Consider the following 909,668-nt stretch of genomic DNA (forward strand, 5'->3'; position numbering starts at 1 on the left):
CATGTCGAAATCGATGAACCAGCCCGAGCCCACGAGGAAGCCCTGCGCGGCGGGGCCGGCGAGATCGTTCAGCTTGGTCGAGATGGCCGCATTGGCACCGAGGAACACCGTGGACTGCGGAATGCCGAGCTGGCGCGCCTGCCGCACGATGTTGGCGGTCTCTTCCGCGAGGCCGCCGACGACGATGATGTCGGGGTTGGCCGCCTTGATCTTGGTGAGCTGGGCGGAATAGTCCACGTCGCCCTTCTGGAAGGTCTCGGTGGCCACCACCTTGATGCCGGCCTTGTCGAGGGCGGCCTTGTGGACGCCGTAGGCGGCCTTCATCAGCACGTCGTCAATGCCGTAGATCTGCGCCGCCGTCTTGGGCTGATAGCGCTTCACGGCATAGGCGAGCACGCCGGGGAACACCGCCGCCTCGGGGGCGCTGGTGCGGAAGATGTATTCGCCGATGGCGGGCACACCGGGGGCGGTGTTGGACGAGGCGATCACCGGCACCTTGGCGGCGTTGGCGATCGGGTCGGCGGCGAAGGCCGAGGTGGTCAGCGTCGGCCCGAAGATGACCGTCACCTTGTCCTGGTTGATCAGGCGCTGGAAGATGTTGACGGTCTGGCCGCGATCGCCCGCATCATCCTGATGGATGGGCACGAGCTTGAGGTCGCCGAGCTTGCCGGAGGCGTTGATCTCGGCGGCAGCCAGCTCCGCGCCGTTCTTCTGCATGGTGCCGTAGAGCGCAGCCGAGCCGCCCGACGTGGACTGCACGATGCCGAGCTTCACGTCCGCCGCGATGGCAGCGGGCACGGCGGCGAGGGAAAAGGCGGTGGCGGCGATGAGTAGGCGCGTGAGACGGGCGTGCATCATCATGGCTCCTGAGGAAGGTCGGTCGTTGATGAGCCCTTATTTTGCGGGCCCTTATAAAGGCTTTGCAGGACTGTTGGCGTTGGTATCGGGGTCGTGCGCGGCTCGATCTGGGCGAGCACGGGCGCGAGCGCCAGGGAATGGAAATGGACGTGCGCGGCGTCCGGCGTCTCGGGCAGCCCGTGGTCGCCGATGAGCACCGTCTGCATGCCGAGGGCGTGCGGCACGGCGAGGTTCACCGCGCGGTCGTCAAACATGATGGCGCGATCGGGCGCGACGCCGTGGCGGGCGAGCATGGTGTCGTAGGCGGCACGCTCGGGCTTGCCGATGTAGTCGCAGGCGGCGATGTCGCAGACGCCCTCGAACAGGTCGGCGATGCCGAGGCGTTCCAGCACCCGCTCGGCATGGGCACGCGAGCCGTTGGTGAAGACGAGGCGCCGGCCGGGCAGGGCCTCCAGCGCGAGCCGCAGCTCGGCGTTTTCCGCCAGCACCGTCAGGTCGATCTCATGGACGAAGGCGAGGAAATCCTGCGGCTTCACCGCGTGATGGCGCTGCAGGCCGACGAGGGACGTGCCGTAGGTTTCGTAATAATGCGCGTGCAGCGCCGCCGCCTCTTCCGGCGTGGAGCCGGTGAGCTGCTGGATGAACAGCCAGACGCGGGCGAGCATCTGGCCGTGCAGGCCGGCGGAGCGCGGGTACAGCGTATCGTCGAGGTCGAAGACGAAGGTCTCCGTACCCGGCCTCAGACGAAATGGCATGTCCCCGCGCATGGCCCGCCTGTGCCTAGCTCGAGAGCTGCTTGAGGCGGTCGATGGTCCGCTTCGCGCTCGGCTTGATGTCGCGGACATCGAGGCTGATGTCGAGGGCCTTCACCGTGTGGGTGAGGTCGCCGATGGAGATCACGTCCACCCCCAGCTCCGCGATGGGAACGATGGTGGTCTCGTTGATGCCGCCGGACGCCTCGGTCATGGCGCGGCCCTTGGTGAGCTTCAGGCCCTCGCGCATCTCGTCGAGGTCCATGTTGTCGAACATGATGATCTCGACCCCGGCGTCCAGCGCCTCCTGCACCATCTCCAGGCTCTCGCACTCCACCTCGAACTTGAAGGTGTGCTGCGCGCTCGCCCGCAGGATCTTCACCGCCTCGGTGATGGAGCCGGCGATCTTGATGTGATTGTCCTTCACCAGCACGCAATTGGCGAGGTTGAAGATGTGATTGTGGGCGCCGCCCACGCGCACGGCGTATTTCTGCACCATGCGCAGGCCCGGCCAGCCCTTGCGGGTATCGGTGATGCGCACGCCGGTATGCTTCACCAGATCGGCGTAGCGGCGGGTCTTGGTGGCGATGCCGCTCATCTGCTGCAGCCAGTCGAGGGCCGAGCGCTCGATCACGAAGAAGGTGGAGGCGCGGGCCTGCACCCGCATCAGCACGGTGCCGGGTTCCACCGCGGCTCCTTCCTCCACCAGCCATTCGATGCGAGCCTCGGGCTCGATGGAGCGGATGGTCTCGTCGGCGAACAGCATGCCGCAGACGATTCCGTTCGCCTTGGCGTAGATGTTGGCGGTCTGAACCGGATCGTCGCCGACGAGAAAGCCTCCGGTTGTATCGCCGGAGCTTAACTCCTCGCGCAGGCCCAGCTCCACGAGAGGCCGGATCATAAAGCGGTTCAACTTCATTACGCGGCTCCTGGGGCGCTCCCGGCCCGGCTCTGTGATACTGCCTAGCAGCTGTTTTCTACTACATCAATCAACAAAATCATTTATCGACAGCGTCAGCCATCCAGCCGGTTGGTGAAGGCCTTGCCGCCCTTCATCACCAGATGCAGGCGGTCGCGCTGCTCCAGGATACGGATGTCGGCGAGCGGGTCGCCGTCCAGCACCAGCACGTCGGCCATGAAGCCGGCCTTCAGCGCGCCGAGGTTGGGCTGCTCGATGCATTCCGCCGCCTTGGTGGTGGAGGCGACGATCACCTCCATCGGCGACATGCCGAGCCAGTCCACCATGAAGGCCAGCTCCGCCATGTTCTCGCCCACCAGCAGGCGGTGCGACTGGTCGGTGCCCATGGCCACCTTCACGCCGCGCTTCACCGCCTCCTTCCAGAGGGGGATCTGCGTCTGCATGAGGGAATAGATCTGCGCGTCCTTCACATCCTCCTGGCCCAGCTGGTGGCTGGCCCAGGCGGTGTTCTTGCGGCGATGCTCGATGGAGAGCGGCACCAGCGCGAGCGTCGGCACCCACCAGATGCCGCCCGCGATCATGCGGTCCACGCTCTCCTCGTCCATGAACCAGCCGTGCTCCAGCGAGTGGATGCCGGACCTGACCGCGTTCTTGATGCCGGCGAGGCCCTCGGCGTGGACGGCCACGCGCTTGCCCTTGGCGGCGGCCTCGGAGACGGCGGTGGAAATCTCCTCGATGGTGAATTGCGGCTCGTCCCAGCTGTCGGTCACCGAGGTGATGCCGCCGGTGGCGCAGATCTTGATGAAGTCGGCGCCGCGCATGAGCAGCTCGCGCACCAGCCGGCGGATCTCCTCCACCCCGTCCGCCACCGTGTGCGGGAGCCAGGCGCGCTTCTGGATGCGCATGCCGGCGGGAAGCCAGTAGTCGCCATGGCCGCCGGTCTGCGAGACCATGCCCAGCGAGATCAGCAGGCGCGGCCCGTCGATGATGCCTTCCTCGATGGCCTGCCGGAAGCCGGCGTCGGCGCCGCCCATGTCGCGTGCGGTGGTGATGCCGCAGGCGATGGTCTCGCGGAAAACCTCGATGGATTTCAGCACGTTGTAGGTGGGCGTGTTGAGCAGATGCTGGCGCATGTCGCGGGCGCGGTAGGTGCCGTGGACATGGGTGTCGATGAAGCCGGGCAGCACGGTGCGCCCGGCCGCGTCGAGCTTCCGGGCGCCCGCCGGCACGCTCACCTGGCTCTCGGGACCGGCGGCGACGATGCGCCCTTCCTCGATCACCACGACCGCGTTCGGCACGGGGTCCGCCCCGGTGCCGTCGATCATGGTTCCGCCGACGATTGCGATGGCCATACGCGCCTTGCCTTTCGCTCTGTTCAAAAAGTTAGCAACGCCAAATGCCAGGCATTGAGAGCCAGCCGCCGACGCAACGATGGGTCCAGCCCGGCTGCGCTGGCTCCTTGGATGTTCCGTTACGTGAGGTCCACCACCACGTTCTTGATCTCACAGTAGAAATCCAGCGCGTGAAGGCCAAGCTCGCGGCCGATGCCCGAGCGCTTGTAGCCGCCGAAAGGCGCGAACACGCTGGTCTTCGAGGCGCTGGGCAGGCCGTTCACGGCCACCATCCCGGTGCGCATGCCCCGCGCGACCCGGAGCGCGCGACCGATGTCGCGGCACCAGACGGAGCCATTGAGACCATAGTCGCTGTCATTGGCCAGCGCGATGGCCTCGGCCTCGCTGTCGAATGGCGTCAGGGAGCAGACCGGGCCGAAGATCTCCCGGCTGAAAGCGGGATTGTCCGGCCCGACGCCCGAGAGGATGGTCGGGGGATAGAAGAAGCCGTCGCCCTCCGGCAGGGCGCCGCCGCTCACCAGCGTCGCCCCGGCTTCGCGGGCCTGCGCCACGGTGCGGTCCACCGCATCCCGGTGGGACGAGGAGATGAGCGGGCCGAGATTGGTCGCCGGGTCCAGCGCCGGGCCGGTCTTCAGCCGCGCCGCTGCGAAGGCGAAGGCACGGGCGAAGGGCTCCAGCGCGCCGCGCTCCACCAGCAGGCGCGAGCGGGCGGAGCAGGACTGGCCGGCATTGCCGAAGCCGGACGCCACCGCGCTCGCCGCCGCCTTCTTCATGTCGGCGTCGGCGAAGACGACCGCGGCGTTCTTGCCGCCCAGCTCCAGCGCCACGCGCTTGATGGAGGCGGAGGCAAGCCGCATCACTTCCGAGCCCACGGCGGTGGAGCCGGTGAAGGAGATGCCATCGATGCGCGGGTCTTCCGCGAGCCGCCGCCCCACGTCCGCGCCGCCGGGCAGCACGGAGAGGAAGCCGTCCGGCACGCCGGCCTCGCGGCACACCTCGGCGAGCAGCAGGGCGGTGAGCGGCGTCAGCGGCGCGGGCTTCAGGATGGCGGCGCAGCCGGCGGCGAGCGCGGGAGCGAGCTTCCACGAGGCGCCGAGCAGCGGGAAATTCCACGGCACGATCTGCGCGACCACACCCAGGGGCTCGCGCAATGTGAAATCGAGCAGATCCCTGCCGAGGGGGATGGTGTCGCCGAACACCTTGTCCATGGCCCCGGCATAATAAGTGAAGACGCGGATCGCCCCCTCCACCTCGCGCAGGGCGCCGGAGATGGGCTTGCCGGCGTTGACAGCCTCGATCTGCGCGAACTGGTCCTGCCGGGCCGCGATGCCGGCGGCGATGCGGTGGAGCACGGCGCCGCGATCGACCGGCGGAAGATGGGGCCAGTCGTCGGCATCGAAGGCATGGCGCGCCGTGCGGATCGCCGCCTCGACTTCCACCGGCCCGGCCAGCGCGACCTCGGCGAGCGGCGCGCCGGTCCAGGGATCGACCAGCGCCTCGACCTCGCCGCCCATGGCGGGCACGAAGCGCCCGCCGACGAACGGTTCGCGATGGAGGGACGGCAGCACGGCGCTCATGGCGCCGTCGTCTCCAGCGCCTGCATCTTCTCATAGAGCGCGGTGGCGGCGCCGGCCGGGTCGTTCGCCTCGGTGATGAGGCGGCCGACGATGGCGAAGCGGCGCGGGCAGTCCTTCGCGGCGGCGAACGCCCCCTCGATGGTGCCGCCCAGCGAGCCGAAGCCGGTGAGGAATACCAGCGGGTCCTTCACGTTCGCGGCGATCCAGCGCGACCAGCGGGTGACCTTGGCGGTGTCGTGCGCTGGCAGCACGAAATGATCGGCGCCGCCCAGGACCGAGCGCTCCAGGATGAGGTCCAGCGCATTGTCGAGGAGATAGCCGCCGCCGGAGACGCCATAGTCGGCGACCGGGATCTCGCCGCCGACAACCGGCGCGATGCCGGCCTTCAGCGCTTCGCCGACGAAGCCGTCCACGGCGGTGGGGCCGGCGACGGGAAAGAGGATCAGCCCGTCCACCTCGGCCTCGGCGCACAGAGCGGTGAACTTCTTCGCCATGTCCGGCATGTCCGGGCCGGCCTTCTGGTGGTCATAGAGGATGGGCAAATCGGTGAGGTCGCGCACCCGCCGCATGGACTCCTTCAGGCCATGGCGCAGCACGCTGGTGAGCCCGAGCTTGTAGCCGGCGACGCCGGGCACGCCGCTCGTCGCCTTCACCACCGCATCGAACTTCTCCTGCGTCTCGATGTCGAGAGCGGGGACGATGCCCACGGTGCCGGAAAAGGTCTTCGCCGAAAAAGTGCTGGCCATTGCGGTCTCGCTCGCTTCCATCCTGTGCCAGAAAGCTAGGGCGGGCGAGGACACCAAGGTAGCGCCGGCTCGTGGCGGGCTCTTGGGGCCAGTCCGCTTCATGGGGCCAGTCGGACCAGCCATCGCCTGCGTGCAGCCGCCCGCCTTCCGCCCGCCTCGCGCCGGCTTTCGGCCACGCTGCGTTCAGCTTGCATTCAGCCGATGTTTCATACACATCGCCCCTGCTGGAGCTTGACCGGGGGGCGAGACCAGCGGGGCGCGCTGCCCTTCACCCACACCCCCGTCATCTCCCACCAGAAGCAGGCCGATCATGAAGACGGGTCTTCTCGCCGCGCTCGCCGTCGCCGCCACGCTCGCCACCGCTGGGGGCGCGCAGGCGCAGGTCAAACCCTACGGGGCGGGCTTCGATGGCTGGAACTTCACCGCCACCACGGAGAAGTCCGGCATCATCAACTGCCGCGCCACCCGCAAGGTCGGCAACCGTGACGACATCATCGCCCGGCGCACCGACGGCGAAGTTTATTTGAGCGTCAAGGCCGAGGGGCGCAAGGGCGACTTCAAGGGCACCATCATCAACGTCCCCGGCAAGCCGCGTGGCATGCTGGAGTGGACGGTGCCGGGCGGCGCCAATGGCGCGCGGATGTGGTTCACCATGCCCTTCGTGGCCATCGACCATATCGTCGCCGCCGGCGCCTATCAGTTCTCGCTGCCGGATTCCGAGGATGTCGGGACGGTCAACCTCGGCAAGCGCGCCAAGGAGGCGTGGGCCCGCGTCAACCAGTGCGTTCAGGCCAACGGCGGCTGACCAAGCCATCGGCCGCGGCCTTAGGCCGGGGCCGGGCGGTCCTTGGCCTCACGCCACGGGCCGCGCCATTCCGGCGAGCAGGGTCAGCGCGTCGGCGAGGTCCTGCTCCTCGATGCCGCGGGCGATGAGGACCATGCGGTTCTCGTCCCCTGCCGTGTGGGAGAGGAGGCCGGGGGAATAGACCAGCCCCTGCACCCCGTGCAGCACCACCGGCTGCGGCACCCCTTCCAGATGCAGGATGCCCTTGAGGCGCAGCACGGCGGCGCCGAACAGGTCGCTCACCCGGTCGAGCCAGGCGTCCACCTGGTCCTGGGTGAGGCGGCCGGGGAACGCGAGGGAGGCGGTGGTCACCGCATGGCCGACGCCGGTGGCCGAGAAGCGCCGGCTGAGCGGGCGCGGCGTCTCGCGCGGGTCGATCCACAGCAGCGAGCCGTCGCGCGCCGTCGCCGGCAGCACATGGCATTCCGCCAGAGGATTGAGTATCGCCACCTCGCGCTCGGCCGCGGCGAGCTGGTCCGCAGTGGCAAGGTCCGCCTTGCTGATGAGGACGCGGTCGGCGAGGGCCACCTGCGTCATCCCCTCGGGATGATGAGCGAGGGTTGAGGCGAAATTGGCCGCATCCACCACCGTGGTCACGCCGGCGATGGAGAAATGCCGGTTGAACAGCGGATCGGCGATCAGCGCATGGAGCACCGGCGCGGGATCGGCGAGGCCGCTCGTTTCCACCACCACCCGGCGGAAGGCGAAGTCGTCCATGGCGCGACGGCGCAGCAGGCCATTGAGCGTGGCGTTCAGCGAGCCCTTCAGGCGGCAGCAGATGCAGCCGCCCTCCAGCAGCATCACCTCATCGCTGCCGGTCTCGATGAGCGCATGGTCGATCCCCGCGTCGCCGGCCTCGTTGATGATGACGGCGGTGTCGCGGAAGGCCGGGCGCTTGAGGAGATCGTTGAGCAGGGTCGTCTTGCCCGCGCCGAGAAAGCCGGTGACGAGGACGACCGGAATGTCGCTCATGCGCGGCGTCAGCCGAGCTGCGACTTGAGCAAGGCGAGGGCCGCCTGCACCGCGCACAGGCGCACATTGTCCCGGCTGCCGGGGAAGACGTGGCGCTCTTCCGCAAGTCCGCCGTCGCGCGTCGCCACCGCGATGAAGATGGTGCCCACGGGGTTCACCGCATTGCCGCCGCCCGGCCCGGCATAGCCGGTGATGGCGACGGTGGCGCCCGCCTCGGAATGGCCGAGCAGGCCCTGGGCGAGGCCGCGCGTGACCTCCGCGCTCACCGCCCCATGGGCGGCGGAGATGGCGGCCGGAACATCGAGGCCGGTGGCCTTGGCGGAGGAATGGTAGAGCACATAGCCCCGCTCGAAGATCTCCGAGGCGCCGGACACCGAGGTGAGGCAGGCGGCGACCAGGCCGGACGTCACCGTCTCCGCGGCGGCAAGGCGGATGTTCCGCGCGCGGGCGGCCGCGAGCACGTCGGCGGCGAGGGTGAGGAGGGGGGCGGGGAACAAGGTTTCGTCCGCCTGGAGCAGAGCGGTGTCGGGCATGCGTGTCGCCTCGGGTCCGGGCGCGGCGTTTGGGGCAAAGCACGCGCTTTGACGGTGAAAATGGTTGGCCCCCCTCGGTCAAGTCAAGCAAGCGGCCGGGGTGGCCCCAAAACGCCGACAGCGACTGGCCCTCTCGCAACTGGCCCCAACCGGTGCCAACATGCGGCGTCTGCTGGACCAATGGGGTTGCGACGCCGTGCTGATCTCCCTCGACCGCGCCTCGACCCTGAGCCTCCAGGAACAGCTCTTCGAGCAGATCCGCCAGCAGATCCTGGACGGGCGGCTGAAGGCCGAGACGGCGGTGCCGTCCTCCCGCCATCTGGCGCAGCAGCTCGGCGTCTCGCGCAATTCGGTGACGTTCGCCTACGAGCGGCTCATCAACGAGGGCTATCTCGTCACCCGCCCCATGGTGGGCACCTATGTGGCGGCGGTGGTGCCCGAGGCCGCCATGAGCGCATCCGTCAGCGCATCGGTGGCGGCATCCGCGTCGGTCGCTTCCCGGAGCGCGGATCCCCTGGCCTTGGCGGAGCGGCGCGCGCCGGAGAAGCTCGCCCCCGCCGCCTTCACCGGGCGGCCCCATTCCATCCTCAACACCAGCCGCATCCCCATCGATTTCTGGCCCCAGCGCACCGACCCGCGCGCCTTCCCCCTGAAGACGTGGCGGCGCCTCGTGCTGCACGCCCTCGCGGTGGCGGGGCACAACCTGACCGAATACGGCGAGCCCTGCGGGCTCATGGCCCTGCGCACCGCCATCGCCGATCATGTGGCGGTGATGCGCGACATCCATGTGCGCCCGGAGCAGGTGGTGATCGTGGCCGGCGCCCAGCTCGCCCTCAACCTCGCGCTCCGGGTGCTGGCACGGGAAGGCGATGCGGTGGTGGTGGAAAACCCCTGCAGCCAGGGCGCCGCCTACCTGTTCGAAAGCGTCAACATGCACCCCCACCCGCTGCCGGTGGACGAGCACGGCATCGACACGTCGCGCCTCGCCGGGGTGGCGGCGCAGCTCGCTTATGTGATGCCCTCCCATCAATATCCCATGGGCGGCGTGCTCTCGCTGGAGCGGCGGCAGCAACTCCTCGCCTGGGCCGATCGCACCGGCGCCTATCTGATCGAGGACGATTACGACAGCGAGTTTCATTACGGCGGCATGCTGCTGCCCGCGCTGAAGGCCATGAGCCCGGAGAACGTGATCTATCTCGGCACCTTCTCCAAATCGCTGGGGGCGGGGCTGCGCACGGGCTTCGCCATCTTCCCCGATCACCTCGCTCCGGCGGCGGGGGCGGCGAAGGCGCTGCTCGACAACGGCCATGTCTGGCTGGAGCAGGCGGCTTTGGCCGAATTCCTCCACACCGGCGGCTTCGTGCGCCATCTGCGGCGGGTGCGGCTGCGCTATCAGCAGCGGCGCAACGTGCTGGTCTCCGCCCTGCGCGATGCGTTCGGGCGGGTGGAGCTGCGCGGCACGGAGGCGGGCACCCATCTCGCCTGGAAGCTGCCGCCCGGCCTGCCGCGCGCGCACCAGATGGCGGCGCTGGCGAAGAGCCGCAATGTGGGGCTCTACACCATCCAGAACGGCGGCGGGCATGAGTACGGCACCGCCGACGTGAGCAACGACTGGCTGCTTCTGGGCTATGCCTCCCTCGCCGAGGAGCAGATCGAGGCCGGCATCCACCGCCTGCGCGGCGCGCTTTAGGGAAGACCGCGATGAGCGAAGATCAGGCAGAGACCGCGCGGCGGCCGCAGGGCACGGCGCTTGAGGTGATCGAGGACTGGCTCGGGCCGCTGGCCGGGACGTCGATCCTCGATATCGGCTGCGGCCATGGCGCGCTGGCGCGGGCGCTGATGGCGCGCGGCGCCCGCGTCCACGGCATCGATCCGGGGGCGGAGGCCATCGCGGCGGCTCGCGCGGCGGTGCCGGAGGCGTCCTTCACCGAGGCCGGGGCCGAGGCGCTGCCGTTCGCGGACGCGAGCTTCGATGCCGCAATCTTCCTCAACAGCCTGCACCATGTGCCGGGGGAGCTGATGGCGGCCGCGCTCGGCGCGGCGCTCCGGGTCAGCCGCGGGCCGGTGCTGGTGGTGGAGCCTCTCGCCGAAGGCAGCTATTTCGAGGTGCTGCGGCCGGTGGAGGACGAGACGGCCATCCGCGCCCTCGCCCAGGAGGCGCTCTCGGCCTGCCTCGCGCGCGGTGCTGCGCGGCTGGTCCGTCGCCTCGATTATGACGACGTGCGCCATGTGGCCGGGGTGGATGGCTTCCTCGCGCGGGCGGTGGCCGTCGATCCCGCGCGGCGCGATGCGGCGGAGCGGCATCGCGACGCCGTGGAGGCCCAGCTGGCCCGCTGGGGCGTCGCGGAAGCCGAGGGAATCCGTCTGGCGCAGCCCCATCGCGCGCTGCTGCTGGCGCGGGCCTAAAGCCATACGCAATGGTAACGAGTGACCGCTTAACAACTTGATATCAATTGCGTTTTACGGTCTCGCCCGAGATGTCGCGGCAGGAGTTCTGCCGGGCCGATCGGGAGCACTCATGATGCCGTCGTCCGCATCCGCAAGGCGCCTTGGGGCGCGCGCCGGATGGACCCTGCCGCTGCGGCTGCTGTTCGCCCTCGCGGTGGTGACGGCCATGGTCCTGCTCTCCAGCGCGCTGCTGTGGCAGGCCTGGACCAACGGGCGGGATGCGCTTTTAAGTGCCACGTTGGAGCGCGCGGCGCTGCTCGGCCAGCTGATCACGGAACGGGTGGAGAACCGCGCCCTGCCGGGAACGGTCGCGCTGGAAATCCTCGCCAGCGACGGCAGCGCGGTGACCGGCGGGCCGGACATGCTGCTCGATCACCTCGGCGCGCTGCGGCCGGTGTTCGCCAGCATGCCCTTCCTCTCCTCCATCACCTTTGCCTATGGTGACGGCAATTTCGTGCGGCTCATGGCGCGCGATCCCGCCGAGGCCGGGCGCCAGTCCGCGCCGCAGGGCACGCGTTTCCTCGCCCATGTGATCGAGGCCGGCATTCGGGCGGAGCAGCCGGCGACCGGCTCGTCCGCCGGCGTCTGGCGCTTCTTCGATAAGGACATGCGCCTCATCGGCGAGCGCGCCGCCCCGGCGGCGCTCCCGCGCGATCCACGCCGGCGCGACTGGTATGTGAACGCCATGGCGGCGCCGGGCTAGCATGTCACCGCGCCCTATGTGTTCCCCTCCACCGGGGAGGTGGGCGTCACCGCCAGCCGCAAGGTGGCGGGCGTCGATGCGGTGATCGGCCTCGATCTCTCCCTCACCGACATCGCCCGCGAACTGGAAGGCCTGCGTCCCACCCCTGGCACGGAGGTCGCCATCGTCGACGCCGCCGGCTGGGTCATTGCCTATGCAGGCACCGCCTCGGCGATGCCGGACATGATCGTGCCCCTGCGCGATCTCAGGTCGGGGCCGCTGGTGGTGCTGGACGGCATCGACATGCCGTCGCGCCGGCCGGCGAGCTTCAGCGCGGACGGGCAGGAGTGGCTGGGCGTCAAGACGCAGCTCTATTCGCGCGTCGACCAACGCAACACCTTGGTGATGGCGGTGCCGCGCCGGGAGGTGCTCGCGCCGCTCAGGGCGAGCCTTGAGCGGCAGATGTGGGTGAGCGGCGGCATCGCCCTCGGCTTCATCGTCATCGGCTGGTTCGCCGGCCGGCGTCTGGGGCAGGGGCTGAACGAACTCGCCCTCCAGGCGCAGCGCCTCACCCGGTTCGATTTCGGCCGACCGGCCAAGGTGGGCAGCTTCATCCGCGAGATCGCCGATTTCCACCAGGTGCTCGATGCGGTCGGTGAGACCATCCGCGATTTCCTCACTACCAGCGAGACCATCGCCTGCGAGCCGCAGCTCGACCGGATGCTGGAACAGGTGCTCGCCGCCACCGTGAAGGGCACGTTCTGCACGCGCGGCCTCGTCTATCTGGTGGATGGCGCCCGCCGCGACCTCGTGCTCGCCGCCAATGTGCGGGAGGCGGGCGATGCCTCCGCCGCCATGCCCGAGGTGCTGTCCCTGTCGGTGCTCGATGCGCCGGAGCAGGTCGCGCCGCCGGAGCCGGACGGCACGCAACGTCTCTCTCTGCCGCTGCGCGACCGCAAGGGCCGCCCGGTCGGCCTGCTGGTCCTCGTCCATGGCGCCGATGCCGCGCACCGGAGCGGCGCCTTCGTCGCCTTCGCGCGCCAGCTCTCCGGCACGCTCGCCATCTCCATCGAGACGCGGCGCCTGATGGAGGAGCAGTCACGGCTGCTGGAAGGGCTGATCCATCTGGTGGCCGACGCCATCGACGCCAAGAGCCCCTATACGGGCGCCCATTGCCGTCGGGTGCCGGAGCTGGCAGACATGATCGTCTCGCGCATGGCAGCGGATGAGGACGGCCCGTATCGCGACTTCGCCCTGAGCGAGGAGGAGCGCCGCGCCTTCCGGGTGGGCTCCTGGCTGCACGATTGCGGCAAGGTGACGAGCCCCGAGCACATCATCGACAAGGCCACCAAGCTGGAAGCGATGCACAACCGCATCCACGAGGTGCGCACGCGGTTCGAGGTGCTGTTGCGCGACGCCCGCATCGCCCATCTCACGCGCCTCGCGGCGGGGGAGGATGCCGTGCGCTCGGCGCAGATTCTGGTCGAGGCGGAGGCGCGCCTCGCCGACGACTTCGCCTTCGTCGCGCGCTCCAACGTGGGCGGGGAGTTCATGACCGACGAGGCCCTCGCCCGCCTCGCCGAGATCGCGACGCGCACCTGGACCCGCCATTTCGACGACCGGCTCGGTCTGTCGCGGGAGGAGGAGGCTCATCTCGCCGGCCATCCGGCCCCGGCGCTGCCCGCCGAGGAGCATCTGCTCGCCGACAAGCCGGAGCATGTCCGCCCCTGGGAGGGCGTGCGCCCGCCGGTGGAGAAGGGCGACCCGGCCAACCACTATGGCTTCGACATGCGCCTGCCGCCCGCCGCGCAGAATCTCGGCGAGCTGTACAACCTCTCCATCCGTCGCGGCACGCTGAACGACGAAGAGCGGTTCAAGGTCAACGACCATGTGGTGCAGACCTACATCATGCTGAAGGCGCTGCCCTGGCCCGAGGGGCTGGAGCGGGTGCCGGAACTGGCCGCCACCCATCACGAGCGCATGGACGGCAAGGGCTATCCCCGCCGCATCGCCGCCGATGGCCTCAGCCTGCCCGAGCGGGTGATGGCTGTGGCCGACGTGTTCGAGGCGCTCACCGCCTCCGACCGCCCCTACAAGCCGGCGAAGACCCTTTCGGAAGCCATGCGCATCCTCGTCTCCATGGGCCGGGAGGGGCACCTCGATCCGCAGGTGGTGGACTATTTCCTCCGCTCGCGCCTGTGGGAGACCTATGCCGGGCGCTTCCTGCGCGCAGACCAGCACGACGCGGTGGATGTGGCGGGCCTGTGCGGCCAGCTTCAGGCCGCCGCGTGAAGCGCAAGCGCGACCGCTGCGATAGCGCTGGCGCAGGGGAAGCGCCGCAGCCATGATCCTCTCATGACCGAGACCGGGAATCAGGCTGCGCCACCCCCCTTCAACCTTGCCCCCTTCAACCTCGCCCGCTTCTGCCTTGCCGCCGCCGGCGCGGCGGCGGACAAGCCGGCCTTGCTGGTGGCCGAGGGACCGAAGGGGCGCATCATCGAGCGCTGGAGCTATGGCGAGCTCCGCGAGGCGGTGCTGCGCGTGGCCGGCGGCTTCGCCGGATACGGCCTGCCGCGCGGGGCGCGGGTGCTGCTGCGGGTGGGCAACACCTCGCAGTTCCCGCTGATGTTCTTCGGTGCCATCGCCGCCGGGCTCGCCCCCATCCCCACCTCCACCATGCTGACGGCGCACGAGGTGGAGATGATCCTCGACGATTCCGGCGCCGCGCTGGTGGTGGGCGACGGATCGGGCGTGATGCCGGCGCCGCGCGAGGGCGTCACCGTCATCGATGCGGCCGGCATGGATCGACTGGGGGCCGCATCGGCCGTGGATTTCGCAGACACCGGCGCGGACGACCTTGCCTTCCTCGTCTTCACCTCCGGCACCAGCGGGCGGCCGAAGGGCGTGGCGCATGCCCAGCGGGTGGGGCTCGGGCGCGTGCCCATGCGCGCCGGCTGGCACGATCTGAAGGGCGACGACCTCCTGTTCCACGCCGGCGCGTTCAACTGGACCTATACGCTGGGCGTGGGCCTCATGGACCCGTGGGCGGTGGGGGCGACCAGCATCGTCCATCTCGGCGATCGCCCGCCGGGTGCCTGGCCCGATCTTCTGGAAGAGACCGGCGCCACCCAGTTCGCCGCCGTGCCCGGCCTCTACCGGCGCATCCTGAAATATGCCGACATCACCCCCGGCCGTTTCCCCGCCTTGCGTCACGGCCTCACCGCCGGGGAGGCGCTGAAGGCGGCGCTGCACGGCGAGTGGGTGGCGGCGACCGGGCGCCCGCTCTACGAGGCGCTGGGGATGAGCGAGATTTCCACCTACGTCTCCTCCGGCCCCGCGGTGCCGACCCGGCCGGGCAGCCCCGGCAAGCCGCAGGCGGGACGGCGCGTCGTGGTGCTGCCGCCCGAGGGCGAGGCGCCGGACGCGCTCCATCCGCTGCCGGCGGGGGACACCGGCGTGCTCGCCGTCCACCGCTCCGATCCCGGTCTGATGCTGGGCTATTGGCGCCTGGCCGAAGAGACGGCGGCAGTGCTGCGCGGCGAGTGGTTCCTCACCGGCGACCTCGCCCGCTTCGATGTGGATGGTTACCTCTGGTACGAGGGCCGCGCCGACGACCAGATGAACGCCTTCGGCTATCGTGTGGCGCCGGAGGAAGTGGAGCGGGCCATCGCCGCCCATCCTGACGTGGCCGAGGTGGCGGTGGTGGAGACCCGGTCGGGCGACATCTCCCTCGTCACCGCCTTCGTGGTGCTCCAGCCGGAGGCGATGGCCGATGCGGCGATGCTCGAAGCTTATGCCGCCGAGCACCTCGCCGAATACAAGCGCCCCCGCGCCTATGTCTTCATCGACGAACTGCCCCGCACCGGCTCCGGCAAGGTGATGCGCCGCGCGCTCAGGGGGTAGGGGCGGCGTTGCCGCAAGAGCCGTCATCCCCCGGCTTGTCCGGGGGATCCACCCCTCCGCCTGGCGGCCTCCGGGAATAAGGTCACCCCACCAGACCACCCGTGGATCGCCCGGACGAGCCGGGCGATGACGGCTTGGTGGGTGGACGCCTATGTCTTCATGGACGAACTGCCCCGCACCGGCTCCGGAAAGGTGATGCGCCGCGCGCTCAGGGGGTAGGGGCGGCGTTGCCGCAAGAGCTGTCATCCCCCGGCTTGTCCGGGGGATCCACCCCTCCGCCTGGCGGCCTCCGGGAATAGGTCACCGTGTCAGACCACCCGTGGATCGCCCGGACGAGCCGGGCGATGACGGCTGGTTGGGGATGAGGCGGACGATGCCAGCGGACGGCCAGCCCCTCACGCCGCCGCCGAACTTGCCCCCGCCCGCGCATCCTCCAGCGCCAGCCGCGCGCCTCTTTCCGCGATCATCGCCGTGGGGGTGTTGGTGTTGCCCGAGGTGATGGTGGGCATGATGGAGGCGTCGATCACGCGCAGCCCGCCGAGGCCAATAAAGCGCAGGCGCTCGTCCACCACCGCCGTGGGATCATCCACGCGGCCCATCTTTGCCGTGCCCACGGGATGGAAGATGGTGGTGCCGATGTCGCCGGCCGCCTTGGCGAGCGAGGCGTCGTCGTCACCCACGGACGGGCCGGGCAGATACTCCTCCGGCCGGTAGGGCGCGAGGGCCTGCTGGCGCATGAGGCGGCGGGTGACGCGGATGGCGTCGGCGGCCACCTGCCGGTCTTCCTCGGTGGAGAGATAATGCGGCGCGATCTGCGGCTTTGCCTCTGGATCGGCATTGGGAATGCGCACGATACCGCGCGAGGTGGGGCGCAGGTTACAGGCGGCCACCGTGATGGCCGGGAAGCGGTGCAGCGGCTCGCCGAACTTGTCCAGCGAGAGCGGCTGGACGTGGAACTCGATGTTCGCCCGTTCCTGATGGGGATCGGACTTGGTGAAGATGCCGAGCTGGGAGGGCGCCATGGTGAGCGGCCCGCGCCGCCGCAGGGCATAGTCCACGCCCATCAGGGCGCGGCGGGGAAGCGAATAATAGGTCTCGTTCAGGGTGCGGATGCCGGAGACCTTGTAGATGGCCCGCTGCTGGAGATGGTCCTGCAGGTTTCGCCCCACGCCCTGCCGGTCCAGCACGGTCGCGACACCGCGCTCGGCGAGCCATTCCCCCGGCCCGACGCCCGAGCGCTGGAGGATCTGCACCGAGCCGACGGCCCCGGCGGTGAGGATGACCTCGCCGCGGGTGCGTACCTCGATCCAGCGGCCGTTCTGGCGATAGCGCACGCCCACCGCGCGGCCGTTCTCGATGATGAGGCGGTCGGCCAGCACCTCGGTCTCCAGCCGCAAATTGGGGCGGCCGAGGGCGGGCTTGAGGAAGCCGCGCGCGGAGGACCAGCGGCGGCCGTACTTCTGGTTCACATGGAAATAGCCGACGCCCTCGTTGTCGCCGGTGTTGAAGTCCGGCACCTTGCGGATGCCGAGCTGGGTGGCGGCGTCGGCCACCGCGTTCAGCACCGGCCACTCGATGCGCGGCGGCTCGATGCGCCAGCCGCCGCCGGCGCCATGGATGTCGCTGGCGCCGAGGAAATGGTCTTCCAGCGACTTGAAGGCCGGCAGCACATCCTCCCAGCCCCAGCCGGTGAGGCCGAGCTGGCGCCAATGGTCATAGTCCGCCGCCTGCCCGCGCATGGAGATCATGGCATTGATGGACGAGCAGCCACCGATGACCTTGCCGCGGGGATAATTGAGCGCCCGGCCGTTGAGGCCCGGCTCGGCGTCGGTCTTGAACATCCAGTCGGCGCGCGGATTGCCGATGGCGAAGAGATAGCCGACGGGGATGTGGAACCAGATCCAATTGTCCCGCCCGCCGGCTTCCAGCAGCAGCACGCGGGTGCGCGGATCGGCCGAGAGGCGGTTGGCGACGATGCAGCCGGCCGTGCCGGCGCCAACGACGATATAGTCGTAATCCCCTTCAAGCCGGTCCATCGGCGTCTCCCGCTTGTTTGTCTCCGCTGGTGATCCCAGCTTGGATTTCTGCACGCAAGAACGATAGTTTCCGATCCATCCTGCAATTATGCAGGAATCGTCTCAACAGGCGCAGGGACTTCACCGCATCATGGATTGGGACGACCTGCGCATCTTCCTCCAGCTCGTCCGCACCGGGCGCATGGCCGGCGCCGGGCGGGCGCTGGGGCTGGACGATACCACGGTGGGCCGGCGCGTCGCGCGGCTGGAGGCGGCGGTGGGCGCGCCCCTCGTGACCCGCGCGGGGCGGCGCACCCTCATCACCGAGGAGGGGCAGAAGCTGGCGCAGGCGGCGGAGGAGATGGAATCCCTCGTGCTGCGCAAGATCACCGGTCTGGGCGAGGGCGAGCGCCAGCCCACCGGGCGGGTGCGCGTGGGCGCGCCGGAGGGGCTGGGGGTGGGCTATCTGGCGGCGCGGCTCGCCGTCCTCTCCGCCGACAATCCGAAGCTGGAGACGGAGCTGGTGGCCCTGCCACGGTCCTATTCGCTGGCGAGCCGGGAGGTGGACATCGCCATCACTTTGGACCGGCCCATCGCCGGGCAGGTCAGGGTGCGCAAGCTCACCGACTACACGCTGCAGCTCTACGGCACGCAGGCCTATCTCGACCGGCGCGGGCGGCCGGCGACGCCGGATGATCTCAAGGGCCACGTGCTCGCCGGCTACATCCCGGAACTGCTCTTCACCCGCGCCCTCGACTTCTCGCAACTGGGGCCGGGGGTGGAGTTGAAGCCGGTCATCCGCTCCACCAGCGTCATCGCTCAGGTGAATGCGGTGCTCTCCGGCGCGGCCATCGGCGTGCTGCCCGCCTTCCTCGCGGCGCCCCATGGCACGCTCGTGCCGCTGCTGGACGAACAGGTGCGCCTCACCCGCAGCTATTGGCTCTCCGTGCATGACGATCTCAGCCACCTCGCCCGGGTGCGGGCGGTGCTGGACACCATCACGGCGGTGGTGCGGGCGGACCGGACGGCGTTCATTCGCAGATGAAGCGGGCGCGCTCCTCGCGGAAGCGGCGGGCGAGGAAGGCGCGCACGGTGGCGATGCGGCGCACCTCCACCGTGTCGGGATGGGCGAGCAGGAAGTAGCTCCGGCGGAAGGCGATTCGCGGCAGGATGCGCACCAGCGCATTGCCATAATAAGCGGCGGCGAAATCGTGCAGGACGCCGATGCCGGCGCCCGCGCGCACCGCCTCCATCTGGCCGGTGACGCTGGCGCAGCGGAAGGGCTGGCCGCCGTGCTTCTCCAGCACGCCGGAATAATCCAGCGCCGAGGCATAGGCGAGGTCTTCCACCCCCGTCACCACCCGCCGGCCGGCCAGATCCGCCTCGCTCTCCGGTGTACCGAAAGCCGCGATGTAGCTCGTGGCGGCATAGGCGCCCAGCGTGTAGTCGGTGAGGCGCGAGACGGTGAGGCGGCCCTCGGTGGGCCGGTCCAGCACGATGGCGAGGTCCGCCTCGCGCCGGGAGAGGGAGAAGGTGCGCGGCAGCGGCACCAGCTCCACCACCAGATGGGGATGGAGCAGAGCGAGCCGCCCCAGCTCGGCGGCGAGGAAATAATTGCCGAGGCCGTCCGGCGCGCCGATGCGCACGGTGCCGGAGACCTCGGCCTCTTCCTTGCGGAAGCGCTCGGCGATGCCCAGCATCTCCGCCTCCACCCGCTCCGCCGCCGGCAGCAGCCGCTCGCCCGCCTGGGTGAGGACGCAGCCAGTGGGGCGGCGGTCGAACAAAGGGCTGCCCAGCGCCGCCTCCAGCGCATCCAGCCGGCGGGCGATGGTGGCGTGGTTCAGCGCGAGGTGCTTGGCGGCGGCGAGCAATTGCCCGCGCCGGGCGACGGCGAGGAAGACGCGCAGGTGATCCCAATCGAGGGCGATGTCCATGGGCTATAATATCCGCACAACAGATGCTCGGACAATGGCGTTGCTGCGCGCCGTTTGAAGCGCCATCACGGAGGCAATTCAAACGGGAGGCGCATCATGCCCAACGAGATTTCCCACTTCATCGGCGGCAAGCTCGTCGCCGGCACCAGCGGCCGCACGGCGCCGGTTTACAATCCCGCCACCGGCGCGCAGACCGGCGAGGTTCCGCTCGCGTCCGCCGCCGAAGTGCGCGCGGCGGTGGAGATCGCCAACAAGGCCGCCCCCGGCTGGGCCGCCACCACACCGCTGCGCCGCGCGCGCATCCTCAACGCCTTCCTGCGCATTCTGGAAGAGCGGGTGGACCAGATTGCCGAGGTGGTCAGCGCCGAGCACGGCAAGGTGTTCTCCGACGCCAAGGGCGAAGTGCAGCGCGGCATGGAGGTGGTGGAGTTCGCCACCGCCGCCCCGCAGCTCCTGAAGGGCGAGATCACCGAGGACGTGGGCACCCGCATCGACAGCCACGCGGTGCGCCAGCCCCTCGGCGTGGTCGCCGGCATCACGCCGTTCAACTTCCCGGCCATGGTGCCCATGTGGATGTTCCCGGTGGCGCTGGCCTGCGGCAATTGCTTCATCCTGAAGCCGTCCGAGCGCGATCCCTCCGCCTCGCTCCTGCTCGCCGAGTGGCTGAAGGAAGCCGGCCTGCCGGACGGCGTGTTCACCGTCATCCACGGCGACAAGACCGCCGTTGACGCTTTGCTCGACGATCCGGACATCCAGGCGGTGAGCTTCGTGGGCTCCACCCCCATCGCCCGCTACATCTACGAGACCGCCGCGCGCACCGGAAAGCGCTGCCAGGCGCTGGGCGGCGCCAAGAACCACATGATCGTCATGCCCGACGCGGACATGGACCAGGCCGTGGACGCCCTGATGGGCGCCGCCTATGGCTCGGCCGGCGAGCGTTGCATGGCCATCTCCGTGGCCGTGCCGGTCGGCGAGGCCACCGCCGAGGCGCTGATGGCGAAACTGGAGCCGCGGGTGCGCGCGCTCAAGGTCGGCCCCGGCACGGACCCCGAGTCCGAGATGGGTCCGCTGGTCACCAAGCAGCACCTCGACAAGGTGTCCGGCTATGTGGACCAGGGCGTCGCGGAAGGCGCGAAGCTGGTGGTGGACGGCCGTGGCCTCAAGCTCCAGGGCTATGAGGACGGCTATTACATCGGCGGCACCCTGTTCGACCACGTGACGCCGGACATGCGCATCTACAAGGAGGAGATCTTCGGACCCGTCCTCTCCGTGGTGCGCGCCGACAGCTATGACACCGCCGCCGACCTCATCAACACCCACGAGTTCGGCAACGGCACGGCCATCTTCACCCGCGACGGCGATGCCGCCCGTGAGTTCGCGCACCGCATCAAGGTGGGCATGGTCGGCATCAACGTGCCGATCCCGGTGCCCATGGCGTTTCACTCCTTCGGCGGCTGGAAGGCCTCGCTGTTCGGCGATCACCACATGCACGGACCGGAGGGCGTGCGCTTCTACACGCGGCTGAAGACCATCACCACCCGCTGGCCCACCGGCATCCGCGCCGGCGCCGAGTTCGTGATGCCCACCATGAAGTGAGGCCAAAGGGAGGGGCCGCGCGCCCCTCCCTCTTCGTTCGGCTCAGGCCGGCACCGCCTCCCAATTGGGGAAGGGGTCCGGCAAATTCTTGAAGGCGCTGGCGTCGAACCTCTTGGGGTCGGCCGGGCCGACGAGGCAGGCGTCGAGGGCCGCGCGCATGGCGCCCTCGTCCAGCCCCATGCCAATGAACACCAGTTCCTGCCGCCGGTCGCCATAGCCCGGCACCCAGTGGGAGCGCAGCCACGAGCGCCAGTCCGGCTGGGTCGGCCAGTGCTCCTTCGGCACGCTCGCCCACCAGCGCCCGGCGGTGCCGGTCTGGCAGATCGAGCCGGCAAGGCTCATCTCGCCCACGCGCTTCGGCCGCGTCGCCAGCCAGAACAGGCCCTTCGCCCGCACCAGCCCCGGCCAGGTCCGCGCCAGGAAGGCCTGGAAGCGCTCGGGATGGAACGGCCGGCGGGCGCGATAGACGAAGCTCGACACGCCATATTCCTGCGTCTCCGGCACGTGGTCCTTGAAGCCGTTCAGCTCCTTGAACCAGACGGGATGGGTGCTGGCCTTCTCGAAATCGAAGCGCCCGGTGCCCAGCACCTCGCCGAGCGGCACGCGGGCGTAGTCGGTCTCGATCAGCCGCGCATCGGGATTGAGCGATTTGACCACCCCGCGCACGCTCCTCAGCCGCTCCTCATCCACGCTCGACACCTTGTTGAGGATGATGATGTCGGCGAACTCGATCTGGTCGGTGAGGAGGTCCACCAGCGTGCGCTGGTCCTCCTCGCCCGCCACCTCGCCCCGGTCGCGCAGGAAGTCGCGGGAGCCGAAATCCTTGAGCAGGTTCGCCGCGTCCACCACCGTCACCATGGTGTCGAGCCGCGCCACGTCGGAGAGGGACCGGCCGTCCTCGTCGCGGAAATCGAAGGTGGCGGCCACCGGCAAGGGCTCGGCGATGCCGGTGGATTCGATGAGGAGATAGTCGAACCGCCCGTCCTGGGCGAGGCGGCGCACCTCGGTGAGGAGATCGTCGCGCAGCGTGCAGCAGATGCAGCCGTTGGTCATCTCCACCAGTCTCTCCTCGGTGTGGGAGAGATTGGCCCCGCCGGAACGCACCAGCTCGGCGTCGATGTTCACCTCGCTCATGTCGTTGACGATGACGGCCACGCGCAGCCCCTCGCGGTTGGCGAGGATGTGATTGAGCAGCGTTGTCTTTCCCGCCCCGAGGAAGCCGGAAAGCACGGTGGCGGGCAGGCGCGGATCGGGGCGGGCGGCGGGGTCGGCAGCGGTCATGGGCAGGCTCCGGAACGGCAGGGACGGAAGGTATCGCGTCTAAATGATATAATATATCTTTTAGAGCCGTTGCCATCCCCGTCAAGGCGCACCGGGCGCTGCCCGCGGTGCTTCGCCGTGCCGCTTCATTTGCCGCTTTGCGTCGGCGCGTCCCGGTGGCAGGGTCGGAGCGCGAATCCCGCGCACGAGGCATCCGTCATGGCCGCCCCGCGTCCCGCCGCCCGCGCGACGATGGCCTTCCTGAGTATCTGCATCCTGGCGCTGCAATTGCTGCTCGCCGGGATGGTAAGCAGTGCCATGGCCGGGAGCGTTATGGCGGACAGCGTTGGCGGCCCTGCGTTCACAGGCGCGCCGCCATCTTCAGCCGACGCGGCGGCCGTCCTTGGGGTGCCCGCGAACGAAGACAGCGACGGCGACCTCCTCCCCTGCGATGCCGGCGGTCCGGCGCCGGCATCTCGGCGGCCGGAAAGCCACGCGGCGCTGGCCCCGTGGGCGGGCGGCGCGGCTGTCATCCACCGGCCTGCGGAGCGCTCCCCTCCGCCGGCCCGGGCTCCCCCGGCCTGAGGCGTCCGCGGCTTCGGCCGATATCCAGACGCACGGCCCGCGCGGGCCGACCGCATCACAGGGAGCCCCCATGATCCATCGTCTCTTCCGGCGCAGCGCGCCAGGCCATCGCCCGTTCGCCCGTCTCCATGGCGAGGAGATCCTCGCGGCGACGCTGTTCGCCCTTTGCCTGCTTGTGCTTTCCGCCCAGCACATCCTTGCGCACGAATACAAGGTCGGAGACCTGCTCATCGACCATCCGTGGGCGCGGGCCACGACCCATGGCGCGGATCGCGGCGCCGGCTTCATGGCCATCCACAATGGCGGGACGACCGCCGACCGCCTCCTCTCCGCGACGGCATCTTTCGCCAAGCGCGTGGAGGTTCAGCAGATGGGCATGAAGGACGGGCTCATGCGCCTCGTGCCCGTGCGCGAGGGGCTGGAAATCGCCCCCGGCGCCACGCTCCTTTTGGAGCCGAGCGCCAGCCGCATCGTCTTCTTCGATCTGAAGGAGCCGCTGAAGGAGGCGGAGATGCTGGACGCGACCCTCACCTTCGAGAAGGCGGGCAAGGTCCCCGTCCAGTTCCAGATCGAGGCCATCGGCGCGACGGCGCTCGACAAGCTGCACCACCCCTTCGGGCAGTGACGGGCGGCCTCAGGCGCGGCGGATCCACCGCGCGACCAGCGGGAGCAGCAGGTGGCGCGCCGCAGTGGCGCCCACCAGCGCGCCCAGCGTGCTGGCGATCCAGTTGTCGAGGCCGGACGAGCGGCCCGGGATGAACAGCTGGCAGATCTCGAACACCGCGGACGCGGCGGAGAAGCCGAGCGTCAGCACCGCGATGCCCGGCGACAGGAAGGCGTATGCGGTGACGCCCACCGTGCCCGCATAGGCCACGACATGCTCGATATTGCCGGAGAACCCCGTGTGCGGCCGCTCCTGACCCGGCAGCAGCGACAGCACCGTGATGACGAGGCAGAACACGATGGCGAGGACCTTCGGCCCGGCGCCGCCCGGCCGCAGCATGCTCGGGAACCATCTTTCGGGGGGCATGACAACCTTTCAGGGCGGCGACGGGCGCGCGGCAAACGCGCCCGACCCGTCTCCTGTTTCGCCCATCGTCCGCCGGAAGGAAAGGCCCGCGCCCGGCCGGCTCAGAAGTTCGGGTTGGCCGGCCGCTCCAGCCCCAGAAGGTGCCGCAGCGTCGGCCCCTCGTATTCGGTGCGGAACAGGCCGCGCTGCTGGAGGATCGGGATGACCAGATCGACGAAATCGTCGAACGCGCCGGGGAAATAGGGCGGCATCACGTTGAAGCCGTCCGCCGCGCCGCTCTCGAACCAGAGCTGGAGCGTGTCGGCGACTTCTTCCGCCGAGCCCACCAGCACCCAGTGGCCGCGCGCGGCGGCGACCATGTTGTAGACGTCGCGCAGCGTCCCGCCCTCGCGCTTCGCCTTGGCCAGCATGACGCCGGTGAAGGACTTGTAGGTGTCGGCCTCGGGCAGGTCCGGGATGGGGCCGTCGAGGTCGTAGGCGCTCATGTCCGTGCCGAAGCGCTCGGAGAGCATGCCGAGCGCATTCTTCGCGTCCACGAAGCGCATCAGCTCGGCGAGCTTCTCCCGCGCCTCCTGCGCCGTGCGGCCCACCACCGGCATCACGCCGGGCAGCACGGTCACATCCTCCGGCCTGCGGCCGAAGGCGGGCAGGCGGTCCTTCAGCGACTTGTAGCCGGCCTGCGCCTCCGCCATGTCCTGCACCACGGCGAACACGATGTCCGCCGTGCGGGCGGCGAGTTGCTGGCCGGGCTCGGAGCCGCCGGCCTGCGAGATGATGGGGTGCCCCTGCGGCGCGCGGGAGATGTTGAGCGGCCCCTTCACCTTGAAGAACTCGCCCTCATGGTCGAGCGCCTTCACCTTTGCGGGGTCGATGTAGAGGCCGGTCTCGCGGTTGGCGACGATGGCGTCGTCCGCCCAGCAGTCCCACAGGCCCTTCACCACGTCGAGGAACTCGCCGGCGATCTCGTAGCGCTTGGAATGGTCGGGATGGAGCGTGCCAAAGTTCGCGGCGGCGGCCGGGGCGGCGGTGGTCACCGCGTTCCACACCGCGCGCCCGCCGGAGATGTGATCCAGCGAGGCGAAGGCGCGGGCGACCGTGTAGGGGTCGCTATAGGTGGTGGAGACCGTGCCGCCGAGGCCGATGTGCGTCGTCGCGCCGGCGATGGCGGAGAGCAGCGTCAGCGGTTCGAGGCGGGCGGTGTAGGAGGGGTGCGCTGCGGGGTCGGCGTTGAGGTTGTCGCCCATGAAGATGAGGTCGAACAGCCCGCGCTCGGCGGTGGCCGCGATGCGTCGTACCGCCTCGATATCCTCGAAGGTGTTCACCGCCCCCGGCACGCGCCAGCCGGCAATGTGGCTCCCCGTTCCCAGCAGGAACAGGCCGAAATGCATCTTGCGGGTCATGTCTCTACTTCCAGAAAACCAGACGCCGCTCGACGACGCCGACAAGGCCGAAGAAGGCGAGGCTGGCGGCCGAGGCGATGAAGATGGCCGACCAGACCTTCACGAAATCCACCTGCAGCACCGCCTGGTAGATCACCCAGCCGAGGCCGTCGTAGGCGCCCAGCATCTCGGTGACGATGGCGACGATGACCGCGCGCACGGTGGAGACGCGCAGGCCCGCCGCAATCAAGGGCAGCGCGGTGGGAAGGCGCAGGCGGAACAGGATGGAAAGCCGCCCGGCGCCGAACGAGCGCATCAGGTCCACGGAGCGGCGGTCCACCCGGTCGAGGCCGGCGAGGGCCGAGAGGAAGACGGTGAAGGAGACGGCGAGCGCCACCATCACGATCTTCGACGGCATGCCGATGCCGAACCACAAAAGGATCAGCGGCGACCACGCCACCACCGGCACCGAATTGATGGAGGTCGCCACCGGCACGATGGCGTTGCGCGTCATCGGGATGAGGGTGATGACCACCGCCAGAGCGATGCCGATGGCGGCGCCGATGACGTAGCCGGACAGCGCCTCGGCGAAGGTGTAGGCGCCGGCGAGGAACAGCGTCGACCTGTGGTCGTAGATGCTGCCGAGAATGGCGCTGACCGAGGGCAGCGTATAGGCCGGCAGGTTGAAGCCGCGGGCGATGCCTTCCCAGGCGAGGACCAGCAGCACCATGCCGAGGGCGCCGCGCTGGATGGCGCGGGAGGATTGGGGCGCGCTCATTGCTCGGCCCCCCAGAACACGAGGGCGCGCTCGGCCGCCGCGACCACGGCATAGAAGCCGGTGCCGAGCAGCGCGCACATGGCGATGGCGGCCCAGATGGCGACCACGTTCTCGTTGTACATGCCCTGCAGCAGCAGCACGCCGAGGCCCACCGTGTCGCCGAACCATTCGCCGACGATGGCCCCCACCAGGGAGAGGGCGGAGGCGAGGCGCAGCGCCACGAAGATCTGCGGCAGCGCCGCCGGAAGCTGGAGCCGGGTGAGGATCTGGAACCGGCTGGCGCCGAAGGAGCGCATCAGCGCCTCCTGGCGCGGATCGACGCTTTCAAGGCCCAGCAGGGCATTCACCGTCACCGGGAAGAAGGTGAGGTAGAAGGAGATGGCGGCCTTGGCGATGAGCGTGTTGCCGAACCACAGCACCACCAGCGCGCCGAAGGCGATGACGGGAATCGTCTGCGAGACCACGAACACCGGGAAGATCAGTTCGCGCAGCACCCGCGCGCGGAAGAAGACGATGGCGATGCCGACGCCGACGATGGCGCCCGAGGCGAAGCCCATCAGCGTTTCGGTGAGGGTGCGCAGGAAGCCCTGCACATAGGGGGCCGGCGTGGCGAGGATGGCGTTCAGCACCAGCGTCGGCCGCGGCACGTACCAGGGCTTCACGTTGAGAAGGATGACGAGCGCTTCCACCGCGGCCAGCACGGCGAGGAGGATGGCGAGCCCGCGCACGGCGCGCAGCAGCGCCGTGAGCCAGGGGGCGGTCCCCGGCCGCGCGGCCGGGGACTTGAAGGTTGCCGCGCTCACGGACGGCGGTCCGCCACCGGGATGGCTTCGAGGAAGGAGCGGTTGAAGGTGACGTCGAGATCGACGGGCTTGGCGATGACCTTGGCGTCGAGGAAGAGCTGCTGGGTGATCTTCACCGCGTCCATGTCGATCCAGAACAGGCCGTTCTCCTTCACCTTGCCGGCGAGCATCAGCTTGGCGGCTTCGGCGAGCATGAATTCCTGGTGGGCGCGGTCGAGGGTCGGGGCCGCCTTCATGATGGTGTCCACCGCGCCCTTGGGATCGGCGAACGCGTCCTTCCAGCCCTTGATGGAGGCGCGCAGGAAGCCCTTCACCAGCTCCGGCTTCTCCTTGGCGGTCTGCTCGGAGACGATCAGCGTGTCACGCGGGAAGGTGATGCCGGAATCTTCCGCCACGAAGGTGCGGAGCTTCTCTTCGCCCATGCGGGTCTTGATCGTGTAGTACTCGTTGTAGCGGGTGGCGGTGATGACATCGACCTGCCCGTCCACGAACGGCGTGACGCTCACCTGCTGGGGCTGGATGTCCACCAGCGCGGGGTCGATGCCGTTCTTGGTCAGCATCGCCTTGAGCACATGGTTCGCACCGGTGAACCAGGTGGTGACCTTCTTGCCCTTGAAATCCTGGATCGACTTGATGGGGCCGTCGGCGCGCGCCACGAAGACGAAGGGCGTCATCTGGTGGGAGATGCCTACGCACACCACCGGCAGGCCCTTGTCGCGGGCGGCGAACACGCTGTCGAGGCCGCCCGAGAGGCCGAAGGTGTCGGCGCCGGTGGCGACGAGGTTCTCGGCGAGGATGTTCGGGCCGCCCGGATTGATGGTGAGGTCGATGCCCTCGGCCTTGTAGTAGCCCTTGGCGACGGCGACGTAGAAGCCGGCGAACTGGGCCTGCGGCAGCCACTTCAGGCGCAGCGTCGCGGGCACGGGATCAGCCGCGAGCGCGGGGAGCGCGCCCATGGCGGTGGAGAGCAGCGCGGCGCCGGCCGCGAGGGTGGAGAGGAAGGTACGGCGAGGGATCATCAGGTGGTCTCCGCTGGAAGGGTGTGTTGTTGGTGTTGTGTCTGGGTAAGGGTGGTTCGACACTCTCCGCTCGTCATCCCGCCTTGTGCGGGGGATCCACGGTGCGGCCGGGCTGGGGTCAGGGCTTCCAGCACCGGACATGCGACGGGGTGGATCCCCCGCACGAGGCGGGGGATGACGCAGCAAGGGGGAAAGAGCGCCATCCCGCTCAGCTCCGGTAGCTCGGATCGGCGCGGTCGAGCTGGCGCATGAGGGCGGGCCATTCGCGCTCGCCGGGAACGAGGATGTCGCCCTGCATCTCCCAGAACTGGCGCGCGGCCTTCTCGCACACCTCGTGGGGCGGCATCACCAGCTTCACGCCGGAGGCGCAGGCCGCCTGCATGGCGAGCTGGATGCGCGCGGCGCGCTCGAAATAATAGAGCAGCATGAAGGCTTCGCCCGGCGTGCGGCCCACGGTGAGGATGCCGTGGTTGCGCATCAGCATCACCTTGTGCGGGCCGAGGTCCGCGACGAGGCGGGCCTGCTCGTCCATGTCGATGGCGACGCCCTCGTAATCATGGAAAGCCTGCCGGTCGTAGAAGCGCATGGCGAACTGGGAGAGCGGCAGCAGCCCCTGTTCCTGCCCCGAGACGGCGACGCTCGCATCCGAATGGGTATGCAGCACGCAGGCGGCGTCCGAGCCGGTCTTGTGGATCGCCGCATGGATGACGAAGGCGGCGAGATTGATCTCGTAGGGCGTGTTGTCGATCTTGCGGCCGTCGATGTCGATCTTCACCAGGCTCGATGCGGTGATCTCGTCGAACAGCAGGCCATAGGGGTTGAGCAGGAACTGCTCCTCATGCCCCGGCACGCGCATGGAGATGTGGTTGTAGATGAGATCGTCCATGCCGAGCTTCGCCACCATGCGATAGCAGGCGGCGAGGGCGACACGCGCCTCCCACTCGGAGGCCTCCATGGAGGCCGGCTTTTCAGCAAGAGCAGCCATCACTTGAGCGGCCATCATTTGCCCTCCGCGGTGAAGGACTTCATGGCTTCCTCCTCGATCGCCTCCAGCAGCGTGCGCTTCAGGCGGATGAATTCGGGGGAGATGACGATCTCCGCCGGGCGCGGGCGAGGCAGGTCCACCTTCTGCTCCAGCTTCACCTTGCCCGGACGGGCGCTCATCACCAGCACGCGGTCGCCGAGGAAGAGGGCCTCGTCCACGTCGTGGGTGATGAAGAGGATGGTGCGCTGGTGCTTTTGCCACACGTCCAGCAGCCAGCGCTGCATCATGGTGCGGGTAAGGGCGTCCAGCGCGCCGAACGGCTCGTCCAGCAGCATCAGGTCGCGCTTGAACAGGAAGGTGCGCATCAGCGCCACGCGCTGGCGCATGCCGCCGGAGAGCTGGTGCGGATACTGCTGGCCGAAGCCGGTGAGGCCGAACTCCGGCAGCATCTTTTCCGCGAGGGCGCGGGCCTCCTTGCGGGGGGCGCCTTCCACCTCCAGCGCGAGGATCGCGTTGTCGATCACCGTGCGCCACGGCAGCAGCAGGTCGCGCTGGGGCATGAAGGAGACGCGGCCGAGCAGGTCGGCGGCGATCACGCTCTTGCCCTCGAAGCGCATGGCGCAGCCGGGGTCCGGCTCCTCGAGGCCGGCGACGATGTTGAAGAGCGTGCTCTTTCCGCAGCCGGAGGGGCCGACCACGGTGACGAACTCGCCCTTCTCGATGGTCGCCGTGAATCCGTCGAGGGCGCGGGTGGCCCCGAACGTCTTGGTGACGCCGGTGAGGGAGAGAATCTGCGCGGCGTCGGGGGCACCCGCCGCGTCGGCGGCGAGGACGGCCGCGCCGGGCCTGTTTGGGGAAGCCGGCAAGCCTGCCTCTTTCTTCTTTGTATAATGAGCGCCGGTTGGCGCATGCGAAAGGACGGTGGTCATGCCTTCCCTGCTAGCAATCGACATGCCACACTTCTTGCAAGGACACTCTATGGACGGCGCGCCGGGCGTCAACCAGTGAAGGTAACGGAACGTAGCGCCTTCCGAAGCCCTCTGAATGGATGCCGCGGTCGCGTTGATGTATACTGAACTGCAATTTTGAGAATGCAAATGGCTATCATGAGTGCACAAGAAGGCAGCACCTGCCTGCCCCTTGACCAGAACGGGCGCTCCAGCGTGCCGGGCGAGACCCTGGCCGATCGCATCCGCCGGGCGCTGGAGGCGGATATTTCCTCCGGCCGGCTGGAGCCCGGCTCGAAGCTGGATGAGCAGGAACTGGCCGAGCAATATGGCGTGTCCCGTACGCCTGTGCGCGAGGCGTTCCGGCTTCTGGCGGCAAGTCATCTGGTGGAATTGCGGGGGCGACAGGGCGCGGTGGTGCGCACCATTTCCGCGCAGATCCTCATCGAGATGTTTCAGGTGATGGCGGAACTGGAAGGCCTGTGCGCGCGCCTCGCGGCCCGGCGGGCGAATCCCGCGCAGCTCAGTCGCATCGGGGCGATTCACAAGCGGCTGGAAGAGGTTAGCGCGTCAGGCGACATCGATCTCTTTTATGATGTGAACCAGGAGTTTCACGAGGCCGTCTATGAGGCCTCCTCAAACGGCTTCCTCGCCGACCAGACCCGCCGCCTGCGCAATCAGGTGGCCGCCTATCGCCGCCGCGTGACCCACCGCCCGAGCCGGATTCCCAAGACGTTGAAGGAACATGGTGAGGTTATCGCGGCCATCCGCGTGCATGACGACGAGGCCGCCCAGCGCGCCATGCGGGACCATGTGAACCTCCTGGGGGACGACCTGCTGGACTTTCTCGCCGCCTACGGGTGAGGGCGCAGCCGGCGGTTTCTGAATTTCTTGGTATGCATATTGCTAGAGTTTGTATATCCAATTTGGCGACCCCTTCGGCGCCACCTGCCCATCGGAGATGCAAACTTGAAGCTCGACCTCACCGACAAGACCGCCCTCATCACCGGCGCGTCCAAGGGCATCGGCCTCGCCACGGCCCGCGTGTTCGCAGCTGAGGGCTGCCATCTCCATCTCGCCGCCCGCAACGGCGAGGCGCTGGCCCAGGCCAAGGCCGAGATCGAGGCCGCTTACGGCGTCAAGGTCAGCATCTATCCGGTGGACCTCGGCTCCACGGAAGCCATGGAGAAGCTCGCGGCCGACGTGGGCGACGTGGACATCCTCGTCAACAATGCCGGCGACATCCCCGCCGGCTCGCTGGACGTGGTGGACGATGCCGCCTGGCGGCGCGGCTTCGACCTCAAGGTCTTCGGCTACATCACCCTCTCGCGCGCCTATTATTCCCGCATGCGCGGCAAGGACGGCGTCATCGTCAATGTCATCGGCAATTCGGGCGAGAACTGGGATGCGAGCTACATCGCCGGCTCCACCGGCAATGCCGCGCTCATGAGCTTCACCAAGGCGCTGGGCGGCGCGAGCCTCAATGACGGCGTGCGCGTGGTGGGCGTGAACCCCGGCCCGGTCGCCACCGACCGCATGCTCAAGATCATGAAGCGCAAGGCCATCGACATGCTCGGCGCCGAGGAGCGCTGGGAGGAACTGTTCGACAAGTATCCCGGCAAGCGCCCCGCCACGGCGGAAGAGGTGGCCGATCTCGTCGCCTTCCTCGCCTCGCCGCGCGCCGGCTACATCACCGGCACCAATGTGACCATCGACGGCGGCATCTCCGCCCGCGGCTCGGTCATCTGACGCACCCGTTCGCCGGCGCCGCCGCAACGGCGCGCCGGCCTCCCCTTCGAGGAAACCGCCTTCATGTCCTCCGCCCGGCTGCGCAACCGCTATTTCGACACCCTCTTCTCCACCCCCGGCCTCATGTGGATGGGGCAGAACACCAACCACATCGCCGCCCATCCCGCCGTCGAGGAGGCCATGATCGCCTCCATCCGCGCGCAGGAATACAATGCCTATGCGCCCCCGCTGGGCTTCGAGGCGCTGCGCGCCGCCATCGTGGACGACCTCGGCACGCCGGGCGCGGAAGCCCTCATCACCGAGGGCGGGGTGAATGCGCTGGCCCTCGTGTGCCGCGCCCACTGCCGGCCGGGCACCACCTTCGTCACCACCGATCCCACCTGGAAGTGGCCGTGCCTGTTCGCCGCCCAGATGGGCGCCGAGGTGATCGAAATCCCGATCTACGATCCCGCCGTGAACTACAAGCTCACCCCCGAGGCGCTGAAGGCCAACGTGGATGAGCGCACCGCCATCATCTATCTGGTAGACCCCAACAATCCCCTCGGTATCCGCTACACCCGCGAGGAGATCGAGGCGTTCTGCGAGATCGCCAAGGATTGCGGCGCGCTCTTGGTGCACGATTGCACCTATCGCGATTTCGCCGATGGCCATTATCCCGCGCTGCTGGCGGCGCCGGACCGCGCGCTGGTGTCGCTCTCCTTCTCCAAGTGGCTGGGCCTCGCCGGCATGCGCATCGGCGCGCTGGTGGGCGCGCCCGCGCTGCTGGACGCCTGCTCCGCCCGCACCACCTCCGTGCTCGGGGCGAGCGTCATCGCCCAGCGCGCGGCGGAAGCCGGCCTCAAGGTGAAGCCGGAATGGATGCAGACGGTGCGCCGCATCGACCGCGCCAACAAGGCGAAGATCCACGATGCGGCGCTGGCCATCGAGGGGCTCAGCATCCCGGTCTATCCCTCCCACGGCAACTTCCTGGTGATTGAGACGCAGGCCGCCGGCATCCGCCCCGAGGCGCTGGTGGAGGCGGCCCGCCGCAAGGATCTCATGATCCGCCAGGGCACCTACCACACCGCCCGCTTCGGCGACCGCTTCATCAAGGTCTCCACCTCGGTGCCCGAGGAGTGGGCCGACCGCTTTGTCGAGCTGCTGCCGGCGCTGGTCGCCGAGGCCCGCACGCTCAACGACGTGCCGGCGCAGTTCTGACGGTAATTTTCAAGCGCCGTCATGCCCCGGCTTGTCCGGGGCATCCACGGAACGGCCGGGACGATGTTTCGGACAGCGCGCCGACGGCGCGGTGGATCCCCCGGACAAGCCGGGGGATGACAGCGAGAAATCAGAACGCCTGCCCTCCAAAGGGACTATTGCCATGACCTACCAAGACCTCACCGCCACCCACAAAATCTCCGCCAAGGACGGCGTGAAGCTCCACGTGGAAGAGGCGGGACAGGGCACGCCCATCCTCTTCATCCACGAATTCGGCGGCAATCACATGAGCTGGGAGCCGCAGATGCGGTTCTTCGCCCGCCGCCACCGCTGCATCACCTACGCCGCGCGCGGCTATGCGCCTTCCGACATCCCGACCGACGTGGAGGCCTATTCGCAGGCCATCGCGGCGGATGATGCGGTGGCGGTGCTGGATGGCCTCGGCATCGAGAAGGCGCATATCGTCGGCCTCTCCATGGGCGGCTTCTGCACCGTCCATTTCGGCCTGCGCACGCCGGAGCGCGCGCTCTCGCTCACCGTCGCGGGGGCGGGATACGGCTGCGAGAAAGAGCATGAGGAATACTTCCGCGGCGTGTCGCTGGCCGTGGCGGAAAACTTCGAAAAGATCGGTGCGAAGGAATTCTCCAAGATCTACGCGCTGGGCGCGAGCCGCGTGCAGTTCGAGGTGAAGGACCCGCGCGGCTGGCGCGAATTCGCCGACCGCCTCGCCACCCATTCGGACATCGGCGCGGCCCTCACCATGCGCGGCGTGCAGGCGCGCCGCCCCTCCTTCTGGGATCTGGAAGAGGGGCTGAAGCAGATGATGGTCCCCACCCTCGTGATGGTGGGCGACGAGGACGACCACTGCCTCCAGCCGGGGATCTACCTCAAGAAGGTGATCCCCGCCTGCGGCCTCAGCGTCTTCCCCAAGGCCGGGCACACGCTGAACCTGGAGGAGCCGGCGCTGTTCAACGCCCAGCTCGCCGAGTTCATCGCGCAGGTGGAAGCCGGCAAGTGGCTGCCGCGCGATCCGCGCGCCATCCCCGGCCAGATCATGCGCACCGCGTGAGGCGATGATGAGCACGCCCGCCATCTCCCCCGACCGCCTCATGGCCCGCCTGATGCGGCTCGCCGAAATCGGTGCGCTGCCGCAGGGCGGGGTGGACCGGCAGGCGCTCACCGATGGCGAGATCGCGGCGTGGCGACTCATCCTGACATGGGCTGAAGCGGAGGGGCTGGAGGCGGCGTGCGATGATGCCGGCAGCCTCTTCCTCACCTGGCCCGGCGCCGACCGTGCCCTGCCGCCGGTGCTCGCCGGCAGCCATATCGACACCCAGCCCACCGGCGGCAAATATGACGGGGCGGCCGGGGTGATGGCGGCGCTGGAGGCGGTGGTGGCGCTGAAGCGCGCGGGCGTGACGCCCCGCCGCGATCTCACCGTGGTCGCCTGGATGAACGAGGAGGGCTCCCGCTTCGCCCCCGGCATGATGGGCTCGGAAGCCTTCGCCGGCGTGCGCGCCCTCGCCGAGATCCGCGCCGTGACCGATGCGGAGGGCGTGAGCGTCGCAACCGCGCTCGATGCGTTGCATGCCGCCTTCCCGGACCTGCCGCGCCGACCGCTCGGCTTTCCCGTCGCCGCCTATCTGGAACTGCATATCGAGCAGGGGCCGGTGCTGGAGGCGCGGGAGAAGGTGGTGGGTGTCGTCACCGGCATCCAGGGCAAGAAGACGTGGGAAGTCGTCGTCGAAGGCGCGCCCGGCCATGCCGGCACGCTGGCCATGGCGGAGCGCCGCGATGCGCTCGCCGCCTTCGCCCGCATGGCGCACCGGCTCTATCCGGAGGTCGGCGGTCACGACGAACAGGTCATGTTCACCATCGGCCGGCTCGTGATGGAGCCCAACGCCCCCTCCGTGGTGCCCGCCCGCGTCACCTTCCGGGTGGACCTGCGCCATCCCGACGGCGCGGCGCTGGACCTCTTGGGCGCCCGCTTCGGGGCCATCTGCGCGGAGGAGGCGGCACCCTGTCGTCTCGCCCTCACCCGCCTCGTGGATGCGCCGCCCAACGGCTTTGACGCGGGCCTGATGGCGAAGATAGCGGCCGCCGCCGAGCGTCACGCCATTCCGGCCATGCCCATCCTCTCCGCCGCCGGGCACGATGCGCGCCACCTCGCCAAGGTGTGCCCCAGCGCCATGATCTTCATTCCCTGCCGCGATGGCGTGTCCCACGCCGAGCATGAATTCGCCGAGCCCGCCCACATCGCCGCCGGCACGCAGGTGCTGGCCGACGTGCTGGGCGAGCTGGTCCGCGAGGAGACCGCATCATGAGCCAGCCCGCCGCCGTGCTTCAGAAACCCGATATGGCCGACCTGCCGGCCCAGCATCCCGCCACGCCGAGAAGCCCGGCCGAGGCGCGGGCGCGCTATTTCAATTCCGGCAACGCCTTCAACATCAAGCTGCCGCCGGTGCCGAGCCGCCTGTTCACGGACGAGCCGGCGCGCGCGCTGGCGGAGGGGACATCCACCGGCTTCATCCCCTGCGACCAGTCGGACGCGCTCACCTGCGGCTTCCCCGCCACCACGCCTCTGATGCTGGCGCGCTACGCCGTGGTAGAGGCCGGCGGGCGCTTCACGGCCGACCTGCGCGCGACCGGCTCCATCTGGTACGTGATCGCGGGACGGGGGCAGGTGGACTGCCTCGGCGACAGCCTTGCCGTCGCGCCGGGCGACGTGTTCCTGCTGCCGGGCTCGCCGGTGCGCATCACGGCCGGGGCGGAAAAGCTGGTGCTGTGGGTGGTGTCCAACGAGCCGCAGCTCGCCTTGAACGGCGACCTGCCGCCGGACGAGGCACGCCGCCCTGTGGCGGTGGTGCATTATCCCGCCGCCGAGATCGCCCGGCAGATCGACATCATCTACGACCACGCCCAGAACGGGGAGACCTCGGGCATCGCCCTCATCTTCTCGTCCGAGCCGCAGGCGGCGGCGCGCAACATCCTGCCGAGCCTGACGCTCTCGCTGAACACGCTGCCGCCCGGCGAGCACCAGCGGGCGCACCGGCACAATTCGGCGGCCATCACCCTCGTGCTCCAGGGCGAAAACTGCCACTCCATGGTGGACGGCGCCCGCTGCCCGTGGTCGCAATGGGCGACCCTGGTGACGCCGCCCGGCGCCCCCCACTCGCACCACAACGAGGGCAACGCGCGGGCGCTGTTCCTCATCGTGCAGGACGGCGGGCTGCACTACCACGCCCGCACCATGGGCTTCAGCTTTCTGGAGTGAGATCAGGCGGCCGGGGCGGACTCGGCCACCTTGCCCGTCTCGGGCAGCAGCACGCGGGGGCGCAGCACATGAATGCGGCGCCGGCCGATGCGCGCGACGAGGCGGCGTTCCGCCTTGGGGCCTTGAGGGTGGCCACCGAGCCGGTCGTAGTATCGGCGGGAAATGAGCAGCCCCTGGCCCGGCACCGGCAGGCCGATGACGGCGAGGCGCGCGGCGGCCATGGCTTCCCCGATGCGCGGGCGCAGGCCGTAGCCGTCCACGGCGAGGCGGAAGGTGGCGGCGAGCCGGTCCGCCTGCCCGCGCCTTTGGGCGGTCTCGATGAAGGCCAGCACCTCGCGCGGCCAGCCTTCCTCCAGCATGGAGCCGTCGGTGAGGAAGAGGAGCCAGGAGCCCCGGCCCTGCGCGGCGCCCTGCTTCAGCCGGAGGCCGATGTCCTGCGCGCCCTTGAAGAAGTTGCAGCCGGCGGCATCCGCGATGGTCGCGGTGCCATCGGTGGAGCCGGAATCCGCCAGCGTCACGTCGCTGAGCACGCCCGCCGTCACGCCCTGGACGAGCGCGGACAGGACCGGCACGAGCCGGCGCTCGGAATTGTGCGTTGCGATGACGGCGGACAGCACGGGAAACGTTCTCACGGGGAGTTTCCAGCTATACCGCTACCGGCGAGCGGCGTCGATGCCGCAATGCAACATTCCTGACGTATGCGTCAACGCACCCCGGCGGCGCCCTACTTGGGGCAGGGCACTTCCTTGTACACCGCGTCGGCGAACTGCTTCACCCCTACGTTGATGCGCAGCGGCGAGGTCCACGTCTGGTAGGTGACGATGCCGCGGGTCATGGAGATGACCTTGTAATTTTCGATGCCCTTCGTCTTGTAGCACTTTCCGGGCTGAATATCCTCTTCCTTCAAGGGCATGGCTGAAATCCACTGGCTATGGCAATGCCGCCAGTATGGGTTCGCCGGGGTGCCAAATCAAGAACGGCTCCGCCCGAGGTTGGGGCGGGACGGCCCCATCCGCCGTCATCGCCCGGCTGGTCCGGGCGATCCACGGTGTGGCCGGGCCGGGACCTCGGCCCATGAAGCCCTCTTTCGGCCCGGTGGATGCCCCGGACGCGCCGGGGCATGACGGCGCCTTTGAAGGAAACCCCTCAGTGCCCGCTGCCGGCTCCCGCCTCCGGCGCCGGCGGCGCCGCAACCTTCGGCCGGGCACCGGGGCGCAGCTTCTCGCGCAGGCCCTGGAACAGCACGTAGAGCGGCGGGATGACGAAGATGCCAAGGAAGGAGGCGGCGATCATGCCGCCGAACACCGGCGTGCCCACGTTCTGCCGCGCCATCTGCGCCGCGCCGGTGGCAACCACCAGCGGGTAGAGGCCGAGGATGAAGGCGAGCGACGTCATCATCACCGGCCGGAACCGGAGCCGCGAGCCCTCGGTGGCGGCCTGGAGCAGGTCCTCCCCATGCTCGCGCCGCTCCTTGGCGAACTCGACGATGAGGATGCCGTTCTTCGCCGCAAGGCCGATGAGCACGATCATGCCGATCTGCCCGTAGAGGTCGAGGGTGAGTTGCCCGATGACGATGGCCGCATAGGCGCCGAGCATGCCCACCGTGACGGAGAGCAGCACCGGCACCGGGATGGACCAGCTTTCATAGAGCGCCACCAGGAACAGGAAGGCGAACAGCACGGCGAAGGCGAGGATGGTGCCCGTCTTGCCCTCCGCCCGTTTCTCCTGGAACGAGGTGTCGGTCCACGCGCCGGAGAAGCCCTGCGGCAGGGTCTTCGCTGCCACCGCGTCCATGGCGGCGAGGGCCTGTCCGGAGGAGACGCCGGGGGCCGGCGTGCCCTGCACGGTCACCGCGCGCTTGTTGTTGTAGCGGATGAGGGCCGGCGGGCCGACCTCCACCCGCACCTCCACGATGGACCGGAGCGGGATCATCTCGCCTTTGTTGTTGCGGACATGGATGCGGTAGATGTCCTCCACGTCCTTGCGGTCCTCGCCCTCCGCCTGCACCTGCACCTGCCAGGTGCGGCCGTAGAGGTTCATGTCGTTCACATAGAGGCCGCCCAGCGAGGTCTGGAGCGCGGTGAACACGCTGTCGAGCGGCACGCCCAGCACCTGCGCCTTGTCGCGGTCGATGTCGAGCTGGAGCGAGGGGTTGGTGGCGGAATAGGTGGAGAACACGCGGGTGAGCTGCGGGTCCTGGTTGGCGGCAATCAGCAGGCCGCGCAGCACCTGCGCCAGCACCTTGGGATCGCCCGCGCGCAGATCCTGCAGCACGAAGGAGAAGCCGCCGCCGGTGCCGAGGCCGACGATGGGCGGCGGGCCCAGCGGCACCACCGTTCCGCCGGGGATCATCCGCATCTTCGCCCCGAGGCGCGCGAGCACCGCGTTGGCGCTCTCGTCCTTGCCCTTGCGCTCCTCGAACGGCTTCATGGTGACGACGATGAAGGCGGCGTTGGGCTGGGAGTAATTGTCGATGAAGTTGAGGCCGATGACGGAGGTGTAGTCCTCCACCGTGTGCTCTTCCTTCAGGATGGCCTCGGCCTTGCGGATCACCTCCGTGGTGCGCCCCACCGAGGCGCCGCCGGGCAACTGCACCACGACGAAGAAGGCGCCCTGGTCGTCCTCGGGGAGGAAGCCCGTGGGGGTGAGCTTCGACAGAGCGAAGATGCCGCCCGAGGCCACGAACACGCAGACGAGGCCGATGAGCGAGAAGCGCACGAGCCGCGCCACCACCGCGCCGTAGGTGTCGCGCACCTTGTCGATGCCGCGCATGACGTAGCCGATGGGCCCCTTCTTCGGCCCGTGGGAGGGCTTCAGCAGGATGCCGCACAGCGCCGGCGAGAGGGTGAGCGCGTTGATGGCCGAAAGGAACATGGCCACCGCCACCGTGATGGCGAACTGGCGGAACAGTTCGCCCGAGATGCCGGGGATGAAGGCCACCGGCACGAACACGGAGAGCAGCACCAAGGTGATGGCGATGATGGGGGCGGTGATCTCCGCCATGGCCTTCTTGGTGGCGTCGGCGGGGGAGAGCTCGGGATGCTCCTCCATCACGCGCTCGACGTTCTCCACCACCACGATGGCGTCGTCCACCACGATGCCGATGGCCAGCACGATGGCGAGCAGCGACACGGTGTTGGCCGAATAGCCGATGGCGTTCAGCACGATGAAGGTGCCAATCAGGCTCACCGGCACCGCCAGCGTCGGGATGAGGGTGGCGCGGAACGAGCCGAGGAAGAGGTAGACCACCAGCACCACGAGGATGAAGGCCTCGATGAGCGTCTTCTGCACCTCGTGGATGGTGTCGGTGACGAACACGGTGGGGTCGTAGGTGACCTTCCAGGCGAGATCGTCCGGGAAAGCCTTGGCCAGTTCGTCCATGCGGGCGCGGATGGCGCCGATGGTGGTGATGGCGTTGGCGCCGGGCGACTGGTAGAGCGCCAGCACCGCCGAGGGGCCGCCGTTGAACAGGGTCTCGCGGTCGAGGTTCGAGGCGCCGAGTTCGAGGCGCGCCACGTCGCCGAGGCGCAGCACCGAGCCGTCGTCATTGGTGCGCAGGACGATGTTCTCGAATTCCGCGATGCTGGAGAGCCGGCCCTTGGTGCGCAGGTTCAGCTGCAATTGCTGGTCGTCCGCCACCGGCCGCGCGCCGAGGCGGCCCACGGCGGCCTGGATGTTCTGCGAGCGGATGGCGTTCACCACGTCCTCGGCGGTGAGGCCGAGGCCGGTGAGGCGGTCGGTCTTCACCCAGGCGCGCATGGCATAGTCCTGCGGACCCCACAGGGCCGCGTCGCCGACGCCGGGGATGGACTTCAACTCGTCGAGGATGTTGATGGTGACGTAGTTGGAAATATAGAGCGGATCCCAGGTCTTCTTGGGCGAATAGATCGCCAGCACGCCGAGCAGCGCCGACGACTTCTTCTTCACCGTCACGCCCTGGCGCTTCACGTCCTCCGGCAGCTTGGAGAGCGCGACCTGCACCCGGTTGTTCATGTTGACGGTGTTGATGTCCGGGTCGGTGCCCAGCTCGAACGAGCCGGTCAGCGTGTAGGACCCGTCGTCGCCGGACACGCTCTTCATGTAGATGAGCTTGTCCACGCCCACCACCTGCGCCTCGATGGGCTGGGCGACGGTGGAATCCACCACCTCGGCGGAGGCGCCGGGATAGAAGGTGGTCACCGACACCTGCGGCGGGATGATGTCGGGATATTGCGACACGGGGATCGCGAAGAGGGAGAGCAGGCCGGCGATCACCGTGACGATGGCGATGACGATGGCGAGCCGCGGGCGGTCGACGAAGACGGAGGAGAACATGGGCTCAGCCCTTCAGGCCGACGACGGGGGTCGCGCGCACGGGGGCGCCGGGGCGTAGCGCCTCGAAGCCGTCCACGATCACCGGCTCGCCGGCCTTGATGCCCTCCACGATGATGTTGCTGCCGACGTTGCCGCCCGGCTTCACGCGCCGCACCACCGCCTTGCCGTCCTCCACCACGAAGACATAGACGCCGGCCTGATCGGCGATGAGCGCCGCCTGCGGGATGACGATGCGCTCCTCCGGCTTGCCGGACTTCAGCTCCACCCGCACCAGTTGCCCGTCCACCAGCTGGCCCTTGGGGTTGGGCACGTCGGCGCGCATCACCACGGTGTCCGTGGTGCGGCTCACCGAGACGTCGATGAAGTTGATGCGCCCCACCTCGCCATAGAAGGTGCCATCGGGAAACTTGATGCGCACCTCCACGTTGGAGAGGTCCACCTTGCCCTCGTCCTTCTGCGCTTCCTGATAGTCGCGCTGGCTCACCGGGAAGGTGACGTACATGGGGTTCTGGCTCACCACCGTGGCGAGCGGGCCGCTGTCCGGGCCGATGATGTGGCCGCGGGTGAAGGCGGTGCGGCCGATGCGGCCGGTGATGGGGGAGACGATGTCGGTGTAGCCGAGATTGAGCTTCGCCGTGTTCAGCGCCGCCTCGGCGGTGAGCAGCGCGCCCTTGGCGCTCTCCTCGTTGGCGATCGCCTGGTCGCGGGCGACCGCCGTGCCGGCATTCTTGGCGAGCAGTTCCTCGGCCCGCTCGCGCTGGATCTTGGCGAGGGTCAGGGCGGCCTTGGCCCGCTCCACGTCGCCTTCCGCCTGCTGCACGTCGGCCTGGAAGGGCGGCTTCTCGATGCGGTAGAGGGGCTGGCCCTCCTTCACCGTCTCGCCGTCCTTGAACAGGACGGCCTCCAGCATGGCCTTCACCCGGGCGCGGATGTCCACCCGCTCGGGCGCCTCCACGCGGCCGACGAATTCCATGGCGTCGGCGACGGGCTTCAGCTCGGCGGCGACCACACCCACGGGGATTGGTCCTTGCTGGGCATGGGCGGGAAGCGCGCCCATGAGCGTGGCGCCGAGCAGCACGGCGGCGCCCCACCGCGCGGGACGAACGGATTTCGAACGCGCCGGCGCCCGGCGAACGATGATGCCCATGGCTTTCCCCAGATCGGCCGGACGATGCCGTTCAGGCGACGTGCCGGACCCCGCAACCTTGCCGCAGCGCCGTCTCACACCCCTGCAGCGCCGCGCTTGCGCGCACAGTAGCACCATGGGCGGGGCCGGCAATGAACCTGTCTCGTCCCTGCGCTTGGCACAGGGGGCGCGCCGGGCCAATTGCCATTTGACGCCAGCCGGCGGTTCTCGCCGCTCGTCTCAGGCCACGTTGAGCGGGAAAGGCACCACCTGCGCGCCCGTCTGTGCGTGCGTCTCCTGCGCGGCATCCGCCGCCAGCACCGCGCGCACCTCGTCCACCACTGAGGCAGCCTCTGGGGCGATGTCCATGTTGGCGGTGAGCCGGTCGAGCATGGCGAGGAGGCGCGAGCGCTCCTGCGGCGTCTTCAGCAGCGCCGGCAGGGTGGCGATGGCCGCCGCCTCGTTACGGTCCACGATGATGGACTGGCGGCGGATGATGGCCTGCGCCACATCGGACGGCAAAGCGAGCAGCCCCAGCTCGTAGCCCACCAGCTCGCGGATCTGCTTCAGGGTGGAAAGCCGGCGCTCGTTGCCGCCGCGCTTGAAGCCGATGAGCGCCACGCGCACGCCGGCATCGGTGAAGCCGCCTTCTCTTATGGCGGCGAGCGCGGCCGCGACCTCGGCCGGCGGCTGCTCGACCAGCGCTGCGGCGGTGGCCGGCGCGGTGAGGTCCGGGTCCAGCATGGCGGCGGTGCCGTAGAGGCGGAAGAATTCGGTCTCCACCATCGCGTCGCGCAGGCGGCGATAGAGGTCCCACCCGGCGGTGATGGAGGTGGCGGCGAAATGTTCTCCGGCCACATGCACGCCCTTGTCGTCGCGCGGGGTGCGCTGGCTGCGGGCGAAATCGGCCAGCGGCGCCATCGCCTTGAGCCATGGATTGAGATCGGACAGGCCCCAGCGCACCGCGCGCAGCGGATGCACGGCGCGCACGAGGCGGCCCATCTCCGGCGTCACCACGGCGGCGAGCGCGGGATGGACAAAGGTCTCGTAAAGCCGCGAATTGGTCTGCGAGACGTTGGCCACCACCTCGAACGGGATCTCGTCCTTGCGGTTATACTTCTGCAGCACCGCGAGATCCTCCACCCGGCGCTCGGTGAGGGTCACGTCATACTTCACCTCGGGGCCGGAGCGGTCCTCCTCGATCTTCATGCCGTAGAGGCCGGGCGGCAGCGCCTCCACATAATCGAGAAGGTCCACGATCTGCGCATGCTCGCGCCGGGCGATGGCGCCGGAGACGAAGATGCCGAGATGGCCCACGCTCTCATGCATGAGGCCGACGATGACCTGGCCGGAATCCTTCAGCGCCTGGGTGGTGGGGTAGAGGTCCGCCACCCAGTTGATGGCCTGCTGGGGCGGGGTGATGTTGTCGCCCAGCGAGGCGAAGACGATGATGGGCGAGCGCACGGCCTTCAGGTCGAAACTCTTGCCCGGCGCCCATTCCGCCTTGCCGGCGGCGAGCCGGTTGCCGACGAAGAGGTTCTCGACGATCCAGCGGATCTCTTCCCGGTTCATCAGGAAGTAGCCGCCCCACCAGCGCTCGAATTCGAGAAAGCGCGGTGGCTCGGTGTCGATCTTGGAGTAGAGCGAATAGTATTTGGTGAAATACGTATTCGCGGGGTTGAGATACTCGAAATTGTCCACCAGATAGGCGCCGTCGAAGACGCCGCCGCCGAGGTCCGCCGCGAGCGAGGCGGTCCAGGCCCCGCCCAGCACGCCGCCGGCATAGCGCATGGGATTCTCGGCATCGTTGCCGGCCCAGTAGGACATGGGCGCGCCGTTCACCACGATGGGCCCCACATTGTCCGGGTCCAGCGCGGCGACCAGCATGGCCGCCCAGCCGCCCTGGCAATTGCCCATCACCACCGGCCGCTCGCGGGTGGGATGGCGCTCGCGCACGAGGCGCACGAACTCGGATTCCGCCAGCGACACGTCCGCCAGCGTCTGCCCCGGCACCGGCTCGGGGAAGAAGATGACCATGTAGACCGCATGGCCCGCCTTCAGCGCGAAGCCGACTTCCGACTCCTTCTTGAACCCGCCGATGCCCGGCCCGTGGCCGGCGCGCGGATCGATGATGAGGAAGGCGCGCTTCTCGGGATCGACCGTCACGCCGTCCGGCGGCAGGATGCGCACGAGAGCGTAATTGCAGGGCCGCGCGAAGGTGCGGGCATCCGCCACCATCTCATGGTCGAAGGCGAGCAGCGGCGGCTTGCCGGCCTTTTCGTGCGCGATCCAGTTGTTGCCGCGCTGGCGCATCGTGTCCCAGAAGATCAGCGAACGCTGGGCGGCGTCGAAGGCGTAGGAGACGCTGTCGCGCCATGCCTCGGCCGGGGTCTGGGGACGGCCGGCGGCGGCGAAGGCGGAGGCCGCCTCGCGCATGGCGGCGCCATAGGCCGAGACCGCCTCGCCGATGCGCAGGCGGTAGATTTCCGCCACCCGGCCGTAGACCTTCATCATGTCCATGGGATGCATGGGAGCCTCCTCAGGCCGAAGTCCTGTCGGCAGCCGTATGCGACAGCACCTGCCGCATCTCGCGCACGATGGTCCATTCCTCGTCGGTGGGGATCACATAGGCCTGCGGGCCGCTACCCCGCGTGATGCGGGTGGCGCCGGCGCGGTTGGCCTCGGCGTCCAGCTCGAAGCCGGCCCAGGCGGCGGCGCGGATCACCTCGGCGCGGGTCTCGGCATCGTTCTCGCCGATGCCGGCGGTGAAGACGAGGGCATCGATGCCGCCCAGCGCCGCCACCAGCGAGCCGAACTCACGGTTGATGCGGTAGACGAACAGGTCGATGGCCCGCCGCGCCCCCGCATCCGTCTCGCAGCGCTCGCGCAGCACGCGCATGTCGTTGGAGACGCCGGAGACGCCGACGAGCCCGCACTTGGTATAGAGGAAGTGCTCAGCCTCCTCCGCGCTCATGCCCATCTCGCGCTGGAGATAGAAGACCACGCCGGGATCGATGCTGCCGCTGCGCGTGCCCATCACCAGCCCGTCGAGGGCCGAGAAGCCCATGGTGGTGGCAATCGAGCGCGACGCCTCATAGGCGCACAGGCTTGCCCCGTTGCCGAGATGCGCCGCCACCACCCGCCCCTTGGCGAGGCGCGGGTCGACCTTGGGAAACTGGGTGGCGAGAAAAGCGTAGGACAGGCCGTGGAAGCCGTAGCGCTTCACCCCCGCATCGGTCATCGACTGGGGAATGGCGAACATCTGCGCCAGTTCCGGCTGGGTGCGGTGGAAGGCGGTGTCGAACGCCGCCACCTGCGGCAGGCCGGGCACGCGGCGGGCAATGATGCGGATGGGTTCCAGGCTCTTCGGCTGGTGCAGGGGCGCGAGCGGGGAGAGGGTGTCCAGCTCGTTGATGATGGCGGGCGTCAGCTCCACCGCATGGGTATAATGCGGGCCGCCATGCACCACGCGGTGGCCCACGGCGGCGAGCTGGTGGCCGCCCCGGTGGGCGCCGAGCCAGTCGGAGAGATAGGCCAGCGCCTCCTCGAAGCCGAACGCGGTCTGGCCGGCCCAGTGCTCTTCCCCGACGGTCGCGCCCTCGTGATCCTTGACCTTGAAGTGCGGGTCAGTGCCCAGCCCCTCGAACAGGCCGCGATAGATGCGGTTGGGCACGTCCGCGCCATCGTCCAGAAACACCTGGAACTTGAGGCTGGAGGAGCCGGCGTTGAGGACGAGTTGCACCTTTGCCATGGGTTCAGCCCTCCAGCGCCTTGGCGGCCGCCCGCGCGGAGGCCTGTTGCGCGGCGGCGAGCAGGGCTGCCACGGCGCAGGAGGCGAGGCGGGTCGTCGCCGAATCCGCCCGGCTGGTGAGGATGATGGGCACCCGCGCCCCCACCACGATGCCCGCCGCATCGGCGCCGGCGAGGAAGGAGAGGCTTTTCGCCAGCATGTTGCCGGCTTCGAGGTCCGGCACCACCAGCACGTTGGCCCGCCCCGCCACGGGGGAAGAGATGTGCTTGATGGCCGCCGAGCCAAGGTCGATGGCATTGTCCAGCGCCAGCGGCCCGTCCACGATGCCGCCGGTGATCTGGCCGCGATCGGCCATCTTGCACAGGGCCGCCGCCTCGATGGTGGAGGGCACGGCGGGGTTCACCGTCTCCATGGCGGAGAGGATGGCCACCCGCACCTCCGGGAAGGAGAGCGCGTGCGCCAGCTCGATGGCGTTCTGCACGATGTGCGCCTTGTCCTCCAGCGAGGGGGCGATGTTGATGGCGGCGTCGGTGATGATGAGCGCGTCCGGATGGCTCGGCACGTCCATGATGAAGCAGTGGCTGATGCGCCGCGCCGTGCGCAGGCCGGTGTCGCGGGCGACCACGGCGCCCATCAGCTCGTCGGTGTGCAGGCTGCCCTTCATGAGGGCGTCGGCCTCGCCGCAGCGTACCAGCGCCACCGCCTTCTCGGCCGCCTCGTGGCTGTGGGCGGCGGGCACCTGACGCACGCCGGACAGGTCGAGCCCGCCGCCGGCCGCCGCCGCCGCGATCTTGGCCGGGGGGCCGACGAGGATGGGCTCGATCAGCCCGAGGCCGGCCGCCTCCAGCGCCGCGCGCAGGGAAACGTCGTCGCACGGATGGGCGACCGCCACCCGGAGCTTCGGCAGCGCCTGCGCCGCCGCGATGAGGCGATCGTACTTGGCATGGCGCGTTTGCTGGGCGTCCTGAGCCGCCGCCGCGGCCAAATGAGCGGTCATGTGCGCTCTCCCTCGTGCCGCCGTCCGGGCCGGCCAGGGGGCAGGGCCTCCGCACGGATGCTCGCCCCAAGCTGTCGGCCGGCAGCGTCTCCCCTTCCATGATGCAGATCAAGGGGCGCGTGCGCGGGGCGCGAGATGGTGTTCGGGTGCGGGACGGTCAGAAAAATCCGGCCGGGCGCCTGCGGGGAAGCGGCGGCCCGGCCGGCGCTTCCCGGGAGGTCTCGGTTCAGCGCGACGCCATGGTCCACGGACCGGGTCCGCGCCGCATCCCCAAAATGGAGGAGGACGTTACGGCGCCTCACGGTTCGAAGGCGAACACCTTCTTCCAGTCGTCCTTCATGGAAATGACGAACCAGCCGCGCGCCTTGGCCTCGTCATAGAGCTTCTGCGTGAAGGTGCCGACCTCGGAGTTCGGCAGGCCCTGCGCCGGGCCGTAGGCGAATTCGCGCTTGCCGTCGTCGTGCAGCACGAGGGCAGCGAAGCGCGCGCCCTTGCCGGCCTTGGTATATTCCAGCATCTGCCGGTCGCCGGTGGAATTGCCGAAGGCGGCAATGGGGCGCTTGCCGATGACGAGGTGGATGCCCTCCGGCTTGCCGCCGTACACGTCCTCGAACAGAACGGCCGGTTCCAGCCGCAGCACCGGGCGGCCGGAGGCATCATAGCCGAAGCGCACCGCGTCCGGCGTGCCCACCACCTGCTCGGGCGGGATGCCATAGAGCTTCTCGGCAAAGGCGCGCACGAAATCCTGCCCGCCGCCGGTGACGATATAGGTGCGGAAGCCGTTGGCGCGCAGCAGCTGCAGCACCTCCTGCATGGGCTGGTAGGTGAGCTCGGTGTGCGGGCGGTTGAGCACCGGATTGCGGGCGGTGGCCATCCAGTCCTGCACGGCGGTGCGAAGCTCCTCCACCGTGAGGGATTCCAGCGTCAGCATGATGATCTTCATGAAATCGCCGGAGGAGAGCTTGCCCAGGGCTTCCTCACTGGCCTTTTCGTCACCGGAAATGGCGGTGCGGAACGGTTCTTCGGTGTTCAGGGCCGGATTGGCCTTCGCCATCGCGCGCACGCGGGCGGCGGCGAAGGCGACCTCCGTATAGACCGGCTGTTCCACCCACAGCGTGCCGTCCTGGTCGAAGGTGGCGATGCGGTCGGCGGGGGCGACGAAGTCCGGTCCGCCGGGGGTGGTGACGGCCTTCACGAAATCGAGGATGCCGGTCTTGGTCGCCCCGGCGTTCCAGGAGGGGAGGGGGTCGGCCACCTGCGCGAGGGTGGGGAGGGAAAGCCCGGCGCAGAGAAGACCGGCGGCGAGGACAGCGGCGCGGGCAAGCGGCCGCAGGCCGGCGGAAAATCTCAACGACACCATGGATCAAGCCCCCCGCGCCCTGTCGCGCCGCCCCGCATGTTGCCCGATTCTGCGACGCCTGCGCGACGGCTTCAAGCCGGGATCGTCGCCGCATGGACTCCCTCTCCCCTTGCGGGAGAGGGCCGGGGTGAGGGGTGGTTCTCTCCCCCTTCACCAGAACCGGGACGGCGGCGCCAGCCCCCTCACCCCCGCCCCCTCTCCCGCAAGGGGAGAGGGGAGTCCGGTCCCCGCACAGCGAATAACTGACGTTCCGCAAACGTCCCTCTTGGCGAGCGGCTCGGGTTGCGCATAGATGGCGGTGCGGGGTCGGGCTGCGTCGTTCCGGAACGGGGATGACGGGCACCGGTCGGTCATTTCTCGTGAGGGGGCCGGTCGAACGATCTGCGGGCAGGAGCCGCTCTCCGGAGCTGTCCCGCCGCATCGCACGCCTCGCCTCCCGCAACGGTGCTGTGCACCGAGGGAGCGGTCCATGGACCTTCGCCGTCGTCTCCTCAATATCCGCCGCAACCGCGCCCCTTTGCCCACGCGCTTCGGCCTCGCATTCGCGCTCATGGCGAGCGTGCTCACGGCCGGCGCGGTTCCCGGCACCCCCGCCTTCGCCCAGCAGGCGCGCCCGCAAACCCCCGCCGCCCAGCCCGCGCCCGCGCAGCCGGCCACCCCGCTGCCGCCCCGCGCGGCGAGCCAGAAGACCTTCCAGCGGCAGGACCTGATCGCCGGCGCCCGGCGCTACGAGCGCCTGCTGCGCCGCGAGGCGACCGCCCCCACCGGCCCCATCGACAAGGCGCGGCGCGACGCGGCGCAGGCGTTCCAGCGCAACGATGCCCGCGCCGCGGCCGAGCTTTATGCCGGCCTCGCGCTGGTGCAGGCGCAGGACCCCGCCATCTGGATGCGCCTCGCCCGCTCGCTCGCCGCCATCAAGCCCACGGACGACGAGGACGCCTCCACCTTCATCGACAATGCGCTGGCCGCCGCCTTCATCGCCTACCGCCGCGCCGCGACGCGGGTGGAGGAGGGGGAGGCGCTTTCCTTCATCGGCCATGTCTATGCGGACCGGCGCCTGTGGCAGCCGGCCATCGACACCATGAAGCTGGCCCTCGACCTGCGCGACACCCCCGCCGACCGCGCGTTCTACGACAAGCTGAAGGACGAGCACGGCTTCCGGCTGGTGGATTATTCGGTGGAATCCGACGCGGTGACGCCCCGCGCCTGCGTGCAGTTCTCCGAGGACATTGCCCCCGGCACCGATTTCGCCGCCTTCGTGCAGGTGGGCGGAATGGACAAGCCCGCCATCACCGGCGAGGCGCGGCAGATCTGCGTGGAAGGCCTCAAGCACGGCTCGCGCTACACCCTCGCGGTGCGGCCGGGCGTGCCCTCGGCCAATGGCGAGAAGCTGAAGAGGGCGACCGAGCTTTCCATCTATGTGCGCGACCGCCAGCCCTCCGCCCATTTCTCCGGCCGCAACTATGTGCTGCCGCGCACGGGCCAGAAGGGCATCCCCGTCACCTCGGTGAACACGCGGGAACTGAAGATCAAGGTGCTGCGCATCGGCGACCGGGGCCTCGTGCCCACCGCCATCCAGGGCGAGTTCCGCCAGGGCCTCGACGGCTATGTGCGCGAGCGGCTCGCCGAGGGTGCGGCCATCGAGGTGTTCTCCGGCACGCTGGAGGTGGACGGCGCGCTGAATGCCGACGTGGTGACGGCGATCCCCGTCAACGAGGCGGTGGGCAAGCTGGAAGCCGGCGTCTACGCCATGACCGCCGAGCCGCGCGAGACCTCGGGCGAGGACGATTACGGCAGCCTCGCCACCCAATGGTTCATCGTCTCCGACCTCGGCATGACCGCGCTTGCGGGGCCGGATGGCGTCCACGTTCTGGTGCGCTCGCTCGGCGGCGCCGAGCCGGTGGCCGGGGCAGACGTGACGCTGGTGGCCCGCTCCAATGAGGTGCTGGGCACCGCGAAGACCGACGCCAGCGGCTATGCCCGCTTCGATGCCGGCCTCTCGCGCGGCCCCGCCGGCATGGGACCGGAGGTGGTGACGGCGCGCGCCGCCAACGGCGACTACGCCTTCCTCTCCATGAAGGAGAATGCCTTCGACCTCACCGACCGGGGCGTCTCCGGCCGCGAGGCGCCCGGCGCGCTGGATGCCTTCCTCGCCACCGAGCGCGGCGTCTACCGCTCCGGCGAGACGGTGCATCTCACTGTCCTTTTGCGCGACGCGACGGGCAATGCGGCGCCGAATGTGCCGCTCACCGTGCAGCTCGTGCGGCCCGATGGCGTCGCCGACCGTCGCGTGGTGGTGCAGGACCAGGGCGCGGGCGGGCGCACCCTCGACCTGCCGATCCTCAAGGGTGCCATGACCGGCACCTGGCGGTTGAAGGCGCTCACCGATCTCAAGGCCCCGGCCATCGGCGAGGTGACGTTCCTCGTGGAGGATTACGTCCCCGACCGGGTGGAGTTCGACCTCACCGCCCGCGCGCCGCGCCTGCCGCGCGACAAGGCGGTGGAGGTGCTGGTGGACGGGCGCTTCCTGTTCGGCGCCCCCGCCTCCGGCCTCGACGTGGAGGCGGAGACCGAGCTGCGCGCCGCAGCCAACCGGCCGGGCTTCGCCGGCTACGCCTTCGGCAATGCGCAGGACGAGGTTCTGGCCGAGCGCCAGCCCACCGCCGACGCCCCCGTCACCGACGCGCGGGGCCGCGCCACGCTCCGCCTGCTGGCCGGCGACCTGCCGAAGACCGCCCGTCCGCTGGAGATGGAGGCCTTCGTGCGCCTCGTGGAGGCCGGCGGCCGCGCCGTCCAGCGCACCATCGTGCTCCCGCTCGCCCCGGCCGGCAGCCAGATCGGCGTGAAGCCGCTCTTCGCCGATCGTGTCCGCGAGGGCGAGACGGCCAATTTCGACGTGGTGGTGGCCGGCGTGGACGACAAGCTCCTCGCCTCGCCGGGATTGACGTGGAAGCTCTCGCGCATCGAGACGCGCTACCAGTGGTACCGCGTGAGCGGCTCGTGGGATTATGAGCCGGTGAAGACCGTGACCCGCATGGGCGGGGGCACCATCGCCACCACCGCCGACGGGCCGGCGCGCCTCTCCGTGCCCACCCAGTACGGCCGCTACCGCCTCGACCTCTCGGGCGACGGCCTGCCGCTCACCTCCCTCACCTTCGAGGCCGGATTCGGCGGCGACGGCAATGCCGATACGCCGGACCGCCTCGAACTCACCCTCGACAGAGAGGCCTACGCCGCCGGCGACACGCTGGAAGCGACCGTCACCGCCCGCACGGCCGGCACCGCGACCGTGATGGTGGTGAATGACGGCGTCCGCGCGCAGCAGGTGCTGCAGGTGCAGCCGGGCGCCGCCAAGGTCAGCTTCAAGGTGGATGGAAATTGGGGGCCGGGGGCCTATGTGGTCGCCTTCCTCCACCGCCCGCTGGATGTTCAGGCGAGCCGCATGCCCGGCCGCGCCATGGGGCTCTCGTGGTTCTCGGTGGACAAGGCGGCGCGCACCCTGAAGGTGGAGCTGTCCCCGCCCGCCGAGATGCGCCCCAACACCACCCTCGCCATTCCGGTGAAGGTGTCGAACCTGCCGGCCGGCGAGAAGGCCTATGTGACGGTGGCGGCGGTGGATGTGGGCATCCTCAACCTCACCGGCTACAAGCCACCCGCGCCGGACAACGTCGTGTTCGGCCAGCGCCGGCTCGCCGCCGACATCCGCGATTTCTACGGCGCGCTCATCGACGGCATGCAGGGCGCTGCCGGCCGGCTGCGCTCCGGCGGCGACGGCGGCGAGGGGCAGATGATGGCGAGCCCGCCGCAGGGCCCGCCCGTGGCGCTGTTCTCCGGCCTCGTGGAAGTGGGGGCGGACGGCACCGCCACCGTCTCCTTCCCCGTGCCCGCCTTCGACGGCACGCTCCGGGTGATGGCCATCGCCTGGAGCCAGAACCGCCTCGGCCATGCCGCCGCCGACGTGGTGGTGCGCGACAAGGTGGTGATGCTGGCCACTTTGCCGCGCTTCCTCGCCTCCGGCGACCGCTCCAGCTTCAATCTGGACCTGACCAATGTGGAAGGCCCGGCGGGCGAGTACCGGCTGGAGGTGACCGCCACCGGCGCCGCCGCCGTCACCGGCGCCGTGCCGGCCATCACGCTGGCCCAGAAGCAGCGCCAGTCGGTGCGGCTCGCGCTGGAGGGCCGGGGCGTCGGCCCCGCCACCCTCACGGCACGGCTGACGGGGCAGGGCATCGACATCACCCGCTCGTTCCAGATGCAGGTGCGCCCGGCCTATCCGGACATCGAGCGGCGCACGGTGCGCAACCTTGCCCCCGGCGAGAGCATCAGCGTGTCGCGCGATCTCCTCGCCGACCTCCTGCCGGGCACCGGCAGCGTGGCGGTGAGCGTGTCGCCCTCCAGTGCCATCGACGTGCCGGCGCTGCTGGCGGCCCTCGACCGCTACCCCTATGGCTGCACCGAGCAGGTGACGAGCCGCGCCCTGCCGCTGCTCTCCTACAACGAGCTGTCCGTTCTCGTGGGCCGGGCGGCCGATCCCGAGGCCGACCAGCGCATCCGCGACGCCATCGTCCGCGTGTTCTCGCGGCAGGGGTCGGACGGCTCGTTCGGCCTGTGGTCGGCGGGGGGCAGCGATACGTGGCTCGACGCCTATGTGGTGGATTTCCTCACCCGCGCGAAGGAGAAGGGCTTCGCAATTCCCGACCAGGCCTTCTCGCTGGCGCTGGACCGGCTGCGCAACACGGTGAACCTCGCGGGCGCCGACATGCGCTCCGCCAGCGAGGGGCTGGCCTATGCCCTCTATGTGCTGGCCCGCAACGGCCGCGCGCCGCTGGGTGATCTGCGCTACCTCGCCGACACGCGGTTGAAGGACCTCTCCTCGCCCCTCGCCCGCGGGCAGGTGGGCGCGGCCCTCGCGCTGCTGGGCGACCGCACCCGCGCGGAACGGGCCTTCAACGTGGCGCTGGAGGGCATCCCCGCCAGCGCCACCGCGCCGGAGATCGGCCGCGCCGATTTCGGATCGGTGCTGCGCGACGCCGCCGCCCTCACGGTGCTCGCCCGCGAGGCGGGGCTGGAGAAGGTGGCCGCCGTGGCGCTCGCCCGCGTGGATGCGGCCCGCGTGCGCACGGAGCGCACCTCCACGCAGGAGAATGCGTGGCTGCTGCTCGCCGCCCGCACGCTTGCCGCCAGCGCCGCCAACATGACGCTGGAGGTGGACGGCGGGCTCAACCGCGGCCCCTTCGGCAGCAAGCTCTCGCGGGCCGATCTGGAGCGCGGCCCGCTCACGGTGCGCAATGCGGGCACCGAAGCGGTGAAGGTGGTGGTGGGCGTCAACGGCGCCCCCGTGGCGCCCGAGCCTGCCATCTCCAAGGGCTTCACGCTGGACCGCAAGTATTTCACCCTCGACGGCAAGCCCGCCGACCCGACGAAGGCGGTGCAGAACCAGCGCTTCGCGGTGGTGCTCACCTTCTCGGAGGAGAAGAGCGCGCTCGCCGACGTGCTGCTGGTGGACTACCTGCCGGCGGGCTTCGAGATCGAGAACCCCAACCTCATCAAGGGCGGCGACGGCGGCTTCACCTGGCTCGACGAGACCAGCGAGGCCGGCCATGTGGAGTTCCGCGACGACCGCTTCGTCGCCTCGGTGACGCGGGAGGAGGGCGATGAGCCCTTCGTCGTCGCCTATACGGTGCGGGCGGTCTCGCCCGGCCGCTACGCCCATCCGCCGGCCATGGTGGAGGACATGTACCGCCCCGACCGCTTCGCCCGCACGGCGGCCGGCAGCATGGAGGTCGCGCCCGCCCGATGAGCGAGCTGCCCGCGCCCCTCCCGCCTCCTGTCCCCCGGCGCCGCTGGCGCTGGATGGCGGGCGCGGCGGCGCTCGGCCTCGTGCTAACGGTGGGGGCCGGTGCGGCCGGCCTCGCCGTCCTTCGCGCCAACGCGCCGCCGCCCCCCGAGCCGAAGGTCTCGGCCGAGGTGGTGGACAAGGAGGGCCGCCTGCTGCGCCCCTTCGCTTTGCCGGACGGGCGCTGGCGCCTCGCCGCCTCCGCGAGCGATGTGGACCCGCGCCTCGTCGCCATGATCCTCGCCTATGAGGACCGGCGCTTCCGTGACCATAGGGGCGTCGATGCCCTCGCTTTGCTGCGCGCGGCGGGGCAGGCGGCGGGATCGCTGCGCGTCGTCTCCGGCGGCTCGACGCTGAGCATGCAGGTGGCGCGCCTGACCCTGCCGCCGCGCGCCCGCACGATGGATGCCAAGCTGGCCCAGATGCGCCGCGCGCTGGAGCTGGAGGCGCGGCTCTCCAAGGACGAGATCCTCTCGCTCTACCTCACCCTCGCGCCCTATGGCGGCAACATCGAGGGGGTGCGCGCGGCCTCGCTCACCTATCTCGGCAAGGAGCCCCGCCGGCTGACGCTGGGCGAGGCGGCGCTGCTGGTGGCCTTGCCCCAATCCCCCGAGACGCGCCGGCCCGACCGCTATCCCGTCCGCGCGAAGGCGGCGCGCGACCGCGTGCTGGACCGCCTCGCCGCGCAGGGCCTCCTCGCGCCGGACGAGGTGCGCGTCGCCAAGGCCGAGGCCGTGCCCACGGCCCGCCGGCCCCTGCCGCAGATCGCGCCGCACCTCTCCGAGGAGATGGCGGCGGAGCGGCCGGACCTCGCCCGCCACCTCTCCACCCTCGACGCGCCTTTGCAGGAGCGGCTGGAAGAGCTGGTGCGCGAGCGCACCCGCACGCTGGGGCGCGGGCTCTCCGCCGCCATCGTGGTGATGGACAATGACAGCGCCGAGGTGCGCGCCTATGTGGCCGCCGCCGATTATTTCGACAGGGACCGCGCGGGTGCCGTGGACCTCGCCCGTGCCGTGCGCTCGCCGGGCTCCACGCTCAAGCCCTTCATCTATGCGCTGGCCTTCGAGGACGGCATCGCCCATCCCGAGACTTTGATCGAGGACCGGCCCGCCCGCTTCGGCGCGTGGCGGCCGGAGAATTTCGACCGCACCTTCCAGGGCACCCTCTCCGTGCGCAAGGCGCTGCAATTGTCCCTGAACGTGCCGGCGGTGCGGCTGCTGGAAGCGGTGGGGCCGCAGAGGCTCGCGAGCCGCATGCAGCAGGCGGGCGGGCGGCTGGAACTGCCCCCCGGCGCCGCGCCGGCCCTGCCCATGGGCCTCGGCGGCGTGGGCATCCGCCTCATCGACCTCACCACCCTCTATGCAGCTTTGGCGCGGGGCGGGGAGGCTCATGCCCCGGTCTTCCGCCGGGGCGACGGGGCGGTGGCGGCGCCGCGCAAGGCCCGCCTCGTGGACGAGGTGGCCGCCTGGTATGTGGGCCAGTGTCTTCTGGGCACGCCGGCGCCCGAGAATGCGCTCGGCGGGCGTATCGCCTTCAAGACCGGCACCTCCTACGGCTATCGCGACAGCTGGGCGGTGGGCTTCGACGGGCGGCGCACGGTGGGCGTCTGGGTCGGCCGGCCGGACGGGCAGGCGGTGCCCGATCTCACCGGGCGGGCGGCGGCGGCGCCTCTGCTGTTCGACGCCTTCGCCCGCATCGTCCGAACCCCCGCGGGCCTCGCCGCCGCCCCGCGCGGAGCCGTGATGGCCGGCAACGCAAGGCTTCCCCCGCCGCAGCGGCATTTCGGCCGGGCGCGTCAGGAGCAGGCGCTGGAGGTGGTCTATCCGCCAGATGGCGCGCGGGTCGCCTCGGAGGGGGCGGAGACGCTGGCGCTCAAGGTGGACGGCGGCACCTTCCCCTTGACCCTGCTCATGGACGGCCGCCCGGTGGCGCGGGTGGAGGACCGCCGCACCCTGTTCTGGACCCCGCCCGGCCGCGGCTTCGCCCGCCTCACCGTCATCGATGCGGACGGCCGCAGCGACAGCGTGACGGTGAAGGTGGAGTAGGGGCAAAAGAAAAAACCCGCTGCCTTGCGACAGCGGGTTGAGGCACTGGGAGGAAACGCGGAAGACAGGGACTTAAAGCCGGCCGCCGCGAGACCGCGCGGCCGGGCCTTCAGGAATTCTCAGAAGCCGCGGGCAACAGCCTGGGCGATGCGCTGACGGTCGAGGCCCATCTCGGCGAGCTCGCTGTTGGAGCGGCGAGAGAGATACTCGTAGCGCTCCGACATGGCGCGGGCTTCGGCGATGGCGTCGAAGAAGTCGCCGACCGCATTGCCGATGCGACCGAAGAAGCCGGTTTCGCGGGGAGCATGTGCAGTGATCGTGACCATTTTCGCCTCCGTTTGATGAGGGGAAGATAGGGCATCAGCGTGCGTTGCAACATAGCGAATTGTGCATGGCACCATTGCGTATGACGTATACCAATAGGCAGTCAGGTCCGATTGCCGCCGAACGCTGCCGATACTCCCGGTGCTACCCCTCTCGAAAAGGGGGTGTGAATGACGCTGAATCGGGAGTTGAACCCGGCGATCGAATTGCGTATAGAGCCCACCTGCCTCGGCAGACCCTCCCGCCTCCGCTCCTGCGGACGCCGGGTGTTGGGGGATAGTTCAACGGTAGAACCGCGGACTCTGACTCCGTTAATCCTGGTTCGAATCCAGGTCCCCCAGCCAAATTCGCTTCTTGGACAAGACGAGGTGCCGAAGCCGATGTAATAGCGGTCGCTTTCGTGCGATTGCGCGTCGGGCCTCTTCTCTTCTTGACGCTCGCGTTCTGGCGAATGGCCTTGGCTGCAGCGTGAGAATTCTGGCGCCGAGCTGCACGGTCTTTACGATCCTCGACGAATACGTGCCGGCTACGGGATTATCTGGCTTGCCGTTCTGATTTTCCTTCAGCGGCCGGCGGGGGCGCGCGAAGGTATATACTAAAAGTTGTTTTATTTCGATATACAATTCAATTGTCCAGTGGTCCTGTGATGCGGCGCGGGGGCGCCGGACCTCTGGAAAAAGCCAATTGGGGGAGGGGCTTATGACCTTAAGCGATGTCCTCACGATCACCATCGCGCTGGTGCTCACCTACACCATGATGAGTCTGCTCGTCTCCACCGTTCAGGAGCAGGTCGCCGCCATCTTCAAGAACCGCCAGAAGGGCCTCGAAGCCGCCATCCGCGAACTGGTCGCCCCGGACGGGACAACCAATGGGCAGCTGCGCCAAATAGCTGAGGAATTATATGGACATGCCCTGGTTGGTGGGACGAGCCCGAAGGGCAGGCCGTCCTACGTGCCGGCGCGGAATTTCACCCTCGCCCTCCTCTCCCTCGTCAGCCAGGGATCTCAGGCGGATACCATGGTCGACATCCGCAAGACGGTGGGGGCCCTGCCGGATGGTAAGCTGAAGCAAGCCCTTACTACGCTTATGGAAAGCGCTGGCGCTGACCTCGATTCCTTCCGGGCTGCGGTGGATGGCTGGTACGATCAGGCCATGGACCGGCTCAATGGCCAGTACAAGCGCCATACCCAAGCCTGGCTGGTGGCCATCGGCTTCCTCCTCGCCGCCGCCCTGAACGTGGATACCTTCACCCTCGTGGATGCGCTGATGAAAAGCCCCCAGTTGCGGGCCGAGCTTCAGCTGAAGGCGGAAGTCTTTTCGAAACAAGGGCTTCCGCCCGATGGGGATATCTCCGTTTCGCGCATTCTGTCCGATCTGGCGCCACTGCCGATCGGCTGGCATTTTTGTCCGTCCGGCGCTCAACAAACCGGTGCGGAGGCCGCCAAGCCGTCAATTTCCGCAACGCCGCCAACAGGTTCGACCCGTTGCGTTTCACCGGAGCGCCTCGTGCGCGCGGAGCTGCGCTGGACGGATGCGCTGAATGTCGCCGGGTGGCTCCTGACCGCCATTGCGATCTCCTTTGGTGCGCCGTTCTGGTTCCAGCTCCTCAACCAACTGGTGAACCTGCGCGCCGCAGGCCCCCCGCCGGAGGTCAAGCCGGAGGCGAAGCCCGATGCCAAAGGCGGCAGGGCCGGGAGCTGAGAACGTTCCCCAATCGGGAGTGCTTGCGTGGCACAGCCCGATCGGCCTGTCAGGTCAATACCTTGTCACGCGCCCAGATGCTCCAGCAGCGCGCGGGCGAGCGCTTCCGGCTGCTCCACGCAGGGGATGTGTGAGGCCTCTGCGATCACCTCCAGCCGCGCGCCGGGAATGGCCGCCGCCATGGCTTCGGCCGCCGCGGGCGGGGTGGAGGGGTCCTTGTCGCCGACCACGACCAACGTCGGCGCGGAAATGCGGCCGGCGGAGGCGGTCAGGTCGGCGTCGCGCACCGCCATGGCACAGCCCACATAGCCTTCCAGTGTCGTGCGGGCGACCATGTTGGCATAGCCGCGGACGATGTGCGGCACCCGCTCGCGGAAGCCGTCGGTGAACCACCGGGCCATGACGCCGGGTGCGATGGCGGGGAGCCCGTCGCGGCGGATGACGGCGAGGCGCTCGTTCCACACCGAGGCGGGGCCGATCTGCATGGCGGTGTCGCACAGGACAAGGCGGTCCACCCGCGCCGGCGCATGGGCCGCCAGATGCTGGGCCACCATGCCGCCGATGGACAGGCCGCACACATGGGCCTGTTCGATGCCTAGAGAATCGAGCAATCCCAGCGCATCGCCGGCAAGGGTGGCAATGGAATAGCCGGTATTCTCATCCGGCAGCGGGGCAGCGTCGGAGAGGCCGTGACCGCGCATGTCGTAGCGCAGCACGCGGAAGCGGGAGGTCAGCGCCGGCATCACCGCGTCCCAGACGAGGAAGCTGGTGCCGAGCGAATTGGCGAGCAGCAGGACCGGTGCGCCTTCCGCCCCTTCGAGCGCGTAATGGGTGGTGCGACCGTCGATGGCGATAAAGGGCATCCGGGTCTCCTGTGGAAGATCACACGGTGGCGATGGGGGTGACGGGAGAGCCCACGGCGCCGGGCAGGCGCAGCGGCGGGGCGGTAAGGAGGAAGCGATTACGGCCGGCGGCCTTGAGATGGGCGGCGAGATCGGCCAGCCACCACAATTCGCCGAGCGGAACGCCGAGCCTGAACAGGCAATGGTGGTGCAGCGGCATGGCCGCCTGCGTCGTGGCGGCGAGGCGCTTCGCCGGCAGATGCTCCACCGCATAATTGTCGGCGACGAGGGCGGCGATGCGGCTATCCGAGATCCATTGCAGCAGGCGCGCGTCGCGGCCGTCGAGGGCGGCGCAGCTTTTGCTCAGGATCGCGCCGTCGGGGATGCCGTTCATCTCCATCACGACCTGCGTGAAGCCGGTGTAGAGGCAGAGGATATCGCCCTCTTCCACGGTCACGCCTTGGGCGTCCATGGCCCGCATGAGATCGTCATAGCCGACAAGATGGCGCGCGCGGCCGAAGAGGGAGAGCAAATCCACCAGCACGCCGCGGCCCTGCACGCCATGGAGGGCGGCGTTGTGGATGCCCAGACGATGCGCGCCAGAGGCGATACCGCGCGCCTCGGCGTCGCGCGGGCCGACGATATCTGTTCCGGCACGGAAGCCATTGTAATAGACCGGCTCTGGTCGGCCCTCCCCGCTCACGTCGAACAGCGCCCCCACATGGGCGAAGCTGTCCCACTGGGTGGAGTATTGCAGGCAGATCTCCACCTTGTCGTCGCTCACCACGTCGACAAGGCTCGCATCCTCTACGCACAGCTGCGCGTTGAAGCGCGGCGCGTCCTCGGTGCCGGTGGGCTTCAGCACGGGCGGCAGCCGACGCACGTTCAGCACGTTGCCGCCGGGGCGGTCGAGGGGCAGGCTGAGGCAGAAGGTGCGGCCCTCCTTCACCTCGGTGACGGCGGCGCGCACCTTGTCGGGGGTGATGAGGTTGAGGCGGCCGAGCTCGTCGTCCGGGCCGAAGTCGCCCCAGGTGGAGCCTTCGGGGCGGCGGGTCCAGCGGGGATTGGACGGCATGCGGTCTCCTTTGACGGGCGGTGCCTTTCAGACCGCGCCCTTGCCCACCGTGATGCCGCCGCAGACCGGCAGCGTCTGGCCGGTGATAAAGCCGGCCTCGTCCGAGAGGAAGAACGAAACCGCCTGCGCCACGTCCTCCGGGGTGCCCATGCGGCCGACGGGGATGGCCTCCACGATGGCGCGGGTGCGCGGGGCGTCGGGCGGGTTGGCTGTAGTGAACAATGGCGTGGCGATGGGGCCGGGCGCGACCGCGTTCACAGTGATGCCGTCCTTGCCCAGTTCCAGCGCCCAGGTGCGGGTGGCGCCGATGAGCCCCGCCTTGCTGGCGGCATAGGCGGTGCGCAACTCCTTGCCATAGGCGGCGCGGCTCGAAACGTTGACGATGCGCCCGAAGCGTGCCGCCCGCATGCCCGCGAGGAGCGCCTGCGTGGCCTGGATGGCGACGCCGAGATTGAGCCGCATGACCGCGGCGAAATCATCCGCAGTGGTGTCGTCGAGGCTGGCGGGTCGCACCATGCCCACGTTGTTCACGAGGCGGGTGATGGGGCCGTGCGAGAGGGCTTCCGCGAGGGCGGCGGTGGTCGCGGCCTCGTCCATGAGGTTGACGCAGATGAAGCGGGCATCGAGATCGGCGGGGGGCGGCTCACGGTCCAGCACCACGACGGCGCGGCCGGCGGCCAGTTCCTGCCGCGCTACCGCGAGGCCGATGCCGCTCGATCCGCCGGTGACCAGGGTCCGCGGGCTCATTTCGCCTCCGGCAGGTAGCACACGCCGTCCACATAGGCCTTGCGCCAGCGCTGGATCTGGACACGCTCGAACAGGCCGGCGGTGAAGAAGGGGTCGGCGGCGATGAAGGCTTCCGCCTCCGCCCGCGTCTCCAGCGCCACCACATAGAGCCCGCCGCCGGCGGCGTTGCCGTCGTCGTCCAGCTTGGCGCCGCAGGCGAGCAGCAGGTGCTTGTGCGCATCGAGGAAGGCGAGGTGGGTGTCCCGCACCTGAGCACGCAAGTCCAGCGTGCCGGGCTTGTCGAAGGTCTCGATCATGTAGGGCATGCGGTGATCCTTCGGGCGCGGCTTCAGATGGCGGAGGGGTGGCGCGCCAGGGGCGTCACCTTGATGTCCATGAAGGGGAAGAGGGGGAGCGAGGAGAGGAGCGTGTGCAGTTCGTCCACGCTCGAAACGTCGAAGATGGAGACGTTGGCGTAGCGCCCCGCGATGCGCCACAGATGCACCCACTTGCCCTGCCGCTGAAGATCCTGCGCATAGGCCTTCTCCGCCGCCTTGATGGCGTCCGCTTTCTCGGCCGGGAAGTCGTGCGGGATGTTCACCTGCATCTCGACATGGAACAGCATGGGCTTCGCCTTCTTGACCGTGCGGAGATAAGGAAAAACCCCGGGCGCCCGCGCCGCAAGTGCGCGCGGGCGCCCGGGGCGCGCGCCGGGTCCGGGAGGAGACGGGCCGGCGCGCGCGAGATTACTTCTTCACCAGCGGGCAGGTGCTCTCGCTGAGCGGCTGGAAGGCCTCGTCGCCGGGGATCACGCGGACGATCTCGTAATAGTCCCAGGGGCCCTTGGACTCCTTGGGGGACTTCACCTTGGCCAGATACATGTCGTGGACCATGCGGCCATCGGGGCGGATCTTGCCGTTCTTGGCGAACATGTCCTCGATGGGCAGCTCACGCATCTTGGCGATCACCTTCTCGCCCTCGTCGGTGCCGGCGGCCTCGGCGGCCTTCAGATAGTGCAGCACGGATGAATAGACGCCGGCATGAACCATGGTGGGCATCTTGCCCTTCATGCGCTCGGCGAAGCGCTTGGAGAAGGCGCGGGTCTTGTCGTCCGTATCCCAGTAGAAGCCAGTGGTCAGCACCATGCCCTGGGCGGCGTCGAGGCCCACCGAGTGGATGTCGGTGAGGAACAGGAGCAGCGCCGCGAGCGTCTGGCCGCCCTGGGTGATGCCGAACTCGCGGGCCTGCTTGATGGTGTTGATGGTGTCGGAGCCGGCGTTCGCCATGGCAATGATCTTGGCGCCGGAAGCCTGCGCCTGGAGCAGATAGGACGATACGTCGGAAGAGCCGAAGGGATGGGCCACCGAGCCCTTCACCGTGCCGCCCTTTTCCTTCACGATCTTGGCCACCTGGTTCTCCAGGTCGTGGCCGAAGGTGTAGTCGGCGGTGATGAAGTACCAGGTCTTGTAGCCTTCGCTCACCAGCGCGTTGCCGGTGCCGGCGGCCAGCGAATAGACGTCGTAGGTCCAGTGCAGGCCGGTGGGCGAGCAGGCCTTGTTGGTCAGCGACATGGACGCCGCGCCGGAATTGATGTCGACCTTGCCCTTCTCCTTGGCCACCTCGCGCACCGCGAGCGCCGCCACGGAGCCATTGATGTCAAAGATGGCGTCCACGTCCTGCGTATCATACCACTTGCGGGCGGTGGCGGAGGCGATGTCCGCCTTGTTCTGGTGGTCGGCGGAGACGAGCTCGACCGGCTTGCCGTTGATGGGCTTGCCGAAGTCCTCGATGGCCATCTTCGCGGCTTCCACCGATCCCGAGCCTGCGAGGTCCGAATAGGCCCCCGACATATCGGTCAGCACGCCGATCTTCACGCCGCCGCCGGCATATTGGGCGGCCGCGGGGGCGACCATCATAGCGCTGGCGAGGAGCGCGGCCGCGAAGGACGCAGCGAGAGCCTTGGTCTTCATATTTCCTCCATCGAGCTCAACGCGGGACTGAAGTGGCCGGTTGGTCAGCACATCCGCACGCCGGCGTTCCGTTTCGCTTCCGGCGGCCCGCTGCGCGCCCCGATCGGGGCTTGGGCGGGGCTCGTCGCGCAAACTTCCGTTTGTGCGATATGCGCACTATATTGCGTAGTTTGGTACGGCGTAGCTGCGATCGCAGTCAAGGAGAATCGATGCTGCATCTGCGAACTGGTCGATCGATACTGGAATAAATATATAATTTACAGTTATTTGATTCACTTGAGTCTCGCTCCGGTTGCGTTTCAGATCCTGCGTCCTTGCTTTCCTCTCTTGTTCGCATTACGAACATATATTGTTTAGAACGCACATTGGGGCGCGCCATGAGCGAAGGCCGGAGCGGACCCGTCACTCTCGTGGGCGGTGGGAGCATGGGTGTGGGCTGGGCCATCGTGTTCGCCCGGGCAGGCCTCGACGTGAGGGTCCATGATGCATCGACGGACGTTCGCGGCGCCGTTCTGCCCGCCGTCGAAGAGCGTCTCGCGATGCTCACCGCGCACGGGCTGCTGGATGAGTCCCCGCAGGCGGTGATGGCGTGCGTGAGCGTGGTCGATACGCTCGCTGATGCCCTGGATGGTGCCATCCATGTGCAGGAGAGCGTCCCCGAGCGGCTGGACCTGAAGATCGCGCTGTTTCGCGCGATGGACGAGATGGCGCCGCCGGATGCGGTCCTCGCCAGCTCCACCTCCTCGCTCCCGGCCTCGGAGTTCGCCGGTGGTCTGCCCGGCCGCGCGCGGTGCCTCGTCGCCCATCCGGCCAATCCGCCCCATCTGCTTCCGATCGTCGAGATCGTGCCCGCCCCCTTCACCGATGCAGCTGCCGCCGCCCGCACGCGCGCGCTCATGGCGCGGGCAGGGCAGGTGCCGGTGGTGCTGAAGCGCGAGGTGAACGGCTTCATCTACAATCGCCTCCAGGGTGCCGTGCTGCGCGAAGCCTATTGGATGCTGGAGCAGGGCATCGCGGATGTGGCGGACATCGACAAGGTGATGACCTCGGGCCTGGGGCTCCGCTGGTCCGTCGTGGGCCCGTTCGAGACGGCAGATCTCAACTATCGCGGCGGCCTCGCCGAGCATGCCCAGCGCATGGGCGAGCGCTATCGGCAGATGGGGGCCGAGCGCGGCCAGCCAGAAGGATGGAGCGAGGCCCTCGTCGCCCGCGCCACGGCCGAGCGGCGGGCGCTGCTGCCGCTGGAGGACTGGGAGGCTCGCGTCGCCTGGCGCGACGAGCGTCTGATGGCGGCGCGCGCTGCCGAGCAGGCGGCCGACATAAGCCGGGCCGCTGGGCAGGCGGACGCCGGCCCCTATCATGCGCCGGCCGGGCACTCCGCCGCCAGCGGTTCGCAGGAGGGGGCATGACGACGGGCGAGGACAAGGACTACGTCCAGTCCCTCGTACGCGGCCTCGAGGTGATCCGCGCCTTCAGCCAGTACAAGCCGCGCATGACGCTGAGCGAGGTGGCGCAGCACACCGGCCTTACCCGCGCCGCTGCCCGCCGCTTCCTGCTCACTCTGGTGCGCGGGGGCTATGCGGAGACCGACGGAAAGCTCTTTGCCCTGCGCCCCAAGGTGCTGGAGCTGGGCTTCGCCTATCTCTCCTCTTTGCCCTTGTGGGAGGTGGCGCAGCCGGTGATGCGCGACGTGGTCAATTCCCTGCAGGAATCCTGCTCCCTCTCGGTGCTGGACGGTGACGATATCGTCTACGTGGCGCGCGTGCCGACGGCGCGGGTGATGACGATTGGCCTGTCCATCGGCTCGCGCCTGCCTGCCTTCTGCAGCTCCATGGGGCGCGTTCTACTTTCGGGCCTCCCGCCAGCGGAACTCGCGGTTTTCTATGACCGCGTGAAAATCGAGAAGCGCACGCCCCGCACGGTGGCCACCATGGTGGCCCTGAAGGAGGCTGTGGAGAATGCGCGCCGGCAGGGCTGGGCGCTGGTGGACCAGGAGCTGGAACTCGGCCTGCGTTCGATCGCCGTTCCGGTGCGCAACCGGCGTGGGGAGGTGCTGGCCGCCCTCAATGTTTCCACCCATGAGGGGCGCTGCTCCATCGAGGCGATGCGCACCCGCTTCCTGCCGGCGCTTCTCGATGCCGCCCAGCGCATTTCGGCAGCGCTGCCGCAATAGCCGGCCTCTGCTTTAGCGCGCCCCGATGGACTGCATCACGTGCTTGACCAGCGCGCGCTCGGAGCCGACGCCGGTCTTGCGATACATGCGCAGCCGGCAGTTCTTGATGGTGCCCTTGCTGAGGCTCAGTTTCTGGGCGATCTCGCCGGTGGTCTGACCGTTCATCAGAAGCAGCAGGATTTCGCGCTCGCGCGGCGTGAAGATGCCCAGCGCGTCCTCCAGCAGGCGGTCGGGATCGTCCTCCGCCCCGCGCTGCGGCGCATCGAGCACATACATGCGCCCGCCCGGCGCGAGCGGAAAATCGCGGTCGAAGACCTCCACCTTCACGCTCAGCGGCCCCGAGGCATGGATCGTCCCGGCCGGAGCGACGCGCAGAGCCTCCACCGCATCGGCGAGGGCGGGCGCGCGCCGGGCGGCGTCGCGCCAGGCATCGTTGGCGAAGACATCCACGCCGAAGCGGTCCTCGATGAGGGTGGGCCGGGTGATGAATCCTTCCACCTGCGCCCCGCGCGGGTTGCGCAAATCGTTGAACAGGGCGCCGAGGTGGGAGCGGTGGAAGCCCTCCAGCATGGGGAAGATGAGCCGCGCGCGCTCGATGTCGGTCTGTGAGAAGCGGCCCGTTTCCCGCTCGAGGAACAGGCCGAAGCAGCAATGGCCGACGGTGGAGAAGAACATGCCCAGTTCGTCGGAGATGCTGGCCAGCGTCTGGAAAACCTTGTGGTACATGTCCCACGACTGGCCGGGAGAGCGCACGTCGTTCAGCATCAGCACGCCGGGACTGCCGTTGTTCCTCCAGTATTCGGAGAAGGGGTCCACGGACGAATAGAGGTTGGAATAATAGGCGACCACGTCGCTCGCCACGTCCTTGGTGTAGAGCACATCCGGCGGCGCCACGCGTGAATAGCGGATGATCCAGCAGGCATCGTGGTTGATGGCGGCGCCGGCGAGTTCCACCAGCTCGCGATGGAAGCGGTCCGAACCGATCGAGCGGGCCACATCGCCCACGCGCGCGAACCAGTCCGGGCTGTTCAGGCGCACGGCGCTGTAGCGGGCAGAAAGGGCAGCGGGCCGGGGGTGATCGGCATCGACCATGGCAACGTGCCCCAACGGATTCGCCACACGCGAAATTCTTGTTGCGGCGAATAAAGCCGAAGCTTCGGCGCTTGGCAATTCTGGGGACGCGAAGGGACCATGTAGCGGGGCTCGTTCAGAAAAATGGGGCCGGCCGACGCCGGCCCCAAGTGGGAAGGGCCGGAGAGCGCGATTGGGACGGCACGCTCTCCGGCAGCGCCCAGGGGGGAAGCCCCTCAGGACGCGCCTCGGAGGCAGCGCGTCGGAGGGAGCCCTGGGGCACGACGGCCTGAGGTGGCTAAGGTTTCAGGCCGTACGTTCTTCAAGCGGGTGGGTGCGCAGGCGCAGCGGGTCGTAGAAGGGCGTCTTCACCACCCGCGCCACGAACGTGCCATCGGCCCCATGGACCTCCAACTCGGTGCCGCAGGTGGCAAGCTCCGGCGTCACGTGGGCAAGGGCGAGGGAGCGCATGAGGTAGTGGCTGTAGGCGGTGGAGTTCAGAAGTCCCACCTCCCTGCCGTCCCGGAACAGCTTGGCGCCGGGCTCGACGGCAGCGTGGTGGTCGATCTCCACCCCCACCTGCGCCACCCGCTCCTGGCCCTTGCGGCGCACCAGCGCGTCACGGCCGCGGAAGGCGGGCTTCGACAGGTCCACGGTCCAGCCGAGGCCCACTTCCCACGGGGTCGTGTCGCCCTGCGGCATGTCATAGGGGAAGAACAGGAGGCCGCCCTCCACCCGCACCACGTCGAGGCAGGACCAGGAGGCCGGCATGGCCCCGAACGGCTGTCCGGCGGCGAGGATGGCGTCCCACAAGGCGACCGCATCCGCCGCCGCGCAGAACACCTCGTAGCCCCGCTCGCCGGAGTATCCGCCGCGGGCGATGGAGACGGGGCGGCCGAACAGGGTCGTCCGCTGGTGCCCGAAATAGGGCAGGGTCTCCAGCGCAAACGGGGTGTTCGGGTTGAGGATGTCGAGCGCCTTCGGCCCCTGCAGGGACATGATGTGGACGTCGTTGTCCTTGGTGAAGGTCACGTCCCGGCCCGCCGCAACGCCGGGCAGGATGTCCTCCAGCGAACCGCCGCCGTGGGAGATGCGATAGGCGTTCGGCCCGTCGCAATAGATCAGCACGTCGTCGATGAGGGAGCCGTTCTCGTCCACGACGCTGGTGAGCGAGGAGGCGCCGGGCGCGATCTTCGAGATGTCCGAGGTGCACATCTCGTTCAGCACGGCGAGCGCTTCCTTGCCTGCCACGTCGATGATGCGCAGCGCGGAGACGTCGAACAGGCCGGCGGCAGTACGCACCGCGATCACCTCGTCATAGGTGTCGGTGGCGTAGTTCTGCGGCACCGGCATGTCGTTCCAGGAGGCCTCGAAGGCGGTGCCGAGCGCGCGGTGCCGGTCGGACAGCGCGGAGAGGCGCGAGAAGGCGGAAAGTCCCTGTGTCATCCTGCATGTTCCTTGCGGATCAGAGGTGGAAGAAGAGGTTGGAGAGGATCACCACCGCGACGCCGGCGATGAGCGTCAGATAGGGCAGGATGCCGGCGCGCTTCTGGGTCTTCGTCCCATCGCCGACCTGCAGATCCTCGAAGGTCTCGTGCGGGAACTTGCCGCCGTCCTGCACATAGTGCCGGAAGATGAAGACCGGGATGATGAGGGCGGCGGTGATGAGCCCCGCCCACAGCGCCACCGGGTTCCACACCTTGGCGCCGGCGCCCATGAAGACCGCATTGGCGAAGGCGAACACGGTCCCGAGCACGATGAGGATGGTGGGGGCCTTGTAGGGCCGCGCCACGTGACCGGAATCGATGCGGTGGATCCAGCCGGAGTTGAGGTTCAGGAAGTTGAAGATGATGTAGCCGACATTGGCGACGGCCAGCACGAAGAAGAAGCTGGTGGCGTCCGCGCAGGCGATGGCGAGCAGCACGAGGTTGAACCACAGGTCCGCCCACATGGCCCGCGTGGGCGCGCCGTGCTCGTTCACATGGTCGAGGAAGCGGGGCAGCCAGCCGTCCACGGCGCCTTGGTAGAGGGTGCGCGAGGAGCCCGCCATGGCCGTCATGATGGACAGCATGAGGGCGAGGATCATGAGCATCACGAGGGCGCTCTCGATGACCTTGCCGCCGCCCACCATGTGGGCTAGCGCCTGGGCGACGCCCGAGCCGTCCACGATGGCCGGGTCCAGCATTCCCGAAAGTCCCAGCGCGCCCTGGAAGGTGAAGGGCACGAGGATGAAGAGCGCGAGGCACAGAAGGCCCGAATAGAAGATGGCCTTGAAGGTGTCCTTCTCGGGATTGCGGAATTCGCTCGTGTAGCAGACGGCGGTCTCGAAGCCGTAGGTGGACCAGGCGGCGATGAACAGGCCGCCGAGCACCAGCGTCCAGCCCGGGATGTTCCAGCTGCCGGGATCGGCCGCGCCGGCGGCGGCCAGCGGCACCAGCGGCGAGAAGTTGGCCCAGTCCACCTTGCCGGTGAGGATCGGCACGAGGCCGACAATGACCATGGGAATGATGACCGAGAGGCCGATCCACTTCTGCACGCTAGCGGTGCCCATGATGCCCCGGTGCTGGATGGCGAACACCACCAGCATCAGCGTCGCGCCCACGAAGAAGGAGGCGTTCAGGGAGAAGGAGACGGGGCCGATGGCGTGGGAGAACAGCGTCCAGTCGCGCACCGCCGGCGTCAGCGCCGCCACCGCGGCGGCGGCCTTCTCGGCATCGGTGCCGGTGAGGGTGGTGGCATGGGCGGCGATCCACTGCGCCACCTCGGGGCTGTTTACTGCCGGCACCGGGGCGAAGGCGTTGAGGATGTAGGCGGCGGCGATGGAGCAGCCGAGCGAGAGCACCGGGCTCCAGGCAAACCAGTTGCACCACACCGAGAGCGGCGCCACCAGCTTCACGTAGCGCACCCAGGCGGCCGCGCCATAGATGGAGGCGCCGCCCGACTTGTTCGGGAACAGGCCGGCGATCTCGGCATAGATGAAGGACTGGATGAAGCCCATGCCGATGGAGATGGCCCAGATCAGAAACGAGAGCGTCCCGGTGGTGCCGGCGATGCCGCCGATGGAGAACAGCACCAAAGCAGGCACGCCGCTCGCCACCCAGAAGGCGCCGGTCCAGCTGATGGAGCGGTGCAGTTTCCCGTCACCCTCCGTTGTCGCGTGAATGTTGGTTATCGTCGTCACGGTGTCCTCCCTTGCCCGGTGCTTTCAGGCGACGGCGCGCGTGCCCGGCCCGGATGGTGTTTGTCGTCACCTCTGCTGCGCTTCCGATGAATTCGGAGGTCGCTCTTCTTGCCTCTGGATGCGATCGACAGGGCCTGCGGCCGGGACCGATTTGGCGCTCGGTCCCGGCCCGGATTTTCAGCTGTGCTCTACTGGATGCCCTTCTGCTTCCGCAGTTCCTCGGCGATCTCCAGCATGTCGCCGACGATGCCGTAGCGGGCGATGGTGAAGATGGAGGCCTCGGGGTCCTTGTTGATCGCCACGATGGTCTCCACGTGCTTCATGCCCCACTGGTGCTGCACCGAGCCGGAGATGCCCATGGCGATGTAGAGGTTGCACTTGGCCGCCAGCTGGCCGGACTGGCCCACCTGCCGCGCCTTGGGCAGCCAGCCGTTGTCGGCGATGGGCCGCGAGCAGCCGAGCGTCGCGCCGAGGCCGTCCGCCAGCTCCAGGAACTGCGCCACGTTCGCCTCGTCCCCGACCCCGCGGCCGATGGAGAGGATGAAGGGCGAGCCCGGAATGTCGATGCCGCCGGAGGCCGGCGGATCACGCCAGTCGAGGTGCTTGCTGCGCGCCGTGCCATCGCCCGCCTCAAGGGCGGACACGGCCGGGCTGGCCGGCGTCGTCTCCGGCGCGAAGGCGCCGCCGCGCAGGGTGAGGAGCACGCCGGTGCGGCCGGGAAAGTCGATCTCCACGAAGACCTTCTCGTTGTAGCCGGCACGCGTCGCCACCACCTCGCCGTCCTCGACCGCGACACCGAACACGTCGGTGGCAAAGCCGAGGCCCTCGCCGATGGCGACGGCGGGCGCGAGGGAGAAGCTGTCCACGCTGTGCGACATCAGCACCAGCGCGGGCGAGCGCTCGGCGATCACGCTGCGCAGCACCGCCTCGTAGACATGCGGTTCGTAGGTCGCCGCATCGGGGCGGGCGACGGTGATGACCTCGTCCACCGCGCCCACGCTGACCGCCTTGGCGAGCGGGGCGGGATCGGCCGCGATGACGAGGACTGTGACGGGACCGCCGAGGACGGCCTTGAGCGTGCCGGCGGCGCCGATGGCCTCCAGAGTGGCATCGCGCAGGGTGCCGCGCCGGTGCTCGGCCAGGATGAGAATGCCGGACATCAGCCGTTCACCTCCGAAATGATCTCAAGAAGACGGGCCGCCTGCTGGGAGGGGGTGCCCGCGATGATCTCGCCGCGCCCGCGCTCGGGCACGAACACGCGCCGCACCCGGCTGAGCGCGCCGGCGCCGCCGATCTCGGCAGCGGCAAGGCCGATGTCTTGGGGCGTCAGGCACTCGATGGGCTTGGCGTTGGCCTGCTTGATGGAGCGCAGGGAGGCATAGCGCGGCGTGTTGATGCCGAGCTGGATGGTGAGCACCGCGGGCGTCTCGACCTCGATGCGCTCCACGAGCCCGCCTTCCAGCTCGCGCTCCACCTGAGCGGTGGCGGCGCCCGGCGTGAAGTCGAGCTTCGACACCACCGCCGTGCGCGCCCAGCCGAGCAGCGCCGCGACCGACATACCTGTCTGGGCGTGGCCCTGGTCGGCGGATTGCGCGCCGCACAGCACGAGGCCGGGCTCCTCGTTCTCCGCCACCTGGGCGATGACGCGGGCGATGGCCACGCGGTCCGCCTCTTCGAGGCCGGTATCGTCCACGCGGATGGCGCGGTCGGCACCCTTGGCGAGGGCCTTGCGCAGCACGTCGTCGGCATCGTCGGGGCCGATGGTCAGCACCACCACCTCGACCGTGCCCTCGGGCGCGGCTTCCTTGATCTGGACCGCCGCTTCCAGCGCGTATTCGTCGAATTCGTTGAGGTCGAACTCGCAGAAATCGGGATCGACGTCGCGGCCATCGTCGTTGAGCTCGAACTCGTCATCAAGCGAGGCGATGCGTTTCACCGGCACGAGTATCTTCATGGGTGTCCTCACGGCTGTGGGAAGGTTTCGAGGTGCCTGCGTGCGGCGCGCCCGGCGGCCGCTGCGTGGGTGGCGGCGCGCTTGCCCACCGCGAAGCGCACCTGCGGCGCGCCGTCGTCGGCTGAGCTCCAGGCATCCGCGACCGGAAGGTTCGGATGGCGCACGGCGAAAGCGCGGTTGAGGGGATAGGGATCGTCCAGCAGCAGGCGCAGGGCGGCTGCGGGCGCAACCGGATTGAGCGCCACCGCGCGCCGCACGTCCGCCTGCCCGTGCCGGGCCAGGCGGCGGAGCACCGTTTCCCGCGCCTGCGGATTGCGGGCGACGGCGGAGGCCACATCCACCCCGTCTTCCAGTTCGAGGGCGCGCAGGGGCTCGGCCGGTAGGTCGGGACGGCAGGCGACGGCGGCGCGCACCCATTCGTCGCCATCGCGGGCGAGGGTCGCGAGCACGTCGGCGGGGCAGGCCGGATTGCGGCCGGCGGCATGACGCACCCGCGCTTCGGCATCACTGCCGAGCCGCTGGATGAGAGCCGCCGGCAAAGCCGGATTGCGGGCGAGCCAGACGCGCACCCACACGTCGCCGTCGCGAGAAAGCGCCTCTGCCAGATCCTCCGGCAGGGTCACATGGCGGGCCTGGGCGCGGCGCACCCGCACGTCGGTGTCGCCCGCCAGCGAAACCCCCTGGCCCTCCGCATGGCCGCGCAGGGCCTCCGCCCGCACGGCCGGATCGGGATCGCCCATCAGCGCCTGCCTGAGGCTCGGCGGCAGAACGGGATTGGTGGCTGCCCGGCGGCGGATGGCGGCATCGGCATCGACGCACGCATCGGCGACCTGCGTGAGTGGGCAATGGGGGTGAGCTACCGCCTCGGCGCGCACCACGGCATCGCCGCCGGCAAGGAGGGTGCGCAGCAGGTCACCGTCCGCCTGTGGATGGCGGGCGAGTGCGGCGCGCTCCGCGGCATCCGCGTGGTCCAGCAGGGCATGGAGGGCGACAGCCGGCGTTCCGGCATTGCGCAGCAGTGCGGCGCGCACGGGCGCCTCCGAATGCATGGCGAGGCCGATCAGAGCGATGGCCGGTGTGTTGGCATGGGCCGCCAGCGCCGCGCGCGTCGCTGCATCATCCATCTGCCGGGCGATGCGCAGCAGCGTCGCGCCCGACGCGGCAGGGTTGCGCAGGATGCGCTGGAGGATGGCGGGCCGATCCTCGCCGGCGAGGAGGGCGAGGAAAGCCGGCGGCGCGAAGGGCAGGGCGGCAAACACCAGCTTCAGTCGCGCGTCCGAGAGAAGCAGCCGCGCCAGCGCTGCCTGCGCCCACTCAGCGCCCTCCGCCCCATAGGCCGGCAGTGCCAGATAGGCGTCGCCCCGGGCGATCAGCGCACCCGTCAGCGCGGCCATGTTGCCGGGCGCACCCATCGCTCAGCCGACCTCGGCGGGGGCGGGGAGGAGGGCGGGCTCCTCGGGCTCCAGCGCCTCGGCGAGAAGCTCGGTCAGTTCCAGCACCCGGAAGTTGCGTTCGTTGCCGGTGGTCTTCACCGCGTCCTCGAGCATGGTCATGCACTTGGGGCAGTTGACCACCAGAGCATCGAGGCCATGGATCGCGGCGGCTTCCCGCGCGCGGATCTCGCCCACTTTCGTGGTGCCGGGCGGGTCGGGCACCCACACCCGCCCGCCGCCACCGCCGCAGCAGAAGGAATTGTCCCGGCTCTTCCCCATCTCCACCAGCGTCACGCCGGTGGCCGCGAGCACCTCGCGCGGGGCGTCATAGCCCCTGTTGAGGCGGCCGAGGTGGCAGGGGTCGTGATAGGTGACGGTGAAGTCGAGCTTCCGGGCGGGAGTGATGCGCCCGTCCGCCATCAGCTCCTTCAGGAAGGCGCTGGCGTGGCTGACGTCATAGGTGCCGCCGAGGTCGGAATATTCGTTCTTCAGCGTGTTGAAGGAGTGCGGATCGGTGGTGACGATGCGGTTGAAGCTGCAATCGCCGAGCGTCGAGATGTTGCCTTCCGCGAGCTGCTGGAACAGGCCCTCTTCGCCCACCCGGCGCACGTCGTTTCCGGCCGTGGTCTCGCCTTCGTAGAGGATGCCGAAGTCGATGCCCGCGGAATGGAGGATGCGGGCGAAGGCACGGCTGACCTTCTGGTTACGCGGGTCGAAGCTCGCATAGTCGCCCACGAACCAGAGCACATCCACCGGCTCCTTGCGGGCGTCCTTGATCTTGAACGGCAGGTCCTTGGTCCAGTTGGGGCGCTTGCGGCGGCTTTCATTGAAGCAGTTGCCGGTCTTGTTCACCGCCCCGAGGGTGCGCTGGAGCGCCGGGTCCATCTCGCCTTCGTCCACCAAAGTGCGGCGGAGCATGTTGATGAGCGGCACGTGCTCCACCCCCACCGGGCAGATCTCCGTGCAGGCGCCGCACTGGCGGCAGGACCACAGGGTCTCCGGCCGGTATTCGCCGGTGGCGAGACCGATGAGCGGCGTGGCGCAGCCGGCGGCGCGGGGCTTCGGCAGCACCTCGCCGAGATGGGTGTTGGCCTGCTCGCGCAGCGTCAGAACCACGTCGCGCGGGGAGAGCGGATAGCCGGCAGCCCGCGCCGGGCAGGCCTCGTGGCAGCGGCCGCACTTGGTGCAGGCGTCCGCCTGGACGAGATAGCGGCTCGCAACGTCGCCCAGCTCGCGATAGCCGATGCGCGCGGCATCGAGATCGCCGAGCGGCAGATGGCGGATCGCCTCGGGATTGCGCAGCAGCCAGGAAGCGGCGGCGGTGAAGATGTGCTTCGCCTTGGTGTAGGGGATGAGCGCGATGAATGTGAGCGCCAGCACGCCGTGCAGCCACCACAGCCCCATGCGTAGGGCGCCTGCGCCGGCGCTGGTGAAGCCCACCGCCTTCAGCCCGGCGGCGATGGACGCGCCGACCGGGGCCCACCAGCGCGTGTCCCACACCGCGGGATCGTTCTGGAGCCACACCATGCGCGCGCCGGAGAGCAGGAAGCCGGTGACGCCGATGAGCAGCAGGGTCCAGAGAAACGCCCAGTCCTCGATGCGGTAGCGCTCGCGGGAGAAGTCGGCATCCTGCGGCGTGCGGTCGGGCCGCGCATAATCGAGCTTCGGCGGCTTCAGCCAGCCGCGCCGCCACATCATGTAGAGGAGGCCGCAGATGAAGCCGGTGCCGGCCAGGGTCATCGTGAGCTTGAACAGCAAATAGAAGGGGCCGTGCCAGAATTTAAGGCCGATGAGCGGGCCGAGAATGTCTTCCTGCAGGGTGATGGTGGCGGTGCCGATGAACAGCAGCGCGAAGCCGTAGAAAATGAAGGCATGAAGCCGCCCGGCCACGGTGTCGCGCCGGCGCAGCGTGCGATGGGAGGCGATGGTCTTCGCTGTGTCGAGCAGCCTGCGGCCGATGTCGCCCCAGGCGAGGCGCGCGCCCCGGCGTCCGGCGCGATACTTGTGAACCTGGGCGTAGACGCCCCAGGCGAACGCCGCCATGCAGCCGATGGCATAGACATAGAAGATCGCGAGCATCCAGGGCGAAAAGTCCTGGAACAGGATGCGCGTGACCTTGGATGGGTCGATGCCGCTCGGAATCATGTGCTCTTCGCCCTCTGATCTTTTTCTTGATTGCGTTCGTGCAAATGCCCGTTCCGGCCGAGGGATTGGACCCCGACGACGGCGGGCATGCGGGGCGCGTGATCTGCCGCGCCCCGCCCGCTCTGACCAGGACGAGGGGAACTAGCCCTGGTAGCGGATCTCGTAAGAGCCGCCCGGCTGGTAGGGCGCGCCGTAGACGGCGGCCTCGCGCCGGTAGGGCTTGGGCTCCTGCGGGTTCGCCTCCTCGATCTCGCGGGCCAGGCGCTGCCCGTCGAAGGTGGCGTCGGCGATGAGCTTGGGCGCCCAGGCGTCGCCGATCACGTACACGCCCTTGATGCCGCGGGCATCCCACTCGCCGGAGCGCGCCTTGAGGGCCCGGAACAGGGCATCCTCGGAGCGGCGGGCGGTGACCAGCACGAGGGTGTCGTACTCGTGCCAGGCGTGGGTGGTGTTGGCGCTGCGCGGCATCTTGCCGGGGCCGGTATAGACGCGCTTATGCCCGTCGCCCCAGAGGTTGTAGAGCTCGATCCGGCCGTCTTCCACGCGGCTCGCCCAGGTGCTGGAGAGCACGTTGATGTGCAGCTCGTGCAGCATGCGGTGCATGTTCGGCGCTTCAAGGGTGAAGTGCATGTAGCGGCCGAGTTCCACGCCCGACGCCACCGTCACCTGATGCCCCGCCTCCGCCAGTTTCTGCGCGAGGCTCGGCGCCATGTAATAGGGGTCGGCATTGAGGATCATCACCCGCTTGCCGATGGGCTTGGTGCCGAGGATCACGTCTTCCGGCGTGAGCACATTGGCGCGCGGCGTGCCCTCCAGGCCCGGAATGGGCGCGTGGGTGAGGCAGTTGGTGCCGTCCGTGACCCAATGGGCACCGGTGGCGATCACCACCTTGTCGGCGCCGTAGGAGAGCACGTCTTCCACCGAGAGCTTCTTGCCGCCGAGGGCGATCTGGCTGTCGCGGTTGCGCTTCACCAGCTTGTTCAGCTGCACTTCGCGATAGTCGCGGTGATAGCTCCATTCGCCGAGGCCGGGGAGGGTGGCCACTTCGTTCACATAGCCGCCGATCTTCTCGGCGCTGTCCACGAGATGGACCACATAGCCGCGCTCCATGAGCACGCGGGCGCACTCGGAGCCGGAGGGGCCGGCCCCCACCACCAGGATGGCATCGTCCGAACCCTTCTTGGGGAAGCGCTCGGGATGCCAGCCGCGGCGGAATTCCTCGCCGGCGGTGGCGTTCTGGGTGCAGATCATGGGCGGGCCGCCGATCTCCCAGCGGGAGATGCAGACGTTGCAGCCGATGCAGGTGCGGATGTCGTCGAGGCGGCCGTCGCGGATCTTCTCAGGCAGGAACGGATCGGCGATGGAGGGGCGGGCGGCGCCGATCACGTCCAGCTCGCCGTTGCGGATGACTTCGACCATCTTCTCCGGATCGGTGAAGCGGCCGACGCCCAGCACGACCTTCTTCGAGGCCTGCTTCACGAACTTCTGCCAGGAGAGCTGGTGGCCCTGACGGTAGAAGCGGGAGGGACCGGCATCCTCGCCCCACTCGGCGATGTCGCCCACGTTCACGTCCCACAGGTCCACGAGGTCGTCGGCCAATTCGACGAACTTGAGGCCGTCGCGCTCCACCTCGATGCCGTCCTCGCCGATCAGCGTATCGACGGCGAAGCGGGTGGCGATGGCGCATTCGGAGCCCACGGCCGCCTTCATCTGCTCCAGGGTCTCGATCCAGAAGCGGGCGCGGTTCTCGAAGCTGCCGCCGTACTTGTCGGTGCGCTTGTTGTAATATTTGGAGAGGAACTGCAGCGGCAGATAGGAGTGGGCGCCATAGCAATAGATGATGTCGAAGCCGGCATCGCGGGCGCGGCGCGCCGCCTCGACGTAGAAGCCCTGCACACGACGGATGTCGTCGTGGTCCATCTCGTGGCAATAGGTGAGGGATTCGAACTCGGAGGCATACTGGCTCGGGCCGCGCGCGGTCTGGCGGGTCTCCATGCACGGGGCGTGGGCGCCGCCGTACCACAGCTCGACACCGGCAAGGGCGCCGTACTTATGGATTTCCGAGGTCATCGCGGCGAGGTTGCGCACGTCGCCCTCGTCCCAGATGCGGGCGGAAACGCGGTGCGTGTCGTCGGATTCCGGGTGGATGGAACAGTATTCGGTGTTCAGGGCCGCCCAGCCGCCTTCGGCCTTCAGCGAGCGGTGCGCGGCCTGGAAGCCGGGCTTGTCGGAACCGGCACCGATGCAGTGCGGCACCTGGTAGAAGCGGTTCCGAAGGGTTTTCGGCCCGATCTTGATGGGCTCGAAAAGAATATCGTATTTGCTGACACCCAGCGTTTCGTGCGTCATCTCGACTCCCCGTAAATAATCCGGAAGGCAGGTGTGTGACGACCGGATCTCTTCGCCGAAAAAGACAAGCAGAAGGCTCTGCGCGCACGGGTGCGCACACCGATACTGTCGCTTCTCGATGAAGAGCTTGCTTGTCTGTTCCCGGTCGTTTTCTTATTGGGATAAGTCTAACGCGCCGGGCCATGTCTCCGGCAATAGTGCCAAATGGCACTATCGTGACATGCGGCACTGCAAGATCAGGATCGACTGATGCCGGGGGTCACTGCTTGACGTAGAGTAAAGCGCGTGCGGGTTCGCAGCCTTTGCGATGGCCTGGGACTGATCGGCTGGCGGCGCCCTCAGGCTACCGGCGAGCGCATTTCCTCACCGAGCACGGCTTCCACGTCGGACAGGATGCGCCGGAACTCCTCGTCCACACGCCGCTCGAAGGCGAAGGCGGCGTCGGCTTCCAGGCCCGCGTCCTCGTGGGCATCATGAAACGTGAGCTTCTGGCTGATGGCCTCCACCAGCGCCGTTCGCAGGGTGTCGTCCCGCGCCATCAGCTGCAGCACCAGCACCAGCAGCTTGCGATGGGCGGCGGCGGCGATGTCCAGCTCCAGCGGTGTACGGGCCGGCAGGCTCTCGCCCTGTGAGAGGTGGGTGCTGTTCTTGTCGGCCATGGCGGTTCTCCGCTTGCTCGCCCCTTCGGGCAACACCGGCGGGGCGACGGGGTTCCGCGCACCGCGAGGATCAGCGCGGGCCGAGCGTGACCGCCAGCGCGGTCATGTCGTCGAACTGCGGCGCGGTATCGGCCCAGCGGATCACGGTGTCGAAGATGCCGGACAGGAAGGCCTCGGCCGCAAGGTCGGGCGCGGCCGCGAGTGCGGCCTGAGCCGCGGCTTCGAGCCGTGCTTCGCCGAAGGCTTCCTCGGCGGGATCGAACGCATCTGTGAGCCCGTCCGAGAACAGGAACAGCCGATCGCCAGGCGCGAGCGCGACGGTCTCGGCACGGGTACGGGCGCCTTCCATCATGGCGAGCGCCGGCCCCGTGGCCACGGGGCGCTCCACCGCGCCGTCCGCGCGCAGGATCATGCAGTCGGTATGGCCGCAATTGCAGTAGGTGAGGATGCCGGTGTCGAGGTCGATGACACCGCAGAACAGGGTGACGAACATGTCCTCGCCATTGGTGGCGCAGAGCAGGTCGTTCACCCGCGCCACCGCGACGGCGAGGTCGGGCTCGCTCCGGAGCACCATGCGCAGCGCGGTCTGGGTGGCGCTCATGAACAAAGCGGCGGGGGTGCCCTTGCCGGCCACGTCCCCCAGCGTCACCACAAGCCGGCGGCCGTCGATGATGAAGTAATCGTAGAAATCGCCGCCCACGTCCTTGGCCGGGCGCATGGCGGCGAAGATATCCGCCTTGCCGTCCAGCACGTCCGGCCGCAGGGGCGGGGGCAGCATGGCGCGCTGGATGGCGGCGGCGTTCGCCATCTCGCGCCGCTCCGCCGCCCGGCTCATGATGGCCTCGGCGAGCCGGCGGAAGGAGTGGGAGAAATCCACCATCTCGGGGAGTGGATTGCGCAGGTCGTCGAGCAACGCGAGGTCGAACTCGCGCCGCTCCAGCGCGTTGAGCGCGTTGGCATAGAAGCCGAAGACCTGGTTGAACGTCTCGAAGCGGCGGCCGAACTGGCGCATCACCGCGGACAGGAGATCGGGATGCACTAGCCCGGCCGCTTCGAGCGCTTCAGCCGAAAGGCGCACCGCGCGGATGGGGGTGAGGGCGTCCACATGGGCGGTGCGGGCGACGCCGGTGAAGGCGGCGATCTCGCCGATCACGGCCGGCGCCTCAAGCTGTGCCAACTGGACGTGCTCGTAGGGGGTGTCGATGGTGACGACGGCCGTGCCCTCGAACACCAGAAGCGCGAAGGTGCCGACATCGCCCCGTCGCAGCAGGCGCGTGCCGGCGGGAACGTCCATCCATTCGCCACCTGCGATGAGGGCGCTGAGTTCCGCCAGGGGAAACGCCGCGAAATAGGGGTGGCGCGCCATTGCCTGCGCGGCCGCAGACACAAGCTGCGCGATCTTGTCCGGAGCCCCGGGGTCCGGTGCCGTCTGCTGCGTTGCTCCTGGTGTCATCGTCCGCTGCGCGCCCCTCGCGATGCACCACTATAGCGCAGGCCGGGCGGGACGGCCTTACCTCAAACGCGGGAAAGCCGGAGGCCTACTTGATGTGCAACTGGGTGATGGCCCGCGACAGCACGGCGAACAGCACGGCCGTGGACCAGCCGAACAGGAGCATGCCGTTGGCCGCCGTCATAGGCCCGAGGATGCGCCAGGGCCGGGCCGGGATGAGGTCGCCGTAGCCCAGTGTCGTGAAATTGACGAAGGCGAAATAATAGACGTTGTCGATCTCGGTCGCCCCCGTGATCGCATAAAGCTGCGCCCACACCAGCACCTCCAGCAGGTGAAAGACCGTGAGGAGCGTACCCGCGGCGGCCATGACCACGACGAGGGCCTCGATCTTGCGCCGCCCACTGACGTGGCGCGCGGCGTAACGCACCATCTTGATGACGCAGAGGGTGGCCATGGCCTGGATCGCGATGGTGATGACGCTCACCAGAAGACCCGAAATGAACGCCCCGTCCATCCACGTCCCCATCGATTTCCCCGTTTCGTGGGTAGGTCCCAGAACCTGCCTGATGGACCAGTCCGGTCGCGACAGCAAGGGGTGGCGGCGCGCACGCGCCACGCCTTGGCGCGGCGGGTGGTGGAAGCCACGCAAGGGGGCAGGGTGACAGGGTCGCGGTGCCGGCGCATTGATCTTGCGCGGTTTGTGTGTATTTTGCGCCGCAAAATACCCCTTTCCCGGCGGGCCCGAGCCATTCGGACCCGCGTTTTCGTGCTGGACGGCCCATGAAGCTGCGGAACATCGCCATTATCGCCCACGTCGACCACGGCAAGACCACGCTGGTGGACGAGCTGCTGAAGCAGTCGGGGTCCTACCGCGAGAACCAGCGGGTCGCCGAGCGCGTGATGGATTCGAACGACCTCGAAAAGGAGCGCGGTATCACAATCCTTGCCAAGGCCACCTCGGTGGTCTGGAAGGACACGCGCATCAACATCGTCGACACCCCCGGCCACGCCGATTTCGGCGGCGAGGTGGAGCGCATCCTGAACATGGTGGACGGTGCCATCGTGCTGGTGGACGCCGCGGAAGGCCCCATGCCGCAGACCAAGTTCGTGGTCGGCAAGGCGCTCAAGATCGGCCTGAAGCCGATCGTCGCCATCAACAAGGTGGACCGCTCCGACGCCCGGCCGACCGAGGTCATCAACGAGGTGTTCGACCTGTTCGCGGCCCTCGACGCTACCGACGACCAGCTCGACTTCCCCATCCTCTACGGCTCCGGCCGCAGCGGCTGGATGGCCGACAGCCCGGAAGGCCCCATGGACCAGGGCATGGCGCCCCTGTTCGATCTGGTGCTGAAGCACGTGCCCGAGCCCACCGTGGACGACGGCCCCTTCCGCATGATCGGCACGCTGCTGGAGGCCAACCCCTTCCTCGGCCGCATGATCACCGGCCGCATCACCTCCGGCTCCATCAAGCCGAACCAGGCCATCAAGGTGCTGGCGCAGGACGGCTCCCTGGTGGAGCAGGGCCGCGTCTCCAAGATCCTCGCCTTCCGCGGCATCGAGCGCCAGCCCATCGAGGAAGGCGTGCAGGGCGACATCGTCGCTATCGCCGGTCTCTCCAAGGGCACGGTGGCCGACACCTTCTGCGCGCTCGAAGTGACCGAGGCCATGGCGGCCCAGCCCATCGATCCGCCCACCGTCACCATGTCGTTCATCGTGAACGACTCCCCCCTCGCCGGCACCGAGGGCGACAAGGTGACCAGCCGCGTCATCCGCGACCGCCTGTTCCGCGAGGCGGAAGGCAATGTGGCGCTGAAGATCGAGGAATCCACCGAGAAGGACTCCTTCTTCGTCTCCGGCCGTGGCGAACTTCAGCTCGCCGTGCTGATCGAGACCATGCGCCGCGAGGGCTTCGAGCTCGCCGTGTCGCGTCCCCGCGTGGTGTTCCAGAAGGACGAGGCCACCGGCCAGACCCTCGAGCCCATCGAGGAAGTGCTGATCGACGTGGATGAGGAATATTCCGGCACCGTCGTCCAGAAGATGAGCGAGCGCCGCGCCGAGATGATCGAGATGCGCCCCTCCGGCGGCAATCGCCAGCGCCTCGTCTTCTACGCCCCCACCCGCGGCCTCATCGGCTACCAGTCGGAGCTGCTCACCGACACCCGCGGCACGGCCATCATGAACCGGCTGTTCCACGAATACGCGCCCTATCGCGGCGAGATCGCCGGTCGCACCAACGGCGTGCTCATCGCCAATGCGGCGGGCGAGGCGGTGGCCTACGCCCTGTGGAACCTGGAAGACCGCGGCCCGATGATGATCGAGCCCGGCTGGAAGGTGTACCAGGGCATGCTCATCGGCGTTCACAACCGGGACAACGACCTGGAAGTGAACGTGCTGAAGGGCAAGCAGCTCACCAACATCCGCACCACCTCCAAGGACGAGGCGGTGCGCCTCACCCCGCCCATCCGCATGACGCTGGAGCGCGCGCTGGCCTGGATCCAGGACGACGAGCTGGTGGAAGTGACCCCCAAGTCCATCCGCCTGCGCAAGCGCCTGCTCGATCCCAACGACCGCAAGCGCGAGGAGCGCAAGAAGGAAAGCGAGATGGCCTGAGGGCCATCCGCGACCGGGTTTTGAAGAGGGCAGCGGTTCCGGCCGCTGCCCTTTTTGTTTGGCGGCGACGGCCGTCTGGCGCGCGGGCATGGGGACTCCCTCTCCCCTTGCGGGAGAGGGTTGGGGTGAGGGGTGTGGCGCCTTTTGCCCCGATGGCTGGTCTTTGCCCCGGCATCCCCCTCACCCCCGGCCCCTCTCCCGCCCCAACTCGGCTGTTGCCGAGTTGGGCTCGCAAAGGTCGAAATCGGCAACAGCCGACTTCGAGGGAGAGGGTAGGCTCTCGTGGCCCCTACCCCTCCGCCACCTCCACCACCCGCTCCGCGATGGCGAGGCAGCTCGTCAGCCCCGGCGATTCGATGCCGAAGAGGTTCACGAGCCCCGGAACGCCATGCACCGCTGGCCCCTGGATGACGAAATCCGGAGCGCGGCCGTCCACGCCGGGGATCTTCGGCCGGATGCCGGAATAGCCCGGGGCCAGGTCTTCCTCCCGCACATCCGGCCAATAGCGGCGGATGGAGGCCATCATGGCGGCCTTGCGGGTGGGATCGACAACGTAGTCCCGCGTGCTGACCCACTCCACATCCGGCCCGAAGCGCCCCTGCCCGCCGAGGTCCAGCGTGAGGTGGGTGCCGAGGCCGCCCATCTCCGGGACTGGATAGATGAGGCGCGAGAAGGGTACTTTCCTAAGGCAGGAGAAGTAGTTGCCCTTGGCCATGGTCTCCTGCGGCACGAGATGGGCGGGCATGCCGGAGATGGCGCGGGCGAGCGCCGGGGCATCGAGCCCGGCGGCGTTGACGAACAGCCGGCAGGCGAGCGTCATGGGCTCCGGCCCGCCGGTGGTGAGCACGACGCCGTCCAGCCCCGCCTCGGCGGCAACAACAGGCGAAGAGAGGGCGAGCATCCCGCCCGCCGCCTCCATATCGCCGAGCAGCGCCAGCATCAGGCCGTGGGTATCCACGATCCCGGTGGAGGGCGAATGCAGCGCCGCATGGGCGGAAAGCGTCGGCTCCAGCGCCAGTGCTTCCGCCCCGCTCAGCATCGTCAGATCATCGACGCCGTTGGCCGCCCCGGTCCTGGCGAGCTTTTCGAGATAAGCGACTTCCTCCGGCGTCGCGGCGACGATGAGCTTGCCGATGCGCCTGTGGCCCACCCCGTGGCTTTCGCAGAAGGCGTAGAGCATCTCCTTGCCGCGCACGCACAGCTCGGCTTTGAGGCTGCCGGGCTCGTAATAGATGCCGGCGTGTATCACCTCCGAATTGCGCGAGGAGGTGCCGGTGCCAATGGCCTCCGCCGCCTCAACCAGCACCACTTCCCGGCCCGCCAGCGCCAGCACGCGGGCGATGGCGAGGCCCACGACGCCTGCGCCCGCCACGATGTAGTCCACCTGATCCATTCAGCTCTTCCTGTGATCCTCGGCCGGTACCATAGCGCAGGCGGGGGCCGCGCAAAGGGTCTCCCTGGAAGTGCTCCAGCCAGCAACTAGTTGCTATCGGCAGGAGGGGCCGCGATGTCCAATCGGGGGCATGATGACGTCTGCCCCCGCACCCCTCCCCTTTGCCGTAGAGGAAGTCCGCCTCGACCGGGACCGGCGCCGCCTGACCCTCGCCTATGGCGGGACGCGGGCGGAATTCTCGGCCGAGCGCCTGCGGAGCGCCTGCCGCTGCGCCGCCTGCACGGCGGACCGCGCCCGCGACCGCTTTCCCTCAGCCTTCCCGGGCGTGGCGCTCACCGGCGTGGAGCCGTTCGGCGCGCACGGCCTGAACCTCACCTTTTCCGACGGCCACAAGCGCGGGGTCTACCCCTTCGCCTATCTCGCGGCGCTGGCCGCGGAAGCCGCCAACGATCTTCCGGAGATGAACCCATGAGCGCGTTCGACAGCGAGATGAAGACCGAGATCGTCGAGACCGACATCCTCGTCATCGGCGGCGGCACCGGCGGCCCCATGGCGGCCATCAAGGCCAAGGAGAAGAATCCCGGCCTCAAGGTGGTCCTCATGGAGAAGGCCAATGTGAAGCGCTCCGGCGCGGTCTCCATGGGCATGGACGGGCTGAACAACGCCGTCATCCCCGGCTACGCGACCCCCGAGCAATATGTGAAGGAGATCACCGTCGCCAATGACGGCATCGTCCACCAGAAGGCGGTGATGGCCTATGCGACGGGCTCCTACCCGATGATCCAGTATCTGGATTCCATCGGCGTGAAGTTCGAGAAGGACGGCTCCGGCGAATACAATGTCCGCAAGGTCCACCACATGGGCACCTACGTGCTGCCCATGCCGGAAGGCCACCACGTCAAGAAGGCGCTCTACCGCCAGCTGCGCAAGCATCAGGTGCTGGTGACAAACCGCTACATGGCCACCCGCCTCTTGACCGGCACGGACGGCCGCGTCGCCGGTGCCATCGGGGTGAACACCCGCACCGGCGAGTTCCTGGTGATCCGCGCCAAGGCTGTGGTGCTGGCCTGCGGCGCCGCCGGCCGCCTCGGCCTGCCGGCCTCCGGCTATCTCTTCGGCACCTACGAGAACCCCGCGAACTGCGGCGACGGCTATGCCATGGCCTATCATGCCGGCGCGGGCCTCGCGAACCTCGAGTGCTACCAGATCAACCCGCTCATCAAGGATTACAACGGCCCGGCCTGCGCCTATGTCACCGGCCCGTTCGGCGGCTACACCGCCAACAACAAGGGTGAGCGCTTCATCGAGTGCGACTACTGGTCGGGCCAGATGATGAAGGAATTCTACGGCGAGCTGCTGAGCGGCAACGGCCCGGTCTTCCTCAACATGACCCACCTCGCCGAGGAGACCATCTCCGAGATCGAGACCATCCTCCACTCCAACGAGCGGCCCTCGCGCGGCCGGTTCCACGAGAACCGGGGCACCAACTATCGCGAGAAGATGGTGGAGATGCACATCTCCGAGATCGGCTTCTGCTCCGGCCATTCGGCCTCCGGCGTGTGGGTGGACGAGAATGCCCGCACCACGGTGCCCGGCCTTTATGCCGCCGGCGACATGGCGAGCGTGCCGCACAATTATATGCTCGGCGCCTTCGTGAATGGCGGCATCGCGGGCGAGGACGCGGCGGACTATTGCGCCTCCACCGACCTGCCGGCCTATGACGCCGCCGACATCGCCCGCGAGCAGGCCCGTGTGATGGCCCCCACCCGCCGCGACGACGGCCTGACCCCCTTCGAGATGGAGTACAAGGCCCGCCGTCTGGTGAACGACTATCTACAGCCGCCGAAGGTGACCGCCAAGTACAAGATCGGCCAGGCCCGGCTCGCCGAGGTGCGCGACGATCTTTCGGCGCTGTGCGTGAAAGATCCGCATGAATTGATGCGGGCGCTGGAGCTGCAATCCATCCTCGATTGCGCTGACATGGCCGCCGCCGCCTCGCTCTACCGCACCGAGAGCCGGTGGGGTCTCTACCACTGGCGCGTCGATCACCCCGCCACCGACAACGAGAACTGGTTCTGCCACACCCTCCTCTACAAGGACGAGATGGGCCGCATGGCGCACAAGAAGCGCGCGGTGGACCCCTATGTCGTCGAGATCGATGAGGACGAGATGGGCGCCTACCACCAGCTGCGCACGCCGGCCATCGCCGCCGAGTGAGCCTCACCCCCCGAATTCCGGAGCTGCCCCATGCCTTTCGCCAATCACACCACCTCCGTGCCCGTGACCGTCGATGACGACAAGTGCATCGCCGAGAAGGGCTGCCGCGTCTGCATCGACGTGTGCCCCCTCGACGTGCTCGCCATCAACCCGGCCTCGGGCAAGGCGCACATGAAGTATGACGAGTGCTGGTATTGCATGCCGTGCGAGGTGGATTGCCCCACCGGCGCGGTGAAGGTCGAAATCCCCTATCTGCTGCGGTGAGCGCCATGGCCATCTTCGACGATTTCGACGACGATCTCGACGCCGTGGCGGATCGCGCCCGCGACCCCGATGCCGGCATCCGCCGCGTGGCCATGCTGGGCCTCGCCGAGAGCGTGGACCCGGGCGCGGTGGACCTGCTGCTCGCTGGCCTGAAGGACGCCGATGCCGGCGTGCGGGAAGCCGCCGCCAAGTCCCTCGACGAGCATTCCGGCCTGCCGGCCGCCCTCGGCCTCATCGATGCGCTGGACGATGCGGTGGAGGCGGTGCGCCTCGCTGCTGCCGAGAGCCTCGCCGACAAGAAGGAGCCGGCCTCCGCCCCCCGCCTCATCGAGCGGGCGCAGGAGACGGGCGGTGCGTGCTCGGCCTTCGTCCGCGCCTCGGCGCTCCGGGCGCTGCGCGACATGCAGGACCCCTCGGCCATGCCGGTGGCTCTTGCCGCCCTCACTGACCCGGAGATCGCCGTGCGGCGCGAGGCGCTGGGCGTTCTCGGCTATCTGAAGGCGGATGCCGCGCTGCCCGCGCTGCTGCTCGCCGCCACCGACCCGGAAGCGGCAGTGCGACGGGCGGTGATGGCGGCCCTCGTGTTCGTGAAGAGCGGTACGGCGGGCGTGCCCGCGCTCATCGCCGGGCTCAAGGACGGCCACTGGCAGGTGCGTGAGGAAGCCGCCTATTCCATCGGCAAGGCCAAGATCCAGGAGGCGGTGGCCCCCCTGATCGTCGCCGCCAATGACGACGCCTGGCAGGTCAAGGCCAAGGCCGTGAACGCGCTCGGCAAGCTGAAGGCCCGCGCCGCCGTGCCCGTTGTTGCCGAAGCGCTGGGCGACCAGCTCTCCAACGTCCGCAAGGAGGCCGCCGCAGCGCTGGGCGAGATCGCCGATCCCGCCGCCGTGCCCGCGCTCGAAGCCGTCTATGACGATCCCGACCCGGACGTGCGCAAGCTGGTGCGCTGGGCCATCGACCGCTGCCGCGCGGCCTGAGTCGATCGGGTCTGTGGCACCCCGGCCTGCGCCCGGTCATGAAACCGAACCGGGCCGGCCGTACTTCTCCAATCTGAGCCGGAGCGCCAGAGTGCTCCGGCAGAGCGGGAGAAGGCGCCGATGGCGGAGCAGGAACTGGCGGAGCAGGAACGCGAGCGGCTGAAGACCGGGCCTGTGTGGTGGCAGTCCGGCGTGGTCTACCAGATCTATCCCCGCTCGTTTCAGGATTCGAACGGCGACGGCGTGGGCGACATTCCGGGCATCATCTCCCGGCTTCCCTATCTCGCCGACCTTGGCGTCGATGCCATCTGGATCTCCCCCATCTATCCCTCGCCCATGGCCGATTTCGGCTATGACGTGGCCGATTACACCGCCATCCATCCCCTGTTCGGGACGCTCGATGACTTCGACCGGCTGGTCGAGGAAGCCCATGCGCGGGGGCTGAAGATCATCCTCGATTTCGTGCCCAACCACTCCTCGCAGGAGCATCCGTGGTTCAAGGCGTCGCGCTCGTCCAAGGACGACCCCAAGCGCGACTGGTACATCTGGCGCGATCCCGGCCCGGATGGCGGCCCGCCCAACAACTGGCTTTCGGAATTCGGCGGCAGCGGCTGGGAATATGACGAGGCCAGCGGCCAGTATTACTACCACGCCTTCCTGAAGGAGCAGCCGGACCTCAACTGGCGCAATCCGGACGTGGTGAAAGCCATGCACGGCGCCCTGCGCTTCTGGATGGACCGGGGTGTCGACGGCTTCCGCATCGATGCGCTCTGGCACGTCATCAAGGATGCGGAGTTTAGGGACAACCCGGCCAACCCGGATTTCCGCGAAGGCATGAACCCCCATTCCGCTCTCACGCACATCTACACCGGCGACCGGCCGGAGGTGATGGACGTGATCGCCGGCTTCCGCGACCTCGCCGATTCCTATGACGGCGACCGGGTGCTGATCGGCGAGGCCTATCTGCCGCTCCACCGCATCGCGGCCTATTACGGCGAGGACGGGCGCGGTGTGCATCTGCCATTCAACTTCACGCTGCTGGCGGCGCCGTGGAACGCCGCGGAACTGGCGCCGCTGATCGCCGCCTATGAAGCCGCCATCCCGGAGGACGGCTGGCCCAACTGGGTGCTCTCCAACCATGATCGCCCCCGTGTGGTTGGTCGGCTGGGGCCGGATCAGGCCCGGGTGGCGGCCATGCTGCTGCTGACGCTCCGGGGCACGCCGACGCTCTATTACGGCGACGAGATCGGCATGTCGCAGGTGTCCATCCCGGCCGAGCGGGTGCAGGACCCCTTCGAGAAGAATGTCCCCGGCCTCGGCCTCGGCCGCGACGGCGCCCGCACGCCCATGCAGTGGGACGACGGCCCCTTCGCCGGCTTCTCCACGGTGGAGCCGTGGCTGCCTTTGGCGGACGATTTCACCGAGGTGAACGTGAAGCGGGAGCAGGGGCAGGCGGCCTCAATGCTCACGCTGACCCGCGCGCTGCTGGCCCTGCGACGGGCGCACCCGGCGCTGTCCGTGGGCTTGTGGTCGCCCGTGGCGGCAGTGGGCGACCTCGTCGCCTATCTCAGGCAGGGGGAGGGGGAGGCGATGCTGGTGGCGCTGAATCTCGGCGGCGATCCGCTGTCGGCAACGCTACCGGGAGCGGTGGGTGGGGGTCGCCTCCTGCTCTCGACCTTCTGCGATCGGGCGGGGGAACGGGTGGGCGACGCCATCGATCTGCGGCCCAATGAGGGCATCGTCGTGCAGCTGTCGCCGTAAACGAAAAGGGGCGGCCTGACGAGGCCGCCCCTATCGATCTCAGCGGGTTCGGGACTCAGGAGAGCTGGCCGGTGTACTTCTCCAGCGTGGCCCAGGCTTCGTCGCCATACTTGCCCTTCCACTCCGCGTAGAAGCCGGCCTTGCGCAGCTGGTCGCGGAAGCTGTCCACCTTCGGCTCGTTGAAGGCGAGGCCCTTCTCCGCCAGCTCCTTGCGCAGGGAATTGTTGAGGGCGAACACGTCGTCGCGCTGCTTGAGGCCGGCCTCGTTGATGTTCTTCGCCACGATGGCGCGCAGGTCTTCGGGCAGCTTCTCGAACGCGCGACGGTTGGCGAGGAACCAGAAGCCGTCCCACATGTGGTTGGTGAGGGAGCAGTATTTCTGCACCTCATAGAGCTTCGCCGTGGCGATGATGGCGAGCGGGTTTTCCTGCGCGTCCACCGCCCGCGTCTGCAGCGCGGTGTAGACCTCGGCGAAGTTGAGCGAGGCGGGCGCGCTGTCGAACGCCTTGAACATGGAGGTCCACAGCGGGGAGACCGGCACGCGGATCTTCAGACCCTTGAGGTCGGCCGCCGTCTCGATGGGCTTGGTGGAGGTGGTGATCTGGCGGAAGCCGTTGTCCCAGATCTTGTCCATGGCGACGATGCCGGCCTTGGCAATCTGCCCGCGCACATAGGTGCCGAGGTCGCCATCCATGGCCTTCCAGACGGTGGCGTAGTCCGGGAAGGCAAAGCCGATGCCGCTGATGGAGGCGTTGGGCACCAGCGTCGAGAGGATCAGCGGCGACAGCGTGAAGAACTCGATGGCGCCCGAGCGGATCTGGCTCAGCATGTCGGTGTCGCCGCCGAGCTGGCTGGAGGGGAAGATGCTGATCTCGACCCGGCCCTTGGTCTCGGCCTTGATCTTCGCTGCCATCTCCTGCGCGCGCACGTTCATGGGATGCGTGACAGGCAGGTTGTTGGCGTATTTGTAGGCGAATTCGGCGCTCTGCGCCCGCGCGACGGTGGGGGCGAACAGGGCCGGGGCGATCGCGCCGGTCAGCGCCGTGGCAGCGCTCGCCTTGATGAGGGTGCGGCGGGTCAGCGTCATCGGTGTTCCTCCTTGCGGCCGTTTCGCGCGGCGCCCCGACTGGCTCCGGCCCGGCCCGACTGGTTTCCATGGGTCCAATATATGGACCTCTTTTTCCGCCGCCCATGCTGGCCCGCTTGTGGCTATTTCGCAAGCAGATTATGGTCCCTTCGGATGCCGCGCGGCGGCAGTCCCAATTCGCCAGATAAATCAGGTCCATATTCTGGATCGAGGGAGCGCGCGTGGCAGGGGGATTGAAGGCGCCCGCCGCCGGAACGACCGGGCCGCAGCATGCGTCGGGCGCCAGCCCGGACGCCGCGCCCGAGGCGACCGGCGGCACCCAGAGCATCGAGCGCGCGGTGGCGCTGCTGATGCTGGTGGGTCGCGCCGGGGCGGAGGGCGCCCGTCTCGCCGATCTCGTGGCCAGTTCCGGCCTGTCCAAGCCCACCGTGCGGCGCGTCTTGCTGGCGTTGGTGCGCGCCGGGCTGGTGGACCAGGACGAGGCGACCCGCCGCTATCATGTGGGGCCCGAGGCCTATGTGCTCGGCACGCTGGCCGCCCCGCGCTTCGGCATCCATGCCCTCGCCCTCGACGGCCTCTCCCGCATCGCCCGCCAGAGCGGCGACTGCGCCTTTCTCTCCGTGCCGCGTGGGACGTTCTCCGTGTGCCTGCACCGCGAGGAGGGCACCTGGCCCATCCGCACCCATGTGCTGCAGGCCGGCGACCGGCATCCCCTCGGCATCGGCGCCGGCGGGCTGGCCATCCTCGCCGCGCTCCCTGAGTCCGAGGCGGCACGGATCGTCGAGGCGAATGTTGCGGCGCTCGCGGGCTATCCCGGCTATTCCCCCGATCTGCTGCGACGCGCCATGGGCGATACCCGCGCGCGCGGGTATGCGCTCAATCCCGGCCTCTATGTCGCCGGCTCGTGGGGCATCGGCGTGCCGGTGATCGGTCCGGACGGGCGTCCCCTCGCGGCTTTGTCGCTCGCCGCCATCGAGAGCCGTCTCGGCGCGGAGCGGCAGAAGGAACTGGTGCCGCTGCTCCAGCGCGAAGCCGCCGCGCTGGAGGCGAAGCTCGGCGGCAGCGAGCGTGGTCCGCCGCAACGCCCGGCCCGTTCCATGGCCCGCCCGGCCCCCTGACCGTTTCCGATCCCGGAGTGAAGCGAATGTCCGCACCTGCCCAGACCGTTGCCGAGGCCCCGCGCGGCGGCGTCGCGCGTACCAGCCGACGGGTGATGAACCTCTCCCACTTCCTGCGCCAGGCGGCGCGGCGGCTACCGGCCCATATCGCCTTCGTGGAGGGCGCGCGCACCGTGACGTGGGTTGAGATGGATGCCCGCGTGGATGCGATGGCGGCGGAGCTGGCGGCACGCGGCGTCGTCAAGGGTGACCGCATCCTCGTGCAGTCGAAGAACTGCCTCGAGATGTTCGAGAGCATGTTCGCCGCCTTCCGGCTCGGCGCGGTGTGGGTGCCCACCAACTACCGCCAGACACCCGGGGAGGTCGCCTATCTCGCCTCAGCCTCGGGCGCGAGCGTGATGATCTGCCACCGCGATTTCCCGGAGCATGTGGAAGCGGTGCGCGCGGAGGCGCCGGCGATCCGCGAGGTCATCGCCATCGGCACCGCGGATTTCGGCGCGGACTATGGCGCCCTCGTCGCTGCCCGCCTCGGTGAGCAGGTGCCGGTGGCGGATGTGGAGCATGACGACCCCTGCTGGTTCTTCTTCACCTCCGGCACCACCGGACGCCCCAAGGCGGCGGTGCTGACGCATGGCCAGATGGCCTTCGTCATCACCAACCACCTCTGCGACCTGATGCCGGGCACCACCGAGCAGGACGCCTCCCTCGTGGTTGCGCCGCTCTCCCACGGCGCGGGCGTGCACCAGCTGGTGCAGGTGGCGCGCGGGGTGAAGACCATCCTCATGCCCTCCGAACGGTTCGATGCCGCCGAGGCGTGGCGGCTGGTGGAGGACTGGCGCGTGACCAACATGTTCACCGTACCCACCATCACCAAGCTGCTCACCGAGCACCCCTCGGCGGACCAGTTCGACCACTCCTCCCTGCGCTACGTGATCTATGCCGGCGCGCCCATGTACCGGGAGGACCAGAAGTTCGCGCTGAGGAAGCTCGGCAAGGTGCTGGTGCAGTATTTCGGCCTCGGCGAGGTGACGGGCAACATCACCGTCCTGCCGCCCTATCTGCATGATCCCGAGGACGGCCCGCATGTGAAGCTCGGCACCTGCGGCTTCGAGCGCACCGGCATGCAGGTCCAGATCCAGGACGATGCGGGCCGGGAGGTCGCACCCTTCGAGACCGGCGAGATCTGCGTCTGCGGCCCGGCGGTTCTGGCTGGCTATTACGACAATCCCGAAGCCAATGCGAAGGCGTTCCGCAATGGCTGGTTCCGGACCGGCGACCTCGGCCACATGGACAATGAGGGCTTCGTCTACATCACCGGACGGGCCTCCGACATGTACATATCGGGCGGCTCCAACGTCTATCCGCGCGAGGTGGAGGAGAAGGTGCTCACCCACCCCGCCATCGCGGAGGTGGCCATCCTCGGCGTGCCGGACCCCATGTGGGGCGAAGTGGGCGTCGCCGTGTGCGTGCCGCGCGAAGGCCATGCAGTAAGCGAGGAGGAACTGATCGCCTTCCTCGACGGGAAGGTCGCCCGCTACAAGCTGCCCCGGCGCGTGCATTTCTGGGACGCGCTGCCGAAGTCCGCCTACGGCAAGATCACCAAGAAGATGGTGCGCGAGGCGCTGGCCGAGCGCGGGCTCATCTGAGCCGAAACTTCAAAGAGACACCCTCAGGGAGAAACGCCGTGTCGAGACCGGGAAGCGTGATCGTGACGGGTGGTGCCTCCGGCATCGGCCTCGCCGTGGTGGAGGTGCTTCTGGCCGAGGGCTGGCGCGTCGTCGCCGCCGACCTCGTGCCCGAGAGCGTCGAGAAGGCGCGGGCCGCGCTCGCCGGCCATGGCGATGCCGTGCGGGTGGTTCAGGCGGACATCTCGGACGAGGCGCAGGTGGTGAAGCTCGTCGCCGAGACCGAAAGCGGGTTCGGGCCGCTGTGGGGTGTTGTGAACTCCGCCGGCATCGCCCGCGACATCCCGGCGCTGGACACCTCGGCGGACATCTTCCGCAAGATCCTCGACGTGAACGTCATCGGCACATTTCTCGTGGCGCGTGAGGCGGCGAAGGTGATGCAGGCGCGCAGCGCCGGCTCCATCGTCAACATCGCCTCCGTGTCTGGCATCCAGGGCAATCTCGGCCGCGCCGCCTATGGCTCGTCCAAGGGTGCGGTGGTCGTGCTCACCAAGATCCTCGCGGTGGAGTTCGCGGCGCTCGGCATCCGTGTGAACGCCATCGCGCCGGGGCCGGTGGATACCCCGCTGGTGCAGGCGGTCCATACCGAACAGGCCCGCGCCGCATGGACCGCGCGCGTGCCGCTCAATCGCTATGCGCAGCCCAAGGAAATGGCGGGCACCATCGCCTTCCTGCTCGACCCCGAGAAGTCCTCCTATGTCACCGGCCAGACCATCAGCGTGGATGGCGGCTTCACCGCCGCCGGCCTGATCGGCGTGTGACACCCGCCCGGTTCTGGCATTCTGTGCCGGCCGAATCGCGTGCCGTCGGGCGCTGCGGTCAGCCGGCGCGGGAACGCCAGTTGCCGGGAGGCCGGGATGGAGGAGAGCGGCCGGGTCTTCGACCTCGCCATCGTGGGCGGCGGCATCAACGGCTGCGGCATCGCTCGCGATGCCGTGGGGCGCGGCCTGTCCGTGGTGCTGTTCGAGAAGGGCGATCTCGCGTCCGGCACCTCGTCCGCCTCCACCAAGCTGATCCATGGCGGCCTGCGCTATCTCGAATATTACGAGTTCCGGCTGGTGCGCGAGGCGCTGGCCGAGCGGGAGGTGCTGTGGGGCATCGCCCCGCATATCGTCTGGCCGCTGCGCTTCGTGCTGCCGCATCATCCGGGTCTGCGCCCGGCCTGGATGCTGCGGCTCGGCCTGTGGCTCTACGACCATATCGGCGGCCGTCGCCTGCTGCCGCCCACGCGCACGCTGGACCTGCGGCACGATCCCGCCGGCCAGCCGCTGCGGCCGGGCTATGGCCGGGCCTTCGAATATTCCGACTGCTGGGTGGAGGATGCCCGCCTCGTGGTGCTCAATGCCCGCGATGCCGCCGACCGGGGCGCATCCATCCGCCCGCGCACGCGCGTCACCGGCGCGCGGCGGGAGGCGGACTTGTGGGTGATCGAGACCGAGCATGAGTTCCAGCCAGCGACGGTGAAGGCGCGGGCGCTGGTGGATGCGGCCGGCCCCTGGGCGGGCGAGGTGCTCGACGTGCTCAAGACCGGCAGGGGCGAGGCGCACGCGCCGCTCCGCCTCGTGCAGGGCAGCCACATCGTGGTGCCGCGGCTTTATGCGCACGACCGCTGCTACATTTTCCAGAATGCGGACGGCCGCATCATCTTCGCCATTCCCTACGAAGGCGACTTCACCCTCATCGGCACCACGGACCGCGACTTCTCCGGCCATCCGGAGGAGGTGCACGCGACGCCAGAGGAGGTGGCCTATCTGTGCGCGGCGGCGAGCGAGTATTTCGCCGCCACCATCGCCCCCGAGCAGGTGGTGTGGACCTATTCCGGCGTGCGCGCCCTCTATGACGACGGGGCGACCGCGGCCCAGTCGGCGACGCGGGACTATGTGCTCACCCTCGACGCGCCGGAGGAGGGCGCCCCGCTGCTCACCGTGTTCGGCGGCAAGATCACCACCTATCGCCGGCTGGCCGAGGCGGCGCTGACGCGGCTCGCGCCGCACTTTCCCCACCTCGGAGCGCCCTTCACCGCAACCGCGCCGCTGCCGGGCGGCGACTTTCCCCGGCAGGGCTACGACACACTGGTGCGCGCCCTGCGCGGCGCGTTCCCGGCGCTCGATCCCGCTCTTCTGGCGCGGCTCGCGCGGGCCTATGGCACGTCGGCTTTCCAGTTGCTGGAAGGCGTCACCGGGGAGGACGACCTCGGCGACTGGTTCGGCGCGCATCTGTGCGCCCGCGAGGTGGATTATCTGATGGATCGCGAATGGGCGCAGACCGCCGGCGACGTGCTGTGGCGGCGCTCCAAGCTCGGCCTGCGCACCGCGCCGCACGCGGTGGAGGCGCTCGATGCCTATATGGCGTCGCGCCGGGCCTGAAACAGAACAGGGGAGGACGCCGTGGCCGCCTATATTCTCGCCATCGACCAGGGCACCACCTCATCGCGCGCGCTTCTGGTGCGCCGGGATGGCTCGGTCGCGGCGCTGGCGCAGGAGGAACTGCCGCAGCATTTCCCTGCTTCCGGCCATGTGGAGCAGGAGGCCGAGGACATCTTCGGCACCGTGCTCCGCTGCTGCCGCGCGGTGCTGGAGAAGGCCGGTGCCACGGCCTGCGACATCGCCGCAATCGGCATCACCAACCAGCGCGAGACGACGCTCGTGTGGGAGCGGGCGACCGGCCGCGCCATCCATCGTGCCATCGTCTGGCAGGATCGCCGCACGGCCGAGACCTGCGCGCAACTGGAGGCGGAGGGCCACGGGGCGCTGGTGAGCGCGCGCACCGGCCTCCTGCTCGATCCCTATTTTTCCGCCACCAAGATCGCCCACATCCTCGATGCCGTGCCCGGCGCGCGGGAGCGGGCCGAGACCGGGGAACTGGCCTTCGGCACGGTGGACAGCTTCCTTCTGTATCGCCTCACCGGCGGCCGAACGCATGTGACGGACGCCACCAATGCCGCCCGAACCCTGCTCTTCGATATCCATCGCGGCGTGTGGGACGACGACCTCCTCGCCGTATTCGGTGTGCCGCGCGCGCTTCTGCCCGAGGTGAAAGACTGCGCGGCCGATTTCGGCACCACCGATCCCGCGCTGTTCGGCGGTCCCATCCCCATCCGGGGCGTGGCGGGGGACCAGCAGGCGGCCATGGTGGGGCAGGCGTGCTTCGCGCCCGGCATGGTGAAATCCACCTACGGCACCGGCTGCTTCGCCTTGCTCAACACGGGGACCACGCCCGTCGCCTCCTCCAGCCGGCTGCTGACCACCATCGCCTATCAGATTGGCGGGCGGCGGACCTATGCGCTGGAAGGCTCCATCTTCGTTGCCGGCGCGGCGGTGCAGTGGCTGCGCGACGGGTTGAGGATCATCTCCGCCGCCAGCGAGAGCGACCGCCTCGCCGCCGAGGCCGACGCGGGACAGGACGTCATCCTCGTGCCCGCCTTCGTCGGGCTCGGCGCGCCTTATTGGCGGCCGGAGGTGCGCGGCGCCCTGTTCGGCCTCACCCGCGCCACCGGACCGGCGGAACTGGCGCGGGCGGCGCTGGAAAGCGTGTGCTTCCAGACCGTGGACCTCATAGACGCCATGCGCGCCGACTGGCCGGACGGCGACACGGTGCTGCGCGTGGACGGCGGCATGACCGCGTCCGACTTCACCATGCAGCGCCTCGCCGACCTGCTGGGCGCGCCGGTGGACCGGCCGGTTGAGAAGGAGACGACCGTGCTCGGCGCCGCCTATCTTGCTGGCCTCGAGTGCGGCTTCTTCCCACCGCCGGACGTGTTCGCCGGACAGTGGCGGCTGGAGCGGCGGTTCACGCCGCAGATGCTGCCCGAGGTGCGCGCCGGCCGCATCACCCAGTGGCGGGATGCGGTGGGCCGGCTGATCGGCGGGGTGTGAGGGCGGGGTTGACCTTGCCCGCGCCCTGCCGCCGAATGGCTTGAACAATCACAGGGAGGGCGCCGCGATGATCCGGGACGACAGTTTCTCGGTCGAGGAGCGAGCCGCCATCTACCGCTGCATTGCCGCGCGGCGGGACGTGCGCCGGAATTTCCTGCCTGACCCCGTGCCTGACGCGGTGCTTGCCCGTGTGCTCGCCGCCGGCCATGCCGCGCCCTCGGTGGGCTTCCTGCAGCCGTGGAACTTCATCGTGGTGCGCTCGGACGAGACCAAGGTGGCGCTGCACGAAGCCTTTTCGCGCGCCAACGCGGAGGCGGCCGAGATGTTCGAGGGCGAGCGGGCGCAGCTTTATCGCACGCTGAAGCTGGAAGGGCTGCGCGAGGCGCCACTCCTCCTGTGCATCACCTGCGAGCGGGACAGGGCGGGGCCGGTCGTGCTGGGGCGCACCCACCAGAGCGAGATGGACATCTATTCCACCGTCTGCGCAGTGCAGAACATCTGGCTGGCGGCGCGGGCGGAAAATCTCGGGGTCGGCTGGGTGTCGATCCTCGACCTTGCCGACCTCAGACGCATCCTCGCCATTCCGGATACCATCGTGCCGGTGGCGCTGCTGTGCGTGGGCTATGTGGATGGGTTCGCGACAACGCCCGACCTCGAGCGCACCGGCTGGCGCCAGCGGCTGCCGCTGGAGGAGCTGGTCTTCGCGGAGCGATTTGGGGAGAAGGCGGTGACGTGAGGCGCGCCGCGCAGGCCTCTGCGTTGCCCGCCTCAGCGGATGCCCCTGACGTTGCCCGCCTCAGCGGGCGAGGGCGACCTGCTGGCCGGTCTCGGCGATGGTGCCGACGTAATGGTTGGGACCATCCGGCTGGAGCCGGGCGGTGACCTTGCCCTGATGGTTCTGCAGCACAATGTCCGAGCCCATCATATCCCAGCCCTTGGTCATGAAGATCTCGCTGGGGCAGGAGACGTCGGCCTGGGCGGACAGGCCGCTGAGGCCGCGATCGGTGCCGAGGCGGACCGGGCAGGAGCCCTTGCCGCCGTCCCAGGAGAAATTCCAGGAGCCGGACATCTGCTCCTTCGCCGCGCTGGGCGCGAAGGCGGTGGCACCTGGATTGGCCGGAGGCGGGGTGAGGGGCACGTTGGAGGCGGTGGTGCGCGGCGTGATGGCGCCGGTGGCGGTATCGGCAGCAGCCGTGGACACGTTGCCGGGCACGGGCGAGGATTCGACCGCCGCCGTCGGCGCCGTGAGCACGCGATTGGCCGCCGTGGCGGACGGCTTCGCCCCGAAGCCGTCGAGCTCCGTGCTGCACCCGCCAAGGGTCAGCGCCAGCGCCGCCGTAACCAGAACCACCTTCATCCACTGTTCTCCGGACGTATCCGCAACCTAGCGCCTTCGCACGAAAACCGCCACCCGCCCCTGGGTGGCTCGCACGGGACGCCATTGACGTTCGGACCGCAACTGACAGGCGCGAACCCTAGCCGGCTGCGGGTAAACGAACCTTTCCCCGAGATCGTGGCGTTAGCAAGGCTGATGACGTATTTAGGTACCGTTTCAGGGCGGCGGATAGACGCGATGGTTAAGGCGGTTTAATGACCGGCGCACGTTGGCGGCACGATTTCTGCGCCCTTCCCCCTGTCCTTGCCTTGCTTGGAGCTTTCCATGGCCATGCTCGATCCGCGCACCCTGACCCTGATCGTGACCGGAGCCACATCCGGCATCGGCGCCGCCACCGTCCGCCGCTTCGCGAGTGCGGGTGCCAAGGTGGTGGCGGTGGGGCGCCGGGCCGATCGGCTGGAGAGCCTCAAGGCCGAGTTCGGCGACCTCATTCTACCGCTTGAGCTTGATGTGCGGGACGAGAAGGCCACGTTCGAGGCCTTCGCCAGCCTGCCGGCGCCGTTCGCCGACTACAACATCGTCTTCGCCAACGCCGGCCTGGCGCTCGGTCTCGAGCCCGCGCAGAAGGCGGACATGGACGAATGGAAGACCATGGTGGAGACCAACATCACGGGCATGCTCACCACCGTCCGCGCCAGCCTGCCCGCCATGGTGGAGCGCGGGGAGGGGCATGTGGTGTTCACCGGCTCGGTCGCCGGCGACTATCCCTATCTGGGCGGCAACGTCTACGGCGCCACCAAGGCCTTCGTGAAGCAGTTTTCTCTGAACCTGTGGGCGGACGTGGCTGGCACCGGCGTGCGCGTGACCAATATCGAGCCGGGCCTCGTGGAGACCGAATTCTCGGTGGTCCGCTTCTCCGGCGACAAGGACAAGGCGGACAAGGTCTATGCCGGCTACACGCCCATGACGGCCGAAGATATCGCCGAGCAGGTCTATTTCGCCTGCACCATGCCCCGCCACGTCAACATCAACCGCATCCAGTGCATGGCCGGGCAGCAGACCTTCAACGGGCTGACCGTGCGCCGCGATCCGGCCTGAGAGGCTGGACCGGGGCGGGGAAATCGGGTGGCCGGCCCTTGCGGCGCCTGCTGAGATGGGCAACGCTCGATCAGAAGGAGACGTGCCGTGCTGGCGCTCGATGCCCCCGATCTCATCCTGCCCGCGGCGGCGCCGACGCTGACGGCAACGCCGGCCGCGCCGCTCGACATCGCCGCCCGCGACTACGACGTGGTGCGCCGGGCGGTGGAATACATCTCCCGCAACGTGCGCCGGCAGCCGGAGGTGGAGGAGATTGCCGCCGCCACCGGCGTCTCCGCCCGCGCCCTCACTGATCTGTTCCGCCGCTGGTGCGGCCTCACGCCCAAGGCGTTCCTCCAGGCCGTGACGCTGGATCGCGCCCGGCGCGTCGTCGCCGAATGCCCGAACGTGCTCGATGCAGCGCTGGAACTTGGACTGTCCGGCCCCGGCCGCCTGCACGATCTGTTCGTGGTGCATGAGTCCATGTCGCCCGGCGAGTGGAAGACCGGCGGCGCGGGCCTGGTGATCCGCTTCGGCTTCCATCCCTCGCCGTTCGGGCAGGCGCTCGCCATGTCAACGCCGCGCGGGCTGTGCGGCCTCGCCTTCGCCGATCTGGGGGAGGAGGCGGCCGCGCTCGCCGACATGCGCTCGCGTTGGCCCAACGCCACCTATGTGGAAGATCCGGCGTCCACCGCGCCGCTGGTGGCGCAGATCTTTGATCCCGCCGCCGGCCGGGGCGACCAGCCGCTCCGCATCGTCTTCATCGGCACGGATTTCGAGATTCGTGTGTGGGAGACGCTGCTGCGCATCCCCATGGGCCGCGCCACCACCTATTCCAGCATCGCCGAGCACGTCGGCAGCCCCAAGGCGGCGCGCGCCGTGGGCGCGGCGGTGGGCAAGAACCCCATCTCCTTCGTGGTCCCCTGCCACCGCGTCATCGGCAAGAGCGGCGATCTCACCGGCTATCACTGGGGCCTGACGCGCAAGCGCGCCATACTCGGCTGGGAAGCCGCGAAGGTGGAGCCGAAGGCGGAGTGAGGGGAGGGGGCTAGCCGATCCAGCCCCGCAATTCCCGCTCCACCACAGTCTTCAGCACCCGCATGCCCTCGTCCCCCGCATTGAGGCAGGGGATGGCGGCGAATTTCTCGCCGCCGGCGTGCTCAAAGATTTCGCGGTTCTCGACGCCGATCTCCTCCAGCGTCTCCAGGCAATCGGCGACGAAGCCGGGATTGAAAATGGCGAGCCGCTTCACGCCATTCTCGGCGAGGGCCTTCACGGTCTCGTCCGTATAGGGCTTCAGCCATTCCTCGCGGCCGAAGCGGGATTGGAAGGTGAGGCGGAAGCGCTTTTCGTCCATGCCGAGCCGCGTGCGCAGCAGGCGGGCCGTCTTGGCGCACTGGCAGTGATAGGGGTCGCCCTTCAGGAGGTAGGACTTCGGCACGCCGTGGAAGGAGGCGAGGATCACCTCCGGCTCGAAGTCCAGCGCCGCCAGATGCCGTTCGAGGTCGCGCGCCACCGCATCGATATAGACCGGATCGTCATGCCAGGGCGGGGCGACGCGCAGCGTCGGCTGCCAGCGCATGGCTTTCAGCGCATCAAAAGCCTTGTCGCAGACGGTGGCCGACGTCGCGGCGGCATATTGCGGATAGAGCGGCACAAGCAGGATGCGCTCGCATCCCTGCGCCTGCAACGCGGCGAGGCGCTCGGCGATGGGCGGCTTGCCGTAGCGCATGGCGAAATCCACCACGATGCGGTCGTCGATGCCGGCGAAATGGGCGGCAAGCTTCTCGGCCTGGTCGCGGGTGATGGTCTTGAGCGGGCCTTCGTTGCGCTCGGTGTTCCAGATGCTCGCATAGTCGCGGCCCTTGGGGCCGGGGCGCTTGGTGAGGATGATGGCGTTGAGCACGAACCACCACAGCGCGCGGTTCACCTCGATCACCCGCCGATCCCAGAGGAATTCCTTGAGATAGGCGCGCATGGACCAATAGTCCGTCGCCTCCGGCGTGCCGAGATTGACGATGAGCACGCCGATGCGCCCGAACGCCACCTTGGGGTGGTCCTTGGGAAAATGGGCGGTGTCGGGGGAGAAGGCGGGAGCGTCGATCATCAGGTCCTCGGCTGCTGCCGGTGAGATGGCGCCTCGGCCGGGGCGCGTCAATGCGCCGGACGGCGCCCAGCTGATACGTCGCCGTGACCGTGCCGGATGGCCGCTCCGGGAAACGATGAAGGCCCGGACGACAGATGTCGCCGGGCGGATCGCCGCCGGAAGGTGAAGTGAGGGATGGTGGGCGCGACAGGGATCGAACCTGTGACCCCTACGATGTCAACGTAGTGCTCTCCCGCTGAGCTACGCGCCCCCTCGCAGGAGCCGCCTCTATATCGGCTCAAATCGCCGGAGGCAAGGCGGGTCTATAAGACGATGGTCCGGCCTGTGGATGACGGCTCAGGCCGCCGCCAGCATCTTGCCCACCTCGCTTACGAGGTCGCGCAGATGGAACGGCTTGGACAGCACCTTGGCCTCGGTAGGGGCCTCGCCGTCCGCATTGAGGGCGACCGCCGCGAAACCGGTGATGAACATCACCTTCAGGTCCGGATCGAGCTCGGTGGCCCGGCGGGCCAGCTCGATGCCGTCCATCTCCGGCATCACGATGTCGGTGAGGAGCAGTTCAAACGGCTCCTCCCGCATGCGTTCGTAGGCGGAGCGGCCGTTGTCGCAGGAGGCGACGGAATAGCCCGCGTTCTGCAGCGCCTTCACAAGGAAGCGGCGCATGTCGTTATCGTCTTCAGCGAGCAGGATCTTGGCCACGCCGCTTCCCCTGATGTCATGTTCTGGCCGCCCCCGGCCGAAGCAGGGGGTTCATATGACCTGTCTGCCGCAATCGGGTAAATTCGAAGTGAAAGCCACGCCGCCCCTTCACAAAAGGTGTCCCGCCGGGCCATCATTCCGCCGGCCGCCCGTGTGAATTCCGGAATTGATCCAAGGTGCTGGGTTCTTGATGACCGCCTGTCTCGCCGACACCATTGAACCCGCATTCGAGGTGCTCACTCCGGTCGAGGCGCGCGCGCCTGTCCTCTTCAACTCTCCCCATTCCGGCCGGATCTATCCGCGCAGCTTTGTCGAGCAGACCCGCCTCGACTTTGCAACCCTGCGCCGCTCCGAGGACACGTTCGTCGACGAACTGTTCGGCGATTGCGTCGCCCTGGGCGCGCCGATGATGCGCGCGCTGTTCCCGCGCTCCTTCCTCGATCTCAACCGCGAGCCCTACGAACTCGACCCGCGCATGTTCGAGGGGCGGCTGCCGCCCTTCGCCAACACGCGGTCGATTCGCGTTTCCGGCGGGCTCGGCACCATCGCGCGGGTGGTGGGGGACGCGCAGGAAATCTATCCCCGCCGCCTCGCCGTGAACGAGGGGCTGGAACGCATCGAGACCTATTACAAGCCCTACCACCAGACCTTGCGCCGCCTCGTCGGCCGCATCCAGCGCGAATGGGGCATGGCGGTGCTGGTGGATTGCCATTCCATGCCGTCCTCTTCGGCCCGGGACGAGGTGGCGCGGGCCGATTTCGTCATCGGCGACCGGTACGGGACGAGCTGCAGCGAGCTGGTGACGGACGCCATCGAGCGGTCGCTGGTCGGCCGCGGCTACCGGGTGGTGCGCAACAAGCCCTATGCGGGCGGCTATATTACTGAGCACTACGGAAACCCCTCCGCCGGGCTGCACGCGGTGCAGATCGAGCTCAACCGCAGCCTCTACATGGACGAGGCCGCCTATGAGCGAAATGGCGGATTTGTGCGGGTTCAGGCCGACATTCTCGCCCTGATGGGGGATCTGTTCGTCGCGGTGTCGGAGGGCCTCGCCCCGCTCCGTGCGGCAGCTGAATGACAAAGCTCTGCGTTTTTGCATAAGGTGCCTTGCGTTTTTCGTATGGCAAGGCTACCAATTGCGCACGGCTGCCGAGGAATTACTCAGGCACCATCGAATTCCGGCCCGGACAGGCTTCGCCGTGCGAAGAAGTCCGCGAGACACGGGATCGAATGGCGGCGCAAGACCGCATCCAGGGATGGAACGAGAGGGGCCTAGACAGGGCAGCGGGTGACGGCGAATGCCGGATCGGCCAGCCCAAAAAGAAAGGGGCCGTCCGCGTGAGCAGACGGCCCAAGTCTAGGGAGGAAACGCCCAAGGAGGGCAGCGACACAGCGACGCCAATCGCCGTGTCGCAATGCACAAATAGCCTAGTGCAGTGCCATAAATCAAGTGCGCGTTTGTCGCAGTCTGGTATACCAGAACAAGGCATTGAAATTTAAAAGGATTTTATCGTGCAGGCTGCGCTCCCCGATCGGGCGCGAGGCCGAGCGCGGCGAGATTTTTTTGCCGAAGCGCCAGCTTGGCGCGAGTCGGCTCCCGCGATGCGGTCGGCCGAACCTCACCGAAACTGAGAACGCGCGCAGGTGGGGATTGTCCGGTCACCCGACGATCCCAAGGGATGCCCGAGTGTTCGGCTGCTGGCGGAGACGGGGAGGAGAGTGCCCCGCGCTGCAAGCGCGCTGGCTTGGGCCACCCTCGGCGACAGGGCGCCGAAAAAGAAAGGGGCCGCTGTGAACAGCGGCCCAAGTCTAGGGAGGAAACGCCCAAGGAGGGCAGCGGCACCGCAACAAGCAATGCCGCGCTGCATCAATATGACGATCGGCCCCCTTTGCATCAAGCCCGTGTCAGGCAGATAGTTTGTGCAAGCGTTCAAATTTTAAAACCATTTAATTTCAATCGCTTGAAATCGATATGCACATTCTGTGCGCGTTATGGCCGCGACATGTGCCTCCTATGCGGTCATTCGGTGCCGCAAGGGGCAATCCAGCACGCGGGTCTCGTTTTGCGTTGCGGTAATATTGTCCTTCGCTTTGCCGCGGGACGTCCTCCGCCCCATCCGGCACTGCCCCCAGCAGATTTCCCTTGGCAGCGGTCCGCGCCCGCGCTTTCTTCCCGCCGCGGGCACGTCCAGTCCGCCCGACCTTTCCGGAGCCCTCATGACCGCCGTCGATTTCGACGCCTTTGTCCATCAGCTTGCGACTGTTTCGGGCGAGGCCATCCTGCCTTTCTTCCGCACGGCGCTGGGCATCGAGGACAAGAGCGCGGGTCGCGCGTTCGATCCGGTCACGGAGGCGGATCGGGCGGCCGAGCAGGCCATGCGCGCGCTGATCCGCTCCACCTTTCCCGCCCACGGCATTATCGGCGAGGAATTCGAGAATGTCGCCGCGCAGGCGCCCTACACCTGGGCGCTCGACCCCATCGACGGCACCAAATCCTTCATCGCCGGCCTGCCGGCCTGGGGCACGCTGATCGGCCTTCTGAAGGACGGCGATCCGGTCTACGGCATGATGCACCAGCCCTTCATCGGCGAACGCTTCTTCGGCGACGGCGGCGCGGCGCGCTATCGTGGTCCGGCGGGCGAGCGGCTTCTCGCCACCCGCGCCTGCGACCGGCTGGAGGATGCGGTGCTCTACACCACCAGCCCCCGCCTCATGAACGACGAGGACCGCGCCGCCTTCGGCACGGTGGAGGAGCGCGTGCGCCTCTCGCGCTATGGCGGCGATTGCTACGCCTATTGCATGGTGGCGGCGGGGCTCATCGATCTCGTCATCGAGACCGGCCTGCAGGATCACGACGTGATCGCCCTCGTGCCCATCATCGAGGGGGCCGGCGGCGTGGTCACCAGCTGGGAGGGCGGTTCGCCGGTGGCCGGCGGCCGGGTGGTCGCGGCCGGCAGCCGCAAGGTCCATGAGGCGGCGCTGCGCCAGCTTTCCGGCGGCTAAGCCCGCGCGGCGCCTGAGCGTGGCAACGCAAAGCCAGCCCGCGCGGCGCCTGAGCGTGGCAAGGTCTCAAGCCCGCGCGGCGCTTGAGCTTTGCCACGTAAAACCTCTCAGATCGGCGTGCCCGGAATGAAGGCGTCGAACGCGGCCCAGAACTGGGCGCGGAAGATGTCGCGTTCCATCAGGAGTTCGTGGCGGCTCGCCGGCACCACCACATGGGCGCCGGCGATGAGCCGCGCCGAAAAGTGTTCGATCGCCTTGTTGGAGACGAGCCGCTCCCCCCCCGCCGCGATGATGAGCAGCGGCTGGCGGATGCGCGGAATCACGTCGGGATGGGTCAATTCGGCCATGGTGGAATAGGCGCCCGCGAGCCAGCCAATGGTTGGCGCGCCGAGGTCGAGCTGCGGATAGGCCGTGACCAGAGCCTGCGTGCGGTCGAACCGGCCCCGGTCCGAGGTGAGCGGGTTGCCCTCGAATTTCAGCCGCGCCAGCGTGCGCCCGCGCCCGCCCGGCACGAAGGCGCGGGCGAAGCCCAGGTGGGAGAGAACGGTGGCGGTCGGCCGCACGATTCCCTCGAACGGCACCGAATCGAGCCCCAGCATGGGTGCGCTCAGCACCATGCGGTCGAACCAGCGGTGCCCCTCCAGCACGGACGAGAGCAACACCGAGCCGCCCATGGAATGGGCGAGCGCGAAGTGGGGCGGCGGGCAATCTGGCAGCAGCACCTCGCGGGCAAACGCCTCAAGGTCGAGCTGATAGTCCGAAAAGCGGGTGACATGCCCCTTCAGGCGGTTGCGCAGCAGCCGTTGCGAGCCGCCCTGTCCCCGCCAGTCGAGCACGGCCACGGCGAAGCCGCGCGATCGCAGTTCGCGCACCACCTCGAAATACTTCTCGATGAATTCGCACCGGCCGCTGAGGAGGGCAATGGTGCCCTTTGCCTTGCCCTCCGGCAGGAAGCGGGCGAAGCGCAGGCGCACGCCGTCGCGGGCGGTGATCTCGCCCGTGATCGCGCCTTCGGGCACCGGATTGTTCGGCAGGGAATAGAGCGTCATGAGGCTCGCGGCGGTGAAGGCGGGCTTCGTTGCGGATTGCTGGGGCTGAGGGTTACACGCCGGGCGCCCGGTCCACAATCGCCGTCTCGTCCGCATCGCCGGCGGGGAGCGTGCGTCAGCGTTGCTCTGCGGTGCCGATGACCTGCATGCCGCTGATGTCGCCGCTCGCTGCGTCCAGCACCAGCCGCACCCGCTCGCCGCGGGGGCCTGTGGCTTCAGCGAGGAAGCTCTGGCCGCGCTGGCGCACGCCGCTGATCTGGCGGAAGCCGCGGGCTTCCAGGTTCGGAGCCACAGTCTCGGCGGTGAGTGGGCGGGGGCCGGCGGGAGCGGCCTGATAGGGCCTGTAGGCGCGGGGGGAGATGGCACCGGGCAGAAGCACGGCCTCGTCCGGCATTTGCGTGGCGGTCGCCGCGGCGGCGCGGGCCGGCGTCGCTGAGGGAAAGCCGAGGGTCCCGGCCTCGCTGGGGGGGTGATGCGTGCGCAGGGGCGGCGGCTTCGCCGGAAGGTCGACCTCTGCGGCGGCCGGGGCGGCCCCGCACTGGGCGGCGGCCGGCGCAACCGGCGGCACGAGCGCCATCAGGAAGAAGGCCACAGTGGCGGCCGAACAGGCCCGCATCGCCCGATCTCCCGTTGCCCCCGCCGCCGAGCGGATGACGCCGCGCACGGAGCAGATGTCGTTGGGAAAAGTCTAGCTGCAGCGCGTGAACGCGGCCCTGCGCCGCCGTTCATCCCCCGTTCAGATTGAACGATGCCGGCACCCCTTGACGCCCCAAAATCGCCTCCCCACATCCGAAAAGGCGCCGGGCAGAGACCTGACGGCGCCTGACCGGACCCGGCTCTATGCGGGTCCCGCATGTCGCTTCAAAGGAGGATATGCCATGCGTACGTTTGACCTTGCTCCCCTGTACCGCAACACCGTCGGCTTCGACCGTCTGTTCTCGCTGCTTGATTCCGTCGGCGGCGTGGATGCGGCGCCCACCTACCCGCCCTACAACATCGAGCGCACGGGCGAGAACGCCTATCGCATCACGGTGGCCGTGGCGGGCTTCACCGAGGCCGAGCTTGGCCTCGAGGTGAAGGAGAACACCCTCACCCTCAAGGGCGAGAAGGCGTCGTCCGAGACGTCCGACAGCGCGCAGGTGCTGTATCGCGGCATCGCGGCGCGCGCGTTCGAGCGTCGCTTCCAGCTCGCCGACCATGTGGAGGTGAAGGGCGCGGTGCTTGAGAATGGCCTGTTGCACGTAGACCTCGTGCGCAACATTCCCGAAGCCAAGAAGCCCCGCATCATCCCCATCGCGGGCGCGACGGCTGCTCCCAAGACGATCGAAGGCTCCATCGAGGGCTCGACCGCCGGGAGCACCGCTCAGGCGGCCTGACGCGGACAGGAACAGGGCGGGCTTCGGCTCGCCCGCCTTCGGGGCGGTGCGCGAGCGCCGCCCTTTTCCGTTGCCGTGCGCAGATGACGCGCATGCCCCGCGGGGGGTTGATCTCGCGACGCGGCCGGGAGAGGAGGGGGACATATCTCCCGCTGAGAAGGTCGCCCGCCCGTGCCCGCCCCCCGCAAGGTTCTCATCACGACCCGCCTGTTCGATGCCGCCGCCGCCGAATATCTCGCCGAGCATGGCTGCATCGCCGTGCCCTCCGGCCTGCCGGGCGACGCCCTCGATTCCGACATTCCCGATGCCGCGCTGAGCGCCTTGCTGGAGGGGGCCGAAGGCTGGATCGTCGGCCAGCGCGCGGTGACGCGGGAGATCCTCGCCGCCCATCCCGAACTCAAGGTCATCGCCCGCCGGGGCGTCGGCTATGACCGGGTTGACGTGCCGGCGGCCAAGGCGCTGGGCCGCGTTGTGACCATCGCGGCGGGCGCCAATGACGACGCGGTGGCGGATCACACGCTGGCGATGATCCTCGCGCTTCTGCGCCGGCTGAAGGAAAGCGACCTCGCCATCGCAGCCGGCGACTGGCGGGTGCTCTCGGGCTTCGACCTCACGGGGAAGACCGTGGGCCTCGTCGGCCTCGGCCGCATCGGAAAAGCGGTGGCGCGGCGCCTGCACGGTTTCGACACCAAGGTGCTGGTGGCGACCCGCACCCCCGACCCCGACTTTCCTTTCGTGGACTATGTGCCGCTGGACGACCTCATCGCGCAGAGCGACATCATCAGCCTCCACGCGCCGCTGACCTCAGAGACCCGGCACATGATCGGCACTGCCGCGCTCGCTGCCATGAAGCCCCACGCGGTGGTCATCAACACCTCGCGTGGCGGCCTCGTGGATGACCGTGCGCTGCTGGCGGCACTGGAGGCGCGGCGCATCGGCGGCGCCGGGCTGGACGTGTTCGAGGCCGAAGCCGATGCGGCGATGCTCCCCGTTGCCGCCGCTCTGGCGGCGCGGCCCGATGTGGTGGCCACCGCCCATGCCTCCGGCTCCAGCGCCGAGGCGCTGGCCCGGGGCAACCTCATCTCGGCGCAATGCGTGGTTGCGGCGCTGGATGGGACGGAGTTTCCGCCCGGCTGCCTCATCGCCGACGGCCGGTAACTCTAGCCACCGCTGATGGCGGTGAGCACGAACACGTCCGCGCCGGGCCGCAGCGGCGTGTCCAGCCGCGCCCGCCGGCCGTCGACGAACACATTGATGTGCCGGCGGATGGCGGGGCGCTCGTCGCACAGCCGGTCGCGCATGCCTGGCCACAGGGCCTCCAGCTGGCGCATCATCTCGTCGACCGTGCGCGCCTCCAGCTCGACATAGGTTTCCCCCTCCGGAAACAGCCGGACGAGATGGGCCGGCAGGCGCACCTTCACCGGTGCGGCTTCCTCCGCCACCGCTCAGGCCTCCACCACCAGCGTCTCCACGGAGGAGATGGTGGGCAGGTGCTGGGCGAGCCGCGTCCAGCTCTCGCCCTCGTCGGCGCTGGCATAGATCTCGCCGGAGCCGGTGCCGAAATAGACGCCGGCGGGCTCCAGCGTGTCGGTGGCCATGGCCTGCCGCAGCACGTTGAAATAGGCGTCCTTCTGCGGCAGGCCCGACCGCATCGCCTGCCATGAGGCGCCGCCGTCGCGGGTGCGCCAGACGGCGGCCTTCGCGTCCGGCATGAAGCGGCCGGCGGTGTCGCCGTTGAGCGGCACGAGGAACAGCGTTTCGGAATCGCGCGGGTGAGCGGCAGCGGGAAAGCCGAAGCTGGAGGGCAGGCCCTGCTCGATGCTCTGCCAGGAGATGCCGCCATCGTCGGAGCGGTACATGCCGCAATGGTTCTGTTGATAGAGCCGGTGGCGCAGGCCTGGCGCCTTGACCACGCAATGCACGCACTGGCCGTGCTCGGGATAGCGCTGGTCCTCGGGCATGTAGTCCGCGCGGGTGCCCCGATTGCGCGCGCTCCAGGTGCGTCCGCCATCGGCACTGTGGAAGACGCCAGCGGCGGAGATGCCCACCCACAGCGCCTCCGGATCGTCCGGATCGAGCACGAGGGAGTGGAGGATGAGACCCGCGCCGCCGGGACCCCAATCGCCGCGGGACGGGTGCTTCTGCAGGCTATCGAGGGCGGTGAAGCTCTCGCCGCCATCGTCGGAGCGGAAAAGGCCGGCCGGCTCGACCCCGGCGTAGAGCGTGCCGTTCGCGCCCGGCGCGAGGCTCCAGACGGATTTCACCGGCGCCTCGCCCTCGGCAGAGGCGAGGCCGCGGGACGAATGGGTCCAGGTGGCGCCGAGATCGTCCGACTGCCACACCGCCGGCCCGAACCATTCATTCCCGCCGCCGGCATAGATGCGGCCGGAGGCCCGATCGCCCACCACATGGTTGGTCGGCCAGGTGTCGCAGAACGGACCGCGCAGCGCCCAGCTCTTCCGGGCGGGGTCGCTCTCCAGAATGAACGCGCCTTTCTTCGTTCCGATCAGGATGAGCACCTTCTGCGCCATCTCTTGTCCTCCCCGGTCCCGGCTCTGGGTCCCTCGGAGGACGCAGGCGCAGGCGACGCGCCGACAGGGCGGGGATAAAATTTGCGACGGCGCGAATCTCGGGCTTGGATTTAGAAGTCTGACGATTTATGATAATCGTCAGTTTTTGGAGATTGGCGTGAACGTCAGGGTGAAGGAGACGGCGGACGAGACCCGGGAGCGCATCGCGCGCACGGCGGAGGAGCTGTTCCGCCGCATGGGTTTCGCCAAGACGGCGGTGGCGGATATCGCCGCCGAGCTTGGCATGTCGGCGGCCAACGTCTACCGCTTCTTTCCCTCCAAGACCGCGATCGTCGCGACCATCTGCAGCCGCTGCCTCATCGAGAGCGAGGCGGAGGTGGCGGCTGCGGTTGCGGACGGGGGTTCGCCCCAGGAGCGTATTCTCGCCGCCTATCTCGCCATCATGCGCTATCACAAGGAGAATTTCCTTGAGGAGCGGCGCGTGCACGACATGGTGCTGGTCGCCATCGAGAACAATTGGGAAGCCATAGAAGCGCACAAGGCGCGCCTGTGCGACCTGACCGCCCGCGTCCTCGCCGACGGCATCGCCCAAGGGGTGTTCGTGGCCCATGACCCCGGCAAGGTCAGCCGGCACATCCAGAGCGCGCTGATCCGCTTCTGCCATCCCGTGCTGGTCGCGCAGAATATCGGCGACGAGGACCAGGAAGGCGCGCTGAGCGATAGCCTGCGTTTCATTCTGAGAAGTATCGAGGTCGAGCGTTCGTCTCTCCCCTGACAGGAGTGAGCGGAGCGCCTTTCTGCGTCGTAAAAGTGATGATCGACGAAAATCGTCAGTGTTGAATCCATAGTCGATAGGCTTCGAGCCACAGGATCGTTCCATGACCCGCCTCGCCGTTCCGATCCGATCCGGCCGCCGCCTGAAGGGCATGGCCGCGCTGTTGTTCGCCGCGTCCGCGTCTCTCCTCGCGGGATGCGGGCAGGAAAATCCGGCCAATGCGGGTGAGGCTTCCGCGTCGAAGGACGCTCCGGCCATCATCGCCCGTCCGGTGCAGGTCACGACCGTGGCCTTCCGCCCGCGCGAGACGCAGAAGAGCTTCGTCGGCGTGGTCCGTGCGCGCCGTGAGATCGACCTCGCCTTCCGGGTCGGGGGCAAGGTCGTGCAGCGGCTGGTGGAGGTGGGCGACCGGATCGAGCCCGGCACTGTGGTGGCTCAGCTCGACAGGGAAGATCTCAAGCTGGAACTGGAAAGTGCCAAGGCGGAGATGCAGGCCGCCACCGCCAATCTCGCCCAGACGACGATCGAGGACACCCGCTATCGGGCGCTGACCGCCAAGGGCGCCGCCTCCAATGCCGATCTCGACCGCAAGTCGCTCGCCAAGGACGAGGCGATCGGCCGCCTCGAACGGGCGAAGCGTTCGCTGGAGCTGGCGGAGAATCGCCTCTCCTATGCCGACCTGATGACCGATGCGGCGGGCGTGGTGGTCGCGACATCGGCCGAGCCGGGGCAGGTGGTGGCCTCCGGCCAGACCATCGTGCGCGTCGCCCGCCTCGACGAGAAGGAGGCGCTGGTCTCCTTGCCCGAAACGGCGCTCGCCGATGCCCGCACGGCCGATGCCGTCGTGACCCTTTGGGCTGATCCCGGCCGGCGCATTCGAGCGCGGCTGCGGGAATTGTCGCCGCAGGCGGACGCGACCTCCCGCACCTATCCCGCCCGCTTCACGCTGGAGGGCGCGGATGAAACCGTTGCGCTGGGCATGACCGCCACCGTGACGCTGCGCCCCAAGGACCAGCAGCAGGTGGCCCGGTTGCCGCTCTCGGCCCTCATTGATCGCGGGCATGGCCCGCAGGTGTTCGTGGTGGATGGCGCGAGCCATGCCATCGTCGCCCGCCCGGTTGAGATCGCGGCCTATACGGGCGACGAAGTGCTGCTCTCCGGCGGTGTCGCGCCGGGGGATGCGGTGGTGGTGCTCGGCGTGCAGACCCTGCTGCCCGGCCAGAAGGTGCGCACGGTGCAGGCGCCCGCGGTGACAGAGGTGGTCGAGCGCCTGCCGGCGATCGAGACCCGCCGGGCGCAGGCGCCCGCGCTCGGCACAAGCGTAGCGGAGCAGCGCCGGTGAGCGCCGCCGGCTCCCCCCATGATCCGGCGTCCGGCTCCTCGCAGGGCGGCGCCTCGCGCTTCAACCTTTCGCGCTGGGCCATCACTCATCGCGCGCTGACCCTGTTCGCCATCATCCTCCTGGGTGCGGCGGGGGCCTATTCCTATTTCAACCTCGGCCGCGCCGAGGATCCCTCCTTCACCATCAAGGTCATGGTGGTGCAGGCGGCGTGGCCCGGCGCCACCGCCTCCGAGATGCAGGCGCAGGTGGCCGATCCCATCGAGAAGAAGCTGCAATCGCTGCCGCACCTCGACCGGGTGGAGAGCTATTCGCGCCCCGGCGTTTCCTTCGTGCAGGTGTTCCTGCGCGACAACACGCCGGCCAAGGAGGTGAAGGACCTCTGGTACCAGGTGCGCAAGAAGGTCTCCGACGTGCGCGGCGATCTGCCCGCCGGCGTCATCGGTCCCGGCTTCGACGATGAATATGGCGACGTCTATTCCGCCCTCTACATCCTGAGCGGGCAGGGGGCGGCGCCGGCCGAGCTGAAGCGGCAGGCCGAGATCATCCGCCAGCGCCTGCTGCGCGTGCCCGATGTGGAAAAGGTCGATCTGATCGGCGAGCGACCGGAGAAGATCTTCATTGAATTCTCCCACGCCCGCCTCGCCAATCTCGGCATCACGCCGGCACAGCTTTTCGACAGCGTGGCCCGGCAGAACGCCGTGGTGGCGGGTGGCGCGGTGGATACACGCTCCGACCGCATCAATCTGCGCGTCACCGGTGCCTTCACCGGCGTCGAGGCCATCGCCGAGGTGCCGGTGGCGGTGAACGGCGCGCTGCTGCGCCTCGGCGACATCGCCACGGTGCGGCGCGGCTATGAGGACCCGCCCTCCTTCCTCATGCGCCAGAACGGGCTGCCGGCCATCGGCATCGGCGTCTCCATGGCGCAGGGCGCCAACATCCTCACCCTCGGCGAGGCGCTGAAGGGCGCCATGGCCGAGGCCACCTCGGAACTGCCCCACGGTATCGACGTGACGCAGGTAGCCGACCAGCCGCACATCGTCTCCGAATCGGTGGGCGAGTTCCTGAAGACCTTCCTCGAAGCCCTGGTCATCGTGCTGGTGGTCAGCTTCCTGTCGCTGGGATTCCGCACCGGCATCGTGGTGGCGCTCTCGGTGCCCCTCGTGCTCGCCATCGTCTTCCTCATCATGTTCTCGGCGGGCATGGACCTCCACCGCATCACGCTGGGGGCGCTGATCATCGCCCTCGGCCTCCTCGTGGATGACGCCATCATCGCCATCGAGATGATGGTGGTGAAGATGGAGGAGGGCTGGGACCGCATGTCCGCCGCCACCTACGCCTGGACATCCACCGCTTTCCCCATGCTCACCGGCACGCTGGTGACGGCGGCCGGCTTCCTGCCGGTGGGCTTCGCCAAGTCGTCGTCGGGCGAATATGCCGGCGGCATCTTCTGGGTCGTGGGCATCGCGCTCATCGCATCCTGGTTCGTGGCGGTGATCTTCACCCCCTATCTCGGCACCGTGCTGCTGCCGGACATGAAGAAGGCGGGCGGGCATCACGAGATGCACGACGGCCGTCTCTACCGGATGCTGCGTGGGACGCTGGAATTCTGCCTGCGCCACCGCTTCATGGTCATCGGCGCGACGGTTGCGATGTTCGCGGGCTCGGTGGTCGCGTTCGGCCTGGTGCAGCAGCAGTTCTTCCCCACCTCCACGCGCCCCGAGCTGTTCCTGGAGATTCGGCTGCCGGAGGGCACCTCCATCTCCGTCACCGAGGCCACCGCCAAGAAGGCGGAGGCGCTGGTGGGCGAGGATCCGGACGTGGCCACCAGCACCACCTATGTGGGCCGCGGCGCGCCGCGCTTCTGGCTGGGCCTCAATCCGGTGCTGCCCAACCCGAACTTCGCGCAGATCGTGATCGTGGCGAAGGATGTGGAGGCCCGCGAGCGGCTGAAGGCCCGGCTCGATGCCGAGCTGGCGGAAGGCGCGCTGTCGGAGGCGCGGGTGCGTGTGGACCGCTTCGTGTTCGGCCCGCCGGTGGGCTTCCCGGTGCAGTTCCGCGTGGTCGGGCCGGATCCCATCGCGGTGCGCGACATCGCCGAGAAGGTGCGCCTCGTGATGGCGTCCGACGCGGACGTGATCGACCCGCACCTCAATTGGGGCGAGCAGGTCAAGTCCATCACCCTCACCGTGGACCAGGACCGCGCCCGGGCGCTCGGCACCTCGCCGCGCGACATTGCCGAGACGCTGCAGACCCTGCTGCAGGGCTACGCCATCACCCAGCTGCGCGAGGGCAATTTGCTCATCGACGTCATGGCGCGGGCCGTGCCGGAGGAGCGGGTGGACCTGGAGCATCTCGCCGCGCTCACCGTCACCACCCGCAACGGCCTTGCCGTGCCGCTCGGACAGGTCGCCCGCATCGGCTATGCCCATGAGGAGCCGATCCTGTGGCGGCGCGACCGCGACCTCGTGCTGACCGTGCGCGGCGACGTGCGCGACGGTGTGCAGCCGCCAGATGTGACGACCCGCCTCCTGCCGAAGCTGGCGGCGCTCAAAGCCGAGCTGCCGCCCGCCTATCGCATCGAGACCGGCGGCTCCATCGAGGAGAGCGCCAAGGCCAATGCCTCGCTGGCGGCGGTGTTCCCGGTGATGATCATCGTCATGCTCACGCTGCTGATGATCCAGCTGCAGAGCTTCTCGCGCCTCGCCCTGGTGCTGGCGACGGCGCCGCTTGGTCTCATCGGCGCGGCGGCGGCGCTGCTCATCGCCCACAAGCCGTTCGGCTTCGTGGCGCTGCTCGGCCTCATCGCGCTGGCCGGCATGATCATGCGCAACACGGTGATCCTGGTGGACCAGATCGACCACGACATCCGCGACGGCGCGACGCCCCACCATGCCATCGTGGAGGCGACGCTGCGCCGGGCGCGGCCCGTGGTGCTCACCGCGCTTGCTGCGGTGCTCGGCATGATCCCGCTGGCGGAAAGCGTGTTCTGGGGGCCCATGGCGGTCACCATCATGGGTGGCCTGCTGGTCGCGACCGTGCTGACCCTGCTCGTGGTGCCGGCGCTCTATGCCACCTGGTTCCGCGTGAAGGTCACCGACGAGGAGCCCGCGCCGGCCGCGCTGCCGCAGCCGGCGGAATGATGCCCGCCATCTGAATCAGAACGCGCCCCGACGTCCCCCGGGGCCGTGCGCCCCGCCCGTTCCCGGCATCGCCCCCGCCGCGGACGGGCGGGGCTGTTTTTCCGACGTCGAACCGAGGGTGGCCTCAGTTCTTCTTCTCGCGCAGGGCGAGCCCGAACATCAGCGTGCCCACGCCGTTGACGATGAGGTCCACGCCGAGGAACAGGCCGAGGATGTAGACCGAGTTCACCGGCCAGCGGGCGATGATGATGAGGCCCAGCAGCAGGGTGACGATGCCGGACACCACGATCCAGCCCCAGCCCTTGCCGTGCTTGGAGCCGAATCCGGCGAACAGACGGAAGATGCCTTCCACCGCCAGCGCCACGCCGATCATCAGCGTGAGGACGCCGGCGCCGAGCAGCGGGTTGTACATCATCAGGCCGCCGGCCACGACATAGAGCACGCCCGCCACCAGCCAGTAGAAGAAGCGGCCCCAGCCCTGCACCCGAAAGGCATGGATGACCTGCACCACGCCGCCCACCATGATGAGCGCGCCCACATAGAGCACCGTGACGACGGTGGAGGCGAGCACGTGCGCAAGGGCGATGAAGCCGAGCACGATGAAGGCGATGCCGAGGACGGCAAACCAGCCCCAGCTGGCGCGCACGGCGTGCAACTGGTCGGCCATCGTGGAAGCGGGAGTGGAAACGGGCGTCGACATGTGCCTCTCCAGTCAGCGTCATCGCTGCCGTGGCATCATATCGAAGCGGAACGCCGCGCACAGGGGGCTTCGGCTCCGGCAGATTGCGGAGGACGGGCAGAACCTCGTCCGGCGCACAAACGCAAACGGCCCGGCGGGGGCCGGGCCGTCTGAAACCTGTCTGTCCCGGCGGGCCGGGCCGAAATCAGCGCTGGGCGGGCTTGCCCGTCGAGGCGGTGGAGACCGGAGCGGCATTGGCCTGCGGCGCGGAATTGGCCTTCGGCAGGATCACCACCTTGGTGCCGACCTTGGCGCGATCGTAAAGGTCTTCCACGTCCGCGTTCAGCATGCGGAAGCAGCCGGAGGACACGAACTTGCCGATGGTCTGCGGCTCGTTGGTGCCGTGAATGCGGTAGATGGTGCCGCCGAGATACATGGTGCGGGCGCCGAGCGGATTGCCGGGGCCGCCGGCCATGAAGCGCGGCAGATAAGGCTGGCGCTCGATCATCTCGGACGGCGGGCGCCAGTCGGCCCATTCCTTCTTCGCGGTGATCTTCTCGGTGCCGGCCCAGGTGAAGCCCTCCCGGCCCACGCCGATGCCGTAGCGGATCGCCTTGCCGCCGCCGAGCACCAAGTAGAGGTACGTGTTCGGCGTATCGATGACGATGGTGCCCGCCGGCTGGGTGGTCACATAGTCCACGGTCTGGCGGCGGAAGCGCTCGGGCACCGGCTCGGTCGGGTCGACATTCTCGATGCGCGGACCGGACGGCGCCTCGGTGGTGCCGGGCACCACGGCGGAATTGGGGCCATAGGTTCCGGCCGGGGCAGGGGCGGTGTTCAGGCTGGCATAGAGCGCATCCTGATCCACGGCGCCGCGGCCGGAACCGCCATAGCCGGGCTGCTGGCCATAGGCCGGCTGCGCGGGCTCATAGGCGGTGGGCGTCGCCTGCCGTCCGTAAAGGTCGGGGGCGGCATTGTAGACAGGCTGGCCGCCGTAGGCCTGCTGACCCTGGGCGGGCACCGCGCCGGGATAGGGGCCGGCATCCGGCGTCACCGCCACCGGGCCGCGGGCGTAGCCGCCGGGCGCGGGCTGCGGATAGCCCTGCTGGGCCGGCTGCGGATACGCCTGCTGGGGATAGGGCTGGCCCGGCGCGGGAAGGTCCGTGCGCTCGACCTGATCGCGGCGCACCGGTGCCTGCTGGCGCGAATATGGATCCGAATAGCCGGGAGGCGCCTCGCCATAGCCGCCGACAGGCGCGGGCGGGAGGGTGCCGGTAGCATCATCCTGCTGCGCGCCCGGCAGGCTGTAGTTCGGCCCACCGTACTGCCCCTGGGCAAAGGCTGGAGCGGCCAGGACGGAAGCGCCGACGGCGGCGAGGAGGAGGGTATTGCGAAGGGTCATGTTAGAGGTGTTAACCGTGAAACGTGACGAAATTGGAAACGGGTCGCGGAAAAATTCGGCCCGTCTGGCGGTAACTTGCTCCTGCGTTGCAGGCCTTTTCGTTAAACGCCTTTAGGCCCGCGCCGGGTCCCCCGCAATGCGAGATTCCGCGAGCCGCGCGATCGTGATCGCACTGTGGCGCGCGGGGCATAGCAAGGTGCGACGAAGCAGACTTGAACGGCAGGCACTAAGGATATAAAGATATCTTTATGTCAGATCGGCTCAAGCCCGCGCCTTCCTCGTTCGCCGCCGTCCTCGAGGGCCTCAAGGCCGCGGGGGAGGACACGCGCCTGCGCCTGATCGCGGTGCTGGGAGAGGCGGAGCTGACCGTCTCCGACCTCACCGAAATCCTTGGGCAGTCGCAGCCGCGCATCTCGCGCCATCTGAAGCTTCTGGCGGATGCCGGGCTGGTGGATCGCCACCGCGAGGCCAGCTGGGTGTTCTACCGCCGCGCCGCCGAAGGCGCGGGCGGGCGAATCGCCAAGAGCCTGCTCGACTTGCTGGACCGGGACGATCCCGTCCTCGCCGGGGACCGTGCCCGGCTGGAAGCGGTGCGCGCGGCCCGCGCCTCCGCCGCGCAGGGCTATTTCGCCGCCCATGCCCGCCAGTGGGACGAAATCCGCCGCCTGCATGTACCCGAGGCAGCGGTGGAAGCGGCCGTCCGCCGCGCCTTCGCCGGCGCCCCCATCCGCTCGCTGCTCGATCTCGGCACCGGCACCGGCCGGATGCTGGAGCTGTTCGCGCCGGATATCGATCGCGGCATGGGGGTCGATCTGTCTCCCGACATGCTGGGCGTCGCCCGCGCCAATCTGGAGCGCGCCGGCGTGCGCAACTGCCTGCTGCGCCAGAGCGACATCTATGCCGTTCCCGTCCCGCGCGACGCCTTCGACGCGGTGATCGTGCATCAGGTGCTGCACTATCTCGACGACGGCCGCCGCGCCCTGAAGGAGGCGGCGCGGGTTCTTGCGCCCGGCGGTCGGCTGCTGGTGGTGGACTTCGCCCCGCACGGCCTTGAGTTTCTGCGCGAGGCCCACGCCCATCGCCATCTCGGCTTCGATCGCGCGACGGTGGAGGGATGGCTCGCCGCCGCCGGCCTCGATCTCGTCTCCTTCGACACCCTCACCCCCGAGGTCCGCTCCGGCGACGGCCTCACCGTCTCGCTCTGGCTCGCCCGCGATCCGCGTTCCGAAATGGCCGATGCCGACCTCGCCCACAGGGAGATTGCCTGATGACCACCCCCGCCCCCATTCCCGCCGCCGTGCCCGTGCGGGCGAGCCGGGAGATGGACCGGCCGCCGGTCAACGTCTCCTTCGAATTCTTCCCGCCGAAGACGGAGGAGATGGAGAAGACGCTGTGGTCCTCCATCCGCCGGCTGGCGCCGCTCCATCCAAGCTTTGTGTCCGTCACCTACGGCGCGGGCGGCTCCACCCGTGAGCGCACCCACGCAACCGTCTCGCGTCTGGTGAAGGAGACCGACCTGCATCCGGCGGCGCACCTCACCTGCGTCGGGGCCAGCCGCGCCGAGATCGATGACGTGGTGCGGGCCTACAAGGATGCCGGCGTGAAGCACATCGTCGCCCTGCGCGGCGATCCGGCCACCGGCGTCGGCACCAAATACGAGCCGCACCCGGAGGGCTATCCCTACGCCTGCGATCTCGTGGAGGGCATCCGCCGCATCGGCGATTTCGAGGTGTCCGTCTCGGCCTATCCCGAGAAGCACCCGGAAAGCGCGAGCCTCGATGCGGACATCGATTCCCTGAAGGCCAAGGTCGATGCCGGGGCCACCCGCGCCATCACCCAGTTCTTCTTCGAGAACGACGTCTATTTCCGCTATCTCGACAAGGTGCGCGCCAGGGGCATCGACATCCCCATCCTGCCCGGCCTGCTGCCGGTGACCAACTTCAAGCAGGCGTCGAACTTCGCCACCCGCACCGGGGCGAGCGTGCCGGGCTGGCTGCTGAAGCGCTTCGAGGGGCTGGATGACGATCCCGAGACCCGCAAGCTCATCGCCGCAGCGGTGGCGGCGGAGCAGGTGACGGACCTCGTTGATCGTGGTGTCACCGATATCCATTTCTATACGCTGAACCGCGCCGACCTCGTCTACGCCATCTGCCACCTGCTCGGGCTGCGCCCCGATGCAGAGCCGGTGCCGCAGGCGATGGCGGTCTGAGCGCGACCCCCTTCCCGCCGGCGCCTTTCGCGCCGGCCCGTCTTTCACGGAAGGCGCGCCCCCGCGTCGCCCCGAGCCCCGAGACCGCCCCCAATGACCGCCCCCATGAACGCCGCCCAGACCTCTGCCGCGACCCACGCCGAAACCATCTTCGCCGACCTCGCCAAGGCCGCCGCCGAGCGCATCCTGGTGCTGGACGGGGCCATGGGCACCATGATCCAGCAGCTGAAGCTGGACGAGGCGGGCTATCGTGGCGAGCGGTTCAAGGACTGGCCGCGGGACGTGAAGGGCAATAACGACCTTCTCAGCCTCACCCAGCCCGACGCGGTGCGGGCCATCCACCTCGAATATTTCCGCGCCGGCGCGGACATGGTGGAGACCAACACCTTCTCCGGCACCTCCATCGCCCAGGCCGACTACGGCATGGAGGAGATCGTCTATGAACTGAATTTCGAGAGCGCGCGGCTCGCCCGCGAGGCGGCGGACATCGCCCAGAAGGAGGACGGCCGCCGCCGCTTCGTCGCCGGCGCCTTCGGCCCCACGAACCGCACCGCCTCCATCTCGCCTGATGTGAACGACCCCGGCTTCCGTGCCGTGACCTTCGACGATCTGGCCGACGCCTATTTCGAGCAGGCGCGCGGCCTCGTGGACGGCGGCGCGGACATCCTCCTCGTCGAGACCATCTTCGACACGCTGAACGCCAAGGCGGCCATCTTCGCCATCGAGAAGCTGTTCGCCGAGCGCGGCTTCCGCCTGCCGGTGATGATCTCCGGCACGATCACGGATCTCTCCGGCCGCACCCTGTCGGGCCAGACGCCGAGCGCCTTCTGGTATTCGCTGCGCCACGCGAAGCCCTTCTCCATCGGCCTCAACTGCGCCCTCGGCGCGCGCGAGATGCGCGCCCACATCGCCGAGATCGGGCGGGTGGCGGACACCCTCGTCTGCGCCTATCCCAATGCGGGCCTGCCCAACGAATTCGGGATGTATGACGAGAGCCCCGAGGCCATGGCGGCCCTCGTGGGCGAGTTTGCTTCTTCCGGCCTCGTGAATGTGGTGGGCGGCTGCTGCGGCACCACCCCCGCGCACATCCGGGCCATCGCCGAGGTGGTGAAGGGCAAGGCGCCGCGCGTCGTGCCGGAGCTGGAGCCGCGCCTGCGGCTCTCCGGCCTCGAGCCGTTCGAGCTGACCCCCGAGATTCCGTTTGTGAACGTGGGCGAGCGCACCAACGTCACCGGCTCCGCCCGCTTCCGCAAGCTCATCACCGCCGGCGACTTCCCCGCCGCCTTGGCGGTGGCCCGCGATCAGGTGGAGAGCGGCGCGCAGGTGATCGACATCAACATGGACGAAGGCCTCCTCGACAGCGAGGCCGCCATGATCACCTTCCTGAACCTCGTCGCCGCCGAGCCGGACATCGCCAAGGTGCCGGTGATGGTGGACAGTTCCAAGTGGGAGATCATCGAGCAGGGGCTGAAGCGGCTTCAGGGCAAGGGCATCGTCAATTCCATCTCCCTCAAGGAGGGTGAGGAAGCCTTCATCGAGAAGGCCAAGCTGGTGCGCGCCTATGGCGCCGCCGTGGTGGTGATGGCCTTCGACGAGCAGGGGCAGGCCGACAGCTATGCCCGCAAGACCTCCATCTGCGAGCGCGCCTATCGCATCCTGACCGATGAGGTGGGCTTCCCGCCGGAAGACATCATCTTCGATCCCAACGTCTTCGCGGTGGCGACCGGCATCGAGGAGCACTCGGGCTACGGCGTCGCCTTCATCGACGCGACCCGCTTCATCCGCCAGAGCCTGCCCTACGCCCATGTGTCGGGCGGCGTCTCCAACCTCTCCTTCTCGTTCCGCGGCAACGAGCCGGTGCGCGAGGCGATGCACGCCGTGTTCCTCTATCACGCCATCCAGGCGGGCATGGACATGGGCATCGTCAATGCCGGCCAGCTCGCCGTCTATGACGAGATCGAGCCGGCCCTGCGCGAGGCCTGCGAGGACGTGGTGCTGAACCGCCGCGCCGACGCCACCGAGCGGCTTCTCGAAATCGCCGAGGGCTTCAAGGGTGCCGCCGGAAAGGAGAAGAAGGAGGCCGATCTCGCCTGGCGCACCTGGCCGGTGGAGAAAAGGCTGGAGCATGCCCTGGTCAACGGCATCACCGAATTCGTCGAGGCCGACACCGAGGAGGCCCGCCAGAACGTAGCGCGCCCGCTGCACGTCATCGAAGGCCCGCTGATGTCCGGCATGAACGTGGTCGGCGACCTGTTCGGCGCCGGCAAGATGTTCCTGCCCCAGGTGGTGAAGTCCGCCCGCGTGATGAAGCAGGCGGTGGCCTACCTCATGCCCTTCATGGAGAAGGAAAAGGAGGAGATGGGCGTCACCTCCGCCTCGGCCGCCGGCAAGGTGCTGATGGCGACCGTGAAGGGCGACGTGCACGACATCGGCAAGAACATCGTGGGCGTCGTGCTCCAGTGCAACAATTACGAGGTCATCGACCTCGGCGTGATGGTGCCGACGCAGAAGATCCTCCAGGTAGCGCGGGACGAGAAGGTTGACGTGATCGGCCTCTCCGGCCTCATCACGCCCTCGCTGGACGAGATGGTCCATGTCGCGGCCGAGATGGAGCGCGAGGGCTTCGCCGTGCCGCTGCTCATCGGCGGGGCCACCACTTCGCGCGTCCACACGGCGGTGAAGATCGCGCCGCGCTACGAGCGTGGGCAGACGGTCTATGTCACCGACGCGAGCCGCGCGGTGGGCGTGGTCTCGAACCTCCTCAATGCCGAGACGCGCGGCACCTATGTGGCCGACGTGCGTGCGGAATATGCCAGGCTCGCCGAGGCCCACGCCCGCGCCGACGCCAACAAGCAGCGCCTCACGCTCGCCAAGGCGCGCGAGAATGCTCTCAAGCTGGATTTCTCGGCCCGCGCGCCGGAGAAGCCCTCCTTCCTCGGCACCCGCGTGTTCGAGGACCACGACCTCGCGGACCTCGTGCCCTTCATCGACTGGACGCCCTTCTTCCAGTCCTGGGAACTGACCGGGCGCTATCCGGCCATTCTGGACGACGCCGTGGTGGGCGAGCCGGCGCGCGCGCTGTTCGCCGATGCGCAGGAGATGCTCGCGAAGATCGTCGCCGAGAAGTGGGTGACGGCCCGTGCCGTGGTCGGCTTTTGGCCAGCCAATGCCGTGGGCGACGACATCCTGCTGTTCCGCGACGACACGCGGAAGACCCCGCTCGCCACCCTGCATACCCTGCGCCAGCAGCTGTCGCGCCGGGAAGGACGACATAATCTGGCGCTGTCCGATTTCGTCGCCCCGCTGGAGAGCGGCGTCGCCGATTATGTGGGCGGGTTCGCGGTGACGGCGGGCATCGGCGAGGAGGATCGGGTGGCGGTCTTCAAGGCGGCCAACGATGATTATTCCGCCATCCTGCTCAAGGCCCTGTGCGACCGCCTCGCCGAGGCCTTCGCCGAGCGCATGCACCATCTGGTGCGCACCGACTTGTGGGGCTACGCGGCGGACGAGGCCCTCCCCAACGACGATCTCATCGCCGAGCGCTATCGCGGCATCCGCCCGGCGCCGGGCTATCCGGCCCAGCCCGACCATACCGAGAAGGCGACCATCTTCGAATTGCTGGATGCCACGCAGAAGGCCGGCATCCACCTCACCGAGAGCTTCGCCATGTGGCCCGGCGCGGCGGTGTCCGGCCTCTACTTCGCCCACCCCGAGAGCGCCTATTTCGGCGTCGGCCGCATCGAGCGCGATCAGGTGGAGGATTACGCGAAGCGCAAGGGCTGGACCGTGGCGGAGGCCGAGCGCTGGCTGGCCCCCATCCTCAATTACGACCCGGCGCGGGTGGAGGCGGCGGAGTAAAGCCGCCCCCTCGCTTACTTGAGCGCGGACAGGGCGCCAAACTGGCGCCCGACGCCCTGCGAGAAGGCGTTGGCCAGCCGTACGAAGCCGGCCACGTCGATCTCTTCGGCGCGGGCGGTTTCTTCGACGCCGGCGGCATCGAGCAGGGCCTGCGCATCCACGCCGAGCGTCTTCAGGCTCTGCCGCAGCATCTTGCGGCGCTGGCCGAAGGCGGCCTCCGTCACCTTTTCAAGGGCCGACAGCGCGCAGGGGAGGGGCTCCGGGCGCGGCACCAAGTGGATGACCGAGGAGGTCACCTTGGGCGGCGGCACGAAGGCCGAGGGCGCGACATCGAAGGCGATCTTTCCCTTGGTCCGCCAGCCCGCCAGCACCGCGAGACGTCCATAGGCCTTGGAGCCCGGCTCCGCCACGATGCGCTCCGCCACTTCCTTCTGGAACATGAGGGTGAGGGAGGAGAACCACGGCGGCCACGGGTCCGTGGAGAGCCAGCCCACCAGCAGCACGGTGGCGATGTTGTAGGGCAGGTTGGCGACGACCCGCGCCTCGCCCTCGCCGATGAGGGGGCGCACGTCCACCTTCAGCGCGTCGCCCTCGATCACCTCCAGCCGGCCGGGATAATGCGCGGCGACCTCCGCCAGCGCATCCATGCAGCGCCGGTCGCGCTCGATGGCGATGACGCGCTTCGCGCCCAGCGCCAGAAGCGCACGGGTGAGCCCGCCGGGGCCGGGCCCGACCTCCACAATCGTCACATCTTCCAGCGGCCCTGAGGCGCGGGCGATGCGGCCGGTGAGGTTGAGATCCAGGAGGAAGTTCTGCCCCAGCGACTTCTGCGCCGAGAGGCCGTGCTTGCGGATGACGTCGCGCAGCGGCGGCAGATCGTCGAGCGCGCTCATGCGCGGGCCAGCGCAGGCGCAGGAGCCGGGGCCGCCGCCCGCTCCGCATCGGCAAGGCGCCGGGCGAGCTTCAACGCGGCGATCAGGCTGGAGGGATTGGCCCGGCCCGTGCCCGCGATGTCGAACGCCGTGCCGTGGTCCGGCGAGGTGCGGATGAAGGGCAGGCCGAGGGTCACGTTCACCCCGTCGTGGAAGGCGAGGGTCTTGGCCGGGATCAGAACCTGATCGTGATACATGCCCACCGCCACGTCATAGCGTGCCCGTGCTTCCGGGTGGAACATCGTGTCCGCGGGCAGGGGGCCGGTGGCGAGGATGCCCTCGCGCTTCAGCGCCTCCACGGCGGGCCGCACGATGGCCTCGTCCTCACCGCCCAGCGTGCCGTCCTCGCCCGCATGGGGATTGAGGCCGCAGAATGCGAGGCGGGGCCGGGCGATGCCGAAGCGCCTGGCCATGTCGCGGGCGACGATGCGGCCGGTCTCGACCAGAAGGTCGATGGTGAGGAGGCCGGGCACCTCCGCATAGGGGACGTGGATGGTGGCGGGCACCACGGCAAGCTTGTCCGACCAGATCATCATCACCGGATGCGGCGCCGGCCGGCCCGGCGTGGCGGCGCGGTGGGCGAGCCACTCGGTGTGGCCGGGGAAGGGAAAGCCGGCGTCGTACATGACCGATTTGGCGAGCGGATTGGTCACGAGGGCCGCCGCGCGTCCGGCCGTCACAAGGCCGAGGGCGGTGGCGAGGCTCGCCTCGACGCAGGCGGCGGAGGAGGCGTCCGGCAACCCTGCGCGCCCGGTGAAGGCGGGGCCCGCGGGGAGAACCGGAAGGGCGTCCGTGAAGCGCGCGGAAGCAGTTTCGGGCGACGTCTCGACCAACGGCAGGTCGAGGCCGATCAGGCGGGCGCGGGCGGCGAGCGCTGCGGGATCGCCGGCGACGATGAAGGGCGGGACAGACGCCGCGTGCCGCCGCTGGAAGGCTGCGAGCGCGATATCGGGGCCGATGCCGGCGGGATCGCCGAGGGCGAGGACAAGGGGAGACAGGGCGGCCATCAGAGGTTTGTCAGCATCAGCGGCGCCCGGTGCGGGCGCGGGGCCGACCATAGAGCATTTTCAGGCGAAGAGGATCGTGGTTGGCATGAAGACCGCGCGCGTGGCCAAAGACCGGAGCCTTGCCGGCAGACGGAAGGTGCCGCCGCCGGTCAGCGACGGTATTCGATCAGTGCCTGCTTGCGCAGCTCGGCCATGAATTTCTTTGATTCCGCGGTGAACTGGCTGGTGGTCAGCTCGTCCTTGATCTCGCGCTTCTGGGAGCTCTCGCCGCGCACCTCGCGCTTGCCGCACATGGCAAAGGTCTCCACCCCGGCCTGGGCGACTTCCGGCGGCGTGAGCCGGCCGACCTCGGTCTTGTCGAGGATCTGCTTGAGCTGGGCGGGCACCTCGGAGGACAGGCGCGTCACCTTGGGGCGCACCACCACCTCCCTCATGGACTTCGCCATCTGCTCGCCGCTGTCGCAATCGGTGAAGCGCGACTTGAGGGCATTGGCCTCGGCGAGGCGGGCGGCGTGGTTGCTGGCGTTGCGCGGAACCACGAAGACGATGGGCATGAGCGTGTATTCGGTGGCGACCATCTGGGTCTCGCCGCGCTTCTGCAGGGCCGCGATCACGTCGGCGTCGCGGATGTTCACCGTGCCCGACCGGGCGCGGACGTACTGGCCCCAGACGTAATCGGCGAGCAGCTTCTGCTTGAAGGTCCGGTCGCCGAGCCCCTGCTGCTTGAAGCCGGACGAGAGCTGCTCGGGCGTACGGCCGGAGCGCTCGGCGATCGAGGCGAACAGGCGGTCGACGTCCTTCTGGTCCACGTCCAATTTGAGGCGGTTGGCCTGCTGGATCTTGATGCGCTCCTCGATCAGTTCCTCCAGCGCTTCCTTGGCGCTGATCGGCTTGCGCTCGATGATGCTGTGGAGGAGCTGGCGCTGGGAGACGTCGTAGCTGGTGACCGGATCGCCGTTGACGACCACCACGACCTGTTGCGCGCGGGCGGGCGAGCCCACCACGAGCGCGGGCAGGAGAAGGGCGGCGGCGAGGAGAAGAAGGCGTGCGAAAGGCATGGTCCTGTCCGGGGGGCTGCCTGCGACTTGTGTCTTCATCCTGTGGCGGCAATGCGGCTGCGCGAGCGTGGCCATGGCGGCCACACTCCAGCCGGCATCAATTCGAGGATTCGGAGCCGAAGCTGGTGGAGAAGCCACCTTCGCCGAGGGTGCGCAGGCCGATGCGGAACATCACCTTGGTCACCGGCGGCGCGTTGGGGCCGTTGAGGGTGTAGTCGGAGATGTAGTTCAGGGCGAGGGTGAAGCAGTCGTCGATGTAGCTCAGGCCGAGCAGGGTGTAGTCCACCTCGCCCGCCGCGAAGTCGTAGCGGATGGCGCCGCGCAACGCCCAGTTGTCGTTCAGCTTGTAGGAGGCATTGGTGTAGATGCCTTCGCGCTGGTCGTAATAGCCGAGCAGCGGCTGCGCCTCGTAGCGGCCGTAGGTGAGAGCCACGTTGAAGCGGTCGATCTCCGCCCGCGCCTGCAGCTCGAACCGCTGCATGGAGAAGTTCTGCTCGTCGAACCGGAAGCGGGTCACGAATTCGAGATATTTGGTGGGCGAGTAGCCGAACTTGGCGATGTAGTCGGACGCCGAGGTCTCAAGGCCCGACTCAAGGCCGGTGTTGGCCATGTCGCCGTAGGCATAGGAATTCTTGCCGAACAGATTGTAGGACTGACCGACCACGGCGGTGAACAGGCCGCCGCCGTTGATGGCGGCCGTGTAGGTCACGCCGAGGTTCAGGCGGCTGCCGCCCTCCACCCGGTCATAGCCGGAATACTTGTTCACCTCGAACAGGTTGGTGTCGTCGAACACCAGGCTCTGGGCGTCCTCGTTCGGGAACCGGCCGATGTCGCTCTCGTTCGGGCGGATGATGATTTGCGCCCTCGGCTCGATGGTCTGGGTGCCCCAGCTCTCGGCGGAAATGAAGGGGTATTTGTAGTCGAGGCCCACCGCGGGCATGGCGCGGATGAGGTCGTCACTGCCGGACTGGAGCGGGTTCTGGTTGGCGTAGGCGGGGCCGAACTGGTAGCTCGGGGGCAGGTAGGAGGTGTTGACCGAGGCCACGTCCACGCGCGCCGTGACGAACGGCGTCCACTGCTGGCCGATGGAATCGGTGATGGTCTTCTTCCAGTAGACGTCGCCGGACAGGCGCGTGTAGTCGCCCGGCGCGCCGCGCAGCAGGCATTCCTTCGCGTTCGGCGACCACAGGGTGCAGGCGCCGGTGGGCACGCCGACGGTGCCGATGGCGGACGTCAGCTCGGAGGTGCCGATGAAGTCAGCCTGCTCGCGGGTGAGGCTGGTGAGGTTCATCTTGAACCCGGCCTCGCCGCCCCACAGGGCCTTGTCGTACACCTTGCTGTAGTTGAGCGTGCCGACGATGGGCTGGCGCTGCTGGTCGTCGGTCACTGCGAGGCCGAGGAAATAGAGGCCGCGCAGGTCGAAATAGGAGCGATCACCCTGGCCCGTCAGGTAGACCGTGGAGGTCTTGGTGGTGGTGGTGTCGGGGATCAGGTTGTAATCGCGCAGGAAGGTGCGGTCGGACGCGATGGTGGCATCCCAGCCGAAGGTCCAGAACTTGTTCAGCGCGAAGGCGCCGGAGCTTTCCACCGCGCCGCGGTTGTCGCGGAAGCCGGGCAGCACCTCGGTGAAGCCGTTGGACGTGGTGATGAACTCCTGCGGGTTCTCCTGCACGATGCCGGCGGCGCGGATGGTGTAGCTGCCGTTGATCAGGCGCTGGCGCCATTCGCCCTGCATCAGCACGCCCTGCTGGGTCAGGAAGGCGGGCGTGAGGGTCAGGTCGCGGTCGGGGGCGATGTTCCAGAAGAAGGGAACGGCGACGCCGTAGCCGATCTGGCTGGAGGAGAAGAACTCCGGCATCAGGAAGCCGGTCTTGCGCTTCACCGTCGGGTCGGGCGACGACATGAACGGGAAGTAGGCCACCGGCATGCCGAAAAACTCGACCCAGGCGTCCTGATAGTAGACCATCTTCTCGTCGTCGTTGTGGATGATCTTCTTGGCCTTGATCTGCCACAGCGGCGGCTTGGAGGGGTCGTCCTTGCACGGCTCGCAGGCCGTGTAGACGCCATTCTGGAAGACGGTGATGTTGCCGTCGGTCCGGTCAGCGCGGACGGCGGCGAAATGGGTGTTGTCCGGCGTGTCGAGGCGCAGGGAATCGATGAAGCCCTGCTTGAAGTCCTGCGTCAGCTGGAGCGTGTCCGCCGTGATGATCTTGCCGTCCTTGTCCTTGAGGCGGGCATTGCCTTCCGCGCGCAGGGTGTTGGCCTTGCGGTCCAGCACCACGCGGTGAGCCTCGAGGGACGAGCCGTCATAATAGATCTGGACGTTGCCGACGGCGGAGACGGTGTCCTTCTGGTAGTCGTATTCGAGCTGGTCGGCCGTCACCAGCATCTTCTGGTTCGGGTCGAGCTGACGCGCGGTGAGCAGATTGCTGCCCGGCGTGGTGTTCTGGCTCGGCTGTGCGGACTGCGCGCGGGCGCCATCCATCGGCGCGAAGAGGGCGACGAGACCGGCAAGGAACACGCTAAAGGCGGCTGCCGAGGAAACGCGTGCGGACGCGCGACCGCCCGTCCCACGCACCGCAGTGCGAAGGGTCCCGGCAGTCAGCTCAGCGGCGGGGGGATGCCCGACCGTCATCCGTCCTCCCGATGCAACAGAATGAGCGCCCCCAGCAAAATCCCGGTGACTGCTGGAAACCACGCAGCAGCAACGGGATGAACGATTCCAGCCTCTCCGAGATCCTCGGCGAGCTTGGTCCCAACATAAAGCAGAAAGCCCGCAAGCACGCCACCGAGAATCGTCTGGCCCACACCCCCGAACCGGAAGACGCGCAGCCCCACGACCGCGGCAATCAGCACCATTGCCACCAGCAGAAACGGCTTTGCGAGAAGACTCTGGAGCTGGAGGCGGTATTTTTCCGCGCCGAAGCCGGACTGTTCCGCACTGCGAATAGCCGACGGCAGTTGCCAGAACGACACGGTTTCCGGGGCGATCAGCGAATCCTGGATCTGTTTCGGGTCGAGCTTGGTGGCAATCAGGTAGGTATCATAGGAGGCAAGATCGAGGCCCGGGACGAGCACCTTGGCGCCGGTAAGAATCCATGCACCATCTCCCAAAGTTGCAGATTTGGCCTCTACACGCTCCATGAAGTTCCCGGAGGGATCGAACTCGAAAATCACCACGCCCGAGAGCACCCGACCGCCCTGCCGGGAGGATTGGGCCTGGATGATGGACTGGCCGTCCACGCTCTGCTGGCGAATCCAGAAGTCCTTCTTCGACTGCGTGAGCCCTGGCGTGCCGCCGCCGCTGGCGAAGATGTCGCCCTCGATCTGGTTGGCGCGCTCCTTGAAGTCGGCGGAGACGGGGTTGAACACGCAGGTGGCGAAGACGCCCACGAGGAAGGCCACGAGCACCGGCGGGGTAATGAACTGCCAGACCGAAAGCCCCACCGCCCGCGCCACCACCAGCTCCAGCCGGCGCGACAGGATGACGAACGTCACCATTCCGCCGAACAGCACGGCGAAGGGCAGGAGCTGCTCGGTGAAGGCGGGCGCGCGGTAGATGGTGAGGAGGGCGAGAAGGCTCACCGTCACCTGCTCGCGGTCCGCCGTGCGCCGCGCCATCTCCAGGAAGTCCACGAGCACGATCAGCGTGACGCAGGACAGGAAGATCACCGCCACCGCATGCGCGAAGCGCCGCGCGAAATAGAAGCCGAGGATGCGTCCGATCATCGTCAGGCCGCTGCCCGCCGTGCGAATCGCGCCCGGATGGCGGCGCCCAGCGCCGTCAGCGCCGCCGGCGGGGCGATGCGGATCCAGCCCTGCAGGATCATGGCGCAGATGATGACGGTGACGATGGGCAAAGCGTAGATCAGGGGCACCGCCGCCGCATTGGCCTTCAGCTGTCCGGCGATGGCGAAATTGCCGATCTGCACCAGCCCCATGGCCGGGATGATGGCGGTGAGCGCCGCGCCACGGCTCTGGCGGGTGGTGCGCGGCTGGGCGAGCGCGGCGGCGGCGATGGCGAAGAAGGCCATCGGATAGAGCCCCGCCGACAGGCGCTTGTGCAGCTCCTCCCGATATCGTCCGGGGAAAAAGCGCACATACATGTCCTCGGGCGGCGGGCTCATCACATAGGACAGGGGCCGCTCCATGGGCTTGATGTCCACGCCCTTGGTGTCCGGCGCCAGCGAGGAGAGGTCGAAGGCGTAGCGCTGGAATTCCACCACCGAGGAATTGGCCGCCTTGCTCTCGGAACGCCCCTGCTTCTGGTCGCCGGCCGGGGGCTGGGCCGCCGCCGGGGTGCTCTGGTCGGTCTTCTGAGCGGCGAGCTTGGCGCGGGCGGCCGCACGGGCTTCCTCCGGGGTCGGCTGGGGTGCAGCCTCGGTCCTCCACATGTCGCCGCCACGCCGGTGAATGGAGCCGTTTTCCAGCACCAGGAAGATGCCGGCCTTGCTTTCGACGATCTGGCCCCGGTCTGCGAGGTAGGTAGAAACCTCCTTCTCGCGCGCGTCATTGATGAAGATGCCGCGCATCACGCCGTTGGCGGAGCGCTCGCGCACATGGAAGACGAGCCCCTGGGTGAGGTTCACGAAGCGGCCGGGCTGGGCGACGAAGGACACCACGTCCGCGCGCACTTTGGTCACCTGCTCGCGAAAGTTGGTGAGGCTGGCCGGCACCACATGGACCGCCAGTGAGGAACAGAACAGGGAGACCAGGATCGCCAGCACGATGAGCGGGCGCAGCAGGCGCCACGGCCCCATGCCGGCTGCGGCCATGACCACGATCTCGCTGTCACCGTTGAGCTTGAGCAGCGTGTAGGCGGTGGCGATGAACAGGGCGGCCGGCGCGATCACCAGCACCAGCGTGGGCATGGTGAGGCTGGTGATGGCGATGAAGGCAAGGATGGTCTGGCCCTGGCTCGTCACCAGATCGAGCTGTCGCAGCGCCTGCGTCGCCCAGATCATGCCCGCGAGCACGACCACGACCCCCAGGAAGGCGACAGCCGCCGTGGAGAAGATGTAACGATCCAGACGGCCCATCACAGCATGCCTTTAAATGCGCGGAGCCGCCCCCTCACTCGCATGTCGATCGACAGCGCGCTCTGGATAGCCGGAAGCCGCCCGCCGCGCAAATGCCGGTAGGGAAATGCCCGGCGTCCGCCTGTGAATGGCCGCGCGACTCAGCCGGCGCGGCCAACCGTTCTCAGGGCGAAGAGATAGACCAGCGCCACCTCGTCGAGCCGGTCGAACCGCCCGGCGGCGCCGCCGTGGCCGGCATCCATATTGGTGCGCAGCAGCAGGGGCCGCCCGCCGGTGTCCGCCGCCCGCAGCCGCGCCATCCATTTCGCCGGCTCCCAATAGGTCACGCGCGGGTCGGTGAGCCCGGCGAGGGCGAAGATGGAGGGGTAGGCCTGCGCGCTTACATTATCCACGGGTGAATAACCCCGGATCCGGTGGAAGGCAGCCTCGTCGGCGATGGGATTACCCCACTCCGGCCATTCCGGCGGGGTCAGGGGAAGGGTGTCGTCCAGCATGGTCGTCAGCACGTCCACGAACGGCACCTCGGCGACGATGCCGGCGAAGAGGTCCGGCCGCATGTTCGCCACCGCTCCCATCAGCATCCCGCCCGCCGAGCCGCCCTGGGCGACGATTCGTTCAGGCTGGGTGAAGCCTTCCGCCACCAGGTGCGCGGCCGCGGCGATGAAATCGGTGAAGGTGTTGGTCTTCTTCGCCAGCTTGCCGTCGGCGTACCAGCGCCAGCCCTTGTCCGTGCCGCCGCGGATGTGGGCGATGGCATAGATGAAGCCGCGGTCCACCAGCGACAGCCGGTTGGTGGCGAAGCCGGCGGGGATGGTGATTCCGTAGGCGCCATAGCCGTAGAGCAGCAGCGGCGCGGAGCCGTCGAGCGGCGTGTCCTTGTGATAGAGCAGGGAGACCGGAACGTTCTCGCCGTCCGCCGCCTTCGCCATCAGGCGGCGCGTCACATAATGCGCGGGGTCGTGACCGGAGGGCACTTCCTGCCGCTTCAGCATTTCGCGGCGGCGGCTTGCCATGTCGTAGTCCCACACCTCGGACGGCGTGGTCATGGACGCATAGGTGAAGCGCAGCTGCGTGGTGTCGAAGGCATAGCCGGCCGACATCCCCAGCGCATAGGCCTCCTCGTCGAAGGCGATGGCATGCTCCGCACCATCCGCGAGCGCCCGGATGACGATGCGTGGCAGACCACCCTCGCGTTCCAGGCGGGCCATGTGGCCGCTGAACACCGTGTGACTCAGGATCATGCAGCCCGGACGGTGCGGGACGAGATCGCTCCAGTGCTCCCGCCCGGGCGTGGCGACGGGCGCCACGGTGATCTTGAAGTCTTCCGCGTTGTCGGCGTTGGTCAGGAAGATGAGGGCATCGACGCCGCCGAGGTCGGGATGGTGCTCCACCTCGTAGCGCACACCCTCGGTGCGGGGCGCGATGCAGCGGGGAGGCGCGGCGGGGTCGAGAAGGTCCAAGAGGTGGACCTCGGAAGTCTCGTGGTCGCCGCAGGCAATCAGCCCGTAGCGGCGGGACTGGGTTTCCCCCAGCGAGACGAAGAAGCCCTTGTCCGGCTCCTCATAGATCAGCGTGTCCGTCTCCGGCGCTGTGCCGATGACATGGCGGAAGACGAGGGAGGGGCGGTGCTCGGCGTCGCGGCGGATGTAATAGAGCACGTCCCCGTCGGCGCTCCACAACAGGTCGCCGGTTGTCTCCTCGATGGCGTCGGGCAGGTCGGCGCCGGTCGCAAGGTCACGGATGCGCAGCGAATAGAGCTCGGCGCCGGAGGTGTCGGCGGAATAGGCGAGGCGGCGGTGGTCGGCGCTGTGGCGCCAGTGGCCGAAGTGGAAATAGGCCTTGCCCTCGGCCTCCCTGTCGCCATCGAGGAGGATCTCCTCCTCGCCGTCCGGCAGGGCCTTGCGGCAGGCGAGGGGATGCTGTCCCCCTTCCCGGTGGCGGGAATAATAGGCGAAGGGGCCGTCCGGCGCGGGCACGGAGGAATCATCCTCCTTGATGCGCCCGCGCATTTCCGCGACCAGCGTCGCCTTCAGCTCGCCGAGCGGCGCGAGCCAGGCGTCCGCATAGGCATTCTCGGCTTCAAGGTAAGCCCGGATGTCGCCGTCCAGCACCGACGGGTCGCGCATGACGGCGCGCCAATTGTCGGCGCGCAGCCAAGCGTAATCGTCGGTGAGGGAAATGCCGTGGACGGTACGGGTCGACGGGCGGCGAGGGGCGCGCGGCGGCTCAGGCGCCACGGTCTGCCTCGCCATCCGGGGTCAGGGAGAGGGCGGTGCCGTTCATGCAGAAGCGCAAGCCGGTCGGCGCCGGGCCATCCGGAAAGACGTGGCCCAGGTGGCTGTCGCAGGATGAACAGCGCACCTCGATGCGGCGCATGCCGTGGGAGACGTCCTCATGGGTGACGACCGCATCCGGCGACACCGGCTGGAAGAAGCTCGGCCAGCCCGTGCCGGAATTGTACTTGCTCTCGGAGCGGAACAGCGGCGCGCCGCAGGCGACGCAAGAATAGAGGCCGGCGCGCTTCTCGTCCCAGTAGGGGCCGGTGAAGGCGCGCTCGGTGCCGGCCTGGCGGGTGATTCGGAACTGCTCCGGCGTGAGGCAGGAACGCCATTCGCTTTCGCTCTTCACGACCTTGGTGTGGTCCGCGTCGGAAGGGGCAGAGGTGGGCATGGAGGAACCCCGGTCTGATCTGTGGCAGAGGTAGGCATTCCCAATGGCGACGGCAAGGCTCTCCCGATCACATGCCCGCGGGCGTGCCTGTTGCCGTGGCTGTCGGCGGGGCGGCGGAGGGGACGCGCAGATTTGCGATCTTGAGTCACCTGACGAAGATGAGCCGCATTGCCGAAATATCGGTTGCAAAGTTGAAACTGCGAAACTAACACGGTCTCTACAGGGGCCATCGCAGCATCCGTGCGTGGGCGACTGATCAGGGTATGTACACTGTCCGGGGTTCGGACACTTTGGGTCTGCGGACCATCGAGACGGGGCGCCGCGAAAGCGTCTCGGGAGTGTGCTGCGTCTTGGGGGTGCCTTGGCTGCACTGGGCTCCACCTTTCTGGCGCGCGCCGAGTTCTCGGCTGCGCGTGTCCTGATTGTCCGGAACCGCGAAACCTGACCGACGGCGCAGTCCTCTCAAGCCATCTCAACGCGAAGCAGATCCCATGAGCGACACAACGGAACAGACGGCCTTCATCGAGCTCGCGACGGACATCATCTCCGCCTATGTCGGCAACAACACGGTCGCCGCGACCGAACTGCCGGCCCTCATCAACGACGTCTTCCTCGCCCTCACGCGCCTCGGCACCGGCGAGGCGCCGGCCGGCGCGGAGCCGCTGAAGCCGGCGGTTGCGGTGAAGCGCTCCGTGCATCCGGACTTCATCATCTGCCTGGAGGACGGCAAGAAGTTCAAGTCGCTGAAGCGCCACCTGCGGACGCGCTATGACATGACGCCCGAGCAGTATCGCGAGAAGTGGGGCCTGCCGGCCGACTATCCCATGGTCGCCCCCAATTATGCCGCCGCCCGCTCCGAGCTCGCCAAGCAGATGGGTCTCGGCCAGCAGCGCCGCCGCAGCTGAACGGCTTCTCCCTGAAAGACAAAGGCCCGGCGCAGCGCGCCGGGCCTTTTTGCTTTGGGCTTCTGGAGAGGCCGCTCACTCCGCGGCGATGCGCACCTGCGGCTGGGCATCGCGCACGGCGGCGTCCACATGGGTCTCGAAGCGCGCGAAGTTGTCGCGGAACATGGAGACCAGCCGGCGCGCAGTGGCGTCGAACTCCGCTTTGTCCGCCCAGGTCTTGGACGGATAGAGGATGTGCGGCTCGATGCCCGGCACGGAGGTCGGCACCTCGAAGCCGAAATAGGGATCGGTGCGGAACGAGGCGCCCTTGAGCGAGCCGTCGAGCACCGCAGTCAGCAGCGTGCGGGTCACCTTGATGGGCATGCGCCGGCCGGTGCCGAACTTGCCGCCGGTCCAGCCGGTGTTCACCAGCCAGCAGTCCACGCCGTGCTCGGCGATGAGGTCGCGCAGCAGATTGCCGTAGACGGACGGATGTCGCGGCATGAAGGGCGCGCCGAAGCAGGTGGAGAAGGTGGCTTCGGGGTCCTTCACGCCCTTCTCGGTGCCCGCGACCTTCGCCGTGTAGCCGGAGAGAAAGTGATACATGGCCTGAGCCGGGGTGAGCCGCGCGATGGGCGGCAGCACGCCGAACGCGTCGCAGGTGAGCATCACCACGTTCTTCGGCTGGCCGGCGCGGCCGGTGGGGCTGGCGTTGGGGATGAAGGCGAGGGGATAGCAGGAACGGGTGTTCTCGGTGAGGCTGCCGTCGTCGAAGTCGGGCACGCCGGTCACCTTGTCGAGCACCACATTCTCCAGCACCGTGCCGAAGCGGTTGGAGGCGGCGAAAATCTCGGGCTCGGCCTCCGCCGAGAGGCGGATGGTCTTGGCGTAGCAGCCGCCCTCGAAGTTGAATACGCCGTCCTTGCTCCAGCCGTGCTCGTCGTCGCCGATAAGCGTGCGGTTGGGATCGGCCGACAGCGTGGTCTTGCCGGTGCCGGACAGGCCGAAGAACAGGCAGACGTCGCCCTGCTCTCCGACGTTGGCCGAGCAGTGCATGGGCATGATGCCCTTCTTCGGCAGGATGTAGTTCAGCGCGGTGAACACCGACTTCTTCATCTCGCCCGCGTAGGACGAATTGCCGATGAGCACGATGCCGCGAGAGAAATCCACCGCGATCACCGTCTCCGAGCGAACCCCATGGCGCGCCGGATCGGCCTTGAACGACGGCAGGTCGATGATGGTCATTTCCGGCACGAAGCCGTCAAGCTCGGCCCGCTCGGGGCGGCGCAGCATGGTGCGGATGAACAGGGAGTGCCAGGCGAACTCGGTGTAGACGCGCACCTTGATGCGCGAGGCCGGATCGGCGCCGCCATAGAGATCCTGCGCGAACAGGGTCTTGTCCTCGGCCTCCTTCAGGAAGTCCTGATAGAGCGTCTCGAACTGCTCCGGCGTGATGGCGCCGTTGTTGTCCCACCAGACCTCGCTCTCGGTATTGGCGTCGCGCACCACGAACTTGTCCTTGGGGCTGCGGCCGGTGTGGGCGCCGGTCACGGCCATCAGCGCGCCGCCGGAGGACAGATGCCCCTCCTTGTGCGCCAGCGCGTGCTCGTAGAGGGCGGGCTCCAGAAGATTCCAATGCACCGCCGTGAGATGCTTGAGGCCGAACGTGTCCGCGCCGCAGGCGCTGTTCCGGTGACCGGTTTCGAGCACGAAAAATCCTCCAAATTCCCGCCGGCGTGACGCCGGCATTCAAGCCGCCATCCCGCTCTCACAGAGTTATGCGGGAGGTGTCGGGCCGGGGATGTCTTTGCGCATCCCTCGAAGCCGCGGCGAGCACGCTAGAGGGAGTTGGCCGTCAAGGAAACTCCGACGAAAGCAGATTAAACGTTTAAATTCAGGCTGCCGTCCCGCGTCGAGCGTCAGTGACAAGCTTCACCAGTTCTTGCCGCACTGCAGCAAGGTCTTCGGTGCGTCGGGTGAAATCCAGGCGCCGCACAAGATCGCCGCAGATCAGTTCGCAGCCCTCAGGATCGAGCGACAGCATTCGCCACTTGCCGTCGGGCGCGCCGAGGAGAACGGTGGCGTAGAGATGCAAGGCGTCGGCATGGTCCTCGTTCATGTGCGCGACCACGCCCTCCGCCCCATCGGCCAGCGCCTCCGCTCCCTGCCAGGAGGTGACCAGCTTTTCTCCCGGCACGTCGACGATGCGGCCGAAGCCCTCGACCAGATGCGCCTCGGATATGTCGATGGCATAGAAGGCGAAATCCGTAAAATCGGCATAGCCCGCAGCGGCCTCATGCCGGGCGAGATAGCGGGCGCGCACCTCCGGGGCCGGGGCGGGGACGATGCGCCCGACAAGGCTGGCGCGCGGGGCATTCAACGGGTCGTCGGCGCCGGCGGCCGAAACGAGGAGGGAGACGCGCGCGTCGCCGGCGATGTTGCGGGTGTGCCGGGCAAGGCGGGAGATGAGCAGCGTCGGCCTGCCCTCGGGGTCTGTGGCCACGGCCACCAGGGAGGCATAAGGCGCGCCATCACCCTCCAGCGTTGCAAGGGCGCCGAATCGGGCCTCGCGCACGAGGTGGCGGACGGCGGTCGCGGACGGCTTGGTCATGGTCTCCTCCCACGGGGCGGTGCCACGATGCTCCCGCGCGGCGTGCCGGCGCAAGGGGAGACGCGCCGCTGGGGAAAGTGCAACGCTGATTAAGGCTATTCCGCCGACGCCATTTGGTGTCGGTGGAGAATCCCGCTACTTTGCGTCAAACGAGTCTTGTGTGTCACATTTCGGCCACGCGAACGCGGTTCACCGCAAGATGCGGCCGCAACAGGTGGCCGGCTTGAAGGCCCGTGTTCAGCGGACCGCCCGGACGGCTCCAAAGAGGTGTCATGCCCACGATCGCCCTTGTCGACGACGACCGCAACATCCTGACCTCGGTCTCCATCGCCCTGGAGGCGGAGGGCTACCGCATCGACACCTACACGGACGGCGCCTCGGCTCTCGACGGGTTCAAGACCAACCCGCCGGACCTCGCCATCCTGGATATCAAGATGCCCCGCATGGACGGCATGGAGCTGCTGCGCCGCCTGCGCCAGAAGACCGACATGCCGGTGATCTTCCTCACCTCCAAGGACGAGGAGATCGACGAATTGTTCGGCCTCAAGATGGGCGCCGACGATTTCATCAAGAAGCCGTTCTCCCAGCGCCTGCTGGTGGAGCGGGTGAAGGCGGTGCTGCGCCGCGCCGGAGCCAAGGACGGCGCCGCCCCGCGCGAGGTGGACAGCGCCAAGGTTCTCGAGCGCGGCAACCTGCGCATGGACCCCGAGCGCCACACCTGCACCTGGAAGGCCGAGCCGGTGACGCTCACCGTCACCGAATTCCTGATCCTCCAGGCGCTCGCCCAGCGCCCGGGCGTGGTCAAGAGCCGCAACGCCCTGATGGACGCGGCCTATGACGATCAGGTCTATGTGGACGACCGCACCATCGACAGCCACATCAAGCGGCTGCGCAAGAAGTTCAAGTCGGTGGACGATTCCTTCGAGATGATCGAGACCCTGTACGGCGTCGGCTACCGGTTCAAGGAGTGATCCGGGCCGCGCGCGGCAGGTTCGGCGCCAAATGACGGTCGAGACCAACGAAGCGCCGCTGGAGCGCCCGAGCGAGCCGGCGGGCGGCATTCTCGCCACGGTCCGGCGGGTGCGCCGCTTTGTGGCGTTCAAGGGCTTCTCGTCGCTCACGCGGCGCATCGTGCTGCTGAATCTCGCCGGGCTGTGCGCGCTGGTCTCCGGCATCCTGTATCTGTCGGAATTCCGCTCCGGCCTCATCGACGCGCGCATCCAGAGCCTTCTGGTGCAGGGCGAGATCATTGCCGCGGCCATCGCCTCCTCGGCGCAGGTGGAGACCAACGCCATCACGCTCGATCCCGATCGCCTGCTGGAATTGCAGGCGGGGGAGAGCTACGGCCCCGAGGACGGCTTCGCGCCGCTGGAATTCCCCATCAATCCCGAGCGGGTCGCCCCCGTGCTGCGCCGCCTCGTCGGCCCCACCCGCACCCGCGCCCGCATTTACGATCGGGAAGGCCAGCTGCTGCTGGATTCCCGCTCGCTCTATTCGCGCGGCGAGATCCTGCGCTTCGATCTGCCTTCGCCCAACGAGCCGAAGCCCGGTTTCCTGGAGCGCGCGTGGCTGGGGCTTCAGCTGTGGTTCGGTCGGGGCGACCTGCCGCTCTACCGGGAGATGGGGCCGCAGGCCGGCAAGAGCTATCCGGAGGTCGCCTCCGCGGCGCTCGGCACCAAGGCCAGCGAGGTGCGGGTGGACGAGCGCGGGCAGGTGGTTGTCTCCGTCGCGGTGCCCATCCAGCGCTTCCGCGCCATCCTCGGCGTGCTGCTGCTCTCGACCCAGAGTGGCGAGATCGACGCGGCGGTGAAGGCCGAGCGCTTCGTCATCGTGCGCGTCTTCCTTGTCGCGGCGGCGGTGATGGTGCTGCTCTCCGTGCTGCTCGCCGGCACCATCGCCGATCCCGTGCGCAAACTTGCCGCCGCCGCCGAGCGGGTGCGCCGGCGCATCAAGACCCGCGTGGAAATTCCCGATTTCACCGCCCGCGCCGACGAGATCGGCCATCTCTCCGGCGCCCTGCGCGACATGACGAGCGCGCTCTACAACCGCATCGAGGCCATCGAGAGTTTCGCGGCGGATGTGGCGCACGAATTGAAGAATCCGCTCACCTCCCTGCGCAGCGCGGTGGAAACGCTGCCGCTCGCCAAGACCGATTCCTCCCGCTCGCGGCTGCTGGAGGTGATCCAGCACGACGTGAAGCGTCTCGACCGCCTCATCTCCGACATCTCCGACGCCAGCCGCCTCGACGCCGAGCTGCAGCGGCAGGAGGCCGTGACGGTGGACCTGAAGCAGCTTCTGGAGATGGTGGTCGGCCTTGCCCAGGACGTGCGCAAGGACGATGGCGTGAACGTCTCCCTCGCCTTCGAACGCGCGGCGGGGGCGCCGCAGGACTTCAATATCGCCGGCCACGCCTCCCGCCTCGGGCAGGTGGTGGACAATCTCGTCTCCAACGCCCGCTCCTTCTCGCCCCAGGGCGGCTCGGTTCGCGTCATCTGCCGGCGCGTCAAGGACGGGGCCGAGATCGTTGTGGACGACGACGGGCCGGGCATCCGCCCCGATGCCCTCTCGCGCATCTTCGAGCGCTTCTACACCGATCGCCCGCATCAGGGCTTCGGCCAGAATTCCGGCCTCGGCCTCTCCATCTCGCGGCAGATCGTGGAGGCCCACGGCGGGCGCATCTGGGCCGAGAACCGCACCGTCACCGACCCCGACGGCACCCCCCATGTGACCGGCGCCCGCTTCATCGTGCGCCTGCCGGCCGGCTGACATGACAGCGGACGCGCCGCCCACCCTCCACGCCAGCTGCGTCGCCGTGGGGGATGCGGGGCTCCTCATCCGCGGGCCGTCGGGCTCCGGAAAATCCACGCTCGCGCTGCGCCTTATCCTCGACCGCCCCAGCGTCCTGCCACCGGCCGAGCTTGTGGCGGACGACCGGGTGGTGCTTGCGGTCGAGGGTGGTATGCTGATCGCTCGTCCACCGCCTCTGCTTGCAGGCCTCATCGAGCTTCGCGGTATTGGTGTGCGGCGCATGGCGCACCGTTCGCACGTCGCAGTGCGGCACGTGGTCGATCTGAGGGCATCGGAAATGGCGCGGATGCCGGACCCGGCCGAACTCCGGGACAACATCCAAGGTATTGAAATTTCGCGGATTCCCGTCCGTGACCTAGCGCTCGCGCCGCTCGTAATCGCTTGCATTCTCAGAACGCAGGCTTACGAAAACTAAATGTGCTTTTGTGCGTTGCACCCCTTGCGTAATTTTTGAGCCCCTCTGAATATGGCCATCCCGCAGCGCGGGAGGCCTTCATCCGGGGGAGGTGAGGGCGGAGGAAGCATGATCGGTCTCGTCCTCGTCACACATGGCCGTCTGGCAGATGAATTCTGCTCCGCGCTGGAGCACGTAATGGGCCCGCAGGCCCAGATCGCCGCTGTCACCATCGGTCCTGAAGACGACATGGAGCGGCGGCGTCAGGACATCATCGACGCGGTGGACCGCGTGCGCACCGGCGACGGGGTGGTGATCCTGACCGACATGTTCGGGGGAACGCCCTCGAACCTCGCGATCTCGGTGATGAACACGCCCGACGTCGAAGTGGTGGCGGGCATCAACCTGCCCATGCTGGTCAAGCTCGCCAAGGTGCGCGGGGAGATGCCGCTGGCCCAGGCCGTGGACGTCGCCCAGGAAGCCGGTAGGAAATACATCAATGTCGCAAGCCGCGTCCTCTCCGGTAACTGAGCTTTTCGCCGACGCCGGCTGTGAGCCGGCCGGCTGTGTCGAAGACCCGGCCATTGCCTGCGGCCGGCCCATCGCCCCCGAGGCGCTGGTGCGCGTGCTACCCATCATCAACAAGCGCGGCCTCCACGCCCGCGCCTCCGCCAAGTTCGTGCAGACGGTGGAGCGCTTCGACGCCATGGTCACCGTGTGCCGCAGCGGCGAGGCGGTGGGCGGAAACTCCATCATGGGCCTGATGATGCTTGCAGCCGGGCCAGGCACCTGCGTCACCGTCACCGCAACCGGCCGCGAAGCCTCTGATGTCATCGAGGCCCTCGGGACCCTCGTCGCGGACCGCTTCGGCGAGGAAGAATAGGGCAGGCGCCCAGCCCGCACGTCGGCGGGCACGCAAAAGCGCGAGCGCTGCCGCTCGGCCGTTTACCTCAAATTGAGGTTGCTCTGGCTCAGCCCCGAATGGTTGCCTATTTCTTAATTCTGATCCCTCGCGCACTGGGCCCGATGGATCCGGGACGGGCCTTCCCCCCGTATCAGATACGATGTTCGAGCCGAGGAGCCATAAGCCCGAGGAGGCACCGGCGCCCAAGCGCCGCCGGTGGAGCCTCGGCTTGTCGGCAAAGCTGCTCGCCTTGACGGTGGCGGTGGTGGCCACGGCGGAAATCGCCGTGCTGGTGCCGACCATCGCCAACTACCGCATCGCCTGGCTCTCCGACCGCCTCGCCGCCGCCCGCACCGCCGCCCTCGTCCTCGATGCCGCGCCCCAGGACGGCGTGACGGCGGACCTCACCCGCGAGCTTCTGGACAGCGTGGGCGCCAAGGTGATCGTGGTGAAGCGCGAAGGCACCCGCCGCCTTCTCGCCGCCTCCGACATGCCGCCCGAGGCCAATGTGCATATCGACATGCGCGAGACCACGCTGTGGAGCGCGGTGCACGATGCGCTGGACACGCTGGTCTCGGAGAATGGTCGCATCCTGCGCATTGTCGGCGAGCCGCCGCGCGGTGCGGACTTCATCGAGATCGTGCTGAGCGAGACGCCACTGCGCATCGCGCTGCTGCGGTTCGCGGCCACCGTGCTGCTGATCTCGCTGGCCGTGGCGGTGGCGGCGGGCGTGCTGGTCTATGTCAGCCTCAACTGGCTGTTCGTGCGCCCCATGCGGCGCCTCACCGAGCGCATGTCCGCCTTCCAGAACGATCCGGAGGACGCCTCGCGCATCATCGTGCCCTCCGGCCGTTCGGACGAGATCGGCACGGCGGAGGAGGCGCTGGCGGAGATGCAGCGCGAGCTCTCCCACACCCTGCACCAGAAGAGCCACCTCGCGGCCCTCGGCCTCGCCGTGTCGAAGATCAACCACGATCTGCGCAACCTCCTGTCCTCGGCTCAACTGCTGTCGGACCGCCTCGCGTCCGTGCCGGACCCGACGGTCCAGCGGTTCGCGCCGAAGCTGCTCGCCGCCCTCGACCGCGCCATCCATTATTGCGAGCAGACCCTCTCCTACGGCCGCGCCAAGGAGCCGCTGCCGGAGCGGCGCGACGTGCAGCTGGCCCATCTGTTCGAGGAGGTGCGCGAGACCCTCGGCCTTTCGTCTGGCAGCGGTGCCAGCGTTGGCTGGGTGGTGGACGTGGAGCGCGGCCTTACCGCGGACGCGGATCCCGACCAACTGTTCCGGGTCATCCTCAACATCACCCGCAATGCCCTTCAGGCGCTGGAGGCGCGGGCGCCGCTCGATCCCGAGCGCGACCAGATCCGCATCCGCGCCCGCCGCAAGGGGCCTGTTGTGGAGATCGAACTGAGCGACACCGGCCCCGGCATCCCCGCAGCCCGGCGAGACCATCTGTTCGAGGCCTTCGTCTCCTCGGCGCGACGCGGCGGGACCGGGCTGGGCCTGCCCATCGCCGACGAACTCGTGCGCGCCCACGGCGGCCACATCCGCCTTTTGGACACCAAGACCGGCACGACCTTCAGCATCACCATCCCCGACCAGCCGGAAAGCCGCCATCACCGCCGCGAGCGCATCCGGGCGTGATGCGCCGAGTTTTCCACAAGGCGGACGCTTTGCAGCCTGCCGCTCATGCGATCCGGCGCAGGGGCCTTGCACCCTCCGGTGAAAAGGAGTAGCAGACGGGCCTCGCGGAATTCCAAGCCGCGAACGTCCCGGAAAGCTCCCCGCTTTCTCGACCGGCCCAGCCGGTCCCGGGCATAGGCGCCGGTAGCTCAGCTGGATAGAGCACCAGACTACGAATCTGGGGGTCGGGAGTTCGAATCTTCCCCGGCGCGCCATTAAATCAATGGCTTAGTCAGAGACCACCGTTTCAGATTCCAGATCTGAAACGGTTTTTGAAACGGTTTTGGCTGAAGTTTGCGATACTCTCGCCTTCCACACTCAGCGCTGCGATATGGCGCACTTCATTTTCATTGAGCCGAAGTGTCACCTAATAGCGGCCCGAGCAGCGATCGCTTCACGAAGGTTCGTAAAGCCCGCCATTGCGAGTTCGACTTCGCGCCGTCAGGCGCGTCTGTTTGTTTGCGAGCGTGGCCGGAAGGGTCTGCTGGGCAGCCAATGACGGTTTCACTCGTCGAAGCGCGCTGCGACAGGTGCTGGACCGCCGGTTGCAACCGTTTGCAGAGACGCCTAAAGCGCTACCTCAGAGCAACTTAAGATTGCAGTCTGGGTCTGGTTAAAGGATAATCTCGGGGTTGTTCGGTTGTGCATTGAGGCTCTTTGTGAGGCACACAACACCTGAAATCGAGATCCGTCATCTCCGATATTTCATCGCCGCGACAGATGCTGGAAGCTTTCGGAAGGCGGCAGCGGCACTAGGGGTGCAGGAATCCTCCGTCAGTCGTCGGATTCGCGACGTTGAAGACCAGATCGGCGCCTCCCTGTTCGTGCGGCACTCCGGGGGAATCAACCTGACGATGGCCGGCCAGCGCTTCCTTCATCGTGCCCGTCATGCCCTGGACCACATTCGGGACGGGGCTGCAGAAGTGGCTGCCATCGGACGGGCGGAAGGTAGATATCTCAAGGTTGGACTGTTTTCGTCCCTTTCCTCCGGATTTTTGTCAGCCTTGTTTCGAGCATATGACGCAAGACATGGATCAGTTCACATAGACTTCGTCGAGGGTGAAGCACATGAGCACATCAACGCCCTTCGCCAATTTCAGATCGATATCGCCTTTGTCATTGGGTTGAGCGATTTTGGCGAGTGCAACTCAGCTTACCTTTGGTCCGAACAGATGCTGGTGGCATTGCCTGAAGGCCATCAGCTTGCTGCTTCAGAGTCATTGACATGGCGGGATCTCAAAGCTGAGAAAATCCTTCTCCGAGACACGCCGGCGGGCGCGCGGATTAAGGACTATGTGGTCCGGAGAGTCCGGGAGGTTGAGGGAGAGCCTCGCGTCGAGGCGCAGCGGGTCGGGCGCTACAAGCTTCTCAATCTCGTCGCGTCCGGACGCGGAACGACGTTGATCATCGAATCGGAACGTCTGGTGAAGGTCGCCGGGGTGACCTATCGCCCGCTGCACGACGAGGTGGTTTCATTTCATGCGGCGTGGTCGCCGAAAAACGACAATCCGGCGTTTCGAACGCTCCTCAGCCTTGCCCGGACGATGGCTCCCTCCCCGGAAGCGAACCTAGCGATTGCCCATCCGCACGATCTGAAGGCGCCACCCGCCGAGCCTTCGCAAATCCCCGATCTGTCGCGATAAAGCGCTCAAGCATCGGGACGATGAGACGGGATGGCTCTGTGGGGGACTGGTTGTTCTCCCGACTAAGGATTTCCGAGTAGGCGACAAGGTCCCGATGCAGCTTCGCCGGTAGCTCCACGGTCACCTTCACCGGCTTCTCGTCAAGGATCTCGCTGAGCTTCAGCTTCGGCATGTCAGCCTCCGTAAGGTTCAAGGACGAGATCGCGCGTGACGATGACCCGCACCGGGTATCCCGGCCGGATGGTGAGCGTCGGCGCGATGTTGAGCTGGCGCTGGACGATCTGGCGGCCTGTCTGGCTGATGCTGTCTGAGGCGCCTTCGCGCAGAGCGCTGGCGAGGTCGCTGTCGCTGCCGGACGTGCCTGCGCTCGCCCCGACGCTCAGGATGGTGGAGAGCACAGCCGCCTTGAGCAGCTCGCCCCAGTGATAGTCGACGCCATCCTCAAGGCCGGCGTAGCCCTCGGCGTCGGCTCCAGGCTGGCGCTCCAGCACGATGGAGCGGCCATTGGGGAAGATCAGGCGGTTCCAAACCAGGAGCACCCGGCGCTGCCCGAAGCCGACGCCATTGTCGTACTGGCCAATGATGCGGGTGCCCTGGGGGATCAGGAGGATCCGGCCGGTCGGGCTGTCATGGACATTCTCGGTCACCTGGGCGGTGATCTGGCCCGGCAGGTCGGATCGGATGCCGGTGATCAACGCTGCAGGGATGACGGCGCCCGCCTGCAGGATGTTGGCGGAGGCCGGAGCCGCGACCCGGTCGGGGGACACGGTGCGCCGGTCCACCGCCTGGTTGAGGAAGGCCATCTGCCGCTCCTGGGCCGTCGGTGTCGACGCCGGCGGGACGAAGCTAAAGGACGCAAGATCGGGGACAGGTGCCGCAGCGGTCACCGAGGCTGCACCCACCTGCTGTGTCATGACGGGATTCGCCGGCCGCGTGTTCGTCTGGGCGAACAGCCGTCCAGTCCGTGCCGCCTCGCTCTCTTGAAGCTGGCGCTGCTCCTCGGGGCTGAGGGCGGGATTGGGCATGCCTGCCATCGTTGGGATCGGCGGCTGGGCCGCCGTCTGTGCATTGAGGATCGGCCGACCGAGGTCGCCGGGCAGCGGTGGCCCGAGCTTGGGGATGCCGGTGTAATCCTTGGGCAGGCCGGCGAGCCCCTCCGGCGTCGCCTTGACGTCGGTGGCATAGAGCTCCTGGCCGGGTCCGTGGTCTTTCCTCGCCTGAAGGGCGTAGATCAGCGCACCGCCGATCCCCAAGCCAGCAACCAGCCCCAGCCCGGCCAGCACCTTGCGGGACAGGCGAGTCACCCGTGGCGGCTCCGGGCGCAGCCGCATGGCCGCCGCAGCTTCGCCCGTCAATGGCCTGGCGTTATCGGCCGGGTCCGGCCCTTTCTCCCTCCCGGATTCATTGCCGCTCATAGGACCGGCCTCCCGTCGGTGCGGGAGATGCGGACGCGCTTCTGGTCCTTGTCGGCACCGAAGCGCAGCTCGGCTGCCGCGAAGAGGCGGTCGACGATCATATAGGTGCCGCGCACACGGTAGTTCACGAGCTCGGAGGTGTCGCCCTGCGGGCCGGCCACGAACAGCGGCGGCATCTCGCCCTGGGCGATGCCGCGCGGAAACTCGATGAACACCTGCTGGCCGTCGTCGAAAGCGCGCAGCGGCCGCCACGGCGCCCGGTCGCCCGTCACCTCGTAGCGGAAGTTGACGCGGGCGAGGTCGATGCCGGTGGCGACGGGCTGCACCGCCAGCGCCTCGGCATTCCGGCGCCGCAGGGCGATCAGCTGGTCCTGCGGATACTGCCAGGAGACCGAGGCCATGTAGGTCTTCTCGGTGGACCGCAGCTCCATGTGATAGGTGCGCAGATTGGTGTTGACGACGAGGTTGGTGGTGAGGTCCGGCCGCGTGGGCTTCACCAGGATGTGGACCTGCTTCGCAGCCCCTGCCCCGCTCTCGGTGTCGCCGATGATCCAGCGCACAGTGTCGCCGGCAGCCACGGGCCCCGTGCCCACCAGTTGTTCGCCGGGCTGCAGGGCGATGTCGGTGACCTGGCCGGGCGCGGCATAGACCTGATAGAGCGCGCCCTCCACGAAGGGATAGACCTGCATGGAGTTGATGAAGCCATTGCGCACCGGCTGGACCCGGGCGGCGGCATTGGCCTGGTTCACCCGAGCTGCAGGGTCGGTCGCTTCCGGCTCGGCCTTGCCGTCCTTACCCACCGGCTTCAACTGGCCCGGCAGCGGAAGGGGCTTCGGCAGCTCGACGATGCGCACCGGCCCCGGCGGCTCGGCCTTGAAGACGGCCGGCGGAGCATCGTCATACTCAATCTCGGGCGGCTTCTCGAAGGTGGCGCAACCCGCCAATGCCGATGTGCAAATCAGCAGAACCGGCAAGCCGGACCTACGGAGAGCCTGAGACGAGAGGACACGGAGAGCCGGCCTCCCGGATATGCGGATGACCGGCGTCATTGTGCGAGTTCCTTCGACCAGTTGATGGCGTTGACGTAGATCCCGAGTGGATTGGCCCGCAGGCGCTCGGCGTCCCGCGGCGCCTGCACCACGACGGTGAGGATGGCGCTCCAGCGGGCGGTGTCGGCGAGGCTGCCGTCCTGGTAGCGACGCTCGGTCCAGGCGATCCGGAAGGAGTCCGGCGAGGCGCGGATCACGCTCGAGACCTCCACCGCCACCTGCTGCTTGCCGACGCGAGCAAAGGGATCATTGGCCCGGGCGTAGTCGTTGAGAGCCACGGCGCCGGCCTGCGTCGTATACGCATAGGCCCTGAGCCAGTTCTGCCGCACGATGACGGGATCGGCGGAGATGCTGCGGACCTGCTCGATGAAGCGGGCGAGGTGGAAGGCGATCTGGGGATCGGTGGGGCGATAGTCGGAGGTGGCGGGGGCCACCGCCTGGGCCTGCCCGAGCTTATCCACCTGAACGACCCAGGGGACCACCGAGCTGCTCAGAGCCTGCCAGGCCAGCGCGCCGGAGACGCCAGCAGACAGCGCGAGACAACCGAAGGCCATGAGGCGCCAGTTCTTGGCCTGGACCCGGGCCGAGCCGATGCGGTCATCCCAGACCTGGGCTGCACGCTGATACGGCGTCTCGGGTTCGGGAGATCGGCCGTAATGGACCGACGGTCGCTTGAAGGGCGTCATGGGCGATCGCTTTCGGAGAGGGAGATGGAGGAGCCACCGCCATGGCTGTCGCCGGACCGCACCGCGTGTGTGGCGGTCTGGATGCCGTGGGCGACCTGCTGGGAGCGGCGCATGCGCTGGGCCCAATCCGGGACATCTCCGGAAGAGGCCGGACTGCTCGGCGGGGTGGGAGTGGCTCCAGAGGTCGGGGAGGCGGCGGCTGATCCGCGCAACGGAGAGGCTGCACCAGCGCGCGCGACGCCGCCCAGGCCTCCTGCGACGCCGGACAACCCAGACTGGCCAGCGGCCCCCGCGCCGTAGGCGGATGCGGCTCCTCCCGCGAGGCTCGCGCCAGCTCGTGCTGCCGCTGCTGTTCCTGACAGGGTAGCCCCGGCGCCGCGCAGTGCCATGCCCGCTGCGCCGGCTCCCGCCAGCGCCGCACCGCCTGCAGCAAGGCCGGTCCCGACGGCAGCGCCTGCGCCGAGCTGCGGCGCGCCGGTGATCAGCCCCGTGGCGATCCCCGGTCCGAAAATGCCGAGGCCGAGGAGCGCCAGTGCTGCCAGAACGGCGGACAGGGCCTGGCTGATGGTCGGTTGGGCATCGCCATAGGAGGTTGTGAACTGAGAGAACAGCCCGGAGCCGATCCCGACGATGACGGCCAGCACCATCACTTTGACGCCCGACGCCACGATGTTGCCGAGCACCTTCTCAGCGAGGAAGGCGGTCTTGCCGAAGAATGCGAAGGGGATGAGCACGAAGCCGGCGAGCGTCGTCAGCTTGAACTCGATGAGGGTGACGAAGAGCTGCACCGCCAGGATGAAGAAGGCGATCAGGATCAGGAGCCAGGAGATCAGCAGCACCGTGATCTGCACGGCATTGACGAAGAGCGCCACGGGGCCGGTGAGCTGGCTCGCGGCATCCAGCAGCGGCTGGCCGGCGGTGAGCCCCACTTCCGCTAGTCGCCCGGGACGCAGGAATTCTGCGGTGCTGATGGAGGAGCCGCCGGCCTTGAGCCCGAGCCCGGCGAAGCTCTCGAACACGATTTTGGCGAGCGCGTTGAAGTTGCCGATGATCCAGGCGAAGAAGCCGATGGCGAGGGTTTTGCGCACCAGCCGGCGCATCACGTCCTCGTCGGCGCCCCAGGCCCAGAACAGGCCGGCAAGGGTGATGTCGAGGGCGATCAGGATGGAGGAGAGGCCGGCCACCTCGCCCTTGATCAGGCCGAAGCCGGAATCGATGTAGCTGGTGAAGGTGTTGAGGAAGGTGTCGATGACGCCGACGTCGTTCATGGCGTTGCTCCGTCCACGGGCTTGCCGAAGAAGCGGCGGCGGTTCGCCTCCCACAGCGCGGCGCAGCGCGCATCGATGGGATCGGCCTGCTCCAGCGTGGCGCAGCTCTTGAGATCGGCTGAGGAGACGTCACCTGCCTTCACGCTGATCGCAGTGCCCGGCTCCGTCTCCGGGCCGCCAGCCATGGCAAGAGCCGCGATCACCGACCCGACCAGCCCGGCAACGACGAGGGTTCGGAGAGCTGTGGCCTGGTCCATGGCCGCCCCTCAGTTCCCGCGGAACATGGTGACAGCGGAGGGCTGGTAGCTCGACTGGGTGGAGAAGCGCCGGTAGTGCTCCCGCCCCTCCGACACTGCGGTCGCCCGCTCGGCCTCGGACAGGGCCTGAGCCCTTCCATTGGCAGCGACCACGGCGGTGAGGTCGGAGAGTTGCTGCGCTTGGAGCGCCTGAAGCTGGTTCCCCGCCTGCATGGCCTGCAGCGCGCCGGTCGCCGCCTGGCTCTGGCCGACCAGCGTCGAGGTCTGCTGCCGGTTGGTGTCGAGATTGCCGACGACGCCCGCCTGCACCCGCAGCGCATCCTGGAGGCCGGCCACCGTGGTCTCCCAGCGGCTCCTGGCCTGGGTGACAAGAGCGGCATCCGAACTGCTCACGGAGACCGAGCCGTACTGACCTTGGAACGCCCGGTCGATGGCGCCGACGTCATAAGCGATCTTCTGGGCCTGCCCGAGCAACTGCTGGGTGCGTTGGGCGGATTGCTGGAGCGCGCTGAGAGAGGAATATGGCAGGCTCGCGAGGTTGCGGGCCTGGTTGATCAGCATCTGTGCTTCGTTCTGCAGGGACGTGATCTGGTTGGTGACCTGCTGAAGGGCGCGGGCCGCCTGGAGGACGTTCTGGGCATAGTTGGAGGGGTCGAAGACCACGGCCTGTGCCGTGGCAGGCGCCAGCGGGCACAGGAGGAGCGGCGCGGCGAGGAGCGCCGCCCGCAATGAGCTGCGGATCATGTGCGTGTCTCCAGATTATCGAGGGTGGGGAGTAGGTCGGCGGCCCAGGTAAGGCCGCGATGCCGCAGCCAGGCGGCGAGGAAACCATCGCGCCCATGCTCGGCGAGGATCTGCGAGAGCGCCGCCTGATCGGTCTTGGACCCGGCGGCGCACAAGGCGAGCGCCACCTGCGAGAGCCCGAGCTCGAACAAGCGGTTGCCGCGCCGGGACTGGCAGTAATAGTCCCGCTTGGGTGTTGCCCGCGCGAGGATCTCGATCTGCCGGTCGTTGAGGCCGAAGCGCCGGTAGATGGCCGTGATCTGGGGCTCGACGGCCCGCTCGTTCGGGAGCAGCAGCCGCGTCTGGCAGCTCTCGATGATGGCGGGGGCGATGGCCGACCCATCGATATCGGAGAGGGACTGGGTGGCGAACACCACGCTGGCGTTCTTCTTGCGCAGGGTCTTGAGCCACTCCCTGAGCTGACCGGCGAAGCCCGGATCATCAAGGGCGAGCCATCCCTCATCGATGATGAGGAGGGTGGGAGACCCGCCGAGGCGGTCCTCAATGCGGTGGAAGAGATAGGAGAGGACGGCCGGCGCGGCGCTGGTGCCGATCAGCCCCTCCGTCTCGAAGGCCTGGACGGAGGCCTGCCCCAGATGCTCGGCCTCGGCATCGAGCAGGCGGCCATGGGCGCCGCCGATGCAATAGGGCCGCAGCGCCTGCTTCAGCGCATTGGATTGGAGCAGGACGGCGAGGCCGGTCAGCGTGCGCTCCTCGACGGGCGCGGAAGCGAGCGACGAAAGCGCCGACCAGATATGTTCCTTCACCTCCGGGGTGATCGAGATGCCTTCCCGGGTGAGGATCGCCACGATCCAGTCCGCCGCCCAGCTGCGCTCGGACAGCTCATCGACGCGGGCGAGCGGCTGGAGTGCGATGCTCTCCTCGGCGAGGCCTCCGCCGAGGTCATGCCAGTCGCCCCCCATGGCGAGGGCCGCCGCGCGGATGCTGCCGCCGAAGTCGAAGGCGAAGACCTGGGAGCCGGCATAGCGCCGGAACTGCAGGGCCATGAGCGCCAGCAGCACGGACTTGCCGGCTCCGGTCGGCCCCACCACCAGGGTGTGGCCCACATCCCCCACGTGTAGCGAGAAGCGGAACGGGGTCGAGCCTTCCGTCTTGCCATAGAACAGAGGCGGCGCATTGAAATGCGCGTCCTGCTCGTCTCCGGCCCAGACTGCCGAGAGCGGGATCATGTGCGCGAGGTTGAGGGTGGAGACGGGCGGCTGGCGCACATTGGCGTAGACGTGCCCCGGCAGGCTGCCGAGCCAGGCGTCCACGGCATTGAGGGTCTCGACCATGGCCGTGAAATCCCGGCCCTGGATCACCTTCTCCACCGCCCGGAGCTTCTCGTCCGCGACCCGGGGATCAGCATCCCAGACGGTTACCGTGGCGGTGACATAGGCGATGCCGGCGTGGTCGGCGCCGAGCTCCTGCAAAGCGAGATCGGCATCCTCGGCCTTGTTGGCGGCATCCGAGTCCACGAGCACGGACGCCTCGTTGGTCATCACCTCCTTGAAGATGGCCGCGATGGATTTGCGCTTGGCGAACCACTGCCTGCGGATTTTGGTGAGAAGCCGGGTGGCGTCGGTCTTGTCGAGGAGGATGGCGCGGGTCGACCAGCGATAGGGAAAGGCCAGCCGGTTGAGATCGTCGAGAATCCCCGGCGTCGTCGCCGTGGGAAAGCCGACGATGGTGAGCACGCGGAGGTGCTGGTTCCCGAGCATCGGCTCCAGCCCGCCGGTGAGCGGCTGATCGGCGAGGAGCGCATCGAGATACATGGGCGTCTCGGGGACGCGGACCCGCTGGCGCCGGGTCGAGGTGCAGCCGTGCAGGTAGGTCAGGGTCTCGGCATCATCCAGCCAGCGGCACTCCGGCATGAAGGCTTCGACCAGCCGGAGCACGCGGTCTGTCCGATCGGCGAAGCCATCCAATGCTTCGCGGGGATCGACACCCTCGCGTCCACGGCCCTCATAGAGCCAGCTCTCCGCCCGTGCGGCATCCTCTGCCGGGGGGAGCCAACAGAAGGTGAGGAAATAGCTCGACTCGAAATGGCTGCCGGCTTCGGCGAACCCGGCCTTCCGCTCGGCATCCACCAATGCGGAAGCCGGATCGGGGAAGAGGCTGCCGGGATAGGCGCCCGCCTCGTGCCGCTGGGCTTCCACGAGCAATGCCCAGCCCGAGCCGAGGCGGCGGAAGGCGCTGTTGAGGCGACCCGCCACCGCCACGAGTTCGGCTGGTACCGCAGAATCGAGGTCCGGCCCGCGGAAGCGCGCCGTGCGCTGGAAGCTGCCGTCCTTGTTGAGGACGATGCCCGGGCCCACCAGGGCCGCCCACGGCAGGTAGTCCGCCAGACGTCTCCCCTGACGACGATACTCGGCGAGGTTCATCATGGTGCGCCCCGCTCAGACCGACAGGTGGGAGGGGATGCGCAGATGGCGGCGCACCACGTCGACGAACAGCGGATCGCGCTTGGCGGCCCAGACGGCGGCGAGGTGGCCGACCGCCCAAAGCGCGAGGCCCACGAGCCAGAGCCTCAGCCCCAGCCCGACGGCGCCGGCGAGCGTGCCATTGAAGATGGCGAGTGCCCGCGGCGCGCCACCGAGCAGGATCGGTTCGCTGAGCGCCCGATGCACCGGGACGGAGAAGCCCGGCACCTCACCGGCATCGCCCGCCATCAGACCAGCGCTCCGCCGCTGAAGGAGAAGAAGGAGAGGAAGAAGCTGGAGGCAGCGAAGGCGATGGAGAGGCCGAACACGATCTGGATCAGCCGCCGAAATCCGCCCGAGGTGTCGCCGAAGGCGAGCGCGAGGCCGGTGGAGATGATGATGATCACCGCGATAATCTTGGCGACCGGCCCCTGGATGGACTCCAGGATGGACTGCAGCGGGGTCTCCCACGGCATGGAGGAGCCAGAGGCATGGGCCGCGGAGATCGTGCCGGCGAAGGCGAGAGCGACCGCGGCGGTGCGCATCAGGCGGCGATGGAGGGAAGCAGAGCTCAGGGTCACAGGGAGATTCCTTCGTAGGTCGGAGGGACGGCGGGAGAGAGCCGGTAGTCGCCGTCGGGGCCGAGCCCTTCGACGCGGGCGAGCTCGGCGAGCCGGCGCGCGGTGCCGCGGCCGGACAGCACGGCGATGAGGTTGATGGTCTCGGCGATCAAAGCGCGCGGGACGGTGACGACGGCTTCCTGGATGAGCTGTTCCAGCCGGCGCAGGGTGCCGATTACGCTGCCGGCATGGATGGTGCCGATGCCGCCAGGGTGGCCCGTGCCCCACGCCTTCAGGAGATCCAGGGCCTCGGCCCCGCGCACCTCGCCGATGGGGATGCGATCGGGGCGCAGGCGGAGCGAGGAACGCACTAGATCCGAGAGCGAGGCGACGCCGTCCTTGGTGCGCAGGGCCACGAGATTGGGCGCGGCGCACTGGAGCTCGCGGGTGTCCTCGATCAGGATGACCCGCTCGGAAGTCTTGGCCACTTCAGCCAGGAGGGCATTTGTCAGCGTGGTCTTACCGGTGGAGGTGCCGCCGGCCACCAGGATGTTGGCGCGGGAGGCAACACCGTGACGGAGAGCCTCGGCCTGCGGCGCAGACATGATGCCGGCGGCCACGTAGTCGTCGAGGGTGAACACGGCGACGGCCGGCTTGCGGATGGCGAAGGTCGGGGCAGCGACGACAGGTGGAAGCAGGCCCTCGAAACGCTCACCCGTCCCAGGCAACTCGGCGGAGAGCCGCGGCGCTCCGGCATGGACCTCGGCGCCGATATGGTGTGCGACGAGACGGATGATGCGTTCGCCGTCGCCGGGGGCCAGTCGCTCACCGGTGGCAGCAAGACCCTCGGACAGGCGGTCGACCCAGAGGCGTCCGTCCGGGTTGAGCATGACCTCGGCGACGGCCGGGTCATCGAGAAGGTGGGAGATCACCGGACCGAGCGCGGTGCGCAGCATGCGCACGCCGCGCGTCAGACCCTCCGAACCGTGAGGTGCAGTCGCCATCCCATCCCCGCTTTGGCCGGGAGCGATGCAGGGGCTTCCCGGACGGGGATGATTAAAGAAGGGGGAATTGGGGGAGATTCAACAAAGGAACATAGGCATCGCAGTCTGGCGTGCGATTACCTAAAATCGGAGCAACGCGCGTCCTCGGCACCTGACGGCAGCAACCGGGGTTGACCCATACCTGCCCCTCGACTGCCCTTTCAACGCCGTCCGCTTTGCGCCCCCATTTCGGTCATTTCGTGCTACCTCGCCGGTTCCTGAAAGCTGCCGTTGACTGAGTACGGCTGAATTCGCCCAGCGACGATCAAGGTGCGCCGGAATGATCGTACGTGGCCCTAGTTAGTTTATCCCGTCGACATGTCATGAACATCGTTTCGTTCCCTGCCGGCCGTTCCTCTACATAAGTTTCGAATCGAACGCCTTAGCGAGCACGGCAGCGCTATATCAGTACTCCCGCTCCGCCGCGCGTCGCGAGAGATCGTCCAGTGCAGGCCCCTGTGCGATGCCGATCTCCACGATGGCGGCCACCAGTCTCTTTCCCTCGTACGGCCAATTCTCCCGCTCCGAAGGAAGCAGCTTCTGTAGCGCTACCACCAATGTCTCGACGCCCGCAGCACCGAGATCGGCGACCTCGCAGTCGAGATGCAGATCGTGCCCTCTGGAGAGCGGCACCAGACCGCCCGAGACCGTCTGCACGATCTCCGCGAACTGCTTGGGAACGGTGGACGCGAAGCGGATGAGTGCGGACGACATCTGCGGCTTTCTCACTGTTCGCTGCTTTGGCCAAACCCTCTTCACGAACGGCATCACGAGGCCTTGCCAGCGCTCATCCGATTTGGCCCAATCGCCCACAAACCGGAGCGCAGTACGGCGAACATCGTCCCCGCCGAGCACCAGTACATCTCGCAGCTCGGTATCGGACACGACCCGCTGCGACCCTTCCGCCGCCCAGCCGCTCAGGAGATATCCGACCAAGTTGCTTTCCTCGCGGCCGCTTTTGCCCACCCTGGCAAGCAACGGCGACTTGAGCTGCGCGATCAGTTCGGGAGGAGGCACTCGACGCATCCTCGCGAAGCCGGACCAGAACGCGTCCGCATCCGGGCCGCCACCGGCCGCCTTCGCTAGAACGTGGTCGTCGGTCCATCGGGGCTCGTGATGATGGAGCCAAGCGGATTGCTGCGCCACAACGTGGAGCGCATGGCGAGCGTGATCCCCGGGCAGCGACATGACCTTGTCCAAGCGCTCGATCCATGCCGCCGGAACCGCATGGCTGCCCTCGGGCAAAGGCATCTCGAACATGGCCAGCACCAGCCTTCCGATTACTGAGTTAAGGGCCTCGAACGACCAATCGCGGCCCGGCTTCTGCTTGTACCCGGAGGGGTGGAGTGCCGCCGCGTCGATCACCGCGTCCCACAGGACGTCGAACTGACCATTGCCCTCGTCCTCGAACCTTTGGGCACGTGCAGCGAGCCACTCGACCAACGGATACCAGAGCCTGGCGATATCGTTGGAAGGCATGCCGCCGATCAATCGGACTACCACCGTGTCCATGCGCGCAGTGGTTTTCTGCTTGGCAGTCGTCCTCAGGAACGTCGACCAGTAGTACCATGCGGTTTCCACGCCACGACGGATGGCGCTGTGGAGGGCCATGACCGCACGCGCTGGCCGCTCCACCACGTAGCCGGCGAAGGGGTCGTGCTCCGTAAAATCGTGGAATCGTATCTCCGGCGCTTCGATCGGCAGCAGCTCGCTGACTGGCACTTCGAGGATGCTCGTCGGATCCGTGACGGTTGCGATGGACCGGACCTTCCCCACTCGCGGCTGAGCGGTGTAATCGGTGAAACGCTCCTGCCACGACGGAGCAACCTCTTGCAATCGAGCCCTTTCGTCCGCGACGTCGAAGCCGAAAGCGATTCCATGCTGGGTGAGCCAATGGATGGCGTTCAGCCTATGGATCGCTGCTCGCTCTTCAGCCCTCTCCGGCTCGTGATCGGCGAGGTAAGGGATGGGCGATCTTAGGAGCCTTGTCTCGATTGCGCGCTTGCCGTCGTCGGGCAATTCGTCCCAGCGATCCAGTATCGCGAACAGGAGGTCTCGCTCGTGTCGGGAGGACCAGAAGGTCTCGTCGCCGACGCCGGTGAACAAAGCTTGGGCCTGCTCGATCGTCCTCAGCGAAGGCCGGCCCGCCGCCCATATCCGCAGGCGCTCAAAGAGGAGACCGTGGTGGGAATCCCAAGCTTCTGCCTCCTTGGCCGCCGCTACGGGATCCGCGACCTCCAGTGCCTCGATCAGATGGGTGAACCTTACGAGCGGGCCCGTCAGCCCGTACCCTCCAGTCAGCCTCTCGCCGTTGTCCGGACGGGTCGTGTCGATGCTGAGCCATGCCCCGATGTCCATCTCCAGTTGCTCTGCTTCGACCAGCAGCGCACGCCAGAGCGACACGGCCAGAGGCAGCGTGGCCGCGTCGAACATGAACTCCTGGTGAGGGTCGGGATACTCGACGTCGAGTGCGATGAAATCGGCGGGATCGGCCTCGACTGACATCGGCGGGGCGGCGCCGAACACGCGCTTCAACGTGATCCTGGGCCTGCAAAGCTCGATCGCCTCGCGCACAAGGGAAGCATTCCAGCCTCCGACAGCCCTGTGGGCGATCTCCAGTGCGGCCTGGGTCGTCTCGACTCGGGGCCGGCGCCACTGGGCGATCAGATAGCGCCAGTAAGATACCAGCGCGCTGTCGCTGTCCCTGAGGCGATACCGCAACTGGTGCTCGGCCTGCCGGACTAACTCTGGGTGTACCGACCGCTGGCCGGCCGCCCACCATAACGTCGGACCGTCGGCCATCCGCCGCAGGATGAATTGCATCAGTCCCCAGATACGTGGAAGAGCGGCCGATTCTCCGAACAAGCTTCCGACATCCCCGGCGGTCGCTCCACCCACGTCGCGTGAATTCGGCACGAACGCGCTCCAGGCCTGAGGCGGCACCTTCCGACGCTCCAAATGATCGTCCGGATCGATCGGCGGCGGCGGTTCGTCGCGATCAAGACCGAAATGCTCGAATGGGTCGAGTTCGTCGCTTTTCGGGTCACGACGCTTGATGCGCGCTGGGCCGAGGTACCGGACCTGCGGGTCGAAGACGTACAGCCAAGTGGACGGCACGGCCGGGTGGGCCGCGATCAACTTATTCATGCCGGTGATTGTCGACGCCAGGTATGCGATCCGCCCCCGGAAGATCGGCGAGGTGGTCGAAGGGCCGTCGGCCGCGTCCCGGATCGTGCGCTGGAACCAAGCATCGGGATCGGCGGCCCACTCCCCCCATGCCAGGAGGGTCTCCCAGAGATTGGCGTAGTCCTCGCCGAACGCGACTGGGACTACGCCCTTCTGAACCCATTGCTCGACGGCGTGCAGCTCGTCGCCGTACTGGAAGGCATAGATATTTTCAACGGGCGATTGCTCTTCGCGGAGTGCCTCGAGGAGGTACTGGACCGGAGGATCGTCCGCGGAATAGCCGACGAAGACGATCTTGAAGCGGTCCATCAGGCGGCGGATGTAATGCGTGGCCCACCCGTCCGAGAGATAGGCCTTGCCGAAATCGCTGCTGGAGAGGACCACGGCTTCGGACATGCCGGTGTAATCCTCGTCGACCCGGCCGTGGATGTGTATGACGCCTTCGAATTCGGCCGGCCGTTCGGGAACAGGGAGGTTCGTCGGGCCCCAGCTCTTCATCTCAGGCTCGCAGGCCTCGAATAGGCGGTCGAAGTTGGTGGTGACCAGCCTTGGCCTTCCATCGGAGCCCCTCGAAAGGTCGATAAGAGCCCTGTGGCCGCGAAGGTCCACGGTCGACTTGGGTTTCAGCACCCTGGCGACGGATCTTCGGACGTCCTGAGGCTCGAACTCCAAGTCCAGCGAGGTAAACATTCGATCGACCGGGACGAAGGGCTTCTCGCCGGACGGCAGCCCGGTACTCGCGGTTCCGTGCAACCGGCGAGCAGGGCTTCCCGTCAACGAGCCGAGATCCTCGATCACGTCGCCAGCCAACTTCAGGAAATCCGACAGACCGGCAAATGCCCGCGAGACACCTGCACCGCAGAAGAAGAGCACTTTCCCCTCTTCCCGAGCTGCCAGGAGCTCATCAGGAACGTCGGGGCCGTTCTCAATGAATCTCACGCGACCGCCTCCTCGTGTAGCGACCAATAGAATCGAGACCGCGTCGCGGAGCTCTGGGAACAACCGACCGAGAGCGTCAGTGTCGACGCGCCCGAGCCTAGATGCGAGTTCATGCCCTATCCTTGATCCATCCGTAATTGATCGACCGGGTCGGGCAGGTGAAGTAGGCCAAGATATCTTGGTCATTTCGGCGCGGCGGCGTGGCCATCATCGCTCTGAAGATCGCGACTTCGCAGCGCTCAAGTCGGTTGTTGGGATTCCTGGCCATTATCCACTCTATAAGGCGCGAGGCAATGTTTACCTCTCTCCTCTTTAGAGACGACGCCCTCAAAATTATCCCTCTGCGATCACATATAAAAACTATAGCGCGGCGCGATCTCCTGTCCCTCGCCCACGTATTTGAGGACTTCGCCGACCTGCCGAGCCGCGGCAATGGTGATCGGAAGACCGTTATCGAACTGCGTGTTGTTCCAGTTCATCTTCGTGAGCGCCAACATCTCCTCAGCGACATGCTGGAGTGGTTGGCCGAGAGCCTGACAGCGCAGCATCAGCGGTCGCGGAATGTACATTCCTGGATAGGTGCGGAAGAACTCCACACTACCGCGGGTATAGAGTAGCGCTTCACCCTTATCGAAACGGAGTAGCGACCCGCGCAGCGGAGGGTAAACCCCCAGGCGATAGAGTCGTGTCATCGATTTCTGAACCCAGACGAAGTCCGCGTAATCGATATCACGCTCGTCGATGGCCTTGTGAAATCCGGCCAGTTCATTGCGGTCGAACCGTGACGTCTTGTGGAGGACGACGCGCGCGGGCCAGTGCCCATGCTGATCCCTGAAGACCTTCAGGGAATTACGCAGGAGCTCGTACGCATCCTCTGCGGTGAGGTGCGGTTTTCGATCCTCTTCGCTTTCCACCATGCGACCGCCGCGCAGGATCAGTCCTTCGCCGCGCTCGTCGAACATCTGAGCGGTGCTGGTGTGGACCTGCTCGCCGTCGACCGAGCGATAGAAGCTAAGGCCGACGAACGATGTACGGAGCTGCCGAGCGTCGCGCGCCAGTCGCCAGGGCAGGCCACCAGCCTTGTAGTAGATCGCGGTCAGCAGGTTCCAAGCGATGGTCGCCGGATCCTGGATGCGACGGTTGCTGTTTTCCTTGAGCTTGCGAGGGATCTTGTAAGCAGGGTCGAACGTCGTCGGCCACATCAACTGTATGGGTAACCGAAGCTTCATGCATTCGGCCTTCAGCATGCCCCGGAAATCGAGGTCGGCACCGGCTTCAATCTCGCCGCTGTCCTCACCGGATGTCACATCGCGGGCATTGTAGGTGCGCTCAATGATCTCGATCGGCAGAGCCACCAACACCACGTCCGGCTTCACGGTCCGCTCCGATAAGGCGCCGATCTCGTTCGCAATCGTCTCGACAACCGCGCGGGTGATCTCCCGCTGGCCCGGGACGGCGGCGAGCCGGGCGATTTCACGCGGCGGCAGCACGCGCTGAAGCTCGTCGATCGTGACGAATTCGCAGCGGAAAGCCTCTTCAGCTCCCGTGCCCGGAAAAGCTGGAAACAGGTTAGGCTGGCGGCTTTCCTTGGCCGGAAATCCGCTGGCGCACCTCTCAATCCAGCGTGCCGTCCCTTCGACCGTCTCCGCGCTTCCAACGATGCCAAGCCGGATTCGTCGCGGCGCTCCCTCCATGCCGGAATCGAATGGCCCGTAGTCCATCAGTCCGAAACGAATGTCCGGATGACGCATCGCGCCGCCGAATTCCAGCGACGGCTCCTTGAGGTGCGTAAGTTTCACTCAGCCAGCTTCCTCAACGGTCTCGCCAGCGAGCGAAAAATTGAGCGCAGGTGAATCAGGCTCAGCCTCCTGGGACTTCCAGAGGTCGTCCGGCACCCCGACTTCCAGCTTGAGTGGTTCCAGCGGCGCGAACGACAGGAATGGGTACGGCTCCTTCAGCAGATCACCCTTGCCGTGCGTCATGAGGAACTCTCGCCACATCACGAACTGTCCCATCACCGCGGCGTTGTTCTCAAGTTCCTTGATCTTCTTCAGTCGCTCCCCTGCCCAAGCGTCTGACTCACGTCCGTCGCGGGTGAAGTGGTAAGTGGGCGTCACCTCCAGAAGCCATCGTCCGCCGAACCTGGCAAATCGATGGAGAAAGGCGGAATGACGCCAGTACGATGCCTGTGTTGGGTCCTTTTTCTTTTTCCCGTACTTGGCGACTACCCGCCGCGTCGTCGTATTTTGCAAGCTTCGGTAGGCATAGTTGAGGTCATCGCGATCGCGAGGTTTTTGGAAGTAAAAAGCTCCTGAATCGCGATCACGGCGCAATTCCGGCCTCACGAATTCGCCGATGGCGCGATTCAGTAATGCCACGAAGTCGCGTTGACGACCCTCGTCTTCGGATTCTTCCCATTCGACGGTGTCGAATTCCTCGATTCCACCAGCCTCACAGAGTTCGTTCCACGGCCATTGGTCAAGGTCGTGGAAGGAGAGCACCGATTTGCTCCTGACAATCCACTCCGATCCAGCTGGAGGGTGAAGCGCTCGAAGCGCCGCGCCGAACGTCTTGTCGGTCCCATGTTCGGTGGGCGCCCAGTAGAGCCTGGGGGAGACAGTGATCCCGATCAGGTTGGTGAGGACCTCCTCGTGGATGCGGACGCTGGGGCTGGAGGCACCCGGTCGTGCGGCGAGGGCAACGGCCGTTATAGCGGCCTTCGATTCCAGGGTGAACTCGTCGGTGGTCTTGTCGAAGACGACCTTCCGAAGGCCAAGATGCTCCGGGTCATCGAACCAGCCCTTGAGCGACTTCCAGTAAGCCTTGCCACTCTTGAGGTGGACGACGACCAGAAGGACCGGTGCCGTTCCCTGGGTCCAGTAGGCGATGTCGGCCTCGCTACAGGGCCAATCGAACGTCGAATCCGTCTCTCCTGGCAACCGATCTTTCTCGGTTGCCTTACCCTGAAGTTGGATCAACAGGTTGCCGACCTCGCCGGTCTCGATGTCTCGCAGTTCAAGAAAGCCATCTATTCCGGCTTCGACACCGCCGGTCGGGTAAAACATGTAACCCATCGTGAGCACTACGCCCTCGATGTAAGCCATGCCGCGCTGGCCGATGATATCGCTGCGACCGATTTTCTTCATGCCGACTCCCGGTCTGCATCATAGTGTTCTAACTTGGTTCTCCGCCACCCCTATCCGAGCGGCGGGCTTCAAGGCACGGGGAATCGAATTGCCCATCCTTTGGGTGCTAGACAGCTGTTCGCTACTGGCAGCGGCTGCGCATCGCGCGGGCGCTGGCGCCGGAACCTAACGTGCTGCTGCTGGACGAGCCGACGTCGGCGCTCCACCCGATGGCTACGGCCAAGATCGAGGAACTGATCGACGATTGCCGGGACCGCTATATGGTGGTCATCATGCCCCGCAACATGCAGCGGGCAGCGCGCGTGACCAAGCAAAGCCGCGACAAGTTCTGCCTAGGCGAAAGATTTACGGACGTCCCCTTTCAGCGCTCACCCTACAAGCCGCCGGTCCCCTCGCGGCCCCTGCGCGGTAGGGTCCCTCGACGTTTCTCCCTAGGCCAATCAAGGCCAAGGAGAAGTCACATGGGCCATTCTCAATTTGATGATGCTAGCCGCGCGCGTGCAGCTTGGAATGCGGGAAAGCATGTCGGCACCAAGCGTCCGCTCACCCAGAAACAGATATGGGCCATTCGATTCTTCCTCGATCGCGAAAGACGCATTCGTGACCGTGCGCTGTTCGATCTGGCCATCGACAGCAAGCTTCGCGGCTGCGACCTGGTCAAGATCAGGATCCGTGATGTGGTCGCCGGTCCGGAGATCAGGGCTCGCGCGATCGTCGTGCAACAGAAGACGGGGCGGCCGGTCCAGTTCGAGATCACCAGCGACGTACGAGCAAGCATGCTGGCTTGGCTGGAACGGCGCGGCGGCACCGTTGAGGACTATGCCTTTCCGAGCCGCATCGATCATGCGCACCACATGAGCACAAGGCAGTATGCTCGCCTAGTCGACGAGTGGGTCACCGCGATCGGCCTACGCCAAGAGGAATATGGCACTCACTCGCTCCGTCGCACGAAAGCCTCCATGATCTACAAGGCGACGGGCAACATCCGCGCCATCCAGATCTTGCTTGGTCACTCCAAGATTGAGAACACGGTCCGATATCTTGGTGTCGACGTGGAGGACGCTCTGCTGCTGGCAGAGCGGACGGAAATCTGACGTTGGGCGGCCATCCGCGTTACCTCGGATGGCCGCTTTGACGCGCAGGATATGTTGCCTGCCTGTCGATCTTGGGGTGGAGTTCGGACTGTCGGCTTCGGGCGGCTTCGTCGAGAAACCTGACCTTCACCGAGTAAACAAGCGTCGGTAGGAACACGCGCCATCGCGGATGGTCAGCGTGCTGGCTTGGATCCTCCCGCGACACGCGGAGGTTCGCTGGCGCAATTTCACTTCTCCACTAGTCGGGTCCTGGCGGGCAGCGTTCAGCCAAGCTCATCTACCGTAACGTAAGGTCCGGCAGGGCCATATAGTACCTGAGAGCGTGGAGCGTCTCAACGAGCCCATTCAGGCTGGCGAGGTCTGCGTTCTCGCGGCAGAAGCGTACAAGCCTCGCCTTGCCGTCGCGGGTGAGCTCCCGGTGGCAAGCGTTGGCGATCCTGTGCTCGCTTACGAGCGCGGTCGGATATTCCTCCAGGAAGAGCTGCATCAAAGCCTCACCTATTAGGTCCTCCACCTCCCAGCACATGCCCTTGTAGGCCTCGTTGGCTTTCTCAAAGCCGCGCTGCGCCGTACCAGGATCAAGGTTGCCTAGGATCGGCATGATGGGGCTGAGCCGGAAGACGTCACGATATTCTAGGATAGAAGTGTCCACGCTCCGGGCGAAGTGGACCGCCTTCTGTCCCGGCGTGTCGTTGTCGAAAAGGCCAATGAACCGGTAAACTGATTGCCCGGCCGGCGATAGGTAAGCGCTCGCTATGGCGCGCAGTCCTAAAAGTTCACGGACGACGCCTTGCGTCCCGCCGCGGTCGCCATCGCCAGCGGCCACTATGGCGAGGTCCGCGAGCAAATCCTTGTCCTTCCCCTTCCTGTAAAGCTCCGCGGCGAGCCCGAAGAGCGCGACGTCCGAGGTACCTTCGACAAGGATGGAACGAGGCATGAGCCGCCAGCCCTTCGATGCGCCGTAGAGCGCCACGTAATCGACAGGCGCGGTCGCCATCTCAGCGCCGAGGCGCTTGCACGGGGCGGAGGAACGCACCGTTGTGGCCGAACGAAACGTGCGCGGCGAAGACGGTGCCCGACCGATGCTCGCGGACGCCGAACTCCTGCGGCCGGTACGGCACGTCGAACTGAGCAAACTCGCGCACCCTGGCCATTGCACGGTGACCATGGTCGTATGCAGCCACCGCGTTGACGACCCGCCTTTTGTCGCCTTCCGGCGTCAGCAGCCACCGCAAATGGTCGGGGACCTGGGCAAAGATGTCAGTCTCGCGCCAGAGCGTCCTGAGGGCTTTGAACTGCTTGTCGGCCTCTTCCGTGCGCATGCGCTGGAAGAGGAGCAGCGCGTATTCGAGTTTGAGCTGCGGCGGCAATCGGTAATCGGTCGCGACGAGCAGGTCCAGCGCTTCGAGCTGCCGCTCAAAGTCCTGAGGTGCCGCAGCGACAAGCACTTGGTAGCGCAAGCGCGCCACCTGAGCGTTGCCGTCCCCGGCCGGGCGCTCGAGTTCGTGGAGCACCTCCGCTAGGACCTCTGGGGGTACATCGTTGAGCGATTCCGGAGCTCGCCCACCGAATGGTGCAGCAAGGGCGAGCCAAGCTGCCACCAACACTTCCGGCCAGCTGTCCGGCTCCGCGCGTTGACGCTCTCGGGTGTCCGCCGCCAATAAAACGGCGAACGCGCGATCGGCTAGGCCAGCCAACGCATGTCGCCTGAGTTGATTGCGGTCGTGCCGGATGGCAGAATAGACGATCTCTAGCGCCTCGATGCAATAGGTGGCGCCCTCGGCGCCCGCCTCCTCCGCTGACGCGATCAGACTCTTCACATGTGTCTCTATTACATACGGGCTCGACGGGCTCTGGTCATAGGCGTGTCGGGTTGCATCTGACGCGAGCCGCCGGAGTTCAGACAACTCGTCCGCAGGCGCGCCCAGTGCGGCCTTCACCTTTGCGAGGTCAAAGTAGGCGTTCGCAAGCGAGTTGTAGAGGTTCACGTCTGGCTCGTCGCCACCCCCTGCCTCAATCGAGTGAAGCGCGTATTCTAGGTCGGACGCGGCCCTCGTTAGAAGCTCCACCTTGTCAGCTCCGGTCACCCCGAACGCGGCCTCGTCCAAGTATGAGATGCGCCTGCGAGAAATTGCCGTGTGGTGGAGGAACACTCGGCTGCCCTTTCTAAGAGCCACCGGCATCTCATCAAGCGCAGCGAGGACGTCGCGCCAGAGATGCGCCCAGCCGCCCCGCCCGTGGTCGAGATCTACCTTGAAAATGGTGGTAGCAAACTCCTGGCCGACCTCACGCTCGACGGTCTCGCCTAGAGACGGGCTTCGCGATACTTCGCGTAGGATCATGAAACGGAGGTGGTTAGCGTCGCTTGCCTCCTGGTAGCCGAGGGCTTTGCGGGTCTCGAAATCGTAGAAAAGCGCGTTGATCAAGAGGCGGCCCAATATGTCGTGCGCGAGCGCCCAGAACTTGCGCCCGGCGCGTGGGAGCCGGACCAAGCCAAGGGGCGCTAGCTCCGCGCGCCGATCGTCAAGCAGAAACGGCACAGGCCAGGGGCTCGCGCCCTGCTCGATAAGCGATTCCGGCATGGGAATCCCCTCAGAGCTGAATGCGGCAATCTGGAGGACTGCCCGGCGGAGTTCTGCCCCTTCAGCGTTTTTGAGGAAAGCGCGGTAGATCCAGTCCTGAATGTTATCGTTGAGGTCGTACTGCGTCTGTAGCCAGAAGCCGAGCGTGATCCAGAAGGTCGCAAGCCCTTCCATGTGCCGCACCGCATGACTTTCTTGAAAATTTCGCCACTGCCAGTCCGCCCGCTCCTTGCCATATGCGCGCAGGAACCGGTTAAGGTGACGGCCCAACTCCAGCGTCTGCTCCCGCTCCAGCATATGGTGGAGCACGGCGATCGGCTTGAACCTGGATGTGTCGAAATAGGCCTCCTCGCGCTTCGTGCCCGTCACGACGAGCACGCAGACTGAGCGGCCCGAGCGCTCCAGCTCCTGGACGAAGCGGCGAAGGTCTGCGTCGCGTAGCTCCCAATGAACCCGGTCGAAGACCAAAAGCCAAGGCGTTTCGTACAGTCGACTCTCGGCCTCCTTCAACTGCTCGGAAGCCGTTTCCACCGATCCCGCACGCGCGTCCTCCTGCCGCTGGTGAGCGCGCGTCAAGAAGTTGATCATCGGGAGCGATTCCGGGGTGAACGGCACGGGCCCGGCCACCAGGGTCGGGTAGCCGTCTCGGGCAGCCTCGAACGCCAGCTGGCGAGCCAACGTCGTCCCCCCAGCGCCCGGCTCGGACATGATGTAGGTTACCCGGTTCTCGGCTGGGCCAACGGCATCTATCCGACGCAGCTGCGACTGAAGAAGCGGCCAGGCTCCGTCGTCGCGCGTCCACGGGAGCCCGGCGGCGAACGCCCTCCAATCGCCTTCGCCCCGGAAAAAGGCGTTGAACGCTTCCTCCGACAAGTCGTCAATGGGTGCGAGATCGCGATCAAGAATCAGGTCGTAGCGGTCGAGCAGCGGGCGTTCCGGATCGTCCACGTCGATGAGGTCGACATGCCTAATCGACCCCGCCTCGTCGCGTTGCCGAACTAGCAGGGCATCGTCGGAAAAGGCAGTGCCGTAGGCCGCGACGACGGCCACGGCGAAGTCCCGGTCGGGCATTGATACTACAGACGCGGTCGGCCCGCTGCCGTTCACGTCAAGCCAAGCGGCGATCCGCTCGGGCGCGTCGTCGTCGACGTCCGCCACGACGATACTCGTTCGGAACCCGGTGGCCCAAAGGTCCGCCAACTCCGTGGGAGCCGGATCTGCGCTCTCCCCCACAATGACGAGTTGGCGCGCGCCGGAACGACGAAGCTCCTCCAGCATCGTCATTCGACGCAGCGCATGTTCGAAGGCCGACCCGCGGTCGTTCCGGCCCGAAAGCAGGAAGACCGGCAGGGAGCGGATTGGAAGTTCCATCCGGGACGGATCGGTGTCGACGACATGAACGAAACCGCGCCGCCGCACCAACGGACCATCGTCGGCCTTCTCGATCGCGGCCACGAGGAGCGGATCTGCGGTCTCTACGTAAACCTGCTTCCAAGGCAACCGCATCATCGCGACTATGGCGTCGCGGTTGGAGTCTTCGACCTTGCCCCGCAGCAGGAGAGTGGCGTCGCGGTCCCTCAATGCCGCGAGTAAGCCGTCCGGCACGACTTCAAAGCGCGGTACCAGTTGCAAGCAAACCTCCACCCGGGCTGCGAACCGGCTGATCCGTCCGTCCCTATCGACGGCAAGCTAGAGCACCAGCGGCCGGCCAACAATAAGGGGATGATGAGTCAACGAAAGGCGCGGTCTTCGATTGCCCAAAGTCGAACCTTGCTGAACCGATCTTGGCAAACGGACAACGGCGCACGTTAGTTGCTCCTCCGGTAGGCCGTCTTGCCGGTCCTGCCGCTCGGAAGTAGTCAGCCCGCTACCGGCCAAAATTCAGCCGTTTGGCGGTTCTGGACCAATGGCATGTTTCGGGCGGCACCGGCGACATACTGAACGACTAGAATGGGGTCGGCTGCGGAATGGCAGCTATGAACACGGCTGCAGCCGAAAGCTGCCAGACTGCCGTCGGCCCCATTACGGCAGGTGCTGATCTTCCCCCGAAAAGTGGACGGTGTTAAGCCGCTCTGCGTTCCATCTCGGCGGTGCTAACCTGAGCCCCTAAACCTCCTCCAGATTTAGATAGAGTCCGTCGACACTTTGATCCGAGACCATCGTTGGACCGCCGGAAGTTAGAGTTTCCGGCACGGCTCACGGCGGTGGGCTGGGTGCGCCGCCGGAGTTCTGCAACGTGATCGGCGGCTTATGGCCGATGGCCCCATGGGGCCGATCCTCGTTGTAGTATCTGAGCCAAGCCTCCATCTTTTCGACCGCGTCGGCAAGCGTCAGGAACCAGTGGGTGTTCAGGCATTCACTTCGGAAGCGCCCGTTGAAGGCCTCGATGAAGGCGTTGTCGGTGGGCTTTCCCGGCCGGGAGAAGTCCCGCGTGACGCCCTTCGCATAGGCCCACAGGTCGAGATCACGGGAGACGAACTCCGAGCCCTGGTCGACCCGGATCGTCCGTGGATAGCCGACCTGCGCGCAGACCTTCTCCAGCGTCGTTACCACGTCCTCGGCACGATAGCTGAAACGGGCATCGACCACCGGCGAGTACCGCGAGAAGGTGTCGACCACGGTCAGCACGCGGATCTTGCGGCCGGTGGCGAGCTGGTCGTGGACGAAGTCCATCGCCCAGACATCGTTCGGCCGCGCCGCCGGAGCCCGGTCTTCTCTCAGCTTCGCCTTTACCCGGCGTTTCGGCGTCTTGTTGCGCAACTGAAGGCCCAACTCATTGTAGATCCGGCGGGTTCGCTTCTGATTGACAGGCCATCCCTCCCGTCTGAGCAGGACCTGGACCCGTCGATAGCCGTAGCGCACGCGGGTCTCGCAGATCGCCTTGATCCGTGCTGCGAGGCTGGCCTGGTCGGGTCGATGAGGCTTGTAGTGATAGGTCGAGGTATCCACCTCAAGGACCGCGCAGGCCCGCCGGATCGACACCTGCCACTCGCTGCGCACCGCATCGACGAGCTCGCGCTTGCGACCAGGCCTTACATTTTTCGGCGGATGACGTCCTGCAGCATCTCCCGGTCGAGGGACAGGTCCGCCACCAGCTTCCGCAGCTTGGTGTTCTCGTCCTCGAGCTGCTTCAGCCGCCGCATCTCCAGCGGCGCCAGCCCCTCGTACTTCTTCTTCCAGTTGAAATAGGTCGCCTGGCTGATGCCGGCCGGCGGCAGATGTCCGCCACCGGCATTCCATCAGCGCCCTGCTTCAGGATGGACGCCTTCTGTGCGTCCGAAAACTTCGATGCCTTCATCGTCTTCCGCTCCTCCCGGCCAAGGGATCATGGCGCGGAAAACTCCAGCTTCAAACGGTCCAGTTTTCGGGGATCAGATCACCGCCGTAATAACGCATGAGCCGCAGGAGGCTCGAAGCTACGTGGAGCAGCGCCGCCGTGAGGACAACGAGGCTCGTCAGGGCGGCAAGGTGACGGCCCGCCATCGCGACGACCTCATCCCGGATGCCGTTGTATCGGGAGCGCTGGTGGCCGCGATAGAGAAGCAGCCCGGCCGTCCCGCTCATTAGGGCAGCCGCCAAAAGCTGGCTCAAGGACATGTGGGCCAGGCCGCTTCGCAGAGAAAGCAAAGCCACCAGCGCCATCACAAAGCCGGTCCGCGTCCAGGCCAGGCTCGTTCGCTCACGCTGGAGGCCCGGGTCTTTCATTCCTCGGCCGCATCAGATCAGGACCATGAGGCAGGCGAGCCCCACGGCCAGCGTGGCCGTGAAGGCGGCCAGAAGGGGGAGAAGGGCGCTGATCGGCAGGTCGGCATCGTTACGCATCGCCTGCTCGGCGCGCACCCATCGGGGATAGGCCATTCCACCGAGTACGCCTCCCGCCACAAAGAGGATGAGGGCGAGGCCAAGCCGCAACGGCAGCGGCCCGAGGTGCGAGGCGAACTGGTCGATGCCTACCGCTCCAGCGATCAGCGCCAGAGCTGTCCGGATCCAGGCGAGGAACGTCCGCTCGTTGGCGAGCGAGAAGCGGTAATCCGGCCGCGAGCCGCGCTGCCACCATTTCAGGGAGGAGGCATGCGCCCGGCGGCCGTCGGCGGATGGGTCGAAAGAGATGTCCGGCATCTTTGCACGCTGCACGATGTATCAAGCGTAAGGGAACTCGTGATCGTCATCTGACGGTCGGCACATTCAGCCGCTCCGCGCGAGCTTTACCGCGCCATCTGATACGGCGACGCGAAAGCCTATGTTTCCGCTGCTGCTGTTCGGCGTATTGGAATTGCGGGCAGCCACCCGGTAGCGGTTGCAGTAGGATCTGTGGCACAGATACGAGCCGCCACGCATGGAGCGGCTCGCGCCCGGCCCGTCATGGACGGGGTCGCGATCGCCTGTAACCCGGTGATATTCGGGGCTGAAGACATCCCGAACCCATTCCCAGACATTGCCCGCCACGTTGAACAGGCCATAGCCGTTCGGCTCGAAGGCGTGGACGGGGGCGGTGCCGACATAGCCGTCCTCCGCCGTGTTCAGATCCGGGAAGGTGCCCTGCCAGATGTTGCAGCGATGCCGGCCGCCAGGGGTCAGCTCGTCTCCCCAGGGATAGAGCTTGCCGTCCAGTCCGCCGCGCGCGGCATATTCCCATTCCGCTTCGGTCAGGAGGCGCGTGCCCGACCACGCGCAGAAGGCCACCGCGTCGTTCCAGGACACATGCACCACCGGGTGATCCAGGCGGTCGAGAACGGTGGTGCCGGGGCCTTCCGGCTGGGCCCAGTAGGCGAACGGCACGGGCAGCCACCAGGGCGCCTCCACCGGCACCCGCTCGATGCGGGCCGCGGTCTCCGGCGGCACCAGCGCGTGGAAGACGTAGGACCAGTTGAAGCGTTCGGCCTCCGTGACATGGCCTGTCGCCCGGACGAAATCGGCGAACTGCGCGTTCGTCACCGCATAGGCCGACACCCGGAACGAGCTCAGCGTGACCGGCCGCGCCGGCCCCTCGCCATCGCCCGCGAAGCCTTCGCCGCCGGATGTGCCCATCAGGAAGCGTCCACCCGGCAGCGCAATCCAGCGAAAGGCCGTGCCCTTCCCCCCGGTGGAGGCCGGCGGAGGCGGCGGCGGCGCTTCGCCTGCCGTCTCGGGGCGGCGCGCGCAGCAGCAGGTCGGCGACTTGCCGGCCTCCTCCGCCCCGCCGCTCTCCCGCCCCTGTGTCACTCCTCTTCCTCCCAGAAGGCGGCGGCGCCCTGGGCCTTCATCAGCTCGAGGATCTTCTCGCGCGGGATCACGCCGCAGCGTTCGGCCCACGCCTGATAGAGGCCGATCATCTCCTGAACGCGCTCGGGGTCGCCCGCCGAGAGATCGTGCAGCTCGGTGCGGTCGGCCTCCATGTCGTAGAGTTCCCAGGGGCCGGGATATTTGCGGACCAGCTTCCACTGGCCGACACGCACCGCGGCATTGCCCTCGTGCTCCCAGAACATCGGCTCCGTGCGTTCGCCGTCCTCCGGGAAGGAGGGCGCGAGGCTGACGCCTTCGCAGGGCAGGATGGCATTGCCGTCATGGGTCTGGGGATAGGCGGCGCCGGTCACGTCGAGAATGGTCGCCATGATGTCCGGCAGCTGGCCCGGCACATGGCGCAGTTCGCCGCCTGCCGTGATCTGGGCCGGCCAGTGGAGAATGAGGGGCGTGGCGATGCCACCTTCGTGGACCCAGTGCTTGTAGAGCCGGAACGGCGTGTTGGAGAGGTTGGCCCAGGCGACGCCGTAGCTCTGATAAGTGTCCTCCGCGCCGGGCATGATCTCGGGAATGTTGCCGAAGCGCACGGGACGGCCATCGCGGGTCTGCGCCCGGGCGATCATCAGGTCCTCGACGAGGGCCTGGGGCGAAACATCCTCGGGAATGTCCTCGGCGCAGGCGCCGTTGTCGGAGAGGAAGATGACTAGCGTGTCGTCCATCTGCCCGGTGTCCTCGAGCGCCTTCAGCACGCGACCGATGCCCTGGTCCATCCGGTCGATCTGGGCGGCATAGACCTCCATGCAGCGGGCCAGCCACGCGCGCTCCTCCGCCTCCGTCCACGGCGGCTGGGTGGGATCGCGGTCGGTCAGCTTCCAGTCGGGATGGATCAGCCCCGACTTGATCATGCGGGACAGGCGCTCCTCGCGCAGTTCGTCCCAGCCGGCGTCGAAGCGGCCCTTGTACTTGGCGATGTCTTCGGGGTGCGCATGGAGCGGCCAGTGCGGGGCCGTATAGGCCACGTACTGGAAGAAGGGCGCGCCGGGATGCTCCTTCGCGTGGCGATGGATGAAGTCGGCGGCTTCGGTGCTGATGGCGTCCGTATAGAAGAAGTTGGGATCTTCCTTGGCCTCATGCTCGGCATTCTCGTTGCCGCGCGTCAGCGTATTGGGCCAATAGAAGCTGCCGGCGCCGATGATGGTGCCGTAGAATTCATCGAAGCCGCGCTGCAGCGGCCAGGTATCGGTGGGCTCTGTGAGGTTCGCCGCCACATGCCACTTGCCGGTGAGGCGGGTCCGGTACCCGGCCTTGCGCAGCACCTCGGCGATGGTCACGCAATTCTTGTTCAGATTGCCCACATAGCCTTCCGGCCCGGTGCTGTAGGTGAGAATGCCGATGCCGGTCTGGTGCGGATGAAGGCCGGTGAGCAGCGAAGCGCGGGACGGGCTGCAGCGTGCGGTATTGTAGAATTGCGAATAGCGCAGGCCGTTGGCCGCCAGCCGGTCGAGATTGGGCGTCTCGATCTCGCCGCCGTAGCAGCCGATGTCGGAAAAGCCCATGTCGTCGTTCAGGATGAGGACGATATTCGGGCGCTTGGTCGCAGGCGTGTCGGACATGGATGGCTCCAGGGGGGCGGCGTGACCTCGGTCACGCCCGTCGCGTCAGATTGATGGAGAACCGGAAATAGTCGGGCAGGTAGACCGAGCGGAGCAGCTCCAGCGGCCGGCCGTCCGTGGCAACGGTCAGGCGTTCCATGGCAAGGAGCGGATCGCCGGACGCGACCCCGAGCAGGCCGGCTGTCGCCTCGTCGGCGAGCGTGGCGGAGATGCTCTGGCTCGCCTCCTTGATCGTGAGCCCAAGTTCCTCCTCGAAGACCCGGTACATGAGGATGGAGACCAGATCCCGCTTCTCCAGCTCAAGGCCGATGTCCGGCGGGTAGAAGGCATGCTCGATGGCGATGGGCGTCGCATCCGCGAGCCGCACGCGCTTCAGTTCCCACACCGCGCGCTCGTGCAGGGCCTCGCGTACTGCGTCATCATGGGCGTTGGTCATGCCCTGATGGAGAATGCGCGCGCCGGGCTCGAAGCCGGCATCGCGGATCGTCTCGGAGAAGCCCATCAGCCGTCCGAGCCAGTTCTCCGGCTCGTTCGACTTCAGGAACGTGCCGCGACCGCGTTCGCGGGCGAACATGCCTTCTTCGACCAGCGGCTGGATCGCGTGGCGGATGGTGATGCGGCTGACGCCGAAATGCTTGACCAGCTCGGCCTCAGGCATCAGCCGGCCATCCGCATCGATGAGCTTGCCCTCACGCACCTGACTACGGATGGCGTCGCGCACCTGGATGTGAAGCGGCGTCGCTCCCGCCCCGCCGGATTTGGTCCCGTTCGCTTCGCGCGCGGACTTACCTTTCGTCGCGGCGGGTTTGGGCGCGGGTTTCATGGGCGCGAGCATGTCAGATCCGCCGGCCGGTGGTTGGGTCGAACAGATGGATGTCTTCCGGAGCGAACGACACGGCCATCGTCTCCCCTTCGCGCGGCAGCGGGAAGCGGTCGTATCGGGCCCTGAGCGGAGTGCCATCGAGGGTGAGGTCGAGGATGGCGGCGTCGCCGAGGTTCTCCACGACCTCGACGGTGACGGGAATGCCGGCCGGATCGAACCGGACAGCGCTGGGCCGCACACCCACCACCACCGCGCGACCCGCCTCGAGCGAGGCGGCCACCGGAACATGACGGCCTCCGATCAGGACGCCTCCGGCCGTGGTCCGGGTGGTGATGAGGTTCATGGGCGGGCTGCCGATGAAGGCGGCCACCTCGATGCAGTTCGGCGCGGCGAACACGTCCGCCGGCCGGCCGATCTGGCAGATCTCGCCTTCTCGGAACACCGCCATGCGATCAGCGAGGGTCATCGCCTCTTCCTGGTCGTGGGTGACATACACGGCCGTCACGCCGAGCGACCTCTGCAGCTTCTTCAGCTCCACGCGGGTGGCGAGGCGCAGCATGGCATCGAGGTTGGAGAGCGGCTCATCGAGCAGGAACAGCCGTGCCTTGCGCACGATGGCCCGGGCGAGCGCGCAGCGCTGCTGCTGGCCGCCGGAAAGCTGCCCCGGCTTGCGGTCCAGAAGGTGGTCGATCTTCACCTTGGCGGCCGCCTCCCGAACCGCGGGCGCGATCTCGGCCTTCGGCGTCTTCGCCATCTCCAGGGGAAACGCGATGTTCTCGGCCACCGTCATGTGCGGGTAGAGCGCATAGCTCTGGAACACCATGGCGATGTCGCGGGCGCGCGCATCGGCTCCGGTCACGTCCTTCCCATCCAGCAGGATGCGGCCGGAGGTGGGGGCATCGAGGCCGGCGAGAATGCGCAGCGTCGTGCTCTTGCCGGAGCCCGACGGCCCGAGCAGGGCGAAGAACTCGCCGGGGCGGATCTCGATGTCGATGCCCTTCAGGGCTTCGAAAGCTCCGTGTTTCTTGACGATCTTTTCGAGCTGAACCAGTCCGCGCGCGGTCATCGGCGTCCTCCTCCCTTGACGGCGCCGACCGTCAGGCCTTTCACGATGTGTTTCTGGGCGATGATGCCGAGGATGATGACAGGCAGCATCGCGAGCGCGGACACCGCCGCCAGCTTCGACCAGAGCGTCTGTTCCACCGACACGAAGTTGAACATGGAGATGGTGACCGGCCTCACCACGTTTCCGGACAGCACCACGGCGAACAGGAACTCGTTCCAGGCATTCAGGAAGACGAAGACCACGGTCACCGCCACACCGCCGCGCACCTGGGGCAGGATGATGCGCCACAGGGTCATCAGTCGGCTCGCACCGTCGATGAAGGCCGCTTCCTCCATCTCGAAGGGCAGGTCCTCGAAGTAGGACACCAGCAGCCAGATCGCGAAGGGCAGCGAGAAAGAGAGATAGATCAGGATGATGCCCTGATAGGTATCGATCCAGCCGATGTCCCGCAGGATCAGGAAGTAGGGGATGATGATGCCCACCGGGGGCAGCATCTGGGTGGCGAGCACGTAGAAGCCCGACCACTTCTTGCCCGGCACCCGCAGACGGGCGAGCGCATAGGCGGCGGGGATCGCGAGCACCATGGTCACGATGGTCGTGCCGATGGAGATGATGAAGCTGCTGACGAGGTTCGGCACGATGGATGTGGGGCCGAACAGCACATCCCGGAACGCCGCGAGCGTCGGCGTAAAGATCAGCTTCGGGGGATAGGCGATGACATCCTGCTCGCTCTTGAAGGCGTTCAGGAGGCTCCAGAAGATGGGGAAGATCCAGGCCAGCAGGAACAGGCCGGACACGCCGAGGAGCAGGGCAAGGCGCAGCTTGTGACCCTTCATTTCGCCCTCCGGAGCGCGAACAGGACGCCGGTGATGACGAGGGTGAAGATCAACAGGGCCACCGCAAGTGCCGAGCCGTAGCCGATGGACAGCTCGGTGAAGGACTTGCGGTAAGCATAGAGATTGAGGATTTCGGTTGCCGTTCCCGGGCCGCCGCCCGTGACGGTGAAGATGGCCGCGAAGGCGGTGAGCGCCACCATGGTGCGCATGATGATCACCATGACGATGGCGGGGCGCAGCAACGGCAGGGTGATGCGGACGAAGCAGAGCCACGGGCTCGCCCGGTCGATGCGCGCCGCCTCGTAGATGTCCTCCGGCAAGGCGGCGAGGCTGGCCAGCAGCACCATGAAGGCGAAGGGCGTCCACTGCCAGGTATGGATCACGACGACGGAAAACAGGGCAAGGGAGGGGTCGCCGAGCCAGTTGTGGCTGCCGAGGCCGGCCGTCATGCTCAGATAATCCACCACGCCGAATTCCGGAGTGAGCATGAAGGTGCGCCACACCATGCCGACCACGGCAGGCGAGAGCACCACCGGCAGGATCGCGACAATGCGGAACAGCGTCTGCCCGCGCTTCATGCCGTTGACGAGCAGCGCGAGCGCGAGGCCCAGGACGACCTGCAGGATCACGGTGGAAAACGTATAGACGAGGCTCACCCCGAGGGCGGACCAGAAGCGCGGATCGCCCAGGAGTTCGCGGTAATTGTCCAGCCCGACGAAGCCGTCCATGAACGGCATCGCGAGGTCCATCCGATGCAGGCTGGTCCATCCCAGATGCAGCAGCGGAAACGTGGTGGTCGCCATCAGGGCGATGAAGGCGGGGGCGAGCAGCGCCGCCGCGAAGCGGCGCTCCCGTCCTTCCATCATCCGCGCGGGATCTGCGTGACCGCCGACTGGAACGTCGAGGATGGTGGCTTTCGTCACGACATCAGCCTCGCATCATCGGCTCTAGACGACGCTGTGCCTCGTCCAGGGCGGCCTTGGTGGTCGCCTGACCGACGAGCGCCTGCTGGATCGCTGTGGCGAGCGTATCGCCGATGGCCGGCCATTGGGGCACGCGCGGACGCCAGTTCACGTCCGTATCCTGTTCCAGCGCATCGAGGGTGGTGGCGACGAAATTGTCGCCGAAGCTATTCATCAGCTTCACGTAGTCCGGGTTCTTCCAGAGGCTCAGGCGGTTCACGCCGGACCGCTTGGCCGGGCCGGAGAACTGGTAGGAGGTGAGCGCCTGCGTCTGGAGCGACGCCGCCCACTGGATGAACAGCCAGGTGGCCTTCTTCCGCTTCTCCGGCAGCGAGGCGTTGATGGGGAAGCCCCAGTTCCAGATGGACGACACGCGCTTGCCGGTCGGCCCCTTGGGCCAGCGCGCGAAGCCGATCTTGCCGACCACCTTGGACTTCTCCGGATTGGTGATGACCGAGGCGGACGTGTTCGCGTCGATGTAGCTGGCGATGGTACCCTGCGAGAAGGCATCGGCGATGTCGGGCCAGTTCCAGTTCTGGGCTGCGGTGGGCGCGTATTTGCGCATCACGTCCACGTACCAGTTGAGCGCTGCTTCCGCTTCCGCCCCGTTGACGCGGAACTTGCCGCCCGGGAACCAGTCTCCACCGAATTCTTTGAACAGCGAAGAATAGATGTAGACGTTCTGCCCGGCACCGGCGACCCCGCGCAGGGCGGCGCCCCAAAGGCGGTTTCCGGGATCGTTCAGCGCCGCGGCGTTGGCGACGTAGTCTTCCAGCGTATCCGCCGCCTTGAGGCCCTTCGCGTCGTACAGATCCTTGCGATAGACTTGGACCGTGACCTCGCCGTCATACGGCACGCCATACAGCTTGCCGTCGATGGTGTTGGCGTTGCGCCACGCGGGAATGATGTCGTCCGGCTGGAACCAGGCGGGGTCGGTGAGGGTCGCGTCCTTGAGATAGGGCTCGAGCGACTCCACCCATTTGTTCGCGGCGTAGAGCGCGTAATACATCGGGTCGGCCGCATGGGTCGAATATCCGCCGGCCTTGGACGTGAGGTCGATCACAGCCTTCTGGCGGATCTGCGCGGGCGGGATTTTCTCGAACCGGACGCTGATGCCGGTCAGCGCCTCGAACTGGGGCGCGAGCGCGATGAGCGCGTCGAAGTAGCTCGCCGGGATCACCGCGACGGTGATCTGCTCGCCGGATGCCTGGCGCCAGTCGATCTTCGCAGCCTTGTAGGCCGAAAGGTCCGCATCCTGCGCGCCGGCGGAACGGATGAGAGCGGGGAAAGCGACGGCGGCAAGGCCAGCCTGCAGCACGTGACGCCGCGTGGGCTTCACAGAAGTCATTGGCGTTTCCTCCTGGCCGATATGGATCCGGCCTATTGTCATAACAATCTATTAGACATCATAACCTGTCAACCGGCGCACCTGTCTTCTGTGCGGGTTGAAGGTCAGTCCTGAGCGTGCAGCGCCTGCGCGACCGCGTGGCGCCAGCCCTTGATTTTGCTGGATCTCCGATCGTCCGCCATCTCAGGTGAGAAGCGCCGGTCGAGGTGCCAGTTGCGGGCAAATTCCTCCGGCCCGCCGTAAAGGCCCGCGCGCCATCCGGCGAGGAAGGCCGCCCCGAGCGCCGTGGTCTCCCGCACGACCGGGCGGTCCACGGGATTGCCCAGCACGTCGGCGATGAATTGCATCGTCCAATCGCTGTCGGACATTCCGCCATCCACCCGGATGACCGCCTCGGCGCCCTCAAGACCGGCGTCGAGCATGTCCGCCCGCATGGCCTCCAGAAGGTCGAGGGTCTGATAGCCGACGCTCTCCAGCGCCGCGCGGGCGATCTCCCGGCGGGTAGTACCGCGGGTTAGGCCGCTCAGTGTGGCGCGCGCATCGCTGCGCCAGTGGGGTGCGCCAAGGCCGGTGAAGGCCGGGACGAGATAGACCGGCTGATCATCGTCCGCCTCGGCTGCCAGCCGCGTGCTCTCGGCCGCCGTGGTGATGATGCCCAAGCTGTCCCGCAGCCATTGCACCGTGGAGCCGGCGGAAAAAATTGAACCCTCCAGCGCGTAGGTCCGCTTGCCATCCCATTGATAGGCAATGGTTGTCAGGAGGCGGTGGCGCGAGCACGGCCGGGCATCGCCCGTATTGAGCAGCATGAAGGCGCCGGTGCCATAGGTCGCCTTCGCCAGCCCCGGCGAGAAACAGGCCTGCCCCACGAGGCTCGCCTGCTGGTCGCCGACCATGGCGAGCACCGGCACCTCGCGCCCCAGCCAGGTCACGGCGGCGGTGCCGAACGCGCCGGCGGTGTCGCGCACCTCGGGCAGGATGGCGGCGGGGATCTGGAACAGGCGGAGCAGGTCCTCGTCCCAGACGCCGGAGTGAATGTCGAACAGCATCGTCCGGGCGGCGTTGGTCGCATCCGTGGCATGCACGGCACCGCCGGTGAGCTGCCAGAGCAGGAAGGTATCCACCGTGCCGAAAGCGAGCGCCCCGCGCTCTGCCCGGCACCGCGCGCCGGGGACGTTGTCCAGCAGCCAGCCGATCTTGGTGGCCGAGAAATAGGGATCGATGAGGAGCCCACTGCGTTCGGCAACAAGGCCCTCGCAGCCCTCCGCCGTGAGACGGTTGCACAGGTCTGCCGTGCGCCGGTCCTGCCAGACGATGGCTGGCGCAATGGGCTCTCCCGTCTGCCGGTCCCACAGCAGCGTCGTCTCGCGCTGGTTCGCGATGCCGATGGCAGCGATGTCGGCCGCCGTCAGCCCCGAGCGCGCAAGCGCATCGCGCATGGTCGCAAGGCTGGTCTCCCACAGATGGCGCGGATCATGTTCGACCCAGCCGGGATGCGGGAAGGACTGCGGGAATTCGCGTTGGGCCGAGGCCACGGGCGTGAAATTGCGATCGAACACGATGGATCGCGTCGAAGTCGTGCCCTGGTCGATGACAAGTATATGCGTCTCCACCCGCCTCCTCCCCCTTCTTTTTCTTGGTCATTCTTGTTCTGGGCTATGCCCCGCGTCAGGCCGCCGCGCCGTTGCGCTCCAACGCCATGAAGTCTTCCAGCGCCCCGACCTCTGCCGGCGTCAGGCGAAGGCCTAGCTTGGTCCGGCGCCAGAGCACGTCGTCGGCCGTGCGTGCAAACTCCTCGCGCATCAGATGGCGCACCTCCGCGACCGTCAGGCCCGCCCCGAAGGTGGTCCGCGCGGCGGGATCGGCGTCCGCCGCCGCGAGAAACGTCTCGGCCCTGGTGCCGTAGGTGCGGGCCAGCCGGGCGGCATCCGGAGGCGTCAGCCAGGGCCGGTTCTGCCGAAGGGACTGCGCCAGCTGCGCCGTCGCGCCGCGGGGGAAATCGCCGCCGGGCAATGGCGCGCTCCCCGTCCAGTTCCCACGGCGCGAGGCCGCAGCGCCAAGATGGGGACTGAGCTTGTCCAGCGCGTCGAGGGCGAGATGGCGATAGGTGGTAATCTTGCCGCCGAGCACGGAGAGGAGCGGCGCGCCTCCCGCATCGTTCAATTCCAGCACATAGTCCCGCGTCGCCGCCTGAGCGGCGCTCGCCCCATCGTCATACAGCGCGCGCACGCCCGAATAGCTCCACACCACGTCGGCAGGAGAGACCGAGCGCGAGAAGTATTCGCTGGCCGCGGCGCAGAGATAGCCGGTCTCGTCGGTGGTGATCGCGGCCGCGGCCGGGTCCCCCTCGAAATCATGGTCGGTGGTGCCGATGAGGGTGAAGTCCCCTTCATACGGAATCGCGAAGACGATCCGGCCGTCGGGGTTCTGGAAGATATAGCAGCGGTCGTGATCGAACAGGCGCGGCACGATGATGTGCGAGCCCTGCACCAGCCGCAGCCGGCCGGCGAGAGGCGGAAGCGTTTGGCCCGCGAGGCGGTCCGCCCAGGGGCCTGCGGCGTTGATGAGCACGCGGGCGCGCACATCCTTGCACTGGTGTGTCTCGGCGTTCTCGACCTGGAGCCTCCAGCCGTCCGAAGCGCGCGCGGCATCCACCGCCCGCGCCCGCGTCTCGATCACGGCGCCCCGATCCCGGGCGTCGCAGGCGTTGAGCGCCACGAGCCGAGCATCGTCCACCCAGCAGTCGGAATATTCGAAGCCGCACGTGCGCAGATCCGGCTTGAGAGGTGCACCGGCCTGGTCCCGGCCGAGGTCGAGGGAGCGGGTGGCGGGCAGCAGCTTGCGCCCGCCGATATGGTCGTAGAGGAACAGGCCGAGACGCAGCATCCACCACGGGCGCATGCCCCGGCGATAGGGCAGCACGAAACGCAGCGGACGCACGATGTGGGGCGCGATCCCCCAGACCACTTCCCGCTCGGTCAATGCTTCGCGCACCAGCCGGAACTCGTAATATTCGAGATAGCGCAGACCGCCGTGCAGCAATTTGGTGGAGGCGGAAGAGGTGGCTCCGGCGAGATCGCCCTGCTCGCACAGATAGACCGAATAGCCCCGTCCGGCCGCGTCGCGGGCGATGCCGCAGCCGTTCACGCCGCCGCCGATGATGCCGATATCGAAGGGATCGTCCGCTGCCGGGCGGCCCGCCGACACCTGCGCGGACGTGCGCACTCGTTCCATCGACCCAGCCTCCGCACCCCATTGCAGCCGTATCTCGCGGCGATGCGGCGCCGGGCCGTTGCGGCCAAGGAGCGATCCGGATCACTGGCCAAACCTAAAACGAACAAATCCATGTTCGCAATCGAAAACAACGAACATTGTACGATCGATATAACACGATAAATCAATAAGTTATCTGTTTTCGTTGTCCGGCGGCGCTTCCACCACACGCACGCCATGCGTGGCGCACACGGCGCTCAGGCGATCCGAAGACAGGTGGTCGGTGACGAATGCCGACACCTGGGAGAGGTGTCCGAGACGGACCGGCGCGACGCGGCCAACCTTGCTGCGATCGCACACCAGGATCACCCGGCGCGCGTTGTCCATGATGGCCCGCGCGACCGTCACCTCGAGGGGATCGAAGTCGAGCAGCGATCCGTCCTCGTCGATGGCCGAGGCGCCGATGATTGCGGTGTCGACCTTGAACTGGCGGATCATGTCGACCGCTGCCGGCCCCACGACCGCCCCGTCCGAATGGCGCACTTGTCCGCCCGCGACCATCACGCGGATCGCGGGGAAAGGATAAAGCCTCAGCGCGACATTGATGTTGTTGGTGATGACCAGAAGGTCGCGATGGGCGGTAATCGCCCGGGCCACTTCCTCCGTGGTGGTGCCGATGGTGATGAAGAGCGAGGAATTGTCCGATATGAGCGCCGCCGCGGCGGCGCCGATGGCGCGCTTGGCCGGTGCCGCGATCTGCCGCCGCGCCTCGTAGGACAGGTTTTCCACGGATGACGAGATGACCGCGCCGCCATGGGTGCGGGCCAGAAAATTGCCGCTGCACAACGCGTTAAGGTCGCGGCGGATGGTCTGTGGCGTCACGCCGAAGCGGAGCGCAAGGTCCTCAACATCCACATGGCCGCTCGCCCGGGCAAGGGACAGGATGGTGTTCTGGCGATCGTTCAACACAGGCACACCTGCCCACCTTGTGAGCCGATTTCAAACCCGTACGGTGTCCGCCATCGTCGATTCGATCAATTCAAACTTATAGGAAGGTCGCTTTTCATCGCGCCGCGGCGTTCCTCTCAAGTTTCGATGCGAAGGTTGCCGCGAGTCCGAAACGGTCAAGCTTCAATGGTTATCGAAGAGTTCTCGTCAGACCGCTCGCCTTCGGTTGATGGTCCACGGGAGGGCTGCTCAAAGAGGCTGACTGAATGCCCGCTCTCGGCCCCATGCCGGCCATTCGTCGTTGTCGCACGAACTTCGGCTTTTGGCGCAAAATGCCTTCTCACGGCCATGAGGAGCCCTCCTCAGCGATCTCCTGTGCCAGCCTTGGCCCCTTCGCGAGCCGCCGCCCTAGGGCCGCGACAAACGCCTCATACCGCTCCCCCGCCTTGGCCCGCGCGGCCTGGGCCACCGGCTCGGGCAATGCCGGCGTGGTGGCCAGCCAGAACCGCACGAATACGGCCAGCGTCTCTATGGAGATGCCGAGGTCCCGCTCCAGCCGGGCCAGTCGCCTGTCCAACTGGTCGAGGCGTTTGGTGATGACCGCCTCCCGCTGTTCGGCCGCGTCCGGAGACAGGAAGGAAGCTATAGCGGCCTCGGCGATCAGGGACTGAGGCTGGTTGCGCCGCGCGGCATAATCGGCCAGAAGCCCCATCGTCGCCGGATCGAGATAGACCGAGATCTGCGCTTTCTTCTTGCGCGCGGCCATCGCTGTCACAGCTCCATACCGTCATTGGGATCGAGCGAGACCTGCCGTGCGACGCCTTGCATGACACGGGTCATACGACCGACCCGGGCCACGTCTTCATCGCTGTCGTCGACCAGATCGATCTCGAACTCGTTCCGCGATGGGCGCGGCACCTCAACCGGCTCTACCCGTGTGAGTTCGGGTTGGCGCCGTCGCTCCGAGCCAGTGGTGTCCTCGTCGTCGCTCCCCTCGACCATCAGGCTGAGCTGTGACGGCACCGGCAGCGGAAGGACGGTCCAGTCGTCAGGTTGACGATCGCGAGGGGTCAGGAGCTCCGGCGGATGCAGTACCCGCTCCCTGAACCGCTCGTCCTCGTAGTATCGCGCCTTCTTCGCCCGGATGGGCGGCGTGCCGGCGACCATGACGATCTCATCGGCAGGCGGAAGCTGCATCACCTCGCCCGGGGTCAGGAGCGGGCGTGCCGTCTCCGAGCGCGAGACCATGAGATGGCCGAGCCAGGGCGAGAGGCGGTGCCCGGCATAGTTTTTCATGGCTTTCATCTCAGTGGCGGTGCCGAGGGCGTCGGAGACACGCTTGGCGGTGCGCTCGTCATTGGTGGCGAAGCTCACCCGCACATGGCAGTTATCGAGGATGGAGTTGTTCGGCCCGTAGGCCTTCTCGATCTGGTTCAGGGACTGGGCGATAAGGAAGCTCTTGAGCCCATAACCCGCCATGAAGGCCAGTGCGCTCTCGAAGAAGTCGAGCCGCCCCAGGGCGGGGAACTCGTCCAGCATCAGGAGGAGCCGGTGGCGATCGGCCTTGGTCTGCAGGTCCTCGGTATGGCGGCGCCCGATCTGATTGAGGATCAGCCGGATGAGCGGCTTGGTCCGGTTGATGTCGGACGGCGGCACGACAAGGTAGAGCGTCGTGGGGCGGGTACCTGCCACCAGATCCCCGATGCGCCAGTCGCAGCGGCGGGTCACCTCGGCCACAACGGGATCGCGGTAGAGCCCGAGGAAAGACATGGCGGTGGAGAGAACGCCCGACCGCTCGTTCTCGGACTTGTTGAGGAGCTCACGGGCGGCGCTAGCGATGACGGGATGGGGCCCGGCCTCCTTGAGGTGCGCCGTCGTCATCATGGCGGCCAGCGTTGTCTCGATGGGGCGTCGCGGATCGGAGAGGAAGGCGGCGACACCGGCCAGCGTCTTGTCCCGTTCGGCATAGAGCACGTGGAGGATGGCGCCCACGAGAAGAGCGTGGCTGGTTTTCTCCCAGTGATTGCGCTTTTCCAGCGAGCCTTCAGGGTCCACCAGGATGTCGGCAATGTTCTGGACGTCGCGGACCTCCCATTCCCCGCGGCGGACCTCCAGCAGAGGATTGTAGGCTGAGGAGCGCACATTGGTGGGGTCGAACAGCAGCACGCGGCCGTGCCGTGCCCGGAAGCCGGCGGTCAGCTGCCAGTTCTCACCCTTGATGTCATGGACGATGGCGGAGCCCGGCCAGGTGAGCAGCGAGGGCACGACGAGGCCGACGCCTTTACCGGACCGGGTCGGGGCGAAGCACAGGACATGCTCGGGACCATCATGGCGCAGATAGTCCCCACCATGGCGCCCCAGCACCACGCCGTCAGGACCGAGCAGCCCGGCCGCGCGGATTTCTTCCGGCTCGGCCCAGCGGGCGGAGCCATAGGTCTCGACACGCCTTGCTTCCCGCGCCCGCCAGACCGAGAGGCCGATGGCGGCGGCGATGGACAGGAACCCGCCCGAGGCCGCGATGAAGGCGCCTTCTGTGAAGATCTCCGGCGCATAGGCGTCGTAGAAATACCACCACCAGAAGAAGGCCGGCGGGGGATAAACGGGCCAGTGCCCCAGCAGGAACCATGGCGGGCCGAGCTGGTCCTGGAAGCCAAGCCGCCACGCCACGAACTGAGTAGCGCCCCAGGTGGTGGCCAGCACGATGGCGAAGACGAGGAGGATCTGGCCCCAAAGGATCTTGGTCGCGGACATGCTGCGCTCCGGTGATGTGTGGGGTCAGAGGCCAAGGCCGCGCTTGCGGCCGAAGGACCAGTCGATGCCGCCATCGGCACGGGCGACGCCGGAGACGTGCTTGCCGAGTTGCTTCTCCAGCGAAGGTGTCCACGGCACGAGCTGGAAGCCCAGTCCATCATCGAGCATCGCGAACCGGCCCGAGGCGAGCGTCATGCGGCGACGGTAGGTGCCGGAGACATACTCTCCCGCCTCTGACCGATTGAACGGCTGCCCGGTCTCCGTGGAAAGCTTCTCGCCCAGTGCCTTCACCTCCCGCCGGCGCAAGGTCTCAATCAGCTCCGGCGCGAAGGCGACACGCTGGCCGTGGCGCTCGGCGAGCCCTTCCCGGACCAGATGGTCGACCCGGCTGCCCATGGCCTCGCGCACCTCCGAACCGAAGCCGCCCTCCGACAAGGGCGCCGGCGCCCGGCTGAGCGCCTGCCGGTCGAGCCAGGTGGCGCCCGAAGCTGTGACCTGTTGTTCGATGTCGAGATCGGAGCGGACCGCCAGTGCAATACGGGGCTGGCCTCGACCGTCGTCGAACCGCCTGAGCTCGACGATGGAACCGGGAGAGCCATCGCCGGCTGCATCGAGGTCGGGCAGCCGGATGTGGTGAGTGCGGCCGTCGACACCATCCACCACGGCATAGGCTGAGCCTTTCAGCTCGTCATCGAGACCTCGATCGACGAGACGGCCGATGATGGGAGCCTCCAGGCTCTCGCCCGCGAGCACATAGCTGGCCGTGCCCCGCTCAATACCCTGGGCGGTGAGCGCCCGGTGCATTCGCTTGATGATGTCGCCACGCTCGCCTAGGGCCCTGAGCGTGGCCTCGGCCTTCTCGTGGATCTCCCATTGGCCGGGACCGATCTCGTCAACGAGGCCGAGGGCCTCGAGCTTGCGCAACCGCCCGACCTTTAGAGGCAGGAAGGCATCGGGCCCGCCATCGGCGTCGCGGGCCACATCGATGACGCCAGCCTCGCGCTGATCCCGGACCAGTTGGCGGTCGAGCTGGGTCCAGCCCTCCGTCTCCACCTGCCGCTCGACGGCGCGATGCATGTCGAGGTCGGTGCGTTGGCCCAGTTCTTGGGTGACGAGATCTTGCGCGCGGGCGCGCATGCCTTCCTTGATGTAGTCCCGGGAGATGACGAGGTCCTGGCCATCGTCGGTCCGGCCTCGCACCAGAATGTGCAGATGGGGATTGTCGGTGTTCCAGTGGTCGACGCCGACCCAGTCGAGTTTGGTGCCGAGGTCCTTCTCCATCTGGCCCATGAGGTCGCGGGCGAACGACCTGAGGTCGGCCATGTCCGCCGCATCCTCGGGAGAGACGATGAAGCGGAAATGGTGCCGGTCGTCGGCGCAGCGCTCCGCGAAGGCGCGGCCGTCCCCCTCCTCGGCGCCCAGCCCGAACAGGCGCGCCTTCTCTCCGTCCCGGGTTACGCCCTCCCGGCGCAGATAACTGAGGTGAGCTGAGAGCGGTGTGCCCCGCGCCGTATGCCGCACCACACGGGTCTTGATGACGACGATGCGCGAGCGCCCGGTGAGGAACCGATTGGCTACGATGCTCGCCGCCCGTCCCCGCCCGAAGTGCGAGCGCGCGCCGGATGAGATCCGGCCGGATCGGGAGATGTGCCCGCCCGCCTTCTGGGCCGCTGCGAGGGCCTGGGCGATGAAAGGCCGGGCCCGCTGCGCGCGGGTCGAGCGGATGCGGCCCGGGCGGACGCGGAATTCCCGATCATCGGCCATAGCGCACCCCTGCAAAGTGCAAGAACGCGCACGAATGCAATGGCTTAATCACTTGACGCACATTGCCGAGCAGCGGCGCAACGTGCGTTTGGCTGCAAATTCCCGAGCAAAAACAACCGCCCGACCGAAGCGCACCCTGCGCCCTTTTATCTCGCCCTCGGTCGGTCGTTTCCTGCGTCTCCCATCCCAACCTTCGCCTGAACAGCCCAACGCCCGACAATCTGCGAATGAACCCGGCAGTGGTCATCGTGCGTCTCCGAGGCCGCCACGCGCGACGAAGAGGCCTGCCGATTGCGGAGCGATCGCCGAGACGTCGCGTACATCGGTTGTTGGCGGTGAGCGATCCATTAGCGTCGGATCTGCAGCCGATGTGCGGATCGGCTGCACCGCGAAGATCGGGGATTTAGCCCAGGACGGCGTCTCGACCGTCGTCGTCCCCAACGGCAGCGACGCAGCAGGTTCGGCCTTCCCGTGCGCGATGTCCGGCGCCAGCTTGTCGACATAAGCGCGCGTCTCTTGCGGCAGGGGCAGTCCTTTCCGCGAGGCCTCGTAGCGGCGCGGCCCTGCATTGTAGGCGGCGAGGAAACCGGGATTGCCGTAGCGGTCGAACAGCTCCCGCAGATAGGCGGCCCCGGCCATGATGTTGTCATGCGGGTCGTAGGGATCCTCGCCGAGGCCGTAATGAATGCGCAGCTCGGCCCAGGTCTGCGGCATGATCTGCATCAGTCCCATGGCGCCTTTGGACGAGGTCGAGCGCGCGTCGCCGTCGCTTTCGGCGCGCATGACGGCCCGGATCCAGACTGCGGGAATGTCGAAACGCTCCGCCGCTTCCGCGATGAAATCGGCGTAGCGATCACTCGGCGAAGGTGGGGTCTGTGCCGCTCGTGTTTCCGCGGCCTTGGCTGTCGTTGACCAGCTGCAGGGCACTCCGGAAAGGAGAAGAAGGACCAGCGCACGGGGGCAAATGAGCACTCGCATGGATGCGTGTACGCCATCGCGGGCGCGCGAAAACAGTCTCGTCCGCGGCATGACGGCCTCTCGACGTGTGATGAAGGTGAAGGTGGTCGGTGGCGCTCAGCGCGTCGGCGCACGCCAGATGAAGTGCCCGTCGCCGGCCTCGTCGGTGTAGAGCGGCACGGCGCGGCCGATCACGGTGCTGGCGGGCAGTGGTCCGAAGTACCGGCCATCCAGACTGTCCGGTACGTCGAAGTTCATGAGGAAGAGCTCACCTTCCGCGATGCGCCGACAGCCGCGCAAGACCGGTAGGGGGCGGCCCATGCGATCGCGCTCCAGCGCCTCGCCGTAGGCCACGCCATCGACGGTGATGATGCGGCCCTTGCGGCAGACCTCTCGTCCGGGAAGCGCCGCCACGCGCTTCATCAATGGAACGCCCGCGCCCACATACCCGCGCTCCACCAGGAAGCGATCGAGGGCCGCAGGCGGCTTGATGGCGAGGAGGTCCGAGACCTCCAGCCGGCGCGCGGGCTCGATGGCGTAGAGCCCGATGGGCGCGCTGGCGGAGACGTTCCACACCAGCTTGAGCGGTGTCGGAACGAACGCGGCGGCCGCCACGCCCATCACGGAGAAGTACGTGACCATCACAGTGCCAAAGCGAGTCATGCCTCGCACTCCCGGCGCTTCAGCCACGCCGCATGGCGCTCCAGCGTGTAGGCGCGAGGTGCGTGACCGGCCGCGAGCCGATTGTGAACGTGGCGCCAATGGTCCGGCGCGACGTCTGCGCCATGGATGCCGAGGGTCTCGATGGCATCCACGTGCTGGAGCACCTTCTCGACCTTGGGCCAGCCGTCGGCGCGCAGCAGGATCTCTCCGCCTGGACGCACGAAGGGCAGTGTCTGGTAAGCCTCACCCGGCGCGACGGCGCGCACGACGTCGATACGCGACACCACGGTGCCGAAGTCGTTCGCTGCCCATCGAACGAAGGCGAAGATGCTGTCTGGTGCAAACGAGACGATGCGGCGGCTGCGGTCGAGGATTTGCGCGTGAGCTGGGCGTCCGAAGCGGATCCAGTTCTCAATGCGCTTCGCGATCCAGGTCAGTTCCACATGGGTGAGCGGGTCTGGGGTCGGCGCGGCGGGTGATGGGGCGATGGGTTTGGGAACGGAGGATGGCATCGGCGGGCTCATCATGAGGCCTCTCCTGATGGCGGGGGAAACTCACGGGCGAGGAGATCGCGGAGCATGTCCGCGACGGTCTGGCCGCGACTGAAGGCGGCGATCTTGATGCGACCGCGCAGGTCGGGCGTGACGTCGATGGTGAGCCGCGCGGTAAAGCCACCGGCGACGTCATTCGACGTCTTGGCCTCGGCAGCCTTGATCCACCGCTCCGGATTGGCCGGCCGCGCGGCGAAGCCCTTGCGGGTCGGCGGCGCGCTCATGGTAGGCGTCCATGACCGGCGAGACCGACGATCTCCGCCGCCAGCGCCGTGATCTCGCGCGCAGCCGGGCCACCTTCGTCGAGCTCGCTGACGAGCCGCCCCGACTGCGCCGACATGGCGAAGGCGACGCGCTGGCCTAGGGTGCTCGCAAGTACAGGCGGATCGTGATCCGCCAGCGTCGCGGCGGTCTCACGGGCGAGCACGGTGCGGGCGCCGCAGCGGTTCAGCACGAAGCGGGCGGCAAGTTCCGGCCGGTAGATGCGGGCCTCGCCGAGGAGGGCCAGCATCTCGGCGGAGGCCCAGCCGTCGAGGGGCGACGGCTGCACGGGGATCAGTACCAGGTCGGCGGCGAGGAGCGCCGAGCGCATGAGGGCGGCGACACGGGGCGGCCCGTCGATGACGACATGGTCGGCATCCCGCGCCAGCTCGGGAGCTTCCCGGTGCAGCGTGTCACGGGCGAGGCCGACGACGCCGAACAGGCGTGGCAGGCCCTCGCGGCTGCGCTGCTGCGACCAGTCGAGGGCCGAGCCCTGGGGATCCGCATCGATCAGCGTGACGCGCCGGCCGTGGCTCGCCCAGGCGCCGGCAAGGTGCAGGGCAAGCGTCGTCTTGCCGACGCCGCCCTTCTGATTGAGCAGCGCGACGATCATCGATGGCCTCCCGATGCGTTCGCGGGAGGCAGATCGGCTACGGGAAGAGGTTCTGGCGCCTGAAATCCGTCTTTACGGAAAGACGGAAGACCTTCATCCTTAGAGGTGCGCAGATGGGAAGGTTTTTGAGCCAGCTGAGCGCGGTTATCCACATTGCCCGCGCGCCTCTTAGAGTTAGAGTCTATGTTAGACTCTAAGTTAGGGGCGCGATTTTGCGTTTTCGGGCTTGGGGTTAAGCCCTGTTTCGGTTCCTGAAAGCACGAGGGGCCGGTTCCCGATGGCACGTGGCACCGGGTTCCCGATGGCACGAAGGGATTCACAGGCTGTCCACAGGCCGGCTCGAAGGCGAGCAGCGTGCGCGCACCCGCGTCATACTCCAGGAACAGGGTGTAGCCGGGCAGCGGCTGGCGGCGGACGATATCTCGCAGCTCGAAGGCGAAGCGCTTGAAGGGCGAGAGGCTGCCAGACTTCAAGTAGAGGTGGCGGAAGTCGAAGCGCCAGCCGGCGTGCTGGCGGCCGCCGTGCTTGCGCACCAGCCGGTAGAGCCAGCGATCGAGGCCGCCCGTCAGCTCGAAATAGGCCCGGTCGATGGTGAGGACGAGGGCGTCCTCCATGATGGCGCAATAGAACCAGTCGGGGACGATGAGCTCGATTCCGGCGGGCCTGCCATCCCGGTCGGTGCGCTCCATCCATTCGTTGATCCAGGAGAAGCGATGGCGCCGGCCCTCGGCCGGCTGGCGGATCGAGGTGGACACGGTGGTGGACTGCAGCCGGTCGAGGGCCGCCTTGAGGCGTTGGTAGTCCCGCAGCGAGGTGCCGCGCCCCACGAACCTGAGGACTTCATAGGGGGTGGCGACCATGAAGCGCGACGTGCGCAGGCCGGCGTCGCGGGCCTCCACGATCTGGCTCGCCGCCCAGATCAGGATGTCGGCGTCCCAGATGGTCGCCATGCCATGGTCGGGCACGGCCTCGACCCGGATGGAGACATCGCCGGCGGAAAAATCGATGGGCGCGATACGATGGGTCTTGGAGAGGGAGAAGAAGGGATAGGCCATGAGATCCTGCGCATCTCGTGGCGCGAACGCGCCGGGAAGCGCGCGGAACAGATCGAGCTGTCCGCGCTCCGGTTGGGAGCGATGCCGCGCCACCATGGAGAAGGGCTCCGATCAGCGTGCGAAACGGTGGGGCTCGACAACGCCGGGCAGGGCGTGGCGCTTGGCCGGCAGCACGCAGCCGCGCGGATCGGAAGTGGAGGTGACGGCGCCACGGGCGACCCAGGCCTGCAGGTCCTCGATGGCATAGACGACGCGTCCGCCGAGCTTGCGATAGGCGGGACCGGTTCCGTAGGTGCGGTGCTTCTCGAGCGTCCGGGGCGAGAGGCTGAGGAAGACGGCGGCTTCCTTGGTGCGCAGATAGCGCGGCGGCAGCGGGACAGCGTCGGGTCGCATGGATCGAACCTCCGTGGGCGATCTCGGGCCGCTGGTCATTAGCGGCGGATGGCGATCACGGTGGCGAAGGGCAGCCGTCGAGGGGGATGGGGAAGTTGAGGGGGGCGAAAATCCCCACCCTCAGGATGCCGTCGCTACGGCTATGGTCTTCTGCGATGACGCAGGAGCTTGAGATAACCGCCGCCGATCATGGTGAGGCCGCCTTTGACGAGGCCGATGACCTTGCCGCGCAGCGCCGAGGTTTTCCAGGGCTCGGACGCAACGCGCTTGTGGCCGTAAAGGACCAGCGCGATGTCGCGATAGCTGGCGCCATTCGCCCGGCCGTCGGCCGCCAGCATCATGGTGCGCAGCCGGTCACGCTGCTGCGCGGTGACGCGGGTATCCGGGATCAATGGCCGGCCCTCGACAGCGCGCCAGAAGCGGGTCAGCGCTTCCATCCGCCCTATCGTGTCCGCATCCAGCGGGATCAATGCCGCGAGCGGCGCGTCGGGGCGAGTCCCAGCCAGCAGCAGCACCTGCGCGGCATGGGGGTCCGAACCATGGACCCAGTATCGGCCCTCGGTGCTGTCACGCGGCGCAACCATGCTATCGAACGACACGCTGGCCGCGCCCACAAGAAACGCGGGCTGTTGGGCGAGAAGCACGACGGCCGGATCGACAACCGGCGACCACGGGACGTTCTGTTCCACAGCGGAGAGAGATGGCCGCGCGGCGAAATCGCAGCCCCCAGCGTTGCTCCACCTCCCCAGGGAGCGGGTCGGCGTCCGAGCCGGCCGTCACGAGGGAGTGGTAGTGTTCCTGGTAGGCTTCGTCCCGGCGCAGGCACTCCCAGGCGAGCCCCTCCACCGACAGCGTGTCGAAATAGCCGTAGCTGGCATCCTCTCGCCAGCGTGATGTATCGGGCTTCATCACTCGTCTCCGCATCAAGCGTGCGTGTCGAGTGAGGACAATCAGGGATTGAGGGTATTGAGGGAAGCCGGCCGGGGAGCATCGCGTGATGCGGCTGCGGCATCACCCCCTGCGAATAGGCCGCAACGTCAGACGGGACGGCGGAGGAGGTCCTTGTAGCCGCTCGAGGCCACCCATCGGGCCCGCGCCACATGGCTGTCGTGGACAAGCCGAGCGCGTTCGGGCTCCCGAGCCGCGTCGACGCCGAACAGCACCGAGGTGATCTCCTCCCAGTCGGCGCCATCCGCCGTGGCGTCCAAAAGGCGCGCATAGAGCTTGATGTGCGCCCGGTCGTAGTCGGTGAGCTCGGGAGCGATTGGGACGGTGTCTGCAAACGCGTCGGTCATGTCACCCCACGTTTCCATGCCTGGCGCAGCCTTCGTCCCTTCTAGACGACGGCGGATGGTGAAGCGAGCCCCGCACGCTCGGGGCATTCCCGGGGCCGCTCGGCGAGCGACTGGCATCGGCATTGCCGCCGTCTAACCCTCTAGGACCGCTTGATTACATATTATAGTTGATAAGCTCAAAGTGTGTAAATTGCGATCCGTCTGCGCATGGATATGCGCAAGCTGGTCGGCCGGAACTTCGCTCGCCTGCGTCAGGCGAGAGGCCTGACGCAGGAGGACGTGGAAGCACGCTCCGGTTTCAGTCAGCAGTACATCAGTGGCCTCGAGCGTGGCCGGCGCAATCCCACGGTCATCACCCTCTACGAGCTGGCTCAGGCGCTGGGCGTCAGCCACGTCGAACTGGTGCGGCCCGACGGCAACGACTGACCGGGGAACCTGATGGTAGGAAAGCCCCGGCCGGAGCCGGCCGGGGCCTTGTGCGAGGCTCACTCGCCGCGACGCCCGCTCGGGCGGGACCAGATCAGCGAGAAGGTGTCACCGTCCTCGTCGTCGAAAAGGTTGGCGTAGATCGGGGCGTTGAAGCTCGGGTCGTCGAGCTTGAGGCCCAGATAGTCGCGGCCTTCGCTGGAGCGCTTGGACCAGGCGGCGCCGATCTCGATCCGGCCCACCAGGACCCGGTGGCTGGGAGCGTTATCGCCGTTGGCCCGCAGGTCGGGGACGATGCGCACGCCCTTGGCCTGGACACTGAGGGTGACGATCTCGCCGGAGAACTCGTTCGTGCCGGTCTTCTTGAAGGTGCCGATGGTGGCCATGGTAAATCTCCGTCTTCCGTTTCCGAGCCCGCACCATGCGGCCTCGATGGCGATCGGAAGGCCGGAGGCGACCGACGCCGCATCGCCTCGGGGTCCCCGTCGCGCTGGCGCGATGGGGTGAGGATTGCGACCGGAGCGCAGCGGAGGACGGCGCGAGAGGGACTTTCTTGCCTCGCGAGGAATGACGGCGCCTCGGGGTCCCCACGCGACCTGTCGCGTGGGGTGGGGTCCGGCAGGGGAAGAAAGTCATGATGCGCCGTTGCGGCAGAGGCGGTCGAGGCGCAGCCGTCCTGCGGCCAGATCCGCCCATTGGAGAGGCCGTTTGGAGCGGTCGACCGACGGATACCGGACGGGGATGATGGCGACCCGCCGCACCCTCACGGAAGACCGGCCTGATCCTCTTCGGCTTCACGTCCCCAGTTTCGGGCCTGCTTCGGATGCTTCCCCCGCAACGGGTTCAACCGGGCAAGGCCACTCCCACCATGCACTGGTCCGCCACTGACCGCGGGGCGCCGTGCCCGCGACCTGCATCAGCGCCGTGACGCCGATGGCAACAGCTCCGATGATCGAGAAAACGGTCTGCCACGTCTCGGACGGCATGGCGAGCTGCGCGATACCATGCGTGGCGTGATAGCCGGCGATGACGGCCGGGGCGACGAAGGCGAGCGCAATGAGGAGCCGCGCCCACATCGGACGAACGACCGCGAGCAGAACCTGGCCGATGCCGAACGTGATGACACCGGTGATCAGGCCTACGACGATCGCACCGAGCCAGCCCGCGCCGGTATGGTATGCCCAAGTGCCGGCGCTGATGGCGGCGAAGAACGGCAGCGCGAAGACGGCGAGCGTAAACAGCAGCCAGCAGAATAAGACGATGGCGGCGAGGCCAAGCAGGATGCCGAGGAAAATCATGGTGGTGTCTCCGTAAGGACAGCTCTGACGGTCGCGCCTTCCACCACCACCGCGGCGCGATCAACAGCATAGCAAGAGAAGATGCATGCCGGAATCCCAGCAAGGAGATCCCCGGCACGTCATGCGTAGACCTCCGCAATCTGGCGAAGGGATCGATTTCACGGACGATCTGCGAGGCGTCACCGTCGAACTCGTCGGCTGGCACGACCGAGAGGCTACCGTCGCCGGCGCGGAAGATCACGATGACGACCATCAGGGTCTTGGCGAGGCTGAGGGCGAAGGCTTGCGCATCGGTGGAGGACATGGGGTCCGGCTCCTGCTCGAAGCGGAGGACCATCCCCCGCTGACAGGCGCCCGACGGGTCCGGCCGAGGGCCGCAATCACCGCGACAGCAAAGCGAAGCGGCGGCACGCTATGCGTAGTCCGACCCCTTGTGGGTTGATGGCGTCAGGCCCTCGGTCGGACCAAGGATCAGCGCAGGAAAGCGGGGGTGGACCGTCGCTTGAAGGTCGGCAGGCGTGGCCGTCTCCTCACATGCGCTTGCTCAGGAGATTTCGCTCAGCTCCACACCCGATGAGAGTGCTGGTTCTGCTCGCCAGTCCGCTGAAAACCGATGACGAGAACCGCACTCCCGTGAAAAGCGATGAGGCCCCGTGAAATTCGATTCCCATGGTCGAGGAAGGGGCAGCGCTCACGCGCCGCCCGACCCGAAGCGATAGACCGGGATACCGAGCTTGCGCGCCTTGTCGGCAAGATTGTCCTGGATGCCCGTGCCGGGGAAGACGATGACCCCGATGGGCATGACAGAGAGCATCTGATCGTTGCGCTTGAAAGGGGCGGCCTTGGCGTGCCGCGTCCAGTCCGGCTTGAACGCGACCTGGGGCACTTTTCGAGCATCGGCCCAACAGGCGGCGATGCGCTCGGCGCCCTTGGGCGAACCGCCATGCAGCAGCACCATGTCCGCGTGCTTGGCGTGGACCTGATCGAGCTTGGCCCAGATGAGCCTGTGATCGGCCGTATCACCACCGGAGAAGGCGATTTTGGGGCCCGCGGGCATCAGCACCTCGGTCTCAGCCCGCCTGCGGGCGATGAGGAAATCGCGGCTGTCGATGAGGGCGGCCGTGAGGTGCCGGTGGTTCACCTGCGATCCGGAGCGCGGGCGCCAGGCTGAGCCGGTGTGGCGCTCGAAGGCGTCGGCGGCTTCGTCCCGCATCTGTTCGAAGGTGTCGCGGCGCTCCACGAGGCTCTGCCCCTCGGCGATGAGGCGTTCCAGTTCCACCGAGCGCACCTCGCTGCCATCCTGCTCCTGCTGGCTGCGGCGCTGGCCCTGCTCGTTATCGTCAAGGGTGCCCGAGATCCGGCCGGCGGCCCGGTGGAAGAGATGGACGGTGGACCACAGGAGGTCGGGAAGGTCGGGCTCCAGGCGGGTGTCCTGCAGGGTCGCGATGAGAGCATCGAAGATGTCGGCGATGGCGCCGTTGATGTGGTTGGCCTCGGGAAGGGGCCGGGGATCGGGCTCATCGTCGAAGGGGCGGTAGCCGTAGAGCTGGAGTTCCTGCAGCAGGTGATCGGTGGGCGAAGAGGCGTGGCGGGGTTCGTCGTGCTCGGTGCTCATGGGAGGCTCCGTCGGTTGGACCGCAGCCTTGCGGCCTTCATGGCGACGAAGCCGGCGGGCGGGACGGACCTGCACCCCGCGGGACGCGCGGGGCCGAAGCGTGAGCGGAGGATGGCGGAGGCCGGCGATTTTGTTTCGCGATGGAAAGCCGCGCAGCGGCTCCGGAAAATCGTCGGCCGCAGCCATTGCCGGGACGGCGCGACTGCGGGCCGATCGCCCTCTGGAAGGCCTTGGCTGCGGGTCCTCTGTCGACGTCGAGCCTCAGAGCATGCCGTTAGCGCATCCCCGCTCCCTGCTCCTTCAAGTCACGGGCTCAGCACCATGAAGCGGCTGACATCCTCGTGAGCAAGCAGGCCTCGCAGTTCGGCCTGCAACGCATAGACGCCAAACGCGCGCAGGTCCTCGTTGAAGTCTCCGAGCGCTGGCGAGAGCACGATGGCCTCGATCCCGACGGACGCCGCCCGCGAAGCGACACTGTCCCGCGCCCTATCGCCGGCCGGATCGTTGTCGCGAACGATGTAGAGCCGGCGCAGCCCTGGTGGGTAGGCGATGACTGCAAGGTGTGCGGCCGAGAGCGCCGCTGCCATCGGAAGGTTGGGCAGCGCCGTGCGCACGGAAAGGATGGTCTCGATGCCCTCACCGGCGGCCAGCACGTCATCAGCCTCGCCGAAGCGAACGGCGTGCTCCAGCAGGTGACCCATGGCCCGTCGGGGCGTGGCGATGGTGGCCTTGTCCGATCCATCCGGAGTGAGCCATGTCCGGTGGATGCCCATGATCCGTCCCGTGAGATCGGTGACGGACGCGATCATGGCTGGCAGGAGTTGAGTGGACCCGTGTGCATCTGGACGATAGTAGCAGCGCGGGTGAAAGCGCAGGCTGCCGGTTTCGTGCAAAGCCGTGATGCCGCGGTTCCGCAGATACGTCTCCACGATTGTGCCCGGAATCGGCTTGGCTGCTGCAAAGAGCCGTTGTGCCGAGATGACCGGATTGGCGGACGTGGGCGCTGCTCTCCGGTCCACCCCTTCTGGCTCTCGCCGCGATTTCGGCAGACGGAGGAAGGTCTCAGCTTCGGCGACGACATCGGCGAAGATGGACAAGCCCCGGCTCTCGCGGATCACGTCGAGAAGGTCGCCGTGCTCTCCCGTGGCCGCATCGGTCCATTTTCCGGCTGGGCCCTTTGCACTGTCCCTCAGCCGCACAAACATGGAGCGGCCGGGCGTGTTGCGAACATCGCCCACCTGCCAATAGTGCCCCTGCCGCCGACCAGCGGAGAGATAATGGCGGCAGGCTGCCTCCGCCTGGCGCCCCAGCTGCCGGGCGAGATCGTGCGCAGCATCCGTCATGGGGACGCTCCAAGAAAATGGCCCGCCGTCCGGGTCACGCGATAGGGGGGATCGCGGAGCCACAGGCGGCGGGCCAGGTTGCCCGGGGAGGATTATTCGGCAGCGATCGAGGAGGAGACCGCTTCGGGCTCCTCAGTGTCGGCGAGGTCCTCGCTGTCGCCCATGGCCGTTTCGCCGTCCTTCTCCGCCGTCTCTTCACTGGCGGTGTCGGAGGGCTGGGTCCGCAGGGCCTCCGGGAGCCAGCCGCTGTCGGCGAGAAGGGATTCGGCCTCCCGCGCCATGTCGCCCTTCTTGAGGTGGGCGATCCGTTCCGCCGTTCGTTCGCCCTTCGCCTCGGTCACCGCCTGCAGGATGCGGGCCTTGGACACCCGGCCGAGGAAGGTGTCGACGGTGGGCTTCCATCCGGCCGCCGCCATGTCGAGTGACACCGCCTGCGCCAGCCTATCGGCATGGGCGAAGGCGCGGGGACGGCGGTTCCAGGCCTCATGCACCGCATTGACCGAGAGACTCACCACATGAGCGAACAGGGCGGCCCGGCTGTCGCGGTCCCACCCGCGCAGGGTATCCCAGAGTGCGACCGGTTCCTTGGGCAACACCTTGGCCCAGCTCTCGTGCCGGACACGGATGGCCTCGGCCGAGACGCTGTCGTTGAGGCCCGGTGCCTGGGCGTTGAAAGACACGCTTTTCAGATCGAGCTCGAGGCAGCTGTCCGAGCCGTAGACGTAGAAGGCCTTCAGCGTCAGGGCGTGGACTGCCGCGAGGAAGGCTACGTCGGGCTGCTCGCCCAGCACATGGCGCAGGCCGAGGGTGCGATGGGTGGTCAGTTCCGTGAGTAGCCGGTCGGAGATCGGCGCGAGGCCGTCCTCCTCCTCGGGATCAGCAGGAGCATCGAGTGTGGCCGCCTCCTGGAGAGAAGTCGATGCCACATGGTTTGCATCATCGGTCTCGGTGGAAGTGGCATGGTCCTCTTCGACCGGCACTTCGTCCTCCGGGCGGACATAGCCCCGCTCCACCCGGAGCTTGCCGTCCTGGGCGATGCTGACGAAGGAGCCGGCGCGGCCCACCTCCGCCGGATCGAACGCGAGGGGCCGCGTATCAAAGGCCTCCAGCACCGCCTCGAGCTCACCGAGCCGCGCATCGACCTCCTCGGGAAGCTCGTCGGCATCGGCATGTTCTTCGGAGAGGCGATCATATGCGGCCTGGGCCGTCGCCCGTGCTGCCTCCTCCTCCTCGATCAGGGGCGTCGGCTCACTCCGCAGCTGGCGTAGGCCGTAGATGTGGCCATAGGCGAAGTCCGGCGCGACCTCGATCCACTTCCAGCCTTCGCTCCGGATCGCCTCGGCCTCGGCGGCGAGCTTCTCGGCCACCATTCGGTCGACGAGGGCAACATCCTGCAGCCAGCCGCCGTCGTCGCCCTGGAACAGGTCGCGCAGCACCGTGCCGCCGGCCGTCTCGTAGGCCTCGATGCCGATGAAGCGGGCCCGCTTGTCGCTGGCTCGGACGGCGCCCTCCGTCAGCATGCGCCGGATGACATAGGGCTGCTTGTCGTAAGCCTGGGCGAGACGCTCCAGCACCTGCTCCTGCCGCTCATGGTCGCCAGAGACGGTGAAGGCCATGAGCTGGTCAAGGGTGAGGCCATCCTCGGCATAGACGTCGAGCAGCTTCGGCGACACGGAGGCGAGCTTCAGCCGCTGCTTCACCACCGCGGCCGAGACGAAGAAGGCGGCGGCGATCTCCTCCTCGGACTGGCCCTTCTCCCGCAAGGCGAGGAAGGCGCGGAACTGGTCGAGGGGATGGAGAGGGGCGCGCTGGACATTCTCGGCAAGGGAATCCTCCTCGGCGATGCCGCCCTCGCGAACGATGCAGGGTACCGGCGCGGTCCTGGCGAGGCGCTTGCGCTTCACCAGCAGTTCCAGCGCCCGGTAGCGCCGCCCGCCGGCGGGGATCTCATAGATGCCGGTCTCGACGCCATCCGCATCGATCACGGCTCGGACATTGAGGCCCTGGAGCAGGCCCCGCCGGGCGATATCCTCGGCGAGTTCCTCAATGGAGACGCCGGCCTTCACCCGGCGGACGTTGGACTGGCTGAGCACCAGCTTGTTGAACGGAATGTCGCGGGACGACGAGAGGGTGATCTTCTGAACGGCCGTGGCCATGGGATGCTTCTCCGCGACGGGCGGCCGGAGAACCTCTCTCTCAACCTCCAACCCGTCACGAAGCACGGCGCCGCCCTCTTCCTCTGAGGACGGCGCCGCAGAACCGACGATCCGGAAAGCCGGGACAACACGAATCCGGAGACACGGCATTCCGCATCTCCGGCTTTGCGGATCTCAGGCGGCCCGGTCGAGGAGCTTCTTTGCCCGTGCCTCCAGATCGAGGCGGGCGTCCTGGTGCGGCTTGTTCCGCGCCACAGCGGTGATGCCCTGCACGAAGTCGAAGATGCTCTCGGGTTTCCGGCCCTCCTCGGCGAGCACGGTGTCGATCACCTTCTGCGTCTCGGCCTTGGAAAATCCCTTGCGGCGGAGGAACTCGCTGCGGTCCTCATCGCTGCACGCCACGATGCGCTCGCGTGCCGCCCTGATGCCGTTGACGAACGGCATGGGCGAGGAATTGGCAAAGCGCTCCAGAGCCGGCGCCGCCTGATGGGCGAAGCGGGACGCGGCATACTTGGAGTGGCGGATGGTGATCTCCTCGAAATCCTCCACGCCCCACAGGTTGCGGTTCTGGCAGACCGCCCTGAGATAGAAGCTGGCGATGCCCAGCGTCTTGGCGCCGACCTCCGAGTTCCAGCAATAGAAGCCCCGGAAGAAGAGGTCGGGAGAGCCATCTGGCAAGCGCCCGGCCTCGATCGGGTTGAGGTCGTCCACCAGGAACAGGAAGACGTCCCGGTCCGAAGTATAGAGCGTCGTCGTGTCCTTCGTGATGTCGACGCGGGGATTGTAGATGCCGGTCGACCAATCGAGCACGCCGGGCACCTTCCAGCGGGTATCGCCCGTGCCGTCGCCAGCGATGCGGCGCACGGCATCCACCAGCTCATGATCGTAGATGCGGCCATAGTCGGGGCCGGTCACGGCCCGAAGTTCGACGCGCCCGTCCTCGACCTCCAGCGTCTTGACCTGCTCGGCGCGGTGCGTGAGCAAACCGTGCTGAAGGTTGATGCCGGCGAGCGGCGCCGGGAGCTGACGCAAATAGGCGGCCGGTGCCCCAACGAGGCTCGCAAGCTGGCCAAAACTCCAATGGGTAGGGGCAACGGGAGCCTCCGTCCCCGGCAGCGCGAGCATCAGCCGGTCCGGCGCCTCTCGGCTCGCCTCGACGCGGATGGCGGCGCTCTCCACGGTGCGCGTCCGGCTGCGCTCGGTCCGGCCATATACGGCGGCGAACAGGTCCGACAGGGACAGGTATCGCTCGTCGTCGGGCCGGGAGAACCATTCCGAGGACACGCGGCCGATCCGCTCGCCCCGGCTCACATCCACCTTGTAGCCGCCAGCACGATCGCGCGCGGCGTCCAGAATCTCCACCTGGGTCATGGGTTGTCTTCTCCATGACGGATGCCGGGAGCCTCTCTCCCAGCCCTCAACCCGTCACGGTCGAACCGACCAACCTCTCACTCTCGACGCGTTGTAGGACAACCCGCAGACCAGTCGCCGGAGACCCGGAGCGTGGTGGTAGGGGCAGAGCCGTAAATCCGAACGGGCGCAAAGGGGGCGATGGCTATGCGGCTCGGCTCAGGACCGCGGGGATCTCTCCCTCTGGCGCGCTGACAGGCTGTGACCCTTTGTGGACCTGAAGGTCTACTTGTGGATACCCAGCAGAGCATGACCGCAGAAAGGGTACGCCGGTCGCCGTGCCCACCAGCGCGCAGATGACCACGTCTCGTTTCGCCGTGGATTGGCCTTTCATGGATCACGACTGATCGCATGCGCTGGCGGCGCCGGCGCGCCGACGACGCTCACGCCTTCCTTCGGATGGTCCCGTCCAGTCGGGCCGCTGCCGCCACGGTGTTCGAAATCGTGCCGTATTTGCGGACGTTGGTGTGCAGCAAAGCCAGGCGCTGCTCCGCCTCGTCCGTATCGATGATCAGCTCGTAACCCACCGAGACGATCTTCGGCGGCGCGTCCTGCCGAACCGCGTGGAGCGTCACTTCCACCCCGCGCAGCTCGAAGTTCAGCATCGGGGTCACCCGCTCGATGCCCCTTGATCATGCATGCGGCGATGGCGGTGAGAAACAGTTCCGCCGTGTTGAAAGCATCGGCGCGCCCGTCGATGTCGGTGTCGGGGGTGGATGGGGCGGCCCCGGCGCGGGGCCGCTCCCGGCTCCGGATCAGTTCCCCGGCTTGGTGCCGGGGCCAGCCTGCTGGCCGTGCCACGCCTGCATCCGCGCCATCATCTGGGCGGGAAAGCGCATCTCCTCGGCGCTCAGCTGGCCGTCGCCATTGGCGTCGAGCATGGCGAAGGGGCGGTCGGCCATGTTCTTCGTCACCTCGGCGAAGAGCTTGCCGAACTCCTCGCGGGACAAGGTGCCGTTGCCGTCGCCATCATGGCTCGCCCGCAACTTCTCGATGCCGGCTTCCGCCTCGGCGACGGTCACGGTGCCGTTCCCATCGGCGTCGAAGGTCATGAAGACCTGCGCGGCGGCGAAGCGGCCCATAGGCCCATGCATGCCGCCGCCCATGCGCCCACCCATGGTGCCGTTCATGGTGCCGCCCATTGGGCCACCCATGCCCTGCCAGCCCGGGCCGCCATGGCCGCCCATCATGCCGAAGCCGGGACCGCCGCCCCAGCAGCCGCCCGGGCCGCCGGCAATGGCGGGGATCGAGACCGCCCCCACCACGGCAATGGCGGCGACGGCCCCCAGGATCGCGAGCGTCTTGCGTTTCATGTCCTCACCTCGTCGGTTGTGCATTTCGATGGGGGAGGATGAGGCGGGCTGCGTCGCAGCAGGATATCGGCGGAAGTGGCGAAGTGTATCGCTCTGTCGCAAGCCCCTCCTTCGCGACCGGACGCGACAATTGGTTTTCCGGGTCGCCCAAGGAGGCGCTAAACCTGCCCCATGGCAGAGCACCCTCACATTCCCCGCATCCTGGTCGTGGACGATCACCGCGAGATCCGCGACGCGGTCGGCCGGTACCTGGAGAAGAACGGGCTGAGGGCGACCACCGCGAAGTCGGCGGCCGAGATGGACGAGCATCTGCGGAGCGGACGCTTCGATCTCGTGATCCTCGACGTGATGATGCCGGGCGAGGACGGGCTGTCGGCGGCGCGTCGCCTGAGCGCTGCGGGCGGCCCACCCATCCTCATGCTCAGCGCGCTGGCGGAGGAGACCGACCGGGTGGTCGGGCTTGAGATCGGCGCGGACGACTATCTGGTGAAGCCCTTCAGCCCCCGCGAGCTGCTGGCCCGGGTGAAGGCCATCCTGCGCCGCAGCGAGCGGCCCGAACCGCTGGCAGGCGCCCTTGGCGGGCGCAAGCTGGCCTTTGCCGGCTGGGTCCTCGACACCGACACCCGCCAGCTCGTGCATGAAACGGACGGACGGGAGGTCGCCCTCACCACCGCCGAATTCAAGCTGCTGGTGGCCTTTCTGGAGCGCCCCCGGTTCGTGCTCTCCCGCGACCAGCTCATGGACCTCACCAGTGGCCGCGGCACCGACGCCTTCGACCGCACCATCGACAACCAGGTCAGCCGCCTGCGCCGCAAGATCGAGGTGAACCCCGCCGAGCCGAAGATCATCACCACCATCCGGGCGGGCGGCTACAGCCTCGCCGCCGATGTGCGGGAGGCGAGATGAAATTCCCCCTCCCCCGCAGCCTTCTGGCCCAGGTGGCCCTACTTTCGGTGGCGGCCATGATCCTCGGCCAGATCGCCAGCTTCTGGCTGTTCACGGCGGAGCGGGGCGCGATCATCCGGGCGGATCAGCGGGCCATGGCGGCCGAGCACGCGACGCGGCTCGCCAGGCTCGTGGACGGGGCCCCCGCGCCCGTGCGCGGCGAACTGGTGGAGGCCGCCACCTCCCGCGCACTGCGCTTCGCGCTCTCCCCCGATCCTGCAGTCCCTGAGGGCCGTTCGGACATTGCGGTGGACTGGCCCGGCGCCCGCGCGCAAGAGGCCAGGGACACCTTTCATCGCGGCCATGGGCCACCGCCCCCCATGCGATGGCTGAGGGACTACGGCATCGCTCCGGCCGAGTTGCGCCTTTCGCTGCCGCTCTCGGATGGCCTCTGGCTCAACGCCGCCGCCCGGCTGGAGCGGCCCGGCATGCATCTGCCGCCGCAGGCGCTGGCCTCGACCCTGCTGACGCTGCTGCTGCTTCTCGGCGCGCTCTGGCTGGGGCTCAAGCGGATCACCGGCCCCCTGCGCAAGCTGGCTCAGGCCGCCGATGCGTTCGGGCTCGGCCCCGAGCCGCCGCCTTTGCCCCGTGGGGGACCGCGCGAGGTGCGCGCGCTCGCCGAGGCTTTGGCCCGGATGCATGAGCGGCTCTACAAGATGATCGGCGAGCGCACACGCATGCTGGCGGCGCTCGGCCACGATCTGCGCTCGCCCATCACCGCCTTGCGGCTGCGGGCGGAGATGGTGGAGGACGATGAGATCCGCGAGCGCATGGCCCTCATCCTCGACGAGATGCAGGAGATGACCGAGGCCACCTTGGCCTTCGCGCGCGGCGTGTCGGTGGCGGAGCCCCTGGAGCCGGTAGACCTGAACGGCCTCCTGGCAGATCTTGCGGCCGAGCTTTCCGCCTCGGGCCCGCCGGTCACCCTCGTTGTGTCGCCGCGGCACGTCCTCCCGCTCCGCCGGATGGCCCTGCGCCGTGCGCTACGCAACCTCCTGGAGAACGCCCAGCGCTATGGCGCGGGCGCGACAGTCGGGATCAGCCCTGCCGGGACAGAGACCTTCGTCACCATCGACGATGCCGGACCGGGCATTCCGGAGGCGGATCTGGAGCGGGTGTTCGATCCTTTCGAGCGGCTGGAGACCTCCCGCTCGCGCGAAACCGGCGGCGCAGGTCTCGGCCTTCCCATCGCCCGCGCCATCCTGCGCGCCCATGGGGGCGATGTGAGCCTGTCCAACCGGCCGGAAGGCGGGCTGCGGGCAACGGTCCGCCTGCCGGCGGCGAACCAAGGGGCCAAGGCTCGGGCGAACGCGTCGCGTGAGCCGTAGACGTCTCTCCCCGCCGCGCACCAGCCGATCCAGACGAGGGCGAGGACCGCGAGAGCGAGCCAGGGCAACAGCGGAGATGCGGCGTCTGCGCCAGCCCGAGGACGCCAAGCTGAAGTGGATTGTGGCGAAACTGTTGCGGGACCAGGCGATGTTGCAGGACGGCGTACCCCGTCAGACCAGCGAGCCATGCCAAGACCGGTCATTCAGGTTCGTCGATGAGCGGATTTGGCCGAGCGAACCGATGCAAGGCTTCCACATCCCCAACATGGATCGAGGAGCCGGCGCTAGATACACCCAAATCCTTTAGCGTTGCGAACGCGCGAGAAAGATTTTCTGGCGTCATTCCGAGCAGAGAGGAGAGTTTTCGCTTTTCAAAATCAAGCTCAATGATGCTTTCTGTACGAGAATGCGCCATGTTCTGGATCAGCCAATTGGCAAGGCGCTCTGCGCCGGTGCGCAGCTTTTGATTTTTCAATTCCTTTATGGTGCAGCGATAGCCGCGCGCGAGCTCTGTCACCACGGCGGTCCTGAAGCCGGCATCGGCCCCCAAGGCGGAGCGCACATGCTCGGCCGGAATCATGAGCAACTGGGATTTGCCCAGCGTTCTGGCCGATTGGAGGTAAGCCTGATCGTTGAGGACCGCTGCCAGAATGAAGGTCCCCATCGGGCGAACCAGACTGATCGTGGTCTCCCGCTCGCCATCGGCCGCGAACATCTCCACCAATCCGTCCACCACCACGTGCAGGAAGTCGGCCCGGTCGGCTTCGTTGATGATGGTGACACCTGGGGGAAAGCGTTGAAGAAGGCCAGTCCGCATCATTCTGGCGAACGTCTCCTTCTTTGCCTCCCGAAACAAGGGGAGGTGCCTGATGGCATCGGCATCCTCGGGCTTCATTCTTTCCTCACCTGCGGCGGAGCGAGAGACAATATCCCGACAATTGATCAATATCAATCGTTGAGACATATAAAATCAAATAAAGAACATTCAGATGTCTATTCTTCATGAAGCGAAATCGTCCCATCGTCATCATCTCAGTTCATTGCATTGAAGCTGATACAAATCAAAGAAGCCGGTAGCTTGATCAGGCAGTTTGCTGGCGCACGACGCAGCCGTGCTTTTGCAACGGGCGAGATCAAGCCATGCAACCCATTCGAGACGTGAGCGCCGCGGACCAGCGGACCTCCCTCGCCATGAGCACCGTCGCCTTCACCGTATGCTTTGCGGTGTGGACGATCTTTTCCATCATCGGCATCCGCATCCGCCAGGACCTGGGGCTTTCGGACACCCAGTTCGGCCTTCTGGTGGGAACGCCCATCCTCACCGGCTCGCTCATCCGCGTGGCGCTGGGCATCTGGACCGACCGTTACGGCGGGCGCGTGGTCTTCAGCCTGACCATGCTTGCAGCAGCCCTCGCTACCTTCCTCCTGACCTACGCCACCACCTATCCGCAATTCCTCCTCGCCGCCCTCGGCGTTGGCATTGCCGGCGGTTCGTTCGCGGTGGGCGTCGCCTATGTCTCGCGCTGGTACCCGCCGCAGAAGCAGGGCACGGCCCTGGGCATCTTCGGCGCCGGCAACGTGGGCGCTGCCGTCACCAAGTTCCTCGCCCCCTTCGTCCTCGTCGCCTATGGCTGGCAGATGGTGGCTCAGGTGTGGGCGGCGGCGCTGGTGGTGATGGCCATCGTGTTCTTCTTCACCACCAAGGACGATCCCGTGCTGGTGGAGCGTCGCCGCCTCGGCGTCCGGCCGAAGAGCGCGTGGCTGGAGCTTGAGCCGCTCAAGAATATCCAGGTCTGGCGCTTTGCCCTTTATTATTTCTTCGTGTTCGGCGCCTTCGTCGCGCTGGCCCTGTGGCTGCCCCAGTATCTGGTGAAGGTCTACGGCCTCAGCATCACGAGCGCCGGCATGATCGCCGCCGCCTTCTCGGTGCCGGCCAGCATCTTTCGCGCCTATGGCGGGCATCTCTCGGACGTCTACGGCGCCCGGCGGGTGATGTACTGGACCTTCCTGGTCTCGGTGGTGGCCACCTTCATCCTGTCCTATCCGCCCACCGATTATGTGGTGCAGGGCATCCATGGCCCCATCGCCTTCCACATGGAAATGGGCGTGGTGGGGTTCACCGTCGCGGTGTTCGTGCTCGGCTTCTTCATGGCCCTGGGCAAGGCGGCCGTCTACAAGCATATTCCGGTCTACTACCCCAACAACGTGGGCGCCGTGGGCGGCCTCGTGGGCATGATCGGCGGGCTCGGCGGCTTCATCCTGCCGCTCATGTTCGGCGTGCTCAACGATTTGACCGGTCTGTGGACCAGTTGCTTCATGCTGCTGTTCGTGCTCGCCGCCGGTTCGCTGGCATGGATGCACCTTGCCATCCGCCAGATGGAGAAGGAGGCCACCGGCGAGACGCTGGATAAGCTGCCCGAGCTGCCGGAAATGCAGGGCATGCAGCCTGCGGCCGCCGCGGTCCCCGCCGCCGTGCGCGGCGCCATCCTCACCGACTGGCGGCCGGAAGACCCCACCTTCTGGCAGAAGACCGGCCGGGCGATCGCGCGGCGCAACCTGTGGCTCTCCATCCCGGCGCTGCTGTTGTCCTTCGCGGTGTGGCAGGTGTGGTCGGTGGTGGTGGCCAAGCTGCCGCTGGTGGGCTTCCGCTTCACCACCGACCAATTGTTCTGGCTCGCCGCTTTGCCGGGGCTGACCGGAGCGACGCTGCGCATCTTCTATTCCTTCATGGTGCCCATCTTCGGCGGGCGCCTGTGGACGACGCTCACCACCTGGTCGCTGATCATCCCGGCGCTGGGCATCGGCTATGCGGTGCAGAATCCGGATACGCCCTATGTGGTTCTGCTGATCCTGGCGCTGTTGTGCGGCTTCGGCGGCGGCAACTTCGCCTCCTCCATGGCCAACATCTCCTTCTTCTTCCCGAAGGCGGAGAAGGGCAATGCGCTGGCGCTCAATGCCGGCCTCGGCAATCTCGGGGTCAGCGTGGTGCAGTTCGTGGTGCCCCTCGTCATCACCATGGGCATCTTCGGCGGCCTCGGCGGCGAACCGGCCATGGTGAAGGCGGCGGGCGGCACGGCCCCCATGTGGCTGCAGAATGCCGGCTTCATCTTCGTGCCGTTCATCATCTTGTCCGCCCTCGGGGCGTGGTTCGGCATGAACGACATCGCCTCCGCCAAGGCCTCGTTCCGCGAGCAGGCGGTGATCTTCCAGCGCAAGCACAACTGGATCATGTGCTGGCTCTACACCGGCACGTTCGGCTCCTTCATCGGCTATTCGGCGGGCTTTCCGCTGCTCACCAACATCCTTTTCCCGGAGGTAAACGCCCTCAAGTTCGCCTTCCTCGGCCCCTTGGTCGGTGCGCTGGCGCGCTCCGGCACGGGCTGGCTTGCGGACCGCTACGGCGGCGGGCGCGTCACCATCTATGTGTTCGTGCTGATGATGGCGGGCGTATCCGGCGTGCTGTGGTCCATCGGCATGCGCTCCGAGCCCTGGGCGTTCTGGGCCTTCTTCGGCTCCTTCCTGGTGCTGTTCTTCGCCACCGGGGTGGGCAACGCTTCCACCTTCCAGATGATCCCGGCCATCATGGCGAAGGAAATGGACCGGCTGATGCCGGGAGCCGACGCCGAGACGCGGCGCCGGCAGGCGGAGAAGGAGGCGGCGGCCATCACCGGCTTCACCTCCGCCATTGCCGCCTTCGGGGCCTTCTTCATCCCCAAGGGCTACGGCTCCTCCATCGCCCTTACCGGCTCGCCCGAGGCGGCGCTGTGGGCCTTCCTCATCTTCTACGTGAGCTGCCTCGTGCTCACATGGGCCGTCTACACCCGCAAGGGCGGTCTGCTCCATGACGTCGAGCGCGGGATCACCCCGCGCCCCACCCACCGTCCGGCCACGGCCGCGTAACGGGAGGCAGGAAGAACATGTCCCATTTCCTTGACCGTCTCACCTTCTTCCGCCGCGAAACGGAGACCTTCTCCGACGGCCACGGCATCGTCACCCACGAGGACCGCTCGTGGGAGGACGGCTACCGGAAGCGCTGGCAGCACGACAAGATCGTGCGCTCCACCCATGGCGTAAACTGCACCGGCTCCTGCTCGTGGAAGATCTACGTCAAGGGCGGCATCGTCACCTGGGAAACCCAGCAGACGGACTATCCCCGTACGCGGCCTGATCTGCCCAATCACGAGCCGCGCGGCTGCGCCCGCGGCGCCTCCTACAGCTGGTATCTCTATTCCGGCGCGCGGGTGAAGTATCCGATGATCCGCGGCCGGCTTCTGAAGCTGTGGCGCGCCGCGCGGGCAAAGCTTTCGCCTGTGGCGGCCTGGGCCTCCATCGTGGAGGATCCGCAGGCACGCGCCTCCTACACCTCCATCCGCGGCCATGGCGGCCTGGTGCGCGCCACCTGGGACGAGGTGAACGAGATCATCGCCGCCGCCAACGCCTATACCGTGCGCACCCACGGGCCGGACCGGGTGGTGGGCTTCTCGCCCATCCCGGCCATGTCCATGGTCTCCTATGCGGCGGGGGCGCGCTATCTTTCGCTCATCGGCGGCGTGTGCCTGTCGTTCTACGACTGGTATTGCGACCTGCCGCCCGCCTCCCCCCAGACCTGGGGCGAGCAGACCGACGTGCCGGAAAGCGCCGACTGGTACAATGCCGGGTTCATCATCGTGTGGGGCTCCAACGTACCGCAGACCCGCACGCCGGACGCCCATTTCTACACCGAGGTGCGCTACAAGGGCACTAAGAGCGCCGTGGTCTCGCCCGATTATGCCGAAGCCACCAAGTTCGCCGACATCTGGCTGAACCCAAAGCAGGGCACGGACGCGGCGCTGGCTCTCGCCATGGGCCATGTGATCCTCAAGGAATATCACGTCGACCGGCAGGTGCCCTATTTCGACGACTACCTGCGGCGCTACTCGGATATGCCGTTCTTGGTCCGCCTAGTGGAGCAGAACGGGCATCTGGTGGCCGAGCGGATGCTGCGCGCGTCCGACCTGCCCGCGGCGCTGGGCGAGGCCAACAATCCCGAATGGAAGACGGTGGCGCTGGACGAGGCATCCGGCGATCTTGTCGCGCCGCTCGGCTCCATCGGCCACCGCTGGGGCGAGCAGGCGAAGTGGAACCTGGAGGAGAAGGACGGGAACGGCCGCGCCATTCGCCTGAAGCTGACGCTGGCCGACTGCGCCGACGAGATCGCGGCGGTGGATTTCCCCTATTTCGGCGGACGGGCGACCGAGCATTTCGTCGCCACCCAGCACGGCGAGATCCTCACCCGTAACGTGCCGGTGCGCACTCTGGCGGGCGCGGACGGAAGCGAAATGAAGGTCGCCACCGTCTACGACCTGATGATGGCGAACTACGGCCTCGACCGCGGCTTCGGCGGCGATCACGTCGCCACCACCTATGACGACGACGTGCCCTTCACCCCCGCCTGGGCGGAACGCATCACCGGGGTGAAGCGCGGGGCCATCGTCACCGTGGCGCGCGAGTTCGCCACCAATGCGGAAAAGACCAACGGCCGCTCCATGGTGATCATCGGCGCCGCCATGAACCATTGGTACCACATGGACATGAGCTACCGGGGGGTGATCAACCTCCTGGTGTTCTGCGGTTGCGTCGGCCAGTCCGGCGGCGGCTGGTCGCATTATGTGGGGCAGGAGAAGCTGCGCCCGCAGACCGGCTGGCAGCCCTTGGCCTTCGGCCTCGACTGGAGCCGCCCGCCACGCCAGCAGAACGCCACCTCCTTCTGGTACGCCCACACGGACCAGTGGCGCTACGAGACCCTGACCGCCGGCGAGATCCTCTCCCCCACCGCCCCGGAGGGGGACTGGAACCAGACCTTCATCGACTACAATGTGAAGGCCGAGCGCATGGGCTGGCTGCCCTCCGCGCCCCAGCTCAAGCAGAACCCGCTGGACATCGCCCGCCAGGCGAAGGCCGCCGGCCGGGAGGTGAAGGACTATGTGGCCTCCGCGCTGAAGTCGGGCGAGCTGGAACTCTCCTGCCACGACCCGGACCATGAGGCGAACTGGCCGCGTAACCTGTTCATCTGGCGCTCCAACCTACTCGGCTCCTCCGGCAAGGGGCACGAATACTTCCTGAAGCACCTGCTCGGTACCGAAAACGGCGTCATGGGCAAGGACCTCGGCGCGGAAGGCGCCGTGCGCACCAAGGAAGTCGTCTGGCATGAAGAGGCGCCGAAAGGAAAGCTCGATCTCCTGGTGACGCTGGACTTCCGCATGTCCACCACCTGCGTCTACTCGGACATCGTGCTGCCCACCGCCACCTGGTACGAGAAGAACGACCTCAATACCTCGGACATGCATCCCTTCATCCATCCGTTGTCCGCGGCGGTGGACCCGGCGTGGGAAGCCCGCTCCGACTGGGACATCTACAAGGGCATCGCGAAAGCCTTCTCGCAGGTCGCCCCCGAGGTGCTGGGCGTGGAGGAGGACACGGTCCTCACCCCCATCCTGCACGACACGGCGGGAGAGCTGGCGCAGGCCATGGACGTGAAGGACTGGAAAAACGGCGAAGTGGAGCCCGTTCCCGGCAAGACCATGCCGCAGGTCACGGTGGTGACGCGCGACTATCCCGCCACCTATGCCCGCTTCACCGCTCTCGGCCCGCTGATGGAGAGCATCGGCAACGGCGGCAAGGGTATCGCCTGGAAGACCGGACACGAGGTGGATGCGTTGCGCGCCCTCAACGGCGTGCATCGCGACGGCCCAGCTAAAGGCCTGCCGAAGATAGAGACTGACATCGACGCCACCGAGGTCATCCTCATGCTGGCGCCGGAGACCAATGGCGAGGTGGCGGTGAAGGCGTGGGATGCCCTCTCCAAGGCCACCGGGCGCGAGCACGCCCACCTGGCGCGGGCGAAGGAGGATGAGAAGATCCGCTTCCGCGACGTGCAGGCCCAGCCGCGCAAGATCATCTCCTCGCCCACCTGGTCGGGCATCGAGAGCGAGACGGTCTGTTACAGCGCCGGCTACACCAACGTGCACGAGCTGATCCCGTGGCGCACCCTCTCCGGCCGCCAGCAGCTCTATCAGGATCATCTCTGGATGCGCGCGTTCGGCGAGGGCCTCGTCACCTGGAAGCCGCCGGTGGACCTGAAGACCATTGTCGGCCACCGCGACGCGCGGCCCAACGGGCACAAGGAAATCGTGCTCAACTTCATCACCCCGCACCAGAAGTGGGGCATCCACTCCACCTACACCGACAACCTTCTGATGCTGACGCTGAACCGCGGCGGCCCGGTGGTGTGGGTTTCGGAGGATGATGCGCGCAGCGCCGGCATCGTCGACAACGACTGGGTGGAGGTGTTCAACGCCAACGGCGCGCTCACCGCCCGCGCGGTGGTCTCACAGCGCGTCATGCCGGGCATGATGATGATGTATCACGCCCAGGAAAAGATCGTGAACACGCCCGGCTCCGAGCTCACCGGCAACCGGGGCGGCATCCACAACTCGGTGACCCGCACGGTGCTGAAGCCGACCCACATGATCGGCGGCTACGCCCAACTGGCCTACGGCTTCAACTATTACGGCACCGTGGGATCAAACCGCGACGAGTTTGTCGTCATCCGCAAGATGAACAAGGTCGACTGGCTGGAAGAGCCCCTTTCGACCACCCCGGCGAAGGAGATGGCCCAATGAAGATCCGTGCCCAGATCGCCATGGTTCTCAACCTCGACAAGTGCATCGGGTGTCATACCTGCTCGGTCACCTGCAAGAATGTGTGGACCAGCCGCCAGGGTGTCGAATACGCCTGGTTCAACAATGTGGAGACCAAGCCCGGCGTCGGCTATCCCCGCGAATGGGAGAACCAGAAGAAGTGGAACGGCGGCTGGCGCCGCAAGGCGAACGGCAAGATCGAGCCGCGGATGGGCGCGAAATGGCGCATCCTCGCCAACATCTTCGCCAATCCCGACCTGCCCGAGATCGACGATTACTACGAGCCCTTCACCTTCGACTACGAGCACCTGCAAACGGCCAAGGAATCCAAGGCGTTCCCAACCGCGCGCCCGCGCTCGCTGATTTCAGGCGAGCGGATGGAGAAGATCGAATGGGGGCCGAACTGGGAGGAGATCCTCGGCGGCGAGTTCGAGAAGCGCCGGAAGGACGCGAACTTCGAGGGCATCCAGGCCGACATCTACGGCCAGTTCGAAAACACCTTCATGATGTACCTGCCGCGCCTGTGCGAGCACTGCCTGAACCCCACCTGCGCGGCGGCCTGCCCCTCCGGCGCCATCTATAAAAGGGAGGAGGACGGCATCGTCCTCATCGACCAGGACAAGTGCCGGGGCTGGCGCATGTGTGTCTCCGGCTGCCCCTACAAGAAGATCTATTACAACTGGTCTTCGGGAAAGTCGGAGAAGTGCATCTTCTGCTATCCGCGCATCGAGGCGGGCCAGCCCACCGTCTGCTCGGAGACCTGTGTCGGGCGCATCCGCTATCTCGGCGTGCTGCTCTATGACGCCGACCGCATCGAGGAAGCCGCCAGCGTCGAGGACGAGACGAAGCTCTACCAGGCCCAGCTCGACCTCTTCCTCGACCCCAAGGACCCCGCGGTCATCGCCCAGGCCCGCGCCGACGGCGTGCCCGATGCGTGGATCGAGGCGGCGCGCCATTCGCCCGTCTGGAAGATGGCCATGGAGTGGAAGGTGGCCTTCCCGCTCCATCCCGAATACCGCACTTTGCCCATGGTGTGGTACGTGCCGCCGCTCTCGCCCATCCAGAATGCCGCCGCGTCCGGCAAGATGGGGCTCGACGGCGAGATGCCGGACGTGCGTTCGCTGCGCATCCCGTTGAAGTATCTTGCGAACCTGCTCACGGCCGGCAATGAGGAGCCGGTCGCCCTGGCGCTGGAGCGCATGCTGGCCATGAGGGCCTATATGCGCGCCAAGACCGTGGACGGGCGCATCGACGAGGCCATTGCCACCAGGGTCGGCCTCACCGGCGCGGCCATCGATGACATGTACCAGGTGATGGCCATCGCCAATTACGAGGACCGCTTCGTCATCCCCACCGCCCACCGCGAATGGAGCGAGGACGCCTACGATCTGCGCGGGTCCTGCGGCTTCTCCTTCGGCAATGGCTGCTCCGGCGGCGACAGTGATCTCAACCTGTTCGGCAGTCCTTCCGCGAAGAAGGCCCGCACCCCGATGGAGGTGGAGTGATGGCGAGCGCATCCCCGAGCCTGACCTTCAAGGCGCTGTCCGCCCTCCTTGCCTATCCGGGCGAGGATCTGGCGGCCGCCGCGCCGGCCATCGCCGACGTGCTCGCGCTGGAAGGCCTTGTGGCAGCGCCGGAGCGCGCTGCCCTTGCCCCCCTCATCGCGGAACTGGCGCAGGAGGACCTGTTCGCTCTGCAGGAAACCTATGTCGGTCTGTTTGACCGTACCCGGCGCCTGTCGCTGCATTTGTTCGAGCACGTGCACGGAGAAAGCCGCGATCGCGGGCAAGCCATGGTGGACCTCGCCGGCATCTATGAGAAGGGCGGGCTCGTGCTCATCGCCAACGAACTGCCGGACTACCTGCCCCTGTTCCTGGAGTTTCTCTCCACCCGGCCCCTGACCGAGGCGCGGGGGCTGATGGCCGACATCGCCCACATCCTCGCGAGCCTCCAGGAGCGGCTCACGTCGCGCGGCTCCGCCTATGCGGCCGTATTCGCCGCGCTGCGGACGCTGGCGGCCGACGGGATGGTGGCCGCCCCATCCCCAGCACCTGCGGTGGATGAACAGGTGGACGACTTTGCCGCCCTCGACGCTGCCTGGGAGGAGACTGCGGTCACCTTCGGGCCCGGCGAGGGCATGGGCGCCTGCTCCGTGGACCGCTTCAGAACCCAGTTGCGTGCCGCCCAGCGCGACGCGCGCCACACCGTCGCTTGAGGGAGGGCGATCATGTCCCAGGCCATCAACGCCGCTCTGTTCGGCTGGTATCCTTATCTTTGCCTCACCGTGTTCCTGCTCGGCAGCCTGATCCGCTTCGACCGCGAGCAATACACCTGGAAGACCGGCTCGTCCCAATTGCTGCGCAAGCGGCAATTGCGCTGGGGCTCTAACCTGTTCCACGTGGGCATCCTGGTCATCTTCATCGGCCATGCGGGCGGCCTGCTCACCCCCATCTGGGTGTTCGATGCGCTGGGTGTGTCGCACAGCTTCAAGCAGGGGCTCGCCATCACGGCGGGCGGCATCGCCGGGGTGATGTGCTTTGTCGGCATCGCGCTTCTGGCTCACCGCCGGCTGTTCGATCCGCGCATCCGGGCGAATTCCAGCTTCGGCGACACCGCCATCCTGCTCCTTTTGTGGGTACAGCTGATGCTGGGGCTCTCCACGATCTTCATCTCGCTCCAGCACATGGACGGGCACGAGATGGTGAAGTTCATGAATTGGGCGCAGGGCATCCTCACCCTCCAGCCCTCGGCCGCCGCTTACGTGGCGGACGTCAGCCCCGTGTTCAAGGCGCATCTGGTGCTGGGCATGACCATCTTCCTGGTATTCCCCTTCACCCGCCTCGTGCACGTGTGGAGCGCGCCGGTCTGGTATCTCGGCCGCACCGGTTATCAGGTGGTGCGCACCCGTCTGCCGCGCCGCGCCGGGGTTCCCATGGCCGCGCGTGCGCCCATCGCCGCGGTGCGGCCGGCGGCCGCCCTTCCCGCCCGCAGCCCGGCGGAGTGAGCGCCATGACACAGGTTGCCGCCACCCGCGCCACGCGACCCGACGAAGTTTCGGTCAATGGCGTCATCATCTCCCGCGCCGAGATCGCGCGGGAGATCCAGAACCACCATGCCACCACGCCGGCGCAGGCCTGGCACGCCGCCGCCCGCGCTCTGGTGGTGCGCGAGCTGCTGCTGGCCGAGGCCGACCGCCTCGACATCGCCGCCCGGCCCGCCGCCCACCCGGACGGATCGCGCGAGACCGACGAGGAGGCCACCATCCGCGCCCTCCTGGGGCAGGAAGTGAAGGTGCCGACGGCAGACACGGCCACCTGCCGCCGCCATTTCGAGCGCCACCGCGCCAGCTTCCGCACCGACGACCTATTCGAGGTGGCGCACATCCTCATTCCCGCCGCCCCGGACGATGCCGGGGGCAGGGCCGAGGCGCGCGCGACGGCGCAGGCGCTGCTCGCGCAGATCCTTTCGGGCGAAGCCGCGTTCGAGGCGATGGCTCGCGCGCATTCCGCCTGCCCCTCCCGCGAGGTGGGCGGCAGCCTCGGCCAGATCGGTCGGGGGCAGACGGTGGCCGAGTTCGAGGCGGCGCTCGCGGCGCTGGCGCCCGGCATGGTGCATCCCGAGCCGGTGGAGACGCGCTACGGCTTCCACATCGTGCACCTCGCCCACCGCATCGACGGGCGCGATCTGCCGTTCGAGGCGGTCGAGCCGGTCATCGCCGGGCACCTGGAGCTGACCGCCTGGCACATCGCCGTGCGCCAGTACCTGAGCCTCCTGGTCGGGCGCGCGCAGATCCGCGGCGTCGCCATGGACGGGGCGGCCTCGCCCCTGGTGCAATAGGAGGCGCAGATGCTGCTCGGCACCCTCCTTAAGCAACTCCAGGACGGGCGGTTTGCCGAGGAGATCCTGTTCTCCCTCGGCGACGTGACCCTCGCGGCGCGGGCCGAGGCGGCCGGCGCCCCATTCGGCGAGGGCGCGGCGGACTATGCCGCCGCTGCCTGCGCCCGCTTCAGCAGTGGGGCTTCGGACGAGGACTGGCTCGCCCTCATGACCGCGCTGGAAAAGGGCACGGACCCCGCTGCCACCTGTCTGAGGGCCATGATGGAGTGGGCCCTGAAGGCCGATGCGTCCGCCGCCGCGTCGCAGGAGGGCGGCTGCGGGTGCGGCGGCACCGGCGGGTGCGGCGACCACGCGAATGAGGCGCACCCGGGAGGCGCCGATGGAGCGCCCTGATCCCGCAAGCCGGGCGCGCAGCTTGTCCGGCGCCGTGCTCGACGAGTTGTTCGACAACAATCTCGCCTGGGCCCATGCCAAGAGCGCGCAGGACCCCACCTTCTTCCGTCGCCTCGCCGAGCAGCAGGCACCCCGCTTCCTCTGGGTCGGCTGCTCCGACAGCCGGGTGCCGGCCAACGACGTGGTGGGCCTCGACCCGGGCGAGATCTTTGTTCACCGCAACATCGCCAACGTGATCCATTCCAGCGACATGAACATGCTGGCGGTGCTGGAATATGCAGTGGAAGTGCTGCGGGTGCGCCATGTCATCGTCTGCGGCCATTACGGCTGCGGCGGCGTGCGGCGCGCCCTTGAACATGCGGACGGCGCGGTGGACGGCGGCCTGGTGGACCACTGGCTTGCGCCCATCGTGGAACTTCACGCGCGCCACCGCCGGGCGCTCGATGCGCCGGGCCTCGCGGAAAGGCGGCTCGACCGCATGTGCGAGCTGAACGTGGAACTGCAGATCCGCCGCCTCGCCGCCACTCCCGTGCTGAAATCGGCCTGGACGCGCGGCCTGGACGTGACCGTCCACGGCTGGATCTACGGCATCGGCGACGGGCTGCTGCGCGACCTCGGCACCACCCTTTCGTCCTGCGCCGAGCTTGCCGCCTTGCGCCCCCTGGACACCCTGCTTGCTGCCCCGCAGGAACCCATGTCCGCCGCACGGCTCCACGCCATCGCCGCCTTCCTGGAACTGGACGTGGCCGACCTGAACGCTGCTGAACTGCCGGCCTGCGGCGATGCCTGCACTTGCGGCACCTTCCCCGCTGTCCCGGCGGTTCCGGCCGTCGCGCCACGGCGCGCCCACGCGGCCTTTGGCGCGCCGGCGGGCATGGAGGAGATCTGAACATGCGTCCGTCCCCGGCTCCTTGCGCCATGGTCGACCTGCTCGGCCGCCGCATCACCTATCTGCGTCTGTCGGTGACCGACCGCTGCGACCTGCGTTGCGTCTATTGCATGGCGGAGGACATGACCTTCCTGCCGCGCGACCAGGTGCTCTCCATCGAGGAACTGGACCGCCTCGCCAGCGCCTTCATCGCCATGGGCGTCACCAAGCTGCGCATCACCGGCGGCGAACCGCTGGTCCGCAAGGGCATCATGGACCTGTTCGGCGCCCTGTCGCGCCATCTCTCCTGCGGCGCGCTGAAGGAGCTGACGCTCACCACCAACGGCACCCAGCTCTCCCGCCACGCCGACGCGCTCGCCCGCTGCGGCGTGAAGCGCGTCAACGTCTCCCTCGACACCCTCGATCCCGCCCGCTTCCGCGCCATCACCCGCCGCGGCACGCTGGGGCAGGTGATGGACGGCATCCGCGCGGCGCGGGAGGCCGGGCTGAAGGTGAAGCTCAATGCCGTCGCACTGGCCGGGACCACCGAGCGCGAGGTGTTCGACCTCATCGGCTTCGCCCATGGCAACGGCATGGACCTCACCTTCATCGAGACCATGCCGCTGGGCGAGGTGGGCGCCGACCGCATCGACCAGTATCTACCGCTCGACCGGCTGCGGGCGCTGATCGAGACCCGCCTCGAACTCACCGACACTGCGGAGCGCACCGGCGGCCCGGCGCGCTACGCCCGGGTCGGGAGCACCGGCGGGCGCATCGGCTTCATCACGCCCATGAGCCATTCCTTCTGCGAGAGCTGCAACCGCGTGCGGGTGAGCGCCACGGGCGTGCTCTACACCTGCCTCGGCCAGGAGGACGCGGTGGGCCTGAAGACACCGCTGCGCGCAAGCCCGGACGACGGCCCGCTGCACGCGGCCATAGCCGGGGCCATCCGCGCCAAGCCGCGGGGGCACGATTTCGTCATCGATCGCGGCGGCGCGCCCGCGCTCGCCCGCCACATGTCGGCATTGGGCGGTTGAGGCGGTCCCTCCATGGATGACACTATCCTTGCCCGGGCGCTGCACCTGCTGGCCATCGTCCACTGGATCGGCGGCGTGTCGTTCGTGACGCTTGTCATCCTGCCCCTGGCCCGCCGGGCGGGCACGGCCGGCGTGGGCCTGTTCGAGCGCATCGAGCACCGCTTTGCCGCGCAGGTGCGCATCTCCATCCCCATGGCCGGCGCCACCGGCTTCTGGATGACCCATCGCCTCGACCTGTGGGACCGCTTCGCCGACCCCGCCTTCTGGTGGATGACCGCCATGGTGGCGGTCTGGACCCTCTTCATGACGGTGGTGTTCGTGGTGGAGCCGCTCCTGGGCCGGCGCATCGCCGCCGCCGCCCACGCGGCGCCGGAAGTGCTGCTCGGGCGCGCGCTGAAGCTCCATCTGATCCTGCTGCTCGTGTCCACGCTGACAATCCTCGGCGCAGGTGCCGGCGGGCATGGGTTGCTCTTCTTCTGATGTCAGAATCCGCGCACGGATGGACGACAGAGGGACGGGCTGGATGCTCTGACTTTGGACCGGCAGCCGTTCCTTGCCGTAAACGGGATACAAACGCTCTCGCACGGCGTGCAAGTCTATTGCCCGGACCGCGCTGAGGCGAGTGCTGTTGGAATCAGGTGGCTGCGGCTGTCACCGCACGCAATCGACACGGTCGGCGATATCTTCCAGGATCGCCTGCAGGGCCGGGCAAGCGCAGCAGACGCCGTCGCGGCTCTTCAGGCCACGGCGTTGCCGGGTCCCCTCATCGACGGATATATACACGCTACGGCAGGGGCGGCGCCGATCCGAGCGCAGTGATGTCAGCGGATCGCCCCACACCGCGCCGACCTCACGCCCCCCTTGCTTCCAGTTCCGCGACCTTCTTCTTGAGCGCCTTCGTCTCTTCGAACCGGGCGCTCACATCGCGGATGGTGGCGGCCATGCCGATCACCTTCGCGCTCTGGTCCTTGATGAGGACGATGGTGAACTCGATGGAGATGCGCCGGCCGTCGCGCCTCAGCCCGGGCACCGCAAGAAGATCGCCGGCTCCGTAGCGGCTCTGCCCGGAGGCCACGGTTTCCCGATATCCGTCCCAATGGCGCGCACGGAACGGCTCGGGAATGATGATGTCGAGCGACTGGCCGAGGGTCTCCTGCTCGGAGAAGCCAAAAATACGTTCCGCTCCGGGGTTCCAGAGCACGATTGCGCCCTGGGCGTCGGAAACGACCACGGCATCCGCTGCGCTGTCGATGAGCGTGTCACCGATTTGGGCGCGGGTGAAGCCGGCGGCGATCTGCGACATTCGACCGAGCGGCGCCTTAGCGGGGCTTGGCGGGGCGCCTTGTTCGCCGCTGTCCTCTTCGAAGAGATCGTCCACCGGACCGAAGAACTCATAATGCAGCCGGTCCGGCGACACGCCGAGACGCGCAAGGCCGCCGACGAAGGTCTTCAGGAACGAGAGCGGCCCGCAGATGAAATAGTCGGCATCGCGCACCGGGGTGTGCGCCGCGACCCAGTCGATCGAGACCCGGCCCTCGATGTCGAAACGACCCTGTGCCGCGTCGTCAGGCCCCGGTTGGGTATAGAAGAAGGTCGCCACGATTGCGCTGCCTGCCGCGGCGGTCTCGCGAACATGGGCGCCGAATGCGTGCTCCCCGCCGTTGCGGGCGCAATGGATGAAGTGCACCGGGACCTTGCATCCAGTGGCGGCCACCGCTTCGATCATCGCCACCATCGGAGTCTGTCCCACACCGGCGCTGAGCAGGACCATCGGACGCTTGGTTTCGGCGCCGAAAACAAAGCTCCCGCCCGGCGCGCCGACCTCGACTCGCGTTCCCGGCTCGGCATGGTCGTGCAGCCATCGGGAGACCATGCCTCCCGGCTCCCGCTTCACCGAGATGCGGTAGGAGCGGCCGTTCGGGGCGGACGAAATGGTGTAGTTGCGCTTCTGCCGTCCCACCGCAGGGATATCCACGAACAGCGAGAGGTGCTGTCCGGCCTCGTGCGGCAGGGGCGCGCCGCCGTCGAGCGGCTGGAGCACGAACGACGTGATGAGATCGCTCTCTCGGATACGGCGCTCGACCAAGAAGGCCCGCATCGGCGACGCCTCGCCGACGCTTGCGGAAGAAGCAGATTGTTCGGCCATGGAAGGGTCTCCAGAAATCATTTGATATACTGGATTTATGTGTCCGCATAGCACCGATGGACAACCCATGCGACTGACCCTTTATTCCGACTATGCGATGCGCGTGCTGCTGCACCTCGCGGCCTACCCCGACAGATCATGCTCGATCGCGGACATCGCGCAGCGCTACGCTATTTCCCACAACCATCTCATGAAGGTCCTCGCCGCCCTCGCAAAGGCGGGGTACGTGACGAGCGCTCGGGGGCGGCAGGGCGGCTACCGCCTCGCGCGAGATCCGTCGCTCATCAATGTGGGCGCGGTCGTTCGCCACACGGAAAGCGGAACCGAAGTCGTCGATTGCCGGAACTGCGTGCTGTGTGGCGCGTGCGGCCTGTCGTCGGCGCTGAACGAGGCCATGTCGGCATTCTTTGCCGTGCTGGATCAATACAGCCTTTCCGACGTCGCGAACCGGAGCGGCGCCCTGAGCCGGCTGATCGCGCCGCTCGAACCGGGAGGCTCTCCGACTTCAGGCGAATAGGCCGCCGACCGCAGACGGCTCATTCAGCAATGGTTCTTCCCGCTGCACCGCAAACCGCCCGACTGCTTGAGATTCCGCAAATTGGAGGCCTGTAGGCAGGCTAGCCTGACAGGGCCTCTCCAGCAGACATTCGAGCCCGTCATGCAACTCCTGCTTCCCGACCCCATCGACGTACGCGAGATTCCCGCCAGAATTCGGCATGTGACGATCCTGTCGATTCTGGACCAGCTGAAGCCGGGGGAGGCGGTGCGCATCGTCAATGGCCACGATCCGCTGCCGCTGCGGCTGCAGATGGAGGCGGTCCATGGCGCAGCTTTCTCCTGGACCTATGTCGAGCAGGGACCGGAGGTCTGGCAGATCGAGATCGGCCGCTTGGGCGCTGCCAGCTCCGGATCGGCCCCCGGGGACGCAGGCGACCTGCCGCCCGGACCGCCCTGCACATGCGGCGGCCATTGAGGCGGTCTTCGGGATCTTCGGGAGAAGGGCGCCATGCCGCTCGCCGCGCATTCCCACTGGACCATCACTTTCTTCGCTGTCGCGCTGGCTCTGCTGGCGCTCGCCGAAGGCCTGATGGTTGCGGGCATTGGCTATCCTGCCACGGATCTCGCGGCACCCGAGAGCCTGGCGGTGGTTCATCTTGTCGTCATCGGCTGGCTCAGCCTCGCCATGTCGGGCGCCCTGCTCCAGTTCGTGCCGGTGCTGGTCTCCCGGCCCCTCGCCTTTGCGCCGCTGGCGCTGCCGGTCCTCGTGAGCGTCGTCGTCGGCCTCGCTACTCTGGTTGCCGGCTTTTCCGTCCTGGCCGGCTGGACCGACTGGACGCTTGACCTGATGCCGGTGGCCGGGCTTCTCATCACCGCCGGCTTCACGGTGCTGGCCCTGATGCTGGCCGGGACCATGGGCGGGGCGGGGTTCGTGCAGCCCTTCGGCCGGTTCGTCGCGGTCGGGCTCGCGTCCCTGGTGGCGGCGCTCGCGAGCGGAACCGCCTTCGCAGCGATCTTCGCGGGGCGCGCCGAATGGCTCGCGGCCGCCGGCCTTCTGCCCGAAGGCACGCGATTTCATGCGCTGCTCGGGCTCGGCGGCTGGCTCGGGCTGACGGCCTTCGGCGTCGGCTATCGCCTGTTCGCCATGTTCCTGCTGTCGCCGGACCCGCCGCGCCGGCGCATGGCGGCCGTGCTGGCCTGCGGGGTCATCGCCTTGCTTGCCGCCGGCGCCGGCCTCGCCGCCTTCGGCGCCGGCCTCGATCCCGGCGACCTGGTGGAGGCAGCGGCCGTCGGCGCCCTGGCGCTGGCCGCCCTGCTGCACTGCGGCGACGTCGCCTTGCTCTACCGCGTGCGCCACCGCAAGGGACTGGAGATCAACATGCGCGCGAGCATCGGCGCCGTGGCGGCGCTGGGGATCGGCGCGGCGCTGCTGCCGCCGGCCGTGATCTTCGGCGCGAGCGAGCGCCTAGTGGCTGCATTGGTCTTCCTGCTGGTGTTCGGCTGGCTTTCCGGCCTGACCCTGGCTCAACTCGTCAAGATCGTCTCTTTCATGACTTGGCTGGAGGCCTATGGCGGGCAGATCGGCCGGCGCAAGGTGCCGCAGGTGGGGACCCTCGTCGCCATGCCGCGAACCGGCATCTGGCTCGCCTTCCATTTCGCCGGGGTCGCAGCCGGCGCGCTCGCGCTCGCCTTCGGCGCGGCGGCCTGGTTCCGGCTCGCCATCCTGGCCTGTCTTGCCGGCACCGCGGGGCTCGCGGTCGAGTTCGTGCGCATCCGGCGCCTTTGTGAAATCGAGCCTTCGCTCCGGCCCCCGGACGATGCCCGTCCCCGCATCCTGCTTCCGCCGCGCCCTCCAGGGAGAACCGACAATGCCCCCCTCACAGCCCCCCGCCGGATCGACGGACAACCTTGAGCCGGAGGCGCGCGAACTGGACGTGCGGCCTCTGCTGAAAGCGGGCCAGGAGCCGTTCGAGATCATCATGGCCGCCGTGGATGCGCTGGCGCCGGGCCAGAGCCTGCGCCTCCTCGCCCCCTTCCGGCCGGTGCCGCTGTTCTCGGTCATGGCCCGGCTGGGATATGCGGCCGCCGACCGCGCGCTCGGCGACGGGGACTGGGAGGTGCTGTTCTCGCCCCATGCCGAAATCAGGACAGACGAGGCACTGGCCGCGGGCTCCAGCCCCGCCGCTGCCGCGTGGGCCGACCCGATCGAGGCGCTCGACCTGCGGGAACTCGATCCGCCAGAGCCGATGATCCGGATCCTGGAGGCCCTGGAGGACTTGCAGCCCGGCGACGTCCTGTTCGCGCTGCTGGCGCGCGAGCCGGTCTTTCTGTTCCCCGAACTGGCCAAGCGTGCACATGAATGGGCTGGAAACTTCGAACCCCAGGGCGGGTCTTACCGCCTGCTGGTGCGCCGGGGCGGGAGCCCGCGGGCATGACCGCGCTCCTCGAGACGCGGGTGCGCGCGGCGCTGACGACGGTGATCGACCCCGAGATGGGCCTCAGTTTGATGGAGCTGGGCCTGATCTACGCCCTGGAGGTCTCGCCTGCCGGTTCCGTCCACGTCGTCATGACCACCACCACCCGCGGCTGCCCGCTCGCCGGCATATTGCGGGAAATGGTCGATGCGGCCGTCGCCGGGGTGGACGGTGTCACCGCTGTGGCGGTCAAACTCACCTACGAACCGGCCTGGACACCGGACATGATCCGCAGCGCGTGACCGGCCGGTTTCGCGGCGCGCGCCCTGCTCCGCGGGGCGCGCGCCGCCTGGGCGTTCGCCGCGCCTGTGCGGGGTTAAGCCGGCTTCGGCCGGGAGGGACAGAGCGGCGCGCCGCCTTGAATGCGCACGCAGATTGCGGTCTTATCCGCCAGCGCCTTCCGGCGTCCTGCTTCTTCCCGTGCGCAAGGATCACCAACGACGTGGGAATCGATCGCAGCATCCTGCGCGGCGTCCCGCTCTTTGCCGCCATGACCGACACGCAGCTCGACCGGCTGACCCAGCAGGCGAGCGTCCGGCGCGTCCCTCAGGGAGACGCCGTGTTCGAGCAGGGCGAGGCCGCACGATCCTTCTACCTGCTGCTGCACGGCCGCCTCAAGGTCACGCAGGTGACCCGCGACGGCCAGCAGATCATCGTCCGCGTGGTACATCCTGGCGATCTCTTCGGCTTCGCACGCGCCTTGAGCCGGCCGGATTACCCCGGCACGGCGAGCGCGGCGGTGGACAGTCTCGTCGCCGCCTGGCCGACGGAGTCCTGGGACCGCTTCGTGGAGGACAATCCGCATCTTGCTATGAACGCGATCCGCACCATCGGCCAGCGGCTGGACGAGGCGCACACCCGCATCCGCGAGATGTCCACCGAAGAGGTGGAGCGGCGCGTCGCCCATGCGGTGCTGCGCCTCGCCCAGCAGGCCGGTACGCGCGAGGTGGACGGCCTGCGGATCGACTTCCCCATCTCCCGCCGGGACATTGCGGAAATGACCGGGACCACGCTCCACACCGTCTCTCGCATCCTGAGCGCCTGGGAGGCGAAAGGCCTCGTGGAAGGCGGGAGGCAGAAGCTGCTGGTCCGCGACATGGCCGGCCTGGCACAACTTGCAGAAGGCCGGGAGGACTGAGCAGGCCGCGGGCGTGTCCGGCGCATCAGGCGCGGCGGGCCGTGCTTGGCGCCTTCTGGGCGACCTTGGGGCCCGTGAAGACGCCCCAATAGGCGATCGCGAAGCCGATGAAGCCGAACGACCAGCACAGGCCGGCCGCGTCCAGCAGCAGAGGTGGCCCGGCGTCGAAGGCGGATGCGATGCGTGCGAGGCTGCCGACGACGACGAGCAGGTAGCAGGCCTGCGTCGCCGGGCTCGCGATCAGCGGTCGCCCCGTATGGCCGAGGCTCGCCCGGGACATGACGGCGAGCGTCAGGGTGCCGAAGGCGCCCGCGGTCCAGGCATGGAGCCCGGCCCCCGCCGGCGCGAGTCCGAAGCTGGCCGCGGCGGAAAGCGCGAACCCCAGCGGCACGAAGAGGTAGGCGATGTGCAGGATTACCAGGAGGGGATTGCGCCAGGTTCGCTCGCCCGCCCAGCGCGAGAGGCGCAGCAGGTGCAGCACCGCGCAGCCGGCGAGCGCCAATCCGCTTGCGCGTGTATCCGGACGCACGACCCACAGCGTCAGCGCAAGGCCGGTCATCACCAGCACCGCCTTGTCGTAGGCGCCGAACGGAACGGGCAGGCGCCCGCCACGCTGGGCGAGCCAGTTGTTGGTGAAGCTCGGAATGACGCGGCCGCCGATCAACGCCACGAGCATGAGGATTGTGCCGATCGCGAGCCGCCGCGCATAGACCGCCTCGCCGGCCAGATGCGCCTCCACATGGAAGGCGATATTCGTCGCGCAGAGCAGGCAGAGAATGGTCACGACCTTGAGGTTGCGCCAGTTCCGGCTGGCGACGATCTCACGGATGGCCGCGCCCGCGAGCATGAGGAGGAAGAGTGCATCCGCCGCCATGGCCAGGTCCCATCCGATCCAGGCGGAGACTGAAACGGCGGCGCGCCCGAAAAGCCATGCCAGGACCAGCACGAGAAGCGGCGTGCCGAGGACGGGCAGCCGGCCGGTCCAGTTCGGAATGGCCGTGAGGAGGAATCCGCCGATGGCGGCGGCTTGGTAGCCGAACAGCATTTCATGGACGTGCCAGTCCACTGGAGCGAAAGCCGTGGGCACGCTGATTATGCCGGCGACGAAGGGAAGCCAGACCAGGATGGCCAGCCCCGCCTGGAGCGCGGCAAGCAGGAAGAAAGGACGAAATCCATAAGACAGGAACGGATGGCCTTGATAGGTCTTGAGACCGGGACGGGGCGCCATTTGCTTTCAGTCTCCGTGAAAGCGCGTCGTTCCGCGCCAGCCAGTCTCGCCAAGCAATCCGGCATGCTCTCCGCCGCTCGGGCTCGGCGGCGCGTGCCGTCTTCGCTGGTCTCATTGAAAGCCTAACGGGGCAGCGGCGCGTCCTGCGTGACAAAACGCAAGCTCGCTGAAGATTGAGGGTTTGCCCCGCACTGCATCTGTTTGCGTTGAAACAACGAACGCGACTGAAGATGGCGCTTTCATGAGCAAGCGATCAGCCACATGTCAACGACCGTCGTTGCGGTGCAATTCTTGAAGACAGGTTTCCGGGATGGACACGAAGGCGCCGCCATCTGAGAGCCTGCCATTGGTTTATTCGTGCTCCGGATGTTCGAGCGCGGCGCAGCTCGCCAATTATCTAGCCGTTCGCCTGGATCGTCTGGGCCATGCGGAAATGTCGTGTATCGCAGGGCTCGGCGGCGACATCCCCTCTCTGGTCCGCATCGCCAAGGCCGGGCGCTCGATCGTGGCGATTGATGGCTGCGGGCTGAAGTGCGTTCAGAAGACTCTGGCTCGTCATGGTCTTCGGCCCAAGGTCGAGTACGAACTGACCCGGCTTGGCGTGAAGAAGCGCTTCCATGCGGATTTTGAGCAGGCCGAAGCTGAGGATCTCCTTGGGGGGATCATTCACGAGATCGGGGGGCATGGGGCCGGATGCTCGAGGCCCAATCGACTCCCGACCGATCAATGAGCGATTGATGAATGGTTTATATCTGTCACCTTTGTTCTGGGTCTTGAGGGAACGCAGATGGAACTTCTCGTTACATCACTGATTTTTTTGCTCGCGCACGCGATTTTGTCGTCGGCACGGGTGAGGCGGGCGCTTGTGGGGCAGATTGGCCTTGAGACCTACGAAATCTGTGCTTCGAGCATCTCCTTCGCTCTGTTCGCCGCCTTGATCGTCTCTCTGCAAGGTTCTCCTTTCGATGCACTGTGGTGATGAGCGTCGGCGTGTGGCAGAAGTTCTGATTCATCATTACACGTGGCCAACATCACCAGGATGGACCATGGTTACACCCAGGAATTTTACCAGCTTCAGGCCAGGTGGTATCGCGTGCGCCCCGGTGGGTGGCGCACGCGACGACGTGCCCTCCGCTTTTTCATCTGGCTCTGACTGAGATTTTCTAGCGCCTGCGGCTCCGACAAGGGGGCACATTGCCGGCAGCATCGAATGATACGCGGCGCGTGTCGGATGAAGCACGTGGGAGGCCAACCGGCTCGCGCCAGCGGTGGCTCCCCAGCTTCGAGAGGACGGACCCGCGGGCACTGCGGAAGTGTATGTTCGGCGATCTCCAGGCCTCTGGACGGCGGATCCTTGCGGAACGTTCAGGTCCGGCGTCGAAATCGGCGGTTGGAATGTAGCTGAACGTGAGCCGGTTTGCCGCGATTTGTCTCAGACGTCAGGCCTATGTGATCTGGAAATGACGCACTGCACCTAGCCCCGCCGCTCGCGCCAGCCGAGCCAGGCGAGGGCGAGGACCGCGAGGGCGAGCCAAGGTAGCAGCACCGCGTTCATGATCTGCCAGCCGAGAAAGTGCAGCATGGCGCCGGCGCCGAGCGAGGTCGCCACCCCGACGATGAAGATCACGAGGTCGTTGGCCGCCTGCGCCCGCGCGCGCTCTTCCGGCGCGTAGCATCGCGTGAGCAGCGTGGTGCCGCCGATGAACAGGAAGTTCCAGCCCACGCCTAGCAGAACCAGCGCGGAGGCGAAGGCGAGGAATTGCGTGCCCGACAGGGCGATGAGAACATGACCCGCCAGCAGGAACGCCCCGGCCAGCATCACCTTGAGCACCCCGAAGCGGGAGATCAGCGCGCCGGTGAAGAAGGACGGCAGGAACATGCCCAGCACATGCAGCTGGATCACCGTCGCGGCGGCCGAAAGGTCGTGGTCATGGTGCAGCATGGCGAGCGGGGTCGCCGTCATGGCGAGGATCATCACGCCATAGCCCGTGGCCGCGCCGAACAGGGCCACGAGATAGCCGGGCTGCCGGATGATCACGCCCAGCGGTCGCCCGCCGCCCGATGCGCTCTGCGCGGGCCGCGGCACGTCCACGGCCTGCAGGATACCCGCTGCCAGCAGCGAAACGACCGCGAGGATCAGGAACGAGCCGGCATATTCCGCCGACAGCAAGGGGCCGCCGAAGCGCCCGAGGATCGGTCCGGCGATGGCGGCCACCACCCCGCCCGCAAGAACGAAGGAGATGGCGCGGGGGCGAAAGGCGTCGGTGGCCACCTCCGCCGCGGCAAAGCGATAGAATTGCGCGAAGGCCTGGTAGGTGCCGACGAGGCCGGTCCCGAGGCAAAGCAGCGGCAGCGACGCATAGAAGATCCCGAGCGCCCCCAGGAGGCCCCCGAGGGTTCCCAGCACGGCGCCCGCCACGAAGCCGATCCTTCGCCCCACGCGGGCCATCCACAGGGATGCCGGGGCGATGCCGATCGCCGTTCCGAGGAACATGGCCGCCACCGGCAGCGTGGCGAGTTCCGGCGCGGGGGTGATGGCGGCGCCGGCAAGGCCCGCGACCGTCATCACCATGACCGATGCCGTCTGGAACAGCGCCTGGGCGGCGGAGAGCAGCGCGACCTGCCGGATCATACGGCTTCGCGGCATCGCCTGCGCAATGGCGGGTGCGGTCATCAGAACACCAAGACTTTGTCGGCCGAAACGGTGATGGCCGAGAGTTCATCCATGGTGCTGCGCCGGGTGCCGGGCGCCACATCGGTATCGGTGAGGCCCCGGGCGTCCATGCAGGTGCCGCACAGAAGCACCTCGCCCTTGCCGGCGAGGACCCGCTTCAGCATGCGCTCCGCATTGTAATAGCCGTCCGGCGTCTTCTGGCCCGCCTTCGCGGCGGCGACCGCATCCGCCATGAGGAACACGGTGACCCGGTTTCCCGCATCCTGCTTGAGGATGCCGGCGGCGACGCGCAGGCCGTTATAGACGCGCTCCGTGCCGTAGGGCGGATCGTTGAGAATGAACAGCGCATGCATGTCCGACTCCGCCGGTACCCCACGATGCCCTCGCGGCATGGGCAGGATAATTATACGTTCAAGTTATCGCTTGAATGATGTATCGTTACCATCATGTGCAAGTCAACGGATCCCAAACGCGCTCTGTTCGCCGAGCTGGCCACGGTGGCGCGCGCCCTCGGCCACGAGCACCGCGTGGAGTTGCTGGAGCACCTCGCCCAGGGCGAACGCAGCGTGGAGGCGCTGGCCCGGCTGACCGGGCTCTCCATGGCCAATGCCTCGCAGCACCTGCAGCAGCTGCGTCGCGCGGGCCTGCTGGAGGCCCGCCGCGACGGCAAGTTCGTCCTCTACCGGCTGGCGGACGACGGGATCGTCCAGCTCATGTCGGTGCTGCGGCAGACTGCGGAACGCAACATCGCGACGGTCGGCGCTTTGCTTGCGCGTTATTTCGACGGGCGGGACGGGCTTGAGCCCATCGGCCGCGCCGACCTTGTGGAACGCGCGCAGGCGGGCCTCGTCACGGTGATCGACGTGCGACCTCGCGAGGAGTTCGACCTCGGCCACGTGCCCGGAGCCGTCAGCATTCCACTTGAGGAGCTGGACGCGCGTCTCGAGGAACTCGATCCGGCGGCAGAGATCATCGCCTACTGCCGCGGCGTCTATTGCCTGCTCGCAGTGGAGGCGGTCGTACGCCTGCGCGCCAAAGGCTTCTCGGCCCGCCGCATGGAAGACGGCATGCCGGAATGGCGCGCCGCGGGACTGCCGGTCGTGGCGGGCTGACGCGACGCCATCCCCCGAAGTCCAAACCAAAAAATGGGAGAAACGCCAATGTTCAAAATGCTATCGGGCGTGCTTGCCTCGGGGCTCCTCGCGGTCCTGCTCGCGACACCAGTAGCCGCCTTGGACCTTCCCGGCCCGCTGGTGTCGAGCGAATGGCTCGCAGCCCACCAGGACGAGGTCCTCGTCCTCGACGTGCGCAATGACGACACCAGCTACAAGGAAGGCGGCCACCTCATCGGCGCGGTGCCTCTCGACTTCCGCAAGGCCCGTGGCACCACCACCGAACGCGGCGTGGAAATCGCCGACATGAACCTGCCGCCCGAGGCGTTCTCGGCGCTCATGCGATCGGCCGGGGTGAACGACGATACGCCGCTCGTGCTCACCCACCGGGGGCGGGGACCGGACGATGCGGGTTATGCCGCCTACGTCTATTGGCAGCTCAAATATTATGGCCACGACAAGGTGGCCATCCTCGACGGCGGCACGACGAAATGGGTGGCCGAGAACCGCGAAGTGTGGGGCGAGGACGAGGCGGCGCAGACGGGGAATTTCAAGGCCCGGCCCGCGCGGCGTGAATTCCTCGCCGACACGGCCCAGATGGAGGCGCTCCAGACGCACAAGGATGCGGGCATCCTCGACGCCCGGTTCTTCAGCTTCTATGTGGGCCTGGAGAAGCGCCCGAACATCGCGAAGGCGGGCCACATTCCCGGCGCGACCCTCTTTCCCTTCGATGCGAACTTTGCCGCCAACGGCACCTATCGCCCGAAGGAGGAACTTGCCCGCGCCTATGCCGCCGTCGGCCTTGGCCCGCAGCAGGCGGTGGCGGCCTATTGCAACACGGCCCATGTCTCCGCCATCTCGTGGTTCGTGATGCACGAACTGCTCGGCTACCGGGACGTCATGCTCTATGACGGCTCCATGCTGGCCTGGAGCAAGCACGGCCTGCCGGTCGAGACGCAGCTCAGATAGACAGCCGGAAGAACAGCCCGCATGGGGGCGGAACTGCTTCAGGATTTCGACTCTGAATTGTTTGACATGGCAACGGGGGAGCGGCGGGATCTAGCATGGGCCTGCCGCCCTGGCTCAATCGCGGGTCCTGACGCGCGAGGCTGCGAAGGCAGTCAGTACAGTTCCAGCAAACTTTCCCGCGAGCGGAACTTGTCCGTGCGCTCGTCGCGCAGGGTCCTGCGAACAAGGCTACGGCAGTGCCCGGTGCGGCGCACGATCTCCTTGATCGCGATCCCGCCCTTCGCCAAGCGGAGGATGGTCCCGTTTGCATCTGCCCGACGAAGAAATCCCTCATAGTAACCTCTCGGCGGCCGTGAGCAGATCGGGGTCTATGGTTGCGGCTCCGATCGCGGCTCGCACCTGACGCTTGAACTGCGTACCGTCAGGTCTTGCGGCCGAGGGCGATGCCGCGCAGAGCGCGCTCCGTGGCCTCATAGGTGAGGCGGTCGCATCCATCACCGAGGAAGCGGGTGAAAAACTCCTAGCGGCGCAGCGTGGATTGTCGGTGAGCCGGGGTGATTGCTTACAACTTTAACGGTGCCGTATGCTCGTCGGACGTAGCATGGCTTGGTTGCACGTCGAAATCGCCTCGCGCTCGGCGAATTCGTCCGCAGCGCGACAGATTGCGTTCCTCGCGGCTCCCAGACCGAGCCAGGCAATGAGGTTCTCGTCCTCGGCGACCGCATTCCCGAGCGCGTTGAAGATCGTTGAGCTGATCGCCTGCTGCTGGGAGCGCAGGTGGTCCTCCAGGAGCTTGTGCCGGGTGATGTAGCCCGCGTTCACTCCTGGAATGGAGTGGTTCATCAGCATGCGGGCATCCAATTCGGAAACGCCCGCTGGGTTGGCGATCGTGCGAAATGTCTGACGCAGCTCGTTGCCCCACTTCGACAATGTGCTCCGCTCTTCCTTCTGCTCGGCAAGGTGCCCATCCGCACTATCTGCGGGGAAGATCCACTCCCGCGCCTCGAACGGATACATCAAGCGACCGAAGCGCATTGCCCGCAGCAGGCACCTGATCATTTGCCGCGATAGCGGGATATCGAAGGCGCGGTCAGCGCCTCCCTTGGGCCTGGGGACGTGCAGCACCCGCCGCCGCAGATCAAGGTGCGAGGGCTTGGCCTCCTTCAGCGCGGCAGGCCGGCATGCAGAGAGCAAAGTGAACAAGTGGAATTCTCGCCGGATGGGGTTGTCGATCGCGGCCAATTCGAGAAACCAGCCCTTCAGGTCCGCGAGGCCCATGCCGGTATCGCGGCGCTTCTCGCCATTCCAGTCGATGCTTCCAACTGGATTGTCGGGAGGCAACTCGCGGTTGGTTTTGCGGGCGTGATTATACACGGCCCGAAGCGTCCGCATGCTGCCATTGGCAATGTAAGGGCCGTTCTCCTCGGTGATCGCATCATGCTTCGCTGCCACCTTCGCCGGGTCATTGCCGAGCTCAATCAGCGGCGTTTCCAGCCACCCTGCGAAGATCCGCTCAATGTGATCGCGATAGCTCTCGATGGTGCGTTCGCTTCGGTTCTTGCGAACCATGGAGATCTTGTAGCGCTCCCAGGCCGCTCGAAGCGTAATGCCGACGATCTTGGGAGCCTCTGGAGTCTCGAGCGCGGCAGCTGTCGTTGCCTTGGCAATCCGACACTCGCCTCTGGGATGCTGCCCCCGGCTGATTTGCGCAAGATATTCCTTCGCCACCGCCCGCGCGGCTCGCGTCGACATCTCCGACGTGTCGCCGATTGCGACCCGGATGGTTGCCGCGCGCTTTCCCTCCTCCCTGAGGTCGCCCTGGATGGTGAAGGTCTTCTTGCGGGTACCAACGACGAGAAAGAACCCCTTCAGCTCGGTGTCTCGGACAATGTAGCGTCCATTCTCGGGCGGAGGGAGGCGCTCGATGGCCTTATCGTTGATCTGGAAACGCAGTTCGGCCATGGCGTAACCCTGAAGTTCTGAAACGGTTTTTGAAACGGTTTTGGCGGAGCGAAAGGTTTAGTGGCGCAGCCCCTCCAGAACACGCCAAGATGCGATTCTTGAATAATAATCAATATGTTAAATGATTGCAAGGAAAGTTAGAAGTGCAGGGGGATGCCATGGCGAAGCGTCATTTCTGAACTACGAATCTGGGGGTCGGGAGTTCGAATCTTCCCCGGCGCGCCACCTAAATTAAAGACAATAAACGATAATTTCCCCCGCATGCTCGGGTGCGTAAAGGCGTCCTGGCGCGGTCGGGTCATCACCGGGTCATCACCAGAAGCAGCGTTTGGACTGGCGTAGTTGGCTGTCTCGGATGAAGCTGGGCGGGCAGAGGCAGCCGGCTCATGCCCTCTCCTCCGGCACCCGATTGGCGTCCGGGCAGGACGATCGTGTATGCGACGACACCGCCGTGCCAGAGGCCGGAGCCTCAGCCGAATACCGAGAGCTTCACCCCCAAGCCGCATGGTGCAAGCGTGGGAAGCATCCCCCGCCTCAGCCGGAACATGGGCGAGCATGCCATTGCGGAGAGGGCGGGCGTTTGTCAGTCGACGGAGGAGAGCGCGGGTCGGTCTGGCCCGATGCCTTGCCACACGACCCGCTCTTCTGCCCGTCTAGTTGACGACAGACTGAGAGTCGCCATGTCGCCATCGTCGGTCGTTCTAACTGCCTTCGCTATCCCTGAAGTCGGACTCGCCGTTCTTCCAGTAGCCGGCAACGATGAGACGGTCGCGCGGCATGTTGCGATCAAGTTGGAAGTGGCGGCGCACCGATCGCACGACCGAGGCTTCGGCGGCGAACCACACCGTGCCTGAGTCGTGTGGGACCTCCGCCTCCGTCACCGCCTCGGCGAGCGTGGAGCGCTGTCCGGCATCGCCGCCGCCGCGCGGGAGCCAGGTGATCTCCACATCGGCCTTCGAGTGGATGATCTGGGCATCGGCGTCCTCGGGAATTTCCACGAAGGCATCGACGGAAAGCCCGGCCGGCAGGGCCTCGAGAATCGCGCCGATTGCCGGAAGCGCCGTTTCGTCGCCGCCGATCAGCAGATGCGAGACGTCTGGATCGAGCCGGAAGCCGCCGCGCGGGCCGGCGATCTGCACCACATCGCCGGGCGCCGCGTACTGCGCCCAGGTGGAGCAGGGGCCATCCCCATGCAGGACGAAATCGATGTCCATCTCGCACAGCGTCTCGCGGAAATGACGGATGGTGTAGGCGCGTCCGCTGGGCTTCCCGCCATCGGCCGTCGGCACGAAGACCTTGACCCACTGGGCCGGGCGGCGGACGGGAAAGTCCATCAGCGCCGTCGAGGCGAGGGTGATGCGCCGCATGTGCGGGCTCACCTCGGTGACCTTGCGGACCTCGGCGATCCTCAGCCGGCGTTCGGGCGGCACCGGGCGTTCGGTGCCCGCGAGGGCGGTGTTGTTCTGTTTCATTGGATAGGTCCTTGGTGACCGCGTCAGGCGCCACGTCCGCGCAGCGTGGTGAGGGAGAGAAGGAAGGCGGCAGCCGCCATGGAGGCGGCGATGCGGAAGGCGAAGCGCATGGCATCCGTCACGAGGTCCGGGTTGGCGGTGGCCGTATCGCCGGCGACGCTGGCGAAGAGCGCGCCCATGAGCGAGGCGCCGGTGATGAGGCCGAGATTGCGGGCAAGGGCCAGCAGGCCGGAAACGAGGCCGCGCTGTTCGGGGCGCGCATCGGTCATGACGGCGGTGTTGTTCGGCGTCTGGAAGAAGGCGAGGCCGACGCTGATGAACAGGATGGCGACGATGTAGATGGCGACACCGCCGTCACGCGACACCCAGGACATGGCGAAAGCCCCGACGGTGAACAGCGCCAGCCCGATGACCATGGCGAGCCTCGCGCCGATGCGGTCGGCAAGGGTCCCGGCCGGCACGCCCATGATGGCTGCGGCGAGGGGGCCGATCGTCATCACCAGCCCGACCATGCGGGTGTCGAGGCCGAGCGCCTTCGAGAGGAAGAACGGCCCCAGCACCAGGGTCGCCATGAAGACGGCGAGCCCCCACAGATAGAGGCGCTTCTTGCCGAGCTGGTCGCCGAAACGGCCCACGCCGACGATGAGGGCGGTGACGACGAGCAGATAGCTCACCACCACCCATTGGACGGCCCCGAAGTCCACGCCGAGGCTCTTCACCAAGGTGGGCAGGGCGACGTTGATGATGTTGGTGCCGAGCTGCGACAGCAGGATGGCAAGGCAAAGCCCGGTCAGCACCATGCCGGAATGGATGGGCCGGTGCGCGGCCGTGGCGTGCGGTTGGGCGGTGGGGGAAGAGGTTTGTCGGGTCATGTGGGATCCTGTCGAAAGGAGCGCGCAGGCGCGTTGAACTGGTCTTTCGATAGGGGCGGGCCTTGTTTGCATACAGTGCAATGTCGCTATTATATGAGTGCATCAGACGCACTGATGCGGAGGCGCCCTCTTGCCCGCCAAACCGACAAGACATCGTGTGCCGCCGCTCGACATGAACCTGCTGGTGACGCTCGACGCGCTTCTCTCGGAAGGCAGCGTCGTGGGGGCGGCGCAGCGGCTGAACCTCTCGCCGCCGGCCATGAGCCGCCAGCTCGCGCGCATTCGTCACCTCCTGGGCGATCCGGTGCTGGTGCGGGCGGGGCGGGGGCTCGTGCCGACCCCGCGTGCCGAGGGCCTGCGCGAGCGGCTGCGCGGCCTCGTGGCTGAGGCCGAGGCGCTGGTGCGGGGCGACGGGATCGAGCTTTCGACCCTTGAGCGCACCTTTGTCATCCGCGCCAATGACGGTTTCGTCGGCACCTTCGGCGCGACGCTGGCTTCAGTGGCTGCGCAGCAGGCGCCGCACGTCCGGCTGCGCTTCGCCCATCAGGACAAGGAGGATGTGGAGGCCCTGCGCGAGGGGCGGATCGACGCTGATGTGGGCGTCATCGGCGCCATGGGGCCGGAGATCCAGTTGCAGGCGCTGTTCTTCGACCGTTTCGTCGGAGTGGTGCGCCCAGGCCATCCGCTCGCCGGGGAGGTGACGCCGGAGCGGTTCGCTGCCTTTCCCCATGTCTCCGTCTCGCGCCGGGGCCGGTTTTCGGGACCCATTGACGTGGCGCTGGCCGCGCTGGGACTGCAGCGCTTCGTGGCCATTGCGGTCGCCAACTTCAACGATGCGCTGGCCATCGTGCGCACCTCTGACCACGTCGCCGCGGTGCCCGCCCGGCTGACGGAGCCGGCGCGTGCCGGCCTCCACAGCTTCGACCTGCCGGTGAAGACCGACGCGCTCGCCGTGTCACTTGCCTGGCATCCCCGCTTCGATGCCGACCCCGCCCACAAATGGCTGCGCGCGACCCTGCGGGCGGCCTGCAGTTCCCACGCTGCGAGGCGCCGCGGGCCCGCCGGACTTGGCTAGCGAAACGCCGAGAGCAACTGCTCCAAGTTCCGCGCGAGGATGCCCGCATCGACGCCGATAGCGGTGAACGTGGTACCGAGATCAATGCAGCGCTTCGCGAAGGCGGCATCGCCCGTGAGGATGCCCGCGGGTTTGCCGGCGGCGCGGATGTGGGAGACGGCATTTTCCACGGCGTCCACCACGCGGGTGTGCTTCAGGTCGCCCACGTGCCCGAGACTCGCCGCAAGGTCGCCGGGGCCGATGAAGATGCCGTCCACGCCTTCCACCGCAGCGATAGCCTCGATCTGGTCCAGCGCCTCCTGCGTCTCCACCTGCACCAGAAGACACAGTTCCCGCGCGGCCTCGCGGGCATAGTTCTTCACCCGGCCGAAGCGGGTGGCGCGGGTGAGCGCGGACACGCCCCTTATGCCATCGGGCGGATAGCGCGTGGCCGCGACAGCCGCGCGGGCTTCCTCGGCATTTTGCACATAGGGGATGAGCAGGCTCTGCGCGCCGATGTCGAGCAGGCGCTTGATGAGCACGGCGTCGTTGGCCGCCGGCCGCACCACCGGGGAGACGGGATAGGCCGACACCGCCTGCAATTGCGCGAGCACGGTCGTCAATTCGGCCGGGGAATGCTCCGTGTCGAGGAGCAGCCAGTCAAAACCGGCCCCGGCCACCACCTCGGTGGCGTAGGCGCTGGAGAGGGTGCACCAGAGGCCGAGCTGCTGGCGGCCCTCGATCAGGGCTGCCTTGAAGGCATTGCGGGGCAGGTCCATGGGAAGGCCTCAGGTGAAGGAGACGCTGATGGCGCCCACCGGTCCATAATCGGCCGTTATCACGTCGCCGGCGGCGACATCCACGGGGCGGGTGAAGGACCCGGCCAGCACGATCTGCCCCTTCTGGAGCTTCGCGCCCACGGCGGAGAGCTTGTTCACCAGCCAGGCGATCCCCGCCGCCGGATGGCCCATGATGGCGGCCGAGACGCCGCTCTCCTCGATGATGCCGTTCTTGCTCAGCGTCGCGCCCACCCAGCGGATGTCGATGTCCATGGGGCGGATGACGCGGCCGCCCACCACGATGGCGGCGAAGGCGGCATTGTCGGCGATGGTGTCGACGATGGCGCGGGGAACCTCGGTGCGATAGTCGATGATCTCCAGCGCCGGCACGACGAACTCGGTGGCGCGCATCACGTCATAGATGCGCACGCCCGGCCCTTCGAGGTCCTCGCCCATCACGAAGGCCAGTTCCACCTCAAGGCGCGGCTTGATGAAGCGCGCGGCGGGGATCTGGGCGCCGTCATTGAACAGGGCGTCGTCGAGGATGCGGCCATAGTCCGGCTCGGTCATCTTCGAGGCCATCTGCATGGCGCGGGAGGTGAGGCCGATCTTGTGGCCGGCCACGCGGGCACCGTTGGCGATGCGCGCCTGCGCCCACAGATCCTGAACGCGGTAGGCGTCCTCGATCTCCATGTGCGGGAAGGTGCGGCTGAGCTGGACGACGGGCTTGCCCTCGCGCTCGGCCTTGAGAATCGATTCAGCGCCGAGACGGCGCTCCTCTTCGGTCATCATGGATGCGTGTTCCGGCGCGTGGTCACAGGAGGGCGAGGGGACGGACCGGCGAGCCCGTGGCGCCGGTGATCCGCAGCGGCTGGGCGACGAAGGCGAAGGCGCCCTGGCCCGCCGCGCCCAGCTCGTCGAGGGTCAGGTTCTCGATGATGTGGATGCCGTTCTGGGCGATGAGGATCATGTGCACCTCCAACGTGATGTTGTGGTGGTTCATCACCTCGAAAGCCGACGTATCGGAGCCCACGGAGAACGGCTTGCGCGCCGCGAGCCAGCGCCCGCCATCGACGCCCGGTCCCGGCGCGCCGGCGGAATCAAGGCCGAGATATTTCGGCGAATCCTGCCAGTAGGCCGCCCAGCCGGTGCGCACCAGCACCACGTCCCCTTCCCCCACCCGCGTGCCGGACGCGGCCTCGGCCGCCTCCAGCTCCGCGACGGTGATCTCGTGGGCGGGATCGAGCGCGTCCACGCCCAGCGCGCGCGCCACATCGAGCAGCACGCCACGCCGGAAAATGGGGGCGATGGTTTCCGCCCCGTGCACCTTGAACAGGCCTGTGCCCTGCTGCTCGCGGCCCGCATCATATTTGCCGTAGAGCGCGCCATGCTCGGAGACGTGGCACAGGGCATCGATGTGGGTGGACGAGTGGGTGCTCGTCACCATCAGCTCGTTCGACGAGGAATGGCCACAAGAGCGCAGCACGTCGCCGTGCCGGTTGTTGAGGGTGATGTGGAAGGGCGGATGCGCCGGGTGGATGGGCATGCCCTTCTGCATCGGGTGGCTGAGGTCGATCCGGCGGGCAGCCTGCGCGGCCTTCAGCCAGTCGTCGAAATCGAAGCTGCGGGACGGCGCGGGAGTGACGGCATTCATTGGAGCTTGGCTCCCTTCGTCTCAGGCAGGAAGATGAGGACGATGAGGCCGGCGATGAGGAAGAAGCCGGCGGTGAAGGCGAGGGCTCCCGAGAGGCCGTAGCCCGCCGAGAGGAAGCCCACCATCATGGGGGCGAGGGCGCTCACCGCGCGTCCCGCGTTGTAGATGAAGCCCTGCGCCGTGGCCCGCACATTGGTGGGGAAGAGCTCGGCGAAGGTGGGGGCAAACCCGGAATAGAAGCCGGTGCCGAAGAAGGCCACCACTGGGCCGAAGGCCAGCAGCACCGTGGGGCTCGAGATCATCGTGTAGGCCGGCACCGCGATGGCCGACAGCACGAAGTAGACTATGAAGGCCACCTTGCGGCCCAGCGAATCCGCCACATAACCGAAGGAAATGAAGCCGAGCGCCGCGCCCACCTGCATCACCACGATCCAGGTGGTGGACTTCACGAGATCGAGACCGGGGCCGCCATTGGCCACGGGGGTCGCGAGCCAGGTGGGAATCCAGGTGAACAGGCCCCAGTAGCCGCACATGGCCGCCGCCGTGAAGGCGAAGCACACCAGCGTGCTGCGCCCGTGCTCGCCGCTCAGCATCTTGACCGTCTCCATGAAGGTCAGGCGGCGGGTCTGCTGCTTCCAGATTTCCGGCTCCGGCGTGTGGCGGCGGATCCAGAAGGCGAGGAGCGCCGGTGCGATGCCGAAGAAGAACACGCCGCGCCAGCCGATCACCGGCAGCAGCACCGCCGCGACGATGGCGGCGAGCGCGTAGCCCGACGCGAACGCGCTCTGCACCCAGGCCATCACCTTGCCGCGGTGCTGGGCCGGCCATGTCTCGGTGATGAGCGCGGCGCCCGCCGACCATTCACCGCCGACGCCGAGGCCGACCACCATGCGGAACAGAATCAGCTGCGCCACGCTCTGGGAGAAGCCGCACAGCAGCGTGCCCACCGAGTAGCACAGGATCGAGAGCACCATGGAGCGGGTGCGGCCGATGCGGTCGGCGAGGAAGCCGAAGACGAGACCGCCGAAAGCCGTGGCCACGAGGCTTGCCGAGGCGATCACGCCCGCCGTGGAGCGCTCCATGCCGAGGTCCGCGCTGATGTGGCTGATCAGCATCGCGAACAGCAACAGGTCCATGATGTCGAGGGCCCAGCCGAGATAGGCGGACCAGAACGACTGCCATTGGGCTTTGGTGGCGCCCACATACCAGCGTGTGCCGGCGGCCGCGGGGCGGCTGCCGGAAACATCGAGGCTCATCGGAATTCCTCCACGATTATTGCTTGCCGCGCCTTTTGCGCGGGCCTGTCCGCCTCGGCCATGAATTGCCTTGGCGGACAGGGCTTTGGACCTTGATAGGAATGGCGGGTGCGGGCCGCAATTGGTCAATTTTCAAGCGGGATGTGAGCGGAATTGACATGCACGCGGCGGAGCCCCATGCCTCAAGGCCATTTGTCCGTGGCCGCGTGTGAAACTGGAATGTCTCAACTCTATCGCTCCCTGCCGTCGCTCCAGACGCTGCGCTGCTTCGAGGCGGCGGCGCGGCTTGGCAGCTTCACGTCGGCGGCCGAGGAGATGTGCATCACCCACAGCGCCGTGAGCCACCAGATCCGCGCGATGGAGGAGGCCGTCGGCCAGCCGCTGTTCACGCGGCAGGGCAACCGCATGGCGCTGACCATGGTCGGCCGGAGTCTGGCCGCCGAGACCCGGCGTGCGCTCGACTATCTGAGCCAAGCCTATGCGGTCGCCCATGCGCAGGCGGTGCCGCGGCCCGAAATGCTGAACCTGTCACTCCAGGTGGCGCTGGCCGAGCATTTCCTGCTGCCCCGCCTCAACGCGTTCAAGCAGGTGCTCGGCCCGGTCGTGCTGCGCATGACGAGCCTGCCCGACCTCGAGGAAAAGTGCCCGGACGACACCGATATCGCCCTCGTCTACGGCACCGGGGACGTGCCCGGCATGATCGTGGAAAAGATCGTGGACGAAGAGGTGTTTCCGGTCTGCAGCCGCGCCTTCCTTGCGCGCTATCCCGACCTGTCGCTGGAGCGCATGCCCGAGGTGCCATTGCTGCTGCATTCCCAGGTGACGTGGAACCTGTGGCTTGAGAAGGCGGACCTGCCGATCCTCTATCCAACCCAGTCGACCCTGCTGGACGACATCGCCCTCACCATCCGTGGTGCGCTCGCCGGCCAGGGCATCGCCATGGCCCGCTCGCTGGTCGTGCGGGACTATCTGCGGACCGGCGAACTGGTCCGCCTGTTCGATCTCTCGGTGCCCGGCATCTTCTCCTATCACCTCGCCTGCCGCAGTCAGGACGTGCGCACGCAATACGCCGATCAGATCGCCTGGATCGTTGGCGAGATGCGCGCGCTGCGATAGTCACGGATTTGCTGCGAGATCGCCCCCGCCTGCCGGGGGGCGCCCAGTTCCCTCCGCAACCGCTGCAGCGCTCGGGAAGGCGGCGACCGTCAGCAGGCCATTCGCGCGGCAATAGACCGAGAAGCTCCAGCTGGATCGCACCCGGACCGGCCTGACGGCGAGCGCGACACTCGATGGGCCGACATGCTTCCGCCCCTGGCGGGCATCGGCCGCTATTCGGTCCTCGTGAAGACAGACACAGGCGCTGTTACGCTTGGGCTTCCCACTCATAGCGCCTGACGAAATCGAGAAAGGCACGCATCGCAGCGCTCGGGAGGCGGCGGCTCGGATAGTACAGGAACCAGTGCGGCAATGCCGGGCTCCAATCGGGGAGGAGCTCGACGAGCCGGCCGTCCCGGATATGAGGTTTGGCATAGTCATCGAAGACATGCGCGATCCCTCTGCCGGCAAGCGCCGCCTGCAACTCGTTGTGCGCGGAGCTGACCAACAGCCGGCCGACAGGGGTTGCTTCAATCTCGTCATGTCCATCGGAAAACCGCCACGTGACCAGTGTGCCGCCGGGAAACCTGCGCTTGATGCAGTCGTGATCGATGAGGTCTTGTGGTGTCCGTGGATGGCCATGCTTTTCGAGGTAATCCGGTGAGGCCACGATCGCATAGCGCAGCGGCGGGCCGAGCGGCAGCGCGATCATGTCCTGTGCCAGTTGATTGCCGAACCTCACGCCGGCATCGAAGCCTTGTTCCACAATGTCGATGACCGCCGCATCGCTGATGATGTCGATGTTCACCTCGCGATAAGCATCCATGAAATCGAACGCCAACGGGCAAAGAAAATGATCGACCGCCGGCGCCGGGGCGTTGATCCGAAGCGTTCCGGACGGCGTGTCCCGCAACTCGTCGACTTCTGCGATCGCCAGCCTGATGTCACTCAATGCGGGGGTCAATCGTTCGAGGAGGCGCTGTCCGGCTTGCGTGGGCGACACGCTCCTCGTCGTGCGATTGAGGAGCCGGATGCCCAGGGTCTCTTCGAGCGCGTTCATCGTTTGGCTCAGGGCCGATGACGACACGCCGCGCTCGAGCGCCGCAGCGCGGAAACCGCCACAGCGGACGATCGAGACGAACACATCGAAGCTGTCCAGGCGGATCCGGTTCATTGCGAAGCAGGACTAATCAAGCTGATCGTGGGTGCGCACCTTATCGGCTCAATGGCCGCATGTCATGGTTGCCGTAAGGGTAACTGACGCGCGCCGCTGGCCGGTGTCCGCTCGCCGGCCCCTCCGGCCCTGCTGCTGGAATGAAGCACGTGCGTCCAACCGCAAGGGAAGACCGATGAATGCCTTCACCCTCAACCGACGCGCCATCATGCTGTCCGCCGTCGCAGGCGCATCGGGTGCGATCGTCCCTGTCATTGGCGGTTCCGGCAGCGCGAAGGCTAAGGCCGCACCCGCGCCGGATGGCAATTCCGGCTGCTACCGCTTCCGTGTCGGCGACATCCGGGCAACGGTCTTGAGTGACGGTGTCATTGGCGGCCCGCCGCGTGTCTATGCCAGCGATGCGCCCGAGGCGGAGCTCCAGGCGGTGCTCCGGCGCGCATTTCTCCCCACGGACCACATGACGCTCAATCTCAACACGCTGCTGATCGAAACCGGCGGCCGGCGGATACTGATCGAGGCTGGCGCGGGCAAGACGATGGGTCCGAATGGTGGCCGCATCTTTGAAAATCTGGCCGTAATCGGGCTCGGTCCTGCCGATATCGATGCGATCGTCATCTCGCACACCCATCCCGACCATGTGGGCAATCTGAGAACGGCGGACGGCGGCAAAGCCTTCCCCCGCGCCATCGTCTTAGTGCCGAAGGCGGACTGGGATTTCTTCGTCCGCACCGACCCCGATCTCTCCTACATGCCGGTCCCGCAGGATTTCCGCGTGCGCTTCGCGTCGGCCATCAAGACCAGCCTTGAGCCGGTGAAGAACGATGTCACCCTCTATGGAGCCGGCGCCGAGATCCTGCCCGGCCTCACGACCATCGCCGCATCCGGCCATACGCCGGGAATGGCCACGTTTCTCGTCCATTCCGGCAACGACCAACTGCTCCTGACGGCCGACCTCGCCTATCACCCCGTCGTCAACATTGACCGGCCCTGGGTCCCGGGCCCGGACCGCGACAAGGACACGGCCCTTGCCTCCCGCCGGCGCATCTTCGACCGGGCGGCGGCGGATCGCGTACCCGTGCTCGGCTTCCACTTTCCGTTTCCTGGCCTCGGCCGGCTGCTCAAGACCGATGGCGCCTACGTCTGGGTGCCGGCCGATTGGCAATTTTGACGCTCGGGACAGAGGAGGACCTCATGAACCAGTCCAAGATCAACCGACGCGGTTTCCCGGCACGATGGGCGCGGCGGCAACAGGGCTCGGCCTCGCCACGCAGGCCAATGCCGAGACACAGGGGACAGCACAGACCCAGGGGACAGGGGTGGCCTCGCCCGCTTCCGGTCCCAGCCCGGCTGCGTTGACCCGTACCCTGCCGCGCACGGGCGAGCAGCTCACGGCGCTCGGCCTCGGTACCTTCCTGACCTTCGATCTGAAGCCCGGCGCGCGCCGCGACGGTTTGCGTCAAGTATTCGAGCGGTATGTTGCCGCGGGCGGCCCCGTCGTCGACACCTCGCCGCTCTATGGCTCGGCCGAGGGCAGTGTCGGTCAGTTCATGGGGGAGTATGCGGGATCGGACGGGATGTTCCTCGCCAACAAGGTCTGGGCCACCGGAGAATATCTCGGTCATGAGAGCCATGCCGAGGATAGCCTGCGGCAGTCGCGGCTGCGCACCTGGCGCGACACGATCAATATGATGCAATGCCACAGCATCACCAACGCGCCCGTCATCATCCCCCTGATGAAGGCCTGGAAGCGGGAGGGCCTGATCCGCCACGTGGGCGTGACCCACCACGAGTCGGCGGCGCAGGACCAGCTGACCACCATAGTGGAACGCGACGATGTGGACTTCGTCCAGACCAACTATTCGATCTTCAACCGCACGACCGAGCGCCGCCTGCTCCCGGCGGCGGCCGACAAGGGCATGGGCGTGCTCATCAATCTGCCGCTCGAGAAGGCGCGCCTGATGAAGTTGGTCGAAGGACGGCCGCTGCCGGGCTTCGCGCAAGAGTTCGGCGTCACCAGCTGGGCGCAATTCTTCCTGAAGTGGGTCATGGCGCATCCTTCCGTCACGACCGTACTGTGCGGCACATCGAATCCCGACCACATGGGCGACAATGTCCAGGCCATGAGCGGTCCGCTGCCCGACCAGCGTATGCGCGCCCGCATGGTCGCGCATATGGAGACAATTCCCGGCTTTGGCTCCATCAGCACCATGCCTTGGTATCCCGGCAAGGAGACCTTGTACCAAGGCCTGGTCCGGGAGGCACAAGCTAAGGCCGTCCAGCGCCTGCAATGATCGTTGGCGTCCCGCCAATGGGCGAGGCTTGCGAGCGGGTCAGGCCTGCGTGACAGGGTGAGACCCGCCGGGTTCGGCGGGGAGGGGCATCGCCGCGCGTCGTCCTGGTTTCGTGCATTCTGCTGTGGAGCGCGATGACGATGCTCGGTGGCTTCGTCGCGAGCCTTGAGCTGCTGCCTGCCTTCTGCCACCCCTCACCTGTGGGCGGTTATCTCCTGCCGCTGCCGGCCAAGCCCAGCGATTTCAAGTTCCACGACGTCCCCCGGGCGCAGCCATACCGGCTCGGGCTTCATCCCCATGCCGACACCGGGCGGGGTGCCGGTGGCGATGATGTCGCCGGGCAGGAGGGTCATGTAGCGGCTGCAATAGGCGACGATCTCGCGCACGCCGAAGATCATGGTGCGCGTGTTGCCGCTCTGCATGCGTCGCCCGTTCACGTCGAGCCGCATGTCCAGGTTCTGCGGATCGGGCACCTCATCCTTGGTGACGAGGAACGGTCCCACCGGTCCGAACGTGTCGCAGCCCTTGCCCTTGTCCCACTGGGACGACTGCATCTGGAAAGCGCGCTCGGACACGTCGTTCACCACGCAATAGCCGGCGACGTAGGCGAGCGCATCGTCTTCGTCCACGTAACGGGCGGTGGTGCCGATCACCACGCCCAGTTCGACTTCCCAGTCGAGCCGTGTGGAGTGCGGCGGCTGGATGATGGGATCGTCCGGCCCGGAAAGGGCGGACGGCGCCTTCAGGAAGATGATCGGCTCGCTCGGCACCGCCATGCCGGCTTCGGCCGCGTGGTCCGAATAATTCAGCCCGATGCAGATGAACTTGCTCATGCCGGCGAAGGGCACGCCGAGGCGGGGCTCGCCCTCCACCAGCGGCAGCGTGGCGGGATCGATGGCGGCGAGGGCTGCGAGCCCCTCGGGCGACAGTTCGCGCGGGCCGATATCCGGGCGGACGCCGGAGAGATCGCGCAACCGGCCGTCGCGGTCGACAAGGGCCGGCATCTCGGCGCCGGGAGCACCAAAGCGGCAGAGCTTCATGGCTGTCATCCTCGAAAAAAGGGCAAGGACCGATGGGGTTCAGGGGACCGTGGCGCCGGCATCCACCGTCCAGGCGGCGCCATTGACGTGGGCGGCTTCCGGCGAGAGGAGGAAGGCGACGACCGCCGCCACGTCCTCCGGCGTGCCATAGGTGGCGGTGCCCGCCCTGCGAATGCCGCCGGCGGCCGCCGCCTTCTCGTCCAGCGCATGGATCATCCGTGTGTCCACGGGTCCGGGCAGGACGGCATTGACGCGGATGGCGGTGCCCGCGACATCCAGGGCCGCGACGCGGGTGAGGCCGAGCACCGCGTGCTTGCTCGCCACATATCCGGCGAGCCCCGGACGTCCCCGGATGGCGGAGGTGGAGGCCGTGGTGACCACCGCGCCCCGCCCCCTCGGCCGCATCCGCGCCAGCACGTGCTTGAGCCCGAGGAAGACGCCGCGCACATTCACCGCCATCACGGCATCGAAGGCATCGTCCGGGTAGTCGAAGATGGGTGCGACCGCCCCCTCGATGCCGGCATTGTTGGCGAACAGATCGATGGGACCGAGCTGCCCCTCGGTCTCGGCGACGAAGGCCGCGACCTCCGCCGGCGACGAGACGTCGGCCGCGAGGAAAAGGGCGGTGCGACCCGCCCCTTCCACGAGCCGGGCCGTCTCGGCCCCGAGCGCCCCGTCGCGGTCGATCACCGCCACGTCATGGCCTGCGGCGGCCAGCCGCAGCGCGATGGCGCGGCCGATGCCGCCGCCACCGCCCGTGACCAGCGCGACGCTCACGACTTGACCAGCGAACAGCCGCCTTCCGACAGCGGACGCCACACCTGCTCCGGCGGAATGGACTTCACCACCGTGTAATAGTCCCACGGATACTTGGATTCGGCCGGCGTCTTCACCTGGAACAGGAACATGGGGTGGATCTTGCGGCCGTCGACGCGGATCGAGCCTTTGCCGAACAGCGGATCGTCGGTGGGTAGCGCCTTCATCTTGTCCACCACCGCAACGCCGTCCGTGGCCCCGCCAACGGCGGATACGGCCTTGAGATAGTGCAGGGTCGAGGCATAGGCCCCGGCGTGCAGCGCGCTCGGATAGCGCCCGTCGTTGCGCGGCGCGAAGCGCTTGGTCCAGGCGCGGGTGCCCTCGTTCAGGTCCCAATAGAAGGACTCCGTGAACTGGAGCCCCTGGGCCACCTTGAGCCCCAGCGAGTGGACATCGGTGACATAGAGCACGGTGGCCACCAGGCGCTGCCCGCTCTGCGGGATGCCGAACTCCACCGCCTGCTTGATGGAATTGATGGTGTCGCCGCCGGCATTGATGAGGCCGACCACCTGCGCGCCCGACGCCTGCGCCTGCAGCAGGAAGGAGGAGAAATCCTGCGTATTGAGCGGCGCGCGGACGCCGCCGATCACCTTGCCGCCGGTCCGGGCGACCACGTTCCTGACGTCCTGCTCCATGGCATGGCCGAAGGCATAGTCGGCGGTGAGCGTGAACCAGTTCTTGCCGCCGGATTCCACCACCGCGGTGGCGGCGCCGGTGGCCAGGGCATAGGTGTCGTAGGTCCAATGCACCGTATTGGGCGAGCAAGCCTTTCCGGTGAGGTCCGAGGAGGAAGGACCGGAGGCGATCATCACCTTGTTCTTCTCGCGCGCGATGGAGGCCACGGCGAGCGCGACGGCCGAGTTCGGCACGTCCACGATCATGTCGACACCCTCGGTGTCGAACCACTTGCGGGCGATGCCGGCTGCGACATCGGCCTTGTTCTGGTGATCGGCAGCGATCACCTCCACCTTGAGCGGCTTGCCGGCCGCGTTGAAATCCTCGACCGCCATCTGGGTCGCGACCACCGAGCCCTTGCCGGTCACGTCCGCATAGAGGCTGGACATGTCTGTGAGCACGCCGATCTTGATCGTCTTCTGGTCCTGCGCGAGGGCGAGCCCCGGCATCGCCAACATCAGCGCGCCGGCGGCTACCAGGGCTCGGCGTGAGGGCGATGGCGGGCGCCGGAGCCGGGCGAGGGTCTCGTCTGTGGTTCGGGTCATGGATAGTCCTCCCTTCGTTTTTGTTCTGGTGGCAGCTCAGGGAATGAGCCGCTTGAGCAGACGACGGTCCTCCACCGCAAAGCCGCCGCCGTATACGTCGGAGACCATGAACTGGGCGGAGAGGACTTCCGGCTCCAGCTCGGTCAGCGGATCGAAGGCACTCGCGTGCAGGTTCATGACCGCGCGGCCGGCGACAGGCGCGGAATAGGCGATGGGCGTGCGGCGGTAGACGACGTCGGCATAGGCCGTCTCCAGCCGCTCGGGGTGCGGCAGACGGCGCACATGGATTTCGCCGCCGGGCTGCTCGGTGCCGTCCACGAGCCGCACGACGGGGGCCTCGGGGTCCGGCGTGAACGACACTTCCGCGAGCGGCACGCCGCGCCGGATCACCGCGCTTTCGATGGCGCCGGTCTCGGCCTCGTCAAAGCGATAGGTGCAGTCCTTCTTGGTGTATCCGAACAGCTCGCGGCCGGCCGCGATGCCCATTGGGTCGGAGCAGTACATGTAGATGTGCGTCTGGGTGAACAGGTCCTCGTAGCGCACCGCCACCGTGACCATGAGGTCGAACATGCGGCCCTGGTGGAGCGACAGCGTGTGTCCCGGCGAGGCCATGAAGCGGAAAGCGACCCGGTCGTTCACCAGCTCGAACGGCGTGTCCGCGAGCAGAGCCCGCGTCTTCGCGGGATCGACGCGGGTCATCACCTCCAGCGTGCGCAAGGCGCATTCCCACTCCACCGGATAGGCCGGGGAATAAGGCGGGTTGACCCCGCTGCCGGGGTGCATCTGATACTTGCCGAACATCGGTCCTCTCCTTTTATGGCTTGCCCTGGCGCGCGGGGCTTGTCGTTCAGACGGGCGCCGCAAGGCGCGCGGCGGGTTCGGAATAAGCGGGCGCGTCCAGCAACGCGCGCGCGGCGTCGGCCGTGTCGGTGATGCCGCACAGGGCCATGGTCAGGTCGAGTTCCCGGCGGATGAGTTCGAGGCAGCGCGTCACTCCCGCCTCGCCCATGGCCCCGAGGCCGTAGAGAAACGCCCGGCCGATGAGCACGCCGCCTGCGCCCAGCGCCAGCGCCTTCAGCACGTCCTGTCCAGAGCGGACGCCGCCATCAAACAGCACCTCGGTGCGCGCGCCCACCGCCTCGGCGATAGCCGGCAGCGCGGAGATGCTGGACGGCGCTCCGTCGAGCTGGCGGCCGCCGTGGTTGGACACGACGATGGCATCCACCCCCGCGCGGGCAGCCGCCCGGGCGTCCTCGGGGTCCATGATGCCCTTCACGATGAGCTTGCGGTCCCAAAGGCGCCGCAGCCACCGCACGTGCTCCCAGCTGAGGGTCTGATCGAACTGCTCGGACACCCAGTGGGCCAGAGAGGAGGCATCGCTCACCCCCTCCACGTGGCCCACGATGTTGCGGAAGGTGCGCCGCTGCGTCCGCGCCATGTTCAGGCACCAGCGCGGCTTGGTGGCGAGGTTGACGAGATTGCGCAGCGTGGGGCGCGGCGGGGTCGAGAGCCCGTTCTTGATGTCGAGGTGGCGCTGGCCCTGCACGGGCAAATCCATGGTGAGCACCAGCGCCGAGCAGCCTGCGTCATGGGCGCGGGCGACGAGCCGTTCCATGAAGGCCCGGTCCTTCATCAGATAGAGCTGGAACCAGAAGGGGCGCGAAGTGTGGGCGGCGACGTCCTCGATGGAGCATACACTGACGGTGGACAGGGTGAAGGGCACGCCGAACCGCTCCGCGGCGCGCGCGGCGAGAATCTCCCCGTCCGCCCACTGCATCCCGGCAAGACCGGTCGGGGCGAGCGCCACCGGCATGGCGACATCCTCGCCCAGCATGCGGCCGGAGAGGCTGCGCCGGGAGATGTCGATGCCGACGCGCTGGCGCAGGCGAATGGCAGCAAGGCCTTGCTCATTCGCGCGGTAGGTTGCACCGGTCCAGGAGCCGCAATCCACGTAGTCGTAGAACATGCGCGGCACCCGGCGGGCGGCCAGGCGGCGAAGGTCCTCGACCGAGGTGATGGGCGCGTCCGGGAAGATCACTCTAGCTGTCCTGAGGCGTGGCCAAAAACGTACTTTGGATTCAAAGTACGTTTTATGTTAGAAGCCATGCGACGGGTCCTGTCAAGGGTGCGGACCTCTTGCATCGGGCTGTCGCTGCCGATAGGCGCGAACGATGCCGCGCGGAACCGGGAGAACGGAGCAGGTCATGGGGGTTGAAAAAGCCGGCAAGGACGCTGACGCCGCGGCGGGCGGCTCCCTTCAGGACCGGACCTATCTCCAGCTCCGCGAGATGATCGCCGCCGGCCAGATCCGTCCCGGCGAGCGCCTGCTGGAGGCGGAGGTGGTCCGCGCTTTCGGCATCAGTCGGTCGCCGGCCCGACAGGCGCTGGAGCGGCTGCGCCGGGATGGCGTGGTGGAACCGCTCGAAGGCCGTGGCTACCGGGTTCCCGGCGGCGCACCATCCGACACGGCGGTGCTCGATCCCGTGGACATGTCGGCGCCCCGGCAGTGGGAGCGGATGTATCAGGAGGTCGAGCAGGAATTGTTCGTACGCACCCTGTTCGGTTCGGTGCGTCTGAACGAACTGCGTCTGGCCGAGCATTTCGGCGTCAGCCGGACGGTGACCCGGGACCTGCTGGCGCGGATGCACGGCGTCGGCCTCATCGCCAAGGATCATGCCGGCCACTGGATCGCCGAGCAGATGACGCCGGATCGCATCCGCCATCTCTACGAGCTGCGCTGCCTGCTGGAGCCGGCGGCCTTGCGCCAGGCGGCGCCCCGCGTGCCCGCCGCCGTGCTGGCGGACATGCGCGCCCGCGTCCTCGCCACTCGCGCAGAAACACCCATCAGCAGCACGCGCTTCGACGAGGCGGAAACCGATCTTCACATCACGCTGCTCGGCTATTGCGCGAACCCGGAGATCATGCGCGCCCTGAAGCGCACGCACCTCCTGTTCGGCCCCACCCGCCACCTCTTCGATCCGTTCCTGGGCATTCCCATCCGGTTGATCGTAGCGGCGCTGGACGAGCACATCGAGATCATCGACCTTCTGCTGGAGGCCCAGCCGGAGCGGGCCGCGCAGGCCCTTGAGGCCCATCTGAGGGACGCCGTCGAGCGCTGGCTCCGCCGCTTCGAGATCACCGCCAAGGGCAAGCCGATCCCCGTCCCGTCCTATCTCCAGGCCGTCGCGGACTGAACGGCCGGCCGTGTCCTCGCCGGCGTCCATCGGCGTCCCCTTGGGCCGATGGCGATTTCAGATACACCAGGCTGATACCTGCAGGGCATGAAGGGACTGAAGAGTCGGAGAAAGCCGACGAAGAAGTACTCGCCAAAACGAACGGCATGGGCCAAGTATGCCGGGCGCGTTGGTGAGAATACCGGGGTCTGGTTATTTTACCTCCGTGCCAAAAAAGGCGGGGGAGGCCCCATGATACCGCATCCTTGCACCCGATTCCCGTGCCCCTCGCCAGGCTGCGAACACTGCGACCCGCTCATCATGAGCCTGCCTGTCCCGGATACTACGCTGCCGCCCTACTGCCCCGGATGGGAATGCCCGCGCTGCCACAAGATCAATGCGCGGGGAGTGGGGGAATGCGATTGCGAACCGCGAAAAAAAGAAGGCGAGAAATAGTGCCGGCCTCGCGCGCAAACGCCCTTGGCTTCGGTCTGACGTGCAGTTGAGGACAGGCAGTGCACGAAACCAGGCTGTTACCTGACGACCGTCGAGCCTGGACAGAGTTCGCGACGGTGGCGTGTTTACCTTCCACGGGCGTGGTGCGCACTCCCGGCTTGGACCGAAACATGGCGAGCCCCTCCGCTGCCGCCGGAACCCGAGAAGCGCGCGGGCCAGCGCTTCTTCAGCCTCACGCCGCCCCGTATTGCTTGATCTTCGCGTAGAGACTGCTGCGCGACAGGCCCAGAAATCTTGCCGCCTCCCGCTTATTGCCCGCCGCCTGTTGCAGCGCGTCGGCAATCATCGAGCGCTCCAGCCTGGCGACGGCGCCGCCGAGATCAAGGACCGGCGACGCTTCGTTCTCGTGCGCTGCGGATGGAAGAACGTCCGCGACATGGTCCGCCTCGATCCGCGCCCCGTCGCTGCGCACATAGATCTGCTCGATGACGTTGGCGAGCTCGCGCACATTGCCCGGCCAGTCATGGCGCTCCAGCCGCGCCACGGCGGCCGCCGTCAGCGGACGGATGGCGACGCCGAAGGCGGCGGCGGTCTGCTCGCTGAAGCGGGAGGCCAGCAGTTCCACGTCTCCCGCCCGCTCGCGCAAGGGCGGCAGGTGGATGGGCAGCACGTTGAGCCGGTAATAGAGATCCTGCCGGAACGTGCCCGCACGCACCATGTCGGCGAGGGGGCGGCTAGTGGCGGCGATGATCCGCACGTCCACCCGCAACGGCTGGTTGGAGCCCACGGGCTCCACCTCGCCATCCTGCAGCGCGCGCAACAGCTTTGCCTGCAGGCCTAGCGGCATGTCGCCGATCTCATCGAGGAACAGCGTGCCCTCGTGGGCGATCTGGAACTTGCCGGGCCTCGGCTGGCGGGCGGCCCCGGTGAAGGCGCCCGGCGCCACGCCGAAGAATTCCGCCTCCAGCAGGTTTTCCGGTACCGCCGCCACATTGATGGCAACGAACGGCCGGCTCATGCGCTTGGAGGCGGCATGGATGGCATGCGCGGCCATTTCCTTGCCCGTGCCGGTCTCGCCGAGGAGCAGCACGGCGGACCCGACCTCGCCCGCCCGGCGCAGCAGGCGCGCCAGCTGCCGCATGGCGGGGCTCGCGCCGAGGATGTGCTCGGCGGTGAAGCGCACGGCCCGCTTGGCGGAGAAGGCCTGCTCCATCCGGCTGAGTCGCGACTGCATCTGATGGAGCCGCTCGGCGATGGGCCGCAGATAGGGAATGCTGTCCTTGAGGGCGAAGGCGATGGCGCCGATGATCTCGCCCGTCTCGTCCCGAAGCGGAAGCCGCGTCACCAGCAGCCAGCGGTCGCCATACTGGATGATGTCGAGGGGATGGGGATGGCCGGTCTCCACCACCTCGCGCATCCGGCTATGGGGGATGACGCGCTCGATCTCCTGCCCCACCAGATCGGCAAGGTCCGGCTTGCCGAGCAGCGCCAGCTGGCCCTCGCTGAACCAGACGACCCGGGACTCCCGATCGACGAGGGTCGCCCCGTCGATCATGCCCTCCACCATGCCCAGGAGCGCTCTGGCGGCGGCGAAGCGTTCGTCGGCGATGGTGGTCATGGGGCAAATCCGGATGGATGCGTGTCGAATTTCTGGACACGCATGTCGGTTATCTGGACATCAGGCGTGCGAGCCGTTGTCAATGGACAAATCGGCCCCTTCGCTGACGGACCTCGGCAGGTCCGAGGCGCCTCTGTCCGGAATGCTGGACACATCTGACGTCGAGCTTGGCCGGGCCGCCTGCGCAATCCGTTGATTTTGCTGGTTCGGCGCGGCGCTCCGGCCGCTGGCACGCGCCTTGCGCAGGGATAAGGCAAAACAGGTCGCCCTGACGGCGGGCGCGCAAGACATCGGGACGAAATGCAGCCGAAGAGGATCGCCGTCATTGGCGCCGGCCTGATGGGCCATGGCATCGCGCAGGCCTTCGCCGGTGCCGGGCTGCCTGTTTCCATTCACGACGCCGACCCGGCACGCCGCGCCGGCGTTCCCGGCCGCATCCGCGAGAGTCTCGAACGGCTGGGTGCCGATCCCGCCGCCGGGGACCGGGTGACGCCCGCCGATACGCTCGCCGCGGCGGTGGCCGGCGCCGATGTGGTGATCGAGGCGGTGCCGGAAGATCTTGAGCTGAAGAAGAGGGTGTTCGCGGAGATCGAGGCCGCCGCCCCGCCTCACGCGCTGCTCGCCAGCAACACTTCGGTCATTCCCATCACGCAGATCATGGCCGGGCTCGCCCACCGGCGGCGGGCCATGGGGACGCACTGGTGGAACCCGCCGCACCAGATCCCCCTCGTGGAGGTGGTGCAGGCCGAGGACACCGGCGTCGCCGAGATCGCGGCCATGATGGCGCTCCTCGCCGGCATCGGAAAGAAGCCGGTGCATGTGCGCCGGGACGTGCCCGGCTTCATCGGCAACCGGTTGCAGCACGCCATGTGGCGCGAGGCCATCGCGCTGGTTCAGGCCGGCGTCTGCGATGCCGCGACCGTGGACGAGGTGGTGAAGGAGAGCTTCGGCCGGCGCCTTTCGGTGCTGGGTCCGCTGGAGAATGCCGACCTTGTCGGCACGGACCTGACGCTGATGGTCCATCGCTATGTCCTGCACGACCTCGACCGCACGCCCGGGCCGCTGCCGCTGCTGGAAGATCTGGTCGGCGCCGGCCGCCTTGGCGTGAAGACCGGCGGGGGCTTCCGGGACTGGACAGAGGCGGAGGCGCAGGCGGTACGCACGCGCCTCGCGGACCATCTGCGCCGGTTCGACGTTCACGACACATGAGAGAGACCACACCATGAAAGGCCGCAACGCCATCGTCACCGGCTCCACCTCCGGCATCGGCCTCGCCATCGCGCGGGCGTTGGCGGGGGAGGGCTGCAACGTGATGCTCAACGGTCTCGGCGATGCGGGCGAGATCGAGGCCGTCCGCGCCGATCTCGCCGCGGCCGCCGGTACGAAGATCGCCTATAACGGCGCCGATGTGAGCCGCCCGGCCGAGGTCCGCGCTTTGGTCGCGGCAGCGTGCGCGGAACTGGGCCCGGTGGACATTCTCGTGAACAATGCCGGCATCCAGCATGTCTCGGCGCTGGCGGATTTTCCGGACGAGCAGTGGGACCGCCTCGTCGCGGTGAACCTCTCCGCCGCCTTTCACGCCAGCAAGGCGGTCATCGGTTCCATGACGGAGCGGCGCTTCGGCCGCATCGTCAACATCGCCTCCGTGCTCGGGCTCGTGGGCGCGCCGCACAAGGCGGCCTATGTGGCCACCAAGCACGGCCTCGTGGGGCTCACCAAATCCATCGCGATCGAGGTGGCGGAGACCGGCGTCACCTGCAACGCCGTCTGCCCCGGCATGGTGATGACGCCGATCATCGAGATGCAGGTGGCCGACCAGGCGAAGGTCACGGGCCTGTCGCCCGAGGACGTTGTGAAGGAGGTGTTCCTCCAGAACCAGCCCATCCGCCGCCCGGTGACGGCGGAGGAGATCGCCGGGGCCGTCGTGTTCCTGTGCTCGCCGGCCGGCTCGGGCGTCACGGGCACGACGCTGGCGGTGGATGGCGGCTACGTCGCCCGCTGAAGGCTCCGAAAGGTTCCATCGACGCGTTCAAGCAAACAAAGCTCAGCAAACATAACGCAGGGAGAAATCGCATGAAGGGTCTCATGGTTGCCGCGGCGCTCGGCACCGCCGTCGCCGCGCTCGCAGGGCCGGCTTCTGCCCAGATGTCCGACGGCAAGATCAAGATCGGCCTGCTGTCCGATCTCGCCGGCGTCTATTCCGACATCAACGGGGAGGGCTCGGCCCAGGCGGCCCGGCTCGCGGCGGAAGAGTTCGGCAACGCCATCAACGGCGTGCCGGTGGAGATCATCGTCGGCGATCACCAGAACAAGGCGGACGTGGCGGCGAGCCTCGCCCGCAAGTGGATCGACACCGAGCAGGTGGACGTGGTGGCCGACGTGCCGAACTCCGCCGCCGCGCTGGCCGTGCAGGCCATCACCAAGGAGCGCAAGCGCATCTTCCTCATGTCCGGCCCCGGCTCGGTGGACCTCACCGGCAAGGCGTGCAGCCCCTACGGCTTCATGTGGACCTGGGACACCCACTCGGTGTCGGCGGCCACCGCCCGCGCGCTGGTGACCAAGGGCGACAAGAGCTGGTTCTTCATCACCGCCGACTATGCCTTCGGCCATTCGCTGGAGGAGGAGGCATCCAAGACGGTGAAGGCCATGGGCGGCACCGTGAAGGGCGGCGTCCGCGTGCCCCTCGCGACCTCGGACTTCTCCTCTTTCCTGCTGCAGGCGCAGGCGTCGGGCGCCAAGGTGGTGGCCCTCGCCAATGCCGGCGGCGACACCATCAATTCCGTGAAGCAGGCGACCGAGTTCGGCCTGCCGCAGGGTGGGCAGACGCTCGCCGGCCTGCTCCTCAACATCAACGACATCCACGCGCTGACGCTGCCGGTGGCGAAGGGCCTCATCCTGTCCAACTCGTTCTACTGGGACATGAACGACGAGACCCGCGCCTGGTCGAAGAAGTTCGAGGCCAAGACCGGCCGCAAGCCTTCCATGAACCAGGCGGGCGTCTATTCCGCCGTCCGCCACTATCTCCAGGCGGTGAAGGACCTCGGCACGGACGACGCCGACAAGGTGGCCGCCAAGATGCGCGCCACGCCGGTCACCGACATGATGATGAAGGACGCGAAGATCGGCGAGAATGGGCGTGTATTTAACAACATGTACCTCTTCGAGGTGAAGAAGCCTCAGGATTCCAAGGGTCCGTGGGATTATCTCACGCTCCTCCAGACGGTGCCCGGCGCCGAAGCCTACATCCCGGTCAAGGACAGCGGCTGCCCGCTGGTGAGGTAGCAGCCAGAGGCCCAGCTCGCGGCGACGCACGACCTCCGATTGGGCGCGGGTGATGGGGTGCATTGAAGGATAAGCCTGGCGGCCGCCTGCGGGACGGTTGCCCGGCTTCCCTCTGTTAAAGTGCAGCCCGTCAGGGCGATGAGCGGGGTGATCGCCTGTGTCGAATCGTGCGGCGGTCTCACCCAGATCTTCGACACGCCGGTCACGGCATGCGCCGTGGCCAAGCGCTCGTTCGCCGAGGCGAAGGGCATCGCGCCGCTTGGCCGGCTCGCGGGCTTTGGCGTCGCCGGCGTCGAGCCGGGCCTGTTCGGCCTCGGCCCGGTGCCGGCCGTGCGCAAGGCGCTCGCGCATGCCGGCTGGTCCCTCGGCGACATCGAGCGCATCGAGATCAACGAGGCGTTCGCCGCCGTGCCCATCGCCGTCGCGCGCGAGCTGGGACTGCCAGAGGACATCGTGAACGTGGAGGGCGGCGCGGTGGCGCACGGCCATCCTATCGGCGCCACGGGAGCGATCCTCGTCGCCCGCCTGCTCCACGCCATGCGGCGCGACGGGCTGAGGCGCGGCATGTCACCCTGTGCATCGGGGGTGGACAGGGCATTGCCCTCGCCCTCGAAGCGATGTGAGGCCCGCCATTACCGCGCCCCGACAGAAGCGGCCGTTGCCGCGCTAAGCGCGGCGCCCGCACACCAAGCCGCCGACGCCAGAACCCGCCGGCTGGTGGAAGCGCCCATCGTGCCGCTTCTGATCAGGCTCGCCTGGCCCAACGTGCTCATTATGCTCGCGCAGGCCTCGGCCGGGCTGATCGAGACCTTCTTCGTGGCCAAGCCCGGCTCGGCGGCGCTCGCGGCCATGGCGCTGGTCTTTCCGGCCGTCATGTTGATGACGACGCTGTCGGCCGGCGCGCTGGGCGGCAGCATTTCCTCCGCCGTGGCGCGGGCGCTCGGCGCGGGGAGGCAGGCGGCGGCGGATGCGCTGGTGCTCCACGCCATTGCGGTGAGCCTTGCTTTCGGGTTCGCCTTCGCCGCGCTGTTCCTTCTGTTCGGCCGACAGATCTATGGGGCGATGGGCGGGTCCGGGCCGGAGCTGGAGGCGGCGCTCATCTATTCCAAATCGTCTTCCTCGGCACGCCGCTGACCCGGACCATGAACGGGCTCGCCAGCGTCGTGCGCGGCACCGGCAACATGCTGCTGCCGGCCATCGTCATCTGCGTCGGCGTGGTTCTGCTGATCCCGATCTCGCCGGTACTGATCTTCGGCTTCGGCCCCATTCCCGGCTTCGGCATCGCGGGGGGCGGGCTGGCGCTCATCGCCTATTATCTCGGCGGCACGCTGGTGCTCGGCGCCTACATCCTCTCCGGGCGCAACCCCGCCCGCTTCCGCTGGGTGCGGCTCGACTGGCGGGTCATCGGCTCGGTCATGCGGGTCGGGGCGCTGTCGTCGCTGCAGTCGATCCAGACCAATGTCGTCGTCGGCGGCGCGACGGCGCTCGTCGCGCTTCAAGGCGGCGTCGATGCGGTCGCCGGCTTCGGCACGGGCGTGCTCATCTGGAGTACCTGCTCATCCCGCTCATCTTCGGCATCGGTGCGCCGATGGTGGCGATGGTGGGCACCAATCTCGGTGCCGGGCCCGGCGACCGCGCGCTGCATATCGCGCTGACCGGTGCGGGCCTCGCCTTCGTCGTGACGGAAACGGTGGGGCTTGCCGCGGCCTTCTTCCCCGAGGCGTGGCTTTACCTGTTCAGCGCGGAACCGGCCATGGTGGCCACAGGCAGTTCTTACTTGCGCATCGTCGGGCCGTTCTACGGCTTCGTCGGCATCGGGCTCGCGCTTTACTTCGCGGCGCAAGGCGCGGGGCGACTGTTCTGGCCGGTCGTGGCCGGCTTCCTAGGCGTCGCCATCGCGCTCGGCGGCGGCTTCATGGCCCTCTGGCTCACGGGCTCCATCGCGGCACTGTTCGCCGCGCTCTCGCTCGCCCTCGTGGTCTATGCGGTGACCACGCTGGCTGCCGTCAAGACGGGGGCTTGGCTGCGGTGACGCAGCAGCTCAGTCGTCCCGTGGCGATTGTTCAGATCGCGAGGCGCTTGGCGTTCATTGTCAGGGTCACGATGACGCCGTCGCTGGGCCACTCGGTGTCGATCGATCCGCCAAGCTGTCCGGTCACACTGCGCTGGAGCAGCCGGCTTCCGTAGCCCGCGTCGCTCTTGACCTCGACAGGCGGCCCATTGCGCTCGGTCCACACCACGGTGATCTCGTCGCCGTTGGTCGATCCGGAGATGTCCAGGATCCCCGATGACACCGACAGGGCGCCATATTTCAGCGAGTTGGTCGCGAGTTCGTGGATGACCAGAGCGAGGGCGGTCGCGGATTGCTCGCCGATGCCCATCCGTGGCACCGCCACCCGGATGCGCCCGCTGAACGCGCCCTCGTCGTCATAGGGGGCAAGCAGGACCGCAATCAGATCGCCCAGGAGCGCGGCCCGGCCCTGGTCCTTCGCCAGCGGCCGGACCAGATCGTGAGCGCGCCCGAGGGAGGTGAGCCGCTGGATAAGGTCGCTCGCCATGTCCTCCACGGATGTCGCCGAACGCGATGTCAGGCTGGTGAGCCCGGCCGCGATCGCCAGCAGGTTCTTCACCCTGTGGCTCATCTCGCCCGCCAGCAGCTCGTGGCCCTCTTCCGCCTGCTTGCGGCCGGTGACATCGAGAAAAACGCCCCAAACCTGGCCCTGGTGCAGCCCCTCGTCATTGCCGAGACCGCGGGCGGAAATCCAGCGGATCTCATCGCCGAGGAGAATACGGAAGTCGATCTCATAGGAGCCGACCAATGCCCGCGTGGCCGTGAATGCCGCCTGCACCCTGTCGCGGTCGGCGGGGTGGATGTGGGAGGAGAGATCCTCGAACGTCACGCTCTTCGCCTGCGGCAGACCCCACAGATCAAACCCCTGCTCGTCCATGGCGAAGGCGTTGGTTTCGACGGTCCACGCCCAGAGGGCGACCCCCGCGGCATGAAGGGCGCGCTTGAGGTTGTGCACATCCCACAGGGGGTGGGCTTCGTCGCTGACGGGCATGGCAACCTTTCATGGGGCGTAAAACGGAGGTTTTGAACCGGCCTTGTCCGTAAAAGGGGAGTTACCATTTGGGGGTGTAGACTACAATAAGCTCACTATTTTCCATGTTTTTAACGGAGATTCATAGCAGCGTCTCAGCTCATCCTGACGTTGGCATTTTTCCCGGCCGCCCGGCCAACAATAGACAACATGCACTTTACTGCGCGAGCTTTGCCGTGAACGGAGCCGAAAGCGATCTCGGGCGTTACGTTACATAGCCAAGGGAGCACGTCATGGCCAAACGCGAACTCATCGATACGGGCACCGACAAGCGCTACGTCCGGCGCGACGAACAGGGGCGGTTCCGGGAATCCGACGATGTCGGCAAGTCGCTGGCGCAGGACGTGCGCAAGACCGCCAAAGCCTCGGTCAAAGCCGGTCAGGGCGACACGGGCGACCGCAAGCGATAAGCTTTGCCGCTGTGAAGATCGCGAGCTTCAATGTCAATGGCGTCAACGGCCGGTTATCGGTCCTGCTGCGTTGGCTCGCTGAAGCGCAGCCGGACGCGGTCTGCCTTCAGGAGCTGAAGGCGCCCAGCGAACGCTTCCCGATCGGCGAGATCGAGAAGGCCGGCTACGGCGCGATCTGGCAGGGCCAGAAGAGCTGGAACGGGGTCGCGATCCTCGCCAGAGGCAGCGAGCCGATCGAGACGCGGCGCGGCCTGCCCGGAGACGGGGACGACAGCCAAAGCCGCTACATCGAAGGGGCGGTCGACGGAATTCTCATCGGTTGCCTCTATTTGCCCAATGGCAATCCGGCGCCCGGGCCGAAGTTCGACTACAAGCTGGACTGGTTCCGGCGCCTTACCACCTATGCGGAGGAGCTTCTGGAGCTTGAGGTGCCGGTGGTGCTCGCCGGCGACTACAATGTGATGCCGACCGACCTCGACGTGTACAATCCCGAACGCTGGCGCGACGATGCCCTCTTTCGGCCAGAGGTCCGCGCACTGTTCGCGGCGATGGTCGACCAGGGCTGGACCGATGCCCTGCGTTCTCTTCATCCCGGCGAGGCCCTCTACACGTTCTGGGATTATTTCCGGAACGCTTGGGGGCGCAATGCAGGGCTGAGGCTGGACCATTTTCTGCTGAGCCCGAGCCTCGCGCCCCGCCTGGCCGCAGCCGAGGTTGATCGCGCCGTGCGGGGCTGGGAGAAGGCAAGCGATCATGCCCCCCTGTGGATCGAATTGGCCCAGGAGGAGAGCGCGGACCGGCCGGGTGGAAAGCTGACGGCGCCCTCTCGATCACGAGAGCGCCCCACGCGCCGGAAGTGAGGTCGCGCTCTCCAGCCGTGCAGCGGCTGTCACGCGCGCGACCTCGGAGCCAAGCGTTCGCCCGCGTCGCGGGCGGCATTGGCGACCTCTTCGATGGCGGACATGACTTCGGCCGTCGCGGTGTGGTGCACCATGTGACCGCCGGCCTTGACCCGCCTGAGCGAGCTGCCCGCGATCAGGTCATGCAGGCGGCGAGACTGCTTGTCGATGTCCACCACCCGATCGCCTTCGCCGGCGACGAGGGCGACCGGCATCGTGAGCGCTCCATACCTTTCGCTGGCGCTGTAGGCCGCAGGAATCATCAGCATCGATTCGGCTGCGGCGGCGCGTAGCTGGGAGGGGCGCAGTGCCATGTCCCGTGGAAAGGCCCGGAACTTCGCCGGAATTTTCGCCGGGGCGAAGAGGTTTCGGAGCATCTGGCGCCAGGTGAGCCGGGCAAGGAGCGGCGAAACCGTGTAGCGGAGCACGTCGCCGACAACGGGAATGGCTGGTCCGCCGAGCGCGACCGCATCGGCGCGGAAATCCGGGAAGTAATAGCCGGACGCCAGCACCAGACCCGACACCGCCTCAGGATGGTCCGAAGCCAGTCGTACTGCGACGCAGGCGCCCCATGAATGGCCAAACAGAAGACAGCGCGAAACCCCGAGCTGAAGCAGCGCCTTGCGGAGGAGTTCTGCCTGCGCGGCCGCTGTCCAGACGGTGGTTCGCGGGCGCGAGCTGTGTCCGAAGCCGGGACGATCGAAGGCGATGACCCGATATCTGGTGGCGGCAGCCGCCATCAGACCGCTTGCATCGAGATCGTCGAGGGTCACGCCATTGCCGTGCAGCAATACCAGAGGCTCGCCGAAGCCGCGCTCCACGTAATGAAGGCGCACGCCATCCACATCGATGAACGTTCCAGAGGGAGGGTTCAGCCGCTCCGTGTCCCGCGCGATCAGGGCATTGGCGACAGCGGCTGCGACACCGGCCGCGACCAGGGAGGCAAGGGTGATCTGCCGGTTGGAAAGACGAGAGAACAAGGCGAGCACTCCATGCAAGGCATGGTCGATGCCTCTGTGAATCGAAAAATGTTGTAGTCGGCAGCAAACGCCCCCCGTCCGGCGATGTTCCTGCCGATAAACGCGACGCGTCAGTATTCCGCGCGTTTCCTGGGTACGTTCTTTTACTTTTCTGCTGCGCCAGCGATTGTTGCGCGACGGGGCTGTCGCGCGTTTCGAGGATGCGGCACAGGCCGTGCTTCGCTGCACGATGGAGTTAGGGTCCCTGATCTTCGCTGTGGCCCGCCTGATTGCCGCTGTCGCCGGGAACACCCAAGCCTGCTGCGCGGTTCATCTCACATCGAAACAGGAGGTCATCATGGGCCGAGGCATTCTACTGTGGCTGCTGGGCGTTCCGATCCCGATCATCATCCTTCTCTTCCTCTTCTTCAGGTAGCCGCTGACACCAGACACGGGCCGGCGCGAAGCCGGCCGGTGTCTTTACTGGTGCCGCTGCCGCTGAACGGCGTGGAGGTCCCATCAGGGGCACAGAAGCCCGGCTGCAGTTGGCGGAGGGCTCGTGTCGCTGATCTTCAGCTCAGCTTGCCGGTAGCCTGTTCCAGCAGATCCCATGCCTTGTCGCCGAACTTCGCCCGCCAGTCCGCACAGAAGCCGGACGTGCTGAGCACGTCGCGGACGGGCAGGGGATCAACCGTCTTGAAGACAAGCCGCTTTTCCACCAGCACGCCGCGCAGGGCCGCCGCGTGTCAGCCGGCGCGGCAGGACAGGCCGCCATCCACCGGCAGGCTGACGCCGGTGATGTAGCCAGCCTCGTCGGAGGCGAGGAAAAGGGCGGCGTTGGCGATATCCCAGGCGGTTCCCATCTTGCCGGTGGGGCAGGCGGCGTCGCGCGCCGCGACCATCGCCTCGGCATCGGCGTACTGGCCGGAAATCTGCTGGAAGATCAGCGGTGTGTTCATGAGGCCAGGCATGATCGCGTTCACGCGGATGCCGTCCTTCGCATATTGAAGGGCAAGGCCCATGGTGAAGTTGTTCACCGCCGCCTTCGCCGCGTAATAGGCGATGTAGGGATAGCCCGTGTAGCGCACCGCCGCGATGGACGAGACGTTGACGATGGCGCCGGAGCGGCGCGCCAGCATGTGCGGGAGCACGTGCTTGCAGGTGAGGAAGCAGCCGGTGAGGTTGAGGTCGATGGTGCGGTGCCAGGCCGCCTCGTCCAGCTCGATGGGGCCGCCCATGGTGGCGTAGCCCACATTGTTGTGCAGCACGTCGATGCGCCCGTGGGCCGCCATGACCTGCGCCACAACATCGGCCACGGCATCGGAACTGGTCACGTCGCAGGCGAAGGCGGAGGCGGCGCCGCCCTCGGCGGCGATGATCTCCAGTGTCGCCTCGGCGGCGGCCGGGTTCACGTCCACGCACACCACGTGGGCGCCGTTGCGGGCGAAGGTCACCGCCGTCGCCTTGCCGTTGCCCCAGCCCGGCCCGACAGACCCGGCGCCGAACACGATCGCGATCTTGCCTTCAAGGCGGTTGCTCATCTCGAAAGTCCTGGAATGTGCGTTGAAGCGCGAAGCGCCGTCGCGGGACGTCGCGCATGTTCTAGACGAAACCCGTCGAGATCCACTGCTCGGCGATGACCGGCGCAGCCCTGCGACCAGCGCGACCATATAGCCGATGATGGGTTTCAGGCCCGCGTCGGCACGCCGCTCAACTCACACTTGCCTCGGCGCTCCGAAACACGCCATCGTGCGGCGAGGAGATCGCCACGATGACCAACGAAGCCCTGAATGACCCAGCGGAAATCCCGCCCGAGCTCGACCGCTGGAACTGGGGCGCCTTCTTCCTCAACTGGATCTGGGGCATCGGCAATTCCACCTGGATCGCGCTGCTCGCGCTCATCCCGCTCGTCAACCTGGTCATGATGATCGTTCTGGGCTTCAGGGGCAGCCGCTGGGCCTGGCGCAATCGCACATGGCGCAGCCCCGACCAGTTCCGCCGCACACAGCGCGCCTGGGGCATCGCCGGCCTCGTCGTCTGGCTCGTCGTGGTGGGCGGATTCGGCACGATGTTCTACACCATGCCGGGCATCCTGAAGAATACCGACGCCTACGCGCAGACCATGAAGGCGGTGCAGTCCGACCCGCAGGTCGTCAGCGCGCTCGGCGCGAACATCCAGGACGGCTTCTGGGTGTTCGGGCAGGTGACGGTCGATGGCAATGGCGGCGGCTCCGCGAGCTACAGCATCCCCATTCATGGGGACAAGGGAGCGGGGAAAGCCATCGCCCAGGCAACCCGCGAGGGCAACCGCTGGACCATCCGGCAGCTTGTCGTCACCGTGGATGGCCGGCAGACGCCCATCGTCCTCATCCGCAACGGCCGGCCGGGGGGCATCGGCGCCTGAGCGGCGCGGAGGGGGCGGGATCGCGGCCTTTGCGGAAGGCCGGAAGTGTGCGACCAAGCGCGGGGTTTCGCAGGGGAAAGCCGGCATGTGCACAGCGCTCGTCTATGGTGATGCCGCGGGGCGGTCCTATCTCGGCCGCACGCTCGAGCTGACGATGGATCTGCCTTACGAGGTCGCCTGGTTCCCGGCCGGTTTCCCCGTGACCTCGCAGGCGCCCGGCCATCCGGCGCTCGCCTATGCGGTCGACCATGCCTTCCTCGCCATCACCATGCCCTGGCGCGTGCCCACGCCAGAGGCGCCGCTCGGCATGGCGGATCTCAAGGTCATCGAGGGCCTGAACGACAAGGGCCTCACCTTCAGCCTCCTGTCCTATCCCGCCGCCGCCGGCCGCGCGCAGGGGGTGGAGATGACGCGCGCCGTGCTCGCCGCCTCCGATCTCGGCAGCTGGGTGCTCGGCCGGTTCGCGAGCGTGGCGGAGGTGAAGGCGGCCCTCGCCGCGCAGCCGGTGGTGCTGGAGGCGCTGGCGCTGCTGCAGGGGGCGGTCTCGCCCTTCCATTATGTGGTGAACGACGCCGCGGGCGCCTCGCTGGTGATCGAGTTCCACAAGGGCGAGATGCAGCTCTACGACAACCCCGTGCGGGTGATGACCAACGGCCCCCGCTTCGACTGGCACCTGACCAATCTCGACAATTACACCTTCCTCAGCAATGTCGACCGTCCTGCGGCGACCTTCGGCGGCTACGCGGCGCGCCAGCCTGATTCCGGCATCGCCACGGCGGGGCTGCCATCCTCCAGCACGTCGGTGGGGCGGTTCGTGCGGGCGGTTTATTACGCCGAGTTCGCCGAGAAGGCGGACACGCCCGATGGGGCGGTGAACGCGCTCGCCCATGTGATGAACACCTTCGACCGGCCGCGCGGCGTGTCCATCGACTATCCCAGCGAAGGCGGCGGCCACATGGAGGTGGCGGGGCTGAAGGAGGACGCCGCGCGGCCCTACGCGACCGAATTCACCTCCTGGACCAGCCTCTCCGACCTCGGTCGGCTGCTGTTCTTCGTGCGCGACTATGCCGGCATGAACTTCACCCGCTTCGACCTCGCCGCGCTCCGGGATGCGGCGCAGCCGCTCGCGCTTCCCCTGAGCCGCCTGTCGGCGCTGCCGGCGGACGCGACCGGATCGCTGAAGGCGGCAGCGAAAGCGGAAGCCGGATGAGGCGAGCCTATTCGTAGAGGTAGCCCACCGGGCTGCCGGCGAGGCGGTCGCTGCGCAGGTCGGCACGGGTGATGATCCGGCCGGCGAGGGCGTCGATCTCGTCGCGCTGGCCGGGCGTCCACATCTTCAGCGCATCGAAGCCGTTGAGCAGGCCGAGCCGGAGGATCTGCGTGTCGTCGCCGACATCCGTGAGCCGGATGGCGCCCTTGCCGGCGGTCACCGTATCGCCCGTGCCCAGTTCGATCGTCTTGCCCGCGCCGTCGACGAAGCCGGCGGTGCCGCGGATGATGCGGTAGACCACGACTTCGCCCTTCGCGAGCCCCTCCGCGTCGGCCGCCATGGCGGACTTGGGCAGCACCGCGCCGCCGCGCGGATCGGTGGCGATGATGTGGCCGGTGACGAGGCTGCCGCTCGGTGCCTCGATGCCGAGGTCACGCACATGCACCGGCATGGCCGAGGCCACCGGGCCGAGCGCGTCGGCGGGATAAAGGCGGAAGAGGGCGTCGAGGGCGAGCGGATCCTGGACCCAGAAGCCCGCGCCGGCCGGGCGGTTGTGCAGCGGATGCTTCCAGGCGGTGCGGGGGGTCTCGTCCTCGCGGATCTTGTCGGGGCCGACCACCGTGGGGTTCGGGAAGGTGGAGGGATCGGTGATGAAGGCTTCGAGGAACTTGCCCGAATAGCCCATGCAGAGCGGGTCCGGCACCACGGTCTGCGGTGTCTTCAGATTCTCTTCCGTGGAGAGGCCGGACCAGGTGTAGAAGAGCTGGCGATGCACGATGGCGCTCTGCAGCATCACCGCGCCCGGCCCCACGTAATGGAGCTTGCCGTCATAGTCGAAGGTGAACATGCCGGAGGTGACGAGCACCAGCTGGAAGCCGCCGGGCGGCAGGTGCAGGTGGAAGTCGGTCGGCCCCGTGTCGTCCCGGTAGATGGGCAGGTTGGTGGCCACCTCCTGCAAAAGAAAAGCGCCATTGTTGGCGTGGAGCCCTTCCAGCGCGCGGTGATAGAGCGCCTGCGGCCGGTACACCGGATCGTAGCTGATGTCCTTGTAGCGATCGATCGCGATGAAATCGGCGCGATTGAGGGCGATGGCCGCGCCATCCGGCTGCATGAGGCCGGGCCATTTGAAATCACCCATGGACTGAAGACCCATAGCAATCTCCCGGGCGCGAGGCGGATGCGTGGTTGTGATGTCGTCGCTTATATTCAATCCAGGCTCTGCTGCGTCAATCGAATAGTTTAGACCGCGCGGGGCTGGCGCGAAGTTGAACGCGATGCCGGGTATTCGTGCGCAACATCTGCTCTTTTGCTTATATTTTGACTTGTCCGTGCTCAAGCCGGGGGCAGGCACGCGATCCTCCCGTCCCGGGATGATGGTGGGTGTGAGCCGCGCCGCGCCCTGCTATGAGAGCGGCCAACGAGATCAGGTGAGGCGCATCCGTGACCGACGACATCCTCCCCAACGTGAACGAAGCCCTGTTCCACGTTCCGGCCCCCGACCGGCTCATCCCGGCCGCGCCCTCCCGTCACCCCCCGCGCATCCTGTTGCTCTATGGCTCGCTGCGCGAGCGCTCCTACTCCCGCCTGCTGACGCTGGAGGCCGAGCGTCTGCTGAACCGGCTGGGGGCGGAAACGCGGGTCTATCACGCGGATGGCCTGCCCTTGCCCGATGGCGCCCCGGTGGACCACCCCAAGGTGGCGGAGCTGCGCGAACTCGCCCTGTGGTCGGAGGGGCAGGTGTGGTGCAGCCCGGAGCGGCACGGCGCCATGAGCGCGGTGATGAAGGCGCAGATCGACTGGATCCCCCTCGCGCTAGGCGCCATCCGCCCCACGCAGGGGCGCACGCTCGCCGTGATGCAGGTGTGCGGCGGTTCGCAATCCTTCAATGCGGTGAACCAGATGCGCATCCTCGGCCGCTGGATGCGCATGCTCACCATCCCCAACCAGTCGTCCGTCGCCAAGGCCTATCAGGAGTTCGACGAGGCGGGCCGCATGAAGCCCTCGGCTTATTACGACCGGGTGGTGGACGTGATGGAGGAGCTGGTGAAGTTCACGCTGCTCACGCGCGACATCTCCCCGTACCTCACGGACCGCTACAGCGAGCGCAAGGAGGCGGCCGAGGCGCTGGAGGCGCGGCTCGCCCTCGGCTCGGCCGTGCGGTGACTGCCGCCGCATCGCCGGCCGCAGCCGGCGGCGCCGGCCGTGGGGTCATCGCCGCGCTCGGCGTGGTGCAGATCCTCACCTGGGGCTCGTCCTTCTATCTGCTCACGGTGCTGGCCGGGCCGATCGCGGCGGACACGGGCTGGCCGCTGCAATGGATCGTCGGCAGTCTCTGCGTGGGGCTGCTGGTGGCGGGGCTCGTCTCGCCGAAGGTCGGCGCGTTGATCGCTGCGCGCGGCGGCCGGCCGGTGCTGGCGGGCGGCTGCGTCCTGCTGGCCTGTGGCCTCGCGCTGCTGGCGCTGGCGCAAGGGCCGATCGTGTTCGCTTTGGGCTGGTGCATCGCCGGCGCGGGCATGGCGGCGAGCCTTTATGATGCGGCCTTTGCCGCGCTGGGCCGGCTCTATGGCGCCGGGGCGCGTCGGGCGATCACGCTGCTGACGTTATGGGGCGGCTTCGCCAGCACGGTGTGCTGGCCCATCACCGCCTTCCTCGATGCGCATCTGGGCTGGCGCGCGACCTGCCTCGTCTATGCCGGCCTGCATCTGGGCCTCTCCATGCCGCTGGTGCTGGCGTTCGTGCCGAAGGTCGCGCATCGGGAGGAAAGCGGCGGGCCGACGCGGGTCACGCCGGTGACGCTCAGCGGGCGGGAGCGCCTCGCCTTCCTCCTCATGGGCGGCATCGTCACCTGCATCGGCACCATTGCGTCCGCCATGTCGGTGCAGGTGCTGGCGCTACTCCAGTCGCGCGGCCTCAGTCTTGCGGAAGCGGTGGCGCTCGGGACGCTCGTCGGGCCATCGCAGGTGCTCGCGCGCGTGGTCGAGCAGATGTCTGGCGGTCGGCATCATCCGCTCTGGACGATGATCTGGGCGGTGGCGCTGATGGGGCTCGGGCTCGTGCTGCTCGCGGCCGGCTTTCCCATCGTCGCGGTTGCACTGGTGGCTTACGGGGCGGGTAACGGCATCTTTTCCATCGCCAAGGGCACGGTGCCGCTAGCGGTGCTGGGAGCGGAGCGCTATCCCGTGCTCGCCGGCCGCCTTGCCCGCCCGGCTTTGCTGGCGCAGGCGCTGGCGCCGCTGGGTGCGGCGCAGCTGCTGACGGCCGGCGGGGCGGGCGCGGTGCTCGCGGCGTTGGTCGCCCTGTGGCTCGCGGCGGCGGTGCTGCTCGCGCTGCTGTGGCGGCGGGTTTAGCCTTCAGTCGCTGTCGCCGGTGAGGACAGCGAAGGGCCATTGCGAGTTGGCGGCGAGATCGGCGGCGGAGGTGAGATCGCTGGAGAGCCCGGGCAGCGCGAAGCGCCAGCGGAAGCCGTCCGGCAGCGCAAGGCCGATCGCCTGCCACACGCGCGGATCGAGACCTCCGGCAGGCGTCACCTGCTCGAACGTCCGCACGGGGCAGAGCGCCAGCAGCGCCTTTCCTCCGCTTGTGCGCAGAAAGCCCACCATGGGCAATGCGCCACCCACCTCCAGCGGAGCATATTTGCCGCGAAACAGCTCCGGTGCTGCTGCGCGAAGGCCGAGCAGCGTGCGGATGAGCCACTGCTTGCGGCCGTCGGCGCTTGCAGCAGGGGCGGCGAGCGCGGCGCGGCGGCGGACGAAATCCACCGGGCGTCGGTTGTCCGGGTCTACCAGCGAGAGGTCGAGAAATTCCGTACCCTGATAGATGTCGGGAATGCCGGGGGCGGTGAGCTTGAGCACGCACGCCACCAGCCCCTTCGCCTCCGCCGCCCGGCGCAGGAGATCCACGAAGCGGGAGATTTCCCGCCGCATGTCCGCCCCCTCGGGCGCGGTGAGGATGAAGCGGGCGAGGCCCTGCGCCTCGGCTTCGAACGCCTCGTCCGGCCGGTCCCACGATGTCGCGCGCTTGGCCTCGCGCAGCGCCTTCATCTGCCAGCCCTCGACGCGGGCGAGGAAGCTCTCCATGTCGGCGGCATCGTCCGGCCAGGCGCCCACCAGCGTTTCCAAGAGCATGATGCGATCGGCCGCGTCCACTGCGGGCGCCCGTTCCTTGAGCGCCGCCAGCCAGCGGTCGAGGAGGGCGATCCACAGGTCCGCGCATTCGCTCAGGATGGAGAGGCGCGCGCGCACATCCTCGCCACGCTTGTGGTCGTGGGTGGCGCTCGCCAGCATGGCGAAGGGCCAATCGTCCGCCCGCGCCACGGCGGTCCGGTTCCAGTCGACGACGCTGCCGCCGCCCGTGGCGGGGTTCGAGCCCACCTCGTTGCGCGAGAGCAGGGGGCCGTAGCGGTAGAAGGCCGTATCCTCCACCGATTTCGCGGCCACCGGCGAGGAGAGCTGCTCGAAGCGGGTGATGGCGGCGCGCCGCAGGTCGGCGTGGGGCGCGTCCGGGGCGAGGGGGCCGAGCCAGTCGCCGATCCGGTCGAGGTGCCATTCATCTCCGGGGAAGACGCCGCCCCGCGCCGCCGCGATGGCCGCGTGGAGCGCGTCCTCTCCCGTCTCGCCCGTGCCGGCGGCATAGGTGCGATAGCGGGGGAAGTGGACGAGGATTTCGATCAGGCAGCGCCGGAGCGCCGGGCGCGGCCGGTCCCGGTCGGCAAGATCGGCGGCGGCGAGGGCGGCGAGGGCATCCACCGCGGTCTCCAGCGGGGCGGTGAAGGACCGGGCGATGATCTCGCGCCGCGCCGCCTCTTCCTCGGCGGAGAAGGCGGCGGGCCGGCCGGTGCGGGCGGCCCAGTGGGTGGCGAGGCGCGCGAAGCCGTCGGCGTCGTGGATGAGGCGGCTCACCTCCTCCATGAAGTCGTAGCCGGTGGTGCCGTCCACCTCCCAGCCGGGATCGAGGTTTTCGCCGGCGGCAAGGATCTTCTCCACCACCAGCCAGGCCCGCCCGCGCAGCGGCTCCGGCCGCATCGCCTCCCGCGCCGAAAGCTCCGCCCGCAGACGCCGGCAATAGGCACCGGGATCGGCGAGGCCATCCACATGGTCCACGCGCAGGCCGTCGATGAGGCCCTGGGCGTAAAGGTCCAGCACCGTGGCGTGGGTGCGCTCGAATACGCCGGGGGCGTCGGCGCGGAGGGCGGCAAGCTCCGTCACGTCGAAGAAGCGGCGCCAGTTGATGGCGTCCGGCGCCGTGCGCCAGAAGGCGAGGCGATAATGCTGGCGCTCCAGCAGCGCGTGGAGATGCCGGGCGGCCTCCTCCCCGGCCAGGCCGCTGGCGGCGGCGGGATCGGCCTCCAACGCCTCGGCATCCTCCGGCCGCAGCGGGAACAGGTGGTGGAAGTAACGCACCGCCCAGCCGGCCTCGGCGTCGCGCACCAGCTTGAGATCGCTGCCGGCCAGCACCTCGTGATAGGGCGCGCCGAGGAAGGGCGCGAGCAGCCGCCCGCCGCCGGCGTCGAAGTCGATGTCGAACAGGGCCGCGAAGGGGCTGTCCGACCCGTTGCGCAGCACGTCCAGCCAATAGGGGTTCTCGTCGCCGCCGACGCCCATGTGGTTGGGCACGATGTCCACCACCAGGCCCATGCCGCGGCCGCGCAGTGCGGCCACCAGGCGCTTGAGGCCGTCTTCGCCGCCGAGCTCCGGATTGACGAGGGCCGGGTCCACCACATCGTAGCAATGGGTCGAGCCCGCCCGCGCCTTTAGGATGGGCGAGGCATAGACGTGGCTGATGCCGAGGTCGGCGAGATAGGGCACCAATGCGGCGCCGTCGTCGAAGGTGAAGCCCTTGTGGAATTGCAGGCGATAGGTGGCGCGGGGGAGGGCGGAGGTCATTGCTCGGCGGCCCCTTCGCCGCGGGTCAGCTGGAGGAGGGAGAGGCGGGCCTTCACCTTCGGCGCGGCGAGGAGGTCGCCCGCCGGCGCGGCCATGCGGCGGCGCCAGTTGGGGTGCTCGTCCACCGTACCCGGCAGATTGGGGCTTTCGTCGAGGCCGAGGAGGTCTTCCAGCGGGATGATCGCGAGGTCGCACGCGCTTTGCGCCACATAGGCGATGGCGGCGTCCACCGCGTCGTCCGCATCGTCGAGGGTCGGCGCGATGCCCGTCTCGGCCGCCGCCGCCGCTAAGGCCGCGCGCTCGCCGTCGCGCGCGGTGAGGGCTTCGGCGGCCACGTCGCAGGCGGCGATGCGGGCACGCCAGTGGAGGTCACGCCCCGCCCACCAGCCGGCGATGGTGGGCAGATCGTGGGTGGAGGTCATGGCCGCTGCCTCGCGCTGCCACTCCTGCGGCGGTAGAAATCCGCCGTCCGCGTGGCGCTCGAACGGCAGCACGCGCATGCCGAGGATGCCGCGCGCCGACATCTCCTCGCGCAGACCTTCCGGCACCGTGCCGAGATCCTCGCCGATGGCGATGGCGCCGTGGGCGTGGGCCTCGATGGCGACGAGCCGCAGCAGATCCTCAAGCGGATAGGTGAGATAGGCGCCCTCTCCGGCCCCCGCGCCATCGGGCACCAGCCACAGGCGTCGCAGGCCGAGGATGTGGTCGATGCGCACCCCACCGGCATGGCGCAGCGCCGCGCGGATGGCGGCGAGGAACGGTTCAAAATTGAGCGCCGCGAGCGCCGTGGGCGAGATGGCGGTGAGGCCCCAGTTCTGCCCGGCGATATTGATGAGGTCCGGCGGTGCGCCGATGGCGAGGCCGGCGAGGAGATCGCCCGGCCGGCTCCACGCCTGCCCGCCGGCGGGATCGAGCCCCACGGCGAGGTCCGCGATGAGGCCGATGCCCATGCCGGCCGCCCGCGCGCGGGCCTGCGCATCGGCAAGGCTCCGCCCGGCGAGCCATTGCAGGAAGAGGTGGAAGCGCACCTCCTCCACCCGTGCGGAGGCGAACTCCGCGACGGCCGGGTCATCCGGATCGCGCAGCGGGGCCGGCCAGCGGCGCCAGTCGGGGCCGTGGCCCTCCGCCATCATGGCGGCATGCAGCGCCTCGAACAGCGCATGGCGGGCGAGGTCGTCGCCGGGCTGGGCGGCGAAGGCGGCAAATCCCGCGGCGGTGTCGGGGAAGGTGTCCAGCGTGTCGAACAGCCGGCGCAGATGCGCGAGCTTGCGCCGGGCCGCGCGGGGCCAGTCGATGAACCCGTCCTCGTCCTCGGGCGCATCCTCGATCCCGCGTCCGGGGAACAGCGCGGCGGTGTCGGCGAGGAGGGGGTTGAGGGCGAGCCGGCTGGAGGGCGCATACGGGCTGAAGCGTTCGGGTGCGGCGGAGAACAGGGCGTGGAGCGGGCTCAGCGCGACCGCGTGCGCGCCGAAGCCGGCCAGCCGCTCGGCCAGCGCCGCGACGGCGCCGAGATGGCCGATGCCGCCATCCCCCGCTTCCCGCAGGCCATAGACCTGCGCCGCCACGCCGAAGGCCCGCGCGCGGCCCGTCCGCTCCGCCACCGAGGGCGCGCTATGGGGCGCCACCGCGAGCCGCACGCTCTGCGATCCGATGCGCAGCACGTGATAGCCGGGCGTCTTCGGCGCGGTGAAGACGGAGCCCTCCCGATGCGGCCGCAGGATGAGGCGGCGTGGCGTCTCCCCTTCCAGCTCCACGGGCACCGACGGCACGATGCCCGGCAGCACCACCTCGCGTCCCGCGTCGGCGGTCATCAGCCCGGGAAGGCCGGGCGGTGCCTGAAGGGCGGCGAGGGCGCGCGCGATGTCGGCGGCGGTTCCGCAGGGGTGGCCGAGAGCGGTGAGCACGCGCTCCAGCGTTTCGGGAGGCACGCGGTGCGGGCGCTCGAATGCGTCCGCCCATTGGATGGAGACGCCGGCCGCCTGAGCCAGTGTCTCGATGGGCGAGGGGGCGGGCCGGCGGGGCGCCGTCATTCAGCTTCGCTTTCGAGGAAGGCGAGGGTGGCGCGCGGCGGAATGGCGAAATCGTCCACGGCGCCGCTCGACGCGATGAGGGTGAGCGCCGCGGGCAATTCGGCGGGGCAGGGCTCCGCGCCGAAGTTCGCCGCCAGCGTCAGCACCACGCCGTCGCCCATGCGCCAGCGCGCGACGACGGCGTGCTCGGACACGGCCTGCGCGCCGAGGCTGACCGCGCCTTCAAGGCGCGGCACCACATGGGCATGGCGGGCGGCGATCATGTCCTCCACGAACGCTTCCCACTCCTCCGCATCGGGCGGCGGCGCGGGGATGGAGGCGGTGAAGGTTGTCTCCGCATTCGGGTCCGGGATGGTGGCGCGGCGCGCCGGATCGGAGAAGGCGGAAAAGCGGGCGAATTCCGCGCGCCGGCCCTCGCGCACGAGGTCCGCGAGCCCCTCGGCATGGTCCGTGAAGAAGAGGAAGGGCGTGCGCGTACCGATCTCCTCGCCCATGAACAGCATGGGAATCTGCGGTGCGAGCAGCACCAGCGCCAGCGCCGCGCGCACGCTGTCGGGATCGGCCAGCGCGAGAAGCCGCTCGCCGAAGGCGCGGTTGCCGATCTGGTCGTGGTTCTGGACGAAGGACACGAAGGCGGTGGGCGGAAGATGGCCACTTTGCGTGCCGCGTGCGCGGCCGAGGTTCGGCGCCATCTCGCCCTGATAAGCGAAGCCTTCGGAGAGGCAGCGGGCGAGGCGGGCGGACGGGGCGTCGGCGAAGTCGCCGTAATAGGCCTCCCGCTCGCCGGTCAGCAGCACATGGAGGCAATGGTGGATATCGTCGTTCCACTGGGCATCGAACGGGCGCGGCAGCAGGGCCGCGTCGTTGTGCTCGTTCTCCAGCACAAGATGCACATGGCGATCCGCCGGCAGGCGCGCGCGGATATCGCGGCCGAGGGCGGCGAGCGCCTCGGGCGGCAGGATGGCGTGGACAGCATCGAGCCGCAGCCCGTCGAAGCGGAACTCCTTGATCCACATGAGCGCGTTTTCGAGGAAGAAGCGGCCCACCTCCGGCCGGTCGAACGCCACCGCCGGCCCCCACGGGGTCGCCTGCTCCGGGTGGAAGAAGTCGGGGGCGAAGAGGCCGAGATAATTCCCGTCCGGCCCGAAGTGGTTGTAGACCACGTCCAGCAGCATCATCACGCCATGGGCATGGGCGGTGTCGATGAGGGCCTTCAGTTCGTCCGGCGTGCCGTAGGCGGCGGCCGGGGCGAAGGGCAGCACACCGTCGTATCCCCAGTTGCGCGCGCCGGGAAAGGCCGCGATGGGCATCAGCTCCACGGCCGTTATGCCGAGAGCGGCCCATGCGGGGATCTTCTCCGCTACGCCGGAAAAGCCGCCGCAGATGCCTGCGTGAACCTCCAGGATCACCGCCTCGTGCCACGGCCGCCCGCGCCAGTCCGTGCGCCAGCGATAGGCTGCCGGATCGGTGACCACGCTGAAGCCGTGGACGTCCTCCGCCTGCGCGCGCGACGCTGGATCGGGGAAGGCGGTGCCGTCCTTCAGGCGGAAGCGGTAGCGCGTGCCCGGCCCCACCGGCGCCTCGACCGCGAACCAACCGCCCCCGCGCGGCGCCATGGCGAGGCGCGTGCCGCTGGACAGCTCCAGCTCGATGCCGTCAGCGCCCGGTGCCCACAGGCGGAACCGCGTGCCGTTGACAGTGAGGATGGGGCCGAAGGCGGTCGTGGTGTCGTCCCGCGCCCCGCTCATGCACCGCCCCCGGAAATGCGCCCGCGCAAGAGAACGAGCGACTGGGGCGCCACCTCCACCTCCTCGCTCTCCACCAGCATTTCCGGCGCGCCGGGATTGGCGCTGTCGATCATCAGGATCACCGGCGTCGGCGGGGGAATGCGGAAGTTGCGCGGCTCGTGGGTGGCGTTCAGCATCAGCGTCATGACGCAGATGGTGCCGTCGTCTCCGTGGGCGGCCCGGCGCAGGGTGAGGAGGCGGGCCTCCGCCGCGTTCCAGTCGTCCGGGGAGGGCGTGCCGGCCTTCTCGTCGAACCAGGCGATATCGGTGATGCCGGGCGCCAGCTCGCGATCGCCATAGAGGAAGGAGCGGCAGCGCAGCAGCGGATAATCGTGCCGTGCCTTGGCGAGGGCGGCGACGAAATCGGACAGGATCTGCCCGTCCGGTCCCTCCAGCAGCGACCAGTCGATCCAGGAGATTTCGTTGTCCTGGCAATAGGCATTGTTGTTGCCGTTCTGCGTGCGGCCGAACTCGTCGCCGGCCAGCAGCATGGGCGTGCCCAAGGCGAGGAAGACGGTGGCGAGCATGGCCCGCTCCAGCCGCGCGCGTCGCTCGCGGATTTCGGGATTGTCGGTCGGGCCCTCGGCGCCCCAGTTGGCGGAATAGTTTCCCGAGTGGCCGTCGCGATTGTCCTCGCCATTGGCGGCGTTGTGGCGCTCGGAATAGGAGACGATGTCCTTCAGCGTGAAGCCGTCGTGGGAGGCGATGAAGTTCACCGACGCCCACGGGCGCCGCGCGCGGCGGTCGAAGATGTCGCCGGAGCCGGACAGCCGCGCCGCCAGCTCCGCGCGCTGCCCCGCATCGCCCCGCCAGAAGCGGCGGACATTGTCGCGGAAGCGGTCGTTCCACTCGGCGAAGCCCGGCGGATGGTGGCCCAACTGGTAGCCGCCGGGGCCGATGTCCCAGGGCTCGGAAATCAGCTTCACGCGGGAGAGCACCGGGTCCTGCCGCAGCACGTCGAAGAAGCCGGAGCCGGGGTCGAAGCCGTATTCCTCGCGGCCGAGCGTGACGCCGAGATCGAAGCGGAAGCCGTCGATGCGATAATGGGTCACCCAGTAGCGCAGGGAATCCATCACCATCTGCAGCACGCGCGGGTGCGAGAGGTTCAGCGTGTTGCCGGTGCCGGTGTCGTTGATGCAGTAGCGCGGCTCGTCCTTCACCAGCCGGTAGTAGGAGCGGTTGTCGAGGCCGCGGAAGCTCAGCGTCGGGCCGAGTTCGCTGCCCTCGGCGGTGTGGTTGTAGACCACGTCGAGGATGACTTCGAGCCCGGCCGCGTGCAGCCGGCGGATGGCCACCTTGAACTCGTTGCGGTCGCCGGCGGAGAGATAGCGCGGCTCCGGCGCGAAGAAGGAGAGGGTGTTGTAGCCCCAGTAATTCTTGAGCCCCTGTGAGACCAGATATCGGTCCTGCACGAAGCCGTGGACGGGCAGCAGCTCCACCGCCGTCACCCCCATGCGCTTCACATGCTCGATGAAGGCGGGATGGGCGAGGGCGGCGAAGGTGCCGCGCTGGTAGGGCAGCACGTCCTCGCGCAGCATGGAGAGGCCGCGCACATGGGCCTCATAGATCACCGTGTCCGACCACGGCGTCTGCGGCGGGCGGTCGTCACCCCAGGAGAAGCTGTCGTCCACCAGCACGGCCTTGGGCATGGCCACGGCGCTGTCGCGCCGGTCATAGGAGAGGTCGCCCCGGCCGGAGGCGACGCGATAGCCGAACAGCGCATCCGACCATTGCACCTGTCCCGCGATCTGGCGGGCATAGGGGTCGAGCAAGAGTTTGTGCGGGTTGAAGCGGTGGCCGTCCTCCGGCTCGTAGCGGCCGTGGGCGCGAAAGCCGTAGAGGAGGCCCAGATGGGCGTTGGGCAGATAGCCGTGCCACACCTCGTCGGTGCATTCCGGCAGTGGCATGCGGGCAATCTCCCGCCGGCCGGAGGGGTCGAACAGGCAGAGGTCGATGCCGTCCGCATTGGCGGAGAAGACGGCGAAATTCGCCCCCAGCCCGTCCCACGTCGCGCCGAGCGGATAGGGCTGTCCGCTCTCAAGCCGATCCGGCCACGCCATCAGTGTTCTCCCGCATGTACGAAGAGGAGGGTGGAGAGGGGGGGGAGTGTGAGGTCGAGGCTCTGGCCTTCGCCGTGGGCGGGCGCGTCCCGCGTTTCGACGCCGCCGTAATTGCCCATGCCGGAGCCGCCATAGAGGGGGGCGTCCGAGTTCAGCACCTCGCGCCAGCGGCCGGCATGGGGCACCCCGATGCGGTAGCCCTGCCGGGGCACCGGCGTGAGGTTGATGACCGCCAGCACCGGCGCTGCATCGGGGGCGAGGCGCAGGAAGGAGAGGACGCTGTTCTCCGCGTCATCGCCGACAATCCAGCGGAAGCCCTCGGGCTGGTCATCGAGCGCATGCAGCGCGGGCCATTCGCGATAGGTGCGATTGAGGTCGCGCACGAGGGTCTGGATGCCGCGATGGGCGGGATCATCCAGCAGGAACCAGTCGATCTCCCGGTCGTGGCTCCACTCGCGCTCCTGCCCGATCTCCCCGCCCATGAAGAGCAGCTTCTTGCCGGGATGGGTCCACATGAGGCCGAGCAGTGCTCTGAGGTTCGCCCGCTTCTGCCAGGTGTCGCCCGGCATCTTGCCGATGAGCGAGCCTTTCCCGTGCACCACCTCGTCATGGGAGAGGGGCAGAACGAAGCGCTCGGAGAAGGCGTAGACGAGGGAGAAGGTCAGCTCGCCGTGGTGGTGGCGGCGATAGATGGGCTCGCGCGCCATGTAATGGAGCGTGTCGTGCATCCAGCCCATGTTCCACTTGTAGGAAAAGCCGAGGCCGCCCTCCTCGGTGGGCCGGCTGACGCCGGGCCATGCGGTGGATTCCTCGGCCAGCGTGATGGCGCCCGGGCAGCGCTCCGCCACCACCGCATTGAGGTGGCGCAGGAAGTCCACGGATTCCAGATTTTCCCGCCCGCCGAAGCGGTTGGGGATCCACTCGCCGGCCTTCCGGCTGTAGTCGCGATAGAGCATGGAGGCGACCGCATCCACCCGCAGCCCGTCCACGTGGAAATGCTCCAGCCAGTGGAGCGCAGAAGCGATGAGGAAGCCCGAGACCTCGCGCCGGCCGAGGTTGTAGATCAGCGTGTTCCAATCCTGATGGAAGCCCTCGCGCGGGTCGGCATGCTCATAGAGCGCGGTGCCGTCGAAATGGGCGAGGCCGTGGGCGTCGGACGGGAAATGCGCCGGCACGAAATCGATGATGACCCCGATGTCCGCGCGGTGGCAGGCATCGACGAAGGCGGCGAAATCCTCCGGCTCGCCGAAGCGGCGGGAGGGTGCGAAGAGGCCGAGGGGCTGATAGCCCCACGAGCCGGTGAAGGGATGCTCCGTCACCGGCAGCAGCTCCACATGGGTGAAGCCGAGGTCCTTCACATAAGGCACCAGCCGCTCGGCGAGGCCGAGCCAGGAGAGCGGCTCCCCCGTCGCCGGATCGCGCAGCCACGAGCCGGCGTGCACCTCATAGATGCTGATTGGCGCTGAGGGCGCGTTGCGCGCGGCGCGGGCCGCCATGAAGGCCTCGTCGCGCCAGCGGTGGGTGCGGGGAGAGGGGACGACGGAGGCCGTCTGAGGCGGCAGCTGCGTCGCCCGCGCCACCGGGTCCGCCTTCAGCGGCAGGCGCGCGCCATCCGGCCCGAGGATCTCGTATTTGTAGAGCGCGCCGGGGCCAACGCGGGGAATGAAGATTTCGAACACGCCGCTGGCGCCGCGCCGCCGCATGGCATGGCGGCGGCCATCCCAGCCGTTGAAATCGCCCACCACGCTCACGCGCCGCGCATTGGGCGCCCACACGGCGAAGCGCGTGCCGGCAACGCCCTCCACCGTCACCGGCGCTGCGCCGAGCGCATCCGTGAGGCGGAAGTGGCGGCCTTCGGAGAAGAGATGCAGGTCGAGATCGCCGAGCAGCAGGCCGAACGCGTAAGGGTCCTCCGTCTCCTGCGTTGTCTCGCCCCACTGAATGGACAGCGCATAGGCGCCTTCCGGCAGCGGGCCGCAGAACAAGCCTTCGACGGGTCCCTGTTCCAGAAACAGCGTCTGCGATCCCGCCTTCGGCCGCACCGCCACCGCCTGCGCGCCCGGCACGAACACGCGCACGAAGCGGCCGTGCGGCCCCTCGTGCGGGCCGAGCACGGCGAAGGGGTCTTCCAGCCGCCCGCTCGCGAGCTGATCGAGAATGGCGGGGTCGAGCGGCGGCACGCGGCTCATATGAACGTGGTTCATGCGCGGGCATCCGGCGCCAGATCGGAGACGAGGCGGGCGAGGCTGCCGAGGGCGATGGGGAGCCAGTCCGGCCGATTGTCCATTTCGTAGGTCACCTCATAGGCCGCCTTCTCCAGGAGGAAGAGGCGCAGCAAGGCCTCGTCGCGCTTCGCCTCCGCGCCGCCAGCTTCGATGCCGGCGCCCCGGCGATAGGCGTCGAGCAAGGCCTGCGGGATGCGTGCCTGGAAGAGATCCGCGAGGCGGCCGAAATTGGCGTCGCCGGCCGCCTGCGAGGGGCGGCGGCGGGCGCGCACGGCATAATCCAGCGAGCGCAGGATGCCGGCCACGTCCCGCCATCCGCTGTCCTTGGCGCGGCGGGCCTCCACCGGCAAAGCGGGCTCGCCCTCGAAATCGATGATGACCGCGTCGCCCTGCGCCACCAGCACCTGTCCCAGATGGAAATCGCCGTGGATGCGATGCAGCCGGGCGCCTTCGCCGGCAGCGATGAGCCGCTCGATCTCGGTGGTCAGTGCGGCGCGCCGGTCGAGGATGCAGGCCGCTTTTTCGCGGTCACGCTCGGCAAGCGTGTCGAGGCGGTCGGCAAGCCCGTTCAGCGCGGCGTCGATGCGCCCGCCGATGCGGCTGCGCCAGGCGTCCAGCGCCGCGCGGCCGGCGGGCTCGGGCGAGAAGGCAGGGTCTTCGGTGTCCGCGGCGAGCAGCCGGTGCATCTCGCCAAGGTGCAGGCCCAGATGCTCGGTGAAGCGCAGATAGGGAGCGATGAGGTCTTCCTGCTGGCTGCCCTCATGGTCCACCTCGTGACCGATTTCGTCGGCGGCGCGCTGGAGGAAGGAGAGGGTGAAGGTCCAGGCATCGCCCTCGCCGGCCACATAGGCCTGGAGCACCGCGAGCACCTGCGGCGCGCCGCCCTCCGGCTCGTGCACGATCTCGCCCAGCAGCGTCGCCGTGTTGGCGAAGCCCCGCTCCGTGAGCGCCCGGCTCATCTCCGCCTCGGGATGGATGCCGGGCGTGATGCGGCGGAACAACTTGAGAATGGCCTTGTCGCCGTAGATGAGAGAAGAATTGGACTGTTCCGCCGAAAGAAACCGCACCGGGGCACCCTCGGGCATCGCTGCGGGATCGAAAGCCTCCGTTCGGCGGAAAACGATGCGGCCTTGCGAGCTTGGAACCTCGCCATTGGCGGCGATGAGCTCCATCACGTCGGCGGCGAACTCCGGCAGCGCGAACGCATCGGTGAGATAGCCGGTGCGCCGCCCGCGCCGCACGCGGGCCAAGGCGAGCTGCTGGGGCAGGGACTGGCCGGCCTCGTCGTCCCACGAGATGCCCACCGGGATCTGGTAGAGGTCTGTTCCGCCGGCCCGCTTGGTCTCGACCATCACGAAGGCGCGCTCGCGCTTCTTGCCAAGGCGCGCGGTCATGGCGACGCGGGCGGACTGGAGGGCATCGCCCTTGCCTGCGAACCAGCGGCGCTTGGGCAGATAGGCCGGCAACACGTCGGCCTCGAAGCTCTTGCGGTGGGCGGCGGTGATCATCTCCTCCGGCGCCCCCTTCAAGACGAAGGTGAGATATTCGGGCATGGCCTCGGGCGCCGGTGTGTGCCAGTCCGGCGATTGCGCGTCGGTGGCGAGGAGGAACCAGTAGAAGCCGTAGGGCGGCAAGGTGAGCAGATAGGTGAGCTGGCCGATGGGCGGGAAAGGCGAGGAGCCGAGCAGCTCCAGCGGAATGCGGCCGGCAAATTCCGAGAGGTCCACCTCCACCGCCTGCGGCGAGCGCGACAGATTGGCGACGCACAACAGCGTTTCGCCCTGGTGTTCGCGCAGATAAGCGAAGACTTTGCGGTTCTTCGGATAGAGAAAGCGCAGCGTGCCGCGCCCGAACGCGGGATGGGCGCGGCGCACGGAGAGGAGCTTGCGCGTCCAGTTGAGCAGCGAGTGGGTGTCGCGGCTCTGCGCCTCCACATTGATGGCCTGGAAGCCGTAGAGCGGGTCCTGGATGGGCGGCAGCACGAGGCTCGCGGGGTCGGCCTTGGAGAAGCCGCCATTGCGATCCGGCGACCATTGCATGGGCGTGCGCACGCCGTCGCGATCGCCGAGGAAGATGTTGTCGCCCATGCCGATTTCGTCGCCGTAATACATCACGGGCGTGCCGGGCATGGAGAGGAGCAGCGACTTCATCAGCTCCACCCTGCGCCGGTCGCGCTGGAGCAGGGGGGCGAGGCGGCGGCGGATGCCGAGATTGATGCGGGCGCGCCGGTCGGCGGCGTAGAAATTCCAGAGGTAATCGCGCTCGCTGTCGGTGACCATCTCCAGCGTCAGCTCGTCATGATTGCGCAGGAAGATGGCCCACTGGCAGTTTTCCGGAATATCCGGCGTCTGGCGCATGATGTCGGTGATGGGAAAACGGTCTTCCTGCGCGATCGCCATGTACATGCGCGGCATGAGCGGGAAGTGGAACGCCATGTGGCATTCATCGCCCTCGCCGAAATACTGCTGCGTATCCTCCGGCCACATATTGGCCTCGGCCAGCAGCAGGCGGCCGGGATAGGCGGCGTCCAGCTCCGCGCGGATCGTCTTCAGGATGGCGTGGGTCTCGGGCAGATTCTCGTTGGAGGTGCCCTCGCGCTCCACGAGATAGGGCACGGCGTCGAGCCTGAGGCCATCCACGCCGAGATCGAGCCAGAAGCGCATCACCCCCAGCACCGCCTTCAGCACGGCGGGATTGTCGAAGTTGAGATCGGGCTGGTGGGAATAGAAACGATGCCAGAAATACGCGCCGGCCACCGGGTCCCACGTCCAGTTCGACTTCTCGGCGTCGAGGAAAATGATGCGCGTTCCGGCATAAGCGTGGTCATTGTCGGACCAGACGTAGAAATTGCGGTGCGCCGAGCCGGGCTTCGCCTGCCGCGCGCGCTGGAACCAGGGGTGCTGGTCGCTGGTGTGGTTGATGACCAGCTCGGTGATCACCCGCATGCCGCGCGCATGGGCCTCGCGGATGAAGCGTCGCGCGTCGGCCATGGTCCCGTAATCGGGATGGACGTTCTTGTATTCGGAGATGTCGTAGCCGTCATCCCGCCGCGGCGAGGGGTAGAAGGGCAAAAGCCAGATGCAGGTGACGCCGAGGCTCGCGATGTAATCGAGCTTCGATATCAGCCCCGCGAAGTCGCCGATGCCGTCGTCATTCGCATCGAAGAAGGACTTCACATGCAATTGGTAGATCACCGCGTCCTTGTACCAGAGCGCGTCGTCTTCGGTGGCGGAGGCCGTCGCGGTGGAGCTGGGGGCGGAATGGACGTTCATGCGGCGCCTCCCACGGGGCGGATGCGCCAGATGGCGTAGGGCAAATCGGCCGGGTCGAGGTGAAGGTTCTGCATCTTGCCGGTCCAGGTGAAACGGGTGTCGCGCAACAAATCCTCGACTTCCACGGACGCATGGTCCGGCAGGCCGAATTCCCACAGGGGGACTTCGAAGGCGGCGCTGCGCGGTGCGTGGGGATCGAGGCTCACCGCCACGAGCACCATCTCGTCCTCGCCGGGCAGGCGTTTGCCGAAGTAGAGAATCTGATCGTCGAAGGCGTTGTAGAAGGTGACGTTGAGATGGCTCTGCAGCGCCGGATAAGCGCGGCGGATGGCGTTGAGGCGGGTGATCTCGGCGACGATATTGCCGGGCGCAAAGTCATCTCGCGGCCGGATCTCGTATTTCTCGCTGTCGAGATACTCTTCCTTCCCCGGCACAGGCTCCGCCTCGCACAGTTCGAAGCCGGAATAGAGGCCCCAGAGGCCCGAGAGCATGGAGGCAAGCGCGGCGCGGATGAGGAAGCCGGGGCGGCCCGAGCGCTGCAGGAAATAGGGGTTGATGTCCGGCGTGTTGACGAAGAAGTGCGGGCGGTAGATGTCCCGCGCCGGTGCACGGTTCAGCTCTTCCAGATAGTCGCGCAGCTCGGCCTTCGTATTGCGCCAGGTGAAGTAGGTGTAGGACTGGGAAAAGCCGATCTTGCCCAGGCGATACATCAGCTTCGGCCGCGTGAAGGCCTCGGCGAGGAAGATCACGCCGGGGTCGCGGCTGCGGATGTCGGCGATCAGCCACTCCCAGAAGGGGAAGGGCTTGGTGTGGGGATTGTCCACCCGGAAGATGCGCACGCCGAGGCGCACCCAGCCCTCCACCACATCGCGCAAGGCGAGCCAGAGGTCCGGCACCGCGCCCTTGGCATAGAAGTCGACGTTGACGATGTCCTCGTATTTCTTCGGCGGGTTCTCGGCGTAGCGGATGGTGCCGTCCGGCCGCCACTGGAACCAGTCCGGATGCGCCTTCAGCCAGGGATGGTCTGGCGAGCACTGGATGGCGAAGTCGAGCGCGATCTCCAGCCCCTCGTCCCGTGCCGCCGCGACGAGCGCGCGGAAATCCTCGAAGCTCCCCAGATCGGGATGGATCGCCTCGTGCCCGCCCGCCTCGCTCCCAATCGCATAGGGGCTACCGGGATCGTCCGGGCCGGCGCTGAGCGAATTGTTGCGGCCCTTGCGGTGGGTGCGGCCGATGGGATGGATGGGCGGGAAATAGAGCACGTCGAAGCCCATGTCCCTGATGGCCGGCAGCCGCCCGATGACGTCACGCAGCGTGCCGTGGCGGGTGGCGTCGTCGGTGACGGAGCGGGGAAACAGCTCGTACCAGCTGGCGAATTGCGCACCCTCGCGGTCGCATTCGATGGGGTAGGGCTGCTGCCCGCCGGTGGCGAAGGCGCGCGGCTCGGCCTCGGCCATGGCGGCGGCGAGGGCAGGCGAGAGCAGCGCATCAACGGCGGCGGCCTCGCTGCCCTTCAGCCGCTTGAGATGATCGCGGATCTCGCTGCGCACGGCCTTCGGCGCACGCTCCTGCGCGGTCTCAAGCAAGTCTCGCCCTTCGGCAACCTCCACCGCGAGAGCCTGGCCGGCCTCGCGCTTCTTGCCGAGATCGCGGCGGAAGGTGCCGAAATGGTCCCACCACGCCTCCACGAGGAATTCGTAGCGGCCGACGCGCAGAAGCGGAAAACGCGCCTGCCAGCGGTCGTTCACCGTGGGCACCATCGGCACGCGCTGCCACGTCTTCTCGTCCACCGCGCGCCAGCGCAGTTCGGCGGCGAGCTTCTCGTGGCCGTCGGAGAAAATGTCCGCCTCCACCGTCACCACGTCGCCCACGCAGCGCTTTACCGCGAAGCGGCCGCCGTCCACGCTCGGCGTCACCCGCTCGATGGCGATGCGCGGCGCGGCGATGAAGGGGGCGACCTCCTGGCGCGGGGCGAGGATCGGGGCAGTGGGGGAGAGATCCATGGCAGCCGTTCCGCCGGGGGGCAGTTCGTCGGCGACGGGGCCGGCGAGCGCGAGGCCGAGGCGTGCCGCAGTCTGTCGCGCGCTCAGGGGCGCGGGTTGCGTCAGGTCGGCATTGAAGGCGAGGAGCCGGGCGCCGCCGGGGCCATCGGCCTTGACCAGCGTCGCCGGCGCGCCGGGCGCGGTGAGCTGGCGCAGGCGGCGCACAGTGAACGACTGCGTGTTGAGCGCGGCGATCTCGGCGGAAAGGTCGAAGCTCTCAGCCGCGATCAAGTCTTCGTCAGCCAAGTCTTCGCCAGCCAAGTCTTCGCCAGCGTCGTGCGCCGCCATGAAGGGCGTGCGCGCGCCGTGCTCGAAGCCCATGGGCATGAGCCAGCCATCAGTAAGCTGGGCGGCGGCGGCCAGCGCAAGGCGGTGGCTCGCCTCCGCGGTCGCTTCCGGCACCCGCGCGGCGAGGCGCGGGCCGAAGGGATCGTCGCAGAAGGCGAGCATCCGCGCGTAGGGGCGCAGCGCGTTGACTTCTTCCACCAGCCAGGGTGCGCGGCCATCCCACCAGGCGGTGGAAGAGGTGACGAAATCAAAGGCGGAGGCGAGATCGCGCACCCGCTCGCGCGGCAGTCCGGGCGTCCAGCCCACCGCCACCAGTCCCGCGTCGCGCGCCGGGCCGAGAAGGCGCCGCCAGATGTCGGCGGGCAGCGCGCCGGCATCGTGGCAGCGCACGCCGCTGATGCCGGCGCGCCGCCAGCGGTCGAGATGCCCGGACCAGAAGGCGATGAAGCGGTCGGCGTCCGCATCGTCGGAAAGCGTCACGGTGTGGCCGGCGGCGGCGGAAGAGACGCGCGGGTCGCCTTCGCGCGCATTGCCGCTCCAGCACTCCGGCAGGACCGCGAGAAGGTCACCATTGCCCGCGCGGGTGCAGGCAAGGTCGAGAAACAATGCGAGGCCGTGGGCGGCAGCCGCTTCGGCGAGATCGGCGAAAGCCGCGTCCGGCGTCTCACCATCGAAGGGCTGCGCGAGGCTGTCGAGCGTCCGGGTGGCGAACCAGCTGTGCGGCTCCACGGGGAAGGGCCAGCCGAGGAGCAGCGTGTCGAAGCCGAGCGCGGCGATGCGCTTCAGAAGGGCGTCCCGCGGCGCGCCGTCTGGCAGCGCCCGCGCAGGCACATGATACAGCCGAGGCCGCGTCTCGTCCGACACCCGGGGCATGCGCCCATATTCGCCCTCCATCGCCTGATGGTGCACGTCTTGCCCTCGCCGATACCGTTTGCCTGCGGGGAGACAATGTCTTGGGCAGTGAGGGGTTCCGCCGAAAGGTCAAGAATGCTGGCGGATGCGCGGGAAATCTTGGGCCGCATTTGTTTCGCCGCGTAACTCAAGGTTAACCATGATGGGAAATTCTGGCGTCACCCGAAACGGCTGCTTCGCTGTCGCTGCCCGGTGCCCGCTCAAGCGGGCGGCTGGCTGGCGCGTGCGCACGCGTGCCGGGCTCTCGTGCCGTGCCAAGGGGGCGCGTCACGGGGGCGCGTCACGGGGGCGCATCGAGGGGGCGGATCATAGATCGGGCCGGAGAACGAGTGCATGTCCAGCGCCACGCACAGGCTCAAGATGCGACCGTCAGGCCGGGCCGAAAAACGCGCCCCATGGCGCGGGCACCTTGGCGGGACGCTTCTGTCCGGCTCGGCGCTGGCCACGGTTCTGGCGGGGCTGATGCCCGCGCCGGCGGCCTACGGCGCCTGCGTCACCTCGGGTCCCGCCGGCAATCCCACGGCGCTTGATTGCGCGGGCGCGAGTGCGCCGGCGGCTGTGGTCACCGGCAACACCATCACCGTGACGACCGCGGACGATACGATCATCACCGGGGCGGCGCCCATCTCCGTGGTTGTCGGCTCCGGCCTCGGCGGCGGCGACATCGTCCTGAACAACATCGGCGGCAGCTTCACCGCGACCACCGACGGCATTGTGCTGATTTCAAGCGGCGCCATCTCGCAGGCGTCCGGAACCGGCATCGGCGCCACCGTGAGCGCGGATGGCTATGCCCTGGCTTTGCTTCCCGCGACGAACGCCAGCGTGCGGGTGCTGGCGGGCGCAAGCCTCACCGGCGGCGCGAGCGGCGTGCTGGCCTCGACCACCGGAAACATCGACATCGCGGCCGAGGGCGGCACCTTCAAGGGCACGACCTCGGACGGGCTCACCCTCATCGCCGGCGGCAACATCACGGTGAACGATTTCGCCGGCAGCGCCACCGGCGGTCAGAACGGCCTGTTCGCCCAGTCGAGCAACGGCACCATCACCATCGACCGCTTCACCGGCACCGCCGAAGGCACCGGTGCCAGCGGCGTGTTTGCGCAGGTGACCGGGACGGGCGACGTCAACATCCGCAGTTTCGGCGGCGGCGCCACGGCGGGCCAGAACGCCATCTTCGCCCAGAGCAATGCCGGCAAGGTCGATCTCTCCGGCTTCAGCGGCACGGCGGAAAGCACCGGCGCCAACGCCATCTTCACCCAGGTGGTGACCACCGGCGACATCTCGCTCACCAGCTTCAGCGGCAGCGCCACGGGCAGCCAGAACGGCATCCTCGCCTTCGCCACCTCCGGCACCATCGATGCCTCGGGCTTCAGCGGCACGGCGAAGGGCACGGCCGGCAGCGGCCTTCTGCTCTCGACCACGAGCGGCGCCATCACCGCCGACAATTTCACCGCCGGCACGGGCAGCGGCCCGTTCATCACTGGCGGCGCGGGCGGCATCCAGGCGCTGTCCACGTCCGGCGCCATCAGCATCCAGAACTTCGCCTCCAGCGCTCAGGGCGGCCAATACGGCATCTTCGCCCAGACCGGAGCGGGCAGCGTCAACTTTTCCGGCTTCTCCGGATCGGCGACGGGCACCAGCGACTACGGCGTCTATGGCCGCACCACCGGCGGCGCCATCACCGCCGACAATTTCACCGGCGGTTCGGCCGGGTCGCCCAACGTCGTCGGCGGCGCCAACGGCGTGTTGCTGCTCACCGACACCGGCGGCATCAGCATCAAGAATTTCGCCGCCAGCGCCTCCGGCGGGCAGTACGGCATCTTCGTCCAGGCGGGCACGAGCGGGGACATCAATGTCTCCGGCTTCTCCGGCACGGCGACGGGCGGCACCGGGGCCGGTGTGTTCGCGCGGACGCTGGGCGGCGGCGTCAACGCCGACAATTTCAGCGGCAACGCCTCGGGCGGGCAGTACGGCGCCTTCTTCAACGCCACCGGCGGCGATCTCTCCATCCAGAATTTCTCCGGCACGGCGAAATCCACCGTGGCGGGCGGGTTCGGCCTCTACGGCGAGGCCACCGGCACCATCACGCTCACAACCTCCGGCAGCGCGGCCATCGAGGGCACGCAGGACGGGGTGTTCCTGAAGCAGATGGGCGGCAAGGTCTCCGTGACCCTCGCCGACACCACGCAGGTGAAGGGCTCGACCGTCGGCCTGCGCGTCTCTTCGGACGCGGCGAGCACCGGAGACATCGTGGTCGAGACGAAGGCCGGCACTTCCGTGTCCGGCGCGGTGGGCGGCATCCGCATCGACAAGGCTGGTACCTCCGGCAACGTAGATGTGACGACCGTCGGCACCGTCACCAGCAGCGGCGGCGCGGCCATCGCCGCCGTCTCGGCGGTGGAGGGGACGACGCAGACGAAGATCGGCGTCACCGGCGCCGTCACCGGCGGGCTCGGCGGCATCGTCGCCGACGCCACCAGCACCAAGGGCAATGCGACCACGATCATCACCACCGACGCCACCGTGAAGGGCGGCACCGGCACGGCGGTGAAGGGGCTCGCCACCTCGGAAACGGGCGACGCCCTGAGCAGCTTCACCCTGCGCGGCGCCATCACCGACAGCGCCAGCGGCGCCGAGGCATCGGCGACCGCGGCCGGCACGGCGACCACCGAGGTGAAGGTGGAAAATACCATCACCGTCACGGGCTTCGGCGTGCGCGCGGTGGCCACCGGCACCGGCGGCTCGGCCACGGTGACGACGAGCGCGAACGGCGCCATCACCTCGGGCGCGCAGGGCATCGACGCCAGCGCCACCGGCAATGGCATGAGCGTCACCGTCACCACGGACGGCCTCGTGAAGGCGGGCGGCTCCGGCATCCTTGCCGCCCTCACGGGCGATGGCGGCACGGTCAACGTCACCACCAACGCCAAGGTCACGGCGGGCGGCACAGGCATCGAGGCGGGCCTCTCCGGCGCCGGGGGCACGGTGACGGTCAAGAACACGGCGGAGATCGACGCGACGGGCTCCGGCATCATCGCCCTCAATACCGGCGGTGCAACGACCGTCACGGTGGGCGGCAAGATCACGGCCGGCGGCAGCTTCGGCGTGGGCGCGACCTCGGGCGGGACGGGGGCGGCGCGGGTCGATGTGGGGGCGGACATCACCAGCGCGGGCACCGGCGTCGTCGCGCAGACGGCCGGCAGCGGCGACGTTCAGGTGACGCTCGCGGACGGCGTGCGCATCCTCGCCGGCGGCACCGGCGTCCGCACGCTCGCGGGCGGCGGCGGTGCGGCGACGGTCACGCTCGGCACCGGCTCGCGCATCTATGCGGACTCGGGGCAAAGCGGCTCCGGCAACGGCATCCGTGCTGACGGGACTGGCACCGTCGCGGTGGCCATCGGCACCTTCAGCGTCGTCTCCGGCTCGGGCGCGTCCGAGGATGAGGCGGTGATCCGCGTGTCGAGCGGCGACGGCACCGCCATCGACATCGGCAACGGCTCGCTCGTCAGCTCCTGGGTCTATGCGGCCAACGGTAACCTCGCCACCGCCGCCGGGCGCGTCGCGATCCGAGCCGATGCGGGGGCCACGACCGTCACCAACGCCGGCACCGTCATCGGCCGGGTGAGCTTTTCCGACGGCAACGACATCGTCAGCAATCTCAGCTCCAACACCTGGGTCACGGTGGGCGCCAACAGCTTCGGCGGCGGCACGGACCAGGTGAACAACGCCGGCCTCACCGTCACCGCCCTCAACGGTGCGCAGGGCGAGACCACCACGTTCACGGGCCTCGAAACTTTCGTCAACGGCAGCCTCGTCTCGACCGACGCCGGCCTCCTCACCATGATCGACGAGACGCCGGGCCAGACCACCTATAACGGCACCCGCGACGTGACCTACGTGAGCGGCGTGCTCGTCGGGCAGGGCAACAGCCGCCTCGGCATCGATGCGTATCTCGGCGGCCCCGGCTCCACCGCCGACAGGCTCGTGATCGGCGGCCTCGATGCCAACGGCGATCTGCTGCCCGCCGGCACGGTGGCGACGCAGGGGCAGACCGCCATCGTCATCAACGACGTGAGCGGCAGCGCCGGGGGCTACAACCCCAAGGGCATGATGGTGGTGGAGGTGGTGAACCCCGATGCCGTCTCCTACGGCAAGCGCGGCAGCCAGGAGGCGAGCTTCGTCATCTCCGCCGAGTCGGCCGGCTACGATCCGCGCTTCGGCGGCGTCATCGACAAGGGCGTGGTCTTCTACGACCTCGTGACGCGCGGCAACGACACCTATCTCGTCGGCGTGCCGGACCGGGAGGCCTATGAGCTGCCGCGCCTCGTCACCGGCGCGCAGAGCATCTGGTACGAGACCAGCGGCGGCTGGCTGGACCGGCAGGCGGACCTGCGGACCTATCTCGACGGCGGCAACGGCGCGGCCGTTGGCAAGGGCGGGCAGCAGGCCGTGACGCCCGGCGTGTGGGCCAAGGCGGTGGGCAGCTGGGGCCTGCGCAATTCCACCACCACCGCCACGGTGCCGGGCGCGGCCTACAGCTACGACACTGGCTATGCGCAGAACACCTACGGCTTCATCGCCGGCGCCGATTTCGGCAAGACCAACCCGTCCGCCTCCGGCAAAGACGCGGTGATGTTCGGCGTGATGGCCGGTTACGTGACCTCCCAGCTCGGCTTCGATGCCTCGCCGACCTCCGCCAGCTATTCCGGCGGCACGGTGGGTGCCTATGCCACCTACCTCAACCGCAACTGGTTCGTGGACGGCCTGTTCAAGGCTGACATCCTCTCCATGGACTACACCGCGCCCACCCTCGGCGGCGTCGCGGCCTATGGCCAGAGCGCGCGGGCGACGAGCCTCGGCTTCACCCTCGACACCGGGTACCGGGCGAAGCTCGGGGCCACCGGCTTCTTCGAGCCCATCGCCACGCTGAGCTACGTCTCCACCCGCATCAACAACGTCTTCCTGCTCGCGGGCACGGCGGCGGACTTCGGCAGCAACGACAGCCTCCGGGCGGGCCTTGGCGCCCGGGTCGGCGGGCCGATCCACGAGAACGCGGCGCTGCGCATCGAGGCCAATCTGAACGCGCGCCTGTGGTACGAATTCCTCGGCGACAACGCGGTGACCATCTTCAACCCCGGCCTGCCGCTGACCGTCGCCGACGACTTCAACGGCGCCTTCGGCGAGGTCGGCGGCGGCTTCAACGTGTTCGCCAAGGCGAACGGCTGGAACGGCTTCACCACCGCCAGCGTCAAGTTCGGCGATGGCTACGCGGCGGCGAACGCCCGGGGCGGCATGCGCTACCAGTGGTAGGGCGCCGCCCGCGTTGGCGAAGGGAAGGTCTTGGGGGCACCGCGTTCCGAAGGCCGGTTGAGTGGGCCGAAGGCACAGACTAAGCTTGCGCGCCTGATCTGGAAGGACATCTCATGCGCGCCGCCGGAGCGATCCTGATGCTCGGTTGTCTCGTCGTGCCGGTTTCAGGGGCGCGCGCCGACGACTGCCAGAACGTGGCCGATGCCTATGATCGCCTCAGCAAGGCGCCGGCCTACCGGCAGATGACATCGCTCAACGGCAAGCTCCTGATGGAATCCGTCATCGTCGGCGACGACATGTACGTCAAGGATGGCGCGAAGTGGAACAAGCTGCCGCTTGGACCCGGCGGGCGCGTGCGGATGCAGAAGAGCGTCATTCCCGGCGCATCGAGCCTCAAGGACTGCCGTCGCGTGGGCCCGGAGACGGTCCAGGGCAAGAGCGCGGTGGCCTATGACTACACGCCCCCGCCCATGCCGGGGGTCGGCGCGCTGGACCCTCAGCGGGTCTGGATCGCGGCTGACAGCGGCCTGCCAATCCGCATGACCTCGCAGCAGCAGAAGACCGAGGTGGTCATCAGCTTCGACAACGTGGTCGCCCCCGCCCCATGACCCTCCCGGAGGTGGAAGCCTGCCCGGACGTGCAAGGAAACGGCGCGCCCGACGCTGTGGCTTGAACGATGCCGTGGTCCGCTGCGCGCCCCGCGATCGCCTGTCCCAGCCACGAGCTTTACCGTATCCCCTTGAGCTGAAATATTTTCTTGGGATGATCCGCAAACTCTCGTTTCGCTGCGCGTCCGCCCGGATGTAAGGTGCATTCGATCTCTGACTGTGAAAAGACGCGCGATGATGACCCGCAGGACGTACATCGCGAGCGTCACCATCGCCTATGCGGTCGGCGCCACCCTTTGGATCTACCTCTCCGACCGGTTCATCGAGGGCGTGGGCGGATCCATCGGCTTCGGCCTCTTCTCCACCCTCAAGGGCTTCGTCTTCGTGGCGGTGACGACGGCGCTTCTCTATCTCGCGCTCCACACCGCCGGGACGGAACGCACGCGGCCGATGCCGAAGCTGCGCGCATGGCTTCTGTTCGTGAGCCTTGCGCTGGTGACCCTGCCGGCCGGTCTCATCAGCTATGCGGTGTTCCGCTCGGCCTCGGACACGCTGCTCGGCGAGCGCAGGGGTCAGCTCGAATTCATGACCGAGGCCGTGGCGCGCTCCATAGATGGGGAGGTGGCGCGGCGGATGACGGAGGCGACGCCGGCCGCGCCGCAGGACACCCTCCTCTCCATCGTCACCGAGGGCGGTGCCGGCTTCAACCGGCTGGGGTCCTTCGTCGGCCTGATGGGCGGCAGCGCCCGGGTGCTGATCGCCACCAGACCCGGCAGCGGTGACGCGCGGTGGATGATCGTCGGGCGTCAGCAGGCCCTGCCCGAGGCCCTGACGCCCCTCGCGTCCGCAGGGGCCGGCGGCCTCGCGTCCGACGTCATCACGCCTGCGGGCGGCACGCCGCTGCTGGTGGCGGCGGCAACCATCCCCTCGGCCAATGCGGTGCTCATCTCCAGCGTCGCCACCAGCGACGTGGTGGACGACGTGCGCGGCGTCGCCTTTCTCTCCGCCATCACCGCCGCCGCATGCCTGCTGGTGGCGGGCGTTCTCACCCTGCTCTTCATCCAGCACCAGCGGCTGCGCGCCGCCCTGGCGGAGGCGGACCAGAAGGCCGCGCTCCACGCGGCGGAGGAGCGCTTCCGGGCGACTTTCGAGCAGGCCGCCGAGGGCATCGCCCATCTCGACCTCGACGGACGCTTCCTGCGGGTCAACGAAGCCTTCTGCGCCCTCCTGGGCTATGAACGGGACGAACTGCTGGGGCGCAGCTATGCCGACGTGCGACCGGATATCCGCGCGCAGGCCACGGGTGCGGTGGTCCCCGTCGACGGCACGTCGCTTGCCTCGGGCACGGTCCTCGAGGAGCCGGGGGATCAGCCCCACCTCACCCGGGCCGGCACGGAGATCTGGCTGTCCTGCGTCCGGTCCATCGCCCGCGACAGCCTGGAGGACGAGGGCTATGTCATCCTCATGGCCTCCGACGCCACCGCCCGTCGCGCCGCCGAGCACCGGCTGACGCTGGCGCAGGCGGTGTTCACCAACACCCAGGAGGGGCTGGTGGTGACGGACCTCGCCGGGCGCATCACCGCCGTCAACAAGGCCTTCGTTGCCATCACCGGCTACGAGGAGGCGGAGGTGCTGGGCCAGAACATGCGGGTCCTCAACTCCGGCCGGCACGACGAGCTGTTCTATCAGCTGCTCTGGGGCACGCTGAAGGACACCGGCGTCTGGCGCGGCGAGATCTGGAACCGCCGCAAGGGCGGACCCTATTATCTGCAGCAGACGGTCATCAGCACGGTCTACGGCCGCACCGGCGCGCCGGAGAGCTATGTGGGGGCGTTCAACGACATCACCCAGGCGCGCCGCTCCGAGATCGAGGTGGACCGCCTCACGCGCTACGATTCCCTCACCGGCCTGCCCAACCGCACCCTGACCTATTCCCTCATCGAGCACGCCCTGACCCGCACCGACACCCGCTGCGCCGTGCTCTACATCGACATCGACCACCTCAAGACCATCAACGACAGCCTTGGCTTCGCCGCTGGAGACGCGGTGCTGCGGGGCGCCGCCGAGCGTATCCGCAAGACGACGCCGGAAGACGCCACCCTCGGCCGCTACGGCGCCGACGAGTTCGTGGTGGTGATCGACGTGGACAAGGGGCCGGAGGAGGCGGTGCGCCTGTCCGAACGTCTCATCAAGGCATTGGCAGAGCCGTTCGCGGCGGAGGACGTGAGCGATCTCTTCGTCAACGCCAGCATCGGCATCAGCCTGTTTCCCGAGGACGCCAGCGACCCCACCACCATGCTCCAGCACGCCCATTCGGCGGTCTACAAGGCCAAGAGCCGGGGCGGGCGCACCTATGCCTTCTACACCGACGCCCTGACCCGCGATGCACGGGCGCGCGTGCAACTCGTCGCCAACCTGAGGCGGGCGCTGACGGACGGGGAGTTCACCGTCCATTTCCAGCCCATCGTCCGTCTCGCCGACCAGACCATCGTCGGCGCCGAGGCGCTGGTGCGCTGGGTCACCCCCGAAGGCGAGATGATCGGCCCCGACCGCTTCATCCCCGTCGCCGAGGACACCGGCCTCATCGTCCCCCTGGGCGACTTCGTGCTGACCACCGCCTGCGCCCAGATGGCGGCCTGGCGGAGGGCGGGGCTGCCCTGCGGGTTTGTGGCGGTGAATATCTCCGCTGGGCAGCTCAATGCGACCGACATCGTCGCCCGCACCGAGGCGGCGCTCGCCGCCGCCGGTGTGCCGGCTGACAGCATCGAATTCGAAATCACCGAAAGCATGCTTTTCGATGCCGATTCCAGTGCCGAAACCACCCTGAACCGCATTGCCGGACTGGGTATTCGGGTCGCCATCGACGATTTCGGCACGGGCTATTCCTCCCTCGCCTACCTCAAGCGTTTCCCCATCTCCCGGCTCAAGATCGACCAGAGCTTCGTGCGCGACCTGCCCACGTCCGCGGTGGATGGCGAACTGGTGCGCGCCATGATCGCCATGGCCCGGGCGCTCGATATCGAGATCCTCGCCGAAGGGGTGGAGGAGGCGGGGCAGATGGCCTTCCTCGCTTCCCACGGCTGCACCTACGGCCAGGGCTATTACTGGAGCCGGCCGCTGCCGCCGGAGCGCTTCGAAGCCTTGTTCCCCAAAGTCCTAGGCGCCGTCAGCGGAAGTGCCGGGGTGCGGTGAGGGCGGCGCGATAGCGCCCTTGATCCCCACCGTCCACCTTGCGCATGGTACATCCGTCCTCTGAGTCTCGGCGCGGGGGTCGGGGGATCACGCAGGGGGAGAGCCATGGCGGCGACGCGATTCCACAGGGTGGTAATCTTCCTCCTGTTCGCCATCACGGTGGTGAACTACATCGACCGCGCGGCCATCTCCTACGCCATCCCCGAAATCGAGCAGCAGCTCGGCCTGTCCAAGGCCGCCGCCGGTACCATCCTCGGCGCCTTCGGCCTCGGCTATGCGGTGACCACCCTCGTCGGCGGTTTCGCCGTGGACCGATACGGCGCGCGCATCGTGCTCACCGTGGCGGCGGTGCTGTGGAGCCTGTCCATCGGCCTCACCGGCCTCGCCTCCGGCTTCCTCACGCTCTATCTCGCCCGCACGCTGCTGGGCATGGCGGAGGGGCCGAACTTCTCCGCCGTCACCGGCGCGGTGGAGCGCTGGCTGCCGCCGGCCCGGCAGGCGAGCGCGCTCTCCTATGCCCTCGTGGCGGTGCCGGTGGCGCTGGCGTGCGGCGGGCCGATCGTGACGCAGCTTCTGGCGGCGCTTGGCTGGCGCGGCACCTTCGCCGTGCTGTTCGTGGTGTCGCTGGTCTGGGTGCCGCTGTGGTTCTTCCTGTTCCGGGACGATCCGGCGCAGTCCCGCCATGTGAATGCGCAGGAACTGGCGTTCATCCGCGAAGGACAGAAGGCGGAGGCGGCGCCAGTCCGTCGCTGGCCGCGCATGAGCGAGGTGCGGGTGCTGCTCACCAACCGCACGTTGCTGGTGAATTACTGGGCCTTCTTCGTCTTCGGCTACTTCCTGTTCTTCTTCATGGCGTGGCTGCCGAGTTATTTGCAGCAGTCCTATGGGCTGAATCTTCCGGCCGTCGGCGTCTTCACCGTGCTGCCGTGGCTGTGCGCCGCCGGCGCGCTCTGGGCGCTGGGCCGGTGGTCCGATCACCTGCTGACGACGACGGGGCGCCTGCGCGTATCCCGCTCCTACCTCATCGCCGGGACGCAATTGGTGGCGGCGCTCGCGGTGGTGCCGGTGGCGTTCAGTGCCAGCCTGCCGGTGGCCATCACCTGCATCTCGCTGGCGGTTGCCGCCTCCATGGGGGCGAACGCGGCCTATTTCGCGGTGAACGTGGACATCGTGCCGGAGAAGGCCGCCACCGCGCTCGGCATCATGGATTTCTGCTTCGCGCTGGCCGGCTTCGTCGCCCCTGTTGTTACCGGATTCGTGCTATCGCTGCGCGGCTCGTTCGCCGACGGCTTCGCGCTGATGGCGGTGCTGGCGCTTTCGTCCGTTGCACTGGTCCTCGCCTTCCACCGGCCGGACGAGGACCGGGCGGCGCCCTGAGGGTCAGCGCCCGGCATTCATGGCGTTGAGCACCGCTTCGCTCGGCCAGCAGTCCACCTTGAGCCCGGCGGATTTTTGGTAGGTGCCGAGCGCCGCGCGGGTCTGCATGCCCGCCTTGCCGTCGATCTTGTCGGAATAGAGCCCGCGCCGCGCGAGGTGCTTCTGCATGGCCTCCACCGATTTCGTCTTGAGCTGGGAGGAGGCCGACCACGGCGTGCGGAAGGGCGCGGGGTCCGTCATGCGGTCGGACAGATGGCCGACGAACAGAACGTAGAGGTCGGAAAAATTGTACTGCTTGATGACGAAATAATTCGCCGTCGTGAGGAAGGACGGGCCGTAGATGCCCTCCGGCTGGAGCAGCGAGGCCGGCTGCGTCACCTCGCTGCCCGAGAGGCGGCGGACGGGGGCGTAGCCGGCCCGGATCCACTCGGATATGGGCTGCTTCACCTCCGGCACGCCCATGGTGCAATCGGCATTCACCGGCGCCAGCACCTCATAGGCCCAGCGCACGCCGGGCTGCCAGCCCTTGTCGGCAAGCTGCTTGGCGGCGGAGGCGAGGGCATCGGGCACCGAGTGCCAGATGTCGGCGTGGCCGGTGCCGTCGAGATCGACGCCGTGCTTCACATAGTCCGAGGGCAGGAATTGGGTGAGGCCCGTCGCCCCGGCCCAGGAGGCGCGGAAATCCTTCCGGCTCACATCGCCGTCGTTCAGCATCTTGAGCGCGAGGATGAACTCAGTGCGGTACTGGTCCTTGCGCCGGCCGGCATAGGCCTGCGTCGCCAGCACCTTGAGCGCGTCGTGGGGCGAGGTGTAGCGGCCGAAATCGGTCTCGCGGCCCCAGATGGCCAGCACCACGGGGGCGGGCACGCCGAACATGGCCTCGATGCGGTCGAGGGGCGCCTTGTACTTCTGCATCAGCCGCTGCCCTTCGGCGGCGAGGCGGGCGATGGTGGCTTCCTTCACATAGGCCGCCGGCACCTGCACGAATTCGGCCTGTCCGCCCGCACCGGTGGAGGGTCGGCCGGGCAGAGCGAGATCCGGCAGCTTGTAGTCGGGTTCGAGGCCGGCCGTCTCCCGCTCGAAGGTGGCGCGCGACACGCCGGCCGCCTGCGCCTCCGGCCACAGGGAGGCGATGAATTGCGTGAAGGCCGCATCCGCCGCGCGGGCGGGCGCGGTGAGCGTGAGAACGGACATCCAGGCGACGAGCCCGGCAAAGAGGCAACGGTAACCGGCGGGCAAGGGGCGGCTCATCGATGGGGGAGGCACAGCCGGAGGGTAACATGGCCCGCCCCGCCGCCAAAGCGGCGGCTGGCACGGCGGGTGCTTGCCCCTCCCGGTAACCCGGACCGCGCGGAGGGGAGGGGCCGTTCTGGCGGCTTCCCGACAATCGGATCCGGCTGAGGCAGAGGCGCATCCATGGCCATAAAGGCGGTGCTGATGGACATCGAGGGCGTGCTCGGCCCCCTGTCCTTCCTGGAAGAAACACTGGTCCCACATACCCGCGAGCGGCTCGGCGCCTTCATCGCCGCGCATGGCGAGGAGGACGAGGAGATCGAGGCGGCGCTAGATGAGGCGGGACGGTTGATGGGTGGCTTCTCCCTCAAGTCCCACGAAGCGGAGGCGCTGCTGCTGCGCTGGATGAAGCAGGGCCGCAAGCCGACGCCGCTCAAGATCATCCAGGGCCGAATCTGGCAGGAGGGCTATGCCGCCGGAGCCTTCAAGGCGGAGATCTATGACGATGCCGGACCGAGCCTTGCCGCCTGGAAGACCCAGGGGCTCAGGCTGTTCAGCTTCTCGTCCTCCTCGGAACTGGCGCAGAAGCTCTGGCTCTCGTCCGCCGGGTCGGACGCGGAGAGCCTTCTGGACGGCTTCTTCGACACCCGCATGGGCCAGAAGGTGGAGGAGGAGGCCTACAAGGCCATCGCCCAGGAGATTGGCATCGCCCCGGCGCAGATCCTCGTGCTCTCGGAAAATGTGGACGAACTGGACGCGGCCGCATCCGCCGGCCTCACTACGGTGCGGATCGCGCGGGCAGGCGGTGAAAGTGGACGGCACCCGGCGGCGGCGGACCTCGCGTCCGTCATCCTGCCGTGAGCCGGCGGGCGGGTGCTTGAGCCATGGCCCGGTTCACCGTGGAAACCCGCAGCGGCGACCGACAGGAGGTAAGCGGCCGCGATGGCGCCTCCCTCCTCAAGGCCATCCGCAAGGGCGGCATCGAAGAACTCACGGCCCAGTGCGGCGGCGGCTGCGCCTGCGCCACCTGCCATGTCTTCGTCACCTTTCCGGCCGGTTTGGCGGCGCCTCAGATCAGCCCCGGCGAGAGCCGCATGCTCGCCACCAGCGCGGCCCGCTCGCTTGCGTCCCGGCTTGCCTGCCAGTTGAAGCTGGAGCCGGCCATGGAAGGCATGGTCGTGGTGATTGCGCCGGGGGAACCGGGCAGCTTCTAGAGCACGCGCCGACCTGATTGCGTCGCAATCAGATCGGATCACGCGTTCTCTTTCTTGAGCTTAGAGGGCGATCCACCGATCAAGTCGATTCAACTTGATCGGATCGCGCTCCAGGGAAGGAGGGTGTGGCGGTCCACCCTCGGACATCTGCTCCCTTCGCTCCCGTTCGGGGCTCCAGCCCACTGGCGTCCGGTCGCCGTCAGGAGCGTCTCGGCGGCTTACCTTTCGGTTTGCCCTCGGATGGGTGCACGCGGCGGCTTTTCTGCTGACGCTCGCCTTTGCCCTGACCCACCTGCTTGGTCTCGCGCGGCTTCTCGAATGGGGCTTTGCCGTGCGCCGGCCTCTCGTGCTCCGCTCCACTGCGAAATGACTTGCCGCGAGACGGCTTCTCGGAGCGCGAGAGGTGGCGCTCGGTCTTGTCGCGCTCTGGCCTTGTTCGGCCGGGGCGCTTCGCGGGGGCGGCCGGCTGGCCGGGCATCGGCTCGATGACGACATCGTCGCCGTCGGCCTTGCGGGCGACCTTGCTGAAGCGCTCGGCGGCGGCGGGGCTCACCTCGAAGGCGGTCTCCTCATCGAAGATGCGGATGACGCCGATCTCCTTGCGCGTCACGTTCCCGCGCCGGCAGATCAGGGGCAGCAGCCATTTGGGGTCGGCATTGTTGCGTCGTCCGACGTTGAGGCGGAACCAGACCCCTCCGACATTCGAGCCGCCGTCGAAGTCCCGCCCGGCCGCCCGGTCGCGGGCGGTGCGCGGCTCGCCCGGATCGGCGACCTCCTCCGGCGCCGGCAGGCCGGCCCGGTAGAGGCGCGCCAGCGCGGCGGCGAGGTGCTCGGGCGAATGTGCGGCGAGCAGGGCAAGGCCCGCGCTGGCATCCTCTTCGCCCGGCTCATCGGTGATGAGGGCATCGTGCAGCATGCGGTCGTGGTCGAGCTTGCGGATGTCCTCGGACGTGGGCGGGCCGGACCAGGATGGCCGGATGCCGATCGCCCGCATCAGATCCTCGGCCCGGCGCCGGCGAAATGGCGGCACCAGAAGCACGCTCACCCCCTTGCGGCCCGCCCGGCCGGTGCGGCCGCTGCGGTGCTGGAGGCTTTCGCCGTCGTTCGGCAGGTCGGCGTGGATGACGAGGCCGAGGTTCGGCAGGTCAATACCGCGCGCCGCCACATCGGTGGCGACGCAGACCCGTGCCCGCCCGTCCCGCAGGGCCTGCAGGGCGTGGTTGCGCTCGTTCTGGCTCAATTCGCCGGACAGGGCGACGGCCGCGAACTGCCGCTCTTGAAGCATGGCGTGCAGGCGCCGCACGGCCTCCCGCGTGTTGCAGAAGACGATGGCGCTGGGGGTATCATAATAGCGGAGCACGTTGACGACCGCATGATCGACCTCCGTCGGCGCGACGCGCATGGTGCGGTATTCGATATCGGCATGTCCGCCTTCCGCCCCCGCCACCTCGATGCGCAGGGCGTCCCGCTGGTAGCGCTTGGCGAGCGTGATGATCCCGCGCGGCATGGTCGCGGAAAACAGCAGGCTGCGGCGCTCCGGCGGGGTCGCGTCGAGAATGAACTCGAGATCCTCGCGGAAGCCGAGATCGAGCATCTCGTCGGCCTCGTCCAGCACGGCCACGCGCAGCGCCGAGAGGTCGAGGCGGCCGCGTTCCAGGTGGTCGCGCAGGCGGCCGGGCGTGCCGACGACGATATGGGCGCCTCGCGCCAAAAGGCGCTGCTCCTGCCGCGGGTCCATGCCGCCGACGCAGGAGACAATGCGGGCGCCGGTCTCCGCGTAGAGCCAGGCGAATTCGCGCTGGACCTGCAGCGCCAGTTCCCGCGTCGGTGCCACCACGAGGGCCTGCGGCGCGCTGGCGAACGCGAACCGCTCGTCGGTGCCCAGCAGCGTCCCGGCCATGGCGAGGCCATAGGCGACCGTCTTGCCGGACCCGGTCTGGGCGGACACCAGAAGGTCGCGGTCGGATGCCTCGGGTGCCAGCACGGCAAGCTGTACCGGCGTGGGGTTGTCATATTCCCGCTCGGCCAGGGCACGGGCGAGGGCCGGGTTCGTCGTCAGGAAGGGCACGGCTGGGGTCCGCCTATGTCGCAGTATCGTCAGGCGTCGGAGGGGAGCCGTCGGAACGTGTGGAGCCCCTTCATAATAGGCCTGTGGCCCGGATGCCATATCCACCTCCCGGACAGACCAAAGGCCGCCGGATCGCTCCGGCGGCCTTGATCGTCAGGAGCGAGCCGTTACATCGCCGGCATCACCGCGATGTCGTGGACCACGCCGCCGGCGCCCTTGATCTTGCCGACTTCGCTCGCCGTGCCCTTGGCGAGATCGACGCGGTAGAGCGTGCCGTCCGCCAGCAGCCAGCCCTCGCTCGCGGCGGCGTCGACCATCACGATGTCGAAGGCGTAGCGCTTCGCCTTCACCCCGAGCTTGCCGACGGCGGCCAGAACGCCGTCATTGGGCGGCGCCTGCTTCACCAGCGCGCCGATGGTTGCGTCGATGTTGTAGAGCGTCGTCTCCTTGGCGCCCTTCACCGAATTGGTGTAGCTGCCGGCGACCACGTTGGGCGCCTCGCCCTTGTGCATGTCGGTATCGGCGAACTTCAGCGTGCCGTCGGTGGTGACCTTCCCGTCATCCACATTGGCGCGCAGGTTGGTGCCGTCGCTGCCGATGATGCGCAGCCGGTCGGCGACCGGGTTGAAATCGACGGTGGCGGCGACGCCGGGCGCCAGCGTGCTGCTGAGCTTGGACTTCATGGTCGCCTTGGCGGTCGCGGTGTCGATCACGGCGACCGTGCCATTGTCGAACAGGCCGTAGAGCATGCCGTCCGCCGGGCGCACGTCGATGCCGATGAGCTTGCCCTCGACGCCGCTCACCTTCATCGGCTTGCCGGCGGTCCAGGTCTTGGCATCGATGGGGGCGATCATGTTGCCGTCCATGAGCGCGATCACGGTCTGGCCCTGGGCGGCGCCGGCCCCGGCCAGGAAGCCTGCGAGCGTCAGGGCGATCATCGAGACTTTCATCTGTCTTCCTCCGTCTGAAGCCGAACGCATCGGCTGATACGGAGCGGTTACCCACGCCCTTGCCCGGCGGATGCAGCACAAATTTCTTTTTTGTCTTTGCATCCGAAGGCGCCGTCGGTGCGTATTCGTTCGAATGACGCGCGGAGCCGTGATGACAGCGCTGGCGGGGGCCGTTTCGCGGGATGAGCTTGCCCGGGCGCTCGAAGGCTGCGCGCGCGGCGATCGCTCCAGCCTGCGCCGGCTGTACGATCAACTGGCACCGCAGATGATCGGCGTCGCCTTGCGGCTGCTGCGGCGCCGCGACCTCGCCGAGGAGGTGGTGCAGGACACCTTCCTGCGCATCTGGGAGAAGGCCGGGACGTTCGATCCGGCGCGCGGCGAGCCGGCGACCTGGATGTTCGCCATCCTGCGCCACCGGGCGCTGAATGTGCTGCGCGGCGAAGGCCGGACCGAACTCGTCGACGATTTCGAGCCGATGGGGCTGGCGAGCGAGGATGCCGACGCCGAGCATGTCGTTATCGCCTTGTCGGAGAACGGGGCGCTGCGCCGCTGCCTGGAACGGCTTGAACCCTTGCGTCGCAACGCCATCATCCTCGCCTATGCGCGCGGGTTGAGCCATGGCGAGCTGGCGGGACGGCTCGGCATTCCGCTTGGTACCGCCAAATCCTGGATCCGCCGGGGACTGCTCTCGCTCAGGCAGTGCATGGCATGACGGAAACCGAGAAAGAGGCCCTCGCGGCCGAGTTCGCGCTGGGCCTGCTCGATACGGCCCAGACGGCGCGGTGCGAGGCGCTGGCCGTGGAGGATGCGGATTTCGCCGCGCGGGTCGAGGCCTGGCGCCGCAACCTCATCGAGATCGATATGGCCGCGATCCCGGAGCCGCCGCCGGAGGCGCTGTGGCATCGGATCGAAGCCGGGATGGCCGGCGCAGGGACCGGCGCAGGGGCGGCCACATCGCCCCGCTCCCGCACGACAACGACCACGAAATGGCTTTCCGGGCTGTGGAGCGACCTTCCCGCGTGGCGCGCGGCCGGGCTTGCGGCGATGGCGGCCTGCCTCGTGCTGGCGGTCGCGCTGACGGTGCAGATCCGCAGCATTGCCCGCACGCCGGTGCTGGTGGCGGTGATGATGTCGGACCAGAGCCGCCCCCTGGCGCTGGTGAACACCTTCCGCGACGGGCGCGCCGAACTCGTGCCGCTGGAAGCGCTCAGCGCGCCTGCCGGCAAATCGCTGCAGGTGTGGACCTTGTGGGACCGCGCCCGGGGACCGGTCTCGGTGGGCCTTCTGGAGGCCATGCGCAGCATGAAGCTGACGGTGGATGGCCTGCCGGCGCCCATTCCCAACCAGTTGTTTGAAGTCACGCTCGAGCCCGCCGGCGGATCGCCCACGGGACGCCCCACCGGACCCATCCTGATGAAGGGAAATGCCTCCCGGACTGAATTCGGCATTTAGACGACGCGGCGGGTGGGGCAAACGGGCCCCAGTCTGCGACCACCGATCAACTGGCGGGTCACATGAGGGCGGCAGGATCCCGGCGTTCGGGTCCTGCTCGCTCACGGCATCGGGCTAGCGCGCGCCGCTGATGGTCTCGCCGAACAGTTGGCGGTTTCCGGAGGGCTGGCAGCGCCAGTATTGCGGGACGGCCTCCACGCTGGCGCCCAGTTCGACCGCGGCATGCCAGGGCCAGCGCCACCATGTCCGCCTCGCCGGAGGAGACGATGTGCTCCGGTTGGCGAGGGGCGAGAGGAACTGGTGCAGCAGATAGCCGTGGGCGCCGTGCAGCTCGATGGCGTCGATGCCGAACCGCCCGCATCCAGCGCCTCGACGGCGGTCGCCTGGAAGCCGGCCGGGCGGCCGACCTCGTCTTCCTGGCGCGCGCCCAGTGCAGCTCCGGCGCAGACCTGCTCTCCAGCATCGCCGCCGGCGACCTGCCGGGCGTGGGGATGGTGATCATCGACGGCATCGTGCGCTGCGGCCGAAGCCGCAACACGCCGCCGGCGGAGGTCGTGCCGGAGATTGTGCAGGCTTAGACGGGGCAGACGGAGGCGGGGCCGGGTTCGGGAGCGCCTGCGGCGGGCCGTAGCGCTGGGCCCCGGCTCTCCGCTCCCTGCGGTACGCTCCGTTGCAATCGGCCTGGGCGCGAGGGGGCCCGCCAGACGAGTTGTCACCTCACCTCGAAAACTTCTTGTACTGAATCCGCTTCGGGATCACCGAATCCGTCCCCAGCCGGCGCTTCTTGTCTTCCTCGTAGTCCGCGAAGTTGCCCTCGAACCATTCCACGTGGCTGTCGCCCTCGAAGGCGAGCATGTGGGTGGCGACGCGGTCCAGGAAGAAGCGGTCATGGGAGATGATGACGGCGCAGCCGGCGTAATCCTCCAGCGCCTCTTCCAGAGCGCGCAGGGTGTCCACGTCGAGGTCGTTGGTGGGCTCGTCGAGCAGCAGCACGTTGCCGCCGCGCTGGAGCACCTTGGCGAGGTGGACGCGGTTGCGCTCACCGCCGGAGAGCATGCCCACCTTCTTCTGCTGGTCGCCGCCCTTGAAGTTGAAGGCCGCGCAATAGGCGCGCGAGGGAATCTCCTTCTTGCCGACGTAGATCACCTCGTTGCCGTCGGAGATTTCCTCCCACACGGTCTTCTTGTCGTCGAGCGCGTCGCGGCTCTGGTCCACATAGCCGAGCTTGACCGAATCGCCGATCTCGATGGAGCCGCCGTCCGGCTTCTCCTGTCCCGTGATCATGCGGAACAGCGTGGTCTTGCCCGCGCCGTTCGGCCCGATGACGCCGACGATGCCGCCCGGCGGCAGCTTGAAGGAGAGATCGTCGATGAGCATCTTGTCGCCGAACGCCTTGTTGAGGTGATCGAAGGCGATGACGTTCTGCCCGAGGCGCTCGGCCACGGGGATGACGATCTGGGTGGCGGAGGGCTGGCGCTCGGACGCGCGCTGCAGCAGCTCCTCATAGCGCTGGATACGCGCCTTGTTCTTCGCCTGGCGGGCCTTGGGAGAGGCGCCGATCCACTCCTGCTCGCGGGAGAGCGCGCGCTGGCGGGCTTCGTCCTCGCGGCCTTCCTGCTGGAGGCGCTTCTGCTTCTGGCCGAGCCAGGAGGAATAATTGCCCTCGTAGGGAATGCCGCGGCCGCGATCCAGCTCCAGGATCCAGCCCGTCACGTTGTCGAGGAAGTAGCGATCGTGGGTGACGATCAGGATGGCGCCGGGATAGGTACGCAGGTGGCCTTCCAGCCAGTTCACCGTTTCGGCGTCGAGATGGTTGGTGGGCTCGTCGAGGAGCAGGAGTTCCGGCTGCTCCAGCAGCAGGCGGCACAGCGCCACGCGGCGGCGCTCACCGCCCGAGAGGCGCGTCACCTCCCAGTCGTCCGGCGGGCAGCCGAGCGCGTTCATGGCCTGCTCCACCTTCGAATCGAGATCCCAGAGGCCCTGCGCCTCGATCTCGTCCTGAAGCCGGGTCATCTCGTCCGCGGTCTCGTCCGAATAGTTCATGGCGAGCTCGTTGTAGCGCTCCATGATGGCCTTCTGCTTGGCCACGCCGTCTTCCACGTTCTGGCGGACGGTCTTGGTGGGATCGAGCGCCGGCTCCTGCGGCAGGTAGCCCACGCGCACGCCCTCGGCGGGGCGGGCCTCGCCGGTGAAATCCTTGTCGATGCCGGCCATGATGCGCAGCAGGGTCGACTTGCCCGCGCCGTTGTTGCCGAGCACGCCGATCTTGGCGTCCGGGTAGAAAGAGAGGTGCACGTTGTCGAGCACCTTCTTGCCGCCCGGATAGGTCTTCGTCATGCCGTGCATGTGGTAGGCGTACTGATAGGGGGCCATGGGCCGCCGTCTCCTGAAAAGGGGTGCGGGAAAGTTGGCGCCGTTCTAGCCTCGCAGGCGAGGCGCGGCAAGGTTCGCGACGCCACAGCGGCCAACGCGCATGCGGAGGAAAAGATGGGTTCCGATTACCACCACCACACCGACTGGCGCACCGACGGCGTGCAGGTGATCCCCGGCGACAGCCTCGATCCCAACACCGCCCAGACCCCGGGCATGAACCGCGCCACCGCCATCAACCGCGCCCGCGCCGGGGCGGAGAAGATCTGGGCCGGCACCGTCCACATCCATCCGGATGCCAAGACCGGCGCCCACCACCACGGCGATCTGGAAAGCGTCATCTACGTGGTCAAGGGCCGCGCCCGCATGCGCTGGGGCGAGAATCTGGAGTTCGTGGCCGAGGCCGGGCCGGGCGATTTCATCTTCGTGCCGCCCTACGTGCCTCACCAGGAGATCAACGCCTCCGCCGACGAGACGCTGGAATGCGTGCTGGTGCGCTCGGGCCAGGATCCGGTGGTGGTGAACCTCGACATCGAGCCGGTGGAGAAGCCGGAGCATGTGAAGTGGATCGACCCGATCCATCGGGAGTGAAGGCACGGGCGGCCTTCTGCTGCAAGGCTTTGCGGCGGCGCTTCCACCGAACCATCCACAGGCCGGCGGAGAAAGAACGCAAAGGGTGTTGCATTCGCCCCCGGCATTTTCTATAGAACCGCACCCGCCGCCGAGACATTGTCTCGCCGGCAAATGGATGCGGGTGTAGCTCAGGGGTAGAGCACAACCTTGCCAAGGTTGGGGTCGAGGGTTCGAATCCCTTCGCCCGCTCCAGTTTTTCTTCTTAAAATCAGATGGTTGACAAACGCCCTTCGGGGCGTTTTCAGCTTACCGGCCAAAGCTTTGGCATTCCGGTAAGCAGGCGGTAAGCACGTCAAGGGCGATCCTGGCTTGCCTTGGCGTAGGCGCCGCCCTGCTCGAAGTCGCCGAACGAGCCCGGGCCGGGGCGTGGTGGGCTTGTTCGGCGGACAGAAATCTACCGCCGGCCGAGCGGGCTTTGTCGCCCGGTCAGAGGAAGAGCGCGGGCGTCCCGTGACAGGTTGAGGGCTGAGAGAGGCTCCACGCAGTCCGCGTACCTGCATTGGATGCAGGGGTCCGTCAGGACCATCCAAGAACGTCCCACCTCGTACTTCACAGCGGCGAGGCGCGGGATGACTCATGCCTGCCCCTCGAGTGCCCTCTCAGCGACGTCCGCTTTGCGCGCCCATCCCAGCCATTGATCTGTTAACGTCCGCGGCCCAAAAGCGGACATTGCCAGTCGAGGCACCTCGGCACTGACGTTGCCCCCAACTTCTATCCAGCGGTGAGTTCGTTCTGGCGGTTGGATTTGCCCTGTCGGGCGTGCTGGGCGGCGGGGGCAGATGCGGAGCCGTTCATGTTGCGGAGCGTCTGATCCCGCCGCGGGTGGAACGTCGAGGAAGTCCGCTACCTCGGCGGGAAGGCGTGCGGGCAGGTGTCGGTCGGCTTCCCGCCCTCCCTTGCACTCGTGTTGAGCGTGCCTCTGGCCGAAACCGCGCAGGTCGACCATCCGAAGATGCGCCTGCGGATCGCGGAAGGCTTATCGGGTCATATTCTGTCGTGGATCATGCAGGAGACGTTGAGCCTTGGCGTCGTCTATCAGGGGCTCGATCTTTCCGGGTTCGACAGCAGCCTGCTCATGACCGAGGAGTTGTTCCTCGCGACTGCGCCCGACAACTGGGACTATACGGATGACGACGCCAGCATCGTGCGGAAACCGGTGGGATTTGAATTCGTCGCCGGCCTGCCGCTCGTCCTGCTCAGCCGTACCCACGGCGCGCGCGAACTCTATGAGCGCTACCCCAAGGCTGCGAGAATTCAGCTGAACGTCGTGCTGGAGCTGGATTCCCTGCGGGAGATCATCACCTTCACCTCACGGGCGAGCGCCTACACAATCCTGCCCCACGCTGCGGTGCTCGAGGAGGTCGCGCGCGGCGAACTGCTCCTCGTTCCCATCGTCGATCCCGTCATCCGACGCAATGCCTATGTCGTTCGCAAGCAGGGGTAATCCGTGACCCAGGCGAGCCTGGAGGTGGAGGCGATGATCGCGTGCATCCTGCGCGAAGCGATGCGGCGTCACGATCTTCGCGCCCAGTTTCCGCCCCCCGAATAAGCGCCAGAATGGATCAGCGCAGGTAGTACTGGAACTCGAGCAGGATGCAGCCTTCTTGGGAGATGAAGGGGCCGTGCGGTGTTCCGGGCGGCCGGCAGGAATAGGTCAGCGCCGCGTCGGCACCCTGCGGGGCACCGGCGGTCAGCGTGAGCGTGCCTCTCAGCAGGACCACTTCCTCCCAATAGTCGTGAACCAGCGGGTGCGTGGTGAAGGCGCCCGGCATGAACCTGACGAGGCGCGTGCGGGCTCCGCTCTTGGCTTCCTCGTCAAGGTCATCGGCCAGGGTCTTGACCATCAGTCCCTCGGGAAAGCCCGGCAGCTCGGTCCATCCGGTCTCGAGATCGAACGGCTCCATCTCAATGGGGCCACGGCTGGTCTTCGGCATGAGGCCTCACGGGGTTTGAGGGGACGGCTGGGGGAGATCATCCCTTGATCTTGGCAACTTCGGCCTTGAGCTCGGGGATGACGGTGTTGATATCGCCGACGAGACCGTAGTCCGCCACCTGGAAGATGGGGGCTTCCTCGTCCTTGTTGACGGCGACGATGACCTTGGAGTCCTTCATGCCGGCGAGATGCTGGATGGCGCCGGAGATGCCGAGGGCGATGTACAGCTCGGGGGCGACGACCTTGCCGGTCTGGCCCACCTGCCAGTCGTTCGGGGCATAGCCCGCGTCCACCGCGGCGCGCGAGGCGCCCACCGCCGCGCCCAGCGCGTCGGCCAGAGGCTCGATCAGCTCGGCGAACTTCTCCCGCGAGCCCACCGCGCGACCGCCCGACACGATGATCTTCGCGGCGGTCAGCTCGGGACGGTCGGAGGCGGCGATGGCCTCGTCCACGAAGGTGGAGAGCGCCGGGTCGGACGCCGCGCCAACGGTCTCGATGGCGGCCGAGCCGCCCTCGCCGGTGGCGGCGAAGGAGGCGGTGCGCACCGTCACCACCTTCTTGGCGTCATTGGACTTCACGGTCTGGATGGCGTTGCCCGCATAGATGGGCCGCTCGAACGTGTCGGGCGAGACCACCTTGGTGATGTCCGACACCTGCATCACGTCCAGCAGCGCGGCGACGCGCGGCAGCACGTTCTTGGCGCTGGCGGTGGAGGGGCCGACGATGGCGTCGTAGCCGGGCGCCAGCGAGACGATCAGCGCCGCCAGCGGCTCGGCGAGGCGGTGCGCGTAGAGCGCGTCGTCGGCGAGCAGCACCTTCTCGACGCCCGAGAGCTTCGCGGCGGCCTCGGCCACGCCCTTGGCGTTCTGGCCGGCGACCAGCACATGCACCGGCGCGCCGAGCGCGGCGGCGGCGGTCAGCGCCTTGGCGGTGACGCCGTTGAGGGCCGAATTGTCGTGTTCGGCAATGAGCAGAACGGCCATCAGATCACCCCCGCCTCATCCTTGAGCTTCGCCACCAGCTCGGCGACCGAGCCCACCTTCACGCCCGCCTTGCGGCCGGCCGGCTCCTGGGTCTTCAGCACCTCGAGCCGCGGGGCGACGTCGACGCCGTAATCGGCCGGCGTCTTCTCGGCGATGGGCTTCTTCTTCGCCTTCATGATGTTGGGCAGCGAGGCGTAGCGCGGCTCGTTGAGGCGCAGGTCCGTCGTGACGATGGCCGGGCCGTTGAGCTTGATGGTCTGCAGGCCGCCGTCGATCTCGCGGGTGACGACCACGCCGCCGTCTTCCACCACGACCTTGGACGCGAAGGTGGCCTGAGGCCAGCCCAGCAGCGCCGCCAGCATCTGGCCGGTCTGGTTGCAGTCGTCGTCGATGGCCTGCTTGCCGAGGATCACCAGGCCGGGGGCTTCCTCGCCCACCACGCCCTTGAGGATCTTGGCGACTGCGAGCGGCTCGACCACGCCGTCGGTCTTCACCAGAATGCCGCGGTCGGCGCCCATGGCCAGCGCCGTGCGCAGCGTCTCGGAGGCCTGGGCCGGGCCGATGGACACCGCCACCACCTCGGTCGCCTTGCCGGCTTCCTTGAGGCGGAGCGCCTCTTCCACCGCGATCTCGTCGAACGGGTTCATGGACATCTTGACGTTCGCGAGCTCGACGCCCGAACCGTCCGACTTCACCCGGACCTTCACGTTGTAATCCACCACCCGCTTAACGGGCACCAGGATCTTCATGGCTGTCGCCTTTCGGAGGACGAAGAGACTGTGGCGCCGGCCTGCGGCGCGGCCAGCCGGCCGAGGAGCGCGCGGGCGCGGATGCGGACCGGTTCGTCCACCATGGTGCCGTCGACGGCCGCGGCTCCGTCGCCGCTGGCGAGCACCTTGCGTGCCCAAGCGATCTCGGCCTCGTCCGGGGCAAAGCCGTCCCGGATCGGCGCAACCTGTCGGGGATGGATGGCAAGCTTGCCGCCGAAGCCAAGGTCACGGGCATGGCGCGCGTCGTCCACAATCGCCTCGCGATCGTCGATGGCCGTGGTGACGCCGTCGATCGGCGGCGCCAGTCCGGCGAGCCGCGAGGCGAGCACGAGCTCGCTGCGCGCCGCCAGCAGGGCGTCGCGCCCATGGGCGCAGCCGAGGTCGGCGCAGAAATCGATGCTGCCGAAGGCGAGACGCGCCACATGCGCCGTCTGCGCGATCCGGCGGGCATCGGCGAGCCCGCGCGCCGTCTCGATCAGAGCGATCACCGGGACGGGCGCGGCGGAGCACAGGGCTGCAAAGGCCTCCCCGACCTCGGCTTTGGGCACCATGACGGCGGCGAACGCGCGCCCGGCGAGGGCGGCCATGTCGGCGGCGTGCCACGGCGTTCCGAGGCCGTTGACGCGCACCAGCACGGGCACCGTCGCGAAGTCCGCGCGCAGGGCGGCGCGCGCCGCATCCTTGGCGTCTGCCGCCACCGCGTCTTCCAGATCGAGGATCACCGCATCGGCCCCGGCATCCGCCGCCTTTGCGAAGCGCTCCGGGCGGTTGGCGGGCACGAACAGGGGAACGGTGAAAGCGAGCGGCGCACCCATCACCAGGAAGCCTCCGCAGCCATGCACACCGGGCCGCCCTCGCGCGCGGTCCACAGCTTCAGCCCCTCCCCATCGGCCGTCGCATGCAGAGAGAAGGCGTCGGTGTCGAACAGCGGCGAGAGACCGCGGAAGGCGAAGCGGCGGGGCGGCGCGCCCCGGATCTCGGCGGCATAGGTGCACAGGAGCGCCGCCTGCATCGGTCCCTGCACCACGAGGGCCGGATAGCCCTCCATCTCGGTGGCGTAGGGCCGGTCGTAGTGGATGCGATGGGCGTTGAAGGTCAAGGCGGAGTAGCGGAACAGCAGCGGCGTGCCGGCCGTCATGGGCTTCACGAATGCGCCCCTCTCGGCAGCCGGTGGCACCTTTCCCGCCGCTCCGGCATCGGCACCGCGATAGACGATGTCCTGACGTTCCTCGATGGCGAGCGTGCCGTTCGCCTCCACCCGGTGCGCGACGGTGACGAAGCACAGCGGGCCGGTGCGCCCCTCCTTCAGCGCCACGTCGGCGATGCGGGACACCCGCAGCACCGCATCGCCCACCTTCAGGTCGCCGTGAAAGGTCAGCGCCCCGCCGGCCCACATGCGCCGGGGCAGCGGCACCGGCGGCAGGAAGCCGCCGCGGGCGGGATGGCCGTCCGCACCAAGGCCCGCGGTGGGAACGGCCGGCTGCGCGAGGCAGAAGTGGATGAGCTGCGGCATCGCCGCGCCATGGGTCGGCGGTGCGCCCGGCATGTCGAACATGGCGTGGTATTTGCGCGCGAGATCCTCGCTGAGGACTTCGGCGCCGGTATCCTCGCGGCCGATCCAGGATCTGAGGTGATCCATGTCGATCACCGGCTGATCGGGCGCGGCCATCAGTAGGACCTCGGCATGCCGAGCACATGCTCGGCCAGATAGGACAGGATGAGGTTGGTGGAGATCGGCGCCACCTGGTAGAGCCGCGTCTCGCGGAACTTGCGCTCCACGTCGTACTCCTCCGCAAAGCCGAACCCGCCATGGGTCTGGATGCAGGCGTTGGCCGCCTCGAAGGACGCGTCGGCGGCCAGCATCTTGGCCATGTTCGCCTCTGCGCCGGGATTCTCCCCGGCCTCGTAAAGCCGGATCGCCTCGCGCACCATCAGCTCGGCGGCGCGCATGTTGGCGTAGGCCTTGGCGATGGGGAACTGGATGCCCTGGTTCTGGCCGATGGGGCGGCCGAAGACGTGCCGCTCCTTCGCATAGGCAGACGCCTTGTCGATGAACCATTTGGCATCGCCGACGCACTCGGAGGCGATGAGGATGCGCTCGGCATTCATGCCGGAGAGGATGTAGCGGAAGCCGTTGCCCTCCTCGCCCACCAAATTCTCCGCCGGCACCCGCACATTGTCGAAGAACACCTCGGTGGTGGCGTGGTTCATCATGGTGCGGATGGGGCGGATGGTGAGCCCCGCCTTCAGCGCCTCCTGCATGTCGAGGATGAACACGGAAAGCCCCTCGGTGCGCTTCGCCACCTGGTCGCGCGGCGTCGTGCGGGCGAGCAGCAGCATCAGGTCCGATTGCGCCGCACGGCTGGTCCAGATCTTCTGGCCGTTCACCACATAATGGTCGCCCTCGCGACGGGCGGTGGTGCGCAGCGCCGTGGTGTCGGTGCCGCTGGTGGGCTCGGTCACGCCGAACGCCTGCAGGCGCAGCTCGCCCGAGGCCACCTTGGGCAGGTAGCGCGCCTTCTGCTCCGGCGAGCCGTGCCGCAGCACCGTGCCCATCACATACATCTGGGCATGGCAGGCCGCGCCGTTGCAGCCCTGCCGCTGGATCTCCTCCATGATGACCGCGGCTGCCGACAGCGGCAGGCCGGCGCCGCCGTATTCCTCGGGGATCAGCGCCGAGAGGAAGCCGCTCTCGGTCAGCGCCGTAACGAACTCGGTCGGATAGGCCATCTCGCGATCGAGCTTGCGCCAGTATTCGCCGGGAAAGCCGGCGCACAGCTTGGCGACGGCGTCGCGGATGTCGGAATGGTCTTGCTGCTGCATCGGGGCCTCAGGACTGCCGGGGCGCGGCCGCGACGGCGCGCCAGGTTTCAAAGGTGTCGTCGCCGACGGTGTCGAGCAGGGCACGCAGCGCCCTGGTGAAAGGCAGCTCGCCGGAACCAGCGCCGATGGTGAGCGCGAGGTCGATGTCCTTGCGCAGGATGGACTGGAGGTTGTCGAATTCCGCGCGCGTGGCGGTCCAGGCCGTGTAGGCTTCCGGCGCGTCCTTCGGATGGGCGGTGAAGAAGTTGCGGCCGGAGCCGGCCTCGAACACCGGAATGGCGTCGGGCAAATGGATGCCATTGTCGCCGGCGATGCGATAGGCCTCGGCTGCCACCATCAGCGTGGTGATGCCAACCAGATTGTTGACGATCTTGGTGGCCTGCCCGGCGCCAAGCGGCCCGCAATGGAAGATGTTGGTGCCCATGGCCTGCATGAGCGGACGCAGGCGGTCCACGTCCTCGGCGGCCCCGCCCATCATGATGGCGAGGGTTCCGGCCTTCGCCTTCACCGGGCCGCCGCTGACCGGCGCATCGACGATGCGCAGGCCGGTCGGTTCCAGCTCCTGCGCCAGCTCGCGCACGGTGTCGGGCGCGACGGTGCCCATCATCACCAGCAGCGGCTCGCGGCCGTCGATCCCCGCGCGCAGCCCCTGCTCGCCCAGCACCACGGAACGGGCCTGCTGCGGCGTGGCGACCAGCACGATCACGCCATCGCAGCCAGCGCAGGCCCGCGCCTCCTGGACGCAGCGCACGCCGAGGGCTGCGAAGGGGGCGAGGGCGTCCGGATTGCGGTCGCAGACGGTGAGGTCGAAGCCCGCCTTGTGGATGTTCATGGCCATCGGCGCGCCCATGGCGCCGACCCCGATGACGGCAACGGATCTGATCATGGTTCAGCCTCAGGAAATGGTGACGCCGCTGTCCACGGACAGGACCTGTCCGGTGACCACGCGGGCGTCGTCGCTGCCGAGATAGACCGCCATGCCGGCGATATCCCCCGGCCGGCAGGGGCCGAGAAGGTGCTGGCCGGCCAGCCGCCGCAGCTCCTCGCGCGTTTCCATCAATCCCTCGACGCGGGGCGTGAGCACGAGGCCGGGGGCGATGGCGTTCACCCGGATGCGGTCGGGCGCATATTCGACCGCCATGGACCGCGTCATGGCCGCCACCCCGCCCTTGGCGGCGGTGTAGCAGTCGCGTTCGGGCAGGGCCATCAGCGCCACCATGGAGGAGAGGTTGATGACCGAGCCGCCGCCGGCGCGCGCCATTTCGGGGATGGCATGCTTGCAGCACAGGAAGGTGCCGTAGAGGTCGAGGCGGATCACCCGCCAGAATTCCTCGTCCGGCGCCTGTGTCACCCGCGCGTCGGCGGCGCTCGATCCGCCGGCAATGTTGCACAGCACGTCGATCCGGCCGAACCGCCCGACGGTCTGCGCGATCGCGGCCTTGACCTGCTGCGGCTCGGTGATGTCACAGACGATGCCGAGGCCATGCTCGGCGGAGCCTGCCGCCTGCAGCGTGTCGTCGAGCGCCTCGGCGCCGATATCCACCGCCGCCACCCGCGCGCCTTCGGCGATATAGCGCGCGCAGGTCTCGCGGCCGATGCCGCCCGCGGCGCCGGTGATGAATGCGACCTTGCCGTCAAGCCTTGCCATTCCGGTCTCCTTCAGAGCATCCAGCCGGCGCGCTCGCCGTCGAGGATGGCGATGTCCGCCTGGCGGGGCGCGAGGGCGTCGCCGACGACGTGCAGTTCGATGCCGTTTCCGGCGCAGGCGCGGGCCAGCGCGTCATCCGCCCGGTTGCCCATGGCGATGATCACGGCACCGTCGTGGGGCCGCTCGTGGACCGCCCCGCCGAACCGCGCCTCGCAGACGAGGTGCGCCTGCCGGATGGCGGTGACGAAAGTGGCGGGAACCACCTCGACTCCGAGGGCGGCGAGCTTGCGGTAGAGGGACGGGGCATGGTGCACGGGCAGGTCGGCGCCGGCGTGCATGTGCGGTGTGACGATGGTGACCTTCAGCCCCCGCGCGGCCAGCATTTCGGCGGCGGCGGTGCCGGAAAGATGGGGATCGTCTTCAACGACCACGACCGGCCCGGTCAAGCGCTCCGGCGTCTGGAACGCATCCCACACGGTGCGGACATGGGGCAAGTCCGCACCGGCGATGCCGTCCGCCCCGGGCCGCAACGAGGTGTAGCCGTCGCGCCGCGGCACCGAGCCTGTCGCCACGATCAGTGCGTCGAAGCCCTCGCGCTCGATCAGGGCGCGGTCCGCCGTGGTGGAGAGGCGGATTTCGACGGGAAGGCGCGCCAGCATCTCGATCTGCCAGCGATGGATCTCGGCGAAGCCGCGGCGCGAGGCGACGGCGCTGGTCATCAGGTTCTGGCCGCCGAGGCGGGCGCTCCGCTCGAACAGGGTCACGCGGTGGCCGCGCTCGGCCGCGATGCGGGCCGCGGCGAGGCCGGCCGGACCGCCGCCGACCACCGCTACCCGCTTCGCCCGCTCGGCCGGCCGCATGCGGCCGATGCCGATCTGCGCCTCGCGCCCCACCGCCGGATTGTGGATGCAGCCGACGCCCCGCCCGCGATCGAGGCCGACGATGCAGGACTGGTTGGAGTATGTGCAGATGCGGATGGCCTTCGCGTCACCTCGGGCTGCCTTCAGCGGCAGCTCGGGATCGGAGATGAGGGCACGGGCCATGCCGATGAAGTCCGCCTGTCCGGCCGCCAGAACTGCCTCCGCCGCCTCGGGCGTGGCGATGCGCGAGCTGACGCAGACCGGCAGGCCGGCAGCGGCGGTCCGGATCGCGCCAGCCTCTTGCGCGAACTGTGCTTCCGGGGCGGTGATGTCGGCGATCCAGCCGGGATAGTGCAGGGAGGTGAGGCCGCTCACATTCAGATAGCTGATCCCCTCGTTCCCGAGCCGAATAGCGATGGCGGTCGCCTCCTCGGGCGTCAGGCCGCCGGGTACGTCGTCGCGGCCGTTGATGCGGGCGCCGATGAGGAAATCCGGACCCACGGCGGCGCGGATGGCGCCGAGGCCCTCCAGCAGGAAGCGCATGCGGTTTTCCAGCGGCCCGCCATAGCGATCCGCGCGCCGGTTGGTGGCGGGGGAGAGGAATTCGTGCAGCAGATAGCCCTGCGCGGCGAACAGCTCGACCCCGTCGGCGCCCGCCGCCTTCAGGTTCAGGGCCGCTTCCACCATGGTGTCGACGTATTCGGAGATGTCCGCCTGCGTCATCTCCTTCGGGATCTCGCCGGTGCGCGGGCAGGGCAGGGGGGAGGGCGCCAGCAGCGGCACGCCGTATTGGGTCGTGCCGGGCGAGCGCAACTGCCGCCCGCTCATGTTGAGCTGGGAGACGAAGCAGGCCCCTTCCGCCTTGATGGCGTCGATCATCCGCCGGTAGTGGGGCTGCAGCGACGCGTCATTGGCAAGGTCGAGGCCGCCCAAAGGCGAGGTTTCAAGCGCCCCGCCCCAGGTGGCGAGCCGGCGCCAGGACGCCGGCATCAGGAAGTTGGACATCACGATGAGGCCCGCCCCGCCCTTCGCCCGCTCCACGTGATAGGCAATGGTGCGGTCGATGGCCGAGCCGTAGCCGCCCCCGAACATCACGGCGTGCGGCATCATGGCGATGCGGTTGCGCAGGGTGACGTGGCCGATGGCGAGCGGGCTGAGCAGCCGCTCGTAGGGGGCGGGTGCCATCTCAGAAGGGGCCCTTGCGCGGGAAGTTCGGCGGGCGCTTCTCGCGGAAGGAGGCGAGCCCCTCCTGCGGGTCGGGCCCGGAGAAGCCGAGCATCTCCAGCGCCAGCGAGGCGTCGAAGGTCGGTCCCATCATGCGCAGCCAGTTGTTGAGGGAATATTTGGTCCACTGGATGGCGGCAGGCGCTCCCTCGGCGAGACGGATGGCGATGCCGAGGGCCTTCTCCTGAAGCTCATCCTCGTCCACCGCGAGGGCGACAAGGCCCATCCGCTCGGCCATCTCGCCGGTCACCGGCTCGTTGAGCAGCAGGTGGTACTTGGCCTTGGCCATGCCGCACAGGAGCGGCCAGATGATCGCCGCATGGTCGCCGGCAGCGACGCCGAGGCGCACATGGCCGTCCACCAGCCTGGCGGTCTTGGTGACGACGGGAATATCGCAGATGAGCGCCGCGGCGAGGCCGGCGCCCACCGCCGCGCCCTGCACGGCCGAGACGATGGGCTTCGAGCAGTTGATGATGTTGTAGACGAGGTCGCGCGCCTCCCGCCACATGTTGGCGCGCTCCTCGAAGCTGCGCGTCAGGGCATCCACCATCTCGAACGAGCCGCCTGCCGAGAAGGAGCGGCCATTGGCGCAGAGCAGGACGGCGAGGGTGTCGCGGTCGCGATCCACCACGCGCCAGATGTCCACCAGTTCGCGGTGGGCGTCCGCGCCGAGGGCGTTGAGCGTCTCCGGCTGGTTCAGCGTCAGCCGCAGCACGCCGGCGGCCGGCCGGTCCACGAGGAGGGAGGGGAAGGCGGAATAGGCTTCGAGTGTCATGGTATCTCCGGGCGCGCGGATGTCAGATGGATCGGCGGGAGGTGAGCCCGCCGTCGATCGTCATGATCGTTCCCGAGGTGTAGGCGGATCTTGGCGAGGCGAGGAAGGCGAAAAGGTCCGCCACCTCGCGCACATGGGCGGCGCGGCCGAGCGGGTAGGCGGCGAGAAGCTCGGTGTAGCGGCTCTCGTCACCCCACTGCTCGTGGGCGCGCTTCTTCATGATGTTGAAGATGCGGTCGGTCGCCACCGGGCCGGGATTGATCCCGAGCACGCGGATGCCGTCATCGAGGCTGCGGCCGCCCAGCGCCCGCGTGAAGGCCATGAGCGCCGCATTCCCGGTGGAGCCGGCGATGTAGCGGAAGTCGAAATTCTCGCCGCCATTGCCGATGTTATTGAGGATGACGCCGCCGCCGGCCGCTTTCATCCGAGCGTAGAAGGCCCGGCACAGGTCGATATAGCCGAGGACCTTCACCTCCCAGCCGGCGCGCCAGCGGTCCGCATCCACGTCCCACAAGTCGCCGCCGGGAATGGCGCCGGCGTTGTTTACCAGCACGTCGATGTCGCCTGCCGCGGCCGCAATCCTTTCCGCCGCGCCGGGGGCGGCAATATCTTGCTCGTGGACGGCGACGGTGACGCCGTGCGCCGCGCGCAGGCGATCGGCCAGCGCCGCCATCTTCTCTCCGGAGCGGGCGACGAGGTGGAGATTGCAGCCCTCCTCGGCGAACACCTCGGCCAGTCCCTCGCCGATCCCTTGCGAGGCGCCGGTGATCAGCACGGTCTTTCCGCGCAGCTGAAGGTCCATGTCCGTTCTCTCCCTTCGGCTCTCGCCGGTGCTGACCGGCGGATGCCTTGTTTTCGTGTCTTTGGGTCCGCGCCGGGCTCAGGCCTCGCGCAGGATCTGCTCGATGTCCGTAATGGCCTCGGGATTGACCAGCGAGGAGAGGTCGCCCACCGGCGCTCCGGAATAGACCGAGCGGATCACCCGCCGCATGATCTTCGAACTGCGGGTCTTGGGCAGTTGCGGCACCACGAAGACGGCGCGCGGCGCGAAGGGACGGCCGAGCCTCTCCTGGATCCGCGCCGACGCCACCGCGCGGATGTCGTCCGCGGCGCCGTCGCAGGTGAGGAAGGCGACGATGGCCTGCCCCTTCACCGGGTCGCTCGCACCGATGACGGCGGCTTCCACCACGCCGTCGATCTCGACGAGGATTTCCTCCACTTCGGCCGGGCCGACGCGCTTGCCCGCCACTTTGATGGTGTCGTCCGAGCGACCAAGGAGGAAGAAGTGGCCATCGGGCGTCCGCATGGCGAGGTCGCCGTGGATCCACACGCCCGGGACCGTGTTCCAGTAGGCTTCGAGATAGCGCTCGTCATCCTGCCAGAAGCTCGCCGTCATCCCGACGAAGGGGGCGAGGATGGCGAGTTCGCCCACGGTGCCCGTGACGGGATTTCCGGCCGTGTCCAGCACGTCCAGCGCCACCCCCGGCGACCTTGTATTGAAGCCGGCCGGGATGATCGGCCGCGTGACGACGCTGGAGAGCAGGCCGCCGGAGACCTCGGTGCCGCCCGTATAATTGATAAGCGGGCACACGCCGCGGCCGAACGTGCGCTCGAACCAGACGAAATGCTCCGGCGCGATGCTTTCGCCAGCCGTGATGAGCAGGCGCAGGCAGGACAGATCGGGTGCGGTGCTGACCTCATCATTGGCGGCGAGGCCGCGAATGAGCGTCGGCGCTGAGCCAAAGTGGGTGACACGGTGCCGTTCGACGAGGCGGCCCATCCGCGACCAATCCGGATAGTCCGGTGCACCGTCGTAGCAGACCAGCGTCGCGCCTCTGAGCAAAGCCGATCCGAGGATCAGCGAGCCCGCGATCCACCCCATGTCCGCCGGCCAGCAGAAGACGTCGCCGGGGGCCACGTCGAAATGCACGGCAGCGTCGTGGGCGATCTTGATGGGGAAGCCGCCGTGCACGTGCACGGCGCCCTTGGGCTTGCCCGTGGTGCCCGAGGTGAAGATCACCATGAACGGATCGTTGGCGGACATCCGCGCGGATGGGGGCGTTGCGTGCGCCCGGGTCGCCAGCGCATGCCAGTCGTGCACGTCGGGGACTGCGGGTGCGTCATCCTCCGGTGCGCGCTTCAGGATGAGGCACGCGAGCTCCGGCAACGCGCTGCGGGCGGCGGCAAGCGTCGCGGCCGTGGAGACGAAGCGGCCGCGCCGCAGGAAGCCCGACGTGGCAATGAGTGCCCGTGCCCCGCAGGGTTCGAGCCGGGCGACGATGGCGTCCGTGCCGAAGCCGCTGAACAACGGCACCGCGATGGCACCAATATAGGCGATGGCCAGCAGCGAGACCGAGGCCTCGATGCCGTTCTCCATCAACAGCCCGATGCGGTCGCCGCGCTCGATTCCAAGGCTCAGCAGGCCCGCCGCAAAGCCGCGGACCTCGCCGGCCAGCTCGCGATAGGTCACCGCGCGCACGCTTCCGTCCTCCCGCTCCGCGATGATTGCGGGACGGTCAGCGGCCTCGGCATTGTCGAGGATGGTATCCACCCAGTTCAACTCTCCACCCACGAACCAGGATGGAAAGGGCGCGCCCCGCGACATGTCGCAATAGCGGGCATAGGGCCGGCTCCAGCGGATGCCGCAGAAGTCGTTCACGGTGCGCCAGTAGCGCTCGGGCTCGGCCAGCGAAAGGTCGTACACCGCTTCGATACCCTCGACGCCGAGCCGCCGCGATAGGGCCGTGACCTGCGCGCGCTCGATATACTCGGCGGTTGGCTGCCAGATGTCGTCGGTGTCGATGGCCATGATCAGATTCCCAGATAGGCGCGCTGCACGTCGGGGCTGGCGGCGAGGGTGCGCGCATCGTCGTCGGCGGTGATGGCCCCGCCTTCGAGGATGTAGGCGCGGTCGGCGATGGCGAGGGCGGTCTCGGCATTCTGCTCGACGAGCAGGATGTTGACCCCGGAATGCGCGATCTGGGTGACGATATCGGCGATGCGGTCCACCACCGCGGGGGCGAGGCCGATGGTCGGCTCGTCGAGGAGGAGCACCCGTGGCGCACTCATCAGGGCGCGGGCGACGGCGATCATCTGCTGCTGCCCGCCGCTGAAGGTGCCGGCATGGGTGCCGAGGCGGTCCTTGAGTTCCGGGAACAGGGAGATCACGCGGTCGAGGTCACGCTTCACCGCTGCTGCGTCGTGCCGTGCGAACGCTCCGAGCTCCAGGTTCTCGAGCATGGTCATTTCGGGAAACAGCCGCCGGCCTTCCGGCACGACGCTCAGGCCCTTGCGCACCATCCGGTCCGGCGAGAGACCGGTCACCTCCTCGCCGAATAGGCGCACGCTGCCGCCGCTCGGCCGCACCAGGCCGCAGATAGCCTTGATAAGCGTGGACTTGCCCGCGCCGTTGGCGCCGATCAGGGTGACGATCTCGCCCGATCTCAGCACCAGATCCACGTCCCGCAACGCCGGAACAACGCCGTACCGCGCCGACAGGCCGCGAACTTCCAGGGGAAGGATGGCCGGGCTTTCAATGGTCATGGCGGTGCCCCAAATAGGCGTCGATCACACGACGATCGGCGCGGATCTCCGCCGGCGTGCCGGTGGCGAGATGCTGCCCGTGGTGCAGCACCACAATCCGGTCGCAGACCCGCATCACCGCCTTCATGTTGTGCTCGACCAGCAGCACCGAGCAGCCGAACGCGTCGCGGATGCGCTCCAGCATGGCGAGGGTATTGGCGACCTCGGTCTGGTTGAGGCCGGTCAGCGGCTCATCCAGGCACAGGAGACGCGGGCGGGCGGCGAAGGCAATGGCGATGGAGACGAGGCGCTGCAAACCGTGCGGCAGGTTGCCGGCCTGCTCCGAAAGAAATTGCGTGAGGCCGAGCATTTCCGCCGTCTCCGCCACCCGGGCGCGGCGCGCGGCGGCGCCCTTCACCCCGTGGATGGTGCCGAGCAGGATATTGTCGGCAACGGTCATGGTGCGCATGAAGCTGCCGTGCTGGAACGTGCGCACCAGTCCACGGCGGCTGATCTCCAGCGCGGAGCGTCCCGTGCAGTTCTCGCCGAACACGAACAATTCGCCCGCCGAGGGCTTGTAGAAGCCGCTGATGAGGTTGAACGTCGTGCTCTTGCCGGCGCCGTTGGGCCCGATGAGGCCGAGGATTTCCTTCGTCCTGATCTCCAGGTCCAGGTTGGAGACTGCAACGAGGCCGCCGAAGCGGCGCGTGAGGCCGCGGGTTGCGAGAAGCGGCTGCTGGCTCTGGTCCATCTCAGTGCCCCTTCGCCGCGGAAGGCTTGCGCCGCCCGGAGAGAAGGCCGGTGATGCCGTTGGGGAGCAGCAGCACGGCGAGGGTGATGGCGGCGCCGTAGAAGATGTGCTCGTCGCCGCCGAGGCCGAGGGCGTAGCTGCCCAGCACGACGAGCAGGACCGAACCCACGAGCGGCCCGACGATGTTGTCCTCGCCGCCGACCTTCACATAAGCGAGGGCGAAGGCGGCGACGAGAAAGCTGAAGTCTCCGGGGCTGATCACGTTGTTGGCGAAGGCGTGCAGGCTCCCCGCGACGCCGGCCGCGACCGAGGCCGCCGCGAAGCAGGCAATCTTCACGAGCAGGATGTTCAGGCCGACCGTACGCGCGACGTTCTCGTTGTCCCGGATGGCGGTCAGAATCTTGCCGAAATCCGATCGCTCGAGAACGTAGAGCGCGAAGATGACTGCGCAGGACGTGCCGACGATGACGGTCGGCATCCAGGCATCCAGCGCAACCGGCGGGAAGATGCCGATCATTCCGGACGTTCCGCCAAGCGCCGTGCTTTTCGAATAGAGGATCCGCACCGCCTCGGTGAAGGCAAAGCCGATGAGGAGGAAATAGGGCCCCTTGGTGCGCAGCGTCACGTAGCCGAAGGCGACCGAAACCAGTCCGGCCGTCAATCCTCCGGCGAGGATGGCGACCACGAACGGCCATTGCAGGATGGTGACGGCCGCACCGGTCGTGTAGGCGCCGATACCCACGAAAGCGGCGGTGGCGAAGTTGAGTTCCCCCATCAGCATCACGAATCGCAGGCTCACGGCGGTGAGCGCGGCGACGGCGATGAGGTTGATCACACTGGCGATATATGCATCGCGCACCATGAGGGTCGCGACCAGCACGAGGGCGACGCCCGCAGCCCAGTAGGGCAGCTTCAGATCATCCATGACCGAGAAGTCCCTTCGGCCGCACCAGCAGCACGGCGATGACGAGAATGAAGATGGCGATGCTCGCGGAGCTGGGATCGAAGTAGAACCCGCCCACGGTCTCGATGGCGGCGACGAACAACCCGCCGAGAATGGCACCGGGGACACTGCCCAGACCGCCCACGATGACCGCGATGAAGCCCTTGATGAGATAGTCCGCGCCTATCACCGGCGAGACGATCGTGACCGGCGCGATCAGCGCCCCGGCCAATGCGGCCAGCCCGGCGGCAATCATGAAGCCGGAGAGCGCCATGCGATTGTACGGGATGCCCTGGAGCATCGCCGCCTCGTGATCGATGGAAACCGCCCTCAGCGCCTTGCCGAGCTTGGTCCGGGTCAGCGCCCAGTAGAGCACTCCGGTGACCGCGACGGCCGCCACGCACAGTGCAAGACGCTGGCCGGTAATGGCGGCGCCGAATACGGAGAGCGTTCCGGGAATGATGTCCGGCACCGGCCGCACCGCGCCGCCGAAGATCTTCATCAAGATGCCGTCCAGCAGCAGCACGAGGCCGATGGAGAGAATGAAGGAGCCGACGAGGTCGCGCTGAAAGAAGCGGAATCCGCCCATATACATGGCGAAGCCGAGCGCAAGCGATGCGACGACGCCCGCGAGAGCGCCGACGAGATAGGCGGCGAGGACGGGGAACCCCGCCGTAGACAGCCAGGCAACGATGGCGGCCACCACCAGCGCCGAAACGGCAAAGAGGTGGCCGTGGGCGAAGTTCACGATGCGCATGACGCCGAAGATCAGCGTCAGGCCGAGCGAGAACAGGATATAGACGGCGCCGATCTGCAGGCTCGTCAGGGTGAGCTGTATTGCGGTTTGCATCTGCGGGGCGTGCTTTCGTCGGGGCAGAGCCTCGTCCCGGAACGGATCAACGTCCCGGGAGCCGATGCCGCGTCCACCACGCCGGGCGGAGGACGCGGCTGCGCATCACTTCGTGGTGGGCACGATGCGGGATTTCTCCACCAGTTTGCCGTCCTGGACCTGCGTGATGATCACCGGGAGGCGCATCTGCTGGCGCGAGCCATAGGTATCGAGCCCGTAGAAATCGACAGGCGTGCCATAGAAAGAGGTGAACGTAACGTCCGGCATCGCGGCGCCGACGGTCTTGGCGTCCACCGACTTCGCCTTCTCCATGCCGGCCTTCAGCGCGTAGACCGCATCATAGAAGCCGATCTGGATGGCGTTGAGAGACTCTCCGGTGGCCGCCCGAACTTCCTCGTTCACGGCCTTCTGCTTGGCGGTGGCGGTGTCTCCGTCCAACGATACGGCAGCGCCCATGTAGACGCCCTCGATGGCATTTCCGCCGGTGGCCTTGAGTCCGTCGATCCCGGTTCCGACCTCGACCACCTTGACGCCCTTCCAGCCCAGCACGTCCAGCTCCTTCCACACGGCGCCGGCGTCGGCCGGTGGCATTCCGCCAAGGTCCACGATGTCGGGCTTGAGGGAGGCGATGCGTGCGGCGATCGGCTGGAATTCGGTGGTACCGCGCTCATAGAAGTCGCTGGACAGGACCTTTACTCCGGTTTCCGTCCAGACCTTCTTCGCCACGCCCTCGGTGTCGCGTCCGGTGGCGTCGTTGGGGTTGAGCATGACGATCGATTTGGCCTGCGGATTGGCCTCATGGATGTAGCGGATGAGGGGCGGCAGAATTTCGAACGGCGTGTTCATCTGCGTGAACGTCAGCGGGAACTTCGGCCCCTTGATGCTGGGGCCCCAGGCCGTGGTGAAGAGCACGACGCCCTGGCGTTCGCTGAGGGACTGGAGCGCCTGCACCGGCGCCGTTCCGAGGCTGCCGGCGATGAACTTGACTCCTTCGCGGTTGAGCAGAGTTTGAGCCACCTTGGTGCCTTCGGCGGCGTTGTACTTGTTGTCATAGGCGACGCATTCGAAATTGTAGGTCTTGCCGTCGACCTTGACGCCGCCCGCCTGCGCGATCTCCTGCGCAGCCTTCTTGCACATGAACTCCGAGCCCTTGCCCCAGATGGCACCGGTGCCGGACAGCGGAATGGACAGGCCGAGCTTGATGGTTTCCTGGGCTCCGGCCGCGCCGGCTCCGGAAACGAGGCCCAGGGCGGCAAGCATTGCCGTGCCCGCTGCTGTACCAAGGGCACGTGACCTGATCGACCTGATCCTGCACGCCATGATGTCTTCCTCCCGTTATTGCGGCGCATTTGAAGGAGCGCCCGTTCTTAGCTTTCGGCCTTGGTCTGCCCCTGGCCCGCGAGGCGCCCGATCTCGTCGGCGTCGTACCCCAGCGATGCGAGAAGTTCTTCTGTATGGGCGCCCAGCTCGGGCGCGGGACGCCCCTGCGCCAGCCGGCCGGCTGCGGTGCGCACCAGATTCGTGACGACCGGGGCGTTGCCGGCGGGCAGGGCCATCTCCTCGAAGAAGCCGCCGTCCCTGTTTTCGGGTGCGGCGAGCGCTTCGGCCGGCGAGAGGGCCTTGCAGGCGGGAATCCTGGCGGCCGCGAGTTCGGCGAGACATTCCTGCGAGGATCGCGCGGCGCACCACTGCGCCATCACCGCGCTCAGGGCCTCGCCGTTCTCGCCACGCAGAATGTCCGAGGAAAAGCGCGGATCCGCGGCCAGCTCGGGCTGCCCCACGAAGCTGGCCCAGCGGCGGAACATGCCGTCGCCGATGACCTGGACCATCACCCAGCCGTCGCGGGTTCGGAACAGATCGGAGGGGCCGGCGATGGGGCTGCGGTTGCCGATGGCGACGCGGCTGCGCGCGCCGAAAGCTTCCTCGATGAGCATCGGATTGGTTATGGTGAGTGCGGTGCCGAGGAGGGAGGCCTCCACATGCTGGCCGCGTCCCGTTGCCATGCGCTCGTGGAGGGCGGCGAGGGTGGCGAAGGCGGCCGCAATCCCCGTGGCGTAATCCACATAGGACACGGCGGCACGCAGCGGCCGCTCGCCGGTCCCCGTCAGGCACATGGCGCCCGAGAGGGCCTGTCCCGTGCCATCGAAGCCGATCCGGTCGCGGCTTTCGCCTTGCGTCCCGAAGGCGCTGATGGTGGTGAGGATAATATCCGGGCGGATGGCGCAAAGGCGATCGTAGTCGAGACCCGCGCGCTTGAGGGCTGCCGGCGGCAGGTTCACCACCACCGCGTCGCAGGTGGCCACGAGCCGTTCGAAAGCGGCGCACCCTGCGGGCTGGTCGATGTCGAGGGCGAGCGACTTCTTGTTGCGATTGACCTGAAGATAGAGCGCGCCGCGTCCGGCAACGCCGACCGGCATGACTTCGCGATCCGGTGCGCCCGATGTCGGCTCGATCCGGATGACCTCCGCGCCCTGTTCCGCGAGCAAGGCGGTGCAAAAGGGGGCCGCGATGTAGCGGCCGAGATCGAGGACACGCACGCCACGAAGGCCGCGCGGCGCACCTCCCCCCTCATCCGACACGGCCGCCTTCGCGTTGGCCTGCTTCTCTTTTTCCACGTTTCCTCGCCTTTGATTTCTTCGGAAGGGGCTTCCCATCGCCGGCTTCGTTGTGTTAGTCATTCTGTATCTTGAATGACATTCACAAATTTCTGAAAGCTATTCATACATGAGCGATCCTGCCGATCAAGACCCTTCGCCAAAAATCGTCGGAGCCGTGGCCAACGCGGTTTCGATCCTGAGAAGCCTGGCGCAATCGAGCGGCCCCGCCGGCGTGAACGTCATCGCGCGGGATGCCGGCGTCAGCGTCAGCACCTGCTTCAACATCCTGCGCACGCTCACGAGCGAGCGCCTTGTAGACTTCGATCCCGGGGCGAAGACCTATGCCATCGGCATGGGTGTTCTGGAGCTGTCCCTGCCGCTGCTGGGCGCAAACCAGGCCAATCTCATCCGGCCCGAGCTCGCCCGGCTTTCGGCGGAGCACAAGTGCCTGATGTGCCTGTGGCAGATCACCGACGGCGAGCGCATCGTTTTGGTCGATCGCGTTTCCACGGCAAAGACGGTGCGCGTGGACATGTCGGACGGCTCGCGCCTGCCGACCTTCGTGGGCGCGATCGGGCGCTGTTATGCGGCGCTGCGCGACCTGCCCCGTGACGAACTGAAGGCCCGGTTCGACGCGCTGCAATGGCAGTCGCCGCCGAGCTTCGAAGAATACGTGAAGGACGTGGAGCAGGCCCGCCGCGACGGCTATGCCTTCGATCTCGGCCAGTTGTTCCGCGGCCTCGAGATTGCCGCAGCGGTCGTGACCGACCCGTCCGGCAAGCCGCGGCTCGGCATCAGCGGAATTTCCATCGCCGGCCAACTGACCCGGCCGGAAATCGAGCAGCTGGGGGCCGCGCTCAGGGATTCCGCGGATTTCATCAGCGAGTCCCTGTTCGGGGTTTCGAGCGGGCTGCGCCAGAGCGAGCGCCGGCTAGCGGCCGGGCCGGGCCGCCGTGCGCGGGGAGGAAAGGCCTGATGAGCGAAGGGAGCCCGGTCTGGGTTTTCGACAGTTTCCGGCCTGGCGAGCTTCTCGGCCACCATGCCATCGCGCTGGACGACGCCCGTCTCGCGGATTGGGAGGCGATCTATGGCGCCGTCGCGGCCGGTCGCTTGCCCTCCGGCATTCTCGTGGCGGCAATGATGGAAGCCTACCTCAAGGCCTTCTCCCCCCGGCCTCCCGGCAATGTCCACGCCTCGCAGACGTTGGCCTTCGGAGACCCCGTGCAGCCGGGAGACCAGCTTGAGGCCGAGGTCTCCTGCCTGTGGAAGGAACTGCGCAAGGCCCGCCGCTGGGTCGGTTTCGGGGTGGTCCTCAAAAAGGGGGATCGCGAGGTCCTCGCGGGCGAGATCCGGACGATCTGGGCCAAGTAAACAGGCGGCCCCGAAAGGTGTACGGGCGCCGCGAGAGCGCCGACGAAGGAAACAGCCGATGGAAATGCCACAAGACGCCGCGCTGCCGCGCGAGCTCGCCTGCGTGAGCCTCGTCGCCGACCAGGATGCAGTCGCCCGTTACGCGGAGCTGACACGGGACTTCAACCCCATCCACCTCAACGCGGAATTCGCGGCCGGAACCAGTTTCGGACGGCCAATCGCCCACGGGACGCTGGGCCTCAACCTCGTGATCGAGGCACTGGAGCGCACCTTCGGTGCGGTCCCCGAGGATGCGCGTCTTGAAGTGCGTTTCATCGCCCCGGTGCCTGTTGGCGCGACGATCCGCGCCGGGGGCCACCTGACCGACGAAGCGACGGGCTCCTACGAGATTTTCGTTGAAACTGCCTCCGGCGAACGGGCCGTCGCAGGCACCTGCACCATCGGCGCCGCGCCAGAGATCCGGAACACGGGAGCAAGCAAGATATGACAATGCCCGCCGTCGATGACGAAACCTTCGGCCAGCTGAAGGATGCGGTCGAACGCTTCGTCGCGGAGCGCCTCGTCCCCAATGAGATGCGCGTCGAGATCGAGGACGAGATTCCCGAGGAAATTGTTGACGAGATGCGCGAACTCGGGCTGTTCGGCCTCACCATTCCGCCGGAATACGGCGGCATCGGGCTCAATGCCCGCCAGGAAACACAGCTCGCCCAGATCTTTGGCGGCACGGCGCTAGCCTTCCGCTCGCTGCTGGCAACCAATATCGGCATCGGTGCGCGCGGCCTGATCTTCGAGGGGACCGAAGAGCAAAAGCAGGCCTATCTGCCGAAGCTCGCCAGCGGCGAACTGATGTCCGCCTTCGCCCTCACCGAGCCGGACACCGGCTCCGATCCCGCGAACCTCACCACCCGCGCCGAGCGGGACGGCGACGACTACGTGATCAACGGCACGAAGCGCTACATCACCAATGCCCAGCGCGCCGGGCTGTTCACGGTGATGGCCCGGACCGAGTTCGACAAGCCCGGTGCCGACGCCATCACCGCCTTCCTTGTGCCTCGCGATACGCCGGGCCTCACCATCGGCAAGAAGGACCGCAAGATGGGTCAGCGCGGCACCACCACATCGGATGTGATGTTCGACAATGTGCGGGTACCGGCGAGTGCCATCATCGGCCAGACGCCGGGGCGCGGTTTCCGCCTCGCCATGCGGGTCCTCGATCGCGGGCGCATCCACATCGCCGCCCTCGCCACCGGCGCCTGCAAGCGGCTGATCGCGGAGATGATCGCCTTCGCGCGCGAGCGCAGGCAGTTCGGCAAGCCGATTGCCGAGTACCAGCTGATCCAGGCGATGATCGCCGACAGCCACACGGACTACCTCGCCTCCAAGGCCCTCGTGGAGCAGACGGCGACGCTCTACGACCGGGACGGCGCCGCGCGCACCGAGGCGTCGGCGGCCAAGTATTTCGCCACCGAGGCGGTCGGCCGCGTCGCAGACCGGGCGGTCCAGGTACACGGCGGCGCCGGCTACATGAGCGAATATGCGGTGGAGCGCTTCTATCGCGATGTCCGCCTGATGCGGATCTACGAGGGCACCAGCCAGATCCAGCAATTGCTGATCGCCCGCCAGTTGCTGAAGGGAGCATGACCATGGCCGATACACGGATGCTGGACGGCAAGGTCGTCGTCGTCACCGGCGCGGGGGGCGGCATCGGCCGCGATATCGCGCTGATGGCCGGGGCCCACGGCGCGAAGGTGGTGGTCAACGATATCGGCACGAGCCTCGACGGGCAGGGGCGGGACGATGGTCCCGCCGCGCGCGTCGTCGCCGAGATCCGCGCCGCCGGCGGCGAGGCGGTGGCGAGCCTGGAGAGCGTCACCGAAACCGCTGGCGCGGAGCGCATCGTGGCCCAGGCGGTCGATGCGTTCGGCCGGCTCGACGGCGTCGTGAACAACGCGGGCATCCTGCGCGACGCCTTCTTCCACAAGATGTCGGAAGACGAATGGGACAAGGTGCTGAAGGTCCATCTCTACGGCAGCTTCAACATCAGCCGGGCCGCGGCGCCGCTGTTCAAGGAACAGCAGGCGGGCAGCCTCGTGCACATGACCTCCACATCCGGCCTCATCGGCAACCGGGCGCAGGCCAACTATTCGGCCGCCAAGCTCGGCGTGGTGGGCCTGTCAAAGTCCATCGCGCTGGACATGGAGCGCTTCGGGGTGCGCTCCAACTGCATCGCCCCATTCGCCTGGAGCCGGATGATCTCGTCCATCAAGGTGGATACGCCCGAGCAGGAGGCCCGCGTCGCACGACTGCAGCAGATGACGCCAGCGAAGGTCGCACCCCTCGCCGTCTATCTCCTCAGCGACAAGGCCGGGCAGGTCAGCGGGCAGATATTCTGCGTGCGCAACAACGAGATCTTCCTCTTCAGCCAGCCCCGGCCGGTGCGCTCGGTGCAGCGCGACGGCGGATGGACGCCGGAGGAGATCGCCGACCACGCCATGCCCGCGCTGGCCGCCAGCTTCCATCGCCTCGATGTCTCCGCCGAGGTGTTCACCTGGGACCCGGTCTGAGCCCGCAGAGCAAGGAGTTTCCGCGATGCGTCGCGCTGCCATCGTTTCCCCCCTTCGCACGCCGGTCGGCCGCTTCGGAGGAGCCCTGAAGGATGTGCCCGTCGAGCGGCTGGGCGCCATTGTCGTCAATGCCATTCTCGACCGCACGGGTCTAGATCCAATGCGCGTTGACGATGTGGTCTTCGCCCAGTCCTACGCCAATTCCGAGACGCCCTGCGTCGGCCGCTGGATCGCGCTGGAGGCGGGGCTTCCGGTGGAGGTGCCGGGGATGCAGCTCGACCGCCGTTGCGGCGGCGGGCTCCAATCCATCGCCACGGCCGCGATGATGGTGCAGACGGGCGCCTGCGACGTGGTGATCGCCGGCGGCGTCGAAAGCATGAGTGCCATCGAGCACTACACCACCGGTGTGCGCTGGGGTACGCGCTCCGGCTCGCCCGTCCTGTACGACAGGCTTGATCGCGGCCGCGAGCGTTCCCAGCCCGAGCATCGCTTCGGACCCATTTCCGGCATGATCGAGACGGCCGAGAACCTTGCCCGCAAGTATCAGATCTCCCGCGAGGCGGCCGATGCCTATGCCGCGCGCAGCCAGCAGCGCGCCGCCGCGGCCTGGGGCGACGGGCGCATGGCGGCCGAGGTGGTGCACGTCGGCGTGCCGCAGAAGAAGGGGGAGGCGGTCGTCATCGATCGCGACGAGGGCGTCCGCGGCGACACCACGGCCGATTCCCTTGGCAAGCTGCGCGCCATCCAGAAGGGCGGCACGGTGACGGCCGGCAACGCCGCCCAGCAGAACGACGCGGCCGCCGCATGTCTCATCGTGGCCGAGGACAAGCTCGCGTCCCTTGGCCTCGTGCCCGATGCCTTCCTTGTCGGCTGGGCGGCGGCAGGGTGCGAGCCGGCGGAGATGGGCATCGGCCCCGTACCCGCCACCGCGCGGCTCATGGGGCGTGTGGGCCTCTCGCTGGACGACATGGACCTCATCGAGATCAACGAGGCCTTCGCCTGCCAGGTGCTGTCCGTGCTCAAGCAATGGCCGGGCGTGGATCCGGAGCGGGTGAACGTAAACGGCTCGGGCATCTCTCTCGGCCATCCCGTCGGCGCCACCGGCGTGCGCATCCTCACCACCCTTGTCCACGAGATGAAGAGGCGCGGTGCCCGCTACGGGCTGGAGACCATGTGCATCGGCGGTGGCCAGGGCGCCGCCGCGATCATTGAGCGCGCGTGAGGGCCATGACGCGAGCGATCGAACTCGAGGCGCTGGAGTTCGCCGACGTCATCCTCCCGGGTGATCTCGTGTGCTGGGGGCAGGCGGCGGCGGAGCCTTTGCCGCTGACCGCCCGCCTGATGGCGCAACGCGGCCGGCTCGGCGGCTTTTCCGCCTTCATCGGCATCGGCCTCGGCGACACGCCGGACCCCGCCTATACGGACCGCGTCCGCTTCTCCTCGTTCTGCGGCACCGGGACGAACCGTCGACTCGCGGCAGCCGGCGCGCTCGACATCCTGCCGGTCCACTATTCGGATCTTCCGGCCCTGCTCGCCAGCCGGGTGGACGTCCTTCTGCTGCAGGTGGCGGAGCACCCTGACGGCGGACGCTTCAGCCTGTCCTGCGCCTGCGACTACATTGCGCCCCTGGTGCGGGCGGCGCGGGTGGTGATTTGCGAAGTGAACCGGCAGGCGCCGTTCACCTCGGCGGAGATCGCGGCCGCCGACATCGACGTGCTGGTCGCCACCGACCGGGCGCTACCCGAACAGGCGCGGGCGGTTCCGACCGCGGCCGAGCAGGCCATCGGGGCCCATGTGGCCTCGCTCATTCGGGATGGGGCGACGTTGCAGTTCGGCCTCGGTGCCGTCCCCGACTGCGTCGCCGGACTGCTCAAGCATCACCGCGATCTCGGTTTGCACACCGGCATCCTGAGCGACGGCGCCATGGGGCTGATCGAGGCGGGTGCCGTGACCAACGCGCTTAAGCCCATCCACCGCGGCGTGACGGTGGCGGGCACGCTGCTCGGCAGCCGCGCGCTGCTTGATTTCGCCCATCTCAATCGGGCGATCGCTTTGGAGCCGGTCAGCGTCACCCATTCGCACGCGTTGATCGCGCAAATGCCGGCCTTCACCGCCATCAATTCGGCGCTGGAAGTGGACCTTTCGGGACAGGCGAACACCGAGACCGTGGGCGGGCGCTATGTGGGCACGATCGGCGGTGCGCTGGACTTCCTGCGGGGCGCGCGGGCGTCCGCCGGTGGGCTGCCCATCATCGCCTTGCCTTCGACGGTCGAGGCAAAGGGCGAGCGCCGGAGCCGCATCACTGCGCGTCTCTCCGGCCCCGCGACCATCGGTCGGGCCGATGCCGCCATCATCGTGACGGAACACGGCATCGCAGATCTGCGCCCGCTCACGCTCGCGGAACGGGCCGAAGCCTTGATTGCCATCGCCGATCCCGCCTTTCGCGATGACCTGCGCGAAAGGGCGCGCTCGGGCGCCTAACCTTCGACGAGAGCCGGGACAATTGCGGCTTAATCGTGTGACTCGACGTCGAAACGCGCACGGGCGGCCCTGAATTTTTCGGCGTTTTCGATCACCCAGCCCCAGAGCGGAATCATTCCCTCCAGCAAGCCGCGTCCGAGTTCGGTCAACGCGTAGTCCACATGCGGCGGCGTGGTACGATGATCGTGCCGCGTGACGAGCCCGTCGCGCTCCAGTTGGCGCAGCGTGCGGGTGAGCATGCGTTGCGTGATGCCCTTCAACCTCCTGGCGATCTGGGCGTGGCGGAGCGTTCCCTCGGCGCCCAGCGCGTAGACGACGCCCAGCGACCAGCGATTGCCCGCGTGGGTCAGGATCTCTCGCTTGAGCCCGTCGTCCGCGTCGCTGAGAGCCTGGCAGGCGGCCCGCGAACGCTCGATCGTCGCAAGAAATTCGGAATCCCTAGACCGTATCATTCGTGTGCCTGCTTCCATCGCGTCAGGACATTCTCCATGTATTTGGCACCTCAACAGGAGATGTCCATGACTGTTCCCCCGATTCTTGGCGATCATATCCTGGTCCTTGGCGCAGGAGAGCTTGGGCTTGAGGTGCTGAATGGCCTGACGGGCGTAACTTACCAGGGCCGCAACCTTCACCTGTCGGCATTGCTTCGTCCCGTTCCTGCCAACGGAATGGATGACCGCCCTGGGAAAATCTCCGAAACTCTCACCGCATTAAATGTGGATATCGTCCGGATAGACATCGCGACCGCCAGCCAGGACGAGCTTGCTCATGTGTTCTCGCGGTTTTCCACCGTCATCTGCTGTACTGGTTTCGTCGGCGGAAGCGGCACGCAGCTGAAGATCACCTCCGCAGTCTTGCAAGCCGGCGTCAAGCTCTACGTCCCCTGGCAGTTCGGCGTGGATTATGATGTCGTTGGGCGCGGCAGCGGCCAGGATGTATGGGATGAGCAACTCGACGTGCGCGACATGTTGCGGGCGCAGTCGCGCACACATTGGATCATCATCTCGACCGGCATGTTCATTAGCTTCTTGTTCGAGCCTTCGTTCGGCCTCGTCGATCTGGACCGAAACCGCGTCCATGCGCTGGGGAACTGGGACTATCGGCTCACGGTCACAACGCCGCACGACATCGGCCGGTTGGTCGCCGCTATCCTGACCGCCGTCCCGTCTCCAATAGATCAAGTGGTCTATGTCGGTGGCGACACAATCTCCTACCGGGAGCTTGCCGATACAGTGGACCGCGTCCTTTCTCGCTCTGTCGAGCGTGTCCTGTGGACGGTCTCGGATCTGCGAGCAGATCTTAAGGCTCATCCGGACGATCCGATCCGCAAATACCGCCTCGCCTTCGCGCGCAGCGACGGGGTGGCCTGGCCCTTGGAGCAAACCTTCAATGCTCTGCACGATATCCCCGTGACGAGCGTTGCGGCGTGGCTAGAGGCCCGAGGTGCGGAAGACAACTCTTAGGCTGCGCAGGGCTGACCGCGTTGTCCAACGACACCAGCCTACTCGAAACTGTTCCACCTGAGAGTAAAATCGGAGGCCGGTTAAGCCACTCTCCGAACAAGCGCCAACCGCGCTTTCGGGCGGCGCGCGTCGGGCTTGCGCGGTCCGGGAACAGCGTTCCCAGACTGCCATGCTTGTCCGGCGCTCCTCTACCTTTCCGTCAGCTTCAGCTCGATACGCCGATTGCGGGCGCGGGCCTCGTCGGAGGTGCCGGTGTCGAGGGGCTGGAATTCGCCGAAGCCGGCGGCGATGAGGTGGTTGGGGCTCACGCCTTTGGCGATGAGATACTGCACCACCGCAATGGCGCGGGCCGCCGAGAGTTCCCAGTTGGAGGGGAACTGGGCAGTCGAGATGGGCCTGTTGTCCGTGTGGCCGTCGATGCGCAGGGCCCAGGAGATGTCCGGCGGGATGGACTTCTCGAGGTCGAGGATGGCGCCCGCCAGCTTGTCGAGGGAGGCAATGGCCTCCGGCTTCATCACCGCCGAGCCGGCGTCGAAGAAGACTTCCGACTGGAACACGAAGCGGTCGCCCACCACCCGGATGTCCGGTCGGTTGCCGAGGATGTCGCGGAGGCGGCCGAAGAATTCGGAGCGGAAGCGCGTCAGTTCCTGAACCCGCTGCGCCAGCGCCACGTTAAGGCGGCGGCCGAGATCGGTGATCTTGGCCTGGCTCTCGGCGTCGCGCTTCTCGGAGATGTTCAGCGCCTCCTCCAGCGCCGCCATCTGCCGGCGCAGGGCCGCGATCTGCTGGTTCAGAAGCTCGATCTGCGCGGCGGCGCGGGCGGCGAGGTCCTTCTGGCTGTCGAGTTCGCGCGACAGCGCGTTCGCGCGGCCGGTGTCGGACGGGGCGGGGATGGCGGCGGCCTGTCCACGCAGCCGCTCGCGCTCGCTCTCGCTTGCTTCCAGCGAGGCGCGCACCGAGGCGAGATCGCTTTCGGTGGACTGGATGTTCGCCCGCTCCAGAGAGAGCAGGTCGGTCAGCTGGCGGATCTGCGCCTGCAGGCGCTGCATCACATCGTCCTTGCCCGCAATCTCTTGGGTCAGGAAGAATTGGGTGAGGATGAACGTGGAGAGCAGAAAGGTGAAGACGAGGAGCAGCGTGGACAGAGCGTCCACGAAGCCGGGCCAGTAGTCGATTTGGCGGTCGCGCCCGCGCCGGCCGAGGGCCATGGGTTCTGCCTCCGCTCAGTTGCGCCGCGGACCGGCGTCGTCCTCGATCCGGGAGAGCAGGCGCTTCATCTGCTCCTGCTGGGCCTGCTGCTGCTCGATCATCTGCTTCAGCAGCGCCTGTTCCGAGCGCATGTGGGTGACGAGCCCTTGCAGGCTCTCGGCAAGCTGCGCCAGCGCCGAGGTGACGCGCTGGGAGCCGGCCTCCGTCATGGTCTTCTCCAGCCGACCCATGGCGGAGACGAGCGGATCGAGGTCCAGCACGGGCGGAGGTAGTGCCATCGGCGCGGCGGCCGGAACCTTTGCCGGGGCGGCGGGCACGCGGGGCGCGGCCTCGCGGTCGGCGGCGAGCGCCCGGTCGCGCGGGGCGTCGTCGAGGTCACGCACGGTGGTGGAGAGCCAGTCCTCCAGGTCCGTATAGAAGCGGTTCTGCGCCTGGCCCGCCTGCAAGTCGAGGAAGCCCAGCACCAGCGAGCCGGAGAGGCCGAACAGCGAGGAGGAGAAGGCCGTGCCCATGCCGCCGAGCGGGGCGGCGAGGCCGCTCTTCATGTCCTCGAAGATGGAGCCCACGTCCGGCCCCACCTGCAATGCGCCAATGACCGAGCCGATGGAGGAGACCGTCTCCAGAAGGCCCCAGAAGGTCCCGAGCAGGCCCAGGAAGACGAGAAGGCCGGTGAGGTAGCGCCCCATGTCCCGGCTCTCGTCGAGGCGGGTGCCGATGGAATCGAGGATGGAGCGCATGGTGGCCTGCGAGATCGTCATCCGCCCCAGCCGCTCGCCGAGAAGCGCGGCCATGGGCGCGAGCAGGGTAGGGGGGCGGGCCACTGCGAGGCCGGGGTCGGCGAGGCGGAAGGAATTCACCCAGTCCACTTCCGGGAAGAGGCGCGCCACCTGCCGGATGGACAGGATGATGCCCACCGCCAGCACGCCGAATATGACGCCGTTGAGCCCCGGATTGTTGAGGAACGCCGCCACGATCTGCTTGTGCAGCACCGCCGCCAGCGCCGCGCACAGGGCCAGGAACACCAGCATCCGCACCAGAAAGATGCGAGGCGACGAGAGCTTGATGAACGGATCGACGACGCGCGCCATGTTTCTCCCCGAGCGAGTGTGTCCCTCGAACGCTGAAGGCCCCCTTGAAGGCCGCCGCGGGGGAGGCCTCGCACAGGGACATCGGCCGGAGAATCAGGCCCGACCTGTGGCAAGCGCCGGAGCCGACTATGGCACAGGGACACCACGCGGCGAAACAGTCGCGACCTTCCGGAAGATCAGCGAAAGATTGTTCGCCGGCATCTCCTCCACCCGAGCCAGAGCGAGGCCGTTTCTGGCCGCCTCCGCCGCCACATCCGCGAGATGCCGCAGGCCGAAGCGCGAATCCTGCCGCCGCAGGTCCGCGTCGAAGGCGACGTTGCTGGGTGCCGTCTCCACGCCATCGCGCAGATAGGCGCCGTAGGTGAAGAGGATGCCGTCCGCCGGCAGGCGCGCGCCGGCGCCGCGCATCAGGCCCACGGTGGCCTCCCACGGGCTGATGTGGATCATGTTGATGCAGACGACGGCATCCACCTTGCCGACCGGCCAGTCCTCGCCCGCAGCATCGAGGGCGAGGGGCTCGCGCACGTTGGCAAGGCCCTCGGCGGCGGCCCAGGCGGCGATGGAGGCGCGGGCGAAAGGGGAGGGGTCGGACGGCTGGAACACGAGGTGGGGCGCGCGGCGGGCGAAATGCACCACATGCTCGCCGGTGCCGCTGGCGATCTCCAGCACGGTGCCGGAGCGGGGCAGCAGAGGCAGCAGCAGATCGCCGATGGGGCCGCGGTTCTTGAGCGTGGCGGGCGCGGAGCGGCGGGCGTCGAGGTCGGGGGCAGTCAAGCGGAGGTCTCCGGCGGCGGGGAGGGGCGTGCGGCGATCTTGGCCCGGCGGACGCGGGGGCTCAATGGGCGTCGGGAACCAAGGCCGGCCCGTTCGCACGCCACCGAGGACTTCAAGCCATGCAAGTCTGCCCGCCGGGAATCGTAAGCCCCCCGGGGATCGTAAGCCTACCGGAGACCGCCTACTGCACCGGCAGGATGCGCTTTCCCGTCCTCGCGGCCTCGTCATAGATGCGGGTGTCGCCGGGCTTCAGGGAATAGCAGGTCTGCGCGATCACCGGCGTGCCCGCGGCCAGCAGCTGGCCCACGGTGGCGAAGCGGTAGCCCTTCGCCCGGAGCGCGGGGATGAGAATCTTGAGGGCCTCGGCCGTGTGCTTGCCTCGCCCGTTGGCGTGCATCAGCACGATGGAGCCGGGCCGGATGCTGCGCAGCATGTCCTCCGCCATGCCCTTTGCGCCGACGAAGGCGGGGTCGCCGGAATCCACGTCCCACTGAATGGCGAGATGGCCGGTGTCGTTGACGTAGTTCAGGGATTCCGCGCTGCAGGAGCCGTAGGGAAAGCGGAACAGGCTGAGCGCCTGCGGCTTCGGCAGCATGCAGCCCCTGGCCTCCGCCTGCCGGCGGCCGAAAGCGAGGCCGATATCGGCATCGTCCACCTGCCGACGCATGGCCTCGCCGGTCTTCACGGTGAGATTGGCGTGGGACCAGGTGTGGTTGCCCATCTCGAATCCGGGATCGGCCGTGAGCTGCCCGCCGCGTTCGGGATGGCTCACCATCCACTTGCCGCCGGCAAAGAAGGTGGCGGCGACACCCTCGGCCCTGAGATAGTCCACGATGGCGCCGTCATACCCGGAGGTCTCGCTGGAGGCCTCGCAGAGGTCGAAGGTGAGGGCCACCATCTTCACGCCCGGCGGCAGGTCCACCCGGCGGATCGAGCCGCGCAGCGCCGCCGGCACGGGCGCCGAGGCGGGCACCGAGATGTCCGGCAGCTGACCCGGCCCGCCGGTGTGCGGCCGCACGATCTCCTCGCCCGGCTTCGCCGCCAGCACCTGGGGCGGATAGCAGGCAGGCCCGGCCGCCTGGGCGGGCAGCGCCAGCGAAGCAAGCGCCAGCGCGGCGAGGTGGGCACGGAGCAGTCGGATGGAGGGCAAGGCGTCACCGGCACAAAGCGTCGCCATCGGACGGCGGCGCTTCCGCTTAGTCTGCCGCGCGGCGCTTTTCCAGTAGCGCAACGGTGAGGTTCCGGTCACTTGCTGTTGCGCGGGGAAACATCAGCGTGGCCGGGGGGCGGCATCAACAGATTCCATTTGTCGGCGGTCGCCGCATCGGGTTAACCCGCAGTCCAGCGCCCCCCGGAACCGCCCCATGAACATCCTCTCCATTCAGTCGCACGTCGCCTACGGCCATGTGGGCAACGCCTCCGCCGTGTTCACGCTCCAGCGGCTGGGCGTGGAGGTGTGGCCCATCAACACGGTGCAGTTCTCCAACCACACCGGCTATGGCGCGTGGCGGGGGCAGGTGTTCGAGGCGTCCGTCATCGGCGATCTGGTCGAGGGCATCGCCGAGCGCGGCGTGCTGTCGCGCTGCGATGGCGTGCTCTCGGGCTACATGGGCTCGGCGGACATCGGCGCCGCCATTCTCGATGCGGTGGCGCGGGTGCGGGCGGCGAACCGCAACGCCGCTTACTGCTGCGATCCGGTGATCGGTGATGTGGGACGCGGAATCTTCGTGCGGCCGGGCATACCCGAATTCATGCGCGAGCAGGCGGTGCCCGCCGCCGACGTCATCACCCCCAACCAGTTCGAGCTGGAGCTGCTCACCGGCCGCGCCTGCCCGACCTTGCCCGAGGCCATCGCCGCCTGCGACGCGCTGCATGCGCGCGGGCCGAAGGTGATCCTCGTCACCAGTCTGCATGTGGGCGAAACGCCGCCCGATTCGATAGATCTGCTCGCCTCCGGCCCGGACGGGCGGTTCCTGGTGCGCACGCCGCGCCTCGCCGTGTCGCTCAACGGCGCGGGCGATGCCATCGCCGCCTTGTTCTTCTTCCACGTGCTGCGCACGGGCTCCACGGCGCAGGCGGTTTCCCTTGCCGCATCCTCCATTTACGGGGTGCTGAGCCGGACCGAAAAAGCACAGTCTCGGGAATTGCTGCTGGTGGAGGCGCAGGAGGAGTTCGTGACCCCCTCCCGGCTCTTCCCGGCCTCGTCGATCTGAGGCTAAATTGTGGCAGTGAGTAAAGAGGCCGGCGTGGGGGCGCGGGTGCTCTTGTAGTGTTCGAGAGCTGAAATGCCGCGCCGGTACGTGACCCTGGACGTGTTCACCACCCGCCCCTTCGGCGGCAATCCGCTCGCCGTGGTGCTCGATGCCCAGGGGCTCGACGACGCGGCCATGCAGCAGATCGCGCGGGAGTTCAACGTCTCCGAGACGGTGTTCGTGCTGCCGCCGAAGAACAAGGCGAACCGCGCCCGCATCCGCATCTTCACCGTTGCCCACGAGATGCCGTTCGCCGGCCATCCCACCGTCGGCGCCGCCGTGCTGCTCGCGCTGGAGGACAAGCTCGCCTCGGGCACCCTGCGGATCGAGGAGACCATCGGCACCATCACCTGCGAGGTGTCGGCGCAGGGCGCCACGGCGGCCGGGGCGCGCAAGGGCTCGGCGGTGTTCACCGCGCCGCGCAAGGGCGAGATCGAGGAGGTGAACATCTCCCGGGCCGCCTGCGCCGAGGCGCTGAACCTCGACGAGGGGGATATCGGTTTTGACGCCCACCGGCCCATCGTGGCCAACGCCGGCGTGCCCTTCCTGTTCGTGCCGCTGGCCGATCTGACGGCCCTCGCCCGCGCCCGGCCGGACGAGGCGGCCTTCATCGCTTCCCTCGGCGGCTTCGGCGAGGCGCTCTACCTCTACACGCTGGACGAGGAGGGCGACGCCGACTTCCGCGCCCGCATGTTCTCCCCCGGCCTCGGAACGGAGGAGGACCCTGCCACCGGCGCCGCTGCCGCCGCCTTTCCCTGGGTGCTGCTCGACGCTGAGAACCGGGTCGACGGCCACCACAAGGTGCGCATCGACCAGGGCTTCGAGATGGGCCGGCCGAGCCGCGTCGATCTCGGCTTCACCGTGAAAGGCGGCCAGGTCACCGGTGCCACCATCGGCGGCGGGGCGGTGGTGATTGCCGAGGGCGTGCTGCATATTTGAAAGACGCCAATGAGTAAGGCGCCATATTTGAGCATCGCCAATAGGTGGCATTGAAACAACTCACGATGCCGACCGGCGCCCCGGGCTTGGCTGTGGCTTCATCGCGCCTATGTCTGCCGCATCGCAGCACCCCGGCCCCAAGCCAGAGGACTTTCCTTCATGAGCGCGACATCCCTGTTCGACACCTTCCGCCTTGGCGACCTGACGCTGCCCAACCGCATCGTCATGGCGCCGCTGACGCGCAACCGCGCCGCCGCCGGCTTCGTGCCGAGCGAGCTTGCCCCGCAATATTATTCCATGCGGGCTGACGCCGGCCTCCTCATCACCGAGGCCTCGCAGATTTCCCAGCAGGGACAGGGCTATCAGGATACCCCCGGCATCTATACCGACGCCCAGGTCGAAGGCTGGAAGAAAGTGACCGATGCGGTCCACGCCAAGGGCGGGCGCATCTTCATCCAGCTGTGGCACGTGGGCCGCGTCTCCCACACCTCGCTGCAGCCCAACGGCGGCGCACCCGTGGCGCCGTCCGCCCTCACCGCGGCCACCAAGACCTTCGTGAACAACGGTTTCGCCGAGACCTCGGCGCCGCGCGCGCTGGAGCTGTCCGAGATCCCCGGCATCATCGAGGATTACCGTCGCGCCGCCGCCAACGCCATCAAGGCCGGCTTTGACGGCGTGGAGGTACATGGCGCCAACGGCTACCTCATCGACCAGTTCCTGAAGGACGGCTCCAACCAGCGCACCGACGCCTATGGCGGCTCCATCGAGAACCGCACCCGCTTCCTGCTGGAGGTGATGGACGCCATCATCGCCGAGATCGGCGCCGCCCGCACCGGCCTGCGCCTCTCCCCCGTCTCGCCGGCCAACGGCGTCTCGGAGAGCAGCCCGCAGGCCCTCTTCAATTACGTGATCGACGAGCTGGAGAAGCGCCACCCGGTCTATATCCACGTGGTGGAGGGCGCCACCGGCGGCCCGCGCGACGTGGCGCCGGACTTCTCCTTCGAGGAGCTGCGCAAGCGCTACAGCGGCGCCTGGATGGTGAACAACGGCTACGACCTCGCCCTCGCCAACAGCGTGCTGGCGGATGGCAAGGCCGACCTCGTCGCCTTCGGCAAGCCCTTCATCGCCAATCCCGACCTCGTGGAGCGCCTGCGCCGCGACGCGTCGCTCAACGAGGTGGACCGTGACACGCTCTATGGCGGCGGCGCCAAGGGCTATATCGACTACCCGACACTGAAAGACGCGGCCGCGTGAGCGGCGGCTGGGGGCAGGACTGGACCGAGGGCCGGCGCATCGCGCCGGTCCATCGGCTGGATTTGGTGTTCGAGCCCGGCGGCTGGAGCGAGATGGAGCCGCGTCGGGCCGAGATCGAGGCGCATTTCGCCCGCCGGGCGGCCGATAATCCCCATCTGTGGAACGGGCCGATCCTGCTGCTCTCCCGCCATGGATTTTCGGACGGTGTGCTCTCGGGTGCTTTCCGCCAGAGCGATTTTGCCGCCTTCACCTTCTGGCGCGATCAGGGCTGGAAGGACGAGGGCATGGTCAACGCCTTCGCCCTTGCCGCCATCGAAGGCTCGGACGGCGGCTTCGTGCTGGGCGTCATGGGGCCGCACACGGCGTCCGCCGGCCGCATCTATTTTCCCGGCGGCACGCCCGACCCGTCCGACATCACGCCGGACAGTCGCGTGGACCTCCACGCCTCCATGCTGCGCGAGCTGACCGAGGAAACCGGGCTCTCGCCCGCGGATATCCTGCGTGACGAGGGCTTCACCGGCCTGTTCGACGGGCCGCGCATCGCCCTCATGGGCCGCCTCGTCTTCGACGCCCCGGCCGAGGAACTGGCCCGGCACATCCGCGCCTTCCTCGCCCGCGAGGCACAGCCGGAACTCGCGGATGTGGCTGTTGTGAAAAGCGAAGCCGACCTCACCCCCGCCATGGCGCCCTTCGCGGTGGACTACATGCGCTGGCGCTGGGGCGGAAACTGAGGGCTGCTGCCCGCGCGCGGCGTCTCAGCGCCCTCGGGCGAGCCGGGCCGCCTTGCGCTTCGCCATGGTGGCGAGAAGGTCCGACGCGGTGAGGACGACGAGCGCGGTCATCGCCAGCGCGGTCGCCGTCAGCGCGTAGATGATGATGAAGGCGTAGCCGAAGAAATAGGTCAGGTAGCCGAAGGCGAACACCATGTTCGCGATGAAGAAATACTTGGCGTCGGGCAGGCCGTAAATGGCATCGCGCAGAAGCCAGCCGAAAAGGGGAACATGAAGCACGGCGCGCGTGGCGGTTCGCATGGGGCAGGGTCCGGTGACGTGTATCCAGGCTCGTCCCGCACTGCGGAACGGGCCGAACCTTCACCGGACCTTTGATCTGGATCAATATTCCCATTCGCCGCAGGCGGTGCGGCCTCGCGCCGCGTCGGCAATGCTTCGGACTTTCAGATGCGGCCTGGCCGCTGGAGCGCCGCTTGCGGCTGCGGTGGGGAGACGGGCGCGAACTGGCCCCATCGCGCGGCGCACCCTGTCGCTCGTGCCCCCTCCGCCCCGCGGTTGACGCCCGCGCCGCCCGCCCCCACAAACCGCACAAAGGCGGGGGAGATGGGTGGTGGCGCAGCAGCAGACAGTGGAGGCGCGCGCCTTCGCCAAGGCGGTCCGGCGGCTCATCCCGCTGATGATGGTGCTCTATGTGGTCAGCTTCCTCGACCGGGTGAATGTCGGTTTCGCGGCCCTGACCATGAATGCCGACCTCGGCTTCTCGCCGGAGGTCTATGGCTGGGGCGCGGGCATCTTCTTCCTCGGCTATTTCCTGTTCGAGGTGCCGAGCAACCTCGTGCTGCAGAAGGTCGGCGCGCGCCTGTGGATCTGCCGCATCATGGTCACCTGGGGCCTGATCTCGGCGGCCACCGCGTTCGTGACGGGTGCGACCGGCTTCTTCATCGCCCGCTTCCTGCTCGGCGCTGCGGAGGCGGGCTTCCTGCCGGGCATGATCCTCTATCTCGGCTACTGGTTCCCGCTCTCGGTCCGGGCGCGTTACGTCGCCCTGTTCATGGCGGCGGTCCCCATCTCCAGCGCGCTCGGGGCACCGCTCTCGGCCTGGATTCTGGATACGCACGGCCTGCTCGGCCTTGCCGGCTGGCAGTGGCTGTTCATCATCGAGGGCCTCCCGGCAGTCGTGCTCGGGCTCGTGGTGCTGGCCCTGCTGCCGGATGGACCGGGCGACGCCCGCTGGCTGACGACGGAGGAGAAGGCCGCTATCGCCGCGCGCCTTGCCGCCGACCATGCGATCCACGATGCGGCGCATCTGGCGGCCCATCCCGCCGGCACCCACGAGGCGTGGCTACCGGCGCTGAAGGACGGGCGGGTCGTCGTGCTCTGCCTTGTCTATCTCGGGCTGGTGGTGGGGCTCTATGGCATCGGGCTCTGGCTGCCGCAGATCGTCCGCGCCATGGGCTATTCCACCCATGAGGTGGGGCTGATCCTCATCATCCCCTATGCCCTGAGCGCGGTCGCCATGCTCGTCGTGGGACGGCACAGCGACTGGCGTGGGGAACGGGTGCTGCATGTCGCGGTGCCGGCCCTTGTCGGCGCAGCGGGCCTCGCCGCGAGCGTCGTCGCGCCCAGCCACATGACCGCCATCGCCGCCATCTCGCTGGCCTCCATGGGCATCTATGCGGCGCTGGGGCCGTTCTGGTCGGTGCCGCCGCAATTCCTGCGCGGCACAGCGGCTGCCGCCGGCATCGCGCTGATCAATTCGGTGGGCAACCTCGGCGGCTTCGCGGGGCCCTATCTGGTGGGGTTCGTGCGCGAGGCCACGGGGCGGTTCGATGCCGGCTTCCTGGCGCTGGCCGGCATCGTGCTCGCTGCCGGCGTATTGGTGCTCACTTTCCGGTCACGTCTTGCCCCTTCGCTGCAGTGCAATGACGATAAGGCGAGAAAAAATTAGCCAGCAGCGCTTCCGCCTGATGAAGAGACGAAGCTTTTCTGCTTTACTCTCGTTTCAAATGACCGCCGGACAGTCGGCGGCGCGGGAGGAATATCGTGGGATTTCAAATGAGGGGCCGGTCGCGCCCGCCCTCTGTCGGCCCTGCGGGGGGCTCGATCGGGCAATTCGCGACACACGGCATGGCGGCGGCTGATGCCGGCGCCCGGGAGCGCGCCGCGGTCATGATCGTGGCCATGGGCTGTTCGTTCTCCGGCCTGCTGGTGGGGCTGTGCCTCGCCGCGGCCCATTGGCCGGCATTGGCCTTTCTTGCTGGCGCTGCGATCGCCGGCACGGGCGCCTGGTTCGCGCGAGGCCTTGCCTTCGACCTCTCGCGGGAAACCACGGACGGCGGCCAGTAGCGCGCCGCCGGCTGCGCTCCGGCCTTTCGAGCGCTGCCCTGTGGCGCTCAGTCCACCGCCAGCGGATGACGCGCCGTGTCGCGGCGCGTCACGGCCTCCACCGGGCTCGGCGTGCCGCCGATGGCCCGGGTGATGGCGAGGCGGGTCGCCTCGTGGTTGAAGGCCTGGATGCGCGCATCGTCGCTGGCATCCCAGTGGATGAAGACTCCCACGCAGATGAAGATGTCGTCGGCCTCCTCCATGGGGATGAGGCCGTCCGCCACGCAATCGGCCACCGCCTTGGCGACGGCATATTGCGCCGGCCCGAACATCTGCACCGCCTGGCGGGCATCCTTGATCGTCACCTTGTTGAACAGAACGGTGGCGGGCTTCACCATCAGATTGGGCTCGACGACGGCGAGCAGGCCGGTGAAGCCGTCCTTGTTGTTGGTGAGGGCGTTGACGAAGGCGATCTCGGCCGAGGAGCCGCGGGGCCCCATGATGAGGTCGATGTGGGCGACCTCATTGCCGTCGCCCACCAGGGCCTCTCCCACCAGAAGACGATCGATCCTGGGCATGAAATCCTCCGCAAAATGCCGTGCTGAAAAGGCGTGATGAAAAAATGCGCTACTGGACCTCGAAAGGGATGTTTCCGGTGGCCGCCGCGCCGCGCCCGTCGCGCAGGGTGACGAACACGCGGTAGCGACCGGGCGGCAGGCCGAAGATGCGCACGCCAGTGGGCGCGGGATCGTGCAGCCCCTGCGGGAAGCTCGGCGGCACCGGCTCGGGATCGCCGCCGACGCTGCGGGCGGTGGTCTCGGCCATGATCTGCCATTCGGCCTTCAGTGGGTCGCCATCGGGATCGGTGGCGGAGAGGCGCACGAGCGTCTGCCCATCGGTCGGGAAGCGGGCGGGGCCGACGAGGGAGAGCCCGAGGATGCGCGGCGCCCGGTTGGGACCGCCGGGCACCTTCCCGCCCCATAGATCGGACATCACTTCCACCGTCTCGGTCCACTCGCCGGTGGGCAGCAGGAGCGAATAATAGGAGGGCGTCACCTCCTGCTTCTGGCCCCACAGGAAGGGCATGGCGCCGACGCCGGCCTGCTTGGCTGCCATCAGGTAGCGGCGCACGCGGGTCGCCTTCTCTGAGGAGGTCGGCTCCATGGGCGCGCCCCACGGCGCCCTGGGCGCGTCCCAATGGCCCTGCGCGCCCAGTTCGGTGAGGATGATCGGGCCGGTCCAGCCCTGCGCCCGTGCCCGGCCGGCCGAGGTGAGCAGGCCGTCGCCATAGCCGTTGATGCCGAGCACGTCGATGCTCGGCGCGCTGCGCTTCAGGATCGCCGCCTTGTCCTGGCCGACCTCGGCAAGCGCGGCCATGGTCGGATGCTGGCTATCCAGCGTCTTCACCAGCCTGGCCGCCTCCTCGATGGCAGGCCACACAGCCTGCGCCTCTTCCGGGGAAAGCTCGACCTCCACCTCGTTGCCGATGCCCCACATCAGCAGCGCGGGGTGGGTGCGATAGCGCTCCACCATATGGCGCAGCGCCTCCAGCTGGGCCGTCACGGCCGCCTTGTCGGCATAATTGAAGCCGAGGCGCGGATGGGCGAGCCAGAAGCCCACGATCACCTTCAGCCCCGCCCGCTGCGCGGCATCGAGAATTTCGCCCGGCTCCTGCCCGTAGGTGCGGATGGTGTTGGCGCCCAGTGCCTTCAGCTCGGAAAAGCGCGTCTCGCCGCTGGCGCCGAGGGGCATGAAGGGCTTGCCATCCACCAGGATATCGGCACCGCGCACCGCCACCTGGGCGGCATGGGCCCGCCGCACGAGGGCGGGGGACAGGACGAGCACGACAAGCAGAAGGACAAAGACGTGACGCACGGACGAAACTCGCGATTGGCCTGAGGACATCGACGCATTGCAGCATGCAGGGTGCGGGATGCCTTCGGCAACATCAACCGGCCGCGGCCTGCGCGCCTTGCCGCATCGCAAGCGGGAACCGGCGCGGTTGCGGCGCGATCTGCTATAAGCGCCGCGTTCCTGCCGCACCCCTGCTGCTTCCCCGCCGCATCAAGGTCCGCTCCATGCCCGTGATTGCCCATCTCTCCGACCCGCACCTCGGCCCGATTCCGGAGGCCCGCGTCTCCGAGCTTCTGGGCAAGCGCTTCTTCGGGATGATGAACTGGATCGGCGCGCGGCGGCGCAATTTCGGAGCCTCGACGCTGGCCCCGCTGACGGCCGATCTTCTGGCCCAGCAGCCAGACCACATCTGCGTCACCGGCGACCTCGTGAACGTGAGCCTGCCGGCGGAGTTCGACACCGGCGCCACCTTCCTCTCCTCCCTGGGAACGCCCGACCGGGTGAGCGTGGTGCCGGGCAATCACGATGCCTACGTGCGCTCGGCCATGCACTATCACCTGGAGCATTGGGCGCCCTTCCTCGCCGGCGACGACAGCCATCCCCACACGCCGGTGGACGTGGATTCGTTTCCCTATGTCCGGCGGCGGGGCGAATTGGCGATCGTGGGCGTTTCCACCGCCATACCTACGGCGGTGTTCCTCGCCAGCGGCAAGGCGGGGCGGGCCCAGCTCGGCCGGCTCTCGGCGCTGCTGCAGAAACTGAAGGCGGAAGGGCTGTTCCGGGTGGTGATGATCCACCATCCGCCCGTCGGCGAACGCCCCTTCCACCGCGACCTGCGCGATGCGGAAGAGGTGCGCGCGGTGCTGGCGCAGGCGGGGGCGGAACTGGTGCTGCACGGCCACGACCACCGCGCATCGCTGGGCTATATCCCGTCCGCCATCGGCCGTATTCCCGTGGTGGGCGTGCCCTCCGCCTCGGCCGGTCCGCAGGATGATCGCGGCGCGGGCGGCTATTGCCTCTATCGCATCTCGGGGGGACCCGGCGCATGGCGGTGCGAAATGGAACGGCGCGGCTATGCGCGCGATGTCTCAGATATTTCAAGTCTTGAGGCAAAAATACTTTCGGGGCCGGAAGGCGTTGCCTAAAAGTCGTGGCATGATATGGGTGTCGTTGCGGCGATGTAGCGCGAAATATCTATTTGCAACGAGTTGTATCAAGATGTCTATTACCGAAGTTTAAGTTGCTGGGAGTGGGGTCCGGGGGGATGCTTTGCTCGTCCCTGAAGGAGGACCCACGACATGAAACGTGCTCTTTTCGCCGCAACCGCCGCTGCCCTGATTGCCGGTTCCGCGGCAACCTATGCCGCCAACACCGCGCCGGCGGGGGACGCGCCGCACCGCTGGCAGCCGACCGCCGAGGATCGCGCCATCCTCACCGATGCCCGCATCGTCGCGCTCAAGACCGCGCTGAAGCTGACGCCGGACCAGGAGAAGCTGTGGCCGGGCGTCGAGCAGACCCTGAAGTCCGTGGCCAAGGACGCGGCCCAGCGCCGCGAGCAGATGGGCGCCGACCGCAAGGCCGCCCGCGAGGCGCGGCAGGCCGGCACGCCCGTCGATCCCATCGCCCGCATGCGCACCGCCGCGGATCGCATGGACGCCCGCGCGGCCGACCTGCGCAAGATCGCGGATGCGGCGGACCCGCTCTACAAGACCCTCGACGCGGGGCAGAAGCAGCGCCTCAACATGGTGCTGCGCCAGCAGTTCCGGGGCATGGGTGGCGGAATGGGCGGCTGGCACCACGGTCCCCATGGCGGCCCGCACGGCGGCCCCAACGCCGACGGCCCGCGTCGCGGCTGACCGGCATTCGGTTCCCGGGGGAGGCGGGGCGGCGGGGGCCGCTCTGCTCTCCAGGAAAGTGGCGGTATCATTGAGCTGATTCATGAGAGCGGCTCATGGACCCGTTGACGATTATTGATTTTCCAAAGGACCGGGGCTGCTCGTAGAATGGGGCAACATGCACATCCCCTGTGCATCCCCCTCAGCGAGACGACCCCGATGTCCGCCCCGTCCTCCCCGCCCGCCGCCTCCGGCCGCAGCGGCGCCGTGCCTGCCATACTCATTCTCATCGCCGGATCGGCGGTGGCGCTGGTCACCTTCGGCCCGCGATCGGTGTTCGGCCTGTTCCTGCTGCCCATGTCGCAGGAGTTCGGCTGGGGCCGGGACGTGTTCGGCTTCGCCGTGGCCATCCAGAACCTGCTTTGGGGCGTCGGCTCACCGTTTGCCGGCGCGCTGGCCGATCGCTTCGGAACGGTCCGGGTGCTGTGCTGCGGTGCGCTCATCTACGCCGCCGGCCTCGTGCTGATGGCCTATGCGACGACGCCCGGCCTCCTGCACCTGTCCGCCGGCGTGCTGATCGGCTTCGGCCTTTCGGCTGCTTCGTTCAATCTGGTGCTCGCGGCGTTCGGCAAGCTGCTGCCGAACGAGTGGAAGTCGCTCGGCTTCGGTCTTGCGACCGCGGCCGGCTCCTTCGGCCAGTTCCTGTTCCCGCCGCTCACCCGTGGGCTGATGGACACCATCGGCTGGCACGAGACGCTGCTCGTGTTCGGCGCCTCTCTGCTCATCGTGCTGCCCTTCTCTCTGGCGCTGGCCACACGCGCGGCGCCGCCAACGGGAGCCGGCAGCGCCCAGCCCCCCCAGCAGACCATCGGCGCGGCACTGAGCGAGGCGCTCCGGCATCCGAGCTATGTGTTGCTGGTGCTCGGCTTCTTCACCTGCGGCTTCCAGCTCGCCTTTGTCACCGTCCACATGCCGGCCTTCCTGGTCGACAAGGGCATGAGCCTGTCGGTGGGCGCCTACACGCTGGCGCTGATCGGACTGTTCAACATCCTCGGCTCGCTGACCGCCGGCTACCTGTCCAACCGCATGTCGCGCAAGGTGCTGCTGTCGCTCATCTATGCCGGACGGGGCATCGCCATCGCGGCGTTCATCCTGTCCCCGATCACGGCGACGAGCTGCTACGTGTTCGGCGCCGCCATGGGCTTCCTGTGGCTCTCCACCGTGCCGCCGACCTCGGGCCTCGTGATGCTCATGTTCGGCACGCGCTACATGGCCATGCTCTATGGCTTCGCCTTCTTCTCCCACCAGGTGGGCGGCTTCCTGGGGGTCTATCTGGGCGGCGAGATCTATGAGGCGACCAAGAGCTACGACTGGCTCTGGTGGCTGTCTGTCGCACTGTCCTTTGCCTCGGCGGCCATCAATCTGCCCATAAGGGAACGTCCTGTTCATCGGCCGGTAACCGTATGAGCGCGACTCTCAGAGCACGGTGCCGGAAGATTCGGCATCGTGCGCACGGCGCCGGTGTTCCCTAGCTGTTCCTGCTATTGACAACGGCCGGTGGTGTCTGCGCAACGTGAGCGAAGATCAAATGGATAAACGCGAACAAGCCATGCGCAGCATTGTCATCGCGGCCTTGGGCTTTGCCGCACTCCTCCCCGCCGCCCTTGTGGCGGCGCCCGCCGCCGCCCAGCAGCTCACCGCCGATCAGGCGCGCGACTTCGTGGTCGGCCGCACCTTCTCGTTCACCTGCTTCGAAGGCTCCAAGGGCGCCGGACGCGTTTATGCGGACGGCTCCGTCGCCGGCATGATCACTCTGCGCGAGGCGCCGCCGCGCTTCGTGCGCCTGCCGCCCAACACGCTGCGCGTGCGTGGCGAGAACGTCTGCGGCTTCGTGAAGGGCATGACCTTCGAGCCCTGCTTCGATCTGGTGAAGACCGGTCAGAATTCCTTCCGTGGCTCGCTCGCCGGCATCCAGACCATGTGGTGCGAGTTCGTGGGCACCAGCGGCGACGGCCAGCAGGTGGCCTCGCGCCGCTCCAAGTCCAAGCGCACCACGGAAGCCGCCGCGGACTGATCGCTGCTCCCTCAGCCCGCGGCCGCCGCGGGCTGGTCCTCGACCCCCTCGATCCGCCCCCTGAGCTTGCCGATCTCCCGGCCCGCGTGCTCCATGAAGGTGCGCACCCGCGCCGTGGCCTTGATGTCGGGGTGGGTGAGCAGCCACAGACCTGATTCCAGCTCGTTCTGCCGCCCCATCAGCTGGACGAGCCCCGGCGTGACCGCCGCGATGAAGCAGGGCAGCAGCGCCAGCCCCATCCCCGCCGCCGCCGCTTCGGCAAGGCCGAGCACGGTGTTCACCCGATAGATGATCTTCTCGTCGCCCACCCGCTCGCGCAGCCATTTGGCGGGCTTGATGGCACCAAGATTGTCGGAGAAGCCGATCCAGTCGTGGCGCCTGAAATCCGCCGGTTCGAGCGGGCCCGCGATGTCGTGCGCCGCGCTGCCGTAGATGCCCCACGCGATGGACGCCATGCGCCGCCCCACCAGCGTGTCGCCCGGCCGGTCGCTGGCGCGGATGGCCACATCCGCGTCGCGCTTGGACAGGCTGAGCGACTGGTTGGAGATCACCACGTCCAGCCGGATTTCCGGATAGGCCTGCCGGAAGGAAGCGAAGATGGGCGTGAGCATGTGGACCAGCAGCGTGTCGTTGGTGGTCACGCGCAGTTCACCGGACGGCCGCAGGTCCTGTCCGGTAATGCGGCGCTCCACCGCCAGCACCTCGTCCGCCATGTGCTCGGCGAGGCGCACCATTTCCTCGCCCATGGGGGTCGGCACGTAGCCGGCGCGCGCCCGCTCGAACAGCCGGGCGCCCAATTGCTGCTCCAGCGTTCCGAGGCGGCGGAAAACGGTGGAATGGTTGACGGCCAATTGCTCAGCGGCACCGGCCAGGGAGCCGGTTTCGGCGATGGCCCGGACCAGCCGGAAATCGTCCCACGGAATCATGGAGCGGCGACCCTCGGGAAAGTGATTTGCAAAGATGCAAACTCGATCAGGATTTGATGAGTATGGCCGTGCATGAGAGTGAAAGCTAGATGTGGTGCCACCTTAAACCGGAGTTCACTCCCATGGTCGATACCCGCACCGCTCCCTACGGCCTCTTCATCCTCCGCCTCGCCCTCGGCATCATGTGGCTGTCGCACGGCCTGATGAAGATCTTCGTGTTCACCGTCCCCGGCTTCGCCGGCTTCCTCTCCAGCAAGATGGGTGTGCCCGGCGCCCTCGCCATTCCCTTCATCGCCATCGAGATCGTCGGCGGTCTCCTGCTCATCGGCGGCGTCTACGCCCGGCAGGTCGCCATCCTCCTGATCCCCGTGATGCTCGGCGCGCTCAGCTATCACCTGCCCAACGGCTGGGTGTTCTCCGCCCCGGGCGGCGGCTGGGAATATCCGGCTTTCCTCGTGGTGGGCCAGATCGTTCTGGCGCTGTCCGGTGAGGGCGCCTTCGCGGTGAAGCCCGCCGCGCTCCTGCCCAGCCGCCGCGCCGCGGTCGCCTGATCCAGGCCTGATCTTCAGGGCTCAACAAAAAGGCCGGCTCCGCAAGGGGCCGGCCTTTGTCATGCGATGTGCCGCGTCAGTGGGCGCGGGACAGGCAGAAGTCCACCGCCTCGATGAGCGCGGCCTTGGCCGGACCGGCCGGGAAGAGGGCGAGGGCGTCCTTGGCGATGGCGCCGTAGTGGCGCGCGCGCTCCACCGTGTCGGCGATAGCGCGATGCTTGGTCATGAGGCCGATGGCCTGATCCAGGTCCGCATCACCCGCCTCGCCATTCTCGAGGCAGCGCTGCCAGAAGGCGCGTTCCTTCTCGTCGCCGCGCCGGAAGGCGAGCAGCACCGGCAGGGTGATCTTCCCCTCCCGGAAATCGTCGCCCACGTTCTTGCCGAGCTTGGCCTGGGAGCCCCCGTAGTCGAGGGCGTCGTCCACCAGCTGGAAGGCGATGCCGAGGTTCATGCCATAGGAGCGGCAGGCCGCCTGCTCCGCCTTCGGCCGCTGGGCGAGCACCGCGCCCACCTCGCAGGCGGCGGCGAACAGCTCGGCGGTCTTGCCGCGGATGACGGCGAGGTAATCGTCCTCGGAGGTGGCGGTGTTCTTGGCGGCGGCGAGCTGCATCACCTCGCCCTCGGCGATCACGCAGGCGGCGGTGGAGAGGATGTCGAGGCAGGTCATGGAGCCCACCTCCACCATCATCTTGAACGCCTGCCCGAGCAGGAAATCGCCCACCAGAACGCTCGCCTCGTTGCCCCAGAGCTTGCGGGCGGCGAGCTTGCCGCGCCGCATGTCGCTCTCGTCCACCACGTCGTCATGGAGGAGGGTCGCGGTGTGCATGAACTCCACGGAGGCGGCGAGCTTCACATGGCCTTCGCCCCGATAGCCGGCGAGCGCGGCGCAGGCGAGCGTCAGCATGGGCCGCAGCCGCTTGCCGCCGGAGGAGATGAGGTGGTTCGCCACCTCGGGAATCATGGCCACGTCGGAACCCGTCCGCGCCAGGATCACGGCGTTGACGCGCTCCATGTCCGCCTTCACCAAGGCGACCAGCGCCTCGAGCGACGGCTCGTTAGGCTCGAACGGAAGGACGACGGCCAAGAAACGCTCCCGCTTGTCAATCTTTGGGGCGCACCATAGGGATGCGGACGGGTTCCGTGCAAGCTTTGGCAGATCGCCATCGGTTGCAGCGGGTGCGCCGGTCGCCGCAATCGGAGGTCTGTACGATGCAGGAGATGGTGCGGACCAACGATCTTGTGCTGCTCGGCGCCATCGAGGCGCTGCTGACGGCGGCCGATATCGGTCACATGGTCGCGGATGCCCACATGAGCGTCCTGGAAGGCTCCATCGGCGTTTTCCCCCGCCGCCTGCTGATCGTGGACGAGGATGTGCCGCGCGCCCGCCGCCTTTTGCAGGAAGCGGGATTCGGCGCGGCCCTGCGCGATGGCGACTGAGGCGAACCTGCTGTCCACAGACAGCGTGCTCGGCGGCAGGCTGACGTTGCGACAGATGGTTTCCGGCCATCGGGTTGGCCACGATGCCCTGCTCCTCGCCGCCTTCGCGCCGGCCGACCGCCGCGTCGTGGTGGATTTCGGGACGGGCGTGGGGAGCGCCGGCCTCGCCTTTCTCGCCCGCGTTCCGGACGCGCGCGCGACGCTGGTGGAGATCGACCCCGGCCTCGCCGCTCTGGCAGGCGAGAATGCTGCTCTGAACGGCTTCGGCGCCCGGGCGCGGGTGGTGACGGGGGATGTCGCGTCCCTTGCCCGGCCTTCCGGCCCGCCGCTGCCCGAATTGGGCGCGGCCGACCTCGTGCTCGCAAATCCCCCCTTCAATGCCGACGCCCGCCACCGCACGTCCCCCGACGCCGCCCGCGCCCGCGCGCACATGGCCGATGCCGACCTGCTCGCCGACTGGACCCGCGCCGCCGACCGCTGCCTTGGCGCGAAGGGGATGATCTGTCTCATCCATCGCCCCGAGGCGCTGGGGGACATTCTTGCGGTGTTGTCGCGGGGGTTCGGGGCAGTGGAGATTTTGCCTGTCTACCCCCGCGCGGAACGGCCGGCGGTGCGGCTGCTGGTGCGGGCGGTGAAGGGGCGGCGCACGCCGCCGTCGATCCTGCCCGGTCTTGTCCTTTCGGAGGCGGACGGAACACCGACGCCGCAGGCCGAGGCGGTGTTGCGGGACGGGGCCGCGCTCGGCTGAGGCGCTACAGGGCGCCATCCATTCCCGGGCCGTAGCGCCTTGAGGCGCCGGCCTTTGCCGCAACGTGGCGCCTTGAGGGCGCCGGCCTTTGCTTTTGCATGGCGCCTTGAGGGCGCCATGCGGAGTCCCTACATCTCGGGCATGGCCGAATTTCTTTCCTCCCTGTCGCGCCGCGCCCGCGGTCTCCTTCCCAGAAAATGGCGCTCGGATGCGCCCGTGGTGCCGGTGGTGCGGCTGTCCGGCGCCATCGGCATGGCCTCGCCCTTCTCGCGCAGCATGTCGCTCGCCAGCACGGCGCAGGCGCTGGAGAAGGCCTTCGCCATGAAGGAGGCGCCCGCCGTGGCGCTGCTCATCAATTCGCCGGGCGGCTCTCCGGTTCAGTCGCATCTCATCTTCCGCCGCATCCGCGCGCTGGCGGAGGAGAAGGAAAAGCACGTCTTCGCCTTCATCGAGGATGCGGCGGCCTCGGGTGGCTACATGATCGCCTGCGCCGCCGACGAGATCTTCGCCGATCCCTGCTCCATCGTCGGCTCCATCGGCGTGGTGACGGCGGGCTTCGGCTTCGACAAGGCCATCGAGAAGCTGGGCATCGAGCGGCGCGTCTACACCGCCGGCGAGCGGAAGGTGACGCTGGACCCCTTCCGTCCCACCCAGCCGGAGGACGTGGAGCGGCTCGACCAGTTGCTCAAGGAACTCCACACCGTATTCGCCGATCTCGTGAAATCGCGCCGCGGCGATGCGTTGACGGGCGATGACGAGACCCTGTTCTCCGGCGAGTTCTGGCTGGGGACGCAGGCCGCCGGCCTCGGTCTCGTGGACGGCCTCGGCGATGTGCGCGGCATCCTGAAGGCGCGCTACGGCACGGACGTGACGCTGAAGCTGGTGCAGGGCGCCACGGGCTTCCTGCTGAAGCGCCCCACGGGCTTTGCCGGAGCCCTCGCCCGGGAGGCGGCGCTGGGCGCCGCCGCGGCGGTGGAGGAACGTGCCATGTGGAGTCGGCTGGGGCTGTAGCGCGCCCGGGGGCCGGCATTCGCCCGCCGCATGATGTTTTCGTCCGGCTTGGGCTTGGCCGGCGTGGTCCGGATACCGGTGCGCGCGGCTCTATGCTGATTGATGAGGCAGAACGGGCGCTTGCTGGTTTCTTGCCCTTTCGCCTTATGCGAGGCGGGGCTACATCCCGCACATGACCGAACCCGCCGATACCCTCCGCATCGCCATCGCCCAGCTCAACCCCACCGTGGGCGATGTCTCCGGAAATCTCGCCATCGCCCGCCGCACGCGGGAGAGCGCGGGCGCGTCTGGGGCGGATCTCGTGGTCTTTCCCGAGCTGTTCATCGCCGGCTATCCGGCCGAGGATCTGGTTCTGAAGCCCGCCTTTCTCGCGGCCTGCCGGGAGGCCGTCGAGGCCCTCGCGGCGGAGACCGTCAGCGGCGCCGCCGTGCTCATCGGCGCGCCGTGGGTGGAGGGAGGGCTGCTCTACAATTCCGTGCTGCTGCTGGAAGGCGGCAAGGTCTCCGCCGTGCGGCACAAGGTGGACCTGCCAAATTACGGCGTGTTCGACGAGAAGCGCGTGTTCGCCGCTGGCCCGATGCCCGGTCCGATCCCGTTCAGGGGCGTGCGCCTCGGCGTGCCCGTCTGCGAGGACATCTGGGGGGCGGACGTGGTGGAATGCCTCGCCGAGACGGGTGCGGAAATCCTCATCGTGCCCAACGGTTCGCCCTATCGCCGCTCGGTCTATGCCGAGCGCGAGAACATCACGGTCGCCCGCGTGGTGGAAAGCAAGCTGCCGCTGCTCTACGTCAACCAGGTCGGCGGGCAGGACGAGCTGGTGTTCGACGGCGCCTCCTTCGTCCTCAACGCCGACCGTTTCCCCGCACTGCAGTTCCCGAGCTTTGTCGAGCGCGTGCGTGTCACCAGATGGCGGCGCTTCGAGGACGGCTGGCGTTGCGTCGGTGGCAATCTGGTCGAGCCCCTCCAGGGTGACGCGGCCGACTATGCCGCCTGCGTGCTCGGCCTCAGGGACTATGTGAACAAGAACGGTTTTCCGGGTGTGGTGCTGGGCCTCTCCGGCGGTATCGATTCCGCTTTGTGCGCGGCCATGGCGGTGGACGCCCTCGGGCCGGAGCGGGTGCGCTGCCTGATGCTGCCGTATCGCTTCACGTCGGAAGACAGCCTCAAGGACGCCGCCGCCGTGGCCGAGGCCCTGGGCGTGGGTTACGAGGTCGTGCCTATCGCCCCTGCGGTGGAGGGGTTGGAAGCGGTGCTGACGCCGCTGTTCGAGGGCACGACGCGCGACGTGACGGAGGAGAACCTGCAGGCCCGCGTGCGCGGGACGCTGCTCATGTCCGTCTCCAACAAGTTCGGCGCCATGGTGGTGACCACGGGCAACAAATCGGAGATGTCCACCGGCTACGCCACGCTTTATGGCGACATGAACGGCGGGTTCAACCCGATCAAGGACCTCTACAAGACGGAGGTCGTGCGCCTCGCCCGCCTGCGCAACAGCTGGAAACCGGCGGACGCGCTGGGCCCCGATGGCGTCGTCATTCCCGAGCGCGTCATCGAGAAGCCCCCAAGCGCCGAACTGCGCGAGGACCAGACGGACGAGGCGGCGCTGGCGCCCTACGGCGTGCTCGACACCGTCCTCGCCCGGCTGGTGGAGGGCGAAAGCCCGGTGGACGAGATCGTCGCCGACGGCTTCGATGCCGCCCTCGTCACCCGGATCGCGCGCCTGCTGGCCGGCGCCGAGTACAAGCGCCGTCAGGCCGCACCGGGCGTGAAGGTGACCGGCCGCAACTTCGGCCGCGACCGCCGCTATCCCATCACCAACCGCTTCCGCGAGGACTAGGCCCCTGGCACTTGACGCGCCTAGGTCAATCGTCCTAACTCTGAATTTAGGACATTTGACCTAAGGCTACTCATGGCCGCGACCGACACCCGCGCCGCCATCGTCGAGGCGGCGGACCGCCTCTTCTACGAGAACGGCTTCGCCTCTACCTCGTTCGCCGACATCGCCGCGGCGGTGAAGCTCTCGCGCGGCAATTTCTATTATCATTTCAAGAGCAAGGACGAGATCCTCGCAGCCGTGATCGCGCTGCGCCTGGAGCGGACCGAAACGCTCCTCGCGACGTGGGACGGGGAGGGGGAGGATGCCGAGGCGCGCATCCTCAGCTTCATCGGCATCCTCATCGCCAACCGCGTCAAGATCATGCGCTTCGGCTGTCCCGTGGGCACGCTGTGCAACGAGCTGGCGAAGCTCGATCATGCGGCGGGCGCCGACGCCGCGCGGCTCTTCGCCCTGTTCCGCAACTGGCTGGCCCGGCAGTTCCGCGACCTGGGGCACGGGGAGGCTGAGGCCGACCGCCTCGCCATGCATCTTCTCGCCCGCAGTCAGGGGGTGGCGACGCTCGCCAGTTCCATCGGCGATGAAGCCTTCATCGACGCCGAGGTTGCCGAGATGCGTGGCTTCGTTGCCGCCCATCGGCGTCCCGCCGCCCACGCCTGAACACACGAGGGGGAACCATGTTCATCGTCCTGCTGCGCTTCGCCGCCAACCGTGCCGCCGCCCCGCGCCTGATGGAGGGGCACAATGCGTGGCTCCGGAAAGGCTTCGAGGAGGGGCGCTTCCTGCTTGCGGGCGGTATCGAGCCGAAGGCCGGCGGCGCCATCCTCGCCACCGCCTCGTCCCGTGCCGAGGTGGAGGCGCGGGTGGCGGAAGATCCGTTCGTCGCCGAAGGCGTGGTGGCGGCCGAGATCATCGAGATTTCGCCGGGACGCACCGATCCGCGCCTCGCCTTCCTCGCCGCCTGAACGGTGGATGGAGGCGCCATCCTACCGCCTTCGTCCAGCCTGATTTTCTTTTTGCCATTTGCACTTAGCCGGAGGTGTCTAGCCACGGCGCGACGCTGCCGCTAGGCTTGCTCCGGGGTTGCAAGCGGGCTGGTCGCGATGGATGAGTGGGCGCTTCTCGTTCTGGTGGTTCTCGCCTTTCCGGTGATGGCCCTCGTTGGCTTCATCGTGGCGTTGCGCAGCCGGGGGCGCATCCGGGTGCTGGAGGCGCGGGTGGCGGCGCTGGAGGCCCATGCGGGGCTTGCGCCCGCAGCCCTTTCTCCGGCCCCTTCGCCGAACTGGACCCCCATGCCCCCGGCCGCCGGGCCGCAGATGAAGGAAAGTCCGCTGGCCCGTCTCGCGCGGCTGCCAGAGCCCCCCGCGCCGGTCGCGGAGGGCGGCGAGGCGCCGCCCGCGCTGCCGCAGCCCGCCCGAGAATCGGTTGAGCCGCCCGTCCCGCCCTCACGCCCCACCATCGACCCTGCCAAGCTCAAGGAGCGGCTGGCCGGCTTCGAGGAGAAGGTCGGCGCGCGATGGGCGGTGTGGGTCGGCGGCCTCGCTCTGGCGCTGGGTGGCGTCTTTCTCGTGCGCTTCGCGGTGGAGCAGGATCTGATCGGTCCCGGGCTGCGCGTCAGCCTCGGTCTGCTGCTCGCGCTGTTCCTGCTCGGTGCCGGCGAATGGTTGCGCCGGCGCGAGGGGAAGGACCCGGCCGCGCCCATCACCAGCCTGCGCGGGCTGGTGCCGGACGTGCCGAGCATTCTCACCGCTGCCGGGACCATGACCGCCTTCGGCAGCATCTTCGCGGCCTATGAGCTCTACCACCTCATTCCGCCGCAGGCCGCCTTCCTGCTGCTCGCCGCCACCGGCGTCGCCACCTTGCTGGCCGCGCTCCTGCACGGCCCGGCGTTGGGCGCGCTGGGCTTCGTCGGCGCCGCGCTGACGCCATTTCTCGTCACCACCAGCTCGCCGAACGCCTGGGGCGTGGCCCTGCTGATCGCGGTGGTGGGGACGAGCGCGATGGGTGTCGCGCGCATCCGCCGATGGCGGGGGCTCGCGCTCCTCGCCATCGCCGGCATGGTGGCCTGGGGTCTCACGCTGATTGCCTTCGAGGTGCCGCAGGCGGTGACGGCGTCCGGCGCGCTCGGCCTCGTGCTGCTGGTGCTCACCGCCGTGCTGCTCGCGCCGGGCCTCCTGTGGGGTCCGGAGGCGGGGGAGCGGCCGGAGCCGATCTCCATCCTCGGCGCGGTGGGCGCGCTCGCCGTGATGGCGGCTGCGGCGGTGGACGGACATGTCGCCGCCGGGCCGCTGGCGGTGTTCGTCGTTGGCGCCGTGGGCGTGCTCGCGCTCGCATGGCGGGTGCGTCCGATGACCTTCGCCACCTTCGCCGTGGCCCTGCTGGCGCCGGCCATCCTCACCCAATGGGTGTTCCCGCCCGATGCGGGATCCACTCTCGCTCCCGCCGGCCCCATGGCGGGCGCGGTGGCAGAGCCAGATCGTCTTTCCATCGGACATTTCATGGTCTTCGCCTTCGCCATGGGCGCGCTGATGCTATCCGCCGGCGCGCTCGGCGCCTTGCGGGGCGGGCGCAGCCGCACCGTGCTCGGCTGGGCGGTGACGGCAACGGTCGGCCCGGTGCTGATGCTCATCGCCGCCTATGCGCGCCTCACCGAGCTGGAGCGCAGCCTGCCCTTTGCCGCGCTCGCGCTGGCGCTGGCCTTGCTCTTCACCCTTGGCGCCGAGCGGCTGCTGAACGCCGCGCGCACCCATGCCGCCACCGTGTTCGCGGCGGCCGGCGTCGTGAGCCTGGCGCTGGCGCTCACCTTCGCGCTGGAGAAGGGCTGGCTCACGGTGAGCCTCGCGCTCGCGGCCTGCGGCGTCGCCTGGGTCTCCACCATCCGGCCGCTGCCGGGCTTGCGGCAGTTCTCGGCGATGCTCGGCGTCGTGGTGCTCTCGCGCATCGCCTGGCTGCCCACCATCGCCGTCGAGCCGGGCCAGACGCCCATCTTCAACTGGCTGCTGTGGGGCTATGGCGTGCCGACCCTCGCCTTCGCCGGGGCGGCCTGGTTCCTCGCCAGGGGGAAGGACGACTGGGCGCGGCGGGTGCATGAGTGCCTTGCCCTCATCTTCGCCATGTTGCTGGCGGCCACCGAGGTGCGCCATCTCGCCCATGGCGGCGATATCTATGCGGTCGGCACGCGGCTGTTCGAAACCGGTCTGCTGGCAGTGGTCTACGGCGCCTACGCCGTGGGCCTGTCGCGCCTCGCCAATGTCACCGGACGCGGCTTCTACCGGCTGTTCTCGGATATCGTCGCGGCCGCGGCGACCGTCTGCGCCCTCAACGGCCTCATCGAGACCAATCCGTTCGCGACGGAGGAGGCGGTTGGCGGGCCGGTGTTCAACGACCTTCTCATCGCCTACGCGCTCCCGGCCGGCCTCGCGGTCGCCTTCGCCGCGACCCAGCCCGCGACCCGTCCGCGGGTGCGGACCGTGGCACGGGTGATCGCCGGCGTGCTGGCCTTCGCTTATGTCACGCTGGAGGTCAGCCGCCTGTTCCAGGGGCCGGTTCTGTCCGGCGACGCCATCTCCTCCGCCGAATGGTATGCGTGGTCGGCGGCGTGGCTGGTGTTCGGCATGGTGCTGCTGGCCCTCGGCCTGTGGCGCGGCTCGCGCGCGCTGCGCCTCGCCTCGGCGGCGGTGATGGTGGCCACCGTGCTGAAGGTCTTCCTCTCCGACATGGCGGATCTGGAGGGCGTCCTGCGCGCGGTCTCCTTCATTGGGCTCGGGCTGGTGCTGGTGGCCATGGGCTGGGTCTACCAGCGCCTGTTGGCACGGGAGAAAAGCGCGTCGGCGCCGGGTACAGCCCCGCCGCCCGATCCGGCCTGAGGATCACCCGCGCGGACCGAACACGATCAGCGCCGCCCCGGCGAGGCAGAGCAGGGCACCGGCTGCGTCCCAGCGGTCCGGCCGGACGCCCTCGACGCTCCACAGCCACGCCAGAGACGCGATGATGTAGATGCCGCCATAGGCGGCGAAGGCGCGGCCCGCCGCCTCCGCCTCCACGAAAGTCAAGGCGTAGGCGAAGGCCGCGAGGCTCGCGAGCCCCGCAAGCAGCCAGAGCGGCGTCACGCCGTGGCGGACCACCTGCCAGAAGGCGAAGCAGCCGGCGATCTCGCACAGGGCCGCCACCACAAACGCGACGAGGGTCGGCAGCGGCAAGGCCATGGCATTCACCTCTCCGGATTCATCACCGCAGGATGGTGGACTTCACCCACCAGCCGGGTTCTTGCGCAAGCACCCGCCGTGCCAGCGCAGCGGCAGCGCGGCAGTCATCCGTGAGCGCGAACACGGTGGCGCCCGAACCGGACATGCGCACCAGCCGCGCTTCCGGCTGGGCGGAGAGGGTGTCGATCACCTGGGCGATCTGGGGCGCCACCGCCACGGCCGGAGGCTCCAGATCATTGGGCACTGCGGCGATGGCGGCGATGAGCGGGCCGCGATCCCCCGGCAGAACGGCGGGCAGCGCCGGCCCCTCGAACACCGCGCCCGGCGCAAGGCCTAGCTGGCGGAAGACGGAGGCGGTAGGCACCGCCACCCCGCAATTCACCAGCACCGCGGCGAGCGGCGGCAAGGCGAGGGGCGGGGAGAGCAGATCGCCCACCCCTTCCATCAGCCGCGCGCGCGGATCGAGGCACACCGGAACGTCCGAGCCCGTGGCCCGGGCTGCGGCGAACAGGCGCGGATCGTCGTTGGCGAGGCCGTTGAGCCGGGCCAGCAGCCGCAGCGCGGCGGCCGCATCGGACGAGCCGCCGCCGAGCCCCGCCGCCACCGGGAGCCGCTTTTCCAGCAGGAAGGCGCCGAGCCGGGCCCCAGGCACCTCGGCGGCGAAGGCGCGGGCCGCGCGCAGCACCAGATTGTCGGCATCCGGCCCCGCCGCGGCTGCGGTGCGCCCTTTGACGGCGAGCGAAAGCGTGGCGTCAGGCGAGAGCGAGAGGAGGTCGGCGGCGCCGGAAAAGGCCACCAGACTCGCGAGATCGTGAAACCCATCCGTGCGCCGCCGGACGATGCGCAAGGTCAGGTTGATCTTCGCCGGGGCGCGCGTGCGCAAGGTTTCCATGGCCGGCTTATGCCGCGCCGCACACGCCGCCGCAACCTGCCCCCGCGAACACCGGCGGTTCATGACTCCTACGTAACTTGCGGTGCCACAGGAAAGCCGCCATCCTCACGCCATCTCGCCCCGCTTGGATTTCGCGTTCATCGCCCGCAGGGCCCGGCTTTCAGGACAGATCATCGGTGACGACAAGACGCCCCACCTTCTCCGCGGCCCTGGCGGCCGGCCTTGCTGCGGTGCTCACTCTGTCGCCGGGCCTCGCCCGGGCCGAGGCCGTGCCTGATTTCGACACCTCGCTCGCGGGAAATTACCTCGCCGCGCGTCTGGCGAGCACGGAGCGCGACCAGGACGCGGCGGTCGTCTACCTCCGCAACCTGATGAAGCTCGACGCGCGCAACGAGGAGATCCTGGAGCGGACTTTCTTCGCGATGCTCATGGACGGCCAGATCGACGACGCGATGAAGCTCGCCGACCGGCTGGTGAAGATCGACCGCACCCATCGTGTCGCCCGCCTCGCGCTCGCCGTGCGCTCCATCAAGAAAGCCCATTACCAGACCGCCCGCACCAACCTCGCTCTGTCGGTGCGCGGCCCCATCGGCGATCTCACCGCCACGCTGCTGGCGGCCTGGACGTTCTTCGGCTCCGGCAACACCAAAGGCGCGGTGGAACTGATCGACCGGCTGGAGGGGCCGGACTGGTACGCGCCCATGAAGGAGCTGCACGCCGGCCTCATCCTCGACGCCGCCGGGCAGAAGAAGGAGGCCGGGCGGCGGCTGGAAGCGGCCATGAAGGCCGATCCCGGCTCCTTGCGCGCCATTGATGCCTATGCCCGCTGGGCCTCGCGCAACGACAATACCGAGGCGGCGCTCGCGGCCTATGCCGCGTTCGACAAGCAGTTGCCGAACCACCCCATCGTGCTCGCGGCCATCAAGGAACTGAAGGCCGGCAAGCAGCTGCCGCCGCTGGTGAAGACGGCGCAGGAGGGCTCGTCCGAGGTGCTCTACGGCCTCGGCGCGACGCTCGGCCGGCAGGGCGGCGAGGACCTCGCGCTCGTCTATCTCCAGCTCGCCATCTGGCTCTATCCCGAGCACCCGTTCGCCAGCCTGACGCTCGCCGATCTCTACGAGCAGCTGAAGCAGCCGGCGAAGGCCATCGAAGTCTATGAGACCGTCCCGGATTCCTCGCCCCTGAAGCGCAACGCGCAGGTGCAGCTGGCGGTCAACCTCGACGCGACCGACCATTACAAGGAGGCCCGCGCGCAGCTGGACAAGATGATCGCGGCCGATCCCAAGGACATCGAGGCCATCATCGCGCTCGGCAAGATCCAGCAGACGCGCAAGATGTTCTCCGAGTGCGCGGACACCTATTCCAAGGCGATCGCCCTTATCCCCCAGCCCACGCGCGGAAACTGGGCGCTGTTCTACTTCCGCGGCGTCTGCAACGAGCGCTCGAAGAACTGGCCGGCCGCCGAGGCGGACCTGAAGAAGGCGCTGGAGCTCAATCCCGACCAGCCCCACGTGCTGAACTATCTCGGCTATTCGTGGGTGGACCAGGGCATCAACCTGGACCAGGGCCTGGACATGATCCGCAAGGCGGTGAAGCTGCGGCCCGACGACGGCCCCATCGTGGACAGCCTGGGCTGGGCCTATTACCGGCTCGGCCGCTATGATGACGCCGTGGTGCAGCTGGAGCGCGCCATCGAGCTGATGCCGCAGGACCCGGTCATCAACGACCATCTCGGTGACGCCTATTGGAAGGTGGGCCGCAGGCTTGAGGCCGGCTTCCAGTGGAACCACGCTCGCGACCTGAAGCCCGATCCCGACGACCTCGCCAAGATCGTGCAGAAGATCGACAAGGGCCTCGATTCGGTTGACCAGCCGGCACCGGTCCGCAAGGCCGAAGAGCAGCAGAAGGGCGGCTGAGGCCGCCTCAAGCGCCCGAAAGCTGCACAACCAAGCCCCGGCCCAGAGCCGGGGCAGCGCAATTTTGCCCGGTCCGCGCTTTTCAGCCGCGGGCCGAGCCGCTAGGGTCGGCGCCCGTCCGGGGACCCTTCCATGCATGACAGAAGCGCTCGACCGCTCGATCCCACATCCGATGCGGCCATCGCCGCGAGCGTCACGCCGTTACCCATAGAAGAGGTGGCGGCCCGTCTCGGCATTCCGGCGGACGCGCTCTATCGCTACGGCCCGCACAAGGGGAAGATCAGCCTCGATTTCGTGGCCGAGGCCGAATCGCGGACGCGCGGGCAATTGGTGCTCGTCACCGCCATCAACCCGACGCCGGCGGGCGAGGGCAAGACCACCACCACCATCGGCCTCGGCGATGCGCTCTCGCAGCTCGGCGTCAGCACCGCCGTTTGCCTGCGCGAGCCCTCTCTCGGCCCGGTGTTCGGCGCCAAGGGCGGTGCCACCGGCGGTGGGCGGGCGCAGATCATCCCCATGCAGGACATCAACCTGCATTTCACCGGCGATCTTCACGCCATCACCGCCGCGCACAATTTGCTTTCGGCGCTGATCGACAACCACATCCACTGGGGCAATGCCCTCGATCTCGACGCCCGGCGCATCAGCTGGCGGCGGGTGATGGACCTGAACGACCGGGCGCTGCGCCAGATCACCATCGGTCTCGGCGGCCCGGCCAACGGCTATCCCCGAGAGGACGGCTTCGACATCACGGTGGCGAGCGAGGTGATGGCCATCCTGTGCCTCGCCGACAGCCTCTCCGATCTCGAAGCCCGGCTCTCGCGCATGATCATCGGCCAGACCCGCGGCCGCCGCATGGTGCGGGCGGAGGAACTGGGCGGCGTCGGCTCCATGGTGGCGCTGCTGAAGGACGCCTTCCAGCCGAATCTCGTGCAGACACTGGAAGGCACGCCCGCCTTCGTCCATGGCGGCCCCTTCGCCAACATCGCCCACGGCTGCAATTCGGTGATGGCGACGCGCACCGCGCTCGGCCTTGCCGACGTGGTGGTGACCGAAGCCGGCTTCGGCGCCGACCTCGGCGCGGAGAAGTTCCTCGACATCAAGTGCCGCCAGGCCGGCCTCGTGCCCTCGGCCGCGGTGGTGGTCGCGACCGTGCGTGCGCTCAAGATGCACGGCGGCGTGGCGCTCAAGGAACTCGGCTCGCCGGACCCGGCAGCGGTGACGCTCGGCTGCGGCAACCTCCGGCGCCATGTGGAAAACCTCCGGAAGTTCGGCCTGCCTGTGGTGGTCGCGCTGAACCATTTCACCGGCGACACGATCGAGGAACTGGAGGCGGTGCGCGCGGCCCTCGCTCACGAGGGCGTCGATGTCATCCCCTGCGGCCACTGGGCCAGGGGCGGGGAGGGCGCGCTCGATCTCGCCCGCGCCGTCCGCGACCTGCTCGCGCGCCGTCCGAAGTTCGAGTTCCTCTATCCCTCCGCGCTTCCGCTGAAGGACAAGATCGAGACCATCGCCCGCGAGATCTATCGCGCGGAGCGGGTGGATTTCTCCTCCACCGCGACGGCGAAGCTCAAGGAATACGAGCTGGCTGGCTTCGGCGACCTGCCCGTGTGCATGGCGAAGACGCAGTATTCCTTCTCCGCCGATCCCACCGCGCGCAACGCGCCCACCGGTCACACTTTGCCCATCCGCGAGGTGCGCCTGTCGGCCGGTGCGGGCTTCGTGGTGGCGCTCGCCGGCGACATCATGACCATGCCGGGCCTGCCCTCCGCGCCGGCCGCGCAGGACATCTTCGTCATGCCGGACGGCTTCATCGCCGGCCTGTCGTGATCCGGCCTCGGCGGTAGCGCCAAGGGCCGCGAATACCTATCTGAAGACCAGCAAAACCAGAGCGGTGTCACGCCGCGGGAGACGAACATGGACAGCAAGGCCGCCATCGTGGGCTGGGCGCATTCGCCCTTCGGCAAGCTCGAGGACGCGGACACCGAAGCCCTGATGGGCCGCGTGGCCGGCGCCGCCATCGAGCATGCGGGCCTCTCCCCGCAGGATGTGGATTCGATCCATGTGGGCGTGTTCAACGCCGGCTTCCAGAAGCAGGATTTCCAGGGCGCCATGCCTGCGCTCTCGGTGCCGGAACTGACCCATGTGCCGGCCGTCCGCGTCGAGAACGCCTGCGCGACCGGCTCGGCCGCCATCCATTCCGCGCTCAATTATATCGAGAGCGGGCAGGGCCGCATCGCCCTCGTGGTCGGCGCCGAGAAGATGACGGCGAAGCCCACCGCCGAGGTCGGCGACATCCTGCTCAATGCCTCCTACCGCAAGGAAGAGGCGGATATCGAGGGTGGCTTTGCCGGCGTGTTCGGCCGCATCGCGCAGACCTATTTCCAGCGCTACGGCGACCGCTCCGAGGAACTCGCCCGCATCGCCGCCAAGAACCACAAGAACGGCGTTTCCAATCCCTATGCGCAGATGCGCAAGGATTTCGGCTTCGAGTTCTGCAACACCATCTCGGAGAAGAACCCCTACGTCGCCGGCCCGCTGCGCCGCACCGACTGCTCGCTGGTCTCCGACGGCGCGGCAGCGCTGGTGATCGCGTCAGCGGACGTCGCGGAGACGCTCGGCCGCGCCGTCGCCTTCCGCGCCCGCGCCCATGTGAACGACATCATGCCCATGTCGCGCCGCGATCCCATCGCCTTCGAGGGCGCCCGCCGCGCCTGGGTCAAGGCGCTGGAGAAGGCCGGCCTGACGCTGGACGATCTGAGCCTCGTCGAGACCCACGACTGCTTCACCGTGGCCGAGCTGATCGAGTACGAGGCCATGGGCCTCGCCAAGCCCGGCGAAGGCTACAAGGTGGTGCGCGAGGGCATCACCGAAAAGACCGGCAAGCTGCCGGTGAACGCCTCGGGCGGCCTGAAGTCCAAGGGCCACCCCATCGGCGCCACCGGCGTCTCCATGCACGTCCTCTCCGCCATGCAGCTCATGGGCGAGGCCGGCGACATGCAGATCGAGGGCGCGAAGGTGGCCGGCGTCTTCAACATGGGCGGCGCGGCCGTGGCGAACTACGTGTCCATCCTTGAACGGGTGAAGTGAGGCGCAGCCTTTAGATCGGAAGATCGAGCGGGCGGCCCATCGGCCGCCCGTTGTCATTCAGTGGCGACTCGAATGGCCGCTCAGCCGCGCGAAAGCCCCTGCGCTTCCAGCGCCTTGAGATAGGCGCCGAACTTCTCCTCCTGATTGACGCCGTAGCTGTAGAGCAGGTCCCAGGTGTAGAGGCCGGTGCCGTGGCCATCGTCGAAGATCAGGCGGACGGCGTAATTGCCCACCGGCTCCACCTGCACGATGCGCACCTGGCGCTTGCCGGGCACGGTGATCTTCTCCTCCGGCTGGTGTCCCTGCACCTCGGCGGAGGGGCTCTCGACGCGCAGATATTCGGCGGGGAGGGAGAATTTCGCCCCGTCCTCGAAGGTGACCGAGAGCGTGTGGCGGTCGTCGATGACGCGCAGCTCGGTGGGCCAGGGGGCGGCGGCGGGGGCAGACGCGGGAGCCATCGGGCGATGTCCTTTTTCGATCGGGCGAGAGGCCGAGCCACTTGATTTCACACGGCATCGTGTTCAGCTGGCGGCCCTATCCATCTCACTCCTGCATACGATATATAAGACGAGCGTCGTAGCCCGCCGTCTGCCGCATCTGCAGCGCGGGATTTGTTCAAGACCGGCACAAGTCGGCGGCAGCATAAGGCGCGGGAGACGCGAGGATGCTGCGGAAGCGGCCGGTTCGGGAGTGGTGTGGTGACTGATCTGCCCAGAGATGTGCCGAGGGATCTGATCGACCGTCCGGGTGCCGCCGCCGCGCAGCAGGCCGGCCCGCTGGTGGACACCTTCGGCCGCGCCGTCACCTATCTCCGCGTCTCCGTCACGGATCGCTGCGACTTCCGCTGCGTCTATTGCATGTCCGAGCACATGACCTTCCTGCCCAAGCAGGATCTCCTGTCGCTCGAAGAGCTGGACCGCCTGTGCAGCGCCTTCGTGCTGCGCGGCGTGCGCAAGCTGCGCCTCACGGGCGGCGAGCCTCTGGTGCGGCGGGACGTGATGACCCTGTTCCGCAGCCTCTCCCGCCACATCGAAAGCGGCAAGCTGGACGAGCTCACCGTCACCACCAACGGCTCCCAACTGGCCCGCTACGCGGCCGACCTCGCGGCCTGCGGGGTGAAGCGCATCAACGTCTCCATCGACACGCTGGACCCGGTGAAGTTCCGCGCCATCACCCGCTGGGGCGAGCTCGCCCGCGTGCTGGAGGGCGTGAAGGCAGCGCAGGCGGCCGGCATCAAGGTGAAGATCAATGCCGTCGCGCTCAAGGACGTGAACGAGCACGAGATCGGCGCCATGATGGAATGGGCGCACGGCGAAGGCCACGACCTCTCCCTCATCGAGGTGATGCCCCTCGGCGAGGTGGGCGAGGAGCGGGTGGATCAGTATCTGCCGCTCTCCGCCGTGCGCGAGCAGCTTTCCGAACGCTTCACCCTCACCGATATCGCCTATCGCACCGGCGGACCGGCGCGGTATGTGGAGGTGAAGGAGACCGGCGGGCGGCTCGGCTTCATCACGCCGCTGACGCACAATTTCTGCGAGGGTTGCAACCGGGTGCGCGTCACCTGCACCGGCACCCTCTACATGTGCCTCGGCCAGGAGGACGTCGCCGACCTGCGCGCGCCGCTCCGCGCCTCCGCGGACGACGCGCTGCTCCACCGTGCCATCGACGACGCCATTTTCCGCAAGCCCAAGGGCCATGACTTCGTCATTGACCGCAAGACCCGCCAGCCGGCGGTCGGGCGGCACATGAGCACCACCGGCGGCTGACGCGGGGCGGCAGGCGACCCCAAGTCGAGGCGAAGAGATTGCGGCGAAGAGGTGGCGGCGCCATGCCGCATGCGGGGGGCTCGCCCGCCAGCCTCGGCGCAAAGCGCAGGGCGTCTTTACCGGAAATCAGGTACATCTGGCCGACAAGATCAATCAACGGCCTGAAGCCGGTTTTGGCGGCACGCCAGCCGCCCGATATCTACGAGGTTTGACGTGACACTGCCCCGGGATCGCGCCGGCGCCACTGCCCGTTTCCTTCGCCTGTGCGGCGCGGGAGCAACGGCATGAGCATCCAGGCTGCCGCCCAGCGCCCCGTCGCCCATCGGCCGCTGTCGGCGGTGAAGGGCCTCATCGCCATGGTGGGCTCCATGGCGCTCTTCATCACCAACGACACCTTCATGAAGCTGGCGCTGCGCGAGGTGCCCCTCAGCGAGGGTCTTGGCCTGCGCACCGTCATGGTGAGCTTCCTGTTCTTGGGGCTGATCGTGGCCTCGGGTGATATCCTCGCGCTGCGCTACGCGTTCCGGCGCAGCGTACTCGTGCGCTCCTCGCTCGATACCGTCACCACCTTCCTCTACGTCGCCGCGCTGGCCGCGATGCCCATTGCGTCCACCACCACCATCTATATGGCGACCCCGCTCATCACGACGGCGCTCGCCGTGCCGCTCCTCGGCGAGAAGGTGGGCTGGCGCAGCTGGTCGGCCATCATCGTCGGCTTCTGCGGGGCGGTCATCGTGACCCGGCCGGACCCCGCCACTTTCAGTCTCATCGCCCTGCTGCCACTCATGGCCGCCTTCACCGGCGCCGCGCGCGACATCTCCACCCGCAGCATCGGGCCGGAAATTCCCGGGTCGGTGGTCGGCCTCACCGGCTCAGTGGTCTTCTGCCTCGCTGCCGCGCTGCTCGCGCCGTTCGAGCGCTGGACGATGCCGTCGACCACGGTTGTCGCCTATCTCGTCGCGTCCGCCGTTGCGTTCGGCGGTGGCACGCTTTTGCTGGTATTCGCCTTCCGCAGCGCACCCATCGCCTCGCTTTCGCCCATGCGCTATTTGCTGGTGTTCGGGGCGCTCATCTCCGGCTACTTCGTGTTCGGCGACCTGCCGGACGCCTGGACCAGCATCGGCATGGCGCTCGTTGTCGGCGCCGGCCTCTACGCCATCCAGCGCGAGCATGCGAAGAGCCGCGCGGCGCGTCGGGCGGCGCGTGAGGCGCCCAAGGCCGGTGCCGTCACCCTTGCGGCAGGCTCCCTTTCTCCCGGCTCCCTCGCCAAGGGAACCTGCCAGCCGGCTGCCGCCTGCGCCCCCGCGCGGGACTGAAAACGGATCAGGAAGACGGCGCGTGTCAGCCGCGCGGGCGGTATTCGCCCGTGGCGGGGTCGCGCTCCAGCGGCACCGTCTTGAGGTCGCCAGCCTCCGCCTTGCGGCGACGATCCAGAGCCTCGTTGACCCGTTTCGTCTCGGACGAGATCAGCTTGGCAAGCGCCGCGGCGCCGATGGCACCCAGGGCAACGATGACGAACGGCGGCACGGCGGGAAACTCCGGTCAGCGGGGCGCGACAGCGCGCCCGGTCACGGCGCAGGTCAGCACGCCGCGATGGCGAAAACGTGCCATAGCGCCCGGGCGTTCCTTGCAGCTTTCCTTGCAGCGCTCCCTCAGGCGGCGAACACCTTGTAGCGGCGGGGCTTGAGGCCCACCTGCGTGCCCGGCGCGAGGTCCTGGCCGTGGGGCACCGCCGCTTCCACGATCACCGGGCCGGTGCTGCCGCTCAGCTCCACGTCGGCGCGGCGGGTGGGGCCGAAGGTGCGAACCGACAGCACCTTGCCGGAGATCGCGGTCGAAGACGGATCGGCCAGATCCACATCGTGTGGCCGGGCGAGGATGCGGGCCGGCCCGTCGGCCACGCCCTGCGGATCGAGCCCCAGCGGACGGCCGCCAAGATAAAGCGCGCCGCCCTTCACCTCGCCGGGCAGTGCGATGGTCTCGCCGATGAAGTCGTGGACGAAGGCGGTGGCGGGATTGTCATAGACCTCGCCGGGAGAGCCCACCTGCTCGATCTTGCCGTGGCCCATCACCACCACGCGGTCGGCCAGCTCCAGCGCCTCTTCCTGATCGTGGGTGACGAGCACGGAGGTGACGGGCAACTCCTCGTGCAGGTGGCGCAGCCAGCGGCGCAGCTCCTTGCGCACCTTGGCGTCGAGCGCGCCGAACGGCTCGTCCAGCAGCAGCACCTTGGGGGAGATGGCGAGCGCACGGGCGAGCGCCACGCGCTGGCGCTGGCCGCCGGAGAGCTGGGCGGGGTAGCGCTCGGCCAGCCAGTCGATCTGCACCAAAGAGAGCAGCTCGTTGACCTTCTCGCGGATGGCGGCTTCCGGCAGCTTGCCCGCGCCACGGCGCACGCGCAGGCCGAAGGCCACGTTCTCGAACACGTTCATGTGCCGGAACAGAGCGTAATGCTGGAACACGAAGCCCACGTTGCGCTCGCGCACGGAGCGGGCGAGCGCATCCTCCCCGTCGAAGCGCACCTCGCCGGAATCCGGCCATTCGAGGCCGGCGATGATGCGCAGCAGCGTGGTCTTGCCCGAGCCCGAAGGGCCGAGCAAAGCGACGAGCTCGCCGGTGCGGATGGTGAGGCTCACATTGTCGAGCGCGGCAAAGGTCTTGAAGCGCTTGGTGACGCCGACGACGTCGATGGTCATCTGTCTTCCTCGGCGAGGCGGTGTTCGAGAATGGTCTTGGCGATCAGCGTGACGAGCGCCAGCAGCGCCAGCAGGGACGCCACCGCGAAGGAGGCGACGAACTGGTACTCGTTATAGAGGATCTCGATGTGCAGCGGCATGGTATCGGTGAGGCCGCGCACATGGCCCGAGACCACCGAAACGGCGCCGAACTCGCCCATGGCGCGCGCGTTGCAGAGCAGCACGCCGTAGAGCAGCGCCCATTTCACGTTGGGCAGCGTCACCCGGAAGAAGGTGGAGAGGCCTGAGGCGCCGAGGGAGATGGCCGCCTCCTCCTCCGCCGTGCCCTGCTCCTGCATCAGCGGGATCAGCTCGCGCGCGACGAAGGGGAAGGTGACGAAGATGGTGGCGAGCACGATGCCCGGCAGCGCGAAGATGATCTTGATGTCCCACGCCGCGAGGTACGCGGCGAACAGGCCCTGCGAGCCGAACAGCAGCACATAGATGAGGCCCGCCACCACCGGGGAAACGGAGAAGGGCAGGTCGATCAGGGTGATGAGCAGGCTTTTGCCGGGGAACTCGAACTTGGCGATGGACCAGGCCGCGACGAGGCCGAACAGCAGGTTCGCCACCACCGAGATGGCCGCGACGATGAGGGTGAGCTGGATGGCGGCGAGCGCGTCCGGCGAGACGAGCGCCGCCACATAGGCCTGCCAGCCGCGCTTCAGCGCCTCGTAGAACACCGTCACCAGCGGCATGCCGATGAACAGACCGAGGAAGGCGAGGGCGATCACCGTCAGGATGATGCGCACGCTCCGCGGCTCCGTCCGCACCGGGCGGCCGCGGTGCGCCGCATAGGCGTGCGACAGCTCCAGCGCGGAGGGCGGGCCCTCGCTGGCGCCATGGCCAATGGGATGGCCGGGCGTCTGGTCGAGGGCGTTCATCCGTGCTTGCTCCCGCGCAGCTCCGCCCAGCGCTGGAGGCGGTTGATGATGAGCAGCAGGACGAAGGAGGCCACCAGCATGACCGTCGCTATGGCGGTGGCGTCCGCATAACGGAACTCCTCCAGGCGGATGACGATCAGCAGCGGCGCGATCTCCGACACGCCCGGCAAGTTGCCGGCGATGAAGATGACGGAGCCGTATTCGCCCACCGCCCGCGCGAAGGCGAGGGCGAAGCCGGTGAGCAGCGCCGGCCACACCGAGGGCAGCACCACGCGGATGAGGGCCTGCGTGCGCGTGGCGCCGAGGCTCGCGGCGGCGTCCTCCAGTTCCTGGTCAAGGTCGGCGAGCACCGGCTGCACGGTGCGCACCACGAAGGGCAGCCCGATGAAGACGAGGGCGACGAGGATGCCCAGCGGCGTGAACGACACCTGGATGCCCAGCGGCGCCAGCAGCGAGCCGATCCAGCCGTTCTCCGCATAGAGCGAGGTCAGCGCGATGCCGGCCACCGCCGTGGGCAAGGCGAAGGGAATGTCGATGAGCGCGTCCACCACCTTCTTGCCGGGAAAGTCGTAGCGCACCAGCACCCACACCACGATGGCGCCGAACACCATGTTGATGAGTGCGGCACCGAAGGCGAGCCCGAACGACACCTGCAGCGCATGGAGCGTGCGCGTCGCCGTGACAATGGCGATGAAGCGCTCCAGCGACAGCTCGCTCGTCTTGATGAACAGCGCCGACAGCGGCAGCAGGACGATGAGCCCCAGCCACGTCAGCGTGAGGCCCAGCGTGAGGCCGAAGCCGGGGATCACGCTCGGCTGCCGGAAACGGAGGCGGGACGATGAGGCGCTCATGGAAGGCTTATAATCCGGCAACGCTTCTGCGTCGCTCGCTCGAATGGCCGCGGCCACCGCCGTCAGGAGCACTCCCGAAGGCGGCGGCCGCAGGGTGGATGGGCGGCAGGATCAGTTGCCGGTGATCTGGTCGAAGATGCCGCCATCGGAGAAGTGCGTCTTCTGCGCCTTCTGCCAGCCGCCGAAGACCTGATCGATGGTGAACAGGTCCACCTTCGCGAACTTGTCCTTGTATTTGGCGGCCACCTGCTCGTCGCGCGGGCGATAATAGTTCTTCGCCGCGATCTCCTGGCCGATCGGGGTGTAGAGGAACTTCAGATAGGCCTCCGAGATGGCCCGAGTGCCCTTCTTGTCCACCACCTTGTCGACGACCGTCACCGGCGGTTCGGCGAGGATGGAGACGGAGGGGGTGATGATGTCGAACTTGTCGGGGCCAAGCTCGTTCACCGAGAGATAGGCCTCGTTCTCCCAGGCGATGAGGACGTCGCCGATCTTGCGCTCGACGAAGGTGACGGTGGAGCCGCGGGCGCCCGTGTCGAGCACGGGCGCGTTCTTGAAGAGCGCCTTCACGAAGTCCTTGGCCTTGGCCTCGTCGCCGCCGCTCTTCTTCAGCGCGTAGCCCCAGGCCGCCAGATAGTTCCAGCGGGCGCCGCCGGAGGTCTTGGGATTGGGCGTGACGATCTTGATGCCGGGCTTCACCAGATCGTCCCAGTCCTTGATACCCTTGGGATTGCCCTTGCGCACGAGGAACACGATGGTGGACGTGTAGGGCGCGGAATTGTCTGGCAGCCGCTTCTGCCAGTCCTTGGCGAGGTAGCCCTTCTCGGCGATGGCATCGATGTCATAGGCGAGGGCGAGCGTCACCACGTCGGCCTCAAGGCCGTCGATGACCGAGCGTGCCTGCTTGCCGGAGCCGCCGTGGGACTGGTTGATCTTCACCGTGTCGCCGGGATGCGCCTTCGTCCACTCGGCGGCGAACGCCTTGTTCACGTTCGCATAGAGCTCGCGGGTGGGGTCGTAGGAGACGTTCAGTAGCGTGATGTCGGCTGCGGCGACGGCACCGGCCGAAAGTGCGAGCGCCGTGGCGGCAGCAAGGCCCGTGCGCAGGAACGTGCGGCGAGACGACATGGGAAGACCTCCGACGAGTGCGTTCGTCAACTAGAACAATCGTTCGATGTCGCGAACGACTGCACCCGCCTGACGACCGGTCAACCCTTATATAATAAATTCTATGGAATTAAGTCAAATGCCGTCGCCGAAATGGATGCCGCATTCGGTCTTGGCCTTGCCCCGCCAGCGGCCGGCACGCGGGTCCTCGCCCGGCTGGACCCGGGAGGTGCAGGGCATGCAGCCGATGGAGGCGAAGCCATGCTTTTCCAGCGGGTGGCGCGGCAGGCCGTGGGCATCCATGTAGCCGACGAGTTCGTCCCGGCCCATGGCGGCGAGGGGATTGAACTTCACCCGTTCCCCGTCCTGCTCCACCAGTGAGATGGCGGTGCGGGTTGATGCCTGGTAGCGCTTGCGGCCGTTGAACCACGCCCCAAAGGGGGCGAGGGCACGCGCCAGCGGCTCCACCTTGCGGAGGGCGCAGCAGGCATCCGCATTGTCTGACCACAGCCCCCGCTCCGGGTCGCGCGCGGCGAGGGCGGCGGGATCGGGCGAGAAGGTCTGCACATTGGTGAGGCCGAGGTGGTCGGCCAGCGTGTCGCGATAGGCCAGCGTCTCCTCGAACAGGTGGCCGGTGTCGAGGAAGAGGATCGGCGTTGCCTGATCCACCTGCGCGATCATGTGCAGCAGCACGGCCGATTCGGTGCCGAAGGACGACACGGCAGCGATGCGCCCGGGAAAGGCGGCAAGGCCGGCGGCGATCACGTCCAGCGGCGAGGCGTTCTCCAGCCGCGCGTTCAGCGCGTCGAGATCGAGGCGGGGAGCGGCCCGCTCAAGGGCGTTCATCTCAGGTCATCCCTCCACGGGCGCGAGGCCCGCATGGCCGGTGCGCGCGTCGCGGGCCGTGGCCCGCCCGTCGCCGGTCGGCTGGTAGAAGTGGGAATAGGTGGCGAGCGCCTTGCCGAAAGCCTCGGCATCGGCCGCCTTCTCGAAGGCGAAGGCGTCGAAGCCGGCGCGCGTCATCATCAGCGCCTGGTCGCGCAGCACGTTGCCCACCGCCCGCAGTTCGCCCTTGAAGCCGTAGCGCTCGCGCAGCAGGCGGGCCTGGCTGTAGGCGCGGCCGTCGCGGAACTTCGGAAAGGTCAGCGCCACCACGGAGAGGCGGGAGAGATAGGGCTTCAGCTCCGCCACGTCCTTGCTGTTGGGCCAAAGGACGCCGATCTCGTCGTTGCGCGCGACGAGGGCGTCGGCCTCCTTCAGGAAGCGCTCGGCGGAGACCAGCACCGGCCCGTCGGGCAGGGCCGCGTCATCGGCGACGGTGGTGAAGAGGTCCTCGGCGGGCGCGCCGTTCTTAACGAGGGGCATAGGCGCGCTCCTTGAAGGGGTCTGTGCCGAGCCGCTGGACCGCGGCGATGAAGGTTTCGGCGGGCGAGGTGCGCAGGTCGAGATAGGTCTCGACGAGGCGCTCGACTACGTCCACCACCTCACCCTCGGCCACGGCCGGGCCGATCAACTCGCCGATGCGGGCCTTGGAATTGCCCTTGCCGCCGAGGGTGATCTGGAAGAACTCCTCGTCCTTCTTCTCCACCCCGAGAATGCCGATGTGGCCCACATGGTGGTGGCCGCAGGCATTGATGCAGCCGGAAATGTTGAGGTGCAGCCGGCCGATGTCGGCGATGCGGGCATCGTCCGCGAACCGCTCGGTCAGCTTCTGCGCGACGGGAATGGAGCGCGCATTGGCCAGCGAGCAGTAATCGAGGCCGGGGCAGGCGATGATGTCGGAGATGAGCCCCACATTGGGGGTGGCGACGCCGATGGCTTTCAGCTTCGCCCACAGGGCCGGAAGGTCCTTCTGGCGCACATAGGGCAAGGTGAGGTTCTGCTCGTGGGCGACGCGGATCTCGCCATAGGCGTACTCGTCCGCGAGGTCGGCGATGGCGTCCATCTGGTCCGCCGTCGCGTCGCCGGGCGGCCCGCCCACGGGCTTCAGCGACAAAGTGACAATGGCATGGCCTTTCGCCTTGTGCGGGGCGACGGAATTGGCGTGCCAGCGGGCGAAGTCCGGATCAGACAGTGCTGCGGTCAGCGCCGCGGGGGCGTCGTCCAGCTCTTCCAGCGCGGGGTTGAGGAAGCGGTCGCGGATGGCGTCGAGCGCGGCCTTGTCCAGCTTCAGCGCGCCGTCGCGGATCTCGGCCCATTCGGCCTCGACCTTCTGCGCGAAGGCCTCGGCGCCCATTTCGTGCACCTGGATCTTGATGCGCGCCTTGTAGATGTTGTCGCGCCGGCCGCCGAGATTGTAGGTGCGCAGGATCGCTTCCAGATAGGAGAGCAAATCCTCCTCGGGCAGGAAGTCGCGGATGGTCTTGCCGATATAGGGCGAGCGGCCGAGCCCGCCGCCCACCATCACCTCGAAGCCGGTCTTGCCGTCGCGCTTGTGCAGGCGCAGGCCCACGTCGTGGACGCGGACGGCGGCTCGGTCGTGCTTGGCGGCGGTGATGGCGATCTTGAACTTGCGCGGAAGATAGGTGAATTCCGGGTGCAGCGTGGACCACTGGCGGATCACCTCGGCATAGAGGCGCGGGTCCTCCACCTCGTCGGCGGCGGCACCGGCCCACGGGTCGGTGGTGGTGTTGCGGATGCAGTTGCCGGAGGTCTGGATGCCGTGAATGCCCACCTCGGCGAGGTCGGCCATGGCGTCCGGCAACTCGGCGAGCTTGATCCAGTTGAACTGGATGTTCTGCCGCGTCGTGAAGTGCCCGTAGCCCCGGTCATACTTGCGCGCCACCGCCGCCAGCGCCCGCAACTGGCGGGCGGAGAGGGTGCCGTAGGGAATGCACACCCGCAGCATGTAGGCGTGGAGCTGGAGATAGACGCCGTTCATGAGGCGGAGCGGCTTGAACTCCTCCTCGTTCAACTCGCCCGCGAGGCGGCGTTCCACCTGATCGCGGAACTCAGTGACGCGCTCCTGAAGAAAGGCGCGATCGAACTCGTCATAGACATACATGATGGGGCTCGGGGCTCGATATCGGCAGAGGCGGAGGCAGCCGGTGGCTGGCCTCAGGCGGCGACGGAGGCGCCGGCCGGCAGCGCGACGGTGGGGCCGCCCGCGCGGATGCGCTCGCGCAGGTTTGCGGGCTCGATGGAACCATCCGCACCCAGCCGGACCGGGGCGGGATAGGCGCCGACGGCTGTGTTCTCGTCGCCATGGGCGATGTCGAGCAGGCGCAGCACCTCCTCGCTGGTGGCGCCGACGGCTGCCGCGCCGATGTGGTCCGTCCATCCGCCCGTGGCGCTCAGCCACACCACAGCTCCGTCGGCGAGACGGTTGGCGGTGACGACGGTGGGGCCGGCGATCTTCAGCTTGCGCTGCAAAGGCGAGGTCATGGCGGAGCTCCGTGCGCCCCTATTCCCAACTCACAGCGGGAGAGCGCTAATTATCCAGAAAACTTTTGTCTTAATCTAAATTACCGCGTTTTGATGCGCAATAGGGAAATAACCCACACACGACATTGTAAAATCGACTGAATTAGTAGACTTAAAAGGTAGCGTCGTCCGCCCCGCTTGCCGCGTGAGGATCCCTTTGGCAGCTTGGCGGCATGGCTGCGGTCCCGGCGGCCGGTCAAGAATCGCGCGAGGAACGTCCATGAGCCCCGAGAACAGCCCCGTCCGCCTCGACATCGCGGACGGGATCGCCCGCATCCGGTTCAACCGTCCGCACGTGTTGAATGCGCTGGACGAGGCATCCGTGCTGGCGCTCGCAGCGGCGGTGGACAAGGTGAGTCGGGACGAGACCGTGCGCGTCGTGGTGCTATCGGGGGAGGGGCGGGCCTTCCTCGCCGGCGGCGACGTGGCGCGGTTCCACGCGGCGGGGCCGGATGCGCCCAAGGTGGTGAGCGCCATCATCGAACCCTTTCACCATGCCATCCTTGCCCTTGCCGCCATGCCGGCGCCGGTGATCGCCAGCCTGCATGGCGCGGTGGCAGGGGCGGGGGTCTCGGTGGCGCTGGCGGCAGACCTCGCCATCGCCGCCGACGACATGAAGATGACGCTGGCCTACACCCGCATCGGCACCTCGCCGGACGGCTCCTCCACCTTTTCCCTGCCGCGCGTGGTGGGGCTGCGCAAGGCCATGGAGATCGCGCTCCTCTCCGATACCGTGGAGGCGGACGAGGCGCTGCGGCTCGGCCTCGTGAACAGGGTGGTGCCTGTCGCCGAACTCGCAGCCGAGACGGACAGGCTGGCGAAGCGCCTCGCCGAGGGGCCGACGCTGGCCTATGGCCGCATCAAGCACCTCTTGCGCTCGTCCTTCGGCCACAGCCTCTCCGAGCAGCTCAATGCCGAGCGCGACGCCTTCATCGCCAGCGCCCGCACCGAGGATTTCGCCGCCGGCGTGAAGGCCTTCGTGCAGAAGACGCCGCCGCGCTTCGAGGGCAAGTGAGCCCGGCAGGGCCATCCCGGCACCGGCTTTTGCCCGCGCCGGCTTTGTGGGCTAGATAGGAGCCGACAGCTTCGGACCTCCCGTGCGCCTCCTGCCGCTTGCCTTCACCCTCCTGATCGCCACCATCCTCGGGCTGGGCGTCACCTGGTTTTCCGTGACCCACTCGCGGGGGCTGGACAATGTGCGCGTGGGCGCCTGGGAAGGCTGGCCGAGATCCGGCACCTCCAAGGCCGATCCCTATGCCCGCGCCTCCGTCGCCCGCTCAGGCGAGCTTCCGCTGGAGCTGGCGGACGGGCTTCTCTTTCTCGCCTCGACGGATGATGCGGGAAACCCGCTGGACGGGCGGTGCGAGACGCGGATCGTCGGCGTGCTGCCGCAGGCCCGGCTGTGGACGCTCACCGTCACCGACCAGGACGGCAATCTCATTGCCAACGACGCAGGGCGCTTCGGCTTCACCAGCGCCGAGGTGGTCTATCGCGACAACGGCGCCATCGATGTGCGCCTGTCGCCCCGGGCGCGGACCGGCAACTGGCTGCCCACAGGCGCGCGGCCCCGGCTGAAGGTGGCGCTCCGGCTTTATGACGCGCCCTTCTCCTTCACCTCGGGCGCCGATGCCGCCGTGCTGCCCCGCATCACGCGGGAGGCCTGCCTGTGACAACCATCGACGACCTGCGCGGGGAAGCCTCCGAGGTCGCGGCGCGCGGCGGGCGGCTGCTGGGCCGGCTCTGGCGCAAGCTCTTCTCGCGCCTGCCGAAACCGCATATCGCGCGGCCCCGCTTCGTGCGGCCGCGCCTCGGCACGCCGGGGCAGCTACTGCTGTTCATCGCCTTTTCGGTGGTGCTGGGCGCCATCGCGCACATCGTTTCCATCCTCGCCATGCCGGCACTGGCCGAGCGCAACGCCTATGCGCGGCTCTCCGAGCTGATGGATTCGAATGTCCTGACGCTGCTGCCGGACCCGACGCCGCAGGAGCAGACCTTGCCGATGACGGACCCCGCCTTCATCTCCGCCATCTGCCTGTATGATCTGTCGCAGTCGCCGCTGAAGGTGCGCGTGCCGGCGACGGCGGATTACACCTCGGTGTCCTTCTACACCTCGGAGGCGCTCGCCTTCTACGCGCTGAGCGATCAGGCGGCCGGCAAGGTGATCGAGCTCGATCTCATGACCACCAAGCAGAAGGCGGCGCTGCCGGAGGACGAGGAAATCACCGCCGCCGACCGGCTGGTGATCGAATCCCCAACGCGGGAGGGGGTGGTCGCGGTGCGCGCCTTCGTGCGCGAGCGCGGCATGCGGGAAATCGTGCGGCGCCAGCTTGAGGCGGCGACCTGCACACCCTCGAACTGAGACGCTGGTTCAGGCGCCTAGTAGCTGCGGCGCGGCCGGAACAGGGCCTCGCCTTCGGGCGTCGGCCCCGGCAGCGCCGAGACATGGCGCTCAATGCGCACGACGGGAAGAATGACGATCTCCGCCCCTTCCGGCCGGCTGCCGCCGCGGTCCGGTCGGGATGTGCGCCGCGCCGGCTGGCGCGCTGCATCGGGAAACGCAATGACCGTGTTCATGCCCCTGAACCTCCGTCGAGAGCCGTGATCACAACGTCACTGTGGTCGTTATGGTTGCGTGAAGCTTAACGTTTGGTGAACCGGACGTTAACCGGGGAGAGGGGAGGCCTGATGCCCGCTCTCCCGATCCTACTCCACCAGGTCCAGGAAGTGCCGCCCCTGGCGGTCCTCGATCTCCAGAACGAAGATGTCCGGGTCGAACTTCGCCTCCCGGGCGATGCGCGCGTCGGCGTCCGCCTCGGGGCTGCCGGGTGCGACCAGCGTGGAGAATTTGCGGTCGGCCGGAAAAGACTCGTCGAAGGCAGTCTGTGGCGCCGGGCCATAGAGGGCGGCGGTGCCGTCGAGGCGGGCCACCTTCACGAAGACGGCGCCGGCCTCCTCGGCCCCCTTGCGCACCAGGGCCGCGAAGGCGCCCTCCACCTGGCAGCGGCGGATGAGGGCGGAGACGAAGATTGCGCTCTTGAGACGCATTCAGCCGCGCGCCATCAGTTCAAGGCCATGCCGGAGACCGCGCCCAGCTCGCGCACCAGCTTGTCGGTGATCTCGCCGTCCGCGGCAATGCCGCGATCGCGCTGGAAACGCACGATGGCGGCGCGCGTCTCACCGCCCGGCCGCCCGTCCACCTTGAGGGGACCGTAGCCGAGCTTCGCCAGCGCCTTCTGCACGGAGAGGATGCGCGGGGAGGCGCCCACGTCCGCCGGCGGGCGCACCGCGCCGGTGATGTCGCCGGCCGAGACGAGGCCGGCCGGCGGGCGGTTCGGCGGCGCCTCGCTGCGCGCGTTGGCGGTGCGCGCGCCCGTCGCCGGCACCAGCGGGGCGGCCGTGCCCGTCACCGACGTGCGGATGGAGAGGTAGCCCAGCGAGCCGGTGGTGGCTCCGCCGGTCGCCGGCGCGGAGGTCGTGGCCGTCCCGGTGCCGGTGGAGGTCAAGGGAACGGTGGTGTGGTTGATCTTGCCGGCCCCGGCCGGGCGCGCCATGGGCAGGGGCGCGCCGGGGCGGGGTGTCTGCAGGATGAGCGCGTTGGCAAGAAAGGCGCCGCTTCCCGCGAGCGCCACCAGCGCGGCCACCACGTCGAGGCGGCGCAGCCGGCGCGCCTGCCGCGCGGCCTCGTCTGCCTCCGCCGCCTCGGCGAGTTCCGGCGGCGCTGCGCTTGCGGTGGCGGTTTCCAGCTTCATGCCGACCTCTTTGAACGTGTGTCGTCCATGCGCGCCGGAAACGGCGCGATGTTGATTCCCTGTCCCGGCTCGCGGGTCTCGACGGCGCCGGAGATCGGCAGGCTCACCGACACGCTGGTGCCCCGGCCGAGCGCGCTTTCCACCCGCACGTCCCCGTCGTGCAGCTTCACGAGGCCCTTCACCACGGCAATGCCCAGTCCCGAGCCGCGCGCGCGCTGGATGCAGTCGCCCGCCTGGAAGAAGGGCTCGCCGAGCCGCGCCACGTCCTCCGGGCGCATGCCGGGACCGGTGTCGCGCACGCGGATGATGAGTTCGTCGCCCTGCACGCGCACGCCCACCTGCACCCGCCCACCGGCCGGGGTGAATTTCACCGCGTTGGAGAGCAGGTTGAGCAAGATCTGGCGCAGCGCGCGCTTGTCGGCATCGAGCAGGGGCAGGCGCGCGGGCAGCTTGCTCTTCACGCTCACCCCGGTGCGCTCGGCATCGAGCGCCACCATCTCGGCGCAGCCGGCGACGAGGGCGCCCACGTCCACCGCTTCGCGCTCCAGCACATAGGCGCCCGCCTCCACCCGCGACAGGTCGAGGATGTCGTTGACGAGACCGAGCAGGTGCTGGCCGCTCTCATGGATGATGCGGGCGTAGTCGGCCTTGCGCGCATCGTCGAGGGGGGCGCCGGTCTGTGTCGCCAGCAGTTCGGAAAAGCCGAGGATGGCGTTGAGCGGTGTGCGCAGCTCGTGGCTCATGGCGGCGAGGAAGCGGCTCTTGGCGGCGTTGGCGGCCTCCGCCTCGGCGCGGGCGCGGGCGGCGGCGTCGGCCTTCTGGCGCTCCGCCTTCATCTGCTCGGTCTGGGCCTGCTGCCAGGGCGCCCGCCAGGAGACGCGCACGACACCGCCCCGCATGGCGCGGCAGCGCGCCTCGGCGGTGAGGAAGGCGGGCGCGCCGTCGCCGACCGCGTCGCAGCGCAGGCGCAGCTCCAGCGTCGCCGGCCGCCCGCGCGAGGCGGCTTCGACGGCGGAGAGGAACGCGGGACGGTCGGCCACAAGAACCCGCTCGAACAGGGCCATGCCCTCCAGCGCGGCGGCCGCCGTGGCGGTGAAGGGGCCGCCCTGCCGCTCGACCCGCACCACCTCGCCGCGCGGGCCGTGGCAGGTGACGAGCAGCATGTCCGAGGGCGGCGCGGCGCTGGCCTTGGTGGCGGCGCGGGCGAGGCCGCCGGCCACCGCCGCGAGGGCGGCGCAGACGAAGCCGCTAGCGAGGAGAGGGGTGGCGTTGAGGAGGCCGCCGGTGGCGAGGCCGGAGGCTTCCGCGAGCAGCACCAGTCCGCCCGAGCCGAGGCCGAGGATACCGAGGCCGCTCAGCACGGCGCCGGTGAGGCGGCCCAGCCCGGCAAGGCGCGGCAACGCCTCCCGGTCGCCGCCGTCGCGGGCCGGGATGGGCCGCGCACCGGCCGCTGCATCGCCGAAGACGTGAGCCACGTCGCCCCCTGTCAAGTGCCGTTGTTCGCGGTCGCGGATCGACGCCCCGCCATCGCGTTTCGCAAAACCTTGCCACGGCGGGCTTTAAGCGAACGCTAAGCCGGCGCCGATCCACCGCCATCAGCGTTAACGATGTCTTGAAAAGTCGGGGCATGTCGCCCCGCCGGCGGCGCACGGAGGGGTGCGGGAGTGGTAATGTCCAAGGGCGCGAATTCAGCTTCGCCGCTGTTTGGGGTTCGCCCATTCTGCAAGAGGGAGCGATGTTCTTCCTGTTCCGCCTCGCCTTCTGGATCGGCCTCGTGCTGCTGCTCCTTCCGTTCGGCCTCAAGGGCTCCGACGGGCGGGACGTGAGCGTGTTCGACGCCTTCGGCGCCGCCCAGGCGCTCGTGGCGGACATGCGGGGCTTCTGTGATCGCCAGCCGCAGGCCTGCGCGGTGGGCGGCCAGATGGCCGGCCATCTCGTGGAGAAGGCGCAGGTGGGAGCACGCTGGGTGTACGAATCTCTCGGCCGCCAGGACGGCGTGCCGCCCCAGCCCGTTTCCGGAGCCGCGCCGGCCCTGCCGGGCAAGGACCCGGCGGAGAAGGGCAGCGCGCTCGATCTCACGCCGCAGGATCTTCTGCCGCTGTGGGGTGGGGGCGATGCCGCCAAGCTCGTGGTGCCGCATGGCTTCCAGCCCGTTTCCGGCCAGCCGCCCCAGACCATGACCCCCACGCAGCCCCCGCCGCTGCCGCCCCGTCGCCCGGCCTGACGTCTCGCCCCACCCCATTTCCCCCGCGCGCTTGCGCTCCGCGGATCCGGTGCCATCTTCAGGCTGTGGATTTGGCGGGCATTGCTTGCCGGCTGTGCTATGCTGCAGCGCAAGGACAGGCGGCCCCGATTTTTGCCGGCCGTCACGGGTGACGAGGAATTGGCCTCATGATTGCTGATGATCTGATCGCGGATTTTGAATTTCTCGACAATTGGGAAGACCGCTACCGGCATGTGATCGAGCTTGGCAAGAAGCTGCCGCCGTTCCCCGAGGCCGAGCGCAACGACACCAACAAGGTGCAGGGCTGCGCCAGCCAAGTGTGGCTCATCTCCCATGTGAAGCAGACCCCCGCCGGCCCTCTGCTGGAGTTCGAGGGCGATTCCGACGCGCATATCGTGCGCGGCCTCGTGGCGGTGCTGCTCACCCTGGTCTCCGGGCGCACGCCCAAGGAGATCATGGAGACCGATATTCTGGGCGTGTTCCGCCAGATCGGTCTCGAGGGGCATCTCACGCCGCAGCGCTCCAATGGGCTGCGGTCCATGGTGGAGCGCATCCGGGGACACGCCCGAAACGCGCTCGCCGCCGCCTGATCGCGTGCCTCTCCCGCCGGCCGGCGTCAGAGCCGGCCGAACTCCACGTTGGCGCAGGAATAGCCGAGGCGGGTGAGGCCCTCTTCCAGATAGTCGCCCATCAGCGGCATGCCCATCAGGTAGCGCGCGGCCGAGACGTCGCGGCTGGCGGCCGCTTCGGCGCGCAGGGCATTCCAGGTGGAAATGTCCTCGTCGCCGCGCCCCAGCCAGGCGAGGGTGACGAGATCGATCTGCTGGTCCTCGTTGAGCGCGGCGATGGCGCCGGCGAGTTCCTGGTCCACCGGATCGTCCGGGTGGTCCTCAAGCACCTCCAGCATGCCGTCGTCCGGCCCATCCGAGCCGGGATCTGGATCCGTCACCGCATCCTTCGCATCGCGGGCGCGAGCTTTGACGATGATGTAGCAGACGGTCTCGGGCGAGATGCTGAGTGTGACGAGATTGTCGTCGGGGGTCGGGTCGGGCGCCATGGGCGGTCCTCCTCGGGCGTGGGTATCCCAGAGGAAATCGCCGGCCGCCCAACCGGTTCCGTTTCGCGCCCTCAGGCGTCCGCGCGCACGCTGATGGTTGCGGCCGCGAGGCGTTGGTAGAGCCGGCGCTGCCCGGCGAGGGGCCACCAGTCGTAGAGGAAGATTTCCATGGGTCGCCACAGCGCCACCCAGCCGAGGATCAGCAGGCCCTCGGCGGCGAGGCTGGCGAGGTTTTCCAGCCGCGGCTCGGCGATGAGGCCGGCGATGCCAAGGCACAGCGCCAATACCAGGATGCCGATGGCGAGCGAGACGCGGCCAACCCGGAACAGCTCCGACAACTCCGCCGAGAGCGCCCGCGCCCTCAGTGTGAAATAGCCGCGGATGGCATCGGGAAGGCCCGCCGCCTCGCTGGTCAGCGCCTCATCGGGCGTCAGATGGACCACGATGGAGATCGGCGCGCCGCGTGGCAGCTCGCGCGCCCACTCCACGATGAAGGCTTCCGCCTCCGCGTCGAGGTCGCGTTCCCGGAAGGGGAACGGGTCCAGCATATTGAAGAGCTGCGGGACCCGCTCGACGCGGATCTCGATTGTGGAGTCTGCGGGATCAAGCCCGGTGACTGGGGTCACGGTAAAGAGGTCGCGCCTCAGCGATGGGTGCGGCGAGCGCGCACGCGTACCGGAACCAGCTGCCTCTGCTTGGCGGCGAGCTGCGCGAGCGCAACCGCTGCAAGGCCAGCGAGAACAACTGCGGAACCGGCAACGAGGGACAACATCTGATCCTCCACCACCACGCCGAACATCCCGATTGCCACAAATTTCCGAGAGGAAGGGAGCAACCGATGCGCCGGCGAATAATGCAATCTTAACCGGGTTCGCGCGCTTCGCCACCCGTCCTGATCAAGAAATGTTCCGTTTTGGCGCGATCGGAAGACCTATCACGCCGAATTGCGAGCCTCAGAGCGGCGAAAGATAAGGCAGCGGGCCGGGACAGAATTCCCGCCGCACCCGGTCGAGCCGCTCCACCGCCCGGCCGAAAGACCCGCGCAGGTGATTGCGTAGCGCATCCGCGGCGCCCTCTATATCCGCCGCCGCGAGGCGCTCGGCCACGTCGAGATGCTCGGCGATGAAGGGCTCGCGGCCGTGCGGCTGGGGCGCGCGCGCATAAAGGAAGGTGAGAGCCACCAGCAGCGTCTGGCAGGTGGCCAGCGCCTCCATCAGCGTGGCATTGCCGCAGCGGCCGAGCAGGCCGACGTGCAGCTCGGTTTCCAATATGCCAAGGCGGGCGCCGTCCACCGTATCGGGGTGGGCGGCGGCATCGCGCAGATTGGCCCTCAGCGTCGCCACCTGCCCGGGGGCGAGGCGCGGAAAGGCGAGGCGCAATGCCCCAGGCTCCAGGATGGCGCGCATCTCGAACAGCTCCGCCACATAGGCGGGCGTCAGTGCCGGGGCATACCAGTGAAGCCGCGTGTCCTTGCGCACGACACCGCGTTCGTTGAGACGCGAGAGCACCTCGCGGGCGACCGTGCGGCTCACGCCGTAATAGGCGGCGAGGTGGTTCTCCACCACGCGGAAGGCACCGAGCGCGGTGCGCGAGACCACCTCCTGCTCCACGTCCGCATAGATGCGCTGCCAGGTTGATTCGGGCGCGAGCTGGATCGTCGCTCCGTCGCTTATGGTCTTCGCCGACACGACGGGCGGGGGACCCGCCAGGGGCAGCACCTCAAAGCCGTGGCCGTCACTGCGGCTGACGAGCCCCACCCGCTCGAGCCGCGCCAACGCCTGCCGGGCCGGTGCGCGGGAGATGCCGAAGCGCTCGGCGACGCGGGATTCGAGCAGCCGCTCCCCGGGCGCGAGCGCCCCCGAGGCGATCTGCGAGGCGAGAATGTCGAAGGCGCGTTCGTGCAGGCGCGGGGCGATGCCGGCCACCGGGCGCGGCCGCCGACCGGCTGGGGATACCTGTTCCCCGGCCGCGATGGCGGCTTTGATTGTCCCGTCCCGTCCGCTCACGCGCCTCGTCCGTCTGTCAGCCGCACGGCCAGCCCTTCCGGCAACGTGCCCCATGTGCGGACAAATGCCAAGTTAACCAGTGGGTTACATCTGGCCTGCCGGCGGCACAGATGCCTGATCGAACGGGGTACGACAGGACGTTTGCACCGATATCGTCCGGTGCATACAAAGGACGTAGCGAAACGACCGATTGTCCCGCCTGAACGTCGTCCCGAGGATCCACCCATGTCCGCCCCGGTTTCCGCCTCTGCTTCCTGCCGCGCCTCCTCCCTTGAGCGCCATCGCGAGGACGCGCTTTTCGCCTTCTGCACCGCAGCCCTCGGGGCAGCGGGGGCGGATGCGGCGAGCGCGGAGGCGGCGGCCCGGGCCATGCTGCACGGCTCGCGCTTCGGTGTGGATAGCCACGGCGTGCGGTTGCTGGATCATTATGTGACGGTGATCGCGGGCGGGCGGGTGAACGGCCGGCCCGCGCTCGACTTCCGTGCAGGAGCGGCGGCGGTGGCGACGCTCGATGCCGGCCACGGTCATGGGGCGCGAGCGGCCTACGCGGCCATGGACCGGGCCATGGAGAATGCCGCGCTCTACGGCATCGGCGCGGTGGCCATCCGCAACTCCTCACACTTCGGCGCGGCGGGCGCCTATGCGCTGGCGGCGGCGGAGAAGGGCTTCATCGGCCTTGCCTTCTGCAATTCGGACAGCCTCGTGCGCCTGCATGGCGGGGCGGAGCGCTTCCACGGGACCAACCCCATCGCCATGGGTGTGCCGGTGAAAGGCGAGGCGCCGTGGTTCCTCGACATGGCGACCAGCGCGGTGCCTTACAACCGCGTGCTGCTCTACCGCAGCCTCGAGCAGTCCCTGCCGCCGGAGGTCGCCTCCGATGGCGATGGCTTCGACACCACGGATCCGCACAAGGCGGAGATGCTGGCCCCGCTGGGCGCGGCCTTCGGCTTCAAGGGGGCGGCGCTCGCCGGCATGGTGGAGATATTCAGCGCCGTCCTGGCGGGCGCGCGGCTGTCGTTCGATCTCGCGCCCATGGGCGGATCGGATGTCGCCACCCCGCGCAATGTCGGCGCCTTCGTGGTGGCGATGAAGCCGGACGCCTTCCTGCCCGAGGAGGAATTCGATGCCGCCATGCAGCGCTATCGTCAGACATTGCGCAATTCACGCCCCGCGCCGGGGGATATGGTGATGGCGCCGGGCGACCGGGAATGGAAGGTGGCGGACGAGCGCCGCCGGGATGGCATTCCCATCGATCCTGCCACCGCCGAGGCCTTCGACCGCATCGCCGCGCGTTTCGGTCTCGTCCGGCCCAAAGCCGTTTAGCCTCAGGCCTTTCAGCCGAAGACGACCGCCGCGACGATGATGCCGTAGGCGGTGAGGAAGAGCAGGCTGTCCCGCAGGACCTGTCCGCGAACCGCTGTCATGATGACCTCGTGAATTTCACTTTCAACTATTTCTCCGAATTTAATATCTAATGTAAATACACGTCAAAAACATAATTTCTATGTGATTTATGGGCGTGCAAAGTCGGTTCTCGACGAGCGGCCGGCCTGTCAGGGAACCGGCGCGGCCCTGTCAGGCCATCCGGACCGCTTCCAGGGCGGCACGCATATCGTCGGGCAGGGGCGCAGCGCGGCGTTCGGTGAGATCGAAGAGCACGACCACGGTCTCGGCCGTCGCCATGCATTGGCCATCCTGAAAGATGGCCTGCCGCATGCCCACGGAGGAGCGGCCGAGGGATGTGACGCCCGTGCCGATCTCCGCCTCTCCCGGCCAGTGCATCTCCGCCCGGTAGTCCAGCACGAGGCGGACCAGCGCGAAGCCCATGCCCTGAGGGGCGAGCCGGCGCGGCGTCAGCAGAAGGTGGGTGCGCCCTGTCTCCAGAAAGGTGGAGAACACCGCATTGTTGACGTGGCCGAGCATGTCGGTGTCGCCATAACGGATGGTATCGCGCGCCTTCACCGGGAAGTCGGCGAGGACGGGGAGGGGCGCCTTCTCGGCCATCAGCCGGCCTTTCCGAGCGCGCGCCAGCCGATGTCGGACCGGAAAAAGCCGTCCGGCCAGTCGATGCGGGCGATGGCGGCATAGGCGCGTTCGCGGGCCTCGGCCAGCGTGGCACCCGTGGCGGTCACGTTCAGCACCCGCCCGCCGTTGGAGACGAGATGTCCGCCCTTCATCCGCGTGCCAGCCTGGAACACGGTGACGCCCTCCAGCGCAGACGCCTCCCCGATGCCGCCGATGGGCGAGCCGATCTGGTGCGGCCCTGGATAGCCGCGGGAGGCATAGACCACCGTCATGGCTGAGACCGGCGCCCAGGCCGGCGTCACCTCGGCGAGGCGGCCGGCGGCGGTGGCGTGCAGCACCTCGGCCAGATCGCCGGCGAAGCGCGGCATCAGCACCTGGCATTCGGGATCGCCGAAGCGGCAATTGTATTCGACCAGCTTGGGGCCGGCGGCGGTGAGCATGAGCCCGGCATAGAGCACGCCGCGATAGGGCGTTCCGGCCTTGGCCATGGCGCGGGCGGTGGGGACGAGGATCTCCTCCAGCGCGCGGCGCTCAAGCTCTTCCGTCAGCACCGGGGCCGGAGAATAGGCGCCCATGCCGCCGGTGTTGGGGCCGAGATCGCCGTCATAGGCGCGCTTGTGGTCCTGGGCGCTGCCGAAGAGAACGACGGTCTCGCCGTCGACGAGGGCGAACAGGCTCGCTTCCTCGCCCTCCATGAATTCCTCGATGAGCACTTCGGTGCCGCCGCCGGCGAACACCTGCTCCACCGCATCCACCGCTTCCTCGACCGTGAGGGCGACGACGACGCCCTTGCCGGCCATCAGCCCGTCCGCCTTCACCACGATGGGCGCGCCCTGCGAGCGGATGTAGGCGGCGGCCTCGGCGGTGGAGGTGAAGCGGCCGAAGCCGGCGGTGGGAATGCCGTTGGCCTTGCACAATTCCTTGGTGAAGAGCTTGGAGCCCTCCAGCCGGGCGGCCGCCGCCGTGGGACCGAACGCGAGGATGCCGGCAGCGGCGAGGCGATCCACCAGGCCGGCCACCAGCGGCGCCTCGGGGCCGACCACCACCAGGTCGATGGTGTGCTCCTGGCACCATTTCACGATGGTGTCGTGGGCGGAGAGCGGGATGCCTTCCACCACGTCCGCGTACTCGGCGATGCCCGGATTGCCGGGCAATGCGTAGAACTGGCCAATGGTGGGGCTCTGCGCCAGCTTCCAGGCGAGGGCGTGCTCACGCCCTCCCGATCCGAGCAGCAGGATGTTCATGCGGCCTCCCCCGAATTTCCAGCGGTCTTGGTTCCGGCGATCTTGGTTTTCTGCTCTCCTCGCCTATCGGCTCAAGGCCGCGCAAACAAGGGGCCGGGCTCTGCGCTCGCCGCATGGGGCACCTTCCCGTTATGCTGGCTGACCACCCATCCGGGTTCCGATTCGCATGACCGATGATGCCGAAGTCAGGGCCAACGCGCCCGAATGGAGCGTTTCCGAGCTGTCCGCTGCCCTGCGCCGGACGGTGGAGGACGCCTACGGCCACGTTCGGGTGCGGGGCGAAATTTCCGGCTATCGCGGCCCGCATTCCTCCGGCCACGCCTATTTTTCGCTGAAGGATGCCGGCGCGCGGCTGGACGCGGTGATCTGGAAGGGCACCTTCCAGCGCCTGCGCCTCAAGCCCGAGGAGGGGCTGGAGGTGGTGGCGACCGGCAAGCTCACCACCTATCCGGGAAAGTCCGGCTACCAGATCGTCATCGAGTCGCTCGAGTTCGCTGGCGCCGGCGCCATCATGGCCATGCTGGACGAGCGCAAGCGCCGCCTCGCCGCCGAGGGCCTGTTCGATCCCGCCCGCAAGCAGGAACTGCCGTTCCTGCCGAAGGTGATCGGCGTCGTCACCTCGCCCACGGGGGCGGTGATCCGCGACATCCTCCACCGCCTCAACGACCGATTCCCCCGCCGGGTGCTGGTGTGGCCGGTGCGGGTGCAGGGCGAGACCTCGGCCGCCGAGGTGGCTGCCGCCATCCGCGGCTTCAATGACCTGCCCGAGGGCGGGCCGATCCCCCGGCCGGATGTGATCGTGGTGGCGCGCGGCGGCGGCGCGCTGGAGGATCTGCTCGGCTTTTCCGACGAGGCGGTGGTGCGCGCGGCGGCGGAGAGCATGATCCCCCTCGTCTCGGCCGTGGGTCACGAGACCGACGTGACCCTCATCGATTTCGCCGCCGACGTGCGCGCGCCCACGCCGACCGCTGCGGCGGAGATGGTGGTGCCGGTGCGCACCGATCTCATATTGACGGTGGAAGACCTCGGCGCGCGCCTATTCGCCGCGCCGCTGCGCCTTCTGGACCGCCGCCGTGCTGATTTGCGCAGCCTCTCGCGTCTTCTGCCCGCCGCCGAAACCCTGCTGGCCCAGCCGCGCCAGAGGCTCGACCTCGCCGCCGAGCGGCTGCCGCGCGCGCTCAAGGCCAACGCCTCCGCCCATCGCCTGCAACTGGCGGCGGCCAAGGCGCGCCTCTCGCCGGAGACGCTGCGCACGCGGGTGGCGCGGGCAGGTGAGCGTCTCGACGTGCTGGACGGGCGCATGCGCCGGGCGCTCGATGTGCAGAAGGAGCGCCGCACGGCGCGCCTCGCCTCGCTCTCTCAGCTTCTAAAGGTGCTTTCTTACAAGGAGGTGCTGGGTCGCGGCTTCGCGCTGGTGCGCGATGGCGGCGGCCATGCCGTGCGGCGGGCGGCGGATATCGCGGAGGGTTCGACGCTGAGCCTCGAATTCGCCGATGGCCGCGTCGCAGTGCGGGCCGGAGAGGGGCCCCCGGTGCCTTTGCCTCCTGCGGCGCCGCGCACCCCGGCCCGCAAGCCAAAGAAGGTTGAGGGGCCGACGCTGTTCGACCCCTGATGGCGCGCCCCTTTCGCGTTGCGGCGCAAAGGGCTATCCTCACCGTAAACCAGTTTTTGGGACGCTCCCCAGGTGATGAACAGATTCGAACGCTTCCCCGAGCCTCATGGCGAGGCGGAAGTGCGCTACCTCGATGGTGAATTCCGCATCCTGCGGCCCGGCAGCTTTGTGCGCTGCGCCGTGACCGGGCAGACCATCCCGCTCGACGAACTGCGCTACTGGAGCGTCGATCTTCAGGAAGCCTATGCCAGCCCCGAGGCCGTGCTCACCCGCGTGCGGGAGTTGCCGCCGCAGGGGTAAGGGGCGGCGTCAGTTGCCAACGACCGTCATCGCCCGGCTTGTCCGGGCGATCCACGGGTGGGTCGGGTGGGGGTTACGGACATCGCGCCGATGGATGGGTGGATCGCCCGGACAAGCCGGGCGATGACACACCATGATGAGCGGGCTTAGGCCGGAGCCGTCCCGCCTCATTCTTGCGGCTGAAGCGTCTCCAGGAAGCCGATGGGCTGGCCGCTGGACGGTCCCGTCAGCTCGCCTTCCCACATCACCTTGCGGCCGCGCACGAAGGTGCCGACGGGCCAGCCGGTGACCTCCTTGCCGTCATAAGGCGTCCACTGCGCGCGCGACGCGATCCAGCCATTGGTGATGGTGGCGCGGCGCTTCAGGTCCACCACCGTGAAGTCGGCGTCGTAGCCCACCACGATCCGCCCCTTGCGGGCGATGCCGAAGAGGCGCGCCGGGCCGGCGCTGGTGAGGTCGATGAAGCGCTCCAGCGTCAGGCGGCCGGCAGCCACGTGATCGAGCATTAGCGGCACCAGCGTCTGCACGCCGGTCATGCCGGAGGGGCTTTCCGGATAGGGCTTGCTCTTTTCCTCCAGCGTATGCGGCGCATGGTCGGAGCCGAGCACGTCGACGACGCCGTTGGCGATGGCCGCCCACAGCCCGTCGCGGTGGCGCTCGCCGCGCACCGGCGGGTTCATCTGGGCCAGCGTGCCGAGCCGCTCGTAGCACTCAGGCGCGGCCATGGTGAGGTGATGGGGCGTCACCTCCACTGAGGCCACGTCGCGCGCATCGGCGAGGAAATCCATCTCCTCGGCCGAGGTCACGTGCAGCACATGCACCCGCGCGCCGGTCTCGCGGGCAAGGTTGACGAGGCGCCGGGTGGCGGTGAGGGCCGCGATCTCGTCGCGCCAGACGGGATGGGAAGAGGCATCGCCGGGCACGCGCAGGCCCTTGCGCTCCTGCAGGCGCGGCTCATCCTCGCAATGGAAGGCGGCGCGGCGGCGGATGACCTTCAGGATGTTGCGCACGCCATCGTCGTCCGGCACCAGCAGCGAGCCGGTGGACGAGCCGATGAACACTTTGACACCGGCGGCGCCGGGCAGGCGCTCCAGCTCCGGCAGGTCCTTCACATTGTCATGGGTGCCGCCCACGTAGAAGGCGAAGTCGCAATGCATGCGGTTGGTCCCGCGCGCGATCTTGTCTTCCAGCGCGGCGGGATTGGTGGTCTGCGGAATGGTGTTCGGCATCTCGAACACGCCGGTCACGCCGCCCATGACGGCAGCGCGGGAGCCGGTCTCCAGATCTTCCTTCTGCTCCAGCCCCGGCTCGCGGAAATGCACCTGCGTGTCGATGACGCCGGGCAGGATGTGGAGGCCGGTGGCGTCCACCACCTCGCCCGCGCTCGCGGCGGAGAGGTCGCCGATGGCGCGGATGCGCCCGCCCGTGACGCCGATGTCCGCAACGGCAATGCCGGCGGGGGTCGCGACCGCGCCGCCCTTGAGCAGCAGATCGAAAGTCACGGGCATGGGACAGGCTCGCTCTTGAAGGGGACAGGCTCGCGGCCTTAAATCTGTTTTTTATTTTGCTGACAAGGACGGCCCCCATGCCGCTCATTCATTTGACCGATCGTACCCTCATTCGTGCCGATGGCCCCGATGCGGTGAAGCTGCTGCACTCCGTCGTCACCTGCAACGTGAAGACCATGGCGCCGGGAGACGCCCGCTATGGCGGCCTGCTGACTCCGCAGGGCAAGATCATCTCCGACTTCCTGTTCTATGGCCTCGCGGAGGAGAGCTTCCTGTTCGACGCTCCCGTTGACCGGGCGGAGGATCTCCTCAAGCGGCTGATCTTCCATCGTCTTCGTGCCAAGGTGACGTTTGCGGTGGCGGCCGACCTCGCGGTTGCCGCCGTGTTCGGCGATCACGGCGCCCTGCCGGAAGGCCGGCTCTTCACCGATCCGCGCTATCCTGGCCTCGGCCAGCGGCTGGTGCTGGACAAGGCTGCGGCGGACGGGCTTTCGAGCGACCTTGCCGCCTATGAGGCGCACCGCATCGCCCTCGGCATCCCCAAGGGCGGCGCCGATTTCACCTATGGCGACACCTTCCCCCACGAGGCCGACATGGATCAGCTCGGCGGCGTGGATTTCAGGAAGGGCTGCTATGTGGGGCAGGAGGTGGTGAGCCGCATGGAGCACCGCTCCACCCCGCGCAACCGGCTGGTGGAGGTGATCTTCCCCACCCCGCTGGCGGTGGGGCAGGAGATCGTGGCCGGCGACAAGAGCGTGGGCCAGCTCACCTCCGTTACCGAGGGGCGGGGCATCGCCACCGTTCGCCTCGACCGCGCCACCGATGCCCGCGCCGAGGGCGTGCCGCTGAAGGCGGGCGCGGTGGAGGTGGAACTGCGCAAGCCCGAATGGGCGACCTTCCCGCTGGACTGGGAAAAGAAGGTCAGCGCGCTGGACGCCAAGTTCAAATCATAAGGAGCCCGAGAGAATGGACGAGGTCGCACCGAAGCCCGTGCGCGAGCCCCTGATCGCGCACGGGGACGGCCACGCCCGCTGCTTCTGGTGCGGCACCGATCCCTTCTACATGGCCTATCACGACACCGAATGGGGCGTGCCCGAGCGCGACAGCCGCGCCCTGTTCGAGAAGCTGCTGCTGGACGGCTTTCAGGCCGGCCTCTCGTGGATCACCATCCTCAGGAAGCGCGAGAATTTCCGCCGCGCCTTCGACGGCTTCGAGCCTGAGGTGATGGCGCGCTACGACGCCGCCAAGGTGGAGGCGCTGATGCAGGATGCCGGCATCGTGCGCAACCGGGCCAAGGTGGAGGGCGCGGTCCTCTCCGCCCGCGCCTATCTGGAGCTTCGGGACAAAGGCATCGCCTTCACCGATTTCATGTGGGACGCGGTGGACGGCGAGACGAAGGTGAACCGCCCCCGCCGCATCGCCGACATCCCGGCCGAGACCGCCGAATCAAAAGCGCTCTCCAAGCGGCTCAAGGCGGCGGGCTTCAAGTTCGTCGGCCCGACCATCGTCTATGCCGCCATGCAGGCGTGCGGCCTCGTGGACGATCATCTGGAAGGCTGCCACTGCGCGAAGGGGTGAGGCGAAGGGCGTGCTGCGCCGGAACCGGGGACAGGCGCGCACATTCTGCCCCACGCCCCTTTCATCGGCCGGCGGCGCCGCCTATATTCATCGGGCCGGCGCAAGTCGGCTATGGCGATAAATCGGTGTTGGAATAAGCCTTTCGGACCCGGGGGCGGTACCCGGCGCCTCCACCAAAGCCCGTTTTCCCTGCGTGGGAGGCGGGCTCCGGCGGGGGCGAAATAGGATCGACGAGGGTGTAAAGAGCATTCTTTCGCTCGGCATTGTACCGCCGTTATCGGGCTAAACCTATAGTTGCGAATGACAACTATGCTCCGGTTGCTCAGGCCGCGTGAGCGGTTTGACGATCGAAATCAAAGTCCTACCGGGTAGCACTGGATAGGCGGGGTTCGGAGGCACCTGGCAACAGAAGCCTCCACTTCCCTCCCGACCGGCCGAAGGAGGGAAGCGTGCTCCCTCGCTCGTCCTTTCGGCCGTGGCGCCACCGGTTTCGCGGTGCCGCCCGGAAGGTCTCCGGAGCCTGGTTCGTCATCAGGCCGGAGGGGACTTGAGCGGGCACATGACGGTCGATCACATCCGCTACGATCTTCTCGCGCAGGAGGCCCTGCGCTCCGTGGTGCGCCGCGTGCTCACCGACGTGGCCAAGACCGGCCTGCCGGGAGACCACCATTTCTTCATCTCCTTCGACACCCGTGCCCCCGGCGTGCGGTTGTCCCAGCGGATGCTCGAGAAGTATCCTGAGGAGATGACCATCGTTCTCCAGCACCAGTTCTGGGATCTGATCGTCACCGAGACCTCGTTCGAGGTCGGCCTCTCCTTCGGCGGCATTCCCGAGCGGTTGCTGGTGCCCTTCACCGCCCTCAAGGGCTTCTTCGACCCTGCGGTGAAGTTTGGCCTCCAGTTCGAGACCCTCACCGCCGATGCGGATGGGGAAGAGACGGACGACGCCCCGATGGAGACGCCCGTCTCGGCAAACGGCCCTGCCTCCAACGCGCCGTCCCCGCTCAAGCCTGCGCCCGGCGCCGCCTCCGAGCCGGCCCTGTCCAGCGCGACCGCTGCCGCCGAGGGTGAGGACAAGCCCGCCGCCGGCGCGCAGGTGGTGCAGCTCGACGTTTTCCGCAACAAGAAGTAGCCGGCCGGACCCCGCCAGTGTCCTCACAGACCGACGTGGTGGTGATCGGGGCCGGTGCCGCCGGCCTTGCCGCCGGGGCGCGGCTGAGGGCGGCGGGCATTCCCTTCGAGATCATCGAGGCCGCGCCGGTCGCGGGTGGCCGGGCTGCCACCGACACAACCACCCTCGGCGTGCCCTTCGATCTCGGCTGCCACTGGCTGCACGACGCGCGGGACAATCCCTTCACCGCCCTCGCGGAGACGCATGGCTTTCGCGTCGGACGCGGTGTCCCGGTGCGGCGGCGGCTTTTCCTCGGTGATCGCTTTTCCACGGACGCCGAGAAGGATGCCGCCGATGCGGAGGTGGATGCCGTTTTCGACGCCATCTATGCCGCCGGCCAGGCAGGCCGGGACATTTCCGCCGCCGAAGTCATGCGCGCGCAGGGACCGGGCCGCTACGGCGTCCTCGCGCGGCACTGGCTGGAGCTGATGTCGGCCGCCGGGCCGGCGGACATCTCGGCCGTGGACTTCGCGCTCTATCGCGACACCGACGACAATTGGCCAGTGCTTGACGGCTATGGCGCACTGGTGCTGGCGGTGGCCGGCGACCTGAAGGTGACGCTCGGCTGTCCCGTCCGCCGCATCGATCGCAGGGGCCGGCGCCTCGCCATCGAGACGGATCGGGGTACCATCGCCTGCCGGGCGGTGGTGGTCACGGTGTCCACGGCGGTGATCGCCTCCGGCCGGCTCGCCTTCGATCCCGCCTTGCCGCCTGATCTCGCGGAGGCGTTCGCCGCTTTGCCGCTGGGCTTTGCCGAAAAAGTGGCGCTGCTGTTCGAGCGGGATATTTTCGGCGTGCCGGAGCGTAGCGGTTTTGATGCGGTGGACCTCGCCCGACCCGAGCGGGCAGGCGCCTCGGTGATGTTGCGTCCGGGCGGTGCGTCCGCGGCGCTCGTGCATGTGGCGGGGCCGGAGGCGCAGGCGATGGCAGGCGAGGGGCCGGACGCGCTGGCCGACTTCGCCCTCGGCATCCTGGCCGCCACCTTCGGCGCGGACGTGCGGCGCCATGTGGTGCGGCACCTGACCACCGATTGGTCAGGAATGCCCTTCATCGGCGGCGCCTATTCCTGCGCGCTGCCGGGCCGGGCCCATCTGCGCGCGAAGCTTCACGAGACGTTTGACCCCCGCATCGTCTTCGCAGGGGAGGCGCTCGGCGGCCCGGCTTTCTCCACCTGCCACGGCGCGCACATCTCCGGGATCGCGGCGGCCGAGACCGCCCTCGCACAATTGGAGCATGCCGCATGAGCGCGACCCGCCATCCCCTCGCGCTCGTGGTTGCGGTGTCGCGGAACGGCGTCATCGGCGTCGGCGGCGGGCTGCCGTGGCGCCTGCCCTCGGACTTGAAACGGTTTCGCGCCATCACCTGGGGCAAGCCGATCCTGATGGGGCGGCGGACCTTCGAGTCCATCGGCAAGCCGCTGCCGGGGCGCACCTCGGTTGTGGTCAGCGCCGATCCGACCTTCTGGCCGCCCGAGGGCGTGCTGAAGGGCGGATCGCTCGGGGAAGGGCTCGCGCTGGCGGACGATGCTGCGGACGCCATGGGCGCGGACGCCGTCATGGTGATCGGCGGTGAACGGCTGTTTCGCGAGACGCTCCCCATCGCCCGCTGGCTGCACCTCACGGAGGTGGATGCCGCACCGGAAGGCGACGTGCTTTTTCCCGCCTTCGACCGCAGCCAATGGCGCGAGACCGGACGCGAGGGGCCGATTCGGGGCGAGAAGGACGAAGCCGCCTTTACCTATGTGACGCTCGAACGGGCCTGAGCGGCCCGCTCGTCACCGCGCGCCCACGAGACCCGGCGGACGCGGCAGGTCGCCGAAGCCCGAGGTGGGCGGCAACTGGCCATCGGTGGGTGCCGGCACGCTGAAGCGCGGCGGGGGCGGCGGCTCCGCCCGGTCGGTGCGGCGCGGCGCCGGGGGCTGCGCGGCGGATTGAGGCGTCTGGCGCACCACGGGCTGGCGCCGGGGCTCGGACGATGGCTCGGGCGTCGCACGGCTCTCCTGCTGGCGCTCAGGCTCGGTGCGGGCCGGCGCCGCCTGATGGGTCTGGCGGGATTGCGCGTCGCCCGGGGTGGCGGTGCCGGCGGTACCGGAGGCGGTGGGCACGCCGAAGCCGGCCGGCACGTCGCGCCGCTCGATCTCCTGATTGCGATCCACCGCGCGCGGCACCGGCACGGGTGCGGGCTGCGGGGCTGGTGCGGGCGTCGCCACCGGAGCGGTGGGCGCAGTCGCCACGGGTGCGGGAACGGGCGCAGGCGCCGGGGCCGGCGCGGGTGCCGGTGCAGGCGCGGTCACGGCCGGACGGGGGGCGGGCACGGCAGCGGGAGCGGCGGGCGGGTTCGCCGGCTGTACCGCAGCGGGTGCCGGAGCCGGAACGACCGGCGCAGGCGAGACCGACACCGGCGCGACGGGCGCGGGGGACGCAGGCGCCGTCGCCGGCTCGGGGGCAGGCGCGCCGCCGCGCTGGCGCTCTTCCAGGCGACGGGTTTCGCGCTCGATGGCGCGCATGGCGATGACGCTGGTAGCGGCCGCCGCGCTCACCCGCCGCTCCGGGCCGGCCACAGGCCCGCGCCAGGAAATGGCGCCGCCGGGCACACCGCCGGCGCCTTCGGCGCCTTCAAGGTCGATGCCCGCGTCAAGGACGAGGCGGGACAGATCGAGGCTTCCGGAGAGGCCCACGCGCACATTGTCCGCCGTGGTACGGGCGGGGGAGAGGCGGGCGACGCCATTCACCACACCCAGCGTCGATTCCACGAAGGCGAGCTTGAGCGGCCCCTTGGCGAGCGCCCGGTCCAGCATCTGCGCGGTGCGGCGCTCGTCGGGCGGCGGGGAGAGGGGCGCGGCCTCGGCCAGCACCGCATCGAGGGCGGCGGGGCTGGCGGTCTCGATCACGAGATCGCGCACGCCCAGCGTGCCCTGCCCGGAGAGGCTCTGCACGATGGCCTGCACGCTGCGGCCCGAGCCGCCGAGATCCAGCAGCAGGTTCACGCGGCCCTTCGGCGGGGTGCGGGCGCCGGAGGGGCCGATCAGGGCGCCGGCATCGACCTGCTCCAGCACGAGGCGGCCGTCCGCCTGGATGAGATCGTTCTGCCGCTTCAGGCGGAGCGAGGCGGCCACGCGACCGCCGCCGAGGCTGCCGGAGAGGTCCCGCAGGTCGAAATCCGTACCGTCGCTGACCAGCACGAGCCGGCCCTTGTCCAGCGCATAGGGGCCGAGGGCGGCGATGCGGCCGGCGGAAAGTTCGAGATTGAGGCCGATGCCGCCCGCCGCCGGGGCGGCGAGACGGGCGTTGGTCCACAGGCCGGCCGGCCCGCTCTCCGCCCCGGCGCGGGCGGCGAACATGCCGAGGATGCGCGGCACAGAGAGAGTGTCGAACGCGAGCTTGCCCGAGAGGCGCGGCATCGCGCCGGGCTCGAACTCGACGCTGCCGGAGACCGGCGCAGCCGCCAGCGAGCCGGTCAATTCGCCGAGGCGCCATGCGCCAGCGCGGCGGGAGAGGGTGAAGGCGAGGGCGGTGGGCACCGGCCCTTCCACGGCGGCGGAGGCCTGCGGCAGCAGACGACCGAGGTCGGCGCCGTCCACGCGCATGGAGAGGTTCGGCACGATGCTGCCGCCGGCGAGGCGGGCGGTGCCCTGCGCCTGCGCCGTGAGGTCGGCGAGGGTGATGCGGCCACGCACCTGCGCCTCGTCCTGCGTCAGCGGATCGACGGAGAGTTCCACATGGGCCGGGCCGAGCCTTTGGCCGAGCCCGTCCACGCCGAGAACCGCGAGCGCGCGACCGCCGTCCGTCGCGTCCGCCTTCAGGGCGATGCGCAAGGGCACGCCGGCCGTGGTGCGGGCGAAGGACGCGTCGCCCGAGATCTGTCCGAGCGTGCCGGCGATGGTGACGTTGCGCCCCCCGGCCTCGGCCCAGACAACGGTGCTGTTGAGCTTCACCGGCGAGGCGATGGGCAGGAGGTTGCCGATGACCTGCGCCGTCTCCTCGCCGGCCAGAAGCCGCGCCACGGGCACCAGCCCGTCAGCCTTGGCGCCGGAAGCGGCGATGTTGAACTCGCCGCGGGGCGTGGTGGAGAAATTCTCCATGCGCCCCGCGCCCTCGATGCGCAGGCCGGCGAAATCGTCCATCACGATGCGGGCGAGACGCCAGTTGCCGCCGGTGGCGGAGCCTTCCATGTTCAGCCCGCGCAGCGGCAGGCCGGAGAGGGTCAGGTTGCGCCCGTCGAGCACCACCTGCCCATCGGCGCCCCCGCCCACGGCCGCCGAGGCGGTTTGCACGGCGGCGATCAGCGGGTCGAGGTCGAAGCCGTCCAGCGAGAGGCGCAGGTCGAGCTTGGGCGGCGCGTTGTCCGGCAGCGCGGCCGAAGCCGAGCCGCGCACGCGGCTGGCGGCGAAGGTGGCGTCCAGCATGTCCACCGCGATGCGCGACGGCCCGGCGGTGACGCGGCCGGAAATCCGCACCGGCCCCTTCGCTGCGGCCACATAGTCGCGCGGCGCAGTGGGCGCGGCCCAGCGCAGGAAGACGGCCGGGTCGTCGGCGGAGAAGGAGACATTGCCGTCGAAGCCGCCGCCGCCATTGGCGCGGGTCGGCATGCCCGAGAGCCGCAGTGCGGCCTTGCCGGGCAATTGCGCTTCGGCGCTGTCCACGCGCCAGCCGGCGGCCGAGCCGGAGATGTCGGCGCGCACATCACGCACCATGGTGCCGCCGAGCACGAGCTGCTCCACCGAGAGGCCGATGCGCGAGGCGATGTCTGGCGCCGGCAGCGCAGCGACGCCGCCAAGGAAGCGCGCGAGCGAGGCGGCCGGGCTACCGCCGCCGGCATCCGCATCCTTCGTGCCGGTGGCGGCGCGCACGGCGTCGATGTCGAGGCTGCGGGCATTCAGCACCGCGTCGAGGCCGATGGCGCGGCCGAGGGCGAGGCGCGCGGAGCCTGTGATCTGCGCCGGGGTGGCCGAACCGCCCAGCGCGAGGTCGAGGCTTTCCGCCAGCACCGCCTCGGGGCTGGCCTTGAGCGTGCCGGAGAGCTGCCAGGCCTCCGCGCCGTCGCTGGCGTGGCGGGAGAGGGTGGCGCGGCCATCGAAGCGCGGCTTGGCGCCCGCGACGTTAAGGCTGCCGTCAAGGTCGAGGGCATAGGGACGGGTGCGCCCGTCCAGCACGATGCGCAGCTTGCCGGTGCCGTCCTCGCCGATCTTGCCGAGGGTGGAGCGCACCGCGAACCGAGCCTCCCCGGCCTGCACCTCGCCATCCAGGCGGAACGGACCGACGAGGGAACGCGCCTCGCCCTTGAGGTCGAGGTCGTCGATGCTGACTCGGTGATCGGAGGCGCGGTCCAGCAGGTCGAGGCTGCCGTCCTCCACCTCCAGCCGGGCGATGGAGAGTTCCGCCGCCCGTCCGGCTCCGGTGGGCATGGCGACACGTCCGGCGCTGTCCAGCACCACGCGGATCTGAGGCTTGCGCAGGGTGACGCCGGTGGCCTGGATGTCGCCGCGCATCAGGGCGCCGAGGGAAAGCTCTGCCGTGAGCTCCTTCACCGTACCGCCGGTGGACACCACGTCGCCGAGGGTCACATCGCGCAGCACGATACGGGGCGCGGGCAGGATCTCCGCCTCGATGGGCCCGCGGATGACCACGGGCAGGCCCAGCGTGCGGCCCATCTCGGTCTCGAACGTGCCGCGCCACTGGTTCCAGTCCACCACGAACGGCGCGGCGAAGGCCGCGCTGATCGCGAGGACTATCGCCGAGGCGAGGCTGATGAGAATGCCCTGCACACGCGTCTCCCGATGAGGCCCCCATCATAAAGGGCCGCTTAACCCTATGCGCAGGGATTGCGATCAGATCGCGACGATTTTTCCCGGATTCATGATGTTTTTGGGGTCGAGCGCCCGCTTGATGGCCCGCATGGCCTCGAGGGCCGCCGCGCCGTGCTCGCCTTCCATGTATTTCATCTTGCCCTGGCCGACGCCATGCTCGCCGGTGGAGGTACCGCCCATGGCGAGGGCGCGCTCCACCAGCCGCTTCATGTAGTGCTTGGCCTTGGCGAGATCTTCCGGGTCGTCCACGTTGACCATCAGCGTGGTGTGGAAATTGCCGTCGCCCACATGGCCGACGATGGGGGCGATGAGGCCCATCTCCACGATGTCGCGCTTGGTCTCCATCACGCACTCGGCGAGGCTGGAGATGGGCACGCACACGTCGGTGGCCACCGCCTTGGCGCCCGGCCGCATGGGCAGGACGGACCAATAGGCGTCGTGCCGCGCCTGCCACAGCTTGGTGCGCTCTTCCGGCTTCACCGCGAACACCGAGGGGCCGCCGCCATATTCGGCCGCCAGCTCGCCGAAGCGATCGGCCTGCTCGTGGACGCTCGCTTCCGTGCCGTGGAATTCCAGGAAGAGGGTGGGGGTCTCGGCCAGCGCCAGCTTGGCGTAGGCGTTGGAGGCCTTCACCTGCTCCTCGTCCAGAAGCTCGATGCGCGCCACCGGTATGCCGCTCTGGATGGTGGCGATCACCGTGTTGCAGGCGGCCTCGATGCTCGGGAAGGGGCAGACGGCGGCGGAGACCGCTTCCGGTATGCCGTAGAGCTTGAGGGTGATCTCGGTGATGATGCCGAGCGTGCCCTCCGCACCCACATACAGGCGGGTAAGGTCATAGCCAGCGGAGGATTTGCGCGCGCGGGTGGCGGTGGTGAGGATCTCGCCGGTGGGGGTCACCACCTTCAGGGACAGAACATTGTCCTTCATGGTGCCGTAGCGCACCGCATTGGTGCCAGAGCAGCGGGTGGAGACCATGCCGCCCAGCGAGGCGTCGGCACCGGGATCGATGGGGAAGAACAGGCCCTGGTCCCGCAACTCCTCGTTCAGCCGCTTGCGGGTGACGCCGGGCTCGATCACGCAGTCGAGGTCCGCGGTATTTACCGAGAGGATGCGGTTCATGCGCGAAAGGTCGATGCAGATGCCGCCGAAGGGGGCGTTCACATGGCCTTCCAGCGAGGTGCCGGCGCCCCACGGGATCACAGGGACCGAAAGCTCGTCGCAGATGCGGACCACAGCCTGCACATCTTCGGTGCATTCAGCGAAAATAACGGCGTCTGCGGGCTCGTTGGGCAGGTAGGTCGTCACGTTGGCGTGCTGTTCCCGCACGGCGCGCCCCGTAACGACCTTGTGATCCAGTTGCGCCTGGAGCCGTTCCACGGCCTGAGCGATGCGAGCGGGCGTTGCACTGTCGGATTTCGCGGCTGCGGCAAGCATTTACAAATCCTTAACCTTTGTCTGCGCTGCCCGGGCCGGTCGCCGGGCGTGCAAAGTTGGTTTGAACCGTTTTAGGAGCAATTTCGACTTGACAGTGACTTTTTTGATTCGGTCGCGCGCCCCTTTTTCGGGGTGACGGATGCCTCCTAGCACGGCACAGTGCTTCCACAAGCGGCAAATTCTGAAACCACCGAAGCGAGGCGGCCATGCTAGACCGAATCGACTTTGAACCCGTGTTTTTTGCCCCGTTCGTCTCCTCCTCCATGAAGGTGGAGAGCGACTGGATCGACTATAACGGCCATCTCAACGTGGCCTACTACACGCTCATCTTCGACCGGGCCCTGGACGAGGCGCTGTGCCTGCTCGGGCTGGGTCCGGCCTATGCCCGAGGGCGGCGCGCATCCTTCTTTACCGGAGAATCCCACATCCGATACGCGCGGGAACTCGCACCCCAGTCTCCCGTCCGCGTCACCATGCGGCTACTCGACTATGATGAGAAGCGGCTCCACCTCTTCCAGTCGCTGCATCATGCCACCGAGGGCTGGGTGTCCGCCACGTCGGAGCAGATCACGCTCCATGTGGATCTCGATACGCGGCGCGTCGCGCCCTTCCCGGACGACGTGCTGGAGCGGATCGCCACCATGCGCGCCGCCCATGCGGGGCTGCCGCCGCTGGACGGGGTGGGCCGCAAGGTGTCCATGCCTTCCCGGTCCTGAGCGGGAGATCGGCGGCCGAGGCGATAGCGCCCCGCCGCCCCGTCCCGGCGTCGCTCGTTTGCTGCCTAAATATCAACCATGCCTTTACCGTGCGCTCCGCGCAGGGCTGGCATGCCGGACACGAAGTTCTGGTGCGCTGCACAGAGGACTATATTGCACTGCGATAGAGCCCCGTTGGGCCAGTGCAGGAGGCCTCCATGAGCGCCGTTACTTTTTCTCCCGACACCCTTTCGCGCAACACCCGCGCCGCCGCCCCCAAGGCCAGCAAGACCGCTGGCGGCAAGGGCTTCTTCGCCCGCCTGATGGACGCGATCATCGCCGCCCGCATGGAGCAGGCCGAGCGCGAGCTGTCCCGCTATGTTCAGCTCAACGGCCGCGACCCGCTGAACTGAGCCTTTCCCAAAGACGTCCCCTCATCCGCGCGGCCGGCCCGACCGCGCGGCGAGGGTCAGGGTGGCCCAGCCCTCGATATGCCGCTGGCTCACGAGGTGCAGCCCCTGCGCCCGGTACGCCGCCAGAGCGGCAGGCACCTGCGCGGTGAGCAGACCCGACAGGACAATGCGTCCCCCCGGTGCCAAGAGCGAGGCCAGCGGACGCGCCAGCCGCTTCAGGGGCGGCAGCAGGATATTGGCGAGGATCAGGTCGTAGGGCCCGTGGATGCGGATTGCCCGCGCCCCCGCGCCGGCCGCATGCACCATGCGCACGCCCGGCGCCTTGTTGGCCGTCGCATTGGCCTTGGCCGTGCGCACCGCCACGATATCGATGTCGCTTCCTACAATTTCCGTGTGAAACAGGCGCTCGGCCGCGATGGCGAGCACGCCCGTTCCCGTGCCCACGTCCAGCACGCGCCGCGGCCGTCCCTGTCGCGCGGCCTGGACGATCGCGTGCAGGCAGCCCTGCGTGGTCCCGTGGTGGCCGGTGCCGAAGGCCAGCGCGGCCTCGATCTCAATGCCAATGCGATGCGGGCCGACCCGTCCGCGATCATGGGCGCCATGCACCACCACCGGGCCGACCGCGACCGGCGCGAGGCCTTCCAGGCTCGCAGCCACCCAGTCCTTCTGCTCGATCTCGCCGAACGTGACGGCGGCGGCCATCTCCGGCCCGGCCGCGATCTCCACCAGCTCGCGCAGCATGTCCGCGTCGAAGGCGGCGCCGGCATAGACCTCCACCACCCAGTCGTCGTCCGTCCGCTCGAAATTGGCCACGGCCACCTCGGCCGGGTCGAACGTCTCCGAGATCAGGTCGGCGATGCGCTGCGCCTGCCGGCGCGGCGCCTCGACCCGCATCACATGGGTGGCGTCGTTGGGGGGGAGGCCTTCGAGCATGGGGAAAACGTCATCCGTTGTCGCTGCGGCCACCGTCGCCCGTCGCCCCCGTCACACGGTTGCGCCCGGCGGCCTTGGCCGCGTAAAGCCGCTTGTCGGCCGCTTCGAGCAGTGCCGTCAAGGTCTGGCCGTCCTCAGGCAGCGTGGCGACGCCGATGGAAAGGGTCTGCTGCCGGACGCCGTCCGGCAACGCCAGCGCCGTCACGCTTTCGTTGAGCATGTGGGCGAGCGTCACCGCCGAGACATGGGACACGCCCGGCGCCAGCACCGCGAATTCGTCGCCGCCATAGCGCACCACATGGTCCGACTGCCGAAGGCTCTCGGAGATGGCGCCCGCCAGCTGCCGCAACACCGCGTCGCCGGTGGCGTGGCCGTGGATGTCGTTGACCTCCTTGTAGTCGTCCACGTCGACCAGAAGCACGCTCATGGGGCGGCCGGTCTTGCGGGCAATGGCGACGAGGTCGTGGCCCAGCGGCTCCAGCTGGCCGCGGTGGAGAACGCCGGTGAGCGGATCGAGCCGGGAAGTCACCTCCAATTGCTCGTAGCGCTGGCGGTAGGTGAGGGTATCGAAAACGTCGGCGATGCGCGGGCGCTGCGGATCACCCGCCATCTCGAAGCGGTCGAGGTAGAGCGCGAGCATGAGGGCATAGAGACCCGCCGCCACCATCTTGCCCACCCAGCCGCCAATGCCCGCCGACAGCGGCACGTCGAGCGCGAAATGCAGTACCCCAAAGAAACCGATCTGGTCGAAAGTGAGCACCAGCGCCAGCGTCGCCCAGATGACCGCTACCGGATACCGTCTCGCGCGCGACGAGAGGCGCTCGTAGAGGAGGATCATGGCGATGGAATCGATGAAGAGCAGCAGTGTGCTCAAAACCGCCAGCGCGCCGAGCTGGTCCATGAAGGCGATGTCCGCCGGCGCGCCGGGGGCCGGTACGACGTGGTGCTGGCGCAGCAGGAAGACGAGCGCCAGCAGCACCAGATTGCCGAGGAACAGCCCATAGATGGGCTGGCGCGCCACCAGCGCATCCTCGCGAATGTACACGAGCAGCAGAAGCGCCAGCTTTCCCGAGAATAATACCACAGAACCGGGGGACAGGGAGACCGAGAAGGGCAGCTGCACGTAGTAAGCGGCAGCGAGATACGTCTCCATGAAATGGAGAGATCCCAGCGCGCAGAAGAACACGCCGATGCCCAGCGTGCCGCGCAGGCGGAACAGCGCGAGCATGGCGCCGAAATACACCAGCATTTCGGCGCCGAGGAGGAGGATGTTGAGTGCGATCATCGCTCTGGGTCTGCAGCGCGGGCGACGCTAGGAAAAGATCGGGGCGGAGATGAAGGATGCCCGGCCGGCATGAGGCGCCCTTCATCGTCGCCCGCGAATTTTGCGTCAGGCCTTCTCGACGAAGGTATCCACCACCCTCTTCTCGCCGGCCTTGTCGAACTGCACGGTCAGCTTGTTGCCGTCGATGCCCGTGACCTCGCCATAGCCGAACTTGATGTGGAACACCCGCTCGCCGCGCTTGAAGGCGGACGAGGGGGCGGACGAGGACGCCACCAGCGTGCCCTCGATCACCATCGGCCCGCGCCGCGCCGACGCGCCGGCATCATAGCGTCCGCCGCGCTCGGAGAAGCCGCCACGTCCGCCGCCTGTGTCGGACCGCCCGCGCTGGGTCTGCGCCCGCTGCCAGCCGGGGGTGGAGTAGGAGGAGGCGGCGAAGGGCTCCGCCCGGTCGAACCGGCTCTGGCCGTAGCTGCCGCCGCCGCCATAGGAGGAGCCGCCCCAGCCCATGCCACCCCGGCTTTCCTCGACCCGCACATGGGCGTCGGGCAGCTCGTCGAGAAAGCGGGAGGGGACGGTGGAGTTCCACATGCCATGGATGCGCCGGTTGGAGGCAAACCAGATGCGGGCGGAGGCGCGGGCGCGCGTGATGCCCACATAGGCGAGCCGTCGCTCTTCCTCCAGCCCCGCCTTGCCCTGGTCGTCCAGCGCGCGCTGGTGGGGGAACAGGCCTTCCTCCCAGCCGGGCAGGAAGACGGTGTCGAATTCCAGCCCCTTGGCGGAATGCAGCGTCATCACCTGCACCGCATCCTCGCCGGCGCCGTTGTCCACGTCCATGACGAGGGAGATGTGCTCGAGGAAACCGGGCAGGTTCTCGAAAGGCTCCATGGAGCGCACGAGTTCCTTCAGGTTTTCCAGCCGCCCGGCCGCCTCGGCGGAGCGGTCCTTCTGCCACATCTCCGTATAGCCGCTCTCGTCCAGCACGATCTCGGCGATCTCGGTGTGGGACAGGGTGCGGGCCTGCTCGCGCCAGCGCTCGAAGGCCTGGATGAGCCCGCGCAGGGTGCCGCGCACCTTTGGCTTCAGCTCCTCGCTCTCGGTCAGTACGCGCGCCGCCTCCTGAAGCGGGACGCCGGCGGCGCGGGCGACATCGTGGATCTGCTTCACCGTGGCATCGCCGATGCCGCGCTTGGGCACGTTGACGATGCGCTCGAAGGCGAGGTCGTCGGCGGTGGAGTTCACGCAGCGCAGATAGGCCAGCGCATCGCGGATTTCCGCCCGCTCGTAGAAGCGCGGGCCACCGATGACGCGATAGGGCATGCCCAGGGTGACGAAACGGTCTTCGAACTCGCGCATCTGGAAGGAGGCGCGGACCAGAATGGCGATCTCGCTGAGGCGATGCCCGGCGCGCTGCAGCGTCTCGATCTCCTCGCCGACGGCGCGGGCCTCCTCGCCGGAATCCCACGCGCCCGTCACGCTGACGCGCTCGCCCTCGTCGCCTTCGGAGAACAGCGTCTTGCCGAGCCGCCCTTCGTTATGCGCGATGAGGTGGGCGGCGGAGGCGAGGATGTGGCCGGTGGAGCGGTAGTTGCGCTCCAGCCTGATGACCTTGGCGCCGGGAAAATCGCTCTCGAAGCGCAGGATGTTGTCCACCTCGGCGCCGCGCCAGCCATAGATGGACTGGTCGTCGTCGCCGACGCAGCAGACATTCTTCGAACCCTGCGCGAGGAGGCGCAGCCAGAGATATTGCGCGACGTTGGTGTCCTGATACTCGTCCACGAGCAGGTACTTGAACCGGCGGTGGTATTCGGCGAGCACGTCCGGGTTCTCGCGGAACAGCCGGATGCCTTCCAGCAGCAGGTCGCCGAAGTCCACCGCGTTCAGCGCCTTGAGCCGTGCCTGATAGGCGGCATAGAGCATGCCGCCCTTGCCGTTGGCGAAGACGGCGCCCTCGCCCGGCGGCACATCCTTCGGCGACAGGCCGCGGTTCTTCCAGCCGTCGATGGTGGCCGCGAGCAGCCGCGCCGGCCAGCGCTTCTCGTCGATGTTCTCGGCGGCGAGGAGCTGCTTCAGCAGGCGGATCTGGTCGTCCGTGTCGAGGATGGTGAAGCCCGACTTCAGTCCCACCAGCTCGTGGTGGCGGCGAAGAATGCGCACGCCGATGGAATGGAAGGTGCCGAGCCAGGGCATCCCCTCGATCTGGTCGCCGACCATGCCGTGGATGCGGTCCTTCATCTCCCGCGCGGCCTTGTTGGTGAAAGTCACCACGAGGATCTGCGAGGGGAAGGCGCGGCCGGAGGCGAGGATATGGGCGACGCGGGCGGTGAGCACGCGGGTCTTGCCGGTGCCGGCCCCAGCCAGCACCAGAAGCGGACCGTCGAGCGTTTCCACCGCCTCGCGTTGCTCGGGATTAAGGCCGGCGAGATAGGACGCCTGCGGCCCGGCGGGCGCGATGGCGGCGCGCGCCCGCGCGGCGATGCCGCCGGGTTTCAGGCCGGGAAGCTCTGGCGCTCCGGCGGGATCAGGCCCGGGCCGGCGCGGGGATTCAGGCGGTCTCAATGCAAAAGGTCTCGGTGCGCGTGATTCGCTCAAGGGAACAAAATGGCATCGCACGCGCCGGATTGCGAGCTTGGCCGTGCTGCGGCCAAGGCCCGTCCGTCACCTGAGCAGTTCGACGGTGCCCTCCCGCCGCCAGGTCCGCGCCCTCAGCCGGGGCGCCAGCCACCAGGACAGGGGCGCAGATACCACCGCCGATCCGATCACCACGAAGGGCATGAGGCTCATGGCCTCGCGCGCCAGCGGCGACAGCAGCAGCGCCAGCAGGCCGGCGAAGAACGTGACCGCCTGGATCATCATGAAGCACATGGCGGCGAGTTGCAGTCGGATCGACATGGCGAACCTCCTTCCGAAACATGGTCTCGAAAAGGGCAACCTGCGTGCGGGCCGGCGGTTCCCGGTGCATGTCAGGTTCCGGCGAGGTCGGCCGCTGCATCGGGAAGGGCGGGCGAGGCCTTCGCGGCCTCGTCGTGCGCCGGAGGCAGATGCACGACATAGAACTTCCGCACTGCCGTCACGCTCTTCCAGATCCCCTTGAAGCCGGACGGGATGACGAAGGACTCGCCGGCGACGAATGTCTCCGTGTGCCCGGAAGCGTCGGTGAGTTCGACCGTGCCTTCGATGAGGACGCAGAACTCGTCCTCGTCATAGCTCACCTGAAGCTCCGACGGCGCGGAGGCCCAGAAGCCGGCGGAAAAAGCGCCGGTGCGGTCCTGATACCATTCATGCACGGTCGTCGCCGCATTGAGATCGAGCGGCGGATTGGCATCGAAGCGGATGGAGCGGATGGTCATGGGTCCCTCCCTGCGCGCCCGGCTGACGCTTCGGCGCCATCCTTCGCCTGTCCGCCGCCCGCCCGCAAGGGCGCGCGCACGCCTGCGACAAGAACGGCGCCCATTCCGAAGAAGACGACCAGCACCGCCACGCCCGCGCGCTGGCTCTGGGTGAGGGCGGTGACGATGGCGACCGTGGTCGGCGCCGCGAACGAGGTGATCTTGCCTGAGAGGGCGAACAGGCCGAAGCATTCGCCGATATTCTCCGGCGGCGCGAGGCGCACCAGCAGCGTGCGCGAGGCGGCCTGCAGCGGGCCGGCCACCGCGCCGATGAGGAGGCCGAAGCCCACATAGACCTTCTCCGGCAGCGTGCCGTAGAGCCCCGTCCCCGGCGCAGTGGGCACGAGGCCGAACAGGATCGATCCCCGGTCCACCGAGAGCAGGCCGACGCAGGCGAAAAGCAGCGCGAGGAGCGCGCCGAGGATGACCACGCGCGGGCCGAAAGCATCGTCCAGCCAGCCGCCCGCCAGCGCTCCGGCCGTTCCGGTGATGGTCAGCAGAATGCCGAAGATGCCGATCTCGATGGAGCCCCAGCCGAAGGTGCCGGCGGCATAGATGCCGCCGAAGGCGAACAGGGCGACGAGCCCGTCCGCGTAGATCATGTTGGCGAGGAGGAAGCGGGCGAGGGGCGGGCGCGCCTTGAGCTTCGGCACCAGCCCGCGGATTTCCCCGAAGCCCTTGGCGACCGCCGCGCGGAACGCCAGACCTTTCGCGCGGTCGGGCACGAACAGGAACATGGGCAGCACCAGCACCGCGAACCACAGGGCGGTCAGGGGGCCGGAGAAGCGGTCCCCCTCGCGGCTCGCCGCGTCGAGCCCGAGCGCCGGCGGCAGGCCGATGAGGGTGAGGCCAGTGTCCGGCGCGGTGGAGAAGAAGCAGAGCATCAGCGCCAGCGACACCAGCCCGCCGAAATAGCCCGCCGCCCAGCCGATGCCGGAGAGACGGCCCAGCCGCTCCGGCGGCACGAGGTCCGGCATGATGGCGTTGTTGAAGACGGTGGCGAACTCCACCCCGATGGTGCCGATGGCGAAGGCGGCCAGCACCAGCGGGATGCGCGCGGTATCCCCCGGCACCGCGAACCACAACAGCGCCGCGCCGGTCATCAGCATCAGCCCGAACGCCGCGATCCATGGCTTGCGCCGTCCGGAGGCATCGGCCACCGCGCCGAGGATGGGCGAGCAGACGGCGATGACAAGCCCGGCCGCCCCGGTGGCGAAGCCCCACAGGCTCTGCCCCTCGGCCGGTGTCGGCGCCACGGCGGAGGCGAAGTAGGGCGCGAAGATGAAGGTGGTGATGAGGGTGAAATAGGGCTGGCAGGCCGGATCAAACAGGATCCACCCCGCCACGGCCCGGCGTGGGAGGCGGGAGGCGGGCCGGGAGGAGGACAAGGGGCGCGATCCGCAATGGCTGGCAAACGACGGCGCACCATGGCAGCCGCCGCCCACGATGGAAACCGTCCCCAGCCTAAACTGCCGGTCTGAGTTCGCCTCAGGCGGTAAATTCCGGCATGGGCTCGGCACCGGCCGGCACCACATGCTCCACCAGTGCGGCGACGGCGGAGGCGACCAGCACGGCAGAGCCCACGGGCGCGGCGGAGAAGAAATCCTCCTGCACCGCGTTGCCCTCGTCGTCCTTGAAGGCCGATGAGGCCGCGCGCACCGTCACCACCTCGGTGACGAGATACCCGTCCTTGACGAGATCGCGGGCGATGGCCTTCGGCGGCCGCTTGTCGCGCACGTGCAGCGGATCGTCCTCGCCTCCAGCCCGCCAGACCACCCGGTAGATGTACATGGCGCTTCGCTCCTTGCGGCAATGCCGCCGAACCAACGCCAAGGTCGAGCCCGGCGTTCCCCGCACCTTTTGTTCCTTCGGCCGCTTTCCCATGGATCAACTGCCACGTTGCAGCGTTGTGCATGGGCGGCACCTGCGGCCGCGAGCACCTGATATCGGCGCCGAGGCGCCCGTGGAGAGCCGGCGATGCTGCAGTCCCGTGACCCGTCGTTCTCCGATCCGGTCGGCGGCACTGATCTTCCCGGTCGGGACCGGGTGCTGGCTTTCTTTGCCGCCATCGCCATCGTGACCGTGCTTTATGTCGGGCGCGAGGTTTTCGTGCCCATCGCGGTGGCGATCCTGCTGTCGTTCGTGATGGCGCCGGTGATCCGCGTGCTGCGCGGGATCAAGGTGCCGCGTTCCGCCGCGGTCACCAGCGTCGTCGTCGTCACCTTCGTGGGTCTGATCGCGCTCGGCGGCGTGCTGGCGCTTCAGGTGACCGACCTTGTCGCCGAACTGCCGAAGTACCGCATCAATCTCAGCGAGAAGATCCGATCCATCAAGGATGCGACGGGAGGCTCCGGCACCTTCGAGCGCACCATGGACATGCTGCAGGATCTCGGGCGTGAGCTGGAGGCGCCGCGGCCCGGGCAGGGCGAGGAGGGGCTCCTTGCCGCGACCGACGGTCGCCCGATTCCGGTCGAGATCAAGCAGCCGCCGCCGGGCACGCTCGGGACCCTCTCAACGGTCATGGCGCCGCTGCTGCACCCTTTGGCCACGCTGGGCATCATCTTCATCTTCGTGCTGTTCATCCTGTTCCAGCGGGAGGATCTGCGAAACCGTGTGGTACGGCTGGCCGGCGCGCACGACATGCAGCGCACCACGGCCGCCCTCGACGACGCCGCGAGCCGGCTGTCGCGCTTCTTTCTCGCGCAGGTGGCTCTGAATGCCTCCTTCGGCGCCGTCATCGGCGTCGGATTGTGGCTCATCGGGGTGCCGAGCGCGCTCCTGTGGGGCATCGCCGCGGCGGTGCTGCGTTTCGTGCCCTATATCGGCGCCGCCGTGGCGGCGGCTCTGCCCATCGGCTTCGCGCTGGCGGTCGATCCCGGCTGGACCATGGTGCTGTCGGCGGCCGCCCTGTTCATCGTGGTGGAGCCACTGGTGGGCCACGTCATCGAGCCGCTGCTCTACGGCCGCTCCACCGGCCTATCGCCGGTGGCGGTGATCGCCGCTGCCACCTTCTGGACCTGGCTGTGGGGCCCCATCGGCCTCCTGCTCTCCACCCCGCTCACCTTGTGCCTGGTTGTGCTGGGGCGCCATGTGGAAAGCCTTGAGTTCATCGACGTGGCGCTGGGCGACCGGCCGCCCCTCTCGGACAGTGAACTGCTCTACCAGCGCCTTCTGGCCGCCGACCCCGTGGAAGCGGCGGCCGCCGCCGAGGAGGTGCTGCGGCAGAAGGATCTCGACGCCTATTGCGACGGCGTGGTGCTGCCGGCCCTCAAGCTCGCCCAGCGCGATGCCGCGCGCGGCGCGCTCGACGCCGGCCGGCAGGAGCGCATCCGTGACACCCTGGCCGACCTGCTCGACCATCTGCCGGAGCCGGAAGAGAGGCTGACGCAGGAGGCAGATGCCGAGGAGGACTCCGGTCCCCGGCCCGAAGGCCCGCGCGTGCTGGTGCTGCCCGCCCGATCGGCTCTCGACGAGGCGGCGGGGCTGCTGCTCGTCTACCGGCTGATGGCGGACGGCATCCAGGCGGAGGCGGCCCCGCCCGGCGGCGCGCGGCGGCTGGCGTCGGGACAGGCGGAGGCGATCATCCTCGCCTATCTGTCCCCCGCAACCCCCGCGCATCGCCGCTACACCATCCGCAGCCTGAACCGCGACCCCTCGGCCCGGCGCCGCGTGATGGTGGCGGATTTCATGTCCGAGGGGCCGCCGCCCGTGCTTCAGGGCGAGGCGGCTGCGGTCTCCACCGTGAAGGGCGCAGTGGAGGCTGCACAGGTCGAGGCAACGCCTGAAGCGGCCGCCCCGACGGCCGTCCCGGCGCGGGCCGGGGCGGCCTGAAGGAACTGGCGCGGCCCGAAAGCCGTCGCCTCATCCCTTGACCAGATCGCCCAGCAGACTCGCGGCCAGCGTCAGCTTGGACAGGCTGAGGCCGGACTGGGCGATGTCGCGCACCGTGCGGCGCATGCGCTCCACCTCCTCGCGGCGACGGCCCACATAGGCGTCCACGGCAGCCTCGCCGGAAACGCCCTCGGCCAGCATCGCCTCGGTGATGCGACGCAGGAAGGTCTCAAGCTGCGCCAGCGAGCGGTCCAGCGCCAGCCGGTCGTAATAGTCGGGCGCAAGGATGCTGCGCGACTGGGTGAGCAGGTCGTCGATGGCGAAGTAGCGACCCGCCGCGAAGAAGGTGCTCGCGGCGCTGGGAATCGCCTTGCCCGTGGTCTCGGCGATCAGCGCGATGTCCGAGGCGGCGGCGAGCGCCGGCATGGAGGCGACGCGGCGGGCCAGCTCTTCCGGCACGCTTTGGGAAACGAGATCCGAGATGCGCGCGGCGCGGTCCTTGCGCCAGACGTCCGGCAGGCTCTCGTCGAGCGCGGCCGCGACCGCCGCGACGCCGCTACGGTAGCGTTCCACCACCCCGGCGATGCCGTCCGCGAAGGAGACGTTGCCGATGAACCAGATGGTGCGTCCCACCATCAGGTCCTGCACCGCCGCGTAGAGCTGGAGCTGGACGTGCCCGTCCACCTTGTTGTCCAGCGCGTCGATGGCGGCGGTCAGTTCCGGCAGGTGATAGCTGTCGCGCACCGCCGCGAAGGCGCGGGCGATGGAAGCGGCATCCCCGCCGGTCTGGTCGGAGATGCGGGCCATGGCGGAGGGGCCGCCCTGGTTGACGATGGCGTTGGCGAGGCCCGTCGCGATGATCTCGCGGTGGAGCCGGTGGGTCTCGATGGCGTGGGGATAGCGCTCTTGCAGCTCGTGCGGGAAGTAATGCACCAACTCGCCGGAGAGATAGGCATCGTCCGGCACGCTGGAGCCGAGGAGATCGTCCTTCAGGGCGAGCTTGGCATAGGCGAGGAGCACCGCCAGCTCGGGCCGGGTGAGGTGCTCGCCGCGCGAGCGCCGGTCGGCGATCTCGGCGTCGGAGGGCAGGAACTCCACCGCGCGGTCGAGTTCGCCCCGCGCCTCCAGCATCTGCATGAGGCGCTGCTGGAAGGCGAGGTCATCCGCGCCCTTCAGTTGGGCGAGGGACAAGGCGAGGGTCTGGTCGTAGTTGTTGACGAGGACGAGGCGTGCCACCTCGTCCGTCATCTGCTTCAGCAGCGCCGCGCGGTCGGGCATGCTGAGGTCGCCCATCTCCAGGGGCTTGGCCAGCGCGATCTTGATGTTCACCTCCACGTCGGAAGTGTTCACGCCGGCGGAATTGTCGATGGCGTCGGTATTGAGCCGCACCCCCTTGCGCGCCGCCTCGATGCGCCCGCGCTGGGTCATGCCGAGGTTGGCGCCCTCGCCGATGACCTTGGCATTGAGATCGGCGGCGGCGATACGCACCGCGTCGTTGGCGCGGTCGCCGGCCTGGGCGTCGGTCTCGGTGGAGGCGCGCACATAGGTTCCGATGCCCCCGAAGAACAAGAGGTCCACCGGCGCCTTCAGGATGGCGTTGATCAGCTCCGCCGGCGTGGCGCTGGCTTTCGGAAAGCGCAGCAGGGCGCGGACCTCTTCGGAGAGGTCGATGCTCTTGGCGCTGCGCGGGAAGATGCCGCCGCCCTTCGAGATGAGGCCGGCGTTGTAGTCAGCCCAGGAAGAACGGGGCAGATCGAACAGGCGGCGCCGCTCGGTGAACGAGGTGGCCGGGTCCGGATCGGGATCGAGGAAGATGTGGCGGTGGTCGAACGCCGCCACCAGCTTCAGCGCCGAGGACAAGAGCATGCCGTTGCCGAACACGTCGCCGGACATGTCGCCGACGCCAGCCACGGTGACGGGCGTCGTCTGGATGTCGATGTCCATCTCGCGGAAGTGGCGCTTCACCGCTTCCCAGGCACCGCGGGCGGTGATGCCCATGGCCTTGTGGTCGTAGCCGACCGAGCCGCCGGACGCGAATGCGTCGTCGAGCCAGAAGCCGTGCCGCTCCGAGATGGCATTGGCGGTGTCGGAGAAGGTGGCCGTGCCCTTGTCGGCCGCCACCACGAGGTAGGGATCATCCCCGTCGAGGCGCACCGTGTCGGCCGGCGGCACCACGGCGCCGCCCTTCAGATTGTCGGTGAGGTCGAGGAGCGAGGAGACGAACACCTCATAGGCCGCCGTACCCTCGGCAAAGACCGCCTCGCGCGTGCCGCCCACGGGCAGACGCTTGGGCACAAAGCCGCCCTTGGCGCCCACCGGCACGATGACCGCGTTCTTCACCTGCTGCGCCTTCACGAGGCCGAGGATCTCGGTGCGGAAATCCTGCGGCCGGTCGGACCAGCGCAGCCCGCCGCGCGCCACCTTGCCGAAGCGCAGGTGGACGCCCTCCACGCGGGGCGAATAGACGAACACCTCGTAGAGCGGGCGGGGCAAAGGCAGGCCCTCCACTTTCGCGCTCTCGAACTTGATGGCGATGGGCTCGCGCAGGCGGCCCTGCGCATCCTTCTGGTAATAGGTGGTGCGCAGCGCCGCATCCACGAGGTTCACGAAGCGCCGCAGGATGCGGTCCTCGTCGAGGCTGGAGACGTCGGCTAGCGCTTCGTCGATGGTCGCGCGCAGGGGCGCCTCGCGGGCGGCGCGGGCTTCGGCGGCGGTGTCCAGAGCCGGGTCGAAGCGGGCGTGGAACAGGCCGACGATGGCGCGGGCGAGGCTGCCGTGGCGGTTCAGCGTCTGCCAGATGTAGTCCTGCGAGAAGGGGATGCCCGCCTGCCGCAGGTAGCGGCCGAGCGCGCGCACCAGCGCCGCCTCGCGGAAGCTGAGGCCGGCATCGAGCACGAGGGCGTTGTAGCCGTCATTCTCCGCCGCGCCGCGCAGCACGGCGTTGAGGCAGTCCTCGAGGCGCACGGCGGAGCCCTCCACCGAGATGGAGCCGCCGTCCGCCCGCTCCAGCGACATGTCGTGCACCCAGCTCTTGGGGCCGCCGGCGGGCTCGATGCGGAACGTGCGCTCGTTGATGGCCTTGAGGCCCATGTTCTCCAGCATGGGCACGCGCGCCGCCAGCGGCAGGGGGGCACCGAAGGAGATGAGGCGCAGCGCGATGCGCCGGTTGTCGTCGCCCTCCCGGCGGTAGAAATCGAGGGCGACGGGCCGCTCCTCCGACAGGCGCTCCAGCAGCTCGATATCGGCGAGGGCGCGCGGCACGCCGTAGGCGGCGCGGTAGCCGGGATCGAACGCCTCCACGTAGCGGCGGGCGAGGCGGGCCGCGTCCCCGGCTTCGATGCCGGGCGTCGTCGTGACGGCAGCGGAGAGACGGTCGCGCCAGGTGAGGATGGCGTCCGCCACCGCCCGCTCCAGCTCGCCCTTGTCCACCTCGGGAATGCGCCCCTCGGTGCGGCCGATGTCGTAATGCACCCGGGTCAGCGGAAGACCGGCGACGAATTCCTGCTCGAAGGCCGTGACCGTGCCGCCGTAGGACGTCTCAAGGATCGCGCCCACGCGGTCGCGCACCTGCGCGTCGAAGCGCTCGCGCGGCAGGAAGGTGAGCACGGAGACGAAGCGGTCGAACCGGTCTGCCCGCGCCAGCACCTTCAGGCGCGGCCGGTCATAGAGCGAGAGGATCTCGCGGGCGTGGCCGAGCAGCGTCGCCACGTCGATCTGGAACAGGTCGTCGCGCGGGTAGGTCTCCAGCACCGTGGAGAGCGCGCGGGCCGAATGGCTGTCCGGCTCAAGCCCCGCGCCGCGGATCACCGAGGCCGCCTTGAGGCGCAGATAGGGAATTTCGCGCAGGGAGTGGGTGTAGGCCGTGGAGGCGAACAGGCCGATGAGGCGCACCTCGCCGATGAGCCGGCCCTTCTCGTCGTGGGCCTTGATGCCCACATAGTCCATCACGTCCCGCCGGTGGACGCGCGAGCGCAGGCTCGCCTTGGTGAAGAGCAGCGGCGTGGGGCCTTCGAGGAAGGCGCGGATCTCGGGCGTGGTCACCACCGGCGCGTCGCCGAGGCGCAGTTCTTGGACATCGGGATCGCGCAGGATGCCGAGGCCGCTGTTCTCCTCCGCCTTCAGGCCGTCCTCGGTCAATTCGTAATGGCGCAAGCCGAGGAAGATGAAATTCTCCTCGGTCAGCCATTCCAGAACGTCGGCGGCCTCCTCGCGGGCCTCGTCGCCGTAGGGGCGCTTCTCGCGCCGGTATCCCTTTGAGAGGCTCCGGACCTGCTTGCGCATGGCGGAGAAATCGAGATTGGCGGCGCGGACATCGGCGAGCGTCCGCTCCAGACCGGCCTTCAGCTCACCCACTGCGCTGTCGTCGATGGCCGCGACATGGATGTGGATGAGGCTTTCGCGGTTTCCCTCGGACAGGCCGTGGGGGCCGGGCGCCTCAAGCCCGCGCACCGCGCCGTCGCCGTCGCGCTCCACATGGAGGATGGGGTGGGCGGCGAGCTTCACCACCAGCCCGCGATCAGCGAGTTCACCCGCGATCGAATCGAACAGGAAGGCCATGTCGTCGTTCACCGCTTCGATGACGGTGATGGCGGGGCCGGGCAGGGCCGGGTTGAACACCCGCACGCTCGGCTGTCCCTTGGGGCGCCCGGCCACATGGGCCCACGCCTCGCGCAACAGCAGCACGACGCAGGCCGGGGGGAGGGGCGCCAGATCTTCCGGCGCCACGGCGGCGAGGAAGATGTCGGCGAAGCCCGCCGGCAGGTGAGGCGCCTCGCGCTCGATGAGCGCCTTTACCGCGGCCAGAGCCGTCTCGTCGTGGAGTCCGTGCGCACCGGCTTGAAATCCCATGACGTTCATGGCCTTTCCTCACTGTGTTGCCGCGGGTTGCGCTGGTTCAGCCGTCCGGCGAGCATGACCTTGTGGCCCGGAGCGGCGACGCTGGAATGACGAGGCGACCCTATGGCATCGAAAGTGAAGGCAGCGGTGGGCGTGGAAAAGGGCAAAAGCGCGACTGCCACAAATAAAGGCAGGCCCGAAACGAAGGCGGCGCCGCAGAAGTCCAAGTCTTCGGAGAAAAAGTCTTCCACAAGAAAACCCGCACCGCAGGCGTCTGTTCCTGCGACCGAACCCGCGCGCCGGCGTGACGATCTTCCCGCCATCGCCCTCGCCATTCCTCCCGCCGAGCTGGATGCGGCCAATCAGGCGTATTTCGACAAATGCGTCGAGAAGATCGGCTTCGTTCCGAACGTGCTGCAGGCCTATACGCTGGACATGGCGAAGCTCAATGCCTTCGCCGGCATGTATAACGATCTGATGCTCGCCCCCTCCGGCCTGTCGAAGCTGGAGCGGGAGATGATCGCCGTGGTCGTGTCCAGCATCAACCGCTGCTATTACTGCCTCACGGCGCACGGCGCGGCGGTGCGCCAGCTCTCCGGCGATCCTATCCTCGGCGAGCAGATGGTGATGAACTATCGCGCCGCCCGCCTCGACCCGCGCCGCAGGGCGATGCTCGACTTCGCCGCCAAGCTCACGGAGAGTCCGCATGCGGTCGAGGAAGAGGACCGCGAGGGTTTGCGCCGGGTCGGCTTTTCCGAGCGCGACATCTGGGACATCGGCGCCGTGGTCGGCTTCTTCAACATGTCGAACCGCATCGCCTCGGCGACCGACATGCGCCCGAACGAAGAATACCACGCCCAGGCTCGCACGCCGAAAGCGTGACGCCCGCGCCGGCCCGCGGAACAGATCTTGAGGAGCGCGGCGGCGGTCACGCCGTCGCGCCATGAAGAGATTAGGTCGAGTGGAGTGCTTATTCTCAACCTTCGCGGGCGGAGCCTGTGGATACCGTCTTACGCAGCGTCGGTCAGGCAATAGCGGTAAGATCGAGCTAGACATTCGGCGCCCGCCCGGTCTATTGACGCACTCGCGGCGGAGCATGATAGCTTGCGCCCAAGATCAAGCGCACCGGACAAGGTGCCTTTTGTGTGGAGGTCGGCTGGAGTGCGTCGCGTGCGACGTGCGGCCGGGGAACAGCGAGGGCGCCTTACGATCATGGACAGCGTCTCAGACGTGCCCTACATCGTTGAAGCATCGGGTCTCACGAAGGAATTCAAAGGGTTCGCTGCGGTCAAGAACGTTGACCTCAGGATCCGTCGGCACACCATTCACGCCCTCATCGGGCCGAACGGTGCCGGAAAGACCACCTGCTTCAACCTGATTACCAAATTCCTGGAGCCGACACGCGGCACCATCAAGCTGAACGGCCGCGACATCACGCGCACGCCGCCGGCGGATGTGGCGCGGCTGGGCATGGTCCGCTCGTTCCAGATCTCGGCCACCTTCCCGCACCTCACGGTGCTTGAGAACGTGCGGATCGCGCTGCAGCGGCCCATCGGCAACTCGTTCCATTTCTGGCAGTCGGAGAAGAGCCTCGATGCGCTCAACGACCGCGCCATGGAGCTGATCGCCGACGTGGACCTGACGCAATACGCCAGGCACCTGGCGGTGGAACTGCCCTACGGCCGCAAGCGCGCGCTGGAAATCGCCACCACGCTCGCGCTCGAGCCGGAAATGCTGCTGCTGGACGAGCCCACCTCCGGCATGGGCCGCGAGGACATCGCCCGCACGGCGGATCTCATCAAGCGCGTCTCCACCAACCGCACCATCCTCATGGTGGAGCACAACCTTTCGGTCGTGGCCAATCTCTCGGACCGGATCACCGTGCTGGCGCGCGGCGAGATCCTCACCGAAGGCCCCTATTCCGAAGTGTCGAAGAACCCGCAGGTGATCGAGGCCTACATGGGCACCGGTGGAGCGCATTGAGATGGCCGCGAATGGAACGCCCCTCCTCGAGGTGAAGGACCTGCACGGCCATTATGGCGAGAGCCATGTGCTGCACGGCATGACCTTCGACGTCCATCCGGGCGAGGTGGTGACGCTGCTGGGCCGCAACGGCGCCGGCAAGACCACCACCATGCGCGCCATCATGGGCCTGCTGCGCAAGCGCGCCGGTTCCATCCGTTATCAGGGCACTGAAACGGTTGGATTGGCGCCCAACAAGATCGCCCGGCTCGGCATCGCCATCTGCCCGGAGGAGCGGGGCATCTTTTCCTCGCTCTCCGTGCGCGAAAACCTGCTGCTGCCCCCCGTGGTGCTGCCCGGCGGCCTGACCGTCGACGAGGTTCACGAGCTGTTCCCGCGGCTCGAAGAGCGCCGCAACAGCCAGGGCACGAAGCTTTCGGGCGGCGAGCAGCAGATGCTGGCCATCGCCCGCATTCTACGCACCGGGGCGAAGCTCCTGCTGCTCGACGAGCCCTCCGAGGGTCTTGCGCCGGTGATCGTGCAGCACATCGGCGAGATCATCCGGAACCTCAAGAAGAAGGGGTTCACGGTGCTGCTCGTGGAACAGAATTTCCACTTCGCTTCCACTGTCGCCGACCGCCACTATGTTGTGGAGCACGGTCGCGTGGTGGACATGGTGGAAAATGACAAGATCGCGGAAAACGCGGCACGTCTCGAAGCCTTTCTCGGCGTCTGACGCCGGGTTCCTGACAGCGAGAAAATCCGGTTCCAGCCGGAGGGGAGGACACATTATGCGTCTTGCAGCCGTATTGCTGGCCGCAGCCAGCGTCGTCGTTGCCGCTGGCGCCGCCAAGGCCCAGGTTCCGGTCAAGATTGGCGTGCTCAACGACCAGTCTGGCCTTTATGCCGACCTCGGCGGCCAGGGCTCCGTCTGGGCCGCCAAGAAGGCGGTCGAGGACTTCGGCGCCGCCGCCAAGGGCCTCAAGGTGGACGTGATCTTCGCCGATCACCAGAACAAGGCCGACGTCGGCACCTCCATCGCCCGCCAGTGGTATGACGTGGATGGCGTGGATGTGATCGTCGACACTCCGAATTCCGGCGTCGCTCTCGCGGTGAACACCGTCACCAAGGAAAAGAACAAGGTCTTCATCAATTCCGGCGCGGCCACCTCGGACCTCACCGGCAAGGCCTGCACGCCGAACACGGTGCACTGGACCTACGACACCTGGGCGCTGGCCAACGGCACCGGCAAGGCCATCGTGAAGAACGGCGGCGACACCTGGTTCTTCCTCACTGCAGACTATGCCTTCGGCCATGCGCTCGAGCGGGATACCTCCGAGGTGGTGAAGGCCAACGGGGGCAAGGTGGTCGGCGCTGTGAAGGTGCCGCTGAACAATTCCGACTTCTCCTCGTTCCTGCTGCAGGCGCAGTCGTCCAAGGCCAAGATCATCGGCCTCGCCAATGCCGGTGGCGACACCATCAATTCCATCAAGCAGGCGTCGGAATACGGCATCGTCGAGGGCGGCCAGAAGCTCGCCGGCCTCCTCATCTTCCTCACCGACGTGCATTCCCTCGGCCTCAAGGTGGCGCAGGGTCTGAACCTGACCTCCGCTTGGTACTGGGATCAGACCGACGCCAACCGGAAGTTCGCCGATGCCTTCGCAGCGGCCAACGGCGGCAAGCGTCCGACCATGGTGCAGGCCGGCGTCTATTCGGGCGTGCTGCACTATCTCAAGGCGGTCGAGGCGCTGAAGTCCGCCAAGGACGGCGCGGCCGTGGTGGCGGAGATGAAGAAGATCCCCACCGACGATCCGCTGTTCGGCAAGGGCGAAGTGCGGGCCGACGGCCGGCAGATTCACCCCATGTATCTCTATGAGGTGAAGAAGCCGTCGGAGTCCAAGGGCCCCTACGACTACTACACCCTCAAGGGCACCATCCCGGCCAACGAGGCTTTCCGCCCCATCGGCGAGGGCGACTGCCCCCTCGTCAAGAAGGGCTGATCCAGCACCCGGACCGGGCAGGCTCTCAGGGCCTGCCCGGGCCTCCACCAAGTCCGGTTCCTGTGTTCCGGTTGTCACTTGCGGTTTCCGCCGTTTCCTCCTGACGAGACGGGTCTTCGATGTTCGAGCTTCTCGGCATTCCCCCCCAGGCCCTGTTCGGGCAATTGCTGCTGGGCCTGATTAACGGCGCCTTCTACGCCATGCTGAGCCTCGGGCTCGCGGTGATCTTCGGCCTTCTGAACGTCATCAACTTCACGCACGGCGCCCAGTACATGATGGGCGCGTTCGGGGCGTGGATGCTGCTCAATTATGCCGGCATCCCCTTCTGGGGGGCGCTGGTGCTCTCGCCGATCATCGTCGCGATCATCGGCATGCTCATCGAGAAGACGCTGCTCAAACGGCTATACCATCTCGATCATCTCTACGGCCTCCTGCTCACCTTCGGCCTCGCCCTCATCCTCGAGGGCCTGTTCCGGCGGCAGTACGGCTCCTCGGGCCTGCCCTACAATAATCCCCTGCCGGGCGGCACCAATCTCGGCTTCATGTTCCTGCCCAACTACCGCGCCTTCGTCGTGGTGGCCTCCCTCGTGGTGTGCATCGCCACCTGGTACGTGATCGAGCGCACCAAGCTCGGCTCCTACCTGCGCGCCGCCACCGAGCGGCCGGATCTGGTGCAGGCCTTCGGCATCGACGTGCCGCGCATGATCACGCTCACCTACGGCTTCGGCGTCGGCCTCGCCGCGCTCGCCGGCGTGCTCGCCGCCCCGGCCTATCAGGTGAGCCCCACCATGGGCTCGAACCTGATCATCGTGGTGTTCGCCGTGGTGGTGATCGGCGGCATGGGCTCCATCATGGGCGCCATCGTCACCGGCTTCGGCCTCGGCGTCATCGAGGGCCTGACCAAGGTCTTCTATCCCGAGGCCTCGTCCACCGTGATCTTCGTCATCATGGCCATCGTGCTCATGGTGAAGCCCGCCGGCCTCTTCGGCACGGCCAAGTGAGGGCTGCTACATGAGCTCCGCGACCCATTCCGCTTCCGCCCCCGCCACGTCCGGCGGCAGCTCCAGCACCATGATCGTGTTCGCCGTCGCCGCGGTGGCCGTGCTGCTGGTGGCACCGTTCGGCGTCTATCCCGTGTTCCTGATGAAGGTGATGTGCTTCGCGCTGTTCGCGTGCGCCTTCAACCTGCTGCTCGGCTACACGGGCCTCCTGTCGTTCGGCCACGCCATGTTCTTCGGCGGGTCGGCCTACGTCTGCGCCCACACCACCAAGGTGCTGGGCTTCACCCCGGAGCTTGCCATCCTCGCGGGTGTCGCCTTCTCGGTGGTGCTGGGGCTGCTGGCGGGCCTGCTCGCCATCCGCCGGCAGGGCATCTACTTCGCCATGGTCACGCTGGCCCTGGCGCAGATGTTCTTCTTCTTCTGCCTGCAGGCGAAGTTCACCGGCGGTGAGGACGGCCTCCAGGCGGTACCGCGGCGCCCGCTGTTCGGCCTCATCGACATCAGCCAGGACATCCACCTCTATTATTTCGTGCTGGCGATCTTCCTGTTCGGCTTCTTCGTCATCTACCGCACCATTTACTCCCCCTTCGGGCAGGTGCTGAAGGCGATCCGCGAGAACGAGCCGCGCGCCATTTCGCTCGGCTACCGGGCGAACCAGTACAAGCTGCTCGCCTTCGTGCTTTCGGCGGCCCTCGCGGGTCTCGCCGGCTCCACCAAGGTGCTGGTGTTCCAGCTCGCCTCGCTCACCGACGTCGCCTGGCAGATGTCGGGTGAAGTGGTGCTGATGACGCTGGTGGGCGGCATGGGCACCGTGCTCGGCCCCGTGGTCGGCGCGGCCGTGATCGTGACCATGCAGAACTATCTCGCCGGCCTCGGCGAGTGGGTGCTGGTGATCCAGGGCGTCATCTTCGTCCTCGCCGTCTCGCTGTTCCGCCGCGGCTTCGTCGGCGAGGTCATCGCCATCTGGCAGCAGATGAAGGCCCGCAAGGCCAACAGCTGACGCGCTCAACAGCTGAAGCGTCAGCCGCCGGCCTGCGGGCCGGCCGCACATCCTCCCACCCCGCGGGCGCCCGTCGCCTGCGGGGTTTTTCTTGTCGCACTCTAACCCCAAGTAAGAGAACGCGTGATCCGATCTGATTGCGATGCAATCAGATCGGCGCGTGCCCTGGGGTCAGCGGCGGCGAACCGTATCCATGGCGAAGACCGCGAGGCCGGCGACGAGCCCCCAGACCGGAGCGCCGAGGCCGAGCGCGCTCACGCCCGAGGCGGTCGTGGCGAACGTCACGATGGCGGCCGTGCGGTGCTTCTCCACGCCGAGCGCCGCCGTGAGCGAGCCGGTGAGGGGAGCGATCAGCGCCAGCCCGGCGATGGTGGCGACCAGAGCCGGCGGCAGCGCCGCGAAAACCGCGACCAGCGAGGCGCCGGCCGCCGCCAGCAGCAGGTAGAACAGGGCATAGACGGGCCCCGCCTTCCACCGCGCCCGGGGATCGGGATCGCACTCCGGCCCCGTGCAGAGCGCCGCCGTGATGGCCGCAAGATTCGATGCATGGGCACCGAACGGCGCCGTCAGCAGTGAGGCGATGCCGGTGGTGGCGAGGATGGAGCGCACCGGCGGCACATAGCCGCTGGCCGTGAGCACGGCGAAGCCGGGCAGGTTCTGCGACGCCATGGTCACGAGGAAAAGCGGCAGGGCGATGCTGATGAGCACGCCGCCGTCGAATTCCGGCGTCACCCACACCAGCGCCGAGAGTTCGAGCGCCGGCATCTGACCCACGGCGCCGGACCCCAGCGCCGCGCCGATTCCGGCCACCAGCGCCGCCGGAACGGACCAGCTGGGCGCCAGCCGGCGTGTCAGGAAGAAGGCCGCCACAACCGGCAGTACCAGCAGTGGGCTCTTCGCGGCGTGCTCGGCGAGGGCGGTGACGAAGCGCACCAGCACGCCCGCGAGCATCGCCGCCGCCACCGCCACGGGAATGCGCGACACCAGCGTGCCGAGCGGCTTCACCGCCGCGCAGGCCACCATCAGCAGTCCCGCCACCAGGAACGCGCCCGCCGCCCGCTCCATGCCGATCCCCGCCCCGAAAGCGGCAAGCAGGGCCGCGCCCGGCGTGGACCAGGCGGTGATGATGGGCATGCGGTGCCGGACGGAGAGGAACGCGCTCGATCCCGCGATGGCGAGGCAGAGCGCCGCCACCCAGGAGGACGCCTGCGCCGGGCTTGCCCCCACCGCCGCGGCGGCGGAGAGGATGAGGGCGAGGGTGCCGCCGAAGCCCACGAGAGCCGCAACGAAGGCCGACACGATGGCGGAGACGGGCACGCGAAACTCCTCGGGGCGTCTTGGTGTGGACCTCCGCCCGCGGGCTCAGGGGGCCTGCGCCGACAGCACCGGGACGAGCGCCGCCAGCGTCTGCCGGCGCGCCACCAGCCCGAGCGATTCGGGAGAGGCTATGTCGAGGGAGGTGTAGCGCACGAACACGGCGGTGCGGCCGTCCTTCTTCGCAAAGCCGATGAACCATCCGAACGGCCGCGACCGGTCGATCTGCCCATCCGGGAAGCGGCCGAAGCCCGAGCCGGTCTTGCCGAAGGTGACCCACCCGGCGGGCTGCTCATCGATGGCCATGATGCGGATGGTCTCGTCCACGGCCTCGGCCGAGACCGGCAGTTCGCCCTTGAGCATGCGGCGCAGGAAGTCGATCTGCTCGCGCGGGGAGATGACGAGGGAGGAGGAGATCCAGTAGCGCTTGCCGGGCTCCGCCTCGCCCTTCACGCCGCCCATGTTCTCGTTGCCGTAGGCGAAGGCCTTGAGGTACTGCGCCATCCGCTCGCGTCCGAGCTCGGCGGCGAGCACCTCGGAATACCAGACCACGGAATTCTTCATCCATGATCGGGGCGTCTGCGGGCCGCGCGTCACCTCCCGTTCGAGGTCCGCGCCAGGTGGCGGCTCGTGGACGGGCTTGCTGTCGCTCTTGAGGATGCCGGCGTCATAGCCCATCAGCGCCAGCACCACCTTGAAGGTGGAGTTGGGGGGATGGCGCGCGGCGCACAGCCCCTGTTTTGCCAGCACCCGGCCACTGTCGAGGTCGGTCACCAGCAGGCAATCCTCCGCCGCGGCCGCCGGGCGCACGCCGAGGAGCGCCGGGGCGAGCGCGAGAGACAGGAGGAAAGCGAGGCGGGCGATGGGCCGTCCCACCGCCGAGCGCGACCACCCCATCAGGAGGCCTTGGCCGGCTTGTCCACCAGCCGGGGGGCGTAGGTGTGCTCCTTGGCCGGGAAGGTGCGGGCGCGCACCTCCTCGGCATAGGTCGCCACCGCCGTCTCGATGGCCGGGCCGAGATTGGCGTACTTCTTGACGAACTTCGGCACCCGGTCGCCGAGGCCCAGCATGTCCTCCAGCACGAGGATCTGCCCGTCGCAGGCCGGCGAGCCGCCGATGCCGATGGTGGGGCAGGGCACTTCCTCCGTGATGCGGCGCGCAAGCGGCTCGGCGATGGCCTCCAGCACGATCGAGAAGGCACCGGCCTCGGCCACCGCGCGGGCGTCGTCGAGGATGATGGAGGCCTCGGCATCGTCGCGGCCGCGCGCCTTGAACGAGCCGAGCGTGTTGATGGCCTGCGGGGTGAGGCCCACATGGCCCATCACCGGCACGCCGCGATCCACCAGGAAGCGCACGGTGTCGGCCATGCGCCGGCCACCCTCGAGCTTCACCGCGCCGGCGCCGGTCTCCTTGAGCACGCGGGCAGCGGTGTGGAAGGCTTCGGTCGGGCTCGCCTCGTAGCTGCCGAAGGGCAGGTCCACGACGATGAGCGCACGCTGCGTGCCGCGCACCACGGCGCGGCCGTGCACGATCATCATCTCCACGGTCACCGGGACAGTGGTCTCCAGCCCGTGCATCACCATGCCGAGGCTGTCGCCGACGAGGATCACGTCGACGTGGCGGTCGAGCAGGCGGGCCGTGTGGGCATGGTAGGAGGTGAGCGACACGATGGGCTCGCCCCCCTTGCGGGCCTGGATCTCGGGCGCGGTGACGCGGCGGGCGTCGGCCTGAATGGACATGGCGTTCCTCTTGGCTTGGCCGGCGCCGGGGCGGCGGCACGGCCGGGGGCATTTCCGGCTCCCGCGGGAGCCGTCCTCACCTGACTGTTGTTCTTGTTCGTGTCTCTGGACGGCCGCGCTGCTCTCACATCACCGGCACGCCGACGACGTAGGGATGAAATAGGTAGGCGAGGGCGAGATAGAGCACCAGCCCCCCGCCGACCACCAGCGCGTCACCCGCCCAGTTTTTCGGCGCGACGGGCGGGGGCAGGTTGCGCCGCTTCACCGAGATGCGGTCGAACACCGCCCAGGCCAGCACCGCGCCGAACAGCACGATGGAGGCGATGTCGCCATTGGCGAGAAGGTGTGCCACGGCCCAGGTCTTCACGCCCACCAGCATGGGGTGCTTGAGCCAGGCCTTCACATGGCTCGGGACATAAGCGGCGACGATGGCGATGGCGGCGAACAGCATCAAGAGCAGCGTCAGATGGCGCATGCCCACAGGCGGGTTCCACACCTGCATGGGGCCGGAGGCGCGCCACAGCGCATAGCCATAGGCCGTGAGCAGCAGGCCGGACGCCGCGAGCAGGGAATAGAAGCCCTTGTAGGGACCTTCCCCCAGCGTGCCGATGAGGCTGGCGCGCAGGCCCCTGACCGTCGTCACCAGATGGATGCCGAGGAAGACGACGAGGCCGAACAGCATCATCACCATGGAACGGGTCTCCTGAGGCGGGGGCGCATCCGCCGCCGACGCGCGGACATTAGTGATGACGGAGCCGGTTGGAAACGGGGCGGCGGTTTCTGGCAACCGGTGGGCGTCGCCCGGGCCAGCGACATCTTGCACGCGTCCCCAAGCGTGGCACTATGGCTGACGGGAGGTCAGCGAACATGTTCGAAGCGCTGGTTGTGCCACCGCGCGCCGGCAAGGTGGGGGCGGTTCTGCGCAAGTCCCGCCTTTTGATCTGGCTGGCCGCCGCGCTCCTCGCGGCCATGCTCGTGAGTTTCGCTCTGGCCGGGCCGGCCTCCGCCGCAGCGGCCGTGGTGGCGCGGATCGACCTGTCGCGACAGACCATGACCGTGAGCGTCAACGGCATGCCGCACTATTCCTGGCCGGTTTCCACCGCCCGCCGGGGCTATGTCACGCCCACCGGGGCTTACCGACCCCAGCGCATGTACCGCAGCTATTTCTCGCGCAAGTATTACAACTCGCCCATGCCCTACTCGATCTTCTTCAATGGCGGGTATGCCATCCACGGCAGCTATGAGGTGAGCCGCCTCGGCGCGCCGGCCTCCCACGGCTGCGTGCGGCTGCACCCCTCGAATGCCGCGACCCTCTATTCCCTGGTGCAGACCTACGGGGCGGGCAACACGCTGATTCTCATCACCCGCTGAGGGGCGGCTTTTCCGGCCCCTCGTGCGGCGCATGCGTGCCCTGCAGCGAATCCCTCGCAACAGGTCTTCTATTCGTCGCGCACCCATGGTATCGGCCACTGCCAACTCGTAGCGAGGTGCCGGAGCCCCGCGGCCAGCCCAAAGGTCTGGTCCAGGCTCAGTCTCTCGTTCCGGCCCCGATCCAGCGGTCGCGTTCCGCGCCGCCACCAGGAGTTGGCCATGACAACCCCCAATGGGACTGCGCATTCGTCCGCGATCGACAGCCGCTCGCGCTTCCGCGAGGCGCTGACCTTCGACGACGTGCTGCTGACGCCCGGCGCCTCCGAGGTGATGCCCGGCCAGGTGGATATCTCCACCCAGCTCACCAAGACCATCAGCCTCAACATGCCGATCATCTCCGCGGCGATGGACACCGTGACCGAATCGCGTCTCGCCATCGCCATGGCGCAGGCTGGCGGTATCGGCGTGATCCACCGCAATCTCTCGCCGGAGATGCAGGCCGAGCATGTGCGGCAGGTGAAGAAGTACGAATCGGGCATGGTGGTGAACCCCGTCACCATCCATCCCGACCAGCCGCTTTCCGACGCGCTGGACCTGATGAAGCGCTATTCCATCTCCGGCATTCCGGTGGTGGAGCGGGGCACCGGCGGCATCGCCGGCCGCCTGGTCGGCATCCTCACCAACCGCGACGTGCGCTTCGCCCGCGATCCCGGCCAGCGGGTCGCCGAACTGATGACCAAGGACCGTCTGGTCACCGTCCGCGAGGGGCAGGTGAATCAGGACGAGGCCAAGCGCCTCCTGCACCAGTACCGCATCGAGAAACTGCTGGTGGTGGATGCTGACGACCGCTGCGTCGGCCTCATCACCGTGAAGGACATCGAGAAGGCGGTGGCCTATCCCAGCGCCGCCAAGGACGAGCAGGGCCGCCTGCGCGTCGCCGCCGCGACCACCGTTGGGGAGGACGGCTTCGAGCGTACCGAGCGTCTGATCGACGCGGGCGTGGATCTCGTGGTGGTGGACACCGCCCACGGCCATTCGCGCAAGGTGCTGGACCAGGTGGAGCGCATCAAGAAGCTCTCCAACCGCACCCAGATCCTTGCCGGCAACATCGCCACCTCCGACGGCGCCAAGGCGCTGATCGATGCGGGTGCGGATGCGGTGAAGGTCGGCATCGGCCCCGGCTCCATCTGCACCACTCGCATTGTCGCCGGCGTCGGCGTGCCCCAGCTCACCGCCGTGATGGACGCGGTGGAGGCGGCGCTCGCCACGGGGACGCCGGTGGTTGCCGACGGCGGCATCAAGTTCTCCGGCGATCTCGCCAAGGCACTGGCGGCGGGCGCCTCCGCCGCCATGGTGGGCTCGCTCCTCGCCGGCACCGACGAGAGCCCGGGCGAGGTCTTCCTGTTCCAGGGCCGGTCCTACAAGTCCTATCGCGGCATGGGCTCGGTGGGCGCCATGGCCCGCGGCTCGGCCGACCGCTACTTCCAGGCCGAGGTGCGCGACACCCTGAAGCTGGTGCCAGAAGGCATCGAGGGGCAGGTGGCCTACAAGGGGCCGGTCGGCGCCGTGCTGCACCAGCTCGCCGGCGGCCTGCGGGCGGCCATGGGCTATGTGGGCGGGTCCAATCTCCAGGAGTTCCGCGAGCGCGCCCGCTTCGTGCGCATCTCCTCGGCCGGCCTGCGCGAGAGCCACGTCCACGACGTGACCATCACCCGCGAGAGCCCCAACTATCCGACCAGCGTCTGACGCTGTTTGAGTGTTCACACCGGCGCGGCTCAGCCCGCGCCGGCGGCACCCCCGCCACGCATGCGAACCACGAATTCCACCAGGAAGGCCGTGGACCAGGCCACCATCATGGGGCCGATGAGCGATTCGAAACCGGCCACGGCCCGAAAGGCCCTTTTGATGCTCACGCCATCGGGACCGAGCGTGGTGTAAGTGGAGAGTGAATAATAGATGGCGTCGCGCGGGTCGCCGATGGCGTCGAGCAGCACATAGGCGCCGGCCCAGATGCACACCTCCGCGAGATGCACGAGGCTGAGGCTGAGCACCGTAGCGCTGATGATGACGGCTTCCACGAATACATGGTCCGCATAGACCTTGCCGCTGATCCGATGGCTCAGCCTCCGGCGGATGATCGCCAGGCCGATGGCGTGGGTGCACACCGTGAGCATCGCCAGCACGATGCAGACCATCGCCACCGCCAGCATCGCGCCCGAACCAATCGTCCCGTCCATATCCCGTTTTCGCTCCGTCACGTGACACACTACGTGTGAGCTTAGCACCGGCCGGTGCGATCTCACGTGTCGAGGCAAGATGTCACCGAGCGTGAGCGGGGCGGCACGCGGCGGAAACGTCACGAAACGGATGTTTACAAACGGTATCTATTCCCTTCTTCCGCAGCGGAATACCCCTGGGGTAACTTGGATTCCAAGGGTGGCACAGGAGGGGACCGACAGGCTCCGCGAGGCGGAGCCGTCCCGGCCTCTCGCGCCGGAGCCGCTCCAATGTTCGCCTCTCAGCCTCGCTTGGATTTTGCCGTCGTCGGCGTTCAGAAGGCAGGAACGACCGCACTTTTCCATTTCCTGTCCCAGCATTCCCGCATCGCGATGCCGGGCGACAAGGAACTGCACTTCTTCGACGACGACCGCCGGTGCTGGGCGCGCCCGGACTATCGCGACTACCTCTCACGTTTTCCCCGGCGGCGGGGCGCGATCCGTGGCGAGGCGACGCCCTCCTACATCTGGTGGCCGAACACGCTTGAGCGGCTGTGGTTGCATAATCCCCATGTCCGGATCATCGCCCTGTTCCGCGATCCGGTGGCCAGGGCCCATGCCCACTGGCGCATGAGTCGGGCGAACGGCAGGGAGCCCCTCGATTTTTCCAGCGCCATCCGGGCAGAGCGGGGCCGGCTCCCGGCCGGCACTGCCGACGATGGGCGACGGCACTATTCCTATGTGGAGCGCGGCTTTTACGGCGCTCAGGTGGAGCGCCTCCTGTCCATCTTCCCCCGCAGCCAGGTTCTGATGCTCCGCCAGGACGATCTGGCGCAGCACCACGGGGAAACCCTCGCGCGCGTGTTCGATTTTCTCGGACTTGAGAGGGAGTACGTCGCGCCGGATCGGATCTTCGATGGCGCCGCCGACCTGCCGGTCAGCGCCGCGGACGAGGCCTTTCTTGCGAACGCCTATGCCGCGGACCTCGAACGCTTTTCCGCGCTCAGCCGGCTCGACGTATCCCGCTGGCCGAGCGCCGACCCGGACCGGCGCATCATCGCGCCGGACGGGTGTCAGACGTTTCGGCGGGAGTCTTTCGGCGGCGTCACATCGATCATGCCGCTCTCGTCCGGCGTGCCGTAGCCGCGGGTCTCGCGCAGGTCGATGACGCGGAATGAAAAGCCGCCGTTGCGCTTCATGCCCGGCGCGCGGCCGGTGACGAGCGCATAGACGCCGCCGCCAAGAACCAGGGCGGTGATGACGATGCCGGCCACCAGGATGAGGCCGCCGACAAGCGTAAACAGGGCGAGGCCCACGAGACCCGCCACCACAAGGCCGGCGATACCGCCGAAGATGTTCACGAGCTGTTTCATGATTGAAAGGGTGTCGGCCAATTCGGGCGGAATTCCGAGCGGAGACACCGGGGCACCAGCAACCTTTGCGTGATCGCGGCCTTGGCCTGACCGAAAGGGAAGGGCGGCTCAGTCCGCCGCCCCCTCCTCATATTGCTCCAGCGCGGGCTCACGTCCAATGAGCCGGGCGAGCTGGCGCAGGCGGTTCTGCACGCGTTCGTTGACGAGCGACACCAACGTCTTCGGCACGCTCAGCACCAGCTGGTCGCCGCGCACCTTCAGCGGCATGCGGGGCAGGATGCCCGGCATCGCGGCGGACAGCACATAGCCGACCCGCATGGCCGCCCCGAGGATGCGGGCGCGGTCCAGCATTCCGGTGGTGACAAGCTCAAGGATGCGGGTGTCGCTTTCGTCGGCGCCGAGGCCCACGTGACGGAAATAGACCGACAGCGCCACGTAAGCCCGGCCGGGATGATCGATGCCGGCGAAGGCGGCATGGGCGATCATGTTGAGGCTCTGCTCGCCGCGATAGTCGGGATGGGCGCGCCAGCCCACATCCGCGAGCAGGCAGGCCGCGCGGCGCAGGCGGCGCTCCTCGTCCGCTTCCTCCAGCACCGGGGCAGAGGCGAAGAAGCCGTCGGTCCAGGCCACCAGTTCCTCGCCGTGCAAGGGCGAGCGGGAGCGCAGGACATTCATCTCCGCCGCCGCGATGAGCAGCGGGTCACCGGCCCGCTCGGCCTCGGGCAGCAGCGAATAGAGCAGGCCCTCGCGCACGCCGAGGGCCGAAATGACCACCTCGGACGGGCGCCCCTGCCGCACGATGTTCTCCAGCACGAGCGCGCCATAGGCGAGCAGCGGGCGCCGCGCGTCGGAGATCACGTCGATATGGGCCAGCGCTTCGGTGTCGGCACGATGGACGATGCGGGTGAAGTCCAGCGCCTCGCGGGCCGGTATCACATAGCCGTGCATCACATGCAGCGGATAGCCCTTCGTGAACATGTGCAGACGCGCAAGGGCCCGCCATGTGCCACCCACCGCATAGAAGGTGCGGCCGGCGAGGCCGTCCAGAACCTGCGCCTCGGGGATGGTGTCGCGGACGATCTTCTCCGCCTTGCGCGTCGAGCGCGACGAGCGATCCTGAAGGGCGAGGCCGCCCAGCGGCAAGGTCACGCCCGTGCCGACGCAGCCGGCTTTCACGTCCACCAGCTCCAGCGAGCCGCCGCCCAGATCGCCGACGATGCCGTCCGGCGCGTGCACGCCGGAGACGATGCCATAGGCCGCGAGTTCCGCCTCGCGCTTGCCCGTCAGCAGCTCGATGCGGGTACCGCAGATGGCCTCGCACTCGGCGATGAAGGCCGGTCCGTTCTGGGCATCACGCGCGGCGGCGGTGGCGAGCGCATGGATCTCGCCCACCTGCATGGCGTCGCAGAGCGCGCGGAAGCGCTTCAGCGCGGCGAAGGCGCGATCGACCGCATCCTGCGGGAGCCGGCCGGTGGAGAGGACCTCCCGGCCGAGCCCACACAGGGCCTTCTCGTTGAAGATCGGCGTCAGGGCACGGTTGAGCCCCTCGTACACGACGAGGCGCACCGAGTTGGAGCCGATATCAATGACTGCGACCGGCGCCCCAAGGGACAGCCGGCCGGGCGCCTGCGTCAACTCAGCGCCCGCCTCCCCGGCGGACGAAGAGGCTGCGCGGCGAAGAATCCTTGAGAGACTTTCCACGGCCGGACAAGCTCGGATTGGTCATGAAATACTGATGGGCGTTGAACGGCTCCTCGCCCGGCGCCGGGACTATGCGTTCGGAGGAGCCATCCGGCAAGACACGCCAGCTCTGCTGGTTGTCGATAAGGTTCGCAACCATGATCTGGTCGAGCACCTGCTCGTGCACGGTCGGGTTGGTGATGGGGCACAGGGTCTCGACCCGGCGGTCGAGGTTGCGCGGCATCAGGTCCGCCGAGGAGATGTAGACGATGGCGTTCGGGCTGGGCAGGCCATGGCCGCCGCCGAAGCAGTAGATGCGCGAGTGCTCCAGGAAGCGCCCGACGATGGACTTCACCCGGATGTTCTCGCTCAGGCCCGGGATGCCCGGCCTGAGGCAGCAGATGCCGCGGATGACGCAATCCACCTGCACCCCGGCCGCGCTCGCGGCATAGAGCGCGTCGATGATCTCGGGGTCCACAAGCGAATTGCACTTCAGCCAGATCGCCGCCGGACGGCCCGCCCGCGCGAACTCGATCTCGTCCGCGATGTGCTTCATCAGCCGCGGCTTGAGGAAGGACGGCGACACGGCCATCGCGTCGAGCTCATCGGGCGTCGCATAGCCGGTAATGAAGTTGAAGATGCGCGCCACGTCCTGGGCGATCACCGGATCGGCGGTGAAGAAGGAGAGGTCGGTGTAGATGCGCGCGGTAATGGGGTGGTAGTTTCCGGTGCCCACATGCACGTAGGTGGCGAGCTGCGAGCCCTCGCGGCGCACCGCCATGGAAAGCTTGCCGTGGGTCTTCAGCTCGATGAAGCCGAAGACCACCTGCACGCCGGCGCGCTCCAGGTCACGCGCCCAGCGGATGTTGGCCTCCTCGTCGAAGCGCGCCTTCAGCTCCACCAGCGCCGTCACCGACTTGCCGGCTTCGGCCGCCTCGGCGAGCGCCTTCACGATGGGGCTGTCGGATGAGGTGCGGTACAAGGTCTGCTTGATGGCGACGACATTGGGGTCGCGGGCGGCCTGGCGCAGAAACTGAACCACCACGTCAAAGGATTCATAAGGGTGGTGAACCAGAATGTCCTTCTCGCGAATAGCGAGAAAGCAGTCTCCGCCGTGGTCGCGGATGCGCTCGGGAAATCGGGCGTTGTAGGCCTGGAACTTCAGGTCCGGCCTGTCCACCGAGACGAGCTGCGAAAATTCGTTCAGCGCGAGCACGCCGTCCACCACGAAGATCTCGTCGTCGTTCACCCCAAGCTCGCGGGCGACGAAGATGCGCAGTTCGTCCGGCATGGCGGCGTCGGCCTCCATGCGGATCACCTCGCCGTACCGGCGCTGCTTCAGCGCGGTCTCGAACAGGCGCACGAGGTCTTCCGCCTCTTCCTCGATTTCGAGGTCGCTGTCGCGGATGACGCGAAAGACGCCCTGTCCCTTCACGGCGTAGCCGGGGAAGAGGCGGGCGATGAACAGGCCGATCATCTGCTCGAGCGTCATGAAGCGCAGCGTGCCGGCGCCCTGGTCCGGCAGGCGGATGAAGCGGTCGACCTTGGCCGGAATGCGGATGAGCGCGTTCATCCCCCGCCCGTCCGACTGGCGCACCAGCTGGAGCGCCAGCGAGAAGCCGAGGTTGGGAATGAAGGGGAAGGGGTGGGCCGGATCGATGGCGAGGGGGGTCAGCACCGGGAAGACATGGTTGAGGAAGTGCCGCTCCAGCACGTCCATGTCCTCGGGCGTCCCGTCCGTGCCGTCCACCAGCACGATACCGGCGCCGGCGAGGTCTCGCCGCAGTTCGCGCCAGCGGCCCTGCTGGTCGGCGATCAATTGCGCGGCGGCCGCGAGAATGGTGTTCAGCTGCTCGGAAGGGGTGAGCCCGTCCGGGCTCGGGGTCTGGACGCCTTCTCGCACCTGTTCCTTCAGGCCCGCCACGCGGACCATGAAGAATTCGTCGAGGTTGTTGGCGGAAATGGAGAGGAAGCGCAGTTGCTCCAGTAGCGGGTGATTGCGGTTCTCCGCTTCCTCCAGCACGCGGCGGTTGAAGCCGAGCCAGGAAATCTCGCGGTTGATGAACCGCTGCGGGGATTGCGCGAGCGGGCTTTCCACTTCGGCGACGATCTCGGTGTCGGAGAGAGCTACAGCCTCGTTCATGCCCATTCGCTCCGTCGCTCCCTCAACGCCTCAATGGCGGAAACCGGCCGGACCATGGCCGGCTTGCATGACCACTCTATGACATTGCGCCGGCCTTGCGCGTTCCTCAATCATCGCCCACCGGACCGGCGCCGCCGGGCGCATCGTCTGGATGGTCGCCGAATGCCTCGGCGTCGAGCGCGGACGCCAGCACCTGGGCCGCGAGGGCGCGCGTCACCGGCCGCCGGGCGGCCAGCGCCGCCTGGTCCAGCGCCTCGACAATGCGCTGCGCGCCGGCCACTGAACGCGGAATCCGCAGCAGGAGATATTGTACGGTCGCCTCGTCCACAGCGAGCTGGCGGTCGGCGAACAGCTTCACCAGCACCGCGGCCAGCAGCGCATCGTCCGCCGGGGCGATCTCGAACACCGGAATGGCGCGCAGACGGGAAGCGAGGTCCGCGGTGGCGAGCGCGAAGCCGGAGGGCAGCGTGCGCGCGGTCATCAGCAGGTAGGCCTGCTGCTCGCGGGCGAGATTGAGCAGGTGGAAGAGGGCCGGCTCGCTGAAGGTCGCCGGGTCGAGATCCTCGAGCACCAGGGCATCGTGGGCGAGGGCGGCCGGCACCGACTCGCGCACGAGGTCACGGGCAGCGAGCGTCAGGGCGCCCGACCGTTCGGCGAAGATGGCGGCTAGGTGGCTCTTGCCCGAGCCGTCCGGCCCGACAAGGCAAGCGACGCGCGAGGGCCAGTCCGGAAACGCATCGATGAGCGCGAGCGCTGCCGCGTTGCCGGGGGCCGCAAGGAAATCCTCGCGGCGGAGCGCCGGCTGGTTGGGCAGGTCGAGGGCAAGCTGTCGCGGCGGTCCGGCCGGGAGACGGGGCATGATGTCAGCGCGCCTCGGCCGGCGGATCTTCCTCATCCGCGGCGCCCTGGTAGAGCGAGGATTGCATGTATCTGGCGATGGCGAAGCGCACGAGCACCCCGGCCACCGCCGTCAGCGGCACCGCCAGCAGAAGGCCGACGAAGCCGAACAGGTAGCCGAAGGCGAACAAGGCGAACATCAGCCACACCGGATGCACGCCGATGCTGTCGCCCACCAGTTTGGGCGCGAGCACGTAGCCCTCGATGGTCTGGCCGGCGACGAAGATGGCGAGCACGGTGCCGATCATGCCCCAGTCGGGAAAGAACTGGACGATGGCCACGCCCATGGCCAGCACGAAGCCGGTGAGCGATCCCACATAGGGGATGAAGGTGATGACCCCCGAGACGATGCCGATGAGCAGCCCGAAGTTGAGCCCCACCATGGACAGGGAGATGGCGTAGAAGCCGCCGAGCAGCAGGCAGACCGTGGCCTGGCCGCGCACGAAGCCGGCCACCGCATTGTCCATGGCGCGGGCGAGGCCGCGCACCACCGGGCGATGCGGTACAGGCACCAGCCGGTCCACCAGCCCAACCATCTCGTTCCAGTCGCACAGGATGTAGAACACAACCACCGGCGTCACCACCAGCAGCGCGAACAGGGCGACGAGTGCCTGTCCGCCGGACCAGACCGAGGAGAGCAGGGTCAGCACATGGCTGACGCCCTGGGTCATCAGGTCCGAGATGGAGCGCTGCATGTCCGGCAGTCGGTCGCCGACGATGCCGCTCAGCCATTCCCGGTTCTCTTCGGTCAGAAGGCCCTGAAGGCGCGTCACATAGGAGGGCAGGCGCTGGATGAACTCGAACAGCTGCGACGACAGGATCGGCAGCGCCAGCAGGAAGAACAGCATCACCAGCAGCAGCATGATCCCCACCACCACGAGGGCGGAGAGGGTGCGTGCGACGCCGATGTGCTCCAGGCGGGCGACCACCGGATTGAGGAAATAGGCGAGCACGATGCCTGCCACGAAGGGCAGGAGGATGCCGGACAGCAGCCAGAGGATAAGGGCGGTGAGCAGTAGCGCGCCCACCCAGAAGCGGGCCTGAATGCGCACCGATGTCCCCTCCATTCCCGGATGGATCGGCACGGGCATGCGGGGCAGGCGGGCGAAAGCTGCGCTGCGCCGCGCCGGCGACGTCGGGTCGCTGCGGAGTTCCGGCATGCGCGTGCGGTCGCCGTCCATCACCTTGCGCCTTTCAACCGGCCGCCCGAAGGAGAGCCGATCCTGAACCGTCGCCCCTCAGCTTGCCATATGGCGCGTCCATGCGGCGAGATAGGCAGCGGCGGAAAGGCCCGTCAAGAGGCCGACCAGCACCAGCCCGAGATCGTACAGCCCCGGCACGGCCACGCCGAAGCCCGCGCTGGCCAACACGACGGCCGCGAAGCTGATCTGCGCTGCCGTGTTCACCTTGGAAATCAGCAGGGGGCTGATCGTCACCGGCTTCGCCATCACCAGCGAGAGCACCACCGCGCCAATGATCATGACATCCCGCGAGACGACCGCGATGGCGACCCAGCGTGGAATGAGCCCCACCACCGCCAGCGTCACGTAGATCGAGACGAGCAGCGCCTTGTCCGCGACCGGGTCGAGATAGGAGCCAAGCTCGGTCTGCATCTGGAAGCGCTTGGCGATGAAACCGTCGAGCGCGTCCGATACCCCCGCAGCAAGGAACAGCCAGAAGGCGAGGAGCGGCTCGCCCGAGGCGATGGCCCACACCACGGCCGGCACCAGGAAGATGCGCAGCAAGGTGATGATGTTGGGGATGCTCAAGGCTCTTCCGCCACCCTGATAGCGTTGAAAGGCCAGCCGTTGCGAGAAGAGCGCGGGCGCTCCGCGCTCCGCCCTCAGGCGCTGATGCGCTCGATCTCCGCGCCGCAGCGCGACAGCTTCTCTTCCAGCTTTTCGAAGCCGCGATCGAGGTGATAGACGCGCTGCACCATGGTCTCGCCCTCGGCGGCGAGGCCGGCGATGACGAGGGAGACCGAGGCGCGCAGGTCGGTGGCCATCACCGGTGCGCCTGTCAGCCGCTCCACGCCCTCCACGACGGCGGTGTCGCCGTCGAGGTGGATACGGGCACCGAGGCGCGCCAACTCCTGAACATGCATGAAGCGGTTCTCGAAGATGGTCTCGGTGATGCGTGAGCGGCCCTTCGCCTTGGTCATCAGGGCCATGAACTGGGCCTGCAGGTCGGTCGGGAAGCCGGGATAGGGGGCGGTGGAGACGTCCACCGGCAGGATGCCGGCGCCGTTGCGGCGGACACGAATGCCCTCGTTGGTGGCGTCGATCTCCGCGCCGGCGTGGCGCAGGGTCTCCAGCGCGTCCTCCAGGAGGTCCGGCCGGGCGCCGGCGAGCATCACGTCACCGCCGGTCATGGCGGTGGCCATGGCATAGGTACCGGTCTCGATGCGGTCGGGCAGCACCGCGTGGCGGGCCGCCTTGAGGCGCGGCACGCCCTCGATGCGGATGGTGGACGTGCCGGCCCCCTCGATGCGCGCGCCCATCTTGATGAGGCAGTCGGCGACATCGACGATCTCGGGCTCGCGCGCGGCATTCTCGATCACGCTCTCGCCGCGGGCGAGGGCGGCGGCCATCAGCGCGGTATGGGTCGCGCCCACGGACACCTTGGGGAAGACGATCCGGGCGCCGGTGAGCCCGCGCGGGGCCTTGGCCAGCACGTAGCCGGCGTCGATCTCGATGTCCGCGCCCAGCGCGCGCAGGGCGTCGAGGTGGAAATCCACCGGCCGCGTGCCGATGGCGCAACCGCCCGGCAGCGAGACCTTGGCGACGCCCATGCGGGCGAGCAGCGGCCCCACCACCCAGAAGGAGGCGCGCATCTTCGACACCAGCTCGTAGGGCGCGACCGTGTCCACGATGACGCGGGCATCGATCTCCAGCGTCTGGCCGGCGTAGGGGTCGTCGCCGTTGCGCTTGCCGTTGGTGGTGATATCCACGCCGTGATTGCCGAGGATGCGCTGCAGCAGGGCCACGTCCGCAAGACGGGGGACGTTTTCCAGAATCAGCTTCTCCTCGGTCAGGAGGCTGGCGATCATCAGCGGCAGGGCTGCGTTCTTCGCGCCCGAGATGGGGATGGTGCCCTTCAGCTCGTTGCCGCCGACGATGCGAATCTTGTCCATGCCGTCCTGTCCTTGCCTTGCGAGCGGCGCCCCCTGAGCCGGCCGTAAGCGGATGTAAGAGGAAAGCTCTAGCCCGGCTCGCCCTCTGGCACAATCGCGGGCTTCCCCTCCGACGGGGCGCTGCTACCACCCGTTGCGGGATTTCCACCGGAAGCCTCGGTGGAAGAGGCGGTCGGCGCGGAGGGAGTATCGCTCTCCTGTGGTGCGCGGCGCGCACGAGCCTGCGACTTGCGACGCTGGAGATTGGCGCGCAAGGCGGCGGCGAGGCGGTCCGATCGATCCGTGTCAGAGGCCATGATGTTCCCTTTTCGTCCCATTAGAGGGGGTGCCGAGCCGGCGCAAGGGCACCCTTTCTCCTTACCTTTGCGTGCATTGCTGGCCTTGCCGCGGGGAGTGTGCTAACGAGCCCAATTGCTGGGCCGGGGGAAAGCGTGCGTACGGGCGCTGCACCATCCGCGCGCGGCGCGAGGACGAACCGCTGAAATCTCGTCTCCTTCGCGACGGAGGGGGACTGGGCACGGCGGAAAAAAGGCATTATGCCCTCCTCCAGCCGCCGAACGGCAACGGGATTATCCGAACAACCGAGGGTTCGATCTATGAGTGACATCGCCGAGCGGGTGAAGAAGATTGTCGCGGAGCACTTGGGAGTTGAGCCCGAGAAGGTCACGGAGAGCGCCTCCTTCATCGACGATCTCGGCGCCGACAGCCTCGACACCGTGGAACTCGTGATGGCCTTCGAGGAGGCCTTCAACTGCGAGATCCCGGACGATGCCGCCGAGACCATCCTGACTGTGGGCGACGCGATCAAGTTCCTGGAAAAGAACGCGGCTTGATCCATACGCGTGTCCATCTGGCGGTCGCGTGGCGCTCGGCGCCCGCGGCCGTTGTTGCACCGGGCCGCGCGCCAGGGGCGCCGTTCGCCCGCCTCCCGGAGTTTTTCCCATGAGACGTGTTGTCGTCACCGGCCTCGGCATGGTGACGCCGCTCGCCTGCGGCGTCGAGCCGACCTGGCGGCGGCTGCTTGCCGGCGAAAGCGGTGTCAAGGCGATCAGCCATTTCGAGGTGTCCGACCTCGCGTGCAAGATCGCGGCGAACATCCCGCGCGGCGACGGGTCCGACGGCACCTACAATCCCGACCAGTGGATGGAGCCGAAGGAGCAGCGCAAGGTCGATGAATTCATCGTCTTCGCCATGGCCGCGGCCACCCAGGCGCTGGACGACGCCGGCTGGCATCCCACGGAGTACGAGGACCAGATTGCCTCGGGCGTGCTGATCGGCTCCGGCATCGGCGGTATCGAGGGCATAGCGGAAGCGTCCCTGCTCCTGAAGGATCGCGGCCCGCGCCGCATCTCGCCCTTCTTCATCCCCGGCCGGCTCATCAATCTCGCCGGCGGCTACGTCTCCATCACGCACGGCCTCAAGGGGCCGAACCACGCGGTGGTCACGGCCTGCTCCACCGGCGCCCATGCCATCGGCGACGCCGGCCGGCTGATCGCTCTCGGCGACGCCGACGTGATGGTCGCGGGCGGCACCGAATCGCCGGTCAACCGGCTCTCCATCGCCGGCTTCGCCGCGTGCAAGGCGCTCTGCACCGCGTTCAATGACGACCCCATTCACGCCTCGCGCCCCTACGACAAGGACCGGGACGGCTTCGTCATGGGCGAGGGCGCCGGCGTCGTGGTGCTGGAAGAGCTGGAGCACGCGAAGGCGCGCGGCGCCAAGATCTATGCCGAGCTGGTCGGCTACGGCCTGTCGGGCGATGCCTTCCACATCACCGCCCCGTCCATGGACGGCGACGGCGCCTACCGCTGCATGTCGGCGGCGCTGAAGCGGGCGGGCCTGACGGCGGACGACATCGACTACATCAACGCCCACGGCACCTCCACCATGGCCGACGAGATCGAGCTCAAGGCGGTGGAGCGGCTGCTCGGCAATGCGGCGGCCAAGACCGCCATGTCGTCGACCAAGTCGTCCATCGGCCATCTGCTCGGGGCCGCGGGCTCGGTGGAGGCGATCTTCTCCATCCTCGCCATCCGCGACCAGATTGCCCCGGCGACGCTCAATCTCGACAATCCGTCGGTGGAGACGCCGATCGATCTGGTGCCGCTGACGCCCAAGCCGCGCAAGATCGACGCCGTGCTCTCCAATTCCTTCGGCTTCGGCGGCACCAATGCGTCGCTGATCTTCCGCCGCTACGACGCCTGATACGGCCTGCGGTCGGGCGGGAGCCCGGCCGCACGACGCTGGGACAGCCTGCCCCCGTCACGCCCGAATGTCCCTTTAGCAAGCCGCCAAAAGGTGGCTGACTGCTCCGCGCAACGCGAGAGCTTAGGCCGACGACAAGGGAGCCCGGGATGGCCCAGTCCAACGACGGATCATCGACGCGCGAGGAGCCGGAGAAGGACGCACCGCGCGACGCGGCTTCGTCATATCCCCCGTCTTCCGACCAGGCCGCTTCGCCAGTGCAGTCCGGTCCCGGTGAGGATTCACCGCTCCTGCCGAAAGGGCAGGTCCGCCCGCCCGAGGCCATCGCCTCGGCTCCGCCGCGCCCGCCTGCCGCTCCGCCCATGCCGACAGGTCCCACCCGCAACACCAAGCAGCGCAAGGCGCCTCCGCGCAGGCCGCCGCCGAAGCCGCCCCGGCCGTCGCGCAGCGCGCGGCATCCCGCCGTCACCATCGGCAGCGGCATCTTCACCTTTCTGCTGTTCGCCTTCGTCGCCGTGGGGCTTGCCGGCTGGTATGGCCAGCGCGCCTTCACCGAGCCTGGACCGCTCACCGCCGACAAGGTCGTCAACATTCCGCGCGGCGCCGGCGTGCGCGACATGGCCGAGATTCTCGAGCGCGAGGGCGTCATCCAGAGCTGGGTGCTGTTCGTGGCCGGACAGAAGATTTCCCGCCCGGATGCCTCGCTGAAGGCAGGCGAATACGTTTTCAAGCCCGGCCAGTCGGTGGCGAGCGTGATCGACACCATCGCGTCCGGCAAGGTCGTGCTGCACCAGGTGACCATTCCCGAAGGGCTGACCAGCCAGCAGGTGGTCAAGCGCCTGATGGACAATGACCTTCTCACCGGCACCCCCGCCGTGCCCCAGGAGGGCACGCTGCTGCCCGAGACCTACCGCATCCATCGCGGCATGACCCGTGATGCCGTGCTCCAGGAGATGGCGGACGCGCAGAAGAAGTTGCTGGCCACCATCTGGGCGAAGCGCGCGCCGGACGTGCCGCTCAAGAGCCCGCAGGAACTGGTAACCCTCGCCTCCATCGTCGAAAAGGAGACCGGGCAGGCCGACGAGCGACCCAAGGTCGCCGCCGTGTTCGTCAACCGCCTGGCGCGGAAGATGCGGCTGCAGTCCGACCCGACCATCATCTACGGCATCGTCGGCGGACGAGGCTCGCTCGGCCGGCCGATCTCGCGCACGGACATCGCCACAGCAACCGCCTACAACACCTATGCCATCGACGGACTGCCCCCCGGCCCCATCTGCAATCCGGGCAAGGACGCTCTGATGGCGGCGGCCAACCCGCCAAAGACGAAGGATCTCTTCTTCGTCGCCGACGGCACCGGCGGCCACGCCTTCGCCGAGACGCTGGCCGACCACAACAAGAACGTCGCCCGCTGGCGGGCGATCGAACAGGGCGCCCCCCCGGCGCAGGGCGGCCAGCCGCCCGCTGCCCCGGCCGCCACACCTGCGGCCCCCCCAGGCCGCTGAACGAACACGGAGACGGCCATGGCCGCGGGACCGATCATCAAGCGCGCAGCCGTCTCGGCTGGGAAGGTGGAGCCGCGGACGCCGCTCGCGAGCATGACCGGCTTCGCGCGCGTCTCGGGCTCGCACGGTCCGTGGCGGTTCGGCTGGGAGGTGCGTTCGGTGAACGGCAAGGGCCTCGATCTGCGCCTGCGCCTGCCGCCCGGCTTCGAGGCGCTTGAATCCGACGTGCGCAGCCGAACCGGGCAGGTGCTGTCGCGGGGCTCCGTCGCCGCCAACCTGACGGCCTCCCGCGAGGGCGAGGCCTCCGCCGTCCGCGTCAACCAGGGGGCGCTGGAGGCCCTCTACCGCGCCATGTCCGAGAGCGCGCGCCGCCTCGGGGCCGCCGCGCCCACCCTTGATTCGCTCCTCGCCGTGAAGGGCATGGTGGAGATCACCGAGGCCGAGGACAGCGAGGCGGAGCGCGGCGCGCTCATAGCCGCCGTTCTCGACGCCTTCGACCGGGCGCTGGCCGAACTCGGCGCCATGCGGGAGCGGGAAGGCAGCGCGCTCAACGCCATCCTCACAGAGCGCCTCGATGCCATCACCGGCCTCGTCTCCCGGGCCGAGCGCCTGCCGGAGCGGTCCGTGGAGGCGGTGCGGGCACGCATCGCCGATCAGCTCCGGGTGCTGATGGAGGCCGCCTCCCTCGATCCCGAGCGTCTCCACCAGGAGGCGATTCTGGCCGTCACCAAGGCCGACGTGCGCGAGGAACTGGACCGCCTTGTCGCCCACATCGCTCAGGCGCGAGACCTGATGGCCGCCGGCGGCCCTGTCGGGCGGCGGCTCGATTTCCTCGCGCAGGAGTTCAATCGCGAGGCGAATACCCTGTGCTCCAAGTCCAATTCCGTGGCGCTGACGCAGATCGGGCTTGACCTCAAGCTGCTCGTGGATCAGTTCCGCGAGCAGATTCAGAACCTAGAGTGAAGTCCGCCGCGATGCCCAATTCAGCACCCCCTTCCGTGTCCTCGCACTTCGCGCTGCCGGGCTGGAAGCCGGGAGCCGGTGTGCTTGCCCGCCGCGGATTGATGCTGGTGCTCTCCTCGCCTTCGGGGGCGGGCAAGACCACGCTCTCCCGCCTGCTGCTCAAGAGCGATGACCGCATCACCATGTCGGTCTCGGTCACCACCCGCGCGCCGCGACCGGGCGAGGAGCACGGCAAGGACTATTTCTTCGTCGATCGCGACACCTTCCACCGGATGCGCGACGAGGGTGAGCTGCTGGAACATGCCACCGTGTTCGAGAATCTCTATGGCACGCCACGCGGGGCCGTGGAGCAGGCGTTGTCTGCCGGGCGGGACGTGCTGTTCGATATCGATTGGCAGGGCACCCAGCAGTTGGGCGAGAGCGCGCAGCAGGATCTGGTGAAGGTCTTCATCCTGCCGCCGTCCGCCGCCGACCTGGAGCAGCGGTTGCGGTCACGGGCGCAGGATTCGGAAGAGGTCGTCCACCAGCGCATGGCCAAGGCCTCGGACGAGATCAGCCACTACACCGAATACGACTACATCATCATCAATCACGACGTGGAGGACAGCCTCGCCAAGCTCACCGCCATCCTGCAGGCCGAGCGGCTGAAGCGGCGCCGGCTGACCGGATTGTCCAGCTTCGTGAAGGGCCTGCGCGACAACCTCTGAAGGATGCGGTCCTGCTATTTCTGGACCGCTACTACCTTGCCCTTGTCGACGGCTAGGGCGAGCTGCCCGGCCTTGAGCGCGAGGGCGTGGACCCCGAACAGCTCGCGCCGCCAGCCCTTCAGCGCCGGCACATCGGCCTCGTCGCTCACCGCGATGCGCTCCAAATCCTCGGTGGTGGCGATCACCTTGGCGGCGACCGCGTTCTGCTCCGCTGTCATGCGCAGCAACACCTTCAGAAGCTCAACCGTGGCATTGGCGCCATTGGGCAGGGGCTTGTCCCGCTCGATGCGGGGCAGCGTCTTCGGGTCGCGGGCGACGCCGCGCTTCACGGCTTCCAGAACCGCTTCGCCATAGCGTGAGCGCTCGAAACCTTTGGGCAGCGAGCGCAACTCGGCCAGCTTCTCCGGGGTCTGCGGCTGCTGCACCGCGATCTCGCCGATCACTTCATCCTTGATGACGCGGCCGCGCGGCAGGTCGCGCGTCTGGGCCTCGCGCTCGCGCCAGGCAGCGACCTCCACGAGAACCGCCAGCTCGCGCGGCTTGCGCACGCGGGACTTCAGCCGCTCCCACGCCTGCTCGGGATGCTGCTCATAGGTGGCGGGTGAGGTGAGGACGTGCATCTCCTCGCCGACCCACTCGCCGCGGCCGCGGGCATCGAGATCCGCCGTCAGCTTGATGTAGATGTCCCGCAGGTGGGTGACGTCGGCGATGGCGTAGGCGATCTGCGCCTGGCTCAGCGGCCGCCGCGACCAGTCGGTGAAGCGCGAGGACTTGTCCAGGCTGTGGCCCACCGTGCGCTGGACCAACTGGTCGTACGAGATGCTGTCGCCGTATCCCAGCACCATGGCCGCCACCTGCGTGTCGAACACGGGGTGGGGAATCAGCCGGGCCTGATGCCAGATGATCTCGATGTCCTGCCGCCCGGCATGGAACACCTTCATCACCCGCTCATTGCCCATGAGCCGATAGAAGGGCGCGAGGTCCAGGCCTTCCGAAAGCGCATCGATGAGGATGGCTTCCTCGGGCGATGCGACCTGCACCACGCACAGCTTCGGCCAGAAGGTGCTTTCTCGCAGGAATTCGGTGTCGACAGTGACGAAGGGGTGTCGCGCAAGACGCTCGCAGGCAGCTGCCAGCGCCTCAGTCGAGGTGATGGGATCCATGCTTCAAACATACCCACGCCGATGCGTTCGGCAAAGGGAATGTGGCGCGATCTTGTCGGAAAGGCGTCAGGCGGCCGAGGTGCGGGTGCGCCGAAGGGCTTCCTCAGCGGAGCCTGGGCGGCCTAGCAGGTAGCCCTGAAGATGGGAGCAGCCCTCCGCCGTGAGCAGCCGTCTCTGGCCTTCCGTTTCAACGCCTTCGGCCGTGCAGCGCAGCCCCAGCGTGCGGGCGAGGCCGACGACAGCCCGCACGATGGCGAGGCTCTGCGGCGAGGTCTCGACCTGATCGATAAACGAGCGGTCCATCTTGATCCGGCCGATGCTGAGGGTCCTCAGATACCCAAGGGAGGAATAGCCCGTGCCGAAATCATCGAGCGCGACCGTGATTCCCTCCTCGCTGAACTGTTCCAGCGTGGCTCGCACCATGGGGCCTTCCTGCAGCAGGGTGCTTTCGGTGATCTCCACCTCCAGACGCGACGGGGCAAGGCCCGAGCTTTCCAGCGCGTTCCGCACTTGCCGGAAGGCTTCCGCGCCGCGGAACTGAACGGGGGAGAGGTTGACCGAGACGAACAGGTCCTCGGGCCATGTTGTGGCCGCGGCGCACGCCTCGGCCAGCACCCATGCGCCCAGCGGCAGGATGAGGCCGGTTTCCTCCGCGATCGGGATGAAACTGGTCGGGTTGACCAGCCCGCGCTCGGGATGCTGCCAGCGAAGCAGGGCCTCGAAGCCGGCGACGCGGCCCGATTCGGCTTCCACGATGGGCTGGTAGAGCAGGAAGAACTGTTTCTCCCGCCATGCGGTTTGAAGGGCGACCTCCATCTCGCGGCGCTCGCGCACGAGGCGCTCCATCTCCTCGACGAAAACCCGGGCGATGCCGCGGCCGTCGGCCTTGGCGCGGTAGAGGGCGAGGTCCGCGTTCTTGAGCAGTTCCGCAACACCGGTGCCATCGCGTGGTGCCATGACGATGCCGATGCTGCATCCACTAACGATCCTGTGCAGGCCGAGATGCAACGGCGACCGCAGGGTATGGATCAGGCGCTGCGCGAATTCGGCGGCCTCGCTCTCGTGATTCACACCCGACACCACAACGGCGAATTCGTCGCCACCGAGACGTGCGGCGAAATCATCCGGCCCAACGAGGGCCCGGATGCGCTCGGCCAGTTCGATCAGCATGGTGTCGCCGGCGTCGTGGCCGAGTGTGTCGTTAACGGCCTTGAAGTAATCGAGGTCGAGATAGAGCAGGGCGAGCGGTGTTCCCCCGCCGCGGGCTTTCAGGAGCGCATTCAGACGCTCGGCGAAGGCAAGGCGGTTGGGCAGGCCCGTCAGCACGTCGATCCGCGCCATGCCGTGCTGGGCCACGGCGAAGGCACGCTCGTCCCGCAGATGCCGGCCGACGCCCCAGGCTACGAGCGCGATGGTGAGGCAAAGCAGCCCGGCGGCGACGATCAGCGGCGTCGCCCGCTGCCACATCAGGGCGTCCAGGGCGGCGATGCTTTCGCTGACCACCACCGCCACCGGCAGATCGCCCACCCTATGGACGGCGGCGATGCGGGCTTTCTCGTCCAGCGTCCCGGCGGGGAGTTGCGGCATCTGCCCGGTCGCGAACACCGCCGCCGCTGTGCGTGCCCGAACGGCGGAATCGCGTGGCGACTGGCCGGCTGAGCCGGGATGGCGGGCGAGCAGCGCGCCGTCCGAACGGATCAGCGCGATCATCCCGTCGCGTCCGAGCCGGAGCCCGCTGTAGAAGCGCTCGAAATAGGATTGCTCCATGGCGCCGAGCACAAGGCCGAGGAAGCGCCCAGAGCTGTTGGCGAACCGCTTGGCGAGATAGATGGTGACGGTGCCGCTCCCGCGGTTTGGCACCGGCTCGCCCAGAAATATGTCCGGTCCCCGCATGCCTTCGAGCGCCAGGAAATAATCGCGGTCGGACACGTTCACGTTAGGGATAGGCCAATAGCGTGAAAAGTTGAGCAATTGCCCCGTCTCATCGATGACGGTGATGGCATCGATGAAGGGCAGGCCGGAGATTTTCTCCCGCAGCCGGGAATGGACGTCCTCCGTCGACATGGCATCGACGAGCTGAATCCGTGTCTGGATACCCTTCTCGCGCACGTGTCCAATGAGGTCGTCCTGGATGAGGCCGACGCTCTGGAAGGCGCGGGCCGTCTGCTCGGACAGCGTGACCGCCATGTTCTCGAGCTCGCGCGCGCGGTCCGCGGCACCGTCCTGCCAGAGGCTTCTCACCAGTAGGGTGGCCGCGCAGATGACGCAGACGATGAGCGTCGCTGCGACGAAGGCCAGCCAGAGGGACCCTCGCGCGCCGGGGCGGTTCGCGTCCAGCGGTCCGGTTTCGCGCCCGTTCGGCGTCTCCATGCCGGCCTCGCTCCTTGTCACGCTCTCACCCGAAAGACCTGTCGATGGAGACACGGCTAACCCGAACCTACAACCTTCGCGCAGGGCTCAACAAGACTGCGTGCTTGACACGCGGCGGAACGCATGCACCTTCGCCCCGCCTCAGACGCGGACTTTCGAGCCGTGGCGCGCGGTGACGCGGCGCCCGGCGCGCAAGCGGTGCCTTGGGCGTCCGGTGCGCGCCAACGGCCTGCGCGCGGACGCCCGGGTAGCAGGGCCTTTCGCCCCGTGTCTTCCCTGATCAGCCTTGAAAGGGCGACCCCATGCACCGTTACCGCTCACATACCTGCGGCGCGCTTTCGACCGCCGAGGTGGGCCAGATCGTCCGCCTGTCCGGCTGGTGCCACCGCATCCGCGACCATGGCGGCGTGCTCTTCATCGACCTGCGTGACCATTACGGCCTCACCCAGGTGGTGGTGGACCCCGACAGCCCGGCCTTCAAGGACGCCGAGAAGGCGCGGTCCGAGTGGGTCATCCGCATCGACGGCAAGGTGCGCCTGCGCCCCGAGGGCACGGAGAATGCGGACCTCACCACCGGCGCCATCGAGGTCTATGCCACCGACCTCGAAGTGCTCGGCCCGGCCGCCGAGCTGCCGCTGCCGGTGTTCGGCGACGTGGAATATCCGGAAGAGACGCGGCTCAAGTACCGCTTCCTCGACCTGCGCCGCGAGAAGCTCCACCGCAACATCATGACTCGCGGCGCCATCATCGACGCCATGCGCCGGCGCATGAAGGATCAGGGCTTCTTCGAGTTCCAGACGCCCATCCTCACTGCCTCGTCGCCGGAGGGCGCGCGCGACTTCCTCGTGCCCTCGCGCCTGCATCCCGGGAAGTTCTACGCGCTGCCGCAGGCGCCCCAGCAGTACAAGCAGCTCATCATGATGAGCGGCTTCGACCGCTACTTCCAGATCGCCCCCTGCTTCCGCGACGAGGACCCGCGCGCCGACCGCCTGCCCGGCGAGTTCTACCAGCTCGACCTGGAGATGAGCTTCGTCGAGCAGGAAGACGTGTTCGCCGCCATGGAGCCGGTCATTACCGGTGTGTTCGAGGAGTTCGCCGGCGGCAAGCCGGTGACGAAGAACTGGCCGCGCATCCCCTATGCGGAATCCCTGCGCAAGTACGGCACCGACAAGCCGGACCTGCGCAATCCGCTCGTCATGCAGAACGTCTCCGACCACTTCCGCGGCTCGGGCTTCAAGGTGTTCGCCCGCATGCTGGAGGTGGAGAAGAACGAGGTGTGGGCCATCCCCGCCCCCGGCGGCGGCTCCCGCGCCTTCTGCGACCGCATGAACTCCTGGGCGCAGGGCGAGGGCCAGCCTGGCCTCGGCTACATCATGTGGCGCGAAGGGGGCGAGGGCGCCGGCCCGCTCGCGAACAACATCGGCCCCGAGCGCACCGAGGCGATCCGCGCCCAGCTCGGCCTCAAGGCCGGCGATGCCGCCTTCTTCGTCGCGGGCGACCCCGACAAGTTCGTGAAGTTCGCCGGCCTCGCCCGCACCAAGGTGGGTGAGGAACTGAACCTCATCGACAAGGACCGCTTCGAGCTGGCCTGGATCGTGGACTTCCCCTTCTACGAATATTCGGAGGAGGAGAAGAAGATCGACTTCTCCCACAATCCCTTCTCCATGCCGCAGGGCGGGCTCGAGGCGCTGAACACGCAGGACCCGCTGACCATCAAGGCGTTCCAGTACGACATCGCCTGCAATGGCTACGAGATCGCCTCCGGCGGCATCCGTAACCATCGCCCCGAGGCCATGGTGAAGGCGTTCGAGCTGGCCGGCTATGACGAGGCGACCGTGGTGGAGCGCTTCGGCGGCATGTATCGCGCGTTCCAGTATGGCGCGCCGCCCCATGGCGGCATGGCCGCGGGCGTGGACCGCATCGTCATGCTCCTTTGCGGCACCACCAACCTGCGCGAGATCTCCATCTTCCCCATGAACCAGCAGGCCCTCGACCTGCTCATGGGCGCCCCCAACGAGGCGAGCCCGAAGCAGTTGCGCGAGCTGCACATCCGGCCGGCGCCACAGCAGAAATGACGCATTCCCCCAGTTGGGGGAGCAGCGCGACCATGCCGAAGCCGATATAGATTCTCTCCGGGACGCTGCCGCGCGCCCAAGCTGCGGGCGCTCCCGGGGAGGAAACAGATGCGGTTCGCCTATCCAATGCTCATGGCCGCCGCCCTGGCGGTCCACACGCTCACCTTTCCGGCCGCCGCCGCAGCCGACGAGGCGTCCGACAAGGTCGCCCTCGCGCGGCAGGTGGTGGACCTGGCCGTCGCGCCCGGCATCGATGGCCGCGTGGCGCGCATGATCGCCGAGGCCGCCGCGAAGCAGCCGGCCGACAGGCAGGCCGCCTTCCGCGCAGATGCCGAAAAGGCGGCGGCGCCCATCCGCGCCGACCTGCTCGGCGAGTTCGCGACCTATTACGCCTCTGCCCTCAGCCTTGCGGAGCTGAAGGACATCCACGGCTTCTATTCCAGCCCCGCCGGTCGCAAGCTGGTGCAGGTCGAGGAAGCCAAGCCCGCCGAGGTGAACGCCGCCATTCAGCAGTACATCATCAAGCTGGTGGTGCTGATCAACGGGCCGAAATAGCGGCCCGCCGGATCACGGGGCGGAGGCGGTCGCCTCGAAGCTGAAGGTCTCCAGCAGAACGGTCGGATCGCCGGCGGCTGCGAGGGCGACGAGTGGCACGAAGCCCTTGGGTTTCGCCGTCACCTTCAGCGTTCCCGGATTGCGCAGGAAGGACACCAGGGCGGCGCCGACGGGCGCCATCTCGGGCATGCCTTCCTCCATCTCGGCGGCGAAGCCCTCGGCCAGCGCCACGACCTGCTCGCGATAATCCGCCTCGCTCACACCGGCCGCCTTGGCGAACTGGGCATACATCAGCTTGGCGAGCCCAAGGTCCGTCAGCGTCACCGTCACCGGTCCGGCGCCGATGGCCGGCAGTCCGTTGACAAACCCCCCGGCGTCCGCGAAGGCGGATTGGGGCACGTCGGACAGCTTGGTCTCGATGACGACACGGAAGGCGTCCTTCACCTCGGTCGTGATGGGCGCCAGCGTCAGGGTGCTCTCGTTGACGTCGTAGAACGCCTTGGCACCCAGCGAGACGGTGGCCCGCTTCATGCCGGCGTTGATGAGATAGGTGAAGGGCTCGCCATCCTCCGGCCGGATCGGGCCGGAGACATCGGTCAGCGCGAAGTCCACGTAGGAGGGCAAGACCCCGAGCGAGCCGCCCCACGACAGAGAGAAATTGCCGATCTTCACCGGCTCGTTCTTCGCGTCCCCTTCGCCATAAGGCACTTCCAGATTCTTGACCTCGATGCCCGAGATCACCCGGAACAGCACCAGCGCGGTCGTGGGGGAGGGGCTCTGCGCCTCGGCGGCGAGCGCTGCGAGCTGATTGAAATCCAGCTGGCGCACGGCGATGCGACCGATCTTGCCGGTCCCGCCGTCGGGCGTCGTGCCATCCGCCCGCTCAAGCGTGAAGCCATCGAGCACGCCATTGGCAAGGCCATCCATGCGCATCAGGCCGATGTGCCCCGTCTCGCCCTTGTCCTTTGTGTAGGCGTCCGTGATCGCGACCGTCGTGAAGGAGAGGCCGGCGATGGTGTCGCGCACCAGCTCGGCCGCGCGGCGGCTCTCCTCGGCCGAAGGATTGAGCGGCGGCTTCGTCACCAGGGCCTGGAACTTGGCCAGCCGGGCCGCATCGAAGGCCGAGGGACGGATGGCGAAATTCTCCATCAGCATGGAGGCGCCGCCCTGGGTGGGGCCGCCCTCCTGCGAGATGACATAGGGGCCGGTCACCACCTTGCCGTAAATGCGTCCGTACGCGTCCGCGGCCTTGCCCGTAGGACCACCGGGCTGGGTCATCAGCAGGATGGGCGCCGTGTCGATCTGCGCGGCCACCAGTCCCTCGATGCGCAGAGTGAACCGCGCCGGCGGGGCCTGCCCCTCGGCGGGCAGCACGTAGGAGGCGGTCGAGCGATCGATGATCAGGCTACGCACGCCGCCGGCGTTGATGCCCTCGGCGGCAAAATTGGTGTAGGTGGCTTCCATGGCCGGCGCGCCGGCCGGTGCCATGCGGACGCGGGTCTCGGGAATGGTCACCTTGGCGGCGGTCGTCGCCGCGAGCTGGCGCAGGGCCACACGCAAAGCGCCATAGGCGCCGCCACCCTCGCCGGCGGCGATCAGCGTCATGGGGCCGTTGTACCGGTCGATCATCACCTGCGGCATGGCATAGGTGATGGTGCCGCCCTGCGCGGCGTCGCCGGAGAGCGTCACTTCCACGCCGTCGAGGTCGAGCGCGTCGAGGGTCACCCGCCGGTCGATGGGCTTTTCGCTGCCCCGCGCGACCAGTCGCGCAATCTTCACCGCGGCGCTGCCGTCGGCCGAGGCGATGGCGATACCGGACACGGTCACGGCGCGGTCGGCGGGATCGAAGCCGGCATCGGTGAAGGATGCCTTGCTGCCTGCGGCCCGGATGCCGGCGAAGGCCTGCTCCACCTCGGCCCTCACCTTGCCCCGCGACCAGGAGGCGAAGCCGAACCAGCCGCCCACGGCCAGAACGGCCACGATGCCGACCGCTACGGCAACCTTCGTCCAAAGCCCACGCTTCGCCTTCCCCTCGCTCATGGTCATTCCTTCCGGGCCTCCGCCCGCATCAGATCCGCCCAGCATGCAGCCGATCGGCCGCAGCAGATTCGCCCCAATCGCTCGCCCAGATTCTGGGCGCCCACTCAAACGCGCCCACGATCGCGCCACATGCGCCGCCTTAATGCATTCAGGCGGGCGCAACATAACCTAATTTGTGCGGTCCACCGTGACATAAGCATGCGTGGCCGCTAGGTTGCCGGCCGATTTTGTGCGGCGTTTGTTATTCACCAAGGGGGAAGGGGTATGGCGTCCAACATTTCCGAGGATCTGCGTTCGGGCGCGCTCTATTACCATCGCACGCCGCGGCCGGGAAAGCTTGAGATCCAGGCCACCAAACCCCTCGGGAACCAGCGCGATCTCGCCCTCGCTTATTCTCCCGGTGTCGCCGCCGCGTGCGAGGCCATAGCCGCCGATCCCCTGCAGGCAGCTGAGCTGACCATCCGTTCGAATCTCGTGGGCGTCGTCTCGAACGGCACAGCCGTGCTGGGCCTCGGCAACATCGGTCCCCTCGCCGGCAAGCCGGTGATGGAAGGCAAGGCGGTCCTGTTCAAGAAGTTCGCTGGCATCGACGTGTTCGACATCGAGATCGATGCGCTCACCGTCGAGCGCATGGTGGACGTGGTGAGCGCGCTGGAGCCCACCTTCGGCGGCATCAATCTGGAAGACATCAAGGCGCCCGAGTGCTTCGAGGTGGAAGCCCAGCTGCGCCAGCGCATGAAGATCCCGGTCTTCCACGACGACCAGCACGGCACGGCCATCATCGTCGCCGCGGCGGTGCGCAACGCGCTGGAGATCGGCAATCGCAAGATCGAGGATCTCAAGATCGTCACGTCGGGCGCCGGCGCTGCCGCGCTCGCCTGCCTCGGCCTCCTCGTCACGCTCGGCGCGAAGAAGGAGAACATCTGGGTCACCGACATCGAGGGCGTGGTCTATGACGGCCGCAACACCCTCATGGATCCCTACAAGGAGATCTATGCCCAGAAGACCGACAAACGCACCCTCGACGAGGTGATCGACGGCGCGCACATCTTCCTCGGCCTGTCGGCCGGCGGCGTGCTGAAGCCGGAGATGGTGAAGAAGATGGCGGACAAGCCGCTCATCCTCGCCCTCGCCAATCCCATGCCGGAGATCATGCCAGAGGCCGCTCGCGAGGCGCGCCCCGACGCCATGATCTGCACCGGTCGTTCGGACTTCCCGAACCAGGTCAACAACGTCCTGTGCTTCCCCTACATCTTCCGCGGCGCGCTGGATGTCGGTGCCACCGACATCAACGCCGAGATGAAGATGGCGGCGGTGGAAGCCCTCGCCGCGCTTGCCCGCGAGACTCCGTCGGACGTGGTGGCCCGCGCCTATGGCGGTGAAAGCCGCACCTTCGGCGCCGACTCGCTCATCCCCTCGCCGTTCGATCCGCGCCTCATCCTGCGCATCGCGCCGGCGGTGGCGAAGGCGGCCATGGACACCGGCGTCGCGACGCGTCCCATCGCCGACATGGACGCCTATATCGACCGGCTGGACACCTTCGTGTTCCGCTCCGGCTTCATCATGCGGCCGCTGTTCGCCAAGGCGAAGCAGTCCATCAAGCGGGTGATCTATGCCGAGGGCGAGGACGAGCGCGTTCTGCGCGCCGTTCAGGCGGTGGTCGAGGAAGGCATCGCCCGGCCCATCATTGTCGCCCGCCCGAGCGTGGTGGACACCCGCTTGAAGCGCTTCGGCCTCTCCATCCAGCCCGGCCGCGACTTCGACCTCATCAATCCCGAGGATGATCCGCGCTACCGCGACTACGTGCGCGATTATGTCGAGGTGGCCGGCCGCCGGGGCGTGACGCCGGACGCCGCGCGCACGCTGGTCCGCACCCATCCCACGGTGATCGCGGCCCTTGCCGTCCATCGTGGCGAGGCGGATGCGATGCTCTGCGGCATCGAGGGGCGGTTCGTGCGCCACCTCAGGCAGGTGCGCGACATCATCGGCCTCGCCCCCGGCGTCAAGGAACTGGCGGCGCTCTCGCTGCTCATCACCTCCAAGGGCAATTTCTTCATCTGCGACACGCAGATCCAGACCGAGCCCACCGCCGCCGACCTCGCCGAGATGACGGTGCTGGCCGCCGCCCACGTCCGCCGCTTCGGTCTGGAGCCCCGGGTGGCGCTGCTGTCGCACTCCAATTTCGGCAGCCACGAGACGCTCTCGGCCAAGCGCGTCCGCTCCGCCCTCGCCATCATCCGCGAGCGCGACCCGAACCTTCAGGTCGACGGAGAAATGCAGGCGGATGCGGCACTTATGGAAGATGTGCGCCGCAAGTCCTTCCCCCACTCCAGCCTCTCCGGGGTGGCGAACGTGCTGGTGATGCCGGACCTCGACGCGGCCGATATCGCCTTCAACATGATCAAGGTGCTGGGCGATGCCCTACCGGTCGGTCCCATCCTGATGGGCACCGCCAAGCCCGCCCATATCCTCGGCCCGTCGGTGACGACGCGCGGCGTCGTCAACATGACAGCCGTCGCCGTCGCCGAGGCGCAGACGGACTGACAAGTCTCTGGAAACACGGAATATTCCCTCTCCCCGCGCGGGAGAGGGAGGCCTTCGCCAACCGCCTTTGCCGCCCCGGTCTCAGCGCGACGGCGGGGGGCCGAGGATGCCTGCCGTGTAGCGCTCGATCAGGGCGCTGAAGGGGGTGCCGTCGGGCAGGGTCAGCACCGCCCGGTGGCTCAGCACGAAGGCGGGCAGGGGGAGCGCGGCGCCGGGGGCCGGCTTGAACCCGGTCTCGTCCGCCGGCATCCACAGCACTGTCGAATCGAGGGTTTTCCGCCGGAAATCGAGCGGTCGCACCACCTTGCCGAACGGGATATCGGTGCTGTCCAGCACCTGGTTCATGTCGGCTGTCAGCTTTTCCGGCAGATAAAAGTTATCCGCCTCCGACAAAACCGTGGGTCCGCACACGAGGCGCACCCGGCGATGCCGCACCGGCGTGTCGGGTCCGGCGCCGAGCAGCGTGCGCACCTCCGGGGGGGCGGCGCCCTCCCGCTCGTAGACCCGCTCGGCCACCACCCGGGAGGGATCGGAGATGCCACGGGTGGCGCACCAGCGTTCCAGGGTCGCGGTGGCGCTCGCATGGGCGAGGAGATCTGCGTTCAGCGCCTCGACCAGTTCCTGGGCCTGCTGCCGGGCGGCGGGGGTGTCCGGCCACCGGGTCTCCAGCGCGTGGGCCGGCACCATGAGGCAGGCGGCCAGCATCAGCGGCACCAGCATCGGCAGGCCAGACGGGAAGCCGGGCGGAAACATGGGATCGCGCACCCTCCAGAGCGACGCGCCAGCGCGCCGCCCCACTCCATACCGCAGCGCGAAGCCGCTTGCCATGGCGGGCATCCGCCCGGTCCCGCCACGCTCAGGCCCTGAGACAGCAGCACGCAGCAAAACCCGCGACCAGACATGCGAAAACGCAGGCAAATGGGCTATGATGCACGACGAATGACCTTCCTGCCCGACCACCTCGCCGACCTCTACGACAGCACGCAAGTGCTAGTGGCGGCTTATGATTGCTTCGACCGGCTGCGCTATGCCAACCCCGCGTTCCGGGCCGCCTTTGTCCTCGGGCCGGGCGAGGAACTCACCTGGGCGGAGATCATGCGGCGCAACCATGCCGCGCGGCGGGGCACCATCATCACAGCCGCCGATTTCGACGCCTGGCTCGTCTCCACCCTTTCGCGCCGTGGCAAGGTGCCCTACCGCTCGTTTGAGACCGACCTCTACGACGGCCGCTGGCTGCTGATGACCGAGAGTGTCTCGGCGGCGGGGTGGATGCTCTGCATCGCCAGCGACATCACCGCCCTCAAGGCGGACGGCCGGGATGTGCGGCAGGCCCGCGACCGCGCCATCAGGGAGGCGCAGACCGACGACCTCACCGGCATCGCCAACCGCCGCTTCATCACCGCGCGGGTGGACGACATGCTCGCGCCGGGTGCGCTGGGCGGAACACTGTGCGTTCTGGATCTCGATAACTTCAAATATATCAATGACCTCGTCGGCCACCTCGCGGGCGACACGGTGCTCCGCGACTTCGCCGCGCGCATCAACGGCCTGATCCGCCGCAAGGATTGCTTCGGCCGCGTGGGTGGCGAGGAGTTCGTGCTGGTGCTGCCGCAGACCTCGCCGGAGGAGGCGGTGCTCATCGTCGAGCGGATGCTGTCGGTGGTGCGCCAGTCGCGACCGCTGCCGCAATGGCCGGACTTCGCCTACACCTTCTCCGCCGGCATCGCCACGGGCGGGCCGGGCACCACCTTCTCCGATCTGTTCGGCCGCGCCGACCGCGCGCTCTACATGGCCAAGATGAGCGGCCGCAACCGCATCCAGGTGGACGGCGAGGCGCCGCCCGCGGTGATGGCGGCACGCGGCTAGGGCAGCACGGGGCGGGGGACGGAACGCGCGCTCCCGTCTCCTCCGAAAGCAGGAGGCGGGCGTTACAAATCCTGTGCCCGTCAGGTCTCCACTTGAGGTATGCTCGACCGGGCCATGTTTGACATCCGTGACTTCGGAAACGCGGGCGCCGAAGACGGCACGCCCGGCCTCCTGACCCGCATCCGCGCCCTCTACGAGGCGACGCCGCTGCTTGTCGGCCTTTACGATCCCACCGACCGGCTGCGTTATGCCAACCCGGCCCTGCGGGCCACCTTCGGCATTCCGGAGGGCGATCTCCCCACCTGGGAGGAACTGGTCCGGCGCAGTCATGCGGCGGGGACCGGCATCATCATCACGGCACCGGATTTCGAGACTTGGCTCGCCTCCGCCAAGTCGCGTCGCGGCAAGGTGCGCTTCCGCAGCTTCGAGAGCGATCTCAGGGACGGCCGCTGGCTGTTGGTGAACGAGACCCTGGATGCGGACGGCTGGATGCTCACCGTGGGAGTGGATGTCACCTCCTTCCGCGTCGACACCCGCGACATCCGGCAGGCCCGCGACCACGCGCTCCGCGCCGCCCACACGGACGAGCTGACCGGCGTCGCCAACCGCCGCTTCGCCATCCACCGCGCCAACGAGATGATGGCACCCGACGGCCCCGGCGGCGCGCTCTGCGTCATCGATCTCGACAATTTCAAGCCTGTGAACGACCGCTTCGGCCACCAGACCGGCGACGACCTGCTGCGCGCCTATTGCGCCCTGATGGCCGCCGCCATCGGCCGCGCCGACTGCTTCGGCCGGGTGGGGGGCGAGGAGTTCATGCTGGTGCTGCCGCAGACCGACCTCGTGGCCGCCGAGCGCCGCGTTTGCGACCTCCTCGCCCGCGTGCGCGCCTCCCGTCCGCTGCCCGCCTTGCCGGACTTCACCTACACCTTCTCCGCCGGCCTCACCTTCACACCCCCCGGCGACACCTTCTCCGAAGCCTACGGCCGCGCCGACCGCGCGCTCTATCTGGCGAAGCTGGCGGGGCGGGACCGGGTGATGTTGGGGTGATGGGGGATTTTGGGATTTTAGTCCTTGACAGCGGTGCGCTGCCTGGGTATCTTTTCCCCATGTTCGAGACGTGTGCCTGACGGCCGAGGCCGAAACGCCGCGAGCGAGCGCTCTTCCTCAAGGAACCGTCGTCGTGGTCCGGCTTGACCGGACCACCCATGGCCCCATTCGCACCGGCCGCCCAAGGCCTTCGCTCGCGGCAGCATGGGCCCTCCGGTCGAGCCGGAGGGCGACGGCGGTGCGGGGTCAGGGGGTGCTCTTCTTGGCCCCGCACCTTTTCGTTTCCTCCTCACCGCAGAGGTCCGCCCATGGATCAGCCTCACGGCAGCGCCGTGCCGTCCGCGCGTCCGGCGCGGGGGGCGCTGGCGCGGCGGCTTTATCTGGAGGGGGCCAGCATGGCGGAGATCCGCCGGCAGACCGGCCTCTCCAGCGCCACCGTCTATTACTGGATCGACCGCGAGAGGGGGCCGGACGGCACCTTCCTCTTCAATCCCGTGCCGCGCCGCACCGCCCATCCCGTGGGCGGCCGGCCGGCGAAGGCGCGCGACGCCAAGGTCCCCGCGAACGCCCCCGGCAAGCCGGACCGGCGCGGTCTGCTCAAGCGGCTGTGGCGGGCGGCGGAGCGGCAGATCGACGAGATTGAGGGCCGCCTCGCCCGCACCGTCGATCCCGGCGACGAGGCGCCCCGCCCCGAGCCCGAGAAGGATGCCCGGGCGCTCGCTGTGCTGGCGCGCACTTTGCGGGAACTGACCGCCCTGGAGGCGGAGACCCGCAAGCGGCGCAAGGCGAAGGACCAAGATGGAACCGTCCGCGACCTCGACACCTTCCGCCGCGAGCTTGCGCGCCGCCTTGATCGCCTGCGCGAAGGCGGGGACGGCGCGGGCGTTCCTTGAGGCTCTGCCCGAGGAGGACGCCGGCCGCCTCCTCGCCGACTGGGCGCTGTGGGCGCGGCCGGACCAGCTTCCCCCCGCCGAGGCGCAGGGCGGCGGCCCCTGGTCCACCTGGCTGGTGCTGGGCGGGCGCGGGGCCGGCAAGACGCGGGCCGGCGCCGAATGGGTGCGCGGCCTCGCCTCCGGCGCGGCCCCCTTCGCGGCGGCCCCGGTGAGCCCCATCGCCCTCATCGCCGAGACCATGGCCGATGTGCGCGAGGTGATGGTGGAGGGTGTCTCCGGCGTCCTCGCCGTCCATCCGCGCGGCGAGCGTCCGCGCTGGGAGCCGACCCGCCGCCGCATCGTCTGGCCCAATGGCGCGGTGGCGCAGGGCTTTTCGGCGGAAGACCCCGAGAGCCTGCGCGGCCCGCAATTCGCCGCCGCCTGGCTCGATGAACTCGCCAAGTGGAAGCGGGGCGAGGCCACCTTCGACATGCTGCAATTCGCGCTGCGCCTTGGCGCCCAGCCGCGCCAGATGGTGACGACCACGCCGCGCCCCACCGCGCTGCTGCGTCGTCTGCTCGCCGATCCCGCCACGGCGGTGAGCCGGGCGAAGACGGCGGACAATGCCTTTCACCTCGCGCCCACCTTCCTCGGGCAGGTGATGTCGCGCTATGGCGGCACCCGCCTCGGCCGGCAGGAGCTGGATGGCGAGATCATCGAGGACCGGCCGGACGCGCTCTTCTCCCGCCCCCAATTGGAGGCGCTGCGCGAGCAAGAGGCCCCGCCGCTCGCCCGCATCGTGGTGGCGGTGGACCCGCCCGCCTCCTCCCGCGCCGGGGCCGACTCATGCGGGCTGGTGGCGGCGGGCATCGACGCGGCGGGGGTGGTGCATGTGCTGGCGGATGCCACCGAGCAGGGCCTGCGCCCGGCCCAATGGGCGGCGAAGGCGGTGGCGCTGTTCCACCGCTTTTCCGCCGACCGCATCGTCGCCGAGGTGAACCAGGGCGGCGAGATGGTGCGCGCCGTGATCGCCGAGGTGGACCCCGCCGTGCCGGTGGAGCAGGTGCGCGCCACGCGCGGCAAATTCCTGCGCGCCGAGCCCGTGGCCGCCCTCTACGAACAGGCCCGTGTCCGCCACGCCGGCGCCTTCCCGGAGCTGGAAGACGAGATGTGCGACTTCGGCACCGATGGCCTCTCCTCCGGCCGCTCGCCCGACCGGCTCGACGCGCTGGTGTGGGCGGTGACGGCGCTGGCGCTCGGCCCGAGGGCCGGCGCGCCGCGGGTGCGGGGGCTTTAGGCCGTCAGCTGCCGACCACGACGCCGCCGACCGGGATCTCCACCTGCACGCACAGGCCGGTGACGCTCTGTCCGGGCGCGAAGTCCGGCCATCTTTCGTTGCGTTTCAGGCTGGCGCCGAGGCAGCCGCGTTCGCTGCGGAAATAGCCGACGATCTGCTGCGAGGTCTCGGTGGTGACGAACCGGGCGCCGGCATAGGGGCCGCCCGCATAGCCCATGGCGGATGTCGCCGCGGGCTGGACCGTGGTGGTCGTGACGATGAGGACCAGGGCATAGAGCATGACGCCCTCCCGATCTGCTCCCAACCCACGACCCGCAATCATTCTACGCCTGTGCTGCCCCAGCGCGAACCGGTTTGTTGGCGCGTTTCCGGTAACGACGCTTGCGTGGCATCCAGAATACGTCCATCATGTGCCTACAAATGAGGCTGCATGACAGTGTTGTGTGCAGACATTTGCCTTCCCTTGGCCCGCTCTGCCTCGTCTGGAGCCATGAGACATCATTGGAAAGCATTTTTCGCACGTCATGAGCCCCATTGCGGCTCCGTCCAGGTCGGGCTGAAGTCCGGCGCGGGCGGCATGCTGGGCATGGGCCTTGTCGGTGGCGCCGCCGCCTTCACCAGCCTTCCGCTGCTCATCGCGCCGTTCGGCGCGAGCGCGGTGCTGCTGTTCGGCCATCCCTCCTCGCCGCTGGCGCAGCCGGCCAATGTGATCGGCGGCTATGCCCTGTCGGTCACGGTGGGCATCGTCTTCACCCTGCTGTTTCCCGGCGCCTGGTGGGCGGCGGCGCTGGGGGTGGGCCTCGCCATCCTCGCCATGCTGCTCTTGCGCGTGTCCCATCCGCCCGCCGGAGCCGTGCCGGTGCTGATGGCGGCCTCGCCCATCGACCCGTTCGAACTGTCCGGCATCGTCATCGCCGGCGCGGTCTGCCTGGTGGCGGTGGCGAGCCTCTACCACCGGCTGCCGCCGCGTCACCACGAGTACCCACGTCGGGCGGGCTGAAGCCGAGCCATCACCCGTTCCGCACGCTTTAACGCCGGCCGCCGCGCCGGCGCCCCTGTGGCCTGCAGCCGGTTCGCCGGTGTGCAACCTCCGGCCGCTCCTTGATCCGATCCTTCCGCAGACGCCCCGAGCTGCGCGAAGGAACGGCCTCAGGGGGCGGCCGATTTCATTTCGGAGCCCCCGCATGCTGGCAAGCTTCCTCGCCCCCTTCCGCCGCGCGCCCGAGGAGGCGAAGGCGAGCCGCACCGGGCGCCTCATCGCACTCCTCTCCGCCGGCCGGCCGCGCTGGACCCCGCGCGATTACGCTTCGCTCGCCCGCGAGGGCTATGCCCGCAACGCCATCGCCTACCGCGCCGTGCGGCTCATCGGCGAGGCGGCGGCCACCGTGCCCTTGGTGCTCACCGTGAACGGGCGCGAGCACGACACCCACCCCTTCCTCGATCTCCTCGCCCGGCCCAATCCGCGCCTCACCCGCGCGGCGCTGTTCGAGGCCATCTGCTGCCATTTGCTGGTGGCCGGCAACGCCTATGTGGAGGCGGTGGCGGTGGACGGCGCGCTGCGCGAACTGCATGTGCTGCGCCCCGACCGGGTGCGCGTGGTGCCGGGGCCGGATGGCTGGCCCGAGGCGTTCGACTACACGCTGGGCGCGCAGACCGTGCGCATCGCGCAGGACACTTTGGTGCCCGGCGCCGACGTGCCGCCCATCCTGCATCTCTCCGCCTTCAACCCGCTGGACGACCATTACGGTTTCGCCCCGCTGGCGGCCGCCCAGCAGGCGCTCGATCTCCACAACGCCGCCAGCGCCTGGAACAAGGCGCTCATCGACAATGCCGCCCGGCCCTCCGGCGCCCTCGTCTATGGCGGCACGGGCGCGCTGACGGAGGAGCAGTTCGAGCGGCTGAAGGGCGAGCTGGAAGCCTCCTTCCAGGGCGCGGTGAATGCCGGCCGGCCGCTGCTGCTGGAAGGCGGGCTCGACTGGCGCCCCCTCTCCCTCTCGCCCAAGGACATGGACTTCGAGGCCGCCCGCAATTCCGCCGCGCGGGAGATCGCGCTGGCCGTTGGCGTGCCGCCCATGCTGCTCGGCATCCCCGGTGACAACACCTATGCCAACTACGCCGAGGCGAACCGCGCGCTCTGGCGCCAGAGCGTCGTGCCGCTGGTGCGCCGCGTGTGCGACGCCCTCGCTCTGTGGCTCGCCCCGGCCTATGGCGGCGGCCTCACCCTGGTGCCCGACCTCGACCAGATCGAGGCGCTTTCCGCCGAGCGCTCGGAGCTTTGGGCGCGAGTGGGCGCGGCGGACTTCCTGAGCGACGCGGAGAAGCGGGCGGCGGTGGGGTATCAGGGGTAGGGCGACTCAGGTCAGTTCGTCGCTTTCGACGATGGGACTGATCCAGCCCGCCTCGTTCGCAGGGCCAAATCTGGTAACGTAGCGATCGAAATATTTGGCAAACCATTTGTTGTACGAATAGTGTTTATGGTTTTCCCGCGAGTCTTCTAAGAGCTGTGCGATGATGTCACGGCATGCGCGTATGTATCGGAATGGCTCTGATGTCGAAAATTTGGCCCATCCGATGGTATGGCTCGCCTTTGCACGTTCCTCGAAGTCTTTAAGGGTATGGATAAAATAGGGGCCGTCCCCGGCAGGGATGACCCACCGGGTGCCGCTCGCCTCGAGGAGCACCCGTGCGGGCTTCTGTACGATGATGCGGGGGAAGATGGCAGACTGAGTCTCCAGCTGATACGCGCGTACGAGCGCTGGGCCGAGCACGGTGCCATCGCGGTGAAGGAGATCGCCGCGTACAAGAGCGCCGCGCGTCAGAAAGCCCGCCCGCAGCAACGCGATGCAGATACTGTTGACGCTCCATGCAAGATCGCACAATCGACTCATATTGTCTTCGGCATGGGAACATGCAGCGGTGGATATGATGATGCTGTCCGAAAACACGGACAGTTCCAGTTCGCCGCCATGTATATTTGTTATCTTGTCCTTTGAAGTCTGGTGTATTTTTTTGACGTTTGAGATGACGGACTTGGCGTTTTCTGCATGCTGCATCACGTAGGCTGAGAAGCCTAAGATGTCGATAAAGCAAAGGAAGCGATCATCGTAGGTCTTTGCCTCATCCTCAGGGACGTCTTCGGTCACGGCACTTCGACGCGAATGATGCTGGCGGTGCGATCTTGGGCTTTGTGGGGATGCCCCTTGGCATCCAGGGGCTCCCATTGCTTCGTCAGCAGGCGCCCCCGGGGGGCAAGGGCACGGCCGGTGAGAGGATCCCACTCGTAGATCTCGTGCTCAAAATCCCGCGACCGCATGGAGGGCACGATCGTCCAGTCCGACACGTTGGTAAGCCGAATTCTGTAGAGTTCGTCGATAGGGCAACTATCCGTATGATCGTCGTAGATATTCAGGTAGGCGGAGCCGTGGTCGCTAATGTCGCGAACGAAGCCGATGATCTTCCGGCGACGTTCTCGCTCTGGCGACTGGATGAGGTAAACGACCTCGCCGCGCCGGAGGGCGCCATTCGCACGGTTCCTGCCGCATCTTATCAACGCGTGGATGATGCTCTTATTCTTTTTCAGGTTATCGGACAAAGAAAGGGGCAGCGACATCAATGCCTCGTCCTGGTTGGTCGGCATATGGGCTTAAGCGTGTATCGCGTCAAAATACAACTTAAACGATAATTCATCTGCGGGCAACAACCTGCTCCGCTTTCGCTCCCCCTTCGCGAGCCCCCCATGGATATCCTCATCCGCACCTTCGCCGAGCGGGGCGATCTCGCGCATCTGGCGCTGCTGTTGTGGGCGCTGGCGGCGACCGCCGGCCTGTGGCGGACGCTCAATGAGCTGGCCCGTGCCAATGCGCGGATGGACGCGCTGGTGCGCGAACTGGCCCGCTTCAACGCGCGTTTCGACGACCTCTCCTGACCCCCCAACACATTCCCGGAGAACACCCATGCGATCGCCATTCCAGAAGGCGTCCGCGCCGCGCATCCGCGCGCTCACCGGCGGGCCCAAAACCAAGGCCCGCGCCACGCCGCCGGCCCCTCCCGCCGCTGCCGGCACGGTCTTCCGCGAGTTCGTGGCGACGCTGGAGCGCATCGAGAAGAGCCGCCGCCGCAAGAAGCCGGCCCCGCCCGCAGGGGGCGCCTGAGCGATGGCGGCCTCAGACCCCACGGCCGACGGCTACGCCATCGAGGGCTATGCCTGCCTGTTCGACGTGCCGGACCTCGGCCGCGATCTCGTGGAGCGCGGCGCCTTCGCGGCGAGCCTCGCCCGCCAGGGCGCGGGCGGCGTGCGCATGCTCTACCAGCACGATCCGGCCGAGCCCATCGGCGTGTGGACCGATGTGATCGAGGACGGGCGCGGCCTCTATGTGCGCGGCCGGCTCTCGCCCTTCGTCGCCCGCGCACGGGAGGTGGCGGCGCTGGTCCGCGACGGCGCGCTGGACGGCCTCTCCATCGGCTTCAAGGCGGTGACGGCCCGCACCGATCCGCGCACGCGCCTGCGTCGCATCGCCCGCATCGATCTGTGGGAGGTGTCGGTCGTCACCTTTCCCATGCAGCCGCAAGCGCGCATTGCGCGCAAAGCCGACGACGCCCGCATCCGGCGCCCGGCCCCGTCCCCGGCCGCTTTGCTCACCGCCGCGGCCGCCCGCCTGCGCGCCGCTGCCGGCGCCTGATCTCCGCTCAACAGAAGGTTCTTCCCATGTCGCTGAATACTGGCACTCACGAGGGTGCGCCCGAGACCAAGGTGGCCGGCGCCGAGCAGCGTATCGCGGTCGCCGATTTCCTCTCCGCCTTCGAGGCCTACAAGGAAACCAACGACGCGCGCCTCGCGCAGATGGAGCGCCGCGGCGCGGACGTGCTCACCACCGAGCAGCTCGCCCGCATCGATGCGGCCCTCGACGCCCACCAGGCGCGGCTCGATGCGCTCGCCACCAAGGCCCGCCGCCCCGCGCTGGGCGCGGCGCCCGAGCGCACGGCCGATGCCTCCCAGCACGGCGCGGCGTTCGACACCTATGCCCGCCATGGCGAGGCCGGCGGCCTGAAGGCGCTGGAGGCGAAGGCCCTCTCCGCCGGCACCGGCGCGGACGGCGGCTATCTCGTGCCCTACGAGGCGGAGCAGGAGATCGGCCGGCGGCTCGCCGCCCTGTCGCCCATCCGCGCGCTCGCCACGGTGCGGGTCATCGGCGCGGGCACCTATCGCAAGCCCTTCATGACCTCGGGCCCCGCCTCCGGCTGGGCGGCCGAGACGGCCGCGCGCCCGCAGACCGACAGCCCCGTCCTCGCTGAACTCGCCTTCCCGGCCATGGAGCTTTACGCCATGCCGGCGGCGACGCAGGCGCTGCTCGACGATGCGCAGGTGAACATCGAGGAGTGGCTGGCGCAGGAGGTCGACGCCGCCTTCGCCGAACAGGAGGGCACCGCCTTCGTCACCGGCGACGGGGTGGCCAAGCCCAAGGGCTTCCTCGCCTATACCAAGGTCGCCGAGAGCGCCTGGGCCTGGGACAAGGTGGGCTATGTGGCGACCGGCGCGGCCGGCGCCTTCCCCTCCGCGACGCCGGCTGATCCGCTCCTTGATCTCGTCTATGCGCTGAAGGGCGGCTACCGCCAGAACGCCACCTTCGTGATGAACCGCAAGACGCAAGGCGCCGTGCGCAAGCTGAAGGACGAGAACGGCAATTATCTCTGGGCGCCCCCCGCAGGCGTCGGCCAGCCGGCGAGCCTCCTCGGCTTCCCGGTCGCCGAGAGCGAGGCCATGCCGGACATCGCCGCGGACGCCCACGCCATCGCCTTCGGCGACTTCCGCCGTTTCTACCTGGTGGTGGACCGCGCCGGGGTGCGGGTGCTGCGCGACCCGTATTCGGCCAAGCCCTACGTGCTGTTCTACACCACCAAGCGCGTGGGCGGCGGCGTGCAGGACTTCGACGCCGCGAAGCTCATGAAGTTCGCCGCGAGCTGAGGGCTGTTCCCCGGACCAGCGACGGCGAAAGCCGGCGCGCCGATCCGGGGGCCAGCGCAAAAGTGCCGCGAAGCGGGCGCTCTCTCCCCTCTCCCCTTACGGGAGAGGGGCCGGGGGTGAGGGGTGTTCAGCGCCAACCGTCCGGCTGCGGCCTTGCGCGGCACCAGCCCCCTCACCCGTCTCGCGGCTGCGCCGCGACCCACCCTCTCCCGCAAAGGGGAGAGGGAAAAATGACCCCCTCAGTTCGGCAGCACCAGGCAGGCGCCGCCGGCCTTGCGGAGGCGCTCGCACATCTTCATGCCCTCGGCCTTGGACTGGGCCGGCAGGCGCACGCGATAGAAGGTGCGCGGGCCGCGCCCGCCCACCCGCGTGGAGATGATGACCGGCACGAGGTCCGCGAACACCTGCGGCGCCCGCGCCGCCTCGCGCCGGAAGGAGGCCAGCGCAATGTCGCGCGAATAATTGCCGGAGATCTGCACGCCCCAGGGCGCGAACAGCGCATTCGCCGGCTGGCCGGCGGCGGGGGCCGGCGCACCCTTGCGCAGGCTGGCGACAGTGGCGAGGCACGGCTCGGGGGAAAAATCCGCCGGGCCGAAGGCGGCCGTGCCCTGCTTCTTCAGCCCGGCCCAATCCTCCGCCGTGCGGCCGGTGATGATGCGCACATAGGCGCGCGTCTCGTTGGGCAGTCCGCCGCCGGCGAGGAAGCCGTTCACCCGCCCCGGCCCGGCATTGTAGGCGGCCGCTGCGAGGCCGAGATTGCCGAACCGCCGGTTGAGATCGGCGATGAGCGCGGCGGAGGCCGGGATCGCCGCCTCCGGATCGAACGGATCGACAAGCCCGCGCTCCTTCGCCGTGCCCGGCATGAATTGCGCGATGCCCTGCGCGCCCGCGCGGCTCACCACATCCGGGCGGAACGAGCTTTCCTGCCAGATGAGGCGGGTGAGGAAGGAGGCGGGCAGCCCCTCCTTCGCCGCCGCCCCGTCGATGAGGCGGCAGATGGCGTGATCGACGGTCTCGCCGCCGGGGGATTGGGCGTGCGCGGGGGCCGCGAGCGCGAGAAGGACCACGAAGCCGCGCCATGCATGCTGCAGGGCGGCCCGCATGTCAGAGCCCGGTCGCGGGGAGGGGGCTCCCCAGCACCTTGGCGGTGCTCGTGATCCAGTCGCGATGCAGCGACACCAGCGTGACGCCTGTGACGCCGCCGCAGCCGCGCGCGCCGCCCGCGGCGGTCGCCCAGCCGACCACGCCGGCCACCGCGCCGTCGAGGAAGGCCGGCCCGCCGGAATCCCCGGTGCAGGCCCCGGCCGCACCCTCTGGCGCGGAGAGCCGCACCATGATGCCCCCGGTGGTGCCGATGGAGGGCAGGGCGACGCTGCGCAGCGTGCCCGCGCTCTTCATGGCGCCGTCGGCGGTGACGCCATAGCCGGCGATCCGGAAGGTGGCGCCCTTCTCCGGCAGGCCCGTGGCCGGGCTGAGCCGCGCCGTGCGGAAGCGCGCGGGCAAAGGCTCGGCGAGCTTCACCAGGGCGAGGTCCGGCGTCGGCCGGCGGGTCTGGAACTGGTCGGCGTCGAAGCGCGGATGCACCGAAACGCGCGCCGCCGGCACCAGCCGGGGTTCGCCATCGCCGAGGATGGCCACCGCATAGTCCGCCTTCGGCGCGACGCAGTGGGCCGCCGTCAGCACCAGGTCGCGGGCCAGCACCGTGCCGGTGCAGGAGGCGCCGCGGGTGGAGACGATCATCACCGTCTGCGCCGCCACATCCGCCGCCGCGGGCGCGCCGCCGACGATGGCGTGGGCCGGGCCGGCGGAGAGGAGCGCGAGGGCGAGCGCGAGGGGGCGGAGCGTCATCATCCCCCGTTTCTGCCGCCCGCCGCCGGGAGCGTCAATGGTGCCCTGGCCAAGCGACGGGGCAGCCGGAGCGCTGATCCGGAGAACAGCGCGCCTTCCTCCCCTCTCCCCTCGCGGGAGAGGGGCCGGGGGTGAGGGGGGGAGACCTCTCCGCCAAACCCGACGCCAGTCCCTGCTGCGCCACGCCCCTCACCCCCACCCTCTCCCGCCCGAACTCGGCTTTTGCCGAGTTCGGTTCGTGAGGGTCGAAGTCGGCAATAGCCGACTTCGAGGGGAGAGGGAGCACGGCCGGTGCCGGAAGGGGCCGCCCGCCGCGCAACTGCCACTCGCCCATCCATTTCACCCGGAGCCCCCCCATGGCCGAACTTCTCTCCGGCCCCGCCGCCGAACCGCTGACGCGGGCGGAGGCGAAGGCCTTCCTGCGTGTCGAGACCGACGCGGAGGACCCCCTCATCGATGCTCTCATCGCCGCCGCCCGCCGCCATGTGGAGGCCGAGAGCGGGCGCATCCTGATGGACCAGACCTGGCGCGTCTCGCTGGACCGCTGGCCCCTGCGTGGCGTCATCCCGGCGCCCGTCGCCCCGGTGCGGACGATCCTCGAAGCCACGGTCGCGGCGGCGGACGGCACGCCGGTGGCGCTGCCCGAAGGTGCGCTTGCGCTGGTGGGCGACCGGGCGCCGGCGCTGATCCGCGTCTCGCCCGCGCAGGTTTCGGCGCCCCTCGTCTCCCATGGCGGCATCGTCATCACGCTCCTCGCCGGTTATGGCGCGGACGCTTCTGGCGTGCCGGCCGATCTCGTGCAGGCGGTGCGGCTCATGCTCGCCCATCTCTACGAGCATCGCGACGGGCCGGGGGATGCCACGGCGCTCCCCGCCGCCGTCCGCGCGCTGATCGCGCCCTATCGCGTGGTGCGGCTGTGAGCGGCATCGGCGCGCTGCGCCATCGCCTTACCCACCAGACGCCTTTGGAGGTGCCGGACGGCGCCGGCGGCGTCGCGCGCTCCTTCATCTCCGTCGATGTGCTGTGGGGCGCGGTGGAGGAGGTCTCCACCGCCTATGGCCTCGGCGAGGACCGCCCCCGCGCCGCGCGCGTGCTGCGCGTCACCGTGCGGGCGCCCAACACCATCGCGGCCGGCGACCGGCTGATCCATGCCGGCCGCGTGCTGGCGGTGGAGTCCATCATCGATGCGGACGGGCGGGGCCGCTTCCATCGCATCCGCTGCAGCGAGGAACAGGCATGAGGACGGAATTCAGCGTCCGCACCCGCGGCCTCGACGGTCTCGCCCGCCGCATCGCCGCCCGCCATTTCCCGGATGCGGAAGCGGCTGCCGCCGCCCGCGCCGCCGAGGATCTCGCGGCCGAGATCGGCGCCGAGACCGGCGCCGTTGCCACCGTCGCGGGCGCCCCCGCGCGGCCTCTGGTGCAGGTCTCCGGCAGCGCCTTCCTCGGCCGCGTGCGCGGCGCCTTCGACCGGCCGGGCGATCCGGTGCTCGACCACATCCGCCTGCTCTTCGCCCGCAGGAGGCGCCCGTGAGCCTGCCCCTCGACAGTCCCGCGCTCGCTTTGCGCGCCGCCATCCACGCCGCCCTTGTGGCGGACGCGGCGCTGGTGGCGCTCATCGGCGCGCCGCGCATCCATGACGTGCCGCCGGGCGATGCGGATTTTCCCTTCGTCACTCTCGGCGAGGCGGTGGTGGCGGACTGGTCCACTGCCACCGAGGCGGGCACCGAGCAGGCGCTGACGCTGCACGTCTTCTCCCGCTCCGGCGGGCGGGCGGAAGCCTTCGCCATCGCCGCGCGAGTGCAGGCGGCGCTGCACGACGCGCCCCTCGCGCTTGAGGGCCACCGGCTCGCCAATCTGCGCGCCACCACCGCCGAGGTCCGCCGCGAGAGCGACGGGCGCACCTTCCACGCTCTGGTGCGGTTCCGCGCCGTCACCGAGCCCGTTTGACCGGAGAGACAGATGGCCGCGCAGAAGGGCAAGGACCTTCTCCTGAAGGTGCATGACGGCACCTCCTTCATCACCGTGGCGGGGCTGCGCACGCGCACCCTCGCCTTCAACGCGCAGAGCGTGGACGTGACCCATTCCGAGAGCGCCGGCCGCTGGCGCGAACTTTTGGACGGGGCGGGCGTGAAGCGCGCCTCGGTGTCCGGCTCCGGCGTGTTCAAGGACGCGGCGTCCGACACCCTCGTCCGCCAGCTCTTCTTCTCCGGCGCGCTGGCGAGCTGCCAGTTGCTGATCCCGGATTTCGGCACGCTCACCGGCCCGTTCCAGGTGACGGCGCTGGAGATCGCGGCCGAGCACGACCGGGAAATCACCTTCGACCTCACCTTGGAGAGCGCGGGCGAGATCGCCTTCGCGGCCCTGTGATGGGCGGCGGGATGCCCAACCGCCGGCGCGGCGAGATTTCCGCCGTGCTCGATGGCACGCCGCGCGTGCTCGTCCTCACCCTCGGCGCGCTCGCCGAGCTGGAGGCAGCGTTCGGTGCCGACGATCTCATGGCGCTCGCCGAGCGGTTCGGCCGGGGCCGCCTTTCGGCGCGGGACGCCGCGCGCATCATCGCCGCCGGGCTCAATGGCGCGGGGGCGGATGTGCGCGTGGAGGAGGTGGAGCGGATGCGGGCGGATGGCGGCGCGGCGGGCTTCGCGCGCATCGTCGCCGATTTGCTGGCCGCCACCTTCGGCGGGGAGGAGACGCCCCAATCCCCTCCGCTGCCGCAGCGGGCGTGAAGGAGGCGCCCGCTGCGCGCGCCTTTCCCTGGGCGCTCGCCATGGGCGCCGGCTTCGGCCTGCTGCGGCTCGCCCCCGACGCCTTCTGGCGGATGACGCCGCGCGAGCTTGCGGCCGCCCTTTCCGCGCTGTTGCCCGCCGCGCCGGAGGCCATCGACCGCGCGGGCCTTTCCGCGCTCATGGCGCGGTTTCCCGATCGCATGAGAGGATGATGCCGTGACCGAGACCGTCGATATCGCCCTTCAGGTGGACACCCGCAGCGCCATGGCGGCGCTGGGCGCGGCGGAAGTCTCCGCGCGCGGCTTTTCTTCGGCACTGGCTTCCGCCTTCACCGGGCTCGCCGTGCAGGGCAAGGACCTCGGCACGGTGCTGGAGCAGCTCGCGACGCGCCTCGCCAACCTCGCGCTGACCGCCGCTTTGAAGCCGCTGGAGAGCTCGCTCACGTCTCTTCTCTCCGGCGCCGGCGGGCTCGGTTTCGCCAAGGGCGGGGTGATCGGTGAGGGGCAGGTGAAGCCCTTCGCGCGCGGCGGGGTGGTGGCGGCGCCCACCTATTTTCCCCTCGGCGCCTCCCTCGGCCTGATGGGGGAGAAAGGCGCGGAAGCCATCCTGCCGCTGGCGCGCGGGGCGGACGGGCGGCTGGGCGTGCGCAGCGCCGAAGGCGCGGGACGCGGGCCGGTGACGGTGAATATTGCGACGCCCGACCTCTCCGGCTTCCGCCGCTCCGATGCCTACGTCTCGGGCCTGGTGGCGCGGGCGGTGGCGCGCGGGCAGCGCGGCGGGTGAGGGCTCACCTCAGCGCGCGGACTTCCACGGGTCGGGCGCAGCGGAGGGCTGGGACGGGGTGATGGTGTTGTTGAACTGGTTCGGCGCGTTGCTCGGTGCATTGCCGCCGTAGGCATCGGTGCGCACGGCCGCTCCGCTGCGCACGCAGGAATCCGTGCCGGGCACCCGCTGGAAGCCCGCGCCATAGCTGGCGCAGAAGCTGTCGCTCTTGCCGCTGCCGCTGGAGCTCTTGCTGGCGGACTGCGCCATCGCCGCGCTACCGGCGACCCCGACGAAGGCCGCGCCGAGCACCAGCGCAAAAGACATCCGCGCCGCGCCGAAGCGCCGGGCTGAGAAGAGGGGGGCAGACGCGCGAGGCATGGCAGCGAGCTTTGGCAGCGAGGCAGGTTCCGGACCGGCTCGCCCGATGCGAGCCACCGGGACCATAGCGCCGCCGCGCCCGCCGCGAAATCCCCTGACCAACCGGCAGCTTGCGCGTGAGGGCGGAATGTCGCGCGTGACGTTGAGGCCGTTGGCGGGTAGCGCGCTCATCCGAGGCGCGGATACGTCGCACGCCCCACGGAAGCGCCGTCCGGCTGAGCCGTGCCGGCGCCTCATGGTCCTGTCGAGATCATGTCCGGTGCGGAACGTCCCTTTGCCGAGCGTCTCCGCAAGCCGCGACGGCTTGCGCGTGCGATCGGTGGGACGGCTTCCCACCGCGAGGTCGTTCCGTTCGCGGCATTCCGGCCTTGCCCCACTGGCCGATGCCCGAACGGATACGACGTCCACCTATCGGCACCCTGGAATAGGGGTGCCCTGATACGCAAAGGCCCAGGCCTCACGGTGCCCGGGCGCAGACGAATGCCAAACATGCGCTCCCGGACGAAAGCCGGGAGCCGGTCCCTGCTGCCGCCCGTGGGCGGCATCTTCGCTCTTCCGTCGCCCTTGGGCGTCCGTCTCGTGTCTCCGCCCTGCGGCGGCGCTCCGATGGCGGTGGCGCGGGCCCTGAGCCGCACGCCGCCATCGGGGAGCGAAGATCACTTCTTCGCGGGAGCCTTCGGCGCAGCAGCCTTCTTGGCGGCGGGCTTGGCGGCAGCCTTGGGGGCAGCGGGCTTGGCGGCAGCGGGCTTCGTCTCCGGCGCGGGTGCGGGAGCCGCGGCAGCGGCCGGCTTCGCAGCAGCCTTGGGGGCGGCAGCCTTCTTGGGAGCGGCAGCCTTCTTCTCGGCAGCGGGCTTCGCAGCGGCCTTGGGGGCAGCGGCCTTGGGCGCAGCGGCCTTGGCGGGTGCCTTCGCAGCCTTCGGAGCGGCGGCCTTCTTCTCGGGAGCCGGAGCCTCGGCCGGCTTGGCGGCGGCCTTCGCGGAAGCGGCCTTGGGAGCAGCAGCCTTCTTGGCGGCAGCCTTGGGAGCCGCGGCCTTGGCTTCGGCCTTCGGGGCAGCAGCCTTGGGAGCAGCAGCCTTGGGCGCAGCGGCCTTCTTGGCAGGCGCCTTCGGTGCAGCGGCCTTGGGAGCCGCGGCCTTGGCTTCAGCCTTCGGTGCAGCAGCCTTCTTGGCGGGAGCCTTCGGCGCGGCGGCCTTCGGTGCGGCGGTCTTGGCTTCGGCCTTCGGTGCAGCAGCCTTGGGAGCGGCGGCGGGCTTGGCGGCGGGCTTGGGTGCTGTGGTCTTGGGTGCTGTGGTCTTGGCTGCGGCCTTGGGGGCTGCGGCCTTCTTCTCGGCGGGTTTCTCGGCGGCGGCGGCCGGCTTTTTCGCGGGCTTGGTAGCCATGCTTTCGCTCCATGCTCAACGGGGCATCGGAAAGTCAAGGCGTCACGTTCAACTATGTCAAGGCCATCTCTACTGATTTCGGCCAAGAATTAGGGGATGGGGGCATCATATGGCCGCCTTTCATGAGATTTTGTTTCCGCTGGAGGTCGCTCTCGGCGCTTCCGGCGGTCCGGAGCGTGTCACAGAGGTGGTCACCACCGCATCGGGACGCGAGGAACGCAACACGCGCCAGGCTGATTCGCGACGGCGCTGGGATGCTGGTTACGGGGTGAAAACCTTCGCCGCGCTGGCCGAAATCGTCGCCTTCTTCGAGGAGCGTCGCGGGCGTCTCCACGGCTTCCGCTGGCGCGATCGTCTCGACCAGTCGTCGGCCGCTCCGGACGGCGAGGTGAGCGCCCTCGACCAGCTCATCGGCGCCGGCGACGGCGTGCGAGCCACCTTCGCGCTGACGAAGCGTTACGGCGCTCTCCACGCCCCCTATCTGCGGGCCATCACCAAGCCCGTCGCGGGCAGCGTGAAGGTCGCGGTGAATGGCATCGAACATGTTGAAGGCGCGCACTTTTCTCTCGATGCCACGCGGGGCCTCATCACCTTCGCGGCGGGTGCGATCCCGCCCGCGTCGGCGGTGGTCACGGCGGGCTTCCGCTTCGATGTTCCGGTGCGCTTCGACACCGATTTTCTTGAGGTGGATCTCTCTGCTTTCGCGGCCGGCGCGATCCCCCGCATCCCCGTCATCGAAATCCGCGTGTGAGGCTGACATGCGTACCCTTGATCCCGCGCTCGCCGACCATCTCGCGAGCGGCGTCACGACGCTGTGCCGCGCCTGGCGCGTCACCCGCCGCGACGGCACCGTGCTCGGCTTCACCGACCATGATCGCGACCTCCTCATCGCGGGCGTGACCTTCCTCGCCGCCTCCGGCATCGCGGGCTCGGAAAGCACGCAGGCGCAGGGGCTTTCCGTCACCGGCGCAGAACTTTCCGGCGCGCTCAGCGCGGATGCGCTCGATGCGGCGGATCTCGCCGCCGGCCTCTATGACGGGGCTGGCGTGGACATGCTTCTGGTCAATTGGCAGTCGCCCGCGCAGCACCTTCTCCTGCGGCGCGGAACCATCGGCGAGGTGCGCTCGGAAGACGGCGTGTTCACCGCCGAGATTCGCGCTCTGGCGGATGCCTTCAACCAGACGCGCGGGCGCCTCTTTAGCCCCACCTGCGATGCCGATCTCGGCGACGCCCGCTGCGGCGTGGACCTCGCCGCGCCGGCCCATTCCGCCACCGCCGTCGTGAGCCTCGTGGAAGGGGCACTGCGCCTGCGCGTGAGCGGGCTCGACGGCTTTGCCGCCGGCGCCTTCGCGCGGGGTCGCGCGATGTTCGCGACCGGGGCCAATGCGGGCTTCGCGACCGAGGTGAAGGCGCACTTCGTGGATGCGGACGGGGTGGTCCTGCGCCTGTGGCAGCGCCCGCCGTTCGAGGTGGCGGAGGGCGACGAAATCACCCTCACCGCCGGCTGCGACAAGCGCTTTGCGACCTGTCGCGACCGCTTCTCAAACGCATTCAATTTCCGCGGCTTCCCGCACATGCCAGGCAACGATGCGGTCATCTCCGTCGCCATTCCCGGCGAGGGCGGATACGACGGGAGTCTCAGGGAATGAGCGCGCCCGCAGACCCCGGCGCTCTGCGCGCCGCCATCCTCTCCGAGGCCCGCGCCTGGATCGGCACGCCCTATCTCCACCGTGCCTCCCTGAAGGGCCACGGCGCGGACTGCCTCGGCCTCGTGCGCGGCATCTGGCGCGCGGTGGTGGGGCCGGAACCGGAGACGCTGCCGTCCTACGCGCCCGACTGGGCCGAGGCCGGTCGCTGCGAGACGCTGGCCGACACCGCGCGGCGCCATCTCGTCACCATTCCGCTGGCCGAGGCGCAGCCCGGCGACGTGGTGCTGTTCCGCTTCCGGGAGCACCTTCCGGCGAAGCACGCCGCGCTACTCTGCGAGGGCGGGCGGATGATCCACGCCTATGACGGCGCGAGCGTGTGCGAGACCGCGCTGACCCCCTGGTGGCGGCGGCGGCTGGCGTATGCGTTCGCGTTTCCCGGGGTGGGGTAGGGGGCGAGGTTCATCCACCGTTCCCCGGACAAGCGACACCGCAGGTGGAGCGCTTGCACCGTCCTCCCCACCGTCATGCCCCGGCTTGTCCGGGGCATCCACCGGGCCGCTTGAGCGCTGCCCGCAAACCCGACCCCGCCAAACCGTGGATCGCCCGGACACGCCGGGCGATGACGGCGCGATGGGGCGGGTTCGGATCATCTTCCCCCCATTCCGGAGCCTCACCCATGGCGACGCTGCTTCTCGGCGCGGCCGGCGGCCTTATCGGCGGCGCGCTGTTCGGACCCATCGGCGCGGTGGCGGGGCGGGCGCTTGGCGCGCTCGGCGGCTCGGTCATCGACGGGGCGCTTCTCGGCGGCAGTCGCTCGCGCCATGCGGAAGGCCCGCGCCTCACCGACCTCGACGTGATGGCATCCACCGCCGGTGCACCGCTGCCCCGCATCTACGGCCGCGCGCGCCTCGCCGGACAGGTCATCTGGGCCACCAAGCTCAAGGAGGTGAAGAAGGAGGAGACGCAGTCCGTCGGTGGCAAGGGCGGCAGCCTTTCCGCCAGCACCACGACCTACACCTATTACGCCAATTTCGCCGTGGCCCTGTGCGAAGGTCCGGTCTCGCGCATCGGCCGCATCTGGGCGGACGGCAAGCTGCTGGACACGCGCCGCCTGCACATCACCACCCATCTCGGCGCGGCGGACGAGGCGCCGGACTCGTGGATCGAGGCGAAGCAGGGCACGGCGGGCACGCCGGCCTATCGCGGCGTCGCCTACCTCACCTTCCGCAATCTGGAACTCACCGACTACGGCAACCGCCTGCCGCAGATCACCGTGGAGGTGGAGCGCTCCATCGGCGCGCTGGAGCGCCAGGTGCGCGCGGTGACTTTGATCCCCGGCGCCACCGAATTCGGCTACGACACGCGCAACATCCGCCAGGTCTATGGCGAGGCGAGCTACGGGCCGGAGAACCGGCACGTCACCTCCTTCTTCAGCGATTTCGAGGCCTCCCTCGACCAGCTCCTCGGCGCCTGCCCCAACCTCGCGCGCGTCTCGCTGGTGGTGTCCTGGTTCGGCGACGATCTGCGCGCCGGCCAATGCGCCGTGCGGCCGAAGTGCGAGCGCACGAACAAGGCGACCGCCCCCGCGCTGTGGAGCGTGGCAGGACAGACGCGGCTCACCACGCCCGCCGTCTCGCAATATGAGGGTCGCGCGGCCTATGGCGGCACCCCCTCCGACGACAGCGTGGTGCGCGCCATCGCCCGGATGACCGAGGAGGGGCTGAAGGTGACGCTCAACCCCTTCGTCATGATGGACATCCCCGCCGACAACACGCGCCCCGATCCGTGGACTGGCGCCGCCTCCCAGCCGCCCCATCCCTGGCGCGGGCGCATCACCTGCGATCCGGCGCCGGGGCGGACGGGGACGGTGGATGGCACGGCGGCCTGCCGCGCGCAGGTGGCGGCCTTGTTCGGCACGGCGGGGGCAGGGGACTTCACCCGCGTCGGCACGGGCGTGGTCTATCACGGGCCGGAGGAATGGAGCCTCCGGCGGATGGTGCTGCACTACGCCCATCTCGCCGTCGCGGCGGGCGGGGTGGAAGCCATCCTCATCGGCTCGGAAATGGCCGCGCTCACCCGCCTCACGGACGACACCGGTGCCTTCCCCGCCGCCGCCGCGCTGGCCGCGCTGGCGGCCGATGTGAAGGCGGTGGTGGGGCCGGATACCCTCGTCTCCTACGCCGCCGACTGGACGGAATACGGCGCGCAGGTGCTCGCCTCCGGCGCCGTGTGCTTTCCCCTCGATGCGGTGTGGGGCGCCGATGCGGTGGACTTCATCGGCATCGATTACTACCCCCCGCTCGCCGACTGGCGGGACGGCTCCGCCCATCTCGATGCGGGGCTGGCGCAGTCCATCCACGACCGCGCGTACCTGAAGGCCAACCTGCGCCGCGGCGAGGCCTTCGACTGGTTCTATACGGACGATGCCGCCCGCGCCGCGCAGGACCGCACCGCTATCACGGATGGCGCCTTCGGCGAGCCGTGGGTGTATCGCCAGAAGGATCTCTGGTCCTGGTGGGCGAACGCCCATCACGAGCGCATCGCGGGCGTGCGCAGCGCGACGCCCACCGCTTATGTGCCAGGCGCCAAGCCCATCCGCCTGATGGAGGCGGGATGCCCGGCGGTGGACAAGGGCGCCAACCGGCCGAGCGCCTTCCCGGATGCGAAATCCGCCGAGAACCGCCTGCCGCCCTTCTCCTCCGGCGCACGGGACGACCTCATCCAGCGCCGCGCGCTGGAGGCCATCCTCGCCACCTTCGGCGCGGATGCGGACCCCACCGACAACCCCGCCGCGACCCTCTATCCCGGCCGCATGGTCGAGCCCGACGCGCTGTTCCTGTGGAGCTGGGATGCGCGGCCCTATCCCCAATTCCCCTACGCCACCGACGTGTGGGCGGATGGCGCCAACTGGGCCACCGGCCACTGGCTCACCGGCCGTCTCGGCTCGGCGCCGCTCGATGCGCTGGTGGCGACGCTGGCCGCCGATTTCGGCATCGCCGACGTGGACAGTGCGCAGCTTGCCGGCGCCGTCGAGGGCTATGTGGTGGAGCAGCCCATGACCGCCCGCGCGGCGCTGGAGCCGCTCGCCCGCGCCTTCGCCTTCGAGGCGGGGGAAGGGGAGGGCGGCATCGTCTTCCGCCCGCGCGGGCAGGGGGCGGTGGCGGAGATCGCCACCGACGATCTGGTGCAGGTGGAGGGCACGCCGCTTCTCGCCGTCACCCGCGCGCAGGAGACGGAGCTGCCGCTGGAGGTGACGGTGGGCTTCGTTGATGCCCTGCGCGACTACCGCCGCGCCACCGTCTCCTCCCGCCGCCTCGCGGGGAAGAGCCGGCACGTGACGCAGGCGGACCTCGCGGTGGTGGCCTCCGACGCCGTGATGGTGCGCGCCGCCGATGTCTGGCTTCAGGACCTGTGGGCGGGGCGCGAGACGCTCTCCTTCTCCCTCCCGCCCTCCTTGCTCGCGCTCGCGCCCGGCGATCTCGTGCGGCTGACCTTCGATGGCCGCACGCGCCTCGTGGAGATCGTCCGCGTGGAGGAGGCGGAGGCGCTGGCCGTCACCGCCCGCACCATCGAGCCTGAGGTGTTCGACGTGGCGCTGGCGGAGGAGGGGGCGGGGAGCATCGCGCTGCCTGGCGCCTCCGGCCCGCCCGCGGTGCGGGTGCTCGATTTACCGGCTTTGTCGGAGGCGGAACCCGTTCCGCTGCAATGGCTTGCCGCCGCGGCCTCGCCCTGGCCGGGCACGCTCGCCATCTGGCGCTCCACCGATGGCGCGACCTTCGAGACGCTGGCGCCCATCACCGCCTCCGCCACCTTCGGCACCCTCACCGCGCCGCTTCCTCCGGGACCGCTGTGGCGGTTCGACCGGCACAATTGGATGGAGGTGACGCTTGAGACCTCCCTCCTCGTCTCGGCGAGCGAGGCCGAGGTGCTGGCGGGGACCAACCTCCTCGTGCTCCTCGCCGACGACCGCGCGCCGGAAATCGTCGCCTTCACCGAGGCGGAACTGGTGGATGCGGGCAGCTATCGCCTCAGCGGCCTGCTGCGCGGCCTCGCCGGCACGGAAGGCGCGGGGGCGGAAGCGTGGCCTGCGGGCACGCGCATCGTGCGCCTCGACGGCACCTTGGTGAGCGTCGCCAGCGGCGTCGCGGCGCTGGGGCGCAGCTTCATCTATCGCGTCGGCTCGGCCCGGGACGACCAGGGCGCGGAGGAGGTGACGGAAGTGTCCGCCACCGTCTCCGGCCGCGCGCTCACGCCGCTTTCGCCGGTGCATGTGCGGGCGCGGCGGACGGGGGCGGGCGTCGCGCTCTCCTTCATCCGCCGCACCCGCATCGCGGGGGACGGATGGGAGGCGGTGGAGGTGCCGCTGGGCGAAGCCAGCGAGGCCTACCGGCTCGACATCCTCGACGGCGGGACGGTGCGGCGAACCTTCACCCTCACGTCGCCCGAAGCCCTCTATGCGGCCGCTGACGAGAGCACCGATTTCGGTGCCCCGCAGAGTGAATTCACTGTCCGGATCGCCCAGCTCTCGGCCAGCGTCGGCGCGGGCGCGGCGATGACGGCGACCGTGCGGCCGTAAGGCTCTTCTCCTTCCATCGAGGTCCAGCCATGTCCGAGCAATCGGCGAACCTGGCGCTGCCCTATATCGCGGCGGCCCAGGCGCAGAAGCATGTCACCCATAATGAGGCCATCCGCCGCCTCGACGCCTTCGTGCAACTGGTGCTGGAGAGCGCCACCGCGACCGCGCCGCCGGCCTCACCCGCCGATGGCGCGCGCTGGTTCGTGCCCATCGGGGCGATGGGTATCTTTGCGGGGCGGGACGGGACGATCGCGGCCTATGAGGCGGGGGCGTTCGACTTCCTGCCCGTGGCTCAGGGCTTCCTCGCCTTCATCCGCGACGAGGGGCGGCTCGCTGTGTTCGACGGTGGCGCGTGGGTCTCGCCTCTGGCCGCGAGCGCCAGCCGCGCGGCCATCTCGGCGCGGGTGCTGGAAGAGGATGTGAACCTCTCCGGGGCCTACACCGAAAGCGCGCTCGCCATCCCCGACCGCGCCATCGTGCTCGCCGTCTCCTGTCGCACTCTGACGGCTGTGACCGGGGCCTCGGCCTATGATTGCGGCATTGCCGGCGAGCCCGCGAAGTTCGGCGGGAGCCTCGGCGCCGCGGCGGGCGCGACGAACATCGGCGTCATCGGCCCCACTGCCTTCTACGCGCCCACCCCCGTCCGCCTCACCGCCGTCGGCGGTGCCTTCACCGGCGGCACGGTGCGCCTCGCCCTTCACCTCCTCCTGTTCGCCGGTCCCGGCGCCTGATCCCATCCGCGGAGTGCCTGTCCATGCCCTACGATCCGGCGCGCGATCCCCTCAGCGGGCTCGCCGCTTCCCTCTCCTCGCCCTCGCGCCACCTGGTGGCGGTGACGCCCTCGGACACCGAGGACCTGCCCGTCTACGCCAAGGCCCTGTGGGTTTTCGTGCCGGAGGACGTGGCGGGCGGCGTTGCCACCATCCGCATCACGCCCGTCGGGAGTGCGGACGACGCGGTGGTCGACGTCCGCGCGCTCGCCGGCCTCCAGCCGCTGCCGCCGTGCCAGGTGCGCCGGGTCTGGGCCTCCGGCACCAGCGCCGGCCTGTCCGTCTATGCGCTGACCGATCGCTGAGGCCCGCCATGCTCGGCCCCGGCACAGACGCCCCGCGCACGGCCGTGGGCCGTGGCCGCGCCGCGCGCGCGCGCAGCATCCCCCTTCCCGGCCCGCCGCCCGGCTGCGGCTGGGTTTTCGTCACCGACCCTTCCGGCGCGCACCGGCCCGTCTTCGTCACCGACGGCGACGGACGGCAGCGGCCTGTCTACGTGGAGCTTTGAATGACTGATTTCACCCTTCCCGGCGTCGTCCTGTCCGATGCCATCGGCCGCCTCGCCGCCCTCGGTGCGCAGACCGTCGTCATCACCGGCGACAGCATCACCCAGCAGATGGGCTACACCGACAACGTCATCACCCAGTTCGACATTTCCTACGCGGTGTGGGCCAACGCCGTGATGGGCGGACGCTTCACCTTCCTCAACAATGCCGGTGTCGGCTCGACCCGGTCCGACACGATGCTGGCGAACATGGACGAAAAGGTCCTCGCCTATCAGCCCGACTGGTGCTGGATGCTGATCGGCGCCAATGACGCCAACGCCTCCACCGGCACCTCGGCGGAGATCATCGCGGGCTTCAAGACCAATGTCTCCGCCGCCATCGCGAAGTGCCGCGCGGCGGGCGTGCGCGTGCTCATCGGCACCATCATGCCCACGCTGTCCAGCAACACCAGCTGGAGCGCGGAGCGGGTCTATCGCGTGCACACCATGAACAGCTGGATCCGCGCGCTGCCCCACACCTATCCCGGGCTCGTGGTTGCGGACTTCGCCGCCGCGCTCGTCGATCCCACCAGCGCCACGGGCCAGCCGAAGAGCGGCTATCTGCAGGCGGACGACGGCATCCATCCCAGCCACAAGGGCGCCTATTACATGGGCCTCGTGGTGAAGGAGGCGCTGGAGGGCATCACCCCCAAGGCGCCCCGGCTGGTGGCCTCGGTGACGGATACCTACGGCTATAATTCCGCCGGGCAGCAGATGTTCGACAATCCGCTGTTCACCACCACCTCGGGCGGCACGAACTCCACCTCCGGCACCATCACGGGCACCGTTCCGGGCGGATGTACTCTGCTGAAGTCCGGCACCTGGGGGAGCTCCTATGGGGCCTCCGACACGGTGGCGCGGGCGGACGGCTTCGGCAACGACTGGCGCGTGACGGTGACCAATACCGGCGCCAATGAAGACAACCTCTCCCTCTCCTCCTTCAACCTCAGCGCCCGCTTCGCGGCCGGCGACAAGGTGTTCGCCACCGCCTCCGTGGCGGCGTCGGGGCTCGCGCAGTGGAAGGGCGCCAGCTTCTTCGTCGAATCCACCTCCGGCTCCACCACCTATCGCGCCGGAGCGCTGGAGCGGGCGACGACGGACGATCCCGCGGCGGCGGTGGGCACCTTCTTCCAGGGCGATCACGAGGTGACGCTGGTGACGGGCGTGCTCACCATCCCGGAGGGCTTCTCCAGCTTCTACTGGCGCGCGCGGCCGCGCTGGATTGCCGCCGGCGGCACCGGCATCGTCCGCATCGGCCGCGTCGGCATCTGGAAGATCCCCGCCGCCTGAGCCGCGACACCGGCGGCCGTCCACGGCGGCTGGCTGCCTCCGATCCCTTCCGGGGCTCCGCATCGCGGGGCCCCTTTCGCTTTCCGGAAAGGCCCGGTCATGGTCGCGCAGAATTTCGCGCCGGCGCTCGCCGCCGTGCTCCGCCACGAGGGCGGCTATTCCAACCATCCCGACGATCCCGGCGGCCCCACCATGAAGGGCGTCATCCAGCGCGTCTACGACGCCTGGCGGCGCTCGAAGGGGCTCGCCTTGCGTCCGGTCCGCGAGATCGAGGACGCCGAGCTGAAGGAAATCTATCGTCGCCAGTATTGGGACGCCGTGCGCGCCGACGAACTGCCCGACGGCATCGACTATGTGGTGTTCGACGGCGCGGTGAATTCCGGCCCGGCGCAATCTGCGAAGTGGCTCCAGCGCGCGCTCTCCCTCTCCGCCGACGGGCAGGTGGGGGAGGTGACGCTCGCTACCGCGCGCGCCACCGCCGAGCACGCGCCGGCCCGCCTCGTGAACGACATCTGCGACCGCCGCCTCGCCATGCTCCAGGCGCTGCGCACCTGGCCGGTCTTCGGCAAGGGCTGGGGCCGGCGCGTCGCCGACGTGCGCAAGCTCGGGAAATCCTGGGCGACCGGCGGGCGGACCTCTTCCGTCGCCGTGCCGGCCAAGGACGGGGAGGGGGCCAAGGGCGCGCTGGCGAGCGCGAAGCCCGCGCCGCGACCCGAGGCGGGCGCGGGTGCCGTGGCCGGCGGCCTCGTTGCCTCCACCGTGGCCGAGGCGGCGCGGCAGATCGAGCCCCACGCCGTCGGCTCGCCTTTGCTGGCCAATGTCTTCGCCGCGCTCACCCTGCTCGGCCTCCTCGCCACCCTCGCGGGCCTCGCCTGGGTCTGGTGGAGCGCGCACGCGGGGGCGAAGCGGGCCGAGGTGCTCGACCTCGGCACCGGCACGGCCGGGGAGGCGAAGCCGTGAGCTGGGCGCTCGACGCCCTAGCGGGTTTCCTCGGCTACGGCGTGCCGTGGTGGGCCTGGGGCATTCCCGGCGGCCTCGCCGTGGCGGTGCTGCTGCGCCTGTTCGGCGTGCGGGCGGCGGGGATCGCCGCCGCCGTCCTCGCCGTCGTCCTCGTCACCCGGCGCGCCGCCCAGCGCGGCTATGACCGCGCCCTGAAAGAAGGAGAACGCGATGTCTCGAAAAGCCTTTCTGCCGCGCGGTCTGCGCGGGATGCTGCCGCTCGCCGCGACGGCGATGCTGGCCGGCTGCGCGACGACGATGGGTTCCGGCGCGACTAGGGTCTATTGCGGCGCCGCCGCCCCCATCCGCTGGTCCCTCTCCGACACTGACGAGACCATCCGCCAGGCCAAGGCCGCCAACGCGGTCGGCCGACGCCTGTGCGGCTGGCGGTGAGTGGCACGCCGGGCGCCCCCCCATTAAGCCCGCGCGGCGCTTGAGCGTGACCGCCCAAAAACAACCGCGCGGCGCTTGAGCGTGACCGCCCAAAAACAACCGCGCGGCGCTTGAGCGTGGCCGGTCGAAGACCGGGGCCGACGGCCCGAGCGCTTCCTGCGGCGCCCCGTCATCGCTGACAGGCGCGCAAGGCTCTGTCATTCTTGGCCTCTGTCGCTTAAGGAGGATCAGGCGAAGGCGGAGGGGCACCGTGCGCTTGTTGGTGATCGAGGACGATCCCGAGCTGAACCGGCAGCTCGTCGAGGCGCTGGGCGACGCCGGCTATGCCGTCGACCGGGCCTATGACGGGCTGGAAGGCCAATTCCTCGGCGAAACCGAGCCCTACGACGCCATCGTGCTCGACATCGGCCTGCCGAAGCTCGACGGCATCTCCGTGCTGGAAAGCTGGCGGCGGGCGGGCAAGACCACCCCCGTCCTCATCCTCACCGCCCGCGACCGCTGGAGCGACAAGGTGCAGGGCTTCGATGCCGGCGCCGACGATTACGTCGCCAAGCCCTTCCACATGGAGGAGGTGCTCGCCCGCCTGCGCGCCTTGCTGCGACGGGCCACCGGCCACGCCTCCAGCGAGATGTCCTGCGGCCCGGTGCGGCTCGACACCCGCTCCGGCCGGGTCTCGGTGGATGGCAATCCGGTCAAGCTCACGTCGCACGAATATCGCCTGCTTTCCTACCTCATGCACCATGCGGGGCGCGTGGTGTCGCGCGGGGAATTGGTGGAGCACCTCTACGACCAGGATTTCGACCGCGATTCCAACACCATCGAGGTGTTCGTGGGGCGCCTGCGCAAGAAGCTCGACTGCGACGTGATCCAGACCGTGCGCGGCCTCGGCTATCTGCTCGCGGCCCCCGAGGAGCCGCGCTGACCCATGGCCTGCTCCCTTCCGGCCCGCTCCCGTCCGGCCCGCTCCCGCACGGCGGCGCGCTGACATGACGGACCCGGCCCGCCGCCCGCCGGAATACACCCCCGGCTCCCTGGCGTTCCGCCTCGTGCTCTCCGCCATGGGCATCACCGTGGTGGTGCTGCTGGTGGTGGGGCTCGTGCTCGCCTCGCTCTATCGCAGCTCCGCCGAGCGGGCGTTCGACCGGCAGCTCGACATCTATCTGAAGATCATCGTCGCGGACGTGGCCAATGCGTCCGAACGCCTGCCCGAGCCGGCGGGGCTGGCCGACCCGCTCTTCGCCTTCCCCCATTCCGGCTGGTACTGGCAGATCGCGCTCAAGTCCGACGGCGTGAATGAACGGCGGACCTCGCGTTCGCTGGTGGGCGAAAGTCTTCCGCTGCTGGCCGCGCAGGGTATCAGCGGGCGCCCCGGCCTGATGCGGCAGGGCTATGCCACGGGTCCGGGCAACGTCGCCGTGCGGGTTGTGGAGCGCGACGTCGACCTCGGGCCGGATGCCCATTACATCGTGTCGGTGGCGGCCGCCGCGTCCGATCTCGAAGCGGAGATCTCCGCCTTCAACTTCTCGCTCGCCACGACACTGGTGGTGCTGGCCTGCGCCTTCCTCCTCGTGGTGATCGTGCAGGTGCGGTTCGGGCTGAAGCCGCTGACGCGCATCTCCCAGGCGCTCTCGGACGTGCGCTCCGGCAAGGCCGAGCGGCTGGAGGGCACCTATCCCATCGAGATCGTGCCGCTGGTGCGCGAGGTGAATGCCCTCATCGACGCCAACCATGAGATCGTGGAGCGCGCCCGCACCCACGTCGGCAACCTCGCCCATGCGCTCAAGACCCCCCTCTCCGTGCTGATGAACGAGGCCGGTACCCGCGACGATCCGCTCGCCATGCGCGTGCGCGACCAGGCCGGGGTGATGCGCGATCAGGTCGCCCACCATCTGGAGCGCGCCCGCATGGCCGCCCGCATCTCCGTGGTGGCGAGCGTGTGCGAGGTGACGGCGGTCATCACCGCGCTGGCCCGCACCATGGAGAAGATCCACCGCACCAAGGATCTCGCCATCGACGTGCGCATCCCCGAGGACGTGCACTTCCGGGGCGAGCGGCAGGACCTCGAGGAGATGTTCGGCAATCTTATCGACAATGCCTGCAAGTGGGCTTCCTCCCGGGTGGAGGTCGAGGTGCTGGTGGAGCGGCCGCGCACCCCCGGCGACCGGGTCTATTTCCATGTGAGCATCGACGATGACGGCCCCGGTCTCGATCCCGCCCGGCGGGTGGATGTGGGTCGGCGGGGGCGGCGGCTGGATGAATCCAAGCCCGGCTCCGGCCTTGGCCTGTCCATCGTGCAGGAACTGGCGCTGCTCTATGGCGGGCGGTTCGAGCTGAGCTCGGCCCCCATCGGCGGGCTCCGTACGGAACTGGTGCTGCCTGCAGCGGCAGCGCCGCCCCCGCCCACCTGACGTTTCCCGGCCGGGCTGGTGCGGGTGATACCGTGGCGCCACAGCCTGCGGCAAACCGTCTTCACAGTAAGACTTGCGGTGCCTAAGAGAGCCCATCAGCCTCTTTGTTGCCCCAATCGGTGATCCGATGGGCTGGTCTGAGCGTTGATGACGTGCACGGGCATTTTGCCCGGGTCCGTCCTGCCCGTTGTTCTGCCCGAGGCCTGTTCATGTTCGTCCGCGTGTCCCGCGTCTTTCCCGCGTCCGCAGTGGTCCTCGCCCTTGCGCTCGGCGGATGCGCGACCGACACGACCGGCAACAAGGCAACGGCGGCGCTGGCGGCCCTGCCCACGGCACCGGTCATGTCCGGCACGGTCTCCGGCGGCCTCATCAGCGGCGGCATCGGCAACGGGCTCGACGACGCCGACCGGCAACGCGCCTACGACGCCGAGATTTCCGCGCTGGAGACGGGCGGCCCCGGCTATCCCATCGGCTGGAAGGGCGACGGCACCGCGCGCGGCACGGTCATCGCCGGCCCGCCCTACAACCGCGCCGGCTTCCAGAGCTGCCGCGACTATTCCCACACCATCTATATCGACAATCGCCCCCAGATCGCCCGCGGCGCCGCCTGCCGCACGGCGGAGGGCCGCTGGCAGCCGGTGAGCTGAGCGCGCTAGGACCCCGCCGCCTGAGGCGATGCGGGGCGGTGCGCGGACATGGCTTTCGGGAACGCTGGTAAAGGATGGGCGGCCGCCTGAGGCGCGCCGCGCCGGCATCAGCTTTCAGTAGGACATGAACAGGGGGACCTTGCAGTCCTCCAGCAGCGACTCGGTGACGCCGCCAAGCACCCATTCGCGGATGCGCGAGTGGTTGAAGGCGCCCATGACGATGAGGTCGGCGCCGATCAGACCCGCCTGCTCGCGCAGGGTCGCGGCCACGCCGTCCGGGCTCACCACAAGGTTCTTCACGTCCACATGGACGCCATGGCGGGCGAGATGGGGCGCGAGCTCGGCACCGGGCACCTCGTGCGCCAGCTCCTTCTCCGAACCGATGGCGAGCACCTCCACGGAGGCCGCGGACTTGAGGATGCCCATGGCATCGTTGACGGCCCGCGTCGCACGCACGCTCGCATCCCAGGCGATGAGAACGCGGTCGTGCTTGAAGGTGTCCACCCCCGGCGGGACCACGATGACCGGCCGGCCGCTCTCGAACAGCAGCGCCTCGATGAGCCCGCGGTCGGCATTCACGGTCGCGACCTCCGCGTCCAGCACCGAGATGTCATGCACCCGCGCCTGGGCGATAAACAGCTCGACCAGCTGCCCGTAGGCAAGCTGCGGCGTTTCCACCGAGGCGGCGACACCGGCGGCCGCCGCATCGCCCCGCGCCCGCTCCGCCACGTCCTGCGCCAGCTGCCTGAGCCGCCGGTTGTGGGCGGCGACAAGGCCGGTGGCGACATTGCTGACGAAGGTATTGCCCATCACCACCTTCAGCGAGGCCGCCTGGATGGTGGCATGGGCGCCCGATTGCTGGGCCAGCGACAAGCCATAGGCGAGCGCGGCGGAGGGTTCGTCAATGCCCTCTTCCGTCATCCCGATGAGCACGCTTTTTATGTTCTGCACCATTTGGCGTTTCCTCCTGACACGAGATCAAGGTATCCGAAGGCTTCAGCGTGTCGTTGCGTCATGTCAAGGGCGCAGGGCGCCGGTACCGGTTGCCAGCCCATTTCCGTGAGGTAATAAGAGGCGCGAGGGAGCGCCCATGATCGATGATCTGAACCTGTTCGCGAGCCAGCTGGTCACGCTCTGGGTCGTGCTGGAACCGCTGAGCCATCTCAGCATGTTTCTCGCCACCACCTCCCACCTCGATCGGCAGGAACGGCACAAGGTGGCGGCCATGGGCACCGCCTTCGCCTTCCTCATCCTGGTGGTGTTCACGCTCCTTGGCCGGATGCTGCTGGAGGCGATGGGCATCTCCATCCTCGCCTTCCAGATCTCCGGCGGCATCATACTGTTCTATTTCTCGATGACCATGATCTTCGGGGCGATGACGCAGCATGCCGTGACGGCCGATCCCGAGCGGCGGCTCGTCCACATCGCGGTCTATCCCATCGCGACGCCCATCGTGGCGGGGCCGGGCGCCATTCTCGCCATGGTGTTGTTCTCCGACAACAACCGCGGCGCCCCGCTCTCCCAGCACCTCATCACGGTGAGCGTGCTGGTGCTGATGTCGCTGGTGCTGTTCGCCATCTTCTGGCTGGGCGACTACATCGCCAAGGTGCTGGGGGAGGGCGGGGCGAGCCTGCTGCGGCGGATCATGGGCATCCTGCTCGCCGCCTTCTCGGTCAATCTGGTGCTCAACGCCTTCCAGAAATGGCTCAGCCTGCCGCCGATCTGAGCGGCGGGAGGCTGGCCGTTGCGGATCAGGCCTCGATCTTGTCGATGTCCGGCGCGATGCCCGCAGAGGTGGGGGCGCCGTCGTCCAGCGGCGCCAGATAGTCCACCACCATCTCGCGGAAGCGCGGGAGGCCCTTGTAGGCGGCGATGTCCGGATTGAGGTCGCGCAGCACCCGGTGCAGCCGCCGGCGCCACTTGGGCACCTTGGCGATGTCCGCGACGCTGGTGAGATAGCAGCGGATGCCGAACAGGATGGCGTTGGAGCGGGGCAGGCGATAGAGCGTCTGCAGCTCCACGCGCAGGTGCACCTTATCCGCCACGTTCTGCGGCGTCACCGACGCCTTGTCGGGCCCCCACACGGGATAGTTTTCCGGCGAGGTATCGAGGCGCGGGTTCACCGTCATGGTCCAGTTGAGGCGGCGCACCGGCTGGCCATACTGGAGGCGCAGGAGATACTTCAGGGCGCGGTCGAACACGCCCTTCTCGTGCGCCAGCGGCACCGGGCCGTGCCACTCGTGGAAGCTCATGCCGATGTCGAACTCCAGCGACCAGTCGGCCTGGGTCGTCACCATACCGCCGTCCACGAAGAGGTTGTCCTCGCGCTGGTCCTGAAGGGTGAAATCGCCCTGCGCCTGGCGGGTAATGTATTCGAACGGCCCGCAGGGCAGCGTCTCGGCCTTGCCGAAGATGAAGCTCTGCTGGATGCCGAGCGGCCGGTTCACCCAGGTCCAGGCGTCGCCGTCCTTGGACAGGGTGAAGTGCTCGGGATAATCCGCCGCAAGGCTCTCCATGATGAGCTCGAGGGTGTCCCACTCCGCCGTCATCATGTGCGGCAGCACCTGGCAGCGCTTGGGGTCCTCGGCGAGGACGCGGGCGCGCTCCTTGCACTCCGCGATATAGTGCTCGTCGATGTCGAACACCGCCTGGAAGGCGGCCGTGGGGCCGCCGCGCACGTGGGGCTCGATGTTCACCGAATACATGTAGCTGTCTTCGGGGAACGGGAAGGGGAAGCGCAGGAGGTCCTCGGGCGACTTCTTGTAGGTGAAGGTGTCGCGGAAGGTCTCTGCGGGCTTGAACTGGACGGTCATGCGGATCCTCCCGGGATCACAGGTCGATGACGATGCGCGGGCCGCGGGCACGCGACACGCAGGTCATGATGAGGGTGCCGGCCGCCTTCTCCTCGGCGGAGAGGAAGTCGTCGCGATGGTCCGCTTCGCCCTCCACGAGGGAGGTGGCGCACTGGCCGCAGGCGCCGCCACGGCACAGGCACGGGGCCTCCACGCCGGCCGCCTCGATGGCTTCCAAGAGGCTCTGGCTTTCGCCCACCTCCACCTCGATGCCGGACTTCCGCAGCACGGCGCGGAAGGGCAGGCCGGTGACGTCGCCGCCGAAGCTTTCCTTATGGACCTTGCCCTTGGGCCAGCCGAGGGCGGCGGCGGTGGAGGCCACCGCATCCATCAGGCTGTGCGGCCCGCAGACATAGACATGGGTGCCCAGCGGCTGGCGCGCCAGCAGGCCGGCGAGATCGAAGGCGGCGCGGCCGCCGCCATGCACGCGGATTTCCTCGCCCGCCGCATAGGGCGCGAGCAGGCGCTCGAACACCGGCACTTCCTCCAGAGTCGCGAGCTGGTGCAATTCGAAGCGGGCGCCGCGCGCCTTCAGCTCCGGCAGGAAGGACAGAAGCGGCGTGATGCCGATGCCGCCGCCGATGAGCAGGTGCTTCTTCGCGGTGGAGGCGAGCGGGAAGAGGCTCACCGGATTGGCCATCTCCAGCACGTCGCCCGCCGCGACCCGGCGGTGGAGAAAAGAGGAGCCGCCCCGCGACTGGGCGACGAGGCGCACGATGATGTCGTAGCGCGCCCGCTCGGACGGCGGGGAGACGAGGGAATAGGCGTTCTTCATCACCCGCGCCCCGTCGCGCAGGGTGAGGAGAACGTGCCCACCCGCCGGTGGGGTGGGGAACGCGCCGCCATGGGCCGGCTCGAAGGAGAAGCGCTTGAGGCTCGGCGCGAGCTCGACGATCTCGCGCACGCGCACGCTGAAGGGCTGGGCGGCGGTCATGCGTAAAGCTCCTCGGCCTCGGGCACCTCACCCGGCACCTCGGCGTCCACCTGGACGCCCATGAAGGCGGCGAGCCGCCGTGAGAAATGATCGCGCACGAACAGGGATGCGCCGCAGCCCGGGCAGGTGAAGATGGAGGTGGTGACGCCCTCGCTCACCGTCCGGCAATGGACGCAATAGATGCGCCTTGCCTTCGGGCCGACCTCGGCGAAGGCGGTCTCCTGCCGGCTGAGGCCGGCCTTTTCCGCGCGGCCCCACACGTCCCACAGGAACGGCTCGGCGCCGGCCGCATAGAGGCGCAGCCCCATGGTCTCGCGGGCGAGCCGCTCCTCCAGCGCGGAGAACAGGTGCGTCACGGAGCGGAAGGTGGCGACGCTGCCCGGCGCCTCCTCCATGGCCGGGGCGGAGGCCACGGCGCTACGCCGGGCCACCGTCCAGACCTCGAAGGCGGAGGGGGCAACCCCCTCCGCCAGCGCCTCAGCCGGAACCTCGGCCGCCTCGACCACCAGCAGGTGGTGCCGTCCGGACGGGTCCGGAGCCAGCGGCGCGTACTTCGGGCGGCTCTTGATACCCTGGTCGCTCATTTCGTCTCCGTTCAATAGACCGCAATGCTGCGGGCCACGATGATGACAACGGCGCCGGCCACGAGGGCGAGGTAGGGCAGCATCCCCGCCCGCGTGGAGGCACCGGGTTCGGCCTTGAGGTGCATGTCCTCCATCATCGCCGCCGGGAACTGGCCCTTGTCCGTCACATAGTGCCGGAAGAGGAACACCGGGATGATGGCGGCCGATACGATGAGCCCGGTCACCAGCGTGCCCGCGCCCCAGATGTCGGCACCCATGCCAAGCAGGAACAGGTTCACGTAGGCGAGCACCGTACCCATGCCGATGAGCCAGACGGGAGCCTTGAAGGGGCGCTCCCAGGTGGGACGATCGATGCGGTGCATCCAGGCGGAATTCAGGTTCAGGAAGTTGAACAGAATGTAGCAGACGTTGGAGATGGCGAGGATGAACACGTAGTCCGACATCATCAGCAGGATGAGGTTGAAGCCGAGGTCCGTCCACATGGCGCGGGTGGGGGCGCCGTTCTCGTTTACGTGGCTGAGATACTTGGGCAGCCAGCCGTCCACGGACGCCTGGTAGAGCGTGCGGGAGGAGCCGGCCATGGAGGTGATGATGGCCAGCATCAGCGCGAGGATCAGCATCACCACGATCACGGTGTGGACGATGGGTCCGCCCTTGATCATGTCGGCCATGGCGCTCGCCACACCCATGCCGGAATAGATGTCGGCGGAGAGGATGCCGGAATAGACCGCCGGCGTCGTGACCGTGCCTGAGGCGTCCACCACCGCCGGGGTCACGAGCTGGCCGAGGCCGAGCACGCCCTGGAAGGAGATGGGCACGATGGTGAACACAAAGATGCACAGAAGGCCCGAATAGAGGATAGCCTTGAAGGTATCCGTCTTCGGGTCGCGGAACTCGCGCGTGTAGCAGACCGCGGTCTCGAAGCCGTAGGTCGACCACGCGGCGATGAAGAGGCCGCCGGCCATCAGGGTGAGGCCCGCCATGTTCCACTCGCCGGCGATCACCTTGCCCGCCTCGTCCTTGGCGAGCGGCGCGAACGGCCCGAGATTGGCGGCGAGCACGTCGCCGGTGATCAGCGGCACGAGGCCGATGAGGATCAGCGGCAGCAGCGCCACGACGCCGAGGATGACCTGCACCTTGGCGGTCTGGCTGATGCCGCGATGCTGGATGGCGAAGGCGACGAGCAGCAGCACCGCGCCGAGGAGGAAAGTGGCGTTGATGCGCAGCGCGAGGCCCGCCTTCAGCCAGCCGAGATCGACCAGCGTGAGCTGCCAGGTGTTGATGGCGGCGTCCGGCGCGAACAGGATGGAGAGCACATAGCCCGCCGCAAGGCCTGAGCCGATGGACAGAACCGGCGACCAGGCGAGCCAGTTGCACCACACCGAGAACGGCGCGAGCAGCTTGCCGTAGCGCACCCAGGCGATGGCGCCGTAGACCGAGGCGCCGCCCGACTTGTGCGGGAACAGGCCGGCGATCTCGGCGTAGGAAAAGGCCTGGATGAAGCCGAAGATGATGGACAGGATCCACACGAACCAGGCCGGCGCGCCCACCGTGGCGCCGATGGCGCCAATGGAGAACAGCACGAGGGCGGGCACGCCGCTCGCGATCCAGAACGCGCCGGTCCAGCTGATCTTGCGTTGAAGCGAGCCGGCCTCAGGCGCGGCGACCGCTTCATTGGTTGCGGTGATGCTCATGATTGTCCCCTCGTTATGGCGAGGGAGTTTCCAGATAAGAAAAAAATTTGTCAACGAAGATATAGACGTATCGTTACGTCATTGCGAGCTTATTTTGGCGCCAGATGCTGCCCAATGAGTAGTCGCGCCAGAATTGCGGAAACAACAGCATGCCCGGGCGTCGCACCTTTATTCAGGCGCGCCGGGACGATACTGCAGTCTTCAGGTCCGCCATTCAGGCGGGTCGTCTCATTCAGGCTCGGACCCGGGTCTTCTGCGGATCAAAATGGGGGAACGGCACGATTTCGGCGCCGATGCGCTTCCTCAGTCCATCCAGCTTGCCGATCTCGATGGCGGTGCCCACCGCCGCGTGGGCGACATCGATCCGGGCGAGCGCGATCTGGCCCTTGAGAATGGGCGAGCGGGTTGCGCTGGTGACGACGCCCACCTGCGCCCGGCCGACGAAGAGCGGGTCGCCATGGCCCACCGCGTCGTTGCTCTCGATCTTGAGCCCCACGAGCTTCTTTGCCGGGTTCGCCTTGCGCCGCGCCAGCGCCGCCTTGCCGACGAAATCCTCGTCCTTGTCCGCCACGGCGAAGCCGATGCCGGCCTCGTAAGGGTCGGTCTCAGCGCAGAAGTCGTAGCCGGCGAAGACCAGCCCGGCCTCGATGCGCAGCATGTCCAGCGCGGAGAGGCCGAGCGGCTTCATGCCCTTCGGCGCGCCCGCCGCCCACACGGCCTCGAAGAGCGCCTTGCCGTCCTTGGGATGGCACCAGATTTCAAAGCCCAATTCGCCCGTATAACCCGTGCGCGAGACCACCAGCGCCGGTCCGGTCGGCCCGCCGAGGCGGGCGACGGCGAAGCGGAACCACTTCAGCTCGGTGATGGCGGGCTGGGTGGCCCCGGTCCAGATCACCTCGGACAGGATTTCCCGCGCCAGCGGCCCCTGCACGGCAATGTTGTGCAACTGGTCCGTGGACGCGCGCACATGGACGTTGAGGCCCCATTCCGCCGCCTTGGTGCGCAGCCAGGCGCCGGTAAATTCCTCGCCGCACACCACCCGGAAATTGGTCGGCGACAGGCGGAAGACGGTGGCATCGTCAATCATGCCGCCGTGGTCGTAGCAGAGCGCGGTATAGACCACCTGCCCCACGGCGAGCTTGCGCATATCGCGCGTGACCGTGCGCTGGAGCAGGATTTCGGCGTCCGGCCCCGTCACCTCGAACTTGCGCAGGGGGGACAGGTCCATCACCGCGGCCTTCTCGCGGCAGGCCCAGTATTCGGCGATCGGCCCCTCGCTGGTGAAGCAGGTGGGCAGCCAGAAGCCGCGATACTCCACGAAGTTGCGCGTATAAGCGGCAAGGCTCTGGTGGAAGGCGCTCTCGCGCGTCAGGCGCGGCTCGGCGTCGGCACTCATGCGGAACGCGATCCCCTTGGAGAAGTTTTCGGTGCCGTCGTAGACGCGCACATGGATGTCGGTGGGCTCCCAGCCATTGGCGGGGTCGATGTCGTCGGCGCAGGAGGAGGTGGCGCACACGAGGTCGGTCAGCGCCTTGAGCAGCACATAGTCGCCGGGCCGCGACCATGGCTCGTCCATGGTGATGGCGTTGGTGTGGTCCACGGCCGTATTGTAGAAGAAGTTGATCGCCGGCCAGCCGGCGCGCTGGCGTATCCCCAGCGGCGCGAGCACGGCGTTGAAATTGTCCGTGCAATTGGCGTGGCCGGGATAGCCCATATCCTCGTAATACTTCGCCGAGCAGGCGAGGGCGAAGGTGTCGTGGCGGCCGACCGTGTCGCGGATCACCTCCACCAGAGGCAGCTGGCGCTCGTCATAGTATTTGGAATAGAGGCCCGGTCCCGGATAGGCGGCGCCCATCAGCGTGCGGGTGGTGGTGGCGTCGAGGCCGTATTCCGCGCCCTTTTCAAGCGCGGCGGCGTCGAAGGCGAGGAAGTCCGCGCACTGGCGGCCTTCCACGTCGATGATCTGGATGTAGTCACCCGCCTTCACTTTGTAGGCCCGGGCTTCGGCCGCCGGGACGCGCAGGTCGAGCTTCGGTAGCGCGAGCGGGGCGGGGAGGGGACGGCCCCGGCCCCGGGCGCGGGTGACGGTGACGATGAGATCGGTGGGCGCGTCCTGCGCGTCCGGGGACATGGGGCCGCCGGGGGCGGCGATCACCACGAGCACATCTGCCCGCGCGGCGATGTCCGCCGTCGCGCCCGCGCCGCCGTCTCCCGACAGCACCGTCCGCCCCGCCAGCGATGCCGGCGCGAGGCGCATGTCCGCCAACAGCCGGGCGACCTCCGCGCTGCCCTCTCCCCCTTGTTCCAGAAGCGCAGGCAACGTCTCGACGCCGGCGCCCTCCCAGCCTTCCACCGCACCCATGTCGGTGACGAAGACCAGCGCCGGCTGGAGCCCTTCCGGGTCCAGCACGGTCAGCATGTCTCCGGCGCCGAGCGTGAGGGCGGCGAGGCCGCCGCCGCGCACCACCACCCGCTCGCGGGCGGCGGCGGGCGAGGCGGAAGGACCGGGGGGAAGGAGGGAGGCGTCCATTCACCCCTCTTGAGCGATGGCCGCCAGCAGCCGGTAGCTGCCGCGGTAATAGAGCAGCGGATCGCCCTCGCCCTCGGCGTGCAGATGCACCACCCGGCCGACGAAAATTACATGGTCGCCGCCGTCGTAATGGGCATAGGGCACGCACTCGAAGACCGCATGGGCGGGCACGAGGCGCGGCGCACCGGAGGGGCCGATCTCCCACGGAGTCGCGGAGAACTTGTCCTCGCCGGAGCGGGCGAAGCGGTTGGAAATCTCCTGCTGGCTCTCCAGCAGGATGTTCACCGAATAGGCCTTCACCCTCTCCAGCCGCGCCAGCGAGTGCAGCGAGCGGGCCATGGAGAAGAGAATCAGCGGCGGGTCCAGCGAGACGGAGGAGAAGGAATTCACCGTCACGCCGATGGGGCCGTCCTCGTCCTGCGCCATCACCACCGCGATGCCGGTGGCGAAGCGGCCGAGGGCGTTGCGCAGTTCGCGCGGGTCGAAACGGGCGTCGAGATCAATGGTCGTCATGGCAAGGTACTCTCTGAAATGCGACAGCCCGTCCATGATAATCCCCTTCGATGGCGGGCGCGCGGGTCCTCGCCCCCTCCTGAGCGAAGAGGGGGCGAGGCTCCGCGTGATGGCGTCCCGCGTCACGCCACCTTGGCCGGCTGAAGCTCGGCCAGCAGCTTTTCGGCGAAGGCGCGCTTCTCCGCCTCGTCCATCTTCTTGATCTCGTTGTTGAGCACGCGCTCGTTGATCGACTTGTTCCAGTAGTCCAGCGAACCGAAGCCCAGCAGCGCGGCCTTGCCGACGAACTGGCGCAGCACTTCGTTGGTGGGACCCATCACCCAGCCGGCCTTGCCGTCGCGCAGATAACGCTCGATCTGGAGCGCCGGGCGGAAGCCCGTGCCGCCGGTGGCGTGGAGCATCTTGTCCACCACATGGGCGACGTTCTTGGCCGCCTCGAACTTCACCTGCCACAGCCAGTGAAGCAGGGTGGAGCGGGGCAAAGCGTCGATGTCCTTGTGGATCGACCAGTCGCAATTGTTTGTGACGGAATCCAGCGCCTGCGCCATCTGGTAGTCGAAGGCACGGCAGGCATTGGTGTCCATGATCGCCTCGCCCACATAGTCCTGGATGGTGGGGTAGTCGGCGACGCGCATGCCCACGTCATTGTGGGTCTTGCGGGTGGTGTGGCGCTTGGCGATGTCGATGACCGCCAGCGAGATGCCGTTCCAGCAGGCCGATGAACAGGTGAGGAAGAAGGGGTCGACCACCTCGTCGTTGGACTTGGCACCATCGCCGACGGGACCGACCAGGGCCTCCTTCGGCAGCACCGCATTCTCCACCACGATGGGGCCGGACTGGTTGCCGCGCAGGCCGAGGCCGTCCCACTCGGAGGGGTTGGCCTTCACCTCGTCCTTGGTGACGAGGAAGCAGGAGAGGTCGGAATAGTCGCCGGAGAAGCCGGGGCTGGTGGTCTGGACGATGTACCAGTCGGCGAAGCCGCCGGAGGTGGTCCAGGAGGCCTTCTTCGTCACCTTCCAGCCGTCGCCATGGGCCTCGGCCTTGGAGGAGATCGGGTACCAGAAGTGCGAGCCGGTCTCGGGATCGGAATAGGAGAGCGTGCCGATGAGCACGTCGGTGTCCAGCCGCTTCAGGATGTCGGTGAGCAGCGGGTTGTCGTGGTGGCGCAGCAGCGCGGCGGCCACGGCGCCGAGGTGCATGGTGTAGCACATGGCGGTGGAGGGGCAGCCGTAGCGGGCGATGGTCTCCACCACCATGGCGGCGCAGACATGGTTCTGGCCGAGGCCGCCGAGTTCCTTCGGCACATTCAGGGAGAGAAGGCCGAGGGTGGCGAGCGCCTCGAAATTCTTGCGCGGGTAGACGTAGTTGGCGTCGCTCTCCACGGCGTTCGCGCGCAGCGTGGTCTCGCACAAGGCGATGAGCTTCGCCTGCAAGTCCTTCTGCTCGGCGCTCAGCAGCCACTGGGGGTCCCACTCGAAGCCGAGCCCCCAGAACTCTTCCTTGCCCCACATCTTCGTCTCGGACATGTCTCAAGCTCCGCCCGGGCCGGCACGCGGGCAGTCCCCGCGGCCGTCCCTGCCATTTGCGATCACGCTGTGGCGCGCCTGTTCCCCTCAGTGAACTTTTTTGACGCGGTAGAAACGAGAGTGCCACGGACCAATTCCGGTGCAAGCCCATTAATTGAGCGAAAACGGCTCCGGATGTGATCGTGAACTGGGCGTTCCATGGGGCTGCCTCGCTTTCATGTGCCGCCTTTCGCGCCATGCTACCAAAGAAATTTCTTCTCAGGAAAAGTAATTGACAGAATCCGCTGCCCGCCATCAGGATGCGCTCGTCGCGGCGCGTGGCCGGCCCCGAGGGCCGCCGAGCCCGCCTGCCTTAACGACGGGCCCGGCGCACGGGCCGGCATCCTTCAAGAGAGGGCACATGACCAGCGCGACCATTCTGCGCCAATCGATCCTCAACGACCGTCACCGAGACCTCGGCTCCAAGCTTGAGGAATCCTGGAACGACATGGCGATTCCCCAGCACTACGCCACCGACCCGTATGTGGAGACGGAGACGGTGCGCACCCGGGCCGGCCTCTTCGATGTGTCGGCCCTGAAGATCATCGACATCGGCGGCCCCGACGCGCTCGCGTTCCTCAACAAGCTGCTCACCGCCGACATCGCCAAGATTCCGGCTGGCCGCTCCATGATCTCCTCCATCGTCGATGACGAAGGCGGGCTGATCGACGACGTGCTCGTCTATGTGGACGGGGACGGCACGTTCCGCCTCTCGCACGGCGGGGGGGCGCTGGAAGAGGCGTTGCCGGTGGTGGCGGAGGGCTTCGATGTCACCTTCGCGCGGGACAACGATGTCCATATCCTCTCCCTGCAGGGCCCCCTCGCCCTCGACATCCTCTCCCCCCACACGCCCATGGATCTGAAGGCGCTGCCCTATTTCGGGCATGGCAAGACGACCCTGTTCGACATCCCGGTGTCGCTCGCCCGCGGCGGCTATTCGGCGGAGCGGGGGTATGAGGTGTTCTGCGCGGCGAAGGATGCGGTCTTCCTCTGGGACAAGATCCTTGAGGTGGGCAAGCCCTTCGGCGCCATGCCGGTGTCGTGGGACTGCCTCGACATCGTGCGGGTGGAAGGCTCCCTGCTCTTCTTCCCCTTCGACATGCCGCACAAGGACACGACGCCCTTCGAGGTGCTGATGGACTGGTCCGTGGACCTCTCCAAGCCGGATTTCCGCGGCAAGGCGGCCCTCCTCGCCCGCAAGGGCACGGAACGCACCCACCAAGCGGGTCTCGAAGTGCTGGCGGCCAAGGCGATCACGCCCGGCGCGAAGATCTTCAAGGACGGCGCAGAGGTGGGCGTGGTGAATTCCACCACCTACAGCCGCCATCTCATGAAGTCGCTGGCGCTGGTCTCGCTACGTCCGGACGTGACTGCGCTCGGTACCGCGCTTACCGTCACCGACGGCGACGAGAGCTTCGAGGCGACCGTGGTGCGCACGCCCTTCTACGACCCCATGCGGCTGCGCACGCATCCGCTGGAAGAGCGGGCCTGAGCCGAAGGTTGGAAATCAGGGCTCCGGCGGGCTGAACGGGGTGCGTAGCAGCGCCACCAACTCGGCCTGCCGGTGCACGCCGCATTTGCGGAAAGCGGATTTCAGATGGGCGCGGACGGTGAATTCCGTGCTCCCCAGTTCCAGGGCGATCGCATGGATCGACCGGCCGTCGCACAGCAGGCGCGCGACCTTCGCCTCGGTGGGCGTGAGGTCGAACAGTGCCTGGAGGACAGCCGATGCCGGTGTCCGGTTATCGCCGATCTCGCTTGCCACCAGCAATGCGCCGGCGCCGACGAAGATGTCGTGCGCGTTGCGCCGCACGGGCACCACGTGAAGCACCAGCGGGGCCTGCCCCTCCGTCGGCCGGATGGGGATCGAGCCCACCGTGGTGGACCAAAGATCCCGGCGCAGGCGGGCCACCGCTTGGGCCATCAGGGCATCCGCATTTCGGTCCATCAGGGCAATGCGGTCGCGCCGGTCGAGCACGACCCGCCCCAGCAGGGGGGCAAAGGGCGCGTTGGCGTCGATCATCCGCCCTGAGGCGTCGATGGTGGCCGCCGCGACGCCCAGGGCCGAGAAGGCTTGGAGCGTCGCGTTGAGGCGCTCCAGCGCGAGGCGGATGGAGGTGACTGCGGCCCGCGAAACATGCGGCCGGAGCCGGTACAGCCAGTCCACCGCCGCGTCGTCGAAGGGCGCCTCGGTGCCCGGCTTCTCAAGGCTGAGCGCCACGTGGGCGCCATCCGGCATGGGCATGGCAAGGGCCGCCGACCAGCCGACCCCAAATGAGCGCAACGTCTTGAAGTAAGGGAGCGTCTCGATCTCGTCAGGGGTGAAGAGGTCGCGGTCGAGCACCACCGGCATGTCGGGCCGCGCGAGAGCCCGTTCCAGCCGCGGATTGGACGCCATGCCACCTTGCGCGCCCCATTTTGCGAAGCGCTCCACAAGGCCCGGTGAGGCGAAGCCGCGCAACTTCCCGCCCCTGTTCATCAGCATCACCGCGCCGATGCCGCCGGCCTGCAGTCCGCACCCTTCGATGGCCTGCGGCCAGAACTCCGGCAGGACGGCCGCCTCATAGAGGCCATCCACCACATCGAGCTCGTCCACCATCCAACCCTTGCCCTATCCGCCGTGCGCCGGTTGCAACCCGGAGCACGGCGGAGAATACCACAGCGTGTGAAACGCGAGCTAGAGCGGCTTCAGCCCGGCCTCGATGGCAGCGCGGCGGCCCTCCAGGAAGGGCGGCAGCGCGAGGCGTTCGCCGAGGTGGGCGGCGTCCTCGTCGGCGGCGAAGCCGGGACCGTCGGTGGCCAGCTCGAACAGCACGCCGTTGGGCTCGCGGAAATAGAGCGAGCGGAAGTAGAAGCGATCCACCATCCCGCTGTTGGGGATGCGCAGCTCCTTCAGCCGCCGCGCCCACTCCTCATACTGGTCGAAGGTGGTGACGCGGAAAGCCACATGGTGCACCGCGCCCGCGCCCTGTCCGGCGGGTGAAAGGCCCGGCTCCACCTTCACATGCACCTCGGCGGCGGGGCCACCCTCGCCCATCTCGAACACATGGATGGCGCGGCCGTCCTCGGCGGCATAGGTGCGCACCTCCTTCATGCCCATCACGTGGATGAGCACGGCGGCGGTGGGCGCGAGGTCCGGCACCGAGATCAGGATCGGGCCGAGGCCGCGGATCTGGTGCGCCTCCGGCACCGGGCTCTTGGACCAGGGCGTGCCCGGTCCCTTGCCGTCATCCACGATGAGCGCAAGGCGCTGGCCCTCGCGGTCCTCGAAGGGAAGCTGGTGGCGGTCATCGCGGGTCTCAATGCCGGCATGGGCGACACCCGCGTCGGTGAGGCGCGCCGCCCAGTATTCCAGCGCCGCCTCGTCGCGCACCCGCAGCGAGGTGCGCACGGCGGCATGGGTGCCCCGGTGCTCGCGCGGCACCGGCCAGTCGAAGAAGGTGAGGTCGGTGCCGGGGTTGGCTTCCCCATCGGCATAGAACAGGTGGTAGGCGGAAACGTCGTCCTGATTCACCGTCTTCTTCACGAGGCGCATGCCGAGCGTCTGGGTGTAGAAGCGGTGATTATAGGGGGCGTCGGCCGTGATGGCGGTGACGTGGTGCAGTCCGGTCAGGGGCCCGGTGGTCTCGGTGGTGTTTGCCATTGCGTCCTCCTCCGGCGTGCGGAGCCTGGGTATCTGTCTGCTGCCAGAGATAGGCGGACAGCCCCTCCGATACGAGAACCACGGGCGCAATCTGGGTTTGCCGGTTTGCAAGAAGATTGAGCGAAACAGGGGTCAATCACCTGCTTTCTGCAATCTGCGGTACCCGGGGGCGTGGCCGGCCTGGCGCCGTTTCACGGCTGTTCAGCATTTCGGGCGATCGCCGTTCATCCGCCTCATTGTTTGTGCCAAGACAACCCGTGATGCGGGGGCATGCGTTAGCGCGTGGCAGACTTCGGGGGAATTGGCGCATGACGTTGCGCAATCTGGCACTGCGCCTCATCGCGACCGCGACGGTGGTCATGCTCATCGCCGGCTGCTCCGATCGCCCCGGCATCGATGCGCTTGTCCCGGTCGCCGCTCCGCTGGCTGAAGGTGCGCGCGAGCAGGTGATCCTCGTCGCCTCCACCCGCGAACGGGACCCGCGCGCCGGCGTGTTCTTCAATGGCGAACGTTCCGCCCAGCTCAATTTCGCGAAGATCGACCTTTCCGTGCCGCCCACCCACAAGCCGGGCGAGATCGAGTGGCCGAAGAACGGGCTGGGCAATCCGGCCACCGACATGGTGGTGCGGGAGGCCGTCTACCGCGACACCGAAAGCGAGTTCCTGCGCGACCTGAAGAGCGAGCTGGCGCGCCGGCCTGCCGGCAAGCGCAACGTCTTCATCTTCGTGCACGGCTACAACACCATGTTCTCCGAGGCGCTGTACCGCCTCGCGCAGATGGCGACGGATTCCGATGCCCCGGCCGTGCCGGTCCTCTTCACCTGGGCCTCGCGGGCGACCACCGAGGGCTATGTCTACGACAACAACAGCGCCACCGCCGCCCGCGACCAGCTGGAGGAGACCATCCGCCTCGCCTTCGGCAGCGGCGCGGACCAGGTGAGCATCCTCGCCCACTCCATGGGCAACTGGCTGACGGTGGAGGCGCTGCGCCAGATCCGCATCTCCGGCAAGACGTTGCCGCCGAACAAGATCGGCAACATCATCCTTGCCGCGCCGGACATCGACGTGGATGTGTTCAAGACCCAGCTGCGCCGCTTCGGCAAGCCGCCGAAGCCGTTCGTCGTGGTCATCTCGCGGGACGACAAGGCGCTGGGCTTCTCCGAATTCCTCGCCGGCAAGAAGCCGCGGCTCGGAGAATACGCCAACGACACCGAGCTGGTCGAACTGGGCGCCGTCGTGGTGGACATGACCGACGTTAAGGCGCTCGACAGCTTCAACCACGGCAAGTTCGCGCAACTGGCGGAAATGGCGCCCCAGCTTCAGAGCACCATCGCCAGCGCCAGCGGAACGGCCACGTCCAACAGCGTGCAGATGCAGGGCGTGCGCATCACCGGCCTCGACCAGGCGCGGGCGGCCCAGTCGTCCGGCCCCGTCTTGCCGTCCCCAACCCAGCCGCCCGCCGCCCAATAGGACCCGGCCTTCGCAGGCGACCTATGCCCCGCCGGCGCTTCCCTCGCGGGCGCGTTCGGTCTAAAGGCGTCGCCTTATGGCCTATTCAGTCAAGGAAATGTTCCTCACCCTGCAGGGGGAGGGCGCGCAGGCGGGGCGTGCCGCCGTCTTCTGCCGGTTCGCGGGGTGCAACCTGTGGTCCGGGCGGGAGGAGGATCGCGCCGCCGCCCAGTGCCGTTTCTGCGACACCGATTTCGTCGGCCTGGATGGCGAGGGCGGCGGCCGCTTCATGGACGCTGAGGCGCTGGCGGATGCCATCGCGACCGTCTGGGGAGAGGCCGGCGCCGAGCGCCGCTTCGTCGTGTTCACCGGTGGCGAGCCGCTGCTCCAGCTTGATCCGGCAGCCATCGCGGCGGTGCATGCGCGGGGCTTCGAGATCGCGGTGGAGACCAACGGCACGGTTGCCGCGCCGGAGGGGCTCGACTGGATCTGCGTCAGCCCCAAGGCTGGCACCGAGCTGAAGCAGCGCGCCGGTCACGAGCTGAAGCTCGTCTTCCCGCAGACCGGGCTCGATCCCGCCGAGGTCGCGAACCTCCCCTTCACCAACTTCTTCCTCCAGCCCATGGACGGCCCGGATCGCCGCGCGAACACCGAGGCGGCGGTGGCCTATTGCCTCGCCAATCCGCGCTGGCGCCTGTCCGTCCAGACCCACAAGATGATCGGAATTCCATGACCACCCGTGACACCCCCGCGGCGCTGCCCGGCCGCGTGCGGATCACCCAGGGCTTCACCTTCGAGGCCGCGCACTTCCTGCCCAACGTGCCGGAAACCCACCGCTGCCGGCGTGTGCACGGGCATTCCTACCGCGTGGACCTCGCGCTGGAAGGACCGGTGGATCCGGTCACCGGCTTCGTGGTCGACTTCTTCGATGTGGAGAACGCCTTCGGTCCGCTGCTGAAGCAGCTCGACCATTATTGCCTCAACGACATCGACGGGCTGGAGAACCCCACCGCCGAGATCATCGCGGCGTGGATCTGGACGCGGATGAAGCCGCTCCTGCCCACGCTCGCGTCCGTGCGGGTCTACGAGACGCCCATGTCGTTCGCCGAATACGCAGAGGGGTGAGCGGGCCTCAGCCCTCCGCGTCCCCCGCCTTGGCCTTCTTCACGAAGGTGGCGAAGGCGGCAAGCTGCTTCTTGGTAAAGTCCAGCGTGCCCTGATCGGTGACCACGCCGTCCGTGATCTTGGTGTGGGCCTGGGAGACCATCACCTCCGGCACGTTCATGACGTGGGCGTTCACCGCCACCAGCACCTGCCGCAGGTGATATTGCGCACGCGCGCCGCCCATGCTGCCGGGCGAGGCGGACAGGATGAGGGTGGGCTTGCCGGAAAGCGGCTGCGGCTTCAGGCGCGACAGCCAGTCGAGCGCGTTCTTGAGGCCGCCGGGGACGGAGTAATTGTATTCCGGCGTCACGATGACGAGCGCATCCGCCGCCGCAACCTTCTCCCCCATGGCCGTCACCGGCGCCGGGAAGCCTTCCGCCTCGATGTCCCCGTCATAGATGGGGAATTCGGCGATGGAGGGCAGGATCTCCAGCGCCGTCCCCTCAGGCGCGATGCCCGCCAACGCGCGGGCCAGCGCGGCGTTGAGGGACCCCTTGCGAACGCTGCCGACCAGCACGACCCAGTTCATCGCCATTCTCCCGCTGCCCGCCACTCAATGCCCACCACGGGCACGATCCCGATAATGGCGCAAAAGCAGGAAGGTTGCGTGAGGGCGAATGAAAATCAGCCGATGCGCACCATGTGGTTGTCGTAGCGCGGCCCGCCGGTGCGCCGCGCGGTGATGGCGACACCCTCCCGCTCGGCCTTCACCACGATCACCTCGCCATAGCCAGACGCCGCGACGAATGTGCCCGCCTCCGCCCCCGACGCGAGGCCGCAGCCATCGGTGAGGGGGACCGCGCCGAGATAGCGCCCGTCCGCCTCCCACACGGCCACCTGGTTGCCGCGCGGGGTGGCGCAGGCGACGAAGCGGCCGGAGGGGTCATAGGCGACCGAGCCGACATAGCCGCGCAACGCCCGCCAAGCTGCATCCGGGGCATCGAAGGGGGAGAGCGCGCCATCGGCGGCGATGCGGAAGAGCAGGGGGCGGGCCTCGCCATCCTTCAACAGGTCCTGCGCCGCCACCACCGTGCCGCCATTGCCGTCGTGCGCGAGGTGGCGGAGCGACAGGCTGGCAAGGTCGGCGGAGGGCTTGCCCTCGCCGCGCACGGCGCCGGTCTGAGGATCGACGAGGGTGATGCCGGAGCCGGTCACCTCGGCGTCGCGCGCCTCCGGCGTGTTGGGTTCGATGCCGCCATTGGCGATGACGAGGGCAGCGCCCGAGCGCATCAGATCGTGCGGGCCGTCGCCGCCGCTCGACCATTCGTTGCGGATGGCGAAGCCGCCTTCCACGATCCGGACGGCCACGACGCCTCGGCCCATGGCGCGCATGCCGTCCGCCGGGCGCTCGATCTCATTGGTCAGGAACAGCCGGCCGTCCGCGGTGAAACGGCCGTGGCCGGAGAAAACGCGGCCCTCGCCCGGCCCGAAACTCGTGACCACGCCGGCCTTGCGCCGGTCGAACACGAGGGCGATGCGCCCCGGCCGCCGTCCCACTGCCACGGCAAGCGGGCCCACCGGGCTCGCCTCGATGCCGTGGAGCCGGACATCGGAAGGCGCCTCCGGCGTCGGGGCGAAGCCGGCGTCGAGGCCGATGGCTGCGAACCCCTCGCCCACGCCCGCCGTCGCCAGCCAGCCCTCGTCCAGTTCGGCAGCGCGCAGGTCGCCCGGCAAGGTTGCGGCGGCGAGGAGCGCGGCGCTGCCAAGCAGCAGGCCGCGGCGGCCTATGAGCGGGGCGTGGTCGAGGCGCGCGCGCATGTCCGTCGCTATCGCCTCAGTCGCCATCGAGGGCGTTGAAGCCCAGCGAGATGCCGAAATAGGAGGCGATGGGCTTGTAGACGGCGAGCTGCGCCGCCTTGAAGGTCTTGATGGCGGTCTGGATGCCTTGCGCTCCCGATGCGGTTGCGGCCGCGGCGCCGATGTCCGCGGGCAGCTTGTCGGCGGCGGCATCGGCGGCGGTGGCGGCCTTGGTCACCACCCACTGCGGCCGGCTCGGCAACTGCGCTGCCACCGCGAGGAGGAGCGCGTCGGCGCTGCGGATCATGTTGGCGGCGACACGGCCGGAGCGGCCGGAGCGCCAGCTGTCGGCGACCATCGGCTTGGCGTCCGAGGGGCCGGAGCCAAGCACGGGCAGCAGCTTGGTGTCGGTTACGCGCTGGTAGGCGCCGGAGAGGTCGGTGAGGATCATGCCGGGCAGGGCGCCCACATCCGGGAACAGGGCCGGATCGCCCTTGCCGGAGACGATGGCGCCAAGCACGCCGGAGGACTTGTCGCCCCACGCGGTGCGGATCTCGCCCGTGATGGCGGCGAGATTGTTGACGATGGCGGTGCCGAGCGCGCAGCGCCGCGCGGCCTCGGGGCCAGAGACGAGCGCCTCAGGGGCGCCGTCCTCATACAGCAGCCGCTCCAGCGCCGGCAGGCCCTGCACCGCCGCGCTCGATTGGGCGAAGCGCTCGGGCGCGAGGCGGGCGGGATCGCTGTCGGCGATGATCTCCGAGAGGCCACGGGCAATGCCGTTGCGTCGGTCCGGGAAGAAGGAGATGCGGTCGGCGCGGAGCGATAGGGTGATGGGGCCGAAGGTGATGAACTCCACCGCATTCCAGGCATCCGCCGCCTTGCCATAAGCCTCCTTCAGCGGCGCGACGCCCTCCGCCGAGGGGGTGGGGCAGAAGGCGGCCCAGGCTTTGGCCTGCTCGGAGGTGGCGGCGGCCAGCGCATCGTAGCGTGGCAAAAGCCAGCCCTCGATGAGCGGCACCGGATCGAGCTTCGGATCGGCCGCGGCCGCCGGACCGGTGCCGAAGGCGAGCGCGGCGGCGAGGGCCGCGCCGGCAAGGCGGAAAGAAGAACGGCGTGTGGCTTCGATCATGACGTCGATCCGCAATATCAGGTCCACACCGGCAGAAGCCGGCCAAAATCACAGGGACGAAATGTACCGCACCAGCTCCGCCCTGTCCTTGGGCGGCAGCGCGCCGAAGCGCCGCTGCGCGGTATCCGCCTCGCCGCCGTGCCAGGCGATCGCCTCCTCCACCGTCCGCGCCCGGCCGTCGTGCAGCAGGCCGGTGTTGGCGGCGATCGCGTCCGAGAGGCCGGCGAGCGGCGCGGTGCGCCATTGGGAGGCGCCGACGCCCGGCTCCGGCATGGTGTCGCCAAGGTCCGGCCCCATCTCGTGGAGCAGCAGGTCCGTGTACATGCGCGCCTCCCCGCCGCCCGCCATGGGCAGCGAGGGCCGGTGGCACTGGGCGCAGCCGGTGGAGGTGAACAGCGCGGCGCCGCGTTTCGCCTCGGCCTTTGGCAGGCCCTCTGGCTCGGGCTGGGGGAGGGAGGCGATGTAGGCCACCACCCTGTCCAGCAAGGCGGAGCCGATTTCCAGTTCGTCGTCCGCATCTCCGGACGTGGCGTTGGCATTGCCATGGAGCGCCGTGCGACAGGCCGTCTGCGTGGGCGTGCAATCGCCCCAGGGCTCCGGGTGGAAGCGGGTGGAAAGGCCGAGATCGAGGAAGAAGGCTTCCGCCGACTGCCGCGCGAGATCGGGCTGCGACGCCTTCCAGCCGAAGCGGCCGATGGCGGTGCTGCCATCGGCGAGGGTGACACGCCGCGCCATGCCCTTCACGCCGTCCACGCCTTTCGCCTGCTCCCGCTCCACCGCGAGGATGGCGGCATCCGGCACGGCGGCCAGCGCCCCCCGGCCCTTGAGGTCCGGCCCCACCCGCAGGGAAAGCCCACTCGCGGGATCGAGCGGGCCGTAGCCCAGCGCCTCGGGATGCGGCTTGCGGGCGATGCGGCCGTCCGGCAGCGGCGTATCGGTGACGCCGATCATCCCCTCGCCCGGAATGCCCGGCACCGCATCGATCTGGAAGCGCCGCCCGTAGACGGGATCACCGCTGCCGTCCGGCCGGCCGATCATCAGCACAAAGCCGCGCTCCGCCGTGCCGTGCTCCAGCCGGGCCGGGGCGCGGCGGTCCGCGGGATGGCAGGTGGCGCAGGAGCGGGCGTCGAACAGCGGGCCGAGGCCGTCGTCGCCGCGCGTCGAGGCGGGGGCGGGCACCCAGGGCCGCTTGAACAGCGCCTTGCCGATGGCGAGGTCCAGCCTGTCCAGCGTTTCGGCGGCGGCGGGCGTCGCGGAGAGGGCGGCGAGCAAGGCGAGGACAAACACGCGCCCCATCACACCACCCTGATCCAGCCCATGAGGCCGGAATCCATGTGCTCCAGGATGTGGCAGTGGAACACCCAGTCCCCGCTGGTGGCCCGGAAGGCGATCTCCACCGTCTCGTTGGGCTCGGTCATCACCGTATCGGCGAGATAGGGCGGGATGTCCTTCTTCTTGGAGGAGGACAGCACGCGGAAGACGTGCCCGTGCAGATGCATGGGGTGGACGTGCTTGGTGACGTTGCTGATGGAGACGATGTAGCTCGACCCGTCCTTCAGCGTCGCCAGCGGGGGTGGCAGGCGCAGGTCCGCGCCGGCGCCCCAGGAATTGCGGTTGATGGCCCAGAAGGTCTTGCTGCCGACGCAGGCGGAGGCGATGAGCGCCTTCGCCAAGGGATCGTCCGGTGGCAGCGGATCGCCGCTCACGATGGGGCCGGCGGCGGTCTGCACCAGATAGTCGATGCGGCTCGCGCGCTTCACGTCCGGCAGCGGCACCTTGGCGGCGGGCAGCGCCTTGGGGCGGAAGGCGGTCTTCTTGCGGCCCTTGTCCACCCCGACCAGCGTGGTCAGCAGATAGGGTTCGGCGGTGCGGTAGTCGTAGACCTTCACCTCCTCGCCGGGGCCGGGCATGCGCACATGCACGTCGATCCGCATGGCAGGGCCCATGCGCCAGATCTCGTTCGGCAGCCTGGAGAGGGGAAGCGGTGTCAGGGCCTGCCCGTCGATGGCGATGATGGCGGCGTCTTCCGTGTCGCAGCCGAAATCGATGGTGCGGGTGGAATCGGCGACGATGACGCGCAGCCGCACGTCGCCATAGGCCGGCGCCTCGACGCGGGGCGGCACGATGGAGCCGTTGGTGGCGCGCACCGTGCCGAAAGTGCCGGCGGTGGACGCGCCCTCGTCGGTGAACATCTCCAGCCAGCGGCCGTCTTTTTCGTCGAGCCGCCAGTCCTTCACCACGATGAAGTGCTCGGCATCGAAGCCGAGCTTCGCCTCGGCCGGATCGTCCACCACGAGCAGGCCGACGAGGCCACGGCCCACCTGGCCCGTCTCGTCGCAATGGGGGTGGAAGAAATAGAAGCCCGGATCAGGCAGGGGCACGTTGTAGGTGAACGTACCGCCGGCCGGGATCGGCGCCTGGGTGAGGGGCGAGACGCCGTCCGACAGATAGGGCACCCGCACGCCATGCCAGTGGACGGTGGTGAGGTCCGGCAGGCGGTTCTCGAAATCCACCATCAGCCGGGTGCCCACCGGCGCGCGCAGGGTCAGGAAGGGCGTGCCGTTATAGGCACAGAAGCCCTTGGTCATCGGCTGGCCCGGGCCGAGCAGCGGCATCTCCATCTCCGCCGCCGTGAGGGCGAGCCGGCGCACCGGCGCGCTCTTGGGCAGCGTGTCCACGGAGGCCGGCATGCGGCCGAGGGCGGAGGGGGCGAACCCCGCCGCCCCCGCAGCCGCCGCGCCCGCAAGGAGCGCCCGACGCGATATCATCGCGTCCATCCCATGGTCATCGTCTCAATTCTTCTTCACGGTCTTCGGGTTATCGAGGCTGTCGGAGCCTTCCATCTTGATCTGGAGCTTGAGGGCCGCGACGCCGCGCTCGATGGCGTGGGCCTGGGCCACCAGGGCGTCGACGCCGTCCTGGATCAGCTTGGCGCCCTTGGTGTTGCCCTCTTCGAGCATCTTGTCGTAGGTGATCTCGCCGGAATCCGCCACGTCCTTCAGTGCCTTGAGGGCGGCGAGAGCGGCGTCGGACTTGGCGTCGATCTCGTCGGCGACCTTCGGGTCGGCGGCGCGGACGAGGTCGGCGACGGAGGGGCCGGTGACCTTGGCGCCGTCCGGCTTCACGTAGGAGCCGTAATAGACGTTGCGGATGCCCACTTCGTCATAATAGTGCGCGTTCTGGGTGTTGTTGGAGAAGCAGTCGTGCGCCTCTTCCGGATCATGGAGGATGAGGCCGAGCTTCATGCGCTCGCCGGCGAGTTCGCCATAGGACAGCGAGCCGATGCCCGTGAAGATGGTGGCGAGGCCGGCCTTGTCGTTCTTCTTGACGAGCGCGGCGCGGGCCTTGCCCTTGGCGCCCCACAGGCCGGTCATCTCGTCGAGATCGGCGACGAGCGTTTCGGTGGCGACCTTGAGATACTGGCCGCGACGGTCGCAATTGCCGTTCGTGCAGTTCTTCAGGTCATAGTCGGTATAGGGGCGCTGGCCCTGGCTGGGCGTCGCGTTATGCAGGTTCTGGCCCCACAGCAGGAACTCGATGGCGTGCCAGCCGGAGCCCACGTTCGCCTCCACGCCGCCGGCCGAGTTGAGCTCATGCAGCAGCTTGGGCGTGATCTTGGTGACATCCACCGTCTTCTTGCCGATGCGGATGGACTTCGAGGCGATCACGTTTGCGGTGTAGAGCGGGTTCTCGTCCGACTTCTCGCCGTAGCTCTTCTTGTCCACGTAATCGATGAGGCCTTCATCCAGCGGCCAGGCGTTCACATTGCCTTCCCACTCGTCGACGATCTTGTTGCCGAACCGGAAGGCCTCGGTCTGCTGGTAGTAGACACGGGCCGCCTTCCAGGCGTCGCGCGCCTTGCCGAGGCTCTCGGCGCTGGGGGCGGCGAGGAAGGCCTCGATGGCCTTCTGCATGTCCTTGGCGGTGGAGGCCGATGTCCCGTAAGACACCTCGGCGAGGTCGGCGTAATGGACGATCACGTCACGCGGCTTCGGCGCCTGCGCGAGCACAGGGCTCGCGAACGCTGCGACTGACGCGATGACTGCGCCGAGAAAATGCGCGCGCATCGACCTTCTCTCCTTGAAATTCGCAAATGGGAACCGGTGCCCGGGCAAACCGGAACCAGGGCCTTTGCCCCGTCGGCGCGGAGAGTATGAGTCGGGCCGGTGGCGGGCAAGCGCTTGAGACAATAATAGAATTGTTCCATGTCCAGAGTGCGGGATATCGACTTGGGACTTTTAAGTCAAAGCGACGCATCCTTTAGTAGAGGACGTAACGTAACCCTGTATCCGCTGCCTCCCGAGCCGGTTCGGCGCGACGGGCTGCAAACGCTGGACCGGGCAGCATTCGGGTCCATCGCAGGCGCCTATCAAATATTGTCTACAACGCTTCCCGCGCAGTTCCACCTTTTCATTTGAACAGTTCCAAAGCTCTGCCATTGCGGTGACAGCGCGCGCCCGCGGGTGATAGGATTTCGTCATATTCCAATGGTTTTCGTCCCGGCGGCGATTTCTTCCGAAGGACGACGGCCTCAGGTCAGCGTTTGTGTCCGCCGATGCGGCGGCCACAGCCGTGGGGGACGGAAGGACTTGTCGCGATGATTGCCGCGCTTCTGATCGTTTTCCGCGAGGTCCTCGAGGCCGGTATCGTCACCGGCGTGGTGCTTGCCGCCTCCGAGGGCATCCGCCATCGCGGCCTGTGGATCAGCCTCGGCATCCTGGGTGGCATCGCCGGCTCGGCGGTCCTCGCGCTGTTCGCGGACACCATCGCCTCCACCTTCGACGGCTCGGGGCAGGATATCCTGAACGCCGCCATCCTCTCTGTTGCCGTGGTCATGCTGGTGTGGACCGTCGTCTGGATGGCGAGCCACGGCAAGCACATGGTCATGGAGATGCGGGAGGTCGGCCGCGACGTGAAGGAAGGGCGCAAGCCGCTGGCCGCGCTCGCCATCGTCGTCGGCATGGCGGTGCTGCGCGAGGGCGTCGAGATCGTGCTCTTCCTCTATGGAATCGCCAGCACGGGCGGCGATTCACCGGGGGCGATCGCGCTTGGCGGGCTCGGCGGCCTCGCTGCGGGCGCGGCCGTGTCCCTGCTGCTCTATCGCGGCCTCGTGGCGATCCCGCTCAAGCATCTGTTCAAGGTTACTTCCGTCCTCATCACGCTGCTGGCCGCCGGCCTTGCGGCGCAGGTGGTGGGCATCCTGCAGGATGCCGGCTTCATCCAGTCGCTGGCCGATCCGGTCTGGAATTCCAGCTGGCTGCTGGCGGACGACAGCGCCCTCGGCCGCGTGCTGCGCACGCTCGTCGGCTATCGCGCCGAGCCCACGGGCATGCAGGTGATCGCCTATGCCGCGACAGTGGCGGTCATTGTCGGCCTGTCGGCCATCATCAACGGCCGCCGGTCTGCCACCCCGCGCAGCCAGACCGGCGCCGGCCCGGCGGGCGGTCGCATTTCCCGCGCCTGACGGGGTGCGGGGCCGTGAGCCCCCACGCAGCATGCTCCTGTTGCAGCCTTCTCCTCCCGCCATCATCGCGCGGCGTTTCCGCCGCCCGCGGCTTCCGCTATGCTCGCGCGACGGCCAGCCGCCGGACAAGCCGCTCAGGCGGCGCCGCGCGGCACCCGAGGAGAATCACCACATGAGCGGCGGAACCGGCGGCAAGGACGCGCGCAGCAAGGACACCCGCAGCAAGGACGGGCAGGGCACCCGCCTGTTCCTGCGCGTGGACTTCGCCGATGGCCGGCGCCTCGGGCCGGGCAAGATCAAGCTTCTGGAAGCGATCCGCGAGCACCGCTCCATCCTCGCCGCCGCCAAGGCCATCGGCATGAGCTATCGCCGCGCGTGGCTGCTGGTGGACGAACTGGACCGCATGTTCGAGCAGCGCGTCATCGTCACCTTCCCCGGCCGCCGTGGCGCGGGCACCGAGGTGACGGCCTTCGGCGAGCGGGTGATCGCGCTCTATCGCGCCATGGAGCGGCAGGCGGCCAAGGCCACCAGCGGCGCGCTGGACGAGCTTACGTCCGCCCTTGCGGCGGACTACCACCCGAAATCACCCGCAGAGCCGGCGGATCCTGAGGCGGATGCGCCGCTGGTCGGCCCGGCCGCGAAGCAGGCGGGCTGATCTCCGCGCCGGGCGAATGGAAGCCCATCGGCCGGCTGTCCACCGTCACCGCCTTGATCATTGCCCATATCTGCATGCCCGGCTCAAGGCCAAGGCGCAGCACGCTTTCATGGGTCACCAGCGAGCCGAGGCGACCGGCCGCAAGCGCCAGCTCCACCTCGGAGAACGGCCCTTCGGCCCGGGTAATGGAGGCGATGGTGCCGCTGATGCGGTTCGTCACCGACACGTCCATGGGCCGCGACAAAGAAAGCGAGACGTCGCGAGAGCGGATGCGCACCCGCGTCGGCGCGCCCACCGGCCGGTCCACGAGAGGAACGCGCAGTTCGCCACCGGCAAACGAGACGGTGGAGAGGCTGAGGTCCGGATCGTGCGCCGTCACGATGCAGTCGAGGATGGTGCCGATGTCGAAGCGACCGATCACCGGCAGCAGCTCGGGCCGCGACAGCACGTCGGACAGGCCCCCGCAGGCGATCACCTTTCCGTCCGACAGCGCCGCCACCGTATCGGCGAGGCGCAGCACCTCCTCGATGGAGTGGCTGACATAGAGGATGGGCAGGTTCAGCTCATCCCTGAGCCGCTCCAGATAGGGCAGGATCTCGCCCTTGCGCATCTCGTCCAGCGAGGCGAGGGGCTCGTCCATCAGCAGCAGGCGCGGCTGGGAGAGGAGCGCCCGGCCGATGGCGATGCGCTGCTTCTCGCCGCCGGAGAGGGTGTGCGGCCGGCGCTTCAGCAGGTGGCCGACGCCCAGCATCTCCACCACGGCATCGAACCGGATGGTGCGGGGCCTTCTGGTGCGGCGCTCGCCGTAGCGCAGGTTGTTCTCGATGGTCAGGTGCGGGAACAGCCGCGCATCCTGGAAGACGTAGCCGACGCCGCGCTGCTCCATGGGCAGGTTGATGCCCGCCGCCTTGTCGAAGAACACCTCGTCGCCCACGCGGATGAAGCCGCTGTCCGGCGCGAGGGAGCCGGCGACCAGCTGGATGATGGTGGTCTTGCCGCAGCCGGAGCGGCCGAACAGGGCGGTGACGCCCATCTCGGGCGCCCGGAGCGCGGCCTTGAGGTGGAAGCCGGTGGTCCGGGCGAGGGCGACGTCGATCTCGATCATAGCTGCCCCAGGGCCAGGCGGATGCGGCGGTCCGCGATCTGCGCGAGCATCAGGGAGCCGAGGGCGAGGATGACCGAGACCAGGGTGAGGCGCAGCGCCATGGCGTCGCCGTCCGGCATGTGGGTGGCGCTGTAGATGGCGAGCGGGATGGTCCGCGTCTCGCCCTCGATGTTGGAGACGAAGGTGATGGTGGCGCCGAACTCGCCCAGCGCCGAGGCGAGCGAGATGAGGCAGCCGGAGAGCACGCCAGGCATCATCAGCGGCAGGGTGACGGTGAAGAAGGCGTCGAGCCTGCTCGCGCCCAGGGTGCGCGCCGCCGTCTCGATGCCCTTGTCGATGCCGCCGATGGCGAGGCGGATCGCGTTCACCGTAAGCGGGAAGCTCACCACCGCCGCCGCGACCGTGGCGCCCGCGGTGGAGAAGATCAGCGAGATGCCGAACCACTCGTTCAGATACTGGCCGAGATAGCCGCGGTTGCCCAGGGTGATGAGCAGCAGATAGCCCACCACCACCTTGGGCAGCACGAGCGGCAGATGGACGATGCCGTCGAAGATGCCCTTGCCGGGAAATTCGAACCGGGCGAGCACCCAGCCAATGAGAATGGCCGGCGGCAGGCTCCAGAGCGTAGCCCAAAAGGCCACCTCCAGACTCAGCCGCACGGCCGTCCATTCTTCGGGAGTGAGCAACATCTCAACAACGTCCGCCTGCGAAAAGGCCTTGCCTTGCTGTCGGTCAGGCTCGGTCTTTTGCCCTGAATAAGCAATTCCCGTTCCGCGACACGTTGGCGGCGTGTCAGTTCACCGCGAAGCCGTACTTCTTGAAGATGTCCTTTGCATCCGGGCTCTGGATGAAAGCGAAGAAGGACTTGGCGGCGGGCGTGTCCTGGCCCTTCACGAGGGCGAAGGGATAGTCCACCGGCGGATAGCTGTCGGCCGGGAAGGTGGCGACGATCTTCACGTTCTTGGCGATGGCGGCATCCGTGGCATAGACGACGCCGTAGGGCACCTCGCCGCGCTCCACCAGCGCCAGCGCCGCGCGCACGCTCTCGGAGCCGACGATGCGCGGCGCCACCTTGTCCCACAGGCCGAGATTGGTGAAGGCGGTCTTGGCGTAGACGCCCACCGGCACGCTGTCGGTGAGGCCGGTGGCGATGCGGCCGTTGGGGCCGAGCAAGGCGTCGATGTCCAGGCTCTTGGAGATGGTGACGGGCTTCGCCTTGTCGGCGGGCGCCACCAGCACCAGTTTGTTGCCCAGCAGCTTCACGCGGGTGGCGGGCAGGGTCAGGCCCTTGGCGTCGGTATAGTCCATCCACTTGAGGTCGGCGGAGGTGAAGATGTTGGCGGGCGCGCCGGCCTCCATCTGCTTGGCGAGCGAGGAGGAGGCCGCGAAGGAAAATTTGATGATGTCCTTGCTGCCCTTCGCCTCATAGGCCTTGGCGATGTCCTGCAAGGCGTTGGTGAGGCTCGCGGCGGCGAACACGGTCACGGTCTCCTGCGCGGCCGCGGGCAGCGGCGCGGCGGCAAAGGCGGAGAAGACGAGACCCAGGATCAGGCGGCGGGAGGCAATAAATCCGGACATGGCAATGGCACCTCGGCAATGGGCCTGTGATATGTCCATCGATATACAGGATTCCGCCGCGAGACAATAGCGCTGCCCCTTCCGGATGAGCAGCGCACCGGCCGTAGTAGATCAAGATACCGCCAAGGCTCTGCTGCCGGATCAGTCTTTGCTGCGATGCGGCATCAAGCCGCGCGTGATCGCGAGACGGGGTTTACAGGCCCATCAGCTTCAGCGCAGCCGCGCCGGGCGCCAGCATGGCGAAGGCCCACAGCGCCGCGCTTGCGACGTTGGCGATCTGGAAATGGCTCTGGCGCATGGCGAGCACGCCGGCGATCAGCGGCACCACGGCGCGCAGCGGGCCGAAGAATCGGCCGATGGCGACGCCCCACACGCCGAAGCGCTGGAAGAAGTCCTCGGCGCGGGCGACGAGGTCCGGGCGGCGGGACAGCGGCCAGAAGCCTTTCGCGCGCTCCTTGTAATGGAAGCCGAGCCAGTAGGAGATGGCATCGCCCAGCGCCGCGCCGGCGGCTGCGGCGAGCCAGATGGGGAAGAAGTGCAGCCCCGCCGCCTCGATCAGCGCGCCGATGGCCAGCAGCAGCACGGTAGCGGGAATGAAGAAGGAGATCAGCGCCAGCGATTCCCCGAAGGCGAGCCCGAACACCACGGCCGGCGCGAGATAATGGTGCTCTTCAACGAATGCGGTGAGCGACGTGACGACGGCGGACAGATCGAACATGTCTCCTCCTGCCGCCAGGATCGGGCCCGCGGCCTCCGGGCGCAAGCCCCGCCGCGCATCCGCTCGTGCGGCGATTGCTGCTGCGCGACTTCCTGAACGCACATTCGGGCAAAATGGCGCCACGGCTGGGCATGAGGGCAGACAAAGCGCGGACTGCCCAACCATTCGCCTTGAAATCGTCACGGGTCTCGTCCATATGGTGGTTCGCGCCGATGGAGGCATTTGGTTTCCTCCCCTTAGCGCGCTCGGGCCGCGTAGCGGAGACCGCTGGAGCTTCGATCTGGACGACGCTGTGACATGGCGTTTCGTCTGTGAGGCATCGCAAGCGGCTTTGCCCGATCACATCTTTTGCCCTTGGACACCCCTGGCCACGCGGGATGTCGAAATCCCGCGAGCCGCGCCGCGCCCAAAAGGCTGCGCCGGTGCCGCTCGCATACGAAAGTCAGAGCTTGACCTCTTTTTCGAGCCTCGGCCTCGCCGAGCCCATCGTTCGCGCCCTCACCGAAGCGAATCACGTCACTCCCACCCCCATCCAGGCTGAAGCCATCCCGCAGGTCCTCAATGGCCGCGACCTGATCGGCATCGCCCAGACCGGCACCGGCAAGACCGCTGCCTTCGCCCTTCCCATCCTCGATCGTCTCGTGCGCCATCCCCGCCGTCCGGACCCCAAGTCCGTCCGAGCTCTGGTGCTCTCGCCCACCCGCGAATTGTCCGGGCAGATCGTGGACAATTTCGAGAAGTTCGGCCGTCACGCCAACATCTCGGTCACGCTCGCCATCGGCGGTGTGCCCATGGGTCGGCAGATCCGGGCGCTCGCCCGCGGCGTGGACGTGCTCGTCGCCACCCCCGGCCGGCTCATGGACCTCGTGGAAAACCACGCGGTGAAGCTCGACCAGGTGGAGATGTTCGTCCTCGACGAGGCCGACCAGATGCTGGACATGGGCTTCGTCCATGCCATCCGCGCGGTCGTGCGCCGGCTGCCGCACAAGCGGCACTCGCTGTTCTTCTCCGCCACCATGCCCCCGGCCATCGCCGAACTGGCGGGCGGCATGCTGCATGATCCGGTGCGCGTCGCCGTCACCCCGGTGGCCAAGACCGCCGACCGGGTGGAGCAGCGCGTCATCCACGTGGACAAGCCCAACAAGGGCCAGCTCCTCGCCGAGGTTCTCTCCACCGAGGACGTCGACCGCGCCCTCGTTTTCGCCCGCACCAAGCACGGCGCGGACAAGGTGGTGCGCGTGCTCGCCAAGTGCGGCATCGCCGCCGAGGCGATCCACGGCAACAAGTCGCAGAACCAGCGCGACCGCGTGCTCCTCGCCTTCCGCGAAGGCAAGATCCGCACCCTGATCGCCACCGATATCGCCGCCCGCGGCATCGACGTGACGGGCGTGAGCCACGTCATCAATTACGACCTGCCCAACGTGCCCGAGAGCTACGTGCACCGCATCGGCCGCACCGCGCGCGCCGGCCGCGAGGGCATCGCCATCTCCTTCTGCGATCACGAGGAGCGGGCGTATCTCAAGTCCATCGAGCGGCTCATCAAGCTGCAGATCCCGGCCACCGACCGTCGCGGCGCAGGCATGCGCTTCGATATTCCCGCGGCTCCGCCGATCGAGCTGGAAGAGCGTGACGAGACGGCCGAGCGCAACGATTTCATCGGTGGTCGCGGCGGCCGTCCCGGCCAGCGTGGTCCGCAGCGCTCGCGCGGTCCGCGTCCCGAGGGTGGGCGTGGCCAAAGTCAGCGTTCGGAAGGACAGCGCGCCGAAGGTCGCGAGCAGCGCGAGCCGCGCGGTGAGCGTCCTGCCGGCGAGGGCCGTCCGGCCCGTGCCGCTCAGCCGCGTGCCGAGCGGGCTCCTGAGGGGCATCGCAACGGCCAGGGTGCCGGCAACGGCGCGGGCCGTCGCGACGGCCAGAACCGCAGCGGTGAAGGCCGTGGCGCGCGTCCCCAGGGCGAAGGCCGTGGCGGTGAGCGCGGCGGCGATCGTGGCGCCCGTCCCGGCAACGATCTCGGCGGCCTCGGCTTCATGAAGGCCGTATCCAACCGGAGTGAGCGTCCCGCGGGCCGCCCCGCCGGTGCCAAGCGGCCTGTGAACTGAGCCTGCGCTCGCGCGTCACACTGCGTTGAACAGGTCACGCCGGGCCTTTTTCCTGGGCCGGCGTGACCCACCTATGGGAAATCGGGCGATTTTGTGAGATAAGCCCGCCAAATTCGTCCCGCGCCGCGGGACCGCTGGAGACGACTATATGGCGAAGGAAGAACTGCTGGAGTTCGAGGGGACTGTGACGGAAGTGCTCCCGGACGGCAATTTCCGGGTGCGTCTCGACAACGACCACCAGATTCTGGCCTATGCGGCCGGCAAGATGAAGAAGAACCGCATCCGCACCATCGAGGGCGACCGCGTGGTGGTGGAGATGTCCCCCTACGATCTCGATCGCGGCCGGATCAACTTCCGCCACAAGGCCGAGGGCAACGCCCCGCCGCCCGGCGCCCGCCGCCAGCAGAATTTCCGCCGCCGCTGATCCTTCGGGATCGCGGACAGGGCGTTCGGCGCCGGCCGGGGAAATCCCCCGCGCCGGCTTTTGGCGTTTGTTGACCGAAGCAGAGGGAAACCCCGGCGGCAAAAGCTTGCCGGTCATTCCTGCGCAGGTCTCCCGTCCGTCATTGCCCGCCTTGTGCGGGCAATCCACCCATCGGCCGTAAGGGTGTGCCCGGACTGCAGACGGCGGAATGGCCCCGGTGTGGATCCCCCGGACGAGCCGGGCGATGACAACGTGGATGGGTTGCGAGTGTCCCGCCCAAATGGCGTGCGGCAATGCCGCTCCGCTGGGGCGCCTCAGCCCCTGCCGTCCGCCCTGATCAGGTCCGCCGCCTTCTCCGCGATCATCATCACCGCCGCCGCCGTGTTGGCGGAAACCAGCGTCGGCATCACCGAGGCGTCCACCACGCGCAGGCCGGAAAGGCCGATGACGCGCAGGTGCGGGTCCACCACCGCCTGCGGCCCGGTGCCCATGCTGCAGGTGCCCACCGGGTGATAGATGGTCTGCCCCGTGCGGCGGGCGAACTCCACGAAGTCGTCGTCGCTCCGGCAGTCCGGCCCGGGGTTCATCTCGAAGGCGCGGTAGGGGTCCATGGCCTTCTGCCCGACGATCTGCCGAGCGATCTTCATGCCGGCGGCAAGGCAGGCGCGGTCTTCCTCCATGGCGAGGAAATTGGGTCGGATGGCCGGCGGCGTCAGCGGGTCCGCGCTCTTCGCATGGATCGAGCCCACCGAGTGGGGCCGCAGCTGGGTGACGCCGATGGTCATGCCCGGCAGATGGTCCAGCGTGCGGTCGGCGGCGTTGGCGTAGCTCGCGTGCATGAAGAAATACTGCACGTCCGGCCCGGCGAGCCCCGGCCGCGTCTTCACGAAACCATGGGCGAGGCCGGTGCCCAGCGTGAGGATGCCCTTGCGGGTGAGGAAATACTGCGCCACCGCCTTGGCGAGGGCGACGCCGCGCGTCTGCTCGTTGAGGGTGATGGGCTCCTTCACCCGCCAGTTCATGCGGGTGGCGAAATGGTCCTGATAATTGTTCCCGACGCCGGGCAGCGCGTGGACCACGGGGATGCCCGCCGCCTTCAGCACGTCCGGATGGCCGATGCCGGAGAGTTCCATCAGATGGGGTGACTGCACCGCACCGGCGGTGAGCAGGACCTCGCCCGAGGCGGTGGCGGTCTCCTCCCGCCCGTCCCGCCGGAACACCACCCCCGTCACCCGCCGACCGTCGAGCACGAGGCGCAGTGCCTGCGCGTGGGTGACGACCTTGAGGTTGGGGCGGGAGAGGGCAGGGCGCAGATAGCCGTCCACCACGGTCCAGCGCCGGCCACCGCGCTGGTTCACCTGATAATAGCCGAAGCCTTCCTGATCCTTCCCGTTGTAGTCGGGATTGCGGGGAAAGCCCGCCTCTTCGGCCGCCGAGAGGAAGGCCTCGGACAGCACCGGCCGCTCCGCCACCCGCACGATGCTGATGGGGCCGTCCGTGCCGCGCACGGTCGGATCCGCGTCGGCCTCGTCGAAGCGCTCGAACTTCTTGAAATAGGGCAGGACGTCGTCATAGCCCCAGCCGGTGGCGCCGCGCTGGGCCCAGCCGTCGAAATCCTGCTTCTGCCCGCGCACGAAGATCATGCCGTTGATGAGCGTCGAGCCGCCGAGGCCTTTGCCGCGCGGCACGACGATGGGGCGGTCGTAGGTGTTGGGCTCGGGCTCGGTGTTGAAGCGCCAGTTGAATGCGCTGCCCGACAGGAGCTTGGAGAAGCCGGCCGGGATGGGCACCCAGAAGCCCTTGTCCGTGCCGCCCGCCTCCAGCAGCAGCACGCGCCGGCGCGGGTCTTCCGAGAGCCGGGCGGCGAGGATGCACCCTGCCGTGCCGCCGCCCACCACGATGTAATCGAAACTGTCCATCGTCTTCGATCCGAATGGGACTAGAGGGCGGCGCTGGGCATTCCCGGCAGCGGCGTGCCTTTCGCGGCCATGGTGACGGCGAGGCCCGCGATGACCTCCTCCTTGCCGGCGAAGGCGGCGCGCTCCAGCACCTTGGAGATGGTGGGCGAGGCGATCTTGCCGGTCACGCGCTGCACCGGCTGGTCCAGCCAGTCGAGGTAGCGGCGCTGGATCTCGTCGGCGAGGAAGCCGCCGTAGGAGGTGGAGAGGGAGCCCTGCTCGACGATCAGCACGTTGTTGGTCTTGCGGATGCTCTCGCCGATGGTGTCCCAGTCGAGCCCGGCGCGGTCGAGCGAGCGCAGGTCGATGATCTCGGCGTCGAGCCCCAGTTCCTCCACCGCCTCGCGGCTGCGATGGACCATGGCGGAATAGGTGAGGATGGTGAGTTCGCGCCCCGGCCGCACCACCTTCGCCTTGCCGAAGGGGATGATGTAGTCGAGGTCGCCGTCCGGAATGGCGCCGGAGGTCTGGTAGAGGTCCACATGCTCGATGACGAGCACCGGGTCCTCGCAGGCCAGCGCCGCATTCATCAGGCCGATGTAATCGAACGGGGTGGAGGGCGCGACGATGCGCCAGCCGGGGGAGGTGGCGAACACGCCCGCCGGGTCCAGCGAATGCTGGGAGCCGTAGCCCGTGCCCATGGCGATCTTGGTGCGCAGCACCAGCGGCACCGGCACGTCCGCCCCGAACATGTGCCGCGCCTTGCCGATCTGGTTGAAGACCGGGTCAGCGGCGACCCACATGAAGTCGGGATACATGAACTCGATGATGGGCCGGTAGCGCCCATCCATGGCGATGCCGCCGGCGAGCCCTGCGAAGGCGCCTTCGGAGATGGGTGTGCCGAGGCAGCGGTCCGGGAAGGCGGCGGCGAGGCCGCGCGTGGCGCCATTGGTGCCGCCCTTCAGCTTGTGGATGTCCTCGCCCATGATGACGAAGCGCTCGTCCGTCTCGAAGCGGCGGTGCAGCACGTCGGCGATGGCGTCCACGAACTTGCGCTCGGCCAGGCCGCCGCGATAGGTCGCCTCCTCCTCGCCGCGCCTGCCCGAAAGTTCCGAGAGATCGCCGCGAATGCCTTCGTCCACGAAGGACACGTCCGGCCACATGCCGGGCATCACCCGGCGCTTGTTGCCCACCGTCTCCACGAGCTTGGCGGCTGCATCCGCCATGGCCGCCTCGGCCCGCTCGGTGAGGGCGTCGAGATCATCCTGCGTGAGCACGCCCCGCGCCACCAGCGCCGCCCCCGTGCGCTTGATGGGATCGCGGGCGCGCCATTGGGCCTCCTCCTCCTTCGTGCGATAGCCGAAGGCGGAGCCGGGCAGGGCGCCGTTCTGGTGGAAATAGCGGTAGACGTCCGCCTCGATCACCGCCGGGCCCTGTCCGGCGCGCATGATCTTCAGCGCTTCCTGCGTGGCGAGATGGACCGCCAGCGGGTCCATGCCGTCCACCTTGAAGGAGGGGATGCCGAAGCCGGTGCCGCGGCCCGAGAGGCGCGTCTCGCGGGTCGCCTCCTCCACGGTGGTGGCCACCGCATAGCCGTTGTTCTCGATGAAAAAGAGCAGCGGCAGGTCCCACGCGGCGGCAAGGTTCATGGTCTCCAGCACCGCGCCGATGTTCACCGCCCCGTCGCCGAAATAGGAGATGGCCACATCCCCCGTGCCGGCGCGCTTGTGAGCGAAGGCCGCGCCCGCTGCCAGCGGCACGCCGCCGCCCACGATGGCATTGGTGCCGATGGCCCCCGCCTCGCCCCAGCGCAGATGCATGGAGCCGCCGCGCCCGTGGCCGAAGCCGGGCTCGAGGCCGAGGATTTCGGCGAGCGAGCGGTGGAGCAGCGCGTGGGTATCGTCGCTCAGCGGCGCGGTGGGGTCGAGCCCGGGCGCGACATAGGCGAGGGCTTTGGCGAGGAATTGGTGATGGCCGCGATGGGAGCCGTTGACCTGATCGGTGGGGCGCAGGCCCACGATGGAGCCCGCCGCGCCGCCCTCCTGGCCGATGGAGGAATGGGCGGGACCGTGCACGAGGCCCTCGCCGGCCAGCTCCAGCACCTTCTCCTCGAAGGCGCGAATGAGCGCCATCTGCGCCAGAAGCTCCTTGAGCAAAGCCGGGTCGGCGGCGGCCCAATCGGCCTCATTGGTCTTGAGTTCGACCCAAGGCGCGGCGGGGTGAAGGGCAATGGTCTCGGGCATCTCTTGGATCTCCGTGCCGCGGCGTCCTCCTGCGCTCGGAGTGGCGTCGGGACCGTCATTAAAACGTTTCGTGTCCAAGCCTGCGGCACCTGCCGCAGGCGGGGTTCACAGGTAGCCGTAGGCGGTCCAGCCGCCGTCCACGGCCATGACCTGGCCGGTCACCGCGCTCGCCTGGTCGGACGCCAGGAAGACGGCCATGCGCGCCACCTCCCCGGTCTCGATCAGCCGGCCCATGGGGGTGCGGGCCTTGAGCTTGTCGAGGTCGAGGCGGCCGCGCCGGGCGAGGTCGTCGAGGAAGGGGGTGCGCACGTAGCCGGGGGCGAGGGCATTCACCCGCACGCCTTGGCCGGCCCATTCGCAGGAGAGGGCCTTGGCCATCATAGCAACGCCGGCCTTGGAGGCGCAGTAGCCGATGCGCTCCGGCGCGGCGACGATGCCGTACATGGAGGCCATGAGCAGCAGCGAGCCGCCGCCCTGCGCGATCATGCGCCGGCCGGCCTCCTGCGCGGTGAGGAACACGCCGGTGAGGTTGATGGAGATGACGCGCGCCCACTCGTCCTCGCTCACCTCAAGGGTGGGGGCGTTCTGCGAGACGCCGGCGTTGGCGAGGCAGATGTCCACCGGCCCGAACCGCGCCTCGGCAGCATCGAAGGCGGCGACGATGTCCGCCTTGCGCGTCACAGAGCCGGTGATGGCGAGGGTCTCGCCCAGTTCCTCCGCGATGGCGGCGGCGGCGGGATCGAGGTCGAGCAGCACGAGGGCGGCGCCCTCCGCCCGGAAGGCCCGCGCCACGGCGAGGCCGAGGCCGGAGGCGCCGCCGGTGATGAGCGCGCAGCGGCCGGTGAGGGCGCCGGTCACGCGGCCGCTCCCGGAAGTGCGCGCATGCCGAGGAAGTCCGCCATCAGGTCCAGCTGGCAGACGAGCATGGGCTTGCCCGGATGGGTGCGGCACCCCTTCGCCCTGGCGGCGGCGAGGATGGCGGTTTCCTCCGGCTGCATGATGACTTCGGCGACGATCTGGTCGCTGGTGAGCTTGGAGGCATCGAAGGGCAGGGCATCGCCCGCTTTCAGCCCCAGCGAGGTGGCGTTGGCGACGATGTCGTGGCCTTCAGGGTCGGCGGTGCCGATGGCCACCGGCGCGCCGGGGAAGGCGTCGGCGAGGCGCGCGGCGAGGTCTTCCGCCTTGGCGCGGGTGCGGTTGGCGATGGTGAGGCGCGCGACGCTCGCCTCCACGAAGGCGAAGGCAATGGCATTGGCCGCGCCGCCCGCTCCCGCGAGATAGACGCTGCGGCCCTTGGGATCGATGCCGGCGGCGATGAGCCCGCCGACGAAGCCCTTGCCGTCCAGCATGTCGCCGATCAGCCGCCCGTCCTCGTCCCGGCGCACCACGTTGCAGGCGCCGATGCGGCGGGCACTGTCGGACACCTCGTCCAGAAGGTCCACGATGGCGGTCTTGTGCGGCACCGTCACCACAAAGCCGCCGAGGCTCTTCATGGCCTTCAGGCCGTCCACCAGGCGCGGCAGGTCATCCGAGGAGACGTGGAAGGGCACCATCACGCCGTCGCGGCCCTCGCGCGCCATGAGGGCGTTGAGCATCTGGGGCGTCTTCACGTGATGGATGGGGTCCGCGAGGATGCCATAGACCTTGGTGAGGCCGGAAATCTCGCGCGGGTTCGGGGCGGTCATGGGCTTTGGTCCGGTCTCAGATGCCGAGATAGGCGGTCTTGATGTGCGGGTCGGCGAGCAGGCCCGCGCCGGTGTTCTCGATGGCGATGGCGCCGTTCTCGATCACATAGGCGCGGTCGGCGATCTTCAGGGCGTGGAACGCCTTTTGCTCCACGAGAAGAACCGTGGTGCCGCTCTTGCAGATGCGGTCGATGACATCGAACATCTGCCCGACGATGATGGGCGCCAGGCCCAGCGACGGCTCGTCCAGCATCAGCAGCTTCGGCTTCGCCATCAGCCCGCGGGCGATGGCCACCATCTGCTGCTCGCCGCCGGAGAGGGAGCCGGCGAGCTGGGTGAGGCGCTCGCGGACGCGGGGGAAGATGTCCAGCACCTCCTCGAAGCGCTCCATCATCCCTTCGCGGACGCTCGGGTGGTAGCCGCCCATCAGCACGTTGTCGCGCACGGTCATCACCGGGAAGAGCTGGCGCGCCTCAGGCACCATGATGAGGCCGGAGCCGACGATCTCGTCCGGGCTCATGCGGTCGATGCGCTTGCCGTCGAACTCGATGGTGCCGGCGCTCGGCTTCACCAGGCCGGAAATGGTGCGCAGCAGTGTCGTCTTGCCGGCGCCGTTGGAGCCGATGATGGTGACGACCTCGCCCCGCCCCACGTTCAGCGAGAGGCCCTGGAGGATGACGGTCCGGCCGTAGCCGGCGGTCACGTCAGAGACCTTGAGCATGGACGAAATCCTCCCCGAGATAGGCCTCGATCACCCGGCGCTCGCGCACCACCGCGTCGGGCGCGCCTTCGGCGATCACCTTGCCGCTGTCGATCACGACGATGCGGTCCGACAGGCTCATGATGGCCTGCATGTTGTGCTCGATGGCGATCACGCTCACGCCGCTGTCGCGGATGGCGCGCACCAGCTCCACCATCTTCTGCGTGTCCGACTGGCTCTGGCCGGCCATCACCTCGTCCAGTAGCAGGATGGTCGGCTCGGTGGCGAGCGTGCGCGCCACCTCCAGCCGCTTCAGTCCGCCGATGGGCAGGGTGCCGGCCTCCACGTCCTTCACGTCATAGAGGCCGACGGTGCGGGCGACACGCAGCGCCACGGCGCGGGCGTCGTCCACCGAGCGGTGGCGCAGGAAGGCGCCGATCATGATGTTCTCCAGCACGCTCAGCTTGCCGAACGGCTGGACGATCTGGAACGTGCGGCCGATGCCGAGGCGGGCGAAGGCGTCGGGCGTCTTCGGCTGGTGCCATTTGCCGTCCTGTCCGAGCAGTTCCACCGTGCCGGCATTGGGCGCGAGGAAGCCGGAGAGCTGGGCGAAGACGGTGGTCTTGCCGGCGCCGTTGGGGCCGATGACGCCGAGGATCTCGCCACGCTTCAGGGTGAGGGACACATTGTCTGTGGCCACCAGCCCGCCGAAGCGCTTCACGAGGCCCGTCGCCTTCAGCACTGGCTCGCCCGCTGTGCCGCCGATGACCTTGGCGGGGGGCGCGATCGTCTCCGGCCGCGTCCGTCCGCCGCCGGGCAGCTTGTCGATGAGGCGGGTGACGAAGGGGCCGAAGGTGCCGACGAGGCCGCCGGGCAAAGTGAGCGTGATGATGACCAGCACGGTACCGTAGACGAAGCCGTGCAGGCCGTTGGCCGAGGCCCCGAGCCAGCCGCGGGCGAGTTCCGCCAGCGGCACCACCAGCACGGTCCCGAGCAGCGGCCCCGCCACCGTCCCGAGCCCGCCGATGAGGGCGAACATGGCGATCTCGATGGCCGTGGCGAGGGAGAACAGCGTCGCCGGCTCCAGGAACGTCATGTACATGGCGTGGAAGGTGCCGACGCAGGCGGTGAGGGCTGCCGACGCGGCGATGGCCCAGAGCTTCACGCCGTTGATGTTGATGCCCGCCGCCTGGGCCGCGCTGTCGCGCTCCCGCACGGCGGTGAGCGCATAGCCGAGCCGCGAGTTGCGGATGGCGTAGGAGACGGCCAGCGAAAGCAGCAGCAGGCCGAAGGCGATGTAGAGATAGTTGATCTTCTCGCGGAAGATCATCCACGGCCAGCCGATCTGCAGCGGCACCACGAGGCCGGCCGAGCCGCCGGTGACATCGTGGAAGTGGATAGCCAGCAGCCGCACCACCTCCAGGAAGGCGATGGTGGCGAGCGAGAAGAAAGGACCGCGCAGCCGGAAGCAGGGATAGCCGATGCCGATGGAGACCAGCGCCGCCAGCGCCGCGCCGGCGATCATCCCGATCCACGGCGAGAGGCCGAAATGCTGCAGCAGCAGTGCCGCCGTGTAGCCGCCGATGCCGTAGAACACCGTGTGGCCCAGCGAGAGCTGGCCGGCATAGCCGCCCAGGATGTTCCAGGCGGTGGCCAGCGCCCCGAACACGCAGATGGTGACGAAGACGTGCACCATGAAGGTCGAGCCCGACCAGGCCGGGATGATGACCAGCAGGGAGAGCGCCGCGAGGCTGCAATAGACCCTGGGGTCGGTGATCCGCGCGAGAAGCGAGGGGCGGCCCGACGACACCGGGGCGGTGGCGGGGGCGTGCGAGGAGTCTTGAAGGCTCATCGGATCACTCCGTGCCGCGGCCGAGGCCGAACAGGCCGGTGGGCTTGAAGATGAGGATGGCGAGGAAGATCGCGAAGTAGACGACTTCCTTCAGGTCTGGCGCGATGTAGTAACCGGAGAGGCTGTCCACGAGGCCGATGATCATGGCGCCGAAGAACGCGCCGTACATGGAGCGCATGCCGCCCAGCACCACCACCACGAAGGCGGTGAGCACGAAATAGGTGCCGATCGTCGGCGTCACCGGATAGAGCGGCATCACCAGCGCCGAGGCGAGGCCGACGCAGGCGGCGCCGATGCCGAAGGCGATGACGTAGATCTGGTCCACCTTCACGCCCATGAGCAGCGCCGCATTGCGGTTCTGCGCGGTGGCGCGGATGGCGCGGCCGAGGGCGGTGGACTGCATGAAGAGGTGCAGGCCCGCGACCAGCGCCAGGGCGCACACGAACATGACGATCTGCCCCTTCACCAGGGAGAAGCCGCCCACCATGAGCGTGCCCTGCGCGGCGGACGGGGGGATGGAATAAAGGTCCGCGCCGAACACGAGCAGCGCGAGGTTCACCAGCGCCGTCGAGAGACCGACGGTGGCGAAGATCTGGATATGCTCCTCGGCGCCCAGCAGCGGCTGGATGAGAAAGCGCTGCACCGCCGCGCCGATGGCGAACAGCAGGATCACGATGGGGACCGCTGCCGCATAGGGATGCAGGCCGAACTTCGCGGCGAGGAGATAGGCCGCGTACATGCCCACCATCAGGAACTCGCCATGGGCGAAGTTCACCACTCGCACGATGCCGAAGATCAGGGTGAGGCCGACGCTGATGATGGCATACATGCTGCCGAGCAGTATGCCGTTGAGCACCAGCTGGATAAGAACGTCCATCGCGCTTGGCTCCAGTGCGCAGGTGGGGGCGGGCGGGTGCGCAGCTGGCGCACCTTCCTTTTCGGAGAGGCTGAGGGTGGTCGGCGCCGCTCCATCCTCAACGGGGGGCGAACCGGTCCGGGCGGCGCGATCCATCCGTGTTGTCATCCCCCGGCTTGTCCGGGGGATCCACCGCGCGACCGGGCTGACCTTCAGGTCCATGCACCGGGACAGCGCGGGAGTGGATGCCCCGGACAAGCCGGGGCATGACGGTGCTTGGAAGAACGCGGGAGGCCCCGCCTCAGTTGGTGCCGATGCCGGTCTTCATCTTGGCGACCGCGGCGTCCGTCGGGAACACGGTGACGAGGTTGCCGCCCTGCCACTGCATCAGGAAGGGCACGGCGCGGGTGTTCTGGCCCTGCTCGGAGAACTTGGCGCCCCAGCCGGTCGCGGTCTGGCCCACCGGGATGTCCACCTTCATCACCGCCGCGCGCACCTTGTCGGCGTCCGTGGTCTTGGCGCTGGCGATGGCGTCGAAGAACACCCGGGCGCCCATGTAGTTGGCGAGCGAGTGGCCGGAGCGCGGATCGATGCCGTACTTCGCCTTGTACTTCGCCGAGAACTCGGTGATGCCGGGCGCCGCCTTGGGGTTGGTGTTGTACTGGGTGAAGTCCACGTCCAGGGCGCCTTCCATGTTCTCCGCGCCCACCGCCTGCATGGTGTCGCGGGTGGAATAGCCGCCGCCGGCGCCCATCACCGCCTTGGGCTTGTAGCCCTGGTCCTTCATCTGGCGGAAGAACAGCACCGTGTCGTTCTGGTAGGAGGTCTGGAGCACCACGTCGGCGCCCGCGGACTTCAGGCGCAGGATGACCGGGGTGAGGTCAACCGACTTGGCCGAATAGGGCAGCACCTCGACCACGTTGAGGCCCTTCTCCTTGGCGCGGGTCTTCTGATAGCCGGAGACGGTCTGCCCGTAGAGGCTGTCCTCGTGGATGATGCCGATCTTCAGGTCGCCGGGCTTGGTGTTGAGAGCCGGGGCGATGGCCTCGATGACGGCATCGACCATGCGGTTGGCGAAGTCACGCGCCGTGGGATTGGTGCGGAAGACGTATTTGAAGCCGCGCTCGGTGATGGGATCGGAGATCGCGCCCAGCTCGAAATAGGGGATGTTGGCGAGTTCCGTCACCTGCGTCGCCGCGAGCGACAAAGACGAGGAATAGGTGCCGAAGATGGCCGAGACCTTGTCCACGGAAGTGAGGCGCCGCGCCTCGCCGACCGCCTGGTTGGGATCGACCGCGTCGCCCTTGATGAACTCGATCTTCTGGCCGTTGATGCCGCCAGCCGCGTTGCGCTCCTCCACCGCCAGCTCGAAGCCGCGGAAGCTCTCGTCGCCGAGCAGCGCGAGGGTGCCGGAGAAGGGATAGAGGGCACCGAACTTGAGGGTGCCCTGCGCCGCGGCGGGAACGGTGGCGGCCAGCGGCGCGGCAGCAAGCAATGCGGCGGCGAACGCCGCCCGCGCAAACATCTTCATGGTTTCCTCCCTCCGCCGGCCCCCATCGGGATCGGGCGATTCAAGTCATTGTCCGGACACGGTTTTCCGTGCCCTTCGGTCGAAATGGCGCGCTGGCCATCCCGTCTGGCGAGGCGGATAATGCAGATAACCAAGTTGCCTGACAAGTATGATCTATGTATTTTCCGGACCCACCAGAACGCGCCGTCATGAGGGCGCCGCCGGAGCCCGGCGCGGCCGCATAGGCCGCCGCCGATCGGTGCCGGACAGCCTCGCAGAAGGCGCAAGGGAGGAAGCCGGTGGCAGAGATTGCGACGACGATGCGCCAGGTCCGCTTTGCGGGCGCGGGCGGTCCCGAGGTGGTGACGGTCGAGACGGCGGACGTGCCGCGTCCCGGTCCCGGTCAGGTGCTGGTGGAAGTGGTGGCGGCGGGTGTGAACCGACCGGACTGTCTCCAGCGCGCCGGCAATTATCCCCCGCCTCCCGGCGCCACCGACGTGCCGGGCCTCGAGATCGCCGGCCGCGTGGTCGCGCTGGGTGAGGGCGTCACCGCGCCGAAGATCGGCGACGAGATCTGCGCTCTGGTGATCTCCGGCGGCTATGCGGAATATTGCATCGCCGAGGCGCCGCTCTGCCTGCCGATTCCGAAGCCGCTATCCCTGCTGGAAGCCGCCGGACTGCCGGAGAACTATTACACCGTCTACGACAACGTCTTCACCCGCGGCGGGCTGAAGGCGGGCGAGACCATTCTCATCCATGGCGGATCGAGCGGCATCGGCTCCACCGCCATCCAGCTCGCCCACCATGCCGGCGCGCGGGTCATCGCGACGGCGGGCTCGCAGGAGAAGTGCGACTTCTGCCTGTCGCTCGGCGCCGACGCGGCCATCAATTATCGCGAGGCGGATTTCGTCGCCGAGGTGAAGGCGCTCACCGACGGCAGGGGCGTCGAGGAAATCCTCGACATGGTGGGCGGCCCCTATGTGGCGCGCAACCTCCAGGCCCTCGCGGTGGAAGGCCGCCTCGTGCAGATCGCCTTCCTCCAGCCGAGCGAGGTCACCATCGACCTCATGCCCGTCATGCTGAAGCGCCTGACCTTCACCGGCTCCACGCTGCGCGCCCGTCCGGTGGCGCTGAAGAAGGCCATCGCCGATGCCCTCATGCGCGATGTGTGGCCGCTGCTGGATGCGGGCAAGGTGAAGCCCTTCATCCACGCCACCTTCCCGCTGGAGAAGGCGCGCGAAGCCCATGCGCTGATGGAATCGAGCGCGCACCTCGGCAAGATCATGCTGGAGACCGGGCGGTGAGCGCGCGCGTTGCCTTTGTCACCGGCGCCGGTCGCGGCATCGGCCGCGCCCAGGCGGATGCCCTCGCCGATGCGGGGCTCGCAATCGCCTATGTGGACCATGATGCAGCCCTTGCGAACGCGGCCGCGGAAGCCGCCATCGCGCGCGGCGCCGCCGCCATCGGTCTTGCCGCCGATGTCTCCGACTATGCCGCCGTCGCGGCCGCCGCGCAGGCCGCGGCAGCGGCGCTCGGGCCGGTGGAGGTGCTGGTGAACAATGCCGGCATCTCGCCCAAGAGCAGGGCGGACGGCCGCCGCTCGGAAGCCTGGGAGATGCCGCCGGAAGAATGGCGCCGTGTCATCGACGTGAACCTCACCGGCGCCTTCAATTGCGTGCGGGCGCTGTCGCCCGGCATGAAGGCGCAGGGGAAGGGCCGCATCGTCAACATCGCCTCGGTGGCGGGGCGCACCTATTGCGACATCGTGGGCGTCCACTATGCGGCATCCAAGGCCGCTCTCATCGGCTTTACCAAGCATCTCGCCGGCGAACTCGGCCCCTACGGCATCACGGTGAATGCCATCGCCCCCGGCCGCATCGACACGCCCATGATGCGCGGCACCGCCTCCACCGCCAACGAGGCGGTGCGCCTCTCCACCCCGCTGCGCCGCCTCGGCCAGCCGGAGGAGGTGGCGGCGACCTGCGTGTTCCTCACCTCGGACGCCGCGGCCTTCGTCACCGGACAGGTGGTGGATGTGGCCGGCGGCTGGCTGATGACCTGAGGCGCGCCATGAACGACACCAAGGGTTTCGACTTCACCGGCAAGACTTTGCTGATGACCGGCGCCAATGGCGGCATCTCCCGCGCCATCGCGCGGGTGTTCTTCGACCTCGGCGCCAATTGCGTGCTCACCGATCTCGACCTTCCCGGCGTCTCCGCCTTCGCGGCGGAGCTGGATCCCACCGGCGCCCGTGTCCTGCCCCTTCGGCAGGATGCGGCGAAGCCCGAGGAGGCGGATGCGGCGCTCAAGGCGCTGGCGGAGCGGTTCGGCGAGCTGGACGTGCTCGTCACCTCAGCCGGCCTCTATCGCGAGCGGCGCGTGGCCGAGATGAGCGACGACCATTGGCGCACCGGCATCGCGGTCAATCTCGACGGGGTGTTCTACACCTGCCGCGCCGCCATCCCGCATTTCGCGGAGGGCGCGTCCATCGTGAACGTCGCCTCCATGGCCGGGCACCGGGGCAGCGTGACCCATGCGGACTATGCGGCGGCGAAGGGAGCGGTGCTCACTTTCTCGCGCACGCTCGCGCAGGAATTGGCACCGAAGGTGCGGGTGAATGCGGTCTCCCCCGGCCTCATTGACACGCCCATGGTGCGCCCGCTGATGGCCGCCAATGGCGGGGCGCTCCTCGCCGGCACGCCGCTGAAGCGGCTCGGCACGGCGGAGGAGGTGGCGCGGGTCGTCGCCTTCCTCGCCTCCTCATGGGCGAGCTTCGTCACCGGCGAGACAGTTCATGTGAATGGTGGTCTCTATATCGCGAGCTGAATCGCGTCATGCGAGGCGGGCGGCCGGACGGTGCCGCCATCGGGCGAGGTGAGGGAAGACGGACATGGCGCAACCCCGCGACACAGCGCGCGAAACCTCCCGGGATATTCTCGGCCGCGCGCCCTCGCTCGCCGACACGCTCGCCCAGCGCCTGCGCGAGGAGATCGCCTCCGGCCGTCTCCAGCCCGGCGAGAAGCTGCCCACCGAGCACCAGATGTCCGAGACCTACGGCGTCAGCCGGCCCATCGTCCGCGAGGCGGTGGGCCGGCTGAAGCATGATGGCCTCGTCACCAGCCGGCAGGGGGCGGGCGCCTTCGTCGCCGATCCCGGCGCGGCCTCATCCTTCCGGCTGGAAATCGCCGATCTCAGCGACCGCGCGGAGATGAGCGCCATCGTTGAATTGCTGATGGCGGTGGAGGCCAATGCCACCGCCCATGCTGCCGTCCGCCGCACCAAGGACGATCTCGGCCGCATCCACGACCAGCTCGATGCCATGCAGGCGGCGGTGGACCGTGGCGAGCCGGGGGTGGACGAGGACATGGCCTTCCATCGCGCCATCGTGGAGGCCACCGGCAATCCCTATTTTCGCGACCTGTCCCAATTCCTCGACCACCGGGTGCGCCACTTCATCCGCACCGCCCGCGCCAACACCGCCCGCCTCGGCGGCCTCGCCCAGGCGGTGCAGGACGAGCATGTGGCCATCTTCATCGCCATCGAGCGGCAGGACCCCGCCGCCGCCCGCGCCGCCGCCGAAGACCACCTGCGCCACGCCGCCACCCGCCTCGCGCTCTATCTGAAGCCGTGACCTGTCCCGGAACGGGACGGGTTCGCCCGCAGGCCGGGGATGCAGCGGGAACGGGGCGTGACCGAATCAGGCGCGGCGGGATTTTCGGGATTTGTTCTGTATGGCTCCGCCTCACCGCCGTCGCCCTCCGGCGTGACCGGAGGACCCATGGGGCGGCCTGTGCCTGCCTGCGAAGAGACTACGGGCCGCGGCGCCGCAGGCGGGAGCCGCGCCCGTCTCCTGTCCCGGAACGGGACGAACGACGGGCCACCCGCGCACGCAGCGGGAACGGGGCATGACCGAATCAGGCGCCCTCCAGTTTTCCCGTTCTGTTCGCTTCCTATCGCCCCACCGCCCGGAAGCCGGCCTCGCCGGCATCCGCATCGAACAGATAGTCGAAGGCGTTCAGCGCCCGCACCGTGGTGTTGACGAAGGCCGGCCGGTCGCCCCGCCCGACCAGGATGACCCGCGCCGGCGTCACCGGATTGCCGCGGTCGCCTACCGTGAAGCCGTAGGCTGGGGCCGGCTGGCCCTCGCCCGGCGCGATGGCGAGGCTGGCGCCGTCCGCCACCACGCGCCCGCCGCGCAGGCCGGGCACGGCGAGGCCGTCCGTCTGCGCCGGCGGCAGGGTCAGGTACATGACGGACACGCCGGTATCGAGCAGCATCGTGCCACAGGCAACGGGGGTGCGGGCGTTCAGGGAGAGGCAGGCGGGGATGGGCTGCCAGTCGCCGGTGGCCGCATCGCTGCCGAGCTTCACCTTGCTGAAAGCCGCACCGTCACCTTGGGCCAGCCCCACCTGCACGCCGCGGCGCGCCACCACATAGCCGCGCTTGAAATCGGTCGTGCCCGTCCCCGCCTGCCCCATGCCGGTCACATTCAGGAACGGATTGCGGGCCGGCCCGGCACCGGGCTGGCGATCCTTGGCGCGGGCGAAGCCGATGCCGAGCATGGAGACGCGGCGCGGCGCATCGCTGGGGCGGCAGTTGCGGGCGTTGCGCAGGCAGTCGATGCGCGTCACCGCCAGCACCGGAATGGGCTGGGTGGTCACGCTGGTGCCGTCCGCGCCGGTGACGGTCACCGGCACCATCACGTTCACCCCTCGCATGATGCGGCCGGAGGAGGTGTAGGTCAGTTCGCCTGGCCCCAGCGGCGTCAGCTGGTCGAAGCCGGGGATGGCGCTTGCCGAGACGACAACGCCGGTCGAGCCCGTGTCCATGATGGCGCGGCGCGCCGGTCCGCCATTGATGGACATGGAGAGCGTCGGCGGGCGGAGGATCGGCGCGCCGTCGGCGGGCGCGTTGAGATAGGGCAGGAAGGCCGGCTGCTGCGCCAGCACCGGGGTCGCCATGGCGGCGGCGAGGAGGGGAAGGAGCAGGAGCGTGGCGGCGCGCATGGCTTTTTCCTCAGCTTGTTGCGAGCTTGGCCGGGAGGGGCCGCTTGCGTGCGTGTTCGCGCACCCTAATCTCGGTGCGGAATTACCGGGAGGGAAAACATGCGCCACGAGATTTCCGGAACGACGCTGCCCGTGCTCACGCTCACGTTGGCGGCGGGGGAGACGGTTCTCGCCGAGACCGACCGGCTCTCCTGGATGACCTCCAACGTCGCCATGCGCACCACGACCGCCACCGGCGGCTCCACCGGCTTCTTCGGCGCCATCGGCCGCGCGCTGGGCGGCGGCGGGCTGTTCATGACCGAGTTCACCGCCGAGGGCGGCGAGGCGCTGGTGGCCTTCGCTGCCACCATTCCCGGCAGCATCTTCGAGATGCAGGTGGCGCCGGGGCGCGGCTATCTCATCCACCGCCACGGCTTTCTCGCCGGCGCGCCGAGCCTGTCCGTGGGTGTGGGGGTGCAGCAGACGCTGGGTGCCGGCGTGTTCGGCGGCGACGGGTTCATCCTGCAGCACGTCACCGGCGAAGGTCCGGCCTTCATCGAGCTGGGCGGTGAGATCGTCAGCTACACGTTGCAGCCGGGGCAGGACCTTTTGGTCCATCCTGGGCATGTGGGCATGTTCGAGGACAGCGTCGCCTTCGAGATCACCACGGTGCGGGGCGTGAAGAACATGCTTTTCGGCGGCGACGGGCTGTTCCTCGCCCGCCTCGCCGGCCCCGGCACGGTGTGGCTCCAGTCGCTCACCCCGTCCAAGCTCGCCCACGCGCTCCAGCCCTATCTGCCGGCCGGCGAGCGGCGGTGAGGGCACGCTCAGGCGCCGGACGGGCTTTTTGGGCCGAGGTCAGATGACCCCGGCCAGTTCCTCGGCGATGAAGTGCGTGAGGCGCGCGCCGCCCTCGGCGGGCGTGCCCACGTTCTCAATGGTGAGGTCGGGGGCGACATCCAGCTCCGGCGCGCGGGCGAGGCGCTCGGCGATGTCGTCGGCGCTCTCGCGGCCGCGCATGGCCAGGCGGGCGGCGCGAACCGGGATGGGTGCCGTCACGTGCACGACGCGCACCCGCGCGAAGCGGCGGCGGGCTTCCGGCAGGGTGGCGCGGGAGCCGTTGGCCACCACGACACCACCCTCCGCGATCACCTCCGCCACCTCCGGCCCGAGTGCATAGGAAAGCCCGTGCGCGCGCCAGGAGAGGGGAAAGCGTCCGGCGGCCAGCATTGCGTCGAACTCCGCTTCCGACAGCGTGCCGTGCGCTTCCCCCGTGCCCGAAGGCCGGGTGACGAGGCGCCGGGCGAACAGCACACGCGGGTCGCCGGCAAAGCGCGCGCGGGCGATGTCGATCAGGGTGTCCTTGCCGGCGCCGGAGGGACCGACCACGAGGAGCAGGGTGCCGGGGCCGAACCTGTCGCCAGCCTTCGCGCCGGCTGCATCTGTCGTCATGCCACGCGCCGTCCTTCCCGCCACACGCCCTTCACCACCGGCATCTCGCCGGCCAGCGCCACCCGCACGAGGTCCGCGCGTCGGCCAATGGCGATCTCGCCGCGGTCGGCAAGACCCGCCACCTCGGCCGGGGTCTTGGTGATCATCCGCACCGCCTCGGGCAATTGGATGGAGAGCACCCGGCGGGTGAGGTCGAAGGCCGCCCAGAGCAAGGACGAGGGCACGTAATCCGATGACAGGATATCGAGCCGCCCCCCGCGCGCCAGCTCCTCCGCCGAGACGTTGCCGGTGTGCGAGCCGCCACGCACGAGGTTCGGCGCGCCCATGAGCACCCGGATGCCGGCCTCGTGGGAGAGACGCGCGGCCTCCTCGGTGGTGGGGAATTCGGCGATGGCCACACCGTCGCCGATGGCCTCGGCCACATGTTCGGGCGTGCCGTCATCATGGCTCGCAACCACGCAGCCATGGGCGTGGGCGAGCGCCACCAGCCCCGCGCGGTTGTCGCGGGCGTAGCGCGCGTGGAAGTCGAGCCGCGATGTGACGATCACGTCCATCTCCTCGGCGCTGATGCCGCTCTTCTTCATGTAGTAGGAGCGGAACTGGTCGATGGTCGCAAACTGACGCTGGCCCGGCGTGTGGTCCATGAGCGAGATCAGGTGGACGGGCGTCTTCTTCAGGATCGCCTCGGCGTCCTCCACCACCGTGTCGGTGGGGATTTCGCAGCGCAGGTGGATGAAATGCTCGGCGCGCAGCGCGTCGGCGGCGCGGGCCTGCTCCAGCGCGGCGATGAGGAGCGGGGCATCGCCATCCATGCCCACAGCCTTCTTGTCCGGCCAGACGCGCAGGGAATCGAACACGGTGGTGATGCCGGAGGCGGCCACCTGCGCATCATGGGCGAGCATGGCGGCGAAGGGATTCCAGCGCACCTTGGGGCGGGGGGCGAGATGGCCCTCCACATGGTCCGTGTGTAGCTCCACGAGGCCGGGCAGGAGATAGTCGCCCCCCAGGTCTTCCGCCCCAGCCGGCACGGCACCCGTGCCGATGGCGGAGATGGCGCCGTTCGTCACCGTGATATGGCCGGAGATGATCTCATCGGCCAGGACGAGGCGGGCGTTGGCGAAAACCTGTTCGGTCATTGGCGGGGCTCCGGGATCAGGCTTCGAAACGGGTGACATCCACCACCCGGTCGGCGACGGCCTCGCGGGTCTCGGCATCGTGGAAGATGCCGAGCAGGCCGGCGCCTGCCGCCTTCTTCTCATTGATAAGGTCTATGACCACCTGCCGGTTGGCGGCGTCGAGCGATGCGGTGGGCTCGTCCAGCAGCAGCAGCGGCTGGGAGCCGATGAAGCCGCGCGCCACGTTCACGCGCTGCTGCTCGCCGCCGGAGAAGGTCGCCGGCGGCAGCGACCACAGGCGCTCGGGCAGGTTGAGCCGGGCGAGCAGGGTGCCGGCGCGGGCCTTGGCGGTCTCTTCGTCCACGCCCTCGGCGCGCAGCGGCGCCGCCACCACGTCGAGGGTGGAGACGCGCGGGATCACCCGCAGGAACTGGCTGACATAGCCGACGCGAGCGCGCCGGAGCGCCAGCATCTGCCGCGGCTCGGCGTCCGCCACCTCGGCGAAGGTGTCGCCATCGGCGATGCGTACGGAGCCGGCGTCGATACGGTAATTGCCGTAGACCATCTTGAGGATGGAGCTTTTCCCCGCCCCCGACGGCCCGCCCAGCGCCACGCACTCCCCCACGCGGACCTCGAAGGTGACGGCGGAGACAACGGGCAGCATGAGCCCACCGCGCAGGTGCAGGGTGAAGCTTTTGGCGAGGCTTTCGACGCGGAGGAGGAGGTCCTGCGTGTCCCGGACGGGCGACGGTGCATTGCCTTCGCCAGCCGTCATGCGCTCTGCGGCAGTGGACACGGGGGTGACAGAAGAAGAGATCGTCATGCCGCAAGCACCGAGGAGACGAGGAGCTGGGTGTAGGGCTCGCGCGGGTCGTCGAGCACCTGGTCGGTGAGGCCCTGTTCGATCACGCGGCCGGACTTCATCACCATGATGCGGTGGGAGAGCAGCCGCGCCACCGCCAGATCATGGGTGACGATGACCACCGCGAGGCCGAATTCCTCCACCAGCTGGCGGATGAGATCGAGCAGGCGCGCCTGCACCGAGACGTCGAGGCCCGAGGTCGGTTCGTCCATGAACACGAGGCGGGGGCGGGTGACGAGGTTGCGGGCGATCTGCAGGCGCTGGCGCATGCCGCCGGAGAAGGTGCGCGGGTCGTCGTCGATGCGCTCGGCGGCGATCTCCACGCGGGAAAGCCAGTCGGTAGCCTCGCTGCGGATGTTCGCGTAGTGGCGCCAGCCCACCGCCATCAGCCGCTCGCCCACGTTTCCGCCGGCCGAGACCGCCATGCGCAGGCCCTGCTCCGCATGCTGGCGCACGAAGCCCCAATCGGTGCGCAGCAGCAGCCGGCGCTCGGCTTCGGTGAGGGTCGCAAGATCCCGCGTTTCGCCGTCCCGCATGCGATAGGAGACGGTGCCGGCGGTGGGGCCAAGCTCCGTGGAGAGGAGCCCGAGCAAAGTGGACTTGCCGGAGCCCGATTCACCCACGATGGCCAACACCTCGCCCTCGTGCAGGGTCAGGTCCACGTCGCGGCAGCCGAGGCGGTGGCCGTAATATTTGGCGAGGCCCTGGGCGGTGAGGAGAGGGGTGTCAGTCATGGGCCGCCTCCCCGTAGGGCGCGCTCATGGTCCCCGTATGCCCCTCCGCCTGCCGCGTCGCGCAATGGTCGGTATCGGAGCAGACGAACATGCGCCCGCCCTTGTCGTCGAGGATCACCTCGTCGAGATAGACGCCGGTTGCCCCGCACAGGGCGCAGGGCTCCTTGAAGGCCTGCACCTTGAAGGGATGGTCCTCGAAATCCAGCGACACCACCTGCGTGTAGGGCGGGATGGCATAGATGCGCTTCTCGCGTCCGGCGCCGAACAGCTGGAGCGCCGGGCTGTCGTTCATCTTGGGATTGTCGAACTTCGGGATGGGGGAGGGGTCCATCACGTAGCGGCCCTCCACCTTCACCGGATAGGCGTAGGTGGTGGCGATGTGGCCGTGGCGGGCGATGTCCTCGTAGAGCTTCACCTGCATCAGGCCGTAATCGGCGAGGCCGTGCAGGCGGCGCGTCTCGGTCTCGCGCGGTTCGAGGAAGCGCAGTGGCTCGGGGATGGGCACCTGGAAGACGATGGTCTGCCCCGCCTTCAGCTCCGCCTCCGGGATGCGGTGGCGGGTCTGGATGATGCTGGCGTCAGCCGTGCGCGTGGTGGTGGCGACGCCGGCCGTGGTCTCGAAGAAGGAGCGGATGGCGACCGCATTGGTGGTGTCGTCCGAGCCCTGGTCGATCACCTTCAGCACGTCGTCGGCGCCGAGGATGGCCGCCGTCACCTGCACCCCGCCGGTGCCCCAGCCGTAGGGCATGGGCATCTCGCGTGAGGCGAAGGGGACCTGATAGCCGGGAATGGCGATGGCCTTCAGGATGGCCCGGCGGATCATCCGTTTCGTCTGCTCGTCGAGATAGGCGAAATTGTAGGTGATGGCCGGCATGGAAGAGGCGCGATTGGCGTGCGACGTCGCGACGGCAGTCATTCGGCGGCCTCCTTCATTTCATCAGCGATCTCAGCCTCCGCGCGCATGCGGCGGATGAGGTCGAGTTCGGCCTGGAAGTCCACGTAGTGGGGCAGCTTCAGGTGCTCCACGAAGCCGGTGGCCTGGACGTTGTCGCAATGGGAGAGCACGAATTCCTGGTCCTGCGCCGGGGCGCTCTTCTCCTCGCCCAGCTCCTGGAAGCGCAGCGCGCGGTCCACCAGCGCCATGGACATGGCCTTGCGTTCGGACTGTCCGAAGACGAGGCCGTAGCCGCGGGTGAACTGGGGCGGCTCGGTGGCCGAGCCCTTGAACTGGTTCACGCTCTGGCACTCGGTGACGGCGATGTCGCCGAGGGGCACGGCAAAGCCCAGTTCTTCCACAGGAAGGCTCACCTCCACCGTTCCGAAGCGGATCTCGCCCACGAAGGGATGGGTGCGGGCATAGCCGCGCTGGGTGGAATAGCCGAGCGCCAGCAGGAAGCCCTCGTCCCCCCGCGCCAGCGCCTGGAGCCGCAGCGGCCGGTCGGCGGGGAAGGAGAGCGGCTCGCGGGTGAGATCGCGCGGCGGGGTGCCGTCATCGGCCGGGGACGCCTCGATGAGCCCTTCGTCCCCGAGGAGGTCGGTGACGCGGGGCATCCGGGTATCTCCCCTCTCCCCTTGCGGGAGAGGGGCCGGGGGTGAGGGGGGTGATCCCTGGGCGAGAGCTGCCTCCGCTTCGCGAAGCTCCTCCCCCTCACCCCAATCCTCTCCCGCCCGAACTCGGCTGCTGCCGAGTTCGGTTCGTGGAGGTCGAAGTCGGCAAAAGCCGACTTCGAGGGGAGAGGGAGCGTCTGCGGCATTGGTCGCCAGCCGCTCGTCCATCAGCCGGTGGGTGTAGTCGAAGGTGGGGCCGAGCACCTGGCCACCGGGCAGGTCCTTGAAAGTGGCGGAGATGCGCCGCTCGATGCGCATGGCGCCCGTATCCACCGGCACCGAGGCGCCGAAGCGGGGCAAGGTGGTGCGGAAGGCGCGGGCGAGGAAGATGGCCTCGATCAGGTCGCCCCGCGCCTGCTTGATGGCGAGGGCCGCCAATTCCCGATCATAGAGCGAACCCTCGGCCATCACGCGGTCGACGGCGAGGGAAAGCTGTCCGGCGATCTGGTCGAGCCCGATCTCCGGCACGCTCTCCTCGCCCCGGCGGCGCTTCGCGAGCAGCGCGTGGGCATTGCGGATGGCGGCCTCGCCGCCCTTCACGGCCACGTACATGGATCAGTCCTCCATCACGGGCGTCACCGTGCGCGGCAGGCCCATTACGGTTCCCGGCCCGGTGAGGATGAGGTCGATACCGAGCGGGTAAAGCGCCCGGTTTGCGGTGAGCCGCGCGGGCAGGTCGGCGGGCAGCGGCGCGGCGGCGAAGCTGCGCCGGCCCCTGATGCCGGGACCTTCGATGGCGATCGCGCCGGCGCCGAAGGACTCGACCTGCACGATCAGCGTCGCCGAGCGGTCCGGATAGTCCGGCTCGCCCTGCGCGAAGAGGCCGAAGTCGGGCAGCGCCGCGCCATCGGCGATGAGCGCGAAGCGGGCGGCGGCGGGATCGTCCACAACCGGCGCGCCGGTGTGGAAGCGCAGGAAGGCGGCGACCGCCGGCACGGCCGAGAGCGCCGCGTCGAGGAAGACCGGCGTCTCGTAGTCGAGCAACGCGAGGGCGCAGGCGGCAGCCTCGCGGGAGAGCGGCGCGGGCGGGTCGAGGTCGCTCGCCAGAGGCACGGGCTGCCCCGGCTCGGCCATGGCGCGCATCACCGCGGCAAAGCTGCGCTGGGCATCATGAACCGGATCGGCGAAGCCGGCGGAGAGGGGTGCTGCGAGGGCGGGTGCGGCCATCAGTCTTCTCCCCGCGTCATGGTGAAGAAGTTGACCTTGGTCGCCTCGGTTTCCGCCGCCGCCACGGCCGCTTCCACCGCGAGACGCCGGCGCACGGGGGTCAGGGCGTCGGTGACGGCGAGGCGCAGCGCCGCGTCCTGCCACAGCGCGTCGAGGATGGCGGCCGCCTCGGCCTTCGCCGGATCGCGCCCGAGGAGATAGGCAACACCGGTGGCGCCGCCCGCAAGCTGCACGGCGGCGCGTGTGACGGTGGCCTCGCCAAGATTGAACGGCGCGCCGTCGCCGCCGGTGCGGCCCTGCACCATGATGAGGCCGGCTTCCGCCGGGCGCAGCCTTTTGAGCTGGGGCAGGGGCTGGAAGCGCTCCACGGCGGCCTGAAGCTCGGCGCGGGTGGCGCGGGCATAAAGCCCCATCATGGTCTGCCGCGCGGCCTGCTCTGCGCCGGCCTCGGACACGGCGGCGATCTGCGGGTCAGTAAGCGGCGGATCGGACCTCACGGGCGGCCTCCAGATGTCCTTGCACCCCTCGCGCATACGGGTGAGCGCTGCTGCGGGGCCCTGCTGGACATGATTTGTATAATAATCTATACAAATGCGCAAGAAGGTATGGGAGCCCTCGGCGATTTCCCTGGGCGGAAGGGGGAGGCAGGAATGTCTGGTGCGCCGCGCAGTCTCGCCGCCGATGGTCACAGCCCGATGACGGAGGACGAGGTGGGCACAGCCCCGGCCGGTTCCGTCGCGCGCGGCAGCGGTGTCACGCTCTGGCGGCAGATCGCCGAGAAGCTGGAGGCGGAGATTCTCGCCGGCGCCCTCGCGCCGGGCGTGCGCCTGCCGGTGGAGGCGGAGCTTGCCGAACGCTTCGGCGTCAATCGCCACACCCTGCGCCGCGCGCTCTCCCATCTCTCCGAGGCCGGGCTGATCGAGGCGACGGCGGGCCGGGGCACCTTCGTGAAGGAGCCGCCGCTGCGCTATCCCATCGGCCCGCGCACCCGCTTCTCCGAGATCGTGGCGGCGGGCGGGCGCGAGCCGTTCGGCCGCTTCCTCGGCTCATCGGTGGAGCCGGCGGATGCGGACGTGGCGCGCGAGCTGCAATTGGCCGTGGGAACGCCGGTGCTCCGCATCGAGACCACCCACGAGGCGGACGGCGTGCCGATCTCCTGCGGCTCCGCATGGTTTCCCCACGCCCGCTGCCGCGACCTCGATCTCGTCTATGCGGCGACCGGCTCCCTCACGCGGGCGCTGGCGACGCTCGGCATCGAGGATTTCCGCCGCCGCGAGACGCGCATCACCGCCCGCCCCGCCAATCCGCGCGAGATGGAGATTCTCTCCCTCGCCGCCGGCCGCGCGGTGATGGTGCTGGAGCGCCTCGACGTGGAGGCCAACGGCACGCCCCTGCAATGGGGGCGCTCCTCCTTCGCGGCGGACCGGGTGCAGCTGGTATTCAAGCCCTGATTGCTTGCGTCAGGGGAAGGTGTTGCGCGAGAAAGAGGTAACCCGAAGGAGGAGCGTTCTATGGCGGTCGTTGCCGATGAAGCCACCCTGCGCCAGCTCTATGGTGCCGCGGCCGGGCGCAGCGTCGCCAAGCAGTTGGACCGGCTGGACCGGCATTGCCGGCACTTCATCTCGCTGAGCCCGTTCGTGCTTATCGCCACCGCGGACGCCTCCGGCGCCGCCGATGTCTCGCCCCGCGGGGATGTACCGGGCTTCGTCGCCGCGCGTGAGCGCGAACTCCTCATTCCCGACCGGCCGGGCAACAACCGGCTGGATTCCCTCACCAACATCCTCGCCACCGGACAGGTGGGGCTGCTCTTCCTCATTCCCGGCGTCGACGAAACCCTGCGGGTGAACGGGCGGGCCTTCATCCATGACGACGCGGAGCTGACGCGCCTCTTCACCGTCGGTGGCAAGGCGCCGCGCACGGTGCTGCGGGTGGAGGTGACGGAGGCCTATCTGCATTGCGCGAAGGCCTTCATGCGGTCGCGCCTGTGGGAGCCGGAGGCGCAGGTGGAGCGCACCGTGCTGCCCACCATGGGAGAAATGCTCCGCGACCAGATCGCGGAAAAGGACGCGGCTGGCGCCGCATCGTCCTTCGCTACCGAGACGCCGGAGACGCAGGCGTCCATGGTCGCGCGCTATCGGGACATTCTGTACTGAGGCGAAGGGCCGGAAGAGTTCCGGCCCCCTCGCGGATCTGTCTCCCTCAGCGGGGGAGGGTCGTCGCGCCCATCAGGTCCTTGTCGATGGCGTGGGCGGCCTGACGGCCCTCGCGGATGGCCCAGACCACCAGCGACTGGCCACGGCGCATGTCGCCGGCGGCATAGAGCTTCGGCACGGAGGTGAGGTAGGCCTCCTCGTCCGCCTTCACGTTGCCGCGCTTGTCCAGCGCCGCGCCGGACTGCTCGATGAGCCCGGAGAACAGGGGGTGGGCAAAGCCGATGGCGAGGAAGACGAGATCGGCGCGCAGCACGAACTCGGTGCCGGGGATGGGCTGGCGCTTGGCATCCACGCGGGCGCACTTGACGCCGGTGACGCGGCCGTTGCGGCCCTCGATGCCCAGCGTGGCGCAGGCGAACTCGCGCTCGGCGCCTTCGGCCTGGGAGGAGGAGGTGCGGAACTTGGTGGGCCAGAAGGGCCACACCGCCAGCTTGTCCTCCTTCATGGGAGGCACTGCGCGGATGTCGAGCTGGGTGACCGAGAGCGCACCCTGGCGGAATGCGGTGCCGACGCAGTCGGAGGCGGTGTCGCCGCCGCCCACCACCACCACATGCTTGCCGGCGGCGAGGATCGGAATCTCGTTCACCGGCTCGTCGCTCTCGCGGCGGTTCGACTGCACGAGATAGGGCATGGCGTAATGCACGCCCTCCATCTCCTGGCCCGGCAGCTGGGGATCGCGCGGGGCCTCGGAGCCGCCCGCGAGCAGCACCGCGTCATGGCCGTCGAGAAGCTCCTGGAGGGGACGCACCACGCCGATGTTCTCGTTGTAGTGGAAGGTGACGCCCTCCCCCTCCATCTGCTTCACCCGGCGGTCGATGTGGTGCTTCTCCATCTTGAAATCGGGGATGCCGTAGCGCAGCAGGCCGCCGGCCTTGGGCTCGCGCTCGTAGACATGCACGTCGTGGCCGGCGCGGGCGAGCTGCTGGGCGGCGGCGAGGCCGGCCGGGCCGGAGCCGATGATGGCCACCTTCTTGCCGGTCTTCACCTCGGCGGGCTCGGGCTTGATCCAGCCCTTCTTCCACGCCTTGTCGGCGATGGCCTGCTCCACCGTCTTGATGGTGACGGGCACGTCTTCGAGGTTCAGCGTGCAGGCTTCCTCGCACGGGGCGGGGCAGATGCGGCCGGTGAACTCGGGGAAATTGTTGGTGGAGTGGAGATTGCGCGCGGCCTCTTCCCACTCGTTGCGATAGACGAGGTCGTTCCAGTCCGGGATCTGGTTGTGCACCGGGCAGCCGGTGGGGCCGTGGCAGAAGGGGATGCCGCAATCCATGCAGCGCGACGCCTGGTTCTCGACCTCGGCGTCCGGCAGCGGCAGCGTGAACTCGCGGAAATGGCGGATGCGGTCGGATGCGGGCTGATACTTCTGCTCGCGCCGATCAATCTCCAGGAACCCCGTGACCTTGCCCATAAAAACCTCGTTGGCGAACCTTGAGGGAACCGCCGCGCGCGCCGGATGTCTCCGCGTGCCGCACCACGAGTTCCATTACAAGAATTGTTCCAGCTTGAGGACTCGGTTTTCGCGCGCGTTACCGCACGGGCCTCCCGAGCCCGCTCGCCGGCCGCTCGGGCCGGCCGGCGTCCCCTCCGGAGAGGGGACGCTCATGGCTCATTCGGCTGCCGCGAGGCCGCGGCGCTTCTCCATTTCGCGGAGGGCGCGGCGGTATTCCACCGGCATCACCTTGACGAACTTGGAGCGGTAGTCCGCCCAATTGTCGAGGATCATCTGCGCCCGCGCCGAGCCGGTGTGGTGCAGATGCTTGGCGATGAGCTGGTGGAGGCGCTCCTCGTCATGGCGGGACATGTCGCCCTGCACGTCGATGCGGCCCTTGAACTCCAGGTCGCCGCCGTGGTGGTGGAGGCGCTCCAGGAGATCCTCCTCCTCCTCCACCGGCTCCAGGTCCACCATGGAGAGGTTGCAGCGCTTGGCGAAGCTCTTGTCCTCGTCGAGCACGTAGGCGACGCCGCCGGACATGCCGGCCGCGAAGTTGCGTCCCGTGGGGCCGATGACCACCACGATGCCGCCGGTCATGTATTCGCAGCCGTGGTCGCCGGTGCCTTCGACGACGGCGATTGCCCCCGAATTGCGCACGGCGAAGCGTTCGCCGGCGACGCCGCGGAAGTAGCACTCGCCCTCGGTGGCGCCATACATCACCGTGTTGCCGACGATGATGGAGTTCTCCGCCACGATGGCCGAGTTGGCCGGCGGCCGCACGATGATGCGCCCGCCCGAGAGGCCCTTGCCCACATAGTCGTTGGCCTCACCCACGAGATCGAAGGTGACGCCCGCCGCAAGGAAGGCGCCGAACGCCTGGCCCGCCGTGCCCGAGAGGGTGACGTGGATGGTGTCGTCGGGCAGGCCGGCGCCGCCATAGGCCTTGGCCACCGCGCCCGAGAGCATGGCGCCGGCGGAGCGGTCCACCGAGCGGATGGGCGTCTCGATCTCCACGCGCTCACCGCGCTCCAGCGCCGGAGCCGCCTTCGCGATCAGGGTGCGGTCAAGCACCTTCTCGATGGGGTGGTGCTGGCGCTCGGTGTGGCGGATGCCGACGTCGGCGGGCATCTGCGGCACCGCGAAGATGCGCGAGAAGTCGAGGCCCTTGGCCTTCCAGTGGTCGATGGCGGCCTTCTGGTCCAGCACGTCGGCGCGGCCCACCATCTCCTCCACCTTACGGAAGCCGAGGGAGGCCATCAGCTCGCGCACCTCTTCCGCGATGAAGAAGAAGTAGTTGATGACGTGCTCGGGCGTGCCCTTGAAGCGCTTGCGCAGCACGGGGTCCTGCGTCGCCACGCCCACCGGGCAGGTGTTCAGGTGGCACTTGCGCATCATGATGCAGCCCGCCGCGATGAGCGGGGCGGTGGAGAAGGCGAACTCGTCGGCACCGAGCAGGGCGCCGATCACCACGTCCCGGCCGGTGCGCAGGCCGCCGTCCACCTGCAGCGCGACGCGCGAGCGCAGGCGGTTGGCGACCAGCGTCTGCTGGGTCTCGGCGAGGCCCATCTCCCACGGCGAGCCGGCGTGCTTGATGGAGGTGAGGGGGCTTGCGCCCGTGCCGCCCTCGAAACCGGAGATGGTGATGTGGTCGGCGCGCGCCTTGGCGACGCCGGCCGCCACCGTGCCCACGCCGACCTCGGAGACGAGCTTCACCGACACGTCCGCGTCGGGGTTCACGTTCTTGAGGTCGTAGATGAGCTGGGCGAGGTCCTCGATGGAATAGATGTCATGGTGCGGGGGCGGGGAGATGAGGCCCACGCCCGGGGTGGAGTGGCGCACCTTGGCGATCACCGCGTCCACCTTGTGGCCGGGCAACTGGCCGCCCTCGCCCGGCTTGGCGCCCTGCGCGACCTTGATCTGCATCACGTCGGAATTGACGAGATATTCCGCCGTCACGCCGAAGCGGCCGGAGGCCACCTGCTTGATGGCGGAGCGCATCGAGTCGCCGTTGGGCAGGGGCTTGAAGCGCTCGGGCTCCTCGCCGCCCTCGCCCGTGTTCGACTTGCCGCCGATCCGGTTCATGGCGATGGCAAGCGTGGTGTGCGCCTCGCGCGAGATGGAGCCGAACGACATGGCGCCGGTGACGAAGCGCTTCACGATCTCGGAGGCCGGCTCGACCTCGGAGATGTCGACGCCCGCCTGCCCGATCTCCTCCGCCGACTTGATGCGGAACAGCGAGCGCACGGTGAGGAGGCGCTTGTCCTCCTCGTTGATCATGGAGGCGAACGCCTTGTACTGGTCCTGCGCGTTGCCGCGCACGGCGTGCTGGAGGGCCGCGACCGAGTCCGGCGACCACGCATGGTCCTCGCCGCGGATGCGGTAGGCATATTCGCCGCCCACATCGAGCGAGGTGCGGAAGATGGGCGCGTCGGAGAAGGCGAGGGTGTGCCGCCGCACGGTCTCCTCCGCGATCTCCGGCAGGCCGACGCCCTCGATGGTGGTGGCGGTGCCGAAGAAATACTTGTGAACCAGCTCGGAGGAGAGGCCCACCGCGTCGAAAATCTGCGCGCCGCAATAGGACTGGTAGGTGGAAATGCCCATCTTGGACATCACCTTCAAGAGGCCCTTGTCGATGGACTTGATGAAGCGCTTCACGATCTCCTTGTCGTCCACCTCCTCCGGAATCTCGTCCTTCATGGAGAGCAGGGTCTCGAAGGCGAGATAGGGGTTGATGGCCTCGGCGCCGTAGCCGGCGAGACAGGCGAAGTGATGCACTTCCCGCGCCTCGCCGGTCTCGATCACGAGACCGACAGAGGTGCGCAGGCCCTTCCGGATGAGGTGGTGGTGCACCGCCGCCGTGGCGAGCAGCGCCGGGATCGGGATGCGGTCCGGGCCGATCATGCGGTCGGACAGGATGATGATGTTGTAGCCGCCATGGACCGCCGCCTCGGCGCGCTCGCACAGCCGCTCGACGGCATCCTCCATGCCCGCCGCGCCCTTGTCGGACGGGTAGGTGATGTCCAGCGTGCGGGTGTCGAACCGCTCCTCCATGAAGCCGATGGAGCGGATCTTCTCCAGGTCTTCGTTGGTGAGGATGGGCTGACGCACCTCAAGCCGCTTGCGGCGGGCGTTGCCCTCGAGGTCGAAGATGTTCGGCCGCGGCCCGATGAAGGAGACAAGGCTCATCACCAGCTCCTCGCGGATCGGGTCGATGGGCGGGTTCGTCACCTGCGCGAAATTCTGCTGGAAGTAGCTGAACAGCGACTTGGACTTGTTGGACAGCACGCTGATGGGCGTGTCGGTGCCCATGGAGCCGACCGCTTCCTGGCCGGTGATGGCCATGGGCGCCATGAGCAGCTTGAGGTCTTCCTGCGTGTAGCCGAACGCCTGCTGGCGATCGAGCAGCGACACGTCGGTGCGCACCTCGCGCGCCTCCACGGGGCGCAGGTCTTCCAGCACGAGCTGGGTGTGCTTCAGCCACTCCTTGTAGGGATTGGCGCGGGCCAGCTCGGTCTTGATCTCCTCGTCGGGGACGAGGCGGCCTTCCTCAAGGTCGACCAGCAGCATCTTGCCGGGCTGGAGGCGCCACTTGGTGACGATCTTCTCCTCGGGCAGGGTGAGCACGCCCATTTCCGAGGCGAGGACGATGGTGTCGTCGCTCGTCACCATGTAGCGGGCGGGGCGCAGGCCGTTGCGGTCCAGCGTCGCGACGATCTGGCGGCCGTCGGTGGCGACGATGGCGGCGGGGCCGTCCCACGGCTCCATGAGGGCGGCGTGGTACTCGTAGAAGGCGCGCCGCTCCTCGTCCATGAGCGGGTTGCCGGCCCACGCCTCGGGCACCAGCATCATGGCCGCGTGGGGCAGCGCGTAGCCGCCCTGAACCAGGAATTCGAGCGCATTGTCGAAGCAGGCGGTGTCGGACTGGCCCTCATAGCTGATGGGCCAGAGCTTGGAGATGTCGGAGCCGAACAGCTCGGAATCCACGCTCGCCTGCCGTGCCGCCATCCAGTTGACGTTGCCACGCAGGGTGTTGATCTCGCCGTTGTGCGCCACCATGCGATAGGGGTGGGCCAGCGGCCAGGCCGGGAAGGTATTGGTGGAGAAGCGCTGGTGCACGAGGGCGAGCGCGCTCTCGAAGTCCGGATCGTGCAGGTCCGGATAATAGGCGCCGAGCTGGTCGGCCAGGAACATGCCCTTGTAGACCAGCGTGCGGCAGGACAGCGAGACCGGATAATAGCCGGCGGTGCGCGGGTCCTTCTCGCCGTAGACGGTGTTGGAGATGACCTTGCGCAGCACGAACAGGCGGCGCTCGAAGCCGTCCTCGTCGCCCGCGAACTCGCCGCGGCCGATGAAGATCTGCACATGCTTGGGCTCGGTCGGCAGCACGCTCACGCCGAGGGAGGAATTGTCGGTTGGCACGTCGCGCCAGCCGATGAGCGCGAAGCCCTCTTCGGCGACCACCCGCTCATAGGCGGCACGCACGATGGCCTCGCCCTCGGGATCGCGCGGCATGAAGATGTGGCCAACGGCATACTGGCCGGGCTCCGGCAGGGCGAAGCCGAGGCGCGCCGCCTCCTTGGCGAAGAACTTGTGCGGGATCTGCACCAGCATGCCCGCGCCGTCGCCGGCGCGCGGGTCGGCGCCGACCGCGCCGCGGTGTTCCAGATTGAGCAGGATGTTGATGCCGTCCTGGACGATCCGGTGGCTCTTGCGCCCCTTGATGTCGGCGATGAAGCCAACGCCGCAGGCGTCCCGCTCATGCGCCGGGTCGAACAGGCCAAAGGCGTCCGGACGGCCGACGATCGCCGGGTCTTTCACGGCGGCGGCAGTGTGAGCCACGCTTCCGATCAAGCCATCCTTGCGATCCATCGGTGCCATCTGACCATTCCTTTTCCATAGGGCGGCACGCCGCCCGCATTCGCCGGCCGTGCCGCCGGCCTTCCCCAGATCGCCGGTGCCCCGCGCATCGCGCCGGGCGCCGGACCCCCTTCGCCCGGACGGGACGTCCCGGCGATATCCGATACCTGCTTTGCAACTTTTGCACCACAGCCGCGCGGCGCGGAACTGCGCCTCCGTCCGACTGCGGCCGGCAACTGGCCGACCCTGCGGAACGCGAGCTTGGCAATTCGGCGCGCACGGGAGATAGGGAAGTACGACTGCCCTATCTCGGCGAAGATGACAGAAAAGCAGCAGCCTCACAAGCGCCACGATGGCGCAGAAGCAGTCAATCTGGCGAAAAATTGCGCGAGGCCGACATTCCGCGCAAGAACGGTACGGGGCGGTTGGCCCCCACGCAACGGGATTTCGGGCCACCTTTTCAGCAGACGCGGCAGCGAAGCCTGTGCCGCTGAAGTCCTCGCAGCCTCCGTCCCACCTCTGCCGCATTGGAAGGCTTATGTGATCGGGAGTCGGGCCGCTCCGCCGGACCATAGTCCCCGTGTACAGACGCGCACGGGGAGTTGACGAGCGGAGGTTGGCCCTTCGACGCAGGTTTCAACCGACCGGAGCAGCGCCGTGCCCCACACCCTCTCCCGTCCCCTCGGCTCCCGCCCGGTGCTGCGCGTGGCGGCCGTCTCTGCCCTTCTCATTGGCAGCGCGCTTCCCGTTGCCGCGCAGGTGCTCATCTATGAGGGCCAGCCCGGCCTCGCGCCGCGCGGCTATCCGGTGCCGCCCGGGGCGTATCCGCCGGGTGCTTATCAAGGCGGGGGGTATCCGGGCGGGGCCTACCCGGTGCCGCAGGCGCGCTATCCCGTCCTGCCGCCCCAGGAGATCCGCGCCATCGTGCAGAGCCTCGGCTACTGGAGCATCGGCGCGCCGAAGCTTTCGGGCCGCTTCTATCTCGTGGCCGCGTCCGATCAGCAAGGGCGGGCCCTTTTGCGGGTGAACGCCTTCACCGGGCGGGTTGTCAGCGCTCGCGATATTCCAGGCGGTCCGGCCATGGCGGCGCCCGGGCCGGCCCCTGCGCCGCAGCGGCAGGCGCCTCCTCAATCGGCGCGCGCCGTTCCGCCCGCGCCCGCGCCGTCCTATTCCCCGCCGTCCTCGTCGATCGCGGGAACACCGGCGCCGCTGCCGCCCCAGCGCCCGCCGGAGGCGACCATGGCCGCCGTGACGCCCGCACCCTCGGTGGCACCGGCGCCGGGGCCCGCTGCGGCACCTGCTCCGGCACCTGCAGCCCCTCCCGCCGCCACGACACCTCCGGCTCAGCCTGCGCCGGGCGCGAGCGCCAGTGCCCCGGCGGGACAGACGGCGGCTCAGCAGTCGTCCAATGCCGCGCCGTCGGCGACGCCCGTGGCTCCTGCCAATCCGGCCCAGCCGCAGAAGCGCAAGGCCGGCGCGGGGACAGCGACCACCGACAGCGCGGCGGCAGGCACCGCCTCGGTCCTGTCGCGGCCGAAGGGTCAGTGAGAGAAGGTTGGCGAGAGGCCGGCGGGCCTCACGCCAGATAGGCCGCCGCCGCCAGTCCGATCACGAGGATGGCCAGAAACCCCAGCGTGACGAGCCCGAGGCGCTTCTCGATGAACTCGCGGGCGGACGGGCCGAAATAGTGCAGCAGCGCCGCCAGGAGGAAAAAACGCGCGCCCCGCGTGATGACCGACAGCACGATGAACCAGAACAGGCTGTAGTCCGCGAAGCCAGAGGTGATGGTGACGAGCTTGAACGGGATCGGCGTGAGCCCCTTCAAGAGAATCACCCAGTGCCCGTAATGGGCATAGGCGGCGCGGAACTGGTCGACCTTCTGGCCATAGCCGTAAAGCTCGATGAGGAATTTGCCCACGCTGTCATAAAGCAGCGCGCCGATGGCGTAGCCGACGAGGCCGCCCAGCACCGAGGCGATGGTGGCGATGAGGGCGTAGCGCCAGGCCTTGTCCGGCCGCGCCAGCGTCATGGGCACCTGCAGCACGTCCGGCGGCACCGGAAACACCGAGCTTTCCGCGAACGCCACGATGGCGAGAGCCCAGGGCGCCGACGGCTTCGACGAATACGCGATGATCCAGTCGTAGAGCTTGCGGAGCATGGCGGCCTTGCTGCGTTGCGAAAAGGTGCCTTCGCTTAGAGCCTCGCAGAAGCCGAGTAAAGCGCCGCCGGGGCGCTCACGGAGGAAGCCTCCCCGCCACACGCAGGGGCTGGGATGTATCGGGCTCCGGCACACGTAAACGGATGCTTTACCACCGTGGTTCACGCAGGGACGCTGTGACCGGCAGGACACAGACACATGGGGCGGCGCGGTGTAAACCCGGCTTCGCTGCGGTCGAGTCGCGGGGGCGATACCCCGGCCAAAGCGCCGAGGGGCGGGCCGCCACCCGGTCGTTTTTCCAGGGAACGCCCAAGGGGTGTTCAGTCTTTATGAACCGGTGCTGACGCACTCATTCAGCTCCGGTGCCGCACGGGAAGCGTATTCGTGCTGCACCGCCGCAAGGGGTGTCGTCGGCAACGGAAGCCGCGACGCAAGTTACGACGCACAAGTTCCGAGGATCGAGGATGACCAAGCGAATCGCCGTGTTTGCCGCTCTTGTGCTGGGCTATGTGCTGACGGGCATGGCGCTGAATGCCAGCCAGCCGGCCGACGCCGCTTCCCCCGCCTCGCCTGCCGTCGCGCAGACCGAGAGCAACTGAACGCATCCCGATCAAGGCGCCCATGAGGGCGCCTCCCTGCCTGAAGGCGGGGCGCGGATCGACGGCAGCGCAGTTTCCGAAGCAATCCAGACGTGAAAAAGGCCGGGCGTTCGCCCGGCCTTTTCATTTTCAGCACGAGGGATGACCGGGCTCGGCCCGATCATCACCCGAGGCGCTCAGTGCACCGCCGCCTTCTTCGACGGCTCGAGATCGGCGGCCGTCAGAGGCGGGTTGGCGAGGATGCCGCCGAGGCCGGCCATGGCGGCGCGCTGGCGCACGAGGGCCAGCACCACGTCCAGGGTGGGGGTCGGCATCTCCAGCATCTGCCCCATTTCCTGCACGACGCTGACCAGCGGGTCGATCTCCATGGGGCGGTCGCGCTCCAGGTCCTGGAGCATGGAGGTCTTGTGCGCGCCGACCGCGCCGGCGCCGTTGATGCGGCGTTCCACGTCCACGCGGAAGTTCACGCCGATGCGCTCGGCGATGGCCTTCGCCTCCAGCATCATGGCCTTGGCCACGGCGCGGGTGCCGGGATCGGCGGCGATGAGGTCGAGGGTGGCGTGGGTGAGGGCGCTGATGGGGTTGAAGCAGAGGTTGCCCCACAGCTTCAGCCACAGCTCGTCGCGGATGTTGGTCATCACCGGCGCGCGCAGGCCACCCTTCTCCATCATCTGGCTCAGCGCGGTGACGCGGGGCGTGATCTCGCCCGAGGGTTCGCCGAGGGGGAATTTGTCACCGTAGATGTGCTGGATGACGCCCGGCGCCACCACCTCGGTCGCGGGATAGACGATGCAGCCGATGGCGCGCTCGGGACGCAGCACGTCCCACTGCTTTCCATTGGGATCGATGGTGGCGAGGGTGCGGTTCTCTAGCGGGCCGCCATTCTTGTAGAAATACCAGTAGGGCACGCCGTTCACGGCGGTGACGACGGAGGTGTCGTTGCCGAGCAGCGGGCGCATCTGCTCCACCACGCCGGGCACCGAATGGCCCTTGAGGGCGATGATGACGTAGTCCTGCGGGCCGAGTTCGCGGGGGTCGTCGGTGGCGCGCACCTTGGCGACACGCTCCTCGCCGTTGATCAGCAGTTTCACGCCATTGGTCTGCATGGCCTCCAGATGGCCGCCGCGGGCCACCAGGCTGACTTCGGCGCCGGCGTGGGCGAGCTGCACGCCAAGATAGCCGCCGATGGCCCCGGCGCCGTAAATGCATACCTTCATGGCAGATCCTCCCTGCTGACCGCGCTCTATTGCGTATTATGTATGCCAGAATAAAGGGCGAGCCCGGCGTCCGGCAAGTGCATGCCACCATACTAATGGAAATTAATTCCGCAACGTGGAAAATTTGACGCAGGGGCAGCGCGCGGGTTGGACGCGGGCAAGGGGAAGGATAGGCTGGCGGCAACGAAGCGGGAGGAACAAGCGGCATGCCCGACACCGAGGTCGCACCACGGCGCAGGGGACGGCCGGCATCCGGCACGTCGTCGGAGGGCGGAGCGGAGGTCCAGTCGCTGGATCGCGCCATCGCCCTGTTGCGTGTGGTGGCGGATCAGGACGGCATGGCGCTGGCGGAGATCGCGCGGCGCGCCGAGCTGCCCGTGTCCACCGTGCATCGCCTTCTGACCACGCTGGAGAAGCGCCAGCTGGTCAATCATGACCTGTCCACCGGGCTCTGGACGGTGGGTCTCGGCCTGTTCCGCATCGGCTCGGCCTACCTGCGCATCCGCAAGTTGCCGGACATCGGCCGCCCGGTGATTCGCCGTCTTCTGCACGAGACGGACGAGACCGTGAACCTCGCCATGTTCGATGCCATGGAGCTGGTGGTCGTTGCGCAGGCGGAGGCCCATGCGCCGGTGCGTGCCTTCTTCCGCCTCGGGGCGCGGCTGCCGCTGCATGCGACCGCCGCCGGCAAGGCCGTGCTGGCAGCGGCGAGCCCCTCGTTCCGCGGCGCCTGTCTGGCGCAAGTACGGTACGAGCCCTTCACCACGGCCACCCGCCGCGAGGAGCGGGCGCTGATGGACGACGTCTCCGAAATCCTGGAGCGCGGGTTCGCCGTGGACCGGGAGGAGCACGCCCCCGGCATGCGCGCGGTGGCCGCGGCCATCCTAAACGAGTGGCGCGATCCCATCGGTGCCGTGTCCGTGTCCGGTCCGGCCGTGCGGATGAGCGAGGATCGCATCCAGCGTCTGGGCCGACGGGTGGTGGCGGCGGCGGAGCAGATGACTCGCCTGTACTCGGGTGCCGATGAAACCCTCCCGCAGGACTATGCCGCCTTCAGGTGAGGGCTCCTTACCTAACTGAAATACAGTATTCCAAAGATCTGGCATACAACGTACCTAATTCCGAATTGAAAATTCCAATTGACACCCCTCCCTTGGTCTATACTCTTGCCTAGCCGCCGTAACGGCAACGGTGGGAACGCCAACGATTATGCCGGAAAAAATCGCGGGCCGGTGAAGGTCCGCGAAGTTTAAACAGGCTGAAGTCCCGTTTTCGTCCGCTCCATAGAGGCTAAGCCCAGGATGTGGACGATGAGAAATGCTTTCGGGAACCTCGCCGGCGCTTGGTCGCCGGTTGATATAAGCTCTGGAATTGCGATCCGCACACAAAACAACGCGGACGCGGGGAGGAAAATCAGATGCATTCGGCAATCGCCACGATCGTCAGGAGAGGTGTGGCTGCGCTCGCGGTCACGGCGGCGCTCGCGCCGGCCATTGTGCCGTCTTGGGCCTATGCGGCCTGGGAGCCCACCAAGACAGTGGAATTCATCGTGCCAGCCGGTACCGGCGGTGGCGCCGACCAGATGGCCCGGATGATTCAGGGCATCGTCCAGAAGAACAACCTGATGAGCCAGCCGCTCGTCGTCATCAACAAGTCCGGCGGTGCCGGCGCCGAGGGCTTCCTCGATGTGAAGGGCTCCACACGGAACCCCCACAAGATCATCATCTCGCTCTCGAATCTCTTTACCACCCCGCTCGCCACCGGCGTGCCCTTCTCCTGGAAGGACATGACCCCGGTTTCCATGCTGGCGCTCGATGAATTCGTCCTGTGGGTGAACGCCAAGGCCCCCTACAATGATGTGAAGGGCTTCCTGGACGCGCTCAAGGCGGCCTCCGGCGACCAGATTTTCAAGATGGGCGGCACCGGCTCCAAGCAGGAAGACCAGATCATCACTGCCGCGATCGAGCAGAAGACCGGCGCCAAGTTCATCTACGTGCCCTACAAGGGCGGCGGCGATGTCGCGGCCCAGCTGGTGGGCGGTCATGTGACCGCCTCGGTCAACAACCCCATCGAGGCGGTGTCCCAGTGGCGCGCGGGCGAGCTGAAGCCGCTCTGCGTGTTCGACTACCAGCGGCTGCCCTACAAGGAGCCCATCGCAAACGGCAAGTCCTGGGCCGATATCCCGACCTGCAAGGAATCCGGTCTCGACATCGAATATCTGATGCTGCGCGGCATCCTCATGCCGCCGAATGCCACCAAGGATCAGGTCGATTACTTCGTCGAGCTGTTCAAGAAGGTCCGCGCCACGCCCGAGTGGCAGGAATTCATGCAGAAGGGTGCCTTCAACACGACGGCCCTGAGCGGACCGGAATACGCGGCCTGGCTCACCAAGGCCGAGGCCACTCACAAGGACCTCATGGAGAAGGCGGGCTTCGTCGCCAAGTAGTCGGCGAAACCCGCGCGTAAGGTTCGCGGCGCCCGGACCGTAGCGGCTTGAGGGCCGCCGGCACCGGGAAGGGCAGGGGACGGCAGAGGCTGCGCCGCAGGCGCAGCCGAACCGGCCGACGACCCTTCGCGCCGCTCTGGGAAGCCTATCCGGGACGCCGCGCGGCACATGCCCGCCGTGCGCCCCGGCCGTGAACGGCCCCGTTTGAAGCCCCGCAGGACCCTCGACACGGTTGCCTGACAAGGGGGCGCTTCAAGGATCTGACCCATGAGCATCGACAGCGGACACCACGTCCCCACCGCCCACAATGAGAAGACCGTCACCAACCGCACCATGGACGCGGTTGTGGCGGTGCTGTTCATGGCCCTTTCGGCCGTCGTCATGTCGGACAGCTGGCGCGTGGGCGCGAGCTGGGCGTCGGACGGCCCGCAGGCCGGCTACTTCCCCTTCTATGTCGGCCTCATCATGTTCATCGCCGCCACCACCACGCTGGTGCAGGCGCTGGTGAGCCGCCATCCGGACCTTGGAAACTTCGTCGATCGCTCACAGCTCGTCTCGGTGATGCAGGTGTTGATCCCGACGACGGTCTATGTGGGGTTGATCTTCCTCGTCGGAATCTATCTCGCCTCGGCGGTGTTCATCGCCTTCTTCATGTGGTGGCTCGGCAAATACCCGGTGGCGAAGATCATTCCCGTCGCCGTGGGCGTGCCGCTCGCCCTCTTCGTCATGTTCGAGATCTGGTTCCTCGTGCCGCTGCCCAAGGGCCCGCTCGAGACCGCGCTCGGCTACTGAGCATACGCGATGCCGGTTCCTCGCCGGCACCGCACGGGTTGAGCCGAAGGTCCGCTCTCCTGCGCAGGCCTTCGGGATGATCGCCGCCCCCGTCGTCACGGGAGCCGCAAACGCGGGCAAGGCCGCCGGCCGTCACGGACCCGGGCAAGCCCCATCGACCAGACATCGACGCACAACAGACAACGTGCCCGACCCGCGCGAGCCGCCACAAGAGCGGCCCCGGGGGGCGCAACGGAGGACCCCGTGGAAGCGCTCACGTCACTCATCGGAGGGTTCGGCGTCCTCGCCGACCCCATGAACATCGTCTACATGTTCGTCGGCATCGCGCTCGGCGTCCTCATCGGCGTGCTGCCGGGGCTCGGCGGCGCCAACGGCGTCGCGATCCTCCTGCCGCTCACCTTCTCCATGACGCCGGTGTCGGCGATCATCATGCTCTCCTCCATCTATTGGGGAGCGCTGTTCGGCGGCGCCATCACCTCGATCCTGTTCAACATTCCCGGTGAACCCTGGAGCGTGGCGACAACCTTCGATGGGCATCCCATGGCCCAGAAGGGGAAGGCCGGCGAGGCGCTGACGGGGGCCTTCACCGGCTCCTTCATCGGCGCCTTCTTCGCCGTGCTGCTCATCACCTTCCTTGCGCCTGTGATCGCGAAGTTCGCCCTCCAGTTCGGGCCGGCGGAGTTCTTCGCGGTCTACCTCCTCACCTTCTGCGCCTTCGTCGGCATGGGGCGTGAGCCGGCGGCCAAGGTGATCTCGGCCATGATGCTCGGCTTCGCCCTCGCGGCGGTGGGCATCGACACGGTGACCGGCCAACTGCGCATGACCTTCGGCTCGGTGGAGCTGCTGCGCGGCTTCGACTTCCTGGTGGCGGTCATCGGCCTGTTCGGCGTGGGCGAGATCCTGCTCACCATGGAGGAAGGCCTCGCCTTCAAGGGCAAGAGCGCCGCCATCAACGCCAAGGTGGTGTGGGAGACCTGGAAGAAGCTGCCGCGCTACTGGGTGGGCTGCCTGCGCTCGGCCATCGTCGGCTGCTGGATGGGCGTGACCCCCGGCGGCGCCACGCCCGCCTCCTTCATGAGCTACGGCCTCGCCAAGAAGTTCTCCAAGAACGGAAACAACTTCGGCAAGGGTGAGCTGGAGGGCGTGGTGATGCCGGAAGTGGCGGCGCACGCCGCCGGCACCTCGGCGCTGCTGCCCATGCTCACCCTGGGCATTCCCGGCTCGCCCACCGCTGCGGTGCTGCTGGGCGGCCTGCTCATCTGGGGCCTCCAGCCCGGCCCGCTGCTCTTCGTGGAGCAGAAGGACTTCGTGTGGGGCCTCATCGCCTCGATCTACCTCGGCAACATCGCCGGCCTGATCGTGGTGCTGACCACCGTCCCGATCTTCGCGGCCATCCTGCGCATCCCGTTCAGCGTCATCGCCCCGATCATCCTGGTGATCTGCGCGGTGGGTGCCTACACGGTGCACAATGCCGGCCTCGACATCGCGGTCATGCTGATCTTCGGCGTCATCGGCTATCTGTTCAAGAAGCTCCAGTATCCGCTGGCGCCTCTGGTGCTGGCCCTGGTGCTGGGTGACATGGCCGAATCGTCCTTCCGGCAGGCCATGCTGGTCTCGCAGGGCCACCTCTCCATCTTCTGGTCCAACCCGCTGGTGGGCTCCATCGTCACGCTGGCGCTGGTGATGCTGGTGTGGCCGCTGGTGGCGAAGGTCATGGCCCGCCTCAACGGGCGCAAGGAGCCGGCGGCTGCCGAGTGACAAACGGCGGGCGGGGGTAACGGCCTCCGCCCGCACCGCTTTTCCAGGCGGATGACGCCTGGTCGTGCTGCGGCGCGCAATCGAATTCCCGGCGGACGGGATTGATATGGCGCAATGAACACCGTATACAGTATTTCACGGATGAGGAACGCCTCGACAGAAGGCGGCCGCGTCCACGGGAGAGGAAGTCCAGGTCGTGCAGACGCCCGTGCATCAGACGCCCGCGCATGAGGTCGTTGATCCTCCGAAGCTCAAGGTCGAGCCTCTGGAGGCCGCGTCCAGCCTGCGCATGCTGGCCTACGACGCCCTGAAGCGCGCCATCACGCAGATGGACATCTACGGCGCCACCACTGAATTCCGTCTCGACGAGCGCCAGCTCTCCGAGACCTTGGGCGTGTCGCGGACCCCGATCCGCGAGGCCATGACCGTTCTGGAGCAGGAGGGCTTCGTGCGCTCCGTTCCGCGCCGCGGCATCTTCGTGGTGCGCAAGACCAAGCGCGAGATCCTCGACCTCATCGTGGTCTGGGCGGCGCTGGAGGCGATGGCGGCGCGGCTGGCCGCGACCCATGCCTCGGACCATGAGATCGCGAGCCTGCGCCGGCTCTTCCACGAGTTCGAGGCGCAGCCGCTCGCCAATCATATGAACGAGTATTCGGAGGCGAACATCGCCTTCCATCAGGCGGTGATCCGCATGGGCGGGTGCCGGCTGATCGTGGACATGACCGAGAACCTGTTCCTGCACATGCGCGCCATCCGCGCGATCTCGGTGCGGCAGGAGAACCGGCACGAAATCTCCATGCGGGAACACATGGCGATCATCGATGCGCTCGAGAAGCGGGACCCAGATCTCGCCGAGCGCCTGGTGCGGGAACACACCATGGGCCTCGCGGCTCATGTGGAACGGCACGGCGTCTTCCCCGAATAGGCCGGTGACAGGCCACGGAACGGCGCCCTAGGAGATCCTCATGGCTACGGCGGAAAAGTCCAGAAACGAAGACAACGTGGTGCACATCGACCCGGCCGCCGAGGCCGAGCGTGATCTCACCGACGGCTTCCACCTCGTCATCGATGCCCTCAAGCTCAACGGCATCGAGACGATCTACGGCGTGCCCGGCATCCCGATCACGGACCTCGGCCGCATGTGCCAGGCCGAGGGCATCCGTGTCATCTCCTTCCGTCACGAGCAGAATGCCGGCAACGCGGCGGCGATCGCCGGCTTCCTCACCAAGAAGCCCGGCATCTGCCTCACCGTGTCGGCTCCAGGCTTCCTCAACGGCCTGACGGCGCTGGCGAACGCCACCACCAACTGCTTCCCGATGATCCTCATCTCGGGCTCCTCCGAGCGCGAGATCGTCGACCTGCAGCAGGGCGACTATGAGGAGATGGACCAGCTCGCCATCGCCAAGCCCCTGTGCAAGGCGGCCTTCCGCGTGCTGCACGCCGCCGACATCGGCATCGGCGTCGCCCGCGCCATCCGCGCGGCGGTGTCGGGCCGTCCGGGCGGCGTCTATCTCGACCTGCCGGCCAAGCTCTTCGGCCAGGTGATGGACGCCGAGGCCGGCGCCAAGTCCCTCGTCAAGGTGATCGATCCCGCCCCGGCGCAGATCCCGGCCCCGGCCGCGGTGGATCGCGCCATGGAGCTGCTGAAGGGCGCCGAGCGGCCCCTCATCATCCTCGGCAAAGGCGCCGCCTACGCGCAGGCCGACGACGAGATCCGCACCTTCGTCGAGAAGAGCGGCATTCCCTTCCTGCCCATGTCCATGGCCAAGGGCCTGCTGCCGGACACCCATCCCCAGTCGGCGGGCGCGGCGCGCTCCACCGCGCTGAAGGATGCGGACGTGGTGCTGCTGGTGGGCGCTCGCCTCAACTGGCTGCTCTCCCACGGCAAGGGCAAGACCTGGGGCGATGCCCCGAAGAAGTTCATCCAGGTGGACATCGAGCCCAAGGAGATGGACTCCAATGTCGAGATCGCCGCGCCCCTCGTCGGCGACATCGGCTCGGTGATCGCGGCGCTCAATGCCCGCCTCGACGGCTCTTGGAAGGTTCCTCCGGCCCAGTGGACCGAGACCATCCGCGCCAAGAAGGACGCCAACATCGCCAAGATGGCGCCGAAGCTTCTCAAGAACTCGGTGCCCATGGACTTCCATTCGGCCCTCGGCGCTCTGAAGAACGTCATCAAGGAGCGCCCCGACGCCATGCTGGTGAATGAGGGCGCCAACACCCTCGACCTCGCCCGCGGCATCATCGACATGTACGAGCCGCGCAAGCGCCTCGATGTCGGCACCTGGGGCGTGATGGGCATCGGCATGGGCTTCGCCATCGCGGCGGCGGTGGAGACCGGCAAGAAGGTGCTCGCGGTGGAAGGCGACAGCGCCTTCGGCTTCTCCGGCATGGAGGTGGAGACCATCTGCCGCTACAACCTGCCGGTCACCATCGTGATCTTCAACAACAACGGCATCTATCGCGGCACCGACACCGACCCCACCGGGCGTGATCCCGGCACCACAGTGTTCGTGCCCGGCTCGCGCTACGACAAGATGATGGAAGCCTTCGGCGGCGTGGGCGTGAACGTCACGTCCCCCGACGAGCTCTATCGCGCGGTCAGCGCCGCCATGGACAGTGGCAAGCCCACCCTCATCAATGCGGAAATCGATCCGGCGGCCGGCTCCGAGAGCGGCAACATCGGCTCGCTGAACCCGCAGAGCGTGGTCAAGAAGAAGAAGTGAGCGGCGCCTGACGCGCCTCTCATCTTGCAAGGCTGGTCGGCGGGGCCTCAGGTCCCGCCACCCAACCCGAAGATACCAAAACAATAAAAGTAAAACCGGGAACGAAAACAGAGCGGAATTGTGAGGATACGATGGGCAAGGCACTAGAGGGAGTCCGCATCCTGGACTTCACCCACGTTCAATCCGGACCGAGCTGCACACAGCTGCTCGCCTGGTTCGGTGCGGACGTCATCAAGGTGGAGCGGCCCGGCGAGGGCGACGTGACGCGCGGCCAGCTCCGCGACGTCGACGGCGCCGACAGCCTCTATTTCACCATGCTCAACTCCAACAAGCGCTCCATCACACTCGATACCAAGAACCCCGAGGGCAAGGCCGTCCTCGAGCAGCTGGTGCGCCAGTGCGACGTGCTGGTGGAGAATTTCGCGCCGGGCGCGCTCGACCGCATGGGCCTCACCTGGGAGCGCCTCTCCACCATCAATCCGCGCCTCATCCTTGCCTCCGTGAAGGGCTTCGGCCCCGGTCCGTTCGAGGATTGCAAGGTGTATGAGAACGTCGCCCAGTGCGCGGGCGGCGCCGCCTCCACCACCGGCTTCCGCGACAGCCTGCCCATGGTCAGCGCTGCGCAGATCGGCGATTCGGGCACCGGCCTTCACCTCGCGCTCGGCATCGTCACGGCACTGTTCCAGCGCGAGCACACCGGCCGCGGCCAGCGCGTGATGTGCGCCATGCAGGACGCCGTGCTGAACCTCTGCCGGGTGAAGCTGCGCGACCAGCAGCGCCTCGCCAACGGCCCGCTGAAGGAATACAGCCAGTTCGGCGAGGGCATCCCCTTCGGCGACAGCGTGCCCCGCGCCGGCAACGATTCCGGCGGGGGCCAGCCCGGGCGCATCCTGCGCTGCAAGGGCTGGGAGCACGATCCCAACGCCTACATCTATTTCATCACCCAGGCCCCTGTCTGGGAGAAGATTTGTGACGTCATCCACGAGCCCGAGTGGAAGACCGATCCCGGCTACGCGACGCCGGCCGCGCGCCTGCCGCACCTCAACGAGATCTTCACCCGCATCGAGGCGTGGACCATGGCCCACACCAAGTTCGAGGCCATGGAGATCCTCAACAAATACGACATCCCCTGCGGTCCCATCCTCTCCATGAAGGAGATCGCCGAGGACCAGTCGCTCTACGCCACCGGCACGCTGGTGGAGGTGGAGCATCCGATGCGCGGCACCTACCTCACCGTCGGAAACCCGATCAAGCTCTCCGACAACCAGGTCGAGGTGGAGCGTTCGCCGCTCCTCGGCGAGCATACGGAGGAGGTGCTGGCCCAGGTGCTCGGCCTCACCCCCGACCGCATCGACGTTCTGCGCGACTCCGGCGCCATTGGCACGCCGCGGCGCATGGCCGCCGAGTGACTGCAGCCGAGTGATGGTGGCGGAATAGAAAGCATACGCCTCGGGGCGGCGGTCCTTCAGGGGGCCGCCCCGTCGCCGGCGACGGCGGGAGGTGACAGGTTCGAAAGGATGACGCGATGACTACGGCCGTCGATCTTGCTCAGCTCATGGATGCCGTCGCCGATGCGATCGTGGTCTGCGACAAGGCCGGCGACATCGCGCTGTGGAATCCGGCCGCCGAGCGCATGTTCGGCTTCACGCCCGACGAAGCCGTGGGGCAGTCGCTCGACATCATCATCCCGGAGCGCCAGCGCCAGCGGCACTGGGACGGCTATCACGAGACCATGCGCACCGGCGTCACCCGCTACGGGACGACGCTGTTGCGCGTGCCGGCCATCCACAAGGACGGCCACGCCTTGTCCATCGCCTTCACCGTCGCGCTCCTCGCCTCCCCGGCGGGCGAGCCGACCCACATCGTCTCGGTCATCCGCGACGAGACGGCGCGATGGAAGGAGGAGCGCGACCTTCGCAAGCGCCTCGCGGACGCCGAGGCGCAGATGAAGGCGGCAACCCAGGCATAAGAGACCGGGCAAACCGGCGGGTGAAGCCGGCGGCGGCCCCGTGCCGTCACGCCGGAAGGTTTCGGGACTGCGGATGCCTCGAGCGACGCCGTCCCGCTGTCGAAGACCAGTTATTGAAAAGGGAACGCAAATGACCAGCAAGCCGTTGGAAGGCATCAAGATCATCGACTTCACGCACGTTCAGGCCGGCCCCGCCTGCACGCAGCTCCTCGCCTGGTTCGGCGCGGACGTCATCAAGGTGGAGCGTCCCGGCTCGGGCGACGTGACGCGCAACCAGCTGCGCGACATCTCGAACGCCGACGCGCTGTACTTCACCATGCTGAACTCCAACAAGCGCTCCCTGACCCTGGACACCAAGACCCAGGAAGGCAAGGAAGTGCTGACGAAGCTCATCAAGGAGAGCGACGTCCTCGTGGAGAACTTCGCTCCCGGCGCGCTCGACCGCATGGGCTTCACCTGGGAGCACATCAACGAGCTCAACCCGGGCATGATCGTCGCCTCGGTGAAGGGCTTCTCCGACGGCCACCACTACGAAGACCTGAAGGTGTACGAGAACGTGGCGCAGTGCGCCGGCGGCGCGGCCTCCACCACCGGCTTCTGGGACGGCCCCCCCACCGTCTCCGCCGCCGCGCTCGGTGACAGCAACACCGGCATGCACCTCGCCATCGGCATCCTCACCGCGCTGCACGCCCGCAACAAGACCGGCAAGGGCCAGAAGGTCGCCGTGTCCATGCAGGATGCGGTCATCAACCTCTGCCGCGTGAAGCTGCGCGACCAGCAGCGCCTCGACCGCGTTGGCTACCTCGAGGAATACCCGCAGTACCCGCACGGCACGTTCTCGGACGTGGTTCCGCGCGGCGGCAATGCGGGCGGCGGCGGCCAGCCCGGCTGGGTGCTGAAGTGCAAGGGCTGGGAGACCGACCCCAACGCCTACATCTACTTCACCGTGCAGGAGCAGGCCTGGGGCAAGGTGGCGGAAGCCATCGGCAAGCCCGAGTGGATCAACGACCCGGCCTACAACACCGCCCGCGCCCGCCAGGACAAGATCTTCGACATCTTCGCGGTGATCGAGGCGTGGCTCGCCGACAAGACCAAGTTCGAGGCGGTGGACATCCTGCGCAAGTTCGACATCCCCTGCGCCCCGGTGCTCACCATGAAGGAGATCGCCGAGGACAAGTCCCTGCGTGAGAGCGGCACCATCGTGGAAGTCGATCACAAGCAGCGCGGCAAGTATCTGACCGTGGGCAGCCCGATCAAGTTCTCCGACATGAGCGTGGAAGTCACCGGCTCGCCGCTGCTCGGCGAGCACACCGACGAGGTGCTGGCGGAGCTCGGCTATTCCCCCGAGCAGATCAAGTCCATGCACGAAGGTCGCGTGGTCTGATGTAAGCCTTGCGGCGGGGCGATGCGTCCCGCCGCTTTCTCTTGCGTCCTCCCCCGGCTTGTCCGGGCGATCCACCGTCCCGCTCATCGGGTGCCCTGTCTTGAAGCGCCGGGATGCGGATAAGTGGATGCCCCGGACGAGCCGGGGCATGACGGTCCTCCCGACACAGTATTCCTCCCGGCCTTGCCCGATGCGCTGAGCGCTCCGGCCGCCGGCTCCACGCCGCCCCTGAGGGGAAAGGCGATCTTCGTCCGCAAGGACGGCCCGCAAAAATCACCTCGCCGAGTGCGTCACGCCTCGCGCCCCCACTGGCCCCACGCCCCCACTGGCGTCGTGTCGCACTGGAGCGTGCGCGCGATTGGGTGCAGACTGCGACTTTCGTCGTAACGTGCAGCCAAAGCGCACCTCGAACCGCGGCAAACGCGGCCCTCGACGAGGGAGGAAAACCCGATGAACATTCACGAATACCAGGCGAAAGCCATTCTGCGCGATTTCGGCGTGCCGGTCTCCCGCGGCTTTCCCGCCTTCACCGCCGAGGAAGCAGAGGCCGCGGCCGGAAAGCTGGGCGGCATCGCCTTCGTGGTGAAAGCGCAGATCCATGCCGGCGGGCGCGGCAAGGGCAAATTCAAGGAGCTTCCCGAGGGCGCCAAGGGTGGCGTCCGCGTGGTGAAGACCGCCGCCGACGTGAAGGCGAATGCTGCCGAGATGCTCGGCAATACGCTCGTCACGCTGCAGACCGGCGCGGACGGCAAGCAGGTCAACCGCCTTTACATCGAGGAAGGCGCGCTCATCGACAAGGAATTCTATCTCTCCATGCTGGTGGACCGCGCGACCTCGCGTGTCGCCTTCGTGGTCTCCACCGAGGGCGGCATGGACATCGAGGAGGTGGCGCATGCCACGCCGGAGAAGATCCACACCTTCTCCGTGGACCCCGCCACCGGCGTGCAGCCCCTGCACGGCCGCAAGGTGGCGCAGGCGCTCGGCCTCACCGGCGATCTCGCCAAGCAGGCCGGGGCGCTCACTGCCAACCTCTTCAAGGCCTTCACCGAGAAGGACATGAGCCTTCTGGAGATCAACCCGCTAGTGGTGACGAAGGACTCCCGCCTCGTCTGCCTCGACGCCAAGGTGGGGTTCGATTCCAACGCGCTGTTCCGCCACTCGGACGTGGCCCAGCTGCGCGACGAGAGCGAGGAAGATTTCAAGGAGATCGAGGCCTCGCGCTACGACCTCTCCTATATCGCCCTCGATGGCACCATCGGCTGCATGGTCAACGGGGCAGGCCTCGCCATGGCGACCATGGACATCATCAAGCTCTATGGCATGGAGCCGGCGAACTTCCTCGACGTGGGCGGCGGCGCCACGAAGGAGAAGGTGACCGCGGCCTTCAAGATCATCACCGCCGATCCGAACGTCGAGGGCATCCTCGTGAACATCTTTGGCGGCATCATGCGCTGCGATGTGATCGCCGAGGGCGTCATCGCCGCCGTGCGGCAGGTGGGGCTGAAGGTGCCCCTCGTGGTGCGCCTCGCCGGCACCAATGTGGACGAGGGGAAGAAGATCATCCGCGAATCCGGGCTCAACGTGATCCCCGCCGATGATCTCGACGATGCGGCGCAAAAAATAGTCGCGGCCGTGAAGAAGGAAGCTGCGTGATGTCCGTGCTGATCGATGCCTCGACCCGGGTCATCACCCAGGGCTTCACCGGAAAGAACGGCACGTTCCACGCCGAGCAGGCGATCATGTACGGGACGAAGATGGTGGGCGGCACCTCCCCCGGGAAGGGCGGATCGGTGCATCTCAACCTGCCGGTGTTCGACACCGTGCTGGAGGCCAAGGAAGCCACCGGCGCCGACGCCTCGGTGATCTACGTGCCGCCTCCGGGCGCCGCCGACGCCATCCTCGAGGCGATCGATGCGGAGATCCCGCTCATCGTCTGCATCACCGAGGGCATCCCGGTGCTCGACATGGTGAAGGTGAAGCGCGCCCTCTCGGGTTCGAAGAGCCGGCTCATCGGCCCCAACTGCCCCGGCATCGTCACCGCCGGCCAGTCGAAGATCGGCATCATGCCGGCCAACATCTTCAAGACCGGCTCGGTGGGCGTGGTCTCGCGCTCCGGCACGCTGACCTATGAAGCGGTGTTCCAGACCTCGCAGGTGGGCCTCGGCCAGACCTCGGCGGTCGGCATCGGCGGCGACCCGGTGAAGGGCACCGAGTTCATCGACGTGCTGGAGATGTTCCTCGCCGACCCCAAGACCCAATCGATCATCATGATCGGCGAGATCGGCGGCTCGGCCGAGGAAGAGGCCGCGCAGTTCATCGCCGACGAGGCGAAGAAGGGCCGCAAGAAGCCGATGGTGGGCTTCATCGCCGGCCGCACGGCCCCTCCCGGCCGTCGCATGGGCCATGCCGGTGCCATCATCTCCGGCGGCAAGGGCGGCGCCGAGGACAAGATAGCGGCCATGGAGGCGGCGGGCATCCGCGTGTCTCCGTCCCCCGCGCGCCTCGGCAAGACCCTGGTCGAGGTGCTGAAGGGGTGATCGGATACATCCTTAAAGTGTAAACTTGAGCTTAACACGCATTGGTTTATCGCGTATGAGGAGCCGTTCTCATTGGAGGGGCTCATGATCGCGATTGCAGTGCTCATTCCATGGCTCGCGCTGTTCATGCGTGGCCGCGTCTTTCAGGGAATTATCTGCCTGATCCTGCAGATCTCTTTGATCGGGTGGATCCCCGCGGCCGTGTGGGCGCTCATGGTGGTGAACAACGACAACCAGGAGCGCCGCCACCAGGAGCTGGTGGCTTCGTTGCGCAACAACAATTCCCGGTAGCAGTGGGTCATCTCCCGCTCCAACCGGAACGGGAGATGACTTCATGGCAGTCTGGGTGCGGTTCGTCTTCAAGGACAAGGTTGAGTTCGGCACGCTGGAGGGCGACACCATCGCCGTGCACGAGGGCTGCATGTTCGCGGGCGCGACCGCTACCGGCGCGAGCGTGAAGCTCGCCGACGTGGCGCTTGAAGCCCCATGCGCGCCCACCAAGATCATCGCGCTGTGGAACAATTTCCATGAGCTGGCAGCCAAGCTGAAGGTGGCCGAGCCGGCCGAGCCGCTCTATCTGCTCAAGGCCACCACCTCCGTCTCCGCGCCCGGCTCCGTGGTGCGCCGGCCGGCGTCCTATGAGGGCAAGACGGTCTATGAGGGCGAACTGGGCATCGTCATCGGCAAGACGCTGACCAACGTGTCCGAGACGGAAGCCGCCGCCGGCATCTTCGGCTACACGGTGGTGAACGACATCACCGCAGCCGACATCCTCAACCGCGACCCGACCTTCCCCCAGTGGGCGCGGGCCAAGGGCATCGACGGCTACGGCCCGTTCGGCCCCTGGATCGTGACGGACTTCGATCCCTCGGCGGCGCGCGTGCGCACCATCCTCAACGGACAGGAGCGGCAGAATTATCCGCTGGCTGACATGATCTTCCCGCCGGCCCTGCTCGTGTCGCTCATCTCGAAGGAGATGACGCTGAACCCCGGCGATCTTATCGCCTGCGGCACCTCGGTGGGGGTCGGCACCATGAAGGAGCCGACCAACACCATCGAGATCGAGATCGCCGGCATCGGCTCGCTGGTGAACACGTTCGTCCAGTGAGAGCCGGTCAGCGGCGTGCGGTCAGCGCCTGATCGCCCGTGCCCCGGCAATGAGGATGCAGGCGCCGACGAAACCGGCCACGAGATAGCCGAGCCAGCCGGCGAAGCCCACGCCCAGCAGCCCGAACAGGAAGCTGGCGATGGCGGCGCCGATGATGCCGAGGATGATGTTGGTGAAGAGCCCGGTGTCGCTCTTCATGAACATGGAGGCGAACCATCCGGCCAAACCGCCGATGATGATGGCGGCAATCCAGCCCACTTGCGCGTCTTCCATGGTATCCCTCCGCTGAACCGCCCCGCTCGGGTGGGGGCGCGAGGGAAACGGTACACGCGGCCTGAGGTTCCGGCCACGCTCGCGAATGGGTGCGGTGCAAAACAAAAAAGCCGCCCCGAGGGGCGGCTTTTCAGTTTTTGGAACCGCTATCGCAGTCACCGGCTCACTTTTTCAGCGCCGCCTGCGCCGCCGCAAGGCGGGCGATCGGAACGCGGAAGGGTGAGCAGGACACGTAGTCGAGCCCCACCTCGTGGCAGAAGGCCACCGAGGCCGGATCACCGCCGTGCTCGCCGCAGATGCCGAGCTTGATGTCGGGACGCGACTTGCGGCCGCGTTCTACGCCGATCTTCACCAGCTCTCCCACGCCGTCCACGTCGATGGAGACGAAGGGGTCCACTTCCAGGATGCCCTTCTGGACATAGGGGCCAAGGAAGGTGCCGGCGTCATCGCGGGACACGCCGAAGCAGGTCTGGGTGAGGTCGTTGGTGCCGAAGGAGAAGAATTCGGCGCCCTTGGCGATCTCTTCCGCCCGCAGCGCGGCGCGGGGCAACTCGATCATGGTGCCCACCTGGAAGGTGAGGGTGGCGCCGGTCTCCTGCTCCACCGCCTTGGCGGTGTCGCGGATCACCTTGTCCACGATGTCGAACTCGGCCTTGGTGGCGATGAGCGGCACCATCACCTCGGGCACCACCATCTCTCCCGTCGACTTGGCGGCGATGACCGCCGCCTCGAAGATGGCGCGGGCCTGCATCTCGGCGATCTCGGGGAAAGCGATGGCGATGCGGCAGCCGCGGAACCCGAGCATCGGGTTCACTTCGTGCAGCTCCTTGTAGCGCCGCTCCACCCGCTCGATGTCCACGCCGAGGCTTTTCGCCACCTCCGCCGTCTCCTCCGCCGTGTGGGGCAGGAACTCGTGCAGCGGCGGGTCGAGCAGGCGGATGGTGACCGGCAGGCCCTTCATGATCTCGAACAGCTCGACGAAATCGTCGCGCTGCATGGGCAGGAGCTTGGCCAGCGCCGAGCGGCGGCCGGCCTCGTCGTCGGCGAGGATCATCTCGCGCACGGCGAGGATGCGGCCGGCGTCGAAGAACATGTGCTCGGTGCGCGACAGGCCGATGCCCTCGGCGCCGAACGAGCGGGCCATGCGGGCGTCCGCCGGGGTCTCGGCATTGGCGCGGACCTTGAGCTTGCGGACCTTGTCGGCCCAGCCCATCAGGGTCGCGAACTCGCCCGACAGCTCCGGCTGGAGCATCGCCACCTCGCCCGCCAGCACCTGTCCGGTGCCGCCGTCGATGGTGATGAGGTCGCCCTTCTTGAAGGTCTGGCCGTTCACGGTCAGCGTCTGGGCGGCATTGTCGATGCGCAGCGCACCGGCGCCGGAGACGCAGGGCTTGCCCATGCCGCGCGCGACCACCGCCGCGTGGGAGGTCATGCCGCCACGGGCGGTGAGGATGCCCTGGGCGGCGTGCATGCCGTGGATGTCCTCAGGGCTCGTCTCGACGCGGACGAGGATGACCTTGCGGCCCTGCTCCTTCCACGCCTCGGCCTCATCCGCCGAGAAAACGATGGCACCGGCCGCCGCGCCCGGGGAGGCGGGGAGGCCGGTGGCGATCACCTTGCGCTCGGCCTTGGGATCGATGGCGGGGTGGAGAAGCTGGTCCAGCGCCGCGGGATCGACCCGGCCGACGGCCTCCTCCTCGGTGATGAGCCCTTCGGCAGCCAGCTCCACGGCGATACGCAGGGCCGCCTTGGCGGTGCGCTTGCCGGAGCGGGTCTGGAGCATCCAGAGCTTGCCCTTCTCCACCGTGAACTCGAGGTCCTGCATGTCACGGTAGTGGTTTTCGAGCACATGGGAGATGCGCTCGAACTCCTTGAAGGCGTCCGGCAGGGCGTTCTCCATGGAGGGCTTGTCGGAGCCGGCGGCGACGCGGGCCTTCTCGGTGAGGTCCTGCGGGGTGCGGATGCCCGCCACCACGTCCTCGCCCTGGGCGTTCACCAGGAACTCGCCATAGAGGGCGTTCTCGCCGGTGGAGGGGTTGCGGGTGAAGGCGACGCCGGTGGCCGAGGTCTCGCCCATGTTGCCGAACACCATGGACTGCACGTTCACCGCCGTGCCCCAGCTCTCCGGGATGGTGTGCAGGCGACGGTAGGTGATGGCGCGGGCGTTCATCCAGGACGAGAAGACGGCGCCGATGGCGCCCCAGAGTTGCTCGTGCGGATCCTGCGGGAAGGGTTTGCCGAGTTCGGCCTGAACCTTCGCCTTGTACTTTTCCACAAGCGCCGCCCAGTCGTCCGCCGAGAGGTCGGTGTCGAGCGTGTGGCCGTGCTGGAGCTTGTAGTGCTCCAGGATCTCTTCGAAATGGTGATGGTCCACGCCCAGCACCACGTCGGAATACATGGTGATGAAGCGGCGGTAGCTGTCATAGGCGAAGCGCCGGTCGGCGAGCCGCGCCACCGCGTCCACGGTGGCGTCGTTGAGGCCGAGGTTCAGCACCGTGTCCATCATGCCCGGCATGGAGGCGCGGGCGCCCGAGCGGACAGAGACCAGCAGCGGGTTCGCAGCGTCTCCGAACGCCTTGCCGGTGAGCTGGCCCACCTGGGCGAGCGCCGCTTCCACCTCGCCCTTCAGCTCGGCCGGATAGGTCTGGCCGTGGGCGTAATAATAGGTGCACACCTCGGTGGTGATGGTGAAGCCGGGAGGAACGGGCAGGCCGAGGTTGGACATCTCGGCGAGGTTCGCCCCCTTGCCGCCGAGAAGGTTCTTCATGTCGGCTTTGCCCTCGGCCTTGCCGTCGCCGAAGGTGTAGACCCATTTCGTCATGTGGGTTGGCCCCGTTTGGGAATATGCAGAGTGGCGGATGCTTTAACGTGCAGCGCACAAAGCATCAACTGGGCAATCGGACGGCCGTTCCCGTACCGCCGTGCCGAAGCGATGGGCGCTCAGTGGCCCATGAGGCCCGTGACGCCCACGATGATGAGATAAATCGCCACCAGCACATTCAGAAGCCGCGGGAATGCGAGGATGAGGACGCCCGCGATCAGCGCGACCGCAGGCTGAACGATGACCATGTTGAAAGACATTGTGAAGCCTCCCCTTTCCGCCGGATTCGCCACGTCCCGTCCGGTGCGCGGCGCACGATTGCCGATCCCGCGCCGGAGGTCCATGGGGTTTTCGGCGGCGTGACCGGCGCTATGGGGTTGGGGCGGCAGGGCGGCTCACGCTGGCGTTACGTGCGACGACATTGCGCGGGCGGTGCAACACGGCACAATCATGCCATCCGCCGGGACCCGCCAGCGGGAGCCGCCTGTGGGAGCTGCCAGTGGGAGCTTCGATGCCTGCCTCGTCCCTCGCCGCCATGTCCCAAGCCGCCATGCCCCGTTCGTCTGCTCGCAAGTCCGCCCGCAAGAGGGGAATCACCCCTGCGCTCATTGGCGTGACGGCTCTGGGACTGCTCGCCCTCTCCGGCGAGGTCGCGCTGGCGCAGCCGGAAAAATGCCCGCGCATGGTGGCGGAGCGGCCCAAGGTGCGGCTCGCGGCGCTGGATGCGGCCATGCTGCGGCTCGCGGAGGCGGCGGGGCCGGTGCATCTCACCTTCGTCGGTCACGCGAGCTTCCTCATCGAGAGCCCGGCCGGGGTCAGCATCGTCACCGATTACAATGATTATGTGCGGACCAGCGCGGTGCCGCGCATCGTCACCATGAACCACGCCCACGACACCCATTACACGGACGCGCCTGACCCCGGCATCGAATATGTGCTGCGGGGCTGGGGGCGGGACGGCGCCCCGGCGCGTCATGAGGTGACGGTGGAGGATGTGTGGATCCGCAATGTCCCCACCAACATCCGCCGCGGCGCGGGGACGGAATATGACGGCAATTCCATGTTCGTGTTCGAGGTGGCGGGCGTGTGCATCGCCCATCTCGGCCACCTGCACCACCTTCTCACCAAGGACCATCTGGAGGCGCTGGGCCGGATCGACGTGGTGCTGGCGCCGGTGGACGGTTCCTACACGCTGGATCTCGAAGGCATGGTGGAGGTGCTGAAATCCATCAACGCGCCGCTGGTGATCCCCATGCACTATTTCAGCCAGTACGGTCTGGAGCGCTTCCTGGCGCGGCTGGGGCAGGAATGGACCATCGAGCGCGCCACCGAGCCGTTCGTGCTGCTCAGCCGGGAAAGCCTGCCCAAGACCCGCACCGTGCTGGTGCTGCCGGGACGGTAGGGTAGCGAGGACCCGGGCCGCCCCGCTTTCGGTCTGCAGACCTCGCTCACGGCGTCATCCAGCCGTTATCGCTCGCCTGGTGCGGGCGATCCACGGATTGGCCGGGCGCGAGGTCCCAGACTCCGGCACCGTTCTCGCGGGGCATGACGGTATGACGAGTTCGCTCCGCTGAAAAGCGGCGCACCCTAAAGAAAAAGGCGCCGCGCAGAGCGCGACGCCTTTGTCTGTCTCAGGTCCGGATCTAGCGACCCGGCCGACCTCACTTGAGGGCGAGGAAGGAGGTGTCGAAGGACAGGCTGGCCACGTAGCGGTCGCCGCAGACGTTCTGCAGGCCGGAGATCACGCCGCAGGTGCCGAAGGGGGCGAAGCCGACGCCGGACACGAAGGCCGGGCCCTCGGACAGGGTGCTGCCGTAGTAGCGCAGGTCGAGGGTCGCGGCCTTGTAGGTGAAGGCGACGCCCACGTTCCAGGTGGTGTAGGAGGGCAGCTCGTAGTTGGCGACGAAGATGTTGCCGAGGTCGGTCTGGCCGAGCCACTGATAGCCGAGCTCACCCGAGATGTAGAAGCCGACGTCCTTGACCGGGCTCCACTTGGTGAAGTCGATCTTGGCGGTGCCCGACAGGTAGGTGCCGGTGGAGCCAGAGCCGGCGTAGCTGCTGGTGTAGTAGAGGTTGCCGCCGACGGTGAACACGTCATTCACGACGTAGGTCGGCTTGAAGTAAACTTCCCAGTAGTCGATGTTCACCGAGGGGATGCCGGCGCCCAGCGTGTTCACGCCGATCTCGCCCGGATAGTAGTAGTAGACGAAGCCGACGTCGGCGGTGAAGCCGCCCCAGGTGTGGCGCAGGCCGAAGTAGAGGTCGACTTCAGCCGAGGCGTCGGTCAGGCCGGTGAAGCCGGTGCCGAACTGGTTGATGGGGGGGAAGTCAACATTGGACGCCCAGACGCCGCCGTAGATCCAGTCGAAGAGGCGGAGTTCAGCGTAGCCCTGGACGGCAGCGTTGCCGTCGGTCTGCGAAATGCCGCGGAACACGTAGTCGGTGGCGAGCTTCACGCCGAAGGCCACGTCCCAGAGGGGGGCCGGCTCGGGCGCCGCAACAGCCTTCAACGGCATGGGCGAGCTGAGGTCCGCGGCACCGGCGGTGCCCATGGACGCGGCCCCGGCCAGGAGCATGGAGGCGGTGACGACTGCAAACTTATTCATAACGGTTTTCCCCGCAGCGATCTGGAACGATAAAAATCAGGTCGCGGCTCCAAGTCCAATGGGAAATTTGAGGCAGCGCGTGCTGTCGCTTTAGGCAAACCGTTGCGAGTGCTGGATTTTGCTGTTGCATCGTTGCAACGCACTGTCCCGAAACGGTACGGCGAGGCGTTCCTGGCAAGAAAAGGATGTGCCGCCGAAGACGGTCGTAACCCTCACATTGCCTATGCAGAGGTAGTATGTTCGGGCTGAGTGACGCTTTCCGATCACAGGCGCGACGTCATCAGGTGGCGAAATCGGGGCATCCATGCGCTGAAGGTGGCCAGGTCGTGATTCCCCCGTGGCCCACATGCGTCGCGGCCGGCCTGGTCAGGGCCGCGTCATCAAAAGCGGTCGCCCGCGTTCGGGGGTGCGCGCCCAGCCGCCGTCCTCCTGCCGGGCGAAGCGGATGACCGAGGCGCCGCCTTCTCCCCGCACGAGGATGTTGCCGCCCTCGATGTCCCACGCGGTCGGGCCGAAGCGCAGGAGCGCGGCATCGCAGCCATTCGCCACGTTCAGACGGAAGCCGCCGCCCTTGGCCGGGGCATCGAGCAGCGTCACCCGGCATACCGGCGGCGCGCCCGCCTGGCGGGCGAGGTCCCAGTCGCCCACCACCTCCTCGGTCTTGATCTCGGTACCTTCGGCCAAAGCGGGATTGGCGAGGAAGTACACGCCATCGCCTTCGCGCAGAGCCTCGTAGCTGCCGCCGGTGCCCTCGGTGAATTCGGCCACCGTGCGGCCTTGGGCATTCAGCAGGCGGATGGAGCCGGAGGGGTCGGGCAGCCAGGCCACGACCTGGGCAGAAAAGCCGATGTCGGCGCAGGCGGGGCGGTTGAACTCCACCGCGAGGCCCGGCCCGGAGGTATCGGGCTTGAGAGAAAAGCCGCAGCTGCGCGCGCCATCGGCGCTGGAAAGCCGAAACGGCGCCGCCATGCGGGCCGCCGCCTCCCGCGTCGCGGCGTCGAGCTTCGGCGCTGCCGCCGGAGCCGTTGTGGCGGGGGGCGCGGGCGGCTTGGCGGTCGGATCGGCCTTTTGCGCGAGGGCAGGGGCGATCGCGAAAAGGCAGGCGAGGCCGGAAGCGGCGAGCGCGCGGCACAGCGTTGCGGGGCGCGCCCGATCCCGCGAAACGTCATCCCATTGCGCCATGCTGCCCTCCACGACGGGCAACGCGACCATCGCACAGGTCGCGTTGCGGCCGGAGTCTAGCACCGCGCGGGCGGATGATCATCTCTCCCCCGCCCGCCGCAGGCGCCGGGCGTCAGCCGCGCGGCCAGGGCGTCTCGGCGACGGGGGTCAGCGGGCCCTTGCCGTCGAAGAAGGCGAGGATGTTGTCCACCACCAGCTGCCCCATGGCGGCGCGGGTGAAATGCGTGGCGGAGCCCACGTGCGGCAGCAGCACCACGTTATCGAGCGCGAAGAAGGCCTCCGGGACTTTCGGCTCGTCCTCGAACACGTCGAGGCCGGCGGCGAGGATGGTGCGCGACTGGAGCGCGGAGAGCAGCGCCGCCTCGTCCACCACTGTGCCGCGCGCCACGTTGATGAAAATGCCGTTGGCGCCGAGGGCTTCCAGCACTTCCTTGTTCACGATGTGCCGCGTCGCCGGACCGCCGGGGAGAATCGCCACCAGCACGTCGACCGCCCGCGCCATTTCGACGAGGTCGGGATAATGGCGATAGGCCACGTCCGCTTGCGGCCGCCGGCTGTGATAGACGACGGGCACGGAAAAGGCCTCCAGCCGCCGGGCGATGGCCTTGCCGATGCGGCCCATGCCGAGGATGCCCACGGTGCGGTCGCGCAAAGTGGGGCCGAGGGGATAGGCGCCCTTGGTCCACTGGCCGGCGCGCACGAAGCGGTCGCCCTGGGGGATCTGCCGCACGGTGGCGAGCAGCAGGCCGAGGGTGAGGTCGGCCACCTCCTCGTTCAGCACGTCCGGCGTGTTGGTGACGATAACGCCACGCTTCGCCGCCGCCGCCGCGTCTACCGTGTCGTAGCCGACGCCGAAATTGCCGACGATCTTCAGATTCGGCAGGCGCGCCATGAGGGCGTCATCCACCTTCACCTTGCCGCGCGTGGCGATGGCCTGAACGGCGCCAGCGTTGGTGTCATCGAGTGCGTCCAGCGGCAGCAGGGTGAAGCGGCCGGAAAGCTGGCGCTCGACGACCTCCTCCATCACGGAGCCGGTGAGGAGCAGGGCCGGACGGGCGGCATCGGTCATGGCAGGGGGCTCGGCAGGGGGCACGGCAGGTCTCCGCTATGGCGGCTGGGCAGGAAGATGGACTGAAGAGTCACCGGCCGGGCAGGCGGAAGCGGTCCCGCGAATCCCGCGCCAATGCCCGCGATGGGCGGCCGCAGGAGGCCGCCCCCCGGCGGGACGCGGTATGTCTAGCCCCATAGCAGACCTTCGTCCAATGGAGGTTCAATCGTTTTAAATTTCCACTTGATCCCGTTCTCGCCTCGCACCATGATCGCGCCGCGTTCCGGAAGGGCGCCCGGCCGGGGATTTGTCCCGGCCCAAGAATGGTGCGGCCGCATCGGGCAAGGCTCAAACAGCCCCCGCGCGGCACGAGGAAACGACGAGGGGAGAGGACGCTTCATGGCGACCGTGGATATTCGCGGTGTGAAGAAGGCCTATGGGTCGACGCAGGTCATCCATGGCGTGGATGTGGATATCCGTGACGGCGAGTTCGTGGTCCTGGTTGGCCCCTCGGGCTGCGGAAAGTCCACGCTGCTGCGCATGATCGCCGGCCTTGAGAACATCTCCGGTGGCGAGATCCTGATCGGCAATCGCGTCATCAACGAGATGCCGCCGAAGGAACGGGACATCGCCATGGTGTTCCAGAATTACGCGCTCTATCCGCACATGACCGTTGCGGACAACATGGGCTTCTCGCTGAAGCTGCGCAAAGCCCCCAAGGCGGAGATCGAGAGCCGGGTCAACCGGGCAGCGGAGATTCTCAATCTTACCAAGCTGCTCGACCGCTATCCGCGCCAGCTCTCCGGCGGCCAGCGCCAGCGCGTCGCCATGGGCCGCGCCATCGTGCGCGATCCGCAGGTGTTCCTGTTCGACGAGCCGCTCTCCAACCTCGACGCGCAGCTGCGCGTGCAGATGCGCACCGAGATCAAGGAACTGCACCAGCGGCTGAAGACCACCACCGTCTACGTCACCCACGACCAGATCGAGGCCATGACCATGGCCGACAAGATCGTGGTGATGCACGACGGCATCGTGGAGCAGATCGGCGCCCCGCTCGACCTTTACGACCGCCCGGCCAACCAGTTCGTGGCCGGCTTCATCGGCTCGCCCTCCATGAACTTCGTGAAGGGCAAGGTGCGGCTTGGCGCCAACCCCATGCTGGTCACGGACAGCGGCGTCGAGGTGCCCCTGCCGGACGCCCAGGGCCTCGCCGACGGGCAGAAGGTGGTCTACGGCCTGCGCCCCGAGCACATCCGCCTCGATCCCGCTGGCGTGCCGGCCCAGGTGGTGGTTACCGAGCCTACGGGTTCGGAGATCCTCGTCGTCGCCCGTCTTGGCGAAGGCGCCGCCGCGCAGGAGATCACCTGCCTGTTCCGCGAGCGGCTGAGCTTCAGCCCCGGCGAGACGATTCGCGTCGCGCCCCAGCCGGGCCTCACACATCTTTTTGACGAGGCGACCGGCAGTCGGCTCTGACAAGGTTGGTTACCGTGCCGGGCCACCGGCACGATCAGGGGGAAAGAAGACCGTTCGAGACACACCGTCCGAAACGGCCCGTCCTTCAAGGAAACGCTTCACGGGAGGAAGACCAATGACCATTTCCAGACGTGACCTTCTCATGAGCGGCGCGGGCCTTGCGGCCGGCGCCATGGCCCTGCCCATGCTCTCCACCAAGGAGGCCATCGCCCAGGCCGTCGCCAAGTTCGAGCCGGAGGCCGGCGCTTCTCTGCGTCTCTTGCGCTGGTCGCCGTTCGTGAAGGGCGAGGAAGACGCCTGGATCGCCAACACCAAGAAGTTCACCGAGGCCACCGGCATCGAGGTGCGCATCGACAAGGAGAGCTGGGAGGACATCCGTCCCAAGGCCGCCGTCGCCGCGAACGTGGGCTCCGGCCCGGACATCGTGTGGGTGTGGTTCGACGACGCCCAGCAGTATCCCGACAAGCTGCTCGACGTGACCGACCTCGCCAAGAGCCTCGCCGGCCAGTACGGCGGCTATTATCCCGCCTCCCAGGCCTATGCGACGGTCAACGGCCGCTTCGTCGGCCTGCCGCTCGCCACCATCGGCAATGCGGTGGTCTATCGCGACAGCTGGGTGAAGCAGGCCGGCTTCTCCGAATTCCCGAAGGACACCAAGGGCCTTCTCGAACTCGGCAAGGCGCTCAAGGCCAACAACCACCCCATGGGCTTCACCCTCGGGCACGGCGTGGGCGACGGCAACAATTTCTGCCACTGGGTGCTGTGGAGCCACGGCGGCAAGATGGTGGACGAGGGCGGCAAGGTCGTCATCAACTCGCCGGAGACTGTCGCCGGCCTGAAGTATGTGGCCGAGCTGTACAAGACCTTCATCCCCGGCACCGAGAGCTGGCTCGACGTCAACAACAACCGCGCCTTCATCGCCGGCGACCTGTCAGTGACGGCGAACGGCGTGTCGGTCTATTACGCGGCGGCGAACGACCCCAAGCTTGCCGAGATGGCGGCGGACATGAAGTCCACCAACTTCCCCATCGGCCCCATCGGCAAGAAGGTGGAACTGCACCAGACCACCACCGCCTGCATCTTCAAATACTCGAAGTTCCCCAAGGCGGCGCAGGCCTATCTCGCCTTCATGTTCCAGGCGGACCAGTACAATGCCTGGCTGACCGGCGCGAGCGCCTATTGCTGCCAGACGCTGAAGTCCTTCTCCAGCAATCCGGTGTGGACCTCCAAGCCGATCCACGCCGCCTATGCGCTCGCCTCCGAGACGCTCCAGCCCAACGGCTATGCCGGTCCGCTCGGGCCGAAGTCGGCGGCCGCCATGGCCGACTGGATCGTGGTGGACATGGTGGCGGAAGCCGCCACCGGCCAGCGCTCTCCGGAAGAAGCCGCCAAGCGCGCCCAGCAGCGCGCCGAGCGCATCTATCGCTGAGGCCTTGGAGGGGCCGGATTTTCGGCCCCTTCAACACCGCCGTCATGCCCGGCCTCGTGCCGGGCATCCACGTCGCGCCGCTTTAGCGAGGGCGCGACCGACGTGCCGGCGGAATCACGTGGATGGCCGGCACAAGGCCTGCCATGACGCAGCGAACACGACGCAGTGAACATGACACCGCGAGCGAGACGCCGCGGCAAAGCCCCTCTCCGCCGGGAGGGGTCAATAAGACAGCAGACAGTGAGACCGGAGACCCATTCATGGCCAACGTCGCAGCGGCTGAGCCGACCCACAAGCGGTCCTTCTGGGCCGGCATCGGGCAGGGCCGGCATGTGCTCGGCATCGCCTTCATGGTGCCGGCAGCCGTCTTCCTGCTGTTCTTCCTCACCTATCCGCTCGGCCTCGGCGTCTGGCTCGGCTTCACCGATACGCGCATCGGCCGCGAGGGCGTGTTCATCGGCCTTGAGAACTATGAATCGCTCTGGGGCGACAGCCTGTTCTGGCTGGTGGTGTTCAACACGCTCCTCTACACCATCGCCGCGTCGATCCTGAAGTTCGGCCTCGGCCTGTGGCTGGCGCTGCTGCTCAACCAGAACCTGCCGTTCAAGGCCTTCTTCCGCGCCGTGGTGCTGCTGCCGTGGGTGGTGCCCACCGTGCTCTCGGCCATTGCCTTCTGGTGGATCTTCGACAGCCAGTATTCCATCATCTCGTGGGCGCTCATCAAGATGGGGCTCATCTCCGCGCCCATCAACTTCCTCGGCGACGTGGCCAACGCCCGGGCCTCGGTCATCGCGGCCAATGTCTGGCGCGGCATTCCCTTCGTCGCCATCTCGCTGCTGGCCGGCCTGCAGACCATCTCGCCCTCGCTGCACGAGGCGGCGACGCTGGATGGCGCCACCAACTGGCAGCGCTTCCGCTACATCACGCTGCCCATGCTCTCGCCGATCATCGCGGTGGTGATGACCTTCTCGGTGCTGTTCACCTTCACCGACTTCCAGCTGATCTACGTGCTGACCCGCGGCGGCCCGCTGAACTCCACCCACCTGATGGCGACGCTCTCGTTCCAGCGCGCCATTCCCGGCGGCTCGCTGGGCGAGGGCGCGGCCATCGCCGTGGCCATGATCCCCTTCCTGCTGGCGGCGATCCTGTTCAGCTATTTCGGCCTGCAGCGCCGCAAGTGGCAGCAGGGCGGGGCGGACTGAGCCCGCCCGTCAAGCCCGCGCCGCCCCCCAATTCTGCGAGGACCACCATGGCCCAGCCCCAACCCGTTGAGATGACCGACAATTCCTCGGGCATGAGCTATCTCGACAGCCTGCCCCGGCGGATCGTCACGGTGATCCTGCCGCTCATCATCTTCGTCTTCGTGCTGCTGTTCCCGTTCTACTGGATGGCGATCACCGCCATAAAGCCGAACTACCAGCTGACCGACTACAACAATTATTCCCCGCTCTGGGTGGTGGAGCCGACGCTCGAACACATCAAGTACCTGCTGTTCGAGACCTCGTATCCCTCCTGGCTGTGGAACACGGTGTACATCTCGGTGGCGGCGACCGTCATCTCGCTGGTGACCAGCGTGTTCGCGGCCTATGCCATCGAACGCCTGCGCTTCAACGGTTCGCGCTGGGTGGGGCTCGGCATCTTCCTCGCCTATCTGGTGCCGCCCTCCATCCTGTTCATCCCGCTCGCCATCATGGTGTTCGGGCTCGGCATCTACGACACCAAGCTGGCGCTGATCCTCACCTATCCCACCTTCCTCGTGCCCTTCTCCACCTGGCTCCTGATGGGCTATTTCCGCTCCATCCCGTTCGAGCTGGAGGAGTGCGCGCTGGTGGACGGCGCCTCGCGCTGGCAGATCCTCATCAAGGTGCTGCTGCCGCTCTCGGTGCCGGGGCTGATCTCGGCGGGCATCTTCTCCTTCACCCTGTCGTGGAACGAGTTCATCTACGCCCTCACCTTCATCCAGTCGTCGGAGAACAAGACCGTGCCGGTGGGCGTGCTCACCGAGCTGGTGCGTTCGGACGTGTATGAATGGGGCTCGCTGATGGCTGGCGCCCTCATCGGCTCGCTGCCGGTGGTGATCCTCTATTCCTTCTTCGTGGACTATTACGTGTCGTCCATGACCGGAGCGGTGAAGGAGTAGGGCACGCCCCTCGGGCGTGGGGGAAGCCGCGCCCGAACGCCAATATGTCCGCTTGCCCTCGTGCGCGCGCCGTGGCACCCCTTGCCGCGGCTCGTTGCGGTGCATCATGCGCCGGAGGAAGCGGGGGTAGGGGATGATCGAGCGGGTGATCGAAGGGATTTTGTTCCGCAGCCGCTGGATTCTCGCGCCCTTCTATGTCGGCCTCGTCGTGGCCATGCTCGTGTTGCTGTTCAAGTTCGGCCACGAGCTCCTGCACTTCGTGCTGCACGCCGTCGCGGCCACGGAGAGCGACATCATCCTCGGCATCCTGGCCCTGGTGGACCTGACGCTCACCTGCAACCTCGTTGTGATCGTGATCTTCTCCGGCTACGAGAATTTCGTCTCCAAGATCGATCCCGCCGGCCACCCTGACTGGCCGGAATGGATGACGCGGGTGGACTTCACCGGCCTCAAGCAGAAGCTGCTCGCCTCCATCGTCGCCATCTCTGCCATCCAGCTGCTCAAGGCCTTCATGAATCTCGACAAGGGCACCATGAGCGAGACGACCCTCATGTGGCTCGTCATCATCCATGTGGTGTTCGTGGGATCGAGCCTGGTGCTGGCCTGGTCGGACAGTCTCTCCAGCAACAAGCACTGAGCAGGGCTTTACCATCGGCCCCGGTCTTCGACAGAGGCCAAGTGGGGTTGGCTCACGCGTCCGCGCTTTGCCTGACCGTTGCCGCCGCCCCCTGTGCGAGAAGGCGCGAAAGCGCCGCGCGCACCGGGCCGGCGAAATGCGGATCGGCGCCGAGATCGCCGAACACCTCCCGCACCGAGAGCAGCGCCGGTGCCAGCCGGTCCGCATCCGGCCCGGCCGCGTCGGCGAGCGCCTTCAGCCGCGCGGCGAGGGGATCGCGCACGTCGATGGCGCCGCCCTGCTCGTCCCGGCCGGTCACGTAGCGCATCCATCCGGCGATGCCGAGGGCTAGGAGGGGGAGGGGCGCGCCCGCGGCGAGGCGATCGCGCGCCGGGGCAACGAGCCGCTGGGGCAGCTTCTGCGAACCGTCCATGGCGATCTGCCAGGTGCGGTGCCTGAGCGCCGGATTGGCGAACCGCTCCCTCAGCGCGGCTTTGTAGGCCGCCACATCGACGCCCGCGGGCAGATGCAGGGTCGGCGTCACCTCCTCGTCCTGAAGGCGCGCCACGAGGCGGGCAAAGGCGGGGACCGCCATGGTGTCGGCGATGGTGGCATGGCCCGCGAGATAGCCGAGATAGGCCAGGGTGGAGTGGGCGCCGTTGAGCAGGCGCAGCTTCATGTGCTCGAACGGCTCCACGTCCGCCACCAGCTCCACCCCCACCTCCTCCAGCGGCGGCCGGCCGAGGGAAAAGCGGTCCTCCACCACCCACTGGGTGAACGGCTCGGCCATCACCGGCCATGCGTCCGCCATCCCGAGCCCGGCCGCGACCATGGCCCGGTCGTCGTCCGTGGTGGCGGGGACGATGCGGTCCACCATGGTGGAGGGGAAGGCCACCTCGCCCGCGACGAAGCGGCCGAGATCGGCGTCGCGCAGGGCCGCGAGGCGCGCCGTCACCCGCGCCACGGTCTTGCCGTTGGCCGGGAGGTTGTCGCAAGTGAGCACGGTGAAGGGGGCGATGCCGGCGGCGCGGCGGCGGGCGAGGGCCGCCACCAGATAGCCCGGCGCGCTCACCGGGCGGTGCGGATTGGCGAGGTCCGTCCGGATGTCGGGATGCGCCTCGTCCAGCGTGCCCGAGGCGGGGTCGTGGCAATAGCCCTTCTCGGTGACGGTGAGGGTGACGATGCGCACGCGCGGATCGCACATGGCCGCCAGCAGCGCCTCCGGGTCGCGCGGCGCCACCAGCAGCCGGCGCAGGGATCCGATCACGCGCAGCCGATCGCCCGCGCCCGACCGTTCCGCAAGGGTATAGAGGCCGTCCTGCGGATCGAGCGCGTCGGACGTGTCCGGCGAGCGCAGGCTGGCGCCGCAGATGGCCCAGCCCTTGTGTCCGCGCGAGAGGATGGCGTCGAGATAGGCCGCCTGATGGGCGCGGTGGAAGGCGCCGACGCCCAGATGCACCACCCCAACCTCGGCCGCGGCGATGTCATAGGCCGGGCGCGAGACAGCGGCTGGCAGGGTTGCCAGAGTCGAAAGCGAGAGCCGGGGGCTCAAAGCTTGTAGGCCTTCTTGGCGAGGCCATAGGCGAGATCGCGCGCCACCTCCACCGCCTCGTCCTCGTCCAGCCGGTGCTCGCAGACGAGTTCGGCGAGGAAGCTGCAATCGATGCGTCGCGCCACGTCGTGCCGGGCAGGGATGGAGGGGAAGGCGCGGGTATCGTCGTTGAAGCCCACGGTATTGTAGAAGCCGGCGGTCTCGGTGGTCATGGTGCGGAAGCGCTTCATGCCCTCCGGGCTGTCGTGGAACCACCAGGCCGGGCCGAGCCGCAGCGCCGGATAGTGGCCGGCGAGCGGCGCCAGCTCCCGCGCATAGCTTGTCTCATCCAGCGTGAAGAGGATGATGGTGAGGCCCGCCTCGTTGCCGAAGCGGTCCAGCAGCGGCTTCAGCGCGCGCACATATTCGGTGGGGGAGGGGATGTCCGCCCCCTTGTCCCGGCCGAAGCGGGCGAAGATCTGGCCGTTGTGGTTGCGCACGGCGCCGGGATGGATCTGCATCACCAGCCCGTCCTCGAGGCTCATGCGCGCCATCTCGGTGAGCATCTGCCCGCGGAACAGCTCGGCATCCTGCGCGCTCACCGGCGCATTTCTGGTGACACGGCGAAACAGCGCCTCGGCTTCGGCCGGCGGCAGGTCGAAGGTCGCGGCAGTCGGGTGGCCATGGTCCGAGGAGGTGGCGCCGAAGGTCTTGAAGAAGGCGCGCCGCTTGCGGTGGGCGGCGAGATAGCCGGACCAGGAGAAGGTGTCCTCCCCGGTGATCTCGCCGAACCGCGTGAGATTGGCGGAAAAGCCCTCGAACTCCGGGTCCACCACCGGATCGGGCCGGTAGGCGGTGACGACGCGCCCGCCCCAGCCGCTGGCGCGGATCTCCGCGTGGGCGGCAAGGTCGTCCAGCGGGCTCTCGGTGGTGGCGATCACCTCGATGTTGAAGCGCTCGAACAACGCGCGGGGGCGGAAGGCGTCCTGCTGCAGCTTCTCGGCGATGCGGTCGTAGGCGGCATCCGCCGTCTTCTCGCTCAGCCGCTCTTCCAGCCCGAACAGGGTGGCGAAGGCGTGGTCGAGCCATGCCCGCGTGGGGGTGCCGCGAAAGAGATGGTAGTTGGCCGCGAACAGCCGCCAGATGGCCCGGCCGTCCTGTTCCGTCTCGCCGCCGTCGATGCGCGGCACGCCGAGCTTTTCCAGCGGGATGCCCTGCGAGTACAGCATCCGGAACACATAATGGTCCGGCACCACGAACAGCCGCGCGGGGTCCGGGAAGGTCTCGTTGAAGGCGTACCAGCGCGGGTCGGTATGGCCGTGCGGCGAGACGATGGGCAGCGCCTCCACTTCCGCATAGAGCCGGCGCGCCACCGCGCGGACGGCCGGATCGGCGGGCAGCAGGCGATCGGGATGGAGGAGGCTGGACACGGAACTCACCTCGCGTTCACGGCATCGGCGGCGACGCCTTCCGCCTCGAAATAATCGGGATGCGCGGCGCCCAGATCCTCGACGCTGGGGAGGACCCGGCCGAGATGGGCCGCCATGGCCTTCTCCGCCCCGTCCGCGTCCCCCGCGCCAATGGCGTCGACCACGCTCTGGTGCTCGGCGATGACACTGGCGCGGCGCTGGGCGGATGGCAGGGTCAGGAGCCGGCAGCGGTCCACATGCACCTTCTCCTGCCGGATCACCCGCCAGATGTTGGGATGGCCGGCTATTTCGGCGATAATCTGGTGAAAAGCCTCGTCGGCGGCGTGGAACTCCGCCAGCGCGCCGGTTCGGTGGGTGGCGCGCTGCTGGCGCAAGGTGGCGAGAAGCGGCGCCATCACCACCCGGCGCGCCTTCTCCGGCAGCGTCGCCACATGGGCCGCCGCCTCGCGCACGCTGGTGCGCTCCAGCGCATTGCGGATGATCATGGCGTCGCGCACCTCCGGCACCGAGATGCGCGAAACGAAGGTGCCGTACTGGGGGAAGACGTCCACCAGGCGCTCGTCGGCGAGCTTCAGGATGGCCTCGCGCACCGGCGTGCGGCTGACGCCGTAGGCGAGCGCGATCTGTTTCTCCTGGAGCGGCGCGCCGGGCAGGAGGGTCATGGCCACGATGTCGTCGCGCAGGGCGGCGTGGATGCGTGACGACGCCGGCACGGCGCGGACATTCTCGCTGCGAAGCGCCGGCCTGCGCCTGAGATCCGCCCCTGTCGCCACCACCGTTTCAGCCTCCCGGACCGTCTGCCCGCTCTTGCGAGCTGTTTCATACTAATATATTAGCATATCGAGAGCGTCAACGAAGGCGCGGGCCCAAACGCGGCCATGAAATGGGTCGAGGAGACGTGCTCATGGGGATGGAGGCGGGCCTCGCGCCGCGCACCCTTCGGCTTTCTGCGAAGGACAATCTGGCCGTTGCGCTGGACGAGGTCGCGCCCGGCGGGTCGGTCGCGGGCGTCGTCGCCACCCAGCGCATCCCGCGCGGCCACAAGGTCGCCATCGAGCCCATTCCCGCCGGCGCGCCGGTGGTGAAATTCGGCCAGATCATCGGTTTCGCCAGCGCCGACATCGCCCCCGGCGCCCATATCCACACCCACAATGTGGTCCTGCACGATTTCGCCCGCGACTACGCCTTCGCCGCCGACGCCCATGACGACGCCCTGCTGCCCGAGGCCGAGCGCGCCCATTTCATGGGCTTTCGCCGCTCCAACGGACGCACGGGCACGCGCAATTATCTCGGCATCCTCACCAGCGTGAACTGCTCGGCCTCCGTGGCGCGGTTCGCGGCGCAGGCGGCGGAGCGCTCCGGCATCCTCGCCGACTTTCCCGGCATCGATGGCATCGTGCCCATCATCCACGGCACCGGCTGCGGCATGGCCTCCAAGGGCGAGGGCTATGACGTGCTCTCGCGCACCCTCTGGGGCTATGCGACCCACCCCAACTTCGCTGCCGTGGTGATGGTGGGGCTCGGCTGCGAGATGTTCCAGATCGCCCGCTTCAAGCAGGAATACGGGGTGGAGGAGGCGGACGGCTTCCGCACCCTCACCATCCAGGATGAGGGCGGCACGCGCCGGACGGTGGAGCACATCCTCGGCACGCTGAAGGAGATGGCGCCGCGCGCCGCCGCCGCGCGGCGGGAGGCGCGGCCGGCCTCCGAGATCGTGCTGGCGCTCCAGTGCGGCGGCTCGGATGGCTATTCGGCGCTCACCGCAAATCCCGCGCTCGGCGTCGCCTCGGATTTGCTGGTGGCGCAGGGCGGCACGTCCATCCTCTCCGAGACGCCGGAAATCTACGGGGCTGAGCACCTGCTCACCCGCCGCGCCGCGACCCGCGAAGTGGGCGAGAAGCTGGTCGCCCGCATCAAATGGTGGGAGGAATACACCGCCCGCAATGCGGGGGAGATGAACAACAATCCCTCGCCGGGCAACAAGGCCGGCGGACTCACCACCATCCTGGAAAAGTCGCTCGGCGCCGCCGCCAAGGGGGGCTCCTCCACGCTGCGCGCGGTCTATGAATATGCCGAGCCGGTGACGGATGCCGGCTTCGTCTTCATGGATACGCCCGGCTACGATCCGGTGGCGGCCACCGGGCAGGTGGCCGGCGGGGCGAACGTGATCTGCTTCACCACCGGGCGCGGTTCCGCCTTCGGCGCCAAGCCCACCCCGTCCATCAAGCTCGCCACCAATTCCGACATCTATCGCCGGATGGAAGAGGACATGGACATCAATTGCGGCGACGTGCTCGACGGCGTGTCGCTGGAGGACAAGGGCCGCGAGATCTTCGACACGGTGCTGGCGGTTGCCTCCGGCGCCCACACCAAGTCGGAGGAACTGGGCTACGGCGATGCCGAGTTCGTGCCCTGGCAGATCGGCGCGGTGATGTGATGGCGGCCGCCCGCGCGCTATTCGAACAATTCGGGATGCTCGGCCTCCATGCGGGGCAGCGCGCGCAGGATTTCGCCGAGATGGGCCCGCATGGCCGCCTCGGCTGCGTCGGGATCGCGGATGTCGATGGCCGCCATGATGGCCTGGTGCTGGGCGACCAGCGGCAGCATGGCGTCCGGCCCCATGAGCGAGAGATGGCAGGCGCGGTCCATGTGGGCCTTGATGTCGCTGACCGCCTCCCACGCCAGCGGGCAGCCGGCGCCCTCGCTCAGGGCGACGTGGAACAGTTCGTCATAGCGCTGGAAGGCGAGATGGTCGCCGCGGGTGGCCATGGTCTCCTGCGCGTCCAGCAGGTCGCAGATGCGCCGGCGGGCCTCGGCGTCGAAATTCTCGGCGGCGCGGCGGGCGACCGCGCATTCCACCGCCTCGCGGATGAACCGCGCCTGCATGAGCTTGCGGACGGAAATCTTGACCACCACGGTGCCCCGCTGCGGCAGGATTTCCACGAAGCGCGTGCGGGCAAGGCCGATCAGAGCCTCCCGCACGGGTTGGCGGGAAACGCCATAGCGGGCCGCGATCTCGTGCTCGGACAGCCGGGTGCCCGGCGCCAGCTCGAGCCCGATGATGGCGCGTCGCAGCTCTGCCTCCAGGCGATGGGCGGCCGACCCGTGCGGCGCAGTCGTTACGGCATACATGCGCTTGAAACCCCGTTACATACCGATATATACTACCATACAAGCTTGCCGCCAATCTCCGGCGCCTGACCGGAGAGGGCAGCGGATCGCATATGAGATCCCAACACGAACAGGCCGAAACGGCCAAAGGCCAAATGGCCCCGACCGACAATAGGGAGAACGCCCCATGCTGACCCGACGCCAAGTGACCTCCTGTGTGACATCCTGCGCCGTCGCCCTGGCGCTTTCGGCGCTGCCGGCGATGGCCCAGACCACGCTGCGCTCCGCCGACATCCATCCCGACGGCTATCCCACCGTCGATTCGGTGAAGTATTTCGGCGAGATCATCGAGAAGAAGTCCAACGGCAAGTACAAGGTGCAGGTGTTTTCCTCCGGCCAGCTGGGCGGCGAGAAGGACACCATCGAGCAGACGCGCTTCGGCGTCATCGATCTCAACCGCGTCAACACCGCGCCGTTCAACAACCTGATCCCCGAGACGGCGGTGCTCGGCATGCCGTTCCTGTTCCGCTCCACCGACCATATGTACAAGGTGGTGGACGGACCCATTGGCGCTGAGATTGCGAAAGCGTTCGAGCCGCATGGCCTCGTGGTGCTGGGCTTCTTCGATTCCGGCGCCCGCTCCATGTACAATTCCAAGAAGCCCATCAAGACGCTCGACGACATGAAGGGCATGAAGATCCGCGTGCAGCAGTCGGACCTCTTCATCGGCATGATCAACGCCCTCGGCGCCAATGCGACGCCCATGCCTTTCGGCGAGCTTTACTCCGCGTTGCAGACCGGCCTCGTGGACGGGGCGGAGAACAACTACCCGTCCTACGATTCCGTGAAGCACTACGAAGTGGCGAAATACTATTCGCTCACCGAGCATTCGCTGGCGCCGGAGGTGTTCGTGATGTCGAAGCGCGCCTTCGACAAGCTGAGCGCCGAGGACCAGAAGATCTTCAAGGAAGCCGGCCTTGAGGCCACCAAGAAGATGCGTGAGCTGTGGGCCAAGCGCGATCAGGAATCCAGGGACCGCGTGGTCAAGGGCGGCGCCATCATCAACGAGGTGGACAAGAAGCCCTTCATCGATGCGATGAAGCCCGTCTACGACAAGTTCGTGACCACCGACAAGATGAAGGACCTCGTCGCCCGCATCCGCGCGGTGAACTGAGGGCGCGGCACCGGCCGGGCCTCATCGGCCCGGCCTTTCCGGAAGGCGCAGCGGCATGAACATCCAGTCCAGCGATCGTTCCAGGAGCGGCGGGGAGGGCGCAGGGCCGGCTCCGCTGCTCGTGCTGAGGCGCGTGGTGCGCCTCCTGTCGGCGATCGCGCTGTGGATTTCCGGCGCCGGGCTCGTCGCCATGACGGCGGCGGTGTTCTGGCAGGTGATCGGCCGCTATGTGCTGAACGCCTCGCCGAGCTGGACCGAGCCGCTGTCTTTGCTGCTCATGAGCTGGTTCATCCTGCTCGGCGCGGCGGTGGGCGTGCGCGAGAACATGCATCTCGGCTTCGAGATCGGCCTTCATTTCGCCCCGCCGCCGGTGCGGCGCGCCATGGAGATCACCACCCATCTCCTCGTCATGGGCTTCGGCGCGGCCATGGCCTGGTACGGCTGGGACCTCGCCATGGGCACATGGAGCGCCAAGATGGCGGGTGTGGACCTGCCGCAGGGCGTCGACTACCTGCCCCTGGTGGGCGGCGGCGCGCTCATCTGCCTGTTTTCGTTCGAGCGGCTCCTCACCGACCTCACCGAGGGTCGGGTGCCCGAGGTGCCGCTCGCCCATGTCCACACCGTGGAATGACGCCGGACCAGACCCATGGCCATCACCATCCTCTTCGGCGTCTTCGCCCTGCTCCTCCTCATCGGGACCCCGGTGGCCTTCTGCCTCGGCCTCGCCTCGCTCGCGACCGTGCTTTATCTCGATCTGCCGCCGGTGGTGGTGTTCCAGCAGCTGAATTCCGGCATGAACGCCTTCTCCATGCTGGCCATTCCCTTCTTCATCTTCGCCGGTGACCTGATGATGCGGGGCGGCATCGCCGACCGGCTCATCGGCATGGCTGCGAGCCTCGTCGGGCATCTGCGCGGCGGCCTGGGCCAGGTGAACGTGGTGGCCTCCACCCTGTTCGGCGGCATTTCCGGTTCGGCGGTGGCGGACGCCTCGGCCATCGGCGGCATCATGATCCCGCAGATGGCGCGCCACGGCTACGCCAAGGACTATGCGGTCAACGTGACGGTGAATTCGGCCATCATCGCGCTGATGATCCCGCCGTCGCACAACATGATCATCTATTCGCTTTCGGCCGGTGGCACGATCTCCATCGCCGACCTGTTCACCGCGGGCATCATGCCGGGCATCCTGCTCGCCGCGGCGATGATGATTACGGCCTATGTGGTGGCGCGCCGGCGCGGCTACCCGGCGGGCACCTTCCCGGGCTGGTACGGCGTGCTGCGCGCCGTGGTGGCGGCCATTCCCGGCATCATGCTGATCGGCATCATCTTCGGCGGCGTGCGCTCGGGCGTCTTCACCGCAACGGAAAGCTCCTGTATCGCCGTCATCTACGCCCTGCTGGTGACGACCCTCGTCTATCGCGAGATGAACTGGGCGGGCTTCGTGGAGGCGACGCTGGGGGCGGTGCGCACCACGGCCATGGTGCTGCTCGTCATCGGCACGGCCGCGTCCTTCGGTTGGCTCATGGCCTTCCTGCAGGTGCCGAAGGCCACCATCGAGATGATGCAGGCGGTCTCATCCAACCCCTACGTCATCCTGCTCCTCATCAACATCATCCTGCTCATCCTCGGCACCTTCATGGACATGGCGCCGATGATCATCATCTGCACGCCCATCTTCCTGCCGCTGGTGAAGGCCTTCGGCATCGATCCCGTGCATTTCGGGGTAATCCTCATCCTCAACGCCGGCATCGGGCTGAACACGCCGCCCGTGGGCTCGGTGCTGTTCGTGGGGTGCGCGGTGGGCAAGATCACCATCGGCGAGGCGATGAAGACCATCTGGCCCTTCTTCGGCGCGTCCATCGCAGTGCTGATGATCGTCACCTACGTGCCCGCCGTGTCGCTCTGGCTGCCGGCTGTGTTCCGCTAGAGCACACGCCGATCTGATCGCATCGCAATCAGATCGGATCACGCATTCTCTTTCTCAGTGTTGGAAGCGATTCACCGATCAAGTTGGTTCAGCATGATCGGATCTCGTTCCAGACACCCATCCCGCGAGATCTGCCCCATGATGATCGATGTCCGCCATGTCCACCACCAGGACGCCACCCGTGGTTTCGACACCGAGGCGCTGAGGCGCAACTATCTGGTGGAGCGATTGTTCGAGCCCGGCCTGGTGCTGCTCACCTACAGCCATGTGGAGCGCTTCGTCATCGGCGGGGCGATGCCCGTCACCGTGCCGCTGGCGCTGGAGAGCGACAAGGCGACCATCGGCTCGCCCCACTTCCTCGACCGGCGGGAGCTGGGCGTCTTCAACATCGGCGGCCCCGGCAAGGTGAGCGTCGACGGCGTTTCCCACGCCCTCGGGCACCGGGACGCGATCTATGTGCCCATGGGCACAAAGGAGGTGCTGTTCACCTCCGACAGCGCCGACGCGCCGGCCCGCTACTACCTGCTCTCCACCCCCGCCCATGCGCGCTACGAGACCAAGGTGGTGCGCGTGGCGGAGGCGAAGAAGATGCTGCTCGGCGATGTCGCCACCGCCAACCGCCGCACCATCTACCAGATGATCCATCCGGACGTGGTGACCTCCTGCCAATTGGTCATGGGCATGACCCAGCTGGACGAGGGCAATGTGTGGAACACCATGCCCTGCCACGTCCACGACCGGCGCTCGGAGGTCTATCTCTATTTCGATCTCACGGCCGACGCCCGCGTCATCCACCTCATGGGCGAGCCGGACCAGACGCGTCATATCGTGGTGGCGGACGGGCAGGCGGTGATCTCCCCGCCATGGTCCATCCATTCCGGCTGCGGTACCCGCGCCTATACCTTCATCTGGGGCATGGGCGGCGACAATATCGACTATACGGACATGGACATGGTTGCCATGGACCAGCTGAAGTGACTGAGGTGACCTTGTTCGATCTCTCCGGCCGCAGGGCCGTCGTCACCGGCGCCAATACCGGCCTCGGCCAGGCCATCTGCATCGCGCTCGCCGCCGCAGGCGCCGGCGTGGTGGGGGTCGGCCGCTCCGCCATGGACGAGACGGCCGCCTTGGTGGCGGCCGCGGGCGGCAGCTTCACCGCCGTCGCCGCCGACCTCGGCACGCTCCAGCCCATCGATCGCATCGTCTCCGAGGCGGAGATCGGCGGGCGCGTCGATATTCTCGTCAACAATGCCGGCATCATCCGGCGTGCCGACGCCCTCGACTTTTCCGAAAAGGATTGGGACGACGTGATGGACGTGAACCTCAAGTCCACCTTCTTCCTCACCCAGGCGTTCGCGCGGCGGATGCTGGCGGATGGCAAGGGCGGCAAGGTCGTCAACATCGCCTCGCTGCTCTCCTTTCAGGGCGGCATCCGCATTCCGTCCTACACGGCGAGCAAGAGCGGCCTTGCCGGCCTCACGCGCCTCCTCGCCTGCGAATGGGCGGCGAAGGGCATCAATGTGAACGCCATCGCCCCGGGCTACTTCGTGACCAACAACACCGAGGCCCTGCGCGCGGACGCGGACCGCAACGCCGCCATTCTCGGCCGCATCCCGGCCGGCCGCTGGGGCGAGCCGGGCGACATCGGCGGTGCTGCGGTGTTCCTCTCGTCGCGGGCGGCGGATTATGTGCATGGTATCGTGCTGCCGGTGGACGGCGGCTGGCTGGCGCGCTGATGAGGATTGCTGCGGCGGGCCCCGCCCGGCGGCAGGATGGGAGAGAGCATGAGCGAGAAGGGCAATGTCTTCGCCTTCGCCGAGACCACGCCGGTGGAGGTGGTGGACGAAGTGGTGAGCCGGCAGATCCTCACCTTCAACGACGAGATCATGCTGGTTCGCGTCATCGCCCGCGCACCGGGGCCCATGGGCGTGCCGCATAGCCATCCCCATGTGCAGATCACCAGCGTGGAGAGCGGCGTTTTCGAGCTGACCATCGGCGGGCGCACCGAGCGCCTGAAGGCGGGGGACAGCTTCTATGTGCCGTCCGGCGTTCATCACGGGGCCGTCTGCCTCGAGCCCGGGGTGCTGGTGGACGTGTTCACGCCCATGCGCGCGGATTTCCTGAAGCCCGCCTGAGGCTCATGTCCCGGCGGCGGAGGCGAGCTTCGTCGCGAGGCTAGGGCCGTCGCCCGCGATGCGGAAGGTCTTCACCCGCGCGGTCGCGCCCGAGGTGAGGCGAACCTGCGATACGGCGACACCGGCCGCCGCTGCGACGACCTTGGCCACCGCAGCCGTGGCGGCACCATCCTCCGGCGCCACCCTGACCCGCACCTTCAGCACCTCACGGCCATCCGAGAGGGCGGCGACGCCATCTACCGCATCGCGCCCGCCGCGCGGCGTTGCCCGCACCGTGACCTCCACGCCATCCGGCAGAACGCGCACAAAGGATGGGTCGGATGCCACGGCAGCCGGCTCAGAACACGTAGGGGTAGATGTAGTAGGCGATGACCTGCTGCAGGAAGAAGATGAGGAGAATCAGCACCATCGGCGACAGATCGATGCCGCCGAGATTGGGCAGCACGTTGCGGATGGGCGCAAGCAACGGTTCCGTCACCCGGAACAGGAACTCGCCGACGTTCCGAACGAACGAATTATACGAATTGACCACGTTGAATGCGACGAGCCAGGACAGCACGGCCGCGGCGATGAGAATCCAGACATAGAGCTGGAGGACGACCAGGATAACGTCGAGCAGGGCGCGCATCGTCGGAAGGATCCCCGGGGAAGTGGCGTGCCAGCAATAGCGCCAGCAGCCCCTTCGGAACAAGGCCGGCCGCCCACGCCCGGCCCTGGCCGGCTGCGTCAGCCGGTCGCGTCCGGGTCCTGCGGCTTGTCCGGATCGGGCAGGGCGCCCGCACCCGGCGTCTTCTCCGGATCGGTCAGCTGCGGCTTGGCATGCGGGCCGGCTGCGGGTTTCTGGCGCTGCGCATCCTGCCGGCGCTCATCTGCGGCATCTGCGGCCGGTTGCCCCTGGGGAGCGTTTTCGTTCTTCTGCGCCATTGCGACGTGGGGTTCCATGGCAGCCTCCATGATGTGACCATGATTTGAGGACAACGCTCCCCGCTCAGTTCCGTTGCAGCGGCGCCTCGCCTTACGGCAGGGCACGCGACGGGATTTCGTTCGTGCCGCATCCCGAGCGTGATGCGGCGACATTGACGTGCCGCCTTGACTTGCCCGCGCGGCAAAGGCAGCTTCCCGCCGCTTTAGGGGGCGCGACCTCCTCAAACCTCACGGAACCTCATGCGCAGCTATCTGGACTTCGAGAAGCCGGTTGCCGAACTCGAGGCCAAGGTGGAAGAGCTGCGTGCGCTCTCCTCTTCGGGCGACGGCGTGGTCATCACGGACGAGGTCCTTAAGCTCGAAGGCAAGGCGCGCGACGCCCTTGTCGCACTTTATGCGAATCTTACGCCCTGGCAGAAGACGCTGGTGGCCCGCCATCCGCAGCGGCCGCATTTCGCCGACTTCGCCCGCGGCCTGTTCGAGGATTTCACCCCGCTCGCCGGCGACCGCAAGTTCGGCGAGGACGAAGCCATCATCGGCGGCTTCGCCCGCTTCCGGGGTGAGGCGGTGTGTGTGCTGGGCCATGAGAAGGGCTCAAGCACCGAGACCCGCATCCGGCACAATTTCGGCATGGCTCGCCCCGAGGGCTATCGCAAGGCCGCCCGCATCATGGAGCTGGCCGACCGCTTCGGCGTGCCCATGATCTCGCTGGTGGATACGGCCGGCGCCTATCCCGGCATCGGCGCCGAGGAGCGCGGGCAGGCCGAGGCCATTGCCCGCTCCACCGACGCCTGTCTCGCGCTTTCCGCGCCCAACGTCGCCCTCATCATCGGCGAGGGCGGCTCTGGCGGGGCCATCGCCATCGCCACCGCCAACAAGGTGCTGATGATGGAGCACGCCATCTACAGCGTCATCTCGCCGGAAGGCGCGGCCTCCATCCTGTGGCGGGATACCGCCAAGGCGCAGGATGCGGCCACCAACATGAAGATCACCGCGCAGGACCTGCTGCGGTTCGGCGTCATCGACGGCATCGTGAAGGAGCCGGCCGGCGGCGCGCATCGCGACGCGGATGCGGCCATCGCCGCGGCGGGCGACGCCATCGCCGATGCGCTGTCCTCCCTCGCCGGCCTCGACGGTCCCCAGGTGCGCAAGGCGCGGCGCGACAAGTTCCTCGCCATCGGCCGTTCGCTGTGATCGGGGCCGCGGTTTCGCGGCCACAGGGGTAAGGATTCCTTAACCATGGCGCTGCGGCAGAGGGGATCGGCAACCGAACTTCCCCATCTTGGCCGCATTTGCCTTATTTTCTCCATCGGGCCGGAGCGGCGTTGATAACGTCGCATCAAGGGGGACCGGTTAGCCTTTCCGGCCTGTTTGGCCGATCCGGACCCGGGAGTTTCGCGTTGAGCCGCTTCGCCATGAGCCGTCCGATGACGACCCTCTCCTCGCGCTTCACGGCGCGGCTGCGCATGGCCGCCCTCGCCGGCTGCGCGGCGCTGGCCCTCGCCGGCTGCAACGCCACCGATTCCGAAGTCGCGCGCAAGGCCAACAAGCCGCTGTCGCCCGAGATGGTGTCGCTGCTGGCCAAGAAGGACATGGCGCCGTCGACGCCCATCCTCGTGCGCATCTTCAAGCAGGAATCGGAGCTGGAGGTCTGGAAGGTCACCTCAGAGGGCAATTATGCCCTGCTGAAGACCTATCCCATCTGCCGCTGGTCCGGCGAGCTTGGTCCAAAGGTGGGCACAGGCGACCGGCAGGCACCGGAAGGCTTCTACACCATCACGCCCGGCCAGATGAACCCGAACTCCAGCTATTATCTGGCGTTCAACCTCGGCTTCCCCAACGCCTATGACAAGTCCTACGGCCGTACCGGCGACTTCCTGATGGTGCATGGCGACTGCTCGTCCTCGGGCTGCTACGCCATGACAGACGACCAGATTTCCGAGATCTTCTCCCTCGCCCGCGAGAGTTTCGCCGGCGGGCAGCGTGCCTTCCAGGTGCAGGCCTATCCCTTCCGGATGACGGCGAAGAACCTCGCGCGCTACCGCAACAACCCCAACATGGCCTTCTGGCGCAACCTGAAGCAGGGCTACGACCATTTCGAGGTGACGAAGCAGGAGCCGAAGGTGTCGGTTTGCAACCGCACCTACGTGTTCGACGCGACGCCCGCGCCTGGCCGGGGCTTCGAGCCTGCCATGGCCTGCCCGCCCTATCAGGTGCCGGAGCAGATCGCTTCTGCGGTGGCCGCCAAGCAGCGGTCCGACGATGCGCAGGTGGCCGCGCTCTCCACCAGCTCGCCGGTCGCTCCGGTCAAGACCGGCGCCGATGGCGGCATGCATCCCATCTTCCTTGCCAAGCTCAAGGAACGTGAGACCGGCCAGCTGTCCTACACCCAGGCGCCCGGCCGACTGCCGGAATATGTGAACCCGCCGAAGGAGACGCCGGCCAAGCTCCAGGCCGATGCGCTTCTGCGCGCCGACGAAGGCGATGGCGCCCCGGCCAGCACGGGCTCTGTGGCGGCTCCGGCCGATCCCGCCAATCCGGCCGCTTCCGGCGCCAAGCCCCAGCCGGTGGTCACCGCAGCGGCAAAGCCCGTCGCCGCCTCGGCGTCCGGCACGCTCAACGCGGCAACCACTGCCACCGGCGCCTCGCGTTGACATGAAGGGGGACGGAGTGCCGGACGTCACCTCGTCCCAACTCGCGGTCCTGCTCCGCCCGGAGCACCTGACCCGGGTGGTGGATATCGGCGCGAACCCCATCGACGGCGATCCGCCCTACAAGCCGCTTCTCGCCCGGCGCCTCTGCCGCGTCGTCGGCTTCGAGCCCCAGCCCGAGGCGCTGGCCCGGCTCGATGCGGCAAAGAGCGGTCTGGAGACCTACCTGCCGCACGCCGTGGGCGATGGGCAGCGCCGCACGCTTCACATCTGTGCCGCCTCCGGCATGACAAGCCTGCTGGAGCCCGACGCCCACGTCCTCTCCCATTTCCCCGGCCTCGCGGATTGGGCGCGCGTGCTGGACCGCCGGCAGGTGGACACCGTCGCCCTCTCGGCCGTGCCGGAGATCGACGGCATCGAGATGCTCAAGATGGACCTCCAGGGCGGCGAGCGCGCGGTGCTGGAGGGCGCGGGCGATACCCTGGCCGAGACGGTCTGCATCCAGCTCGAAGTGTCTTTCGTGCCGCTCTACAAGGGGCAGGCACCCTACGGGGAGATGGACCTCGCGCTGCGCGCGCGCGGGTTCATTCCCCATATGATGGCATCCACCAGCCGGCGGATGATCCTTCCCCTGCGGGGACCCGACGTCTACGCCGCGCTGAATCAGCTGGTGGAGGGCGATGCGGTCTATGTGCGCAACTTCCTCGAGCCGGACGGCATGACGGCCGAGCAGCTCAAGCACCTCGTGCTCATCGCCCACTATTGCTATCGCTCGTTCGATCTCGCCCTGAATGGCCTCCACCATCTCGCCCGACGCGGAGCGGTGCCGGCCGATGCGCCGGCGCAGTACATGGGCATCGTCCAGGCCGGCGGCTGATCGCGACCCGGCCACGGCCTTGCCCATGGCCGATGGTTCAGCCTACGCTTTTCCACGCCGCGGGGGCGCGGGCTGGGGGAGGCGGGGCATGGGGCATGATGTGTGGTGCCGGCGGATCGCGGCACTCACGGCCGTCGTGGGCTGGTTCGCCCTGATCCTCCAGCTCGTCATCGTGGTGCAGAAGATGGCGGCCATCGGCCAGGGGTTCGGCCCGGCCCTGTGGCGTTTCCTCGGCTTCTTCACCGTCCTCACCAATCTGGGCGTCGCCATCGTCGCCACCGAGATCGCGCTCGGCGGACTGCATGCCCTCACCGGGGCGCGGGCGCGGCTGACGACGGTGGTTTCCATCGTGCTGGTGGGCATCATCTATGCCCTGCTGCTGCGGCACGTCTGGAACCCGGAGGGCGCGCAGCTCCTCGCCGACCGGCTGCTGCATCAGGCGGTGCCGGTGCTGTTCCTGATCGTCTGGCTGGTGGGGCCGCATGGGCGGCTGCGATTGGCCGATACCGTGTGGGCCATGGCGCCGCCGCTGGCCTATCTCGTCTATGCGCTGGCGCGGGGCGAGGCGGACGGCTGGTATGCCTACTGGTTTCTCGACCCGGCCAAGCTTGGCGCCGAGAAGATGGCCCAGAACGCCGTGGTACTGGCGCTGGTGTTCTGCGCCACCGCGCTGCTCTTCATCGGGATCGACCGGGCCATCGGCCACCGGCGCGGCTGAACCGCCGCGCCGTCACGCGAGAGGCCCCGCCGCCTCAGGCGAAGCGGCCGTGGCAGTGCTTGTACTTCTTGCCCGAGCCGCAGGGGCAGGCCTCGTTGCGGCCGACCTTGCCCCAGCTGGAGGGGTCGTTCGGGTCGCGCTCGATCACCGCCACGTCGCCCGAGAGCAGGGGCTCCGGCCGAGAGCCGAGGGCCGCGCCGGCGTAGGCCATCTCGTCCTCGCCGGTGAAGGGATCGGCGTGATGCCCCTCCATGGGAGGCAGTTCCTCCTCCATGGGCTGCTGGGTGACGATCTCCACCCGCATCAGCTGGGCGGTGACCACCTCGCGCAGGCGGTTCAGCAGAGCGGAAAAGAGGTTGAACGCCTCGGACTTGTACTCGTTCAGCGGATCACGCTGGGCATAGCCGCGCAGGCCCACCACCTGGCGCAGATGGTCGAGCATGGCGATGTGCTCGCGCCAGAGGTGATCCAGCGTCTGGAGAAGGATGGACTTCTCCACATAGCGCATGATGTCCGGCCCGTACTGGGCGGTCTTGGCAGCCATCCACTCGTCGGCGCGGCGGATGATGCGCTCGGTGACCTCGGGGCCGGCGATGCCCTCTTCCTTGGCCCAGTCCTTCACCGGAAGCTCGATGCCGAGCACTTCCTTGATGGCGGCGTCGAGCCCGTCCACGTCCCACTGCTCGGGATAGGCGTTCTCGGGGATGAACTTGGCGACGGTCTCGGTGATGAGGGCGTGGCGCATGTCCTCCACGGTCTCGGCCACGTCGTCGTCGTTCATCAGCTCCAGGCGCTGCTCGAACACCACCTTGCGCTGGTCGTTGAGCACGTCGTCATACTTGAGGACGTTCTTGCGCATGTCGTAGTTGCGCGCCTCGACCTTCTGCTGCGCCTTCTCCAGGGCCTTGTTGATCCAGGGATGGATGATGGCCTCGCCTTCCTTGAGGCCGAGGCGCTGGAGCATGCCGTCCAGCCGGTCCGACCCGAAGATGCGCATCAGGTCGTCGTCGAGCGAGAGGAAGAACTTGGAGTGGCCGGGGTCGCCCTGGCGGCCGGAGCGGCCACGCAGCTGGTTGTCGATGCGCCGGCTCTCGTGGCGTTCGGTGCCGAGCACGAAGAGGCCGCCGGCGGCGAGCGCCTTCTGCTTCAGTTCCTCCACCTCGGCGCGGATGCGCGCCTCGGCGGCAGTGCGCGCCTCGCCATCGGGCAGGTCCTTCAGCTCGGCCGCGATACGCATGTCGGCGGCGCCGCCCAGCTTGATGTCGGTGCCGCGGCCGGCCATGTTGGTGGCGATGGTGATCGCCCCTGGCACGCCGGCCTGGGAGACGATGTAGGCTTCCTGCTCGTGGTAGCGCGCATTCAGCACCGCGAAGGCCTTGCCCGAGCGGTCGTGGGCGAAGGCGGCGGGGTCGGAGAAGTCGATCTGGTGGAAGCCGGCCTGCTTCAGCAGTTCGGCCAGAAGCTCGGACTTCTCGATGGAGGTGGTGCCCACGAGCACGGGCTGGCCGCGCGCGCTGCACTCCTTGATGAGTTCGATGATGGCCGCGTACTTCTCGCCGGCCGAGCGATACACCTCATCGTCGTCGTCAATGCGCGAGACGGGGACGTTGGTGGGGACTTCCACCACCTCGAGCTTGTAGATGTCCTGAAATTCGGCCGCCTCGGTGGAGGCCGTGCCGGTCATGCCCGCGAGCTTTTCGTAGAGGCGGAAATAGTTCTGGAAGGTGATGGAGGCGAGCGTCTGGTTTTCGGGCTGGACCTGGACGCGCTCCTTGGCTTCCAGCGCCTGATGGAGGCCTTCCGAATAGCGCCGGCCCGGCATCATGCGGCCGGTGAACTCGTCGATGATGACGACCTCGTCATTGCGAACGATATAGTCCTTGTCCCGCTGGAACAGGGAGTGCGCGCGCAGTGCCTGGTTCACGTGGTGCACCACCGAGACGTTCTCGATGTCGTAGAGGCTCTCGGACTTCAGGAGCCCGGCCTCGGTGAGCATCTGCTCCATCTTCTCCATGCCCGCTTCCGTCATGGTGACGGTGCGCTGCTTCTCATCCACCTCGTAATCCTCCTTGGAGAGGCGAGGGATGTACTGGTCGATGGTGTTGTAGAAATCCGACCTGTCGTCGAGCGGACCGGAGATGATGAGCGGCGTGCGCGCCTCGTCGATGAGGATGGAGTCCACCTCGTCGACGATGGCGTAGAAGTGCGGCCGCTGCACCATCTGGGCGCGCTCGTACTTCATATTGTCGCGGAGGTAGTCGAATCCCAGCTCGTTGTTCGTCGCGTAGGTGACATCGCTCTCGTAGGCGGCGCGGCGCTCGTCGTCGTCCAGGCCGTGGACGATGATGCCCGTGGACAGGCCGAGGAACCGGTAGAGCTTGCCCATCCACTCGGCGTCGCGCCGGGCGAGGTAGTCATTCACCGTCACCACGTGCACGCCCTTGCCGGCGAGGGCATTGAGGTAGACGGGCAGGGTGGCGACCAGCGTCTTGCCTTCGCCAGTCTTCATCTCGGCGATGGAGCTTTCATGCAGCACCATGCCGCCGATGAGCTGCACGTCGAAGTGGCGCATGCCCAGCGCGCGCTTGGCGCCCTCGCGCACCGTGGCGAAGGCGGGCACCAGCAGGTCGTCGAGGGTGGTCTTGCCCTCGGCCAGCTGGCGGCGGAAATCCTCGGTGCGGGCGCGCAGCTGATCGTCGGAGAGGGCTTCCAGCTCCTTCTCCAGCGCGTTGATGGCCTGTACGCGGGGACGATAACCCTTCACCCGGCGATCGTTCGCGGAGCCGAAGAGCTTGCGGGCAAGTCCACCTAACATGGGTTTCTCTATTCCGTTCCGTCAGGTCTGAAGGAGGGCGGAGACGGACCGCCGGACCTCCGGGCAACGATGCGCGCCGTTGGACACCCGCAATGGGGCGTCAGCAAGTCCGAAGGCGGGACAGGCGGGCGCAGCGAACAAACGCGCAGCCGCAACCGCCCCGCTTCCGCGGGCAGCGCACTACGCGGACACTTATGAACGGGTCGGTGCAATGTCAATGCGAGGGGCGCGCGGCCCCTCGCATAGCAGCCGTCCGGCGAAGCGTTGCCGCGCTGCACAGGTGCGGCGTCAATCTGCACGGAAGGGCTTTGCGGGCAATTCCTTTCATGGACACGCAATAACCCTCTGCTTAGTATCCGCCGCGACTGCAGAGTGGGGGTAATGGTATGGTGGGGGGTATCCGGGTGTCGGGTCGACTGGGCTGCGCGAGCGTGGCCCTCGGGGCTGCCTTCCTCCTGTCCGCGTGCGAGGAAAAGAACACCTACGTCCCTCCGCCGCCCCCCAAGGTGACGGTCGCGACCGTGCTGGAGCAGCCGGTGACGCGCTTCCTCGAACTGACCGGCAACACCGCCGCCATCAATTCGGTGGACCTGAACGCCCGCGTGCAGGGCTTCCTCACCAATATCAATTACAAGGACGGCGCCTTCGCCAAGAAGGGCACCACCCTGTTCGTGATCGAGCAGGACACCTACATCGCACAGCTGGACCAGGCGAAGGCGACGCTGGCCGCAAACCAGGCGTCGCAGGTGCAGGCGGAAGCCGAGTACAACCGCCAGGCCCAGCTCGCCAAGCAGGACTTCGCCTCGCAGGCCACCCTCGACCAGGCCCGCGCCAAGCGCGACTCGGCCGTGGCGGAGGTCGCCAACGCGCAGGCGTCGCTGCAACTCGCCCAGATCAATCTCGGCTACACCAAGGTCAATGCTCCGTTCGACGGCGCGGTGACGGCCCACCTCCAGGACGTGGGCGCCCTCGTCGGCTACAGCGGCCCCACCAAGCTCGCCACCATCGTGCAGCTGAATCCGATCTGGGTGTGGTTCACGCTGAGTGAGCAGGAGGTGTTGCGAATCAAGGAGCAGCTTGCCAAGCAGGGCCGCTCCCTCACCAGCCTGACCCGCGACCTGCCGGATATCCCGATCGAGATCGGCCTCCAGACCGAGACCGGCTACCCGCATGCCGGCCGCATCGACTATATCGCGCCGCAGGTGGACCCGAACCTCGGCACCCTCACCGTCCGCGGCCTCTTTCAGAACGACGATTTTGTGCTGCTGCCCGGCCTGTTCGCCCGCGTGCGGGTGCCGCTTGGCCAGCCGGCCTCGACCATCCTCGTTCCGGACTCGGCCGTCAGCTACAACCAGCTCGGTCCCTACGTGCTCACCGTGGGCTCCGACAACGTGGTCGGCCAGACGCAGATCACCCTCGGCCAGCTCCAGGCGGACGGCCTGCGCGCCGTGCTGACCGGCCTGAAGAGCACCGACCGCGTGGTCATCAACGGCATGCAGCGTGCCGTGCCCGGCTCCAAGATCGACGTGGAGGTGGGCAAGATCGTCGCCGTCGCCGCGCCGGTGGATGACGGGACCAAGCCGCTGCCGAAGCCGGCGGGTGTCGCACCGGCGGATGCGCCGGCCCGCGCGATCCCCTCGGTGCCGCCGACCCCCAATGCTCCGGCGACGCCGGGTGCGACCCCTGCGACGCCGAAGAACTGACCCGCCCTCGAACCTGAGGCAGCGCCCATGATTTCGCGCTTTTTCATCGAGCGGCCGGTCCTCTCGAATGTGCTCGCACTGGTCTTCGTGCTGATCGGCCTCGTCTCGCTGATCCGCCTGCCGGTGTCGCAATATCCCAACATCGTGCCGCCCACGGTGTCGGTGACCACTTCCTATCCGGGCGCGTCCGCCAAGACGATGATCGACACCGTGGCCCTGCCCATCGAGCAGCAGGTCAACGGCGTCGAGGGCATGATCTACATGCAGTCGTGGTCGGCCTCGGACGGCACCTACACGCTGGTCGTGTCCTTCGCCATCGGCACCGATCCGAACATGGCGCAGGTGCTGGTGCAGAACCGCGTCAACATCGCCCTCGCCTCGCTGCCGACGGCGGTGCAGGCGCAGGGCGTGACCATCCTGCAGAAGGGCACCTCGATCCTCGAGTTCGTGACCCTGACCTCGCCCACCGGCAAGTATGACGGCCTGTTCCTGAACAACTACGCCATCATCAACGTCCAGAACGAGCTGGAGCGCGTGGAGGGCGTCGCCAACGTGGCGGTGTTCGGCGCCGGCACCTACGCCCTGCGCGTGTGGATGGACCCGGACCGCATGCAGGCGTTCGGCCTCACGCCCACCGACATCTCCAACGCCATCCAGAAGCAGAGCCAGATCGTCACGCCCGGACAGCTCGGCATTCCGCCGGCGCCGTCCAACGCCTCGTTCCAGTACACGGTCAACGTGTCCGGCCGCCTTGATGATGTGAAGGATTACGAGAACATCATCGTCAAGGTGGACAATTCCGACGGCGGTCGGATCGTCCGCATCCGCGATATCGGTCGCGTGGAGCTTGGGGCACAGAGCTATTCCAAGGACTTCATGCAGGACAACAAGCCTGCGGCCGGCATCGGCATCTTCCAGCTTCCCGCCGCCAACGCCCTCGACGTGGCCAAGCGCGTCGCGGCGAAGATGGAGGAGCTGAAGAAGAACTTTCCCGAAGGCCTCGACTACGCCATCCCCTTCGACACGACCCTGTTCGTGACCGCCTCCATCGACGAGGTGTGGAAGACCCTGTTCGAGGCCGCGATCCTCGTCCTCGTCGTCATCCTGCTGTTCCTGCAGGACTGGCGCGCCACGCTGGTGCCCGCGACGACCGTGCCGGTGACCATCATCGGCGCCTTCGCCGCCATGGACGCCATGGGCTTCACCATCAACCTCTCGACCCTGTTCGCCATCATTCTCGCCATCGGCATCGTGGTGGACGACGCCATCGTGATCGTGGAAGGCGTGGCGCGGCACATCGAGGAGGGCATGGCGGGGCAGCCAGCGGCCGAGAAGGCCATGGACGAGCTGTTCGGGCCCGTGGTGGGCATCACGCTCGTTCTGATGTCCGTGTTCCTGCCGGCCTCGTTCATTCCCGGCCTGTCAGGGCAGATGTTCAAGCAGTTCGCCCTCGTGATCGCGGCGACCGCCTTCATCTCGGCCATCAACGCGGCCACCCTGAAGCCGACCCAGTGCGCCCTGTGGCTGCGCCAGCCGGTGCCACCGGAGAAGCGCAACTTCATCTATCGCGGCTTCAACGCCATCTATGGCAAGGCGGAGCACTGGTACACCGGTCTCATCAGCCGCATGGTGCATCATTCCAAGCTGATGGTGCTCATCGCCATCGCGCTCATGAGCGTCGCCGGCTACGGCCTTACCCGCATCCCCACCGCCTTCCTGCCCATCGAGGACCAGGGCTACTTCCTCGCCCACGTCCAACTCCCGGATGCCTCGAACCTCAACCGGACCAAGAAGGTGATGGCGGACGTTTCCGAGCGCATCCGCAAGGTGCCCGGCGTCCAGACCGTGCTCGCCATCTCCGGCATCTCGGTGCTGGACAATTCCTCCACCCTTGCCAATGCGGGTGTCACCTACATCACCCTGACCCCCTGGGACGTGCGCTACGCCACCAAGGGGCAGGACCTGCTCTCGATGTATGAGAACCTGAACAAGGCGGTTTCCGACGTCGAGGAGGCGGAGGTGGTCATCCTCGTGCCGCCGGCCATCCAGGGCATCGGCAACGCCGCCGGCTTCACCATGCAGCCGCAGATCCGCAACGGCAATTTCGACTACCAGTTGCTGGAGCAGATCACCACGTCCATGGTGGACAAGGCGCGGGCCCAGTCGGCCCTCAGCCACGTCTCGTCCTCGTTCCGCGCCGGTGCCCCGCAGATCCAGGTGGAGGTCAACCGCATCAAGGCGGAGACGCTGGGCATCACCGTCGGCCAGGTGTTCGACACCATCTCGTCGTATCTCGGCTCCACCTACGTCAACCAGATCAACAAGTTCGGCAACGTGTTCCAGGTCTACATCCAGGCCGACGCGGGCTTCCGCGTCACCCCGGCCGACCTGATGCAGCTGAAGGTGCGCTCGCCCACCCAGAACGCCATGATTCCCATCGGCACCGTGGTGGACGTGAAGATGACGCTGGGTCCGCCGCTGATCTCGCTCTACAACCTCTATCCCTCGTCCACCATCGTCGGTACCAACGCGGCAGGCTTCTCCTCCGGCCAGGCGCTGTCGCTGATGGAGCAGATCGCCGCCTCGACGCTGCCGCCGGGCACGGGCTTCGAGTGGACCGCCATGTCCTATCAGGAGAAGGCGGTCGGCAATCAGATCTACTACGTGTTCGGGCTCGCCATCCTGCTGGTCTACTTCGTGCTGGCCGGCCAGTATGAGAGCTGGATCCAGCCCATGTCGGTCATCCTCGCGGTGCCGCTGGCGCTGCTCGGCACCGTCAGCGCGCTGCTCGGCCTCGGCGTGGCGAACAACCTCTACACCCAGATCGGCCTCGTGCTGCTGATCGCGCTCGCCTCCAAGAACGCGATCCTCATCGTCGAGTACGCCCGCGAGAAACGGGCGGAGGGCATGGAGATCATGGATGCGGCGGTGGAGGCCTCGCGCCTTCGATTCCGCCCCATCCTCATGACCTCCTTCGCCTTCATCCTCGGCGTGCTGCCGCTGGTGTTCGCCACCGGCGCCGGCGCCAACTCGCGCAAATCCATCGGCATCGCGGTGGTGTCGGGCATGCTCGCCTCCACCTGCCTTGCCGTGCTGTTCGTGCCGTCCTTCTACACGGTGCTCCAGCGATTCGAGGAACGACGGAAGGGCAAGAAGACCGCGGGCACGGGCCATGGTGCCGGGCACAATCCGCCCGAGCCGCCTCCGGCCCCCACGCCAGACGCGGGAGTGCCCCCGGCGCCCGCATCTGCCTGATCCGGGCGCGTCGGTTATGCCTTTTCGTGCGGCAACTGCCCCAGATCGGGGCGGTTGCCGCCGCAAAGTCGCGCTTCCGCCTCCTCTCCGCCTTGTCTAACCTTGGCGAGACCCACGAGCTGTTTCCCGACCGACCGTCAACGCTACCGTCGATCCCATCCCTGGGCTGTCGCCCGCAGGACCTGGTGCCCTAAATGTCGATCCTCGCGAGCCTGCATCACGTCACGAGCTACACCTACGACCATCCGGTCTCCATGGGGCCGCAGGTTATCCGGCTGCGGCCGGCGCCGCACAGCCGCACCGACATCCCCGCCTATTCGCTGAAGATCTCGCCCGCCGAGCACTTCATCAACTGGCAGCAGGACCCGTTCGGCAACTGGCTGGCCCGCATCGTGTTTCCGGAGCGGGTGTCGGAGTTCAAGGTCGAGGTGGACCTCCTCGCCAAGCTCGACGTCATCAACCCGTTCGACTTCTTCGTCGAGGAGTATGCGGAGAGCTTCCCCTTCGAGTATGCGCCGGCGCTGAAGGCGGAACTCGCGCCCTATCTCGAACTGGAGGACGAAGGCGCCCTCTTCGCCGACTATCTCGCCTCCATCCCGCGCGACAAGACCCGCATCGTCGACTTCCTGGTCCATCTCAACCAGCGCCTGCAGGGCGAAGTCGGCTACGTCATCCGCATGGAGCCGGGCGTGCAGACGCCCGACGAGACGCTGAGCCGTAAGCTCGGCTCCTGCCGCGACACCGGCTGGCTGCTGGTCCAGCTCCTGCGCCATCTCGGCCTCGCCGCCCGCTTCGTCTCCGGATATCTCATCCAGCTGAAGCCGGACGTGGCCGCCCTCGACGGCCCCTCGGGCACGGACGTGGACTTCACCGACCTGCATGCCTGGTGCGAGGTCTTCGTGCCCGGCGCCGGCTGGATCGGCCTCGACCCGACCTCGGGCCTCCTGTGCGGCGAGGGCCACATCCCGCTCGCGGCCACGCCGCACTACAGCTCCGCCGCGCCCATCACGGGCTATGTGAACGAGAAGGCCGAGGTCGAGTTCGGCTTCGACATGCAGGTGGTCCGCGTCGCCGAGGCGCCCCGCGTGACGCTGCCCTTCTCCGACGAGACCTGGGCCGCGCTCGACGAGCTCGGGCACAAGGTGGACGAGGACCTCAAGGCCGGCGACGTGCGCCTGACCATGGGCGGCGAGCCCACCTTCGTCTCCATCGACGACTACCAGTCGCCGGAGTGGAACACCGAGGCGCTCGGCCCGCACAAGCGCGAGCGCGCCGACGACCTGATCCGCCGCCTGCGCCGCCGCTTCGAGACCGAGGGCGTGCTGCACTACGGCCAGGGCAAGTGGTACCCCGGCGAAACACTGCCGCGCTGGTCCTTCGACCTGTTCTGGCGCAAGGACGGCCAGCCCATCTGGCAGCGCGAGGACCTGATCGCCGACGAGAAGGTGAACTACGGCGTGACCCCGGCCGATGCCGAGCGCTTCTGCAAGGCGGTGGCCGAGAAGCTCGCCGTGGGCAGCCAGTTCGTCCAGCAGGCGTTCGAGGACAACATCTATTACATGTGGAAGGAGCAGAACCTTCCCGAGAACATCGCCCCCGGCGATCCGCGCATGGCGGACGAGGTGCAGCGGCGCATGCTGGCGCGCACCTTCAACCAGGGCCTCGGCACCGCCACCGGCTCGGTGCTGCCGCTGCGCCGGGTGTGGACCCCGACCGGCCCGGCCTGGCGCTCGGAGGAATGGACCTACCGTCGCCAGTTCCTGTTCCTGATCCCCGGCGAGAGCCCCATGGGCTACCGCCTGCCGCTGGAATCTCTGCAGTATCTGGCGCCCACGCGCTACCCCTACATCGTCGAGGCCGACCCTTTCGAGCCGCGCGACCCGCTGCCCGACGCCGCCGATTTCGCCGCCCGCTACACCGCGGGGCAGGGCGGTGCCGGCACGGGCGCCGATGGCCATGACGCCGATGGCCATGACGCCGGCGCGCCCGGCGGCCCGGGCGGGATGCCGCGCCATTCCATCGCCCCGCGCACCGAGGCCTACGGCGTCGGCGAGCGGGCGCAGGAGCTGGCGCGCGAGTATATCGCCAAGTACGACACCCAGGTCTTCACCGCCGACACCCGCACCGCGCTCTGCGTCGAGCCACGCAACGGCCGCCTGTGCGTGTTCCTGCCGCCGGTGGAAATCCTCGAGGACTATCTCGACCTCATCGCCGCCCTTGAGCAGGTGGCCATCGAGTTGAACACGCCCATCCACATGGAGGGCTATCCGCCGCCCTTCGATTACCGCCTCAACCTCATCCGTATCGCGCCCGATCCGGGCGTGCTGGAGGTGAACGTCCATCCGTCCGATAGCTGGGCCGGCTGCGTGGAGATCACCCGCATCCTCTATGAGGAGGCGCGGCTCGCGCGCCTCGGCACCGAGAAGTTCATGGTGGATGGGCGCCACACCGGCACCGGGGGCGGCAACCATGTGGTGGTGGGCGGCTCCACCCCCGCCGACAGCCCCTTCCTGCGCCGGCCGGACGTGCTGAAGAGCCTGCTGCTCTACTGGCAGCGGCATCCCTGCCTGTCCTATTTCTTCTCCGGCCTGTTCATCGGCCCCACCTCCCAGCATCCGCGGGTGGACGAGGCGCGGCACGACAGTCTTTATGAGCTGGAGATCGCCTTCTCCAAGTTCCCGCCGCCCGGCAAGGGCGAGCCGCCCGCCCCGTGGCTGGTGGACCGGCTGCTGCGCAACCTCCTGGTGGACGTCACCGGCAACACCCACCGCACCGAAATCTCCATCGACAAGCTCTATTCGCCGGATGGCCCCACCGGCCGGCTGGGCCTCGTGGAATTCCGCTGCTTCGAGATGCCGCCGGACTGGCGCATGAGCCTCGCCCAGCAGCTCCTGCTGCGGGCGCTCATCGCGCGGCTGTGGAACAAGCCGGTGCATGGCCACTGCACCCGCTGGGGCACCATTCTCACCGACCGCTTCATGCTGCCGCATTATGTCTGGCAGGACTTCCTCGACGTGGTGGAAGACCTCTCGGACGCCGGCTACCAGATCGATCCCGAGTGGTTCCGCGCCCAGTTCGAGTTCCGCTTCCCCGCGTTCGGCAAGGTCCAGCAGGCGGGCGTGGACATCGAGGTTCGCCAGGCGCTGGAATGCTGGCACGTGCTCGGCGAGGAAGGCGTCACCGGTGGCACGGCGCGTTATGTGGACTCCTCCGTGGAGCGCCTGCAGGTGAAGGTGGAGGGCTTCAACCCCTCGCGTCACATCCTCACCTGCAACGGTCGCAAGGTGCCGCTGGCCCCCACCGGCCGCAACGGCACCTATGTGGCGGGCGTGCGCTACAAGGCGTGGCAGCCGTGGTCGGGCCTGCACCCGACCATCCCGGTGCATTCGCCGCTCACCTTCGACCTCGTGGACACCTGGAGCGAGCGCTCCCGGGGCGGCTGCGTCTATTACGTCTCCCATCCGGGCGGACGGAACTACGACACCTTCCCCGTGAATTCCTACGAGGCGGAGGCGCGTCGCCTCGCCCGCTTCCAGACCTTCGGCCACAGCCCCGGCACCCTCGACGTGGTGCTGGAAACGGCGCCGGACGAGTTCCCGACCACCCTCGACCTGCGGCGCCCTGCCGGCGCCTGAGGCCGCCCGCCGGTCCCGAAGGGCCTGTCGCGGCGGGGTCCCGCGGCGGGCGCAGGCTGGAAGCGCTCCGAAGAGGGGTGCATCTGGCGCCGCCGCGGGCATAATGGAGAACCCGGTCCCACCGGGCACAGGATGTTGACGCGCGGGCAGGGGTGCCCGCGGAAGGGGTGATCGTGTCGGGTGCGGAGCAGCGCAGCGAGGTTTTCGAGCGGGCCGCGGCCGAAAGCCTGATCGGGGGCTACCGCACCCTGCCGGCCACCCGCGACGAGATGATGGACGCGGACGGCCAGCCGCGCCGCCACTGGCAGCCCTTCCTCGCCGCCCTCGCCGAACTCGGCTCCGAGGAATTACGCCGCCGCTTCTCCGCGGCCGACCGCTACCTGCGCGACAGCGGCGTTTTCTACCGCGTCTATGACGATGCCGGCGGGGGGGAGCGGCCGTGGTCGCTCAGCCACATGCCGCTCATCATCGGCGAAGCGGATTGGGAAACCCTCTCGCAGGGGCTCATCGAGCGGGCCGAACTGCTCGAAGAGGTGCTCCAAGACCTCTACGGTGAGGGCCATCTGGTGTCCGATGGCGACCTGCCGGCGGCGGCTGTGGCCGGCAGCCCTGAATTCCTGCGGCCACTGGTGGGCGTGCGGCCCGAGGGCGGGCGCTTCCTGCGCGTCTACGCCGCCGATGTGGGCCGTGGTCCAGATGGCCGCTGGTGGGTGCTCGCCGACCGCACCCAGGCGCCCTCCGGTGCCGGCTATGCGCTGGAGAACCGGCTCGCCTCCACCCGAGCCCTGCCGGACGTGTCGCGCGATCTCAACATGAAGCGGGTCGCGGCCTTCTTCCAGGCGCTGCGCACCTCGCTGATGAAGCTCGACCGAACCGGCGAGGGGCGCATCGGCCTGCTCACGCCCGGTCCGCTCAACGAGACCTATTTCGAGCACGCGCTGCTCGCCCGCTATCTCGGCTTCCTGCTGGTGGAGGGCGAGGACCTGACCGTGCGGGGCGATACCCTGCATGTGCGCACGGTGGCGGGCCTCAGGCGCATCGACGTGCTGCTGCGCCGCCTCGATTCGGATTTCGCCGACCCGCTGGAGCTGAACGCCCGTTCGCGCCTCGGCGTGCCGGGCCTCGTGCAGTCGGTGCGCATGGGCGGTGTCGCGCTGGCCAATGCGCTCGGCACGGGCATCATCGAGGCGCCGGCGCTGCTCGCCTTCCTGCCGCGCATCGCGACCCGGCTCACCGGGCGACCGCTCAGCCTGCCGCACGTCGCCACCTGGTGGTGCGGGCAGCCGGCCGAGCGGGCGCAGGTGATGGAGCATCTGGACGAACTCGTCATCTCCTCCGCCTTCGGCCGGGTGCTTCCGGGTCTGCCGGATGGCGGATCGGTGCTGGGTGCGGACCTCACCCAGGCCGACCGGCGTCGCCTCTCGACGCTGCTCGCGCGGCGCGGGGCGGATGTGGTGGGCCAGGACATCGCCCGCCTCTCCACCACGCCGGTGTGGACCGGGGAGAAGCTCACCCCGCGCCCCTTCATGCTGCGGGTGTTCCTGACCGCCACCGAAAAGGGCTGGTCGGTGATGCCGGGCGGCTTCTGCCGCATCTCCTCGGCCGCCGATGCCCGCGCCGTATCGATGCAGAAGGGCGATCGCTCGGCCGACGTGTGGGTGCTGGCGGACGGCGAGCAGGCAGACGCCACGCTGCTGCCCAGCCCGGCCAATGTGAAGGTCCGCCGCTCATCCGGCACCCTTCCGAGCCGGGCGGCCGACAATCTGTTCTGGCTCGGCCGCTATGTGGAGCGGGCCGAAGCGACGCTGCGCCTCTCCCGCGTTCTGGTGGGGCGTCTGGCCGAGAGCGGGGATACCGGCACCAGCCCCCTGGTGTCGCGCCTGCTCGGCCTGCTCGGGGCCTGGGGCGCCATGCCGCGCGATCTCGCCCGCGCCACGCCCGCGCGCTATGCGGTGGCCGTGCTGACGCGGCGCGACCTGCCGGGCGCCCTGCCGCAATTGGTGCAGGCGGCGCGGGCGGCTGCTTCCGTCATCCGCGACCGCTTCTCGCCCGATGCGTGGCGCGCGCTGGTGGATCTTGAGACCTGCGTCTACCAGCCCGTTCCCGCCGCGCCCTCGGAGGCAGATGTGGCGGAGCGGGCGGATGCGGCCCTGCGCATCATCGCCGCCTTCTCCGGCCTTGCCTCGGAGAACATGAACCGGCTCACCGGCTGGCGCTTCCTGGAGATCGGCCGGCGCACGGAGCGGGCCATCGGCACGCTGCGCTTCGCCCGTACCTTTGGCGAGGCAGGCGCGCCGCAGGGCTCGCTCGATGCGTTGCTGCAGGTGGCGGACAGCCTCATCACCTACCGCACGCGCTATGTGATGATGGAGGCGCGCGGGCCGGTGCTGGACCTCGTGCTGCTCGATCCGGACAATCCGCGCTCGGTGGCCTTCCAGGTGCACCGCATGGCGAACCACCTGAAGGTGCTCCCCGGCCGCGATCAGGATGCCCCGCCGCCGCTCTGGGAGCGCATCGTCGCTCGCATGCAGGCGGAGCTTGCGGCCAGCACGTCGGACAGCTTCGAGCCGGAATGGTTCGACGCCATGGAGAAGATGCTGATGCAGCTCTCCGACGAGGTATCGTCCCACTATTTCCTCCAGGGACATTCCCCGGAGATGACGCTGACCATCGGCATGTGAGGCGAGCCACGCGAGCCGAAAGCCCGCGCGGCGCCTGAGCGAAAGCAACGAATACAGCCCGCGCGGCGCCTGAGCGAAAGCAACGAATACAGCCCGCGCGGCGCCTGAGCGAAAGCAACGAATACAGCCCGCGCGGCGCCTGAGCGAAAGCAACGAATACAGCCCGCGCGGCGCCTGAGCGAAAGCAACGTACAATGCTCTACGATATTCGCCAGACCACCACTTACAGCTATCAGGTGCCGGTGCGCGTGGTACGGCAGGTGCTGCGGATGACGCCGATGGATCGCTTCGGCCACCAGCACGTCATCGCCCACATCCTCGATGTGGACCCCGAGCCGGCGGAGCTGGAGCAGGGCACCGATTTCTTCGGCAACGGGCTCACCTGGCTTACCATCGACCAGCCCCACGGCCATCTTTCCATCACCACCCGCAGCCGGGTGGACGTGACCGCGACACCCTTGCCCGACCCCGCCGCAACCCCGCTGGTGGACGAAGTGCGCGTCGTGGCGCTGGAGGAGCCGGACCTTGGTCCCGATGCGGCGGTCCACGGCTTGTTTCCGAGCCGGGCCATTCCCATCGACGCCGACATTACCGACTGGACGGCGACCAGCTTCCGCGGCGACCGCCCGGTGCTGGAGGCGGCGCTGGAGCTGATGCACCGCGTGCACGACGAATTCACCTATGAGCCCGGCGCCACCATCGTCACCACCTCGCCCCACGAGGCATTCGCGGCGAAGGCGGGCGTGTGCCAGGACTTTGCGCAGGTGATGATCGCGGGGCTGCGCGGCCTCGGCCTGCCGGCGCGATACGTCTCCGGCTATCTCCGCACCATCCCGCCCGAGGGCCAGCCCCGGCTGGAGGGGGCGGACGCCACCCACGCCTGGGCCGAGGTGTGGTGCGGGCCGGCCTTCGGCTGGATCGGGCTCGATCCCACCAACGCCATCCCGGCGGGGGACGACCACATCATCCTCGCCGTCGGCCGCGACTATGCGGATGTCTCGCCGGTGGACGGGGTGATCGTCTCGTCCGGAGACCACATCCTCGCCGTGGGCGTGGACGTGGTTCCGGTCCCGGCCCGGTGAGGCATCAGTTCACTGGTCCCATCACCGCGTCGGGCAGCCAGGTGACGATGCCGGGGAAGACGCTGAGGATGACGATGCCGCCCAGCATCAGCAGCACGTAGGGCAGGGCGCCCTTCAGCACCTGCGCCGTCGGCACCTGCGGGGCGATGGCGTTCACCACGAACAGGTTCAGCCCCACCGGCGGCGTGATGAGCCCGATCTCCATGTTGATGGTGAGGATCACCGCGAACCAGTAGGGATCGAAGCCCGACGACACGATGATCGGATAGAGCAGCGGCGCCGACATCACGATGATCGCCACCGGCGGCAGGAACATGCCGGCTACCAGCAGGAAGAGGTTGATGATTGCCATCAGCACCCAGCGGTTCACCTCCAGGCCGGCGATGGCGGCTGCGACCGTCTGGGTGATGAAAAGCGAGGAGAGGGCGAAGGCGAACAATTCCGCCGAGGCCATGATCATCATGATCATGACGCTCTCCCGCAAAGTGGACGAGAAGATCTCGAAGACCGGCTTGGGGCGGAACAGCCGGTACATGATGATGACCACGCCGAGGGTCAGAAACGCGCCGGCGCCGGCCGCCTCGGAGGGCGTCGCGACGCCCCCGTAGAGCACGTAGAGCGTGCCGAGGATGATGATGAGGAAGGGCAGCACCTTGGGCAGCGCTTCCAACTTCTGGCCGAAGGAGAAGCGGCTGCCGCGGTCGTCGAAGCGGAAGCCCTTGCGGCGGCAATCGTAGAGCGACCAGGCCATGAACATGGCGGTCAGCATCAGCCCCGGCATCACGCCGGCCAGGAACAGCCGGCCGATGGAAGTCTCGGTGGCGATGCCGTAGACGATCATCGTCACCGAGGGCGGAATGAGGATGCCGAGCGTTCCGCCCGCGCAGATCGATCCGGTGGCGACCGACGCGGGATACCCGCGCTTCAGCATCTCCGGAATGCCCATCTTGCCGATAGCGGCGCAGGTGGCGGGGCTTGATCCCGTCATGCCGGCGAAGATGGCACAGGCGCCGATGTTGGAGAGCACCAGCCCGCCCGGCACCCGGTTCAGCCAGCGGTCCAGCGCCTCGTAGAGGTCGCGGCCCGCGGGGGTGGCGGCGACCGCCGCGCCCATCAGCACGAACATGGGGATGGAGACGTAGGCGAGATTGGCGATGCCGGCGAACATGGTCTCCGCGAGCACCTCGAACACGCCCCAGCCGCTCGCCATCAAGAGGCCGAAGATGGCGGTGAGCCCGAGGGCGAAGGCGATGGGCATGCCGGTGGCGAGCAGCGCGAACAGGATGCCGATGACAACGAAGCCCGATGTGGTGGGGGAGAGGGTCATCACGGGTGCGCTCCGAAGCCGTCCGTGCCGGAGATGCGGCGCACCAGCTCGGCCACGTACTGGAGGGAGAGGAGGGCGAAGCTGACGGGCAGCGGCAGAAGCGGAATCCACAGGGTGATGGCGGCGACCGTGGAGGTCCGCCATTCGTTCACGTAGGCCTCATGGAAGAACATGCTGCTCGCCACCGTCATGGCGATGGCGAACAGGAGGCCGAGCACCGCGCCGATGATGCCGAGCGCCCGCTGCACCGGCTTGGCCGCCATGAGCTCGATGACATCCACACCCACATGGCCGCGCGTCAGCAGCACGTAGGGCGCGCCGAGGAAGACCGCGGCCGTTGCCGTGAACACCACGAAGTCGGTCTGCCAGATGGTGGGGGCGCGGAACACATAGCGCATGAAGATCATCTGGCAGATCACCACCATGGAGGCGACGAGCAGCAGCCCGGCGAGGATGGCGACGGCGCGCGACAGGAAGTCCACGGCGTGGAGGAAGGAGCGGGTCATGAGCGCCTCGGGGGCAAGCGTGGGCGTGTGCTGGGGCTTGTGCGGGGCCGCCCGCCGCCATCAGGGCGCGGCGGGCGGAAGCCGTGCGGGCGCAGCGCGCCCGTCCCGTCACTGGACGGCGAGGGCCTTCTTGATCAGCTCGTCGCCGCCCTTCACCTTCTCGGAGAAGTTCTTGTAGGCGCTGGCCTGCGCCACCTTCAGCCAGGCGTCATAGTCGGAGGCTGACATTTCAATCACCTCGACGCCCGCCTTCTTGAAGGTGTCCGCGAGCTTCTGGTCGCCCTTGCGCACCTCCTGCGCGAACCAGTCCTGCGCCTTCTTTCCGGCCGCAAGGATGGCCTTCTGCTGGTCGGGCTTCAGCCGGTCGAACACCTGCTTGGACATGAGCACGGGTTCGTACATGAACCAGAGCGCATTGCCGCCCGGCGCGGTCAGGCATTTCACCTGCTCGAACAGGCGATAGGAGACGAAGCTTTCCGAGGAGGTGTTGGTGGCGTCAAGCACGCCGGTCTGCATGCCGGAATAAATCTCGGACGAGGGCATGGAGGCGATGGAGGCGCCGGCGGCGGCCAGCATCTGCTCGAAGGCGGGGCCGGCGGCGCGCGTCACCTGCCCCTTGATGCTGTCGGGCCCTGTGATGCAGCCCTTCTTGGAGGCAAAGGCGCCGGACAGCCAGGCATCGGCGATCACGATGGCACCCTGCGCCTCGATGATCTTCTTGATGTCCTGCATGAAGGGGGAGGTGTTGAGCCGCTCGGCCCGGTCGAAATTGCGCACCAGGCCCGGCATCAGCGTCACCGAGAATTGCGGCACGCGGCCGGAGGCGTAGTCGAGCGGGAAGGACGAGATGTCGAGCTGGCCCTTCGTCAGCGCCCCCCATTGCTCGTTCGCCTTGTACAGCGAGGCGCCGGGGAAGACCTGGATCTTGATGCCGACATTGGCCGCCGCGACGTCGCGGGCGATCATCTGCACCATCTCGTCGCGCGGGTCCCCCTTGCCGCCCGGAAACTGGTGCGAGGCGCGCAGGGTGATGTCCTGTGCCAGGGCCGGCGCCGAAAAGGCGATGGCGCAGGCGAGCGCGCAGGCGCGCGCGATGGTCCGTGATCCGATCATGGCTTTCCTCCCGTGCGGCCGGCTTGGATGCGGCCTGTGGCGTTTCCCGTTTCGTTTTCCGGTCGTTCAGGGAGCCGATGCGGTTGCCCGCCCCGGCTTCCCCGGCCGGTCGGCCGCGGCGGTAGTCCCGCCGTCAGCCCAATCCCGCCAATGCGGCAGGATATTTTACGCAACGTTACGATAGATGTCCTTGTAGGTTTCCCGAAGGATATTCTTCTGCACCTTGCCCATGGTGTTGCGCGGCAGTTCGGAGACGAAGAAGACGCGCTTCGGCTGCTTGAACTTGGCAAGACGATTTTCGAGGGCCCGATGGACGGCATCTTCCGTCAGCGTCGCATCCTTCTGGGCGACGATGACGGCGGTGACGCCCTCGCCGAAATCGGGGTGCGGCACGCCGATGACCGCGCTCTCGACGACGCCGGGGATGGCATCGATCTCGCCTTCCACTTCCTTGGGATAGACGTTGAAGCCGCCGGTGATGACGAGATCCTTGCCGCGCCCGACGATGTGGACGTAGCCGGTCTCGTCGATCTTGCCGAGGTCGCCGGTGATGAAGAAGCCGTCGCGGAATTCCGTGGCGGTCTTCTCCGGCATCCGCCAGTAGCCCTTGAACACGTTCGGCCCCTTCACCTCGATCATGCCGATCTCGCCGGTGGGCAGGTCTGTGCCGGTCTCTGGATCGACGACGCGCACGCTGATGCCGGGCAGGGGATAGCCCACCGTGCCGGCGATCCGCGCGCCGTCATAGGGGTTGGAGGTGTTCATGCCCGTCTCGGTCATGCCGTAGCGCTCGAGAATGGCGTGGCCCGTCCGCTCCTCGAAGGCGCGGTGGGTCTCAGCCAGCAAAGGCGCGGAGCCGGAAACGAACAGGCGCATGCCCTTCGTCGCCTCGCGGGTGAGGCCGGGCTGGTCGAGCAGGCGCGTGTAGAAGGTGGGCACGCCCATGAGCGTCGTCACCTTGCCCGCCGACATGAGGGCGATGGCCTCCTTCGGATCGAACTTGGAGCGGAACTCCATGCTCGCGCCGGCCAGCAGGACGATGTTGGTGGCGACGAAGAGCCCGTGAGTGTGAAAGATGGGCAGTGCGTGCAGCAGCACGTCATCCGCCGTGAAGCGCCAATAATCCTTCAGCGTCTGCGTATTGGAGAGCAGATTGGCGTGGGTGAGCATGGCGCCCTTGGCGCGGCCCGTGGTGCCCGAGGTGTAGAGGATGCCGCCGAGATCCTCCGGCCCGCGCGCCACATCCTCGAAGGTGTCGGGGAAGCCTAAGGCCGCGCTGGTGAGCGACCCCTTGCCGTCGGTGCCGAGCGTCTCCACCGCGCCGACGCCAAGCCGGGCGGCGAGCGCGCGTGCGTCCTGTTCAATCTCCGGCCGGCACACGAAGACGGTGGGCTCGGCGTCGGAAAGGAAATATTCGACCTCGTTCAGCGTATAGGCGGTGTTCAGCGGCAGATAGACCGCCCCGGCCCGGATCGCGCCGAGATAAAGCGCGAGAGCCGGCCAGGATTTCTCCACCTGAACCGCCACCCGGTCTCCCGGCTTGACCCCGCGCGCGATCAGAAGATTGGCGAGGCGAGCGGAGAGGGCGAGCGCGTCGCCATAGGTCTCCACCGTGCCATCGATGAGGCGGGCGAGGGGCTTGTCCATCGCCGGGATGGCGGCGCGGATGGCGGTGAAGAGGTGGTTCTCGGTCATGTCTTCGTCTCGTTGGCGACAGTGCCGGCGGCGCTGCGGGCAGTTCAGGACACGGGCAAGCTCAGGAAACCGGAACGAGCGCGCGGGCCGCCGCGTCCGCCCGCAGCAGCTTCTTCACCACCGGGCTCGCGACCACCTCGCCCTTGCCCGCGAAGGCCTCGTGGTTCTTTTCGATGTCGGCGAGGACATAGCGGTAGTTCACCATGAGACCCGCCGCCTGGGCGATGCCCTTTGCCGACAGGTCGCCCATGGGGTTGATCTTCTCCAGCCGCGCGCCATTGCCGAGGTGAAAGCGGGCGACCGGGTCCACCGGCTTGCCCTTGGCGGTTCGGGCGATGAGGAAGTAATAGGCCGCGGCCGCGCTCAGCACCGGCGTCAGCGCCTCGCGCACCTCGGTCTTTTCCGCCCAGTCCGGCGTATCGAGCGCTTTCAGCGCCTCCTTGTCGGCGGCGGTGAGGGCGGCTGGTGCCTCAGCCTTTCGCTCGCCGTCGAGCCAGGCGCGGAAGCCGGGCACCGGCGAGAGCGTGACGAAGGTGGTGAGCGAAGGAATCTCGCGGGAAATCTCCTCCACCACCTGTTTGATCAGGAAATTGCCGAACGAAACGCCGCCGAGCCCGCGCTGGCAGTTGGAGATGGAATAGAAGACGGCCGTGGTGGCCTTCTCCGGCTCCAGCAGTTCGCGCGACTGGTCCAGCACCGGGGCGATCGCGCCGGGAATGTCCTTGGTGAGGGCGACCTCGACGAAGATCAGCGGCTCGTCCACCAGTGCCGGATGGAAGAAGGCGTAGCAACGCCGGTCCGGGCTGTCGACGCGCGCGCGCAGGTCGTTCCAGTCGCGGATGGCGTGCACCGCCTCGTAGCGGATGATCTTCTCCAGCACGTTGGCGGGCGTCGACCAGTCGATGCGTCGCAGCACAAGGAACCCCCGGTTGAACCAGGACGAGAACAGATGGCCGAAGTCGCGGTCCACGGCGGCGAGGTCGCGCCGGAGCACCATGGCGTCCATCAGATGCTCGCGCATGCGGACGAGGGAGAGTGTCGCGCCCGGGGCCATGTTGAAGCGGCGGAACAGCTCCTGCCGACGCGGCTCGCTGGCGAGGTGGAGCTCGGCGGCCGAAGCATCCGATCCCGTGCGACCGTAGCTGGCGATGGCGGCATCGAGGCGGGTGCGGTCCGGCCCGAAGGCTTCGGCGAGCGCCTCGAAGAAGGCAATGCGCTCACCCGTCTTCATCCGCGCATAGCGATCGAGGATGTCGGACGCGAGCGCGACGCCCGAGGCCTCGCCACGGCCGGAGAGCAGTTGCTCACAACGGTCCACCAGCGTGGCGGCCTTGGTGGCGCCGGAGACGCGGGCATTGCGGTCCAGCAGCGCGCGGCCGCGATCCGCGATGGTGGTGAGAAGATCGCCGAAGAAGGACGCGTTGGAACTCATCGTCGCACTCCACCAGCTACGATGCCGGACATCGCCAACGTCATGGGACGGCGCTCGGTTCGGGAAGGCAAGCCCGGGACGGCGCGGTGAGAACCATTCTTTCGGATGATCCGGCGTGGGGTGCCGCGTACTGCCATCTCGGTATCAAGATAGGTCATATCGCCAGATCCCGCCGTATCGCCAGCTTAAGAGAGACCCAGCTGCATTTTTTGTCAACAATCATGTATGCAAGAATTTGGGTCTTGCATTGAGTGTGATGAGCAGGCTTTCTGGTATCTGGGGACAAAAGGAGCGCCGTCGTGCGGGGAGAGCAGACGCCGAGGCTCAGGGAGGCGCTGGAGGACGATATCGTCGCCGGCCGCCTGAAGCCGGGGCAGCGGCTCGACGAGGTGGGCCTCGCCGAGCGGTTCGGCGTTTCGCGCACGCCCATCCGCGAGGCGCTTATCCAACTGGCCTCGTCCGGCCTGGTGGAGATCCGGCCCCGCCGCGGCGCCTTCGTCGTGCTGCTCGGCCCGCGCGAGCTGATCGAATCCTTCGAGCTGATGGCGGAGATCGAGGCCTCCTGTGGCCGGCTCGCGGTGCAGCGCATGGGACCGTCCGACCGCGACGCCATCGCTCACGCGCATGAGACCTGCCGCGCCGCTGTCGCGGCCGGGGATGAGGAGGCCTATTATCCCGCCAACGCGCGTTTCCATGCCGCGATCTACGCCGCCACCAGCAACCGCGTGCTCGCGGGCGAGGCGCTGAAGCTTCAGCGCGGGCTTCAGCCCTATCGCCGCCTGCAGCTGAAGGTGCCGCGCCGGGTGGAGGCCTCCTTCGCGGAACACCAGGGCATCGTCGATGCGCTGTTTGCCGGCGATGGCACCCTCGCCGCCGAGCGCTTGCGCGCCCATGTGCTGGTGCAGGGCGAGCGCTTCATGACCCTCATAGCCGCCCTCCAGGCCGAATCGGACGCGCTGGCTGACGCGGGGTGAGGGATTTTTGAGATACGTCAGTAACAGGTGCCCGGCCTCTCGCGTCGGCCTGTCGGTCCCACGCGGCTCGTCCCACGCGGCTCGTGCCTCGGCGCCCCGCAAGCACCCGTGGACACCGCCCATCCCCTGTTGCCGTGCCGCGAGCCTTCCGATAAAAGAACCTCGCTCCTGCGCCACGCACCCGTAGCTCAGCTGGATAGAGCGCCGCCCTCCGAAGGCGGAGGCCACACGTTCGAATCGTGTCGGGTGCGCCATTTCAATTAACAGTTGTCTTGGTGTGTGGGTGGCAGACGCCCGTTTTGGTCCTTGCGCCGAAAGCTGATTGGCCGCCTTGGTAGGGTCGCAAAGCGGCTCCTACCTGCATACGAATTCCGACTTTCATCCCACCGTCCAGCCCTCGCCTTCACTTCCCGCTCGTTGGCGACCGATCTGAACACGCCCTGTGACGGATGCGTCGTGCGAGGGCGGGGCTATCCCACCGTACTGAACCACGGGCACAACAACCGCAGCAGGGGCTCCCCTCTCCGCTTCAAACGGGACTGTGCTCCAGGATTTGTCGAGCCCTAACGATCGGGCCGAAGGGAGTAGCCCTGTTTGCAAGGGCAAAGGTGACCCATTGCCGACCTTCGACTGCCCTTTCAGCGACGTCCGCTTGCCGCTTCTCCTCATTTGCACCTCAGCCCTCGCCGGCTGCGCCACCTTCGAGAAGCCGCCGGAGATCGAGTATGACGATGCCCCGCCCGCCGTCTTCAAGGCCGAGCCGCCGGGGCCGGTGCGCATCGTCGAGCTGCCGAAGCCTTTGCCGCTGCCTGGCCAACTGAAGCCTGTGGGGAAGGACGGCAAGGCAGAACCGGAAGCGACCGACCCTGCAGCTCGCGTGAACCAGGCCAATGCCGCCGCGCGCGTGCAACCCGTCCGCAACGGCTTCATAACTCCATGCAGGTCTATCCCTTCGTGGAAGGCGCGCTCTATCAGGTCTATGCCGCGCCTGGCCAGATCACCGACATCGCCCTGCAGCCCGGTGAGCAACTGGTGGGCACGGGGCCGGTCGCCGCCGGCGACACGGTGCGCTGGATCATTGGCGACACCGAGAGCGGGGCGGGCGGAGCGAAGCAGGTCCACATCCTGGTGAAGCCCACGCGGCCCGACCTCACCACGAACCTCGTCATCAACACCAATCTGCGCACCTATCACATGGAGCTGCGCTCCACCGAGAAGACCTACATGGCCTCGGTCTCCTGGCAGTACCCGCAGGACCAGCTCATCGCGCTGCGGCGCCAGAATGCCGAGGCGGCAGTCGTACAACCCGTCGCCACCGGCATCGACCTCACCAAAGTGAATTTCCGCTACGAGGTCACCGGTGACCGGGCGCCGTGGCGACTGCTACGGGCGTTCGACGATGGGCAGCAGGTGTTCATCGAGTTTCCCCGCGGGATCGCCCAGGGCGAGATGCCACCGCTGTTCGTCGTCGGCCCCCGGGGCGACACCTCCGAGCTCGTGAACTACCGTGTGCGCGGCACCTATATGATCGTCGACCGCCTCTTCGCGGCAGCCGAGCTGCGCTTCGGTGCCGACAAGGACCAGAAGCGCGTCCGCATCTCCCGCACCGATGGGAGGCGGGTCCTATGAGCGGCAATGAATCCGGGAGGGAGAAAGGGCCGGACCCGGCCGATAACGCCAGACCATTGACGGGCGAAGCTGTGGCGGCCATGCGGCTGCGCCCGGAGCCGCCACGGGTGACGCGCCTGTCCCGCAAGGTGCTGGCCGGGCTGGGGCTGGTCGCGGGCCTTGGGATCGGCGGAGCGCTGATCTACGCTCTTCAGGCGCGCAAGGACCGTGGGCCGGGACAGGAACTCTACGCGACCGAAGTCAAGTCGACGCCGGACGGGCTCGCCAGTCTGCCGAAGGATTACGCCGGAATCCCGAAGCTCGGACCGCCGCTGCCCGGCGACCTCGGTCGGCCGATCCTCAATGCGCAGACCGCAGTGCAGCCGATAGTGCCGACGATGGGAGGCATGCCCAATCCGGCTCTGAGCCCAGAGGAGCAGAGGGCGGTAGGCGTTCCATTGGGATCGTCGGTCAATCCGACCGACAGGATGGGTGCGGTGACTGTCGTGAACCGTCGGCGCAGCTGTTCCGACTCCCGCACGCCGCCCACGAACATGTCATGGCGCAGCGTATCCTCGAAACGGGCTTTCATGCGGCTCCAGTCGCGGACCACGCCGGCGGGGGTGTCCTCCATCCAGCCAAGCCGCCGCGCAGGGAAATAGCCGAAGAGACCGGTCATTATCGGCATGAGGATGTGCCACTTGAGATACATGCGCCGACGATGCGACGAATCGTAGTCGCGCCAGTACGCATATTGCGCGCCCACCGTGAATATGCGTCCGATCAGGTGATTGGAGGTGGCAAGACCGATTGCGAACCCGCCGATCGAGTGGCCGACCGCATGGATCGGATGCCCCGGGAATTCAGCTTGCGCAAGCCGGAGGGCCGCCTCGAGATCCTTTTCCCCCAGTCCACCCAGTCGGCCTGGAATCCGCGCAGGGAGCTGGGCCTCGACTCGCCTATGCCGCGGTAGTCATAGATGAGGACGTTGAACCCATTGGCGTAGAGATAGTCTGCAAACCGCGAATAATATCGGCACCGAACCGAAGTGGCGGGCGAGATCACAACCACCGGGTGTCGGGGATCACTATGGCCATGACTCCAGATGAAGCCGCCAAGTACGACGTGATCCGGCGCGGCAAACCGCACCGGCTCACCCCTGCGCTGTGCTGTGACGTCCCCCGGCCGAGTGCAACTTGCTTGCTGACGCACGCTGTCGGCTCCGATCCATCATCCTCGCCAATCCATCATCCTCGCCAGTTGATATTCTCGATGCTTCGCCGATGCTGTCGAATGAGGATGCCTCCGCATGACGTGAGAAGCCTTCAGTTGCGCCGGCGGCGAGCCCGGCCTTTCCTCGTCGCCTGGATGGCGGGAGAGGCGGGGCGGGTGTCATGGGTCCAGTCGTGAAGCTTTGTGAGCTGCCGCTTGCGCGACAGTCCCATGGCGAGACGTTCGAAGCGGCCTTTGCCGCCGTGGCGGCGCCGCTGGGGGCAAGGCGCATGGGCGCGCGCTACATCGAGGCTCCGCCCGGCAAGAAGGCCTGGCCCTACCACTGCCACCACGCCAACGACGAACTGTTCGTCATTCTGGGAGGCCGCGGCCGCCTGCGCCACGGGGGACGGGCATATCCGGTCGCCCCCGGCGACGTGATCGTGTGCCCGGCCGGCGGGGCGGAAACCGCGCACCAGCTGATCGCCGAAGGGGACGAGCCCCTGAGGTATCTGGCCGTCAGCTCCATGCACGAGCCCGACGTGCTCGAATATCCCGACTCCGGCAAGATGACGGTCTTTGCCGGATCGCCCCCCGGCGGCGACAAGGCGGCGCGGCGCGTCGACATCACCGTGCGCGCGGACAGCCGGGTCGACTATTGGCAGGACGAGCGCTGAACATAACCGTGCAAGAGGCCGCGCATGCGAAGCGGCCGCAGGTGATCGGCGCGTGCATGCGAGGGACCCATGACCGGTGATCGGCCCATCGACTTCTGGTTCGACTTCGCGTCCGGCTATGCCTATTTCGCCGCGCTGGAGATCGAGGATCTCGGCCGCCGGGTGGGCAGGCCGGCCCGCTGGCGCCCCTACACGCTCGGCACCGCGTTCAAGGCGACCGGTTCACGCGGCCTGTCCTCGACCCCGCTCAAGCGCGACTACGCCAGGACCGATTGGCACCGCATCGCGCGGCTGCGGGGCGTGCCGTTCGCGCTGCCGGATCACCACCCTTCGGTGGCGCTGGCGGCCACCCGGGTGTTCTATCTCATCGACGCGCAGGACCCGGAGGCGGCGAAGCGCTTCGCGAGGGCGCTATTCGATGCCTATTTCACCCGCGGCATCGACAGCGGCAACCTGGAGCATGTGCTGGCGGTGGCCGCCGCGCTTGGCCTGGACACGGACGCGCTCGCCGCCGACGCCGTGGCGCCCGACATCAAGCAGAAGGTGAAACTCATCTCCGAGCAGGCGGTGGCCCTCGGGGTGTTTGGCTCTCCCTTCTTCTTTGTCGATGACGAGCCGTTCTGGGGCTGGGACCGGATGGCAATGATGGAAGCGTGGATCGGGCGCGGCGGCTGGTGATGGCGCCAGCACGAGCCGAAGCCGGCCGATGCGGAATCCCTAGCTCCCGGCGCCTTGGCTCTCGCCGGAGGTCCCGAACAGGCGCCGGTTCCAGTTCTCCACCTGCCCGGTGGTGAGGCGGCGCTCCGCAAGGCGGCGCCAGCTCTCGGGCAGGAGAGGCAGCGCGGCCATCGCGGAAAGCTCGTCGCGCGCGAGCCGGTCGGAATAGAGCACCCGCCAGAGGCGCTGCAGCGGCCAGTCGGGCGCGCGCCGCTCCAGGCGCACGAGGCTGTCCCCCGGCGCGACGCGGCCCTCCTCCAGAATGCGGTAATACCACCCCGTCCGCCCGCTGCGCTGCACGCGCGCGGCCATGTCGGTCACGGCAAAGCGGTGGTTGAGCTTGAAGCACGGCTGGCGGCCCTGAGACACCTCGACCACCGCGCCGCCGAGCCGGAACACGTCCCCGAGGGCCACGTCCGCTTCGGTCATCCCGGCGCAAGACAGGTTTTCCCCGAAGGCGCCCGGCTGCTCGAGAACGGCGTGCGGGCCGATCTCCTGCGTCCAGGCGGCATAGTGGTCGAAGGGGTAGTGATGCACGGCCTTGTCCGGTCCGCCATGGTGGCGCCGGTCGCCCTGGCCGTCGCCGGCGAAGCCCTCGCGCCCGAGATGGACCGGGCCGGCCACCGGCTGCTTGGCGATGCCGCTGGGCACGCCGCCGGGGCCGAACGGCTTCACGGTCCCGACCAGAAGGGCCTTCAGGGGAAATGCCATGGCGTCAGGCGCCGCGCCATTCGGTTCCGGCGGCGGGCCGGCGGACGTGTCTGCGGTGCGCGCACCCATCTCCTGCTCCCTCGACATTCTGCGCCTCGGCGCCTCGCCGGCCCTGTGGGCGGAGGAGTCCGGGCAGCCGGGCGAACTCCCAGACGACGGGCGGTGCCACGGCTTCGCCCTATGCCATGCGCACCTATCGTCTCGAGCGATCATCAATGACGATCAGGAATGAAACCTGCTCGTTGGTCTCATTGCGAAATTCATGTCCGCAATGGGATGGAAAAAACAGGGTGTCGCCCGCGGACACACTGAAGGATCTGTCCTCCAGGACCACCTTCAGCGTCCCCTCCTGGACAACGAGATATTCTTCCACGCCTGCGTGATGGGGCGGGAACGAGACGGCGCGTCCCGCCGGCAGGCAATTGAAGGCGACGTCCACGGCGCCGTCCGCGAACAGCGGCGACAAGGCGCGGCGCTGAAAGCCGGTTTTCGGATCGCGGAAGATCGACTGGTCCTCCCGTCTGATCAATTGCGGCTCGCGGGGCTGGAACCGACCCAGCAGGTGCGAAAGGCTGACCTTGAGGGCGCCGGCAAGCTTGCCGAGCACGGTGGCGGTCGGCACGGACACGCCGCGCTCGATCTTGGAGATCATGGCGCGGCTGACGCCGGACAGCGTCGCGAGCTGGTCCAATGTCAGCCTGGCCTCCTGGCGCATCCGGCGCAGATTGGCGGCGAGGTGCGCCTCTTCGGCGGCCGGATCGTCGCTTTGCGCTGGGGGTTCGCTCTGTCTGGGCAACGCGACTCCACCGGGTGCTCGCTTCCGCCCGCCGAACCTACCGGCCGCGCGCGGCGCGAACAAGCCAACGCATTGCACCGGCACGCTCTCTACTATAGTGGATAATCTGCGAGAGAAGGAGGGCCGCGATGCGCATGCTCGTGATGGGGGCCGGAGGCATCGGAGGCTATTTCGGCGGCAGGCTGGCCGCAGCCGGGGTCGACATCCGCTTTCTGATCCGGCCGGCACGCGCCGAATGGCTGGCGCGCCACGGGCTGGTCATCACCAGTCCGCTGGGCGACCTGCGCATCCCGGTGGCGACGCTGACGGCGGCGGACGCTCCGTTCGATGCGGTGCTGCTCGCCTGCAAGGCGTACGATCTCGAGGGCGCGATGGACGCCGTCGCGCCTGCGGTGGGGCCGGCCACACTCGTCCTGCCGCTGCTGAACGGAGTGCGCCAGCTCGATCGTCTTGACGCCCGCTTCGGCCGGGAGCGCGTGCTGGGCGGGCTGTGCCATATCGGCGTATCCCTGACCGAGGCCGGAGAGATCCAACATCTGAACAGGTTGCAGCGGTTCGTCCTCGGCGCGCGGACATCGGCGCAGGTCCCGGCCGCCGCGGCCTTGCACAAGGTGCTGGAGCGCGGGGGATTCGCACCCGTCCTCAGCGAGGACGTCATGCAGGACATGTGGGAGAAGTTCACCTTCCTCGCCACCTATGCCGGCATGACGACGCTGATGCGGGCACCCGTCGGCGCCATTCTTTCGGCCGAGGAGGGCGAGGCGATCCTGCGCGACATGCTGGCGGAATGCGTCGCGACGGCGACGGCCGGCGGCCACCCGCCACGCCCCGAGGCCATGGCCCAGATGGTCGCCTCGCTCACCGAGCGCGGCTCGGCCGGGACGGCGTCGATGCTGCGCGACATGATGCGCAACGGCCCGACCGAGCATGACCATATCCTGGGCGACATGCTGGCCCGCGCGCGGGCGGCGGGGCTGTCCGCCCCTCTGTTGCGCGTCAGCCTTGCCCACATGCAGGCCTACGACGCAACCCGCGCGCGCGGTGCGCCATGAGGCTCAAAGCGCGCCGTGCCGGCCCTCGGCCGGCACATCGGGGCGGCCGGCCATGCAGATCAGGGTCTGCTGGCCGATCGCGACGAGGGACCGGCCCTTGGCGCTGTCCGCGAACACCTCCAATTGGCAGATGGTGAGGGTCTTTCCGGCCTTGACCACCCTGCCGACCGCCTCCAGCGCATCGCCCTGGGCCGGATTGAGCAGATTGACCTTGAGCTCCACGGTGAGCACCGAGCTGTCTTCGGGAAAGAGGGTAAAGCCCGCATAGCCGCCGGCCGAATCCGCGATCGCCGAGGTGCCGCCCGCGTGGAAATAGCCGTGCTGCTGCGACAGCTCCGGACGGAACGGCATGCGGATGGTCACGAGGCCGTGCCGAACCTCCGATATGGTCGCGCCGAGATGGGCCATGAGCCCTTGCCGCTGGAAGCTGCCCCGGATCCGTTGTTCCACGTCCGAACCCACCGGGCTGCCGATCTCCGGCCGCATGTGTGCACTCATGGCGTTCTCCCGCTTGGTGGCCCTGCCCGGCGAAAGCTAGTGAGGGGCGGCGGCGAACCGGAGTGAGAAGCTTTCCCCCCAAGCTGAGAAAATCTCGGCCTTGCCCGAACACCCGGCTCTGCCGGCTTTTGCAGGCGGGAGAACAGCTCATCCTTGGCTGACGAAATCTCAGCAGCGCGCAGCATCTCCCCATGCCAATTCTTGCCATCCGGCTGCATTCGACGGCGAGGCCGCCAAGGAGAGAGGCCACAGGATGGAAACACCATCATTGAGCGCGCTGGCCATGTACGCCTTCGTGATGTCCATAACGCCCGGCCCTAACAATCTGATGCTGACCACCTCCGGCCTTGCCTTCGGCCTGACCCGCACCTGGCCTCACATTCTCGGGATACCGTGCGGCGTCGCAATCCAGCTTGCTGCGGTTGGCGCCGGCCTCGGCGCGATATTCGCGCTGGAGCCTCGCATCCAGATCGGCCTGAAGCTCGTGGGCACGCTCTACCTCCTTTGGCTCGCGTTCAAGCTCTGGCGTGCGGCGGCGCCAAGCGATGCCCCCATGGCGAAGCCAATCGGCTTTCTCCAAGCTGCGGCCTTCCAGTTGGTCAACCCAAAGGCTTGGCTCATCGCGGTGACGGCCGTGGCCGCTTTCGTCGGTCCCGGCGAGGGCTATGTCGTGCGCATAGTCCTGGTGGGCGCCGTATTCACTTTGGTCGGCCTGCCGTGCATGGCGGTGTGGGCCGCATTCGGGGCCGGGCTAAGGCAGTGGCTCAGCAGTCCCGGCAAGCTTCTCGTCGTCAATCGAACCATGGCTGCTCTTCCAGCCATCACAGCAGGACAGTTCTGGCTATGAAACATCTGACCCGAGTAGAACTCGAGCACCATGCCCTGGCTTGGATCGATGCCTGGAACCGGCAGGACCTGGACGCCGTCCTGGTGCCATTTGTCGACGATGCGGTGTTTGTCAGTCCGCGCGCAGAGAGCATCACCGGGAATGCGACGGTGCGCGGACGCAGCGCCCTGCAGAACTATTGGAAGAAGGCGCTTGCCGCAGTACCCGACCTGCGCTTCGAGATTGAATCCGCCGTCTGCGACGAGTCCTCCCAGGTGCTTCTCGTCCATTATGTTTCCAGGGCGGGCGGCCGCACTGTTCGAGCCTGCGAGCTGATGCGGTTTCGCGATGGGCGGCAGGTTTATGGCGAAGCCTTCTATGGCGCGGAAATTGGGCCGAACTTGTAAGGCAGGAATGGCGGAAGGGGGCGTCTCTGGCCTGAAGACTGCCACGTGATGGGCGCGCGCATGCCCTCCATCGCCAGCTGAGCCTTCATGCCGCTTCTATTGACAGAAGGGCCCTGCGAGCGCCCAAAGGCTCCACTTGTCCATGTGCGTCCAGGCCATGACAACGGGCACGCAGGCGATAAGCAGCCCTGCCAACGCGAGCCCGCAGGCGGGCCTGGCGGCCTGGTCCGACCTTCGATCGGCACTGCAATCATCGGGGATCATGCGGAGGCTCGCGCAATGGGCAGCCGAGCCACGGCCCGGTCGTCGATCGGCCAATGGACCAATGCAGCGAGCAGGCCAACGGCCATGGCGATCAGCCAAACGGCCTGATAGGAGCCGGTCGTCACGAACAGATACCCGCCCAGCCAGACGCCGAAGAATGATCCCAGCTGGTGGCCGAAGAAGACGAAGCCGAACAGGGTGGTGATGTAGCGCACGCCGAAAACCTGGGAGACGATCCCGTTGGTCAACGGCACCGTTCCGAGCCAAAGGAAGCCCATGACGGCCGCGAACAGGTATGTGCTGACGACACTGAGCGGCATGAAGACGAAAAGCGCCATGGCGATGGTGCGCACGAGATACAGCACAGCCAGCAGATACTTGCGGCGCATGACGCCGCCCCAGACGCCGAGCAGATAGGTGCCGGCCACGTTGGTCAAGGCGATGATGGCGAGCGCTGCCACGCCCTGCGCGGCACTCAGGCCCCGGTCGAACAGATATGCGGGCAGGTGGGTGGCGATGAAGGCGAGCTGGAAGCCGCACGCCAGGAAGCCCAGGTTGAGCAGCCAAAAGCCCCGGTGCCGGAAGGCCTCGGCTATGGCGGCCGACATGGAAAGGCCGGCATCGGAAGCGTCGGCGCCGGCACTCTGGTCTCGCATAAGGAAGGCTAGAGGCAGCAGAAGCATCATGCCGCCGGCCAGGATGACCAAGGCGCCCGTCCAACTCCACCCGCCGATAAGTCCTTGTGCGGCGGGCACCATGGCGAACTGGCCAAGGCCGCCGATGGCGCCGGCGAGCCCCAGCGCCCAGCTGCGCCGTTCTGACGGCATGATCCGGCTAAGCGCCCCGTAAATGGCTCCGAAGGCGGTTCCCGACAAGGCGATGCCGATCGTGATGCCGGCGCCGAGCACGAAGTTGGTTGCGTTCGCTGCGTGGGCCATGGACACCAGACCAAGTGCGTAGGCTACGAGGCCAACAGCGATCACCTTGGCCGATCCGAACTTGTCCGCAAGCATTCCGGTGAACGGCTGGGCAAGACCCCACACGAGGTTCTGCAACGCCATGGCGAATCCGAACGTCTCGCGCGACCATCCTCGGTCGAAGGTCACGGGCAGCAGGAACAGGCCCTGCACATGCCGGACGCCGAGCGCCATTCCCATGATAAGGCCGCCCGCAATCACGGGAATCCAGAGGCTCCTGGGCCACCCGGCGCGCGTTCCGCCAGAGTTCCGATCGGCTTGTGCCATGTGTACCTCCCAGGCGCCGGATGAGAAAGCCAGTCCAAAGTCATCTCATGCGCGGACCAGACCCTTGCGCATTGGGCGGTCGCCGATGCCGCCTGTCGAATGAGGATGCTTGGCGTCCGGATGAGGTCTTCTCATTTGCGCCTTCATGCGGATGGGGCGGCCCCTTTCGCCACCTCAGCGTGCATCCAGGCCCTGAGGTTTCGGATGCGGCGGTCCCGATCCAGCGCTGGCGGATAGCACAGATAATAGCCGCCATTACCCGGCACCTGGTGGCCGAGAAGCGGGGTGAGCCGCCCGGCCGCGATATCCCACCCCGCGATCTCCAGGCCCGCGAGCGTGAGGCCGGCGCCGTCAATGGCAGCCTTCAGGCCCAGGCCTGCCGAGTCCACGATCGTGATCGCCGCAGGCTTCACCGGCCCGCCCGGCAACGTCCCGTTCCAGCGCGCGAAATCCTCGCGGCGATGCTGGGAGAGGAAGAGATTGGTCCGCGCGATGCCCGCGCGCAGGCCCGCCTCGCCGTGCCGGAGCCAATCCGCCCGCCCCAGAAGACCGACGGTCTCCTCGAACAGCCGTTCGGAGACGACCCCCGGCCAGACGCCACCACCATGGCGGACGGCGGCATCGGCGACCCCCGCGTTCAGGTCCACGGCCGTCTGCGTGGTCGAGATCAGCAACTCGAAGCCCGCGCGCGCGAACGGATAGCGGGTCAGCCGCGGCGACAGCCAATGGACCGCGAAGGTGGGCAGCATGGACAGGCGGAGCGGACCGGCCTTGCGTTCCTTCTTCAGGCTGCCGACGGCCTCGACGATGCGACCGAAACCAGCCGTCAGCTCCGGTGCCAACGCCTTTCCGGTCTCGGTCAGTTCGAGGCGCGGTCCGACCCGCCTCATGAGCTCGACACCCAGCAACTCCTCCAAGATGCGCAGCTGGTGACTGACCGCGGACGGCGTAACGCCGATTTCGCCCGCCGCGTCCTTGATCGACAGATGGCGCGCGGCCGCCTCGAAAGCGCGCAACGCATTCAGGGGAACGGTCAGGCGCATGGCCTCGGTCATCGTGGGCTCCGTGTCTGCTCTCCCGCGCTTGTCGCCGTGCGATAGAGGCGTATTCGGCGGTACAATGGACCAAATCTCACGTCGCTCTGAAGATTGCTCATTCGCCATCTACAATGCCTTGGGAGGACAGTGGCGCTCAATAGCTGCGAATGGCTAAGAGCAATGCGCCACATGTTCTCCTTCGATGACGGCGACGGTCTTATCTGGCTCGACGGCGCGCTGGTGCCCGTGCTCGAGGCACGCATCCACTGTCTGACCCCTTCTCTGCACAGAGGGGATGCGGTCTTCGAGGGGATTCGCGCCTATGGCGGCGAACTATTCTTGGGCGACGCGCATTTCGAGCGCCTCGCCCGCTCGGCGTCGGCGATGGGCTACGCCATTCCGCGCTCGCCGATCGAGCTCGCCAAGGCGGCGGAGGCGGTGCTGTGGGCCAATGAGCTGAAGGATGCCTGCATCCGCGCCATCGCATGGCGCGGCAGTGAAAACCTGTCCGCCACGGATAGCGATGGCAACATTCATATGGCGATTGCGGCCTGGCACCAGCCCGCTCCGGCGGCCCAAGGCGAACGGGGCGTGCGTCTCCATCTGTCGCTCTGGCGGCGGCCGCATCCTGAGACCGCGCCCATTGCCGCCAGATGCGCCGGCCTCGAGCTGATCGGCGCGCTGGCGCGGCGGGCCGCGCGCGACGCCGGCTTCGACGACGCGCTGCTGCTCGACCTTCAGGACCAGGTGGCGGCGCCCACCACTGGCAACATTGTCCTGGTGGACAGGCAGACGCTAGTCTCGCCTGTCGCCGATTGCTTCCTCGACAGCATAGCCAAGCGCCATGTCTTCGCGCTGGCGCGAAAGCGCGGCCTGGCAGTCGTCGAGCGAAAGGTTTCGCTGGCGGACCTGCGTGCCGCCGACGAGGTGTTCATGGTCGGAACGACCGTGGAGGTCGCGCCAATTGTCGCGCTTGAAAACGGCGCCTGCCGCGCGCGCTGGGCCGTCGGCCCGGTGACGCGCGACCTCGCGGACGATTTCCGGGCCTCGACCGAGGTGCGCATACCCGTAAGCAGCCGGTTCAAAATCACGGGATTCTGAGTGTAGGCCGCGGGGCGGCTGAGGGTTTATGCGAGCGCAGAAGATTCAAATTTATAATAATATTGAGTTTTTGCAGAGCAGGGTAGCGCAGTCAGCTTCCTTTTAGACACGCCGCGAGCTGCTTTCCTCCATCGGACCTATGCTCGTGGTCCTTTCGCTCGGCTAAAAGGGGCCACGGCATTTCGACCATTGACCTCTAACGCTAGAATAACCCTCAGCAATGTGCTGACCCAATTGCGCAATACGGGGCAAGGTCATCGAGTGGCTCTTGGCCCATGAGCTCGGGCCATTCCTAGAACCCCCTTGGATGACTTCTAGATCTCGACTGGGATGCACATAACGGCATCTAGCCGGTTTAAATCATGGGGCCTAGGTGCAAGCCTCGACGTGGATGAGGGTGCCGGACGGTCAGCCTTTCCGATCCAGAGCCAGCGTGACGCCGAAGGCCACCAAAGCCGCCCCGGTTGCACCGTCGATCGCACGCACGAGGCCCGGACGGACAAGCAACCGGCCGAGCGGACGCGTCGCCGCCGTGAGAGCCGCGAACCACGCAAGGCCCATAGTGGCATGAATGGCCGCAAGGGCGAGGCTGAAGGGCACCACGGGGACCCCTGCGGGGATGAACTGAGGCAAGAAACTGACGTAGAAGACGCCCACTTTCGGGTTGAGCATGTTTGTCAGGAATCCGCGCCAAAACCATCCAGGGAGGAACCGGCGCCGGTAGCCTACAAACGCGGCGTCGGCCGGAGGCGGCAGTTTGGGCTCTGCAACCATGGCGCTCCGGATCATTTGTCCGCCGAGCCAGAGGAGATAGGCCGCGCCGACACCTTGCAGCATCTGAAAGGCTAGTTGCGAGACCGAGAAAATGGCGCCCAGCCCCAAGGCGGCAAGAAAGCCCCAGGTCAGCACGCCTGCTACGATGCCGGTCCCGGCGGCCATGGCCTGCTTTGCGCCTTCCACCGTCGCGGTGCGCAACACCAAAGCAGTGTCGGGGCCCGGAGTGATGGTGAGCAGCCCGGCCACGAGGGAGAAGGCAGTGAGTGCAGCGACGGCGTCCATTTCAGGTCAGAATCCCTGCGCAACCGGTCGGACAGATACGGCTTTTCTCAGCTCTTCGACCGGAACCATCGAAGGAACGCTTCCATCGCTTCCCAGTAGTCTGACAGTGATCCAATCTTGAGGCACCCATGCGTGGAAAATGATGCCAGCCGCCATCGGCCACCCTGTTGGCTACGTTTGCTACTGGAAAATCTAGGATCCCTCTTTTTAATCGTTCTACGGGTCGCTGGCCTGAGTAATCTTCAGTTGAGAGTCAACTTTCCTCACCCGCGAGACGCATACTAAGCGCTTCCCGATTGACCTGTGACATTTCTCAAGCGTGTCGCCAGCGAGGTCCGCTTCTTCGCGAAGCGTCTCCAGCATCGAGGAGAGGAGCGCGCCGGTGGTTGGCGCCCGTCCGCCCAGCGCCAGCCCGAGGTGGTGAACGATGTGGTCGAGCCGGGCAGTCCGCCGTGCCCACGGCGCCAAAACCTTGGCGTCGAAGCGCTCGGCAAAGATGCGCCGGCCGCAGAGCACCGCGTCGCAGTGGAAACGCCGCGCCCGGACAACGAGCCGAACCGGTTTGCCCGCCATCGGCAGATCCGCCAGATGCCGATGATAGCGACTGTGTATCCGCTCCGAGGTTCTCCCGCATCCCGGGCACGAACTCGCCTTGCCAACCGCGCGAACCGTAATCAGCATGCCGGCGCTGTCGCTGCTGACATCGTCCACCACGAATCCGCGCGGGACCAGAGTCGAAGGTCGGAGAGAGGGCTGCATGGTGTTGATTCCAATCTCAAAATCAACGCCAGCCGAATCCCAAACTCCATCAAAAATGAGTCAGACCCAATATTCGGCGCCGATAGGGGGCAGGTTTCCACGCCGATTGACAGATTCCGCCAAAGTAGTGCTAGGGGGCGGACTCATAATGCGTTGATCCAGATGCGGACGGCGGCGAGCTTGAGCGCGGCGAGGAAATTGTCCGGGCGCCTGTCGTAGCGGCTTGCGAGGCCCCGCATCTGCTTGATCCTGTTGACGAAGCGCTCGATAAGGTTCCTTTGGCGGTACAGCCGCGGACTGAAGGCGAAGGTGCGCTTGCGGATCGTACGAGGCGGTACATTGGCAAATCCGCCGCGCTCCGCCGTCTCGGCTCGAATGGCGTCGGTGTCAACCGAAGCACCTGCAGGCGCGCTGCTGACGCAGACGGCGTCGCAACGGGCTCATTGGCCCGGCTATCAGTGCCTTGTGGGCAGCGGGGGCCGGGAGCAGAAGGGCTTCTGGTCTGTCCAGACCTAGCCAGCCTGGTCAGGACCGAGCCGCACCGCCGCGGAGGACGAGCCCCTCACCCTGCAACCATGATCCATTGGGGTAGCCCCATCGGCTGATTTCCAGGCAATTTGTGCCGAAAAATTGATCTTGCTTAAGCCGGGGGCTGCGGGCGATTGTGGTCAGGCCAGTCAGAACTGTTGGCACTTCGCTTGAGCCAGATCGCAGGGTCGGCCCCAGGCAGGCCTCCTCGCCGGACGGACGGACCGCACGCAATGACCAAAATACGGAGCACTTCCATCGTGACCAAGATGCTGGTCCCGGCCCTGGCATTGGCCGTCCTGGGCGCAAGTGCGCTTCAGGCCTCGGCCGCCTGCTTGGCTGAAATCAAGGCCGCAGATCTGGTGGCGCCGGGCAGCGTGCAGCTCTCCATCAATCCCACCAATCCGCCCCAGCAGTATGTCGATTCCGACGGCACGCTGAAGGGCCTCAATGTGGAGTTGGCAGACGAGATCGCCACCCGCATCTGCACGTCCGTCACTCTCGTCCGCATGGACTTTCCAGGCATGATCCCGGCGGTGAAGGCCGGCCGGATCGACGGCATGAACACCGGCATGTTCTGGAACGAGGAGCGCTCCAAGATCCTCTTCATGGTGCCCTATGGCGTGCAGAGCCTGTCCATCGTGGTGGCTGCGGACAAGAATGTAGCGGTCAAATCCGCCGCAGATCTGGCCGGCACCGCGGTCGGCGTCGAAACCAACAGCTATCAGGAAAAGTGGCTGACGACCTATAGCGAAAAGCTGGTCGCAGAGGGTGCCAAGCCCATCACCATACGCGCCTTCAAGACCGCGACCGACGTCACGGGCGCGCTTCTGGCCGGCCAGGTGGACAGCGCCCTCCTGATTGACAGCGTCGCCCGCAGCCTCGTGGAAAAGGGCCGGGTGCGCGAGACCGTTACCGGCTTGGGCGAGAACCGTATGTCCATGGCCTTTCGCAACAAGGCGGTGGCGGATTCGGTGGTGAAGGCCCTCGTGTCCATGCAGGAAGACGGAACTTACAAGAAGCTGTTCGACAAGTTCGGTCTCCGCGGCCTCCCCGCCGGTCAAATGGTCGCCATCGTCGGTCCAGGTCCGCAGTAAAGCGACACCACATGCATTACTTCAAAGTCGATGCCTTCATCGGATACCTTAGCAACTGGTTTCTCATCGGTGGCGTCGGCGTTACCGTCGCATTGACGATTGCCGGGGTGATCGGGGGGCTCGTGCTCGGCATGGGCATCGCGCTCCTGAAGGTGGCGGATGCACGGCCCCTCAACTGGATCGCCGGCTTCTACATCTGGCTGTTCCGGGGCACGCCGCTTCTAGTCCAACTGGTGGTGATCTACACCGGCCTGCCTCAGCTCGGTATCAAGCTCGGCGCCGTGGAATCGGCTCTTCTTGGGCTCGTATTGCATGAAGCCGCCTACATGGCGGAAATCATCCGCTCGGGCTTCCTGTCGGTTCCCGTGGGCCAGCGGGAGGCGGCTTGGGCGCTGAGCCTTGGCCGGGGCACCGCGTTCTGGCGCGTGATCCTGCCTCAGGCCTTCCGCCTTATGATCCCGCCGCTCGGCAATTCCATCAACGGCCTCCTAAAGGCGACGTCGCTGGCCTCGGTGATTTCGGTGGAAGAGCTCATGCGGCGCTCCGAGATGCTGATGCAGGAGCAGTTCCTGACGCTGGAAGTCTATGCGGCGGCCGCCGTCTACTATCTGGCGCTCACGACGCTCTGGGATCTGGTCCAGCGCCCGCTGGAAAAGCATTTCGGCCGCTCCATCAAGAAGGGAGGCCGCTGACATGCCCTCAAGGGAGACGCCGGCTGCGATGAAAACGACCACGCGATCCGCCGGGCCGGCCGGTGAATGGGCGGTGCGCATGGAGGGCGTCTACAAGCGCTTCGGGGATTTCACCGCGCTGCGCGAGGTCGATCTCACCGTGAAGAAGGGGGAGACCGTGGTGATCTGCGGGCCTTCGGGCTCTGGAAAATCCACGCTCATCCGCTGCGTCAACGGCACCGAGAGACACGATGACGGGCTGATCTACGTGAACGGCATCGAGATGACCAAAGCCAACGTGGACAAGGTCCGGCGCGAAACCGGCATGGTCTTCCAGAATTTCAACCTGTTCCCGCACATGACGATCCTGGAGAATTGCGTGCTCGCCCCCATGAGCACGCTCAAAATGCCGCGCAAGGAGGCCGAGGCGTTGGCCATGGCCCTCCTGCAGAAGGTGCGCGTGGAGGATCAGGCGCGCAAGTTTCCGAGCCAGCTGTCCGGTGGTCAGCAGCAGCGCGTCGCCATCGCGCGGGCGCTGGCGATGAATCCGAAGGTCATGCTGTTCGACGAACCCACCTCCGCCCTCGACCCCGAAATGGTGAAGGAGGTTCTGGAAACCATGAAGTCCCTGGCCCAGGAGGGCATGACCATGATGTGCGTCACGCACGAGATGGGATTTGCGCGGGAAGTCTCCGATCGCGTGATCTTCATGAACGAGGGGCAGATCATGGAGATCGAGAAGCCCGAGGCATTCTTCAGCAATCCGAAGTCGGAGCGGGCCCGGCTCTTTCTCAGCCAGATCATCCATTGATGGCCCGGTCGCTCGTGCCGGAAGGACCTCCCATGCCAGATGTCGAATCCTGCCCGCTCACCGGCGGGACAGGGCTCAGCGGAACCGCCATGGGCGCAGCCCTGGTCCGGACGCAGATCCCGCGCGACGTCTATTACGAGGACGTGGAGATCGGTGCACGGTATCGCACGCCGGCACGTACCATTTCGGCCGCCGACATCGCTGCCTTCTGCGCGGTGACAGGCGACCATCACCCCCTTCACACCGATGCCACCTACGCCCGCAGCCAGGGCTTCGCCGACGTCATCGTGCACGGGCTCTTCTGCCTTTCCATCATGGAGGGGCTGAAGACCGCGAGCGGCCTTTACGAGCACACCTCGGTCGCCTCCCTCGGCTGGGATGCGGTGAAGTTCCGTGCGCCCGTGGTGGCGGGGGATGCCGTGCACGTGGAGTTCGCCTTCACCGCCAAACGGCCCGCCTCCCGAGGGGACCGCGGCGTCGTCACCGAGGACGTTCTGCTCCTCGACCAGACCGGCCGCGTGGTGGTCAGCGCCGTCCACGCGGCTCTCGTGATCATGCGTCCAAACGCAAACCAGGACTAGAACATTTCCGGTGAACTCCGGTTCACCGGAAATGTTCTAGTCATCTGATTTTACGCAATTCCTTTCGCAAAACCGCGATGCGCTTTTGCGGGAATTGCTCTAACCGCAAGGAACCGGAGCTTCTCCAATGCGCAAATTCATGGCTCTCTCTATCCTGCTCGGTGCCCTTGGCGCCGCCCAGGCGGCCGCTGCCGCAGACTGCACGCCCAAGGTTTCGGCCGATCACTTGGTCACGCCCGGCAAGCTGCAGATGTCCACCAATCCCACCCTGCCGCCGCAGCAGTTCATAGATGAGAAGGGCGAGCTTCAAGGCCTCAACGTGGAACTCGGCAAGGCCATCGCCAAGAAGCTCTGCCTGGACATGGAATTCGTACGCATGGATATGCCCTCCATGCTTCCCGCGCTGAAGGCCAAGCGCTTCGACGGCATCGACACGGGCATGTTCTGGACCGAGGAACGCTCGAAGCTGATGTTTATGATCCCCTATGCCCAGCAGGCGGTGAGCATCTACACGTCGCCTGACAGCAAGCTGGAGATCACCAAGTTCGAGGATCTGGCTGGCCACACCGTGGGCATCGAGACCGGAACCTATCAGGAGAAGCAGGCCAAGATCCTGAACGAGAAGATGGTCGCCGCCGGCATGAAGCCCATCGAGTTCCGCTCCTTCAAGACGGCGTCCGAGACCACCGCCGCCCTGAAGGCAGGTCAGGTCGAGGCCGGCATCAACATCGATGAGACCGCGCGCGTGCTCGAGGAAAAGGGCCTCGCCAAGATCAAGGTGCAGGGGCTGAACGGCACCGACATCACCATCGACTTCATCGATCGCACGCTGGCGGAGGCCGTGGCGAAGGCACTGGTCGAGCTCAATGCCGACGGCACCTACGACAAGCTCTTCGACACCTTCAAGATGACCCGCCTGAAGGACCGCAACTTCGCCATCCGCGGTCCCGGCCCCGCGCTGTGATCTGCGGGCGGCTGGCGTGTTCCCGGCCCTGGGGCCGGGGAGCGGCAGCCGCCTTTCCGGCCCCGCCCGCCACGTCCTCGGTTTCGTTCCGGCCCGCGGCGGGAGGGGCGGGGACTTCGCAGGGCCAGGCTTACCAACGGGACGCGGGTCAGCGCTCGTCGTCACCCAGCTGCGCGAACAGGTCCTCAAGCACGGCGGCCTGCTGCATGCGGATGATGGCTTCGGCCATCTGGAGATCCTGCCGGCGCAGCGCATCCAGCAGCAACCGGTGCTCGCGCACCAAGCCGCGCTCGCGGCCCGGCCCGTAGCCGTAGCGCAGGCGGAAGGCGCCGATGAGTTCCCAGCCGCGCAGGAACATGCGCAGCGCTTCCCGGTTGCCGCCGAACTCGACCATGCGGGCGTGCAGGTCGCGGTTGAGACGCACGCCGCGCTCCCGGTCGCCCGCCGCCACGGCTTCCGCATAGGCCGTCGCCCGCGCCTCCAATTCGTCGAGCTTGTCCAGCGTCATCACGCGCAGAAAGCGGCGGATGGCGAGCAGCTGCAATTCGGCATTCAGCTCGAACAGATCCTCGATGAAGCTGCGGTCAAGCCTGCGCACCGTGGCGCCGCGATTGGGCTCGATTTCCACCAGCCCCTCGCCTTCCAGCTTGCGCAGGGCTTCGCGCAGGGGCATGGCCGAGAAGCCGAAGCGGCTGGAGAGGTCCGCCACCTTGATGCGGGCGCCGGGACCAAAATGACCGGAGAGAATGTCCTGCCGGATCAGCAGGCAGGCCTGCTCGACCGAATTGCTGGCGGCGTCTTCGCCATTTTCCCCGGTCGGGGTCTGTCGGCCGGTGCGGGGGGAAAGTGTCATGGAATCCACCGCAGGAAGGGAACGGGCGGACGAAACCGGCCGCCCCGCTCCTTACACTCTGCACTGAAGCGTTTGTAAGGGGAGGGGGCGCCGGTCCGGTCGCATTTGGGTGGCCTCCGGCGCCGATCAGGCCGAGAGGAGACGGGCAAGGCCGGCGGCATCCACGGCCTGGCCCACGCGCGCCGCCACGTCGGCCGGCACCGGCAGCAGCGGGCGGCGGGGCACGGCGGAGCTGATCAGGCCCAGATGCCGAAGCGCCACCTTGATGCGGGTATGCATCTCGATCAGCGGCGGCGCGCCGTAGATGGTCCGCACGATGGGGTACAGCTGGTCGTTCAGCGCCCGCAGGGTATGCAGGTCGCCGGCCTCGGCGGCGGACCAGAGGTCGCTGAGAAGGTCCGGAATGAGGCTTGCCATGCCCGAGAGGATGCCATCGGCGCCGATCGCCACCTGCGCCACCAGCCAGTGATAGTTGGAGGGCAGCATGTAGCAGCCCGGCGCTACGGCCTTGATGCGGCGCAGGTTGTCCTCATAGAGGCCAATATCGCCGCTGCCTTCCTTCACCGCGATCACGCGCGGACGGGCGACCAGTTCGCCGAGAACGGATGATGAGAAGCCGTAGCCCGACGCCACCGGCTGCTGGAAGATGGAGAGGGGCAACGAGGTGGCGGCGAGCACGCTGTCCACATAATCCAGCGCATAGCGTGGATCCGTACCCGCGCCGCCGGAGAATTGTGGCAGGGGGAAGAGCACGGCGGCATCCACGCCGGCCGCTTCGGCCATCTGTGCCTGGGCCACGGCCTCGGCAGTGGACCAAGCGATGATGCCGCTCAGGAGCGGAACGTCCGGGCCGATGAAGGCACGGGTGCGTCGGATCACCTCGATGCGCTCGGCATCGTCAAGGGTCGCGCCCTCGCCGGCATGGCCGTTGACGAAGACGGCGCGAATGCCCTTCGGCCGGGTGCAATAGGTCAGCACCCGCTCATAGCTCGCCCAGTCGATGGAGAAATCATCGTGAAAGGGCAGGATGGTGGCGACGGTTACGCCGGACAGGTCAACAGATCGGGTCAAGGCAGGCTCCTTGCGTCGGTGGGGCGCGCGGGCGGCGGGCTCAGCCGTGCGCGCGGGCGAGCTGGCGGGCGATGATCAGCCGCTGGATCTGGTTGGTGCCTTCATAGATCTGGGAGAGGCGGACATCCCGGTAGAGCCGCTCCACCCGGTAGGCGCGGGAATAGCCATTTCCCCCATGGATCTGCAGGGCGTTGGAGATGGCGCGGTTGGCCATGTCGGTCGCGAACAGCTTGGCCTCCGCCGCCTCCCGGGCGATCTCGTGGCCGGCATCCATCAGCCGCGCCGCGTGCTGGATGAGCAGCCGCGCGGCGGAGATGTCCGTGGACATGTCCGCCAGCATGAACTGAACCGCCTGGAAACTGGCGATGGGCGCGCCGAACTGGATGCGACTGTGGGCATAGGCCAGGGCGTCCTCAAGCCCGGCCTGCGCCATGCCGAGCGCCATGGAGGCCATCATCAGCCGCGAGAAGTTGAAATTGGCCATGGCCATCTTGAAGGCGCCGTTCTCCGGCCCCAGGCGGTTGGCGATGGGCACCCGCACACCATCAAAGCTGAGGCCGCATTCGGCCAGGCCGTGCATGCCCAGAAGCTCCTCGGCCTTGCCGCGGCTGATGCCGGGGCGGTCGGTCTCCACCATGATGCAGCTGAGGCCGCGCTGGCCCGCCTGGGGGTCGGTCTTGGCGAATACCAGAACCACATGGGCGATCTCGCCGAAGGTGACCCAGGCCTTGGTGCCGGTGATCACATAATCGTCTCCGTCACGCACCGCCTGGGTGCGCAGGCCCGCCACGTCAGACCCGTAGTCCGGCTCGGTCGCGGCGGTGGCGACGATGACATCGCCCGCCAGCACCCCCGGAACGAGGGCCTGATGCACCGCCCCGCCGTGCTCGGCGAGGAAGCGCGCGGCTTCTACCGGAATGGCGAAGGCATTGCCCACGGCGCCGGAGCAGCGGGCGATCTCCTCCATCACCAGACAGGCGGTGGCCGCATCCATGCCCGCGCCGCCCTTCTCCTCAGCAAGGCCGATGCCGAACAGGCCCAGATCCGCCAGCCCGCGATACAGCTCCCGCGGGAAGCGGTTGTCCCGGTCGATGGCGGAGGCGGCCGGCAGGATCTCGGCCTCGGCAAAGCGGCGGGCCGTGTCTATCACGAGGCGCTGGTCGCCGGTGAGCAAGCGATGCACGGTCTTTGATCTCCCGATTTCCGAATTGGCTATGATTTGATCAAGTTATGTGGCCTGTGCCGCCTTCAAGCACGCCGCCATGGGCGATTTCGCTCACCGTGCGCTCGAAGAAATAGATCACGATGGCCTTGTCCGGCACGTCGTAGCTCTGCGCCGCAGCACGGGTGACGGCCGCAGCGGCTGCCCGCCGCATGTCTGCCGTGCGGACGATGGCATGGAGCTTCACAAAGATCCGCCGCGTGTCCGCAGGCGGCGGCATCTCGCCCGCATGGGCATAGGCATCGGCAGGATAAAGCTGGAAATAGCAAGAAATGATGGCCGGATCGATGCCCCAGCATCCGGCCAAGGCCGCGGTCATGCGCCGGGCGGCTTCAGCCCGCGCGGCAGGCGCGCGCCCGTCCGCACCGGGAAAGTCGTTCACTTCGAGAAAGGGCATGGCGGGGTCCTGCGCAAAGGCTCCGGCAGGGGGCCGACGCTGCCGCGCCACCCTGTCGTCGGACCATTGATTGGCTGAAAATATGATCAGATGTCAACTTGATCTGCGTATGTTAGATCAAATAATAATCCAGAGCCTGCTGCCCGGCGGATCGCGTCTCCCGCGTCCGCAGGATGCGGCTTCCTTTTCGCCCGATCCTGGAGCTTGTGCCGTGACGTCCTTCCGAGGCAGTTTCACCGTGATGGTCACCCCGTTCACAGCCGATGGGCGCCTGGACGAGGAGGGGCTCGCCCGCTTCGCGGACTGGCAGGTGCGCGAAGGGGTTCACGGCCTCATTCCGCTCGGCTCCACCGGCGAATTCCTGTCGCTCACCCGGGCCGAGCGCCGCCGCGTGGGCGAGATCGTGGTGGAGGCCGCCGCCGGGCGCGTGCCGGTCCTCATCGGCACCGCGGCCGAATGGACGAACGAGGCCGTCGAACTGACGCGGGAGGCGGAAAGCATCGGCGCCGACGGCGTGATGATTATCCCGCCTTTCTATTCCTCGCCCACGGCGGATGAGATCTATGCCCATTACCGGGCGATCGCCGCGGCGATCCACATTCCGATCATGATCTACAACAACCCCTTCACGTCCAATGTGGACCTGCCGGCGCGGCTGGTCGCGCGGCTGTCGGAGATCGACAACGTCTCCTACATCAAGGAATCGAGCGGCAGCGTGCCGCGCACGGCGGAGATCATCCGGCTGTGCGGCGACCGCATGACCGTGTTTTCCGGCTATCATCCGTGGGAGAGCTACCGGGTGGGCGCGGCGGGTTATGTCTCCGTCTTCTCCAACATCGCGCCTGCGCTCTCGGCCGACCTTTATACCCGCACCGTCGTCGAGAACGATTTCGCCGGCAGCCGGGCGATCGCCGACCGCGTCGCCCCGCTGCTGGATGCGCTGGCCGGCGACCTTTATGTGTCCGCCACCAAGGCAGCCCTCGGCATGATCGGCCAGCCGGGCGGCCCGCCGCGTGCGCCCCGGCTCCCCCTTCCGGAAGACAGGCGGGCGCCCCTCAAGGCCGTGCTGGAAAGCCTCAGCCTCGTTTGACCCTGTGGGCGCGATGCGCCAGCTTCGGGCTCTCCGGGCGCCTTTTGCCCGAGCCCCGCCCTTTCGCCGTTTCGTCGAGAGTTTCCGCACCATGATTGATCCCGTCACCGCAGATGCGTCCGTGAGTTTCGGAGCCCGCCTGCGCGGCCATGCCCGCGCGCGGGGCAGCGCCACGGCCATCACGGTGCTGTCCCCGGACGGCACAGCCCAGCCCATCGGCTGGGAGCCCCTCGACCGCCTCGTGGACCGGATCGCCGGCGCCCTCATGGACCGGGGCCTCGGGCAGGGCAGCGTGGTGGGCATCGGCCTGCCCAATGGGCTCGCCCACATCGCTCTTGTCCTGGGCGTGTGGCGCATGGGTGGCACGGTGCTCGCCTTCGATCACCGCCAGCCGGCCACCATCCTGGCCGGCATGTGGGACCGCGCGAAGGCGGCGCTGGTCGTGGTGCCCCCCGACGTGGTTCCGGACGATCACCGGGTGGTGCCGCTGCCCGGCTTTTGGGAGGACGTCGCCGAGCGGGTTGATGCGGTCGTGCCCGACCAGGTGTCGCGGCCGGGCAAGATCCTGCTCTCCGGCGGGTCCACCGGCGTCTCGAAGCTGATGGCCGACGATCTGCCCTGGCGCTTCGTGCCCGGCCGACCCTGGGGGGACGTGGCGCCGGCGCTCGGCTTCCGGGCCGACCAGGTGCAACTGGTGGCGGGCGCCATGTCCCACAACGCGCCGCTCACCTGGGCGCAGATGGGGTTGTTCGAAGGCCATCACCTCGTGGTGCTGGAAGCTTTCAATGCGGACTTGGCGCTGGATGCCATCGACCGTTTCGGCGTCGGGTTCGCCATGGTGGTCCCCACCATGATGGTGCGCATGCTGGATGCAGACGCCCGGCGCCCCCACAGCCTCGCCTCGCTGGAAGCGCTGTACCACACCGGCGCACCCTGCCCGGGCTGGCTCAAGGCAGCCTGGATCGAGCGCCTCGGTCCAGAGCGCGTGACGGAGATGTACGGCTCCGGCGAGAATGTCGGCCAGACCATCATCACCGGCACCGAATGGCTGGCAAATCGCGGCTCCGTCGGCCGCCCCTTCCAGAGCGCGGCGCGGATTTACGACGCAGCCGGCGCGCTCCTGCCTGCGGGCGAAGTCGGCGAGCTCTTCATGCGCCGCGACGGCGATGTGACCCCGGAAGCGCGGGTGCGCTATCTCGACCCCGGCGTGGCGTCCCGCGAGGATGCGGACGGCTTCGTCAGTGTCGGCGACATGGCTTCCGTGGATGGCGATGGTTATGTCCATCTCGCCGGCCGGCGGGACGATGTGATCAATTCCGGCGGTGTGAAGGTGCATCCCGAGAAGGTGGAGGCGGCGGTGCTGTCCTGTCCTGGGGTGCGCGATGTGGTGGCCGTGGGCCTTGATGACCGCGACTGGGGTCAGCGGGTGCATGTGGTGATAGAGCCGGCCGATGCCACAATTGCGGTGACGCTGGCTGGCGTGCGTCGGCACTGCGCTGGATCGCTCGCTGCCGATGAACTGCCGAAAAGCCTTTCCGTGGTGGCCGCCCTGCCACGGGACGGCTTCGGCAAGGTGAAGCGGCGGATGGTGCGGGCGGCGGAAGAGCAGCGGGCCGGCTGATCAACCGGACGTCCGCCGCCGCATGACCACGGCAATGGTCGCAGCCGGCGCGTCGACCAAGCTTCGCGCGGAACGCCTCGGCCCGTGCGTACGGCCCCGGCACACCCCGGGGCCGTTGGCCCTCACAGCCCCCGCGGCCGGGCGAAGTCGGAAATGTCCCGCGACAGGATCTGCCCGTGGCCGGCGGCCCCCGTCACCTTGCCGTCCTCGGCGACCACCACGCCCCGGGAGAGTGTCATCACCGGCCAACCCGTCACGGCGAAGCCTTCCCACGGGGTGTAATCCGCGCCGTGATGGAGGATCTCCTGCCGGATGGTCTCGCGCTTGGCCGGGTCCCACAGGGTGATGTCGGCATCGAAGCCGACGCCGATGGAGCCCTTCTGCGGATAAAGGCCATACAGGCGCGCGTGGTTGGTGGCGGTCAGGGCCACGAAGGTCTGCAGCGAGATCCGGCCCTTCGACACCCCTTCCGAGAACAGGATCGGCAGGCGCGTCTCCACGCCCGGAATGCCGTTGGGAACCCAGCGGAAGGAGGTGCGCGCCTTCGGGTTCAGCTTGCCATCCACGGCATCGTAGCGGAACGGGCAGTGGTCCGACGAGAAGGTCTGGAACACGCCCTGCGTCAGCCCCTCCCAGATGGCGGCCTGGCTGTCCGCATCCCGCGGCGGCGGGGAGCAGACATATTTCGCGCCCTCCATGTTGAGCCCATCCAGGTCTTCCGCCGTCAAAGTGATGTATTGCGGGCAGGTCTCGGCATAGATCTTCAGGCCGCGTTGCTGGGCCCAGCGCACTTGTTCCATCGCCTCGCGACCGGACACGTGCACGATCACGATCGGGACATCCACCAGTTCGGCATGGCTGATGGCCCGATGGGCGGCCTCGCGTTCCACCACCTGCGGCCGGGAGGCCGCGTGAAAGAAGGGACGGGTCTGGCCAGCACGCTCAAGCCGCTCGGTCATGTAGCGGATGGCGTCATAGCCCTCGCAATGGACCATGACGAGCGCCTGCTCGCGCCGGGCAACGTCGAACACCTCCAGGAGCTGGCGGTCGTTCAGCACCAGGTCGTCATAGGTCATGAACACCTTGAACGACGTGTAGCCATCCTTGACGAGCGCCGGCAGTTCCTGCCCCAGCACCTCCGGCGTCGGGTCGGAAATGATCAGGTGGAAGGCGGTGTCGATGATGCACCGGCCTTCCGCCAGCGCGCGGTACTCTTCCACGCACTGGCGCAGAGAGGTGCCCCGCTGCTGGAGCGCGAACGGCATCACGCAGGTGTTGCCGCCCGCCGCCGCCGCCGCGGTGGCGCTGGCGAAATCATCGGCCATGGAGATGTCCGGTCCCTGATACTGGGAGATGTGGACATGGCTGTCGATGCCACCCGGCAGCACTAGAAGGCCGGTGGCGTCGATCTCGCGCGCGGCGCCGGTGACGGAGGCGGACAGGGCGACGATGCGGCCATCACGAATGCCAATGTCGGCCTTCATGGTGTCGGCGGCGGTCACGACGGTGCCGCCGCGAATGGCGAGATCGAACTCGGGCAAGGTTGGGTCTCCGTAGGAAGGCCAGCCGGCTCCACGCGGTTGGGAGGCGCGGGCGAAACGAGTGGGGAGCGGGCTAGTCGGCGTCAGTTTGAGCGGATCGCAGCCTTCCGGTCCAGATCAGGTATTGGCGAAGTTTCAGTCACCGCCGCCGCGAGACTGAGCAGATGCTGATTTCGCGATGAGATTGTGCTGCCAATTCGCGCCACGACGGTCCGTGCGTCGAACTGGTCTGGCCTGTCAAATGAGTGAAAGGACGGGGAGGGTGCGGCCGAAAATTATTACATATCTGTATGTTATATTCATATCCCGTCGTCTGAGAGACACGCTCCGACGTGGATGCCCAAAAAATAGCCTTGCCCACGCGGAGGGCTTATGAAAATCTGGTCAGACCAGATGATGTATGGATCAGTATACCCTATTTTTCCTTTCAGCGGGAGGATGTAGTTGTTGTTGATCGTTTGCATCTAAATAGAATCCGTCTTCCAGTGGAATAAAAGCGCGAGTCATGGGCGATTTTAAATGAAATTATCTGCTTCTCTCTGAAGTGTCGTGCACGAGGGATGCAAGCCCGTCGGGCCGGAGGTGTTTTCCCTTGTTGCGCAAGGTCCGTGCCTGATGCGGCCGTGCCATCTGCCTGAGACCGGGCAGCGCCGCTGGGAGCGGGCCTTTCGCCTGACCCCGTGCGTTGAGCGCCAGTCCGGCCGTCTTCCAAAGTCCGTTCGTTCCGGTGCGCACAAGCGGCGAGCCGCCGGCACAGCTGTCCCGTCCGTCGCCCGTGCTTGTTCGCGAGGAACTTCTGATGCCCCGATTTGGCCTGGCCGCCTGTGTCTTTCGCAGCGTGGAGATGGTGAGCGTCGCCCGCACCGCCGGCTTCGACCTGCTGGTGGCGGATATGGAGCACAGCGCGCTTGCCATCGGGGACGTCGCCGCGCTCTGCCTTGCCGGGCGCATGGGCAACTTTCCAGTGGAGGTTCGCGTTGGCGGGCCGGACCATCCCGACCTTGCCCGTGTGCTCGACTGCGGCGCAACGGGCGTGATCGTGTCCCATGTGGACAGTGCGGATCAGGCGCGCCGGATCGCCGATCGCACCCGCTTTGCGCCGGCGGGCAACCGCTCCGTGCCGAGTCCGCTGGCCATCTTCGGTTTCCGTGCCGTCGATCCGCAGACACTCATGGCCGGCTGCGAAGCCGAAATCCGGGTTACGGCAATGATTGAAAGCGCCGACGGACTGGCGGACGCGGGGGCCATCGCGGCCGTTCCCGGCATCGATGCGCTGATGGTGGGCGCCAACGATCTGGCGGTGAGCCTTGGGCATCCCGGCGATGTGGGGCATGAGCAGGTGCGCGACGCCTTTGCACGCATCGCTGCCGCTGCTGCTGCCGCCGGCAAGGAATTCTCGGTCATCGGCGTGCCGGAAGCGCTGCTCGAAAGCCATGCGTTTGCGTTGGGAGCGAGGACGGTGATCGCCACCAACGACATCAACCTGCTAATCGACGGCGGAACGGCACTGGTCGCGGCCCTTGTCGCTCGTGCCGCGTCATGACGAAAGACGGGCGGACGGGCCGGGCGCGGCCGGCAACCGCGGTTTCACAGGATGGCGAGGCCGGCCCGTGCGGCAGAATTGAGGATGTGGCTCTCCATCGCCCGCCGGGCCGCCTCCGGCTCGCGGGCGGCGAAGGCCTCCAGCACCCGGCGATGCTCGGCGGCGGTTTCGCTGAGCCGCTCGCGCTCGGTCATGGGAATGCGCTGGCTTTCCACGAACACGGTGCGGATGTCCTGATAGAGCTTCTGGAACATGGCGTTGCCGCACAGCGAGAAGATCAGGTCATGGAAGCGGGTGTCGGCGTCGGCGAGCGCCAGGCCGTCGCGCCGCTCGGCTGCGGCATCCATAGCGCTGCTGATGGCGTCGAACTCGGCGATCACACCGCCATGGATCGTTGTGGCGGTAAGGGCGGCCGCCAGCCCCTCGATGGCAAGCCGGGTCTGGTAGACGTCGCGCAGGCTGAAAAGCTGATTGTAACGCCATTGCGCCGGCGCCGCGGCACGGGTGGCCGGATCGATCACATAGACGCCGCGGCCCGCCTCCACGCTGATGAGCCCGAGGGTCTCCAGAATGGAGAGCGCTTCGCGGAGCGACGGGCGTGACACGCCGAGATGATCGGCCAGTTGCCGCTGGGCCGGGAGCGCATCGCCTGCCTTCAGCCCGCGCTCGCGGATCAGCGCCTGGATGGCCTCGGCGGTGCGAATCGGGATCGGTTGGGTCGCTTTCTTCAGCACACTCATGTTCCGCTTCGCGCGCCGCGCCTGCATCCTCGCGAGCCGCCGGGCCGACTGCGTTATGCATACCAGTTAAAACTGGTCAGACTGGTAAGTCTAGATGATTTGTTCCCGCACCGGCAGCCCGGTCTGCCCGTCCCTACGATGAAAGAACAGGCCTATGAGTTCCGATACAGGCATGCCGGTTTTGGAAGCCGGCGCGCACGTTCTGCGGCCGCTGACGGCCGACGCGTTCCGCCCCTTCGGGCAAGTGCTGGTGGCGGATGCGACCTATACGGTGAACCTCGGCCACGCCGACCGGACGGATCTGCTCGCCAGTCTTGCCCATCGCGAAACCGCGCCGCAATTGTGCCTGTCGCATTTCGACGTCCGCCCCATGGCATTGCCGGCGACCATCACTGAACTGGAGGCGCATCCCTACACTGCGCAGGTCTTCCTTCCGATCACCGAATCCCGTCCCGTCGTGGTGGTGGCGCTGGCCGGCCCTGATGGGCGGCCGGACCCGGAAACGCTGGCCGCCTTCCTCGGCGCGCCTGGGCAGGCCATCCTCTATGATGCCGGCGTCTGGCATGCCGGCCTCACCACTGCGAGCGACCCCGGCCATTTCCTCATGGCCATGTGGCGCGGCAGCCGGCCGGACACCCTGGTGGAGCCCCTGTCCCGACCCTTGGTGGTCGATCTGGCCGGTTGAGGCGCCCGAAATCAGCTTCCGGTCAGCCCGGCGAGACGGGACCGGGTCTCGGTTTCCAGCACCGCGAGGAAATCTTGTGCAAGCCGCGACAATGCGCGGCCGCGCGGTAGGACGGCCTGCAGCCTCAGCCGGATATCCGGCTGGAACGGACGCACCACGAGAGCGTCGAACCGGCTGGCGGATGCGGTGATCTCGTCCAAAATCGTGGCGCCACAGCCTTCCTGGACCAGTCGGGCCGCGACGTTCAGGAAACGCACGTCAATGGCGGGCTGATAGGGCACGCCCGCGCGGCGGAAGGCTTCCGCGATCAGAAGACCGATACGGTTGTCGGGACGCGGGGCGACGAGGGGGCCCTGCGCCAGATCGGTCGGGGTCACGACAGTCAAGGCGGCAAGCGGATCATCGGCCCGGCAGATGGCCACGGCGGCGAGTTCCGCCACCGGCTTCACCTCGAGCCCGTGGCGGCTGTCGGCTTCCATGGCCACGCCGATGTCGGCGAGCCCGGTTTCCACCGCTTCCAGAACACTTACCAGCGGCCGGGTGTCGAGGGAGACATGCACCCCCGGGCGTCCGACGAGAAAGCGGGGGATGACGAGTGGGAGCAATGTTTCCGAGAGTTCCGCGGTGGCCACGAGCCGGATGCGCCCGGCCCGGCCGGCCTTCAGGTCGGCCGCCCGCTCGGCGACGGCGCGCTGATGCAGGAACAGCGGTTCCGCCTCCTCCAGCAGCAGCCGCGCCTCATCGGTCGGCACCAGCCGGTTCGAGATCCGCTCGAACAGGGCAAAGCCGAGCCGGTCTTCCATGTGGCGGATGGCATTGGACACCGCCGATTGCGACATGCCCAGTTCCTCCGCCGCACCCACCGTGGTGCGACAGCGCATCACGGCCCGGAAGACTTCGAGCTGGCGGAGGTTCATGAAGCCCACGAGGGAAGCGGTCCCTTGCGGTCAGGATGCCACGACCCAATCGCCAGGGCGACCGGGAATCGGCTTCAGGCGGATGCGGCGGAAGTTGGCCACGAACTCCGTAAAGGGTCCAAAACCCTTGATGGCGTTGAATTCCGGGGTGTCGTAGACCTCGGGGCCATCGATCTCGTAGAGCGCGGCATATTTCGGCCCACCCTCGTCCACCAGCCACCGTTTCGCCGAACGCCAGCCGGGGCAAGCGAGGATCTCGGGGATGTGGACGTTCTCATACCATTCGTTGAACGCGGCTTCCTGCTCGGGGGCGATATCCACCATCACCATATGGATCATGGGGGGCGTGCCAGTGGGCCTATCGGTCATGGGGCGGGGGTCCTCGCGTGGTGTTCTCAGGCTGGGGATCCAGCGCGAAGCAGGCCCGCGGCGGCGAGGGCCTCGCGCAGCCGCGCCACTTCGGTCTCCGGCAGGGTGTCCACCGGCGGCCGGCAGCGGGTTGATGCCAGCCGGCCCAGCAGATGGAGGCAGGTCTTCAGCCGGAGCGTCGCCAGATGGCCGGGGGCGCCATAGACGATGCGGCCGAGGAGATAGAGCCGCTCATGCAGGGCCCGGCCGGCGGCCATGTCGCCGCGCGCGACAGCGCGGTCGAGGGCGACGATCAGCTCCGGCACCACGGCGGCGAGGCTCACGAGGCTGCCGTCGCTGCCGAGGGCGAAGCAGGGGAAAAGGTGCTCGTCCCCAGAGGCCATCACCGCAACGTCCGGGCGCAGCCGGCGGGTCAGCCGCCGGGTGGCGTCATAGGCCGCCGTTTCCCAGCTGCCCTCCTTGATGCCGACGACGGTCTCGATCTCCAGAAGCCGCGCCAGCACCTCGGGCCGGAACGCCGTCTTGCCCGAGCCCACGGCGCCCTGGAACAGCATCATCGGCACGCCCGCAGCCGCCGCGATCATCCGGTGGTGGGTGACGATGGCCCTATCGTCCGCGCCCAGTGCCCAGGAAAAGGGGGGAAACACCATGACCGCGTCGGCCCCGGCTGCCGCGGCGTCCTCCGCCATGCGGGCCGCGATATCGGAGCGTTCGCAATTGATGCCGGCGACCACCTTGTGACCGGTTCCGGCCACCGACCGGGCGGCGCGCACCACCTCGCTCAACTCCTGCCGCTCCAGGGCGAAATTCTCGCCGGCATGGCCGTTCACGAGCAGGCCCGCCATGCCCTCGGTGGCGAGGACGGCGGCGTGATGGGCGTGGAGCGCCTCGGCATCGAGGGCGCCGGAGGCATCCAGGGGACAGATCGTGGCGGCGTAGATGCCGCCGAAGGGGAAGGTGGCGTCGCTCATATGCAGGGTTCTCGGGGGCTTTCTCAGGCGACCGGGCGGGGACGGGGAAATTTCAGGGTGGCGCGGGCCTTGAGCACCTCCTGGCCCGCCTCGTTCACGGCGGACGCTTCCCAGGTCAGCGTGCGGGTGGCCTCGTCGCGCTCGGCGATCCACACGTCGATGGTGATGGTGTCGCCATAGAAGACGGGGCCGGTGAACCAGAAGCGGTCCTCGATGGAGACGCCGAGAATTCCGGCGAGCTCCGCCGTCAGCACGCTGGTGCAGAGCCCCGCCACCATGATGCCGGGCGCCAGCCGCTGGCCGAATTTGGTCCCGGAGGCGAAGTCCTCATCGATATGCACCGGCCCGAAATCTCCGGTAGCGGCGATATAGAGGCTGCCGTCGGCCTCCGTCACGGTCTTCGACACGCGCACGCGGTCGCCGACCTTCAGATCTGCAAAGGGCTTGATCTCATACATCGGCGCCCCCCGAGACCGGCACGAGGCGCGCGGTGCCGCGGATCAGCACCGCCTCGCCCACGCAGGCCTCAAGGGTGCAGGTGAGCGTGCCGGCGGCATCGAGGCCGCTCACCGTCGCCTGCGCCGCAATCGTCGTGCCCACGGGCACCGCATGGGCGAAGGAAACCGAGAAATCGGCGATGCGGTGGGCTGGGCCGGCAAGGCGGGACAGGCAGGTGGTGAGCAGCGACGAGGCCGCCAGTTCGAACACCGCCATATCGGCGAGGCCGGCGTCCCGCGCCTTGGTGCGGTCCACGTAGAGGCCACCGAGATTGCCGCTGATGCCGGTGAAGAGCGCCTGCTCGGCCACCGTCATGGTCTTGGAGAAGCGGATGTGCTGGCCGATGGCGGGAGCGGGGGTCATGGAAGCGTCCTTCCTGTCGGCCACGGTCACAGGGAGAGGCCATTGCGGATGATGGAGCGGGCGACGAGCATCCGATGGATCTCGGAGGTGCCGTCATAGATCCGCGTCACCCGGCAATCCCGGTAGATGCGTTCCAGCGGCAGATCCTTGGAGAAGCCATAGCCGCCGAACATCTGGATGCCCCGGTCTGCGACGCGGCCGAGCATTTCCGACGCGTAGACCTTGATCATCGAAACCTTGTCGCGCGGATCCAGGCCCTGATCGATGTCCCAAGCGCAATTCAGCACCATCATGCGGGTGGCATAGATCTCCATGGCGCTGTCGGCGATCATCTGCTGCACCATCTGGAATTCCCCGATGGGCTGGCCGAACTGCTTGCGGGTGCCCGCATGCAGGCGCATCAGATCCAGCACGCGCTGGGCCATGCCCACCGCGCGGGCGCCGATATGGCCGAGCCGGATGCCGCTGACGCTGGACATGATGAGCTTGAAGCCGCCGCCCACCTCGCCCAGCACATTGGCCTGCGGGATGCGGCAGTCGTCGAAGACGAGCTCGGCATGGCCGTAGCCGCGATGGCCCATCATGGGCTGCACCCGGGAGACCGAGAAACCGGGAGCGTCGCGATCCACCAGGAAGAGGGTGATGCCGCCGCGGGCCCGCTTTTCCGGATCGGTCACGGCCATGACGATCACATAGTCCGCAATGTCGCCGTCGGAGATGAAATGCTTGGTGCCGTTCAGCACCCAGTGGCCATCCTCGAGCCGGGCGGTGGTGGTGATGGCGGCCGCATCCGAGCCGGCGCCGGGCTCGGTGATCGCCATGGCGCAGATCTTCTCGCCGGTGATCGTCGGCTCCAGATACGCCGCCCGCTGGGCCGGCGTGCAGGCCATCAGCATGGGATAGACCTGCCCGAACACCCGCCGGATCAGGGCATCGGAAGTCTGGCCGAGCTGCTCTTCCACCAGGCACATGTCGAGCACCGACAGGCCGCCGCCGCCCACCTCCGCCGGCATGTTCAGCGCATAGAGGCCGAGGGCGATGGCCTCCGCCTTCAGGGGCGCAAGCTTGTCAGGCGGAACGCGACCCAGCTCCTCGGTCTCCTGCTCCAGCGGCTGCACCTTGTCGCGCACGAAGCGGCGGACCGTATCGACCACCATGCGGGTCTCGTCGGAAAGGGAAAAGTCCATGCCTCAGGTCCTGTAACGGCCGATAAGAAGGGTCCGCGCGAGGCAGCGACGCCGCGCGCGGTCGGAACTCGGAAGCGGGCAGATGGGTGTCAGGCGGCGGAGGCCGCGCGCACCACGTCGTCCGTCAGGAAGGTCTCGATCTCATCCGCGGCATAGCCGACCTCGGCCAGGATCTCCCGGGTCTGTGCGCCCAGGGGCTGGGGAACCCGGGCGATCGGCAAGGTGGCGCCGTCATAGTGCACGGGGTGGGATACGAAGGTGACCTGTGCGCCGCCGGAACTCGTCGCCGTCTGGAAGGCGCCGAGATGGGCCAATTGCGGATTTTCGCGGACGGCGTCGTAATCCTCCACCGGCGCATTCCACACTCCGGCGGCGTCCAGCGCCGCCTGCCATTCGGCGGTGGTGCGGGTCGCGACCTGCGCCACGATCAGCCGGTTGTAGGAGGCGCGCTCCTTCAGCATGGTCTCGGGGCTGACCTCGGCGAGTTCCGGGAGGTCGAGGGCGCGGGCGAGCACGGCTGGTGCGGCCATGGAGATGGCGATGCAGCCGTCGGCGGTGCGGTGAATGCCGTGGCCGGCGGAGGAGAACCAGCTTGCCACCCCCTGCGGCGCACGGGGGCCGTCGTCGTGGGGCGCTCCGTTCAGCCAGGCGGTCAGGGGCTCGCCCTGAAGGTCGATGGCGCTCTGGAGCAGGCTCACGTCGACCCGCCGGCCATCCCCCGTCTGCTCCCGGGCGAATAGCGATGCGACGATGCCCAGCACGCAAAGCACGGCGGTGTGGTGATCGATCACCACAGAGCCCAGCGGCACGGGCGGGCCTTCGGATGGGCCGGTGTGTGCAGCAAGGCCGGACATCGCCTGAAGCAGAAGGTCCTGCCCCGGCCGGTGGGCGAAGGGGCCGGTGGCACCGAAGCCGGTGGCGGAGGCGTAGATCAGGCGCGGATAACGCGCGCGCAGGTCTTCCGGCCCCATACCGAACTTCGCCATGGTGCCGGGTCGGAAGTTCTCCATCACCACATCGGCGCCGGCCACCAGGCGCTCGGCGATGGCGCGTCCGGCCGTGCTCTTCATGTCGAGGGCGATTGAGCGCTTGCTGCGTCCGGTGTTCAGGTGATTGACGCTCTCGCCGGCCACGAAGTGCCCGGCCACCGCCCAGTTGCGCTGAAAGGCGCCGTCCAGCGGCTCCACAGCAATCACGTCCGCGCCCATGTCCCCGAGCATCTGCGCAGCATGGGGCCCGGCGAGGAAGTGATTGAAACTGATGACACGAACGCCCTTGAGCAGCGACACGCTTCGTCCTCCGGGAAGGCGAACCGGGCGCCACGGAGGCGACCGGATGATCCGCGAACGATAGTAGCGGTGGCTGCGCTGTGGCGGCACTAGCGATAGCTATGAAATTTTAGGGATCAACTATCTGTTTTAGATATAGTTTGACCCGCGTCGGCATCCAATGCTACCTCGCAGTCGACAGCGCGATCTTCGGCTGAGATAGGCCCGCGCCAGCATCGATGCCTCCTCCGTTGCCAGAAAGGGGGGCGATGCGATCGGCCCGAACCCGACCGACCACGGCAAGCCGGGCATCGCCGGCCCGCGGGACCGCCATCGCCGTGATGGGGCCAACATCCGAATTTCTGTGTTTCGGCATGGAGGAATGACCCCGTTGTGAGGGGGATCGGCGTGTAATTTTGGGTCTGACGCAGTTTTGGTGGTGAAAAGCTAAGGGGCCCCAATCAGGCGGGCCTGGAGGAGGTCGAGCTTTCCTCTGCCGTACATCTGGCGCTTGACGAGTTTGAGCTTGGTGATCTGGCCTTCGGTTTGGCCGTTGGACCAGGGTGAGGTGATGGCGGCAACCACGGCCGCCCTATCCTTGACAACGCCGTTGGCGAACGATGCGACGAGACTTGGTTTGGCCCGCTCCAGCCATGGCTCCAAGTCTGCGACAATCTTCTTGCGGATCATGGCCTGGAAGATGGCGATGGTCGTCCGCGCCTCAACGAGGGGTGGCACGCCGTCCTCAATCGCCGCGATCGTAATGCTCTCGGATTTGGACAAGCGGTCGCGGCTGATGGTCATGAGGCGCGCAATGGTGCGCGCCGAGGGCGTACGGCTGAGTGCATCACCGTCCATTCGTTCGGCGCGGCGACGACGTGCCACCCACTCGGTGACGACCCGAAGGCAGCCGCGGAAGCCTTGGCGCTTGAGGTGTCGCCACAGCCCCGCACCATTACGTTCGCCGGCTGCCCACTTGTCCTCGAGCCACGGCAGGTACAGTTCGAGCGAACTTTCCCGTAAGCGGAAGACATCTGTGCGCTCACCGCGCAGGAGCCACGCTTGCGCTGTCGCGGGCTCCCGGTCGGGCAAGAGAGCTATGGTCCTGCGGGGCGCTCAAGGTCGCAGATGATGGTGCCATAGCGTTGATTGCGTCGCCACGCCCAGTCGTCGATCCCTATGACCGTCGGAGGGACGAAAGGGCGGCTACCGCGTCGCCGCACGACCCTGAGCAGGGTATCGTTGCTGACCGGCAGCATCAGCCTGCGGGCAAGGCTCGCCGCCGGTCGTCCGCCCAGCGCCAGCCCGAGGTGGTGAACGATGTGGTCGAGCCGGGCAGTCCGCCGTGCCCACGGCGCCAAAACCTTGGCGTCGAAGCGCTTGGCAAAGATGCGCTGGCCGCAGAGCACCGCGTCGCAGTGGAAACGCCGCGCCCGGACAACGAGCCGAACCGGTTTGCCCGCCATCGGCAGATCCGCCAGATGCCGATGATAGCGACTGTGTATCCGCTCCGAGGTTCTCCCGCATCCCGGGCACGAACTCGCCTTGCCAACCGCGCGAACCGTAATCAGCATGCCGGCGCTGTCGCTGCTGACATCGTCCACCACGAATCCGCGCGGGACCAGAGTCGAAGGTCGGAGAGAGGGCTGCATGGTGTTGATTCCAATCTCAAAATCAACGCCAGCCGAATCCCAAACTCCATCAAAAATGAGTCAGACCCAATATTCGGCGCCGATAGGGGGGCAGGTTTCAACGCCGATTGACACATAGGATCGCAAGGGGTTGAGGCACGCGCGCTGACAATCCCACCGATACCCATGCATCGACCGGCCATGAAGCCAGCAGCCAATGATGTGCGCCGCTTTTCCGCCTTCTCAGAATCGTCGCCGATCTCGCCAAGGAGCGGGTGGCGCTCGATCCTTCTTCGGGAACAGATCGTCGTGATGCCTGGATAGGGCGGGACGATAGCGGCTGCCAGGCGGCGTCCGGCTCCGCCGAAGGTGTTTACAAAAGTCGGGGCGATCCAATCGTAGCGAGAATCATTCGCGCTCGAATGCGAACGGGTTCGTCCACCATAGCTCCGTCGACCGCGGTCGCCCCCTCCCCGGATGCGAGTATTCTTTTTGCCCAAGCAATCTCGGCGGCGTCCGGTAGAAAGCCGGAGCGGATGGCCTCGATCTGCCGTGGATGGATGGCGAGCTTGCCGCTGAATCCCAGTCCGCGGGCGTGCCGGGCATCGTCAGCGATAAGCGCCTCGTCGTCGATCCCGGTGGTCACCCCATCCACCGGGGCGGGGCCGCCCGCGAGGCGGGCCGCCAGCACCAGCTCTGCACGGGCCAGCAGCAGCGCCTCCCGCACATGGGCGCAGCCGAGATCGGCGCAAAAATCGATGGAACCGAAGACGATGCGCACGACCGCCGGATGGGCCGCGATGGCTCGGGCGGCGGCGAGACCGCGCGCCGTCTCGATGAGGGCGACGATCGGGATCGCCGGGCCGAGGGTCGCCGCGACGGCGTCGAGGATGGCGGGGTCCTCCGCCTTGGGCAGCACCGCGGCAGCGGGGCGAAGGCGGGCGACCGCCACCAGGTCTTCGGCATGCCAGGGTGTGCCCATGCCATTGACGCGGACCATGACCGGGATCGCAAGGTCGGCCGTCAGCGCATCGCGCGCGCCTGCCTTGGCGTCCGGGGGGACCGCATCCTCAAGGTCGATGATGACGGCGTCGGTCCCGGAGGCAGCGGCTTTGCCGAAGCGATCGGGCCGGTGCCCCGGGACGAAAAGCGGGACGACGAAGTCGAGCGCGCCCATCACCATTGCGCCTCTGCGCTCATGGCGACCGGGCCGCCCGGACGGGCGGTCCACAGCCGGAGCGTCTCGCCCTGGGGCGTCGCATTCATGGTGAGCGGAGCCGTGTCGAACGCAGGGGAGAGGCCACGGTAGGAGAAGCGGGCGGGCGACGTGCCGCGGATTGCGGTGGCGAACCGCAGCAGCAGCGTCGCCTGCAGCGGCCCGTGGACCACCAGCCCGGGATAGCCTTCGACCTGCGTGACATAGGGCAGGTCATAGTGGATGCGGTGGCCGTTGAAGGTCAGCGCCGAGTAGCGGAAGAGCAGGGGGGGCGAGAGGGCCTGCTCGCGGCGATGGGCGCCTTCGGCCGCGGGTTCCGGTGCCTTCGGCGGCGCAGCCACCTCGAGTCCGCGATAGACGATGCCCTGGCGCTCGGTGAGGAGCGATCGCCCTGCCGCATCGAGCTCGTGCTTCACCGTGACGAAGCAGAGCGGGCCGGTATTGCCCTGTTTGAGCGTCACCTCCTCCACCCGCGAGACCCGGCGCACAAGGTCGCCAACGCGGATGTCGTCATGGAAGACCAGGCTGCCTCCTGCCCACATGCGCCGCGGCAGCGGCACCGGGGGCAGGAAGCCGCCGCGCGCCGGGTGGCCGTCCGGGCCCAGCGCCGAGGTGAGCGCCGCGGGCTGGGTGAGGCACCAGTGGAGAAGGCGCGGCGCCGCCTCACCGGTGCGCGGGTCTCCCGGTTCCTCGTCGAAGGTTGCCCGGAACTTGCGCACGAGATCGGCCGTCACCGGCTCGGCCGCGACGTCTTCCCTGCCGATCCAGCTACGCAGGTGCTCCATGTCGATGTCGTGGCTCACGGCGCGTCTCCTCAGAAGGACCGGGGCAGACCGAGCACGTGCTCGGCCACGTGGGAGAGGATGAGATTGGTGGAGATGGGGGCCACCTGGTAGAGGCGCGTCTCGCGGAACTTGCGCTCCACGTCGTACTCGCAGGCGAAGCCGAAGCCGCCGTGGAACTGCAGGCAGGCATTGGCCGCCTCCCACGAGGCCTTGGCGGCAAGGTATTTGGCCATATTGGCCTGCGTGCCGCACGGCTGGTGCGCGTCGTAAAGCCGGCAGGCCTCGAACCGCATCAGGTTCGCCGCCTCAACTTCGATGAAGGCCTCGGCGATGGGGAATTGCACACCCTGGTTCTGGCCGATAGGGCGCCCGAACACGACCCGCTCGTTCGCGTAGGCCGTCACCTTGTCGATGAACCAGTAGCCGTCGCCGATGCATTCGGCGGCGATCAGCGTGCGCTCGGCGTTGAGACCAGTCAGGATATATTTGAAGCCCTGTCCCTCCCCGCCGATCAGGTTTTCGGCGGGGATCTCCAGATTGTCGAAGAACAGCTCGTTGGTCTCGTGGTTCACCATGTTGAGGATGGGGCGAACCTCCATGCCGCCTGCCATCGCCTCCTTGATGTCGACGATGAAGATGGACAGGCCTTCCGACTTCTTTTTCACCTCCGCCAGCGGCGTGGTGCGCGCGAGCAGGATCATCAGGTCGGAATGCTGGACGCGGGAGATCCAGACCTTCTGGCCGTTGATGACATAGCGGTCGCCCTTCCTGATCGCTGTAGTCTTGATCTTGGTTGTGTCGGTGCCGGTGGTGGGTTCGGTAACCCCCATGGACTGGAGACGCAGCTCGCCGGCTGCGATCTTCGGCAGGTATTTCTGGCGCTGCGCCTCGGAGCCGTGCCGCACCAGCGTGTTCATGTTGTACATCTGGCCGTGGCATGCGCCGGAATTGCCGCCCGCACGGTTGATCTCCTCCATGATGACGGACGCTTCCGTGAGGCCGAGACCGGAACCGCCGTACTCCTCGGGGATCAGTGCCGCCATCCAGCCGGCCTTCGTCAGCGCATCGACGAATTCTTCGGGGTAGCCGCGCGCCTCGTCCACCTTGCGGTGATATTCGGCCGGAAAATCCGCGCACAAGGCGCGCACGGCGTCGCGGATGTCCTGGAACTGGTCGCTTCCGATGGTCTGCATATCCCTAGGCCTCGATGGATTTAATGTTATCGGCTGATCCGCCCGCGCGTGGTGCGGCGACGGACGCACTGTGGATTTCCTCGCCCGCCTCCAGCGCTGTCCGGAACTCGGGAGCGGCGATATCGAGCATCCGCCGGCGCCGCTCGGCCAGCCCGAGGCCGCGCAGGTCCGCGACGCCATGTTCGGTCACGATTATGCCGGCATCGGCGCGAGCGGTACTTGTCGGTCCGTTCAGTCGGGTCACGATGCGGCTGCGGGCGCCATCGCGACCGTTCACCGTCGCCGGCAGCGCCACGATGGGCAGTCCGCCCTTGGAGGCGTGCGCACCGCGCAAAAAATCGGCTGCGCCGCCCACCGCGCCCACGTAACGCCCGCCTGCGACCTCGGCGTTGATCTGGCCGGAGAGATCCACCTCGATCGCTGCATTGATGGCGGTGAACTTGTGCTGTGCCCTCAGGACGTCGAGCGCGTGCGTGTAGTCCGTGCCGCGCAGGTTGAAGCGCGGATTGCGGTTCACGTACCGCATGAGCCGGGGGCCGCCGGCCGCAAGTCCGGCCACTGCAATGCCGCGATCCACGCTCTTGCGCGCATTGGTGAGGGCGCCCGCCTCGGCCAGGAGCGCGACGCCCTCGGATGCGAGCCCGGAGTGAAGGCCGAGGTCCCGGTGGCCCGCGAGTGCTGCGAGGATGGCCTCCGGAAGCCCACCGATTCCGATCTGCAGCGTGGCGCCATCCTCCACCAAGCCCGCGACGTGGGTCGCAATGACCCGCTCCGTAGCGCCGGGCTGCGGGACAGGGGCCTGGAGCGGGGGGCGGGACGTCCGCACGATAATATGGACATTCTTTGCGGACAGGGCCCGCTCGGCGTGCGTCCAGGGTGTCCGATCGCTGACCTCGGCGATGACGAGGCGGGCGCGGTCCACCAGCGGGGCCAGATACTCGAGCGCGGTGCCGAAGCTGAGGCGTCCGGCATCGTCCTCGGCGAGATTGAGGAGCAGCACATCGACCCGACGGGCCAGAATGCCCGGCAGATCCGAATAGTGGCACGGCAGGATGTCGAGCTTGCCCTGGCGTTCGAGCACGCGATTGTGCCCCGCGCCGCAATACGACTGGAATTGCATCGCGCCAGCTTGGCCGAGCTGCGTTCCCCAGCTCATGCCGATGAAGGCGGTGAGACCGGGAATGCTTGCGCATTGGTCGAGGAGGCGCGCGGTGAGGGTCGCCGGCTCGGCGGAAGCCTGCCCCCAGACGATATGGTCGCGGGGACGCAGCAGGGTGGAGAAGTCGAGCGCCTGGGGCGCGAGTTCGATAGCCATGGCGGGTGACCCGGGCCCGTTCACGCGCGCTCGAAGATGGCGGCGGCACCCTGGCCGCCGCCGATGCACATGGTCTCCAGCCCGTAGCGCACGCCGCGGCGCTTCATCTCGTGAAGCAGCGTGGTCATGATGCGCACGCCGGTCGCCCCGATGGGATGGCCGAGGGAGATGCCCGAGCCGTTGACGTTGAGCCGATCCTGATCGTCCCAGCCCCAGCCTTTCAGCACGGCGAGGACCTGGCACGCGAATGCCTCGTTCACCTCCACGAGCCCCATGTCGTCGAAGGAGAGCCCGGTCTTGGCGAACAGGCGCCGCGTGGCCGGCACCGGGCCGTAGCCCATGGTGGCCGGGTCGCAGCCCGCCACGGCCCATCCGGCCAGGAAGCCCAAAGGTTCAAGGCCGAGGGTGGCCAGCCTGTCCTCGGCGACGATGAGGCACGCCGCGGCGGCATCGTTCTGCTGGCTGGCGTTGCCGGCCGTGACAGTGCCGCCGGGCATGATAGGCTTAAGCTTGCCGAGGCTTTCCGGGCTTGCCTCCTCGCGGATCCCTTCGTCGCGGATGACGTGGAGCGGGTCGGCGTGGCGTTTCGGCACTTTGACCGGTACGACCTCCGCGTCGAAGCGGCCTTCAGTCCATGCGGCCGCCGCACGCCGGTGGCTGCGGGCCGCGAAAGCGTCCGCCTCCTCTCGCGTGATCTGGAACTGGCGCGCCAGGTTTTCCGCAGTCTCGATCATGCCGGAGATCACGCCGAACCGCTCCGACGGCTGCGAGCGTTCGCGGCCGCGATCGAGCCGGTCGTAAAGGCGGGTGGTGCCCGCCCGGCGACCCCAGCGCATGTCGGTCGTGTAGAATTCGATGTTGCTCATGCTTTCGACGCCACCCGCGAGCACGACATCGCACGCGCCGGTCTGAACCATCATGGCCGCCGTGGTGATGGCTTGCAGGCCGCCTCCGCAGCGTCTGTCGAGCTGCATGCCGGGAACCTCGATCGGCAGTCCGGCCTGGAGCGCGACCCAGCGGCCGACGCAGGGCGTCTCGCTGCTGGCATAGGACTGGGCGAACACCACGTCCTCGACGAGGGCGGGGTCAAGACCGGTGCGCGCGAGGACTTCCTTCACGACGAGCGCGCCGAGCTGCTCGACGGGCACCGGCCTCAGGCTCCCGCCGAATGTGCCGACGGGAGTGCGCACAGGGCTTACGATGGCCGCGCGTCTCATTGCTGCGTTTCCTCGTGCTGCGCCGGCGAGGAACGGACGGGGATCCGGGGAGGACCCTTCCGCCGCCGTGCGTCTGATGGTTGGGCAGCGCCCTCGCGAGGGGCGCGCCAGCGCAAGATGCATCAAGGCAGGCGGCATGTCCAGTAGGTGGACTAATGTCCGTCTATCGGACAATTACAGTTCGGCGCACGCTTCAGCGGGAGCTGCTCGCGTGTGCAAGCGACGGCTTCGGGCGGGTGAGGGAAAGCATTGTGGGTGCGAGAGCGGCGCGCGAATGCCTAGGGCTGGGCCCAGTCGCGCATGGTGCGCTCAACTTCGTGCGCGGCCTCCCGCAGCAAGGGGAGAAACACCTTTCGCATGTGGTCAAGGGAAACGCGGGCCGCGGTGGTGCCGATATTCAAGGCGGCAACGGTCCGGCCCGAACGGTCCTGTATGGGTACGGCGATGGAGCGGACACCCACTTCCATCTCCCCATCGATGACGGCGTACTGAAGCCGCCGTGCCTCTATCACCTTCTGGCGCACCTTCTGCGGGTCCGTGATGCTGCGGGGAGAGGGGGCGACGAAGGTTTCTTCCGCCAGCCACCCATCCAACTCAGCATCATCCAGACCGGCGAGCAGAACGCGCCCGAGCGACGAACAGAATGCAGGTAGCCGCGAGCCAACCTCGATCCCGGATGAGAAGATGCGCCGGGTTTCCACCCGCGCCACGTAGACGACATCGTGCCCGTCCAAGACCGCCATGGACGAGGATTCTCCGATATGCTCGGTCAGGCGCCGGATGACGCTGCGGCCCGCCTCGGACAGGCCGAACGCGGTCAGATAGGCGTTTGAGAACTGCAGCACCTTGGGTGTTAGCCAGAACAGCTTGCCGTCGCCGTCAATATAATTGAGGGCCTGCAGCGTCAGCAGGAAGCGGCGTGCGGTGCCGCGGCTGAGATCGGTGAGCTCTGCGACCTGGGTGAGCGTCATGCGGCGCGGCGCCTGCCCGAACGCCGCCAGGACATTGAGGCCGCGCTCCAGCGCGGTGACGAATTCCGGGCCGCGCTTCTCGTCTTCCGTCACCTTCTTGATCACGAATCGCTCTTTTCAGAATTCGCGGGATGTCGCACGCTGGAGGCGGTCGCGGCCCGCCACTTGGCAGAGCGTCTTGCGCCGCGACTCCCGCGGTCGAGTGCCCAGATGTCAGTGCCGCACAATCTAGATCAGCATACAAACACTTGTCCAATCAGCGGACGCGGGCGTTCCCCCGGCCGGGATGCTGTGCGGTGGCGTGCCCGAAGCGGAGCCCCGCCCCGGCGGATACGTCCGGCCCTTGGTGCCAAGAGGTGAGTCGGGCGGCTTGACAGGGCGGGCGTGTGACTATCTACTATTCGGACAAAAGTCCAATAGACGGACAAATGAATGATCGGGACGGCATCGAGACGATGCCGCCAGCCGGCCAGGATGGGTGGGAGGACATGATCGATAAATTCGTTCCCTCGGTCGCGGAAGCGCTCGCTGGGGTCAGGGACGGCGCGACCATCCTCGTCGGAGGCTTCGGTGCCGTCGGGCAACCCGACCTTCTCATCGAGGGCCTCATCGCGCAGGGCGCATCGGGCCTCACGGTGGTTGCCAACAATGCCGGCTACGGGCAGGTCGGCCTCGCGCGGCTCCTGGCGGCGGGACGGGTCCGGCGTCTGGTGTGCAGCTATCCGCGCATCCCGGGCTCGGTGATTTTCGAGGAGCTTTACAAATCCGGCCGGCTGGAGCTGGAGCTGGTGCCGCAGGGCACTCTCGCGGAGCGGCTGCGGGCTGCCGGTGCGGGCATTCCGGCTTTCTTCACCCCGACCGGGGCCGGAACGCGGCTCGTGGAGGGGAAGGAGACGCGTCGTCTAGGCGTGCGCGACTGTGTTCTGGAGCACGCGCTGCATGGCGACGTGGCGCTGATCCAGGCGTGGCGGGCGGATCGCTGGGGCAATCTCATCTATCGCAGCGCAGGCCGGAACTTCAACCCGGTCATGGCGCCCGCCGCTGCGCTCACAATCGCTCAGGTGGAGCATACCGCCGCCCTGGGAGAGCTCGATCCGGAGGCGATCGTGACCCCCGGGATCTATGTGGACCGAATCGTGCATCATCCGGCGGAGGCCGCCCATGCGTGAAGATACCAGGAGCGCGGAAGCGCGCCTCTGCCGCCCCCGCTCGCGCCAGGAGATGGCACGACGTGCCGCCGCAGACATCGGTGACGGCTGGTACGTCAACCTTGGCATCGGTATTCCGACCCTGATCGCCAACCACGTCCCGGCGGACCGCGAGGTCATTTTCCAGTCCGAGAACGGTCTGCTCGGCTTCGGGCCGGCACCGGCCCAGGAGTTGATCGACCCCTACCTCATCAACGCCGGCAAGCAGCACGTGACCCTGCTCAAGGGGGCCGCGATGCTTCATCAGGCCGACAGCTTCGCCATGATCCGGGGACGCCATCTCGACCTGTGCGTGCTGGGCGCCTTTCAGGTGGCGGCGAACGGCGACCTCGCCAACTGGGCCACTTCAAGCAACGATTCCGCGCCGGCAGTCGGCGGCGCCATGGATCTCGCGCTCGGCGCCCAGAGGGTGTGGGTGATGATGGAGCACACCACCAAGGAGGGCGAGCCGCGCCTGGTGGAAAGCTGCATCTATCCCCTGACCGCCCCTGGGGTGGTGTCGCGCATCTATACGAACCTCGCAGTGCTGGATGTGACACAGCAGGGCTTTAGGCTGGTGGAGCTTGTCGAAGGGCTGACTCCCGCCGAACTGCAGAACGTGACCGAAGCCCCGATTCTTGTTTGAACGAAAAAACGCGAGCAACAGCGTCCCTTAGGGAGGAAGCCAAGATGATCAACCGACGTACCGTTCTCGCCGCGATGCTGGCGAGCGCCGCATTGCCGTCGGCGCTGCGCGCCGATGCCGAGCCCTACGTGCTCGGCACCTTGTTCCCGATGACCGGTCTTCTGTCGGAGCTTGGTGCGATCTACAGCGGCGCCACCGCTCTGGGGCTGGAGCATGTGGCGGCGGACAAGCGCCTCAAGAAGCCGATCGTGCTCAAAGCGCAAGATAGCCAGAGCACGCCCCAGGGCGGGGCGGTGGGCATGTCGAAGCTCGCGAACGTCGACCGGGCGCCCTACGTACTGGTGGGCCTCACCGGCGTCGCCAAGGCTGCCGAGCCCATCGCCACGCGCGCCAAGGTCCTGATGATGAATGGCGGCGGCGTCGGCCCCGACCTTGCGGGCCTTTCCCCCTACTTTTGGAACATCATCCCCCTCGCCAACCAGGAGTTGCCAACCGCTTTCGGCTGGATGAAGCGCAACGCGATCAAGCGCGTGGCCCTGGTCTATCTGGACGATCCGCTCGGCAACGCCCTCCGCAAGGGCCTGCAGGAGGGATTGCCCGCCATCGGCGCATCGCTGGTGGGCGAGTTCAGCGCGGCGCCCTCTGCCCAGCAGTTCTCCGCGATGATCGCCAAGATCCGCGAAGCCAAGCCGGACCTCGTCTATGTCGCCTCGTACGGAACGCAGCAGACCCAGATATTCAAGCAGTTGCGCGACAATGGAATCACCCAGCCAATCATGACCTATTCGGTGGGCGGCACGCCCTCGGTGGCGGCGCTGCCGGAAGCCGAGGGCGTGATGTTCACCTCGCAGGTCGCCGACTGGGATGCTGCCGATCCCCTCACGCGCCGCTTCGTGGATGGCTGGCGCGCCAAGTACAAGGACAATCCCACCACCTACGCGCAGAACTATTACAACGCCGTGCTGCTCTACGCCCAGCTCATCGAGCGGCTGGAGAAGGAGGGCAAGCCGGTGACGGGCGACACGCTGAAGGAAGCCATTGCAACCGGGAGCTTCGATCTGGTCGGCGGGAAAGCGAGCTTCTCGGCCAGCGGCGCCATCGACATGCCGACCCAGCTCAACCGCGTGCATGACGGCAAGTTCGAGAAGGCGAGCTGATCCATGCTCCTGAGCCAGCTTGCGGTGGCGGGCATCCAGACCGGGATGCTCTACGCGCTGACCGCCGCGGGATTCGCGCTGATCTTCGGCGCCACCCGCGTCTTCCACGTAGCCCACGGCGCCACCTTCATCCTGGCTGGCTACGCCTTCCTCGCGGCTCTGCAGCTGGGTCTGCACTGGTCGCTGGCGAGCCTGTGCTCGCTGCTGGTCGCCGTCGCCTTCGGCCTGTTCATGGATGCTCTGGTCTACAGGCCGATCCAGAAGCATGAGGGCTCCTTCTTCACGGTGTTCGTCGCCTCGTTCGGCGCGGGCATCGCCATGCAGGCGCTCATCCAGTTCTTCTTCGGCGGCGGCTTCGCCACGATCTCGGTGCCGCTGACGCGGGCCGCCCAAGTGCTGCCGGGGCTCTATATCGCCCCCGTGTTCTGGGTCGCGCTGGCGGTGGTCGTAGTGGTCTTCGTCGCTGTCAGCCTGTTCCTGGAACGGACCCACGCCGGCCTCGGCCTGCGGGCTCTGTCCGAGAACCCGGAGCTGCTGCGAGCCTATGGCCTCTCCGCACGGCGCCTCTCCGCGCTCGCCTTCGTGGTCGGCTCGGCTCTTGCCGTGCCGGGCGCGATCCTCACCACGATCACCACCGGCATTCAGCCGGCGGACAGCGCCCACGTGATGCTGGTCTCCCTTGCGGCGACGGTGGTCGGTGGCATTGGTTCCATCCGGGGCGCGGCTCTGGCGGGCCTTTTCCTCGGCCTCGTCGAGAACTTGGTGGTCGCCGTGGTGGACACCCAGTGGAGCCAGGCCGCCAGCTTCGTGGTGCTGTTCGCCTTCATCCTGTTCCGCCCCAATGGGCTCATGGGGAAGGCTGGTGCGCGATGATTGCCTATCTCGTCAACCTCGCGACCCTGATCGCCATCTTCGGTATCGCGGCCAGCAGCCTGAACCTGCTGATCGGATATGCCGGCATCTTCTCGATCGCCCATGCCATGTTCTTCGGCATCGGCGCATATGTGGCCGCCCAGGTGGCGCTCAGCGCCACTCCAGACTTCCTGGTGGCGGCGCTCGCGGCCGCGGTGGTGGCGGGGGCCCTGTCGCTCTGCCTTGCCCTGCCCGCCCTGCGGGTGCGTGGCGAATATTTCGTCGCCGCCTCGCTCGGGCTGCAAATGATGGCGAGTACCATTTTCGCCGAGGCCCACAGTCTCACCGGCGGCGTCGGTGGACTGGTCGGCATCCCTCCGGCGCGAATCCTGGGCTTCGACGTGGCCTCGCCCGATGCCTTCCTCGTCCTGGCACTCGTCTGCCTCGGCGTGACGCTGGCGGCGGTGCGCACGCTCATGCGAGGCAGCTTCGGCCGTTCGCTGATGGCCCTGCGCGACAGCGAGAGCGCGGCGGAAGCGTTCGGCAAGAACGTTCGCGCCCTGAAGACGCTGGTGGTCGTCGTCGGCTGCTTCTTCGTCGGTATCGCCGGCGCGCTGTTCGCCTTCCACATGGCGTTCGTCAACGTCGAGAGCTTCACCCTTGAGCAGTCCGTCGTGCTGATGGCCATGGTCATCATCGGCGGCGCCGGGACCCTGACGGGGCCACTCGTCGGCGTCATCGCGCTGCTCAGCCTTCCGGCAGCGCTGTCCTTCCTGCCCTTCATCCCGTCGACGGAGATCGGCACGGTGCAGCAGTTCATCTATGGAGCTCTCATGACGGTGCTCATGATCTTCCGTCCGAGCGGCATCGTTGGCCTTTCGCGGGGGGCAAGATGAACACGCCGATCCTGCTCTCCGCGCGCGGACTCTCGCGCAGCTTCGGCGGCAATTCCGCCGTCCAGGATGTGACGCTGGAGTTGCACCAGGGCGTCGTCACGGCCCTTGCCGGCCCCAACGGCGCCGGCAAGACCACCCTGTTCAACCTCATCACCGGCCACCTCGCCCCCGATCGCGGCGCGGTGGAGCTGAAGGGCGCCTCCATCCTCGGCCTCAAGCCGCACCGGGTGGCGCTGAAGGGCATCGCCCGCAGCTTTCAGGACCTGCGCCTGTTCGGCTCCATGAGCGTCTACGACAACGTGCTGTCCGCCATCGAGCCCACCCCCTGGCTGTGGCAGCCGGGCGGCAGCTCCGGCGCGGCGGCGCGGCGGCTCCAGGTGGAACGCGCGCTCGACGCCACCGGGCTCGCCGAGCTCGCCGGCACGCGGGCCATCGACCTCTCCTATGCGGAGACGAAGTTCCTCTCCATGGCCCGGATCATCGCCACCGGCGCGCCGATCTGGCTGCTGGACGAGCCGGCGTCGGGGCTCGACCCTGCTTCCCGCTCGCGCTTCGTGAAGCTGGTGAAGGAAGCCACGGCGGCCGGCGTCACCGTCTGCCTCATCGAGCACAACCTCGACATCGTCACCGAGCTTGCCGACCGCATCGCCTTCCTCGACCAGGGCCGCAAGCTCGCGGAGGGCACGCCGGACGAGATCCTGGGCGATGCGAAGCTCATCGCCATCTACTTCGGGGAGCGCAGGGAATGAACATGGCCGTCTCCGTCCTTCCCGACACCTCCGCCGTTCCCGCGCCCGCCATCGCCGTGCGTGGCCTGCGGGCCTCCTACGCCGGACGGGAGGTGCTGAGCGGCGTCGATCTCCACCTTGCTGCCGGGGAGGTGCTGTGCCTCGTCGGGCACAATGGGGCGGGCAAGTCCACGTTGCTGAAGATCCTGTTCGGACTGCACGCGGCGGACACCGGCGAGGTGATGCTGCGCGGGCGCGCGCTGAAGCCTCATCCGAGCCTCATGGCACGCGACGGCGTGGCCTATGTGCCCGAGGGCCGGGGCGTGTTTCCCGGTCTCACGGTGCAGGAGATATTCACCCTGGCCCTGTGGTCCGCGAGCCTCGGCGCCGGCGAGGGCCGCGCCCGCATCGACGAGGTGCTGGAGCTGCTGCCCAAGCTGAAGGATTTCTGGCTGAAGCGCGCCGGCCAGTTGTCCGGCGGCCAGCAGCAGATGGTATCCATCGGCCGGGCGCTGCTGTCGCGTCCTGGCATCCTGCTGCTGGACGAGCCCTCCATCGGCCTCGCGCCCAAGCTGTTCCAGGACCTGCTGGCGCCCATCCGCGTCATCCAGCAGCGCCGCGGCATGTCCATCCTGCTGGTGGAGCAGAATGTGGGCGAGGCTTTCGCCATCTCCGATCGGGTGGTGGCCATGAAGTCCGGGGTGATGATCTACGAGGGCACGCCGGCGGATCTCGCCGACCACGCCAAGCTGCTGACGCTCTTCTGAGCCGAAGCCACGACAAACGAGCCCCGGGGAGGGACCATATGAAGACAATCGAGCAACGGCTTCAGCTCATCGAGGACCAGCTGGAGATCGGGCAGCTCCGGGCCCATTACTGCCACCTGCTCGACGAGCGCAGGTGGGACGCGTTCGTCGCGCTCTTCACGCCGGACGGCGTGTTCGAAGGGCTGGAGGCGGTGAGCGGCCACGACGCGCTGCGCACTTTCTTCAGCGAACGCGTGCCGAAGCTCGCCGAGGATTTCTGGCACTTCTGCACCAACGGCACGGTGGAAATCGATGGCAACGTGGCCACCGGCCGCATCTCCATGGAATATCTCTCCGTCACCGATGGCGTCTCCTTCGTGTCGGCCGGCCACTATGACGACGTGATGCGCCGCGTGGACGGCCGCTGGCGCTTCGCCTCACGCAGGATCACCTTCTATTTCCTCTCGCCGCTCAGCGAGGGCTGGGCCGGGCGGCCGTTCCCGGGTCGCGCGCCGGCGGCGAGGGCGGCAGAATGAACTGGATCGAGGTCAACGGCGGCGGCACGCGCTACGTATGCGAGGGCGACGGGCCGCTGCCGCTGGTCCTGATCCACGAGATGGGCGGAGCGCTGGAGAGCTGGGCACCGCTTCTGCCCCTGGTGGCGGAAGGGCGCACGGTGCTGCGCTACGACGTGCGCGGGTTCGGCCATGCCTCCAAGCTGCGCGGATCTGGCGCCATGGATGTGCTGGTGGCGGACCTGGTCGCGCTGCTCGACGCCCTGTCGATCGATGATCCGGTGGACCTGTGCGGCATGGCGGTGGGCGGCGCGGTGGCGCTGCATGCGGCGGCGTGCCATCCCGGCCGGGTGCGGCGGATCGCGCTCATGGGTCCGGCCCTCGGCATCGCGCCCGAGCGGCGGGAGGCGGTGCATGCGCGTGCGGATGCGCTGGAAGCCGGCGGCATGGATTCCATCGCCGACGGCGAGCTTGATCTCACCTATCCGGCGGCACTGCGTGAGGATGACCGCTTCCCGGCCTATCGCGCGCGCTGGCTCGGCAATGATCCGTCGAGCTACGCGGCCACCTATCGCATGCTGACCGGGCTCGATTCCCGGCCGGCGCTTGGCGCGGTGTGCTGCCCTTCGCTGTTGCTCGCCGGCGCGCAGGACCCGCTGCGCCCGCCCGCGCTCATCGCCGCGGCCGCGGCCGCAATTCCCGATGCGCGCTTCGCGGTGGTGCCGAGTGGGCATGTGATGGCCCATCAATCCCCCGCGATTGTGGCGCGGGAACTCGATGCGTTCTGGCGCGCCGCGTGAGGCGACGCCGACAACCGAAAGCCCTTCCTCCCATGAAGATGCATTGGTCCCCCCGTTCCCCGTTCGTGCGCAAGGCGATGATCGCCATCCACGAGATGGGCCTTCAGGATCAGGTCACCTGCGTGCGTACGGTGGCCTCGCCGTTCAAGGCCCATGAGGAGCTCATGGACGACAACCCGCTGAGCAAGCTGCCCACGCTCGTGCTCGACGACGGCACCGTGGTCTATGACTCCCACGTCATCTGCGAATATCTCGACACCCTGCACACGGGGCCGCGCCTGTTCCCCACCGTCTGGCCGGAGCGCCTCATCGCGCTGCGCAACGAGGCGCTCGGCGACGGCCTGATGGACCTCGGCCTCCTGTGGCTCATCGAGCGCTGGCGCGGCGAGGGCATGCAGTCGGCCGACCTCGTCACCGCCAACGCGCGCAAGGTGGAGCGGGTGCTCGCCCGGCTGGAGGCCGACGTGACGCTGCTCGCCGACCGTCCGTTCGACATCGGACACCTCACCATCGGCACGGCGCTCGGCTATCTCGACTTCCGCTTCCCCTTCCTGGAGTGGCGCAACGGGCGGCCGGTGCTGGCGGCCTGGCACGCGGGCTTCCTGGAGCGACCTTCTGTGCAGGCCAATCCGGTGGTGGACGATTCCTGAGCCGTCCGCCCGAACGCCCCGAACGATCGAGGTTTCCATGATTCAGTCGCGCATGGTGGGGGAAGTCCGCGTCACCCGCCTTCTGGAATACGCCGCGCCCACCCATGATCCGGCCTTCCTGTTCCCGGACATGGCGCCGGGACTGCTGGCGGACAACGCGGGCTGGCTCGCCCCGCATCATTACGTGCCGCACATGAACCGGCTCATCGTCACCATCCAGCTCTGGATCGTGCATGCCGGCGGCAACGTCATCGTCATCGATACCGGTGTCGGCAACCGCAAGCCGCGGGCGGCGGCGCGCATGAACCAGCTCAACAGCCTCGTGCTGCCCTGGCTCGAAGCGGCGGGCGCCGCGCCCGACACAGTGACACACGTGGTCCACACCCACCTGCACAGCGACCATGTGGGCTGGAACACGGTGCTGTCCGCCGACGGACGGTGGACCCCCACCTTCCCCAATGCCCGGTACCTGCTGCCGAAGCTCGAATACGACCATTACATCGAGGCCCTCGCCAAGGCCTCAGACCCCATCATCGATGCCGCGTTTGACGACAGCGTGCGCCCGGTGGTGGAGGCCGGCCTTGCCGATTTCATTCCCGATCGTGGCGAGATCGCCGACGTGCTCTCCATCGAGGCCGCGCCGGGGCACTCCGTGGGCCACCAGACCTACCGCATCCGCTCGCGCGGCGAGGAAGGTCTGTTCAGCGGCGACGTGATGCACAGCCCGGCGCAGATCGTCGATCCCAAGCTCAACACGACCTACTGCGCGCTGCCCGAGGCGGCCCGGCGCACCCGCGCCGCACTGCTCGCGCGGGAGGCCGAGCGCGGCACGCTGGTGATGCCCATGCATTTCGGCGCGCCCCACTGCGGCTACATCCGCCGCCAGGGCGAGGGATACACCTTCGAACCGGCGACGTGGTGAGCCTTGCCGAGGATAAGAAAAGCCCCATGAGCCATCGCGATCCCGTTATCTGTGAGCCGCTGCGCACCCCAGTGGGTCGGTATGGCGGCATGTTCAAGGACGTGCCGGCGACCCGGCTGGCCGGTTGCGTCATCGAGGCTCTGATTGACCGGACGGGGATCGATCCCGCGCGGATCGACGACGTCCTCTTCGGCCAGTGCTATCCGAACGGGGAGGCTCCTGCCATTGGCCGCGTCGCCGCGCTTGACGCGGGGCTTCCCGTCACCGTGCCGGGTCTGCAGCTGGACCGCAGGTGCGGGTCCGGCCTGCAGGCTGTGCTTGATGCGGCGATGCGGGTTCAGACGGGAGCGTGCGACCTGGTCATTGCTGGCGGCGTCGAGAGCATGAGCCGGGCAGAGTATTACTCGGAAGATGTCCGCTGGGGCGCGAAGGGCCGCCCGAGCGCGCTGCACGATCGCCTCGCACGCGGCCGCGTGACGGCGGGCGGCGAGCGTTATCCCGTTCCGGGCGGCATGCTGGAGACTGCGGAAAATCTTCGCCGGGCCTACGGCATCGGACGCGAGGAGCAGGACGAACTGGCCCTCCAGTCGCACCGCCGGGCGGTGGCTGCGGCAGAAGATGGCCGCTTCGCCGAAGAGATCGTCCCGGTGACGATCCCCGGGCGCGGCGGGAAGTCTCCCGTGGAAATCCAACGAGACGAGCATCCCCGTGCGGACGCCAGTCTCGCCTCTCTTGCGGAATTGCGGCCTATCAGGAGCGCCCAGGATCCGGCCGCGACCGTCACTGCCGGCAACGCCAGCGGGCAGAATGATGGAGCCGCGGCCTGCCTTGTCACCACACGGGCCATGGCCGACACGTTGGGCCTGAAGCCACTCGCCCGTCTGGTGGGCTGGGCGGCGGCGGGTGTCGCTCCGAACGTGATGGGGATCGGACCAGTACCGGCGACCGAGAAGGTGTTGTCCCGGGCCGGGCTAACGCTGGCCGACATGGACCTCATCGAGCTCAACGAGGCATTCGCGGCGCAGGTTCTGGCCTGCACGCGCGAGTGGCGCTTCGGCTCAGTCGACATGGAGCGGCTCAACGTGAACGGCTCCGGCATTTCCCTTGGCCATCCAGTGGGAGCGACCGGCGTGCGCATCCTCGCCACCCTCCTTCGCGAGATGGACCGCCGGGGTGTGCGCTACGGGCTCGAAACCATGTGCATCGGCGGAGGGCAGGGCCTTGCCGCGATTTTCGAGCGCATCGGTTAGCGGGGGCAATGACCAGTGCCCCTTCGCCAGCGATCTGGCGGTCGCGACGATGTCCTCCTGCGATCCGGGACTGCGGCGCGTGGTGCTCCGACCCGATCGGCGACGGAGGTGAACTATAGACTGCTATGCGGGACTGGATGTGTCGCTCGAGGCGACGCACGTTTGCGTGGTGAATGGCGAGGGCAAGGTCATTCGGGAAGGGATATTGCCCTTTGATCCGGATGCCATCGAGCTGTTCCTGGCCGAAATGCAGGCCTTTTCGGCACTCTGCTGGAAGAGGTTTCGGGGCGGCGGATCATTGAGATCCGGCAGAACATCAAGGCTGTTGGCGTACCAATGCGCGTCGCCGGACCCTTGAAGGCCGAGACCGGGGCTCCCGCCCTTGCTCCGGGCTTTCGGCATCCTTTGAATGAGGCGATCCCAGAGAAGGGGGGCCACAGGCAACAGAGCTCCGGCCTCAGCAGGCTATTCATTCAAGATGCGGACCGTTACACAGCGTCCCTTCGAGACACCGTCTCCCTTAATCAGCATGGCAACCTCGGTAGAACCGGTTCGGGCCTATGAAGCGGGATTTCGCTTGCGCCCTTTCACTCAGCGTCGGGCTGGCTGGCGGGATGAGCGGCGGCGAAGGCGGGGTGGGTCGCCGCTAGGGCCTCCACGCGCAGGATGCGGGGAAAGGTCTCCAGCGGAACGTCGAAGCGCCGGGCGGAATAGAGTTGTGGGATCAGGAAGACGTCCGCCAGCCCCGGCGCGGGGCCGAAGCAATAGCCCTCGTCGCCGATCAGCGCCTCCACCGCGCGGAAGCCGTCCGTGACCCAGCGGGCGATCCAGGCGGAGACGGCCGCCTCGTCCTGGTCGAGGGCCTGGCGCAAATAGGCGAGCTGGGAGGAGTTGTTGGGCGGGTGGATGTCGCAGCCGATGATGGCCGCCACGGACCGCACCTTGGCCCGCGCCACCGCATCCGTCGGCAGCAGGGGCGGGGCGGGATGGGTCTCTTCCAGATAGTCGAGGATGGCGGGGGACTGGATGAGCACCGTCCCGTCGGCGAGTTCCAGCGCCGGCACCCGCTCCTGCGGATTGAGGGCGCGATAGGCGGGGGCATGCTGCTCCCCGCCGTTGCGCACCAGATGCACCGGCACCTGCTCCACAGCGATCCCCTTCAGCGCCAGCGCGATGCGCACCCGGTAGGCCGCCGAGGAGCGCCAGTAGGTGAAGAGCCGCACGGCCGCCTCACACCGCCGGGGCGGGCAGGATGGTGCCGCGGCACGCGCCGAAGCCGATGGAGGCGAAGCCGTCGCGGGTCGCCCGGCCCTGGATGATGAGGGTGTCGCCATCCTCCAGGAACCGCCGCTCCTCCCCTGAGGCGAGGGTGAGCGGCGCCCTGCCACCCTGCGTCAGCTCCAGCAGGCTGCCGAAGCTGTCCGGCGTCGGGCCGGAGATGGTGCCGGTGCCCAGTAGATCGCCGGGATTGAGATTGCAGCCGCCGGAGGCGTGGTGCGCCACCAGTTGGGCGAAGGTCCAGTAGAGGTCGCGCGACGAACCGCGGGAAAGCAGGTGTGGCGCCAGCCCCTGCGCCCGCATGGCCGGCGTCTCGATGAGCACGTCGAGGGTAAGGTCGAGGGCGCCGGTCGACTGGTCGTCCGCGTCCATCAGATAGGCAAGCGGAGCGGGGTCTCCCTCCGGGCGCGGGGGCTGGGCGATGCGGAAGGGGGCGAGCGCCTCGGGCATCACCACCCAGGGCGAGAGGGTGGTGGCGAAGTTCTTGGCGAGGAAGGGGCCGAGGGGCTGATATTCCCAGCCCTGGATGTCGCGCGCCGACCAGTCGTTCAGCAGGCAGAAGCCGGCGATGTGGCCGGCCGCCGCGCCGATGGGGATGGGCTCGCCCAGTGCATTGCCGGCGCCGATGAACACGCCCAGCTCCAGCTCGTAGTCGAGATTGCGGGAGGGACCGAAGCTGGGCTCCGCTTCCTCCGCCCGCTTGCGCTGGCCGTTGGGCCGCCGCACCGAACCCGCCGACACGCCGATGGAGGAGGCGCGGCCGTGATAGCCGATGGGCACGTATTTGTAGTTGGGCAGGAGCGGATTGTCCGGCCGGAACAGCTTGCCCACGTTGGTGGCGTGGCTGATACCGGCATAGAAATCCGTATAGTCGCCGATGGCGGCGGGCAGGTGCATCCTGCAGTCCGCCGCGTGGTGGAGCAGCGCGCCGGCATGACGCTCCACGGTCGCATGCTCCTGCCCGGCGGCGTCGAGCAGGTCCACCAGCCGCGCGCGCAGCGCCCGCCGGGGCTCGGCGCCCAAGGCGAAGAAGGCGTTGAGCGTCGGTCCCGACGCCGCCTGCGCCGCGTCCGACGCGGCGCCCGCGAACAGGCCGAGGGCGAGCGCCGCGCCGAGGTCCAGGATCTCTTCGCCGATGGCGACGCCGCCGCGCGGCGCCCCGCCGTTCGGGCTGAAGATGCCGAAGGGGAGGTTCTGAATCGGGAAATCGGCATGGCCGTTGGCGGAGGTCACCCAGCTTTGGCGGGCGGGATCATGGGTCGCGTCGATCATGGGACATCCGGAAAGCGGGAACGGCGGGGCCTGCGCGGACTTCGGGGGAGGCGGCGTCAGGCGGGTGCTACCACGCCGCGCGGCGGTTGGGGGCGAAGCGCTTCTTCAGGCCGGCCCAGCAGTCCACATAGTCGGCCTGCAGTTGTGGCACGCCGGCCGCATAGGCGGTGACGCGCTGGGGCAGGCGGGTCTCGAACATGAAGGCCATGGTGTTTTCCAGCTTCACCGGCGTCTGCGGGCCGGTGGAGGCGTGCTCGAAGGCGGCGGTGTCCGGGCCGTGGGGCAGCATCAGATTGTGCAGGGAGAAGCCGCCCGGCTCGAACCCCTCGGGCTTGGCATCGTAGACGCCGAAGATGAGGCCCATGAATTCGGACATGATGTTGCGATGATACCACGGCGGGCGGAAGGTGTTCTCCGCCACCATCCAGCGTTCGGGAAAGAGCACGAAGTCGATGTTCGCCGTGCCCGGCGTGCCCGAGGGCGAGGTTAGCACGGTGAAGATGGACGGGTCCGGGTGATCGAACAGCAGCGCCCCCACGGGCGAGAAGGCGCGCAGATCATATTTCCACGGCGCGTAATTGCCGTGCCAGGCCACCACGTCGAGGGGCGACTGGCCGATCTCGGCCATATGCAGCTCCCCGCCCCATTTCACATAGAGGCGGGAGGGCTCCTCCTTGTCCTCATAGGCGGCGACGGGGGTGAGGAAATCGCGCGGGTTGGCGAGGCAATTGGCGCCGATGGGGCCGCGATCCGGCAGAGTGAAGGTCGCGCCGTAATTCTCGCAGACATAGGCACGGGCGGGCCCGTCAGTCAGCTCCACCTTGAAGATCACGCCGCGCTGGATGAGGCAGATCTCCCCTGGCGCGATGTCGATGACGCCGAATTCGGTGCGAAAGCGCAGAGCACCCTGCTGCGCGACCACAAGCAACTCGCCGTCCGCATTGAAGAAATAGTCGTTCTCCATGGACGCAGTGACGAACGCCATGTGCGCCGCCATCCCACCCTGGCTGTCCGCGTCCCCCGCCGTGGTGAGGGTGGCAAGGCCGCTCAGGAAGGTACGCTTCTCCTGCGGCAGGGGGATGGCGCTCCAGCGATACTGCCCGAGCGCGAGCTCGCTCTCGTCCCGCGCCATGGGGGCGGTGCGCACCAGGCCCTTGTCCACCCGCCGGTAGCGGCCGGAATGCTTCACCGTGGGGCGGATGCGATAGAGCCAGGAGCGTTCGTTCACCGCCTGCGGTGCGGTGAAGGGCGAGCCGGAAAGCTGCTCCGCGTAGAGGCCGAAATTGACCTTCTGCGGCGAGTTGCGGCCCACCGGCAGTGCGCCCTCGATGGCTTCCGTCTCGAACGCATTGCCGAAGCCGGACATGTAGCCGGGCGCGCGCACGCTGGACCGCACGGCCGGGCCTTGAAAGGCCGCATAAGGCTGGATCGTCATCTGGACCTCCGGGGTGTCAGGCGCGCCGTCAGGATTTGCCCAGCGGACAGCCGGTCTCGCCGGGGCGGAAGACTTCGCTCGCGGGCAGGGTGGTGACGGGCTTGTAGAAGTCCCATGGGCCCTTGCTCTCGGCGGGGCTCTTCACCTCGTACAGGGTGAGGTCGTAGAGCACGCGGCCATCGGGGCGGATGCTGGCGGCGTGGCCGAAATAGTCCACCGGAAGGTCGCGCATCTGCGCATTCACCTTGCCCGCGTCGTCGGATCCGGCCGCGGCCACGGCCTTCAGATAATGCTTCACCGAGGCATAGACCGAGGCCTGCTGCTTGGTGGGCATGCGGCCCACCTTCGCCTCGAAGCGCCTGGCGAAGGCCCGGGCCTCGTCGTTCTGGTCCCAGTAGAAGCCGGTGGAGACCAGAAGCCCCTTGGCCAGCGGCAGGCCCATGGCCTTGATGTCGGTGAGGAACACGAGGAAGCCCGCGAGCTTCTGGCCACCGGAGGTGATGCCGAATTCCGCCGCCTGCTTCACTGCGTTGCTGGTGTCGCCGCCCACGTTGGTCAGGCCGATCACCTGCGCCTTGGACGCCTGCGCCTGAAGCAGGAAGGAGGAGAGGTCCGGCGCGCCGAGGGGATGGCGCGCGCTGCCGAGAACCTTGCCACCGGCGGAGGCCACCGCGGCCGCCGCGTCCCGCTCCATGGCGTGGCCGAACGAATAATCGACCGTGATGAAATACCAGCTCTTGCCATTGGCGAGCGCCGTCACCGCCTTGCCGGTGGCGTTGGCCAGCGCATAGGTGTCGTCCGCCCAATGGGTGGAATAGGGCGAGCAGGCCTTGCCGGTCAGTTCGGAGACGGCGGCGCCGGAGATCAGCAGCGTCTTTTTCTTCTCGCGGGCGATCTCCTGCGCGGCCAGGGCGACGGAGCTGACGGGCAGGTCGGCCACCGCATCCACGCCGCCCTCGTCGAACCACTTCCGCAGGGTGGCGCCGCCCACGTCCGCCTTGTTCTGGTGGTCGCCGGAGATGATCTCCACCGGCACGCCGGCGACCTTGCCGCCGAAATCCTCGGCGGCGAGCTCCGCGGCCACCACCGAGCCCCGCCCGCCGATGTCCGCGAACTGTCCGCCCATGTCGCCGAGCACGCCGATGCGCACCACATTGTCCGACATCTGCGCCCGCGCAGCCACCGGCCCGAAGGCGGTGGCGGCGACCGCCAGAGCGGCAAGCGCCGTGCGTGATGTCAGCACATGACCCAGAAGCTGCATGTTGTCCTCCCGAAGGCGTGCGCCGTTGTTCCTGCGACGCTGCGCCGGTTGCAAAGTCTGCGCGTGGTTTGGGTTCAGCAGTCCGGCCGCGGCCGGTGCGGTCAGTCCTCCAGGGCCTGCCACATCTCCATGTCGCGCGCCGCGGTCCAGATGCGCGGGTTGTCGATGCCCTGCGCCTCGTCATAGGCGCGGGCGATATCGAACGGCATGCAATGCTCGAAGATCACCCAGTGGCCGTACCTGGGGCGCATCTGGCGCATGGCTTCGGCATAGACGGTCTTCAGGTCATGCCCAGCCTGCACGCCCGCCTCGGCGATGGCGAAGGCATCGCGCAGGAAGGCCCGGGTCTCGTCCAGCCCGGCCTTGATCTGATCCGGCGTCACCAGCGCCTCGCCGCGTCCCGGCACCAGCTTCTGCGCGCCGAGGGTCTCCAGCCGGTCGAGCGTCTGCGGCCAGTCCCGGAAATGGGCGTCGCCGCAATAGGGGGTGGCGCCGTATTCCACGAGGTCGCCGGCGAACAGAACCTTCTCCTTCGGCAGCCAGGCGATGGTGTCGCCACGGGTGTGGCCGCGGCCGGCATGGATGATGCGCACCTCCCGCGAGCCCAGCCACAGGGTCATTTCCTGGTGGAAGGTCATGGTCGGCCAGGTCAGGCCGGGAATGGTGTCCTGTGCCCGGAACAGGCGGGGAAAGCGCTGGATCTCGGACGCCATATCCTGCGCGCCGCGCTCCACGATCATGTCGCGGGTGACGTCGGAGGCGATGACGTTGATGCGCTCCTCGAAGCCGGCGGCGCCCAGCACCCGCACAGCGTGGTAATGGGTGAGCAGCACGTGGCGGATGGGCTTGTCGGTGACGGCGCGGATGCGGGCCACCAGCTCCTTCGCCATCACCGGCGTCGCGCGCGCATCGATGATGAGCACGCTGTCGTCGCCGATGATGACGCCGGAATTGGGATCGCCCTCGGCGGTGAGGGCGAACACGCCGTCCGCCAACTCGGTGAAGATTTCCTTCTTCTCGGCGAGGTCGCCCTGGCTGGCGAAGGTCTTTGTGGCGGCGGCGGTGGTCACGCGGCGGTCCTCCCTTGAGAGGGCGCCGGACGGACGAGCGGGCCCGATATCGGACCCGCCGAAATCCTCCCGCGCGCTTCCCTCATCCCCGGCTGTTTGATATAGCGCAATTGGTTGCGACTGAGACGATGTTATGCAGTTGCAACTGCAACAGTCAAGGGCCCCGCAGGGCCGGCGTCTCACGTTACGGGTCCATGGCCATGTCGAAGCGCAAGGTTGAAAAGCTCAACCTCCTGAAATTCGTGCCGTTTCGCCTCAATCGGCTGGCGGCGGAATTCTCCACCGCGCTCGCGGCCGAATACATGGCGCGCTACAAGATCGACATTCCCGAGTGGCGGGTTCTGGCCACCCTCGGCCTGCACGATGCGCCGCGCAGCGCGCAATACGTGGTCCGCTGCACACGCACCCACAAATCGCGCATCAGCCGGGCGGTGAGCGCGCTGGCGGAAATGGGCTATGTGGCGCGCCTCGACAGCGCCGAGGACCGCCGCGAGGTGATGCTGGAGCTGACCCCGCAGGGCCGCGCCATCTATGGCGAACTTGTGCCGCTGCTGCTGAAGCGCGAGGAGGCCATCCTCTCCTGCCTCACGGCGGAGGAACAGGCCCAGCTCGACCACCTCATGGACAAGCTGGAAAAGAGCTTCGACCTGGTGCAGTGCGCGGACTGACGGGCCGAGCGACGGTCCGCCCCTGCGGCGCTTGAGCCTCACCCCCGCTCGACGAGCGACTGGGCGCGGGCGAGCACCTTGTCCATGGCCCGCTCCAGCACCTCCCGCTCCTCCGCATCGAGGTCTTGCAGCAGATCCTGTTCCCGCGCCTGCGCGAGGGGCACGATCTTGCGGAACAGGGTCCGGCCCGCGGGCGTGAGGGTGAGGATCTTGGCGCGCCGGTCGGCATCGTCGGCGGCGCGGGTGATGAGGTCGGCCTCCTCCAGCCGGGCGACGGCGCGGCTCACCTGCATCTTGTCGAGGGTGGAATAGGCGCTGATGTCCTTCGCGGCCATGGCGCCGTTGGCGCCGAGGGCGGCCAGCACCCGCCATTCGGCGCGGCTGATGCCGAAGCGATCCGCATAGAGCTGCGCCACCGCCATGGACACCCGTTCCGCCAGCACCGCGAGGCGATAGGGGAAGAAGGCGCCGAGCGCGAACGGCACGCCTTCGTGTTTCGCCATTCCGCGTGCCTCCAGCCTCGTTGATAACGTTGGTGACTTATAAACCACCGCAGTGCGCTTCGGCCAGCGGGAGCCGTTCGGCGAGATGATGGGTTCGCTCGGATGGAATCGTCTCATCTGCAACGAATTTCACTTGCGCCATATAGTAACGTTTGTTACTTATTGTGCCGGCCCCATACAGCCCAACAACGAACGGGAGGACGACATGCTCGTCGAGAAGATCCATCACGTCGCCTATCGCTGCCGGGATGCGAAGGAGACTGTCGATTTCTACCGGGACATTCTGGACATGGAGCTGGTCGGCGCCATCGCCGAGGACAAGGTGCCTTCCACCAAGGCGCCCGATCCCTACATGCACATCTTTCTCGATGCGGGTGCCGGCAGCATCCTCGCCTTCTTCGAATTGCCGAACTCCCCGCCCCAGGGGCGCGACCCCAACACCCCCGAATGGGTGCAGCACATCGCCTTCCAGGTGGGGAGCATCGATGCTCTGGAGCAGGTGAAGGCGAAGGCTGAGGCCGCCGGCATCGAAGTCGTCGGCCCCACCGACCACGACATCTTCAAGTCCATCTATTTCTTTGATCCCTCCGGCCACCGCCTGGAGCTTGCCGCCTGGACCACCACGCCCGAGGTGCTGGCGCGGCTGAAGGCGGTGGCGCCCGCGATGATCGCGGAATGGGCCGAGACCAAGACGCCGCCGCGCCACGCCGCCTGGCTGCACGAGAAGGAATTCGGCGCGCACTGACGCGCGCCCCGCCCCGCCCCACGGGGCAGCGCAGGACGACGAGAGGCCGCAAAGGCCCGGATCCATTTTGAGGAAATGTTCGGGAGACCGGCTCCGATGATGAGCACCTATAGCTATCCGAAGTTCGCCTACCGCATCTCGGCCGAGCAGCAAGCCGGCCGGCTCGCGCGCCATCCGGTGGTGGTGATTGGTGCCGGCCCGGTGGGCCTCACAGCCGCCCTCGATTTCGCCAGCCGCGGCATTCCCACCGTGGTGCTGGACGACAACGACACCGTCTCCATCGGCTCGCGGGCCGTGTGCTACGCCAAGCGCCCGCTGGAGATCTGGGACCGGCTCGGCTGCGCCGCGGCCATGGTCGAGAAGGGCATCTCCTGGCGGATCGGCAAGGTCTTCTTCGAGGAAGACCTGCGCTACCAGTTCGATCTTCTCCCCGAGCCGGACCACAAGATGCCGGCCATGATCAATCTCCAGCAATATTACCTCGAGGAATATCTGGTGGAGACCTGCGCGGCCTCGCCCCTTGTGGACCTGCGCTGGAAGCACAAGCTCATCTCCCTCCACCAGGACGCCGATGTGGCCACGCTGACGGTGGAGACGCCGGACGGCGTGTTCACCCTGGAAGCCGAATGGGTGGTGGCCTGCGACGGCGCCAATTCCGACACCCGCCGCATGGTGGGCGCCGAATTCACCGGGCAGGCCTTCATGGACCGCTTCCTCATCGCCGATGTGGTTATGAAGGCGGAATTCCCCACCGAGCGCTGGTTCTGGTTCGATCCGCCCTTCCATCGCAACCAGTCGGTCCTGCTGCACCGGCAGGCGGACGATGTATGGCGCATCGACTTCCAGCTCGGCTGGGAGGCCGATCCGGTGGAGGAGAAGAAGCCGGAGAACATCATTCGCCGCGTGAAGGCCATGCTGGGGCCGCAGGCGGACTTCGAGCTGGAGTGGGCTTCGGTCTACCAGTTCGCCTGCCGGCGCATCGACAAGTTCCGCTATGGCCGCGTGATCTTCGCCGGCGATGCCGCCCACCAGGTCTCGCCCTTCGGCGCGCGGGGCGCCAATTCGGGCGTTCAGGACGTGGATAATCTCGGCTGGAAGCTGAAGCTGGTGCTGGACGGCCTCGCCCCCGAGCGCCTCCTCGACACCTATCACGACGAGCGGGCGCTGGCGGCGGACGACAATATCGCCCATTCCACCCGCTCCACCGACTTCATCACCCCCAAGACCGCCATGAGCCGGCGCTTTCGCAATGCCGTGCTGGAGCTTGCGGGCGCGCACCCCTTCGCCCGGCCGCTGATGAATTCCGGCCGGCTCTCTATGCCGACGCCCTATCTCCATTCCGTGCTGAACACGCCGGACGCGGACGCCTTCGCCGGCCTCATGCTGCCGGGAACCGCCTGCGCCGATGCGCCGGTGGAGGTGGACGGGCGCGCTGGCTGGCTGCTGCCGCTGCTGGGCCAGGGCTTCACGGTGCTCACCTTCGGCGAGGCGCCGGTGTCCGCGATCGAGGCCGGGGCCATTCGCGCGGGCGTGCTCCGGGTCGGCCATGACCTTCTGGATGTGAAGGGGCTGCTCGCCGACCGCTACGATGCGGCTCCCGGCACCACCTATCTGATCCGGCCGGACCAGCATGTCGCGGCGCGCTGGCGCACCTTCGACCCCGAGAAGATCACGGCGGCCCTGCGCCGCGCCATTGCCGCCTGAGGAGCACCCATGCTGGATCACACCACCCGCGCCGGCCACGGCGGGCCCCGCCTCGTCCTCACCCCCAACATTCCCGACCCGGACGGCTTCTATGAGGAGCTGATTGAGCGCCAGCGCCACCTCACGGAGGAGGAGGCGCAGGACATGAATTGCCGCCTCATCCTCATCCTCGCCAACCATATCGGCGTGCGGACAGTGCTGAGCGAAGCCCTGACGGCGGCGACGGCGTAGGTTAATCCCTGCAGACGAGATCCTCTGCCGTGGAATGTGAACCGGCATAGGTCTCGCGGCGTCGACGGTAAGCCGGCCCGCCGTCATGACGCCAGCATCAGCACCGTCAATAGTCCTGGTGGCGGCGAGACTGCTGTCGAGGGCAATGCGATGATTTCCCTCGACAGCTCCCGTCTGTCCATCCCGCTTTGCTCGGTGCATGATCACGCCGAGGAACGTGCGGAATTCAGGGCGCCATCCGAGATGACGATCAATCGTAGCCGCTTGCCGCCTAAAGTGGAGATGTCCGGGCGGCGAGAGATGGCGGGCTTCTCATTCTCCATCATGATGCGCATTCGGGCGATTTGGTCAGTCACGCCGCCATGCTCACGGGCGCCCTATCGATTGTCCAGTCCAGGGCATAGGGAAGCTATCCGGCCTCATGCGGCGACATGCTCGCATTCAGCATGTTCCGCCTCCTCATCGCCGGCCACCCTGCGGAGAAACCGGGCCAACGCTGCTTTCCGGGAGCCGCGATCGAGCGCATAGGCGGTCTGTTTGAACTCAATTCCGTCGAGAAGTCCCTGGATGTAGCCGGAGATGGTGTCTGCGGCCATGATCAGAGCTGTGTCGAGCGTATGGATGTAGTTGCTGGTGACCGATCCCTTCGCATGGCCGACCAGGGCGGCGATGGTGACCTCGGTGAAACCGAGATCGTTCGCAACGCTGGCGAAGCTGTGGCGGAGGATGTGAGGGGTGACATCGGCTAAGGGCGAGTTGGCGAAGATCTTCCTCCAGTGATTGGGGAAGCTGCCGAATGCGCTCTCGCCGCTCCGGCCGGGGAAGACGTAATCTCCGATCGCCTCTTTCCGACGCTTCTCCAGATATTCCACCACGGGCAGCCCGATGGGCCGAACGGAGCTTCCCTCCTTGCTGTCGGTCAGACGGAGACAGCTCGAATTCGTATCGACTTCTGTCCATCGCAGCGTGACCATCTCCATGCGACGGCACCCGGTTTGGGCGATCTGGCGGATGATCTCGACCGACATCCGGTAGTTCTCGTTCTTGGAAGCCGTCTTGAGCAGGTCGCCGAGGACGCGATATTCGGCTTCGCTCAGCCGCCGGGCTCGGACATTGTCCTTCGGCCGCCGCACACCGTGCGCCGGATTCGTCTCGATGATCCCGGCTTCGACCGCATAAGTGAGGATTCCGCCAAGCAGGCCGATTGTACGCGTGGCAGTGCCGGCACCGCCTTTCACGATGGACTTGCCGCGCAGGTCCTTCGTTTTGACGGTGAGGCGCGTCTTCCCCGCCATGATGTCCTTCATGGCCTTCGTGATGTCTGCTTTCGTAAGGTCCCTGACGCGACGCGAGCCGAGGAGGGGAACGATATGACGGTGGATGCGGCCAAGATCAGAGGCGATCGTGCTGTGCTTCTTGGGGCGCCCACCCTTTCCGAGGATCAGCCCTCCTTGCAGGTCAGTCAGATAGAGATCGCAGAGTTCTTTGACCGTAAGCGCTTTGCGATCCAGCAGCCGCTCTTCGGCCGGGTCGTCGCCTTGCGCGATCCGGCCCAATTGCGCCTTGGCTTCCTGGCGCGCGCGTTCCGGCGTCCACACTCCGTGCAGCCCGATCGTGAACCGGCGCGATCGGCCAGCCGACCGATACTGCAGGACGTAGCTTCGCTTTCCGGACGTGAAAACCCGGAGGCCAAAGCCAGGGAGCTCATCGTCCCAGATCACGTAATCCTTGGCGCCGGCTTCCGCGGCATCGACGGTCCTTTTGGTGAGCTTAGCCATGGGGTTTCTCCGCCCTGATCGCTTCGTCTCGCGTGAGCGCCAGTAAGCAGCAGGAAGAAAGTGGTGGCGGAGAGAAGGATAGTCTCGGCTAGGGTGCGCTACACAATATTTTTCAGTAACAGTATGATATCGCATTTCTTCGCGCTCCATCGTAAATTCGACGGAGCTACTAGTAGTCCCTCCGAAGGCGGAGGCCGCACGTTGCAATCGTGTCTGGTGCGCCATCGCAATTAGAAGTTGCTTTGGTATTTGCGCGGAAGTCGCGCTTTTCCATCCTGTCGCTGGAAGCCCATCGACCGCCTTGGCAAGACCGGGGCGCGGCTCCCGCCTGGATCTGAATCTCGCCTTCTCCAAAATTCGACGGTCTATGAGACGCTCGGCTGGGCGACCATGCTTCCACAGCGTTGGGGTCAATGCCCCAGACAGGGGTCAATATTCGGCGCCGATATGGGGTCAGGTTTCCGTGCCGATTGACACTCCGCCGCCGGGCGGTGGCTCATCCCGCCCGCCACCGCGGCAAGAACACGGACCCGAAGATCAAACGACAGAGCCTTCACCATCCCTGCCGGCCTCCTCCTCCGGCAGGCAGCTTGAATCAGTTCCGGCGTGATCTGGAAAACTCTGCTGATTCATGATGATCGGCTTCGCTCTACATGAATAACCGCGGCATTTTCATCGCGGGGCTTACTCGGCTGCGGCTTGCGAGGTGACGTTGGTATCGTCGAGGGGCTCCACAAGTGAGACACCCTGCCATTTTCCAGTCGTCACGAGAATATTCACTGTATCGTGCAGTTCAAGTGCGACGGCCGACGCCGCTGGAGACAATAGGTCCCTAGATATCGAGTAGAGATAGTTTCGGCGATTGAGTGTCGCATCGGCGATGCGTATAGCGCGCCAGTTTCGGCCATGCTCGCCTTCATGATGCAGCGCAGACATCGGCTTAATGGTGACGCCCATGCCGTCATAGACGCATTTCATCAGGAGTGTGAGCGAGTCGATCTCAGCGACGACATGCGGGGTGAGATCGCGGCGATCGAATTCCGCAACGATGCGGCGCCGCAGTCCGTGTGTGCCGGTCGGCAGAATGAGCGGCAATTTGGCGACATCATTGACCGAGATACTGACCTGGTCTTCCGGCACATGGCTGCTGTGCCGCGGCAAAAGAAGAAATAACTCCTCATCCAGCAACGGAATCGCATCGAGCTTCGACGAAACGTCGCTTGTGAAAAGAATCGCAAGATCAAGCTGTCCGAGCCGCATCATCTGCGCGATATGCCCGCTCATGCCCTCAACCACATTGAGCAGGACGCCCGGGTACTTTTCATGGATGCACCGCATCAGCGGCAGGCCCAGAGCAACCAGTGTTGTCGATGGAAGTCCGAGCGAGACCATGCCGCGGACCGCACCTGTGTCCTGGCGCGCAATCGACAGGGCCTGGTCAAGCTGGCGCAACATGAAGCGCGCGTGGTGATAGAGCGCGAGCCCGTTTTCGGTTGGGGTGACGCCGCGCGCGGAGCGAATCAGCAGCGGCTTGCCGACTTCATCCTCCAGCTTGGCAAGCTGCTGGCTTAGCGCTGGCTGAGCCACGAACAGGCAACGCGATGCCTTTGACAGGCTGCCGCTTTCGACGATCTGGGCAAAGTACCGCAGCTGGCGCAGATCCATGGGGCACCGGGCATATGAGGAGTTTGGCCAAGGGATATAGGTGCTGCTTATAGCACCCAATGTAAATCGGTATTTTCGCTTATGCCCAATCGGCTCTAAGCCGCAAAGGAACGAGAAAACGGGGAGTTGAAGCAATGGCAGATGCCGCGGCGCCGCAAATTACGGCCGCTTTGCCTGCCTGCCGGCTGTTGATCGGCGGCCAGTGGACGAAAGGAGCGTCCGCTGCGGCCGTGATGGACAAGTTCCGCCTTGAGCCGTGCATGTATGCTCAACTGCCGTCACGCCAGCAGGTGTCAGATTGCGTTGCCGCAGCCGATGCCGCCTTTCAGGCCAGCACTCTGACTCCCTATGCGCGCGGTGCCATCCTCGATCGTGCCGCCGCGTTGATCGAGCAGCGGGCGGAAGAGCTTGCCGACGCACTGGGCAAGGAGGCGGGCTTCCCGCGCCGCGACGCCCTGGGCGAGGTCCGGCGCACGGTGGTCACATTCGGGCTCTCCGCCGAGGAAGCCCGCAACTTTCGCGGCCAAACGGTTCCCATCGAAGGCGCGGCCGGCCAGGCCGGACGGCTCGGCTTCACCCTGCGCGTGCCGCTCGGGGTCATCTGCGCCATCACGCCGTTCAACGCGCCGTTGAACACGGTCGCCCACAAGGTCGGCCCCGCGCTGGCCGCCGGCAATGCGATGGTCCTGAAGCCATCGCTGCATACGCCCATGTCGTCCTGCATCATGGCCGAGTGTCTCCTCGAAGCGGGACTTCCCTCGGGCTTGATGTCGGTCCTCCATGGGGATGCCGAAGTCGCGCAATGGCTGCTCCAGGAGCCGCTGGTGCGCTTCTACGCCTTTACTGGCAGCACCGAGGTGGGGCGGTCGATCCAGGCGGCCGCCGGCTTGCGGCGCACGCAGATGGAACTCGGTTCGATCGCCCATTGCATTCTCTGCGAGGACGCCGATCTCGACGTCGCGCTGCCGAAGGTGATCAACGCCAGCTATCGCAAGGCCGGGCAGGTCTGCACCTCGATCCAGCTCCTGCTGGTGCAGCGGCCTCTGATGGCGCACGTGATCGATCGCCTGGTGCCGATGGTGAAGGCGCTGCCATACGGCGATCCGGCCGATGACAGGACGGTGGTCGGGCCAGTGATCAGCGAAGCATCGGCGCGGCGCATCGAAGCTTGGATCCGGCACGCGGTCGATCACGGTGCGCGTCTCCTGGCGGGCGGCGAACGCGAGGGCGCCGTCGTTCCGCCGGCCCTGCTCACCGACGTCCAATCGAGCACGCCACTCGGCTGCCAGGAAGTGTTCGGACCCGTGCTTTGCGTCGCGCCGTTCGATTCGATGGACGAGGCGATCGCGCGCATCAATTCGACGCCGTTCGGCCTGGCCGCCGGCATCTTCACCAAGCGTATCGATGTTGCGATGCAGGCCGCCCTCAAGCTGCAGGTAGGCGGCGTCCACATCAACGAGACGCCGAGTTCTCGTGTCGACGTCATGCCCTATGGCGGCTCCAAGGATAGCGGCTTCGGGCGGGAAGGCCCGCACTACGCGATCCGCGAGATGAGCGAAGAACGCATGATCACCATCTTGGCCTGAGATGCTTGGCGACCAAGAACCACAGGAAAAAATTATGGCAAAAATGAAGGGTGGCGAAGTCATCGCCGAGTATCTTGTCAAGCAGAACGTGCCCTTCGTCTTTGGGATCTGCGGACACGGTAACGTCGGCATCCTGGACGCGCTGCACGCAGTCCGCGACAAGGTCAAGCTGGTGTCCCCGCGTCATGAGCAGTGCGCCGGGCATATGGCGGACGCATATTTCCGCGTGAAGCATCAACCCGTCGCCACGCTGACATCGACCGGGCCGGGGTCGGCCAACATGGTGATGTCGCTCGCGACGGCGCTGGCGGATTCCTCCACCTTCATGGCCATCACCGCCAACGTGCCGACCTCCCAGGCCAATCGCGGGCCGTTCCAGGAGCTGTACGCGCATAACCAGGCCGACTTCGCCCAGGTTCTTCGCCCGGTGGTGAAGCGCTCGTTCCAGCCCAGCCGCGTCGACATGCTGCCCCTGGCACTGCGTCAGGGCTTCGATACCATGGTCACGGGCCGTCCCGGACCGGTCAACCTCGACATCCCCTATAACGTTTTCCAGGAGGAAGACGACGTCGAGCTCCCGCCCCTGTCCCATGTGCATGGGGGGCATCGTCCCAGCGCCAGCGCGGACGATGTGGCGGCGGCACTCGATCTCCTGTCGAGCGCGAAGCGTCCCGTCTTCTTCATTGGTCACGGTACGACGCTCGCGGAAGCGGGTCCCGAGATCGCGGAATTGCAGCACAAGCTGGGCATCCCGGTCATCACGTCGCCGAATGGCATGGGTTGTGTTCCCGCCGATGACCCCCTCACGCTCGGCTTCATCGGTCGAAATGGGGCCTATCCGGCCAACCAGGCCGGCCGTTTCGCGGATCTGGTGATCTGCATTGGCACGCGCTTTGACGATCGCTCGTCGTCGAGCTGGCATCCCGGCTACTCCTGGAACTTCCCGCACACGAAGCTGCTGCAGGTGGATATCGATCCGGCGGAGCTCGGCCGCAACTATCCGCCGACCCTCGGCATCATCGCCGACGCCAAGGCGTTCGCCGCCCAGATGATTGCCGCGCTGCCGGAGCATCCCGAGATCACCCGCGAAGCCTTTGCGCCATGGCGCGAGGACGTGGCGAAATGGGTTGCCGAGTGGGAGGCGTTCGTGCGCCCCAACTTCAGTTCGGTGACGACGCCGATCCGGCCGGAGTATGTCGTCGGCGCGCTGCTCGACGTCCTGCCCGACGATGTCATCCTCTCGCTCGATTCCGGTGTGCACCACAATTGGTTCATGCAGTTCTGGAAGCCTAGGCGCTCGCAGAGCATGCTGAACAGCTGGGGCTATTCGTCCATGGGCTTCGGCGTCTGTGGCATCCTTGGCGCGCAGCTGGCGGCGCCCGATCGTCCCTGCGTGGCGGTGGTCGGCGACGGCGGCTTCATGATGGCGCCCTATGTGGTCGCCACGGCGGTCGAATATGATCTGCCCTGCATCTGGATCGTGTGGAACAACTTCGCCTGGGGCGCCATCCGCGACCTGCAATACGGCCTGTTCGAAGGCCGCGAACTTGGCACCGCCTTCTACAAGGGCAACCAGGGCCCCGGCGGCGATCGTTACAATCCCGATTTTGCGGCCTGGGCGCGCGCCTGTGGCGCCGACGGCGTGACCGTCACCCGCAGCGAGGATCTGCGTGGCGCCGTCGAGGCGGCGATCAAGAATCGTCGCCCCTGTGTGATCGACGTGCATGTCGATGCGGAGGTGCGGCCGCCGTCGACCGGCACATGGGAATTGCCCCCCATCCCCTTCAAAGAACCAGTCTTCGGCAAACCCCACCGCACGAGCTGAAGCAAAACACCAAATAATACGGGAGGAGAACAACATGACGAAAAGTCCTACTCAGCGAAGAGCCTTCATCGGTGCCATTGCCGGCGCCATGGCGCTCTCGACGTTGGGCCTTGGGGCTGCTTATGCGCAGTCCGCAGAGCCCATCCGCATTGGCCTGATCTATTCGAAACAGGGTCCCGGCGCAGCCATCGGCCAGTATCTGCAGCGCGGCAGCGAACTCGCCGTGGAGCAGGCCGGCGGCAAGGTGCTCGGTCGTCCCATTGAGCTGGTGTGGCTCGACGAGCCCAATCCGCAAGTTTCTCAGCAGAACATGCAGAGGCTGGTCGACGAGAGCAAAGTGGTTGCGGTCGTCGGTGGCAACTATAGCTCGTCGGCACTGGCGATGATGAGTGTCGCCAATCGCGAGAAGATCCCGCTGATCCTGACCGGCGCTGCGGCCAGCGAGATCACCGGAAAGAGCTGCAGCCGCTATACATTCCGGACCCAGGCGACCGTGCCGGTCCAGATGGAAGGCCTGATGCCTTACGTCTCGCAGATCGGCAAGAAGGTGTACTTCATCACGGCGTCCTATGCGTTCGGGCAGGACATTCTCCGCGCCTCGCGCGCGCTGCTCAAGAAAGTGGGCGCAACTGAAGTTGGCGTCGATGAAGTTCCGATCAATACGGCCGACTACAGCTCCTACATCCTGAAGATCCGCCAGGCGAAGCCTGATGTCGTCGTCGGCGGCCTCGTGGGCGGCGATTTCTCGAACTTCCTCAAGCAGTGGAACGAGATGGGGATGAAGGACAAGATCCCCTACGCCGCCATCGCCGTGACCGACACCGATTTCTGGGACGTGGGCGCCCAGGCGTCGACCGGCATCTATGTGAAGCCGTGGTATTACAACAATCCGAAGAATACGGCGGCGGAAAAGAAGATGACCGCCGATTTCGAGAAGAAGTATCACGAGCCGCCGTCCGACAAGACGTGGTCGGGCTGGATCGGCATGCGTGCCCTGCTCGAATCGATCGAGGCCGCCAAGTCCACGGATCCGAAGGCGATCGTGACCCAGCTGGAGAAGTGGAAGAACACCGAAGAGGCCTTCCCATTCTTCTTCCGCGAATGGGATCACCAGATGGTGCGTCCCGCCGTCATCGTCGGCGTCAAGAAGCAAATCACCGACAAGTGGGACTATTTCGATGTTCTGAAGAATACGTCCGACTCGGCTGCCAGTACCGAGGCGGCGTTCGGCACCAAGGAAGAGGTTGGCTGCAACATGCCGCCTCTCTGAGCCGTCAGGTCGCACGGCGCCCTGTTTCGTCGCAGCTTCCGAACGGATGGAAACATGCTTGACACCCTCGTCTCACAGACAGCCAACGGTCTTGTCCTTGGCTTCATCTACGTCCTGATTGCCGTGGGACTTTCCATCACGTTCGGACTGCTCGGCGTGATCAATTTCGCGCACGGCGCGTTCTTTGCGCTGGGTGCCTACGCGGCCTGGCAATTGTTCCAGCTGTTCGGCTGGCCGGCGGTGATCTTTGCGCCGCTCCTGGTCGGATTGGTGGGCATGCTCGTGGAGGTGACGATCATCCGTCGCCTCTACGGCAAGGAGCCGTTGCTGAGCCTGATCGTGACGTTCGCGCTTGCTCTGCTGATCGAAGCGCTGATCCGCTATATCTGGGGGGCGGATGGCAAGCCCTTCAACGCACCGCCGGCCCTGCTCGGGATCGTCGAGGCCGGGCCGCTGCTGATCACCAAGTATCGCGTCGCCGTGCTCGGCGCCACCATCGCGACCCTGCTCGGCCTTTGGGCCTTTCTGGCCTGGACGCCCTATGGCCGGGTTCTGCGCGCCGGCAGCCGGGATCCCGAAATGGTGGAACTGCTGGGCATCAACCTGCCGCGCGTTTTGACGGCGGTGTTCGGCCTTGGCTGCGGGCTGGCGGCCATTGCCGGCGTGCTTGCGGCCCCGCTCTGGACCGTCTCGCCGTCGATGGCGGCGAATGCGGTGATGCCGGCCTTCGTCGTCGTGGCCATCGGCGGTCTCGGATCGTTTCGTGGCGCGGTCGTGGCCGGCCTCGCCGTCGGCATCGTCACGTCACTCACAATCCAGTTCAAGCCCGAGGCTGCCGCAGCTTCGATGTACGTCCTGATGTTTGCAATCATGCTGCTTCGGCCGCGCGGCCTGTTCGGCGAGCGCTGGGAGCGATTCGAATGACAAATGGTCGCTCAATTCTGTACCGCCTCTGGGACCACCCCATCTTCATCATGTCGGTGGTGCTGATCGCGGCGACGGGCATCGCGCTCGCCACGGGCATGCCGATCCATCGCATCACCCAGATCGCCATCTACACGCTCTATGCCGGCGGTGTGAACTTCCTGATCGGCTATGTCGGACTTGTCCCGTTCGGCGCCTCCTTCTTCTTTGGCTGCGCCAGTTACGCCCTTGCCATCGGCAGCGGCATGCTCGGTGGCAACGAGATCACCGGCATCATCATCGCCGCGCTGTTCTCGCTGCTTCTGGCCCTGGTTGTCGGTGCCATCATCCTGCGGCGGCGCGGCCTTTATTTCTCGTTGCTGACGCTCGCCTGCTCGCAGATCGCTTTCGAAATCGCGTTCAAATGGACCAGCGTGACCGGCGGCGAGAACGGCCTGCAGAATGTCGAGCGGCCGCTGTTCGGTTCGGCGGTGTCGTTCCACATCTTCGCGCTGGTCACGGTTCTGGGAAGTTGCTGGGTCATGTGGCGCCTGGCTCACGCACCGTTCGGACGGTTGATGCAGGCGATCCGCGACAACGAGCAGCGCGTATCGAGCCTCGGCTTCGACACCTACCGCACGAAGCTGATCGCGCTCATCGTCGCGGGCGGCGTCATCGGCGTGGCGGGTGGCCTCATGTCGCTGCTGCTGCAAGGCGTCTATGCCAACAATCTGAGCTGGCAGCATGCCGGCGACCCGGTGCTGATGGCGGCGCTGGGCGGCGTGCACCACTTCCTGGGTCCGCTGTGGGGCGCCATCATCTTCATCACGCTTGAAGACCGCCTCAGCGCGTTCACTGAAAACTGGTGGCTGCTCTTCGCCCCCATCATCATCGCCTTTGCCCTGCTGTCCCATGAAGGCGTGCAAGGCATCTTCCAGCGCCTGATCGGGCGCAGCCGCTGGACGCTGACGCGGTCGGTGATCCCGCCCCGTCCGTCGAAGATTGCGCCGCTCACATCGGCCCAGGCGGTCGTTTCGGACTCTTCGGCGCCAATTCTCCTGATCCAGAACGTGTCGAAGCGCTTCGGCTCGATCGTCACCCAAGAGTCAGTCTCGCTGGAGGTGAGCCGGATCGGCCTGCACAGCCTGATCGGTCCCAACGGCGCTGGCAAGACGACCTTGTTCAATCTCCTTACCGGCGTTCACAAGATCGATGCCGGCGCCATCCTGTTCGAAGGCGAGCCGATCCAGCATCTGGCGCCGCACAAGCGGGCGCGGCTCGGCATGTCGCGTTCGTTCCAGATCCTGAGCGTATTTCCCAACCTCACGACCTTTGAGAACGTGCGTATCGCGGTGCAGGCCGCGCAGCGCCAGTGGGGCGGCTACTGGAATGACGCCTATGACAACGAAGCCGCAAACGCCAAAGTGTGGTCGCTGCTCGATGCCGTGGGCCTCGCGGACCGGGCGGGAGAGACGTGCGCATCGCTCGCGCACGGCGAAAAGCGCCTGCTGGAAATCGCTGTGTCGCTGGCGACGGAAGCCAAGCTTCTGTTGCTCGACGAACCGCTGGCCGGCCTTGCCGAGTCCGATCGCAAGGTCGTCAGCCGCCTGATCCAGCGCCTCGCGAAGTCCTACGCGGTGCTGCTCATCGAGCACGACATCGACCGCGTCCTGTCCATGTCGGACCGCATCACCGTGCTGCATCAGGGCCGATTGATCGCCGATGGCAAGCCGTCCGAGGTGGCCGGGCATCCGGAGGTGATCGCAGCCTACCTGGGCAGTGCCCATGGCAAGGCACTGCCGCCACCGCGGGCCGCCGCGGATCGTCCGGTCCCCACGTCCCCTGCGTCCGCGGCTCCGCTGCTCAAGGTCGAAGGCATTTTCGCCGGCTATGGCGGAGGCACCGTCCTCGATGGTCTGGATCTCGTGGTCCAGCCGGGAGAAGTCGTCGCCCTGCTGGGTCGCAACGGCGTCGGCAAGACCACGTCGCTGCGGGCGATCACCGGCGTGCTGCCGCTGGCCGCGGGGCGGATCACCTTCGACGGCAAGGAGATCAGCGGGCTGCGCCCCGACGAAATCAATCGCCTGGGCATATCGCTGGTGCCCGAAGGCCGTCGCTTGTTCCCCAACCTGACGGTCGAGGAGAATCTCAAGCTGGCGGCGCGGCGCGGCGGCGCTTCACAGGAGGAAATCTGCGATCTGTTCCCGAAATTGCGGGGGCTGATGCGGCAACGGGCCGAAAACCTCTCCGGGGGCGAACGCCAGATGGTCGCGATTTCGCGCGCACTCATGGTGCCGAGCCGTCTGATCCTGCTCGATGAGCCGTTCGAAGGCCTCGCGCCCGCCGTCGTGCAGGAGGTCCGTGAGGCTGTCGCCAAGCTCACCCGGAAGGCCAGCCTCGTGATCGTTGAACATCACGCCGAGAGCGTTCTGGCGATGGCTGATCGGGCCTACGTGCTGGTCAGCGGCAAGGTGGCGTTCAGCGGCGATGCCGAAACGCTGGCGGGCGATATCGCGCTGCAGGAGCGGCTGCTGGGCATCACCAAGGTCGCCGATCTGGCTCCAACCGAATTGCGGGCGGTCTGATGGCGCGCGACATCGGCATCAACACCTACGGCTATATCTGGTCCACCCCGGCGGCCGCGTGCGTGCGCCGTCTGGGGCGGCTCGGCTATCGCCAGATCGAGTTCCTGCTGCAGCCCCCGCATCTGTCGTTCGACGATTTCGGACCAGCCGCGCGGCGCGAGCTGCGTGCGATTCTGCAGGATGCAGGCGCCTACAAGACCGCGATCAACCTGCCGAGCCTCGACCACAACCTCGCCAGCCCGTTCGCGCGCGTGCGGGCAGCGTCGGTGAAAATGTTCGAGGACACCATCGATCTTGCCGCCGATATCGGTGCCGGGACGGTGGTGGTGGTGCCGGGGCGGATGAGCCCGCTGTTTCCGCCGAGCGTCGCGGATCGCACCGGCTGGGTCGGCGATGGCATAGGCAAGCTGTTGCCCCATGCCGAGGACCGTGGCGTCGGCCTCGCGATTGAGAACGTGCCGTTTGCCGCCTTTCCGGATGCGGCTGCGTTGGAACGGTTTGTGCGCGGATACACCTCGCCGGCGATCGGGGTGTGCTACGACGCGGCCAACGCGCATTTCATCGGGGAAGACCCTGCCGCGGGCATCCGGCAACTCGCCGATCTGCTGCGGATCGTGCATTTGTCCGATACCGGGCAGGACAAATGGCGTCATGACCCGATCGGGACCGGAACCGTGCCGTTTGCCGAGGTCGCCAAGGCGCTCGACGCGGTCGGCTTCGAGGGCGCCACCACCCTGGAGATCATCGGCCAGGATCCCGATGCCGCCATCCTGAGCAGCCATCGCGCGCTGGAGCCCCTCGGCTTCGTGCCGTGCACGGCCGGAGTTGTCCCATGAGCACCATTCTCGTCACCGGGGCCGCCGGATTGCTGGGGCGGTTCGTCGTGCGCGAACTGATGGCGCATGGCCATCATGTGCGGGGTCTCGATCGGCGCGCCGGCGATGCCCATATCGACTGGCACGTGGGCGATGTGACGTCGCCCGAACTGGTGCAGCGCGCCATGGCCGGAGCCGATGGCGTCCTGCACCTGGCGGCTATACCGAATATCTGGTCGGGTGACGGCCAGACCATCATGCGCGTCAACCTGCTCGGCACATATACCGTGCTCGACGCGGCGGAAGCGGCAGGCGTCGGGCGCGTGGTTTTCTGCTCAAGCGATTCCGTGGCAGGCTATACGGTGCGCGAGGGCCGGATGCTGGCGCCGCATTATGCGCCGCTCGATCTCGATCATCCGCTCCTCGCAACCGATCCCTATGCCATCAGCAAGGTGGCCGGAGAAGACCTCGTTCGCGCCTACGCGCTACGCGGCCTCTCGGCGGTGGCGCTGCGCACCGTTTTCGTCGCCTATCCCGAAATGGCGGGCGAGATCGTGGCGCGGGCCAGGGATCCGGATCGCTACCGCGGCCCGATGGTGGGAGGCCCGTCATCGGCCGGCGGCGGCCCGTTGCATCACCACATCGACCCGCGCGATCTCGCCCGTGCCTTCCGGCTCGCCTTCGAACTTCAGATGGAGCCGGGCGCGTTCGAGCGCTTCTACCTGTCGGCGCAGGTGACGCTGTCGCCCGAGCCGACCCTAGACCGGCTGCGCCGGCTGCATGGCGGAGCCGTCGAAATTCGCGATCGGGACGTCTATTCCCGCCAACCCTTCGCGCCGCTTTATGACCTGTCCCACGCGGCCGAAGGTCTGGGCTTCGTCGCCGAACATGACCAGCGCCACCTGCTTGCCGGCCTCCCAGCATTCTCTTGAGGAGTTATCAATGACCTTCGTCTCTCCCGAACCGAACGCCTTCGCCGATGCCGGCGAAAAGAAATATGCGGTCACCCGGAATCTCGCCGAACTGCTCTGGATCCAATATCCGGGGCACTTCAATCAGGCGCTCTCGAAGGCGATCGTGACGCCCGAGACCGTCGGCAGCCGGTTCTTCGACCATCGCATCTCGTGCTACGAGCCCGGTGCCCATGTGGAAAGTCATTCGCACAAGGTCCAGGAGCAGATCTATCACGTGCTGAGCGGCGAAGGCATTCTGACCGTCGACGGCGAGCGCCGCCTCGTGCGCGCCAATGACGTGACCTACATTCCGCCCGGTGTCGTGCATGAGTTCCACTGCACCGGAACCGATACACTGACATTCCTCGTGATCACCTCGCCGCCGACGGACGACGAGCCGCAGCCGCGGTGACGGGGGGTCACCATGGCAAAGAAAATTCTCGTCACCGGCGCCAGCGGCTGGCTCGGCAGCGCCATCGTGGAGGCCCTGCTGAAGCGGGGCGATGCGGTCGTTGCGACCGATATCGCGGTGTCGCCCGCGATCGCCGCGCTCGCGGCGCACCAGCCGCAGCTGGCGACTGCGATCGCCGATCTGGGCGAGTGGCATCAGGTGGTTCACCTGTTCGAGACCTATCGACCCGATGCGGTGATCCACGCCGCCGCGATCGTCGGCGTGGTCCAGGCGGCGGACATTCCGATCAAAGCCCAGCGCGTCAACGTGGAGGGCTCCATCAACCTGTTCGAGGCCATGCGCCTCGGCGGCGTGAAGCGGGTCATCCATATCAGCACCGAGGAGACCTATGGCGATTTCCGCGCGCCCGTGATCGACGAGGATCATCCGCAGACGCCCCTCAGCGTCTACGGCCTCACCAAACTTGCTGCCGAACATTACGGCCGGGTCTATTCCCGCGAGCACGGCCTCGAATGCATCAATGTGCGGACCTGCTGGGTCTACGGCCCGCATCTGCCGCGCCTACGGATGCCGCGGACGTTCGTCGAGGCGGCCCTGCGCGGGGAACCCTTCCACCAGGCCGATGGCGGGACCTTCGCGGTCGATCAGGTCTACATCGACGACACGGTCGCCGGCGCGTTGCTGGCGCTCGACAAGCCCAAGCACACCTATGACGCCTACAATATCGCGACGGGCGTCTCTCCCACGCTGCGTGACACCGCGGAGGCGGTCAACCGGGCCGTTCCAGGGGCAAGGATCACGGTCGGCGACAATGGCCCGTATCACCACGGCGGCCGGATCTTGAGCGCGCTGAAAGGCGCCCTCGATATCAGCCGGGCGAGGACCGAGCTTGGCTATGCGCCACGCTACGATCTTCAAAGCGGCATCGAGGCAACCATCGTGGCGACGCGGGAACGAATGGCCGGTCCACCGTCCTCCTGACGGGACAGCCCGTCAGGATCGCTCTGCCGCCTGCGCCTGTGCGCCATGCCATCGCGCGCGATCCGGCGGATCAAAGAGGGGTGGTTCGGGCGGCGCACGCCGGATGAGTTTCATCTGTCGCGCTCGAACCGCCGGTGTCCTCCCCATCCCCTTTTCTAGAGGACCATCTTATGACGACGTCATCTCCCGTAGTGCTCATTTTCGGCGGTTCGCGCGGCATCGGTGCCGCCTGCGTCAAGGCTTTTTCCGACGCCGGCTGGCAGGTCGCCTCGACCTATTCGACCCAAGCCTCCGCCCCGGCCTCCGGCAAGAGCTATCAGGCCGACATCCGCGATGCGGCGTCGGTGGCCAAGGTGTTCGATGAGGTCGAAGCCGATTTCGGCGCCGCGCCGCAGGCTGTCATCGCCAATGCCGGCGTCAACGTGCCCGGCGCGCCGATGGTGAGCTTCAGTCCGGACCACTTCCGCCAGCTGATCGACATCAATGTCGTCGGCGCGTTCAACGTGCTCGCCGAATCCGCGCGCCGGGTGAAGGACGGCGGCGCGATCGTGGCCGTCACGACGTCGCTGGTACGCCACGCCGTTCCCGGCACCGGCCCATATACGGCGACCAAGGCCGCCGTGGAAAGCCTGGTGCGCGCGATGGCGAAGGAACTGTCAGGCCGTGGCGTGCGCGTCAACGCCGTGGCTCCGGGGCCGGTGGACACCGACCTCTTCAACGCGGGCAAGACCGACGAAGCCAAGCAACGCATGGCCGGCTTCAGTCCATTCAACCGTATCGGCCGTCCGGAAGAGATTGCGGAGGTCGTGCGCTTCCTCGCCTCCGAGCAGGCATCCTGGGTGCAGGGCCAGATCGTGCAGCCGAATGGCGGAATGGTATGACATCATCGGGTCCTGATGCACCGGACGAGGTCTTCGACGTCGTCGTGGTGGGCGCGGGTGCCGGCGGCCTCACCGCCGCGAGCACCGCGGCGGCGCGGGGCTGCTCGGTCCTGCTGCTTGAGCAGGCCGATGTCGTCGGTGGCACGACGGCAATCTCCGGCGGAATGGTATGGATTCCGGCCAACCACAAGGCTTCCGGGCAGTGTCCAGACAGTCTTGAGGCGGCGCGCACCTATCTCGCGGCAACTGTGCCCGGCACCGACCGGACGCGGCTGGAGGCCTTCCTGGCGAGCGGCGACGCGGCGATCCGCGATCTGGAAGCGCGCACCAGCCTGCGCCTGCAGCCGGTCGTCACCTATCCCGACTATTATCCCGATCTGCCCGGTGCGACGTCAGGCGGGCGCGTGCTCGAACCCGTCCCGTTCGATGCGCGCGTCCTCGGCAAGGCCTTCGCGCTGGTGCGCGATCCGCTGCCGGAATTCACCCTGTTCGGCGGCATGATGATTAGCCGTCAGGACATTCCGCACCTGCGCCGTATGACGAAGTCACCGCGAGCAGCGTTGCACGTGGCAAAACTGCTGTTCAGATACGGCGTGCAGCGTCTTGGCGCCCGCCGCGGCACCACGCTTTACCTCGGCAATGCCCTCGTAGCGCGGTTGCTGAAATCCGTCATCGATCTCGGCGTCACCCTTCGCACCGGCATGACGGTAGAAGCGCTGCAAGCGGGTGGGAACGGTCGCATCGCGGTGCTGGAAACGCGGGATGCGGCGGCGCGCGCGGGGCGCGTGGGCGCGCGCCGCGGTATCGTGCTCGCCACCGGCGGCATCTCGCACGATGGGGAACTGCGCCGCGCCTTCGTCCCGGATAGCGCAGGCGCGCTGACGGCGACGGTGTGTCCCGGCACCGCACCGCGCGGGGCGCGGTTGGCGACGGCGATCGGAGCCCAGCTCTCAGCGCCGACACGCGATGGCGCCTTCTGGGTACCGGCTTCGACCTTTACGCGGGCGGACGGCAGCCGCGGTGTCTATCCGCACACGGTGACAGACCGCGCCAAGCCGGGTCTGATCGCCGTCGATAGCCATGGACGGCGTTTTGTCAACGAGGCCGTGTCCTATCACGAATTCGTCCGTGCCCAGCTGGCGCATGCCAGCAGCGCAATCCCGGCCTGGCTGATCTGCGACAGCCGCTTCCTCTGGAAGTACGGGCTCGGCAAGATCAAGCCGTTTGCCGCCTCGGTGCGGGCAGACGTCACGTCGGGCTATCTCAAGTGCGCTGATACGATCGGCGCGCTCGCCCAGCTGATTGGTGTCCCACCCGACGAACTGGAACGCACCATCGCCACGTTCAACGCGCACGCCGATTGCGGCGAAGATCCGGCGTTCGGGCGCGGCTGCAATATCTATCAGCGATCGCTCGGCGACGCCGACCAGCAGCCCAATCCCTGCGTCGCGCCGCTGACGACTGCGCCGTTCTACGCCGTCGCCGTGATGCCTGCCGATCTCGGCATGTCGGCAGGCATCGTCACCGATGAAGAGGCGCGCGTGCTGGCGGTCGACGGCAAACCGATCCCTGGCCTGTATGCCTGCGGCAACGATATGGCCTCCATCATGGAAGGTGCCTATCCGGGGCCGGGGATCACGCTCGGTCCCGCTTTGACATTCGGCTGGCTTGCGGGACGAAACGTTGCAGCGGAGCCCATGGCGTGACGACACCCTCATCCATGCCCGACGTTCTCGTCATCGGCGGCGGCAACGCGGCCCTGTTCGCCGAGAACTTCGCGGTCTACGGCGTGCGCAAGGTGTGGCGGCAGATGATACGGGAGGTTTTTCCGTAGCCCGCTGTACCGTCGAGCGGCTCATGCGTGAGATGGGCCTAGCAGGCGTGATCCGGGGCTGGCCGGTTTGCACGACGATCGGCGACAAGGCAGCCATGTGCGCGCTCGATCCCGTCAACCGCCAGTTCCATGCGCCATCGCCGAACAGGCTCTGGGTGTCGGATTTCACCTATGTCGCGACATGGGCGGGGTTCGTCTACGTCGCTTTCGTGATCGACGGTTTCGCGCGCTATATCGTAGGGTGGGCGTCAGTCGGACGGCGCATGTCAGCTTTGTGCTGGATGCGCTCGACCCGGCGCTTCAAGATCGCCGGCCGGTTCATCGTGGGGGCCTGGTCCACCATAGTGATCGCGGATCGCAGTACGTGTCCATCACGTACACCGAGCGCCTCGCCGAAGCCGGGATAGAGCCCTTGGTCGGCAGCGTCGGCAACAGTTATGACAACGCTTTGGCCGAGACCATTAATGGTCTCAACAAGGCCGAGGTCATCCATCGGCGTGGGCTATGGCGATCCCTCGAACCCGTAGAATACTCGACCCTCGGAACGGGTCGACTGGTCCAACAATCGGCCCCTGCTGGAGCCAATCGGTAATATCGCGCCAGCGGAAGCCGAGGAACGATACTATTCCATGCTCGACGAAGAGCGCATGGCCGCATAACTTAAACCAAATAGCCTCTGGCAAAATCCGGGGCGGTTCAGAGAACTGACCTGCGACCCTAATCCTCCTCCAGATTTGGATCGAGTCCGTCGACACGGAGACGGACGATTCGTGCCTCACGGTTCACTGAGGAACAGATCATTGGGATGCTGAAGGGGCAGGAGGCGGGAGCAAAGACCGCCGACGTCTGCCGCAAGCACGGCATCTCCTCGGCCACCTTCTACAAGTTCAAGGCGAGGTACGGGGGCATGGACGTGTCCGATGCCCGCCGGCTGAAGGCGCTTGAGGATGAGAACGCCCGCCTGAAGAAGCTGCTCGCCGAGCAGATGCTGGACAACGCCATCCTGAAGGATGTCGCCGCAAAAATGGAGACGCCCGATGCGAGGCGTAAAGCCGTGGCCCTTGCCTGTGCCGAGCACGGGGTGAGCCTGCGTCGGGCGTGCAAGGCCCTGAGCGTCGATCGCGCCAGCCCGCGCTACCCCACCGGAAGCTGCTGGTGCTGGCGCTGCAACTCCATCACACAGGCGCAAATCCGTGCGTACCGCGCTGGTGGAGGCGCTCAGCCTGAGGCTCACCTTCCACGGCGTGCATGAGAACGCCGGCCTTGAGGCCGACGCAGCCTTCGCCTGCGAGCGGCAGGTGGACCAGGAGGGTCCGCCGCATCCTCTCCGACGCTCAGCCGGTGCTGGGCCGTTAGATCCGCTTGCCGGCGACCTGAGCCGGGGCTGCCTTTCTCCGGAACGGGGGGAGGGACTCACATGGAAGTGTCGCCGTGGATCTTACCTAAGGGAACATTGTGGCCATCACGTCATTGGCCCCTGTGAAGCGCAGGGAGAATGGCATGACGGAACGGGCCCACCATGAATCCTACGATCAACCCGTCGGGGGATGGGGTTCCGCAAAGTCGCTCCTGAAACATTCGACCGAGCAGCGCGCGCTTCACACCGTTTCAGCCCTGCTCAAGGACCACAACAAGACGGGCGGATACATGTGCACCGGTTGCGCATGGGCCAAGCCTGCTAGTCCCCATACGGCGGAATTCTGCGAAAACGGTGCTAAGGCGACGTTTTGGGACCTGACATCCAACCGCACCACGCCGGAATTTTTCTCCCGGCGTACGGTGACCGAGTTGCTCGGATGGTCCGACTACGATCTGGAGAATGCCGGACGCCTCACCCACCCCATGAGATACGACGCAGTCACCGACAGCTATGTCGCCGTGGACTGGGACGAGGCATTCCGGGAAATCGGAGAGAAGCTCAAGTCCTACCCACCGGAGGACGTGGTCTTCTATGCCTCCGGGCGTGCGTGCCTCGAAGCCTCCTACATGTATCAGCTGCTTGCGCGCCTGTACGGTAACAACAATCTGCCCGACAGCTCTAACATGTGCCACGAAACCACATCCGTGGCCCTGCCGCAGAGCATCGGGACTCCCGTTGGTACGGTGCTGCTCAAGGACTTCGAAAAGACAGACTGCATCTTTTCTTTCGGACAGAACGTGGGCACAAACGCGCCGCGGCTGCTCCACAGCCTCCAAGAGGCGCGAGAGCGCGACGTCCCCATCGTGGTGTTCAACCCCTTGCGCGAAAAGGGGTGGGAAGAATTCGTCAATCCCCAGCGTCCCGTCCAGATGCTGAAGAACAGCCCGACCACTATCGCCACACAATATTACCAGGTACGCGCCGGCGGCGACATCGCCGCCATGATCGGCATCGCCAAGGCGCTTCTGAAGATGGACGACGAGGCCCGGGAAGCCGGCGCCGCGCGCGTGTTGGACGTCGGCTTCCTCGCAGACCACACCGACGGCTTCGAGGCCTTCGAAACCCTCGTCCGGACAACCTCCTGGGACGAGATCCTCATCGAATCCGGCCTGCAGCACGCTGCGCTCGAGGCGGCGGCGCTCACCTTTGCCCGCGCGGAATCAGTGATCGCCATCTATGGCATGGGACTGACCCAGCATCGCCTCGGCGTGGACAACATCCAGACCCTCGTTAACCTCCTCCTCATGCGCGGGCAGATCGGCAAGCCGGGCGCCGGCATCTGTCCGGTTCGGGGGCATTCCAACGTGCAGGGGCAGCGGACCGTGGGCATCGCCGAGAAGGCTGAACTGGTGCCGCTCGATCGGCTGGCCGAGCAGTTCGGCTTCGATCCGCCGCGCAAAGACGGGATGAACACCGTCGAGGCCTGCGAAGCCATCGTGGAAGGCCGGGTTCGCGCCTTCGTCGGGCTCGGCGGCAATTTCGTGCGGGCGATCCCCGACCGCACGCTGATGGAGGAGAAGTGGCGCGGGGTGGACCTGTCCGTCCAAGTGGCCACCAAGCTGAACCGGACCCACCTCGTCACGGCCAAGACGACCTACCTGCTGCCCACGCTCGTGCGATCGGAGATCGATCAGCAGGAGAGCGGCCCGCAGATCGTGACGATCGAGGACTCCACCACCTGTATCCACGGCTCCCACGGCAAGTTCGAGCCGGCGGCTGACACCCTTCTGTCGGAGCCACGGATCATCGCGGAGATCGCCAAGGCGACGCTGCCGCCAAATCCACGCGTGCCCTGGGACAGTTGGGTTGGCGATTACGCTCTCGTGCGCGACGCCATTGAGAAGACGTTTCCGGACGACTTCCGCGACTTCAACGCCCGCCTCGACACGCCCGGCGGCTTTCCACGCCCGGTTCCAGCCCGCGATCGCGAATGGACCACGCCCAACGGCAAGGCAAACTTCAAGCTGCCGGGTGCCTTGTCCTCCAGCTTCGACCGCGGGGAGGACGCAGACATTCTGCGGCTGATCACCCTGCGCTCCAACGACCAGTTCAACACCACGATCTACGGCTACGTCGACCGCCTGCGGGGCCTCAGCGGGTCGCGCATGATCATCATGATGAACCGTGACGACCGCGTTCGTCTCGGCCTTACCGAAGGCGGCATGGCGCGCATCGAGACCGCCGTCGATGACGGCAGGCACCGCTCGATGGGCGGCTTTCAGGTGATCGACTACGAAATTCCTCCCGGGACCTGTGCCTCCTATTACCCCGAGTGCAACGCCCTGATTCCGCTGTCCCATCACGACGAGCAGAGCAAGACCCCGGCGGCCAAGTCGGTCCCGGTGCGCATCCATCCCGATTGATCTTGCCGCCGCAGGGACTGGCGTATGGCTGGGCTACGCGGGCCGGACGGTGACGCAGAAGATCGCTGGGCTCGTGCTTCCGATTGCGGCCTTCGTTGCTGTCGGGCTCGAACCCTCCGTCGCCAACATGACCTGCTGCCTTACGGCTACATGGTGCAGCTTGCGACGGAGCCGGCGGGGGGCCGCTTTCGATCGCCGCCATGTTCGGCAATATCGCTCCCACGACCCTTGGCAATATGGTCGGGGGCGCTCTCGTTGCGCTGGCCTATTGGTACGCGTTCGCTGAGTACCTAAAGGCCGAAGCGCCCGGCGGCTTTGCGGCGCGGCAGAAGGCCCCGGCCTAAACGCTTTTCTGCGGAACCGGACGGGGCGGCGGATCGTTTCGATGGGAGGCGGTCACGCTCAACCTTCATCGCGGTTGGCGCGAAACCGCTGTGCGTTCGGGGAAGCTAGGTAACGAGCAGTAGCGGTTCGCTTCGCCGGCGTCGGGCCCGGTCCCAGCATTGTCGTTTGGTCAGGAAACCGCCTTGGACGAGATTGTCCCCTATTGCGGTCCAGCCCCAGAAGTCGTCTCGACGGCCTGGAATTTTGCGCCATTGCCGCTCAGCCTAGCGGCCTTTCCGCTGGTGGCCGCAGCTTTCATCCCAGCGCCGCGCCGGGGGGCGGTGGTCTTCGCCTCCGCAATGCTGTTGGTTGCGTTCGTTTCGCCCCTATGCGCGCTAACGGTCGTGCTGTTCGCTGCGCGGGGTCTGCATCATCTGCTTCTCATTCTCGCCGCGGCGCCAGCGCTGGCCCTGGCCTTCCCCATCCGGCGGTCGGGGACGCATGTGGCCGGGTTCATCGGCCTTTCGGTGTGCCTTTGGCTGTGGCACCTGCCAGCCGCCTATACTCTGGCCTGGAACGACCCGGCCATCTATTGGCTGATGCAGGCAGGACTGGTCGGGTCGGCCTGGGCGTTTTGGTCCCATGTTCTCCACGCGGAGCGCCCGCGCGAACGCGTTGCTGCGACCGGCTCTGTCCTGGCATTGACGGGCCAGATGGGCCTGATCGCCGCCCTGCTTACCTTCTCCCCGCGCATCCTCTACCCGCAACACGCGCCGTTCGTAACCACCTACGGCCTCGATGCCCTCGCCGATCAGCAGCTTGCGGGCCTTGTCATGTGGGTTCCAGGAATGCTTCCGCTCGCGCTGCTCGGCGCGCTGCTCTTGCGGCACAGTTGGCGGGAGCTGGCGCTACCATGATCGCCCTGATGAAGGGAATCCATATCGTCGCGCTAAGCCTGTGGTGCGCCGGCCTGGTGGTGCTCCCGGTCATCCTCCAGATCTATGGCCGGCGCGAAGAAGTCCGCACGCAGGCGGGGTTTTCCGAATTCCGGCTGCTGGTCCACGCAGCCTATACGCGCATCGTCACCCCGGCCGCCATCGTCGCCATCGCCGCCGGGACGGTGTTGATCTTCGCCCGCGGGCTGACGGCGCCCTGGCTGATGGCCAAGCTCGCCGTCGTGGCGGCCATGGTTCTCATCCACGCCTGGCTTGGACATTTGGCGACGCGCTCTGCAGAAGAGCGCGGATCCTATTCGATGCCGCTGGCGCTCGCCTCTCTGCCGGCGAGTCTCACCTGCATGGCGGCGGTGCTTTACCTCGTCCTCGCCAAGCCCGATCTGCAGCCCCTGATCGAAGCCCTGCCGCGCGACCTGCGCGTGCCTCAGGGCCGTTCGATCCCCTCGACCCTTGTGCCGATTTGATAATCGAAGACCAGCTTGCCGCCATGCCAGCCCGTCAGGGCGGTCATGCCAGCCGAGAGGAGCGACAGAGCGAGCCCGACCGGCAGCACCGCGCCTTCCGGATCGCCGATGCGGATGATCCAGTTTGCGCCGAGGATCGAGAGCAGCATCACGGCGAGGATGAAATGCGTCCAGCTTGCGGAGCGGTTCCGGATGCCGCGTACCAACAGCAGTTCGGCCGTGCCGGTGATGCCCGCGAGGACGCCGAGAGCGAAGGCGCCGAAGATCGCGTAGCCGGCCGCCTCCGCCCAGAAGTCGTTTCCGGTCCACATATAGAGGAGGTCGGCACCGAGCGTGCTGAAGGACAGGGCGATCGGAAAGGAGACGAGCATCGCGTGAAGCGGGTGGCCTGCCAGAGCGATCCTGGTTTCGGTATCCTGCAAAGCTCGGCGTTCGGCCAGCGGGTCGGTCAGTTCGGGTCTTGTATCCATAGGAGATCCGCGGCTCCGCCTTCTGCGGTGAAGTATGGAGCCCTGCTGGCGGTTCCCCTTTTGCTGGCAGCATGCCAAGGCCCGTTGTCCACGTTCTCCCCTTCCGGTCCCGTCGCGCAGGAGATCGTCTGGCTGCTGAGGGTGATGCTCGCGGGCGCCGCGGCGCTCACGCTGCTTGTCCTCGCCATGGTCGCGATCGGCTTCGGCCGCCCGCGCGAAATTCCCGACAAGCGCTGGACCGTGGGGCTCGGCGTCATGTTTTCCCTGACCATCCTGACCGTGCTGCTCGGAGCGGCGCTCTGGGTGGGCGAGCGGATTCTGCCGCACGGCACGGCGCTCGAAGTGCGCGCCCATGCTCGGCAATGGTCGTGGACGTTCACCCATCCCGGAGCGGGCGGTCCCGTGAACACGGACGCCGTCCTGCACATTCCGGCCGGCCAACCGGTGGACGTCCTCATCACCTCCGAGGATGTGATCCACTCCTTCTGGGTGCCACAGCTCGGCGGAAAGATGGATGCGATCCCGGGGCGGCAGAACCGCCTCCGCATCGAGGCGCATCGCCCAGGTACCTACGACGGCGTCTGCGCCGAGTTTTGCGGGCAGGATCATGCGGAGATGCGCTTCCGCGTCATTGCGCACGATCCCGCCGACTGGCCGCCCCGCGCGCAGGAGGGCCGCCCATGACGACCCCCGTCTCCGGCGCTACCGGCACGGCTCCCCCCGGCAACGCGCCCCGCGAGGCCCTGCTCCTGCATCGTGAGCTAGACAGGGTCTGGCGCAACGATCCGGGGCTATGGGGCCAGATCACCGCAGTGAGCCACACCACGCTCGGGCTGCGCTTCATAGCGACGGCGTTCGTGTTTTTCGGCATCGGTGGCATCCTCGCCATGCTGATCCGGGCGCAACTGTCGACCCAGCACAGCGCCTTCCTCGACAAGGCCATCTACAACCAGTTCTTCACGATGCACGGCAGCATCATGATGTTCCTGTTCGCCATCCCGCTCCTGGAAGGGTTGGCGATGTATCTGCTGCCGAAGATGCTCGGCACCCGCGATCTGGCTTTCCCCCGCCTCTCCGCGCTCGGCTACTGGTGCTATCTGCTCGGCGGAACGATCCTCGTCGTGGCCCTGCTGGCCGGGGTAGCACCCGGAGAAGGCTGGTTCATGTACGCGCCTTTGTCGGGGCGCACCTATTCGCCGGGGGTCAATGCCGACATCTGGCTGCTGGGCGTCACTTTCGTCGAGATTTCCGCCCTCTCGGCGGCGATCGAGCTAATGGTCTCGATCCTGCGCCTCAGGGCGCCCGGCATGAAGCTGACGCAGATGCCGCTGTTCGCCTGGTACATTTTGGGAACCGCGGCGATGATGCTGGCCGGCTTTCCCCCGCTCATCCTCGGTTCAGTGCTGCTGGAGCTGGAACGCGCATTCGGCTGGCCCTTCTTCGATCCGAAGCGGGGCGGCGATCCGCTGCTGTGGCAGCACCTCTTCTGGCTATTCGGCCATCCGGAGGTCTACATCATCTTCCTGCCGGCCGCGGGCGTGCTCTCCACCGTCATTCCGGCGCTTTGCCGCACGCGGATCGTCGGCTACGGCGCCATCGTCGCCGCGATCCTCGGCATGGTCTTCCTGAGCTTCGGGCTGTGGGTCCACCACATGTTTACGGTGGGCATCCCGCATCTGGCGCTGGCCTTCTTCTCCGCCGCCTCGATGTTGGTCGCAGTGCCCACCGCCGTGCAGATCTTCGCCTGGATCGGCACCCTGTGGCGCGGCCGGCCCGAGCTGAAGCTGCCGATGTTCTACGTGCTCGGCTTCTTTCTCACCTTCGTGATGGGCGGTCTCACCGGCGTGATGCTGGCGGTCGTGCCCTTCAACTGGCAGGCGCATGACACCGCCTTCGTGACGGCGCATCTGCACTACGTCCTGATCGGCGGCTTCGTGTTCCCGATGATGGCGGGCGTGACCTGGTGGATGCCGCTGATGACCGGCCGGCGGCGCATCCGCGGGCTGGGAGAGGCAGCGTTCTGGATCGTCCTTGTCGGCTTCCACGGGACCTTCTTCATCATGCACCTGACCGGGCTGATGGGCATGCCGCGTCGCATCCCCACCTATCCCGACAATCCCGAATGGGTCTGGCTGAACCTCACCTCCTCCTTCTTCGGCTTCGTCATGACCATCGGTTTCGCCGTTTTCCTCATGGATCTCGTCCTGCAGGCGCTGCTGGGCAAGCGCAGCCCGCGCGACCCATGGGATGCGCCGACGCTGGACTGGGCGATGGCGCTGCCCCCGCCGAACTACAATTTCGCCTCAATTCCCTGCCCCGCGCTGCAGGCGGTGAGCGCCCGGGAGGCCATGCTTCCGCTGGCGCGGGGCGAGGGCTACCTGCCCGGCGCGCCGCGCGGCCAGCGCGAGATCCTCGTGACTTCAGTCGGGGCAGCACGCCCCGAGCACGTCGCGCTGCTGCCGTCAAACACGGCGTTGCCGCTGGCCCTTGCACTCGTCATCTGCGGCTTCGTGCTTCTGGTTCTGGCGAGCCTTTATACGGTCGCCGCTCTGGCGCTCGTCCCGGTCGCGGGCCTCATCTGGCTATGGGCCCGGCGGATGCCTGAGGCAGCGAGTGGGGCGGACATCGACGTCGCGCCGGGATTAAGCCTGCCGGTCCGTCCCCGCCTTGGAACGACGCTGACGCTGAGCGGCATGCACTGCTTGCTGTTCGCGAACGCGACCTTCTTCGCCTCGCTCCTGTTCGGGCTGGCCTTTCTCTCGCTTGTCTCTCCTGGTCCCGCCATGCCGCGTTGGGCGCCCGATGTGGCCGTCTTGGGGGCGGGCGCGGCGATGGTCCTCGCCCTCCTGGCGGCTGGCACGGCCTGCGCCGGATGGGGGCTGGCACGGCTCGATCGCGGCGGGCGAGTCACAGCCATCCTGCGCGCGGCCGCGGCCGCCAATCTGGTCGCGCTGCTGGTTTTTTCGCTGCTTGTCGTCGGACACCTTCCCGACCCGACCCGCCATGCCGCCGATGCGGTGCGCGCAGCGATCGTTGCCTATGCGGGACTGCACATCGCGGTCGCGACGCTGTTCAGCGCCTATGTGGTGGACGAAGCCCGCAGGGGCGAACTGGGGCCGGGCCGAACCGGCGCTCTGCGGACCTGGAGCGTCTGGCAGGGCTTCACCGTTGTGGTGAGCGGATTGGGCATGGCCGGCATCTGGGCACAGGCGGTGCAGGCATGACCAACAACGACGACGGCGTCCGGTGGCTGGCCTGGCTGATCGCGGGCCCGACGGTCTGGGCCGCCACCTTCACGGCGGCATATGGGCTGAACGGGCTCGGCTGCCAACTGGGCTGGTCGGCTGTCGACCTGGGGCCGTTGAGTGTTCAGACGGCTCTGGTGCTGGCGATCTGGCTGGCCGGGATAGTGACGTGCATTGCCTTGCTCGGGCCGGTGCACCGGAGTCTGCGCGAGCAGGCCGCGATCCCCCGCATCGGCGTCTGGATCGGTCTTGTAGCGACGGTCTTCACGCTGGCACCGGTGCTGGTGGCGACGAGTTGCTATTGATCGGCGGCGGCCGGGAAGGGAGCTGCCATCTCTAGAACGTGAGCTGAGCTTCGATTCCCGTCTTGTCGATCACAGAAAACACCTCGGCGATTTTGCCTCCGACCAAAGTATAAAAGGCGTGCTCATAAAGCACGATGCGCCTTCCGTTTAATGGCAACCCGAGAAATTCGCCGGACGGCGCGCAATCGAAGCGTATCCTGGACGCGATATGACCTTCATCAGCCACGATGATGTTGTGACGGTGGCCGTGGCGAATGTGTTGGTGTCACCGATGTTGAGGCGCCGTCGTTCTGCATGCTCCCGGCCTGGCCCGCGCTGACGATGCCGCGGGCGGAGCTGACATAGGTGCCGCCCGCCTCGTTGATGAAGCTGTTCACCTCGCCTGTGCCGCCAAGCGCGAGGTTCACGTCGCCGGTGAGCGTCCCGAAATTGCGCAGCGAGTCCTGCCCTCAGGTGGATTCACCGTGAGGCCGGAGAGCGCACTGACGGTGGAGCCCGGCCGGAATTCGATGTGGTTTTCAGCGCCTCCGTCGATGAAGAGGGCCGCACCCGTGCCGCTGCCTCCCGTCAATGTTCCATCCATGAGAACGCGGATGCTCTTGCCGGTACCCTGCACGACACGACCGGAACCGCCCTGGGCGCCGCTCTGGGCATAGATCCCCATGGCGCCGTCGCCCGTGGCGGTCACGCTGCCCTTCAGCGCGATCTCGATCAGGCCGCCGCCCTGTTTCTCAAGCCTCCGTCCATCGGTGGTCCCGATGGCGGTCGGCAGCACGATGCCGTCTTCCGTGGCGATCGCCCCGCCACCGCCACCGATCGCCTGCGCGAACACGTCATGCGCGTTCTTCCCGGTGGTCGCTATGGTTACGGTGCTTGCGGGATCGGCCATCTTGATCAGCACGCCGCCGCTGAGGCCCCTGGACGGATCCTTCCGGGCGAGCAGCTTGTCGTAGCTGGCCGTCGTCGTGTCCAGCGCGCCCGTATAGCCGCCGCCGATGGACTGGGCGAAGATGCCCACCGCACCCTTGCCGGTGGTGGTGATGCTGCCGGTGCCGAGCTCAAGTGCCACAAGTCCGCCATTGCCGGAGCTGTTCGCGGAACCGCCGAGCCGGCAGGTGACGGCCATCGCGCCGACGCTGGAGCCGCCGCCATCGGAGATCAGGCCGCCGCCGATGGACTGAGCTATGATGCCGAAGGCGCCCGCACCAGTCGTCGAAATCTTCCCGGAGTGCTTGACCGTGACCGTGCTGGCATCTCCGGCAGAGCCTCCCGTCGCGCCAAGCTGGAGCGAGAGCTTCTGTACGGTGGCCGTCTCCGCCTTCTTGGCGGCTTCCGCTTCCTTGATGAGTGCGTCGACGTCGACACCGTACTGCCTGAGGGTCGCCTTCTCCTTCGCGGTGAGCGATTTCAGCTCCAGCTCGGTGTAGGGGTCGGCGATGTCGAGCACCAGAACGCCGCCGCCACCGCCGATGGATTGCGCGATCACGCCATGCGCTTCGGCGCCACCGGTGGTGATGGTACCGGCATTGGCCACCGTGACCTCGCCGCCGGTGCCGCGCGCCCCATCTCTACCACCGGAGGTGAGGGCGGGTGAGGACAGCAAGGCCGACGAATAGTCCATCCCGAGCGTGGATTTACCACCGCCGCCGCCAACGGATTGGGCAAGGATTCCGAAAGAGGAATCGCCTCCCGTTTCGATCCGGCCTGAGGCTGCGTTCGTCACGGTGACGGTGCCGCCATTGCCGCCAGCCCCACCGCTCGCGCCATTTGCCATCTTGATCGAGTTCGTGACGGAAGCGCCGCTCATCGAGGCGGCGCCAGCGTCGCCTCCGCCACCACCGATGGATTGTGCATAGATCCCGGCGGCACCTAACCCTAGGTGTCGATTCCGCCCTCGTTCAGCACCGTGACCGTCTTGCCGTTGCCCCCCACTGCCGCCGCTGCCACCGGTGGTGACGTTGCCAGTGACATTGACGGCGACTTCGGCCTTGACACCGATCTTGGCGGAAAACTTCAGCAGCACCTTCATCGCGAGGGCCTTGAAGCCGTTCTTCGCCAGCGATGCACCGAGCTTGGTGATCGTGGTTTCACCTGCGCCGGCCGCGCTCGATCCACCGGAGCCGCCGCCGCCGATGGACTGGGCCTGGATGCCGTGGGCGCCGTCGCCGTAGGTGGTGATGGCCGCCGCCGTCGACTGGTTCTTCACGGTCACGTCGCTGCCATCACCAGCGCCGCCGCCTTTCGCGCCGACGCTGACGTTGACCTGCACCGTATTGGCACCCTGCGTCGTTCCCGCCCCCGCCGACACCGCCGCCGCCACCGATCGACTGGGCAAGGACGCCGCGGGCTTCGACCCCGCGCGTCGTGACGGTCTTGGTGTTGATCACCTCGACCAATTCTCCGTTGGAGCCGCCGGCGCCATCGCCGCCGACGCCCACGTCCACAACGGCCTTGACCTGGACCTTGTTGCCGCCCGGGGTTCCGTCCTTCGGTTTCTCCTTGCCGATACCGATGCCGGAGGACGACGCGGCCACCGTGCCCGCACCGCCGTTGCCGCCGCCTCCGCCCACGCTGAGGGCATGGATCCCGTGCGCGGCATACCCCTCCGTCTCGATGGTGCCGGCGTTCTTGACCTTGACCGTTCCGCCCGCATTCCCGCTGCCGCCCTTGCCACCCACGGCAACGTTCACGCTGACGTTCCCTTTCGCGCCGGAAGCAGTTCCGCTCGCGTAGGAGCTGCCGCCGGTGCCGCCACCGCCGCCGATGCTGTAGGCGGCGATGCCGATAGCCTGGTCACCCTTGGTGCTCACGCGTCCGGAGCTGTCGATCTTGACCTCTCCGCCCTTGCCGCCGTCTCCGCCGGTCCCACCCACGCTGACGGTGGTGGTGATGGCGACGATCGAAGAGCCGCTGTCCTTCGTGCTCGCGTCGGATAGACGCCCTTTTCCTGGCCCATGAAGAAGAAGCCGTATTCCCCCTTGCGCTTGTAGCTGAACCTTACGTTCACGTCCTCGGCCGCCGCGGCTGCAGTGGCGGCGAGCGCGAGGGCTGCGGCAAGGCCGATGCGGGCCATGCGCCCGATCCGGGCCGAGGGGCGAGTCCAGGCTTCGATTGTAATGGATGGTCTCCGCGGCGCCGGCCGGATCTCCGGGGCGCAATGTTCCCGTTGAAGGCAATAAGGGCGGAAGGACCTTTGTCCGTTATTGATCTCATAATGTGATCACAAAATTAAGTGCGTCAAGCGCATCTGCCGCTACGGCAGGCTGTCCTGTGGAGTGATTAAAACAGAGGCAAATGCCCACAATGGGATGCCGATATCGGTAGCTGCGCGCTGCTTTCCGCTGCAGTCTGGCGACGCAGCCGGTTTTGCTTGACAGAGCTATTTGTGATCATCGAATGTGATCAAGTTTTCAGGTAAAGCGACGGCAGCGCTATCCGTAGGGCTCAGTCGCGATTGGGCGCGAAGGCTGAGGGAGTCGGCATGGATGTGACCGTGGTGGGGTGCGGGGCAGGAGCGTGTGCGGCGGCGGTCGAGTTGCTCGCGGCCGGACACCGGGTACGCGTCTGGTCTCGCTCGCGGGCGACCATCGCTCCGCATCTGGAGCGCGGCGGCATCGTCTATGACGGTGTTCTCGGCGAAGGGCTCGCCATGCCGCAGCGCATGACCACGAACCTAGGGGAGGCGCTCGCGGGCGCAGACGCGGCGGTCGTGGTGCTCCCCACCTTCCTGCACGCGGGTGTTGCCCGCGCCATGATCGATGCGGACATGCGCGTCGACATGCCGGTCATCCTCAATCCCGGCCACACCGGCGGCGCGCTGGAATTCGTCCAGGCGTTCGTTCAGGCGGGGCGGCGGCCGCCGCCGCTGGTCGAGTTCTCCACGCTCACCTACGTTGCGCGCAAATACAGCCCGGATTCGGTCACCGTCAGCGGGCGCGCGGGCGTGGTGCGGGCGGCGCCGCTCGGAGCGCCCCGGGATGTTCTCGATCTGGCCATCGGGCTGTTTCCCGGTGCGACGCCGGTTCCCGACGTCCTCGCCTCAGGGCTTTGCAACGTGAACATGGTGCTCCACGCGCCCGGTGCCGTGCTGGCGGCGGCCTGGGTGGAGGCGACCGGCGGCAACTTCACCTTCTATGTGGAGGGCATGACCGAGGGGGTGGCCCGTACCGTCCGCGCTCTCGACTGCGAACGGCTCGCGGTCGCCCGTGCGTTCGGCCACGACCTGCCCAACCTTATGGGCGAGATGCAGAAGATCGGCACGATCGATGCCTTGGATGATCCCAATGACTATCGCGGTGCAATCTCCGCCGGCTCGGCGAACCAGCGCATTCGCGCGCCGGGATCGTTTGACCATCGCTATTACAAGGAGGACTTCGGCCACGGCCTGTTGCCCTTCCTTGAGATTGCGCAGATCGCCGGGGTCGACGTTCCGGTGGCGGGCGCGCTGATGCGTCTCGCCGAGACCGCGGTCGATGTGGACTATCGCGCGGGGGGACGCACGGCGCAGGCCATGGGTATCGCCGGCCTCTCCTTGGCTGCGCTTCTGGAAAAGGTGAGGGCGGCATGAGCTGGCAAGGCCTGACGATCGCTGTGGTGGCGCGCGATCCACGCGAACAAGAGATTGCGCGCTGCGGGCACAAGGGCCGAAGTGCGCGCCTTCGGCTTTCCCTGGCCTGAGGGCGGCATCGAAGGCGTGCGGCTGGCCCAGGATGCGGCCGACGCGCTCAGCGGGGCGGACATCGCCCTTTTCCCTATTCCCGGCATCACCAAGGAAGGCGCGCTCTTCGCCCCGAGCTGCCCGCAGAAGATCATCCCCACGCGGGAGATGCTGGCGGGAATGAAGCCGGGCGCACACATCATCCTCGGCTGGGCCGACGCGAACCTGAAGGCCCATTGTGAGGTGCTCGGCATCACGCTCCACGAATATGAGTGGGATGTGGATCTGATGCTGTTGCGGGCCCTGCCATCGTGGAAGGGGTGCTCAGGGTGATCATCGAGAACACCCGCATCACCATCCACAAATCAAATATTTGCCTCGTGGGGCAGGGGACCATCGGCTCCCTCACTCGCACGCTGATCGCCCTCGGTGCCCATGTGCACGTGGCGGCGCGTAATCCCGTCCAGCGGGCGGCGGCCTATGCCGCAGGAGCAGAATCCGCGCCACTTGAGGCGCTGCCCGAGCTGCTGCCGCGCATGGATATTGTGATCGGCAGCGTGCCCCTTCAGATCCTCGGCGAGGATCTGCTGCGCCTGTTGCCGGCGCATGCTCTGCTGGTGGATGTGGCGGCCCCGCCCGGCACCATCGATCGCGACGCGGCCGCAGCGCTGGGGCTGAAGTCGATCTGGGCCCGTGGCATGGGCTCGCGGGCACCGGTCACGGTAGGCCGCAGCCAGTGGAGCGGCATCAGCCGCCGGATCGCAGAAATCCGCAATGACAGGTCCGGGAGCTGAAGAAGAGCTAAGGAGAATGCGATGCCACTCGTAGTCGTCGAGATGTGGGAAGACCGCTCCGTGGAGCAGAAGCGCAACCTCGTTAAGGCCATCACCAAGGCGATGGTGGAGGAGGCTGCCTGCAAGCCCTGCACGTGGTGATTCACGAAACCCCGAAGGACAGCTGGGGACGTGGCGGCATCCTGGGCATTGACATGGAAGAGCAGAAGAAATGAGCGGAGCCATGCAGCAGGCCGCGTCTGCGGCGCGGGTTACGGGTTTTGGCCATCAGCTCATCATGGTCGCCGATATCGACAAGTCCGTGGATTTCTACACGCGCCTGCTCGGCTTCACCAGCCGGCCGGCCAAGCCGCTCGCCGATGGTCGCCCATTCGTCGCGTTCCACCACGGCATTGCGCTGATCGCCGGACGGGAGACGGAACACCGGCAGATCGACCACATCGCCTTCGAGGTGGACGATGCGCGCGCCATGAGAGAGCGCCTCCGGTCCGCCGGGGTGCCGTTCTTCACGGATCTGCATAATGGGCCCTACGGCCCCACCATCTATGTGGCAGATCCCGACGGCACCAAGGTTGATCTCTACCAGGTCGGTGCAACGGCCGAGGCGTGAGCTGCCCAGAGATCAAGTGTCGAACAGCAGCTCAAGGCCGCGGGTGAAGGGCAATTCGATGCTCTGCCCGCCGCCCACGTTGAGCAGGGCCTGGCCGGTGCGGCGGATGTCGTGCAGCACGGCGCGCTTGGCCGCGCCGGGATTTTCCGCCTTGAGCGCCTCGATGATCTTGACGTGGCTTGTAGCATCCCACGGCATGGAAGGCACAAGGAACGACATGTACATGGTCGGGCCGAACTGGAGCCATAGGGATTCGATCAGCGGCATCAAGACGTCGGAGCCGGAAGCCTCGTACAGGGTGAAGTGGAATTTCTGATTCTGTGACAGGCAGTTCATGATGTCGCGCTTCTCGATGGCCTGGAGCAGGCTCTTGTTGATGGCCGTCAGCTCCGAGATCAGCTCTTTCGTGCAAGCCTTGGCCGCGCGTTCGGTGGCATTACCCTCCAGTTGCTCGCGCACATCGAACAGGTCGGCAATCTTCTCCGGCGTCAGCCGGGGCACTCGAACCGAGCCGCCCTTCGTCTCCTCCAGCGCATTGGCGGCGACGAGCCGGCTCAGCACCTCGCGAACCGGCATGGGACTGGTGCCGAGGGCGGCCGCGAGCTTTCTGAGGCTCATGACCTGCCCCGGCAGGAACGCGCCGACCATGAGGCCGCGGTACATGTATCTGGCCACGAGATCGTAGACATGTGCGCGCCCGCGCGTGGCCTTCTCCTCCGGCGCGGCTGGCGTCTTGTTGGTCTTCGCGTTGGCCATGGGGTCCTCACCGCCGCCGAGCCGCAGGACGCTTGTCGGAAGCGGCCGGAAGGAAAAGCAGTCGACAATTATATGATCTCAATATGTGATCAATAGTTTAGTCGTCAGGGATCGGCAACCCGGAATGAACGAGCTTGACATTACACCAAGCCGCGCCCGCCGGAAACGGTCCGATTGAGCAGAGGACGCCGACGCTCCAGTCGCGTGGAGGGGATCTGCCAGGAGGCAAGGATTCTCGCGCGGGAAAGGCGTTTTGAGCAACGTTGACGTTCAATGCCGTGCCGGCATTTACGCCGCGCGCCCAACGAATGGGCACTAAAAAAACTGCACTGAACTTCATCTGGGGTCGTTGACAGCTTCAAAATGTGATCACACTATGTGCTCACATTGGAGCCAAAACGTGCCGAAAATCGCCAGCATCGAGACCCTTGTCGTCCAGCTCCCCACCCGCCGGAAGCATCAATGGACGGGGCTGACGGAGCCCATCGGCCGCTACCTGCTCGTGAAGATGACGGACGACGACGGCCGGACCGGCTGGGGTGAGGCGCCGGCGCTCAAGGACTGGGGCGGCGAGTTCGGCCGCTATTTCGGCGAGAGTGTCGCCATCGCCGACCTGCTGATCCAGCGCTATTTCGCGCCCGCCCTCGTCGGCGTCGAGCTTGCCAATCCGGCCGAGCTGCATGCCCGCATGGATGCCGTGCTGAAAGGCTATCCCTATGCCAAGGCGGCGGTGGAGTTCGCCTATTACGACGTGAGCGGCCGTTGGCTGGGTGTCCCGGTCCACACCCTGCTGGGCGGCAAGTCGCGGTCGCGCGTGCCGGTCACCCATTCCATCGGCCTCATCTCGCTGGAGGACGCCGCAGCCGAGGCGGAGAAGGTCGCCGCCGAGGGCATACGCACCATCAAGGTGAAGATCGGCGTGGACCCGGACCGCGACGTCGCGGTGGTTGGCGCGGTGCGGGCCGCCGCGGGCGACAAGGTGGACATCTGCGTAGACGCCAACGAAGGCTACCGCACGCCGGGAGACGCCATCCGCACCATCCGCAAGATGGAGAAATACGAGCTGAAGTACGTCGAGCAGCCGGTGATGGGCATCGAGCGGATCGCCGAGGTCGCGCAGGCCATCGATGCGCCGGTGATGGCGGACGAATCCGCCTGGAATGCCCACGACGCCATCCAGATCATCGAACGCCGCGCCGCCCAGATCGTCTCGATCTACACCACCAAGCCCGGCGGCCTCTACAAGGCGATGGAGGTGGCCGCGGTGTGCCGCGCGGCGGGCATCGTCTGCAATGTGAACGGCTCGGTGGAAACGGGCGTGGGCAACCTCGCCAACATCCACCTCGCCGCGTCCGCGCCGGCCGTCACCCTCTCGAACGTCGTACCGGTCTCCACCCCCGCGGCGTTCCAGCAGGGCCAGATCGGCGGCATCTACTACACGGACGATCTGATCTTGCAGCCGCTCACCCTCGTGGACGGCGCCATCGAGGTGCCCACCGGCCCCGGCATGGGCATCGACATCGATGCCGAGAAGATCGCCCGCTACACCGTTCCGGCCTGAGCCGAAGCATCCAGGGATAAGAACACATGCGTGAGGAAATCCTCAGCCGGCAGGCCGCCGCCATGCGCGAGCAGGGCATCGACGCGATCGTCTCCTGCTCGCCGGAGAACTTCGCCTATGCGGCGGGCTTCGTCGTCCCCTCCCAGCCGCTGCTGCGCCATCGCCACGCCATGGCGGTGGTGAGCGCGGATGCGGCGCTCAATCTGTTCGTGGTGGACATGGAGGAGAGCACGGTGGTGCGCGAGGCGCCGGGCGTGCCCCTCACCATCTGGAAGGAGTTCTCCGACGACGCCATGAGCGTGCTCGCCACGATGCTCGGCGGCCTCGGCCTCTCGGGCGGGCGCATCGGCATCGAGATGGACTACCTGCCGGCAGGAGACTTCGCCCGCCTCTCGGCGGCCCTGCCCGGCGTCACCTTCGTGCCCGCCGAGCATCTCCTCTCGCGCCTCCGGCAGATCAAGACGCCCGGCGAAGTGGCCCTGCTGCGCCGGCTCGCGCGCATCGCAGACCAGGCCATCGGCGACACGCTCTCGGCCCTCAAGCCCGGCGATACCGAGCTCGACATCGCCGCCCATCTCACCCGCAACATCTACGAATTGGGCGCGGAGCACTTCAAGCTGCTTATCACCGCCACCGGCGAGCGCAGCCAATTGCCGAATGTCGGTCCCACCGACCGCAAGCTGGTGCGCGGCGACGTCTGCCGCGTGGAGATCTTCTCCGTCATTGGCGGCTATCAGGCGGGCGTCTGCCGCACCGCCTATGTGGAAGAGCCGCCGCCCATGGCCGAAGAGGTCTGGCAGGTGATGGTGGATTGCAAGTATCGGCTGCTCGACATCTCCAAGCCGGGGGCCGACTGCCTCGAGATCTACAACGACTTCGTGGGGCGGCTGAAGGCCCACAACCTGCCGCCGATCTCGTTCGTCGGCCACGGCATCGGCCTCCACCTTCACGAAGACCCCTATCTCGGCGCGACGCCACTCCTCGGCCAGCCCGGGAGGTCGGCGGCACTCGAGGAGAACATGGTGCTGGGCTTCGAGCCCCTTTGCTACCGCACGGGCTACGGCTTCGGGGTCCAGAACAAGGACCTGATGCTGATCACCGCCACCGGTTCGGAGCTGTTGTCGGACTATACCGACACCGACCGACTGATCAGGATCGGTTGAGCCATGGCCAAAGCCCCCGGAATATCGATCGAGGACCTGTCCGTCGTGTTCAAGACCAGGACGGGCGTCACCACGGCGCTCGACAAGGTCTCGTTCGATATCGCGCCCGGCTCATTCCTCAGCGTGGTGGGACCCTCGGGCTGCGGCAAGACCACCTTGCTCAAGATCCTCTCCGGCGTGCTCCAGCCCTCGGGCGGCCGCGTCCTGTTCGACGGGGAGCCGCTCGCGCGGACCAAGGTGCAAGGGCAGGTGGGCTACGTCTTTCAGCGGGCGTTGCTGCTGCCGTGGCGGAGCGCGCTCGACAACGTGATGCTGACCCTGGAAGTCGCCCGCCGCGGCATGAGCCGGAGCGAGCGCGAGGCCGAGGCCCGGCACTGGCTCCAGGTCGCCGGCCTTGCCGGCTTCGAGCATCGCTTCCCGCATGAGCTGTCCGGCGGCATGCAGCAGCGCGTCTCCATCTGCCGTGCGCTCGCCTTCCGCCCGAGAATTCTCCTGATGGACGAGCCTTTCGCCGCCCTCGACGAGATCACGCGGGAGACCCTTCAGGAGGAGTTGCTGCGCATCTGGGCCCAGACGGAGACGACGGTCGTCTTCATCACCCACTCGATCCCCGAGGCGGTGCTCTTGTCCGAACAGATCGTCGTGATGTCCGCGCGCCCCGGCCGGGTGCTGGAGCGCATCAACGTGCCCTTCCCTCGCCCACGCACCGAGAAAATCCGCGAGATGCCGGACTTCGCCGCGCTCGCCTCCCGCATCCGCGGCCTGCTGCGCCCCCGCGATCCGGCATCCGCGCCGGCGCCCATCATGGCGGAGGTGTGAACCATGTCCGGCGCCTCGCTCTATCGCGTCTCGGTCACCTTCGGCCAGGTGCTCGTCTTCGTCGCATTCTTCGGCCTGTGGGAAGGGCTGGTGGATCTCCTCGGCATCAAGCCGGTGATCCTGCCCCCGCCCTCCCGCATCGCCGAGGTGGCGTGGGAGAGCCGGGCCATCCTCATCAAGAACACCTGGCCCACCTTCGTCGCCATCTCGCTCGGCTTCCTGACGGCGGTGGCCAGCGGCTTCCTCATCGCGGTGGGCATCGCCTATTCGCGGGTGATCCGTGACCTGACCTATCCGTTTCTGGTGGCGGCGCAAATCCTGCCCAAGATCGCCTTCGCGCCGCTCTTCCTCATCTGGTTCGGCTTCGGCCTCACGCCCAAGGTGGTGATCGCCGCGCTGATCGCCTTCTTCCCGGTGGTGATCAACACATCCAAGGGGCTCACCTCGGTCGATTCCGAGCTGCTGCAATACATGGATTCCCTGGGTGCCAGCACTTGGGAGAAATTCACCAAGATCAGCCTGCCCTGGGCCATGCCCTATTTCTTCGCCGCGCTGAAGATCTCCATTACCCTCGCCATCGTCGGAGCCGTGGTGGGCGAGTTCGTCGCCGCCGGTGAAGGGCTGGGATACGTCATCAACGCCTCCAACATCACGCTCGATACCGAGCTGATGTTCGCGGCGATCATCTGCCTCAGCGTCGTCGGCATCCTCATGTTCCTCGCCGTGGTGCTGGCCGAGCGTCTTCTCATTCCGTCCGCGCCGGAAGGCGGCGGGGTGCAGGCCACCATGTGAGCGGCGGGGCCGCAGACCTTGTGTTGAAAACGAACCTTCCAGTGACAAAGGGGAACGGACATGTGGACGGAACGCAGGTCTCTTCTGAAACTCACGGCCGCCGCCGGCATCGCGCTGTCGGGGCTTCTGGCACCGGTAGTGGCGCAGGCGGCCGACAAGGTGAAGCTGCGGCTCGACTGGGTGTTCGGTGCCGAGCACGCGCCGATCTTCCTCGCCATGGAGCGCGGCTACTTCCGCGACGAGGGCATCGATGTCGATCTCCTGCCCGGTGAGGGCTCGTCTGTCACCGTGAAGCTGGTGGGCAACCGGGACGCGGAATTCGGCTATGCCACCGCCGATCAGATCCTGATCGGCGCCCAGCGCGGGCTGGATCTGGTCGCAACAGCAGTGGTGCTCCAGCAAAATCCCACGGCCTTCATCTTCAAGACGTCCCAGAACATCAAGGACGTCAAGACCGACCTCTACGGCAAGACCATCGGTGTCCAGCTCAAGAGCAACACCGGGCGCCAGTGGGAGGCGATGAAGAAGGACCTCAAGCTCGATGCCGCCAAGCTGCGCGAGGTGCCGGCCGACGGCGCGCTCGTCGCCATGATCGCCTCCAACCGGATCGATGTGGGCGTCGGCTTCTATTTCAACGACGCGCTGAAGCTGAGGGCGACAGGCGAGGATGTCAGCTGGATCCTCTTCGAGGACCTCGGCATGAAGATGTATTCCACCTCCCTGCTCACCAACCCGGCCCTGGTGAAGGAGAAGCCGGACCTCGTGAAGCGCTTCACCCGCGCCTTCCTGAAGGGCTGGCAGGCGGCCATCGATGATCCCAAGGCGGCCTACGCGGCCTTCATCAAGGCCAATCCCAGCACCGACAAGGTGTATGCGGAGCTGAAGCTGCCCGAGGTTCTCAAACTCACCCAGTCGCCGGACGTGAAGCAGAACGGTCTCGGCCACTCGACCGCCGCGGCCTGGGAGAACCTTCAGGCGCAGCTGATCGCCATGGAGATGATGAAGGATAAGACCGACATCTCCAAGGTGTTCACCAACGATTTCCTGAAGTGACCCTCGAGCACGAAGGGCAGACCATGGCCAACAGCGACATTCTCATCATCGGAACCGGCTATTTCGCCGAGATCATGATCGGTGACCTGGCGGCCACGGCGCGCGGGCCCGTCAGGGTCACCATCGGCGGGCGCAATCGCGAGCGCATGACGTGGCTGGCGCAGGCGGGCAACGCGCGCGCCGCCATTTTCGGCACGACGGCCACCTTCGATACCCTCGCGGTCGACCAGTCCTCGGCGGAGACGGTGGGCGAAGCCATCGCCGCCGCCGCGCCCCGCGTGTTGGTCCAGTCGGCCTCGCTCCAGTCCCCCTGGAAGGTGGACCGGTTGGACAGCGCGTGGTCGAAGCTGGTGGCGGAGGCCGGCTTCGGCATGACCATCGCGTTCCATGCGTTGCTGCCGTCAAGATCGGCGCGTGCGGTGAAGGCCAGCGGTGCCGACATTGCCTTCGTCAACACCTGCTATCCGGATGGGGTGAACCAGGTTCTGGCGGCGTCCGGCCTGCCAATCACCTGCGGCGTAGGCAATATCGGCATCTTCTCGTCCATCATCGAGGCTCTGGTCCCTCCCGAGCGGCGTGCCAGCGTTCGCGTCCTTGGCCATCACCAGCATCTCGTCCAGTGGCGGAAGCCTGGCACCGAGCGTACCGGCGCCCCCGTGCGCTCCTGGATCGGCGGCGAGGAGGTCGAGGACGTGGACGGCTGGACCCGCCATGTCCAGCTCCCCTACCGCGATCTCAATGCCATCTCCGGCGCTGCCGCCGTTCCCGTGCTGCTGGCGCTTGCTGGCCACGGCGAAATCCGCGCCCACGTGCCGGGACCTGCGGGCCTGCCGGGCGGGTATCCGGTCAGGGTCGATCGCGGTCGGGTGGCGCTCGACCTGCCGGACGGCATGACCGAGGCAGAGGCCGTGGCCTGGAACCGGGGCTTCGAGGCGGCGGACGGCGTCAGCGTGAGCGGTGACGGAAGGGTGGTCTACTCCGAGGCCGCGCAGCATGCGCTTTCGGCCTATAGCCCGGACCTCGCGGCCGGATTCCATGTAAGCGAAGTAGAAGCGGCCGCCGCGGCGCTGGGCGAACTGCGCGCCCGGCTTGGCGGCTGAGGCATGGCCCTGCCTCCGCTGCCGGAAACACCATCCTTCCGTCTGGAGGGACGCCGCGCCCTCGTCACCGGAGCAGGGCGCGGCATCGGTCTTGGGGCCGCCGCGGCCCTGGCGCATGCGGGCGCCCATGTGACCCTGTGCGCGCGGACGGTGGAGGAGGTGGAGGCCGGGGCCGAAGCCATCCGGTCGGCCGGCGGCGCGGCATCCGCGCTGCCCCTCGACATCACTGACCTGCGGGCGATGCAGGACGTGCTGGAGCGGTTCGAGCCGTTCGACATTCTGGTGAGCAATGCCGGCACCAATCGCCCGCGCCCACTGCTCGACACGACGCCGGAGGATTTCGACGCCGTTTTCGATCTGAACGTGAAGGCCGCCTACTTCCTCGCCCGGAGCGTCGCCGGCGCGCTCATCGCGACTGGACGACCGGGATCGATCATCCACATCTCGTCGCAGCTTGGGCATGTGGGCGCGGCCAACAGGTCGCTTTATGTCGCCTCGAAATTCGCGATCGAGGGCCTTACCAAAGCGCTGGCGGTTGAGCTTGGGCCGCACGATATCCGTGTCAACGCCATCGCGCCCACCTTCATCGATACGCCGCTGACCCGCTCCTACGGACTGAACGACGACGCGCTGGCTGCAGTCCGTGCGCGCATCAAGCTCGGTCGCATCGGCCGGGTCGAGGATGTGATGGGCGCCGTCCTGTTCCTCGCCGGCGATGCCGCCGCGCTCGTGACCGGGGCATCACTCCTCGTCGATGGCGGTTGGACCGCTGATTGATCCTCACCGAGCGCGAGTTGCCCCGATGTTTTCGACCGGACGCAGACGCTTGTCATCCCTTCTCACCATCGACGACATGCGCGCTGCCGCGCGTCGAACGCTCCCGCGCATGCTGTTCGATTTCGTCGACGGTGGATCCGGGGACGAGTCGACGCTCAGGCGGAACGCCGGCGGCTTCGCCAACTACGCGCTCATGGCGCAGGCACTCACCGGCGGGGAAACTCGGGAACAGGGCCGCACGCTGTTCGGCCGGCGCATCTTGACACCTGTCCTGATTGCGCCGACGGGCTCTTCGGGCCTGCTCTGGCCGCGAGGGGAGGCGGACGTCGCCCGCGCCGCCGCGGCCGAAGGCACCATCATGGAAGTAAGCGCCGGCGCGACACTCTCCATCGAGGAGGTCGCCGGGGCCGGGGAGGGGGGCCGCTGGCTCCAGCTGTTCATTTATCGGGACCGCGGCATCACGCGGGACTTCGCGGCGCGGGCCAGGGCCGCACGCTATGAGGCCCTCGTCCTGACCGTCGACTGTCCCGTACTCGGCCGGCGCGAGCGGGACATCCGCAACGGCTTCACCATCGACCCGCGCCTGTCGCTCGGCACGCTGGCCGATGCGGCCCTTCACGCGGGCTGGTGGATGCGCATGGCGCGCACGCCGCGCGTCACCTTCCGCAATTTCGAGCCCTATGGCGGCGGCGGGGTGGTGGACATGGCGCGCTACATCTCGACGCTGATCGACCCCGCTGTGTCCTGGAAGGACGTGGAATGGCTGCGCGGCATCTGGGATGGCCCGCTGATCATCAAGGGCATTCTGCGGGCCCAGGATGCGCGCCATGCCGTGTCTCTCGGCTGCGATGGGGTGCAGGTCTCCAACCATGGCGGCCGCCAGTTCGATGGGACCCTGGGCGCAATCGAGGCCCTCGCGGAGGTCGTCGACGCGGTAGCGGGCGAAGTTCCCGTGCTTCTCGACGGCGGGGTCCGCCGAGGCTCGGATGTTTTAAAGGCCATCGCACTCGGTGCCAGTGCGGTCCTCATCGGCCGGAGCCATCTGTGGGGCCTCGCCATCGCAGGAGAAGCGGGCGTCCGTCACGCCCTTGCACTGCTGAAGGCGGAGATCGACCTGGCCATGGCCATCGGCGGCTGGAGGTCTCTCGACGACATCAACCGTGACAGCATCCGCAGGGTGGTGCCGTTGCCGACCGCAGCTTGAAGACAGGAGGTCCGAAACCCATGAGCAAGATCGCAGACCGCCTCGCGCAACTTGGCATCGTGCTTCCCGATGCCGCCGTCCCTTCGGCCAATTACGTGCCGACCCGGCGCGTTGGGACGTGCCTCTACGTGGCCGGCCAGGTGCCCACCCGCGACGGACAGGATCAGTTCACCGGCAAGCTCGGCGACACAGTGTCCCTCGCCGACGGTCAGGCCGCGGCGCGCCTTTGCGCCATCAACCTGCTCGCACAGCTGTCGAAGGCACTAGGTGGCGATCTGGACCAGGTGGCTGGCGTTGTGCGCCTCGGAGGCTTCGTGAACGCCGTGCCTGAGTTCGGTGATCACCCCAAGGTCATCAACGGTGCCTCGGACCTTATGGTCGAGGTATTCGGCGACGCCGGGCGTCACGTACGCATCGCAGTCGGCAGTTCGTCGTTGCCGCGTAATGTGCCGGTCGAGGTGGAAGGGGTGTTCGAGATCCACGAGAGGTAGTACTGCACCAACAGCGTTCGCAGACCCACTCCAAAGCCGCACAGGCGGACACGCGCTGTTTGGAGCCCAAAACGCAACGGCTCCTGCACATGGCAGGAGCCTTTTTCGTTTGTCTGCAAGGACAGTTCATGTGACGCTGGCGGTGCCAGGGCTTCGCCGGCGCCGCGACCCGACCTTTCGTCAGTTGTTCGGGGTCTTGTCGCCGCTGAGGATCTGCTCGGCATAGCGGCCGTCCACCACCGTGGCGAAATCCACCGGGCAGGGATAGAAGCCGGCCTTCACCAGCTTTTCGGTCGCCGCGATCTCCTTCTCGAAGCCGGGGCTGCCGGGGTTCACGGGAATGAGGGTCACGGCCTTCGCCCGCGCCGTGACGGGCGCGATGCGCAGATAGGGATCAGCGTACGTCGCCGCCGGCTTCGATCGATCCGAACTTGCCGCGGTAGTCCTGCGGGTTCACGCCCAATCGGCGGCGAAAGGCGCGCCTCATCCTCTCTTCGTCGACGAAGCCGCAGCGAACCGCGATCTCCTTGATGCTCTGCCGTGTCTCCTCGAGAGCGCGGCGGGCAGCCTCGATCCGCAACTCCTCCACCACCTTGGCCGGCGTGCGCCCCGTCCGCGCCACATAGAGCCGGGCGAAAGTGCGCGGGCTCATGGAAACGCGCTCGGCGAGGGTCTCGACCCGGAGGTCCTGGTCGAGGTGATCGCTGATCCAGCTGTGCAGGGCCTCGAAGCCGCCGTCATCGGCCTCCTGTAGGGCCAGCGGGACGCTGAACTGAGTCTGTCCTCCACCACGCTTCAAGAAGACGACCAGCCGCTTGGCCACCCTGATGGCCTCGGCTCGGCCGCGGTCGTCCTCGATCAGGGCGAGCGCCAGATCGATGCCCGCGGTCACGCCTGCGGAGGTCCAGACGGGACCGTCATGCTCGTAGATCGCATCGGCCGACACCATGAGATCCGGATAGCGATCCTGAAGGAGCCGGCAGGAACCCCAGTGCGTCACCACCCGCCGCCCCCCGAGTAACCCGGCCGCCGCAAGCACAAAAGTGCCTGTGCAGACGGAGCAGACCCGGCGGATGCCCCCGGCGCGTTCCGAGAGCCACGCCAGCAGGAGCGGCTCGCGTGCGGCGATATGCACCCCAGGCCCGCCCACGATCACCAACGTGTCCACCTCGCCCACACCCGCGAGCGGTTGGCTCATCAGCTCCAGGCCCGACGACGTGCGCACCAGCCCGCCTGCCACCGACGCCACCGTCAGGCGGTAGGGCGGCGCGGTGCCTTCGGAGGTCTCGCAGGACAGTTCAAACGCTGCCAGTGGACCGGAGAGGTCGAGCACCAGGGCATCGGGGAACACCACGAAGACGACATGTCGCTGCTGCAAGCCGCCCCCCATCCCGTTGCCGGTCGTTGGCAGGAAAGGTGGGTAGAATGTCGTTTCCGCCGCGCCCTGTCATGCCCAATCTCATGCCGCAGCATCGAGAGGGAACGACGTGAATAAAACAACGCTGGATATCGGACTTCTCTTTTTCCCCGGCATGACCCAATTGGATGTCACGGGACCGTTCGAAGTCTTCGCCCGCCTGCCCGGCGCCCGGATGCATCTGCTTTGGAAGTCCATCGAGCCGATCACGAGCGACGTGGGGCTCACTCTCATGCCGACGACCACTTTCGCGGACTGTCCGCAACTGGACGTGCTCTGCGTCGGTGGTGGTCCGGGGCAGATGGCGCTGATGGATAACGAGGAGGTGATGGCTTTCGTCGCCCAGGCGGGCGCGCGCGCGCGCTATGTAACGTCCGTGTGCGCCGGGTGTTTCATCCTCGCGGGTGCCGGGCTGCTCGATGGCTACAAGTCCGCGTGCCATTGGCTGTCGCGCGATCAGCTCGCGATCCTCGGTGCCATCCCGGTCAAGGAACGCATCGTGGTGGACCGCAACCGCATCTCCGGAGGCGGCGTCACGGCGGGGATCGACTTCGCCTTCCAGGTGGCGGCCGAGCTGTGCGGCGACGAGGTCGCGAAGCGCGTCCAGCTGATGCTGGAGTATGACCCGAAGCCACCCTTCGACATCACCGAGGACAACGCTCCGGCCGAGCTTATAGCCGAGGTCCGGTCCGCCGCCCGCCCGCTGCTCGAGGAGCGGCTTCGCTCCAGCCAGCGGGCTGTCGCGCGGATGCAGCACGGCACGGGCCCGCAGGGGGCTGATTCCGCCGCGCTTCCCTCCTGCAGCGGGGCATCGTGATGACCTTGCAACTGACCCGCATGGAGGAAGGCGGCCAGAGCATCTTCCGGTTCGAGGATCCCGACAGCGACCTGTCGGGGGTCATCGTGGTGGACTCGCTGGCGCTGGGGCCGGCGACCGGGGGCTGCCGCTTCTGGCACTATGACGACGAAGCCGCCATGCTCTCGGATGCCCGGCGCCTTGCCCGCGGCATGAGCTACAAGAACGCGATGGCAGGCCTGCCTTTGGGCGGCGGCAAGTCCGTCATCCGGCGGCCCGTTGGCGCCTTCGACCGAGCAGCGCTGTTCCGGGCATTCGGGCGGGTTCTGGACGAGATCGGAGGCGATTATCTGGCCGCCGAAGACGTGGGCACCACGCCGCGCGACATGGAAGTCGCGCGCTCGCAGACGCCTTTCGTCTTCGGGCTTCCGGCCGATGCGGACCAGGCCGGCGGCGATCCTTCGCCGTGGACCGCACTCGGCGTCTTTCTCAGCATCGCCCATGTGTGTGCACGGCGGGGCCGTCCGCTGTCGGGGAGTCGGATCGCGGTGCAGGGCCTCGGCAGCGTCGGTGCGGACCTCTGCCGCCGCCTGCATGACGCTGGCGCCTCGCTGGTGGTCGCCGACGTGCACCCGGAGGCGGCAGAGCGTCTGCGCGCGACGACCCCCGTGGAGGTGGTCTCGCCGGAGGAAATCCATGCGTCCGACGTCGACCTTTTCGCCCCCTGTGCGCTCGGTGCCGGGCTCAACGAGGTCACCATTCCGCAGCTGCGCGCGCGTCTCGTCGCTGGCGCCGCGAACAACCAGCTCGCCACCGAGGCGGATGCGGGCCGCCTGCACGAGCGGGGCATACTCTACGTGCCCGACTTCGTCGCCAATGCCGGAGGCATCATCAACGTGGCGGCAGAATACCTCGGGCACGACCGCGGTATGGTCCACGACGCCGTACACCGTATTCCCGGCCGCCTCGGGCAGGTGCTCGACCGGGCGGAGGCAAGCAGGACGTCGCCGGCGCTGGTCGCCGACGTCATGGCCCGGGAGCTGATCGTGCGGGCCGCCGGGGCCATGGCAGAAAACGAGGGAAAACGGCCGTTGTAGCCTTTCACCTCCAAGAGCAGGATTTGCAAAAGAACAGGCGAGGGCGAGCCACTCCGCGCGGCTGCGTCCGTCGCCCGCAATCAATCCAGGAAGCCGATACGGCTCGCAGGGGAATACTCGAAATGACGTACGATCAAGGCATGCAGAAACGCAGAAGTTGCTTGCGGGCGCTTTGGGTATCCGGTGTCGGCGCCATCATGGCTCTCGCGCTCGCGGCGACGCCCTCGGCGGCGGAGATATCCGAGGGCGTTGTCAAGATTGGCATCATCAATGACCAATCCGGTCCCTTGTCCGATCTCTCCGGCAAGGGATCGGTGGTGGCCGCCAGGCTTGCCGTGGAGGATTTCAAGAAACTCTCGCCCAACATCAAGGTGGAACTCCTCGTCGCCGATCACCAGAACAAGGCTGACGTGGGAGCCCAGATCGTGCGGCGCTGGTTCTCCGAAGGCGTCGACATGGTGGCCGACATCGGAAATTCGGCAGTTGCCCTGGCCATCCAGTCTCTCGGGCGAGAAAAGAACAAGCTGGTGATGTACTCCGCCGTGGGCACGGTGGAGATCACCGGAAAGCAGTGCGCTCCGACCGGGCTCGCATGGCTGCACGACAACTACAACCTGGTCGCCGGCCCCATCCGCAAGCTCGTCGGCCAGGGGCAGGACAAATGGTTCTTCATCGCTGCCGACTACGCCTTCGGGCGCAACATGGTGGCTGAGTCCGAACGGATGCTCGGCACCGTCGGCGGCAAGTCCGTCGGCTCGGTGTTCCACCCGCTTGGCAATGCGGATTATTCCTCCTTCCTCCTCCAGGCGCAAAGCTCGGGTGCCAAGGTCGTCGCCTTTGCCAACGCCGGAGAGCAACTCGTTTCTTCCATCAAGCAGTGGAACGAGTTCAACATGAATGCCGGCCCCCAGACGCCGGTCGCGCTGCTCATGTTCCTCACCGACATCCACGGCATGGGCCTGGAGATGGCGAAGGGGCTGACGGGCGTCACGGCCTGGTATTGGGACTTGAACGACAGCACCCGCGCCTTCGCCAAGCGCTTCTATGCCCTGCACGGCGCCATGCCGACGGCGCCGCAGGCCGCGGTCTATTCCGCCGTGTTCCACTATCTGAAGGCGGTCGCGGCCATCGAGTCGGATGACACGGATCGCGTTCTCGAAAAGATGCGCGCGACGCCGGTCGATGACTTCTACGCACCGGGTGCCAAGCTCAGGGCCGACAACAAGCTGATCCACGATTTCTATCTGGTTCAAGTGAAGGAGCCGAAAGAGCTGGAAAAGCCTTGGACTTACTACAAAGTCCAGGAGACGATCTCCGCCGAAGTCGCCTATCGCCCCCTGAGCGAGAGCGACTGTCCGCTGGTTGCCGGCAAAGCGAAATAGGCTGAGCGCCACCCCTGCCCTGACCGGCGCGAACATGGTTGGGGCAGGACGGGGCTTATCGACGGGGGAGGCGGAGCGTCGTGCCGAGCAAAGCTTTCGATGTCATCATTTCCGGAGGGCGGGTGATCGATCCTGAGACCGGCCGCGACGAGGTCGCGGACGTCGGCATCAGGGGCGGCGGCATCGTGCGGATCGGGCGCATCCCGGAAGCGGACGGGACGCGCCTGATCGATGCGACCGGACGCGTCGTGTGCCCCGGCTTCATCGATCTCCACGCCCACGGCCAGTGCGTCGCCGCGGACTGGATGCAGGCATTCGATGGCGTGACGACGACGCTGGAGCTCGAGGTTGGCGTTCTTCCCGTCGGAACCTGGTACGAGCGGCAGGAGCAAGTCGGGCGGGTGCTGAATTATGGTGCTTCGGCGAGCTGGATCTTCGCCCGCAAGCAGGTGATGGCCGGCATCGTGCCTGATCCGGGCCGGCATCCGATGGAAATGATGGGGGAGGGGGCCGATAATCGCGGCGGGTGGTCGAGCGACGTTGCGGGCGCGCGCGCGGTCGAGGAGATCTGCTCCGTCATCGAGGCCGGACTGCGGGAAGGGGGGATCGGCATCGGCATCGCCCACGGCTACGCCCCCGGCGCCGGGATCAAGGAGATGACGCGGGTCTGCGAGCTTGCCGCCCGCCATGCGGCTCCAACCTTCACGCACATCGCCAACATGGCCAACGCGGATCCGCTGAGTTCCGAAGATTCCTATGTCCGCATCGTCGGCCTGGCAGCCGCCACCGGCGCGCGCATGCACATCTGCCATCTCAACTCGACATCGCTGCACGACATCGCGCGGTGCCGGGCGCTGATCCAGCACGCACAGGCGTGCGGTCTCCCGGTCACGGTTGAGGCCTACCCCTACGGGACAGGCTCGACGGTAATTTCGGCGAGCTTCTTCGCGGCCTTGGATTTTCCGGATCGAACCGGGTCCGGATACAACAGCATCGAATTGATCCACAATGGCGCGCACTTGAAGGACAGGGCGGACCTTCTGTCGGCCCGGGAAGCGGACCCCGCCGCCTTGGTGGCATGGCATTTCCTTGATATCGAGAACGAACCGGCCTTTCAGGATCTACTAGATCTGTCGGTGCTCTACCCCGGCGGCATTATCGCCTCGGATGGAATGCCATGGGTGGAACCCGACGGCGCCATCTATCGCGGGGAGGAATGGCCGCTGCCGAAGCGCCTGTCGTCCCACCCGCGCTCAGCCGGAACCTTCACGAAGTTCATCGGCGAGTATTGGCGCGACCGTGGCAGGATCGCGCTCGTGGACGCGCTCGCCAAATGCACGGTGTTGCCGGCCCGCCTCATTGAAAGTTGCTTGCCCGGAATGAAGCGGAAGGGGCGCCTCCAGGAGGGTTGCGACGCGGATATCCTTGTGTTTGATCCCGCGACCATCGCCTCTCGGGCCAGCTTTTCCGACATGACGGCGCCGGCCGCAGGTGTCGACGCGTTGCTGGTGTGCGGGCGACCGGTCCTTCTGGGGGGCCGGCTTGACGCGCGCGCCCGGCCGGGGCGTCCGCTGCGTGCCCGAGGACCGGCGCATGCATGATGGCGAAGCCGCGCTTCCTGTTCCCGTCGTCATCATCGCAGGCGCGCTGGGGGCCGGAAAGACGAGCCTGATCAATGCTATGCTGGTCGGTGACGTGGATCTGCCCTTGGCCGTCATCGTCAATGACTTCGGCGCCATCGCCATCGACGAGGCCATCCTCTCCGCCACCGGCCTGCCGGTCTTCGCGCTGAAGAATGGATGCATCTGCTGCTCGCTGCAGGGCGACCTGCTGCGTACCCTTGCAGGGGTGCTGTCAGCCGGCCGGCCAATCGGTGCCATCGTGATCGAGGCGAGCGGCGTGTCCGACCCGCGCGGGATCATCGAAGCGCTGCATGATCCAGTCTTGCGGAGGGCGGTGCGGCTCGACGCCGTGGTGACGGTGGTGGACGTCGAGATGCATGATGTGGCCGACGACCTCTGGCAGGCCCAGGTCCGGGCCGCCGACATCATCGTTCTCGCCAAAGCCGGCGAGACGGCCGCCGTCGATGATCTGCGGGCGAGACTTGCGGGCATGGGCAAGACGCTGGTCGTCGTTGCGGACGAGAGCGGGGGCATTCCGCTGGAGCTTCTCGTCGGCCAGCCCTTTCAGCGCGAGGGGGTGCCTCTCACCGAGGCCTCCTTGATCTCCGACGATCGCTTCGTCCATGTCGAGTGGACGTCGCCGCGTCCGCTGGCCCTCACGCGGTTCAGGGCCATCATAGAGAACCTTGCGCCGCGTCTCGTGCGGGCCAAGGGGCTCATCCGCGTCGTCGAGCGGCCGGGCCAGACCTTCCTGTTCCAGCTCGTCGGCCGCCGCGCCAGCCTGCTGCCCTCGGATCTGCCCGTGGAGGGTGCGCGCCTGGTGCTGATTGGACGCGCAGGCAATCTTGACGCAGCAGGGGCAAAGGCCGAGCTCGAAGCGATGGTTCAGGAATAACATGATTGTCTGCGGCCTTCACGCGGGCGGTTCTCAGGGAAGCAGCATGGCTGAAATTGCAGTTCTCGGTGCCGGCATGGTCGGCGTCGCCACGGCGCTGGCTCTGCAGGAGCGGGGACACGACTGTGTCGTCATCGATCGCGCGCGCCCCGGTTCGGAGACGAGCTACGGCAATGCGGGCATCATCCAGGCCGAAGCTGTCGAGCCGTACGCGCTGCCGACAAGTCCGCTGGCGCTCCTCGCGATGGCGGGCGGCGCCAGGAATGCCGTCAACCTGCACTGGCCGTCTTTGCCCGGGCAGGCGCCCGCGCTCTTCGGCTACTGGCGATCATCCCTGCCCGGTCCCTTGGGCCGGGTCATTCCGCTCTGGCGCCAGCTGGTGTCGGAGGCTGTGCCCCGACACGCCGCCCTCATCGAGGCGGCGGGCGCCGAGGAACTGATCCGTCGGGACGGCTATTGGGAGGTCCATGACACGGAGCCTGGCCTTGCTGCCGCCGTGCGCGAGGCCGAGCGAAAGGGGCGTGAGCATGGTGTCCCCTTCTCTGTCGCCGACCGGGCGGGGCTTGCCGCAGCCGAGCCTGCCTTGCGGCGCGCGCCGGCAGGGGCCGTTCACTGGACTGCGCCCTGGACCTGCCTTGCACCGGGAGGGCTGGTGGACGCCTACGCGCGGCTGTTCGAGGAGCGCGGCGGTCGGCTCGCCACTGGCGATGCACGGACCCTCCAGCGTGCCGGTGCCGGCTGGCAGGTCGCGGGAATGGACGTGAAGATCGTCGTCGTGGCACTCGGGCCCTGGTCGCCGGAGTTGCTCCGGCCGCTCGGCTATCGCGTGCCGATGGTGCGCAAGCGCGGCTATCATCGCCACTATGGCGGCACCCACCGCCTCACCCGGCCCATGCTGCTCGCGGACCACTCGGTGGTCCTGTCGCCGATGCGCGACGGCCTGCGCATCGCAACCGCCGCGGAGCTTTCCGCCGTGGAGCCGGCCGCCAGTCCACGCCAGCTCGCGCGGGGCGAGGCCGCAGCCCGGTCCTTCGTGGATCTGGGATTGCCCGTGGAAGCAACGCCCTGGTCCGGCACGCGCCCCTGCCTGCCGGGCCTGTTGCCGCTCGTCTGCCCGGCGAAGCGCCACGCCGGCCTGTGGTTCCACTTCGGCCACGGCCATCAGGGTTTCACCCTTGGGCCGGTAACGGCCGAGCGTCTGGCACGGTCCATCGACGGCGATGCGGCCGCGGTCGATGGTCTCGACCGCGGCGTGAACTAGCAATCGTTGGGCGCCTCAGGATGCGCGGGCCGCTGCCGCTTTGGCAAGGTCGAGCCGGCGCGCCTTGGCCACCTTCATCCTCTCTTGGAGCAGCGCCAGAACATCGGCCGGGGCCGTCTCTGGCGATCCCGCATTGAAGGGGGGCGCGGGATTGTATTCCAGGCGCAGCTGGATGGCTTCGGCGGTCCTGCGATCCACCAATTCGGAAATCACGGTCAGGCCGAGATCGATGCCGGCGGTGATGCCGCCGCCCGTGATGCGGTTTCCGTCAATGCACACCCGCTCGCGGCTCGCAGTCACGCCAAAGACGGGCAGGACATCGATGGCGCTCCAGTGAGTCGCGGCCTTGCGCCCCTCCAGCAGCCGGGCTGCGGCAAGCACCAGCGAGCCCGTGCAGACCGAGGTGACGAACTTGGCGCCGGCCGCCTGCGTGCGAAGGAAATTCAGCACCTCGTCGTCGCCCATCAGGTCATCGGTGCCGTAGCCGCCGGGAACACAGATGACGTCGAGTCGGGGACAATCGGCGAAGGTGGTGGTGGGCAGGATGGAGAGCACGGTGTCGCTCTGCACTGCCTCGATGCGCTTCCAGACCAGATGGACCTCGGCGCCGGGCAGGCTGGAGAACACCTGCAGGGGTCCGGTCATGTCGAGCTGCGTGATGCGGGGAAAGACGAGCAAGCCGAATTGCAGGGATGAGGACATTCTACGACCTTCGGGGTCCGATCTTGACCCGCCGAGCATGGCATGGTGCGATCATATGTAGAATGTCACGGTTCCCTCGTTTTCAGCCATGGCGATGATCGGCATCCTGATCTTCCCGGATTTCCAGCTTTTGGACGCTTCGGGTCCGGCATCGGTGTTCGAGATCGCGCGCCGCCTGGTTTCCACCGCACCGAACGTGCAGATGATCGCGGCACAGCCCGGGCCGGTCCGTAGCTCCTGTGGGGTTGAGGTGGTGGCCTCCAGCCTCACGTCGGCCAAGTCCATCACGACGCTTGTCGTCGCCGGCGGGCTGGGGGTCGAGGCCGCCATCGACTGCCGGACGACCCTGGCCTTCGTCCGCCGCAATGCCGCGCGCGGCGTGCGGGTGGCGAGCGTTTGCTCCGGCGCCTACGTCCTGGCGGCGGCGGGGCTGCTGGACGGTCGCAAGGCAACGACCCACTGGTGCCGCACGCAGGATTTCGTCTCTCGCTATCCGAAGGTGAGGCTTGATCCGGACCGCATCTTCCTGCGCGACGGCAACGTCTGGACCTCTGCCGGTATCACCGCCGGGATCGATCTCGCGCTGGCCATCGCGGCGGAGGAGCATGGGGATGCGGTTGCAAAGCACATCGCCTGCCAGCTGGTGCTCTACCATCGCCGCAGCGGGGGGCAGTCACAATTCTCCTCGCTTCTGGAACTGAAGACTCCGAATGGGCGGTTCGGCGCCCTGCTCACCTGGGTGCGGGAGCATCTGGACAAACCGCTTACCGTCGACATGCTCGCCGACCGGGCGGGGCTGAGCCCCCGCCATTTCGCGCGCATTTTCACCGCGGAGACCGGGACGACGCCCTCCAAGGCCATCGAGCGCTTGCGCCTGGAGGTTGCCCGAGAGCACGTACAGTCATCGTCGGAACCCATCGAACGTGTCGCTGAAGTGACCGGCTTTCGGGATCCGGAGCGCATGCGCCGCGCCTTCGTCCGCGCCTTCGGCCAAGCGCCACAATCACTGCGGCGCGCGGCTCGGACCATTTAGGCCGAGCTCAAACTCAACCCCGGGCTTGCATTGGCGTTCCAGATTCGGCCGCCAGTGTCCCACCGCACTTCGGTTCCCGATGCACCTGTGGCCAATCGCTCATCCTGGGCACCGCCGCGCGTCCGTCCCCGCGGCGGCTCCAGGGGTTCGAACGCGACTATGGCTTGGCACTCGCGGCCATGGCGGTGCGGGCCTGCTCCACGAGATCGAGGCCGATCTTTTTGCTGTACTCTGTCACGACGGGTGCAACACGTTCGCTCATTGCTTTCAGCGCTTCGGGTGTCGGGCGGGTAATCTTGAAGCCCTTAGCCTGGAGCTCGACTTCCAGCTGTTCTGCCGCCTTGCGAGAAATATCCCGTTGGAAGGCGGCCGATTCCTTCGCGGCCTCCATGACCGCCGCCCGGTCCTTTTCTGAAAGACTGCCAAACCATTTGGGGCTGGCAAGAAGAACAAACGGCGTATAGACGTGCCCTGTCTTGGCCAGATGGCTCTGCACCTCATAGAATCTTGCGGTGTAGATCAGAGCGTATGGCGTCTCCTGAGCGTCTACAGCACGATTTTCGAGTGCACTGAACAGTTCTGGCCAGGGAAGAGGTGTCGGATTTGTTCCCAGCGCCGTCCAAGTCGCGATGAAAAGCGGGTTGGGTATGACGCGGATATTGAGCCCGGCCATATCTTGCACCGTGTTGACGGGGCGTTTTGCGTTGGTCATATGGCGGAAGCCATTGTCCCACCAGGCCAACCCGACAATGCCGGTCTTTTCCTTCAACTGTGCGAACAGCTTTTCGCCGACCGCGCCGTCCATGACGGCATCCGCCGCGGCAAAGTCCTTATAGAAAAACGGGAGGTCGAAGATCATGAACTGCGGGACGACGCCGACCAGATTTGGCGTAGGGCCAACCATGATGTCGATGAAACCCGCCTGAACCGACGCCTGCATCTCGGGCTCGCTCCCGAGTAAGCCGTTGCCGAATGTTTCGATCTTGATGCGGCCATCGGTCTTCACTTCCACCAGCTTCGCAAAATAACGCGAAGCTTGTCCAACCGGATGATCATCGACAGGAACGTATCCCAGGCGGGGGTTCTGAGCCGCGGCTGGCGTGGCGGCCAGAAGAGATCCCAGAAGCGCTGCAGTAATAATCCGAGTTGTCATAGTTTTCCTCCCGATACTTTTTATTGGACCAAGGACCCAGCATCTGCCGTCAAGAAGGGGTCATGGCTGTCACTTTGTTATGGATATTCAGCCTGGTAGACAGGTGGCGCGCCATCTACGCTGAAGCAAAGATCTCGTGACCTATGGTGGCCTCCATTTGAAGATGACGCCGACGGTAGTTTGATCCTCGAATGTCTGGATTTACGATGGGCGTAATCTGGGGGGAAATTGCCCGAAGTCCGCCCGCGGCCAACGGAGGCAAGGCCCACAGCTCGCCCTCGAGCGTGCGAACCATAGGGAAATTACTCCAAGCATCCCTCGGACTCGATGCGAACCAATGATCGAGACGCTTGCCCACAATATGGACGATATGTCCATTACGTTATTCTGGGCAGACCTAGAATTGATTGTCAATGCTTCATCGCCGCTCTCGGGTCCTTGCGATCGGGTGTTTGTCAGCTTGATTCACATCGCAGCTCTCGTCAGTGGTCGGTGTAGAAAATCAATGCCCATCGCATGCGAACAATAATTCCTCGGGATTTTCTGCACCGCATCCGGTGTTTCGAAGCGCGCGCACATTTGATCTGCTTACGAATGTCATGAGAGAGCCGACGTGAGAGGGCGTCGATTGCGCGCTCGGCCTTTGCGCGGAGCAATGCCGTCAGCTCCGAAATTGCTTTCGTGACGATATTAGCGTCGAAACTGCAGGACGGCAGGCAGAGCAGGCTCTCAAGCCATGGCCCTGAGGGGGGGTAATGACCGGAATCCGGCGGAAGTGCTTGACAAGATAAGACTTCCGCATACACCTGTATATGGACATAACGTCCATATTATGGACAAAAATGATGCGGGCGTGCGTTGGATGCGCCGGCTAAACGACGACGTGCCGGAAGCCAAGATTGCTGGAGCGATGCAGGCAGGCGGAACACGAGGGGGGTCGGAGGCGTGCATACCATTACCTATCTCACAAACATCAATTTCGGGCTGGGAGCGTCCGACTCGCTGGCGGAGACGCTGCGCGAACTCGGCATGTCGCGCCCTCTGGTGATCAGCGATCACGGCATCAAAGCTGCCGGCATACTCGACCGTCCGGGCTTTGCCTTTCTAAGTTCGGCTCCGGTCTTCCTGGACGTTCCCACCAACCCGACCGAAAGCGCGGTTGCTGCTGGTCTCGAACTGTACAGGCAAGTGGGCTGCGATGGCGTCGTGGCGATCGGCGGGGGATCTCCCATCGACCTGGCCAAGGGCGTGGCTCTTCTCGCCACACATGAAGGCGAACTGGAGCGCTATGCGGCGATTCTGGGCGGCGTAGCCCGAATAACAAGTGCGGTCGCGCCACTCGTGGCCATTCCGACCACGGCTGGCACCGGCTCCGAAGTTGGCCGCGCGGCGCTGATCACCCTGAATGACGGCCGAAAGCTCGGCTTCATCAGCCCGTTCCTGATCCCACGCAAAGCGGTCTGCGACCCAGCGCTGACGATGGGGCTTCCTCCGGCTCTGACCGCGTCGACAGGTCTCGACGCGCTGTCGCACTGTATCGAGACATACATTTCGCCCCGCTTCAACCCCCCTGCCGAGGCAATCGCCACTGACGGATTCAAGCGCATCTGGAAGGCTTTGCCTGTTGCGTACGCCGATGGCACGAACGCGGAGGCGCGGACCGAACTCATGATGGGCGCGCTTGAAGGCGGCATGACATTCCAGAAGGGTCTCGGAGCCGTCCATGCGCTGAGCCATGCCCTGGGGGGGCTTAAGGAGGCGAAGCTTCATCATGGAACGCTCAACGCCATCCTGATGCCGACCGTCCTTCGGTGGAATGTGGAAGTTGAACCGGTTGCCGAGAAGGTGCGCCACCTTGAAAGCCTTGCAGGGCTTGAAGCAACAACCCTCCCGGACGCACTGGACGAGTTGAACAGTCGATTGAGCATCACACCGAAACTGTCCGATCTTGGGGTGCCCCGCCACGTCCTCGATTGGGTGTGCGAGCGAGCCATCGCAGACCATAGCCATCCGACCAATCCACGTCCTTTGACCAAGGAAGACTACGCCGCGATCCTCGAGACCGTCTTTTGATCTCAGAATACCCGGAGACGGTCTAAGGAGGGAGTTACGTGAGACCGATCGTGATCGTGACGGGTGCAAGCCACGGCATCGGTGCTGCAACGGCCAGGCTGTTCGCCGCCGACGGCTATGATGTTTGCATAAACTATTTGTCGGACGGCGCCGCGGCGTCCGAAGTCGTCGACGCCTGCCTTGCCACGGGCGCAAGGGCCATCGCGGTCCAGGGAGACGTGGGCGACAAAGAGGACATAGAAGCTCTGTTCAGAGCCTGCGATGATGAACTCGGGAGAGTGACCTGCTTGGTCAACAATGCCGGCATCATTGGGAAGGCCTGCAGGATAGAGGATTTACAGCCCGAGGTGCTGGAAACCGCCTTCAGGATAAACGTCTTCGGCGCCATGTATTGTATCCAGGAGGCCGCGAGACGCATGTCCACCCGCAAGGGCGGCCAAGGCGGCACGATTGTGAACATGTCGTCGCTTGCCGCCTTGCTTGGCAGCCCCAACGAATATGTCCACTATGCCGCCACCAAGGGGGCGTTGGAATCGATGACTTTCGGTGCGGGCAAGGAGCTGGCCCCGGAGGGCATCCGCGTCAATGCCATCCGCGTCGGGACCACCAACACGCGGATACACTCCCAAGGTGGAAACCCCGAGCGCCCGGCCAGGATTGCCGCGTTAACACCCATGGGGCGTATCGCGGAACCCGAGGATATCGCGCGCGCTGCCCTGATGCTCGCGTCTCCCGGCTCCGGCTTCATGACAGGCACGTTGATCACGGTCGCCGGAGGGCTCTGATCCTTTGCGCTCGCGAAGTTTCAGAAGGGCGTGGCGGCCGTGCAATGCCCGTCAGCCACTCTGTCGGCGCCTCGTCCGCATTCGGTTCAGGCGCCAATCCATCGCACGTTTCGATGGAGCGACCGACTGCCGGATCGTCCTGAGAGCGCTTCGCCGACTGGTCGAGTTCTTCGCGAAACTGACACGAAGTCGCCGCCCGACGACGTGCGGGCACTCAGGCTTGCGCTGCGTCGGCGCCCGCAACTTCCCTTCAGGATTTTGCTGCCGTCCTCGCCAGAACTGCGGAGCGGCCGTCGTTGATGGCCAGTTCGCCTTCCCAGTATAGAGCGCGATCCGACCCTCAATGGAGCCACTTCGCCGGAACGGTCACCAATGCTGGGAACAGAACCAAGAGCAGAATGAGCAGCATCTGAGCCAGAAGATAGGGCATGGCGCCCTTCGTTGCCTCATCCATTGAAACTCCGCTGATTCCGCACACTGTGTTGAGGACCGTTCCGACAGGAGGTGTGATCAGGCCGACCGCGTTGACCATCATGAATATGACCCCGAAGTAAACCGGGTCGATACCGGCCGCTTTGACGATCGGCATCAGGAGGGGGACGAGAATGGTGATGGATGGTGCGAAATCGAGTGCCGTGCCGACGACGAAGACTGCAATAACGATCATGCCCATCAGCAGGATCGGGGAGCCGATAAATGGCTGAAGGAGACTGACGAGCTGGGCAGGCATGTTCGAGATCGTCAGCATGAAGCCGGAGATCGTGGAGGCTGCGACCAGCAGCATGATCACCGCCGTCAAGCGCCCGGCCGCGAGCAGCGCCTCATAGAGCCCCCGCAGCGTCAGCTCGCGATACACAAATAGTCCCACGAACATTGCATAGGCGGCCGCAACAACGCCGGCCTCGGTTGGCGTGAAGATGCCGAACCGCAGGCCCGCCAGGATGATCACCGGCATCATCAACGCCCAGCCGGCGGTCACGATAGTTCTCGGGATGTCCCTGCGCGGCAATTTGAGCCGAACCGACGCCGTCTCCTTCTTGGAGAGGAACCACCAGGCAACCATGAGACTGAGCCCCATCATCACGCCTGGCACGATTCCGGCAAAGAACAGGCCGACGATGGAAATATTCGCGGTAACGCCCAGAATGATGAAGCCGACAGATGGCGGGATCACGGGTGCGATAATGCCTGTCGCCGCCATCAGGCCCGATGCTCGACCCATGTGGTAGTCGGCATCCCGCATCAGCGGGACCAGCATGACAGCGAGCGTCGCCGTATCCGCGATTGCGGAGCCGGAGACGCTGGCAAGGATGAGACCCGTGCCGATGACCACGTAGCCGAGGCCGCCACGGACGTGGCCGACCAGCGCCAATGCCACGTTGACGATGCGGCGCGAGAGGCCGCCCGCGTTCATGAGCTCGCCCGCGATGAGGAAGAAGGGGATCGCCATCAGCGGATAGCTGTCTGCGCCATTGACCAGGCGTTGCGCCAGGATGTTGGCATCCAGATTTCCCATCAGCAGCATCATCGCAACGCCCGACAGCATCAGGGCGAACGCAATGGGAATCCCGATGCCCATCGCGCCGAGGAGCGAGGCGACGAATACCAGGCCGGTCATGGCGTTTCCTCCGAAGTGCGCGGGGGAACCACGACCGGCAGGGGCTCAACATGCTCGACCCCCGACCAGGGGGCCGGCAGGATGCCGCGCAGCGAGCGCCACAGATCAAGAAGAAGAACGAGGGCCATCAGGATCGCGGCGACGAAACCCGCTGCATAGATGGCACCGACGGGAATCCCAGACAGGGCCTGGACGTTGCTCCACTCGATGAGGGTCAGCGACCAGCTGCCTTCGCCCATGAGCCAGCAGCACCACAGCATCAGGCCGTAGGAAGCAAGAAAGCAGACCCAACGCATCCTTGGCGGCAAGCGGACGACCAGGGACTCGACGCCGAGATGCGCGCCCCTGGCCAGAGCCACCACGGATCCCATGAAGATGACCCAGAGGAGGACGACACGGGACACCTCGACTGCAAATGGAATGCCTGAGCTGAAACCATAGCGCAGCACGACGTTTGTAAAGATTAGGAGGCTGATGACTGCCATTCCGATGACGATGAAGACGTCAAAGGCCTTGAATAGCCAGTGCAACGCTGAAGACATGGCCGCTCACAAAGGTTGTGCGCGCATGCGGCTTGCGCCGCACTCCAACGAGGATCCGGAGATTTTGAGCCGAGCACGTCCAGCAGGCTGGGTGGGTAAAGCTCGCCTAACTATCCGATCGAACTGCGCGCGAGGTGAAGGTAACCGTTCCTCCTGCCGGTATGGCAGGAGGCACCAGGCAATTCGTCCGGTGTCAGACACCTTCCACCACGGCCAGATGCACCTTGGCGTGCTTCTGTCGGGCCTCGATAGCCCTCTGATACTCGGGCGAGTTGTAGCAGGCGAGGGCGGTATCGTAATCCTTGAACTCGATTACTGCGAGGCGGTTCGCGTCAGGGCCTTCCATAACCTGGCTCTGTCCGGCGCGAACGACAAAGGTCGCGCCGTATTTGTCGAACGCCGCCTTGTTCAACGAAATGTATTCTTTGTAACCCTCATGGCTTGCAATATCGACCATTGCAACCCAGTAGCCTTTCTTGGTCATTTGCTTCCTCCCAGCATGAACTTCCCGCCATCTCTTACGGACGGCGTGGAAGCCTCTAACCATTCACATTCAGCGTTGAGAGTTTGTCGTTGAACCTCCCCGATCGCGGGGCTAGAACCGACGAAGAGCATTGACTACAATGTGGACACTCTGCCCAAATTTGTAGTGCCGTGATGGTCCGATGTCAAGTTGCGAGGTATTTCCGTGACCCAGAATGAGCTGCCGGGCGAGGGCGATGCTGGAGCGCCTCATCATGTGCAGGGAGCCGCCTCGTTCTCGAAGTTCATGGCGGTGCTGCAGATCATCGCCGAGGCACCGGGAATGCTGAACATTGCGCAGCTTACAAAGCGCGCGCCGTTTCCCCGCGGTACGGTCTACCGCCTCGTTTCGGCGCTCATGGCGGAGGGGCTCGTCACGCAGGCAGGAGAGAATGGAACGTTTCGTCTGGGGCCACGTCTTCTGCAGTTTGCTGCAAAGACATGGGAGGATTCCGACTTGCGGACGATCGCGAGGGATTTTCTGGTTTCGCTACGCGACGCGACGGACGAGACCGTGCATCTTGCGGTGCCGAGCAATAACCGGATGGTCTACATAGATAAGTTGGTGGGCTCTAACAGGGTGCAGATGAAAACCAGTATCGGTGGCCAGGTGGAACTGCACTCCACGTCCGTGGGAAAGGCGTGGCTGTCCGGGCTGCCACAGCAGCGGCTCCTGGAGGTTCTCAAGGGACTTGACCTGAGGCGCCACACCGCCAAGACGTTCACGACACCCGCAGCGCTGTTGGAGGAATTGAAGCGGGCGCGTGAGCAGGGGTTTGCGTTCGATGACGAGGAAAACGAACCGGACATCCGCTGTTTCGGTAGCCCGATCTTCAATCGTTCGCGGGAGCCGGTTGGTGCGGTGAGTATCAGTATGCCGGTGTACCGGCACGATGAGCGGCGTCACGAACTCTGCGGAAGGCTGGTGCGTGAAACGGCGCAACGTATCAGTGCCGAATTGTCCAGGATGCTCTAGCCCCTGTCCGCTCCTGGTGCCCAGCACGACACCGGGTCGACCTGATCTCGGCCGTCCCCGTCATCAAGGCCGCCGCCGTCGGGGGCATGTCTCCGGATGCCGTCACCACAAGCACGTGATATTTCGCCATGAAGGCGCAATGATTGATTGAGTAAAGATAATTGTGAAGTTTATTTGTAGATGAATGCGATGATTGGTTGCCGCAGCGCTTCTAAGTCGCAGTGGCATCGGCGCGGCATCCAAGGGCGCTCAGGCCCATCGATATGCGCACGACGCGCGGAATCATTGGTACTATAGTTGGACTGAACATGATCACATGGAGTGCGCGGCCAAATGCCGAACGAGAAGCGTGCGGGCCCTGGAGCGAATGCGAAGTCCGCATCCAGGAGCCAGGCGGTGCCTCAACTGTTTGAACGCAACTGCTCGGTCGGACGCACAATCTCCATCATGTCGGATGCGTGGAGCTTCCTCGTCATACGCGAGGCGTTCTTTGGTGCGCAGCGGTTTGAACAGTTCCGGACCGCGCTCGGGCTGCCGCGCGGCACGCTTGCGGAACGGCTGAAGCGCCTCACCGTACGCGGCATTTTCCGTCAGGTGCACTATTCGGCGAACTCAAGCCGGGCCGAATATCATCTCACCCGCTGTGGAATGGAGTTGTACCCGAGCTTCGTCGCGCTGATCCGATTCGGCGACCGGTGGCTGTCGGGGCCGGAAGGGCCGCCGCTGCGATTGATCCACGCCACATGCGGCGCGGAGTGCGAGCCCTATGTGGCCTGTTCCCACTGCCTCGGCGAGGTGAAGGCGAACCGCGTGCGCTACCGCGATGGACCGGGCGCCGGCCGCACCCCCGTGGAGCCGGCCAAGCGGGCGCGGCGGACGGCGGAATCCGCAAGCTTCTCGCGCGGGCGCCCGAGTTCGGTGTCAAGGTCGCTGGAAATCATCGGCGACCGCTGGAGCTTTCTCATCCTGCGCGAGGCGTTCTTCGGCGTGCGGCGCTTCGACCAGATGCAGACCGAGCTGCGGATCGCGCCCAATATTCTCACCGAACGGCTCGGCCGGCTGGTCACGCGCGGGGTGTTCGCGCGGGTCAAGTATCAGGATCTACCTGAGCGCTACGAGTATCGGCTCACCGAAATGGGCAAGGATCTCTACGGCGCATTCATCACCATGGGCGCGTGGGGCGACCGATGGCTTTCAGCCGGGGATCCCCCGCTGGTCCTCACGCATCTCGATTGCGGGCACGATTTTTCGGCGGTGGTGGTCTGTGACAAGTGCCGCAAGCCCATCGAGGCGCCGGACATGCGCTACCGCCTCAATTACGATCCGGCGCAGTATGGCGCGCCTTTGGCCGGTGATCGGACGGTGGATATTCTGGTGTCAGGCGAGGATGCGCCTGCTCCGGATGCGCCCGGCCAAGATCGGGCGCAAGAGGATGAGGCCAAGCCGGGGAAGCGGGCAGCGCCTCGTCGGCGCCGCCCGGCGACCGTTACTTCTTGATCAGCGGGCACTGGCTCTGAGACAGCGGACGGAAGGCCTGTTCGCCCGGAATGACCTGCACAAGCTTGTAATAGTCCCATGGGCCCTTCGATTCCGAAGGGCTCTTCACCTGATAGACGTACATGTCGTGGATGAAGCGGCCATCGGCGCGGATGTAGCCGTTCTTGGCGAAGAAGTCGTTGACCTTCATCTCGCGCATCTTGGCCATCACGGCCTGTGCTTCGTCGGTGCCGGCAGCCGCGACAGCCTTCAGATAGTGCATGGTGGAAGAATAGTCGCCCGCATCGCCCATGTGCGGCTTGCGGCCCATGCGCGCCTCGAAGCGCTTGGAGAAGGCGCGAGTCTCGTCGTCCCGATCCCAGTAGAAGGCATTGGTGAGCACGAGGCCCTGGGCGTTCTCAAGGCCCATGGAGTGGATGTCGGAGATCCACACCAGGAGCCCGGCGAGGGACTGCTTGCCGGACTGCCCCAGCCCGAAATCGTGCGCGGCCTTCACGGCGTTGATGAACACGGTGCCGGAGCCGGCAACGGCGATCACGTCCGCGCCCGATCCCTGCGCCTGAAGCATGAAGGAACCGTGGTCGAGGGTGTTGATGGGGTAGCGCACGGAGCCCACCACGTTGCCTCCGCCCGCCTTCACCACCGACGCGGTGTCGGCCTCCAGAGCATGACCGAAGGCATAGTCCGCGGTCAGGAAGAACCAGTTCTTCTTGCCCTGCTTGATGAGCGCATTTCCGGTGCCGACAGCCAGCGCGTAGGTGTCGTAGGCATAGTGGATCGAGTTGGGCGTGCACATGTCGCCGGTGAGCCTGGAAGAGCCCGAGCCATTGATGATGGCGATGCCGTTCTTCTCCTTGGCAACGCCGGCGACACCGATGGCGACGGCCGAATTGATCAGGTTGGCGATCATGTCGACCTTGTCCACGTCGAACCATTCCTTCGCCTTGGCAATGGCGACTTCGGTCTTGTTCTGGTGGTCGGCGACAATGACCTCGATGGGCTTGCCGAGAACCTTCCCGCCGAAGTCCTCCACGGCCATCTTCACCGCCGTGACCGACCCCTCGCCCGATTCGTGGGAGAACTGACCGGACATGTCGGTGAGAACGCCGATCTTCACCAAGTCATTGGAAATCTTGCCGGCCGCGGGCGGTGCCGCCGGGCTCTGAGCATAGGCCGGCAGCGACATGGCGAACGCGGCGCAGATCGTCGCCACGTGTGCAATTCTGGACATCCGTCTTCCTCCTGCGTGATCCGGCGCGCCTTTCCGGCTTAGCGTCCGGCTGGTCTGTCCCTGCGCCGACTGATTTCTTGCATAAATGGACGTTTCAATTGCCGCATATCGGTGGCGTTATCCCGCAATGCAGTACGGATCTGCGCTTGCTGCGGGAAATGCTGTCGAAGGCCGGGCAATTTGTCCCGTGTCGGTCGGTGCGACGTTGACAACAGCACTTTCAGTCTATTAATGCAAGTTACGAATTGATCGGCAAATCCGATTGCCGCGGCCGTGGTCGGTCGGGTTGGGCGCCGGTCAAGGCTGCTGGTGCCCGTCCGCGGGCCGTCCTTGAAGGGAGGCGTGAGGTGAGCGCGCGCACAACGCCGGACCGGCGGCAGGACTATCGCCACTTTCGGGAGATCACGACGCGGTGGATGGACAACGACGTCTACCAGCACGTGAACAACGTGGTTTACTACTCGTTCTTCGATACGGCTGTGGGCCATTACCTGATCGAGACGGGGGCGCTGGATGTCCAGGCGAGCCCGATTATCGGCCTCGTGGTGGAGACGCGCTGCCAGTATTTCTCGTCGCTGTCGTTTCCCTCAAAGGTGCATGCGGGCCTGCGTGTCGGGCGGCTCGGAACCACCAGCGTGCGATACGAGATCGGCATCTTTCGCGATGCGGACGATGTGGCGGCCGCGCAGGGGCATTTCATCCATGTCTACGTGGATCGCGCCACGAACCGGCCGGTTCCGCTCCCCGACAAGCTGCGCCATGTTCTTGCGCCCCTCGTCGTCGGCGAGGCGGGCGTCGGGACCAGGGAGGGCTGAATGGCTGATATTGAAGTCGCCGTCGCGGACCACATCGCCACCGTCACGCTGAATCGTCCGGCGCAACGCAATGCCATGACGCTTGCCATGTGGCGGGGTGTGGCGCGCACATTCTCCGACCTTGGCGCGGACCGCGACGTGCGGGCGATCCTGCTTGTCGGAGCTGGCGCGGATTTCAGCGTCGGGGCGGACATTTCCGAATTCCCCGTGGTGCGCCACACGCTGGAGCAGAGCGTCGAGTATGAGGTCGCGGTGGATGCGTCGTCCGACGCCATCGCCGGCGCCGGTAAACCGACCATCGCGGTGGTCTCCGGCTATTGCCTCGGCGGCGGCTGCCACCTCTCCATGTCCTGCGATTTCCGCATCGCCGCGCCAACCGCCATCTTCGGCATCCCGGCGGCGAAGCTCTCCATCGTCTATGGCGTGCGCAGCACCCAGCGCCTGCTGTCGCTCGTCGGGCTCACACAGGCGAAGCGCATCCTCTATACTGCGGATCGCATCCCCGCCGAGGAGGCGCTGCGCATCGGCTTCGCGGACGAGATGGCCGACGATCCGATGGCGGCAGCCCGTACCCTCGCCGGGCGCATCGCGGCGAATGCGCCGCTCTCGGTGAGTGGCGCGAAGTTCATCCTCGACGGCATCGCCATGGGGGCCGGGGCGCTCGATCTCGATGCCGCCCAGGCACGCATCGACGGCGCATCCCGCAGCTTCGACTATCAGGAGGGTCGCAACGCCTTCGCCGAGAAGCGCCCGCCGCGCTTCGAGGGGCGGTAAGCGGTCCCGCACGGGAGGAAACAGCAATGAAGATGCACGTGCTTTCCGGCGGCCGCCTCCGGATGAAGCGTCATATCTATCAGCCCGATGCCGACCGCAGCGAGACCATCGAGCTGCCGGTTGCCTCCATCCTGCTGCGCCATGCCCAGGGCAACGTTCTGTTCGACACGGGCTGCCACCCGTCCGTCGTGGACGATGCCGAAGCGCGCTGGGGCGGCGTGGCGCGGGCCATGACGCCGATCATGGGGCGTGAGGACAACGTGGTTTCGCAACTCGCCTGCGTGGGCCTCGGGGCCGACGACATCGACGTGGTGGTCTGCTCGCATTTCCATCCCGACCATTGCGGCTGCAACGGTTTCTTCCGCAAGGCGACGGTCGTCGTGCATGCGGCGGAGCTGGCCGCGGCGAAGGCCGAGAATGCGGCTTCGGCGGGCTATCTTCCGGTGGAGTGGGACCAGGGCAATCCGCTGGACCTGATTGAAGGAGAGAAGGATCTGTTCGGCGACGGCCGCGTCACCCTCATCCCATTTCCCGGTCACACGCCGGGGCTTACGGGCGCTCTCGTCTCGCTCGACCGGGATGGCGCCTTCCTGCTGGCCTCGGACGCGGTGAGCCTGCGCACCAGCCTCGATACGGACGTGGTGCCGAAGAACACCTGGAACGTCGATCAGCATCATCGCTCCATCGCGGAAATCCGCAGGATCGAGGCGGGCGGTGCCACCGTGCTGTGCGGCCATGACGACGCCCAATGGCAGACCCTGCGGAAGGGGGCAGACGCCTACGAGTAAGGCGCGGCCCCGTTTCCATCCATCATCTCACGCAAGGCGGATTTTCCATGGATCTCAATCTCAAGGGCAAGGTTGCGCTGGTCACCGGCGGGGCGCGCGACGTAGGGCGCGAAATATCGCTCGCTCTCGCCGCCGAGGGCGCGACGGTCGCCTTGAACTATCGCAATTCTGCCGAGGAGGCGCAGGCCGTCGTGGACGAGATCCGCGCGCTGGGTGGCGAGGCGAAGGCCTACAAGGCGGACGTCGCCGATTTCGCCGCCGTGAAGGCGATGGTCGAGGCCATCGTTTCCGATTTCGGCGGCCTGAACATCGTCGTCAACAATGCCGGCCTCGCCATCCGCCAGCGGTTCACCGACTCGACCGAGAAGGAGTGGAAGGCGCAGATCGACACCTGCCTTTATGGCGCCATCCATCTTGCGCACGCGGCCATCCCGCATCTTGAAAAGGCGGGCGACGGGCGCCTCATCGCCATCGTCGGCGACTCCTCGCGTGTGGGCGAATCCGGCCTCGCCATCGTGGCGGCGGCGCGGGCGGGCACCATCGCCCTCATGAAGTCGCTGGCCCGGGAACTGGGCCGCAGCGGCGTGACGGCCAACACGGTTTCCCTGGGTCTCGTCGAGACCGCCCATGATCGCTCTTGGGTGGAAGCCAATCGCGACAAGCTCACCAAATTCTATCCACTGCGCCGTCTCGGCCAGCCGGAGGACATAGCGCCCACGGTGGCCCTGCTCGCCTCGCCGAAGGGGTCGTGGATCACCGGGCAGGTGATCTCCATCTCCGGCGGCTTCTGCATGGTGTGACGACAGCCGCGCACAAGAACGCGGTGATCGAAGGGGAGGAATCGATGCTCAAGGCGGAACTGATTGCTCCGGTGCCGGAGCTGTTGCGGCGGCATGCGACGGAGCGGGGCGCGAAGGTCGCGTTCCGCGACGCCCGGCGATCGGTCACCTATGCCGAGCTGGAGCGGCGCACGGCGAACCTTGCCGGGCATCTCGCCGGCCTCGGCGTCGGTCCCGGCGATCGCGTCGCGATCCTGCTGCCGAACAGCGTCTCCTGGGTGGAGGCCTGCGTTGCCATTGTCCGGGCTGGCGCGGTCGCGGTGCCCATCAGCGCCGAGGCAGCGCCCGGTGAGGTGTCATACCGCCTGTCCGACGCCGCATGCCGGATCGTCATCACCACGGCTGCCCGCGCGGAGATGGTGGAGGCACTGCGCGGCGAGGCGCCCAGCGTCGCCGGCCTCCTGCTGGTGGAGGCGGCGGCGGGCGATCTTCGCAGCTTCGAGGCGTTGGCGGAGCTGCCGTCCGCGGCGCCTGCGCGCGATCCCGCGGACATCGATGCCGCTGCCTTCATCATCTACACATCAGGAACCACCGGGCGCGCCAAGGGCGTGCTGCTGACCTGCCGCAGCATGTTGTGGGTGACGGCGGCCTGCTGGGGGCCGATCGTCGGGTTGAGCTGCGAGGACAATGTGCTCTCGCCGCTGCCCCTGTTCCACTCCTACGCGCTGAACTTCTCGGTGCTGTCCATCCTCGCCACCGGGGCGAGCGAGTACATCCTGGACAAATACTCGACCCGCGAGGCCATGCGCCTGCTCGAGACTGGCGAGTTCACGGTCTTCCCCGGCGTGCCCACCATGTTCCATTACCTGATCGAGGCGGCGCAGGCGGAGGGACGAAAGACCCTGCCGGGACTGCGTGTCTGCGTCTCCGCGGGGGCGATCATGCCGGCGACGCTGAACACCGCTTTCGAGGCTCAATTCGGCGTGCCGCTGCTGGATGGCTACGGCATCACCGAAACCTCCACCATGGTCACGATGAACGCGGCCTCCTCGTCCCGCGTCATGGGCTCGTGCGGCCTTCCCCTGCCGGGCGTGGCGCTCCGTATCGTCGATCCCGCGAGTGTGCGCGATCTCGATGCCGGCGAGGAGGGCGAGCTGATCGTGCGCGGGCCGAACGTGATGCTCGGCTATCACAACAAGCCGGAGGAGACGTCCAAGGCCCTGCGCAACGGCTGGTACCATACCGGCGACCTCGCCCGCGCTGACCGCAACGGCTTCGTCACCATCACCGGCCGGCTGAAGGAACTGATCATCCGCGGCGGGCAGAACATCGCCCCTGCGGAGATCGAGGAGGTGGTGCTGCTGTTCCCGAGCGTACTCGATTGCGCGGTGGCGGGGATCTCCCATCCCCAGCTCGGCGAGGTCCCGGCGTTGTACGTGGTGCCACGCGACGCGAGCTTCGATGCGGACCGGCTGCTCGACCACTGCCGTCATCACCTCTCGTCCTACAAGGTGCCCCATGTGGTGCATCAGCTGGACGAGATCCCGCGCACCGGGTCCGGCAAGATCATCCGCTTCCGGCTGAAGGAGATGGTGCAGTCGCAGCCCTGACACGGCTGCACCTCGGCCTTCCCGCGAAGGGACGGGCGCCGGGTCCTCCAGGAGCCGGCGCCCGCTCTTTTTACGGGATACCCCACGCCTTCAGGCGGATCGGGAGACCCGCGCGGCTTGCACCAGCCGGAACAGGCGATCCGGCGTCACAGGCAGGGTGTCCACCTCGATGCCGAGCGGCGCGAGCGCGTCCGACACCGCATTGGCGATGGCGGCCGGCGCGCCGATGGTGCCGCCCTCTCCCATGCCACGGAAGCCGCCGATGTTGTTGGGCAGCTCCGCCTCCACATGCAGGATCTCGATCTGCGGCATGGTGCTGGCGATGGGCACGAGATAGTCGGCGAGGCTTGCCGTCAGCAATTGCCCGCCCTCGTCGTGCACCACCTCTTCCAGCAGGGCGGCCCCGATGCCCTGCGCCACCGCGCCGTGTACCTGCCCATCCACGATCAGCGGATTGATGATGCGCCCGCAATCCTCCGCCACCGCAAAGCGCGTCACCGTGACGGCAAAGGTCGCCGGGTCGATCTCCACCATGGCGAGGTGGGTGGAGGCGCAGGCCGTGCCGAGATAGGGATCGTAGCTCTCGGAGGCGACGAGGTCCTCGCGCTGCTCATGGGGGATGCGCCCCATCTGCGCATAGACCGCATGCGCGACCTCCCGGAACGTCATTGTTCCATTGGAGGAGCGGGCGCGGATGACCCCGCCTTCGGCCTCCAGGTCTTCCGCCGGAACATCCATGAGGAAGGCGGCCGCCTTCAACACCTTCGCCTTCACCACCCGGGCGGACTTTGTGGCGGCGCCGCCACCGAGCACGGCCGAGCGGCTGGCATACGTGCCCGTGCCCATAGGCACGAGGGCGCTGTCGCCATGCTGGATCTCGATATCCTCCATGCGGCAGCCCAGCTCGTCGGCCACCACCTGGGCCAGCGTCGTCTCCAGCCCCTGTCCGTGGGAGGAGATGCCGAATGCGGCCGTAACGGCGCCGGTCGCGTCGATGCGGATGGAGGCGGTCTCGGTGCCGGTGTTGATGGGCATGCCGGGCGCGACGGCGATGCGCGAGCCGATGCCGGTCAGCTCCGCATAGCTCGCGAAGCCGATGCCGACCCAGCGTCCTTCGGCCCGCGCCGCATCGCGCTGGCGCACCAGCGCCGGATAATCCACCAGATCGCACACGCCTTGCAGGCACTCTTGAAACGCGGAGCGATCCCAGATGATGCCGGAGCCGGTGCGGTAGGGAAATTCCTCCGCCGTCACCAGATTGCGCCGGCGGATCTCGGCGGGGTCCATGCCGAGCCGGCGCGCGGCCATGTCCATCAGCCGTTCCATGGCGAAAGTGGAGGAGGGGCGGCCGACGCCGCGATAAGGGCCTGTCGGCGGCTTGGGGGTGAGCACGCCGCGCACCCGGCCGCGATAATGCTCCATGCGATACGGGCCGGGCAGGAAGCTCACCACCTGCACCGGCTCAAGCGCGCCGGTCCATGGGTAGATCGAGTAGGCCCCGATATCGCCGATCACGTCCGCCCGAAGGCCGAGCAGGTGCCCCTCCCCATCCACCGCCAGCTCGGCCTCGATGGTCTCGTCGAAGGACTGGCTCATGGCGGTGAGATCCTCCATGCGGTCGGCGACGAACTTCACCGGCCGCTCCAGCTTGCGCGCGAGCACGCAGACCAGCATCTCCTCATGGTTCAGCGATCCCTTGCCGCCGAAGCTGCCGCCCACGTCGGGCGCCACCACGCGGATCCGGTTGCCGGGCAGGTCGAGGCAGGTGCCGAGAACGTCGCAGATGATGCCGGGGATATTGGTGGAGGAATGCAGCGTCAGGGCCTGCCGCCGCCGGTCCCACTCGGCGAGGTAGGAGCGGGTTTCCATGGGCATGGGCGTCTTGCGCGTCATGCGGAAGCGCCCCTTCACCACGACCGGCGCCGAAGCGATGGCCGCATCCACGTCGCCGCGGGCGAAGGTTCGGGAAATGATGACGTTGGTGCCGGCCTCATCGTGGAGGAGGGGGGCGCCGTCCACCGCCGCGTCGTCCTTCGCCACGGCGACGGGCAACGGTTCGTAATCGATGGAGATCAGCTCCAGCGCGTCCTCGGCGGCGTACCGGCTCTCCGCCACCACCGCGACCACCGGCTCGCCGACATAGCGCACCTTGCCCTCGGCAAGGGGGCGGAAGGGCGTCGCGTAATAGCCTTTCATGCGGGACGTGGGGATCGCGGGCTTAAAGTCGCCGGAGATGTCTCCCGCGTCGAAGATGGCGACGACGCCCGGCACCGCAAAGGCTTCGCCCACATCAATGGACCGGATGCGCGCATGGGGCTGGTCGCTGCGCAGCAGGGCGACGTGGAGGAGGCCGGCGGGTGCCATATCGTCCACGTAGCGGCCCGAGCCCGTCAGGAGGCGCGGGTCCTCGGTGCGCTTGATGCGCTGGCCGACCAGCCTGGGGCGCATCTCCACGGAGGCATCGAAGGCGGTCACGTCAGCGGCCCTCTCTCGCGCGCCAACTCGCGCACGGCGTCGACGATGTGCTGGTAGCCGGTGCAGCGGCAAATGTTGCCGGACAGGGCTTCGCGGATCTCATCGTCGCTTTCCAAAGCGTGGTTGCGCAGCATGTCGGTGATGGTCATCAGGAAGCCCGGCGTGCAGAAGCCGCATTGCAGTCCGTGATGGTCGCGGAACGCCTGCTGCACGCGGCCGAGATCGCCCATGCGGCCGAGCCCTTCCACCGTCTCGATGGTCGCACCGTCCGCCTGGATGGCGAGCGTGAGGCAGGAGCGCGCGCTGCGCCCGTCCAGGAGGATGGTGCAGGCGCCGCACACCCCGTGCTCGCAGCCCACATGGGTGCCCGTGAGGCCAATCTCATGGCGCAGGAAATCGCTCAGCAGCAGGCGGGCATCCACCGCGCGGATATGGGTCAGCCCGTTGACGGTGAGGGTGATGGTGGCGCGGTCGGTCATGAGGTCGGCCTGTCGCTGGTCTCGTCGGCGCGGTTCCAGGCATCCGCGAGCGCGCGGCGGGCGAGGGCGCCGGCCAGGTGGCGGCGATAGTCGGCGGAGGCGTTGAGGTCGGAGTTCGGCGCGATGGACGCCTGGAGCAGGGCGGCCGCCTCGTCGAACGCCGCCGGCGTGCCCGCGCTGCCTTCGAGGGTCGCCTCAACCTCCGTCAGCCGTACAGCGGTGTCGGCAATGCCCATCATGGCGATGCGCACGTCGCGCGCCCGTCCGTCCGTGCGCCGCATGAGCACAGCGACGGCCGCCAGCGCATAGTCGCCGTGGCGGCGGGAGAACTCCTCGAATGCCCAGCCGGTGCCGTCCGCGGGTATGGCGAGATCGACGGCCGTGACCATCTCGTCCGGCTCCAGCGCGGTGGCAAGGGAGCCTGTGAGGAAGTCCCGCGCCGGCATGGCACGAGCGCTGTGCGGCGAGGCGATATGGATGGTGCCGTCAAGCAGCAGCGTCATCATGGGCATCTCGGCGGCGGGGTCGGCGTGGCACACGCTGCCGCAGAAGGTGCCGCGGTTGCGCACGGTGAGATGCGCCACGTGCTTCATGGCGGCGTGCAGCACCGGGATGTGCCGCGCCACCAGCGCATCTTCCGCGGTCAAGCGGTGGCGCACCAGCGCGCCGAGGCGCAGCGCGTCGGCTGCGAGCGTGATGCGGTCGAGGTCGGGGATGCGGTTGATGTCCACCAGGACCGATGGCTTCACGAGGCGAAAATTCATCATGGGCATGAGGCTCTGCCCGCCGGCGAGCACCTTCCCGTCGCCGCCGGCGCCGGCGAGCACCTCCACCGCATGGGCGATGCTCTCGGCGCGGACATAGTCGAACCGGGCGGGCTTCATCGGCGCATTTCCGGCATCTCGGTTTCCGTTCCCTAGTGACTTGCATTATTAGACTATGTTAATCGGTGTCAAGCTGCCCGACCCAGAGGCGGCATGCGCCGTCGAAGGACACAAGGGAGGATCACGCCATGAAGATCAAAGCCGCCGTCCTGCGCAGCATGGGCGCGCCGATGCCCTACGCGCAGAGCCAGCCGCTCCATATCGAGGAGGTCGAACTCGATCGGCCGGGCCGGGACGAGGTGCTGGTGAAGATCGCGGCGGCAGGCCTCTGCCACTCCGATCTTTCCGTCATCAACGGCAGCCGCCCCCGGCCCATGCCGATGGCCATCGGACACGAGGCGGCGGGCGTGGTGGTCGAGGCCGGCGATGGGGTGGACGATCTAAAGCCGGGCGATCACGTTGTCATGGTGTTCATGCCCAGTTGCGGCCATTGCCAGCCTTGCTCGCAGGGGCGACCCGCCTTGTGCGAGCCGGGCGCGGTGGCCAACGGCAAGGGCGAATTGCTGACCGGCGCGATCCGGCTGCACGAGGGCGAGGAGACCATCCATCATCATCTGGGATGCTCCGCCTTCGCAGACCATGCGGTCGTGTCGCGCCGCTCATTGGTTCGAATAGACAAGGATGTCCCCCTCGACGTCGCCGCGCTGTTTGGCTGCGCCGTGCTGACGGGGGTCGGCGCGGTGGTGAACACAGCCCGTGTGCAGGCCGGCGAGACGGTGGCTGTGGTCGGGCTCGGCGGCGTGGGCCTCGCCGCCGTCCTCGGGGCTCTGGCGGCGGGCGCCGCACGGGTGGTCGCGGTGGACCTGTCGCCGGAAAAGCTGCAGCTCGCCAGGGACCTCGGCGCCACCGGCGTCGTCGATGCGCGGGCCCCCGACGCCATCGAGCAGGTGCGCGCGCTGACGGGCGGCGGCGCGGATTTCGTGTTCGAGTTCGCCGGCTCCGCGCGGGCGCTGGAGAACGCCTATCGCATGACGAAGCGCGGCGGCACCACCGTCACCGCCGGCCTGCCCCCACCGGATGCGGTGCTGCCGGTGAACATCGTGAGCCTCGTCGCGGAAGAGCGCACGGTGAAGGGCAGCTATATCGGCACCTGCGTGCCGGTGCGCGACGTGCCGCGCTACATCGAGCTTTACAAGGCGGGTCGTCTCCCCGTTGACCGCCTGATGAGCGGGCGCATCCCGCTCGAAGACATCAACGACGGCTTCGATCGGCTGCATGACGGTTCCGTCGTGCGTCTCGTCGTGGACTTCCAGGGCTGAGAGGGCGCAATGACCGACAAGAATCTCGCCGCGACGCTCGGGCTCGCAGATCCGAGCCTCTTCCGAGAGGCGAACCTGATTGGCGGCGAATGGGTGTTCGCCGTCAGCGGTGCGACCATCGCCGTCACCAATCCGGCGGATGGCACGCTCATCGGCCATGTGCCCGCCCTGTCGCGCGCGGAAGTGGCGCGCGCCATCGATGCGGCCTCTGCCGCGCAAAAGGGGTGGCGGGCAAGGACGGGGAAGGAGCGCGCTGCGATCCTGCGGCGCCTGTTCGATCTGATGATGGCGAACCAGGACGATCTCGCCCGCATCATGACCGCCGAACAGGGCAAGCCCTTCGCCGAAGCCAAGGGCGAGATCGCCTACGCGGCCGGCTTCATCGAATGGTTCGCCGAGGAGGCGAAGCGCGTCTATGGCGACACCATTCCCGCTCCCCTGCCGGGCCGACGCATCATCGTCCAGAAGGAGCCCATCGGCGTCTTCGCCGCCATCACCCCCTGGAACTTCCCATCGGCCATGATCACCCGCAAGGCCGGGCCGGGCTGGGCCGCCGGCTGCACGGGGGTGATCCGCCCTGCCAGCGAGACGCCCTTCTCCGCCCTCGCGCTGGGTGTGCTGGCCGAGCGCGCGGGGCTGCCGCCTGGTGTCTGCAATATCATCACCGGCCCCTCTTCCGAGACGGGCAAGGAGCTGTGCGAGAACCCGCTCGTGCGCAAGCTCTCCTTCACCGGGTCCACCCGGGTGGGCGCGCTGCTCCTCGCCCACTGCGCGCCGACGGTGAAGAAGACCAGCATGGAGCTTGGCGGCAACGCGCCCTTCATCGTCTTCGACGACGCCGACCTCGATGAGGCGGTCAAGGGCGCCATGGCCTCCAAATATCGCAACACCGGGCAGACCTGCGTGTGCGCCAATCGTTTCCTGGTGCAGGCCGGCGTCTACGACGCCTTCGCCGCAAAGCTCGCCGATGCGGTGGGGCGGCTGAAGGTCGGCCCCGGCATGGCGGATGGCGTCACCCAGGGGCCGCTCATCAATGCTGCCGCGGTTGCCAAGGTGGAGGAGCACATCGCCGACGCGGTGTCGAAAGGCGCCCGCATCGTCATCGGCGGGCAGCCTCACCCTCTCGGCCACAGCTTCTTCGAGCCGACCGTCCTGGCCGACGTGCCGAAGGATGCGCTTATCTTTTCGGAGGAGACATTCGGGCCAGTCGCTCCGCTGATCCGTTTCGAGACGGAGGCCGAGGCGATCGCGCTCGCCAATGCCACAGAGTTCGGCCTCGCCGCCTATTTCTACAGCCGGGACGTGGGCCGCATCTTCCGCGTCGCCGAGGCCATCGAGGCGGGCATCGTCGGCATCAACGAGGGCATCATCTCCACCGAGGTCGCGCCGTTCGGTGGCGTGAAGTCCTCCGGGCTCGGGCGTGAGGGCTCCAAATACGGCATCGAGGACTATCTGGAGATCAAATATCTCTGCCTCGGCGGTATCGACACGCCTGCCTGAAGCCGAAGGGAGACAACGCACATGGACATGAGCGGCGAACAGCGTATCCCGGCTCCGCGCGACGTGGTCTGGCAGGCGCTCAACGACCCCGAGATCCTGAAGCTCTGCATTCCGGGCTGCCAGGAGCTGGTGAAAAGCTCCGACACGCAGATGAGCGCGAAGGTGGTGCTCAAGGTGGGGCCGGTCAGCGCGCGCTTCGAGGGCGCGGTGACACTCTCCGACCTCGATCCGCCGAACAGCTACCGCATCAGCGGCGAAGGCCAGGGCGGCATTGCAGGCTTCGCCAAGGGCGAGGCGATGGTGCGCCTGGAGGCGGATGGCGAAGGGACAATATTGCGGTACGAGGTCGAGGCCCAGGTCGGCGGCAAGCTCGCCCAGCTCGGCGCCCGGCTCATCGACGCGACGGCGAAGCAGATGTCCGGCGCCTTCTTCAAGCGCTTCGCCCAGGAGATCGTCGCGCGCCGGGACGGAGGGCAGGGGGATGCGCCAGCCTCGCCTGCGGTGTCCGGAATGCCGGCCAGCGCAAAACCCCATGCCATCCCATCGCCTGGCGTCTTTCCCGCCGCGATACCCGGGCCTCTGACAGGGGCAGGCGCCATCCGTCTCGCTGGCCTCGGCATCGTCGCTGCTGCGCTCGTGGCTTCGGCCTATTTTCTGTCCGGATCCATGGTCAGCGGGCAAAGTGGTCGAATCGGAACCTCGCCTGACTTCGTCGCGGCGGTGGTCCTCATCCTGACCGCAAGCCTGGGCTACCTCTTCGGCCGCCTCCACGGCGTTGTGACGACCGTCGTGACCATCAGGCAAGACGCAGGGTGAGCCGGGGCCGTTGACCCCAAAGCTCAAAGGGCCGCGAACGTGTCTCGTGTATCGTGTCTCACGGCCCCGCGCCGGAGGCGTTGTCCGTCACCATCATATGCACGGCGCCCTCTCCGAGGCTTGAGGCATTCCGTTCCGCCGGAAAGCGGGATATCAGCCTTGGCGAATGACTTCAGAGCGGAACGCCGATGGCTGACACCCCCACCTCCCCAGATCTTAAGGTTGCCCTCGTCACGGGCGCGGCGCGCGGGATCGGGCTCGCCGTCGCGCGCAAATTCCTCGCCGAAGGTTGGCGGGTGGCGCTGCTCGATATCGAGGCCCTGCTGCTGCAGGAGGCGGTCGCCGCGCTGGCGGACCCCGAGCGGACGCTCGCGCTCGTCTGCGACGTGGCCGACCCGGTCGCGGTTTCAGCCGCGATAGAGGCCATCGAAACACGGTTCGGCCGGCTCGACGCGCTGGTCAACAATGCCGGCATCGCCGTGTTCAAGCCGATTCTGGAGACCACGGGCGCCGAGTGGAGCCGTGTGCTGGACGTCAACCTGTCCGGCCCGTTCCACTGCACCAAGGCCGCGGCGCCGCTGATCGCGCGGCAGGGCGGCGGGGCGGTCGTCAACATCACGTCCATCTCGGGCCTTCGGGCCTCCACCCTGCGGGCGGCCTACGGCACCAGCAAGGCCGCCCTGGCGCATCTCACCAGACAGCTCGCCGTGGAACTCGCGGGCATCGGGATACGCGTCAACGCGGTGGCGCCGGGGCCGGTGGACACGGCGATGGCGAAAGAGGTTCATTCGCCGGCCATCCGCGCCGACTATCACGATGCCATTCCGCTCGCCCGCTACGGGCTGGAGGAAGAACTCGCCGAGGCGGTGCTCTTCCTGTGCAGTGACAAGGCGAGCTACATCACCGGGCAGGAGCTTGCGGTGGATGGCGGCTTCGACGCCGCCGGCATTGGTCTTCCGACCCTGCGCGGCGCTGTCCGCAAAGGTTGAGCCCGACCGCCGGATCGCGCTGCGCCGCGCATTGACGGCGACACGGGAACGAGGCCCATAATCGACGCCACACCAGCAAAGCTCTTGCGGGCGATCTGCACGGCTGGGGCGAACCTCCATGGCGTACATTGTCCTGATAGCGGTCACAGGCGTTCTGCTGCTGCAGTGGAGCGGTCTCATCCCGCTGGATGGCGTTGGGGGCGCGCTGGTGATCGCAGCGGCCGTCATCCTTGGCGTGCTCGTCATCGCGATCTACGAGGCATGGACGAAAAGGCGGGGTGTCCTCGGCTGGATCGTCAACATCGTCGTCTCGTTCGCAGCCGCGTTGCTTGTCGCTCCTCTCGCCGGCGGCGCGATGGTGGCGTTGCTCCTTCCGTTCATGGACGACGGATCGTCGCTGGCTGAGGCGGGCGGCGCGAGGATGTCGATCGCGCTCGCCGGCCAGACGGCCATCACACTCGCTGGGTCGTGGGGCGCGCTGTGGCTCGTCAATCGTTGGCGATGAGGCCAGCCCACGGGGGGCGGGGGCGCAGGCCCGCGCTCTGAGGAGCTACCCCAGATAACTCTCGATCACCGCGCGATCCCGGCGCAACTCGGCGGCCGGGCCGCTGAGGGCGACGCGCCCGCGCTGCAGGACATGGGCCTCGTCCGCCGTCTCAAGCGCCAGCAAGGCGAGTTGCTCGACCAGAAGCACCGAGAGGCCATCGTCGGCGAGGCCGCGCAGCGCCTTCAGGATGGTCGTCACCACCTGCGGCGCCAGGCCGAGGGAGGGCTCGTCCAGCAACAGCACCTTCGGCCGCATCATCAGCGCCCGGCTGACGGCGAGCATCTGCTGCTCGCCGCCCGAGAGGTTGCCGCCGAGGATGTGCTGGCGTTCCTTCAGCACGGGAAATCGGGCGAACTCCCGTTCCAGTCCCTCGGCGATGGTTCCGGCGTCGAGGCCGGCACGGTCGGCACCGATCACGAGATTGTCCCGCACCGTCAGGCTTGGCACGATCTGACGGCCCTGCGGCACATGCACCAGCCCGGCCCGCGCCAGCAGATGGGGCTTGATGCCAGCGGTGGGCCGGCCCTCGAAGCGGATGGTTCCCGAGCGCGGGCTGACGATGTTGGAGAGCGTGCGCAGCAGCGTGGTCTTGCCGGCGCCGTTTGCACCGATCACCGTGACCAGGCGGCCGGGTGCAAGGCGCAGCGACACGTCATGCAGAATGCCCACCGGCCCGATGGCGACATCGATGTGATCCACCTCGATCATGCCGCATCCTCCACGGCGCCGAGATAGGCGCGGATGACATTCGGATCCTTCTGCACCTCGGCCGGCGTGCCGCAGGCGATGCGATTGCCGAAATCGAGCACCGTCACGCGGTCGGCGAGGCCCATCACGAACTCCATGTTGTGCTCGACCAGAAGCACGCTGATGCCGGCATCGCGCAGCTTCGCCACGATCCGCGCGACCTCGCGCGCTTCCTGCGGGTTCACGCCGGCAACCGGCTCGTCCAGCAGCAGGATGGCGGGCTTCTGGGCGATGGCGCGGGCCAGCTCGACCAGCTTGCGGTGGCCGTAGGACAGATCCCTGGGCTTCATGTCGGCGAGGTGGCCGATGCCAAGGAAGCCGAGGATGGAGGCCGCCTCCGCCCGCTCGCGCGCCTCGTGGCCGGCGCCGAGGAGAAAGGCGAGTGCGTCCGCGACCAGTCCCTGGCGCCGCCGCATCCCCAGCATCACGTTTTCCAGCACGCTCACGCTTTGGATGAGCTGGAGGTTCTGGAAGGTCCGCACCAGCCCCAGGCGGGCGCGTCGGTGGGCCGGCAGGTCGGTCACATCGACGCCACCGATCCGGATGCGGCCGGAGGTCGGAGCGTAGAGGCCGGCCACCACATTGATGAAGGTGGACTTGCCTGCGCCGTTCGGGCCGATCAGCGCGTGGATGGTTCCGGGCTCGACCGAGACCGTCGCATCGCGCAGCGCCACCACGCCGGCATAGCTCTTGGTGACGCTTTCCACGTCGAGCCGTCCGCCGGCGTCGCCGCGTCCGCTGATGGCGGGCTGGAAGGCGGGCGCGGCTTCGGGCGCGGAGCTGGCCTTCGAGCGCGGACGGCCGAACAGGCCGATGGCGCCCTCGGGGAAGACAAGGAGCACCACGAGCAGGATGCCGCCATAGAGCATCAGGCCGATGTCATGGACGGCCGCGATCGCTTCCGCGATGCCGATCAGGATGGCGGTTCCCAGGAGCGGCCCGGCCGAGCGGCCGAGCCCGCCGATGACCGTTGCAATGAGCAGAGAGATGGTGAGGCGGATGTTGAACGCGTCGGAGGAGACGAAACCGCTCTGGTGGGCGAACAGAACGCCGGCCAGGCCCGCCAGCGCAGCGCTCGCGGCAAACACGCCGATGCGCCAGAGCGGCACGTTGAGCCCCACCGTCGCCGCGAAGGATTCGCTCTCCTTCACCGCGTTGAGGCGGCGGCCGATGGACGAGCCGAACACGTAGTCGCTGGCGATCTGCACCATCAGGAGGATGCCGGCGGCCACCCAGAAGAAATAGGTCGGCCCCATGCGGAAGTTGCCGAAGTCGATCTGCGGCACGCCCATGAGGCCCATGGTGCCGCCGGTGACGCTCACCCAGCGCTGGGCCACGATCTCCACGATGAAGCCGAAGGCGAGCGTCGCCATGGCGAGGTAGAGCCCGCGCGTGCGAAGCGCCACCGCGCCCACCAGCAGGCCGGCGAGCAGACAGGCAGCGAGCGCCACACCCATGGAGAGGGTGAGCGGCCAGCCATAGGTGGTGGTGAGAATGGCGGAGACATAGGCGCCGACCGCGTAGAAGCCGCCATGGCCCAGCGACATCTGCCCGGACAGGCCGAGCAGGATGTTCAGCCCGATCACCGCGATGGCGGTGTAGGCGAAGGTCTGGCCCACATGGACGAAGAACGGATTGGGCGCGACGAGCGGGAAGACCGCGATGACGGCGGCGGCGAGGCCATAGGCCACGAGGCGCGGGATGCGGGGCATGATCGAGCCTCCTCAGCGCACGTCGGCGCGTCGCTCGCCGAACAGCCCGGACGGGCGGAAGGCGAGGAGAGCCATGACGAAGAGCAGCGGGTAGAGATCACCGAAGGCGCTGTCCCAATAGTTGGAGAAGGCCTCGGCGACGCCGAACAGGAGCCCGCCCAGCAGGATGCCGACCGGATTGGTGAAGCCGCCCACTGCCGCGACAGCAAGCGCCTTGATGGTGAAGATGAGACCCATGTGTGGATGCACCGACACCAGCGGCCCGACGAGCACGCCGGAGATGCCCGCCATGAGCGCGGCTAGCACGAACACCAGCACCACCACGCCGCGCACGTCGATGCCGAACAGGGCGGCGGCCTCCGGATTGAAGGCGACGGCATAGACCGCCTTGCCCCAGCGCGAGCCGAACAGGAACCAGTAGAAGGCGCCCACGACGACGAAGGCGGTGATGATGATCGCCGCTTCCTCGAAGAAAATACCGACACCGAGGATGTTGATGACGTTGTCGCGGGTCTTGGAGAACAGGGGCGGCGCATATTGCGCGGACTTGCCGAAGCCAAGCTCGACGATGTTCTGCAGGATCAGCGCGGCCCCGGCGGTCGTGAGCACCCAGGAATAGGCGCCGGCGCGATCGCCCAGCCGGTCGAGGGGGCGGATGGTGAAGCGCTCGAGCAGATAGCCGAGCACCCCCATGAGGACGAGCACGCCCAGCACGGCGAGCGGAGCGGGCACCCCCGCGGTCAGCATGCCGATGGAGGCGAAGGCGCCCACCATGAGGAAATCACCCTGGCCAAAGTTCAGCCGGTGGGTCGCAAGATGGGTGATGAACAGGCCCTTCGCGGTGAGCGTGTAGATCGCGCCCATGGCGATGCCGCTCACGAGCAGCTGGAAGAAATTGAGCAGCGTCATGACGCCCCTCCCGCTCCGGGCGGATCGGACGGACGCACTGCGGATGGTCTCTTGGACATGCGTTCTCCCGAAAGTCTTTTCGGGCCGGTCTGGCGCCGGCCTCGTTGCCCGAACTCAGCGCCCGGAGGCGGCCGGCGCAAACTGGGTGATGCCTGCGGTGCCGCCACACACGCGCATCCGCGCGCCGAGCGGCGGCGCATCGGCGTCGTCCACCGGCACGTGCGCGAGCCGCCCGGTCAGGCGCACGCCGCAGTCGAGGTCCACCACGGCCACGGCATAGGGCCCGTCCGCCTGGAAACGGGTGGGCGGGCGGCGCACCAGCGTCCAGGAGACGAGGGCGCCGTCACCCTCCACCGTGACCGGCTCCATGTCCGGGCTGTGACAGGTGGGGCAGAGTTCGCGCGGGCCTGCATCGAGCTGCCCGCACGCGGCGCAGCGCAGGATCGCGACGGGAAGGGAAGCGGAAGACATGGGACGGGCGTGATCCTGATGGCGGCGGACAGTGGGGCTCAGCGGCCCTGGAAGTCGGCTTCGCGCTTCTCGCGGAAGGCGGTCGTGCCCTCGACGATGTCCTGGCTCTGGCCGAGATCGAAGAAGGAGCGGGATTCCAGCCGCAGCGCCTCGCTCATGGGCATGCCGACGGCGCGGCGCATCACCTCCTTGGCGAAGCGGTGCGACAGCGGCGAGCGCTTCGCCAGCATCTGGGCATAGTCGAGGGTGGAGGCCACCAGTTCTTCCGCGGGCACGATGCGATTGACGAGGCCGATGCGGAAAGCGTGCTCGGCGTTCACGCGCTCGCCGGAGAGGATGATCTCCATGGCATGGCCGAGGCCGACGATCTGCGGCAGGCGGATCAGCCCGCCGTCGCAGGCATGGAAGCCCCATTTGGCGTCCTGGAGCGCGAATTCCGCATTGGGCGCGCAGAACCTCAGGTCGCAGGCGAGGGCCAGCTCGAAGCCGCCGGAGATGGCGAAGCCGTTCACGGCCGCGAGGATGGGCTTGTCGATCTCCACCGAGCGGGTGATGCCGCCGAAGCCGGGGCCGTTGGTGTAGCGGGTGCGGAATTCCGGCGCCGGGGTGCGGGCGAAGTTCACCGTGTAGCTCTTCAGGTCGGCGCCGGCGCAGAAGGACTTGTCGCCCGCCCCGGTGACGACCGCCACATGGGCGCCGTCGTCGCGGTCGAAATCGCGGAAAACCTCCACGAGGTCGTCGTTGGCGGCAAAGTCGAGGGAGTTCATCACCGAGGGGCGGTCGATGGTGATGAGCCAGACCTTGCCGTGGCGGTCGCAGCGGATATCGCTCATGGGATGTGTTCCGATTCGGTTGCGGGTGCGGCGCGCGGTCAGGCGTCGGTGGCGCGCAGGATGTTGACGGTGCAGGCGACGCCCGTGCCGCCGAGATTGTGGGTGAGGGCGATCTTGGCGCCCTTCACCTGGTTGGTGTGGGTGCCGCGCAGCTGGAGCACGCTCTCGTAGATCTGGCCGAGGCCGGTGGCGCCCACCGGATGCCCCTTGGCGAGCAGGCCGCCGCTGGGGTTGATCGGCCGGTCGCCATCCACGGCAGTGCGTCCCTCCGCGGCATAGCCGGCACCGGCGCCGCGCGGCATCAGGCCGAGGTCTTCCGCATCGATGATCTCGGCGATGGAGAAGCAGTCGTGCAGTTCCACGCAGCTCACCTCGTCTGGGGTGATGCCAGCCTGGGCATAGGCGCCCTGGGCGGCGGCGACCGTCGCCTCGAAGGTGCACAGGTCCGGATGGCCGGCGATGCGCGCGCTGCCGCGGGCCTGGGCGGAGGCGAGCACCTGGACCGGCTGCGGGATGACCTCGCGCAGGCGATCGCCGGCGACGAGGAGCACGGCGGCAGCCCCGTCGCTGGCCGGGCAGCAGTCGTAGAGGCGTAGCGGATCGCAGATCAGGCGGGCGTTACCGATCTCCTCGGTCGAGAGGTCAGCGCCCATCTGGGCGAGGGGGTTCTTCAGGCCGTTGCCCTTGTTCTTGCGCACCACGGCGGAGATGTCGTCCCGCGTCGCTCCATAGCGCTGCTCGTAGAGGCGCCAGGCAAGCCCGAACAGGCCGGGGAAGGTGAGGCCGCTCACCCCATCGCTGCGGAAATCCATGGCGCAGTTCAGCGCCGAGGTGACGGCCGCCGTATCGGCATGGGTCATCTTCTCGGCGCCCACGGCGAGGGCCATGTCGCACAGGCCGGTCGCCACCGCGAGATAGGCATGGCGGAAGGCGATGCCGCCGGAGGCGCAGGCGCCCTCCACCTTGGTGCAGGGAATCTGCGGCAGGCCGAGGCCGTCCGCCACCAGTCCCGCCAGCACTTCCTGGCCGAGGAGGGGGCCGGCGACGAAGTTGCCGAGATAGAGCGCGCCGACATCGCTGCGGTCGAGCCCGGATTCGCGGATCGCCGCATCGGCGGCGCGGATGGCGAGGGCCTCGATGGAGGTCTGCGGATGGCGGCCGAACGTGGACGAGCCGATGCCGGCAACGAAAACGGGCCTCATGAGGCGGCTCCCTGCTGGGACGTGCGCGCGGCAGCGTCGTCTTCCGCCAGCCGGCGGCGCAGCTCGGTCTTGAGGATCTTGCCGTAATTGTTCTTGGGCAGCGCCGCCTCGAAGCGATAGCGCTTGGGCCGCTTGAAGCGGGCGATGTTGTCGAGGCAGAGCTGGTCGAGCGCCGCGACATCGACTTCCGCGCCCGGCCGCACGGCGACGAACGCAACCACCTCCTCGCCCCAGTCCGCGTGCGGCGCGCCGATGACGGAGACTTCCAGAACGCCTTCGTGGCGCAGCAGCACCTCCTCCACCTCACGGGGATAGATGTTGCTGCCGCCGGAGATGATGAGGTCCTTGGAGCGATCGCGCAGCGTGAGAAAGCCGCGCGTGTCGAGGCTGCCCACATCGCCGGTGTAGAGCCAGCCGTCGCGCAGGGCGGCGGCGGTGCCGGCGGGGTTGTTCCAGTAGCCTTCCATCACGCAGTCGCTGCGGGTGATGATCTCGCCGACCTCGCCGAACGGCAGATCGCAACCGTCCTCGTCGACCACGCGGACCTCCTGCCCGGAGCGGGGAAAGCCGCACGAACCGAGCACCGCGTCGTCGGCCGGCGTGCCGTCCGCGTTCACGTGCAGCGCCTTCGGCAGGGCGGTGATGGTCATGGGGGATTCCCCCTGGCCGAAGATCTGGCACAGCTTCGGGCCGATCACGCGCAGCGCGTGCTTCAGGTCGGCGACGTACATGGGCGCGCCGCCATAATAGATGGTCTTGAGGTTGGTGAGGTCGGCGGTCAGTGTCGCGGGATGGTTCACCATCCGCGTCAGCATGGTCGGCGCGGCGAAGAGCGAGACCTTGCTGTAACGCGCGACGGCCTCCAGCACGTCCTCCACGTCGAAGCCGGGCAGCACCACCTGATGCCCGCCCTTCATCAGGAAGGGCAGGGCATAGAGCCCGGCGCCGTGGGACACCGGCGCGCATGAGATGTGGGTGTCATCGGTATCGACCGCATCGACATCCGCATAATAGGCCAGCGACATGGCCAGGAGATTGCGATGGCTGAGCATCGCGCCCTTCGGCTTCCCGGTGGTGCCGGAGGTGTAGAACAGCCACGCCCGCTCCCCCGGCGCGGCATCCGCGCAGGCAATGGGTTCAGCCGCGACAAGGCGGGCATAGGCCTCGGTGCCAGTGGAGACGACGGCGCGCAACTGAACGAGGGCGTCGGTCTCCGCCGTGAGCGACGGGTACAGGCCGGAGGTGGTGACGAGCGCTTCGGCGTCCGCATCGGCGGCGATGCCGATCACCTCGCGCGGATGCAGCTTGGCATTCACCGGGACGGCGCACAGGCCGGCGATCCAGCAGCCGAGCAGGCAATCGAAGAAAGCGCCGGTGTTCTCCATGAACAGCACCACACGCGCGCCCGGCGCGAGGCCCATCGCCCGGAGGCCTCCGGCGATGCGGGCCGATCGCTCGGCGAAAGCCGCGTAGGTGAGGGTGCCTTCGGCGTCGGTGATCGCGGGATTGTCCGGCAGGCGTCGCGCAGTCTGCAGGATGAGCTTGGCGATGCTCATCGGTCCTCCCTACCGTTTAGTAGTTATATTTACTAGAGAGTCAGGCTAGCTGTTTTGCGAGTTTTATGCAAGCATGCGAGACAGTATTTGTTTGAAGGTTCTCGGCTGTTCGGGTGTCTTGTCCGGAAAGTCGGCCCTTCGGAGCGCCGAAAGCAGGAATAGTCGGTTCATGGGTAACTCTCCCACCACGGCGGTCCGCGCCCCCGCGCCGGGGCGCGCGGCCTTTGATCGAGACGAGCAGCGCCGTCGCAAGCGCGAGGCGGTGCTTCGGGTGGCGGCCTCCGCCTTCAATCGCCGCGGCTTCGCCAAGACGTCCATGGACGACGTGGCCGCGGTGCTCGGCGTGTCGAAGCCGACGCTCTACCAGTATTTCAAGAGCAAGCAGGAATTGCTCTATGCCTGCCACCAGGTGGCCATGGACAATGGTGAGGCGGGTCTTGCGCTCGCCGCCGCCCATGACGGGAGCGGACTGGAAAAGCTCATCATCTACCTGCGCCGGTACATGGAGGGCATCTTCGGTGATCTCGGCAACTGCCCCGTGCTCACCGACGTGGATTCGCTGGCGCCCGAAGATCGGGAGAACGTGGTGGCCCGCCGCAAGCGCATCAGCGCCGCCACCAAGGAGCTGATCGCCCTCGGCGTCGCCGATGGGTCCATCGGCCCATGCGATCCGAAGCTTGCCAGCCTGTTCGCCCTCGGCGTGGTGAACTGGATTCCCGCCTGGTACCGCGATTCCGGCCCCAACACGCCGGAGCAGATCATGGAAAGCTTCGCATCCCTGCTGATCTCGGGGCTCGCGGCGCCGGCTTCCCCGCCGCGCCCGCGTGCCAAGGCGAAGCCGAAGGCCTGATCCAACTCCGCCCCGCAGCCGGGATGGTCCGGCGGCGGAGCGGCGTGCGGCTGGGGCTGGTCTATTTGGGCGCGGGCACCACGGTGTCGCCCTTCCAGATGCCGAGGAAGATATCGCCCTGGCCGAGGCATTCGTGATCGTTCGGCCCGAAAGGTTTCGCCGGCGTAGCCGAGATGGCCTGGACGCCGTCGATGGTCTCGATGGCATCGCGCAGCTTCGCAGGGTCCGACTTGCCGACCTTGTCCACGGCGGCGAACATGATCTGCCCCGCGTCGTATCCGAGCGCGGCCACCACCGGCCAGCGATAATCCTTGCCGTACTTCTCGGTCATGCGCTTGTTGAAGGTCTGCGCCTTGGGATCGGAGAGGTCGAGAGCCTGGCCCATGGCCGTGCCCTGAATGGCCTCCACGCCTACGATGTCCTTCACCTTCAGCGAGGAAAGGCCCCAGTTGCCGGCGAAGGTCGGCTTGTAGTTGAGCCGCGGCAGCGGGCGATAGGGCAGTTCGAATGACTCGTGGAAGTGCAGGATGAGATCGACGCCGGCGTCGCGCATCTTGATCATTTGCGGTGTCAGGTCGTTGACACCCGGCGCCGCCGCCTCGACGGCCGCGAGTTCCACGCCGCGCGCCTTCAGGCCGGCCGTGGCCTCCTGCGCGGCAAAATTCCCGTAGCCGGTGGTGGAGTGCAGCAGGCCAATCTTCTTGTAGTTCTTGACCGCCCAATCGAGGATCGCGTCGATCTGATACTTCTCGATCATGGAGCATCGAAAGATGAAGCTCGGCTTCTGGTCGATGAACTTGGTGGTGATGTCCGTGGCGGCCGATGGTCCGGCGATGAGCGGCACGCCGGCGCGCTGGAGCACGGGCGCAAAGGCCATGACGTTGCCACTCGAGACCGTGCCGATGACGCCCGCCACCCCGTCGTTCTGGATCAGCCGCTGGACCACGGAGACGGCCCGCTGGGGATTGGCCTCGTCGTCATAGACCACCAGCTCGATGGGGGTCTTGCCGCCCTTGGCCTTGTAGTCCTCAAGCGCGAGCTTGATGCCCTGCAGATAGCTCTCACCGAAATCGACGATCGCGGGCGGTCCGCTGAGACCCTCCACGACGCCGATCTTCACCGGCGTCTGGGCCAGGGCCGCGCCAGCGGGCCCGAGCAGCAGCGCCAGCGCTGTGGCGGTGCCCCGCAGGAGGGCGCCCTTTACCGATTCCGTCCGAACCATACCCATTCCTCCCCATCACCACCCATCGGTTCAGCAGTCAGAGATCGCTGCAAAACTCGTGAGTAAGTTTTATATGCTTTTTAGTAGGGCTATCGGATCGCGCGGCCCTCCGCAAGGGGGCAGTCACCCGAATGCAGGCCGGCCGGGCGCGCGCCGCGTCCGGTCCGGGCCGACCGGCGTTGCAAGATCCGAGACGCCGCAAGGGCGGCTGGAAGCGCCGAGCGGTGCTTGCCGGCGAGCCGATGGTGTTGACGCGAATGTGTGCGCCTTCGGGGCTCACAATGCCCTTGGCCAGCGCTGCTCAGCGCCCTTCCATCGCCACGGCGGCGCGCAGCAGGGTGGTGTCGCTGCCCGCCGGCCCCACCAGCGAGAGGCCGAACGGCGCACCGTCGAGAAGCGCCAGCGGCATCGACACCTGAGGCAGTCCGCCGAGGCCGGCGATGCACAAAAGGTTCATGGCCAGATGACGGGTGGTGACCTCCACCTCGGCGGTGGCCATGCCGCGCAAAGGCGCGGGGCGCGGCACCGTGGGCAGGAGGAAGGCTGTGCCGGGGCGCAGCAATTCGCCGAGCCGGGCGCGAATGGCGGTGCGATGAGCCGCGGCGGCTGAGACCGCTGCGGGGGCGATGGCGCAGGCGGCGTCGAACCGTTCCTTCACGCCCGGGCCAAAGGCCGGCCGCACCCGCTCGATCCAGGGTCCCACGGAGGTCCAGATCTCGGCCGCCTGCAGGGTACGGAAGGTCGCGGACCACGCGTCCAGGCCTTCGGGCGCAAGCGCGATGTCCTCACAAGGCGCGATCGTGTCCTGCGCCAGCCGCAGCGCGGGGCCAAGGGCGGCGGTCGCTTCGGGGGACAAGAGGGCGAATGCCTCGCGCGGCACGAGAAGGCGGGTAAGGGGAGGGGCGGGCGCGGCATCGGCCAGCATCACACGGCCCACGCGCTCCAGAAGAGCAGCGTCGCGGGCGAACCAGCCCACGCAATCGAAGCTGGGGGCGAACGGGGCGATACCATCGAGCGGGATGCGTCCATGGCTGGGGCGCATTCCGAACAGGCCGCAATAGCTCGCCGGCACCCGCACGGAGCCGCCGCAATCGGTGCCGATGGCGAAGTCCACCACGCCGCCCGCCGCGGCGGAGGCGGAGCCGCTGGAGGAGCCGCCCGGCACGCGGTCGGGCGCCGCCGGATTGAGCGGCGTGCCGTAATGCACGTTCTCGCCGGTAAGCGAGTAGCACAGCTCGTCGGCGATGGTCTTGCCGTCAAGACTCGCCCCCGCCTCCAGAAGGCGCTCCACGGCGACTGCGGAGCGCGGCGCGGGCGGGTGGGTCGCCAGCCAGTCGGGGTGACCGTTGCCGGTGGACGTGCGGGCCACGTCCATCACGTCCTTCAGCGCGAAGGTGAGGCCGGCGAGGGGGCCGGACGGCGCGCCGGGTCGGGTGAGGCGCGGGCCGGGGATGAAGGCGCCGAGGGCATCGGCCCCGCTCATTGCCGGCATCCGCAGCCGGGAAAGTGCAGCTTTGCCCGCTCCCGCGTCAGGGTGCGCCGGCCGCCCTTGAAGGCCGCGAGCACCGGGGACAGCTCGGCCACCGCAGCGCGCGGGGAGGGGCTGTCGATGATGACGAAATCCGCCGCCTTGCCGGCTTCGAGCCCGTAGTCGGGAAGGTTCATCAGGCGGGCCGGGCGGCGCGTCACCATGTTGAAGCACTCGGTCATGTCGTGGGCCGAGCCGACGTGGCAGATGTTGGCGTTGAGGTTCGCCATCCGCAATTGCGAGCAATCGCCGAACGGGGTGAACGGGTTCAGCACGTTGTTGGTGGAGAGCGAGCAGTTCACCCCGTGCTTCAGCAACTCGTGGGCCGGGGTGACGCCGCGCGTCTTGGCGAAGGTGCGGTCCCGGCCCATGAGGAACAGATCGGTGGAGGGCAGTACGGTAAGCGCGACGCCGGCATCGCGCATGCGGCCCGCGATCTCGGCGAGCCGCTCCGGCTCCACATAGGCGAGCTTGGTCACATGGCCGATGGCCACCCGCCCGCCCCAGCCGAACCGCTCGGTGAGCGTGCAGACATAATCGAGATCGAGTGCTGACGGATCGGCGCCGAAATCGAGGTGCATGTCGATGTCCACGTCGAAATCGCGGGCCATCGCGAACACCCGGTCGATCTGGCCATGGGGGTCGGTGTCCGTGTAGGGCGCCGCGCCCACCGCCTTCGCGCCGCGCCGAAGCGCCTCCACCATCAGGTCCTCGGTGCCGGGATTGTTGGTGAGGCCCTCCTGCGGAAACACGCAGACCTTGATGTCGATGGCCCAGCGGAAATCCGCCACCAGTTGCATCACCCCCTCGAACCCGCGCAGGCCGATGCCGGGGTCCACCTCCAGATGGGTGCGCATGTGGGTGGTGCCCTGGGCGACGGCCTTCTCGATGGTGCGCCGGCCCCGGTCGTAGACATCCTGCGGGGTGAAATCCTTCTTGGCGCGGGCCACCTCGGCGATGGCCTCCTCAAGGTCCCCACGGCGGGAGGCGCAGCGATCGAGGATGCAGGATTTGTCCAGGTGGATGTGGGTTTCCACGAAGCCGGGCGCGACGAGGCATCCCCCGGCATCCACCACCTCTGCGTCAGCCACGATGTCGGGCGCGACGGCTTCGATGCGGCCGGCGGTGACGGCGATATCGACAGTCTGGTCCGGCGCATCCGGGAGGCGGGCGTTCTTGACGATCAGATCCATGGGGCTCTCGACGGCTGGCAGGGTTATTTCGCGGTGGCGCGGGCCTTCTCGCCCTTGAGCTTGGCGCGCCAGCTTCCGGCTTCGACCATCCCGGCGATGACGTTGGCCATCACCTTCGCCACCGCCTCCGAGCCGCGCGGGTTCATGCTGCGCTGGGAGACGACGACGGACAGGCGCCAGGATGGCGTGGGATCGACGATGGAGACGGCGACCATCTCGCCGCGCGCCATCTCGTCCATGAAGGCGAAGTGAGGCATCACGCCCAGCGCGCGGCCCGAGCGCACGAGGCGCGCGATGGTGGGCAGGCTGTCGCAGGCCATGGCAACGGGCTCCACGTCGTTGCGGGCGGCGAACTGCTCGATCACCGTGCGCATCACATTGGGCGCGCCGGGCAGAACGATGGGCCACGCGAACATGTCGCGGAACGCGACTGAGCCTTTTGCCGCCAGGGGATGATCCGGCGCCGCGAACAGCATGAGGTCCTCGACCATCATCTCGGTCCAGGCCACGTGCTCGAACGCCTTGTGGTCATAGAGGAGGGCCACGTCCAGCCGGCCGGCCTGGAGGAGATCGTCGAGATAGCCGGTCATGGCCTCCACCACATGGAGGGCGATGTTGGGCTGCTGCTCGGCCATGGCCGTGATCAGCGGCAGGCCGAGGCCGCGGCAGGCCGAGGTGGGCAGCCCCACCGACACGCGGCCCGAGGGATTGAGCGACTTGGAGCGGACCTGGTCCTTCACCCGGTCTACCTCCTCCAGGATGCGGCGGGCGTGGTCGTAGAACTGCTGTCCGAGCTCGGAGGGCGTGACGCCGCGGGCATGGCGCATGAGCAGCTCCACGCCCAGCTCTTCCTCCAGATTCTTCATCTGCTGGCTCAGCGAAGGCTGAGCAATGCGCAATACCTCCGCCGCGCGGGAGAAGTTCCCGCTTTCTGCAATCTGGACGAAGTATTTGAGCTGACGAAAGTCCATGGCTCACCTTTGCATGCGATGAAATGGCATTGCTTAAAAGCGATTGTCAAATTGCATGATAAATGGTCATATGCCTAAACTATGAGCGTAGAAATCATATAAATCAATCATAATCAATGGATTGATCGCATCATCCGGAGTTCACTTCGGCCTATTATCTCATCCCATAGGATCAGCCTATAGCTACGATCGGAAAATAATCTTTGTCCTGAGGCTGGGCCTATATCAGCTTTGGCTCGCAGATGATTTTCGGGCGGTGATGCCCGGCGCGTCCTGTACACGGCAGGAGAAACAGACATGCCTCCCCAGAGCATTTTGCGCGGCCAGCTTCTGGCCGCCACGGTGGCGTTTGGCCTTTGCACCGGCCTTTCGGCCACCCCGGCGCTGGCCGATCAGGAACCCTGTATCGGCAATTCCGCCGCCGTCACCGGCCCGGCCGCCTTCTCCGGCCTCGCCATCAAGCTGGGCGCGGAGATCGCCATCGAGGAGATCAACGCCGCTGGCGGCGTGCTCGGCAAGAAGCTGCGCCTGATCCAGTATGACGATGCCGGCGCGCCGCCGCGCGGCGTCGACAATACCCGCCGCATCGCGCTGGCGGACAAGTGCATCGCCGTGCTTGGCGGCTTCCATTCCACCGTCGCCTTGGCGCAGGTGGACCCGGTGCACGAGATCGGCATTCCCTACATGGGCGTGTGGGCCGCCAACACCAAGGCGATCGAGAACGGGCGCGATCCCAACTTCATGTTCCGCGTCTCCGCCAAGGACAAGTGGGTCGCCCGCTTCCTGGTGGACGAGGCGCTGAAGGTGTCCAAGACCGGCAAGGTGGCGTTCTTCTACGAGAACACCGGCTGGGGCAACGGCGCCCTGCCGGACGTGAAGGCCGCGCTCGCCGCCAAGGGCAAGGAACTCGCCGCAGCCGAGACCTTCAACTGGAACGACCAGGACATGTCGCCCCAGGTGATCCGCGCCCGCGACGCCGGGGCGGACGTGGTCATGGTGTGGTCCCTCGACCGCGAGGCGAACCAGATCCTGCGGTCCATGGACAAGGCGGGCTGGAAGCCGCCCATCATCGGCGCCTGGGGCATCTCCGGCAATCTCGGCGAATTGGCCGGGCCGCTCGCCAACGGCGTGCGGGTGATGCAGACCTATTCCTTCCTGACCCCGCAGAGCGACACGGGCAAGAAGCTGCTCGCCGCCATCGAGGCCAAGACCGGCGTCAAGGACCCGAAGGACATCAAGGCGCCCTCCGGCATCGCGAATTCCTATGATGCGGTCTACGTGCTGGCCGATGCCATCAAGATCGCCGGCTCGTATGATTGGAAGAAGGTGCAGCAGGCCCTCTACCAGGTGAGCCGCGACGGCCTCGTCGCCCCCTACAAGCCGGCCTTCGACAAGGCCGATCCCGAGCGCCAGGACGCCATCCTGCCGCAATACTACCTGCTGACCGTCTGGCACGACGGCAAGCTCATCCCCCTCAAGGGCTCGCCCTACGACAAGTGAGCCCGCGCGGGAGGCGGTTTCCCTCGCCGCCTCCCGCTTCCTTCTCCCCTTGCCGCAATTTCTCGCCGCGACCGGCCACGGCCGGGCTCGCCTCACACCGACAGGTCGCCTGCAATGACCACAGTGGTGCAATACATCCTGTCCGGCCTTGCCATGGGCGGCATCTATGCCCTGGTGGCGCTCGGCTTCCACATCATGTGGTCATCCGCCAAGGCCGTTAACTTCGCCCATGGCGACACGCTGATGATCGGCGGCCTGCTGGCCGTCTACCTGCTGGCGGCCGGCCTGCCGCTGGGCCTCGCCTGCCTCCTGGCGGTGGCCGTCGGCGCGCTGTTCGGGCTGGTGCTGGAGCGCATCGCGGTGCGCCCCTTCCTGTCTCAGCAGGGCTCGGTGGGCTGGATGCTCACCACCATCGCGGTGGGCATCATGGTGGAGAGCTTCGCCACCATCCAGACCCAGGGCTATGCCCGGCCGCTGCCCTCGCCGGGCGTCAACTCCTCCGTGCACATCCTCGGCGCCGGCATCTATCCGCAGGAACTGGTGATCCCGCTGGTGGCGGTCGTGGCCATGCTGGGCCTGCGGGCGCTCCAGCGCCACACCCTCCTCGGCCGCGCCATGCGGGCGGTGGCCCACAACAAGAACGCAGCCGCCCTCATGGGCATCAATGTAAATGCGGTCGTCGCCTTCTCCTTCGCCCTCGCCGGGCTTCTGGGCGCGGCGGCTGGCGTGCTGGTAGCCCCGGTGGTGCAGGCCTCCGCCGCCATGGGTGTGCTGCCGGGCCTGAAGGGCTTTGCCGTTGCCATCATCGGCGGCATCACCTCGGCACCGGGGGTGGTCATCACCGGCCTCGTCTATGGGGTGATGGAGAAGTTCGTCGAGGGCTACATCTCCACCGCCGCGCGCGAGATCATCGGCTTCTCCCTCATGATCCTCACTCTGCTGGTCTTCCCCCAGGGCCTGTTCGGCAAGCGGGAGGTGATGAAGGTATGAGACACCTCGTCCGCCATCTCACCCTCCTGGGCTTCGGGGCGTTCCTCGCCCTCCTCGTGGCCGTGCCACTCACCGCCGGCAACGAGTATGAGCTGCGCCTGTTCATGCTGTTCCTGATCTACGGCATCATCGCCGTGGGCCTGAACGTGCTGGTGGGGCTTACCGGCCTGGTCTCCCTCGGGCAGGCGGGCCTGTTTGCCCTCGGCTCCTATACCGGCGCCATCGTGGCGACGCGACTGGGCTTCGACATGATCTCGGCGAGCATCGTCGCCGCGCTGGTGGCGGCCGTGTTCGGCGTGCTCCTCGCCTATCCGACGGTGCGGGTGCGCGGCGTCTATCTCGCGGTGGTCACCATCGCCTTCGGCCTCATCGTGGAGAATGTCGCCATCGAGTGGCAGTCGCTCACGGGGGGCACCACCGGCATCACGTCCATTCCCTCCCCGAATGCGTTCGGGGTGCGGCTCTCGGGCTATGCCTTCTATGGCGTGCTGGCGGCGGTGCTGTTCCTCGCCACGGCGGCCGCGCACAATCTCAAGGTCTCGCGCTACGGCCGGGCGATGCTGGCGGTGTCGCAGAGCGAGATCGCGGCGCGGGCGCTGGGCGTGGATGCCACCGCCACGCGCACGCTCGCCTTCGTGGCGGCGGCGGTGACGGCGGGCCTCGCGGGCACCTTCTACGCCTTCCTCAACTCCTACATCTCGCCCGACATCTTCACATTCTCGGACAGCGTGCGCTTCCTGCTCATGGTGATCCTGGGCGGCGCGGCCTCCACCTTCGGCCCGGTGCTGGGCGCCTATATCCTCACCTATCTGCCGGAGTATCTGCAGGAATTCGCGGTGTGGCAGAAGTTCGCCTATGGCGCGCTGCTGCTCATCGTCATGTTCGTGATGCCGCGGGGCATCATGGGTTCGCTCGCCGCCGGCCTGAAGCGGCTGGTGCCGGTGCCGCGCGCGGTGCCCGCCTCCGAAGGCCTGCCGGCCGAGGACACGCTGCGCCTCGATCCCCGCGCGCAGAAAGCCGAGCTGGTGGCGCGCGACCTCACCGTGCGCTTCGGCGGGCTCACGGCGCTGGCGAAAGCCTCGCTGAGGGTGAAGCCGGGCGAGGTGCATGCCCTCATCGGGCCGAACGGCGCCGGCAAGTCCACCTTCGTCAACACCATCTCCGGCTTCTACCAGCCGAGCGAGGGCGCCTTCGAGCTGGACGGCATCCAGCTCGCCGGCAAGGCCTCCCACGAGATCGCCCGCGCCGGCCTCTCCCGCACCTTCCAGAACACCGAGCTGTTCGGTGAGATGACCGTGCTGGAAAACGTGATGGTGGGCTATCAGCAGCGCCTCGGCTACGGGCTTCTCGCCGCCGTGCTGCGCACCGGTGCGATGCGGCGGCAGGACGAGGAATGCCGTCGCGCCGCCATCGGCCTGCTCGCGTTCGTGGGGCTTGAGGACTACGCCAACGAGGAGGCCCGCTTCCTGCCGTTCGGCCTCCAGCGCCGCCTGGAGATCGCCCGCGCGCTGGCCCCCCGGCCTCGCGTGCTGCTGCTGGACGAGCCTGCTGCCGGGCTCACCACCCAGGAGATCGACGAGCTGGAAGCCATGATCCGACGGATCGCGGCGCTGGGCGTCTCGGTGCTGCTTATTGAGCACCATGTGGAACTCATCATGGCGGTGGCCGACACGGTGACCGTGCTGGATTACGGCCAGGTGATCGCCAGCGACACGCCTGCCGTGGTGCAGGAGAACCCGCGCGTCATCGAGGCCTATTTCGGCACCTCCCTCGACCACGCCACCCCCGCCGAGGTGACGGCATGACCCCTCCCAAGACCGACGCCGCGGACGTGCTGCTCGACATCCAGTCCATGGAACTGCGCTACGGCGCGGCGGTGGCGGTGCGCGACATCTCCCTCAAGGTGAAGCGCGGCCAATTGGTGGCGGTCATCGGCAACAACGGGGCCGGCAAGTCGTCCATGGTGAAGGGCGCGACCGGCCTCGTCGCCCCGTCCGGCGGCAAGGTGCTGTTCCGTGGCGCCGACACCATCCGCATGAGCGCGAACGCCAAGGTTGGGCAGGGCCTCGTCATGGTGCCGGAAGGCCGGCTGATCTTCCCCGACCAGAGCGTGGAGGACAATCTGATCCTCGGCGCCTATGTCCATGGCGGACTGAAGGGCGCGCGGGCGAAGCAGACCCGCGATAAGGTGCTGGAGCTGTTCCCGCGGCTGAAGGAGCGCCTTGGCCAGCAGGCCGGCTCCATGTCCGGCGGCGAGCAGCAGATGCTGGCCATCGCCCGCGGGCTGATGGCCGAGCCCGAGCTGCTCATCATCGACGAACTTTCGCTCGGCCTCGCGCCCCGCATCGTCGACCAGCTCATGGGCGTGCTCTCTTCGCTCAACAAGGCTGGCCTCACCATCCTGCTGGTGGAGCAGTTGGCCTCCTACGCGCTCGCCATCGCCGACCATGCCTATGTCATTGCCAACGGCCGCGTCGCGCGGGAAGGGCCGAGCCAGGTGCTCGCTCGCGATCCCGAGGTGATGGAAGCCTTCCTCGGCCGCAAGAAACCGGCGGCCTGAGCTTCATCTTTTTGCAAGTCGATCCAGTCCAAGGAGCCCCCATGTCCAGAATCGTCGACCTCAGCCTGCTCATCGAAGACAACATGCCCGCCCACAAGCTGTTTCAGCGGCCGGTGATCACAACTCACATGAGCCACGAAAGCTCGAAGGCGCTGGGCCTCGGCGTGCCCGGCGATGCCATGACCTTTCAGACGAATTTCATCGCCATGCTCGACCATGTGGGCACCCACGTGGATGCCTTCCGCCATGTGAAGCCCGACGGCGCTGCCATCGACGAGATGCCGCTAGAGATGTTCATGGGCAAGGCCGTGTGCTTCGACCTGCGCCACATCCCCGACCTCGGGGAGATCAACGTCGAGGATATGGAGAAGGCCGAGGCAGCCGCCGGCGTGAAGGTGGACGGGCACATCGTGCTGCTGTGCACGGGCTTCCACAACCGCAACTATCCGAGCCTGGATTCCGTATGGAAGAATCCGCTCCTCACGGCGGAAGCCACCAAGTGGCTGTATGACCGCGGCTCGAAAATGCAGGGCGTGGAAGGTCCTTCCACAGACAAGCCCTCCGACAACATCTTCGCCCAGCACCGCCTGTGCCGCGACCTTGGCATGAGCCACTGGGAATGGCTGGTGAATCTGGAGGAGTTGGTGGGCAAGGGCGAGTTCCAGTTCTTCGGCGTGCCGCTGAAGTTCAAGGGCGGCTCCGGCTCGCCGGTGCGCGCCTTCGCCATCCTCGACTGAACTCGCGAATACGTCTCTTCTGCCCTGACCGAGACGTATGGGGCTGCTGGATGGTCACTGCCGGCCGTCCAGCAGCGCTCTCTTTGCAATCCACTCAAAATCCAGCATGCGCCGGAGCCGCCTCATGTCCGACGAGTTCGACACCCTGAGCGCTCTTGCCCTGCGCACGCTGGTGGCCCGGCGGGAGGTCTCGCCGGTGGAGCTGACGCGCCGCGCGCTCGATCGCGCCATCGCCACCCAGCCCACCCTCAATGCCTTCTTCCTCATCCTTGAGGAGGAGGCCATGGCCGCCGCCCATGTCGCCGAGGATGCGGTGATGAAAGGCGCGCCGCTCGGCCTCATCCACGGCCTGCCGTTCTCCGCCAAGGACCTGATGGCGGTGAAGGGCGTGCCTTATGCCTCCGGCTCCCGCGCCATGGCCGGCAATATCGCCGAGGTGGACGCCCCCGCGGTGGAGCGGGCGAAGGCGCAGGGCGGCATCCTCATCGGCAAGACCACCACCAGCGAATTCGGCTGCAAGCCCATCGGCGACAGCCCGCTCACCGGCATTACCCGCAACCCGTGGAACCTCGCCATGACGCCGGGCGGCTCCAGCGCGGGCGCGGCGGCCTCCGTGGCGGCGGGCATCACCCCGTTCGCGCTGGGCACCGACGGCGGCGGCTCCATCCGCATTCCCTGCGCCTTCAGCGGGCTTTCCGGCCTGAAGGGCCAGTTCGGCCGCGTGCCCGTATGGCCCACCTCGGCGACGCCGACGCTGGCCCATGTCGGCCCCATCGCCCGCTCCATGGCTGATGCGGCGCTGCTCTTCTCCGCCGTGGCGGGGTACGACCGGCGCGATCCGTTCGCCGTCGCCGGCCCGGTGCCGGACGTGATGGGCGCGGCGCACGCCTCCGTGGCCGGCATGCGCGTCGCCTACAGCCCCACCTTCGGCTACGCCCGCCCCGCGCCCGAGGTGATCGCCGCCACGGATCAGGCCGCCCGCACCTTCGAGGCGCTGGGCTGCCATGTGGAGCAGGTGGATGCGGTGTTCGACACCGACCCCGCCGATCTATGGACGGCCGAATTCTACGCCGGCGTCGGCACCCGCCTGCGCGATGTGCTGGAGAACCGGCGTGAGCTTCTGGATCCAGCCGTTGCGGACATCCTGATGCCGGCCCTCGGCCAGGAGATGAAGAGCTATTACGCCAGCGTCTTCGCCCGCTACGCTTTGCGCGAGAAGATGCGCCTGTTCTTCGAGCGCTATGACCTGCTGATTTCCCCGGTGCTGCCGGTAAGCGCGCTGGAGGCCGGACGGAACCTGCCGGAGGGGCTTGAGGATCGCAACCTCGTGTCCTGGGTGTTCTACACCTATCCGTTCAACCTCACCGGCCAGCCCGCCGGAGCGGTGTGCGCCGGCCTGTCGCCTGAGGGCATGCCCATCGGCCTCCAGATCGTCGGCCGCTCCTGTTGCGAGGACGATGTGGTGCGGGCGGCGGCGGCGTTCGAGCGCGCCCAGCCCGCCGGCTACAACCGCCCGCCGACCACGGCCTGAGGCGCGCCGCGCCGACCTCGAACGTCGCAATTGCCGGTCCGCGCGCGGCCGAGGCGCGGTCGCGCGCCTCCGCTCGCCTGACCGCGCATTGTCTCAATTTTGGAACGGCGCGGGCAGTCAATGCGCGCTTTTCCCGCCTCCCGCCGGCTGATACCCAAACCTCCAGAACTGCAGAAGCAGCCACGCAGCCGGAGCGTTCGGTCCCCGCGAACGGTCCGAAGACGGAGGAAACCATGAACATGCCGTTCATCCCGGCGACGGACGCGAAGCGCACCGAAGGTCTCGATCGTCTGCTCAACGCGAAGTCGGTGGCCATCGTCGGCATGTCCTCCAAGCCCCAGTCGGCCGGGCACATCGTGCTGAGGAACCTGCGCGAGAACGGCTTTTCCGGTGCCATCCACCTCGTGGGGCGCACCCCGGGCGTCATCGACGGCCTCACCGTGATCACCGACATGGCCGAACTGCCGGCAGGGGTAGATCTCGCGGTGCTCACCGTGCCCGCGTCGAGCGTCGAGGCGACGCTCGACGCCTGCATGGCGCGGGATGTCGGCTCCGCCATCGTCTTCGCCTCGGGCTTCGCCGAGACGGGCGAGGAGGGGCGGCGGGAGCAGGAGCGCATCGGCGCCCGTGTGCGCGCGGGCGGCATGGTGGTGGTCGGCCCCAACTGCCTCGGCTTCACCAATTACGCAGCCGGCTTCAGCATCACCTTCGTGGGTGTGAACAAGGTGCCGGCGATGCCGGAGGGCACGCGCGATGCCGTCGCCATCGTGTCCCAGTCCGGCGGCCTCGCCAACCACCTGCGCCACGGACTGAATTCCCGCGGCGTCGCGGTCGCCTACAACATCTCCACCGGCAACGAGATGGACCTCGGCCTCGGCGATTTCGTCGACCATCTCGTGGACGATGCGGCGACGCGCGTCATCATGATCTATGCCGAGGACATCCGGCGGCCGGACCTGTTCCTCGCCGCCGCCGCCCGCGCCCATGCCGTGGGCAAGCCGCTGGTGATGCTGTTTCCCGGCCGCAGCCCCCGGGCGCAGGAGGCGGCCAAGTCGCACACCGGCGCGCTGGCGGGCGACTATGCCGTGATGAAGGCCATGGTGGAGCGCGCCGGCGTCCATCTGGTCGAGACACTCGACGAATTCATGGATGTGGCGGAGATCCTCTCGCGCTATCCGGCGCCCTCCCGCGGCGGCCTCGGCATCCTCACCTTCTCCGGTGCCTTCTGCGGCATCGCGCACGATTTCTGCGCCGATATCGGGGTGGAGATCCCATCTCTCTCTCAGGCCACCGAAAGCGAGCTGAAGTCCCTGCTGCCGGCGTTCATCTCGCCCAAGAATCCCATCGATCTCGGCACCGAGGCCGTGTGGCGGCCGGAGCTGGTCGGCGCGGGCGTCGCCGCTTTGCTCAAAGAGCCGGCCATCGGGGCCGTCGCCATTTCCATTCCCATCGTCTCGCCAGCCCACGCCAAGGCCTATGTGGAGCAGGTGGTGAAGGCGCGGGGCGACAGCGTGAAGCCCGTGGCCATGGCCATGCTCGGCGACCAGCTGCCCCTGCCGCCGGAATTCGTCGAGATCGCCCGCGCCGGCAAGGTGATCGTCTCGCGCTCCTCCGATCGCGTCCTGAAGGCGCTGGCGCGGATCGTCCGGCAGCCGGACGTGACGACGCCGGCACCTGCCACACGGTCGTCCACGCCGCTTCGCGACCTGCCCAAGGGCACGCTGCCGGAGTGGCTCGGCAAGAGCGTGCTCGAAGCAGAGGGCATCCGCATTCCCGGCGGCCGTCTGGTGCGCACCCTCGACGAGGCGCTCTCGGCGGCGGAAGGCATCGGCTATCCGGTCGTCATCAAGGCGCAGGCCGGCGCGCTGGCGCACAAGACGGAAGCGGGCGGCGTCATCCTCAACCTCGCCGATGCCGATGCGCTCGCCGCCGCCTGGTCCACGCTCAACGCGAACATCGCCCGCGCCCAGCCCGGCCTCGTGCTGGACGGGGTGCTGGTGGAGAAGATGTCCGCCAAGGGGCTGGAACTGGTGGTGGGCGGCCGGCGTGATCCGCGCTGGGGGCCGGTGGTGCTCATCGGCCTCGGCGGCATCATGGTGGAGGCTCTGGGCGACGTGCGCCTTGTGGCGGCCGATGCCAGCCGCGCGGAGTTCGTCGCCGAGTTCGGCCGGCTGAAGGCGTCCAAGATGCTCTACGGCTTCCGCAACCTGCCGCCGGTGGACGTGGAGGCCGCAGCCGACGTGGCGGTGGCGATCGGCCGCCTGCTGCAGGCGACGCCCGAGATCACCGACGTCGAGATCAATCCGCTCATGGTCTACGAGCGCGGCCGAGGCGCCGTCGCCCTCGATGCCCTGATCGTCAGCACCGGCAGCTGAGCCGTCCGGCGGCCAACACAGCGACAGTAACGCACACGTATCGGAGCCTGCCATGCCCGCGCTCGTGACCTACGAGGTCGAGGACAATATCGCGCTGATCGGCCTCAACCGGCCGGACAAGCGCAATGCCATGAATGACGCGCTGCTGATGGAGCTGCGCGACGTGCTGAACGACGCCGGTGACAAGATCGACGCCGCCGTGCTGTTCGGCCACGGGCAGAACTTCTCGGCCGGGCTCGATCTCGCCGAACTGTCGAAGCGCCTCACGCCCGAGGGGCAGGCGCCCCGCAAGCGCAGGCCGCGCCATCTGTGGCATTCCACGTTCGACCTGCTTGCGCGGGGCAACTTCCCGGTGGTCTGCGCGCTCCATGGCGCCACCATCGGCGGCGGGCTGGAGCTTGCCTCCGCGGCTCACATCCGCGTCGCCGACGAGACCACCTTCTTCGGCCTGCCGGAAGGCCAGCGCGGCATCTTCGTGGGTGGCGGCGGCAGCGTGCGCACCCAGCGCATCATCGGCTATCCCATGATGGCCGACATGATGCTGACCGGGCGCCTCCTCACCGCCGAGGAGGGCAGCCGCTGCGGCCTCGCGCAATATGTGGTGCCGGCCGGTGAAGCGTTCGCCAAGGCCAAGGCGCTGGCGCGGGTGATCGCCTCCAACGTGCCCCAGACCAACTGGATGATCACCAACGTCCTGCCGCGCATCAACGACCTGTCGCATGACGACGGGCTGTTCATGGAATATCTCAACACGTCCATGACGCGGCCGCCTGAGGCCCTCAAGCGCCTCGAGGACTTTCTGGAAAAGCGCGCGCCGGCCTTGGCCCGGCCCGAGTAGACCCAAGCCAAAGACAAATAAAATCATAATGTCAGGGAGGACGACATGGGCCATTTCGTCGATCGGCGGACACTCCTTCGGGCCGGCCTCGGCGCCGGCGCGGGCGCAATGGCGGGCTTCCCGTTGCGGGCCGCCCGGGCGCAGGGCGATGCGGTGCGCTGGGCCTATCTGGTGCCCGGCTTCACGGTGCTCATCGCCCGCTACATGCAGCAGAAGAAGCTCGGCGACGCGCCGGGCGTCGGCCTTGCCGCACCCAGCGAATACGCCACGGTTTCCACTTATTACAACGATTTCGCCGCCGGCAATTACGATGTCTGCATCGGCAGCTGGGATGTGTTCGCCCAGCGCTTCGAGGCCGGCGTGCCGATCCGCATGCTGTGCACCATCACCACCGCGAGCATGATCTCCATCCTCACCGGGGAGCCCTCCATCAAGGGCATCCCGGACCTGAAGGGCAAGACGCTGGCGGCGCCGCAGTCCACCGGCACGTTCCGCATGGTGTCGAGCCTCATCAAGGAGCGCTACAGCCTGGAACTGGGGCGCGACATCAACATCCAGGGCGTGGACAATCCCGCGTCGTCCATGACCATGGTTCTCGCCAACCGGGCGGACGCGGGGCTCTCGTGGGAGCCGAACATCAGTTCGGCGATGGCGCGGCGCAAGGACCTGTCGCTCATCTTCAACGCCGGAAACGCCTATCGCGACATCAGCGGCGGCGGGGAGCTGCCCTATTTCGGCATCGCGGTGCGGCGCGAGCTTGCGGAACGTGATCCGGAGCGGGTGCGCCGTATCCGCGCGGCGTTCGAGGCCGCCATCAACGGCATCATCGCCGATCCCAAGGAAGCCGTGAGCCTCGTCGCGGATTCGGCCGGGGCGCCGGCCCCGGTGCTGCTCGATGCGCTCACCTCAAAGCGGCTCAGCTTCCGCTTCGGCTCCATGGCCTCGGCGGAGGAGCGCGCCCAGATGACGAAGGCCGGCGAGTTCCTGAAGCGGAACGGCCTGCTCAAGCAGTCCATCGATCCCGGCTTCTTCATAGCGTCCTGAGGCGGGGCGGGTCCTTGCGCGCGTCGCCCGCCGGGCGGCGGCGCACGGGCTCGCCCTGCTCACGCCGGTCGAGCCGCGCCGGCCCGTCGGCGGCCAGAAATGCCTCCACGTGGTCGAGGAAAACGCGGGTGCGCTGCGGCACGTGGCGGCCCGCGAAATAGGTCGCCGTCGCCTGCAGCGCGGGGATTTCCTCCTGCATGTCCAGCCGCACGAGGCGGCCGTTGGCGACGTCGCCACGGCACATCACATTGGGAAGCACGCCCGCCCCGAGGCCCGCGATCACCAGCTCGCGGGCGACGCCGATATTGTTGACGCGGACCGTGCCGTGCCGGTCCGCCTCGCCCCGCGCCTCCTCCCGCCAGATGCCTTCCGCCACCTGCTGCTCGGTGAGCACGCCCTTCACGTCGGCGAGCCGGCGGGGGGGTGAAGCGAGCCGGGCCAGGTACTTCGGGCTGGCATAGATGCCGCGCGTGAGCGCCGTCAGCCGCCGCGCCGGCACGCCCGGATTGACATGGCTGCCGAGCTGGATGGCGATGTCGTAGGTCTCCTCCGTCACATCCACCCACCGGCCGTTGACGTGCACGTCGAGGTCGATCATCGCGTATGTCTCGGCGAAGGACGCGATGGCGCTGCTGATCCAGCCAGTCCCGAAATCGATGGGCATGCTCACCCTGAGCTTGCCGCGCAGGCTCGTGCGCCGCTGGGTGGTCTGCAGCCCCGCGCTCTCCAGCTCCGCGGCGATGCGGGAGCAATGGTCGTGCAGCCGGCGCCCCTCGTCGGTGACCAGAATGCGCCGGCTGGTGCGCTTGAGCAGCGCCGCGCCGACCTGATCTTCCAGATGCTTGATTTTCCGGCTGACCGTCGACTTGGGCTGGCCAAGTAACCGCGCAGCTCGAGTAATGTTTTCCTGGTTGACCACCTCGAAGAACACCACCAGCGCGTTAAGGTCGAAGTTCATCTCTTCCTCCCGGTTCGACAGTTCTAGCATCGTCCCAATTTTGGAACAACGCGCTGCGCGAATCCGCGCTTTGTGCCGTGGGCGGGGGTGCTATGGTCCTGTTCAACGAAGTGCTTCGGCTGCGGGGCTCCGGCTCCCGCGCCGCAATAGCACCATCCGCCAAGCGCGCGCAGATGCGTGCGCATCCAAGGCGGAAAATGCGGGAGGAAAAGGCACACCATGAGCGAAAACCTTGTTGCGACAGGGCGGCCGCCCCTGCGGCCGGCGCCCGCCCGCAAGGCTTCGAGGCGCGGCTCGGGACAAAGCGACGTGGTGGCGACGCTGGTCGTGGTCGCGGCCATGGTCATCGCGATGCAGATCGCCAGCAGCCACGTTCCCGATTACATCATGCCCTCGCCCATGAGCGTGCTGAACGCCACGGGCGACATCCTCTTCGGCGACCGCATGCACGTGCTGGTGACGCTGGCGCGCCTCGCCGCGGCGCTGGCCTTCTCGCTGGTCGCGGGGGTGATCGTGGGGGCCATCATGGGCATGGTCCCGCTGGTGCGCCCCTTCCTGCGCGCGATCATCGTGATCGACACCGGCATTCCGGCGCTGTCCTGGATGCTCATCGCGGTGTTCTGGTTCAAGGACACCGAGACGCGGATCTTCTTCATCCTCACGGTGATCCTGCTGCCCTTCTACGCCATGAACGTCTACGAGGGCATCCGCGCGCTGCCCAAGGATCTGGTGGACATGGTGGAGAGCTTCCGCCCGAGCCGCTGGCAGATGCTGCGCTACATGATCATGCCGCACATTGTCCCCTACATCTTCATCACCACCAAGTCGGTCGTCGGCTATGCCATCCGCATGGCGGTGTTCGCTGAACTCGTCGCCTCGGCCATCGGCATCGGCTCGCGCATGAGCCTTGCCCAGTCGAGCTTCCGCATCGATCAGGTGTTCGCCTGGACCTTCCTGCTCGTCATCCTCAACATCGCCTTGCAGTGGGGCGTCTCGGCCATCGAGAAGCTGTTCCTGAAGTGGCGGCCGGAAGTGGCGGTGCGGTGATGGGCACGATCGATCCGGTCATCGAGATCCGCAACATCCACAAGAGCTTCGGCGGTTTCGTCGCGGTGGATGACTTCAGCCTGCGCGTGGAGCCCGGCGAGATCGTCGCGCTTTTGGGACGCACCGGGGCCGGCAAGAGCACCGTGCTCAATCTGGTGATGGGCACCATCGGGCCGGACCAGGGCACGATCCGCGTCGCCGGTTTCGACCCTTATGCGCAGTTCCGCGAGCTGAAGGGGCGCATCGCCGTTTCCTTCCAGACGGACAGGCTGCTGCCTTGGCGCACCGCGGTGGAGAATGCCGAACTCGGCCTCCTCATTCTCGGTGTGCCGAAGGCGGAAGCCCGCACGCGGGCGCTGGCCTGGCTGGAGCGGGTGAATCTCAAGGGCGCGCAGGACAAGTATGTCCACGAACTGTCGGGAGGCATGCGCCAGCGCGTCTCGCTGGCCCGCGCGCTGGCGGTGGACCCGGCCATCGTGTTCCTCGACGAATCCTTCAGCCAGCTCGACCATGCGACGGCGGGCAAGCTGCGGCGCGATTTCCATCGCATCGCCAAGGAGTTCGGGAAGACCTGCCTGTTCGTGACCCACCGCATCGAGGATGCGATCGAGATCGCGGACCGGGCCATCGTGCTCAATCCGGGCGCGCGCATCGTGCTGACGGAAGAGATCACGCCCGATTTGCGCGCCGACCCGTCCCGCGTGCGCGCCTGCCACGCCCGCATCGCCGAGGCCATGGGCGGCGAGGGCGAGGCGGACGATGAGGAAGACGCCGCCCCCGTCATCGCCGGCTGATCGCCCACGCACCCTTCTTCCAGCACCGGCGGCCTGATGTCGCCGGTGACCGGCCAGCCGTGCCTTGGGCCGGCCGTCCCAGCTTCATCATCCGGAGGTGCCAGAATGGCACGGACAGACGTGGTCATCGCCGGCTATGCCGAGACCAAGGTGGTCTACCAGAGCGGCCGGTCCGCCTATGATTTCGCCGGCCTTGCCTTGAGCGACCTGCTTGAGAAGAGCGGCATCGGGAAGGACGAGATAGACGGCCTCTCGGTGACGCTGGCGCTGAGCGAGGGCACCAATCCCTTCTTCGCCGTCTACATGGCGGATGCGCTCGGGCTGACCCCCACATGGCTTAACGCAGGCGGCATCGGCGGCTGCTCGGCGGCGGGCGGGGTCGCGCGGGCCATGTGGGCCATCCGCGAGGGTGCGTGCCGCATCGCGGTGGTCCTCTCCGCCGATGCGCCGAGCACCGCCTTCCGGGCGAACTACGGCGCCTACCGCCCGGAGTTTCAGGATCCGCAGGGCGTGCAGGGGCCACCGGCCACCTTCGGGCTGCTGATGAGCCGCTACGATCATCAGTATGGGCTCGATCCCCGCGCGCTGGGCAAGATCGCGATCACCCAGCGAGAGCACGCGCTGCGCAATCCCAACGCCCTCGACAAATTCCGCAAGCCGCTGACGATGGACGATTATCTGGCGTCCCGATCGATCGCCGATCCGCTGCGCGTGCTCGACTGCGTGATGTATTGCGATGGCGCCAACGCCTTCCTCGTGATGAGCGAAGAAGAGGCCCGCGCCCGCGGCATCGAGAAGGTCGCTTATCCCACCGCCTATGCCGAGGTGACCAACCATAACGGCGCCGACCCGCTGGCGGACATCACCGAAAGCGGCTTCTACCGCATCGCGCCGAAGGTGTTCGCCAAGGCGGGCCTCACCCCCGCCGGCATCGGCATGTTCCAGCCCTATGACGACTTCACCATCGCCGTGCTGATGCAGCTGGAGGCGTTCGGCTTCTGCGGCACGGGCGAGGGCTCGGCCTTCGTGCGTGATACCGATCTCTCGTTCAGCGGAACCCTGCCGCTGAACACCGGCGGCGGCCAGATCTCGGCCGGCCAACCGGGGCTCGCCAGCGGAGGGCTGAACCTTGCCGAGGCGGTGCGGCAGCTCTTCGGCGAGGGGGGCGACCGGCAGGTGCCCGGGGTGCGCAACGCGCTGGTCACGGGCATCGGCGTCATCCCCTACGGCCGCAACTGGGGTTGCAGCGCCGCGATGATCCTGGAGGTGTGAGATGGCTGAAACCGAAGCACGGCCCGTGCCGGTCGCCAACCGCTACGTGCCCTCGCAGCCGTTCTGGGATGGCGCGCGGGAGGGGCGGCTGATGCTGCAGATGTGCCTCGATACGGGCCGCTTCCAGCATCCGCCCCATCCGCTCAGCGTCTACACCGGCAGCCAGAATGTCGCGTGGCGGCAGGTGAGCGGCCTGGGCACGATCTACGCCGTGACGGTTGTGCGCGTGCCGGGGCCTGGGCTTGCCGGCCGGCTGCCGCTGACCGTGGCCACGGTGGAACTGGCCGAGGGCGTCCGTCTCATCGCCAACATCATCGACAGTCCGCCCGAGCGCGTGGGCATCGGAGCCGCCGTGGAGCTGGCGTGGGACCCTCTCGCAGACGGCACGCCCTATCCCGCCTTCCGGACGCTGGCGCAGGGGGCGGCCGATGCTCAGGATTGAGAGCGAGGCGGAGCAGGCGTTCCGCCGCGAGGTGCGCGACTGGTACGCGGCCGAGCTTCCCGAAGAATTGCGCGACCTCACTTTTCGGCCCGAGCCGGCGCGGGCGCTCGGCTGGTATCGCCGCCTGTCGCAGCGGGGATGGATCGCGCCCCACTGGCCGAAGACTTTCGGCGGCATGGGCGCCTCGCCGGTGGAGCAGGTGATCCTGATGGAGGAGGCCGCGCGCATCGGCGCGCCGGAATTGCCCACTCAGGGCCTCAACCAGATCGGCCCGATCCTCCAGCGCTTCGGTACGCCCGAGCAGCAGGCGCGGCACCTGCCGGCGATCCTCAACGGGGATGTCATCTGGTGCCAGGGCTATTCCGAGCCCGGCGCGGGTTCCGATCTCGCCTCGCTGAGAACGCGTGGGCGCGTGGAAGATGACGAGATCGTCGTCACCGGCCACAAGATCTGGACCACATGGGGCCACCATGCGGACTGGATCTATGCCCTCGTGCGCACCAACGAGACCTTGCCCCGCCGGCAGGGCATCACCTTCCTCCTCATCGATCTGACATCGCCCGGCATCACCCGCCGCCCCATCCGCACCCTCGCCGACGAAAACGAGTTCTGCGAGGTGTTCTTTGATGAGGTTCGCGTGCCCCGCGCGAACGTGGTGGGTCCGCTCGACGGCGGCTGGTCCATCGTGACCGCCCTTCTCGACGAGGAACGCATCCAGCTCGGCGCACCCTCTCACGCCCTGCGCGCGCTGGAGCGCGTGCGCCGCATGGCGCGGGCGCTGGGGCCGGCGCTGGGGGAAGCCGGGCATCTCATGGTGGCGGAGGCAGAGATGGAGGTGGCGGCGCTCACCGCGGCCTTTCTCCAGATCCTGACGGGCGTGGCCAGTGGCAAGGCGGGCGATCCCTCCGGCCTCAAGATCCTCTCCACCGAGACCACCCAGCGGGTGCTCGACATCGCCCAGGAGCTGGCCGGCTCCGCCGCATCGCTGAAGCTGCCCGAGCAGGTCGCGGGCGCGGTGATCGACTTCAGCGAGCTGTTCCTCCAGTCCCGCCGCCTGTCCATCTATGGCGGCACCAACGAGATCCAGCGCGGGCTCATCGCGGACCGCGTGCTGAAACTTCCAAAGGGAAAGCGGCCATGATCGAGCCCACGCCCGAGCAGGTTCTCATGCGGGACAGCCTGGTCCAGCTCCTCGGCGACGGGGTGGCGCGGACCCGCGCCGCCGGCGAGGCGTGGCCGCGCATCGACCGGGCTCCGTGGGCGGACATCGCCGGCGCCGGATGGCCGGGGCTGCTCGTGCCCGAGGCCTCCGGCGGATGGGGCGGCACCGCGCTCGACATGGTGATGCTGCTCGAAGGCGCGGCCGCGACGCTGGCGCCGGAGCCGCTGCCGGCCGTTCTCGCCATCGCTCCGCTCCTTGCCGCCTGCGAAAGCGCGGCCGCCGCCGCTCTGCTGGGGCAACTGGTTAGCGGCGAGGCGATCGTCCTGATGGCCGAATCCGGGGCCTTTCCGCTGTCGCCCGAGGCGGGCTTCGTGCTGTTCGACGCGCATTGGGCCGACGAGGTCATCTGCGCAGAAGGGGAGGGGGACGCCTTCCGGCTGGTTGCAGTGCCGGCCGCGGACCTTGCGGACGCGCCGTTGCGGCGGACCATAGACGGCAGCGGGCAGCGGGTCTTTTCCCTCCCCGCGGGCGCCGGGCTCGAACTGGCGCGAGGATGCCGGGCGGAGGCGGCCTATCATAGCGCCGTCAACCGTCTGCGCCTCGGCGCTGCCGCCAGCCTGATGGGTCTCGTACGCGGGGCGCTCGCCCTCACGATCGATTATCTCGGCGTCCGAACCCAGTTCGGCCAGCCCATCGGCTCGTTCCAGGCGCTCCAGCACCGGGCGGCGTCCCTCCATGTTGCCCATACGGCGGGATGGGCGCTGGTGTGCGAGGCCGCCCTGAGTGTCGGTGGCGAAAAAGAGGGGATCGCCTGCGCCATGGCCAAGGCGAAGGCCTCGTCCACCGCGCGCTACCTCCTGAAGGACTGCGTGCAGATGCACGGCGCCATCGGTTTTTCGGACGAATATGCGCTCGCCCCCCTGTTCCGCCGCGCCGTGACGCTTGCCTCCGCCTTCGGTACGTCTCAGGCCTGCCTGGGGGAGATCGGCAGCCTTCCGCGGTGCGCCTGACGGCCCCTGATCCCGGCGCTCCGCACGTCGCGCCTATCGGAGGGACAGCAGGCGCCCAAGGGCATGATCGTCGGCGAGGGCCGCGGCCTTTTCCCTGGCGGTGAGCAACGCGAGCGCCTCGGCCCGCGTGGGCGCGTCCTCGACCTTGGCGCGCGCGACGAGGCGGTCGGGGCGGAAGTCCCCGGGCAGGCGCTTGCCCTGCGCGGGCAGCGCATCGCGATGGAAATCGAGGAGGTCCGCATCGCCGGCAAGGCGCGCGACGGCCTCCATGGAGCCGCTCGTTCCGGCGAGGCTCGCGCGCAGGTCCGCCGCCGCACGCAGCACCAAAGGCGGCTGCTGCGCCTCCGGCGTCTCAAGAAGCCCCCCGGGACGGCGTGGGCGGCTGGTCCACACCGCCAGCGGCACCGCTGTGAGGAGGCCGAGGATCACCGGCGACATCCACGCCATCAGCGGCCAGGCGATGGCGGCGGTCGCCGCCGCGAAGCCGAGGCCGAGGAGGGTGTGGGGCAGGAAATGGCGAAAGGCCTCCCGCCAGCCGAGGCTGCCATCGTCCCGCCGCTGCGGATTCCAGCCGCCGTCCCGCCCCATGAGAATGCTGAACACCGCGAAGGACTGGGACACCATGGTCACAGGCGCCATGAGGCCGGACAGGAGGATCTCGCTCATCATGCCGAGAAAGGTCCGCCCCGCGCCGCCGAAGCCGCGCCGGGCGGCGCCATCGCCCAGCATCAGCGCGTAGGCGATGAATTTCGGCAGCAGCAGCACCGCCATGGTGCCGCCGAATACCCAGGCGGCGCGCACGGGGTCCTGCGCCGGCCAGACGGGGAACAGAGCGAAGCCGGAGGGGAAATAGTCGGGCGGCACGAAGCGCGCCTGAAGCGAGGTCAGAAGGCCCGCGAGCAGCATCATCAGCCACAGCGGCGCCGAGACATAAGAGCCGATGCCGGTGAGCAGATGCATGCGGCTCGCGAAGCTGAGTCCGCGCACCGGCAGCACCGCCCCGTGCTGGAGATTGCCCTGGCACCAGCGGCGGTCGCGGACGGCGAGATCGGTGAGGGAGGGCGGGCCTTCCTCATAGCTGCCGGGAAGCCCCGCCACCATGTGGACGCTCCAGCCCGCGCGCACCATCAGCGCCGCCTCGACGAAATCGTGGCTCAGGATATGCCCGCCGAACGGCTTGCGCCCCTTGAGATGGGGCAGGCCCGCCGCGCCGGCGAAGGCGCGGGTGCGGATGATGGCGTTGTGGCCCCAATAATTGCTCTGGGGCCCATGCCACCAGGCAAGGCCCTGGGCGATGAGCGGCCCATAGAGGCGCCCGGCGAACTGCTGGAGCCGGGCGAACAGCGTGCGTCCGCCGACGATCACGGGCAGCGTCTGGATCAGCCCCGCCTCTGGCGTGCGCTCCAGCGCGTCGGCGAGGCGGACAATGCAATCGCCGGTCATCACGCTGTCGGCGTCGAGGATGAGCATGGCCTCGTAGGCCGCCCCGAACCGCGTCACCCAATCCGCGATATTGCCCGCCTTTCGGTCTGTGTTCTGCGGACGGCGGCGATAGAAGAAGCGGCCGCCGGTCCGCCGGCGCAAGGCGAGAAAGGCGGCTTCCTCCGCCACCCACACGTCCGCGTCGGTTGTGTCGCTGAGGATGAACACATCGAACAGGTCGGCGCGCCCGGTTGCCTCCAGCGAGCGCCATGTGGCCTCCAGCCCGGCGAAGACGCGGTTCGGCTCCTCGTTGTAGCAGGGCATCAGGAGGGCGGTGCGGATCGTCGGGGAGGGCAGGGGGGCGTCCGGATCGATGCCGAGCGCCTTGCGGCCCGAGAGAAGCCTGATAGCTCCGCCGATCGCGTTGGTGAAGGCAAGGCCGATCCACGCGAAAAGGACGACGAACAGCACCAGCACGGCGTATTCGAGGTAGGTGAGGCCGCCCACGTCCAGCACCTTGTACATCTCGTAGGCCGCGAGGCCCGTGAGCGCCATGGCGCCGCCGAACACGAAGGCGCGGCGGGCGATCAGCGTCGGGCTGAGCCGCGTCCCGGCCCCGACCCGCTCCGGCCTGCGCCAAAAGTCCTGCGCCGGCATGGCGAGGGGCGCTTCGGGGGGCAAAGCAGGCTCCGGTGCCGGCCGGGTGACCGGAGGCAGGTCCGCTAGGGCGTCCATCGGTAGAGCCAGGTTTCGGTCAGGGGCACGTCGCCCTTGAAGAGACGCGCCCTGAGTTCGGAGAGGTTGGCACCCTTGGGCTCGAACGCGAAGGAGAGGCGGGCACCGGAGATTTCCGGATTGGGCTGGAGCACCACATCGCGCACCTCGCCGGCACTGGCGGAGACATCCAGACGGATGCCGTCCGGCGTCAGCCCCGCCATGGGCCCGTCCGCCAGATCGATGACGAAGAGCCGACGCTCGTCTGTGCCGCCCGCCCGCGTTCCGGCGACGCGGCCGAGGGCGGGCGGTGTCGGCATGTCCCAGACCCAGTGCAGGCGATAGGTGTAGGTGTATTCGCTGCCCTTGCGCAGGGTGTCCCTGGGGCGCCAGAAGGCGACGACATTGTCGTGGACCTCCTGCGGGGTGGGGATTTCCACCAGATGAACCGCGCCCTCGCCCCAGTCGCCGATGGGCTCCACCCACACGCTCGGGCGCTTCTCGTAGCGCGCTTCCAGATCCTGATAATCGAAGAAGGAGCGCTGGCGCTGCATCAGGCCGAAGCCGCGCATGTTGGAGCCGGCGAAGACGCTGATCTGCAGGCGTCCCGGGTTGGCGAGCGGCCGCCAGAGCTGCTCTCCGGTTCCCTCGGAGATGGCGAGGCCCTCCGCGTCGCGGACGGCGGGGCGGAAATCGTCGAAGCCGGCATGGTCGGCCGGGCCGAACAGGAACATGCTGGTGAGCGGCGCGATGCCCGCCTCGGCGAGATCGGCACGGGGATAAAGCGCCATCTCCACCGTCATCACCGTGGCGTCGCCGGGCCGGATGGTGAAGCGATGGGCGGCCGTGGCGCTCGGGCTATCCAGCAGGGCGTGAACGACGATGGAGGGCACGTCCGGGCGCGGCTGCTCCACATAGAAGGCCTTGAACACCGGAAATTCCTCGCCGGAGGCTGCGGCGGTCTTCACCGCAAGGCCGCGCGCGGAAGTGCCGTAGCCTTGCCCCTTGGCGACGGCCCGGAAATAGCTCGCGCCCTGGAAGACGGCGATCTCGTCGAGATAATCGGGCCGGTTGAGCGGGCCGTGCAGTCTGAAGCCGGAGAAGCCGAGGTCGGTGCCACCCTGCGGCGCCTTTACGCCGTGCTCGAAGCGGAACAGGCCGGGATCGTAGGCGATGCGGCTGGCACGGCCTTCGGCCACCACAAAGACATCCACCTGATCGCGGAACAGGAAGCCCCGGTGCAGGAGCTGCATCTCGAACGGCAGCCGCTGCCCCCGCCAGATGGAGCGGTCCGCGTTGAAACGGATGTTCCGGTAGTCGTCATAGCTGAGCTTGTCGAGTTCCGCCGGCAGGGACTGGTTGCCCTGTTTGAAGGGCTTGGCGGCAAGCTGGCGCGCCATGTTCCGCACCGTTTCGGCGTCGAACCGCTCGCCCTCCTGGGCGTGCGCGGGAAGAGCCGCGGCGGCCTGAAGCGCGGAGATCGCGGCCGCGCCCAGCATGAAAGTCCTGCGGTCGAGCAATGCGTCCCTCCGCCCCCGGTTGTTCGGACATGCCTCGGCGGCCTGCTGGGAGGAAGCCGCGAAGGACGGTCCGGGTTCCCCGGCGGGAGCGCGACATTGGGTCTCGCTGGCGGGGTCGGGGCGTCAAGGTTCGTGCCGAGCGCGGATTTCGACCGGCTACCTGGCCTGTGTCGGGGCCGACGAGGCCGCCTCGGCCAGCGCCCGCACGCCCGGCCGGTAGGCCTTCCCGGTCGGTCCGGTGGGGAGCGCCGCCACCACATGGATGGCGTCCGGCACCTTGAACCGCTCGATGCGCCCCGCGCACCACGCGCGCAGTTCCTCGGCAGAGGCCGTGCTTCCCGCCCGCAGCACCACGGCGGCGTGGAGCGCCTCGCCGAGGCGCGGGTCGGGCACGCCGGCCGCGAGGGCCTGGGCAACGGCGGGATGGGCGCAGAGCACGGTCTCGATCTCGGCCGGCGCGATCTTGTTGCCGCCGCGCGAGACGATTTCCTTGATGCGCCCCACGATCTCCACGCACCCGTCCGGGCGCCGCCGCGCCACGTCGCCGGTGCGGAAATAGCCGTCGCGGAAGGCGGCCTGCGTGAGGTCTGGATTGTCGAGATAGCCGAGCATGCCAAAGGGCGTGCGGATCAGCAGTTCGCCCGGCGCGTCCGGCCCCGACCCAGTGGCGCCGGCAGCGGGGTCGTCCGAGATGAGATAATCGACGCCGGGCGTCGGCCGGCCGATGGAGCCGCGTCCCGCCTCCGCGTCCGCCGGCTTCAGGCAGAAGTCGCAGGAGCCGGTCTCGGTGAGACCGTAAAGGTCGAACACGCCGGCATCCGGCAGCTGCGCCGCGATGGCCCCGGCCAGATGCGTCCCCAGCCCTTCGCCGCCGGTGAGGATGGCCCGCAGGCGCGGCGCTGGCACATCTCCTTCGCCGAACAATGTGCGCAGCATGGAGGGGACGGTCGCGAGGACCGTGGCCTCGGGAAGGCGCGCCTTGAGGCCGGCGGGCGAGAACTTGCCCACCAGATCCAGCCGCGCGCCGGTCTTCAGCGAGAGCAGGGCCACCCACAGGCCGAAGATGAAGATGAGCTGGAGTGGCAGCACCACCCTGTCGCCCGACGTTAGGGCGAGCAGGCCCTGAAGCGCATCGAGCTTTCCGGCGAACCGGTCGTGGCCGAGCACCACGCCCTTGGGCTTGCCGGTGGAGCCGGAGGTGAAGACGATGAGCGCCGCGCCGTCGAGCAGGGGACGGGCGGGCGGTGCCGCCTCCGCGATGCGGGTCACCGTCGCATCGGACACGAGAAAGCGGGCGCCGGTCTGTTCGAGGATGGCGGCTCGTGTCGTCTCGGCCGCACCGGCGTGGAGCGGCACCGCGACGCCACCCGCCTGCCAGACCGCGAAGAAGGCGGCAAGATCGGCTGCGCGGTTGGCGACGGCGACGATCACCGGCTCGTGCGGCTCGATCCCGTCCGCCCGCAGCCGCGCGGCGAGCGTAGCGGCGGCCGCCCGTAAGGCGTCGGCCGTGTGCATCGCGCCGCCGTCCTCGGCGACGGTGCCGGCCGCTTCGTCCAGGATGCGGCAGAGCGCGCCCGTCTTCGCCATCACGGCCCCTCAGCCTTCGCGGGTGGGAAAGCGCGCATCGCGCCAGGCGATGGCGGCGCGCAGCCCCTCGCGGCGGGCGACGTCGAAGAAGGCGATCTTGTCGGCCGAGGCCGCGCCCTCGATGGAAAGGTCGATCTCCAGCGCGCTCTCCAGCGCCTGCAACATGCCCTGCGTCTCCAATGCGCGATTGAGCGCGCGCTTGGTTTCCTTCACAAGGCCGGGGTCGATGGCGCTGATGTGGCGGGCCACCCGCATCGCCTCCGTTTCCAGCCGGTCGGCGGAAACCACGCGGTTGATCATGCCGATCTCCGCCGCGCGCTGCGCGCTCACCCGGTCCTCGCCGAGCAGGATGATCTCCTTGGCGATCTTCGGCCCCACGATCCACGGCAGCAGCATCACCACGATGCCGGCGCCGAACTTCAGCTCCGGCTCGCCGAAGAAGGCGTCGTCCGAGGCGATGGTCATGTCGCAGGCGAGCGCCAGCTCGCAGGCGCCGGCAAGGCAGGCGCCGCGCACCATGGCGATGGTGGGCTTCGGGCAGTGCCAGAAGCGCATCACCGTGTCGAAATCCTTGCGCAACACGGGCCGCCACGCATCGACGCCCACCGGGCGCGCCTCCATCTGCGCCTTCAGGTCGAAGCCGGAGGAGAAGGCATTGCCGGCGCCACGCACGATCACCGCCTTCACGTCCACATCCGCCTCGGCGCGGTCCATGGCGGCGTTGATCTCGCCGAGCATCTCCTGGTCGAGCGCATTCGTGCGCTCGGGCCGGTTGAGCGTGAGAAGGGCGATACCGTCTCGGGTTTCGTAGGCGATCTTGGTGAAGGTCATGGAAGCCTCGTGGAGAGGGATCAGCGCCGCCCGCCGGCCATGCTCGCCGCTTCGGGCCGCAGGCGCAGGCGGAGCATGGCGAGGACGCCGAGGAAGGGGCCGATGGCGAGGATGAGGAAGGCGTAGCGCCAGCTGAAGGCATCCACCGCATAGGGCAGGAGGTGGATGCTCACCAGCGTGATGAGGAAGCCGACGCAGGTCTGCACCGTCAGCATGGTCCCGATGAGGCTGCGGTCGGACAATTCCGTCACCGCGGCGGAGAATTGCGCGGAATCGGAGATCACCGTCACACCCCACACCAGCGCCAGCGGCAGCACCAGCCAGATCGAGGCGCCGAACAGAAAGCCGATGCCGACCGCGCACAGGCCGCTCACCGCCATGGACAGCGCCGTGACGAAGGTGCGCCCCAGCCGGTCGGCCGCGAAGCCGCCACCCAGCGCTCCCACGGCGCCGATGGCGACCACGCAGAAGGTGGCGAGGCGGGGATCGAGGGGCGGGGCGTCGCCATAGCGCGCGGCGAAGCTCGCGGCGAAGAAGGCGCCGATCCACGCCCACATGGCGTAGAGCTCCCACATGTGGCCGAAATAGCCGAGATTGGCGAGCCTGAGCGCCGGGCGCCGGAACGCATCGAGGGCGTTGGAGAGCTTGAGCGGCGGCGCCTTCGCGTGGTTGGGGCCGACCTTGGCGAAGCGGATGAGCATGGCGGCAATGAGCGCGCTCGCCGCCGCGCCCGCCACCGGCGCCCGCCAGTCGAGCCCGCCCATCGCCGCCATGGCGTGGGGCGAGGCCGAGCCCAGCGTCAATGCCGCCACCAGCATGCCGATGAGCAGGCCGAGGTCGCCCTTCGCCCAGGTCGCCGCGAGCTTCATGCCCACGGGATAGACGCCCGCCATGCACATGCCGGTGATGAACCGCAGCAGCGGCACCGCCGGATGGGTGGGCTCAAACAGGAGGATGGCGCCGTTGGCCAGCGCCGCGACCAAGGCCGAGACGTAGAACAGCGTCCTCAGATCGGCGCGGTCCGCCAGCGAGAGCAGCGCGCTGAGGAGGGTGCCGGCGACGAAGCCCGCCTGCACGGAACTGGTGAGCAAGGCCTCCTGAAAGGGCGACAGGCTCCACTGCGCCCGGATCGCCCCCAGAGAGGCGGTGGTGGCGAACCAGGTCGCCATCGCCGCCACTTCCGCGACCACGAGGATCGCGAGGGAGAAGGCCTTGCCGTCCGTGCGGGCGGCTGTCGCCGGCGCCGTCACCTCAGCCGGCCTTCTTCAGCATGGGGCAGGTCTCGGGCGACATGGGCCGGAAGGCCTCATCGCCGGGGATGGTCGCCACCAGCTTCAGATAGTCGTAGGGACCCTTGGACTCTTCCGGCGTCTTCACCTGCCACAGATACATGTCGTGGATGGTGCGGCCGTCGGCGCGGATGTGGCCCTTGCCGAAGAGGGGATCGTTCGTGGGCATGGCCTTCATCTGGGCAACCACGGCGGCACCGTCATGGGCCTTCGCCTTGTCCATGGCCGCGATGGCCTTCATCCAGTGCAGCGTGGCGGCATAGGTGCCGGCCTGGTTCATGGTCGGCATGCGGCCGTTGTTGCGCGCCCCGAAGGCCTTGCCGAAGGCGCGGGTGCCGTCGTTGAGGTCCCAGTAGAAGGCGTTGGTGAGCATGAGGCCCTGCGCGGTTTTCAGGCCCAGAGAATGGATGTCGGACAGGAAGATGAGAAGGCTGACCAGCTTCTGCTTCTGCGACAGGCCGAATTCCGCCGCCTGCTTGACCGAATTGATGGTGTCGCCACCGGAATTGGCCAGCGCCACCACCTTCGCGCCAGAGCCCTGCGCCTGCAGGATGAAGGAGGAGAAATCCGAACTCTGGAACGGCGCCAGCGCGCGGCCCATCACCTTGCCGCCATTGGCCTTCACCACCTCGGCCGCGTCGCGCTCCAGCGCATGGCCGAAGGCGTAATCGGCGGTCAGAAAGTACCAGGAATCGCCGCCCTGCTTGATCATGGCGCGGGCGGTGCCGTTGGCGAGCGCCCAGGTGTCGTAGGTCCAATGGACCGTATTGGGCGTGCAGGCCTTGGCCGTGAGGTCGGACGTGCCGGCGCTCGCCACCAGGAAGACCTTGTTCTTGTCGCGGCTGATATCGGCGACGGCGAGGGCCACCGAGGAGGTGGGCACGTCGACGATGGCATCCACCTTGTCGAGGTCGTACCAGCGCCGCGCCACTGAGGAGCCGATGTCCGCCTTGTTCTGGTGATCGGCGGAAACCACCTCCACCTTGAAGCCGTGCTTCTCCGGATTGAAGTCCGCGACCGCCATCTGGGCGGCGGTGACGGAGCCGGGACCTGCGATGTCGGAATAAAGGCTCGACTGGTCGTTCATCACGCCGATGCGGAACGTCGGCAGATCCTGGGCTGAGGCCCTGTGAGCAGTCGTGATGGGGACGGCGACGGCGCACGACAGCACGGTCGCCGCTACGAGGGCAGCGCGCATTTCTTCTCTCCCGGCGTTTCCAGTGTCTTCTTTTTGCCGCGGCATCTCCGTCCGCGATCTGTAGAACCAAAGGCTCATTTGAAGATTTGTCAAACGAATAATTTTTAGTTGATTTGACGCCGCCGATCTGAGACCAAGGGGATGACCACAGGCGTCCCCGGAACGGATCAGATGGAACCGAGCTACGGCCAGATCGTCACCACCAGCGCGGCGAGTCAGATCGCCGATCAGCTCCAGCAGGCCATCATGGACGGCCGGCTGAAGGTGGATGAGCGCCTGCCGACCGAGGAGGAACTGGCCGCGCAGTTCGGCGTCTCGCGCCCCACCGTGCGCGAGGCTTTGAAGCGGCTCGCCGCGCGCCACCTCATCCGCTCGCGGCGCGGCCCGACGGGGGGCACCTTCGTGACCGGCCCGTCGCCGGAAGAACTCGCCACCAGCCTCGGCACGTCCGTGACCCTTCTCGTCGCCACGGGCGGCGTCTCGCTGGAGGAGATGGCGACGGCGCGGCTGGAGATGGAGGCCGTCTGCTGCCGTCTCGCCGCCCAGAACCGGACCGAGGCGCACCTTTCGGCGCTGGAGGCGGAGATCGCCCTGCAGCGCACCGCCAGCCTGTCGGATCAGGATTTCTGCGCCTCCGACGTGCGCTTCCACCGCACCATCGTGGACGCGGCCGGCAACGCTTTGCTGCGCTTCCTCATGAATGCGGTGGTGGAGGCGCTCATGCCGGTGAGCAACATGATCATCTTCCGCGTCCGCGACCGGAAGGAGATCGTCGCCCATCACGAGACCCTGCTTGCGGCCCTGAGGGACCGCGATGGCGAGGCGGCGGTGACCGCCCTCGGCGGGCTCGTGCGCTACATCCGCGCCCAGTACGAGAAGGCCGAAGAGGCCCGCAAGGCCGCAAGGCCCTGAGCACACCGCCCGCGCGGTCCACGCACATCACAGGGAAACGTCCAATGAGCACCGAGACCTTCCGCGCCCTCATGGCGCGCAAGACCGACGCCGGGCAGGCCATCGCCATCGAGACCATCACCGAGGCCGAGTTGCCGGCCGGCGACGTGACGGTGGATGTCGAATATTCGTCCTTCAACTACAAGGACGGCCTCGCGCTGAAGGGCATGAGCCGCATCCTGCGCGCGCTGCCCATGGTGCCGGGCATCGATTTCGCCGGCACGGTGCGCGCGAGCGACAATCCCGCCTTCGCCCCCGGCGACAAGGTGGTGCTGACCGGCTGGGGCGTCGGCGAGAACTGGTCCGGCGGCTTCGCCGAGCGGGCCAAGGTGAAGGGCGAGTGGCTGGTGAAGCTGCCCGCCGGCCTCACCCCGCGCCAGGCCATGGCCATCGGCACGGCCGGCCTCACCGCCATGCTCTGCGTGGATGCGCTGGAACGCTACGGCATCACTGAAGGCGGCGACGTGCTCGTCACCGGCGCGGCGGGCGGCGTGGGCAGCGTCGCGGTGCGCCTGCTTTCGCGCCTCGGCTACAAGGTGAGCGCGCTCACCGGTCGTCCGGCGGAGGCCGACTTCCTGAAGAGCCTCGGCGCCACCGACATCGTGGACCGCGCCACCTACGCGGCGGCGGGCAAGCCGCTCGCCGGCGAGCGCTGGCATGGCGCCGTGGACACGGTGGGCGGTACCATCCTCGCCAACGTGCTCGCCGCCACCCGCTACGGCGGCGCGGTGGCCGCTTGCGGCCTCGCTGCGGCCACCGACCTGCCGACCACCGTCTTCCCCTTCATCCTGCGCAACGTGGCGCTGCTGGGCGTCGATTCGGTGAACTGCCCGACCCCGCGCCGCCTCGCCGCCTGGACACGGCTGGGCGAGATCCTCACAGAGGCCGATTTCGATCTCGTCACCCGCGAGGTCACTCTGGAGGACCTGCCGCAGGTGGCGGAAGACATCATCGTCGGCGGCGTGCGCGGGCGCACGGTGGTCCGCATCTGAGCGATCCGCATTGAGCCGGAGGCCCCCCTGCACTAGGGTCGGCGGACAGTGACTCGTCCGCCGCAGGGGGCTTGCGACGTGAATTTCGCCGGTATCGATCTGACGCTGTCCGCCAAGCTGTTCGCGGCGCTGTTCGCCATCATGAACCCGCTGACGATCATTCCGGTGTTCCTGAGCCTGACGGCGGACCGCTCCCCGGCCGAGCGGCGCAGCACCATGCTGGTGCTGAACGCGACGGTGGCGCTGGGCTGCCTGATCTGCGCGCTGGGCGGGCGCTTCGTGCTGGGCGTCTTCGGCATCGATGTCACCCATTTCCAGCTGGCCGGCGGGCTCATCGTGCTGCTCCTCGCCCTGTCCATGCTCAGCGGCGAGGAGCACAGCGCGCACGCGGGCACGGAGGCGGAAAAGAAGACCTTCAGCTCGGCCTCCAGCATGGGCGTCTACCCGCTGGGCATCCCGCTTTCCATCGGGCCGGGCACCATGACGACGATCATCGTCTTCTCGGGCTCCAGTGCCACGGCAGGCGGCGCGGCGGGGTTTTATCTCGCGCTCATCGGCTATGTGGTGTTCTTCTCCATCGCAATGGCCGTGGCGCCCGCGCTCTCCTCGGTCCTGTCTGCCACCGCGCTCAGCATCTCGAAGCGCCTGATGGGCATCGTGCTCGCGGCCATCGCCATGGAGATGCTGACCGACGCGCTGGGCCACCTCTTCCCGGCCTGGGTCGCGCACGCGGGATAGCACGTTCGCTCAGAAGCTCGGCGGCGTGCAGGCGCTGATGACCTCGCAGGGGCGCGGGCCGATGCAGCGGAAGCGGTGGGGGCGGCGGCTCTCGAAATAATAGGCATCGCCGGGGCCGAGGATGCGCCGCACATCGTCAACCGTCACCTCCAGCCGCCCGGACAGGAGGACGCCGCCCTCCTCGCCTTCGTGGACGAGCGGCACCACGCCGGTGTCGGCCCCGGGCTGGTAGCATTCCTTCAGAATCTGCAGCTTCCGGCCGAACAGCCGCTCGCCCACCTGGCGGTAGGAGATGGCGCCCTTGCCGATCTCGGTGAGTTCCTCGGCGGCGTAGAAGGTCTTCTTCGGCGCCTCGGGCTCGAACGCGAAGAATTCCGCGAGCCCGATGGGGATGCCCTCGAGAATGCGCTTCAGCGCGCCGACCGAAGGGTTGGACGTGTTGGACTCGATCAGCGAGATGGTGGAGTTGGTCACGCCCGTGCGCTTGGCAAGCTCGCGCTGGGAAATGCCGTGCAGGAGCCGCAACTGGCGCAGCCTGTCCCCGATGTCCATGGCAAGCCCTGTTTCGGGTGTTGAATATATCGAAAATCATGCCACTCGGATGAAGAAATATCAATGAGATAGGTGGTTCCAGAAAACGACTTGTTCGGCCTGCGCAATTGGCCGATGTGGAGGCAGCCAAGAGGAGAACGGCATGACCCTTCACGTCCGGTCCAACCAGCCCAGTCTCGATAATTTCTGGATGCCGTTCACCGCGAACCGCCAGTTCAAGGCCGCGCCGCGCCTGCTGTCGGGCGCCAAGGGCATGTATTACACCGACATCGACGGCAACTCGGTTCTGGACGGCACGTCCGGCCTCTGGTGCGTCAATGCCGGCCATGGCCGCGCCCAGATCGCCGAGGCGGTCGCGCGCCAGCTGGGCGAACTCGATTATGCGCCCACCTTCCAGATGGGCCATCCCATCGTCTTCGCCTTCGCCGAAAAGCTTGCCGCCATGGCTCCCGGCGGCAAGGAGGGCGGCCTCGACCGCGTGTTCTTCACCGGCTCCGGCTCGGAATCGGTGGATACGGCGCTCAAGATCGCCATCGCCTACCAGCGCGCCATCGGGCAGGGCACCCGCACCCGCATCATCGGCCGCGAGAAGGGCTATCATGGCGTCGGCTTCGGCGGCATCTCGGTGGGCGGCCTCGTCAACAACCGGCGGGTCTTTCCGCAGATCCCCGCCGACCATATGCGCCATACGCTCGATATCGAGCGCAACGCCTTCTCCAAGGGCCTTCCGGCCCATGGCATCGAGCTGGCCGAGGATCTGGAGCGGCTCGTCGCCCTGCATGGCGCCGAGACCATCGCCGCCGTCATCGTCGAGCCGATGGCGGGTTCCGCCGGCGTCGTCCTGCCGCCGAAGGGCTATCTGGAGCGCCTGCGTGCCACGGCCGACAAATACGGCATCCTGCTGATCTTCGATGAGGTCATCACCGGCTTCGGCCGCCTCGGCACGCCGTTCGCGACGGATTATTTCGGCGTCACGCCCGATATCGTCACCACCGCCAAGGGCCTGACCAACGGCGCCATCCCGATGGGCGCCGTGTTCGCCTCACGCAAGGTCCACGACGGGCTCATGACTGGCCCGGAGAACCAGATCGAGCTGTTCCACGGCTACACCTATTCCGGCCATCCGGTGGCCTGCGCGGCCGGTCTCGCGACGCTGGGCATCTATGCCGAGGAGGGGCTCTTGACCCGCGGGGCGGCGCTTGCCGAATACTGGCAGGAGGCGCTGCACTCGCTGAAGGATCTGCCCCATGTGGTGGATATCCGCAACCTCGGCCTCGTCGGCGCCATCGAGCTGCGCCCGCGCGATGGTGCGCCGGGCGCCCGTGCCTACGAGATCTTCGTCGAATGCTTCCGCAAGGGGCTCCTTATCCGCGTCACCGGCGACATCATCGCCTTGTCGCCGCCGCTGATCGTGGAGAAGGACCAGATCGACACCATCGTCTCGGTCATCGGCGACACGCTGAAAAGCGCCGCCTGACGCCGGAAATGAGCCGCCGCAGGGGCCTTGGGGCACTTGCGGCGGCTTGGATCGTCAAACCGCCTTCAGCGTCTCGGCCAAGGTGGTGAGGAGGCGGTCCGCGTCCGCCGCCGAGAACACCAGCGGCGGGCGGATCTTCAGCGTGTTGGCGTGGTAGCCGGTGGCGGAGATCAGCACCCGGCGCTGGCGCAGCCCGTCCACCACGGCGAGGGCGGTGGCGGAATCCGGCGCCTTGGTCGCTTGGTCCTTCACGAACTCGACGCCGATATAGAGCCCCGCGCCCCGCACGTCGCCGATCCGGCCATCGGACTTGGCGATCTCCCGGATGCCGTCCTGGATCATCCGGCCGATGCGGGCGGCATTCTCCTGCAACGCTTCCGAAATCAGCACATCGAAGGTCGCCCGCGCGGCCGCGATGGCAACGGTGTTGCCGCCGAAGGTGTTGAAATAGCGCATCTCGTTGCCGAAGCGCTCGATGACGTGCGGGGCCACGGCCACGGCGGCGACGGGGAAGCCGTTGCCCATGGGCTTGCCCATGGTGACGATATCAGGCTGAAGGCCATGGCGCTGGAAGCCCCAGAGCCGGTCGCCGGACCGCCCGAACCCCGCCTGCACCTCATCGGCGATCATCACGCCGCCCGCCGCACGCACCACCTCCGCGATGGGGCCGAGGATGTCGGTGGGATCGGCATAGATGCCGTCCGACGAGAACAGCGAATCGGCGATGAAGGCGGCCAGCCCCTCGCCGCGCCGTTCCAGCTCCTCGATCTCGTATTTCAGCTGGCGGATCATCGTCGCCGCGATCTCCGCAGGGGTCATGCGGTAGGAATCGGGCGCCGGAATGCGCCGCACCCATTCGCCGAGCGGCGACTTCTTGCCGAGCGACGGCGACAGGCCGGCGGTGAGGAAGGAATTGCCGGTATAGGCCTCGGACGTGATGACGATGCCCTTGCGCCCGGTGTGGTGCATGGCGATCCGCAGCGCGAGGTCGTTGGCCTCCGACCCCGTGCAGGTGAACATGATGTGGCGGATGGGATCGCCGAAGGTCGGGACGATCTCGTCCGCGAAATCGAGGATGCCGTCCTGCAGATAGCGCGTGTGGGTGCACAGCGTCTGCATTTGCTCATGCACCGCTTCGACCACGCGCGGATGGCAGTGACCCACGGACACGACGTTGTTGTAGGCATCGAGATATTCGTTGCCCGCCTTGTCCCAGAGACGGGTGCCCTTCGCCCGGCTGATCTCCACCGGATGGGCGTACATGAGGCGATAGGCGGGGCCGAGCAGCGCCTGCCGGCGCGCCACCATGTCCTGCGTCGCGGGGTCGAGGGCGGACATGTTGGACGGGTCGAAGCCGTTCACCATGCCGACGTTGATCTTGCGTTCCTTCACTGCGGTCATGTGGGAAACGCCTCCTTCAAACGGGCGAGGCAGCGACGCCGAGAAAGGTCTCGCTGACCTCCTCGACGGAGCGGCTGAGGAAATGGTCGAGCTGCGACCAGCTCTGGTGCGTGTTGCGCAGAATGTAGGTCGCGTTGTCGGGGAATTGTTCGGCCCGCCATGTGGTGATGAGGGCGCGGGCCACCACGCGGGCCATGATCATGTGCGGCAGGAGCAGCAACTCGTCCTGCGTCAGGTCCGCGACGCCGAGATAGCCGCGCAGCAGGTCGCGGCCGGCATCGAACATGCGGTCCGAGCCCACCGGGCTCAACTGGTTGAGCAGCGCCGTCGACAGGTCGATGACGATGGCGGTGCGCACCACGTCCCCGAAGTCGATGATGCCGGAAATGAACTGGGGCTGACCACGGTTCACCACCACGTTCGAGCGGCTGAAATCGTTGTGAAGCACCTGCGTGCGGCAGGATGACAGCCGGCCTTCGAGGGCACGGAAGCGATCGAGCCCGCGTTCGAGCTGGCGTCGGCGCGCCCTGTCCTCCATCCGCTCCACAAGGAAGGCGAGCTTGGGCAGATGCTGCACGTCCCAGGCGATCTCGCGGGTGTCGTGGGGGTGCGAGAAGCCCGCCATGGCGAGGCGCAGGCGGGCGAGGATGGCCCCGAGTTTCGCGCGCTCGTCCGCCGTCGCGTCGATCCGGTCGAGCGGCGTGCCGTCCAGATAGGTCAGCACCCGCACGAGCCGCACCTGCCCGTGTCCGTCCTCGTGGGAGAGGAAGGCGTCGCCCGCCGCCGTGCGCACCACGCGCGGGACGGGAAGGCGGGGATCGGTTTTTGCCACGTAATCGAGCAGTTCGGCCTGCAGCGATATCTCGCGCGGGTCCTCGTCCGGATTGGAGAATTTGGCGATGTGGCGGCCCTGCGCGCCGTCCACCAGAAAGGTGTCGTCCTTCTCGGTGTCGAGCCGCGTCAGCGTCCCTGACACGCCGAAATGACGGGCGAGAACGGAGACCGCCTCGTCCGGCGGAATGGAGCGGAAGGCGGTGGCGAGCCCTCCGGCCATGAGAAGGCGGTCGGGCGCGTGGGAGGGCGTCAGCATGTCGTGTCGTTTTTCCTCGCGGAAAGGGCGCGTTGTCGCTTCGCCCGGGGCGTCAGACCTTGGCGATCACGCGCTTCCTCCGGACGGGGGCGGCGGTTTCGGATTGGGGCGTCGCGCGCCCGGAAGCGTCTTGTGGCTTTTCGCCATCGTCCTGCGGCCGGTTGGGGGCGCCCTCGGTGAGATAGGCGAGGGTCATGTCGATGATGGTCTTCCTGTGCTGTTCCAGATAATCGGAGCGCATCAGGTCGCGGTCGAAGATCATCGACAGGGTGAAGCGGTTGGAGATGTAGAAGTATCCCATCGCCGAGATGGAAATGTAGAGGTCTATGGCGTCCACGCCCGGCCGGAACACACCCTTGCTCTCGCCCTCCCGCAGGATGACGTCCACGGCGCCGGCGAGGCGGCTGTAGAGCTGCCGGATGATGGGCGACTTGGCGACGTGGCGGCCCCGATGGATATTTTCCGAGTTCATCATCACGATGACCTCGGGCTCCTCGATGAAGGTCTGGAAGGTCGCGTCGCACAGGCGGCGGATCGCCGCCACGGGCTCAAGGCCGGTGAGCGGGATTTCCTCCTGCCGGCGGCGCATCGCCTCGTAGGTGCGCTCCAGCACCTTCACATACAGCTCCTCCTTGGAGCTGAAGTGATGATAAAGCAGGTTCTTGCTGATCTTCGCCCGGGCGATGATGGCGTCCACCCGCGCACCGTCGTACCCCCGCCGGGCAAATTCCATCTGCGCAGCCGCGAGGATCTTGTCCTGCGTCCCGATGGAATCACGCTTGCGAGGCTTTTCACTCACGACCGAGCCTTCCTTTTCAACCATGATCCCATGAGGATGCGCGGCACCGCTTCCGTCAACCGCAAACTGTGGCGCCAGAGCGCGGTGCGACGAACGGCTCGCAGCGCTCCAGGCTGATGCGCGTGGTCTCGGCGGCGTCGCGCGTCCACCAGTCGAGCCTGGAGAAAATCTCGATCTCGAACGGGCCGTCGTAGGCGATGTCGTCCAGGAGACGGCGATAGAAGGCGATGTCGATCACGCCGTCGCCCACCATGCCCCGGTCCTGATAGACATCCCGCGTCGGCACCAGCCAGTCGCACAGATGGAAGGTCAGGATGCGCGCGGGTCCGGCTTCCCGCAGTCCGTCCGCGAAATCCGGATCCCACCAGCAATGGTACACATCGGCCACGATGCCCGTGCCGGCGCCCATGGTCTCGACCAGATCAAGGCAGTGGCGGAAGGTATTGAGGCACGAGCGGTCGGCCGCGAACATGGGGTGCAGGGGTTCGAGGCCGAGGGATACGCCTGCCGCGCGGGCATGGGGCAGAAGCTCGGCGAGCGCGTCCTCCACGCGGTTGCGGGCGGTGCGGATATCCTTCTCGCCGGTGGCGAGGCCGCCGGGCACCACCACGAGGCTCGTCGCGCCGAGATCGTGCGCCGCATCGAGCCGCCGGCGGTTCTCGTCGATGGCCGCCGCGCGGGCGAGGGGATCGGCGAGGTTTACCCATGCGGTCGTGCACAGGCAGGGAACGAACAGGCCCGCCTCGCGGATCAGCCGCCCGGCGACGGCGGGGGCGATGCCTTCCAGATACTGGTTCCACACGCCGATGCCCCGCGCGCCGTGGCGCGCATAGGTGTCCACCGCCTCCGCGAGGGAGAGGGAGGGGGTGGTGATCTGGTTGACGGCGAAGCGGGAGAAATCGCCGGGCACGATGCTCATGACGCGGTCCCCGCCATGGCGCCGCGCAGCGCGGCCGTCGCCTGCGCATCGACGGCGCCGTCCACCACCAGCACGCCGAAGCCGTCGCGGGCATAGGCGGGGCTGATCTTGCCGTCCAGCACATCCTCCAGCACGGCTTCCGGCGGGCGCGTCAGGGGATCACCATAGCCGCCGCCGCCGGCCTGCTCGTGGCGGATCACCGTTCCCTTGGTCACGTTGCGCGTGACCTTGCTGGCCAGAAGCTCGAAATTGCCGGCCTCGGACAGGAGGTTCCGCGAGAGCGCGCCCGGCTTGCCGCCAAACAGGCCGTATGGCGCATGGGCATAACGGTCCGCGCGCAGCTGCATCACCGCCTCGTCGGCGAGGAGGCGATACTGGCGGACGACCCCGAGGCCGCCCCGTGTCCTGCCGGCGCCGCAGGAATCGTCGCGCAGCGCATATTCCTCGATCATGAGCGGGTAGGTCGCCTCCATGATCTCCACCGGCATGTTCGACATGTTCTGCGAGGGGTTCGTCACCGCATCGATGCCGTCCCGCGTCGCCCGCGCGCCGAGGGCGCCGTTGATCATGTCCACCACGATGAAGGGCTCGCGCGTCTCGCTGTCGTAGCCGCCGAGGCAGACGACCGTGTTGCCGCCTTCGCCCGCCGCGCACACCCGCTCGGGCACGATGGCGGCGAGGGCGCCGAGCACCGTGTCCACCACCCGGTAGCCGGTCAGGGCGCGGGCGGCGACGGGGGCGGGGAATTCGGGATTGAGCACGCTGCCCTTCGGCGCGCTCACGTCGACGCAGCGATAAAGGCCGGCGTTGTTCGGCACATCGGGGTCGAGCACGCAGCGCACGGCGAGATAGGTGGCCGATTTGACGAAGGAGAGCGTGGAATTGATCGCGCCCTTCACCTGCGGCGCCGAGCCCTCGAAATCGACACCGATGTGATCGCCCTTGACCGTGATGGTCACATGGATCGGAATCTCGCTCTCGTCGAAACCGTCGCCGTCGATGTAGTCGGTGAAGGAATAGGCGCCATCCGGCCAGGCGGCGAAGGCCTTGCGCACGAGGCGCTCGCCGTAATCGAGGAATTCGGCGAGGAATTTTTCCACCAGCGGAATGCCGTACTTCTCGGTGAGGCGCAGGAATTCGCGCTCACCAAGGGCACAGGTGGCAAGCTGTGCCTCAAGGTCGCCGATGACGAGATCGGGCAGGCGCACGTTCTTCGAGATGATGTCGAACAGGGTCTTGTTGCGCACGCCCTTGTCGAACAGCTTCAGGGGCGGAATGCGCAGCCCTTCCTGGAAGATCTCGGTGGAATCCGAGGCGTTGGAGCCCGGCACCCGGCCGCCCACGTCGCAATGGTGGCAGATCACCACGGCATAGCCGATGTGCTGCGCGCCATCGAAGATGGGCTTGAACATGAAGATGTCCGGCAGGTGCATTCCGCCGTCATAGGGATCGTTCAGGATGATGACGTCGCCGGGATTGAGGTCGTCGCCGTAGTGGCGCTGGATGGCCTCCATGGCGTCCGGCACGGCACCGAGGTGCAGCGCCACGGTCTTGGCCTGGGCGAGGATGCGCCCCTGCGCGTCGCACATGGTGGCGGAATAATCCAGCACGTCGCGCACGATGGGCGAGCGGGCGGTGCGCATGACCGTGTAGGCCATGTCATCGACGATGGATTCGAACGCGCTCTTGAGCACCGCGAAGGTGACGGGATCGATGGTCTTGTCGGTCTGGTCGAGCATGGCGCGATCCCGTCAGGCGAGGGTGATCAGGAGATTGGCGTGGGCGTCGGCTTCCGCGGTGGCGCCGGGGGGCACCACGACGGTGCTGTCCGCCCCCTCGATGACAGCGGGGCCGACGATGCGCGCCGGGCAGCGCGTGCGCACATAGACCGGCGTGTCGATGTGACCCTGCTCCGCGCCATAATAGACCTTGCGGATGCTTTCCGGCTCGCTCGAACCCTCCACCCGCGCATGGGCAGCCCGGAAGTCGATCTTGCCGGGCCGGAGGCCGCGCCCGATGACCCTCAGGCTCACCACCTCGATGGTGTCGGAGGAGGAGTAGCTGTAGATGGCCTCATAGGCCGCCTTGAAGGCCGCGTGCAGCGCATCCCGGTCCGCCAGATACGGCACGGAGAGGGACATTTCCTGGCCACGGAAGCGCATGTCCACCTCGCGCGTCACACTCATCAGGTGCTCGGCCACGGCCTCGCCGGCGAGGGCGGCGCGGGCATCGGCCTCCAGCGCGGCGAAGGCCGTCTCCGCCTCGGGCGGCTGGAAATCGGCGAGCTTCACGGCGAACGGGCGGATGAAATAGCGCTCCACATCGCCCGCCAGCATGCCCATGGCGGTGAACACGCCCGGCGAGGCCGGCACCAGCACGCGGGGCATGGAGAGGAGGCGCGCGATGTCCGCGGCATGGACCGGGCCGGAGCCGCCGATGGCGACCAGTGTGAAGTCGCGCGGATCGACGCCGCGCTCCACCGTCACCGCCCGGATGGCGCGGGCCATGTTGGCGTTCACCACGTCGCGCACGCCGCAGGCGGCATCCTCGGGGGTGAGATTGAACGGGTCGGCAAGATCGCGGGCGATGGCGGCGCGGGCCGCCTCCACCGAGAGCGCGCGGGAGCCGCCGGCGAGTTGGGCGGGCAGATAACCGAGCAAAAGGTTGGCGTCCGTCACCGTGGGCCGCGAGCCGCCGCTGCCGTAGCAGGCGGGGCCGGGATCGGCGCCGGCCGAGACCGGCCCGACGCGCATCAACCCGCCCTGGTCCACATAGGCGATGGAGCCGGCGCCGGAGCCCACCTCGGCCACGTCCACCGTGGGCACGCTCATCATGTAGCCGCCGGCCTTGATGAAGCGGCTGGGCGTGGAGATGCCGGCGCGGAACTCGTATTCGCTCACCCGCGTCAGCTCGCCATTCTGCACCAGCGAGGCGGAGGCGGTGGTGCCGCCCATGTCGAACACCACGAGATCCTTGATATCCAGCGCTTCGCCGAGGCGCGAGCCGCCCACGACACCGGCCGCCCGGCCGGACGAGATGAAGAACACCGGCTTTTCGCGCGCCGTGCCGGAGGAGGCGAGGGCGCCATTGGAATTGCAGACGAGCAAGGGCGCGTCGATGCCGGCATCGGCAAGGCCGCGCTCCAGCCGTGTGAGATAGGCTTCGAGCACCGGCCGCACATAGGCGTTCACGACGGTGGTGCTGGTGCGCTCGTATTCCTTCGCCTCGGGCAGCACCGAGATGGAGCTTGTGACGCGCACCTGCGGAAAGTGCTCGGCGATGAGCGTGGCGGCGCGCTGCTCGTGGGCGGGATTGCGATAGCTGTTGAGGAAGCAGACGGCGAAGGACGAGATGCCGGCATCGACCAGTTCCTGCGCAGCTTCCAGCACCGCCGCCTCATCGAGCGGCACGAGGATGGTGCCATCGGCTGCGATGCGCTCGGCCACCTCCTTGCGATGGCGACGGGCGACGAGCGGAACCGGTTTTTCCCATTGAAGATCGAACATGGACGGCGTGCGCAGCCGTCCGATCTCCAGCACGTCACGAAACCCCTTGGTGGTGATGAGGCCTGTGGGCGCGCCGACCTTCTGCAGCAGGGTGTTGGAGCCGACCGTGGTGCCGTGCACCACCTCCGTCACCTCCGCGGGCGTCAGCCGGGCATCGGCGATGATGGCGGCGACACCCTCCAGAACCGCTTCCTCGGGCGCCGCGGGGGTGGAGGCGACCTTGCGGTGGAACACCGCGCCGCGTCCATCCGCGAGCACGAGGTCCGTGAAGGTGCCGCCAATATCGACGCCGATGCGCGCGCCTGTCGAGGTGCGCTCCAGGCCGGTGAGTGTCCCCACGACATATCTCCTTCGTTATTGGACTGGATGGTTAGTTATGATCGCCACCTCCGTCAAGACACGATTTGCACAAACGATTTGCTGCGATTGGTGCATAAATCCTCTTGCATGACATATTGGACCATATAGTCTCATTTCGATGCCGAAGAGGGGATCGCAATAATGAAGATGACGTCCATCGCCGCCCGTCTCGTCCGGGCCGCCGCTGCCGCCGCCTTACTGGCCGGCCCGCTCGCCGCCGGTCCCGCCGCGGCAGAGGAGAAGATGACGATCCGTCTCGATTTCTCGCCCTGGGGCGTGCATGCGGGCATGCACCTCGCCAAGGAGAAGGGCTGGTTCAAGGATGCCGGCCTCGACGTGGATATCCAGGACGGTCGTGGCTCCGGCAACACGCTGCAGCTGGTGAATGCCGGGCAGGTGGACGTGGGCCAGATCCAGGTCGGTCTCCTGCCGCAGGCGCGCGAGAACGGCTCCACCGCCAAGGCGTTCGCCGGCTTCGACAAGAGGACCGACCTCGCGGTCCTCGTCGATCAGGATTCGCCCGTCGCCAAGGTCGCAGACTTCAAGGGCAAGAGCCTCGTGGTCTTCGCCGCGAGCCCCTGGGCGCCGTTCATCGATTACTGGCTCAAGCAGGGCGGGCTCGATCGCACCACGGTCAACGTGATGTTCGTGGACCCGGCCGCCGTGTGGGGCACCTACACCGCCAAGCGGGCGGACGGCCTCATGTCCACCGAGCCCTCCGCCATTCCCGTCGCCGCCGCGAACCGTCCCTCCAAGGCCATCCTTGCCGAAGATGTGGGCATCACCTTCCCGAGCTACGGCCTCATCGCCACCGAGAAGACGATCGAGAGCCGCAAGGAGGCGCTGAAGAAGCTGGTCGAGGTGCAGCAGAAGGCGTGGGCCTACATCCGCGACGGCCACATCGACGAGGCGGCCGACGCCATCATCAAGCAGCGTCCCAACGCCAAGCTGGACAAGAAGGTGCTGGCCGACCAGATCAAGCTCACCATCGACTTCTTCGACACGCCCAACACCAAGGGCAAGCCCATCGGCTACCAGTCGCCCGAAGACTGGGCGAAGGCGGCGAAGTCGGCGGTGGATGCTGGCGCCATCAAGCCCGGCACGGACCCCGCCACCTACTTCACCAACGAGTTCATCCAGTGAACGCGCACGTCGCCTCGATGACGGACGCCAAAACCATGGCCTATCTCTCCATCTCCGGCGTGCGCAAGACGTACGGCTCGCCGCGCGGCGCCGTCACCGCGCTGAAAGGCATCGACCTTGAGGTCAACGAGGGGGAGTTCGTCTCCATCCTCGGGCCGAGCGGCTGCGGGAAGTCCACGCTGCTCAAGTGCATCGCCGGACTTGAAGGCACGAGCGCCGGGACGATCCGCGTGGGCGGCGACGTCCTCACGGCCCCGCCCCGGGACATGGGCATCGTGTTCCAGCGCGACGTGCTGCTGGACTGGCGGACCATCCTGGACAACGTGCTCATCACCGCGGAATTCGCCGGCCTCAAGGGGCCGGCGGTGCGCGAGCGCGCGCTGGCGCTGCTGGGGCGCTTCGGGCTCGGCGGATTCGAGAGCCGCCATCCCTGGGAACTCTCCGGCGGCATGCGCCAGCGCGCCGCCATCTGCCGGGCGCTGCTCTGCGATCCCAAGCTGCTGCTGATGGATGAGCCGTTCGGCGCCCTCGATGCCATGACGCGCGACGACCTCAACCTCGAACTCGCGCGCATCTGGCAGGACACGCGCAAGACCGTGGTGTTCGTGACCCACGGCATCACCGAGGCCATCTTCCTTTCCGACCGCGTGGTCATCATGGACCGCAATCCGGGCCGGATCGTCGAGATCATCGACATCGACCTGCCCCGGCCCCGGCACCTCGCCATGCGGGAAAGCCCGGAATTCGGCCGCTATGTCGCCCGTGTCCGCCACCTCTTCGCCAGCCTCGGCGTGCTGAAGGACGATGCCCCATGAGCTCCGGGAACAGCGCTACCGAAAATCTCGATCCGCCCATGCCGCAGCGGCTGCCTGCCTCGCTGGTGGAGGCGGGCATGGTGGTGGGCCTGCTGATCGCGGTGCTCGTCCTCTGGGAGGCGGCGGTCTACGTCTTCAAGCCCGCGCCCATCATCTTGCCGCCGCCCAGCGTCATCTGGCAGGAATTCCTGCTGTCGCCGGGCTATTTCCTCCAGATGTCCGCCTTCACGCTCTACACCACCCTCGCGGGCTTCGGCCTCGCCGTGGTGCTGGGCCTCGCGCTGGCGGTGGGGATCGTCCATTCCAAATTCATCGAGCGCACGGTCTATACGCTCCTCGTCGCGCTCAACAGCGTGCCGAAGGTGGCGCTGGCGCCGCTGTTCGTGATCTGGATGGGCACCGGCGTCGAGCCCAAGATCGCCATCGCGCTCATGCTCGCGCTGTTCTCCGTGGTCATCGACGCGGTGCTGGGGCTGCGGTCGGTGGATCCGGACATGGTGAACCTTGCCCGCGCCAGCCGCGCCTCGTCCTTCGCCATCCTGCGCAAGATCCGCTTTCCCAACGCCCTGCCGAGCATCTTCGCGGGCCTGAAGGTGGCGATCTCCTTCGCGCTGGTGGGCGCCATCGTGGGCGAGTTCGTGGCGGGCTCCGAGGGGCTGGGCTTTGCCATCCTGACCGCGCAGGGCCAGTTCGACACGCCGCGCGTGTTCGTCTGCCTCCTGCTGCTCGGGCTGCTCGGCACGGCGCTGTTCTTCGTGGTCGAGGCGTGCGAGCGCCTGCTGCTGCCGTGGCATGTGTCCCAGCGCGGTGGTGGCGGATCCGGTCACTAAAGGTGGCGGCCGCGGCGAAGGCGCCCCTTTCCGCCATCCTCGCCCTTCTGGCCACGGCCCTCCTGTGGGGCAGCAACCACACGGCGGCACGGGCGATCCATGACGCCCTGCCGCTGCCCGCGCTGGTGTTCTGGCGCTGGGCGATCGCGCTCACGCTCCTGCTGCCCATCGCTTTGCCCGGGCTCCTGCGGGAGCGGGCCGCGATCCGCCGCAACGCCGGGCGCATCGCGCTGCTGGGACTGGTGGGCGTGGGGCTCTTCTCGGTGAGCCTTTATGCCGGCGCCTATCTGAGCCCGGCGCTGGAAGTCGGCCTGCTGAATGCGACCACGCCCATCTGGGTGCTGCTGATCGCCACCTTCGTCGGGCGCATGCGCCCGAGGCTCGCGCAGATCGGCGGCATCCTCATCGCCATGGCCGGCGTCACGCTGGTGCTGATGAAGGGGATGCCGACGGGGCTCGCGGGCTTCCATTTCGGCGCGGGGAATCTGTTCTCGATCACCGCCGCCGTGCTGTTCGCCTTCTACACCTACAGCCTTGGGCAGAACCCCATCGGCATCTCGGCCCTGAGCCTGACGGCGCTGACCGCGCTCGCCGGCTTCGTGCTGGTCTTCTGTCCCGTCTATGCGGTGTTCCTTGGCCTCGGCGGGCAGGATCCGTTCACGAGCGGGTTCAGGGTGGAGCCCGTCACCCTGACGGTGCTGTACATCGCGGCCGGGCCGACGCTGCTCGGCAACCTCTTCTGGATCTACGGCGCGGCGCGGGTGGGCGCTGCACGCGCTGGCCCCTTCCTCTATTTCTCGCCATTGGCGACGGTCGCGCTGTCCGCGACGCTCCTCGGCGAGACGATCACGCCGCTGCAGATGATAGGCGGGGCGGCCATCCTCGCCGGACTGTGGATCTCCACCCAGACGGGGGCAGGGCCGGCGAAGGCGGCGCCGAGCCCTTAAGGCTCGGCCGGCCTATGCCCGGCCCATGAGCCGTGCGCCGCCGGCGAGCACGCGGGCGCGCACCTCCGCGCTCTGCTGATCCAGCGCGGCGAGGGCCTTGGCCCCTTCCGCATCGCCGAGCTCGAACGGAAAATCGGTGCCGAAGACCACGCGCTCGGGCCCGACCAGATTCAGCAGGAAGTCCAGCACGGTGTGGTGCGCCACCACAGTGTCGTAATAGAGCTGGCCGAGATAGTGCGATGGCGGCCGGCTGATGTTGGCGCGGCACGCCGGGTTCGCCTCATAGAGCGGCGCCTCATAGGCGAGGTCGAGGCGGCCGGCGAGCATGGGCAGCGTGCCGCCGCCGTGGGCCAGCACGAGCTTCAGCCCCGGATGGCGCTCCAGCACGCCGGAGAAGATGAGGCGCGCCACGCACAGCGCGGTCTCGGACGGCCAGCCGACGAGCTGGAGCATGGTGAAGCTGCCAAAGGCCGGCCGGTCCACGCCGGACGTGGGGTGCATGAACACGATGCAGCCCTGCCGCGCGCATTCCGCCCACATGTCTTCGAAGGCCGGATCATCGAGCGGGCGCCCCGCCGCCGAGGTGGGCAGGGCGACACCCATATGGCCCTCATCCAACGCGCGGCGAATGGCGTCCGCGCAGCGCTCGGGCTCGGCGATGGGCGGCACGGCGAGGCCGCCGAGCCGCTGTCCGCCGTCCCGCGCGGCGGCGAGCGTCTGCGCATTGAGCCGCCGCGCGAACGCGCCGTCCGCCGCCCAGCCGGCATGGGAGACCACGCGCGGCGGCGGCGAGACGAGCTGGAGCGAGATGTCCCGCCGCGTCAGGCTTTCCAGCCGCCCGGCCATGTCGAACAGCAGCGGATCGAGCGGGCCGTAGCCGGCGAAGCGGAAGCCTTCGGGACAGGTCTCGATGCCGAACGCGCCCTCCCGCGCGAGTTCGCCGAGGAAATCGCGCGAGAGGGCATGGGCGTGGACGTCGACGATCACGGGAAGGGCTTGCGCGGATAGACCACCGGCGCCGCCGCGATGGCCGCGGGATAGACCGGCACGGCCTTGCCGCTCTGCACCTGCGCGACCACGGCGGAAGCCTTCACATCGACGCCGGCATCGTTGAATTTCACCGGGCCGAAGAAGGTTTCGGTGTCGAGCTGGAGCATGGCCTCGCGCACCTTCACCGGGTCGATGCTGCCGGCCTTCTCGATGGCGAGCTGGAGCGCCAGCGCGCCCGCCGTGCCGGCGGCGGTGATGTAGGTGGGCGTCTCGCCGTTGAACTGCTTCTTGAAGGTCTCCACATAGGTGGCGCTGTCCGCCACCACCGCGCCCTTGTAGGTGAGCGCCGGGTCCCAGATCTGCACGCCGAACAGGTCCTCCGCCGCCGGGCCGAGGGCGTTGAGGAAGTCCGGGATACCCACCGCAAAGGCGAAGCCGATCAGCTTGGGGTTCACCTTCAGCGTCTGCAGCGTCTTGATGAGCAGGATGGAATCCTGGACGTAGCCGGTGAGGATCAGCACGTCCGGGTTGCTCTCCTTCAGCGCGGTGGCGACGGAGGAGAGGTCGGCCGAGCCCTTCGGATACTTGGTGGTGTAGACCACCTTCAGGCCCTCGGCCTCCGCCTTCTTCTGGGCGGCGCCGGCGAACACGTTCGGGAACAAGTCGTCAGGCCCGGCGATGGCGATGGTCTTGGGCGGGTCCTTCACCGTCTTCAGCAGCGCCAGCATCGGGTCGAGGGTGGTGGAGGCGAGGGGCGCCGGGCAGAAGATGTATTTGTAGCCGCGCTGGTAGAGGCTGTCGGCCGTCGCCATGGGGGTCATGGTGATGACCTTGTACTTCTCGCTGATCGCCGCCGTTGCGGTGGCGATGCCCGAGGAATACGGGCCGAGGATGAAGCCCACGCCGTCCTCGGTAATCAGCTTCTCGGTGAGGCGGGCGGAGGTCTGCGGCTTGCTCTCGTCGTCGTAATAGATGACCTCGACGGGCATCTTCTTGTCGCCGACCTTGATGCCGCCGGCGTCATTCACCAGCTTTTCCCAATAGGCATAGCCGTTCTTCAGGAGATGCCCTTCGCGGGCGAAGTTGCCGGTGAGGCTGACGGCGGCGCCGATCTTGATCTTCTCCTGCGCGGCGGCCGTGCCCGCGCCGAGAAGGGTGGCAAGGCCGAGGGCGGCCACGCTCTTCACCAGAGTTCGTCTGTGCATCATCTCGCTCCTGCTGGTCCCGGAAGGTTTGGTTTTTGGATGTCTCAGGCGGATGCGGCGGTGCCGGGCACGAAGCGCCCGAAGCCCGGCGCGCCGACGAGCTTGCCGTCCTGCGCGACGATGGTGCCGCGCACGATGGTGTGGGTGGCCGCGCCCTTGGTGGCCATGCCCTCCCAGCTGGAGAAGCCGGTGCGCGAGAGCATGTCCTCGTTGTGGAAGACGCCTTCGCGGCTCATGTCCACGATGGTGAAGTCGGCATCCGCGCCGGGCTGGATCACGCCCTTGCGGGGAAAGATGCCGAAGCGCCGGGCGGGGGCCTCGGCGGCGAGGCGGGCCACGTCGTTGAGGGTGAGGCGCCCTTCGTTCACGGCGTTCATCAGCAGCGGGATGTATTCCTGCGCGCCGGTGACGCCGAGCGGCACCGAGAACAGGTCCTTCCAGCCCGGGTCCACGTCCTCCTTGGTATGGGGGGCGTGCTCCAGCACGATCATGTCCGCCGTGCCGTCCTTGATGGCGTCCCAGCCAGCCTCAGGGTCGTAGGCCCAGTTGTAGGTGCGCGGCCCCACCTTCTCCATCTGCGCCCGGTTCATGAACATGGTGCCGAGCTCCAGCTCGCACGACACGTCCTGACCGAGGTCGAACTTGGCGTGGTGGATCATCTCGTTGGCGCCCTTGGGCATGACGCCGAGATGCAGCACGTGCAGCTTCACCCCGCAGATGCGCGCGTAATAGAGCGAGGCCGCAAGTCCGGCGACCATGCCGTGGCCGTACATGTAGCCCTTCGAGAAGCTCTCGTGATAGGCCATGGCATCGGTGCGGCCCTTGTCGATGTAATCGCGGAAGGTGAGCCGCTTGCACCACTCAGGGTCATCGTGGTGAACCGAGGCGACCAGCCCCATGTCCCGCGTCGCCTCATACAGCTCGAACAGGATGCCGTGGTCGAGCACGCCGAGTTCGGAGATGTAGGGATAGACTTCCTTGATGTGGCGCGTGTTGAAGATCTTGATGCCGATGGCCCCCGCCTTGGCCAGCGCCTCCACCGTGCGCGGATAGAGTCCGCCGCCATAGAGCGCGTAGTCCACATGGGCCTTGGGCGCGACCAGCGCCTTCTTCATCTCATAGTCTTCGAGCGTGGTCGGGTGGGGCGTGTTGTTGGTCATGTCGATGCACATGGTCACGCCGCCCACCGCCGCCGCCGCGGAGCCGGTCTGGAAATCTTCCTTGTAGGTGTGGCCCGGCTCGCGGAAGTGGCAGTGGACGTGCCACAGGCCCGGCAGCACGGCGAGCCCCTTGGCATCCACGCGCTTCGCTGCCTCCGTGAACGGTCCGCCGATGGCGACGATCTTGCCGTCGATCACCGCGATGTCCGCCTTGTAGGAGGAGGACGGCGTGTGGATCGTGCCGTTTTCGATCACGAGGTCATAGGGTCGGGACACGTCACGCTCTCCGAACAGGTCAGTTGAGGCCGAGATAGGCGGCGCGGATGTCCTCGCGCCGCAGAAGGTCGTCCGCCGGGCCGTCGATGGTGATGCGGCCGGTGTCCAGCACGTAGCCGCGGGTGGCGATCTCCAGCGCGAGGCCCACGTCCTGCTCCACCAAGAGCACGGTGATGCCACGCTCGCGGTTGACCTGGCGCACCGCGTCCGCGATGCGGTCGACGATCACCGGGGCGAGGCCCAGCGACATCTCGTCGATGAGCAGGAGGCTCGGGCGTGCCATCAGCGCGCGGCCGATGGCACACATCTGCTGCTCGCCGCCGGACATGAGGCCGGCGAGCCGGCCTTCCAGCCGAACCAGCTCCGGGAAGAGCTGGAAGACGAAGGCGAGGTCATCCTCCTCGCCCTCGCGGCTCGGGCGCGCGGTGGCGCCGAGCTTGAGGTTCTGGCGCACGGTGAGGCCGGCGAACAGGCGCCGGCCCTCCGGCACCATCGCAATGCCGCGCCGGGCGCGCTCATAAGGCTTCAGCGGGTTGAGGTCCGTGCCGGCGAAGCGCATCTGCCCTGAGCGCACCGGCACGAGGCCGGTGAGGGCGCGCAGAAGCGTCGTCTTGCCGGCACCGTTCGCGCCGACGAGGGCGACGATCTCGCCCTCCGCCATGTCGAAGCCCACGTCCCACAGCACGCGGCTGTCACCATAGGCCACGGCGAGGCCTTCGACCGAGAGAAGGCTCATCGCGCGCCTCCCGCTGCGGCGTGGGCCTTGGCGAAGCGCTGGCCGAGATAGGCCTCCACCACCTTGGGGTCGGACACCACGTCGTCCGGCACCCCCTCGGCGAGCTTGGCGCCGAAGTTCAGCACCATGATGCGATCGCAGAGCGCCAGCACCGCCTTCATCACATGCTCGATGACGACCACGGTGAGGCCGGCCTGCTTGAGGCTCTTCACGAGGTCGATCATGCGTTCGATCTCCGTGTGGTTGAGGCCCGCCATCACCTCGTCGAAGAGGATGATGCGCGGCCCCATGGCGAGGGCGCGCGCCACCTCCAGCCGCTTGCGGTCGGCGAGGGTGAGCTGCGGCGGCATGAAGGCGGCCTTGGGGGCGAGACCGGTGCGCTCCAGCGCGGCATCGGCTGCTGCGAGCCACGCCTCGCGGGTGCGCAGCCGCGCATGGCCGAACATGGCGCCGATGGCGACATTCTCCCGCACGCTCATGGCCTTGAACGGCTGCACGATCTGGAAGGTGCGGGCGATGCCGAGGCGGGAGAGGCGATGCGGCGGCAGGCCGGTCACGTCCTCCCCGGCGAAGCGGATCGAGCCGCCATTGAGCTTGTAGACGGCGGAGATGGCATTCAGCAGCGTGGTCTTGCCGGCGCCGTTGGGGCCGATGACGCCGAACACTTCGCCTTCCTCCACGCGGAAGGAGACGCCGGCCAGCGCCTTGACGCCGCCGAAGCGGATTTCGAGGTCGTTCGCCTCAAGCAGCGCCATGGCGCGACCTCCACCGCTGGATCAGGGAACGCCCGGCCACCAGCATCCCGTTGGGGGCGACGAGGCAGATGACGACGATGAGCACGCCGAACACGATCTGGTGCGCCTGCAGGAAGCCGCCCCACACCAAAGTGGAGAGGAGTTCCAGCACGAAGGCGCCCAGCACCGGCCCGATCACCGTGCCCATGCCGCCGAGGATGAGCATCATGTAGGCCTTCACCCCGATGGCGGGATCGAACGCGCTGGCCGGCTCGATGAAGGTGATCCAATAGGCCCACACGCCACCGGCGAAGCCGGTGATGCCGGCGGAGATGGCCCAGGCGGCGACCTTGGTGGCGGTGGTGTCGATGCCCATCACCCCCGCCGCGCGCTCGCCATCGCGGATGGCGCGCAGCGCATAGCCGAAGGGGCGGGTGAGGATGAAGGCCACCAGCAGGGTGGAGACGACCATCCCGGCCAGCATCACCAGATAGATGGCGCGGTAGAGCGGCCCCGGCGGCAGGTCCGAGAGCGGCAGCGGCAGGCCTTCCGCCCCACCGGTGACGCCGCCCACCTGGATCACCAGCTGGATGGCGGCAAGGTTCAGCGCGACGGTGGCGATGGCGAAGTAGTGCCCCCTCAGGCGCAGGATGGGCCAGCCGATGATGCCCGCCACCAGCGCCGAGAAGGCAACGGCCGCGACGAGCGCCACGGGAAAGGGCGCCCCCAGCGTCATGGCGACGCCTGAGGCATAGGCGCCGAAGCCGAAGAACACGGCATTGCCGAAGGCGTGATAGCCGGTGAGGCCGACGATGACGTTCAGCCCCTGCGTGACCGTGGCGTACATGAACACGGTCGTCAGCACCCGCAGCCAGTAATTGTTGAGGGCGAGGGGCGCGAGGGCGAGAACCACCGCGCCGGCGGCGAAGAACGCCCAGAAGAGAAGCGCGCGACGCCGCGCGCCCGAGGGGGAAGAGGGGGAGATCATGCGTGCTCCCCGAAGAAGGCGCGGCCGAACAGGCCCTGAGGCCGCAGCGCGAGCACCAGCAGGAACAGACCGAAGCCGACGATCTCCTGATAATTGGCGCCGAGGAAGTAGCCGGCCCAGGCCTGTACCAGCCCATAGATGAAGCCGGCGACGATGCACCCCTCCACCGATCCGATGCCGCCCAGCACCGTGATGACGAACACCGCGCTCAGGAAGGTGACGCCCATGCCCGGCATCACCGGAAACAGCATGGAGGCGAGAGAGCCCGTGGCACCGGCCAGCGCCGCGCCGGCCCCGGCGGTCAGCGCGTAGATCCGCTCGGGATTGATGCCCATGAGGGAGGAGACCTCCCGGTCGAGCGCGGTTGCGAGGATCATCTGTCCGGCGCGGGTGAAGCGCAGGAAGGCGAAGAAGGCGATGCCGAGGGCGATGGAGAAGCCCGCTGCGATGAGGCGGACCACCGGCACGAGAATGCCCAAGATCTCGATGGAGCTCGCCGCATAGGACGAGTTCACCGAGCGCACATCGGAGGTGAAGGCGATGGAGACCGCGTCCACCATCACCAGCTCGATGCCGAAGGTCACCACCAGCGACAGCAGCAGGCTGGTGCGGATGATGCGGTTCAGCACCAGCACCTGCAGCGCATAGCCCAGCGCGAACATCGCCACCATGGACACCGGGATGGAGGCGATGGGGTCAAGCCCCGCGAACCGGAACAGGCCGTAGGTGATGTAGGCCCCCAGCATGATGAAGCCGGTGTGGGCGAGGTTGATCACCCCCATGACGCCCCAGACCATCGAGAAACCGATGGTGGCGATGCCGTAGAGACCGCCCAGCAGCAGCCCGTTGGCGGTGGCTTGCCAAAGCACCGTTACCCCTCCAAATCGTTGATTTTGCGATGTTATATGCTTGACGGAAGGCTTATTTATACATATCTTATGCAAAATAAATCGAGTCATGCAACAACGATGTCTGAACGAAACGCACAAAGAAGCCGCACCCATGCCTCCGCACGCGGCAGCCTTTCGGCGCCGGCCGTCCCCAAGGCCGGAATCTCCAAGGGGGGGTCGAGCGAGTTCGCCTATCAGGTGATCCGCGCCGAGATCGTCTCACTGGCGCTTGCTCCAGGCTCGGACCTCGACGAGGCGGCGCTGGTGAGCCGCCTCGGCCTCTCGCGCACGCCGCTGCGGGAGGCGCTGGTCCGCCTCGCCGGCGAGGGGCTGGTGCAGATCCTGCCCAATCGCGGCACGCGCGTCGCGCCCATGGGCTGGAACGACATTCGCGAGCATCTGGAGGCCTTCGACCTCTCCCAGCGCCTCGTCACCCGATGGGCGGCGCTGCGGCGGACGGAGGCGCAGATCGCCGCCATCGACGCCCAGCGGGAGGCGTTCGAGGTGGCGACGGCGCGCCGGGATTCCGAGGCCATGCTGGAGATCAACTGGCGCTTCCATGCCGCCATCGCCGCCTGCTGCCGCAATGGCGTGGTGGAGCGCTTCTATCTCCAGCTGCTCACCACCAATTTGCGCATCTCGCGCCTTGCCATGACCTACGACTGCTTCGCGACCGAGGAGGCGTACGACGCGCACATCGGCAACATCATCCGCGAGCACCGCGAGATGGTGGAGGCGATCCGCGCCCGCGATGCCGACCGGGCGGACGCGCTCGGCAGTTCCCACGCCGGGCTCGCCCGCAAGCGCGTTTCCGAATGCCTCACCCAGAGCATGCTGTCGGACATGGAGCTGCCGCTCGGAGGCGCGCCCGACAGCCTCGGCTGAATTTCAGAAGGAGAAGCCCGCATGTGCGAGGTGTGCGCCATCTTCGGCGCGGGAGAGCACTGGAGCGACTTCGCCCGGCAGCGCGACGAGCGTTTCCCGTTCGAGGACATCCTGCACTACCGGGCGGAACGCCGGCGGCGCATCGCCATGCTGAATGCGCTGGTCGGCCCGCTCGGCCTCGTCTGCGAGGACTGGGACGGGGAGGCGCTGGCGCTCACCGACGCGCGCGGCCGCACCAAGATCGCGCCGACCCTCGGCGATGTCTGGCCCATCGCGGAAAGCCTCTCGGGTCGCGGCATCGACCCCTTGTCCGAGGATTTCATCGCGCCGGCGCGGGAGGCTCCCGCCCATGGATGAACGCCTGCCCCTGATCGTCGTGACCGGCTTTCTCGGCTCGGGCAAGACGACGCTCATCCGCCGCTTCATCGAGACGCCGGAGGGCGGCGATTCCGGTCTCATGGTCAACGAGTTCGGCGAGGCGGGCGTGGATCATCGCCTGCTGGTGCATGCCAGCGAGGCGGTGGAACTGATCGACGGCGGGTGCCTCTGCTGCGCGCGCCGCTCCGATGTCGCCAAGGCGATGCACGATCTGGTGCGCATGGCGAAGAACAGTTCCCGGGCCGGCGGCGGCTTGCGCCGAGCCATCCTGGAAACGTCGGGCCTTGCCGACCCGGCTCCCGTCATCGCCACCCTCGCCCGTGACCCCTGGCTGAAGGCGCATGTGCGCCTCGCCTCCGTCGTGGCGGTGGTGGACGCGGTGGCGGGCCTGCGCAATCTTGAAAACCGGCCGGAGGCGCGCCGGCAGGTGGCCATCGCCGATACGGTGGTGATCACCAAGGGCGACATGCGCGCCGCCGAGCCGACGGCCCGCCTCGCCGCGGCGGTGCGCGCCATCTCCCCCGACGCGCGCATCCTCGACATTCAGGACGAGACGTTCCGGCTGGGCGACGTGCTGGCCGGGCGAGAAAGCCTGCATGCCCCGCCGTCGCCATTCCTGGCCGATGCGCCGGAGCATGATTCCGAGGTCTCCTCCTTCACGCTCCTCATCGAGGGGGCGCTGGACTGGCCGGCCTTTACGCTCTGGCTGTCGGCGCTGCTCCACGCCCATGGCGACCGCATCCTGCGGGTGAAGGGGCTGCTGCGGACCACCTCGTCCGACAGGCCGCTGGCCATTCACGGCGTGCAGCATGTGATGCACCCGCCGACGCACCTCGGCGCGGACGACGGCGGGCCGTCCTTCCTCGTCTTCATCGCCCGCGGCATCCGCAAGGCGGAGATCGAGCGCAGCCTCGCCCGCGCGCTCGATCTGTGTCAGGCGGGCTCCCACATGTCGGACCCCGCGCGGCAGGCGGTGGCTTTCCGCGAAGGCATCGCCCCGGCGGCGTGAGGAGTGCCGGGGCCAGTCCTCGGGCGCGTCAGTTCTCAGGCGCGCAAGTTCTCAGGCGCGCAAGTTCTCAGGCGCGGTTATCGGCGACCGCGCTCCGCACCTCGTGTTCGATGAGGTGCCAGATGCGATCCACCAGCGCGCCGAACGTCTCGTGGCGCTTCACTTCCAGCGCGCGCGGGCGCGGCAGGGGGATCGGGATTTCCTCGCGCACCGAGCCGGGCCGGGCGGAGAAGACGATCACGCGGTCGGAGAGGAACACCGCCTCGTCGATCTGGTGGGTGATGAGCAGCACGGTGGTGCCGCTCCTCTGCCAGATGTTGAGCAGCTCCGTCTGCATGATCTCGCGCGTCTGCGCGTCGAGCGCGGCGAAAGGCTCGTCGAGAAGCAGGATCTTCGGATTCACCGCCAGCGCGCGGGCGACGTTCACGCGCTGGCGCATGCCGCCCGAGAGCTGGTGCGGATAGTGCTGCTCGAAGCCCTTCAGCCCCGCCATGTCGATGAAGCGCTGGGCGGTGGCGTGGGCGTCGCGCTTGGGCGTGCCGGCGATGGTGAGGCCGTAGGCGACATTGTCGATCACCGGCTTCCACGGCAGGAGCGCATCCTGCTGGAACACCATGGCCCGGTCCGCGCCCGGGCGCGTCACCGTGTGGCCGGACACCTTCACCACGCCGGAGGAGGCTGGCAGGAGGCCGTCGATGATGCGCAGCAGCGTCGACTTGCCCGATCCGCTCGCCCCAACGATGGAGACGAACTCGCCTTCGCGGATGGAGAGGTTGATGTCGCGCAGCGCCTCCACGGAGGGCTTGCCCGTGCGCTCGAAGACCTTGTTGATGCCTTCGATGGAGAGAGCCTGTGCCATCTGGTTCACGGGGGTCACTCCCTGGTTCATTCTTGCCGCCACGGCGCGAGCCGGCGTTCCAGCCACTCGAAGAAGATGCTGCCCATCAGGCCGAGCGCGCCCAGCATGATGACGTAGGCGAGCAGCGTCGCGGTGTCGAAGCTCTGCCCGGCGGCGAGGATCGCGAAGCCGAAGCCGGCGAACGAGCCGAAGAATTCGGCGATGATGATGGCCACCAGCGCCCGCGCCCAGGCGACGCGGATGCCGGAGACGATGAACGGCACCGCGAAGGGCAGCGTCACCGTGGTGAACACCTGCCAGCGCGACGCGTTGAACGAGCGCGCCGCCTCGATGAGGTTCTTGTCGGTGGCCTTGAGGCCGGTCTCGGTCGTCACCAGCACCGGGAAGATGGTGAAGATGGTGACGAGCACGAACTTGGAGGCGAAGCCGAGCCCGAGCCACGCGATGAACAGCGGAGCCAGCGCCACCAGAGGCACCGAGTTCAGCGCCGTCAGCATCGGCCCGGCGGTGAGCGCCAGCAGCCGGCTCGACGCCAGCGCGAGGCCGATGGCGACGCCGATCAGCACCGCCACCGGGAAGGACGCCGCCACAGCGCTCACGGTGGCAAGCGCGTTGGTCCACAGCGCCCCGTTGGCGCTCTCCTTGGCAAGCGCCTGGAAGACCTCGGCCGGCGGCACCAGCAGCAGCTTGTTGGTGACCACATAGGTCGCCAGCACCTGCCAGACCGCCAGCACGAAGGCGAGCGAGATGAGCATCCGCAGGATGCCGGCCGCGCGCGAGCGCCCTTCGAGGAAGTCGTAGACGCTGCGCCAGAAGGGAGCGGCGGCGGTCATTCCGCCGCGGCCTTGTGCGCGTGACGGGCGGTGGAGACGGCCTGCTTGCCGTAACCTTTCTCGCCCACCACCTTGCCGTCCACATAGATGGTGCGGCCGCGCAGGATGGTGCGCACCGGCTTGCCCTTGAAGCGGCGGCCGGCATAGGGGCTCCAGCCGACGAGGGAAAGCACGTCCTCGTCGCGCACCTCATATTCGGTGTCGAGGTCCACCAGCACGAGATCGGCGTCGAAGCCGGGCTTGATCTCGCCCTTGCGGTCGAGCCGGAACAGGCGCGCCGGGCGGGTGGAGGTCGCTTCCACCACGCGCTCCAGGGGCAGCTTGCCCTCGGTGGCGGCGGTCAGGAACATGGAGAGGTAGAACTGGGTCGAGGGCGTTCCGGTGTGGGCCTTCCAGCCGTCGGTCCAGCCGATTTCCTTCTCCTCGCGGGTGTGCGGGGCATGGTCGGTGGCGATGATGTCGATGGTGCCGTCGCGCACGCCTTCCCACAGGCCGGGCACGTTCTTCTCCGGCACCCAGTAGGAGAGCGCGTAGGAGCCGAGGCGCTGGATCGCCGCCCATTCGCAGCCGAGGAACAGCGCCCAGGGATTGAGTTCGCACGTCACCTTCTGGCCGCGCGCCTTGGCCTCGCGGATGAGCTGCACCGAGCCGGCGGTCTGGGTGTGCAGGATGTGGAGATGGCAGCCCGCCGCCTTCTGCAGGCGCAGCAGGGTGGCGATTGCGGTCTCCCAGATCACGCCGTCATGGGCGGCGTAGGCCTTGGCGTAGGCGAGGGCGTCGCGCTCCCCGCGCGCCCAGAACTCCTGTTCGATCACGTCCATCAGGGCCTGATCGTGGGGATGGATCATGAGCGGCACGTCCTGCGCGGCGGCGGCCTGCATGATCTCCAGGATCTTGCCGTGGTCGTGCACGCCGATGCCCGGCATGTGCGGATAGGAGCGACCGGTGTCCACCACCATGAAGAATTTGAAGGCGGCGATGCCGGTCGCGGCCATGCCCGGCACTTCCTCGAGGATGGTGGGGGCAGGGTTGAAGTTCCAGTCCACCACCGCGTCGCGCTCATAGATGGCGAACTGCTTCTCCAGCAGGTCCAGGGTGTTGGGCGGCGGGGTCACGTTGGGCATGGCGACCGAGGTGGTCACGCCGCCGGCGGCGCACTGGAGCGTCGAGGTGTAGATGGTGTCCTTGTATTCGAAGCCCGGCAGCGAGCCCTCGCGGTGGTGCGAGTGCATGTCGATGACGCCGGGCAGGATGGCGAGGCCCTTGGCGTCGATCACCTCGGCGGCGGCGGGCTCCAGCCCCGGCTCGAAGATGCCGGCAATGGCCCCGTCCTTGATGCCGACGGAGGCCTCGAAGCGGCCGTCGGCGGTCACGACGAGGCCGTTCTTGATGATGGTGTCCACACTACTCTCCTGAGGACGAGGCCCGCGCGGGCCGATTTGAAAGTGAAGGGCCGGCGGCGCGTCAGGATGCGAGATCGAGCGCCACTGGGCGGGTGCGGATCACGTCCAGCACCTCGGTCACGTAGGCCTGCGACAGGCCGCGGGTGATGAAGACGATGCGCGAGCCCGCCATGCCCTCCGGCCAGGCGGACAATTCCACCGGCGGCGAGAACAGCCGCTGCACGGCCTGCACCACCACCGGCCTGGGGCGGCCGGCGATGGCGAGGATGCCCTTCACCCGCAGCAGATCGTCGCCATGGGCGATGACCAGCGCGTCGAGCCACGCCGAGACGTGCTCCCAGTGCAGGGGCTCCTCGAAGGCGAGGCAGAAGGAGCCGATGTCCTCACGGTGGGTCACCGGGTCCGCCGCCTCGAAGGCTTCCGCGCGCAGCCAGGCGCGCACTTCGCTGGGGCGGGTGTTGGGATCGGCGGGGTCGATGCCGTCGAGCAATGTCGGTTGGGCAAGATGCGTGAGCGAGGAGCGATGCAGCCGCGCGCCGGGGGACAGGCCGGCGATGCGGGCTTCCAGCGGGGCGAGGTCGCTGCCCGCCAGATCGGCCTTGGTGAGCACCACCTCGTCTGCGACGCCCACCTGCTTGCGCGCCTCCGCGTGGCGGTCGAGCGTGCCCATGCCCTGCACCGCATCCACCGCCGTCACCACCCGCCCGAGGCGATAGGCGCGGGCCACCGGGAAGGTTATCAGCGCCTGGATGACCGGGCCGGGATCGGCCATGCCGGTGGTCTCGATGATGACCCGCGCGAACGCCTTCACCTCGCCGCGGGCGCGCTTCTCGGTGAGGTCGCGGAGCGTCTCCACGAGGTCGCCCTTCACGGTGCAGCACAGGCAGCCGGTGGACAGCTCGATGGTGTTGTCCGAACTCGCGGCGATGAGGGCATGGTCGATGCCGATCTCGCCGAACTCGTTGACGATCACGGCCGCGTCGCTCAGCGCGGGATCCCGCAGCCACCCGTTGAGCAGGGTGGTCTTGCCTGATCCCAGGAAGCCGGTGAGCAGCGTCACCGGCGTCCGCATGTCGCGAAAATGGGCCATGGTGCCGGCTCCCCTCGGGCTCACTTGCCGGCGATGTAGCTCGGGTCGTAATAGCGCTTGAGGTCGAAGGCCTGGGTCTGGGGATCGCCCCCCACGGCCGCGTCGATCTTGTAGAGGTTTTCGAGGCCGGCCGCCTTCACGGCGAGATCGGCGGGGATCGCCTTCTGCTCCTTCACGATGAAGGCGTAGGAATCCTCCACCACGTCGCGCGGCGTCTTGGTGTAGGCGGCGAGCACGTCGATGGCCGCGTCCTTGTTGGCCGGGTCGTCGATGAAGGCGGCCGCCTCTTTCAGCGCCTGCGTCAGCGCGATCGCCGCGGGGCGGGTGGCGGGGGCTTCGCCCCAGGACTTGTTCAGCACGAGGGGCGTCTGCACATAGGGCTCGCGATAGACATCGAGCAGCACGGCGCCGTCGCGCCCCGCGAGGGTGTCGAAGGGGGCGATGAGGAGCGCGCCCGCGACCTGCCCGTTGCCCATGGCGATGATGCGGTCGCGCGAGTTGGCGATGGACACCATCTGCGCGCCGGCCGGGTCCACGCCCGCCTGCTTCAGCTGAAATTTCAGGAGGTTGGCCGTGCCACCCTTGACCGCTCCGGCGGTCAGCGGCTTGCCGGCGAGATCCTTCACCGAGGCCGTGCCCTTGGCGCCGTAGAGGCGCAGGATGGTCTTGTCGAGCACCGCGCCGGCGATGATGACGGGGGCGCCCTTGTCGATGGCGCGCACCGCGAGGTCGCCCAGCGAGATGCCGGCGTCCGCGCTGCCCGATGCGACCGCCTGCAGCAGCGCCGGGCTGTCCGACGCGCGCAGTTCGCGCACGGTGATGTTGCGCTTGTCGTAGAAGCCCTTTTCCACGGCGATGGCGTGCAGCCAGAGCAGGGCGCTGGGGGCGAGGACCGCGAGCTTCACCTCGGTCTTCGGAGCGCCCTGCGCAGCGGCGGGCGAGAAGGGCAGGGCGGTTGCGCAGCTCAGGGCGAAGGTCGCCGCCAGAGCGGCTGCGAGGCGGCGTGTCACGACGCGCGTCATCATCTCTCTCCGGGAAGAAGGACGCGTCTTACCGCGCGTCACCTGAACCAAAGAGTGCTCGATCTCTCGCGGAGCTTCAAGCATAATTCGCAGCAATTGGGAATTTTGTGAAATTCCCGGTCAATGATATAACGTATCATCGAGTGGGGGCGGACGTGGCCAGCAGGATTCTTCAGGTGATGGGCTTGTTTCGCGGGCGCCCATGGCCGCTGACGGTGGAGGACATCGCGCAGGAGACGGGCGTGTCCCAGAGTTCCGCCTATCGCGACGTGCAGGAACTTTGCCGGGCCGGCTTCCTCGATCCGGTCATCGGCGCGGGATATGTGCTCGGCCCCGCCTTCATCGAGTACGACCGGCTTCTGCGGCAGGGGGACACGCTGATCCCCATCGCCTCGCGGGTGATGCGCGACCTGCTCGACCAGACCACACAGCGCGCGACGGCCATCCTGTGCCGGCGCTATCGCGACACGGTGATGTGCGTGCATCAGGAGCACGGCAGCGCGCCCCATCCCATCACCACCTACGAGCGGGGCGTCGCCATGCCGCTCTTCGCCGGCGCGTCATCCAAGGTGGTGCTGGCGCATCTCGACGACCGCTCCCTCAAGCGGATCTATCTCGACAACGAGGACATCATCCGCGCCCGGCTCGGACATGGCGACTGGAAGGCCTTCAAGGCCGAGGTGCGGGCCATCCGCCGGGACGGGGTGGCGGAGACGGTCTCCGAGGTCGCGGAGGGGCGCGCCGGTGTCGCGGCTGCGGTGCTCGTGAACAAGCAGGTCATCGCCGGGGTCAGCCTCGTGCTCGCGGCCGAGGACCTCGCCGGCGCCTCGCCGGCCATCCGCGCCGCGGTCATCGATGCGGGCCGGCGGATTTCCGAGGAGATCGCCGGCAGCGGCACATGGGTGGCGCGGTAGTTCGGCCCTTAAAATGAGGCGGGGCGGCTCCATCTGCTGGAGCCGCCCCGGTCGGACTTCAAATCGCGTCGCTCAGACCAGCGCGCGGGGATCGTGCCGGGCGAGGCGGGACAGCAGGTAGTCCACTTCCGCCCGCGCGGTGGCGGAGAGGGACGAGCCCGGCTTGCGCTGGGCGTCGGAGGCGATGAAGCCGCGCTTCATCATCACATATTTGCGCACCGCGAGGCCGACGCCCTGCTGCTGCTCGTAGCGCAGCAGCGGCAGGTGCGCGTCGAACAGGTCATGCGCCGCCTCCCGCTCGCCGGCCTTCTGCAACTTCACGACATCGCCCAGCATCTCGGGGAAGGCGTAGCCGGTCATGGCGCCGTCCGCCCCGCGCTCCATCTCGAAATCGAGGAACAGCGCGCCGTTGCCGGTGAGGATGGAGATGGGGCGCATGGAGCCTTCCTTCTGGAAGGCGCGCAGCGCCGAGATCTTCTCCAGCCCCGGCCAGTCCTCGTGCTTCAGCATCACGCAGGAGGGGTTCTCCTGAACGATCTGGCGGATGACCTTGGGCGTCATCTGCACGGTGAGGGTGAGCGGATAATCCTGGATGACGAAGGGGATATCGTCGCCGATGGCCTCGATGGCCTGCCGGTAATAGCCGGTGATCTGGTCGTCCGTGCGCAGGCTCGGCGGCGGGGCGATCATGACGCCCGCCGCGCCCTTGTCCATGGCCGCGCGCGCCAGCCAGCGCATGGCGGCAAGGCCCGGTGCCGACACGCCGACGATGACCGGCAGCTGGCCGAAGCCGGCGATGAAGCGCGCGGTGACGGCAAGCGATTCCTCCGGCTCCAGCTTGGGCGCCTCGCCCATGATGCCGAGCACCGTCACGCCGGTCGCTCCGGCGGCGAGATAGCGCGCGATGAGGGTGTCGAGGGAGCCCTCGTCGATCTTCCCGTCCGGCGTGAACGGGGTGGGGGCGATGGGGAACAGGCCGGAGGCGCTGGCGTCGAGAAGCATGATGAACCCGATCAGATGCTGGCGATGAGGCCGCCATCCACGCGGATGACCGAGCCGTTGACATAGGACGAGGGCGTGCCGGCGAGGAAGGCCACCACGTTGGCATATTCCTGCGGGTCGCCGTAGCGGCCGACGGGGATGGAGGCCGTGCTTTCCGCCGACACCTCCTCCACGGAGCGGTTCTCGCGCTCGGCCTTCTTGGCGTCGAGGAACTTGATGCGGTCGGTGGCGATGCGGCCGGGCAGGATGATGTTGGCGGTAATGCCGTCGCGCGCCACCTCGCGGGAGAGCGTCTTGGACCAGCCCACCAGCGACAGGCGCAGTGCGTTGGAGATGGCGAGGTTGGGAATCGGCGCCACCACGCCGGAGGACGTGGAGGTAATGATGCGGCCCCACTTGCGCGCGCGCATGCCGGGCAGCACCCGGTCGGCGATGGCGATCACCGAGAGCACCATGTCGTTGAAGCTCTTGGCCCAGAGGGCCGGGTCCTGGCCGGCGGCCGGGGTGGGCGGCGGGCCGCCGGTGTTGTTGACCAGCACGTCCACCGGGCCGAGCTTCGCCTCGATCTCGGCGATGCGCGCATCGATGCCCGCAAGGTCGGAGAGGTCGAACTTCAGCGCCATCGCTTCTCCGCCCACGGCCGCGATGCGCTCCGCCACCGCACCAGCGGCGGCGAGGTCGATGTCGCCCAGCGCCACCTTGGCGCCTTCCGCCGCCAGTGTCGCCGCGATGGCGCTGCCGAGCCCGCCGCCTGCGCCGAGCACGAGGGCCGTCTTGCCTTTCAGTCCGAGATCCATGGGTCTTCCTTCGTCATGTCGGCGCGCGGCAGATCCGTCCGCGGGCATTCAGTCGGCGATGGCCAGCCGGCCCGAGGCCGCCGTGCCGGCGGTGCGCGCGAGGTAGTCGGCCTTGCTGTATTGCATGTGATCGACGCAGAGCTGCGCGAGCGCCCAGCTGTCCGTTCCCTGCAGCAGCTCGATCATGATGTCGTGCTGGCGGCGGGAGAGCTGGAGGCCGGCGTGGTCGGCGAGATTCTTGGCGCGCATGGGCAGGGTATAGCCCATGTAGTCGTGCAGCGTGCGCACGAGATAGGGATTTCCGCAGCCCGAGAACAGCGTCAGGTGGAACAGGTCGTTGGTCTCGTGGATGCCGCGCAGGTTGCCGGCGTCGGCGTTGCGGCAATAGTCGGCCTGGATCTCCTTGAGGCGGGCGATCAGCTCCGGCGGGGCGGGCAAAGGGATCATCAGCGCCGCCTGCCGGGTGAGCATCTCGCGCACCGCGTAGATCTGCTGCACCTCCTGCGCCGAATAGGAGCAGACGGTGGCGCCCACATTCTTCTCGCGCCGCACCACGCCGGTGCGCTCCAGCTGCACCAGCGCCTGACGGATGTAGTGCCGCGAGGCGCCGTAGCGCGCCATCAGCGTGTCTTCCACCAGCCGCGAGCCGGGGGCGAAGCGGCCGAAGATGATGTCATCCTCCAGCCGGCGCTGGACCTCGGCCTGCTCGTCAGCCCGCGATGCGGGTAGGGACGCTTCGCTCATGCGGCGCTCCTGTTCGCCGTCTCGAATCCGGAAAGCCTGTAGCAGTCTTCCACCAGCCGCAAGGTCTCCAGATTGTCCTCGGGCGACGTCTCGAAGGCCGCGCCGCTCTCAAGGCACCCGACGAAATGGGCGATCGTCGCGGCATAGGAGCCGAGATAGGTCGCGTCGGGATCATAGTCCAGCCGCTCGGCATGGGGGCCGGCGAGGCTGAGGGTGGAGCCGTCGAGACGCAGGGTTCCGGCATCGCCGAGGATGGTCAGCCGGTCCGCCTGCTGCGGCGGCACGCCATAGGCCGCAAAGCTGGCGAAGATGGAGACGCCCGCGCCGTTCGCGGTGGAGAGCTGGATGACGGCGCCGTCCTCGCCCGCCATGGCATTGCAGGTGCGGCTGAGGGCGGCGGCCTCCACCTTCAGCGGGCCGAGCAGCATGCGCAGGGTGTCGAGGTGATGGATCAGCACCTCCGCCACCAGCATGCGCCGCTCATCGCGCATGAAGGGCTGACGCTCCAGCGCCTGCAAGCGCCCCTCCGCATCCGGCACGGTGCCTGACGTGACGAGGGAGAGGTGGGCAGCGCGCACCGCGCCGATGCGCCCGGCGCGGAGCCATTGCGCGGCCTGTCGGTAGTAGGCGCGGAAACGCCAGTTCTCATGCACCATCAGGCGCACCCGCCCGCCGATGTCCGCCACCAGTTGCTCCGCCTCCGGCAAGGTCGGAGCGAGGGGCTTCTGGCACAGGATGGGCAGGCCATGCCGCGCCGCGAGGCGGGCCAGCTCCGCATGGACGGCGCGGGGCGCGGCGATGTCCACCGCATCGAGGCCGCCGGCCGCCAGCATCGCCTCGGCGCTGGTGAAGACGGCGGGGATGCCGAAAGCATCCGCCCGCTCGGCCGCCCGCTCGGCGGACGGGTCGGCGATGGCCACGACTTTCGCCGCCTCGCCCAGCGCCGCCCAGCCCCTGAGGTGATGCTGGGTGACCCAGCCGGCGCCGATGAGCCCGACGCGGAGCGGCGCGGCCATCAGTGCGTCCTCCGCTGCACGGCGGCGCGAACGGCGGCGGCGCCGGTCTCCAGCGGGGCGATGGCATCGCCCGTCTCGGCGTCGAACAGATAGGCGGCGTCGGCCCGGAAGAACAGCTCCACCGTCTCGTCCGGCGCGGCGGTGACATGGCGGGGCAGGCGGGCGGTGATCTCGCCGCCGCCGGGCAGTTCCAGCAGCAGCAGCGTCTCGGCGCCCAGCGGCTCCACCGCGATGGTGCGCCCGGTGACGCGCCCGCCCGGCGCGCCGTCGAGGGCGGCGGGATCGATCGCCATGTCTTCCGCGCGCACGCCGAGCGTCACCTTCCGGCCGTCCCGCGCCTGAAGCACACCGTCGCTCCAGCGGGCGAGCGGCGCATCCAGCGCCGGGCTCGACGCGCGGCGGGTGGCGGCGGAAAGCGTCGCGTCCATGAGGTTCATGGGCGGCGAGCCGAGGAAGCGGGCGACGAAGGTGTTGGCCGGCTGCCAGTAGACATCAAGCGGTGCGCCGATCTGCGCCACCTTGCCGGCGTTCATCACGCAGATGCGCGTGCCCATGGTCATCGCCTCCACCTGATCGTGGGTGACATAGATCATGGTGGAGCCGAGGCGGTGGTGCTGCTTGATGATCTCGCTGCGGGTGTTGACGCGCAGCGCCGCATCGAGGTTCGACAAGGGCTCGTCGAACAGGAACACCTGCGGCTCGCGCACCATGGCCCGCCCCAGCGCGACGCGCTGGCGCTGGCCGCCGGAGAGGGCGCTGGGCTTGCGCGTCAGCAGCGGCGCGAGGCCGAGGAGCGCCGCCACCTCCTTCACCCGCCGCTCGATCTCGCCGGCCGGAATGGCCCGGCGGCGCAGGCCGAAGGCGAGATTGTCAGCGACGCTCATGTGCGGGTAGAGCGCGTAGGACTGGAACACCATGGCGATGTCCCGGTCCTTGGCCGGCACGTCGTTGACGACGCGCCCGTCGATGGAGAGCGTGCCGCCGGATATGGTCTCCAGCCCCGCGATCATGCGCAGCGTCGTGGACTTGCCGCAACCCGAAGGGCCGAGCAGCACCATGAACTCGCCGTCGTCGATGGTGAGGTCCACGTCCTCCACCACGACGGGGCCGCCGCCACCATAGCGCTTCACGATCTTGTCGAGTTTCACCACTGCCATGGCAGCCTCACTTGATCGCGCCGGCGGTCATGCCGCGGATCAGCTTTTCGGAGAAGAAGACGTAGACGACGATGACCGGGATCACAGAGATCATGACGCCGGTGGCGATCATGCCGATGTCCTGGAAATGGTCGCCCATGAAGGCGCGGATGCCGATGGGCAGGGTGCGCTTGTCCGGATCGGTGATGAGCACCACGGCGAACAGGAACTCGTTCCAGAGCTGGATGAAGTTCAGGATCAGCGTGGTGGCGATGGCCGGCATGCCCACGGGAAGCACGATGCGCCAGAAGATTTCGAGGTCGCCGTAGCCGTCCATCTTGGCCGCATCGAAAAGGTCCTGCGGGATGCGGGCGAAGAAGCCTTCCAAGAGATACACGGTCAACGGCAGCTGGAGGGAGATGTAGACCAGCGCCAGCCCGAACAGGCTGTTGTAGAGATTGTAGTCCACCAGGATCTGATACAGCGAGATCAGGGTGATCTGCGGCGGGAAGATGATGGACGAGAACAGGATGCCGTAGATGATCCGGTTGCCCCGGAAGCGGTAGCGCGCCAGGGCGTGGGCCGCCGCGGCGCCGATGAAGGTGAGCACCGCCACCGCGCCCACCACCACGAGGGTGGAGTTCCAGAAATAGGTGGCGAAGTCGGAATCCACCCAGGCGGTGCGGAACTGGTCGAGGTGCATCGGGCTCGGCCAGGCGTAAGGGTCTGCGCTGATCTCCGCCGTGGTGCGCACCGACATGGTGGCGAGCCACAGGAACGGCCCGAGCTGGTAGATGGTGTAGACACCCAGCACGAGCGCGAGGATGCCCCGCGAGAACAGGCGCGGCAGCGGCGCGCGGCCGGCGTTGGCGGCGAGGGTTGCGGCCATCTCAATACTCCAGCCGCTCGCGCGAGCCGAGCACGCGGTTGAGGATGATGACCGCGGCGCACACCACCAGGAACCACACGGTGGCAATGGCGGAGGGATAGCCGAGGTCGAAGGTGTTCCAGTTGAAGGCGCGCTTGTAGACGTAGGTGGAGACCGTCTCCGTCGCCCACAGAGGTCCGCCCTGGGTCATGATCCAGACGAGATCGAAGACTTTCATCTTGCCGATGAAGGACAGGATGTAGAGCGACAGCAATGTCGGCCGCAGCATGGGGATGATGATGTAGCGCAGCTTCGCGCCCCAGCCGCAATTGTCGAGGTCGGAGGCTTCCAGAACTTCCTTGGGCAGGGAGTGAATAGCCGCGAGGCACACCACCATGTTGAAGCCGGCCCACTTCCACGCATGGGTGACGATGACGGCCCCGAGCGCGAGGTTGGGATCGCCCAGCCAGGAGGAGGCGAGATCGCCGAGGCCGACGGCCCGGAGCATCACGTTCAGCACGCCCCAGTCGTAATTGTAGATCCACATCCACAGGATCGCGACGACCACGTAGGAGAGCAGCACCGGCGTGAACCAGGCGACGCGCAGGAAGCGCGCGAAGGGCACGCCGGCATAGAGCGCGAGGGCGAGGAGAAGGCCGGTGGCGACATCGATGACGGGAGCGACGAAGGACCAGATGAAGGTGTTGCGCACGGCGACCCAGAAGGTCTCGTCGCCCATCAGCTCGCGATAGTTCGCGAGGCCCACGAAGGTCGCATCCATCCCCTCGATGGTGAAAAAGCTGTCAAAGATGGTGCGGAAGGCCGGATAGGCTGTGAGCCCGCAATAGACCAGCAGAGCCGGCCCGAGAAAGATGGCGAGGACCAGCCGCGTGGCGCGCCTGGGATCGGCGAGGGTGGCACGCGAGGAGGCTTTCGCCTCCCCGCTCTTGGCCGCGGTTCGGATGGAAATGGCGTCGGGCATCGCTCACTTCTTCAGGCAGGCGGCGTCCATCTTCTCCGCCGCATCGGCAACGCTGATGAGGCCGGCGGGGAAGGCGTTGTTCATGACCTGGATATAGGTCTCGGCGCACTTGGCCCGGTAGTAGAGCAAGGGCGTGCCGAAGAAATAGGTCACGTCCTTGTTGCGGGCGTTCAGCTCGTCGAAATAGGCCTTGTGGGGGCTGACGATCTTTGCCGGATCGGACTTGAGGCCGCTCTGCAGCGACACCTCGCTGATCCACTTGGTGCCATTCTCGGCATTGGCCATGGATTTCAGCAGCGCGCCAGCGCAATCCTTGTTCTTGCCCTTGGAATACATGACGAAGCTGCCGGCCACCGCCAGCGTCTTGCAGTTCGGACAGGCGCCCTTGTCCATGGCCGGGAACTTCATGATGCCCAGCGGGAAGTTCGCCGGCATGCCGCCCTTTTCCGGCGCGGCGAAGGCGCGGCCGGTGAACCAGCTGGGATCGGGGAAGGTGAGGGAGCCCGGAGAATTGTAGAAGTAGAAGTGGGACTCGCCGAGCTTCAGGGTGGAGAAGCTCTTGGGATAGGCGCCGGCATCCACCAGCTCCTTCACGAAGGTCATCACCTCCTGCACGCGCGGGTCCTTGAAGGACAGCTCGCCGTTGAGGAGCTTCATGTAGTCATCCGGCCCGAGCTTGCGCAGCAGGGATTCGAACAGCAGCTGCCCGCCCGGGAAAGGCCGGTCGCCCACGCCCTGCGACACCGGCGTGATGCCGGCAGCGACGCCCTTCTTCACCAGGTCGGTGAACTGCGCCTGCGTCAGCTGGAAGGAGGCGGGCACGTCCACGCCCACCTTCTTCACCAGATCCTTGTTGTAGTAGAGCTCGACCGTATAGGCCTCCACCGGCACGCCATAGACCTTGCCCTTGGAGGTCCAGGCCGGCTTGGCCCAGTCTTCGAGGCCGTTGAGGTCGATATAGCCGTCGAGGGGCTCCAGGAAGCCGCCGGCGAGGAATTCCGGCTGGTCCGGCTCCATGTAGAAGATGTCCGGGGCCTGCCCGGTGCGCACGGCAGACTTCGCCTGGGTATAGATGTCGGCCTTGGGGATGAAGCTGAGCTTCACCGTGCACTGCTTGTTGGCGGTCTCGAACTCCTTCACCCGCGCCGTCACCCACTCCTTCTTGGCGGGCTCGTCGGGCCAGTTGCTCCACATGGTGATTTCGGTCTGCGCGAAGGCGTGGCCTCCGCCCATCGCTGCCGTCATGGCGATCGCCGCGCACAGGCCGCGGCCCCACGACGTTTTTCCAGCGCCTCGAATGCTCGTCATCCACGTTCCTCCCGCTAAGTCCCGTTATGCCCCGGGTTTGCGGGGAGACTGGGCGGCGGTCGAGTTATTGTCAATAATGATTCCGAAGATAGGCGCAATTTTCATCTCAATGCGCTTATGGAGGCGTATATTATTGACAATCAAACCCAGCAGGGAAATTGTCCGCTTTCAGGTCGGCGATGATCGGCACGGGGAAGGCGAGGATGGCGCGGGGACTGCGAAAAGGATTGACGAGCTACGGCGACGACGGGTTCGCGCTGTTCCTGCGCAAGGCCTTCATCAAGGCCATGGGCTATTCGGACGATGCGCTGGACCGGCCCATCGTCGGCATCACCAACACCTACAGCGATTACAACCCCTGCCACGGCAACGCGCCCCAGCTCATCGAGGCGGTGAAGCGCGGGGTGATGCTGGCCGGGGCCATGCCCATGGTGTTTCCCACCATCTCCATCCACGAGAGCTTCGCCCATCCCACCTCCATGTTCCTGCGCAATCTGATGGCCATGGACACGGAGGAAATGATCCGCGCCCAGCCCATGGACGCGGTGGTGGTGATCGGCGGCTGCGACAAGACCCTGCCGGCGCAGATCATGGCGGCGGCGAGCGTGGATTTGCCTACCGTGGTGGTCCCTGTCGGCCCTATGGTGGTGGGCCATCATCGTGGCGAGGTGCTGGGCGCCTGCACCGATTGCCGGCGGCTGTGGAGCGCGCACCGGGCCGGCGAGATCGACGAAGTGGAGATCGATACGGTCAACGGCCGCCTCGCGCCGTCGGTGGGCACCTGCATGGTCATGGGCACAGCCTCGACCATGGCCTGCATCACCGAGACGCTCGGACTTTCCTTGCCCATGAGCGCGTCGATTCCCGCGCCCCATGCCGAGCGCGTGCGGCTGGCCGAGCAGAGCGGCAAGGTCGCCGCGCGGCTCGCGGTGGAGGACGGTCCCAAGCCGAGCGAACTCCTCACCCCCGCGGCCTTCCATAATGCGCTGGTGGTAATGCAGGCCATCGGCGGCTCCACCAACGGCATCATCCACCTCACCGCCATCGCCAACCGCGCCGGCGTGCGGCTGGAGCTGGAGACGCTGGACGCCATCGGCCGCGAGGTGCCGGTGCTGGTGGATCTCAAGCCCTCCGGCGCGCACTACATGGAGCACTTCCACCATGCTGGCGGCGTGCCCAAGCTCTTGAAGCAGCTCGGTGATCTCATCGATCTCGACGCGCCGACGGTGCACGGCGGCACCCTGCGCGAGATGGTCGAGGCTGCCGAGGAGGTGCCCGGACAGGATGTCATCCGGCCCCGCTCCAACCCCATCAAGGCGCAGGGCTCCATGGTGGTGCTGCGCGGCAATCTCGCGCCCGGCGGCGCCATCCTGAAGCAGGCGGCGGCGAGCGAGCGGCTGCTCCAGCACACCGGCCGCGCATTGGTGTTCGATTCGGTGGCCGACATGGCCGCGCGCATCGATGATCCCGACCTCGACGTGACCGCCGAGGATGTGCTGGTGCTGCGCAACACCGGCCCCAAGGGCGCGCCGGGGATGCCGGAGGCGGGCTATCTGCCCATCCCCAAGAAGCTCGGGCGGCAGGGGGTGAAGGACATGGTGCGCATTTCCGATGCCCGCATGAGCGGCACCGCCTTCGGCACCATCGTGCTGCACATCACGCCGGAATCGGCGGTGGGCGGGCCTCTGGCATTGGTCCAGAGCGGCGACATGATCCGCCTCGACGTGGAAGGCCGGCGCATCGACCTTCTGGTGGCGGAAGACGAGCTCGCCCGCCGCCGCGCCGCCCTCGCGGACGTGCCCGAGCGGCCGCTGCCGGAGCGGGGCTATGCCCGGCTGTTCCAGCAGAGCGTGCTGCAGGCGGACGAGGGCTGCGACTTCGACTTCATGGTCCCGCGCTGAGGCGCGCGAGCATGAGCGCCGACGCTCCTCTCTGCCTGCCGCCGCGCCCGGTCACGACGCCGCCGGCCGAGCGCGTGCTGCCGAACGGCGCCTGCGACACGCACATGCATGTGTTCGGCCCGCCCGAGCGCTATCCGCTGGTCGCCGGCCGCAACTACACGCCCCAGCCGGTGACGTTCGACGCCTATCGGCCGGTGATGGCGGCGCTGGGCATCGACCGCGCGGTGCTGGTGCAGCCGAGCGTCTACGGCACGGACAATTCCGCTTTGCTCGACACGCTGCGGCGCGATGCGGAACACCTGCGCGGGGTGGTCGTGGTGGCGCCGGAGGTGAGCGACGCGGAACTCGCAAGGCTGCATGGGCTGGGCGTGCGCGGCATCCGCGTCAACCGGCGCAATCCCGGCGGGCTCTCGCTGGAGGACCTGGCGCGCCTTGCCGCCCGAATCGGGGCATTCGGCTGGCACATCCAGCTTCAGGCGGTGATCCGCGAAGGCTTCAGCCTCGCGCCCATCGTGCGCGCCTGCCCGGTGCCGGTGGTGCTGGACCATATGGGCTTCCTCACCCCCGGCCTGCCGCTCGCGGGCGGCCCGTTCGGCGAGGTGCTGGAGCTGGTCGCCGAAGGAAACCTCTGGGTGAAGCTCTCCGCGCCCTACCGCCTGTGCCGTCGCGAGCCGGACGGCTACGCGGCGCTCGCGCCCTATGTCGCGGCGCTGATCGCCTGTCGCAGCGACCGGATGCTCTGGGCCAGCGACTGGCCGCACACCGAGCTGTTCGAGGCGATGCCTGAAGACCTCGACCCCGCTCTCCTGCTCGGCCTCGACCGTGCCGATCCGGACACGCGCCGCCGCATCTTCATCGACAATCCCGCCGCGCTCTACGGCTTCGACTGAGATCAGCCCAGTATCTCGCCCATGAACTTCTCGAAGCGCGGATCGTCCGCATAGGCGACATTGATCCGCAGAGACGGCCGGCGCGGCTCGGCGTCGGGATGGAACACCGCGCCCGGCGCCAAGAGGATGCCGCGCTCGGCGGCGCGACGGGAGAGGGCGCTGTCGTCCAGCCCTTCCGGCAGTTCGCACCACAGGTAGAAGCCGCCGCCGGGCGGGCCGAAGATGGGCAGGCCGAGCCGGCCCAGCGTCGCCTGCGCCTGATCGGTCGCGGCGGACACGCGGCCGCGCAAGCGCTTGAGGTGGCGGCGATACTGGCCGGACGTGATGAGGTCGTGGACGATCCGCTCCACATAGCCGGAGGAGTTCACGCTCGTCACCATCTTGAGCGCGCCAAGACGCTCGATGAGATCGGCGGAGGCCACCACATAGCCGCAGCGCAGGCTCGCCGAGAGGGTCTTGGCGAAGGTGCCCACATGGATCACCCGCTCCAATTGGTCCAGCGAGGCAAGGCGCGGATGCGAGGCGGGGAGGATGTCCGCGAACGGGTCGCTCTCCACCACCAGCAGGCCGTGGCGGGTGGCCACCTGAAGCAGGCGATAGGCGACCGCCGGCGTGAGGGACGATCCGGTGGGATTGTGCGCCAGCGACTGGGTGAAGAACAGCTTGGCGCCGCTCTCGGCCGCCTTCTCGGCGAGGTCCGCCACGTCCGGCCCCTCCGGCGTGCGGCGGATGCCGAGCGTGCGCGCCTTGGCGAGGCGCAGCTTGCCGAAGAGGGGATAATAGCCGGGCGAATCCACCAGCACCGTGTCGCCCGGCTCTACCAGCATGCGCACGATCAGGTCCAGCGCGTGGTTCGCGCCCTGCGTCAGCAGCACCCGCGCGGGATCGGCGGCGATGGCGCGTTCCGTCAGGAGGCCGGCGATGGCCTCGCGCAGCAGTGGAAAGCCGAAGGGGCTGCCGTAGCTCGCCGGGAAGGGACGGCGGCCGGGGCGGTTGATGGGCTTGAGATAGCGCCCCACCTCCGAGCCTTCCATCCACGACGGGGGCGGGCGGCCGTCGCCGACGCGCACGTCGTAATGCTGCTCCAGCTGCTCGCGCAGCAGCCACACGCTGTCCACCGCCTCGATGACGGCAGGGGCGGCGGGCGGGCGCACCGGCGCGGCGCGGGTGCGCATCACATAGAAGCCGGAGCCCGGCCGTGCCTCGATGCGGCCGGAGGCGGCGAGGCGCTCATAGGCTTCCACCAGCGTGTTGCGCGACACACCGTAGGCCGCGAACGCGGCACGGATGGAGGGCAGTTTCTCCCCCGGCCGCACCTGGCCCGCATCGATACGGCGCGACAGCAGGCGGACCACCGCGTCCACCCGCGTCAGGCTCTCGTCTTTCTGGAGAAGCTGCTCAATCGTACCCATGAAATGAAGGGTACGGCTGCATCGTTTCCAACGCAAAGTGTTCCTTGCCGTACCCCTCGCCGCGGCGGAAAGTCCGCCCCAACAGGCACGCCACGCGCGGCCGACAAGAGACAGGGACGGAAACGCCGGAACCGCGCCACCCGAAATGGGTGCGGCGGGCCTTGCCTTCGCGCCTGCCTTGCGTTCGCCCCCCGGCGATGCCGCGAGACCACAGGAAGGCCCGAAGATGAATATCGCCGCCGGCTCCAACCGTTCTTCCCGCATTGCCGGCTTCCACAAGCTGAGCCCACGCGAGCGGCTCGATCTCGTCGCCGCCTTCGCCGGGCTGGACGAGGCGCAGGTCGCCCACCTCGCCAACATGGGCAATCTCGATCCGGTGCTCGCCGACAAGCTCATCGAGAACGTCATCGGCACCATGAACATTCCGGTGGGCGTCGCCACCAACATGAAGATTGACGGCGAGGACGTGCTGGTCCCCATGGCGACGGAGGAATCCTCCGTGGTCGCCGCCGTCTGCAACGCGGCGAAGCAGGTTTACGAGACCGGCTTCCTCACCTCGGTCTCCGGCAATCTGATGATCGCGCAGGTGCAGGCGGTGGAGGTGGCGGACCCGGCCGGGGCGCGCATCCGCATCCTGGAAAAGCGGGACGAGATCAAGGCCGCGTGCGATGCCTGCGACCCGGTGCTGGTGTCGCTGGGCGGCGGCTTCCGCGACCTTGAGGTGCGCCTGCTCGATACGCCGTCGGGCACCATGGTCGTCACCCATCTCATCGTCGACACGCGCGACGCCATGGGCGCCAACGCGGTGAACACCATGGCGGAGAAGCTCGCGCCCTCCATCGCCGCGTGGAGCGGCGGGCGGGTCTATCTGCGCATCCTCTCCAACCTCGCCGACCGCCGCCTCGCCCGTGCCCGGGCGGTGTGGAAGGCCGCCGACATCGGCGGCGAGGCGGTGCGCGACGGCATCGTCTCCGCCTACGAGTTCGCCGCGGCCGATCCCTACCGCGCGGCGACCCACAACAAGGGCATCATGAACGGCATTTCCGCCGTGGTGCTCGCCACCGGCAACGATACCCGCGCGGTGGAGGCGGGCGCCCATGCCTATGCCGCCCGCTCGGGCCGCTATACCTCGCTCACCACCTATGAGGTGGACAAGGACGGCAACCTTTCCGCCTCCATCGAGTTGCCGCTGGCGGTGGGGCTCATCGGCGGCGCCACGAAGGTGCATCCCACGGCGCGCGCGTGCCTCGCCATCCTCGGCGTCACCACCGCCGAGCGGCTGGCGCGCATCATCGCGGCGGTGGGGCTGGCGCAGAACTTCTCGGCGCTGAAGGCGCTCGCCACCACCGGCATCCAGAAGGGCCACATGGCGCTGCATGCCCAGAACATCGCCATGATGGCGGGTGCCGTGGGCGAGGAGATCGACCGCGTGGCCCGCCTGCTCGTGGAGCGGGCCAGCGTGCGCATGGACGTGGCGCAGAAGGTGCTCGAAGAGGTGCGCGGCAGCTGACCGTGGCGTTTCAAGAACAGTCAAAAGAACACACAAGGGAGAGAACCATGCTCAGGACAACCCGGCTCGTGCTCGCCGCGGGCGCCGCATTCCTCGCCGCGGCGCATCTCGCCGCGCCGACGCCCGCCCGCGCGGACATTCCCGGCAACAAGATCCGCCTCGGCGTGCTCACCGACCTGAACGGCAACGGCGCGGATTCCACCGGCACCGGCTCCGTTGTGTCGGCGCGCCTTGCGGCCGAGGATTTCAAGAAGGCCCATCCCGGCATCGAGGTGGAGGTGATCTCCCTCGATCACCAGAACAAGCCGGACGTGGGCTCCGCCGCCGCCCGCAAGTGGGTGGCGGACGGCACGGTGGACGCCATCCTCGACGTGCCCTTCTCCTCGGTGGCGCTGGCGGTGCAGGAGGTGGTGCGCGGCACCAACGTCGCCTTCATCGCCTCCGGCCCCGGCACGGCGCTGCTCACCGGCGAGAAGTGCTCGCCGAATTCCGTCCACTGGACCTACGACACCTGGGCGCTCGCCCACGGCACCGCCGCCGCGCTCCTGAAGGCGAAGAAGGACACCTGGTTCTTCGTGACCGCCGACTACGCCTTCGGCCACGCGCTGGAAGCCGACGCCATGGCCGTGGTGAAGGCGGCGCCGAACGGCAAGGTGCTCGGCTCCGTCCGCCATCCGCCGAACGCCTCGGACTTCTCCTCCTTCATCCTGCAGGCGCAGGCCAGCGGCGCGCAGGTGGTGGCCCTCGCCAATGCGGTGGGCGACACCATCAATTCGGTGAAGGCGGCGGCCGAGTTCGGCCTCACCCAGAAGCAGAGCCTCGCCGCCCTGCTGATGCAGCTCACCGACGTGCATTCCCTCGGCCTGCCGGTGGCCAAGGGCCTGTTTCTCACCGAGGGCTTCTACTGGAACATGAATGACGGCACCCGCGCCTATGCCGACCGCTTCGCGGCGCAGATGAACGGCCGCCGGCCCACCGCCAACCAGGCCGGCGTCTATTCCGGCGCGCTCCACTATCTGCGCGCCGCCGCTGCCGCCAACACCACCGAGGGCCAGAAGGTGGTGGCGAAGATGAAGGAGATGCCCTCCGACGATCCGCTGTTCGGCAAGGGTGAGGTGCGCCCGGACGGCCGGCACATCCACAACATGTACCTGTTCCAGGTGAAGACGCCGGACCAGTCCAAGGGGCCGTGGGACTATTACAACCTCGTGGAAACCATCCCCGCCAAGGACGCCTTCCGTCCCATGGCCGAAGGCAAGTGCCCGATGGTGAAGGGCTGAGCCAGCGCGCTCCGCGCATCCGACTGAAATCGCCCCGGCCTGTCCATCAGGCCGGGGTTTTTTGTGCGCTCAGGCCGGCGCGCGGCGGCGGATGCGGCCGGAGGGGTCGGCGAGGCCGAGGAGATAGCGCCCCGCCTCCTCGATGTCGGCGACGATCTCCGCCTCGGCGCCAGCGCCGTCGCGGCGGCGGAGCGCGTCGAGGGCGGCCTGGTGATGGTCCGTGCCCTTCAGCAGCACCACATATTCCGGCACGACGAAGGAGAGGATCGGCCCGCAGCGCAGCCAGAGATTCTCGATCATCTCGTCGAGGAGGGGGATGCGGGCCAGCGCATAGATGCCGAAATGAAAGCGGCGGTGGACATCCAGATAGGCGTCCAGGGCGCGCCGCGCGATCATGTCCCGCATCTGCGCGAGCAGGGCGTCCAGCGCGTCGATGTCCGCCGGGCTCGCCTTGACGGCCGCCTCGCGGGCGGCGCGGCCTTCCAGCTCGCAGCGGACCATGGTGATATCCACGAGCGCGCTCTTGCGCAGGTCCGGCACCAGCGCCGAATTGCGCGGCCCCTGTTCCAAAACGCCCTGCGCCACGAGGCGGGCGAGGGCGTCCCGCACCGGGGTGATGGACGTGCCGAAGGTTTCCGCCAGCTGCCGCAACACCAGCGCGCTGCCCGGCTCGAACCGCCCGGCCAGAAGCGCCTCGCGCAGCTGCGCATGGGCGCGGTCCCACAAGGGCTCGCGGGAGAGCCGGGAGAGGTTGCGGTCGGCGACGGTGGCTTGCGTGTCCATGTTCCAAGGGGAGCACTGGAAAAGCGCGTTGACAAGCAGCTTATATGTCGTTTGTTATAACAAACAACAAAAGGGAGACGCGCCAATGAAGCACAGCCTTGCCCTCGCCCGGGGATTTGCCCCGGCCCTCGCTCCAGCCTTGGGCCTCGCAGCCACGTTGGGGGCGGTCCTCCTCGCGTCCGCCGGGAGCGCCACCGCACAGGACAAGTTCCCGAGCCGCGAGGTGCGCCTCATCGTTCCGTGGAACGCCGGCGGCTCCAACGACATCGCCGCCCGCGTGCTGGCGCCGATCCTCGCTGAGAATGGCGTGCGCATCATCGTGGACAACGTGCCCGGCGGCACCGGCACCATCGGCATGGGTCGCGTCGCGAGCGCCAATCCGGACGGCTACACGCTGGGCATGGGCACCTCGTCCACCCTCTCCATGATCGCCCAGAACAAGACGCCGCTGCGCAACGACCAGTTCGCCGGCATCGCCCGCGTGTCCAGCGATCCGCTGATGCTGCTGGTGAAGACGGACGGGGCGAAGGACATCGACGCCTTCATCGCCCAGATGAAGGCCAATCCCGGCAAGGTCACCATCGGCACGCCGGGCAGCTACAACATCAACCACATCTTCGCGACCATGACCGCCAAGTCGGCGGGCGTCGATTATGTGAATGTGCCCTATCCGGGCGGCGCCAAGGTCATCACCGATCTCGCCGGCGGCCAGATCGACGCGGCGGTGCTGAAGCCGTCCGAGAGCATCGCGCAGATCAAGGCGGGGCAGGTGAAGCCCATCGCCATCTTCGACAACCAGCGCCTCACCGTCTTCCCCGACGTGCCGACCATGAAGGAGAAGGGCTTCGACGTCTTCCCCTACGGCCCGGTGGTGCAGATGGCCTACATCGTCGGCCCGGCGAAGATGCCGCCGGATGTGCGCAAGACGCTCATCGATGCCTTCCGCAAGTCGATCCAGGACCCCCGCTTCAAGACCTTCGCGGCGGAGAACGGCGTGCTGGTGGACGACCTCACCGGCGATGCCCTCGATGCCGAGGTGAACGCCGTCCAGAAGTCGCTGAACGCGGTCGCCACCCAGGTGTTCAAGGGCGCGGAATAATCTGAACGACGCCTTGGCTCCGTCATCCCCCGGCTCGTCCGGGGGATCCACGGCGGGGCCGGGCGGGATGGATGAGACGCACCGCGCGGGCGGTGAAGTGGATGCCCCGGACGAGCCGGGGCATGACGAAACCAGGGTGCGGCCAGCCCGCATCTTCCTTCCGATTTTTCAGAAAGGGCGCGACGTGAGCGTCATCAAGAGTGTCCGGGCCCATGTCATGGCGGCGCCCGTCGAGAAGCCGTTCACCTCCTCGCGGGGCTGGCTCTACAAGACGCGCGGCACCTGTCTCGTGGAGATCGAGACGGCCGACGGCATCGTCGGCTGGGGCGAGTGCTACGGCCCCTCGGCGGTCGCCAAGGCCTTCATCGAGACCCAGTTCGGCCCGCGCATTCTCGGCCGCGACCCGTTCGACGTGGAGGTGATCTGGGAAGACCTCTACAACCGCATCAAGGATTACGGGAACAAGGGCATGTCGATTGCCGCCATCAGCGGCATCGACATCGCCCTGTGGGACATCATCGGCAAGAGCTGCGGCAAGCCGGTGCACAAGCTCCTCGGCGGCGCCTTCCGCACCGAGGTGGATTGCTACGCCACCGGCCTCTACTTCATCGATTTCGACAATCTCGTGGGCGAGGCGGTGGAGGAAGCCACCGGCTACGTGGACGAGGGCTTCAAGGCCATCAAGATGAAGATCGGCCTTGGCAACATCACCAAGGACTACGAGCGGGTGAAGGCGGTGCGCGACGCCATCGGCCCCGACATCCGCCTGATGGTGGATGCCAACCACGCCTTCTCCGTGCCCGTCGCCATCCGTCTCGGCCGCAAGCTGGAAGAGCTGGACGTGGAGTGGTTCGAGGAGCCCATCTCGCCGGAAGACATCGACGGTTATGTCGAAGTCGCCCGCGCCCTCGACATGGCGGTGGCCGGCGGCGAGAACGAGTTCACCCGCTGGGGCTTCCGCGACGCCATCGTGCGCAAGGCCATGGACATCGTGCAGCCGGACGTGTGCGCCGCCGGCGGCCTCTCCGAGTGCAAGAAGATCGCGGCGCTCGCCTCCACCCATGGCGTCGAGTGCGTGCCCCACGCCTGGGGCTCGGCGGTGGGCATTGCCGCGACGCTCCACTTCCTCGGCTCCCTGGCGGACCAGCCGCCGAGCCTGTTCCCGTTCGAGCCGCTGCTGGAGTTCGAGCAGTGCGAGAACCCGTTCCGCGATCACCTGGCGGTGGAGCCCATCGTGCAGGAGCGCGGCCGGGTGAAGATCCCCACCGGTCCCGGCCTCGGCATCGAGATCGACCGCTCGGTCATCGACCGCTACCGGGTGGCCTGAGCCATGCGCTTCGTGAGCTTCCGCCACGCCGGCGAAGACCGCGCCGGCGTGCTTGAGGGCGATGGCGCGGGCGCCGATGACGTGGTGTTCGACCTCGCCCATCCGGCCATGGCCGATGCCCTCGCCGGCGTCGCGCCCCATGTCCATGCCCTGATCCCCGCCGGCCTGCCCGAGGTGGTTGCGCGCATCACGGCCCACGGGCTTTCCGATGCCGCGCGGCTCCCGGTGCGCGAGGTGGACCTGCTGGCGCCCTATGTGCCGCCGCGCATCTACGCGCTCGCCTTCAATTATCGCGATGCGCTGGCCGAGCGCGGCATGGCGGCGCCGGCCGAGCCGGTGCTGTTCATGAAGCAGGCCTCCACCGTCGTCGGGCCGGGCGCGCCCATCCTTCTGCCCCCGGATATCGGCGGCTGCACCTATGAGGTGGAGATCGCCGCCATCATCGGCCGCCGGGCGCAGAACGTGGCGCGCGAGGATGCGCTCTCCCACGTCGTCGCCTATGCCGTCTTCAACGACATCAGCGCCAGCGAGATGATCAAGCGCGACGGCGGCTTCACCCGCGGCAAGAATCTGCCGACCTTCGGACCTCTGGGCCCCTTCCTCGCCAGCGCCGACGAGATCGCCGATCCGCACGCGCTCGCGCTCTCCCTCGACGTGGACGGCACCCGGCTGCAGGAAGGCATCTCCGCGGACCTCGTGTTCGACATCGCCGATCTGGTCTCCCGCCTGTCGCAGGCCCACACGCTGGAGCCGGGCGACGTGATCGCCACCGGCACGCCGGCCGGCGTCGCCGGCATGCGCAAGCCGCCGGCCTGGCTCAAGCCCGGCTCCGTGGTGCGCGCCCGCGTGGAAGGGCTCGGCACTCTGGTCAATCCCATCGTGGAAGGTGCGCCCTATGGCGAATGAGCGGCCGATCGTCTTCGCCACCAATGCGCTGCATCCGGACGGCGCGGCGCTGCTGGAGGGCGTGGCCGAAATCGTCGTCGGCCCCGACACCTCCGACGACACCCTGCGCCGCCTGACGCGCGCGGCCGACGCGGTGATCGTCCGCGCCAAGCTGCCGGACGATGTGTTCGAGGGCGCGGAGCGCGTCCGGGGCGTGGTGCGGCACGGGGTGGGGCTCGACTTCATCCCCGTCGCGGCGGCGACCGCGCGCGGCATCCCGGTCGCGAACCTGCCCGGCAGCAACACACAGACGGTGGCGGAATATGTGTTCTCCGCCCTGTTCCATCTGCGCCGGCCGCTGGCGCGTGTGGATGCGCGGCTCAGGGCGGACGGCTGGAACCCGGCGCGGGCGGTGGGCGACACCACCCGCGAGATCGCGGGTTCGACCCTCGGCATCATCGGGCTCGGCGCCATTGGCCAGCGCGTCGCGGCCATCGCGCGGGCCGGGTTCGGCATGCGCGTCATCGGCGCGTCGCGCTCCGGCGGGGCGGTCGAGGGCATCGAGGTGGTCGATCTGGAGGCGCTGTTCGCCCAGAGCGACGCGGTGGTCATCGCCTGTCCGCTGACGCCGCAGACCAGGGGCCTCGTGGACGGGCGCCTTCTCGCCCGGATGAAGCCGGATGCCGTGCTCATCAATCCCGCGCGCGGCCCCATCGTGGATACGCAGGCGCTCCTCACCGCGCTCAAGGCCGGGTGGATCGGCGGGGCCGCGACCGATGTCTACGACAGCCATCCCGTGCCGCCGGACAGCCCGCTCTTCGCTTTGCCGAACCTTCTGATGACCCCCCACCTCGCCGGCATCACCGCCACCTCCATGCGGGCCATGAGCATCGGTGCCGCCGAGGAGGTGCTGCGCATCCTCAAGGGCGGCGAGCCGCGGAACCTCGTCAATCCCGATTACCGCGCCGCGCGCACCTGAACCGCGCCGCCAGATTAGAGCATTTCCGGCGAATTCCGGTTCGCCGGAAATGCTCTAAAACTCTGATTAAACGCATTTTCTTCACGCGAACCGGAATCCACTTCGCTCGAAAATGCTTTAGAACCGAGAGAGCCCCATGCGCATTGCCTCCGTCCGTGCCGTCCCCGTCTCCTTTCGCGTGCCCGAGGGCAAGAACGTCACGCTGGGCATCGGCCGGGCGGTGAAGCGGGATTCCGTGCTGGTGCGGGTGGAGACGGACGAGGGCATCGTCGGCTGGGGCGAGGCCCATCACGGCCGCTGCCCGGGCGCGGTGGCGAAGCTCATCGACACCACCTTGTCCGAGCTGGTGCTCGGCATGGACGCGCTGGACGTGGTGGGCGTGTGGCAGAAGGTCTACCGCATGCAGCTCGCCAGCCACGGCATGGGCGCCGCGGCGGCCCTCGCTCTGAGCGGGCTCGACATCGCCTTGTGGGATATCCGCGGCAAGGCGATGAACGCGCCCATCCATCGCCTGCTGGGCGGCGCGCCGAAGAAGATCAAGGCCTATGCCGGCGGCATCTCGCTGGGCTGGCAGGATCCGGCGGCGCTGGCGGAGGAGGCGCAGTCCTACGTGGCGCAGGGCTATCGCGCCCTGAAGCTGCGCGTGGGCGACACGCCGCGCCGCGACATCGCGCGGGTGGAGGCGGTGCGCGCGGCGGTGGGGGACGAGATCGACATTCTCGTCGACGGCAACACCGGCTGCTCGCTCGACGACGTGCGCCGGGTGATGCCGGCCTATGAGGCGGCGAAGGTCGGCTGGTTCGAGGAGCCGTTCCCGCCCCACGATTACCGCAGCTACCAGGACGCCGCGAAGCTCGGCACCGTGCCGCTGGCGGCGGGGGAGAACCATTATACCCGCTTCGAGTTCACCCGCCTGATCGCGGACGGCGCCGTCTCCTTCGCGCAGCCGGACCTCTCCAAGGCCGGCGGCATCACCGAATGCCACCGCATCGCGGTGCTCGCCTCGGCGTGGAAGATGTCGGTGAACCCGCACACATCCGCCACCGGCATCAATATGGTGGCGACGCTGCATTTGATGTGCGCGGTGGACAACCCCGGCTATTTCGAGGGCGACGTCGCCCACCACAACCCGTTCCGCGACGAGGTGTGCGGCCTGCCGTACCAGCTCGCGCCGGACGGCACCGTCACCTGCCGCGAGGGGCCGGGCCTCGGCATCGAGGTGGACGAGGCTTTCCTCGCCGCCCACCCGCTCATCGAGGGCCCGTGCTACGTGTGACTTTGGGGGCCGTCACAGGAAGCCGGTGGAAATCCACGGCACGGCGGCCACGATGATGAGGCCGACGAGCAGCGCGATCATGTAGCCCACGATGGGCTTCATGCCCGCGTCCGGGCTGATGCGGCTGATGGCGCAGGCGGCGTAATAGCCGACGCCGAACGGCGGCGCGAACAGGCCCATGCCCATGGCGAGGATCACCACCATGGAATAGTGCACCTCGTTCACCCCCACCTGCCGCGCGATGGGGAAGAGGAGGGGGCCGAACAGCACGATGGCGGGGATTCCCTCCAGCACCGAGCCCAGCACCACGAACGCCACGATGGAGACCGCGAGGAAGCTCGCCGCCCCGCCCGGCAGCGCGCGCATGGCCTCGGCCAGCGCATTGGAGAAGCCGGACTGGGTGAGCGCCCACGCCATGCCAGTCGCCGCGCCAATGATGAACAGGATGGCGCCGGAGAGCGCCGCCGTATCCACCAGCATGGGGAACAGGCGGCGGAAATCGAACCGGCGATAGATGAGCAGGCCCGCCACCACCGAATAGACGATGCCGATGGTGGAGACCTCGGTGGCGGTCGCGACGCCCTCGATCACCGCCGCGCGGATGACGAAGGGCAGGGCAATGGCCGGCACGGAGATGATGAAGGCACGGCCCACCTCGCCCCAGCTCGCCTTGGCGACGCCGCTCAGATCCTCATGGCGATAGCGCCACCACACCACCGTGCAGAGCGCGACGGCGAGCACCAGCGCCGGCAGGAGGCCGCCGGTGAACAGCGCCGCGATGGAGACGCCCGTGACCGAGCCGATGGTGATGAGCACGATGGAGGGCGGGATGGTCTCTGTCTGCGCGCCCGTCGCGGAGAGCAGCGCCACAAGGTCGCCGGGCTTGGCGCCGCGCTTGGTCATCTCCGGGAACAGGACGGGGGCGACGGCGGCCATGTCGGCGGCCTTCGAGCCGGAGATGCCGGAGACGAGATACATCGCGCCCACCAGCACATAATGCAGGCCGCCCCGCACATGGCCGAGGAGGCTCGCGAGGAAGGCCACCATGGCCTTCGCCATGCCTGTCATCTCGATGAGCTGGCCGAGGAACACGAACAGCGGCACCGCGAGCAGGATGAGGTGGCCCATGCCCTCGTCGAAGCGGCCGATCACCACCATGCTCGGCGTGTGGGTGGACAGCGCGATGTAGGCGAAGGTGGCGATGCCGAAGGAGAAGGCGATGGGCACCGCGATCAGCACCATCACGCCCACGCCGAACAGGAAGAAGATCAGGAGGTTGTAGTTGCCGAGCGTCCGGAACACCGGCCCCAGCGCATAGAACCCGCCGACGATGGCGGCGACCACGACGATCGCGAGCAGGGTATCCCGCGTGGTGGCGTGCTGGGCGAGCTTGAGCAGCCCCACCATCAGCATCAGCACCGTCCCCACCGGGATGGCGGCGGCGCGCCAGGTGTTGGGGATCTCCAGCGCCGGCATCACCACATAGGCTTCCTCCTGCGCGTACTCGATGGCCGGATGGAGGATCATCAGCAGGAAGGCCACGGCGGAGGCGATGGCGATCATGTCGAAGAAGGCGCGGGCACGCGGCTTCATCATGCCGACGATGGCCGTCATGCGCATGTGCTCGCCCCGGTTCAGCGCGATCACCGCGCCGAACATGGACAGCCACAGGAAGAGCATGGAGGCAAGCTCGTCCGACCAGATCAGCGGCTTGTGCAGGGCATAGCGGAAGATCACGCCCGCCAGCAGCACCAGGATTTCCGCCACCACCAGCGCCGCGGCGGGGATCTCCGTCAGCCAGCCCAGGAGGGCGCTGGCCTTGACCGCCCACGCGCGTCCGGTGGCGTCCGAAGGGTCATGGGTGTGTAGCGACATGGAGACCTCTTACCCGATGCAAGCGAGCGCGCCGACTCGCGGGCTGAACGGTCTGCGAAGATCGCTCCGGGCTCAAGGGGAAAGGCGTGGGAAGGGGCGCCACAGGCCCCGCCGTGTGGGGCTTGCCCACGGCATTTTCGCCATTCGGCGCGGCGCACAACGCTGAAGCGGCGTTTGTGCGCTGCATCAACGGCTTCTGTCGGAAGGCGAAGTCCTAGACCACCTGTTCGGACAGGCGGCCCAGTTCCCGCGAGACGAGATCGCGATAGACGCCCGGCCGCCGCATCAGCTCCTCGGGCGGCCCGCTCTCCACCAGCCGCCCGCCGCGCAGCACCAGGATGCGGTCGAACCTGCGCAAGGTGGAGAGGCGGTGCGCGATGGTGATGACGGTGCGCCCGGTCATCAGCCGCTCCAGCGCCGCGCGGATCGCCTCCTCGGCCTCGGTGTCGAGCGCCGAGGTGGCCTCGTCGAGAATGAGGATGGGCGCGTTCTTGAGGAAGGCGCGGGCGATGGCGATGCGCTGGCGCTGCCCGCCGGAGAGCTTCACGCCCCGGTCGCCGACGATGGTGTCGAGGCCCTGCGGCAGCTCCTCGATGAACGGCAGGCAGCGCGCCGCCACGGCCGCTTCCCACACTTGGTCGTCGCCCGCCTCGGGCCGGCTCGCCCACCGGAGCGGCCATTTCAATCTGGCGCAGGGGGCGGTGGGATGCGTCATGGGCGTCGGCGCCTCCATCAGCACCCTTCTCGCCGGCATCGTCGCCGACCGCTTCGGCAGCTTCGCCGCCTTCGAGATGCTCGCGGCGCTGGCGGCGCTCGGCTTTCTCGCGGTGCTGGTCGCCATGCCGGAGACGCGGCGGCAGGAGGACGAGGCTATTTCGGCAGCTTCACCCGATGGCGGGCGATGATCTCGTCCAGCTCCGTCCGCAGCATGGACATGGTTTCGCACAGCCCCATGGCGATCTCCTGGATCGCCGCCTGGGCGGCATCCTGAAGCACCAGCTTCTTCGCCTTCTCGATGCAGTAGCCGGTGAACAGGGCGTCCTGCTCCGGGCCGAGGGCGAGGCCGGACTTGAGCGTGAGAATTTCCGCCGCGTCGCTGCGGTGGGAATTCACCCTGGGGGAATACAATGAGGCTTGCCGGCGCCAGTATTCCGCCTCCGCCACCTGTCCGGCCATGAGGACGACGATGGCGTCGGCCACGCGACGCCGGTCGGCTTCCACGGTGGGATCGAGGGGCGCGCTTTCGGCGTCGGCGAAGCGGGTCTGCCCGCTCAACCCGTCCGGCGGGTGCAGCAGCGCCTCGGTCACGTCCCGCCTGAGCAGAACCGCCACGAGCGCGTGCCCCGCCTCGTGCACCGCGATGGCCTTGCGGCGGATGCCGAGGGGGATCTCGTGGACAGGGGTGGGGTGCGTATCGGTCATGGCGGTTTCGCGACAGCGGGACCATGGCCGAAGCATTTCCCGTACCAGCCGGGCAGCGGTTCAGCGCGCGGCTGTCACCACCTCGCCGTCTTCCTTGGTGAAGCTTTCCGGCGGCGTCTCCAGTAGATCCAGCACGACCTCGGAGGGCCGGCACAGGCGCGTGCCCTTCGGCGTCACCACGATGGGCCGGTTCACGAGGATGGGGTGCTCGACCATGGCCGCGAGCAGGGCGTCGTCGGTCACCTCCGGCCCGTCGAGCTTCAGCTCGGCGACGAGCGGCTCCTTGGCGCGCAGAAGGTCGCGCACAGGCGCGCCTGCGGCGGCGGCGAGGTCCTTGATCTGTGCCTTGGTCCAGCCGGTCTTGAGATATTCCACCACGGTCGGCTCGACGCCGGAGGCGCGGATCATGGCGAGGGTGTTGCGCGAGGTGCCGCAGCGCGGGTTGTGATAGATGGTGACGGCAAAATCGCTCATCGGCGGGATCTCTCGCGAAGCTAGCTGCACAGCGCGAGGCTGGCGGAGAGCGTATTGGCCGGAACGCCGAGCCGGCGCGCCATCTCGCCGGCCGCAATGCCCTCCGGTCCCGCCTCGACGAGCAGGCGCAGCGCGCTGAGGCGGCCTTCGTGTGCGAGGGCGGATAGGACGGGGACGGCCTGATTTAATTCCATATTTCATGAATAATAGAAATATAGCCCGGCCGCAACAGGCGGACTACAACGAGGTCCCATGAAAGGATGGCGTCCGTTCTGCCCAGGGTTTAATCAGCGCCCATATGTCGGGCTTTGCAGGCGCCGCCTCTCGTGCGAATCAGAAGAAGACTTCAAACCGTTCCAGTCCGGCCCCCGCGCCTGCCCCAGATGCGCGCCGACCGGCCGGGGAGTTGAGTGACATGATGAGCCACACGGCCGAGCTTTCCGAGGACACCGTCCGTTCCACTTTGGCCAAGGTGCGCACGCCGGAAGGCGTCGCCTTGTCCGTATCGCCGGCGCTGGCCGGCGTCGTGGTCACGTCGGGCAAGGTCTATCTCTCCATCAACATCGATCCGGCCCAGGCGCGGGCGTGGGAGGATGTGCGCATCGCCGCCGAGAATGCGGTGAAGGCGCTGCCGGGCGTCGCCTCGGCCCTCGTCACCCTCACCGCCGAGCGCAAGCAGGCGCCGGCCGCCCCGGCCCCGGCCGCGCACAACCATGGTCACGGCCACGCCCATGGCGGCGCGCCGGCCCCCCGTGGCATCGCCGTGCCGGGCGTCGCCTCGATCATCGCGGTGGCGTCGGGCAAGGGAGGCGTGGGCAAGTCCACCACCTCCATCAACCTCGCGCTCGCGCTGCGGGACCTCGGCCTCAAGGTCGGCCTGCTCGACGCCGACATCTACGGCCCCTCGGTGCCGCGCCTCACCGGCGTCGCCCAGAAGCCGGAGACCACGGCGGACGGCAAGACCATGCTGCCGCTGGAGAATTTCGGCCTGCAGCTGATGTCCATCGGCTTCCTCGTGGAGGAAGACACGCCGATGATCTGGCGCGGGCCCATGGTCATGTCCGCCATCTCGCAGATGCTGAAGGACGTGAAGTGGGGTCCCCTCGACGTGCTGGTGGTGGACATGCCCCCCGGCACCGGCGACGCCCAGCTGACCATGGCGCAGCAGGTGAACCTCGCCGGCGCGGTCATCGTCTCCACCCCGCAGGACCTGGCCCTCATCGACGCGCGGCGCGGCGTCGCCATGTTCGAGCGTGTGAACGTGCCGATCCTCGGCGTGGTGGAGAACATGTCCCACTTCATCTGCCCCCATTGCGGCGGACGCTCGGACATCTTCGGCCATGGCGGCGCCCATGCGGAGGCGGACAAGATGGGCGTGCCGTTCCTCGGCGAGATCCCGCTCCACATGCGCATCCGCGAAATGTCGGACGCCGGCCTGCCGATTCTCGTCTCCGATCCCGACAGCCCGCAGGCGGATGCCTACCGCCACGTCGCCACCGGCGTGAAGGCGGCCCTCGACAGGGCCACGGCCCAGAGCCGGCAGGCGCCCCGCATCGTCATCGAGTGATGCGGGTGCGGCACCGGCTGGGGCGGTGCCGGGAATTTGAGCCGCCGGGGCATTTTTTCCCCGGCGCGCCGCGTTTCATACCTTCCTCTGCGTTGAGCCCGAACGACGCCTGTTCTAAAAGCGGTAAGACGGCCCGCCCCAGAAGCGGCGCTGCGTTTAAAGAGCCCCAGGGAGTTCTCCATGAAACGCCGTGAGTTCCTCACCGCCGCCAGCGCGGGTGTTGCCGCTTCCGCAGCCGTGGCCATGCCGGCGATCGCGCAGTCGGCGCCGGAAGTGAAGTGGCGCTGCACGTCGTCCTTCCCCAAGTCCCTCGACACCATCTATGGCGCCGCCGAGCTGATGGCGAAGCAGGTGGCCGAGGCGACCGACGGCAAGTTCCAGATCCAGGTGTTCGCGGCGGGCGAAATCGTTCCCGGCCTGCAGGCCCTCGACGCCACCACCAACAAGACCGTCGAGATGTGTCACTCGGCGTCCTACTATTATGTGGGCAAGGACCCGACGTTCGGCCTCGGCACCGCCATTCCGTTCGGCCTGAACGCTCGCCAGATCAACGCCTGGTTCCTGTTCGGCAACGGCATGAACCTCCTGAACGAGTTCTACAAGAAGTACGGCGTGGTGATGTTCCCCGGCGGCAACACCGGCGGGCAGATGGGCGGCTGGTTCCGTAAGGAAATCAAGACGGTCGAGGACCTCAAGGGCCTCAAGATGCGCATCGCCGGCATCGGCGGGCAGGTGCTGGCCAAGCTCGGCGTGGTGCCGCAGCAGCTCGCCGGCGGCGACATCTATCCCGCGCTGGAGAAGGGCACCATTGACGCGGCCGAATGGGTCGGCCCGTATGACGACGAGAAGCTCGGCCTCTTCAAGGTGGCCCAGTATTATTACTTCCCCGGCTGGTGGGAAGGCTCCGCCGCCCTCAACTTCTTCGTCAACCAGGACAAGCTCGCCGAGCTGCCGAAGAACTACAAGGCGATCCTCACCTCTGCCATGGCGCAGGCCAACGAGAGCATGCTCGCGAGCTACGACGCCAAGAACCCGGTGGCCGTGCAGAGCCTCGTGAAGGCTGGCACCCAGCTGCGCCGCTATCCCGGCGACGTGATGGACGCCGCCTACAAGGCCTCGCAGCAGCTCTATGAGGAAATCGGCGGCAAGAACGAGGACTTCAAGAAGATCTACGAGGACATGAAGACGTTCCGCAACAACGCCTATCTGTGGTGGCAGATCGTCGAGTTCACGTATGACGACTTCATGGTGCGCGCCCGCACCCGCGGCTGACGCGTTCTGCGGTCGCCCTCCAGTCAAGGCAAAGCCCCGGAGCGACGCTCCGGGGCTTTTTTCTTAAGGCGTCGGTCAGCGCGTGCCGCCGGGGGTCGCCTGGGTGCGGCCACCCTCCTGCGCCGGGCCCCGGTGGGGATCCTGTCCGGCCGCCGTGCCGGAGCGCGGGGTCACCGTGCCGGTGGTGTCCATGGCCGGGGCGTTGCCGCTGGACGAGGCACCGGGCGTCGCCTGCGTGCGGCCGCCCTGCTGCGCGGGACCGTGCTGGGTATCGGCGCCGGCGGCAATGCCCGAGCGCGGGGTGGGGGGCACGCTCGGATCGGGCGCCGTCATGCCGCTGCTGCTCGAGCCGGGGGTAGCCTGTGTGCGGCCGCCTTCCTGCGCGGGGCCGCGCTGGGTGTTCTGGCCGGCGGCGGTACCGGACTGCGCGCTCGCGGCGCCGGTCATGGCGATCAGCGCGGCGGTGGCGACGGGAATGGCGAACTTCGCGATGCTCATGCGGGGTCTCCCTCCAATTGACTGCACGGCATGACAACCGCGCAGACCGCATTTCGGTTCATTCCCGATTTTCGATTGGCGTGAGCGAAGTTGGCGCGGCCACGTTGCAATCGCGCCGCCCTCTGCCTAGTGTCCGCGCGCCTCTCGCGCCCTTGTCCCGCGACGCCGGGGAGGGCGCGCCGTGGTCACGTTGCTGCGAGCTGTTGTGAAATGATCGACCCGAGCCTTCCCGCCCACATGCGCCCCGACCGTTCGTTCCAGGCGCTGCTCCTGACCCTTCAGCGATTCTGGGCGGACCAGGGCTGCGTGGTGCTCCAGCCCTACGACATGGAAGTGGGCGCCGGCACCTTCCATCCGGCGACGACGCTCCGCGCCCTCGGCCCGAAGCATTGGAAGGCCGCCTATGTGCAGCCCTCGCGCCGCCCCAAGGACGGCCGCTATGGCGAGAACCCCAACCGGCTCCAGCATTATTACCAGTTCCAGGTCATCCTGAAGCCCTCGCCGGACAATCTGCAGGATCTGTACCTGCAGTCGCTCGCCGCCATCGGCGTGGACCTGAAGCTGCACGACGTGCGCTTCGTGGAGGATGACTGGGAGAGCCCGACGCTGGGTGCCTGGGGCCTCGGCTGGGAATGCTGGTGCGACGGCATGGAGGTGTCGCAATTCACCTATTTCCAGCAGGTCGCGGGCTTCGAGTGTGCCCCGGTCTCGGGCGAACTCACCTACGGGCTGGAGCGCCTCGCCATGTATGTGCAGGGCGTGGAGAACGTCTACGACCTGAATTTCAATGGCCGCGAGGGCGCCGAGAAGACCACCTACGGCGATGTGTTCAAGCAGGCCGAGCAGGAATATTCGCGGCACAATTTCGAGGCGGCCGATACGGACATGCTGTTCGAGCAGTTCCGCATGGCCGAGGCCGCCTGCCACAAGTATCTCGCGTTCGGCGACAAGGGCGAAAAGCACGACATGGCCCTGCCGGCCTACGACCAGTGCATCAAGGCCTCCCACGTCTTCAACCTGCTCGACGCGCGGGGCGTGATCTCCGTCACCGAGCGGCAGAGCTACATCCTGCGCGTGCGCGAACTGGCCAAGGCCTGCGGCGCGGCCTGGCTGAAGACGGCCGGCGGCGGCGCCGCGGCCTGAGGGCGTAAACGGTAAGGGGTTGCCCCGGCCCGGGGGCGGGTGTTAGCTGAAGCGAAGCTGCAACCCACCCGTCCGGACGGGCCATGACCGACACCGATGCCGGCACCCGTGACCTTTCCGGCATCGTTCCGCCCGATGCGCCGGGGCCGGCCGGCTCCTCGCCGCGCCTGCTCGCGGCGGGCGCGATCGGCAACGTGCTCGAGTGGTACGATTTCGCCTCCTACGGCTTCCTCGCGCCCATCTTCGCCCGCACCTTCTTCCCGGCCGAGGATGCGCTGGTGGGGCTGATCTCCGCCTTCGGCCTGTTCGGCGCGGCCTTCCTGATGCGGCCGCTGGGCGCCATCCTGTTCGGCCATGTGGGCGACAGGTTCGGCCCGCGCATCGCGCTCATCGCCTCGGTCTCGGTCATGAGTTGCGCCACGGTGGGCATCGGCCTCCTGCCCACCTATGCCACGGCCGGCTTCCTCGCCCCTCTGCTGCTGCTGCTCCTGCGGCTGCTGCAGGGGCTTTCCATCGGCGGGGAATATACCACCTCCTCCATCTATCTCGCGGAGCACGCCGTGCCGCGCCGTCGTGGCCTCACGGCAGCCTTCTCCACGGCGGGCGGGCAGACCGGGACGTTGCTGGGCTCGGGCGTCTGCGCGCTGCTCAGCGCGCTCCTCTCCGCGCAGGCGATGGAGGCCTTCGGGTGGCGGCTGCCCTTCCTGCTCGGCGCGGTGCTCGGCATTGCGGCCCTGCTGCTGCGCCGGCCCCGGCCCGGCGACCGCGGCGGCAGCACGGCGCGGGGGCTGCCGCTGACGCGCGCATTCCGCGAAGCCGGGGGCTTCATCATCGCGGCGATGCTGGTGACCCTCTTCGTCGGCGCCGACACCTATCTGCTGTTCGTCTATCTGCCGACCTATATCGAGGCGGAGTCCGGCCTGGCGCCCGGGACGGCGCTTGCCTTCACCACCCTCGCGCTCATCGTGTCGGTGACCTGTTGCCTCCTGTTCGGCGCCCTGTCGGATCACATCGGTCGGCGCCGGATCGTCGCGGCGGGGCTTGCCGGCTTCGTTGTGCTGTCCTGGCCGCTGTTCCAGCTGCTGCGCGGCGGCGGCCCGGCGGAAGTGCTCGCTGCGCAGGTCGTCTTCTCCGTCATGGCAGCGGCGGTCACGAGCCCGCTGCCGTCGCTGCTGGTGGAAATTTTCGAGACGCCCGTGCGCTGCAGCGCCATGGGCTTTGCCTGGAATCTCGGGATCGGCGTATCGGGCGGGCTGGCGCCCATGCTCGCCACCTATTTCGTGAAAGGCCTCGGACTCACCATGGCGCCGGCGGTCCATCTGATGGCACTGGCCGCCCTTGCCCTCGCTGGGGTTGCCGCGTTGCCCGAGCGTCGCGGCCGGGTGCTGGACGTGCCGCCGCAAAGCCCCTAACGCTTGAGCTGAGTGGGGGCGGGAACGCATGAGCAGCATCGCGCATACGGACGCGGACGCCGGGGGCGTCGCCAGCGGTGTTTCCGGGGGGAGCGCGCCGCAGGATGCGCCCGTGCTCTCCCGGCGGCTGATGGCCGCCGGCATGCTCGGCAACGTGCTGGAATGGTACGACTTTGCCGTCTACGGCTTCCTCGCCAGCATCTTCGCCCGCAACTTCTTTCCCGAGACGAGCCCCACGGCGGCCATGCTGTCCGTGTTCGGCGTGTTCGCCGCCTCCTTCCTCATGCGGCCGCTCGGCTCCGTGCTGTTCGGCCATATCGGCGACCGGCTGGGCCGGCGCGCGGCGCTCATGTCGTCCGCCGCGCTCATGAGCATCTCCACCTTCTGCGTCGGCCTCCTGCCCACCTATGAGACGGCCGGCGTGCTCTCCGCCGTGCTGCTGCTGGTGCTGCGCCTCGCGCAGGGGCTTTCGGTGGGCGGGGAATACATGACCTCCGCCGTCTTCCTGGCGGAGAATGCGCAAATGCGCTGGCGCGGGGCGGTGACCTCGCTGGTCATCGTCGGTTGCAACGGCGGCATGCTTTTGGGCTCGGCGGTGGGGGCGCTGGTCTCCGGCCTCATGTCGGCGGACGATCTCGCCGCCTGGGGCTGGCGCATCCCCTTCCTGCTCGGCTGCCTGCTCGGCGGCTTCGCCCTGTTCCTGCGCCGGACGGTGGCGCGGGACGTGAAGCCCGTCCATCGCCCGACCCTGCCGGTGGTGGAGGCCTTCCGCGAGAACGGCGGCGACATCCTGCGGGCGACGCTCATCAACATCGTGCTGGGCATCGCCTATTACCTCGCCTTCGTCTATCTCGCGACCTGGCTCCAGCAGCAGGAGCATTTCACGCCCCATGTGGCGCTGGAGCTGAACGCCATCAGCATGGCGGTGGTGATGGTCGGCTGCCTGGGCTTTGCCGCGCTCTCCGACCGCATTGGCCGAAAGCCGCTCATCGTCGGCGGCTTCCTGTGTCTTGCCGTCTTCACCTGGCCGCTGTTCCTGCTGCTGCATTCCGGCTCGACCGGGCTGGCGCTGCTGGGGCAGCTGGGCTTTGCGGTGATCGTCTCCATCTATGGCGGGCCCATCGCGGTGGCGCTGGTGGAGATGTTTCCCCGCCACACCCGCTGCACGGCGGTGGGGCTGAGCTGGAATCTCGGCCTCGGCCTCGGCGGCGGCACGGCGCCCATGGTGGCGGTGCTGCTGGTGAGTCTCACCGGGGATGCCATGGCCCCGGCCTTCTATGTGATCGCCGGCGGCGTGGTGGCCTTCCTCGCCGCATTGGGGCTGAAGGAGACGCGCGGCCGGCCGCTCGACTGACCCCGCCCCCTCGACGCGGCTGCCGAAACGCTCTAGAGCACGCGCCAATCAGATTGCATCGCAATCTGATTGGATCACGCGTTCTCTTTTTTGAGTTTAGAGGGCGATTCACCGAGCGGATTGATTCAATCCGCTCGGATCGCGCTCTAGCACAGGCCCGAAATTCACCCGCCGCGCGCAAGCGCCAGCCTCCCCGCATGGGGAGGACGAGCCCGAACCGATGCCCGATCTTCTGCTCGAACTCTTCTCCGAGGAAATCCCCGCCCGCATGCAGGCCCAGGCGGCCGACGCGCTGAAGAAGCTCGTCACCGACGCTCTGGTGGAGCGCGGCCTGCTCTATGAGGGCGCGAAGGCCTTCGTGACGCCGCGCCGCCTCGCGCTCGCGGTGCACGGACTGCCCGGCCGGCAGGCCGACCAGAAGGAAGAGAAGAAGGGACCGCGCGTGGGCGCGCCCGAGCAGGCGGTGGCCGGCTTCCTGAAAGCGGCGGGCCTTTCCTCCCTCGATCAGGCGACCATCCAGTCCGATCCCAAGAAGGGCGATTTCTATGTGGCCGTGGTGGAAAAGCCCGGCCGCGCCACCACCGAGGTGGTGGCGGAGATCGTGCCCGACATCATCCGCAGATTCCCCTGGCCGAAATCCATGCGCTGGGGCACCGGGACGCTGCGCTGGGTGCGCCCGCTGCACTCCATCGTCGCCACCTTCGGCGCCGAGGGGGACGAGCCGGAGGTGGTGCATTTCTCCGTGGACGGCATCGCGGCGTCCAACGTCACCCGCGGCCACCGCTTCCTCGCGCCCGAGCCCTTCACCGTGAAGCGGCTGGACGACTGGATGGCGAAGCTGGAGGCCGCCAAGGTGGTGGCCGACCGCGACCGCCGCAAGGAAATCATCCTCAACGACGCCAAGGACCTGGCGCTCGCCGCCGGCCTTGATCTGGTGGAGGACGAGGGGCTGCTGGACGAGGTGTGCGGCCTCGTGGAATGGCCCGTGGTGCTGATGGGATCGTTCGAGGCGCGCTTCCTCGACATTCCGGACGAGGTGATCCGCGCCACCATCCGCGCCAACCAGAAGTGCTTCGTGCTGAAGGACCCGAAGAGCGGGCGCCTCGCCAACCGCTTCATCCTCATCTCGAACCTCGTCGCCTCGGACGGCGGCAAGGCCATCGTCGCCGGCAACGAGCGCGTCATCCGCGCCCGCCTGTCGGACGCGAAATTCTTCTGGGACACGGACCGGCTGAACGGCCTCGCCAGCCGCATGCCCAAGTTCCAGTCCATCACCTTCCACGAGAAGCTGGGCTCCCAGGCCGAGCGCATCGAGCGCATCGTGCGCCTCGCCAAGGAGCTGGCCCCCAAGGTGGGCGCGCCGGTGGCGCTGGCCGAGGAGGCCGCGCTGGTGGCGAAGGCGGATCTGCTCACCGAGGTGGTGGGCGAGTTCCCCGAGCTTCAGGGCCTCATGGGCCGTTACTACGCGCAGGGCGAGAATTTGCCCCCGGAAGTCGCCGCCGCCTGCGAGGAGCACTACAAGCCGCAGGGTCCGAACGACCGCGTGCCCACCGCCCCGGTCTCCGTGGCCGTGGCGCTGGCGGACAAGATCGACACGCTGGTGGGCTTCTGGGCCATCGACGAGAAGCCGACCGGGAGCAAGGACCCTTACGCGCTGCGGCGGGCGGCGCTGGGGGTGATCCGGATTGTGCTGGAGAATGAAAAGCGCCTCCGTCTGATGGATGTTTTCAATTTCGCTGCCGGAGGCAAAGGAGGTCTTTCAGCCTTTGACAGTGTGCGGTTTTCTGATGCCAAATATTCCCCGGCTGATGCTCATCAGGTTATGGATGACGTTATACAGGCGCACCGCGAGGCCGGGATTGATTACAAGACTGCTAAGGCTCTATTCGACCTCCTCGCCTTCTTCGCCGACCGCCTGAAAGTCTACCTGCGCGATCGCGGCGCCCGTCACGATCTCGTCGATGCCGTCTTCGCGCTGGAAGGGCAGGACGACCTCCTCCTCGTCGTCCGCCGCGTGGAGGCGCTGGCCGCCTTCCTCGCCACCGAGGACGGCAGGAACCTCCTCGCCGGCTACCGCCGCGCGGTGAATATCCTGCGCATCGAGGAGAAGAAGGACGGCCGCGCCTTCGCCGGCCCCACCGTCGCCGCTTTGCTCAAGGAGCCGGCCGAGGAACACCTCGCCGCCGCCATCGACGATGTGAAGGCCCGCGTCTCCAAGGCCGTCGCGGCCGAGGATTTCGCGGCGGCCATGACCGCGCTGTCCGACCTGCGCCAGCCGGTGGACGCCTTCTTCGACGCCGTGACGGTGAACGACGCCGATCCCGCTTTGCGCGAGAACCGCCTGAAGCTGCTCGACGAAATCCGCGCCGCCACCCGCGGCATCGCCGATTTCGACCGTATCGAGGGGTAGGGCGGGGCCCTTTCAATCCCGAAAGGCGGGGTCCCCTCCCGCTGGACGAGGGGAGCCGTGGTGCGCGCCGGGAGCGCCATCCCGCACATCCCGGCTTGTCTGCCGCGCGCGGCTCTGCAAGGGTGCCGGCACGTCACACGACTGACGCCAGAACCATCCACCGGGGACTTCGCCGCCATGGGTTTCAAGGGACTTCTCGCTTCCACCGCGCTCCTTGGCACGCTCGCACTGTCCGGCGCGGCCGCGGCCGATCCGGTGAAGGTGGGGCTGGTCTCCACCTTGTCCGGCCCGTCCGCCGTGCTCGGCCAGCACATGCGCGACGGCTTCCTGCTGGCGGTGAAGGAGCTGGGCGGCAAGCTCGGCGGGCAGCAGACCGAAGTGATCGTCGTCGATGACGAACTGAAGCCCGACATCGCCGTGCAGAAGGTGAAGGGCCTGCTTGAGCGCGACAAGGTGGACTTCGTCGCCGGCGTGGTCTTCTCCAATGTGATGGGCGCGGTGGCGAAGCCGGTGACGGCCAACGAGACCTTCCTCATCTCCGGCAATGCCGGCCCCTCCACCATCGCCGGCGCCGGCTGCAGCCCCTTCTTCTTCTCCGCCTCCTACCAGAACGACCAGAACCACGAGGTTCTCGGCAAGTATGCGCAGGACAAGGGCTTCAAGAAGGTGGTGCTGATCGCCCCCAACTATCAGGCGGGCAAGGATTCGCTGGCCGGCTTCAAGCGCTATTACAAGGGCGAGGTGGCGGACGAGATCTACACCCAGCTCGGCCAGCTCGATTTCTCCGCCGAGCTTGCGAAGATCGCCGCCGCCAAGCCCGATGCCGTCTTCACCTTCATGCCCGGCGGCATGGGCGTGAACCTCGTGAAGCAGTACCGGCAGGCGGGCCTCGCCGACACCACGCCCTTCCTCTCCGCCTTCACCGTGGACGAGACGACGCTCCCCGCCACCGGCGAGGCGGCGCTCGGCTTCTACTCCGGCGCGGCCTGGGCGCCGGACCTCGACACCTCCGCCAACAAGGCCTTCGTGGCGGCGTTCGAGAAGGAATACGGCTACATCCCCGCGCTCTACGCCGCGCAGGGCTATGATGCCGCCAAGCTCATCGACAGCGCCCTGAAGGCCACCGGCGGCAAGACCGCCGACAAGGCGGCCGTGCGCGCGGCGCTGAAGAAGGCGGACTTTTCGAGCGTGCGCGGCAATTTCAAGTTCAACACCAACCAGTTCCCCATCCAGGACTTCTACCTCGTGAAGGTGGGCAAGCGGGCGGACGGGAAGGTGGAGACCATGGTGCAGGAGAAGGTCTTCTCCAATTATGGCGACGCCTATGCGGAAAAGTGCGAGATGAAGTGAGGCCCGGCCTCACCTCATCTCGCACCCCGGACGCATGCAGCGACAGCGGAATGCGGGCAGGGGGCCCGCGCCGAGGGTTCGCCGAAGGCGGCGTGCCCCGTCCGGGGAGCGGCCTCCTGATTAGTAGACGTCATGCCCCGGCTTGTGAGGAAGTCGGCTGTTGCCGACTTCCTTTCGAGAGTCCGGAACCCGGCAACAGCCGGGTTCCGGGGGCATCCACCCCACCGTTATTCCGCGGCCAGTCTCTTGGTCACGTCCCCGTCGTGCCGTGGATCCCCCGGACAAGCCGGGGGATGACGGTCCTGAAAGAACGGTTGCGGCGCCTTGGGCGCGGTCGCCGATTTCACGCTCCTCGCTCTGTCCCATGACCCTCACCCTCTTCCTCGTCCAGATGCTCAACGGGCTCCAGCTCGGCATCCTGCTGTTCCTCGTCGCGGCGGGGCTCACGCTGGTGTTCGGGGTGATGGACGTCATCAATCTCGCCCATGGCGTGCAATACATGCTGGGCGCCTATCTCATGGTCACGGCCACCGCCCTCACCGGCAGCTTCTGGCTGGGCCTGCCGTTGGCGCTCGCCGCGGCTCTGGTGCTGGGCCTTCTGCTGGAACGCCTCGTCATCCGCCAGCTCTACGGGCGGGACCATCTCGATCAGGTGCTGGCCACCTTCGGCATCATATTGTTCGTGAGCGAGGCGGTGCGCATGGTGTGGGGCTCGGCGCCCCTCGCCATCCCCATGCCTGAGGCGCTCTCCGGCTCGGTGCGGCTGATGGACGGGCTGAATTATCCCGTCTACCGCCTCGTGCTCATCGGCGCGGGGCTGGGCGTGGCGGGGCTGCTCTATGTGCTCGTCACCCGCACCCGGGCGGGCATGCTGCTGCGCGCGGGGGCCACCAACGCGCCCATGGTCTCGGCGCTGGGGGTGGACATCAATGCCCTGTTCGCCCGCATCTTCGCCTTCGGCGCCATGCTGGCCGCCTTCGCCGGGGCCATGGCGGGGCCGATCCTCTCGGTGGAGCCGGGCATGGGGGACAACCTCCTCATCCTCGCCTTCGTGGTCATCGTCATCGGCGGCATCGGCTCCATGCGCGGGGCGTTCGTGGCGGCGCTGCTGGTGGGGCTCATCGACACGCTGGGCCGCTCCTTCCTCACCGATTTCCTGAAGCTCGTCCTGTCCGCGTCCGCCGCCAGCGCGGCCGGGCCGGCGCTCGCCTCCATGAGCGTCTATGTGCTGATGGCGGCCATCCTCTTCTTCCGCCCGCGCGGCCTGTTCCCGGCGCCGGCATGACGCGCGCCCTCCTCGCCCTCGCCGTGTTCGCGGCCCTCGCCGCCGTGCCGGCCTTCGCCGACACCGCGCTGCTGACGCTGGTGGCGCGGGCCATGATCTTCGCGCTCGCGGCGGTCAGCCTCGGCTTCATCCTCGGGCAGGGCGGGCTCGTCTCCTTCGGCCATGCGGCGACCATGGGCATCGGCGCCTATGCGGTCGGCATATTGATGGAGGAGGGGGTGCGCGATGCCCTCGTCTCCTTCCCCGTGGCCATGGCGGCGGCCGGCCTGTTCGCGCTGGTGACGGGTGCCATCTCGCTGCGCACGCGGGGCGTCTATTTCATCATGATCACGCTCGCCTTCGGGCAGATGGCCTTCTTCGTCACCCAGAGCCTGTCGGCCTATGGCGGTGATGATGGCCTGACCCTCGCCGCCCGCTCCACCGTGGCGGGCGCGCGCTGGCTGAAGGACCCGAAGACCTTCCACTACGTGGTGCTCGGCCTGCTCGCGCTCACCGTCCTCGTCTGCGCCATGCTGGCGCGCTCGCCCTTCGGCCGGGTGCTGGCGGCAGGACGGGACAATGAGCGGCGGCTGCGCGCGCTGGGGGTGGACCCCTATGCCTATCGGCTCGTGGCCTATGTCATCGCCGGGGCCTTCGCCGGGCTCGCGGGCGCGCTCTATGCCAATCTCACCGAGTTCGTGAGCCCCGCCTATCTCTCCTGGCACCGCTCGGCGGAATTCATCGTCATGGTGGTCGCCGGCGGGCCTTTGAGCGCCCTCGGCCCGGTGCTCGGCGCGCTGGGCGTGGTGCTGCTGGAGGATGGGCTTGCCCATCTCACGGAACACTGGCGCATCATCTTCGGCCCCCTGCTGGTGCTGCTGGTGCTGGCGCGCGGCGGCATAGCTGCCCTGCTCGGGGGGCGGCGCGATGGCTGAGGCGCTGCTTGAGATCGCCGGCCTTGCCAAGGCCTACGGCGCGCTGCACGTGACGGCGGGCGTGGACCTCGCGGTGCTGCCGGGAGAGATCCACGCCCTCATCGGCCCGAACGGCGCCGGCAAGACCACCCTTGTCGGCCAGATCGCCGGAGAGGTGATGCCCGATGCCGGCACCATCCGCTTCGACGGCGCGGACATCACCCGCCTGCCCGTCCATAAAAGGGCGCGGCTCGGCCTCGCGCGGGCGTTCCAGATCACCTCCATCTTCCCCCGCTTCACCGCGCTGGAGCATGCGGCGCTGGCCGTGATGGCGGCGCGCGGGCGCACCTTCCGCCTGCTGCGCCCCGCCGCTTCCGATCGCGCGGCGCGGGACGAGGCGGCGGGCCTGCTCGATGAAGTGGGGCTGGGCGCGCGCGCCGGGGTGGCGGCGTCCGCGCTGAGCCATGGCGAGAAGCGTGCGCTGGAACTCGCCATGGCGCTGGCCGCCCGCCCGCGCCTGATGCTGCTGGACGAGCCGATGGCGGGCACCGGACCGGCGGAATCCGCCGCCATGGTGGCCCTGCTCACCCGCCTCAAGGGCCGCTGCGCCATCCTGCTGGTGGAGCACGACATGGATGCGGTGTTCCGCCTCGCCGACCGCATCAGCGTACTGGTCGCGGGGCGCATCATCGCCTGCGGCACGCCGGACGCCGTGCGGGCCGACGCGGCCGTGAAGGCCGCCTATCTGGGAGACGGCGCATGAGCGCGCCGCTGCTCACCATCACCGGCCTCACCGCCGGCTATGGCGGCACGCCGGCTTTGTTCGGCGTGGACCTTGCCGTGCCCACGGGCGGGGCGCTGGCGCTTGTGGGCCGCAACGGCATGGGCAAGACGACGACCATGCGCGCCCTCATGGGCCTTGTTCCGCCCAGCGGCGGCACGCTGACCTTCGATGGCGTGGCGCTCAAGGGCCTGAAGCCCCACCGCATCGCCCGCCTCGGCCTCGGCCTCGTGCCCGAGGGGCGGCAGATTTTCCCGACCCTCACCGTGGAGGAAAACCTCGTCGCCACCGCCGCCCCCGGCCGCTCCGGCCTGCCGCCCTGGACGCTGGAGCGCGTCTACGCCCTCTTCCCGCGCCTCGCCGAGCGGCGGCGCAATTACGGCAACCGCATCTCCGGCGGCGAGCAGCAGATGCTCGCCATCGGCCGCGCGCTGATGACCAACCCGCGCCTGCTCATCCTGGACGAAGCCACCGAAGGCCTGGCCCCGCTCATCCGCGCGGAGATCTGGGCGGTGCTGTCGGTGCTGAAGGGGGAGGGGCTCTCGCTCATCGTCATCGACAAGCACGTCTCCGCGCTGGCCGGGGTCTGCGATCAGGTGGCGGTGATGGAGAAGGGCCGGGTGGTGCATGCCGGGCCGGCGGTGGCGTTCGCGGGGGATGCCGGGCTGGTGGGGCGCTATCTCGGGGTTTGAGGGGGCCGCGAGCCCCGGACAAGCGACGGCGAAGCCGGAACGCGAGAGCGGCTCTGGGGTTCGTCATCGCCCGGCTCGTCCGGGCGATGACGGTCACAAAAGGGCTACCTCCACCTTCTCCGCCCGAACCCGGCCGACGCCGCGTTCGGTGCGTTGAGGTCGAGACAGGGAATAGCTCCCCCTACGCCGCGCGGCGCTCGTGCTTGCCTTCGCGCACTTCCTCGATGATCTTTTTGCTGAAGTCCTCCAGATCCCCGGGATTGCGCGAGGTGATGACGCCGTTGTCGGTGACGACGGAAGCATCCTCCCAGCGGGCGCCGGCATTCTCCACATCCGTGCGGATGGACTTGTAGGAGGTCATCCTTTTGCCCTTCACGAGGCCCGCCTCAACCAGCAGCCACGGGGCGTGGCAGATGGCGGCAACCGTCTTGCCGGCATCGTAGAAGGACTTGATGAGGCCGATGGCCGCCGGGTCCACGCGCAGCAGGTCCGGGTTGATCTGGCCGCCGGGCAGGACGATGGCGTCGTATTCAGTCTCCCGCACCTCGGCGAGGGTCTTGTCCACGGGCACCGGGCGGCCCCAGTCCTTCTTGTCCCAGCCCTTGATCTCGCCGCGCTCGGGCGAGACGACGTGAACCTGCGCACCCGCTTCCTTGAGCCGGTCGCGGGGCACTTCCAGCTCGGACTGCTCGAAGCCGTTGGTGGCGAGGATGAGAATGCGCTTGCCGTCCAGAGGACCGGGCATGTGAGCCTCCATCATTGAGGGATCGGCGCGGGCGACCCATGGCCAAGGCCCGCAAACCCGGCGCGCCGCGTGCGGGCCGGTTACGGGGACAATGACGGGGGCGGAGGATCGTTCCGGGGGCGGCCTGCGGCGTGCTTCACACCCTCTTGACGGCGCTGGCCGTTCGGCGCTTTATGCCCCTGCGCAGTCCATGCTGCGCCGTAAGCGTCCGACGTCAGGCAACGCATCCAACCCCGGTCCCGGCCGGTCGGATGCGCGTTGCGATCCGGACCACCGGGACCATCCGAAAAAGGATGGCCCCATGGGCTCCTCCCAGACTATTCGCAAGCTGCCGGCGCGCTATGCCGGCTTCGTCATGCCGCTGGTGCTGTCGGTGCTGATGACCTTCGTGGTCTCGGCCATCGCCACCGGGCGCAGCCTCGGCTTCGGCCCCGATTTCCTCGCCACCTGGCCGGTGGCTTGGGGGCTCTCGTGGCTGGTGGCGTTCCCCACCCTGCTGCTCGTCCTGCCGGTGGTCCGGCGCATCGTCGGCCTCCTGGTGGAGGCGCCGGCGCGGTGACGGGCCGGCACGGGTTCGGCCTGTCGCGGAACCCGTGCCGGATGCCTTCACGGCTACGTTTCGCCCAAGGTCAGGAGACGAAGGTGACCAACTGGCTGAGGGAGATGATCGAATCGGGGGAGGCCAGCGGCCGGGTGTAATGCCGCGGGTCGCCGGGCCCGGTGTCCTGCCAGTCCACATTCAGGGCGTCGAACTTCCCGAGCCAGGCCTGCGCCGCGATGGCGATGGCTTCCGGACGACGGGCGAGGTCCGGCTCCGTCACCTCCGCCTCCAGCAGCGCGCACAGAAGGGTTTCCGCCACGATATAGCCGCCCACCGCGCCGAGCTGGGGCGTGTCCGGAGCAAGCTCCGCTTCCCTCAGGACATAGTACCAGAGCGGCGTGTCCCAGCGCAGGCGCGGCTCGCGCTTCAGCACTTCGGGAAACGATCCGCCGGGTCCAAACACCTCCTTGGGAAACACCTCCGCGATAGTCGCGATGAAGCCGTAGCGTTGGGCCAACTGGCGGGCGGCGGACTGCCCGCCGGGCAGCCCGAAATCCACGCCCCGGCGGATATTGCGTTCGGCCAGCGACTGGGGCGGCTCGCCGATGGCGGGCGGGGGCAGGCGGAAGATGGAGGAGGGAAGATGCGTGTCGATGCCTTCGCCGCCCTGCGGGTCATCGTTGGAGAGCTTGAAGAACAGCGGCCAGTCCACGTGAAAATTCGCGGTGCCGTCATAGAGCTGTTCGTCGCCCCGCAGATCGCGATCCCAGGGCTTCCCGGCGAAGCCCGTGCTGCGGCGGAACAGGGGAACGCCGACAAACGCGGGGTCGTTGGTCAGCCCTATGGGGCCTGCCAACTGATAGCCGTCGCGCAGCTGGGTGTGGCCGAGGCGGAAGACCGCGTGGGAAAATTCGACGGGGATCGTCACTGCGTCCTTCACCGCCTCGTCGCCGATCCCGAGCCTGGCGAGGATCGCATCGTTGCGGGCGTTCGTGTCCTGAATGAACGTCTTCCTGCGCGTGAACTGCTCCAGCACGGCCCGGATCTGCGCCGGGCGCACGATGCGAGGTAGATAGTCGAAGATAACGATCTGGCGGTAGATCCTGGCGACCTGATCGCGCGTCTTGTTGAATTCGCTGCCGAAAGGCGCGAAGTCTTCGGCGGGCGCATCCGGCTTCGCCTTGCGCTTGTCGCCATGGATCTTGTTGTGAAGCCGCTCGAACAGGAGATGTATCTGCGCGATCAGCTTGTTTTCGTCATTGCGCGGGTCGGCGATCAGGCGATTGTTGCGATATTCGGGGCCGCGCTTGATGTCGGGCGCCAATTTTTTGCCGCCGACTTCCTTCTCTTCGTGCACAAACAGCCCGTCCGCGTCGAACAGGTCCGTCTGCACATTGCCCAGAAGACCGTAGACGGAATCCAGGTCCAGCCGCCCGCTGCGCCCGTTGGTGGTGGTGGGGAGCTGCGTGACTGGGTCGATGAGGTCTTCCAGCACCTTCTGTCGCTGGCCGATGGAGGGGTTTGAGGGGATGATCTGGTTGCCCTCGCCGATCACCCGGAATTCCGTCAGGTCGTGATCGATGAACTGCCCGAAGAAGGTGAAGCCGGCCGGGTTCGGAGCCTTGTGTCCCGCCTCTCCGGACTGCGGAGCCTTCAGGCCGAGCGGGCCGTCAGGTCCGGCGAACAGGGAAATGCCGAGGCTGTCGTAGGCGATGTTCTCCGCCGGAAACAGACGGCCGAAGGGCGATTTCAGGCCGTCGGGCGTGAGCTTGTCGGGATCGTCGACTTGTACCCATCCATGGTGTGCCATGTGTGCCCCCATCACTCAAGCGGTGACGGGGCCGTACGATATTGTATATTTAGAATTGTTCAATAAATAAATACAACCTAAACGAGTTATGCTGCCTCCTCGCTATTGGGTGTCGCCCCAAACGAAAACGGCAGGCCGAAGCCTGCCGTCTGATCGCTGGAAGCGCGTACAGCTCAGTTGTCGAGGAACGACCTGAGCTTGCGCGAGCGGCTGGGGTGCTTGAGCTTGCGCAGCGCCTTGGCCTCGATCTGGCGGATGCGCTCGCGCGTCACGGAGAATTGCTGGCCGACTTCCTCCAGCGTGTGGTCCGTGTTCATGCCGATGCCGAAGCGCATGCGCAGCACGCGCTCCTCGCGGGGGGTGAGGGAGGCCAGCACCCGCGTCGTCGTCTCGCGCAGATTGCTCTGGATCGCGGCGTCGATGGGCAGGATGGCGTTCTTGTCCTCGATGAAGTCGCCGAGGTGCGAATCCTCCTCGTCGCCGATGGGCGTTTCGAGGGAGATGGGCTCCTTGGCGATCTTCAGCACCTTGCGCACCTTCTCCAGCGGCATGCCGAGCTTCTCGGCCAGCTCCTCCGGGGTGGGCTCGCGGCCGATCTCGTGCAGCATCTGCCGCGAGGTGCGGACGATCTTGTTGATCGTCTCGATCATGTGGACCGGGATGCGGATGGTCCGCGCCTGGTCGGCGATCGAGCGGGTGATGGCCTGCCGGATCCACCACGTGGCGTAGGTGGAGAATTTGTAGCCGCGGCGGTACTCGAACTTGTCCACCGCCTTCATCAGGCCGATGTTGCCCTCCTGGATGAGGTCCAGGAACTGCAGGCCGCGGTTGGTGTACTTCTTGGCGATGGAGATGACGAGGCGCAGGTTCGCCTCCACCATTTCCTTCTTGGCCTGGCGGGCTTCCTTCTCGCCCTTCTGCACCATCTGCACGATCTTGCGGAACTCGGCGATCTCCAGGCCGGTCTCGGTGGCCAGCGCGTGGATGTCGCCGCGGATCTCGTGGATGGTGTCCTTCTCGTGCGCGACGAAGCCCTTCCAGCCGCGCGTGCCGAGCTTGGAGATGCGCAGCACCCATTTCGGGTCCAGCTCCGCGCCCATGTAGTTCTTCAGGAAGTCGTCGCGGGAGACGCCGTAGCTGTCGGCGAGCCGCAGCAGGCGGCCCTCGTAGCCCACGAGGCGCTTGTTGATCTCGTAGAGCTGCTCCACCAGCGCGTCGATGCGGGCCTGGTTGAGCGACAGGCTCTTCACGTCGCCCACCAGCTCTTCCTTGAGCTTCTTCGCCTTGCGCTCCTGCGCGGGCGAGAGGGTCTCGTTCTTGAGCTTGGATTCGACGTTCTGGTCCTGCAGCCGGCGCAGCTTGGTGTAGCTGGAATGGATGCGGTCGAAGGTCTCCACCACCTTCGGCTTGATCTCCGCCTCCATGGCGGCAAGCGACATGGAATTCTCCATGTCGTCTTCCTCGCCGTCGGGGCCGGCGCCGTCGCCGAGCAGGCCGTCCTCGCCCGCCTCGGGGGCGAGGGCTGCTTCCTCGCCGAGCGCGGCGGGCGGGTTCTTGCCCTCGGGGCCGGCGTAGGTGGCTTCGAGATCGATGATGTCGCGCAGCAGCACGCGGCCTTCGGTCAGCTCGTCGCGCCAGATGATGATGGCCTGGAAGGTGAGGGGGCTCTCGCACAGGCCGGCGATCATGGCCTCGCGGCCCGCCTCGATGCGCTTGGCGATGGCGATTTCGCCCTCGCGGGAGAGCAGCTCCACCGAGCCCATCTCGCGCAGGTACATGCGCACCGGGTCGTCGGTGCGCTCGGCCGGCTCGGACTTGGTCTCGGCGCGGGCGACGGCGCGCGGGGCGGGCTCGGCCAGCTCGCCGCCTTCCGCCTCCTCCGGCTCCTCCGCCGTCTCGGTCTCCTCGGCGCCCTCTTCGGCCTCGGCTTCCTCGGCCTCGATGACGTTGATGCCCATGTCGTTGAGCATCGCCAGCGTGTCCTCGATCTGCTCGGAGGTGACTTCCTCGGAAGGCATCACCTCGTTGAGCTGCTCGTAGGTCACGTAGCCGCGCCGCTTGGCGTTCTTGATCATCTTCCGGACAGCGGCGTCGGACAGGTCGAGCAACGGCCCGTCGGGGGCGTCGGTCTCCTTCTCCGGGGCCTCTGTGGCTTCGGAAGATTGCTTCGCCATCGACTTCTCCTGCTGATCCCGCCGATTTCCAACAGCAGAACGGCGGCGCGGCTCCTCTGCCTCGCCACCTTTTGCCCTTGAACCCGGGAGCGGCCTTTTTGACGCCATCCCGTTAAACCAGCCTGAACGCGCTTCCAACCCCTATGGTCGTCGGCGGCAGGCTGCCTTCCGTTTCGTGGGCCGAAGCTTCGGCATGCACCCGCCATGCGGGCCATGCCAGAGGCTCTTGGCCAAATTGTGCCGCTCCGGCTTCAAATCCCTACAGCGACCGAACCGCCGAACGGCCGGAGGAGGCACCGAACCCCTCCACCAGCGCCTCGGTTCCGTCTATCGCCGAAAGACGCTCGCGGACATCCCTGAGCCAGGCAAAATTCGCTTCGCTCGGATCCTCCCCCAGCGTGCGCTCGGCTTCCTTCAGCTCTCTAGATAGCGCGTGAGCCTTGCGATGCAAGGCCGTGCGCTGATGCCACCAGAGCCGAACGTCGGTTTCTGCGGTATCAGAATAGGCCGGCCAGTCGTGCCGGGGGTTGGCGAGGGCCTTCACGCGGCGGGTCAAGGCGTCGAGATCGGAGCGGCCGAGCTGCTCGGCGAGGGCTTCGGCGTCGAGCCCCTCCAGGTGCGCCTCGATGAGCGCGCGGCGCAGCCGGTCGGCCTCCGGATTGGCGAAGGGGAGGCTCGATACCTCCTCGCCCGCCTCGTCCAGCAGGAAGGGGTGGTTGATGAGGCAGAACAGCAGCAGCGCCTCGTTGCGCGGCAGGGCGGCCATGGGCCCGCGCACCAGCGCGCTCCTTGCGATCTCCTGCCCGCGCGGGGCCAAGGGCGGCGCCGAGGGCTTGCCGGGAAATTTGCCGCCACGCCCCCGCCCGGGGGTAAATCCGGGCGACCAGCCTTCCCGGCTGCCACCGCCTCGGCCGGCCCCGCGGGCGCGGTCCGCCGGGGCAACAAGGGCGTTGAAGCGGCCCATCAGATCGGCCCGGTAGTGCTTGCGCACCGTCTCGTCACCGATGGCGTTCACCACCTCGTTCAGCCGGCCTTCCAGCCCCGCCCGGCGCTCGGGCGTTTCCAGCGAGGCATTTTCGCTTTCGCGCGCCCAAAGTTCCGCCGCGAGAGGCCTCGCCTGCGCCAGAACCTGCTCCATGGCCTCGCGGCCGGATCGGCGAATCAGGTCGTCGGGGTCCTGACCTTCTGGAAGGGCCGCGAAGGAGAGGCTGCGCCCGGCCTTCAGATGCGGTAGCGCGAGGTCGATGGCGCGGTGGGCGGCGCGCCGGCCGGCCTTGTCGCCGTCGAACAGCAGCAGCGGCTCCTCCGACATGCGCCAGAGCAATTGCAGCTGCTCCTCGGTCAAAGCGGTGCCGAGCGGTGCCACCGCACCGCCGAATCCCGCCTCCACCATGGCGATCACGTCCACATAGCCTTCCACCGCGATGACGCGGGCGCCGGACTGGGCGGCGGTGCGGGCGGCAAAGCCGTTGTAGAGTAGGGAGCCCTTGTGAAAGAGCGGTGTCTCCGGGGAATTGAGGTATTTCGCCGGAACGTCCTTCTCCAGCGCCCGCCCGCCGAAGGCCACCACCCGGCCCCTCAGATCGGTGATGGGAAACATCACCCGGTCGCGGAAGCGGTCGTAGGGGACGGGGATGTCCTCGCCGGCAATCAGCAGGCCCGCCTCCACCATGTCGGCGACGGAGACGCCCTCCTTGCCCAGCGCTTCCTTCAGGTTGAAGCGCTCGCCCGCCGCATAGCCGAGGCCGAATTTCTTCTGCGTGGCGGGGCCGATTTCCCGGTCGGCCAGATAGCCGCGCGCCTTGGCGCCGAGGCGCGATTGCAGATTGGCCTCGAAATGCTTCGCCGCCAGCACCATCACCTCGTGGAGGGTGCGCCGCTTCTGCTCCTTGGCGGCGGCCTCCGGCGTCTCCTGCGGCAGGGACAGGCCGGCCATGGCGGCGAGCCGCTCCACCGCCTCGCCGAAGGAGGCACCCTCCGTCTCCATCAGGAAGTCGAACACGTCGCCGTGCTTGCCGGAGGAGAAGCAGTGGTAGAAGCCCTTCTGGTCGTTGACGAAAAAGGAAGCCGTCTTCTCCGCGTTGAAGGGCGAGAGCCCGGCGAACTCGCGCCCCTGCTTCTTCAGCTTCACCCGACGGCCGACCACCTCCGACACCGGGAGCCGGGCACGGATCTCATCGAGAAAGGCGGGCGAAAAGCGCATGGGCAGGCGGAGCCGGCAGTCTGTTGGGGCGCGGGAGAGGGGACGCCCGGAAATCAGCCCTCCAGTCTAGCGGGAATTGGGGGGAGGGGAAACGGGGCAGTCGCCACCCCTCTCCCCTTGCGGGAGAGGGGACGGGGGTGAGGGGGCTGGCGGGGGCAGGAGCCGCCGTCGCGACGAACGTCAGAACACCCCTCAACCCCGGCCCTCTCCCGCAAGGGGAGAAGGAGGGCCGCCGGCGCCTGATGCGAGAGCAGGCTTCCTCTCTCGTTCCCTGCCGAGCCGCTCACGGTACGACCGGGCGCCGCGCCGGGACGCTGCTCCAGCCTCTTCGCGTCATCGCCCGGCGTGTCCGGGCGATCCACGGCCCGGCCGGGATGGGATTACGGCCAGCGCTCCAGCCGATGGGTGGATCCCCCGGACAAGCCGGGGGATGACGGTTGGTGTCCCGCCTCGCACCGCCCGTCATGGCCGGGCTTGTCCCGGAAGTCGGCTGTTGCCGACGTCCGCCCTTGGGAGCGGAACCCGCAAACATGCGGGTTCCGGCCATCCACGTCAGGCCGCTGGAGCGAATGTGCCCGAGGCGTATTCCCAGCCGTTCCACGTGGATGCCCGGGACAAGCCCGGGCATGACGCCTGTAAAGGAGCCCCCGCAATCCCCCTTATCCACACCCCTCGCTCGTCGCTGAATTATGTCCACAAAGTGGCGCGCTCGGCGCGGTATGGGGATGGACCGCGACGGTCACGCTGATAAGCTTCATCGTTTCAGCGGGGGGGGCGGGCTGACATGGATGCGGTGATCGATTTCCTCAACACCATCTTCTGGGGTTACATCCTGATCTATGGCCTGCTGGCGGTGGGCGTATTCTTCACCCTCCGGCTCGGCTTCGTGCAGATCGTGCATTTCCCGGAGATGCTGCGCTCGGTGCTGCGCTCCAACGAGACCGACAAGTCCGGCATCACGCCCTTTCAGGCCCTGTGCACCTCGCTGGCCTCGCGCGTCGGCACCGGCAACATCGCCGGCGTCGCGGTGGCGCTGACCTTGGGCGGGCCGGGGGCGATCTTCTGGATGTGGGTGGTGGCGGCGCTCGGCATGGCCACCGCCTTCGCCGAGAGCACGCTCGCCCAGCTCTACAAGGTGAAGGACGACGAGGGCCGCTACCGCGGCGGACCGGCCTTCTACATCGCCCACGGCCTCAAGGCGCCGTGGGCCGGCGGCCTGTTCTCCGTCTGCCTCATCATCTCGTTCGGCCTGGTGTTCAACGCGGTGCAGGCCAATTCCATCGCTGATGCGGTGGAGGGCGCGTTCGGCGTGCCCAAGCTCGGCACCGGGCTGGTGGTCGCGGCGCTGTCGGGCGTCATCATCTTCGGGGGCATCGCCACCATCGCCCGCACCGCGGAATTCGTGGTGCCGTTCATGGCGCTCGCCTATGTGGGCCTCGCCTTCTACGCGCTGGCCACCCACATCTCCCTGGTGCCGAGCGTGCTCGGCCATATCGTCGGCAGCGCGTTCGGATTTGGCGCGGCGGCGGGGGGCGTCGCCGGCTCAGTGGCTGCGGCCATGATGAACGGGGTGAAGCGCGGCCTCTTTTCCAACGAGGCCGGCATGGGCAGCGCCCCCAACATCGCCGCCGTGGCGACGCCCGATCCGCACCATCCGGTCAGCCAGGGCTTCGTGCAGTCGCTGGGCGTCTTCATCGACACCATCGTCATCTGCACCGCCACCGCGCTGCTGATCCTCCTGTCGGAGGTGGTGCCCTCGGCGCAGCTCACCGGCACCCAGCTGACCCAGGCGGCGCTGGAAGTGCATGTGGGATGGCTCGGGCGCTATTTCGTGGCCATCGCCATCTTCTTCTTCGCCTTCACCTCCATCATCGGCAACTACTCTTATGCCGAGAACGCGCTGGTCTTCCTCGGCCACGGCCATGTCTCAGGGGTCGCCATCCTGCGCCTCGCGTTGCTGGCGATGGTGGTGTGGGGATCGCTGCAGAGCGTCGCCACCGTGTTCAATGCGGCGGACGCCTCCATGGGGCTCATGGCCTCCATCAACCTCATCGCCATCGTCCTGCTCTCGGGCACCGTGACGCGGCTGACGAAGGACTACCTTACGCAGCGGAAGTCGGGGAAGGAGCCGGTGTTCATCGCCGACGAAATGGCCGACCTGCCGCCCGGCGTCGACCGGCAGATCTGGAGCCGCAAATGAGAAAAGGGGCGGGATCGGACCCGGCATCTGCCGAACGTCACCGATTCCGCCCCCGAACCCCACCCGGAAAGGTGGTGTGAACGGCCCGGTCAGGCCGCCGTCAGCGCTTCCTTGACCCAGCCCGAAGCCTTGCCGAAATCCAGCGCGCCGGCATGGCGCTCCTTCAGCACGGCCATGGTGCGGCCCATGTCCTTGATGCCCTTGGCGTCGATCTCGGCGATCACCGCGGCGATGGCGGCGCGCGTGTCGGCCTCGGAAAGCTGTTTGGGCATAAAGACTTGGATGTAGGTAATTTCCTCGCGCTCCTGCGCGGCAAGCTCCGGGCGGCCACCCTCGTCATAGATCTTGGCGCTCTCCTCCCGCTGCTTCACCATCTTGGCGAGCAGGGCGCGCAGCTCATCGTCCGTGAGCGGGTCCTTGCCATGTCCCCGCTGCTCGATATCCCGGTCCTTGAGCGCCGCATTGATGAGGCGGAGCGTCCCGGTTCTCTTTTTATCCTGGGCCTTTAGCGCCTCTTTCAGAGCCGCGTTGATGTCGTCGCGAAGCACGATCGTCCGTCCTGTGTTGAAGCGCGCCATAAGGGTGGCGGGGCCCGGCGGCCCTCCGGCCGGCCTGGGCCGGGGCGCACAAATTCCTGCGAGAGGCGCTGGAAACGCGGCGCGCGAGCCTCTATCTAGGCGATCCATGACCAGCGAACAAGACCACGCCCCCACCGCCCCCGAGGGCTGGGCCGAGCCCCGGCCCACCGCCCTGCTCGTGCTCGCCGACGGAACGGTGCTCGAAGGCTTCGGCATCGGCGCCACCGGCCATCTTGCCGGCGAGGTGTGCTTCAACACCGCCATCACCGGCTATGAGGAAATCCTCACCGATCCTTCCTACGCCGGGCAGATCATCACCTTCACCTTCCCGCACATCGGCAATGTGGGCACCAACGAAGAGGACATCGAGACGGTGTCCATGGCCTCGGCCTCCGGCGTGCGCGGCGTGGTGCTGCGCACGGCCGTGACGGACCCGTCCAACTACCGCGCGACCCGCCATTTCGACGACTGGCTGAAGGCCCGCGGCATCCCCGGCATCACCGGCATCGACACGCGCGCGCTGACCGCCCTGATCCGTGAGGCGGGCATGCCCAATGCGGTCATCGCCCATGCCCCGGACGGCGTGTTCGACATCGAGACGCTGAAGAAAGAAGCCAGCGCCTGGCCCGGCCTTGTGGGTATGGACCTCGTTCCCGGCGTCACCTCCATCCAGCGCTTCGACTGGGACGAGACCACCTGGGACCCCGAGACCGGCTACGGCCGGCAGGAGGCGCCGCAGCATCATGTGGTCGCCATCGACTATGGCGTGAAGCGCAACATCCTGCGCCTGCTCGCCCGCGCGGGCTGCAAGGTCACGGTAGTGCCCGCCACCACCTCGGCCGAGGACATCCTCGCGCTCCAGCCGGATGGCGTGTTCCTGTCCAACGGCCCCGGCGATCCGGCGGCGACGGGGGAATATGCGGTGCCGGTCATCCAGAAGGTGATCGAGAAGGGGGTACCCACCTTTGGCATCTGCCTCGGCCACCAGATGATCGGCCTCGCCGTTGGCGGCCGGACGGTGAAGATGCACCAGGGGCACCATGGCGCGAACCACCCGGTGAAGGACCTCACGACCGGCAAGGTGGAGATCACCTCCATGAACCACGGTTTCGCCGTGGACCGCGACAGCCTGCCGAAGAACGCGGTGGAGACCCACGTCTCCCTGTTCGACGGCTCCAACGCCGGCATCGCGCTGGCGGACAAGCCGGTCTTCTCGGTGCAGTACCACCCCGAGGCGAGCCCTGGCCCGCAGGACAGCCACTATCTGTTCGACCGCTTCGTCGAGATGATCGAGAAGCACAAGGCGGCCTGAGCCATCTTCGCTCGACAAGAAAAAGGGCCGGCGCGCAAGTGCCGGCCCTTTTCTTTTGTCGGTTCGTGCGGCGCGCAGGCTAGTTCAGGAACTCGCCATGCTCCGCCACATGCCTGGCGAGGCCGAGGGTATGTTCGCGCACGAGGCGCTCGGCGAGGTCCGGATCGCGCTTCTCGATGGCTTCCACGATATGCGTGTGGTCCATGATGGAGCGCTGGGCGCGATGCGCCTGGCCGATCGTGACCTTCCGGACTCCGCGCATGTGGGGAAACAGGTTCTCCGTCGTCTCCGCGATCAGGGCGCAGCCGGACATGCGGATGATGAGCTTGTGGAAGGCGAGGTTCGCCTCGGAATATTCGGAGACGAACTCTTCCGGGTTGCGGTTGGAGAAGGAGCGGACGTTCTCGCGCAACTGGCGGATCTCGGCCTCGGTGGCCCGTTCGCAGGCGAGCCGCGCCGCCATGCTCTCCAGCGCCGCCCACACCGTGATCATCTCGATCACTTCCTGCTTGGTCTTGCGCACCACGAAGATGCCCCGGCGGGGCACGGAGCGCACGAAGCCCTCCTGCTCAAGGAGCGTCATGGCCTCGCGGATGGGCGTGCGTGATACCCCGAGCTTCTCGGAAAGCTGGCGCTCTTCGAGACGGATCTCCTCGGGATGGCTGTAGATGTCCATCTCCATGATGGCCGCCTTCAGCGCCTTGTAGGCCTTCATCCGGAAGCTCGATTCCGTTTCGATCGGCTTCACGTTGATATCCTGGTACGTCATCGCACCCCTTCGCCTTAGGCTCGCGGCATTCAGTCGGGTCTGAAGTGATTCCCGTGTTGCGCACCAAATACATCATATCAGATGCGAGAAGGAGCGTGCTTGCAAGCAATGCCGCAGGCATCGCCTAGTCTTGCGGCGATGCAGCATGTTCTGCGCACATGCGGGACGCTTCTTGCGTTGACAGGATGTATTTTGAATACCACGATGTTTGAAGGGGAGACGGGCGACAACAAGGCCCCACCCTGTCCGGCGGACACTGGCCGGGCAATTGGCGAACATTCGCCAGGGGAGGACACGCCAATGATGACCGTGGACGACATCCTGCGGGAAAAACGTGACACCCGCATCATCACCCTGCGCATGCACGAGACGGTGGCTGACGCCGTGCTCGTCATGAAGCGGGAGAACATCTCTTCCGTCATTATCAAGGACGTCTGCCGCACCGAGGGCAACACGGTGGTGGGCGTCTTTTCCGAGCGCGACGTGACGCGCGCGGTGCTGGAGCATGGCGCCAACACGCCGAAGGTGGTGCTGGCCTCCCTGCTCAAGCGCGAGGTGATCTCCTGCGCGCTGAGCGACACCATCGAGACCGTGCTGCGCCTGATGGTGGAGCACCAGGTACGCCATCTGCCGGTGATGGAAAGCTACGCGCTGGTGGGTGTCATCAGCGCCACCGACCTCATGCGCCATTACCTCAAGGAATCGGAATCCCACCCGTCGCCTGAAGCTGTGTCGGGGGGCATCGAGGCCGGCCTCGCCGCGCTGCGCTGAGGCGCGGAACCATTCGGAGCCGCCCGTACCCCGTTGCGGCTCCGAAGCTTTTCCAACTTTCGTCTAAGAATGGTTCAAATCCCGTTTGCGGACGGACGAGGGCAGTGTTACAGTTCTGTATCTGGCATACGTAATTCAAAACTTGAAATGCCAGGGACGTTCCTCCCGATCGTATCTCTGGGGGCACGTCCAAGCCGGCGCAGACCGGCATGAAGCAATGGGCAGGAAATTCCGGGAGTGGGTGCATGGGCAAGGCGCTTGACGGCGTGCGCGTCCTGGATATGACGCACGTTCAGTCCGGCCCCTCGGCGACGCAGCTTCTTGCGTGGCTGGGCGCGGATGTCATCAAGGTGGAAATGCCGCGGCGCGGGGACATCACCCGCTCGCAGCTCAGGGACAAGTCCAACGTGGACAGTCTCTATTTCACCATGCTCAACGCCAACAAGAAGAGCGTCACCCTCAACATCAAGACCCCCGCCGGCCAGGAGGCGCTCAACCGCCTCGTAGAGACCTGCGATGTGCTGGTCGAGAATTTCGGCCCCGGCGTTCTTGAGCGTCAGGGCTTCGGCTACGAGAGCCTTCGCGCTCGCAATCCGCGCCTGATCTATGCCTCCATCCGGGGCTTCGCCGAAGCCTCCGGCGTGGATGCCAAGGCTTACGAGACCATCGCCCAGGCCATGGGCGGCGCCATGAGCACCACGGGCTGGCGCTCCGGCCCGCCGACGGCCTCCAGCGCGCAGATCGGGGATACCGGCACCGGCATCCATTGCGTGGCCGGCATTCTCGCCGCCTTGTTTCAGCGCACCATGACGGGCGAGGGACAGAAGGTGGACGTGGCCATGCAGGACTGCGTGGTGAACCTTCTTCGCGTGAAGCTGCGCGACCAGCAGCGGCTTGATGCGGGCGCGCTTGCGGAATATCCCGGCGCGCCCTCCGGGGATTGCGTGCCACGGGCGGGCAATTGCTCCGGCGGCGGCCAGCCCGGCGCCGCCCTGCGCTGCGCGCCCGGCGGCGAGAACGATTATTGCTACGTCATCATCCAGCCCCAGGGCTGGGCGCCGCTGATGCGGCTGGTCGGCCGCAAGGACCTGATCGACGATCCCAAGTTCGCCTCCCACGAGGCGCGCGCCCAGCGGCTGGAGCAGTGCTTCGAGATCATCGAGCGCTGGACCGTCCGGCGCACCAAGTTCGAGGTGATGGAGGCGCTCAACGCCATCGACGTGCCCTGCGGGCCGGTGCTCTCCACCAAGGACATCCTGGATGATCGCGCGCTCTACGACCGCGGCTTCCTCGTGGAAGTGCCGCACCCGGAGCGCGGGACCTATGTGACGGTCGGCTCGCCCATCGCGCTGTCCGCCAATCATGTGCCGGTGGAGCGCGCGCCGCTTCTCGGCGAGCACACCGACGAAGTCCTCGCGAGCGTGGGCTTCTCGGCCGAAGAAATCGCCGGCATGCGTGCCGCCGGTGCCGTCTGACGGGGAGAAAACGACCCGTCCGAAAAACGAAACGCCGCGCCACGAGGGACAACAAGAGGGTGGGGCGGTCAATCAGATCAAAAATAAAAGAATGGTCTAAGGGGTAGGAATAATGAGCGAAATGGCAGTGAAGGCGCCAGCGACGAATCGCTGGCTTCAGTTGGTCGCCGGCGTCGTCTGCATGGTGGCAGCAGCAAACATTCAGTATTCGTGGACCCTATTCGTTCCCGAGATCGTCACAGCGCACGGCTGGACCCGCGCGTCCGTTCAGGTCGCCTTCACCGTCTTCGTGGTGGTGCAGACCTGGCTCACGCCCATCGAGGGCTACTTCATCGACAAGTACGGCCCGCGCGTGATGGTGCTGGTCGGTGGCTTCTTCACCGGCCTCAGCTGGGTGTTGAATTCCTACGCCGGATCGTTGACCGCGCTTTATGTGGCCGCGGCTGTCGGCGGCATCGGCGTGGGCTGCGTCTACGCCACCTGCGTGAATGCCGCGCTGAAGTGGTTCCCGGATCGGCGCGGCCTCGCGGTCGGCCTCACCGCTGCCGGCTATGGCTCGGGCACGGTGCTGACCATCCTGCCCATCGCCGCCATGATCAAGTCGAGCGGCTATCAGGAAACCTTCTTCACCTTCGGCCTCGTGCAGGGCGCGGTGATCATGCTCGCCGCCGGCTTTCTGCGGGCGCCGGGCAAGAGCGAGGTGACCTTCTCCTCGACGGTGGCCCAGTCCCGCCGAGACTACACGCTGGGAGAAGCGCTGCGCACCCCCGTGTTCTACGTGATGCTGACCATGTTCGTCCTCACCGTCTCCGGCGGCCTGATGGCGGTGGCGCAGCTGGGCGTGATCGCCGAAGATCTCGGCGTGAAGCACATCAACGTCGACCTGTACTTCTTCGCCATGGCCGCGCTGCCCTTCGCGCTGATGCTGGACCGCATCCTGAATGGGTTCTCGCGTCCCTTCTTCGGCTGGATCTCGGACCACATCGGCCGCGAGAAGACGATGTTCTTCGCCTTCGCCCTGGAAGGTATCGGCATCGTCGCCCTCGGGACGTTCGGTACCAATCCCTGGGCGTTCATCATCCTCTCGGGCGTCGTCTTCCTTGCCTGGGGTGAGGTCTACTCCCTGTTCTCGGCAACCGCCGCGGACACCTTCGGATCGAAGCACATCGGCAAGATCTACGGCATGCTCTACACCGCGAAGGGCTTCGCCGCCCTTCTGGTGCCGCTGGCCAACCTGCTGATGGAGGCGACCGGCACCTGGACGACCGTGCTCTACACGGTCGCCGCCATGGACCTCACCGCCGCCTTCGCCGCCCTCTTCGTCCTGCGGCCCATGCTCGCCCGCCATCACCGGCTCAATGCCGAGGCTGCGGCTGCGGCGACGGCCACGCGCCAGGCAACCGCCTGAACGGGACGATCTGAACGACCGAACCGGGCGGTGCTGCCGCCGCCCGGTTCGAGATGACCAGGGCCAATGCGTGGCATCGGGTTTTTAACCGAGCCTCAAAGCCCCCATGAACACGCGAGGCTTCGGCCGCGCGAGACAGAGTCCCTCCACCGCCATTTGGCGGTCCCTCAAGCCCCGGCTCCGGCCGGGGCTTTTTTCGTCTTATGGGGCTTTCGGTCGACGAGAATGGGGGCGCGACAGGTCGCTGTCGACGCACCGGTCCGCCTTTGCTCACGAAGCGGAATGGCTTGGCAGATCCAAGGCAAGAATTTAGAAGACGAATATGAGCTAATAGATTTCTATTCAGATCAGTAATTTGCAAGACGTGGTCTGTTTTGAGGCCGATGCAATTGGCGAGCTAGACTGGTTCTTATTTGGATGGCCGAAGATTGATCGGCGCCGATATATGATTGGGCCGTTGCAAGACGGCTCCGTTAGCCAAAAATACAGCAGGAAGTAACGGTTACATAGCCGTAACGGCATTCTGTATACCAGATTCCTTGGGCATTTTCTCCCGCGGTTCGCGAACGGGGCGATCAACGTCCCGAACAAGAATGGCGACCGTCACGGGCCGTTCATCGCACACGATGATCCCCAGTGAGAAAGGGAAGGAAATGGCTCAGAATTCCGCAGCGCCTGTCGGCGGCCCCATGGGAGGGCGTTGGCTGCAACTGCTCATCGGCGTCATCTGCATGTCGATGATCGCCAATCTTCAGTATGGGTGGACGCTGTTCGTCGAACCCATGAACGAGAAGCACCAGTGGGGCCGCGCCTCCATTCAGGTCGCCTTCACCATCTTCGTGCTGTTCGAGACCTGGCTGGTCCCTGTCGAGGGCTGGTTCGTGGACAAGTTCGGCCCGCGGATCGTCGTGTTCATCGGCGGTATCCTGTGCGCGTTGTCCTGGTATCTGAATTCGCGGGCGGATAGCCTCGCCATGCTTTACGTCTCGGCTGCCCTTGGCGGCACAGGCGCGGGCGCGGTGTATGGTACCTGCGTCGGCTCGGCGCTGAAGTGGTTCCCCGACCGCCGCGGTCTTGCCGCCGGCATCACCGCCGCCGGTTTCGGCGCCGGCTCCGCGCTCACGATCGTGCCCATCGCGGCCATGATCAAGTCGCAGGGCTACGAGCACACCTTCCTGTTCTTCGGCCTGCTGCAGGGCATCGTCGTGATGGTGCTCTCGCTGCTGCTCCGGGGGCCGAAGGAGGGCCAGCTGCCCCCGGTCAAGGTGTCCGCCACCCAGAGCCGCCGCAACTACGGGCCGGGCGAGATGGTGAAGGCCCCGGTGTTCTGGGTCATGTACCTGATGTTCGTGCTGGTAGCGGCGGGCGGCCTGATGGCGACCGCGCAGCTCGGCTCCATCGCCAAGGACTTCAAGATCGCCGACGTGCCGGTCTCGATCCTCGGCCTGACCATGCCGGCGCTGACCTTCGCGCTGTCCATCGACCGCGTGCTGAACGGCCTCACCCGTCCGTTCTTCGGCTGGGTGTCGGACAACATCGGCCGTGAGAACACCATGTTCATCGCTTTCGGCCTCGAGGCCGTGGGTGTGCTGGCCCTGGCGCACTTCGGCTCCAATCCGGTGCTGTTCGTGCTGCTGACCGGCCTCGTGTTCTTCGCCTGGGGCGAGATCTACTCACTCTTCCCGGCCACCTGCGGCGACACCTTCGGCGGCAAGTACGCCACCACCAACGCCGGCCTCCTCTATACCGCCAAGGGCACGGCCTCGCTGGTGGTGCCGATGGCGTCGGTGGCTGTGGCCAGCCTCGGCAACTGGGACCTGGTGTTCATGATCACCGCCGCGGTCAACGCGATCGCCGCTCTCATGGCCATCTTCGTGCTGAAGCCGATGCGCAGCCGCTTCGTCGCCGGTGCGGCCGCCGAGGCGACTGCCGAGCCGGCGCGCGCGAAGGTCACCGGCTGAGGCTCTGCCTCTTCATTTGGCCCACCTACCCCGGGCCCAACTTGAGGGAGCGGCTTGCCGCTCCCTTTTTTCAATTGCCGCGCGGAGCAGAATGGGCGAACGGACCCGCATGGACCATCACGAGGGTCGAGATCGAGCCTCTTGTGTCGGAGGCCGGTGCACTCTGCATGCGGGCAAACCCCGGCTCGGGCGTCTGCAACAGGACATCCTCGATCGGGATACCGGGGCCGCCAGCCACCGTCATGTACGGCTTCTGGGCCGTGAGCCCGTTGGCAGCGAAGGTGAGGACGATCCCGAAAAGGCCGAAAGCCGTAAGCTCAAGCGCGTTCATAACTCTCTCCCGGCATGATGCCGAAGGGATGCGGCGCGTTCCGCCGGGCCTGATTTCGGTCGCCCGACGCTTCCACGTCCCTGTACGACCGTCTTGTATCGTGTTCGCCCGTCTCTGTGGTATACAAAATACGCAGAGGCGGACCCGCAATGCTGCATAGCAGCATTGCCCGGCCCAGCCGACAAGCGCGCACAAGCGCGCAGGCGCTAGCCTGACAAAGACGACCGTTCAGGCCTGGGCGAGGGCGCCGAGGTGGGCGATAAGACCGGCCGTCGAGCCCGATGCGCCGGGCGGGAGCGATCCGCCTTCCACGGCCGGAAGGAATTGGGTCGCCAACTCCTTCCCCAGCTCCACGCCCCATTGGTCGAAGGCGTTGATCCCCCAGACCGCCGCCTCGACGAACACCCGATGCTCATAGAGCGCGATGATGCGGCCGAGGGAGAACGGGTCCAGCTCGGCATAGGCCAGCGTGATGGAAGGTCGGTCTCCGGGGAAGACGCGATGGGGCGCGATAGCGGCGACCTGATCTGCGTCGAAGCCCTTCCCGACCAGCTGCGCAGCGGCCTCCTCCAGCGTGCGCCCACGCATGAGCGCTTCCGCCTGCGCCAGGCAATTGGCCACCAGAAGGTTCTGGTGGGGCTTCAGGTTCGGCTCATGCCCTTGCGCCGCGATCAGGAATTCCACGGGCACGGTGTCGGTGCCCTGGTGGAGCAGCTGGAAGAAGGCATGCTGGGCATTCGTGCCCGGCTCACCCCATACGATGGGGCCGGTTCCGCGCGAGACCGGGCGGCCTTCGCGCGTCACGCTCTTGCCATTGCTCTCCATGTCAAGCTGCTGGAGATACGCAGGCAGGCGCGCAAGGCGCTGGTCGTAGGGAATGATGGCGCGGCTCGGGAAGCGGCAGACGTTGCGGTGCCACAGGCCGACGAGGCCGAGCAGCACCGGCATGTTCTGGTCGAGCGGCGCGGAGCGGAAATGCTCGTCCATCGCCGCCGCGCCGGCAAGGAATTCGCCGAAGCGGTCCGGGCCGATGGCGACCATCACCGGAAGGCCGATGGCCGACCACACCGAATAGCGGCCGCCCACCCAGTCCCAGAAGCCGAAGGTCCGCTCTCGCGAAATGCCGAAAGCCTCCACCCGATCGAGCGCCGTCGAGACGGCGGCGAAGTGGTCGCCCACTGCCGCCTCGCCGAGGGCATCCGCGATGAAGGCCCGCGCCGTTCCCGCGTTGCACATGGTCTCGACGGTGGTGAAGGTCTTGGAGGCGACGATGAACAGCGTCGTCGCCGGGTTCAGCCCCTTGAGCGTGTCGGCGATGTGGGCGCCATCCACATTGGAGACGAAGTGGCAGCGCGGCCCATCGTGATAGGGCGCCAGAGCGCCGGCCACCATGGCCGGCCCGAGGTCCGACCCGCCGATCCCGATGTTGACCACATCGGTGAAGGCGTTACCCCGCGCACCCGCGATCCGCCCCTCGCGCACCGCATACGCGAAGTTTGCGAGGTTGCGCAGGGTTTCGTCGATGCCGGTCTTCACGTCGATGCCGTCGACGGTAATGCCGTCATCCGAGCGGTTGCGGAGCGCGGTGTGGAGTACCGCCCTGTCCTCGGTGAGATTGATGTGGTCGCCGGCAAACATGGCGTCCCTCATCTGCTCGACGCCGGCCGCCCGGGCGAGATCCAGCAGCAGGGCCAGGGTCTCGTCGGTGATCGCGGTCTTCGAGAAGTCCAGCAGCAGGTCGCCATAGCTGGTCGAGAATCGCTCGAAGCGGTCGGCAGCGGTGAACAGATCGGCGATGCGCCCGGTCCGGCCTTTCCAGGCGGCATCGAGGGCGGCAAAGGCGGCGTCGGTCGCGCTCGGATCTGGGTGCGTCATGGATCTGACCTCCTTTCAGGGGCACCACATCACGTCGACAGGCGCGCGGGCCCTCAAAATGGCGCGGACGGGCAAGTCCTCGACCGGGCCGCTGGCGCAGGCGCGCTCCAACACGGCGCGCTTGGTCATGCCCTCGATGTGCAGCACCAGGGTGTCGGCTGAAACCAGCCGGGGCAGGGTGAAGGTGATGCGCGGTTCGCCCGCCGCATCGGCCCGCACGGCGATGAGGGCTTCGGGCGCGGACGGGTCGATGGCCGCCGCAAGGGTTTCCGCGCCAGGGAAGAAGGACGCGGTGTGTCCATCGTCGCCCATGCCCAGCACCACGGCCGCGAAAGGGGCGGGGAGAGCGGCGACCGAGGCCGTTGCCGCGGCCAGTCCATCCTCCGGCGTCGCCGCGCCGGCATAGAGCGGCACGAAGCGGGCGGCGGAGGCCGGCCCTTGCAGCAGATGGCGTCGCACCAGGGCGGCGTTGGAGCGTTCCGACGTCTCAGGAACCCAACGCTCGTCAACAAGCGTCACCGCGACCCGGCTCCAATCGATGGGCGCGCCGGACAGCATTTCGAAAAAGGCCACCGGGGTCCGCCCGCCCGAGACGGCGAGGCTCGCGCTTCCGTCGCGGGCGATGCGGCCGCGCAGGGCCTCGGCCACGTGGGCGGCCAGCGCCCGGGCGAGGCCCGCGGAATCGTCGTAGGTGTTGAGGGCGATCGGAGTGGTCGACAGGGTCACGGAGGCCTCAGGCGTCATCGGTCCAGGTGCGCCCATCCCGTTCGATCAGGGCGATGGCGGCGGATGGCCCCCATGTCCCGGCCGTGTAAGGCTTGGGCTGGTCGCGCGAGCCACGCCACGCATCGAGAATGGGGTCCACCCAGCGCCAGGCGGCTTCCACCTCGTCGCGGCGCATGAACAGGGTCTGGTTGCCCCGCACGACATCCATGATAAGCCGCTCATAGGCATCCGGGTTCCGCACGCCGAAGACGGATGCGAAGCTCATGTCGAGCGGGACGTGCTGCAAACGCATGCCGCCGGGGCCGGGATCCTTGATCATGAGCCAGAGTTTCACGCCCTCGTCCGGCTGCAGGCGGATGACGAGGCGGTTCGCCATGATCGGACCGGCGTGGCCGTCGAACACCGAATGGGGGATCGGCCGGAAGGCGACGACGATCTCGGAGACCCGCGACGCGAGCCGCTTGCCCGTGCGCAGATAGAACGGCACGCCGGACCAGCGCCAGTTGCCGATCTCCGCCTTGATGGCGACGAAGGTCTCGGTGTCGCTTTCGCCGGAGCCGAGTTCCTCCAGATAGCCTGGCACCGCCCCGCCGGCCGAGGCGCCGGCGCGATACTGGCCGCGCACCGTCACCTGCGCGAAATTGCTTTCGTTGATGGGCTCCAGTGCCTTGAGCACCTTCAGCTTCTCGTCGCGCACTGCGTCGGCGTCGAGCGACACCGGCGGCTCCATGGCGACGAGACATAGGAGCTGGAGGATATGGTTCTGCACCATGTCGCGCAGCGCCCCGGCCGTATCGTAATAGCCGGCGCGGCCGGCGGTGCCGATGCTCTCCGCCACGGTGATCTGCACGTGGTCGATGTGGGCGTTGTTCCAAACCGGCTCGAACAAGGCGTTGGCGAACCTGAGCGCCATCAGGTTCTGAACCGTCTCCTTGCCGAGATAATGGTCGATGCGGAACACCGCCTCCTCGCGGAAGACGCGCCCCACCGCCGCATTCACCTTCTGGGCGGAGGCGAGGTCCTTGCCCACAGGCTTCTCCACCACCACCCGCGAGAGGTCGGTGACAAGGCCGAATGCGCCGATGCGCGCGCAGATGGGATCGAACAGGTCCGGCCCCACCGCCAGGTAGAACACGCGGACGCGGTCCTCTCCGGTCTTCAGGATCTCGGCGAGATCGGACCAGCCTTCGTCCGACTGGGCGTCGACGGCGACATAGCTCAGCCGCGCAAGGAAGCGGGCCAGTACGGCCTGATCCACGTCCTCCACGCCATCCGCAACGCCGAGGGCATCGCGGGCGAAGGCACGAAAATCCTCGTCAGGGAGGGGGCGGCGCGAGGTGCCGATGATGCGGGCTTCGTCCGGGATCTGGCCGGCGAGATCGCGCTCGAACAGGGCCGGGAGAAGTTTGCGGCGGGCGAGATCGCCGGTTGCGCCGAAGACGACGATATCGAAGAGCTCGACAGTGACCACGCGCGCGACCATCCGGCCTTTCTCCTGTCTGGGCGGCCTTTCGCCCGTTGCGCCGATCATCCGATCCTCGACCGGATCAAGGTCTGAAGATCAAGGTCCGGCCGCAGCGGCGCGAGGGCAGTCTAGAGCAGGCATCGAGCGGATGGCACCGCAATCTGGCCGGAGTCCGCCTCTCTTCCCACGGTGAGGAGACAGCCGAGTGACGGGCGGGCGAACAGCGCAGGCGAAGAGCCGCGAAACGCAAAACCGCGCGACGAGGGTCGCGCGGATGCAAAGCTTGCAAACCAACTGAGGAGACGCGTCCGACGGTCAGCTCGAATGCCCGGCGTTGCGGACCTCAGCGACCTGGGTGCTTCAGCGGGTGGTGGGGCGCGGCTTGGACGGGATGAGGCCTTCGCGCTGGGCGCGCTTACGGGCCAGCTTGCGGGCGCGGCGGATGGCTTCGGCCTCCTCGCGGGCGCGCTTCTCGGACGGCTTCTCGTAGTGGCCACGCAGCTTCATCTCGCGGAAGATCCCCTCGCGCTGCATCTTCTTCTTGAGCGCCTTGAGGGCCTGATCGACGTTGTTATCGCGGACGAGAACTTGCACGTGTTTACCTCTTCGAGCTGTTGCGCCGAGCCGGTGCCTAACCTGATTTGAAACATCGGACCGCAGAAGACGGCGCGTGCGCCTGACCTCGACCTGTCCGAAAGAAGCGCTCTCTTACCAGAAGAGGTGCAGCTTGTCCACACGCCTCGCGCGGGCGGAAAACGGGGGCGGCGCCTTGCGCCGGCTCACTTTCGCGGACGCCGGCGTCACCGGAACATGGTGCGGCGCCGGCTCAGCAGCCGGAGGCGGGCAACGCGGATTCGCCCTGCGCGCGGGCCATGAATATGGCGCCCCCGCTCCTCTGCGCTTCGCGACATAGAGCATCGAGTTCACTGCGGATGGCGGCGTCGGAAAAGCAGGTCGCCGCCTCGCGGATGCCCTGCATGAAGCGCAGCTCGATCTGGATCACGCGCCAGCTGCAATAGCGCCCCGACCGGGCCATGTGCCGCGCGAGGTCCCGCAGCCACTCGGAGAAGCGGTCCTTGATGCGATCGTCGGACAAAGACATCTGCCACCACAGTTTCGATGTGCGCCCGGGCGGTACTTTAAAACCACCCAGACCGACCGAGTCATGCGTCAAACGCTGCGGCGCGTCATCAGGGCGATTCGTCTCAGTCCGTAGCGGAAGAGCCGGCTTAAGAGATCAGCAGCCTTCGCTGTCCGGAAGGTTGGCGCAGGCCTGTGGATCGCGCGCGACCCGCACCACATGGCCCATCTTGCGGCCGGCGCGGGCCTCTTCCTTGCCATAGAGGTGGACGTGCGTGCCGGGCTCCGCGAGCAGCGCGTGCCAGTCATGCACGTCGGCACCGATGAGATTGGTCATCTGCGCCCGGCCGAGGCGGGACACCTCGCCGAGCGGCCAGCCGGCGATGGCGCGGACATGCTGCTCGAATTGGGACGTGACCGCGCCGTCCTGGGTCCAGTGACCGCTGTTGTGCACACGGGGCGCAATCTCATTCACGATCACCCGCTCGCTCGAGCCTTGGCAGACCACGAACATCTCGACCGCGAACACGCCCTCGTAATCGAGCGCGTCGCCAATGTCCCGCGCCATGGCGCGCGCCTTGCGGGCGGCCTCGGGGGTGAGCGTGGCGGGGACCGTGGAGGTGTGCAGGATATGCTCGCGGTGGACGTTCTCGGTCACATCGTAGGCGCAGAATGCGCCGTCGCCCCGCCGGGCAGCCACCACGGAGACCTCGCGGGAAAAGCTGACGAAGCCCTCAAGGATCGCGCTCTGCCGGCCCAAAGCGTGCCACGCCGCGGTGAGGTCCTCGCCGGGGCGGATCATCACCTGCCCCTTGCCGTCATAGCCGAAGCGGCGCGTCTTCAGCACCGCGGGCAGTCCGAGCTGTGCGACCGCGGCTTCAAGGTCGGCGAGGCTGTCCACGGCGGCGAAGGGCGCGGTCTCGATGCCGAGGTCGCGCACGAAGCTCTTTTCCGCGAGCCGGTCCTGCGTGATGGCCAGGGCCTTGGCACCGGGCCGAAGCGGCACGCGCGCGGCGAGGAATTCGGCGGTGGCCAGCGGCACGTTCTCGAATTCGTAGGTCACGACATCGACGCCGGCGGCGAACCGCGCCAGCGCGTCGAAATCGTCATAGGCGGCGCAAAAATGCGCGGCGCTCACATGGAAGGCGGGGCTGTCCTTGTCCGGGCACAGGACGTGCGCCTTGAGACCGAGCTCCGCCGCCGCGAGGGCGATCATGCGGCCGAGCTGGCCGCCGCCGAGTATGCCGATGACGCTGCCGGGACGAAGCATGTCAGACCGGCCGTTCCGCCACCGCATCGGTGCGCGCGGCGCGCCAGGCGTCGAGCCGCTCGGCGAGGGCAGGGTCCGAGAGGGCCAGGACAGCCGCCGCGAGAAGGGCCGCGTTTGTTGCCCCCGCGACACCGATGGCCAGCGTTCCCACCGGGATGCCGGCCGGCATCTGTACGATGGAGTAGAGGCTGTCGAGGCCGGACAGCGCCTTGGACTGAACCGGCACGCCGAATACCGGCAGGGAGGTCAGCGCCGCCACCATTCCGGGCAAATGGGCCGCGCCGCCGGCACCGGCGATGATCACCTTGAAGCCGTCCGCCCGCGCGCTCCGGGCGAAGGCATACATGCGATCGGGCGTGCGATGGGCGGAGACGATGCGGCAGTCGTGCGAAATCCCGAGCGCCTCCAGCGTTTCTGCTGCGTGGCGCATGGTCTCCCAATCGGACTGGCTGCCCATGATGACGGCAACGTCAGCCGTGCTCATCCCTCGAACCTTCGCGAAATTGGAAAGCGCGGGCTTTATAGGAATGGCGAGGCCGCGGCAAGGGGAAAGCGGTGGTCACCGCCAGCGGCGGTGCAGCCAGAGCCATTGCTCGGGATATTCGCGCACCCAGCCCTCGATGACGGAGGTGACGGCCTGCATGGCGCCCACCACCTCGATCTTGCCCTCGGCGTCGCGGGGCAGGGGCACTTCCTCGGTGATCTCCACCCGGAACCGGGCGCCGGGCAGGCGGATCACGCGCATGCCATGCACCGGGCAGTCGAACTGCCGGGCGAGGCGGGCCAGCGTCGGGTTGGTGGCGCAGGGGCGGCCGAAGAACATCACCTCGGGGCCACCGGTCCAATACTGGTCCACCAGCATCCCGAGATGCTGCCCCTCGGCCAGCATGCGCGCCATCTGGCGCCCCGCGTCGCGGCCGGCGCGGATGAGGCCCGGCATGGTGCCCGAGCGCATCTCCTCGATGAGCTCGGCGGCGCGCTTGTTGTTGGGCGCGCGATACAGGACGCCGCCCGGCACATCGAACTTGGCGCCGGCGATGGCGCACAATTCCCAATTGCCGGTGTGGGCGGTGAAGAAGAGGGCGGGGCGGCCATCGTCCCGCAGACGCTGGAAGATCTCCGCGCCCTTCACCTCGATCCGGCCGGCGTCGGGATGCGCGGGGTCATAGTCCCACAGGCGATCCTGCTGGGCGAATTCGGCGGAAAGGCGCCCCATGTTGGCCCAGATGCCACGGACGAGGGCATTGATCTCCGCCTTGCTCTTTTCCGGGAAGGCGGCGGCAAGATTGCGCCGTGCCACCTTGCTGACTGCGAAGAAGGGTCCGAGCAGCTTCGCCCAGAAAGCCATGCCGCCGGCCGAGAGCCACAGTGGCCACAGGCGCAACCACCAGACGGAGAAACGCACATAGCCCGCCACCAGCACCTCGGCTGCGGGCGCGAGCGCGAGCTTCAGCCGGTGGATCGCCTTGCGGACGGGGAGGGGGAGCCGGGCCACGGGTCAAGGCCCAGTCATATGGGAGGCTTCGCAGGGCGGGTGCAGCTCCCTCTCCCCTTGCGGGAGAGGGCTGGGGTGAGGGGTATTTCCGCCCCCGGCCCTGAAGCTGGCCCTTGTCAGCGCTGCCCCCTCACCCCTCTCCCCTCTCCTGCGAGGGGAGAGGGGAGCGGAGGCGCCGGCTGCGATCATCATTTCAGCCCGCCTCAGAACTTCACCACGATCTTGCCGAAGACCTTGCGGCTTTCCAGCCGCTCCAGGCCCTCGTTGAAGTTCTCGAGTGGCACAACGGTGTCGATCACCGGCATGACGCCACGGCCCATCTTCTCGAGGCCGTCGGCCACGTTGCGGATGGTGGCGCCGAACGAGCCGAAAATCTTGTACTGGCGCTGGAACAGCTGCATCAGGTTCATCTGCACCGAGACGCCCGAGGTGGAGCCGCAGGTGACGAGGCGCGCGCCGGGCTTCATGGAGAGCAGCGAGGCGTTCCAGGTGTCGGCGCCCACATGCTCGAACACCACGTCCACGCCCACCTTCTTGGTGATCTTGCGGACCTCGTGCTCGAACCGGTCCTTGCGGTAGTTGATGACGTGGTCGGCGCCCAGCGCCTTCGCCTTTTCCATCTTCTCGTCATCGCCCACGGTGGTGATGACGGTGGCGCCCACATCCTTGGCGAGGCGGATGGCGGCGGAGCCGATGCCCGAGCCGCCGGCATGGACCAGCACGGTCTCGCCCTTTTCCAGCTTCGCGTTGTCGAACAGCATGTGCTCGACGGTAGAGAAGGTGATGCCGGCGCAGGCCGCTTCCTCGAAGGAGACGCCCTCGGGGGCGGGGATCACCAGCCGCTCGGGCATGTTCAGCACGTCGCGGGCGAAGCCGTCGATGTGGAAGCCCAGCACGCCGCCCACGTTCTGGCAGAGGTTATCCCGGCCCTTCAGGCAGTTGGCGCAGTGGCCGCAGGTCATGGCGCCATACATGGCGACCGTCTGGCCGACCTTGAGGCCCCGCACGTCGGCGCCCAGGGCCACAATCTCGCCGGCCGCCTCGGCGCCCACCACGAGGGGCATCTTGCGCTTGGCGAAGGCCATGCCGCGCCAGCCCCATACGTCGATATGGTTCAGCGCCAGCGCCTTCACTCGGATCTGCACCTCTCCGGCGCCCGGGGCTTCCGCCTCGGGGAGTTCGACGAGTTCGAGCTTGCGGTCGGAGACGAGCTGAAGGCCACGCATTGTTGTTCTCTGAATATGATGTCAGCGGTGGGCGGCGAGCGAGGCGGAGAGCCCGCCATCCACCGGCAGGACGGCGCCGGTCATATAGCCCGCGCCGGGGGAGAAGAGAAAGGCCACCACCTGCGCCACGTCGTCGGGCGTGGCGAAGCGGCCGGCGGGGATCTGCGCCTCCATCTTCGCCCGATAGTCCGCGAACTTCTCCAGCATGGCGGTATCGATGAAGCCGGGAGCGACATAGTTCACCGTCACGCCACGCCGGGCGGTCTCGATGGCGAGGCCGCGCACATGGGCGAGCAGAGCGGCCTTGGAGGCGGCATAGGCGGCATTGCCCTGGTTCGCCTGCAGCGCTGCCACCGAGCCGATGGCGACGATCCGCCCGGCGCGCGCCCGAGTCATGGGCCGCACCAAAGCGCGGGTGAGGCGGACGAAGGCGAAGTGGTTCACCTGCATCACCGCCTCGGCCCTGTCCTGGTCGATCATGGCGGCAAGCGTGTCGTAGGAGGCGCCGGCGTTGTGGCAGAAGCCGAAGTAGGTTTCCCCGCCCTCCAGCTCCTCGGCGAAGGCCTCCACCGCCGCGCGATCGGCAAGGTCCAGGGGACGGGCGGAGACGACGGCCTCCGGCACGGTCGCGCGGATGTCGGCCATCAGCGCCTCCGCCTCGGCCACGGCCGAGCGGTAGGTGAAGACGACGGGATGGCCCGCCTGGGCGAGACGCCGCACGATGGCGGCGCCGAGCCCACGGCCGCCGCCGGTGACGAGGATGGGGGCGCTCATCGGATCAGGCCGGGTTCGCGTCGTGCCCCGCTCACGCCGGCTCTGCCGCCAGCACGAGGCAGACGTTCTGGCCGCCGAAGCCGAAGGAGTTGGAGATCACCCGCCTCACCTGCGCATCCCGGGCGACGTTGGGCACCACGTCCAGCGGGATGGCCGGATCGGGGATGTTGTAATTGATGGTCGGCGGGATGCGGCCATTCTGGATCGTCAGCAGCGACACCGCCGCCTCGATGGCCCCGGCCGCCGTCAGCGTGTGGCCGATCATGGACTTGTTTGAGGAAATGGGCGTTGCCGCCAGCTTCTCCTCGCTGAACACGCCCTTGAGGCCCACATATTCCATGCGGTCGTTCTCGGGCGTCGAGGTGCCGTGGGCGTTGATGTAGTCCACGTCGTCCGGCGTAACGCCGGCATCAGCCAGCGCATTCTTCATGCAGCCCACGATGGGGCGGCCGTCCGGGCTGGAGCGGGTGCGGTGGAAATTGTCCGCCATCTCGCCGCAGCCTTCCAGCACGCCGAGGATCTTCGCCCCGCGCGCCACCGCATGTTCGTAGCTTTCGAGCACCAGCGCGGCGGCGCCCTCGGCCATCACGAAGCCGTCGCGATTCTTGGCGAAGGGGCGGGCGGCCTCCTCCGGCTTCTCGTTCGCGGTGGTGAGCGCCGAGAGCAGGGAGAAGCGGATCAGCGCCTCGGGGTGCACGGACCCGTCCGTTCCCAGCGACAGCGCCACCTCGGTCTCGCCGCGGCGGATGGCCTCGACGCCGAGCTGGATGGCGGTGGCGCCGGAGGCGCAGGCGGTGGACAGGGAAATGGGCTGGCCCTGGGTGCCGAACTTGTCGGCGAGGCGATCCGCCACCGAGCCGAACAGGAAGCGCTCGTGCCACGGCCGGAACTTGCCGGTGGCCGCGGCTCCGAGCAGGTCGTGATAGACGATCGGGTAGTGGCCGACCGCTTCGGCGATCTGCTGGCGCTCCGGCCATTCCAGCTCCACCGGAGGCACGGCGGCGAACAGCGGGCCGGGAAACTCGCCGGGCGTGCCGATGCCGGATTCGGCGATGGCTTCCTCGGCAGCGAGAGTCGCGAGCTTCTCGGAGAGGTTGGGGGCAGCCACGCGGCCGTCGAACAGGAAGTCCACCGTGCCGGCGATGGTGGTGCGCATGCCCTCGATGGGGAAGCGGGTGATGGTGTGGATGCCGGATTCACCCGCAGTCAGGCGCCGCCAGTTGTCTTCCTTGCCCTGACCGAGGGAGGTGACGACGCCGATACCCGTCACCACCACGATGGGGCGGCCGAACTTGTCGAGATGCGCCTGCGTCATGATCGCGGCTCCTGTCGTTGAAGCGCGCCCGCCCCGGCGCCGCTCGAAGGGCGCGCCGGGACCCGCGCTGTGGGAGGGCCCGGCACTCGCGCCGGAAAATACGCCGAAGCCGGCGCAAAGGACAATCGTCCGTCCCTCCCTCGCGGGAGAGGGAGAAAGGCCCTCAGGCCTTCTCGACGAGACCCGCGCCTTCGCCCCGCCAGTGGCCCACCTGGGTCACGATCACCCGGGAGACGCCATCCGCCGGCTTTTCCAGCGGGTCGCCGGGGAGCGGCGGGAACAGCGTGCCCTTGGACACCGCCAGCGCCGCAAGGGCGAGGGCGGCGATGAACTGGGCCTCGAAGCCGTGGCCGATGCGATTGGCGACGGCGCGCACGGGCAGGCCGCTCGCGGTCAGCGCCTCGGCCTCGGCCTCGGTCGCCTCGCGGGCGCCGGTGACGCCGGAGATGACGGCAGTGCCCGGCGCTGTGCCGGCCCTGTCGAGGAGCACCTTCACCTTGGCGGTAATGGCGCCGGTGAGGGCGCGCTTGGCCCGCTCGGACCACACGCCGGACAGCTTGGCGATGGGCGTCGCGCCCCGTGCCTTGGCATGCTCCGGCGATTCCAGCACCAGGAAGGCGCCCATGGAGCCGGAGCCGATGCCGGGGGCGGTGAAGGCCGGGCTGAAGTCGCCCTTCATGCAGAAGCCGTCGAGGTCGTTGAGGAGCAGAGTGTCCTCACGCTCGGCATTGTAGGCGCCGCCCACGAGCCCGATCTCGCTCTGGCCCGCCGCGATGCGCGCGTAAGCGACGCGGGCCGCGTCCACGCCGGCGCTCTCCTCGCCCATGAAGGTGCGGGACGAGCCGGTCACGCCGTGGACAATGGAGATGTTGCCGGCGAGCAGGTTGGAGAGCTGCGCCAGCGAGAGGGTCGGCCGCAGGTCCGACAGGAGACGTTCGTTCAGCAGGCGCCCAGTGTCGTTGGAGCTTGCCAGATCGTTGAGGATGGAGGCGTCCACCTCGAAATCGCGCTCGCCGCCGCCGGCCGCGACCACCATGTCGGTGTTCGACAGGATTTCAGCGTTCTTGGCGATGCCGGCCGCGTCCAGCGCAAGGCCGGCAGCATAGGTGCCGATGCGCTGCCAGGGCTCCATCTGCCGCTGGTCACCCTTCTTGGGGATCTGGCTGTCGAAGCTCACCTTCACCAGCGGATGAACCACGTAAGGCGCGAAGGTGGCGGAGTCCGTGACCGGACCCGAGCCTGCGGTGAGCGCCTGCCAGTGGGCATCGAGCCCCTCCCCGAGGGAGGAGACGAGGCCGATGCCGGTGATCCAGACGTCGCGCTGGGTCCGGCTCCGGCCGTCAGTCACGTCAGGCATCGGCAAATTCCGAAAGGGGGAAGGAGACGTACTCGGCCACCTTCATCACCACGGCCTTCATCTTGCCTTCCGGCCAGGGGAGCACGCGGAAGGTGAGTTCGGCGCTGCAGATGGGCTTGCCCTCAAGGGTGGCGTTCGTCTTGGCGACGACGAAGCCGGAACCCTCGTGCAGGATTTCCGAGTAGAGATCGAGATTCTGCCCCGGCAGCACGAAGGTGCGCAGCTTCGCTTCCTTCACGGTGGCGAGGAAGGGCATCCGGTCGAAACGGTTGCGGGCGAGCACCAGCCAGCCGGTGGTCTGGGCCATGGCCTCGATCAGCAGCACGCCGGGCATGATGGGGTAACCGGGAAAATGCCCCTCGAAGATGGAGCTTTCCTCGGGCACCAGGCCCTGGCAGTGGATCTTCTGGAGCGACGGGTCGATGGCGACGACCCGGTCGATCATCTTGAAGACTTCAGGACGCATCTATCGGCCTCAGGCCGCCTTCGCAGCGACCAACTCGTCGATGCGGGCGCAGAGGTTCTTGAGCACGAAATACTGCTCGGTCGTGGCCTTGCCGTCGTTCACTTCCTGCGTCCACTGCTCCAGCGGCAGCTTGATGCCGAAGGCCTTGTCGATGGCGAACGCGATGTCGAGGAAGTCGAGGCTGTCGATGCCCAGATCGTCGATGGCGTGGCTGTCCGGCGTGATGGTGTCGCGCGGAATGTCGCAGGTTTCCGCGATGATGTTGGCCACCGTGTCGAACGTCGAAGACATGGACTGACGCCTCTCGTATGCTCGGCCCTTGCGGTCGCGGCCCGCCCGCGTGGCGCGCAGGCATGGTGCAGGGCACCGACCGGGGCCGAGGGATGGCCGCATGGCCCCTTCGGAATGAGTTGTCGGCCCCTATAGCGAAGGCTGCAAGAGGTTTCAATGGCCGACGCCGAACGGTCCGCGCGAGAGGTCTCCCGCGGCGGCACCGTGCGCTGACGCTGCTTCGCACGCCAGCCGCCCGGAGGCAAGGGGGAAGCCGGCGGGCGGCCACGCGCAGCCGCGCTCAAGGCGTCTCGCAGCGCCGCGAAGGGTTGTGACTTCGAATGCCAGTCGAGCCGGAACGAATCGGCGCACGAATCCGCCGCTTTGCGTCAGATCGCGCCCGAGAAGGTATTGCACTGCTGCATGGAGCCCGTCTTCAGGCCGCGGGTGAACCAGTTCACCCGTTGCTGCGACGTGCCATGGGTGAAGCTGTCCGGCACCGCATAGCCCTGTGAGCGCTTCTGCAGCGCGTCGTCGCCGATGGCGCTGGCGGCATTGAGCGCCTGCTCCACGTCGCCGGGCTCCAGAATGCGGTAGCGAGCATTGGCGTGGTAGGCCCATACGCCGGCGAGGCAATCGGCCATCAGCTCCACGCGGACGGAGAGATTGTTGGCCTCGGCGCGAGACGAGGCGCGGGCCTGGGCCTGCTGCACCTTCGGCAGGATGCCGATGAGGTTTTCCACATGGTGGCCGACCTCGTGGGCGATGACATAGGCCTGCGCGAAATCACCCCCCGCCTTGAAGCGGTTCTTCATCTCCTGGAAGAAGGTGAGGTCGAGATACACCTTCTGGTCGAGCGGACAGTAGAACGGCCCCATGGCCGATTGCGCTCCGCCGCAGGCCGAGCGAGTCGATCCGGAGAACAGCACCAGCTTCGGATCCTGGTAGGTCTTGCCTTCGGCGCGGAACAGCTCGGTCCACACGTCCTCGGTCTGGGCCAGGACCGCAGCAGCGAAGCGCCCGAGCTGGTCGGTGGGCGGGGCGGTCGGGCGGCCGCGCTGCGGGGCGGGCGCGCTTTGCTGGGGCGATCCGCCGCCATTGATGGCCTCCAGCCCGCCGATGAGAACCGCCGGATTGATGCCCAGCGCCCAGCCGATCAGCCCCACGACGATGATGGTTCCGATGCCGAGGCCGCCACGGCCCCCGGGCATCTGGAAGCCGCCGCCGCCACTGCCGCGCCGGTCTTCCACATTGTCGCTGGAGCGGAAATCCTCCCACCGCATGCTCTTCTCCCGCGGACGCCAACGCCGGCAGCTTGAACCGTGACCTTGAACATGGGCTGCCACGGCACGAGGAGCAATCCCCGGCCGCAACTGCGGTTCCATGCTATCAACGAGGTCAGTGGCCGAATCGCTCGGCCTGCCCGTCGCCGGGGCCTCACCGGGCGAGCACCGGACCGATGCCACCGCGCCGAGAGCCGAACTCCAGCCAGACTGCCGCGCAGACCGCCGCGCGCCCACGCGGCCGGCCGCGCAAGGTGCCGGCGCCAGTCGCGAACCTGTGGACAGGTCTCGATTTCGCGCGCGAGCGCGGCCTTTACGCTCAGGGACATACCCCTGTCGCGGGTGCCGACGAAGTGGGACGGGGGCCGCTGGCCGGTCCCGTGGTCGCCGCCGCCGTGGTGCTCGACCCGGCGCGGGTGCCGCAGGGGCTGGACGATTCCAAGCGGCTGACACGGGCCAAGCGCGAGGCCCTGTATCTGGAAATCTGCGCCACCGCCGAGGTGGCGGTGGCCATGGCGCCGCCGGAGCGCATCGACCGCGACAATATCCGGCAGGCGACCCTGTGGGCGCTGGCGCAGGCGGTGAGGGGGCTGCCGTGCCGTCCTGCCTTCCTGCTGGTGGATGGCAACGATCCACCCAAGGTGCCCTGTGCGGTCGAGGCGATCATCGGCGGGGACGGGCTGATTGCCTCCATCGCCGCCGCTTCCATCGTCGCCAAGGTGGTGCGGGACCGGCTGATGGCCGGTGTGGGCGCGGCCTTCCCCGCCTACGGCTTCGAGCGGCACATGGGCTACGCGACGGCCGAGCACAGTACGGCGCTCGTCACCCACGGCCCCTGCCTGCATCACCGCCGGTCCTTCGCGCCGGTGCGCGAGCAGCAGCTCGGACTGTTTGGTGGAGCCAACGTGCCCGAGGCGGCGGAATAGGTTACGCCGCGCCGCTACTCGCCCTCAGTGGTAGCCTTCGCCTTCCCGCACCTTGCCGCGGAAGATCCAGTAGACGAAGACGATGTAGCCCAGCACCACGGGCAGCAGGAAGATGACGCCGAACAGCATCAGGATCTGACTGGGCGGGGCTGCCGCCGTCTGCCACACGGTGAGGCTCGGCGGGACCAGATAGGGGAAGGTCGAGATCGCGAGGCCGAGGAAGCCGAGCACGAACAGACCGATGGTGCCGAAGAACGGCAGCATCTCCCGCCCCGTGCGCAGCCAGTGCCACACGAAATAGGCCAGCGCAGCGGTGACGATGGGCACCGGCGCCAGGAAGAAGATGTTGGGCTGCGAGAACCAGCGCGTGGCGATGCGATCGAACGCCAGCGGCGTCCAAAGGCTCACCAGCCCCATCAGCACGATGACGCCGAGGAGCAGCGGGATGGCGTGGCTGCGCGCCCGGTCGGCGATGGTGCCTTCGGTCTTCACCAGCAGCCAGGTGGCGCCGAGCAACGCGTAGCCCACCACGACGCCGACGCCGCACAGGAGCGCGAAGGGCGTCGCCCAGTCGAGGGGGCCGCCTGCGAAGGCGCCGTCCTTCACCGTGATGCCCTGGAGGAGCCCGCCGAGAATGATGCCCTGGAAGAAGGCCGCCACGAGCGAGCCGGCGGAGAAGGCGAAGTTCCACAGCCGCCGACTGGAGGCCGCCACCCAGCGGAATTCAAACGCGACGCCCCGGAACACCAGCGCCAGCAGCATGATGATGACCGGCAGATAGAGCGCCGGCATCACCACCGCATAGGCCTTGGGAAAGGCCACCCACAGGCCACCGCCGCCAAGGATGAGCCAGGTTTCGTTGCCGTCCCAGAAGGGGGCGACGGTGTTCATCATGACATCGCGTTCCCTCTCCTCCTTGGCGAAGGGGAACAGGATGCCGATGCCGAGGTCGAAGCCGTCGAGCACCACGTACATGATGACCGCGACGCCGATGATGAAGCCCCAGATGACGGGGAGATACCATTCCATGGCCTAGTCCTCCTGCGCGTCCGTGGGTCAGGTTCCGGGGGTCATCTGGCCTTCGCCATGGGCGGCGGCGAGGGGGCGTGTGGGGCGTTCGCGGGCGGGCGGCTGGATGAGGGTCTGGTCGGGACCGCGCACGATGAGCCGGTTCATGAAGTGGATGCCGGTGGCGAAGATCACCGCGTAGATGATGACGAAGAGCGTCAGCGACAGCCCCACCGTCCAGCCCGCGAGGGGCGACATGGCATCCTCTGTGCGCAGCAACCCTTCCACCACCCAGGGCTGGCGGCCCTGCTCGGTGACGATCCAGCCGGCCAGGATGGCGATGAAGCCCAGCGGCCAGCACCACGAGGTGACGACGAGGTACCAGCGGGTGGTGGTCTCGCGCCCCTTGAAAATCAGCCAGGCACCGATCCACCCCAGCAGGATCATGATGACGCCCACGCCCACCATGGCGCGGAAGCCGAAGAAGGGGCCGAACACCGGCGGGCGATCCTGCGGCGGGAAATCCTTGAGGCCGGGGAAGAGGCCGTCGAGGCTGTGGGTGATCATCAGCGAGGCACCGTTCGGGATCGAGATCTCGAACAGGTTCTTCTCGGCCTTCTCGTCCGGCCAGGCGAACAGAACGAGGGGCGCGGGCTTGGTGCTGTCCCAGTGCGCCTCGACGGCGGCGATCTTGGCCGGCTGGTAGTGCGCAGTGTTCAGGCCGTGGCTGTCGCCGACGAAGGCCTGGATGGGACCGACGATGGCGAGCATGCCGATGCCCATGACCATCATCACGCGTGATTCTTCCTTGAACTTGCCGGCCAGCAGGTAGCGCGCGCCCACGGAGAGCACCACCAGTGAGGTGGTCAGGTAGGCGGCGAGCAGCATGTGCGGCAGGCGCCAGTGGAAGCTCGGGTTGAAGATGATCTCAAGCCAGTCGAGCGGATAGCCGACGCCGTCGCGGATTTCGTAGCCGGCCGGCGTCTGCATCCAGCTGTTGGCGGCGAGGATCCAGAAGGCAGACATGAAGGTGCCGAACGCCACGACGCAGCACGACAGGACATGCAGCCACGGCGGCACCCGGTTCCAGCCGAACAGCATGATGCCGAGGAAGGTGGCCTCCAGGAAGAAGGCGGTCAGCACCTCGAAGCCGATGAGCGGCGCGATTACCGAGCCGACGAACTCGGCATAGCGGCTCCAATTGGTGCCGAACTGGTAGGACAGCACGATGCCGGACACGACGCCCATGGCGAAGGAGACGGCGAAGATCTTGGTCCAGAACCGCGCGAGGCGATGGAACACGTCCTTGCCGGTCTTCAGCCAGATCAGCTCCAGCGTCGCGATGAAGGCGGACAGGCCGATGGTGAAGGCCGGAAAGATGACGTGGAACGAGACCGTGAAGGCAAACTGCATGCGTGCGAGGGTGACTGGATCGAAATCCATGGCGTCCGCTCCTGGCAGTCCCGTCAGGGCTGCGCATCATCCGGCCGCGGATGGGTGCGATGCAACCTGCAGGACGCAGCTGGACCATAGACGGGGCGACCGGCGGCGTCGATACGCAGGCGCGTGAAACGCCCCTCCAGCCCGATGCCCGAATGCCGCACCACGTGGCAAAAGCCGCTAGGAACGTGGCCTTAGAACGCAGAGGACTGCGGCAATGAGCGCCATCACGGCGACGAGAACAATCCCCCACTCCACGGCCCCGACCAGCGCCGGGCCGGAGACGTCCTTCATCCGGTCCGTCATCCCGCCGGCCTGCTTCAGCCCAAGTGACAGGGTGGAGGTCGCCCCCGCGACACCGAGACTGGTGCCCAACACCCGCATCAGGTTCAGGAGGGAGCCGGCCTGCGTCGCCAGCTCCGGGGGCGCGGCCTTGAGGGTGGCGTGGTTGTTGGGGGCGATGAACAGGCCGAGCCCGGCGCCGAACAGCATGAAGGCGGCGAAACTCATCAGCTGGCTCGCCGCGGGGTCGCCGACGCCGAGGCCGAGCACCATGAGGCCGAGCAGGCACACGCCCATCCCCCCGGCCCCCAGCACCCGGATGCCAATGCGATCGGCGAGGCCGCCGCTGAGGGGCGCCACCAGCCCGAGGATGACCGGGATGACGGCGAGGTGCAGGCCCGCTTCCCACGCGCGTTCGCCGTAGCCGTGCTCCAGCAGGAACGACATGAGGAAGAACATGGCGTAGAGCATGGCATAGCCGAGCACCACCGCCGTCGCGCCGAGCGCGAAGCCGGGATTCGCGAACAGCTTGAGGTCCACGAGCGGAAGCGCCGCACGCCGCTCCTGCCGCACCAGCAGCCACAGCAGCCCCGTCGCCAGCACCACGCTGCCGAGGGTCTGCGGCGATGTCAGGCCCCAGCCGGCGGCGTGGTTCAGCGCACGCACCAGGATGACCAGCGCCGGCGCGAGCAGCAGCGCGCCCAGCCAGTCGAACCGGGCCTCGGGCCGGGCACCGGAGGTGCGCGGCAGGGCGACCCAGCCGGCTATCGCGGCGAGGAGGCCGAACGGCACGGTAAGCCAGAATATCCACGGCCATCCCAGCGCACCGAGCACGATGCCGCCCACCGCCGGCCCCGCGCTCATGCCGATGGCCTGCGCCGCGGCGAAGACGCCGAGCGCTCGCCCACGCTTCTCCTCCGGCACGGCGGTGACGAGGATGGCGATACTGTTGGCCCCCAGCAGCGCGCCGCCGATGCCCTGCACCACGCGCGCCGCCACCAGCGAGGGCAGGTCGGGCGCCAGCGCGCACAGGGCGCTCGACACCACGAAGACGATATAGCCGACGAGATAGAGCGTCTTGCGCCCGTACATCTGGCACACGCGCCCGAAGATCGGCAGGAAGGACGCGAAGGCCACGAGATAGCCGAGCGACACCCAGCTCACCGCATGGAGCCCGGCGTCGAACGTGCTCGCCAGCGTCGGCAAAGCGAGCTGGACGATGGTGGCGTCGAGCTGGCCGACGAAGGCGCCGATGGAGACGAGGCCGACGACAATCCAGGAATGCCACGGCAGCCGTTCCAATGCCGCGACGGGGGCGGGTTCCTGCATGAGGCGGGCGAGCCTCTGAACAAGACGGCTGGGCGTGGGCGCGGCGCTGCCTGGAA

Annotated in this window: 814 protein-coding genes, 5 tRNA genes, 1 other RNA gene and 18 pseudogenes (1 of these 838 running past the window's edge); 406 read left to right on the plus strand and 432 right to left on the minus strand. The window is 67.8% G+C overall.

Features of this window, described 5'->3' with window-relative positions:
• The 6 genes from V5F63_RS03910 to V5F63_RS03935 all read right to left on the minus strand — a co-directional run.
• On the minus strand, positions 1–855 hold the 5' portion of the coding sequence (locus V5F63_RS03910; RefSeq protein ID WP_394101639.1) for an ABC transporter substrate-binding protein. It extends 276 nt beyond the left edge of the window; only the first 855 of its 1,131 coding nucleotides appear in the window; it begins with the start codon at positions 853–855; its stop codon lies beyond the left edge, outside the window.
• Between the two features lie 2 nt (positions 856–857).
• Positions 858–1,613 carry a pyrimidine 5'-nucleotidase gene (locus V5F63_RS03915; protein ID WP_394101640.1) on the minus strand — a complete coding sequence of 252 codons (756 nt, stop codon included), beginning with the start codon at positions 1,611–1,613 and terminating at the stop codon, positions 858–860.
• 25 nt (positions 1,614–1,638) lie between these two features.
• A complete protein-coding gene (gene nadC, locus V5F63_RS03920; protein WP_394101641.1) occupies positions 1,639–2,511 on the minus strand; it encodes a carboxylating nicotinate-nucleotide diphosphorylase in 873 nt (290 codons plus the stop codon).
• Positions 2,512–2,624: 113 nt separating this feature from the next.
• Positions 2,625–3,881, minus strand: a complete 1,257-nt coding sequence (locus tag V5F63_RS03925; RefSeq protein ID WP_209487800.1) for an amidohydrolase family protein — start codon at positions 3,879–3,881, stop codon at positions 2,625–2,627.
• A 119-nt stretch (positions 3,882–4,000) separates the two neighbouring features.
• Positions 4,001–5,458 carry an aldehyde dehydrogenase family protein gene (locus V5F63_RS03930; protein ID WP_394030967.1) on the minus strand — a complete coding sequence of 486 codons (1,458 nt, stop codon included), beginning with the start codon at positions 5,456–5,458 and terminating at the stop codon, positions 4,001–4,003.
• Positions 5,455–6,204 carry an orotidine 5'-phosphate decarboxylase / HUMPS family protein gene (locus V5F63_RS03935; protein WP_394101642.1) on the minus strand — a complete coding sequence of 250 codons (750 nt, stop codon included), beginning with the start codon at positions 6,202–6,204 and terminating at the stop codon, positions 5,455–5,457. Before V5F63_RS03935 ends, V5F63_RS03930 begins: the two co-directional genes overlap by 4 nt.
• A 310-nt stretch (positions 6,205–6,514) precedes the next feature.
• On the opposite strand from V5F63_RS03935, the gene V5F63_RS03940 reads away from it, so the two are divergent.
• The gene (locus tag V5F63_RS03940) at positions 6,515–7,009 is read left to right on the plus strand and encodes a hypothetical protein (protein ID WP_394030963.1); all 495 of its coding nucleotides are present in this window, start codon (positions 6,515–6,517) and stop codon (positions 7,007–7,009) included.
• A 48-nt stretch (positions 7,010–7,057) separates the two neighbouring features.
• Here the strand turns inward: V5F63_RS03940 and V5F63_RS03945 are convergent, their stop codons facing one another.
• Together V5F63_RS03945 and V5F63_RS03950 are read right to left on the minus strand one after the other, a co-directional pair.
• A complete protein-coding gene (locus V5F63_RS03945; protein WP_209487804.1) occupies positions 7,058–8,020 on the minus strand; it encodes a CobW family GTP-binding protein in 963 nt (320 codons plus the stop codon).
• Between the two features lie 8 nt (positions 8,021–8,028).
• A complete protein-coding gene (locus V5F63_RS03950) occupies positions 8,029–8,553 on the minus strand; it encodes a CinA family protein (protein WP_209487805.1) in 525 nt (174 codons plus the stop codon).
• Between the two features lie 160 nt (positions 8,554–8,713).
• Here V5F63_RS03950 and pdxR point away from each other — a divergent pair, with 160 nt between their 5' ends.
• The 5 genes from pdxR (at position 8,714) to V5F63_RS03975 (ending at position 15,586) form a co-directional block, all read left to right on the plus strand.
• Complete coding sequence (pdxR, locus tag V5F63_RS03955) at positions 8,714–10,243, plus strand: MocR-like pyridoxine biosynthesis transcription factor PdxR (protein ID WP_209487806.1); 1,530 nt, start codon at positions 8,714–8,716, stop codon at positions 10,241–10,243.
• Between the two features lie 11 nt (positions 10,244–10,254).
• On the plus strand, positions 10,255–10,959 hold the full coding sequence (locus V5F63_RS03960) for a class I SAM-dependent methyltransferase (protein WP_394101643.1): 705 nt from the start codon (positions 10,255–10,257) through the stop codon (positions 10,957–10,959).
• Between the two features lie 112 nt (positions 10,960–11,071).
• The gene (locus tag V5F63_RS03965) at positions 11,072–11,704 is read left to right on the plus strand and encodes a hypothetical protein (RefSeq protein ID WP_509210817.1); all 633 of its coding nucleotides are present in this window, start codon (positions 11,072–11,074) and stop codon (positions 11,702–11,704) included.
• An 18-nt stretch (positions 11,705–11,722) separates the two neighbouring features.
• A complete protein-coding gene (locus V5F63_RS03970; RefSeq protein ID WP_394101645.1) occupies positions 11,723–13,975 on the plus strand; it encodes an HD domain-containing phosphohydrolase in 2,253 nt (750 codons plus the stop codon).
• Between the two features lie 63 nt (positions 13,976–14,038).
• Positions 14,039–15,586, plus strand: coding sequence for a class I adenylate-forming enzyme family protein (locus tag V5F63_RS03975; RefSeq protein ID WP_394101646.1), 1,548 nt, complete (start codon positions 14,039–14,041; stop codon positions 15,584–15,586).
• 395 nt (positions 15,587–15,981) lie between these two features.
• Here V5F63_RS03975 and V5F63_RS03980 read toward each other — a convergent pair whose 3' ends face one another.
• On the minus strand, positions 15,982–17,622 hold the full coding sequence (locus tag V5F63_RS03980; RefSeq protein WP_394101647.1) for a GMC family oxidoreductase: 1,641 nt from the start codon (positions 17,620–17,622) through the stop codon (positions 15,982–15,984).
• Positions 17,623–17,752: 130 nt separating this feature from the next.
• On the opposite strand from V5F63_RS03980, the gene V5F63_RS03985 reads away from it, so the two are divergent.
• Complete coding sequence (locus tag V5F63_RS03985) at positions 17,753–18,646, plus strand: LysR family transcriptional regulator (RefSeq protein WP_394101648.1); 894 nt, start codon at positions 17,753–17,755, stop codon at positions 18,644–18,646.
• On the opposite strand, the gene V5F63_RS03990 is transcribed toward V5F63_RS03985, so the two are convergent.
• The gene (locus V5F63_RS03990; protein WP_209487811.1) at positions 18,633–19,535 is read right to left on the minus strand and encodes a LysR family transcriptional regulator; all 903 of its coding nucleotides are present in this window, start codon (positions 19,533–19,535) and stop codon (positions 18,633–18,635) included. The genes V5F63_RS03985 and V5F63_RS03990 overlap by 14 nt on opposite strands.
• Positions 19,536–19,631: 96 nt before the next feature.
• Between V5F63_RS03990 and V5F63_RS03995 the strand changes: the two genes are divergently transcribed.
• Positions 19,632–21,131 carry a CoA-acylating methylmalonate-semialdehyde dehydrogenase gene (locus V5F63_RS03995; protein ID WP_394101649.1) on the plus strand — a complete coding sequence of 500 codons (1,500 nt, stop codon included), beginning with the start codon at positions 19,632–19,634 and terminating at the stop codon, positions 21,129–21,131.
• A 42-nt stretch (positions 21,132–21,173) separates the two neighbouring features.
• Here V5F63_RS03995 and zigA read toward each other — a convergent pair whose 3' ends face one another.
• Positions 21,174–22,412 (minus strand): zinc metallochaperone GTPase ZigA, encoded by a 1,239-nt coding sequence (gene zigA / locus V5F63_RS04000; protein ID WP_394030290.1) that lies wholly within the window; start codon positions 22,410–22,412, stop codon positions 21,174–21,176.
• A 634-nt stretch (positions 22,413–23,046) separates the two neighbouring features.
• Here zigA and V5F63_RS04005 point away from each other — a divergent pair.
• Positions 23,047–23,601, plus strand: coding sequence for a copper chaperone PCu(A)C (locus V5F63_RS04005; RefSeq protein ID WP_394101650.1), 555 nt, complete (start codon positions 23,047–23,049; stop codon positions 23,599–23,601).
• A 9-nt stretch (positions 23,602–23,610) separates the two neighbouring features.
• Here V5F63_RS04005 and V5F63_RS04010 read toward each other — a convergent pair whose 3' ends face one another.
• The 7 genes from V5F63_RS04010 to V5F63_RS04040 form a co-directional block, all read right to left on the minus strand.
• Positions 23,611–24,006 carry a VanZ family protein gene (locus V5F63_RS04010; protein ID WP_394030293.1) on the minus strand — a complete coding sequence of 132 codons (396 nt, stop codon included), beginning with the start codon at positions 24,004–24,006 and terminating at the stop codon, positions 23,611–23,613.
• A 101-nt stretch (positions 24,007–24,107) separates the two neighbouring features.
• Positions 24,108–25,406, minus strand: coding sequence for an LLM class flavin-dependent oxidoreductase (locus V5F63_RS04015; protein ID WP_394101651.1), 1,299 nt, complete (start codon positions 25,404–25,406; stop codon positions 24,108–24,110).
• A gap of 4 nt (positions 25,407–25,410) precedes the next feature.
• A complete protein-coding gene (locus V5F63_RS04020) occupies positions 25,411–26,163 on the minus strand; it encodes an ABC transporter permease (RefSeq protein WP_394101652.1) in 753 nt (250 codons plus the stop codon).
• Positions 26,160–26,966 (minus strand): ABC transporter permease, encoded by an 807-nt coding sequence (locus V5F63_RS04025; protein WP_209487818.1) that lies wholly within the window; start codon positions 26,964–26,966, stop codon positions 26,160–26,162. The genes V5F63_RS04020 and V5F63_RS04025 overlap by 4 nt, the downstream gene beginning before the upstream one ends.
• Entirely contained in the window at positions 26,963–27,985 is a 1,023-nt protein-coding gene (locus V5F63_RS04030) for an ABC transporter substrate-binding protein (protein ID WP_209487819.1), read from the minus strand. Before V5F63_RS04030 ends, V5F63_RS04025 begins: the two co-directional genes overlap by 4 nt.
• A gap of 208 nt (positions 27,986–28,193) precedes the next feature.
• A complete protein-coding gene (locus V5F63_RS04035) occupies positions 28,194–28,988 on the minus strand; it encodes a class II aldolase/adducin family protein (protein WP_394101653.1) in 795 nt (264 codons plus the stop codon).
• A complete protein-coding gene (locus tag V5F63_RS04040) occupies positions 28,985–29,836 on the minus strand; it encodes an ABC transporter ATP-binding protein (RefSeq protein ID WP_245327359.1) in 852 nt (283 codons plus the stop codon). The genes V5F63_RS04035 and V5F63_RS04040 overlap by 4 nt, the downstream gene beginning before the upstream one ends.
• A 240-nt stretch (positions 29,837–30,076) precedes the next feature.
• Here V5F63_RS04040 and V5F63_RS04045 point away from each other — a divergent pair, with 240 nt between their 5' ends.
• The 6 genes from V5F63_RS04045 (at position 30,077) to V5F63_RS04070 (ending at position 36,137) form a co-directional block, all read left to right on the plus strand.
• On the plus strand, positions 30,077–30,781 hold the full coding sequence (locus tag V5F63_RS04045) for a GntR family transcriptional regulator (RefSeq protein ID WP_394101654.1): 705 nt from the start codon (positions 30,077–30,079) through the stop codon (positions 30,779–30,781).
• Between the two features lie 105 nt (positions 30,782–30,886).
• On the plus strand, positions 30,887–31,666 hold the full coding sequence (locus tag V5F63_RS04050) for an SDR family oxidoreductase (RefSeq protein WP_394101655.1): 780 nt from the start codon (positions 30,887–30,889) through the stop codon (positions 31,664–31,666).
• Positions 31,667–31,729: 63 nt separating this feature from the next.
• Positions 31,730–32,863, plus strand: coding sequence for a pyridoxal phosphate-dependent aminotransferase (locus tag V5F63_RS04055; protein ID WP_394030302.1), 1,134 nt, complete (start codon positions 31,730–31,732; stop codon positions 32,861–32,863).
• A 163-nt stretch (positions 32,864–33,026) separates the two neighbouring features.
• The gene (locus tag V5F63_RS04060; RefSeq protein WP_209487824.1) at positions 33,027–33,932 is read left to right on the plus strand and encodes an alpha/beta fold hydrolase; all 906 of its coding nucleotides are present in this window, start codon (positions 33,027–33,029) and stop codon (positions 33,930–33,932) included.
• A 7-nt stretch (positions 33,933–33,939) separates the two neighbouring features.
• Positions 33,940–35,187 (plus strand): Zn-dependent hydrolase, encoded by a 1,248-nt coding sequence (locus V5F63_RS04065; protein WP_394101656.1) that lies wholly within the window; start codon positions 33,940–33,942, stop codon positions 35,185–35,187.
• Positions 35,184–36,137, plus strand: a complete 954-nt coding sequence (locus V5F63_RS04070; RefSeq protein ID WP_394101657.1) for a cupin domain-containing protein — start codon at positions 35,184–35,186, stop codon at positions 36,135–36,137. The genes V5F63_RS04065 and V5F63_RS04070 overlap by 4 nt, the downstream gene beginning before the upstream one ends.
• A gap of 2 nt (positions 36,138–36,139) precedes the next feature.
• Here the strand turns inward: V5F63_RS04070 and V5F63_RS04075 are convergent, their stop codons facing one another.
• From V5F63_RS04075 to V5F63_RS04110, 8 genes are all read right to left on the minus strand, one after another.
• The gene (locus V5F63_RS04075) at positions 36,140–36,769 is read right to left on the minus strand and encodes a glycosyltransferase (RefSeq protein ID WP_394101658.1); all 630 of its coding nucleotides are present in this window, start codon (positions 36,767–36,769) and stop codon (positions 36,140–36,142) included.
• Positions 36,770–36,861: 92 nt separating this feature from the next.
• A complete protein-coding gene (locus V5F63_RS04080; RefSeq protein WP_209487827.1) occupies positions 36,862–37,050 on the minus strand; it encodes a hypothetical protein in 189 nt (62 codons plus the stop codon).
• Between the two features lie 233 nt (positions 37,051–37,283).
• Positions 37,284–40,451, minus strand: coding sequence for an efflux RND transporter permease subunit (locus V5F63_RS04085; RefSeq protein WP_394101659.1), 3,168 nt, complete (start codon positions 40,449–40,451; stop codon positions 37,284–37,286).
• A gap of 4 nt (positions 40,452–40,455) precedes the next feature.
• Positions 40,456–41,508: an efflux RND transporter periplasmic adaptor subunit gene (locus V5F63_RS04090; RefSeq protein WP_394030441.1), complete on the minus strand. Its 1,053-nt coding sequence runs from the start codon at positions 41,506–41,508 to the stop codon at positions 40,456–40,458.
• Positions 41,509–41,817: 309 nt separating this feature from the next.
• Complete coding sequence (locus V5F63_RS04095) at positions 41,818–44,106, minus strand: DUF3141 domain-containing protein (RefSeq protein ID WP_394101660.1); 2,289 nt, start codon at positions 44,104–44,106, stop codon at positions 41,818–41,820.
• A 10-nt stretch (positions 44,107–44,116) separates the two neighbouring features.
• The gene (locus tag V5F63_RS04100; RefSeq protein ID WP_394101661.1) at positions 44,117–45,328 is read right to left on the minus strand and encodes an acetate/propionate family kinase; all 1,212 of its coding nucleotides are present in this window, start codon (positions 45,326–45,328) and stop codon (positions 44,117–44,119) included.
• A 4-nt stretch (positions 45,329–45,332) separates the two neighbouring features.
• Positions 45,333–46,325, minus strand: a complete 993-nt coding sequence (locus V5F63_RS04105) for a phosphate acetyltransferase (protein ID WP_209487832.1) — start codon at positions 46,323–46,325, stop codon at positions 45,333–45,335.
• A gap of 298 nt (positions 46,326–46,623) precedes the next feature.
• Complete coding sequence (locus V5F63_RS04110) at positions 46,624–47,685, minus strand: HAD family hydrolase (protein ID WP_394101662.1); 1,062 nt, start codon at positions 47,683–47,685, stop codon at positions 46,624–46,626.
• 469 nt (positions 47,686–48,154) lie between these two features.
• Between V5F63_RS04110 and V5F63_RS04115 the strand changes: the two genes are divergently transcribed.
• Positions 48,155–53,485: an alpha-2-macroglobulin family protein gene (locus V5F63_RS04115; protein WP_394101663.1), complete on the plus strand. Its 5,331-nt coding sequence runs from the start codon at positions 48,155–48,157 to the stop codon at positions 53,483–53,485.
• Positions 53,482–55,566 carry a penicillin-binding protein 1C gene (pbpC, locus tag V5F63_RS04120; RefSeq protein WP_394101664.1) on the plus strand — a complete coding sequence of 695 codons (2,085 nt, stop codon included), beginning with the start codon at positions 53,482–53,484 and terminating at the stop codon, positions 55,564–55,566. Before V5F63_RS04115 ends, pbpC begins: the two co-directional genes overlap by 4 nt.
• Before the next feature lie 119 nt (positions 55,567–55,685).
• Here the strand turns inward: pbpC and V5F63_RS04125 are convergent, their stop codons facing one another.
• Entirely contained in the window at positions 55,686–55,892 is a 207-nt protein-coding gene (locus V5F63_RS04125; RefSeq protein WP_209487835.1) for a DUF1127 domain-containing protein, read from the minus strand.
• A gap of 268 nt (positions 55,893–56,160) precedes the next feature.
• Here V5F63_RS04125 and V5F63_RS04130 point away from each other — a divergent pair.
• Positions 56,161–56,234 (plus strand) — tRNA-Gln (locus V5F63_RS04130).
• Positions 56,235–56,589: 355 nt separating this feature from the next.
• The gene (locus tag V5F63_RS04135) at positions 56,590–57,591 is read left to right on the plus strand and encodes a hypothetical protein (RefSeq protein ID WP_209487836.1); all 1,002 of its coding nucleotides are present in this window, start codon (positions 56,590–56,592) and stop codon (positions 57,589–57,591) included.
• 65 nt (positions 57,592–57,656) lie between these two features.
• On the opposite strand, the gene pcaD is transcribed toward V5F63_RS04135, so the two are convergent.
• The 6 genes from pcaD to V5F63_RS04165 form a co-directional block, all read right to left on the minus strand.
• On the minus strand, positions 57,657–58,454 hold the full coding sequence (gene pcaD / locus V5F63_RS04140; protein ID WP_209487837.1) for a 3-oxoadipate enol-lactonase: 798 nt from the start codon (positions 58,452–58,454) through the stop codon (positions 57,657–57,659).
• Between the two features lie 19 nt (positions 58,455–58,473).
• Positions 58,474–59,508, minus strand: coding sequence for a cyclase family protein (locus tag V5F63_RS04145; RefSeq protein WP_209487838.1), 1,035 nt, complete (start codon positions 59,506–59,508; stop codon positions 58,474–58,476).
• A 27-nt stretch (positions 59,509–59,535) separates the two neighbouring features.
• The gene (locus V5F63_RS04150) at positions 59,536–60,255 is read right to left on the minus strand and encodes an SDR family oxidoreductase (protein ID WP_209487839.1); all 720 of its coding nucleotides are present in this window, start codon (positions 60,253–60,255) and stop codon (positions 59,536–59,538) included.
• Positions 60,252–60,560, minus strand: a complete 309-nt coding sequence (locus tag V5F63_RS04155) for a YciI family protein (protein ID WP_209487840.1) — start codon at positions 60,558–60,560, stop codon at positions 60,252–60,254. The genes V5F63_RS04150 and V5F63_RS04155 overlap by 4 nt, the downstream gene beginning before the upstream one ends.
• A 23-nt stretch (positions 60,561–60,583) precedes the next feature.
• Positions 60,584–60,859, minus strand: coding sequence for a muconolactone Delta-isomerase (catC, locus tag V5F63_RS04160; protein ID WP_169124412.1), 276 nt, complete (start codon positions 60,857–60,859; stop codon positions 60,584–60,586).
• Between the two features lie 121 nt (positions 60,860–60,980).
• Complete coding sequence (locus V5F63_RS04165; RefSeq protein WP_209487842.1) at positions 60,981–62,204, minus strand: ABC transporter substrate-binding protein; 1,224 nt, start codon at positions 62,202–62,204, stop codon at positions 60,981–60,983.
• Between the two features lie 377 nt (positions 62,205–62,581).
• Here V5F63_RS04165 and V5F63_RS04170 point away from each other — a divergent pair, with 377 nt between their 5' ends.
• Positions 62,582–63,613, plus strand: a complete 1,032-nt coding sequence (locus V5F63_RS04170; RefSeq protein WP_394101665.1) for a 3-hydroxyacyl-CoA dehydrogenase — start codon at positions 62,582–62,584, stop codon at positions 63,611–63,613.
• On the plus strand, positions 63,610–64,377 hold the full coding sequence (locus tag V5F63_RS04175; RefSeq protein ID WP_209487844.1) for an IclR family transcriptional regulator: 768 nt from the start codon (positions 63,610–63,612) through the stop codon (positions 64,375–64,377). The genes V5F63_RS04170 and V5F63_RS04175 overlap by 4 nt, the downstream gene beginning before the upstream one ends.
• Positions 64,378–64,389: 12 nt before the next feature.
• Here V5F63_RS04175 and V5F63_RS04180 read toward each other — a convergent pair whose 3' ends face one another.
• From V5F63_RS04180 to V5F63_RS04230, 11 genes are all read right to left on the minus strand, one after another.
• Positions 64,390–65,469, minus strand: coding sequence for a helix-turn-helix transcriptional regulator (locus V5F63_RS04180; protein ID WP_394101666.1), 1,080 nt, complete (start codon positions 65,467–65,469; stop codon positions 64,390–64,392).
• Between the two features lie 285 nt (positions 65,470–65,754).
• On the minus strand, positions 65,755–66,894 hold the full coding sequence (locus V5F63_RS04185) for an aminomethyl transferase family protein (protein ID WP_394101667.1): 1,140 nt from the start codon (positions 66,892–66,894) through the stop codon (positions 65,755–65,757).
• A 19-nt stretch (positions 66,895–66,913) separates the two neighbouring features.
• On the minus strand, positions 66,914–68,629 hold the full coding sequence (locus V5F63_RS04190; protein WP_394101668.1) for a trimethylamine N-oxide permease: 1,716 nt from the start codon (positions 68,627–68,629) through the stop codon (positions 66,914–66,916).
• Positions 68,630–68,817: 188 nt separating this feature from the next.
• Positions 68,818–69,789 carry an electron transfer flavoprotein subunit alpha/FixB family protein gene (locus V5F63_RS04195; protein ID WP_394101669.1) on the minus strand — a complete coding sequence of 324 codons (972 nt, stop codon included), beginning with the start codon at positions 69,787–69,789 and terminating at the stop codon, positions 68,818–68,820.
• A complete protein-coding gene (locus V5F63_RS04200) occupies positions 69,789–70,583 on the minus strand; it encodes an electron transfer flavoprotein subunit beta/FixA family protein (protein ID WP_394101670.1) in 795 nt (264 codons plus the stop codon). Before V5F63_RS04200 ends, V5F63_RS04195 begins: the two co-directional genes overlap by 1 nt.
• Before the next feature lie 8 nt (positions 70,584–70,591).
• Complete coding sequence (locus V5F63_RS04205) at positions 70,592–71,995, minus strand: hypothetical protein (protein ID WP_394101671.1); 1,404 nt, start codon at positions 71,993–71,995, stop codon at positions 70,592–70,594.
• 3 nt (positions 71,996–71,998) lie between these two features.
• Positions 71,999–74,161, minus strand: coding sequence for a heterodisulfide reductase-related iron-sulfur binding cluster (locus V5F63_RS04210; RefSeq protein ID WP_394101672.1), 2,163 nt, complete (start codon positions 74,159–74,161; stop codon positions 71,999–72,001).
• Between the two features lie 141 nt (positions 74,162–74,302).
• Positions 74,303–76,510, minus strand: a complete 2,208-nt coding sequence (locus V5F63_RS04215) for an oxidoreductase (protein ID WP_394101673.1) — start codon at positions 76,508–76,510, stop codon at positions 74,303–74,305.
• A 338-nt stretch (positions 76,511–76,848) separates the two neighbouring features.
• Positions 76,849–77,169, minus strand: coding sequence for a hypothetical protein (locus V5F63_RS04220; RefSeq protein ID WP_209487853.1), 321 nt, complete (start codon positions 77,167–77,169; stop codon positions 76,849–76,851).
• Between the two features lie 70 nt (positions 77,170–77,239).
• On the minus strand, positions 77,240–78,535 hold the full coding sequence (locus V5F63_RS04225) for a PP2C family protein-serine/threonine phosphatase (protein ID WP_394101674.1): 1,296 nt from the start codon (positions 78,533–78,535) through the stop codon (positions 77,240–77,242).
• 172 nt (positions 78,536–78,707) lie between these two features.
• Positions 78,708–79,133, minus strand: a complete 426-nt coding sequence (locus tag V5F63_RS04230; protein ID WP_245327366.1) for a potassium channel family protein — start codon at positions 79,131–79,133, stop codon at positions 78,708–78,710.
• Positions 79,134–79,399: 266 nt separating this feature from the next.
• Here V5F63_RS04230 and typA point away from each other — a divergent pair, with 266 nt between their 5' ends.
• Positions 79,400–81,229, plus strand: coding sequence for a translational GTPase TypA (typA, locus tag V5F63_RS04235; protein ID WP_394030353.1), 1,830 nt, complete (start codon positions 79,400–79,402; stop codon positions 81,227–81,229).
• Positions 81,230–81,518: 289 nt separating this feature from the next.
• On the opposite strand, the gene V5F63_RS04240 is transcribed toward typA, so the two are convergent.
• The gene (locus V5F63_RS04240) at positions 81,519–82,622 is read right to left on the minus strand and encodes an NAD(P)/FAD-dependent oxidoreductase (protein WP_394101675.1); all 1,104 of its coding nucleotides are present in this window, start codon (positions 82,620–82,622) and stop codon (positions 81,519–81,521) included.
• A gap of 130 nt (positions 82,623–82,752) precedes the next feature.
• Here V5F63_RS04240 and V5F63_RS04245 point away from each other — a divergent pair, with 130 nt between their 5' ends.
• The 5 genes from V5F63_RS04245 to V5F63_RS04265 all read left to right on the plus strand — a co-directional run bounded on the left by V5F63_RS04245 (position 82,753) and on the right by V5F63_RS04265 (position 87,841).
• A complete protein-coding gene (locus V5F63_RS04245) occupies positions 82,753–83,094 on the plus strand; it encodes a DUF971 domain-containing protein (RefSeq protein WP_394101676.1) in 342 nt (113 codons plus the stop codon).
• Positions 83,091–84,839: a fumarate reductase/succinate dehydrogenase flavoprotein subunit gene (locus tag V5F63_RS04250; protein ID WP_394101677.1), complete on the plus strand. Its 1,749-nt coding sequence runs from the start codon at positions 83,091–83,093 to the stop codon at positions 84,837–84,839. Before V5F63_RS04245 ends, V5F63_RS04250 begins: the two co-directional genes overlap by 4 nt.
• A gap of 30 nt (positions 84,840–84,869) precedes the next feature.
• On the plus strand, positions 84,870–85,103 hold the full coding sequence (locus tag V5F63_RS04255) for a 4Fe-4S dicluster domain-containing protein (protein WP_024277657.1): 234 nt from the start codon (positions 84,870–84,872) through the stop codon (positions 85,101–85,103).
• A gap of 5 nt (positions 85,104–85,108) precedes the next feature.
• Positions 85,109–86,080: a HEAT repeat domain-containing protein gene (locus V5F63_RS04260; RefSeq protein WP_394101678.1), complete on the plus strand. Its 972-nt coding sequence runs from the start codon at positions 85,109–85,111 to the stop codon at positions 86,078–86,080.
• Positions 86,081–86,200: 120 nt separating this feature from the next.
• The gene (locus V5F63_RS04265; protein WP_394101679.1) at positions 86,201–87,841 is read left to right on the plus strand and encodes an alpha-amylase family glycosyl hydrolase; all 1,641 of its coding nucleotides are present in this window, start codon (positions 86,201–86,203) and stop codon (positions 87,839–87,841) included.
• A 55-nt stretch (positions 87,842–87,896) separates the two neighbouring features.
• Here V5F63_RS04265 and V5F63_RS04270 read toward each other — a convergent pair whose 3' ends face one another.
• A complete protein-coding gene (locus V5F63_RS04270) occupies positions 87,897–88,928 on the minus strand; it encodes a TRAP transporter substrate-binding protein (RefSeq protein ID WP_394030362.1) in 1,032 nt (343 codons plus the stop codon).
• A gap of 221 nt (positions 88,929–89,149) precedes the next feature.
• Between V5F63_RS04270 and V5F63_RS04275 the strand changes: the two genes are divergently transcribed.
• From V5F63_RS04275 to bluB, 6 genes are all read left to right on the plus strand, one after another.
• Positions 89,150–90,046 carry an IclR family transcriptional regulator gene (locus V5F63_RS04275; RefSeq protein WP_394101680.1) on the plus strand — a complete coding sequence of 299 codons (897 nt, stop codon included), beginning with the start codon at positions 89,150–89,152 and terminating at the stop codon, positions 90,044–90,046.
• A 26-nt stretch (positions 90,047–90,072) separates the two neighbouring features.
• Positions 90,073–91,692: an acyl-CoA synthetase gene (locus V5F63_RS04280; RefSeq protein ID WP_394101681.1), complete on the plus strand. Its 1,620-nt coding sequence runs from the start codon at positions 90,073–90,075 to the stop codon at positions 91,690–91,692.
• Positions 91,693–91,730: 38 nt separating this feature from the next.
• Positions 91,731–92,492: an SDR family NAD(P)-dependent oxidoreductase gene (locus V5F63_RS04285; RefSeq protein WP_394101682.1), complete on the plus strand. Its 762-nt coding sequence runs from the start codon at positions 91,731–91,733 to the stop codon at positions 92,490–92,492.
• Positions 92,493–92,588: 96 nt separating this feature from the next.
• Positions 92,589–94,097 (plus strand): glycerol-3-phosphate dehydrogenase, encoded by a 1,509-nt coding sequence (gene glpD, locus V5F63_RS04290; RefSeq protein WP_394101683.1) that lies wholly within the window; start codon positions 92,589–92,591, stop codon positions 94,095–94,097.
• 21 nt (positions 94,098–94,118) lie between these two features.
• The gene (gene glpK, locus V5F63_RS04295; RefSeq protein WP_394101684.1) at positions 94,119–95,606 is read left to right on the plus strand and encodes a glycerol kinase GlpK; all 1,488 of its coding nucleotides are present in this window, start codon (positions 94,119–94,121) and stop codon (positions 95,604–95,606) included.
• Between the two features lie 67 nt (positions 95,607–95,673).
• Positions 95,674–96,342 carry a 5,6-dimethylbenzimidazole synthase gene (gene bluB / locus V5F63_RS04300; protein WP_394101685.1) on the plus strand — a complete coding sequence of 223 codons (669 nt, stop codon included), beginning with the start codon at positions 95,674–95,676 and terminating at the stop codon, positions 96,340–96,342.
• Between the two features lie 60 nt (positions 96,343–96,402).
• Here the strand turns inward: bluB and V5F63_RS04305 are convergent, their stop codons facing one another.
• Entirely contained in the window at positions 96,403–96,963 is a 561-nt protein-coding gene (locus tag V5F63_RS04305; RefSeq protein ID WP_209487868.1) for a protease inhibitor Inh/omp19 family protein, read from the minus strand.
• 303 nt (positions 96,964–97,266) lie between these two features.
• Here V5F63_RS04305 and V5F63_RS04310 point away from each other — a divergent pair, with 303 nt between their 5' ends.
• The gene (locus tag V5F63_RS04310; protein WP_394101686.1) at positions 97,267–98,040 is read left to right on the plus strand and encodes an SDR family NAD(P)-dependent oxidoreductase; all 774 of its coding nucleotides are present in this window, start codon (positions 97,267–97,269) and stop codon (positions 98,038–98,040) included.
• 87 nt (positions 98,041–98,127) lie between these two features.
• Entirely contained in the window at positions 98,128–99,057 is a 930-nt protein-coding gene (locus V5F63_RS04315; RefSeq protein ID WP_394101687.1) for a methylated-DNA--[protein]-cysteine S-methyltransferase, read from the plus strand.
• 10 nt (positions 99,058–99,067) lie between these two features.
• On the opposite strand, the gene hemH is transcribed toward V5F63_RS04315, so the two are convergent.
• The 3 genes from hemH to cpdR all read right to left on the minus strand — a co-directional run bounded on the left by hemH (position 99,068) and on the right by cpdR (position 100,825).
• Positions 99,068–100,126 carry a ferrochelatase gene (gene hemH, locus V5F63_RS04320; RefSeq protein WP_394101688.1) on the minus strand — a complete coding sequence of 353 codons (1,059 nt, stop codon included), beginning with the start codon at positions 100,124–100,126 and terminating at the stop codon, positions 99,068–99,070.
• A gap of 175 nt (positions 100,127–100,301) precedes the next feature.
• A tRNA-Val gene (locus V5F63_RS04325) sits at positions 100,302–100,376 on the minus strand.
• An 86-nt stretch (positions 100,377–100,462) separates the two neighbouring features.
• A complete protein-coding gene (gene cpdR / locus V5F63_RS04330) occupies positions 100,463–100,825 on the minus strand; it encodes a cell cycle two-component system response regulator CpdR (protein ID WP_394030382.1) in 363 nt (120 codons plus the stop codon).
• A 190-nt stretch (positions 100,826–101,015) separates the two neighbouring features.
• On the opposite strand from cpdR, the gene V5F63_RS04335 reads away from it, so the two are divergent.
• Both V5F63_RS04335 and hisN read left to right on the plus strand, forming a co-directional pair.
• Positions 101,016–101,903 carry an N-formylglutamate amidohydrolase gene (locus tag V5F63_RS04335; protein ID WP_209487873.1) on the plus strand — a complete coding sequence of 296 codons (888 nt, stop codon included), beginning with the start codon at positions 101,016–101,018 and terminating at the stop codon, positions 101,901–101,903.
• Positions 101,904–103,042: 1,139 nt separating this feature from the next.
• Positions 103,043–103,828 carry a histidinol-phosphatase gene (gene hisN / locus V5F63_RS04340; protein WP_394101689.1) on the plus strand — a complete coding sequence of 262 codons (786 nt, stop codon included), beginning with the start codon at positions 103,043–103,045 and terminating at the stop codon, positions 103,826–103,828.
• 107 nt (positions 103,829–103,935) lie between these two features.
• Here the strand turns inward: hisN and V5F63_RS04345 are convergent, their stop codons facing one another.
• Together V5F63_RS04345 and V5F63_RS04350 are read right to left on the minus strand one after the other, a co-directional pair.
• Positions 103,936–104,877 carry an alpha/beta fold hydrolase gene (locus tag V5F63_RS04345; protein WP_394101690.1) on the minus strand — a complete coding sequence of 314 codons (942 nt, stop codon included), beginning with the start codon at positions 104,875–104,877 and terminating at the stop codon, positions 103,936–103,938.
• A 115-nt stretch (positions 104,878–104,992) separates the two neighbouring features.
• Positions 104,993–105,493: a hypothetical protein gene (locus V5F63_RS04350; protein ID WP_394101691.1), complete on the minus strand. Its 501-nt coding sequence runs from the start codon at positions 105,491–105,493 to the stop codon at positions 104,993–104,995.
• Positions 105,494–105,755: 262 nt separating this feature from the next.
• Between V5F63_RS04350 and V5F63_RS04355 the strand changes: the two genes are divergently transcribed.
• Together V5F63_RS04355 and V5F63_RS04360 are read left to right on the plus strand one after the other, a co-directional pair.
• Positions 105,756–106,253, plus strand: a complete 498-nt coding sequence (locus tag V5F63_RS04355) for an Hsp20 family protein (RefSeq protein WP_394101692.1) — start codon at positions 105,756–105,758, stop codon at positions 106,251–106,253.
• A gap of 171 nt (positions 106,254–106,424) precedes the next feature.
• Entirely contained in the window at positions 106,425–107,411 is a 987-nt protein-coding gene (locus tag V5F63_RS04360) for a phosphoglycerate dehydrogenase (protein ID WP_394101693.1), read from the plus strand.
• Between the two features lie 2 nt (positions 107,412–107,413).
• Here the strand turns inward: V5F63_RS04360 and V5F63_RS04365 are convergent, their stop codons facing one another.
• Both V5F63_RS04365 and V5F63_RS04370 read right to left on the minus strand, forming a co-directional pair.
• Positions 107,414–107,695, minus strand: coding sequence for a MoaD/ThiS family protein (locus tag V5F63_RS04365; protein ID WP_209487879.1), 282 nt, complete (start codon positions 107,693–107,695; stop codon positions 107,414–107,416).
• Positions 107,696–107,698: 3 nt separating this feature from the next.
• A complete protein-coding gene (locus tag V5F63_RS04370) occupies positions 107,699–108,784 on the minus strand; it encodes a WD40/YVTN/BNR-like repeat-containing protein (protein ID WP_394101694.1) in 1,086 nt (361 codons plus the stop codon).
• A gap of 157 nt (positions 108,785–108,941) precedes the next feature.
• Here V5F63_RS04370 and V5F63_RS04375 point away from each other — a divergent pair, with 157 nt between their 5' ends.
• The 3 genes from V5F63_RS04375 to V5F63_RS04385 all read left to right on the plus strand — a co-directional run bounded on the left by V5F63_RS04375 (position 108,942) and on the right by V5F63_RS04385 (position 114,041).
• Positions 108,942–109,559 (plus strand): TetR/AcrR family transcriptional regulator, encoded by a 618-nt coding sequence (locus tag V5F63_RS04375; RefSeq protein ID WP_394101695.1) that lies wholly within the window; start codon positions 108,942–108,944, stop codon positions 109,557–109,559.
• 103 nt (positions 109,560–109,662) lie between these two features.
• Positions 109,663–110,901, plus strand: a complete 1,239-nt coding sequence (locus tag V5F63_RS04380) for an efflux RND transporter periplasmic adaptor subunit (RefSeq protein ID WP_394101696.1) — start codon at positions 109,663–109,665, stop codon at positions 110,899–110,901.
• Entirely contained in the window at positions 110,898–114,041 is a 3,144-nt protein-coding gene (locus V5F63_RS04385) for an efflux RND transporter permease subunit (RefSeq protein ID WP_394101697.1), read from the plus strand. Before V5F63_RS04380 ends, V5F63_RS04385 begins: the two co-directional genes overlap by 4 nt.
• Before the next feature lie 124 nt (positions 114,042–114,165).
• Here V5F63_RS04385 and V5F63_RS04390 read toward each other — a convergent pair whose 3' ends face one another.
• Both V5F63_RS04390 and V5F63_RS04395 read right to left on the minus strand, forming a co-directional pair.
• The gene (locus V5F63_RS04390; protein ID WP_209487883.1) at positions 114,166–114,741 is read right to left on the minus strand and encodes an HdeD family acid-resistance protein; all 576 of its coding nucleotides are present in this window, start codon (positions 114,739–114,741) and stop codon (positions 114,166–114,168) included.
• Between the two features lie 184 nt (positions 114,742–114,925).
• Entirely contained in the window at positions 114,926–116,122 is a 1,197-nt protein-coding gene (locus V5F63_RS04395; protein WP_245327375.1) for a L,D-transpeptidase family protein, read from the minus strand.
• Between the two features lie 248 nt (positions 116,123–116,370).
• Between V5F63_RS04395 and V5F63_RS04400 the strand changes: the two genes are divergently transcribed.
• The 3 genes from V5F63_RS04400 to metH all read left to right on the plus strand — a co-directional run bounded on the left by V5F63_RS04400 (position 116,371) and on the right by metH (position 122,189).
• A complete protein-coding gene (locus V5F63_RS04400; protein ID WP_394101698.1) occupies positions 116,371–117,390 on the plus strand; it encodes an ArsR/SmtB family transcription factor in 1,020 nt (339 codons plus the stop codon).
• Positions 117,390–118,331 (plus strand): methylenetetrahydrofolate reductase [NAD(P)H], encoded by a 942-nt coding sequence (gene metF, locus V5F63_RS04405; protein WP_394101699.1) that lies wholly within the window; start codon positions 117,390–117,392, stop codon positions 118,329–118,331. Before V5F63_RS04400 ends, metF begins: the two co-directional genes overlap by 1 nt.
• A 93-nt stretch (positions 118,332–118,424) precedes the next feature.
• Positions 118,425–122,189, plus strand: a complete 3,765-nt coding sequence (gene metH / locus V5F63_RS04410; protein ID WP_394101700.1) for a methionine synthase — start codon at positions 118,425–118,427, stop codon at positions 122,187–122,189.
• A 14-nt stretch (positions 122,190–122,203) separates the two neighbouring features.
• On the opposite strand, the gene rsmA is transcribed toward metH, so the two are convergent.
• From rsmA to msrB, 8 genes are all read right to left on the minus strand, one after another.
• Entirely contained in the window at positions 122,204–123,082 is an 879-nt protein-coding gene (rsmA, locus tag V5F63_RS04415) for a 16S rRNA (adenine(1518)-N(6)/adenine(1519)-N(6))-dimethyltransferase RsmA (RefSeq protein WP_209487886.1), read from the minus strand.
• Entirely contained in the window at positions 123,079–124,128 is a 1,050-nt protein-coding gene (pdxA, locus tag V5F63_RS04420) for a 4-hydroxythreonine-4-phosphate dehydrogenase PdxA (protein ID WP_394101701.1), read from the minus strand. The genes rsmA and pdxA overlap by 4 nt, the downstream gene beginning before the upstream one ends.
• 149 nt (positions 124,129–124,277) lie before the next feature.
• Complete coding sequence (locus tag V5F63_RS04425; protein ID WP_209487888.1) at positions 124,278–125,186, minus strand: SurA N-terminal domain-containing protein; 909 nt, start codon at positions 125,184–125,186, stop codon at positions 124,278–124,280.
• A gap of 97 nt (positions 125,187–125,283) precedes the next feature.
• Entirely contained in the window at positions 125,284–127,707 is a 2,424-nt protein-coding gene (locus tag V5F63_RS04430; RefSeq protein ID WP_394101702.1) for an LPS-assembly protein LptD, read from the minus strand.
• Positions 127,708–127,817: 110 nt separating this feature from the next.
• Positions 127,818–128,915 (minus strand): LPS export ABC transporter permease LptG, encoded by a 1,098-nt coding sequence (gene lptG, locus V5F63_RS04435; protein WP_209487890.1) that lies wholly within the window; start codon positions 128,913–128,915, stop codon positions 127,818–127,820.
• Positions 128,916–128,917: 2 nt separating this feature from the next.
• Positions 128,918–130,225 (minus strand): LptF/LptG family permease, encoded by a 1,308-nt coding sequence (locus V5F63_RS04440; protein ID WP_394101703.1) that lies wholly within the window; start codon positions 130,223–130,225, stop codon positions 128,918–128,920.
• Between the two features lie 140 nt (positions 130,226–130,365).
• The gene (locus V5F63_RS04445) at positions 130,366–132,477 is read right to left on the minus strand and encodes a S9 family peptidase (RefSeq protein ID WP_394101704.1); all 2,112 of its coding nucleotides are present in this window, start codon (positions 132,475–132,477) and stop codon (positions 130,366–130,368) included.
• A complete protein-coding gene (msrB, locus tag V5F63_RS04450; protein ID WP_394101705.1) occupies positions 132,452–132,895 on the minus strand; it encodes a peptide-methionine (R)-S-oxide reductase MsrB in 444 nt (147 codons plus the stop codon). Before msrB ends, V5F63_RS04445 begins: the two co-directional genes overlap by 26 nt.
• A 491-nt stretch (positions 132,896–133,386) precedes the next feature.
• Between msrB and V5F63_RS04455 the strand changes: the two genes are divergently transcribed.
• The gene (locus V5F63_RS04455; protein WP_394030416.1) at positions 133,387–133,800 is read left to right on the plus strand and encodes a Ros/MucR family transcriptional regulator; all 414 of its coding nucleotides are present in this window, start codon (positions 133,387–133,389) and stop codon (positions 133,798–133,800) included.
• Between the two features lie 75 nt (positions 133,801–133,875).
• Here the strand turns inward: V5F63_RS04455 and V5F63_RS04460 are convergent, their stop codons facing one another.
• Together V5F63_RS04460 and V5F63_RS04465 are read right to left on the minus strand one after the other, a co-directional pair.
• Complete coding sequence (locus tag V5F63_RS04460) at positions 133,876–135,489, minus strand: phosphoenolpyruvate carboxykinase (protein ID WP_394101706.1); 1,614 nt, start codon at positions 135,487–135,489, stop codon at positions 133,876–133,878.
• A 184-nt stretch (positions 135,490–135,673) separates the two neighbouring features.
• Complete coding sequence (locus V5F63_RS04465) at positions 135,674–136,390, minus strand: HugZ family pyridoxamine 5'-phosphate oxidase (protein WP_394101707.1); 717 nt, start codon at positions 136,388–136,390, stop codon at positions 135,674–135,676.
• Between the two features lie 272 nt (positions 136,391–136,662).
• Here V5F63_RS04465 and V5F63_RS04470 point away from each other — a divergent pair, with 272 nt between their 5' ends.
• From V5F63_RS04470 to V5F63_RS04505, 8 genes are all read left to right on the plus strand, one after another.
• Positions 136,663–137,361 carry a response regulator transcription factor gene (locus V5F63_RS04470; RefSeq protein ID WP_029557293.1) on the plus strand — a complete coding sequence of 233 codons (699 nt, stop codon included), beginning with the start codon at positions 136,663–136,665 and terminating at the stop codon, positions 137,359–137,361.
• 31 nt (positions 137,362–137,392) lie between these two features.
• Complete coding sequence (locus V5F63_RS04475; RefSeq protein WP_209487897.1) at positions 137,393–139,156, plus strand: sensor histidine kinase; 1,764 nt, start codon at positions 137,393–137,395, stop codon at positions 139,154–139,156.
• Position 139,157: 1 nt separating this feature from the next.
• Positions 139,158–139,613: an HPr kinase/phosphorylase gene (locus V5F63_RS04480; RefSeq protein WP_394101708.1), complete on the plus strand. Its 456-nt coding sequence runs from the start codon at positions 139,158–139,160 to the stop codon at positions 139,611–139,613.
• 108 nt (positions 139,614–139,721) lie between these two features.
• Positions 139,722–140,123 carry a PTS sugar transporter subunit IIA gene (locus tag V5F63_RS04485; RefSeq protein WP_209487899.1) on the plus strand — a complete coding sequence of 134 codons (402 nt, stop codon included), beginning with the start codon at positions 139,722–139,724 and terminating at the stop codon, positions 140,121–140,123.
• 52 nt (positions 140,124–140,175) lie between these two features.
• Positions 140,176–140,475 (plus strand): HPr family phosphocarrier protein, encoded by a 300-nt coding sequence (locus V5F63_RS04490; RefSeq protein WP_348634403.1) that lies wholly within the window; start codon positions 140,176–140,178, stop codon positions 140,473–140,475.
• Positions 140,476–140,656: 181 nt separating this feature from the next.
• Positions 140,657–142,141: an ATP-binding protein gene (locus tag V5F63_RS04495; RefSeq protein WP_209487901.1), complete on the plus strand. Its 1,485-nt coding sequence runs from the start codon at positions 140,657–140,659 to the stop codon at positions 142,139–142,141.
• 177 nt (positions 142,142–142,318) lie between these two features.
• A tRNA-Arg gene (locus V5F63_RS04500) sits at positions 142,319–142,395 on the plus strand.
• 444 nt (positions 142,396–142,839) lie between these two features.
• On the plus strand, positions 142,840–143,823 hold the full coding sequence (locus tag V5F63_RS04505; RefSeq protein WP_394101709.1) for a LysR family transcriptional regulator: 984 nt from the start codon (positions 142,840–142,842) through the stop codon (positions 143,821–143,823).
• Here V5F63_RS04505 and V5F63_RS04510 read toward each other — a convergent pair.
• From V5F63_RS04510 to V5F63_RS04575, 14 genes are all read right to left on the minus strand, one after another.
• Positions 143,708–143,995, minus strand: a complete 288-nt coding sequence (locus tag V5F63_RS04510; RefSeq protein ID WP_394083210.1) for a DUF2274 domain-containing protein — start codon at positions 143,993–143,995, stop codon at positions 143,708–143,710. The two genes, V5F63_RS04505 and V5F63_RS04510, sit on opposite strands and share 116 nt — an antisense overlap.
• 1 nt (position 143,996) lies before the next feature.
• A complete protein-coding gene (locus tag V5F63_RS04515) occupies positions 143,997–145,238 on the minus strand; it encodes a TraB/TrbI/VirB10 family type IV secretion system protein (RefSeq protein ID WP_394083212.1) in 1,242 nt (413 codons plus the stop codon).
• On the minus strand, positions 145,235–146,287 hold the full coding sequence (gene trbG / locus V5F63_RS04520; RefSeq protein ID WP_394083214.1) for a P-type conjugative transfer protein TrbG: 1,053 nt from the start codon (positions 146,285–146,287) through the stop codon (positions 145,235–145,237). Before trbG (V5F63_RS04520) ends, V5F63_RS04515 begins: the two co-directional genes overlap by 4 nt.
• On the minus strand, positions 146,284–146,973 hold the full coding sequence (trbF, locus tag V5F63_RS04525; protein ID WP_394083216.1) for a conjugal transfer protein TrbF: 690 nt from the start codon (positions 146,971–146,973) through the stop codon (positions 146,284–146,286). The genes trbG (V5F63_RS04520) and trbF overlap by 4 nt, the downstream gene beginning before the upstream one ends.
• A complete protein-coding gene (gene trbL, locus V5F63_RS04530; RefSeq protein ID WP_394101710.1) occupies positions 146,970–148,241 on the minus strand; it encodes a P-type conjugative transfer protein TrbL in 1,272 nt (423 codons plus the stop codon). The genes trbF and trbL overlap by 4 nt, the downstream gene beginning before the upstream one ends.
• The gene (trbK-alt, locus tag V5F63_RS04535; protein WP_394083220.1) at positions 148,238–148,498 is read right to left on the minus strand and encodes a putative entry exclusion protein TrbK-alt; all 261 of its coding nucleotides are present in this window, start codon (positions 148,496–148,498) and stop codon (positions 148,238–148,240) included. The genes trbL and trbK-alt overlap by 4 nt, the downstream gene beginning before the upstream one ends.
• Before the next feature lie 9 nt (positions 148,499–148,507).
• Complete coding sequence (trbJ, locus tag V5F63_RS04540; RefSeq protein ID WP_394101711.1) at positions 148,508–149,242, minus strand: P-type conjugative transfer protein TrbJ; 735 nt, start codon at positions 149,240–149,242, stop codon at positions 148,508–148,510.
• On the minus strand, positions 149,239–151,668 hold the full coding sequence (gene trbE / locus V5F63_RS04545; protein ID WP_394101712.1) for a conjugal transfer protein TrbE: 2,430 nt from the start codon (positions 151,666–151,668) through the stop codon (positions 149,239–149,241). The genes trbJ and trbE overlap by 4 nt, the downstream gene beginning before the upstream one ends.
• 12 nt (positions 151,669–151,680) lie before the next feature.
• Entirely contained in the window at positions 151,681–151,953 is a 273-nt protein-coding gene (locus tag V5F63_RS04550; RefSeq protein ID WP_393985725.1) for a VirB3 family type IV secretion system protein, read from the minus strand.
• Positions 151,953–152,249 carry a TrbC/VirB2 family type IV secretion system protein gene (locus tag V5F63_RS04555; RefSeq protein ID WP_394101787.1) on the minus strand — a complete coding sequence of 99 codons (297 nt, stop codon included), beginning with the start codon at positions 152,247–152,249 and terminating at the stop codon, positions 151,953–151,955. The genes V5F63_RS04550 and V5F63_RS04555 overlap by 1 nt, the downstream gene beginning before the upstream one ends.
• A gap of 32 nt (positions 152,250–152,281) precedes the next feature.
• Positions 152,282–153,268: a P-type conjugative transfer ATPase TrbB gene (gene trbB / locus V5F63_RS04560; RefSeq protein WP_394101713.1), complete on the minus strand. Its 987-nt coding sequence runs from the start codon at positions 153,266–153,268 to the stop codon at positions 152,282–152,284.
• 444 nt (positions 153,269–153,712) lie between these two features.
• Positions 153,713–157,432, minus strand: coding sequence for an SIR2 family protein (locus tag V5F63_RS04565; protein WP_394101714.1), 3,720 nt, complete (start codon positions 157,430–157,432; stop codon positions 153,713–153,715).
• A gap of 347 nt (positions 157,433–157,779) precedes the next feature.
• Complete coding sequence (locus V5F63_RS04570) at positions 157,780–159,231, minus strand: argonaute/piwi family protein (RefSeq protein ID WP_394101715.1); 1,452 nt, start codon at positions 159,229–159,231, stop codon at positions 157,780–157,782.
• On the minus strand, positions 159,232–160,578 hold the full coding sequence (locus tag V5F63_RS04575; RefSeq protein WP_394101716.1) for a DUF4365 domain-containing protein: 1,347 nt from the start codon (positions 160,576–160,578) through the stop codon (positions 159,232–159,234).
• 461 nt (positions 160,579–161,039) lie between these two features.
• Between V5F63_RS04575 and V5F63_RS04580 the strand changes: the two genes are divergently transcribed.
• Positions 161,040–161,672 (plus strand): tyrosine-type recombinase/integrase, encoded by a 633-nt coding sequence (locus V5F63_RS04580; protein WP_394101788.1) that lies wholly within the window; start codon positions 161,040–161,042, stop codon positions 161,670–161,672.
• Positions 161,673–161,949: 277 nt separating this feature from the next.
• Here the strand turns inward: V5F63_RS04580 and V5F63_RS04585 are convergent, their stop codons facing one another.
• The 28 genes and pseudogenes from V5F63_RS04585 to V5F63_RS04720 form a co-directional block, all read right to left on the minus strand.
• A complete protein-coding gene (locus tag V5F63_RS04585; RefSeq protein WP_394101717.1) occupies positions 161,950–162,669 on the minus strand; it encodes a hypothetical protein in 720 nt (239 codons plus the stop codon).
• Between the two features lies 1 nt (position 162,670).
• On the minus strand, positions 162,671–165,886 hold the full coding sequence (locus tag V5F63_RS04590; protein WP_394101718.1) for a hypothetical protein: 3,216 nt from the start codon (positions 165,884–165,886) through the stop codon (positions 162,671–162,673).
• A gap of 564 nt (positions 165,887–166,450) precedes the next feature.
• A pseudogene (locus V5F63_RS04595) lies at positions 166,451–167,552 on the minus strand (IS3 family transposase).
• Between the two features lie 50 nt (positions 167,553–167,602).
• Positions 167,603–167,959 carry a DUF202 domain-containing protein gene (locus V5F63_RS04600; protein WP_394101719.1) on the minus strand — a complete coding sequence of 119 codons (357 nt, stop codon included), beginning with the start codon at positions 167,957–167,959 and terminating at the stop codon, positions 167,603–167,605.
• A gap of 12 nt (positions 167,960–167,971) precedes the next feature.
• Positions 167,972–168,373 (minus strand): YidH family protein, encoded by a 402-nt coding sequence (locus V5F63_RS04605; protein ID WP_394101720.1) that lies wholly within the window; start codon positions 168,371–168,373, stop codon positions 167,972–167,974.
• A 66-nt stretch (positions 168,374–168,439) separates the two neighbouring features.
• On the minus strand, positions 168,440–169,456 hold the full coding sequence (locus V5F63_RS04610) for a formylglycine-generating enzyme family protein (RefSeq protein ID WP_394101721.1): 1,017 nt from the start codon (positions 169,454–169,456) through the stop codon (positions 168,440–168,442).
• The gene (locus V5F63_RS04615; RefSeq protein WP_394101722.1) at positions 169,453–171,087 is read right to left on the minus strand and encodes an arylsulfatase; all 1,635 of its coding nucleotides are present in this window, start codon (positions 171,085–171,087) and stop codon (positions 169,453–169,455) included. Before V5F63_RS04615 ends, V5F63_RS04610 begins: the two co-directional genes overlap by 4 nt.
• Before the next feature lie 31 nt (positions 171,088–171,118).
• Entirely contained in the window at positions 171,119–171,922 is an 804-nt protein-coding gene (locus V5F63_RS04620) for a GntR family transcriptional regulator (protein ID WP_394101723.1), read from the minus strand.
• A 1-nt stretch (position 171,923) separates the two neighbouring features.
• Positions 171,924–172,976, minus strand: a complete 1,053-nt coding sequence (locus V5F63_RS04625; RefSeq protein ID WP_024280786.1) for an ABC transporter ATP-binding protein — start codon at positions 172,974–172,976, stop codon at positions 171,924–171,926.
• Positions 172,973–173,812 (minus strand): carbohydrate ABC transporter permease, encoded by an 840-nt coding sequence (locus tag V5F63_RS04630; protein ID WP_394101724.1) that lies wholly within the window; start codon positions 173,810–173,812, stop codon positions 172,973–172,975. The genes V5F63_RS04625 and V5F63_RS04630 overlap by 4 nt, the downstream gene beginning before the upstream one ends.
• Positions 173,809–174,735 (minus strand): carbohydrate ABC transporter permease, encoded by a 927-nt coding sequence (locus tag V5F63_RS04635; protein ID WP_394101725.1) that lies wholly within the window; start codon positions 174,733–174,735, stop codon positions 173,809–173,811. The genes V5F63_RS04630 and V5F63_RS04635 overlap by 4 nt, the downstream gene beginning before the upstream one ends.
• Positions 174,736–174,739: 4 nt before the next feature.
• Positions 174,740–176,122, minus strand: a complete 1,383-nt coding sequence (locus V5F63_RS04640; protein WP_394101726.1) for an ABC transporter substrate-binding protein — start codon at positions 176,120–176,122, stop codon at positions 174,740–174,742.
• Between the two features lie 104 nt (positions 176,123–176,226).
• Entirely contained in the window at positions 176,227–177,732 is a 1,506-nt protein-coding gene (gene glpK / locus V5F63_RS04645) for a glycerol kinase GlpK (protein WP_394101727.1), read from the minus strand.
• Positions 177,733–177,787: 55 nt separating this feature from the next.
• Positions 177,788–179,353, minus strand: a complete 1,566-nt coding sequence (glpD, locus tag V5F63_RS04650) for a glycerol-3-phosphate dehydrogenase (RefSeq protein ID WP_394101728.1) — start codon at positions 179,351–179,353, stop codon at positions 177,788–177,790.
• Positions 179,354–179,524: 171 nt separating this feature from the next.
• Positions 179,525–180,307 carry a DeoR/GlpR family DNA-binding transcription regulator gene (locus tag V5F63_RS04655; RefSeq protein ID WP_394101729.1) on the minus strand — a complete coding sequence of 261 codons (783 nt, stop codon included), beginning with the start codon at positions 180,305–180,307 and terminating at the stop codon, positions 179,525–179,527.
• 313 nt (positions 180,308–180,620) lie between these two features.
• A complete protein-coding gene (locus V5F63_RS04660; RefSeq protein ID WP_394101730.1) occupies positions 180,621–181,046 on the minus strand; it encodes a CopG family transcriptional regulator in 426 nt (141 codons plus the stop codon).
• A 5-nt stretch (positions 181,047–181,051) separates the two neighbouring features.
• Positions 181,052–183,031, minus strand: a complete 1,980-nt coding sequence (locus V5F63_RS04665) for a conjugal transfer protein TraG (RefSeq protein WP_394101731.1) — start codon at positions 183,029–183,031, stop codon at positions 181,052–181,054.
• Between the two features lie 24 nt (positions 183,032–183,055).
• Positions 183,056–184,795 (minus strand): relaxase/mobilization nuclease domain-containing protein, encoded by a 1,740-nt coding sequence (locus V5F63_RS04670; protein ID WP_394101732.1) that lies wholly within the window; start codon positions 184,793–184,795, stop codon positions 183,056–183,058.
• A 243-nt stretch (positions 184,796–185,038) separates the two neighbouring features.
• Positions 185,039–185,824: a lytic transglycosylase domain-containing protein gene (locus V5F63_RS04675; protein WP_394101733.1), complete on the minus strand. Its 786-nt coding sequence runs from the start codon at positions 185,822–185,824 to the stop codon at positions 185,039–185,041.
• 45 nt (positions 185,825–185,869) lie between these two features.
• Positions 185,870–186,415 carry a S26 family signal peptidase gene (locus tag V5F63_RS04680; protein WP_394101734.1) on the minus strand — a complete coding sequence of 182 codons (546 nt, stop codon included), beginning with the start codon at positions 186,413–186,415 and terminating at the stop codon, positions 185,870–185,872.
• A complete protein-coding gene (locus V5F63_RS04685; RefSeq protein ID WP_445329493.1) occupies positions 186,412–186,927 on the minus strand; it encodes a DUF2840 domain-containing protein in 516 nt (171 codons plus the stop codon). The genes V5F63_RS04680 and V5F63_RS04685 overlap by 4 nt, the downstream gene beginning before the upstream one ends.
• An 11-nt stretch (positions 186,928–186,938) precedes the next feature.
• Positions 186,939–187,190, minus strand: a complete 252-nt coding sequence (locus V5F63_RS04690; protein WP_394101736.1) for a ribbon-helix-helix protein — start codon at positions 187,188–187,190, stop codon at positions 186,939–186,941.
• Positions 187,187–187,840, minus strand: coding sequence for a ParA family partition ATPase (parA, locus tag V5F63_RS04695; RefSeq protein WP_394101737.1), 654 nt, complete (start codon positions 187,838–187,840; stop codon positions 187,187–187,189). Before parA ends, V5F63_RS04690 begins: the two co-directional genes overlap by 4 nt.
• Positions 187,837–188,991, minus strand: a complete 1,155-nt coding sequence (locus tag V5F63_RS04700) for a replication initiator protein A (protein WP_394101738.1) — start codon at positions 188,989–188,991, stop codon at positions 187,837–187,839. Before V5F63_RS04700 ends, parA begins: the two co-directional genes overlap by 4 nt.
• A gap of 15 nt (positions 188,992–189,006) precedes the next feature.
• The gene (locus V5F63_RS04705; RefSeq protein ID WP_394101739.1) at positions 189,007–189,288 is read right to left on the minus strand and encodes a helix-turn-helix transcriptional regulator; all 282 of its coding nucleotides are present in this window, start codon (positions 189,286–189,288) and stop codon (positions 189,007–189,009) included.
• A gap of 140 nt (positions 189,289–189,428) precedes the next feature.
• The gene (locus V5F63_RS04710) at positions 189,429–189,977 is read right to left on the minus strand and encodes a DUF2285 domain-containing protein (RefSeq protein ID WP_394101740.1); all 549 of its coding nucleotides are present in this window, start codon (positions 189,975–189,977) and stop codon (positions 189,429–189,431) included.
• Positions 189,874–190,212 carry a transcriptional regulator domain-containing protein gene (locus V5F63_RS04715; RefSeq protein WP_394101789.1) on the minus strand — a complete coding sequence of 113 codons (339 nt, stop codon included), beginning with the start codon at positions 190,210–190,212 and terminating at the stop codon, positions 189,874–189,876. Before V5F63_RS04715 ends, V5F63_RS04710 begins: the two co-directional genes overlap by 104 nt.
• A gap of 113 nt (positions 190,213–190,325) precedes the next feature.
• On the minus strand, positions 190,326–190,583 hold the full coding sequence (locus V5F63_RS04720; RefSeq protein WP_394101741.1) for a DNA -binding domain-containing protein: 258 nt from the start codon (positions 190,581–190,583) through the stop codon (positions 190,326–190,328).
• 207 nt (positions 190,584–190,790) lie between these two features.
• Between V5F63_RS04720 and V5F63_RS04725 the strand changes: the two genes are divergently transcribed.
• Complete coding sequence (locus V5F63_RS04725; protein ID WP_394101742.1) at positions 190,791–191,009, plus strand: helix-turn-helix domain-containing protein; 219 nt, start codon at positions 190,791–190,793, stop codon at positions 191,007–191,009.
• Between the two features lie 59 nt (positions 191,010–191,068).
• Here V5F63_RS04725 and V5F63_RS04730 read toward each other — a convergent pair whose 3' ends face one another.
• The 8 genes from V5F63_RS04730 to V5F63_RS04765 all read right to left on the minus strand — a co-directional run bounded on the left by V5F63_RS04730 (position 191,069) and on the right by V5F63_RS04765 (position 200,144).
• Positions 191,069–191,395, minus strand: coding sequence for a DUF736 domain-containing protein (locus tag V5F63_RS04730; protein WP_394101743.1), 327 nt, complete (start codon positions 191,393–191,395; stop codon positions 191,069–191,071).
• Positions 191,396–191,803: 408 nt separating this feature from the next.
• Positions 191,804–192,307 carry a hypothetical protein gene (locus V5F63_RS04735; protein WP_394101744.1) on the minus strand — a complete coding sequence of 168 codons (504 nt, stop codon included), beginning with the start codon at positions 192,305–192,307 and terminating at the stop codon, positions 191,804–191,806.
• Positions 192,308–192,998: 691 nt separating this feature from the next.
• On the minus strand, positions 192,999–193,922 hold the full coding sequence (locus V5F63_RS04740; protein WP_394101745.1) for a DUF2493 domain-containing protein: 924 nt from the start codon (positions 193,920–193,922) through the stop codon (positions 192,999–193,001).
• A gap of 305 nt (positions 193,923–194,227) precedes the next feature.
• On the minus strand, positions 194,228–195,265 hold the full coding sequence (locus V5F63_RS04745; RefSeq protein ID WP_394101746.1) for a DUF7146 domain-containing protein: 1,038 nt from the start codon (positions 195,263–195,265) through the stop codon (positions 194,228–194,230).
• Between the two features lie 92 nt (positions 195,266–195,357).
• On the minus strand, positions 195,358–197,421 hold the full coding sequence (locus tag V5F63_RS04750; protein WP_394101747.1) for a ParB/RepB/Spo0J family partition protein: 2,064 nt from the start codon (positions 197,419–197,421) through the stop codon (positions 195,358–195,360).
• A 174-nt stretch (positions 197,422–197,595) separates the two neighbouring features.
• Positions 197,596–198,792, minus strand: coding sequence for a DUF932 domain-containing protein (locus V5F63_RS04755; protein ID WP_394083311.1), 1,197 nt, complete (start codon positions 198,790–198,792; stop codon positions 197,596–197,598).
• A 422-nt stretch (positions 198,793–199,214) separates the two neighbouring features.
• Positions 199,215–199,436 carry a hypothetical protein gene (locus V5F63_RS04760; RefSeq protein ID WP_394083313.1) on the minus strand — a complete coding sequence of 74 codons (222 nt, stop codon included), beginning with the start codon at positions 199,434–199,436 and terminating at the stop codon, positions 199,215–199,217.
• A 150-nt stretch (positions 199,437–199,586) separates the two neighbouring features.
• A complete protein-coding gene (locus V5F63_RS04765) occupies positions 199,587–200,144 on the minus strand; it encodes an EF-hand domain-containing protein (RefSeq protein WP_394083315.1) in 558 nt (185 codons plus the stop codon).
• A gap of 171 nt (positions 200,145–200,315) precedes the next feature.
• On the opposite strand from V5F63_RS04765, the gene V5F63_RS04770 reads away from it, so the two are divergent.
• Entirely contained in the window at positions 200,316–201,050 is a 735-nt protein-coding gene (locus V5F63_RS04770; protein ID WP_394101748.1) for a response regulator, read from the plus strand.
• Complete coding sequence (locus tag V5F63_RS04775; protein ID WP_394101749.1) at positions 201,047–202,417, plus strand: sensor histidine kinase; 1,371 nt, start codon at positions 201,047–201,049, stop codon at positions 202,415–202,417. The genes V5F63_RS04770 and V5F63_RS04775 overlap by 4 nt, the downstream gene beginning before the upstream one ends.
• A 199-nt stretch (positions 202,418–202,616) precedes the next feature.
• Here V5F63_RS04775 and V5F63_RS04780 read toward each other — a convergent pair whose 3' ends face one another.
• Positions 202,617–203,312 carry a cyclic nucleotide-binding domain-containing protein gene (locus V5F63_RS04780; protein WP_394040098.1) on the minus strand — a complete coding sequence of 232 codons (696 nt, stop codon included), beginning with the start codon at positions 203,310–203,312 and terminating at the stop codon, positions 202,617–202,619.
• Between the two features lie 245 nt (positions 203,313–203,557).
• Here V5F63_RS04780 and V5F63_RS04785 point away from each other — a divergent pair, with 245 nt between their 5' ends.
• The 10 genes and pseudogenes from V5F63_RS04785 (at position 203,558) to V5F63_RS04830 (ending at position 216,711) form a co-directional block, all read left to right on the plus strand.
• Entirely contained in the window at positions 203,558–206,317 is a 2,760-nt protein-coding gene (locus V5F63_RS04785) for a nitrate/nitrite transporter (RefSeq protein WP_394083321.1), read from the plus strand.
• Between the two features lie 17 nt (positions 206,318–206,334).
• Entirely contained in the window at positions 206,335–210,078 is a 3,744-nt protein-coding gene (locus tag V5F63_RS04790; protein ID WP_394083323.1) for a nitrate reductase subunit alpha, read from the plus strand.
• Complete coding sequence (gene narH / locus V5F63_RS04795; RefSeq protein WP_394083325.1) at positions 210,075–211,601, plus strand: nitrate reductase subunit beta; 1,527 nt, start codon at positions 210,075–210,077, stop codon at positions 211,599–211,601. The genes V5F63_RS04790 and narH overlap by 4 nt, the downstream gene beginning before the upstream one ends.
• Complete coding sequence (gene narJ, locus V5F63_RS04800; RefSeq protein ID WP_394101750.1) at positions 211,601–212,311, plus strand: nitrate reductase molybdenum cofactor assembly chaperone; 711 nt, start codon at positions 211,601–211,603, stop codon at positions 212,309–212,311. Before narH ends, narJ begins: the two co-directional genes overlap by 1 nt.
• Positions 212,312–212,323: 12 nt before the next feature.
• On the plus strand, positions 212,324–213,100 hold the full coding sequence (gene narI / locus V5F63_RS04805; RefSeq protein ID WP_394083329.1) for a respiratory nitrate reductase subunit gamma: 777 nt from the start codon (positions 212,324–212,326) through the stop codon (positions 213,098–213,100).
• A gap of 5 nt (positions 213,101–213,105) precedes the next feature.
• Positions 213,106–213,933 (plus strand): peptidylprolyl isomerase, encoded by an 828-nt coding sequence (locus tag V5F63_RS04810; RefSeq protein WP_394083331.1) that lies wholly within the window; start codon positions 213,106–213,108, stop codon positions 213,931–213,933.
• A gap of 9 nt (positions 213,934–213,942) precedes the next feature.
• Positions 213,943–214,326, plus strand: coding sequence for a hypothetical protein (locus V5F63_RS04815; RefSeq protein ID WP_394083333.1), 384 nt, complete (start codon positions 213,943–213,945; stop codon positions 214,324–214,326).
• A pseudogene (locus V5F63_RS04820) lies at positions 214,313–214,993 on the plus strand (carbonic anhydrase); the annotation flags it as partial. The gene V5F63_RS04815 and the pseudogene V5F63_RS04820, both read left to right, overlap by 14 nt.
• A gap of 224 nt (positions 214,994–215,217) precedes the next feature.
• The gene (moaA, locus tag V5F63_RS04825; RefSeq protein WP_394083335.1) at positions 215,218–216,231 is read left to right on the plus strand and encodes a GTP 3',8-cyclase MoaA; all 1,014 of its coding nucleotides are present in this window, start codon (positions 215,218–215,220) and stop codon (positions 216,229–216,231) included.
• 12 nt (positions 216,232–216,243) lie between these two features.
• Positions 216,244–216,711 (plus strand): hypothetical protein, encoded by a 468-nt coding sequence (locus V5F63_RS04830; protein WP_394083337.1) that lies wholly within the window; start codon positions 216,244–216,246, stop codon positions 216,709–216,711.
• Positions 216,712–217,081: 370 nt separating this feature from the next.
• Here V5F63_RS04830 and V5F63_RS04835 read toward each other — a convergent pair whose 3' ends face one another.
• Positions 217,082–218,446: a PAS domain S-box protein gene (locus V5F63_RS04835; protein ID WP_394101751.1), complete on the minus strand. Its 1,365-nt coding sequence runs from the start codon at positions 218,444–218,446 to the stop codon at positions 217,082–217,084.
• Here V5F63_RS04835 and V5F63_RS04840 point away from each other — a divergent pair.
• From V5F63_RS04840 to V5F63_RS04865, 6 genes are all read left to right on the plus strand, one after another.
• Positions 218,445–218,894 carry an RrF2 family transcriptional regulator gene (locus tag V5F63_RS04840; RefSeq protein WP_394083341.1) on the plus strand — a complete coding sequence of 150 codons (450 nt, stop codon included), beginning with the start codon at positions 218,445–218,447 and terminating at the stop codon, positions 218,892–218,894. The two genes, V5F63_RS04835 and V5F63_RS04840, sit on opposite strands and share 2 nt — an antisense overlap.
• 141 nt (positions 218,895–219,035) lie before the next feature.
• Complete coding sequence (locus tag V5F63_RS04845) at positions 219,036–219,350, plus strand: DUF2249 domain-containing protein (protein WP_394083343.1); 315 nt, start codon at positions 219,036–219,038, stop codon at positions 219,348–219,350.
• A 33-nt stretch (positions 219,351–219,383) separates the two neighbouring features.
• A complete protein-coding gene (locus tag V5F63_RS04850; protein ID WP_394101752.1) occupies positions 219,384–220,787 on the plus strand; it encodes a hypothetical protein in 1,404 nt (467 codons plus the stop codon).
• Positions 220,744–221,310, plus strand: a complete 567-nt coding sequence (locus V5F63_RS04855) for a DUF2249 domain-containing protein (protein WP_394083347.1) — start codon at positions 220,744–220,746, stop codon at positions 221,308–221,310. Before V5F63_RS04850 ends, V5F63_RS04855 begins: the two co-directional genes overlap by 44 nt.
• Entirely contained in the window at positions 221,307–221,591 is a 285-nt protein-coding gene (locus V5F63_RS04860; protein ID WP_394040070.1) for a metal-sulfur cluster assembly factor, read from the plus strand. Before V5F63_RS04855 ends, V5F63_RS04860 begins: the two co-directional genes overlap by 4 nt.
• Before the next feature lie 200 nt (positions 221,592–221,791).
• Positions 221,792–222,487, plus strand: coding sequence for a Crp/Fnr family transcriptional regulator (locus V5F63_RS04865; RefSeq protein ID WP_394040068.1), 696 nt, complete (start codon positions 221,792–221,794; stop codon positions 222,485–222,487).
• A gap of 25 nt (positions 222,488–222,512) precedes the next feature.
• On the opposite strand, the gene V5F63_RS04870 is transcribed toward V5F63_RS04865, so the two are convergent.
• Entirely contained in the window at positions 222,513–223,715 is a 1,203-nt protein-coding gene (locus tag V5F63_RS04870; RefSeq protein ID WP_394040066.1) for an NnrS family protein, read from the minus strand.
• A gap of 310 nt (positions 223,716–224,025) precedes the next feature.
• Here V5F63_RS04870 and V5F63_RS04875 point away from each other — a divergent pair, with 310 nt between their 5' ends.
• Both V5F63_RS04875 and V5F63_RS04880 read left to right on the plus strand, forming a co-directional pair.
• Entirely contained in the window at positions 224,026–224,445 is a 420-nt protein-coding gene (locus V5F63_RS04875) for a putative zinc-binding protein (protein WP_394069804.1), read from the plus strand.
• A gap of 57 nt (positions 224,446–224,502) precedes the next feature.
• Complete coding sequence (locus tag V5F63_RS04880) at positions 224,503–224,694, plus strand: NnrU family protein (protein ID WP_394040062.1); 192 nt, start codon at positions 224,503–224,505, stop codon at positions 224,692–224,694.
• Between the two features lie 495 nt (positions 224,695–225,189).
• Here the strand turns inward: V5F63_RS04880 and V5F63_RS04885 are convergent, their stop codons facing one another.
• Both V5F63_RS04885 and V5F63_RS04890 read right to left on the minus strand, forming a co-directional pair.
• Positions 225,190–226,389 carry an MFS transporter gene (locus tag V5F63_RS04885; RefSeq protein WP_509210818.1) on the minus strand — a complete coding sequence of 400 codons (1,200 nt, stop codon included), beginning with the start codon at positions 226,387–226,389 and terminating at the stop codon, positions 225,190–225,192.
• Positions 226,389–226,742, minus strand: coding sequence for a DsrE/DsrF/TusD sulfur relay family protein (locus V5F63_RS04890; RefSeq protein WP_394040058.1), 354 nt, complete (start codon positions 226,740–226,742; stop codon positions 226,389–226,391). Before V5F63_RS04890 ends, V5F63_RS04885 begins: the two co-directional genes overlap by 1 nt.
• A gap of 93 nt (positions 226,743–226,835) precedes the next feature.
• On the opposite strand from V5F63_RS04890, the gene V5F63_RS04895 reads away from it, so the two are divergent.
• Positions 226,836–227,501 (plus strand): ArsR/SmtB family transcription factor, encoded by a 666-nt coding sequence (locus V5F63_RS04895; RefSeq protein WP_394101753.1) that lies wholly within the window; start codon positions 226,836–226,838, stop codon positions 227,499–227,501.
• Between the two features lie 48 nt (positions 227,502–227,549).
• The gene (locus V5F63_RS04900) at positions 227,550–228,470 is read left to right on the plus strand and encodes a sulfurtransferase (protein WP_394040054.1); all 921 of its coding nucleotides are present in this window, start codon (positions 227,550–227,552) and stop codon (positions 228,468–228,470) included.
• 570 nt (positions 228,471–229,040) lie between these two features.
• Here the strand turns inward: V5F63_RS04900 and V5F63_RS04905 are convergent.
• The 3 genes from V5F63_RS04905 to V5F63_RS04915 form a co-directional block, all read right to left on the minus strand.
• Positions 229,041–230,432, minus strand: coding sequence for a tyrosine-type recombinase/integrase (locus tag V5F63_RS04905; protein ID WP_394040052.1), 1,392 nt, complete (start codon positions 230,430–230,432; stop codon positions 229,041–229,043).
• Between the two features lie 701 nt (positions 230,433–231,133).
• A complete protein-coding gene (locus V5F63_RS04910) occupies positions 231,134–231,904 on the minus strand; it encodes a siderophore-interacting protein (RefSeq protein ID WP_394101754.1) in 771 nt (256 codons plus the stop codon).
• Positions 231,905–231,927: 23 nt separating this feature from the next.
• Complete coding sequence (locus V5F63_RS04915; RefSeq protein ID WP_394101755.1) at positions 231,928–232,776, minus strand: MFS transporter; 849 nt, start codon at positions 232,774–232,776, stop codon at positions 231,928–231,930.
• 172 nt (positions 232,777–232,948) lie between these two features.
• Between V5F63_RS04915 and V5F63_RS04920 the strand changes: the two genes are divergently transcribed.
• Entirely contained in the window at positions 232,949–233,851 is a 903-nt protein-coding gene (locus V5F63_RS04920; RefSeq protein ID WP_245327957.1) for a LysR family transcriptional regulator, read from the plus strand.
• On the opposite strand, the gene hpaI is transcribed toward V5F63_RS04920, so the two are convergent.
• The 4 genes from hpaI to V5F63_RS04940 are packed head-to-tail and all read right to left on the minus strand — an operon-like array spanning position 233,848 to position 237,519.
• Entirely contained in the window at positions 233,848–234,609 is a 762-nt protein-coding gene (gene hpaI, locus V5F63_RS04925) for a 4-hydroxy-2-oxoheptanedioate aldolase (RefSeq protein ID WP_209487905.1), read from the minus strand. The genes V5F63_RS04920 and hpaI overlap by 4 nt on opposite strands.
• A 9-nt stretch (positions 234,610–234,618) precedes the next feature.
• The gene (gene hpaH, locus V5F63_RS04930) at positions 234,619–235,401 is read right to left on the minus strand and encodes a 2-oxo-hept-4-ene-1,7-dioate hydratase (protein WP_394030026.1); all 783 of its coding nucleotides are present in this window, start codon (positions 235,399–235,401) and stop codon (positions 234,619–234,621) included.
• 22 nt (positions 235,402–235,423) lie between these two features.
• Positions 235,424–236,263, minus strand: coding sequence for a cyclase family protein (locus V5F63_RS04935; protein WP_209487907.1), 840 nt, complete (start codon positions 236,261–236,263; stop codon positions 235,424–235,426).
• Positions 236,260–237,519: an MFS transporter gene (locus V5F63_RS04940; protein ID WP_209487908.1), complete on the minus strand. Its 1,260-nt coding sequence runs from the start codon at positions 237,517–237,519 to the stop codon at positions 236,260–236,262. The genes V5F63_RS04935 and V5F63_RS04940 overlap by 4 nt, the downstream gene beginning before the upstream one ends.
• 219 nt (positions 237,520–237,738) lie before the next feature.
• Between V5F63_RS04940 and V5F63_RS04945 the strand changes: the two genes are divergently transcribed.
• Complete coding sequence (locus V5F63_RS04945; protein WP_209487909.1) at positions 237,739–238,635, plus strand: LysR substrate-binding domain-containing protein; 897 nt, start codon at positions 237,739–237,741, stop codon at positions 238,633–238,635.
• Between the two features lie 247 nt (positions 238,636–238,882).
• On the opposite strand, the gene V5F63_RS04950 is transcribed toward V5F63_RS04945, so the two are convergent.
• Positions 238,883–239,788, minus strand: a complete 906-nt coding sequence (locus V5F63_RS04950) for a LysR family transcriptional regulator (protein ID WP_394101756.1) — start codon at positions 239,786–239,788, stop codon at positions 238,883–238,885.
• 175 nt (positions 239,789–239,963) lie between these two features.
• On the opposite strand from V5F63_RS04950, the gene V5F63_RS04955 reads away from it, so the two are divergent.
• Together V5F63_RS04955 and V5F63_RS04960 are read left to right on the plus strand one after the other, a co-directional pair.
• Complete coding sequence (locus tag V5F63_RS04955) at positions 239,964–240,956, plus strand: MBL fold metallo-hydrolase (RefSeq protein ID WP_394101790.1); 993 nt, start codon at positions 239,964–239,966, stop codon at positions 240,954–240,956.
• A 148-nt stretch (positions 240,957–241,104) separates the two neighbouring features.
• A complete protein-coding gene (locus tag V5F63_RS04960; protein ID WP_394101757.1) occupies positions 241,105–242,079 on the plus strand; it encodes an aldo/keto reductase in 975 nt (324 codons plus the stop codon).
• Positions 242,080–242,273: 194 nt separating this feature from the next.
• On the opposite strand, the gene V5F63_RS04965 is transcribed toward V5F63_RS04960, so the two are convergent.
• Genes V5F63_RS04965 through V5F63_RS04985 form a run of 5 tightly spaced genes read right to left on the minus strand, consistent with a single transcriptional unit; the run spans position 242,274 to position 247,190 of the window.
• A complete protein-coding gene (locus V5F63_RS04965; protein WP_394030019.1) occupies positions 242,274–243,119 on the minus strand; it encodes a fumarylacetoacetate hydrolase family protein in 846 nt (281 codons plus the stop codon).
• Between the two features lie 39 nt (positions 243,120–243,158).
• On the minus strand, positions 243,159–243,896 hold the full coding sequence (locus tag V5F63_RS04970; RefSeq protein WP_209487914.1) for an SDR family NAD(P)-dependent oxidoreductase: 738 nt from the start codon (positions 243,894–243,896) through the stop codon (positions 243,159–243,161).
• Positions 243,893–245,155, minus strand: a complete 1,263-nt coding sequence (locus V5F63_RS04975) for an ABC transporter substrate-binding protein (protein WP_209487915.1) — start codon at positions 245,153–245,155, stop codon at positions 243,893–243,895. Before V5F63_RS04975 ends, V5F63_RS04970 begins: the two co-directional genes overlap by 4 nt.
• A gap of 36 nt (positions 245,156–245,191) precedes the next feature.
• Positions 245,192–245,956 carry an acetoacetate decarboxylase family protein gene (locus tag V5F63_RS04980; RefSeq protein WP_394101758.1) on the minus strand — a complete coding sequence of 255 codons (765 nt, stop codon included), beginning with the start codon at positions 245,954–245,956 and terminating at the stop codon, positions 245,192–245,194.
• A gap of 46 nt (positions 245,957–246,002) precedes the next feature.
• Positions 246,003–247,190: an alpha-hydroxy acid oxidase gene (locus tag V5F63_RS04985; RefSeq protein WP_209490225.1), complete on the minus strand. Its 1,188-nt coding sequence runs from the start codon at positions 247,188–247,190 to the stop codon at positions 246,003–246,005.
• A gap of 169 nt (positions 247,191–247,359) precedes the next feature.
• Between V5F63_RS04985 and V5F63_RS04990 the strand changes: the two genes are divergently transcribed.
• Positions 247,360–248,349: a GntR family transcriptional regulator gene (locus tag V5F63_RS04990; protein ID WP_209487917.1), complete on the plus strand. Its 990-nt coding sequence runs from the start codon at positions 247,360–247,362 to the stop codon at positions 248,347–248,349.
• Between the two features lie 667 nt (positions 248,350–249,016).
• Here the strand turns inward: V5F63_RS04990 and V5F63_RS04995 are convergent.
• Positions 249,017–250,402, minus strand: a complete 1,386-nt coding sequence (locus V5F63_RS04995; RefSeq protein WP_245327383.1) for a sigma-54 interaction domain-containing protein — start codon at positions 250,400–250,402, stop codon at positions 249,017–249,019.
• Positions 250,403–250,702: 300 nt separating this feature from the next.
• Between V5F63_RS04995 and V5F63_RS05000 the strand changes: the two genes are divergently transcribed.
• The 7 genes and pseudogenes from V5F63_RS05000 to V5F63_RS05030 all read left to right on the plus strand — a co-directional run bounded on the left by V5F63_RS05000 (position 250,703) and on the right by V5F63_RS05030 (position 255,716).
• On the plus strand, positions 250,703–251,611 hold the full coding sequence (locus V5F63_RS05000) for a 3-hydroxyacyl-CoA dehydrogenase family protein (protein WP_394101759.1): 909 nt from the start codon (positions 250,703–250,705) through the stop codon (positions 251,609–251,611).
• Between the two features lie 13 nt (positions 251,612–251,624).
• Positions 251,625–252,404, plus strand: a complete 780-nt coding sequence (locus tag V5F63_RS05005; protein ID WP_394030009.1) for a 3-hydroxybutyrate dehydrogenase — start codon at positions 251,625–251,627, stop codon at positions 252,402–252,404.
• A gap of 71 nt (positions 252,405–252,475) precedes the next feature.
• Positions 252,476–253,684, plus strand: a complete 1,209-nt coding sequence (locus V5F63_RS05010) for an ABC transporter substrate-binding protein (RefSeq protein WP_394030007.1) — start codon at positions 252,476–252,478, stop codon at positions 253,682–253,684.
• 207 nt (positions 253,685–253,891) lie between these two features.
• Positions 253,892–254,307: pseudogene (locus tag V5F63_RS05015) on the plus strand (acetyl-CoA C-acyltransferase); the annotation flags it as partial.
• Between the two features lie 196 nt (positions 254,308–254,503).
• A pseudogene (locus tag V5F63_RS05020) lies at positions 254,504–254,818 on the plus strand (MATE family efflux transporter); the annotation flags it as partial.
• An 8-nt stretch (positions 254,819–254,826) separates the two neighbouring features.
• On the plus strand, positions 254,827–255,339 hold the full coding sequence (locus tag V5F63_RS05025) for an MATE family efflux transporter (RefSeq protein WP_394101760.1): 513 nt from the start codon (positions 254,827–254,829) through the stop codon (positions 255,337–255,339).
• Positions 255,282–255,716 carry an MATE family efflux transporter gene (locus V5F63_RS05030; protein WP_394101761.1) on the plus strand — a complete coding sequence of 145 codons (435 nt, stop codon included), beginning with the start codon at positions 255,282–255,284 and terminating at the stop codon, positions 255,714–255,716. The genes V5F63_RS05025 and V5F63_RS05030 overlap by 58 nt, the downstream gene beginning before the upstream one ends.
• Before the next feature lie 31 nt (positions 255,717–255,747).
• Here the strand turns inward: V5F63_RS05030 and V5F63_RS05035 are convergent, their stop codons facing one another.
• Entirely contained in the window at positions 255,748–256,746 is a 999-nt protein-coding gene (locus V5F63_RS05035; RefSeq protein WP_394101762.1) for a sensor histidine kinase, read from the minus strand.
• Between the two features lie 272 nt (positions 256,747–257,018).
• On the opposite strand from V5F63_RS05035, the gene V5F63_RS05040 reads away from it, so the two are divergent.
• Both V5F63_RS05040 and xth read left to right on the plus strand, forming a co-directional pair.
• Entirely contained in the window at positions 257,019–257,195 is a 177-nt protein-coding gene (locus V5F63_RS05040) for a hypothetical protein (RefSeq protein ID WP_209487922.1), read from the plus strand.
• A gap of 11 nt (positions 257,196–257,206) precedes the next feature.
• Positions 257,207–258,055 carry an exodeoxyribonuclease III gene (xth, locus tag V5F63_RS05045; protein WP_394029999.1) on the plus strand — a complete coding sequence of 283 codons (849 nt, stop codon included), beginning with the start codon at positions 257,207–257,209 and terminating at the stop codon, positions 258,053–258,055.
• A gap of 29 nt (positions 258,056–258,084) precedes the next feature.
• Here the strand turns inward: xth and V5F63_RS05050 are convergent, their stop codons facing one another.
• The 3 genes from V5F63_RS05050 to V5F63_RS05060 form a co-directional block, all read right to left on the minus strand.
• Positions 258,085–259,083, minus strand: a complete 999-nt coding sequence (locus V5F63_RS05050) for an alpha/beta fold hydrolase (protein ID WP_394101791.1) — start codon at positions 259,081–259,083, stop codon at positions 258,085–258,087.
• Between the two features lie 542 nt (positions 259,084–259,625).
• A complete protein-coding gene (locus V5F63_RS05055; RefSeq protein ID WP_394101763.1) occupies positions 259,626–259,778 on the minus strand; it encodes a hypothetical protein in 153 nt (50 codons plus the stop codon).
• A 21-nt stretch (positions 259,779–259,799) separates the two neighbouring features.
• Positions 259,800–260,594 carry an SDR family NAD(P)-dependent oxidoreductase gene (locus V5F63_RS05060; RefSeq protein ID WP_209487926.1) on the minus strand — a complete coding sequence of 265 codons (795 nt, stop codon included), beginning with the start codon at positions 260,592–260,594 and terminating at the stop codon, positions 259,800–259,802.
• Positions 260,595–260,824: 230 nt separating this feature from the next.
• Here V5F63_RS05060 and V5F63_RS05065 point away from each other — a divergent pair, with 230 nt between their 5' ends.
• Together V5F63_RS05065 and V5F63_RS05070 are read left to right on the plus strand one after the other, a co-directional pair.
• A complete protein-coding gene (locus tag V5F63_RS05065) occupies positions 260,825–261,457 on the plus strand; it encodes a cytochrome c oxidase assembly factor Coa1 family protein (protein ID WP_394029992.1) in 633 nt (210 codons plus the stop codon).
• Between the two features lie 85 nt (positions 261,458–261,542).
• Positions 261,543–262,667: a linear amide C-N hydrolase gene (locus V5F63_RS05070; protein ID WP_394101764.1), complete on the plus strand. Its 1,125-nt coding sequence runs from the start codon at positions 261,543–261,545 to the stop codon at positions 262,665–262,667.
• Positions 262,668–262,674: 7 nt separating this feature from the next.
• Here V5F63_RS05070 and V5F63_RS05075 read toward each other — a convergent pair whose 3' ends face one another.
• Entirely contained in the window at positions 262,675–263,820 is a 1,146-nt protein-coding gene (locus V5F63_RS05075; protein ID WP_394029988.1) for a hypothetical protein, read from the minus strand.
• A 287-nt stretch (positions 263,821–264,107) separates the two neighbouring features.
• On the opposite strand from V5F63_RS05075, the gene arsH reads away from it, so the two are divergent.
• Both arsH and V5F63_RS05085 read left to right on the plus strand, forming a co-directional pair.
• A complete protein-coding gene (arsH, locus tag V5F63_RS05080; protein WP_394029987.1) occupies positions 264,108–264,830 on the plus strand; it encodes an arsenical resistance protein ArsH in 723 nt (240 codons plus the stop codon).
• On the plus strand, positions 264,827–266,014 hold the full coding sequence (locus V5F63_RS05085) for an MFS transporter (protein ID WP_394101765.1): 1,188 nt from the start codon (positions 264,827–264,829) through the stop codon (positions 266,012–266,014). The genes arsH and V5F63_RS05085 overlap by 4 nt, the downstream gene beginning before the upstream one ends.
• A 3-nt stretch (positions 266,015–266,017) precedes the next feature.
• Here V5F63_RS05085 and treY read toward each other — a convergent pair whose 3' ends face one another.
• From treY to V5F63_RS05120, 7 genes are read right to left on the minus strand one after another with little or no spacing between them, the layout of a single operon-like run.
• Positions 266,018–268,549 carry a malto-oligosyltrehalose synthase gene (gene treY, locus V5F63_RS05090; RefSeq protein WP_394101766.1) on the minus strand — a complete coding sequence of 844 codons (2,532 nt, stop codon included), beginning with the start codon at positions 268,547–268,549 and terminating at the stop codon, positions 266,018–266,020.
• Complete coding sequence (gene malQ / locus V5F63_RS05095) at positions 268,546–270,579, minus strand: 4-alpha-glucanotransferase (protein ID WP_394101767.1); 2,034 nt, start codon at positions 270,577–270,579, stop codon at positions 268,546–268,548. Before malQ ends, treY begins: the two co-directional genes overlap by 4 nt.
• Positions 270,576–272,327 (minus strand): malto-oligosyltrehalose trehalohydrolase, encoded by a 1,752-nt coding sequence (treZ, locus tag V5F63_RS05100; protein ID WP_394101768.1) that lies wholly within the window; start codon positions 272,325–272,327, stop codon positions 270,576–270,578. Before treZ ends, malQ begins: the two co-directional genes overlap by 4 nt.
• Complete coding sequence (glgX, locus tag V5F63_RS05105; RefSeq protein WP_394101769.1) at positions 272,324–274,426, minus strand: glycogen debranching protein GlgX; 2,103 nt, start codon at positions 274,424–274,426, stop codon at positions 272,324–272,326. The genes treZ and glgX overlap by 4 nt, the downstream gene beginning before the upstream one ends.
• Complete coding sequence (glgB, locus tag V5F63_RS05110) at positions 274,426–276,630, minus strand: 1,4-alpha-glucan branching protein GlgB (protein WP_394101770.1); 2,205 nt, start codon at positions 276,628–276,630, stop codon at positions 274,426–274,428. The genes glgX and glgB overlap by 1 nt, the downstream gene beginning before the upstream one ends.
• On the minus strand, positions 276,627–279,923 hold the full coding sequence (gene treS / locus V5F63_RS05115; protein ID WP_394101771.1) for a maltose alpha-D-glucosyltransferase: 3,297 nt from the start codon (positions 279,921–279,923) through the stop codon (positions 276,627–276,629). The genes glgB and treS overlap by 4 nt, the downstream gene beginning before the upstream one ends.
• A complete protein-coding gene (locus V5F63_RS05120) occupies positions 279,920–283,162 on the minus strand; it encodes a maltotransferase domain-containing protein (RefSeq protein WP_394101772.1) in 3,243 nt (1,080 codons plus the stop codon). The genes treS and V5F63_RS05120 overlap by 4 nt, the downstream gene beginning before the upstream one ends.
• 336 nt (positions 283,163–283,498) lie before the next feature.
• Here V5F63_RS05120 and V5F63_RS05125 point away from each other — a divergent pair, with 336 nt between their 5' ends.
• The 4 genes from V5F63_RS05125 (at position 283,499) to V5F63_RS05140 (ending at position 293,652) form a co-directional block, all read left to right on the plus strand.
• Entirely contained in the window at positions 283,499–288,475 is a 4,977-nt protein-coding gene (locus V5F63_RS05125) for a beta strand repeat-containing protein (RefSeq protein ID WP_394101773.1), read from the plus strand.
• Between the two features lie 113 nt (positions 288,476–288,588).
• Positions 288,589–289,083, plus strand: coding sequence for a LolA-like protein (locus tag V5F63_RS05130; protein ID WP_394029967.1), 495 nt, complete (start codon positions 288,589–288,591; stop codon positions 289,081–289,083).
• Between the two features lie 237 nt (positions 289,084–289,320).
• Positions 289,321–292,275, plus strand: coding sequence for a putative bifunctional diguanylate cyclase/phosphodiesterase (locus V5F63_RS05135; RefSeq protein ID WP_394101774.1), 2,955 nt, complete (start codon positions 289,321–289,323; stop codon positions 292,273–292,275).
• Positions 292,276–292,380: 105 nt separating this feature from the next.
• Positions 292,381–293,652 (plus strand): MFS transporter, encoded by a 1,272-nt coding sequence (locus V5F63_RS05140; RefSeq protein ID WP_394101775.1) that lies wholly within the window; start codon positions 292,381–292,383, stop codon positions 293,650–293,652.
• 3 nt (positions 293,653–293,655) lie between these two features.
• Here V5F63_RS05140 and V5F63_RS05145 read toward each other — a convergent pair whose 3' ends face one another.
• Positions 293,656–294,846, minus strand: coding sequence for a lytic murein transglycosylase (locus V5F63_RS05145; RefSeq protein ID WP_394101776.1), 1,191 nt, complete (start codon positions 294,844–294,846; stop codon positions 293,656–293,658).
• A gap of 222 nt (positions 294,847–295,068) precedes the next feature.
• Between V5F63_RS05145 and mtnC the strand changes: the two genes are divergently transcribed.
• Both mtnC and V5F63_RS05155 read left to right on the plus strand, forming a co-directional pair.
• Positions 295,069–295,746, plus strand: a complete 678-nt coding sequence (mtnC, locus tag V5F63_RS05150; RefSeq protein ID WP_394101777.1) for an acireductone synthase — start codon at positions 295,069–295,071, stop codon at positions 295,744–295,746.
• 23 nt (positions 295,747–295,769) lie between these two features.
• Positions 295,770–296,099 carry a 2Fe-2S iron-sulfur cluster-binding protein gene (locus tag V5F63_RS05155; RefSeq protein WP_394101778.1) on the plus strand — a complete coding sequence of 110 codons (330 nt, stop codon included), beginning with the start codon at positions 295,770–295,772 and terminating at the stop codon, positions 296,097–296,099.
• Positions 296,100–296,298: 199 nt separating this feature from the next.
• Here the strand turns inward: V5F63_RS05155 and V5F63_RS05160 are convergent, their stop codons facing one another.
• Positions 296,299–298,167: a DEAD/DEAH box helicase gene (locus V5F63_RS05160; protein WP_394101779.1), complete on the minus strand. Its 1,869-nt coding sequence runs from the start codon at positions 298,165–298,167 to the stop codon at positions 296,299–296,301.
• A gap of 167 nt (positions 298,168–298,334) precedes the next feature.
• Positions 298,335–299,117, minus strand: coding sequence for a DUF4394 domain-containing protein (locus V5F63_RS05165; RefSeq protein WP_394101780.1), 783 nt, complete (start codon positions 299,115–299,117; stop codon positions 298,335–298,337).
• Between the two features lie 151 nt (positions 299,118–299,268).
• Here V5F63_RS05165 and V5F63_RS05170 point away from each other — a divergent pair, with 151 nt between their 5' ends.
• Positions 299,269–299,829, plus strand: a complete 561-nt coding sequence (locus V5F63_RS05170; RefSeq protein WP_394101781.1) for a sigma-70 family RNA polymerase sigma factor — start codon at positions 299,269–299,271, stop codon at positions 299,827–299,829.
• Positions 299,826–300,569 (plus strand): anti-sigma factor, encoded by a 744-nt coding sequence (locus V5F63_RS05175; RefSeq protein ID WP_394101782.1) that lies wholly within the window; start codon positions 299,826–299,828, stop codon positions 300,567–300,569. The genes V5F63_RS05170 and V5F63_RS05175 overlap by 4 nt, the downstream gene beginning before the upstream one ends.
• A 114-nt stretch (positions 300,570–300,683) precedes the next feature.
• On the opposite strand, the pseudogene V5F63_RS05180 reads toward V5F63_RS05175, so the two are convergent.
• Positions 300,684–300,806, minus strand: a pseudogene (locus V5F63_RS05180) (oxidoreductase); the annotation flags it as partial.
• 39 nt (positions 300,807–300,845) lie between these two features.
• A pseudogene (locus V5F63_RS05185) lies at positions 300,846–300,923 on the minus strand (oxidoreductase); the annotation flags it as partial.
• Between V5F63_RS05185 and V5F63_RS05190 the strand changes: the two are divergent.
• A pseudogene (locus V5F63_RS05190) lies at positions 300,920–301,147 on the plus strand (amidohydrolase family protein); the annotation flags it as partial. The pseudogenes V5F63_RS05185 and V5F63_RS05190 overlap by 4 nt on opposite strands.
• A gap of 139 nt (positions 301,148–301,286) precedes the next feature.
• Here the strand turns inward: V5F63_RS05190 and ettA are convergent.
• Complete coding sequence (gene ettA / locus V5F63_RS05195) at positions 301,287–302,942, minus strand: energy-dependent translational throttle protein EttA (RefSeq protein WP_394029950.1); 1,656 nt, start codon at positions 302,940–302,942, stop codon at positions 301,287–301,289.
• 114 nt (positions 302,943–303,056) lie between these two features.
• On the opposite strand from ettA, the gene V5F63_RS05200 reads away from it, so the two are divergent.
• Both V5F63_RS05200 and V5F63_RS05205 read left to right on the plus strand, forming a co-directional pair.
• On the plus strand, positions 303,057–303,530 hold the full coding sequence (locus V5F63_RS05200; RefSeq protein ID WP_394101783.1) for a cupin domain-containing protein: 474 nt from the start codon (positions 303,057–303,059) through the stop codon (positions 303,528–303,530).
• 159 nt (positions 303,531–303,689) lie between these two features.
• Positions 303,690–303,764 (plus strand) — tRNA-Gly (locus V5F63_RS05205).
• Between the two features lie 519 nt (positions 303,765–304,283).
• Here the strand turns inward: V5F63_RS05205 and V5F63_RS05210 are convergent.
• Positions 304,284–304,409 (minus strand): annotated as a pseudogene (locus V5F63_RS05210) (IS3 family transposase); the annotation flags it as partial.
• A gap of 31 nt (positions 304,410–304,440) precedes the next feature.
• On the opposite strand from V5F63_RS05210, the pseudogene V5F63_RS05215 reads away from it, so the two are divergent.
• A pseudogene (locus V5F63_RS05215) lies at positions 304,441–305,016 on the plus strand (LysR substrate-binding domain-containing protein); the annotation flags it as partial.
• Positions 305,017–305,134: 118 nt separating this feature from the next.
• Here the strand turns inward: V5F63_RS05215 and V5F63_RS05220 are convergent.
• From V5F63_RS05220 to V5F63_RS05305, 18 genes are all read right to left on the minus strand, one after another.
• A complete protein-coding gene (locus tag V5F63_RS05220; protein WP_394101784.1) occupies positions 305,135–305,506 on the minus strand; it encodes a cupin domain-containing protein in 372 nt (123 codons plus the stop codon).
• A 37-nt stretch (positions 305,507–305,543) separates the two neighbouring features.
• Positions 305,544–306,488 (minus strand): FAD-binding protein, encoded by a 945-nt coding sequence (locus V5F63_RS05225; RefSeq protein ID WP_509210819.1) that lies wholly within the window; start codon positions 306,486–306,488, stop codon positions 305,544–305,546.
• Entirely contained in the window at positions 306,488–307,237 is a 750-nt protein-coding gene (locus V5F63_RS05230) for an electron transfer flavoprotein subunit beta/FixA family protein (protein ID WP_393974720.1), read from the minus strand. Before V5F63_RS05230 ends, V5F63_RS05225 begins: the two co-directional genes overlap by 1 nt.
• A complete protein-coding gene (locus V5F63_RS05235) occupies positions 307,234–308,073 on the minus strand; it encodes an HpcH/HpaI aldolase/citrate lyase family protein (RefSeq protein ID WP_394102459.1) in 840 nt (279 codons plus the stop codon). Before V5F63_RS05235 ends, V5F63_RS05230 begins: the two co-directional genes overlap by 4 nt.
• Positions 308,073–308,927 carry an HTD2 family dehydratase gene (locus V5F63_RS05240; protein WP_394102460.1) on the minus strand — a complete coding sequence of 285 codons (855 nt, stop codon included), beginning with the start codon at positions 308,925–308,927 and terminating at the stop codon, positions 308,073–308,075. The genes V5F63_RS05235 and V5F63_RS05240 overlap by 1 nt, the downstream gene beginning before the upstream one ends.
• On the minus strand, positions 308,927–310,081 hold the full coding sequence (locus V5F63_RS05245; protein WP_209487955.1) for an acyl-CoA dehydrogenase family protein: 1,155 nt from the start codon (positions 310,079–310,081) through the stop codon (positions 308,927–308,929). Before V5F63_RS05245 ends, V5F63_RS05240 begins: the two co-directional genes overlap by 1 nt.
• 7 nt (positions 310,082–310,088) lie before the next feature.
• On the minus strand, positions 310,089–310,967 hold the full coding sequence (locus V5F63_RS05250; RefSeq protein WP_394102461.1) for an NAD(P)-dependent oxidoreductase: 879 nt from the start codon (positions 310,965–310,967) through the stop codon (positions 310,089–310,091).
• A 9-nt stretch (positions 310,968–310,976) separates the two neighbouring features.
• Positions 310,977–311,729 carry an SDR family NAD(P)-dependent oxidoreductase gene (locus V5F63_RS05255; RefSeq protein WP_394102462.1) on the minus strand — a complete coding sequence of 251 codons (753 nt, stop codon included), beginning with the start codon at positions 311,727–311,729 and terminating at the stop codon, positions 310,977–310,979.
• Between the two features lie 11 nt (positions 311,730–311,740).
• On the minus strand, positions 311,741–313,774 hold the full coding sequence (locus tag V5F63_RS05260; RefSeq protein WP_394102463.1) for an FAD-dependent oxidoreductase: 2,034 nt from the start codon (positions 313,772–313,774) through the stop codon (positions 311,741–311,743).
• Between the two features lies 1 nt (position 313,775).
• Positions 313,776–314,588 carry an enoyl-CoA hydratase/isomerase family protein gene (locus tag V5F63_RS05265; protein ID WP_394102464.1) on the minus strand — a complete coding sequence of 271 codons (813 nt, stop codon included), beginning with the start codon at positions 314,586–314,588 and terminating at the stop codon, positions 313,776–313,778.
• A gap of 22 nt (positions 314,589–314,610) precedes the next feature.
• Positions 314,611–315,390, minus strand: coding sequence for an SDR family oxidoreductase (locus tag V5F63_RS05270; protein WP_394102465.1), 780 nt, complete (start codon positions 315,388–315,390; stop codon positions 314,611–314,613).
• Positions 315,391–315,468: 78 nt separating this feature from the next.
• Complete coding sequence (locus tag V5F63_RS05275) at positions 315,469–317,397, minus strand: AMP-binding protein (protein ID WP_394102466.1); 1,929 nt, start codon at positions 317,395–317,397, stop codon at positions 315,469–315,471.
• Between the two features lie 2 nt (positions 317,398–317,399).
• A complete protein-coding gene (locus V5F63_RS05280) occupies positions 317,400–318,131 on the minus strand; it encodes an ABC transporter ATP-binding protein (protein ID WP_209487962.1) in 732 nt (243 codons plus the stop codon).
• Positions 318,121–318,861: an ABC transporter ATP-binding protein gene (locus V5F63_RS05285; protein ID WP_394102467.1), complete on the minus strand. Its 741-nt coding sequence runs from the start codon at positions 318,859–318,861 to the stop codon at positions 318,121–318,123. The genes V5F63_RS05280 and V5F63_RS05285 overlap by 11 nt, the downstream gene beginning before the upstream one ends.
• Position 318,862: 1 nt before the next feature.
• A complete protein-coding gene (locus tag V5F63_RS05290; protein ID WP_394102468.1) occupies positions 318,863–319,786 on the minus strand; it encodes a branched-chain amino acid ABC transporter permease in 924 nt (307 codons plus the stop codon).
• Positions 319,779–320,654: a branched-chain amino acid ABC transporter permease gene (locus tag V5F63_RS05295; protein ID WP_394102469.1), complete on the minus strand. Its 876-nt coding sequence runs from the start codon at positions 320,652–320,654 to the stop codon at positions 319,779–319,781. Before V5F63_RS05295 ends, V5F63_RS05290 begins: the two co-directional genes overlap by 8 nt.
• A gap of 105 nt (positions 320,655–320,759) precedes the next feature.
• Positions 320,760–321,914 (minus strand): ABC transporter substrate-binding protein, encoded by a 1,155-nt coding sequence (locus V5F63_RS05300; protein ID WP_209487966.1) that lies wholly within the window; start codon positions 321,912–321,914, stop codon positions 320,760–320,762.
• Positions 321,915–322,021: 107 nt separating this feature from the next.
• Positions 322,022–323,269: a CaiB/BaiF CoA transferase family protein gene (locus tag V5F63_RS05305; RefSeq protein ID WP_394102470.1), complete on the minus strand. Its 1,248-nt coding sequence runs from the start codon at positions 323,267–323,269 to the stop codon at positions 322,022–322,024.
• A 157-nt stretch (positions 323,270–323,426) separates the two neighbouring features.
• Here V5F63_RS05305 and V5F63_RS05310 point away from each other — a divergent pair, with 157 nt between their 5' ends.
• The 7 genes from V5F63_RS05310 (at position 323,427) to V5F63_RS05340 (ending at position 329,667) form a co-directional block, all read left to right on the plus strand.
• Positions 323,427–324,227: an IclR family transcriptional regulator gene (locus V5F63_RS05310; RefSeq protein WP_509210820.1), complete on the plus strand. Its 801-nt coding sequence runs from the start codon at positions 323,427–323,429 to the stop codon at positions 324,225–324,227.
• Positions 324,227–324,622 carry a hypothetical protein gene (locus V5F63_RS05315; RefSeq protein ID WP_209487968.1) on the plus strand — a complete coding sequence of 132 codons (396 nt, stop codon included), beginning with the start codon at positions 324,227–324,229 and terminating at the stop codon, positions 324,620–324,622. Before V5F63_RS05310 ends, V5F63_RS05315 begins: the two co-directional genes overlap by 1 nt.
• Positions 324,623–324,686: 64 nt before the next feature.
• Positions 324,687–325,109: a MaoC family dehydratase gene (locus V5F63_RS05320; protein ID WP_209487969.1), complete on the plus strand. Its 423-nt coding sequence runs from the start codon at positions 324,687–324,689 to the stop codon at positions 325,107–325,109.
• 2 nt (positions 325,110–325,111) lie between these two features.
• Complete coding sequence (locus tag V5F63_RS05325; RefSeq protein ID WP_209487970.1) at positions 325,112–326,263, plus strand: acyl-CoA dehydrogenase family protein; 1,152 nt, start codon at positions 325,112–325,114, stop codon at positions 326,261–326,263.
• A gap of 2 nt (positions 326,264–326,265) precedes the next feature.
• A complete protein-coding gene (locus V5F63_RS05330) occupies positions 326,266–327,186 on the plus strand; it encodes an SDR family NAD(P)-dependent oxidoreductase (protein ID WP_209487971.1) in 921 nt (306 codons plus the stop codon).
• Positions 327,187–327,211: 25 nt separating this feature from the next.
• Positions 327,212–328,408 (plus strand): acetyl-CoA C-acetyltransferase, encoded by a 1,197-nt coding sequence (locus V5F63_RS05335; protein WP_394102472.1) that lies wholly within the window; start codon positions 327,212–327,214, stop codon positions 328,406–328,408.
• A gap of 5 nt (positions 328,409–328,413) precedes the next feature.
• Positions 328,414–329,667 (plus strand): acetyl-CoA hydrolase/transferase family protein, encoded by a 1,254-nt coding sequence (locus V5F63_RS05340; RefSeq protein ID WP_394102473.1) that lies wholly within the window; start codon positions 328,414–328,416, stop codon positions 329,665–329,667.
• 29 nt (positions 329,668–329,696) lie between these two features.
• On the opposite strand, the gene V5F63_RS05345 is transcribed toward V5F63_RS05340, so the two are convergent.
• Positions 329,697–330,137, minus strand: a complete 441-nt coding sequence (locus tag V5F63_RS05345; protein WP_394102474.1) for a winged helix-turn-helix transcriptional regulator — start codon at positions 330,135–330,137, stop codon at positions 329,697–329,699.
• Positions 330,138–330,185: 48 nt separating this feature from the next.
• Between V5F63_RS05345 and V5F63_RS05350 the strand changes: the two genes are divergently transcribed.
• Positions 330,186–331,130 (plus strand): aromatic alcohol reductase, encoded by a 945-nt coding sequence (locus V5F63_RS05350; protein WP_394102475.1) that lies wholly within the window; start codon positions 330,186–330,188, stop codon positions 331,128–331,130.
• A gap of 188 nt (positions 331,131–331,318) precedes the next feature.
• Here the strand turns inward: V5F63_RS05350 and V5F63_RS05355 are convergent, their stop codons facing one another.
• From V5F63_RS05355 to V5F63_RS05370, 4 genes are all read right to left on the minus strand, one after another.
• A complete protein-coding gene (locus tag V5F63_RS05355; protein WP_394102476.1) occupies positions 331,319–332,338 on the minus strand; it encodes a peptidoglycan -binding protein in 1,020 nt (339 codons plus the stop codon).
• Positions 332,339–332,353: 15 nt separating this feature from the next.
• Positions 332,354–333,427, minus strand: a complete 1,074-nt coding sequence (locus V5F63_RS05360; RefSeq protein WP_394102477.1) for a flagellar motor protein MotA — start codon at positions 333,425–333,427, stop codon at positions 332,354–332,356.
• Between the two features lie 126 nt (positions 333,428–333,553).
• Complete coding sequence (locus tag V5F63_RS05365) at positions 333,554–334,201, minus strand: DUF938 domain-containing protein (RefSeq protein WP_394102478.1); 648 nt, start codon at positions 334,199–334,201, stop codon at positions 333,554–333,556.
• Between the two features lie 181 nt (positions 334,202–334,382).
• A complete protein-coding gene (locus tag V5F63_RS05370; protein ID WP_509210821.1) occupies positions 334,383–335,378 on the minus strand; it encodes a polysaccharide deacetylase family protein in 996 nt (331 codons plus the stop codon).
• A 187-nt stretch (positions 335,379–335,565) separates the two neighbouring features.
• On the opposite strand from V5F63_RS05370, the gene pdxY reads away from it, so the two are divergent.
• The 4 genes from pdxY (at position 335,566) to V5F63_RS05390 (ending at position 339,377) form a co-directional block, all read left to right on the plus strand.
• On the plus strand, positions 335,566–336,414 hold the full coding sequence (pdxY, locus tag V5F63_RS05375) for a pyridoxal kinase PdxY (RefSeq protein WP_394029944.1): 849 nt from the start codon (positions 335,566–335,568) through the stop codon (positions 336,412–336,414).
• A gap of 72 nt (positions 336,415–336,486) precedes the next feature.
• A complete protein-coding gene (locus tag V5F63_RS05380; protein WP_394029943.1) occupies positions 336,487–337,392 on the plus strand; it encodes a PhzF family protein in 906 nt (301 codons plus the stop codon).
• A gap of 159 nt (positions 337,393–337,551) precedes the next feature.
• Positions 337,552–338,646, plus strand: coding sequence for an alkene reductase (locus V5F63_RS05385; RefSeq protein WP_394102480.1), 1,095 nt, complete (start codon positions 337,552–337,554; stop codon positions 338,644–338,646).
• Positions 338,643–339,377 (plus strand): NUDIX hydrolase, encoded by a 735-nt coding sequence (locus V5F63_RS05390; RefSeq protein ID WP_209487982.1) that lies wholly within the window; start codon positions 338,643–338,645, stop codon positions 339,375–339,377. Before V5F63_RS05385 ends, V5F63_RS05390 begins: the two co-directional genes overlap by 4 nt.
• Before the next feature lie 24 nt (positions 339,378–339,401).
• Here the strand turns inward: V5F63_RS05390 and V5F63_RS05395 are convergent, their stop codons facing one another.
• Positions 339,402–339,677, minus strand: coding sequence for a hypothetical protein (locus V5F63_RS05395; RefSeq protein ID WP_209487983.1), 276 nt, complete (start codon positions 339,675–339,677; stop codon positions 339,402–339,404).
• A 310-nt stretch (positions 339,678–339,987) separates the two neighbouring features.
• On the opposite strand from V5F63_RS05395, the gene V5F63_RS05400 reads away from it, so the two are divergent.
• Both V5F63_RS05400 and V5F63_RS05405 read left to right on the plus strand, forming a co-directional pair.
• Positions 339,988–341,325: an MFS transporter gene (locus V5F63_RS05400; RefSeq protein WP_394102481.1), complete on the plus strand. Its 1,338-nt coding sequence runs from the start codon at positions 339,988–339,990 to the stop codon at positions 341,323–341,325.
• A gap of 179 nt (positions 341,326–341,504) precedes the next feature.
• On the plus strand, positions 341,505–341,723 hold the full coding sequence (locus V5F63_RS05405; RefSeq protein WP_209487984.1) for a hypothetical protein: 219 nt from the start codon (positions 341,505–341,507) through the stop codon (positions 341,721–341,723).
• A gap of 47 nt (positions 341,724–341,770) precedes the next feature.
• On the opposite strand, the gene fae is transcribed toward V5F63_RS05405, so the two are convergent.
• Together fae and V5F63_RS05415 are read right to left on the minus strand one after the other, a co-directional pair.
• Positions 341,771–342,280 carry a formaldehyde-activating enzyme gene (fae, locus tag V5F63_RS05410; RefSeq protein ID WP_209487985.1) on the minus strand — a complete coding sequence of 170 codons (510 nt, stop codon included), beginning with the start codon at positions 342,278–342,280 and terminating at the stop codon, positions 341,771–341,773.
• A 49-nt stretch (positions 342,281–342,329) separates the two neighbouring features.
• Positions 342,330–343,577, minus strand: coding sequence for a glycoside hydrolase family 2 TIM barrel-domain containing protein (locus V5F63_RS05415; RefSeq protein WP_394102482.1), 1,248 nt, complete (start codon positions 343,575–343,577; stop codon positions 342,330–342,332).
• 203 nt (positions 343,578–343,780) lie between these two features.
• Between V5F63_RS05415 and V5F63_RS05420 the strand changes: the two genes are divergently transcribed.
• The 4 genes from V5F63_RS05420 to V5F63_RS05435 all read left to right on the plus strand — a co-directional run bounded on the left by V5F63_RS05420 (position 343,781) and on the right by V5F63_RS05435 (position 347,465).
• Complete coding sequence (locus tag V5F63_RS05420) at positions 343,781–344,701, plus strand: metallophosphoesterase family protein (RefSeq protein WP_394102483.1); 921 nt, start codon at positions 343,781–343,783, stop codon at positions 344,699–344,701.
• Positions 344,702–344,854: 153 nt separating this feature from the next.
• Positions 344,855–345,412, plus strand: coding sequence for a Spy/CpxP family protein refolding chaperone (locus V5F63_RS05425; RefSeq protein ID WP_209487988.1), 558 nt, complete (start codon positions 344,855–344,857; stop codon positions 345,410–345,412).
• Between the two features lie 198 nt (positions 345,413–345,610).
• Entirely contained in the window at positions 345,611–346,858 is a 1,248-nt protein-coding gene (locus V5F63_RS05430) for an MFS transporter (RefSeq protein ID WP_209487989.1), read from the plus strand.
• A gap of 142 nt (positions 346,859–347,000) precedes the next feature.
• A complete protein-coding gene (locus V5F63_RS05435) occupies positions 347,001–347,465 on the plus strand; it encodes a hypothetical protein (protein ID WP_209487990.1) in 465 nt (154 codons plus the stop codon).
• An 11-nt stretch (positions 347,466–347,476) separates the two neighbouring features.
• Here V5F63_RS05435 and V5F63_RS05440 read toward each other — a convergent pair whose 3' ends face one another.
• Positions 347,477–348,391 carry a LysR family transcriptional regulator gene (locus V5F63_RS05440; RefSeq protein ID WP_209487991.1) on the minus strand — a complete coding sequence of 305 codons (915 nt, stop codon included), beginning with the start codon at positions 348,389–348,391 and terminating at the stop codon, positions 347,477–347,479.
• A 122-nt stretch (positions 348,392–348,513) separates the two neighbouring features.
• Between V5F63_RS05440 and V5F63_RS05445 the strand changes: the two genes are divergently transcribed.
• Positions 348,514–348,942 carry a DoxX family protein gene (locus V5F63_RS05445; RefSeq protein WP_394029937.1) on the plus strand — a complete coding sequence of 143 codons (429 nt, stop codon included), beginning with the start codon at positions 348,514–348,516 and terminating at the stop codon, positions 348,940–348,942.
• 76 nt (positions 348,943–349,018) lie between these two features.
• Here V5F63_RS05445 and V5F63_RS05450 read toward each other — a convergent pair whose 3' ends face one another.
• Positions 349,019–350,026 carry a polyprenyl synthetase family protein gene (locus V5F63_RS05450; protein WP_209487993.1) on the minus strand — a complete coding sequence of 336 codons (1,008 nt, stop codon included), beginning with the start codon at positions 350,024–350,026 and terminating at the stop codon, positions 349,019–349,021.
• Between the two features lie 125 nt (positions 350,027–350,151).
• Here V5F63_RS05450 and V5F63_RS05455 point away from each other — a divergent pair, with 125 nt between their 5' ends.
• From V5F63_RS05455 to V5F63_RS05485, 7 genes are all read left to right on the plus strand, one after another.
• A complete protein-coding gene (locus V5F63_RS05455) occupies positions 350,152–350,379 on the plus strand; it encodes a putative signal transducing protein (RefSeq protein ID WP_394029935.1) in 228 nt (75 codons plus the stop codon).
• Entirely contained in the window at positions 350,369–351,127 is a 759-nt protein-coding gene (locus V5F63_RS05460; RefSeq protein ID WP_394102484.1) for a tRNA1(Val) (adenine(37)-N6)-methyltransferase, read from the plus strand. The genes V5F63_RS05455 and V5F63_RS05460 overlap by 11 nt, the downstream gene beginning before the upstream one ends.
• 117 nt (positions 351,128–351,244) lie before the next feature.
• Positions 351,245–352,138, plus strand: coding sequence for a S49 family peptidase (locus V5F63_RS05465; RefSeq protein WP_394102485.1), 894 nt, complete (start codon positions 351,245–351,247; stop codon positions 352,136–352,138).
• A gap of 172 nt (positions 352,139–352,310) precedes the next feature.
• Positions 352,311–353,975 carry an NAD+ synthase gene (locus V5F63_RS05470; protein WP_394102486.1) on the plus strand — a complete coding sequence of 555 codons (1,665 nt, stop codon included), beginning with the start codon at positions 352,311–352,313 and terminating at the stop codon, positions 353,973–353,975.
• Between the two features lie 72 nt (positions 353,976–354,047).
• The gene (locus V5F63_RS05475; RefSeq protein ID WP_394102487.1) at positions 354,048–354,632 is read left to right on the plus strand and encodes a TetR/AcrR family transcriptional regulator; all 585 of its coding nucleotides are present in this window, start codon (positions 354,048–354,050) and stop codon (positions 354,630–354,632) included.
• A 17-nt stretch (positions 354,633–354,649) separates the two neighbouring features.
• Entirely contained in the window at positions 354,650–354,937 is a 288-nt protein-coding gene (locus tag V5F63_RS05480) for a YciI family protein (RefSeq protein ID WP_394029930.1), read from the plus strand.
• Positions 354,938–355,075: 138 nt separating this feature from the next.
• Positions 355,076–357,838 (plus strand): DUF2339 domain-containing protein, encoded by a 2,763-nt coding sequence (locus tag V5F63_RS05485; RefSeq protein ID WP_394102488.1) that lies wholly within the window; start codon positions 355,076–355,078, stop codon positions 357,836–357,838.
• Between the two features lie 3 nt (positions 357,839–357,841).
• Here the strand turns inward: V5F63_RS05485 and V5F63_RS05490 are convergent, their stop codons facing one another.
• Positions 357,842–358,177: a YnfA family protein gene (locus V5F63_RS05490; protein ID WP_394029928.1), complete on the minus strand. Its 336-nt coding sequence runs from the start codon at positions 358,175–358,177 to the stop codon at positions 357,842–357,844.
• A gap of 22 nt (positions 358,178–358,199) precedes the next feature.
• A complete protein-coding gene (locus V5F63_RS05495; protein WP_394102489.1) occupies positions 358,200–359,069 on the minus strand; it encodes a 4-(cytidine 5'-diphospho)-2-C-methyl-D-erythritol kinase in 870 nt (289 codons plus the stop codon).
• 176 nt (positions 359,070–359,245) lie between these two features.
• Between V5F63_RS05495 and V5F63_RS05500 the strand changes: the two genes are divergently transcribed.
• The 3 genes from V5F63_RS05500 to V5F63_RS05510 all read left to right on the plus strand — a co-directional run bounded on the left by V5F63_RS05500 (position 359,246) and on the right by V5F63_RS05510 (position 364,075).
• On the plus strand, positions 359,246–360,985 hold the full coding sequence (locus V5F63_RS05500) for a tetratricopeptide repeat protein (RefSeq protein WP_209488001.1): 1,740 nt from the start codon (positions 359,246–359,248) through the stop codon (positions 360,983–360,985).
• A gap of 132 nt (positions 360,986–361,117) precedes the next feature.
• On the plus strand, positions 361,118–362,815 hold the full coding sequence (locus V5F63_RS05505; protein WP_209488002.1) for a formate--tetrahydrofolate ligase: 1,698 nt from the start codon (positions 361,118–361,120) through the stop codon (positions 362,813–362,815).
• 87 nt (positions 362,816–362,902) lie between these two features.
• Positions 362,903–364,075, plus strand: a complete 1,173-nt coding sequence (locus V5F63_RS05510; RefSeq protein WP_209488003.1) for an acetyl-CoA acetyltransferase — start codon at positions 362,903–362,905, stop codon at positions 364,073–364,075.
• A gap of 80 nt (positions 364,076–364,155) precedes the next feature.
• Here the strand turns inward: V5F63_RS05510 and V5F63_RS05515 are convergent, their stop codons facing one another.
• Entirely contained in the window at positions 364,156–364,533 is a 378-nt protein-coding gene (locus tag V5F63_RS05515; RefSeq protein WP_394102490.1) for a gamma-butyrobetaine hydroxylase family protein, read from the minus strand.
• 261 nt (positions 364,534–364,794) lie between these two features.
• On the opposite strand from V5F63_RS05515, the gene moaA (V5F63_RS05520) reads away from it, so the two are divergent.
• A complete protein-coding gene (moaA, locus tag V5F63_RS05520) occupies positions 364,795–365,841 on the plus strand; it encodes a GTP 3',8-cyclase MoaA (RefSeq protein WP_394102578.1) in 1,047 nt (348 codons plus the stop codon).
• 284 nt (positions 365,842–366,125) lie between these two features.
• Positions 366,126–367,157 carry a DMT family transporter gene (locus V5F63_RS05525; RefSeq protein ID WP_209488005.1) on the plus strand — a complete coding sequence of 344 codons (1,032 nt, stop codon included), beginning with the start codon at positions 366,126–366,128 and terminating at the stop codon, positions 367,155–367,157.
• Between the two features lie 25 nt (positions 367,158–367,182).
• Here V5F63_RS05525 and V5F63_RS05530 read toward each other — a convergent pair whose 3' ends face one another.
• The 9 genes from V5F63_RS05530 to V5F63_RS05570 all read right to left on the minus strand — a co-directional run bounded on the left by V5F63_RS05530 (position 367,183) and on the right by V5F63_RS05570 (position 374,802).
• Positions 367,183–367,368, minus strand: coding sequence for a hypothetical protein (locus tag V5F63_RS05530; protein ID WP_209488006.1), 186 nt, complete (start codon positions 367,366–367,368; stop codon positions 367,183–367,185).
• 125 nt (positions 367,369–367,493) lie between these two features.
• Complete coding sequence (locus V5F63_RS05535; protein ID WP_209488007.1) at positions 367,494–368,537, minus strand: sulfate/molybdate ABC transporter ATP-binding protein; 1,044 nt, start codon at positions 368,535–368,537, stop codon at positions 367,494–367,496.
• Positions 368,534–369,460, minus strand: coding sequence for a sulfate ABC transporter permease subunit CysW (cysW, locus tag V5F63_RS05540; RefSeq protein ID WP_394102491.1), 927 nt, complete (start codon positions 369,458–369,460; stop codon positions 368,534–368,536). The genes V5F63_RS05535 and cysW overlap by 4 nt, the downstream gene beginning before the upstream one ends.
• Complete coding sequence (cysT, locus tag V5F63_RS05545; RefSeq protein WP_394102492.1) at positions 369,457–370,311, minus strand: sulfate ABC transporter permease subunit CysT; 855 nt, start codon at positions 370,309–370,311, stop codon at positions 369,457–369,459. Before cysT ends, cysW begins: the two co-directional genes overlap by 4 nt.
• A 111-nt stretch (positions 370,312–370,422) precedes the next feature.
• The gene (locus V5F63_RS05550; RefSeq protein ID WP_394102493.1) at positions 370,423–371,439 is read right to left on the minus strand and encodes a sulfate ABC transporter substrate-binding protein; all 1,017 of its coding nucleotides are present in this window, start codon (positions 371,437–371,439) and stop codon (positions 370,423–370,425) included.
• Positions 371,440–371,553: 114 nt separating this feature from the next.
• Positions 371,554–372,264 (minus strand): phosphoadenylyl-sulfate reductase, encoded by a 711-nt coding sequence (locus tag V5F63_RS05555; protein WP_394102494.1) that lies wholly within the window; start codon positions 372,262–372,264, stop codon positions 371,554–371,556.
• A 6-nt stretch (positions 372,265–372,270) separates the two neighbouring features.
• Complete coding sequence (locus V5F63_RS05560; protein ID WP_394102495.1) at positions 372,271–372,783, minus strand: DUF934 domain-containing protein; 513 nt, start codon at positions 372,781–372,783, stop codon at positions 372,271–372,273.
• Positions 372,770–374,422: a nitrite/sulfite reductase gene (locus tag V5F63_RS05565; protein ID WP_394102496.1), complete on the minus strand. Its 1,653-nt coding sequence runs from the start codon at positions 374,420–374,422 to the stop codon at positions 372,770–372,772. The genes V5F63_RS05560 and V5F63_RS05565 overlap by 14 nt, the downstream gene beginning before the upstream one ends.
• A gap of 53 nt (positions 374,423–374,475) precedes the next feature.
• Positions 374,476–374,802, minus strand: coding sequence for a DUF2849 domain-containing protein (locus tag V5F63_RS05570; protein ID WP_394102497.1), 327 nt, complete (start codon positions 374,800–374,802; stop codon positions 374,476–374,478).
• Positions 374,803–375,061: 259 nt separating this feature from the next.
• Between V5F63_RS05570 and V5F63_RS05575 the strand changes: the two genes are divergently transcribed.
• The 3 genes from V5F63_RS05575 to V5F63_RS05585 all read left to right on the plus strand — a co-directional run bounded on the left by V5F63_RS05575 (position 375,062) and on the right by V5F63_RS05585 (position 377,200).
• On the plus strand, positions 375,062–375,856 hold the full coding sequence (locus V5F63_RS05575; RefSeq protein ID WP_209488015.1) for an enoyl-CoA hydratase/isomerase family protein: 795 nt from the start codon (positions 375,062–375,064) through the stop codon (positions 375,854–375,856).
• An 82-nt stretch (positions 375,857–375,938) separates the two neighbouring features.
• Positions 375,939–376,511, plus strand: a complete 573-nt coding sequence (locus tag V5F63_RS05580) for a DUF1214 domain-containing protein (protein WP_209488016.1) — start codon at positions 375,939–375,941, stop codon at positions 376,509–376,511.
• Positions 376,508–377,200 (plus strand): DUF1254 domain-containing protein, encoded by a 693-nt coding sequence (locus V5F63_RS05585; RefSeq protein ID WP_348634324.1) that lies wholly within the window; start codon positions 376,508–376,510, stop codon positions 377,198–377,200. Before V5F63_RS05580 ends, V5F63_RS05585 begins: the two co-directional genes overlap by 4 nt.
• A gap of 17 nt (positions 377,201–377,217) precedes the next feature.
• Here V5F63_RS05585 and V5F63_RS05590 read toward each other — a convergent pair whose 3' ends face one another.
• The 4 genes from V5F63_RS05590 to V5F63_RS05605 form a co-directional block, all read right to left on the minus strand.
• Positions 377,218–377,415 carry a hypothetical protein gene (locus tag V5F63_RS05590; protein ID WP_394102498.1) on the minus strand — a complete coding sequence of 66 codons (198 nt, stop codon included), beginning with the start codon at positions 377,413–377,415 and terminating at the stop codon, positions 377,218–377,220.
• Positions 377,416–377,544: 129 nt separating this feature from the next.
• A complete protein-coding gene (locus V5F63_RS05595; protein ID WP_394029917.1) occupies positions 377,545–377,886 on the minus strand; it encodes a DUF1491 family protein in 342 nt (113 codons plus the stop codon).
• A gap of 14 nt (positions 377,887–377,900) precedes the next feature.
• A complete protein-coding gene (locus V5F63_RS05600) occupies positions 377,901–378,590 on the minus strand; it encodes a peptidoglycan-binding domain-containing protein (protein ID WP_394102499.1) in 690 nt (229 codons plus the stop codon).
• Positions 378,587–380,065, minus strand: a complete 1,479-nt coding sequence (locus V5F63_RS05605) for a sensor histidine kinase (RefSeq protein ID WP_394102500.1) — start codon at positions 380,063–380,065, stop codon at positions 378,587–378,589. The genes V5F63_RS05600 and V5F63_RS05605 overlap by 4 nt, the downstream gene beginning before the upstream one ends.
• A gap of 260 nt (positions 380,066–380,325) precedes the next feature.
• Here V5F63_RS05605 and V5F63_RS05610 point away from each other — a divergent pair, with 260 nt between their 5' ends.
• On the plus strand, positions 380,326–380,814 hold the full coding sequence (locus V5F63_RS05610; protein ID WP_394029914.1) for a DUF5330 domain-containing protein: 489 nt from the start codon (positions 380,326–380,328) through the stop codon (positions 380,812–380,814).
• 167 nt (positions 380,815–380,981) lie between these two features.
• Positions 380,982–381,404, plus strand: coding sequence for a SufE family protein (locus V5F63_RS05615; protein ID WP_209488022.1), 423 nt, complete (start codon positions 380,982–380,984; stop codon positions 381,402–381,404).
• 26 nt (positions 381,405–381,430) lie between these two features.
• On the opposite strand, the gene V5F63_RS05620 is transcribed toward V5F63_RS05615, so the two are convergent.
• The 3 genes from V5F63_RS05620 to V5F63_RS05630 all read right to left on the minus strand — a co-directional run bounded on the left by V5F63_RS05620 (position 381,431) and on the right by V5F63_RS05630 (position 383,877).
• Complete coding sequence (locus V5F63_RS05620) at positions 381,431–381,871, minus strand: DUF3775 domain-containing protein (RefSeq protein ID WP_394102501.1); 441 nt, start codon at positions 381,869–381,871, stop codon at positions 381,431–381,433.
• 71 nt (positions 381,872–381,942) lie between these two features.
• Positions 381,943–382,497 (minus strand): hypothetical protein, encoded by a 555-nt coding sequence (locus V5F63_RS05625; protein ID WP_209488024.1) that lies wholly within the window; start codon positions 382,495–382,497, stop codon positions 381,943–381,945.
• Positions 382,498–382,824: 327 nt separating this feature from the next.
• Positions 382,825–383,877, minus strand: a complete 1,053-nt coding sequence (locus tag V5F63_RS05630; RefSeq protein ID WP_394102502.1) for a GntR family transcriptional regulator — start codon at positions 383,875–383,877, stop codon at positions 382,825–382,827.
• 225 nt (positions 383,878–384,102) lie between these two features.
• On the opposite strand from V5F63_RS05630, the gene V5F63_RS05635 reads away from it, so the two are divergent.
• Entirely contained in the window at positions 384,103–385,200 is a 1,098-nt protein-coding gene (locus tag V5F63_RS05635; protein ID WP_394102503.1) for an Ldh family oxidoreductase, read from the plus strand.
• Positions 385,201–385,452: 252 nt separating this feature from the next.
• On the opposite strand, the gene V5F63_RS05640 is transcribed toward V5F63_RS05635, so the two are convergent.
• Together V5F63_RS05640 and purD are read right to left on the minus strand one after the other, a co-directional pair.
• Positions 385,453–385,881, minus strand: coding sequence for an acyl-CoA thioesterase (locus tag V5F63_RS05640; RefSeq protein ID WP_209488027.1), 429 nt, complete (start codon positions 385,879–385,881; stop codon positions 385,453–385,455).
• The gene (purD, locus tag V5F63_RS05645) at positions 385,881–387,146 is read right to left on the minus strand and encodes a phosphoribosylamine--glycine ligase (protein ID WP_394029910.1); all 1,266 of its coding nucleotides are present in this window, start codon (positions 387,144–387,146) and stop codon (positions 385,881–385,883) included. Before purD ends, V5F63_RS05640 begins: the two co-directional genes overlap by 1 nt.
• Before the next feature lie 166 nt (positions 387,147–387,312).
• Here purD and xseA point away from each other — a divergent pair, with 166 nt between their 5' ends.
• Positions 387,313–388,758, plus strand: a complete 1,446-nt coding sequence (gene xseA, locus V5F63_RS05650; RefSeq protein ID WP_394102504.1) for an exodeoxyribonuclease VII large subunit — start codon at positions 387,313–387,315, stop codon at positions 388,756–388,758.
• 75 nt (positions 388,759–388,833) lie between these two features.
• The gene (locus tag V5F63_RS05655; protein WP_209488030.1) at positions 388,834–389,058 is read left to right on the plus strand and encodes a DUF2093 domain-containing protein; all 225 of its coding nucleotides are present in this window, start codon (positions 388,834–388,836) and stop codon (positions 389,056–389,058) included.
• Positions 389,059–389,225: 167 nt separating this feature from the next.
• On the opposite strand, the gene V5F63_RS05660 is transcribed toward V5F63_RS05655, so the two are convergent.
• Positions 389,226–390,566 (minus strand): dihydroorotase, encoded by a 1,341-nt coding sequence (locus V5F63_RS05660; protein ID WP_394102505.1) that lies wholly within the window; start codon positions 390,564–390,566, stop codon positions 389,226–389,228.
• A gap of 77 nt (positions 390,567–390,643) precedes the next feature.
• On the opposite strand from V5F63_RS05660, the gene ygfZ reads away from it, so the two are divergent.
• From ygfZ to V5F63_RS05690, 6 genes are all read left to right on the plus strand, one after another.
• Positions 390,644–391,519 (plus strand): CAF17-like 4Fe-4S cluster assembly/insertion protein YgfZ, encoded by an 876-nt coding sequence (gene ygfZ, locus V5F63_RS05665; RefSeq protein WP_394102506.1) that lies wholly within the window; start codon positions 390,644–390,646, stop codon positions 391,517–391,519.
• 13 nt (positions 391,520–391,532) lie between these two features.
• Entirely contained in the window at positions 391,533–392,144 is a 612-nt protein-coding gene (locus V5F63_RS05670; protein ID WP_209488033.1) for a DNA-3-methyladenine glycosylase I, read from the plus strand.
• Between the two features lie 55 nt (positions 392,145–392,199).
• Positions 392,200–392,564: a transfer-messenger RNA gene (gene ssrA / locus V5F63_RS05675) on the plus strand.
• 139 nt (positions 392,565–392,703) lie between these two features.
• The gene (locus V5F63_RS05680) at positions 392,704–393,276 is read left to right on the plus strand and encodes an SspB family protein (protein ID WP_209488034.1); all 573 of its coding nucleotides are present in this window, start codon (positions 392,704–392,706) and stop codon (positions 393,274–393,276) included.
• A gap of 17 nt (positions 393,277–393,293) precedes the next feature.
• The gene (locus V5F63_RS05685; protein WP_394102507.1) at positions 393,294–394,559 is read left to right on the plus strand and encodes a flavin monoamine oxidase family protein; all 1,266 of its coding nucleotides are present in this window, start codon (positions 393,294–393,296) and stop codon (positions 394,557–394,559) included.
• The gene (locus V5F63_RS05690) at positions 394,556–395,077 is read left to right on the plus strand and encodes a dihydrofolate reductase (protein WP_394102508.1); all 522 of its coding nucleotides are present in this window, start codon (positions 394,556–394,558) and stop codon (positions 395,075–395,077) included. Before V5F63_RS05685 ends, V5F63_RS05690 begins: the two co-directional genes overlap by 4 nt.
• A 12-nt stretch (positions 395,078–395,089) precedes the next feature.
• On the opposite strand, the gene V5F63_RS05695 is transcribed toward V5F63_RS05690, so the two are convergent.
• Together V5F63_RS05695 and V5F63_RS05700 are read right to left on the minus strand one after the other, a co-directional pair.
• Positions 395,090–399,079, minus strand: a complete 3,990-nt coding sequence (locus tag V5F63_RS05695; protein ID WP_394102509.1) for an AsmA family protein — start codon at positions 399,077–399,079, stop codon at positions 395,090–395,092.
• 63 nt (positions 399,080–399,142) lie between these two features.
• Positions 399,143–400,555, minus strand: coding sequence for an FAD-binding oxidoreductase (locus V5F63_RS05700; protein ID WP_209488038.1), 1,413 nt, complete (start codon positions 400,553–400,555; stop codon positions 399,143–399,145).
• Between the two features lie 206 nt (positions 400,556–400,761).
• On the opposite strand from V5F63_RS05700, the gene V5F63_RS05705 reads away from it, so the two are divergent.
• Complete coding sequence (locus tag V5F63_RS05705) at positions 400,762–401,271, plus strand: thioesterase family protein (protein WP_209488039.1); 510 nt, start codon at positions 400,762–400,764, stop codon at positions 401,269–401,271.
• Positions 401,272–401,468: 197 nt separating this feature from the next.
• Positions 401,469–401,663 carry a hypothetical protein gene (locus V5F63_RS05710; protein WP_209488040.1) on the plus strand — a complete coding sequence of 65 codons (195 nt, stop codon included), beginning with the start codon at positions 401,469–401,471 and terminating at the stop codon, positions 401,661–401,663.
• 21 nt (positions 401,664–401,684) lie between these two features.
• Here the strand turns inward: V5F63_RS05710 and V5F63_RS05715 are convergent, their stop codons facing one another.
• The 7 genes from V5F63_RS05715 to V5F63_RS05745 form a co-directional block, all read right to left on the minus strand.
• The gene (locus V5F63_RS05715) at positions 401,685–402,596 is read right to left on the minus strand and encodes a 50S ribosomal protein L11 methyltransferase (protein ID WP_394102510.1); all 912 of its coding nucleotides are present in this window, start codon (positions 402,594–402,596) and stop codon (positions 401,685–401,687) included.
• A 10-nt stretch (positions 402,597–402,606) separates the two neighbouring features.
• Positions 402,607–403,881: a GGDEF domain-containing protein gene (locus V5F63_RS05720; protein WP_394102511.1), complete on the minus strand. Its 1,275-nt coding sequence runs from the start codon at positions 403,879–403,881 to the stop codon at positions 402,607–402,609.
• A gap of 105 nt (positions 403,882–403,986) precedes the next feature.
• Complete coding sequence (locus tag V5F63_RS05725) at positions 403,987–406,470, minus strand: ATP-dependent helicase (protein WP_394102512.1); 2,484 nt, start codon at positions 406,468–406,470, stop codon at positions 403,987–403,989.
• 66 nt (positions 406,471–406,536) lie between these two features.
• Complete coding sequence (locus tag V5F63_RS05730; protein ID WP_209488043.1) at positions 406,537–406,770, minus strand: hypothetical protein; 234 nt, start codon at positions 406,768–406,770, stop codon at positions 406,537–406,539.
• Between the two features lie 71 nt (positions 406,771–406,841).
• Entirely contained in the window at positions 406,842–407,228 is a 387-nt protein-coding gene (locus V5F63_RS05735) for a cupin domain-containing protein (RefSeq protein ID WP_209488044.1), read from the minus strand.
• Positions 407,225–408,655 carry an MFS transporter gene (locus tag V5F63_RS05740; protein ID WP_394102513.1) on the minus strand — a complete coding sequence of 477 codons (1,431 nt, stop codon included), beginning with the start codon at positions 408,653–408,655 and terminating at the stop codon, positions 407,225–407,227. Before V5F63_RS05740 ends, V5F63_RS05735 begins: the two co-directional genes overlap by 4 nt.
• Before the next feature lie 100 nt (positions 408,656–408,755).
• The gene (locus V5F63_RS05745; protein WP_394102514.1) at positions 408,756–409,058 is read right to left on the minus strand and encodes a hypothetical protein; all 303 of its coding nucleotides are present in this window, start codon (positions 409,056–409,058) and stop codon (positions 408,756–408,758) included.
• A 186-nt stretch (positions 409,059–409,244) separates the two neighbouring features.
• On the opposite strand from V5F63_RS05745, the gene V5F63_RS05750 reads away from it, so the two are divergent.
• The gene (locus V5F63_RS05750; protein WP_394102515.1) at positions 409,245–411,098 is read left to right on the plus strand and encodes an AI-2E family transporter; all 1,854 of its coding nucleotides are present in this window, start codon (positions 409,245–409,247) and stop codon (positions 411,096–411,098) included.
• A 30-nt stretch (positions 411,099–411,128) separates the two neighbouring features.
• Here V5F63_RS05750 and V5F63_RS05755 read toward each other — a convergent pair whose 3' ends face one another.
• Positions 411,129–415,955 (minus strand): NAD-glutamate dehydrogenase, encoded by a 4,827-nt coding sequence (locus V5F63_RS05755; protein WP_445329496.1) that lies wholly within the window; start codon positions 415,953–415,955, stop codon positions 411,129–411,131.
• 300 nt (positions 415,956–416,255) lie between these two features.
• On the opposite strand from V5F63_RS05755, the gene V5F63_RS05760 reads away from it, so the two are divergent.
• From V5F63_RS05760 to V5F63_RS05785, 6 genes are all read left to right on the plus strand, one after another.
• Positions 416,256–416,816 carry a peroxidase-related enzyme gene (locus V5F63_RS05760; RefSeq protein WP_209490251.1) on the plus strand — a complete coding sequence of 187 codons (561 nt, stop codon included), beginning with the start codon at positions 416,256–416,258 and terminating at the stop codon, positions 416,814–416,816.
• 330 nt (positions 416,817–417,146) lie between these two features.
• Complete coding sequence (locus V5F63_RS05765) at positions 417,147–417,917, plus strand: ABC transporter ATP-binding protein (protein WP_209488049.1); 771 nt, start codon at positions 417,147–417,149, stop codon at positions 417,915–417,917.
• 1 nt (position 417,918) lies between these two features.
• On the plus strand, positions 417,919–418,632 hold the full coding sequence (locus V5F63_RS05770) for an ABC transporter ATP-binding protein (protein WP_209488050.1): 714 nt from the start codon (positions 417,919–417,921) through the stop codon (positions 418,630–418,632).
• Between the two features lie 55 nt (positions 418,633–418,687).
• Positions 418,688–419,896, plus strand: a complete 1,209-nt coding sequence (locus V5F63_RS05775) for an ABC transporter substrate-binding protein (protein WP_209488051.1) — start codon at positions 418,688–418,690, stop codon at positions 419,894–419,896.
• Between the two features lie 119 nt (positions 419,897–420,015).
• Positions 420,016–420,897: a branched-chain amino acid ABC transporter permease gene (locus tag V5F63_RS05780; protein WP_209488052.1), complete on the plus strand. Its 882-nt coding sequence runs from the start codon at positions 420,016–420,018 to the stop codon at positions 420,895–420,897.
• Positions 420,898–420,907: 10 nt separating this feature from the next.
• The gene (locus tag V5F63_RS05785; RefSeq protein ID WP_209488053.1) at positions 420,908–421,897 is read left to right on the plus strand and encodes a branched-chain amino acid ABC transporter permease; all 990 of its coding nucleotides are present in this window, start codon (positions 420,908–420,910) and stop codon (positions 421,895–421,897) included.
• Positions 421,898–422,068: 171 nt separating this feature from the next.
• On the opposite strand, the gene V5F63_RS05790 is transcribed toward V5F63_RS05785, so the two are convergent.
• The 4 genes from V5F63_RS05790 to V5F63_RS05805 form a co-directional block, all read right to left on the minus strand.
• On the minus strand, positions 422,069–423,214 hold the full coding sequence (locus V5F63_RS05790) for a benzoate/H(+) symporter BenE family transporter (protein WP_209488054.1): 1,146 nt from the start codon (positions 423,212–423,214) through the stop codon (positions 422,069–422,071).
• 45 nt (positions 423,215–423,259) lie between these two features.
• Positions 423,260–424,108, minus strand: coding sequence for a penicillin-binding transpeptidase domain-containing protein (locus V5F63_RS05795; RefSeq protein WP_394029894.1), 849 nt, complete (start codon positions 424,106–424,108; stop codon positions 423,260–423,262).
• Positions 424,108–424,950 (minus strand): 3-methyl-2-oxobutanoate hydroxymethyltransferase, encoded by an 843-nt coding sequence (gene panB, locus V5F63_RS05800; RefSeq protein ID WP_209488056.1) that lies wholly within the window; start codon positions 424,948–424,950, stop codon positions 424,108–424,110. The genes V5F63_RS05795 and panB overlap by 1 nt, the downstream gene beginning before the upstream one ends.
• Before the next feature lie 124 nt (positions 424,951–425,074).
• A complete protein-coding gene (locus V5F63_RS05805) occupies positions 425,075–425,641 on the minus strand; it encodes an NnrU family protein (RefSeq protein WP_394029893.1) in 567 nt (188 codons plus the stop codon).
• 176 nt (positions 425,642–425,817) lie between these two features.
• Between V5F63_RS05805 and V5F63_RS05810 the strand changes: the two genes are divergently transcribed.
• Both V5F63_RS05810 and guaB read left to right on the plus strand, forming a co-directional pair.
• The gene (locus V5F63_RS05810; RefSeq protein WP_394029892.1) at positions 425,818–426,321 is read left to right on the plus strand and encodes a L,D-transpeptidase; all 504 of its coding nucleotides are present in this window, start codon (positions 425,818–425,820) and stop codon (positions 426,319–426,321) included.
• Between the two features lie 219 nt (positions 426,322–426,540).
• Positions 426,541–428,067, plus strand: coding sequence for an IMP dehydrogenase (gene guaB, locus V5F63_RS05815; protein ID WP_209488058.1), 1,527 nt, complete (start codon positions 426,541–426,543; stop codon positions 428,065–428,067).
• 29 nt (positions 428,068–428,096) lie between these two features.
• Here guaB and V5F63_RS05820 read toward each other — a convergent pair whose 3' ends face one another.
• The gene (locus V5F63_RS05820) at positions 428,097–428,558 is read right to left on the minus strand and encodes an ion channel (protein ID WP_209488059.1); all 462 of its coding nucleotides are present in this window, start codon (positions 428,556–428,558) and stop codon (positions 428,097–428,099) included.
• A gap of 270 nt (positions 428,559–428,828) precedes the next feature.
• Between V5F63_RS05820 and V5F63_RS05825 the strand changes: the two genes are divergently transcribed.
• Positions 428,829–429,680, plus strand: coding sequence for a sulfotransferase family protein (locus V5F63_RS05825; RefSeq protein ID WP_394102516.1), 852 nt, complete (start codon positions 428,829–428,831; stop codon positions 429,678–429,680).
• Here V5F63_RS05825 and V5F63_RS05830 read toward each other — a convergent pair.
• From V5F63_RS05830 to murA, 7 genes are all read right to left on the minus strand, one after another.
• Positions 429,611–429,910 (minus strand): hypothetical protein, encoded by a 300-nt coding sequence (locus tag V5F63_RS05830; protein WP_394029890.1) that lies wholly within the window; start codon positions 429,908–429,910, stop codon positions 429,611–429,613. The genes V5F63_RS05825 and V5F63_RS05830 overlap by 70 nt on opposite strands.
• A gap of 108 nt (positions 429,911–430,018) precedes the next feature.
• The gene (gene ppx / locus V5F63_RS05835) at positions 430,019–431,545 is read right to left on the minus strand and encodes an exopolyphosphatase (RefSeq protein ID WP_394029889.1); all 1,527 of its coding nucleotides are present in this window, start codon (positions 431,543–431,545) and stop codon (positions 430,019–430,021) included.
• Between the two features lies 1 nt (position 431,546).
• Positions 431,547–433,733 carry an RNA degradosome polyphosphate kinase gene (locus V5F63_RS05840; protein ID WP_209488063.1) on the minus strand — a complete coding sequence of 729 codons (2,187 nt, stop codon included), beginning with the start codon at positions 433,731–433,733 and terminating at the stop codon, positions 431,547–431,549.
• A 106-nt stretch (positions 433,734–433,839) separates the two neighbouring features.
• The gene (locus V5F63_RS05845) at positions 433,840–434,592 is read right to left on the minus strand and encodes an HdaA/DnaA family protein (RefSeq protein ID WP_245327399.1); all 753 of its coding nucleotides are present in this window, start codon (positions 434,590–434,592) and stop codon (positions 433,840–433,842) included.
• A 4-nt stretch (positions 434,593–434,596) separates the two neighbouring features.
• A complete protein-coding gene (locus tag V5F63_RS05850) occupies positions 434,597–435,811 on the minus strand; it encodes an AI-2E family transporter (RefSeq protein ID WP_245327401.1) in 1,215 nt (404 codons plus the stop codon).
• Positions 435,812–435,868: 57 nt separating this feature from the next.
• Positions 435,869–436,399, minus strand: a complete 531-nt coding sequence (locus V5F63_RS05855) for a CDP-alcohol phosphatidyltransferase family protein (RefSeq protein ID WP_209488064.1) — start codon at positions 436,397–436,399, stop codon at positions 435,869–435,871.
• Positions 436,400–436,473: 74 nt separating this feature from the next.
• Positions 436,474–437,763, minus strand: coding sequence for a UDP-N-acetylglucosamine 1-carboxyvinyltransferase (gene murA / locus V5F63_RS05860; protein ID WP_209488065.1), 1,290 nt, complete (start codon positions 437,761–437,763; stop codon positions 436,474–436,476).
• Positions 437,764–438,359: 596 nt separating this feature from the next.
• On the opposite strand from murA, the gene V5F63_RS05865 reads away from it, so the two are divergent.
• The 5 genes from V5F63_RS05865 (at position 438,360) to gmk (ending at position 443,140) form a co-directional block, all read left to right on the plus strand.
• The gene (locus tag V5F63_RS05865; RefSeq protein WP_012115109.1) at positions 438,360–438,596 is read left to right on the plus strand and encodes an acyl carrier protein; all 237 of its coding nucleotides are present in this window, start codon (positions 438,360–438,362) and stop codon (positions 438,594–438,596) included.
• Positions 438,597–438,705: 109 nt separating this feature from the next.
• Positions 438,706–439,968 carry a beta-ketoacyl-ACP synthase II gene (gene fabF, locus V5F63_RS05870; protein WP_209488066.1) on the plus strand — a complete coding sequence of 421 codons (1,263 nt, stop codon included), beginning with the start codon at positions 438,706–438,708 and terminating at the stop codon, positions 439,966–439,968.
• Positions 439,969–440,117: 149 nt separating this feature from the next.
• The gene (gene mltG, locus V5F63_RS05875; RefSeq protein ID WP_245327403.1) at positions 440,118–441,470 is read left to right on the plus strand and encodes an endolytic transglycosylase MltG; all 1,353 of its coding nucleotides are present in this window, start codon (positions 440,118–440,120) and stop codon (positions 441,468–441,470) included.
• Positions 441,471–441,563: 93 nt separating this feature from the next.
• The gene (locus V5F63_RS05880) at positions 441,564–442,433 is read left to right on the plus strand and encodes a YicC/YloC family endoribonuclease (RefSeq protein ID WP_209490257.1); all 870 of its coding nucleotides are present in this window, start codon (positions 441,564–441,566) and stop codon (positions 442,431–442,433) included.
• Positions 442,434–442,444: 11 nt separating this feature from the next.
• Positions 442,445–443,140: a guanylate kinase gene (gene gmk, locus V5F63_RS05885; protein WP_394028934.1), complete on the plus strand. Its 696-nt coding sequence runs from the start codon at positions 442,445–442,447 to the stop codon at positions 443,138–443,140.
• A gap of 14 nt (positions 443,141–443,154) precedes the next feature.
• On the opposite strand, the gene rnd is transcribed toward gmk, so the two are convergent.
• The gene (rnd, locus tag V5F63_RS05890) at positions 443,155–444,303 is read right to left on the minus strand and encodes a ribonuclease D (protein ID WP_209488067.1); all 1,149 of its coding nucleotides are present in this window, start codon (positions 444,301–444,303) and stop codon (positions 443,155–443,157) included.
• 66 nt (positions 444,304–444,369) lie between these two features.
• Complete coding sequence (locus tag V5F63_RS05895; protein ID WP_394102517.1) at positions 444,370–446,673, minus strand: bifunctional diguanylate cyclase/phosphodiesterase; 2,304 nt, start codon at positions 446,671–446,673, stop codon at positions 444,370–444,372.
• Positions 446,674–446,975: 302 nt separating this feature from the next.
• On the opposite strand from V5F63_RS05895, the gene aspS reads away from it, so the two are divergent.
• Complete coding sequence (aspS, locus tag V5F63_RS05900) at positions 446,976–448,748, plus strand: aspartate--tRNA ligase (RefSeq protein WP_394102518.1); 1,773 nt, start codon at positions 446,976–446,978, stop codon at positions 448,746–448,748.
• A 108-nt stretch (positions 448,749–448,856) separates the two neighbouring features.
• Positions 448,857–449,303, plus strand: coding sequence for a DUF2059 domain-containing protein (locus tag V5F63_RS05905; protein ID WP_394102519.1), 447 nt, complete (start codon positions 448,857–448,859; stop codon positions 449,301–449,303).
• Between the two features lie 12 nt (positions 449,304–449,315).
• Here V5F63_RS05905 and V5F63_RS05910 read toward each other — a convergent pair whose 3' ends face one another.
• Positions 449,316–451,343, minus strand: coding sequence for an aq_1923 C-terminal domain (locus V5F63_RS05910; protein ID WP_394102520.1), 2,028 nt, complete (start codon positions 451,341–451,343; stop codon positions 449,316–449,318).
• A gap of 264 nt (positions 451,344–451,607) precedes the next feature.
• Here V5F63_RS05910 and V5F63_RS05915 point away from each other — a divergent pair, with 264 nt between their 5' ends.
• A complete protein-coding gene (locus V5F63_RS05915) occupies positions 451,608–453,887 on the plus strand; it encodes an NADP-dependent malic enzyme (RefSeq protein WP_245327405.1) in 2,280 nt (759 codons plus the stop codon).
• Between the two features lie 81 nt (positions 453,888–453,968).
• Here the strand turns inward: V5F63_RS05915 and V5F63_RS05920 are convergent, their stop codons facing one another.
• Positions 453,969–454,715 (minus strand): hypothetical protein, encoded by a 747-nt coding sequence (locus V5F63_RS05920; protein WP_394102521.1) that lies wholly within the window; start codon positions 454,713–454,715, stop codon positions 453,969–453,971.
• 111 nt (positions 454,716–454,826) lie between these two features.
• On the opposite strand from V5F63_RS05920, the gene V5F63_RS05925 reads away from it, so the two are divergent.
• From V5F63_RS05925 to V5F63_RS05940, 4 genes are all read left to right on the plus strand, one after another.
• Positions 454,827–455,753 (plus strand): GGDEF domain-containing protein, encoded by a 927-nt coding sequence (locus V5F63_RS05925; protein ID WP_209488073.1) that lies wholly within the window; start codon positions 454,827–454,829, stop codon positions 455,751–455,753.
• Between the two features lie 114 nt (positions 455,754–455,867).
• On the plus strand, positions 455,868–456,803 hold the full coding sequence (locus tag V5F63_RS05930) for a sensor domain-containing diguanylate cyclase (protein WP_209488074.1): 936 nt from the start codon (positions 455,868–455,870) through the stop codon (positions 456,801–456,803).
• 308 nt (positions 456,804–457,111) lie between these two features.
• The gene (locus V5F63_RS05935) at positions 457,112–457,696 is read left to right on the plus strand and encodes a terminase gpP N-terminus-related DNA-binding protein (protein WP_394102522.1); all 585 of its coding nucleotides are present in this window, start codon (positions 457,112–457,114) and stop codon (positions 457,694–457,696) included.
• Positions 457,602–458,972, plus strand: coding sequence for a DNA-packaging protein (locus V5F63_RS05940; RefSeq protein ID WP_394102523.1), 1,371 nt, complete (start codon positions 457,602–457,604; stop codon positions 458,970–458,972). The genes V5F63_RS05935 and V5F63_RS05940 overlap by 95 nt, the downstream gene beginning before the upstream one ends.
• Before the next feature lie 4 nt (positions 458,973–458,976).
• On the opposite strand, the gene V5F63_RS05945 is transcribed toward V5F63_RS05940, so the two are convergent.
• On the minus strand, positions 458,977–459,252 hold the full coding sequence (locus tag V5F63_RS05945; RefSeq protein ID WP_029555138.1) for a hypothetical protein: 276 nt from the start codon (positions 459,250–459,252) through the stop codon (positions 458,977–458,979).
• Between the two features lie 297 nt (positions 459,253–459,549).
• Between V5F63_RS05945 and V5F63_RS05950 the strand changes: the two genes are divergently transcribed.
• On the plus strand, positions 459,550–459,972 hold the full coding sequence (locus V5F63_RS05950; protein ID WP_394102524.1) for an HPP family protein: 423 nt from the start codon (positions 459,550–459,552) through the stop codon (positions 459,970–459,972).
• A gap of 184 nt (positions 459,973–460,156) precedes the next feature.
• The gene (locus tag V5F63_RS05955) at positions 460,157–461,320 is read left to right on the plus strand and encodes a phage portal protein (RefSeq protein WP_394102525.1); all 1,164 of its coding nucleotides are present in this window, start codon (positions 460,157–460,159) and stop codon (positions 461,318–461,320) included.
• A gap of 6 nt (positions 461,321–461,326) precedes the next feature.
• Here V5F63_RS05955 and V5F63_RS05960 read toward each other — a convergent pair whose 3' ends face one another.
• Both V5F63_RS05960 and V5F63_RS05965 read right to left on the minus strand, forming a co-directional pair.
• Positions 461,327–462,115 carry a hypothetical protein gene (locus V5F63_RS05960; RefSeq protein ID WP_209488079.1) on the minus strand — a complete coding sequence of 263 codons (789 nt, stop codon included), beginning with the start codon at positions 462,113–462,115 and terminating at the stop codon, positions 461,327–461,329.
• Positions 462,112–462,582, minus strand: a complete 471-nt coding sequence (locus V5F63_RS05965; RefSeq protein ID WP_394102526.1) for a hypothetical protein — start codon at positions 462,580–462,582, stop codon at positions 462,112–462,114. The genes V5F63_RS05960 and V5F63_RS05965 overlap by 4 nt, the downstream gene beginning before the upstream one ends.
• A gap of 126 nt (positions 462,583–462,708) precedes the next feature.
• Here V5F63_RS05965 and V5F63_RS05970 point away from each other — a divergent pair, with 126 nt between their 5' ends.
• Genes V5F63_RS05970 through V5F63_RS05985 form a run of 4 tightly spaced genes read left to right on the plus strand, consistent with a single transcriptional unit; the run spans position 462,709 to position 464,934 of the window.
• Positions 462,709–462,897 (plus strand): hypothetical protein, encoded by a 189-nt coding sequence (locus V5F63_RS05970; RefSeq protein ID WP_394102527.1) that lies wholly within the window; start codon positions 462,709–462,711, stop codon positions 462,895–462,897.
• A 28-nt stretch (positions 462,898–462,925) separates the two neighbouring features.
• Positions 462,926–463,123, plus strand: coding sequence for a hypothetical protein (locus tag V5F63_RS05975; RefSeq protein ID WP_168459202.1), 198 nt, complete (start codon positions 462,926–462,928; stop codon positions 463,121–463,123).
• A gap of 3 nt (positions 463,124–463,126) precedes the next feature.
• The gene (locus V5F63_RS05980; RefSeq protein ID WP_394102528.1) at positions 463,127–463,651 is read left to right on the plus strand and encodes an HK97 family phage prohead protease; all 525 of its coding nucleotides are present in this window, start codon (positions 463,127–463,129) and stop codon (positions 463,649–463,651) included.
• Positions 463,652–463,677: 26 nt separating this feature from the next.
• Entirely contained in the window at positions 463,678–464,934 is a 1,257-nt protein-coding gene (locus V5F63_RS05985; protein WP_394102529.1) for a phage major capsid protein, read from the plus strand.
• A gap of 239 nt (positions 464,935–465,173) precedes the next feature.
• Here the strand turns inward: V5F63_RS05985 and V5F63_RS05990 are convergent, their stop codons facing one another.
• Both V5F63_RS05990 and V5F63_RS05995 read right to left on the minus strand, forming a co-directional pair.
• On the minus strand, positions 465,174–466,037 hold the full coding sequence (locus tag V5F63_RS05990; RefSeq protein ID WP_394102530.1) for a lytic transglycosylase domain-containing protein: 864 nt from the start codon (positions 466,035–466,037) through the stop codon (positions 465,174–465,176).
• A 1-nt stretch (position 466,038) separates the two neighbouring features.
• On the minus strand, positions 466,039–466,785 hold the full coding sequence (locus V5F63_RS05995; protein ID WP_394102531.1) for a S1 family peptidase: 747 nt from the start codon (positions 466,783–466,785) through the stop codon (positions 466,039–466,041).
• 353 nt (positions 466,786–467,138) lie between these two features.
• Here V5F63_RS05995 and V5F63_RS06000 point away from each other — a divergent pair, with 353 nt between their 5' ends.
• The 8 genes from V5F63_RS06000 to V5F63_RS06035 are packed head-to-tail and all read left to right on the plus strand — an operon-like array spanning position 467,139 to position 470,293.
• Positions 467,139–467,702, plus strand: a complete 564-nt coding sequence (locus tag V5F63_RS06000) for a head-tail connector protein (protein ID WP_209488083.1) — start codon at positions 467,139–467,141, stop codon at positions 467,700–467,702.
• On the plus strand, positions 467,699–468,022 hold the full coding sequence (locus tag V5F63_RS06005) for a head-tail adaptor protein (protein ID WP_237355951.1): 324 nt from the start codon (positions 467,699–467,701) through the stop codon (positions 468,020–468,022). The genes V5F63_RS06000 and V5F63_RS06005 overlap by 4 nt, the downstream gene beginning before the upstream one ends.
• Entirely contained in the window at positions 468,019–468,315 is a 297-nt protein-coding gene (locus tag V5F63_RS06010) for a hypothetical protein (RefSeq protein ID WP_394102532.1), read from the plus strand. Before V5F63_RS06005 ends, V5F63_RS06010 begins: the two co-directional genes overlap by 4 nt.
• Entirely contained in the window at positions 468,312–468,731 is a 420-nt protein-coding gene (locus tag V5F63_RS06015; RefSeq protein ID WP_209488086.1) for a DUF3168 domain-containing protein, read from the plus strand. The genes V5F63_RS06010 and V5F63_RS06015 overlap by 4 nt, the downstream gene beginning before the upstream one ends.
• 12 nt (positions 468,732–468,743) lie before the next feature.
• Complete coding sequence (locus V5F63_RS06020; RefSeq protein ID WP_394102533.1) at positions 468,744–469,151, plus strand: phage major tail protein, TP901-1 family; 408 nt, start codon at positions 468,744–468,746, stop codon at positions 469,149–469,151.
• An 11-nt stretch (positions 469,152–469,162) separates the two neighbouring features.
• A complete protein-coding gene (locus V5F63_RS06025) occupies positions 469,163–469,510 on the plus strand; it encodes a gene transfer agent family protein (RefSeq protein ID WP_394028953.1) in 348 nt (115 codons plus the stop codon).
• Entirely contained in the window at positions 469,507–469,722 is a 216-nt protein-coding gene (locus V5F63_RS06030) for a rcc01693 family protein (RefSeq protein ID WP_394102534.1), read from the plus strand. Before V5F63_RS06025 ends, V5F63_RS06030 begins: the two co-directional genes overlap by 4 nt.
• A 4-nt stretch (positions 469,723–469,726) precedes the next feature.
• Positions 469,727–470,293 carry a phage tail tape measure protein gene (locus V5F63_RS06035; RefSeq protein ID WP_394102535.1) on the plus strand — a complete coding sequence of 189 codons (567 nt, stop codon included), beginning with the start codon at positions 469,727–469,729 and terminating at the stop codon, positions 470,291–470,293.
• A 9-nt stretch (positions 470,294–470,302) separates the two neighbouring features.
• Here V5F63_RS06035 and V5F63_RS06040 read toward each other — a convergent pair whose 3' ends face one another.
• Positions 470,303–470,599, minus strand: a complete 297-nt coding sequence (locus V5F63_RS06040) for a porin (protein ID WP_394102536.1) — start codon at positions 470,597–470,599, stop codon at positions 470,303–470,305.
• A gap of 710 nt (positions 470,600–471,309) precedes the next feature.
• Complete coding sequence (locus V5F63_RS06045) at positions 471,310–472,032, minus strand: hypothetical protein (protein WP_394102537.1); 723 nt, start codon at positions 472,030–472,032, stop codon at positions 471,310–471,312.
• Between the two features lie 109 nt (positions 472,033–472,141).
• On the opposite strand from V5F63_RS06045, the gene V5F63_RS06050 reads away from it, so the two are divergent.
• The 14 genes from V5F63_RS06050 to V5F63_RS06115 all read left to right on the plus strand — a co-directional run bounded on the left by V5F63_RS06050 (position 472,142) and on the right by V5F63_RS06115 (position 485,308).
• A complete protein-coding gene (locus V5F63_RS06050; protein WP_209488092.1) occupies positions 472,142–472,783 on the plus strand; it encodes a DUF2460 domain-containing protein in 642 nt (213 codons plus the stop codon).
• A 7-nt stretch (positions 472,784–472,790) separates the two neighbouring features.
• On the plus strand, positions 472,791–473,681 hold the full coding sequence (locus V5F63_RS06055) for a phage/gene transfer agent baseplate hub protein (RefSeq protein ID WP_394102538.1): 891 nt from the start codon (positions 472,791–472,793) through the stop codon (positions 473,679–473,681).
• On the plus strand, positions 473,678–474,130 hold the full coding sequence (locus V5F63_RS06060; RefSeq protein WP_394102539.1) for an NlpC/P60 family protein: 453 nt from the start codon (positions 473,678–473,680) through the stop codon (positions 474,128–474,130). Before V5F63_RS06055 ends, V5F63_RS06060 begins: the two co-directional genes overlap by 4 nt.
• A gap of 227 nt (positions 474,131–474,357) precedes the next feature.
• Entirely contained in the window at positions 474,358–478,257 is a 3,900-nt protein-coding gene (locus tag V5F63_RS06065; RefSeq protein ID WP_394102540.1) for a baseplate multidomain protein megatron, read from the plus strand.
• A gap of 29 nt (positions 478,258–478,286) precedes the next feature.
• A complete protein-coding gene (locus tag V5F63_RS06070; protein WP_394102541.1) occupies positions 478,287–478,988 on the plus strand; it encodes a DUF2793 domain-containing protein in 702 nt (233 codons plus the stop codon).
• A gap of 23 nt (positions 478,989–479,011) precedes the next feature.
• The gene (locus tag V5F63_RS06075; protein WP_394102542.1) at positions 479,012–479,332 is read left to right on the plus strand and encodes a spike base protein, RCAP_Rcc01079 family; all 321 of its coding nucleotides are present in this window, start codon (positions 479,012–479,014) and stop codon (positions 479,330–479,332) included.
• 8 nt (positions 479,333–479,340) lie between these two features.
• Positions 479,341–479,535: a hypothetical protein gene (locus tag V5F63_RS06080; RefSeq protein ID WP_394102543.1), complete on the plus strand. Its 195-nt coding sequence runs from the start codon at positions 479,341–479,343 to the stop codon at positions 479,533–479,535.
• Positions 479,536–480,861, plus strand: a complete 1,326-nt coding sequence (locus V5F63_RS06085) for an SGNH/GDSL hydrolase family protein (protein ID WP_394102544.1) — start codon at positions 479,536–479,538, stop codon at positions 480,859–480,861.
• A gap of 99 nt (positions 480,862–480,960) precedes the next feature.
• On the plus strand, positions 480,961–481,821 hold the full coding sequence (locus tag V5F63_RS06090) for a glycoside hydrolase family 108 protein (protein WP_394102545.1): 861 nt from the start codon (positions 480,961–480,963) through the stop codon (positions 481,819–481,821).
• On the plus strand, positions 481,818–482,138 hold the full coding sequence (locus tag V5F63_RS06095) for a hypothetical protein (protein WP_394102546.1): 321 nt from the start codon (positions 481,818–481,820) through the stop codon (positions 482,136–482,138). Before V5F63_RS06090 ends, V5F63_RS06095 begins: the two co-directional genes overlap by 4 nt.
• Positions 482,119–482,253 carry a hypothetical protein gene (locus V5F63_RS06100; protein ID WP_394102547.1) on the plus strand — a complete coding sequence of 45 codons (135 nt, stop codon included), beginning with the start codon at positions 482,119–482,121 and terminating at the stop codon, positions 482,251–482,253. The genes V5F63_RS06095 and V5F63_RS06100 overlap by 20 nt, the downstream gene beginning before the upstream one ends.
• Before the next feature lie 250 nt (positions 482,254–482,503).
• A complete protein-coding gene (locus tag V5F63_RS06105) occupies positions 482,504–483,175 on the plus strand; it encodes a response regulator transcription factor (RefSeq protein WP_209488101.1) in 672 nt (223 codons plus the stop codon).
• 64 nt (positions 483,176–483,239) lie between these two features.
• Positions 483,240–484,661: an ATP-binding protein gene (locus V5F63_RS06110; protein WP_394028965.1), complete on the plus strand. Its 1,422-nt coding sequence runs from the start codon at positions 483,240–483,242 to the stop codon at positions 484,659–484,661.
• Between the two features lie 209 nt (positions 484,662–484,870).
• Positions 484,871–485,308, plus strand: a complete 438-nt coding sequence (locus V5F63_RS06115; protein ID WP_209488103.1) for an RT0821/Lpp0805 family surface protein — start codon at positions 484,871–484,873, stop codon at positions 485,306–485,308.
• A 114-nt stretch (positions 485,309–485,422) separates the two neighbouring features.
• Here V5F63_RS06115 and V5F63_RS06120 read toward each other — a convergent pair whose 3' ends face one another.
• Positions 485,423–486,262, minus strand: a complete 840-nt coding sequence (locus tag V5F63_RS06120; protein ID WP_209488104.1) for a universal stress protein — start codon at positions 486,260–486,262, stop codon at positions 485,423–485,425.
• Between the two features lie 136 nt (positions 486,263–486,398).
• Between V5F63_RS06120 and V5F63_RS06125 the strand changes: the two genes are divergently transcribed.
• Positions 486,399–487,034 (plus strand): MarC family protein, encoded by a 636-nt coding sequence (locus tag V5F63_RS06125; protein ID WP_209488105.1) that lies wholly within the window; start codon positions 486,399–486,401, stop codon positions 487,032–487,034.
• Positions 487,035–487,059: 25 nt separating this feature from the next.
• On the opposite strand, the gene V5F63_RS06130 is transcribed toward V5F63_RS06125, so the two are convergent.
• From V5F63_RS06130 to V5F63_RS06160, 7 genes are all read right to left on the minus strand, one after another.
• The gene (locus V5F63_RS06130) at positions 487,060–488,121 is read right to left on the minus strand and encodes a heme-dependent oxidative N-demethylase family protein (RefSeq protein ID WP_209488106.1); all 1,062 of its coding nucleotides are present in this window, start codon (positions 488,119–488,121) and stop codon (positions 487,060–487,062) included.
• A gap of 16 nt (positions 488,122–488,137) precedes the next feature.
• Positions 488,138–489,094, minus strand: coding sequence for a PDR/VanB family oxidoreductase (locus V5F63_RS06135; RefSeq protein WP_209488107.1), 957 nt, complete (start codon positions 489,092–489,094; stop codon positions 488,138–488,140).
• Entirely contained in the window at positions 489,091–489,678 is a 588-nt protein-coding gene (locus V5F63_RS06140; protein ID WP_209488108.1) for a dimethylamine monooxygenase subunit DmmA family protein, read from the minus strand. Before V5F63_RS06140 ends, V5F63_RS06135 begins: the two co-directional genes overlap by 4 nt.
• An 11-nt stretch (positions 489,679–489,689) precedes the next feature.
• Positions 489,690–491,372 (minus strand): APC family permease, encoded by a 1,683-nt coding sequence (locus V5F63_RS06145; RefSeq protein ID WP_394102548.1) that lies wholly within the window; start codon positions 491,370–491,372, stop codon positions 489,690–489,692.
• A gap of 232 nt (positions 491,373–491,604) precedes the next feature.
• The gene (locus tag V5F63_RS06150; RefSeq protein ID WP_394102549.1) at positions 491,605–493,902 is read right to left on the minus strand and encodes a trimethylamine N-oxide demethylase; all 2,298 of its coding nucleotides are present in this window, start codon (positions 493,900–493,902) and stop codon (positions 491,605–491,607) included.
• Positions 493,903–494,415, minus strand: coding sequence for a flavin reductase family protein (locus V5F63_RS06155; protein ID WP_245327409.1), 513 nt, complete (start codon positions 494,413–494,415; stop codon positions 493,903–493,905). It lies immediately after the preceding gene.
• Positions 494,416–494,537: 122 nt separating this feature from the next.
• Positions 494,538–495,941, minus strand: coding sequence for an acyl-CoA dehydrogenase family protein (locus V5F63_RS06160; protein WP_245327413.1), 1,404 nt, complete (start codon positions 495,939–495,941; stop codon positions 494,538–494,540).
• A gap of 400 nt (positions 495,942–496,341) precedes the next feature.
• Here V5F63_RS06160 and V5F63_RS06165 point away from each other — a divergent pair, with 400 nt between their 5' ends.
• Positions 496,342–497,472, plus strand: a complete 1,131-nt coding sequence (locus V5F63_RS06165) for an aminomethyl transferase family protein (protein WP_394102550.1) — start codon at positions 496,342–496,344, stop codon at positions 497,470–497,472.
• Positions 497,473–497,487: 15 nt separating this feature from the next.
• On the opposite strand, the gene V5F63_RS06170 is transcribed toward V5F63_RS06165, so the two are convergent.
• Together V5F63_RS06170 and V5F63_RS06175 are read right to left on the minus strand one after the other, a co-directional pair.
• Positions 497,488–498,579, minus strand: a complete 1,092-nt coding sequence (locus V5F63_RS06170) for a helix-turn-helix transcriptional regulator (RefSeq protein ID WP_209488113.1) — start codon at positions 498,577–498,579, stop codon at positions 497,488–497,490.
• A gap of 78 nt (positions 498,580–498,657) precedes the next feature.
• Positions 498,658–499,623, minus strand: coding sequence for a ring-cleaving dioxygenase (locus tag V5F63_RS06175; protein WP_394102551.1), 966 nt, complete (start codon positions 499,621–499,623; stop codon positions 498,658–498,660).
• 308 nt (positions 499,624–499,931) lie between these two features.
• Between V5F63_RS06175 and V5F63_RS06180 the strand changes: the two genes are divergently transcribed.
• From V5F63_RS06180 to queD, 3 genes are all read left to right on the plus strand, one after another.
• Positions 499,932–501,092: an alpha/beta hydrolase gene (locus tag V5F63_RS06180; protein ID WP_394102552.1), complete on the plus strand. Its 1,161-nt coding sequence runs from the start codon at positions 499,932–499,934 to the stop codon at positions 501,090–501,092.
• Between the two features lie 76 nt (positions 501,093–501,168).
• Positions 501,169–501,804, plus strand: coding sequence for a 7-carboxy-7-deazaguanine synthase (gene queE, locus V5F63_RS06185; protein ID WP_394028973.1), 636 nt, complete (start codon positions 501,169–501,171; stop codon positions 501,802–501,804).
• Positions 501,805–501,839: 35 nt separating this feature from the next.
• The gene (queD, locus tag V5F63_RS06190) at positions 501,840–502,196 is read left to right on the plus strand and encodes a 6-carboxytetrahydropterin synthase QueD (RefSeq protein WP_209490271.1); all 357 of its coding nucleotides are present in this window, start codon (positions 501,840–501,842) and stop codon (positions 502,194–502,196) included.
• 7 nt (positions 502,197–502,203) lie between these two features.
• Here the strand turns inward: queD and V5F63_RS06195 are convergent, their stop codons facing one another.
• From V5F63_RS06195 to V5F63_RS06220, 6 genes are all read right to left on the minus strand, one after another.
• On the minus strand, positions 502,204–502,764 hold the full coding sequence (locus tag V5F63_RS06195) for an NADPH-dependent FMN reductase (RefSeq protein ID WP_394102553.1): 561 nt from the start codon (positions 502,762–502,764) through the stop codon (positions 502,204–502,206).
• A gap of 95 nt (positions 502,765–502,859) precedes the next feature.
• On the minus strand, positions 502,860–503,993 hold the full coding sequence (locus V5F63_RS06200) for a DUF1513 domain-containing protein (RefSeq protein WP_394102554.1): 1,134 nt from the start codon (positions 503,991–503,993) through the stop codon (positions 502,860–502,862).
• A gap of 16 nt (positions 503,994–504,009) precedes the next feature.
• The gene (locus V5F63_RS06205) at positions 504,010–505,101 is read right to left on the minus strand and encodes an imelysin family protein (RefSeq protein ID WP_209488119.1); all 1,092 of its coding nucleotides are present in this window, start codon (positions 505,099–505,101) and stop codon (positions 504,010–504,012) included.
• Between the two features lie 48 nt (positions 505,102–505,149).
• Entirely contained in the window at positions 505,150–506,397 is a 1,248-nt protein-coding gene (locus V5F63_RS06210) for a di-heme oxidoredictase family protein (protein WP_394102555.1), read from the minus strand.
• Positions 506,397–507,869, minus strand: a complete 1,473-nt coding sequence (locus V5F63_RS06215) for a multicopper oxidase family protein (protein WP_245327417.1) — start codon at positions 507,867–507,869, stop codon at positions 506,397–506,399. Before V5F63_RS06215 ends, V5F63_RS06210 begins: the two co-directional genes overlap by 1 nt.
• Positions 507,870–507,893: 24 nt before the next feature.
• Positions 507,894–509,168 (minus strand): imelysin family protein, encoded by a 1,275-nt coding sequence (locus V5F63_RS06220; protein WP_394102556.1) that lies wholly within the window; start codon positions 509,166–509,168, stop codon positions 507,894–507,896.
• Positions 509,169–509,698: 530 nt separating this feature from the next.
• On the opposite strand from V5F63_RS06220, the gene V5F63_RS06225 reads away from it, so the two are divergent.
• Positions 509,699–510,565 (plus strand): FTR1 family iron permease, encoded by an 867-nt coding sequence (locus V5F63_RS06225; RefSeq protein WP_209488123.1) that lies wholly within the window; start codon positions 509,699–509,701, stop codon positions 510,563–510,565.
• Between the two features lie 172 nt (positions 510,566–510,737).
• Positions 510,738–511,220, plus strand: coding sequence for a winged helix-turn-helix domain-containing protein (locus V5F63_RS06230; protein ID WP_209488124.1), 483 nt, complete (start codon positions 510,738–510,740; stop codon positions 511,218–511,220).
• Here the strand turns inward: V5F63_RS06230 and modC are convergent.
• From modC to V5F63_RS06250, 4 genes are all read right to left on the minus strand, one after another.
• Positions 511,114–512,325 (minus strand): molybdenum ABC transporter ATP-binding protein, encoded by a 1,212-nt coding sequence (gene modC / locus V5F63_RS06235; RefSeq protein ID WP_394102557.1) that lies wholly within the window; start codon positions 512,323–512,325, stop codon positions 511,114–511,116. The two genes, V5F63_RS06230 and modC, sit on opposite strands and share 107 nt — an antisense overlap.
• Complete coding sequence (gene modB, locus V5F63_RS06240) at positions 512,322–513,014, minus strand: molybdate ABC transporter permease subunit (RefSeq protein ID WP_209488126.1); 693 nt, start codon at positions 513,012–513,014, stop codon at positions 512,322–512,324. Before modB ends, modC begins: the two co-directional genes overlap by 4 nt.
• A gap of 103 nt (positions 513,015–513,117) precedes the next feature.
• Complete coding sequence (gene modA, locus V5F63_RS06245) at positions 513,118–513,903, minus strand: molybdate ABC transporter substrate-binding protein (protein WP_394102558.1); 786 nt, start codon at positions 513,901–513,903, stop codon at positions 513,118–513,120.
• Between the two features lie 193 nt (positions 513,904–514,096).
• On the minus strand, positions 514,097–514,621 hold the full coding sequence (locus V5F63_RS06250) for a DedA family protein (RefSeq protein ID WP_209488128.1): 525 nt from the start codon (positions 514,619–514,621) through the stop codon (positions 514,097–514,099).
• Between the two features lie 449 nt (positions 514,622–515,070).
• Between V5F63_RS06250 and V5F63_RS06255 the strand changes: the two genes are divergently transcribed.
• Positions 515,071–516,717 carry a DEAD/DEAH box helicase gene (locus V5F63_RS06255; protein WP_245327419.1) on the plus strand — a complete coding sequence of 549 codons (1,647 nt, stop codon included), beginning with the start codon at positions 515,071–515,073 and terminating at the stop codon, positions 516,715–516,717.
• 148 nt (positions 516,718–516,865) lie between these two features.
• The gene (gene infA / locus V5F63_RS06260; RefSeq protein ID WP_012115181.1) at positions 516,866–517,141 is read left to right on the plus strand and encodes a translation initiation factor IF-1; all 276 of its coding nucleotides are present in this window, start codon (positions 516,866–516,868) and stop codon (positions 517,139–517,141) included.
• 314 nt (positions 517,142–517,455) lie between these two features.
• Here the strand turns inward: infA and V5F63_RS06265 are convergent, their stop codons facing one another.
• The 8 genes from V5F63_RS06265 to V5F63_RS06300 all read right to left on the minus strand — a co-directional run bounded on the left by V5F63_RS06265 (position 517,456) and on the right by V5F63_RS06300 (position 527,906).
• Positions 517,456–519,060: a GMC family oxidoreductase gene (locus tag V5F63_RS06265; RefSeq protein WP_394102559.1), complete on the minus strand. Its 1,605-nt coding sequence runs from the start codon at positions 519,058–519,060 to the stop codon at positions 517,456–517,458.
• Between the two features lie 20 nt (positions 519,061–519,080).
• Positions 519,081–521,282, minus strand: a complete 2,202-nt coding sequence (locus V5F63_RS06270; RefSeq protein WP_394102560.1) for an alpha-ketoacid dehydrogenase subunit alpha/beta — start codon at positions 521,280–521,282, stop codon at positions 519,081–519,083.
• Positions 521,283–521,387: 105 nt separating this feature from the next.
• Positions 521,388–522,140 (minus strand): SDR family NAD(P)-dependent oxidoreductase, encoded by a 753-nt coding sequence (locus tag V5F63_RS06275; protein ID WP_394102561.1) that lies wholly within the window; start codon positions 522,138–522,140, stop codon positions 521,388–521,390.
• A complete protein-coding gene (locus tag V5F63_RS06280) occupies positions 522,137–522,967 on the minus strand; it encodes a shikimate dehydrogenase family protein (RefSeq protein ID WP_394102562.1) in 831 nt (276 codons plus the stop codon). Before V5F63_RS06280 ends, V5F63_RS06275 begins: the two co-directional genes overlap by 4 nt.
• 16 nt (positions 522,968–522,983) lie before the next feature.
• Positions 522,984–523,688: an ABC transporter ATP-binding protein gene (locus tag V5F63_RS06285; RefSeq protein WP_209488134.1), complete on the minus strand. Its 705-nt coding sequence runs from the start codon at positions 523,686–523,688 to the stop codon at positions 522,984–522,986.
• Positions 523,672–525,519 (minus strand): branched-chain amino acid ABC transporter ATP-binding protein/permease, encoded by a 1,848-nt coding sequence (locus V5F63_RS06290; RefSeq protein ID WP_245327420.1) that lies wholly within the window; start codon positions 525,517–525,519, stop codon positions 523,672–523,674. Before V5F63_RS06290 ends, V5F63_RS06285 begins: the two co-directional genes overlap by 17 nt.
• A gap of 4 nt (positions 525,520–525,523) precedes the next feature.
• Positions 525,524–526,396: a branched-chain amino acid ABC transporter permease gene (locus V5F63_RS06295; protein WP_209488135.1), complete on the minus strand. Its 873-nt coding sequence runs from the start codon at positions 526,394–526,396 to the stop codon at positions 525,524–525,526.
• A 280-nt stretch (positions 526,397–526,676) separates the two neighbouring features.
• Positions 526,677–527,906: an ABC transporter substrate-binding protein gene (locus V5F63_RS06300; protein ID WP_394102563.1), complete on the minus strand. Its 1,230-nt coding sequence runs from the start codon at positions 527,904–527,906 to the stop codon at positions 526,677–526,679.
• Between the two features lie 299 nt (positions 527,907–528,205).
• Between V5F63_RS06300 and V5F63_RS06305 the strand changes: the two genes are divergently transcribed.
• From V5F63_RS06305 to V5F63_RS06320, 4 genes are all read left to right on the plus strand, one after another.
• A complete protein-coding gene (locus V5F63_RS06305) occupies positions 528,206–529,189 on the plus strand; it encodes an NAD(P)H-quinone oxidoreductase (RefSeq protein WP_394102580.1) in 984 nt (327 codons plus the stop codon).
• Positions 529,186–529,947 carry an SDR family oxidoreductase gene (locus tag V5F63_RS06310; protein WP_394102564.1) on the plus strand — a complete coding sequence of 254 codons (762 nt, stop codon included), beginning with the start codon at positions 529,186–529,188 and terminating at the stop codon, positions 529,945–529,947. Before V5F63_RS06305 ends, V5F63_RS06310 begins: the two co-directional genes overlap by 4 nt.
• Positions 529,948–529,955: 8 nt before the next feature.
• Positions 529,956–530,711: an SDR family NAD(P)-dependent oxidoreductase gene (locus V5F63_RS06315; RefSeq protein ID WP_394102565.1), complete on the plus strand. Its 756-nt coding sequence runs from the start codon at positions 529,956–529,958 to the stop codon at positions 530,709–530,711.
• Positions 530,712–530,775: 64 nt separating this feature from the next.
• A complete protein-coding gene (locus V5F63_RS06320; RefSeq protein WP_394028992.1) occupies positions 530,776–531,516 on the plus strand; it encodes a FadR/GntR family transcriptional regulator in 741 nt (246 codons plus the stop codon).
• 319 nt (positions 531,517–531,835) lie between these two features.
• On the opposite strand, the gene V5F63_RS06325 is transcribed toward V5F63_RS06320, so the two are convergent.
• Entirely contained in the window at positions 531,836–532,891 is a 1,056-nt protein-coding gene (locus V5F63_RS06325; protein ID WP_394102566.1) for a hypothetical protein, read from the minus strand.
• Positions 532,892–532,990: 99 nt separating this feature from the next.
• Here V5F63_RS06325 and V5F63_RS06330 point away from each other — a divergent pair, with 99 nt between their 5' ends.
• The gene (locus tag V5F63_RS06330; RefSeq protein WP_394102567.1) at positions 532,991–533,689 is read left to right on the plus strand and encodes a TIGR00266 family protein; all 699 of its coding nucleotides are present in this window, start codon (positions 532,991–532,993) and stop codon (positions 533,687–533,689) included.
• A 39-nt stretch (positions 533,690–533,728) separates the two neighbouring features.
• On the opposite strand, the gene phnN is transcribed toward V5F63_RS06330, so the two are convergent.
• Genes phnN through phnG form a run of 8 tightly spaced genes read right to left on the minus strand, consistent with a single transcriptional unit; the run spans position 533,729 to position 540,305 of the window.
• Complete coding sequence (phnN, locus tag V5F63_RS06335; protein ID WP_394028994.1) at positions 533,729–534,322, minus strand: phosphonate metabolism protein/1,5-bisphosphokinase (PRPP-forming) PhnN; 594 nt, start codon at positions 534,320–534,322, stop codon at positions 533,729–533,731.
• Positions 534,319–535,458 (minus strand): alpha-D-ribose 1-methylphosphonate 5-triphosphate diphosphatase, encoded by a 1,140-nt coding sequence (locus V5F63_RS06340; RefSeq protein ID WP_394102568.1) that lies wholly within the window; start codon positions 535,456–535,458, stop codon positions 534,319–534,321. Before V5F63_RS06340 ends, phnN begins: the two co-directional genes overlap by 4 nt.
• Positions 535,459–535,474: 16 nt before the next feature.
• Positions 535,475–536,212, minus strand: a complete 738-nt coding sequence (phnL, locus tag V5F63_RS06345; protein WP_394102581.1) for a phosphonate C-P lyase system protein PhnL — start codon at positions 536,210–536,212, stop codon at positions 535,475–535,477.
• A gap of 44 nt (positions 536,213–536,256) precedes the next feature.
• Positions 536,257–537,033, minus strand: a complete 777-nt coding sequence (phnK, locus tag V5F63_RS06350; RefSeq protein ID WP_394102569.1) for a phosphonate C-P lyase system protein PhnK — start codon at positions 537,031–537,033, stop codon at positions 536,257–536,259.
• Entirely contained in the window at positions 537,026–537,907 is an 882-nt protein-coding gene (locus V5F63_RS06355) for an alpha-D-ribose 1-methylphosphonate 5-phosphate C-P-lyase PhnJ (RefSeq protein ID WP_394102582.1), read from the minus strand. Before V5F63_RS06355 ends, phnK begins: the two co-directional genes overlap by 8 nt.
• A 38-nt stretch (positions 537,908–537,945) precedes the next feature.
• On the minus strand, positions 537,946–539,193 hold the full coding sequence (locus tag V5F63_RS06360) for a carbon-phosphorus lyase complex subunit (protein WP_394102570.1): 1,248 nt from the start codon (positions 539,191–539,193) through the stop codon (positions 537,946–537,948).
• Positions 539,194–539,196: 3 nt separating this feature from the next.
• Positions 539,197–539,808 carry a phosphonate C-P lyase system protein PhnH gene (phnH, locus tag V5F63_RS06365; protein WP_394102571.1) on the minus strand — a complete coding sequence of 204 codons (612 nt, stop codon included), beginning with the start codon at positions 539,806–539,808 and terminating at the stop codon, positions 539,197–539,199.
• Entirely contained in the window at positions 539,808–540,305 is a 498-nt protein-coding gene (phnG, locus tag V5F63_RS06370) for a phosphonate C-P lyase system protein PhnG (protein ID WP_348634329.1), read from the minus strand. The genes phnH and phnG overlap by 1 nt, the downstream gene beginning before the upstream one ends.
• A 153-nt stretch (positions 540,306–540,458) precedes the next feature.
• On the opposite strand from phnG, the gene phnF reads away from it, so the two are divergent.
• A complete protein-coding gene (phnF, locus tag V5F63_RS06375; RefSeq protein ID WP_394102572.1) occupies positions 540,459–541,259 on the plus strand; it encodes a phosphonate metabolism transcriptional regulator PhnF in 801 nt (266 codons plus the stop codon).
• 60 nt (positions 541,260–541,319) lie between these two features.
• Entirely contained in the window at positions 541,320–541,961 is a 642-nt protein-coding gene (locus tag V5F63_RS06380) for a pyridoxamine 5'-phosphate oxidase family protein (RefSeq protein ID WP_209488149.1), read from the plus strand.
• Between the two features lie 46 nt (positions 541,962–542,007).
• Here the strand turns inward: V5F63_RS06380 and V5F63_RS06385 are convergent, their stop codons facing one another.
• Together V5F63_RS06385 and gltB are read right to left on the minus strand one after the other, a co-directional pair.
• Complete coding sequence (locus V5F63_RS06385; RefSeq protein ID WP_209488150.1) at positions 542,008–543,429, minus strand: glutamate synthase subunit beta; 1,422 nt, start codon at positions 543,427–543,429, stop codon at positions 542,008–542,010.
• A 198-nt stretch (positions 543,430–543,627) separates the two neighbouring features.
• Positions 543,628–548,331: a glutamate synthase large subunit gene (gene gltB, locus V5F63_RS06390; RefSeq protein WP_394102573.1), complete on the minus strand. Its 4,704-nt coding sequence runs from the start codon at positions 548,329–548,331 to the stop codon at positions 543,628–543,630.
• Between the two features lie 636 nt (positions 548,332–548,967).
• Here gltB and V5F63_RS06395 point away from each other — a divergent pair.
• Complete coding sequence (locus tag V5F63_RS06395) at positions 548,968–549,858, plus strand: hypothetical protein (protein ID WP_394102574.1); 891 nt, start codon at positions 548,968–548,970, stop codon at positions 549,856–549,858.
• A gap of 28 nt (positions 549,859–549,886) precedes the next feature.
• On the opposite strand, the gene V5F63_RS06400 is transcribed toward V5F63_RS06395, so the two are convergent.
• Positions 549,887–550,468, minus strand: a complete 582-nt coding sequence (locus V5F63_RS06400; RefSeq protein ID WP_209488153.1) for a YqaA family protein — start codon at positions 550,466–550,468, stop codon at positions 549,887–549,889.
• 464 nt (positions 550,469–550,932) lie between these two features.
• Here V5F63_RS06400 and V5F63_RS06405 point away from each other — a divergent pair, with 464 nt between their 5' ends.
• Positions 550,933–551,067 carry a hypothetical protein gene (locus tag V5F63_RS06405; RefSeq protein WP_281066345.1) on the plus strand — a complete coding sequence of 45 codons (135 nt, stop codon included), beginning with the start codon at positions 550,933–550,935 and terminating at the stop codon, positions 551,065–551,067.
• Between the two features lie 176 nt (positions 551,068–551,243).
• Here V5F63_RS06405 and V5F63_RS06410 read toward each other — a convergent pair whose 3' ends face one another.
• Positions 551,244–552,284, minus strand: a complete 1,041-nt coding sequence (locus V5F63_RS06410; protein WP_394102575.1) for a 2-dehydropantoate 2-reductase — start codon at positions 552,282–552,284, stop codon at positions 551,244–551,246.
• A 206-nt stretch (positions 552,285–552,490) separates the two neighbouring features.
• Here V5F63_RS06410 and V5F63_RS06415 point away from each other — a divergent pair, with 206 nt between their 5' ends.
• The 13 genes from V5F63_RS06415 to V5F63_RS06475 all read left to right on the plus strand — a co-directional run bounded on the left by V5F63_RS06415 (position 552,491) and on the right by V5F63_RS06475 (position 567,004).
• A complete protein-coding gene (locus tag V5F63_RS06415) occupies positions 552,491–553,345 on the plus strand; it encodes an IclR family transcriptional regulator (RefSeq protein WP_394102576.1) in 855 nt (284 codons plus the stop codon).
• Between the two features lie 356 nt (positions 553,346–553,701).
• Positions 553,702–554,730: a Bug family tripartite tricarboxylate transporter substrate binding protein gene (locus V5F63_RS06420; protein WP_209488156.1), complete on the plus strand. Its 1,029-nt coding sequence runs from the start codon at positions 553,702–553,704 to the stop codon at positions 554,728–554,730.
• A 267-nt stretch (positions 554,731–554,997) separates the two neighbouring features.
• Entirely contained in the window at positions 554,998–555,522 is a 525-nt protein-coding gene (locus V5F63_RS06425; protein WP_209488157.1) for a tripartite tricarboxylate transporter TctB family protein, read from the plus strand.
• A gap of 243 nt (positions 555,523–555,765) precedes the next feature.
• Entirely contained in the window at positions 555,766–557,280 is a 1,515-nt protein-coding gene (locus tag V5F63_RS06430) for a tripartite tricarboxylate transporter permease (RefSeq protein WP_394029000.1), read from the plus strand.
• A 289-nt stretch (positions 557,281–557,569) separates the two neighbouring features.
• A complete protein-coding gene (locus tag V5F63_RS06435) occupies positions 557,570–558,205 on the plus strand; it encodes a GntR family transcriptional regulator (protein ID WP_209490279.1) in 636 nt (211 codons plus the stop codon).
• A 40-nt stretch (positions 558,206–558,245) separates the two neighbouring features.
• Positions 558,246–560,006, plus strand: a complete 1,761-nt coding sequence (gene oxc / locus V5F63_RS06440; protein ID WP_209488159.1) for an oxalyl-CoA decarboxylase — start codon at positions 558,246–558,248, stop codon at positions 560,004–560,006.
• 131 nt (positions 560,007–560,137) lie between these two features.
• Positions 560,138–561,415, plus strand: a complete 1,278-nt coding sequence (frc, locus tag V5F63_RS06445; protein ID WP_394102577.1) for a formyl-CoA transferase — start codon at positions 560,138–560,140, stop codon at positions 561,413–561,415.
• 116 nt (positions 561,416–561,531) lie between these two features.
• Entirely contained in the window at positions 561,532–561,975 is a 444-nt protein-coding gene (locus tag V5F63_RS06450) for a PAS domain-containing protein (RefSeq protein ID WP_209488161.1), read from the plus strand.
• A gap of 130 nt (positions 561,976–562,105) precedes the next feature.
• Positions 562,106–563,359: a formyl-CoA transferase gene (gene frc / locus V5F63_RS06455; protein WP_168459886.1), complete on the plus strand. Its 1,254-nt coding sequence runs from the start codon at positions 562,106–562,108 to the stop codon at positions 563,357–563,359.
• A 450-nt stretch (positions 563,360–563,809) separates the two neighbouring features.
• Positions 563,810–565,012 carry an ADP-forming succinate--CoA ligase subunit beta gene (sucC, locus tag V5F63_RS06460; protein WP_394029002.1) on the plus strand — a complete coding sequence of 401 codons (1,203 nt, stop codon included), beginning with the start codon at positions 563,810–563,812 and terminating at the stop codon, positions 565,010–565,012.
• Positions 565,012–565,896, plus strand: coding sequence for a succinate--CoA ligase subunit alpha (gene sucD, locus V5F63_RS06465; RefSeq protein WP_509210822.1), 885 nt, complete (start codon positions 565,012–565,014; stop codon positions 565,894–565,896). Before sucC ends, sucD begins: the two co-directional genes overlap by 1 nt.
• A gap of 84 nt (positions 565,897–565,980) precedes the next feature.
• A complete protein-coding gene (locus V5F63_RS06470; protein ID WP_209488164.1) occupies positions 565,981–566,187 on the plus strand; it encodes a YqaE/Pmp3 family membrane protein in 207 nt (68 codons plus the stop codon).
• Between the two features lie 43 nt (positions 566,188–566,230).
• Entirely contained in the window at positions 566,231–567,004 is a 774-nt protein-coding gene (locus V5F63_RS06475; RefSeq protein WP_394102886.1) for a fumarylacetoacetate hydrolase family protein, read from the plus strand.
• Positions 567,005–567,025: 21 nt separating this feature from the next.
• On the opposite strand, the gene V5F63_RS06480 is transcribed toward V5F63_RS06475, so the two are convergent.
• From V5F63_RS06480 to V5F63_RS06490, 3 genes are all read right to left on the minus strand, one after another.
• Positions 567,026–567,277 (minus strand): GlsB/YeaQ/YmgE family stress response membrane protein, encoded by a 252-nt coding sequence (locus tag V5F63_RS06480; protein WP_209488166.1) that lies wholly within the window; start codon positions 567,275–567,277, stop codon positions 567,026–567,028.
• A gap of 163 nt (positions 567,278–567,440) precedes the next feature.
• Positions 567,441–570,098: a pyruvate, phosphate dikinase gene (ppdK, locus tag V5F63_RS06485; RefSeq protein WP_394029005.1), complete on the minus strand. Its 2,658-nt coding sequence runs from the start codon at positions 570,096–570,098 to the stop codon at positions 567,441–567,443.
• 119 nt (positions 570,099–570,217) lie between these two features.
• The gene (locus tag V5F63_RS06490) at positions 570,218–570,358 is read right to left on the minus strand and encodes a DUF3096 domain-containing protein (protein ID WP_081762717.1); all 141 of its coding nucleotides are present in this window, start codon (positions 570,356–570,358) and stop codon (positions 570,218–570,220) included.
• Positions 570,359–570,609: 251 nt separating this feature from the next.
• Between V5F63_RS06490 and V5F63_RS06495 the strand changes: the two genes are divergently transcribed.
• Positions 570,610–571,500 carry an MBL fold metallo-hydrolase gene (locus tag V5F63_RS06495; RefSeq protein WP_394102887.1) on the plus strand — a complete coding sequence of 297 codons (891 nt, stop codon included), beginning with the start codon at positions 570,610–570,612 and terminating at the stop codon, positions 571,498–571,500.
• Between the two features lie 259 nt (positions 571,501–571,759).
• Here V5F63_RS06495 and V5F63_RS06500 read toward each other — a convergent pair whose 3' ends face one another.
• The 3 genes from V5F63_RS06500 to V5F63_RS06510 form a co-directional block, all read right to left on the minus strand.
• On the minus strand, positions 571,760–572,704 hold the full coding sequence (locus V5F63_RS06500; protein ID WP_394029007.1) for a TorF family putative porin: 945 nt from the start codon (positions 572,702–572,704) through the stop codon (positions 571,760–571,762).
• A gap of 366 nt (positions 572,705–573,070) precedes the next feature.
• Positions 573,071–573,886 carry a protease inhibitor Inh/omp19 family protein gene (locus tag V5F63_RS06505; protein WP_394102888.1) on the minus strand — a complete coding sequence of 272 codons (816 nt, stop codon included), beginning with the start codon at positions 573,884–573,886 and terminating at the stop codon, positions 573,071–573,073.
• Positions 573,887–573,998: 112 nt separating this feature from the next.
• The gene (locus V5F63_RS06510) at positions 573,999–574,955 is read right to left on the minus strand and encodes a 2-hydroxyacid dehydrogenase (RefSeq protein ID WP_394102922.1); all 957 of its coding nucleotides are present in this window, start codon (positions 574,953–574,955) and stop codon (positions 573,999–574,001) included.
• A gap of 378 nt (positions 574,956–575,333) precedes the next feature.
• Here V5F63_RS06510 and V5F63_RS06515 point away from each other — a divergent pair, with 378 nt between their 5' ends.
• The 5 genes from V5F63_RS06515 (at position 575,334) to V5F63_RS06535 (ending at position 580,613) form a co-directional block, all read left to right on the plus strand.
• Positions 575,334–576,407 (plus strand): ABC transporter ATP-binding protein, encoded by a 1,074-nt coding sequence (locus V5F63_RS06515; protein WP_209488170.1) that lies wholly within the window; start codon positions 575,334–575,336, stop codon positions 576,405–576,407.
• A gap of 115 nt (positions 576,408–576,522) precedes the next feature.
• Positions 576,523–577,836, plus strand: coding sequence for an ABC transporter substrate-binding protein (locus tag V5F63_RS06520; RefSeq protein ID WP_209488171.1), 1,314 nt, complete (start codon positions 576,523–576,525; stop codon positions 577,834–577,836).
• A gap of 350 nt (positions 577,837–578,186) precedes the next feature.
• Positions 578,187–579,038: a carbohydrate ABC transporter permease gene (locus V5F63_RS06525; RefSeq protein WP_394029099.1), complete on the plus strand. Its 852-nt coding sequence runs from the start codon at positions 578,187–578,189 to the stop codon at positions 579,036–579,038.
• 47 nt (positions 579,039–579,085) lie between these two features.
• Positions 579,086–579,976 (plus strand): carbohydrate ABC transporter permease, encoded by an 891-nt coding sequence (locus tag V5F63_RS06530; protein WP_209488173.1) that lies wholly within the window; start codon positions 579,086–579,088, stop codon positions 579,974–579,976.
• A gap of 133 nt (positions 579,977–580,109) precedes the next feature.
• Entirely contained in the window at positions 580,110–580,613 is a 504-nt protein-coding gene (locus V5F63_RS06535; protein ID WP_209488174.1) for a TIGR00645 family protein, read from the plus strand.
• Between the two features lie 52 nt (positions 580,614–580,665).
• Here the strand turns inward: V5F63_RS06535 and V5F63_RS06540 are convergent, their stop codons facing one another.
• The 3 genes from V5F63_RS06540 to V5F63_RS06550 are packed head-to-tail and all read right to left on the minus strand — an operon-like array spanning position 580,666 to position 584,266.
• Entirely contained in the window at positions 580,666–582,144 is a 1,479-nt protein-coding gene (locus tag V5F63_RS06540) for a mannitol dehydrogenase family protein (protein WP_394102889.1), read from the minus strand.
• On the minus strand, positions 582,141–583,553 hold the full coding sequence (gene uxaC / locus V5F63_RS06545; RefSeq protein ID WP_394102890.1) for a glucuronate isomerase: 1,413 nt from the start codon (positions 583,551–583,553) through the stop codon (positions 582,141–582,143). The genes V5F63_RS06540 and uxaC overlap by 4 nt, the downstream gene beginning before the upstream one ends.
• A gap of 5 nt (positions 583,554–583,558) precedes the next feature.
• The gene (locus V5F63_RS06550) at positions 583,559–584,266 is read right to left on the minus strand and encodes a GntR family transcriptional regulator (RefSeq protein ID WP_348634330.1); all 708 of its coding nucleotides are present in this window, start codon (positions 584,264–584,266) and stop codon (positions 583,559–583,561) included.
• 197 nt (positions 584,267–584,463) lie between these two features.
• Here V5F63_RS06550 and V5F63_RS06555 point away from each other — a divergent pair, with 197 nt between their 5' ends.
• Positions 584,464–585,990 (plus strand): D-arabinonate dehydratase, encoded by a 1,527-nt coding sequence (locus tag V5F63_RS06555; protein WP_394102923.1) that lies wholly within the window; start codon positions 584,464–584,466, stop codon positions 585,988–585,990.
• Between the two features lie 17 nt (positions 585,991–586,007).
• On the opposite strand, the gene V5F63_RS06560 is transcribed toward V5F63_RS06555, so the two are convergent.
• Positions 586,008–586,685: a GntR family transcriptional regulator gene (locus tag V5F63_RS06560; protein WP_394102891.1), complete on the minus strand. Its 678-nt coding sequence runs from the start codon at positions 586,683–586,685 to the stop codon at positions 586,008–586,010.
• Between the two features lie 166 nt (positions 586,686–586,851).
• Between V5F63_RS06560 and V5F63_RS06565 the strand changes: the two genes are divergently transcribed.
• The 6 genes from V5F63_RS06565 (at position 586,852) to V5F63_RS06590 (ending at position 591,900) form a co-directional block, all read left to right on the plus strand.
• On the plus strand, positions 586,852–587,838 hold the full coding sequence (locus V5F63_RS06565; RefSeq protein ID WP_394102892.1) for a TRAP transporter substrate-binding protein: 987 nt from the start codon (positions 586,852–586,854) through the stop codon (positions 587,836–587,838).
• Positions 587,839–587,893: 55 nt separating this feature from the next.
• Positions 587,894–588,469, plus strand: a complete 576-nt coding sequence (locus tag V5F63_RS06570; protein WP_394029013.1) for a TRAP transporter small permease — start codon at positions 587,894–587,896, stop codon at positions 588,467–588,469.
• 15 nt (positions 588,470–588,484) lie between these two features.
• Positions 588,485–589,765, plus strand: coding sequence for a TRAP transporter large permease (locus tag V5F63_RS06575; RefSeq protein WP_394102893.1), 1,281 nt, complete (start codon positions 588,485–588,487; stop codon positions 589,763–589,765).
• 138 nt (positions 589,766–589,903) lie between these two features.
• Entirely contained in the window at positions 589,904–590,743 is an 840-nt protein-coding gene (gene kduI, locus V5F63_RS06580; RefSeq protein WP_209488181.1) for a 5-dehydro-4-deoxy-D-glucuronate isomerase, read from the plus strand.
• 5 nt (positions 590,744–590,748) lie between these two features.
• Positions 590,749–591,501 (plus strand): 2-dehydro-3-deoxy-D-gluconate 5-dehydrogenase KduD, encoded by a 753-nt coding sequence (kduD, locus tag V5F63_RS06585; RefSeq protein WP_394102924.1) that lies wholly within the window; start codon positions 590,749–590,751, stop codon positions 591,499–591,501.
• A gap of 48 nt (positions 591,502–591,549) precedes the next feature.
• Positions 591,550–591,900 (plus strand): cupin domain-containing protein, encoded by a 351-nt coding sequence (locus V5F63_RS06590; protein ID WP_394102894.1) that lies wholly within the window; start codon positions 591,550–591,552, stop codon positions 591,898–591,900.
• A 3-nt stretch (positions 591,901–591,903) separates the two neighbouring features.
• Here the strand turns inward: V5F63_RS06590 and V5F63_RS06595 are convergent, their stop codons facing one another.
• The 3 genes from V5F63_RS06595 to V5F63_RS06605 all read right to left on the minus strand — a co-directional run bounded on the left by V5F63_RS06595 (position 591,904) and on the right by V5F63_RS06605 (position 592,842).
• Positions 591,904–592,227: a DUF167 family protein gene (locus V5F63_RS06595; protein WP_394102895.1), complete on the minus strand. Its 324-nt coding sequence runs from the start codon at positions 592,225–592,227 to the stop codon at positions 591,904–591,906.
• A gap of 10 nt (positions 592,228–592,237) precedes the next feature.
• Complete coding sequence (locus tag V5F63_RS06600) at positions 592,238–592,528, minus strand: YggT family protein (RefSeq protein WP_209488184.1); 291 nt, start codon at positions 592,526–592,528, stop codon at positions 592,238–592,240.
• Positions 592,529–592,626: 98 nt separating this feature from the next.
• The gene (locus V5F63_RS06605) at positions 592,627–592,842 is read right to left on the minus strand and encodes a hypothetical protein (protein ID WP_245327429.1); all 216 of its coding nucleotides are present in this window, start codon (positions 592,840–592,842) and stop codon (positions 592,627–592,629) included.
• Positions 592,843–593,064: 222 nt separating this feature from the next.
• On the opposite strand from V5F63_RS06605, the gene V5F63_RS06610 reads away from it, so the two are divergent.
• From V5F63_RS06610 to V5F63_RS06625, 4 genes are all read left to right on the plus strand, one after another.
• A complete protein-coding gene (locus tag V5F63_RS06610; protein WP_209488185.1) occupies positions 593,065–594,018 on the plus strand; it encodes an acetyl-CoA carboxylase carboxyltransferase subunit alpha in 954 nt (317 codons plus the stop codon).
• Positions 594,019–594,251: 233 nt separating this feature from the next.
• Positions 594,252–595,478: a L,D-transpeptidase family protein gene (locus tag V5F63_RS06615; RefSeq protein WP_394029017.1), complete on the plus strand. Its 1,227-nt coding sequence runs from the start codon at positions 594,252–594,254 to the stop codon at positions 595,476–595,478.
• A gap of 1 nt (position 595,479) precedes the next feature.
• Entirely contained in the window at positions 595,480–596,352 is an 873-nt protein-coding gene (locus tag V5F63_RS06620; RefSeq protein WP_394102896.1) for an FkbM family methyltransferase, read from the plus strand.
• Positions 596,353–596,440: 88 nt separating this feature from the next.
• Positions 596,441–597,070: a Pr6Pr family membrane protein gene (locus V5F63_RS06625; protein ID WP_394102897.1), complete on the plus strand. Its 630-nt coding sequence runs from the start codon at positions 596,441–596,443 to the stop codon at positions 597,068–597,070.
• A gap of 34 nt (positions 597,071–597,104) precedes the next feature.
• Here V5F63_RS06625 and secA read toward each other — a convergent pair whose 3' ends face one another.
• The gene (gene secA / locus V5F63_RS06630; RefSeq protein ID WP_394029020.1) at positions 597,105–599,885 is read right to left on the minus strand and encodes a preprotein translocase subunit SecA; all 2,781 of its coding nucleotides are present in this window, start codon (positions 599,883–599,885) and stop codon (positions 597,105–597,107) included.
• A gap of 386 nt (positions 599,886–600,271) precedes the next feature.
• Here secA and V5F63_RS06635 point away from each other — a divergent pair, with 386 nt between their 5' ends.
• From V5F63_RS06635 to V5F63_RS06655, 5 genes are all read left to right on the plus strand, one after another.
• Complete coding sequence (locus V5F63_RS06635; RefSeq protein WP_209488190.1) at positions 600,272–601,588, plus strand: efflux RND transporter periplasmic adaptor subunit; 1,317 nt, start codon at positions 600,272–600,274, stop codon at positions 601,586–601,588.
• A 27-nt stretch (positions 601,589–601,615) separates the two neighbouring features.
• Positions 601,616–604,843 (plus strand): efflux RND transporter permease subunit, encoded by a 3,228-nt coding sequence (locus tag V5F63_RS06640; RefSeq protein WP_394102898.1) that lies wholly within the window; start codon positions 601,616–601,618, stop codon positions 604,841–604,843.
• Between the two features lie 194 nt (positions 604,844–605,037).
• A complete protein-coding gene (locus V5F63_RS06645) occupies positions 605,038–608,478 on the plus strand; it encodes a transglutaminase family protein (RefSeq protein WP_394102899.1) in 3,441 nt (1,146 codons plus the stop codon).
• 173 nt (positions 608,479–608,651) lie between these two features.
• Positions 608,652–611,159 carry a circularly permuted type 2 ATP-grasp protein gene (locus V5F63_RS06650; protein ID WP_348634332.1) on the plus strand — a complete coding sequence of 836 codons (2,508 nt, stop codon included), beginning with the start codon at positions 608,652–608,654 and terminating at the stop codon, positions 611,157–611,159.
• A gap of 194 nt (positions 611,160–611,353) precedes the next feature.
• Positions 611,354–612,241 carry a transglutaminase family protein gene (locus tag V5F63_RS06655; RefSeq protein WP_209488193.1) on the plus strand — a complete coding sequence of 296 codons (888 nt, stop codon included), beginning with the start codon at positions 611,354–611,356 and terminating at the stop codon, positions 612,239–612,241.
• Positions 612,242–612,245: 4 nt separating this feature from the next.
• On the opposite strand, the gene V5F63_RS06660 is transcribed toward V5F63_RS06655, so the two are convergent.
• The 5 genes from V5F63_RS06660 to V5F63_RS06680 form a co-directional block, all read right to left on the minus strand.
• Complete coding sequence (locus V5F63_RS06660) at positions 612,246–613,568, minus strand: TRAP transporter large permease (protein WP_209488194.1); 1,323 nt, start codon at positions 613,566–613,568, stop codon at positions 612,246–612,248.
• On the minus strand, positions 613,568–614,074 hold the full coding sequence (locus V5F63_RS06665; protein WP_209488195.1) for a TRAP transporter small permease subunit: 507 nt from the start codon (positions 614,072–614,074) through the stop codon (positions 613,568–613,570). Before V5F63_RS06665 ends, V5F63_RS06660 begins: the two co-directional genes overlap by 1 nt.
• 108 nt (positions 614,075–614,182) lie before the next feature.
• Positions 614,183–615,187: a TRAP transporter substrate-binding protein gene (locus tag V5F63_RS06670; protein ID WP_394029023.1), complete on the minus strand. Its 1,005-nt coding sequence runs from the start codon at positions 615,185–615,187 to the stop codon at positions 614,183–614,185.
• A 165-nt stretch (positions 615,188–615,352) separates the two neighbouring features.
• Positions 615,353–616,882: a malonate--CoA ligase gene (locus tag V5F63_RS06675; protein ID WP_394102900.1), complete on the minus strand. Its 1,530-nt coding sequence runs from the start codon at positions 616,880–616,882 to the stop codon at positions 615,353–615,355.
• Positions 616,883–616,943: 61 nt separating this feature from the next.
• Positions 616,944–618,314, minus strand: coding sequence for a malonyl-CoA decarboxylase (locus V5F63_RS06680; protein WP_209488198.1), 1,371 nt, complete (start codon positions 618,312–618,314; stop codon positions 616,944–616,946).
• 299 nt (positions 618,315–618,613) lie between these two features.
• On the opposite strand from V5F63_RS06680, the gene V5F63_RS06685 reads away from it, so the two are divergent.
• The 4 genes and pseudogenes from V5F63_RS06685 to V5F63_RS06700 form a co-directional block, all read left to right on the plus strand.
• On the plus strand, positions 618,614–619,288 hold the full coding sequence (locus tag V5F63_RS06685) for a GntR family transcriptional regulator (RefSeq protein ID WP_209488199.1): 675 nt from the start codon (positions 618,614–618,616) through the stop codon (positions 619,286–619,288).
• A 177-nt stretch (positions 619,289–619,465) separates the two neighbouring features.
• Positions 619,466–619,542, plus strand: a tRNA-Arg gene (locus tag V5F63_RS06690).
• 398 nt (positions 619,543–619,940) lie between these two features.
• A pseudogene (gene trbG / locus V5F63_RS06695) lies at positions 619,941–620,917 on the plus strand (P-type conjugative transfer protein TrbG).
• Positions 620,914–621,339, plus strand: a pseudogene (locus tag V5F63_RS06700) (TrbI/VirB10 family protein); the annotation flags it as partial. The pseudogenes trbG (V5F63_RS06695) and V5F63_RS06700, both read left to right, overlap by 4 nt.
• 65 nt (positions 621,340–621,404) lie before the next feature.
• Here V5F63_RS06700 and V5F63_RS06705 read toward each other — a convergent pair.
• Together V5F63_RS06705 and V5F63_RS06710 are read right to left on the minus strand one after the other, a co-directional pair.
• A pseudogene (locus tag V5F63_RS06705) lies at positions 621,405–621,743 on the minus strand (alpha/beta hydrolase); the annotation flags it as partial.
• Positions 621,680–622,108, minus strand: a complete 429-nt coding sequence (locus tag V5F63_RS06710; protein WP_394102901.1) for a serine aminopeptidase domain-containing protein — start codon at positions 622,106–622,108, stop codon at positions 621,680–621,682. The gene V5F63_RS06710 and the pseudogene V5F63_RS06705, both read right to left, overlap by 64 nt.
• Positions 622,109–622,290: 182 nt before the next feature.
• Here V5F63_RS06710 and V5F63_RS06715 point away from each other — a divergent pair, with 182 nt between their 5' ends.
• Positions 622,291–622,785: a cupin domain-containing protein gene (locus V5F63_RS06715; RefSeq protein ID WP_394029026.1), complete on the plus strand. Its 495-nt coding sequence runs from the start codon at positions 622,291–622,293 to the stop codon at positions 622,783–622,785.
• A gap of 69 nt (positions 622,786–622,854) precedes the next feature.
• Positions 622,855–623,463 carry a 2-hydroxychromene-2-carboxylate isomerase gene (locus V5F63_RS06720; RefSeq protein ID WP_209488319.1) on the plus strand — a complete coding sequence of 203 codons (609 nt, stop codon included), beginning with the start codon at positions 622,855–622,857 and terminating at the stop codon, positions 623,461–623,463.
• Positions 623,464–623,502: 39 nt separating this feature from the next.
• Here V5F63_RS06720 and V5F63_RS06725 read toward each other — a convergent pair whose 3' ends face one another.
• Together V5F63_RS06725 and V5F63_RS06730 are read right to left on the minus strand one after the other, a co-directional pair.
• Positions 623,503–624,213 carry an MOSC domain-containing protein gene (locus V5F63_RS06725; protein WP_394102925.1) on the minus strand — a complete coding sequence of 237 codons (711 nt, stop codon included), beginning with the start codon at positions 624,211–624,213 and terminating at the stop codon, positions 623,503–623,505.
• Between the two features lie 193 nt (positions 624,214–624,406).
• Positions 624,407–625,009 (minus strand): helix-turn-helix domain-containing protein, encoded by a 603-nt coding sequence (locus V5F63_RS06730; protein WP_245327438.1) that lies wholly within the window; start codon positions 625,007–625,009, stop codon positions 624,407–624,409.
• A gap of 128 nt (positions 625,010–625,137) precedes the next feature.
• Here V5F63_RS06730 and V5F63_RS06735 point away from each other — a divergent pair, with 128 nt between their 5' ends.
• Positions 625,138–626,061 (plus strand): ketopantoate reductase family protein, encoded by a 924-nt coding sequence (locus tag V5F63_RS06735; RefSeq protein ID WP_394102902.1) that lies wholly within the window; start codon positions 625,138–625,140, stop codon positions 626,059–626,061.
• Positions 626,062–626,064: 3 nt separating this feature from the next.
• Here the strand turns inward: V5F63_RS06735 and V5F63_RS06740 are convergent, their stop codons facing one another.
• Positions 626,065–626,559, minus strand: coding sequence for a PaaI family thioesterase (locus tag V5F63_RS06740; protein ID WP_394102903.1), 495 nt, complete (start codon positions 626,557–626,559; stop codon positions 626,065–626,067).
• A gap of 268 nt (positions 626,560–626,827) precedes the next feature.
• Here V5F63_RS06740 and V5F63_RS06745 point away from each other — a divergent pair, with 268 nt between their 5' ends.
• Together V5F63_RS06745 and V5F63_RS06750 are read left to right on the plus strand one after the other, a co-directional pair.
• A complete protein-coding gene (locus V5F63_RS06745; protein ID WP_394102904.1) occupies positions 626,828–627,406 on the plus strand; it encodes a LysE family translocator in 579 nt (192 codons plus the stop codon).
• Positions 627,403–627,792 (plus strand): nuclear transport factor 2 family protein, encoded by a 390-nt coding sequence (locus V5F63_RS06750; protein WP_394102905.1) that lies wholly within the window; start codon positions 627,403–627,405, stop codon positions 627,790–627,792. The genes V5F63_RS06745 and V5F63_RS06750 overlap by 4 nt, the downstream gene beginning before the upstream one ends.
• A 260-nt stretch (positions 627,793–628,052) precedes the next feature.
• On the opposite strand, the gene V5F63_RS06755 is transcribed toward V5F63_RS06750, so the two are convergent.
• Together V5F63_RS06755 and V5F63_RS06760 are read right to left on the minus strand one after the other, a co-directional pair.
• Positions 628,053–629,300, minus strand: coding sequence for an MFS transporter (locus V5F63_RS06755; RefSeq protein WP_394029030.1), 1,248 nt, complete (start codon positions 629,298–629,300; stop codon positions 628,053–628,055).
• A 143-nt stretch (positions 629,301–629,443) separates the two neighbouring features.
• Positions 629,444–630,355: a LysR substrate-binding domain-containing protein gene (locus V5F63_RS06760; protein WP_209488323.1), complete on the minus strand. Its 912-nt coding sequence runs from the start codon at positions 630,353–630,355 to the stop codon at positions 629,444–629,446.
• A 171-nt stretch (positions 630,356–630,526) separates the two neighbouring features.
• Between V5F63_RS06760 and V5F63_RS06765 the strand changes: the two genes are divergently transcribed.
• The gene (locus V5F63_RS06765) at positions 630,527–631,438 is read left to right on the plus strand and encodes an aminotransferase class IV (RefSeq protein WP_394102906.1); all 912 of its coding nucleotides are present in this window, start codon (positions 630,527–630,529) and stop codon (positions 631,436–631,438) included.
• A 408-nt stretch (positions 631,439–631,846) separates the two neighbouring features.
• Here V5F63_RS06765 and V5F63_RS06770 read toward each other — a convergent pair whose 3' ends face one another.
• The 3 genes and pseudogenes from V5F63_RS06770 to V5F63_RS06780 form a co-directional block, all read right to left on the minus strand.
• A complete protein-coding gene (locus V5F63_RS06770; RefSeq protein ID WP_394102907.1) occupies positions 631,847–632,497 on the minus strand; it encodes a LysE family translocator in 651 nt (216 codons plus the stop codon).
• A 216-nt stretch (positions 632,498–632,713) separates the two neighbouring features.
• On the minus strand, positions 632,714–633,208 hold the full coding sequence (locus V5F63_RS06775; protein ID WP_394102908.1) for a transposase family protein: 495 nt from the start codon (positions 633,206–633,208) through the stop codon (positions 632,714–632,716).
• Positions 633,209–633,399: 191 nt separating this feature from the next.
• Positions 633,400–633,645 (minus strand): annotated as a pseudogene (locus V5F63_RS06780) (IS5/IS1182 family transposase); the annotation flags it as partial.
• A gap of 408 nt (positions 633,646–634,053) precedes the next feature.
• On the opposite strand from V5F63_RS06780, the gene V5F63_RS06785 reads away from it, so the two are divergent.
• From V5F63_RS06785 to V5F63_RS06805, 5 genes are all read left to right on the plus strand, one after another.
• A complete protein-coding gene (locus tag V5F63_RS06785) occupies positions 634,054–634,881 on the plus strand; it encodes a transporter substrate-binding domain-containing protein (RefSeq protein WP_394102926.1) in 828 nt (275 codons plus the stop codon).
• An 11-nt stretch (positions 634,882–634,892) separates the two neighbouring features.
• Positions 634,893–635,573, plus strand: a complete 681-nt coding sequence (locus tag V5F63_RS06790) for an amino acid ABC transporter permease (RefSeq protein WP_209488327.1) — start codon at positions 634,893–634,895, stop codon at positions 635,571–635,573.
• Between the two features lie 28 nt (positions 635,574–635,601).
• Positions 635,602–636,363, plus strand: a complete 762-nt coding sequence (locus tag V5F63_RS06795; protein ID WP_209488328.1) for an amino acid ABC transporter ATP-binding protein — start codon at positions 635,602–635,604, stop codon at positions 636,361–636,363.
• 32 nt (positions 636,364–636,395) lie between these two features.
• Positions 636,396–636,944, plus strand: coding sequence for a MaoC family dehydratase (locus tag V5F63_RS06800; protein WP_394102909.1), 549 nt, complete (start codon positions 636,396–636,398; stop codon positions 636,942–636,944).
• 139 nt (positions 636,945–637,083) lie between these two features.
• Entirely contained in the window at positions 637,084–637,908 is an 825-nt protein-coding gene (locus tag V5F63_RS06805) for an ABC transporter substrate-binding protein (RefSeq protein WP_245327458.1), read from the plus strand.
• A gap of 148 nt (positions 637,909–638,056) precedes the next feature.
• Here the strand turns inward: V5F63_RS06805 and V5F63_RS06810 are convergent, their stop codons facing one another.
• From V5F63_RS06810 to V5F63_RS06825, 4 genes are all read right to left on the minus strand, one after another.
• Positions 638,057–638,761 carry a GntR family transcriptional regulator gene (locus tag V5F63_RS06810; protein WP_209488330.1) on the minus strand — a complete coding sequence of 235 codons (705 nt, stop codon included), beginning with the start codon at positions 638,759–638,761 and terminating at the stop codon, positions 638,057–638,059.
• Positions 638,762–638,887: 126 nt separating this feature from the next.
• Positions 638,888–639,832, minus strand: coding sequence for a dihydrodipicolinate synthase family protein (locus V5F63_RS06815; protein WP_394102910.1), 945 nt, complete (start codon positions 639,830–639,832; stop codon positions 638,888–638,890).
• 40 nt (positions 639,833–639,872) lie between these two features.
• A complete protein-coding gene (locus tag V5F63_RS06820; protein ID WP_394102911.1) occupies positions 639,873–641,015 on the minus strand; it encodes an acyl-CoA dehydrogenase family protein in 1,143 nt (380 codons plus the stop codon).
• A gap of 40 nt (positions 641,016–641,055) precedes the next feature.
• The gene (locus tag V5F63_RS06825) at positions 641,056–641,451 is read right to left on the minus strand and encodes a hypothetical protein (protein ID WP_394102912.1); all 396 of its coding nucleotides are present in this window, start codon (positions 641,449–641,451) and stop codon (positions 641,056–641,058) included.
• 211 nt (positions 641,452–641,662) lie between these two features.
• On the opposite strand from V5F63_RS06825, the gene dapA reads away from it, so the two are divergent.
• Positions 641,663–642,541 carry a 4-hydroxy-tetrahydrodipicolinate synthase gene (gene dapA / locus V5F63_RS06830; RefSeq protein ID WP_394102913.1) on the plus strand — a complete coding sequence of 293 codons (879 nt, stop codon included), beginning with the start codon at positions 641,663–641,665 and terminating at the stop codon, positions 642,539–642,541.
• Positions 642,542–642,662: 121 nt separating this feature from the next.
• Positions 642,663–644,162, plus strand: coding sequence for an AMP-binding protein (locus tag V5F63_RS06835; RefSeq protein ID WP_394102914.1), 1,500 nt, complete (start codon positions 642,663–642,665; stop codon positions 644,160–644,162).
• Positions 644,163–644,284: 122 nt separating this feature from the next.
• Here V5F63_RS06835 and hydA read toward each other — a convergent pair whose 3' ends face one another.
• Positions 644,285–645,703: a dihydropyrimidinase gene (gene hydA, locus V5F63_RS06840; protein ID WP_394102915.1), complete on the minus strand. Its 1,419-nt coding sequence runs from the start codon at positions 645,701–645,703 to the stop codon at positions 644,285–644,287.
• A gap of 685 nt (positions 645,704–646,388) precedes the next feature.
• Here hydA and V5F63_RS06845 point away from each other — a divergent pair.
• Positions 646,389–647,246 carry an HpcH/HpaI aldolase family protein gene (locus tag V5F63_RS06845; RefSeq protein ID WP_394102916.1) on the plus strand — a complete coding sequence of 286 codons (858 nt, stop codon included), beginning with the start codon at positions 646,389–646,391 and terminating at the stop codon, positions 647,244–647,246.
• A 44-nt stretch (positions 647,247–647,290) separates the two neighbouring features.
• On the opposite strand, the gene V5F63_RS06850 is transcribed toward V5F63_RS06845, so the two are convergent.
• On the minus strand, positions 647,291–647,986 hold the full coding sequence (locus V5F63_RS06850) for a FadR/GntR family transcriptional regulator (protein ID WP_209488338.1): 696 nt from the start codon (positions 647,984–647,986) through the stop codon (positions 647,291–647,293).
• 172 nt (positions 647,987–648,158) lie between these two features.
• Between V5F63_RS06850 and V5F63_RS06855 the strand changes: the two genes are divergently transcribed.
• A complete protein-coding gene (locus V5F63_RS06855) occupies positions 648,159–648,671 on the plus strand; it encodes an ureidoglycolate lyase (protein ID WP_209488339.1) in 513 nt (170 codons plus the stop codon).
• An 11-nt stretch (positions 648,672–648,682) separates the two neighbouring features.
• On the opposite strand, the gene V5F63_RS06860 is transcribed toward V5F63_RS06855, so the two are convergent.
• The 7 genes from V5F63_RS06860 to V5F63_RS06890 form a co-directional block, all read right to left on the minus strand.
• Positions 648,683–649,588: a LysR family transcriptional regulator gene (locus tag V5F63_RS06860; protein ID WP_281066405.1), complete on the minus strand. Its 906-nt coding sequence runs from the start codon at positions 649,586–649,588 to the stop codon at positions 648,683–648,685.
• Between the two features lie 30 nt (positions 649,589–649,618).
• Positions 649,619–649,957, minus strand: coding sequence for a DUF4286 family protein (locus V5F63_RS06865; RefSeq protein WP_394102917.1), 339 nt, complete (start codon positions 649,955–649,957; stop codon positions 649,619–649,621).
• A 26-nt stretch (positions 649,958–649,983) separates the two neighbouring features.
• A complete protein-coding gene (locus V5F63_RS06870; RefSeq protein ID WP_394102918.1) occupies positions 649,984–650,928 on the minus strand; it encodes a dihydrodipicolinate synthase family protein in 945 nt (314 codons plus the stop codon).
• Between the two features lie 23 nt (positions 650,929–650,951).
• Positions 650,952–651,386 (minus strand): MaoC family dehydratase, encoded by a 435-nt coding sequence (locus V5F63_RS06875; RefSeq protein WP_394102919.1) that lies wholly within the window; start codon positions 651,384–651,386, stop codon positions 650,952–650,954.
• Complete coding sequence (locus V5F63_RS06880) at positions 651,379–651,789, minus strand: MaoC/PaaZ C-terminal domain-containing protein (RefSeq protein ID WP_394102920.1); 411 nt, start codon at positions 651,787–651,789, stop codon at positions 651,379–651,381. Before V5F63_RS06880 ends, V5F63_RS06875 begins: the two co-directional genes overlap by 8 nt.
• A 26-nt stretch (positions 651,790–651,815) precedes the next feature.
• On the minus strand, positions 651,816–652,976 hold the full coding sequence (locus tag V5F63_RS06885; protein ID WP_394102921.1) for an acyl-CoA dehydrogenase family protein: 1,161 nt from the start codon (positions 652,974–652,976) through the stop codon (positions 651,816–651,818).
• Positions 652,977–653,065: 89 nt separating this feature from the next.
• Positions 653,066–654,265, minus strand: coding sequence for a CaiB/BaiF CoA transferase family protein (locus tag V5F63_RS06890; RefSeq protein WP_209488345.1), 1,200 nt, complete (start codon positions 654,263–654,265; stop codon positions 653,066–653,068).
• A gap of 202 nt (positions 654,266–654,467) precedes the next feature.
• Between V5F63_RS06890 and V5F63_RS06895 the strand changes: the two are divergent.
• Positions 654,468–654,554 (plus strand): annotated as a pseudogene (locus tag V5F63_RS06895) (IS5/IS1182 family transposase); the annotation flags it as partial.
• Between the two features lie 137 nt (positions 654,555–654,691).
• On the opposite strand, the pseudogene V5F63_RS06900 reads toward V5F63_RS06895, so the two are convergent.
• From V5F63_RS06900 to V5F63_RS06930, 7 genes and pseudogenes are all read right to left on the minus strand, one after another.
• Positions 654,692–655,785, minus strand: a pseudogene (locus V5F63_RS06900) (transposase family protein); the annotation flags it as partial.
• A gap of 463 nt (positions 655,786–656,248) precedes the next feature.
• Positions 656,249–657,055, minus strand: a complete 807-nt coding sequence (locus V5F63_RS06905; protein WP_394102171.1) for an HpcH/HpaI aldolase/citrate lyase family protein — start codon at positions 657,053–657,055, stop codon at positions 656,249–656,251.
• Positions 657,052–657,876: an HTD2 family dehydratase gene (locus V5F63_RS06910; RefSeq protein WP_209490333.1), complete on the minus strand. Its 825-nt coding sequence runs from the start codon at positions 657,874–657,876 to the stop codon at positions 657,052–657,054. Before V5F63_RS06910 ends, V5F63_RS06905 begins: the two co-directional genes overlap by 4 nt.
• Positions 657,877–657,905: 29 nt before the next feature.
• On the minus strand, positions 657,906–659,069 hold the full coding sequence (locus V5F63_RS06915) for an acyl-CoA dehydrogenase family protein (RefSeq protein ID WP_394102163.1): 1,164 nt from the start codon (positions 659,067–659,069) through the stop codon (positions 657,906–657,908).
• Positions 659,070–659,073: 4 nt separating this feature from the next.
• Positions 659,074–660,384, minus strand: a complete 1,311-nt coding sequence (locus V5F63_RS06920) for an acetyl-CoA hydrolase/transferase family protein (protein WP_394102162.1) — start codon at positions 660,382–660,384, stop codon at positions 659,074–659,076.
• A 20-nt stretch (positions 660,385–660,404) separates the two neighbouring features.
• Positions 660,405–661,601 (minus strand): acetyl-CoA C-acetyltransferase, encoded by a 1,197-nt coding sequence (locus V5F63_RS06925; RefSeq protein ID WP_209488349.1) that lies wholly within the window; start codon positions 661,599–661,601, stop codon positions 660,405–660,407.
• A gap of 278 nt (positions 661,602–661,879) precedes the next feature.
• The gene (locus tag V5F63_RS06930; RefSeq protein ID WP_209488350.1) at positions 661,880–662,677 is read right to left on the minus strand and encodes an IclR family transcriptional regulator domain-containing protein; all 798 of its coding nucleotides are present in this window, start codon (positions 662,675–662,677) and stop codon (positions 661,880–661,882) included.
• Between the two features lie 383 nt (positions 662,678–663,060).
• Between V5F63_RS06930 and V5F63_RS06935 the strand changes: the two genes are divergently transcribed.
• Genes V5F63_RS06935 through V5F63_RS06990 form a run of 12 tightly spaced genes read left to right on the plus strand, consistent with a single transcriptional unit; the run spans position 663,061 to position 672,921 of the window.
• Positions 663,061–663,741 carry a 3-oxoacid CoA-transferase subunit A gene (locus V5F63_RS06935; RefSeq protein WP_209490335.1) on the plus strand — a complete coding sequence of 227 codons (681 nt, stop codon included), beginning with the start codon at positions 663,061–663,063 and terminating at the stop codon, positions 663,739–663,741.
• Complete coding sequence (locus V5F63_RS06940) at positions 663,734–664,405, plus strand: 3-oxoacid CoA-transferase subunit B (RefSeq protein ID WP_209488351.1); 672 nt, start codon at positions 663,734–663,736, stop codon at positions 664,403–664,405. Before V5F63_RS06935 ends, V5F63_RS06940 begins: the two co-directional genes overlap by 8 nt.
• Before the next feature lie 44 nt (positions 664,406–664,449).
• The gene (locus V5F63_RS06945; RefSeq protein ID WP_209488352.1) at positions 664,450–665,562 is read left to right on the plus strand and encodes an ABC transporter substrate-binding protein; all 1,113 of its coding nucleotides are present in this window, start codon (positions 664,450–664,452) and stop codon (positions 665,560–665,562) included.
• 3 nt (positions 665,563–665,565) lie between these two features.
• On the plus strand, positions 665,566–666,435 hold the full coding sequence (locus V5F63_RS06950) for a branched-chain amino acid ABC transporter permease (RefSeq protein WP_209488353.1): 870 nt from the start codon (positions 665,566–665,568) through the stop codon (positions 666,433–666,435).
• Positions 666,432–667,310 carry a branched-chain amino acid ABC transporter permease gene (locus V5F63_RS06955; RefSeq protein ID WP_394102161.1) on the plus strand — a complete coding sequence of 293 codons (879 nt, stop codon included), beginning with the start codon at positions 666,432–666,434 and terminating at the stop codon, positions 667,308–667,310. Before V5F63_RS06950 ends, V5F63_RS06955 begins: the two co-directional genes overlap by 4 nt.
• Positions 667,307–668,059 carry an ABC transporter ATP-binding protein gene (locus tag V5F63_RS06960; protein WP_209488354.1) on the plus strand — a complete coding sequence of 251 codons (753 nt, stop codon included), beginning with the start codon at positions 667,307–667,309 and terminating at the stop codon, positions 668,057–668,059. Before V5F63_RS06955 ends, V5F63_RS06960 begins: the two co-directional genes overlap by 4 nt.
• Positions 668,056–668,805, plus strand: coding sequence for an ABC transporter ATP-binding protein (locus tag V5F63_RS06965; RefSeq protein WP_245327462.1), 750 nt, complete (start codon positions 668,056–668,058; stop codon positions 668,803–668,805). The genes V5F63_RS06960 and V5F63_RS06965 overlap by 4 nt, the downstream gene beginning before the upstream one ends.
• A 38-nt stretch (positions 668,806–668,843) precedes the next feature.
• Positions 668,844–669,320, plus strand: coding sequence for a nuclear transport factor 2 family protein (locus V5F63_RS06970; RefSeq protein ID WP_209488355.1), 477 nt, complete (start codon positions 668,844–668,846; stop codon positions 669,318–669,320).
• Positions 669,317–670,099 (plus strand): alpha/beta fold hydrolase, encoded by a 783-nt coding sequence (locus V5F63_RS06975; RefSeq protein ID WP_394029034.1) that lies wholly within the window; start codon positions 669,317–669,319, stop codon positions 670,097–670,099. Before V5F63_RS06970 ends, V5F63_RS06975 begins: the two co-directional genes overlap by 4 nt.
• 32 nt (positions 670,100–670,131) lie before the next feature.
• On the plus strand, positions 670,132–670,749 hold the full coding sequence (locus V5F63_RS06980; RefSeq protein WP_024280238.1) for a glutathione S-transferase family protein: 618 nt from the start codon (positions 670,132–670,134) through the stop codon (positions 670,747–670,749).
• A gap of 37 nt (positions 670,750–670,786) precedes the next feature.
• Positions 670,787–671,671 carry an MBL fold metallo-hydrolase gene (locus V5F63_RS06985; protein ID WP_209488358.1) on the plus strand — a complete coding sequence of 295 codons (885 nt, stop codon included), beginning with the start codon at positions 670,787–670,789 and terminating at the stop codon, positions 671,669–671,671.
• Between the two features lie 26 nt (positions 671,672–671,697).
• On the plus strand, positions 671,698–672,921 hold the full coding sequence (locus V5F63_RS06990; protein WP_394102160.1) for an acetyl-CoA C-acetyltransferase: 1,224 nt from the start codon (positions 671,698–671,700) through the stop codon (positions 672,919–672,921).
• 587 nt (positions 672,922–673,508) lie between these two features.
• On the opposite strand, the gene maiA is transcribed toward V5F63_RS06990, so the two are convergent.
• From maiA to V5F63_RS07015, 5 genes are all read right to left on the minus strand, one after another.
• Positions 673,509–674,144, minus strand: a complete 636-nt coding sequence (gene maiA, locus V5F63_RS06995; protein WP_394102159.1) for a maleylacetoacetate isomerase — start codon at positions 674,142–674,144, stop codon at positions 673,509–673,511.
• Between the two features lie 7 nt (positions 674,145–674,151).
• A complete protein-coding gene (fahA, locus tag V5F63_RS07000) occupies positions 674,152–675,471 on the minus strand; it encodes a fumarylacetoacetase (protein WP_209488361.1) in 1,320 nt (439 codons plus the stop codon).
• 67 nt (positions 675,472–675,538) lie between these two features.
• Positions 675,539–676,906, minus strand: a complete 1,368-nt coding sequence (hmgA, locus tag V5F63_RS07005) for a homogentisate 1,2-dioxygenase (RefSeq protein WP_209488362.1) — start codon at positions 676,904–676,906, stop codon at positions 675,539–675,541.
• 28 nt (positions 676,907–676,934) lie between these two features.
• Entirely contained in the window at positions 676,935–678,167 is a 1,233-nt protein-coding gene (locus tag V5F63_RS07010) for an ABC transporter substrate-binding protein (protein ID WP_394102158.1), read from the minus strand.
• Positions 678,168–678,268: 101 nt separating this feature from the next.
• Positions 678,269–679,237 (minus strand): MBL fold metallo-hydrolase, encoded by a 969-nt coding sequence (locus V5F63_RS07015; RefSeq protein ID WP_394102157.1) that lies wholly within the window; start codon positions 679,235–679,237, stop codon positions 678,269–678,271.
• Between the two features lie 200 nt (positions 679,238–679,437).
• Between V5F63_RS07015 and V5F63_RS07020 the strand changes: the two genes are divergently transcribed.
• On the plus strand, positions 679,438–679,905 hold the full coding sequence (locus V5F63_RS07020; protein WP_209488364.1) for a MarR family winged helix-turn-helix transcriptional regulator: 468 nt from the start codon (positions 679,438–679,440) through the stop codon (positions 679,903–679,905).
• 38 nt (positions 679,906–679,943) lie between these two features.
• Here V5F63_RS07020 and V5F63_RS07025 read toward each other — a convergent pair whose 3' ends face one another.
• Positions 679,944–680,408 carry a MarR family winged helix-turn-helix transcriptional regulator gene (locus V5F63_RS07025; RefSeq protein WP_209488365.1) on the minus strand — a complete coding sequence of 155 codons (465 nt, stop codon included), beginning with the start codon at positions 680,406–680,408 and terminating at the stop codon, positions 679,944–679,946.
• Positions 680,409–680,613: 205 nt separating this feature from the next.
• On the opposite strand from V5F63_RS07025, the gene V5F63_RS07030 reads away from it, so the two are divergent.
• The 3 genes from V5F63_RS07030 to V5F63_RS07040 all read left to right on the plus strand — a co-directional run bounded on the left by V5F63_RS07030 (position 680,614) and on the right by V5F63_RS07040 (position 683,088).
• Positions 680,614–681,153, plus strand: coding sequence for a VOC family protein (locus V5F63_RS07030; protein ID WP_209488366.1), 540 nt, complete (start codon positions 680,614–680,616; stop codon positions 681,151–681,153).
• A gap of 99 nt (positions 681,154–681,252) precedes the next feature.
• Positions 681,253–682,857, plus strand: a complete 1,605-nt coding sequence (locus V5F63_RS07035; protein WP_394102170.1) for an FAD-dependent oxidoreductase — start codon at positions 681,253–681,255, stop codon at positions 682,855–682,857.
• A 9-nt stretch (positions 682,858–682,866) separates the two neighbouring features.
• Complete coding sequence (locus tag V5F63_RS07040) at positions 682,867–683,088, plus strand: DUF2783 domain-containing protein (RefSeq protein ID WP_209488367.1); 222 nt, start codon at positions 682,867–682,869, stop codon at positions 683,086–683,088.
• Between the two features lie 203 nt (positions 683,089–683,291).
• Here the strand turns inward: V5F63_RS07040 and V5F63_RS07045 are convergent, their stop codons facing one another.
• The 3 genes from V5F63_RS07045 to V5F63_RS07055 all read right to left on the minus strand — a co-directional run bounded on the left by V5F63_RS07045 (position 683,292) and on the right by V5F63_RS07055 (position 686,531).
• On the minus strand, positions 683,292–683,444 hold the full coding sequence (locus V5F63_RS07045; RefSeq protein ID WP_394102155.1) for a hypothetical protein: 153 nt from the start codon (positions 683,442–683,444) through the stop codon (positions 683,292–683,294).
• Between the two features lie 63 nt (positions 683,445–683,507).
• The gene (locus V5F63_RS07050; protein WP_209488368.1) at positions 683,508–684,866 is read right to left on the minus strand and encodes a tyrosine-type recombinase/integrase; all 1,359 of its coding nucleotides are present in this window, start codon (positions 684,864–684,866) and stop codon (positions 683,508–683,510) included.
• Positions 684,867–685,550: 684 nt separating this feature from the next.
• Positions 685,551–686,531, minus strand: coding sequence for a LysR substrate-binding domain-containing protein (locus tag V5F63_RS07055; protein ID WP_209488369.1), 981 nt, complete (start codon positions 686,529–686,531; stop codon positions 685,551–685,553).
• A 134-nt stretch (positions 686,532–686,665) separates the two neighbouring features.
• Between V5F63_RS07055 and V5F63_RS07060 the strand changes: the two genes are divergently transcribed.
• The 17 genes and pseudogenes from V5F63_RS07060 to V5F63_RS07140 all read left to right on the plus strand — a co-directional run bounded on the left by V5F63_RS07060 (position 686,666) and on the right by V5F63_RS07140 (position 706,103).
• Complete coding sequence (locus tag V5F63_RS07060; RefSeq protein ID WP_209488370.1) at positions 686,666–688,117, plus strand: aldehyde dehydrogenase family protein; 1,452 nt, start codon at positions 686,666–686,668, stop codon at positions 688,115–688,117.
• A 34-nt stretch (positions 688,118–688,151) separates the two neighbouring features.
• Complete coding sequence (locus V5F63_RS07065; RefSeq protein ID WP_394102154.1) at positions 688,152–689,942, plus strand: thiamine pyrophosphate-binding protein; 1,791 nt, start codon at positions 688,152–688,154, stop codon at positions 689,940–689,942.
• Positions 689,943–689,976: 34 nt separating this feature from the next.
• Complete coding sequence (locus V5F63_RS07070) at positions 689,977–691,212, plus strand: ABC transporter substrate-binding protein (RefSeq protein WP_394029046.1); 1,236 nt, start codon at positions 689,977–689,979, stop codon at positions 691,210–691,212.
• Positions 691,213–691,266: 54 nt separating this feature from the next.
• A complete protein-coding gene (locus tag V5F63_RS07075) occupies positions 691,267–692,136 on the plus strand; it encodes a branched-chain amino acid ABC transporter permease (RefSeq protein WP_209488373.1) in 870 nt (289 codons plus the stop codon).
• Entirely contained in the window at positions 692,133–694,700 is a 2,568-nt protein-coding gene (locus V5F63_RS07080; RefSeq protein ID WP_394102153.1) for a branched-chain amino acid ABC transporter ATP-binding protein/permease, read from the plus strand. The genes V5F63_RS07075 and V5F63_RS07080 overlap by 4 nt, the downstream gene beginning before the upstream one ends.
• Complete coding sequence (locus V5F63_RS07085) at positions 694,700–695,536, plus strand: sugar phosphate isomerase/epimerase family protein (RefSeq protein ID WP_209488375.1); 837 nt, start codon at positions 694,700–694,702, stop codon at positions 695,534–695,536. Before V5F63_RS07080 ends, V5F63_RS07085 begins: the two co-directional genes overlap by 1 nt.
• Positions 695,533–696,447: an NAD-dependent epimerase/dehydratase family protein gene (locus tag V5F63_RS07090; RefSeq protein ID WP_394102152.1), complete on the plus strand. Its 915-nt coding sequence runs from the start codon at positions 695,533–695,535 to the stop codon at positions 696,445–696,447. Before V5F63_RS07085 ends, V5F63_RS07090 begins: the two co-directional genes overlap by 4 nt.
• A 10-nt stretch (positions 696,448–696,457) precedes the next feature.
• Complete coding sequence (locus V5F63_RS07095; protein WP_209488377.1) at positions 696,458–696,880, plus strand: cupin domain-containing protein; 423 nt, start codon at positions 696,458–696,460, stop codon at positions 696,878–696,880.
• Positions 696,881–696,892: 12 nt separating this feature from the next.
• Positions 696,893–697,861 (plus strand): NAD-dependent epimerase/dehydratase family protein, encoded by a 969-nt coding sequence (locus V5F63_RS07100; protein ID WP_394102150.1) that lies wholly within the window; start codon positions 696,893–696,895, stop codon positions 697,859–697,861.
• Between the two features lie 191 nt (positions 697,862–698,052).
• A complete protein-coding gene (locus V5F63_RS07105) occupies positions 698,053–698,742 on the plus strand; it encodes an SDR family oxidoreductase (RefSeq protein ID WP_394102149.1) in 690 nt (229 codons plus the stop codon).
• Entirely contained in the window at positions 698,739–700,448 is a 1,710-nt protein-coding gene (locus V5F63_RS07110; protein WP_394102148.1) for an FAD-dependent oxidoreductase, read from the plus strand. The genes V5F63_RS07105 and V5F63_RS07110 overlap by 4 nt, the downstream gene beginning before the upstream one ends.
• Before the next feature lie 62 nt (positions 700,449–700,510).
• Positions 700,511–701,235: pseudogene (locus tag V5F63_RS07115) on the plus strand (IS3 family transposase); the annotation flags it as partial.
• 107 nt (positions 701,236–701,342) lie between these two features.
• Positions 701,343–701,714 (plus strand): annotated as a pseudogene (locus V5F63_RS07120) (transposase); the annotation flags it as partial.
• A 362-nt stretch (positions 701,715–702,076) separates the two neighbouring features.
• Positions 702,077–704,359, plus strand: a complete 2,283-nt coding sequence (locus V5F63_RS07125) for an FdhF/YdeP family oxidoreductase (RefSeq protein ID WP_394102146.1) — start codon at positions 702,077–702,079, stop codon at positions 704,357–704,359.
• 28 nt (positions 704,360–704,387) lie between these two features.
• Positions 704,388–704,645, plus strand: a complete 258-nt coding sequence (locus tag V5F63_RS07130; RefSeq protein WP_394029106.1) for a hypothetical protein — start codon at positions 704,388–704,390, stop codon at positions 704,643–704,645.
• A gap of 241 nt (positions 704,646–704,886) precedes the next feature.
• Positions 704,887–705,600, plus strand: coding sequence for a cytochrome c oxidase assembly protein (locus V5F63_RS07135; RefSeq protein WP_394102145.1), 714 nt, complete (start codon positions 704,887–704,889; stop codon positions 705,598–705,600).
• Positions 705,597–706,103, plus strand: coding sequence for a CopD family protein (locus V5F63_RS07140; RefSeq protein WP_209488381.1), 507 nt, complete (start codon positions 705,597–705,599; stop codon positions 706,101–706,103). The genes V5F63_RS07135 and V5F63_RS07140 overlap by 4 nt, the downstream gene beginning before the upstream one ends.
• On the opposite strand, the gene V5F63_RS07145 is transcribed toward V5F63_RS07140, so the two are convergent.
• Complete coding sequence (locus V5F63_RS07145; RefSeq protein WP_394102144.1) at positions 706,064–706,474, minus strand: DUF2231 domain-containing protein; 411 nt, start codon at positions 706,472–706,474, stop codon at positions 706,064–706,066. The genes V5F63_RS07140 and V5F63_RS07145 overlap by 40 nt on opposite strands.
• Positions 706,475–706,477: 3 nt before the next feature.
• On the opposite strand from V5F63_RS07145, the gene coxB reads away from it, so the two are divergent.
• Genes coxB through V5F63_RS07160 form a run of 3 tightly spaced genes read left to right on the plus strand, consistent with a single transcriptional unit; the run spans position 706,478 to position 710,123 of the window.
• Positions 706,478–707,257 (plus strand): cytochrome c oxidase subunit II, encoded by a 780-nt coding sequence (gene coxB / locus V5F63_RS07150; RefSeq protein WP_394029054.1) that lies wholly within the window; start codon positions 706,478–706,480, stop codon positions 707,255–707,257.
• The gene (ctaD, locus tag V5F63_RS07155) at positions 707,254–709,797 is read left to right on the plus strand and encodes a cytochrome c oxidase subunit I (RefSeq protein WP_394102143.1); all 2,544 of its coding nucleotides are present in this window, start codon (positions 707,254–707,256) and stop codon (positions 709,795–709,797) included. The genes coxB and ctaD overlap by 4 nt, the downstream gene beginning before the upstream one ends.
• Positions 709,794–710,123 carry a hypothetical protein gene (locus tag V5F63_RS07160; protein WP_394102142.1) on the plus strand — a complete coding sequence of 110 codons (330 nt, stop codon included), beginning with the start codon at positions 709,794–709,796 and terminating at the stop codon, positions 710,121–710,123. The genes ctaD and V5F63_RS07160 overlap by 4 nt, the downstream gene beginning before the upstream one ends.
• A 31-nt stretch (positions 710,124–710,154) precedes the next feature.
• On the opposite strand, the gene V5F63_RS07165 is transcribed toward V5F63_RS07160, so the two are convergent.
• Genes V5F63_RS07165 through V5F63_RS07185 form a run of 5 tightly spaced genes read right to left on the minus strand, consistent with a single transcriptional unit; the run spans position 710,155 to position 713,196 of the window.
• On the minus strand, positions 710,155–710,349 hold the full coding sequence (locus V5F63_RS07165; protein ID WP_348634342.1) for an ester cyclase: 195 nt from the start codon (positions 710,347–710,349) through the stop codon (positions 710,155–710,157).
• Complete coding sequence (locus V5F63_RS07170; protein WP_394102141.1) at positions 710,342–710,530, minus strand: hypothetical protein; 189 nt, start codon at positions 710,528–710,530, stop codon at positions 710,342–710,344. Before V5F63_RS07170 ends, V5F63_RS07165 begins: the two co-directional genes overlap by 8 nt.
• Complete coding sequence (locus V5F63_RS07175; protein WP_394102140.1) at positions 710,527–712,392, minus strand: hypothetical protein; 1,866 nt, start codon at positions 712,390–712,392, stop codon at positions 710,527–710,529. The genes V5F63_RS07170 and V5F63_RS07175 overlap by 4 nt, the downstream gene beginning before the upstream one ends.
• Positions 712,346–712,933, minus strand: a complete 588-nt coding sequence (locus V5F63_RS07180; RefSeq protein ID WP_394102139.1) for a hypothetical protein — start codon at positions 712,931–712,933, stop codon at positions 712,346–712,348. Before V5F63_RS07180 ends, V5F63_RS07175 begins: the two co-directional genes overlap by 47 nt.
• Positions 712,930–713,196, minus strand: a complete 267-nt coding sequence (locus V5F63_RS07185) for a hypothetical protein (RefSeq protein WP_394102138.1) — start codon at positions 713,194–713,196, stop codon at positions 712,930–712,932. Before V5F63_RS07185 ends, V5F63_RS07180 begins: the two co-directional genes overlap by 4 nt.
• Before the next feature lie 408 nt (positions 713,197–713,604).
• Between V5F63_RS07185 and V5F63_RS07190 the strand changes: the two genes are divergently transcribed.
• The 5 genes from V5F63_RS07190 to V5F63_RS07210 all read left to right on the plus strand — a co-directional run bounded on the left by V5F63_RS07190 (position 713,605) and on the right by V5F63_RS07210 (position 716,184).
• The gene (locus tag V5F63_RS07190; protein ID WP_394102137.1) at positions 713,605–714,690 is read left to right on the plus strand and encodes an NAD/NADP octopine/nopaline dehydrogenase family protein; all 1,086 of its coding nucleotides are present in this window, start codon (positions 713,605–713,607) and stop codon (positions 714,688–714,690) included.
• A gap of 81 nt (positions 714,691–714,771) precedes the next feature.
• The gene (locus V5F63_RS07195; RefSeq protein ID WP_394102136.1) at positions 714,772–715,113 is read left to right on the plus strand and encodes a dipicolinate synthase subunit DpsA; all 342 of its coding nucleotides are present in this window, start codon (positions 714,772–714,774) and stop codon (positions 715,111–715,113) included.
• The gene (locus tag V5F63_RS07200) at positions 715,110–715,574 is read left to right on the plus strand and encodes an NAD(P)-dependent oxidoreductase (protein ID WP_394102135.1); all 465 of its coding nucleotides are present in this window, start codon (positions 715,110–715,112) and stop codon (positions 715,572–715,574) included. Before V5F63_RS07195 ends, V5F63_RS07200 begins: the two co-directional genes overlap by 4 nt.
• Positions 715,575–715,595: 21 nt before the next feature.
• Positions 715,596–715,715, plus strand: a complete 120-nt coding sequence (locus tag V5F63_RS07205) for a tautomerase family protein (RefSeq protein ID WP_394102134.1) — start codon at positions 715,596–715,598, stop codon at positions 715,713–715,715.
• Positions 715,716–715,797: 82 nt separating this feature from the next.
• Positions 715,798–716,184: a VOC family protein gene (locus V5F63_RS07210; protein ID WP_394102133.1), complete on the plus strand. Its 387-nt coding sequence runs from the start codon at positions 715,798–715,800 to the stop codon at positions 716,182–716,184.
• A 12-nt stretch (positions 716,185–716,196) separates the two neighbouring features.
• On the opposite strand, the gene V5F63_RS07215 is transcribed toward V5F63_RS07210, so the two are convergent.
• Entirely contained in the window at positions 716,197–716,940 is a 744-nt protein-coding gene (locus V5F63_RS07215) for a GntR family transcriptional regulator (protein WP_394029065.1), read from the minus strand.
• A gap of 400 nt (positions 716,941–717,340) precedes the next feature.
• Between V5F63_RS07215 and V5F63_RS07220 the strand changes: the two genes are divergently transcribed.
• The 9 genes from V5F63_RS07220 (at position 717,341) to V5F63_RS07260 (ending at position 725,900) form a co-directional block, all read left to right on the plus strand.
• A complete protein-coding gene (locus V5F63_RS07220) occupies positions 717,341–718,501 on the plus strand; it encodes a mandelate racemase/muconate lactonizing enzyme family protein (RefSeq protein ID WP_394102132.1) in 1,161 nt (386 codons plus the stop codon).
• A gap of 26 nt (positions 718,502–718,527) precedes the next feature.
• Complete coding sequence (locus tag V5F63_RS07225; RefSeq protein WP_394102131.1) at positions 718,528–719,664, plus strand: M24 family metallopeptidase; 1,137 nt, start codon at positions 718,528–718,530, stop codon at positions 719,662–719,664.
• 3 nt (positions 719,665–719,667) lie between these two features.
• Complete coding sequence (locus V5F63_RS07230) at positions 719,668–720,483, plus strand: ABC transporter ATP-binding protein (RefSeq protein ID WP_394102130.1); 816 nt, start codon at positions 719,668–719,670, stop codon at positions 720,481–720,483.
• A gap of 3 nt (positions 720,484–720,486) precedes the next feature.
• On the plus strand, positions 720,487–721,275 hold the full coding sequence (locus tag V5F63_RS07235; protein ID WP_394102129.1) for an ABC transporter permease: 789 nt from the start codon (positions 720,487–720,489) through the stop codon (positions 721,273–721,275).
• A 60-nt stretch (positions 721,276–721,335) separates the two neighbouring features.
• A complete protein-coding gene (locus tag V5F63_RS07240; RefSeq protein WP_209488402.1) occupies positions 721,336–722,328 on the plus strand; it encodes an ABC transporter substrate-binding protein in 993 nt (330 codons plus the stop codon).
• A complete protein-coding gene (locus V5F63_RS07245) occupies positions 722,325–723,428 on the plus strand; it encodes a hypothetical protein (RefSeq protein WP_394102128.1) in 1,104 nt (367 codons plus the stop codon). Before V5F63_RS07240 ends, V5F63_RS07245 begins: the two co-directional genes overlap by 4 nt.
• A gap of 3 nt (positions 723,429–723,431) precedes the next feature.
• Entirely contained in the window at positions 723,432–724,205 is a 774-nt protein-coding gene (locus tag V5F63_RS07250; protein ID WP_394102127.1) for an SDR family NAD(P)-dependent oxidoreductase, read from the plus strand.
• A 76-nt stretch (positions 724,206–724,281) separates the two neighbouring features.
• Positions 724,282–725,409, plus strand: coding sequence for an alpha-hydroxy-acid oxidizing protein (locus V5F63_RS07255; protein ID WP_509210823.1), 1,128 nt, complete (start codon positions 724,282–724,284; stop codon positions 725,407–725,409).
• Between the two features lie 20 nt (positions 725,410–725,429).
• Positions 725,430–725,900: a RidA family protein gene (locus V5F63_RS07260; protein ID WP_394102125.1), complete on the plus strand. Its 471-nt coding sequence runs from the start codon at positions 725,430–725,432 to the stop codon at positions 725,898–725,900.
• Between the two features lie 180 nt (positions 725,901–726,080).
• Here the strand turns inward: V5F63_RS07260 and V5F63_RS07265 are convergent, their stop codons facing one another.
• A complete protein-coding gene (locus V5F63_RS07265; RefSeq protein ID WP_209488412.1) occupies positions 726,081–726,251 on the minus strand; it encodes a hypothetical protein in 171 nt (56 codons plus the stop codon).
• A 43-nt stretch (positions 726,252–726,294) separates the two neighbouring features.
• Positions 726,295–727,290: a GlxA family transcriptional regulator gene (locus V5F63_RS07270; protein ID WP_445329495.1), complete on the minus strand. Its 996-nt coding sequence runs from the start codon at positions 727,288–727,290 to the stop codon at positions 726,295–726,297.
• A 97-nt stretch (positions 727,291–727,387) separates the two neighbouring features.
• On the opposite strand from V5F63_RS07270, the gene V5F63_RS07275 reads away from it, so the two are divergent.
• The 6 genes from V5F63_RS07275 (at position 727,388) to V5F63_RS07300 (ending at position 734,370) form a co-directional block, all read left to right on the plus strand.
• Positions 727,388–728,134 carry a DJ-1/PfpI family protein gene (locus V5F63_RS07275; protein ID WP_209488415.1) on the plus strand — a complete coding sequence of 249 codons (747 nt, stop codon included), beginning with the start codon at positions 727,388–727,390 and terminating at the stop codon, positions 728,132–728,134.
• Entirely contained in the window at positions 728,134–729,210 is a 1,077-nt protein-coding gene (locus V5F63_RS07280) for a Glu/Leu/Phe/Val family dehydrogenase (protein WP_394102123.1), read from the plus strand. The genes V5F63_RS07275 and V5F63_RS07280 overlap by 1 nt, the downstream gene beginning before the upstream one ends.
• Before the next feature lie 23 nt (positions 729,211–729,233).
• A complete protein-coding gene (locus V5F63_RS07285; protein ID WP_394102122.1) occupies positions 729,234–730,592 on the plus strand; it encodes an ABC transporter substrate-binding protein in 1,359 nt (452 codons plus the stop codon).
• Between the two features lie 80 nt (positions 730,593–730,672).
• Positions 730,673–732,193 (plus strand): amidohydrolase family protein, encoded by a 1,521-nt coding sequence (locus tag V5F63_RS07290; RefSeq protein WP_394102121.1) that lies wholly within the window; start codon positions 730,673–730,675, stop codon positions 732,191–732,193.
• A complete protein-coding gene (locus V5F63_RS07295; protein ID WP_394102120.1) occupies positions 732,168–733,109 on the plus strand; it encodes a CobW family GTP-binding protein in 942 nt (313 codons plus the stop codon). Before V5F63_RS07290 ends, V5F63_RS07295 begins: the two co-directional genes overlap by 26 nt.
• A gap of 46 nt (positions 733,110–733,155) precedes the next feature.
• Entirely contained in the window at positions 733,156–734,370 is a 1,215-nt protein-coding gene (locus V5F63_RS07300; RefSeq protein WP_209488422.1) for an NAD(P)/FAD-dependent oxidoreductase, read from the plus strand.
• A 15-nt stretch (positions 734,371–734,385) separates the two neighbouring features.
• On the opposite strand, the gene V5F63_RS07305 is transcribed toward V5F63_RS07300, so the two are convergent.
• Complete coding sequence (locus V5F63_RS07305) at positions 734,386–735,072, minus strand: DJ-1/PfpI family protein (protein WP_209488424.1); 687 nt, start codon at positions 735,070–735,072, stop codon at positions 734,386–734,388.
• 94 nt (positions 735,073–735,166) lie between these two features.
• On the opposite strand from V5F63_RS07305, the gene V5F63_RS07310 reads away from it, so the two are divergent.
• The gene (locus V5F63_RS07310) at positions 735,167–736,105 is read left to right on the plus strand and encodes a GlxA family transcriptional regulator (protein ID WP_209490350.1); all 939 of its coding nucleotides are present in this window, start codon (positions 735,167–735,169) and stop codon (positions 736,103–736,105) included.
• 157 nt (positions 736,106–736,262) lie between these two features.
• On the opposite strand, the gene V5F63_RS07315 is transcribed toward V5F63_RS07310, so the two are convergent.
• Positions 736,263–737,258: a TRAP transporter substrate-binding protein gene (locus tag V5F63_RS07315; protein ID WP_394029079.1), complete on the minus strand. Its 996-nt coding sequence runs from the start codon at positions 737,256–737,258 to the stop codon at positions 736,263–736,265.
• Positions 737,259–738,203: 945 nt separating this feature from the next.
• On the opposite strand from V5F63_RS07315, the gene gbd reads away from it, so the two are divergent.
• Both gbd and V5F63_RS07325 read left to right on the plus strand, forming a co-directional pair.
• Positions 738,204–739,331 (plus strand): 4-hydroxybutyrate dehydrogenase, encoded by a 1,128-nt coding sequence (gbd, locus tag V5F63_RS07320; protein WP_394102119.1) that lies wholly within the window; start codon positions 738,204–738,206, stop codon positions 739,329–739,331.
• Between the two features lie 38 nt (positions 739,332–739,369).
• Positions 739,370–740,116, plus strand: coding sequence for an SDR family oxidoreductase (locus tag V5F63_RS07325; protein ID WP_394102118.1), 747 nt, complete (start codon positions 739,370–739,372; stop codon positions 740,114–740,116).
• A gap of 340 nt (positions 740,117–740,456) precedes the next feature.
• Here the strand turns inward: V5F63_RS07325 and V5F63_RS07330 are convergent, their stop codons facing one another.
• The 3 genes from V5F63_RS07330 to V5F63_RS07340 form a co-directional block, all read right to left on the minus strand.
• Entirely contained in the window at positions 740,457–741,734 is a 1,278-nt protein-coding gene (locus V5F63_RS07330; RefSeq protein WP_394102117.1) for a TRAP transporter large permease, read from the minus strand.
• Entirely contained in the window at positions 741,731–742,276 is a 546-nt protein-coding gene (locus tag V5F63_RS07335; RefSeq protein ID WP_394102116.1) for a TRAP transporter small permease, read from the minus strand. The genes V5F63_RS07330 and V5F63_RS07335 overlap by 4 nt, the downstream gene beginning before the upstream one ends.
• Before the next feature lie 193 nt (positions 742,277–742,469).
• Positions 742,470–742,760 (minus strand): DUF1330 domain-containing protein, encoded by a 291-nt coding sequence (locus tag V5F63_RS07340; protein ID WP_209488433.1) that lies wholly within the window; start codon positions 742,758–742,760, stop codon positions 742,470–742,472.
• A 204-nt stretch (positions 742,761–742,964) separates the two neighbouring features.
• On the opposite strand from V5F63_RS07340, the gene V5F63_RS07345 reads away from it, so the two are divergent.
• Together V5F63_RS07345 and V5F63_RS07350 are read left to right on the plus strand one after the other, a co-directional pair.
• On the plus strand, positions 742,965–743,774 hold the full coding sequence (locus V5F63_RS07345) for an IclR family transcriptional regulator (protein WP_394102115.1): 810 nt from the start codon (positions 742,965–742,967) through the stop codon (positions 743,772–743,774).
• Between the two features lie 333 nt (positions 743,775–744,107).
• Entirely contained in the window at positions 744,108–745,271 is a 1,164-nt protein-coding gene (locus V5F63_RS07350; RefSeq protein WP_394102114.1) for a winged helix-turn-helix transcriptional regulator, read from the plus strand.
• Here the strand turns inward: V5F63_RS07350 and V5F63_RS07355 are convergent.
• Complete coding sequence (locus V5F63_RS07355; protein WP_394102113.1) at positions 745,261–746,502, minus strand: ABC transporter substrate-binding protein; 1,242 nt, start codon at positions 746,500–746,502, stop codon at positions 745,261–745,263. The genes V5F63_RS07350 and V5F63_RS07355 overlap by 11 nt on opposite strands.
• Positions 746,503–746,849: 347 nt before the next feature.
• On the opposite strand from V5F63_RS07355, the gene V5F63_RS07360 reads away from it, so the two are divergent.
• From V5F63_RS07360 to V5F63_RS07380, 5 genes are read left to right on the plus strand one after another with little or no spacing between them, the layout of a single operon-like run.
• Complete coding sequence (locus tag V5F63_RS07360; RefSeq protein ID WP_209488439.1) at positions 746,850–747,317, plus strand: acyl-CoA thioesterase; 468 nt, start codon at positions 746,850–746,852, stop codon at positions 747,315–747,317.
• On the plus strand, positions 747,318–748,091 hold the full coding sequence (locus tag V5F63_RS07365; RefSeq protein ID WP_394102112.1) for an enoyl-CoA hydratase-related protein: 774 nt from the start codon (positions 747,318–747,320) through the stop codon (positions 748,089–748,091).
• Positions 748,092–748,117: 26 nt separating this feature from the next.
• Complete coding sequence (locus V5F63_RS07370; RefSeq protein WP_394102111.1) at positions 748,118–748,879, plus strand: N-acyl homoserine lactonase family protein; 762 nt, start codon at positions 748,118–748,120, stop codon at positions 748,877–748,879.
• 47 nt (positions 748,880–748,926) lie between these two features.
• Positions 748,927–749,679, plus strand: a complete 753-nt coding sequence (locus V5F63_RS07375) for an SDR family NAD(P)-dependent oxidoreductase (protein ID WP_394102110.1) — start codon at positions 748,927–748,929, stop codon at positions 749,677–749,679.
• 44 nt (positions 749,680–749,723) lie between these two features.
• Positions 749,724–751,268, plus strand: a complete 1,545-nt coding sequence (locus tag V5F63_RS07380) for a class I adenylate-forming enzyme family protein (protein ID WP_394102109.1) — start codon at positions 749,724–749,726, stop codon at positions 751,266–751,268.
• A 90-nt stretch (positions 751,269–751,358) separates the two neighbouring features.
• Here the strand turns inward: V5F63_RS07380 and V5F63_RS07385 are convergent, their stop codons facing one another.
• Genes V5F63_RS07385 through V5F63_RS07395 form a run of 3 tightly spaced genes read right to left on the minus strand, consistent with a single transcriptional unit; the run spans position 751,359 to position 755,106 of the window.
• Positions 751,359–753,716, minus strand: a complete 2,358-nt coding sequence (locus tag V5F63_RS07385; RefSeq protein WP_394102168.1) for a xanthine dehydrogenase family protein molybdopterin-binding subunit — start codon at positions 753,714–753,716, stop codon at positions 751,359–751,361.
• Between the two features lie 23 nt (positions 753,717–753,739).
• Positions 753,740–754,222 carry a (2Fe-2S)-binding protein gene (locus V5F63_RS07390; RefSeq protein ID WP_394102108.1) on the minus strand — a complete coding sequence of 161 codons (483 nt, stop codon included), beginning with the start codon at positions 754,220–754,222 and terminating at the stop codon, positions 753,740–753,742.
• Positions 754,219–755,106, minus strand: a complete 888-nt coding sequence (locus V5F63_RS07395; protein ID WP_394102107.1) for an FAD binding domain-containing protein — start codon at positions 755,104–755,106, stop codon at positions 754,219–754,221. The genes V5F63_RS07390 and V5F63_RS07395 overlap by 4 nt, the downstream gene beginning before the upstream one ends.
• A gap of 128 nt (positions 755,107–755,234) precedes the next feature.
• On the opposite strand from V5F63_RS07395, the gene V5F63_RS07400 reads away from it, so the two are divergent.
• The 5 genes from V5F63_RS07400 to V5F63_RS07420 all read left to right on the plus strand — a co-directional run bounded on the left by V5F63_RS07400 (position 755,235) and on the right by V5F63_RS07420 (position 760,175).
• Complete coding sequence (locus V5F63_RS07400) at positions 755,235–756,365, plus strand: zinc-dependent alcohol dehydrogenase family protein (RefSeq protein WP_394102106.1); 1,131 nt, start codon at positions 755,235–755,237, stop codon at positions 756,363–756,365.
• Positions 756,366–756,374: 9 nt separating this feature from the next.
• Positions 756,375–757,865 carry an NAD-dependent succinate-semialdehyde dehydrogenase gene (locus V5F63_RS07405; protein ID WP_394102105.1) on the plus strand — a complete coding sequence of 497 codons (1,491 nt, stop codon included), beginning with the start codon at positions 756,375–756,377 and terminating at the stop codon, positions 757,863–757,865.
• Between the two features lie 21 nt (positions 757,866–757,886).
• Positions 757,887–758,681: an SRPBCC family protein gene (locus V5F63_RS07410; protein ID WP_394102104.1), complete on the plus strand. Its 795-nt coding sequence runs from the start codon at positions 757,887–757,889 to the stop codon at positions 758,679–758,681.
• Between the two features lie 188 nt (positions 758,682–758,869).
• Positions 758,870–759,670, plus strand: a complete 801-nt coding sequence (locus V5F63_RS07415; protein ID WP_394102103.1) for an SDR family NAD(P)-dependent oxidoreductase — start codon at positions 758,870–758,872, stop codon at positions 759,668–759,670.
• A gap of 118 nt (positions 759,671–759,788) precedes the next feature.
• Positions 759,789–760,175 (plus strand): hypothetical protein, encoded by a 387-nt coding sequence (locus V5F63_RS07420; RefSeq protein WP_394102102.1) that lies wholly within the window; start codon positions 759,789–759,791, stop codon positions 760,173–760,175.
• A gap of 45 nt (positions 760,176–760,220) precedes the next feature.
• Here V5F63_RS07420 and V5F63_RS07425 read toward each other — a convergent pair whose 3' ends face one another.
• The 7 genes from V5F63_RS07425 to V5F63_RS07455 form a co-directional block, all read right to left on the minus strand.
• On the minus strand, positions 760,221–760,925 hold the full coding sequence (locus tag V5F63_RS07425) for an ABC transporter ATP-binding protein (RefSeq protein WP_209488460.1): 705 nt from the start codon (positions 760,923–760,925) through the stop codon (positions 760,221–760,223).
• Positions 760,922–762,676 (minus strand): branched-chain amino acid ABC transporter ATP-binding protein/permease, encoded by a 1,755-nt coding sequence (locus V5F63_RS07430; protein WP_209488461.1) that lies wholly within the window; start codon positions 762,674–762,676, stop codon positions 760,922–760,924. The genes V5F63_RS07425 and V5F63_RS07430 overlap by 4 nt, the downstream gene beginning before the upstream one ends.
• Positions 762,677–762,688: 12 nt before the next feature.
• A complete protein-coding gene (locus V5F63_RS07435; protein WP_394102101.1) occupies positions 762,689–763,585 on the minus strand; it encodes a branched-chain amino acid ABC transporter permease in 897 nt (298 codons plus the stop codon).
• Between the two features lie 114 nt (positions 763,586–763,699).
• Positions 763,700–764,056 carry a Zn-ribbon domain-containing OB-fold protein gene (locus tag V5F63_RS07440; RefSeq protein ID WP_394102100.1) on the minus strand — a complete coding sequence of 119 codons (357 nt, stop codon included), beginning with the start codon at positions 764,054–764,056 and terminating at the stop codon, positions 763,700–763,702.
• A gap of 38 nt (positions 764,057–764,094) precedes the next feature.
• Positions 764,095–764,889: an enoyl-CoA hydratase/isomerase family protein gene (locus V5F63_RS07445; protein ID WP_394102099.1), complete on the minus strand. Its 795-nt coding sequence runs from the start codon at positions 764,887–764,889 to the stop codon at positions 764,095–764,097.
• A 38-nt stretch (positions 764,890–764,927) separates the two neighbouring features.
• Complete coding sequence (locus V5F63_RS07450; protein ID WP_394102098.1) at positions 764,928–766,091, minus strand: thiolase C-terminal domain-containing protein; 1,164 nt, start codon at positions 766,089–766,091, stop codon at positions 764,928–764,930.
• Positions 766,088–767,647 (minus strand): AMP-binding protein, encoded by a 1,560-nt coding sequence (locus V5F63_RS07455; RefSeq protein WP_394102097.1) that lies wholly within the window; start codon positions 767,645–767,647, stop codon positions 766,088–766,090. Before V5F63_RS07455 ends, V5F63_RS07450 begins: the two co-directional genes overlap by 4 nt.
• A 169-nt stretch (positions 767,648–767,816) precedes the next feature.
• Here V5F63_RS07455 and V5F63_RS07460 point away from each other — a divergent pair, with 169 nt between their 5' ends.
• The gene (locus V5F63_RS07460) at positions 767,817–768,497 is read left to right on the plus strand and encodes a TetR/AcrR family transcriptional regulator (RefSeq protein WP_394029876.1); all 681 of its coding nucleotides are present in this window, start codon (positions 767,817–767,819) and stop codon (positions 768,495–768,497) included.
• A 61-nt stretch (positions 768,498–768,558) separates the two neighbouring features.
• Here V5F63_RS07460 and V5F63_RS07465 read toward each other — a convergent pair whose 3' ends face one another.
• The 4 genes from V5F63_RS07465 to V5F63_RS07480 all read right to left on the minus strand — a co-directional run bounded on the left by V5F63_RS07465 (position 768,559) and on the right by V5F63_RS07480 (position 773,411).
• A complete protein-coding gene (locus tag V5F63_RS07465) occupies positions 768,559–769,719 on the minus strand; it encodes an ABC transporter substrate-binding protein (protein WP_209488466.1) in 1,161 nt (386 codons plus the stop codon).
• Positions 769,720–770,020: 301 nt separating this feature from the next.
• Entirely contained in the window at positions 770,021–771,202 is a 1,182-nt protein-coding gene (locus V5F63_RS07470) for an amidase (protein ID WP_394102096.1), read from the minus strand.
• A complete protein-coding gene (locus V5F63_RS07475; RefSeq protein WP_394102095.1) occupies positions 771,199–772,440 on the minus strand; it encodes an amidohydrolase family protein in 1,242 nt (413 codons plus the stop codon). The genes V5F63_RS07470 and V5F63_RS07475 overlap by 4 nt, the downstream gene beginning before the upstream one ends.
• 23 nt (positions 772,441–772,463) lie before the next feature.
• Entirely contained in the window at positions 772,464–773,411 is a 948-nt protein-coding gene (locus tag V5F63_RS07480) for a LysR family transcriptional regulator (protein ID WP_394102094.1), read from the minus strand.
• Positions 773,412–773,708: 297 nt separating this feature from the next.
• On the opposite strand from V5F63_RS07480, the gene V5F63_RS07485 reads away from it, so the two are divergent.
• From V5F63_RS07485 to V5F63_RS07525, 9 genes are all read left to right on the plus strand, one after another.
• Positions 773,709–774,911, plus strand: a complete 1,203-nt coding sequence (locus V5F63_RS07485) for an ABC transporter substrate-binding protein (RefSeq protein WP_394029872.1) — start codon at positions 773,709–773,711, stop codon at positions 774,909–774,911.
• 114 nt (positions 774,912–775,025) lie between these two features.
• A complete protein-coding gene (locus V5F63_RS07490; protein ID WP_209488471.1) occupies positions 775,026–775,901 on the plus strand; it encodes a branched-chain amino acid ABC transporter permease in 876 nt (291 codons plus the stop codon).
• Positions 775,898–777,706, plus strand: a complete 1,809-nt coding sequence (locus V5F63_RS07495; RefSeq protein ID WP_394102093.1) for a branched-chain amino acid ABC transporter ATP-binding protein/permease — start codon at positions 775,898–775,900, stop codon at positions 777,704–777,706. Before V5F63_RS07490 ends, V5F63_RS07495 begins: the two co-directional genes overlap by 4 nt.
• Positions 777,703–778,461, plus strand: a complete 759-nt coding sequence (locus V5F63_RS07500; protein ID WP_394102092.1) for an ABC transporter ATP-binding protein — start codon at positions 777,703–777,705, stop codon at positions 778,459–778,461. The genes V5F63_RS07495 and V5F63_RS07500 overlap by 4 nt, the downstream gene beginning before the upstream one ends.
• Before the next feature lie 41 nt (positions 778,462–778,502).
• A complete protein-coding gene (locus V5F63_RS07505) occupies positions 778,503–779,198 on the plus strand; it encodes a cyclase family protein (RefSeq protein WP_209488474.1) in 696 nt (231 codons plus the stop codon).
• A gap of 124 nt (positions 779,199–779,322) precedes the next feature.
• The gene (locus V5F63_RS07510; protein ID WP_394102091.1) at positions 779,323–780,729 is read left to right on the plus strand and encodes an amidase family protein; all 1,407 of its coding nucleotides are present in this window, start codon (positions 779,323–779,325) and stop codon (positions 780,727–780,729) included.
• A 233-nt stretch (positions 780,730–780,962) separates the two neighbouring features.
• Positions 780,963–783,104 carry an acetate--CoA ligase family protein gene (locus V5F63_RS07515; RefSeq protein ID WP_394102090.1) on the plus strand — a complete coding sequence of 714 codons (2,142 nt, stop codon included), beginning with the start codon at positions 780,963–780,965 and terminating at the stop codon, positions 783,102–783,104.
• Positions 783,105–783,156: 52 nt separating this feature from the next.
• A complete protein-coding gene (locus V5F63_RS07520; RefSeq protein ID WP_209488477.1) occupies positions 783,157–783,942 on the plus strand; it encodes a crotonase/enoyl-CoA hydratase family protein in 786 nt (261 codons plus the stop codon).
• Between the two features lie 45 nt (positions 783,943–783,987).
• Positions 783,988–784,986 carry an ABC transporter substrate-binding protein gene (locus tag V5F63_RS07525; protein ID WP_245327484.1) on the plus strand — a complete coding sequence of 333 codons (999 nt, stop codon included), beginning with the start codon at positions 783,988–783,990 and terminating at the stop codon, positions 784,984–784,986.
• Here V5F63_RS07525 and V5F63_RS07530 read toward each other — a convergent pair.
• Entirely contained in the window at positions 784,973–785,944 is a 972-nt protein-coding gene (locus tag V5F63_RS07530) for a LysR family transcriptional regulator (RefSeq protein ID WP_209488478.1), read from the minus strand. The two genes, V5F63_RS07525 and V5F63_RS07530, sit on opposite strands and share 14 nt — an antisense overlap.
• A 219-nt stretch (positions 785,945–786,163) precedes the next feature.
• Here V5F63_RS07530 and V5F63_RS07535 point away from each other — a divergent pair, with 219 nt between their 5' ends.
• The 6 genes from V5F63_RS07535 to V5F63_RS07560 all read left to right on the plus strand — a co-directional run bounded on the left by V5F63_RS07535 (position 786,164) and on the right by V5F63_RS07560 (position 791,671).
• Positions 786,164–786,991 (plus strand): ABC transporter permease, encoded by an 828-nt coding sequence (locus tag V5F63_RS07535; protein ID WP_245327486.1) that lies wholly within the window; start codon positions 786,164–786,166, stop codon positions 786,989–786,991.
• Entirely contained in the window at positions 786,991–787,785 is a 795-nt protein-coding gene (locus V5F63_RS07540) for an ABC transporter ATP-binding protein (protein ID WP_209488479.1), read from the plus strand. The genes V5F63_RS07535 and V5F63_RS07540 overlap by 1 nt, the downstream gene beginning before the upstream one ends.
• Before the next feature lie 105 nt (positions 787,786–787,890).
• Positions 787,891–789,057 (plus strand): thiolase family protein, encoded by a 1,167-nt coding sequence (locus V5F63_RS07545; RefSeq protein WP_394102089.1) that lies wholly within the window; start codon positions 787,891–787,893, stop codon positions 789,055–789,057.
• 1 nt (position 789,058) lies between these two features.
• The gene (locus tag V5F63_RS07550) at positions 789,059–789,499 is read left to right on the plus strand and encodes a Zn-ribbon domain-containing OB-fold protein (protein ID WP_394102088.1); all 441 of its coding nucleotides are present in this window, start codon (positions 789,059–789,061) and stop codon (positions 789,497–789,499) included.
• Positions 789,486–790,640, plus strand: coding sequence for an acyl-CoA dehydrogenase family protein (locus V5F63_RS07555; protein ID WP_209488482.1), 1,155 nt, complete (start codon positions 789,486–789,488; stop codon positions 790,638–790,640). The genes V5F63_RS07550 and V5F63_RS07555 overlap by 14 nt, the downstream gene beginning before the upstream one ends.
• Positions 790,637–791,671, plus strand: a complete 1,035-nt coding sequence (locus V5F63_RS07560) for an acyl-CoA dehydrogenase family protein (protein ID WP_394102087.1) — start codon at positions 790,637–790,639, stop codon at positions 791,669–791,671. Before V5F63_RS07555 ends, V5F63_RS07560 begins: the two co-directional genes overlap by 4 nt.
• Positions 791,672–791,704: 33 nt before the next feature.
• On the opposite strand, the gene mdoH is transcribed toward V5F63_RS07560, so the two are convergent.
• The 6 genes from mdoH to V5F63_RS07590 all read right to left on the minus strand — a co-directional run bounded on the left by mdoH (position 791,705) and on the right by V5F63_RS07590 (position 800,232).
• Positions 791,705–793,774: a glucans biosynthesis glucosyltransferase MdoH gene (gene mdoH, locus V5F63_RS07565; protein WP_394102086.1), complete on the minus strand. Its 2,070-nt coding sequence runs from the start codon at positions 793,772–793,774 to the stop codon at positions 791,705–791,707.
• A 41-nt stretch (positions 793,775–793,815) separates the two neighbouring features.
• A complete protein-coding gene (locus tag V5F63_RS07570; protein ID WP_394102167.1) occupies positions 793,816–795,306 on the minus strand; it encodes an OpgD/OpgG family glucan biosynthesis protein in 1,491 nt (496 codons plus the stop codon).
• Between the two features lie 177 nt (positions 795,307–795,483).
• On the minus strand, positions 795,484–796,914 hold the full coding sequence (locus V5F63_RS07575) for a class I adenylate-forming enzyme family protein (protein WP_394102085.1): 1,431 nt from the start codon (positions 796,912–796,914) through the stop codon (positions 795,484–795,486).
• 9 nt (positions 796,915–796,923) lie between these two features.
• A complete protein-coding gene (locus V5F63_RS07580) occupies positions 796,924–797,745 on the minus strand; it encodes an enoyl-CoA hydratase/isomerase family protein (RefSeq protein ID WP_394102084.1) in 822 nt (273 codons plus the stop codon).
• 20 nt (positions 797,746–797,765) lie between these two features.
• The gene (locus V5F63_RS07585) at positions 797,766–798,995 is read right to left on the minus strand and encodes an MFS transporter (RefSeq protein ID WP_394102083.1); all 1,230 of its coding nucleotides are present in this window, start codon (positions 798,993–798,995) and stop codon (positions 797,766–797,768) included.
• Position 798,996: 1 nt separating this feature from the next.
• Positions 798,997–800,232 carry an ABC transporter substrate-binding protein gene (locus V5F63_RS07590; protein WP_394029858.1) on the minus strand — a complete coding sequence of 412 codons (1,236 nt, stop codon included), beginning with the start codon at positions 800,230–800,232 and terminating at the stop codon, positions 798,997–798,999.
• Positions 800,233–800,403: 171 nt separating this feature from the next.
• Here V5F63_RS07590 and V5F63_RS07595 point away from each other — a divergent pair, with 171 nt between their 5' ends.
• The 3 genes from V5F63_RS07595 (at position 800,404) to V5F63_RS07605 (ending at position 802,913) form a co-directional block, all read left to right on the plus strand.
• Complete coding sequence (locus tag V5F63_RS07595; protein ID WP_394029857.1) at positions 800,404–801,144, plus strand: FadR/GntR family transcriptional regulator; 741 nt, start codon at positions 800,404–800,406, stop codon at positions 801,142–801,144.
• A gap of 44 nt (positions 801,145–801,188) precedes the next feature.
• Complete coding sequence (gene acuI, locus V5F63_RS07600; protein WP_394102082.1) at positions 801,189–802,175, plus strand: acrylyl-CoA reductase (NADPH); 987 nt, start codon at positions 801,189–801,191, stop codon at positions 802,173–802,175.
• 78 nt (positions 802,176–802,253) lie between these two features.
• The gene (locus V5F63_RS07605; RefSeq protein ID WP_209488490.1) at positions 802,254–802,913 is read left to right on the plus strand and encodes a MarC family protein; all 660 of its coding nucleotides are present in this window, start codon (positions 802,254–802,256) and stop codon (positions 802,911–802,913) included.
• Between the two features lie 9 nt (positions 802,914–802,922).
• Here the strand turns inward: V5F63_RS07605 and V5F63_RS07610 are convergent, their stop codons facing one another.
• Positions 802,923–803,465, minus strand: coding sequence for a cupin domain-containing protein (locus V5F63_RS07610; protein ID WP_394102081.1), 543 nt, complete (start codon positions 803,463–803,465; stop codon positions 802,923–802,925).
• A 142-nt stretch (positions 803,466–803,607) separates the two neighbouring features.
• Between V5F63_RS07610 and aptA the strand changes: the two genes are divergently transcribed.
• Complete coding sequence (gene aptA, locus V5F63_RS07615; RefSeq protein ID WP_394102080.1) at positions 803,608–804,942, plus strand: omega-aminotransferase AptA; 1,335 nt, start codon at positions 803,608–803,610, stop codon at positions 804,940–804,942.
• A gap of 54 nt (positions 804,943–804,996) precedes the next feature.
• Here aptA and V5F63_RS07620 read toward each other — a convergent pair whose 3' ends face one another.
• From V5F63_RS07620 to V5F63_RS07645, 6 genes are read right to left on the minus strand one after another with little or no spacing between them, the layout of a single operon-like run.
• The gene (locus tag V5F63_RS07620; protein WP_394102079.1) at positions 804,997–806,343 is read right to left on the minus strand and encodes an aspartate aminotransferase family protein; all 1,347 of its coding nucleotides are present in this window, start codon (positions 806,341–806,343) and stop codon (positions 804,997–804,999) included.
• A 16-nt stretch (positions 806,344–806,359) separates the two neighbouring features.
• On the minus strand, positions 806,360–807,433 hold the full coding sequence (locus tag V5F63_RS07625) for a phosphotransferase (RefSeq protein WP_394102078.1): 1,074 nt from the start codon (positions 807,431–807,433) through the stop codon (positions 806,360–806,362).
• 52 nt (positions 807,434–807,485) lie between these two features.
• On the minus strand, positions 807,486–808,232 hold the full coding sequence (locus tag V5F63_RS07630; RefSeq protein ID WP_348634346.1) for a TetR family transcriptional regulator: 747 nt from the start codon (positions 808,230–808,232) through the stop codon (positions 807,486–807,488).
• A 55-nt stretch (positions 808,233–808,287) separates the two neighbouring features.
• On the minus strand, positions 808,288–809,151 hold the full coding sequence (locus V5F63_RS07635) for a sugar phosphate isomerase/epimerase family protein (RefSeq protein WP_394102077.1): 864 nt from the start codon (positions 809,149–809,151) through the stop codon (positions 808,288–808,290).
• Positions 809,148–810,890 (minus strand): hydantoinase B/oxoprolinase family protein, encoded by a 1,743-nt coding sequence (locus tag V5F63_RS07640; protein ID WP_394102076.1) that lies wholly within the window; start codon positions 810,888–810,890, stop codon positions 809,148–809,150. The genes V5F63_RS07635 and V5F63_RS07640 overlap by 4 nt, the downstream gene beginning before the upstream one ends.
• Before the next feature lie 12 nt (positions 810,891–810,902).
• Complete coding sequence (locus V5F63_RS07645; RefSeq protein WP_348634347.1) at positions 810,903–812,996, minus strand: hydantoinase/oxoprolinase family protein; 2,094 nt, start codon at positions 812,994–812,996, stop codon at positions 810,903–810,905.
• Between the two features lie 162 nt (positions 812,997–813,158).
• On the opposite strand from V5F63_RS07645, the gene V5F63_RS07650 reads away from it, so the two are divergent.
• From V5F63_RS07650 to V5F63_RS07665, 4 genes are read left to right on the plus strand one after another with little or no spacing between them, the layout of a single operon-like run.
• A complete protein-coding gene (locus tag V5F63_RS07650; RefSeq protein WP_394029850.1) occupies positions 813,159–814,160 on the plus strand; it encodes an ABC transporter substrate-binding protein in 1,002 nt (333 codons plus the stop codon).
• A gap of 17 nt (positions 814,161–814,177) precedes the next feature.
• Positions 814,178–814,975: an ABC transporter ATP-binding protein gene (locus V5F63_RS07655; RefSeq protein WP_394102166.1), complete on the plus strand. Its 798-nt coding sequence runs from the start codon at positions 814,178–814,180 to the stop codon at positions 814,973–814,975.
• Positions 814,972–815,805 carry an ABC transporter permease gene (locus tag V5F63_RS07660; protein WP_394029848.1) on the plus strand — a complete coding sequence of 278 codons (834 nt, stop codon included), beginning with the start codon at positions 814,972–814,974 and terminating at the stop codon, positions 815,803–815,805. Before V5F63_RS07655 ends, V5F63_RS07660 begins: the two co-directional genes overlap by 4 nt.
• A gap of 2 nt (positions 815,806–815,807) precedes the next feature.
• Positions 815,808–816,752, plus strand: a complete 945-nt coding sequence (locus tag V5F63_RS07665; protein ID WP_394102075.1) for a DMT family transporter — start codon at positions 815,808–815,810, stop codon at positions 816,750–816,752.
• Positions 816,753–816,764: 12 nt separating this feature from the next.
• Here V5F63_RS07665 and V5F63_RS07670 read toward each other — a convergent pair whose 3' ends face one another.
• Genes V5F63_RS07670 through V5F63_RS07700 form a run of 7 tightly spaced genes read right to left on the minus strand, consistent with a single transcriptional unit; the run spans position 816,765 to position 823,710 of the window.
• Entirely contained in the window at positions 816,765–817,739 is a 975-nt protein-coding gene (locus V5F63_RS07670) for an amidohydrolase family protein (RefSeq protein ID WP_394102074.1), read from the minus strand.
• Positions 817,736–818,947, minus strand: a complete 1,212-nt coding sequence (locus tag V5F63_RS07675; protein ID WP_394102073.1) for an amino acid ABC transporter substrate-binding protein — start codon at positions 818,945–818,947, stop codon at positions 817,736–817,738. The genes V5F63_RS07670 and V5F63_RS07675 overlap by 4 nt, the downstream gene beginning before the upstream one ends.
• A gap of 44 nt (positions 818,948–818,991) precedes the next feature.
• On the minus strand, positions 818,992–820,383 hold the full coding sequence (locus V5F63_RS07680) for a dihydroorotase (RefSeq protein WP_394102072.1): 1,392 nt from the start codon (positions 820,381–820,383) through the stop codon (positions 818,992–818,994).
• A 19-nt stretch (positions 820,384–820,402) separates the two neighbouring features.
• A complete protein-coding gene (locus tag V5F63_RS07685) occupies positions 820,403–821,119 on the minus strand; it encodes an ABC transporter ATP-binding protein (protein WP_394102071.1) in 717 nt (238 codons plus the stop codon).
• Complete coding sequence (locus tag V5F63_RS07690) at positions 821,116–821,874, minus strand: ABC transporter ATP-binding protein (RefSeq protein ID WP_394102070.1); 759 nt, start codon at positions 821,872–821,874, stop codon at positions 821,116–821,118. The genes V5F63_RS07685 and V5F63_RS07690 overlap by 4 nt, the downstream gene beginning before the upstream one ends.
• Positions 821,861–822,841 (minus strand): branched-chain amino acid ABC transporter permease, encoded by a 981-nt coding sequence (locus V5F63_RS07695; RefSeq protein ID WP_394102069.1) that lies wholly within the window; start codon positions 822,839–822,841, stop codon positions 821,861–821,863. Before V5F63_RS07695 ends, V5F63_RS07690 begins: the two co-directional genes overlap by 14 nt.
• Complete coding sequence (locus V5F63_RS07700) at positions 822,838–823,710, minus strand: branched-chain amino acid ABC transporter permease (RefSeq protein ID WP_394102068.1); 873 nt, start codon at positions 823,708–823,710, stop codon at positions 822,838–822,840. Before V5F63_RS07700 ends, V5F63_RS07695 begins: the two co-directional genes overlap by 4 nt.
• A 99-nt stretch (positions 823,711–823,809) precedes the next feature.
• Here V5F63_RS07700 and V5F63_RS07705 point away from each other — a divergent pair, with 99 nt between their 5' ends.
• Genes V5F63_RS07705 through V5F63_RS07715 form a run of 3 tightly spaced genes read left to right on the plus strand, consistent with a single transcriptional unit; the run spans position 823,810 to position 826,003 of the window.
• Entirely contained in the window at positions 823,810–824,616 is an 807-nt protein-coding gene (locus V5F63_RS07705; protein WP_394102067.1) for a GntR family transcriptional regulator, read from the plus strand.
• Positions 824,617–824,637: 21 nt separating this feature from the next.
• The gene (locus V5F63_RS07710; protein WP_394029839.1) at positions 824,638–824,973 is read left to right on the plus strand and encodes a hypothetical protein; all 336 of its coding nucleotides are present in this window, start codon (positions 824,638–824,640) and stop codon (positions 824,971–824,973) included.
• A complete protein-coding gene (locus tag V5F63_RS07715) occupies positions 824,966–826,003 on the plus strand; it encodes a CobW family GTP-binding protein (RefSeq protein WP_394102066.1) in 1,038 nt (345 codons plus the stop codon). Before V5F63_RS07710 ends, V5F63_RS07715 begins: the two co-directional genes overlap by 8 nt.
• 67 nt (positions 826,004–826,070) lie before the next feature.
• Here V5F63_RS07715 and V5F63_RS07720 read toward each other — a convergent pair whose 3' ends face one another.
• From V5F63_RS07720 to V5F63_RS07740, 5 genes are all read right to left on the minus strand, one after another.
• Entirely contained in the window at positions 826,071–826,862 is a 792-nt protein-coding gene (locus V5F63_RS07720) for an ABC transporter ATP-binding protein (protein WP_394029886.1), read from the minus strand.
• Between the two features lie 26 nt (positions 826,863–826,888).
• Positions 826,889–827,695, minus strand: coding sequence for an ABC transporter permease (locus V5F63_RS07725; RefSeq protein ID WP_209488510.1), 807 nt, complete (start codon positions 827,693–827,695; stop codon positions 826,889–826,891).
• Positions 827,692–829,098, minus strand: coding sequence for a dihydroorotase (locus V5F63_RS07730; RefSeq protein ID WP_394102065.1), 1,407 nt, complete (start codon positions 829,096–829,098; stop codon positions 827,692–827,694). Before V5F63_RS07730 ends, V5F63_RS07725 begins: the two co-directional genes overlap by 4 nt.
• 61 nt (positions 829,099–829,159) lie before the next feature.
• Positions 829,160–830,188, minus strand: a complete 1,029-nt coding sequence (locus V5F63_RS07735) for a CobW family GTP-binding protein (RefSeq protein ID WP_394102064.1) — start codon at positions 830,186–830,188, stop codon at positions 829,160–829,162.
• 20 nt (positions 830,189–830,208) lie between these two features.
• The gene (locus tag V5F63_RS07740) at positions 830,209–831,210 is read right to left on the minus strand and encodes an ABC transporter substrate-binding protein (RefSeq protein ID WP_394029836.1); all 1,002 of its coding nucleotides are present in this window, start codon (positions 831,208–831,210) and stop codon (positions 830,209–830,211) included.
• 155 nt (positions 831,211–831,365) lie between these two features.
• Between V5F63_RS07740 and V5F63_RS07745 the strand changes: the two genes are divergently transcribed.
• Positions 831,366–832,124 (plus strand): IclR family transcriptional regulator, encoded by a 759-nt coding sequence (locus V5F63_RS07745; RefSeq protein WP_394029835.1) that lies wholly within the window; start codon positions 831,366–831,368, stop codon positions 832,122–832,124.
• 72 nt (positions 832,125–832,196) lie between these two features.
• Here the strand turns inward: V5F63_RS07745 and V5F63_RS07750 are convergent, their stop codons facing one another.
• From V5F63_RS07750 to V5F63_RS07785, 8 genes are read right to left on the minus strand one after another with little or no spacing between them, the layout of a single operon-like run.
• Positions 832,197–833,126, minus strand: coding sequence for a dihydrodipicolinate synthase family protein (locus tag V5F63_RS07750; protein ID WP_168458959.1), 930 nt, complete (start codon positions 833,124–833,126; stop codon positions 832,197–832,199).
• An 11-nt stretch (positions 833,127–833,137) separates the two neighbouring features.
• Complete coding sequence (locus V5F63_RS07755) at positions 833,138–833,923, minus strand: SDR family oxidoreductase (protein ID WP_209488515.1); 786 nt, start codon at positions 833,921–833,923, stop codon at positions 833,138–833,140.
• A gap of 48 nt (positions 833,924–833,971) precedes the next feature.
• Complete coding sequence (locus V5F63_RS07760) at positions 833,972–834,667, minus strand: GntR family transcriptional regulator (RefSeq protein ID WP_209488516.1); 696 nt, start codon at positions 834,665–834,667, stop codon at positions 833,972–833,974.
• Positions 834,664–835,683 (minus strand): Gfo/Idh/MocA family protein, encoded by a 1,020-nt coding sequence (locus tag V5F63_RS07765; protein ID WP_394102063.1) that lies wholly within the window; start codon positions 835,681–835,683, stop codon positions 834,664–834,666. Before V5F63_RS07765 ends, V5F63_RS07760 begins: the two co-directional genes overlap by 4 nt.
• The gene (locus tag V5F63_RS07770; RefSeq protein WP_394102062.1) at positions 835,683–836,840 is read right to left on the minus strand and encodes an ABC transporter ATP-binding protein; all 1,158 of its coding nucleotides are present in this window, start codon (positions 836,838–836,840) and stop codon (positions 835,683–835,685) included. Before V5F63_RS07770 ends, V5F63_RS07765 begins: the two co-directional genes overlap by 1 nt.
• A gap of 7 nt (positions 836,841–836,847) precedes the next feature.
• On the minus strand, positions 836,848–837,708 hold the full coding sequence (locus V5F63_RS07775; protein WP_209488519.1) for a carbohydrate ABC transporter permease: 861 nt from the start codon (positions 837,706–837,708) through the stop codon (positions 836,848–836,850).
• A gap of 1 nt (position 837,709) precedes the next feature.
• Positions 837,710–838,669: a carbohydrate ABC transporter permease gene (locus V5F63_RS07780; protein ID WP_394029831.1), complete on the minus strand. Its 960-nt coding sequence runs from the start codon at positions 838,667–838,669 to the stop codon at positions 837,710–837,712.
• A gap of 3 nt (positions 838,670–838,672) precedes the next feature.
• A complete protein-coding gene (locus tag V5F63_RS07785; RefSeq protein WP_394102061.1) occupies positions 838,673–839,977 on the minus strand; it encodes an ABC transporter substrate-binding protein in 1,305 nt (434 codons plus the stop codon).
• Between the two features lie 203 nt (positions 839,978–840,180).
• Here V5F63_RS07785 and V5F63_RS07790 point away from each other — a divergent pair, with 203 nt between their 5' ends.
• Complete coding sequence (locus V5F63_RS07790; protein WP_394102060.1) at positions 840,181–841,878, plus strand: IlvD/Edd family dehydratase; 1,698 nt, start codon at positions 840,181–840,183, stop codon at positions 841,876–841,878.
• Between the two features lie 11 nt (positions 841,879–841,889).
• A complete protein-coding gene (locus V5F63_RS07795) occupies positions 841,890–842,768 on the plus strand; it encodes an amidohydrolase family protein (protein WP_394102059.1) in 879 nt (292 codons plus the stop codon).
• Between the two features lie 2 nt (positions 842,769–842,770).
• On the opposite strand, the gene V5F63_RS07800 is transcribed toward V5F63_RS07795, so the two are convergent.
• Positions 842,771–844,180 (minus strand): aminotransferase-like domain-containing protein, encoded by a 1,410-nt coding sequence (locus tag V5F63_RS07800; RefSeq protein ID WP_394102058.1) that lies wholly within the window; start codon positions 844,178–844,180, stop codon positions 842,771–842,773.
• Positions 844,181–844,406: 226 nt separating this feature from the next.
• On the opposite strand from V5F63_RS07800, the gene V5F63_RS07805 reads away from it, so the two are divergent.
• Positions 844,407–845,690: a hydroxymethylglutaryl-CoA reductase, degradative gene (locus tag V5F63_RS07805; protein ID WP_394102057.1), complete on the plus strand. Its 1,284-nt coding sequence runs from the start codon at positions 844,407–844,409 to the stop codon at positions 845,688–845,690.
• Positions 845,691–845,737: 47 nt separating this feature from the next.
• A complete protein-coding gene (locus tag V5F63_RS07810) occupies positions 845,738–846,970 on the plus strand; it encodes an ABC transporter substrate-binding protein (RefSeq protein ID WP_394029826.1) in 1,233 nt (410 codons plus the stop codon).
• Between the two features lie 69 nt (positions 846,971–847,039).
• Here the strand turns inward: V5F63_RS07810 and V5F63_RS07815 are convergent, their stop codons facing one another.
• Positions 847,040–847,753 (minus strand): GntR family transcriptional regulator, encoded by a 714-nt coding sequence (locus V5F63_RS07815; protein WP_209488526.1) that lies wholly within the window; start codon positions 847,751–847,753, stop codon positions 847,040–847,042.
• A gap of 85 nt (positions 847,754–847,838) precedes the next feature.
• Between V5F63_RS07815 and V5F63_RS07820 the strand changes: the two genes are divergently transcribed.
• The 5 genes from V5F63_RS07820 (at position 847,839) to V5F63_RS07840 (ending at position 853,319) form a co-directional block, all read left to right on the plus strand.
• Positions 847,839–848,852 carry a Bug family tripartite tricarboxylate transporter substrate binding protein gene (locus V5F63_RS07820; RefSeq protein WP_209488527.1) on the plus strand — a complete coding sequence of 338 codons (1,014 nt, stop codon included), beginning with the start codon at positions 847,839–847,841 and terminating at the stop codon, positions 848,850–848,852.
• Between the two features lie 184 nt (positions 848,853–849,036).
• Positions 849,037–850,179: a mandelate racemase/muconate lactonizing enzyme family protein gene (locus V5F63_RS07825; protein ID WP_394102056.1), complete on the plus strand. Its 1,143-nt coding sequence runs from the start codon at positions 849,037–849,039 to the stop codon at positions 850,177–850,179.
• A gap of 3 nt (positions 850,180–850,182) precedes the next feature.
• Positions 850,183–851,085: a fumarylacetoacetate hydrolase family protein gene (locus V5F63_RS07830; protein WP_394102055.1), complete on the plus strand. Its 903-nt coding sequence runs from the start codon at positions 850,183–850,185 to the stop codon at positions 851,083–851,085.
• The gene (locus tag V5F63_RS07835; RefSeq protein ID WP_394102054.1) at positions 851,075–852,043 is read left to right on the plus strand and encodes a hydroxyacid dehydrogenase; all 969 of its coding nucleotides are present in this window, start codon (positions 851,075–851,077) and stop codon (positions 852,041–852,043) included. The genes V5F63_RS07830 and V5F63_RS07835 overlap by 11 nt, the downstream gene beginning before the upstream one ends.
• Before the next feature lie 136 nt (positions 852,044–852,179).
• Positions 852,180–853,319, plus strand: coding sequence for a mandelate racemase/muconate lactonizing enzyme family protein (locus V5F63_RS07840; protein WP_209488531.1), 1,140 nt, complete (start codon positions 852,180–852,182; stop codon positions 853,317–853,319).
• 12 nt (positions 853,320–853,331) lie between these two features.
• On the opposite strand, the gene V5F63_RS07845 is transcribed toward V5F63_RS07840, so the two are convergent.
• Both V5F63_RS07845 and V5F63_RS07850 read right to left on the minus strand, forming a co-directional pair.
• Entirely contained in the window at positions 853,332–855,194 is a 1,863-nt protein-coding gene (locus V5F63_RS07845) for a TRAP transporter large permease (RefSeq protein WP_394102053.1), read from the minus strand.
• 214 nt (positions 855,195–855,408) lie between these two features.
• Positions 855,409–855,852 (minus strand): annotated as a pseudogene (locus tag V5F63_RS07850) (ATP-binding cassette domain-containing protein); the annotation flags it as partial.
• 55 nt (positions 855,853–855,907) lie between these two features.
• Between V5F63_RS07850 and V5F63_RS07855 the strand changes: the two are divergent.
• Complete coding sequence (locus V5F63_RS07855) at positions 855,908–856,099, plus strand: hypothetical protein (RefSeq protein WP_394102052.1); 192 nt, start codon at positions 855,908–855,910, stop codon at positions 856,097–856,099.
• Here the strand turns inward: V5F63_RS07855 and V5F63_RS07860 are convergent.
• The 3 genes from V5F63_RS07860 to V5F63_RS07870 are packed head-to-tail and all read right to left on the minus strand — an operon-like array spanning position 856,065 to position 857,284.
• Entirely contained in the window at positions 856,065–856,616 is a 552-nt protein-coding gene (locus V5F63_RS07860; RefSeq protein ID WP_394102051.1) for a hypothetical protein, read from the minus strand. The genes V5F63_RS07855 and V5F63_RS07860 overlap by 35 nt on opposite strands.
• 60 nt (positions 856,617–856,676) lie before the next feature.
• The gene (gene arsC / locus V5F63_RS07865; protein WP_394102050.1) at positions 856,677–857,090 is read right to left on the minus strand and encodes an arsenate reductase (glutaredoxin); all 414 of its coding nucleotides are present in this window, start codon (positions 857,088–857,090) and stop codon (positions 856,677–856,679) included.
• A 20-nt stretch (positions 857,091–857,110) separates the two neighbouring features.
• Positions 857,111–857,284: a hypothetical protein gene (locus tag V5F63_RS07870; RefSeq protein ID WP_209488536.1), complete on the minus strand. Its 174-nt coding sequence runs from the start codon at positions 857,282–857,284 to the stop codon at positions 857,111–857,113.
• Positions 857,285–857,505: 221 nt separating this feature from the next.
• Here V5F63_RS07870 and V5F63_RS07875 point away from each other — a divergent pair, with 221 nt between their 5' ends.
• Entirely contained in the window at positions 857,506–858,657 is a 1,152-nt protein-coding gene (locus V5F63_RS07875) for an Mrp/NBP35 family ATP-binding protein (protein ID WP_394102049.1), read from the plus strand.
• A 180-nt stretch (positions 858,658–858,837) separates the two neighbouring features.
• On the plus strand, positions 858,838–859,929 hold the full coding sequence (locus V5F63_RS07880) for a TRAP transporter substrate-binding protein (RefSeq protein WP_209488537.1): 1,092 nt from the start codon (positions 858,838–858,840) through the stop codon (positions 859,927–859,929).
• Positions 859,930–860,004: 75 nt separating this feature from the next.
• Here V5F63_RS07880 and V5F63_RS07885 read toward each other — a convergent pair whose 3' ends face one another.
• Positions 860,005–860,427 (minus strand): hypothetical protein, encoded by a 423-nt coding sequence (locus V5F63_RS07885; RefSeq protein ID WP_209488538.1) that lies wholly within the window; start codon positions 860,425–860,427, stop codon positions 860,005–860,007.
• A gap of 213 nt (positions 860,428–860,640) precedes the next feature.
• Between V5F63_RS07885 and V5F63_RS07890 the strand changes: the two genes are divergently transcribed.
• The 9 genes from V5F63_RS07890 to V5F63_RS07930 all read left to right on the plus strand — a co-directional run bounded on the left by V5F63_RS07890 (position 860,641) and on the right by V5F63_RS07930 (position 871,747).
• On the plus strand, positions 860,641–861,570 hold the full coding sequence (locus tag V5F63_RS07890) for a glycine--tRNA ligase subunit alpha (protein ID WP_394102165.1): 930 nt from the start codon (positions 860,641–860,643) through the stop codon (positions 861,568–861,570).
• A gap of 83 nt (positions 861,571–861,653) precedes the next feature.
• A complete protein-coding gene (locus tag V5F63_RS07895) occupies positions 861,654–862,982 on the plus strand; it encodes an MFS transporter (protein ID WP_394029815.1) in 1,329 nt (442 codons plus the stop codon).
• Between the two features lie 28 nt (positions 862,983–863,010).
• A complete protein-coding gene (locus V5F63_RS07900) occupies positions 863,011–864,336 on the plus strand; it encodes an MFS transporter (protein ID WP_394102048.1) in 1,326 nt (441 codons plus the stop codon).
• A 220-nt stretch (positions 864,337–864,556) separates the two neighbouring features.
• Complete coding sequence (glyS, locus tag V5F63_RS07905; RefSeq protein ID WP_394102047.1) at positions 864,557–866,746, plus strand: glycine--tRNA ligase subunit beta; 2,190 nt, start codon at positions 864,557–864,559, stop codon at positions 866,744–866,746.
• Positions 866,747–866,923: 177 nt separating this feature from the next.
• A complete protein-coding gene (locus V5F63_RS07910) occupies positions 866,924–868,096 on the plus strand; it encodes an ABC transporter substrate-binding protein (protein ID WP_209488541.1) in 1,173 nt (390 codons plus the stop codon).
• A gap of 364 nt (positions 868,097–868,460) precedes the next feature.
• Positions 868,461–869,381, plus strand: a complete 921-nt coding sequence (locus V5F63_RS07915; RefSeq protein ID WP_394102046.1) for a branched-chain amino acid ABC transporter permease — start codon at positions 868,461–868,463, stop codon at positions 869,379–869,381.
• A complete protein-coding gene (locus tag V5F63_RS07920) occupies positions 869,378–870,295 on the plus strand; it encodes a branched-chain amino acid ABC transporter permease (RefSeq protein WP_394102045.1) in 918 nt (305 codons plus the stop codon). Before V5F63_RS07915 ends, V5F63_RS07920 begins: the two co-directional genes overlap by 4 nt.
• A complete protein-coding gene (locus V5F63_RS07925) occupies positions 870,288–871,037 on the plus strand; it encodes an ABC transporter ATP-binding protein (protein ID WP_394102044.1) in 750 nt (249 codons plus the stop codon). The genes V5F63_RS07920 and V5F63_RS07925 overlap by 8 nt, the downstream gene beginning before the upstream one ends.
• Positions 871,034–871,747 (plus strand): ABC transporter ATP-binding protein, encoded by a 714-nt coding sequence (locus V5F63_RS07930; protein ID WP_394102043.1) that lies wholly within the window; start codon positions 871,034–871,036, stop codon positions 871,745–871,747. The genes V5F63_RS07925 and V5F63_RS07930 overlap by 4 nt, the downstream gene beginning before the upstream one ends.
• Before the next feature lie 181 nt (positions 871,748–871,928).
• Here the strand turns inward: V5F63_RS07930 and V5F63_RS07935 are convergent, their stop codons facing one another.
• Positions 871,929–872,492: a type 1 glutamine amidotransferase domain-containing protein gene (locus tag V5F63_RS07935; protein WP_209488546.1), complete on the minus strand. Its 564-nt coding sequence runs from the start codon at positions 872,490–872,492 to the stop codon at positions 871,929–871,931.
• Positions 872,493–872,793: 301 nt separating this feature from the next.
• Between V5F63_RS07935 and V5F63_RS07940 the strand changes: the two genes are divergently transcribed.
• Positions 872,794–873,051, plus strand: a complete 258-nt coding sequence (locus V5F63_RS07940) for a DUF2798 domain-containing protein (protein WP_209488547.1) — start codon at positions 872,794–872,796, stop codon at positions 873,049–873,051.
• 70 nt (positions 873,052–873,121) lie between these two features.
• On the opposite strand, the gene V5F63_RS07945 is transcribed toward V5F63_RS07940, so the two are convergent.
• The 3 genes from V5F63_RS07945 to dnaG all read right to left on the minus strand — a co-directional run bounded on the left by V5F63_RS07945 (position 873,122) and on the right by dnaG (position 879,220).
• A complete protein-coding gene (locus V5F63_RS07945; RefSeq protein ID WP_394102042.1) occupies positions 873,122–874,843 on the minus strand; it encodes a peroxidase family protein in 1,722 nt (573 codons plus the stop codon).
• Positions 874,844–875,016: 173 nt separating this feature from the next.
• Entirely contained in the window at positions 875,017–877,017 is a 2,001-nt protein-coding gene (gene rpoD / locus V5F63_RS07950; protein ID WP_209488549.1) for an RNA polymerase sigma factor RpoD, read from the minus strand.
• A gap of 259 nt (positions 877,018–877,276) precedes the next feature.
• Positions 877,277–879,220: a DNA primase gene (dnaG, locus tag V5F63_RS07955; protein WP_394029805.1), complete on the minus strand. Its 1,944-nt coding sequence runs from the start codon at positions 879,218–879,220 to the stop codon at positions 877,277–877,279.
• A 784-nt stretch (positions 879,221–880,004) separates the two neighbouring features.
• Here dnaG and V5F63_RS07960 point away from each other — a divergent pair.
• A complete protein-coding gene (locus tag V5F63_RS07960) occupies positions 880,005–881,420 on the plus strand; it encodes an alanine/glycine:cation symporter family protein (protein ID WP_394029803.1) in 1,416 nt (471 codons plus the stop codon).
• Positions 881,421–881,509: 89 nt separating this feature from the next.
• Here V5F63_RS07960 and V5F63_RS07965 read toward each other — a convergent pair whose 3' ends face one another.
• Positions 881,510–881,968: a GatB/YqeY domain-containing protein gene (locus tag V5F63_RS07965; protein WP_348634351.1), complete on the minus strand. Its 459-nt coding sequence runs from the start codon at positions 881,966–881,968 to the stop codon at positions 881,510–881,512.
• Positions 881,969–882,104: 136 nt separating this feature from the next.
• On the opposite strand from V5F63_RS07965, the gene carA reads away from it, so the two are divergent.
• Positions 882,105–883,310: a glutamine-hydrolyzing carbamoyl-phosphate synthase small subunit gene (gene carA / locus V5F63_RS07970; RefSeq protein ID WP_394102041.1), complete on the plus strand. Its 1,206-nt coding sequence runs from the start codon at positions 882,105–882,107 to the stop codon at positions 883,308–883,310.
• Between the two features lie 79 nt (positions 883,311–883,389).
• Here the strand turns inward: carA and V5F63_RS07975 are convergent, their stop codons facing one another.
• Positions 883,390–884,079: a GntR family transcriptional regulator gene (locus V5F63_RS07975; RefSeq protein WP_394102040.1), complete on the minus strand. Its 690-nt coding sequence runs from the start codon at positions 884,077–884,079 to the stop codon at positions 883,390–883,392.
• Between the two features lie 300 nt (positions 884,080–884,379).
• Between V5F63_RS07975 and V5F63_RS07980 the strand changes: the two genes are divergently transcribed.
• The 4 genes from V5F63_RS07980 (at position 884,380) to oxlT (V5F63_RS07995) (ending at position 889,694) form a co-directional block, all read left to right on the plus strand.
• Positions 884,380–884,850, plus strand: a complete 471-nt coding sequence (locus V5F63_RS07980; protein WP_245327495.1) for a CBS domain-containing protein — start codon at positions 884,380–884,382, stop codon at positions 884,848–884,850.
• A 245-nt stretch (positions 884,851–885,095) separates the two neighbouring features.
• Entirely contained in the window at positions 885,096–886,325 is a 1,230-nt protein-coding gene (frc, locus tag V5F63_RS07985) for a formyl-CoA transferase (protein WP_394029800.1), read from the plus strand.
• A gap of 112 nt (positions 886,326–886,437) precedes the next feature.
• Positions 886,438–887,733 (plus strand): oxalate/formate MFS antiporter, encoded by a 1,296-nt coding sequence (oxlT, locus tag V5F63_RS07990; RefSeq protein ID WP_509210824.1) that lies wholly within the window; start codon positions 886,438–886,440, stop codon positions 887,731–887,733.
• A gap of 653 nt (positions 887,734–888,386) precedes the next feature.
• Positions 888,387–889,694, plus strand: a complete 1,308-nt coding sequence (oxlT, locus tag V5F63_RS07995; RefSeq protein ID WP_394102039.1) for an oxalate/formate MFS antiporter — start codon at positions 888,387–888,389, stop codon at positions 889,692–889,694.
• 70 nt (positions 889,695–889,764) lie between these two features.
• Here oxlT (V5F63_RS07995) and V5F63_RS08000 read toward each other — a convergent pair whose 3' ends face one another.
• From V5F63_RS08000 to ypfJ, 16 genes are all read right to left on the minus strand, one after another.
• Positions 889,765–890,025 carry a hypothetical protein gene (locus tag V5F63_RS08000; RefSeq protein ID WP_209488557.1) on the minus strand — a complete coding sequence of 87 codons (261 nt, stop codon included), beginning with the start codon at positions 890,023–890,025 and terminating at the stop codon, positions 889,765–889,767.
• A 228-nt stretch (positions 890,026–890,253) separates the two neighbouring features.
• The gene (pgi, locus tag V5F63_RS08005) at positions 890,254–891,900 is read right to left on the minus strand and encodes a glucose-6-phosphate isomerase (RefSeq protein ID WP_394102038.1); all 1,647 of its coding nucleotides are present in this window, start codon (positions 891,898–891,900) and stop codon (positions 890,254–890,256) included.
• 15 nt (positions 891,901–891,915) lie between these two features.
• Positions 891,916–892,620: a 6-phosphogluconolactonase gene (gene pgl, locus V5F63_RS08010; protein WP_394102164.1), complete on the minus strand. Its 705-nt coding sequence runs from the start codon at positions 892,618–892,620 to the stop codon at positions 891,916–891,918.
• A gap of 13 nt (positions 892,621–892,633) precedes the next feature.
• Positions 892,634–894,109 (minus strand): glucose-6-phosphate dehydrogenase, encoded by a 1,476-nt coding sequence (gene zwf / locus V5F63_RS08015; protein ID WP_209488560.1) that lies wholly within the window; start codon positions 894,107–894,109, stop codon positions 892,634–892,636.
• Positions 894,110–894,451: 342 nt separating this feature from the next.
• Positions 894,452–894,685, minus strand: coding sequence for a 30S ribosomal protein S21 (gene rpsU / locus V5F63_RS08020; protein ID WP_029557675.1), 234 nt, complete (start codon positions 894,683–894,685; stop codon positions 894,452–894,454).
• A gap of 232 nt (positions 894,686–894,917) precedes the next feature.
• Positions 894,918–895,193 carry a hypothetical protein gene (locus V5F63_RS08025; protein ID WP_394102037.1) on the minus strand — a complete coding sequence of 92 codons (276 nt, stop codon included), beginning with the start codon at positions 895,191–895,193 and terminating at the stop codon, positions 894,918–894,920.
• Positions 895,194–895,328: 135 nt separating this feature from the next.
• On the minus strand, positions 895,329–896,441 hold the full coding sequence (locus V5F63_RS08030; RefSeq protein ID WP_394102036.1) for a 5-(carboxyamino)imidazole ribonucleotide synthase: 1,113 nt from the start codon (positions 896,439–896,441) through the stop codon (positions 895,329–895,331).
• A gap of 1 nt (position 896,442) precedes the next feature.
• Positions 896,443–896,925: a 5-(carboxyamino)imidazole ribonucleotide mutase gene (gene purE / locus V5F63_RS08035; protein WP_209488563.1), complete on the minus strand. Its 483-nt coding sequence runs from the start codon at positions 896,923–896,925 to the stop codon at positions 896,443–896,445.
• A gap of 75 nt (positions 896,926–897,000) precedes the next feature.
• A complete protein-coding gene (locus V5F63_RS08040; RefSeq protein ID WP_209488564.1) occupies positions 897,001–897,936 on the minus strand; it encodes a lipid A biosynthesis lauroyl acyltransferase in 936 nt (311 codons plus the stop codon).
• Between the two features lie 203 nt (positions 897,937–898,139).
• Complete coding sequence (locus tag V5F63_RS08045) at positions 898,140–899,162, minus strand: zinc-binding dehydrogenase (RefSeq protein WP_168458869.1); 1,023 nt, start codon at positions 899,160–899,162, stop codon at positions 898,140–898,142.
• 21 nt (positions 899,163–899,183) lie between these two features.
• Positions 899,184–899,936, minus strand: a complete 753-nt coding sequence (locus V5F63_RS08050; protein ID WP_394102035.1) for an SDR family NAD(P)-dependent oxidoreductase — start codon at positions 899,934–899,936, stop codon at positions 899,184–899,186.
• 31 nt (positions 899,937–899,967) lie between these two features.
• A complete protein-coding gene (locus V5F63_RS08055; protein ID WP_394102034.1) occupies positions 899,968–901,251 on the minus strand; it encodes a beta-ketoacyl-ACP synthase in 1,284 nt (427 codons plus the stop codon).
• 163 nt (positions 901,252–901,414) lie between these two features.
• Complete coding sequence (locus tag V5F63_RS08060; protein ID WP_394102033.1) at positions 901,415–902,608, minus strand: beta-ketoacyl-ACP synthase; 1,194 nt, start codon at positions 902,606–902,608, stop codon at positions 901,415–901,417.
• Positions 902,601–903,074 (minus strand): 3-hydroxyacyl-ACP dehydratase FabZ family protein, encoded by a 474-nt coding sequence (locus tag V5F63_RS08065; protein ID WP_209488568.1) that lies wholly within the window; start codon positions 903,072–903,074, stop codon positions 902,601–902,603. The genes V5F63_RS08060 and V5F63_RS08065 overlap by 8 nt, the downstream gene beginning before the upstream one ends.
• Positions 903,075–903,083: 9 nt before the next feature.
• Entirely contained in the window at positions 903,084–903,365 is a 282-nt protein-coding gene (locus tag V5F63_RS08070; RefSeq protein WP_012113283.1) for an acyl carrier protein, read from the minus strand.
• A gap of 368 nt (positions 903,366–903,733) precedes the next feature.
• Positions 903,734–904,627: a KPN_02809 family neutral zinc metallopeptidase gene (gene ypfJ / locus V5F63_RS08075; protein ID WP_394029792.1), complete on the minus strand. Its 894-nt coding sequence runs from the start codon at positions 904,625–904,627 to the stop codon at positions 903,734–903,736.
• Between the two features lie 176 nt (positions 904,628–904,803).
• On the opposite strand from ypfJ, the gene rnhB reads away from it, so the two are divergent.
• Entirely contained in the window at positions 904,804–905,553 is a 750-nt protein-coding gene (gene rnhB / locus V5F63_RS08080; RefSeq protein WP_394102032.1) for a ribonuclease HII, read from the plus strand.
• A gap of 24 nt (positions 905,554–905,577) precedes the next feature.
• Here rnhB and cydB read toward each other — a convergent pair whose 3' ends face one another.
• The 3 genes from cydB to V5F63_RS08095 form a co-directional block, all read right to left on the minus strand.
• Positions 905,578–906,582, minus strand: coding sequence for a cytochrome d ubiquinol oxidase subunit II (gene cydB / locus V5F63_RS08085; RefSeq protein ID WP_394102031.1), 1,005 nt, complete (start codon positions 906,580–906,582; stop codon positions 905,578–905,580).
• A gap of 27 nt (positions 906,583–906,609) precedes the next feature.
• Entirely contained in the window at positions 906,610–908,004 is a 1,395-nt protein-coding gene (locus tag V5F63_RS08090) for a cytochrome ubiquinol oxidase subunit I (protein ID WP_394029789.1), read from the minus strand.
• A gap of 177 nt (positions 908,005–908,181) precedes the next feature.
• Entirely contained in the window at positions 908,182–909,612 is a 1,431-nt protein-coding gene (locus tag V5F63_RS08095; RefSeq protein ID WP_394102030.1) for an MFS transporter, read from the minus strand.
• Between the last annotated feature and the right edge of the window lie 56 nt (positions 909,613–909,668).

Origin of the sequence: Xanthobacter wiegelii (assembly GCF_043193855.2) — a bacterium.
GTDB lineage: Bacteria > Pseudomonadota > Alphaproteobacteria > Rhizobiales > Xanthobacteraceae > Xanthobacter > Xanthobacter flavus_A.

Coding starts and splice junctions, on each gene's coding strand:
- V5F63_RS03915 (WP_394101640.1), bottom strand. CDS start 1,613: ATGCCATTTCGTCTGAGGCCGGGTACGGAGACCTTCGTCTTCGACCTC.
- nadC (WP_394101641.1), bottom strand. CDS start 2,511: ATGATCCGGCCTCTCGTGGAGCTGGGCCTGCGCGAGGAGTTAAGCTCC.
- V5F63_RS03925 (WP_209487800.1), bottom strand. CDS start 3,881: ATGGCCATCGCAATCGTCGGCGGAACCATGATCGACGGCACCGGGGCG.
- V5F63_RS03930 (WP_394030967.1), bottom strand. CDS start 5,458: ATGAGCGCCGTGCTGCCGTCCCTCCATCGCGAACCGTTCGTCGGCGGG.
- V5F63_RS03935 (WP_394101642.1), bottom strand. CDS start 6,204: ATGGCCAGCACTTTTTCGGCGAAGACCTTTTCCGGCACCGTGGGCATC.
- V5F63_RS03940 (WP_394030963.1), top strand. CDS start 6,515: ATGAAGACGGGTCTTCTCGCCGCGCTCGCCGTCGCCGCCACGCTCGCC.
- V5F63_RS03945 (WP_209487804.1), bottom strand. CDS start 8,020: ATGAGCGACATTCCGGTCGTCCTCGTCACCGGCTTTCTCGGCGCGGGC.
- V5F63_RS03950 (WP_209487805.1), bottom strand. CDS start 8,553: ATGCCCGACACCGCTCTGCTCCAGGCGGACGAAACCTTGTTCCCCGCC.
- pdxR (WP_209487806.1), top strand. CDS start 8,714: ATGCGGCGTCTGCTGGACCAATGGGGTTGCGACGCCGTGCTGATCTCC.
- V5F63_RS03960 (WP_394101643.1), top strand. CDS start 10,255: ATGAGCGAAGATCAGGCAGAGACCGCGCGGCGGCCGCAGGGCACGGCG.
- V5F63_RS03965 (WP_509210817.1), top strand. CDS start 11,072: ATGATGCCGTCGTCCGCATCCGCAAGGCGCCTTGGGGCGCGCGCCGGA.
- V5F63_RS03975 (WP_394101646.1), top strand. CDS start 14,039: ATGACCGAGACCGGGAATCAGGCTGCGCCACCCCCCTTCAACCTTGCC.
- V5F63_RS03980 (WP_394101647.1), bottom strand. CDS start 17,622: ATGGACCGGCTTGAAGGGGATTACGACTATATCGTCGTTGGCGCCGGC.
- V5F63_RS03985 (WP_394101648.1), top strand. CDS start 17,753: ATGGATTGGGACGACCTGCGCATCTTCCTCCAGCTCGTCCGCACCGGG.
- V5F63_RS03990 (WP_209487811.1), bottom strand. CDS start 19,535: ATGGACATCGCCCTCGATTGGGATCACCTGCGCGTCTTCCTCGCCGTC.
- V5F63_RS03995 (WP_394101649.1), top strand. CDS start 19,632: ATGCCCAACGAGATTTCCCACTTCATCGGCGGCAAGCTCGTCGCCGGC.
- zigA (WP_394030290.1), bottom strand. CDS start 22,412: ATGACCGCTGCCGACCCCGCCGCCCGCCCCGATCCGCGCCTGCCCGCC.
- V5F63_RS04005 (WP_394101650.1), top strand. CDS start 23,047: ATGATCCATCGTCTCTTCCGGCGCAGCGCGCCAGGCCATCGCCCGTTC.
- V5F63_RS04010 (WP_394030293.1), bottom strand. CDS start 24,006: ATGCCCCCCGAAAGATGGTTCCCGAGCATGCTGCGGCCGGGCGGCGCC.
- V5F63_RS04015 (WP_394101651.1), bottom strand. CDS start 25,406: ATGACCCGCAAGATGCATTTCGGCCTGTTCCTGCTGGGAACGGGGAGC.
- V5F63_RS04020 (WP_394101652.1), bottom strand. CDS start 26,163: ATGAGCGCGCCCCAATCCTCCCGCGCCATCCAGCGCGGCGCCCTCGGC.
- V5F63_RS04030 (WP_209487819.1), bottom strand. CDS start 27,985: ATGATCCCTCGCCGTACCTTCCTCTCCACCCTCGCGGCCGGCGCCGCG.
- V5F63_RS04035 (WP_394101653.1), bottom strand. CDS start 28,988: ATGATGGCCGCTCAAGTGATGGCTGCTCTTGCTGAAAAGCCGGCCTCC.
- V5F63_RS04045 (WP_394101654.1), top strand. CDS start 30,077: ATGAGTGCACAAGAAGGCAGCACCTGCCTGCCCCTTGACCAGAACGGG.
- V5F63_RS04055 (WP_394030302.1), top strand. CDS start 31,730: ATGTCCTCCGCCCGGCTGCGCAACCGCTATTTCGACACCCTCTTCTCC.
- V5F63_RS04060 (WP_209487824.1), top strand. CDS start 33,027: ATGACCTACCAAGACCTCACCGCCACCCACAAAATCTCCGCCAAGGAC.
- V5F63_RS04065 (WP_394101656.1), top strand. CDS start 33,940: ATGAGCACGCCCGCCATCTCCCCCGACCGCCTCATGGCCCGCCTGATG.
- V5F63_RS04070 (WP_394101657.1), top strand. CDS start 35,184: ATGAGCCAGCCCGCCGCCGTGCTTCAGAAACCCGATATGGCCGACCTG.
- V5F63_RS04080 (WP_209487827.1), bottom strand. CDS start 37,050: ATGCCCTTGAAGGAAGAGGATATTCAGCCCGGAAAGTGCTACAAGACG.
- V5F63_RS04085 (WP_394101659.1), bottom strand. CDS start 40,451: ATGTTCTCCTCCGTCTTCGTCGACCGCCCGCGGCTCGCCATCGTCATC.
- V5F63_RS04090 (WP_394030441.1), bottom strand. CDS start 41,508: ATGGGCGCGCTTCCCGCCCATGCCCAGCAAGGACCAATCCCCGTGGGT.
- V5F63_RS04095 (WP_394101660.1), bottom strand. CDS start 44,106: ATGCATCCCATGGACATGATGAAGGTCTACGGCCGGGTGGCGGAAATC.
- V5F63_RS04100 (WP_394101661.1), bottom strand. CDS start 45,328: ATGGCAAAGGTGCAACTCGTCCTCAACGCCGGCTCCTCCAGCCTCAAG.
- V5F63_RS04105 (WP_209487832.1), bottom strand. CDS start 46,325: ATGACCGCTCATTTGGCCGCGGCGGCGGCTCAGGACGCCCAGCAAACG.
- V5F63_RS04110 (WP_394101662.1), bottom strand. CDS start 47,685: ATGGTGTCGTTGAGATTTTCCGCCGGCCTGCGGCCGCTTGCCCGCGCC.
- V5F63_RS04115 (WP_394101663.1), top strand. CDS start 48,155: ATGGACCTTCGCCGTCGTCTCCTCAATATCCGCCGCAACCGCGCCCCT.
- pbpC (WP_394101664.1), top strand. CDS start 53,482: ATGAGCGAGCTGCCCGCGCCCCTCCCGCCTCCTGTCCCCCGGCGCCGC.
- V5F63_RS04125 (WP_209487835.1), bottom strand. CDS start 55,892: ATGGTCACGATCACTGCACATGCTCCCCGCGAAACCGGCTTCTTCGGT.
- V5F63_RS04135 (WP_209487836.1), top strand. CDS start 56,590: ATGACCTTAAGCGATGTCCTCACGATCACCATCGCGCTGGTGCTCACC.
- pcaD (WP_209487837.1), bottom strand. CDS start 58,454: ATGCCCTTTATCGCCATCGACGGTCGCACCACCCATTACGCGCTCGAA.
- V5F63_RS04145 (WP_209487838.1), bottom strand. CDS start 59,508: ATGCCGTCCAATCCCCGCTGGACCCGCCGCCCCGAAGGCTCCACCTGG.
- V5F63_RS04150 (WP_209487839.1), bottom strand. CDS start 60,255: ATGAGCCCGCGGACCCTGGTCACCGGCGGATCGAGCGGCATCGGCCTC.
- V5F63_RS04155 (WP_209487840.1), bottom strand. CDS start 60,560: ATGCCCTACATGATCGAGACCTTCGACAAGCCCGGCACGCTGGACTTG.
- catC (WP_169124412.1), bottom strand. CDS start 60,859: ATGCTGTTCCATGTCGAGATGCAGGTGAACATCCCGCACGACTTCCCG.
- V5F63_RS04165 (WP_209487842.1), bottom strand. CDS start 62,204: ATGAAGACCAAGGCTCTCGCTGCGTCCTTCGCGGCCGCGCTCCTCGCC.
- V5F63_RS04170 (WP_394101665.1), top strand. CDS start 62,582: ATGAGCGAAGGCCGGAGCGGACCCGTCACTCTCGTGGGCGGTGGGAGC.
- V5F63_RS04175 (WP_209487844.1), top strand. CDS start 63,610: ATGACGACGGGCGAGGACAAGGACTACGTCCAGTCCCTCGTACGCGGC.
- V5F63_RS04180 (WP_394101666.1), bottom strand. CDS start 65,469: ATGGTCGATGCCGATCACCCCCGGCCCGCTGCCCTTTCTGCCCGCTAC.
- V5F63_RS04185 (WP_394101667.1), bottom strand. CDS start 66,894: ATGACACAGGGACTTTCCGCCTTCTCGCGCCTCTCCGCGCTGTCCGAC.
- V5F63_RS04195 (WP_394101669.1), bottom strand. CDS start 69,789: ATGTCCGGCATTCTCATCCTGGCCGAGCACCGGCGCGGCACCCTGCGC.
- V5F63_RS04200 (WP_394101670.1), bottom strand. CDS start 70,583: ATGAAGATACTCGTGCCGGTGAAACGCATCGCCTCGCTTGATGACGAG.
- V5F63_RS04205 (WP_394101671.1), bottom strand. CDS start 71,995: ATGGGTGCGCCCGGCAACATGGCCGCGCTGACGGGTGCGCTGATCGCC.
- V5F63_RS04210 (WP_394101672.1), bottom strand. CDS start 74,161: ATGATTCCGAGCGGCATCGACCCATCCAAGGTCACGCGCATCCTGTTC.
- V5F63_RS04215 (WP_394101673.1), bottom strand. CDS start 76,510: ATGACGCACGAAACGCTGGGTGTCAGCAAATACGATATTCTTTTCGAG.
- V5F63_RS04220 (WP_209487853.1), bottom strand. CDS start 77,169: ATGGCCGACAAGAACAGCACCCACCTCTCACAGGGCGAGAGCCTGCCG.
- V5F63_RS04225 (WP_394101674.1), bottom strand. CDS start 78,535: ATGGCGCGCCACCCCTATTTCGCGGCGTTTCCCCTGGCGGAACTCAGC.
- V5F63_RS04230 (WP_245327366.1), bottom strand. CDS start 79,133: ATGGACGGGGCGTTCATTTCGGGTCTTCTGGTGAGCGTCATCACCATC.
- typA (WP_394030353.1), top strand. CDS start 79,400: ATGAAGCTGCGGAACATCGCCATTATCGCCCACGTCGACCACGGCAAG.
- V5F63_RS04240 (WP_394101675.1), bottom strand. CDS start 82,622: ATGGATCAGGTGGACTACATCGTGGCGGGCGCAGGCGTCGTGGGCCTC.
- V5F63_RS04245 (WP_394101676.1), top strand. CDS start 82,753: ATGATGACGTCTGCCCCCGCACCCCTCCCCTTTGCCGTAGAGGAAGTC.
- V5F63_RS04250 (WP_394101677.1), top strand. CDS start 83,091: ATGAGCGCGTTCGACAGCGAGATGAAGACCGAGATCGTCGAGACCGAC.
- V5F63_RS04255 (WP_024277657.1), top strand. CDS start 84,870: ATGCCTTTCGCCAATCACACCACCTCCGTGCCCGTGACCGTCGATGAC.
- V5F63_RS04260 (WP_394101678.1), top strand. CDS start 85,109: ATGGCCATCTTCGACGATTTCGACGACGATCTCGACGCCGTGGCGGAT.
- V5F63_RS04265 (WP_394101679.1), top strand. CDS start 86,201: ATGGCGGAGCAGGAACTGGCGGAGCAGGAACGCGAGCGGCTGAAGACC.
- V5F63_RS04270 (WP_394030362.1), bottom strand. CDS start 88,928: ATGACGCTGACCCGCCGCACCCTCATCAAGGCGAGCGCTGCCACGGCG.
- V5F63_RS04280 (WP_394101681.1), top strand. CDS start 90,073: ATGTCCGCACCTGCCCAGACCGTTGCCGAGGCCCCGCGCGGCGGCGTC.
- glpD (WP_394101683.1), top strand. CDS start 92,589: ATGGAGGAGAGCGGCCGGGTCTTCGACCTCGCCATCGTGGGCGGCGGC.
- bluB (WP_394101685.1), top strand. CDS start 95,674: ATGATCCGGGACGACAGTTTCTCGGTCGAGGAGCGAGCCGCCATCTAC.
- V5F63_RS04305 (WP_209487868.1), bottom strand. CDS start 96,963: ATGAAGGTGGTTCTGGTTACGGCGGCGCTGGCGCTGACCCTTGGCGGG.
- V5F63_RS04310 (WP_394101686.1), top strand. CDS start 97,267: ATGGCCATGCTCGATCCGCGCACCCTGACCCTGATCGTGACCGGAGCC.
- hemH (WP_394101688.1), bottom strand. CDS start 100,126: ATGATCGACGCTCCCGCCTTCTCCCCCGACACCGCCCATTTTCCCAAG.
- V5F63_RS04335 (WP_209487873.1), top strand. CDS start 101,016: ATGACCGCCTGTCTCGCCGACACCATTGAACCCGCATTCGAGGTGCTC.
- hisN (WP_394101689.1), top strand. CDS start 103,043: ATGACCGCCGTCGATTTCGACGCCTTTGTCCATCAGCTTGCGACTGTT.
- V5F63_RS04345 (WP_394101690.1), bottom strand. CDS start 104,877: ATGACGCTCTATTCCCTGCCGAACAATCCGGTGCCCGAAGGCGCGATC.
- V5F63_RS04350 (WP_394101691.1), bottom strand. CDS start 105,493: ATGCGGGCCTGTTCGGCCGCCACTGTGGCCTTCTTCCTGATGGCGCTC.
- V5F63_RS04355 (WP_394101692.1), top strand. CDS start 105,756: ATGCGTACGTTTGACCTTGCTCCCCTGTACCGCAACACCGTCGGCTTC.
- V5F63_RS04370 (WP_394101694.1), bottom strand. CDS start 108,784: ATGGCGCAGAAGGTGCTCATCCTGATCGGAACGAAGAAAGGCGCGTTC.
- V5F63_RS04380 (WP_394101696.1), top strand. CDS start 109,663: ATGACCCGCCTCGCCGTTCCGATCCGATCCGGCCGCCGCCTGAAGGGC.
- V5F63_RS04390 (WP_209487883.1), bottom strand. CDS start 114,741: ATGTCGACGCCCGTTTCCACTCCCGCTTCCACGATGGCCGACCAGTTG.
- V5F63_RS04395 (WP_245327375.1), bottom strand. CDS start 116,122: ATGACCCTTCGCAATACCCTCCTCCTCGCCGCCGTCGGCGCTTCCGTC.
- V5F63_RS04400 (WP_394101698.1), top strand. CDS start 116,371: ATGTCAGATCGGCTCAAGCCCGCGCCTTCCTCGTTCGCCGCCGTCCTC.
- metF (WP_394101699.1), top strand. CDS start 117,390: ATGACCACCCCCGCCCCCATTCCCGCCGCCGTGCCCGTGCGGGCGAGC.
- metH (WP_394101700.1), top strand. CDS start 118,425: ATGACCGCCCCCATGAACGCCGCCCAGACCTCTGCCGCGACCCACGCC.
- rsmA (WP_209487886.1), bottom strand. CDS start 123,082: ATGAGCGCGCTCGACGATCTGCCGCCGCTGCGCGACGTCATCCGCAAG.
- pdxA (WP_394101701.1), bottom strand. CDS start 124,128: ATGGCCGCCCTGTCTCCCCTTGTCCTCGCCCTCGGCGATCCCGCCGGC.
- V5F63_RS04425 (WP_209487888.1), bottom strand. CDS start 125,186: ATGCCTTTCGCACGCCTTCTTCTCCTCGCCGCCGCCCTTCTCCTGCCC.
- lptG (WP_209487890.1), bottom strand. CDS start 128,915: ATGATCGGACGCATCCTCGGCTTCTATTTCGCGCGGCGCTTCGCGCAT.
- V5F63_RS04440 (WP_394101703.1), bottom strand. CDS start 130,225: ATGGGCCGTCTGGATCGTTACATCTTCTCCACGGCGGCTGTCGCCTTC.
- V5F63_RS04445 (WP_394101704.1), bottom strand. CDS start 132,477: ATGGCGAGGCAGACCGTGGCGCCTGAGCCGCCGCGCGCCCCTCGCCGC.
- msrB (WP_394101705.1), bottom strand. CDS start 132,895: ATGCCCACCTCTGCCCCTTCCGACGCGGACCACACCAAGGTCGTGAAG.
- V5F63_RS04455 (WP_394030416.1), top strand. CDS start 133,387: ATGAGCGACACAACGGAACAGACGGCCTTCATCGAGCTCGCGACGGAC.
- V5F63_RS04465 (WP_394101707.1), bottom strand. CDS start 136,390: ATGACCAAGCCGTCCGCGACCGCCGTCCGCCACCTCGTGCGCGAGGCC.
- V5F63_RS04470 (WP_029557293.1), top strand. CDS start 136,663: ATGCCCACGATCGCCCTTGTCGACGACGACCGCAACATCCTGACCTCG.
- V5F63_RS04475 (WP_209487897.1), top strand. CDS start 137,393: ATGACGGTCGAGACCAACGAAGCGCCGCTGGAGCGCCCGAGCGAGCCG.
- V5F63_RS04480 (WP_394101708.1), top strand. CDS start 139,158: ATGACAGCGGACGCGCCGCCCACCCTCCACGCCAGCTGCGTCGCCGTG.
- V5F63_RS04485 (WP_209487899.1), top strand. CDS start 139,722: ATGATCGGTCTCGTCCTCGTCACACATGGCCGTCTGGCAGATGAATTC.
- V5F63_RS04495 (WP_209487901.1), top strand. CDS start 140,657: ATGTTCGAGCCGAGGAGCCATAAGCCCGAGGAGGCACCGGCGCCCAAG.
- V5F63_RS04510 (WP_394083210.1), bottom strand. CDS start 143,995: ATGCCGAAGCTGAAGCTCAGCGAGATCCTTGACGAGAAGCCGGTGAAG.
- V5F63_RS04515 (WP_394083212.1), bottom strand. CDS start 145,238: ATGAGCGGCAATGAATCCGGGAGGGAGAAAGGGCCGGACCCGGCCGAT.
- trbG (WP_394083214.1), bottom strand. CDS start 146,287: ATGACGCCGGTCATCCGCATATCCGGGAGGCCGGCTCTCCGTGTCCTC.
- trbF (WP_394083216.1), bottom strand. CDS start 146,973: ATGACGCCCTTCAAGCGACCGTCGGTCCATTACGGCCGATCTCCCGAA.
- trbL (WP_394101710.1), bottom strand. CDS start 148,241: ATGAACGACGTCGGCGTCATCGACACCTTCCTCAACACCTTCACCAGC.
- trbK-alt (WP_394083220.1), bottom strand. CDS start 148,498: ATGGACCAGGCCACAGCTCTCCGAACCCTCGTCGTTGCCGGGCTGGTC.
- trbJ (WP_394101711.1), bottom strand. CDS start 149,242: ATGATCCGCAGCTCATTGCGGGCGGCGCTCCTCGCCGCGCCGCTCCTC.
- trbE (WP_394101712.1), bottom strand. CDS start 151,668: ATGATGAACCTCGCCGAGTATCGTCGTCAGGGGAGACGTCTGGCGGAC.
- V5F63_RS04550 (WP_393985725.1), bottom strand. CDS start 151,953: ATGGCGGGCGATGCCGGTGAGGTGCCGGGCTTCTCCGTCCCGGTGCAT.
- V5F63_RS04555 (WP_394101787.1), bottom strand. CDS start 152,249: ATGCGCACCGCCGCGGTCGCTCTCGCCTTCGCCGGCACGATCTCCGCG.
- trbB (WP_394101713.1), bottom strand. CDS start 153,268: ATGGCGACTGCACCTCACGGTTCGGAGGGTCTGACGCGCGGCGTGCGC.
- V5F63_RS04575 (WP_394101716.1), bottom strand. CDS start 160,578: ATGAAGAAAATCGGTCGCAGCGATATCATCGGCCAGCGCGGCATGGCT.
- V5F63_RS04580 (WP_394101788.1), top strand. CDS start 161,040: ATGGGCCATTCTCAATTTGATGATGCTAGCCGCGCGCGTGCAGCTTGG.
- V5F63_RS04585 (WP_394101717.1), bottom strand. CDS start 162,669: ATGGCGACCGCGCCTGTCGATTACGTGGCGCTCTACGGCGCATCGAAG.
- V5F63_RS04600 (WP_394101719.1), bottom strand. CDS start 167,959: ATGAAAGACCCGGGCCTCCAGCGTGAGCGAACGAGCCTGGCCTGGACG.
- V5F63_RS04605 (WP_394101720.1), bottom strand. CDS start 168,373: ATGCCGGACATCTCTTTCGACCCATCCGCCGACGGCCGCCGGGCGCAT.
- V5F63_RS04615 (WP_394101722.1), bottom strand. CDS start 171,087: ATGTCCGACACGCCTGCGACCAAGCGCCCGAATATCGTCCTCATCCTG.
- V5F63_RS04620 (WP_394101723.1), bottom strand. CDS start 171,922: ATGCTCGCGCCCATGAAACCCGCGCCCAAACCCGCCGCGACGAAAGGT.
- V5F63_RS04625 (WP_024280786.1), bottom strand. CDS start 172,976: ATGACCGCGCGCGGACTGGTTCAGCTCGAAAAGATCGTCAAGAAACAC.
- V5F63_RS04630 (WP_394101724.1), bottom strand. CDS start 173,812: ATGAAGGGTCACAAGCTGCGCCTTGCCCTGCTCCTCGGCGTGTCCGGC.
- V5F63_RS04640 (WP_394101726.1), bottom strand. CDS start 176,122: ATGACTTCTGTGAAGCCCACGCGGCGTCACGTGCTGCAGGCTGGCCTT.
- glpD (WP_394101728.1), bottom strand. CDS start 179,353: ATGGAACGAGTGCGCACGTCCGCGCAGGTGTCGGCGGGCCGCCCGGCA.
- V5F63_RS04660 (WP_394101730.1), bottom strand. CDS start 181,046: ATGGCCGCGCGCAAGAAGAAAGCGCAGATCTCGGTCTATCTCGATCCG.
- V5F63_RS04665 (WP_394101731.1), bottom strand. CDS start 183,031: ATGTCCGCGACCAAGATCCTTTGGGGCCAGATCCTCCTCGTCTTCGCC.
- V5F63_RS04670 (WP_394101732.1), bottom strand. CDS start 184,795: ATGGCCGATGATCGGGAATTCCGCGTCCGCCCGGGCCGCATCCGCTCG.
- V5F63_RS04675 (WP_394101733.1), bottom strand. CDS start 185,824: ATGCCGCGGACGAGACTGTTTTCGCGCGCCCGCGATGGCGTACACGCA.
- V5F63_RS04680 (WP_394101734.1), bottom strand. CDS start 186,415: ATGACTCGCTTTGGCACTGTGATGGTCACGTACTTCTCCGTGATGGGC.
- V5F63_RS04685 (WP_445329493.1), bottom strand. CDS start 186,927: ATGCCATCCTCCGTTCCCAAACCCATCGCCCCATCACCCGCCGCGCCG.
- V5F63_RS04690 (WP_394101736.1), bottom strand. CDS start 187,190: ATGAGCGCGCCGCCGACCCGCAAGGGCTTCGCCGCGCGGCCGGCCAAT.
- parA (WP_394101737.1), bottom strand. CDS start 187,840: ATGATCGTCGCGCTGCTCAATCAGAAGGGCGGCGTCGGCAAGACGACG.
- V5F63_RS04700 (WP_394101738.1), bottom strand. CDS start 188,991: ATGGTGGCGCGGCATCGCTCCCAACCGGAGCGCGGACAGCTCGATCTG.
- V5F63_RS04705 (WP_394101739.1), bottom strand. CDS start 189,288: ATGCGACCCGACGCTGTCCCGCTGCCGCCGCGCTATCTGCGCACCAAG.
- V5F63_RS04715 (WP_394101789.1), bottom strand. CDS start 190,212: ATGCGGAGACGAGTGATGAAGCCCGATACATCACGCTGGCGAGAGGAT.
- V5F63_RS04720 (WP_394101741.1), bottom strand. CDS start 190,583: ATGACCGACGCGTTTGCAGACACCGTCCCAATCGCTCCCGAGCTCACC.
- V5F63_RS04725 (WP_394101742.1), top strand. CDS start 190,791: ATGGATATGCGCAAGCTGGTCGGCCGGAACTTCGCTCGCCTGCGTCAG.
- V5F63_RS04730 (WP_394101743.1), bottom strand. CDS start 191,395: ATGGCCACCATCGGCACCTTCAAGAAGACCGGCACGAACGAGTTCTCC.
- V5F63_RS04735 (WP_394101744.1), bottom strand. CDS start 192,307: ATGATTTTCCTCGGCATCCTGCTTGGCCTCGCCGCCATCGTCTTATTC.
- V5F63_RS04740 (WP_394101745.1), bottom strand. CDS start 193,922: ATGAGCACCGAGCACGACGAACCCCGCCACGCCTCTTCGCCCACCGAT.
- V5F63_RS04745 (WP_394101746.1), bottom strand. CDS start 195,265: ATGACGGATGCTGCGCACGATCTCGCCCGGCAGCTGGGGCGCCAGGCG.
- V5F63_RS04750 (WP_394101747.1), bottom strand. CDS start 197,421: ATGGCCACGGCCGTTCAGAAGATCACCCTCTCGTCGTCCCGCGACATT.
- V5F63_RS04755 (WP_394083311.1), bottom strand. CDS start 198,792: ATGACCCAGGTGGAGATTCTGGACGCCGCGCGCGATCGTGCTGGCGGC.
- V5F63_RS04760 (WP_394083313.1), bottom strand. CDS start 199,436: ATGCTGAACTTCGAGCTGCGCGGGGTGGAAGTGACGCTCCACGCGGTT.
- V5F63_RS04765 (WP_394083315.1), bottom strand. CDS start 200,144: ATGAAACGCAAGACGCTCGCGATCCTGGGGGCCGTCGCCGCCATTGCC.
- V5F63_RS04770 (WP_394101748.1), top strand. CDS start 200,316: ATGGCAGAGCACCCTCACATTCCCCGCATCCTGGTCGTGGACGATCAC.
- V5F63_RS04775 (WP_394101749.1), top strand. CDS start 201,047: ATGAAATTCCCCCTCCCCCGCAGCCTTCTGGCCCAGGTGGCCCTACTT.
- V5F63_RS04780 (WP_394040098.1), bottom strand. CDS start 203,312: ATGAAGCCCGAGGATGCCGATGCCATCAGGCACCTCCCCTTGTTTCGG.
- V5F63_RS04785 (WP_394083321.1), top strand. CDS start 203,558: ATGCAACCCATTCGAGACGTGAGCGCCGCGGACCAGCGGACCTCCCTC.
- V5F63_RS04790 (WP_394083323.1), top strand. CDS start 206,335: ATGTCCCATTTCCTTGACCGTCTCACCTTCTTCCGCCGCGAAACGGAG.
- narH (WP_394083325.1), top strand. CDS start 210,075: ATGAAGATCCGTGCCCAGATCGCCATGGTTCTCAACCTCGACAAGTGC.
- narJ (WP_394101750.1), top strand. CDS start 211,601: ATGGCGAGCGCATCCCCGAGCCTGACCTTCAAGGCGCTGTCCGCCCTC.
- narI (WP_394083329.1), top strand. CDS start 212,324: ATGTCCCAGGCCATCAACGCCGCTCTGTTCGGCTGGTATCCTTATCTT.
- V5F63_RS04810 (WP_394083331.1), top strand. CDS start 213,106: ATGACACAGGTTGCCGCCACCCGCGCCACGCGACCCGACGAAGTTTCG.
- V5F63_RS04815 (WP_394083333.1), top strand. CDS start 213,943: ATGCTGCTCGGCACCCTCCTTAAGCAACTCCAGGACGGGCGGTTTGCC.
- moaA (WP_394083335.1), top strand. CDS start 215,218: ATGCGTCCGTCCCCGGCTCCTTGCGCCATGGTCGACCTGCTCGGCCGC.
- V5F63_RS04830 (WP_394083337.1), top strand. CDS start 216,244: ATGGATGACACTATCCTTGCCCGGGCGCTGCACCTGCTGGCCATCGTC.
- V5F63_RS04840 (WP_394083341.1), top strand. CDS start 218,445: ATGCGACTGACCCTTTATTCCGACTATGCGATGCGCGTGCTGCTGCAC.
- V5F63_RS04835 (WP_394101751.1), bottom strand. CDS start 218,446: ATGGGTTGTCCATCGGTGCTATGCGGACACATAAATCCAGTATATCAA.
- V5F63_RS04845 (WP_394083343.1), top strand. CDS start 219,036: ATGCAACTCCTGCTTCCCGACCCCATCGACGTACGCGAGATTCCCGCC.
- V5F63_RS04850 (WP_394101752.1), top strand. CDS start 219,384: ATGCCGCTCGCCGCGCATTCCCACTGGACCATCACTTTCTTCGCTGTC.
- V5F63_RS04855 (WP_394083347.1), top strand. CDS start 220,744: ATGCCCCCCTCACAGCCCCCCGCCGGATCGACGGACAACCTTGAGCCG.
- V5F63_RS04860 (WP_394040070.1), top strand. CDS start 221,307: ATGACCGCGCTCCTCGAGACGCGGGTGCGCGCGGCGCTGACGACGGTG.
- V5F63_RS04870 (WP_394040066.1), bottom strand. CDS start 223,715: ATGGCGCCCCGTCCCGGTCTCAAGACCTATCAAGGCCATCCGTTCCTG.
- V5F63_RS04875 (WP_394069804.1), top strand. CDS start 224,026: ATGGACACGAAGGCGCCGCCATCTGAGAGCCTGCCATTGGTTTATTCG.
- V5F63_RS04880 (WP_394040062.1), top strand. CDS start 224,503: ATGGAACTTCTCGTTACATCACTGATTTTTTTGCTCGCGCACGCGATT.
- V5F63_RS04885 (WP_509210818.1), bottom strand. CDS start 226,389: ATGACCGCACCCGCCATTGCGCAGGCGATGCCGCGAAGCCGTATGATC.
- V5F63_RS04890 (WP_394040058.1), bottom strand. CDS start 226,742: ATGCATGCGCTGTTCATTCTCAACGATCCGCCCTACGGCACGGAGCGC.
- V5F63_RS04895 (WP_394101753.1), top strand. CDS start 226,836: ATGTGCAAGTCAACGGATCCCAAACGCGCTCTGTTCGCCGAGCTGGCC.
- V5F63_RS04900 (WP_394040054.1), top strand. CDS start 227,550: ATGTTCAAAATGCTATCGGGCGTGCTTGCCTCGGGGCTCCTCGCGGTC.
- V5F63_RS04905 (WP_394040052.1), bottom strand. CDS start 230,432: ATGGCCGAACTGCGTTTCCAGATCAACGATAAGGCCATCGAGCGCCTC.
- V5F63_RS04910 (WP_394101754.1), bottom strand. CDS start 231,904: ATGAAACAGAACAACACCGCCCTCGCGGGCACCGAACGCCCGGTGCCG.
- V5F63_RS04915 (WP_394101755.1), bottom strand. CDS start 232,776: ATGACCCGACAAACCTCTTCCCCCACCGCCCAACCGCACGCCACGGCC.
- V5F63_RS04920 (WP_245327957.1), top strand. CDS start 232,949: ATGAACCTGCTGGTGACGCTCGACGCGCTTCTCTCGGAAGGCAGCGTC.
- hpaI (WP_209487905.1), bottom strand. CDS start 234,609: ATGGACCTGCCCCGCAATGCCTTCAAGGCAGCCCTGATCGAGGGCCGC.
- hpaH (WP_394030026.1), bottom strand. CDS start 235,401: ATGATGACCGAAGAGGAGCGCCGTCTCGGCGCTGAATCGATTCTCAAG.
- V5F63_RS04935 (WP_209487907.1), bottom strand. CDS start 236,263: ATGAATGCCGTCACTCCCGCGCCGTCCCGCAGCTTCGATTTCGACGAC.
- V5F63_RS04940 (WP_209487908.1), bottom strand. CDS start 237,519: ATGAGCCTCGATGTTTCCGGCAGCCGCCCCGCGGCCGCCGGCACACGC.
- V5F63_RS04945 (WP_209487909.1), top strand. CDS start 237,739: ATGTCTCAACTCTATCGCTCCCTGCCGTCGCTCCAGACGCTGCGCTGC.
- V5F63_RS04950 (WP_394101756.1), bottom strand. CDS start 239,788: ATGAACCGGATCCGCCTGGACAGCTTCGATGTGTTCGTCTCGATCGTC.
- V5F63_RS04955 (WP_394101790.1), top strand. CDS start 239,964: ATGAATGCCTTCACCCTCAACCGACGCGCCATCATGCTGTCCGCCGTC.
- V5F63_RS04965 (WP_394030019.1), bottom strand. CDS start 243,119: ATGAAGCTCTGCCGCTTTGGTGCTCCCGGCGCCGAGATGCCGGCCCTT.
- V5F63_RS04975 (WP_209487915.1), bottom strand. CDS start 245,155: ATGACCCGAACCACAGACGAGACCCTCGCCCGGCTCCGGCGCCCGCCA.
- V5F63_RS04980 (WP_394101758.1), bottom strand. CDS start 245,956: ATGTTCGGCAAGTATCAGATGCACCCCGGCAGCGGGGTCAACCCGCCT.
- V5F63_RS04990 (WP_209487917.1), top strand. CDS start 247,360: ATGGGGGTTGAAAAAGCCGGCAAGGACGCTGACGCCGCGGCGGGCGGC.
- V5F63_RS04995 (WP_245327383.1), bottom strand. CDS start 250,402: ATGACCACCATCGCCGACGAACGCTTCGCCGCCGCCAGAGCGCTCCTG.
- V5F63_RS05000 (WP_394101759.1), top strand. CDS start 250,703: ATGCAGCCGAAGAGGATCGCCGTCATTGGCGCCGGCCTGATGGGCCAT.
- V5F63_RS05005 (WP_394030009.1), top strand. CDS start 251,625: ATGAAAGGCCGCAACGCCATCGTCACCGGCTCCACCTCCGGCATCGGC.
- V5F63_RS05010 (WP_394030007.1), top strand. CDS start 252,476: ATGAAGGGTCTCATGGTTGCCGCGGCGCTCGGCACCGCCGTCGCCGCG.
- V5F63_RS05025 (WP_394101760.1), top strand. CDS start 254,827: ATGAACGGGCTCGCCAGCGTCGTGCGCGGCACCGGCAACATGCTGCTG.
- V5F63_RS05030 (WP_394101761.1), top strand. CDS start 255,282: ATGGTGGGCACCAATCTCGGTGCCGGGCCCGGCGACCGCGCGCTGCAT.
- V5F63_RS05035 (WP_394101762.1), bottom strand. CDS start 256,746: ATGCCCGTCAGCGACGAAGCCCACCCCCTGTGGGATGTGCACAACCTC.
- V5F63_RS05040 (WP_209487922.1), top strand. CDS start 257,019: ATGGCCAAACGCGAACTCATCGATACGGGCACCGACAAGCGCTACGTC.
- V5F63_RS05060 (WP_209487926.1), bottom strand. CDS start 260,594: ATGAGCAACCGCCTTGAAGGCAAGATCGCGATCGTGTTCGGCGCCGGG.
- V5F63_RS05065 (WP_394029992.1), top strand. CDS start 260,825: ATGACCAACGAAGCCCTGAATGACCCAGCGGAAATCCCGCCCGAGCTC.
- V5F63_RS05070 (WP_394101764.1), top strand. CDS start 261,543: ATGTGCACAGCGCTCGTCTATGGTGATGCCGCGGGGCGGTCCTATCTC.
- V5F63_RS05075 (WP_394029988.1), bottom strand. CDS start 263,820: ATGGGTCTTCAGTCCATGGGTGATTTCAAATGGCCCGGCCTCATGCAG.
- treY (WP_394101766.1), bottom strand. CDS start 268,549: ATGACCTCCGCCCTCCCCCGCGCCACCTATCGCCTGCAATTCCACAAG.
- malQ (WP_394101767.1), bottom strand. CDS start 270,579: ATGACGGCGCCCCGCCGGCCCGCCCCCTCGCCCATCGAGACACTGGCT.
- treZ (WP_394101768.1), bottom strand. CDS start 272,327: ATGAGCGGGGCGCGGGACGACACCACGACCGCCTTCGGCCCCATCCTC.
- glgX (WP_394101769.1), bottom strand. CDS start 274,426: ATGGCGTGGCCGGATCGGCTTGAGAGCGGACAGCCCTATCCGCTCGGC.
- glgB (WP_394101770.1), bottom strand. CDS start 276,630: ATGAACCACGTTCATATGAGCCGCGTGCCGCCGCTCGACCCCGCCATT.
- treS (WP_394101771.1), bottom strand. CDS start 279,923: ATGAACGTCCATTCCGCCCCCAGCTCCACCGCGACGGCCTCCGCCACC.
- V5F63_RS05125 (WP_394101773.1), top strand. CDS start 283,499: ATGTCCAGCGCCACGCACAGGCTCAAGATGCGACCGTCAGGCCGGGCC.
- V5F63_RS05130 (WP_394029967.1), top strand. CDS start 288,589: ATGCGCGCCGCCGGAGCGATCCTGATGCTCGGTTGTCTCGTCGTGCCG.
- V5F63_RS05135 (WP_394101774.1), top strand. CDS start 289,321: ATGACCCGCAGGACGTACATCGCGAGCGTCACCATCGCCTATGCGGTC.
- V5F63_RS05140 (WP_394101775.1), top strand. CDS start 292,381: ATGGCGGCGACGCGATTCCACAGGGTGGTAATCTTCCTCCTGTTCGCC.
- V5F63_RS05145 (WP_394101776.1), bottom strand. CDS start 294,846: ATGTCCGTTCTCACGCTCACCGCGCCCGCCCGCGCGGCGGATGCGGCC.
- mtnC (WP_394101777.1), top strand. CDS start 295,069: ATGGCCATAAAGGCGGTGCTGATGGACATCGAGGGCGTGCTCGGCCCC.
- V5F63_RS05155 (WP_394101778.1), top strand. CDS start 295,770: ATGGCCCGGTTCACCGTGGAAACCCGCAGCGGCGACCGACAGGAGGTA.
- V5F63_RS05165 (WP_394101780.1), bottom strand. CDS start 299,117: ATGAAAGTCTCGATGATCGCCCTGACGCTCGCAGGCTTCCTGGCCGGG.
- V5F63_RS05170 (WP_394101781.1), top strand. CDS start 299,269: ATGACAGCGCTGGCGGGGGCCGTTTCGCGGGATGAGCTTGCCCGGGCG.
- V5F63_RS05175 (WP_394101782.1), top strand. CDS start 299,826: ATGACGGAAACCGAGAAAGAGGCCCTCGCGGCCGAGTTCGCGCTGGGC.
- ettA (WP_394029950.1), bottom strand. CDS start 302,942: ATGGCCCCCTATCAGTACGCCTACCACATGCACGGCATGACGAAGACC.
- V5F63_RS05200 (WP_394101783.1), top strand. CDS start 303,057: ATGGGTTCCGATTACCACCACCACACCGACTGGCGCACCGACGGCGTG.
- V5F63_RS05220 (WP_394101784.1), bottom strand. CDS start 305,506: ATGCCGAAGACCAGCCGTGGCCCCATTGAGATGGAGCCGTTCGATCTC.
- V5F63_RS05225 (WP_509210819.1), bottom strand. CDS start 306,488: ATGGCCGTTCTGCTCATTGCCGAACACGACAATTCGGCCCTCAACGGC.
- V5F63_RS05230 (WP_393974720.1), bottom strand. CDS start 307,237: ATGAAGATCCTGGTGCCCGTTAAGCGGGTGGTGGATTACAACGTGAAG.
- V5F63_RS05235 (WP_394102459.1), bottom strand. CDS start 308,073: ATGGGTGCGCCGCTCGCTTTCACCGTTCCCCTGTTCGTGCCCGCCAAC.
- V5F63_RS05240 (WP_394102460.1), bottom strand. CDS start 308,927: ATGGCCGCGCCCGATCAGCCGGTGATCGACATGGATCACCTCAGATCC.
- V5F63_RS05245 (WP_209487955.1), bottom strand. CDS start 310,081: ATGCAGCAGCAAGACCATTCCGACATCCGCGACGCCGTCGCCAAGCTG.
- V5F63_RS05250 (WP_394102461.1), bottom strand. CDS start 310,967: ATGATCAGATCCGTTGCCGTCATCGGGGTCGGCGCCATGGGCGCGCCG.
- V5F63_RS05255 (WP_394102462.1), bottom strand. CDS start 311,729: ATGGCAAGGCTTGACGGCAAGGTCGCATTCATCACCGGCGCCGCGGGC.
- V5F63_RS05260 (WP_394102463.1), bottom strand. CDS start 313,774: ATGGCACCCGCCCCCTACGAGCGGCTGCTCAGCCCGCTCGCCATCGGC.
- V5F63_RS05265 (WP_394102464.1), bottom strand. CDS start 314,588: ATGACACTCGAAGCCTATTCCGCCTTCCCCTCCCTCCTCGTGGACCGG.
- V5F63_RS05270 (WP_394102465.1), bottom strand. CDS start 315,390: ATGGACCTTCAGCTGCGCGGAAAGACCGTGCTGATCACCGGCGCCTCG.
- V5F63_RS05275 (WP_394102466.1), bottom strand. CDS start 317,397: ATGGCCATCGACACCGACGACATCTGGCAGCCAACCGCCGAGTATATC.
- V5F63_RS05280 (WP_209487962.1), bottom strand. CDS start 318,131: ATGACCATTGAAAGCCCGGCCATCCTTCCCCTGGAAGTTCGCGGCCTG.
- V5F63_RS05285 (WP_394102467.1), bottom strand. CDS start 318,861: ATGGACCAGAGCCAGCAGCCGCTTCTCGCAACCCGCGGCCTCACGCGC.
- V5F63_RS05290 (WP_394102468.1), bottom strand. CDS start 319,786: ATGGATGATCTGAAGCTGCCCTACTGGGCTGCGGGCGTCGCCCTCGTG.
- V5F63_RS05295 (WP_394102469.1), bottom strand. CDS start 320,654: ATGCAAACCGCAATACAGCTCACCCTGACGAGCCTGCAGATCGGCGCC.
- V5F63_RS05300 (WP_209487966.1), bottom strand. CDS start 321,914: ATGCTTGCCGCCCTGGGCCTCGTTTCCGGAGCCGGCGCGGCCGGAGCC.
- V5F63_RS05315 (WP_209487968.1), top strand. CDS start 324,227: ATGAGCGAAGGGAGCCCGGTCTGGGTTTTCGACAGTTTCCGGCCTGGC.
- V5F63_RS05320 (WP_209487969.1), top strand. CDS start 324,687: ATGCCACAAGACGCCGCGCTGCCGCGCGAGCTCGCCTGCGTGAGCCTC.
- V5F63_RS05325 (WP_209487970.1), top strand. CDS start 325,112: ATGCCCGCCGTCGATGACGAAACCTTCGGCCAGCTGAAGGATGCGGTC.
- V5F63_RS05330 (WP_209487971.1), top strand. CDS start 326,266: ATGGCCGATACACGGATGCTGGACGGCAAGGTCGTCGTCGTCACCGGC.
- V5F63_RS05335 (WP_394102472.1), top strand. CDS start 327,212: ATGCGTCGCGCTGCCATCGTTTCCCCCCTTCGCACGCCGGTCGGCCGC.
- V5F63_RS05340 (WP_394102473.1), top strand. CDS start 328,414: ATGACGCGAGCGATCGAACTCGAGGCGCTGGAGTTCGCCGACGTCATC.
- V5F63_RS05345 (WP_394102474.1), bottom strand. CDS start 330,137: ATGGAAGCAGGCACACGAATGATACGGTCTAGGGATTCCGAATTTCTT.
- V5F63_RS05350 (WP_394102475.1), top strand. CDS start 330,186: ATGACTGTTCCCCCGATTCTTGGCGATCATATCCTGGTCCTTGGCGCA.
- V5F63_RS05355 (WP_394102476.1), bottom strand. CDS start 332,338: ATGGCCCTCGGCCGGCGCGGGCGCGACCGCCAAATCGACTACTGGCCC.
- V5F63_RS05360 (WP_394102477.1), bottom strand. CDS start 333,427: ATGGCGCGCGTCGTCGATCCGTTCATCAAGCTCTCGTCGCCTCGCATC.
- V5F63_RS05370 (WP_509210821.1), bottom strand. CDS start 335,378: ATGGCGACGCTTTGTGCCGGTGACGCCTTGCCCTCCATCCGACTGCTC.
- pdxY (WP_394029944.1), top strand. CDS start 335,566: ATGAACATCCTCTCCATTCAGTCGCACGTCGCCTACGGCCATGTGGGC.
- V5F63_RS05380 (WP_394029943.1), top strand. CDS start 336,487: ATGCCGCGCCGGTACGTGACCCTGGACGTGTTCACCACCCGCCCCTTC.
- V5F63_RS05385 (WP_394102480.1), top strand. CDS start 337,552: ATGAGCGCGACATCCCTGTTCGACACCTTCCGCCTTGGCGACCTGACG.
- V5F63_RS05395 (WP_209487983.1), bottom strand. CDS start 339,677: ATGCGAACCGCCACGCGCGCCGTGCTTCATGTTCCCCTTTTCGGCTGG.
- V5F63_RS05405 (WP_209487984.1), top strand. CDS start 341,505: ATGGCGGCGGCTGATGCCGGCGCCCGGGAGCGCGCCGCGGTCATGATC.
- fae (WP_209487985.1), bottom strand. CDS start 342,280: ATGCCCAGGATCGATCGTCTTCTGGTGGGAGAGGCCCTGGTGGGCGAC.
- V5F63_RS05420 (WP_394102483.1), top strand. CDS start 343,781: ATGCCCGTGATTGCCCATCTCTCCGACCCGCACCTCGGCCCGATTCCG.
- V5F63_RS05425 (WP_209487988.1), top strand. CDS start 344,855: ATGAAACGTGCTCTTTTCGCCGCAACCGCCGCTGCCCTGATTGCCGGT.
- V5F63_RS05430 (WP_209487989.1), top strand. CDS start 345,611: ATGTCCGCCCCGTCCTCCCCGCCCGCCGCCTCCGGCCGCAGCGGCGCC.
- V5F63_RS05435 (WP_209487990.1), top strand. CDS start 347,001: ATGCGCAGCATTGTCATCGCGGCCTTGGGCTTTGCCGCACTCCTCCCC.
- V5F63_RS05440 (WP_209487991.1), bottom strand. CDS start 348,391: ATGATTCCGTGGGACGATTTCCGGCTGGTCCGGGCCATCGCCGAAACC.
- V5F63_RS05445 (WP_394029937.1), top strand. CDS start 348,514: ATGGTCGATACCCGCACCGCTCCCTACGGCCTCTTCATCCTCCGCCTC.
- V5F63_RS05455 (WP_394029935.1), top strand. CDS start 350,152: ATGCAGGAGATGGTGCGGACCAACGATCTTGTGCTGCTCGGCGCCATC.
- V5F63_RS05460 (WP_394102484.1), top strand. CDS start 350,369: ATGGCGACTGAGGCGAACCTGCTGTCCACAGACAGCGTGCTCGGCGGC.
- V5F63_RS05465 (WP_394102485.1), top strand. CDS start 351,245: ATGCGGAGTCCCTACATCTCGGGCATGGCCGAATTTCTTTCCTCCCTG.
- V5F63_RS05470 (WP_394102486.1), top strand. CDS start 352,311: ATGACCGAACCCGCCGATACCCTCCGCATCGCCATCGCCCAGCTCAAC.
- V5F63_RS05475 (WP_394102487.1), top strand. CDS start 354,048: ATGGCCGCGACCGACACCCGCGCCGCCATCGTCGAGGCGGCGGACCGC.
- V5F63_RS05480 (WP_394029930.1), top strand. CDS start 354,650: ATGTTCATCGTCCTGCTGCGCTTCGCCGCCAACCGTGCCGCCGCCCCG.
- V5F63_RS05485 (WP_394102488.1), top strand. CDS start 355,076: ATGGATGAGTGGGCGCTTCTCGTTCTGGTGGTTCTCGCCTTTCCGGTG.
- V5F63_RS05490 (WP_394029928.1), bottom strand. CDS start 358,177: ATGGCCTTGCCGCTGCCGACCCTCGTCGCGTTTGTGGTGGCGGCCCTG.
- V5F63_RS05495 (WP_394102489.1), bottom strand. CDS start 359,069: ATGGAAACCTTGCGCACGCGCGCCCCGGCGAAGATCAACCTGACCTTG.
- V5F63_RS05505 (WP_209488002.1), top strand. CDS start 361,118: ATGCATGACAGAAGCGCTCGACCGCTCGATCCCACATCCGATGCGGCC.
- V5F63_RS05510 (WP_209488003.1), top strand. CDS start 362,903: ATGGACAGCAAGGCCGCCATCGTGGGCTGGGCGCATTCGCCCTTCGGC.
- V5F63_RS05515 (WP_394102490.1), bottom strand. CDS start 364,533: ATGGCTCCCGCGTCTGCCCCCGCCGCCGCCCCCTGGCCCACCGAGCTG.
- V5F63_RS05525 (WP_209488005.1), top strand. CDS start 366,126: ATGAGCATCCAGGCTGCCGCCCAGCGCCCCGTCGCCCATCGGCCGCTG.
- V5F63_RS05535 (WP_209488007.1), bottom strand. CDS start 368,537: ATGACCATCGACGTCGTCGGCGTCACCAAGCGCTTCAAGACCTTTGCC.
- cysW (WP_394102491.1), bottom strand. CDS start 369,460: ATGAACGCCCTCGACCAGACGCCCGGCCATCCCATTGGCCATGGCGCC.
- cysT (WP_394102492.1), bottom strand. CDS start 370,311: ATGAGCGCCTCATCGTCCCGCCTCCGTTTCCGGCAGCCGAGCGTGATC.
- V5F63_RS05550 (WP_394102493.1), bottom strand. CDS start 371,439: ATGTCGTCTCGCCGCACGTTCCTGCGCACGGGCCTTGCTGCCGCCACG.
- V5F63_RS05555 (WP_394102494.1), bottom strand. CDS start 372,264: ATGAACGCCCTTGAGCGGGCCGCTCCCCGCCTCGATCTCGACGCGCTG.
- V5F63_RS05560 (WP_394102495.1), bottom strand. CDS start 372,783: ATGCCCCTCGTTAAGAACGGCGCGCCCGCCGAGGACCTCTTCACCACC.
- V5F63_RS05565 (WP_394102496.1), bottom strand. CDS start 374,422: ATGTATGTCTATGACGAGTTCGATCGCGCCTTTCTTCAGGAGCGCGTC.
- V5F63_RS05570 (WP_394102497.1), bottom strand. CDS start 374,802: ATGACCTCGCCTTTGCAGCGCAAGCTGAAGATCGCCGGCCCCACCGTC.
- V5F63_RS05575 (WP_209488015.1), top strand. CDS start 375,062: ATGAGCCCCGAGAACAGCCCCGTCCGCCTCGACATCGCGGACGGGATC.
- V5F63_RS05590 (WP_394102498.1), bottom strand. CDS start 377,415: ATGAACACGGTCATTGCGTTTCCCGATGCAGCGCGCCAGCCGGCGCGG.
- V5F63_RS05595 (WP_394029917.1), bottom strand. CDS start 377,886: ATGCGTCTCAAGAGCGCAATCTTCGTCTCCGCCCTCATCCGCCGCTGC.
- V5F63_RS05600 (WP_394102499.1), bottom strand. CDS start 378,590: ATGAAGCTGGAAACCGCCACCGCAAGCGCAGCGCCGCCGGAACTCGCC.
- V5F63_RS05610 (WP_394029914.1), top strand. CDS start 380,326: ATGTTCTTCCTGTTCCGCCTCGCCTTCTGGATCGGCCTCGTGCTGCTG.
- V5F63_RS05615 (WP_209488022.1), top strand. CDS start 380,982: ATGATTGCTGATGATCTGATCGCGGATTTTGAATTTCTCGACAATTGG.
- V5F63_RS05620 (WP_394102501.1), bottom strand. CDS start 381,871: ATGGCGCCCGACCCGACCCCCGACGACAATCTCGTCACACTCAGCATC.
- V5F63_RS05635 (WP_394102503.1), top strand. CDS start 384,103: ATGTCCGCCCCGGTTTCCGCCTCTGCTTCCTGCCGCGCCTCCTCCCTT.
- V5F63_RS05640 (WP_209488027.1), bottom strand. CDS start 385,881: ATGGCCGAGAAGGCGCCCCTCCCCGTCCTCGCCGACTTCCCGGTGAAG.
- purD (WP_394029910.1), bottom strand. CDS start 387,146: ATGAACATCCTGCTGCTCGGATCGGGAGGGCGTGAGCACGCCCTCGCC.
- xseA (WP_394102504.1), top strand. CDS start 387,313: ATGACCGATGATGCCGAAGTCAGGGCCAACGCGCCCGAATGGAGCGTT.
- V5F63_RS05655 (WP_209488030.1), top strand. CDS start 388,834: ATGAACAGATTCGAACGCTTCCCCGAGCCTCATGGCGAGGCGGAAGTG.
- V5F63_RS05660 (WP_394102505.1), bottom strand. CDS start 390,566: ATGCCCGTGACTTTCGATCTGCTGCTCAAGGGCGGCGCGGTCGCGACC.
- ygfZ (WP_394102506.1), top strand. CDS start 390,644: ATGCCGCTCATTCATTTGACCGATCGTACCCTCATTCGTGCCGATGGC.
- V5F63_RS05670 (WP_209488033.1), top strand. CDS start 391,533: ATGGACGAGGTCGCACCGAAGCCCGTGCGCGAGCCCCTGATCGCGCAC.
- V5F63_RS05680 (WP_209488034.1), top strand. CDS start 392,704: ATGACGGTCGATCACATCCGCTACGATCTTCTCGCGCAGGAGGCCCTG.
- V5F63_RS05690 (WP_394102508.1), top strand. CDS start 394,556: ATGAGCGCGACCCGCCATCCCCTCGCGCTCGTGGTTGCGGTGTCGCGG.
- V5F63_RS05700 (WP_209488038.1), bottom strand. CDS start 400,555: ATGCTTGCCGCAGCCGCGAAATCCGACAGTGCAACGCCCGCTCGCATC.
- V5F63_RS05705 (WP_209488039.1), top strand. CDS start 400,762: ATGCTAGACCGAATCGACTTTGAACCCGTGTTTTTTGCCCCGTTCGTC.
- V5F63_RS05710 (WP_209488040.1), top strand. CDS start 401,469: ATGAGCGCCGTTACTTTTTCTCCCGACACCCTTTCGCGCAACACCCGC.
- V5F63_RS05715 (WP_394102510.1), bottom strand. CDS start 402,596: ATGCTCGAAGGCCTCCCCCCCAACGACGCCACCCATGTGATGCGGGTC.
- V5F63_RS05720 (WP_394102511.1), bottom strand. CDS start 403,881: ATGATCGCACTCAACATCCTCCTCCTCGGCGCCGAAATGCTGGTGTAT.
- V5F63_RS05730 (WP_209488043.1), bottom strand. CDS start 406,770: ATGTCGATCCGACTGCAACTCGCCGCCATGTGCTTCATGATGATCCAG.
- V5F63_RS05735 (WP_209488044.1), bottom strand. CDS start 407,228: ATGACCATCCGCTCCATCCGCTTCGATGCCAATCCGCCGCTCGATCTC.
- V5F63_RS05745 (WP_394102514.1), bottom strand. CDS start 409,058: ATGTACATCTACCGGGTGGTCTGGCGGGCTGGAGGCGAGGACGATCCG.
- V5F63_RS05750 (WP_394102515.1), top strand. CDS start 409,245: ATGCTGCAGTCCCGTGACCCGTCGTTCTCCGATCCGGTCGGCGGCACT.
- V5F63_RS05755 (WP_445329496.1), bottom strand. CDS start 415,955: ATGAACGTCATGGGATTTCAAGCCGGTGCGCACGGACTCCACGACGAG.
- V5F63_RS05765 (WP_209488049.1), top strand. CDS start 417,147: ATGGACAGCGTCTCAGACGTGCCCTACATCGTTGAAGCATCGGGTCTC.
- V5F63_RS05770 (WP_209488050.1), top strand. CDS start 417,919: ATGGCCGCGAATGGAACGCCCCTCCTCGAGGTGAAGGACCTGCACGGC.
- V5F63_RS05775 (WP_209488051.1), top strand. CDS start 418,688: ATGCGTCTTGCAGCCGTATTGCTGGCCGCAGCCAGCGTCGTCGTTGCC.
- V5F63_RS05780 (WP_209488052.1), top strand. CDS start 420,016: ATGTTCGAGCTTCTCGGCATTCCCCCCCAGGCCCTGTTCGGGCAATTG.
- V5F63_RS05785 (WP_209488053.1), top strand. CDS start 420,908: ATGAGCTCCGCGACCCATTCCGCTTCCGCCCCCGCCACGTCCGGCGGC.
- V5F63_RS05795 (WP_394029894.1), bottom strand. CDS start 424,108: ATGGGGTGGTCGCGCTCGGCGGTGGGACGGCCCATCGCCCGCCTCGCT.
- panB (WP_209488056.1), bottom strand. CDS start 424,950: ATGTCCATTCAGGCCGACGCCCGCCGCGTCACCGCGCCCGAGATCCAG.
- V5F63_RS05805 (WP_394029893.1), bottom strand. CDS start 425,641: ATGGTGATGATGCTGTTCGGCCTCGTCGTCTTCCTCGGCATCCATCTG.
- V5F63_RS05810 (WP_394029892.1), top strand. CDS start 425,818: ATGTTCGAAGCGCTGGTTGTGCCACCGCGCGCCGGCAAGGTGGGGGCG.
- guaB (WP_209488058.1), top strand. CDS start 426,541: ATGACAACCCCCAATGGGACTGCGCATTCGTCCGCGATCGACAGCCGC.
- V5F63_RS05820 (WP_209488059.1), bottom strand. CDS start 428,558: ATGGACGGGACGATTGGTTCGGGCGCGATGCTGGCGGTGGCGATGGTC.
- V5F63_RS05825 (WP_394102516.1), top strand. CDS start 428,829: ATGTTCGCCTCTCAGCCTCGCTTGGATTTTGCCGTCGTCGGCGTTCAG.
- V5F63_RS05830 (WP_394029890.1), bottom strand. CDS start 429,910: ATGAAACAGCTCGTGAACATCTTCGGCGGTATCGCCGGCCTTGTGGTG.
- V5F63_RS05840 (WP_209488063.1), bottom strand. CDS start 433,733: ATGAACGAGGCTGTAGCTCTCTCCGACACCGAGATCGTCGCCGAAGTG.
- V5F63_RS05845 (WP_245327399.1), bottom strand. CDS start 434,592: ATGCCCCGTCTCCCGGCCGGACCGCCGCGACAGCTTGCCCTCGACCTG.
- V5F63_RS05850 (WP_245327401.1), bottom strand. CDS start 435,811: ATGGACGGCGACCGCACGCGCATGCCGGAACTCCGCAGCGACCCGACG.
- murA (WP_209488065.1), bottom strand. CDS start 437,763: ATGGACAAGATTCGCATCGTCGGCGGCAACGAGCTGAAGGGCACCATC.
- V5F63_RS05865 (WP_012115109.1), top strand. CDS start 438,360: ATGAGTGACATCGCCGAGCGGGTGAAGAAGATTGTCGCGGAGCACTTG.
- fabF (WP_209488066.1), top strand. CDS start 438,706: ATGAGACGTGTTGTCGTCACCGGCCTCGGCATGGTGACGCCGCTCGCC.
- mltG (WP_245327403.1), top strand. CDS start 440,118: ATGGCCCAGTCCAACGACGGATCATCGACGCGCGAGGAGCCGGAGAAG.
- V5F63_RS05880 (WP_209490257.1), top strand. CDS start 441,564: ATGACCGGCTTCGCGCGCGTCTCGGGCTCGCACGGTCCGTGGCGGTTC.
- gmk (WP_394028934.1), top strand. CDS start 442,445: ATGCCCAATTCAGCACCCCCTTCCGTGTCCTCGCACTTCGCGCTGCCG.
- rnd (WP_209488067.1), bottom strand. CDS start 444,303: ATGGATCCCATCACCTCGACTGAGGCGCTGGCAGCTGCCTGCGAGCGT.
- V5F63_RS05895 (WP_394102517.1), bottom strand. CDS start 446,673: ATGGAGACGCCGAACGGGCGCGAAACCGGACCGCTGGACGCGAACCGC.
- aspS (WP_394102518.1), top strand. CDS start 446,976: ATGCACCGTTACCGCTCACATACCTGCGGCGCGCTTTCGACCGCCGAG.
- V5F63_RS05905 (WP_394102519.1), top strand. CDS start 448,857: ATGCGGTTCGCCTATCCAATGCTCATGGCCGCCGCCCTGGCGGTCCAC.
- V5F63_RS05910 (WP_394102520.1), bottom strand. CDS start 451,343: ATGAGCGAGGGGAAGGCGAAGCGTGGGCTTTGGACGAAGGTTGCCGTA.
- V5F63_RS05915 (WP_245327405.1), top strand. CDS start 451,608: ATGGCGTCCAACATTTCCGAGGATCTGCGTTCGGGCGCGCTCTATTAC.
- V5F63_RS05920 (WP_394102521.1), bottom strand. CDS start 454,715: ATGGCAAGCGGCTTCGCGCTGCGGTATGGAGTGGGGCGGCGCGCTGGC.
- V5F63_RS05925 (WP_209488073.1), top strand. CDS start 454,827: ATGACCTTCCTGCCCGACCACCTCGCCGACCTCTACGACAGCACGCAA.
- V5F63_RS05930 (WP_209488074.1), top strand. CDS start 455,868: ATGTTTGACATCCGTGACTTCGGAAACGCGGGCGCCGAAGACGGCACG.
- V5F63_RS05935 (WP_394102522.1), top strand. CDS start 457,112: ATGGATCAGCCTCACGGCAGCGCCGTGCCGTCCGCGCGTCCGGCGCGG.
- V5F63_RS05940 (WP_394102523.1), top strand. CDS start 457,602: ATGGAACCGTCCGCGACCTCGACACCTTCCGCCGCGAGCTTGCGCGCC.
- V5F63_RS05945 (WP_029555138.1), bottom strand. CDS start 459,252: ATGCTCTATGCCCTGGTCCTCATCGTCACGACCACCACGGTCCAGCCC.
- V5F63_RS05950 (WP_394102524.1), top strand. CDS start 459,550: ATGCTGGGCATGGGCCTTGTCGGTGGCGCCGCCGCCTTCACCAGCCTT.
- V5F63_RS05955 (WP_394102525.1), top strand. CDS start 460,157: ATGCTGGCAAGCTTCCTCGCCCCCTTCCGCCGCGCGCCCGAGGAGGCG.
- V5F63_RS05965 (WP_394102526.1), bottom strand. CDS start 462,582: ATGTCGCTGCCCCTTTCTTTGTCCGATAACCTGAAAAAGAATAAGAGC.
- V5F63_RS05970 (WP_394102527.1), top strand. CDS start 462,709: ATGGATATCCTCATCCGCACCTTCGCCGAGCGGGGCGATCTCGCGCAT.
- V5F63_RS05975 (WP_168459202.1), top strand. CDS start 462,926: ATGCGATCGCCATTCCAGAAGGCGTCCGCGCCGCGCATCCGCGCGCTC.
- V5F63_RS05980 (WP_394102528.1), top strand. CDS start 463,127: ATGGCGGCCTCAGACCCCACGGCCGACGGCTACGCCATCGAGGGCTAT.
- V5F63_RS05985 (WP_394102529.1), top strand. CDS start 463,678: ATGTCGCTGAATACTGGCACTCACGAGGGTGCGCCCGAGACCAAGGTG.
- V5F63_RS05990 (WP_394102530.1), bottom strand. CDS start 466,037: ATGCGGGCCGCCCTGCAGCATGCATGGCGCGGCTTCGTGGTCCTTCTC.
- V5F63_RS05995 (WP_394102531.1), bottom strand. CDS start 466,785: ATGATGACGCTCCGCCCCCTCGCGCTCGCCCTCGCGCTCCTCTCCGCC.
- V5F63_RS06000 (WP_209488083.1), top strand. CDS start 467,139: ATGGCCGAACTTCTCTCCGGCCCCGCCGCCGAACCGCTGACGCGGGCG.
- V5F63_RS06010 (WP_394102532.1), top strand. CDS start 468,019: ATGAGGACGGAATTCAGCGTCCGCACCCGCGGCCTCGACGGTCTCGCC.
- V5F63_RS06020 (WP_394102533.1), top strand. CDS start 468,744: ATGGCCGCGCAGAAGGGCAAGGACCTTCTCCTGAAGGTGCATGACGGC.
- V5F63_RS06025 (WP_394028953.1), top strand. CDS start 469,163: ATGCCCAACCGCCGGCGCGGCGAGATTTCCGCCGTGCTCGATGGCACG.
- V5F63_RS06040 (WP_394102536.1), bottom strand. CDS start 470,599: ATGTCTTTTGCGCTGGTGCTCGGCGCGGCCTTCGTCGGGGTCGCCGGT.
- V5F63_RS06045 (WP_394102537.1), bottom strand. CDS start 472,032: ATGGCTACCAAGCCCGCGAAAAAGCCGGCCGCCGCCGCCGAGAAACCC.
- V5F63_RS06050 (WP_209488092.1), top strand. CDS start 472,142: ATGGCCGCCTTTCATGAGATTTTGTTTCCGCTGGAGGTCGCTCTCGGC.
- V5F63_RS06055 (WP_394102538.1), top strand. CDS start 472,791: ATGCGTACCCTTGATCCCGCGCTCGCCGACCATCTCGCGAGCGGCGTC.
- V5F63_RS06060 (WP_394102539.1), top strand. CDS start 473,678: ATGAGCGCGCCCGCAGACCCCGGCGCTCTGCGCGCCGCCATCCTCTCC.
- V5F63_RS06065 (WP_394102540.1), top strand. CDS start 474,358: ATGGCGACGCTGCTTCTCGGCGCGGCCGGCGGCCTTATCGGCGGCGCG.
- V5F63_RS06070 (WP_394102541.1), top strand. CDS start 478,287: ATGTCCGAGCAATCGGCGAACCTGGCGCTGCCCTATATCGCGGCGGCC.
- V5F63_RS06075 (WP_394102542.1), top strand. CDS start 479,012: ATGCCCTACGATCCGGCGCGCGATCCCCTCAGCGGGCTCGCCGCTTCC.
- V5F63_RS06080 (WP_394102543.1), top strand. CDS start 479,341: ATGCTCGGCCCCGGCACAGACGCCCCGCGCACGGCCGTGGGCCGTGGC.
- V5F63_RS06085 (WP_394102544.1), top strand. CDS start 479,536: ATGACTGATTTCACCCTTCCCGGCGTCGTCCTGTCCGATGCCATCGGC.
- V5F63_RS06090 (WP_394102545.1), top strand. CDS start 480,961: ATGGTCGCGCAGAATTTCGCGCCGGCGCTCGCCGCCGTGCTCCGCCAC.
- V5F63_RS06100 (WP_394102547.1), top strand. CDS start 482,119: ATGGGTTCCGGCGCGACTAGGGTCTATTGCGGCGCCGCCGCCCCCATC.
- V5F63_RS06110 (WP_394028965.1), top strand. CDS start 483,240: ATGACGGACCCGGCCCGCCGCCCGCCGGAATACACCCCCGGCTCCCTG.
- V5F63_RS06115 (WP_209488103.1), top strand. CDS start 484,871: ATGTTCGTCCGCGTGTCCCGCGTCTTTCCCGCGTCCGCAGTGGTCCTC.
- V5F63_RS06120 (WP_209488104.1), bottom strand. CDS start 486,262: ATGGTGCAGAACATAAAAAGCGTGCTCATCGGGATGACGGAAGAGGGC.
- V5F63_RS06125 (WP_209488105.1), top strand. CDS start 486,399: ATGATCGATGATCTGAACCTGTTCGCGAGCCAGCTGGTCACGCTCTGG.
- V5F63_RS06130 (WP_209488106.1), bottom strand. CDS start 488,121: ATGACCGTCCAGTTCAAGCCCGCAGAGACCTTCCGCGACACCTTCACC.
- V5F63_RS06135 (WP_209488107.1), bottom strand. CDS start 489,094: ATGACCGCCGCCCAGCCCTTCAGCGTGCGCGTGCGCGAGATCGTCGAG.
- V5F63_RS06140 (WP_209488108.1), bottom strand. CDS start 489,678: ATGAGCGACCAGGGTATCAAGAGCCGCCCGAAGTACGCGCCGCTGGCT.
- V5F63_RS06145 (WP_394102548.1), bottom strand. CDS start 491,372: ATGAGCATCACCGCAACCAATGAAGCGGTCGCCGCGCCTGAGGCCGGC.
- V5F63_RS06150 (WP_394102549.1), bottom strand. CDS start 493,902: ATGGACGCCTCCCTCCTTCCCCCCGGTCCTTCCGCCTCGCCCGCCGCC.
- V5F63_RS06155 (WP_245327409.1), bottom strand. CDS start 494,415: ATGACGACCATTGATCTCGACGCCCGTTTCGACCCGCGCGAACTGCGC.
- V5F63_RS06160 (WP_245327413.1), bottom strand. CDS start 495,941: ATGTCCGAGACGAAGATGTGGGGCAAGGAAGAGTTCTGGGGGCTCGGC.
- V5F63_RS06165 (WP_394102550.1), top strand. CDS start 496,342: ATGACCAGCGCGACCATTCTGCGCCAATCGATCCTCAACGACCGTCAC.
- V5F63_RS06170 (WP_209488113.1), bottom strand. CDS start 498,579: ATGGTGGACGAGCTCGATGTGGTGGATGGCCTCTATGAGGCGGCCGTC.
- V5F63_RS06175 (WP_394102551.1), bottom strand. CDS start 499,623: ATGGCAAACACCACCGAGACCACCGGGCCCCTGACCGGACTGCACCAC.
- V5F63_RS06180 (WP_394102552.1), top strand. CDS start 499,932: ATGACGTTGCGCAATCTGGCACTGCGCCTCATCGCGACCGCGACGGTG.
- queE (WP_394028973.1), top strand. CDS start 501,169: ATGGCCTATTCAGTCAAGGAAATGTTCCTCACCCTGCAGGGGGAGGGC.
- V5F63_RS06195 (WP_394102553.1), bottom strand. CDS start 502,764: ATGAACTGGGTCGTGCTGGTCGGCAGCGTTCGCAAGGGGTCCCTCAAC.
- V5F63_RS06200 (WP_394102554.1), bottom strand. CDS start 503,993: ATGCGCGCGCGCCTCGACCACGCCCCGCTCATAGGCCGCCGCGGCCTG.
- V5F63_RS06205 (WP_209488119.1), bottom strand. CDS start 505,101: ATGATCGAAGCCACACGCCGTTCTTCTTTCCGCCTTGCCGGCGCGGCC.
- V5F63_RS06210 (WP_394102555.1), bottom strand. CDS start 506,397: ATGGGGCGCGTGTTTGTCCTCGCCTTGCTCGCCGCCCTCTCCGCGACG.
- V5F63_RS06215 (WP_245327417.1), bottom strand. CDS start 507,869: ATGATATCGCGTCGGGCGCTCCTTGCGGGCGCGGCGGCTGCGGGGGCG.
- V5F63_RS06220 (WP_394102556.1), bottom strand. CDS start 509,168: ATGCGCGCGCATTTTCTCGGCGCAGTCATCGCGTCAGTCGCAGCGTTC.
- V5F63_RS06225 (WP_209488123.1), top strand. CDS start 509,699: ATGATTGCCGCGCTTCTGATCGTTTTCCGCGAGGTCCTCGAGGCCGGT.
- V5F63_RS06230 (WP_209488124.1), top strand. CDS start 510,738: ATGAGCGGCGGAACCGGCGGCAAGGACGCGCGCAGCAAGGACACCCGC.
- modC (WP_394102557.1), bottom strand. CDS start 512,325: ATGATCGAGATCGACGTCGCCCTCGCCCGGACCACCGGCTTCCACCTC.
- modB (WP_209488126.1), bottom strand. CDS start 513,014: ATGTTGCTCACTCCCGAAGAATGGACGGCCGTGCGGCTGAGTCTGGAG.
- modA (WP_394102558.1), bottom strand. CDS start 513,903: ATGTCCGGATTTATTGCCTCCCGCCGCCTGATCCTGGGTCTCGTCTTC.
- V5F63_RS06250 (WP_209488128.1), bottom strand. CDS start 514,621: ATGTTCGATCTGTCCGCCGTCGTCACGTCGCTCACCGCATTCGTTGAA.
- infA (WP_012115181.1), top strand. CDS start 516,866: ATGGCGAAGGAAGAACTGCTGGAGTTCGAGGGGACTGTGACGGAAGTG.
- V5F63_RS06265 (WP_394102559.1), bottom strand. CDS start 519,060: ATGGACAGTTTCGATTACATCGTGGTGGGCGGCGGCACGGCAGGGTGC.
- V5F63_RS06270 (WP_394102560.1), bottom strand. CDS start 521,282: ATGCCCGAGACCATTGCCCTTCACCCCGCCGCGCCTTGGGTCGAACTC.
- V5F63_RS06280 (WP_394102562.1), bottom strand. CDS start 522,967: ATGACCGCCCCGAACCCGCGCGAGATTTCCGGCCTCACCAAGGTCTAT.
- V5F63_RS06285 (WP_209488134.1), bottom strand. CDS start 523,688: ATGCTCAAGGTCTCTGACGTGACCGCCGGCTACGGCCGGACCGTCATC.
- V5F63_RS06290 (WP_245327420.1), bottom strand. CDS start 525,519: ATGAGCCTTCAAGACTCCTCGCACGCCCCCGCCACCGCCCCGGTGTCG.
- V5F63_RS06295 (WP_209488135.1), bottom strand. CDS start 526,396: ATGGACGTTCTTATCCAGCTGGTGCTCAACGGCATACTGCTCGGCAGC.
- V5F63_RS06300 (WP_394102563.1), bottom strand. CDS start 527,906: ATGAAGATGTTTGCGCGGGCGGCGTTCGCCGCCGCATTGCTTGCTGCC.
- V5F63_RS06305 (WP_394102580.1), top strand. CDS start 528,206: ATGCGCCAGGTCCGCTTTGCGGGCGCGGGCGGTCCCGAGGTGGTGACG.
- V5F63_RS06315 (WP_394102565.1), top strand. CDS start 529,956: ATGAACGACACCAAGGGTTTCGACTTCACCGGCAAGACTTTGCTGATG.
- V5F63_RS06320 (WP_394028992.1), top strand. CDS start 530,776: ATGGCGCAACCCCGCGACACAGCGCGCGAAACCTCCCGGGATATTCTC.
- V5F63_RS06325 (WP_394102566.1), bottom strand. CDS start 532,891: ATGCGCGCCGCCACGCTCCTGCTCCTTCCCCTCCTCGCCGCCGCCATG.
- V5F63_RS06330 (WP_394102567.1), top strand. CDS start 532,991: ATGCGCCACGAGATTTCCGGAACGACGCTGCCCGTGCTCACGCTCACG.
- phnN (WP_394028994.1), bottom strand. CDS start 534,322: ATGACGACAGATGCAGCCGGCGCGAAGGCTGGCGACAGGTTCGGCCCC.
- V5F63_RS06340 (WP_394102568.1), bottom strand. CDS start 535,458: ATGACCGAACAGGTTTTCGCCAACGCCCGCCTCGTCCTGGCCGATGAG.
- phnL (WP_394102581.1), bottom strand. CDS start 536,212: ATGACGGCTGGCGAAGGCAATGCACCGTCGCCCGTCCGGGACACGCAG.
- phnK (WP_394102569.1), bottom strand. CDS start 537,033: ATGACTGACACCCCTCTCCTCACCGCCCAGGGCCTCGCCAAATATTAC.
- V5F63_RS06355 (WP_394102582.1), bottom strand. CDS start 537,907: ATGCCGGCCATCACCTACAATTTCGCCTATCTCGACGAGCAGACGAAA.
- V5F63_RS06360 (WP_394102570.1), bottom strand. CDS start 539,193: ATGTACGTGGCCGTGAAGGGCGGCGAGGCCGCCATCCGCAATGCCCAC.
- phnH (WP_394102571.1), bottom strand. CDS start 539,808: ATGGCCGCACCCGCCCTCGCAGCACCCCTCTCCGCCGGCTTCGCCGAT.
- phnF (WP_394102572.1), top strand. CDS start 540,459: ATGTCTGGTGCGCCGCGCAGTCTCGCCGCCGATGGTCACAGCCCGATG.
- V5F63_RS06380 (WP_209488149.1), top strand. CDS start 541,320: ATGGCGGTCGTTGCCGATGAAGCCACCCTGCGCCAGCTCTATGGTGCC.
- V5F63_RS06385 (WP_209488150.1), bottom strand. CDS start 543,429: ATGGGCAAGGTCACGGGGTTCCTGGAGATTGATCGGCGCGAGCAGAAG.
- gltB (WP_394102573.1), bottom strand. CDS start 548,331: ATGGCACCGATGGATCGCAAGGATGGCTTGATCGGAAGCGTGGCTCAC.
- V5F63_RS06400 (WP_209488153.1), bottom strand. CDS start 550,468: ATGCTCCGCAAGCTCTACGACTGGATCATCGCGTATTCGTCGAAGCCG.
- V5F63_RS06405 (WP_281066345.1), top strand. CDS start 550,933: ATGACCAAGCGAATCGCCGTGTTTGCCGCTCTTGTGCTGGGCTATGTG.
- V5F63_RS06410 (WP_394102575.1), bottom strand. CDS start 552,284: ATGAAGGTATGCATTTACGGCGCCGGGGCCATCGGCGGCTATCTTGGC.
- V5F63_RS06415 (WP_394102576.1), top strand. CDS start 552,491: ATGCCCGACACCGAGGTCGCACCACGGCGCAGGGGACGGCCGGCATCC.
- V5F63_RS06420 (WP_209488156.1), top strand. CDS start 553,702: ATGCATTCGGCAATCGCCACGATCGTCAGGAGAGGTGTGGCTGCGCTC.
- V5F63_RS06425 (WP_209488157.1), top strand. CDS start 554,998: ATGAGCATCGACAGCGGACACCACGTCCCCACCGCCCACAATGAGAAG.
- V5F63_RS06435 (WP_209490279.1), top strand. CDS start 557,570: ATGCTGGCCTACGACGCCCTGAAGCGCGCCATCACGCAGATGGACATC.
- oxc (WP_209488159.1), top strand. CDS start 558,246: ATGGCTACGGCGGAAAAGTCCAGAAACGAAGACAACGTGGTGCACATC.
- frc (WP_394102577.1), top strand. CDS start 560,138: ATGGGCAAGGCACTAGAGGGAGTCCGCATCCTGGACTTCACCCACGTT.
- V5F63_RS06450 (WP_209488161.1), top strand. CDS start 561,532: ATGACTACGGCCGTCGATCTTGCTCAGCTCATGGATGCCGTCGCCGAT.
- frc (WP_168459886.1), top strand. CDS start 562,106: ATGACCAGCAAGCCGTTGGAAGGCATCAAGATCATCGACTTCACGCAC.
- sucC (WP_394029002.1), top strand. CDS start 563,810: ATGAACATTCACGAATACCAGGCGAAAGCCATTCTGCGCGATTTCGGC.
- sucD (WP_509210822.1), top strand. CDS start 565,012: ATGTCCGTGCTGATCGATGCCTCGACCCGGGTCATCACCCAGGGCTTC.
- V5F63_RS06470 (WP_209488164.1), top strand. CDS start 565,981: ATGATCGCGATTGCAGTGCTCATTCCATGGCTCGCGCTGTTCATGCGT.
- V5F63_RS06475 (WP_394102886.1), top strand. CDS start 566,231: ATGGCAGTCTGGGTGCGGTTCGTCTTCAAGGACAAGGTTGAGTTCGGC.
- V5F63_RS06480 (WP_209488166.1), bottom strand. CDS start 567,277: ATGGAAGACGCGCAAGTGGGCTGGATTGCCGCCATCATCATCGGCGGT.
- ppdK (WP_394029005.1), bottom strand. CDS start 570,098: ATGACGAAATGGGTCTACACCTTCGGCGACGGCAAGGCCGAGGGCAAA.
- V5F63_RS06490 (WP_081762717.1), bottom strand. CDS start 570,358: ATGTCTTTCAACATGGTCATCGTTCAGCCTGCGGTCGCGCTGATCGCG.
- V5F63_RS06495 (WP_394102887.1), top strand. CDS start 570,610: ATGCCTGCCTCGTCCCTCGCCGCCATGTCCCAAGCCGCCATGCCCCGT.
- V5F63_RS06500 (WP_394029007.1), bottom strand. CDS start 572,704: ATGAATAAGTTTGCAGTCGTCACCGCCTCCATGCTCCTGGCCGGGGCC.
- V5F63_RS06505 (WP_394102888.1), bottom strand. CDS start 573,886: ATGGCGCAATGGGATGACGTTTCGCGGGATCGGGCGCGCCCCGCAACG.
- V5F63_RS06510 (WP_394102922.1), bottom strand. CDS start 574,955: ATGACCGATGCCGCCCGTCCGGCCCTGCTCCTCACCGGCTCCGTGATG.
- V5F63_RS06515 (WP_209488170.1), top strand. CDS start 575,334: ATGGCGACCGTGGATATTCGCGGTGTGAAGAAGGCCTATGGGTCGACG.
- V5F63_RS06520 (WP_209488171.1), top strand. CDS start 576,523: ATGACCATTTCCAGACGTGACCTTCTCATGAGCGGCGCGGGCCTTGCG.
- V5F63_RS06525 (WP_394029099.1), top strand. CDS start 578,187: ATGGTGCCGGCAGCCGTCTTCCTGCTGTTCTTCCTCACCTATCCGCTC.
- V5F63_RS06530 (WP_209488173.1), top strand. CDS start 579,086: ATGGCCCAGCCCCAACCCGTTGAGATGACCGACAATTCCTCGGGCATG.
- V5F63_RS06535 (WP_209488174.1), top strand. CDS start 580,110: ATGATCGAGCGGGTGATCGAAGGGATTTTGTTCCGCAGCCGCTGGATT.
- V5F63_RS06555 (WP_394102923.1), top strand. CDS start 584,464: ATGGAGGCGGGCCTCGCGCCGCGCACCCTTCGGCTTTCTGCGAAGGAC.
- V5F63_RS06560 (WP_394102891.1), bottom strand. CDS start 586,685: ATGTATGCCGTAACGACTGCGCCGCACGGGTCGGCCGCCCATCGCCTG.
- V5F63_RS06565 (WP_394102892.1), top strand. CDS start 586,852: ATGCTGACCCGACGCCAAGTGACCTCCTGTGTGACATCCTGCGCCGTC.
- V5F63_RS06570 (WP_394029013.1), top strand. CDS start 587,894: ATGAACATCCAGTCCAGCGATCGTTCCAGGAGCGGCGGGGAGGGCGCA.
- V5F63_RS06575 (WP_394102893.1), top strand. CDS start 588,485: ATGGCCATCACCATCCTCTTCGGCGTCTTCGCCCTGCTCCTCCTCATC.
- kduI (WP_209488181.1), top strand. CDS start 589,904: ATGATGATCGATGTCCGCCATGTCCACCACCAGGACGCCACCCGTGGT.
- V5F63_RS06590 (WP_394102894.1), top strand. CDS start 591,550: ATGAGCGAGAAGGGCAATGTCTTCGCCTTCGCCGAGACCACGCCGGTG.
- V5F63_RS06600 (WP_209488184.1), bottom strand. CDS start 592,528: ATGCGCGCCCTGCTCGACGTTATCCTGGTCGTCCTCCAGCTCTATGTC.
- V5F63_RS06605 (WP_245327429.1), bottom strand. CDS start 592,842: ATGGAACCCCACGTCGCAATGGCGCAGAAGAACGAAAACGCTCCCCAG.
- V5F63_RS06610 (WP_209488185.1), top strand. CDS start 593,065: ATGCGCAGCTATCTGGACTTCGAGAAGCCGGTTGCCGAACTCGAGGCC.
- V5F63_RS06615 (WP_394029017.1), top strand. CDS start 594,252: ATGACGACCCTCTCCTCGCGCTTCACGGCGCGGCTGCGCATGGCCGCC.
- V5F63_RS06620 (WP_394102896.1), top strand. CDS start 595,480: ATGAAGGGGGACGGAGTGCCGGACGTCACCTCGTCCCAACTCGCGGTC.
- V5F63_RS06625 (WP_394102897.1), top strand. CDS start 596,441: ATGGGGCATGATGTGTGGTGCCGGCGGATCGCGGCACTCACGGCCGTC.
- secA (WP_394029020.1), bottom strand. CDS start 599,885: ATGTTAGGTGGACTTGCCCGCAAGCTCTTCGGCTCCGCGAACGATCGC.
- V5F63_RS06635 (WP_209488190.1), top strand. CDS start 600,272: ATGGTGGGGGGTATCCGGGTGTCGGGTCGACTGGGCTGCGCGAGCGTG.
- V5F63_RS06640 (WP_394102898.1), top strand. CDS start 601,616: ATGATTTCGCGCTTTTTCATCGAGCGGCCGGTCCTCTCGAATGTGCTC.
- V5F63_RS06645 (WP_394102899.1), top strand. CDS start 605,038: ATGTCGATCCTCGCGAGCCTGCATCACGTCACGAGCTACACCTACGAC.
- V5F63_RS06655 (WP_209488193.1), top strand. CDS start 611,354: ATGCTCTACGATATTCGCCAGACCACCACTTACAGCTATCAGGTGCCG.
- V5F63_RS06660 (WP_209488194.1), bottom strand. CDS start 613,568: ATGACCCTCTCCCCCACCACATCGGGCTTCGTTGTCATCGGCATCCTG.
- V5F63_RS06665 (WP_209488195.1), bottom strand. CDS start 614,074: ATGACCCGCTCCTTCCTCCACGCCGTGGACTTCCTGTCGCGCGCCGTC.
- V5F63_RS06670 (WP_394029023.1), bottom strand. CDS start 615,187: ATGATCGGATCACGGACCATCGCGCGCGCCTGCGCGCTCGCCTGCGCC.
- V5F63_RS06675 (WP_394102900.1), bottom strand. CDS start 616,882: ATGACCGAGAACCACCTCTTCACCGCCATCCGCGCCGCCATCCCGGCG.
- V5F63_RS06680 (WP_209488198.1), bottom strand. CDS start 618,314: ATGAGTTCCAACGCGTCCTTCTTCGGCGATCTTCTCACCACCATCGCG.
- V5F63_RS06715 (WP_394029026.1), top strand. CDS start 622,291: ATGGGTCCAGTCGTGAAGCTTTGTGAGCTGCCGCTTGCGCGACAGTCC.
- V5F63_RS06720 (WP_209488319.1), top strand. CDS start 622,855: ATGACCGGTGATCGGCCCATCGACTTCTGGTTCGACTTCGCGTCCGGC.
- V5F63_RS06725 (WP_394102925.1), bottom strand. CDS start 624,213: ATGGCATTTCCCCTGAAGGCCCTTCTGGTCGGGACCGTGAAGCCGTTC.
- V5F63_RS06735 (WP_394102902.1), top strand. CDS start 625,138: ATGCGCATGCTCGTGATGGGGGCCGGAGGCATCGGAGGCTATTTCGGC.
- V5F63_RS06740 (WP_394102903.1), bottom strand. CDS start 626,559: ATGAGTGCACACATGCGGCCGGAGATCGGCAGCCCGGTGGGTTCGGAC.
- V5F63_RS06750 (WP_394102905.1), top strand. CDS start 627,403: ATGAAACATCTGACCCGAGTAGAACTCGAGCACCATGCCCTGGCTTGG.
- V5F63_RS06755 (WP_394029030.1), bottom strand. CDS start 629,300: ATGGCACAAGCCGATCGGAACTCTGGCGGAACGCGCGCCGGGTGGCCC.
- V5F63_RS06760 (WP_209488323.1), bottom strand. CDS start 630,355: ATGACCGAGGCCATGCGCCTGACCGTTCCCCTGAATGCGTTGCGCGCT.
- V5F63_RS06765 (WP_394102906.1), top strand. CDS start 630,527: ATGTTCTCCTTCGATGACGGCGACGGTCTTATCTGGCTCGACGGCGCG.
- V5F63_RS06770 (WP_394102907.1), bottom strand. CDS start 632,497: ATGGACGCCGTCGCTGCACTCACTGCCTTCTCCCTCGTGGCCGGGCTG.
- V5F63_RS06785 (WP_394102926.1), top strand. CDS start 634,054: ATGCTGGTCCCGGCCCTGGCATTGGCCGTCCTGGGCGCAAGTGCGCTT.
- V5F63_RS06790 (WP_209488327.1), top strand. CDS start 634,893: ATGCATTACTTCAAAGTCGATGCCTTCATCGGATACCTTAGCAACTGG.
- V5F63_RS06795 (WP_209488328.1), top strand. CDS start 635,602: ATGAAAACGACCACGCGATCCGCCGGGCCGGCCGGTGAATGGGCGGTG.
- V5F63_RS06800 (WP_394102909.1), top strand. CDS start 636,396: ATGCCAGATGTCGAATCCTGCCCGCTCACCGGCGGGACAGGGCTCAGC.
- V5F63_RS06805 (WP_245327458.1), top strand. CDS start 637,084: ATGGCTCTCTCTATCCTGCTCGGTGCCCTTGGCGCCGCCCAGGCGGCC.
- V5F63_RS06810 (WP_209488330.1), bottom strand. CDS start 638,761: ATGACACTTTCCCCCCGCACCGGCCGACAGACCCCGACCGGGGAAAAT.
- V5F63_RS06825 (WP_394102912.1), bottom strand. CDS start 641,451: ATGCCCTTTCTCGAAGTGAACGACTTTCCCGGTGCGGACGGGCGCGCG.
- V5F63_RS06850 (WP_209488338.1), bottom strand. CDS start 647,986: ATGAGTGTGCTGAAGAAAGCGACCCAACCGATCCCGATTCGCACCGCC.
- V5F63_RS06855 (WP_209488339.1), top strand. CDS start 648,159: ATGCCGGTTTTGGAAGCCGGCGCGCACGTTCTGCGGCCGCTGACGGCC.
- V5F63_RS06860 (WP_281066405.1), bottom strand. CDS start 649,588: ATGAACCTCCGCCAGCTCGAAGTCTTCCGGGCCGTGATGCGCTGTCGC.
- V5F63_RS06865 (WP_394102917.1), bottom strand. CDS start 649,957: ATGACCGATAGGCCCACTGGCACGCCCCCCATGATCCATATGGTGATG.
- V5F63_RS06870 (WP_394102918.1), bottom strand. CDS start 650,928: ATGAGCGACGCCACCTTCCCCTTCGGCGGCATCTACGCCGCCACGATC.
- V5F63_RS06875 (WP_394102919.1), bottom strand. CDS start 651,386: ATGTATGAGATCAAGCCCTTTGCAGATCTGAAGGTCGGCGACCGCGTG.
- V5F63_RS06880 (WP_394102920.1), bottom strand. CDS start 651,789: ATGACCCCCGCTCCCGCCATCGGCCAGCACATCCGCTTCTCCAAGACC.
- V5F63_RS06885 (WP_394102921.1), bottom strand. CDS start 652,976: ATGGACTTTTCCCTTTCCGACGAGACCCGCATGGTGGTCGATACGGTC.
- V5F63_RS06910 (WP_209490333.1), bottom strand. CDS start 657,876: ATGGAGCACCTGCGTAGCTGGATCGGCAGGGAAGACGTCGCGGCCGAG.
- V5F63_RS06915 (WP_394102163.1), bottom strand. CDS start 659,069: ATGCAGACCATCGGAAGCGACCAGTTCCAGGACATCCGCGACGCCGTG.
- V5F63_RS06920 (WP_394102162.1), bottom strand. CDS start 660,384: ATGGCTATCGAACTCGCGCCCCAGGCGCTCGACTTCTCCACCCTGCTG.
- V5F63_RS06925 (WP_209488349.1), bottom strand. CDS start 661,601: ATGAGACGCGCGGCCATCGTAAGCCCTGTGCGCACTCCCGTCGGCACA.
- V5F63_RS06935 (WP_209490335.1), top strand. CDS start 663,061: ATGATCGATAAATTCGTTCCCTCGGTCGCGGAAGCGCTCGCTGGGGTC.
- V5F63_RS06940 (WP_209488351.1), top strand. CDS start 663,734: ATGCGTGAAGATACCAGGAGCGCGGAAGCGCGCCTCTGCCGCCCCCGC.
- V5F63_RS06945 (WP_209488352.1), top strand. CDS start 664,450: ATGATCAACCGACGTACCGTTCTCGCCGCGATGCTGGCGAGCGCCGCA.
- V5F63_RS06950 (WP_209488353.1), top strand. CDS start 665,566: ATGCTCCTGAGCCAGCTTGCGGTGGCGGGCATCCAGACCGGGATGCTC.
- V5F63_RS06955 (WP_394102161.1), top strand. CDS start 666,432: ATGATTGCCTATCTCGTCAACCTCGCGACCCTGATCGCCATCTTCGGT.
- V5F63_RS06960 (WP_209488354.1), top strand. CDS start 667,307: ATGAACACGCCGATCCTGCTCTCCGCGCGCGGACTCTCGCGCAGCTTC.
- V5F63_RS06965 (WP_245327462.1), top strand. CDS start 668,056: ATGAACATGGCCGTCTCCGTCCTTCCCGACACCTCCGCCGTTCCCGCG.
- V5F63_RS06970 (WP_209488355.1), top strand. CDS start 668,844: ATGAAGACAATCGAGCAACGGCTTCAGCTCATCGAGGACCAGCTGGAG.
- V5F63_RS06975 (WP_394029034.1), top strand. CDS start 669,317: ATGAACTGGATCGAGGTCAACGGCGGCGGCACGCGCTACGTATGCGAG.
- V5F63_RS06980 (WP_024280238.1), top strand. CDS start 670,132: ATGAAGATGCATTGGTCCCCCCGTTCCCCGTTCGTGCGCAAGGCGATG.
- V5F63_RS06985 (WP_209488358.1), top strand. CDS start 670,787: ATGATTCAGTCGCGCATGGTGGGGGAAGTCCGCGTCACCCGCCTTCTG.
- V5F63_RS06990 (WP_394102160.1), top strand. CDS start 671,698: ATGAGCCATCGCGATCCCGTTATCTGTGAGCCGCTGCGCACCCCAGTG.
- fahA (WP_209488361.1), bottom strand. CDS start 675,471: ATGATCGACGCGACCCATGATCCCGCCCGCCAAAGCTGGGTGACCTCC.
- hmgA (WP_209488362.1), bottom strand. CDS start 676,906: ATGACGATCCAGCCTTATGCGGCCTTTCAAGGCCCGGCCGTGCGGTCC.
- V5F63_RS07010 (WP_394102158.1), bottom strand. CDS start 678,167: ATGCAGCTTCTGGGTCATGTGCTGACATCACGCACGGCGCTTGCCGCT.
- V5F63_RS07020 (WP_209488364.1), top strand. CDS start 679,438: ATGTCGAAGCGCAAGGTTGAAAAGCTCAACCTCCTGAAATTCGTGCCG.
- V5F63_RS07025 (WP_209488365.1), bottom strand. CDS start 680,408: ATGGCGAAACACGAAGGCGTGCCGTTCGCGCTCGGCGCCTTCTTCCCC.
- V5F63_RS07030 (WP_209488366.1), top strand. CDS start 680,614: ATGCTCGTCGAGAAGATCCATCACGTCGCCTATCGCTGCCGGGATGCG.
- V5F63_RS07035 (WP_394102170.1), top strand. CDS start 681,253: ATGAGCACCTATAGCTATCCGAAGTTCGCCTACCGCATCTCGGCCGAG.
- V5F63_RS07040 (WP_209488367.1), top strand. CDS start 682,867: ATGCTGGATCACACCACCCGCGCCGGCCACGGCGGGCCCCGCCTCGTC.
- V5F63_RS07050 (WP_209488368.1), bottom strand. CDS start 684,866: ATGGCTAAGCTCACCAAAAGGACCGTCGATGCCGCGGAAGCCGGCGCC.
- V5F63_RS07055 (WP_209488369.1), bottom strand. CDS start 686,531: ATGGATCTGCGCCAGCTGCGGTACTTTGCCCAGATCGTCGAAAGCGGC.
- V5F63_RS07060 (WP_209488370.1), top strand. CDS start 686,666: ATGGCAGATGCCGCGGCGCCGCAAATTACGGCCGCTTTGCCTGCCTGC.
- V5F63_RS07065 (WP_394102154.1), top strand. CDS start 688,152: ATGGCAAAAATGAAGGGTGGCGAAGTCATCGCCGAGTATCTTGTCAAG.
- V5F63_RS07070 (WP_394029046.1), top strand. CDS start 689,977: ATGACGAAAAGTCCTACTCAGCGAAGAGCCTTCATCGGTGCCATTGCC.
- V5F63_RS07075 (WP_209488373.1), top strand. CDS start 691,267: ATGCTTGACACCCTCGTCTCACAGACAGCCAACGGTCTTGTCCTTGGC.
- V5F63_RS07080 (WP_394102153.1), top strand. CDS start 692,133: ATGACAAATGGTCGCTCAATTCTGTACCGCCTCTGGGACCACCCCATC.
- V5F63_RS07085 (WP_209488375.1), top strand. CDS start 694,700: ATGGCGCGCGACATCGGCATCAACACCTACGGCTATATCTGGTCCACC.
- V5F63_RS07090 (WP_394102152.1), top strand. CDS start 695,533: ATGAGCACCATTCTCGTCACCGGGGCCGCCGGATTGCTGGGGCGGTTC.
- V5F63_RS07095 (WP_209488377.1), top strand. CDS start 696,458: ATGACCTTCGTCTCTCCCGAACCGAACGCCTTCGCCGATGCCGGCGAA.
- V5F63_RS07100 (WP_394102150.1), top strand. CDS start 696,893: ATGGCAAAGAAAATTCTCGTCACCGGCGCCAGCGGCTGGCTCGGCAGC.
- V5F63_RS07110 (WP_394102148.1), top strand. CDS start 698,739: ATGACATCATCGGGTCCTGATGCACCGGACGAGGTCTTCGACGTCGTC.
- V5F63_RS07125 (WP_394102146.1), top strand. CDS start 702,077: ATGACGGAACGGGCCCACCATGAATCCTACGATCAACCCGTCGGGGGA.
- V5F63_RS07140 (WP_209488381.1), top strand. CDS start 705,597: ATGATCGCCCTGATGAAGGGAATCCATATCGTCGCGCTAAGCCTGTGG.
- V5F63_RS07145 (WP_394102144.1), bottom strand. CDS start 706,474: ATGCTCGTCTCCTTTCCGATCGCCCTGTCCTTCAGCACGCTCGGTGCC.
- ctaD (WP_394102143.1), top strand. CDS start 707,254: ATGACGACCCCCGTCTCCGGCGCTACCGGCACGGCTCCCCCCGGCAAC.
- V5F63_RS07160 (WP_394102142.1), top strand. CDS start 709,794: ATGACCAACAACGACGACGGCGTCCGGTGGCTGGCCTGGCTGATCGCG.
- V5F63_RS07185 (WP_394102138.1), bottom strand. CDS start 713,196: ATGGCCCGCATCGGCCTTGCCGCAGCCCTCGCGCTCGCCGCCACTGCA.
- V5F63_RS07190 (WP_394102137.1), top strand. CDS start 713,605: ATGGATGTGACCGTGGTGGGGTGCGGGGCAGGAGCGTGTGCGGCGGCG.
- V5F63_RS07205 (WP_394102134.1), top strand. CDS start 715,596: ATGCCACTCGTAGTCGTCGAGATGTGGGAAGACCGCTCCGTGGAGCAG.
- V5F63_RS07210 (WP_394102133.1), top strand. CDS start 715,798: ATGCAGCAGGCCGCGTCTGCGGCGCGGGTTACGGGTTTTGGCCATCAG.
- V5F63_RS07215 (WP_394029065.1), bottom strand. CDS start 716,940: ATGGCCAACGCGAAGACCAACAAGACGCCAGCCGCGCCGGAGGAGAAG.
- V5F63_RS07225 (WP_394102131.1), top strand. CDS start 718,528: ATGCGTGAGGAAATCCTCAGCCGGCAGGCCGCCGCCATGCGCGAGCAG.
- V5F63_RS07230 (WP_394102130.1), top strand. CDS start 719,668: ATGGCCAAAGCCCCCGGAATATCGATCGAGGACCTGTCCGTCGTGTTC.
- V5F63_RS07235 (WP_394102129.1), top strand. CDS start 720,487: ATGTCCGGCGCCTCGCTCTATCGCGTCTCGGTCACCTTCGGCCAGGTG.
- V5F63_RS07240 (WP_209488402.1), top strand. CDS start 721,336: ATGTGGACGGAACGCAGGTCTCTTCTGAAACTCACGGCCGCCGCCGGC.
- V5F63_RS07250 (WP_394102127.1), top strand. CDS start 723,432: ATGGCCCTGCCTCCGCTGCCGGAAACACCATCCTTCCGTCTGGAGGGA.
- V5F63_RS07255 (WP_509210823.1), top strand. CDS start 724,282: ATGCGCGCTGCCGCGCGTCGAACGCTCCCGCGCATGCTGTTCGATTTC.
- V5F63_RS07260 (WP_394102125.1), top strand. CDS start 725,430: ATGAGCAAGATCGCAGACCGCCTCGCGCAACTTGGCATCGTGCTTCCC.
- V5F63_RS07270 (WP_445329495.1), bottom strand. CDS start 727,290: ATGGGGGGCGGCTTGCAGCAGCGACATGTCGTCTTCGTGGTGTTCCCC.
- V5F63_RS07280 (WP_394102123.1), top strand. CDS start 728,134: ATGACCTTGCAACTGACCCGCATGGAGGAAGGCGGCCAGAGCATCTTC.
- V5F63_RS07300 (WP_209488422.1), top strand. CDS start 733,156: ATGGCTGAAATTGCAGTTCTCGGTGCCGGCATGGTCGGCGTCGCCACG.
- V5F63_RS07305 (WP_209488424.1), bottom strand. CDS start 735,072: ATGTCCTCATCCCTGCAATTCGGCTTGCTCGTCTTTCCCCGCATCACG.
- V5F63_RS07310 (WP_209490350.1), top strand. CDS start 735,167: ATGATCGGCATCCTGATCTTCCCGGATTTCCAGCTTTTGGACGCTTCG.
- V5F63_RS07315 (WP_394029079.1), bottom strand. CDS start 737,258: ATGACAACTCGGATTATTACTGCAGCGCTTCTGGGATCTCTTCTGGCC.
- V5F63_RS07330 (WP_394102117.1), bottom strand. CDS start 741,734: ATGACCGGCCTGGTATTCGTCGCCTCGCTCCTCGGCGCGATGGGCATC.
- V5F63_RS07335 (WP_394102116.1), bottom strand. CDS start 742,276: ATGTCTTCAGCGTTGCACTGGCTATTCAAGGCCTTTGACGTCTTCATC.
- V5F63_RS07340 (WP_209488433.1), bottom strand. CDS start 742,760: ATGACCAAGAAAGGCTACTGGGTTGCAATGGTCGATATTGCAAGCCAT.
- V5F63_RS07350 (WP_394102114.1), top strand. CDS start 744,108: ATGCCGAACGAGAAGCGTGCGGGCCCTGGAGCGAATGCGAAGTCCGCA.
- V5F63_RS07355 (WP_394102113.1), bottom strand. CDS start 746,502: ATGTCCAGAATTGCACACGTGGCGACGATCTGCGCCGCGTTCGCCATG.
- V5F63_RS07365 (WP_394102112.1), top strand. CDS start 747,318: ATGGCTGATATTGAAGTCGCCGTCGCGGACCACATCGCCACCGTCACG.
- V5F63_RS07370 (WP_394102111.1), top strand. CDS start 748,118: ATGAAGATGCACGTGCTTTCCGGCGGCCGCCTCCGGATGAAGCGTCAT.
- V5F63_RS07375 (WP_394102110.1), top strand. CDS start 748,927: ATGGATCTCAATCTCAAGGGCAAGGTTGCGCTGGTCACCGGCGGGGCG.
- V5F63_RS07380 (WP_394102109.1), top strand. CDS start 749,724: ATGCTCAAGGCGGAACTGATTGCTCCGGTGCCGGAGCTGTTGCGGCGG.
- V5F63_RS07385 (WP_394102168.1), bottom strand. CDS start 753,716: ATGCGCCCCAGGCTGGTCGGCCAGCGCATCAAGCGCACCGAGGACCCG.
- V5F63_RS07390 (WP_394102108.1), bottom strand. CDS start 754,222: ATGACCGACCGCGCCACCATCACCCTCACCGTCAACGGGCTGACCCAT.
- V5F63_RS07395 (WP_394102107.1), bottom strand. CDS start 755,106: ATGAAGCCCGCCCGGTTCGACTATGTCCGCGCCGAGAGCATCGCCCAT.
- V5F63_RS07400 (WP_394102106.1), top strand. CDS start 755,235: ATGAAGATCAAAGCCGCCGTCCTGCGCAGCATGGGCGCGCCGATGCCC.
- V5F63_RS07405 (WP_394102105.1), top strand. CDS start 756,375: ATGACCGACAAGAATCTCGCCGCGACGCTCGGGCTCGCAGATCCGAGC.
- V5F63_RS07410 (WP_394102104.1), top strand. CDS start 757,887: ATGGACATGAGCGGCGAACAGCGTATCCCGGCTCCGCGCGACGTGGTC.
- V5F63_RS07415 (WP_394102103.1), top strand. CDS start 758,870: ATGGCTGACACCCCCACCTCCCCAGATCTTAAGGTTGCCCTCGTCACG.
- V5F63_RS07420 (WP_394102102.1), top strand. CDS start 759,789: ATGGCGTACATTGTCCTGATAGCGGTCACAGGCGTTCTGCTGCTGCAG.
- V5F63_RS07425 (WP_209488460.1), bottom strand. CDS start 760,925: ATGATCGAGGTGGATCACATCGATGTCGCCATCGGGCCGGTGGGCATT.
- V5F63_RS07430 (WP_209488461.1), bottom strand. CDS start 762,676: ATGCCCCGCATCCCGCGCCTCGTGGCCTATGGCCTCGCCGCCGCCGTC.
- V5F63_RS07435 (WP_394102101.1), bottom strand. CDS start 763,585: ATGACGCTGCTCAATTTCTTCCAGCTGCTCGTGAGCGGCATCGCCATG.
- V5F63_RS07440 (WP_394102100.1), bottom strand. CDS start 764,056: ATGTCTTCCGCTTCCCTTCCCGTCGCGATCCTGCGCTGCGCCGCGTGC.
- V5F63_RS07445 (WP_394102099.1), bottom strand. CDS start 764,889: ATGAGCGATATCCGCTGCGACCGCCACGGCAAGGTCTGGCTCATCACC.
- V5F63_RS07450 (WP_394102098.1), bottom strand. CDS start 766,091: ATGAGGCCCGTTTTCGTTGCCGGCATCGGCTCGTCCACGTTCGGCCGC.
- V5F63_RS07455 (WP_394102097.1), bottom strand. CDS start 767,647: ATGAGCATCGCCAAGCTCATCCTGCAGACTGCGCGACGCCTGCCGGAC.
- V5F63_RS07460 (WP_394029876.1), top strand. CDS start 767,817: ATGGGTAACTCTCCCACCACGGCGGTCCGCGCCCCCGCGCCGGGGCGC.
- V5F63_RS07465 (WP_209488466.1), bottom strand. CDS start 769,719: ATGGTTCGGACGGAATCGGTAAAGGGCGCCCTCCTGCGGGGCACCGCC.
- V5F63_RS07470 (WP_394102096.1), bottom strand. CDS start 771,202: ATGAGCGGGGCCGATGCCCTCGGCGCCTTCATCCCCGGCCCGCGCCTC.
- V5F63_RS07475 (WP_394102095.1), bottom strand. CDS start 772,440: ATGGATCTGATCGTCAAGAACGCCCGCCTCCCGGATGCGCCGGACCAG.
- V5F63_RS07480 (WP_394102094.1), bottom strand. CDS start 773,411: ATGGACTTTCGTCAGCTCAAATACTTCGTCCAGATTGCAGAAAGCGGG.
- V5F63_RS07485 (WP_394029872.1), top strand. CDS start 773,709: ATGCCTCCCCAGAGCATTTTGCGCGGCCAGCTTCTGGCCGCCACGGTG.
- V5F63_RS07490 (WP_209488471.1), top strand. CDS start 775,026: ATGACCACAGTGGTGCAATACATCCTGTCCGGCCTTGCCATGGGCGGC.
- V5F63_RS07495 (WP_394102093.1), top strand. CDS start 775,898: ATGAGACACCTCGTCCGCCATCTCACCCTCCTGGGCTTCGGGGCGTTC.
- V5F63_RS07500 (WP_394102092.1), top strand. CDS start 777,703: ATGACCCCTCCCAAGACCGACGCCGCGGACGTGCTGCTCGACATCCAG.
- V5F63_RS07505 (WP_209488474.1), top strand. CDS start 778,503: ATGTCCAGAATCGTCGACCTCAGCCTGCTCATCGAAGACAACATGCCC.
- V5F63_RS07510 (WP_394102091.1), top strand. CDS start 779,323: ATGTCCGACGAGTTCGACACCCTGAGCGCTCTTGCCCTGCGCACGCTG.
- V5F63_RS07515 (WP_394102090.1), top strand. CDS start 780,963: ATGAACATGCCGTTCATCCCGGCGACGGACGCGAAGCGCACCGAAGGT.
- V5F63_RS07520 (WP_209488477.1), top strand. CDS start 783,157: ATGCCCGCGCTCGTGACCTACGAGGTCGAGGACAATATCGCGCTGATC.
- V5F63_RS07525 (WP_245327484.1), top strand. CDS start 783,988: ATGGGCCATTTCGTCGATCGGCGGACACTCCTTCGGGCCGGCCTCGGC.
- V5F63_RS07530 (WP_209488478.1), bottom strand. CDS start 785,944: ATGAACTTCGACCTTAACGCGCTGGTGGTGTTCTTCGAGGTGGTCAAC.
- V5F63_RS07535 (WP_245327486.1), top strand. CDS start 786,164: ATGAGCGAAAACCTTGTTGCGACAGGGCGGCCGCCCCTGCGGCCGGCG.
- V5F63_RS07540 (WP_209488479.1), top strand. CDS start 786,991: ATGGGCACGATCGATCCGGTCATCGAGATCCGCAACATCCACAAGAGC.
- V5F63_RS07545 (WP_394102089.1), top strand. CDS start 787,891: ATGGCACGGACAGACGTGGTCATCGCCGGCTATGCCGAGACCAAGGTG.
- V5F63_RS07550 (WP_394102088.1), top strand. CDS start 789,059: ATGGCTGAAACCGAAGCACGGCCCGTGCCGGTCGCCAACCGCTACGTG.
- V5F63_RS07555 (WP_209488482.1), top strand. CDS start 789,486: ATGCTCAGGATTGAGAGCGAGGCGGAGCAGGCGTTCCGCCGCGAGGTG.
- V5F63_RS07560 (WP_394102087.1), top strand. CDS start 790,637: ATGATCGAGCCCACGCCCGAGCAGGTTCTCATGCGGGACAGCCTGGTC.
- V5F63_RS07570 (WP_394102167.1), bottom strand. CDS start 795,306: ATGCTGGGCGCGGCCGCGATCTCCGCGCTTCAGGCCGCCGCGGCTCTT.
- V5F63_RS07575 (WP_394102085.1), bottom strand. CDS start 796,914: ATGGCGAAGACGGGCGCGCTCTGCCGCATCCTGGACGAAGCGGCCGGC.
- V5F63_RS07580 (WP_394102084.1), bottom strand. CDS start 797,745: ATGACCTTCACCAAGATCGCCTACGAAACCCGAGACGGTATCGCCCTT.
- V5F63_RS07590 (WP_394029858.1), bottom strand. CDS start 800,232: ATGCGCGCTGCCCTCGTAGCGGCGACCGTGCTGTCGTGCGCCGTCGCC.
- V5F63_RS07595 (WP_394029857.1), top strand. CDS start 800,404: ATGGAACCGAGCTACGGCCAGATCGTCACCACCAGCGCGGCGAGTCAG.
- acuI (WP_394102082.1), top strand. CDS start 801,189: ATGAGCACCGAGACCTTCCGCGCCCTCATGGCGCGCAAGACCGACGCC.
- V5F63_RS07610 (WP_394102081.1), bottom strand. CDS start 803,465: ATGGACATCGGGGACAGGCTGCGCCAGTTGCGGCTCCTGCACGGCATT.
- aptA (WP_394102080.1), top strand. CDS start 803,608: ATGACCCTTCACGTCCGGTCCAACCAGCCCAGTCTCGATAATTTCTGG.
- V5F63_RS07620 (WP_394102079.1), bottom strand. CDS start 806,343: ATGACCGCAGTGAAGGAACGCAAGATCAACGTCGGCATGGTGAACGGC.
- V5F63_RS07625 (WP_394102078.1), bottom strand. CDS start 807,433: ATGCTGACGCCCTCCCACGCGCCCGACCGCCTTCTCATGGCCGGAGGG.
- V5F63_RS07635 (WP_394102077.1), bottom strand. CDS start 809,151: ATGAGCATCGTGCCCGGCGATTTCTCCCGCTTCGCCGTCAACCAGATC.
- V5F63_RS07640 (WP_394102076.1), bottom strand. CDS start 810,890: ATGCTCGACCAGACCGACAAGACCATCGATCCCGTCACCTTCGCGGTG.
- V5F63_RS07650 (WP_394029850.1), top strand. CDS start 813,159: ATGAAGATGACGTCCATCGCCGCCCGTCTCGTCCGGGCCGCCGCTGCC.
- V5F63_RS07655 (WP_394102166.1), top strand. CDS start 814,178: ATGACGGACGCCAAAACCATGGCCTATCTCTCCATCTCCGGCGTGCGC.
- V5F63_RS07660 (WP_394029848.1), top strand. CDS start 814,972: ATGAGCTCCGGGAACAGCGCTACCGAAAATCTCGATCCGCCCATGCCG.
- V5F63_RS07675 (WP_394102073.1), bottom strand. CDS start 818,947: ATGCACAGACGAACTCTGGTGAAGAGCGTGGCCGCCCTCGGCCTTGCC.
- V5F63_RS07685 (WP_394102071.1), bottom strand. CDS start 821,119: ATGAGCCTTCTCTCGGTCGAAGGCCTCGCCGTGGCCTATGGTGACAGC.
- V5F63_RS07690 (WP_394102070.1), bottom strand. CDS start 821,874: ATGGCGCTGCTTGAGGCGAACGACCTCGAAATCCGCTTCGGCGGCGTC.
- V5F63_RS07695 (WP_394102069.1), bottom strand. CDS start 822,841: ATGATCTCCCCCTCTTCCCCCTCGGGCGCGCGGCGTCGCGCGCTTCTC.
- V5F63_RS07705 (WP_394102067.1), top strand. CDS start 823,810: ATGTCTGAACGAAACGCACAAAGAAGCCGCACCCATGCCTCCGCACGC.
- V5F63_RS07710 (WP_394029839.1), top strand. CDS start 824,638: ATGTGCGAGGTGTGCGCCATCTTCGGCGCGGGAGAGCACTGGAGCGAC.
- V5F63_RS07715 (WP_394102066.1), top strand. CDS start 824,966: ATGGATGAACGCCTGCCCCTGATCGTCGTGACCGGCTTTCTCGGCTCG.
- V5F63_RS07720 (WP_394029886.1), bottom strand. CDS start 826,862: ATGGCACAGGCTCTCTCCATCGAAGGCATCAACAAGGTCTTCGAGCGC.
- V5F63_RS07725 (WP_209488510.1), bottom strand. CDS start 827,695: ATGACCGCCGCCGCTCCCTTCTGGCGCAGCGTCTACGACTTCCTCGAA.
- V5F63_RS07735 (WP_394102064.1), bottom strand. CDS start 830,188: ATGGCCCATTTTCGCGACATGCGGACGCCGGTGACGCTGCTCACCGGC.
- V5F63_RS07740 (WP_394029836.1), bottom strand. CDS start 831,210: ATGACGCGCGTCGTGACACGCCGCCTCGCAGCCGCTCTGGCGGCGACC.
- V5F63_RS07750 (WP_168458959.1), bottom strand. CDS start 833,126: ATGCTTCTCGACGCCAGCGCCTCCGGCCTGTTCCCCATCGCCCCCACC.
- V5F63_RS07755 (WP_209488515.1), bottom strand. CDS start 833,923: ATGGATCTCGGACTGAAAGGCAAGACGGCCCTCGTGCTCGGCGCAGGC.
- V5F63_RS07760 (WP_209488516.1), bottom strand. CDS start 834,667: ATGAGCGAAGCGTCCCTACCCGCATCGCGGGCTGACGAGCAGGCCGAG.
- V5F63_RS07765 (WP_394102063.1), bottom strand. CDS start 835,683: ATGGCCGCGCCGCTCCGCGTCGGGCTCATCGGCGCCGGCTGGGTCACC.
- V5F63_RS07770 (WP_394102062.1), bottom strand. CDS start 836,840: ATGGCAGTGGTGAAACTCGACAAGATCGTGAAGCGCTATGGTGGCGGC.
- V5F63_RS07775 (WP_209488519.1), bottom strand. CDS start 837,708: ATGGCCGCAACCCTCGCCGCCAACGCCGGCCGCGCGCCGCTGCCGCGC.
- V5F63_RS07780 (WP_394029831.1), bottom strand. CDS start 838,669: ATGCCCGACGCCATTTCCATCCGAACCGCGGCCAAGAGCGGGGAGGCG.
- V5F63_RS07785 (WP_394102061.1), bottom strand. CDS start 839,977: ATGACGAGCATTCGAGGCGCTGGAAAAACGTCGTGGGGCCGCGGCCTG.
- V5F63_RS07790 (WP_394102060.1), top strand. CDS start 840,181: ATGGCGCGGGGACTGCGAAAAGGATTGACGAGCTACGGCGACGACGGG.
- V5F63_RS07795 (WP_394102059.1), top strand. CDS start 841,890: ATGAGCGCCGACGCTCCTCTCTGCCTGCCGCCGCGCCCGGTCACGACG.
- V5F63_RS07800 (WP_394102058.1), bottom strand. CDS start 844,180: ATGGGTACGATTGAGCAGCTTCTCCAGAAAGACGAGAGCCTGACGCGG.
- V5F63_RS07805 (WP_394102057.1), top strand. CDS start 844,407: ATGAATATCGCCGCCGGCTCCAACCGTTCTTCCCGCATTGCCGGCTTC.
- V5F63_RS07810 (WP_394029826.1), top strand. CDS start 845,738: ATGCTCAGGACAACCCGGCTCGTGCTCGCCGCGGGCGCCGCATTCCTC.
- V5F63_RS07815 (WP_209488526.1), bottom strand. CDS start 847,753: ATGGACACGCAAGCCACCGTCGCCGACCGCAACCTCTCCCGGCTCTCC.
- V5F63_RS07820 (WP_209488527.1), top strand. CDS start 847,839: ATGAAGCACAGCCTTGCCCTCGCCCGGGGATTTGCCCCGGCCCTCGCT.
- V5F63_RS07830 (WP_394102055.1), top strand. CDS start 850,183: ATGCGCTTCGTGAGCTTCCGCCACGCCGGCGAAGACCGCGCCGGCGTG.
- V5F63_RS07835 (WP_394102054.1), top strand. CDS start 851,075: ATGGCGAATGAGCGGCCGATCGTCTTCGCCACCAATGCGCTGCATCCG.
- V5F63_RS07840 (WP_209488531.1), top strand. CDS start 852,180: ATGCGCATTGCCTCCGTCCGTGCCGTCCCCGTCTCCTTTCGCGTGCCC.
- V5F63_RS07845 (WP_394102053.1), bottom strand. CDS start 855,194: ATGTCGCTACACACCCATGACCCTTCGGACGCCACCGGACGCGCGTGG.
- V5F63_RS07855 (WP_394102052.1), top strand. CDS start 855,908: ATGGGCGTCGGCGCCTCCATCAGCACCCTTCTCGCCGGCATCGTCGCC.
- V5F63_RS07860 (WP_394102051.1), bottom strand. CDS start 856,616: ATGACCGATACGCACCCCACCCCTGTCCACGAGATCCCCCTCGGCATC.
- arsC (WP_394102050.1), bottom strand. CDS start 857,090: ATGAGCGATTTTGCCGTCACCATCTATCACAACCCGCGCTGCGGCACC.
- V5F63_RS07870 (WP_209488536.1), bottom strand. CDS start 857,284: ATGGAATTAAATCAGGCCGTCCCCGTCCTATCCGCCCTCGCACACGAA.
- V5F63_RS07875 (WP_394102049.1), top strand. CDS start 857,506: ATGATGAGCCACACGGCCGAGCTTTCCGAGGACACCGTCCGTTCCACT.
- V5F63_RS07880 (WP_209488537.1), top strand. CDS start 858,838: ATGAAACGCCGTGAGTTCCTCACCGCCGCCAGCGCGGGTGTTGCCGCT.
- V5F63_RS07885 (WP_209488538.1), bottom strand. CDS start 860,427: ATGAGCATCGCGAAGTTCGCCATTCCCGTCGCCACCGCCGCGCTGATC.
- V5F63_RS07895 (WP_394029815.1), top strand. CDS start 861,654: ATGACCGACACCGATGCCGGCACCCGTGACCTTTCCGGCATCGTTCCG.
- V5F63_RS07900 (WP_394102048.1), top strand. CDS start 863,011: ATGAGCAGCATCGCGCATACGGACGCGGACGCCGGGGGCGTCGCCAGC.
- glyS (WP_394102047.1), top strand. CDS start 864,557: ATGCCCGATCTTCTGCTCGAACTCTTCTCCGAGGAAATCCCCGCCCGC.
- V5F63_RS07910 (WP_209488541.1), top strand. CDS start 866,924: ATGGGTTTCAAGGGACTTCTCGCTTCCACCGCGCTCCTTGGCACGCTC.
- V5F63_RS07915 (WP_394102046.1), top strand. CDS start 868,461: ATGACCCTCACCCTCTTCCTCGTCCAGATGCTCAACGGGCTCCAGCTC.
- V5F63_RS07920 (WP_394102045.1), top strand. CDS start 869,378: ATGACGCGCGCCCTCCTCGCCCTCGCCGTGTTCGCGGCCCTCGCCGCC.
- V5F63_RS07925 (WP_394102044.1), top strand. CDS start 870,288: ATGGCTGAGGCGCTGCTTGAGATCGCCGGCCTTGCCAAGGCCTACGGC.
- V5F63_RS07930 (WP_394102043.1), top strand. CDS start 871,034: ATGAGCGCGCCGCTGCTCACCATCACCGGCCTCACCGCCGGCTATGGC.
- V5F63_RS07935 (WP_209488546.1), bottom strand. CDS start 872,492: ATGCCCGGTCCTCTGGACGGCAAGCGCATTCTCATCCTCGCCACCAAC.
- V5F63_RS07940 (WP_209488547.1), top strand. CDS start 872,794: ATGGGCTCCTCCCAGACTATTCGCAAGCTGCCGGCGCGCTATGCCGGC.
- V5F63_RS07945 (WP_394102042.1), bottom strand. CDS start 874,843: ATGGCACACCATGGATGGGTACAAGTCGACGATCCCGACAAGCTCACG.
- rpoD (WP_209488549.1), bottom strand. CDS start 877,017: ATGGCGAAGCAATCTTCCGAAGCCACAGAGGCCCCGGAGAAGGAGACC.
- dnaG (WP_394029805.1), bottom strand. CDS start 879,220: ATGCGCTTTTCGCCCGCCTTTCTCGATGAGATCCGTGCCCGGCTCCCG.
- V5F63_RS07960 (WP_394029803.1), top strand. CDS start 880,005: ATGGATGCGGTGATCGATTTCCTCAACACCATCTTCTGGGGTTACATC.
- carA (WP_394102041.1), top strand. CDS start 882,105: ATGACCAGCGAACAAGACCACGCCCCCACCGCCCCCGAGGGCTGGGCC.
- V5F63_RS07975 (WP_394102040.1), bottom strand. CDS start 884,079: ATGACGTACCAGGATATCAACGTGAAGCCGATCGAAACGGAATCGAGC.
- V5F63_RS07980 (WP_245327495.1), top strand. CDS start 884,380: ATGATGACCGTGGACGACATCCTGCGGGAAAAACGTGACACCCGCATC.
- frc (WP_394029800.1), top strand. CDS start 885,096: ATGGGCAAGGCGCTTGACGGCGTGCGCGTCCTGGATATGACGCACGTT.
- oxlT (WP_509210824.1), top strand. CDS start 886,438: ATGAGCGAAATGGCAGTGAAGGCGCCAGCGACGAATCGCTGGCTTCAG.
- oxlT (WP_394102039.1), top strand. CDS start 888,387: ATGGCTCAGAATTCCGCAGCGCCTGTCGGCGGCCCCATGGGAGGGCGT.
- V5F63_RS08000 (WP_209488557.1), bottom strand. CDS start 890,025: ATGAACGCGCTTGAGCTTACGGCTTTCGGCCTTTTCGGGATCGTCCTC.
- pgi (WP_394102038.1), bottom strand. CDS start 891,900: ATGACGCACCCAGATCCGAGCGCGACCGACGCCGCCTTTGCCGCCCTC.
- zwf (WP_209488560.1), bottom strand. CDS start 894,109: ATGGTCGCGCGCGTGGTCACTGTCGAGCTCTTCGATATCGTCGTCTTC.
- V5F63_RS08025 (WP_394102037.1), bottom strand. CDS start 895,193: ATGTCTTTGTCCGACGATCGCATCAAGGACCGCTTCTCCGAGTGGCTG.
- V5F63_RS08030 (WP_394102036.1), bottom strand. CDS start 896,441: ATGCTTCGTCCCGGCAGCGTCATCGGCATACTCGGCGGCGGCCAGCTC.
- purE (WP_209488563.1), bottom strand. CDS start 896,925: ATGAGCACGGCTGACGTTGCCGTCATCATGGGCAGCCAGTCCGATTGG.
- V5F63_RS08045 (WP_168458869.1), bottom strand. CDS start 899,162: ATGCGTGGCCTTCAGCTCGTCTCCGACCGCAAGCTCGAACTCGTCGAA.
- V5F63_RS08050 (WP_394102035.1), bottom strand. CDS start 899,936: ATGAGCGCCCCCATCCTCGTCACCGGCGGCGGCCGTGGGCTCGGCGCC.
- V5F63_RS08055 (WP_394102034.1), bottom strand. CDS start 901,251: ATGACGCAGGCGCATCTCGACAAGTTCGGCCGCCCCATCGTGGTGGTG.
- V5F63_RS08060 (WP_394102033.1), bottom strand. CDS start 902,608: ATGCCTGACGTGACTGACGGCCGGAGCCGGACCCAGCGCGACGTCTGG.
- V5F63_RS08065 (WP_209488568.1), bottom strand. CDS start 903,074: ATGCGTCCTGAAGTCTTCAAGATGATCGACCGGGTCGTCGCCATCGAC.
- V5F63_RS08070 (WP_012113283.1), bottom strand. CDS start 903,365: ATGTCTTCGACGTTCGACACGGTGGCCAACATCATCGCGGAAACCTGC.
- ypfJ (WP_394029792.1), bottom strand. CDS start 904,627: ATGCGGTGGGAGGATTTCCGCTCCAGCGACAATGTGGAAGACCGGCGC.
- rnhB (WP_394102032.1), top strand. CDS start 904,804: ATGCCACCGCGCCGAGAGCCGAACTCCAGCCAGACTGCCGCGCAGACC.
- cydB (WP_394102031.1), bottom strand. CDS start 906,582: ATGGAATGGTATCTCCCCGTCATCTGGGGCTTCATCATCGGCGTCGCG.
- V5F63_RS08090 (WP_394029789.1), bottom strand. CDS start 908,004: ATGGATTTCGATCCAGTCACCCTCGCACGCATGCAGTTTGCCTTCACG.
- V5F63_RS08095 (WP_394102030.1), bottom strand. CDS start 909,612: ATGCAGGAACCCGCCCCCGTCGCGGCATTGGAACGGCTGCCGTGGCAT.